Source organism: Embleya sp. NBC_00896 (assembly GCF_045207785.1).
In the GTDB taxonomy this organism is placed as follows: Bacteria; Actinomycetota; Actinomycetes; order Streptomycetales; family Streptomycetaceae; genus Embleya.
In genome coordinates, this window is sequence record NZ_CP108776.1 from 6,758,000 (window position 1) to 7,405,279 (window position 647,280).

557 protein-coding genes, 2 tRNA genes, 34 pseudogenes and 1 riboswitch (1 of these 594 running past the window's edge) are annotated in these 647,280 nt (G+C 70.8%); of the genes and pseudogenes, 327 read left to right on the top strand and 266 right to left on the bottom strand.

What is annotated here, in order from left to right:
• The 5 genes from OG928_RS30170 to xerC form a co-directional block, all read left to right on the top strand.
• Nucleotides 1-255 carry the 3' end of a DNA cytosine methyltransferase gene (locus OG928_RS30170; protein ID WP_406289568.1) on the top strand. It extends 831 nt beyond the left edge of the window, so the window shows 255 of its 1,086 coding nt (coding positions 832-1,086); its start codon lies beyond the left edge, outside the window; its stop codon occupies nt 253-255.
• Nucleotides 252-1,115 carry a bifunctional DNA primase/polymerase gene (locus OG928_RS30175; RefSeq protein WP_406289570.1) on the top strand — a complete coding sequence of 288 codons (864 nt, stop codon included), beginning with the start codon at nt 252-254 and terminating at the stop codon, nt 1,113-1,115. The genes OG928_RS30170 and OG928_RS30175 overlap by 4 nt, the downstream gene beginning before the upstream one ends.
• A 51-nt stretch (nt 1,116-1,166) precedes the next feature.
• Nucleotides 1,167-2,306: a DUF3631 domain-containing protein gene (locus OG928_RS30180; protein WP_406289572.1), complete on the top strand. Its 1,140-nt coding sequence runs from the start codon at nt 1,167-1,169 to the stop codon at nt 2,304-2,306.
• A 295-nt stretch (nt 2,307-2,601) separates the two neighbouring features.
• Nucleotides 2,602-2,814, top strand: coding sequence for a helix-turn-helix domain-containing protein (locus OG928_RS30185; protein WP_406289575.1), 213 nt, complete (start codon nt 2,602-2,604; stop codon nt 2,812-2,814).
• Nucleotides 2,811-3,977 (top strand): tyrosine recombinase XerC, encoded by a 1,167-nt coding sequence (gene xerC, locus OG928_RS30190; protein ID WP_406289578.1) that lies wholly within the window; start codon nt 2,811-2,813, stop codon nt 3,975-3,977. Before OG928_RS30185 ends, xerC begins: the two co-directional genes overlap by 4 nt.
• Nucleotides 3,978-4,054: 77 nt before the next feature.
• Here xerC and OG928_RS30195 read toward each other — a convergent pair.
• A tRNA-Pro gene (locus OG928_RS30195) sits at nt 4,055-4,128 on the bottom strand.
• Here OG928_RS30195 and OG928_RS30200 point away from each other — a divergent pair.
• Genes OG928_RS30200 through OG928_RS30210 form a run of 3 tightly spaced genes read left to right on the top strand, consistent with a single transcriptional unit; the run spans nt 4,129 to nt 7,014 of the window.
• The gene (locus OG928_RS30200; RefSeq protein WP_406289581.1) at nt 4,129-5,217 is read left to right on the top strand and encodes a hypothetical protein; all 1,089 of its coding nucleotides are present in this window, start codon (nt 4,129-4,131) and stop codon (nt 5,215-5,217) included.
• Nucleotides 5,207-6,055: a helix-turn-helix domain-containing protein gene (locus OG928_RS30205; protein ID WP_406289583.1), complete on the top strand. Its 849-nt coding sequence runs from the start codon at nt 5,207-5,209 to the stop codon at nt 6,053-6,055. Before OG928_RS30200 ends, OG928_RS30205 begins: the two co-directional genes overlap by 11 nt.
• Before the next feature lie 38 nt (nt 6,056-6,093).
• Nucleotides 6,094-7,014, top strand: coding sequence for a DMT family transporter (locus OG928_RS30210; RefSeq protein ID WP_406289584.1), 921 nt, complete (start codon nt 6,094-6,096; stop codon nt 7,012-7,014).
• Between the two features lie 74 nt (nt 7,015-7,088).
• Here the strand turns inward: OG928_RS30210 and OG928_RS30215 are convergent.
• Nucleotides 7,089-7,556: pseudogene (locus tag OG928_RS30215) on the bottom strand (amidohydrolase family protein); the annotation flags it as partial.
• A 127-nt stretch (nt 7,557-7,683) separates the two neighbouring features.
• Nucleotides 7,684-8,151: pseudogene (locus OG928_RS30220) on the bottom strand (hypothetical protein); the annotation flags it as partial.
• Nucleotides 8,152-8,326: 175 nt separating this feature from the next.
• On the opposite strand from OG928_RS30220, the gene OG928_RS30225 reads away from it, so the two are divergent.
• Nucleotides 8,327-9,580, top strand: a complete 1,254-nt coding sequence (locus OG928_RS30225) for a M28 family peptidase (RefSeq protein WP_406289586.1) — start codon at nt 8,327-8,329, stop codon at nt 9,578-9,580.
• Nucleotides 9,581-9,828: 248 nt separating this feature from the next.
• Here the strand turns inward: OG928_RS30225 and OG928_RS30230 are convergent, their stop codons facing one another.
• The 4 genes from OG928_RS30230 to OG928_RS30245 all read right to left on the bottom strand — a co-directional run bounded on the left by OG928_RS30230 (nt 9,829) and on the right by OG928_RS30245 (nt 15,625).
• Nucleotides 9,829-12,273, bottom strand: coding sequence for an endonuclease/exonuclease/phosphatase family protein (locus OG928_RS30230; protein ID WP_406289589.1), 2,445 nt, complete (start codon nt 12,271-12,273; stop codon nt 9,829-9,831).
• Between the two features lie 273 nt (nt 12,274-12,546).
• A tRNA-Cys gene (locus tag OG928_RS30235) sits at nt 12,547-12,620 on the bottom strand.
• 225 nt (nt 12,621-12,845) lie between these two features.
• The gene (locus tag OG928_RS30240; RefSeq protein WP_406289592.1) at nt 12,846-13,745 is read right to left on the bottom strand and encodes a glutathione S-transferase C-terminal domain-containing protein; all 900 of its coding nucleotides are present in this window, start codon (nt 13,743-13,745) and stop codon (nt 12,846-12,848) included.
• On the bottom strand, nt 13,742-15,625 hold the full coding sequence (locus OG928_RS30245) for an FAD/NAD(P)-binding protein (RefSeq protein WP_406289594.1): 1,884 nt from the start codon (nt 15,623-15,625) through the stop codon (nt 13,742-13,744). Before OG928_RS30245 ends, OG928_RS30240 begins: the two co-directional genes overlap by 4 nt.
• 1,001 nt (nt 15,626-16,626) lie before the next feature.
• Between OG928_RS30245 and ssuE the strand changes: the two genes are divergently transcribed.
• From ssuE to OG928_RS30260, 3 genes are read left to right on the top strand one after another with little or no spacing between them, the layout of a single operon-like run.
• Nucleotides 16,627-17,163 (top strand): NADPH-dependent FMN reductase, encoded by a 537-nt coding sequence (gene ssuE / locus OG928_RS30250; protein WP_406289596.1) that lies wholly within the window; start codon nt 16,627-16,629, stop codon nt 17,161-17,163.
• Nucleotides 17,164-17,197: 34 nt separating this feature from the next.
• The gene (locus tag OG928_RS30255; protein WP_406289598.1) at nt 17,198-18,325 is read left to right on the top strand and encodes an LLM class flavin-dependent oxidoreductase; all 1,128 of its coding nucleotides are present in this window, start codon (nt 17,198-17,200) and stop codon (nt 18,323-18,325) included.
• A gap of 13 nt (nt 18,326-18,338) precedes the next feature.
• Entirely contained in the window at nt 18,339-19,727 is a 1,389-nt protein-coding gene (locus OG928_RS30260) for an NtaA/DmoA family FMN-dependent monooxygenase (protein WP_406289601.1), read from the top strand.
• Between the two features lie 42 nt (nt 19,728-19,769).
• Here the strand turns inward: OG928_RS30260 and OG928_RS30265 are convergent, their stop codons facing one another.
• The 8 genes from OG928_RS30265 to OG928_RS30300 form a co-directional block, all read right to left on the bottom strand.
• Nucleotides 19,770-20,714 carry a glutathione S-transferase C-terminal domain-containing protein gene (locus tag OG928_RS30265; RefSeq protein ID WP_406289603.1) on the bottom strand — a complete coding sequence of 315 codons (945 nt, stop codon included), beginning with the start codon at nt 20,712-20,714 and terminating at the stop codon, nt 19,770-19,772.
• A gap of 240 nt (nt 20,715-20,954) precedes the next feature.
• Nucleotides 20,955-21,278, bottom strand: a complete 324-nt coding sequence (locus OG928_RS30270) for a hypothetical protein (RefSeq protein ID WP_406289605.1) — start codon at nt 21,276-21,278, stop codon at nt 20,955-20,957.
• Nucleotides 21,275-22,975: a dipeptide ABC transporter ATP-binding protein gene (locus OG928_RS30275; RefSeq protein WP_406289607.1), complete on the bottom strand. Its 1,701-nt coding sequence runs from the start codon at nt 22,973-22,975 to the stop codon at nt 21,275-21,277. Before OG928_RS30275 ends, OG928_RS30270 begins: the two co-directional genes overlap by 4 nt.
• A complete protein-coding gene (locus OG928_RS30280; RefSeq protein ID WP_406289609.1) occupies nt 22,972-23,832 on the bottom strand; it encodes an ABC transporter permease in 861 nt (286 codons plus the stop codon). Before OG928_RS30280 ends, OG928_RS30275 begins: the two co-directional genes overlap by 4 nt.
• A 2-nt stretch (nt 23,833-23,834) precedes the next feature.
• The gene (locus tag OG928_RS30285) at nt 23,835-24,767 is read right to left on the bottom strand and encodes an ABC transporter permease (protein ID WP_406291299.1); all 933 of its coding nucleotides are present in this window, start codon (nt 24,765-24,767) and stop codon (nt 23,835-23,837) included.
• On the bottom strand, nt 24,767-26,410 hold the full coding sequence (locus OG928_RS30290) for an ABC transporter substrate-binding protein (protein ID WP_406289611.1): 1,644 nt from the start codon (nt 26,408-26,410) through the stop codon (nt 24,767-24,769). Before OG928_RS30290 ends, OG928_RS30285 begins: the two co-directional genes overlap by 1 nt.
• A 230-nt stretch (nt 26,411-26,640) precedes the next feature.
• Entirely contained in the window at nt 26,641-26,808 is a 168-nt protein-coding gene (locus OG928_RS30295) for a hypothetical protein (protein WP_406289613.1), read from the bottom strand.
• 238 nt (nt 26,809-27,046) lie between these two features.
• The gene (locus OG928_RS30300) at nt 27,047-28,027 is read right to left on the bottom strand and encodes an NAD(P)/FAD-dependent oxidoreductase (protein ID WP_406289615.1); all 981 of its coding nucleotides are present in this window, start codon (nt 28,025-28,027) and stop codon (nt 27,047-27,049) included.
• Nucleotides 28,028-28,250: 223 nt separating this feature from the next.
• Here OG928_RS30300 and OG928_RS30305 point away from each other — a divergent pair, with 223 nt between their 5' ends.
• The 4 genes from OG928_RS30305 (at nt 28,251) to OG928_RS30320 (ending at nt 31,991) form a co-directional block, all read left to right on the top strand.
• Nucleotides 28,251-28,517, top strand: coding sequence for a hypothetical protein (locus OG928_RS30305; RefSeq protein WP_406289617.1), 267 nt, complete (start codon nt 28,251-28,253; stop codon nt 28,515-28,517).
• A 46-nt stretch (nt 28,518-28,563) separates the two neighbouring features.
• On the top strand, nt 28,564-29,184 hold the full coding sequence (locus OG928_RS30310; RefSeq protein ID WP_406289619.1) for a hypothetical protein: 621 nt from the start codon (nt 28,564-28,566) through the stop codon (nt 29,182-29,184).
• Between the two features lie 304 nt (nt 29,185-29,488).
• On the top strand, nt 29,489-31,240 hold the full coding sequence (locus tag OG928_RS30315) for a glycosyl hydrolase family 18 protein (protein WP_406291301.1): 1,752 nt from the start codon (nt 29,489-29,491) through the stop codon (nt 31,238-31,240).
• A 241-nt stretch (nt 31,241-31,481) separates the two neighbouring features.
• On the top strand, nt 31,482-31,991 hold the full coding sequence (locus OG928_RS30320) for a group III truncated hemoglobin (RefSeq protein ID WP_406289621.1): 510 nt from the start codon (nt 31,482-31,484) through the stop codon (nt 31,989-31,991).
• A 127-nt stretch (nt 31,992-32,118) separates the two neighbouring features.
• Here OG928_RS30320 and OG928_RS30325 read toward each other — a convergent pair whose 3' ends face one another.
• Complete coding sequence (locus tag OG928_RS30325) at nt 32,119-32,967, bottom strand: PAC2 family protein (RefSeq protein ID WP_406289624.1); 849 nt, start codon at nt 32,965-32,967, stop codon at nt 32,119-32,121.
• A 345-nt stretch (nt 32,968-33,312) separates the two neighbouring features.
• Here OG928_RS30325 and metH point away from each other — a divergent pair, with 345 nt between their 5' ends.
• The 5 genes from metH (at nt 33,313) to OG928_RS30350 (ending at nt 41,144) form a co-directional block, all read left to right on the top strand.
• A complete protein-coding gene (gene metH / locus OG928_RS30330; protein WP_406289626.1) occupies nt 33,313-36,807 on the top strand; it encodes a methionine synthase in 3,495 nt (1,164 codons plus the stop codon).
• Between the two features lie 36 nt (nt 36,808-36,843).
• Nucleotides 36,844-37,692, top strand: coding sequence for a putative RNA methyltransferase (locus OG928_RS30335; protein WP_406289628.1), 849 nt, complete (start codon nt 36,844-36,846; stop codon nt 37,690-37,692).
• Nucleotides 37,693-37,824: 132 nt separating this feature from the next.
• On the top strand, nt 37,825-38,529 hold the full coding sequence (locus tag OG928_RS30340; protein WP_406289630.1) for an HAD family hydrolase: 705 nt from the start codon (nt 37,825-37,827) through the stop codon (nt 38,527-38,529).
• A 567-nt stretch (nt 38,530-39,096) separates the two neighbouring features.
• Nucleotides 39,097-40,470 (top strand): sensor histidine kinase, encoded by a 1,374-nt coding sequence (locus tag OG928_RS30345; protein ID WP_406289633.1) that lies wholly within the window; start codon nt 39,097-39,099, stop codon nt 40,468-40,470.
• Complete coding sequence (locus OG928_RS30350; protein ID WP_020552051.1) at nt 40,467-41,144, top strand: response regulator transcription factor; 678 nt, start codon at nt 40,467-40,469, stop codon at nt 41,142-41,144. The genes OG928_RS30345 and OG928_RS30350 overlap by 4 nt, the downstream gene beginning before the upstream one ends.
• Before the next feature lie 364 nt (nt 41,145-41,508).
• On the opposite strand, the gene OG928_RS30355 is transcribed toward OG928_RS30350, so the two are convergent.
• Nucleotides 41,509-42,405, bottom strand: a complete 897-nt coding sequence (locus tag OG928_RS30355) for a RecB family exonuclease (protein WP_406289636.1) — start codon at nt 42,403-42,405, stop codon at nt 41,509-41,511.
• Nucleotides 42,406-42,532: 127 nt separating this feature from the next.
• Between OG928_RS30355 and OG928_RS30360 the strand changes: the two genes are divergently transcribed.
• The gene (locus tag OG928_RS30360) at nt 42,533-43,972 is read left to right on the top strand and encodes a cellulase family glycosylhydrolase (RefSeq protein WP_406289638.1); all 1,440 of its coding nucleotides are present in this window, start codon (nt 42,533-42,535) and stop codon (nt 43,970-43,972) included.
• Between the two features lie 309 nt (nt 43,973-44,281).
• On the opposite strand, the gene OG928_RS30365 is transcribed toward OG928_RS30360, so the two are convergent.
• Nucleotides 44,282-45,457, bottom strand: coding sequence for a site-2 protease family protein (locus OG928_RS30365; protein WP_406289641.1), 1,176 nt, complete (start codon nt 45,455-45,457; stop codon nt 44,282-44,284).
• Nucleotides 45,458-45,552: 95 nt separating this feature from the next.
• On the opposite strand from OG928_RS30365, the gene OG928_RS30370 reads away from it, so the two are divergent.
• Both OG928_RS30370 and OG928_RS30375 read left to right on the top strand, forming a co-directional pair.
• Nucleotides 45,553-46,461, top strand: coding sequence for a tRNA (adenine-N1)-methyltransferase (locus OG928_RS30370; RefSeq protein WP_406289643.1), 909 nt, complete (start codon nt 45,553-45,555; stop codon nt 46,459-46,461).
• Nucleotides 46,462-46,572: 111 nt separating this feature from the next.
• The gene (locus tag OG928_RS30375) at nt 46,573-47,307 is read left to right on the top strand and encodes a hypothetical protein (protein WP_406289645.1); all 735 of its coding nucleotides are present in this window, start codon (nt 46,573-46,575) and stop codon (nt 47,305-47,307) included.
• A gap of 33 nt (nt 47,308-47,340) precedes the next feature.
• Here the strand turns inward: OG928_RS30375 and OG928_RS30380 are convergent, their stop codons facing one another.
• Nucleotides 47,341-47,628, bottom strand: coding sequence for a ferredoxin (locus tag OG928_RS30380; protein WP_406291302.1), 288 nt, complete (start codon nt 47,626-47,628; stop codon nt 47,341-47,343).
• 220 nt (nt 47,629-47,848) lie between these two features.
• Here OG928_RS30380 and arc point away from each other — a divergent pair, with 220 nt between their 5' ends.
• The 6 genes from arc to prcA all read left to right on the top strand — a co-directional run bounded on the left by arc (nt 47,849) and on the right by prcA (nt 54,030).
• Nucleotides 47,849-49,615, top strand: coding sequence for a proteasome ATPase (arc, locus tag OG928_RS30385; protein WP_406289646.1), 1,767 nt, complete (start codon nt 47,849-47,851; stop codon nt 49,613-49,615).
• A gap of 220 nt (nt 49,616-49,835) precedes the next feature.
• The gene (gene dop / locus OG928_RS30390) at nt 49,836-51,341 is read left to right on the top strand and encodes a depupylase/deamidase Dop (RefSeq protein WP_406289649.1); all 1,506 of its coding nucleotides are present in this window, start codon (nt 49,836-49,838) and stop codon (nt 51,339-51,341) included.
• A 176-nt stretch (nt 51,342-51,517) separates the two neighbouring features.
• Nucleotides 51,518-51,727, top strand: a complete 210-nt coding sequence (locus OG928_RS30395; RefSeq protein ID WP_395873014.1) for a ubiquitin-like protein Pup — start codon at nt 51,518-51,520, stop codon at nt 51,725-51,727.
• Nucleotides 51,728-51,733: 6 nt separating this feature from the next.
• Nucleotides 51,734-52,339 (top strand): endonuclease VII domain-containing protein, encoded by a 606-nt coding sequence (locus OG928_RS30400; RefSeq protein ID WP_406289651.1) that lies wholly within the window; start codon nt 51,734-51,736, stop codon nt 52,337-52,339.
• On the top strand, nt 52,291-53,136 hold the full coding sequence (gene prcB, locus OG928_RS30405) for a proteasome subunit beta (RefSeq protein ID WP_406289653.1): 846 nt from the start codon (nt 52,291-52,293) through the stop codon (nt 53,134-53,136). Before OG928_RS30400 ends, prcB begins: the two co-directional genes overlap by 49 nt.
• A 63-nt stretch (nt 53,137-53,199) precedes the next feature.
• Nucleotides 53,200-54,030 (top strand): proteasome subunit alpha, encoded by an 831-nt coding sequence (gene prcA, locus OG928_RS30410; RefSeq protein WP_406289656.1) that lies wholly within the window; start codon nt 53,200-53,202, stop codon nt 54,028-54,030.
• 57 nt (nt 54,031-54,087) lie between these two features.
• Here the strand turns inward: prcA and OG928_RS30415 are convergent, their stop codons facing one another.
• Nucleotides 54,088-55,104: a LacI family DNA-binding transcriptional regulator gene (locus OG928_RS30415; RefSeq protein ID WP_406289659.1), complete on the bottom strand. Its 1,017-nt coding sequence runs from the start codon at nt 55,102-55,104 to the stop codon at nt 54,088-54,090.
• 158 nt (nt 55,105-55,262) lie between these two features.
• Between OG928_RS30415 and OG928_RS30420 the strand changes: the two genes are divergently transcribed.
• From OG928_RS30420 to OG928_RS30440, 5 genes are all read left to right on the top strand, one after another.
• Nucleotides 55,263-56,492, top strand: coding sequence for an MFS transporter (locus tag OG928_RS30420; RefSeq protein ID WP_406289661.1), 1,230 nt, complete (start codon nt 55,263-55,265; stop codon nt 56,490-56,492).
• A 9-nt stretch (nt 56,493-56,501) separates the two neighbouring features.
• Nucleotides 56,502-57,863 carry a Pup--protein ligase gene (pafA, locus tag OG928_RS30425; protein ID WP_406289664.1) on the top strand — a complete coding sequence of 454 codons (1,362 nt, stop codon included), beginning with the start codon at nt 56,502-56,504 and terminating at the stop codon, nt 57,861-57,863.
• Nucleotides 57,864-57,973: 110 nt separating this feature from the next.
• Complete coding sequence (locus OG928_RS30430; protein ID WP_406289666.1) at nt 57,974-58,810, top strand: ABC transporter ATP-binding protein; 837 nt, start codon at nt 57,974-57,976, stop codon at nt 58,808-58,810.
• 82 nt (nt 58,811-58,892) lie between these two features.
• Nucleotides 58,893-59,801: an FKBP-type peptidyl-prolyl cis-trans isomerase gene (locus tag OG928_RS30435; protein WP_406289667.1), complete on the top strand. Its 909-nt coding sequence runs from the start codon at nt 58,893-58,895 to the stop codon at nt 59,799-59,801.
• A gap of 83 nt (nt 59,802-59,884) precedes the next feature.
• A complete protein-coding gene (locus OG928_RS30440; RefSeq protein WP_406291303.1) occupies nt 59,885-60,262 on the top strand; it encodes an FKBP-type peptidyl-prolyl cis-trans isomerase in 378 nt (125 codons plus the stop codon).
• Between the two features lie 382 nt (nt 60,263-60,644).
• Here the strand turns inward: OG928_RS30440 and OG928_RS30445 are convergent, their stop codons facing one another.
• Nucleotides 60,645-61,730 carry a DUF3866 family protein gene (locus tag OG928_RS30445; protein ID WP_406289670.1) on the bottom strand — a complete coding sequence of 362 codons (1,086 nt, stop codon included), beginning with the start codon at nt 61,728-61,730 and terminating at the stop codon, nt 60,645-60,647.
• Nucleotides 61,731-61,857: 127 nt separating this feature from the next.
• On the opposite strand from OG928_RS30445, the gene OG928_RS30450 reads away from it, so the two are divergent.
• The 9 genes from OG928_RS30450 (at nt 61,858) to OG928_RS30490 (ending at nt 71,272) form a co-directional block, all read left to right on the top strand.
• Nucleotides 61,858-62,841, top strand: coding sequence for a helix-turn-helix transcriptional regulator (locus tag OG928_RS30450; RefSeq protein ID WP_406289671.1), 984 nt, complete (start codon nt 61,858-61,860; stop codon nt 62,839-62,841).
• Nucleotides 62,838-63,812, top strand: a complete 975-nt coding sequence (locus OG928_RS30455) for a helix-turn-helix transcriptional regulator (RefSeq protein WP_406289673.1) — start codon at nt 62,838-62,840, stop codon at nt 63,810-63,812. The genes OG928_RS30450 and OG928_RS30455 overlap by 4 nt, the downstream gene beginning before the upstream one ends.
• A 59-nt stretch (nt 63,813-63,871) precedes the next feature.
• Complete coding sequence (locus OG928_RS30460) at nt 63,872-64,075, top strand: hypothetical protein (RefSeq protein WP_406289675.1); 204 nt, start codon at nt 63,872-63,874, stop codon at nt 64,073-64,075.
• A gap of 31 nt (nt 64,076-64,106) precedes the next feature.
• On the top strand, nt 64,107-64,334 hold the full coding sequence (locus tag OG928_RS30465) for a hypothetical protein (protein WP_406289678.1): 228 nt from the start codon (nt 64,107-64,109) through the stop codon (nt 64,332-64,334).
• A gap of 130 nt (nt 64,335-64,464) precedes the next feature.
• Nucleotides 64,465-64,746 carry a Sec-independent protein translocase subunit TatA gene (tatA, locus tag OG928_RS30470; protein WP_406289680.1) on the top strand — a complete coding sequence of 94 codons (282 nt, stop codon included), beginning with the start codon at nt 64,465-64,467 and terminating at the stop codon, nt 64,744-64,746.
• Nucleotides 64,747-64,781: 35 nt separating this feature from the next.
• Entirely contained in the window at nt 64,782-65,726 is a 945-nt protein-coding gene (gene tatC / locus OG928_RS30475) for a twin-arginine translocase subunit TatC (RefSeq protein ID WP_406289682.1), read from the top strand.
• A 26-nt stretch (nt 65,727-65,752) separates the two neighbouring features.
• Nucleotides 65,753-66,625, top strand: coding sequence for a diacylglycerol kinase (locus OG928_RS30480; RefSeq protein ID WP_406289685.1), 873 nt, complete (start codon nt 65,753-65,755; stop codon nt 66,623-66,625).
• 285 nt (nt 66,626-66,910) lie between these two features.
• The gene (locus OG928_RS30485; RefSeq protein ID WP_406289687.1) at nt 66,911-69,682 is read left to right on the top strand and encodes a DEAD/DEAH box helicase; all 2,772 of its coding nucleotides are present in this window, start codon (nt 66,911-66,913) and stop codon (nt 69,680-69,682) included.
• Between the two features lie 171 nt (nt 69,683-69,853).
• Nucleotides 69,854-71,272, top strand: coding sequence for an amidase (locus OG928_RS30490; protein WP_406289689.1), 1,419 nt, complete (start codon nt 69,854-69,856; stop codon nt 71,270-71,272).
• Between the two features lie 80 nt (nt 71,273-71,352).
• On the opposite strand, the gene OG928_RS30495 is transcribed toward OG928_RS30490, so the two are convergent.
• The 5 genes from OG928_RS30495 to OG928_RS30515 all read right to left on the bottom strand — a co-directional run bounded on the left by OG928_RS30495 (nt 71,353) and on the right by OG928_RS30515 (nt 77,361).
• Nucleotides 71,353-73,146 (bottom strand): sigma-70 family RNA polymerase sigma factor, encoded by a 1,794-nt coding sequence (locus OG928_RS30495; protein ID WP_406289692.1) that lies wholly within the window; start codon nt 73,144-73,146, stop codon nt 71,353-71,355.
• Nucleotides 73,147-73,647: 501 nt separating this feature from the next.
• On the bottom strand, nt 73,648-74,376 hold the full coding sequence (locus OG928_RS30500) for a hypothetical protein (protein ID WP_406289694.1): 729 nt from the start codon (nt 74,374-74,376) through the stop codon (nt 73,648-73,650).
• 151 nt (nt 74,377-74,527) lie between these two features.
• Entirely contained in the window at nt 74,528-75,469 is a 942-nt protein-coding gene (locus tag OG928_RS30505; protein ID WP_406289697.1) for a 5'-3' exonuclease H3TH domain-containing protein, read from the bottom strand.
• A 78-nt stretch (nt 75,470-75,547) separates the two neighbouring features.
• On the bottom strand, nt 75,548-75,922 hold the full coding sequence (locus OG928_RS30510) for an STAS domain-containing protein (RefSeq protein ID WP_020552020.1): 375 nt from the start codon (nt 75,920-75,922) through the stop codon (nt 75,548-75,550).
• Between the two features lie 203 nt (nt 75,923-76,125).
• Nucleotides 76,126-77,361: an amino acid deaminase/aldolase gene (locus OG928_RS30515; protein WP_406289701.1), complete on the bottom strand. Its 1,236-nt coding sequence runs from the start codon at nt 77,359-77,361 to the stop codon at nt 76,126-76,128.
• A gap of 88 nt (nt 77,362-77,449) precedes the next feature.
• Here OG928_RS30515 and OG928_RS30520 point away from each other — a divergent pair, with 88 nt between their 5' ends.
• From OG928_RS30520 to OG928_RS30530, 3 genes are all read left to right on the top strand, one after another.
• Nucleotides 77,450-78,502, top strand: a complete 1,053-nt coding sequence (locus OG928_RS30520; protein ID WP_406289702.1) for a carboxyl transferase domain-containing protein — start codon at nt 77,450-77,452, stop codon at nt 78,500-78,502.
• Nucleotides 78,388-78,984 carry a carboxyl transferase domain-containing protein gene (locus tag OG928_RS30525; RefSeq protein WP_406291304.1) on the top strand — a complete coding sequence of 199 codons (597 nt, stop codon included), beginning with the start codon at nt 78,388-78,390 and terminating at the stop codon, nt 78,982-78,984. Before OG928_RS30520 ends, OG928_RS30525 begins: the two co-directional genes overlap by 115 nt.
• A 388-nt stretch (nt 78,985-79,372) precedes the next feature.
• Entirely contained in the window at nt 79,373-80,110 is a 738-nt protein-coding gene (locus OG928_RS30530; protein WP_406289704.1) for an SseB family protein, read from the top strand.
• Nucleotides 80,111-80,197: 87 nt separating this feature from the next.
• Here the strand turns inward: OG928_RS30530 and OG928_RS30535 are convergent, their stop codons facing one another.
• On the bottom strand, nt 80,198-80,590 hold the full coding sequence (locus OG928_RS30535) for a DUF1844 domain-containing protein (protein ID WP_406289707.1): 393 nt from the start codon (nt 80,588-80,590) through the stop codon (nt 80,198-80,200).
• 371 nt (nt 80,591-80,961) lie between these two features.
• Here OG928_RS30535 and infC point away from each other — a divergent pair, with 371 nt between their 5' ends.
• The 7 genes from infC to pheT all read left to right on the top strand — a co-directional run bounded on the left by infC (nt 80,962) and on the right by pheT (nt 88,390).
• Nucleotides 80,962-81,708 (top strand): translation initiation factor IF-3, encoded by a 747-nt coding sequence (infC, locus tag OG928_RS30540; protein ID WP_406291306.1) that lies wholly within the window; start codon nt 80,962-80,964, stop codon nt 81,706-81,708.
• 95 nt (nt 81,709-81,803) lie between these two features.
• The gene (rpmI, locus tag OG928_RS30545; protein WP_406289709.1) at nt 81,804-81,998 is read left to right on the top strand and encodes a 50S ribosomal protein L35; all 195 of its coding nucleotides are present in this window, start codon (nt 81,804-81,806) and stop codon (nt 81,996-81,998) included.
• A 117-nt stretch (nt 81,999-82,115) separates the two neighbouring features.
• Nucleotides 82,116-82,508 (top strand): 50S ribosomal protein L20, encoded by a 393-nt coding sequence (gene rplT, locus OG928_RS30550; RefSeq protein ID WP_406289712.1) that lies wholly within the window; start codon nt 82,116-82,118, stop codon nt 82,506-82,508.
• Between the two features lie 75 nt (nt 82,509-82,583).
• Entirely contained in the window at nt 82,584-83,438 is an 855-nt protein-coding gene (locus OG928_RS30555) for a TrmH family RNA methyltransferase (protein ID WP_406289714.1), read from the top strand.
• Between the two features lie 136 nt (nt 83,439-83,574).
• Entirely contained in the window at nt 83,575-84,624 is a 1,050-nt protein-coding gene (locus OG928_RS30560) for an ATP-binding protein (protein ID WP_406289716.1), read from the top strand.
• Between the two features lie 137 nt (nt 84,625-84,761).
• A complete protein-coding gene (pheS, locus tag OG928_RS30565; protein WP_406289718.1) occupies nt 84,762-85,883 on the top strand; it encodes a phenylalanine--tRNA ligase subunit alpha in 1,122 nt (373 codons plus the stop codon).
• On the top strand, nt 85,883-88,390 hold the full coding sequence (gene pheT / locus OG928_RS30570; RefSeq protein ID WP_406289721.1) for a phenylalanine--tRNA ligase subunit beta: 2,508 nt from the start codon (nt 85,883-85,885) through the stop codon (nt 88,388-88,390). Before pheS ends, pheT begins: the two co-directional genes overlap by 1 nt.
• A 299-nt stretch (nt 88,391-88,689) precedes the next feature.
• On the opposite strand, the gene OG928_RS30575 is transcribed toward pheT, so the two are convergent.
• A complete protein-coding gene (locus tag OG928_RS30575; protein ID WP_406289724.1) occupies nt 88,690-90,462 on the bottom strand; it encodes a hypothetical protein in 1,773 nt (590 codons plus the stop codon).
• 83 nt (nt 90,463-90,545) lie between these two features.
• Here OG928_RS30575 and OG928_RS30580 point away from each other — a divergent pair, with 83 nt between their 5' ends.
• The gene (locus OG928_RS30580) at nt 90,546-91,220 is read left to right on the top strand and encodes an SDR family oxidoreductase (RefSeq protein WP_406289727.1); all 675 of its coding nucleotides are present in this window, start codon (nt 90,546-90,548) and stop codon (nt 91,218-91,220) included.
• A 324-nt stretch (nt 91,221-91,544) separates the two neighbouring features.
• Here the strand turns inward: OG928_RS30580 and OG928_RS30585 are convergent, their stop codons facing one another.
• Together OG928_RS30585 and OG928_RS30590 are read right to left on the bottom strand one after the other, a co-directional pair.
• The gene (locus OG928_RS30585; RefSeq protein WP_406289729.1) at nt 91,545-93,407 is read right to left on the bottom strand and encodes a hypothetical protein; all 1,863 of its coding nucleotides are present in this window, start codon (nt 93,405-93,407) and stop codon (nt 91,545-91,547) included.
• Between the two features lie 79 nt (nt 93,408-93,486).
• Nucleotides 93,487-95,370: a hypothetical protein gene (locus OG928_RS30590; RefSeq protein ID WP_406289732.1), complete on the bottom strand. Its 1,884-nt coding sequence runs from the start codon at nt 95,368-95,370 to the stop codon at nt 93,487-93,489.
• 256 nt (nt 95,371-95,626) lie between these two features.
• Here OG928_RS30590 and argC point away from each other — a divergent pair, with 256 nt between their 5' ends.
• The 26 genes and pseudogenes from argC (at nt 95,627) to OG928_RS30720 (ending at nt 127,772) form a co-directional block, all read left to right on the top strand.
• Nucleotides 95,627-96,655: an N-acetyl-gamma-glutamyl-phosphate reductase gene (gene argC, locus OG928_RS30595; RefSeq protein ID WP_406289734.1), complete on the top strand. Its 1,029-nt coding sequence runs from the start codon at nt 95,627-95,629 to the stop codon at nt 96,653-96,655.
• Nucleotides 96,652-97,806: a bifunctional glutamate N-acetyltransferase/amino-acid acetyltransferase ArgJ gene (gene argJ / locus OG928_RS30600; protein WP_406289737.1), complete on the top strand. Its 1,155-nt coding sequence runs from the start codon at nt 96,652-96,654 to the stop codon at nt 97,804-97,806. The genes argC and argJ overlap by 4 nt, the downstream gene beginning before the upstream one ends.
• A gap of 35 nt (nt 97,807-97,841) precedes the next feature.
• Nucleotides 97,842-98,789: an acetylglutamate kinase gene (argB, locus tag OG928_RS30605; protein WP_406289739.1), complete on the top strand. Its 948-nt coding sequence runs from the start codon at nt 97,842-97,844 to the stop codon at nt 98,787-98,789.
• Nucleotides 98,789-99,991, top strand: coding sequence for an acetylornithine transaminase (locus OG928_RS30610; protein ID WP_406289741.1), 1,203 nt, complete (start codon nt 98,789-98,791; stop codon nt 99,989-99,991). Before argB ends, OG928_RS30610 begins: the two co-directional genes overlap by 1 nt.
• A gap of 45 nt (nt 99,992-100,036) precedes the next feature.
• Entirely contained in the window at nt 100,037-100,585 is a 549-nt protein-coding gene (locus OG928_RS30615; protein WP_406289743.1) for an arginine repressor, read from the top strand.
• 112 nt (nt 100,586-100,697) lie between these two features.
• Nucleotides 100,698-101,897 carry an argininosuccinate synthase gene (locus tag OG928_RS30620; RefSeq protein ID WP_406289744.1) on the top strand — a complete coding sequence of 400 codons (1,200 nt, stop codon included), beginning with the start codon at nt 100,698-100,700 and terminating at the stop codon, nt 101,895-101,897.
• Entirely contained in the window at nt 101,894-103,312 is a 1,419-nt protein-coding gene (gene argH / locus OG928_RS30625; RefSeq protein WP_406289747.1) for an argininosuccinate lyase, read from the top strand. The genes OG928_RS30620 and argH overlap by 4 nt, the downstream gene beginning before the upstream one ends.
• 395 nt (nt 103,313-103,707) lie before the next feature.
• Nucleotides 103,708-104,946 (top strand): alpha/beta hydrolase family protein, encoded by a 1,239-nt coding sequence (locus OG928_RS30630; protein ID WP_406289749.1) that lies wholly within the window; start codon nt 103,708-103,710, stop codon nt 104,944-104,946.
• The gene (locus OG928_RS30635) at nt 104,943-106,667 is read left to right on the top strand and encodes a wax ester/triacylglycerol synthase family O-acyltransferase (RefSeq protein WP_406289751.1); all 1,725 of its coding nucleotides are present in this window, start codon (nt 104,943-104,945) and stop codon (nt 106,665-106,667) included. The genes OG928_RS30630 and OG928_RS30635 overlap by 4 nt, the downstream gene beginning before the upstream one ends.
• Entirely contained in the window at nt 106,664-107,497 is an 834-nt protein-coding gene (locus OG928_RS30640; protein ID WP_406289754.1) for an SDR family NAD(P)-dependent oxidoreductase, read from the top strand. Before OG928_RS30635 ends, OG928_RS30640 begins: the two co-directional genes overlap by 4 nt.
• A 344-nt stretch (nt 107,498-107,841) precedes the next feature.
• Nucleotides 107,842-108,318, top strand: a complete 477-nt coding sequence (locus OG928_RS30645) for a GNAT family N-acetyltransferase (protein ID WP_406289757.1) — start codon at nt 107,842-107,844, stop codon at nt 108,316-108,318.
• Nucleotides 108,319-108,693: 375 nt separating this feature from the next.
• Nucleotides 108,694-109,752 (top strand): methionine ABC transporter ATP-binding protein, encoded by a 1,059-nt coding sequence (locus OG928_RS30650; RefSeq protein ID WP_406289760.1) that lies wholly within the window; start codon nt 108,694-108,696, stop codon nt 109,750-109,752.
• Nucleotides 109,753-109,754: 2 nt separating this feature from the next.
• Nucleotides 109,755-110,408, top strand: a pseudogene (locus OG928_RS30655) (methionine ABC transporter permease); the annotation flags it as partial.
• A 57-nt stretch (nt 110,409-110,465) separates the two neighbouring features.
• Entirely contained in the window at nt 110,466-111,287 is an 822-nt protein-coding gene (locus OG928_RS30660) for a MetQ/NlpA family ABC transporter substrate-binding protein (RefSeq protein WP_406289764.1), read from the top strand.
• A gap of 455 nt (nt 111,288-111,742) precedes the next feature.
• Entirely contained in the window at nt 111,743-113,809 is a 2,067-nt protein-coding gene (locus tag OG928_RS30665; RefSeq protein WP_406289767.1) for a putative cobaltochelatase, read from the top strand.
• A 137-nt stretch (nt 113,810-113,946) separates the two neighbouring features.
• Complete coding sequence (gene cobO / locus OG928_RS30670; RefSeq protein ID WP_406289770.1) at nt 113,947-114,561, top strand: cob(I)yrinic acid a,c-diamide adenosyltransferase; 615 nt, start codon at nt 113,947-113,949, stop codon at nt 114,559-114,561.
• Entirely contained in the window at nt 114,558-116,003 is a 1,446-nt protein-coding gene (locus tag OG928_RS30675; protein ID WP_406289773.1) for a cobyrinate a,c-diamide synthase, read from the top strand. Before cobO ends, OG928_RS30675 begins: the two co-directional genes overlap by 4 nt.
• Nucleotides 116,004-116,119: 116 nt before the next feature.
• Nucleotides 116,120-117,169 carry a precorrin-6y C5,15-methyltransferase (decarboxylating) subunit CbiE gene (gene cbiE / locus OG928_RS30680; RefSeq protein WP_406289775.1) on the top strand — a complete coding sequence of 350 codons (1,050 nt, stop codon included), beginning with the start codon at nt 116,120-116,122 and terminating at the stop codon, nt 117,167-117,169.
• Nucleotides 117,121-117,333, top strand: a complete 213-nt coding sequence (locus OG928_RS30685) for a hypothetical protein (protein ID WP_406289777.1) — start codon at nt 117,121-117,123, stop codon at nt 117,331-117,333. Before cbiE ends, OG928_RS30685 begins: the two co-directional genes overlap by 49 nt.
• Nucleotides 117,330-117,800, top strand: a complete 471-nt coding sequence (locus OG928_RS30690) for a cobalamin biosynthesis protein (protein WP_406289778.1) — start codon at nt 117,330-117,332, stop codon at nt 117,798-117,800. Before OG928_RS30685 ends, OG928_RS30690 begins: the two co-directional genes overlap by 4 nt.
• A 201-nt stretch (nt 117,801-118,001) precedes the next feature.
• Nucleotides 118,002-119,090 carry an Rv2231c family pyridoxal phosphate-dependent protein CobC gene (gene cobC / locus OG928_RS30695; protein ID WP_406289780.1) on the top strand — a complete coding sequence of 363 codons (1,089 nt, stop codon included), beginning with the start codon at nt 118,002-118,004 and terminating at the stop codon, nt 119,088-119,090.
• 786 nt (nt 119,091-119,876) lie between these two features.
• Nucleotides 119,877-121,535 carry a hypothetical protein gene (locus OG928_RS30700; RefSeq protein WP_406289782.1) on the top strand — a complete coding sequence of 553 codons (1,659 nt, stop codon included), beginning with the start codon at nt 119,877-119,879 and terminating at the stop codon, nt 121,533-121,535.
• A 241-nt stretch (nt 121,536-121,776) separates the two neighbouring features.
• Nucleotides 121,777-123,978, top strand: a pseudogene (gene cobT / locus OG928_RS30705) (nicotinate-nucleotide--dimethylbenzimidazole phosphoribosyltransferase); the annotation flags it as partial.
• A 142-nt stretch (nt 123,979-124,120) separates the two neighbouring features.
• Entirely contained in the window at nt 124,121-125,344 is a 1,224-nt protein-coding gene (gene cobA, locus OG928_RS30710; RefSeq protein WP_406289785.1) for a uroporphyrinogen-III C-methyltransferase, read from the top strand.
• A 222-nt stretch (nt 125,345-125,566) separates the two neighbouring features.
• Nucleotides 125,567-126,964, top strand: coding sequence for a uracil-xanthine permease family protein (locus tag OG928_RS30715; RefSeq protein WP_406289788.1), 1,398 nt, complete (start codon nt 125,567-125,569; stop codon nt 126,962-126,964).
• 4 nt (nt 126,965-126,968) lie between these two features.
• The gene (locus tag OG928_RS30720) at nt 126,969-127,772 is read left to right on the top strand and encodes a TrmH family RNA methyltransferase (protein ID WP_406289790.1); all 804 of its coding nucleotides are present in this window, start codon (nt 126,969-126,971) and stop codon (nt 127,770-127,772) included.
• Between the two features lie 402 nt (nt 127,773-128,174).
• Here the strand turns inward: OG928_RS30720 and OG928_RS30725 are convergent, their stop codons facing one another.
• Nucleotides 128,175-129,053, bottom strand: coding sequence for a hypothetical protein (locus OG928_RS30725; RefSeq protein WP_406289792.1), 879 nt, complete (start codon nt 129,051-129,053; stop codon nt 128,175-128,177).
• 412 nt (nt 129,054-129,465) lie between these two features.
• On the opposite strand from OG928_RS30725, the gene OG928_RS30730 reads away from it, so the two are divergent.
• Nucleotides 129,466-130,599: a DUF2637 domain-containing protein gene (locus OG928_RS30730; protein WP_406289794.1), complete on the top strand. Its 1,134-nt coding sequence runs from the start codon at nt 129,466-129,468 to the stop codon at nt 130,597-130,599.
• 151 nt (nt 130,600-130,750) lie between these two features.
• Here OG928_RS30730 and OG928_RS30735 read toward each other — a convergent pair whose 3' ends face one another.
• Together OG928_RS30735 and OG928_RS30740 are read right to left on the bottom strand one after the other, a co-directional pair.
• On the bottom strand, nt 130,751-131,335 hold the full coding sequence (locus OG928_RS30735) for a hypothetical protein (protein ID WP_406289796.1): 585 nt from the start codon (nt 131,333-131,335) through the stop codon (nt 130,751-130,753).
• Nucleotides 131,329-132,723, bottom strand: coding sequence for a protein kinase domain-containing protein (locus OG928_RS30740; RefSeq protein WP_406289798.1), 1,395 nt, complete (start codon nt 132,721-132,723; stop codon nt 131,329-131,331). Before OG928_RS30740 ends, OG928_RS30735 begins: the two co-directional genes overlap by 7 nt.
• Nucleotides 132,724-132,920: 197 nt before the next feature.
• On the opposite strand from OG928_RS30740, the gene OG928_RS30745 reads away from it, so the two are divergent.
• Nucleotides 132,921-133,148, top strand: coding sequence for a hypothetical protein (locus tag OG928_RS30745; protein ID WP_406289801.1), 228 nt, complete (start codon nt 132,921-132,923; stop codon nt 133,146-133,148).
• Nucleotides 133,149-133,277: 129 nt separating this feature from the next.
• Nucleotides 133,278-133,832 (top strand): phosphoribosyltransferase family protein, encoded by a 555-nt coding sequence (locus OG928_RS30750; RefSeq protein ID WP_406289803.1) that lies wholly within the window; start codon nt 133,278-133,280, stop codon nt 133,830-133,832.
• Nucleotides 133,833-133,873: 41 nt separating this feature from the next.
• Here OG928_RS30750 and OG928_RS30755 read toward each other — a convergent pair whose 3' ends face one another.
• The gene (locus OG928_RS30755; protein ID WP_406289805.1) at nt 133,874-134,236 is read right to left on the bottom strand and encodes a WhiB family transcriptional regulator; all 363 of its coding nucleotides are present in this window, start codon (nt 134,234-134,236) and stop codon (nt 133,874-133,876) included.
• Between the two features lie 425 nt (nt 134,237-134,661).
• Here OG928_RS30755 and OG928_RS30760 point away from each other — a divergent pair, with 425 nt between their 5' ends.
• From OG928_RS30760 to OG928_RS30790, 7 genes are all read left to right on the top strand, one after another.
• Nucleotides 134,662-136,551 carry a penicillin-binding transpeptidase domain-containing protein gene (locus OG928_RS30760; RefSeq protein WP_406289808.1) on the top strand — a complete coding sequence of 630 codons (1,890 nt, stop codon included), beginning with the start codon at nt 134,662-134,664 and terminating at the stop codon, nt 136,549-136,551.
• A gap of 250 nt (nt 136,552-136,801) precedes the next feature.
• Nucleotides 136,802-137,032, top strand: coding sequence for a hypothetical protein (locus OG928_RS30765; RefSeq protein ID WP_406289809.1), 231 nt, complete (start codon nt 136,802-136,804; stop codon nt 137,030-137,032).
• A gap of 120 nt (nt 137,033-137,152) precedes the next feature.
• Nucleotides 137,153-137,653: a hypothetical protein gene (locus OG928_RS30770; RefSeq protein ID WP_406289811.1), complete on the top strand. Its 501-nt coding sequence runs from the start codon at nt 137,153-137,155 to the stop codon at nt 137,651-137,653.
• A gap of 183 nt (nt 137,654-137,836) precedes the next feature.
• Nucleotides 137,837-139,249, top strand: a complete 1,413-nt coding sequence (locus OG928_RS30775) for a HEAT repeat domain-containing protein (RefSeq protein ID WP_406289814.1) — start codon at nt 137,837-137,839, stop codon at nt 139,247-139,249.
• A gap of 109 nt (nt 139,250-139,358) precedes the next feature.
• Nucleotides 139,359-140,906: a hypothetical protein gene (locus OG928_RS30780; protein ID WP_406289816.1), complete on the top strand. Its 1,548-nt coding sequence runs from the start codon at nt 139,359-139,361 to the stop codon at nt 140,904-140,906.
• Nucleotides 140,903-141,751: a hypothetical protein gene (locus tag OG928_RS30785; protein ID WP_406289819.1), complete on the top strand. Its 849-nt coding sequence runs from the start codon at nt 140,903-140,905 to the stop codon at nt 141,749-141,751. The genes OG928_RS30780 and OG928_RS30785 overlap by 4 nt, the downstream gene beginning before the upstream one ends.
• Before the next feature lie 103 nt (nt 141,752-141,854).
• On the top strand, nt 141,855-146,438 hold the full coding sequence (locus OG928_RS30790; protein WP_406289821.1) for a hypothetical protein: 4,584 nt from the start codon (nt 141,855-141,857) through the stop codon (nt 146,436-146,438).
• A 238-nt stretch (nt 146,439-146,676) separates the two neighbouring features.
• Here the strand turns inward: OG928_RS30790 and OG928_RS30795 are convergent, their stop codons facing one another.
• A complete protein-coding gene (locus OG928_RS30795; RefSeq protein WP_406289823.1) occupies nt 146,677-147,207 on the bottom strand; it encodes a nuclear transport factor 2 family protein in 531 nt (176 codons plus the stop codon).
• 88 nt (nt 147,208-147,295) lie between these two features.
• Between OG928_RS30795 and OG928_RS30800 the strand changes: the two genes are divergently transcribed.
• The gene (locus OG928_RS30800; RefSeq protein WP_406289825.1) at nt 147,296-148,423 is read left to right on the top strand and encodes a serpin family protein; all 1,128 of its coding nucleotides are present in this window, start codon (nt 147,296-147,298) and stop codon (nt 148,421-148,423) included.
• A gap of 44 nt (nt 148,424-148,467) precedes the next feature.
• Here OG928_RS30800 and OG928_RS30805 read toward each other — a convergent pair whose 3' ends face one another.
• Nucleotides 148,468-149,058 (bottom strand): helix-turn-helix domain-containing protein, encoded by a 591-nt coding sequence (locus tag OG928_RS30805; RefSeq protein ID WP_406289828.1) that lies wholly within the window; start codon nt 149,056-149,058, stop codon nt 148,468-148,470.
• Nucleotides 149,059-149,095: 37 nt separating this feature from the next.
• Here OG928_RS30805 and OG928_RS30810 point away from each other — a divergent pair, with 37 nt between their 5' ends.
• Complete coding sequence (locus OG928_RS30810; protein ID WP_406289831.1) at nt 149,096-150,436, top strand: MFS transporter; 1,341 nt, start codon at nt 149,096-149,098, stop codon at nt 150,434-150,436.
• Here OG928_RS30810 and OG928_RS30815 read toward each other — a convergent pair.
• Nucleotides 150,357-151,160 (bottom strand): sugar phosphate isomerase/epimerase family protein, encoded by an 804-nt coding sequence (locus OG928_RS30815; RefSeq protein ID WP_406289833.1) that lies wholly within the window; start codon nt 151,158-151,160, stop codon nt 150,357-150,359. The genes OG928_RS30810 and OG928_RS30815 overlap by 80 nt on opposite strands.
• A 157-nt stretch (nt 151,161-151,317) precedes the next feature.
• Between OG928_RS30815 and OG928_RS30820 the strand changes: the two genes are divergently transcribed.
• Nucleotides 151,318-152,292 (top strand): LLM class F420-dependent oxidoreductase, encoded by a 975-nt coding sequence (locus OG928_RS30820; protein WP_406289836.1) that lies wholly within the window; start codon nt 151,318-151,320, stop codon nt 152,290-152,292.
• Here OG928_RS30820 and OG928_RS30825 read toward each other — a convergent pair whose 3' ends face one another.
• From OG928_RS30825 to OG928_RS30840, 4 genes are all read right to left on the bottom strand, one after another.
• On the bottom strand, nt 152,293-153,159 hold the full coding sequence (locus OG928_RS30825) for an amidohydrolase family protein (protein ID WP_406289838.1): 867 nt from the start codon (nt 153,157-153,159) through the stop codon (nt 152,293-152,295). It lies immediately after the preceding gene.
• A gap of 110 nt (nt 153,160-153,269) precedes the next feature.
• On the bottom strand, nt 153,270-154,463 hold the full coding sequence (locus OG928_RS30830; RefSeq protein WP_406289841.1) for a lipid-transfer protein: 1,194 nt from the start codon (nt 154,461-154,463) through the stop codon (nt 153,270-153,272).
• Complete coding sequence (locus OG928_RS30835) at nt 154,460-154,918, bottom strand: Zn-ribbon domain-containing OB-fold protein (protein WP_406289843.1); 459 nt, start codon at nt 154,916-154,918, stop codon at nt 154,460-154,462. Before OG928_RS30835 ends, OG928_RS30830 begins: the two co-directional genes overlap by 4 nt.
• 125 nt (nt 154,919-155,043) lie before the next feature.
• Nucleotides 155,044-155,955, bottom strand: a complete 912-nt coding sequence (locus tag OG928_RS30840) for a diiron oxygenase (RefSeq protein ID WP_406289845.1) — start codon at nt 155,953-155,955, stop codon at nt 155,044-155,046.
• Between the two features lie 161 nt (nt 155,956-156,116).
• Between OG928_RS30840 and OG928_RS30845 the strand changes: the two genes are divergently transcribed.
• The 16 genes from OG928_RS30845 (at nt 156,117) to gcvP (ending at nt 175,807) form a co-directional block, all read left to right on the top strand.
• Nucleotides 156,117-158,117 (top strand): acetoacetate--CoA ligase, encoded by a 2,001-nt coding sequence (locus OG928_RS30845; RefSeq protein ID WP_406289847.1) that lies wholly within the window; start codon nt 156,117-156,119, stop codon nt 158,115-158,117.
• 301 nt (nt 158,118-158,418) lie between these two features.
• Complete coding sequence (locus tag OG928_RS30850; protein ID WP_406289848.1) at nt 158,419-159,831, top strand: glycosyltransferase 87 family protein; 1,413 nt, start codon at nt 158,419-158,421, stop codon at nt 159,829-159,831.
• A 183-nt stretch (nt 159,832-160,014) separates the two neighbouring features.
• Complete coding sequence (locus OG928_RS30855) at nt 160,015-160,659, top strand: CDP-alcohol phosphatidyltransferase family protein (RefSeq protein WP_406289849.1); 645 nt, start codon at nt 160,015-160,017, stop codon at nt 160,657-160,659.
• Nucleotides 160,660-160,752: 93 nt separating this feature from the next.
• Nucleotides 160,753-163,248 (top strand): sugar phosphate nucleotidyltransferase, encoded by a 2,496-nt coding sequence (locus OG928_RS30860; RefSeq protein WP_406289851.1) that lies wholly within the window; start codon nt 160,753-160,755, stop codon nt 163,246-163,248.
• A 115-nt stretch (nt 163,249-163,363) separates the two neighbouring features.
• Nucleotides 163,364-164,398: a DUF881 domain-containing protein gene (locus tag OG928_RS30865; protein ID WP_406289853.1), complete on the top strand. Its 1,035-nt coding sequence runs from the start codon at nt 163,364-163,366 to the stop codon at nt 164,396-164,398.
• Entirely contained in the window at nt 164,395-164,727 is a 333-nt protein-coding gene (locus tag OG928_RS30870) for a small basic family protein (RefSeq protein WP_161359440.1), read from the top strand. Before OG928_RS30865 ends, OG928_RS30870 begins: the two co-directional genes overlap by 4 nt.
• Nucleotides 164,728-165,175: 448 nt before the next feature.
• On the top strand, nt 165,176-165,949 hold the full coding sequence (locus tag OG928_RS30875; protein WP_406291307.1) for a DUF881 domain-containing protein: 774 nt from the start codon (nt 165,176-165,178) through the stop codon (nt 165,947-165,949).
• A 75-nt stretch (nt 165,950-166,024) separates the two neighbouring features.
• On the top strand, nt 166,025-166,411 hold the full coding sequence (gene gcvH / locus OG928_RS30880; protein ID WP_406289855.1) for a glycine cleavage system protein GcvH: 387 nt from the start codon (nt 166,025-166,027) through the stop codon (nt 166,409-166,411).
• A gap of 373 nt (nt 166,412-166,784) precedes the next feature.
• A complete protein-coding gene (locus OG928_RS30885; RefSeq protein ID WP_406289857.1) occupies nt 166,785-167,309 on the top strand; it encodes an FHA domain-containing protein in 525 nt (174 codons plus the stop codon).
• A gap of 4 nt (nt 167,310-167,313) precedes the next feature.
• Nucleotides 167,314-168,066, top strand: coding sequence for a MerR family transcriptional regulator (locus tag OG928_RS30890; protein WP_406289859.1), 753 nt, complete (start codon nt 167,314-167,316; stop codon nt 168,064-168,066).
• 113 nt (nt 168,067-168,179) lie between these two features.
• On the top strand, nt 168,180-168,653 hold the full coding sequence (locus OG928_RS30895; RefSeq protein WP_020548711.1) for a bifunctional nuclease family protein: 474 nt from the start codon (nt 168,180-168,182) through the stop codon (nt 168,651-168,653).
• A gap of 407 nt (nt 168,654-169,060) precedes the next feature.
• The gene (locus OG928_RS30900; protein WP_406289861.1) at nt 169,061-169,675 is read left to right on the top strand and encodes a MerR family transcriptional regulator; all 615 of its coding nucleotides are present in this window, start codon (nt 169,061-169,063) and stop codon (nt 169,673-169,675) included.
• 57 nt (nt 169,676-169,732) lie between these two features.
• On the top strand, nt 169,733-170,419 hold the full coding sequence (locus tag OG928_RS30905) for a vancomycin high temperature exclusion protein (protein WP_406289862.1): 687 nt from the start codon (nt 169,733-169,735) through the stop codon (nt 170,417-170,419).
• A gap of 42 nt (nt 170,420-170,461) precedes the next feature.
• A complete protein-coding gene (locus OG928_RS30910) occupies nt 170,462-171,805 on the top strand; it encodes a DNA polymerase IV (protein WP_406289864.1) in 1,344 nt (447 codons plus the stop codon).
• 53 nt (nt 171,806-171,858) lie between these two features.
• Complete coding sequence (locus OG928_RS30915; protein WP_406289866.1) at nt 171,859-172,551, top strand: DUF4230 domain-containing protein; 693 nt, start codon at nt 171,859-171,861, stop codon at nt 172,549-172,551.
• Between the two features lie 47 nt (nt 172,552-172,598).
• A riboswitch (glycine riboswitch) is annotated at nt 172,599-172,695 on the top strand.
• 193 nt (nt 172,696-172,888) lie between these two features.
• Nucleotides 172,889-175,807 carry an aminomethyl-transferring glycine dehydrogenase gene (gene gcvP / locus OG928_RS30920; RefSeq protein ID WP_406289868.1) on the top strand — a complete coding sequence of 973 codons (2,919 nt, stop codon included), beginning with the start codon at nt 172,889-172,891 and terminating at the stop codon, nt 175,805-175,807.
• A gap of 25 nt (nt 175,808-175,832) precedes the next feature.
• On the opposite strand, the gene OG928_RS30925 is transcribed toward gcvP, so the two are convergent.
• The 6 genes from OG928_RS30925 to OG928_RS30950 all read right to left on the bottom strand — a co-directional run bounded on the left by OG928_RS30925 (nt 175,833) and on the right by OG928_RS30950 (nt 181,026).
• A complete protein-coding gene (locus tag OG928_RS30925; RefSeq protein ID WP_406289870.1) occupies nt 175,833-176,426 on the bottom strand; it encodes a TetR/AcrR family transcriptional regulator in 594 nt (197 codons plus the stop codon).
• A 156-nt stretch (nt 176,427-176,582) separates the two neighbouring features.
• A complete protein-coding gene (locus OG928_RS30930) occupies nt 176,583-176,783 on the bottom strand; it encodes a DUF5999 family protein (protein ID WP_406289872.1) in 201 nt (66 codons plus the stop codon).
• 166 nt (nt 176,784-176,949) lie between these two features.
• Nucleotides 176,950-177,519 carry a hypothetical protein gene (locus OG928_RS30935; RefSeq protein ID WP_406289874.1) on the bottom strand — a complete coding sequence of 190 codons (570 nt, stop codon included), beginning with the start codon at nt 177,517-177,519 and terminating at the stop codon, nt 176,950-176,952.
• Between the two features lie 221 nt (nt 177,520-177,740).
• The gene (locus OG928_RS30940; RefSeq protein WP_406289876.1) at nt 177,741-178,727 is read right to left on the bottom strand and encodes a hemolysin family protein; all 987 of its coding nucleotides are present in this window, start codon (nt 178,725-178,727) and stop codon (nt 177,741-177,743) included.
• The gene (locus OG928_RS30945; protein ID WP_406289878.1) at nt 178,727-179,962 is read right to left on the bottom strand and encodes a hemolysin family protein; all 1,236 of its coding nucleotides are present in this window, start codon (nt 179,960-179,962) and stop codon (nt 178,727-178,729) included. The genes OG928_RS30940 and OG928_RS30945 overlap by 1 nt, the downstream gene beginning before the upstream one ends.
• Before the next feature lie 260 nt (nt 179,963-180,222).
• Nucleotides 180,223-181,026: a polysaccharide deacetylase family protein gene (locus OG928_RS30950; protein ID WP_406289879.1), complete on the bottom strand. Its 804-nt coding sequence runs from the start codon at nt 181,024-181,026 to the stop codon at nt 180,223-180,225.
• 333 nt (nt 181,027-181,359) lie between these two features.
• Between OG928_RS30950 and OG928_RS30955 the strand changes: the two genes are divergently transcribed.
• The 7 genes from OG928_RS30955 (at nt 181,360) to OG928_RS30985 (ending at nt 189,711) form a co-directional block, all read left to right on the top strand.
• Nucleotides 181,360-182,838, top strand: coding sequence for a glutamate--cysteine ligase (locus OG928_RS30955; protein WP_406289881.1), 1,479 nt, complete (start codon nt 181,360-181,362; stop codon nt 182,836-182,838).
• 28 nt (nt 182,839-182,866) lie between these two features.
• Nucleotides 182,867-183,658, top strand: coding sequence for a CPBP family intramembrane glutamic endopeptidase (locus OG928_RS30960; RefSeq protein WP_406289883.1), 792 nt, complete (start codon nt 182,867-182,869; stop codon nt 183,656-183,658).
• A 193-nt stretch (nt 183,659-183,851) separates the two neighbouring features.
• Nucleotides 183,852-184,436 (top strand): hypothetical protein, encoded by a 585-nt coding sequence (locus OG928_RS30965; protein WP_406289885.1) that lies wholly within the window; start codon nt 183,852-183,854, stop codon nt 184,434-184,436.
• 212 nt (nt 184,437-184,648) lie between these two features.
• Nucleotides 184,649-186,055, top strand: coding sequence for a hypothetical protein (locus OG928_RS30970; RefSeq protein WP_406289887.1), 1,407 nt, complete (start codon nt 184,649-184,651; stop codon nt 186,053-186,055).
• A gap of 1,148 nt (nt 186,056-187,203) precedes the next feature.
• Entirely contained in the window at nt 187,204-188,367 is a 1,164-nt protein-coding gene (locus OG928_RS30975; protein WP_406291308.1) for a vWA domain-containing protein, read from the top strand.
• Nucleotides 188,368-188,372: 5 nt separating this feature from the next.
• A complete protein-coding gene (locus OG928_RS30980) occupies nt 188,373-189,176 on the top strand; it encodes a PhzF family phenazine biosynthesis protein (protein ID WP_406289889.1) in 804 nt (267 codons plus the stop codon).
• A gap of 82 nt (nt 189,177-189,258) precedes the next feature.
• Complete coding sequence (locus tag OG928_RS30985; protein ID WP_406289891.1) at nt 189,259-189,711, top strand: VOC family protein; 453 nt, start codon at nt 189,259-189,261, stop codon at nt 189,709-189,711.
• Between the two features lie 27 nt (nt 189,712-189,738).
• On the opposite strand, the gene OG928_RS30990 is transcribed toward OG928_RS30985, so the two are convergent.
• Nucleotides 189,739-190,650 (bottom strand): LysR family transcriptional regulator, encoded by a 912-nt coding sequence (locus OG928_RS30990; protein ID WP_406289892.1) that lies wholly within the window; start codon nt 190,648-190,650, stop codon nt 189,739-189,741.
• A 116-nt stretch (nt 190,651-190,766) separates the two neighbouring features.
• Between OG928_RS30990 and OG928_RS30995 the strand changes: the two genes are divergently transcribed.
• From OG928_RS30995 to OG928_RS31005, 3 genes are read left to right on the top strand one after another with little or no spacing between them, the layout of a single operon-like run.
• On the top strand, nt 190,767-192,275 hold the full coding sequence (locus OG928_RS30995; RefSeq protein ID WP_406289894.1) for an MFS transporter: 1,509 nt from the start codon (nt 190,767-190,769) through the stop codon (nt 192,273-192,275).
• The gene (locus OG928_RS31000; RefSeq protein ID WP_406289896.1) at nt 192,272-192,436 is read left to right on the top strand and encodes a hypothetical protein; all 165 of its coding nucleotides are present in this window, start codon (nt 192,272-192,274) and stop codon (nt 192,434-192,436) included. Before OG928_RS30995 ends, OG928_RS31000 begins: the two co-directional genes overlap by 4 nt.
• Nucleotides 192,433-193,023: a siderophore-interacting protein gene (locus tag OG928_RS31005; RefSeq protein WP_406289898.1), complete on the top strand. Its 591-nt coding sequence runs from the start codon at nt 192,433-192,435 to the stop codon at nt 193,021-193,023. Before OG928_RS31000 ends, OG928_RS31005 begins: the two co-directional genes overlap by 4 nt.
• A gap of 273 nt (nt 193,024-193,296) precedes the next feature.
• On the opposite strand, the gene OG928_RS31010 is transcribed toward OG928_RS31005, so the two are convergent.
• The 3 genes from OG928_RS31010 to gdhA form a co-directional block, all read right to left on the bottom strand.
• The gene (locus OG928_RS31010) at nt 193,297-193,701 is read right to left on the bottom strand and encodes an RNHCP domain-containing protein (protein ID WP_406291310.1); all 405 of its coding nucleotides are present in this window, start codon (nt 193,699-193,701) and stop codon (nt 193,297-193,299) included.
• A 2-nt stretch (nt 193,702-193,703) separates the two neighbouring features.
• Nucleotides 193,704-194,093 (bottom strand): RNHCP domain-containing protein, encoded by a 390-nt coding sequence (locus OG928_RS31015; RefSeq protein ID WP_406289900.1) that lies wholly within the window; start codon nt 194,091-194,093, stop codon nt 193,704-193,706.
• Between the two features lie 385 nt (nt 194,094-194,478).
• Nucleotides 194,479-195,840: an NADP-specific glutamate dehydrogenase gene (gene gdhA, locus OG928_RS31020; protein WP_406289902.1), complete on the bottom strand. Its 1,362-nt coding sequence runs from the start codon at nt 195,838-195,840 to the stop codon at nt 194,479-194,481.
• 201 nt (nt 195,841-196,041) lie between these two features.
• On the opposite strand from gdhA, the gene OG928_RS31025 reads away from it, so the two are divergent.
• Nucleotides 196,042-197,019, top strand: coding sequence for a glutamate ABC transporter substrate-binding protein (locus OG928_RS31025; protein WP_406289904.1), 978 nt, complete (start codon nt 196,042-196,044; stop codon nt 197,017-197,019).
• Between the two features lie 65 nt (nt 197,020-197,084).
• Complete coding sequence (locus tag OG928_RS31030; RefSeq protein WP_406289906.1) at nt 197,085-198,002, top strand: TIGR03619 family F420-dependent LLM class oxidoreductase; 918 nt, start codon at nt 197,085-197,087, stop codon at nt 198,000-198,002.
• A gap of 72 nt (nt 198,003-198,074) precedes the next feature.
• Here OG928_RS31030 and OG928_RS31035 read toward each other — a convergent pair whose 3' ends face one another.
• Nucleotides 198,075-199,289 carry a pyridoxal phosphate-dependent aminotransferase gene (locus OG928_RS31035; RefSeq protein ID WP_406291312.1) on the bottom strand — a complete coding sequence of 405 codons (1,215 nt, stop codon included), beginning with the start codon at nt 199,287-199,289 and terminating at the stop codon, nt 198,075-198,077.
• Nucleotides 199,290-199,611: 322 nt separating this feature from the next.
• Here OG928_RS31035 and OG928_RS31040 point away from each other — a divergent pair, with 322 nt between their 5' ends.
• From OG928_RS31040 to OG928_RS31060, 5 genes are all read left to right on the top strand, one after another.
• On the top strand, nt 199,612-200,118 hold the full coding sequence (locus OG928_RS31040; RefSeq protein ID WP_406289908.1) for a GNAT family N-acetyltransferase: 507 nt from the start codon (nt 199,612-199,614) through the stop codon (nt 200,116-200,118).
• Nucleotides 200,119-200,468: 350 nt separating this feature from the next.
• Nucleotides 200,469-201,440 carry a ketopantoate reductase family protein gene (locus tag OG928_RS31045; protein ID WP_406289910.1) on the top strand — a complete coding sequence of 324 codons (972 nt, stop codon included), beginning with the start codon at nt 200,469-200,471 and terminating at the stop codon, nt 201,438-201,440.
• A gap of 88 nt (nt 201,441-201,528) precedes the next feature.
• Nucleotides 201,529-201,999, top strand: coding sequence for a helix-turn-helix domain-containing protein (locus OG928_RS31050; protein WP_406286316.1), 471 nt, complete (start codon nt 201,529-201,531; stop codon nt 201,997-201,999).
• Nucleotides 201,888-202,670, top strand: coding sequence for an IS630 family transposase (locus tag OG928_RS31055; protein WP_406286313.1), 783 nt, complete (start codon nt 201,888-201,890; stop codon nt 202,668-202,670). The genes OG928_RS31050 and OG928_RS31055 overlap by 112 nt, the downstream gene beginning before the upstream one ends.
• Before the next feature lie 436 nt (nt 202,671-203,106).
• Nucleotides 203,107-204,447 carry an SDR family NAD(P)-dependent oxidoreductase gene (locus OG928_RS31060; protein WP_406289912.1) on the top strand — a complete coding sequence of 447 codons (1,341 nt, stop codon included), beginning with the start codon at nt 203,107-203,109 and terminating at the stop codon, nt 204,445-204,447.
• Between the two features lie 115 nt (nt 204,448-204,562).
• Here OG928_RS31060 and OG928_RS31065 read toward each other — a convergent pair whose 3' ends face one another.
• Nucleotides 204,563-205,165: a PadR family transcriptional regulator gene (locus OG928_RS31065; protein WP_406289915.1), complete on the bottom strand. Its 603-nt coding sequence runs from the start codon at nt 205,163-205,165 to the stop codon at nt 204,563-204,565.
• Between the two features lie 410 nt (nt 205,166-205,575).
• Here OG928_RS31065 and OG928_RS31070 point away from each other — a divergent pair, with 410 nt between their 5' ends.
• Together OG928_RS31070 and OG928_RS31075 are read left to right on the top strand one after the other, a co-directional pair.
• On the top strand, nt 205,576-205,902 hold the full coding sequence (locus OG928_RS31070; protein WP_406289917.1) for a hypothetical protein: 327 nt from the start codon (nt 205,576-205,578) through the stop codon (nt 205,900-205,902).
• 45 nt (nt 205,903-205,947) lie between these two features.
• Nucleotides 205,948-206,418: a proteasome activator gene (locus OG928_RS31075; RefSeq protein ID WP_406289920.1), complete on the top strand. Its 471-nt coding sequence runs from the start codon at nt 205,948-205,950 to the stop codon at nt 206,416-206,418.
• Between the two features lie 221 nt (nt 206,419-206,639).
• Here OG928_RS31075 and OG928_RS31080 read toward each other — a convergent pair whose 3' ends face one another.
• Nucleotides 206,640-207,512, bottom strand: coding sequence for an AIM24 family protein (locus tag OG928_RS31080; protein WP_406289923.1), 873 nt, complete (start codon nt 207,510-207,512; stop codon nt 206,640-206,642).
• A 172-nt stretch (nt 207,513-207,684) separates the two neighbouring features.
• On the opposite strand from OG928_RS31080, the gene OG928_RS31085 reads away from it, so the two are divergent.
• The gene (locus tag OG928_RS31085) at nt 207,685-208,608 is read left to right on the top strand and encodes an LLM class F420-dependent oxidoreductase (RefSeq protein WP_406289925.1); all 924 of its coding nucleotides are present in this window, start codon (nt 207,685-207,687) and stop codon (nt 208,606-208,608) included.
• A 9-nt stretch (nt 208,609-208,617) separates the two neighbouring features.
• Here OG928_RS31085 and OG928_RS31090 read toward each other — a convergent pair whose 3' ends face one another.
• Nucleotides 208,618-209,673: an aminotransferase class V-fold PLP-dependent enzyme gene (locus OG928_RS31090; RefSeq protein ID WP_406289927.1), complete on the bottom strand. Its 1,056-nt coding sequence runs from the start codon at nt 209,671-209,673 to the stop codon at nt 208,618-208,620.
• 72 nt (nt 209,674-209,745) lie between these two features.
• Nucleotides 209,746-210,240, bottom strand: a complete 495-nt coding sequence (locus OG928_RS31095; protein WP_406289929.1) for a hypothetical protein — start codon at nt 210,238-210,240, stop codon at nt 209,746-209,748.
• Between the two features lie 257 nt (nt 210,241-210,497).
• On the opposite strand from OG928_RS31095, the gene OG928_RS31100 reads away from it, so the two are divergent.
• The 3 genes from OG928_RS31100 to OG928_RS31110 all read left to right on the top strand — a co-directional run bounded on the left by OG928_RS31100 (nt 210,498) and on the right by OG928_RS31110 (nt 215,563).
• The gene (locus OG928_RS31100; protein ID WP_406289930.1) at nt 210,498-211,964 is read left to right on the top strand and encodes an MFS transporter; all 1,467 of its coding nucleotides are present in this window, start codon (nt 210,498-210,500) and stop codon (nt 211,962-211,964) included.
• A 228-nt stretch (nt 211,965-212,192) separates the two neighbouring features.
• Complete coding sequence (locus OG928_RS31105) at nt 212,193-213,029, top strand: ABC transporter ATP-binding protein (RefSeq protein ID WP_406289933.1); 837 nt, start codon at nt 212,193-212,195, stop codon at nt 213,027-213,029.
• Entirely contained in the window at nt 213,029-215,563 is a 2,535-nt protein-coding gene (locus OG928_RS31110) for an FtsX-like permease family protein (protein WP_406289935.1), read from the top strand. The genes OG928_RS31105 and OG928_RS31110 overlap by 1 nt, the downstream gene beginning before the upstream one ends.
• 119 nt (nt 215,564-215,682) lie before the next feature.
• Here the strand turns inward: OG928_RS31110 and OG928_RS31115 are convergent, their stop codons facing one another.
• Nucleotides 215,683-216,357 carry a response regulator gene (locus OG928_RS31115; protein ID WP_406289938.1) on the bottom strand — a complete coding sequence of 225 codons (675 nt, stop codon included), beginning with the start codon at nt 216,355-216,357 and terminating at the stop codon, nt 215,683-215,685.
• Nucleotides 216,354-217,661, bottom strand: coding sequence for a sensor histidine kinase (locus tag OG928_RS31120; protein ID WP_406289940.1), 1,308 nt, complete (start codon nt 217,659-217,661; stop codon nt 216,354-216,356). The genes OG928_RS31115 and OG928_RS31120 overlap by 4 nt, the downstream gene beginning before the upstream one ends.
• Nucleotides 217,662-218,015: 354 nt before the next feature.
• Here OG928_RS31120 and OG928_RS31125 point away from each other — a divergent pair, with 354 nt between their 5' ends.
• The 3 genes from OG928_RS31125 to OG928_RS31135 all read left to right on the top strand — a co-directional run bounded on the left by OG928_RS31125 (nt 218,016) and on the right by OG928_RS31135 (nt 222,040).
• On the top strand, nt 218,016-218,621 hold the full coding sequence (locus OG928_RS31125) for a DUF2269 family protein (protein WP_406289943.1): 606 nt from the start codon (nt 218,016-218,018) through the stop codon (nt 218,619-218,621).
• A gap of 92 nt (nt 218,622-218,713) precedes the next feature.
• Entirely contained in the window at nt 218,714-219,493 is a 780-nt protein-coding gene (locus OG928_RS31130) for an ABC transporter ATP-binding protein (protein ID WP_406289945.1), read from the top strand.
• Nucleotides 219,494-219,499: 6 nt separating this feature from the next.
• Nucleotides 219,500-222,040, top strand: a complete 2,541-nt coding sequence (locus tag OG928_RS31135) for an FtsX-like permease family protein (RefSeq protein ID WP_406289947.1) — start codon at nt 219,500-219,502, stop codon at nt 222,038-222,040.
• A gap of 242 nt (nt 222,041-222,282) precedes the next feature.
• On the opposite strand, the gene OG928_RS31140 is transcribed toward OG928_RS31135, so the two are convergent.
• The gene (locus OG928_RS31140) at nt 222,283-226,167 is read right to left on the bottom strand and encodes an ABC transporter ATP-binding protein (RefSeq protein ID WP_406289949.1); all 3,885 of its coding nucleotides are present in this window, start codon (nt 226,165-226,167) and stop codon (nt 222,283-222,285) included.
• Nucleotides 226,168-226,420: 253 nt separating this feature from the next.
• Here OG928_RS31140 and OG928_RS31145 point away from each other — a divergent pair.
• Nucleotides 226,421-226,687: pseudogene (locus OG928_RS31145) on the top strand (family 1 glycosylhydrolase); the annotation flags it as partial.
• Nucleotides 226,688-226,952: 265 nt separating this feature from the next.
• The gene (locus OG928_RS31150; protein ID WP_406289950.1) at nt 226,953-227,156 is read left to right on the top strand and encodes a hypothetical protein; all 204 of its coding nucleotides are present in this window, start codon (nt 226,953-226,955) and stop codon (nt 227,154-227,156) included.
• 102 nt (nt 227,157-227,258) lie between these two features.
• Here the strand turns inward: OG928_RS31150 and OG928_RS31155 are convergent, their stop codons facing one another.
• Nucleotides 227,259-227,816, bottom strand: a complete 558-nt coding sequence (locus OG928_RS31155; protein WP_406289952.1) for a heme-binding protein — start codon at nt 227,814-227,816, stop codon at nt 227,259-227,261.
• A 283-nt stretch (nt 227,817-228,099) separates the two neighbouring features.
• Between OG928_RS31155 and OG928_RS31160 the strand changes: the two genes are divergently transcribed.
• The 6 genes from OG928_RS31160 (at nt 228,100) to OG928_RS31185 (ending at nt 236,903) form a co-directional block, all read left to right on the top strand.
• On the top strand, nt 228,100-229,359 hold the full coding sequence (locus OG928_RS31160) for a sensor histidine kinase (protein WP_406289955.1): 1,260 nt from the start codon (nt 228,100-228,102) through the stop codon (nt 229,357-229,359).
• Nucleotides 229,356-229,988 (top strand): response regulator, encoded by a 633-nt coding sequence (locus tag OG928_RS31165; protein WP_406289957.1) that lies wholly within the window; start codon nt 229,356-229,358, stop codon nt 229,986-229,988. Before OG928_RS31160 ends, OG928_RS31165 begins: the two co-directional genes overlap by 4 nt.
• 94 nt (nt 229,989-230,082) lie before the next feature.
• Entirely contained in the window at nt 230,083-230,988 is a 906-nt protein-coding gene (locus OG928_RS31170) for an SDR family NAD(P)-dependent oxidoreductase (RefSeq protein WP_406289960.1), read from the top strand.
• Nucleotides 230,985-232,001, top strand: coding sequence for a TIGR03617 family F420-dependent LLM class oxidoreductase (locus tag OG928_RS31175; RefSeq protein WP_406289962.1), 1,017 nt, complete (start codon nt 230,985-230,987; stop codon nt 231,999-232,001). The genes OG928_RS31170 and OG928_RS31175 overlap by 4 nt, the downstream gene beginning before the upstream one ends.
• An 828-nt stretch (nt 232,002-232,829) precedes the next feature.
• Nucleotides 232,830-234,413, top strand: a complete 1,584-nt coding sequence (locus tag OG928_RS31180; RefSeq protein ID WP_406289965.1) for a fibronectin type III domain-containing protein — start codon at nt 232,830-232,832, stop codon at nt 234,411-234,413.
• Between the two features lie 261 nt (nt 234,414-234,674).
• Nucleotides 234,675-236,903 (top strand): HelD family protein, encoded by a 2,229-nt coding sequence (locus OG928_RS31185; protein ID WP_406289967.1) that lies wholly within the window; start codon nt 234,675-234,677, stop codon nt 236,901-236,903.
• A gap of 229 nt (nt 236,904-237,132) precedes the next feature.
• Here OG928_RS31185 and OG928_RS31190 read toward each other — a convergent pair whose 3' ends face one another.
• From OG928_RS31190 to OG928_RS31205, 4 genes are all read right to left on the bottom strand, one after another.
• Complete coding sequence (locus tag OG928_RS31190) at nt 237,133-238,095, bottom strand: aldo/keto reductase (RefSeq protein WP_406289970.1); 963 nt, start codon at nt 238,093-238,095, stop codon at nt 237,133-237,135.
• A 34-nt stretch (nt 238,096-238,129) separates the two neighbouring features.
• Nucleotides 238,130-239,092 (bottom strand): alpha/beta fold hydrolase, encoded by a 963-nt coding sequence (locus tag OG928_RS31195; protein ID WP_406289972.1) that lies wholly within the window; start codon nt 239,090-239,092, stop codon nt 238,130-238,132.
• A gap of 31 nt (nt 239,093-239,123) precedes the next feature.
• Entirely contained in the window at nt 239,124-240,071 is a 948-nt protein-coding gene (locus tag OG928_RS31200) for an SDR family NAD(P)-dependent oxidoreductase (protein ID WP_406289975.1), read from the bottom strand.
• Between the two features lie 103 nt (nt 240,072-240,174).
• Nucleotides 240,175-241,659, bottom strand: coding sequence for a flavin-containing monooxygenase (locus OG928_RS31205; protein ID WP_406289977.1), 1,485 nt, complete (start codon nt 241,657-241,659; stop codon nt 240,175-240,177).
• 182 nt (nt 241,660-241,841) lie between these two features.
• Here OG928_RS31205 and OG928_RS31210 point away from each other — a divergent pair, with 182 nt between their 5' ends.
• Both OG928_RS31210 and OG928_RS31215 read left to right on the top strand, forming a co-directional pair.
• A complete protein-coding gene (locus OG928_RS31210) occupies nt 241,842-242,165 on the top strand; it encodes a ubiquitin carboxyl-terminal hydrolase 14 (protein WP_406289979.1) in 324 nt (107 codons plus the stop codon).
• A gap of 252 nt (nt 242,166-242,417) precedes the next feature.
• Nucleotides 242,418-243,461, top strand: a complete 1,044-nt coding sequence (locus OG928_RS31215; protein WP_406289981.1) for a sigma-70 family RNA polymerase sigma factor — start codon at nt 242,418-242,420, stop codon at nt 243,459-243,461.
• Here OG928_RS31215 and OG928_RS31220 read toward each other — a convergent pair.
• The 3 genes from OG928_RS31220 to OG928_RS31230 form a co-directional block, all read right to left on the bottom strand.
• Nucleotides 243,345-243,743: an STAS domain-containing protein gene (locus tag OG928_RS31220; protein WP_406289983.1), complete on the bottom strand. Its 399-nt coding sequence runs from the start codon at nt 243,741-243,743 to the stop codon at nt 243,345-243,347. The two genes, OG928_RS31215 and OG928_RS31220, sit on opposite strands and share 117 nt — an antisense overlap.
• Before the next feature lie 217 nt (nt 243,744-243,960).
• Nucleotides 243,961-244,467, bottom strand: a complete 507-nt coding sequence (locus OG928_RS31225; RefSeq protein WP_406289985.1) for a hypothetical protein — start codon at nt 244,465-244,467, stop codon at nt 243,961-243,963.
• A 152-nt stretch (nt 244,468-244,619) separates the two neighbouring features.
• The gene (locus OG928_RS31230; RefSeq protein ID WP_406289987.1) at nt 244,620-246,002 is read right to left on the bottom strand and encodes a CoA transferase; all 1,383 of its coding nucleotides are present in this window, start codon (nt 246,000-246,002) and stop codon (nt 244,620-244,622) included.
• A gap of 200 nt (nt 246,003-246,202) precedes the next feature.
• On the opposite strand from OG928_RS31230, the gene OG928_RS31235 reads away from it, so the two are divergent.
• Nucleotides 246,203-246,589: a hypothetical protein gene (locus OG928_RS31235; protein WP_406289990.1), complete on the top strand. Its 387-nt coding sequence runs from the start codon at nt 246,203-246,205 to the stop codon at nt 246,587-246,589.
• 33 nt (nt 246,590-246,622) lie between these two features.
• On the opposite strand, the gene OG928_RS31240 is transcribed toward OG928_RS31235, so the two are convergent.
• Nucleotides 246,623-247,429, bottom strand: a complete 807-nt coding sequence (locus OG928_RS31240) for an enoyl-CoA hydratase/isomerase family protein (protein WP_406289992.1) — start codon at nt 247,427-247,429, stop codon at nt 246,623-246,625.
• A gap of 88 nt (nt 247,430-247,517) precedes the next feature.
• On the opposite strand from OG928_RS31240, the gene OG928_RS31245 reads away from it, so the two are divergent.
• Together OG928_RS31245 and OG928_RS31250 are read left to right on the top strand one after the other, a co-directional pair.
• The gene (locus OG928_RS31245; protein WP_406289995.1) at nt 247,518-247,982 is read left to right on the top strand and encodes a DUF4442 domain-containing protein; all 465 of its coding nucleotides are present in this window, start codon (nt 247,518-247,520) and stop codon (nt 247,980-247,982) included.
• Nucleotides 247,983-248,079: 97 nt separating this feature from the next.
• Nucleotides 248,080-250,338, top strand: a complete 2,259-nt coding sequence (locus OG928_RS31250; RefSeq protein WP_406289997.1) for a hypothetical protein — start codon at nt 248,080-248,082, stop codon at nt 250,336-250,338.
• A gap of 29 nt (nt 250,339-250,367) precedes the next feature.
• Here the strand turns inward: OG928_RS31250 and OG928_RS31255 are convergent, their stop codons facing one another.
• The 3 genes from OG928_RS31255 to OG928_RS31265 form a co-directional block, all read right to left on the bottom strand.
• Complete coding sequence (locus tag OG928_RS31255; protein ID WP_406289999.1) at nt 250,368-250,832, bottom strand: hypothetical protein; 465 nt, start codon at nt 250,830-250,832, stop codon at nt 250,368-250,370.
• Nucleotides 250,833-250,932: 100 nt separating this feature from the next.
• Complete coding sequence (locus tag OG928_RS31260) at nt 250,933-251,523, bottom strand: DUF3558 family protein (RefSeq protein ID WP_406290001.1); 591 nt, start codon at nt 251,521-251,523, stop codon at nt 250,933-250,935.
• Nucleotides 251,520-252,245: a DUF3558 family protein gene (locus OG928_RS31265; RefSeq protein ID WP_406290003.1), complete on the bottom strand. Its 726-nt coding sequence runs from the start codon at nt 252,243-252,245 to the stop codon at nt 251,520-251,522. Before OG928_RS31265 ends, OG928_RS31260 begins: the two co-directional genes overlap by 4 nt.
• A gap of 127 nt (nt 252,246-252,372) precedes the next feature.
• Here OG928_RS31265 and OG928_RS31270 point away from each other — a divergent pair, with 127 nt between their 5' ends.
• A complete protein-coding gene (locus OG928_RS31270; protein WP_406290005.1) occupies nt 252,373-253,119 on the top strand; it encodes an NDP-sugar synthase in 747 nt (248 codons plus the stop codon).
• A gap of 175 nt (nt 253,120-253,294) precedes the next feature.
• Here OG928_RS31270 and OG928_RS31275 read toward each other — a convergent pair whose 3' ends face one another.
• Complete coding sequence (locus tag OG928_RS31275) at nt 253,295-253,807, bottom strand: MarR family winged helix-turn-helix transcriptional regulator (RefSeq protein ID WP_406290007.1); 513 nt, start codon at nt 253,805-253,807, stop codon at nt 253,295-253,297.
• Nucleotides 253,808-253,909: 102 nt separating this feature from the next.
• Here OG928_RS31275 and OG928_RS31280 point away from each other — a divergent pair, with 102 nt between their 5' ends.
• On the top strand, nt 253,910-254,485 hold the full coding sequence (locus OG928_RS31280) for a YceI family protein (RefSeq protein WP_406290009.1): 576 nt from the start codon (nt 253,910-253,912) through the stop codon (nt 254,483-254,485).
• Nucleotides 254,486-254,560: 75 nt separating this feature from the next.
• Here OG928_RS31280 and OG928_RS31285 read toward each other — a convergent pair whose 3' ends face one another.
• Both OG928_RS31285 and OG928_RS31290 read right to left on the bottom strand, forming a co-directional pair.
• Nucleotides 254,561-255,067, bottom strand: a complete 507-nt coding sequence (locus OG928_RS31285) for a hypothetical protein (RefSeq protein ID WP_406290011.1) — start codon at nt 255,065-255,067, stop codon at nt 254,561-254,563.
• A gap of 59 nt (nt 255,068-255,126) precedes the next feature.
• A complete protein-coding gene (locus OG928_RS31290) occupies nt 255,127-256,326 on the bottom strand; it encodes a DegT/DnrJ/EryC1/StrS family aminotransferase (RefSeq protein ID WP_406290013.1) in 1,200 nt (399 codons plus the stop codon).
• A 115-nt stretch (nt 256,327-256,441) separates the two neighbouring features.
• On the opposite strand from OG928_RS31290, the gene OG928_RS31295 reads away from it, so the two are divergent.
• Both OG928_RS31295 and OG928_RS31300 read left to right on the top strand, forming a co-directional pair.
• A complete protein-coding gene (locus tag OG928_RS31295; protein ID WP_406290015.1) occupies nt 256,442-257,374 on the top strand; it encodes an aldo/keto reductase in 933 nt (310 codons plus the stop codon).
• On the top strand, nt 257,371-258,147 hold the full coding sequence (locus tag OG928_RS31300; protein WP_406290017.1) for a FadR/GntR family transcriptional regulator: 777 nt from the start codon (nt 257,371-257,373) through the stop codon (nt 258,145-258,147). Before OG928_RS31295 ends, OG928_RS31300 begins: the two co-directional genes overlap by 4 nt.
• 259 nt (nt 258,148-258,406) lie before the next feature.
• Here the strand turns inward: OG928_RS31300 and OG928_RS31305 are convergent, their stop codons facing one another.
• Genes OG928_RS31305 through OG928_RS31315 form a run of 3 tightly spaced genes read right to left on the bottom strand, consistent with a single transcriptional unit; the run spans nt 258,407 to nt 261,908 of the window.
• Complete coding sequence (locus tag OG928_RS31305; protein ID WP_406290019.1) at nt 258,407-259,153, bottom strand: succinate dehydrogenase/fumarate reductase iron-sulfur subunit; 747 nt, start codon at nt 259,151-259,153, stop codon at nt 258,407-258,409.
• A complete protein-coding gene (locus tag OG928_RS31310) occupies nt 259,150-261,189 on the bottom strand; it encodes a fumarate reductase/succinate dehydrogenase flavoprotein subunit (protein WP_406290021.1) in 2,040 nt (679 codons plus the stop codon). Before OG928_RS31310 ends, OG928_RS31305 begins: the two co-directional genes overlap by 4 nt.
• A 5-nt stretch (nt 261,190-261,194) precedes the next feature.
• Nucleotides 261,195-261,908 (bottom strand): succinate dehydrogenase cytochrome b subunit, encoded by a 714-nt coding sequence (locus tag OG928_RS31315; RefSeq protein ID WP_406290024.1) that lies wholly within the window; start codon nt 261,906-261,908, stop codon nt 261,195-261,197.
• Nucleotides 261,909-261,996: 88 nt separating this feature from the next.
• On the opposite strand from OG928_RS31315, the gene OG928_RS31320 reads away from it, so the two are divergent.
• Nucleotides 261,997-262,923, top strand: a complete 927-nt coding sequence (locus OG928_RS31320; RefSeq protein WP_406290026.1) for a LysR family transcriptional regulator — start codon at nt 261,997-261,999, stop codon at nt 262,921-262,923.
• A gap of 45 nt (nt 262,924-262,968) precedes the next feature.
• Here OG928_RS31320 and OG928_RS31325 read toward each other — a convergent pair whose 3' ends face one another.
• Nucleotides 262,969-263,418 (bottom strand): PaaI family thioesterase, encoded by a 450-nt coding sequence (locus OG928_RS31325; RefSeq protein ID WP_406290029.1) that lies wholly within the window; start codon nt 263,416-263,418, stop codon nt 262,969-262,971.
• 69 nt (nt 263,419-263,487) lie between these two features.
• Here OG928_RS31325 and OG928_RS31330 point away from each other — a divergent pair, with 69 nt between their 5' ends.
• Nucleotides 263,488-264,195: a TetR/AcrR family transcriptional regulator gene (locus OG928_RS31330; RefSeq protein ID WP_406290031.1), complete on the top strand. Its 708-nt coding sequence runs from the start codon at nt 263,488-263,490 to the stop codon at nt 264,193-264,195.
• Between the two features lie 443 nt (nt 264,196-264,638).
• On the opposite strand, the gene OG928_RS31335 is transcribed toward OG928_RS31330, so the two are convergent.
• The 3 genes from OG928_RS31335 to OG928_RS31345 all read right to left on the bottom strand — a co-directional run bounded on the left by OG928_RS31335 (nt 264,639) and on the right by OG928_RS31345 (nt 272,349).
• Nucleotides 264,639-265,214: a TerD family protein gene (locus OG928_RS31335; RefSeq protein ID WP_406290034.1), complete on the bottom strand. Its 576-nt coding sequence runs from the start codon at nt 265,212-265,214 to the stop codon at nt 264,639-264,641.
• 347 nt (nt 265,215-265,561) lie between these two features.
• Nucleotides 265,562-267,496 carry a histidine kinase gene (locus OG928_RS31340; protein ID WP_406290035.1) on the bottom strand — a complete coding sequence of 645 codons (1,935 nt, stop codon included), beginning with the start codon at nt 267,494-267,496 and terminating at the stop codon, nt 265,562-265,564.
• Between the two features lie 338 nt (nt 267,497-267,834).
• Nucleotides 267,835-272,349, bottom strand: a complete 4,515-nt coding sequence (locus tag OG928_RS31345) for an FG-GAP-like repeat-containing protein (RefSeq protein ID WP_406290037.1) — start codon at nt 272,347-272,349, stop codon at nt 267,835-267,837.
• Nucleotides 272,350-272,796: 447 nt separating this feature from the next.
• Here OG928_RS31345 and OG928_RS31350 point away from each other — a divergent pair, with 447 nt between their 5' ends.
• The 5 genes from OG928_RS31350 to OG928_RS31370 all read left to right on the top strand — a co-directional run bounded on the left by OG928_RS31350 (nt 272,797) and on the right by OG928_RS31370 (nt 282,270).
• Nucleotides 272,797-279,831 (top strand): polymorphic toxin-type HINT domain-containing protein, encoded by a 7,035-nt coding sequence (locus OG928_RS31350; protein WP_406290039.1) that lies wholly within the window; start codon nt 272,797-272,799, stop codon nt 279,829-279,831.
• 133 nt (nt 279,832-279,964) lie between these two features.
• The gene (locus tag OG928_RS31355) at nt 279,965-280,429 is read left to right on the top strand and encodes a DUF4265 domain-containing protein (RefSeq protein ID WP_406290041.1); all 465 of its coding nucleotides are present in this window, start codon (nt 279,965-279,967) and stop codon (nt 280,427-280,429) included.
• A 438-nt stretch (nt 280,430-280,867) separates the two neighbouring features.
• Nucleotides 280,868-281,278 carry a hypothetical protein gene (locus OG928_RS31360; RefSeq protein WP_406290043.1) on the top strand — a complete coding sequence of 137 codons (411 nt, stop codon included), beginning with the start codon at nt 280,868-280,870 and terminating at the stop codon, nt 281,276-281,278.
• Nucleotides 281,279-281,445: 167 nt separating this feature from the next.
• The gene (locus tag OG928_RS31365; RefSeq protein ID WP_406290045.1) at nt 281,446-281,796 is read left to right on the top strand and encodes a hypothetical protein; all 351 of its coding nucleotides are present in this window, start codon (nt 281,446-281,448) and stop codon (nt 281,794-281,796) included.
• Between the two features lie 63 nt (nt 281,797-281,859).
• A complete protein-coding gene (locus OG928_RS31370; protein ID WP_406290047.1) occupies nt 281,860-282,270 on the top strand; it encodes a VOC family protein in 411 nt (136 codons plus the stop codon).
• A gap of 57 nt (nt 282,271-282,327) precedes the next feature.
• On the opposite strand, the gene OG928_RS31375 is transcribed toward OG928_RS31370, so the two are convergent.
• From OG928_RS31375 to OG928_RS31405, 7 genes are read right to left on the bottom strand one after another with little or no spacing between them, the layout of a single operon-like run.
• Complete coding sequence (locus OG928_RS31375; RefSeq protein ID WP_406290049.1) at nt 282,328-282,840, bottom strand: hypothetical protein; 513 nt, start codon at nt 282,838-282,840, stop codon at nt 282,328-282,330.
• 33 nt (nt 282,841-282,873) lie between these two features.
• Entirely contained in the window at nt 282,874-284,355 is a 1,482-nt protein-coding gene (locus OG928_RS31380) for an ATP-binding protein (protein ID WP_406290051.1), read from the bottom strand.
• Nucleotides 284,356-284,370: 15 nt separating this feature from the next.
• Nucleotides 284,371-285,030, bottom strand: coding sequence for a response regulator transcription factor (locus OG928_RS31385; protein WP_406291313.1), 660 nt, complete (start codon nt 285,028-285,030; stop codon nt 284,371-284,373).
• Nucleotides 284,916-285,995: a hypothetical protein gene (locus OG928_RS31390; protein WP_406290053.1), complete on the bottom strand. Its 1,080-nt coding sequence runs from the start codon at nt 285,993-285,995 to the stop codon at nt 284,916-284,918. The genes OG928_RS31385 and OG928_RS31390 overlap by 115 nt, the downstream gene beginning before the upstream one ends.
• Before the next feature lie 49 nt (nt 285,996-286,044).
• Nucleotides 286,045-287,265 (bottom strand): ABC transporter permease, encoded by a 1,221-nt coding sequence (locus OG928_RS31395; protein WP_406290055.1) that lies wholly within the window; start codon nt 287,263-287,265, stop codon nt 286,045-286,047.
• Nucleotides 287,262-288,017 carry an ABC transporter ATP-binding protein gene (locus OG928_RS31400; RefSeq protein WP_406290057.1) on the bottom strand — a complete coding sequence of 252 codons (756 nt, stop codon included), beginning with the start codon at nt 288,015-288,017 and terminating at the stop codon, nt 287,262-287,264. Before OG928_RS31400 ends, OG928_RS31395 begins: the two co-directional genes overlap by 4 nt.
• Nucleotides 288,014-289,504, bottom strand: coding sequence for an efflux RND transporter periplasmic adaptor subunit (locus tag OG928_RS31405; RefSeq protein ID WP_406290059.1), 1,491 nt, complete (start codon nt 289,502-289,504; stop codon nt 288,014-288,016). The genes OG928_RS31400 and OG928_RS31405 overlap by 4 nt, the downstream gene beginning before the upstream one ends.
• Nucleotides 289,505-289,775: 271 nt before the next feature.
• On the opposite strand from OG928_RS31405, the gene OG928_RS31410 reads away from it, so the two are divergent.
• On the top strand, nt 289,776-290,387 hold the full coding sequence (locus OG928_RS31410) for a hypothetical protein (RefSeq protein WP_406290060.1): 612 nt from the start codon (nt 289,776-289,778) through the stop codon (nt 290,385-290,387).
• Nucleotides 290,388-290,587: 200 nt separating this feature from the next.
• Here OG928_RS31410 and OG928_RS31415 read toward each other — a convergent pair whose 3' ends face one another.
• Complete coding sequence (locus OG928_RS31415; RefSeq protein WP_406290062.1) at nt 290,588-291,151, bottom strand: hypothetical protein; 564 nt, start codon at nt 291,149-291,151, stop codon at nt 290,588-290,590.
• Complete coding sequence (locus tag OG928_RS31420; protein WP_406290063.1) at nt 291,151-291,555, bottom strand: hypothetical protein; 405 nt, start codon at nt 291,553-291,555, stop codon at nt 291,151-291,153. The genes OG928_RS31415 and OG928_RS31420 overlap by 1 nt, the downstream gene beginning before the upstream one ends.
• 158 nt (nt 291,556-291,713) lie before the next feature.
• Here OG928_RS31420 and OG928_RS31425 point away from each other — a divergent pair, with 158 nt between their 5' ends.
• Both OG928_RS31425 and OG928_RS31430 read left to right on the top strand, forming a co-directional pair.
• A complete protein-coding gene (locus OG928_RS31425) occupies nt 291,714-292,490 on the top strand; it encodes a VOC family protein (RefSeq protein WP_406290065.1) in 777 nt (258 codons plus the stop codon).
• Between the two features lie 88 nt (nt 292,491-292,578).
• Nucleotides 292,579-293,265, top strand: a complete 687-nt coding sequence (locus OG928_RS31430; RefSeq protein ID WP_406290068.1) for a TIGR00266 family protein — start codon at nt 292,579-292,581, stop codon at nt 293,263-293,265.
• A gap of 9 nt (nt 293,266-293,274) precedes the next feature.
• On the opposite strand, the gene OG928_RS31435 is transcribed toward OG928_RS31430, so the two are convergent.
• Nucleotides 293,275-294,036 carry an AraC family transcriptional regulator gene (locus OG928_RS31435; RefSeq protein WP_406291314.1) on the bottom strand — a complete coding sequence of 254 codons (762 nt, stop codon included), beginning with the start codon at nt 294,034-294,036 and terminating at the stop codon, nt 293,275-293,277.
• Nucleotides 294,037-294,090: 54 nt separating this feature from the next.
• Here OG928_RS31435 and OG928_RS31440 point away from each other — a divergent pair, with 54 nt between their 5' ends.
• Nucleotides 294,091-294,537 carry a hypothetical protein gene (locus OG928_RS31440; RefSeq protein ID WP_406290070.1) on the top strand — a complete coding sequence of 149 codons (447 nt, stop codon included), beginning with the start codon at nt 294,091-294,093 and terminating at the stop codon, nt 294,535-294,537.
• A gap of 199 nt (nt 294,538-294,736) precedes the next feature.
• Nucleotides 294,737-295,423, top strand: coding sequence for a LuxR C-terminal-related transcriptional regulator (locus tag OG928_RS31445; protein WP_406290072.1), 687 nt, complete (start codon nt 294,737-294,739; stop codon nt 295,421-295,423).
• 114 nt (nt 295,424-295,537) lie between these two features.
• Here OG928_RS31445 and OG928_RS31450 read toward each other — a convergent pair whose 3' ends face one another.
• Nucleotides 295,538-295,741, bottom strand: coding sequence for a hypothetical protein (locus OG928_RS31450; RefSeq protein WP_406290073.1), 204 nt, complete (start codon nt 295,739-295,741; stop codon nt 295,538-295,540).
• 546 nt (nt 295,742-296,287) lie between these two features.
• Between OG928_RS31450 and OG928_RS31455 the strand changes: the two genes are divergently transcribed.
• The gene (locus OG928_RS31455) at nt 296,288-297,715 is read left to right on the top strand and encodes a hemolysin family protein (protein WP_406290075.1); all 1,428 of its coding nucleotides are present in this window, start codon (nt 296,288-296,290) and stop codon (nt 297,713-297,715) included.
• Entirely contained in the window at nt 297,712-298,779 is a 1,068-nt protein-coding gene (locus tag OG928_RS31460) for a CNNM domain-containing protein (RefSeq protein WP_406290077.1), read from the top strand. The genes OG928_RS31455 and OG928_RS31460 overlap by 4 nt, the downstream gene beginning before the upstream one ends.
• Before the next feature lie 129 nt (nt 298,780-298,908).
• Here OG928_RS31460 and OG928_RS31465 read toward each other — a convergent pair whose 3' ends face one another.
• Entirely contained in the window at nt 298,909-300,051 is a 1,143-nt protein-coding gene (locus OG928_RS31465) for an epoxide hydrolase family protein (RefSeq protein WP_406290079.1), read from the bottom strand.
• A gap of 33 nt (nt 300,052-300,084) precedes the next feature.
• Nucleotides 300,085-300,378: a hypothetical protein gene (locus OG928_RS31470; protein WP_406290081.1), complete on the bottom strand. Its 294-nt coding sequence runs from the start codon at nt 300,376-300,378 to the stop codon at nt 300,085-300,087.
• A gap of 210 nt (nt 300,379-300,588) precedes the next feature.
• On the opposite strand from OG928_RS31470, the gene OG928_RS31475 reads away from it, so the two are divergent.
• The 4 genes from OG928_RS31475 (at nt 300,589) to OG928_RS31490 (ending at nt 304,168) form a co-directional block, all read left to right on the top strand.
• Nucleotides 300,589-301,200, top strand: coding sequence for a hypothetical protein (locus tag OG928_RS31475; RefSeq protein ID WP_406290083.1), 612 nt, complete (start codon nt 300,589-300,591; stop codon nt 301,198-301,200).
• Between the two features lie 83 nt (nt 301,201-301,283).
• Entirely contained in the window at nt 301,284-301,805 is a 522-nt protein-coding gene (locus OG928_RS31480; RefSeq protein ID WP_406290086.1) for a pyridoxamine 5'-phosphate oxidase family protein, read from the top strand.
• Between the two features lie 110 nt (nt 301,806-301,915).
• Nucleotides 301,916-302,473, top strand: a complete 558-nt coding sequence (locus tag OG928_RS31485; RefSeq protein WP_406290087.1) for a TetR/AcrR family transcriptional regulator — start codon at nt 301,916-301,918, stop codon at nt 302,471-302,473.
• A 129-nt stretch (nt 302,474-302,602) separates the two neighbouring features.
• The gene (locus tag OG928_RS31490) at nt 302,603-304,168 is read left to right on the top strand and encodes an MFS transporter (protein WP_406290089.1); all 1,566 of its coding nucleotides are present in this window, start codon (nt 302,603-302,605) and stop codon (nt 304,166-304,168) included.
• Between the two features lie 96 nt (nt 304,169-304,264).
• Here OG928_RS31490 and OG928_RS31495 read toward each other — a convergent pair whose 3' ends face one another.
• Nucleotides 304,265-304,741, bottom strand: a complete 477-nt coding sequence (locus OG928_RS31495; protein ID WP_406290091.1) for a GNAT family N-acetyltransferase — start codon at nt 304,739-304,741, stop codon at nt 304,265-304,267.
• A 134-nt stretch (nt 304,742-304,875) separates the two neighbouring features.
• On the opposite strand from OG928_RS31495, the gene OG928_RS31500 reads away from it, so the two are divergent.
• Nucleotides 304,876-305,718 (top strand): metallophosphoesterase, encoded by an 843-nt coding sequence (locus tag OG928_RS31500; protein ID WP_406290093.1) that lies wholly within the window; start codon nt 304,876-304,878, stop codon nt 305,716-305,718.
• Between the two features lie 25 nt (nt 305,719-305,743).
• Here OG928_RS31500 and OG928_RS31505 read toward each other — a convergent pair whose 3' ends face one another.
• Both OG928_RS31505 and OG928_RS31510 read right to left on the bottom strand, forming a co-directional pair.
• Nucleotides 305,744-306,175 carry a VOC family protein gene (locus OG928_RS31505; protein WP_406290095.1) on the bottom strand — a complete coding sequence of 144 codons (432 nt, stop codon included), beginning with the start codon at nt 306,173-306,175 and terminating at the stop codon, nt 305,744-305,746.
• An 87-nt stretch (nt 306,176-306,262) separates the two neighbouring features.
• Nucleotides 306,263-307,126: a helix-turn-helix domain-containing protein gene (locus OG928_RS31510; protein ID WP_406290097.1), complete on the bottom strand. Its 864-nt coding sequence runs from the start codon at nt 307,124-307,126 to the stop codon at nt 306,263-306,265.
• Between the two features lie 51 nt (nt 307,127-307,177).
• Between OG928_RS31510 and OG928_RS31515 the strand changes: the two genes are divergently transcribed.
• Nucleotides 307,178-307,630 carry an RpiB/LacA/LacB family sugar-phosphate isomerase gene (locus OG928_RS31515; protein WP_406290099.1) on the top strand — a complete coding sequence of 151 codons (453 nt, stop codon included), beginning with the start codon at nt 307,178-307,180 and terminating at the stop codon, nt 307,628-307,630.
• Nucleotides 307,631-307,641: 11 nt separating this feature from the next.
• On the opposite strand, the gene OG928_RS31520 is transcribed toward OG928_RS31515, so the two are convergent.
• The 12 genes from OG928_RS31520 to OG928_RS31575 all read right to left on the bottom strand — a co-directional run bounded on the left by OG928_RS31520 (nt 307,642) and on the right by OG928_RS31575 (nt 320,433).
• On the bottom strand, nt 307,642-308,346 hold the full coding sequence (locus tag OG928_RS31520) for an HAD family hydrolase (RefSeq protein WP_406291316.1): 705 nt from the start codon (nt 308,344-308,346) through the stop codon (nt 307,642-307,644).
• A 139-nt stretch (nt 308,347-308,485) separates the two neighbouring features.
• Nucleotides 308,486-309,151, bottom strand: coding sequence for a response regulator (locus tag OG928_RS31525; protein ID WP_406290102.1), 666 nt, complete (start codon nt 309,149-309,151; stop codon nt 308,486-308,488).
• A gap of 1 nt (nt 309,152) precedes the next feature.
• Entirely contained in the window at nt 309,153-310,337 is a 1,185-nt protein-coding gene (locus OG928_RS31530; protein ID WP_406290104.1) for a sensor histidine kinase, read from the bottom strand.
• A gap of 5 nt (nt 310,338-310,342) precedes the next feature.
• The gene (locus OG928_RS31535; protein ID WP_406290107.1) at nt 310,343-312,556 is read right to left on the bottom strand and encodes an MMPL family transporter; all 2,214 of its coding nucleotides are present in this window, start codon (nt 312,554-312,556) and stop codon (nt 310,343-310,345) included.
• Between the two features lie 196 nt (nt 312,557-312,752).
• Nucleotides 312,753-314,090 carry a sensor histidine kinase gene (locus OG928_RS31540; protein WP_406290110.1) on the bottom strand — a complete coding sequence of 446 codons (1,338 nt, stop codon included), beginning with the start codon at nt 314,088-314,090 and terminating at the stop codon, nt 312,753-312,755.
• Between the two features lie 124 nt (nt 314,091-314,214).
• A complete protein-coding gene (locus OG928_RS31545) occupies nt 314,215-314,955 on the bottom strand; it encodes an alpha/beta fold hydrolase (protein ID WP_406290112.1) in 741 nt (246 codons plus the stop codon).
• A gap of 162 nt (nt 314,956-315,117) precedes the next feature.
• Nucleotides 315,118-316,251 carry a magnesium and cobalt transport protein CorA gene (locus OG928_RS31550; RefSeq protein ID WP_406290115.1) on the bottom strand — a complete coding sequence of 378 codons (1,134 nt, stop codon included), beginning with the start codon at nt 316,249-316,251 and terminating at the stop codon, nt 315,118-315,120.
• A gap of 220 nt (nt 316,252-316,471) precedes the next feature.
• Entirely contained in the window at nt 316,472-317,395 is a 924-nt protein-coding gene (locus tag OG928_RS31555) for an SDR family oxidoreductase (protein WP_406290117.1), read from the bottom strand.
• Between the two features lie 4 nt (nt 317,396-317,399).
• Nucleotides 317,400-318,179, bottom strand: coding sequence for an enoyl-CoA hydratase/isomerase family protein (locus tag OG928_RS31560; RefSeq protein WP_406290119.1), 780 nt, complete (start codon nt 318,177-318,179; stop codon nt 317,400-317,402).
• A gap of 73 nt (nt 318,180-318,252) precedes the next feature.
• Nucleotides 318,253-319,068: a DUF4429 domain-containing protein gene (locus tag OG928_RS31565; RefSeq protein WP_406290121.1), complete on the bottom strand. Its 816-nt coding sequence runs from the start codon at nt 319,066-319,068 to the stop codon at nt 318,253-318,255.
• Between the two features lie 42 nt (nt 319,069-319,110).
• Nucleotides 319,111-319,485 (bottom strand): VOC family protein, encoded by a 375-nt coding sequence (locus OG928_RS31570; RefSeq protein WP_406290122.1) that lies wholly within the window; start codon nt 319,483-319,485, stop codon nt 319,111-319,113.
• Nucleotides 319,486-319,512: 27 nt separating this feature from the next.
• On the bottom strand, nt 319,513-320,433 hold the full coding sequence (locus OG928_RS31575; protein ID WP_406290124.1) for an acyl-CoA thioesterase: 921 nt from the start codon (nt 320,431-320,433) through the stop codon (nt 319,513-319,515).
• A gap of 21 nt (nt 320,434-320,454) precedes the next feature.
• Here OG928_RS31575 and OG928_RS31580 point away from each other — a divergent pair, with 21 nt between their 5' ends.
• Complete coding sequence (locus tag OG928_RS31580; RefSeq protein WP_406290126.1) at nt 320,455-321,732, top strand: MFS transporter; 1,278 nt, start codon at nt 320,455-320,457, stop codon at nt 321,730-321,732.
• A 49-nt stretch (nt 321,733-321,781) separates the two neighbouring features.
• Nucleotides 321,782-322,036: a hypothetical protein gene (locus tag OG928_RS31585; protein ID WP_406290127.1), complete on the top strand. Its 255-nt coding sequence runs from the start codon at nt 321,782-321,784 to the stop codon at nt 322,034-322,036.
• 83 nt (nt 322,037-322,119) lie between these two features.
• Here the strand turns inward: OG928_RS31585 and OG928_RS31590 are convergent, their stop codons facing one another.
• The 10 genes from OG928_RS31590 to OG928_RS31635 all read right to left on the bottom strand — a co-directional run bounded on the left by OG928_RS31590 (nt 322,120) and on the right by OG928_RS31635 (nt 333,310).
• Nucleotides 322,120-322,653, bottom strand: a complete 534-nt coding sequence (locus OG928_RS31590; RefSeq protein ID WP_406290129.1) for a GNAT family N-acetyltransferase — start codon at nt 322,651-322,653, stop codon at nt 322,120-322,122.
• On the bottom strand, nt 322,650-323,618 hold the full coding sequence (locus tag OG928_RS31595) for a helix-turn-helix domain-containing protein (protein WP_406290131.1): 969 nt from the start codon (nt 323,616-323,618) through the stop codon (nt 322,650-322,652). The genes OG928_RS31590 and OG928_RS31595 overlap by 4 nt, the downstream gene beginning before the upstream one ends.
• Nucleotides 323,619-323,989: 371 nt before the next feature.
• Nucleotides 323,990-324,352, bottom strand: coding sequence for a hypothetical protein (locus OG928_RS31600; protein ID WP_406290133.1), 363 nt, complete (start codon nt 324,350-324,352; stop codon nt 323,990-323,992).
• A gap of 415 nt (nt 324,353-324,767) precedes the next feature.
• Nucleotides 324,768-325,247, bottom strand: coding sequence for a DUF4279 domain-containing protein (locus OG928_RS31605; protein ID WP_406290135.1), 480 nt, complete (start codon nt 325,245-325,247; stop codon nt 324,768-324,770).
• Between the two features lie 37 nt (nt 325,248-325,284).
• The gene (locus OG928_RS31610; RefSeq protein ID WP_406290137.1) at nt 325,285-326,106 is read right to left on the bottom strand and encodes a lipase family protein; all 822 of its coding nucleotides are present in this window, start codon (nt 326,104-326,106) and stop codon (nt 325,285-325,287) included.
• A 291-nt stretch (nt 326,107-326,397) separates the two neighbouring features.
• Complete coding sequence (locus OG928_RS31615) at nt 326,398-328,821, bottom strand: hypothetical protein (RefSeq protein ID WP_406290138.1); 2,424 nt, start codon at nt 328,819-328,821, stop codon at nt 326,398-326,400.
• Nucleotides 328,822-329,076: 255 nt separating this feature from the next.
• Entirely contained in the window at nt 329,077-330,726 is a 1,650-nt protein-coding gene (locus OG928_RS31620) for an ATP-binding protein (protein WP_406290140.1), read from the bottom strand.
• Nucleotides 330,723-331,454, bottom strand: coding sequence for a response regulator transcription factor (locus tag OG928_RS31625; protein WP_406290142.1), 732 nt, complete (start codon nt 331,452-331,454; stop codon nt 330,723-330,725). The genes OG928_RS31620 and OG928_RS31625 overlap by 4 nt, the downstream gene beginning before the upstream one ends.
• A 96-nt stretch (nt 331,455-331,550) precedes the next feature.
• Nucleotides 331,551-332,396, bottom strand: a complete 846-nt coding sequence (locus OG928_RS31630; protein ID WP_406290144.1) for an ABC transporter permease — start codon at nt 332,394-332,396, stop codon at nt 331,551-331,553.
• A complete protein-coding gene (locus OG928_RS31635; protein WP_406290146.1) occupies nt 332,393-333,310 on the bottom strand; it encodes an ABC transporter ATP-binding protein in 918 nt (305 codons plus the stop codon). The genes OG928_RS31630 and OG928_RS31635 overlap by 4 nt, the downstream gene beginning before the upstream one ends.
• A gap of 350 nt (nt 333,311-333,660) precedes the next feature.
• Between OG928_RS31635 and OG928_RS31640 the strand changes: the two genes are divergently transcribed.
• From OG928_RS31640 to OG928_RS31650, 3 genes are all read left to right on the top strand, one after another.
• A complete protein-coding gene (locus OG928_RS31640; protein ID WP_406290148.1) occupies nt 333,661-337,026 on the top strand; it encodes a DUF4132 domain-containing protein in 3,366 nt (1,121 codons plus the stop codon).
• Between the two features lie 134 nt (nt 337,027-337,160).
• The gene (locus OG928_RS31645) at nt 337,161-338,240 is read left to right on the top strand and encodes a dihydrodipicolinate reductase (protein ID WP_406290151.1); all 1,080 of its coding nucleotides are present in this window, start codon (nt 337,161-337,163) and stop codon (nt 338,238-338,240) included.
• A complete protein-coding gene (locus OG928_RS31650) occupies nt 338,237-338,716 on the top strand; it encodes a carboxymuconolactone decarboxylase family protein (RefSeq protein ID WP_406290153.1) in 480 nt (159 codons plus the stop codon). The genes OG928_RS31645 and OG928_RS31650 overlap by 4 nt, the downstream gene beginning before the upstream one ends.
• 118 nt (nt 338,717-338,834) lie before the next feature.
• Here the strand turns inward: OG928_RS31650 and OG928_RS31655 are convergent, their stop codons facing one another.
• Nucleotides 338,835-339,509 carry a hypothetical protein gene (locus OG928_RS31655; protein WP_406290155.1) on the bottom strand — a complete coding sequence of 225 codons (675 nt, stop codon included), beginning with the start codon at nt 339,507-339,509 and terminating at the stop codon, nt 338,835-338,837.
• A gap of 465 nt (nt 339,510-339,974) precedes the next feature.
• Between OG928_RS31655 and OG928_RS31660 the strand changes: the two genes are divergently transcribed.
• Nucleotides 339,975-340,538, top strand: a complete 564-nt coding sequence (locus tag OG928_RS31660; protein WP_406290156.1) for an XRE family transcriptional regulator — start codon at nt 339,975-339,977, stop codon at nt 340,536-340,538.
• Between the two features lie 390 nt (nt 340,539-340,928).
• Here OG928_RS31660 and OG928_RS31665 read toward each other — a convergent pair whose 3' ends face one another.
• The 3 genes from OG928_RS31665 to OG928_RS31675 all read right to left on the bottom strand — a co-directional run bounded on the left by OG928_RS31665 (nt 340,929) and on the right by OG928_RS31675 (nt 344,359).
• Nucleotides 340,929-341,879 carry a LysR family transcriptional regulator gene (locus tag OG928_RS31665; RefSeq protein ID WP_406290158.1) on the bottom strand — a complete coding sequence of 317 codons (951 nt, stop codon included), beginning with the start codon at nt 341,877-341,879 and terminating at the stop codon, nt 340,929-340,931.
• 22 nt (nt 341,880-341,901) lie between these two features.
• Nucleotides 341,902-342,897 (bottom strand): hypothetical protein, encoded by a 996-nt coding sequence (locus OG928_RS31670; protein ID WP_406290160.1) that lies wholly within the window; start codon nt 342,895-342,897, stop codon nt 341,902-341,904.
• A 505-nt stretch (nt 342,898-343,402) separates the two neighbouring features.
• Nucleotides 343,403-344,359 carry a helix-turn-helix domain-containing protein gene (locus tag OG928_RS31675; RefSeq protein ID WP_406290162.1) on the bottom strand — a complete coding sequence of 319 codons (957 nt, stop codon included), beginning with the start codon at nt 344,357-344,359 and terminating at the stop codon, nt 343,403-343,405.
• A 327-nt stretch (nt 344,360-344,686) separates the two neighbouring features.
• Here OG928_RS31675 and OG928_RS31680 point away from each other — a divergent pair, with 327 nt between their 5' ends.
• Together OG928_RS31680 and OG928_RS31685 are read left to right on the top strand one after the other, a co-directional pair.
• Nucleotides 344,687-344,845, top strand: a complete 159-nt coding sequence (locus OG928_RS31680; RefSeq protein ID WP_406290165.1) for a hypothetical protein — start codon at nt 344,687-344,689, stop codon at nt 344,843-344,845.
• 166 nt (nt 344,846-345,011) lie between these two features.
• Nucleotides 345,012-346,241, top strand: coding sequence for an FxsB family cyclophane-forming radical SAM/SPASM peptide maturase (locus OG928_RS31685; RefSeq protein WP_406290168.1), 1,230 nt, complete (start codon nt 345,012-345,014; stop codon nt 346,239-346,241).
• Nucleotides 346,242-346,288: 47 nt separating this feature from the next.
• On the opposite strand, the gene OG928_RS31690 is transcribed toward OG928_RS31685, so the two are convergent.
• Nucleotides 346,289-347,302 (bottom strand): AraC family transcriptional regulator, encoded by a 1,014-nt coding sequence (locus OG928_RS31690; RefSeq protein ID WP_406290170.1) that lies wholly within the window; start codon nt 347,300-347,302, stop codon nt 346,289-346,291.
• A 229-nt stretch (nt 347,303-347,531) separates the two neighbouring features.
• Between OG928_RS31690 and OG928_RS31695 the strand changes: the two genes are divergently transcribed.
• Nucleotides 347,532-348,401 (top strand): aminoglycoside N(3)-acetyltransferase, encoded by an 870-nt coding sequence (locus OG928_RS31695; RefSeq protein WP_406290172.1) that lies wholly within the window; start codon nt 347,532-347,534, stop codon nt 348,399-348,401.
• Nucleotides 348,402-348,461: 60 nt separating this feature from the next.
• Here the strand turns inward: OG928_RS31695 and OG928_RS31700 are convergent, their stop codons facing one another.
• On the bottom strand, nt 348,462-350,180 hold the full coding sequence (locus tag OG928_RS31700) for a type IV secretory system conjugative DNA transfer family protein (RefSeq protein ID WP_406290174.1): 1,719 nt from the start codon (nt 350,178-350,180) through the stop codon (nt 348,462-348,464).
• A gap of 793 nt (nt 350,181-350,973) precedes the next feature.
• Between OG928_RS31700 and OG928_RS31705 the strand changes: the two genes are divergently transcribed.
• On the top strand, nt 350,974-351,870 hold the full coding sequence (locus tag OG928_RS31705) for a hypothetical protein (RefSeq protein WP_406290176.1): 897 nt from the start codon (nt 350,974-350,976) through the stop codon (nt 351,868-351,870).
• 76 nt (nt 351,871-351,946) lie between these two features.
• A complete protein-coding gene (locus OG928_RS31710; RefSeq protein WP_406290178.1) occupies nt 351,947-353,704 on the top strand; it encodes a hypothetical protein in 1,758 nt (585 codons plus the stop codon).
• 21 nt (nt 353,705-353,725) lie between these two features.
• Here the strand turns inward: OG928_RS31710 and OG928_RS31715 are convergent, their stop codons facing one another.
• Nucleotides 353,726-355,006, bottom strand: a complete 1,281-nt coding sequence (locus tag OG928_RS31715) for a hypothetical protein (RefSeq protein ID WP_406290180.1) — start codon at nt 355,004-355,006, stop codon at nt 353,726-353,728.
• Between the two features lie 97 nt (nt 355,007-355,103).
• Between OG928_RS31715 and OG928_RS31720 the strand changes: the two genes are divergently transcribed.
• Together OG928_RS31720 and OG928_RS31725 are read left to right on the top strand one after the other, a co-directional pair.
• Complete coding sequence (locus tag OG928_RS31720) at nt 355,104-356,705, top strand: serine/threonine-protein kinase (protein WP_406290182.1); 1,602 nt, start codon at nt 355,104-355,106, stop codon at nt 356,703-356,705.
• A gap of 73 nt (nt 356,706-356,778) precedes the next feature.
• Nucleotides 356,779-357,342 carry a helix-turn-helix domain-containing protein gene (locus OG928_RS31725; protein WP_406290183.1) on the top strand — a complete coding sequence of 188 codons (564 nt, stop codon included), beginning with the start codon at nt 356,779-356,781 and terminating at the stop codon, nt 357,340-357,342.
• A 136-nt stretch (nt 357,343-357,478) separates the two neighbouring features.
• On the opposite strand, the gene OG928_RS31730 is transcribed toward OG928_RS31725, so the two are convergent.
• Nucleotides 357,479-358,588 (bottom strand): AraC family transcriptional regulator, encoded by a 1,110-nt coding sequence (locus OG928_RS31730; protein WP_406290184.1) that lies wholly within the window; start codon nt 358,586-358,588, stop codon nt 357,479-357,481.
• Between the two features lie 338 nt (nt 358,589-358,926).
• On the opposite strand from OG928_RS31730, the gene OG928_RS31735 reads away from it, so the two are divergent.
• Entirely contained in the window at nt 358,927-359,907 is a 981-nt protein-coding gene (locus OG928_RS31735) for a helix-turn-helix domain-containing protein (RefSeq protein ID WP_406290186.1), read from the top strand.
• Nucleotides 359,894-361,087 carry a hypothetical protein gene (locus OG928_RS31740; RefSeq protein ID WP_406290188.1) on the top strand — a complete coding sequence of 398 codons (1,194 nt, stop codon included), beginning with the start codon at nt 359,894-359,896 and terminating at the stop codon, nt 361,085-361,087. Before OG928_RS31735 ends, OG928_RS31740 begins: the two co-directional genes overlap by 14 nt.
• Nucleotides 361,088-361,142: 55 nt before the next feature.
• On the opposite strand, the gene OG928_RS31745 is transcribed toward OG928_RS31740, so the two are convergent.
• A complete protein-coding gene (locus OG928_RS31745) occupies nt 361,143-362,084 on the bottom strand; it encodes a hypothetical protein (protein ID WP_406290190.1) in 942 nt (313 codons plus the stop codon).
• 444 nt (nt 362,085-362,528) lie between these two features.
• Between OG928_RS31745 and OG928_RS31750 the strand changes: the two genes are divergently transcribed.
• Entirely contained in the window at nt 362,529-363,527 is a 999-nt protein-coding gene (locus tag OG928_RS31750; protein ID WP_406290192.1) for a hypothetical protein, read from the top strand.
• 104 nt (nt 363,528-363,631) lie between these two features.
• On the opposite strand, the gene OG928_RS31755 is transcribed toward OG928_RS31750, so the two are convergent.
• The gene (locus OG928_RS31755; protein ID WP_406290194.1) at nt 363,632-364,777 is read right to left on the bottom strand and encodes a Glu/Leu/Phe/Val dehydrogenase; all 1,146 of its coding nucleotides are present in this window, start codon (nt 364,775-364,777) and stop codon (nt 363,632-363,634) included.
• A 126-nt stretch (nt 364,778-364,903) separates the two neighbouring features.
• Between OG928_RS31755 and OG928_RS31760 the strand changes: the two genes are divergently transcribed.
• Nucleotides 364,904-365,887 carry a LysR family transcriptional regulator gene (locus OG928_RS31760; protein WP_406290196.1) on the top strand — a complete coding sequence of 328 codons (984 nt, stop codon included), beginning with the start codon at nt 364,904-364,906 and terminating at the stop codon, nt 365,885-365,887.
• A gap of 778 nt (nt 365,888-366,665) precedes the next feature.
• On the opposite strand, the gene OG928_RS31765 is transcribed toward OG928_RS31760, so the two are convergent.
• Entirely contained in the window at nt 366,666-368,624 is a 1,959-nt protein-coding gene (locus OG928_RS31765) for an endo-1,3-alpha-glucanase family glycosylhydrolase (protein WP_406290198.1), read from the bottom strand.
• Nucleotides 368,625-368,867: 243 nt separating this feature from the next.
• Nucleotides 368,868-369,719 (bottom strand): hypothetical protein, encoded by an 852-nt coding sequence (locus OG928_RS31770; RefSeq protein ID WP_406290200.1) that lies wholly within the window; start codon nt 369,717-369,719, stop codon nt 368,868-368,870.
• A 358-nt stretch (nt 369,720-370,077) separates the two neighbouring features.
• Between OG928_RS31770 and OG928_RS31775 the strand changes: the two genes are divergently transcribed.
• Nucleotides 370,078-371,481 carry a hypothetical protein gene (locus OG928_RS31775; RefSeq protein ID WP_406290203.1) on the top strand — a complete coding sequence of 468 codons (1,404 nt, stop codon included), beginning with the start codon at nt 370,078-370,080 and terminating at the stop codon, nt 371,479-371,481.
• 58 nt (nt 371,482-371,539) lie between these two features.
• Here OG928_RS31775 and OG928_RS31780 read toward each other — a convergent pair whose 3' ends face one another.
• From OG928_RS31780 to OG928_RS31840, 13 genes are all read right to left on the bottom strand, one after another.
• Entirely contained in the window at nt 371,540-371,992 is a 453-nt protein-coding gene (locus OG928_RS31780; protein WP_406290204.1) for a hypothetical protein, read from the bottom strand.
• A gap of 111 nt (nt 371,993-372,103) precedes the next feature.
• Nucleotides 372,104-372,772 carry a hypothetical protein gene (locus tag OG928_RS31785; RefSeq protein ID WP_406290207.1) on the bottom strand — a complete coding sequence of 223 codons (669 nt, stop codon included), beginning with the start codon at nt 372,770-372,772 and terminating at the stop codon, nt 372,104-372,106.
• A gap of 10 nt (nt 372,773-372,782) precedes the next feature.
• A complete protein-coding gene (locus OG928_RS31790; protein WP_406290209.1) occupies nt 372,783-373,925 on the bottom strand; it encodes an NlpC/P60 family protein in 1,143 nt (380 codons plus the stop codon).
• Between the two features lie 76 nt (nt 373,926-374,001).
• Complete coding sequence (locus tag OG928_RS31795) at nt 374,002-374,250, bottom strand: hypothetical protein (RefSeq protein WP_406290210.1); 249 nt, start codon at nt 374,248-374,250, stop codon at nt 374,002-374,004.
• Nucleotides 374,251-374,287: 37 nt separating this feature from the next.
• Nucleotides 374,288-374,929, bottom strand: coding sequence for a DUF4913 domain-containing protein (locus OG928_RS31800; RefSeq protein WP_406290212.1), 642 nt, complete (start codon nt 374,927-374,929; stop codon nt 374,288-374,290).
• Nucleotides 374,926-376,710: a type IV secretory system conjugative DNA transfer family protein gene (locus OG928_RS31805; RefSeq protein ID WP_406290214.1), complete on the bottom strand. Its 1,785-nt coding sequence runs from the start codon at nt 376,708-376,710 to the stop codon at nt 374,926-374,928. The genes OG928_RS31800 and OG928_RS31805 overlap by 4 nt, the downstream gene beginning before the upstream one ends.
• Nucleotides 376,711-376,782: 72 nt before the next feature.
• Nucleotides 376,783-377,727 carry a hypothetical protein gene (locus OG928_RS31810; RefSeq protein WP_406290216.1) on the bottom strand — a complete coding sequence of 315 codons (945 nt, stop codon included), beginning with the start codon at nt 377,725-377,727 and terminating at the stop codon, nt 376,783-376,785.
• A complete protein-coding gene (locus OG928_RS31815) occupies nt 377,715-379,319 on the bottom strand; it encodes an ATP/GTP-binding protein (RefSeq protein WP_406290219.1) in 1,605 nt (534 codons plus the stop codon). The genes OG928_RS31810 and OG928_RS31815 overlap by 13 nt, the downstream gene beginning before the upstream one ends.
• Nucleotides 379,320-379,381: 62 nt before the next feature.
• A complete protein-coding gene (locus OG928_RS31820) occupies nt 379,382-380,872 on the bottom strand; it encodes an SCO6880 family protein (protein ID WP_406290221.1) in 1,491 nt (496 codons plus the stop codon).
• A 21-nt stretch (nt 380,873-380,893) separates the two neighbouring features.
• Nucleotides 380,894-383,446 (bottom strand): hypothetical protein, encoded by a 2,553-nt coding sequence (locus tag OG928_RS31825; protein WP_406290223.1) that lies wholly within the window; start codon nt 383,444-383,446, stop codon nt 380,894-380,896.
• Between the two features lie 77 nt (nt 383,447-383,523).
• Nucleotides 383,524-384,318 carry a hypothetical protein gene (locus OG928_RS31830; RefSeq protein ID WP_406290225.1) on the bottom strand — a complete coding sequence of 265 codons (795 nt, stop codon included), beginning with the start codon at nt 384,316-384,318 and terminating at the stop codon, nt 383,524-383,526.
• A 79-nt stretch (nt 384,319-384,397) separates the two neighbouring features.
• Nucleotides 384,398-384,712, bottom strand: a complete 315-nt coding sequence (locus OG928_RS31835; RefSeq protein WP_406290227.1) for a hypothetical protein — start codon at nt 384,710-384,712, stop codon at nt 384,398-384,400.
• Entirely contained in the window at nt 384,709-385,335 is a 627-nt protein-coding gene (locus OG928_RS31840) for a DUF6668 family protein (protein WP_406290230.1), read from the bottom strand. Before OG928_RS31840 ends, OG928_RS31835 begins: the two co-directional genes overlap by 4 nt.
• 723 nt (nt 385,336-386,058) lie before the next feature.
• Here OG928_RS31840 and OG928_RS31845 point away from each other — a divergent pair.
• The 6 genes from OG928_RS31845 to OG928_RS31870 all read left to right on the top strand — a co-directional run bounded on the left by OG928_RS31845 (nt 386,059) and on the right by OG928_RS31870 (nt 395,833).
• On the top strand, nt 386,059-387,342 hold the full coding sequence (locus tag OG928_RS31845) for a hypothetical protein (RefSeq protein WP_406290232.1): 1,284 nt from the start codon (nt 386,059-386,061) through the stop codon (nt 387,340-387,342).
• 372 nt (nt 387,343-387,714) lie between these two features.
• Nucleotides 387,715-390,369 (top strand): fibronectin type III domain-containing protein, encoded by a 2,655-nt coding sequence (locus OG928_RS31850; protein ID WP_406290233.1) that lies wholly within the window; start codon nt 387,715-387,717, stop codon nt 390,367-390,369.
• A gap of 91 nt (nt 390,370-390,460) precedes the next feature.
• Nucleotides 390,461-391,495: an AAA family ATPase gene (locus tag OG928_RS31855; protein ID WP_406290235.1), complete on the top strand. Its 1,035-nt coding sequence runs from the start codon at nt 390,461-390,463 to the stop codon at nt 391,493-391,495.
• 23 nt (nt 391,496-391,518) lie between these two features.
• Complete coding sequence (locus OG928_RS31860) at nt 391,519-392,682, top strand: DUF58 domain-containing protein (RefSeq protein ID WP_406290238.1); 1,164 nt, start codon at nt 391,519-391,521, stop codon at nt 392,680-392,682.
• A complete protein-coding gene (locus OG928_RS31865) occupies nt 392,679-394,952 on the top strand; it encodes a transglutaminaseTgpA domain-containing protein (RefSeq protein ID WP_406290241.1) in 2,274 nt (757 codons plus the stop codon). The genes OG928_RS31860 and OG928_RS31865 overlap by 4 nt, the downstream gene beginning before the upstream one ends.
• A gap of 2 nt (nt 394,953-394,954) precedes the next feature.
• Nucleotides 394,955-395,833 (top strand): hypothetical protein, encoded by an 879-nt coding sequence (locus OG928_RS31870; protein ID WP_406290243.1) that lies wholly within the window; start codon nt 394,955-394,957, stop codon nt 395,831-395,833.
• A gap of 265 nt (nt 395,834-396,098) precedes the next feature.
• Here the strand turns inward: OG928_RS31870 and OG928_RS31875 are convergent, their stop codons facing one another.
• A complete protein-coding gene (locus OG928_RS31875) occupies nt 396,099-397,655 on the bottom strand; it encodes a helix-turn-helix domain-containing protein (protein ID WP_406290244.1) in 1,557 nt (518 codons plus the stop codon).
• A gap of 699 nt (nt 397,656-398,354) precedes the next feature.
• Between OG928_RS31875 and OG928_RS31880 the strand changes: the two genes are divergently transcribed.
• Nucleotides 398,355-399,647, top strand: coding sequence for a hypothetical protein (locus tag OG928_RS31880; RefSeq protein ID WP_406290246.1), 1,293 nt, complete (start codon nt 398,355-398,357; stop codon nt 399,645-399,647).
• Between the two features lie 62 nt (nt 399,648-399,709).
• On the top strand, nt 399,710-399,877 hold the full coding sequence (locus OG928_RS31885) for a hypothetical protein (protein ID WP_406290248.1): 168 nt from the start codon (nt 399,710-399,712) through the stop codon (nt 399,875-399,877).
• 201 nt (nt 399,878-400,078) lie between these two features.
• Here OG928_RS31885 and OG928_RS31890 read toward each other — a convergent pair whose 3' ends face one another.
• The 4 genes from OG928_RS31890 to OG928_RS31905 all read right to left on the bottom strand — a co-directional run bounded on the left by OG928_RS31890 (nt 400,079) and on the right by OG928_RS31905 (nt 404,284).
• The gene (locus OG928_RS31890; RefSeq protein ID WP_406290250.1) at nt 400,079-400,807 is read right to left on the bottom strand and encodes a hypothetical protein; all 729 of its coding nucleotides are present in this window, start codon (nt 400,805-400,807) and stop codon (nt 400,079-400,081) included.
• Nucleotides 400,808-400,930: 123 nt separating this feature from the next.
• Nucleotides 400,931-402,067, bottom strand: a complete 1,137-nt coding sequence (locus tag OG928_RS31895; RefSeq protein ID WP_406290252.1) for a YbdK family carboxylate-amine ligase — start codon at nt 402,065-402,067, stop codon at nt 400,931-400,933.
• Between the two features lie 269 nt (nt 402,068-402,336).
• Nucleotides 402,337-403,176 carry an SAM-dependent methyltransferase gene (locus OG928_RS31900; protein ID WP_406290254.1) on the bottom strand — a complete coding sequence of 280 codons (840 nt, stop codon included), beginning with the start codon at nt 403,174-403,176 and terminating at the stop codon, nt 402,337-402,339.
• A gap of 199 nt (nt 403,177-403,375) precedes the next feature.
• Nucleotides 403,376-404,284 carry an alpha/beta fold hydrolase gene (locus tag OG928_RS31905; protein WP_406291317.1) on the bottom strand — a complete coding sequence of 303 codons (909 nt, stop codon included), beginning with the start codon at nt 404,282-404,284 and terminating at the stop codon, nt 403,376-403,378.
• Nucleotides 404,285-404,416: 132 nt separating this feature from the next.
• Between OG928_RS31905 and OG928_RS31910 the strand changes: the two genes are divergently transcribed.
• Nucleotides 404,417-405,748, top strand: a complete 1,332-nt coding sequence (locus OG928_RS31910; RefSeq protein ID WP_406290256.1) for a GAF domain-containing protein — start codon at nt 404,417-404,419, stop codon at nt 405,746-405,748.
• Between the two features lie 79 nt (nt 405,749-405,827).
• Here OG928_RS31910 and OG928_RS31915 read toward each other — a convergent pair whose 3' ends face one another.
• Both OG928_RS31915 and OG928_RS31920 read right to left on the bottom strand, forming a co-directional pair.
• Nucleotides 405,828-407,006: a hypothetical protein gene (locus tag OG928_RS31915; RefSeq protein ID WP_406290258.1), complete on the bottom strand. Its 1,179-nt coding sequence runs from the start codon at nt 407,004-407,006 to the stop codon at nt 405,828-405,830.
• On the bottom strand, nt 407,003-408,403 hold the full coding sequence (locus tag OG928_RS31920; protein ID WP_406290261.1) for a VWA domain-containing protein: 1,401 nt from the start codon (nt 408,401-408,403) through the stop codon (nt 407,003-407,005). Before OG928_RS31920 ends, OG928_RS31915 begins: the two co-directional genes overlap by 4 nt.
• An 835-nt stretch (nt 408,404-409,238) precedes the next feature.
• Between OG928_RS31920 and OG928_RS31925 the strand changes: the two genes are divergently transcribed.
• A complete protein-coding gene (locus OG928_RS31925; protein WP_406290263.1) occupies nt 409,239-410,414 on the top strand; it encodes a glutamate--cysteine ligase in 1,176 nt (391 codons plus the stop codon).
• A 517-nt stretch (nt 410,415-410,931) separates the two neighbouring features.
• Here the strand turns inward: OG928_RS31925 and OG928_RS31930 are convergent.
• Complete coding sequence (locus OG928_RS31930) at nt 410,932-411,087, bottom strand: hypothetical protein (RefSeq protein ID WP_406290265.1); 156 nt, start codon at nt 411,085-411,087, stop codon at nt 410,932-410,934.
• Nucleotides 411,088-411,354: 267 nt separating this feature from the next.
• Complete coding sequence (locus tag OG928_RS31935) at nt 411,355-412,524, bottom strand: hypothetical protein (RefSeq protein WP_406290267.1); 1,170 nt, start codon at nt 412,522-412,524, stop codon at nt 411,355-411,357.
• A 250-nt stretch (nt 412,525-412,774) separates the two neighbouring features.
• Between OG928_RS31935 and OG928_RS31940 the strand changes: the two genes are divergently transcribed.
• From OG928_RS31940 to OG928_RS31950, 3 genes are all read left to right on the top strand, one after another.
• Nucleotides 412,775-413,494 (top strand): hypothetical protein, encoded by a 720-nt coding sequence (locus OG928_RS31940; RefSeq protein WP_406290269.1) that lies wholly within the window; start codon nt 412,775-412,777, stop codon nt 413,492-413,494.
• A 255-nt stretch (nt 413,495-413,749) separates the two neighbouring features.
• On the top strand, nt 413,750-414,697 hold the full coding sequence (locus OG928_RS31945) for a hypothetical protein (protein ID WP_406290271.1): 948 nt from the start codon (nt 413,750-413,752) through the stop codon (nt 414,695-414,697).
• 320 nt (nt 414,698-415,017) lie between these two features.
• Nucleotides 415,018-416,010: a hypothetical protein gene (locus OG928_RS31950; RefSeq protein ID WP_406290273.1), complete on the top strand. Its 993-nt coding sequence runs from the start codon at nt 415,018-415,020 to the stop codon at nt 416,008-416,010.
• Between the two features lie 74 nt (nt 416,011-416,084).
• Here OG928_RS31950 and OG928_RS31955 read toward each other — a convergent pair whose 3' ends face one another.
• Together OG928_RS31955 and OG928_RS31960 are read right to left on the bottom strand one after the other, a co-directional pair.
• A complete protein-coding gene (locus tag OG928_RS31955) occupies nt 416,085-417,503 on the bottom strand; it encodes a relaxase/mobilization nuclease domain-containing protein (protein ID WP_406290275.1) in 1,419 nt (472 codons plus the stop codon).
• Complete coding sequence (locus tag OG928_RS31960) at nt 417,500-417,832, bottom strand: hypothetical protein (protein WP_406290277.1); 333 nt, start codon at nt 417,830-417,832, stop codon at nt 417,500-417,502. Before OG928_RS31960 ends, OG928_RS31955 begins: the two co-directional genes overlap by 4 nt.
• A 2,190-nt stretch (nt 417,833-420,022) precedes the next feature.
• Here OG928_RS31960 and OG928_RS31965 point away from each other — a divergent pair.
• The gene (locus tag OG928_RS31965) at nt 420,023-421,276 is read left to right on the top strand and encodes an amidohydrolase (protein WP_406290279.1); all 1,254 of its coding nucleotides are present in this window, start codon (nt 420,023-420,025) and stop codon (nt 421,274-421,276) included.
• 347 nt (nt 421,277-421,623) lie between these two features.
• Nucleotides 421,624-426,018, top strand: a complete 4,395-nt coding sequence (gene mobF / locus OG928_RS31970; protein WP_406290281.1) for a MobF family relaxase — start codon at nt 421,624-421,626, stop codon at nt 426,016-426,018.
• 112 nt (nt 426,019-426,130) lie between these two features.
• On the opposite strand, the gene OG928_RS31975 is transcribed toward mobF, so the two are convergent.
• The 5 genes from OG928_RS31975 to OG928_RS31995 all read right to left on the bottom strand — a co-directional run bounded on the left by OG928_RS31975 (nt 426,131) and on the right by OG928_RS31995 (nt 429,832).
• On the bottom strand, nt 426,131-426,454 hold the full coding sequence (locus OG928_RS31975) for an L-rhamnose mutarotase (protein ID WP_406290283.1): 324 nt from the start codon (nt 426,452-426,454) through the stop codon (nt 426,131-426,133).
• Nucleotides 426,442-427,302: an amidohydrolase family protein gene (locus OG928_RS31980; RefSeq protein ID WP_406290285.1), complete on the bottom strand. Its 861-nt coding sequence runs from the start codon at nt 427,300-427,302 to the stop codon at nt 426,442-426,444. Before OG928_RS31980 ends, OG928_RS31975 begins: the two co-directional genes overlap by 13 nt.
• Nucleotides 427,299-428,204: an aldo/keto reductase gene (locus tag OG928_RS31985; protein ID WP_406290287.1), complete on the bottom strand. Its 906-nt coding sequence runs from the start codon at nt 428,202-428,204 to the stop codon at nt 427,299-427,301. Before OG928_RS31985 ends, OG928_RS31980 begins: the two co-directional genes overlap by 4 nt.
• Nucleotides 428,201-428,974 (bottom strand): SDR family NAD(P)-dependent oxidoreductase, encoded by a 774-nt coding sequence (locus OG928_RS31990; RefSeq protein WP_406290289.1) that lies wholly within the window; start codon nt 428,972-428,974, stop codon nt 428,201-428,203. Before OG928_RS31990 ends, OG928_RS31985 begins: the two co-directional genes overlap by 4 nt.
• Before the next feature lie 180 nt (nt 428,975-429,154).
• Nucleotides 429,155-429,832, bottom strand: a complete 678-nt coding sequence (locus OG928_RS31995; RefSeq protein WP_406290291.1) for a GntR family transcriptional regulator — start codon at nt 429,830-429,832, stop codon at nt 429,155-429,157.
• A 342-nt stretch (nt 429,833-430,174) separates the two neighbouring features.
• Between OG928_RS31995 and OG928_RS32000 the strand changes: the two genes are divergently transcribed.
• The 6 genes from OG928_RS32000 to OG928_RS32025 all read left to right on the top strand — a co-directional run bounded on the left by OG928_RS32000 (nt 430,175) and on the right by OG928_RS32025 (nt 437,453).
• Entirely contained in the window at nt 430,175-431,245 is a 1,071-nt protein-coding gene (locus OG928_RS32000; protein WP_406290293.1) for a sugar ABC transporter substrate-binding protein, read from the top strand.
• A 79-nt stretch (nt 431,246-431,324) separates the two neighbouring features.
• Nucleotides 431,325-432,413, top strand: a complete 1,089-nt coding sequence (locus OG928_RS32005) for a mandelate racemase/muconate lactonizing enzyme family protein (protein WP_406290295.1) — start codon at nt 431,325-431,327, stop codon at nt 432,411-432,413.
• Nucleotides 432,410-433,510 carry an ABC transporter permease gene (locus OG928_RS32010; RefSeq protein ID WP_406290297.1) on the top strand — a complete coding sequence of 367 codons (1,101 nt, stop codon included), beginning with the start codon at nt 432,410-432,412 and terminating at the stop codon, nt 433,508-433,510. Before OG928_RS32005 ends, OG928_RS32010 begins: the two co-directional genes overlap by 4 nt.
• The gene (locus OG928_RS32015) at nt 433,507-434,592 is read left to right on the top strand and encodes an ABC transporter permease (RefSeq protein ID WP_406290298.1); all 1,086 of its coding nucleotides are present in this window, start codon (nt 433,507-433,509) and stop codon (nt 434,590-434,592) included. The genes OG928_RS32010 and OG928_RS32015 overlap by 4 nt, the downstream gene beginning before the upstream one ends.
• A complete protein-coding gene (locus OG928_RS32020; RefSeq protein WP_406290300.1) occupies nt 434,589-436,259 on the top strand; it encodes a sugar ABC transporter ATP-binding protein in 1,671 nt (556 codons plus the stop codon). Before OG928_RS32015 ends, OG928_RS32020 begins: the two co-directional genes overlap by 4 nt.
• A gap of 237 nt (nt 436,260-436,496) precedes the next feature.
• A complete protein-coding gene (locus tag OG928_RS32025; RefSeq protein WP_406290302.1) occupies nt 436,497-437,453 on the top strand; it encodes a hypothetical protein in 957 nt (318 codons plus the stop codon).
• 113 nt (nt 437,454-437,566) lie between these two features.
• On the opposite strand, the gene OG928_RS32030 is transcribed toward OG928_RS32025, so the two are convergent.
• Both OG928_RS32030 and OG928_RS32035 read right to left on the bottom strand, forming a co-directional pair.
• Entirely contained in the window at nt 437,567-437,935 is a 369-nt protein-coding gene (locus OG928_RS32030) for a hypothetical protein (protein ID WP_406290304.1), read from the bottom strand.
• Nucleotides 437,936-438,157: 222 nt separating this feature from the next.
• On the bottom strand, nt 438,158-439,927 hold the full coding sequence (locus tag OG928_RS32035) for a SpoIIE family protein phosphatase (protein ID WP_406290306.1): 1,770 nt from the start codon (nt 439,925-439,927) through the stop codon (nt 438,158-438,160).
• Between the two features lie 74 nt (nt 439,928-440,001).
• Here OG928_RS32035 and OG928_RS32040 point away from each other — a divergent pair, with 74 nt between their 5' ends.
• The gene (locus OG928_RS32040) at nt 440,002-440,175 is read left to right on the top strand and encodes a hypothetical protein (RefSeq protein WP_406290308.1); all 174 of its coding nucleotides are present in this window, start codon (nt 440,002-440,004) and stop codon (nt 440,173-440,175) included.
• A 558-nt stretch (nt 440,176-440,733) separates the two neighbouring features.
• Here the strand turns inward: OG928_RS32040 and OG928_RS32045 are convergent.
• Both OG928_RS32045 and OG928_RS32050 read right to left on the bottom strand, forming a co-directional pair.
• The gene (locus tag OG928_RS32045) at nt 440,734-441,024 is read right to left on the bottom strand and encodes a hypothetical protein (protein WP_406290310.1); all 291 of its coding nucleotides are present in this window, start codon (nt 441,022-441,024) and stop codon (nt 440,734-440,736) included.
• Nucleotides 441,025-441,369: 345 nt separating this feature from the next.
• A complete protein-coding gene (locus OG928_RS32050; protein ID WP_406290312.1) occupies nt 441,370-441,828 on the bottom strand; it encodes a hypothetical protein in 459 nt (152 codons plus the stop codon).
• Nucleotides 441,829-442,380: 552 nt separating this feature from the next.
• On the opposite strand from OG928_RS32050, the gene OG928_RS32055 reads away from it, so the two are divergent.
• Nucleotides 442,381-443,046: a hypothetical protein gene (locus OG928_RS32055; RefSeq protein WP_406290314.1), complete on the top strand. Its 666-nt coding sequence runs from the start codon at nt 442,381-442,383 to the stop codon at nt 443,044-443,046.
• Between the two features lie 171 nt (nt 443,047-443,217).
• On the opposite strand, the gene OG928_RS32060 is transcribed toward OG928_RS32055, so the two are convergent.
• The gene (locus OG928_RS32060) at nt 443,218-443,817 is read right to left on the bottom strand and encodes a TetR/AcrR family transcriptional regulator (RefSeq protein WP_406290316.1); all 600 of its coding nucleotides are present in this window, start codon (nt 443,815-443,817) and stop codon (nt 443,218-443,220) included.
• Nucleotides 443,818-443,993: 176 nt separating this feature from the next.
• Between OG928_RS32060 and OG928_RS32065 the strand changes: the two genes are divergently transcribed.
• The 4 genes from OG928_RS32065 (at nt 443,994) to OG928_RS32080 (ending at nt 447,414) form a co-directional block, all read left to right on the top strand.
• Complete coding sequence (locus OG928_RS32065; RefSeq protein ID WP_406290318.1) at nt 443,994-444,815, top strand: SDR family NAD(P)-dependent oxidoreductase; 822 nt, start codon at nt 443,994-443,996, stop codon at nt 444,813-444,815.
• Complete coding sequence (locus OG928_RS32070) at nt 444,812-445,453, top strand: NAD(P)-dependent oxidoreductase (protein WP_406290320.1); 642 nt, start codon at nt 444,812-444,814, stop codon at nt 445,451-445,453. Before OG928_RS32065 ends, OG928_RS32070 begins: the two co-directional genes overlap by 4 nt.
• 328 nt (nt 445,454-445,781) lie before the next feature.
• Entirely contained in the window at nt 445,782-446,396 is a 615-nt protein-coding gene (locus tag OG928_RS32075; RefSeq protein ID WP_406290322.1) for a dihydrofolate reductase family protein, read from the top strand.
• Nucleotides 446,397-446,664: 268 nt separating this feature from the next.
• Nucleotides 446,665-447,414, top strand: coding sequence for a M50 family metallopeptidase (locus tag OG928_RS32080; RefSeq protein WP_406290324.1), 750 nt, complete (start codon nt 446,665-446,667; stop codon nt 447,412-447,414).
• A 581-nt stretch (nt 447,415-447,995) separates the two neighbouring features.
• Here the strand turns inward: OG928_RS32080 and OG928_RS32085 are convergent.
• Nucleotides 447,996-448,445 carry a winged helix-turn-helix transcriptional regulator gene (locus OG928_RS32085; protein ID WP_406290326.1) on the bottom strand — a complete coding sequence of 150 codons (450 nt, stop codon included), beginning with the start codon at nt 448,443-448,445 and terminating at the stop codon, nt 447,996-447,998.
• 121 nt (nt 448,446-448,566) lie between these two features.
• Between OG928_RS32085 and OG928_RS32090 the strand changes: the two genes are divergently transcribed.
• Together OG928_RS32090 and OG928_RS32095 are read left to right on the top strand one after the other, a co-directional pair.
• Nucleotides 448,567-449,484, top strand: a complete 918-nt coding sequence (locus tag OG928_RS32090; protein ID WP_406290328.1) for an NADP-dependent oxidoreductase — start codon at nt 448,567-448,569, stop codon at nt 449,482-449,484.
• A gap of 312 nt (nt 449,485-449,796) precedes the next feature.
• Nucleotides 449,797-450,984, top strand: coding sequence for a PP2C family protein-serine/threonine phosphatase (locus OG928_RS32095; protein ID WP_406290330.1), 1,188 nt, complete (start codon nt 449,797-449,799; stop codon nt 450,982-450,984).
• A 17-nt stretch (nt 450,985-451,001) separates the two neighbouring features.
• Here OG928_RS32095 and OG928_RS32100 read toward each other — a convergent pair whose 3' ends face one another.
• Nucleotides 451,002-451,649, bottom strand: a complete 648-nt coding sequence (locus OG928_RS32100) for a TetR/AcrR family transcriptional regulator (RefSeq protein ID WP_406290332.1) — start codon at nt 451,647-451,649, stop codon at nt 451,002-451,004.
• Nucleotides 451,650-451,907: 258 nt separating this feature from the next.
• On the opposite strand from OG928_RS32100, the gene OG928_RS32105 reads away from it, so the two are divergent.
• Nucleotides 451,908-452,333: a hypothetical protein gene (locus tag OG928_RS32105; protein ID WP_406290334.1), complete on the top strand. Its 426-nt coding sequence runs from the start codon at nt 451,908-451,910 to the stop codon at nt 452,331-452,333.
• A 45-nt stretch (nt 452,334-452,378) separates the two neighbouring features.
• On the opposite strand, the gene OG928_RS32110 is transcribed toward OG928_RS32105, so the two are convergent.
• The 6 genes from OG928_RS32110 to OG928_RS32135 form a co-directional block, all read right to left on the bottom strand.
• Nucleotides 452,379-453,041 carry a GntR family transcriptional regulator gene (locus OG928_RS32110; RefSeq protein ID WP_406290336.1) on the bottom strand — a complete coding sequence of 221 codons (663 nt, stop codon included), beginning with the start codon at nt 453,039-453,041 and terminating at the stop codon, nt 452,379-452,381.
• A gap of 223 nt (nt 453,042-453,264) precedes the next feature.
• Nucleotides 453,265-454,149 carry a polysaccharide deacetylase family protein gene (locus tag OG928_RS32115; RefSeq protein WP_406290338.1) on the bottom strand — a complete coding sequence of 295 codons (885 nt, stop codon included), beginning with the start codon at nt 454,147-454,149 and terminating at the stop codon, nt 453,265-453,267.
• Nucleotides 454,150-454,310: 161 nt separating this feature from the next.
• The gene (locus OG928_RS32120; RefSeq protein WP_406290340.1) at nt 454,311-455,561 is read right to left on the bottom strand and encodes an MFS transporter; all 1,251 of its coding nucleotides are present in this window, start codon (nt 455,559-455,561) and stop codon (nt 454,311-454,313) included.
• A gap of 627 nt (nt 455,562-456,188) precedes the next feature.
• Nucleotides 456,189-456,962 carry a sulfite exporter TauE/SafE family protein gene (locus OG928_RS32125; RefSeq protein WP_406290342.1) on the bottom strand — a complete coding sequence of 258 codons (774 nt, stop codon included), beginning with the start codon at nt 456,960-456,962 and terminating at the stop codon, nt 456,189-456,191.
• A gap of 14 nt (nt 456,963-456,976) precedes the next feature.
• Nucleotides 456,977-457,852 (bottom strand): fumarylacetoacetate hydrolase family protein, encoded by an 876-nt coding sequence (locus tag OG928_RS32130; RefSeq protein ID WP_406290344.1) that lies wholly within the window; start codon nt 457,850-457,852, stop codon nt 456,977-456,979.
• Entirely contained in the window at nt 457,849-458,271 is a 423-nt protein-coding gene (locus OG928_RS32135; RefSeq protein WP_406290346.1) for a RidA family protein, read from the bottom strand. Before OG928_RS32135 ends, OG928_RS32130 begins: the two co-directional genes overlap by 4 nt.
• Before the next feature lie 639 nt (nt 458,272-458,910).
• Here OG928_RS32135 and OG928_RS32140 point away from each other — a divergent pair.
• The 4 genes from OG928_RS32140 to OG928_RS32155 all read left to right on the top strand — a co-directional run bounded on the left by OG928_RS32140 (nt 458,911) and on the right by OG928_RS32155 (nt 462,364).
• Complete coding sequence (locus tag OG928_RS32140; RefSeq protein ID WP_406290349.1) at nt 458,911-459,576, top strand: maleylpyruvate isomerase N-terminal domain-containing protein; 666 nt, start codon at nt 458,911-458,913, stop codon at nt 459,574-459,576.
• 575 nt (nt 459,577-460,151) lie between these two features.
• Nucleotides 460,152-460,658 carry a SigE family RNA polymerase sigma factor gene (locus tag OG928_RS32145; RefSeq protein WP_406290351.1) on the top strand — a complete coding sequence of 169 codons (507 nt, stop codon included), beginning with the start codon at nt 460,152-460,154 and terminating at the stop codon, nt 460,656-460,658.
• Nucleotides 460,655-461,044, top strand: a complete 390-nt coding sequence (locus OG928_RS32150) for a cellulase (RefSeq protein WP_406290353.1) — start codon at nt 460,655-460,657, stop codon at nt 461,042-461,044. The genes OG928_RS32145 and OG928_RS32150 overlap by 4 nt, the downstream gene beginning before the upstream one ends.
• A gap of 159 nt (nt 461,045-461,203) precedes the next feature.
• On the top strand, nt 461,204-462,364 hold the full coding sequence (locus OG928_RS32155; protein ID WP_406290355.1) for a hypothetical protein: 1,161 nt from the start codon (nt 461,204-461,206) through the stop codon (nt 462,362-462,364).
• A gap of 607 nt (nt 462,365-462,971) precedes the next feature.
• On the opposite strand, the gene OG928_RS32160 is transcribed toward OG928_RS32155, so the two are convergent.
• Both OG928_RS32160 and OG928_RS32165 read right to left on the bottom strand, forming a co-directional pair.
• Entirely contained in the window at nt 462,972-464,291 is a 1,320-nt protein-coding gene (locus tag OG928_RS32160; protein ID WP_406290357.1) for a VWA domain-containing protein, read from the bottom strand.
• A 146-nt stretch (nt 464,292-464,437) separates the two neighbouring features.
• Nucleotides 464,438-464,818 (bottom strand): hypothetical protein, encoded by a 381-nt coding sequence (locus OG928_RS32165; protein ID WP_406290359.1) that lies wholly within the window; start codon nt 464,816-464,818, stop codon nt 464,438-464,440.
• 116 nt (nt 464,819-464,934) lie between these two features.
• Here OG928_RS32165 and OG928_RS32170 point away from each other — a divergent pair, with 116 nt between their 5' ends.
• The 4 genes from OG928_RS32170 (at nt 464,935) to OG928_RS32185 (ending at nt 469,836) form a co-directional block, all read left to right on the top strand.
• Complete coding sequence (locus tag OG928_RS32170; RefSeq protein ID WP_406290361.1) at nt 464,935-466,635, top strand: tetratricopeptide repeat protein; 1,701 nt, start codon at nt 464,935-464,937, stop codon at nt 466,633-466,635.
• 2 nt (nt 466,636-466,637) lie between these two features.
• Entirely contained in the window at nt 466,638-468,164 is a 1,527-nt protein-coding gene (locus OG928_RS32175; protein WP_406290364.1) for a hypothetical protein, read from the top strand.
• Nucleotides 468,161-469,180, top strand: a complete 1,020-nt coding sequence (locus OG928_RS32180) for a hypothetical protein (RefSeq protein WP_406290367.1) — start codon at nt 468,161-468,163, stop codon at nt 469,178-469,180. Before OG928_RS32175 ends, OG928_RS32180 begins: the two co-directional genes overlap by 4 nt.
• A gap of 386 nt (nt 469,181-469,566) precedes the next feature.
• Entirely contained in the window at nt 469,567-469,836 is a 270-nt protein-coding gene (locus OG928_RS32185; protein ID WP_406290369.1) for a helix-turn-helix domain-containing protein, read from the top strand.
• Nucleotides 469,837-469,878: 42 nt separating this feature from the next.
• On the opposite strand, the gene OG928_RS32190 is transcribed toward OG928_RS32185, so the two are convergent.
• From OG928_RS32190 to OG928_RS32200, 3 genes are all read right to left on the bottom strand, one after another.
• Entirely contained in the window at nt 469,879-470,466 is a 588-nt protein-coding gene (locus OG928_RS32190) for a ClpP family protease (RefSeq protein WP_406290372.1), read from the bottom strand.
• Nucleotides 470,463-471,092: a ClpP family protease gene (locus OG928_RS32195; RefSeq protein WP_406290375.1), complete on the bottom strand. Its 630-nt coding sequence runs from the start codon at nt 471,090-471,092 to the stop codon at nt 470,463-470,465. Before OG928_RS32195 ends, OG928_RS32190 begins: the two co-directional genes overlap by 4 nt.
• A gap of 61 nt (nt 471,093-471,153) precedes the next feature.
• Nucleotides 471,154-472,053: a helix-turn-helix transcriptional regulator gene (locus OG928_RS32200; protein WP_406290377.1), complete on the bottom strand. Its 900-nt coding sequence runs from the start codon at nt 472,051-472,053 to the stop codon at nt 471,154-471,156.
• Nucleotides 472,054-472,159: 106 nt separating this feature from the next.
• Here OG928_RS32200 and OG928_RS32205 point away from each other — a divergent pair, with 106 nt between their 5' ends.
• Nucleotides 472,160-473,662, top strand: a complete 1,503-nt coding sequence (locus OG928_RS32205; RefSeq protein ID WP_406290380.1) for an MFS transporter — start codon at nt 472,160-472,162, stop codon at nt 473,660-473,662.
• 102 nt (nt 473,663-473,764) lie between these two features.
• Nucleotides 473,765-474,499, top strand: a complete 735-nt coding sequence (locus OG928_RS32210; protein WP_406290382.1) for a hypothetical protein — start codon at nt 473,765-473,767, stop codon at nt 474,497-474,499.
• Here the strand turns inward: OG928_RS32210 and OG928_RS32215 are convergent.
• Nucleotides 474,471-474,695: a hypothetical protein gene (locus OG928_RS32215; RefSeq protein ID WP_406290384.1), complete on the bottom strand. Its 225-nt coding sequence runs from the start codon at nt 474,693-474,695 to the stop codon at nt 474,471-474,473. The two genes, OG928_RS32210 and OG928_RS32215, sit on opposite strands and share 29 nt — an antisense overlap.
• Before the next feature lie 262 nt (nt 474,696-474,957).
• Here OG928_RS32215 and OG928_RS32220 point away from each other — a divergent pair, with 262 nt between their 5' ends.
• The 12 genes from OG928_RS32220 (at nt 474,958) to OG928_RS32275 (ending at nt 487,192) form a co-directional block, all read left to right on the top strand.
• Complete coding sequence (locus tag OG928_RS32220) at nt 474,958-475,467, top strand: SigE family RNA polymerase sigma factor (protein ID WP_406290386.1); 510 nt, start codon at nt 474,958-474,960, stop codon at nt 475,465-475,467.
• 50 nt (nt 475,468-475,517) lie between these two features.
• Entirely contained in the window at nt 475,518-476,729 is a 1,212-nt protein-coding gene (locus OG928_RS32225) for a hypothetical protein (protein ID WP_406290388.1), read from the top strand.
• A gap of 543 nt (nt 476,730-477,272) precedes the next feature.
• Complete coding sequence (locus OG928_RS32230) at nt 477,273-478,403, top strand: hypothetical protein (protein ID WP_406290390.1); 1,131 nt, start codon at nt 477,273-477,275, stop codon at nt 478,401-478,403.
• A gap of 152 nt (nt 478,404-478,555) precedes the next feature.
• A complete protein-coding gene (locus OG928_RS32235; RefSeq protein WP_406290392.1) occupies nt 478,556-479,080 on the top strand; it encodes a GtrA family protein in 525 nt (174 codons plus the stop codon).
• Nucleotides 479,077-481,158 (top strand): hypothetical protein, encoded by a 2,082-nt coding sequence (locus OG928_RS32240; protein ID WP_406290394.1) that lies wholly within the window; start codon nt 479,077-479,079, stop codon nt 481,156-481,158. The genes OG928_RS32235 and OG928_RS32240 overlap by 4 nt, the downstream gene beginning before the upstream one ends.
• A 716-nt stretch (nt 481,159-481,874) precedes the next feature.
• Complete coding sequence (locus OG928_RS32245) at nt 481,875-482,753, top strand: RNA polymerase sigma factor (RefSeq protein ID WP_406290396.1); 879 nt, start codon at nt 481,875-481,877, stop codon at nt 482,751-482,753.
• On the top strand, nt 482,750-483,454 hold the full coding sequence (locus tag OG928_RS32250; RefSeq protein WP_406290400.1) for a hypothetical protein: 705 nt from the start codon (nt 482,750-482,752) through the stop codon (nt 483,452-483,454). Before OG928_RS32245 ends, OG928_RS32250 begins: the two co-directional genes overlap by 4 nt.
• Nucleotides 483,455-483,540: 86 nt before the next feature.
• Entirely contained in the window at nt 483,541-483,894 is a 354-nt protein-coding gene (locus OG928_RS32255) for an STAS domain-containing protein (protein WP_406291318.1), read from the top strand.
• 518 nt (nt 483,895-484,412) lie between these two features.
• Nucleotides 484,413-484,658 (top strand): hypothetical protein, encoded by a 246-nt coding sequence (locus OG928_RS32260; RefSeq protein ID WP_406290403.1) that lies wholly within the window; start codon nt 484,413-484,415, stop codon nt 484,656-484,658.
• Nucleotides 484,645-485,121, top strand: coding sequence for a Clp protease N-terminal domain-containing protein (locus OG928_RS32265; protein WP_406290406.1), 477 nt, complete (start codon nt 484,645-484,647; stop codon nt 485,119-485,121). Before OG928_RS32260 ends, OG928_RS32265 begins: the two co-directional genes overlap by 14 nt.
• 228 nt (nt 485,122-485,349) lie before the next feature.
• Complete coding sequence (locus tag OG928_RS32270; protein WP_406290408.1) at nt 485,350-486,510, top strand: serine hydrolase domain-containing protein; 1,161 nt, start codon at nt 485,350-485,352, stop codon at nt 486,508-486,510.
• A 295-nt stretch (nt 486,511-486,805) separates the two neighbouring features.
• Nucleotides 486,806-487,192 carry a multicopper oxidase domain-containing protein gene (locus OG928_RS32275; RefSeq protein WP_406290411.1) on the top strand — a complete coding sequence of 129 codons (387 nt, stop codon included), beginning with the start codon at nt 486,806-486,808 and terminating at the stop codon, nt 487,190-487,192.
• A gap of 158 nt (nt 487,193-487,350) precedes the next feature.
• Here the strand turns inward: OG928_RS32275 and OG928_RS32280 are convergent, their stop codons facing one another.
• Nucleotides 487,351-488,298: a LysR family transcriptional regulator gene (locus OG928_RS32280; RefSeq protein WP_406290413.1), complete on the bottom strand. Its 948-nt coding sequence runs from the start codon at nt 488,296-488,298 to the stop codon at nt 487,351-487,353.
• 71 nt (nt 488,299-488,369) lie between these two features.
• On the opposite strand from OG928_RS32280, the gene OG928_RS32285 reads away from it, so the two are divergent.
• Nucleotides 488,370-489,104 (top strand): SDR family oxidoreductase, encoded by a 735-nt coding sequence (locus OG928_RS32285; protein ID WP_406290415.1) that lies wholly within the window; start codon nt 488,370-488,372, stop codon nt 489,102-489,104.
• A gap of 3 nt (nt 489,105-489,107) precedes the next feature.
• On the opposite strand, the gene OG928_RS32290 is transcribed toward OG928_RS32285, so the two are convergent.
• From OG928_RS32290 to OG928_RS32300, 3 genes are all read right to left on the bottom strand, one after another.
• On the bottom strand, nt 489,108-489,629 hold the full coding sequence (locus tag OG928_RS32290) for a recombinase family protein (protein WP_406290417.1): 522 nt from the start codon (nt 489,627-489,629) through the stop codon (nt 489,108-489,110).
• Between the two features lie 195 nt (nt 489,630-489,824).
• On the bottom strand, nt 489,825-490,634 hold the full coding sequence (locus OG928_RS32295; RefSeq protein ID WP_406290419.1) for a serine/threonine-protein kinase: 810 nt from the start codon (nt 490,632-490,634) through the stop codon (nt 489,825-489,827).
• Nucleotides 490,635-491,105: 471 nt separating this feature from the next.
• A complete protein-coding gene (locus OG928_RS32300) occupies nt 491,106-492,332 on the bottom strand; it encodes a HEAT repeat domain-containing protein (RefSeq protein ID WP_406290420.1) in 1,227 nt (408 codons plus the stop codon).
• A gap of 1,113 nt (nt 492,333-493,445) precedes the next feature.
• On the opposite strand from OG928_RS32300, the gene OG928_RS32305 reads away from it, so the two are divergent.
• On the top strand, nt 493,446-494,009 hold the full coding sequence (locus OG928_RS32305; protein ID WP_406290423.1) for a hypothetical protein: 564 nt from the start codon (nt 493,446-493,448) through the stop codon (nt 494,007-494,009).
• A 543-nt stretch (nt 494,010-494,552) separates the two neighbouring features.
• Here the strand turns inward: OG928_RS32305 and OG928_RS32310 are convergent.
• From OG928_RS32310 to OG928_RS32320, 3 genes and pseudogenes are all read right to left on the bottom strand, one after another.
• On the bottom strand, nt 494,553-494,945 hold the full coding sequence (locus OG928_RS32310) for a hypothetical protein (protein ID WP_406290425.1): 393 nt from the start codon (nt 494,943-494,945) through the stop codon (nt 494,553-494,555).
• A 188-nt stretch (nt 494,946-495,133) separates the two neighbouring features.
• Nucleotides 495,134-495,457 (bottom strand): hypothetical protein, encoded by a 324-nt coding sequence (locus tag OG928_RS32315; protein WP_406290428.1) that lies wholly within the window; start codon nt 495,455-495,457, stop codon nt 495,134-495,136.
• 133 nt (nt 495,458-495,590) lie between these two features.
• Nucleotides 495,591-496,456: pseudogene (locus OG928_RS32320) on the bottom strand (IS5 family transposase).
• Between the two features lie 312 nt (nt 496,457-496,768).
• Between OG928_RS32320 and OG928_RS32325 the strand changes: the two are divergent.
• From OG928_RS32325 to OG928_RS32335, 3 genes are all read left to right on the top strand, one after another.
• Nucleotides 496,769-497,491 (top strand): hypothetical protein, encoded by a 723-nt coding sequence (locus OG928_RS32325; protein WP_406290430.1) that lies wholly within the window; start codon nt 496,769-496,771, stop codon nt 497,489-497,491.
• A gap of 456 nt (nt 497,492-497,947) precedes the next feature.
• The gene (locus OG928_RS32330) at nt 497,948-498,292 is read left to right on the top strand and encodes an MvdC/MvdD family ATP grasp protein (protein ID WP_406290432.1); all 345 of its coding nucleotides are present in this window, start codon (nt 497,948-497,950) and stop codon (nt 498,290-498,292) included.
• A 335-nt stretch (nt 498,293-498,627) separates the two neighbouring features.
• Complete coding sequence (locus OG928_RS32335; RefSeq protein ID WP_406290434.1) at nt 498,628-500,607, top strand: endonuclease/exonuclease/phosphatase family protein; 1,980 nt, start codon at nt 498,628-498,630, stop codon at nt 500,605-500,607.
• Here OG928_RS32335 and OG928_RS32340 read toward each other — a convergent pair.
• The 4 genes and pseudogenes from OG928_RS32340 to OG928_RS32355 all read right to left on the bottom strand — a co-directional run bounded on the left by OG928_RS32340 (nt 500,592) and on the right by OG928_RS32355 (nt 504,403).
• A complete protein-coding gene (locus OG928_RS32340) occupies nt 500,592-502,211 on the bottom strand; it encodes a hypothetical protein (protein ID WP_406290437.1) in 1,620 nt (539 codons plus the stop codon). The two genes, OG928_RS32335 and OG928_RS32340, sit on opposite strands and share 16 nt — an antisense overlap.
• Before the next feature lie 197 nt (nt 502,212-502,408).
• Nucleotides 502,409-502,909 carry a hypothetical protein gene (locus OG928_RS32345; protein ID WP_406291341.1) on the bottom strand — a complete coding sequence of 167 codons (501 nt, stop codon included), beginning with the start codon at nt 502,907-502,909 and terminating at the stop codon, nt 502,409-502,411.
• Between the two features lie 86 nt (nt 502,910-502,995).
• A pseudogene (locus OG928_RS32350) lies at nt 502,996-503,541 on the bottom strand (helicase-related protein); the annotation flags it as partial.
• Nucleotides 503,542-503,581: 40 nt separating this feature from the next.
• Nucleotides 503,582-504,403, bottom strand: coding sequence for an XRE family transcriptional regulator (locus OG928_RS32355; protein ID WP_406290439.1), 822 nt, complete (start codon nt 504,401-504,403; stop codon nt 503,582-503,584).
• Nucleotides 504,404-504,535: 132 nt separating this feature from the next.
• Between OG928_RS32355 and OG928_RS32360 the strand changes: the two genes are divergently transcribed.
• A complete protein-coding gene (locus OG928_RS32360) occupies nt 504,536-505,315 on the top strand; it encodes a hypothetical protein (RefSeq protein ID WP_406290441.1) in 780 nt (259 codons plus the stop codon).
• Between the two features lie 993 nt (nt 505,316-506,308).
• Here the strand turns inward: OG928_RS32360 and OG928_RS32365 are convergent.
• Both OG928_RS32365 and OG928_RS32370 read right to left on the bottom strand, forming a co-directional pair.
• Nucleotides 506,309-507,361, bottom strand: a complete 1,053-nt coding sequence (locus OG928_RS32365) for a hypothetical protein (protein ID WP_406290442.1) — start codon at nt 507,359-507,361, stop codon at nt 506,309-506,311.
• Nucleotides 507,358-507,984: an RNA polymerase sigma factor gene (locus OG928_RS32370; protein ID WP_406290444.1), complete on the bottom strand. Its 627-nt coding sequence runs from the start codon at nt 507,982-507,984 to the stop codon at nt 507,358-507,360. The genes OG928_RS32365 and OG928_RS32370 overlap by 4 nt, the downstream gene beginning before the upstream one ends.
• A gap of 751 nt (nt 507,985-508,735) precedes the next feature.
• Between OG928_RS32370 and OG928_RS32375 the strand changes: the two genes are divergently transcribed.
• Nucleotides 508,736-509,953 carry a PP2C family protein-serine/threonine phosphatase gene (locus tag OG928_RS32375; protein WP_406291320.1) on the top strand — a complete coding sequence of 406 codons (1,218 nt, stop codon included), beginning with the start codon at nt 508,736-508,738 and terminating at the stop codon, nt 509,951-509,953.
• Between the two features lie 441 nt (nt 509,954-510,394).
• Here OG928_RS32375 and OG928_RS32380 read toward each other — a convergent pair whose 3' ends face one another.
• From OG928_RS32380 to OG928_RS32395, 4 genes are all read right to left on the bottom strand, one after another.
• Nucleotides 510,395-510,859 carry a hypothetical protein gene (locus tag OG928_RS32380; protein WP_406290447.1) on the bottom strand — a complete coding sequence of 155 codons (465 nt, stop codon included), beginning with the start codon at nt 510,857-510,859 and terminating at the stop codon, nt 510,395-510,397.
• Complete coding sequence (locus OG928_RS32385) at nt 510,856-511,479, bottom strand: hypothetical protein (RefSeq protein WP_406290449.1); 624 nt, start codon at nt 511,477-511,479, stop codon at nt 510,856-510,858. The genes OG928_RS32380 and OG928_RS32385 overlap by 4 nt, the downstream gene beginning before the upstream one ends.
• Nucleotides 511,480-512,022: 543 nt before the next feature.
• Nucleotides 512,023-512,853, bottom strand: coding sequence for a hypothetical protein (locus OG928_RS32390; protein WP_406290452.1), 831 nt, complete (start codon nt 512,851-512,853; stop codon nt 512,023-512,025).
• A complete protein-coding gene (locus OG928_RS32395; protein ID WP_406290454.1) occupies nt 512,829-514,145 on the bottom strand; it encodes a pentapeptide repeat-containing protein in 1,317 nt (438 codons plus the stop codon). Before OG928_RS32395 ends, OG928_RS32390 begins: the two co-directional genes overlap by 25 nt.
• A gap of 1,359 nt (nt 514,146-515,504) precedes the next feature.
• Here OG928_RS32395 and OG928_RS32400 point away from each other — a divergent pair.
• On the top strand, nt 515,505-516,332 hold the full coding sequence (locus OG928_RS32400) for a hypothetical protein (protein ID WP_406290456.1): 828 nt from the start codon (nt 515,505-515,507) through the stop codon (nt 516,330-516,332).
• Here the strand turns inward: OG928_RS32400 and OG928_RS32405 are convergent.
• The 5 genes and pseudogenes from OG928_RS32405 to OG928_RS32425 all read right to left on the bottom strand — a co-directional run bounded on the left by OG928_RS32405 (nt 516,321) and on the right by OG928_RS32425 (nt 519,339).
• The gene (locus OG928_RS32405; RefSeq protein WP_406290458.1) at nt 516,321-516,740 is read right to left on the bottom strand and encodes a Tn3 family transposase; all 420 of its coding nucleotides are present in this window, start codon (nt 516,738-516,740) and stop codon (nt 516,321-516,323) included. The genes OG928_RS32400 and OG928_RS32405 overlap by 12 nt on opposite strands.
• Nucleotides 516,741-516,902: 162 nt before the next feature.
• Entirely contained in the window at nt 516,903-518,261 is a 1,359-nt protein-coding gene (locus OG928_RS32410) for a cytochrome P450 (protein ID WP_406290460.1), read from the bottom strand.
• A gap of 239 nt (nt 518,262-518,500) precedes the next feature.
• Entirely contained in the window at nt 518,501-518,731 is a 231-nt protein-coding gene (locus OG928_RS32415) for a hypothetical protein (RefSeq protein WP_406290463.1), read from the bottom strand.
• A 128-nt stretch (nt 518,732-518,859) separates the two neighbouring features.
• Nucleotides 518,860-518,997: pseudogene (locus OG928_RS32420) on the bottom strand (helix-turn-helix domain-containing protein); the annotation flags it as partial.
• Between the two features lie 153 nt (nt 518,998-519,150).
• Nucleotides 519,151-519,339: a GNAT family N-acetyltransferase gene (locus OG928_RS32425; RefSeq protein ID WP_406290466.1), complete on the bottom strand. Its 189-nt coding sequence runs from the start codon at nt 519,337-519,339 to the stop codon at nt 519,151-519,153.
• Nucleotides 519,340-519,420: 81 nt separating this feature from the next.
• On the opposite strand from OG928_RS32425, the gene OG928_RS32430 reads away from it, so the two are divergent.
• The 3 genes and pseudogenes from OG928_RS32430 to OG928_RS32440 form a co-directional block, all read left to right on the top strand.
• Complete coding sequence (locus OG928_RS32430) at nt 519,421-519,672, top strand: hypothetical protein (RefSeq protein ID WP_406290468.1); 252 nt, start codon at nt 519,421-519,423, stop codon at nt 519,670-519,672.
• Complete coding sequence (locus tag OG928_RS32435) at nt 519,669-521,171, top strand: phage/plasmid primase, P4 family (protein WP_406290470.1); 1,503 nt, start codon at nt 519,669-519,671, stop codon at nt 521,169-521,171. Before OG928_RS32430 ends, OG928_RS32435 begins: the two co-directional genes overlap by 4 nt.
• A pseudogene (locus OG928_RS32440) lies at nt 521,168-521,350 on the top strand (DUF6009 family protein); the annotation flags it as partial. The gene OG928_RS32435 and the pseudogene OG928_RS32440, both read left to right, overlap by 4 nt.
• A gap of 10 nt (nt 521,351-521,360) precedes the next feature.
• Here OG928_RS32440 and OG928_RS32445 read toward each other — a convergent pair.
• Entirely contained in the window at nt 521,361-522,731 is a 1,371-nt protein-coding gene (locus tag OG928_RS32445; protein ID WP_331768350.1) for an IS4 family transposase, read from the bottom strand.
• Nucleotides 522,732-523,362: 631 nt separating this feature from the next.
• Here OG928_RS32445 and OG928_RS32450 point away from each other — a divergent pair.
• Nucleotides 523,363-524,908, top strand: a pseudogene (locus tag OG928_RS32450) (Clp protease N-terminal domain-containing protein); the annotation flags it as partial.
• 132 nt (nt 524,909-525,040) lie between these two features.
• Nucleotides 525,041-526,318, top strand: a pseudogene (locus tag OG928_RS32455) (P-loop NTPase fold protein); the annotation flags it as partial.
• A gap of 95 nt (nt 526,319-526,413) precedes the next feature.
• Here the strand turns inward: OG928_RS32455 and OG928_RS32460 are convergent.
• From OG928_RS32460 to OG928_RS32475, 4 genes are all read right to left on the bottom strand, one after another.
• Nucleotides 526,414-526,881, bottom strand: coding sequence for a hypothetical protein (locus tag OG928_RS32460; protein ID WP_406290473.1), 468 nt, complete (start codon nt 526,879-526,881; stop codon nt 526,414-526,416).
• A 3-nt stretch (nt 526,882-526,884) separates the two neighbouring features.
• Nucleotides 526,885-527,229: a hypothetical protein gene (locus OG928_RS32465; protein WP_406290476.1), complete on the bottom strand. Its 345-nt coding sequence runs from the start codon at nt 527,227-527,229 to the stop codon at nt 526,885-526,887.
• Nucleotides 527,230-527,935: 706 nt separating this feature from the next.
• Nucleotides 527,936-529,627, bottom strand: coding sequence for a hypothetical protein (locus OG928_RS32470; protein ID WP_406290478.1), 1,692 nt, complete (start codon nt 529,625-529,627; stop codon nt 527,936-527,938).
• Between the two features lie 88 nt (nt 529,628-529,715).
• Nucleotides 529,716-529,949: a hypothetical protein gene (locus OG928_RS32475; protein ID WP_406290481.1), complete on the bottom strand. Its 234-nt coding sequence runs from the start codon at nt 529,947-529,949 to the stop codon at nt 529,716-529,718.
• A gap of 125 nt (nt 529,950-530,074) precedes the next feature.
• Between OG928_RS32475 and OG928_RS32480 the strand changes: the two genes are divergently transcribed.
• The 4 genes from OG928_RS32480 to OG928_RS32495 all read left to right on the top strand — a co-directional run bounded on the left by OG928_RS32480 (nt 530,075) and on the right by OG928_RS32495 (nt 532,993).
• Nucleotides 530,075-531,058 carry a hypothetical protein gene (locus OG928_RS32480; protein ID WP_406290484.1) on the top strand — a complete coding sequence of 328 codons (984 nt, stop codon included), beginning with the start codon at nt 530,075-530,077 and terminating at the stop codon, nt 531,056-531,058.
• 222 nt (nt 531,059-531,280) lie between these two features.
• Entirely contained in the window at nt 531,281-531,709 is a 429-nt protein-coding gene (locus OG928_RS32485) for a hypothetical protein (protein ID WP_406290486.1), read from the top strand.
• A 259-nt stretch (nt 531,710-531,968) separates the two neighbouring features.
• Complete coding sequence (locus OG928_RS32490) at nt 531,969-532,187, top strand: hypothetical protein (protein WP_406290487.1); 219 nt, start codon at nt 531,969-531,971, stop codon at nt 532,185-532,187.
• A gap of 569 nt (nt 532,188-532,756) precedes the next feature.
• Entirely contained in the window at nt 532,757-532,993 is a 237-nt protein-coding gene (locus OG928_RS32495) for a hypothetical protein (protein WP_406290489.1), read from the top strand.
• Between the two features lie 581 nt (nt 532,994-533,574).
• Here the strand turns inward: OG928_RS32495 and OG928_RS32500 are convergent.
• From OG928_RS32500 to OG928_RS32525, 6 genes and pseudogenes are all read right to left on the bottom strand, one after another.
• A complete protein-coding gene (locus OG928_RS32500) occupies nt 533,575-533,769 on the bottom strand; it encodes a hypothetical protein (RefSeq protein WP_406290491.1) in 195 nt (64 codons plus the stop codon).
• Between the two features lie 376 nt (nt 533,770-534,145).
• Nucleotides 534,146-534,349, bottom strand: a complete 204-nt coding sequence (locus OG928_RS32505) for a cold-shock protein (protein ID WP_406290493.1) — start codon at nt 534,347-534,349, stop codon at nt 534,146-534,148.
• A 283-nt stretch (nt 534,350-534,632) separates the two neighbouring features.
• Nucleotides 534,633-535,244, bottom strand: a complete 612-nt coding sequence (locus OG928_RS32510; protein WP_406290495.1) for a hypothetical protein — start codon at nt 535,242-535,244, stop codon at nt 534,633-534,635.
• Between the two features lie 827 nt (nt 535,245-536,071).
• A complete protein-coding gene (locus OG928_RS32515) occupies nt 536,072-536,329 on the bottom strand; it encodes a hypothetical protein (protein WP_406291343.1) in 258 nt (85 codons plus the stop codon).
• Nucleotides 536,330-536,386: 57 nt separating this feature from the next.
• Nucleotides 536,387-536,647: pseudogene (locus tag OG928_RS32520) on the bottom strand (transposase domain-containing protein); the annotation flags it as partial.
• On the bottom strand, nt 536,550-536,804 hold the full coding sequence (locus tag OG928_RS32525) for a helix-turn-helix domain-containing protein (RefSeq protein ID WP_406290497.1): 255 nt from the start codon (nt 536,802-536,804) through the stop codon (nt 536,550-536,552). The gene OG928_RS32525 and the pseudogene OG928_RS32520, both read right to left, overlap by 98 nt.
• 689 nt (nt 536,805-537,493) lie before the next feature.
• On the opposite strand from OG928_RS32525, the gene OG928_RS32530 reads away from it, so the two are divergent.
• From OG928_RS32530 to OG928_RS32540, 3 genes are all read left to right on the top strand, one after another.
• Nucleotides 537,494-538,957 (top strand): hypothetical protein, encoded by a 1,464-nt coding sequence (locus OG928_RS32530; RefSeq protein WP_406290500.1) that lies wholly within the window; start codon nt 537,494-537,496, stop codon nt 538,955-538,957.
• Nucleotides 538,958-539,031: 74 nt separating this feature from the next.
• Complete coding sequence (locus tag OG928_RS32535; RefSeq protein WP_406290503.1) at nt 539,032-539,529, top strand: hypothetical protein; 498 nt, start codon at nt 539,032-539,034, stop codon at nt 539,527-539,529.
• Between the two features lie 282 nt (nt 539,530-539,811).
• Nucleotides 539,812-540,222 (top strand): VOC family protein, encoded by a 411-nt coding sequence (locus tag OG928_RS32540; protein ID WP_406290505.1) that lies wholly within the window; start codon nt 539,812-539,814, stop codon nt 540,220-540,222.
• 135 nt (nt 540,223-540,357) lie between these two features.
• On the opposite strand, the pseudogene OG928_RS32545 reads toward OG928_RS32540, so the two are convergent.
• From OG928_RS32545 to OG928_RS32560, 4 genes and pseudogenes are all read right to left on the bottom strand, one after another.
• A pseudogene (locus OG928_RS32545) lies at nt 540,358-540,753 on the bottom strand (integrase core domain-containing protein); the annotation flags it as partial.
• A 125-nt stretch (nt 540,754-540,878) separates the two neighbouring features.
• Nucleotides 540,879-541,253 (bottom strand): hypothetical protein, encoded by a 375-nt coding sequence (locus tag OG928_RS32550; RefSeq protein ID WP_406290507.1) that lies wholly within the window; start codon nt 541,251-541,253, stop codon nt 540,879-540,881.
• Nucleotides 541,254-541,359: 106 nt separating this feature from the next.
• Nucleotides 541,360-542,094 (bottom strand): hypothetical protein, encoded by a 735-nt coding sequence (locus OG928_RS32555; RefSeq protein ID WP_406290509.1) that lies wholly within the window; start codon nt 542,092-542,094, stop codon nt 541,360-541,362.
• A gap of 374 nt (nt 542,095-542,468) precedes the next feature.
• Nucleotides 542,469-543,065, bottom strand: coding sequence for a dihydrofolate reductase family protein (locus OG928_RS32560; RefSeq protein ID WP_406291322.1), 597 nt, complete (start codon nt 543,063-543,065; stop codon nt 542,469-542,471).
• 515 nt (nt 543,066-543,580) lie between these two features.
• Here OG928_RS32560 and OG928_RS32565 point away from each other — a divergent pair.
• The 5 genes and pseudogenes from OG928_RS32565 to OG928_RS32585 all read left to right on the top strand — a co-directional run bounded on the left by OG928_RS32565 (nt 543,581) and on the right by OG928_RS32585 (nt 548,095).
• On the top strand, nt 543,581-543,910 hold the full coding sequence (locus OG928_RS32565) for a YciI family protein (protein WP_406290512.1): 330 nt from the start codon (nt 543,581-543,583) through the stop codon (nt 543,908-543,910).
• Nucleotides 543,910-545,946, top strand: coding sequence for a DUF6596 domain-containing protein (locus tag OG928_RS32570; RefSeq protein ID WP_406291323.1), 2,037 nt, complete (start codon nt 543,910-543,912; stop codon nt 545,944-545,946). The genes OG928_RS32565 and OG928_RS32570 overlap by 1 nt, the downstream gene beginning before the upstream one ends.
• Before the next feature lie 179 nt (nt 545,947-546,125).
• Nucleotides 546,126-546,668 carry a hypothetical protein gene (locus OG928_RS32575; protein WP_406290514.1) on the top strand — a complete coding sequence of 181 codons (543 nt, stop codon included), beginning with the start codon at nt 546,126-546,128 and terminating at the stop codon, nt 546,666-546,668.
• A gap of 468 nt (nt 546,669-547,136) precedes the next feature.
• Nucleotides 547,137-547,619 (top strand): annotated as a pseudogene (locus tag OG928_RS32580) (transposase); the annotation flags it as partial.
• Nucleotides 547,620-547,798: 179 nt separating this feature from the next.
• Nucleotides 547,799-548,095 carry a hypothetical protein gene (locus OG928_RS32585; protein ID WP_406291345.1) on the top strand — a complete coding sequence of 99 codons (297 nt, stop codon included), beginning with the start codon at nt 547,799-547,801 and terminating at the stop codon, nt 548,093-548,095.
• Between the two features lie 649 nt (nt 548,096-548,744).
• On the opposite strand, the gene OG928_RS32590 is transcribed toward OG928_RS32585, so the two are convergent.
• From OG928_RS32590 to OG928_RS32615, 6 genes are all read right to left on the bottom strand, one after another.
• A complete protein-coding gene (locus tag OG928_RS32590; protein WP_406290516.1) occupies nt 548,745-549,062 on the bottom strand; it encodes a hypothetical protein in 318 nt (105 codons plus the stop codon).
• A gap of 905 nt (nt 549,063-549,967) precedes the next feature.
• Nucleotides 549,968-550,216, bottom strand: coding sequence for a LysR family transcriptional regulator (locus OG928_RS32595; RefSeq protein WP_406290519.1), 249 nt, complete (start codon nt 550,214-550,216; stop codon nt 549,968-549,970).
• Between the two features lie 40 nt (nt 550,217-550,256).
• Nucleotides 550,257-550,394, bottom strand: coding sequence for a hypothetical protein (locus OG928_RS32600; RefSeq protein ID WP_406290520.1), 138 nt, complete (start codon nt 550,392-550,394; stop codon nt 550,257-550,259).
• 296 nt (nt 550,395-550,690) lie between these two features.
• Nucleotides 550,691-551,542 carry an alpha/beta fold hydrolase gene (locus tag OG928_RS32605; RefSeq protein WP_406290522.1) on the bottom strand — a complete coding sequence of 284 codons (852 nt, stop codon included), beginning with the start codon at nt 551,540-551,542 and terminating at the stop codon, nt 550,691-550,693.
• A gap of 426 nt (nt 551,543-551,968) precedes the next feature.
• Nucleotides 551,969-552,163, bottom strand: a complete 195-nt coding sequence (locus OG928_RS32610) for a hypothetical protein (RefSeq protein WP_406290524.1) — start codon at nt 552,161-552,163, stop codon at nt 551,969-551,971.
• Between the two features lie 1,316 nt (nt 552,164-553,479).
• The gene (locus tag OG928_RS32615) at nt 553,480-553,797 is read right to left on the bottom strand and encodes a hypothetical protein (RefSeq protein ID WP_406290526.1); all 318 of its coding nucleotides are present in this window, start codon (nt 553,795-553,797) and stop codon (nt 553,480-553,482) included.
• A 1,014-nt stretch (nt 553,798-554,811) separates the two neighbouring features.
• Here OG928_RS32615 and OG928_RS32620 point away from each other — a divergent pair.
• The 3 genes and pseudogenes from OG928_RS32620 (at nt 554,812) to OG928_RS32630 (ending at nt 558,194) form a co-directional block, all read left to right on the top strand.
• The gene (locus OG928_RS32620) at nt 554,812-555,408 is read left to right on the top strand and encodes a dihydrofolate reductase family protein (RefSeq protein WP_406291325.1); all 597 of its coding nucleotides are present in this window, start codon (nt 554,812-554,814) and stop codon (nt 555,406-555,408) included.
• Between the two features lie 488 nt (nt 555,409-555,896).
• A pseudogene (locus tag OG928_RS32625) lies at nt 555,897-556,340 on the top strand (IS30 family transposase); the annotation flags it as partial.
• Nucleotides 556,341-557,573: 1,233 nt separating this feature from the next.
• On the top strand, nt 557,574-558,194 hold the full coding sequence (locus OG928_RS32630) for a LysE family translocator (RefSeq protein ID WP_406290527.1): 621 nt from the start codon (nt 557,574-557,576) through the stop codon (nt 558,192-558,194).
• 217 nt (nt 558,195-558,411) lie between these two features.
• On the opposite strand, the gene OG928_RS32635 is transcribed toward OG928_RS32630, so the two are convergent.
• From OG928_RS32635 to OG928_RS32660, 6 genes and pseudogenes are all read right to left on the bottom strand, one after another.
• Entirely contained in the window at nt 558,412-559,299 is an 888-nt protein-coding gene (locus tag OG928_RS32635) for a hypothetical protein (protein ID WP_406290529.1), read from the bottom strand.
• 4 nt (nt 559,300-559,303) lie between these two features.
• Nucleotides 559,304-559,804 carry a SigE family RNA polymerase sigma factor gene (locus tag OG928_RS32640; protein ID WP_406290531.1) on the bottom strand — a complete coding sequence of 167 codons (501 nt, stop codon included), beginning with the start codon at nt 559,802-559,804 and terminating at the stop codon, nt 559,304-559,306.
• 245 nt (nt 559,805-560,049) lie between these two features.
• Nucleotides 560,050-560,430: pseudogene (locus tag OG928_RS32645) on the bottom strand (transposase); the annotation flags it as partial.
• A 105-nt stretch (nt 560,431-560,535) separates the two neighbouring features.
• A complete protein-coding gene (locus tag OG928_RS32650) occupies nt 560,536-561,129 on the bottom strand; it encodes a dihydrofolate reductase family protein (protein WP_406290533.1) in 594 nt (197 codons plus the stop codon).
• 139 nt (nt 561,130-561,268) lie between these two features.
• A complete protein-coding gene (locus tag OG928_RS32655; protein ID WP_406290535.1) occupies nt 561,269-561,655 on the bottom strand; it encodes a pyridoxamine 5'-phosphate oxidase family protein in 387 nt (128 codons plus the stop codon).
• Nucleotides 561,652-562,356: an NAD(P)-dependent oxidoreductase gene (locus tag OG928_RS32660; protein ID WP_406290536.1), complete on the bottom strand. Its 705-nt coding sequence runs from the start codon at nt 562,354-562,356 to the stop codon at nt 561,652-561,654. The genes OG928_RS32655 and OG928_RS32660 overlap by 4 nt, the downstream gene beginning before the upstream one ends.
• 87 nt (nt 562,357-562,443) lie before the next feature.
• Between OG928_RS32660 and OG928_RS32665 the strand changes: the two genes are divergently transcribed.
• A complete protein-coding gene (locus OG928_RS32665; protein ID WP_406290538.1) occupies nt 562,444-562,923 on the top strand; it encodes a TetR/AcrR family transcriptional regulator in 480 nt (159 codons plus the stop codon).
• 1,331 nt (nt 562,924-564,254) lie between these two features.
• Nucleotides 564,255-565,334 carry a hypothetical protein gene (locus OG928_RS32670; protein WP_406290540.1) on the top strand — a complete coding sequence of 360 codons (1,080 nt, stop codon included), beginning with the start codon at nt 564,255-564,257 and terminating at the stop codon, nt 565,332-565,334.
• Between the two features lie 1,565 nt (nt 565,335-566,899).
• Here OG928_RS32670 and OG928_RS32675 read toward each other — a convergent pair.
• Entirely contained in the window at nt 566,900-568,015 is a 1,116-nt protein-coding gene (locus OG928_RS32675) for a cell wall-binding repeat-containing protein (protein ID WP_406290542.1), read from the bottom strand.
• A gap of 1,579 nt (nt 568,016-569,594) precedes the next feature.
• Here OG928_RS32675 and OG928_RS32680 point away from each other — a divergent pair.
• From OG928_RS32680 to OG928_RS32690, 3 genes are all read left to right on the top strand, one after another.
• Complete coding sequence (locus OG928_RS32680; RefSeq protein ID WP_406290544.1) at nt 569,595-570,110, top strand: hypothetical protein; 516 nt, start codon at nt 569,595-569,597, stop codon at nt 570,108-570,110.
• A gap of 190 nt (nt 570,111-570,300) precedes the next feature.
• The gene (locus OG928_RS32685) at nt 570,301-570,537 is read left to right on the top strand and encodes a hypothetical protein (RefSeq protein ID WP_406291346.1); all 237 of its coding nucleotides are present in this window, start codon (nt 570,301-570,303) and stop codon (nt 570,535-570,537) included.
• 611 nt (nt 570,538-571,148) lie between these two features.
• On the top strand, nt 571,149-572,660 hold the full coding sequence (locus OG928_RS32690) for a hypothetical protein (RefSeq protein WP_406290546.1): 1,512 nt from the start codon (nt 571,149-571,151) through the stop codon (nt 572,658-572,660).
• A 356-nt stretch (nt 572,661-573,016) separates the two neighbouring features.
• Here OG928_RS32690 and OG928_RS32695 read toward each other — a convergent pair whose 3' ends face one another.
• Together OG928_RS32695 and OG928_RS32700 are read right to left on the bottom strand one after the other, a co-directional pair.
• Nucleotides 573,017-573,139 carry a hypothetical protein gene (locus tag OG928_RS32695; protein ID WP_406290548.1) on the bottom strand — a complete coding sequence of 41 codons (123 nt, stop codon included), beginning with the start codon at nt 573,137-573,139 and terminating at the stop codon, nt 573,017-573,019.
• Nucleotides 573,140-573,162: 23 nt separating this feature from the next.
• Entirely contained in the window at nt 573,163-573,288 is a 126-nt protein-coding gene (locus OG928_RS32700) for a hypothetical protein (RefSeq protein WP_406290550.1), read from the bottom strand.
• A 604-nt stretch (nt 573,289-573,892) separates the two neighbouring features.
• Between OG928_RS32700 and OG928_RS32705 the strand changes: the two genes are divergently transcribed.
• Nucleotides 573,893-574,234 (top strand): hypothetical protein, encoded by a 342-nt coding sequence (locus OG928_RS32705; protein ID WP_406290552.1) that lies wholly within the window; start codon nt 573,893-573,895, stop codon nt 574,232-574,234.
• Nucleotides 574,235-574,818: 584 nt separating this feature from the next.
• Nucleotides 574,819-576,402 carry a PIN domain-containing protein gene (locus OG928_RS32710; protein ID WP_406290554.1) on the top strand — a complete coding sequence of 528 codons (1,584 nt, stop codon included), beginning with the start codon at nt 574,819-574,821 and terminating at the stop codon, nt 576,400-576,402.
• Nucleotides 576,403-576,568: 166 nt separating this feature from the next.
• On the opposite strand, the gene OG928_RS32715 is transcribed toward OG928_RS32710, so the two are convergent.
• The 4 genes from OG928_RS32715 to OG928_RS32730 form a co-directional block, all read right to left on the bottom strand.
• A complete protein-coding gene (locus tag OG928_RS32715) occupies nt 576,569-577,729 on the bottom strand; it encodes a methyltransferase domain-containing protein (protein WP_406290556.1) in 1,161 nt (386 codons plus the stop codon).
• Complete coding sequence (locus OG928_RS32720; protein WP_402239811.1) at nt 577,730-577,852, bottom strand: hypothetical protein; 123 nt, start codon at nt 577,850-577,852, stop codon at nt 577,730-577,732.
• 97 nt (nt 577,853-577,949) lie between these two features.
• Complete coding sequence (locus tag OG928_RS32725) at nt 577,950-578,258, bottom strand: hypothetical protein (RefSeq protein WP_406290558.1); 309 nt, start codon at nt 578,256-578,258, stop codon at nt 577,950-577,952.
• Between the two features lie 321 nt (nt 578,259-578,579).
• Nucleotides 578,580-578,756 (bottom strand): hypothetical protein, encoded by a 177-nt coding sequence (locus OG928_RS32730; protein WP_406290560.1) that lies wholly within the window; start codon nt 578,754-578,756, stop codon nt 578,580-578,582.
• 124 nt (nt 578,757-578,880) lie between these two features.
• Here OG928_RS32730 and OG928_RS32735 point away from each other — a divergent pair, with 124 nt between their 5' ends.
• From OG928_RS32735 to OG928_RS32785, 11 genes and pseudogenes are all read left to right on the top strand, one after another.
• Nucleotides 578,881-579,300 (top strand): transposase, encoded by a 420-nt coding sequence (locus OG928_RS32735; protein ID WP_406290562.1) that lies wholly within the window; start codon nt 578,881-578,883, stop codon nt 579,298-579,300.
• On the top strand, nt 579,188-579,883 hold the full coding sequence (locus tag OG928_RS32740) for an IS5 family transposase (protein ID WP_406290564.1): 696 nt from the start codon (nt 579,188-579,190) through the stop codon (nt 579,881-579,883). Before OG928_RS32735 ends, OG928_RS32740 begins: the two co-directional genes overlap by 113 nt.
• A 1,162-nt stretch (nt 579,884-581,045) precedes the next feature.
• Nucleotides 581,046-581,183, top strand: coding sequence for a hypothetical protein (locus OG928_RS32745; RefSeq protein ID WP_406290565.1), 138 nt, complete (start codon nt 581,046-581,048; stop codon nt 581,181-581,183).
• 1 nt (nt 581,184) lies between these two features.
• Complete coding sequence (locus tag OG928_RS32750) at nt 581,185-582,105, top strand: hypothetical protein (protein WP_406290567.1); 921 nt, start codon at nt 581,185-581,187, stop codon at nt 582,103-582,105.
• Nucleotides 582,106-582,168: 63 nt separating this feature from the next.
• Nucleotides 582,169-582,579, top strand: coding sequence for a hypothetical protein (locus OG928_RS32755; RefSeq protein WP_406290569.1), 411 nt, complete (start codon nt 582,169-582,171; stop codon nt 582,577-582,579).
• A gap of 786 nt (nt 582,580-583,365) precedes the next feature.
• Nucleotides 583,366-584,061 (top strand): DUF998 domain-containing protein, encoded by a 696-nt coding sequence (locus OG928_RS32760; RefSeq protein ID WP_406290571.1) that lies wholly within the window; start codon nt 583,366-583,368, stop codon nt 584,059-584,061.
• Between the two features lie 250 nt (nt 584,062-584,311).
• Entirely contained in the window at nt 584,312-584,908 is a 597-nt protein-coding gene (locus OG928_RS32765) for a dihydrofolate reductase family protein (protein ID WP_406290573.1), read from the top strand.
• 251 nt (nt 584,909-585,159) lie between these two features.
• Entirely contained in the window at nt 585,160-585,903 is a 744-nt protein-coding gene (locus OG928_RS32770; RefSeq protein ID WP_406290575.1) for a hypothetical protein, read from the top strand.
• Between the two features lie 177 nt (nt 585,904-586,080).
• Nucleotides 586,081-586,221, top strand: a complete 141-nt coding sequence (locus OG928_RS32775) for a hypothetical protein (protein WP_406290577.1) — start codon at nt 586,081-586,083, stop codon at nt 586,219-586,221.
• A 518-nt stretch (nt 586,222-586,739) separates the two neighbouring features.
• Nucleotides 586,740-586,790: pseudogene (locus OG928_RS32780) on the top strand (hypothetical protein); the annotation flags it as partial.
• 189 nt (nt 586,791-586,979) lie between these two features.
• A pseudogene (locus OG928_RS32785) lies at nt 586,980-587,320 on the top strand (transposase); the annotation flags it as partial.
• A gap of 475 nt (nt 587,321-587,795) precedes the next feature.
• Here the strand turns inward: OG928_RS32785 and OG928_RS32790 are convergent.
• Entirely contained in the window at nt 587,796-589,001 is a 1,206-nt protein-coding gene (locus OG928_RS32790) for a hypothetical protein (protein WP_406290579.1), read from the bottom strand.
• Between the two features lie 664 nt (nt 589,002-589,665).
• Here OG928_RS32790 and OG928_RS32795 point away from each other — a divergent pair.
• From OG928_RS32795 to OG928_RS32830, 8 genes are all read left to right on the top strand, one after another.
• Nucleotides 589,666-590,286, top strand: coding sequence for a LysE family translocator (locus tag OG928_RS32795; protein ID WP_406290581.1), 621 nt, complete (start codon nt 589,666-589,668; stop codon nt 590,284-590,286).
• 275 nt (nt 590,287-590,561) lie between these two features.
• Nucleotides 590,562-591,020 carry a transposase gene (locus OG928_RS32800; protein WP_406290583.1) on the top strand — a complete coding sequence of 153 codons (459 nt, stop codon included), beginning with the start codon at nt 590,562-590,564 and terminating at the stop codon, nt 591,018-591,020.
• Complete coding sequence (locus tag OG928_RS32805; RefSeq protein WP_406291348.1) at nt 590,942-591,220, top strand: hypothetical protein; 279 nt, start codon at nt 590,942-590,944, stop codon at nt 591,218-591,220. The genes OG928_RS32800 and OG928_RS32805 overlap by 79 nt, the downstream gene beginning before the upstream one ends.
• A 117-nt stretch (nt 591,221-591,337) precedes the next feature.
• Nucleotides 591,338-591,781, top strand: a complete 444-nt coding sequence (locus OG928_RS32810; protein ID WP_406290585.1) for a hypothetical protein — start codon at nt 591,338-591,340, stop codon at nt 591,779-591,781.
• 877 nt (nt 591,782-592,658) lie between these two features.
• A complete protein-coding gene (locus OG928_RS32815) occupies nt 592,659-592,793 on the top strand; it encodes a hypothetical protein (protein ID WP_406290587.1) in 135 nt (44 codons plus the stop codon).
• A 275-nt stretch (nt 592,794-593,068) separates the two neighbouring features.
• Complete coding sequence (locus OG928_RS32820; protein WP_406290589.1) at nt 593,069-593,665, top strand: dihydrofolate reductase family protein; 597 nt, start codon at nt 593,069-593,071, stop codon at nt 593,663-593,665.
• A gap of 233 nt (nt 593,666-593,898) precedes the next feature.
• Entirely contained in the window at nt 593,899-594,750 is an 852-nt protein-coding gene (locus OG928_RS32825; protein WP_406290591.1) for an alpha/beta fold hydrolase, read from the top strand.
• 534 nt (nt 594,751-595,284) lie between these two features.
• Nucleotides 595,285-595,518, top strand: coding sequence for a LysE family transporter (locus OG928_RS32830; RefSeq protein WP_406290593.1), 234 nt, complete (start codon nt 595,285-595,287; stop codon nt 595,516-595,518).
• Between the two features lie 129 nt (nt 595,519-595,647).
• On the opposite strand, the gene OG928_RS32835 is transcribed toward OG928_RS32830, so the two are convergent.
• The gene (locus OG928_RS32835; protein WP_406290595.1) at nt 595,648-598,023 is read right to left on the bottom strand and encodes a DUF6596 domain-containing protein; all 2,376 of its coding nucleotides are present in this window, start codon (nt 598,021-598,023) and stop codon (nt 595,648-595,650) included.
• Between the two features lie 166 nt (nt 598,024-598,189).
• On the opposite strand from OG928_RS32835, the gene OG928_RS32840 reads away from it, so the two are divergent.
• From OG928_RS32840 to OG928_RS32855, 4 genes and pseudogenes are all read left to right on the top strand, one after another.
• Complete coding sequence (locus tag OG928_RS32840; protein WP_406290571.1) at nt 598,190-598,885, top strand: DUF998 domain-containing protein; 696 nt, start codon at nt 598,190-598,192, stop codon at nt 598,883-598,885.
• A gap of 238 nt (nt 598,886-599,123) precedes the next feature.
• Nucleotides 599,124-599,414: pseudogene (locus OG928_RS32845) on the top strand (dihydrofolate reductase family protein); the annotation flags it as partial.
• Nucleotides 599,415-599,711: 297 nt separating this feature from the next.
• Nucleotides 599,712-600,446: a hypothetical protein gene (locus tag OG928_RS32850; RefSeq protein ID WP_406290597.1), complete on the top strand. Its 735-nt coding sequence runs from the start codon at nt 599,712-599,714 to the stop codon at nt 600,444-600,446.
• Nucleotides 600,447-600,707: 261 nt separating this feature from the next.
• Nucleotides 600,708-601,229, top strand: coding sequence for a hypothetical protein (locus OG928_RS32855; protein ID WP_406290599.1), 522 nt, complete (start codon nt 600,708-600,710; stop codon nt 601,227-601,229).
• A gap of 225 nt (nt 601,230-601,454) precedes the next feature.
• On the opposite strand, the gene OG928_RS32860 is transcribed toward OG928_RS32855, so the two are convergent.
• Nucleotides 601,455-601,805: a hypothetical protein gene (locus OG928_RS32860; protein WP_406290602.1), complete on the bottom strand. Its 351-nt coding sequence runs from the start codon at nt 601,803-601,805 to the stop codon at nt 601,455-601,457.
• Nucleotides 601,806-601,814: 9 nt separating this feature from the next.
• Between OG928_RS32860 and OG928_RS32865 the strand changes: the two are divergent.
• Nucleotides 601,815-602,180: pseudogene (locus tag OG928_RS32865) on the top strand (IS701 family transposase); the annotation flags it as partial.
• A gap of 377 nt (nt 602,181-602,557) precedes the next feature.
• On the opposite strand, the pseudogene OG928_RS32870 reads toward OG928_RS32865, so the two are convergent.
• The 3 genes and pseudogenes from OG928_RS32870 to OG928_RS32880 all read right to left on the bottom strand — a co-directional run bounded on the left by OG928_RS32870 (nt 602,558) and on the right by OG928_RS32880 (nt 605,468).
• Nucleotides 602,558-603,949, bottom strand: a pseudogene (locus OG928_RS32870) (IS1380 family transposase).
• Between the two features lie 530 nt (nt 603,950-604,479).
• Nucleotides 604,480-604,662: a hypothetical protein gene (locus OG928_RS32875; RefSeq protein WP_406290604.1), complete on the bottom strand. Its 183-nt coding sequence runs from the start codon at nt 604,660-604,662 to the stop codon at nt 604,480-604,482.
• 203 nt (nt 604,663-604,865) lie between these two features.
• Nucleotides 604,866-605,468, bottom strand: coding sequence for a TetR family transcriptional regulator (locus OG928_RS32880; protein WP_406290607.1), 603 nt, complete (start codon nt 605,466-605,468; stop codon nt 604,866-604,868).
• A gap of 87 nt (nt 605,469-605,555) precedes the next feature.
• On the opposite strand from OG928_RS32880, the gene OG928_RS32885 reads away from it, so the two are divergent.
• The 3 genes from OG928_RS32885 to OG928_RS32895 all read left to right on the top strand — a co-directional run bounded on the left by OG928_RS32885 (nt 605,556) and on the right by OG928_RS32895 (nt 607,402).
• Nucleotides 605,556-606,260, top strand: coding sequence for an NAD(P)-dependent oxidoreductase (locus OG928_RS32885; protein ID WP_406290609.1), 705 nt, complete (start codon nt 605,556-605,558; stop codon nt 606,258-606,260).
• Nucleotides 606,257-606,643, top strand: coding sequence for a pyridoxamine 5'-phosphate oxidase family protein (locus OG928_RS32890; protein ID WP_406290611.1), 387 nt, complete (start codon nt 606,257-606,259; stop codon nt 606,641-606,643). The genes OG928_RS32885 and OG928_RS32890 overlap by 4 nt, the downstream gene beginning before the upstream one ends.
• A gap of 165 nt (nt 606,644-606,808) precedes the next feature.
• Nucleotides 606,809-607,402 (top strand): dihydrofolate reductase family protein, encoded by a 594-nt coding sequence (locus OG928_RS32895; RefSeq protein ID WP_406290613.1) that lies wholly within the window; start codon nt 606,809-606,811, stop codon nt 607,400-607,402.
• A gap of 132 nt (nt 607,403-607,534) precedes the next feature.
• Here OG928_RS32895 and OG928_RS32900 read toward each other — a convergent pair whose 3' ends face one another.
• Nucleotides 607,535-608,290, bottom strand: coding sequence for a helix-turn-helix domain-containing protein (locus tag OG928_RS32900; protein WP_406290616.1), 756 nt, complete (start codon nt 608,288-608,290; stop codon nt 607,535-607,537).
• Nucleotides 608,291-608,514: 224 nt separating this feature from the next.
• Between OG928_RS32900 and OG928_RS32905 the strand changes: the two are divergent.
• Nucleotides 608,515-609,181 (top strand): annotated as a pseudogene (locus OG928_RS32905) (hypothetical protein).
• A 41-nt stretch (nt 609,182-609,222) separates the two neighbouring features.
• Nucleotides 609,223-609,393: pseudogene (locus OG928_RS32910) on the top strand (ABC transporter); the annotation flags it as partial.
• 232 nt (nt 609,394-609,625) lie between these two features.
• Here OG928_RS32910 and OG928_RS32915 read toward each other — a convergent pair.
• Nucleotides 609,626-610,297 (bottom strand): DUF4097 family beta strand repeat-containing protein, encoded by a 672-nt coding sequence (locus tag OG928_RS32915; protein ID WP_406290618.1) that lies wholly within the window; start codon nt 610,295-610,297, stop codon nt 609,626-609,628.
• A 213-nt stretch (nt 610,298-610,510) separates the two neighbouring features.
• On the opposite strand from OG928_RS32915, the pseudogene OG928_RS32920 reads away from it, so the two are divergent.
• A pseudogene (locus OG928_RS32920) lies at nt 610,511-610,719 on the top strand (MarR family transcriptional regulator); the annotation flags it as partial.
• A 66-nt stretch (nt 610,720-610,785) separates the two neighbouring features.
• Here the strand turns inward: OG928_RS32920 and OG928_RS32925 are convergent.
• A pseudogene (locus OG928_RS32925) lies at nt 610,786-610,833 on the bottom strand (hypothetical protein); the annotation flags it as partial.
• Nucleotides 610,834-611,569: 736 nt separating this feature from the next.
• Between OG928_RS32925 and OG928_RS32930 the strand changes: the two are divergent.
• Together OG928_RS32930 and OG928_RS32935 are read left to right on the top strand one after the other, a co-directional pair.
• Complete coding sequence (locus OG928_RS32930; RefSeq protein ID WP_406290620.1) at nt 611,570-612,109, top strand: RNA polymerase sigma factor; 540 nt, start codon at nt 611,570-611,572, stop codon at nt 612,107-612,109.
• The gene (locus OG928_RS32935; RefSeq protein ID WP_406290622.1) at nt 612,090-612,851 is read left to right on the top strand and encodes a hypothetical protein; all 762 of its coding nucleotides are present in this window, start codon (nt 612,090-612,092) and stop codon (nt 612,849-612,851) included. The genes OG928_RS32930 and OG928_RS32935 overlap by 20 nt, the downstream gene beginning before the upstream one ends.
• A 110-nt stretch (nt 612,852-612,961) precedes the next feature.
• Here OG928_RS32935 and OG928_RS32940 read toward each other — a convergent pair whose 3' ends face one another.
• A complete protein-coding gene (locus tag OG928_RS32940; protein ID WP_406290625.1) occupies nt 612,962-613,807 on the bottom strand; it encodes an integrase core domain-containing protein in 846 nt (281 codons plus the stop codon).
• Entirely contained in the window at nt 613,804-614,094 is a 291-nt protein-coding gene (locus OG928_RS32945; RefSeq protein ID WP_406290628.1) for a TetR/AcrR family transcriptional regulator, read from the bottom strand. Before OG928_RS32945 ends, OG928_RS32940 begins: the two co-directional genes overlap by 4 nt.
• Before the next feature lie 186 nt (nt 614,095-614,280).
• Between OG928_RS32945 and OG928_RS32950 the strand changes: the two genes are divergently transcribed.
• A complete protein-coding gene (locus tag OG928_RS32950; RefSeq protein WP_406290630.1) occupies nt 614,281-614,982 on the top strand; it encodes an NAD(P)-dependent oxidoreductase in 702 nt (233 codons plus the stop codon).
• Between the two features lie 585 nt (nt 614,983-615,567).
• On the opposite strand, the gene OG928_RS32955 is transcribed toward OG928_RS32950, so the two are convergent.
• Both OG928_RS32955 and OG928_RS32960 read right to left on the bottom strand, forming a co-directional pair.
• Entirely contained in the window at nt 615,568-615,957 is a 390-nt protein-coding gene (locus tag OG928_RS32955; protein ID WP_406290633.1) for a CesT family type III secretion system chaperone, read from the bottom strand.
• A gap of 288 nt (nt 615,958-616,245) precedes the next feature.
• A protein-coding gene (locus OG928_RS32960) for an IS3 family transposase (protein WP_406290636.1) occupies nt 616,246-617,447 on the bottom strand; the annotation gives its coding sequence in 2 pieces (ribosomal slippage) (nt 616,246-617,159 and nt 617,159-617,447; 1,203 coding nt in all).
• A gap of 514 nt (nt 617,448-617,961) precedes the next feature.
• Here OG928_RS32960 and OG928_RS32965 point away from each other — a divergent pair.
• The 3 genes from OG928_RS32965 (at nt 617,962) to OG928_RS32975 (ending at nt 619,587) form a co-directional block, all read left to right on the top strand.
• Entirely contained in the window at nt 617,962-618,237 is a 276-nt protein-coding gene (locus tag OG928_RS32965; RefSeq protein WP_406290638.1) for a hypothetical protein, read from the top strand.
• 463 nt (nt 618,238-618,700) lie between these two features.
• A complete protein-coding gene (locus OG928_RS32970; protein ID WP_406290641.1) occupies nt 618,701-619,039 on the top strand; it encodes a PadR family transcriptional regulator in 339 nt (112 codons plus the stop codon).
• Complete coding sequence (locus tag OG928_RS32975) at nt 619,036-619,587, top strand: hypothetical protein (RefSeq protein ID WP_406290643.1); 552 nt, start codon at nt 619,036-619,038, stop codon at nt 619,585-619,587. Before OG928_RS32970 ends, OG928_RS32975 begins: the two co-directional genes overlap by 4 nt.
• A 180-nt stretch (nt 619,588-619,767) precedes the next feature.
• On the opposite strand, the gene OG928_RS32980 is transcribed toward OG928_RS32975, so the two are convergent.
• Entirely contained in the window at nt 619,768-620,016 is a 249-nt protein-coding gene (locus tag OG928_RS32980; protein ID WP_406290645.1) for a hypothetical protein, read from the bottom strand.
• 148 nt (nt 620,017-620,164) lie between these two features.
• On the opposite strand from OG928_RS32980, the pseudogene OG928_RS32985 reads away from it, so the two are divergent.
• Nucleotides 620,165-620,353 (top strand): annotated as a pseudogene (locus OG928_RS32985) (site-specific integrase); the annotation flags it as partial.
• 248 nt (nt 620,354-620,601) lie between these two features.
• On the opposite strand, the pseudogene OG928_RS32990 reads toward OG928_RS32985, so the two are convergent.
• Nucleotides 620,602-620,983, bottom strand: a pseudogene (locus OG928_RS32990) (MarR family transcriptional regulator); the annotation flags it as partial.
• Nucleotides 620,984-621,203: 220 nt separating this feature from the next.
• Between OG928_RS32990 and OG928_RS32995 the strand changes: the two are divergent.
• From OG928_RS32995 to OG928_RS33015, 5 genes and pseudogenes are all read left to right on the top strand, one after another.
• Nucleotides 621,204-621,875 carry a DUF4097 family beta strand repeat-containing protein gene (locus OG928_RS32995; protein ID WP_406290618.1) on the top strand — a complete coding sequence of 224 codons (672 nt, stop codon included), beginning with the start codon at nt 621,204-621,206 and terminating at the stop codon, nt 621,873-621,875.
• A gap of 19 nt (nt 621,876-621,894) precedes the next feature.
• A pseudogene (locus tag OG928_RS33000) lies at nt 621,895-622,150 on the top strand (ATP-binding cassette domain-containing protein); the annotation flags it as partial.
• Between the two features lie 254 nt (nt 622,151-622,404).
• A complete protein-coding gene (locus tag OG928_RS33005; protein ID WP_406290648.1) occupies nt 622,405-623,232 on the top strand; it encodes an SDR family oxidoreductase in 828 nt (275 codons plus the stop codon).
• 216 nt (nt 623,233-623,448) lie between these two features.
• A pseudogene (locus OG928_RS33010) lies at nt 623,449-623,718 on the top strand (transposase); the annotation flags it as partial.
• Nucleotides 623,715-624,587, top strand: coding sequence for an IS3 family transposase (locus OG928_RS33015; RefSeq protein WP_406290651.1), 873 nt, complete (start codon nt 623,715-623,717; stop codon nt 624,585-624,587). The pseudogene OG928_RS33010 and the gene OG928_RS33015, both read left to right, overlap by 4 nt.
• 37 nt (nt 624,588-624,624) lie before the next feature.
• Here the strand turns inward: OG928_RS33015 and OG928_RS33020 are convergent, their stop codons facing one another.
• From OG928_RS33020 to OG928_RS33035, 4 genes and pseudogenes are all read right to left on the bottom strand, one after another.
• Entirely contained in the window at nt 624,625-624,795 is a 171-nt protein-coding gene (locus tag OG928_RS33020) for a hypothetical protein (protein WP_406290653.1), read from the bottom strand.
• Complete coding sequence (locus OG928_RS33025) at nt 624,792-625,100, bottom strand: transposase (protein ID WP_406290655.1); 309 nt, start codon at nt 625,098-625,100, stop codon at nt 624,792-624,794. The genes OG928_RS33020 and OG928_RS33025 overlap by 4 nt, the downstream gene beginning before the upstream one ends.
• 596 nt (nt 625,101-625,696) lie before the next feature.
• Nucleotides 625,697-625,849 (bottom strand): annotated as a pseudogene (locus tag OG928_RS33030) (transposase); the annotation flags it as partial.
• A 31-nt stretch (nt 625,850-625,880) separates the two neighbouring features.
• A complete protein-coding gene (locus OG928_RS33035) occupies nt 625,881-626,630 on the bottom strand; it encodes a transposase (protein ID WP_406290657.1) in 750 nt (249 codons plus the stop codon).
• A 9-nt stretch (nt 626,631-626,639) separates the two neighbouring features.
• Between OG928_RS33035 and OG928_RS33040 the strand changes: the two genes are divergently transcribed.
• Nucleotides 626,640-626,792 carry a hypothetical protein gene (locus tag OG928_RS33040; RefSeq protein WP_406290661.1) on the top strand — a complete coding sequence of 51 codons (153 nt, stop codon included), beginning with the start codon at nt 626,640-626,642 and terminating at the stop codon, nt 626,790-626,792.
• 153 nt (nt 626,793-626,945) lie between these two features.
• On the opposite strand, the gene OG928_RS33045 is transcribed toward OG928_RS33040, so the two are convergent.
• Nucleotides 626,946-627,524, bottom strand: coding sequence for a serine hydrolase (locus OG928_RS33045; protein WP_406290663.1), 579 nt, complete (start codon nt 627,522-627,524; stop codon nt 626,946-626,948).
• On the opposite strand from OG928_RS33045, the gene OG928_RS33050 reads away from it, so the two are divergent.
• Nucleotides 627,517-627,759 (top strand): hypothetical protein, encoded by a 243-nt coding sequence (locus OG928_RS33050; protein ID WP_406290665.1) that lies wholly within the window; start codon nt 627,517-627,519, stop codon nt 627,757-627,759. The genes OG928_RS33045 and OG928_RS33050 overlap by 8 nt on opposite strands.
• Nucleotides 627,760-628,242: 483 nt before the next feature.
• Here the strand turns inward: OG928_RS33050 and OG928_RS33055 are convergent, their stop codons facing one another.
• Nucleotides 628,243-628,710: a hypothetical protein gene (locus OG928_RS33055; RefSeq protein ID WP_406290667.1), complete on the bottom strand. Its 468-nt coding sequence runs from the start codon at nt 628,708-628,710 to the stop codon at nt 628,243-628,245.
• A gap of 432 nt (nt 628,711-629,142) precedes the next feature.
• On the opposite strand from OG928_RS33055, the gene OG928_RS33060 reads away from it, so the two are divergent.
• The 3 genes and pseudogenes from OG928_RS33060 to OG928_RS33070 all read left to right on the top strand — a co-directional run.
• Nucleotides 629,143-629,910: a winged helix-turn-helix domain-containing protein gene (locus OG928_RS33060; protein WP_406290670.1), complete on the top strand. Its 768-nt coding sequence runs from the start codon at nt 629,143-629,145 to the stop codon at nt 629,908-629,910.
• 99 nt (nt 629,911-630,009) lie between these two features.
• Nucleotides 630,010-630,360 (top strand): annotated as a pseudogene (locus OG928_RS33065) (transposase); the annotation flags it as partial.
• A 673-nt stretch (nt 630,361-631,033) separates the two neighbouring features.
• Nucleotides 631,034-631,273: pseudogene (locus OG928_RS33070) on the top strand (transposase); the annotation flags it as partial.
• 297 nt (nt 631,274-631,570) lie between these two features.
• Here the strand turns inward: OG928_RS33070 and OG928_RS33075 are convergent.
• Nucleotides 631,571-631,900, bottom strand: a complete 330-nt coding sequence (locus OG928_RS33075) for a hypothetical protein (RefSeq protein ID WP_406290672.1) — start codon at nt 631,898-631,900, stop codon at nt 631,571-631,573.
• Nucleotides 631,901-633,396: 1,496 nt separating this feature from the next.
• Here OG928_RS33075 and OG928_RS33080 point away from each other — a divergent pair.
• A pseudogene (locus OG928_RS33080) lies at nt 633,397-633,490 on the top strand (hypothetical protein); the annotation flags it as partial.
• A 42-nt stretch (nt 633,491-633,532) separates the two neighbouring features.
• Nucleotides 633,533-634,273 (top strand): sigma factor-like helix-turn-helix DNA-binding protein, encoded by a 741-nt coding sequence (locus OG928_RS33085; RefSeq protein ID WP_406291326.1) that lies wholly within the window; start codon nt 633,533-633,535, stop codon nt 634,271-634,273.
• 120 nt (nt 634,274-634,393) lie between these two features.
• Here OG928_RS33085 and OG928_RS33090 read toward each other — a convergent pair whose 3' ends face one another.
• The 9 genes and pseudogenes from OG928_RS33090 to OG928_RS33130 all read right to left on the bottom strand — a co-directional run bounded on the left by OG928_RS33090 (nt 634,394) and on the right by OG928_RS33130 (nt 646,768).
• The gene (locus OG928_RS33090; RefSeq protein WP_406290674.1) at nt 634,394-635,653 is read right to left on the bottom strand and encodes a hypothetical protein; all 1,260 of its coding nucleotides are present in this window, start codon (nt 635,651-635,653) and stop codon (nt 634,394-634,396) included.
• Between the two features lie 1,352 nt (nt 635,654-637,005).
• Nucleotides 637,006-637,905: a TniQ family protein gene (locus OG928_RS33095; protein ID WP_406277177.1), complete on the bottom strand. Its 900-nt coding sequence runs from the start codon at nt 637,903-637,905 to the stop codon at nt 637,006-637,008.
• A gap of 598 nt (nt 637,906-638,503) precedes the next feature.
• Nucleotides 638,504-638,839: pseudogene (locus OG928_RS33100) on the bottom strand (AAA family ATPase); the annotation flags it as partial.
• A gap of 243 nt (nt 638,840-639,082) precedes the next feature.
• Nucleotides 639,083-639,523, bottom strand: coding sequence for a hypothetical protein (locus tag OG928_RS33105; RefSeq protein WP_406290676.1), 441 nt, complete (start codon nt 639,521-639,523; stop codon nt 639,083-639,085).
• Nucleotides 639,489-641,279, bottom strand: a complete 1,791-nt coding sequence (locus tag OG928_RS33110) for a transposase (protein WP_406290678.1) — start codon at nt 641,277-641,279, stop codon at nt 639,489-639,491. The genes OG928_RS33105 and OG928_RS33110 overlap by 35 nt, the downstream gene beginning before the upstream one ends.
• Entirely contained in the window at nt 641,276-641,488 is a 213-nt protein-coding gene (locus OG928_RS33115) for a hypothetical protein (RefSeq protein WP_406290680.1), read from the bottom strand. Before OG928_RS33115 ends, OG928_RS33110 begins: the two co-directional genes overlap by 4 nt.
• Complete coding sequence (locus tag OG928_RS33120) at nt 641,488-642,102, bottom strand: TnsA-like heteromeric transposase endonuclease subunit (protein WP_406290683.1); 615 nt, start codon at nt 642,100-642,102, stop codon at nt 641,488-641,490. Before OG928_RS33120 ends, OG928_RS33115 begins: the two co-directional genes overlap by 1 nt.
• 189 nt (nt 642,103-642,291) lie before the next feature.
• Nucleotides 642,292-643,611 (bottom strand): DNA-binding protein, encoded by a 1,320-nt coding sequence (locus OG928_RS33125; protein ID WP_406290685.1) that lies wholly within the window; start codon nt 643,609-643,611, stop codon nt 642,292-642,294.
• A gap of 148 nt (nt 643,612-643,759) precedes the next feature.
• The gene (locus tag OG928_RS33130) at nt 643,760-646,768 is read right to left on the bottom strand and encodes a Helicase associated domain protein (protein ID WP_406290687.1); all 3,009 of its coding nucleotides are present in this window, start codon (nt 646,766-646,768) and stop codon (nt 643,760-643,762) included.
• Nucleotides 646,769-647,280 lie beyond the last annotated feature (512 nt).

The following is a 647,280-nucleotide window of genomic DNA, read 5'->3' on the forward strand; positions in this document are numbered from 1 at the left end:
CGCTTCACCGGCCTCCAGGCGCCCGCGCACACCGCACCCAACCGAGACGGGAAACCCCGCCTGAATCCGGCGTTCGTGGAGTGGCTCATGGGCCTTGTCCCCGGGCACGTCACGGCCGTTCCGGGCCTGTCCCACACCCGGCAACTCCACGCGCTCGGCAACGGCGTCATCCCCGCCCAGGCCGCCACCGCGCTCCGACTCCTGATCGCCGACCAGGAGGCGCGCGACGCCGCCGCACTGGGGGTGGCGATGTGAGCGGGCACCTGCGGACCGCGCTCGAACTGGCCGGGGCCGGGGTGCCGGTGCTTCCGTTGCGGACGGGGAAGGTCCCGTTCGGGAACTGCCCCGCCTGCGCGAACCTGGCATGCGGCGGACGCCCCCACATGAGGACCGCCGGGGCATGCGAGTGCCCGCGCGTGTGCCACGCCTGGGCCGCCGCGACCACCGACACCACCGTCATCGGCTCCCCGCCGTGGGCGCGGGCATGGCGGCAGGCCGTCGCCGTCGCCTACCACCCCGCCGGGGCCGACCTCACCGTCGTGGACCTGGACGACAAGGCCGCGATCGCCTGGGCCCGCGCGACACTGCCCACCACCAAGGTGGTGGCGACCACGCGCGGCGAACACTGGATGTACCGGGGCGCCACGCGGTCCGCGAACCACGTCCGCCCCGGCGTGGACATCAAGTCCCGCATGTCCTACGCCCGCTGGCTCGGACCCGGCACCGGCCACGTGTCCCCTCTGCCCCCGGCCGTCCACGCCCTCCTGGACAGGGAAGAGCAAGAGACCACCCGGCCCGGGGGCGGGGTGGACTCTTCTGCCCCGCCGACGCGGAACGGATGGGTCCGCGCGGTCGCCACCGGATGCCGCCACACCGAGAGCTACGTCCGCACCGGCCTCGAACGCGGCCTCGCCATCGTCCGCAGCCGGACCGAGTCCGGGGCCGGATCGAGCGCGTACGGAGTCGCACGATTCCTCGCCGCTCAGCACGCCCGATGCCCCGGCCCATGCGGACTCGAAGAGCTGGGCGATCAGGTCGCTGCGGCGGCCATGTCCGTCGGCGTCCCCGAGCCCTACGCCCGCCGCGCCGTACGCAACGGACTCGACGCCGCGTGACCACCGCCCCGCACCCGATCTCCGCCGGACGGCGGACGGGAGGACCACCTCATGACCACTGACGCACCGCCCATGGACGGCGCCGAACTCCTCGACGAGGTAGAGGCGTTCCATCGCCGGTTCAACGTGTTCCCCTCGGAAGCGGCGTACGTCGCCGTGGCCCTGTGGGACGCACACGCGCACCTGCTGGACTGCTTCGACTCCACCCCGCGCATGGCGTTCCTGTCGCCCGAACCGGGCAGCGGCAAGAGCCGGGCCCTGGAGATCGTGGAGACCCTGGTCCCCAATCCGATGGTCGCGGTCAACGCGTCCGCGCCCGCGCTCTTTCGCGCCGTCTCCGCCGGGGAGAGCCCGCCCACCATCCTGTTCGACGAGATCGACACCATCTTCGGCGCCAAAGCCGGGGACAACGAGGAGCTTCGGGGCTGGATCAACGCCGGACACCGCCGCTCCGGCGTCACCTACCGGTGCGTCGGAGACGGATCGAGCCAGACCGTGGTGGCGTTCCCCTCGTACTGCGGGGTCGCCGTCGCCGGGCTCGGCTCCCTCCCGGACACGATCCTGACCCGCTCGATCATCATCCGCATGCGCCGCCGCGCGCCGAACGAACACGTCGAGCCCTTCCGCGCCCGCCTGCACACCCCCGAGGGCAACGCCCTGCGCGATCGCCTCGCCAAGTGGGCGAACAGCGCCCGCGACCGCATCGCGGGCGCCTGGCCCGAACTGCCCAAGGGGGTGACCGACCGGCCGGCGGACGTGTGGGAGCCCCTGCTCGCCATCGCCGACGCTGTCGGCGGCCACTGGCCCCTCCGCGCCCGGGATGCCTGCGCGGAACTGGTGGAGGCGTCCAAGGCGACTGACAAGGGCTCCCTCGGGATCCGGCTGCTGACCGACCTGCGCGACCTGGTGTTCAACGGCGCCGACCGTATCCCCACCGTCGCGATCATCGCCGAACTCGTCGCCATGGACGACGCCCCCTGGGGCGACGTCAACGGCCGTGCCCTGGACTCCCGTTCGCTCGCCAAATGGCTGCGCGAGTACGTCACCGCCGACAACACGCCCATCGTCGCGCGCAACATCCGAACCGCGTCCGGACCGGTCGTCAAGGGCTACTACGCCACCGACCTTCACGACGCGTGGACGCGCTACTGCCCCCCACCCCCCGAAAAGTCCGCTACATCCGCTACATGATCTTCAAAACCCCGTCTGACCTGCGGAAACGATGTAGCGGATAGCCCGAAATCATCCGCTACATCTCCGCTACACATCCGCTACACGCCACGGCCAACCGGGCGGGTGTAGCGGATGTGTCCGCTACATCGCGCGCATCCGCTACAGAAAACAGGGCTCTGACCTGCGCTGTAGCGGATGTAGCGGATGTAGCGGACCTGGAGGAGGGGGCAGCGTGCGCGCCACGCCGCCCCCGAACCTCCGGACACAGCACCGACATCGATCGCTCCGACTGTCGCCCGACCTTGGAGTCGCCATGTCCACCATCACTCCGCTCCGACCCGACCCGGTGCACTACCGCGTGCCCGAAGTCGTGCGCATTCTCCGGCTGAGCCGGACCGTCATCTACGACCTGATCCGAACCGGCCGACTGCGCACGGTCAAGGAAGGCCGTGCCCGGCTGGTTCCGGCGACCGCCATCACCGAATACGCCGCGCTCCTTGAGCGCGAGGCGGGAAGCGCCAAGTGACCAAGCGCCGCAGCAGGGGAGACGGTGGTCTCCACTGGGATGAGAAGCGTCAACGCTGGATTGCCACCGCGAGTCTCGGCTACGACCCGAGCGGGAAGCGCCTCGTGAAGCGAGGGAGCGGCAAGACGAAGACCGAAGCCAAGAACAAGCTCAAGGAAGTCCTTCGCGACTTCGAAGACGGGGTGGCCATCGCCCCTTCGAACTACACGGTCAAGGACGCTGTGGACGATTGGCTCCTGTTCGGCTTGGCCGGACGGGACAAGGCCACGTTGGACTTCTGGTCGTCCCTCGGGCGCGTGCACGTCGTCCCGTCGCTTGGTGCCCAGAAGCTTCGCGACCTGCGCGCAGAGCACGTGGACAAGTGGCTTGCGGAGAAGGCGAAGACACTCAGCACGCGTTCCCTGCGCGGCATCCACGAGTGCCTCAACCGCTCGGTCAAGCGGGCGATGGCCCGCGACAAGGTCAAGCGCAACGTGATTGAGCTGTGCTCGGTCCCCGCAGGTCGGGCGGGGCGCCCGTCCAAGGCGTTGACGCTCGCCCAGGCCGAAGGGGTGCTGCGCGCTGCGGCGGACACCACGATGCACGCGTACGTCGTGGTGGCGCTGCTCACCGGAGCGCGTACGGAGGAACTGCGACCTTTGACGTGGGATCACGTGTTCCTGCGAGGGGAGCCGGACGCGAGCCCGCCCGTCCCGCCGTACATCGCGGTGTGGCGGTCGGTCCGCGCAGGAGGAGAGACGAAGACCAGGAAGTCACGGCGGACCATCGCGCTCCCACAGCGGTGCGTGGACGTTCTCTGGCAGCACTGGGAAGATCAGGGCTGGGACCGACTCGCCGCGGGTGACAAGTGGGAGGAGAACGGTCTCGTGTTCGCGTCCGCCGTGGGCAAGGAACTCGACTCCAGCAACGTGCGTCGGGCCTTCCGGCAGTCCCTCAAGGATGTGGACGGCGTGGATGCTGCCGAGTGGACGCCGCGCGAGATGCGGCACAGCTTCGTGTCGTTGCTCTCCGACAACGGAGTCCCGATCGAGGAGATCTCTCGGTTGGTCGGACATTCCGGAACCGCGATTACCGAGAAGGTCTACCGGAAGCAGATTCGCCCCGTGATTCAGACCGGCGCGGTGGCCATGGACGGCATCTTTAAGATCACTCAGGAGCCGTAGTCACGCAGTTAGTCACGCAGAACGAGTCAGGGTCGGTATCTCTCGCGAGATACCGACCCTGAGCTGCGTGAACACCGTCGGGACGACAGGATTTGAACCTGCGACCCCTTGACCCCCAGTCAAGTGCGCTACCAAGCTGCGCCACGTCCCGGTGTTCGGCTGGCCGAACACGGAAACCATATCGCACTTTGGGGGGTGGTCCGCCACGTGGTTGTTCGGTGGTGTCGGGGGTTGGGGTGGGGGGTGGGCGCGGGAAGATCTTGGGGTGGCTTACCCGGTGAATGTCGATGTCGTGCCCCTTGAGACCTATCCCGATCTGGATGAACTCCAGCGGCTCGGGGTCGGGGCGTTGCTGAGTGATGGGCTCGATTCCGTGGAGGGGTTCGAGGAGGCGGACGGGGTCGGGGTGGACCTTGTGGACTATCGGGTGACGACGCGGTCCGACGGGGCCGGCGTGTTGTTGTCGGTGGACGCGCCGACGCTCGAGGCGGCCGAGCGGACGGCGCGGCAGATCGTCTTGGGTGTGTTGGAGGCCAGTGGGCTGCTCGCGGATTGGCGGGTCGTGCGCAGCGAGGTGCAGCTGCATGACGACCTCGTGTACGAGAGCCTGATGGCGGCCGATGGGCCGGATGCGCCCTCGGAGGATCCGACGTTGCGGGCGCGGCGGCCGATGCCCGAGGAGCGGTTGCGGATCGAGCGGCAGGCGGTGGGGCTGCGGGCGTTCGGGCTGGACGCGTTCGGGTGCGAGCCGGATACCGCGCAGCCGGACGTGCCCGAGGAGAAGGCGCGGCTCGCGGCCGGGGCGGTGGCGTGCTCGATCGGGGTACTCGTGGATCTGCTGTTCACCGATCTGGTGAATCTTCGTGAGGCGGATGGGGCCTCGTTTTTCGTGTTGGATGCGTTGCCACTGGTCGAGGAGGGTTTCGTCCGGCGGTTCGTGGTGGCGGCCGTCGCGATCACCGGGCGTTTGAGTGGGGACGAGTGGGCGCCGCCCGCGTGCTTTGCCGAGGAGATGGCCTTGCGGTTGTTGGTGGATCAGGCGGCGTCGCTGTTGGAGCGGCACGGGCTGTACGACGACGACGTCGAGGCCGCGTTCGTGACGTTCAGCGACGCGGCGTCGGATGATCCGGAGTCGGTCGAGCTGCGGGTGTCCGACCCCGGGCCCGAGGAGTGGTTCGAGCCGATGGTGCCGGGTCGGCCCGTACACGCGTATTTGAGAGCGAATCGGCATGAATGGTGACGAGAATGTCGGTGAATCGGCGATCTGGACCCGAATACAAGGTGTCCAGGACGCCCCTCTCGACCTGATGACCGCGCGCTTTCGGCGGCATCGCTACGCACCGCACGCGCACGAGGAGTTCGCGATCGGCGTGTGCGTCGAGGGCATCGAGCAGATCCAGTACCGCGGGGTCGTACATCGCTCCGGTCCCGGCTCCGTGGTGGTGGCCGAGCCGGGGGAGACGCACACCGGCGGGCCCGGCATCCCGGAGGGCTACGCTTACCGGGTCTTCTACCCCTCGCCCGAGTTGGTCGGCGAGGACCTGCTCGGCCCCGCCCCGCACTTCCCGTCACTGGTGGTGGCCGATCCCGGGCTGGCCGCCGAGATGGTCGCCGTGCACGTGCACCTCACCGCCGGCGGCGACGCCTTCGAGGGGGAGTCGCGGGTCGTGGAGGTGCTGCGCGCGCTCGTCGGGCGGCACGCGGTACGCGGCCAGGTCGCCGATCGGGGCTCGCCGGACGCCGCCCGGGTGGCCCGTGCGGTGCGGGAGCGGCTGGCCGATCAGCTGGTCGCGCCGCCGTCGCTGACCGAGCTGTCGGCCGGGATCGGGCTGTCGCGCTACCAGACGCTGCGGGCGTTCCGGGACGTCGAGGGGCTGCCTCCGTACGCGTGGCTCGCCCAGCACCGGGTCGCCCGTGCCAAGGTCCTGCTCGCCGCCGGGAGGACGCCCGCGCAGGCCGCGCTCGCGGTCGGCTTCGCGGACCAGGCGCATCTGGGGCGGTGGTTTCGGCGCGTCCTCGGGGTCACTCCGGGGGTGTACCGCAACAGCGTTCTAGACCGGCAGGCCTCGCGTAGCTGATCATCGTCTCCGCATCGGAAGATTGAGGGGACACGGCCGTGAGTCGTCGTGGGGCGTTGCTGTTCGCGTGCATGTGCGTGATCTGGGGGATTCCGTACCTGCTGATCAAGGTCGCGGTGGACGAGGTGTCGCCCGCCGTGTTGGTGTTCGCGCGCACCGGGCTCGCGGCCCTGATGCTGCTGCCGTTCGCGCTGCGGGGCGGCGGGATGCGTGGGCTGACCCCCTACAAGTGGCCGCTGCTGGTGTTCGCGGTGACCGAGTTCGTCGGGCCGTGGTGGATGCTCTCGGACGCCGAGCGGCGGCTGTCCAGCTCGACGACCGGGCTGCTGATCGCGTCGGTGCCGATCTTCGGGGCCGTGCTGGTGTACGTGACCGGCGGTACGGAGCGGATGGGCCCGGTGCGGTGGGCCGGTCTGGCGATCGGGTTCGGCGGGGTCGCGCTGCTGGCCGGGCCGACGCTCGGCGGGGGCGACCCGTGGGCGGCCGTCGAGGTGCTCGCGACCGCGCTCTGCTACGCCGGCGCGGCGCTTGTGGTCGAGCGCAAGCTCAAGGACGTGCCGAGTCTGCCGATGACGGCCGTGTGCCTGGGCTTCACGGCGCTGGTGTACATACCGCTTGCCGCCGCGCAGTGGCCCTCGCACGTCCCTGGCGGCAAGGCGCTCGGGGCGATGGGGGTGCTCGCGCTGGTGTGCACGGCGGTTGCGATGGTGATCTTCTTCGAGCTGGTTCGGGAGGTGGGGGCGGCTCGGGCGACGGTGATCACCTATGTCAACCCGGCGGTGGCGGTCGCGGCGGGGGTGTTGATCCTGGACGAGAAGTTCACGCTTGCGATCGGGGCGTCGTTCGTGTTGATCCTCGGCGGGGCGGTGTTGGCGACGCGGAAGAACGCGGTCGTGGTGAGTGTGGAGGGGGACGGGGTGTTGCCTTCGACGGTGGATGCGGGTCGGCTGGGGCCGTAGGGGTGGGTGGGGTGGCCTCAAGCGCCGGCCGGGCTGGGGTGGCCTCAAGCGCCGGCCGGGCTGAAAGGGTGGCCTCAGGCGCCGGCCGGGCTGATTGGCCTCAAGCGCCGGCCGGGCTGAAAGGGTGGCCTCAGGCGTTGGTCGGGCTGGGTTGGCCTCAAGCGCCGGCCGGGCTGAAGGGGTGGCCTCAGGCGTTGGTCGGGCCGGGGTGGCCTCAAACGCCGGCCGGGCTGAAAAGGTGGCCTCAAACGCCCCCGGCTGAAACGTGGCCTCAACCACCCGCCACGCCGACCTCGCCCCCCGTGAACAACGCCTCCGTGTCCTTGTACGCCACCCCGTCCTTGAGTGCCGATTTCGTGGGCCAGGCCCAGGAGTTCGGCCGCGTTTGCGGTGCCGGCCGAGATGGCTGCCGATGGGGACAGGCCGCAGTCGACGAGGTGGCCGAGTTCGCGGAGGTTCGTGCCGTGTTCGGCGATGCCGCAGTCGGTGCCCATCGCGACCCGGACGCCGCGTTCGATCGCGCGCGGGATGTGTGTGCGCGACCGTCTGCCAGTGCTGCTTCTTCGCGTACGCCCAGCTCGCCGTCTTGGTCGGGTCCGGGTCGGTGTTCGCCGTCGTCAGCGTGGGGACCAGGAACGTCCCGTGCTCCAGCATCAGATCGATGATCTCGTCGTCGATCGCGTACCCGTGCTCGACGCTGGCGACCCCGCCCCGTACCGCGTTCAGGATCCCGCCGCGCCCCTGCGCGTGCGCCGCCACCTTCTTGCCCCGATGGCCGCTCGCGATGTCGACGATCGTGCGGATCTCGTCCTCAGGAAGCCGTCGTCGTCGGGCTGGTCGCTCGGGCTCCGCGACGTTCTGGGCCCAGGTCCCACCGGAACACCTGGACGCGACCGCGCGCGAACTGGCCCTGCTCCCGGAGACCCGGATGGTCATGGTCATGGCCGGACCGCACAACCTCGCCATGACGGTATGGCTGCGCTCGATCGCCGACGCGCAGACCCTGGAGACCCGCCTCGCCGCGAAACTGCCGTACCTGCGCACCGTCGACCGCACCATCGCGCTGCGCGCGGTCAAGCTGATGGGCCGGCTGCTCGACCCCGAAGGCCGCGCGATCGGCTTCGTCCCGCTGGACATCTGGGCGCAGGCGACGCCATCCACCGACGCCGGAGGGGACACGTACGACCCGCCCGCCGGATGAGGTCGGCCCGCCGCCGGCCCGACAAGCCCGCCCGGCGCCGCCGGACTCCGACCCCGGACCCGGGCCGCGACCACCGTCGACGCCGAGCACCGCGCATGGCATCGTGGCGGGATGACGAGCCGCGATCGAAGAGATGAGCACGTCGCCGCGAACGGCAAGAGGCACCGCTCCCGCCGCCCCACCGAAACCGAACTCCGCGCCGTGATCGAGCCGTTGGCCAAGATCGAGCGCCTGCCGACCTCGGCCGGCGAACGCGAGGCGGCGTTCGTGATCGCCGACCTGCTGCGCGACCTCGGAGCGGCCGACGCCGTGGTCGAGGAGGAGCCCGCATACGCGTCGTACGCCCGCCCGATCGGCACACTCACCGCCATCGCCACCGTCGCCGGCCTCCTCGCCGGCCGCTCGCGCGTCGGCGCGACACTGGCCGCGACCGCCGCCTTGATCGGCGTCGCCGACGACATCTCCTACCGCGGCCAATACGCCCGCCGCGCGCTCGGCGGCCGGCGGCGCAGCGCGTACAACGTGGTCGCCTCCGTGGGCGACCCGGACGCGCCGCGCACCCTGGTGCTGACGGCCCATCACGACGCCGCCCCCACCGGGGCCGTGTTCGACGAGCGGGCCGCCCGCTGGTTCGCCACGCGCTACCCGCACCTGCTCGACAAGGTGAACGAGAACCCGCCCATGTGGTGGCCCGTGCTCGCGGGCCCCGCGCTGGTCGCCCTCGGCAGCGCCGCCGGGTCGAAGACCCTGCGCCGCGCCGGCATCGGCCTGTCCGCGCTCAGCACCGCCGCGTTCACCCAGATCGGCCGCAGCCGCGCGGTCCCCGGCGCCAACGACAACCTCTCCGGGGTCGCGGTCCTGATCGCGCTGGCCAAGACCCTGCGCGAGCAACCCCTGGACGGCGTACGGGTGTTGCTCGTCTCCGCAGGCGCCGAGGAGGCGCTCCAGGAGGGCATCCGCGGCTTCGCCCGCCGACACTTCCCCGAACTCGACCGCGAGCGCACGTGGTTCCTCAACCTCGATACCGTCGGCTCGGGCAACCTCGTACTCCTCGAAGCCGAGGGCCCGTTGCGGATGGAGCCCTACGACGTCCCGTTCAACAACCTGATCTCCGAATGCGCCACGCGCAACGACATCGCCGTGTTGACCGGCCTGCGCTCGCGCAGCTCCACCGACGGTGTCGTCCCCAACCGCTACGGCTACCCCACCGCCACCCTGGTCTCGATCGACGACCAGAAGCTCATCCCGCACTACCACCTGCACACCGACCTGCCCGAGAACCTCGACTACACCTGCGTGGCCGACGCCTGCGCCCTTGCCGAGGCCACCGCGCGGGCGCTGGCGGATCCGCGCTCGAATCCCTGAATCCACCCGCGAATCCACCCGCGAATCCACCCGCGAATCCACCCGAGAATCCGTCCGCGAATCCGTCCGCGAATCCGTCCTCGAATCCGTCCTCGAATCCGCTTTCGGAGTAGCGCCCGCGCCGCCGGTGCCCGCCCGCCCGCACGCGCCCGAACGGGCCCGCGCCCGGGGCCGATTCGGCTCCGGGCGCGGGTTGTCGTGACGTCGAGGCGTGCTCGGGAGCGAAAGCGCTCAGGAGCGAAAGGCGCTCAGGAGCGGTCGGTCAGCTCCTCCCACAGCTGTTCCAGGCAGTCCAGGAAGTCGCTGCCGGTGCTGGGGTGCACCCGCAGGATCTGCGGATCGTGGTCGCTGGCCTGGTCCGCGAAGGCCGCGTTCACGTGCACGATGTCGTACTCGAAGCGGGTGACCCGCGGACTGGTCAGGATGTGGTCGAGCATCTGGCTGTTGCCGTTGAACACGTACCCCCAGCGCTCGTTCGCCGGCAGCGTGTTCACCATCGTGCGCAACGCCCCGCCGGCGGTGAGCGTGTTCAGCGTCGGCGAGAAGGCGAAGTCGTTCAGGTCGCCCAGCACCACCAGGTTCGCGCGCGGATCGACACCCAGCAACTCGTCGACGAAGCCGCGCAGCACCTTCGCCTGCGCGACGCGCTGCACCTCGGAACTGCGGGTCGGCGGCTGGAAGCGGCTGTCCAGGGCCTGGTCGCCGCCCTTGGACGCGAAGTGGTTCGCGACCACGAACACCGTCTTGCCGCGGAAGCGGAACTCCGCCGCGAGCGGCTTGCGGCTGTTCTCCCACGCCGCGTCCGCCGGCGCGACCCGACCCGGCGACTGGGTCAGCTGCGCGCGACCGAGCCAGTCCTTGCGCACGCCCACCGCCGTCGTGGAGCCGCCACCGGGACGATCCACGAACTCGACGCGCGTAGCGTCGAACAGGAACGCGTTGCGGATGTTGCCGCCCGGCTGGCCGCCGTCCTTGCCGTCGACCGGCTCGATCGAACGCCACGAATACGTCGGCCCACCGGCCGCCTTGATCGCCGCGACCAGCTTGTCCAACGTCTGATCGGCCGCCACCACACCGTCGTTGGTCGGTCCGGTGTTGTCCTGGATCTCCTCCAGGGCCACCACGTCGGGCGTCGCCAGGTTGGTGACGATGCCCTTCGCGAGCCGGTCGAACTTGGCCTGGTCGTCCTTGGGGGAGAGGTTCTCCACGTTGTACGTGGCGACCGCCAGCTCGGTGCGCTTCTGGTCGCGCGTCGACTCCGGGGTCAGCCCGCCCTTGGCCACCTTGCCCAGCGTCGTCGCCGCCAGCGTGTACCCGCCGAAGTTGTCGTACGTGAGCGGGCCGGTGGTGACGCCCGTGAGCGTGTCGCCGACGTCGGCCTTCGGGAACGGCTCCTGCGCGAACGGGATCAGCGACGAGACCTTGAGCCGGCCGCCGTTCTGCGCGTCGTATCCGCTGTACACCGTGCCGCCCTGCGCGGTCGGGTTCCGCGTCGGCTCGACGGTGACCCACAGCTCGCCGAACGACGTGCTCGGACCGACCACGCGTGTGTCGGCTACGCGCGTCAACTGGCCTTCGAGCGACTCGTACAGGTCCAGCGCGTACTTCCCGGGCTCCAGCGCCAACGCCTCGATCGACGGCGTGCCGCTCGGCACGTACGCGTCCGGAACCGTCGCCGCGTCCAGCGGCACCGGAGCCGGCAGCGCCTGACCCGAAGCCTCGATCGCCCATGTGGCGCCGGTGAGTTGGGTCAGCGACTGCCCGCCGATGTTCGCGCCGCCGGGATAGAACTCCTCGACCTTGCCGGTGACCTTGACCGCGTCGCCGACCGCGACCGCCGGCGTGACGCCTCCGGTCAGCACGAACACACCCTCGGACGTGCGGGGATCATCGTCCGCGAGAGTGTCCTGGAACCAGAAGCCGCGCGAGTTGCCGAACGCGCGAATTCCCGTCACCACGCCCGGAACACCGGTGACCCGCGCGCCGTTCTTCGGCGACAGCCGCGTCGTGCCCTGGATGTCGTGGATCCGCGCGTTGGTCGGCTCGGGGTCGGGGCCCGGACCGGGGTCGACGGGACCCTGTCCACGCGCGTTGATCGGCGTCGGCGCGCCTGCCGCGAAGTCGGCGCCGTTGTCGTCGGTGTCGGCGAGCGCGGCCGTCCGCGCGACCGACGCCGCGTTGGCGGCACCCGTCGCCGGGGTGCCCTCGCGGACCACGGCGTCGCCGTAGCCCACGACATCCACCATCCGCGCGTCCGCGAGACAGTCCGCCGCGGTCAGGCAGGTGAGCGCCGTCGTCCCGCGCACGAGCGCGACCGTGCCGCCCGTGCCCGACATGTTGATCGCGCCGGTCGCGTCCGGCGCGGGCAGCGCGAGCGTGCCGCCGGTGCCCTTGGCCTCGCCGATCAGGTACCGGCCGCCGGGCGCCACCGCGCCGGTCAGCGGAGTGACCTGCCACTGCGAGGTCGGCTTGGGCGCGGCCGGGAGGTACTGCACGCTCCAGCCGTCGACCGCGATCGCGGCCGAACCCTTGTTGGCGACCTCGATGAAGTCGTTGGTCAGGCTCGCGCCGCTGTTGCCGCCACCGCCGTACACCTCGGCGAGCAGCACATCCACGGCGGGCGCCGCGCCTGCGGAGGTGGGAGCGATGACGAGCGCGGTGCCGGCGAGCGCGCCGGCCACGGTCGTGGCCAAGACGCCGATCCGTCGCCGCGATCTCGGCACGGATCGTCGACGGGACGATTGCTGACGGAATGTCACCCAGGGCCTCCGGTATGCGAAAGAGACGGATGCGGGACATTCTCGGGACTCCGGGTGAACGGCGTCCATCGTTTGGGCGGCCCGAATGGGTCGGGGTCCCGCCGCGCGTCCGAACCTTTTCGCGCCCGAACCTCGAAGGATCTTCGGCAGTGCCGCGCCCACCGCGCCCGGCGACGGCGTCTCGCGGCACCCGACCGGGTCCCCACCTGGAGATGGAGGCGGGATTCGAACCCGCGTGCACGGTTTTGCGGACCGCTGCCTCGCCTCTCGGCCACTCCATCGAGCCCAACCACCCACCGCCGACCGGATGTTCCGGGAGCACACGGGTGGGCCTCCCGCACCGGATCGTCCGGCCTCTCGGGGGTGCGCCGCCGGCCCCCTCCGCCCGGCGGCGCACCCCCTCCGGTCCCGCAGCCCGGAATCCCCAGCCGCACGCGTGTCCCCGCGCGCGCATCCCGCAGGACCGACACCGGCCCGACTCCGCGTCGGACCGGCGCGTTCTCGGGTCAGCCCAACGTCGCCCGGTCGTGCGGCGCCGCCCACTGCTCCGCGGTCGGTCCGGCCGGGGAGTCGGGGAACCGCCGCGCGCGATTCTCCGCCTGTACCGCGAGATCGGTGGTGGCACGGAACTCGGGCCGCGTGTACAGGTCGCGCGCGTACCCCCACAGGTTCGGGTAGTCCACGAGGGTGCGCCCGTCCTGCGCGATCGCCGCCCGATACGTCTCCGGGAAGCGCAGCAGCTTCACCCAGAACCGGATGTCCGAGAGGGTGAAGCGATTCCCGAACAGGTAGCGCTTGTCCGCGAGATGCGCGTCCGAGCGCTCCAGCGTGTTGATCGTCTCGCCCTCCTCCGACGTCCACAGGCCGCCGCGGCGCGCGGCCGTCGCGAAGTCCGTGTCGGTCGTGTCGATCGCCTCGCGCAGGTCCTCCGCGTACAGGTCCGCCGCGGCGGGATCGGCGAAGCCCTCGAAGGCCGTCGCGAGGTTGTTCGGGATGTCGTTGTACGCGTTCGCCACGATCCGGTGGCCGGCCCGGTCCCACAGCGTCGGCACCGAGATGTGGCCCGTGTACCCCGGCCGGGTGGCCTCGTACGCGTCCCGCAGCAGGGTGAAGCCGTTCACCGGGTCCGGGCCGAAGCGCTCGCGGAACGCCCAACCGCGGCCGTCGCGTTCCTCGTCCACATACGACGCGGAGATCACCTCCGTCAGTCCTCGCGCATGTCGCACGATCGCCGCGATGTGCGCCCATGGGCAGCCGTGGGACAGGTACAGGTGGTAACGGCCCGCCTCCTCCGGGAAGTCGGGGTCGCCGAGCCGACCGATGAAGGGGTACTGCGGGTCCGAGACGGCGTAGGCGCCGTACGTGTCGAGGTCGACGGGGCTCGCGTAGCCGAGCTGCGTGGTCACTGGGTGGCTCCTGTCACAAGTTCCAATCGATCCGAGGTCGGACCGATGTCCCGCAGATGATTCAGTACGCCCCGCGCCAACGCGTCGTTGACCCGGAACGCCGGCGCGTCGAAGCGGGGCCGGGAGAACCCCGCGCTCCCGGCGCCGCCCGCCACGCCGTGCCCGACCGCGAATCGGCCGGGATGCGCGTCGCCGCGCGCGTTCACCAACCGCCGGTCGCCGGGCCGGGCGAACAGTCGACCCGCCGCGTCGGTCGAGGCGTCCCCGCGCGCGGCCAGTCGGCGCAGCAACGCGTCCCGGGTGCGTTTGAGCGAGGGCGCCGGCAACCGGGCCTCCACGAGCGCGCGCGTGCCGACCTCGGCGCCCGGCAATGTCGGGCTGCTCGCCCGCCATCCGCCGGCCTCGTCGTCGGCGACGATCTCGACGTCCTCGCCGAGGAAGCGCACCACCCCGGCCCGGGCCAGCGCCAGCAGTTCCTCCAGGCGCGGCCCGGGCGGGCCGCTCGCGAGATAGCTGAAGAAGCCGAGCAACCGCGGCAGGTCCACCTCGTGGCCGGCCTCCTGCAGGCGGAGCACGACCCCGAACACGCTCAGCAACGCGTGGATCGTGGCCAGGTCCTGGCTGTACGCCGGATCGTGCCGGCGGGCCAGGTCGGCCTCGATGTGCGCGTGCATCCACTCCTGCAACGCGCCGGCGTCGGCGAACCGCCGCCCCTGGACCGGCCGATCGAGCCGGGTCACGTCGAACCGGTCGGCCGGATCCGGCACCGCCCGTGCCACCAGTTCGTCCGGATCCGCCGCGACCGCGAAGGCCGCGTCGAACTCCGCCCACTCCATCGTGGTCCGCTCACCGTGCGCGGTGAACAGCCGGTGATAGTGCGCGCCCGCCAGTTCCTTGGTGATCAGCGGCCATACGTCCGCCGCGTCCCGAGCCGCCTCCAGGGTGAAGAACCGGGGGAGCGGCGGCCGTTCGCCCACCCACGCGTACCCGGTCTTGGACCGGTACGGCACCCCGCGCCGGGACGCGGCGAACAGCACCGGCTCGCGTCCGGACGCGGTGTAGCGCAGCACACCGTCCGCGTCCCGCGCGAACGTACCGCCCCGGCCGTGGGTCAGCCGGACCATCAGGTCGACGAACGCCAGCCCGATCCCGCGCACGAGCACCGGCTCGCCCGGCCGCAACGCGTCCAGGTCCACATCGGCGGTGTAGCCGGTGGGGATGTACGCGAGCCCGTGCCGGCGCGCGAACCCGATCTGCTCGCGCTCGTCCGGCGTCGGCTCGGCGTCCAGGTGACCCTGCGTCAGGATCACCGCGTCCACCTGCAACGGCGGTCGGCGCCCGGCCAGGTGGACGAGCTGACGACGCGGCCCGTCGGTCACGTCCACGACCGTGCTCTGGTGCACGATCACGCGCACGTTCGCCGGCGCCCGGTCGACGGTGGTGCGAAAGAACCACGCGAGATAGGCGCTCAGCAACGGCCGGGACGGGAACGAGGTCGGCCCGCACCGGCTCAACTCGTCTGTGAACGGCGCCAGTTCGGCCGAGCCGCGCCCCTCGCGCAGCTCGGCGGTCCGGGCCGCCGCCCACTCGGCGAGCGAGGGGCCCGGGTGGATCGGCCCCTCGATCGTGGACACCTCGTCGGTGAACAGGGTGATGTCGGCCGCCGCCGAGTTCGCCCACAGCAGCGCCGACTGGGCGCGCCGCCACACCCGGCCCGCGCCCGGCGGGTAGGGGTCGACGACGTGTACGTGCAGCGGACGGTCGCCGAGCAGGTCGGGAACCCCGGCCAGGAGGCGTTCGAGGACGGACGCACCACCGGGTCCGGCACCGACGATGCACACGGCGACCGGGCGGAGGCGGCCGGACGGATGGTCGGGCATGGCTCTCCCCTCGTGGGGCACAGCAGGAGGACGCGACCGGCGACGACACCAGCGGAGCACCCCCACGGATTTCGTCCGACCGGATCAGCGAATCGGAAAAGCCTTACGCCACAAGGCGATTGCGCGACCGAGAGACAAGCTCAGGAATCCTCGGGAAGACCGAGACGCGCGGCGGCGGAAGTCAGCCGCGCGGACACAGCCCGCCGGCCACACGACACAGGTCGATGTGGCGGCACGTGACAAGACGCAGATCGGGGCTCACGAGGCCGACGCTACGGAGCCGCCTGACGAGTTGTCAACGTCGAATCGCCGCACCGGGCTTCGAGCACGAGGCCGGACACGCCCCGATCCACCGGGGCGCGAGCGGTCGACCGGGCCCGGTTTCGTCGCACCCGACCGCGGGCGATCGAGCCGGTCGAGCTCGACGCGCCCGGCTTCGAGCAATTGACCGAGCGCGGCTCGGCGGGTTAGGTTCCGGAACATCTCGCCGTGGCGCTCCGCCACGGCCCAGCGAGGGGATCCCGGTGGCGCACTACGCGCGACGCAGCGACGGGGCGGCCATGTCCGCCGCCGGTTGGCTGCTGTCCGCCCGCCTCCACATCGACCTCGGGCGCGTCACCAGCGCCGCTTGTTGTAGCTGACCACAGCGCGCGGCCCCGGCCGCGCCGTCGGCGTTTCCCCGATCGGGCGCGGTACCACTCCCGCGCCCAGGGCCTCTCGCGACCCCCGTACGCCTCGTGCGTCGACCCGCCCGCCCCGGGCGACCTCGCCGACGCGAGCAACGGGCACGGTGCGATATCCATATCAGGATGAATCACCCTTTTCCGGAGTGTCGACGCCGGGCGTCGGGCGTCGGGGTGCACTTTCAGCGCACCGCCGGCGCATCTGCGACGCATCTCCGACGCATCTCCAGCGCACCCCTACGGCACCCCTATCGACCCCTGCCGCTCCACGGCACCCCCTGATCGCACCCCGATCAACCCCTGAACCGAGGTAATCCCATGGCAACCGTCCTGACCGTGTGGGGCAGCCCCTCCGCGACCTCGCGCACCGGCGTCGTCGCCCGCCACGTCGCCGCCCGGCTGACCGCCGACGGGCACGACGTGTCCACGCTGGCCGTGCGCGACCTGCCCGCCGAGGCGCTCCTGCACGCCGACTTCACCGACCCGGACCTGCGCGCCGCCCTCGCCCGGGTCGCCGCCGCCGACGCGCTGGTGATCGCGAGCCCGGTGTACAAGGCCGCCTACAGCGGCGTACTCAAGACGTTCCTGGACGTGCTCCCGCAGTTCGCACTGCGCGGCAAGGAGATCCTGCCGGTGCTCACCGGCGGCACCCCCGCACACGTGCTCGCGCTCGACTACGCGCTGCGCCCGGTGCTCACCTCGCTCGGCGCCGACCACGTAGCGCAGGGCTGGTTCGTGCACGAGCGGTACGTCGGCGCCGCCGGCGAGATCCAGACCGAAGGCGTCGCACCGCTGGAAGAACTCGCCGACGCGTTCTCCGCCCGGCTGCGCCGCCCCGCCGTCGCCGCCGCCTGATCCGCCGAAGCCGCCCGACCACAAGGGAGTTCGCATGACCGCCGGCCACTTCCACCTCGGTGTCGCGCTCGACGGCGCGGGCCGCCACCCCGCCGCGTGGCGCTCGCCGCACGCCCGACCCGCCGACCTTTTCGACCCGCGCTACTGGGTCGACCTCGCGCGCACCGCCGAACGCGGACTGCTCGACTTCGTCCGCCTCGACGACTCGCTCGGCCCACCCTCAGCCCGGGTGCCGGGCCGGCTCGACGCGGTCGCGATCGCCGCCCGGGTGGCCCCCGCGACCGGCTCGATCGGCCTGATCCCCACCGCGACCACCACCCATACCGAGCCGTTCCACGTGTCCACCGCCATCGCCACCCTCGACCACGTCAGCCGCGGCCGGGCCGGCTGGTGGCCCAAGCCCTCCCGCACCGCGCTCGAGGCCCGCCACTTCGGCCGCAAGCCGGTCCCGCCGGCGGGGGAACTGGCCGACGAGCAAGCCGAGTTCGTCGACGTGGTGAGCCGGCTCTGGGACAGCTGGGAGGACGACGCGATCATCCGCGACGTCGCCACCAGCCGATTCCTGGACCGCGAGAAACTGCACTACGTCGACTTCCGCGGCACCTACTTCGACGTCCGCGGCCCCTCGATCACCCCGCGCCCGCCGCAGGGCCGACCCGTGGTCGGGATCACCGTCGACGGCCCCGACACCCTGGAGATCGCCGCCCGGTTCGCCGACGTGCTGTTCGTCGACGCGACCGGCCCCGACGAGGCCCGACGGCTGCGCGAGCGCGCGCATGCGATCGCCGAGGCGCACGACCGCGACCCCGGCGAACTGCGCGTGCTGGCGGACGTCACGGTGTACCTCGCCGCGACCGAGGCCCAGGCGCGCCGCGAACGCACCCACCTCGACGCGCGCTCGGACGTCCCCGTCCCCGGCGGGCTCGCCTTCACCGGCACCCCCGAGGCACTCGCCGACCGGCTCGCGGGCTGGTTCTCCGGCGGCGCCGTCGACGGCTTCACGCTCGTGCCCGGCGTCCTGCCGCACGGCCTGGACCGGATCGTGGACGACCTCGTGCCGCTGCTGCGCGAACGCGGCCTGGTCCGCGACGCGTACACCGGCGACACCCTGCGCGCCAACCTCGGGCTGCCGCTGCCCGCCAACCGCTACGCCCGGATCTGACGAGAGGTCACCGATGCCCGAGTCCCGCAGCACCGCCGAGCCCACGCGCATCCACCTCGCCGCGCACTTCCCCGGCGTCAACAGCACCACCGTCTGGAGCGACCCGAACTCGCGCAGCCAGATCGACTTCGCCTCCTTCGAATACCTCGCCCGCACCGCCGAACGCGGCAAGTTCGACTTCTTCTTCCTCGCCGAGGGCCAGCGCCTACGCGAACACCAGGGCAAGATCTTCGAACTCGACGTCGCGGGCCGCCCCGACGCGCTCACCGTCCTGGCCGGCCTGGCCGCCGTCACCGACCGCCTGGGCCTGGCCGCGACCGCCACCGCGACCTACAACGAGCCGTACGAACTGGCCCGCAAGATCGCCTCGCTCGACCACCTCAGCGCCGGCCGCGCCGGATGGAACGTGGTCACCTCGCCCGACGCGTGGACCGGGGAGAACTTCCGCCGCGGCGGGTTCCTGCCACGCGAGGAACGCTACGAACGGGCCATCGAGTTCGTCGAGGCGGCCCGCACGCTGTGGGACAGCTGGGCCCCGGACGCGCACGTCGCCGACCCCGACGCGGGGGTCTTCGCGAGCCCGGGAGCCGGCGAGTTCGACTACCACGGACGGCACTTCGGCATCGAGGGCCGGTTCACCGTGCCGCGCACGCCGCAGGGCCGACCGATCCTGATCCAGGCGGGCGACTCCGAGGGCGGCCGCGAGTTCGGCGCCGCGCACGCCGACGTGATCTTCTCCCGGCACGGCGAGTACGACGCGGGCCGCGCGTTCCACGCCGACATGAAGGGCCGCGCGGCCCGGCACGGCCGCAGCCCGGGCGAGCTCAAGATCCTGCCCGCGGTCACGGCCGTGATCGGCGACACCGACGCCGACGCGCACGAGAAGGCCGGCTGGATCCGCCGCCAACAGGTCAGCCCGCAGAACGCGATCCAATTCGCCGAACAGGTCTGGGGCCGCGACCTCTCCGACCTGGACCCCGACGGCCCGCTGCCGGACTTCGACCCGGTCGTCGACGGCACCTCGATCACCCGCGGTCGGGTCCGACACGGCGGCGACCCGCTCGAACTCGCCCGCTCCTGGCGCGAACTCGCCGCCGCCAAGGGCGGTCTGAGCCTGCGCGACGTGGTGATCGAGGTGGCCGCCCATCAGACGTTCATCGGCACCGCCGAGCACATCGCCGAACGCATGGAGGTGCACGTGCGCGACGGCGCGAGCGACGGCTTCATCCTGGTCCCACACCTGACCCCGGCCGGCCTCGACGAGTTCGTCGACAAGGTGGTGCCGATCCTCCAGGAACGCGGCGTCTTCCGCGCCGAATACGAGGGAACCACGTTGCGCGAACACCTGGATCTGCCGACCCCGCGCCCGGCGGGGATCCAACGCGCCGACGTGGCGGTGTGAGCCCCGGATCCCGCCCGGCCCGCACCGCCGCGCGGACGGTGTTCAGCTCCAGTCGTTGAGCGCGATCGACACGCCCGAGGCCGCCGGCCCACGACAGTGGCTCCGGTGGTTTCGGGCGATGTGGTCCAGCCGCAGGTTGTCACCGAACGCGGGCAGCCGGTTCAGCCGCCGCGCGTACGCCCAAAGGTGCGGATGCGCCGCGAGCCGGTGCACGTCCTCGGCGTCCAGGTGCCGCTTGTGCACCGCGTCCAGGTGCACGAGCGTGGTCCACAGGTGCACGTCCGCCGCGGTGAGTCGGTCGCCGAGCAGGAACGGCCGGGCGGCCAACCGCTGTTCGGCCACCGCGAGGGTGGCCAGGACGGTGCCCATCGCCTCGGCACGGCGCGACCCGGCGGGCGCGCGACCGGCCCGCTGCGCGGCGTCGGTGACGTCCTCCTCGAACAGGGCGTCCAGCGCGCACAGTTCCTCACGCCGCTCCGGCGGGTAGAGCCCGTGCCCGCCGCCGAAGCCGGTCGCCAGGTCGCGCAGGATGTCCGGGGCGTGGTTGCTGACGATCCGCCCGCTCCAGCGGTCCCACAGCACCGGGACCGTCACCGGCCCGTCGTAGTGGTACTCGGTCGCCTCGTACGCCTCGCGCAGGAACGCGAACCCGCCGATCGGGTCCAGCCCGTGGCCGTCGCCGTCGCGGAACGCCCAGCCGCGCCCGTCCCGGACCGGGTCCACATGCGAGGTGCCCACCGTCTCGCCCAGGCCGGCGAGGTCACGCGTGATCGCCACCCGCAGCGAACGCGGGCAGGCCAGGCACAGGTAGAGGTGGTAGCGGTGCGGCTCGGCCCGGAACCCGGTGCCGATGCGGCCGCGGAAGCGCTGCATCGGCGGCCGGATCGTCTCCAGGCCCGGCAGCGGCGATCCGGGGTGGCGGACGCGGTAGCGCCCGTGGGCGCGGAAATCGATCGGACCGGCGGCCTTCGGGGATGTCGTGGACATGTGGATCTCCCTCGCGCGAGTCATCAAGAGTGCGGCAACGGTCGAGGCGGCACGGCGCGGCCGGCCCGGGAATCCGGGCGGACCGGTGGCGTGGAACTCAGACCGCGCGACAGCTCGCGCTGCACACGCGCAGGAAATCGATGTGCCGACGAACAAGCAGATGAACGGCAATCAGGACCCGCGCCCTCGGCAACACCGGGCGGGGGCCCGCGTGACACACGCAGCCATCCATGCCTCGGATTATTCGCGCTGACCGATCCCACCCGCAAGACCATTCCCCACCCGAACCCAACCCCCCAAGCCGAGCCCGCAGCCCGAAGGAACAATCCCCCAAGCCCGTCCGGCGTTCAAACCACGCAAGCCAAGCCCACCCCAGCCGCAGCCCAAAGGACCGAACCCCCTCAAGCCCGGCCGGCGTTTGAGGCCGCCGAACGCGTCGAAGCCCAACTCCTCGGCCAGCGCCGCCGTCTCGATCAACTCCGCGAACTGCTCGTGTGCGGGCACCCGTTCGCCGGTGATCGGATGCGGAGCGTTGGCGCCCAGGGTGAACACCGCGAAGCTCATGACACTGCTCCCAACAACTGCGGGCGCCGACGCCCGGGAATGGCCGCGATCAACTCGCGCGTGTACGGGTGCGTCGGGGCCGCCAGGACCTGTTCGCACGTGCCCTTCTCGACCAGCCGACCGGCCCGCATCACGCCCACCCGGTCGGCGATCTGCCGCACCACCGCCAGGTCGTGCGAGATGAACAGGTAGCTGACCCCCAGCTCGTCCTGGAGCCGGGTCAGCAGGTCGAGGATCTGCGCCTGCACCGACACGTCCAGCGCGGACACCGGCTCGTCGCACACCACCAGATCCGGCTCCAACGCCAACGCCCGGGCGATCGCGACGCGTTGGCGCTGCCCCCCGGACAGCTCGGCGGGCCGGCGCCGCAGCACACTCGCCGGCAACGCGACCTGGTCGATCAACGCCGCCGCCCGCTCGCGCCGCTGCGCCCGGGTGCCGACCCGGTACGCGCGCAGCGGCTCCTCGACGACCTCGGACACCGTGAAGCGCGGATCCAGGGACGCGTACGGGTTCTGGTACACCAACTGCATCCGACGGCGCAGCGCGCGCAGCTCGGCCCGGCCCGGGCGGGTCGTGTCCTGCCCGTCGATCAGGATCCGGCCCCCGGTGGGCGCCTCGAGGCCCAGGATCATCCGCACCGTCGTCGACTTCCCCGAGCCCGACTCACCTACCAGCGCGAAGGTCTCGCCACGCCGCACCGTGAACGACACGTCGTCCACCGCGCGCAGCGTGCGCGGGCCGTCCTTGGTCCGCGGCAGCGCGAACTCCTTGACCAGACCGGTCACCGTCAGCAGCGGCTCGGCCCGGGGGACCGGCTCGCGGATCGGGCGTGGCCGGGCGCGGCGCGTGGTCAGACTTGGCGCGGCGGCGATCAGCCGCCGGGTGTAGGGGTGTTCGGGATCGGTCAGGATCCGCTCGGCCGGTCCCTGCTCGACGACCGTGCCGCGCGACATCACCACGACCCGCTGCGCCCGGTCGGCCGCCACCCCCAGGTCGTGGGTGATCAGCAGCATCGCGGTGCCGTGCGCGTGGGTGAGTTCGTCGATGTGGTCCAGGATCTGCCGCTGCACGGTCACGTCCAGCGCGCTGGTCGGCTCGTCGGCGATCACCAGACGCGGCCGGCACGCGAGCGCGATCGCGATCAGCACGCGCTGGCGCATCCCGCCGGACAACTCGTGGGGGAACTGCCGGGCCCGAGTGGCCGGTTCGGTCAAACCCGCCTCGCCGAGCGCGGCCACCGCGCGCTCGGCGGCCGCCCTGCCGCTCGCGAGGCCGTGCACGATCAGTGCCTCGGCGACCTGGTCGCCGATCCGCCGGACCGGGTTGAGCGAGACCATCGGATCCTGCGGGATCAGCCCGATCGACCGGCCGCGCACCTCGCGCAGTTCGCGTTCGCGCAGCGGCAACAGGTCGCGGCCCTCGAACAGGATCCGGCCCGCGCCGACCCGGCCGCCCGCCGGCAGCAGCCCCACGATCGCGTGCGCGGTCGTGCTCTTGCCCGAGCCCGATTCGCCCACCACGGCCACGACCTCGCCCCGACGCACCGTCAAGTCCGTCGCCGCGACCGCGTCCACCGATCCGCTCGACGTCCGGTACGAGACCCGGAGCCCTTGGATGTCGAGCAACGGGGCGGACGCGGAGTCCACCACCGTCAGCGTCGTGGACGGATCCTCCTTCGCCGTCGAGCCGCTCATCGATCCTCCTTCCGCTCGCCGTCCAGAGCCCGCGAGATGCGGTTCGCGGACAGCACCGTCGCCGCGATCACCAGACCGGGAAATGTGGTCAGCCACCACGCGGTGGCCACGAAGTTGCGCCCGTCCGACACCAGCACGCCCCACTCGGGCGTCGGCGGCGGCGCGCCGAACCCCAGGAAGCTCAGCGCCGACACCGACAGGATCGCGATGCCGAACTCGAGGGCGGCCATCACCAGGACCGGCCCCGACGCGTTCGGCAGCACGTGCCGGGCCAGGATCCCGCCCGAGCGCACCCCGCTCGCCCGCGCCGCCTCCACGTACACCGACGACCGCACCCGCAGCACCTCGGCCCGCATCACCCGCGCGAACCCCGCCACGCTGGCGACCCCCACCGCGATCGCCACCTTCGTGGTCCCGAAGCCCAACGCGCTCACCAACGCGAGCGAGAGCAACAGGCGCGGGATCGCCTGCAACACGTCCACCACGCGCATCACCACGTCGTCCAGCCACCCGCCGAAGAACCCGGACAGCAACCCCAGCGCCCCGCCCACCACGAGCGCCACCGCGACCGCCACGAACGTCGCGCGCAGCGACAGCGAACTGCCGTGCACGACCCGGGTGAACAGGTCGCGTCCGAGCTGGTCGGTCCCGAACGGGTGCTCCGCACCGGGACCTTGCAGCTTCTCGCGCGGCGTCCCCACCAGCGGATCGCCGTCCGTGAACAGGCCCGGGAACAGCGCCGCGAGCAGCACCAGCGCGAACACCACCACCGACAACAGCAACCCGGGCCGGCGCAGCACGAACCGCGCGTGTCCGCGGGCGGCCGGCAACACGTCCGACCCGAAACCGACGGCCATCGTCACACCGTCCTTCCCACACGCGGATCCAGGACCGGGTACAGCACGTCCACCACGAGCCCGACCAGCACGAACACCACGGCCGCCAGCAGCACCACGCCCTGCACCATCGCCAGATCCTGGGTGTCCACCGCGGCCGCCGTGAGCCGGCCCACCCCCGCCCGGGAGAACACCGTCTCCACCACCACCGACTCCACCAGCAGGTTCCCCGACACCACACTCGCCAGGGTCAGCGCCGGCAGGGACGCGTTGCGCAGCGCGTGCCGCACATGGATCCGCGCCCTGCCCACCCCCTTGGCCCGCGCCGTCTCCACATAGGGCTCCGCCAGCGCCGTGGTCATGCTCTTCGCCAGGACCTGCGCGATCATCGCCCCCGCGGGCAGCGCCAGCGTGAACGCCGGCAAAACCAGACTCTCGAAACCCTCGTTGCCCAGAGCCGGCAGCAACCCCCACTGGAACGACACCACCTGGACCAGCAACAGCCCCACCCAGAACCCCGGCATCGAGATCCCGATCGCCGGCAGCGACAACAACACCTGGCGCAGCGCCCGCAACCGCGTGTAGGTCGCCGCGAGCGCCACCGCCGCGCCGCCCACCACCGCGAGCGCCATCGCGAACACGGTCAGCTTGAGCGTCTCCGGCAGCGCGTCCGCGATCGTGCGCGCCACCGGCGCCCCCGTCTGCGCCGACTCGCCCAGGTCACCGGTCAACGCGTCGCCGAGCGCGTGCGCGTACTGCGTGTACAGCGGATCGTCGAGACCGTGGGCGGCCCGCGCGGCGGCGATCTGCTCGGGCGTGGCCGTACTCTCCAGACCGCCCAGCTTGATCGACAACGAGTCGCCCGGCAGCAGGTACAAGACCACGAACGAGACGGTGAACGCCGCCCACAGCACCACCACCGCCTGCAGCAGCCGGCGGATCAGATAGCCGCGCATCAGCTCGAGACCCACGTGTCGTGGAACTGCAGCCGCGAGGACGCCTCGAAGTTCAGCCCGTGCACCTTCGGGCCCAGCCCGTGCACCTGCGAGAGCTCGAACAGCGGGATCACATACGCCCGATCGACCACGATCCGCTGCGCCTCGCCGATCCTCGCGTTGCGCTGCGCGGGGTTCAGACTCTGCGCCTGGTCGTCGAGCACGGTGTCCAACTCGCCCGCGGGGATCTTGAGCCGGTTGCCGGTCTTGGTGCCGAAGAGCGTGCGCAGGATGTCGGCGTCCGAGCGGGTCACGTTGTAATACGCGAAGTCGTAGTCGCCCGAGGCCTGTACCTGCTGCTGCTCACCGGCCGCGAGCTTGCGCAGCCGCAGGTCCACGCCGACCTTGCGCAGCTCCTGCTGGACCAGTTCGAGGACGGACTGGCTCGCGTTGAACAGCGGCGCGAAGATCACGTCCACGCTGAGCCTGCGCCCGTCCTTGACCCGGATCCCGTCCGGGCCGGGCCGCCAACCGGCCTCGTCCAACAGCCGCTTGGCGCCCTCGGGGTCGTGGCCGAGCCGCGCCGACAGGTCGACGAAACCCGGGGTGACCGACGCGAGCACCGAGGTGGCGGCCTTGTACTTGGGGGTGAGCACGGTCTGCGCGAGCTCGGGCCGGTTCACCGCCTTCTGGATCGCCCGCCGGACCGCCTCCTCACCCAGGATCGGCCGCGACACGTTCGCCTGGAGATGGAAGACCACGCCCGGGTTCGGTCGGGTCAACACCGTGTAGCCGTCGGCGAATCGCGCCTCGTCCTGGGGCTGCACGTCGCTGATCGCGTCGACCTGCGCGGACTCCAGGCTGCCGGCGCGCACCCCGGACTCGGGCACGATCTTGAAGACGAGCTTGTCCAGGTACGCCTCGCCCGGGTGCGCGAACAGCGACGAACCCCACACGTACCCGGCGCGCTTGGCCAACTCGACGCTCTGGTTCGGCTTGTAGGAGCGCAGCGTGAACGGTCCCGAGCCGACCAGATCCCCCTGGCAGCGCTGCTCGGGCGTCTTGGCGAGGGTGGCCGGCGACAGCAGGCCGAGCGACATCGTGGAGGTGGCCTGAAGGAACTGCGCGCTGGGCGCCGCGAATTCGACCCGCACGGTGGTCGGGTCGAGCACGGTGGTGCCCTTGTAGCCGCTCAGGTAGCTGCCCGCGATGGTGGCCTTGGCGCCCAGCGCGACGACGCCGTCGAAGTTGGCCTTGACCGCGGCGCCGTCCAGGGGCGTGCCGTCGGCGAACGTCACGCCCGGGCGCAGGTGGAACGTGAAGGACCCGGCCTGCGCGTCGACTTCCCACGAGGTGGCCAGCCACGGCTTGATCTCGCCGGTGGCGCCGTCCTGGTCGGTCAGCGAGTCGACGATCTGGCGGCCCACGTTCAGGCTCGCGTTCGCGCCGAACTGCTGCGGGTCCAGGCACGTGGGGTCGGCGGCGAGCGCGAAGGCGAGCGTGCCGCCGGGCTGCGGCGGGCCGGCCTCGGCGGACTTCGCGGCCTTGTCGCCGGCGCCGTTGCACGCGGCGGCCAGCAGCGCGAGGGTCGCCACGCCGACGCCGGTGGTGGCGGTGCGGCGCAGTCTTCGGGACGAGGAAAAGGCAAGAGCCGAAATGCGCATGGGAATCTCCGGGCATGGCGAATTCACGCGACTGTGCGCGTAATTCGGGCAGGGAATATCCATCGGTGCGCGCCCGCGCGTGGGCATCGTGCGGAATGCGTCAGGAATGACGACGCGCGGCGCGGCGAACCGATCGGAAGGAGGCGGTGGAACGGCGGGCGGACGCCCGAGGGGCGATCACAGGGATCGGTCGGGACAGTCCGGCGGCGGAGCAGCCCGGTCCGCGGGGATCAGCGGGCGCGACAGGCCGAGCTGTGCAGGCGGCCGAAATCGACGTGCCGACGCGTGCACAACGGCGTGCGCGGACGGTGTACGGCCGTGCCGAGGTGCGCGACGGCCTCGACACGCCGGGAGCGAACTCCGGGCGTGGAGGCGGTGGTCGGCACTGCGGCGGTCATGACGTCCTTCACTGACGAGGGTGGGAACGGATCGCGGGAACAGCGATCATGTGACGGCGAGAGCCTAGCGAATTCCTCGCCGGGGCAACAAGGGGTAATTCCGCTTTTCGCGTCCCGCCCGACCGAAAACCGGCGACCGGGCGCGACGCGGAAATACCGCGCACCACCCACGGAACCCCCGACGAGCGACCGACGGAACGCCCGACCAAGCGACTTGCCGAACGCCCGACGAAGCGACCTACGGAACGTCCGAGGAATGCCCGGGGAACACGTGCGCCGACGGATCCACCACCGTCATCGCGTTGTTGACCGCCGTCGCCGCCTCGCCGAATCCGGTCGCGATCAGCTTGACCTTGCCGTCGTAGTCGACGATGTCGCCCGCCGCGAACACGCGCTCCAGATTGGTGCGCATGGCCTGGTTCACCAGGATGTGCCGCTTGCGCTGCTCCAGGCCCCAGTGCGTCATCGGCCCCAGGTCCGCGACGAAGCCCAGCGCCGCCACGACCGCCTGTACCGGCAGCGTGCGCAGCGCGCCGTCGGCCTTGGCCATCACGTCCGCCGCCTCGACCCGCCCGTTGCCGCGCAGCTCGGTCACCTCGGCGGAGGTGATCACCTCGGTCGTGGACTCCAGCACCCGCCGCACGGTGTGCTCGTGCGCGCGGAACTTGTCCCGGCGGTGCACCAGCGTGATCGACTTCGCGATCGGCTCCAGGCTGGTCGCCCAGTCGAAGGCCGAGTCGCCGCCGCCGATGATCAGCACGTCGAGCCCGGCCAGATCGGCCAGGCGGGGGACGAAGTAGCGCACGCCGTCGCCGATGAAGGCGTCGGCCGCGGGCAGCGGACGCGGACTGAACGTCCCGATGCCGCCGCTGATCAGGACGACCTTGGCGCGCACCACCAGCCCGCTCGCACAGGTGACCGTCACGCCCTCGTCGTCCTGCGCCAACTGCTCGGCGCGGTGGCCCAGAAGGTAGTTCGGCTCGAACGGCGCGGCCTGCTCGACCAGCGCGTCGACGAGGTCCTGGCCCTTGATCGCCGGGAAGCCCGCCACGTCGTAGATCATCTTCTCCGGGTACATCGCGGAGATCTGCCCACCGGGCTCGGGGAGCGAGTCGAGGAGCGCCGTGCGCAGGCCCCGGAAGCCCGCGTAGTAGGCGGCGTACAGGCCCGTCGGGCCCGCGCCGATGACGAGCAGATCGGTGTCGACGGTGGAGGACACGCGCGCTCCTTCCCGAGCTGGGTTGCCCGGACCATAGCCCAACGGAACACGGGCTTTTCCGTCTACGTGCCCGGCGTCACACGAACGGAAGCACTCCGCAAGCACTCTGGCCGCACTTGGGACGCACGAGGCCCCCACATCCACGGTCAAAAGTCCGTACGCCACCGTATGGAATGAGTGGAACTTGTTCTCATCGAGCCCGCCGATCGTTAGGGTCCGGTCCATGGAGATCTGCTGCGCGCCGCACCACGCGATCGGCGCCGCCGCGCCGGTCGCGGTCGCCGAGGATCCGGGCCACACTCGGGCCCCGACCCCGGAGCGATCGCGCGATCAGGCCGATCGACTCACCCTCACCGGCGGCGCCGAACGCATGTGCGGCAAACTGGCGGCGCTCGCCGACGAAGGCGTGACCGAGCCGGCCCGCCGGCCGCTCGGCCCCGACCCCGTACGCGAGTTCACCGCGTTCACCGCGGCGGCCGCCCCGATCTGATCCGTTCCGACTCCGTTCGAATCCCGCACGACCGCGAGGATGCACCATGACCCTGTTTCCCGGCAGGGACACCGACGTCACCACCGCCGTCGCCGCTCTGTTGGCGAAGTGCCGACTGTCGATACCCCGCAACTGGACACTCGCGTCCCTCGACTACGCGTGGCACGACGAGCGCCCCGTCGTGGTCGTCCGCCATCAGCCCGCCACCCACCCGGGCCCCGGCGGACCGCACGCCAGCGTCGTGGTCGACCGCGCCGACGGCACCCTGCTCGGGTGGACCCGGCTCGACGGCCCGCGCCCGGGCCCGCTGCCGGGCACCGAGGAGGCGCACGCCGCCGCGGAGGCCTTCTGGCACCACGTGGATCCGCTGCACGCCGAAGGGCTCACCGTGCAGTGGGTCGCGCAGCACGACGAGAGCATCGGCACGCCCGCCGGTCGCAGCACGTCGGTGAGCGGGATGCGCGTCAACGCGCGTCACATCAACGGGCTCTACACGTGGGCGGTGCTGGCCGGAGACCTGTCGGTGCTCACCTACGAGCGCGACGTGCAGTGGGACGAGCGGGCCGCCCGGCGACGCACCCAGATGTGGCTGCACGACCGATGGCGGGCCGCCGTCGACGGCACCGCGCCCGCGCCCGCGCCGCCGTACGCACCGGCCAAGCGCTGAGCGAACACCACGGGCGCGCGGGCCCGTTCGGGTTCGCGCGCCGGCTCGACGCGGCGTGCGCAGGATAGTTGGTCCAGACCATTTTGGTACAGACCATTGACCGTTGGTCCAGACCTTTCCTACGCTCCTGGGACCTGTGGTGGGTCGATGGTGCGGGCCGTCGTCCACGTGGAGGCGCAGCGTCCCCGCACGTCCGGAATCACCTCGAGGAGCCACCTTGAGAACAGGAACCGTACGACGCTCCACATCGTCCCGACGCACCCTCGTCGCACTGCTCGCCGCCCTGCTGCTTCCCCTGGCGGCGATGGTCGGCCTGGCGTCCCCCGCCCAGGCCGCCGGTACCACCGCCACGTTCACCAAGACGTCCGACTGGGGCTCCGGCTTCGGTGGCCAGTGGACGATCAAGAATACCGGGACCACGGCGATCACGTCGTGGACCCTGGAATGGGACTTCCCCGCCGGCACCGCGGTCGGCTCGTTCTGGGACGCCACGGTCACCAGGACGGGCAACCACTACACCGCCAAGAACGTCGGCTGGAACGGCACCGTCGGCCCGGGCGCCGCGGTGAGCTTCGGCTTCAACGGCACCGGACCCGGCAGTCCCACCGCTTGCACGGTCAACGGCGGTTCCTGTGACGGGGGTTCGAACCCGGGGGACAGCCCGCCGACGGCTCCCGGCACCCCCGTCGCGAGCAACGTCACCGACACCTCCGTGAAGCTCACCTGGCCCGCCGCCACCGACGACCACGGCGTCAAGAACTACGACGTCCTGCGCGGCGGCACCAGGATCGCCACCGTCACCACCACGACGTACACCGAAAGCGGCCTCGCCGCCGGCACCGACTACACCTACACCGTGCTCGCCCGCGACACGATCGACCAGACCGGGCCGGCGAGCGCCGCGGCCACCGTGCACACCACCGGCGGCGGCAACCCCGGTGGCAACCAGGTCAAGCTCGGCTACTTCACCGAGTGGGGCGTGTACGGCCGCAACTACCACGTCAAGAACATCGACACCTCCGGCTCCGCGGCCAAGATCACGCACATCAACTACGCCTTCGGCAACGTCCAGGGCGGCAAGTGCACGATCGGCGACGCGTACGCCGACTACGACAAGGCCTACACCGCCGACCAGAGCGTCAGCGGCGTCGCCGACACGTGGGACCAGCCGCTGCGCGGCAACTTCAACCAGCTGCGCCAGCTCAAGGCCAAGTACCCCGGCATCAAGGTCCTGTGGTCCTTCGGCGGCTGGACCTGGTCCGGCGGCTTCACCCAGGCCGCGGCCAACCCGACCGCGTTCGCCGAGTCCTGCTACAACCTGGTCGAAGACCCGCGCTGGGCGGACGTGTTCGACGGCATCGACCTGGACTGGGAATACCCCAACGCGTGCGGCCTCACCTGTGACACCAGCGGCCCGGCGTCGATCAAGACGCTGCTCTCGGCCACCCGGGCCCGGTTCGGCGCGGGCAACCTGGTCACCGCGGCCATCACCGCCGACGCGTCCGCCGGCGGCAAGATCGACGCGGCCGACTACGCCGGCGCCTCCGCGCACGTCGACTGGTACAACGTGATGACGTACGACTTCTTCGGCGCCTGGGCCAAGACCGGCCCGACCGCCCCGCACTCGCCGCTCACCTCCTACCCCGGCATCCCGCAGGCCGGCTTCAACTCCGCCGACGCGATCGCCAAGCTCAAGACCAAGGGCGTACCCGCGAACAAGCTCCTGCTCGGCATCGGCTTCTACGGCCGCGGCTGGACCGGGGTCACCCAGGCCGAACCCGGCGGCACCGCCACCGGCGCGGCGCCGGGCACGTACGAGGCGGGCATCGAGGACTACAAGGTGCTCAAGGGCAGTTGCCCCACCACCGGCACCGTCGCGGGCACCGCGTACGCCAAGTGCGGGACCAACTGGTGGAGCTACGACACCCCCGCCACCGTTGACTCCAAGATGAGCTGGGCCAAGCAGCAGAGCCTGCGCGGCGCCTTCTTCTGGGAATTCAGCGGCGACACCACCAACGGCGAACTCGCGACCGCCATCCACAACGGTCTGGGCTAGCCCCCACGACGCGGCCACGACGGCGGCCGCCTTCACCGCTCTCGTGACCGCACGGTCGTGGCCGGGCCCGCCGGGGTGCCCGGCCACGACACCCACGAGCGGGCCCGTCGTCCTCCGGCGCGGACGGCGGGCCCACCGCGCGGGCGGGGTCCTCGACCTCGCCCGCGCGGGACGTTTGCCCCCACCGCCCGGGCACCGACCGCCGTAGGGTTGCTCCACAGGGCGACGAACAGGACGGCCGATGCACCAGCACCAGCACCCGCACCCGCAGCACCCGACACACCGGCACCCGACGACACTCGGCACCCGCACGGACATCGCCACGCGCGCCGACATCGAGGGGATCCTGCGCCGCTTCTACGGCGCGGCCTTCGCCGACCCCGTCATCGGCGCCTACTTCACCGAGATCGCCGGCACCGACCTGGACGCGCACATCCCGCAGATCACCGACTTCTGGGAACGCGCGCTCCTGCGCGGCGCCGAATACCGCGGCGACCCGCTCGCCGTGCACCGGGCCCTGCACCAGACCCGGCCGCTGACCGCCCGACACTTCGGCCGCTGGGTCCAGCTCTGGCACGCCACCGTGGACGGCCGACACGCCGGCCCCGTGGCGGATCGGGCCAAAGCCCAGGGCGAACGCATCGCGCAGGCGATGCTGCGCCGCCTGGCGGGCCCCGACGCGAGCACCGAGCCGGGCCCCGGCGGCTTCATCCCGCTCGCGGCGCTCGAACTGCGCCGACAGCCGGTCTGACCCCGACAGCCGACCCGACCCGGCGGACGCCCGATCCCGACAGCCGACCCGACCCCGGCGGACGCCCGATCCCGGGGCTGCCCGGTCCCGGTGCCCCCGATCCCGGGCCCGCACCCCTGCCCGGGCCTCAGTCCGCCTGATCACCCTTGCGCTTGAGATACCGCTCGAACTCGGCCGCGATCGCGTCGCCCGACGCCTCCGGCAGGTCCTCGGTGTCGCGCGCCGCCTCCAGCGAGCGCACGTACTCGGCGACCTCGGTGTCCTCGGCCGCGAGCTGGTCCACGCCCGTCTGCCAGGCCCGTGCGTCCTCCGGCAGTTCGCCCATCGGGATGGTCAGATCCAGGAAGTCCTCCAGCTTGCGCAACAGCGCCAGCGTGGCCTTGGGGGAGGGCGGCTGCGCGACGTAGTGCGGCACCGACGCCCAGAACGTCAACGCCGGCATCCCCGCGTGCGCGCACGCCTCCTGGAACACGCCCACGATGCCCGTGGGGCCCTCGTACCGGGACTGCTCCAGGCCCACGTTCGCCGCGACCACCGGATCCGACGTGGTCCCGTTCACCGGCACCGGGCGCGAGTGCGGCGCGTCGCCCAGCATCGCGCCGAGCACGACCACCGTCTCCACCCCCAGCTCGTGGGCGAAACCGAGCAGCTCGTTGCAGAAGGACCGCCACCGCATGTTCGGCTCGATCCCGTGCACCAGGACCAGGTCGCGGCGCGGCTCGGTCAACCGGACCACTGCCAACCGTGTGGTCGGCCAGGTGATCCGACGGGTCTCCCCGTCCAGCCATATCGTGGGACGGTTCACCTGGAAGTCGTAGTAGTCCTCGGCGTCGAGGGCCGCGAACACCTCGCCCTTCCAGACCCGGTCGAGGTGTTCGATCGCGGCGGAAGCGGAATCGCCCGCGTCGTTCCACCCCTCGAAAGCGGCCACCATGACCGGGTCGATCAGCTCGGGCAGGTCGTCGAGCTCGATCACCCAGTGCCTCCTTCCGGCCGGGGCCGGGATCCGTGCGCCGCGGGGACCCGTCGCCGGGGCCGCGAGAGCTGTACGCACCCCACATTACGGGTTGAGACACGCGCGGCCAGACCCGCCGTGGCCGACTTCGCCCACAGTGAAATCCGGCCCTCGCCCCGCAATCGGACCGGAAACGGACCGCATCCGGGCCGGTGAGCGACGGTGAACGGTGCGTGATCAGTGGGCGACGTCACCCGGCGCCTCCCCGGCCTGCGAGGGCTCGCGCATTAAGCTGGCTGTCTGGCCCTCGACGTCCCACCTGTCGCGGGCAAGCCGACAGCCGTCGCACCCATCGGAGACACATCCATGACAGCCACCCCGCAGCAGCTTCGCGAAGCCCTCGCCACCCGAGTCGTCGTCGCCGATGGAGCCATGGGAACCATGCTCCAGGCGCAGGACCCGAGCATGGACGACTTCCAGGGCCACGAAGGCTGCAACGAGGTCCTCAACGTCACGCGTCCCGACATCGTGCGCAACGTGCACAAGGAATACTTCGACGTCGGCGTCGACTGCGTCGAGACCAACACCTTCGGCACCAACCTCGGCAACCTGGGCGAGTACGACATCCAGGACCGCATCTACGAGCTGGCCGAAGCCGGCGCGCGGATCGCCCGCGAGGTCGCCGACGGCTACTCGACCCCCGACCACCCGCGCTGGGTGCTCGGCTCGATCGGCCCCGGCACCAAACTGCCCAGCCTGGGCCACGTCCCCTTCGCCGTGCTGCGCGACGCGTTCGAGGTCAACGCCGCCGGCCTGATCGACGGCGGCGCGCACGCGCTGCTCATCGAGACCAGCCAGGACCTGCTGCAGACCAAGGCCTCGATCATCGGCTCGCAGCGCGCCCTGAAGAAGGCCGGCGTCGACCTGCCGATCTTCGCCCAGGTCACCGTCGAGACCACCGGCGCGATGCTGATGGGCTCCGAGATCGGCGCGGCGCTGACCGCCCTGGAGCCGCTGGGCATCGACTTCATCGGGCTCAACTGCGCGACCGGCCCGGTCGAGATGAGCGAGCACCTGCGCCACCTGGCCAAGCACGCCGGCATCGGCGTCACCGCGATGCCCAACGCCGGCCTGCCGATCCTGACCAAGGACGGCGCGCACTACCCGCTCACCCCCGAGGAACTCGCCGACGCGCACGACTCGTTCACCCGCGAGTACGGCCTCGCCATGGTCGGTGGCTGCTGCGGCACCACGCCCGCCCACCTGGCGGCCGTCGTCGAGCGCGTGCGCGGCCGCGAGCTGACCCCCCGCAACCCCCGGCACGAGCCCGCCGCCGCGTCGCTCTACCAGTCGGTGCCCTTCCGCCAGGACCTGTCCTACCTGTCCATCGGCGAGCGCACCAACGCCAACGGCTCCAAGGCGTTCCGCGAGGCCATGCTCGAGGGCCGCTGGGACGACTGCCTCGACATCGCCCGCGACCAGACCCGCGACGGCGCGCACATGCTCGACCTCAACATCGACTACGTCGGCCGCGACGGCGTCGCCGACATGAAGGCCCTCGCCGGCCGGCTCGCCACCGCCTCCACGCTGCCGATCATGCTCGACTCCACCGAGCCCGAGGTGCTCGAAGCCGGCCTGGAGCTGCTCGGCGGGCGCGCCGTGGTCAACTCGGTCAACTACGAGGACGGCGACGGCCCCACCTCGCGGTTCAACCGGATCATGCCGCTGGTGAAGGAACACGGCGCCGCCGTCGTCGCACTCACCATCGACGAGGAGGGCCAGGCCCGCACCGCCGAATGGAAGGTCCGGGTCGCCGAGCGGCTGATCACCGCGCTGACCCAGGACTGGGGCATCGCGGTCTCGGACATCATCATCGACGCCCTGACCTTCCCCATCGGCACCGGCCAGGAGGAGACCCGCCGCGACGGCATCGAGACCATCGAGGCCATCCGCGAGATCAAGCGCCGCTACCCCGACGTGCAGACCACGCTCGGCCTGTCCAACGTCTCCTTCGGCCTCAACCCCGCCGCGCGCGTCGTGCTCAACTCGGTCTTCCTCAACGAGTGCATCGAGGCCGGCCTCGACTCGGCGATCGTGCACGCCAGCAAGATCCTGCCGATGGCGCGCATCCCCGAGGACCAGCGCACCGTCGCGCTCGACATGGTCTACGACCGGCGCCGCCCCGCCGAGGGCGACCAGCCCGCCTACGACCCGCTGTCGGCCTTCCTCGACCTGTTCGAGGGCGTCGACATCAAGTCGGTCCGCGCCACCCGCGCCCAGGAACTGGCCGCGCTCCCGCTCGGCGAACGCCTGGAGCGCCGGATCATCGACGGCGAACGGGCCGGCCTGGAGGAGGACCTCGACGAGGCCCTGAAGGACCGCAGCGCGCTCGTCATCATCAACGACACGCTGCTCGCCGGCATGAAGGTCGTCGGCGAACTCTTCGGCTCCGGCCAGATGCAGCTCCCGTTCGTGCTCCAGTCCGCCGAGGTGATGAAGTCCGCCGTCGCGCACCTGGAACCGCACATCGAAAAGGTCGAGGGCGAGGACGGCAAGGGCACCATCGTGCTCGCCACCGTCAAGGGCGACGTCCACGACATCGGCAAGAACCTCGTCGACATCATCCTGTCCAACAACGGCTACAACGTCGTCAACATCGGCATCAAGCAGCCGGTCTCGGCGATCCTGGAAGCCGCCGAGGAACACCGCGCCGACGTGATCGGGATGTCCGGCCTCCTGGTCAAGTCCACCGTGATCATGAAGGAGAACCTCCAGGAGCTGAACACGCGCGGCCTGGCCACCGGATACCCCGTCATCCTCGGCGGCGCCGCGCTCACCCGCGCCTACGTCGAGGAGGACCTGTACGACATCTACGCCGGCGAGGTCCGCTACGCCCGCGACGCGTTCGAGGGCCTGCGCCTGATGGACGCGCTGATGGGCGTCAAGCGCGGCGTACCCGGCGTGGAACTGCCCGCGCTGCGCCGGCGCAAGGTCTCGGCCGCCAAGGTGATCGAGACCGAGCCCGAGGACATGCCCACCCGCTCCGACGTCGCGATCGACAACCCCGTGCCGACCCCGCCGTTCTGGGGCGACCGGGTGGTCAAGGGCATCCAGCTGAACGACTACGCGTCCTGGCTGGACGAGCGCGCCACCTTCATGGGCCAGTGGGGCCTCAAGCCCACCCGCGGCGGCGACGGACCCTCCTACGAGGAACTCGTCGAGACCGAGGGCCGCCCCCGGCTGCGCTACTGGCTGGACCGGATCGTCACCGACAACCTGCTCGACGCGGGCGTCGTGTACGGCTACTTCCCGTGCGTGTCCAAAGGCGACGACCTGATCGTGCTCGACGACGCCGGCAACGAGCGCACCCGGTTCACCTTCCCGCGCCAGCGCCGCGACCGGCACCTGTGCCTCGCCGACTTCTTCCGCCCGGAGGAATCCGGCGAGATCGACGTCGTCGGCTTCCAGATCGCCACGATGGGCCCGCGCCTGTCCGACGCGACCGCCAAGCTGTTCGCCGACAACTCCTACCGCGACTACCTCGAACTGCACGGCCTGTCCGTCCAACTCGCCGAGGCCCTGGCCGAATACTGGCACGCCCGCGTGCGCGCCGAACTCGGCTTCGCGGGAGAGGACCCCAACGACCTCGACGGCATGCTCAAGCTGCACTACCGCGGCGCGCGCTTCTCGCTCGGCTACGGGGCCTGCCCCGACCTGGAGGACCGGGCCAAGATCACCGACCTCCTGGGGCCCGAGCGGATCGGCGTCGAGCTGTCCGAGGAGTTCCAGCTGCACCCGGAGCAGTCCACCGACGCGATCGTGCTGCACCACCCCGAGGCGAACTACTTCAACGCCCGCTGACGGGAGCCACCGACCGGTAACGAGAACACGAGGCACATGCTCGGCGACATCGTGGAAACCCTCGCCTGTCCGCACTGCGGCGCGGACCTGGCGGGGGAGCCCGGCACACTGCGCTGCGCCGCCGGGCACAGCTTCGACATCGCCAAGCAGGGCTACGTCAACCTGCTCACCGGCGCCGGCTCGGTCGGCACCGCCGACACCGCCGCCATGGTCGCGGCCCGCGTCGACTTCCTCGGCGCGGGCCACTACGACCCGCTCGGCGCCGCCCTGGCCGCCGCGAGCGCCGGTGACGCCCCCGGGGCCCTCGTCGACGTCGGCGCCGGCACCGGACACCACCTCGCACACGTCCTGGACGCGCTGCCCGCACGGCACGGCCTCGCCCTGGACATCTCCAAGTACGCGCTGCGCCGCGCCGCCCGCGCGCACCCGCGCATGGGCGCCGCCGTGTGCGACGCGTGGCGACCGCTGCCGGTACGCAGCGGCGCCGCCGCGACCGTGCTCAACGTGTTCGCCCCGCGCAACCCGGCCGAACTGCGCCGGATCACCGCCGACGAGGGCGCGCTCGTGGTCGCCGCGCCCGCCCCGCGCCACCTCGGCGAGCTCGTCCCCGCGCTCGGCCTGCTCCAGGTCGACCCGGACAAGCAGGAGCGGATCGACGCCAAACTCGCCCCCTGGTTCACCGTCCGTGACCGCGACCCGCTCACGTTCACGATGACGCTCGACCACGACGCGATCGCCACCGTCGTCGCCATGGGCCCCAGCGCCTGGCACACCGACCCCGCCGAGCTGCGGTCGCGGATCGCCCGCCTGCCGAACCCGCTCGCCGTCACCGCGTCGATCATCGTTTCCGTATACGACCCCGTTCGGCGGTTGCCCAATCACTGACGGCGCCGCACAATCGAGGACCCGCCGGAGCGAACCGGCGGATCACACCCCCTGGAGAACACGCGTGAGGAGATTCACCCACCCGATTTTCAAACCGACGATGTCCCGTACCGGGGGAAAGGCGGCGACGCGATGACGACACCGCTCACGACCACGACCGGATCGAGCCTGGGCTTCGAACTCGAGGCGGTCCTGTTCGACATGGACGGCACCCTGGTCGACACCGAACGCAACTGGTTCGCCACCGAGACCGCGGTCATGGCCGACCTCGGCTTCACGCTCACCGCCCGGCACGCCGAATACCTGCTCGGCAGCCCGATGGAGCGAGCCGTCGCCTACCTGCTCTCGGTATCGGGACTCGACGTCCCGCCCGCCGAACTGGAGCACCGGATCAACGCCGGCATGGTCGCCCAGCTCCGCGACGGCGTGGAGCTGCGGCCCGGCGCCAAGCGCCTGCTCGCCGAGGTCGACGACGCCGGTGTGCCGTGCGCGCTGGTCACCGCGTCGCAGCGGGTCATCGTGGACGCGGTGCTGCCCTCGATCGGCGCCCACCACTTCCGCTTCACGGTCGCCGGCGACGAGCTCGCCCGCACCAAGCCGCACCCCGACCCGTACCTGACCGCGGCCCGCCGGCTCGACGCCCAGCCGTGGGCCTGCGTGGTCGTCGAGGACTCGCCCACCGGAATCGCCTCCGGCGAGGCGGCCGGGTGCGCGGTGCTCGCGGTGCCCAGCATGACGCCGATCCCACCCGCGCCCACCCGCACCGTGGTGCAATCCCTCGAATCGGTCGACCTGGAATTCCTGCGCGACCTCACCCGCGCCCGCGTCGCGCGCTGAGCGACCCGGCGCCGCGTCCGAACGGGCGCCGCATCCCGACGGACACCGGACACCACCGGACACCGCACCCGAACAGGTGCCCAAAAGGGTGGGAGCGGACGGGCCCGAAGGCCCGCCCGCTCCCACATCCCCCGTACTTCCCCCGTACTGCTTCCCCCGTGTGTGCCGGAGCGCCCCCGCGCTCCGACCCGTATCCCCGTCGGTCCCTGTCGACCTCCCGGCGGCGGTTTCCCCCGTCCCCGTGACCGCCGAGAGGTCTATCGGTCGTGCTCCGCCCGATCCCCGAGAGGACCGGACCCCCGTACTACCCCCGTAGTACATCCGTGGCTCCCGTTGCCGGGCTCCCCGTGTGTTGTCCAGTCTTGGTGATCGAGAAGGCCAGGGCTTCAGGGAAGTCCCTCGCGTTGTCCCCATGTTCGCCGCACCCGGGCGCCCGGCCCGCCACACCGTTGAGTACGGACCGCGACTCCGCCCGGAGGAGGAGATCGTGACACGGCTCCTCCCAGGGGACGAGACCGCACCCCCGGGGGGTCAAAACCGGCAGCCTGGGGCCCTACCGTAAGGGTTGTGCGCGCAGCGACCCCCGACCCGGAGACCCCCACCGGGACCCCAGCCCGCCCCGACCCGAGCGAACCCGGGCCCCGGGCCGGTCGAACACGGGCCGGCCTCGCGGGCATCCTGAACGAACTCGGCCGCGACCCGCACCAACCCTGGCCGCGCCCCACGACCCTGGACGTGGCCCTGGTCGCGCTGCTGTCCGTGTTCTCCGTCGGCGGCCTGTACTTCCACGAACTCGGCATGCGCAACGTCCGCGAACCCGATTTGGGCGGCGTGCTGCTCGCACTGCTGACCGCAGTCCCGCTGCTGTGGCGCGGCGCGCACTCGCTGCGCGTGCTGGTCGCCGTCAGCGCCGCCGGCCTCTTCCTCGCCGGCGCCAACTACGAATCCGCCGGCGCCGGCATCGGCCAGATCGTCGCGCTGTACGCCGTGGCCGTCGGCCGCTCCCGGGTGCCCGCCGCGTTCGCCCTCGCGTTCGCCGAGACCGCCACGGTCGCGTGGCTCACGCTGCGCGACAGCGAGATCGTCTTCCTCGACATCGTCGCCAACCTCGCCGCGATGTTCGCCGTCTGGGCGTTCGCGCGCAGCGTCGGCTTCCGGCGCGCCTACACCGCCGAACTCGAGGCCCGCGCCGACCGCCTCGAGCGCACCCGCGAGGCCGACACCCGCGCCGCCATCGCCGAGGAGCGCGGCCGGATCGCCCGCGAACTGCACGACGTCGTCGCCCACCACGTCTCGGTGATGACCGTCCAGGCGTCCGCCGCGCAACGCATGGTCGCCCGCAACCCCGACCGGGCCAAGGAGGCGATGGCCGCCGTCGAACAGACCGGCCGCGGCGCGCTGGTGGAGATGCGCCGCCTGGTCGGCATCCTGCGCGACACCACCGACGCCGTGGGCGGCCCCAACGAGGGCCACAACGCCCCCCAGCCGGGCCTGGACCAGCTCGAAACCCTGGTCACCCAGGTCCGCGAGGCCGGGCTCTCCGTGGAGCTGTCCCTGGAAGGCGCGCCCTGCGTGCTCCCGCCGGGCATCGACCTCGCCGCCTACCGGATCGTCCAGGAAGCCCTCACCAACACGCTCAAGCACGCCGGCCCCGCCGAGGCCCGCGTGCTGCTGCGCTACTCCCGCACCGAACTCCTGGTCCGCGTCGCCGACGACGGCCGCGGCGGCACCACCACCCCCACCGGCGACCGCACCGGACACGGCCTGCTCGGGATGCGTGAGAGGGTCTCCCTCTACGGTGGACGCCTGTACGCGGGACCCCGGGCCCAGGACGGCTTCGAGGTCCTCGCGCGCATCCCCCTGTCCACCCCGAACGCCGCCGACACCGCCGCCCCGCGGGACGGTGCCGCCCCCGACCGACTGGAGCAGACCCACCCATGACGATCCGCGTCATCCTGGTCGACGATCAGCCACTGCTGCGCACCGGCTTCCGGATGATCCTGGAGGCCGAGCCCGACATCGCGGTGGTCGGGGAGGCCGCCGACGGCGAACAGGCCGTCGAACAGGTCCGCGCCCTGCAACCCGATGTCGTGCTGATGGACATCCGCATGCCCCGCATGGACGGAGTCGAGGCCACCCGCCGGATCGCCGGATCGGGCCGCGACGGGGAGAACACCGCGCGCGTGCTCGTGCTCACCACGTTCGACCTCGACGAGTACGTGGTCGAGGCGCTGCGCGCGGGCGCGAGCGGCTTCCTGCTCAAGGACGTGCCCGCCGACGACCTGGTCACCGCGATCCGGGTGATCGCCGAGGGCGAGGCGCTGCTGGCGCCGAGCATCACCCGGCGCCTGCTCGACATGTACGCGGCCCGCCTGCCCTCCGCCGAGGACCCCACCCCCGACACGCTCGCGATGCTCACCGAGCGCGAGGTCGAGGTGCTGCGCCTGGTCGCACGCGGGATGTCCAACGCCGAGATCGCCGCCGAGCTGTACGTCAGCGAGACCACGGTCAAGACCCACGTGGGCCACGTCCTGACCAAACTGGGCCTCCGCGACCGCGTCCAAGCCGCCGTCTACGCCTACGAAAGCGGCCTGGTCCGCCCAGGCGCCATCTGACCCCGCCAACACCCCGCCCGTCCTCAAACGCCAAACAACTCCTGGCGTTTGAGGACACTCAATCCAAAGCCCCCCAAAACCAGCCCGCCCGGCGCTTGAGGACACCCGATCCGAAGGCGGCCAAAACCAGCCCGTCCGGCGCTTGAGGACACCCGATCCGAAGGCGGCCAAAACCAGCCCGTCCGGCGTTTGAGGACACCGGCCGAAGGCCGTCTCGAATCCAGCCCGTCCGGCGTTTGAGGACACCCGATCCGAAGCCCGGCCAACCCCAGCCCGTCCGGCGCTTGAGGACGGACGCACAATCCGAAGGCGCCAAAACCAGCCCGTCCGGCGTTTGAGGACAAGCGGGCCGCAGGCCGCTCCGCTACCCGGAAACGATCGGCAGCGGATACACCGGAGGCGTCCCACCAAACTCCGGGCACACCGCACGGTGATCGCACCAGCCGCACAGCTTCGTCTTCTTCGGCTCCCACTCCCCGGTCCGCGTCGCGAGATCGATCGCCTCCCACAACGCCCGCAGCTTGCGCTCCACCGCGAGCAGATCCGCCTCGTCCGGGTCGTACGTGATCACGTCGCCGCTGCCCAGATACACCAGCTGCAACCGACGCGGCACCCGCCCGTGCTGCCGCCACAGCACCAACGCGTAGAACTTCATCTGGAACAGCGGCTTGTCCTGGAACATCGGCGACGGGGCCTTCCCCGTCTTGTAGTCCACCACCCGCAGATCACCCGCGGGCGCGACGTCGAGACGGTCCACGATCCCGCGCAGGACCAGACCGTCGTCCAACGTCGTCTCGACGTAGAGCTCGCGCCGGGCCGGCTCCAGCCGGTTGGGGTCCTCCAGCGTGAAGTAGCGCCGCACGAGCTCGTCCGCGTCCGCCAACCACGTGCCCAGCCCCGCCGCGTCCTCGGCGAACAGCTCGGCGAGCTCGGGCCGTTCGGCCGACAACTCCTCCCACGCCGGCCGCACCAGCGCCACCGCGCGCTCCGGGGTGCGCTCACCGCTGGGCAGGTCGAACAGGCGCTCCAGGACCGTGTGTACGACCGTCCCGCGCGTCGCCGCCGCGCTCGGCTGCTCCGGCAGCTTGTCGATCACCCGCAGCCGGTACAGCAGCGGGCACTGCATGAAGTCCGCGGCCCGCGACGGCGACAACGACACCGGCGGCCGGGGCACCCGCTCTCCGGCGGGGGCGGGCACGACGGCACCCGCGGGGTCGACCGACGCTTCGTCGGCGGAGGTTTCGGAGGGGCTGACGCTCATGCCGCCAACCCTAAGCGCGCGCGGCGACACCGTACGCCGCCATCGCTCTGTCATTCCTCGCTACCGCTCAGTAGAGTCCCCGCACCGCGAGTCCCACGCACCCCTTCATCACCATGTCGGAGGTCCCATGCGCGTCCCCACCCGTACCCGGCTCCACCTCGCAGGCGTGATCGCCGGCGGCCTGCTCCTGGCGACCGTGCCGGCCCCCGCGTACGCGCACGGCGGGTCGCACGGCCGGACCCCCGACAAGGTCACGGTCGGCGACCGCACCTTCATCGCCGACGCCAAGGGCCGGGCCACCCAATGGCGCGGCTTCAACGTCGGCGACAAGGACCACCGCGGCGCCGAGGCGTTCAAGAACGTCACCGAGGCCCAGTTCCGCGACCTGGCGGCACGCGGCTACAACCTCGCCCGCGTGCTCTTCTTCTGGGACGACCTCGAACCCCGCCCCGGCCGCTACAGCCGCGACTACCTCGCCAAGATGAACCGCGTGCTCGGCTGGGCCGCCAAGTACGACATCAAGGTCGTCCTCGACGCCCACCAGGACATCTACGGGCCCTACTTCTCCGAGCACCGCGGCAACCCCGAATGGACCACCCGCGACGAGGGCCTGCCCTACGAGCCGGTCCCCGGCGACTGGTTCGCCGAGTACTACACGCCCGGCGTCCAGGCCGCCTTCGACCACCTCTACAACGACCGCGACCTCCAGCGCGCGCACGCCGCGATGTGGATGAAGGTCGCCGCCACCTTCGGCCGGCACCCCGCCGTGCTCGGCTACGACCTGATGAACGAGCCGATGGGCCGATTCCGCGACGGCGAGGACATCCCCACCGCCGCCGCCCGGCTCGAATCGACCCAGATCACCGACATGTGGAACCGGCTCACCGACGCCATCCGGCTCGTCGACCGGCGCACCTGGATCTTCGTCGAACCCACCCCCATCGTCGGCCTCGGCGTGCCCACCGCACTCGGCCCGATCACCGACGACAAGGTCGTCTACGCCCCGCACTTCTACGAGAGCGCGATGGAGACCGGCGCCGACTACGACCCCGACGGCGGCTTCGTGGAGAACTACGAGGCGGCCATCACCGCCTACCCGAAGGCGAACAAGCTGCCGGTGATCGTGGGGGAGTGGGGCCCGCCCGACCAATCGCTGCCCAACATCCCGCTGTTCTACAAGCGGATGACCGCCGCCATGGACCGCTTCGGCAGCGGCTGGGCCGGCTGGCAGTGGTGCAACGGCGGCGGCTACTGCACGTTCGACGCCGACGGCCGGATGAAGCCCAACAACACCCTGCTCGTCCAGCCCTACGCACGCGCCGTCGCCGGCAACCCCGAGACCTACCGCTACGACCTCGACACCCGCACCTACACGCTCACCTTCACCACCCGCCGCAACGCCGACGGCCCCACCGAGATCGTGCTCCCCAAGAGCGTCTACCCCAAGCCCCCGAACATCCGCGTGGACGGCCCGGCCCGAGCCCACACCGAAGTCCGCGACAACACCCTGCGCCTGACCACCCCGAAAGACGGCCGCTACACGATAACCATCACCCCCCGCCCCTGACCCACCCCCAAACGCCGGCCGAGCCCCCCACAGCCCGGCCGGCGTTTGAGGCCAGGCGGGCCGCAGGCCGCATCACAAGGGGGCCGGGCCAATCCAGCCCGTCCGGCGTTTGAGGACGCGTCGGCCGCAGGCCGGCCAGCATCAGCCCGGCCGGCGTTTGAGGCCAGGCGGGCCGCAGGCCGCCCCACCAGGGGGCCGGGCCAATCCAGCCCGTCCGGCGTTTGAGGACGCGTCGGCCGCAGGCCGGCCAGCATCAGCCCGGCCGGCGCTTGAGGCCAAGCGGGCCGCAGGCCGCCCCACCCCGACCCATCAACTCCGCATCATCGCCAAAAACGCATGCTCGACGTCCGTCCGAGAAAGCACCCCGTACACGCCCCCATCCCGCTCCACCACGAGATACTCGCTCGCCGGAGCAGCCCGCATCGCGACCAACAGATCCTCGCCCGCCAGATCCGCACCCACCCGCATCCCCGGCCCCAGATCCCGCGACAACGGCCCCACCGCCACCCACGGCCGCCGATGCTCCGGCGTCGCCAACACCGCGGCCTCGCGCACCAGACCCACCGGATCCCCGCCGCCGTCCACCACGACCAGACCGCGCGCACCCTCCTCCTGGGCCCGCCGCAGCGCCTCCGACAACGGCACGTCCGCCGCCACCGGGATCGCCCGCCGCGTCAACAGCCGCACCCGCAACTCCGGCAGCCGCTCGCGCAACCGCTCCGCGCGCAGCGACTGCACCGCGCCCGCCCACATGAATCCGGCCACCAGCGCGCCGAAGATCAGCGTGTACGTCCGCGTCCCCGCGTCCGCGCCCAGCGACCACACCGCCGCCGCGATCACCACCACGACCGCGAGCGCGCGCCCCGTCCACGACGCCGCGATCGTGCCGGTCAACGGCCGCCCGCTGATCCGCCACACCACCGCACGCAGCATCCGGCCGCCGTCGAGCGGCAGCCCCGGCAGCAGGTTGAAGGCCGCGACCAACAGGTTCGACACGGCCAGGAGCGCGATCATCCGCCCCGCCAGGGTGTCCACGTCCAGGGCCAGACCGATGACCCAGAACAAGCCACCCAGCACCAGCGACAGCACCGGTCCGGCCGCCGACACCAGGAACTCGTGCCGCGCCGTCTCCGGCTTCTCGATCTCGGACACCCCGCCCAGGAACTGGATCGTGATCCGCCGCACCGGCAACCCGAGCCGCAACGCGGTCACCGCGTGCGCCAACTCGTGCACGAGCACCGACACGTACAACAGCACCGCGAACCCGAACGACAACGCGAACCGCCACGGACCCAGATCCGGGAACAGACTCTCGAACGTCGGCGCGAACAGCACGGTGATCACCGCGGCGATCACGAACCACGTCGGCGCCACATAGACGGGCACACCGAAGGGACGACCCATGAGCAGGCCACGCCTCGGCTCGGGGCGCCGGGCGTCGTCCTGCCGCATTCTGCGTCCCTGCGGCCTGCTCGAATCAGTCACGTAGAAGATGCTATGCAACCAAGTCCAGGTTTGACCCCCACGGGGCCCGCACCCACGCGTCGGAGCGCCGCCCGCGACCGACTAGGCTGACCCCCATGTCCGAACCGACCGGTGCCGCGCGCAGGCGCGGACCCTTCCAGGTCGGGGACCAGGTCCAGCTGACCGATCCCAAGGGCCGCCACCACACCTTCACCCTCGAAGCGGGCAAGGCGTTCCACACCCACAAGGGCTCGTTCCAACACGACGCGCTGATCGGCGCTCCCGAGGGGACCGTCGTACGGTCCACCGGGAACACCGACTACCTCGCGCTGCGACCTCTCCTCCCCGACTTCGTCCTGTCCATGCCCCGCGGTGCCGCGGTGATCTACCCGAAGGACGCCGGCCAGATCCTCGCGATGGCCGACATCTTCGCCGGCGCCCGCGTCGTCGAGGCCGGCGTCGGCTCCGGCGCGCTGAGCACCTTCCTGTTGCGCGCCGTCGGCGACACCGGGCAGCTCGCCTCCTACGAACGCCGACAGGACTTCGCGGACATCGCCCGCAAGAACGTCGAGCGCTACTTCGGCGGCCCGCACCCCGCGTGGAAGCTCACCGTCGGCGACCTCCAGGACAACCTCGCCGAGACCGAGGTCGACCGGGTCATCCTCGACATGCTCGCCCCCTGGGAGTGCCTCGAGGCGGTCTACAAGGCCCTCGCCCCCGGCGGCCTCGTGTGTTGCTACGTGGCCACCACCACGCAGCTCTCGCGCACCGTCGAGACCATGCGCGTGATGAACTGCTTCACCGAACCGCAGCCCTTCGAGTCGATGGTGCGCTCGTGGCACGTCGAGGGCCTCGCCGTCCGCCCGGACCACCGGATGATCGGGCACACCGGCTTCCTCGTCACCGCCCGGCGCCTCGCCGACGGCGTCGAGCCGCCGATGCGCCGGCGCCGGCCCTCCAAGGGCTCCTACGGCGACGACTACGACGGCCCCGGAGCGGAATCGAGCACCCGAGTCGAACCCTGACCCATCGTCAGGCAACAGTTGGCACAAAGGCGAGCCGGGACCCTATACCAGGGCCCGGCTCGCCGCATAGGGTCGTCCACCGTGGCGGACGATCACTCTGAGAACCGGCCCGTGCGCGGCGACAGTACCCACGGGCTCGCGACCACCGACGGACCACCCGACACGACGGCACCCCAGCGCGTCAGTTCCCCCGATGTCCGCAACGGCGTCGCCTACGCCACCGCGGCCATCGTGTTCGTCTTCATCGTCCTGTCCGGCCTGGCGATCTGGGCCGCGGCATCCTTCGACGGCGGCGTGCCCGGTGTCACCGCACCGGCCCGACACCGACCCAACCCCCAGGACCCACCCGCCGCGCCGCGCACGATCGAACCGACCGGACACGGCGCCGGCACGGCGAACCAGGGGCAGGCGGGCGGCACGGCCGCCGGAACCGCGCAGACCGCCCCGCTCGCGGGCGGCCCAGACGGATCCACCGGCGGCCCGACCCGGGCCGAACTCGCGAACGTCGCCTTCCCCCTCGACTGCCCCGGCGCCGGCACCGAGATCAAGGGCGTGCTCGCCGACCCCACCGGCCCCACCGTGGTCCGGGTCCAGTGCGCCGCCGGCTCCGGCAGCCCGCCGGCCGCGCTCCTGGCCTACGCCGCGGGCGACCGGGGCGTACCCCGCCTGGTCGCCACCCTGCTCTCGACCGACGAGGGCCTCCAGGTGAGCGATGTCACGCGCCGAGGCGACACGGTCACCGCACACACCTTGGGCTGGTCCGACCCGGACGGCCCCCGCTGCTGCCCCGACCTCGCCGGCACACTCAGCTGGCACCTCACCGAACTCGGCGCCCAACGGATCTGACATCCCGCCAGACAACGGCGGGCGAACCGGAATTCAGGCCACGTCCGGGCCATATACCTCGACGCCGTCGGAAACCCGACGCATGTGGATACACTCACCCGGACACTTGCGTGTGGCGTCGATCACTTCAACCAACAATTCGGCCGGGACCGGGACCACCGCACCGGGGTCCGTGCGCAGCTCGTCGTCGGCGCCTTTGACGTACGCGAGCCCATCGATGTCGAGCTCGAAGACCTCTCGCGCGTATTGGACGCAGATGCCGTCCCCGGTGCAGAGATCCTGGTCGATCCAGACCTCGATGGGTTCGTTTTCCGCGGACATCCGGCCTCGCTCTTCAGTGATTCGTATCGACACGCGAATCACTGACCCTACTCGCGCCTGCTTCCCGATGTTGTGAGGTGGGTATCTGATCCACACAAGGGGGCATTCGCACGGGTGAAGATCGGACACGCCCGGACAGTCTTGCTGATCAAGGGGTTTCAACCCCTCCTGCCGTAGGTAGGGTCGGAGACGTCGCAGCTCCCAGGAGGAGGTGAGGGCCGTGGCAGTCCACGACGACGACATGAACCGTGGTGGGAGGCCGGCTCGGGGTACGGACGACCTCGTAAGCCAGGTTTCTTTTCTAGAGCAGGAAGTCGCCGTCCTGCGTCGCAAGCTCGCCGACTCACCGCGCCAGAGCCGTTTGCTCGAGGAGCGGGTCGTCGATCTTCAGACGTCGTTGGCCGGCATGACCACACAAAACGAGCGACTGGTCGCGACCTTGAGGGAGGCCCGCGACCAGATCGTGGCCCTCAAAGAGGAAGTCGACCGACTCGCCCAGCCCCCATCGGGGTTCGGCGTGTTCCTACAGGCCAACGAGGACGGCACGGCCGACATCTTCACCGGCGGGCGCAAGCTCCGGGTGAACGTCAGCCCCAACATCGAGCTCGACGAACTCCAGCGTGGCCAGGAGGTCATGCTCAACGAGGCCATGAACGTGGTCGACGCGATGGAGTACGAGCGCATCGGCGACGTCGTGATGCTCAAGGAGCTTCTCGAGGACGGCGAACGCGCACTGGTCATCGGGCACACCGACGAGGAACGCGTCGTGCGCCTCGCCGAACCGCTGATGGACTCCCCGCTGCGCGCGGGCGACTCGCTCCTGCTCGACTCCCGATCGGGCTATGTCTACGAGCGTGTCCCCAAGAGTGAAGTCGAAGAACTGGTCCTCGAAGAGGTCCCGGACGTCGACTACACGAAGATCGGCGGTCTGCGGAACCAGATCGAGATGATCCGCGACGCGGTGGAACTCCCCTACCTCCACCCCGAGCTCTTCAAGGAGCACGAGCTCCGCCCGCCCAAGGGCATCCTGCTCTACGGCCCCCCCGGCTGCGGCAAGACGTTGATCGCCAAGGCGGTCGCGAACTCGCTCGCGAAGAAGGTCGCCGAGGCCCAGGGCAACGAAGCGGGCAAGAGCTACTTCCTCAACATCAAGGGTCCCGAACTCCTCAACAAGTACGTCGGCGAGACCGAGCGGCACATCCGCCTGGTCTTCCAGCGGGCCCGGGAGAAGGCCAGCGAGGGCACGCCCGTCATCGTTTTCTTCGACGAGATGGACTCGCTGTTCCGCACCCGGGGATCCGGCGTCAGCTCGGACGTGGAGAACACCATCGTTCCGCAGCTGCTGTCCGAGATCGACGGCGTGGAAGGCCTCGAGAACGTCATCGTGATCGGCGCCTCCAACCGCGAGGACATGATCGACCCGGCCATCCTGCGCCCCGGCCGGCTCGACGTGAAGATCAAGATCGAGCGTCCGGACGCCGAAGGGGCCAAGGACATCTTCGCGAAGTACCTCAAGGTCAGCCTGCCGCTGCACGACGACGACCTGGCCGAACACGGCGGCAACCGCGCCGCCACGGTCACCGGCATGATCCAGGTCGCCGTCGAGCGGATGTACTCGGAGGAGGAGGAGAACCGCTTCCTGGAGGTCACCTACGCCAACGGTGACAAGGAGACCCTGTACTTCAAGGACTTCAACTCCGGCGCGATGATCGAGAACATCGTCGGTCGCGCGAAGAAGATGGCGATCAAGGACTTCCTGGAGCACCGCCAGAAGGGCATCCGGGTCGCCCACCTGCTCGCCGCGTGCGTCGACGAGTTCAAGGAGAACGAGGACCTCCCCAACACCACCAACCCCGACGACTGGGCGCGGATCTCCGGCAAGAAGGGCGAGCGGATCGTCTACATCCGCACGCTGGTCTCGGGCAAGCAGGGCGACGAGGCCGGCCGCTCCATCGACACCGTGGCCAACACCGGTCAGTACCTCTGATCCCGATCGACAACCGATTGACAACCGACACCGCGGCCCGTGTTCAGGTCGAACACGGGCCGCGGCGCCGTGCCGGAACGACAACTCCGCGTGAGGCAATAGTTCCGGCCGTATCCCCAAGGCAATCCAACGGCAATAGGCTCGGCAGCATGACCAGGGTGTACCCGATGCACGGTGAGTGTGGATCGGGTACCGGCCGGGTGAGGGACGAGGGGGTCGCATGACCGTCCGGCGTGTGATGGGCATTGAGACCGAGTACGGGATCTCCGTACCCGGGCATCCGAACGCCAACGCGATGTTGACGTCTTCCCAGATCGTGAACGCGTACGCCGCAGCGATGCAGCGGGCCCGGCGGGCCCGCTGGGACTTCGAGGAGGAGAACCCGCTGCGCGACGCGCGCGGGTTCGACCTGGCTCGCGAGCTGGCCGATTCCAGCCAGCTCACCGACGAGGACGTCGGTCTCGCCAACGTGATCCTGACCAACGGCGCTCGGCTCTACGTCGACCACGCCCACCCGGAATACAGCGCGCCCGAGACCACCAATCCGCGCGACGCGGTGATCTGGGACAAGGCCGGCGAGCGGATCATGGCCGAGGCCGCCCGGCGGGCCGCCGAGCTGCCCGGTGGGCAGCAGATCCTGCTGTACAAGAACAACACCGACAACAAGGGCGCGTCGTACGGCACGCACGAGAACTACCTCATGCAGCGCGCGACCCCGTTCGCCGACATCGTCCGGCATCTGACGCCGTTCTTCGTGTCCCGGCAGGTGATCTGCGGAGCGGGCCGGGTGGGCATCGGCCAGGACGGCTCCGCGCACGGCTTCCAGATCAGCCAGCGCGCGGACTACTTCGAGGTCGAGGTCGGCCTGGAGACCACGCTCAAACGGCCCATCATCAACACGCGCGACGAACCGCACGCGGACGCCGAGAAGTATCGGCGCCTGCACGTGATCATCGGCGACGCGAACCTGTCCGAGGTGTCCACCTACCTCAAGCTCGGCACGACCGCGTTGGTCCTGTCGATGATCGAGGACCGCTTCCTCGGCAACGACCTGACCGTCGACCAGCCCGTACGCACGCTGCACGAGGTCTCGCACGACCCGACCCTCAAGCAGCTGATCACGCTGCGCAGCGGCCGCAAACTCACCGCGATCCAGCTCCAGCTCGAATATCTCGAGTTGGCCCGCAAGTACGTCGAGAACCGCTTCGGCAAGGATGTCGACGAGATCACCTCCGACGTGCTCGACCGCTGGGAATCGGTGCTGGCCCGGCTGGAGACCGACCCCATGTCGCTCTCGCGCGAGCTGGACTGGGTCGCCAAGCTCCAGCTCCTGGAGGGCTACCGACAGCGGGACGTCCTGGAGTGGGACGCGCCGAGGCTGCACCTGGTCGACCTCCAGTACGCGGACGTACGGCCCGACAAGGGCCTGTACAACAAGCTGGAGGACCGCTTCGAGAGGATCACCACCGAGGCCGAGGTCCAGCGGGCCGTGCACCTGCCGCCGGAGGACACCCGGGCCTACTTCCGGGGCCGCTGCCTGGAGCAGTACGCCGACGAGGTCGCCGCGGCCTCGTGGGATTCGGTGATCTTCGACGTCGCGGGTCAGGACTCCCTCCAGCGGGTACCCACCCTGGAACCGCTCCGCGGGACGAAGGCCCACGTGAAGGACCTCCTGGATCGTTGCCGCACAGCCGAGGATCTGGTCCGCGCCCTCACGGGTGGGTGACCTCGCTCATTCGCGGGAACAAAGCGAATGAACGGATATATCCCGTTCCGGAACACATGGCCACCGGCACTCGTTGGGACTTACACCCCCGATCCTTCGGGATCGGGGGTGTGGACCCTCCGGGGAATGGATAGGCACCGGTTCAAGGAATTGATCACAAAGGTGGGGTGAGTGTCATGGCCACTAAGGACAGCGGCGGTCAACAGCGCGCGACAAAGCGCTCGGAAGAGGTCGACGAGACCACCACCGAGGCCCAGTCGGACGTGCAAGAACGCCAGGAGAAGTTGACGGACGACGTCGATGCGGTATTGGACGAAATCGACGAGGTGCTCGAGGAGAATGCGGAGGAATTTGTACGGGGCTTTGTCCAGAAAGGTGGGGAATAGCACTAAATGTCCGATTTGAAATCGGGCAAGGAATGCCCTGATTGCAAGGAGTGGAGGCCCGCTCAGGACTTCGGGCGTAATGCGAAGAATCCCGACGGGCTTTCATTCTATTGCCTTGAGTGCAACCGCAGACGTGCTGCTGTCTCGTATCGCGCCCGCCGGGAGCGTGCGGGATTCAAGGTGCGGCCGAAAATTGATGTACCGGACGGCCATAAGCGCTGTCCGAAATGCGAACAGATCAAGCCGCATTCCGAATGGCATAAAAGCACCAGGCAGTGGGATGGTTTGGCGGCGGCTTGTAAGACCTGCCGTAAGGCCGAAGGTCGGGCCGGACATCTCAAGCGCAAATACGGCCTCACCGAGGACGACGTGCGCCGCATGATTGCCGAACAAATAGGCGTATGTCCGATCTGCCAGTCCATCGGACCCGACAACGTCGATCATGATCACGAAACCGGTAAGGTCCGAGCCGTACTCTGCTTCAACTGCAATGCCGCACTGGGCATGTTCAAGGATCGACCCGACGCGTTGCGCCGGGCCGCAACCTATGTGGAAGGGATCGTGTGGAAGCCAACACTCGTGGCACCGGGCGTCTACCGGCTGCCTTCCTGACCCCCGGGTCGTCCTCGTTCGCCGAATTTCTCGACGCTTACCGGCCCGAACTGTTGCCCGCGCGTAGGACGCCTCCGGTGCAGCCCGTGACGATCGAGGCGCCGCACGGCACGACGATCGTGACCGCGACGTTCGACGGTGGCGTGGTGATGGCCGGCGACCGGCGGGCCACGATGGGGAACCTGATCGCGCAGCGGGACATCGAGAAGGTGTTCCCGGCCGACGACTACTCGGTCGTGGGCATCGCCGGCACCGCCGGCATCGCGGTCGAGATGGTTCGACTCTTCCAGGTCGAACTGGAGCACTACGAGAAGATCGAGGGCACCACGCTGTCCCTCGAGGGCAAGGCCAACCGGCTGTCGCAGATGATTCGCGGCAACCTCGGGATGGCCATGCAGGGTCTCGCCGTGGTTCCGCTCTTCGCGGGCTTCGACTTGGAGGGTGGCGCCGGGCGGATCTTCAGCTACGACATCACCGGCGGACGGTCCGAGGAGCACGGCTTCCACTCGGTGGGTTCGGGCTCGCTGTTCGCCCGCGGCGCGCTGAAGAAGCTGTACCGCCCCGGACTCGACGCCGACGGCATCGTGACCGTGTGCATCCAGGCGCTCTACGACGCGGCCGACGACGACTCCGCGACCGGTGGTCCCGACCTGACCCGCCGGATCTTCCCGGTGGTGACGCTCGTGACCGAGGACGGCATCCGGCGGCTCTCGTCGGACGAGGTGGGCGACATCGTCCGCACCGTCGTCGACGCGCGGATGGACGACCCCAACGGGCCGACCGCCCCGCTCACCTGACGGTGCCTCGATGACCTCATCAGCTGACACTTCGAGACCGGCTTCGACGAAAAGGACTCCACGGTGACGACGCCCTTTTATGTGTCGCCGCAGCAGGCCATGGCGGACCGGGCCGACTACGCCCGCAAGGGCATCGCCCGGGGCCGCAGTGTGGTCGTGCTGACCTACGCCGACGGCATCTTGTTCGTGGCGGAGAACTACTCCCGCGCCCTGCACAAGATCAGTGAGATCTACGACCGCATCGCGTTCGCCGCGGTGGGCAAGTACAACGAGTTCGAGAACCTGCGGATCGGCGGCGTGCGCTACGCCGACATCCGCGGCTACTCGTACGCGCGCAACGACGTGACGGCTCGCGGGCTCGCGAACGTGTACGCGCAGACGCTGGGCACGATCTTCTCCAGCGGCGGCGAGAAGCCGTACGAGGTGGAACTCATCGTCGCCGAGGTCGGCAGCGCGCCCGAGGACGACCAGATCTATCGGCTCACCTACGACGGCTCGGTGGCCGACGAGCACAACTATGTCGCCATGGGCGGCAACGTCGACCAGATCACCGAGCAGCTCAAGCGCGAACACCGTGAGGGCCTGTCCCTCGAAGCCGCGCTCAAGGTCGCGGTCGACGCGCTCTCGCGCGACGGCAGCGGCGAGAAGCGCTCGATCACGGCCTCGCAGCTCGAGGTCGCGACGCTCGATCGGACCCGGCCGCAGCAGCGCAAGTTCAAGCGGCTGGTGGGCGGTCAGCTGACCCGTCTGCTCGGCGAGGCCGAACCGGCCGGCGAGGCCGGGACGACCGGGGCAGCCGGGACGACCGGGGCAGCCGGGACGACCGGCGCAGCCGGGGCAGCCGGCTCGGACGAGGGGGCGGCGAGGGCCACGCCCGAGAGCACCGAAGAGTAGTTCCCCGCTTGTCACAGGGCCCGTACACCGCCTCGGTGTGCGGGCCCTGACGCGTGTTCAGCCCGGCGGCGGGGGAGCGGTCGAGCCGCGCACGATCAGCTCGCCCGCCAGCACCACGTCCGGGCCCGACGTGCCGGTGTCGAGGAGGTCGAGCAGCGCCGCCATGCCGCGGGCGCCCAACTCCACCGCGGGCAGCCGCACGGTGGTCAGCTCGGGCTCGACGACGCGCGCGTAGCGCAGGTCGCCGAAGCCGGAGACGGACACGTCGTCGGGGACCCGCAGACCCAGCGCGCGGGCCGCCTTGTAGGCGCCGGCCGCCTGCAGGTCGTCGTCGCAGACCAGCACCGTGGGTCGGGCGGGGGCGGCCAACAGCGGCAGCGCCGCCTGCCGGGCCTCGTCCAGGAGCAGCGCCGACGACGCCTCCGCGACCACCGTCGCGGTCCCGAGCGCGGCCCGGAACGCGGCGTCGCGGGCGTCGAAGGTCCACGAGGGAACGGCGGAGCGCAGCCGGGCGAACCGGCGGTGGCCGAGTCCGATCAGGTATTCGGTCAGCGCCCGCATGCCCTCGGCCACGTCGTCGTTGACGGTGGTGACGCCGCGGCCCGGTTCGCTGTCGAGCATGACCAGGGGCAGGTCGCCGGCGTTGCCCGCGCGCAGCGTGCCGAGCGGTTCGACGGCCATCGAGGACGCCAGCACCCCGTCGATGGCGGCGGAGGTGTACGGGCCGGCGGCGAGGTCGACGCCGTCCCGGGTCGGGTACACGACGATGCCGAAGTCGCGGCGGGCCGCGACGCGCGCGGCGCCGGTGTGCACGGCCCCGAAGAACGGGGAGGTGAGTACCGGGACGACGAGCATCACGGTGCGGGTGCGGCCCAGGCGCAGCGAGCGCGCGGCGTTGTTGGGCTGGTAGCCGAGGGCCGCCGCCGCGGTGCGGACCGCCGTGACGGTCGCGGGGGAGACCCGGCCGCGCCACTTGTCCGCGAGGACGAGGGAGACGGTCGACTGCGAGACGCCGGCGTGCCTGGCCACGTCCTTGCTGGTCGGACGGCCGGCGGGAAGCGGTGGCGACGACAAGGTGACCTCGTGCGGCGGTGTGGGGGACGGTGCTGGGTCAGCGTAGAACGGGCTTGCCATTGTGCCGGGTCGGCAGGCAGAGTGAGAGATGAAGTCATACGTATGACGTGATCCTGTGAGGACGTGCCGGGAACGGCACGGGAGGGCGGTACCGGCGCATGCGGACCTATCTGGACCTGCTTCGCGTCCCGCACGCGGCGCGGTTGCTCGGCGGCACGCTGCTCGGGCGATTGCCCAACGGCATGGGCGCGTTGGCCGTGTTGCTGCTGGTGCGCGCGGACGGCGGCGGCTATGGGCTCGCGGGTGCGTTGTCGGCCGTGTACGGCCTGGCGAGCGCGGCCGGGCAGCCGGTGCTGGGGAGGGTGATGGATCGGCGCGGCCAGACCGGCGTGTTGATCGGCTCGGCGGCGGTGTCGGCGCTGGCCTACTGCGTGTTCGCGGCGGTGGGCGCGGATCCGTTGGCGGTGGCGATACCGGCGGTGCTGGTGGCGGGGTTCGCGACGCCGCCGCTGGAGGCGGGGCTGCGCGCGTTGTGGCCCTCGGTGCTCACTCCCGGGCGGGTGCAGGCGGCGTACGCCCTGGACGCCGCCGCGCAGGAGATCCTGTTCACGGTGGGGCCGCTGATCGTGGTGGTCGTGGTGCAGCTGGTGTCGGCGCAGTTGGCGGTGGTGCTCACCGGAGTGATCGGGGTCGCGGGGACGCTGGTGGTGGCGACCGCGCGGCCGTCGCGGGTCTGGCGGGGGGAGCGGCACACGCCGCACTGGGCGGGGGCGCTGCGCTCGTCGGGGCTGCGGGTGGTGCTGGTCGCGTTCACCCTGACCGGCATCGCGCTGGGCGTGCTGAGCGTCGCGGCGGTCGCGTACGCCGATCACGAGGGCTCGGGCGCGCTGTCGGGGGTGTTCCTGGCGGCGATGTCCTTCGGCGCCCTGCTGGGCGGCCTGGTGCACGGGGTGCGGGCGTGGCGGACGTCGCCGGCGCGGCGGCTGTTGTGGTTCATGCTGTGGCTGACGGTGTGCTATCTGCCCCTGATGGCGGTGCCGGGCCCGTGGCTGATGATGCCGCTGGCGGTGCTGTCCGGGGTGTTCCTGGCGCCGGCGATCGCGTGTGTGTTCACGTTGATCGACGAGTTGGCGCCGCGGGGGACGGTGACCGAGGCGTTCGCGTGGCTGGTGGCGGCGATCGGGGCCGGTTCGGCGCTGGGCATGGGGCTCGCCGGATGGGCCGGCGAATTGGGTGGCGCGCGGGCCGCGTTCGCCGTCGCGGGCGGCGGCGCGGGGCTCGGTTTGCTCGTATTGCTGGCGGGTCGGGGCCGGCTGATTTCAAACGTGATCCATTTGGCGGGAATCACCGACCCGGAGTTGTCCCGTAAGGGCACATCGGCGGCGTAATGTTGCCGCATGGACCGCCGCATCTTCGGGCTGGAGAACGAGTACGGCGTCACCTGTACGTTCCGGGGGCAGCGCAGGCTCTCCCCGGACGAGGTGGCGCGCTACCTCTTCCGCCGAGTCGTTTCGTGGGGCCGAAGCAGCAATGTCTTCCTACGCAATGGGGCCAGGCTGTATCTGGATGTGGGCAGCCACCCCGAATACGCGACGCCCGAGTGCGACTCGGTGCCGGAACTTGTCGTGCACGACAAGGCCGGTGAGCGCATTCTCGAAGGTCTCCTCGTCGACGCCGAACGGCGGCTGCACGAAGAGGGCATCGCGGGCGACGTGTATCTCTTCAAGAACAACACCGACTCCGCAGGCAACTCCTACGGTTGCCACGAGAACTATCTGGTGGCGAGGCATGGGGAATTCTCCCGGCTCGCCGATGTGCTCATCCCGTTCCTGGTGACCCGTCAGATGTTGTGCGGCGCGGGCAAGGTGCTGCAGACGCCGCGTGGTGCGGTGTACTGCGTGAGCCAGCGCGCCGAGCACATTTGGGAGGGCGTCAGCTCAGCCACGACCCGTTCCCGTCCGATAATCAACACGCGCGACGAACCGCATGCCGACGCCGAGCGTTATCGGCGTCTGCACGTGATCGTCGGCGACTCCAACATGGCCGAGCCCACCACGCTGCTCAAGGTCGGGTCCACCGATCTGGTGCTGCGGATGATCGAGGCCGGGATCGTCATGCGGGACCTGACCCTGGAGAACCCGATCCGGGCGATCCGCGAGGTCAGCCACGACATGACGGGCTCGCGCAAGGTCCGGCTCGCGAACGGCCGCGAGGCAAGCGCGCTGGACATCCAGCGGGAATACCTGACGAAGGCCCAGGAGTTCGCGGACCGCCGGGGCATCCGCTCCGGGACGGTCGAGAAGGTGCTCGATCTGTGGGAGCGCACGCTCGACGCGATCGACACCGGCAACCTGGACCTGGTCGGGCGCGAGATCGACTGGGTGATCAAGTACCAGCTGATCGAGCGGTATCGGGCCAAGCACAACCTGCCCATGTCCTCGCCGAGGGTCGCCCAGATCGACCTCGCCTACCACGACATCCACCGGCGCCGCGGTCTCTACTACCTGATGGAGAGACGCGGGCAGATCGACCGGATCGGCAACGATCTGAAGATCTTCGAGGCGAAATCGCTGCCGCCGCAGACCACCCGCGCGCGCCTGCGCGGCGAGTTCATCAAAAAGGCCCAGGAGCAGCGGCGCGACTTCACCGTCGACTGGGTGCACCTCAAGCTCAACGACCAGGCGCAGCGCACCGTGCTGTGCAAGGACCCCTTCCGGTCGGTGGACGACCGCGTGGAGAAGTTGATCGCCAGCATGTGATCGCCGGCATGGATCGCGGCATGTGATCACGATCTGACGCCATGTGAGACGAATGGTCGCCCGCCCCTCCCGGGATCAAGGTCGGGGCGGGCGGCCGGCATGCTGGGTCGATGGTCGATACACCTACGTGGGACATCGCTCCGCCGGTCTTCGAGCTCGACTCGGTGGACGTGTGGGCACACGGGTCCGCCGGGCGCACGGACATGCTCGTCGGCGTGGACTGGACGGTGCGCGAGGGCGAGCGCTGGGCGCTGCTCGGGCACAACGGCGCGGGCAAGAGCACGATCCTGGGGCTCGCGGGCGCGCTGCGCTTTCCCGGGAACGGCTCCGTGACCGTGCTGGGCAAGCGGCTCGGCCGCGTGGACGTGCGCGAGGTACGGGCCCAGGTCGGCGCGGTCAACGCCGCGCAGCGCATCCCCGAGTACCTGACCGTCACCGACTACGTGCTGACCGGCGCGAGCGGCACGGTGCAGCCGCTGTACGGCAAGTACGGGCCTGCCGAGCGGGCCCGGGTCCGGGAGCTGATCGGGCTGCTCGGCCTGGAGCGACTCGCGGATCGCGAGATCGCGGTCTGCTCGCAGGGCGAGCGCGGCCGGGCCCGGATCGCCCGCGCGCTGATGCCCGATCCGCGGCTGCTGCTGCTGGACGAGCCGGCCAACGCGCTCGACCTGCCCAGCCGCGAGGAACTCCTGGAGGCGATCGACTCGTTGACGCGCCAGTACCCGCGGCTGACCCTGGTGATCGTCACGCACCACCTGGAGGAGTTGCCCAGCTCGGTGACCCACGCCCTGCTGCTGCGCCGGGGGCGGACGGTGGCGGCCGGACCGGCCGCCGAGGTGATGACGGACGCGCACCTGAGCGAGTGCTTCGGCATTCCGCTGTCGGTGCGCAGCGAGGACGGACGGTGGGCCGCGCGGCTGCGCCGGCCCGGCCGCGAGGTCGCCTGACGGGGTCGCGGTCTTCACGTCGTCCTCACACCGGGAACCCATAGAGTGTCCCGGTCCTTGTCCATCTCAGCAGAGGAACATCGTGCGCCGTCTCGCTGCGCTCCTTCTGGTCCCCGCACTGGCCTTCACCGCGGTCGCGTGTGGCGATGACGACGGAGGAAAAACCGTTACACCCACCGTGTCCGGCGCCTTCGGGCAGAAGCCGGACATCACCATCCCCAAGGGGAAGTCCGGCGACAAGACGACGTCGAAGGTCCTCATCGAGGGCACCGGTGACGTGATCAAGAAGGGCGACTACGTCGTCGCCGACACCGTCGGCAAGAACTGGGACGGCACGGACGCCGGCAACTCGTACGACAGCAAGACCCCCGAGGTCTTCCAGGCCGGCGACGAGCAACTGCTCAAGGAGATCGGGCAGGGGATAATCGGCATGAAGACCGGTTCCCGGATGCTCGTGGTCGTCCCGGCCAAGGTCACCGGGGAGAAGCAGGCCATCGCGCTCATGGTCGACCTGCGCACGACGAAGACGATCGACCCCAAGAGCGAGGCCAAGGGCACCGCGGTGACCCCGCCGGCCGGGCTCCCGGTGGCCAAGGTCGAGTCCGGCAAGCCCGCGGAGATCACCATCCCGCCGGGTACCGCCGCGCCGACCAAGCTGACCGTGCAGACGCTGATCGAGGGCACCGGTCCGGTGGTCCAGAAGGGCCAGACGCTCGTCGCGCAGTACACCGGCGCCCTGTTCGACAAGGGCACCAAGTTCGACTCGTCGTGGGACCACGACGGCGCGACCGCGTTCAAGATCGGCGTCGGCCAGGTCGTGACCGGTTGGGACGAGGGTCTGGTGGGCCAGAAGGTCGGCAGCCGTGTGCTGCTGGTCCTGCCCGCGGACAAGGGCTACGGCGCGCAGGGGTCGGGCGAGAAGATCCCGCCGAACGCGCCGCTGGTGTTCGTCGTCGACATCGTGGACGCCCTGGGCGGCACGGCCGCCTGACGGCTCGTCGGATGACCGAATCGGGCGAGTGGCCCGGTACGTTGGACCCCGCATTCAGCACTCGAACGGATACGGACAAAGCTGTGAAGAAGCTCGAGAAGCCCGAGATCGACTTCCCCGAGGGTGGCGTGCCCGCCGACCTGGAGATCACCGAGATCTGGGAGGGCGACGGCGAGGAGGCCCAAAAGGGCCACAACGTCAGCGTGCACTACGTCGGTGTGGCGTTCTCCACGGGCGAGGAGTTCGACGCGTCCTGGAACCGCGGTTCCGCGCTGAACTTCAAGCTCGGTGTCGGCCAGGTCATCGAGGGCTGGGACCGCGGCGTGCAGGGTATGAAGGTCGGCGGCCGGCGCAAGCTGGTCATTCCGGCGCATCTGGCCTATGGCGATCGTGGGGCGCCTGGTGCGATTGCGCCTGGCGAGACGTTGATCTTCGTGGTCGACCTGATGAAGGTCGGCTAGCGGGTAGGCCCACTCGGCCCCGGTTCGCGCTCCGGCGCGGTCCGGGGCCGTCGCTTTTCCTGGCCGGCCTGCGGCCCGCTTGGCCTCAAACGCCGGCCGGGCTGTTTGGCCTCAAGCGCCGGCCGGGCTGTTTGGCCTTAAGCGCCGGCCGGGCTGATTGCGTTTGGTTGGGTTGGGTGGCCTCAAGCGCCGGCCGGGCTGATTGCGTTCGGTCCGGTTGGGTGGACTCAAGCGCCGGCCGGGCTGATTGCGTTCGGTCCGGTTGGGTGGACTCAAGCGCCGGCCGGGCTGGTTGTGTTCGGTTCGGTTGGGTGGACTCAAGTGGCGGTTGGGCTGTTTCCAGCGCGGCCGGCGTTTGAGGCCACCTCGGCCGGCGCGGGGGTTATGTGGGGAGGAGGTTTGCCGCGTAGTGGCCGGCTGCGGCGGCGGCCAGGAAGTAGGCGTGGTCCGCGTCGAGGCTGCGGCCCATGGTGGAGAGCCGTGCGGGCGAGGAGCGCAGCGCCGTGTCCAAGCCGTCGACATCGACGATCCGTACGTCGTGCCGCGCCCGCAACGGTGCCACGTCGGCCGCGACCCGGGCTCCGAGCGGCTCCGGCAGCCTCGGCACGATCACGTCGGCGCGGGCCAGGGCGACCCGCCCGTAGGCGGTCAGGCTGTGATGCGAGACGCCCTGGTGACGTTCCCGGGCGTCGGCGTCCGAGATCCGCAGCGACGCGACCGGCCGGCCGCCCAGCGTCGCGATCGCGTTGACCGCCTCGCCGGCCGCGACGCCGGAGAAGCCCCACGGCGTGCCTGTACCCAGGTTGCCCGGTCCCTGCGCGACGATCGCGATGTCCGCCCTCTGGACGTGCCGGGCCGCCAGCAGGCCGGTGTGCAGGGTGACCGCCTCCAGGTCCCCGCCGAGCGCCTGACCCACCGTCACGGACCCGGCCAGCCAGCCGTGCTCGCGGAGCGTGTCGACGGTCATCGAGAACCACAGCGGCAGCGTGCCGCCGTCGGTCATCACGTACACCACGCGCGCGTCCGGCCGCGCCGCGCGGATCCCCGCGCACACCGCGGGCAGCGCGGAGTGCAGGTCGGCGACGACCACCGGCATGCCCTCCAACGAGTCGGCGTCGCACAACATTTGGTGGTGCGGCGAGTCCTGCTCGTCCACGCCGAGCACGACCGCCTGCATCGGGGTGTACCGCGCCTTGACCACGTGCCCGGGGCCCTTGGGCGGGTCGGCGGGCAGCCGCTCGGGCAGCGCGACGACCAGCGCGTAGCCGCCGGTACCCAGGCCCATGTCCTGCGCGGTGGTGTTGAGCAACACCGTGTCGCCCACCACGGGTTCGCCGGTGAGCAGCGGGTAGGCGATGGCCCGCAGCTCGCGCGCGGGCTCGGGTTCGGGCACGGCCACCGTCACTTCGACGGCCCCGCGCCACGCTCGTCGTATCGCCGTCACTTCGCCGCGTCGCCAGGTGATCACGGTCCGGCAGCCTAACGGTGCGCGCCCCGGTCGGCGACCTCGTCGGGGCAGATCGGCGGGCGGCACCAACCGATGCGCCGAACGCGGTACGGTCGGGGCTGCGCCGTGTGGGAGGAACTGGGGACTGATGGCGATTCCGAAGCAGGAGCGGTTGGTGAGTCTGGTCATGTGCCTGCTCGCCGCCCGTCGCTACGTCACGAAGGAAGAGTTGCGGCAGTCGATCGAGTCGTATCGGCTGTGCACGTCCGACGAAGCCTTCGACCGCATGTTCGAGCGGGACAAGGACGACGTACGCGAACTCGGCTTCATCGTCGAGACCGGGGCCAACGACCCGCTGATCGAGTCGGCCGACGGCTACCGCATCCGCCCCGAGAAGAACGCGCTGCCGCCGGTGGAGCTGGACCCCGAGGAGGCCGCGGCGCTCGCGCTGGCCGCCGGCGCGTGGCAGCAGTCCGCGCTCGCGGGGGCCGCGACCGGTGCGCTCTACAAGCTCAAGGCCGCCGGCGTCGAGATCGACTCGGCGCCGCTGACCAGCGTCGAGCCGCGGGTGACCGCGCGCGAGCCGGCCTTCGGGCCGCTCCTGGACGCGCTGCGCACCCGCCGCCCGATCCAGTTCGCCTACCGCCGCTCCGGCGCCGCCGAGGCCACGCCCCGCGTGGTCGAGCCGTGGGGGATGAGCTGCTGGCGCGGCCGCTGGTATCTGGTGGGCTGGGCCCGCGACCGGCAGGAGCAGCGGGTGTTCCGGCTCGACCGGATCGCCGACAAGCCCAAGCCGAAGCCGCTCAAGGAGCAGTTCCGGGCCGAGGTGCCGGAGAAGGTCGACGTGCGCGGCCAGGTCGCGCGCTTCGCCGGCGAGGGCGGCGACGGCATCGCCCGGATCCGGGTGCGCACCGGCGCCGGCTTCCCGCTGCGGGCCCGCGCGAGCGCGGTGGTACCCGCCGGCGAGGGCTGGGACGAGCTGGAGCTGACCCACGGACACGGACTGCACCACTGGCTCGCGGAGTTCGGGCCCGACGTGGTCGTGCTGGAGCCGACCCGACTGCGCGACGCCGTGGTCGCACAACTGCGCGAGGCCGCCGGTGAGGCGACAGAACAGGTGAAGGTCGGATGAGCAACGCGATCGACGACACCCGCCGGCTGCTGTCCCTGGTGGCCTATCTGCGCGAGCGCCCCGGCACGCATCTGGAGGACGTCGCGCGCGCCTTCGGGCTGCCGGTGGCGCAGGTCGAGGCCGACCTGGGCACGCTGCACATGTGCGGCACCAGCTTCATGGCCGACGATCTGCTGGAGCCGCACGTCGACTTCGAGGGTCGGGTCTTCCTGGACAACGCCGACGCCCCCGTGCGCCCGGTCCGGCTCGCGCCGCACGAGGCGCTGGCCCTGCTCGTGGCGCTGCGCGCGCTGGCGGGGCTGTCCGGGCTGCGCGAGCGGGACAGGGTCGCGCTCGGCCGGGTCACCGCCAAGCTGGAGGACGCCGCCGGCGAGGCCGCGCGGGCCGCCCAGGGCGTCACCGTCGAGTTCGAGGGCGACGACGCGTCCCAGGAGTCGGCGTTCGCGACGATGGACCGCGCGGTGAGCGAGAAGCGCCGGCTGCGGCTGCGCTACTACGTGCCGCGTCGGGACGAGATCACCGAGCGCGAGGTCGACCCGATCCGGCTGGTCCTGGTCGACGGCCACACCTATCTGGTGGCCTGGTGCCGCCAGGCCGAGGGCCGCCGGCTGTTCCGCCTGGACCGGGTCGCCGAGGCCGTGCTGCTCGACGAGCCCTCCGAGCCGCAGCCGATCGAGCCGCTCGACCTCGCGGACGGGTTCGCGCCGACCGCCGCCGACGGCATGGAGGTCGTGCTCGAACTGGGGCCCGGCGGGCGCTGGGTCACCGAGTACTACCGCTACGACAAGGTCGAGGAGCTGCCCGACGGCGGCCTGCGGCTGACCCTGCGCACGCCCGATCCCGCCGGGATCCGGCGGCTCGCGCTGCGACTGGGCGGGCACGGCAGGGTGTTGTCCCCGCCGGAGCTCGTGGACGACGTACGACGGACCGCGACGGCCGCGCTGGCGGCCTACGCGACCGAGACCGGTTGACCACCGGCACCTCCGGTACCACCGACGACAACCTTCCCGACCTTGCGAGGAGGCCCACGGTGTCGACGTTCACGGCGCGCTGCCCGGTATGCGGACGCGTCGAGTTGACGGCGGATCAGCTACATCTGGTCGTCCGCCCGAACAAGTCCTTCTACCTGTTCCGGTGTCCCACCTGTGCGGACTCGGTGCGCAGGCCCGCGGGCGAGCGGATCGTCGAGCTGCTCACCGACGGTGGCGTCTCCTCCATGCAGGTCGCCCGCTGAGCGGGCGACGGAGGGCTGTTAGGGTCGCCGCATGGTGCCGTGGGTCCTCGTCTTCATCGTGCTCGTCGTCGCCGGACTCGGCGTCATCGCCTGGTTCGCCTGGCGATTGTTCGGTGACGTACGTCACCTCGGGGTGGCCGTCGCGGACGCGTCCACCCGGTTGACGGAAGCCGCCGCCGAGCTGGACTCCGCCTCGGGGCAGCCCCCGCGTTCCGGCACGGTGCCACACGCGCGCCCGGCGCCGGCCCGTCGGCGATGATCCACATCGTTCACCCCTGGGGGTTACGTGCGGTGCGTTTGTTCGCCACTATTGCGTTGCACATGCGTAACACGTACCGGCGTACGATCGAACCCGTAAGCCCCCCGGCCACGGCAATGAGGTACTGACTATGTTTGGCAAGCTCGGTTGGCCCGAGATCATCCTGATCCTGGTTGTCGTCGTGCTGTTGTTCGGCGCCAAGCGTCTGCCGGACACGGCACGTGCGTTGGGTCGCTCGCTGCGCATCCTCAAGAGCGAGACCAAGGCGATGAAGGAGGACGGGGCGGCCGATGCCCCCGCGTCCGACCAGCCCGCCCAGACCACCGAGGTGCCGCCGCGCACCATTCAGGCCGCTCCGGGCGATGTGAACGGGGCGCGGAAGGTCGGCGAACCCGACCACAACCGTCGCTGATTTCGCTCGCGCGTTTCTAGGAGTCGGCCCTCAAGGTGCTTGACAAGGCAGGGCGCGGACGCGAGTCCGGCTCGAAACAGAAGAAGAACAAGGACGCCGAGGGGCGCATGCCCCTGATGGAGCATTTGCGCGAACTGCGCAATCGCCTCGTCAAGGCGCTCCTGGCCATCATCGTCGTGACCATCGTCGCCGCGTTCTACTACAAGGACATCGGCGCCTTTCTCGTCGAACCGGCCTGTGGCCTGAAGAACGTCAAGGGCACCGGCTCCACCGACTGTGAATTGCTGGTCCAGAGCGGCGCGCTGGGCCCGTTCTCGATGATGCTCAAGCTCTCGCTGGTGAGCGGCATCATCGCGGCCTCGCCGATCTGGCTCTACCAGCTGTGGGCCTTCCTGGCACCGGGGCTGCACCGGCACGAGAAGAAGTACTCGCTGGCGTTCGTCGGCGTCGGCGTCCCGCTGTTCCTGGGCGGCGCCTACTTCTCGTACTGGATCTTGCCGCACACCCTGGAGGTGCTGCTCGAGTTCACGCTCACGGACGCGAGCAACCAGATCCAGCTCGACGAGTACCTCAACTTCGTGGTCCGCATGGTGGTCGTGTTCGGCCTCGCGTGCGAGCTGCCGCTCGTGCTGATCATGCTGAACTTCGGCGGGGTCGTCACCGCCAAGCAGCTCGCGGGCTGGTGGCGCTGGGTCGTCATGGGCATCTTCGTGTTCGGCGCGGTGGCCACCCCCACCACGGACCCGATCACGATGATCCTGCTGTCCATCCCGATCACGGTCCTGTACGGGGTCGCTCTGATCGTCGCCTGGATCAACGACCGGCGCCGAGGCAGGGCCCGTGCGAAGGCGCTGGGCGGGGACCTGGACGACGACGAGGCGTCCGTCCTGGACACCGGGCCGGCCCCCGTGGACGCTCCGTCCGCGGTGGACCCCGAGCCCGGCCGGGAGCCGGGGACCAGGGTGGACGACATCACCTGAGCGGTCGTGGGCTAACCTCCCGCCTTGTGTCTCGGGAGATCGCAGTATTCGTCAACCCCACCGCGGGCCGGGGTCGTGGCCTCAAGGCCGCGTCCGTCACGGCCGATCTGCTCCGCGACCGGGGGCTGACACCACATCAGGTGTCCGCCCCCGGTGCCGCCGAGGGAATCGCCCGCCTGCGTGCGGTGGTCCGCAAGGGAGTCGACGCCGTCGTCGCGGTCGGCGGCGACGGAACCGTGGCCGCCGCGCTACAGGCGCTGGCGGGCACGAGTACGCCGCTGGGCGTGGTGCCGATCGGCTCCGGCAACGACTTCGCGCGGGCCCTGGACCTGCCGCTGGGGGACGTGGCAGCCGCGGCGCGCGTGGTGGCCGAGCTGCGCGCGCGGACGGTGGACCTGGGCCGGGTCGGCGAGCGCTGGTTCGGCACGATCCTGTGCTCGGGCTTCGACTCGCGCGTCAACGAACGCGCCAACAAGATGACCTGGGCCGGCGGGCGGACCCGCTACAACGCCGCGCTGCTCGGCGAGCTGGGCACGCTCAAGCCGGTTCCCTACGAGCTGGAACTCGACGGCAAGCCGTTCGACGTCGAGGCCACCCTGATCGCGGTCGGCAACAGCCGCTCCTACGGCGGCGGCATGCGGATGTGCCCCGACGCGGACCTCTCCGACGGTCTGTTCGACGTCACCGTGGTCGGCGCGTGCGGGCGCGCGGAGCTGCTGCGGGTGTTTCCCCGGGTGTATGGCGGGCGGCACCTGAGCCACCCCAAGGTCACCGTGTACCGGGCCGCGACCGTGTCGCTGACCGCGCGCGGGCTGAGTGCGTGGGCTGACGGCGAGCGTGTCGGTGCGTTGCCGATTACCGCCGATTGTGTGCCTTCGGCTGTGCGGGTGTTGGTGTAGCGCTCCGTTGTGGGCGGGCGGAGCCGGGGGTGTCCTCAAGCGCCGGACGGGCTGGATGGGTGTCCTCAAGCGCCGGACGGGCTTGAAAGGTGTCCTCAAACGCCGGACGGGCTGGAGGAAGCGTCGGGCGGGCTTGGGAGGAAGCGTCCGACGGGCTTGGGAGGAAGCGTCGGGCGGGCTTGGGTGGGCTTGGAAGGGGGGTGGGTGGGCTTTGGGGGTTTGGGGGCGAAGATCGAAAAAAGGTGATCACGGGTTGTGGTCGTGGCCGGTAGTCTGCATAGCGAGATGCCTCTCGATCCTTCACGCGGCACGGACCGCGACACCCAGATGTCCCCCGCCGAGCGCTATGCGGCCTCGCGTCGCCGGGCGGTCGACGAGCGGACGAGTCTGCACGCGTTTCGCGAGCAGTACCCCTTCGGCCTCGACCCCTTCCAGATCGAGGCCTGTCGCGCGCTCGAAGGCGGCAAGGGTGTCCTGGTCGCGGCGCCGACCGGTTCGGGCAAGACGGTGGTCGGCGAGTTCGCCGTGCACCTCGCGCTCGAACAGGGGCGCAAGTGCTTCTACACGACGCCCATCAAGGCGCTGTCGAACCAGAAGTTCGGCGACTTCCAGAAGCTCTACGGCGCGGACAAGGTCGGCCTGCTCACCGGGGACAACTCGGTCAACAGCGACGCGCCGATCATCGTGATGACCACCGAGGTCCTGCGGAACATGCTCTACGCGTCCTCGAACGCGTTGAACGGCCTCGGCTACGTCGTGATGGACGAGGTGCACTACCTCTCCGACCGCTTCCGCGGCGCGGTGTGGGAAGAGGTGATCATCCACCTCTCCGAGTCGGTCACCCTGGTGTCGCTGTCGGCGACGGTCAGCAACGCCGAGGAGTTCGGCGACTGGCTGGGGACCGTGCGCGGCGAGACCGCCGTGGTGGTGTCCGAGCACCGACCCGTGCCGCTGTGGCAGCACGTGATCGCCGGCAACCGCACCTACGACCTGTTCACCGACGAGAACCACACCCAGGTCAACCCCGAACTCGTGCGGCTCGGCCGGATGGAGAGCGAGCGGGTCGGGCGCCCGCAGGACCGCTACCGCCGCAATCGCGGCGAGGAGGCGCGTCCCGTCCGCAGCCGGATCTGGACGCCCAGCCGCGCGGACGTGATCGACCGGCTCGACGCCGAGGGCCTGCTGCCCGCGATCACCTTCATCTTCAGCCGCAAGGGCTGCGAGGCGGCCGTCCAGCAGTGCCTGCACGCGGGTCTGCGGCTCAACGGCGAGGCCGAGCGCAACGAGGTCCGCGCGCTCGTCGAGGCGCGCACCGCCGGGATCCCCGACGAGGATCGGCACGTCCTCGGCTACCACTCCTGGCTGGAGGCCCTCCAGCGCGGGATCGCCGCGCACCACGCGGGCATGCTGCCGACCTTCAAGGAGGTCGTCGAGGAGCTGTTCGTCAAGGGCCTGGTCAAGGCGGTCTTCGCGACCGAGACGCTCGCGCTGGGCATCAACATGCCGGCCCGGTCCGTGGTGCTGGAGAAGCTCGTCAAGTGGAACGGCGAGACGCACGCCGACCTCACCGCGGGGGAGTACACCCAGCTCACCGGGCGCGCCGGGCGCCGCGGCATCGACGTGGAGGGCCACGCCGTCGTGCTGTGGCACCAGGGCTTCGACGCCGGGCACCTGGCCGGCCTCGCGGGCACCCGCACGTATCCGCTGCGGTCCTCCTTCAGCCCCTCGTACAACATGGCCGTCAACCTCGTCGGCCAGGTCGGCCGGCACCGCTCGCGCGAGCTTCTGGAGACCTCGTTCGCGCAGTTCCAGGCGGACCGCTCGGTGGTCGGACTGACCCGGCAGGTGCAGCGCAACGAGGAGGGCCTGGCGGGCTACCACGAGGCGATGACGTGCCACCTCGGCGACTTCGCCGAGTACGGGCAGCTGCGCCGCGCGCTCAAGGACCGCGAGACCGAGCTGGCCCGCGAGGGCGCCTCGCAGCGCCGCGCCGCGGCCGCCGCGTCGTTGGAGAAGCTCAAGCCCGGCGACATCATCGTGGTGCCCACCGGCAAGTACGCGGGCCTGGCCGTGGTCCTGGACCCCGGCCACGACCAGGGACCCGACGGGTCGCGCCCGTACGTGCTCACCTCGGACCGGCAGGCCCGCCGGCTCGCCGCGATCGACTTCCCCGTGCCGGTCACCGCGATCGACCACCTGCGGATCCCCCGCTCGTTCAACGCGCGCAGCCCGCAGTCCCGGCGCGACCTCGCGTCCTCGCTGCGCGCCAAGGCCGGACACGTCGACCACCCCCGGACCCGCAAGCAGCGCTCGCCCGCGGCCGACGACCGCGAGATCACCCGGCTCCGGCAGGCGATCCGGCAGCACCCCTGTCACGGCTGCGACGACCGCGAGGAGCACGCGCGCTGGGCCGAGCGCTACTACCGGCTGCTGCGCGACACCCAGCAGATCGAGAGCCGGATGAAGGGCCGCACGCACACCATCGCGCGCACCTTCGACCGGGTCTGCGGCATGCTCACCGACCTCGACTACCTCAAGGGCGACACGGTCACCGAGGACGGCCGCCGGCTCGCCCGGATCTACGCCGAGCTGGACCTGCTCACCGCCGAATGCCTGCGCGAGGGCCTGTGGGAGGACCTGACCCCGGCCGAGCTGGCCGCGTGCGCGTCGGCGCTGGTGTACGAGTCGCGCCAGCCGGACGACGCGCTGGCGCCCAAGCTGCCGGGCGGTGCGGCCTCCGCCGCGTTGGCCGACATGGTCCGCCTGTGGGGGCACCTGGACGCGCTGGAGGGTCAGCACCACCTCGACTTCCTGCGTGAGCCGGACCTGGGCTTCGCGTGGACGGCGTTCTCGTGGGCCTCGGGCCAGAGCCTGGACGCGGTGCTCGGCGACGCCGACCTCCCGGCCGGCGACTTCGTCCGCTGGATCAAGCAGCTCGTCGACGTGCTCGGCCAGATCGCCGCGGCGGCCCCCGAGGACAGCAAGGTCGCGGGCACCGCCCGCAAGGCGGTCGAGGCGCTGCGCCGCGGCGTGGTCTCGTACTCCTCGGTCGGCTGAGCGCGCCCGCCCCGACGGCCTCGGCGCCCCGGCGTTCCCGCCGAGGCACCGGGGCCGTTCGCGTGCGACGGGGCGGTCCCCGGGGGATGGGACCGATGGGGCCGATGGGGCGTCGGTCGACTCGCGTACGGTGCTGGGCGTAGGTGTTTCACCAGCGCTGGAGGTCGTGCCGTGCGGATAGACGAGTATCAGTCCTATGACGCCACCGGACTCGCGGGGCTGATCGCCCGCGGGGAGGTGACGGCGGATCAGGTGCTCGATGCCGCGTTCGAGGCGATCAAGCATCGCGAGCCCGCGCTCGGCGCCGTGGTGGCCACCTGCGAGGAGCAGGCCCGGGCCGCCGTCGAGGGGCTGTTGCCCGGGGTGCTGGCCGGTGTGCCGTATCTGATCAAGGACCTCGAGTGCGACGTGGCCGGGATGGCCACGAGCAACGGGTCGCGGCTGTTCGCGGACAAGGTGGCCACGCGCGACAGCACGCTGGTGACCCGGCTGCGCGCGGCGGGGGTGCTGATCGTGGGCAAGACGAACACGCCCGAGTTCGGCCTGGGCACCAGCACCGAGCCGGGCCTGTGGGGCCCCGCGCGCAACCCCTGGCATCCGGACCGCAGCGCGGGCGGCTCCAGCGGCGGGTCCGCCGCGGCGGTCGCGGCCGGGATGGTGCCGGTCGCACACGCCACCGACGGCGGCGGCTCGATCCGGATCCCGGCCGCGTGCTGCGGGGTGTTCGGTCTCAAGCCCAGTCGGGGCCGGGTCACCTCCGGGCCCGATCACGGCGAGTCGTGGGCGGGGCTCGCCGCCGCGCACGCGGTCACCCGGACGGTCCGCGACAGCGCGACGCTGCTCGACGTCACCGGCACCCCGGAGCCGGGCGATCCCTACTACGCCCCGGCGCCCGCGGGCCCGTACGCGGCGGAGGTCGGCGCGGATCCCGGGCGGCTGCGGATCGGGCTGAACCTGTCGCCGGTGGACGCCGACCTCGTGGTCGACGCCGAGTGTGTGCGGGCCGCGGAGGAGGCCGCCGCGCTGTGCGTGGCGCTCGGGCACGACGTCGATCCGGTCGAGTGGCCGGACGCGGTGACCCGGCCCGGCGAGGTGATCGCGCCGATCAGCGCCGCGCACATCGCGCGCATCGTGGACCTGCGGCTGGCCGAGCTGGGCCGCGACCTCGCCCCCGGCGATCTCGACGCGGCCACCGCGATGATCGTGGACAAGGGCCGCAGGCTGCCGCTCGCGCGCTACCTCGCCGCGATCGACACGATGCACGCGATCGGGCGGGCGGTGGCCCGGTTGACCGCGCGCTACGACGTGCTGCTGACGCCGACCATGGCGGTGGTGCCGCCGGTGCTGGGCGAACTCGATCCCAATCGCGACCCGGTCGGCGCGCTGCGGGGGATGCGCGGGATGGCCGCGTTCACCAGCCTGTTCAACGTCACCGGGCAGCCGGCGATGTCCGTGCCGCTGGGGCGGACCGCGGACGGGCTGCCGCTGGGCGTGCAGTTCGCGGGCCGCTACGGCGACGAGGCCACGCTGCTGCGGCTCGCGGGGCAGTTGGAGGTCGCAGCCCCGTGGGCGGGCACGGCCGTCGGGTAGCGCGCTTGGCCCGGTGCGCTCGGCTCGGCGCGTTCCGTGTGGTGCGTGCCGCGTGGTGCGTGCCGGGCGGTGTGCTTCGCTCAGCGTCGGCACAGCGTGTAGTGCGAGCCGTTCTTGCCCTTGATCTCCGTGCAGCGGGCCGTCGAACCGGTCGGCATCAGTGGGGTGGCCAGGGCCTCGGGGACGGTGATCGTGGGGTTCTCGCACCACTTGCCGTCGCCGTTGTCGCACCGGAAGCCGACTTTGTCGTCGTCGGCCCGGAACTCCTTGTTGTCGGCCACCAGGGTCGCGCCGGGCGGGGTCGGCCTGGTCTTGGTCGGGGTGGGCTTGGGCGAGTACTTCGTGGGGCGGGGCGCGTGACGGGACGCCGAGGGCCGGTTCGCGAGCGGCGCCCGGGTCGGTGGGGGCGGTTTGGCCTCGGAGGGCTTGGGCGACGGGGGCTGGGGGGTCCGCGTCTCGGCCTTGGGCGGTTCGGCCGGGGGCGGTTCGGGCGGCAGCGGGGCGGGCGCGGAGGCCGCGACGGGCGGCGCCTGCCGCTTGGGTTTGGGCTTGTCGGTGTCCACCAGCGCGAACGCGGCCACCGCCACGGCGACCACCACGCCGCCCGCGATCAGCGACGAGCGGCCGGCCGTCCGGCCCGCCTGGCTCGCGCCCTGGGCGCCCGGCGTGGCCGAGCCGACGCCCGCGCCCGCCGCCGCGCCGCCGGCCGCCGCGCCGCCGGCCGCCGCGCCGCCGGCCGCCGCGCCGCCGGCCGCCGCGGCGCCCGCGGCCACGCCGCTCGCGACGCCGCCACCGCCGGCCGCGCCCACCGCGAGGCCCATCCCGCCGGCCACCGCCGTGGCCGCCGCGGCGGTATCGGCGGCAGCGGCCGTGCCGCCGAGGAAGATCGGCGCGGTGATCCCGATCAGTGCGAGCGCGATCGGCCCGTACCGGTCGCGGACGTCGACCATCTCGGCGTACGTGTCGTTGCACCTGCTGCACTTCCTCAGGTGCGCGTCGATGCGCTCGCGGCGCTTCTCGGAGTCCATCCGGTTGCGGATGTGCCGGCCGTAGTGGCGGGTGAACTTCTTGCAGTTCTCGTCCTTGACGCCGCCGGTCGCGAACGCCACGAAGTAGTTGTCGCGCAGCTCCTGGCGGGCCCGTTCCAGGATCTTGCGGACGTTGTCGGGGTTCTCGCCCACCAACGGGGCGACCTGGACGGCCTGTTCGCCCTCGATGTCCACGTGCCACAGCACGACCCTGGACCGCTCGGGGAGGTCCTGGAACGCCTGGAGCGCGAGCCGCGCGTCGTCGGCCCTCACGACGCGGTCCTGTTTCTCCCACGCGGACTCGAAGACGGTGAAGTCCTCGGTGAGCCATTCGCGGCGGTCGCTCCTGGTCCAGTCGCCCGCCACGTGCCGCACGGTGGTGAGCAGGTAGGCCCGGAACGCCTCCCTGGGCCCCTGGCCCGAGCGCAGCGCCTGGAGCGTGCGCGCGAACGCCTCGGCACACAGGTCGTCGGCGGCCTCGGGGGTGCGGGTGCAGGTGCGGGCGAAGCGCCGGACGGAGTGCACGTGCCGCTCGTAGAGCAGGCCGTAGGCGTCGCCGTCGCCGGCCCGGACCCGGTCGGCCAACTCGCCGTCCGGGGGGCCGTCCAGGACCGGCGGCGGTTCGGTGTCGGCATCCGATCCGGGGCGCTCCGCTCCGGGGCGGTCCGGCCCCGGGCGGTCCAGGCGGGGGCGGTCCGGTCCGGAGCGGTCGGCCCCGGTGTACTCGCGTGGTGCGTGGGCATGGCGCGGGCCGGCCGCGACGGCGTGGGGCGTTGCGGGGTCGGCCGGCCCGGGCTCGGCCGATTCGGCTGCGGTCGGCTCGGGCCCGAGGTCGGCGTCGTACACGCGCGGGTGATGCACGCCGCGCTGTCCCGGCACGAAGCGTTGGACGGGAACGCCGTGTGATCCGGGAGCGGTGTGCGGGTCGGGAAGGCCGCGTGGGTCGGGAAGGCTGCGTGGTCCGGGAAGGCTGTGCGGGTCGGGATGGCTGCGCGATCCGGGAGGGAGAGGCGGACGTGCGCCGGGCCCGTTCGCCTCGGCGCCGCCGCCGCTTTCGTCGCCGCCTGTGGGGTCCGAGGTCGCCGCGTCGTCCTCGCGTGCCACCGATTGCCCCCTTGTGCCCGTGCCGTACTCGATCGTCCGGACAGCATCGTGACCATCCGGGCACGGTCTGTCCAGAAGCGGTGGCCTTCATCAGGGCACCCGGAGTGCACGCCGGCGCTGGTCGTGCGGAACAGGCGCGAGGCCGACCTGTTCGCGCCCGTTCCGTCGGTGGGCCCGCGGCGGGCGTGACGCTGCGTCATTCGGGTGACGAACGACAGTGCGAAGAGGTGGTTCATGGGGGTGCTACCGGCCCGCCGTGCCCGGCGCGGTGGCCAAACGCACGCTCGACCGAGGCACGCGTGGCGCGCCTCCGGGAGCGCCGCCGGGGCCGTTCAGCGGGTCCACGGGGGCCCGGCACAACCGGTCGAGGCGGTCCGGCAGTTCGGGGTCGTCGCCGTCCAGGAGCGCCGGCAGCCGACCGGGCGGCACCGCGTAGGCGAGGTCGCCCAAGGCGCGTTCCATGTGCCGGGCGGTCAGCAGCAGATGGCGCAGGTGCCCCCACAGCAGGGACTCCGGCACCTCCAGGCGCACCACCACGATCCGGACGTGCTCACCGTTGCCGGTTCGCTGGACCAGTCGCTGTTGCAGGATCGCGGCCGAGGGCAGTTCGGTGATCGGGTCGGTGCCGAGCGGCAGGGTGCCCGGCGGGTTGGCCCGCGCGCGGGTGCCCAGATAGGCCTGGACGAGCGGACCGGGCGCGCTGTGTGCCGGGCCGCACAGGAACAGCGCGTCCAACTCCGCGAGGGCCACGTCCAGCGGGATCTCGGCGGCGGCCCGGTCCTTGGCCAGGGCCAGGCACGCCGAGAGCACCTGCCCGTCGCGGACGAGCGCGTCCACGCACTGCTCGACGGCGTCGCTGTGCCACGCGACCCGGACGGGCCAACCGGCCCGGAGGGTCACGCGCTGCCACTCGCCCCGCAGCCGGTCACGGTCGGGTTGGTTGGTGGTCGTGGTGTCACACTCGGTGCGCATGCCCGGAGAGACGGGGGTCCGAGCCGAACGTGACAGATTCCGTGGAACTTTCCAATGTGACCTGGGTCACATCGTCGATCGTGCGCCCGGCGCGTTCGGGAGCGACCCTTTCGAGTGGCCGGCGGGCGCTCCCGGGTGGAGATTCCGGGCATCACCGACGAGGGGTGAGAACGTCGAGCAACCGGTTCACGGGACCGGTGAGCCCCCACCGCTGCCGCAGCGCGTCCAGCGCCGCCGGATCGTGCGGCGCGGTGGGCAGCGCCCGGTCCCACCCCTCCCGCGGCGGCAGCGGCACATCGCGCACCACCCGCACGACGCCGGGGGCCACGTCGAGGTAGTCGGCCGCCGCGACGATCGCCGCCCGCCGCGCCGGCGTGAGCTTCGCGGCCGGATCCGCCGCGGCCCGCCGCACGGCCACGAGGTCGCCGTACGCGCCGATCAGCTGCGCCGCGGTCTTGTCCCCGATGCCCTTGACCCCCGGCAGCCCGTCGCTCGCGTCGCCGCGCAGCGTCGCGAAGTCCGCGTAGGCCGACGCGGGCACGCCGTACCGGGCGAGCACGGCGGCCTCGTCGATCACCTCGTGCGCGGCCACGCCCTTGACCGTGTAGAGCACCCGGATCGCGTGCTCGTCGTCGACGAGCTGGAACAGGTCGCGGTCGCCGGTGACGATGTCCACCGGCATCGCGGCGAGCGTGGCCATCGTCGCGATCACGTCGTCGGCCTCGTACCCGGCCACGCCCACGCGCGGGATCCCCAGCGCGTCCAGGACCTGTTCGATCACCGGGACCTGCGGGGCGAGCGTGTCCGGGATCTCCTCCTCGTCCGGTCCGGCCGCCTCGGCGACCCGGTGCGCCTTGTAGGAGGGGATCGCGTCGACCCGGAACTGCGGCCGCCAGTCGGCGTCCATGCACGCGACGAGGCGGGTCGGGCGCCGGTCCTCGACCAGGCGGGTGATGAAGTCGACCAGGCCGCGCACGGCGTTGACCGGCGTGCCGTCGGGAGCCTTGACCGATTCCGGGACGCCGAAGTAGGCACGGAAGTACAGGGACGCGGTGTCGAGGAGCATCAGACGTTCAGTCACCCGTCCGATCATGCCGCACGGGTCCGACGGCGCGGCGACATCGAACCCGGAGCCCGCGCGCCGAGACCCCGAAGATCCCCCGGGCGGCGCTCAGTCCGCGAACTCGTCCAGCACTTCCTGGAGGGTGTCGCGCACGCCGAGCACGTCGATCAGGCCGGTCATCCGCAGCGTCGCGCGCACGTTGCGGTCCGGGGCAGCCAGGCGCAGTTCGCCGGAGAACGCGTGCATCGACTTGAACGCGTCTATCAGTACGCCCAGGCCCACCGAGTCGCAGAAGTTCAACCCCGTGGCGTCCACCACCACCCGCCGGCAGCCGCCGTCGATCAACTCGATCAACGTCCGGTGCAGCAGCGGGGCGTTGTGCAGGTCCAGCTCGCCGGCCAGGTGTACGACGGCACAACCGCGCCAGATCGTCACCCCCGTGACGGGGTGTTCCTGCCCGAGCGTGCCCAAGCGCGCGATCATGGCTGCGACCTTCCACCGGCCGGACGAACCGCCGCGCCGATACGGCGCCGGCAAGGGCATTGTGGGCCATGCGCGGCGGTGCCGGACAGCCCCTCAACGGGTCGTTTTTTGCGCGGTGGGCCGAACGGGTGGGTCTTGTCCGGGTAAGCGCCGGTCGGTACCGCCGGCGGAGGGCCGCTCACGCGCCCGCGAGCCCGGCCCGATCACAGGAACGTGTGGCCCTGGCCCCGATACGTGGGCACCGTGCGCACGATCCGGTCCTCCTCCACGAGGTGCAACGCGTCGAAGCGTTCGCACAGTTCGCCCGCCTTCGCGTGCCGGAACCACACCGAGTCGCCGATCCGCAGATCGTCCGCCGCCGCGCCGCGCAGCGGGGTCTGCACCTCGCCCGCCGCCTCCTGCGGTGCGTACGACAACCCGCGCGGCAGGTACGGCTGGGGCAGCCGGTCCTTGGCCGGTACGCCCGACGCGGGGTAGCCGCCGCCGAGCACCGTCACGCAGCCGTGCCCGGGGCGGCGCACGACCGGCAGCGCGAACAGCGCGGCGGGCCGCCCCTCGAACGCCGTGTAGTGGTCGAACAGGCGTGGTTGGAACAGCCCGGAGCCCGCCGCGACCTCGGTGATCGAGGACTCCGCCGCGGTGCGCTCGACGCTCCCGGTGCCGCCGCCGTTGACGAACTCCAGCGGGGCGATCGCCCGCACCGCGCGGACGATGTCCGCCCGCCGGCGGGCCAGTTCGGCACCGGCCCGGGCCTGCATCGCGCGCACCACCCGGCCGTAGAGCGCGCGGCCCTCGGGCGCGTCGCCGACCCCGGCGATGTGCGCCTCGTACGCCATCAGCCCCACCAGCCGGAACCCCGGCCGCCGGGTGACCACCTCGGCCAGCGCGGCGACCTGCTCCGGTGTGCGCAGCGGCGAGCGGTGCGCGCCGATGTGCACGCGGCCGCCGAGCAGCTGCCACGACGTGTCGATGTCCACGCACACCCGCAGCTCGGTACGGGCGGGAATCGGGGCGAGCGCGCGGTCGATCAGGTCCAACTGCGCCTCGTCGTCCACCATGATCGTCACCTGCGCCGCGGCCACGGGGTCCGAGGCGAGCCGGACGTAGGCGTCCCGGTCCACCGAGGGGTAGGCGACCAGGATGTCCTCGATGCCCTCGCTCGCCAGCCACAGGGCCTCGGGCAGCGTGAACGCCATCACGCCGCGGAAGCCGTCCAGTTCCAACACCTCGCGCAGCAGCGGCAGGCAGCGCACCGACTTGCTCGCCACCCGCACCGGGGTGCCCGCCGCGCGGCGCACCAGGTCCGCCGCGTTGGCCCGATACGCCGCCATGTCCACGATCGCGAAGGGCGCGTCCAGGCGCGCGGTGGCCCGGTCGTAGCGGGACCGGTCGGAGCCGGCGGGGAGGGACACGGGAGGCGCGGCGGCGAGATGGACCATCCCCGCAGCCTGCCAGATCGCCGTACCGACCGGTAGGACTCGCCCGTCACAACCGGCCGGGGCACCGACGGTGCATTAGCTTGATCGCATGAGTCACCCCGAGCGAGTGCGGGCGCTCGACCTGATCGAACGCGTCCTGGACCCCGGTAGTTTCGTGGTCTGGAACGACGCCTTGCCGGTGCTCGCCGCGCCGGATCCGGCGTACGCGGCCGAGCTGGCGGCGGCGCGCGAGCGGACCGGGCTGGACGAGGCGCTGGTGACGGGGGAGGGGCGGATCCACGCGCGCCGGGTCGCGGTCGTCGCGTGCGAGTTCGACTTCCTGGCCGGCTCGATCGGCGTCGCGGGCGCCGAGCGGCTCACTCGTGCGGTGGAGCGCGCCACCGCCGAGGGCCTGCCGCTGGTGGCGTCGCCCACCTCCGGCGGCACCCGCATGCAGGAGGGCACCATCGCGTTCCTGCAGATGGTCAAGATCTCCGCGGCCGTCGCCGCGCACCGCGCCGCGGGCCTGCCCTACCTCGTCTACCTGCGCCACCCCACCACCGGCGGCGTCTTCGCCTCCTGGGGTTCGCTCGGCCACGTCACCGCCGCCCAGCCCGGCGCGCTGATCGGCTTCCTGGGCCCGCGCGTGTACGAGGCGCTGCACGAACGCCCGTTCCCCACCGGCGTGCAGGTCGCCGAGAACCTGTACGAGCACGGCCTGATCGACGCCGTCGTGCCGCCGGAGGAACTGCGCGAGGTCGCGATCAAGGTCTTCGACGTGCTGAGCCCCGTCCGGGACCCGGACCCCGGCAGCGCGCCCCGCCACGCGCCGCCCGCGATCGAGGTCGAACCCGTGTCCGAGGTGCCGGCCTGGACCTCGGTGGAGCGCTCGCGCGACCCGCGCCGCCCCGGCCTGCGCGCGCTGCTGCGGTACGGCGCGCGCTCGGTCACCCGCTGCGCGGGACCGGCGAGGGCGAGAGCGAGCCGGCGCTGCGCCTGGCGCTGGCCCGGTTCGGTGCGGGCGCCGGCGCCGGGGCGCCGTGTGTGGTGCTCGGCCAGGACCGCACCCGGCAGAGCGAGCACGGCCCGTTCGGCCCGGCCGGGCTGCGCCAGGCCCGGCGGGGGATGCGGCTGGCCGCCGAGTTGGGCCTGCCGCTGGTGACCGTCGTGGACACCGCCGGCGCCGCGCTCTCGCGCGCGGCCGAGGAGGGCGGTCTGGCCGGCGAGATCGCCCGCTGCCTGGCCGAGTTGGTGCTGCTGCCCGCGCCGACCGTGTGCCTGCTGCTGGGTCAGGGCTCCGGCGGCGGCGCGCTCGCGCTGCTGCCCGCCGACCGGGTGATCTGCGCGCAGCACGGCTGGCTCTCGCCGCTGCCGCCCGAGGGCGCGTCGGCGATCCTGTACCGCACGACCGGGCGCGCCGCCGAGCTCGCCGAGCGCCAGGGGATCCGGTCGGCCGACCTGTACCGGGACGGCATCGTGGACCGCGTGGTGCCCGAGCACCCGGACGCGGCCGAGGAGCCCGAGGAGTTCGTCCGCCGGGTCGCGGCCGTGCTCGATCACGAACTCACCGCGCTGCGCGCCTTGGACCCCGCCGCGCGGGTCGCCGCGCGGACGGCTCGCTACCGGCGGCTCGGCCTCGGCTGAGCGCTGGGGCTCCGCGGGGTGGGCTCGCGGGGTGGGGCGGTCGCGGCATTCACCCCGAACGTCCCCTCCCGAGTGCACTTGGTGTCACTCGAACGAGTGACGGCCGTGGGAGTCCCGGCCGGCAAATCCCGCGGCTTCCTACGCTGTAGCCGGTTCGGGAACCGGACCGGCTACAGCCCGACCCGTCCGAGCACGGGCCAGGACGGGCCGGCTCGGCCCGGCGTCTCGCCTTCCGAGCGCACGACGGTTCGATCGCACCGTCGCGGGTCGGGTCCGTTACGGGCGAGCCGGACCGTCGAAGGAGAGTCGCGGGTCGGCAAGTGGTCGCCGTCCCGCGACGCTCTCCGGCGGGGGCGAAGACCCGCTCCGGGTGGCCTACAGTCGACGGGTGGATTTCAGCGGCAAGAGCATTCCCGACACCGGTTTCCCCGACGACGACGGGAGCGCCCACCCCGCGTTGGCCGCGGCCCTGGCCGCGCCGGAGGTCGACGGCGAGGCGGTCACGCGCGCGCTGTGCGAGGCCCGGCTGCTCGTCCCGGTCGTGGCGATCCTGACCGAGGAGGAGGACGTCGCCCCGGGGGAGCTGCGCCGGGAGAAGTCCAGCGACATGGCGGTGCCGACGATCCAGGGCCCGGACGGTCGGCGGGCGCTGCCCGCGTTCACCTCGGTCGAGGCGCTCGCGCGTTGGCGGGCCGACGCCAGGCCGATCCCGGTCGAGGCCGCCCGCGCCGCGCACGCCGCCTACGCGGAGGACGCCGACACGCTGCTCCTGGACCTGGCGGGCCCGCGGCCGTACGAGCTCAGCGGCAGCCTGCTGCGCGCGGTGGCCGAGGGGCGCGTGCACCTGGCGCCGCATCGCGACCCGGAGATCGCCGGTGCCGTGCGCGCCGCGGTCCGCGAGGAGAGCGCGGTGTCCGCGGCCTACCTGACCGAAGGCGGCGGCACCGACCTGATCCTGAGCCTGGTCGCGGCCGCGTCCCCCACCGAGGTCACCGAGGCGGCTCGCCGGATCGTCGGCCGGCTCGCCGAGGACGACGTGGTCCGGGCCCGGCTCGACCGCGGCCTCGACCTCGCGATGCTCCCGCCGGGCAGTGCCCTGGACGCGGAACCGCTGTACGCGCGCTGAGCGGCCGAGTGCCGAGCCGAGCCGAGCGCCGAGGCGAGGGCCGCCGCCCCGGTCCGGGACGACGGCCCTGGGCCGAGTGGGGGACGGCTAGCCGTAGACCGGCCCGGTGAGCTTCTCGCCCGGGCCCTTCCCCTCCATGTCGGGCAGTGCGGACGCCTCGCGGAACGCCAACTGAAGCGTCTTGAGCCCGTCGCGCAGCGGCCCCGCGTGGTACGAGCCCACCTCGGGCGCGGCGGCGGTGACCAGGCCGGCGAGGGCGGTGATCAGCTTGCGGGCCTCGTCCAGGTCCTTGTGCGCCTCGCCGTCCTCGGCCAAACCGAGCTTGACCGCCGCGGCGCTCATCAGGTGCACGGACAGGGTGGTGATGACCTCGATGGCCGGCACATCCGCGATGTCCCGGGTCATGACCTCGACATCGTCGGGGTGACCAGCGAAATCGTCGGACGGACCGGCTGACGTAAGTGGGGCGCTCTCGCTCATGTGCCCAGTCTCGGGTATGCCCCGGAATCGGGGAACAACGGGGCCCTTCGGGAGGTTCGAGCCAGTGGTAGAGTTGTGTATCGACCGACCGGGCATCTGCATGCCCGGCCTGCAAGCGGAGGCTCCGTCTCCCACCCGATCGACCTTACGGACGACGGGTACCGGTCCGGTGCGACGCACTTCGTGTGCGTCCGTTCCACGTTTCCGTCCTTCGGGCGGCTGCGTCACCGGTGGTGGAGCCTCGCATGCAACCGTGCGAGGCTTTTTCGCGTTGCCTGGATGGCTCCGTGAGGGACCTGGCTCGGGGGGAAGTTACACCGAGACAAATGTGGCCGCTTCGCCCGCGGTCGCTTCAGGTATGAGGAGGCCCCATCAGCGCCGAGCCCCGCATCAACGACCGGATTCGCGTCCCCGAGGTGCGACTCGTTGGTCCTGGCGGCGAGCAGGTCGGAATCGTCCCGCTGGCCAAGGCCATGGAACTTGCCCAGGAGTACGACCTCGACCTCGTCGAGGTCGCGGCCAACGCCCGGCCGCCGGTCTGCAAGCTCATGGACTACGGCAAGTTCAAGTACGAGTCGGCCATGAAGGCCCGTGAAGCGCGCAAGAACCAGGCGCACACGGTCATCAAGGAGATGAAGCTCCGGCCGAAGATCGACCCGCACGACTATGACACCAAGAAGGGTCACGTCGAGCGGTTCCTGAAGCAGGGCGACAAGGTCAAGATCACGATCATGTTCCGTGGTCGCGAGCAGTCCCGGCCCGAGTTGGGCTACCGACTGCTGCAGCGCCTGGCGACGGACGTCGACGAGCTTGGGTTCATCGAGTCGAACCCGAAGCAGGACGGCCGCAACATGATCATGGTTCTCGGCCCGCACAAGAAGAAGACCGAGGCCATGGCCGAGGCTCGCGAGGCCCAGGCGGCCCGCAAGGACGCGCGCCGTGTGGCCGTCGAGGCCGGGGACGACCACCCCGACGAGACGGACCACGACACGGGCGTTCCGGCGGCTGCCGAAGCCAAGGCCGAGGTCGCCGAGACCGAAGCCGTCGAGGCCGAGGCCGCTCCGGCAACCGAGGCACCCGCCGTCACCGACGCGGAGCCGAAGGCCGAGCAGGTCTGACCCGTACGGGTCGCCCCGCGCCCGATTTGAAAACACACCTGTGCCTGCCCGGTCCCCACCGGGCGGGTACGGCACGACGAGGAGACTGCGGCGACATGCCGAAGAACAAGACCCACAGCGGTGCCAGCAAGCGCTTCCGTATCACCGGCTCCGGCAAGGTGCTGCGTCAGCGTGCGGGTCGCCGTCACCTTCTCGAACACAAGCCCTCGACCGTGACCCGGCGTCTCGCCGGTGTCGTCGAGGTGTCCCCGGCCGACGTCAAGAAGATCAAGAAGCTGCTGAAGAAGTAGTCGGCAGCAGTCGTCGCACCGGCTGACGAGAACCCACCGGTCGGCGACAGGCGACGGTCCCAGACTTACCCGGGCCGCGGTCGACACACCGCGGTCTGACATCAAGGAGTTCATCAAGTGGCACGCGTCAAGCGGTCAGTCAACGCCCACAAGAAGCGTCGCGTCATCCTCGAGCGGGCGTCCGGCTACCGCGGCCAGCGGTCCCGTCTGTACAGGAAGGCCAAGGAGCAGGTCACCCACTCCATGGTCTACAACTACAACGACCGCAAGAAGCGGAAGGGGGACTTCCGTCAGCTGTGGATCCAGCGCATCAACGCCGCTGCCCGCCTGAACGGAATGACCTACAACCGCTTCGTGCAGGGCCTCAAGGCCGCCGGTGTGGAGATCGACCGCAAGATGCTCGCCGAGCTCGCGGTCAACGACGCCCCGGCGTTCGCCACCCTCGTCGAGGTAGCGCAGAAGGCCCTCCCGGCCGACGTCAACGCGAAGAAGGAAGACGCCGCGGCCTGAATGGGCCCACATCTTCTTTGATGTGTCGCAGCTTCCCTCCGTCGTTGCAGGCTGAGAGCAGAGAACGGTAACGCGATGGCGAGCCCCGAGCTGACGTCCACCCGATCCCCCCGAGTGGCGGCGGCCCGGCGGCTCGCCAAACGTGCTTTCCGGGCACGCGAGCGGCTGTTCCTGGCCGAGGGGCCACAGGCGGTCCGCGAGGCCGTGGCCCTGCCCGGCATCCTGCGCGAGCTGTACATCACCCCCGAGGTCGCCGAGCGCTACCCCGACCTCGTCACCGGCGCGCATGACGCGCGGGTGCCCGTGTTCACCGCGACCGACGAGGTCGTCGCGGCGATCAGCCAGACCGTGACGCCGCAGGGCGTGGTCGCGCTGTGCCGCTTCGTGGACGTGCCCCTGGACACCGCGATGGCCGCGAAGCCGGACCTGGTCGCGGTGCTGGCGAACGTGCGCGACCCCGGCAACGCCGGCACCGTGCTGCGCGCGGCCGACGCCGCGGGCGCCGAGGCGGTCGTGCTCACCGACGCCTCCGTGGACCCGTACAACCCCAAGGCCGTGCGCGCGTCCGTCGGCAGCCTCTTCCACCTCCCCGTCGTCACCGGCGCCCGGATCGAGGACACCGTCGCCGCGCTGCGCGCCGCCGGACTGCGCATCCTGGCCGCCGACGGCGCGGGCGAGGCCGACCTCGACGGGGAACTCGACGCGGGCGGGCTCGCCGGGCCGACCGCGTGGATATTCGGCAACGAGGCGTGGGGACTTCCCGAGGAGACGCGGGCCTTGGCCGACGCCGTCGTACGGGTACCGATCCACGGCCGGGCCGAGAGCTTGAACCTGGCGACCGCCGCCGCCGTGTGTCTGTATGCGTCCGCCCGCGCGCAACGCGGGCACGGGGGCTGCCGCTTCGGCGCCGGGCCCCGAGCCGGCGGATGACCCCGCCGTACCCGGCTTGACCACGGGCTGTGGGGGAACGAATCCGTTGCGTCCGCCGCACCCGGACGCCACGTAGCGCCTTGGGATAGTGTGTCCGGCCCGGAACTCCCTCGGGCCCGAAACGGGAAGGGGGCCGATGGACGCCGACATGCTGCCCGACGGCCTGGTGGTCGCGGACGAGAGCGGCACGGTGGTCACGTTCAACACCGCCGCCGCCCGGATCACCGGGACGCGTCCCCAGGACGCGCTCGGCAAACACATCTCCGACGCGCTGCCGTTCGAGGATCTCGAGGGCCGGCGCTGGTGGGTGTGCACCGATCCGTACGGCGGGCTCGGCACCCGGACCAGGCAGCCCGAGCGCAATCTGCTCCTGGGCGGCCGGGAGATCCTGGTCACGGCGTCCTACGTGCGCGTCGACGGGCCGCGCAGCCCGCTCGCCAACCTCGTGGTGTCGCTGCGCTGCACCGACGCGCGGCGCCGGATCGAGCGCGGCCACTCCGACCTGATCGCCACCGTCGCGCACGAACTGCGCTCGCCGCTGACCTCGGTCAAGGGCTTCACCGCGACGCTGCTCGCGAAGTGGGAGCGGTTCACCGACGAGCAGAAACGGCTGATGCTGGAGACCGTCGACGCCGATGCCGACCGGGTCACCCGGCTGATCACCGAACTCCTGGACATCTCCCGGATCGACGCGGGCCGGCTGCAACTGCACCGGCAGGTCGTGGACATGGAGGAGGCGGTCCGGCGGCACGTGCGCGCGCTCGACTGCGCCGGGCACCACGACCGCAGGTTCGCGGTCGTGGTCGAGGGACGACTGCCGAGCATGTGGCTCGACGCCGACAAGCTCGACCAGATCCTGGGCAACCTGCTGGAAAACGCGGTGCGCCACGGCGCCGGAACCGTCACCATCGAGATGCGCGCGGTCTCCATCGGGGCCGCGCCCGGCGTGGACGGGACGGAGATCACGGTGAGCGACGAGGGCCCGGGCATCCCGGACGAACTCCTCGATCGCGTATTCACCCGCTTCTGGCGCGGCAACCGCCGCGGCGGCACCGGGCTCGGCCTGTACATCGTCAAGGGCCTGGTCCAGGCCCACGCCGGCAGCATCGGCGTCGATCGTGCCGAGGCCGGCGGAGCCCGATTTCGATTTACCCTGCCGGCCGCGATGCCGGACGTCCTCATGTAGGACGCCCCACCCACGTCGTCGCGGTCCGGCCTGGGCACGACGCCCATCGGGCGTCAGTAAACTCGGAGCGCGGACGTCGTAGGACGTCATTGCCGCCTCCACCACCGGCGGACCCCCCACAGGAGCACTGGACACAGATGTCGGCACCGAACAAGTCGTACGACCCGGTCGAGGTCGAGGCGTTGAAACCAGAGGAAGTCGAGCGGGCACGCGACGCGGCCCTCGCGGCCATCGCCGCCGCGAGCGACCTCGCCGAGCTGCAGGAGGCGAAGGTCGCGCACACCGGCGACCGTTCGCCGCTCGCGCTCGCCAACCGCGAGATCGGCGCGCTCCCGCCGCAGGCCAAGGCCGAGGCCGGCAAGCGCGTCGGGCAGGCGCGCGGCGCCGTGAGGAAGGCCCTGGAGCAGCGCCAGGTCGAGCTCGAGGCCGAGCGCGACGCACGGGTGCTCGTCGAGGAGGCCGTGGACGTCACGCTGCCGTGGGACCGCGCCCCGCGCGGTGCCCGGCACCCGCTGACCACGCTGTCGGAGCGCATGGAGGACCTCTTCGTGGCCATGGGCTACGAGGTCGCCGAAGGCCCGCAGGTCGAGGCGGAGTGGTACAACTTCGACGCGCTCAACATCCTGCCGGACCACCCCGCGCGGACCATGCAGGACACCTTCTTCGTGCGCGCCGCGGACGGCTCGGCGGACTCCGGCGTGGTGCTGCGCACGCACACCTCGCCCGTGCAGATCCGCACGATGCTGACCCGGACCCCGCCGATCTACGTCGTGTGTCCGGGCCGCGTCTACCGCACCGACGAGCTGGACGCGACGCACACGCCGGTCTTCGGGCAGATCGAGGGCCTGGCGATCGACAAGGGCCTGACGATGGCCGACCTCAAGGGCACGCTCGACCACTTCGTGCAGGCCATGTTCGGCGAGGGCATCGTCACCCGGCTGCGGCCGTCGTACTTCCCCTTCACCGAGCCCTCCGCCGAGCTCGACCTCAAGTGCTTCGTGTGCCGCGGCGCCTCCGTCGGCGACCCCGAGCACCCGTGCCGGACCTGCCGGTCCGAGGGCTGGATCGAGTGGGGCGGCTGCGGCATGGTCAACCCGCGCGTGCTGATCGCGTGCGGCATCGACCCCGAGGTGTACAGCGGCTTCGCGTTCGGCATGGGCGTGGAGCGTGCGCTGATGTTCCGGCACAACGTCGCGGACATGCGAGACATGGTCGAGGGTGACGTTCGTTTCACCCTTCCGTTCGGGATGGAGATCTGATGCGGGTCCCGCTTTCTTGGCTGCGGGAGTACGTCGACCTCCCCTCCGGCGAGTCCGGGCGCGACGTCGCCGACCGGCTCGTCGCGCTGGGTCTGGAGGTCGAGACGGTCGAGCAGCTCGGCGCGGACCTCAAGGGTCCGCTCGTGGTCGGTCAGGTGCTCGAGATCGAGGAACTGGAGGGCTTCAAGAAGCCGATCCGGTTCTGCAAGGTCGACGTCGCCGACGCCAACGGCACCGGTGAGCCGCAGGAGATCGTCTGTGGCGCGCGCAACTTCGAGGTCGGCGACAAGGTCGTGGTGATCCTGCCCGGCGGCGTGCTGCCCGGGAACTTCGAGATCGCCGAGCGCAAGACCTACGGCCACGTCTCGCGCGGCATGATCTGCTCCGCGCGCGAGCTGGGCATGGGCGAGGACCACGACGGCATCATCGTGCTGCCGATCGAGGCGCAGATCGGCGCCGACGCGATCGAGCTGCTCGGGCTGATCGACGAGGTGCTCGACATCGCGGTGACCCCGGACCGGGGCTACTGCCTGTCGATCCGCGGCGTCGCCCGCGAGGCCGCGATCGCGTACGGGCAGCCGCTGCGCGACCCGGCGCTGCTCGATGTGCCGGACGCCAACTCCTACGGCTACCCCGTGCTCGTCGAGGACGCGGACGGGTGCGACCGGTTCGTCGCCCGCACCGTGATCGGCATCGACCCCGAGGCGCCGTCCCCGCTGTGGCTCCAGCGCCGGGTGCAGATGGGCGGCATGCGCCCGATCTCGATGGTCGTGGACGTCACCAACTACGTGATGCTCGAACTCGGCCAGCCGCTGCACGCGTACGACCGCGCGCGGCTGCAGGGCGCGATCGTGGTGCGTCGCGCGCAGGACGGCGAGACGCTCACCACGCTCGACGACGCCGAGCGCAAGCTCGACGCCGAGGACCTGCTGATCTGCGACGACCGCGGGCCGATCGGCCTCGCGGGCGTCATGGGCGGGGCCAGCACCGAGATCGGCGCCGAGACCGGCGACATCGTGATCGAGGCCGCGCACTTCGACCCCGTGGTCATCGCGCGCACCGCGCGCCGGCACAAGCTCTCGTCCGAGGCGTCGCGGCGCTTCGAGCGCGGCGTGGACCCCGAGGCGGCCCGGGCCGCGGCGCAGCGCGCCGTCGACCTGCTGGCGGCGCTCGGCGGCGAGCGGGCCCAGGCCGAGGCGGGCGTGACCGAGGTGGACGCGCCGCGCGAGGTGGTACGGATCGCGATCTCGGCGGACCACGCGGCGAAGGTCGCGGGCGTCGCGTACACCCGCGAGACGGTCGCGCAGCGGCTGCAGGAGGTCGGCTGCTCGGTGGCGGGCGGCGACGACCTGACGGTCGTGCCGCCGACGTGGCGGCCGGACCTGACCGACCCGAACGACCTCGCCGAAGAGGTCATCCGGCTGGAGGGCTACGACCGGGTGCCCGCCACGCTGCCGCAGGTGCCGGCCGGTCGCGGGCTCACCGCCGACCAGCGGCGCAGGCGTCGGCTGGGGCGCGCGCTCGCGGGCGCGGGCTACACCGAGGTGCTCAACTACCCGTTCCTGGGGCAGAGCGCGTTCGACGACCTGGGCCTGCCGGCCGAGGACGCGCGGCGGCGGACCGTCGTCCTGGTCAACCCGATCTCCGAGGAGGAGCCGGAGTTGCGCACGACGCTGCTGCCGGGTCTGCTCGGGACGCTGCGCCGCAACCTCGGGCGTGGCACCACCGACCTCGCGTTGTTCGAGTCGGGCGTGGTCTTTCGGCCGAACGCCTCGGCGCCGCGCGCGCCGCGGCTCGCTGTGGACCGCCGGCCGAGCCAGGACGAACTGGCGGCGCTGGCCGCCGCGTTGCCGGAGCAGCCGCAGCGGGTCGCGGTCGTGCTGGCCGGGGAGCGCGAGCGCTCCGGTTGGTGGGGCAAGGGCCGGCCGGAGGTCTGGGCGGACGCGGTCGAGGCCGCGCGCGTGATCGCGGACGCCGCCGGGGTCGAGTTGACGGTGCGTCAGGACCAGCACGAGCCGTGGCACCCCGGGCGCTGCGCGGCGCTGGTGGTGACGGCGCCGGACGGTACCGAGCGGGTCGTGGGGCACGCGGGCGAGCTGCATCCGCGGGTGCTCAAGACGCTGCACCTGCCCGAGCGGGTCGCCGCCATGGAGCTGGACCTGGATCTGCTGACCGCCGACCTCGACGGTGAGCGGCTTGCGCAGGCCGGGCACATCTCGGCCTACCCGATCGCCACGCAGGACGTCGCGCTGGTGGTGCCGGACTCGGTGCCGGCCGCGGACGTGCAGGCGGCGCTGGTCGAGGGTGCGGGCGAGTTGCTCGAGTCGGTGCGGTTGTTCGACGTGTACACGGGCTCGCAGGTCGCGGAGGGGAGCAAGTCGCTCGCCTACGCGCTGCGGTTCCGGGCCGAGGACCGGACGTTGACGGTCGAGGAGGCGACGGCCGCGCGGGATCGGGCGGTCGCGGTGGCGGCTTCGCGTACCGGTGCGGTGTTGCGGGGCGCCTGAGGGTTGTTGGTTTGCGCGGCGTGGGTCCACATCTTTTGGTGTGGGCCCACGGTGCGTTGTGGCCTGCGGCGCGGGTGGGTGGCCTCAAGCGCCGGTCGGGCTGATGGGTGGCTTGGTGGCGTTGTCCTCAAGCGCCGGACGGGCTGATGGGTGGCCTGGTGCCGTTGTCCTCAAACGCCGGACGGGCTGGGGTGGCTTGGGTGGGCTGGGTTGCGTGGCTTGGTGGTGGTGTCCTCAAGCGCCGGACGGGCTGGAGTGGCCTGGGCGGGCTGGGTTGCGTGGGTTGCGTGGGTTGGTGGTTAGGGGGAGTTTGGTGGGGTGGGGCAGAATTTTTGGGTGGCGGTTAGTGGGTCGTTGGGGAAGCGGAAGGTGGTGCGGGTCAGGGCGCCGGTGAGGTTTTTGGCGAAGCGGGTCCAGGTCATCGGGGCTCGTACCGAGTCCTGGAGTTCCTTGAGGGGGCCGCAGGTGAGGGCGTGGCGGGCGGCGGCGACTCGGATCGGGTCGATGTCCGCCGGCAAGGGGGCGGCGGGGTCCGCGTATTCGGCCAGTACCCAGGCCGCGTCGATCTGCTTCTCGTGACCCGGGCGGCCGCGGGTGGTGAGTTCGATGTGCGCGCCCAGGGGATAGGCCAGGGCCAGGTCGTCGATCGCGATGCCGCGCAGTGGGGTGGCCGCGCCGTTCATGCCGAGCGACGGCCAGACCGTCACGATCGGGGTGTCGAGTTCCGGGCGCAGTCCGATCACGAAGGCATGGGCCGGGGTGAGGTGGAGCAGCGTGTGGCGGTAGGCGGGATGGGGGCCGCGGGTCATCGTGGGGAAGCCCGGGAAGCGCTCGATGTAGGTGTCGGCGGTGACCGGGTTGGCGGTGCGTAGCGTGTGTGTGTAGAAGCCGCGTTCGTTGGCGATGCCGTGTGGGCCGATGCCGTCGTAGCCGACCCGGAACCCGATCGCGCACAGCATGGCCCAGCCGATCAGCGTGGTCGCGACGGGGATGGCGAGTCGGCTCGCGGGGACCGTCAGGATCGGCAGGAGCAGCAGGAACAGGCCCGGCAGGAGCATCCGTCCGTGCATGAAGTCGCCGCCGACCCGGGCGATGTACAGCAGCATCGCGAGCCCGGACAGCATGGGCGTCACGCACACGACGATCCGGGTCCGGTGCACGCCGGACGGGCGGGTCGCCAGGGTGAGGACGGCGAACACCGCGAGCACCAGGGCGGGCAGCCACAGGTGGTACGGGGTGACCAGGTCGAGGACGTACTCCCGGCCGCGGGTCCACTCGCTCGTGGTGGCCTCTTTGGTCAGCGCGGGTAGCGGTAGCAGGACGCCGTAGTAGCCCATGCGGAAGAGTTCGTACAGCAGTGGTGTTGCGATCGCGGTGGCGAAGAGGGCGAGTGCGCGGAGCGGTCGTGGTCGGCGGATCACGGCGAGTGCGGTCAGGAAGCCCAGCGTTGCGATTGCGAGGTCGGGGCGCACCAGGGGCCCCAGGCCGGTGAGGAACGCGAGTCCGTAGGTGGTTCGTGCGCGTTCGTCGTGTGGCAGTCGTACCAGCAGCCACCAGCAGCCGGCCGTCCACAGCGTGGTCAGGCCGGTTTCCAGGCCGGAGGTGGCGAAGTCCCACACCGGCGGCAGGGCGATCAGGATCAGTACGCCGCACGGCACCAGGAACGGGGCTTCGAGCCGGGGGAGATGCAGCCGGCGGGTGGCGTCCAGGGCCGCGGCGTAGCCGGCCACGCTGCACGCGAGGCCGAAGTACACGGCGAACGGCGCGGCTTCCACGCCGGTGGTCCACGATCCCGCGACCAGGAGCCAGTGCCACAGCGTGCTCGTGGACGCCTCCGCGCGCTCGCCGAGGTTGAACACGGGGCCGTGGCCGGCCAGTACCTGGCGGACGGGGCGGGTGAAGATCAGCCCGTCGTCGCTCATCCAGCGGTGCCGCCACCCCAGTACGGCCACGATCAGCGCGGGCAGCAGCACCATCGCCGTGTTCCAGCGCCGGACGAGGCGCGGCCGGGGATCGGTCGGCGGCTCGGCGGCGTCCGATCCCGGGCGGCCGAGCCCGGAGAGCGTGGTCATGAGGCTCATGGTCGGCGGACTCCAGTCGGGGGAGTGGGTGTTCCGCTCGCGGCGGGCGGGGGTTGGGCTCGTAGGGTGGCGGCATGAGTACTTACGTGATCACCGGTGCCGGCAGTGGCATCGGTGCGGAGATCGCCCGCCTGCTGCGGGCGCGTGGGCACGACCTGGTTGCGATTGTGCGGTCCGAGCAGCGGGCTCGGGACGTCGCCGCGCCGGGGGTGCGGACCGTGGTCGCCGATCTGGAGCAACCCGAGACGATCGAGGGCGCGCTCGGGGCGCTCGCCGACGAGACGTTCGCGGGCCTGGTGCACAGCGCCGGCATCGCGGACCTGGGCACGGTGGCCGAGACGCCCGCGGCCGTGTGGTCGCGCACCCTGACCGTCAACGTGACGGCGGTGGCGGAGGTCACCCGCGTGCTGCTGCCGGGTCTTCGGCGCGGTCGGGCGGACGTGGTTCTGCTGAACAGCGGTGCGGGGTTGCGGACGAGTCCGGGGTGGACGGCGTACGCGGCGAGCAAGCACGCGCTGAAGGCGTTGGCCGACGGGTTGCGGGCGGAGGAGCCGGAGTTGCGGGTGACGAGTGTGTACCCGGGGCGGACCGCGACGGCGATGCAGCGGGGTGTGCGGGAGCAGGAGGGCGGGGCGTTCGAGAGTGAGCGCTACAGCGACCCTGCGACGATCGCGGGGGTCGTGTTGTCGGCGCTCGAACTGCCGGCGGACTCGCATGTGAACGACGTGTCGGTGCGGTCTCGCGGTTGACGCGCGGGGTTGGGTTGCTCAGGCGCCGCATGGTTGGGGTGGCCTGATGCCGGTGTCCTCAAACGCCGGACGGGCTGGATTTGGTTGGTGTTTGGTGCGTGAGCGGCGGTTGTGGGTGTCCTCAAGCGCCGGACGGGCTGGATTTGCTTGGCTCTTGGTGTGTGGCGGGCTTGTGCGGGTGTCCTCAAGCGCCGGACGGGCTGGGTTTGGTTGGTGTTTGGTGCGTGGGCGGCGGTTGTGGGTGTCCTCAGGCGCCGGACGGGCTGGGGTTGGTCGGGTTTTGGTGTGTGGCGGGGTCGTGCGGGGGGCCTTGAGGGCCGGGTGTTAGCGGTCGGGTTTGTCCTTGGGGAGGGTGCCCTCTTGTTGGACGTCGACGCCGCAGATTTCCTTTGCGGCGTCTACCGGGTTGCTGGGGAAGCGGAAGGAGGTGCGGGAGAAGGAGCCGGTGAAGTTCTTCTTGAAGCGGCTCCAGGACATCGGTTCGTGGACCGAGTCCTGCAACTCCTTGAGCTTGCCGCGGTTTTGGTCGCCGCAGGTCAGGGCGTAGCGGGCGGCCTTGACGCGGATCGGGTCGATGCCCGGGGGCAGTACCGCGTCCGGGTCCGCGTATTGCGCGAAGACCCAGGCGATGTCGATCTCCTTCTCGTGGCCCGGCCGGCCGCGCGTGGTCAGTTCGACGTGCGCGGCCAGGGGGTAGGCGAGGCCGAGGACGTCGACGGAGACGCCGTTGAGCGGGGTGTTGGCGCCGTTCATGCCGAGGTTGGTCCACACCGTGGCGACCGGGGCCGGCAGGTTCGGGTTCAGCGGGGTCACGTAGAAGCCGTCGTGCCAGGGGTAGACGACCACGTGCTTGTAGTCGGCCCGGGCGGCCTGCGCGGCCGCGGGGAAGCGCGGGTAGTTGGCGATATAGGAGTACGCGGTGACCGGGTTGGCGACCTTGAGGGCGCTGATGTAGAAGGCGCGTTCGTCGGCGATGGCGCGTGGGCCGATGCCGGTGTACGGCACGCGGAACGCGATCGCGCACACCAGCGCCCAGCCGATCAGGACCGCCGCCGCGGGCAGCGCGATGCGGTTGACCGGGACCAGCAGGATGGGCAGGAGCAGCATGAACAGGCCCGGCAGCAGCATTCGTCCGTGCATGAAGTCGCCGCCGACGCGCACGACGTAGAGCTGCATCGCGATGCCGCACAGCACCGGGACGGCGTACACGGTGATCCGGGCCCAGCCGGCGCGGTCGATCCCGCGCAGGCGCGGCGGCGCGGCGGAGCCGAACAGGCGCAGGCCGAGCCGGGCGAGCACGTACCCGAGCAGCAGGACGAACGGGATCCACAGGTGGTACGGGCCGGTCAGGTCGCGCACGTAGCCCCAGCCGCGCGACCAGTCGGTGGCGGACGCCTCCTTGGTGACCGCGGGTAGCGGTAGCAGGACGCCGTAGTAGCCCATGCGGAAGAGTTCGTACAGCAGTGGTGTTGCGATCGCGGTGGCGAAGAGGGCGAGTGCGCGGAGCGGTCGTGGTCGGCGGATCACGGCGAGTGCGGTCAGGAAGCCCAGCGTTGCGATTGCGAGGTCGGGGCGGACCATGGGGCCCAGGCCGGTGAGGAACGCGAGTCCGTAGGTGGTTCGTGTGCGTTCGTCGTGTGGCAGTCGTACCAGCAGCCACCAGCAGCCGGCCGTCCACAGCGTGGTCAGGCCGGTTTCCAGGCCGGAGGTGGCGAAGTCCCACACCGGCGGCAGCGCGAGCAGCGCGAGCACGCCGAACGGCACCAGGAGGGGGGCCGTGCCGGCGGGGGTGTACAACCGACGCGTGGCGTGCAGTGCCAGCGCGTAGCCGGTGGCGGTGCACAACAGGCCGAGGTAGACCGCGAGCCGGCCGACGTCCATCTGGGTGGTCCACGATCCCGCGACCAGGATCCACTGCCACAGCGTGCTCGTGGACGACTCGGCGCGTTCGCCGACGTTGAACACCGGGCCGTGGCCCGCCAGGATCTGCCGGACCGTGCGGGTGAAGATCAGCCCGTCGTCACTGATCCAGCGCCGATGCCAGCCCAGGATCAGCACGATCAGCGTCGGCAGCGCCACCATCGCGGTGTTCCAGCGTGCGACGGTGCGCCGCTGCGGCCCGTTCGTGGAGGGGCCGGCCCACCAGCTTGAGCGCGAGCGCCCGGACAGCACACTCACGAGGCTCATGGTTCCTTGACTCCAGTCGGGACGGGCGGGCCGACCACACCATAACCACTGATGATCGATCGCCGGGCCGATGGCGGGTTCAGGACGGCGAACAGAACTTCTTCTCGGCCTCGATCGGATCGGAGGGGATCCGCAGCTTGGTCCGGTCCGCGGAGCCCGTGACGTTCTTCCAGAAACGGGACGCGGACATGGGCTCGGTGACCGAGTCGACGAGCTCCTTGAGGTCGCCGCAGCGCAGCGCGGCCCGGGCCGCCCGGATCTGCTCCGGGGTCGCGGCCGAGGCGGGCACGAGCGCGTCGCCGCTGGGGTCGACGTACAGCGCGATGTTCCAGGCCAGCGGCAGCAGCTTCTTGTGGCCGGCGGCGGTGTGCGCGGTCTCGGTGATGTGCGCGCCGACGGTGTTGGCCAGGCCCCAGGTGTCCACGACGATGCCGTCGAGCGGGGTGACCGAGCCGCCCACGCCGAGTCGGCCGATGATCAGGCCGCGGTCGTAGGGCAGGTCCGGGCGCAGCGGCAGCGGCGGGATCTTCACGTAGTTCGAGTCCACGAACAACAAACGCTGTCCATTGGCCTTCGCGTTGCGCATCGCCTCCTCCATGCCGGGAAGCGTGCGCATGTGCGCCTCCTCGGTGGTGGGATTGTCCGTGCGGGTCCAGTTCGAGTAGATGTCGCGTTCGTTCCAGACCCGACTGCCGACGCCGTTGGGCGACGGTGTGGTGATCACGCCCGAGCGCAGGGTCGAGCCGCAGACCACGGCCCACACCAGGACCAGCGCGACGACCGGGGTGACCAGGCGGTCGAGCGGGGCGAGCAGCAGCGGGAGCAGGACGAGCAGCAGGACCGGCAGCCACATCCGGCCGTGCATGAAGTCGCCGCCGACCTTGAGCACGTACACGCTCTGGAACAGGGCCGCGACCAGCGGGGCGGCGATGACGATCCAGGTGCGGCGGTCGGCCGGGCGCCGGCGCACCAGCGCGAGCGCGACCGCGACGAGGATCAGGATCATCGGGATCCACAGGTAATACGGCTTCATGTAGTCGGTGAGGTAGCCCCAGCCGCGACCCCACAGCGAGCCCGACGCCTCCTTGGTGAGGGCGGGCATCGGGAAGATCAGGCCGTAGTAGCCCATCCGGAAGAGCTGGTAGGCGGCCGGCAGGAAGCCCGCGCACGCCAGCATCAGAAGGGCCTTGGGCCAGCGCGCCTTGATGAGCAGGAACTGCGCGACGAGCAGGACGAGCATGGTCAGGCCCAGGTCCGGGCGGACCAGGGGGCCGAGGCCGAAGACGACCGAGACGGTGAGCGTGTGGCGGGTGGTGTGCTTGCCGACGGGGCGCAGCCAGGTGCCGACCAACAGCCACCACGACAGGCCGATCCAGAACAGGATCAGGCCGGTCTCCATGCCGGCGGTGGCGAAGTCCCATACGGACGGCACGGCGATGAACACCAGGGCGCCGGCGGGCAGTAGCAGCCGGGTGACCGCCATGCCGCGGAACAGTCGGCGGGTGCCGTCCAGGGCCAGCCACAGGCCGGCGACGGCCAGGGCCAGGCCGGCGTAGACGGCGGTGGGCGCGTAGTCGAACGGGGTGATCCAGCCGAGCAGCACGAGCAGCCACTGCCACAGCGTGCTCGTGGAGGTCTCGACCCGTTCGCCGGCGCTGTAGACGGGGCCGTTGCCGGCCAGGATCTCGCGGACCGCGCGGGTGAAGATCAGACCGTCGTCGGTGATCCAGCGCTGGTGCCAGCCCATGATCGCGAACACGAGCGTCGGCAGGCCGAGGGCGAGCAGGTCGGGGAGTGGGACGCGCGTGCGCCGACGGCCCGTCGGGGCGGTGCCCGGGGCGTCGTCGGGGTCCGTCGGGCCCGACGTCGGCGGCGACTGGGGCTCGCCGGTCGGGGACTCTAGGTCCGGATCCGCGGCGCGGGGGGCGCCGGCGGGCCCGGAGGTGCCGGAAGGAGGGGTCACGTGGTCTCGTTCGTTTCCAGGGCGGGGGCGCCCGCCGGCTGCGTCGTCGCCGCGCCGTCGCGCCGGCCTTGAACTGCCCGCTGGGGGGCGCGTATCCGAAGTCGGCTGATCCTAACGCACCTGGCATGCGCCCCACCGGGGTGGAGGGTGGGGCGGTGGGCCCGCCCCCGTTGGGGGCCCGGCATGGGGGGTCACGCAACGTACTTGCATAGAGATTCTAACTTCCGTATAGTCATGCTCCTCACGAGGAGGCGGTATGGGGGCCAAGGCGGCACTGGCCGGGGCGAGCGGATACGCGGGCGGGGAAATCCTGCGCCTGCTGCTCGCACACCCGGAGATCGAGATCGGCACGCTCACGGCGGGGTCCAACGCGGGCCGACGTCTGGGCGAGCTGCAGCCGCACCTGTTGCCGCTGGCCGATCGCGTCCTCGCGGAGACCACCGTCGAAAACCTCGCGGGTCACGACGTGGTGTTCCTGGCCCTCCCGCACGGACAGTCCGGCGCGCTCGCCGCGCAGCTGGGCGAGGACGTGCTGGTGGTGGACTGCGGCGCCGACTACCGGCTGCGCGACTCGGCGGATTGGGAGGAGTTCTACGGATCCTCCCATGCCGGGACATGGCCGTACGGACTGCCCGAGCTGCCCGGTGGCCGGGCGGCGCTCGTGGACACCAAGCGGATCGCGGTCCCCGGTTGCTACCCGACCGTCTCGCTGCTGTGCACGGTGCCCGCGCTCGCGGCCGACCTGGTCGAGCCCGACTGGGTCGTGGTGGCCGCGTCCGGCACCTCCGGCGCGGGCAAGGCGCCCAAGACCCACCTGCTCGGCAGCGAGGTGATGGGCTCGGCGAGCGCCTACGGCGTCGGCGGGACGCACCGGCACACGCCGGAGATCATCCAGGGCCTGCGCGCGGTCACCGACGCCGACGTCACGGTGTCGTTCACCCCGACGCTGATCCCGATGTCGCGCGGCATCCTCGCCACCTGCACCGCCAGGCTGAAGCCGGGCGCCACCGCCGAGGCGGTGCGCGCGGCCTACACCGCGGCCTACGCCGACGAGCCGTTCGTGCACGTGCTGCCCGAGGGCCAGTGGCCGGCCACGGCCATGGTCTACGGCGCGAACACCGCCGTGCTCCAGGTCACCGTCGACGAGCGGGCCGGCCGGGTCGTCGTGGTCGGCGCGATAGACAACCTCGCCAAGGGCACCGCCGGCGGCGCCATCCAGAGCACCAACATCGCCCTCGGCCTCGCCGAGGACCTGGGACTGAGCAAGACGGGGGTAGCGCCGTGAGCGTCACCGCAGCAAAGGGCTTCCGGGCCTCGGGAGTGGCCGCGGGCCTCAAGACCACGGGCCTGCCCGACGTCGCGCTCGTCGTCAACGACGGGCCCTCGATCGCGGGCGCGGCGGTGTTCACCGCCAACCGGGTCAAGGCCGCGCCGGTGGTGTGGTCGGAGCAGGTCGTCAAGGCCGGCCAGGTGCAGGCCGTCGTGCTCAACTCCGGTGGCGCGAACGCGTGCACCGGCTCCGAGGGCTTTCGCAACACGCACGCCACCGCCGAGCGGGTCGCCGAGCTGCTCGGGCTGAACGCGGGCGAGATCGTGGTGGCCTCCACCGGTCTGATCGGCCTCCAGCTGCCGATGGACAAGCTGCTGCCGGGCGTCGACAAGGCCGCCGCGGCCCTGCACGCGGACGGCGGCGAGGACGCCGCGATCGCCATCAAGACCACCGACAGCGTGCACAAGCAGTCCGCCGTCACCGACCCCGCGGGGTGGACGGTCGGCGGGATGGCCAAGGGCGCGGGCATGCTCGCCCCGGGTCTGGCCACGATGCTCGTGGTGCTCACCACCGACGCCGCGGTCGACGCCGAGACGCTGGACGCGGTGCTGCGCGGCGCCACGCACACCACGTTCGACCGGATCGACTCCGACGGCTGCATGTCCACCAACGACACCGTGCTGCTGATGGCCTCCGGCGCCTCCGGCGTCGAGCCCGACCTCGCGGCCTTCGCCGAGGCCGTGCGGGCCGTGAGCGGCGACCTCGCCCGGCAGCTGATCGGCGACGCCGAGGGCGCGAGCAAGGACATCCGGATCGACGTGGCCGGCGCCGCGACCGAGGAGGACGCCCTCGAGGTGGCCCGCTCGATCGCCCGCAACAACCTCTTCAAGTGCGCCGTGCACGGCGAGGACGCCAACTGGGGCCGGGTGCTGGCCGCGATCGGCACCACCGCCGCCGCGTTCGACCCCGATCGGCTCGACGTCGCGTTCAACGGCGTGTGGGTGTGTCGCGACGGGTTCGTGGGCGAGGACCGCGAGCTGGTCGACATGACCCCGCGCGAGACCCACATCGTCGCGAACCTGAACGCGGGCGACGCCGCTGTGACGGTGTGGACCAACGACCTCACCGCCGACTACGTCCACGAGAACTCGGCCTACTCGTCATGACCGGTACGGACAGCCAGGCGACGCGGGGGAGCGGGATGCGCACGGAATCGGCCGGCGAACAGGGGCGCAACAACGAGGCCCTGGCCAAGGCGCGCACGCTGATCGAGGCGCTGCCGTGGTTGGAGCGCTTCTACGGCAAGACCGTGGTGATCAAGTTCGGCGGCAACGCCATGGTCGACGACGCGCTCAAGCAGGCCTTCGCGCAGGACCTGGTGTTCCTGCGGTTCACGGGCCTGCGCCCGGTGGTCGTGCACGGCGGCGGCCCGCAGATCAGCGCCCAGTTGGACCGGCTCGGCATCGAGTCCTCGTTCACCGCCGGCCTGCGGGTGACCACGCCCGAGGCGATGGACGTGGTCCGGATGGTGCTCGCGGGCCAGGTGCAGCGCGAGATCGTCGGCCTGATCAACCGGCACGGCCCGTTCGCCGTCGGGATGACCGGCGAGGACGCGCACACGATGACCGCCGAGAAGCGGCACGCCGTCGTGGACGGCGAGTCGATCGACATCGGCCTGGTCGGTGACATCGTCGAGGTCGACCCCGGCGCGATCAAGGCGCTGCTGCACGACAACCGCATCCCGGTGATCTCCTCGATCGCGCGCGGCACCGACGGGCACGTCTACAACGTCAACGCCGACACCGCGGCCTCCGCGCTCGCGGTCGCGCTCGGCGCCGAGAAGCTCGTCGTGCTCACCGACGTCGAGGGGCTGTACGCCGACTGGCCCACCAGCGACGAGGTGATATCCAGCCTGGACGCCGCGGAGCTGGAGGCGATGATGCCGACGCTGTCCACGGGCATGCTCCCCAAGATGGAGGCGTGCCTGCGGGCCGTGCAGGCGGGCGTGCCGGCCGCGCACGTGCTGGATGGGCGGGTCGCGCACTCGCTGCTGCTCGAGGTGTTCACCGACCAGGGGATCGGGACCATGGTGGTCCCGTCACACGAGAAGAAGTCGCACGACCGGCACGACGAGAAGGGGGCCGAGTGATGACCGGGACCGGCGGACTCACTCAGCGGTGGAACCAGTCGCTGATGAAGAACTACGGCACCCCGCGCGTCGAGCTGGTGAGCGGCTCCGGCGCCCGGGTCGTGGACAGCGACGGCAACACCTACGTCGACTTCCTCGGCGGCATCGCGGTCAACTCGCTCGGCCACGCGCACCCGGCGATCGCCGCCGCGGTGGCCGAGCAGCTCGGCCGGCTCGGCCACGTGTCCAACCTCTACATCGCCGAGCCGCCGGTCGCGCTCGCCGAACGGCTGCTCGGGCTGTTCGGCCGCGCGGGCCGGGTCTACTTCGCCAACTCGGGCGCCGAGGCCAACGAGGCCGCGTTCAAGCTCGCCCGGCGCACCGGCCGGCCGCAGATCATCGCGGCCGAGGGCGGCTTCCACGGCCGCACGATGGGCGCGCTCGCGCTCACCGGCCAGCCCGCGAAGCGCGAGCCGTTCGCGCCGATGCCGGCCGGCGTCGACTTCGTGCCCTACGGCGACGTTGAGGCGCTGCGCGCCGCCGTCGGCCCGCAGACCGCCGCGGTCGTGCTGGAACCCATCCAGGGCGAGAACGGCGTGGTCATGCCCGGCGAGGGCTACCTGCTCGCGGCCCGCGAGATCACCGCCGCGCACGGCGCGCTGCTGATCCTGGACGAGATCCAGACCGGCATCGCCCGCACCGGCGCGTGGTTCGCGCACCAGCCCCTGGGCATCGAGCCCGACGTGGTCACCCTCGCCAAGGGCCTCGGCGGCGGGCTGCCGATCGGCGCGTGCGTGGCCTTCGGCGCGGCGGCCGAGCTCTTCGAGCCGGGCCAGCACGGCACCACGTTCGGCGGCAATCCGGTGTGCTGCGCCGCGGCGCTCGCGGTCCTGGACACGATCGAGAACGACGACCTGTGCGCTCGGTCCGCCCGCCTGGGCGAGCAGATCCGGGCGGGCGTGGAGAAGATCGCCCATCCGCTGGTGGACCATGTCAGCGGAGCCGGCCTGTTGATCGGTATCGTGCTGACCGCACCGGTGGCGTCGCAGGTACAACAGGCGGCGCAGGACGCGGGATTCCTCGTCAACGCCGCCGTGCCCACCCGGGTCAGACTCGCCCCGCCGCTCGTCGTCGACGACGCGGACGTGGACGCGCTGCTCGCCGCACTGCCCGCAATACTGGACGCCGGCCTCGCCGCCGCCCCCGCCGGAGGAACACCGTGACCCACATCCGCCGACGACGAGTCCGACGCTAGGCGAGGTCGTCCCATGAGCAGCGAGCAGAGCAGCGACGCGACTCCGGCCGAGGGCGTATACGCGGTGCCCAGCACCCGGATCGCCCGCCACCGGCGGATAGTCGACATCCTGACCCGGCACCGGGTCCGGTCGCAGAACCAACTCGCCCGCCTGCTCGCCGAGGACGGCCTCGCCGTCACCCAGGCCACGCTCTCCCGGGATCTCGACGAGCTCGGCGCCGTGAAGATCCGGGACGGGGAAGGGTCGCTGATCTACGCCGTTCCGGCCGAAGGCGGCGACCGCACCCCCCGGGCACCGCTGGAGGAGTCCGCGGTCGAGGGACGGCTGTCGCGCCTGGCCGGCGAACTGCTGGTGTCCGCGGAGGCGTCCGGCAACCTCGTGGTGGTGCGCACACCGCCCGGGGCCGCCCAGTTCCTGGCCTCGGCGATGGACCACGCCGAGTCCCGGCTGATCCTCGGCACCATCGCCGGCGACGACACCATCCTGATGGTCTCGCGAGACCCCGAAGGAGGCGCGGCGCTGGCCGCCCACCTCCTGGCCCTCGCCGAGAACCGCGGGTAGCCCCGAGCTCGGGTCCGCGTGGCCCCACAGACCTTGTACCACCGCTAGAGCGCTCGGCTCCGGCGAACCACAGCACCACATCTGCCCGACCACTCTTCGAAGGAGAACGCTCGTGACCGAGCGCGTTGTACTCGCCTACTCCGGAGGTCTCGACACCTCCGTCTGCATCCAGTGGATCGCCGAGGAGACCGGCGCCGAGGTCATCGCGGTGGCCGTCGACGTCGGCCAGAACGGCGAGGACCTCGACATCATCCGCAAGCGGGCGCTGGCCTGCGGCGCGGTCGAGGCCGAGGTCGCCGACGCCCGCGACGAGTTCGCCGACGGCTACTGCCTCCCGGCGATCCGGGCGAACGCCCTCTACATGGACCGCTACCCGCTGGTGTCGTCGCTGTCGCGGCCGGTCATCGTCAAGCACCTGGTCGCCGCCGCGCAGAAGCACGGCGCCACCACGGTCGCGCACGGCTGCACCGGCAAGGGCAACGACCAGGTCCGCTTCGAGGTCGGCATCTCCTCGCTCGCGCCCGAGCTCAAGTGCATCGCCCCGGTCCGCGACTACGCGATGACCCGGGACAAGGCGATCGCGTTCGCCGAGGCGAAGAACCTGCCGATCGCCACCACCAAGAAGTCGCCCTACTCGATCGACCAGAACGTCTTCGGGCGCGCGGTGGAGACCGGCTTCCTGGAGGACATCTGGAACGCGCCGATCGAGGACGTGTACGAGTACACCCAGAACCCGGCCACGCAGCGGGAGGCCGACGAGGTCGTCATCACCTTCGCGCGCGGCGTCCCGGTCGCCATCGACGGTCGCCCGGTCAGCGTGCTGCAGGCGATCGAGGAGCTGAACCTGCGGGCCGGCGCCCAGGGCATCGGCCGGATCGACATGGTCGAGGACCGGCTCGTGGGCATCAAGAGCCGTGAGGTCTACGAGGCCCCGGGCGCGATCGCGCTGATCACCGCGCACCAGGAGCTGGAGAACGTCACCGTCGAGCGCGAGCTGGCCCGCTACAAGCGGACCGTCGAGCAGCGCTGGGCCGAGCTGGTCTACGACGGCCTGTGGTTCTCGCCGCTCAAGCGGGCGCTGGACGGCTTCATCGCCGAGGCCAACGAGCACGTGTCCGGCGACATCCGGATGACGCTGCACGGCGGCCGGGCCGTGGTCACCGGTCGGCGCAGCAACGAGTCGCTGTACGACTTCAACCTCGCCACCTACGACACCGGCGACACGTTCGACCAGTCGCAGGCCAAGGGCTTCATCGAGCTCTTCGGGCTGTCCAGCAAGATCGCCGCGCGGCGGGACAACGACAAGTCGTGACCAACTCTCCCGACCGGGTGAGCCTGTGGGGAGGCCGCTTCTCCGGCGGCCCCTCCGAGGCCCTCGCCCTGCTCTCCGCCAGTGTCCACTTCGACTGGCGGCTCGCCCCGTACGACATCGCCGGCTCGCGCGCGCACGCCCGGGTGCTGCACGCGGCCGGGCTGCTCACCGACGACGAGCTGTCCCGCATGCTGGGCGGCCTCGACACGCTGGCCAAGCACGTCGAGTCCGGTGAACTGGTCGCCACGATCGCGGACGAGGACGTGCACACCGCGCTGGAGCGCGGGCTGCTGGAGATCCTCGGCCCCGACCTGGGCGGCAAGCTGCGCGCGGGCCGCTCGCGCAACGACCAGATCGCCACGCTCGGCCGGATGTACCTGCGCGACCACGCGCGGATCCTCGGCCGGCTGCTCGCCGACCTCCAGGAGGCGCTGGTCGAACAGGCCGCCGCGCACATGGACGTGGTCATGCCGGGCCGCACCCACCTGCAGCACGCGCAGCCGGTGCTGCTCGCGCACCACCTGCTCGCGCACGTGCAGGCGTTCTCCCGGGACGCCGACCGGCTGCGCGACTGGGACAAGCGCGCCGACGTGTCGGCGTACGGGTCCGGCGCGCTCGCGGGTTCCTCGCTCGGGCTCAGCCCCGAGTCGGTGGCGCGCGACCTGGGCTTCTCCGCGTCGGCGGCCAACTCGATCGACGGCACCGCCTCGCGCGACTTCGCCGCCGAGTTCGCGTTCGTCACCGCGATGCTGGGGGTGAACCTGTCGCGGCTGGCCGAGGAGATCATCATCTGGAACACGAAGGAGTTCTCCTTCGTGACCCTGGACGACGCCTTCTCGACCGGGTCCTCGATCATGCCGCAGAAGAAGAACCCGGACATCGCCGAGCTCGCGCGCGGCAAGTCCGGTCGGCTGATCGGCAACCTGACGGGTCTGATGGCGACCCTGAAGGCGCTGCCGCTGGCCTACAACCGGGACCTCCAGGAGGACAAGGAGCCGGTCTTCGACTCCTGCGACACGCTCGAGGTCCTGCTCCCGGCGTTCACCGGGATGATCGCGACGCTGACCTTCCACCGGGATCGGCTCGAGGAGCTGGCCCCGGCCGGGTTCTCGCTCGCGACGGACATCGCCGAGTGGCTGGTCCGCGAGGGCACGCCGTTCCGGGTCGCGCACGACGTGGCCGGCGCGTGCGTGAAGTACTGCGAGCCCCGCGGCCTGGAGCTGTGGGACCTGTCTGACGATCAACTCGCGGAGATCTCCCCGGAGTTGACCCCCGACGTGCGGTCGGTCCTGACCGTGCTCGGCTCGGTCGCCTCGCGCGACGGGCGCGGCGGCACCGCCCCGGTGCGGGTCGCCGAGCAGCTCGCCGACGTCCGCACGGACCTCGCGATCCAGCGGCAGTGGGCGGGCGGCTGACGCCGCACCGCACCCCGATCCGTAGGCCGAAGGGCCCGCGTCCTCACCCGAGGACGCGGGCCCTTCGGCATGTCCGGGGGCATGCCCGGGGGCGTGTCCGGCATGCGGACGCGATCGGGCCGGCGATTTGTGGCCGAAAACCGCCGTCACTCTCCGTGTGATCGAAATGCGTTTACCAGAGGCCGCCCGGTTTCGCTGTGGTTGCACGCGTGTGAGCGGAAGTTAAGGTTCCAGGCCCATATGTGAATTCGCCGTTACCAGTAGCGAGTGCCTGTGTTCGCTCCGTTGATTCCGTACTAGTGTCGGCACAGATCGATCGCCGGAGAGTTGCGATTACGCAACCATGCGTGATCATTTCCGTTCGACCGTCGACCCGACCGAGGGGAGGGATCAGCATGCTCGATCGCCTGCGCCGCATCCGTTCCGAGGGTGAGAAGTCCGCTTCCATGCTCTCGGATCTGCCGATCGGCGGGCTCCTGCGCAGCGTCCCCCAGTCCGTGGGATTCGGAGTGCGTTCCTATGTCCGGTCGCTGCGCTCCGAGCGCCGCCGCTACCCCGACATGCCGACCGTCTTTCCCACGCCGGGACTGGTTTCCGCGGCGTTCCTCGACGAACTCGTCGTCGCCCTCCTGGCGACCGGCCGACTCTCCCCGGACCCCGACGACGCCTTGCGTATTCGGGAGGAGATCTCCGACGCGGTGCACAAGTTCCGCGCCGAGACGTACCTGGACGACCCGACTCTTTTCCATCCCGAACCGCCGCCGCTGCTCGATCCGGTCGTCCGCGGCAAGCTGTACGGCACGGTCAGTTACGAACAGTTGGCGTTCGACAGCGAATACGTGCCCTGGGCCGGTGTCCCGGGGGCCACCCGGTGGCAGGCGGCCGGCGCGAATCAGCGGGTGTGGGCGTACGTGCTGCGCCACCCCGGCAAGCCGCGCCCGTGGCTGGTGAACCTGCACGGCTTCGGCATGGGGCGGCCCGGCGACCTGCCGGCGTTCCGCTCGCAGCGGCTGCACCGCGAACTGGGCATCAACATCATCCATCCCGTGCTGCCGATGCACGGGCCGCGCAAGACCTCGCGGGCCCAGGACGCGCCGTTCATCTCGTTCGACTACCTCGGCAACGTGCACGGCCTGGGCCAGGCCGTGTGGGACGTGCGCCGCTGCCTGGACTGGATCCGGCGGCAGGGGGACACGCCCGTCGCCGTGCACGGGCTCTCGCTCGGCGCCTATGTCGCCGCCCTGTTGGCGGGTCTCGAAGACCTCGACTGCGTCATCGTCGGGGTGCCCTCGGTCGACATGGCGTGGGTGATGTCGCACCACGCACCCGACGACATCAAGCGGGAGGTGCGCGCGGCGGGTCTGCTCGGCGACGAGGCCGAGACGGTCCACCGCGTGGTCTCGCCGCTCGCGGTGACCCCGCGGGTGCCGTTGGACCGCCGCTTCGTCTACGCGGGACTGGCCGATCGGATGGCCACGCCGCAACAGGCGTATCGGCTCTGGAAGCACTGGGAGGAACCATCCGTCTGCTGGTACCGCGGCTCGCACATCGGAGCCATGTGGAACCGGGAGGCGCGCCGCTTCATCGAGGATGCCCTGACCTCGTCGGGCATCGGGAGGAGGTACACCTGGTGAAGCTCTCCGGTTTGGATTCGGCTTTCCTGGCCCTGGAGTCGGAGGAATGGCCGGCGCACGTCGTCTGCCTGACCATCGTCGACGCCTCCGCCACGGGCGGACGGATCGATCACGCCGCCTTCAGGCGCACGATGGCCGCACGGCTGCCCCGGTTGCCGTTGCTGAGCCGCAAACTGGTCCAGGGCCCGTGGGGGCTGGCCCGGCCGCACTGGGTCGAGGACCCCGAGTTCGAGCTCGAGAACCACCTGCACCGGGCGACCCTGGAGGCCCCGGGCGGCCGGCGCGAACTGACCGCGATGGCCGCGGAGATCTACCGGCACCGGCTCGGTCGCGACCGGCCGATGTGGGACTGGTGGGTGGTCGACGGCCTGGAGAACGGGCGCGTCGCGCACCTGTGGAAGGTGCACCACGCGTGCATCGACGGCCGCTCCGGCGCGGCCATGCAGGAGATCTTCTTCGACGCCGACCCGAACGCGCCGGTCCAGGACGGGCCGGCACCCGTGGTCGCGCCGGCCGAGGTGGTCGAGCCGCCGGACGGCTGGGCGGCGATGCGCGACACGGCGCTCTCGGTGGCGGGTACGCCGGTACGGGTGGGCAGGCAGCTCGGGCGACTGGGTCAGGGCGTCCTGCAGGCCGCGCTGACCGGGCGCCTGGGTCGGGCTCTGCCGTTGAATGTGCCCAGGACTCGCTTCAACGAGCCCGTCGGCAAGGAACGTTCCTACGGTTTCTGCACGGTTTCGCTGTCCGACATCAAGCTCGTCAAGAACGTCTTCGGGGTCAAGGTCAACGACGTCGTGCTCGCGATCGTGGCCGGCGCGCTACGCGAACACCTGGACGAACTCGGGGAGTTGCCCGAGAACCAGCTGGTGGCCACGGTGCCCGTCGATGCCACGCGCGGCGGCGAGCGGGCGGGCGGCAACATGATCACCGGCATGCTCGTCGGGCTGGCCACCGACGTGGCCGAACCCGCCGAGCGCCTGCTGTGCATCCACGAGAACTCGAACGCGGCCAAGGCCGTCCAGAGCGCGATGGGCAGCGAGTTGCTCACCGGCCTGGCCGAGGCGCCGCCGCCGGTGCTGCTCGGCCTGCTCGGCGGCGTCTACCGCGACGCGCATCTCGCCTCCGTGCTGCCCGCGTTGTGCAACGCCACCGTGTCCAACGTGCCCGGTCCGCGCGTACCTCTATATGCCAACGGGCAGAAGGTGGAGGCATTCCATTCGATGGGCATCATCGCCGACGGCTTCGGATTGTTCATCGGTGGCATGAGCTACCACGATCAGGTCGACATCGGCGTGCTGGCCGACCGGGAGGCGTTGCCCGACCCGTTCGCGCTCGCGGACAGCATCGTCGAGCAGCTCAACCTGCTGCTCAAGGCCGCCGACGAGATCGCCCCGCCGCAGGCCGTACGCGATCTGCCTGCCGAGTCCGTCGCGCCCGAACCCGTCGCGCCCGAGCGTGTCCTGCCCGACCCGGTCGCGCCCGAGACCGTGGTGCCCGAGAGCGTCGCGCCCGCGCCCGCATCGGCGCCCGCGTCGACCCGCGCGCCCGTGCTCAAGGTGCCGGCCCCGCGCCGGGTCCAGGGCACCCGCAAGACCGGCACGACCAAGGCGTCCGGGAACGGTATGGCCAAGAGCGGCGCCAAGCCGGCGGCCGGCAAGACCGCGCCGCGCCGCGAGCAGGAGTCCGCCCGATCCGCCGGCGTCGAGGCGGGGCGCGCGTGAGCAGAACGGCACTGGTCACGGGGGCGAACTCGGGCCTGGGTCTGGCGACCGTCCTCGAACTGGCCCGCGGCGGCATCGACACCGTCGGCACGGTGCGCTCCGGGGCGAAGGCGGAACTGGTCGCGGCGGCGGCGGCCGAGGCCGGCGTGGAGGTGCGCACCGTCCTGCTCGATGTCACGGACGCGGCCGGCTGCAAGGAGGTCGTGGACCGGGTCCGCCCCGACATCCTCGTCAACAACGCCGGCGGCACCAGCTTCGCGCCGGTCCTGGACGTGATGGAGGAGGAGGCCCGCCACCACCTCGAGGTCGCGCTCTTCGGCCCATTGCGGCTGGCCCGGTTCGCGATCCCGCACATGCGTGAACGCGGCTGGGGGCGGGTCGTGCAGATCTCCTCGCTCGCCGGCCGGGTCACCTACCCGCTGCTGGGGTGGTACCAGGCCGGCAAGCACGCGATGGAGGCGGTCTCGGACGCGCTGCGCGTGGAGGTGGCCGGCGCCGGCGTCGACGTCGTGGTGGTCGCGCCGGGCGGCTTCCACAGCGGGGTCACCGGCGACATGGCCGACGCCGTCGAGCGCTATCGCGGCAGCGCGTACGCGACCGCTTTCCAGCGGATGGACCTGGGCTTCCAGCTGATGAAGCCGCTGTGGAGCACTCCGGAGAAGGTGGCCCGCACGATCGCCCTCGCGGCCACCGTCGACGCGCCGGACTCGCGGTACGTGATCGGCGCCGACGCGCACCTGACGCTGTTCGTGCACCGGGTCACCGAGCCGCTCGCCGCGGTCCGGTCGATCAAGGAGGGAGTGGTGCGTCGGGTCACCGGACTGCGGTGAGCGGAGGTCGTCGTCGCTTCCCTGATCACGTCCTGAGACGTTCTGGGACGTTCTGGAAGGCTCTGGAGCGTTCTGGGACGCTCTGGAACGCCCGACGATCACCCGGGATCACCCGGCGATCACTCGATCGAGCGCACTGTGCCGAACGAGTTGCCTGAACGGCGGATTGCGCGTAGGTGAGGGCCGGGTAGAACCCTGGGAAAAGCCGTGTGGAACAGTGACGAATGCAGTGCCACGCGAGTACTCGAGAAGGGGACAACCCTCCCCCTTCGTGGAGGCACTGTGACAAGACGCTGCGGCACACCAATCCGCACGGTGATCAGGGCGATCAGGGGAGCAATCGGATGGGGCAGAACGTAGGCATCGGCACGGCGGACGTATCCGACGCCGAGCAGATCCTCAAGCTTCAGTACCTCTGTTACCAGGGCGAGGCCGCCCTGTACAACGACTACGGCATCGAGCCGCTCACGCAGACCCTCGCCAGTCTGCGCGACGAGTTCGACACACACACCATCCTCGTGGCGCGGCTCGGCGGCGAGGTCGTCGGCTCGGTGCGCGCCACCATCGAGGACGGCGTGGCCCGGATCGGCAAGCTGGTCGTCCACCCGCGGCTACAGCGGCACATGCTCGGCACCCGGCTGCTGCGCGCGATCGAGGAGCGGCTGGTCGACGCGGCCGAGTACGAGCTGTTCACCGGCCACCGCAGCGAGAACAACCTGCGCCTGTACGAACGCCTGGGCTACGTGTCCGGGCGGGTCGAGAAGGTCAGCCCGCGGCTGAGCCTGGTCTACCTGCGCAAGACGGCCGTCCTCGCGGCCTGATCGACCCTCGCGAAGCCCGACCGAAGCCCCGGTGACCATGGAATCCATGGCCGTCGGGGCTTTGTCGGGTCCACTCGCAGGCGCCGGTGACGCAGCACATTTCCATTGCGGGCTGTACGTCTGGTTTAATCGCATCATGTTCACGACGGCTCACACATCCGGCACCGCGGCTACCGCCACGGGTTGTCGTCGCATGTGCCGTTCGTGTCAGACCTGTCGAATGTGTGGCTGTTGAGGATTTGAGGGCCTGATCCCTCTCCCGGGTCGAGCGCTACGCGCCCCCGGTGTCATCCCCGCCACACCCCCTGTGTGATCGATTCGCGCGGCCCCTCGTCGGGCCCGATTCGGCACGCGCACCCAATCGAGGACTTCACGGTGATCCGTACCACTGCCCTGAGCAAGGTCTATCGCAGCCGAGAACGGCAGGTGACCGCGCTCGACGACGTCGACCTGCACGTACGCGAAGGCGAGATCTTCGGCGTGCTCGGCCGCAGCGGCGCCGGCAAGAGCACCCTGATCCGCTGCGTCAACCTCCTGGAGCGCCCCACGTCGGGCACCGTCGAGGTCGGCGGGCGCGACCTGACCGCCATGTCGGCCGGCCGGCTGCGGGCCGAGCGGCGCGGGATCGGCATGATCTTCCAGCACTTCAACCTGCTCAGCAGCCGCGACGTCGCCGGGAACGTCGCGGTGCCGCTGGAGATCGCCGGCGTTTCGCGGCAGGCCCGCGCCCGCCGGGTCGCGGAGCTGCTGGACCTGGTCGGCCTGAGCGAGCACGCGAAGGCATACCCCGCGCAGCTCTCCGGTGGCCAGAAGCAGCGGGTCGGAATCGCCCGCGCGCTCGCCGCCGAGCCGCGCGTGCTGCTCTCCGACGAGGCCACCTCGGCGCTCGACCCGGAGACCACCCGCTCGATCCTGGCGCTGCTGCGCGACCTGCGCGACCGGCTCGGCCTGACCATCCTGCTGATCACCCACGAGATGGACGTGGTCAAGGGCATCTGCGACTCGGCGGCCCTGATGGAGGGCGGCCGGATCGTCGAGTCCGGCACGGTGAGTGAACTGCTGAGCCGACCCCGGTCGCGGCTGGCGCGCGAGATGTTCCCGCTCGGCACGCCGGGCGTGCTCGAAGGTCGCACGGTCATCGACATCACCTTCCGCGGCGAGGAGACGGCGCGGCCGTTCATCTCCACGCTCGCGCGCACCTACAACGTCGACGTCAACGTCCTGGGCGCGGCGGTGGAGAGCGTCGGCGGCAAGCAGATCGGCCGGATGCGGATCTCGCTGGACGGCGCGTTCGAGAACAACGTCGTGCCGATCGGCTACCTGCGCGAGCAGGGCCTGCAGGTCGACCTCGTCGAGGAGGCCGCGGCAGCCGCCGCCGAGTCGGACACCGACGCCGCCGAAGCCGGTGTGGCGCTCGTGGGCAAGGAGATCTGAAGATGACCTGGTCCGAGATGCGGCCGCTGTTGGAGACCGCGACCCAGGAGACGCTGTACATGGTCGGCGTCGCGACGCTGATCACGGCGGTCGCCGGCCTGGCGCTCGGGCTCCTGCTCGTGCTGACCGATCGCGGCGGACCGCTCGCGTTCGCGCCGGCGAACAAGGTGCTGGGCCTGGTGGTCAACGTCGGCCGCTCGATCCCGTTCCTGATCCTGCTGGTCGCGCTGATCCCGTTCACCCGCTGGGTGGTCGGCACCACGATCGGCACCGACGCCGCGATCGTGCCGCTCACCGTCGGCGCCATCCCGTTCTTCGCCCGGCTGGTCGAGACCGCCGTGCGCGAGGTGGACAAGGGCCTGATCGAGGCCGCGCAGTCGATGGGCGCGAGCACGATGACCATCGTGCGCAAGGTGCTCGTGCGCGAGGCGATCCCCTCGATCATCTCCGGCCTGACCGTGACCATCGTCGCGATCGTCGGCTACTCCGCCATGGCGGGCGTGGTCGGCGGCGGCGGGCTCGGCGACCTCGCGATCCGCTACGGCTACCAGCGCTTCGAGACGAACCTGATGCTCGTCACCATCGCGGTGCTCGTCGTGCTGGTCCAACTCGTCCAATTCCTGGGCGATCTGCTCTCCCGCAGGCTCGCCCACCGTTAGCCGCGCGGCGGCGAACGGCCGTCGCGCAACGCACCACCAGGAAAGGCACTCTTCGTGCGTATCAACAAGTTCGTCGCCCTCTCCGCCGTCGCCGCCCTCGGACTCGGTGTTGCCGCCTGCGGCAACGACGACAAGAAGGGCTCCTCCGAGTCCGACCCGCTCAAGGTCGCCGCCTCCGCCGTCCCGCACGCGCAGATCCTGAAGTACATCAAGGACAACCTCGCGGCGAAGGAGGGCCTGAAGCTGGACATCAAGGAGTTCGCGGACTATACGCAGCAGAACCCGGCCCTCGACGAGGGCGCGGTCGACGCCAACTTCTTCCAGCACAAGCCGTACCTGGAGGAGTCCAACAAGGAGAAGAAGACCAGCCTGGTCCCGGTCGTGCCGGTGCACCTGGAGCCGCTGGCCCTGTACTCCAAGAACGTCAAGTCGCTCGCCGAGCTCAAGGACGGGGCGACGATCGCGTTCCCGAACGACGCCACCAACGGCGGCCGCGCGCTCAAGCTGCTCGCCGACAACGGTGTGATCAAGCTCAAGGACGGCGCGGGCACCACGGCGACCGAGAAGGACATCGTCGACAACCCGAAGAAGCTCAAGTTCAAGGCGATCGAGGCCGCCCAGCTGCCGCGCGCGCTGGACGACGTGGACGGCGCGGTCATCAACGGCAACTACGCGCTCACCGCCAAGCTCACCCCGGGCAAGGACGGCATCGCGGTCGAGAAGGCCGAGAACAACCCGTACGCGAACGTCCTGGTGGTCAAGAAGGGCAAGGAGAACGACCCGCGCGTGCAGAAGCTCGCCAAGCTGCTGAACTCGCCCGAGGTCAAGAAGTACATCGCCGACGAGTACAAGGGGAACGTGCTCGTCGCGTTCTGATCCTCCCCTTCCTGTCGCGCCGCGACCCGATCCCGTCGGGTGGCACGACGGCCCCCGCCGCACCCGCGGCAGGGGCCGTTTCGCGTTCTCGGACGTGTGAGAGGCTGGGGCCGACAGCAGGGAAGGAATCCGGCGTATCACGCGGACGACCTTCGGGCCCTGTGTCGAGGTGTGTTCGAGCCTTCCGCGATCCGCGGGAGGGGCGGACACACCTCGACGCGGGAACTTCGAAAGGCGCCGGCGCGGTGCGGTGAGCCGGAGCGGTCCCGCCACTGTGCACGTGTGCCCTCGGGCGCGCGTGAGCCAGAGACTTGCCGCTGTCCGGGGCCCGTGTCGCGGGTCCCGCCACCGACCAGGGCGTGGACACCCGAGGGAGGCCGACGGCGTATGCCTGCGTGCTTTGTGAGATCCGACGGCATATCCGACGGCACGTCGGGTGCCGTGGGGCGACGCCCGTGAGCGCCGCCTACCCCTTTTCCGCCATCGTCGGCCTGGCCGACCTGCGCCTTGCCCTGGTGCTGAACGCGGTCTCGCCCGCGGTCGGCGGCGTGCTCGTGCGCGGCGAGAAGGGCACCGCGAAGTCCACGATGGTGCGGGCCCTGGCCGGGCAGTTGCCGGCCGTGGCCGTGGTGCCCGGATGCCGGTTCTCCTGCGATCCGGCGGCGCCCGACGGGCGGTGCCCCGACGGCCCGCACGATCCGGCCGTCCCCGCTGGCACCCGCGCCGCGCGCCTGGTCGAACTGCCGGTCGGCGCGAGCGAGGACCGGCTCGCCGGCTCGCTGGACATCGAGCGTGCGCTGACCGAGGGCGTCAAGGCCTACGAGCCCGGCCTGCTGGCCGCCGCGCATCGCGGGGTGCTCTACGTCGACGAGGTCAACCTGCTGCACGACCACCTCGTGGACCTGCTGCTCGACGCGGCCGCGATGGGCACCTCGCACGTCGAGCGCGAGGGTGTGTCCGTGCGGCACGCCGCGCGGTTCCTGCTCGTGGGCACGATGAACCCCGAAGAGGGCGAGCTGCGACCGCAGTTGCTCGACCGGTTCGGGCTCACCGTCGAGGTCGCGGCGAGCCGGGAGCCGCGCGAGCGGGCCGAGGTGGTGCGGCGGCGGTTGGCGTACGAGGCCGACCCCGACGCGTTCGCGGCGCGCTGGGCGGGCGAGGACGCCGAACTGGCCGACCGGATCCTGCGGGCGCGGACCGTGCTCGCGGACGTGGAGCTGCCGGACGCCGAGCTGGAGCGGATCGCGCGCGTGTGCGCGTCGTTCGAGGTGGACGGCATGCGGGCGGACCTGGTCACGGCGCGGACCTCGATCGCGCTGGCGGCCTGGCACGGGCGCACCGAGGTCACCGCCGAGGACGTCCGGCAGGCGGCCCTGCTCGCACTGCCGCACCGGCGGCGGCGCAACCCGTTCGACGCGCCCGGGTTGGACGAGGAGCACCTCGACCAGGCGCTCGCCGACCCGGACGAACCCGAACCCGAACCCGATCCGGAGTCGGACCCGGACGGTCCCGACGGGGGCGGCTCGCCGCCGCCGGACGCGAACGGTACGGACGGCGCCGACGGGCCGGAACCCACCGACGGGCCGGCGGACGCGGCGGAGGCCCCCAAGCGCACCGAGGCCGCGCCGAGTTCCGCCCCCGGCACGGAGGACGCCCCCGTCGAGGGCGCGCCCACCGGCTCGGGCGGAGGCCGGGAACAGGCCGCCGTCGCGGCGGCCGAGCCGTTCCGCACCCGGCTGTTCTCGGTGCCCGGCGTGGGCCAGGGCGCGGCCGGGCGACGTTCGCGGGCGCGGACCGCGAGTGGGCGGACCACCGGGTCGCAGGTCGCCGCGGGCCGGGTGACCCGGCTGCACGTCGCGGCGACGGTGCGCGCGGCGGCCCTGCACCAGAAGGCACGCGGCCGCACCGGCGCCGGACTGCTGCTGCGGCGCGCGGATCTGCGCGAGGCGGTCCGCGAGGGCCGCGAGGGCAACCTCGTGCTGTTCGTGGTGGACGCGTCCGGGTCGATGGCGGCCCGCAAGCGGATGCGCGCGGTCAAGGGCGCGGTGCTCTCGCTGCTCCTGGACGCCTACCAGCGGCGGGACAAGGTCGGACTGGTGACGTTCCGCGGCGCGGACGCGTCGCTGGTGCTGCCGCCGACGTCCTCGGTCGAGATCGGCGCGGCCCGGCTGGCCGCGCTGCCGACCGGCGGGCGGACCCCGGTGGGTGCCGGACTGCTGCGCGCGCACGAGACGTTGCGGGTGGAACGGCTGCGCGATCCGCTGCGCCGGCCGCTCGTGGTCGTGGTCACCGACGGCCGCGCGACCGGTGGCCGGGACGCGCTCGGCGAGAGCCGCCGCGCCGCGCGGCTGCTGGCCGCGACCGGGGTCGCCGCGCTGGTCGTGGACTGCGAGAGCGGGCCCGTGCGGCTGGGCCTGGCGGGCCGGCTCGCCGTCGACCTCGGGGCGCCCGCGGTCACGCTCGACGAACTGGCCGCCGACGGCCTCGCGACCCTGGTGCGCGATGTCCGCTCGGTCGCCTGAACCACCGCTCGCCGCACCGACATCGACCGATACTCATCGATGTACACCGATACCAGCCGACACTCGCCTACACCCGCCGATACTCGCCTACACCCGCCGACACCCGCCGAAATCCGGCAGACACATGGGAGACCACCATGCCGCAAGGCGTTCCCACGCATGTTCCCGACGACGGTCTGACCACGCGCCAGCGGCGGAATCGGGCGCTGGTCGTCGTGCACACCGGGCCCGGAAAGGGCAAGTCGACCGCCGCGTTCGGGCTCGCGTTGCGCGGCTGGAATCAGGGGTGGTCGATCGGCGTGTTCCAGTTCGTGAAGTCGGCGAAGTGGAAGGTCGGCGAGGAGAACGTGCTGCGCACGCTCGGGCGCGTGCACGACGAGAGCGGCGAGGGCGGCCCGGTCACCTGGCACAAGATGGGTGAGGGCTGGTCCTGGATCCAGCGCGAGGGCGCCCAGGAGGACCACGCGGAGGCGGCCCGGCAGGGGTGGGAGCAGATCAAGCGCGATCTCGCCGCCGAGACCTACCGGGTGTACGTGCTCGACGAGTTCACCTACCCGATGAAGTGGGGCTGGGTGGACGTGGACGAGGTCGTCGGCGTACTGCGCGACCGGCCCGGCAGCCAGCACGTGGTGATCACCGGCCGCGACGCCGACCCGCGCCTGATCGAGGCCGCCGATCTGGTCACCGAGATGACCAAGATCAAGCACCCGATGGACGCGGGACAGAAGGGCCAGCGGGGTATCGAGTGGTGAGCTCCGCCGCCCTGCCCCGGGTGGTGATCGCCGCGCCCGCGTCCGGGCACGGCAAGACCACCGTCGCCACCGGCCTGATCGCGGCGTTCACCCGGCGCGGCGACGTCGTCTCGCCGCACAAGGTCGGGCCCGACTACATCGACCCCGGCTACCACGCGCTCGCGGCCGGTCGCCCCGGCCGCAACCTCGACCCGTTCCTGGTCGGCGAGGAGCGGATCGGGCCGCTGTTCGCGCACGGCGCGCGCGGCGCCGACCTGGCGATCGTCGAGGGCGTCATGGGCATGTTCGACGGCGCGGCCGGGCGCGGCGGGTACGCCTCCACCGCGCACGTCGCGCGGCTGCTCGCGGCGCCGGTGATCCTGGTCGTCGACGCCCGCGCGCAGAGCCGCTCGGTGGCCGCGCTGGTCCGCGGGTTCGCCGCCTTCGAGCCGGACGTGGGTGTGGCGGGGGTGATCCTCAACCGGGTCGGCTCCGACCGGCACGAACTGATGCTGCGCGAGGCGCTCGACGAGATCGGCATGCCGGTCCTGGGCGTGCTGCGCCGGCACGACGCGATCGCCAAGCCCGCCCGGCACCTGGGCCTGGTCCCGGTTGCCGAGCGGCACGCCGACGCCGTGCGCACGGTGGACGCGCTCGGCGAACTGATCGCGCGCAGCATCGACTTGACCGCCGTCCGGCGGATCGCCGCGAGCGCGGGCGCGCTGCCCGTCGAGCCGTGGGACCCCGTCCGCGAGGTGGCCGGTCGGGTGGCCGGTCGGCCCACGATCGCGCTCGCGGGCGGCTCGGCCTTCACGTTCGCGTACGCGGAGACCGCCGAACTGCTCACCGCGGCCGGGGCCGAGGTGGTCACGGTCGACCCGCTGCGCGACGAGCGGCTGCCCGCGGGCACGGCCGGTCTGGTGGTGGGCGGCGGGTTCCCCGAGGTGTACGCGGCCGAGCTGTCCGCCAACGCGACGTTGCGCGCGGACGTGGTGGCGCTGGCCGCGCGCGGCGGCCCGATCGCGGCCGAGTGCGCCGGCCTGCTCTACCTGGCCCGAACCCTGGACGGAGCGCCGATGTGCGGCGTGCTCGACGCGGACGCGCGGATGACCGAGCGGCTGACCCTGGGCTATCGCGAGGCGACGGCCGTGCACGACTCGGTGCTCGCCGAGACCGGCCGGGTCGTGCGCGGGCACGAGTTCCATCGCACGACGCTCACCCCGCGGGCGGGTCGCGACGCCGCGTGGAGCCTGGGGGAGACCGGCCTGGAGGGGCACATCGAGGGATCCGTGCACGCCTCCTACCTGCACGCGCACTGGGCGGGCGCGCCCGACCTGGCGCGCCGGTTCACGCGCTCGTGCGCGGCGGCGGTGCGCGCACCCGGCGCGCGGCCGGACCCGGCCCCGACCCCGAACGCCGGTACGCACACGGATTCGAACGAAGGAGTCACGCTCGGTCGGTGATCGGTGGAACCTCGCGCGGGGGAGCCGTCGTCGTGTCGAGTGGGGCGTCGTGCGCGGTGCCGCCGAACAACCACGCGCGGACCCTCCCCGGGGTTCGGCACGGCGAGGGGATGGCCATGGCTGATCGGGTGACCGTGATCGGGTACGACGGCGGGCCGCTGTCGACCCGGGCGGCGGAGGCGTTGCGTACCGCGACGCTGGTCGCGGGCGCCGAGCGGCTGCTCGACGCCGTCGCGGTGCCCGAGCAGGCCGAGCGGGTGCTGCTGGGCAACGTGCACGTGGCGGCGAAGCGGATCGGCGAGCATCGCGGCGTCGCGGTCGTCGTGGCGGCCGGTGATCCCGGCTTCTTCGGCATCGTGCGGGTGCTGCATCGGGCCGAGTACGGGCTGGAGTTGGAGATCGTGCCCGCCGTGTCCTCGGTCGCGCAGGCGTTCGCCCGGGCCGGGATGCCGTGGGACGACGCGCGGATCGTCAGCGCGCTCGGGCGCGACGTCCGGCGCGCGGCGAACGTGTGCCGGGCCTTCGGCAAGGTGGCCGTGCTGACCGGGTCGGGTGCGGGTCCGGCCGAACTCGCCGCGCTGCTCACGGATGTGCCCCGCACGTTCGTGGTGTGCGAGAACCTGGGCACCGAGCGCGAGGAGATCTCGATGCTCTCCGCCGAGCACGCGATCGGGCGCGAGTGGACCGACGTGGACGTCGTGATCGTGATCGGCCCGACCCCGCGCCCGGGTGCGGCGGGCGGTTGGCTGGCGGGCGAACGCCCGGGTTTCCCGGGTCCGGTGCGCGGGTGGGCGGTGGCCGAGGACGCGTACGCGCATCGCGCCGGTGCGATCACCCGCGCCGAGGTGCGCGCGCTCGTGGTGGCCCGGCTCGGGCCGCGGCTCGGCGACCTGGTGTGGGACGTCGGGGCCGGCAGCGGCTCGGTCGGCGTCGAGTGCGCGCGGCACGGCGCCGCGGTGGTGGCGGTCGAGAAGGAGGCGTTCGGGTGTGACCTGATCGCCGAGAACGCGGCCCGGTTCGGCGTCGAGGTGCGCGTGGTGCACGGCAAGGCGCCCGACGTGCTGGCGCGGCTGCCGCTGCCCGACGTGGTGTTCGTCGGCGGGGCGGGCCGCGGGCGGTGGCCGCGTGCGCGGCGCGGCGGCCCGAGCGGATCGTGGTCGCGCTGACCGAGGTGGACCTGGTGGCCGAGGTGCGCGCGGTGCTCGAACGCGCGGGCTACGCGGTGGACGGCTGCCTGCTACAGGCGTCCCGGCTGGCCCCGGTCAGCGGCGGGGCGCGGCGGCTGGACACGGTGCATCCGGTGTTCGTGCTGTGGGGAGATCGTCCTTGACGGGTCATCAGGTGTTGGTGGTCGGCGTCGGCGCGGCGCGCGGCGTGACGGCGGAGGAGGTCCGCGCGAGCGTGTGCGCGGCGCTCGCCGGCGCCGGCCTGGCGCGTGCGGCGGTCGTCGCGCTGGTGACGGTGCAGGCGCGCGTGGGCGAGCCGGGTCTGGTGGGCGGCGCGGCGCTGCTCGGCCTGCCGCTGTCCGCGCATCCGGCCGAGGAACTCGCGCGCGTGCCGGTGCCGCACCCGTCCGAGCGCGTGCTGGCCGCCGTCGGGACGCCGGGGGTCGCCGAGGCCGCCGCGTTGCTCGGCCCGGTCGCGGGCGGCGCGCCGGGCGAGTTGGTGGTGCCCAAGACCCGCGGCGTGGGCGCGCGTCCGCGCTGTACCGTTGCCATCGCGGCACATTCGGACAGCGCCTGGGCGGGGGTGGCTCGGCGGGTGGCGAACGAGCCGTCGCATCAACAAACGACGTGACGGGTGCGAGGGTGGCCGGACTCGGGCGCGGAACGATCGGTTCCGTACGAAGAATCGATCGGAAATCGCCGGCTCGTGGTCAACGCCGGGACCCCGGGCGTCGGAGCGGGCACCATCACCACCATCATGGACACGAACGACACGGGCGGGGCAGGGGCACGGGGCAGGGGTACGGGAACCACGGACATGGGCAATGACGCGATGACAGGACTCGATGGGCCGATCCCCGACGAACGGGACGGCACGACGAGCGCGGTCGCCGAACAGGACGTGGATCTGCGCCATCACGGCGACTCCGAACTCGGGCCCGGTCTGGTGGATCTCGCCGTCAACGTCCGGCTGTCCGCGCCACCGCCGTGGCTGACGCGCCGGCTCGTCGCGAGCCTCGCCGACCTCGCCGCCTACCCCGACACGCGCCGGGCGCGGGCCGCGATCGCGGCACGACACCGGCGACCGATCGCCGAGGTATTGCCCACGGCGGGCGCCGCGGAGGCCTTCGTCCTGCTCGCCCGGACGCTGACCCCGCGGCACGCGGTGGTCGTCCATCCGCAATTCACCGAACCCGAGGCCGCGTTGCGCGCCGCGGGCCACACCGTGCACAGGGTCGTCCTCGACGAGAAGGACGGCTTCACGCTCGACCCGGCCCGGATCCCCGACGAGGCGGATCTGGTCGTACTGGGCAACCCCACCAACCCGACCTCGGTGCTGCACCGGGCCTCGACGATCGCCGCGCTCGCGCGTCCCGGCCGGATCCTGGTGGTGGACGAGGCGTTCGCCGACACCATCCCCGGCGAACTCGAAAGCGTGGCCGAAAGACGCGACCTGCCCGGCCTCGTCGTTGTGCGAAGTCTCACGAAAACCTGGGCGTTGGCGGGACTTCGAATCGGTTACGTCCTGGCTTCCCCGGATCTGGTGCGCATCCTCACGGACGCTCAGCCGTTGTGGTCGGTGTCGACACCGGCGCTGATCGCCGCCGAGGCGTGCTGCACGCCGGAGGCGCTCGCGCAGGCGGAGGCGTTGGCCGTTACGCTCGCGGCTGACCGTTCGTACCTCGTGGAGAGGTTGCGCGCGGTTTCGGGGATGCGACTACCGGTCGCTCCCCGGTCCTCGTTCGTGCTCGCGCGGATCGAGGGGGGCCCGGAGATCCGCGAGCAGCTGAGGGAGCGAGGCTACGCGGTTCGGCGGGCCGACACCTTTCCGGGCCTCGGTCCGGACTGGCTTCGGATCGCGGTGCGGGATCGTGCCACGACGCTGGCCTTCGCGGCTGCCCTGGAAGGAGTAGTTACATGAGCGAAGCCGACGAGCGCCGACCTGCTGGGGAGGGCTTGGGCCCTGTCCCGGCGAGGCACGCCGCCGGCACCGGTCCGGTTGGGGAGCCGGCCGGTCCGTACCCGTACGACGATCTGGACGACGAGGACTCGCTGTTGATGCCGGGGCCACAAGCAGGCTGGGCCGATCCGAACGTGCCGACGCCGGCCGTGCCCGGGATGTCCCTGGCCGACCGGATGGCGGCCGCCGGTGACGGTGCGTCGGGGCAGATCCAGGTACCGCCGGTCGAGCAGGCGTACGACGCCGTGCCCGGCCCGCAGTCCGGCATGTTCGCCGCGATGGTGCTCGACGAGCCGGAGCAGCAGCAGGCGGAGGTCTACCCCCCGCCGATGACGGCCGGTCAGATCCCGTATCCGCCGGGACCCATGACGCCGCATCAGGAGGTTCCGCAGCCGGTCCAGGGCTTCGGCCCGGGGGAGTACGGGGCGCCGCAGGGCGTCGCCGAGCCCTACCCGGCGCCGGCCCAGGCCGTGCCGCAACAGGCGCCGGTGCCGCAGGCGGTGCCCGTGGTGCCGCCCGCCGCACCGCAGTTCGCACCGCTTCCGCCGCTTCCGCCGGCGCCGCCCGTCGCCGCCGCGCCGGCGGCCGATCCCGAGTACGCCTCGGGCGTTTCGGCCGGCCAACCGACGGTGCCGCCGCAGGCGCCGCCCGTGGCGGAGCCCGCCACCCCGCAGGCCGCCGTGCCGGGCACGGTTCCCGAGCAGCCCGGGGTGACCGGGGTGACCGGTGGCCGGCTGCGTCAGGCGCGTGCGCGCGGCGCAGAACGCCGACCAGCCGCAGCAGTCCGACGAGCCGGTCGGCGGCAACCCCGCCGACACGCCGCCGTTCCCGGTGGCCGCCGCAGTGCCGCAGCGCACGACGCTGCCGCCGCGCAGGCAGCGCCGGGTGGGACGCGGTCCCGTTCCGCCGCAGCAGACCGGCCCGCACAGCGGCGCGCACCCGGTGGGCGACGCCGTGAACACCGGCATCCCCGCGCAGTCGTCGGGGCCGCAGTTGGCGCCGCCGATGCCCGTACAGGTCGCGCCGCCGGCACCGACTTCGCCGCCGGCCGCGCCGGTCGTCGAATCGGCCGCACCGACCCCGCCGCCCGCGGCGCCGGCCCCCGCGCCGGTGCAGGGCGTGACCGCGCCGGCCATACCGCAACCGTTGCCCGGAGTGCCGCCACAGGCCGCGCACCCGCGCCGGGTCCAGGTCGCGCCGGACGCGGTCGTGAGCGCGCTGGCCGCGCAGACGGCCGCGGCCCGGCTCGCCGCACCGCCGGCCGAGGCCGCGGCCTCGGCCGCGCCGGTTGTCGCCGAGGCGAACGTTGTAGAGGTACCCGCCGGGCCGACTGCCGTGGCGGACACGGCTGTTCCGGCACCGCCGGTCGCGGCCGAGCCGTGGCCGAACCCGCCCGTGGCGCCGACGGCCGAGGCCGGCGAGTTCGCGGCGGTCGTGGCGCCGGTGGAGCAGGTCGAACAGGCGGAAGCAGCGGAGGCGGTCGCCGACTCCGGCGCCGCGCAGGCGGTCGTCCGGGTCGCCCCCCAGCCGGCACCCGATGTCGTGGCACCCGCCGCGGTTCCCGCGCCGGCCGAGTCGGGACCGCCCGCGCAGCCGGTGGTTCCGGTCGTGCCCGACGGCACCGGTGCCCGGCGGCGCAAGCCGGACCCCGAGCCGGCCGCGCTGCCCGAGCAGGGCGGAACTCCCGTCGTCGCGACGCCGATCGGTCCGGTCGTGGCGCCCGAGGCGGCGCCGACCGCGCCGCCGGTCGAGACCGTGGTCGTCGAGGCGGGCGCGGCATCGGCCGAGGTACCGGTCGCCGCCGCATCGGCCGAGACCCCCGTTGTCGAGCAGCCGGCCGCGGTCGAGCCCGTCGTCGCGCCGGTGGCGGAGGCCGTTCCGGCAGCCGAGGCCGTGCCGGTCGCGGTGCCGGCTCCGGTGGAGTCGTCGGCACCGGTCGAGTCGGGCGCGCCGCAGGTCGCTTCGGACGCGGGCCGGCCGATGCGTCGGCCGCGCCCGTCGAGACCGCCGCCGCACAGGCCGCCGAGCCGGTCGCCCGGCCGGTCGCGGCAGGCGACGCCGTGCCGGCGTCGGGACAGGTGTCGGTTCCGGCAGAGGCGGAGGCCGCGGCCGAAGTCGCGGCCGAGGCCGAGTCGGTCCCGGTCGAGCCGGTGGTTGCCGTACCCGTCGCCGAGCAGGCGAGTGGCACGCAGGTCGCGGTCGAGACGGCGGCTGGGCCGAGCGATGCCCCGGTGCGGCCCGAGGTGCCGAGCGCCGGTACGGAGTCGGCCGCCGAGGCCGCGCCGGCCGACGCCGTGCGTCCGGTCGGGCCCGACGCGTCCGCGCCGGCCGCGTCCGCGCCGGTTCCGGAGGCCGTTCCGGCACGGGTCGTCGCGGCGGAGGCCCCGGTGGCCGAGGCCGTCGTGACGGAAGCCCCCGCCGCGAAGCGGCCGTCGCCCCGCCCGTCGCCGAAGCGATCCCGGCCGACACCCCGGCCGACGCGCCGCGGTCCGACGCGGCGCCCGAACCGGTCGAGGCCGCGGCCGAGTCCCAGCCCCCGGCCGTCGCGCCCGAGCCCGTCGAGCCCGAGCCCGTCGTGGTCGTCCCCGGCGACCCGGCAGATCCACGTACGTCCGACGAAGGCACCACCATGCACGGCCCGCACGTCACGCCCACCCCCGAGCCGACCCCGCAACCCGCGACCGCGACCGGCGAGATCCCCAGGATTCCGCCGCCCCCGGCCGAGCCGGTCGGCGCGGTCACGGACGGTCCGTCGCCGGTCGAGCAGGTCGAACCGGTCGAGCCGGTTGCCGCGGTCGCCCCGGCCGAGCCGGAGGCAGCCCCTGCGACCCCGGATGTCGAGGCGAGCCCGCAGACCCCGCCGGCCGAGGCCGACGCGGCCGAGGAGACCCCGCAGGCCTCGCCGACCGCCGTCACGGTGCTGCTCCCCGCGTCCTCCGTCGCCGCCGAGCCCGCGCCGCCCGCAGCCCCCGAGGTCGCGGCCCCGGAGTCGCCGGCGCAGGCTGTACCGATGCACGCGGAGAACGAGAACCCCACCGCCGAGGCGGCCGAGGACCCGGCGGAGGCTGCCGAGGCGGCGGAGGCCCCGGACGTCCCCGAGGTCGAACGCGGCCCCGCGGCCCCCGGCTACGACGACGCCTCGCGCGAGGCGGTCCACCGGGTCATGCGCGAGCGGCGCGACATCAGGGTCGGCTTCCGACCCGACCCGGTCCCGGACGACGTCCTGGTCCGGGTGCTGGAGGCCGCGCACGCGGCGCCCAGCGTCGGCTACTCGCAGCCCTGGGACTTCGTGGTGATCCGCTCCGAGGAGACCCGGGTCACCGTCCAGGAACTGGCCCGGCGGCAGCGCGAGGCGTACGCGTCCTCGCTGCCCAAGGCCCGGGCCAAGCAGTTCCTGGAGATAAAGGTCGAGGCGATCCTGGAGACCCCGGTCAACATCGTGGTCACCGTCGACACGACCCGCGGCGGCCGGCACACGCTCGGCCGGCAGACCCAGCCGCAGATGGGCCCCTACTCCAGCGCGCTCGCGGTGGAGAACCTCTGGCTCGCCGCGCGCGCCGAGGGGCTCGGGGTCGGCTGGGTCAGCTTCTTCGACGAGCGCGAGCTGGCGAAGGCGCTCGGCCTGCCCGATCACATCGACGTGGTGGCGTACCTGTGCGTCGGCTACGTGGACGCGTTCCCCGAGGAGCCCGAACTCGAGACCTCCGGCTGGGCCAAGGCCCGGCCGCTGTCCTGGGTCGTGCACGAGGAGACGTACGGTCGGCGCGGTCTGCCCGGCGAGGAACCGGTCAGCCTGCTCGACGAGACGCTGCGCTCGGTCCGCCCGCTCGACGCCAAGTCGCTCGGCGCGGCCTGGGAGCACCAGCGGAACATGACCAAGCCGCCGGGCTCGCTCGGCATCCTGGAGACGATCGGCGCGCAGTTGTCCGGACTCGCCCGGACCTTCCCGCCGCCGGTCCCCGAGCCCGCCGCCGTCGCGGTCTTCGCCGGGGACCACGGCGTGCACGCGCAGGGCGTGTCGCCGTGGCCGCAGGAGGTCACCGCGCAGATGGTGCGCAACTTCCTCGCGGGCGGCGCCGTGGTCAACGCGTTCGCCAAGCAGGTCGGCGTCGAGGTCTGCGTCGTGGACGTCGGCGTCGCGACCGAGCTGCCGAACGCGACCGGGTTGCTCCCGCGCCGGATCCGTCCGGGCACCGGGGACATGACCCAGGGCGCCGCGATGACCCGCGACGAGGCGATCGCCGCGATCGAGGTCGGCATCGAGGTCGCGCGCGACCTGGTCACCGCCGGCAACAGGTGCCTGCTCACCGGCGACATGGGGATCGCGAACACGACCGCCTCCGCCGCGCTGATCTCGGTGTTCACCGGCGTGGACGTCGCCGAGGTGACCGGGCGCGGCACGGGTATCGACGACGCGACCCACCGCCGCAAGATCGAGGTCGTCAAGGCCGCGCTCGCGCTGCACGAACCCGACCCGGGTGACCCGATCGGCGTACTGGCGGCCATCGGCGGTCTGGAGCACGCCGCGATCGCCGGCTACATCATCGGCGCGGCGGCGCTGCGCGTGCCGGTCGTGCTCGACGGCGTGATCGCGGGCGCCGCGGCCCTGGTCGCGCAGGCCATCGCGCCCGAGGCCGTCCAGGCGTGCGTCGCGGGCCACCGATCGGCCGAACCCGGCCACGCGGCGGCTCTCGCGAAGCTGTCGCTGCGCCCACTGGTCGAGCTGGAACTGCGGCTCGGCGAGGGTACGGGTGCGGTCCTGGCCCTGCCGCTGGTGCAGAGTGCGGTGCGCGTGCTGCACGATGTGGCCACGTTCGATTCGGCGGGAGTCAGCGGCAAAACCGACTGATTCTCGACCCCCGCCCACAGCGGGTGAAGGGCATCTCCGCCACGATGGAGTGGCAGAGGTGCCCTTTCCGCGCGAAAAATGCCCCCGCAGCACCCCGTCCCACCTGGATAAGCACCCCGCCCCACCCGGAAATGTGAGAACGATGTCCCGTCTTCCTGGTCCTCCCGCCTACCCCGCCGGCCTGCGCCTCGAGGGCCGCCGCGTCGTCGTGGTCGGTGCCGGCACCGTCGCCCAGCGCCGACTGCCGGCCCTGCTCGACGCCGGCGCGGACGTCCTCGTCGTCGCGCCCGAGGCGACTCCGGCGGTCGAGGGCATGGCCACGGGCGGCGAACTGCGCTGGACCCGGCGCGCCTATGCGCCCGGCGACCTGGACGGCGCGTGGTACGCGCTGGCGGCGACCGACGTGGCCGAGGTCAACGAGGCGGTCGCGGCGGACGCCGAGGCGCTGCGGGTGTTCTGCGTGCGCTGCGACGACGCGTCGCACGCGAGCGCGTGGACGCCCGCGAGCGGGCGGCACGACGGGCTCACCGTCGCGGTGCTCGCGGGCGGCGACCCGCGTCGCGCGGCCGGCGTCCGGGACCGGATCGTCGAGGGCCTGCACGACGGTTCGCTCGCGGCGCGCAAGGAGCGTACGGGCGGTGTACTCCCCGGGGTGGCCCTGGTCGGCGGTGGCCCCGGCGACCCCGACCTGATCACCGTGCGCGGCCGGCGCCTGCTCGCCGAGGCCGACGTGGTGATCGCGGACCGGCTCGGCCCGCGCGCGCTGCTCGGGGAACTGCCGCCGCACGTCGAGGTGATCGACGCGGCGAAGATCCCGTACGGGCGCGCGATGGCCCAGGAGGCGATCAACGACGCGATGATCGAGCACGCGAAGGCGGGCAGGTTCGTCGTGCGGCTCAAGGGCGGCGACAACTACGTCTTCGGACGCGGCTTCGAGGAGGCGCTCGCGTGCGCCGAGGCGGGCGTGCCCTGCCAGGTCGTACCGGGCATCACCAGCGCGATCTCGGTGCCCGCGATAGCCGGTATCCCGGTCACCCACCGGGGGGTGGCGCACGAGTTCGCCGTGGTGTCCGGGCACGTCGCGCCCGACGACCCGCGCTCGCTCGTGGACTGGGCGGCGCTGGCCCGGCTGCGCGGGACGCTGGTCCTGCTGATGGCGGTGGAGCGGTTGGGGCCGATCACGGCGGCGCTGCTGGCGCACGGCCGGGCCGGTTCGACGCCGGTCGCGGTGGTTCAGGAGGGCACGATGGCCACGCAGCGCGTGCTGCGCACGACGTTGGCGGCGGCGGCCGAGGCGGTCGCGGCCGAGGGGCTGCGGCCGCCGGCCATCGTGATCGTCGGCGACGTGGTGGCGCTCGCGGACTAGGGCCGTCACGGCGCTGGTGCCGTCACGGCACCGGGTGGGCGGCCGGCGGCCCGCCTGTCCGCAGGCGCCGGCCGGGCTTGATCGACCCGGCCTTCGGTCGAGCCGGCCGCAAACCCCGCCCGGGCTCGGTGAAGTTCGTTCTTCGGCTTGGTGTCCGCAAGCGCCGAATGGGCTGCGGCCATCTATGAGTTTGTTCATTTGTATGTCTACAAGGAGATACCGATGGGGCTCGGTCTCGGATGGAAGCTGCACGGCGACGGGGGAACCCCGGGGCCCGGTGAGGTGGTTCGGCCCGACGAGCGACTGTCCTGGGGGCGGACCACCGGGCTCGGCGCCCAGCACGTGGTCTCCATGTTCGGGGCCACGTTCATCGCCCCGATCCTGATGGGCCTCGACCCCAACCTCGCGGTGATGATGTCCGGCGTCGCGACCATCCTGTTCCTGCTCATCACGCGCGGGAAGGTGCCCAGCTACCTGGGCAGCAGCCTGTCCTTCGTCGGCGTCGCGGCCTCGATCAGCGCGGCCGGCGACAGCATCGCGGACCTGACCGGTGCCATGTGCGTGGTCGGCGCGGTGCTGTGCCTGGTCGGCGTCGCGATCCACGTGCTCGGCGCGCAGGTGGTGCACGCCGCGCTGCCACCGGTGGTCACCGGCGGCGTCGTGATGATCATCGGCTTCAACCTGGCGCCGGTCGTGGCGAAGTCCTACTGGCCGCAGGACCAGTGGATCGCGCTCCTGACGATGACCTTCACCCTCGTGGCGATGGTGATCATGCGTGGCTTCTGGTCCCGGATCGCGGTCTTCCTCGGGCTGGTGTTCGGCTACCTCCTGTCCTGGGTCGCCGACCTGATCTTCGGGAAGGTGCACTCGGCCGACGGCTCCGGCACGGTGGTCGACCACTGGCGGGTGAACTTCGACGGGGTCCGATCCGCCGACTGGGTCGGCGTGCCCACGATGCACTCGCCCGACTTCAAGACGTCCGCGATCCTGCTCGCGCTGCCCGTCGTGGTCGCGCTGATCGCCGAGAACGCCGGACACGTCAAGGCCGTCGCCCAGATGACCGGCGACGACCTCGACCCGCAGATGGGCCGGGCGATCGCGGCCGACGGCGCGACCACGATGCTCTCCACCGCGGTCGGCGGCCCGGCCACCACGACCTACGCCGAGAACATCGGCGTGATGGCCGCGACCCGGGTCTACTCCACGGCCGCCTACTACGCCGCCGCGCTGTTCGCGATCCTCTGCGGCCTGTGCCCCAAGTTCGGCGCGATCGTCGCGGCCACCCCCGGTGGGGTGCTCGGCGGCATCACGGTGATCCTGTACGGCATGATCGGCCTGCTCGGCGCCAGGATCTGGATCGAGAACCGGATCGACTTCGGCAACCCACTCAACCTCGTCCCGGTCGCGGCCGGCGTCGTGATCGGGATCGGGAACGTGTCGCTCGAGATCACCGACGACTTCCAACTGGACGGCATCCCGCTCGGCACGATCGTGGTCATCGTCGCCTACCACGGGCTGCGCCTCTTCGCGCCGCCGTACCTCAAGGGCGAAGCGCCGCTCCCGGACGCCGCGGCGGTCGAGGCCGACGGCGAGGGCCCCACCAAGCCCCTGGGACACTGACGCCGTGCCCGTCATCACGCTCGACGACCCCGCGGACCCGCGCCTCGTCGACTACACCGACCTGACCGACGTCGAACTGCGCCGCCGCCGCGAACCGGCCGAGGGGCTGTTCATGGCCGAGGGGGAGAAGGTCATCCGACGCGCCATCGGGTCGGGATACCCGATGCGGTCCATGCTGCTCTCGGCGCGCTGGATCGAGACGATGGCGGACGTGATCGAGGCCGCGGACGTGCCCGTGTACGTGGGCGACCCGGAGATAGTCGAGCGGGTGACGGGCTATCAGGTACATCGCGGCGCGCTCGCCTCGATGGCGCGCAAGCCGCTGCCGGCGGCGGTCGACATCGTCGCGGGGGCGCGGCGGGTCGCGGTCCTGGAGGGCGTCAACGACCACACCAACGTCGGCGCGATCTTCCGCGGCGCGGCGGCGCTGGGCATGGACGCGGTGCTGCTGTCGCCGGACTGCGCGGATCCGCTGTACCGGCGCTCGGTCAAGGTCTCGATGGGGGCGGTGTTCTCGGTCCCGTACGCACGCCTGGAGCGGTGGCCCGGTGGGCTCGAGGTGCTGCGCGAGGAGGGTTTGACGCTGCTTGCGCTGACGCCGGCCGAGGGGTCGGTGGCGCTGAACGAGCTGCCGGCCGCGGATATCGCGCGCTGTGCGTTGATGTTGGGGGCCGAGGGGCCGGGGCTGACCGTGAAGGCGTTGGGGGCGGCGGATCGGCTGGTGCGGATTCCGATGTCGCACGGGGTTGATTCGCTGAACGTCGGGGCGGCTGCGGCTGTCGCCTTCTACGCGGTTGCCTTCGGCTGAGGCCGGCCTGCGGCTCGGCCTGCGGCCCGCCTTGTCCTCAAACGCCGGACGGGCTGGGTTGGGTTGGGTCGGCCTGTGTGGGTTGTCCTCAAGCGCCGGACGGGCTGGGTTGGTTGGGCGAGGTGGGTTGGGTCGGCCTGTGTGGGTTGTCCTCAAGCGCCGGACGGGCTGGGTTGGTTGGGCGAGGTGGGTTGGGTCGGCCTGTGTGGGTTGTCCTCAAGCGCCGGACGGGCTGGGTTGGTTGGGCGAGGTGGGTTGGGTCGGCCTGTGTGGGTTGTCCTCAAGCGCCGGACGGGCTGGGTTGGCTGGGTGAGGTGGGTTGGCTCGGCCTGCGGCCCGCTTTGTCCTCAAGCGCCGGACGGGCCTGGGTCGGCTTGGGTGGGATGGGTGGCTTTGGTTGGCTCAGGCTTTGTTGCGGTCGGAGGGGGACGCGGCTGAGCGTTCGATTTCGTTGATCGAGTGGGTTTGGTACAGCGGGGGGCGCTGTTCGACGCGGCGGCCGCGCATGCGGCGTTCGCGGATTTCGGTGCCCCGGGCCCAGATGTGCCGGCGGACCAGGTCGCCTTCGTGGTACCCGGGGCCGGCCAGGCGGTTCGGGGGCTCGGCCAGGGACTCGATCTCGCGGCGCGCGGTGCGGGCCGCGCTGACCCGGCGGCGGTAGTCGTGGAAGATCTGGAACTCGTAGCGGTCCAGGTATTCGTACGCCATCGGCGTCCCGACCGACGTCTGCATGCTCGCGATCGTCACGGCCTCGCGCATCAGCGCCCCGGCGTCCCCGGGCAGGGCCAACAGGCCGTCGTGCGGCGGATGATGCGCCTTGCGCTTGTGGTGGTAGTACGCGTAGCCGTTCCACGGCGGCGCCGGATGGCGCTCCCACCACGCCTCCCGGTCGGCGAGCGCGGCGTCCAGGCCGTGGGTCTGCCAGCGCACGGTCCCGTCCGGCGGGCCGAACGAGGGCAGCAGTCGGCGCAGTTCGCGCGCGGCCCGGCCGCCGAACGGCGTGCGCTCGGGCGTGAAGAGCACGATCGGCACCGAGGGATCGGCCTCGAACGGGGTCGGGTCCAGGAATCGGCGGTCGATCACCACGAGGGTGTTCTCGCGCGGCTGGTAGGCCAGGCCCCACAGCAGGCGCGCGAACAGCTGCGCCCCGACCCGGCCGGACAGCACGTGCCACGTGTCGTGGAAGTGGTTGACCGCGAATCGGACGGTGGTGGAGGGTCGCAACGTGATCAGCGTGTACGGCCGTCCGTCCAGGTAAGCGACGGTCCGATGCAGTTTCATCCGATCACTCACGTCCCGTTTCGGGGCCGATCGTGGTCGTTTGTACGTTTGGTTGGTAGTGATCCGTTTGCCTCTTTCTTGTGTTTCTTGAGCTGTTTCCACCGACTTCTCGGAATTGAGTCTGTCGGCCCTTCCCTATTTCTCCCAGAGCATGCCGATCGTGTCATGCCAATTTCGATCGAATGTGATCTTGGACTAGCGTGTGCGCGGAAGTGCAGTACGGTCGAGCGTCGCCCTAATTGGCGCAGTGGCCTGTTGGGGTCGCACGGGCGGCCGAAAAAGTGGTTGTGCAGGGGAATGTCCTGTCACCCACACGCGGGATATCCGGTGGATTCGACCCGCACCCGGCGAATTTCCGCCAGTATGGGGCGCCGCGCAATCGGATCAGGAACGGGAAGCGAGGCAAAGCTCGTTGGAGATCATGGGTGTACCCCTGGCCTGGGCCCTCGTCGGCTTGGCGGAACTGGTCGCCCTCATGGCGCTTGTGGCGTATCTCGTCGTCCGACGCCGCAAGGACGTCGTGACGGACACCGCCGAAGGGTCCGACAACTGGGAGCGTGAGCAGGACCGTCGACGTCGCAAGGAACTGTTGTACGGAGTCGCCTCCTACACCTTGCTCTTCGTCTGCGCCGGCGTCGCGGCCGCACTGTCGTTCCACGGTCTCGTCGGCTTCGGTCGGCAGAACCTCGGGCTGTCCAACGGCTGGGAGTACCTCGTGCCGTTCGGGCTCGACGGAGCGGCCATGTTCTGCTCCGTGCTCGCGGTGCGCGAGGCCAGCCACGGTGACGCCGCACTCGGTTCGCGGATACTGGTCTGGACGTTCGCGGGCGCCTCGGCCTGGTTCAACTGGGTGCACGCGCCGCGCGGCGACTTGCACGCGGGCGCGCCGCAGTTCTTCGCCGGCATGTCGCTCTCGGCGGCCGTGCTGTTCGACCGGGCGCTCAAGCAGACCCGTCGCGCCGCGTTGCGCGAACAGGGCCTGGTGCCCCGCCCGTTGCCGCAGATTCGGATCGTTCGGTGGTTGCGCGCCCCGCACGAGACGTTCAACGCCTGGTCGCTCATGCTGCTCGAAGGCGTGCGCACCCTCGACGAGGCCGTCGAGGAGGTCCGCGAGGACAAGCGCACCAAGCAGGACGATCGCGAGCGTCGGCGGATCGACGGCAAGCGCGAGCGGGCACAGCTCAAGGCGCTGAGCCGCGGGGACGGTGGCGGTGGCGGCGGTGGTGGCCACTTCGGCCGTCGTGGCGCCGCTCGCCAGGAGATGGCCGCGCTGCCGGGAGGTGGCGGCTCCGAAGCACTCTCGGAGCCTGCTATAGCCGGAAACGACGTTTCCGGCCACGGCGGCTCAGCCGATTCGCACAATCCTTCCGGCCGTCCGGCTATTGCCCCCTCCGCGCGAGCGGGTGATCTCCCGGCGGCAGGCGGTGGCATCGACTCCGAGCGGCGCGACGTCATCGACCTCACCGCCGAGGACGACACCATGACGCTGCCCCGGCTGGACTCGCTGGAGCGCAAACTGAAGGACCTGGAGCGCCAGTTCGGCTGATGCCGGACCGCGCGATCCGCCGCGATACCGAACGAGGGGCACCCGGCCGAGCCGGGTGCCCCTCGTCGTTGCCGCAGGGATGATGTCGGGTCGGCCGGGCGGCGCCGCGCGGGGTGCCGCTGTCGGTGCTCCCGCCGCGGCTTCGGTGCCGTTACGGCCCGGCGGGCAGCAACACGCCGTTGGGGCCCGGGACATAGCGGGTCGTCACGTCGGGGATGTCCACGTAGGACTGGATCCGCAGCAGCACGCCGTCGCCCACCGTCCAGCGGGTCGCGACCGCCTGCGGATCGGCGGGCACCGCGAGCGCGGCCACCGCGATCGGCGTCGCGTTCGCGAACCGGAACAGCTGGACCAGGTGCGTCGCGGGGCCACCCGCGCCTGGGGAGCGGGTCAACACGACCACCACGGCGGGCCCGCCGTCCAGGCTCGCCGGGATGACGTCGCCGAGCGTCACGTGGTCGCTGCCGACCTCGGCCGCGCCGTCGGCGAGGGTGACGGTGGCGCCGCCGGCCGACGGGTCGGCGTAGGTGCGGTCCGACCAGTCGGCGACCGGGATCGTGCCCTGCGGCGGAGCGATCCGGGACGTGCCGGCGGGCGGCGGCTGCGGCGGCTGCGGCTCGGCGGCCGAGGCGGCCCGCCCGGGCTCCTCGTCGTCGCCGCCGCCCTGGAACGCGGCGATCGCGAGCGCGGCGATCGCGGTCACCACCACGAACACGATCAACTGCTGGATCAGCAACCGCCGTCGGTCCTCGGGCCGGCGCCGCCGCAGGTGCCGGCCCCGGCACGCGAGCGCGGACCGTGGTCGACCCGGGCGCCCCGCTTGGGCTCCGGACGCTCCGGCGCGGCCCCGCGCGGCGGCTCGGTCCGGTCGGTCCGTTCGGCGCGGGGCATGTCGTGCCGGTCCGAGTCGTGCCGCCCGGGGTCGCCCCGACCCGCGTCGTGTCGCACGGCGTCGGGTCGTCCCGAGTCGTGGCCGCGGGCGTCGTGCGCGCGCGTGTCGTGCCGGCCGGACTCGTGTCGGGTCGGCTCGTGCCGACTCGGCTCCGGGCGGGTCGCGGCGCGGCCCTCGGCCGACGGCCGGCCGGAGTCCGCACGGCCGGCGGCGGAACGGTCGCTCGCGCGGGTGTCCTCGTCCCGGCGCGACCCCTCGCGTCGAACCGCCTCGCGTCGAACCCGGTCCCGCTCGCGCGGCGCGGGCGAGCCGGCCGCCGCGGCGACGTCGTGCCGGCCCGAGCCGACGCCCTTGGTCGCGGCCGGCGCCGTCGGGGCCGCCTCGAGGCCGCGTGCCGGCGTACCTCGTTCGGCCTCGCGCTGGCGCGCGATCGCCGCCAGTCGGTCGCGGACCTGTTCGGCGGACGGCCGCATCCGCGGGTCCTTGGACAGGCACGCCGAGATCAACGGCACGACCTGCTCGGGTACTCCGTCGAGATCCGGCTCCTCGTGCACGACGCGATACAGCAGCGCGTCCACCGGTCCGGACCCGAACGGCGGAGCCCCGCGTCCGGCATAGGCCAGCGTGACCCCGAGCGCGAACATGTCCGTCGCGGGCGTCACGGTCTGCCCGCGCACCTGTTCGGGGGCGAGAAATCCCGGTGAACCCACGGCAGTTCCGGTGACGGTCAGGGTGCCGGCGCCGTCCGCGTACGCGATGCCGAAGTCGATGATCTGCGGCCCGTCGGGGGACAGCAGAATGTTGGACGGCTTCACGTCACGGTGCACGACCCCGACCGCGTGCACGGACACCAGGCCGTCGGCCACCGCCGAGCCCACCCGGGCCAGGTCCAGACAGCCCAACGGGCCGCGCTCGCCGACCCGGCGCTGGAGCGAGGGGCCGGGGACGTACACGGTGGCGAGCCAGGGCCGGTCGGCGCCCGCGTCGGCGTCCACGAGGGCGGCCGTCCGATTGCCGCGCACCATCGCCGCGGCGGCCACCTCGCGGGCGAACCGCGAGCGGAACTCCGGGTTGCCGGCCAGCTCTTGGCGGATCAGTTTGAGCGCGACCTTCTTGCCGTGTCGGTCCACGCCGAGGTAGACCACACCCATGCCGCCGGCCCCGAGACGGCGCAGCAGCCGATAGGACCCGACGATGCGCGGGTCCTGCCGTCGCAGCCGCACCATCGTCATGTGTGCCCGGTCCCCTCGAGTGTCTCCGTCGTCCGGGCGTCGTGTGCTCGGATCCCCTGTGCGACACACGTTAGAGGAACCCCGGGGCCCGGCGCGGTAAGGCGCCCCCGAGTCGGGCCGAGACCACCCCCGTCGATGGATCGGTCGATGTCGGACCTGTGCGAGAAGATGGATGTAATCGGTCGAAGGGGGCGCATATGAAGGGCGATCGGGTCGAGATAGTGGTCGACGCCGGCGACAGCACCAAGACGTACGAGATGACGGCGACGCGCGCGGGGCGGCGGCTGGAGGTCGCGGTCCGCCGGGGTGTCGTCGAGGTGAGCGAACTGACCCGCACCGGCGGGGTGGTGCGCACCGCGCGGTTCATGGCCAGCCGCGTGCTCGCGCTGGTCGAACAGCCGTTGGACCGCCCCGAAGCCGACTGACGCGGCGTCTCGGCCGTCGGCTCCCGCGTGCCGCCGGGACCGCACCGGTACTCTGTCCGGTCGAAGATCCGGACGTGCCGGTGCGGGAACGGAAGGCGGTACCCGGGAGTGACGATCCGTCAGGCGAGCGTGGCAACCATCGCGCGGCGACTGGTGGACGCGTTCGCGTGGCGCGAGACCTCGGTGGGCACGTTCGCCGACCCGTCCGGCTGGTGGCACGATCCCGAGGTGCTCGCGATGCTCGGGCCCGGGCTCGGCGCGCTGCACGAGGACGCGCGGCCGACGCTGATCGTCGGCATCGAGACGCGCGGACTGGTCCTGGGCCCGATCACGGCACTGCACCTGGGCGTGGGCTTCGTCGAGATCCGCAAGGACCGGCGGATCGTGGGCGACGCGCAACGGCCCGCCGACGACCCGATGCTGCGTGCCGCCACCCCGCCCGAATACCAGGACGGCGGCCTCACGTTGGTCGTGCCGGGCCGGTTGTTCCGGCCGGGTGATCGGGTGCTCCTGGTCGACGAGTGGATCGAGACGGGCGCGCAGGCCAGCGCCGTACGGCGGATGGTCACCGAGGCCGGCGCCGAGTGGCTCGGCGCGGCGGTGGTGGTCGACGCGTGCGAGCCGCACGTGCGAGCGCGCCTCGACGTGCGCGGTCTGCTCCGCGAGGACGACCTGCCGGCCTGAACCCGGTCGCGCACGCGGGTCCGACGGCGTCCGACGAGCGGTCACGCCGCCGTCGTGGTCTCCTCCCGCTCCCGCTCGTGTCCCTGGTCCTGTTCCTGCTCTCGCAACAGTGCGGCGCGTTCGGTCTCCCCGAGACCCGCCCACACGCCGCGGCGTTCCGGAACCGACATCGCGTGTTCGTGGCAGCGCCGTCGCACGGGGCAGGACAGGCAGACCTTCTTCGCGACCCGCTCGCGCGCGCGGCGCTCGCCGGGCCGCTCCTGGTCGTCGCCGAAGAAGAGGCCGGCATCCAGCCCCTTGCATGCCGCGTCCTCCTGCCACCCGTAACGCGGTGGTGTCGGTATCGCGATCCGTGTGGTCCCCATCGCCCCGTTCTCCTCCTGCTCGACGGTGCCAACGGCCATATCGGAGCCCCCGGCCAGGCGGGCCCTCATGTCCCTATCGACGCATCGGACCTGAGACCGGTTTCCTTCCGCCGGGAATTCGGCTCCCGCCCGGGCAGGGTTGAGGGCTCTCCCTCACGCCGGACATTTCGCCCGATCCGCCGATCGGGCGCACAACCGGTTCGGCGACCGGTTGGCCGAGGGCTTCACCGGCGACTTCACCGAAGGCCCCGACGACGGCCTCGACGACGGCTCGGCAAAGTTGCCGGCGGGTCGGGCGAGGTTCGCGGATGAGATCGACAAACGGTGTGACAAGCAGATCAACAACCGGGTCACAAGTGGGTCGCACACGTGCCCGATGGCCGAACGCGCTCGGCCATCCGGGTAGCGTGACCGATGACCTTCGGCGGGCTGCCGGGGGTTCGTGGACGTTCGGGAGGAATCTGGTGGGCAGCAAGATGCGGCGGATCCCGTCGGCCGTGCCGTTGGCACTGTCCGTCGTCGTGGTGGCCGCGCTTACCTCGTGCGGTGGCGGCGACGACAAGAAGGACACGTCCGAGACCACGGCCCGGGACTTCCTGGCCGCGTGGCAGGGCGGGGACCTGGCGAAGGCCGCGTCTTTCACGGACAACCCCACCACGGCGCAGCAGGGTCTCGACACGACGGGCAAGCAGCTCGGCGTCGTGAAGGCCGAGTACAAGGCGGGCGTCTACGTCAAGGGCAAGGACGGCGCGCCCGCGACGCTCGCCTACAACGCGACGCTGACCCTCAAGGGCGTGGCCGACCCGGTCAAGATCGAGTCGATCGTCCCGGTGGTCACCGCCGACGGCAAGACGCGTGTGCACTGGACGCAGACCATCGTGCACCCCCAACTCGCGGACAGCGGCAAGATCAAGCGCGAGCGCAAGCTGCCCACGCGCGGCGAGATCCTGGATCGCTCGGGCAAGGCGCTCGCGACCTCGACGCCGGTCGTGGTGCTGTCCCTGGACCCGAGCAAGATCAAGAACCCGGACGCGCTCTACAGCGCGCTGTCGGACCCGATGTTCGACCTGGACATCCCCAAGCTGAAGGGCCGGGTCGCCGCGTCCGACCCGAAGCAGGCGGTCTCGCTCGTGACCCTGCGCAAGGAGAAGTGGGACAACGGCGGTCAGGTCAAGCTCGCGGGTCTGGCGGAGATTCAGGTCAGGGAGAGCACCCAGCAGGCCAGCGACGTCGCCAAGCAGATCGTCGGCACGGTCGGCTCGGGCGACAACGCGGACCTGCTCAAAAACGCCGACCCGAGCGCGTCCGCGACCGACGCGGTCGGCGCGTCCGGGCTCCAGTTCCGGTACGAGAAGAAGCTCGCCGGCACCGCCGACCTGAAGATCACCGTCGTCGACGCCGGCGGCGTGGCCAAGGCCACCCTGGTCGACGTCAAGGGCAAGCCCGCCGAGCCGCTGAAGACCTCGCTCGACCCGGCCACGCAGAAGCGGGCCGAGGAGGCGCTCAAGGCGGTCACCGGCGGCAAGAACGCCTCGATGGTGGTCATCGACGCCAAGACCGGCGGCATCCTCGGTGCCGCGAACACCCCGGCGAACGGCGACAATCGCGCCTTCACCGGTCGGTACCCTCCGGGCTCGACGTTCAAGACGGTCTCCTCCGGCGCGCTGCTGAAGGCCGGCCTCAAGCCGACCGACAAGGTGCCGTGTGAGAACACCCTCGTGGTGAACGGCCAGACCTTCAAGAACTACGACGGCCTCAAGCCGATGCCCGACGCGCTGTTCCAGGACGACTTCGCACAGTCCTGCAACACCGCCTTCATCGGCAACCGGGGCAAGATCGAGAACGACACCCTGAACAAGCTCGCCGAGCAGCAGTTCGGGATAGGCGCCAAGTGGGACGTCGGCACCGTGACGTTCGACGGCTCGGTCCCCGCGGCCAACGGCGAGAACGACAAGGCCGCGTCGATGATCGGCCAGGGCCGGGTGCTGGCCAGCCCGCTCGTGATGGCCTCGGTCGCCGCGACGATCGCGTCCGGCAAGTTCAACCAGCCGGTGCTCACCCCGGACGACGTCCCCGGCCGGGCCAAGTCGCACGACCTGGACCCGGCGATCGCCGGCCAGCTCAAGGCGCTGATGCAGGGCGTGGTGGCCAACGGCTCGGGCAAGATGCTCCAGGGCATCCCGGGCACGGTCGGCGCCAAGACCGGTACCGCCGAGTTCGACGAGAAGGGCGAGACCCTCACGCACGGCTGGATGATCGCCTTCAAGGACGACATCGCGGTCGCGGTGCTCGTCGAGAAGGGCGTCTCCGGCGGCAGTGCCGCGGGCCCCGTCGTGAACGCGTTCTTCCGCTAGTGCCGCGCCGGAAAGGTTCGCCGAAACCTTTCCGGCCCCGCACCGGTCCATCGCGTCCCCCGGACCGACCATCGGCAACAGGCCCCGGCGCGCGACGCGTTCCGGGGCCTTTCGCTGTGTCCGGGCGCGCCCGCGCGCACTCCTTGTGCCACCCGAGACACCTGGACACCGACCTGGCGCGATGCGAGCGTGAGAGCCGACCGGCAATGACAGCGGCGATCGTTTTCGCTCTCCGAAGGGAGTCGACGTCATGTCGAACAATGTCACCCTGGTGGCCCGGGTTCCGGTGCTGCCCTCCGCCGACGCGGATCGACCGATCGAGCTGAGATTCGGCCCGCACACCGACGCCGAGGGCCGGCCCACGAACGAGTGGACCGTCGAACGACTGACCCCCGACCAGGCGGCCAACCTGGTCGAGGACCTGGCCGCCGTGCTCGGCCTGAGCGTGGTCGGCCCGGTCGACCTGCGCGTGGTGTCCTGACACGTCGTATCGCTCACCCGTCCCACTCGCGTGGCGCGCTCGTGCGCCGTACGGGTGGGACGTGCGCGTGCGGCGGCACTTTCGGGCCGGCGGGCCGTGCGGGCGCCCCACAATGGCCGCGTGACCAGCAAGACGAAGGAACAGGTCGGCGCGCGGGAGCCGGTCGACGGCCAGGAACCGGGCGAGGGCACGCAACCCGTCCACGGACCGGAACCCGTGCCGGGACCCGGGCGGGACGCGGATCCGGGCGCGGGGCCCGGCCCGGCGCTCGTCCCCGCGCCCGCGCGCGCCCCGGACGCCGCCCCGACCGCCGCCGTGGTCGGCGAGCGGCGCAAGGAGGCCGACCCGGACCCGCAGGGCCCGCGCGTCCGGATGAGCCTGCCCGACGGGCAGTACCTGGAGGTCACGCTCGTCAGCTGGCACCAATACCGCGACGGCACGTGGCGCGCCCGCGTGCGCTGGCCCGTCTGGGGGGCGTACGGCTTCGGCGCGGACGTGCAGACCAAGGCGTGGGCGATGGAGTCGTTCGTCCCCGCGAGCGTGCTCGGCCCGCTCGACGGCCAGGATTACGGCAGCCCCCGGAGCGATCGCCCGCGCGTCCAGGTGCCCAGGCAACAGTGACGCGCGGCCCGCGCCCCGGGCGGCGCCCTCGCACACCCGGGTACCGTGCACGCGAACACCGCGAGTACAGTTCATAGCTTCCGGTGACGAAACCGCAACGTGGTTTCGCCGAAACTTCGGGCAACGGGTACATGTGTCCTAAATCCTGTTGCTCCAGGGTTGCCGGCCATTGATGCTTGCGGCATGTTCGATCCGGTCATCACCTCGCATGACGCCCTCCTTGGCCTGCTGCGCAGCGGCCACGGTCAGGGCGCCCGGCGGGCCCTCGTCGCCGACCGCGTCGCTGTGCTCGACGCGCTCGACGGCTGTGTGGTCCGCGATCCCCGTGCCGTTCCGGCCACCGAGTCGCGTTCGCTGTACTACGCACGCTTGTACACCGACCTCGACGCCGGCCTCGACGGCCTCGCCCGACATCTGCTGTGTGACGACGACTGGACGGACGAGGACGCGGACCGTACCGCGCTCCCGCTGGCCGTCCTCGGCACGCTCGCCCGACTGGGTCGCGCCGACGCGATCACCCTGCTCCGGGACTACGTCAAGGAAGGCCGCGACTGGCCGGAGGCGCTGGATCGCCTCGCCGCCGTCGGCGACGACGCGGCCCTGGACGGCATGCTCGCCGTCGTCCTCGAACGCGGCGAGGTCGACGACCTCCACGACTGCGTCAAGCGTTCCACCGGCATGCGCCCCTGGCGCACGTGGGCGGCCGAGGACGAACGGGTGCGCGCGATCGTCGAACAGGTCGACCTCGACTGGTGGCGCTGGGAGCTGACCCGCTCCGTGAAGCAGCCGGCGAACCCCGTCGCACCCGCCCAGACCGTCGACCAGGTGCTCGCCGAGGCCGCCGACGGCCCCCGACAATCCCTCGCGTGCGGACGCCGACTGGGTGCCGTCGCCGGACCCGAACACCGCGGCGCGATCCTCGCCGCCGCGTGGGCCGGCCCCGACGGCGCGAGAGCCGCCGCGCTGAGATACCTCGGCGAACAGGGCGACGGCGCGCTGCTCGACCTCGCGGAAGGCGCCCTCGCGCCCGACGCGCCGTCCGTGGTGCGGCTCGCCGCCGCGCATGCCATCGGCGGCCTGCGCAGTCCCGTCGCCGTCCGGCGGGCCCGCGGCTGGGTCGGCCGCGGCGATCTGCTCGGCGAGGTCGCCGTGCGGATACTGGCCGGCGCCGGCGAGCACGCCGACGGCCCGGTCCTGGTCGACGCGTTGCGCTCCAGGGTCGCCGACGCGAGCTTCGCGGGCCGCCCGATCGCCGACCAGGCGGGCCACTTCAGGCTCTGCGACCTGGTCGCCGGGATAGGGCGCCTCGCCCTCGTCGACGCCCTCGACCTGGTCCGCGGCGTCTACAACGACGCCGACTCCGCCGGACTGCGCGCGAGCGCGGTGCACACTCTCGCGCGCATAGAGCCCTCGTTCGCCGCCGGGACAGCCGTGGAAGCCCTGTGGGACTGCCAGGCCGACACCCGACTGATCGCCGCGCGGCACGTCGACGCGCGCCGCCCCGAGGCCGCGACGCGCCTGCGCCGGCTCGCGGGCGACCCGGCCGAGCACGACGAGGTCCGCACCGTCGCCAGGGCCAGGCTGAGCGAGATGTAGCCGCGCACACCGCCGGACCCGCGCCGGACCCGCGCCGGTCGCACGTGCGGGCCCACCGGGGGTGGGCGGACGCCGAAGCTGTCGGCCGAACGTCCTAGGCTCTACTCCCATGACCGTTTCCGCCCGAGCCGTCCTGCCCGGGGAGCTGCCGCCGACCTTCGGCACGGCGCCGCCCCCGGGCCCGGCGGCGCACCGCTCCGGGGTGACCGAGGAGGGCCTGGCCCGCCGCCTCAAGGCCCTCGCCTGCACCGCGCCCCTGCACGACCTGGAGGCGCGCAAGGCCAACCTCGCGGGCGAGTACACGGTCTACGCCATGGCCGAGCTCGGCCTGGCCGCGATCGACCTGGTCACGGTCACGATGGACTTCGACACCGGGGCCGACCACGACGAGATCGTGGCCCGACTCCGGCCCCGGGTCGCCGCGCAGGCCCCCGGGCGCGACCCCGCCGAATACGAGCGGGTCGCGCGCTGGGTCCTGGAGAACCTGATCAACGTCGGCAGCGTCGACCGCGGCTTCCGCGCGGTCTACGGCATGTGGACCCGTGAGGGTGAATACATCCGGCGCGACTACGACTTCAAACTGCTCGAAGAGGTCCCCGGACCCGACGGGCACATCTTCCTGCGCGCGACCGACGAGGCGATCAACGTCCTGGTCGGCGCGCTCGACACCGACGTCACCAGCGCGCAGATCGCCGCCGACGTCAAGCTGGAGCACCTGATCCGGCGCGGCCGGCTCGCCGAGGCCAGGTTCGCCGCCGAACAGGCCCGCTACCGCACCGTGCAGTACGCCGAGACGCTGCGCCGCGCGCTCGACGCGACCCGGCGCAACGTGCGCGCCGTCGACTGGCTGCAGGCCGTGCCGGACCTGATCGACGAGGCGTTCGAGCACGTCGCCGACCGCTACCGGCACGAGAACGCGATCCTGATCAACATCCGCCGGGCCCGCGACGAGGCCGAGGAGAGCGAGCGCAAGCGCAGCGCGGCCGAACTCGTCGACATCGTGCAGGACTGCATCCGCCGGCACACCCAGTTGCAGACCCGGCTGATGGAGGCCGGTCCGCTCTTTCGCGCCGAGCAGGACCGGCAGGCGTTCGCCGCGCCCGCCACCCGCACCGGGCTCGACCTGTACGGGCAACTCCTGCGCCCGCTCCTGGAGTTGCCGGTCGGCGACGCGCGCCGGGTCACCGACCGGTTCTTCACGGCCGGCACCGGCCTGCGCACGCCCGTCGCGGTGCGCCTGCACGATCTGACCGAGCTGCTGCTCACACCGCCCGCGCCGCGCGACCACCTCGGCGCGGAACTGCCCGAGCCGGACGTGTCGCTCACCCCCGACGACAGCCGCTACAGCGAGCGCCAACACGACGCGGCGGCCGCGCTGCTCGACGTCGCGCCGGACGCCCCGCGCCGGCTCTCCGGGCTGCTCGCCGAGGCGCGCGAGACCGACCCCGATCTCGGCTACCTCGTCGCGCTGCTCGCCTTCCACGCGGCGTCCCCGCCGGTGGGCACCGCGCTGCGGCAGGGCGACCGCACGCTGCTCGTGGCCGTCGACGACGGCACCGAACTCGACGACCCGGAGGTCGGCGGCGCCGACCTGATCATCGGCACGGCGGTCCTGACCGGCGCGCGACCCGAGCCGGAAGGGCACGACCCCGCATGAACGAGACCACCACCGACGCCGCGCCGATCACGTCCGCCGACGTCGGCGACGCGGCCCGCCTGGTCGCGTACGGGCTCCAGCCCAAGCTGCTCCCCGCGCGCGACGCCGAATACGCCGACCTGATCCGCAGACATCGCGAGGACCCGCGCTTCGCGTCCCTCGCGGCGGCCGTGGCGGCCGGTCTGGGGCTGGTGGTCCTGGAGGTCTCGCCGCGGGCGGGGATGGCGGTGACCGCCGCCGAGGACTCGGTGTTCGCGGTCCGGATGGGCGACTACGCGCGCCGGGCCGGCACCGAGTCGGCCGACCGCTTCCTGCACGGGCTCGCACACCTCGCGGTCGCCGCGATGGCCTTCCCGCGCCCCGAGGACCTCGCCGACGACGCCTACGTGGGCCGGCTCAGCGTGCACGGAGTGGACGCGTTCGTCCGCCAGGCCTGCCGCCGCCTGGAGGAGCGCGCCGAGCAGGGCGGCGAGATCAGCGACCCCGCGGTGGACGCGCCGGGCCTGGAGGTCGCCTGGCGGGTGTACGCGCGGCGCAGCGCCACCGGCGCGACCAAGGACGCGCGCCGACTCGCGGCGTCCACGGTCGGCATCGTCGCCAAGGCGGTCGCGTTCCTGGTCGACTCCGGCTTCCTACAGCGGGTCTCCGACGACGGAGGCGGCACCTACCGCACCACCGCGCGCTACCAGCTCCAGGTGCGCGACACCGCCGGCTCCGCCGCGATGTCGGAGCTGCTCGAACTCGGAGTGGTCGCCGTGACCGACGGCAGCCCGAGCCTGTTGGCCGCCGCGACCGACGGCGGTGAGTTGGCGCCCGGCGCCGGACTGCCCTTCCACGGGGTCTGAGCCCCGGGGCCGCGCCCGACCGGGCCGCATCGCCCACCATCCGCCGTGTGTTCGTCCTTGCCGGGCACTTCGACGCCCCTCGACCAGAGAGATTCGACCGCCGATGTACGAGCTGTCCCGGGTCCGCCTGTTTTCCATCGGGCCCGCCGGTGCGCGTTACGCCGACACCGTGCTCGACCTGCGCGGGGTCGGCGAGCCCGTGCCCGATCCCGCGCCGCGCCAGGCGCAGCTGTTCGAGGGCGAGCCGGTCGGCCCGCCCCGGCGGCCCGCGCCCGCGGGCGTGCTGTTCCTGGAGAACGGCGGCGGCAAGTCGGTCCTGCTCAAGCTGATCTTCTCGGTGATGCTGCCCGGCCACCGCAACACGCTCGGCGGCGCGAGCTCGGGCGTGCTGCGCAAGTTCCTGCTCGCCGACGACTGCGGGCACGTCGCGCTCGAATGGCAGCACGTGCTCACCGGCGAGACGGTGGTGGTCGGCAAGGTCAGCGAGTGGCGCGGGCGGCAGGTCTCGTCCGATCCGCGCAAGTTCGCCGAGAGCTGGTACTCGTTCCGGCCCGGACCCGGGCTCACCCTGGACGGGCTGCCGGTCCAGGTCGGCGGGCGACGTCGGACGATGCGCGGGTTCCGCGACGCGATGACCGAACTGCACAAGGCGTATCCCGACGTGGACGTGGTGTGGGAGGAGATCCACGACCGCTGGATCGAGCACCTGAACGCGCTCGGCCTGGACCCCGAACTCTTCCGCTACCAGCGCGAGATGAACGCCGACGAGGGCGAGGCGGCCGGCCTGTTCGCGGTCAAGAACGACGCGGACTTCGTCGACCTGCTGCTGCGCGCGGTCTCCGACACCGCGGACACCGACGGGCTCGCCGATCTCGTCGACGGGTTCGCGGTCAAGCTCGCCCAGCGGGCCGAACTGACCGCCGAGCGGGACTTCGTCGAGGGCGCGGTCGAACTGCTCGACGCGGTGAGCGAGGCGGCCGGGCAGCGGACCAGGGTACGGGTGGCGTACCGCGGCGCCGAGGACGCCGCGCGCGGCCTCGGTCGCGAACTGGGCGCCCGGGCCGAGCTGGAGCGCGTGCGAGCGGCCGAACTCGCGCGCCGGGTCGCCGAGTCCGCCACCGCCGTGGACGTCGCCGAGCGGGCCCGCGCGCACGCCGCGCTGGTCACCGCCGAGATCACCCACCGCCACGCCGGCATGCGGCTCACCGGCGCCGAGAAGGACGCCGCCCGGCTCAAGCGCGAACTGAGCGACGCGCGCGGCCTGCACTCGGCGTGGCTGGCGACCGAGGCCGTGCTGCGGCACCGCGCCGCGGTGGACCGCTCGGAGCGGGTCGACGTCGCGATCCGAGCCGCCGAACGGGACGCCGCGCCCGCGCTCGCCGCCCGCCAGGAGGCCGCCTCCGCACTCGTGCGCGCGCTGCACGCGGCCGCCGCGGGGGCCGAGGGCCGCGCCGACACCGAGGAGCGCCGGGCCGGCGAACTCCAGGACCGCGGCGAGCGCGCCCAGCGGGCCGCCACCACCGCCGCGACCGAGGCGCAGCGCACCCGCAGCGAGGCGGCACACCTGCGCGGCCGGCTCGCCGAGGTCGGCGCCGAACTCGACCTCGCGGTCGAGGCGGGCTGGATCGACGACGACGGCGACCCGGCCGAGTCCGCCGCGCGCGCCGCCGACGAGGAGAAGGCCGCCTCCGCCGCGTGGACGCAGGCCCGGGCCGCCGCCGAACAGGTCGCCGCCGCCGTGCGCGACGCCGAATCGGCGCGCGGCCGGGCCGAGCTCGCCGCCGCGCGTGCCGCCGACCGGCTCGGCGTCGCCGAGGCCGATCTCACCGCCGTGCACGCCAACGCCGCGGCGCTGGCCGCCGAGCCGCGCGTGCGCGAACTGGTCGGCCTCGAAGCCGACATCGCCGACGAGGAACAGGCCGCGCTCGCCCTCGACCGGGCCGCCGACGTGCTGCGGGAACAGCTCGCCGAAGCGGTCACCGACGGCGAGCGCACCCTGTTCCAGCTGCGCACCGACGCCGCCGACGACTCGCGCATCCTGGCCGCGCTCGGCGACGGCGGGCTGCTGCCGGCCGGCCCCGACGTGCTCGCCGCCGTCGAACTGCTCGGCGAACACGGCATCCCGGCGCTGCCGGGCTGGCGCTACCTGGCCCAGTCCGTGCCCGCCGAACGGCACGCCGCCGTGCTCGCGGCCCGGCCCGGACTCGTCGACGGCGTCGTGGTCACCATGAACAACGCGATGGACCGGGCCCGCGACGTGCTCGCCGAGGCCGCGCTGCTGCCGCGCTCGGCGGTCGCGGTCGGCACGCCCGACGCGCTGCTGGCCCCCGGCGACGACCGGCCCGACACCTTCCTGGTGCCGCCGAACCCCGCGATGCACGACGAGCGGGCCGCGGACACCGAGCGCGACGCGCTGCGCCGCCGGGCCGCCGAGCGGCAGGACGCGATCCGGATCCGGGCCGCGCGCCTGGAGGCCGACCGCGCGCTCGCGGGCCGGCTCGCCACGTGGCGGGCCGCCTGCCCGGCCGGGCACCTGGGCGCGCTGCTCGACGCGGTCACCGAGGCCCGGACCGAGTCGGCCGCCGCGCAGGCCGCGGGCGAGGCCGCCGAGATCGCGGCGGCGAGCGCCGAACAGGCCCGCGCGCGGGCGGTCGACCGGCGGGACCGGCGGATGGACGCCGCGCAGACCGCGCGCCGCCGCGCCGACGCGCTCGCCGGGCTGGCGTTCCGGCTGCGCGAGCGGGCCGGGTGGTCGCGCCGGATCCGCGAGTTGGAGCAGGAGACCGCCGAACACGAGGGCGCAGCCGAGGCCGGCCTGACACTGACCCGCACCGCGGACGAGGACCGCCGGCAGGCCCAGCGCTCCGCGGACGACGCCCGGCGCACCGCCCGCGCGCTGCGTGAGGAACGCGCCGAGATCACCGGCGCGCCGGCGGATCAGGCCGCCGACGCGGTCGCCGACGAGGCCGCCGCGCGCGCGTCGCTGCCCGCGCTGCGCGAGGCGTACCGCACCGCCCGCGCGCTGTACGAGAAGGTCGGCGTCGGGGCCGACCTGCGGGCCGAGCAGGCTCGCGCGGAGAGCGAGGAGTCGGCGGCGCAGGGCACCCTCGACCGGCTCACCGCGAAGGTCCGCCGGCAGGCCGCCGAGCTGCTCGACGGGTTCGACGGCTCGGACGGGCCGTCCCGTCTCGCCGCCGCCGGGCGCGCCGAGGATCAGGTGCGCACGCTGGAGGGCCGCGCCGACGCCGCGAGCGAACTGCTGGGCCGCCTGCGCGGCGAGGTCGAGCGGCACGCCCCCGCCGAGGGCCGCGAACACCACATCGACCTGCCCGAGGAGCGGCGCCCCCGGGACGGCGCGCACGCGCACGAACTGCTCCGGGCCGCCGGTGCCGAGCACGCCGCGTGCACCGAGGACGTCACGGCCGCGCGCGAGACGCACGGCCGCCTGGCCCGCGAGCACACCGACGCCGACCACGCCGCCGGTGCGTTCGGCGAGGTCGCGGCCTCGCTCACGGACACCCTCCCGGCCCTGCCGGCGGACCCGGACCAGCCGGCCGCCACGCCGTTCGCGGGGCCGCCGGCCGACGCGCGCGACGCCGCGACCACGTGCCGGCGTGCGCTGCGGGCCGCCGCGAGCGAGCTGTCCGCGGCCGAGAGCCAGGTCCGGGACCGGACCGAGACGCTGGTCCGGCACGCCGGGGCGACCCGCTTCGAGCAGGTCCGGATGCCCGCGCGGCAGCAGATCCGCGAACTCCCGCTCGTCGCGCTGGCCGAGCACGCGCCGGCCTGGTCGGCCGCGTTCGCGCCGCGGCTGCGGGTGCTCACCGACGAGCTGCGGCAGATCGAGCGCAACCGGGACAGCATCGTCGACCGGATGCGCGGCATGGTCGAGGCCGCGCTGACCACGCTGCGGGCCGCGCAGCGGCTGTCCCGGCTGCCGGAGGAACTGGGGGAGTGGTCCGGCCAGGAGTTCCTGCGGATCCGCTTCGAGGAACCGGACGCGGCCGGGCTGGTCGAGCGGCTCGGCGAGGTGGTCGACGAGGCGACCCGAACGATCAAGCGGGGCAGGGACGGTGCGGTCGGCGGCGTGCGCCGGGACGGGATGACGCTGCTGCTGCGCGGCGTGCACGCGGCGCTTCGGCCGCGTGGGGTGCAGGTCGAGATCCTCAAGCCGGACTCGGTGCTGCGGGCCGAGCGGGTGCCGGTGGGGCAGATGGGCGACGTGTTCTCGGGCGGGCAGCTGCTCACGGCCGCGATCGGGCTGTACTGCACGATGGCCGCGCTGCGCTCGAACGACCGTGGCCGGGCCCGGCATCGGCACGCGGGGACATTGTTCCTGGACAACCCGATCGGGCGGGCGAACGCGTCGTACCTGTTGGAGTTGCAGCGGGCGGTCGCGGACGCGCTCGGGGTGCAACTCGTGTATACGACGGGGCTGTTCGATACGACGGCGCTGGCGGAGTTTCCGTTGGTGGTGCGGTTGCGCAACGACGCGGACTTGCGGGCGGGGTTGAAGTACATCTCGGTCGAGGAGCACTTGCGGCCGGGGTTGCCTCAGCCGCAATCTGCGGATGCGGCTCGGATTGTGGGCGAGATTCACGCTACGCGTGTGTTTCGGCGGCCGCATGGTGACGTGGTCGGGCCGGTGGAGCTGCCGGGGGGGCGACCCGGGGTCAGCGTCCCCTAGCGGGGTGGCCGGCCTGCGGCCCGCTGTCCTCAAGCGCCGGCCGGGCTACTTGGCCTCAAGCGCCGGCCGGGCTGGGTGGCCTCAAACGCCGGCCGGGCTTGGATGTGGGCCGCGTTGGGCGGGTCGGTTGGGCTTGCGCGTTGGTCGGGTTTCTTGGCCTCATGCGCCGGCCGGGCTGAGTGGCCTCAAACGCCGGCCGGGCTGGGTGGGCTCGAACGTCGGCCGGGCTGAGAGGGGGTTATGTGTTGGGCCAGGGGGCGTAGATCGCGTCTGTGTGGTTTCGGTGGCCGGTGCGCATGGTGGTGGGGATGGGCCATTGGGTGGTGGGGTCGTCGATTTTGATCCATTCCGTGGTTGCGACTCTGTGGGCGATGCGCCATGTGCCGTCTCGGCGGGCGAAGTCGTCGATGTAGCGGAAGCCGGTGATGAGGTTGCCGCGTGGGGAGGGGTCCGCGCTGCGGTGGAAGGCCATTCCGTACGTCTCCGAACGGGCGAGATCAGGCGTGTCGTCGCGGAAGTCCACCAGGTGGTTGCCGGTCAGATGCATGGTCGAGGTGTACCGGGGGAGCAAGCGACCGATCCACGCGAGGTATTCGTCCACGGTGCCGGCGAAGCTGCCGTGCTCGTCGTGGGCGTCCGGGTGGTAGCACGCGCGGACCGCTTCGAGGTCCATCCGGTCGATTCCCCGGCAATACCGCAACACCACGTCGTGGATCGCCTGACGGTCGATCAGTCTGCGCAGTTCCACGTCCCCGCCGAAGTCGTTCATGGCACACGACACTACGGTCGGGAGGCATACATCCCCTGAGCCAGGGGACACCGACAACTTCAGAGCCGCCGACGACAAGGGTGATCACATGGAACCGGCGCTGCGCGAACACGCGGGCACCGTACGGGAACTGGCCTCGCGCTGGCTCGACTCGATGCTGAGCGATCCGGTCGTCGTCCAGGCCGGCGGAGACGTGGTGTGCTCGCCCGTCGGGCTGTGGCTCGCACTCGGCGCGGTGGCCACCGGAGCCGAGGGGGACACCGCCGAGGAGTTGGCCGACCTGATCGGCGTCGCGTGGCGCGAGTCCGCCCCGGTGGTGACCGCCGTCGCGCGCGACCTCGCCGGGACCGATTCGCTCGCGGTCGCGACGGGGGTGTGGAGCCGGTCGCCGCTGCACGAGGGATACCGGATCGCGCTGCCGGACATCGGCTTCGGCCGGCTCGCGGACCGCGCGGGCATCGACGCGTGGGTCGCGCGGGCCACCGGCGGGTTGATCGAGGAAATATCGGTCGACGTCGACGAGTGGACTCGGCTGGTCCTGGTGAACGCGCTCGCGCTCAAGGCGCGCTGGCGTGACGAGTTCGACGCCGCGGACACCCGGGACGCCTGGTTCCACGCCGCGGACGGCACGCGCGTCGAGGTCCCGATGATGCGGCGCGAGGTGCCCGCCGCCGATGTCTGGACGATCGCCGGTCGGGACGGCGAGGTCACCGTCGTCGAGCTGCCGTGCGCGGGTGAGGACCCCGCGCGCGTGCGGTTCGCGCTCGGTCCGCGGGGCGCCCCGCCCGCTTCGGTGATCACCGCGGCGTGGGCGCCGCGGGACACCGGGGTGCCGTACGAGGGCGAGGACGTGGAGGTGCGACTGCCGCGCTTCGAGCTGCGCACGCGCCTGGAGGTGGTTACGCACCTGATCGACCTCGGCCTGGATCTGGCGCTGCACGCGGCGGCGGACTTCGGCGGCATGAGCGACGAGCCCGTGCACATCGACCAGGTCGTGCAGCAGTCCCTGATCCGGATCGCGGAGGAGGGGGTCGAGGCGGCCGCGGTCACCACGATCATGTCGTGGATGAGCGCCGGCCCCGAGCCCGAGCCGCGCCGATCGGTCTCCTTCGACCGCCCGTTCGCGTGCGTCGTGACGGACACGTCCGGCTATGTCCCGCTGTTCGCGGCGTACCAGGCCACCGCGCCCGAGGACGCACCGGATCAGGGGTTGTGACGGTTCGTCGGCTCGACCGACCCGAACGGCGACCGGCAGCGCCGTCAGGGCTCCTGGTAGCGGGGGTCTCGCAGGCCCGCGTAGACCACCGTCATGGTCAGTCGGGCCGGGGTGGGGTGTGGATTTCGGTAGGTGTGTGGGCGGTCGCCGCGCATCCGTAGGGCGTCGCCCGGGCCGATCGTGAAGGTCGCGCCGCCGACCTCGACGGTGGGCGTGCCCTCGTGCACGTGCAGCAGCTCGCGGGTGCCCGCCGGGTGCGGCTCGGCGTGGATCTCGTCGTTCGGCGCGAGGTGGAGGTCCCACAGCTCGGTGAACGGGGCCGTCGCGTCGTTGATCAGCAGGCGGAACGTGCTGGCGCGACCGCCGGGGCGGGTCGGCGCGTCGGCGGCGCGGGCGACGTGGCCGAGTTCGTCGGGGGGTTCCACGAGTCGGCCGATCGAGACCCCGAGGGTGGCCGAGACGCGGGCGAGGGTCGCGATGCTCGGGTTGGTCCGGCAGGTCTCGATCTGCTGGAGCATGTTGCGGCTCACCCCGGAGCGGGTGGCCAACTCGTCGAGCCGCCAGCCGCGGGCCTGCCGGGCGGCGCGCAGATTGGCGGCGAGCGTGTAGCCGACGGCTTCGGCTGGATCGGTCATGGCGTGATTCTGTCCTTGGGTTCAAAATACTGTGTCCATGACACAGAATATTGTTCTTGGTGGGCGGGGGCCCGTCCGGCGGCTGCTGGGCGTCGGGCTCGTCGACTACCTGGGGGTCGGACTGTTCGTCGCGTTCTCCGCCGTCTACTTCACCCGGATCGTCGGCCTGTCCACGGGCCTGGTCGGGATCGGCCTGGGCATCGCGGGGCTCGTCGCGCTCGGCGCCGCCGTACCGATCGGCCGACTCGGGGACCGCTGGGGGGTACGGCGCACGCTCGTCGGGCTGCACCTGGCGCGTGCGGCCGGTACCGCCGCCTACGCGGCCGTCGGCGAGTGGTGGGGCTTCCTCGCGGCCGTCGCCGTGGTCACCACCGCCGACCAGAGCGTCGCGGCGCTGACCCAGGCGTTCGTGGCCGAACTCGCGGAGGGCGCCGAGCGGGTCCGCACCCTGGCCGCCTACCGCACGGTCGCCAACCTGGGCATCAGCGTCGGCGCCCCGCTCGGCGGCCTCGCGGTGGGCCTGGAGGACGAGGCCGCGTTCCGCGTGGTGGTCCTGGTCAACGCCGCCGCGTTCGTCGCGGTCGCCGCACTCCTGACGACCATCCCCGCGCCGGCCCCCTCCCGGGCCGCCCCGAGGCCGGACGCCGCGCCGGGTCCCGTGGCGCCCGGTCGGGCCGCGCTGCGGGACCGGCGGGTGTGGGCGCTCGCCTCGGTCGACACGCTGCTCCAGCTCTGGTTGCCGGTGCTCAACCTCGGCATCCCGCTGTGGCTGATCGCGCGGGGCGGGTCGGCCGCGGGTTGGCTGGGCGCGCTGTACGCGGTCAACACCGTGCTCGCGGTGCTGCTCCAGGTGCCCGCGGCCCGCCTGGCGACATCGGTTCGGGCCGCGCGGCGCTGCCAGGTCGCCGGCGGCGGACTGCTCGCGGCGGCGTGCCTGGTGCTGTGGTCGGGGCAATACACCCACCCGGCGGTCGCGTTCCCGGTCGGCATGGTCCTGCTGTCGTTCGGCGAACTGATCGCCGTCTCCGCCGCCTGGACCCTGTCCTACGCGATCGCGCCCGAGGACCGGCGGGCCGAGTACCTCGCGGCGTTCGGCATGGGCCGCTCGCTCGGCCGCCACGTGCTCGGCCCGGTCCTGGTCACCGGCCTGCTGCACACCGTCGGCGGCCGCATGTGGGGCGTGCTGGCCGCGATCTTCGCCGGCGCGGCCGGCGCCACCCTGTTCGTCCGCCTGCCCACCGACCCCACGCCCGACGCCACGCCCGACGCCGCGCCGGAGCGGGCCGCCCGAGCCCTCGTCAGGCCCAGAACCGGCCCACCGCCGCCCGTGCGGCGCTGGCGTACTCCGCCGGGCCCAGGGCGACCAACTCCGGGTTGATCACCTCGACGCTCACCGGGCCGTCGTACCCCTTGGCCGCCAAGGCGTCCCGGAACGCGCCGAGATCGAAGACCCCGTCCCCCGGCATCACCCGCCGCGACATGCACTCGGTGTAGAGGTCGGCCCCGGCCGGCAGCAGTTCCGGGTGGTCGTCCACCTGGACGTACGCGATCTCCGCGACCGGCAGCGCGGCCGGCGTCTCCCAGGTGTCCGCGCCCTGGAAGAAGTGCCACGCGTCGACCAGGACACCGGAGTTCGCGGTGCCCGCGTGCGCCACCAGCGTGCGCGCGTCCGCGATCGTCGCGATCGGGGTGAACGGCAGGAACTCGACCGCCGCGCGCGCGCCGGCCGCCGCGACGATCTCGGCGCAGCGCGCGAACAGGTCCGCGCAGCGCGCGTCCGGCGGCGACACGACCATCCCGAGCGCGAACGCGGACCCGAACGCCGCACACGCCTCGGCGACCTGCCGCGCCCCCGCGAGCGCGGCGTCCTCGTCCTCGTCCACCACGAAGCCCAGCATCTCCGGGCAGCCCAGCCCCGCCGCCGCGACCTCGGCCGCGAGCTCCGCGAGCGGCCGCCGGTACCCGAGCACGGTGAACACGTCGAGCCCGATGCCGTCGAACCCCGCGGCGCGGACCGCCGCGAGCAGCTCCGGCAGCGGCACGGGTTCCTTGGCCCCGGCGAAGGGCGAGAAGGCGAAGGTGTTGAGGCACAGGGTCGACATGGCGCCTGACGGTACATCAGGAACCGTGCGTTCCCGGGGCCTTCGTTCGAGAATCCGAACAGGCATCCGAACGGGCATCCGAACCCCGCGGGACGCGGCCGACCTCCACGCGGCTGTGATAGTCCTGACGAATCATCAAGACCGCGGAGGAGCTCGCATGGCCCAGGCCCGCTACGGCATCACGGTTCCGCTGAACGCCCCGCTCGCCGACCATCCGCGGCTGATCCGGGAACTGCGCTCGGCCGGCTACACCGACATCTGGTCGGCCGAGGTGGACGGCCTGGACGGCTTCACCCCGCTCTCCGTCGCCGCGCTCGCCGACCCCGACGTGTACCTGGGCACCGCGATCGTCTCGCCGTACACCCGCGGCCCCGCGACCCTGGCGATGACCGCCGCCGCGCTCGCCGAACTCGCCCCGGGTCGCTTCCGACTGGGCATCGGCGCCGGGTCCGCGCCGATCGTCGAGGCGTGGAACGGCGCGAGCTTCGACCGCCCCTACCGGCGGGTGCGGGACACCGTGCGGTTCCTGCGCGCGGCGTTCACCGGGGAGAAGGTCACCGAGCAGTACGAGACCTTCGCCGTCCGCGGCTTCCGACTGTCCCGCCCGCCGCGGACGCCGCCGCCGATTCTGGTCGCCGCGCTGCGCCCGGGCATGCTCCGGCTCGCCGGCCGCGAGGCCGACGGCGCGATCTTGAACTGGCTCGGTGCCGAGGACGTCGAGCGGGTCGTGCCGTACGTGCACGAGGGCGGACCGGACAAGGAGATCGTCGCGCGGATCTTCGTGCTGCCGATCGAGGACCGCGACACCGTCCGGGCGATCGGCCGGCGGATGATCACGAGCTATCTCACGGTGCCCGTGTACGCCGAGTTCCACCGCTGGCTCGGCCGGGGCGAGGAACTCGCGCCGATGTGGGCGGCGTGGGCCGAGGGCGACCGCAAGCGCGCGCTCGACCTGGTCCCGGACGCGGTCCTGGACGACCTGATCGTGCACGGGAGCCCCGCCGAGTGCCGTGCCAAGATCCGCCGCTACACCGACGCCGGCGTCACCGTCCCGGTGCTCGCGGTCATCGACCCGCGCCCGGACGCCGATCCACTGGAGGCCGCGCTCGCCCTCGCACCCGCCGCCGGCTGATCACCGGCCCAGCACCCGCAACGCGTTCGTGCGCAGGAACTTCGGCCACACCTCGTCCCTGAAGCCGACGTTCGGCAGCTCGGCGAAGATCCGGTCCAGGGTCAGCCCGTACGGGAAGTAGCCCGCGTACATGATCTTGTCGGCGCCGCGCGTGTTCGCGTAGTCGACGATCTCGCGCGGGTAGTGCTTGGGCGCGAACGCGGACGAGGACCAGTGCAGGCCCGGCCACTTGAGCATCAGCTTGACCGCGAGATCGCACCACGGCTCGCCCCCGTGCCGCATCACGACCGTGAGCTCGGGGAAGTCGTAGCAGACCCGGTCGAAGCGGATCACCTCCTGCGCCGCGGCCGGCACCCGCGGCCCGGGGATGCCCGCGTTCACGAACACCGGCAGCCCCAGCTCGACGCATGTGGCGTACATCGGATAGGCCGATCGGTCGTCGATCGGCACCGGGGGAGTGCATCCGCACGGGAAGAACGTCGCGGCCACGACGCCCGCCTCCGCGTGCGCCCGGCGCAACCCGCGCACGCCCTCCATCACGTTCGTCGGATCCACCTGAAAGCTGCCGAGCAGCCGATCCGGGTGCCGGCGCACCGCCTCGACCGTGGCCTCGTCCTCGAACGAGACCGGGATCAGCGCCTTCTCCACCCCGAACCGGTCCATCTCGCGCAGCAGGTCCTCGGCCGAGGAGTCGGTCCGCTCCAGGTTCGGCAGATCCTTGAACATGTAGCCGGCCGGATGCGTCATCCCGCTGCGACTGTCCTCGTCCCGCAGCGTCCCGGCCATCGCGGTGGCCCACCATCGCCGATCCCGGTTCGGCAGCCCCATGAGCAGGTCGACCACACCGACGCCATCCGGAAAACCCATCCGAGAACCCTCCACACACACCAATGATCCCGGCGGCGGTGGGGCCGAACCGGCACGCGGCCGAACCGGCACACGGACCCACCGACACCGGGATCGTTTCGGGGAAATCCCTACCGCGTGACGATGATCGACGAACCGTGGCCGAACAGGCCCTGGTTGGCGGTGATGCCGACCCTGGCTCCTTGGACCTGGCGATCGCCCGCGTCACCGCGCAGCTGCCAGGTGAGTTCGCAGACCTGCGCGATCGCCTGGGCCGGGACCGCCTCGCCGAACGAGCCGAGGCCGCCCGACGCGTTGACCGGGATCCGGCCGCCGATCTCGGTCGCGCCGTCGCGGAGCAGCTTCTCCGCCTCGCCGCGCGCGCAGATGCCCAGGTCCTCGATCCAGTCGAGTTCGAGGGCGGTGGAGAGGTCGTAGACCTCCGCGAGGCTCAGGTCCTCGGGGCCGATGCCGGCCTCCTCGTAGGCCGCGTGGGCGAGCGAGGCGCGGAAGGACAACTCGTTCGGAGCCACCGCCGCGGACGAGTCGGTCGCGATGTCGGGCATCTCGATGAGCGCGCTCGGGAACGTCGGGCTGACCGTGGAGACCGCCGAGATCCGCACCGGGTCGGTGGTGTGCCGGGCGGCGAACTCCTTGCTGCACAGCACCACCGCGGCCGCGCCGTCGGAGGTGGCGCAGATGTCCATCAGGCGCAGCGGGTCGCACACGATGGGCGACGCCGCGACGTCCTCCATCGTGAACGCCTTGCGGTAGCGGGCGTTCGGGTTGGCCAGGCCGTTGCGCGCGTTCTTGACCTTGACCCGGGCGAAGTCCTCGACGGACGCGCCGTACAGGTCGATCCGGCGGCGCGCGTACATCCCGAAGTAGGCCGGGTTGGTCGCGCCGAGCACGTGGAAGCGCACCCAGTCCGGGTCGTCCGGGCGGTCCCCGCCGACCGGCGCGAAGAAGCCCTTGGGGGCCGCGTCGGCGCCGACCACGAGCGCGACGTCGCACAGCCCCGCGAGGATCTGCGCCCGCGCGCTCGCGATCGCGTGCGAGCCGGACGCGCAGGCCGCGTAGTTGCTGGAGATCCGCGCGCCCGTCCAGCCGAGCGCCTGCGCGAAGGTCGCGCCCGCGACGAAGCCCGGGTAGCCGTTGCGGATGGTGTCCGCGCCGGCCACGTACTGGATGTCCTGCCACCGGACGCCCGCGTCCTTCAGGGCGTCCTGCGCGGCCTTGACGCCGTACTCGACGAAGTTGCGGCCCCACTTGCCCCACGGGTGCATGCCCGCGCCCAGGACGACGATCTCGCGGTCGGTGCTCATGCGGCGGCTCCATTCGACCGGACGACCGGCGTGACGTTCCACGTCGTGTAGACGTGCTCGTCGTTCTCGTACAGCACGCCGGGGACGATCTCGACCTCGACGCCGACCTTCAGGTCGTCCACGGTGACCCCGGGCGCGCCCTGGCCGAGCACGATCAGGCCCTCGGCCTCCAGGCGCACCGCGATGATCGTGAACGGCTTCCACTCGGCGTCCGGGTCGGACACGAACGGGGCCGGCGGGCGGTACCCGGCGTTGGTGTAGGACCACACCGTGCCGCGCCGCGACAGCGGGACCTCGGCGAACTCGGTGCCGGTGCACGCCGGGTTGCTGCAGAAGCTCTCCTGGCGGGGGAAGAACACGGTCCCACAGGCGGTACACCGGGTGCCGAGGAGGGAGAAGTCCTCCCCGGACGTGGTGAACCAACCGGGGACCACAGGCTTGTGGTCCTTCGACACGGGGCCCTCCAACTCGTCTGGCCATCTCGTATGAAGTGCGTCTGGACCACATTCTGACGGATCGTCAGTTCCGGGCGCCAACTCGGACGGGGTATTTACGGTCACACCGTCGGCTCGACCCCGTACTAGATCTGACGTCCCATCAGACCCGAGGCCCGCCACAGCCGCAGCCCGGGGCCGCCGAGCAGGCCGTGCTCGTCGTAGAACGCGATCAACCGCTTGGACCAGTGGCCCAGGGTCTCCCGGCGGTGCGGATTCGCGCGCGCGACCCGGCGGGCCACGATCGGATCCAGACCGACCGCCGCGTACACGTCCGGGTGAATCAGCCGGGTCGCGATGATGTGCGCGGCCCGGGCCAGGGCCAGCCGGGTGATCGCCCGTTCGGCCGCCGACATGTGCGGGGCGCCGCGGGCCACCTCGTCGCGGGCGTACCGCACGTGCCGGGCCTCCTCGACGACGTGGATGCGCGCCGTTCGCCGGGTGATCGGCTGGAGCGTCTCGTCGGCCATCATCTCGCGCTGCATCGTGTCGAGGACCTCCTCGGCGATCAGCGCCATCGCGAACGCCTGGACACCCGAGCCGAACGTCTTCATCGCCCGCGCCGCGGTGTGCGCGTAGCGGCCGGGCCCGTACTCGGGGCACTCCAGCTTGTCGATCAGCCTGCCGAACATCGTCGAGTGCCGGCACTCCTCGGCGATCTCCATGAACGCGTACTGCACGTGTCGCGAGGTCAGCGGCCGGTCGTAGACGTGCCGCACCAGCAGTTGCATGAGCACGACCTCGAACCAGATCCCGACGCTCGCCATCGAGGCGACCTCGTGCCGGGACAGGTCGATTCGCTGCCGCTCGCTCATCCGTTCCCAGGTGGGCGTGCCGTACAGGCTGACCCGGTGCTCGGGCAGGAAGAACGCGCCGTCGACCAGTGGCGCGTCCCAGTCGACGTCGGTGATCGGATCGAACGCGTGTGCGTGCGACGCCGCGAGCAGTCGTTCCGCGACGCGTTCGCGCTCTGTCGTGTCGCCGTGCGTGGTGGGCATGCGAAGCCTCCTCGGCCGGACTTGTTTCCCGTCGGTAACATCCCGCGTTCCACCCGGCGCGTCCAGAGTCCGGAGAAGATCCTTTCGACCCGCTCGGGGGATGCGTACCGGGGCCCGAGATGGGAGGGTCGGAAAGCAGACCACGCGGAGGGGGCCGAACCATGACGGAATCGAGCGAGCGAGCCGAACTGCTGTGGCAGCCCTCCAGCGAACGGATCGCCGCCGCTGCCGTCACCCGCTACCGCGCCTGGCTCGCCCGCGAGCGCGGCGTCCGAGCCGACGACTACGCACAGCTGTGGGAGTGGTCCACCGCCGAGCCCGAGGCGTTCTGGGGCTCGCTGTGCGACTGGTTCGGGCTCGACCTGGGCACACGCGACGTGGTGCTCGCGGAGCCGACCATGCCCGGCGCGCGGTGGTTCCCCGACGCCCGGCTCAACTACACGAGCCAGGCGCTGCGCCACGCCGACGACGGCGACCCCGAGCGGGCCGCGATCGTCTACCTCGACGAGGACCTGGAGCCGCGCGAGATCTCCTGGGCCGAGCTGCGCCGCCAGGTCGCGTCCTGCGCGGACACGCTGCGCGAGCTGGGCGTCCGACCCGGCGACCGGGTCGCGGCCTATCTGCCCAACACCCCGCACGCGGTGGTCGGCCTGCTCGCGTGCGCGGCGCTCGGCGCGGTGTGGTCGGCGTGCGCGCCCGACTTCGGCGCGCGCAGCGTGCTCGACCGGTTCCAGCAGATCGAACCGGTCGTGCTGATCGTGGTCGACGGCTACCGCTACGGCGGCAAGGAGATCCGCCGTACGGAGGTGGTCGCCGAGCTGCGCGCGGGCCTGCCGAGCGTGCGGCACGTGCTGCACGTTCCCCTGCTCGACGAGCCGGTGCCGGCCGACGTGCTGCCGTGGGCCGACGTGATCGGGCGCCCGGGCGACGGGACGGGGCCGGCCTGCGAGCGGGTCGCCTTCGACCACCCGCTGTGGATCCTGTACTCGTCCGGCACCACCGGCCTGCCCAAGGCGATCGTGCACGGCCACGGCGGCATCGTGCTCGAACACCTCAAGCAGGCCGCGCTCCAGCTCGACCTCGGCCCGCGCGACCGGTTCTTCTGGTACACCTCCACCGGCTGGATGATGTGGAACCTGCTGGTCGGCGGCCTGCTCGCGGGCAGCACGATCGTGCTCTACGACGGCAGCCCCGGCCATCCGGGCCCCGACGCCCAGTGGACCGTGGCCGAGCGCGCCGAGGTGACCTGGTTCGGCACCTCCGCCGCCTACGTGATGGCCTGCCGCAAGCAGGAGCTCTCGCCGCGCCACTCGCACGACCTGAGCCGGATCCGGGCGATCGGCACGACCGGTTCGCCGCTCCCGCCGGACGGCTTCCGCTGGGTCTACGGCGAGGTGGGCGCCGACATGTGGCTCGCGTCGGTCAGCGGCGGCACCGACGTGTGCAGCGCGTTCGTCGGCGGCAGCCCCGACCTGCCGGTGTACCTCGGCGAGATCCAGTGCCGCGCGCTCGGCTGCGCCGTCGAGGCGTGGGACGAGGCCGGTCGGCCGGTCGTGGACCGGGTGGGCGAGCTGGTGATCACCCGGCCGATGCCGTCGATGCCGGTGCACTTCTGGAACGACCCGGGCGACGAGCGCTACCGGGCAAGCTACTTCGACGTCTACCCGGGCGTGTGGCGGCACGGCGACTGGATCACGCTCACCGGGCGCGGCACCGTCGTCGTGCACGGCAGATCCGACTCCACGCTGAACCGGCAGGGCGTGCGAATGGGGTCGAGCGACATCTACGAGGCGGTCGAACGCATGCCCGAGGTGCGCGAATCGCTCGTGGTGGGCCTGGAACTGCCCGACGGCGGCTACTGGATGCCGCTGTTCGTGGTCACCGCGCCCGGGTACACGCTCGACGACGCGCTCGAGGCCCGGATCCGCTCGGTCATCCGCGAGGAGGTCTCGCCCCGGCACGTGCCCGACGAGATCATCGCGGCGCCCGGCGTCCCGCACACCCTCACCGGGAAGCGGATCGAGATCCCGGTCAAGAAGCTGCTCCAGGGCCGCAGGCTGGAGGACGCGGTCAACCCGGGCTCCGTGGACGACCTCGAGGTCCTGCGCTTCTACGCCGAGGTGGGCCGATCACGGGCGCGTGCGAACGAGGACCGCGACTGAGCCGGAGCCGCCGGGCCCACCGCGATGATCACGATTGGGCCGGCCTTCGCGGCAACGCGGCGAAAGCCGGCGAGCCGCCCGTACGAAGCCGATACGCTCGGTCCGCCGAACCCGTCGACCGACCGTCGCCGGACGACGCCACCCCCGCTCCGGCCCGGGTCCAGGGCCGTGATCGGGAGTGTTCACCGATTCTCGGTCGCAACACTGGCAACAGTGTCGAACCGGCCGTGTGGATATCCTGACCCGGCGCCACCCGGCCAGGCGCCCATTGAACCGTGCAGTTGTGGAGTCCCCAACCGACATGTCCTTCCCCCGCGTGCTCGTGACCACCTGCCGCGAGCTGCTGACGCTCGCGCCACGCATTCCCTTCACGGGTGGAGGCGGCCGGGAGCCCCGTCGCCCGGGCCGGGTCGCCGTCGTCGGCGGTGTCCTGTTCGTCCTGTCGGTCGGACTGTGGGCGCTATGGACGTATTTCGGGCGCCGTGACATGTGGCACATGCTCGATCTGAGCGTCTATCACGACGCCGCGCACGCGTTCCGCAACGACGACAATTCGATGTACACGGAGAACTACGGGTATTGGAAGGGTAAGAAACTACCCTTCATCTACCCCCCGTTCTCCGGGCTGCTCTTCTACGTCCTGCTGCCGCTGGGCTTCACCGGCCTCAAATGGTTCATGGCGATCGGCAGCATGCTCGCGCTGTTCGCCGTCGTATGGGCCGCGTGGGGAATGCTCGGCTACCGCCGCGGGCTGGGTCGGCTCGGCGTCTCCGCGGCCACGTTCGCCGCGGTGCTGTGGCTGGAGCCGGTCGAGTGGACGCTCGTGTGGGGGCAGATCAACGTCCTGCTCCTGGCCCTGGTGGTGCTCGACCTCGCCCTGCCGGACAGCCGCCGCTACAAGGGCATCGGGGTCGGCGTCGCGGCCGGCCTCAAGCTCACCCCGGCGATCTTCATCGTCTACCTGCTGATCACCCGCAGGTTCCGGGCCGCCGGTGTGGCGACCGGCGCGTTCGCCGCGACTGTCGTGGTCGGCCTGGTCACCGCGCCGGCCGCGTCCGCCTACTACTGGTCGCACATCGTCTCGATCAGCGGCAAGGTCAACGACCAACTCAGCGTCGGCACCCTCAACAACCAGTCCGTGCAGGGCATGTTCACCCGCATGCTCGGCGAGGGCGGCGCCGCCACCGGGCTGTGGCTGCTGGTCTGCCTGATCGTCGGCGCGCTCGGCCTGCTCGCCGCCGCGCGCGCGTCGCTGCGCGGCGACGAACTGGTCGGCGTCGTGATCACCGGCGGCCTGTCGCTGTTCGTGTCGCCCATCTCGTGGTCGCACCACTGGGTGTGGATCGTGCCCGCGTTCGTGCTCCTCGTGCACACCGCGGTGATCCGGGCCCGGCCGCTGTGGTGGTGGCTCACGGGCGTGTTCTTCCTGTACTTCGCCGCCTGGCCGCTCCGGCTGAACACCGGGGGCGACTGGGACGGCGGCCAGACCCTCCAGCCGTGGGGCCTGATCTGGCTCGCGCCCCGGGACAACAGTCGTGAGGAGCACTGGACGCCGATCGAGTTCCTCCTCGGCAACGGCTACCTGTTCGCCGGCATCGCGCTCACCCTGGTCCTGGTCGCGGCCATCCTGCGCGACCGCACCCCCTTGCCGACCCCGCTCACGCCCCGCGAGCCGGCCGCCACCCCGGACCGCGTGAGCAGTACGGCTCGCTAGGGCAGTCTTCAAACCCCCGTCGGATGGGCCGCCGCCGGGTCCGCTCGTCGAGCCGGCCCGCGGCTCGCCGCCCGCGAGCGCCCCACGGGCCGGATTCAGGCCGTGTGGCACGGCCGCACTAGGCTGAACGGCGAACATCGCACGAGATCCCCACCAGAAAGCAGAGGCCCAGTGGAGGCCCAAGTGGACACGGCGCAGCCGCACAAGCAAGTCGGCGGCGTCGACGCTCCGAGCGACCGGGTCCTGACGATCCCCAACGCCCTGAGCTTCGCGCGCCTCCTGGGCGTGCCCGTCTTCCTGTGGCTCATCCTGTGGCCCGAGTTCGGCGGCCCCAAGCACGACCTGTGGGCGCTCGCGCTGCTGATGCTCAGCGGCGTCAGCGACTACCTCGACGGCAAGCTCGCGCGCAAGTGGAACCAGGTCAGCAAGGTCGGCGCGATCCTCGACCCGGCCGCCGACCGGCTCTACGTGCTCGCCACCCTGGTCGGCCTCACCTGGCGCGAGATCATTCCGATCTGGCTCACCGCGATCATCCTGGGCCGCGAGGTGTTCATGGGCGTGGTGCTGCTGATCCTGCGCCGGCACCGCTACGGCGCGCTCTCGGTCAGCTTCATCGGCAAGGCCGCGACGTTCAATCTCATGTACTCCTTCCCCCTGCTGTTGTTCAGCGACGGAACCGGACGTGTCGCAACTCTCGCCGCGATCTTCGGATGGGCGTTCGCTTGGTGGGGTACCGGCCTGTACTGGTGGGCAGGAGTTCTCTACGCAGCCCAGGCCAAGCGCCTCGTGGCCGCGGACAAGGCGAGTCGCTCGGCGACCGCCAGGTAGCGGAGCGATCGCCAGGTACTCAAGGCACGCCACCCGGCCCCGGCAATTCAGCCGAGGGTGCGGGTGGCGTGACGCGATAGGAGGACGAGACCGATGAAGGCCGTCGTCATGGCCGGAGGCGAAGGCACTCGCCTGCGCCCGATGACCTCCAGCATGCCCAAGCCGCTCCTGCCGGTCGTCAACCGACCGATCATGGAGCACGTGCTACGGCTCCTCAAGCGGCACGGACTCTCCGAGACCGTGGTCACCGTGCAGTTCCTCGCGTCCCTCGTGCGCAATTACTTCGGTGACGGCGAAGAACTCGGCATGAGCCTCACGTACGCGAACGAGGAGACCCCCCTCGGCACCGCGGGCAGCGTCAAGAACGCCGAGGAGGCGCTCAAGGACGACACGTTCCTGGTCATCTCCGGCGACGCGCTCACCGACTTCGACCTCACGGCGCTGGTGGACTACCACCGGGCCAAGGGCGCGATGGTCACGGTGTGCCTGACCCGGGTGCCCGACCCGCTCGAATTCGGCATCACGATCATCGACGACGAGGGTCGGGTCGACCGGTTCCTGGAGAAGCCGACCTGGGGTCAGGTCTTCTCGGACACCGTGAACACCGGCATCTACGTGATGGAACCCGAGGTGTTCGACTACGTCGCCGCGGGCGTGTCCGTCGACTGGTCCGGCGACGTGTTCCCGAAGCTGCTCAAGGAGGGCAAGCCGATCTACGGCTATGTCGCCGAGGGCTACTGGGAGGACGTGGGCACGCATGAGAGCTACATCAAGGCCCAGGCCGACGTCCTCGAGGGCAAGGTCGACGTCGACATCGACGGCTTCGAGCTCTCCCCGGGCGTGTGGGTCGCCGAGGGCGCGGAGGTCGACCGCGAGGCGATCCTCAAGGGGCCGCTGTACATCGGCGACTACGCCAAGGTCGAGGGCGGCGTGGAGATCCGCGAGCACACCGTGCTCGGCTCGAACGTGGTGGTCAAGCGCGGGGCGTTCCTGCACAAGGCCGTCGTGCACGACAACGTGTACATCGGCCCGCAGACGAACCTGCGCGGCTGCGTGATCGGCAAGAACACCGACGTCATGCGCGCCGCCCGGATCGAGGAGGGCGCGGTCATCGGGGACGAGTGCCTGATCGAGGAGGAGTCCCTGGTCGCCGGGGACGTGCGGATCTACCCGTTCAAGACGATCGAGGCCGGCGCCGTCGTCAACACGTCGGTGATCTGGGAATCACGCGGCCAGAAGTACCTGTTCGGCCCGCGCGGGGTCTCCGGCATCCTCAACGTCGAGATCACCCCCGAACTCGTGGTGCGGCTCGCCGGGGCCTACGCCACCACGCTCAAGAAGGGCGCCACGGTCACCACCGCGCGCGACCACTCGCGTGGTGCCCGGGCCCTGAAGCGGGCGGTCATCTCGGCGCTGCAGACCAGTGCGATCAACGTGCGCGACCTGGAGAACGTGCCGATGCCGGTGGCCCGCCAGGAGACCGCGCGCGGGTCCGCCGGCGGGATCATGATCCGGACCACCCCCGGGGTGCCGGACTCGGTCGACATCATGTTCTTCGACGAGCGCGGCGCCGACCTGTCGCAGGCCGCGCAGCGCAAGCTGGACCGGGTCTTCTCGCGCCAGGAGTACCGCCGCGCGTTCCCCGGCGAGATCGGCGAACTGACCTTCCCCGCACGCCCGTTCGACAGCTATTCGGGCTCGCTGCTGAAGGCGCTCGACATCACCGGGGTGCCCGAGTCCGGGCTCAAGGTGGTGGTCGACGCCGCGCACGGCAACGCCGCGCTGCTGCTGCCCAGCATCCTCGGCCGGCTCGGCATCGACGCGCTGACGGTCAACTCCGGGCTCGACGACGCGCGGCCCACCGAGACCGCGGACGAGCGGCACGAGGGGCTGATCCGGCTCGGCGAGCTGGTGTCCTCCTCCAAGGCCGCGTTCGGCGTCCGGTTCGACCCGGTCGGCGAGCGGATGGCGCTCGTGGACGAGCGCGGTCGGATCATCGACGACCACCGGGCGCTGCTGGTCCTGCTCGACTGCGTCGCGGCCGAGCGCGGCGGCGGGCGGATCGCGCTGCCGGTCACCACGACCCGGATCGCCGAGCAGGTCGCGGCGTACCACGGGGTCCAGGTGCAGTGGACCACCACGTCGCCGGACGACCTCGCGCGCGCGGCCCAGTCCGACGACACGATCTTCGGCGGCGACGGGCGCGGCGGGTTCGTGATCCCCGAGTTCAGCACCGTGTTCGACGGCACCGCGGCGTTCGTCCGACTGATCGGCCTCGTCGCGCGCACCCAGTTGACGCTGAGCCAGATCGACGCGCGGATCCCGCGCGCGCACGTGCGGCGGCGCGACGTGCCGACGCCGTGGGCGGCCAAGGGCATGGTCATGCGCCGGGTCGTGGAGGCCGCGGGCGACCGCGAGATCGACACCACCGACGGCGTGCGCGTGGTGGAGACCGACGGCCGCTGGGCGCTGGTCCTGCCGGACCCCGCCGAGGCGGTCACACACGTCTGGGCCGAGGGTCCCGACGACGACGCGGCGGACGAACTCCTGGACGAATGGAGCCGGGTCGTGGAACACGCGGGCGACTGACCGAGCCCGTCTTGTAGGGTCTTCCCCGGCCGCGGATCGCTTCGTGCGAACCGCGGCCGGATCTCGTACGGGACCCCGCATCGAGCACTCCGTCGGACATGGAACGATGGGGCGCATGTCATCGCCGGAGACACCAGGGACGAGCCGCTACAGACGGCCCGACGCCTCGATGTCGCTGCTCGTGGACATGATGACGAACAGCCTCGACGCGGGCTACGCGGAGGCCACCGCCCGGCGTGCCGTGCGCGGCGACACCGGCATGAACAAGGGCCCGGCGGCCCGCCTGCTCGCCGTCGTCGGGGTCGCGCTGATCGCGATGATCCTGATGATCGCCGCGATGCGGGTGCACGCCGCGGCGCCGCAGGCCGAGCGGGAACGGCACCAGCTCGTCGACCGGATCCACACCGACGAGACCGAGGTGGACACGCTCCAGGGCACCGTCGAGCGGCTGCGCGACGAGGTGGAAGCGATCCAGGAGCTGGCGCTGCCCAAGGGCGCCAAGGACAAGGTCCAGCTGCTCGCCCTGCTCTCCGGATCCGACCCCGTCGAGGGACCGGGCCTGAAGGTCGTCGCGGACGACGCCAAGGAGACCGACAGCACCGACGGCTCCTCCGACCCGCGCCAGGCCGAGAACGCCGCAGACGGTCGGATCCTGGACCGCGACCTCCAACGGCTCGTGAACGGGCTGTGGAAGGCCGGCGCCGAGGCGATCGCGATCAACGACCAGCGGCTCACCGCGCTGTCCGCGATCCGCGCCGCAGGAGCCTCGATCCTGGTCGACAACCGACCACTGGCCCCGCCGTACACGATCCTGGCGATCGGCGACGCGAAGCCGATGCAGGTCGAGTTCATGGTCGGCGCGGACGGACGCTATCTGCGCCAGCTCCAGGAGAACTTCGGCATCCGGGTCAACGTGGCGGCCCAGAAGAAACTGAAACTGCCCGCCGCGCTGGGCACGTCGCTGCGCTACGCGGCCGTGCCGGGTGCCCCGCCGTCGAGCCCGCCCTCGAGCCCGCCGGCGACACGGCCGTCGAGCACGCCGTCCACCACGCCCTCGGGCCGCGGCAGCGGGACCCCGACCGGTTCGGCGCCGCCGACCGGCACGCGCATACCGTCGCAGAAACCGTCCGAACGGAAGGACAAACAGTGATCGCGGTCCTCGGCCTGGTCCTCGGGGTCGTGGTCGGGTACATCGCCCGACCCGTGATCCCGCACGAGCTGGAGCCGTACCTGCCCATCGCGGTCGTGGCCGCGCTGGACGCGGTCTTCGGTGGTCTGCGCGCGCTGCTCGACGGGATCTTCGACGACAAGGTCTTCGTGGTCTCGTTCCTGTCGAACGTGGTCGTCGCCGCCCTGATCGTCTTCCTGGGTGACAAGCTGGGCGTCGGCGCGCAGTTGTCCACCGGTGTGGTGGTCGTACTCGGCATCCGGATCTTCTCCAACGCCGCGGCCATCCGCCGGCACGTCTTCCGGGCCTGACGGGGAGTCACAGATGGCCGACGAATCGGACGAGACGCGCGGGCGGCACGCCCGGCACGACGAGGACCCCCGCGAGCTGGGGCTGCCGCGAGGGAGCGACGCGAACGACGCGAGCGAGGAGCCCGAACCGGAGACGTCCTCCGCGCGCAAGCCCACGATCGAGAGCCGGCGCCCGGTCGACCTCTACCACGAGGGTCGCCACATCCGGGAGCGGATCCGCGAGCACGCCGGCGAGGTGACGTCGGAGATCGCGCCGATCACGGCGCCGATCCGCGAGTCGGCGCACGAGGCGCGCGAGAGTCGCGCGGGGGCGTACCCGGGAGCGCGCGACACGCCCGGGCTCGAAACGGATTCGAACACGGTTCCCGGCCCGACCGCCGACCTCGTTCCCGGGGTTGGCGCGGGGGTCGGCGCGGGGGCGGGCGCGGGGGCGGACCCCGGTCCGGATATCGAGCCGCCCGAGCACGAGGACGCGCCGATCGACGATCAGCCGGGCCGCCGCAGGCTGCTGGACGCGTTCTGGCCGCCACGCGTGAGCCGGGCCCAACTCGTGGGCGCCGTGCTGCTGTTCGCGCTCGGCGCCGGCCTGGCGATCCAGGTCAGGTCGAACACCGAATCCGACCCGCTGCGCGGCGCGCGCCAGGAGGACCTGGTGCGCGTGCTCGACGAACTCGGCGAGCGGACCCGGCGCCTGGAGGACGAGAAGCACCGCCTGGAGACCAGCCGTACGCAGCTCCAGAACAGCAATGACCGGGTCCAGGAGGCCCGCGAACAGAACGAGGCCAAGGCGGACGCGCTCGGCGTCCTCGCGGGCACCGTCAAGGCCACCGGCCCGGGCATCACGCTGACCATCACCGACCCGCAGCGTACGGTGAGCGGCGACGTGCTGCTCGACACGCTCCAGGAGCTGCGCGCGGCGGGCGCCGAGGTGATCCAGATCAACGACGTGCGGGTGGTGGCCGGCACCTGGTTCAACGGCACACCGCCGGGCGAGCTGATGATCGACGGCGTCAAGGTGCAGCCGCCGTACGTCTTCAAGGTGATCGGGAATCCGCAGGATCTCCAGCCCGCCCTGAACATCCCCGGGGGTGTCGTCAAGACCCTGGAGAAGAAGCAGGCGGGGGCCATCATCACCCCCTCGCAGGAGGTGCAGATCGACGCCTTGCGGCCTGCGAACAAGCCTGGTTACGCTCGCTCGGCACCGGGCGCCGGTAACGGGTGAGCACACCTGACAGAATCAGTCCGCCGGTCGCCGTCGGTGCATCACTCATCAGGGCAAGAAGGGCAGGCTGTCCGCATGTACCCCGCAGATCTCGCGTACACGACGGAGCACGAGTGGGTGCGCGTCATGGAGGAGATCTCCGGAACGGTGCGAGTCGGCATCACCGAATTCGCGCAGGACGCGCTCGGTGACATCGTCTACGTCACGCTGCCGCCGGTCGGCACTCGCGTCGTGGCGGGGGAGCCCTGCGGCGAACTGGAATCGACCAAGAGTGTCAGCGACCTCTTCGCGCCGCTCGACGGCATCGTGACCACGGTCAACGATGTGCTCGACGGCGCACCGGAGTTGGTCAACTCCGATCCCTACGGCGACGGTTGGATGTTCGAGGTACGCCCCGACGACCCCGCCGCACCGGCCGCGCTCTTGGACGCGGCCGCCTATCAGAACAGCCTTGGCTCCTGACGGCCCGGCGAAGCGGTAGGCAGTCCATCACCACGACCCACTCCTCCTGCCCCACGGGCGGGCCAGGTTCTCTCGGGGAGGTTCGCCCGTGAAGTTGTTCGCGAAATTGTTCGGTCGTTCCCGTCGCTCCGGCGACACGCCGGCTGCCGATGCGGGGAGGCCCGGCCCGCCGCCGGCCGCCCCGCCGACGATGCCTCCGGGCACCCCCTACGGGGCGTCCGCCGGCGCTCCTGCCATGCCGCCGCCCAATTCGGACGGTTCCGATGCGACTGCCGGGCATGTCGCTGTTGACCCGGAACACACGGCGCGCATAAGTTTCGGGCAACTCTCGACCGAAGGTCGAGGTTCGACCGGATCGGGTCAGGAGGCCGACGTGGTGGTGTGCAGCGCGTGCGGGCATCACAACCCCTCCGGCAACCGCTTCTGCTCCAACTGCGGCACCCGGCTCGGCGCGGGCGCCGAGCGCGCCTCCGAGCAGACCTCGACGATCTCGATCAGCGGTATCGAGGCGCTGGACGCGGAACCGGCGCCCCGCGAGATCCTCACGCCCGAGGCGCAGGCCGCGGTGGACGCGCTGCCGCCGGGCACCGCGCTGCTCGTGGTCCGCCGGGGTCCCAACTCCGGCAGTCGCTTCCTGCTCGACTCGGACCGCACCACGGCCGGTCGGCACCCGCAGAGCGACATCTTCCTGGACGACGTGACGGTCTCGCGCAAGCACGCCGAGTTCCGTCGCACCGCCGGGGGCTTCGCGGTCGCCGACGTCGGCAGCCTGAACGGCACCTACGTGGGCCGTGAGCGGATCGACGAGGTCCCGCTCGCGCCCGGCGACGAGGTACAGATCGGCAAGTACCGCCTGGTCTTCTTCCCGAGCCGCCACACGCAGATGGGGACGGGGTGAGCGGGTGAGTCCGGCGGCGGCCGGATCGGTCTCCCTGAGCATCGGCGGGGTCCTGACCCTGCTGAGTCCCGAGTTTCCGGACATCAGCATCTCCAAGATCCGGTTCCTCGAGGCGGAAGGGCTCATCGAGCCGCAGCGGAGCCCCTCGGGCTACCGCAAGTTCGGCCCCGCCGACATCGATCGACTGCGGTACGTGCTGCGCGTGCAGCGCGATCGCTATCTGCCGCTCCGGGTGATCAAGGATCAGCTCGACGCGATGGACCGCGGGCTGGAGCCGGCCGGTACCGAAACGGCCGAGTCGGATCGGCCCGCGGACGCCGACGGTGACGCGGGCTCGGCCGGTCGGGACGGCACCACGGTGCTGCTCGACCGGTCCGGCCTGATCGCCGCGGCGGGCATCCAGGACGCCGACCTGGCCCGACTCGAGGAGTTCGGCCTGATCCAGCCGCACCGTCCGCGCCCGGGCGAAGGCGGGGGCGACGCGGCGGTGGTCTACGACGGCGACGCGCTCGTGGTGGCCCGGCTCGTGGCCGCCCTGGGGCGGTACGGCGTCGAGCCGCGCCACCTGCGGCAGACCAAGGCCGCCGCCGACCGCGAGGCGGCCCTGGTCGAACAGATCGTCGCGCCGCTCCTGCACCGAAGGGGAGCGCGGGCGAAGGCGGGCGCCGAGGAGACGGTGCGTGATCTGCTCGCCCTCACCTCGCGCCTGCACACCGTTCTGGTCACCACCGCGCTCGCCCCGCGTCTGGGCAGGTGAGAGGGCTCCGGCTCGGCGGACCGTGCCCGGCCCCGAAGAAAAAACGACGAATCCCCGACCTATTCGGCCCCCGGGGATCGGTGACCGACAGTCGGGCGCGCTAGTGTGGCGATGTGAACGAGCTAGAGGTTGTGGGCGTCCGGGTGGAGATGCCCTCTAACCAGCCGATCGTGCTCCTACGGGAGACGGGGGGCGATCGTTATCTCCCCATCTGGATCGGTCCGGTAGAGGCGACGGCCATCGCGTTCGCCCAACAGGGCGTGGTACCCGCGCGTCCTCTCACGCACGATCTCTTCCGGGACGTGCTGGAGGCGTTGGGCCAGGAATTGACCCAGATCCGGATCACCGACCTGCGCGAGGGCGTGTTCTACGCCGAGCTGGTCTTCTCCGGCGGCGTGGAGGTCAGCGCGCGTCCGTCGGACGCGATCGCGCTCGCGCTGCGCACCGGGACGTCGATCGTCGGCAGCGACGCGGTCCTGGACGAGGCCGGCATCGTGATCCCCAACGAGCAGGAGGACGAGATCGAGAAGTTCAGGGAGTTCCTGAACGACATCTCGCCCGAGGACTTCGGCACCACGAGCCAATAGCGGGCCGTCCGCGCCCGCCGCGGACCCGAGACCGCCGACCGCACCTGTCGCAGCAGCATCGCGACAGGTGCACGGTCGGCGGTTTTTGCGTTCGAGCGTGTTCGAGCCGTGTTCGAGTGGCGTTCGCGAGCGAACCGTCGATCACGATCGATCCGGCCCGGTCCGCTTCGATCAGTGGCAAAGCGGCCAGATCTACCCGTGCCCGCCGACTTCAAACCACTCGTGCGAGCAGCGTCACTCGGCGTGCCGAACGGCGCGGTCGTTGACGCGCTGTTGGTGACTGCCTACCGTCGAAATCGACAGTTCCGGGATGACCCCTGCGCGTTGCACCTCGCCGCCTGCGGCCCGGGACTGAAAGAGACTCTCATCGCCGTACGCGGGCGAGGGGAGACGAAAGGGAGGTCGGCGTGAGCAGCACCGGCGACATCACGGCGGCGGAACGCGCCCGCACGGCACGTCCTCTGCCGGCGACCGACCCCGGTGCGGGCCCCCGGCGGCAGGAGGCCACGCCGCCCGGCGCACCGTCCGAGGACGTCGGCTACCGCGGCCCGACGGCGTGCGCGGCGGCCGGCATCACCTATCGTCAACTCGACTATTGGGCCCGCACCGGGCTGGTCGCGCCCACGGTCCGACCCGCCCACGGTTCGGGTACGCAACGCCTGTACGGCTTCCGCGACATCCTCGTGCTGAAGATCGTCAAGCGGCTGCTCGACACCGGCGTCTCGTTGCAGAACATCCGGATCGCGGTCGCACACCTGCGCGGGCGCGGGATCGGCGACCTGGCCGGCATGACCCTCATGAGCGACGGCGCAAGCGTGTACGAGTGCACGTCGTACGACGAGGTCATCGACCTGGTCCAGGGCGGCCAGGGGGTCTTCGGGATCGCCGTGGGGGCCGTCTGGCGCGAGGTCGAGGGCTCGCTGGCGCAGCTCCAGGGCGAGCACACCGGCACCGGAGAGCCCGTCGCACAGGTCCATCCGGGTGATGAATTGGCTCGAAGGCGCCGCGACAAGGCGGTCTGAATCATCCCTTCGTGCGTCCCGAGCGTGGGAACCGGGACACGGGGCAGGGACGTCCCCATGGACGTGATCCTTCGTCGGCCGACCCTGCCGCGCACGCGGCGCGCCCAACGGCGCGGCTATCAGGCCGCCGTCCTGCTCGCCGTGGCCGGCCTCGCGCCGGCGACCTGGCTGCACCTGTACGCCGGAAATCGGGTCCGCACGGTGGCCGACGTGCCGCCCGTGGACGTCACGATGGTGCTCGGCGCGGGCGTCGACGGCGACCGACCGTCCGATCTGTTGGCCCGCCGGCTCGACGTCGCGCTCGAGCTGTACCGGGCCGGCCGGACCCGGGTGATCCTCGTCAGCGGGGACGGCGGCGGGAACCGCTACGACGAGACGAAGGTCATGCGGCGCTACCTCGCGGACCGCGGAATCCCGCAGACCCGGATCGTGACTGACGAGTCGGGATTCTCCACCTGGGAGTCCTGCGTTCGGGCGAAGCGGGTGTACGGCCTCGACCGCGCGATCGTCGTCACGCAGAGCTTCCATCTACGTCGTGCGCTCGGCCTGTGCCGGGCCGCCGGGCTCGACGCGTACGGCGTCGCCGACGAGTCCCTCACATGGGGGCACCTCGGTCCCACGGTGTACGGATCCGGTCGGGAAATGTTCGCGGCGATCAAGGCGACCGGGCAGATCGTCCTGAAGCCCGATCCGCGCGTGAACAGTCCCGAGAGCGACGAGATCCGCCGCGCTCTGAACGGTTGAGATCAGCGCGAATGTCGGACCCGTGCGCCATCATTGCCGAATGTGAGACAGGCTCCGGGCATCCTCCACCTCGACATGGACGCGTTCTACGCGTCGGTCGAGCAGGCCGCGAAGCCCAGCCTGGCCGGCAAGGCCGTGATCGTGGGCGGGATCGGCGCGCGCGGAGTGGTCGCCACCGCCTCCTATGAGGCCCGCGTGTTCGGCGTGCGCTCGGCGATGTCGATCGGCGAGGCCCGCAGGCGCTGCCCCAACGCCGCCTTCCTGAGCCCGCGCTTCGCGCTCTACCGGCAGGTCAGCGACACCGTCATGGAGCTCCTGCACCGGCTGTCGCCGCTGGTGGAGCCGCTCAGCCTGGACGAGGCGTTCGTCGACCTGGAGGCGGGTCCGCACGGCGGCACGCTGGACACCGAGCGGGTCACGGAGATCGCGATCCGGCTGCGCGCGGACATCCACACCGCCACCGGGCTGACCTGCTCGGTCGGCGCGGCCACCTCCAAGCTGCTGGCCAAGATCGCCTCCGAGGCGGACAAGCCCGACGGGCTGTGCGTGGTCGTGCCCGGGACCGAGCGGGCGATGCTGGACCCGCTGCCGGTGCGCGCGCTGCCGGGCGTGGGGCCCGCGACCGGCGACGTGCTGCGCCGGGCCGGGCTCGACACCGTCGCCGACCTCGCGGCGGTCGACGAGAGCGAGCTGGTGCGGCTGCTCGGCCAGGCGCACGGGCACGGCCTGCACGTGCTCGCGGCCGGGCTCGACGCGCGTCCGGTGGTGGCCGACCGGGACGCGAAGTCGGTGTCGGTGGAGGACACCTTCGCGACCGACCTGGTCGATCGTGAGCGGATCACGCGCGAACTCGACCGACTCACGATCCGGTGCGTGGAACGGCTGCGCGCCGCCGGGCGCTCGGGCCGCACGATCGTGCTCAAACTGCGCCGCTACGACTTCGGCACGCTGACCCGCTCGGAGACGCTGCGCGGGCCCACCGACGACCCGACCGTCGTGCGCGAGACGATCCGCCGACTGGCCGCGCAGGTCGACTTCACGGGCGGGATCCGGCTCCTGGGCGTGGGGGTGAGCGGCCTGGCCGACTTCGCCCAGCAGGACCTGTTCGGCCAGGACGCCTCGGAGCCGGCCGCCGACGACCCGGAGGAGGACTCGGACGCGGCGGTGGTCGAGGCCGCCCCCACCACCGTGTCGTGGTCCCCCGGGCAGGACGTGGTGCACGACGGATTCGGGCCGGGATGGGTGCAGGGGAGCGGCGTCGGCCGGGTCACGGTGCGCTTCGAGGTGCCGGGCGGAAAACCTGGTCGGGTACGCACGTTCGCGATCGCGGATCCCGCGCTGCAACCGGGGGAACCGATTCCGCTGCCGGCCGGAACCGGCGGATAGCCGGGCCGATCGGGGGCAGGCGCCGAGCAGACGACTCCTCGGGGGTGTCCCACATGACTGATGTCAAAGAACGGCCGGCGCGAGGGCACGGCGCCTTCCGGTCGGCCCGTCGAAAGCTCGGCCTGCCCGCCTTCCTGATCACCCTGCTCGTCGGCTTCATCGTGCTGGCGCTGGTCCTGGTGGGACTGGTCAACCTCCTGCCGGGCAAGTTCAACCCGTTCGGCACCGAGACCAAGGACCACAGCGGTCCGGTCATGCTCAAGGCGGTGCAGGACCTCAGCCGCTATGAAGCGGTCAGCGGCACCTTCCAGGTGGTCGTGGACCTGGAGAAGGACGCCAAGTTCCTGCCGGACGCGGTACGCGGGCAGCGCACGCTGTTCGTCGGCGTCGGCCAGGTCGGCGGCTTCGTCGAGTTCGGCGGGATCGGCAAGGACGCGATCCAGGCCTCGCCCGACACCAAGACGGTGACGATCCGGCTCCCGCACGCGCACCTGGCGCCCGCCGCGCTCGACCAGAAGAACAGCCACGTGATCGCGCAGGACAAGGGCCTGTTCGACCGCTTCGGCGACTTCTTCTCCAGCAATCCGGGCGATCAGCAGCAGCTGTACGTGCTCGCCGGCAAGAAGATCGACGAGGCCGCGCGGGGCGCGGGACTGGTCGAGCGCGCGGAGAAGAACACCACGGCCATGTTGGAGGGGATGATGCGATCCCTGGGCTACACCAACATCACTGTGACTTACGCCTAGTGCACGGTTCCGGTCGCACCGCACGCTGATACCGTTGAAGCGCTCATTACGTTCGCGCGGGAGAGTCCTCGTGTCGTACGCACGAGGCGCCGAAGGAGCAACTCCTCCCCGGAATCTCTCAGGCACCCGTACCGCGTGGTCGTGGGCACTCTGGAAAGCAGGATTGACCCCCGAAACAGGGTTGAATCCTCGCCGACGGTGCAAACCGCGCCTGTGAGAACCGGTTCGACCGGCACTCCGGGCGCGGTGAAGCTCTCAGGTACAGATGACAGAGGGGGAGGCCGGTGGGCGCGTGACCCGCGTGCCCGTCCAGGAGCGATCCAGGAGGCCTTTCGCGATGACCCCGCGCACCCCCGCCCAGCCGCGTGCTCACGCCCTACTCCCGTCCGGCCCCGGCTCGCTGACCGGCCTGGAGGCCGCGTCGCCGTTCACCGGCCGGCACATCGGTCCGGACTCCGACGAACAGGCGAAGATGCTCGCCGCGGTCGGCTACGGATCCCTGGACGAACTCACCGACGCCGCCGTGCCCGCCGCCATCCGGGCGCTGGAGGGCTTCGAGCTGCCGGCCGCGCGGACCGAGGCCGAGGTGCTCGCCGAACTGCGTGAGCTGGCCTCCCGCAACAGCGTGCTGACCTCGATGATCGGGCTCGGCTACCACGGCACCTTCACACCGCCGGTGATCACCCGCAACGTGCTGGAGAACCCGGCCTGGTACACGGCGTACACGCCCTACCAGCCGGAGATCTCGCAGGGCCGCCTGGAGGCGCTGCTCAACTTCCAGACCGTCGTCACCGACCTGACCGGCCTCGACGTGGCCGGCGCGTCGCTGCTCGACGAGGCCACCGCCGCCGCCGAGGCGATGACCCTGGCGCGTCGGGCGGGCCGGGCCAAGAGCGACGTGTTCGTGGTGGACGCCGCGACGCTGCCGCAGACCGTGGCGGTGGTCCGGACCCGCGCGCAGGCGCTCGGCATCGACGTCGTGGTCGCCGACACCACCGAGGGCCTGCCCGAGGGCGGCTGCTTCGGCGTGCTGCTCCAGTACCCCGGCACCGACGGACGGGTGCGCGACCTGGCGCCGGTGATCGAGGCCGCGCACGCGCAGGGCGCGCTGGTCGCGGTCGCCGCCGACCTGCTCGCGCTGACCGTGCTGCGCGCGCCGGGCGAGTTCGGCGCCGACATCGCGGTCGGCACGACCCAGCGGTTCGGTGTGCCGATGGCCTTCGGCGGCCCGCACGCCGGCTACATGGCGGTCCGCGAGAAGCTCACCCGCAGCATGCCGGGCCGGCTCGTGGGGGTGTCCGTGGACGCCGACGGCGCGCCCGCCTACCGGCTCGCGCTGCAGACCCGTGAGCAGCACATCCGCCGCGAGAAGGCGACCAGCAACATCTGTACCGCGCAGGTCCTGCTCGCGGTGATGGCCGGCATGTACGCGGTCTACCACGGGCCGGACGGGCTCGGCGCGATCGCGCGCCGCACGCACCGGTACGCGGCCGTGCTCGCGGCCGGGCTGCGGGCCGGCGGGGTCGAGGTCGTGCACGGCGACTTCTTCGACACGCTCACCGTGCGGGTGCCCGGTCGGGCCGAGGACGTGCTCGCCGCGGCCCGCGCGGCCCGGATCAACCTGCGGCCGGTGGACGCCGACCACGTGGCGATCACCTGCGACGAGACCACGACGCGTGCGCACGTCGAGGCGGTCTGGGGCGCGTTCGGGGTCACCGGCGACGTCGCGGCGCTGGACGCCGACACCGCCGACGCGCTGCCCGCGGGGCTGCTGCGGGACACCGAGTTCCTCGCCCACCCCGTCTTCCACCTGCACCGCTCCGAGACCGGCATGCTGCGCTACCTCAAGCGGCTCGCCGACAAGGACTACGCGCTCGACCGCGGGATGATCCCGCTCGGCTCGTGCACGATGAAGCTCAACGCCACGGTCGAGATGGAACCGGTCACCTGGCCCGAGTTCGCGGACATGCACCCGTTCGTGCCGGTCGACCAGGCCGCCGGGTACATCGAGCTGATCGACGGCCTCGCCGACTCGCTGGCCCGGATCACCGGGTACGCGAAGGTCTCGCTCCAGCCCAACGCCGGGTCGCAGGGCGAACTCGCGGGCCTGCTCGCGGTCCGCGCCTACCACCACGCCAACGGCGACACGGCGCGCGACGTGTGCCTGATCCCGTCCTCCGCGCACGGCACCAACGCGGCCAGCGCGGTGATGGCCGGCATGCGCGTGGTGGTGGTCAAGACCGGCGACAGCGGCGACGTCGACCTCGAGGACCTGCACGCCAAGATCGAGCAGTACCGCGACACGCTCGCGGTGCTGATGGTGACCTACCCGTCCACGCACGGCGTGTTCGAGGAGGGCATCGAGCAGGTGTGCGCGGCGATCCACGAGGCCGGCGGCCAGGTGTACGTGGACGGCGCGAACCTCAACGCGCTGGTGGGCCTGGCCCAGCCCGGCGGTGCGATCGGCGCCGACGTGTCGCACCTGAACCTGCACAAGACCTTCTGCATCCCGCACGGCGGCGGCGGCCCGGGCGTCGGCCCGGTCGCGGTGCGCGCGCACTTGGCGCCGTACCTGCCCAACCACCCGCTCCAGCCCACCGCGGGCCCGGAGACGGGCGTGGGGCCGATCTCGGCGGCGCCCTGGGGCTCCGCGGCGATCCTGCCGATCCCGTGGACGTACCTGCGCCTGATGGGCCCGGAGGGCCTCAAGCGGGCCACCCAGGTCGCGGTGCTCGGCGCGAACTACATCGCCAAGCGGCTCGCGCCGCACTTCCCGGTGCTCTACACGGGCCCGAACGACCTGGTCGCGCACGAGTGCATCATCGACCTGCGCGGGATCGCCAAGGCCACCGGCGTCAGCGTCGACGACGTCGCCAAGCGGCTGATCGACTACGGGTTCCACGCGCCGACGATGTCGTTCCCGGTGCCCGGAACGCTGATGATCGAGCCGACCGAGAGCGAGAACCTGCATGAGATCGACCGGTTCTGCGACGCGATGATCGCGATCAAGGGCGAGATCGACCGGGTCGCGTCGGGTGAACTGCCCGCCGACGACAACCCGCTCGCGAACGCGCCGCACACCGCCGCGCTGCTCGGCGGCGAGTGGGCGCACGCGTACACCCGCGAGGAGGCGGTCTTCCCGGTGGGCGTGGTGCCGGCCGAGAAGTACTGGCCGCCGGTGCGCCGGATCGACGGGGCCAAGGGCGACCGCAACCTGGTCTGCTCGTGCCCGCCGATCGAGGCCTACGGCAACTGAGCCCGGCGCGCGCGGCCCGTCCCGATCAGGGGCGGGCCGCGCCGTGTGTGATCAGCCGCGCGACCGAGGCCGCGAAGCCCGGCTTGTCGGCCAGGTCGCTGCCCAGGACGCCGAACATCAGCGCGCCGCTGAGCGACTCGAACAACAGGTCCGCGTCCAGGTCCGGGCGGGCCTGCCCGCGTGCCACCGCGTCCTCGACGAAGAGCCGGAAACGGGCCCGGACCGGGTCCATCCGGGCGACCAGCATTTCCTTGAGCTCGGGCTGGTCGCGGTACTCGGCCAGCAGCCCCGGCACCGCGGCCGCGGTCTCCGGGCGGCGGAACGATTCGAGGGCGGCCTCGGCGAAGCGCAGCACACCGGTCGCGAAGTCCTCGTGCGGATGCGGCCCGAAGGTCGTCTCCCGGGCCGGATAGACCGCCTCGTGCACCAGGTGCGCCTTGGAGGGCCACCGCCGGTACACCGTCGGCCTGGTGACCCCGGCGCGGCGCGCGACGGCGTCGATGCTCACCCGGTTGTACCCCTGCTCGGCGATCAGCTCGCGGGTGGCCGCGAGGATCAGCTCGTCGGTGCGCGGATCACGCGGGCGACCGGGCCGCGGATGGGTGTCGGTGCCGGCCATGGGGAGGGAACTCCGAGTCGTCGCGCGTACGTGGTGCCGATCGGACTGTACCGGCCGCGCGTTCGCGGACTCGCCCCGGACGGTCGAGAGCCGGAGGTCGTCCGAGCAACCTCCGGCTCTCCCGGATCTTTCGGCGCTTGTGGCCGTACGGGCGGATCAGGCCGCCGAAACCAGCCCCACGCGGGGGCGGTGCGGGGCGATGGTGCGGCCGTCCGGCAGCAATTCGCCCGTGTCCTCGAACAGGACCACGCCATTGCACAGCAGGCTCCACCCCTGTTCGAAATGGGCGGTCACGACAACGGCGGCCTCACGATCGGGGCTGTCCGCCGGCGGGCAATGCGGTCGGTGCTGACACATCCTCTGTACCTTCTCGATGTCTACGCGGAGCGAGCCGGGCGGGCTTCGCCCGGCAGTCCACAGTCTCCGCCTCGAAACGGCATCGCGCAGGACTTCGCGAGGTTCTCACCCGACTGCATCCAAGATGTGACCCGCGGCGCTCCGTGCGGGGTGCCGGCGAGTGTGATCAGCTGTCCGGAGCGCCCACGGCGGCCGGCTGCCGGGTGCGGGCGGCGAGCACGTCGGCCAACTCGGCGGCGGGGTATCCACGCAGTGCCTGGACCCCGCACGGCGCGGGCGCCAGCGGGATCAGCAGGTCGGGGCCGCCGGCCTCGTCGGCCAGCCACAGCGCCACCATGTACATCCCCGGGACGTTCAGCAACCGGGCCTCGTCGCGGCGGAGCAGGGTCTGCGGCAGCGCCCGGGCCGCCGCGGCGGCCGGTGCGGTGGCGACGGTGAACGGGCCCTCGACGAAGCGGCCGACGCCGTCCCCGGCCGGGCCGGGGCGCACCTCGATGCCGCCGACGACCACGTCGCCGGACCACATGAGCCAGCGCCAACCCACCGGGCGCGCGCTGCGCACGCCGCGGTCGGCGACCATGTCGAGCAGGTCGATCTCGAAGACGCGGTGCGGGAATCCGGCCGTGAGCGCGGCGTGATCGGCACGGCAGTAGGCGGGCAGCGATTCACGGGAATCGAGCACGGCGCGCGCCGCTCGTCGGGCCGACTCGGGAGCCTCGGGCACACGCAGGACCATGAGACCGCCTCATTTCGATGCAGAGTCCAAAAAACCGGAGATTCCGGGGAGGGGAAAGCGGCGCTGTGCTGTGGGGAACCGGGTATCCGGCCGGGGGACGACCCGGCGGCGTACAGAGGGACCCGGCAGGGCCGGTCAGCGCATTGTACCGAAACGGCTCCGAAAAGTAACGGTGGATTGCGAACTGACACCCGTTTGAAGACCTTTTGGAACGCTCTCGTTCAGGGGAAGAGCGACGACATCACGTCGTCGAGCGTCACGAGGCCCAGAGGTTCGGCGTCTGGCGGGCCGACCAGCACGAGATGCGTCCGGGAGCCGCGCATGCGGCCCAACAGGGTGGTCAGGGTCGTGTCCGGGCCGACGGTCACGAGCGGGTACACCGGCACCGAGCCGTCCTTCGCGGGGGCCAGGACGTCGAGCACGTGTACGTAGCCCACGGGCCGGTCGGCCTCGTCCAGGACCGGGAAGCGGGACAGGCCGGTGCGCACCGCGGCCTCCTCCAGGGCCGCGGCCGACACCGGCCGGGGCAGCGCCACCACGTCGGTCCACGGCTGCATGACCGATTCGGCGGGGCTGGAATGCAGCGCGAGGACACCGGAGAGGCGTTCGTGCTCGCCCACGTCGAGCAGGTCGTGCTCGCGCGACTCGGCGAGTACGGCCGGGAGTTCCTCGGCCGTGTACACGCTGCGCACCTCGTCGACCGGCTGCACCCGGAACGCGAGCAGGAACAGGTTGGCCACGTGGTTGAGCAGCCACAGGATCGGCGCGGTCAGCCGGGCGAACAGCAGCAGCGGCGGGGCCAGCCACAGCGCGCACTCCTCGGGCCCGGCCAGCGCGATGTTCTTGGGCACCATCTCGCCGAGCACCATGTGGCAGAACACCACCACCGCGAGCGCGAGTACGAACGCGATCGGGTGTACCGCCCCCGCCGGCAGGCCGATCGCCTCGATCGGGTGCACGATCGCGTGCGCCAGGGCGGGTTCGGCCACCGCGCCCAGGCCGAGCGAGGCGACCGTGATGCCCAGCTGGGCGGCGGCGAGCATGGTGGACAGGCTGCTCATCGCGGTCAGCACCATCCGCGCCCGGCGCGAGCCGGCCTCGGCCTGCGGCGCGATCCTGGTCCGCCGGGCAGAGATCACCGAGAACTCGGCGCCGACGAAGAACGCGTTGGTCGCGAGCAGCACGAGCGAGATCAGGAAGTCGCCCATCAGGACTCGTCCCCCATCCGCAGCTCCACCTCGTCGATGCGGTGCCGATCGAGCGTGACCACGGTGAGCCGGTGCCCGTCCACGTCCACGTGCTCGCCGACGCGCGGCAGGTGACCCAGATGGGCCAGGACCAGGCCGGCCAGGGTGCTGTAGTCGCCGTCGGGCATCCGCCAGCCGCTGGCCTCCTCGACCTCGTCCGCGCGCAGCAGCCCCGAAAGGCGCAACACGCGGGTCCGGGGCTGTCGTTGGACGGGCGGCCCGTCCGGTTCGTCGGCCGGATCGTGCTCGTCGGCGAGGTCGCCGACCAGTTCCTCGGCCAGGTCCTCGGCGGTGAGTACGCCGGCGGTGCCGCCGTACTCGTCCACCACGATCGCGAGCTGGGTACGGCCCTCGCGCAGTCGTTCGACGACCCGTTTCAGGTCGAGCGAGGTCGGCACCAGGACCGGGTCGCGCGAGATCCGGGCCAGCGGGGTGTCGGCGCGTTCGGCGGCGGGCACGCGCAGCGCGTCGCGGACCACGGCCACCCCGACGATCTCGTCCAGGTCCTCGCCGCGGACCGGGATCCGGCTGTGCCCGCACAGGCGAGCGGTGTCCAGGAGTTCGGTCACCGAGGCGGTCGCGGGCAGGGTCACCAGCTCGGTGCGCGGGGTCATCGCCTCGGCCGCCTGCTTGGCGCCGAACCGCAGTGCGCGGTCCAGCACCCGCGCGGTGCCCGCGGGCAGTGCGCCCTCACGTGCGGAGTGGCGGACCAGCTGGGCCAGTTCGTCTGCCGAGCGGGCCGACCCGAGCTCGTCCTGCGGCTCGATGCCCAGCCGTCGGACGAAGTAGTTGGCCGAGCCGTTGAGGAACACGATCAACGGCTTGCAGACCCGGGAGAAGCCGACCTGGAACGGGCCCGCGACCCGCGCGACGCCCAGCGGGCGGGCGATCGCCGCGTTCTTGGGAACCAGCTCGCCGAGCACCATCTGGAGCGCGGACGCGAGCACGAGGGCGGCGAACCTGGGCAGCCGGAACGCGGCCTCGGCGAGGTAGCCGGCGATCAACGAGGTCACCGTGATGCCGAGCTGGGCGCCGGAGAGTTGGAAGGACAGCGTCCGCACGGCGCGCAATACGCGGGCGGCGCCGCGGTCGCCGGCCCGGGCGCGGGCCTCCACATCGCTGCGTTCCACCGTGACCAGGGAGAACTCGGCCGCGACGAACATGCCGTTGCCCGCGATCAGGATCACGAGCAGCACGATCGGCAGCGCGATGGTCGTAACGGTGTCGATCTGGCGGCCTCCCGGTTGGTGTCGCCTGCGACATCTGCCCCGTAGGGGCGCGGGCTATGCCATGCGCGCTTCGCGCGGTGGGCTGATTGGGCCGGTGGGCTTGAGGAGCGCGGCCGGCGTCGGGAACTCGGCCGGGTTCTCGGGTGTCCTCAAACGCCGGACGGGCTGATGTCAGCCCGCCCGGCGTTTGAGGGCACACAGCCCGTCCGGCGTTTGAGGACGGGCGGCTACGGGACGATGAAGGTGTAGCCCGCGGCCTTGAGGTCGGGGATCAGGCGGTCGAGCATGGCGATGGTCTGGGTGCGGTCGCCGCCACCGTCGTGGCACAGGATGATGCCCCGAGGGCCCAGCTGCTTGTCGACCGCTTCGAGCATCTTCCCCACGCCCGGCTTTTGCCAGTCGTTGGTGTCCACCGTCCAGTGCATCGACCGCATGCCCAGCGACGCGGCGGTCTGGCGGACCTCGTCGGACCAGTTGCCGCCCGGCGCCCGGAACCAGGGCACGGGGGTGCCCGGGGACGCGGCATGGATCGCGTCGAGGGTGCCCTGCATCTGGGCGCGGATCTCGTCCGGCGACTTCGTCTTGAGGGCGGTGTCGTGCGTCATGGAGTGGTTGCACAGCCCATGGCCGCCGGCGACCACCTTGCGCACCAGGGCGGGGTGGTCCTTGGCCTGTTGGCCGACCATGCAGAAGGTGGCCTTGACGTCGTAGCGGGCGAGCAGGGCGAGGGCCTTGTCGGTCCACTCGGGCCACGGCCCGTCGTCCAGGGTGAGGGCGACGACCTTGCCCTCGCCCTTGACCTTGCTCACGAGGGTGGGGTCCACCGGGAGCGCCGGCGCCGCGGGCGGCGTGGCCGGCTCCTGCGCGTTGGGATTGCCCGGCGGCCGCAGCGGCGCCTGTATCTCCTTGGGCGCGTCGGCGGCCCGGGGTCCGGCGGCGGCCTGCGACCACCGGCCGGCACTGGCGACATTCCATATCAGGGCGCCGCACACAAGTATCGAGAGTGCGGCGACGACTGCCTGGAATCGCAAACCCCGTATGGGCAACGCCCGCACAACGCCCCGCATGACTACCCCCAAGATCTCGCCACGCCTTGCCCGGCCGAGGCCACCCTAGGTGATCGTCGACAACGCTAGAAGATCGATCGGGTGGTGCTTCCTCGATGTGATCAGTGACGTTCTCCCCGGCTCCCTGGTTCCCCTGTGTTTCGTCACGGTCGATCGGTAATGTTCCCAATGTCGGCCCGATGCATCGGTTTGGGAGAACGTCGGCGGGAACGATCAGATCATCCCCGCTCCGACAGGTACCGGATTGCGACCACTCAACCGACCCCGCGGGGGTCGGGTTCATGGGAGAGGGCATTCATGGGCGAAAAGGTCGATGTCACCGAGTTCAGCCGATCCGACCGGCAGCGATACCGGCACAAATTGCGACGATGTCTGGACACGCTGCAGCGCATGCTGGACGAGGACCGGTTCGAGAGCGCCCGCAAGCTCATGGGTGTCGAGATCGAACTCAATCTGGCCGACGCCATGGGGCGCCCTCGGATGAGCAACGCCGAGGTGTTGCGCCGGATCGCGAGTCCGGATTTCCAGACCGAACTGGGCTTGTTCAACATCGAGGTCAACATTCCGCCGCATCGGCTCACCGGACCGGTGTTCTCCGAATTGGTCGAGGAACTGCGCACGAGCCTCGACTACGCGGACCGCAAGGCCGCCGAACTCGACGCCCGGATCGTGATGATCGGCATTCTGCCGACACTCACCGACGCGCACATGGCGTTCGAGACGATATCCGACAACGCCCGATACACCCTTCTCAACGATCAGATCCTCAACGCGCGGGGGGAGGACATCCGGCTGCATATCGAGGGCGTCGAGCGGCTCGACACGACGTCCACCACGATTGTCTCCGAGGCCGCGTGCACCTCGGTGCAGTTCCACCTCCAGGTCACCCCGGCGAATTTCGCGCCGCTGTGGAACGCGGCCCAATCCATCACCGGGGTCCAATGCGGAATCGGCGCGAATTCGCCTTTCCTGTTCGGCCGCGAGCTGTGGCGCGAGACCCGGCCCATCCTGTTCGAGCAGGCGTGCGACACGCGGCCCGAGGAACTGATCGCGCAGGGTGTGCGGCCGCTCACGTGGTTCGGCGAGCGCTGGATCGACTCGGTCGTCGACCTGTTCGAGGAGAACGTCAAGTACTTCCCGTCGCTGCTGCCCATCTGCGACGACGAGGACCCCGTGGAGGCCCTGGACCGCGGCGACGTCCCGCACCTGCGCGAGCTGAAGCTGCACAACGGCACGATCTACCGGTGGAACCGGCCCGTGTACGACGTCGCGCGTGGCAAGCCGCACCTGCGGGTGGAGAACCGGGTGTTGCCGGCCGGGCCCACCGTGGTCGACATCATGGCCAACGCCGCGTTCTACTACGGCGTCGTGCGCTCGCTCGTGGACGACGAGAACCCGGTGTGGGAGCGGATGCCGTTCGAGGTCGCCACCGAGAACTTCCACGCGGGCGCCCGGCACGGCATCGACGCCGAGCTGAACTGGCCCGGCCACGGCACCGTCCCGGTCACCGACCTGGTCCTGAACGACCTGCTGCCGCGCGCGTACGAGGGCCTGGACCGGTGGGGGATCGACCCGCGCGAGCGCGACGAGTACCTGGGCATCATCGAGCGGCGATGCCTGCTCCGCGTCAACGGCGCAACCTGGCAGAGCACCCAGTACCACCACTATCGGGACACCAAGGGCATGGACCGGTTGGAGGCGCTGCGGGCGATGACCCTGCGCTACGCCGAGCACATGCGCGGCGGCGATCCGGTGCACACGTGGCCCGTGGGCTGACGGCGCGTTTATCCGGGCTCGATAACGTGTGCCCGTGATCACCGAGTCCGTCGAGACGTCCGCCGACCCCCGACGCCGCGTGCTGCGCTCCGAGGTGGTGCTGGTCCTGGCGCTGTCGCTCGGCGCGTCCGGGGTGTCCTCGCTGATCTCGTTCGTCGGGTCGCTCACCGCGCCGGGCGGGCTCGGGCACAAGGCCGCGGTGCTCAACGGCACGCGCGCGGCGGATCGGCCGTGGCTGGACCTGACCTGGCAGTTGTTCGGGATCGCGACCGCCCTGGTGCCGGTGTTCCTGGTCGCCCACCTCCTGCTGCGCGAGGGCTCGTCGCTGCGCGTGCTCGGCGTCGACCGGGCCCGGCCGTGGTTCGACCTCGGGCGCGGCGCCGGGGTCGCGGCGGCGATCGGCGGATCCGGGCTCGCGCTGTACCTGGCCGCGCACGCGAGCGGCGCGAACCTGACCGTGGTGCCCACCACGCTGCCGGACGTGTGGTGGCGGATCCCGGTCCTGGTGCTGTCCGCGATCCAGAACGCGGCGCTCGAAGAGGTGGTCGTCCTCGGCTATCTGCTGCGCCGGCTGGGACAGTTGGACGTGCCGTGGGTCAAGGCGGTCGCGATCGGTTCGCTCGTGCGTGGCTCCTACCACCTCTACCAGGGCATCGGTGGGTTCTTCGGCAACGTCGTGATGGGCGTCGTGTTCTGCGTGCTCTACAAGCGCTGGGGCCGGGTGATGCCGCTGCTGGTCGCGCACGCGCTGATCGACATCGTCGCCTTCGTGGGCTACGTGCTGCTCGCGGGCCGGGTGGACTGGCTGCCGACGACCTGACGCACTCCTGCGTGGCGATCGGCGGGAGTGGCCGCGCCGGCCGCGTCCGGATCGCTACGGTGATCGATTTATGGACACGTTAGTACGTGCCGGGCACCTCGTTGGTGTCTGATGGTCCTCAGGGGCGGGACTCCGTCGGGCGGTTTCCGGCGGACGGCCGCATTTCGGGCGACGTGGGTACGCAGGGGGTCGTATGGACAACCGGAGGCGAGCGGAGTTCTTCTCCACACCGACGCCCGTCGGCGGGTCGCCGCGTGGGCGATTCGGCTTGAACGGGCTGAGCAGGCACCCGGTGCGGATCCTGATGGTGATCGGCGGGCTGATCCTGCTGGTCATCGTCTTCTTCGTCGCGCTGCTCACCGTGGACGGCGGCGGCTCCGACGACAAGAAGACCAAGACGGCCGGCACCGCGACGGCCGGCAAGAGTTCGACGGCGACCGCGAGTCCGGGCAAAACCGGCGCCACGAAGCCCGGCTCCGCCCCCGGCCAGAGCGCCGGCGCACCCCGGGCCGGTTCGATCCCGGCCACCGTGCACACCGGCGGCTGGCTGGTGATGTACAAGGGCACGTCGTACCAGTCGGACAAGGTCGTGCAGATCAAGACCGGCACCGCCGTGCGGGCGTTCTGCCACGCCGAGGGCTCGATCGCCTACTACGCGGGCTCCTCCAGCAAGACCTGGGCACAGATCGACGTCGAGGGCAAGACCGGCTTCGTGCCCGCGATCTTCCTGGACACCGACGGTGACGTGACGAAGCAGGTTCCCGCCTGCACGAGTTGACGCAACCGTCACGCATGGTCGGCGAACGCGGCCGGCGTGGCCGGCTCGCCGCGTGGCGATCGCCGGGCCGGCGCGCCCGGCCCGGCGCACGATTCGTCGTGTCGGCGGATCCGTGTGCGGGCCGATCGTTCCTTTGCCGTCGCGCCGGGTAGCACCGGATCGACGGCCCGTCAGGGAACCGGATCCCGTCACCCCCGCACAGGAAGGTTCACGTGGACGCGACCGACCGACACGACCGCCCCCGCGAGGCCGTCGCGAGCCTGCGGGCGCACTGGGCCTGGTACCTCGACGGCGGCGTGCCCGCGTGCAGCGCGGGTCCCGAGCGGCGGGGGCACTTCGAGCGGCTGCTGCGGCCCACCCTGGACGAGCACGCCCCGCCCGGGTGGGTCGGCGTGACCACCACCGGGCGCGAGGACCCGTTCGTCGCGATGACCCTGCGGGACCCGGACGGGGTCCGCTACTTCACCGCCCCCTACGCCGAGATCGCCGACAGCGGCGTCTCGTACACCACGCTGTGGCTCGCGTTTCGCGGCATCGACTTGCCCACCGACCGGGAACGGCCGCTGCGGGTCCGGCTGCCCGGCACGGCGGCCGGCGGCGGGACGCGGGCGGACGACTTCGACTGGTTCGCGGGCGTCGCGGCCGCCGTCCTGGCCGGCCCGGTCGTGATCACCGGCGCGGACCGGCTCGACACCCGCGCCCGGCTCGAACTCCTGGATCGGGTCGCCGGATTGCTCCCGTACGGCTGCCGCGCCGGGCTGCGCTTCGCGACCTCGCTCGGGCCCACCGGGCGGCTCCGGCCGCGGCTCGCGTTCGGCCGCGTCGTCGCACCCGGCACGGTCGGGGTCGGCCTCGACGGCGTGCCGGCGGTCCCCGAGGCCCCGGCGGCCCGGGCCTACCTGGGCGAACTGACCACGCTGCGCCGGCGGGTCGGCCTGAACGCGCTGGTCGCCGCGCTGGCCACGCTGCGCGAGCCGGGCGCGCCGGCGGCCGGGGAGCACCTGCTCGGCCTGCTCGCCGAGGCCGGCGCGCGGGCGGCGGGCGGCGGCGTCGGGCACGCCGGCCCGCTTTCGCCGGACCCGCCTTCGCCGACACCGCCGAACTGCCTGCCCTCTCGGGTACGACAGCGGACCGGGCACGTCCCGCGTCGGTGCTCGACCGGCTCCTGGCCGGCGACACCACGCTCGCGGCACCGGTCGCCGAGCGCTGGCGCGCGGAGGACGGCGACGAGGTCACCCGGGACATGGCCGCCGCGCTCGCTCGGGCCCGGCCCGGCGGGCTCGTGGTCGGCTGGAACACGGCCGTGGCGGCCGGCCGCGGCGACCGCCTCGTCCACGTGCTGCTGGGCCCGGTCCCGCCGATCCTGCCCAGCCCCGCGCCGCACCCGGCCGCCGAACAGCGCCCGCCGCGCGCCGCCGAGCCGTCCCTCAACGGCGCGGCCCGGCGCGAACCGGAGCCGGCCTCGCCCGAGGCGCTGGTCGCCGACCTGTGTCGCCTCCTCGGTCCGGAGCCGACCACCGACGTGCCCGCCCTCTACGACGCGCTGTGGAACCACCCGGTCGTGCTGCGCCGCCTCCTCGACACCGCGGGCGGCGACCTGCGGGCCTGGCTCGACGTGATCCGCCCCTGGGACGACCGGGCGCCCGAGTGGCTCGCGCCGTACGCGCTGCTCGCGGGCGAACGGCTGCGGCCGGCCGAGATCCCGGCCGCCGAGGCGGTGTTCACGCTGCGTGTGGCCGGCCACACCGACGCCGCGACGGTCGCCGCCGTCGTGCACGATCTGTGGCCCACCCTGGTCCCGCTCACCGAACGTCGCGACGACCCCGCCGCCCGGGGCCTGGCCGCGCTGCTCGCGACGCCGCTGGGGGCCCAGGCCCCGGTCGCCGCCCGGGTCCGGGCCGACGTGCTGCGGCTGGCCCTGGGCGGCGCCCCCGCGGACGGCCCGTACGTGGCCGCCGACCTGCTGGCCCTGCGACACGAGCCGGTCGCCGAGAGCCGCTTCGCGGGCTGGATCGGCGCGCTCCTGCGGACGGTGCCGGTCACCGGCGAACTGCTCGGCGAGCTGGTCCGCGCGGGCGACCCCGAGCTGACCGCCGCCGTCGCGGGCGCGGTGCTCGCCGACGCCCGGCTCGCGGATCTGCCCGGGCTCGACAACGCGTGGTGGGCGGCGATCGCGCGGGCCCGCCCAGAACTCGCCGCGCGCGCCGCGAGCGGCTGGTTCCGCAACGCGCTGCGCGGGGTGGACGCCGACGCGGTGGCGCGGGTGTGGGCCGGCGAGATCGTCGACGGGCCCGCCCGACCGCGCCGCGAGCTGTACGTGCACGAGGTCGGGCGCTGGTGGCAGGCCGCCGCCGACCGCGAGCGCGACCGGCTCCTGCCGTACCTGGAACGGGAACTGACGGCCCGTGGACTGGCCCCGGCACAGGCCCGCGACGAACTGCGGGCGATCCGCCTGCTGATCGCCGGACACAGCTGGGGGCCGGACGCCGCGACCTTGATCGTCGAGCGCGAGCAGGACGAGTTCGACGCGTTCCGGCGCCACCTCAAGGCGCTGCGCACCGCGCTCAAGCACGGCGACGCGTTGCGCGCCCTCGCGCTCCCGGCCGTGCTCGCCCTCGTCGCGCTGCTCACCGCCGTCCCCGCGGGCAGCCCCGCCGCGGCCTCGCGGCCGGCCGCCGTGACCGCCGAGCCGCCCGATCCGTACGGCGCCGAGCGGCTGCTCGCGACGCTCGGCGCGGACCGGGAGAGCGTGAACTACGTGATCCTCGTGGACACCTCGACGTCGATGAGCCGGACCGGCCGCTACGACGCGGTCAAGGCGGCGCTGACCCGGTTCCTGGGCACGCTCACCGCCCACGACCGGGTCGCGCTCGTCTCGTTCGACACCAGCGCGGTCGAGTACGGCAACGGCCTCGAACCGGTCACCGACCCGGCCGCGATGGTCGCGCGCCTGCCCGCCGCGCGCCCGACCGATCCCTTGGCGGGCAGCCAGGGCGGGACCGGGTCGGACGCGGTGGCGGACCTGAGCGACGTGAACGTGGCCCTCGCCCGCGCGCTCACCGTGCTGCGCACCTCGGCGCCGAACTCGGTCAACGGGGTGCTGCTGCTCTCGGACGCGGCCCGCGACTCGGTCGGGCCCGATCTGCGCAGGGACTTCGACCGGCTCGGCGACGAGGGCCGCGCGGTCGCGGGCTTCGCGATCCCGCTCGCGAGCGACAGCACCGCGGGCCCGGCACTACAGCGGGTGTTGCCGGACGCGAGGGTCCTGCGCGACAACCCGGCCGACCCGGGCGCGAGCCTGACCCAGGCCAGGACCGCGCTGCGGCTGCGCAACGCCGGCCGGATCGTGGCGGCGGACAAGGACAAGGGCGTCGAGGCCACCTGGCTGACGTCCTCCACGGAGGAGCCGGGCGCGCTCGACTGCCGCTCGTTCAAGCCGGTCGCGCAGGGCACCCGGCTCGACCTGTCCGAGGGCCGCGAGCTGTGTCTGCGGCTGGTGGCGACCACGGCCAGGGTGCCGCTCCAGGTCACCCGGCTGCGGATCGACGGTGTCGGGGTGGTCGGCCTCAAGGACGGCGCACCGCTGCTCGCGCCGGGCCAACCGGTGTACTTCTCGATCAACCTCGCGGCCGGTACCCACCGCACCGACGGCATGTGGAAGGACGCCGGCCACTACGAGGCCCGGGCGCGCGTGGTCGGGGACGTCCGCACCCCGCTGGCCGAGTCGTTCAAGGAGCACCTTCCGGACACCCCGCTCGCGATCAGGCCCGACGTGGCCGGTGACGAACTCCTGTACCGCGGCGACGAACGCGTGGACGTCAGCTGGTGGCCGTGGCTCCTGGTGGGGCTCGGCACGCTCACCTTCGCCGGCGTCGTGTGGTTCGGCTGGTCGTGGGTACGCCCGCGGGTTCGACGGCGTTGGGTACGGTGACGGGCATGCGTATCCACGTGGTAGACGCGTTCACCGACCGGCCGTTCCGAGGCAATCCGGCGGGGGTGTGCCTGCCCGACGCGGCGCACGCCGAGGACGTCGCGTGGATGCAGTCGGTCGCCGCGGAACTCAACCACTCCGAGACCGCGTTCGCGGTGCCCAGTCGCAGCGACGACACGGACTTCGCGCTGCGCTGGTTCACCCCGCAGACCGAGGTGGACCTGTGCGGGCACGCGACGCTGGCGGCCGCGCACGTGCTGTTCGCGCAGGGCATGGCGGCCTCGTCGCGAATCCGCTTCGCCACCCGCAGCGGCATCCTGACCGCGTCGTTGGACAGCGCCGGCGTGGTCCTGGACTTCCCGGCGCTGCCGCCGCGCGAGGTGCCGATCCCGTCCGACCTGGGGCTCGCGCTCGGCGTCGAGCCGGTGCGGGTCGCGGCGGGCGGCGACGACCTGCTGGTCGAGGTGGCGTCGGCGGCGGCCGTGCGCGCGGTGGTCCCCGACCTGGAGATGATCGCCGCGCTCCCGTATCGCGCCGTCATCGTCACGGCCGAGGGCGAGGGTCGGGCCGACTTCGTCTCGCGGGTCTTCGCCCCGGCGGTCGGCGTCCCGGAGGACCCGGTCACCGGTTCGACGCACTGCGTGCTCGGCCCCTACTGGGCGCCGCGCCTGGACCGGCGGCGGATGAGCGGCGTGCAACTGTCCGCCCGCGGCGGCACGGTCGGCGTCGAGGTGCTCGGCGACCGCGTCCGGCTCTTCGGCGCGGCGGTCACGGTGCTTGAAGGCGAGTTGGTGGCCCATCGAGCGTGACGGTGGATCATTGCGCGTCCGGGTACTAGCGTGCCGACCCCAACCGATCTGACGCATCGTCAGCAAATCCGGGAGTCGCGGCATGTCCGACGCCATTACCTACAACGCTTCCCACCTGGGCCTGTGTGTCGCCGATCTGGACCGGGCGCTGCGTTTCTACTGTGAGGGCCTCGGGTTCGCCCCCGTGGTGCGCTACGACGTCGGCAACGAGGTCGCGCACACGCTGGAGGTCGAGGGCGACGTGCGGCTCGTGTCGCAGATGATCGCCAAGGCCGGCATGGTCGTCGAACTGCTGCACTACGCCTCGCCCGACCCGCTGGGCGTGCCGTCGCGCCGCCGCAACCAGCTCGGCCTGACCCACCTGTCGTTCATCGTCGACGACGTGGACGCCGCCGCGGCCCGTCTGGTCGAGCACGGCGGCACGCTGCTCGCCGACACCCGCGCGAGCCTGAGGAGCGACACCGGCTCGACCGATCTGGTCTTCCTGGCCGACCCGGACGGGACCCGCGTCGAGCTGATGAAACTCGAAGGCTGATCGCAGCCGCGGCCGCGGCGTGCCGGTTCAGACGATCGCCGCCGTCAGCACGTCGCGTGTGCACCCGCGCAGCCACGCGTGCCCCGGATCGGCGTCGTGCCGCGGATGCCAGGCCAGGCCCATCGGCAGCGGCGGCAACTCCAGCGGCACTTCGAAGGTGCGCAGGCCCATCTCCTCGGCCAGCACGGTGAGTTGACCCGCGACCAGACCGACCAGATCGCTCGACGCGAGGATGAACAGCGAGGACGGGAACGTCGGCGCGGTGCCGACGACCCGACGGGTCAGGCCGAGTTCGGCCAGCGCGCTGTCGATCGGGCCGTGCAGCTTGCCGCGCCGGGAGACGATCAGGTGCGCGGCGGCGGCGAACCGCTCGGCGGTCATCCGGCCGCGCAGGAGCGGGTGATCGGCCCGCACGCACGCGACCATCCGGTCGTCGAAGAGGTGCTCCGTGAGCACCTCCGGCGACGTCGTGTCGATCACGCCCACCTCCAGGTCGGCGACGCCCTCGCGCAGCGCCTGCGTGTCGATGTGGCTCTCCGCGAGGAACTTGAGCCGCACCCCGGGCGCCTCCCGCTCCGCGCGGGCGAACAGCGCCGCCCCGCACGCGGCGGTGAACGCGTCGTGCGACAGCACGGTGAACGCGCGGGACAGCGTGCGCAGGTCGACCTCGCCGGCCGCGGCGAACAGGGTGCGGGCGCGCTCGACGATGATCCGGACCTCGGCCCGGATCGCGAGCGCGTGCGGGGTGGGCACCATCGCGCGGCCCGCCCGGACCAGGACGGGATCGCCCAGCGCCTTGCGGATCCGGCCGAGCGTACGGCTCATCGCCGGCTCGGACAGGTGCATTCGCTGCGCCGCGCCGGACACGCTGCACTCCTCCAGGAGCGCGTCGAGCGCGGTGAGCAGGTTGAAGTCCATTCCCGATTGCGTCACACGCATCCTTCCCATGCAAAACATGCACTGGAGTCAATCGACGCCCCACCCTACGGTGAAGGAGTCCGGACGCGCAGGTGCAGTTCCTTCCCATCCCGCTCGTGCCATTCCAGGGGGAACCCATGTCCACGCCCGTCCGGGCCCCGTCCACCGCCGGGGCATCCCGCGCCCAGCCGTCGACGGCGGCCGCGCCGCGGGCCGTGCTGATCGTGATGTGCGCGTGCGTACTCGTCGCGCAGAGCATGGTCGCCGCGATCAACCTCGCCATCCCGCAGCTGGCCGCCTCCCGGCTGCATCCGTCCGAGGGCAGCATCCTGTGGATCGTCGACGCGTACGTGATCGTCTTCGCCGGCCTGCTGATCCCCGCCGGCGCGCTCGGCGACCGCTACGGCCGCAAGGGCGCGCTGCTCGCCGGCCTCGGCGTGTTCGCGGCGGGCGCCGTCACCAGCGCGCTGGCCGACGACCCGGCGACGCTGATCGCCGGTCGCGGCATCTCCGGCGCGGGCGCCGCGCTGATCATGCCCGCGACGATGTCGATCCTGCTGCACGTCTTCCCGCCCGAGCGGCGCGCGCAGGCGATGGCGTCGTGGACGCTCGCGGTCGGCCTCGGCGGCCTGCTCGGCAACGTCGGCGGGGGACTGGTCCAGGAGTACCTGCCCTGGCAGGGCCTGTTCTGGATCATGGTCCCGCTCGCGATCGTCCTCGCCGGCTTCGTCCAACGGGTCACCCCGCGCACCCCGACCCATCCGGCCGCGCTCGACCCGATCGGGTCCGCGCTGATGATCGCGGGCCTGGTCGCCGTGCTGTTCGGCATCATCGAGGGCCCGAGCTTCGGATGGGGATCGGCGCAGGTGATCACCGGCTTCGGGCTCGGCGCGCTGCTCCTGGTCGGGTTCGTGCTGCACGCGCTGCGCGTGGAGCACCCGCTACTCGACCCGCGCGTGTTCGCCTCGGCCAAGCTGCGGGCGGGGGTGCTCGGGATCGGCGCGAGTTTCTTCGGGCTGTTCTCGCTGTTCTTCGTCAACGCGCAGTACCTGCAATACGTGAAGGGGTTCTCCGCGATGCGGACGGGCTTCGCGATCGTGCCGCTCACGATCGGCATGGCGCTCGCGCCGAAGGTCGCGGTCAAGGCACAACAGCGGTACGGCGCACGGCCGTTGGTCGTGGTCGGGCTGAGCCTGATCGGGATCGGCCTGCTGTGCATGGCGACGGTCGACGCGCACACGTCGTACCCGGTGTACGCCGGGTACCTGTTGATCCTGTCCGTCGGGATGGGGCTGTGCGCGCCCGCGCTCTCGTTCGGGGTGGTGTCCGAACTCCCGCAGCACCGGGCGGGGATGGGATCGGGCCTGAACACCGCCGCCCGCGAGATCGGCGCGGCGCTCGGCGTCGCGGTGTTCGGCACGATCCTGGCCACCCGGTTCTCCGGCGAACCCGCCGTCGAACTGTCCCGCTCGCACGGTGCGGAGCACGCGCGCGTCGTGGACGCGTTCACCGACGCGATGTCCACCGGCTTCCTGGTCGTCGGCGTGACGCTGCTGGTCGCCACGGCGGTCGTCGCGGCGGGCTACCGCGACCGGAGCAGCACCGTCCCGGCTTCACCGTTCTCGACCGAGAGGATCTCCTCATGACCACCACCACGCGCAGGCGAGGGCCGGTCGACCGGCTGCTCGACCGGGTGTTCGTCGCTGGCACGATCACCGAGACCGAGTCGATCGCGGCCCGGATGCGGCGGATCCGGATCGAGGACCCCGCGCTGCGCGGTCTCGCCCACCGGCCCGGGTGCACGTGAACGACGTGCTGTCGATCGCGAGTTGGCGCAAGGGCCCGGGCAACCTGCTGCGCACCTACTCGGTGTGGGCGTACGACCCGGCGGCCGGCGTGCTGGACCTGTGCGTCATGGACCACGGCGAACCGGGCCCCGGCGCCGCGTGGGGCCGGGGCGCGCGGGTCGGCGACCGGGTCCGGTTCGGCAAGCCGGAGGGCGGCTTCGTGTTGCGGCCGGACGCGCCGTACCACGTGTTCGTCGGCGAGGAGACGGCGTCGGTGGCGCTCGGCGCGATGATCGCGGCGGTGGGGCCGGCGGTGAACGTGTACGGGGTGATCGAGACCGCGACCGCGGCCGACCGGCTGCCGATCCTCCATCCCGAACGGTTCACCTGGATCGAGCGCGGCGATGGCTCGGCGGCGTCCTCGACCGGGCTGGCCGCTGCGGTGGGGCGGCTGGACCTGCCTTCGACGCCGGGCATCGCGTACGTTGCCGGCGAGGCTCGCACGGTCAAGCTGGTGCGGGATCGGCTGGTCGCCGACCATGGATGGGATCGCAAGTCGGTGGTGACCAAGCCGTTTTGGTCGCCGGGGAAAACCGGCATGGAGTAGTCGGGGCCGGGCTGTTTCGCCTCAAGCGCCGGCGGGGCTGTTTCGCCTCAAGCGCCGGCGAGGCTATTTGGCCTCAAGCGCCGGCCAGGCTGGGTTGCCTCGGGCGCCGGCCGGGCTGGGTTGGCTCAGGTGCCGGTTGGGCTATGGACAGCCCGGCCGGCGTTTGAGGCCAAATAGCCTGGCCGGCGCTTGAGGCCAATAGCCTGGCCGGCGTTTGAGGCCACCCAGCCCGGCCGGCGTTTGAGGCCGAAAGTGGGTCGCAGGGCGGCTGGGCTAGAGGGTGAGCAAGGTGCGGATTGGTAGGGCTGGGTCGGACAGGGGGCGCATGGCCAGGCGTAGGAGGGACCGGGGGTTGTCGTCGCCGGCGATGCGATTGGCGCCGAGTTCGCCGCAGGACTGGCAATGGTGGATGAGCTGCCATTCGCCTCCCGGCCGAACGGTCAGGCTCAGGGCCGCCATGCGGCCGCCACAACCGGCCGAGCGATCCCCCGGCACGCGCCGGTCGACATGCAGGCTGGTGAGGCAATGCGGACAGTGGTTCCGGTGCGCGGTGCCGGGCGCGAGGAGCGGCACGTCGAGGCGGCAGCCCACGCAGCGGAAGGCGTCGCCGCCGACGCGCCCGTGGGTGACGTCCTTGAGTCGTTGCGGGCGCCGTGGGGTCGGCTTTCGGCGGCCCATGGTCACAGCTGCCCGAAGACTTCGAGCGGGAACGGCGGTTGGGCCAGCGGCCGGACGGCCATCCGGATCAGGACGAGCTGGTTGTCGTCCCCGGAGATCGGGTTCGACGTCAGTTCGTCGCACCGGATGCATCGGTGCACGATCATCCAGTCGCCGTTGCGCAGCACCGCGATCGAGATCGGCGACATGCGTGCCGCGCACGCGGACGGGCCGCCCTCGACGTGGTCGACGACGTGCCGTGAGTGCAGGCAGCTCGGGCAGTGGTTGCGCCGGTCGCCGGCCGGGTCGAGGGTGGTGACGGTGAGTCCGCAGCGGACACAGGCGAAGGTGTCGGTGCGCGGTGAAGTGGTCTGAGTCTTGCCGGTGTTACCGGTGTTGCCGGTGTTCGACACTCGGGGATCTCCTTGCCGGGATGCGAAAGCGATGGCAGCAAGGAAGCGCCGAGCGGTCTCGGAGGGAGTGTCGCCGCGGCACGACGCGTGGGGCGTGTGCGTGGCGGCGAGCCCGCCGGGGGATCAACGGATGTCGGGGGAGTCCCCTGATCCGGATCCGGCCGCGGTCGTACGAGGCGCGCTCGGCGCGGGCCGGGTCATAGACACCTTCCGGGGGGTGGGGAGCCAAGTGCGGGCGTCCGACCGTCTTCCGGCCGGACCTTTGAAACGTAACAGCGGATCCGAGGCGGATGCCAACGGTTTTCGTGCGGTTCGCGGACGGCCCCCGATGCCGCCGCCCGGCCGACGGGGTCGGCCGGGCGGCGGCATCGGTTGTCCGGGGCGGCTACACCACGCCGAACGCGGTCATCGCCTCGGCGACGCGCAGGAAGCCGGCGATGTTGGCGCCCAGGACGTAGTCGCCCTCGCTGCCGTGCTCGGCCGCGGTCTCCAGGCACGTCGCGTGGATGTCGCGCATGATCGCGCCGAGCTTGGCGTCCGTGTCGGCGAAGGTCCACGACGTGCGGGCCGCGTTCTGCGCCATCTCCAGCGCGGAGGTGGCCACGCCGCCCGCGTTCGCCGCCTTGCCCGGCGCGAACGGCACGCCCGCGGCGCGGAACACCCGTACCGCGTCCGGCGTGCACGGCATGTTGGCGCCCTCCGCGACCGCCACCAGACCGTGCTTGACCAGGTGTGCGGCGGCGGGGCCGTCGAGCTCGTTCTGCGTCGCGCACGGCAGCGCGACGTCGCACGGGACCTCCCAGACCGAGCCGCCCGCGACGTAGCGCGCGTGTGCGACCCGCCCGGCGTAGTCCGCGATCCGGCCGCGCCGGCCCAGCTTGATCTCCTTCAGCAGTTCGAGGTCGATGCCCTTGTCGTCGACGATGTAGCCGGAGGAGTCCGAGCAGGCCACCACGCGCGCGCCGAGCTCGCGGGCCTTCTCGATCGCGAAGATCGACACGTTGCCCGAACCCGACACCACCGCACGCCGATCCACGAGGTCGTCGCCGCGCGCCCGCAGCATCTCGGCCAGGAAGTACACGCAGCCGTAACCGGTCGCCTCGGTGCGCACCTGCGATCCGCCCCAGCCGAGGCCCTTGCCGGTGAGCACGCCCGCCTCGTAGCGGTTGGTGATGCGCCGGTACTGGCCGAACAGGTAGCCGATCTCGCGCCCGCCGACCCCGATGTCACCGGCCGGGACGTCGGTGTGCTCGCCCAGATGCCGGTACAGCTCGGTCATGAACGACTGGCAGAACCGCATCACCTCGGCCTCGGAACGACCCTTCGGGTCGAAGTCCGAGCCGCCCTTGCCGCCGCCGATGCCGAGGCCGGTGAGGGCGTTCTTGAAGATCTGTTCGAAGCCGAGGAACTTGACCACGCTCAGGTTCACCGAGGGGTGGAACCGCAGTCCGCCCTTGTACGGGCCGAGCGCGCCGTTGAACTCGACCCGGAAGCCGCGGTTGACTTGCACCCGACCGGCGTCGTCGGTCCACGGGACGCGGAACATCAGCTGGCGTTCGGGCTCCACCAGCCGCTCCAGCAGTGCCGCGTCGGCGAGTTCGGGGCGCCTGTCCAGCGCCGCGGCGAGGCTTTCCAGTACCTCGTGCACGGCCTGGTGGAACTCGGGCTCGCCGGGGTTGCGGCGGAGCACCTCGTCGAATGTGGCCGCGGCCGGACCGTTCAGGTCGGCGAACGTCTGGGGGCGCATGGGGAATGTCCTTCCGTCGACGGAGCGCGTCGCGATGATCGAGTGCGGTCACGCTACCCACAGCCCCGGCGGACCACGTCGCGGTGGTCACGGTATCCGTTCCGCGGCCGGATCATGCCGCGGGCGGCCCGTCGAAACGTGTGAGGGAACGCCCTCGTTTGTTCGAACGGGCTTGCTGAGATGCTGCAACGTGTGTGGCCAATGAGATCTGACGCAATGCCGCTTCGGGCGGCGATTCTCGGGACAGTGCTGGTGCTCGCCGGGTGCGGGTCGGGAGCGGGGACGGGCGCCGGTGCGGCCGACCCGCCGCCGAGTCCGCGCGCGCCGCTGGAGGTCGGCGTGCCCGACCCGGTGCTGGTGCCTCCGCCCGTGACACCGCCGTGCGACCCGAGGCGCAACCTCACCCCGTCCACGCTGCCCAAGGCGGGCGCGATGCCCGAGGGCACGACCATGCGGGCGATCCAGAACCGCGGCTTCCTCGAGGTCGGCGTGGACCAGAACACCCGGATGTTCTCCGCGCCCAACCCCGACACCCGGGTCTTGGAGGGCTTCGACATAGACGTCGCCCGCGAGGTGGCCGAAGCGATCTTCGGCGACCCGAACCGGGTCCGGCTGCGGGTGATCCCGCCCGGGCAGCGGCTGGACGTGTTGGTGAACCGCAAGGTGGACATGGTCGTGCACACGCTGACCATCACGTGCGACCGCTGGCAGCAGGTGGACTTCTCCAGCGGATATCTGGAGGACTCGCTCCGCCTGCTGGTCCCGAAGAACTCGCCGGTGAAGTCCCTGGAGGACCTCGCGGGCCAGTACGTGTGCGTGTCCAAGAACACCACCCCCGAGCGTCGGGTAGCCGAGTCGAAGGCCCGCGTGTACGAGGTGGCGGACCGGACCGACTGCCTGGTCGCGCTCCAGGAGGGCCGGGTCGCCGCGGTGCACACCAACGCCGCGCTGCTGGCCGGCCTGGCCGAACAGGACCCGCTGCTCAAGATGGTGGGCGAGAGCGACCTGAACGAGGTGAGCGCGATCGCGGTGCCCAAGGGCGAAACCGATTTCGTCCGGTTCCTGAACGCGACGATCGAGCGGATGAAGTCCGACGGGACCTGGCAGCGGATGTACGACCGCTGGTTCCGCGCGGCACTCGGCACGGGCACGCCGCCGAAGACCACCTACAGCGGCTGAACGGGTGGCGGACCGTTGTGGCAGCGGTTACTGACGATGCGTCAGGTCGCTGCTACGTTGCCGCCATGTTCCTTTCGCTCGGACTGCCCACGCACCTGGTCGAGGCCGGCGCCGATCTGATCAGCGCCGAGGCCGTGATGGAGATGTCCCGCGCGGCCGAGTCCGCCGGGTTCGACGCGGTCTTCACCACCGACCACCCGTTCCCCGGCGACCAGTGGCTGGCCCACGGTGGCCACCACACGCTCGACCCGATGGTCACGCTGTCCTTCGCGGCGGCCGCCACGACCGGGCTGCGCCTGCACACGAACCTGTTCGTGCCGGCGTATCGGAACCCGTACCTGTCGGCGAAGATGATCTCCTCGCTCGACGCGCTGTCCGGCGGCCGGGTGATCCTGGGCGTGGGCGCGGGCTACCTGGAGCCCGAGTTCGCGGCCCTGGGCGCCGACTACGCCAACCGCAACGACGTCCTGGACGACGCGCTGCGGGCGATGCGTGCGGCCTGGACCGGTGAGAGCGTGGCCGGCAACACGATGCGGCCGCGCCCGGCGCAGGCGCGGATCCCGGTGTGGGTGGGCGGCAACAGCAAGCGCGCCATCCGCCGGGTCGTGGACCTGTGCGACGGCTGGCTGCCGATGCCGGCCCCGGCCGGCGCGTCCAAGTACCTCAAGACACCGGGCCTGGAGACGCTGGCCGACCTCGGGGCGCGGCTCGACTACGCCCGCGAGTACGCCGCCTCGGTCGGCCGCACCGATCCGATCGACGTCACCTTCATGCCGCGCGGGATGAGCATGTTCGACGGCGACGGCATCGACCACGAGGCGATCGTCGCGGACCTGACCGAACAGGCCGAGGCGGGAGTCACCGGGGTGACCCTGACGCTGCCGGCCACGACGCGCGCGCAGTACCTGGAGCAGACCGCCGCGTTCGGTGAACTGGTGGTCCCGCGGGTCAAGAAGCTGACGGTGCGCCGGCTCCTGGCCTGAGTACGACGATCCCGGCGCCGCCGGGTGCGCGGGCGGCGCCGGGATCGTCGGGGTGGAGCAGGTGCGGGCCTTCTACTGGCCGTAGGACCCGATGAACTCGCCGATCCGGCCGATCGCGTCGGTCAGGTCGTCGACCTGGGGGAGCGTCACGACACGGAAGTGGTCCGGCTGGTGCCAGTTGAACCCGGTGCCCTGCACGACCAGGATCCGCTGGCTCTGGAGCAGGTCGAAGACGAACTTCTCGTCGTCGAGGATCTTGCAGACGTCCGGATCGATCCGCGGGAACGCGTAGAGCGCGCCCTTGGGCTTGACGCAGGTCACGCCGGGGATCGAGATCAGCGCCTCGTACGCGGCGTCGCGCTGCTCGTGCAGCCGGCCGCCGGGCAGGATCAGGTCGTTGATGCTCTGGTAGCCGCCGAGCGCGGTGGCGATCGCGTGCTGCGAGGGCACGTTCGCGCACAGGCGCATGTTGGCCAGGATGTTCAGGCCCTCGATGTAGCTCGACGCGTGCCGCTTGGGCCCGGACAACATCAGCCAGCCGGAGCGGAAGCCGGCCACCCGATACGCCTTGGACAGGCCGTTGAAGGTCAGGCACAGCAGGTCGGGCGCGAGCGAGGCCAGCGGTACGTGCACGGCGTCGTCGTAGAGGATCTTGTCGTAGATCTCGTCGGCGAGGAGGAGGAGACCGTGTCGCCGGGCGAGGTCGACGATGCCTTCGAGGATCGCCTGCGGGTAGACCGAACCGGTCGGGTTGTTCGGGTTGATCACCACGATCGCGCGAGTGCGGTCGGTGATCTTGGCCGCGATGTCGTCGAGGTCGGGATACCAGTCGGCGCCCTCGTCGCACAGGTAGTGCACGGGCGTGCCGCCGGACAGGCTCACCGCGGCTGTCCACAGCGGGTAGTCCGGCATCGGCACGAGCACCTCGTCGCCGTTGTTCAACAGCGCCTGGAGCGACATCACGATCAGCTCGGACACGCCGTTGCCGATGTAGACGTCGTCGACGTCGACGCCCTCGATGCCGCGCGTCTGGTAGTGCTGGACGACCGCCCGGCGGGCCGTGAGCAGGCCCTTCGAGTCGCAGTAGCCCTGCGCGGCCGGCAGGTTGCGGATCATGTCGTGCAGGATCTCGTCGGGTGCCTCGAAGCCGAACGGCGCGGGGTTGCCGATGTTCAACTTGAGGATGCGGTGACCCTCGTCCTCGAGGCGTTTCGCCTCGTCGAGAACCGGTCCGCGGATGTCGTAACAGACGTCCGCGAGCTTGCCCGACTGGCGCAGCTCGGGCAGCGGACGATTCTGTCGATGCGACAACTCTTCGACGCTCACCTGGATATCTCCTCCTCGCAGGGCAATCGCCCGCGCGTCCTCGTGCACACGGTGGGCGGGCGACCCTTGGGAGTGTTCCACGCCGGAGGCGGCGTACGCAGTGGGATATTTGCCACGTGCGGCCTCGGCACGTAGTCGGCACGGGGGGTCGGTACCGGGCCGATACGTGCTCGGGACACGGAATCACCGTGCGGCAGACGGTAGCCAAAAGTTCATCCGGACGTTCCCCGGAGAGCACATCCGGGTCGCCCGGACGGCGCATGCGGGGTGCCACGCTGCCGCAATGGACGTGTCGTACTTCTACGGAACAGCGGGCGAAATCGACGCCGTGAGTCTGTACCGGCTGCTGACGCTGCGCAGCACGGTCTTCGTCGTCGCACGCCGGCAGCCCTGGCTCGATCCCGACGGGCGCGACATCGAGCCCGGTACGACACACCTGTGGGCCGAACACGAAGGTGTCACCGTCTCGACCATGCGGCTGACCGCCGAGGGTGACGGGGTGCTGCGGATGGGACGCGTGTGCACGCTGCTGTCGTATCGCCGGCAGGGGCACGCCACGTTCCTGCTCGGGCACGCGCTGGTGATCGCGGGCGCGCGTCCGGTGATCTCCGACGTGTACGCGCGCAGCGCCGACTGGTTCATCCGGCGCGGGTTCGAGCCGCGCGGCGGTCGCACCGTCGTCGACGGCGAGGCGCACACCTCGATCCAGCACGTGCCCGCGGCCCGGCGGGCGGCCACCGGTACGGGCTCCCGCGCGGCCGGCTACGTGCCCGCCTGGACCTCCGCCTGACCCGGATCGGTCGGACCCACCCGCCCCGGTCCGGGAACGCCGCACGCGTGTCCCCGTGACCGCGATCGCCTCGGTCAGGCCGGCGCGGTGTGGTGCCGCACGGTGCTGTGTGGTGCGGTGTGGCGCGGTGTGGACGAGCGGTGTGAACGAGGGGCGGAACAGGCGGCACGCGGGCGGGTGTTCGAGCGTTGTTCGAATCTGTTCGAGTCCGGTTCGCGGTGCCTTCCCCGATGTGCCCCCGGAACCCGTTCGGGGACTCTCGCGCGGGCCCGAAAACCGGTGGGCCCGTGGACCCCACGACGGTGCCGGGACGTGTTTGGATGGGGCCTCGCGTCGGGGAGGGATCGGCCATGCGCTTTGTAGTCCTGGGGGCCGGGGCAGTCGGCAGCGTCCTCGGCGCTCGCCTCTCGCAGGCGGGGCACGACGTGCACCTGGTGGGGCGACCCGACCACGTCGAGGCCATCCGGGAGCACGGTCTGCGGGTCGAGTCCCCGGACGGCGCGGACGTCGTACGGATTCCCGCGGTGAGCGAGGTCGCCGAGCTGGAGCCGCTGCTGGACTGGGCCGACGTGGACGCGGTCGTGCTCTGCGTCAAGTCGCACGACACCGCCGAGGCACTGCGCGGGCTCGCCCGGCACGCCGACTCCGCCGTCCCGATCGTCTGCGCGCAGAACGGCGTGGCCAACGAGGACATGGCGCTGCGTCTGTTCGCGAACGTGTACGGCGTCCTCGTCGCCTGCCCCACCGCCTACCTCGAACCGGGCGTCGTGCGCGCGTACTCGTCGCCGGTGGCCGGGGTCCTCGACATCGGCCGCTACCCGCACGGTCGCGACGCGTTCTCGGCCCAGGTGTCACGTGTCCTGTCCGGCGCCGGCTACGGCTCCGAGGTGCGCGCGGACATCACCGCGTACAAGTACGGCAAGCTCGTCACCAACCTCGGCAACGCGGTCGAGGCGCTGTGCGGACCCAGCGCGCGCGGCGGGAACCTGGACCGGCTCGCGATGGACGAGGCCCGCACGGTGCTGTTCTCGGCGGGCATCCACGCCGCGTTCGCACCGACGAGCGCGCTCGTACAGGTACGCCCCGTGGGCGGCGAGCGTCGCCCCGGCGGCTCGTCGTGGCAGAGCCTGTACCGGCAGACCGGCGGGATCGAGACCGACTACCTCAACGGCGAGATCGTCCGGATCGGCCGCCTGCACGGTGTACCGACCCCGGTCAACGCCGAATTGCAACGCTCGGCGAACCGACTGGTGGCGGTCGGCGGGGCACCCGGCTCGGTGTCCGAACTCGACCTGCTGCGCGCGGTGGTGGACGGCCGCTAGTAGCGTGTCGCTGCTTAGATATGGCGTGTCTGGTTGGGAGGTTGGTGTCTGGCAGATTCCTTCCCCTTTGCCAGACGGGACTGTTGTCATGGGTTCGCAGAAAAAGCGGCCGGTCAGGTTGACCGCGCAGGATCGCGAGGAGTTGGTCCGGGTGACCACGACGGGTGTTCGTGGGGCCTCGATGATCATGCGCGCGCGGGTGCTGCTTGCGCTGGATGCCTCGGTGGGTGAGGCGGATCCCAAGGAGGTGATCGCGGCCCGGCTCGGCGTCTCCGGTGAGACATTGCGGCTGGTCGCCAAGCGTTTCGCCGAGACCGGTGGCGATGTTCACGCCACGATCGCGCGGAAGAAGCGCGACCTCCCGCCGGTGCCCTCGCCGGTGACCGGTGAGGTCGAAGCCCGGCTGATCGCGATGGCGTGCTCACAGCCACCCCAGGGCCATGCCCGGTGGTCGCTGCGGCTGCTGGAGAAGCACGTCGCGCTGGTCGAGGACATCCCCGATCTGGACCACTCCACCATCGGACGGGTCTTAAAAAAACGGAACTGCGTCCTCATCTGAAGAAGTGCTGGACCATCCCACCACGAGCGAACGCGGAGTTCGCGGCCCGGATGGAAGACGTACTGGCCGTCTACGCCCGGCCCTATGACCCGGCACGTCCGGTGGTGTGCATGGACGAGAAGCCCTACCAGCTCCTCGACCATGCCCGCGACCCGCTTCCGGCCCGCCCGGGTCACGACGCCCGCCAGGACAGCGAGTACATCCGCCGCGGCACGTGCTCGATCTTCATGTGGGTCGAACCCCTGCGCGGGTGGCGCCGAGTTCAGGCACTGTCCCAGCGGACCCGGATCGACTGGGCCGGCCAGGTCAAGCACCTGCTGAGCGTGGATTACCCCGACGCCGAGGCCGTGGTGCTGGTGATGGACAACCTCAACACCCACGGCATCGCCTCACTGTACGAGGCATTCGACCCGGAAGAGGCCTTCGCACTGGCCCAACGCCTCAAGATCCACCACACACCCAAACACGGGTCATGGCTCAACATCGCCGAGATCGAACTCTCCGCGCTGACCCGGCAATGTCTCGACCGCCGGATCGGCGACCTCGACATCCTCAACACCGAACTCTCCGCCTGGCAGAACGCCACCAACACCGACCAACGTCAGGTGGACTGGCAGTTCACCACCCACGACGCACGCATCAAACTGCGCCACCTCTATCCCAAGAATTAGCTGCGACGGACTACTAGTGCCGCGCCCGGCAACGTTTGCCCCGTCGCGGCGCAGGGCACGGCCCCTCGACGCACCGCCGAAACGTCCAAGTACTCCAGTACGAGAACGTTCCGGCGGCACGCCAAGGAACCGCACCGAACACCGCGACGGGGCAAACGTTGCCGGGCGCGGCACTAGTCCTCGCGCTGACCGCCGGACCGGCCGGAAAAGCCGATGACCGGCGGGTCGGCGCGTCGCTAGCCTGAGCGCCGTCGGCAAGTCGCGCCGACGACACTTCCGGCATCCGTCGGCGCCCGTCCGTACCGGTCCGCATCCGCGAAGGGAGCGAATTCCGATGGCCTCCTCCGGTGAGCCCGGTGACGCCCGCTTCGCGGATCCCGCGGAGCCATAGGGTTCGCCGTCACGATCGCCGCACGTCCTCGGGGGGAACACCGCCATGACCGACTCGGACACACTGCCCCGACCCCCGTCCCTCGAGGAGTGCCTCGCCGTGCTCGGCGCGCTGTCCGACCTCGCGCCGGACGCCCCCGAGCGGCGGCGGATCGAGCAGGTGCTCGCGTCCTTCGTCCGCTCCGGGCGACATCGGCGCCGGGCCGAGCGGCGCGAGCTGCGGTCGCGGCAGCGGCAGGAGGTGACCGAGCGCACCGCGACGGGCGCGGCGGATCGGGTCGAGGACCTCCCGCTCGACGACGCGGGACTGCCCTCGTGCGTCGGGGTGGTCGAGGCGGGCCTGCGCTGCTACGTCTGCAAACTGCCCTACCGGCGGGTGGACGGCTTCTATCACCTGCTGTGCCCGCCGTGCGCCGTGGAGAACCGGCAACGCCGGCGCGCCCGCACCGATCTGACGGGGCGGCTGGCGCTGGTCACCGGCGGCCGGGTCAAGATCGGCTACGAGCTCGTGCTCAAACTCCTGCGCGACGGCGCGGAGGTGATCGTGACCTCGCGCTTCCCGCACGACACGCACGAGCGCTTCGCCGCGGCCCCCGACCACGACGAGTGGGCGCATCGCCTGCGGGTGCACCCGATCGACCTGCGCGACCTCGGCGGCCTCGTCGCGTGGTGCGATCGACTCGTCGAGGAGGGGCGCCCGCTCGACATCCTGGTCAACAACGCGGCGCAGACGATCCGGCGCCCCGCCGCGGCGTACGCGCCGCTGCTCGCGGCGGAGCGGGCCGCGCTCGGCCCGGGGGCGTTCGACGTCGCCCTCGGCGAGCCGCCGGCCGCCGGCTCCGACCCGGTCTCCACCGCACTCGTGCCGGCGCTGACCGCGGCCGGTCTGGTGCCCGATCGGGCCCCGACCAACTCGTGGTCCAAGCGGGTCGACGAGGTGGATCCGGTGGAGCTCCTGGAGGTCCAACTCGTCAACGTGACGGCGCCGTTCGTCCTGGTCAGCCGATTGTTGCCGCTGCTGCGCCGGTCGGGGCACGAGCGGCGGTACATCGTGAACGTGTCGGCGGTGGAGGGCCAGTTCGGGCGCGAGTACAAGGCGCCGGGGCACCCGCACACCAACATGGCCAAGGCCGCGCTGAACATGCTCACCCGGACGAGTGCGGCGGACCTGGCCGCGCACGGCGTGTACATGACGAGTGTCGACACCGGCTGGATCACCGACGAGAAGCCGCATCCCGACAAGGAGCGGGTCGCGGCGCACGGGTTCCGCACGCCGCTCGACATCGTCGACGGCGCGGCCCGGGTGTACGACCCCGTCGTGCGCGGGGAGGGCGGAGAGCCGTTGTTCGGGTGCTTTCTGAAGGATTACCGGGTCGCGCCCTGGTGAGCGCGCCGGGTGCCGCCGTGCGGGCGGCGCCGGGTCCCGGCGGGTCGATCGCGGTTCCGGTGCGGGGCGGGTGCCCCGCACCGGACGCTGCGATCGCTGTGCGGGCCGGGCGACATCAGTCGGCTTCGGCCAGGATCAGGTAGAGCCGCTTGCGGGTGTCCGTGACGACCTCGAGGGCCTTGGCCCGCTGCGCCTCGGTGCCGTTCATCATCAGCTGGCGCAGCGCGTCGCCGATGCCGTGCATCGCCGAGCGCAGGTCGTGGACCGCCTCGAAGTCGACGCCGCGGCTCGCCTCGTCCCAGGGCTTGGTGCCCTCGGGGATCCGCGCGGCCTCCTCGCGGCCGGCGTCGGTGAGGGTGAACAGCTTGCGGCCGCTGCCCTCGACGCCTTCGAGCACGCCCTCGTCCTCCAGGAGCTGGAGGGTCGGGTAGACCGAGCCGGGGCTGGGCTTCCACACGCCGCCGGTGCGCTCGCCGATCTCCTGGATCATCTCGTAGCCGTGCATCGGCCGTTCGGTGAGCAGGGCCAGGATCGAGGCCCTGACGTCGCCGCGCCGGGCGCGACCACGCCCGCGGCCTCGGCCGCGCCCTTCCGGTCCGCCGCGCCCGCCGTGGCCGTGCCCGCGTCCCCACGGGCCGGGGCCGGGCGGGCCCCACGGCCCGAAGGCCGGACGGTTCTGTCGTTCATCGCCCCAGGCGGGGCGTCCTTTGCGGTGCATGAGGTTTCTCCTTGGTGTTTTTTGCTGCCTGTGATTTCCCGGTGATCATCATGATGACGATCTTCCAGTAAGCATCGCGATCGTTCGCGATGGCTCAACGATATATCGGAAGACAGTCGTTCGCAAGCATCCGGTGTCGTCCGGTGTCGTTCGGCTCGGATGGGGCAGGGTGAGGCGACGGCCGAAGGGCGCGTGGTCGGAACAGGCCGCGCGTTCGTGGGAACTGCGCTCGGTCGCCGAGCGTCCTTTCGGTGCGCGGTGTTGATGCCTCGTCAGGCCGGGGCGACCCTTCGCAGCATCTCCACGGAATCCGCACGAGGTGGACCCACCAGACGTGTTGGGCGAGCCTCGCTTACGGGTAGATTTCGGTTGATTGCTCTTGGTGAGCAACCTGACGTGGGGAGAGGGATGTGTGGACCTGGTTGGCGGTAGGAGTGGCCGCATACCTGGCGTTCCTCGCGTGTGTGATCGTGGTGCTCCGGGCCGCCAAGGCGCGGGGGCGGGCCGAGCGGGCCGCCGACGTGCCGACGCCGGTGGAGCCGGCGCCCGCGGCGCCGTCGCCCGGGGTGCCCCCGCGAGGGGACGCGCCGCCCGATCACCCGGCGCCCGAGGGGCCCGCCGAGGCCGAGGCGGGGCGGGCGCACCCGGTGCCCGAGGAGCCCGAGGAGCCGGTGCGGTCGGCCGGTCCGGACCCGTCCGGGCCGCCGAATCCGCCGACCGAACGGGCGCGGAGCTGACCGCCGCCGCGTTTTCCGCAGTCGAGCGCAGGGTAGGCGCGGCCCATGGTCGAACCGATTGTCACCACCGCCCGCGAAGGAGACGACCAGCGTCCGATCGGTGAGCTGGTCCCGGCCCCCGACCGCGTCATGCGTGTCGCCGAGATGATCCGCCACCTGTTGGAGGAACTGCGCGACGCGCCGTTGGACGAACCCGGCCGCGATCGTGTGCGGGTCGTCTACGAGCGTTCGCTGCCCGAGTTGCGACGCTCGCTGGCCCCCGACCTGTACGAGGAACTGGAGCGCCTCACCGAGCCGTTCGCCGGCATCCAGACCCCGAGCCTGGCCGAACTGCGGATAGTGCAGGCCCAGTTGATCGGCTGGCTGGAAGGGCTTTGGGGCGGGATCCGGCTGACCCTGATGCTGCGTCAGGGCGCCGACGGGGCGCCGCAGCAGATGCTCGGCGCGCCGAACCAGGGGTTCGGTGCCCCACAGGAGGCAATGCCGGCGACGGAGGACGGCGGCTCGTATCTGTGACTGTGCCAAGCCGATGGGCACGTCGGCCGAGCACCGCGGAGTCGCCACGATGACCGAGCAGGCTTCCCCCGAGACGCGTTACGAGTTCGACCGGGACACGACGTGCGTGCCACGTCCGGACGAACCGGGCGTCCTCGACACCGTTCAGTCGGCTCGCGTGCCGCGGCGGCGGACGCGGGCCTGAGCCGGGCCGGGGCGAGCCCTCGGGTCGGATCGCTCGATCAGCGTGGGCCGTACGGCCCCGGCGGCGGGCCGTACGGGCCCTGGGGGCCATGGGGACCCGGCGGACCCGGCGGGCCCTGCGGCCCCGGGCCGTAGGGGCCGGGCGGGGGCGTGCCGTGCGGACCGCCGGGCCCGCCCCACGTGTTGCCCTGGAAGCCGTCGCGGCCCATCCCGAACCGGTTGCCCTGCGCCGCGATCGTGTTCACCGGCAGCACCTCGCTCGGCTGGACCACCACGTAGCCCTCGCCCATGAAGGCGATCGTCCAGCCCTCGCCGCTCTGCCGGCGCCGCCGCCAGACCCGCTGCGACGTGGTCTGCGCCTGCAGGCTGGTGCGCAGTCCGGCCGTCCACGCGATCACGGCGTCGGCGTCCGCGAACACCTCGCGGTCCGACGACGCGCGCAGCACGAGCGGCGCGCCCGACGTGGTGATCGCGATCCGACCGGTCCCGCCGATCTGCATCGAATAGGCGCCCATGCCACCGACGTTGTAGCCCGCGTCGATCTGGACGACGCCCCAGTTCAACGTGTTGTCGAGGGCCAGGACGTTCTCGTCCTCGATGATCAGCGCGTCGTTGTGCAGATTCAGGATGTGGATGCTCTGCGCCTGGTTGGCGAGGTAGACCGTGCCGTGCCCGTGGCACCGCATCAGGTCCAGCATGTCGCCGGTCAGCGCTCCGGTGCGCAGCTCGGCCGCGCTCTGGAACGCGCCCTCGAACTGCACGTTGCCCTGGTAGGCCACCATCGCCCCCTTGCGGGCCAGCACCTCGGTGCCGACCTCGGGGGACAGGAGGACCCGGAGCATGTGCGCGTTCTGCAGGCTGTAGCGCTCTGCGGACTGGGTCACTGCGTGGTTGAACAGCGGACTCTGCACGATCTCTCCGACGGATCCGGCAAACGGCTTGTGGGGGGCAGGACCATGATTCCGCGTCCACGGTTCCCGCGGAAACCAAGGACGGCCCATGGAAACGCGGACGGTCCATTCTCCGCGCGTTAGGGTTTGCCCGAACCGATTGTCACAGCGTTACAGAACCCGGGAGCGCACCATGACCACACCGGCCGGCACCCACCAGCCCGTCCCCGACCTCGGCCGGATCGGCCTGTGGACCGCCACGCTCGACTTCATGCCCGTGTCCCGGCTGCGCGAGGTGGTGGCCGAACTCGACGAACTCGGCTACGGCGCGCTGTGGTGGGGCGAGACCGTGGGCCGGGAGGCGTTCACGCAGGCGATGCTGGTCCTGGGCGCCGCGCCGCGGATCGCCGCCGCGACCGGCATCGCCAACGTGTGGGCCCGGGACGCGATGGCCGCCAACGCGGCGGCGCGAACCGTGCACGACGCGTACCCCGGACGCTTCCTGACCGGCCTGGGGGTCAGCCACGGCCCGCTCGTGGAGGGACTGCGGCCGGGCGGGCGCACGTACGAGAAGCCGCTCGCGCACATGCGGGGCTACCTCGACGCGATGGACTCCGCGCTGTACCTCGCGGCCGCCGCCGACACCCCGCGCCCCGCGCGCGTACTCGCGGCGCTGGGCCCGCGCATGCTCGACCTCGCCCGCGAGCGGGCCGAGGGGGCGCACACGTATCTGGTCACCCCCGAGCACACCGCCGAGGCCAGGGCGGCCCTGGGCGCGGACCGCCTGCTCGCGGTGGAGCAGGCCGTCGTCCTCGGGACCGACCGCGAGACGGTCCTGCGCCGGGGCCGGGAGCACCTGAAGCTGTACATGGGCCTGCCGAACTACCGCAACAACTGGCTGCGGCTCGGCCTGACCGAGGACGACTTCGCCGCCGGCGGCAGCGAGCGGTTGGTGGACCGGCTGGTGGTGTCGGGCGACGAGACGGCGGTCCGCGCGGGCGTGGAGGCACAGCTGGCGGCCGGCGCGGACCACGTGTGCGTGCAGGTGCTGGGCGAGTCGATGGGCGAGGTCCCGACGGACGACTGGCGGTCGCTGGCGGGGGCGCTGCTCGACTGAGGACGGGGGTCAGGCGGTCAGCGCGGCGATCGCGGCGTCGGCGTCCGCGGTGGTGTTGTACAGGTGGAAGGCCAGGCGCACTCGCCCGGCTCGGACCGAGGCGCGGATGCCGGCGGCGTCCAGGCGCGCCTTGGCCTGTGGCGCGTCGACCGAGACGATCGCGCTGTCGGTGGGGGGCAGGCCCAGGCCGGTCAGGAAGCGGTTGGCGAGGGTGACGTTGTGGGTGTGGATCCGCTCGACGCCGATCCGCTCGACCAGGTCCAGGGCGGGGGCCGCGCCGACCTGGCAGAACCAGGCGGGGGAGGTGTCGAAGCGGCGGGCCGTCTCGGCCAGGCGCAGCGGGGGGCCGTAGTAGGCGTCCGCGCCGGGCGCGCCGGCGTACCAGTTCGCGGCGTGGGGGAGGGTGCGCTCGGCCTGTTCGGGGGCCACGTAGCCGTAGGCCGCGCCGCGGGGGGCCATCAGCCACTTGTACGCGCTGACCACGAAGAGGTCGTAGCGCGTCGCGTCGATCGGGAGCCAGCCGCAGGCCTGGGTGCCGTCCACGAAGACGGCCGCGCCGTGTGCTCGCGCCGCCGCGACGATGTCCGCTTCGGGGGCGATCGAGCCGTCCGAGGACTGGACGAGGCTGAACGCGACGGCGGTGGTGCGCTCGTCGATCGCCGTGGCGAGCTTGGCCGCAGGGACGGTGACGACCTCGACGCCGCGGGCCTCCTGGACCAGCCAGGGGAAGAGATTCGAGGTGAACTCGATGTCGGGGACGAGCACGCGCGCGCCCGGGGGCAGCGCGGCGGCGAACGGTGCGAGCAGGCCCGAGGCGGTCTGGCCGGCCATCACGGCGTCGACCGGGGCGCCGACGAGGCGTGCGAAGCAGGCTCGCGCGCGCTCGCCGGCGGCCTGCCACGCGTCCATGTCGGAGCGGCCGAGCCGCCACGCCTCCTGGGCGGCCGTCATGGCCGCGTACGCGGTGTCGGGCGGCATGCCGTGGCTCGCGGTGTTGAGCCAGCCGGGTTCCACGCTCCACCGCGAGCGGGCTCGGGCCGGGTCCAGGTGCGAGTCCATGTCCATGTGTCGACCCTAGGGGCCCGGCCTCGGCGTGGGACAAGGGCCAATCCGACTCGGGTGGCCCGGGGCGGTCCGCTATTGCGGGTCGGCGGTGCCGCCCGGGTTTCCGTCGGTGCGGGCGGCCAGCCAGTCGGGCCATGGGACGGGTGGGTTCGGGAGCGGGGTGATGTCGCGTTCGGCGCACAGGCGCTCGAAGCCCTCGCGGTCGGCGGGCACCGCGCGCGGGTCGCCGCACATCACCTCGTACAGGGTCGCGCCCTCGGGCCCGGCGATCAACGGGCCGAACGCGGCGCCCTGTTCGAGCGTGATGTGGGTGCCGGTCGGGCACGGGCGGTCGCCGATCAGCACCTCGCCGTCGAGGACGAAGACGTAGTGCTCGGACATGTGACCGTGTCGCTCGACCACCACGCCCGCGTCGTAGCGGGCGTAGATGACCAGTCGCTCGGGGGACCACTCCAGGAATTTCTCCCAAACCGACGTGCGCCGGCCGCCGTGCGACTGGGCCTTGACCTCGTGCCACGGGGTCTCGGAAATGTGGGTGATGCGCAGTTCGGGCTCTCGATCCGCCACGGGGTTGCCCTCCCAGGAAGTGACGATGCGTCAGATCGATCTTGACACACGTCGTGGTCGTGAAGTTTTGCCCGTGTTTCCTGCGTATTGACGAGTTCTGCGCCCCGAATTCTTGCGCGGAATTTACCCCCCGGCCCCCCGGGGTGGTGATCAAGTGTTCGGAGGACGCTTAAAGTCGGTTGATACACCCAACCATGAGCTCTGTCGCGGGTCATCGTTCGTCCGTGTCGGTGTCCCGTACACGTAAGGAACCAGTTTTGAAGAGCGCGCAGCAGGCGCCGTCCGCCACTGTCCCGCCCGCCTCCACCGCAACCTCCGTCGCGACCGCCCCCGCAGGCGGGTCCCGGACGGGGTTCGTCCTGCTCGTCCTGATCATGGGCGCGCTGACCTACTCACTGCTCCAGTCGATGCTGGCGCCGGCGCTCCCGCAGATCCAGACGGAGATCGGCGCGACCGCCGACGCGACCTCGTGGCTGATGACCGGCTACCTGCTGTGTGCTTCGGTGACCACGCCCATCCTCGGGCGGCTTGGCGACATGTACGGCAAGAAGCGCCTGTTCGTGTTCACCATCGCCATGCTCGCGGTCGGGTCACTGGTCTGCGCGCTGGCCGACTCGGTGGGTCTGATGATCATCGGCCGGGTGATCCAGGGCTTCGGCGGCGCGGTCTTCCCGCTGTCGTTCGGCATCGTGCGGGACGAGTTCCCACCGGAGCGCCGGGCCGGGGCGATCGGCCTGATGTCCGCGATCATGGGCATCGGCGGCGGCATAGGCATCGTGGTGACCGGTCCGATCATGGATCACCTGTCGTACCACTGGCTGTTCTGGATCCCGATGATCGTGTGCGCGGTCACCGCGACCGCGTCGTGGTTCCTGATCCCCGACTCGCCGGTCCGGGTGAAGACGAGGATCCACTGGCTCGGCGGCGCGTTGTTGTCGCTCGGCCTGGTCGGCGTCCTGCTCGCGCTGAGCAAGGGCGAGTCCTGGGGCTGGGGTTCGACCAGGATCGTCGGACTGTTCGTCGCCGGGTTGCTCTTCCTCGGGCTGTGGGTGTTCGCCGAGTCGCGCGCGGCCGAACCGCTCGTGGACATGCGGGTGATGCGGCTTCGCGGGGTGTGGGCGACCAACCTCGGCGGCCTGCTCGTGGGCTTCTCGATGATGGCCGGCATGCTGCTCGTCCCGCGCTTTCTCCAGATGCCGGAGAGCACCGGCTACGGCTTCGGGACCAGCGTGACGGTCTCCGGCCTGTACGTGCTGCCGCAGGCGTTCGCGATGCTGCTGATCGGCCCGATGGCGGGCGTGATCGACAAGCGCTTCGGTTCGAAGATGGCGATGGTCGCCGGGTGTGTGCTGATGGCCGCGGGCTTCACGTTCCTCGCGATCGCGCACACGAGCGGATGGCACATCCTGGCCGCGTTGTTCGTGTTCGGCATCGGCATGGGGCTCGCGATGTCCGCGATGGCCAACCTCATCGTCGGCTCCGTGCCGGTCGAGCAGACCGGCATCGCGACCGGCATCAACACGATCGCGCGCACCGTCGGCATGTCCTGCGCGAGCGCGATCTCCACGACGCTGCTCACCGCCAACCCCGGCCCCGGCGGGCTGCCCGCCGAGCGCGGGTTCGTGCTCACCTTCGTGTGCGCGGCCGTCGCCGCGATCGTGGCGCTCGGCGTCACGTTCGTGGTGCCGAACCGGGCGAAGCCGGCCGCGCGCCCCGTCGCCTGAGCGCCGTGCCGTGGGGTGCCGCGGCCGGAAACTCCACCGAGTCTCGGCCTCCGGCATGGTGCCTCGACGCACCGCCCAAGCGTCCCGGTACCGCGGCTCCGGTCCCCGGTACAGGGTGGGGCTGCCCCCACCGCCGATCCCCGTGGTCGCACCCTCGTGCCGGACACCCCTCTCTCCGTAGCGTCGAACCTGTTGGTTTCACCAGGTGTGCGAAACGCAGGAGGCGGCATGTTCGGGCGAGGCAGTCGTGGTGCACGACGGGGAAAGCAGCAGGACGTCGCGCACCCCCTGCACCAGGGGGCGCCCGCGTCCGTCGACTGCGCCGTGCGCCTCGACGGTGTGACCAAGGTGTACGGGCGCGGCAGTTCGGCCGTGCACGCGCTGCGCGGTATCGACCTGGCGATCCCCAAGGGCACGTTCACCGCCGTGATGGGCCCGTCCGGGTCCGGCAAGAGCACGTTCCTGCACTGCGCCGCCGGCCTGGACCGGCCGGACGGCGGGCGGGTGTTGCTCGGCACCGACGACCTGACCGCGATGAAGGAGAACGAGCTCACCCGGCTGCGCCGGACCCGGCTCGGCTTCGTCTTCCAGGCCTTCAACCTGCTGCCCTCGCTCACCGTCGAGAAGAACGTGCTGCTCCCGCTGCGCCTGGCCGGCGAGCGGGCACCGAGCCGGCGGGCCGCCGAGGTGCTCGCGATGGTCGGTCTGGACCGGCACGCCCGGCGCCGGCCCGCCCAGTTGTCCGGTGGTCAGCAGCAGCGCGTGGCGATCGCCCGCGCGCTGGTCACCCGGCCCGACGTGCTGTTCGCCGACGAGCCGACCGGGGCGCTCGACACCACGACCGCCGCCGAGGTGCTCGCGCTGCTCCGGTCGGCCGTGGACACCACCGGCGCGACGATCGTCATGGTCACCCACGACCCGGTCGCGGCCTCGTACGCGGACCGCGTGGTCTTCCTCGCCGAGGGGCACCTCGCGGGCGAGCTGTACCGGCCCACGCCCGAGGCGGTCGCGGCCCGGATGGTCGACCTCTCGCAGATCACGACGCGGCAGAGGCAGGCGGCCTGATGTCCCTCCTTCGACCCAACGGACTCGCGCGCACCTCCGTGCGCTTTCGACCCGCGTCGTTCGCGGGCTCGTTCGTGGCCCTGCTGTTCGCGGCGATGCTGGTCACGATGTGCGGCGTCTTCATGGAGAGCGGCCTTCGCGCGGACGCGGAGCCGGACCGGTACGCCGACACCCCGGTCCTGGTCAGCGGGCCGGACAAGGTGAGCAAGCGGCTCGGGAGCGGTGACGACGCGCACACCGAGCGGCTGCCGCTGCCGGAGCGGACCCGGATCGACGCGGCGCTCGCGGCCCGCGTCGCGGCCGTGCCCGGGGTGGCCTCGGTCATCCCCGACCTGACCTTCCCGGCGCAGACCGACCACGGCGTGGTGGACGGGCACGGCTGGTCCTCGGCAACGCTGGCGGGCACACGCGGGGGAACCGCTCCCGGCCCGGGCGAGGCCGTGCTGACCACGGCCGCGGCGGGATCGGCCAAGGTCGGCGACACGATGCGGGTGACCACGCCCGGCGGCGAGGTCGCGTTGCGGCTGGCCGCGGTGCTGCCGGGAGCCGGCGCGCACCTGTACGTCGCCGACGCGGACGCCGGGCGGCTGGCCGGGCACCCCGGCCGAGTGACCGCGATCGGCGTCATGCCGGCGGCGGGCGCGGACACCGGGAAGGTCGCCCGGGACGTGCGGGCCGCGCTCGGCGGTACCGGCGCCCGGGTGTCCACCGGGGACGACCGGGGCGCGGTCGAGTACACCGACCTCGGCGCCACGAAGGAGATGCTCACCGCCATCGGCGGCAGCCTGGGCGGGATCGTGCTCTCGGTGGCGATCTTCGTGGTCGCGGGCGCGACCGCGCTGTCGGTCCACCAGCGGCGCCGCGACATCGCGCTGCTGCGGGCGGTCGGCGCGACGCCGTGGCAGATCCGCCGGATGATCGCGACCGAGACCGGGCTCGTGGCGCTGGTCGCGGGCCTGCTCGGGGCGCTGCCGGGGGCGCTGCTCGCCCGGTGGTGGTTCGACGGGATGGACGATCGCGGGCTGATCGCGCACGGCGTCGAGCTGTCGGTCGGCCCGATCCCGATGCTGATCGCGGTCGGGTCGGGCGTGCTCACCGCGCTGTTCGCGGGGCTGCTCGCGGCCCGGCGCAGCGCGAAGATCCGGCCCACCGAGGCGCTCGGGGACGCGGCGAGCGAGCGCGTGTTCGTCGGCTGGATCCGGCTCGTGCTCGGGCTCGGCGCGCTCGTCGGCGCGAGCCTCCTGACGCGGTTCGCCATGAACGCGACCGGCGACGACGCGGTGGGCGCGGCGGGCGGCACGATCATGCTGTTCATGGTCGCCATCGGGCTGCTCGGGCCGCTACTGGCGCACCTGTTCGTGTCGGTGATCGGGTGGATCGGGAGCCTGTTCGGAACCACCGGGCAGCTCGCGTTCGACAACGCGAGGGCCAACTCGCGGCGGCTCGCCTCGGCGATCACACCGATCGCGTTGGCGGTCGCGTTCGCCGCGACGTTGAGCTTCATGTTCGCGGCCGACGACCACCACGCGCTGGAGCAGTCCCGCGCCGCGGTCACCGCCGACCGGGTGCTGGCCGGGCCCGGCTTCGCCGCCCAGACCACGGAGGCGGTGGCCCGCGTCCCCGGCGTCGCGTCGGTGACGTCGGTGCTGAACACGTCGGTCGTGGTGGTCCGGGACGACAGCCTGCTCGCGCAGAGCGCGCAGGGGGTCGGCGGCACGACCGAGGACCTCGCCACCGTCCTGGACCTGGGGGTGCGCGAGGGCGGCACGGACGCACTGCGGCTCGGCGCGCCGCAGCCCGAGGGCGGTGCGGTCGCGTTGGACAAGCAGACGGCCTCGGCGCTGGACGCGAAGGTCGGCAAGCCGGTGTCGATGTGGCTCGGGGACGGGACCCCGATCAATCCGGTCGTGGTCGCGATCTACGAGCGCGGACTCGGCACCGCGACCGTGACGCTGCCGCGGGCCGCGGTGGAAGGACACGTGGAGGCGGCGTTCGACAGCCGGCTGCTGGTGCGGTTCGCCGACGGTGCGGACCGGGCGGGCACCGGGGCGGCGCTGACGAAGCTGACGCAGCGTCATCCGGGGGCTTCGGTCACGGACCGGTCCGGATACGCCGCGCGGGTGGACAAGGACCGCGAGACGAACAAGTGGCTGAACTACGTCATGCTGGTGATCCTCGCGGGCTTCGCCACGATCGCCGCGATCAACACCATGGCGGTCACCACGGCGGCGCGCGGGCGTGAGCTCGGGCTGATGCGGATGATCGGCAGCACCCGTGCTCAGGTCCGCTCGGTGGTCCGGCGGGAGGCGATCATGGTCGGCGTGATCGGCCTGGGGCTCGGCATGGCGGTGACGATGGCGACACTCGTGCCCTACAACAAGGGCGCGTTCGACACCACGACCCCGTACGTGCCGGTGCCGCTGTGCCTGGCGATCTCCGCCGCGGCGCTGCTCCTGGCCCCGCTGACGGTGGCTCCGATGACCCGCCGGCTGCTCCGGATGGCCCCGATCGACGCGGTCGGCGCGAAGGAGTAGGCGACCCGGGAGCGGGGCGCCGGGAGCGGGAGCGCAGGCGAGCGCCGGACGGGCCGAAGGTCGGCCGGTCCGGCGCTCGCCGTTCCGCGGTGGCGGTACGCCGTCGCGTCCGGGCGTGTTCAGGGCGCGGTGCGGCCCGGGGTGACGAGGCCGGTCTCGTAGGCGAAGACGACGAGTTGGGCGCGGTCGCGCACCGAGAGCTTGGTCATCGCGCGGCTGACGTGCGTCTTCGCGGTGAGCGGACTGAGCACGAGATGCTCGGCGATCTCGTCGTTGGACAGGCCGCGGCCGACCAGGCCCACGATCTCGCGCTCGCGCTCGGTGAGCAGGGCCAGTTCGGCGTCCGGCGGGGCCGAGCGGCGGGTGGCGGTCGCCGCGTACTCCTCGATCAGCCGGCGGGTCACGGTGGGCGAGAGCAACGCGTCGCCGGCCGCGACCACCCTTACCCCGCGCAGGAGTTCGGCCGGTTCGGTGTCCTTGACCAGGAAGCCGCTCGCGCCGTTGCGGAGCGCCTCGAAGACGTACTCGTCGAGGTCGAACGTGGTCAGGATGACCACCCGGACCTCGGTCAGCGCCGAATCCGCCGCGATCACCCGCGCGGCTTCGAGCCCGTCCACGCCGGGCATGCGGATGTCCATCAGCACGACGTCGGGGCGCAGTTCGCGGGTCAGCCGGACGGCCTCGGCCCCGTCGCCGGCCTCGCCCACGACCTCCATGTCGGCCTGCGCGGACAGCAGCGCCCGAAACCCGCCGCGCACCAGCGCCTGATCGTCGGCCAACACCAACCTGATCATCCGTCCCCCTCGATCGGCTTCGTGGTTCCGCCGCCGGTCGCCGCCGGTTCGGGCGTCGACGGCCGCTCGTCATCATGCCCGGTCGGGCGGTCCCCGTAGGGGAGGTGGGCCTGCACGTGGAACCCGCGCCCCGGGACCGGCCCCGCCACACAGTGCCCGCCCAGCGCCGCGGCCCGCTGCCGCATGCCGTGCAGCCCGTTGCCACCGGAGGTGAGCACGTCGACGGGCGCCCGCCGACGTTCGCCGGCCGGGGCGTGGCCGTTGTCGCGGATCGCGACGTCCAACCCCGTCGGGCCGTAGTCCACCCGCACGACGGCCTCGCTCGCGCCCGCGTGCCGCAGCGTGTTCGTCAGGGCCTCCTGCACGATGCGGTACGCCGCCAGGTCCACCGGCGCGGTGAGCGGCCGGGGCGTGCCGGCGCGCTCGACCCGGACCGTCAGACCGCCGGCCGACGTGCGCGCGATGAGGTCGTCGAGATGGTCCAGGCCCGCCGTGGGCGCGCGCGGCGCACCGTCGGGACCGGACCGGTCGGCCGAATCGCCCTTGAGAATCTCCAACACCGAGCGCAGCTCGCCCAGCGCCTCGCGGCTCGCGTACTTGACCGCGGTCAGCGCCTCGCGGGCCTGCTCCGGCGACGAGTCCATGAGCTCCAGGCCCACCGACGCCTGCACGTTCATCAGCGAGATGTGGTGCGCGAGCACGTCGTGCAACTCGCGTGCGATCCGCAGCCGTTCGTCGCCCGCCCGGCGCCGCTCGGCCTCGGCCAGACCGAGCGACTGCACGCGCGCCCGCTGCGCCTCCGCGGCGCGATACGCCTTGCGCAGCCGGAGCATCTCGCCGATGCCCGCGAGCACGAGCAGCCACGCGGCCAGACCGAGCCCGGGCCCGAGGCCGCTGGTCGCCTGGGAGGTCACCAGCGGCGAGATCCAGACGAACCCGGTGTAGCCGATCGCCAGGACCACGTACGCCACCAGGCGTAGGCCGGCGGCGAACGCGCCGAACAGCGCGATGATCATCGCGAGGAAGAGCGGGCCGCGCGGATAGTCGAGCATCGTGTAGAGCAGCGCCGAGCCGACCGTGGTCAGCAGCACCGCGGCGGGAAAGCGCCGGCGGACGATCAGCGACAGCGGGCCGAACGCGAGCAGGAACACGCCGAGCGCGTCCAGGTGTTGCGGTCCGGACGCCTGGTGACTCGCCGCGAACGACATCGTGCCCAGCGTGAACGCGCACACCGCGAGCGCGACGACGACATCGCGCACGCGCTGCGGCACGGGACCGTTGGTGAGCGTGAGGCGGTGCACCACGCGTCGCGCCCCGGATCGAATCGATGGCCACTTCATACGACCACGGTAGGTGGCACGAGGGGCGTCGCGCGTCGGCCGGCCGAGGGCTCGTCGGCTGCTCCCCAGGGAGCAGATCACGCTCGTGCGCCTGCTTCGCAGGGAGCAGGAAAACCCCGGTCGGCGGCCCCTTCGACCTGCCGGGGCAGCACGAGCGGTGCCTCCCCGGGCCGGACGCCCGCCGGGCCCGGGATCGAGAGAGTTGAACCCGTCGACGAGACCGGATCGGACTTCCGAACCGCACCTCGCCGGCGTGGTCGCCCGGCTCGTCCGTCCCGGCCACGCGTCCCCGTTCCGATTCCTTCTCCGGAGGCCGCCGTGAGTACGACTGCCACACCGACCGCCCGTCGCTTCCCGCGAGGGGTCCGCAGGGCCGTCAACTCCGGGCACGTGGTCTTCGCGGTGGGCCTCCTGGGCCTGGAGTGGGCGATGATGCTGTTGAGCGTCGTGGCCCGCTCCACGGATGACGCGACCCTGCGGCACAGCGCCTATCGGCTCATTCGGGTGCTCGCCCTCACCAGCGGCATCCCGTTCGCGGTGCTGTCACTGATCACCGGTGTCCTGCTGTGCCTCTACACGCCGTGGGGGCTGTGGCAGCACCTGTGGATCAAGGTGAAGATCGTGCTGCAGCTCGCGGTGATCGTCACCGGCGCCGTGGTGGTCAGCCAGTTCGTGCACCGCCTGATGTCGGCCGCCGCGCCCGGTGGCGACGCCGACGCGCTGCCGACGCTGCAGACCTGGCACCTGGCCGCGGTGATCTTCCAGATCCTCGCGTTGATCGCCGCGTCGGCGCTGTCCGTCTTCAAGCCCTCCGGGAACCGGCGCACCCGCAAGCCGGGGGCCGCCGACCGCACCCGCCGCCGCGACACCGACCGGGCGACCGACCCCGCGGACCCCGCGCGCGAGCGCGCCGTCGCGCGCTGATCGGCCCCTTCCCGTCCTCCCGGCCACATCCGTTCCTTCGGCACGCCCACATCGACGTCCACGTCCCTTCCGCACTCCTCACAAGGATTGTCATGAACACGAGCACCGACCCCACCGACCGCTACGCGGCCCGCACCGTGTGCGTCTCGCGCGTACACGGCGAAGGCGACACCACCGTCCGTGCCCTGGACGACGTCACGATCGGCTTCGCCCGCGGCCGGTTCACCGCCGTGATGGGCCCCTCGGGGTCCGGCAAGTCCACGCTGCTGCACTGCCTCGCCGGCCTCGACGACGTGACCGAGGGCGAGGTCTACCTCGGCGACACCGAGCTCGGTTCGCTGACGGACCGTCAACTCACCAGACTGCGCCGGGACCGGATCGGCTTCGTCTTCCAGGCGTTCAACCTGCTGCCCACGATGACCGCGCTGGAGAACATCGTGCTGCCGGCCTCCCTCGCCGGTCGCAAGCCCGACCTCGGCTGGCTCGACCGGGTCGTCTCCGCGGTCGAGTTGGAGCAGCGCCTGCACCACCGCCCGGGCGAGCTGTCCGGCGGGCAGCAGCAGCGCGTCGCGGTCGCCCGGGCGCTGGTCGGGCGGCCCGAGATCGTGATGGCCGACGAGCCGACCGGCAACCTCGACTCGCGCTCCGGCGCCGAGGTGCTCGCGCTGCTTCGCGACGCCGTCGACGAGCTCGACCAGACTGTCCTGATGGTCACCCACGACCCGGTCGCGGCCGGCTACGCGGACGCCGTGGTGTTCCTGGCCGACGGCCGGATCGCGGACCACATGGAGAACCCCACGCCGGATCGCGTCCTCGACCGCATGAAGGCCTTCGACCGCGTCGCCGCCGGCGTCGGCACCCGAGGGGAATGACATCCGATGCTGATTCGTCTCTCGCTCGCCAACCTGTGGGCCCGCAAGCGCCGGCTCGTGGGACTCCTCCTGGCCGTCCTGCTCGGCACGGCCTTCCTCTCCGGCGCGCTCGTGCTCGCCGACACCATGAGCTCCTCGATCGGCGGCCTGATCCGCGACAGCGGGGCCGGCACCGACGTGGTCGTGCGCAACGCCACGGCCGTCACCGACGACCCCGGCACCCAGCGCGGCGGCATCGACGCCGGCCTGGTGGACCGGGTCCGGGCCGTGCCCGGCGTCGCCAACGCCGAGCCGGTCATCCAGGGCTACGGCCAGGTCGTCGGCAAGGACGGCAAGGCGCTGACCGGCAACGGTCCGCGGATGGCGGGCAACTGGGTCCCCGACCCGGCACTGACCCCGTATCGACTCGCCGACGGCCGGGCGCCGGCCGCCTCCGACGAGGTCGTGATCGACCGGGCCACCGCCAAGCAGGGCCATCTGAAGCCCGGCGACCGGGTCACGGTGCTGACCCCCGGGCCGGTGCCCGTCACCATCGTGGGCATCGCCACGTTCGGCGACCAGGACGCCTTCGGCGGCGGCTCGTTCACCGCGTTCGACCTGACCGGCGCGCGGCAGCACGTACTGCGCGACGCGGGCAAGGTCAGCACGATCGCGGTCCGCGCCGTCGACGGCACCGATCAGAAGGAACTCGCCGCGCGCGTCCAGCAGGCGCTGCCGGCCGACGCCCAGGCACTGCCCGGCAGTGAGGCCACCGGCGAGGCGGTCGACGCGGTCGAGGACGGCTTCCTGACCATCTTCCGCACCTTCCTGACCGTCTTCGCCGCGATCGCCCTCGTCGTCGCCGCCTTCTCGATCAACCACACCTTCTCGGTGGTGGCCGCGCAACGCACCCGTGAGGTCGCGCTGATGCGGGCGCTCGGCGCGGGCCGCGGCCAGGTGCTGCGCCAGGCCCTGATCGAAGCGCTCGTGATCGGGGTGATCGCGTCCACCGCCGGGCTCGCGGCCGGCGTCGGCCTGGCCGCCGGGCTCAAGGAGTTGTTCACCGCGCTCGGGGTGGAACTGCCGGCCCGCGGGCTGACGTTCAAGGCGTCCACCGCGCTGATCGTGCTGCCCGTCGGCATCCTGGTGACCGCGTTCGCGGCCCTGGTGCCCGCCGTGCGCGGTTCGCGGGTCGCCCCCGTGACGGCGCTGCGCGGCGCGGGTGCGGAGAGCGCCGCGCTGCCGCGGCGCCGGTTGCTCGTCGGCGTCGTGCTGCTCGCCGCGGGCATCGCGGTCGGCATCGCCGGCGGCGGCATGTTGGGCCTCGCCGTCGCGGCCCCGGCCGTGCTCGTCGGCGTGCTCCTGATCGCCCCGGCCGGCATCCGCGCCGTGGGCGGTCCGCTCACCGCACCGCTGCCGCGACTGCGCGGCGCGCCCGGCGCGTTGGCCCGCGGCAACCTGCTGCGCAGCCCGCGCCGGACCGCGGGAGCCGCGACCGCGATGGTGCTCGGGATCGCGATCGTGACGATCTTCGCGGTGTTCGCCGCATCGCTCAAGGAGGGCTCCGGCGAGCAGACCCGCAAGGTGATCGCGGGGCAGATCGTGATCGGCGGATCCTCGCCGGGCGGCTGGGCCGGTGGCGGCCACAGCCCCGAACTCACCGGCAGGGTAGCCGGGTTGCCCGGTGTCGAGGCGGCGACCGGGATCCGCAACGCCGGTGCGCTCGTGGACGGCCACAGCCGACAACTGCTCGCCGTCGACTCCGCGCGGCTGGACCGGCTGTTCGACCTCGACGTGACGGCCGGCAGCGTGAACGGGCTCGGCCCGAACGGCATCGCGGTGTCCGCCGACACCGCGAAGGACCGGGGATGGCGGCTCGGCTCGACCGCCGAGATCACCTTCCCCGACGGCGCCCGGCAGCCGTTCACGGTGACCGGGGTGTACGACCGCACGGCCGTGGTCGGCGACTACCTGATCGACCGCCAGGCATGGGAGCCGCACGCGGACGCGGCGCTGGACGCGGCGGCGGTGCTGCGGCTCGCCCCCGGGGTGTCGACCGATCAGGTCAAGGCCGCGGTCGAGCGGTTGGCCGAGGAGTACGGGGCTCCGCCGGTGCGGGACCGCGAGGGGTTCGTGAAGGCCCGCGCCGCGATGTTGCAGACGCTGGTCGCGGTGGTCTACGTGCTGCTCGCGCTCGCGCTGGTGATCGCCCTCGGCGGGATCGCCAACACGCTGTCGCTGGCCGCGTACGAACGCACCCGTGAACTGGGCCTGTTGCGTGCGATCGGGGCGGCGCGGGCGCAGGTGCGGTCGGCGCTGCGCTGGGAGTCGACGCTGGTGGCGGCGATCGGGGCCGGGACCGGGCTCGTGGTCGGCCTGTTCCTGGGCTGGACGGCGATCCGGGCGATCGGTGGGGCCGACACGGGGGCGGCGCTGCCATTCGCGGTTCCCGCGCTGCAGCTGGTGGTGTTGATTGCGGTTGGGGCGCTTGGTGGGCTTGCGGCTGGGGCGCGGCCTGCGGCGAAGGCGGCGAAGTTGCCGGTCCTGCGGGCGATTTCCACCGAGTAGGTGGCCTCAAGCGCCGGCCGGGCTGCGGCCTCAAGCGCCGGCCGGGCTGGAAGGTGGTCTCAAGCGCCGGCCGGGCTGGAGGGTGGCCTCAGGTGCCGGCCGGGCTGCGGCCTCAAACGCCGGCCGGGCTGGAAGGTGGTCTCAAGCGCCGGCCGGGCTGGAGGGTGGCCTCAAGCGCCGGCCGGGCTGGAAGGTGGCCTCAGGCGCCGGCCGGGGGTTTGTAGTCCGGTCGGCGTTTGGGGTCAGGCTGCTTGTTCCGTGTTGCCGGTGAAGGCGGTCCACAGGGATGTGTAGGGGCCGTTTCGGGTGAGGAGTTCTTCGTGGGTGCCGAGTTCGACTACGTGGCCTCGGTCGATGACGGCGATGCGGTCGGCGCGGGCGGCCGTGGTGAGGCGGTGGGCCACGACGAGGGTGGTGCGGCGGCCGGTGAGTGCGTCGGTGGCGCGGGTGACCGCGGCCTCGGTGGCCAGGTCGAGGGCGGCGGTGGCCTCGTCGAGCAGCAGGATGTCCGGGTCGACGAGGTAGGCCCTCGCGAGCGCGATCAACTGGCGCTGGCCGGCCGACAGGTTGCGACCGCGCTCGCCGACGTCGTGCAGGTAGCCGCCGGCCAGGTCGGCGATTGCGGCATGGGCGCCGACGGCGCGCGCCGCCGCCTCGACCTCGGCGTCCGACGCCCCCGGCCGGCCGTAGGCGATCGCGTCGCGGACCGAGCCGGGGGCCAGGTACGCCTCCTGGGGGACGATGCCCAGGCGGTGCCGGTAGGCCGCGAGGTCGTAGTCGCGCACGTCCACCCCGTCCACCAGGACCGCTCCCGAGGTCACGTCGTAGAACCGGGCCACGAGCTTGACCAGCGTGGACTTGCCGGCGCCGGTCTGCCCCACCAGCGCGACGGTCTCGCCCGGCTCGATGTGCAGCGTGACCCCCGACAACACCTCGGGCGCGCTCGTGGCGACCGCCCCCGCCCCCGCCGCTGCCGTGTCCTCGGCCGCGTCGTCGTCGTCGTCGACGACGGCGGTGGCGGCGTTGTACGCGAACCGCACCCCCTCGAAGCTGATCGCGCCCTTGAGGCCCCCCTCCGGGATCGGCACCGGCGCGATCGCGGCCGGGGTCGTGGTGGGCGTGCGCAGCAGATCGCGGATCCGGCGCAGCCCCACCGCCGCCTGCTGGTAGCCGTCGAACACCTGCGAGAGCTGCTGGATCGGCGAGAAGAACATGTCGATGTAGAGCAGGTACGCGATCAGCGCACCCGCCGACAACGTCCCGCCGCCGACCCGGTGCGCGCCGACGATCAACGCGATGCCGGCCGCCAGGTTGGACAGGAACTGCCCGAACGGGAAGTAGATCGCGATGTAGCGCTGGGCACGCAGCCGCGACGAGCGGTAGTCGTCGCTGCGCTCGGCGAAGCGCTCCGAGTTGCGGCCCTCACGGCGGAACGCCTGCGACACCCGCAGGCCCGCGACGTTCTCCTGTAGGTCGGCGTTGACCACGCTGACCTTCTCGCGGGCCTCCGTGTACGCCTTGGAGGACTTCGCCCGGAACACCACGGTCGCCGCGATCAGGATCGGCAGCACGCTCATCACGATCAGCCCGAGCTCCCAGTCGAGCACGAGCAGCGCGACCATGATCCCGAAGAAGGTCAGCACGCTGACCACGGCGCTGATCAGCCCGGTCTGCAGGAACGTCGACAGCGCGTCCACGTCCGTGGTCATCCGGGTCATGATCCGGCCGGACAACTCGCGTTCGTAGTAGTCCAGGCCGAGCCGTTGCAGGTGCGCGAAGGTCTTCACGCGCAGCGTGTACAGCAGCCGCTCGCCGGTGCGGCCCGCGACCATCGCCTGCCCGACGTTGACGAACCAGTCGGCGATTACGATCACGATCGCGATCGCCGACACCGTCATGATCGCGTGCGTCGCCCGGTCGTCGATGCCGCGGTCGATCCCGTCCCGGATCAACGCGGGCAACGCGAGCTGCGCGCCGGTGTCCAGGACCACCAGGACCAGCCCGAACAGCAGCGGCCACCGGTACGGCCGCAGCAGTGAGCGCAGGTTGAACGCCGTGTCGGAGCGCCGGGCCTCGGCGGCGTCCACGTCGGGCACGTCGGTCGCGGCCGGCAACTTGTCCACCTGGGCGAGCAACTCGGGCGTGGCCTGCAGCATCGCCGCCCAGCCGTGCGGGCCGCCGCCCGTACGGCGGTCCGCCCCGCCGGGCGGCGCGACCAGCACCGGATCGGTCGGCTTCGAGCGGTCCCACAGCGCGGGCGTCACCCCCCGGGTGTCGGTCCCCGCGTCGGCCCGCGTGTCGGCCCGCGCGTCGGTCCCCGCGTCGGCCGGGGTGCTCGGCTCGGCGAGCGAAAGCGGCGCCTGCGCGTCCACGCCCTCGGCGTCGTCCCCGGGTCCCGACAGCAACAGGCGGTACATCGGACAGCGCGCGTTCAGCTCGTCGTGGGTGCCCACGTCCACGAGCCGCCCGGCGTCCAACACCGCGATACGGTCCGCCAGTTGCAGCGTCGAGCGGCGGTGCGCGACCAGAATCGTGGTCCGCCCGGCCATCACCCGGTGCAGCGTGGCGTGGATCTCCGCCTCGATCTTGGGGTCCACGGCCGAGGTCGCGTCGTCGAGCAACAGGATCCGCGGATCGGTGATCAACGCCCGTGCGAGCGCGACCCGTTGCCGTTGCCCACCGGACAGGGTCAGCCCCTGCTCGCCGACCACCGTGTCGTAGCCGCCCGGCAGTTCGCTGATGAACTCGTCGGCCTCGGCCGCCCGCGCCGCCGCCAGCACCTGTTCGTCGGTCGCGTCCGGCCGACCGTACGCGATGTTGGCGCGCACGGTGTCGGAGAACAGGAAGCTGTCCTCCATGACCAGGCCGATCGCGGCCCGCAGCGAGTCGAACGTCAGGTCCCGCACGTCGCGCCCGTCCACCCGGATCGCGCCGTCCTGCACGTCGTAGAACCGGGGGAGCAGCATCGACACGGTGGACTTGCCCGAACCCGACGTGCCCACCAGCGCGAGCGTCTCGCCGGGCTCGACCCGCAGCGACAGCCCGTCCAGGACCGGGCGCGAGGCCACGTAGCCGAACCGCACGTCGGCCAGCTCGACCGAGGCCGCCACCACCGGCAGCTCCTCGGCGTCCGGCTTCTGGGTCACGATCGGCTGCGAGTCGATCACCTCGAAGATCCGCTCGACGCTCGCGCGCGCCTGCTGGCCGAACGTCAGCAGCCCGGACAACATCCGCACCGGCCCGACCAACTGCCCGAGGTAGGTCGAGAACGCGAGGAAGGTGCCGAGGGTGATCTCGCCGCGAATGGCCAGCCAACCGCCGAGCGCGAGCACGCCGACCTGGCCGAGCGCGGGGATCGCCGAAAGGGTCGGCGTGTACCGGCTGTTCAGCCGCACCGAGCGGAGCCGCGACGCGAAGAGCGTGCGCCCGGCCGCCTCCAGGCGGACCAGCTCGTGCTCCTCCTGCCCGAAGCCCTTGACCACGCGCACGCCGGTGACCGCGTTGTCCACGACGCTCGCGAGCGCCGCCGCGTCCTGCTGCGCCTGCCACGTGGCCGGGAACAGCCGCTTGCGGGAGAGATAGGCGACCGCGAACAGCCCCGGCCCGACCGCCAGCGACACGAGGGTGAGCAGCGGCGACAACCAGAACATCACGCCGAGCGAGATCACGAACAGCAACAGGCTGCCGGTCATCATCGGGATCATCGACAGGAAACCCTGGACCATCGTCACGTCGGAGATGCCCCGGCTGACGATCTGCCCGGTCTGCAATTCGTCCTGCCGGGCGCCGTCCAGGCGCGACAACGCGCCGAAGATCCTGGTGCGCAGGTCGAACTGCACGTCCAGGGAGAGCTTGCCCGCGACATAGCGCCGCGCGTACGAGCACGCGAACGTCACCAGGGCCGCGCCCACGAGCAGGATCGACAGCGGCACCAGGCCGCCGACCTCGCCCGCGACCGCGTCGTCGACCACCTCGCGCTGGACGAGCGGGACCAGCGCGGTCACGCCCATCCCGAGCAGCGAGGCGCCGAACGCGATCAGCACGCTGCTCGGATAGCGCCACGACGCGGCCATCAGTCGGCGGAGCCAGCCGTGCTCGGGGCCGCCTGGCGCAGGTGCGGTTGTCATGGCCAACCATTCTAATTGTTAGCCGACCAAACGATGTCCGGACAACCGCATCGACCCTGGACCCCGCGAACCCGACCGGCCGTCATGGGGCCGCGATCGCCCCGCCCGAGGCGGCGGCAGCCCCGCGACCAGTACCCCTCCGGAGCCGCCATGACGCCCCCCGCCACCCCCTGGGACCTGCCCACCGGCTTCTCGTGGGGCACCGCGACCGCCGCCTACACGCGCTGCTCCTGGACGCGCTGCCCGCCGCGCAAACGGCTGCTCGACCGGGGAGGGCCGAGCGGATCCCGAGCGCATCGCGTTCCTCGACGGCCATATCGCCGCCGTGGGCGAGGCGATCAAAGCCGGTATCGACGTGCGCGGCTATTTCGTGTGGTCCCTGCTGGACAACTTCGAATGGGCCGAGGGCTATCACCGACGCTTCGGATTGATCCATGTCGACTTCCCGACCGGGACCCGGACGCCGCGAGCTTCCTATCACCGGCTGCGGGAGCGGATCGGCGCCGGGCGGCCCGGATAACGCCCGGACCGCGACATGGACACGCATGGAGCGCGCAGGCGCACAATCCTCACCCTTCCGAGTGAAATTGCGTGTCCTGGGCCCTGGGCCAACCGGTGGCGTCACCCGTGAGGGCGAACGTCGCCTTTTCCATTGCCGACAAAACCCTAGAGTTGCCGCGCCGCCATGAATTCCCCGGGCGGCGCGGCGGAGCCGTGTCCGGAATTCCCGAGCACGGCGGGACGCCGATTCGTTCCCCCCGACGTCCCCGGTGAAGGGCAATTCCATGGTCAAGCACGGATTCCGCAAGGCGGCCGTGATCATCACGGCGATCATCTTCGGCTCGATGGCCTCGTTGTACATCCCGGCGGCCCGCGCCGCGCAGACGCCCCGGGAGCCGCTGATGCCCGACAGCTTCCTGCCGGCCCAACTCCTGCTGCCGTTCCAGAGCGCGGTGTTCAACACCCAGGGCGCGGTGCGCTTCGGCTGACCGACCTCGGGGCAGTCCCGCCCCCGACCACGACGCACGGATCCCGGAGCCGAGCGGCGACCACATCGCCCCTCGGCTCCGGGACCGGCACCCCCGGAGGACCTACTTCAGCGAACCGGCGATCGCCTTCAGGCCCTCGGCGGCGTACTTCTCGTCCAGGTCGCCGGCGGGGGCGCCCGCGACGCCGATGCCCACGATCGGGGCGCCGTCCACCGCGACCGGCACGCCGCCGCCCAGGAACAGCGTGCCCGGGATGTCGCGGAGCGAGGCGCCGGGAGCGGTCACACGCTGCGAGAGCACCGAGGTCGGGGCGTTCCACGACACGGCCGTGAAGGCCTTGCGCCGGGCCGACTCCTCCGACTGCGGGCCCGCGCCGTCACCCTTGAGCACGACCCGCGTCGAACCGTCCCGGGCCACGACCACCACGGTCACCTTCTGGCCCTCCTTCTCGGCGGCGTCGAGCGCGGCCTGGGCCGCCTTGCTCGCGGCGTCCACACCGAGCGTCTTGACCGACTGCACCGCGGCGGCGGGGCGCTCGTCGTGCTTGGCCTCGGCCGCGTTCGGCACCTGGGCCGCCGCGACACCCGCCGTGACGGCGCCGACCGCCGCGAGCGAGAAGACTCCGGTCAGAAGGCGACCACGCGTGGAAAAGCTGCTCATCGTCCGTACCTCTTTCACGTTCCTGCGTCGTTCCCGGGCGGCTGCCCCGATGTCTCCACACTCCCGTCGAAGCGCCCGCCCGCCATCGGCCGCGCCGCCGGTCCCGGCGCGCCGGTCGGGCGGTGCGAAGATCAACCGATCGGCCGATCCGGACGCGCGCGATCCCGCCGACGGTTGAGGCGACCGCCGGTCCGCGCCGAAGCACGCGGACCGTCGGCCCGCGCCGAACACGCCCCGCGTGGCGCGCGTGATCGATTCCGCCGGGACAGGGAACAGGTACGACGTGCACCGACAGCGACCCCGACCGCGCGCCGAGCCCTGGCCGGTGCGGCACGCCGGCCTGGTGATCCACGCGGGCTTTCTGCTCCTGCTCGTCGCGTCGCTCGGGCGGTACACCGTCCGGCACGGAACCGACGGCCGCGCGCCGTGGGTGTTCGCGCTCGCGGTCCTGCTCGGCCTGCTCTACCTGGCCGGCCTGACCCTGCCCAAGGACCGCTCGCCCGCGCGACTCGCGTGGCTGGCCGCCGTCCTGGCCGCGTGGCTCGCGCTCGTCACCGCCGCGCCGAGCTTCGCGTGGTGCGCGGTTCCGCTGCTGTACACGGGACTTCGGGTGCTGCCGACCAGGGCCGCGATCGGCACCGTCGTGCTGCTGACCACCGCCGTCGTGATCGCCCAGTACCGGCTCGCCGACACCATCGACCCCAGCCTGTTCCTCGGCCCGCCCGCCGTGGCCGCGATCGCCACCGCCGTGTTCACCCGGATGCGCAGCGACGAGGAGCGGCTGCGCGAGACGGTCGCCGAACTGGCCGTCAGCGAGCGCCGGGCGGGCGTGCTGGCCGAGCGCGAGCGGCTCTCCCGGGAGATCCACGACACCATCGCGCAGGGCACCTCCAGCCTGCGGATGCTGCTCCAGGCCGCCGACCGCACCTGGGACACCGACCCCGCCGCCGCTCGCGCGCACGTGCGCCGCGCCGAGGAGGTGGCGGCGCTGGGCGTCGAGGAGATCCGCCGATTCGTCCGCGACCTCGCGCCCGTCGAACTCGCCGGCGACACCGGCCTCGCGGGCGGCCTGGTCCGGGTCGTCGAGCGCTTCCGGGTCGAGGGCGGGCCCGATGTCGCGCTCGCCGTCGACGGCCGCGTCCGACCGCTGACCGAACCGGTCGAGGCCGCGCTCACCCGCACCGCCCAGGGCGCCCTCGCCAACGTGCGCGAACACGCCCGCGCGCGGGCCGTGCACGTCACCCTCACCTACCTGCCCGACCGGGTCGCCCTCGACATCCGCGACGACGGCGTCGGCTTCGACCCGGGCCTGACCCGCGTGGGGGACCTGCGCGGCTACGGCCTCCCGTCGCTGCGCCGGCGGCTCGCCGAGGTCGGCGGCGAGCTCACGCTGGAGAGCGCCCCCGGCGAGGGCACCGCGCTGGCCGCGACCGTGCCGGACCGGCCGAACCACGGCGACCACGATCCGAACGCGGCATCCGGGCCGGGCACCGACGCCGCGGCCACCCCCGCTTCGAGCACCGACCGAGGAGCCACCCCGTGAACCCGATCCGCCTCATCGTCTGCGACGACCATGCCGTGGTCCGCGCCGGCCTGCTCGCGCTGTTCGCCGGCGAGGCGGGCCTGGAGGTCGCGGGCGAGGCGGCGAGCGGCGAGGAAGCGGTCGGACTGGCCGCCGCGCTGCGCCCCGACGTGGTGCTGATGGACCTGCAACTGGTCGGCGGGATCGACGGCGTCGAGGCCACCCGGCGGCTGCTCGCGCTGCCCGAGCCGCCGCACGTGCTGGTGCTGACCATGTACGACACCGACGCGGACGTCTCCCGCGCGATCGAGGCGGGCGCGGCCGGCTACCTGCTCAAGGCGGGCAGTCCCGAGGACCTGTTCCGGGCCGTCCACGACGCCGCGGCCGGGCGGACCGTGCTCGCCCCCGAGGTCGCCGCCCGCCTGTTCACTCGGATGCGCAAGCCGGACACCACGCTGACCGCCCGCGAGGTGGAGATCCTGCAACTGCTCGCGCGCGGCGTCGGCAACGCCGAGATCGCCAAGGAGCTGTTCATCTCCCAGGCCACGGTCAAGACCCACCTGGGCCACATCTACGCCAAGCTCGGCGTGGACACCCGGACCGCCGCCGTGAGCGTGGCCACCGAACGCCGACTGATCCGGCTGACCTGACTACTCGTCACCTACCGCCCGCACAGCCTTGCCAAGCCGGCACCCACACCCCATAGTACTAAACAAAGTCAAGCATCTAGGGGCGGAGTCTGCCATGCCTTTCGGACCCGACAGCACCACCGACGAGGTCGTCGCCGGCCTCGACCTGACCGGCCGCACGGTCGTGGTCACCGGTGGCACCTCCGGCCTCGGCCACGAGAGCGCGCGGGTGCTCGCGGGGGCCGGCGCCCGCGTGGTGCTGACCGCGCGCGACCGGGACAAGGGCCGGACGGCGGTCGCGGACCTGCCGGGCGGCGTCGAGTACGCGGTCCTGGACCTGACCTCGCTCGCGTCGATCCGCGCCTGCGCCGCCGAACTGCGGGCCCGACACCCGCGGATCGACGTGCTCGTGAACAACGCCGGCGTGATGGCCACCCCGCTCGCGCGCACCGCCGACGGCTTCGAGCTCCAGTTCGGGACGAACCACCTCGGCCACTTCCTGCTCACCAACCTGCTGGTGCCGAGCCTCGACAAGGGCTCGCGCGTGGTCAACCTCAGCTCCGCCGGGCACGTCGCGTCGGGGATCCGCTGGGACGACCCGAACTACGAGGACGCCCCGCAGGACTACCACCCGTGGAAGGCCTACGGTGCGTCCAAGACCGCGAACATCCTGTTCACACTCGAACTCGACCGGCTGCTGCGGGCGCGGGGCGTGCGCGCGTGCGCGGTGCATCCCGGGATGGTCGCGACCAGCCTCGGCCGGCACCTGACCCGCGACGCCGGGCGCGACCTGCAGAAGAAGGTCACCGCCGCGAACATGCCGCCGATCAAGCGGATTCCGAACGGCGCGGCGACCCAGGTGTGGGCCGCGACCACACCCGACATCGACGACGTCGGCGGCCGCTACCTCGCCGACTGCGCGATCGCCGCGGACCACGCCCCGTGGGCCCTCGACGAGGGGGACGCGCGGCGGCTGTGGGGGCTGTCCGAGACCCTGGTCGGCGAAGTCTTCGCCTGGTGAGGGTCTACACGGGGATGGATCCCCGATTGCCGCTGCGCGAGGTGCCCGCGCACGCGCGCCGCGCCGAGGCGGCGGGCTACGACGGGTTGCAGGTGGCCGAGACCGTGCACGACGCGTTCACCGTCGCGCTGCTGGCGCTGGAGCACACCGAGCGGATCGTCGTGCGCACCTCCGTGGCCCTGGCGTTCGTGCGCTCGCCGCTGCTCACCGCCTACACCGCGTGGGACCTGTCCCGGTTCTCCGGCGGTCGGTTCCAGCTCGGCCTGGGCAGTCAGATCCGGCAGAACATCCAGGACCGGTACGGGATGCCCTGGTCGCCGCCGGTGGCCCGGATGCGCGACTACGTGGGCGCGGTCCGGGCCGCGTTCGAGGCATTCCGGACCGGCGCGGCGCCCGCGCACGAGGGGCCGCACTACCGACTGACCCGCATGCAGCCCTACTTCAACCCCGGCCCGGATCCGGACACCACCGCGCCGCCGATCCTGCTCGGCGGTGTCGGCCCCGCGATGTGCGCGCTCGCGGGGGAGCTCGCGGACGGCCTGGTGACCCACCCCACCAATTCGAGCCCGCGCTACCTGGAGACCGTCGCGCGCCCGGCCCTGGCCGAGGGGGCGGGCCGGGCCCGCGCCCCGCGCGCGTTCGAACTCGTCGCCGGGACACAGGTGATCGCGGGCCCGGAACGGGTCGCGCTCGACGCCGAACGCGAGCGGCAGCGTCGGCTGTTCGCGTTCCTGTATTCGACGCCCGCGTATCGCGGCACGCTCGACCTGTACGGGTGGGGCGAACTCCAGGAGCGGCTGCGCCTGATGGTCCGCCGGGACGACTGGACCGACCTCGGTCGGCACGTCACCGACGAGGTGCTGGACGCGCTGGTGCCGGTGGCGTTGTACGAGGACCTGCCCGACCTGATCAAGGGGCGCTGGGCGGGACTGGCGGACGCGGTCACCGTGCCGCTGCCGGCCGATCCGGCGGACGACGCGCGGATGCGCGACGTGATCGCGGCGCTGCGCTGACGCGGGCGCCTGCGGGTGCGGGTGCGGGTGCGGGTGCGGGGGGGCCGGACGGGGCGACGGGCCCGCGAGCGGGGGGAATGCCCGCGAGCCCGTCTTCCTCGACGGCGCGCTGGGGGGAGGCGCACGCCGCCGGCTGCCCCACCGGTACCGTCCCGGGCCCGGCGGGAGCCTGAGGCCACGATGCCGCGTCGATGCCCCTTCGCGCCGGAGGATCGCCATATCCGATGCCCGAGGCTGGGCAAACACAGTCCACCCGCTTGCAATTGGCTCTATTTGCCGAGTCCAGTCGCACCCAGAATGAGAACTGGCCCCGAAATCCTCCGGGCCGATTCCGCTTCCCGTTCGGAGTGTGCCGTGGACGCGTATGTCGCGTGGTTCCTTGTCCTGTTCATCGTGGTGCTCGCGCTGCTCGGCCCCCGCTTCGGCGCCGACACGAGCGACGGCGCCGACCGGTACGGATCCAAGCACCGGCCGGAGCACCTGGTGGTCGATCGGGCCGGCGCACCGCCGGGGACCGAGCCGGCGATCGAACCGGGATCCGGTTCCGGGACCGATCCGGCGCCGGCCGCGGGGACAGGGATATCTGACGGATGGTCAGTTTTGCCGGGAGGGGACCCGTACAGGCGGCCTACACCGGCGAATTCCATCGGGTGATCTTCTCGGGCGTGGCACTCCCGGTCGCTCCCTGTGAGCGCTAGCATCCGCGCTGAGGAGCTACCGGACAGTCGTGCGCGCGCAATCCACGGGACCCGAGAATCGGCGGGTCGGGGTGGGCCGTCCGGTGTCGTCCGGTACCGAGAGCCGCAGCCCACCCGGGGGTCCATCTCCATGCACAGCGCCATTCGCCGTCGAACGTCGCGTCGTGGTTCCCGCGGCGCGGGGCTGCTCGTGCTGGTGTGCGCGCTCGCCGCGTTCGCGCCGGCGGCGGTCGCGGAACCCGATCCGGTTCCGCCGGCCGCCGCCCGGGCCCACCTGCCCGCCGTGCCCACGGCGCCGGATCCCACCACCCAGGTACAGAACCCGGTGACCGGCACGGGCGACCACGTCGTCACCATCCCCGTCGGCGCGACCGCGATGACCGCGACCGTGTACGGCAAGGCCGGCCCCGGCGCCCAGGGCGGTTCGGTGACCGGCTCCGTCGGCGTCGCCCCGAACAGCCCGGTCACGCCGGGCTCGACCCTGATCGTGCGGATCGCCGACCAGGGCACCTCGCTCTCCCCGGCCGCGACCTCGCTGACCTGGCTCTTCGCTCCGGCCGCCGGCGGCCTCGTCGCCTACGTCGATCGCGCCGTGTTCCCCGCCGCCCAGATCTCCGCGACCGGCGGAACCGGCGAGGGCCACGCCATGGTGACCTTCACCGTGCCGGCCGCCACCGTGGCCGAGCTGCCCGCCACCATCGACTTCGGCGCGGTGCCCCTCGGGCAGAGTGCCACCCGCAACCTGCCGATCGGCACCAGCGGCGGCGTACCGTTCATGATCGCCGGCGCGACCGCCGACGGCCCCTTCGCGATCGACGGCAACGGCACCACGTGCGCCTCCGGACCGGACACCAACGTGCCCGGCGGCTCGTCCTGCTCGTTCGCCATCGTGTTCACGCCCACCAAGCGCGGCAGCGGCACCGGCACCCTCACGCTGACCGGCAACGTCCCCGGCGGCAGCCGCACCGTCGCGCTGACCGGGCTCGGCAGCGGCAAGCCGGGCGCGCCCGGCGGCCTGTCCGCGACGGCGGGCCAGGGCCAGGTCGTGCTGTCGTGGATGCCGCCCGCGGACACCGGCGACAGCCCGATCACCGGATACCGGATCCACCGCTCGACGAACGGCGAGGTCGGCTCGACCGCTCCGCTGACCTCCCTCGCCGCGGACACCCTCACCTACACCGACCAGGGTCTGGAGAACGGCACCACGTACACCTACGCGGTCAGCGCGACCAACGCGGTCGGCGAGTCGAATCCCTCCGCGCCCGTCGACGGCGCGCCCGCCGCCGCCCTGGTGCTGCCGTCCGCCGCGCTGCCGCCCGGGACCGTCGGCCGGCCGTACACCGCGACCCTCGCCGCGCAGGGCGGCACCGCCCCGTACCACTGGATCGCCGACGAACCGCTGCCGCCGGGCCTGAGCCTGGACCCCGACGGCGGCCAGATCACCGGCGTGCCCACGGCCGCCGGCGAGACCGCGTTCGGCGTGACCGTGTCGGACAACGCGCCGACCAAGCACGAGGCGAAGGCCCGATTCACGCTCACCGTCGGCGCCCCGCGACCGGACCCGGCCGACCCCGCGCAGGCCGCGCTCACCCCGAGCGACAGCGGCGGGGACGACGGCCCGGACGTTTCGACCTGGTTGTGGGTCATACTCGGACTCGCGGGCCTGACCGGTGTCGTCGTCGCCCTCCGGCGCCTGCGCGCCCGTCGCAGCTGACCGCGATCCGGCCGCGGCACCTGCCCGGCGGGGCGCCGGAACGGCCGGTTCGACCGACCGGGATCGGCCCACCGAGACCCGGGCGTCGCCAAGATCGCCGCGCGACCCGAATACTGTGTCCTCCGGGGGACAACCCCCGACCCCAACCGCAACCCCCGTGGGCGGCTCGGTCCGCGGGGGACAGCGCCGGCGACGCATACGATCGTCGCCGCCCCGTCCACCGTGGGCGCCGACCTGTGCCACGTCACAAGGAGCATCACTATGCCCGCGCCGGCAGGCGACCCCCAGGCCAAGGAACGCGAGCTCGCCGCGGAACAGGGCCATGTCGACCGCTCCTACACGCGTTTGGAACACATGCGCGACGAAGCCCAGGCGCTCCTGCAACAGGGCTATCGGCAGGCGCAGGTCGGCACGCGTGCGGCGCTCGTCGAGCGTGACGTCATGGTCTACCGCGCCGAGCTGTGGGCCCGCTCCCTCGACGCCGCCGACGACGGCCTCGTCTTCGGCCGGCTCGACCAGCTCGACGGGGAGGTCCGGCACATCGGCCGGATCGGCATCCGGGACGAGGACAGCGAGGTGCTCGTCGTCGACTGGCGGGCGCCCGCCGCCGAGGCGTTCTACCGGGCCACCCCCGACGACCAGCGCGGGGTCGTGCGCCGCCGCGTCCTGCACTGCCGCGGCCGCTCCGTGGTCGACATCGAGGACGACCTGCTCGACCCGGACGCCGCCGGCGACATGGTGATCGTCGGCGACGGCGCGTTCATCGCGGCGCTCTCGCGCACCCGCGACGGCTCGATGCACGACATCGTCGCCACCATCCAGCGCGAGCAGGACGAGGCGATCCGCGCACCCATCGACGGCTCGGTGATCGTGCGCGGCGGACCCGGCACCGGCAAGACCGCCGTCGCGCTGCACCGGGTCGCGTACCTGATGTTCCAGTACCGCCGCCGCTTCGGTTCGCGCGGCGTGCTCGTGGTCGGCCCCAACCCGCGCTTCACCGCGTACATCGAGCGCGTGCTGCCCTCCCTCGGCGAGGGCGGCGCGGTGCTGCGCTCGCTCGGCGACATGGTGGACGGCGTCGAGGCGGCCTACCACGACGACGCCGCGGCGGCCCGGCTCAAGGGCGCCGGGTCGATGGTCCACCTGCTGCGCCGCGCGGTGGCCGACGTGCCGGCCGGCGCGCCGACCGAGTTCGTGATCGCGCACCGCGGCACCCGGATCGTGCTGGACCACAAGGCGCTCCGGCGGATTCGCCGCGAGGTGCTCGCCAAGACGCGCAACGGCCCCAACACGGCCCGGCTCCAGGTGGCCCGACAGATCCTCACCGAGTTGTGGGGACGCCTGCTCTCGCGCGGCGCGGGCCGCGGCGAGAAGGACTCGTTCCACGAGGACGTGGCCGCGCGCGACGAGTTCGCCGCGTTCCTGCGCGCGTGGTGGCCGCTGCAGCGGCCCGTGGACGTGCTGGCGGGGCTCGCCGACCCGGAGCGGCTGCGCCGGTTCGAGCGCGACCTGACCCCCGAGCAGGTCGCCGTGCTGGCGAACTCTTGGGCCCGTACCGCGCGCACCGGCGAGGTCTCCTTCCACGACGTCGCGCTGATGGACGAGCTGACCGGGCTGCTCGGCCCGCTGCCGCGCAAGCGCACCATCGCGCAGGGCAACCCCGACGAGGACAACCCGTACATCGTCGACGGCCGGGACATCTTCAGCGGCGAGACGGCCGGCCGGGACGCGCCCGACGAGATCAGCGAGGTCACCACCTACGCCGACCGGATGGCCGCCGGCCGCGGCGCGCGCCGACCGCGCGACGAGGACGAGGACGAGCAGGTCGAGTACGCGCACATCGTCATCGACGAGGCGCAGGACCTGACCCCGATGCAGTGGCGGATGCTCGGGCGCCGCGGCATGCACGCGACCTGGACGATCGTCGAGGACCCCGCGCAGAGCGCGTGGGAGGACCCGAGCGCGTCCGCGGCGGCGATGGCCGAGGCGTTGCGCGAGCGGCGCCGGTACGAGTTCGAGCTGACCACGAACTACCGCAACCCGGTCGAGGTGGCCGACGTCGCGGCGCGGGTGCTGGTCCGGGCGGTTCCCGGGGCCAGGCCCGCCCGCGCGGTGCGCAGCGGCGGCGAGCGGCCGACGGTGCACGCGACCGCGGGCGAGCGGACCGGACCCGTGGTGCGCAAGCTCGTGCGCGAGCTCCTCGAGACCGTCGAGGGCACCATCGGCGTGGTCACGCCGGTGGGGGCGACCGCGGAACTGGCGGCCGACCTCGAGGGCATGGACGCGCGGGTGCAGTTGATGGACGCGCTCGACGCCAAGGGGTTGGAGTTCGACGCGGCGGTGATCGTGGATCCGCGTGGGATCGTCGAGCAGTCGCCCAACGGCATGCGGACGCTCTACGTCGCGTTGACTCGGGCTACTCGGCTGCTTGGTGTGGTCACCGCCGATGCGGATTGGACGGCGGAGTTGCTGGGCATCGAGCCGACCTGATCGGGCTGTCCTCAAGCGCCGGACGGGCTTGAAAGGCTGTCCTCAAACGCCGGACGGGCTGGATTGGCTGTCCTCAAACGCCGGACGGGCTGGATTGGCTGTCCTCAAACGCCGGACGGGCTGGATTGGCTGTCCTCAAGGAGAGTGTTCTCGAACGCCGGACGGGCTGTTTGTAGCCCGTCCGGCGTTTGAGGACAAGCGGGCCGCAGGCCGGCCGCCGGTGGCGTGGTCAGTAACGCGTGCCCTGGGGAGCCGGGAGGGCGTCGAGCGTCGCGATGTCCTCGGCGCCCAGCGCAAGCTCCGCGGCTCCCGCGTTGTCGGTGAGGTATTTCGGGGTCTTGGTGCCGGGTATCGGGATCACGAAGCGGCCGCGTGTCCGTACCCAGGCGAGGGCGACCTGTGCGGTGGTCGCGCCGATGCGCTCGGCGATGGTGCGGACGGTGTCCACGATCAGCTGGTTGGCCGCGAGCGCGTCCGCCTGGAAGCGCGGGAGCGTGCGGCGCCAGTCGTCCTCGGGCAGGTCGTCGGGCTTGGCGAATCGACCCGCGAGGAAGCCCCGGCCCAGTGGCGAGAAGGGCAGGAACGCGATGCCGTGCTCGTCGCAGAACGGCAGCGTCTCGGCCAGCACGTCCCGCGTCCACAGCGACAGCTCCGATTGCAGCGAGGCCACCGCGTGCACCGCCTGCGCGCGCCGGATCTGCTCGACGTTCGCCTCGGACAGGCCGATCGCGCGGGCCTTGCCCGCCGCGACCGTCTCCGCGAGCGCGCCCCACGTCTCCTCGATCGGGACGTCGGGGTCGACCCGGTGCAACTGGTAGAGGTCGACGTGGTCGGTGCCGAGCCGCTTCAGGCTCGCGTCGATCGACGCGCGGACGTGCTCGGGGCGGCCGTTGTTGGTCAGGCCGGTCGAGGTGCCCGCGGCGGCGCCGGTGACCAGGCCGACCTTGGTCGCCAGCACCACCTCGTCGCGGCGACCGGCCAGCGCGCGGCCGACCAGGTCCTCGTTCGTGTAGGGCCCGTACACGTCCGCCGTGTCGATCAGGGTCACCCCGAGGTCGATCGCCTGGTGGATCACCCGGATCGAGGTGGCGTCGTCTCGACCGGCCGCGTCGTAGGCGTGCGTCATGCCCATGCAACCCAGGCCGATCACGCCGACCTCGGGACCGTCGATACCCAGAGTGGTTGTCTTCATGATCCCCACCCTGCCTGGTGCAGTGCGCTCGAAGTCAAGCCTCCCCCGGCGCGCCGGCCGATCGGGGCCGGGTGCCCGCGCACAACTCCCGCAGCGGATCGGTCACACTCTCCGGACGCTCCGTCAGCACCATGTGCCCGCAACCGCGCTCGACGTGCAGCGTGGCCGCCGGCAGCTCGGCCGCGAGCGCGTGACTGTGCCCGATCGGGGTGAGCCGGTCGAACGCGCCCACCACGATGTGCACCGGTACATCGGCGAGCGCGGTGAGTACGCCGGCCTTGTCGTGGGCGGCCAGCGCCGGGAAGAACCCGCACACGGTCGTCATCGGCGTCGCGAACACCATCCGCGCGCACTCCCGCACCACCGTCGGGTCCGCCGTCGGACCGAACAGCCCGCGCCGGACGATCCGCAGGTGACCCGGCCGATCCGGCCCCGGCAGCAGCGTCCGGCCCCGGGCCATGAAGCGCGGGTGCCGCTGCCCGAACGCGAAGAACCGGGTCTGCGCGGCCGACTTGAGCCGCACCGCCGCGGGCAGCCCGCGCCCCGTCGGCACCAGGCTCCCGGCCGACGTGCCGACCAGCACCACGCCCGTGACGCGCGACCCGAACAGCTCGGGCCGAGCCGCCGCGAGCGCCATGATCGTCATACCGCCCATCGAGTGGCCGCACAGCACCACCGGGCCGCTCGGCGCGACCGCGTCGATCACGTCGGCGAGGTCGTCGCCGAGCAGGTCGATCGTCCACGGCGTGGCCCGGCCGGCGGTCGAGCGGCCGTGTCCGCGATGGTCGTAGATGACCACCCGCACGCCCGCCGCGGCGAGCTCCGCCACCTGGGCCCGCCAGACGTCGCCGTGCAGCGTCCAGCCGTGCGCGAAGACGACCGTGACCGCCGCGTCGGGCGGCCCGGCCACGCGCGCGCACAGCTGTGCGTCGTCGCCGGTGCGTACCGTGATGTCCTGCCGTGCGAGTGTCCCGGTGTCCCGCGTATCCGCCGTCATGCTCGCCTCCCGATCGGGCCTCGACTTATTTCTACCCACCGGTAACGGGGTCTGAATACCCGTCGGGGACCAATCGGGTGTCGAGCGCCGAACCATCCGCGGACGCGGGTACGGGTCGGGGCGCCGGCATCGGCGTGGCGACGGGTCCGAGCGTCGTGGCACCCGTCCGCTTGGACACCGCGCGCACCAGGGGCTCGAACACGGTTCCGAGCAGCCGGCTGCCGAGATCGATCGCGGTCGCGTCCGCGCCGACGAACACCCGGGCCCGGCCGCGCTGTACGCCCCTGAGGATGATCCGAGCCGCCCGCTGCGCCGAGGTCCTGGACGCCGCGTCGTGCAGCGCGACCACCTCGTTCTTGTCGTGCGCCGGCGCCGTGCGCGAGTTGCGCACGATGTTCGTCTTGACCCCGCCCGGGTGCACCGTGGTCACCCCGACGCCCGAGCCGGACAGGCGCATCTCCTGGCGCACCGACTCGGTGAAGCCGCGCACCGCGTACTTGGCCGCGCAGTACGCGCTCTGCGACGGGACGCCGAACAGCCCGAACACCGAGGAGATGTTGACCAGATGGCCGGCCCGCGAGCGGCGAAGGTGCGGCAGGAACGCCTTCGTGCCGTAGGCGACCCCCCAGAAGTTGACGCCCATGAGCCACTCGAAGTCGTCCCAGCCCATCTCCTCGACGGTCGCGGTCAGCGCGACGCCGGCGTTGTTGACCACCAGGTCCACTCCGCCGAACCGCTCCGCCGTCTCGTCCGCCCAGCTCAGCACGGCGGCGCGGTCGGCGACGTCGACGAGCTCGGTGTGGATCTCCCGCGCGCCGAGCCGCTCGGCCCGGTCCGCCGTCTCCCGCAGCCCCTTCGCGTCGATGTCGGCCAGTGCCAGGCGCGCGCCGTGCGCGGCCAGTTCGTACGCGAGGGCCCGGCCGATGCCCGACCCGGCGCCGGTGACGACGCACACCCGACCTGAGAAATCCCGGATCACACGCACTCCCTGTGGTTCGAAGAGGCCCGGGCCGCCCGCCGAGCGGGGACCGGTTCCCATATGTACGACAATCCGATAACTGGCCTGCGCGACCGATATCCGCCTACCCGACCCGGTCCCGTCGCCGAGCCCGGTGACCCGCCGGCGAGAAGCGCCGGTTCATCCGCCGGAACCGCGACAGCGAACCCGGCCACAGCGCGGTGATCCGGCCGTTGCGCTCGTCCATGTACCAGCTCGTGCAGCCGCCGGCGCTCCACACCGTGTGCCGCATCCGCTCGTCGAGCCAGGCGTTGTAGGCGTCCTGCGTCCCCGGGAGCACCTCGACCTCGGCGATGTCGTGCTCGTGCATCTGCCGGACCGCGTCCACCGCGTAGCGAGCCTGCGCCTCGATCACCACGGTCATCGACGAGTGGCCCAGCCCGGTGCCGGGGCCGATCACCAGGAACAGGTTCGGGAAGCCCGCCACCATCGCGCCCTGGTGGGCCGCCATCCCGGTGCTCCACACCTCGCTCAGGGTGCGCCCGTCGCGCCCGGTCACCACCCGCGCGATCGGCGGCTGGGCGGCCTGGAAACCGGTGCCGAAGACGATCGTGTCGGCCTTGTGCTCGGTCCCGTCGGCGGTGACGATGCCACCGGGACGGATCGCCCTGATCGCGGACGTCACCACCTCGACGTTGGGCCGCGTGAGCGCCGGATAGTAGTCGTTCGACAGCAGCACGCGCTTGCACCCGAAGCGGTAGTCGGGGGTGAGTCGGGCCCGCAGTTCGGGATCCTCGACCTGACCGCGCAGGTGCGCCAGCGCCTGCTTGGTGGCCACCCCGGTGGCGAAGTCGCGCGGCCCCAGGAACGCGCCGAGCGTGGCCTCGCGCTGCCAGTACAACCCCAGGCGGACGGCCCGCTGCGCGGCGGGCAGGCGCCGGTAGAGACCGCGCTGCCACTCGGGGAGGGGGCGGTCGTTGCGCGGCAGGATCCACGGCGCGGTGCGCTGGTAGAGGTCGAGCCGGCTCACGTGCGGCTGGATCCGCGGCACGAACTGGATCGAGGACGCGCCGGTGCCGACCACGGCGACGTGCTTGCCGGTCAGGTCGTGGTCGTGGTCCCAGCGGGCCGAGTGGAACACGTGCCCGCCGAAGTCGTCCAGGCCCGGCAACCGCGGCAGCGCGGGTTCGGTGAGCGGGCCCGCCCCGGCGATCACGACCTCGGCGGTGTACGGCCCGCCGCTGGTGGTCAGCCGCCAGCGCGCGGTGTCGTGGTCCCAGCGCGCGGCCTCCACCTCGTGCCCGAGCCGCAGGTGCGGGAGCAGCCCGAAGTCGCGCGCGCAGCGCCGCAGGTACGCCTGGATCTCCGGTCCCGGCGAGAACGAGTGCGACCAGGTCGGATTCGGCGCGTAGGAGAAGCAGTACAGATTGGACGGGACGTCGCAGGCCGCGCCGGGATAGGTGTTGTCGCGCCACGTGCCACCGACGTCGTGCGCGGCCTCGAGGATGACGAAGTCCTCGATGCCGGCGTGCCGACGCAGCCGATGCCCGGTGGCCAGCCCGGAGAACCCGGCGCCGATCACGGCGATACGGACGTGCGTGGTCTCCACTGCGGCCTCCGGGTGCCGGAAAGGGGCGCTGCCCTTGGAGGCTACTGACAAGTAGCCACGGCGCGGAAGACCGCGCGATGCCCTCGTGTGCAAGCGTACGCAGGGGTCCCCATGGGAAGAGGACCCCGGTCGGGATCGCGGATCGCGTGCTCCCGACGACGCTGCGACGAAGGAGAACGACGATGGCCGGGATGCGCTATCAGGTGGTTCAGGACGGGGCCGGACGACCGACGGACGGGCCATGCGAGCACCTGGACCGGCTGCCCGCGGCGGTGACGCCGGGTTCGACGGAGGGTTGCGAGGACTGCCTGCGCAACGGCACCCGGTGGGTCCACCTGCGGGAGTGTCTGACGTGCGGTCACATCGGCTGCTGCGACAGCTCCCCGGAGAAGCACGCCTCCGCGCACTGGCGTGCCGAGGAGCACCCGCTCGTGCGCTCGTTCGAGCCCGGTGAGGACTGGGCCTGGTGCTACGCGGACGAGCTCGTGGCGGTGCCGGTGGACTGACGCGCCATGGCCGTGTCCGGCGGGCCGACGCGCCGCCGCCGTGACCGGCGGATGGTCGCGATCACGGCGTCGGCCGGACCGGCGGCCGGCGGATCCCCGTGTGTCGGTTGCTGCGGGTCCACTCCACCGCTCCGCCCGAACCGACCCCGCCCCGGCGCGCCGGTCGGCGACTACCGGGCTGGTGTCGGTGGGGCTGCCTAGACTGGTTTGCCGATGGGTCGAACGCACAGCCGTACCCGGTGGGAGCCCCCGATGAGTGATCTGACAGCGACGGAAAGCGTCACAGGTGGTGCGCTCGGCACCGGTGCCGACACCGTGGAAACGCACTTCGAACCCTTCCGCGTGGAGCTCACCGGTTACTGCTATCGGATGCTCGGCTCGGTGTTCGAGGCGGAGGACGCCGTCCAGGACACGATGGTGCGCGCGTGGAAGAGCTTCGACCGCTTCGAGGGCCGCTCGTCCGTGCGGTCGTGGCTGTACCGGATCGCCACCAATGTGTGTCTGGACAGCCTGAACGGGCGCGAGCGCCGGGCCCGGCCGATGGACCTGTCCTCGCCCGTTTCGGCGAGTTCCGCGCTCACCCCCGCGCTGCCCGAGGCGACCTGGATCGAGCCGATCCCCGACGGCCGGGTCGTGCCGAGTGTGGCCGACCCGGCCGAGCTCGCGGTCGCCCGCGAGAGTGTGCGGCTCGCGTTCGTCGCCGCGTTGCAGCACCTGCCGCCGCGCCAGCGCGCGGTGCTGATCCTGCGCGAGGTGCTCGCCTGGAAGGCGAGCGAGGTGGCCGAACTGCTCGGCAGCACCGTCGCGTCGGTCAACAGCGCGCTCCAGCGCGCCCGTGCCGCGCTCGCCGAGAACGAGCCCGCCGCGACCGACCCCGTGCGGCCGATGGACGAGGAGCAGCAGTCGCTGCTCGCGCGTTACGTGGACGCCTTCGAGCGCTACGACCTCGACTCGCTCACCGCCTTGCTGCGCGAGGACGCCACGCTGTCCATGCCGCCGTACGAGCTGTGGTTGCGGGGGCACGCCGACATCCGCGCATGGATGCTGGGCACCGGGCACGCGTGCCGCGGCTCGCGTCTGATCCCGATCGTCGCGAACGGCACGCCGGGCTTCGGGCAGTACCGCCCCAGCGGTCCGGGCGGCAGCTTCGAGCCGTGGGCGCTCCAGGTGCTCGAGATATCAGAGGGTCGGATCATCGGCCTCAACGCGTTCCTCGACGTCCCGCACCTGTTCCCGCTGTTCGGCCTGCCGGCAACCCTCGACGACCGGGCCGACGTCGGCGAGCACCTCGCCTAGACCGGTCAGGGTCAGCAGATCGCACAGCTCACCGCACGCCCCGAGCAGCCGTATCCGGCGCCCGAGTCGGCGTGCGGTGAGTTGGAGCCGGGCCAGCGCCTCGATCGTGGCCAGATCCGGGGAGGTGACGGCCCGCAGATCGCATGGGAACGGGTCGAGCGAACTGTCGTGCAGCAGTTCGCGAAGCCGCTCGCACAGGCCCGGGATGTCGGCGCGCGCGAGGGGAACGTACACGGCCAGCACGGCCGCCCGCGTGGTGGGTGATTCGAACGGATCGACCATCGACGACCTCCTGTGACGACGCTGTACCGGTTATGACCGTTCGAGCGGTCGAAACTCATCACTCGGCGTCGTCCCGCGACTCGCGGGGTCGTGGATCCGTACCGCGGTCGGCCGCGAAATGCGACCGACGCGCGGGCGCCCGCCCACCGAGCCGGTGGACGGGCGCCTTGTGGTGCGGGTGCGGGTACGCGACCCGCTCGGGATGGGGCGACTCGCTTTACGGAAGCGCCTGTTCGACGGCCGCGACCAGGGCGCGCATGAGCGGCGTGCGGTCGATCCAGGCGACCGCGTCGCCGCGCCGGCGCGGTGCGGCGTCGGCGCGGATCGCCGCGGCGTTGCGCTGGAGCCACGCGGCGGCGTTCGCGCAGTGGTAGGGGTGCATGTCGGCGATGTCGAGCACGTCGCCGCCGGCCGTGGTCCAGGTCCGCTCCTGGAGCAGCAGCTGCGCCCACGAGCCCTTGAGGTGCCGGCCGCGGGCGATCAGCGCGCGGTGCCCGGCTCGGGTCATGCCCATGTTCCGCCCGCGCAGCGGCACTTCGGCGCCGAGCCGGACCAGTCGGCGGCGCTGGAGCGTCGCGAGCGTGCGCAGCGAGATGCCGGGCGCGCCGTCCCGCACGCCGTCCGGGTGGGTGCGCACGGTGCCGGTGTCGATCCGGGTCAGGGCCCGTCGTACGGTCGCGGGCTTCACGGGGGTCAGGCGGGTCATGGTGTTGATAGTGGACATCGTGGATCCTCCTCTGCGTCGAGCCGCGGCGGGTCTTCCGCGGTGGCGCTCAACCCATGCGTAAAGCATCCCATCCGGCACTGACATCGGGCCCGTTGCGACCTGCGTCTTTGTGGTGAACTCCGGTTGCCGGGACAGGAGTTGACGAAGGGTCAGGAGTTCCGCCAGGCGGCCGCGTCGAAACCCCACGGGGTCGGCGCGTGCGCCCATGCCGCGGGCAGGCCGGGGAGCTCGAACGGCGGTAGGGCGTGGGTGAGTCGGCCCACGGTGGTGTCGGTCCGGGACAGGTGGGGGGCCGGGTCGAACGGCTCGGCGGTCTCCGGCTCGCCCGGCGCGTACGCGGCGCTCAGCCACGCGCCCGTGCGGGCCAGCGCCAGGTCGATCCGGCTGCCCAGGCCGTCCCGCCGGCGCAGCGTCAGGGCCCGCAGGATCGCCGCCGCGAGGAGGTAGCCCGTGGCCCGGTCCAGGGCCTGCGTCGGCAGCGCGCCGGGCGCGGGGTCGTCGCCGGCCTCGATCCTGGCGATGCCGCACGCGGCCTGCACGAGGCTGTCGAAGCCGCGCCGATTCGTCCACGGGCCGACCGGGCCCCACGCGTTGAAGGCGGCGGTGATCAGACCCGGGTGGTCGGCGGCGAGCGTGTCGTGGTCCAGGCCGAGCCCGGCCATCGCGTCGGTGCGGTAGCCGGTGATCAGCACGTCCGCGTCCGCGAGGAGTTCGTCGAAGCGGGCCCGGTCGGCCCGGTCCCGCAGGTCGAGCAGCGTCGAGCGCTTGCCGAACGCGTTGTCCCAGTATTCGCCCGGGTTCTCGGGCAGGTGCGGCGAGTCCACCCGCAGTACGTCGGCGCCCAGGTGGGCGAGCGTGCGGGTGCCGGTGGGGCCGGCGAGCACGCGGGTCAGGTCCAGGATCCGGACGCCGGCGGCGGGCGGGCCGGTCGGGGTCGGGCGCCGCGGGTCCTCGGGGCCGGCGCCGGTGCGCGCGAGGTCGAGCAGCGGCAGCGCGGCCACCGCCGACCCTTGCGGATGCGCGGCCCACTCGGCCGGCTCGCGCACCGCGAAGCCCAACGCGCCGTGTGCCGCGAGCAGTTCCTCGATCCGGCTGCCGGTCAGCTTGGTCAGGGCGTCGATCGCGCCGTCCACGGAGTCGACGCCGAGGGCCGCGAAGGCCGCGGCCCGATGGTGCGGGTAGTTGCCGTGCAGGCGCACCCACCCGTCGGCGCTGCGATGGAAGCGCGAGATCGGATGCATCGCGACGAGCGGCTCGCCGGCGAGCCGCAGGTGTCGGTCGCTGCTGATGGCCATCGCCGCGGCCCGGCTGTCGACGGTGACCCCGGGCGGGTTTGATTCGTCGCGCGCGGCGCCGAGTTCGCGGGCCGCGAGGGCGACCGCGCCGATCGTGGCCTGTGCGAGCGCGGTCACCGGCAGCGCGGAGGACAGCGTGTGCGCGGGACCGGTGAACGAGACGTGCGCGGTGTCGGCGGGGTCGCCGCCGAGCGCGCACCAGGCCTGGTCGAGGAGCAGCGTCGGGGTGGCACGCATGAAACCTCACAGTTCTTCGAACTTCTGCGCCTGCGGGGGCCGCGTGGTTCGAGGCACCCGGTCGGCAAACTACCGGCTGGGCTGTGCCCCAGCGTGGCCGTGTCCGCACTGTGGGCGGCCGGGCAAACGATTGGTCACTCGTTTGTGTACGGGTTGTGCGGTTTGCCCCGACCGGCTCGACCCTGTTCGAGACTGGGTGGATGAGGCGGATCTGGGGCGAGGACGGCGGGTGGGGGCTCGGGCCCCACGACGCGCTCCTGAAGGACGCCCGGTTGAGCGTGCCGGCGCGGGGCCTCGCGGTGTACCTGCTGCTGTTGCCCGACGGGGCCCGACCCGATCCGGCCGCGCTCGGGACCCGCCCGGGGGAGACCCCGGAGTCGATCGCCGGTTACCTGGACGAGTTGGCGATGGCCGGCTACCTGATCCGGTCCGCGATCCGCGACGCGTACGGGAACGCCCTCGAGGAGGTGCGGCTGGCGGCGAACCCGGGCGAGCACGCGGCCGTCGCCGGGCGGCGGTTCCGCTGGCCGGTGCCGCGGGCCGACGGTGCGGCGGGCGGTGACGGGGACCACCGGCCGTGGCCGTGACCGCGACGGTGACGCGGGCGGTGGCCGACCGCCTCACATGTCGCTCCAGGTCGGTGCGCGGTGCTCGCGAAACGCGGCGGCGGCCTCGGTCATGTTGCCGGTGAAGGTGCCGAGCACCTGGGTGCGGTTCTCCAGCTCCAACTGCTGCCGCAGCGAGGTCGCGCCGATCCCGGACCACAGGCCCTTCTTGGTCATCCACACGCCGTACTCGCTGTTGGCCGCGATCGCGCGCGCGAGGTCGAGCGCCGCGGGCACGTGCCCGCCCGCCGGGGTGCGGGCGTTGAGCAGGCCGTAGGCGTCGGCGTCGGCCGCGGTGAAGTGCCGCCCGGTCAGCATCAGTTCGGCCGCGCGGGTCGGGCCGACCAGGCGCGGCAGCAGGTAGCTGGTCCCGACGTCGGCGGAGGACAGGCCGACCTTGATGAACACCGAGCCGAACCGCGCGCTCTCGTCCGCGACCCGCAGATCGCACGCCAGCGCCAGGGCCAGCCCGCCGCCGACGGCCGCGCCGTGCACCGCGGCGATCACCGGCTTCTCGCACTCGTGGATGGCCAGGATCAGCTCGGCGAGGTGCTCCTGTGAGCGGTACACCAGGCCCACCGGGCCGCGACCCTCGGCGTCGGGCGCGAAGTCCGCGTCGCCGGACAGGTCGGCGCCCGAGCAGAAGCCGCGCCCCTCGCCGGTGAGCACGATCGCGCGCAGGTCGCGCTCGCGGTCCAAGGTGGCGAAGGCGGTCTTGAGGTCGGTCACCAGCGTCGGCGACAGTGCGTTGATCCGGTCCGGCCGATCGAGCCGGACGATCGCGACGCGGGGTTCGGGGCGTTCGATGCGCACGTATTTCATATGACTCAGTCAAACAGATTCGCGTGGTGAAGGAAATGCTCGCGAGCCGTTGTCCCCGACGAAGTTACCTGCGGGTAGCATCGCGCCCATGACTGAATCGACGACCGACTTCGACGCTGTCGCCGAGGGCCTGCGCACCTCGGTCCCCTTCGTGCGCACGCTCGGCCTGGAGTTCGTGGAACTCGCCGCCGACCGCGCCGTGCTGCGCCTGCCGGACGAGCCCGCGCACCACAACCACATCGCCGGTCCGCACGCGGGCGCGATGTTCACCCTCGCCGAGTCCGCGTCCGGCGCGATCGTGATCGCGGCGTTCGGCGACCAGCTGCACCGCGCCACGCCGCTCGCGGTCGACGCCACGATCCGCTACCTCAAGATCGCGCGCGGCCCGGTCCTGGCCGAGGCCCGTCTGGAGCGCCCCGCCGCCGAGGTGATCGCCGAGCTGGACGCGGGCAAGCGCCCGGAGTTCGTAGTCGCGATCGGCATTCGCGACGAAGCGGGCACCACGACCGCCGAGATGACCGTCACCTGGACGCTCCGCCCCAATAGGGCGTAAGAACGGTCCTCCCGGGCAGGCAAGGGCCCGTACCTGGTCGGGATCGTCCCGATCATGCGGTTGCTTCGGGTTGGTGATGGTTTCCTATCCTGCTCAGATGACCGGGCCGATTGTGGTGGGCAAGGTGTCCCGCCGACTCAAGGTCCGCGACGCGTGGCAGCGCTGGCGCCGCGTGCTGCGGGCGCTGCTGACCGCGCTGGTGGTCCTGTGTGTCACGGTGATCACCGGCCTCGGTGTCGCGCGGGCCACCGTGCTCTCCGCCGACTGGTACGACGGCGTGCTCGAGCGCGAGCACGCCTACGACCGGTTGTACGACGAGGTGCTGGTGGATCCGCGGCTCGCGGGCGTCACCAACGACCTGCTGGGCCGGCTGCCGATACCGGCCAATCAGGTGACCGCCAACCTGCGCCTGGTGCTGCCGCCGTCCACGCTGCGCGGGATGGTGCGGGTGCAGGTCGGCCACACCGTCGACTACCTGCGCGGCGAGGAGCGCGAGCTGCGGCTGACCGTCGACCTCAAGCCGGTGATCAACAACCTCGGCAAGGTCGCCGACGTCTTCGTCGGCGACCTCACCGGCAATGTGCCGCGGGTGACCGAGGACAACGCGCCGGCACTGGTGGACGGCGTCTCCAAGGCGCTCGACGCGCTCGCGCAGGGGCGCTCGCCCGACGCGCTGCCGGCCCTGAACCTGGACCCGGCGGCGGCCCCCGAAGTGGCCGCCCTGATCCTGGAGCGGCTCCCGGCCGAGTCGCGCGAACCGATCCGCGAACCGGTGGTCGCCGCGCTGCGCGCGGACGACCTCGGCGCGGTGCTCGTCGCGATCGTCCCGGTGATCTTCGGCGAGAAGGTCCGCCAGGCGCAGAGCGGCCTGACCGGCCTCTCCGGCGGCGGTACGTGGGACCTGACGCTGGATCTGCGCGCGGATCGGACCAAGCAGGCCGAGCTGAAGCTGGGCCAGCTCGAACAGCTGCGCGCGATGACGGTGTTCGGGCTGGGCCGACTGCTCGCGGCCGCGAGCGTGACCGCGCTGCTGGGCCTGGTGGTGCTGTGGCGGACCGCGCCGGTGCGCGGCGCCGCCCGGCTGCGGCTGCCCGCCCTCGCGCTCGCGGGCGGCGGGCTGCTGGCCGGCCTGGGCTGCCTGCTCGCGTGGGCGCTGCTGCCGCACGTGGTCCCGGAGAACCGGGACGGCTGGGCGCCCTCGGTCACCCGCCTGGTCGGCGATGTCCAGGAGGCCGCGGCCCGGGACATCGTGGGGGTGTGGCTCGCCGCGGCGGCCGTCCCGCTCGTGGTCGGCGGGGCGACCTTCGGTGCGGTCGCGCTGTGGGACAAGCACAAGCACCGGCGGGCCGCGCCGGTCAAGCGGACCACCCGGCACGTGGTCGCCACCGGCGCCGCGCTGATCGCGGCCGGCGCGATCGCGCTGACCATCTTCGTCCCGGTGCCCACCTCCGGGTCCGGCGCCGACGCCAAGCGCTGCAACGGCATGACCGAGCTGTGCGCGCGGCGCTACGACCAGGTCGCCTACCTGGCCACGCACAACTCGATGTCCTCGACCGCGGCCCGCTTCGTCAGCCCGCTCCAGGACGCCGACATCGTCACCCAGCTGGACGCGGGCGTGCGCGCGCTGCTCCTGGACTCGTACACCTGGGAGGCCCCGGAGGAGGTCGCGGGCCGGCTCGCGACCTCCGACCTGGATCCGGAGTCGCGCAAGATCGTCGCCGGCGTCGTCAACGACGTCGCCCCCGCCCGCCCGGGGCTGTGGTTCTGCCACTCGGTGTGCCGCGCGGGCGCGCTGCCGATGGTGGAGACGCTGCGCGCGGTGGGCGAGTGGATGGAGCGCAACCCCCAGGAGGTCGTGACGCTCGTCGTGCAGGACGCGATCACCGCGCAGCAGACCGAGTGGGCGTTTCGCGAGGCGGGCCTGGAGCGCCTGCTCCACACGCCGGCCGCCGACCCGCGCGAGCCGTGGCCCACGCTCGGCACGATGATCGAGAAGAACCGCCGACTCGTGGTCTTCGCCGAGCGCGCCGACGGCCCCGCGCCGTGGTACCGCAACTTCTACGCGTACGCGATGGAGACGCCCTACGCGTACGCCAGTCCGGCCGAGATGACCTGCGAGCCCAACCGCGGCGGCGTCGACAAGCGGCTGTTCCTGCTCAACAACTTCATCACCTCCACCGGCGGCAGTCGGATCGACGCCGGGCGGGTCAACTCGCGGCCGTTCCTGCTCGATCGCGCGCGCAGATGCGAACGCGAGCGCGGCTCGCCGGTGAACTTCATCGCGGTGGACTTCGCGACCGTCGGCGACGCCCGCGGCGCCGTCGACGTGTTGAACATCACCCGGAAAACTCGCTGACGAACCGTCAATTTATCGACACCGAAAGGTCAGTAGGACAATCCGTGTCCGGTTTCGAAGAGCGGTTCCGCGTCCGCCGGCAGATCGTTCACCAGGCGGCCGGCCGGCGCGTAGCGGCCGAACACGACGTCGAGCACGCCCTCGTCGTCCGCGCCCCGGGTGCCGAGCACGGCCGCGCAATAGCCGACCAGGTCGGCGACGGCCGCGGGTCGGTAGAGGTCGATCACGGCGACGGTGGGCACCGACGCGGCGATGTCCACGATCCGGTCCAACTCGGCGCCGCCGTGCGTCTCGGGTAGGCGCAGCAGGGCCACGTCGGCGTCCGCGAGGTCGGTCACGACGGTGGCGTAGCGGGCCGCGACGCCGATGTCGACGTGTTCGGTGTACACCCGCAGCGCGTCGCGAAGGGGCAGGGCGGGGCCGCCGCTCGTGCTGATGCGTGAGCTGGTGCGGTTCGTGAGCAGCACGACGGCGTGCGGGTCCCGATCCGTCATGGGTGAGCCCTCCTCCTGGCCGCGGCGCGAGCCGCTCTGACCCCGGACCCTACGCGCCGGCTGTGACGTCCCGGGCACGAGGGCGTCCCAACCGGGCTGCTCAGCCGGGTGCGCCCGGTGCCGCCGCCGCGGTGCGGCCGAGGGCGATCAGCCGATCGCGGCTGATCGCCGGTGCGTTGATGTCCACCGATGTGACCATCTCGCCGTGGGCGCGCGCGAACGCGAAGCCGTCGCCGCGCACGGGGTCCCGGTAGATCACAGCGGCGTCGGCCACCCCGGGCACCGATTCACGGGGGCCGGTGCCGGTCGCGGTGGTGCGGGCGGCGTCGATCGGCCCGCCGACCATCGCCTGCGGGAAGTCCCCGACGGTGACGGTCAACAGCCGCCGCTGGTCCGGGTCGACGTACTCGCAGGTGCGCCCGGAGTCGGCCGGCCGGGTGCGCACGGGGCCGACCGCGAGCACCTCCTGGACCCGGGTTGGCGACAACAGGTCGCAACTGGACGCCGGCACCGCGGTGGAGGCGGCGGGGGCGGTCGGTCGCGGCGGCGCGCCCGCGGCGTCGCCACCGGGCGCGGGCACCGTGGCGGCCGGGTGCTTGGGCGGTGCGTCGCCCGCGTCGCACCCGCCGAGCAGGCACGCCAGGCCCACCACACCCGCGAGGGTGGCGGCGGGCCCGACGCGCGCGGTCACAACTTGCCGATCATCGTCCGGGCGATGGCGGCCATGACGTCGGGTTGCAGGTCCTTGTCGCTGCGGTCGACGTAGAGGTCCGCGTTGAGGAACCTGTCGCCGGGCATGTCCTTCGCCCACACGATGCCGTTGGAGTCGGAGTCGTGGTAGGTGAACGCCGCGTCGCCGACCCCGGGGACCGCGACGGGGTTGTCGCCCTCGTCGATCGTGCCCTTCGCGGACTCGTCGGCCTTGTAGTACGACTTTTCGTTCGTGGTCATCATCACCGTCATCATCGACAGCCCGCGGGAGTCGCGGTAGTCGCAGAACGAGCTGCTCGAACTCTTCAGCTTCGGGTCCACCTCGGCGCGCACCACCGCGAGCCCGGTCAGCGAGGCCACCTCGGCGACCGTGAGCAGCCGGCAGGGATCGTTGATGTAGGGGGCGGTCACGCCGGTCGCGGGCGCGGCCGTACCGGTCGCCGAGCCGCTCGTGCTCGGCGTGGCGCTGCCGGACGAGGTGGGGCCGTCGGTGGTCGGCGTGGTCGTGCGCCGCGGCGGCTTGCTCGTCGTCGCCGTCGGCCGACCGGTGCCGTTCGACGTCGTGGGCGTCGGCTTGTCGGTCTCCAACGCGCGAACGGTGTCCAGAGGCGATTCGCCCTCGGTGCCGCAGCCGGCGACCGTCGTGCCGACAGTGAGCGTGAGCAGTATCGCGACGGTTGCGCGGACATTCCTCGTGCGCACTTTGTTGGTCCCCCCGGTGTTCGGAGTGCAGTCGTTCATGTGAAGAACCTAGGGCCGATGGGCTCCCGGAACGAGCGGTACCTCCCTTGGATCTCGAAGGGGGATGTGAGGGCGCGATAATGCGCGCATGAATTCCGCACCACACTCAACCACCCACCCGGGGGCTCGCGCGGTGACGCAGGCCGTGATTCTCGCCGGGGGACAGGGTTCACGGTTGCGCCCCTATACCGACGACCGGCCCAAGCCGATGGTGGAGATCCCCGGCACGGGCACCCCGATCATCGGACATCAGCTGCGCTGGCTGGCCGCCGAGGGCGTGCGCGACGTCGTGGTCTCGTGCGGGCACCTGGCCGAGGTATTGCAGGATTGGCTCAAGACCGCCGACCTGCCCGTGCACGTCGAGACGGTGGTGGAGACCGAACCGCTCGGCCGCGGCGGCGGTCTGAAGTTCGCCGCCGCCGCGCTGCCTCGCCCGGACGAGCCGTGGTACGCCACCAACGGCGACATCTGGACCCGGTTCTCGCTCACCGAGATGGCCGCCTTCCACCACGAGCGCACCGCGCTCGCGACGCTGGCGCTGGCCCGCCCGCGGATCCCGTGGGGTGTGGTGGAGACCGACAAGTACGGCCACGTCCTGGACTTCATCGAGGCGCCGCCCTCGCCCTACCTGATCAACGCCGGGGTGTACGTGTTCTCGCCCGAGTTCACCGCGCTGCTGCCGGACGTCGGCGACCACGAGCGCACGACGTTCCCGCGGCTCGCGCGCGAGCAGCGGCTGGCCGGCTTCCCGATCCCGCAGGGGGCCTACTGGCGTGCGATCGACACCGCCAAGGACCTCTCCGAGGCGGCGAAGGAGCTGCGCGGCGACGTCTGACTCGGCCGCGTGGCGGAACGGACGGCAGGGCCCCATCCGCGGGTGCGGATGGGGCCCTGCCGTTTTCCCGGTATTTTCCTGTTCGCGTTTTCAGGGACTCGTCTTCGCGCGTCCCGTGACCCCCGCGGTCACGGGTGTGCGCTACATGTGGCGCCGCTGTGTCATGGTGCGGCGCCTACGAGGTGATCCCGGCACGCGCGCCGGGATTGGCGGTGTCGCGCACGGTGCGCAACCCGTCGAGCAGGCCGGAGAGTTGCCCCTCCGTCAGTGGGTCGATCAGCCAGGTCTGCAGCAGTTCGACATGGCCGGGCAGGACTCCGCCTATCCGGTCCGCTCCGTCGCGGGTCAGGACCGCGAACAGCGCGCGGCGATCGGTGGGGCAGTTCTCCCGGACGACCAGTCCTTCCTTCTCCAGGCGGTCCACGACGCGGGTCACACCCGACGTGGACAGCGACGTCTGTGCCGCGAGGTCGCTCATCCGCAGACGCTGTTCGATCGAACGGGAGAGCCGGACCAACACGTTGAAGTCCACCGTCGAGAGACCGTGCTCGCCGAGCTGGGGGCTCAGTCGGTCCATCAGTCCGGTGTAGACCTCGACGAGCAGGCCCATGGCGGTGATTCGTGGATCGTCGAAGGGGGTGGTACTCGCAGGGGCGGGGGATGATGCGGTGTCTGGGGGAGTACGCATGCGCTCATCATAGCAAGTAGTTGATAAGCGGAATGTATCGACGAAATATATTGCTGAGGTCGATATCCGCAGCACAAGTACATTCTCGCAAGGAGACCCGACATGAGCACCACCACTCGCCGCAACTGGGAAGGGCTCACGATCCCGACGGCGGGCACCTACGCGCTCGACCCGAACCACACCCGTGTCGGCTTCGTGGCCAGGCACCTCATGGTCGCCAAGGTGCGTGGGCAGTTCACCGACTTCGGCGGCGTGATCACCGTCGCCGAGGACCCGATGGACTCCGAGGTCGAGGCGACCATCTCGATCGCGAGCATGACGACCGGCCAGAAGGACCGCGACGCGCACCTCGCGAGCGCGGACTTCCTGGAGGTGGAGAAGTACCCGGAGATGACGTTCCGCACGGTGCGTCTGACCGGCCGCGAGGGCAACGAGTTCACTCTGCTCGGTGAGCTGACCATCAAGGGCATTGCGCGCGAGGTCGAGCTCCGGGTCGAGCTGGACGGCCTGGCGACCAGTCCGTGGGGTCAGGAGGTGCTCGCGTTCACCGCGACCACCGAGATCGACCGCGAGGACTTCGGGATGACCTGGAATCAGGCGCTGGAGAGCGGCGGCGTGCTGGTCTCCAAGAGGATCAGGATCGAGATCGAGGGCGAGGCCGTCCGCCAGGAGGACTGAACCCCGGCGAACGACGACGGTCGACACGACGCGCCGGGGACGGGCGCGAGGCGCCCCGCCCCGGCGTCGGCCCGCTCAGGGGGTGTGCCACTGGAGTTCGACGACCTGGCCCAGCGTGAGCAGGCCGCACGCGAGCACGTCGGTGCGCACGAAAGCCTGCACCATCGTGTCGGTGGCCGCGTCCGGGTCACCCGGCCGGTACACCGCCAGGACCTCGATCCGGCCGGCCAACTCGGGGTCGCCCGCGCCCGCGCCGCCGATCGCCGCCAACGCGGCCTCCAGATCCGCCAGTTCGGGGACCCGGATGCCGAAATGGCACGAGGTCTGCGGGTGTCGGCCGAGCCGCTCCCGCCACGCCGCGCGCTCCGGGCCGGGCCCCAACGTCCCCTCGAACGCCCACTGTTCGGGCGTCACCTCGGACGCGTACAGCACGTTCGTGCGGTAGTCGCTCACACCGGGATCGACGAACGCGCTGAAGAACGCCCCGCCGCGATCCGAGACCCGGCACCCCAGCAGCTCCAGGACCCGCCGGGCGAGCGCGCGTTCGCCGGGCCGGTAGACCAGCTCGGCGTGCGTGATCACCCTCGGGGGGCCACCGCCGCGGGGTGGTGCGGCCGTTCGGTCCGGTCGATCCGTCGCGCTCACCGGCTCGCGAGGAACGCGTCGACCTGTTCGTGGATGTAGGCGACGTCCTCGGCGGTCATCCGGTGGTTCATCGGCACGATCAACGCGTTCTCCATCACCCGGTCGGCGTTCGGGTAGCCCGCCGGGTCGGCGCGGTGCGCGATGTCCTTGAAGCCGGGCTGGCGCAGGATGTTGCCCGACCACACGGTGCGCGTGGAGACCCCGCGCTCCTCCAGCCAGGCCTGCATCTCGCCGCGGGAGAACGGCAGGCCCTCGTTCAGCAGGATCGGGAAGTTCAGCCACCCCGTCACCAGGCCCTCGGTCTGCCGCGGCGCGGTGAACTCGGGGCGTGCGTCGAAGTACGCGTGATGCGCCGCGAAGTGCTCCTGACGGGTCGCCAGGAACCGTGGCAGCTTCGCGAGTTGAGCCAGTCCGAAGGCCGCGCCGAGCTCGGAGGGCTCGAAGTTCCAGCCGACCTCGTCGAAGATGAAGAGGTTGTCGTACAGCACCCCGTCGATCTCCTCGAAGAAGTCCCGGTTGCCCTTCTTCGAGCCGAACAGCTGTAGTTCGCTGCGCCGCCCCCAGCGCCGCAGCATCAGGCCGCGGTCGCGCAGGTCCTCGTCGTCGGTCAGCACCATGCCGCCGTTGCCCGCGCAGGTGATGATGTGCGACATCGCGAAACTGGTCACCGAGATGTCCGCGCGGGTGCCCGTCGGGGTCCCGCGCAGGGTCGCGCCCAGCGCGTCGCACGAGTCCTCGATCACCTTGAGGCCGTGCCGATCCGCGATCGCCCGGATCGCGTCCCAGTCGGGGGCGTTGCCCGCGAGGTTGGGGGTCAGGATCGCTTTGGTGCGCGGGCCGATCAGGGCCTCGATCCGGGCCGTGTCGATCTGGTAGGTGTCGGGCTCGACGTCGACGAGCACCGGCACGATGCCGGACTTGACCATCGGCGCGATGTCGGTCGAGAAGGTCAGCGTCGACGTGATGATCTCGTCGCCGGGGGACAGCCGCAGGAGTTCGATCGCGAGGTAGAGGGCGGAGGAGCCCGAGTTGCACATCAGGCCGGTGCGCTTGCCGAACAGCTCGGCCACGCGCGTCTCCATCGCCGCGACGTTGCGGCCGATGCCCATCGCCGCGGGCGGTCCGTTCAGCACCGCCAGCATCGCGTCGATCTCGGTCTGGTCGTGCACGCTGCCGGCGTACGGGATCTTGCGCATTGCTGCCTACCCTCGTGGTGATGTCGTGCCCGCGGCACGGCTGACGATGCGTCAGCTGACGATGTGTCATAGCTATCATGGCTATGATGGGCGAACAAGACGACGGGAGCTGAGCGTGCGTTACACCACTGTGGGCAGGTCGGGTCTGAAGGTCTCCGCGATCGGCCTGGGCTGCAACAACTTCGGGATGCGGATCGACCAGGACGGCGCCGACAAGGTGGTCGGCGCGGCCCTGGACGCGGGCGTGACCCACTTCGACACCGCCGACATGTACGGCGGCGGACGGTCCGAGGTCCTGCTCGGCAAGGCACTGGGCGCCCGGCGGGACGAGGTCGTGGTGGCCACCAAGTTCGGTGCCCGCGTCGCGGACGGCCCCTACGGCCGGGGAGCCTCGCGCCGACACATAGTGCGCAGCTGCGACGCGAGCCTCAAGCGGCTGGGCACCGACCGCATCGATCTCTACTACCAGCACTACGCCGACCCGGACACCCCGATCGAGGAGACGCTGACCGCGCTGGACGACCTGGTACAGGCCGGCAAGGTGCTGTACGCGGGCACCTCCAACCTGGCCGCGTGGCAGCTCGCGGACGCCGCGCACGTCGCGGGTCGGACCCGATTCGTCGGCGCCCAGATCGAGTGGAGCCTGCTGAAGCGCACCGTCGAGCGGGACATGGTCCCCGCGGCCCGACACTTCGGCGTCGGCGTGATCCCGTACTTCCCGCTCGCCTCCGGGCTGCTCAGCGGCAAGTACCGGCGCGGCGAGGAGTTCCCCGCGGACAGCCGGTTCGCGGCCCTCCCGTTCTTCGCGCAGGGCGCCACCGACGACAACTTCGTGATCGTCGAGCGGCTCACGGCCTATGCCGAGGGCCAGGGCCTGACCCTGCTCGAACTCGCCCTGTCGTGGCTCGCCGCGCAGCCCGAGGTGGCCTCGGTCCTGGTCGGCGCGACCCGCCCCGAGCAGGCCGCCGCGAACGCGGCCGCGATCGTGGACCTGACCCCCGCCCAGGTCGCCGAGGTGGCCGAACTCGCCGCGGCGGTTCCGGCGTGAACCCGGCGGCGCAGCCGGTCCGGACCGGCGACGAGCGGTCCCTGCGCAACGCCGGCATCGCGGACGAACTGGCGCGCCGGCTGCGCCGCCGGATCCTGGACGGCCCGTTGCGGGACGGCGACATGCTGCCCAAACAGGACGACCTGATCGCCGAGTTCGGGGTCGGCCGCACGACGCTGCGCCAGGCCTTCCGGATCCTGGAGACCGAGGGCCTGATCACGGTCAAGCGCGGCAACACCGGCGGCGCGGTCGTGCACGTCCCGCAACCGGCCGACGCGGCGCACATGTTCGGCATGGTCATGCACGCGCGCCAGGTCCGGCTGGACGACCTCGCGCAGGCGCTGCGCCGGCTCGAACCGGTCTGCGCGGCGTTGTGCGCGGCGCGCGCGGATCGGGCCACGGAGGTGGTCCCGTGGCTGCGCGAGGTGCATGCGCGGATGGAGGGCGCGGTCGAGGACGGGCCGGCCTACATTCGGGCCGGCCGCGACTTCCACGAGGCCCTCGTGCTGCTGTGCGGCAACGAGACGATGAAGATCCTGCTCGGCGCGGTCGAGGTGCTGTGGGCCCAGCAGGAGCGGGAGTGGGCCCAGGAGGCGCTGGCCGACACGGGTACGCGGGCCCGCCGCGCGGCGCTTCGCGAGCACGCGCACCTGATCGACCTGATCGAGGCCGGCGACGAAACCGAGGTCTACCGCGAATCCATCCGCCACCTGGAGGCCGCCCAGAACTACCCCTTGCAGGGCCGCGCCAACGCCCCGATCACATCCCCATAGCCCCCCACGGCCTCAAACGCCGGCCGGGCTGGTTGTCCTCAAGCGCCGGACGGGCTGGGTTTTGCCTGGCCGGGCTGTTGTCCTCAAGCGCCGGACGGGCTGAATCCAGCCCGGCCGGCGTTTGAGGCCACCGGCCGAAGGCCGAGCTTGAGAATCAGCCCGTCCGGCGCTTGAGGACAACCAAGCCCGTCCGGCGTTTGAGGACAATGAGCCCGGCCGGCGTTTGAGGCCGCCGGCCACCGGCCGCAGGCCGGGCCGGTCAGCGCCCCCGCCATGCGGCCCCGAGCATGTCGCCGTTGAAGCGCCCGATCACGCCCAACGGAATGCCCTTCGGGCACACCGCCGTGCACTCGCCCGTATTGGTGCAGCCGCCGAAGTCCGCCTCGTCGTGCGCGTGGATCATCGCCTCGACCCGGCTGTCCTGTTCGACCGCGCCCTGCGGCAACAGGCCCAGATGGGTGGCCTTCGCGGCGGTGAAGAGCATCGCCGAACCATTCGGACACGCCGCCACACACGCACCGCACCCGATGCAGGTCGCGGCCTCGAACGCGGCGTCCGCGTCCGCCTTGGCGATCGGCGTCGCGTGCGCCTCGGGGGCCGAGCCGGTGGGCGCGGTGACGTAGCCGCCGGCCTCGATGACCCGGTCGAGCGCGGAGCGGTCCACCACGAGGTCCTTGACCACCGGGAAGGCCGCCGCGCGCCACGGCTCGACGTCGATGGTCTGCCCGTCCCGGAAGTGCCGCAGGTGCAGCTGGCAGGTCGTGGTGGCCTTCTGCGGCCCGTGCGGGACGCCGTCGATGACCAGGCTGCACGCGCCGCAGATCCCCTCGCGGCAGTCGTGGTCGAACGCCACCGGCTCGTCGCCGGTCTCGGTGAGCCGCTCGTTGAGCACGTCGAGCAGTTCCAGGAAGGACATGTCGGGCGACGCGTCCGGCACGTCGTAGGTGACCATGCCGCCCCGATCGGCCGGACCGTTCTGGCGCCAGATGCGCAGGGTGAGGTTCACGCGTAGTTCCTTGTGGCCAGGGCGACGTTGTCGAAGGTGAGCTGCTCGCGGTGCAGGACGGGGCGGTCGCCGGTGTACTCCCACGCGGCGACGTAGGCGAAGGCGTCGTCGTCGCGGGCCGCCTCGCCGCCCGGGCTTTGGTGTTCCGCGCGGAAGTGGCCGCCGCACGACTCCTCGCGGTGCAGCGCGTCCAGGCACATCAGCTCGGCGAGTTCGAGGAAGTCGGCGACCCGGCCGGCCTTCTCCAGCGACTGGTTGAGGCCGGCTCCGGTGCCCGGTACGCGCAGCCGCGACCAGAACTGTTCGCGCAGCCTCGGGATCGCCACCAGCGCCTCGCGCAGACCCGCCGCGGTCCGCTCCATCCCGCACTTCTCCCACATCAGCAGGCCCAGCTCGCGGTGGAAGTGGTCGGCGGACAGGTCCCCGTCGATCGCGAGCAGCCGCTTGACCCGGTCCTGGACGCCCTGCTCGGTCGCCACCAGATCCGGATCGTCGGCGTCCACCGGAGCGAACGGGCCCGCCGCGAGGTAGTGGGTGAGAGTGGTCGGCAGCACGAAGTAGCCGTCGGCCAGGCCCTGCATGAGCGCCGACGCGCCGAGCCGGTTCGCGCCGTGGTCGGAGAAGTTCGCCTCGCCGATCACGAACAGGCCCGGGATCGTGGACTGGAGGTCGTAGTCGACCCACAGGCCGCCCATCGTGTAGTGCACGGCCGGATAGATCCGCATCGGCACGGTGTACGGGTCCTCGCCGGTGATCCGCTCGTACATCGAGAACAGGTTCCCGTACTTCTCCTCCACCGCCGGCGCGCCGAGCCGCTCGATCGCGTCCGCGAAGTCGAGGTACACGCCGAGCCCGCCCGGCCCCACGCCGCGCCCCTCGTCGCACACCCGCTTGGCCGCGCGCGAGGCGATGTCGCGTGGGACGAGGTTGCCGAACGCCGGGTACATGCGCTCCAGGAAGTAGTCGCGCTCGGCCGCCGGGATACTCCCGGGCGCGCGGGTGTCGCCGCCGGTGGCGGGCACCCACACCCGGCCGTCGTTGCGCAGCGACTCGCTCATCAGGGTGAGCTTGGACTGGTGCTCGCCGGAGACCGGGATGCAGGTCGGGTGGATCTGGGTGAAGCACGGGTTGGCGAACAGCGCGCCGTGTCGGTGCGCGCGCCAGATCGCGCCGGCGTTGCAGCCCATCGCGTTCGTGGACAGGAAGTAGGCGTTGCCGTAGCCGCCGGTCGCGAGCACGACCGCCTCGGCGAGGTGGGTCGAGACCTCGCCGGTGGTCAGGTCCCGCACCACGACCCCGCGCGCGCGACCGTCCACGACCACCAGGTCGAGCATCTCGGTGCGCGTGTGGACCGTCACGTTGCCGGCCGCGACCTGGCGCGACATCGCCTGGTAGGCGCCGAGCAGGAGCTGCTGGCCGGTCTGGCCGCGCGCGTAGAACGTCCGCGACACCTGCGCGCCGCCGAACGAGCGGGTGTCGAGCAGGCCGCCGTAGTCGCGGGCGAACGGGACCCCCTGCGCGACGCACTGGTCGATGATCTGCGTGCTGACCTCGGCCAGCCGGTGCACGTTGGACTCGCGGGCGCGGAAGTCGCCGCCCTTGACGGTGTCCTTGAACAGCCGGGCCACGCTGTCGCCGTCGCCACGGTAGTTCTTGGCCGCGTTGATCCCGCCCTGCGCGGCGATGCTGTGCGCGCGGCGGGCCGAGTCCTGGTAGCAGAACGAGGTGACGGGGTGGCCGAGTTCGGCCAGGGTCGCGGCGGCGGACGCGCCCGCGAGCCCGGTACCGACCACGATCACCGGCAGCCGGCGCCGGTTGGCGGGGTTGACCAGCCGTGCGCTCAGCCGGCGCTGCTCCCAGCGGTCGGCGAGGTCGCCCTCGGGGGCCGCGCGGTCGGCGATCTCCTCGCCAATGGTGTACAGGGCGTCGTCGGCGTAGGGCGCGGGCCCGGTGTTCTCCGTGTGCTTCGCGGGTTCGGTGTGCTCGGAGTGCTCGGGGTTCTTGATGTCCTCGGTGTGCTCGGTGTTCTCGTCCATCACGTTCACCCCACGATTCCGACGGTCACGGCGAACGGCACGGACAGGAATCCGACCGTCATCAGCACGGCGTAGCCGGTCGCGATCCGGCCCATCAGCCGCTCGGCCCCCGGGCGTTGCCGGCCGAGCGTGCGGGTCATGCTCCACACGCCGTGGCGCAGGTGGAAGCCGACCGAGATCACCGCGACGGTGTAGATCGCGGTGATGTACCAGTGCTCGAAGTCGGCGGTGACGTTCGTGTACGGCTTGCCCGAGGCGCCGACGGGGTTCGCCACCCCGACGGTCAGGTCGAGCAGGTGGTAGACCACGAACAGCGCGATGATTACGCCGCCCCAGCGCATCGTGCGCGCGGCGTAGGAGCCCTGTACGGGCGGTCGGTGCACGTACTTGACCGGGCGGGCGCGGCGCGCGCGACGGGTGAGCAGGATCGCCATCGCCATGTGCACGACCACGCTCACGGTCAGCGCCGCGCGGATGATCCACAGGGTTCCCTCGTGCGGGACCAGGGGCTCGCCGATCGTACGGAGCCAGTGCGCGTAGTGGTCGAAGCTCGACTCGCCGAAGAAGATCTTGAGATTGCCCAGCATGTGGGCGGTCAGGTAGGCAAGGAGCACGGCACCGCTGACCGCCATCGCGATCTTCATCATGACGGTCGAGCGGTGCGACGCTCCCTGCCTGCGCCGCCCGGTGGAGTGGGGAGCACGGGTCAGGGTCGCCATGCGTTCGACGGTAGGCGGACCAAGGTCATGCCGTCCAAGATCGGTTCGGCCTTGTTTCGATAGCCACAGGCTATGCAAGGCTGGGAGCATGCAGCTTCAGCAACTCGTCTACTTCGTCGCGGTCGCCGAGACCCGGCACTTCACCCGCGCGGCGGCCCGCACGCATGTCGCGCAGCCGTCGCTGTCCAAGCAGATCCGGGCGCTGGAGCACGAGATGGGCGCCGAGCTGTTCACGCGCGTGCGCGGCAACATCGCGCTGACGCCCGCGGGGGAGCGGTTGCTGCCGATCGCCCGGCGGATCCTGGCGGACGTGGACGTCGCGCATCTGGAGGTCGCCGAGTTGGTCGGGCTGCGCTCGGGGCGGGTCCGGATCGGGGCCACGCCGTCGCTGTCGGCGAGCCTGCTGGCCGAGGTGCTGCGCGGGTTCAACGCGCGCTACGACGGGATCCGGCTGCTGGTGGACGAGAACGGCTCGCGCGACCTGGTGCGATCCCTGCTGCGCGGTGATCTCGACCTCGCGCTGATCGTCGTACCGCCGCAGGGCGTCGGCGCGGCGCTGACCACCGAGCCGCTGCTGCGCGAGGAGTTGGTGCTGGCCGGGACGCCGCCGGTGGCGGGGCCCTCGGTGCCGATCTCGGCGCTGCGCGGGGTGCGCCTGGTGATGTTCCGGGACGGCTACGACCTGCGCGAAGCGACCCTGACGGCCTGTCACGAGGCGGGATTCGAGCCGGAGTTCGCGGTCGAGGGCGGCGAGATGGACGCGGTGCTGCGGTTCGTCGAGGTGGGCCTGGGGCCGGCCATCGTGCCGAGCATGGTGCTGGTCGGCCGGCCCGGTCTGACCGCGACGCCGCTGGCCGCGCCGGGTCTGTCGCGCACCATCGCGCTGGCCCACCGCAGCGACGCCGCGCTCACCCACGCGGCGCGCGCCTTCCGCGACGAACTGCGGGCGTTCCTGACCCCGGAGCGGCTGCCGGCGGGGGTCGAGCGGATCGGGGCGGCGGGCTCGAAGGCGTGAGCCGCGAGCGGCGGGATCGTCCCGGATCCCGCCGCCGGGGTGGGCTCAGCCCAGCGGCATGATCAGGCAGGTCGTGGTCGCGGTGGCGAGCAACCGGCCCTTGTGGTCGGTGAGTTCGGCCTCCGCGGTGCGGATCGTGCGGCCGCGGTGGATCACCCGGCCCTCGGCGCGCAGCTTGCTGCCGTCCAGCGGGCCCGGGCGCAGGTAGCGCACGGAGATGTCCAGCGACGTGTACCCGGTCGCGGGCGGCAGCGTGGTGTGTACCGCGCAGGCCATCGCGGAGTCGAGCAGCGTCGCCGCGATGCCGCCGTGCATGGTGCCGATCGGGTTGGCGAACTCCGCCCGCGCGGACGCGGTGAACACGATCCGGCCGTCCTCGACCTCTTCCGGCTCCATGCCGATGAACGGGCCGATGCCGGTCGGCATCCCGTGGTCCCGGAGCGCCTGGAGCTGCTCCAGGCCGGTCGGGCCCGTTTCCTGCGACGTGGTACTCATTCCAAACCCCTCACCTGAGTTGACGTTGTCAAGTTGACAGCGTCAAGTCGGTGGCTGTCAACTGGAGACGTGCCTCCCACCAGTCGCTCCCGCTCCCGTTCGCGCGCCCGCCCCGGTGACGGGGCGCTCCTGCGCGAAGAGATCCTGCGTGCCGCCACCGCGCTGCTCGACACGGCGGGGGAGGAGTCCGCGCTCACGCTGCGCGCGGTCGCCGCGCGCGCCGGCGTCACGACGCCGTCGGTGTACCTGCACTTCGCGAGCAAGGAGGCGCTCGTCGAAGCGGTGTGCCTGGCGGTGTGGGAGGACCTGGGTCGGCGGATGCGCGACGCGGGCGCCGGGATCGAAGACCCCTACCAGTCGATGCGCCGGCGAGGTGCCGCGTTCATCCGCTTCGGGCTGGAACACCCGGTTCAGTACCGTTTGTTGATGATGCGCCGGCGTCCGACCGGCGGCTCGACGTGGCAGGCCGCCGACGCGTGCCTGGACTACGTCGGGGAGGCGGTGCAGCCGTGTCTGGACGCCGGGGTCCTGGTCGGCGACGCGACCCGGATCGGGCTCCAGATGCTCGCCGCGCTGCACGGTCTGGTCGCGCTGTACATCGCGCAGCCCGACTATCCGTGGCCCGAGGACATCGAGACGATGGCCGACGAGGTGACCCGGATGGCGGGCCTGGGCTCCGCGCTGGCCGGCCGACTGCGCGGTCCCGGCCCGGCGCCCGGCGCGAGCGCGTTCGCGGCGGGTTTCGACGCGCTCGCCGACCGGCTCCGCGAGGACTAGGTGTATCGCCCACGGCGGCCGGGTCCGTTCGTTCGTCCGGGCGTCCGTCCGTTCGTCCGGCCGGTCGCCGTCGCGGGCAGCAGGGCAGGGCGTGGCTGGGCGGGCCGCTCCCCGAGTGGGAGGCGGCCGCGCGCCCGGCGCCGTCGGGTCAGTGACCCTTGCGCTTGTTCGCCTGCGCCTTCACCTTCTCGACCACGGACTTGACCTTGTCCGGGTTCTTCTTGGCGTAGTCGGTCGCCTTCTTGATCAACTTGTCGAGACCGGCCATGACGCGCTCCCTCGGTTCGCGGCCATCGGTGCGATGTCCGCTGTGGATCATGTTGCCCTGGTTACGACTCAACCACGGCCGCCGCCGAATCGTTCCCGATCCGACGTCAGGGCCGCACCGAGGACGATGCGGCCCTGATCACGGCTCATCCGTTTGTCGCCCGCGAGTGCGGAACTCAGACGTTGACGCCGAAGTCCTTCGCGATGCCGGCCAGACCCGAGGCGTAGCCCTGGCCGACCGCGCGGAACTTCCACTCGTTGCCGTTGCGGTACAGCTCGCCGAAGACCATCGCGGTCTCGGTCGAGGCGTCCTCGGTGAGGTCGTAGCGCGCGAGCTCGTTGTTGTCCGCGCGGTTGACGACCCGGATGTACGCGTTGCGGACCTGACCGAACGACTGGTCGCGGGCCACGGCGTCGTGGATCGACACCGGGAAGACGATCCGCTGGACGTCGGCCGGCACCGACGCGAGGTCGACGTTGACGACCTCGTCGTCGCCCTCGCCCTCGCCGGTGAGGTTGTCACCGGTGTGCTGGACCGAACCGTCGGGGCTGGTCAGGTTGTTGTAGAAGACGAAGTGCGAATCGGAGAGCACCCGACCGTCGTTGCCGAGCAGCAGCGCGCTCGCGTCGAGGTCGAAGTCCGCACCGGTCGTACTGCGCGCATCCCACCCCAGGCCCACCGCGACGGCGGTGAGGCCGGGCGCGGCCTTGGACAGGGATACGTTGCCGCCCTTGGCGAGGCTGACTCCCATGGCAGTGCTTCCTTCCCTCGTGCATATCGGGGTACGGGCGGATCGGGTGATCACGCGACGGCCGCCCGATGGGTAAATCTACAGGACTGTAGAAGCCCGACGTGCGTCGGTGTGACGAGCGCGGATCGTGCAACGTGCGATCGCCAATGCAGTGATACCCCATCCCACCACTAGCGGACGACAACGGGCAGGCCAACTCTCGATGCCGGCACCCGGATTCCTCCGGATTCGGGCCGGCGGGCCGGTTCGTCCACCGGGTTCACGCACGCGTTCACACCCGTTCACACCCGTTCACGCACGTTTACGCACGTTCACGCACCCGCCCACGCACCCGTCCAAGCACCGGTTCACGCGTTCCGGAACCCCCGATCCGGCGCGGGAACGCGAGCGGACAGCCGGAACGCCTCGCCGTCCGCCCCCGCGGTCAGGCTCCCGCCGAGCGCCTCCAGGCGCTCGATCAGCGAGCACAGACCCATGCCCGGCCCGGTCGACGCGGACCGGTCCACCGGTCGTACCCCGTCGTTGATCAGGGTCAGCACGACCACGCCGTCCGGCTCGACCGACGCGGTGATCGCACACCGGCTCGCGGTGCTGTGCCGCAGCACGTTGGTGGCGCCCTCGCGCAGCACGGTGGCCAGCACGGTGTCCGTGCCCACCGGCAACTCGCCCACGTCGACCGCGACATCCACCGTCATCCCGGCCGCGGTCAGGATCCCCCGGGCGGACCGCGCCTCGACCACGAGGGACATGCCCCGATATCCCCCGGCCACGGTGTCCACATCGGCCAGCGCCTGCCGGGCCATCGCCAGCCCCTCCGCGAGCTGCGCGCCCGCGAGCTCGGGATCGCGGTCGGCGAAGCGCAGCGCGAGTTGGCTCTTGAGCACCAGCGCCGACAGGCTGAACCCGAGCAGGTCGTGCAGGTCCTGCCCGAACCGCAGCCGCTCGCGCGCGACGTGCACGGCCGCCAACTCGCTCCGCGTCGCGTGCAGCGCCCGCGCCAGGTCGGCGAGCTTGACCAAGCCGTACACCAGGACCGCCCGTTCCAGGATCCACACGATGTTGTAGACGTGGTCGAGGGCGGTCGTGCTCCACGTCCCGAGGTACATGTCGTGGCAGGCGAGCACCGCCACCGCGAGCACGCGCACGGGACCGCGCAGCAGCACCAGCGCGAGCCCGGCCAGGAACAACCCCACCGACCAGGTCTGCTCGTCGAACACCACCAGCGGGACGTACGCGAGCGCGACCTGCGCCGCGAACGTCCACCGCCACCGGCGCGGGCGACCGCCGTCGGCCGGCGTGCAGTTGTGCACGTACAGCACGACGAACGCGAGCAGCAGGACCGCGAACAGCGCCTGCCGGGCCGGCGAGTAGTCGTTCACCACCAGCACCCGCACCGGCAGCGGCACGATCAACAGGACCAGGATCACCACCCGCAGCACCGACACCGCGCGCGGCGTGGGCTCGGCCGCGATCGCGGGCGGCGGGGCCGCCTCGACGTCGCGGTGCGCGTGGGCGAAGGCCCGTGCCTGGGTCATCGCGCCGCGGGCCTCCTCCAACGCGTCGGCGAGCTCCCGGCGCGCGTTGTCCGGCCGCTCGCGCAGCCCGGCCAGGAGCGTGTCGCCGCGCCCGACGATCCGGGTCAGGTTCGCCCCCACACCGGCGGTCAGGGTCCGCGCGAAGCGCAACCGTTCGCGCGCGACCTCGGCCTCGGCGAGCGCCGTGCGGGTCGCCGACAGCGCCGCGATCAGATCCGTCAGTCCGGCGAGTGCGTACACCGCCAGGCCCACCAGCGCGGCCTGACCCACCACCAGGTACAGCGCCTCGACCACGGTTGGCCGGATCGCGAGCCCCACCGGCACCTGCGCGGCCAGCACCGCGAGGAAGCCGGCCCACGCCACCCACGCCGGCCGCAGCAAGAGCAGGGCCGCGCCGGCCAGGAAGCCCGAATTGCCGTACCACGTGTCGTGGAACCACATCATCGGCACGTAGGTGAGCAGGGCCTGCGCGGCGAGCGTCCAGGCCCACCCCGCGGGCCGGGAGCCGTCCGCCGGGCGCAGGCAGTTGCGGATGTGCAGCGCCACCAGCGCGATCAGCAGCCCGAGCGCGACGCCCTTGGCGGTGGAGGACAGGTCCGTGGACCGGACGAGCCCGACGAATCCGCCGAAGAAGAACCCGCCGGTGACGACCCCCACGACCACGCGCGCGAGCAACGGCGCGAGCGCGGCCCCCTCCCAGGGGCCGAGCGCGGCCCGTATCGCGCTGCGGCGAACACCCGACGCCATGACCGCCCTTCGCGCTGTTCCCCGAAGCCGCCGACGGCGACGACGTCGAGCATGCCGGCCGCACCCCGAAGCCCCCGACCGCGGCCCGGGACCGCCTGGCGCGTGTCTGCACGCGCCGGGCCGCGGCAGCAACACGATACCGACCGTCCACCCGGTCGCTCACTATGGCGCCGAGACTCGGGTCACCCACACGGATCACCCCCGCCGGCACCGGCCGGGCGACACCGCGCCCGCGCGGCCGGGGGCGCGAGAGCGGACCGGCGGCGTGAGCGACGAACGGGGCGAGGCCCGGCGCGGGTGCGTCGGGCCTCGCCCCGTTCGTTCCGCTCGTCCTGTCGCTACCAGGTGCCGGGTGTCGCCTGCCACCCGTTCACGAAGCCGGGGAACAGGCCGTCCGCGGTGCTCGGGAAGGTGTGCAGCCCCGAGGAGCCGTCGGCCGAGTTGTACATGGCCGCGATGTCCGTGCGGCCGTCGCCGTTGAAGTCCCCGGACACGGGCCGGGCGGCGTCACCCCACCACGTACCGTTGGCCGACTTCCAACTGCGCACGTCCTGGGCGAATCCGCCGTCGGCCCGCGCGATGAAGGTGAACAACGCGGACTCGCCACCGCCGTAGTCGTACATCGCCGCCGCGTCGGCCCGACCGTCGCCGTTGTAGTCGCCCGACGTGAGCTTGGCCCGGGTCCAGTCCCAGTTGCCGGCCGGCACCCGCCACGACTCGAACGGGGCGTTGAATCCGCCGTCCGGCTTGGAGAGCAGGGTGTGCAGCGCGACGGCGTCGCTGGTGTTGTTGCCGTACCCGTAGAAGCCCGCGATGTCGTCGCGCCCGTTGCCGTCGAAGTCGCCGCTGATGTACTTGACGCCGCCCGACCACCACCAGCCCGGGTTCGACTTCCAACTCTGGAACGGTGCGTTGAACTCACCGTTGCGGTTGCCGATGAACGTGTGCGCGCTGGCCACGCCGTTGCCGTGGTCGTACACCATCGCGACGTCGTCCACCCCGTCGCCGTTGTAGTCGCCCGCCAGCGCAGTGGCGCGCCACCACTCCCAGTTGCCGGGAGCGACGTAGGCGCTGCGGACCCCCTCCTCGAAGGTCCCGTTGTCGCGGGCCGCGAAGGTGAACCACGCGTTGCTGCCGTCCGGGTACCCGTACAGCGCGCCGACGTCGGCCCGGCCGTCGCCGTTGAAGTCGCCGATGACGTACTTGGCGTACTTCGATCCGAACCAGCCGATGTGGCTGGTCCAGGCCGGATACGGCGCCTCGAGGGTGCCGTTGGCGTTCCCGGAGGAGACGAAGAACGCGGTGGTCTCGAGGCCGTAGTCGTACACGGTCACCACGTCCGCGAAGCCGTCGTCGTTGACGTCGCCGGCGAGTTCCCAGCGCCGGTCCTGGGTCCGGTCGTTGGGGTCGTGCTCGGTCGCGGTCTGGGTGGCCTCGTTCCACCGGATGTAGCCGTTCTGGAACGAGCTGCGCCGACCGCCCGCGACGTCGAATTCGTCGGAGTTGGGGTAGCCGAACCGACCGCGTTCCCAGCCCAGTTCGGACCATCGGGTGCGGATGCCGCCGTTGACCGCCCAGGCCCCGGTGTACGGACTCCAGTAGATCGACGCGTTGTTGGCGAAGTGCGTGTAGCGCCCGGTGCCGTCGGGAACGGTGTTCACGCCCGTCGTCGGGGCGCCCGCGAAGCCGTACGGTCCGGCCAGGTCGAGGTACTTGGTCAGGATCGGACCGCAGACGCGCTGGGTGCCGCCGCCCGGGGAGGCGAATTCCTGGCAGTGGTCCCAGGAGGTCTCGCCGGTGGCGTTGGTGGCGCCGCCGTGTTCCGTGCGCAGGCCCGGATAGAAGAGCCGGTCGCCGTTCGCGCGGAGCACCCAGAGGTCGGGGATGCCGTCCGCGGTGACGTCGGGAAGGGCGGTGATCTCGGCGATCTGGCCCTTCTGCCAACCGCTCGCGCCGTACTCGAACCGGGAACCGCTCGCGCCGAGCGAGCTCAGCCGCGTGCCGTTGCCCTCCTTGACCCCCTTGTAGACCCACAACTTGCCGTCGCCGGCGATGGTGCGGGCGATCAGGTCGACGGCGCCGTCGCCGGTGATGTCGCCCGCGCCGTGGATGGTGTAGTTCTGCCAGCCACCGCCGCCGATCGACTCGACCTTGTCGATCGTGCCGCCGGTGTAGCCGGTGAGCGCGTACAGCGTGCCGGCGGCGTCCACCGCCATCAGGTCGGGGTGCCCGTCGCCGCTCGCGTCGCCGAGCGACAGGATTTGGGTGAACGTGGACGGGGCGGGTGCGCCGGCCGGGAGCCGGAGTTCCATCCGTCCGCCCACCTCCACACCGCCGCGGCCGTTGCCCGGGTAGATCCACAGCCTGCCGTCGGGCATCCGGGCGATGACGTCCTGGAGGCCGTCGCCGCCCCAGTAGTCGCCGTTGTAGGTGACCAGGGCGTTGGTCCAGTAGCCCGCGGGCACCTTGCCCTCCGCCACGCCCGCGGCGTCGAGCGACTCGTTGAGCCGGCCGCCCGAGAACGACGGGTACACGCGCAGGTTGCCGGCGCCGTCGACGGCGGCGAGGTCGGGCTTCTGGTCGCCGGTGAAGTCCATCGGGCCGTCGACGGTGTCGCGCGGCTCGACGAAGAACGTGTAGGCGGTCTGCGTGGAGTAATTGCCGACCGCGTCCTTGGCCTTGACGTACAGCACCGTCGGCCCCGCGTGCGGCGGGATGATCTTCAGCGTCGCGACACCGCCCGGGGAGTTGGGCTTGGCCCGGTTGGTGAACGACGTGGTGTCGAGGCTGTAGGCGTACTCGACGACGTCGCTGCCGTCGCCCGACTTGAAGGTGAAGTCACCGGTGGTGCCGAACTCGGCGCCGGCGACCCAGTCGCCGTCCTTGCCGGCGGGGAACTGCGGCGAGGAGATCTCCGGGGCGCTGGGCGCGCTCTGGTCGACGGTGAACTGGCAGGGGATCGACCCGCCGGCCTTGCCGTTGAGGTCCGAGACCGCGCCGTCCGTGTCGCGGGCCTGCATGTTCCACGAGTAGGTGGCGCCGTCGACGAACCTCGGGGCCCGGATGTCGTAGGTGATCACGCCGCGTGAGTCGGGCCAGAGGTAGTCCGCGAACAGGTAGTCCGAGGTGCCCGTGCGCCAGACGTTGAGCCAGATTCGGTCGAGGTTGCCGTCCGGGTCGCTGCCCTGGGCCGTGAGCCGGACGTCGGTGAGGCCGATGCGGGCGAAGGGCGCGTTCGTGGTGCAGGGGCCGCCGGGGGTCAAGGTCGGGTCGATCGGCTGGTTGGGCGGACGGTTGTAGACGACGGACAGGACCGGGTCGTCGCGGAACTTCTTCCACGCGTAGGCGTCGTTCTGGTCGGTGGCCCGGATGCCCATGGTGATGTCGGGCCAGCCGGCGGCGGAGGCGCGTTCGGCGGCGTTCTTGGCGTTGAAGCCGATGTAGTCGCCCGGGCAGGAGGCGTTGTAGCCGTGTGCCTCGTTGCGCTTGTCGAGCATGACGACGTCGCCCGGGCGGTTGTTCCAGGTGGTCGCGGAGCTGATCGGCGCGGTGAGCCAGAGCTCGACCTCGCGCTTGTTGCACGACCAGGAGTGGTGGTTCATGACCCGGAAGGTCGCGCTCTGCACGGCGACGTTGCGCATCCCGTTCTCGTCCCAGTCGACCCGGAAGAACGATTGCGAGGTGCCGTTGCTCTGCGACTCGTGGCCCGCGCGGGCGTCGTCGGTGCCGCCGTTGAAGTTCGCGCCGTTCCAGAACGAACTGCCGGCGTAGGTCTTGTAGGCGAGCGTCCAGGCCTCGGTCTGGCCGTTGAAGGACGGGTCGATGAAGACCGGGTAGGTGGTCTCCGGTGCGCTCAACAGCTTTTGATCCGGCGTCAGGCGCAGCGTGTCGGCGTCGAGTCTGGTGCCGACGAGGGCGTCGCGGCTGCCCTGCTCGGGGCCGCCCAGGCCCGGCAGGTCCAGGCCGGCGGTCGGGGCGGTCTGCGGGTGGCCGCTGGAATCCCACATGTACGGGGTCGGCGCGGCGGCGACCTCGCGACCGGCGGCATCGACGGCGCGGACGACGTGGGCGTCGTCGATGGTGAACCTCAGGTCGGCGGAACTGAGCCGTAGTCCGAGCTCGGCGAGTTTGGGATCGGCCGCCGCCTCACGGGACTTGACGACGATCACCTGCGAGAAGCCGTTGTCGGTGGCGGTCAGCACCAGGTCGGCACCGGGAAGCACCTCGGGGTAGAGCACGCGTGAGTCGCGCACGATCGGCTCGGGCAGGGGGCCCGGCCAGTGCATCGCGAACCGGCTCGCGCCGACGCTCATTTCGAGCAGTCGCACATCCGTCGCGGGCGTCGGCTCGGCGGTGACGGTGGCCACGGCGGTCGTGCGCGCCGCGGCGCGACCGGCCCGGTCCTCGGCGGCGCCGGCCCGCGCGGGCGCTCCCGCGAACCGCAGCCCGACCGAGGTGGCCCTGGTCGTCAACGACCCGTCGGCCGCGGGCACGAGCGTGGCGTCGATCGCCACCCACTGTCCGTCCCGCTTCACCCGGACGGGCTTGACCCCCTCGTCCCGCGTGAAGGTCCCGTCGGGGTTGGCGTGCGTGGTTCCGGTCGCCGTCAACGTCTCCGCGACCAGCACGGGCTTCCCGGTCGCCGCGGCCACCTTCTGCGCCTTGGTCTCGGCGATGGTGACCGCCGACTCCACCGGCCGCGCGGCCGCGGGCCCGGTCTTCTTCCGCCCGTCCCCGTCGTCATCGACGACCACCACAACCCCACCGGCCCCGACCGCCAAAGCCACGGCCGCCGCCACTCCCACCCCGACCCGTTTCCCGGGCCATGCCAACCGCAGCCGTCTCACGGCCATCCACCCCACCCTTTGAAACCCCCCGGCTGCCATTGTGTGAATGAACAGCCGCTACCGAAGATCGAAGCAAAAACGCGCTCGCGAAAAGCACGGGCACAGATATGTCGAGCACAGCATGGCCTTCCATGGGGCCGGACGCCACGTGGGCAAAGTCGAAGAAATCGAAGTGCGGCGGATCACGCGTCCCCGATGGCCCGGGAGGGCCTGATCGAGACACCCGGCTCGATATCGATGCGCGACACGAATCGGCCATCGGCAGCGGGGTCGAACTCACGCAAAACTCATATTTGTGTCTGCTCTTGTGTCGTTTTGAGGAGTAATAAAGCAAAAGAACGACGTCCTGCGAATAACTTGCTGTTTGGAGTCGAAGAGATACATAAGAGTGATTCATGTGAGTTTAAATATATAGTTTATGAAAAGTAAAGTGATCTAAGTCATCTCGCATTCTTGGGCTGGCTTTTCTGGGGTGTGCTCCGGCAGGATCTGGCTCGTCTTTTGTGGCGCGGGCACTGGGGAATGCCCGCCGGGGTGGGGGTTTTCGTGCCGTTCGTGGATGAGACCGGGCTTCGTCGCGCCCGCGATCGTAGAGAAGAGCCGCGGGAAGTCGGTCGAGTTCGGCGCGTCGTGGCGCTGCGTGTCACGGCGGTGTGCGTTGCGATGCTGATGACCGCGACCCTGATCACAGCGCAGGCCGCCGCTGCGACCCGACCCCCTCGCGGTGGGGTCGAGCTTCCCGATCTAAGGTTGGAGAAGCCGGTCTCGGGGACCGAAAGCACGGCCGAGTTCACTCCGGAACCGACTCCCGATCAGGAATACAAACTCGACCGGACGGCCGCTCCGGACGGTGGTACCGGTGTCATCGCCATCGGCGACGAACCGGCCGCTGGATCGGCGGCCAAGGGTGCACGCGCCACCGCCGAGCCCGACCTGCGCCAGGTCGGGCAACTCCCGGTGTTCCTCGGGCCGGCCGCCGCCGTCAACACGGCTGCACGCTCCGCAGCGGCTGAGGAGCCTGTAACACCGGCAGGTACCTGGAGCGTCACTGTCTCCACCCGCGAGGCCACCGAAGCCGCGGGCATCGACGGCGTGCTGATGCGACTCGACCCGAGTCCCGACGCTACTGCGGTTCAACTCGCCCTGAACTACCAGGCGTTTGAGAAGCTATACGGCGCGTCCTGGGGCTCGCGGCTCCGTCTGGTGCAGTTTCCCGAGTGTTTTCTGACCACCCCGGATGTCGATGGCTGCGCCGAGCCGATCGACCTCGGATCCACCAACGACGCCAAGAGCGACCGGGTCAGCACCACGATCGATCCGACCCTCGCGACCCCGCCGGGCGCCGGCGGTACGGCGCTGCGCGCGGCGGCCGGCGGCGCGATGGTCGTTGCCGCGACGGGTGGCGGTGAGGGTAACGCGGGTGACTACGGAGCCACCTCGTTGCAGCCCACGGGCACCTGGGCAGCCGGTAGTTCGTCGGGTGATTTCTCCTGGCAGTATCCGCTGTCCATTCCCCCGGTCGCAGCGACCCTCAAGCCCGAAATCTCACTTGGCTACTCGTCACAGTCGTTGGACGGGCGAACGTCTACCACGAATAACCAGGCGTCCTGGCTCGGCGATGGGTGGGACTACCAGCCCGGCTTTGTCGAACGCGCTTACCAGAGCTGCGAAGAGGACAAGGGCAACGGGGCGAACAATCCCAAGACGACCGGCGACTTGTGCTGGTACTCCGACAACGCAGTGCTGTCGCTGGGTGGTTCCACGATTCCGCTACTGAAGACTCCTGCCGGAGAATGGCGGCCGGTCAAGGACGACGGGACCCGAGTACAGCGCGGCAACGACGCGCCGAGCAACGGCGACAACGACGGCGAGAACTGGATCGTCACGACTCCGGACGGGACTCGATACCACTTCGGTCGCAACCGCCTACCAGGCTGGGCGATGGGTAAGCCGGAGACGAACTCGGTGTTCACCGTTCCCGTGTTCGGCAATCACGCGGGTGAAATCTGCCACCAAGCGGCCTTCGCGGACTCGTCCTGCAACCAGGCATGGCGGTGGAACCTCGACTACGTCGAGGACACGCGTGGGAACTCCATGGCGCTGTACTGGCAGAAGGAGAGCAACCACTACGCCAAGAACAGCAAGACCAAAACCCCGGTCTCCTACGACCGCGCCGGTTACCTCGAGCGCATCGACTACGGCCTGCGGAAGGAGAACGCCTACGTGGTGGCGCCCGCTCGGGTCACGTTCACCACGGCCGAACGTTGCATCGTTACCGATACGTTCAACTGCGCCCCGGAACGCTTCACCAAGAAGGGGCAGGACGCCAAGCAGTGGCCGGACGCGCCTTCCGACACCTACTGTGGTGCGACCGGAAAGTGCTTCGTTTCCGCGCCGACGTTCTGGTCGCGTAAGCGCCTGACCATGGTCACCACACAGGTCACCACGGGGGCGGGCGTGAACGAGTACCGCATGGTCGACTCCTGGGAGTTCAAGCACGGGTTCCAGGACACCCGCTACGACACGAGCCCGCCGCTGTGGCTCGAATCGATCACACGGACCGGTCGCGGACCGGACGGTGGCACGCTGTCGTTGCCCCCGGTGACCTTCTACGCCAACGCGGATCCGATGCCGAACCGCGTTTCGGCCCCCACCGACGATCGACCCGGATTCGAGCGACTACGGGTCGCGGCTATCCATACCGAAACCGGTGGTGGCGTTCGGGTCCGGTATTCCGCGCCGTGTGACCCCGCCGCCCCCAAGCCGGTTGCGCACGAGAACACCAGCCGCTGCTTTCCAGTCATGTGGCAACCGGGCGATGAGGGTGAAGCCAAGAAGCCGGAGTGGTTCAACAAGTACGTCGTGGAGCAGGTCGACGAGGAGGACTTCGTTGGTGGAGGCCCCGCCGAATCAACCCGATACGAATACGCCGACGGCGCCGCTTGGGCCAAGGACGACAGTGAGTTCAGCAAGCCCAGTCAACGCACGTGGAGCGATTGGCGCGGCTATGGCCGGGTGATCGTCCGCAACGGTGCCACCAACGCGAGCGACGGTTCGGTCGCGACCAAGTCCGAGTACCGATTCTTCCGCGGTATGCACGGTGATCCGCTGCCGTCGGGCTCCCGCTCTGTCGCGGTCAAGGACTCCACGGGCGCAACCATCGCCGACGACCTGCTGCCCTATCAGGGCATGACCGCCGAGAGCATCACCTTCCTCGGAGACGGCCAGGGCGTCAGCAGCCGTCAGGTCGTCACCCCTTGGTCGCGCTCGAACGCCACCCAAACCCGCCCTGGGCTACCGGATCTGAAGGCCTATCAATCCGGCACCAACACCACTGCTACTACGACCCACATCAGTGGTGGACGCACCCGGACTGTGCGGGAGAGCACCACTGTCGATGCCGTCCACGGCGTTCCGATCCAGGTCGAGAACCTCGGCGACATGGACGTCACCGGCGACGAGACCTGCAAGGTGACCACGTACGCGCACAACACGAGCGCGAACATCATCGGCCCGTCCAGTCAAGAGCGCACCACCGCCGGGCTGTGTTCGGCGGCGGCGGGCGTCGGCCCCGATCGGATCATCGAGGACCACCGCAGGTTCTTCGACGGTGGGGCGTTCGGTGTCGCACCGACCCGGGGCGAGGTCAGCAAGACCGAGCAGATCAACGGTTCCGGCGTCGGATACTCGACGACCGCCGAGACGACGTACGACGACTTCGGCCGTGCCATCAAGGTCACCGACGCTGACGGCAAGGACACCCTCACCGCGTACACCCCGGCCACCGGCGGTACCCCGTCGCAGATGGTTGTCACCAACCCGCTGGGTCACAAGGTCACCACCACGTTCGATACGGGTCGTGGCACAGCGACCGCGAAGACCGATGCGAACGATCGAGTCACCCGCACCGAGTACGACGCCCTGGGACGTCTGGTCAAGGTCTGGCAGCCGGGACGTTCCGGTGGGAACCAATCTCCGAACACCGAGTACGAATACCTCGTCCGTGCCAACAAGCCCACGGTCGTCACCTCGAGGGCGGTCCGCGACGACGGTGCCTACACGGCCTCGAAGACCCTGTATGACGGCCTCCTGCGCATTCGGCAGAATCAGGTCGAGGCCGTGGGCCAGGGCCGCTTGGTCGAGGACCGGTTGTATAACGCGAATGGCACCGTCCGCCGGGCGAACGCCAAGTACCTCGCGAATGGCGAGCCTGCGGACGCCCTCTACATCCCCACGAGCAATACCGAATTGCGTTCCTGGAGCGAGACCAAGTACGACGGGCTCGACCGCGCTGTGAAGGTCGAAACCTGGTATGGCGGTGGACTGGCCCCCGATCACTGGAGCAGCACGGAATACGGCGGCGACTACACGCTGACCGTGCCCCTGGCCGGCGGGATCGCGAGTCGGTCCTGGACGGATGCGCTCGGTCGCGCCGTCAGACTCGACCAGTTCACAGATGCCACACGAACCGAGTTCAGCCAGACCCGCTACGAGTACGATCTGCGCGGCGACCGCGTGAAATCAGTCGACGCCGCCGGCAACGTGTGGACCAGCCGTTACGACGCGCGCGGGCAACTCCTGGAGACCACGGATCCGGATAAGGGTCACGCAACGTTCGGCTACGACAACGCCGGTCGGCAGGTCACCGTGACGGATGCCCGCAACCTGACCACGGCGACCGTCTACGACGGTCTCGGCCGAAAGACATCACTGCGGGCCGGGGACTCGAACGGTGCCAAGCACGCCGAGTGGACCTATGACACCCTCGCCAAGGGCTTGCTGACCGCGTCCATCCGCTACACGGATGGGCAGACGTACCGCAACGAGGTCACCGGGTACACCGCCGATTACCTGCCCACCGGCCGCAAGACTGTCATTCCGGCTCGGGAAGGCCCGCTGGCCGGGGAGTACGTGTACGGCTATACCTACACCCCGACCGGTAAGAACGAGGAGACGCTGCTTCCAGCCGCCGGGGGGCTGGGATCCGAGAAGGTCGTCACCCGCTACAACGCCGATGGTTTGGCGCTGACCACCTCCGGCCATGGGTGGTACACCTCGGACACGATCTACAGCCCATATGGCGATGTCCTGCGAACCCAGTCCGGGACCGCGCCGCGGCGCGTGTGGACCACGAACTTCTACGACGAGCGCACCGGTGACCTGGCCGAGACCGCGACCCATCGCGAGGTCGGGGCTCACCTGGTCAACGACACCTTCTACGCATACGACAAGAGCGGCAACGTCACTTCCCAGGAAGACCGCACACCCGGCACCGACGGCAGCATCGTCAAAGACGTCCAGTGCTTCGGCTACGACGCCCGTCGGCAACTCACCCAGGCATGGACCTCCGTCGACCGGTGCGTAACGGCACCGACCACCGGCGCCGAAGGGTCCGTCGGCGGTCCCGACCCGTACTGGCGTACGTACGGTTTCGACGCCATCGGCAACCGGACAAGCGAGACCCTGCACGATCCGACAGGCGATGTCGGCAAGAACATCAACCGTGCCTTCACATACGCGCCCGGAGCCGCCGGTGTCACGCACAAGTTGACGTCGGTCATCTCGACCGGTCCCGGTGGCGAGCGCCTGAACACCTACGGATACGACGACGCGGGCAACACCACCTCTCGCCAAGAGGCCGGCAGCACACAGAGCCTGACTTGGGATCAGGAAGGCAGGCTGAACAAGGTCGTCGATCCGGAGACGGGAAGTACCGAGTTCGTCTACGACGCCGACGGCAATCGCCTGATCCGCAAGACCGCAACCGGGAGCACGCTGTTCCTCGGCGAGACCGAGGTCACCGCGACACTCGACGGCAGGGTCACCGGTGATAGGTACTACAGTCGACCGGGGGCGCCGACGCTGGTACGCACGAGCGGCGCTGGAGCGATCCTGTCCGTGCTGGTCGCGGACGAGCACGGTACCGCGACCACGGCGATCAGCACCGATAGCGGCATGACCGTACAACGCCGCAAGATCACCCCGTTCGGCGAGGACCGCGGCGCGGCCCCTCAACTGTGGCCCGGCAAGCGCGGCTTCGTGGACGGCCAGATCGACGACACCATCGGCCTGACTCACCTCGGCGCCCGGGAGTACGACACCGCCCTCGGCAGATTCATCACCGTCGACCCGGTGCTCGATCTCGGTGATCCGCTGCAGATGAACCCGTACATCTACGGCAACAACAACCCCTTGACATTCTCCGACGCCGACGGCCTATGGCCCAAGATCAAGATGCCAAAGGTCGTCAAGAGCGCGGTCAACAAGGTGAAGGAGACCGTCAAGGAGGTAGCTCCGGTCGCCCATATCGCTCTCGACGTCGCAGGCATGGTCCCGGTCATCGGAGAAGCCGCCGACCTTGTGAATGCCGGCCTGTACGCGGCCGAGGGCGACTGGACGAACGCCGCGTTGTCCGCCGCCGGGGCGATTCCGATCGCGGGCAACGCCGTTACCGCGGCCAAGACCGCGAACAAGGCGGTCGACGCGGGTCAGGCCATCGCCAAGAACGCCGATACGGCCGGCGATCTGTCGAAGGCCGCACCGCCCGTCAAGGCCGGCCCGAAGGACGGCCCCAACGGGGGTGTGGACAACACCGTCCGCAATGAGACCCGGACCTCCTGCAACAGCTTTGCCCCGGACACCCGGGTGTTGATGGGGGATGGGACGACCAAGCCCATCGTCGAGATCAGGGTGGGCGACGAAGTCCTCGCCGCCGATCCCGAGTCCGGTGAGCAGGGGGCACGCGAGGTCGTGGCCACGGTTGGCGGCGATCGCCTCAAGGGCGTCGTGGAGATCACGGTGATCGGTGCGGAGGCTCCGTCGTCGACCACGTTGCGACGGACGTTGATCGCCACCGAGGGCCATCCGTTCTGGGTCCCGGAGATGGGTGCCTGGGTGCCCGCGGGCGAACTGGAGCCGGGGCAACTGCTGCTCGATGTCGAGGACTCCCCGGTCGAGGTCATCGATGTTCGGGAAGCCGGGGAACGCGCGGATGTTCGAAACCTGACCGTCGAGGACCTGCACACCTACTTCGTGGTGGCCGGGGATGCTTCGCTGCTCGTCCACAACGTCAACCAACCTCTCAACGGGGTCTGCGGCCCCAATAATGAACCGATCTACCCCATTCCGTACGGCAGTGCGGGCGGGAACGGCGCGGGCCAGATAATCAGGGACAGCGATAGAGTCGACTACAACGTCGGAGTCCGCGGCACCAACGCGCTTCCCCGGCCGATGTGCTCTTGGTGCCGAGTGAACCCGGCGCAAGCCGTGGACCACGTTCGTGCGCGAAATCGACAGGGCGACCTGACGGACCAAAACCTGACCCCCGCATGCAGGGCATGCAATTCCTCCAAGCGAGACTGGCCGACCCCACTGAACGCTCCGAGGAATTACCCGGCCACACTGGCCTGGCCGCCACCACACTGGGGATTCCTGCTGCTGCTCTCATGGCGGCTGAGATTCACGGGTATGCTCCGATTCTTCCGCTGACCGGAATCACGGCGCCACCGGAAGTCGGATAATATGGATCGCCCCCTCTTCTGGACGAGGGGGCGATTCGTTTTACTTGATGATTGGAAAAGAGGAGCATATGTCCCATGGGAAAGACCGGCGTGTGTCGGTCATGGAATTCTCCGGAACGGTCATTCAACATGAGGACCCGGTAGGGAGGGCCGCCCGGAACCACATGGTGTACATGGTTCTCGACGGTGAACCCGAGTGGCGCGAGCAACTGTGGACCGTGAAGGTCGACAAGGGCATTTTCAAGATTGCTTGTCTGCCGTTCTTCACCCGGGGGATCTACCTGAACGACGTCGTCGCGGTGGATCCGGAGGGTTTCGTTTTCGGACTGGTCGAGAAGTCCGGCCATTGTCTGGTCCGCGCCGCACTGAAGCTGGATCATCCGCAACTCGAGGATACGCACGGCGAATTGCACGACCATCTCGTGCGACTCGGCCTCCCGCACGAATGGTTGAGAGGGACTTATTTCTCGGCGGACGTGGCTCCCGACGCCGATCCGAGCCAGGTCATCGAGATTCTCGGGTCCTACGCCGCCCAGGGCAAGCTCACCTGGGAACTTGAGAGCTGACCGGGGCCTTTTGCCGCCGGGCCCGGCCCCGACGGCCGGGCACGATCGACGGGCCCGAGCCCGATGATCGAACACCAGGGTCACCGACATTGCTTGCTTCGTTGCGGACCCGGTCGAAGTGGGAGGTCGGGCCGCCAAGAGCGCGAGTGCGAACACCACCGCGGACGCGGGTCTGAAGCAGGTCGCCGGGCTTCCGGTCCTGATCGGCCCCGCGGCTGCCCAGGCCGGCATCGCCGCTCGCTCGGCCGAAGACGCGCCTTCGTCCGACCCCGGCGGTAGTTGGACGGTCACCGTCTCCGACCGGGCCGCCACCGAGGCCGCCGGCATCGACGGTGTGCTGATGAAGCTGGAGCCGAGCCCCGACGCCACCGCGGTGCAACTCGCCTCCAGGGCTGGCGATGGAACCTCGACTACGTCGAGGACACCCATGGCAACGCCATGGCGGTGTACTGGCAGAAGGAGACCAACCACTACACCAGGAACGGTGTCTTCGCGACCCCGGTCGCCTACGATCGCGCCGCCTACCCCGAGCGCATCGACTACGGCCTGCGGAAGGACAACGTGTTCGGTGTCGCCCCGGCCCGGGTCACCTTCACCACCGCAGAGCGTTGCATCGTCACCGCCACGTTCAACTGCGCGGAGGAGAAATTCACCAAGGGCCAAGACGCCCGGCAATGGCCGGACACCCCCGCCGACACGTACTGCGCGCCCACCGGCAAGTGCTACGTGGGCTCGCCGACGTTCTGGTCGCGCAAGCGCCTCACGATGATCTCCACACAGGTGACCACCGCGCCGGGCGCCAACGAGTACCGCATGGTCGACTCCTGGGAGTCGGAATTCTTCTCATGACCGCACCGGGGAACGACTTGAGCGCTGATCATTCTCTCGAAAGTCTTTGCATTCGCGCTTCGGAGTTGCTACGCAGTTTCGAGGGGTACTTCATCGAACGAGTTTCTGCGACTGTTTGGAGTGGTGAGAGCGCGGTTGATCTGTGGCTTCAGAACGACCCTCGGAAGTTGCAGCTCAGGATCAAGCTCAAAGGAATCGTCGGTGTCACCATTGATGACGCCCTGGATATGGAGAGCGCCTTCGTCGACGAGTATCGAGTGGAGTACGTTCCCGGGGATCCGGAGCTCATCCACTTTCGAGCGGTTGGCCCCATGGCCGTGGACGTGACGGCGAGGAACATCACTGTGGCGGTGGCTCAGTGCCTTGAGGCGCCGGTCGCCTCCGGAACCGACGGGACCGCAGCCGGGGTGCAAGGCGGCGATGGCGGTGCCGGAGCGTGGCCGACCGGCGGCGGGCGCGTGGAGGTGTGTCGGGGTGGGTTGGGGGGAAGTCGGGGAGAGTTTTTGGGCGGCCGATGAGTTTGGGTGTCGGTGGCCGTCTACCTCTTCGGCAGCACTGCGACGTGTGGGATGGGATGGGTCATGGCGACGATGGTCTTTGTGAATTTGCCGGTGAAGGATCTTGGGAAGGCGACTGCGTTCTACGGGGCGCTGGGGTTTGTGCAGAACGCGCAGTTCAGTGATCAGAACGCGAGTTCGTTTGCGATCAGTGACACCATCCACCTGATGGTGCTCGTGGAGCCGTTCTTCAAGACCTTCACCAAGAAGGAGATCGCCGACGCGACGCGGACCACCGAGGCGATCGTGTGTCTGACCGCGGAGAGCCGCGAGGGTGTCGACGAGCTGGTCGAGAAGGCGTTCGCGGCCGGGGCGAAGAAGTCGAACGACACGATGGACGAGGGGTGGATGTACGGCCGCAGCTTCCAGGACCCGGACGGGCACCTGTGGGAGGTCGTGTACATGGACATGACGGCGATGCCCGCGCAGGCCTGAGCGGGCGACGTACCTTTGCGGGCCGGTCCGGCGGGCCGGCCCGCCGGCGTGTTCGGGTCAGCCCGGCAGGAGTGCGCCGATCGCCTCGGCGGTGACCATCCACAGTGGCATGCCGCCGGTGCCGAAGGCGGTGGCCAGGAGGTAGGCGACGGTCGCGTCGGCCGGCAGGGGTGTCGCGGTCCAGTCGACGGTGACCTCGTGGCCCTCGTCGGTGGTGACCACGGCCAGTTCGCCGCCGTTACGGAGGAAGCGGCTGCCGGTCATGCCGTTGGGGATCAGGCGGTAGCGGGTGCCCTCGTGGGTGACGTCGACCCGGTAGGAGCCGCGGGTCAGGTGGCCTCGGGCCGGGCGGACCCGGGCCTGCGAGACGCCGACGGTCATGGTGAGTTCGGCCTGCTTGCGGGTGCCGATGGCGGTGTCCGGGCGCGGCTCGCCGCCCTCGGGGAGTCGGCTGCGGATGTCGCCGGTGGGGACGGCCGCACCGGTGATCTCGACGGCGACGCCGATCTCCAGGTGCACCGTGATTTCGCCGAAGTGCGGGTCGTGCAGGGTGTGCTGATGGTGGGTCACGTGCGGGCTTTCCGGGTGGTCGACGCTACGCGACTACTGTGCCGGCTGTCCTGTCCAGGGGAGTAGTACGCGGAAGGTGGCGCCGGTGCCGGGGGTGGTGTGGATTTCTACTCGGCCGTCGTGGGCGTCCACCAGGGCGGCGACGATGGCCAGGCCCAGGCCCGAGCCGCCGCCGGCCGCGCGGCTGCGGGAGGAGTCGACTCGGTAGAAGCGCTCGAAGACCCGTTGGGCGTCGGCGGGGGCGAGTCCCGGCCCCGCGTCGGTCACCTCCAAGGCCGCGTACGCGTCACCCGGCGCCGCGGTACGGCCCACCGCGATGCGGATCGCGGTGTCGGGCGGGGTGTGCGTCAGCGCGTTGGAGACCAGGTTGGCCACCACCTGGCGCAGCCGCGACTCGTCGCCGGACACGGTCACCGGGTGCGCCGGGCCGCCGTCGAGGCCGGTGAGGGTGACCGCGCGGTCGGGGGCGAGCGTCTTGATGTCGTGCACCGCGTCGGCGGCCAGGATCCGCAGGTCCACCGGCTCGTTGCAGAGCGGGCGTTGCTCGTCCAGGCGGGCGAGTTGCAGGAGGTCCTCGACCAGGCCGCCCATCCGGATCGCCTCGTCCTCGATCCGGCGCATCGTGCGGGCCACCTCGGCCGGGTCGGTGAGCGCGCCCATCCGGTACAGCTCGGCGAAGCCGCGCACGCTGGCCAGCGGCGTGCGCAGCTCGTGCCCGGCGTCGGCGACGAACCGGCGCATCCGGGTCTCCGATTCGGCCCGGGCCGCGAACGCGGTCTCGATCTGCGCCAGCATCCCGTTGATCGACGCGGACAACCGGCCGATCTCCGTACCGGGCGCGGGGACCGGCACCCGATGCGACAGGTCGCCCGCCGCGATCGCCGCCGCCGTCTCCTCGATCCGGCCCAGCGGGCGCAGGCCACCGCGCAGCGCGAACCACCCGGCCGCGGCCAGCACCGCGAGGCAGGTCAGCCCGATCACCAGGCATACGGTGCGCATCCGGTCGACCGTCGCGTCCACGTCGTCGAGCGGCTGGGCCAGCACCACCGTGCCCTCGCCGTTGACCAGCGGCACCGCGAGCACCCGCCACCGGGCGGCACCGGTCAGCGCGCCGGTCTCGAACGGGTGCCGGCCCAGCCGGGCCACCGCGTCCGCGTCCAACGGCGGCAGCCGCGGCCCCAACTCCTCCTCGGCGCCCGGCGAGCGGAGCCGCTGGCGGGTGGCCCCGTCCGGGTACAGGTACTCGGCCACGATCCGGCTCGGCAGGACTCCCGGGGCGCGGGCCCGGCTGCCGCCCCCGGGCCCGCCGTGCTGCTCTCCGGCGGCCTCCGGCGGCCGGAACGACAGTCCCCGCGCGGCCTGGTCCAACTGCCGGTCCACCTGATCGGTGAGGTACCCGCGCAGCGAACCCACCACGACCGTCTCGCTGACCAGCAGCGCCACCGCGACCAGGGCCATCGCGATGATCAGGACCCGGACGCGCAGCGACGACCGGCCCGGGTGCGGGACCCGCATCGACCCGACCGCCCGTCAGGCCGCGGCCGGCGGGCGGCGCAGCACATACCCGACGCCGCGCACGGTGTGGATCAACTTGCCGCCGCCGACGTCGAGTTCGACCTTGCGCCGCAGGTAGCTGATGTACGACTCGACGATGCTCAGGTCGCCGCCGAAGTCGTACTGCCAGACGTGGTCCAGGATTTGGGTCTTGGAGACGACTCGGCCGGTGTTGAGCATCAGATAGCGCAGCAGCTTGAACTCGGTGGGGGACAGCGACACCGGGCGGCCGGCGCGCAGGACCTCGTGGCCGTCGGGGTCGAGTTCGAGGTCGGCGACCACGATCCGGTTCGAGGGGACGGGTACGCCGGCGCCGCCGTCCACCCGGCGCAGGACCGCGTGGATGCGGGCGATCAGCTCCTCCAGGCTGAACGGTTTGGTGACGTAGTCGTCGCCGCCCAGGGTGAGTCCGGTGATCTTGTCCTTCGTGGTGTCCTTCGCGGTCAGGAACAGCACCGGCAGGCGGGTGCCGTCCGCGCGCAGCCGGCGGACCACCTCGAAGCCGTCCAGGTCCGGCAGCATCACGTCCAGGACGACCAGGCCGGGCCGACAACGCGCGACCGCCGCGAGGGCGTCGGCGCCGTCGGCCGCCGAATCGACCTCGAAGCCGGCGAAGCGCAGGCTCGCGGACAGCAGTTCGCGGATGTTGGGCTCGTCGTCGACGACGAGGAGCCGGGCGCGTTCGGGGCCGCCGGCGGTGGCCACGTCAGCGCGCTCCGCCGGTCGCGGTTCCGCCGCCTGCGGCGCCCGACCCGCCCGCGCCACCGGCCCCGCCCGGCGCCCGTCCCGCCGAAGCCGCCGGCCCCGGTTCGGCCCGCGCCGGCCGTGCCCTCGGTGACCGCGGTCGCCGCCACTGAGCCGTCGGCGCCGGTCTCGCCGCGCACCACGACGGTGTCGCCCGGCTTGAGGTCGACGGTCCTGCCGTCCCGGGTGACCTGGATCTTCGTTCCGGCGTCGGTCTTCACCTTGACGATGTTGCCGGTCGAATCTGAGACGTAGATGAAAGAGTCGTCCACCACCTTCACCGTCCCGGTCGTGACCGCCGAGGCCGCGCCGCCGGTCTGTCCCGCGCCCGGCTGGGCCGCACCGCCCGGCTGCGCCTGGGCCGCGCCGCCGGACGCCCGCCCGCCGTACGGTGTTCCGCCACCCGGCTGCGCGCCCGCCCGGGCGCCGTCGGCCGCCGGGCTCGCCCCGCCGTCGTGGTCCTTCTGTACCTCGACCCCGGCCAGGAAACCGACGGCGAGGAAAGCCCCCGCGCCCAGCGCCAGCGTCATCGCGGGCAGTTTCCGGCGCGGCGGGGCCGCGAGTTCGTCGGCGACGTCGCGCGCGGCCGGCGGCCGGCCCAGGATGTCCTCGGGCGACTCGTCGAGGACGGGATCCGGATCGCCGGGGAAGGACCCATCTGCGGATCGGGGCTCGGCGCGGAATCCACCGACGAACCCGATCTCGGCCGCCGGCGCGTTCGCCGCGGGCTCCGGGTCGGGCGGCCGGGTGTCGGACGGCCGTACGCCGAGCGGCCGCGTGTCGGACGGTTGTACGTCGAGCGGCTGCACGTCGAGCGGCCGGGTGTCGGACGGGTCGAGGCTGGGCTTGGGCTGCATGGTCTGGCTTCTCCTCCTGGAACAACGGCGGCGGCGGGGCGTCGGTCGGTCACTCGTGCCGCAGCGCCTCGATCGGGCGCAGCGCGGCCGCCCGCGCGGCCGGATAGCCCCCGAAGAACAGCCCGATCGCGACCGACACGGCGAACGACCCGAGCACCGAACTCGGTACGACCACCGGCTCGATCCCGACCACCTCGAAGCGCGCCGCGAACAGTCCGGCGGCGACCCCCAGGCCGCCGCCGAGTACCGACAGCAGCGTCGACTCGGCCAGGAACTGGCCCAGGATCGCGCCGCGCGGCGCGCCGATCGCCTTGCGGATCCCGATCTCCCGGGTCCGCTCGGCGACCGTCACGAGCATGATGTTGGTGATCCCGATCCCGCCGACCAGGAGTGAGATCGCCGCGACGGCCGCGAGCAGCACAGTGAAGGTCTTGTTGGTCTCGTCGTTGGCGCTCAGCAGCGACTGCTGATTGGTGATCCGGAAGTCGCTCTGGCTCGAACTCGTGATCTTGTGCCGGTTGTTCAGGATCGAGGTGACCTCGTCCTGGGCGAACGCGGTGTCGTCCGAGGAGGTCGCCTGTACCGCGATCGATCCGAGCGAGCCGTAGCCGGTCAGGCCGTCGCGCATGGTGGTCACCGGCAACACGATCGTGTCGTCGGAGTCCGCCGCACCGTTGCCGCCCTTGGTCCGCAGCACGCCCGCGACCCGGAACGGCACGCCGCCGACCAGGATTTCCTTGTCGATCGGGTCCTCGGTACCGAAGACGTTCTCGACCGTGGTGCTGCCCAGGATCGCGACCTTGCGGCGGGCGGTGACGTCGTCCGTGCCGAACAGCGTGCCCCGGGCCAGGTCGTGGTTGGTGGTCGGGAACCAGTCCGGAGTGGTTCCCACGATCTGCGAGACCGTCACCGACTGGCCGCCGTAGCCGACGCTTTGCGACGTGGTCTGGACCGGCGCGGCCGACTTCACATGCGGGGCGAGGGTCTTGTCGACGAGTGCCCGCGCGTCGTCCATCGTGAGGTCCTTGAGCGAGCCGCCCTGTCCCGCCGCGCCGAACCGCCCGCCGCCCGCGGTGTGCGAGACGGTGAGCAGGTTGGTGCCGAGCCGTTCGATGGACGCCTGGACGGACTTGGACGAGCCGTTGCCCACCGCCACGAGCAGGATCACCGCGCCGACCCCGATCAGCACGCCGAGCATGGTCAGCGCGGTCCGGATCCTGTTCGCGGCCAGGCCGAGGACGGCGAACCGGACGATGTCGACGGGGTTCACCCGCGGGCCCCTTCCAAGGGTGCGGTCGCTCCCGACGGTGCGGCCGTACGGCGGTGGTCGGCGACCACCAGGCCGTCGACCAGACGCAGGACGCGTTCGGCGCGGGCCGCGACCTCGTCCTCGTGCGTGATGATCACGATCGTCCGGCCGGCCGCGTGCAGCCGGTCCAGGATGCCGAGCACCTCGGCGGTGCTGTGGCTGTCCAGGTTTCCGGTCGGCTCGTCGGCCAGCAGCAGCGCCGGTGCCGTGACCAGGGCCCGGGCGAGTGCGACGCGTTGCTGCTGGCCGCCGGAGAGTTCGTTGGGCGCGTGCTCGGTACGGTCGGCCAGGCCGACCAGTTCGAGCGCGGCGAGCGCTCGGCGGCGGCGTTCGCGGGCCCGCACCCCGGCGTACGACAGCGGCAGTTCGACCTGGCCCAGCGCGCTGATGCGCGGGATGAGGTTGAACGACTGGAACACGAAGCCGATTCGGCGGTTGCGCACCAGCGCGAGCTGATGCTCGTCCAGCCGGCCGACGTCGAGGCCGTCGAGCAGGTAGCGGCCGGACGTGGGGACGTCCAGGCAGCCCAGGACGTTCATCAAGGTGGACTTGCCCGACCCCGAACTGCCCATGATGGCCACGTACTCGCCGGTCTCGATCCGCAGCTCGATCCCGCGCAGCGCGTGCACGGCGGCCGGGCCGTGTCCGTACGACTTGGTCACCGCGCGGACGTCGATGACCGGTGCGGTGGCGACCGCGCGCCGTTCGCTCATCGGGTCCCACCGCCCGGGAAGCCGCCGCCCCCGGCGCCACCGGGGATGACCCCGCCGCCGCCGAGGCCAGCCCCGCCGGTCGTCCCGCCCCGGGTGGACTGCCCGGACCGGCCGGCGGTCGCGCCGCCGGTCGCGGACACGGCGGTGGTCCCGACCACGATCTCGTCACCCTCGGCCAACCCCGAGACGATCTGCGTCGTCTGATCGCCCACGACCCCCACCGTCACCGTGCGGCGCTGCTCCACGCCGTTCGACAGCACGCGCACCGACGCGGTCGCCCCGGTGCCGGTCACCGCCGCGGACGGCACCTGCAACGCGTTCTCGGCCACCGCGACGATCACCGAGATGTTGGCGGTCTGCCCGGTCCGCAACGAGGACACGTCGCCCTCCAGGGCGATCGTCGCGCCGTATTTGACCGAGCCCGCCGACGCCCCGCCGTCCGGCAGCGGATTCACGCTCACCACCCGGGCGTTGAGCCTGACCGTCGAGTCGACGTTGAGGGTCACCGTGGCGGGTTGGCCGGCCTCGACCTTGCCGGCGTCGGCCTCGGAGAAGGACACCTTGGTCTGCATCCCGGTCGGATTGGCGAGCACGACGAACCCGGACGCGGTGGTGCTCGACCCCGACGAACCGCTCTGTCCCTGGCCGCCGGTCGAGCCGGATGCGCCTCCCGCGCCGCTCGACGACCCCGAGGAGGTCGCGGCCGACGCCGACACCGTGTCGCCGACCTTGCCCGCCACCGACGCCACGACGCCCGCCGACGGCGCCTTGAGTACGCAGCCGGCCAGGACCCGCTGCGCGTCGGCGAGCTTGTTGTCGGCCGTGACCAGCGCCGCCTCGGCCTGAGTCACCGCCGCGGCGTCCACCGTCGTGCTCGGCGTCGGGGTGGCCGTCGCGGCTTTGGTGACGGTGACGGTGACGGTCGGGTGCGGCTGGGCGGCGGGGGTCGACGTGGACCGGGGCGGCGCCGTCGTGGGCGTGGCGGTGGGCACAGCCCCGGACCCGTCGACGGTGCCGCGCAGGACGGTGTTCCGGACGTCCGAGTACTGGTTGCCGCTGCCACCGTCGTTGCCGCCGCCGCCGTTCGGTTGGACCGGTGTGCCCGCGCGGGCCTTGGTCAGGTTGGCCTGCGCCACCGCCACGGCGGACTCCGCCGCGTCGAGCGCCTCCTGCGCCTGGGTCGGGTCGACCTCTGCCAGGACCTGGCCGGCCGTCACCGCGTCGCCGACCTTGACCCGGACCGCGGTGACCTTGCCGGCGGCGGTGAACCCGATTCCCACATCGGACGGCGAGGCCAACGACCCGGTCGCGGAGACCGTCGCCATGACCGTCCCCTTGGTCACCTTGCCCGTGCGGGTCCGCGTGGACGGCGACGATCCACCGCCGTCGTCCACGGCCGCGTAGGCGAAGCCGGCCCCGGTCACCATCGCGGTGGCCAGGGCCAGGTTGATCAGGACCGACTTTCGTCGCAGTCGTACACGCCTCATGGCGGCACAGCCTGGAGGGGACACGTGCCGAAATCCTGACCGCCGCCTGGGAGCGGGCCGGCAACGCGGGGCCGGGTCTCGGGCCACCAGCACCCGTTCGGTACGCCGAAACCGGAACCGATCGGTACAACCGCCGCATGGGGGTACCTCCGGCTCCCAGGGAATTCCCAGGTGACGTGCGGGGTACGGGCAACCGGGCGTGCTTGAGTCCGAGCGGGATTGGGCGGTGCGGCGTCCGGCGCCGAACTCCGAAACGTGTGGGAAGGACGTCATGACGAGGTATCCGGGTCGACCGACGTGGACCACGAGGATGGCGCCGGCCGCCGCCGGGGCGGTCGTGCTCTTGTCGCTGTTGGTGGGGTGTGGGGGGAGCGACGGCAAGAGTACGAGTGCCACGGCGCCGCCGAACGTACCGATCGGCAAGGTGGAGGCGGAGGCGAACACGGAGGCGGCGAAGGCGTACGTCGACTGCCTGCGTGCCAACGGGTTCGCCGTGCCGACCGGCCGCGCGGGCAGCGATCGGCCCACGGGCCGCCCATCGGGGCGTCCGACGTGGTCCGGGGGCGAACGGCCCTCCGGTCTGCCGAGCGGTCGGCCCGAACCGCGCTCGACCGATCCGGTGGTGCGGAAGGCCCAGGAGGCATGCGTGGGGTTGCGGCCGCAGCGGGGGCAGGCGGGCGGTACGGCGGGGCCCGAGCGGGGGCCGAACGAATCGGCCATGAGGGCGTTCGTCGGCTGCCTCAAGGACCACCGGGTCGAGCTGCCATTCGGCGGCATGAGCGCGCTGGATCGCTCCGACTCCAAGGTCGCTGACGCGCTCAAGGTCTGCGAACCGCTCTTGCCTTCGGCGGGGGCCGCGCCGTCGCCTGGCTCTGCCGGTTGACGCCGCTGTCCTCAAGCGCCTGGACCGGCTGGGAGGGTTGTCCTCAAACGCCGGACGGGCTGGAAAGGGTTGTCCTCAAACGCCGGACGGGCTCGAAGGGCTGTCCTCAAGCGCCGGACGGGCTGGAAAGGCTGTCCTCAAGCGCCGGACGGGCTGCTTGTCCTCAAACGCCGGACGGGCTGGGAGGGCTGCGGGGTGCGTTATGCGGCCGGCTCCGAGGTTAGGCGGGGGAGTGGGCAGGCGTTGATGTGGGCGGTCAGTCCCTTTGGTGTGGTGAAGCTCAGGTGGTGTGCCGAGCATGCCTCGTGCTCCGTGCAGGGGTTGGTGAGGATGCCGTCCGGGTCCTCCCACTCGATGTCCCAGATGCGGGAGCCGTGGTGCACCATGTCGGCGTGATTGCCGCGGTGGGCGTAGGTCACCCGAAGCGGGCCGCCGTCCGCGCTGGGGTGCGGCAGCGGACACAGCACGGTGGGCTTGGGCCGCACCTCGGCAACGCTCGCGCCGGCCTCCGGGCCCGCCGGCGCCACCGCCTCCGTGCCGGCCCGTGCTCGGCCGCCGGCCCGGTCCCGCCGGGGCTCGTCGGGCAGATCCCGCCCCCGGTCGTACAGCGCGTGCAGCCGCGCGAGCTCGACATCGCAGCGGCCGCACAGGTCGACGGTTCGCGGCGGCCCGTCGAGCGCGAGCACGCGGCTGACCACGGCCGGCTCGTCCGGCAGGTCGAACAGGTCGCACCAGTCGCAGGTCAGCGCGATGTGCTGGGCCATCAGCGCCCACTCCGGGCGGTCCGAGCCGGCCGAGCGGGCTTCGCCGGCACCGCCCGGCGCTTCGCGGCCCGTTCGTCGGCGGCCGCGATGTCGTGCCGGATGCTGGCCACCCGAAGCACGCCGCGCCCGTCACCGGTGATCCGGCCCTGGCCGGCCGGCATCTGGTAGCCCTCGGGGTAGTCGTAGGTGTTCGACACGATCCGCCCGTACGCGTCCAGAACCTGATGCCGTCGGGTCGGGCAGCGCCGGCAGCGCAGGACGCGGTCGAAGCCGCCGCCGTCGATGACGCGGGCGCTGTGCGGACCCCAGTTGTGGCCCAGTTCCCGGCACAGCAACCACGCGTTGGGGAGTTCCGCCGCGTATGTGGCGACGCGATCCAAGTCGGCTGCGTGAATCTTGCTCATACAAGAACTGTATGTAATTGCAATAAATAGGGCATTTCGTACAGTCGGCATCCCTCCCGCCCGATGAGTTCCGCGGCTCGTCCCGGTCCATCCCTGTAGAGGCGGCATTCGATCCGCACGCCGATCGATTCCATCGATCCACTGGAGAGTGACCCATCATGCTCACGACCGACTACCAGCCCGGCTCCCCGATCTGGCTCGACCTCGCGGTGCGCGACATTCCGGCGGCCGGCGCGTTCTACGGCGGCCTTTTCGGATGGGAGCTGGAGATCACCGGCCCCGAGACCGGCGGCTACGGGATCCTGCGGCTCGACGGGAAGAGCGTCGGCGCGCTCGCCCCGATGACGGACGACAACGCGGCCCCCGCGTGGTCCGTCTACTTCCACACCGCCGACGCGGATGCCACCACCAAGGCGGTCGAGCAGGCCGGCGGCGGCGTGCTGCTGCCGCCGATGGACGTGATGGACCTCGGCCGGATGGCCGGGTACACCGACTCCACGGGGGTCGGCTTCATGGTGTGGCAGCCCGGCACGAGCAAGGGCCTCGAGCTGATCCAGGACATCGGCGCGCTGTGCTGGGTGGAGCTGTACACGCCCGACCGGGTCGCGGCCACCGGCTTCTACCACTCGGTGTTCGGCTGGAACTACCAGGACCTTCCGTCCCCCGCGGGCACGTACAGCCTCGCCTACCCGGGCGAGGACGTGGACCGCATGCACGGCGGCGTCATGACGGTCGACCCGGGGGAGACGGCGCCGCAGTGGCAGGTGTACTTCGGCGTCGACGACTGCGACACCTCGTTCGCCAAGGCGATCGAACTCGGCGCGACCGCGCTCATGGGGCCCGAGGACGTCCCCAACGCCGGCCGACTCGCGATGCTGACCGACCCGTTCGGCGCGCGCTTCGCGATCATCAAGGGGGAGCCGCCGGCCGCGTGATCGTGCGCGTGGACCGCAGGTCCGACGGGGGGACGGCGTCCCCCCGTCGGACCTGTGTGGTGGTGGAGCCGACGGGTACGTTCGGGAAATGAGAGTCGAAGTCAGACACGGCCCCGCGTTCGCCGCCGCCCGCTGCCGACTCGACCCCAAGGAGGCGATGCGCGCCGAGTCCGGCGCGATGATGGCGCACAGCGCGGGCGTGGAGATCTCGGCCAAGGTCGAGGGCGGCCTCATGCGCGGCCTCAAGCGCAGCATGCTCGGCGGCGAGTCGCTCTTCCAGACCACGTTCACCGCACCCGCGCAGGGCGGCTGGGTCGACGTCGCGGCGGCGCTGCCCGGCGACATCGCCAACATCACGCTCACCCCCGACGTGCCCGAGTTCCTGCTGACTCGGACCTGTTGGCTCGCCAACTCGGCCGGCGTGCAGATCGACACGCGCTGGGGCGGGCTGCGCAGCCTGGTCGGCGGCGAGGGCGGCTTCCTCGTGCACGCGTCCGGGCAGGGCGAGGTCGTGCTCGGCTGCTACGGCGCGCTCGACGCGATGGACCTGGAGGCGGGGGAGCAGGTCGTGATCGACACGGGGCACGTGGTCGCGTACTCGCCCACGATCACGTTCGGCACCCGGCGGGCCGCGCGCGGGCGCACCATCGCGTCGATCACCTCCGGCGAGGGTCTGGTCTTCGACTTCACCGGCCCGGGTCGGGTGCTCACCCAGAGCCGTAACCTGTCCGCGTTCGCCGACTTCATCACCGGCCTGCCCGGCGTCCGGGCCTGACCGTCCCGCTCACCCCGCCGCGCGGTGGGCTCCCGGGGTGTCCCCGAACGCGCGGCGGAAGACGTCGATGAACGCGCTCGCGGAGGCCCAGCCACAGCGGTGCGCGACGGTGGTCACCGGGACGTCCTCGGCCAGCAGGCACAGCGCGTGGTGCAGGCGCAGCTGGGTGCGCCACTGCGGGAACGTCATGCCCAGCTCCGCGCCGAACAGCCGGGTCAGCGTGCGCGCGCCGGCCCCGACCCCGGCGCCGAACTCGGCGAGGGTGCGCGAGTCGGCGGGGTCCGCCCTGAGCAGGTCGCAGACCGCGGCCAACCGCGGGTCCCGGGGCATGGGCAGGTGCAGCGCCTGCCGCGGCGTGTGGCGGAGCTGATCGAGCAGCACCGCGCGGATCCGCAGGCCCTCGTCGGTGTGCTCCGCCCCGGGCCGGCTGTACGCGATGATCAGCTCGCGCAGCAGCGGCGCCACCGCGAGCACGGCGGGCCGATCCAGGCCCAGCGGATTGGTGTCGGCGGGAATGCCCACCGCGTGCAGTACGGTCCGCCCGTGCGCGCGGTGCTCGTGCACCGTCCCGGCCGGGATCCACAACGCGCGCGTGGCCGGCGCGACCCAACTCCCGGCGTCCGTGGTCACCGACAGCACACCGCGACCCGCGTACACGATCTGGTGCACGTCGTGCCGATGCGCCCGCACACCGCCGCCGGCGGGCAGGTGGCGGGTGATCGTCGACTCGCCCGACGGGGGCTCGGCCAGGGGTTGGCGGGAGATCGGCATCACCTGGCAGATTATCGGAAGCTCGCCGCCGGCCCGGGATTCGACCATCGAGGGGTGACCGACCCCGAGCGCTCCGAGCCCCCCGGACACCGCCGAAAAGCCGCACCCGCCGCACCCGCCGCACCCGCCGAAGCCGGCGAGCCCGCCGAGCGCGCAGCCATCCCGATGATGGCCATCGGCCACGCCGCGGTGGACTTCTACCAGGGCGCCGTGCCCTGCCTGGTGCCGTTCCTGGTGGCCGAGCGGCTCTCCGCCGGCGGGCTCGGCGCGACCCCCTGGCTGATGGCCCCGGCCGTCGCCGGCGTCCTGGTGACCGCGGCGGTGATCCGCCGGCTCGCCCGGCACGCGGCCGCCGCGCGCGCCGGCGCCCGGGCGAACCGCCCCGACGACTGGCCGGCGTTCCTGCGCCTGTCCGCCGTCATCGTGTGCCGCTCGATCGTGTTCGTCGGTCTCGGCACCTTCATCGCGCTGTTCGCCGAGACAACGCCGCGCCCTCGTTGAGCTCCGGCGACGCTCCGTGCGAGCTCCGGATCGGTTGCGGGATCGGTCGCCGGCCCGGTCCGCCGGACACCCCCTTGGTCCGCCGGCGCGGCTGTGGAAAGCTCACGTTGTCGATCGTCGTCCGCCGCGCGTGTACGTCCGCGCGTTCGGCGATCGAGACGGTACGCGGAACTGTTCGACTCGGGGAGTCCTTCACCACATGAGCCAGCCACATCCCGGCCCGGGCACCGGAGACCTTCGGGTCGTCCTGGCCGAGGACCTCGCCCTGCTTCGGGACGGGCTCGTCCGCCTGCTCCAGGCGCACGGCTTCCAGATCGTCGCGGCCGTCGACAACGGGCCCGAACTGCTCAAGGCCCTGGTGGAGCAGAAGCCGGACGTCGCGGTCGTCGACGTGCGGCTGCCGCCGACCTTCACCGACGAGGGGCTCCAGGCCGCCCTGGAGGCCCGTCGGCGGGTGCCGGGGCTGCCGATCCTGGTGCTGTCGCAGTACGTCGAGCAGTTGTACGCGCGCGAGCTGCTCGCGGACGGCACCGGCGCGGTCGGCTATCTGCTCAAGGACCGGGTGTTCAACACGGACGAGTTCGTGGACGCGGTCCGCCGGGTCGCGTCGGGGGGTACCGCGATGGACCCCGAGGTGATCTCGAAACTGCTCGCGCGCAACGTGCGGGACAAGCCGCTCGCCCAGTTGACCCCGCGCGAGCGCGAGGTGCTGGAGCTGATGGCCGAGGGGTGTTCGAACGCGGCGATCGCGGGGCGCCTGTTCGTGTCGGAGGGCGCGGTCAGCAAGCACACCACGAACATCTTCGCGAAGTTGTCGATCGACACCTCGGACGAGACGAACCGACGCGTCCTCGCGGTGCTGGCCTATCTCAACGGGACCAATTGATCTAAAACCGACACCGTCGCCCAAATCGAAACGGTTGTCGGGAGCGAACGAGCCCGGTTCGGCCGAAGCCGTTCGAGTCGCGCCCGCCGCATCCCGCCGGCGGGTGCCCGGGTCTCACGAGCCGGACGTGAGGCGCAGGAGCCGGTCCCGTTCCTCCTCGACGATGCGTTGCGCCCGGAGCACCACGGCCTCCGGAACGCCGTCGGGCAGCTCGCCCGAGTCTCGGAATCGGCGTAGATCGCGCGGACGAACGCCGGTGATGTCGTAGGCCTTCAACGCGGCGAGCGACACGGCGTAGTCGTCGAGTGTGCGAGGCATGATCTCCTTCTCGCGCGCTGGGAGGTCCGGTGCGAGGACCTCGGGCGAGCCGGCGTCGGCCGGATCAGGGCTGCTGTCGTACACGCTGCCCCCGTCTGATGTTGTCAACGTCATTGCGGCGGTGCGAGTTCCGGTACCAATCTTCCGGACGGGAACGCGCGGGTCGCTCCCCCGTACGGATGAACTTGCCGTCGACCTCGGCGGGAGACGGATGTCGGCGCTACTCCGTTCGCCACAGTGCGCGGGTCGCGCGCCCTCGACGAACCCCTCATCACCTCACGGTGTTCGAGGACGCACAGATTGTCATGACGCGGGGTCGAAAGCCAAGCATCTTTTGATACTGGTTCGAATTCGACCGCCCGGGCGTGTGTCCGCGCCCGGGCCCGGGGAACAATCGCGCGCGATGGTACGTTCGCCACCGTAAGTGTTTGACCCCGAATTGCCCGTTGAGCAAGGAGCGTGCGTGTCCGCCCAAGAGACGGACCCCCCTAGTACCGGTCCCTCCCGAGACTGTGATCGAAGCCGCGATGTCCGGGAGGCGGTCTCATGACCGCGGCTCTAGGCATAGCCGCGATCGTCGTCTTGACTCTCGGCACCGGTTTCTTCGTCGCGCAGGAGTTCGCCTACGTGGCGGCCGACCGCAGTCTGTTGCGTCGCCGTGCGGAATCCGGCGACAAGGCCGCGGCTCGCGCGATGACCGTGATGGGGCGGTTGTCGTTCATGCTGTCCGGCGCCCAACTGGGCATCACCGTGACGGCCCTGTTGGTCGGCTTCATCGCCGAACCCGCGCTCGCCGCGGTGATCTCCCCCGTCCTGGACGGCGTCGGAGTCCCGGACGGCGCGGTCCCCGTGATCTCCCTGATCCTCGGCTTCGCCGTGGCCACCGCGATCCAGATGGTCCTGGGCGAGCTGGTCCCCAAGAACTGGGGTATCGCCGAGCCCGAGCGGGTCGCCGTCCTGCTCGGCCGCCCCACGCTGGTGTACCTCAAGGTCTTCGGACCGCTGATCCGCCTGTTCGACACGCTGGCCAACCGCATCGTGCGCGCGATCGGCATCGAGCCGGTCGAGGAACTGCACGGCGGCGCGACCACCGAGGAACTCGCGCACATCGTCGACGAGGCCGGCCGCGACGGCGACCTCGACCCCGGCCTGTCCGGGATCCTGCGCCGCGCGATCGCGTTCGGCGACCTGAGCGTGGACCAGGTGATGGTGCCGCGTCCGGACGTGGTCCGGGTCCGCGCCGAGACCACCGCCGCCGAACTGATCGAGCTGGTCGCCGAGCGCGGCCACTCGCACTACCCGGTCGTCGGCGAGCGGGTGGACGACGTGCTGGGCGTCGTGGGCGTGGCCGACCTCCTGGAGGTTCGCCCCGAGGACGCCGCGCACGTCACCGCCGGTTCGATCGCCCGACCCGCGCTGCTGATCCCCGACACCGCGGGGCTCGCCTCCCTCCTGGAACAGCTCCGGGCGGCGAGCGAGGAGTTCGCGGTGGTCCTGGACGAGCACGGCGGACTCGCCGGCATCGTGACGTACGAGGACGTGGCCGAGGAACTGGTCGGCGAGATCGCCGACGAGAGCGACCGCGAGGACCCCGTCGACACCGAGCCCTCGGACGGCTGGTGGCGCCTGGACGCGGGGCTGCGCGTGGACGAGGCCGAGCGGATCGTCGGCGCCGAGCTGCCCGACGGCCCCTACGACACCCTCGGCGGCCTGGTCATCGCGGCCCTGGGCCGGCTGCCCGAGGTGGGTGACCGGATCAAGGCCCCCGACCCCGACGAGATCCGCGCCGGACGCGCGGCCGACGAGGACGACGAGCCGATCCGATACACCGAGATCGAGGTCCTGGAAGTCGAGCGGCACGTGCCCTCGCTGGTCCGGATCCGCGTGCTCACCTCCCGGCCGCCGATGGCCCGGGACGATACCGAATGGGGCGCCGTCCAGCGCTCCGCACGCAACACAGAGGTGACGGCATGACCACGACCCTGGCCGCCGGCGGCGGTCTGGGATCGCTCGAGCTTGGCCTGTGGCCGGCTCTGGCCGTCACCATCGCGCTGCTCGTGGGCAACGCGTTCTTCGTGGCCGCCGAGTTCGCGATGGTGGCCGCGCGCCGCCACCGCCTCGAGGCGCTGGTCGCCGAGCGCAAGCGCGGCGCCAGGTCCGCGCTCGCCGGCGTGCGCGAGCTGTCGCTGATGCTCGCCGGGGCCCAGCTGGGCATCACGATGTGTTCGCTGGGCCTGGGCATCGTGTCCGAGCCGGCGTTCGCGGCGATGCTCGACCCGCTGTTCGACGCGGTCGGCATGCCGACCGCCGCCGGGCACGCGGTGGCGTTCGCGGTCGCGCTGGTCGTGGTCGTGATCCTGCACATGGTGCTGGGCGAGATGGCCCCGAAGTCGTGGGCGATCGCGGGCCCGGAGAAGGTCGCGGTCGTCCTCGCGCCGTCCTTCCGCGGCTACACCCGCGTGGTCAGGCCGCTGCTGCTCGCGATGAACGGCGTCAGCAACGCGATCCTGCGGCTCGCGAAGGTCGACCCGAAGGACGAGCTGTCGCACCCCAAGGACGCCGAGGGGCTGCGCCGCCTGGTCGGCGAGTCCCGCCGGCTCGGCCTGATCGACAGCTCGTCGCACGACGTGCTCGCGGGCACCCTGCGCACGCACACCGAGCCGCTCGCGCGCCTGGTCGTGCCGACCGCGGAGATCGACTCGGTGCCCGCCTCGGCGGGCCCCGACGAGATCGTCGCGGTGTCGCGCCGCAACGGCCGCAACCGGCTGCTCGTGCGCGACGCGGAGGGCACGCTCTTCGGTGTCGTGCACATCCGCAAGGTGCTCACGTCGCGCACCGAGACCTCGGGCAACACGGCCGGGGATCTGGCCACCCCGGTGCTGACCCTCGGCGTGGACACGCCGATCCAGCGCGCGGTGGCCGCCCTACAGGAACGCCGCGCCTCGCTCGCCCTGGTCCGCGCCGCCGACGGCACGCTTCTGGGCCTGGTCGGCCTCGACGACCTCCTGGGCAGCGTCCTGGGGGCGCGCGCCGCGTAGGGCATCCCCGCCGGCCGGGCCCGCCGACCCGAAGCACCCCGAGGACCCCGCTCCGACGATCGTGTCGGGGCGGGGTCCTCGGCGTCGCGGCGGCGGACGCGCTGGCGGGGTCGTCGCGGTGTACCGGGGTCAGCGCACCAGGCGGAAGAAGCGGCGGACCTCCTCGACGAAGACCGCGGGCTGTTCGAAGGCGGCGAAGTGGCCGCCGCGGTCGAGTTCGTTCCAGTAGCGCAGGTCGGTGAAGCGGTTCGCGGCCCAGCGGCGGGAGGAGCGGATGATGTCGTGCGGGAAGATCGAGCAGCCGGTCGGCGCGCCGACCTCGGACAGGTCGGGGTCGCGGTAGCTCTCCCAGTACAGCCGGGCCGAGGACGTGGCGGTGCCGGTGAGCCAGTACAGCATCACGTTGTCGAGCATGTGATCACGCGGCAGCGCGTTCTCGGGATGGCCGTCGCAGTCGGTCCACTCCTGGAACTTCTCGACGATCCACGCGAGTTGCCCGACGGGGGAGTCGGTCAGGGCGTAGCCGAGGGTCTGCGGTCGGGTGGACTGGATCTTGCTGTAGCCGGTGCCCCACTCGCCGTGCGTGCCGAGGTCGGCGAGCGCCTTCTGCTCCTGCGGCGTCAGGTCCTTCAGGCTCTCGGCGTCCGGCATCGCGACCGGCATGTTCATGTGGATGCCGGCGACGTGCCCGGGGTCCTGGCGGCCGATCGACGCGGTGACCATCGCGCCCCAGTCGCCGCCCTGCGCGCCGTAGCGGTGGTAGCCCAGGTCGGCCATCAGGGCGGCCCAGGCCCGCGCGATCCGGTCGATGCCCCATCCGGTCTCGGCCGGCCGGTCGCTGAAGCCGTACCCGGGCAGCGAGGGCAGCACCACGTGGAACGCGTCGCCGGCGTCGCCGCCGTGCGCGGTGGGATCGGTCAACGGCCCGATCACGTCCAGGAATTCGACGATCGAGCCGGGCCAGCCGTGGGTGAGGATCAGCGGCAGCGCGCCCTCGTGCGGCGAGCGCGCGTGCAGGAAGTGGATGCCGAGGCAGTCGAGTTCCGCCTTGAAGTGCTCGTGGGCGTTCAGCCGGGCCTCGGTCTTGCGCCAGTCGTACGTGGTGCGCCAGTGCTCGGCCAGCTCACGCGTGTAGGCCAGCGGCATGCCCTGCGACCAGTCGGCCACCGGCTCGGCCTCGGGCCAGCGGGTGCGCGCCAGGCGCTCCTTGAGGTCCACGAGGTCGGCCTCGGGTATGTCGATCCGGAACGGCGTGATGGGAGAGGAGGGCATCGGGTCGTAACTCCATCCGCGACGACGATCGGGTCACGGAGACGACTGCGGTCCACGCCCGTCGTCGATGATCGGGGCGACCGGATCGGGGCTCTTGTCGTGCGTCTCCAGGTTGGTACTCAACCCGATCACCAGCGCCGCGCACCAGAGCGCCGCCGCCACGGAGAGAACAAGTTTCATCGTCGGGGCCCACCGGGTGACCATCCACGTCAGCGCGATCCCGATCGGCGGCAGGAGCACGAGCAGGATCAGGATCCATCGTTGCTTGACGAACCACGGACGGTTCTTGTTGTCGATGTGCCGCTGCCGGCGGCTCGTGCGGGTCACTGGATCCGGCCCCCTCGGAACACCCGGCGGAACGCCCGCGGGTGGGTCGCCCGATGTCTGCCCGGCGAAGCGGAAGTCAGTCCTGCCGGGGCCGCGCCGGCGGGGGTGCTCCGTATGGGTGAAGTCCGTGCGTGAATCGCCGGTCGGCTTTCGTCGGGGCGGTCGGGGCGCCAGGTTGGTGGCCCCGTACCGATCCTGGAAGGTCACCTGATGAACCGTCACATCCGCGGGGGCGTCGGCGTCGCCGCCGCGTTCCTGGCCGCCTGCACGCTCGCCGCCGGCGCGCCCGTGTCCGCCGACGCCGACACCCCGCTGCCGCACCCCGTGGCCGCGTCCGGGGCCGAACTGCCGCCGTGGCCGGTGCCCGCGGACACCGCGCAGCGGGCCGCCGACGCGGGGTTGAACCTGGACACGATGGAGGGAGCGAAGCAGCACTTCCACGTCCACCTGGACATCTTCGTCGGCCTCGAACGGGTCGACGTCGCGCCCGATCTGGGCATCGACAAGAAGACCGGGCTGATGGCGGACCTGCACACCCACGACAGCAGCGGGGTGCTGCACGTGGAGAGCCACGACCCGAACGCCCGGTTCGTGCTGGGCCAGTTGTTCGCGATGTGGAACGTCCGGTTCGACGAGACCCACCTCGGCGGGCTCACCCCGGACGCCACGCACACGCTCCGCACCTACCTCAACGGCGGACTCGTCAGCGGCGATCCGGCCATGATCGAGCTGCGCGAACACGACCAGATCTCGGTGATGTACCAGGACAACAAGCTGCGGGTCACGCCGCCGGCCTCGTACGACTTCCCCCCGGACCTTTAGGGGTAAGCGAGTTCACGACACTATGGGGGGAGGCCGGACCGTCACGGGTGCCGGGCCGTCGCGACGAGACAGGGGTTGCCGCCTTGACCGATCTGGAAACCGCTGCCCCCGCCTTCGTCGCCATGGCCCACTCCATCGTGTGGGCCTCGATAGCCACCGTGGACAGCGCGGGCCGGCCGCGGACCCGGATCCTGCACCCCTTTTGGGTGTGGGAGCACGGCACGCTGACGGGATGGGTGGCCACCGTGCCGACCCCGACCAAGCGCGCGCACATCGCCCGCAATCCGTTCGTGTCGTGCAACTACTGGACGCCCAACCACAACACGTGCGCCGCCGAGTGCCGCGCGGACCTGCTCTTCGAGGAGGAGATCCGGGAACGGGTGTGGAACCTGTTCCGGGACACTCCCGAGCCGCTCGGCTACGACCCGGCCGGGATCGGCGTGCCCGGGTGGGAGAAGCCCATGTCACCGGGTTTCGCGGTGATGCGCCTGGTGCCGTGGCGGCTGCGGGTGTTCCCGGGCACGACGCTCAAGACCGGGGACGGCGGCGCGGTCCTGACCTGGCAGGAACCCCGGCCGGAGCTGACCCCACAGGGCGCCGGATGAATCCGTACCGGACGAATCCACGCCGCGGATCCACGCCGCGGATCCATGCCGGATGAATCCGCTCTGTAAATTCTGAGACAAAGATGTCTCATCTGGGCTAGAGTCGATCCATGCCCACCGACCACGAGCATGTGCTGCGTGCCGCCGTCACCCTGCTGCTCCGGCGGCCCGCGTCGTCCATGGACGAGATCGCGCGTGCCGCCGGGATCAGCCGGGCCACGCTGCACCGGATGTACCCCGGCCGCCCCGCGCTGATCACCGCGCTCGGGGCGCAGGCGACCGAGCAGTTGGGCCGCGCGATCGACGCGGCCGACCTCGACGCCGTGACCGACGACGTGCCCGCCGTGCTGCGCGGTCTGGTCGACCGGCTGATGCCGGTCGCCGAATACCTGGCGTTCCTGTACGGCGAGAGCTCGCTCGTCGGCGACCCGGACCTGGAACAGGCCTGGAGCGTGATGGACGAGCAGGTGGCCGCCGTGGTCCGGCGCGGACAGGAGAACGGCTCGATGCGGGTCGATCTCACCGCGCAGTGGGTCTCCGAGGCGCTGTTCTCGTTCGTCGCCGCCGCCGGCTGGGGGGTTCACGAGGGCCGGCTCGCCGGCCGGGACGCGGCCCGCTCGGTGGCCGAGATCCTGCTGGGCGGCGCGGCGCGTCGCCCGCACACCTGATCCCGTCCCTTCGGCTCGAATGCCGTCGAGTCCCCTCGAAATCCCTTCGAATCCCTTCGAATCCCTTCGCCTCGAATCCCTCCGGCTCCGACCCTTTCAGCTCGAACTTCCTTGCTTGGACTCCTGATCATGGCCACTAGTACGTCTTCAACCCCTGTTCATACCGGCACCGGCGGCCCCGAAAAGGGCGCGCCGGGCCGTTGGATCGCCCTCGGTGTCCTGACCCTGTCGGTGCTCCTGGTGGCCATCGACGCCACCGTGCTCGGCCTGGCGATCCCGTTCCTCAGTGAGGACCTCGAACCCTCCGGCACCCAGCTGCTGTGGATCGGCGACGTCTACTCGTTCGTCATCGCCGGCCTGCTGGTGACCGCCGGTACGCTCGGCGACCGGATCGGCCGCAAAAAGCTGCTCCTGTGGGGCTCGGCCGCCTTCGGCGCGCTGTCCGTGCTGGCCGCCTACGCCCCCAGCGCCGAGGCGCTGATCGCGGCCCGGGTCGCGATGGGTGTCGCGGGCGCGTCGCTGATGCCGTCCACGCTCGCGATGGTCCGCAACCTCTTTCCCGACGCGCGCGAACGCAGCTTCGCGATCGGCGTGTGGGGCTCGATGTCGATGGCCGGCGCGGCGTTCGGGCCGGTCGTCGGCGGGTTCCTGCTCGAACACTTCTGGTGGGGCTCGGTCTTCCTGATCAACCTGCCGGTGATGGCCGTACTGATCGTGGTCGGCATCAAGATGCTGCCGGAGTCGCGGAACCCGAACCCGGGCCCGTGGGACATGCTCAGCGCGGCCCTGTCGCTGGTCGGCATGATCGCGACCGTGTACGCGGTCAAGGAGGCCGCGACGCACGGCGTGCTGCGCTGGGACGTCTGGGCGGCCGCGGTGGTCGGCGTGGGCGGGCTCGTCTGGTTCGGCCGTCGACAGCTGTCGCTGCCGGTGCCGCTGCTGGACATGCGGCTGTTCCGCAACCGCGCGTTCTCCGGCTCGGTCCTGGCCGATCTGTTGACCGTGCTCGGGATGTCCGGACTGATCTTCTTCCTGTCCCAGTTCCTCCAACTGGTCCAGGGTCGCAGCCCGTTGCAGGCCGGCATGGCCGAGCTGCCCGCCACGATCGGTGCGGTGGTGTCGGGTCTGCTGGCCGGTATGGCCGCGCGCCGACTGACCCCGCGGGTGGTGGTCACCGGCGGACTGACCGCGATAGGGCTGGCGCTCGGCGGGCTGACCGTGCTCTCGCAGGACACGCCGTACCTCTACCTGGGCGGCGTGCTGCTCCTGGTCGGCGTCGGCGCGGGCTTCTCGTTCACGGTCACCGCCGACCTGATCCTGGGCAGCGCGCCCAAGGAGAACGCGGGCGCGGCCTCGGCGGTCTCCGAGACCGCCTACGAACTGGGCGCGGCGCTCGGCATCGCGCTGCTGGGTTCGGTGGTCACGGGTGTGTACCGCGGCCACGTGACGGTGCCCGAAGGGGTGTCGGACGCGGCGGCCTCCAGCGCGCGCGAGTCGCTCGCGGGCGCGGCCGAGGTGGCGGGGGCGGAGCCGGGGCAGCACGCGGTCGAGCTCACCCACTCGGCGAACGAGGCGTTTCTGGAGGGGCTGCGGATCGCCGCCGGCGCGGGCGCGGTCGTACTCCTCGCAGCGGCGGTCGCGGCGTGGTTCATGCTGCGCGGCGCCCGTACGGCCGGGGGCGACATCGAGCACTGACGCCGGACCCGGCCGCGGGTCACGGCACCGGCGCCCGTACGGCCGGGGGCGACGCCGGGCACTGACGTCGGACCCGGCCGCGGGTCACGGCACCGGTCAGAGGACCTTCGCGAAGCACAGGCTGCTGTCGTAGTCCTTGTAGTGTCCGAACCCGACCACGGGTTCGTAACCGCACGAGCGGTACAGCGCGATCGCCTCGGGCTGCTTGTCGCCGGTCTCCAGGACCAGGCGCAGGCGGCCCGCGGCGCGCGCGCTCTCCTCCAGGTGCGCGAGCATCACCCGGGACAGGCCGCGCCCGCGCGCGTGCGGCACCACGTACATCCGCTTGAGCTCGGCGTCGCCCGCCCGCAGGCTCGGGTCGTCGCCGGCCGCGCCGCGCGCCCGCCAGCCGCCGCTCGCGACGGGGACACCGTCCTCGTAGGCGACGCAGAACAGGCCCTCCGGGGGCAGGAACTCGGCCGGGTCGACAGCGGACTCGTCGGGGTCGCCGTAGCGCTCCACGTACTCCTGCTGCACGTCGGTCACCAGCTTGCGCACGTCGGGGTGGTCGTACCCCAGGGTCTTGATTTCCACGGGAAGACGCTAGCTCGTCTGTTCGGCGCAACCGCGAGCAGGTCCGGCAAAATACTTGACCTTGTCGCGCATCGACGATGGACTGTGCCCCCCGGGTGACACGTGTCGTCCGGCCTGCCCGCAGGAGGATTGCCGTGCGTACCCCGCGCCACACGCTCGTCCAGTTCAGCGACGTCCACGTGGTCCCCGAGGGCGAGCTGTTGCTCGACCGACTGGACACCGCCGAGCAGTTGCGCCAGGCCCTCGCCGCGGTCGAGGCGGCCGACCTTGCGCCAACCGCGCTGCTGTTCACCGGCGACCTCGCGGACACCGGCGACCTCCGGGCGTACCGCCGGCTGCGGGCGCTGGTGGACGAGGCCGCGCCGCGGATCGGCGCGCCCGCGCTGTACGCGATGGGCAACCACGACGACCGCGCGGCGTTTCGCGAGGGGCTGCTGGGCGTACCGGCGTCCACCGACGCGCACGACTTCACGCACACCGCGGGCGACGTGCGGGTGATCATGCTCGACAGCACCACCCCCGGCAGCCACTCCGGCGACCTGACGGAGGATCAGCTGGAGTGGCTGCGCGCCGAGTTGGCCGAACCCGCGGCCGGCGGCACGGTGCTCGGTCTGCACCACCCGCCGATCCCCACGCCGCTGGCCTTCCTGGAGCGGCTCTCGCTCAAGGACCCGGGCCGGCTCGGCCGGGCGATCGCCGGCACGGACGTGCGGATCGTGCTGACCGGCCACAACCACCACGCGACCTGCGGTGTGCTGGCCGGGGTGCCCGTGTGGGCGGCCCCGGCCGTCGCGTACCGCGCCGACGTGTTCCCGCCGGCGGGCACCTATCAGGGGGTCACCGGCGTCGGCTACACGCGGGTGGACCTGTACGAGGACAGCGCCACGGCCACGTTCGTCCCGGTCGGCCCGATCGAGCCGGTGTACGCGTACGAACGGGCCAAGGTGGACCGCTACCTCGCCGCGCACGAGGGCTGACGCGCGCGGCGCGGGGGTGGGTGCCTCAGACCCGCGGGCGGTAGCTGCCGAAGCTCCAGAGGTTGCCCTCGGGGTCGCGCACGGTGTAGCCGCGCCCGCCGTAGTCCTCGTCCTTCGGTGCCAGCACCACGGTCGCGCCGGCGGCTACGGCACGCGCGCAGTGCGCGTCCACGTCGTCGACGATGCCGTACACGGACGAGCCGCCGACCGGCCAACGGAGCTGATCGCCGCAACCCTCGGGGAGGTTGGTGCCGAGCATGATCATGCTGTTGCCGAAGGTCAGCTCCGCGTGTGCGACGGTGTCGTTGTCGCCGGGGACGACCATGACGGACGTCATCCCGAAGGCGTCCTGCAGGAACTTGATCGCGGCGGCGGCGTCGTTGTAGCGCAGCGTCGGCACGAGGTCCGAGACCAGGGCTTTGTCACTCATATTGCTCATGCCACTCGTGTCACTCATTGATTTGCTCCTTGTGCTGGGGTCCTGATTCCAGCTTCCGGCGAGTGACCCCTGGCGGTATTGGATAAACGGGAACGGTCGGGGCGGTCAGCCCTCGAACCCGCCACCCGCCAGGCGCGAGCCCAGATAGACGCTCGGCGTGCAGCCCGCGAGCGCCTTGAAGTCGCGGTTGAAGTGCGCCTGGTCGTAGTAGCCCGCCTCGATCGCGACGTCGGCCCACGACCGGGGCGGGTCCGCGCCGTCGAGCAGCGCGAGCGCGTGTCCGAAACGCAGCACACGGGCCACCGCCTTGGGCGGCAGGCCGACCGTCTCGCGAAAGCGCGCGCCGAGGTGCCGGCGACTCCAGCCGGTCTCGCGGGCGAGTTCGGTGATCCCGATCCGGCCCGCGCCGGCGGCCAGCAGGTCCCAGCAGCGGGTCACCTCGGGCGACGGCTCCGGGCCGCGGTCGAGCCGGTCGAGCAGGATCTCGTCCAGGTAGGCGAAGCGGGCGGCCCAGTGGGGCGCGGACACGAGCCGGTCGGTGAGCTCGCGGACGTCCCAGCCGGGCAGGTCGTCGAGGTGCACGACCCGGTGGCCGAGCTCGCCGAGCGGCAGGCCGAGCAGCCGATAGGCGCCCAGCGGGGTCAGGTCGATCTGGACGCCGGACTGGTAGCCGTCGTGTTCGACGATCGCCGGGCCGTCGTGCAGTCCGGCCACGAACGACGTGGTCGGGCCGGGCGCGTACCCCGGCGCGTGCGGCGACCACACGCGCAGCGGCGCGAATCCGATGATGAGCGTGATCGACGGGGTGGCCACCTCGCGGCGGCGCAGCGGCGCGATCAACTGCTCGTGGTAGCCGCAATAGGGCCCGATCAGTGTGGCCAGGGCCGGGTGTGGCGGCGCGAACACGGTCTCCATCGACCCGAGGGCGGAGGTGTGTCGGGTCACGTGCAGAGTGTCCGTGGGGACCATGCTTTTCAGTCTCACACTCGCCACCGACATTCCCCCGACAAGGAGCGTCCGATGCGTATCGCGATCGCCGCCGATCAGGTCAAGGGTTCGGCCCTCTACCTCGCCGACGAGCTGCGCAAGCGCGGTCACGAGGTGTCGCCGTTCGGCGCCTTCGACCCCGACCACGATCCGCAGTTCGCGGACGACTGGGCGCCGGTGAGCGCGGCCGCGGCGCGCGAGGTGGCGGCGGGGCGGGCGGATCAGGCGATCGTCTGCTGTTGGACTGGTACGGGCGCCTCGATCGCGGCCAACAAGGTCGACGGGGTACGGGCGGCGCTGTGCGGCGACGCGGAGACGGCGGCCGGCGCGCGCCGCTGGAACCACGCCAACGTGCTCGCGCTGAGCCTGCGGCTGACCTCCGGGCCGATGCTGATGGAGATCCTGGACGCGTGGTTCGCGACCGCGCCGAGTCACGAGGCGGCCGACGAGCTCAACGTCGAGTACGTCGCGGACATCCGCGGCTGACCCGACCCGGCTCAGCGGGACCGCATGTGCGTCAGGTAGTCCGGCAGGTCGGCGAAGTGGTCGATCACGCCGATCGCGGCGGGCAACCCGCTCGGCCGTCCGGCCGGGGCGATCAGGACCGCCTGCATGCCGTACACGTGCGGCGCGGTGGCGTCCTTGGCCGGGGTGTTCCCGACGAACATGATCTCCGCGCGCGGGACCCCGCAGGCCCGCTCGACCTCGGCGTAGAAGTCCGGATGCGGCTTGCGCACGCCGATCGCGCAGGACAGCACGATCGCGTCGAAGCACACGTCGATGCCGGCCTCGACCAGGGTGCGCCGACGCACCGACTCGGGCCGCTGGGTGTCGCACGCGAGCACGCACACCAAGTCCTCGCGGGCGCGCAGCCGCAGCAGCGCGTCGGCGGCCCGGCGGATCACCCGCGAATCGGGGACCTCGTCGAAGACGAGCTCGGTGACCGCGTCGGGGTCGGGGATCCGCGCCCCGCACAGCGCGGCGGCCCGGCGGATCTCCTCGGCGAAGGAGGTGTGCGTGTCCCGGACCCGATCGGCCTCGCGGGTGATCCGGTGCACGTGGTCGTAGGCGGCCACGAACGTGTCCGGGACGTCGGTGTCGGGCAGCCGGCGGAGCACCGTCAGGACGATCCGCCCGTCCGGGTTGGGACCGGGCACGGCCAGGGTGTCGCCGAAATCGAGAGCCAGCGCGCTTACGTTCATGATCACGCCGGTCCCCGCGGGCGGGTGGAGCCACACCGGGCGGCCGGAGCGTCCCGGGGGCGCACGACGGAGTCGGCGGACGACGACGGGCCCAGGACGACGACACGCCCTGGCGCGCCCCGGCGGACGCTTTTCGCGGCTACGCGAGTTCGTCCCGCCCCGGGCGGGGCAGGAGGCCGCGTTCGAGGGCGACGACCACCGCGTGCGTGCGGTCGTTGACGTCGAGCTTGGCGAAGACCCGCAGCAGGTGGGTCTTGACCGTCGCCTCCGCGATGACCAACCGCTTGCCGATGTCCACGTTGGACAGACCGTCGGCCACCGCGCCGAGCACGTCGACCTCGCGCGCGGTCAGCACCACCGGGGCGGGCCGCCGCATCCGGGCGACCAGCCGCTCGGCGACTCGCGGGGCCAGCACGGTCTGGCCCCGGGCGGCCGAGCGGATGGCGTCGACGAGCTGGTCGCGCGTGGTGTCCTTGAGCAGGTAGCCGATGGCGCCGGCCTCGACCGCGCGTTCGATCTCGACGTCGGTGTCGTACGTGGTCAGGATGAGCACCCGGGTCCCGGTCGGGCCCGCGACGATCTCGGCGGTGGCGGCCACCCCGTCCAGGACCGGCATGCGTAGATCGATCAGCGCCACATCGGGTGCCAGGCGCTCGACCAGTTCGACGCCCGCGCGGCCGTCGCCCGCCTCGCCGACGATCTCGATGCCGGCCTCGGGAGCCAGCAGGGCGACGACCCCCGCGCGCATCACCGCGTGATCGTCCACCACGACGATCCGGAGCCTGGTTCCCGGTTCATCCCTCATGTCACACCCGACCGTTCGTGGGGACCATGGCGAGCACGCGCGTGCCGTCGCCGATCGAGCTGGTGACGGTGAGCTCGCCGCCGAGTTCGGCCAGGCGCCTGCGCATGCCGTCGAGGCCGAAGCCGCGGGACTCCTCGACCACGAAGCCGCGGCCGTCGTCGGTGATCTCCAGTTCGACGCCGTAGGGGAGCGGCGCCAGGACCACACCCACCGTCGAGGCGCTCGCGTGCTTGCGCACGTTCGCCAGCGACTCCTGAGTGCAGCGCAGGAGCGCGATCCGGGTCTGCTGGTCGCACTCGACGTCCGGCAGCTCCGCGCTGATGGTGAGCCCGGTGTCCTCGGTGAACCGGTCCAGGGTCCGGCGCAGGGTGCGGGCCACCGAGCCGGGGACGACCCCGCTCTGCGGCGCGGAGCCGACGAGCACCCGCGCCTCGGCGAAGTTCTCCCGGGCGGTGTGCTCGATCGAGCGCAACTGCCGCCCGCTCTCCGCCGGATCGGTGTCCAGGCCGGCGCGGGCCGCCTCGGCCAACACGATGATGGACGCGAAGCCCTGGGCCAGGGTGTCGTGGATCTCCCGGGCGAGCCGTTCGCGCTCGTCCGCCGCGCCCTGGCGCTGGTGTGCCTCGGCCAGCCGCAGTTGAGCCTGCTCCAGCTCGACGCCCAGCCGGTGGGCCCGCTCGTGACTCTGCTCGACGACCCGGCGCACCCCGAGCCCGAGCAGGACGCTTGCCACACAACCGACGAGCGTGAAGACGACGTTGCCGGTGAGGAACTCGGCGTGCCGGCCCTGTCCGGCGGCGGCCCCGGCCATCGCGGTCGCGGCGGCCAGACCGCTGAAGGCGATCGCGGTGCGCGGGCGCCCGGCGAAGATCCAGAACTGCGGGAGTGTCGCGATGAACAGCGTCGCGCTCGCGCCGCGCAGGCCGGAGATCACGCCCAGACCCAGGACCAGCACGTACAGGAAGGTGTGCGGGCGCAGCACCGGATTGCGAGGGAACCATTCCACGACCGCGTAGCACAGCGCGAGCACGACCGACAGCGCCGACACCCAGTACTTGGCCGCGCCGGGCTCGTTCAGCCCGCCGATGACCGGCGGGCACAGGCCCAGGAGCACCCACGTGCCGGCGTAGCAGCGGCGCAGCGTTCGGATCCGGGCCCCGTCGTGGGGCTGCGGCCGTTGATTCATGTCGATCAGCCTACTTTTACCGGGTGTTCGACGGCGGGGACGGTGCGCTGCGCCCGCCCCATGGTCCGCGACGGCCACCAACTGCCCACGCCCAGCAGCAACATGAGCGCGGGCAGGATGACGATCCGGATCACGAAGGCGTCGAGCAGCACCGCCGTCGCCAGGCTGAAACCCATCTGCTTCATCTCGATGAGGTGCAGGCCGACGAAACTGCCGAACACGGTCACCATCACCACGGCGGCGCTGGTGACCACGCCGGCCGAGTTGCCGATGCCGTCGAGTACCGCCTCGCGGGTGGGCACGCCGCGCAGCGCGGCCTCCCTGATCCGACTGATCACGAACACCTGGTAGTCCATCGACAGGCCGAACAGGATCACGAACAGCAGCAGTGGCACCCGGGAGCCGATCGAGCCGGTGGAGTCGAAGTCGAGCAGCCCCTCGGCCCGGTCGCCCTGGAAGACCAGTACCAGCAGGCCGAGCGAGGCGCCGGCCGAGAGCAGGTTCAGCAGCACGCCGATCAGGCCCAGGACCACCGAACGGAAGGCCCATACCGTCATCGCGAAGGTCACCAGGAGCAGGGCCCCGATGATCAGCGGCAGCTTTTGCTTCTGGTGCTCGGGGTAGTCGGCGGAGCGGGCCACGTCGCCGGTCACCGCACTCTCGACACCGGTCAGCCGGCCGACCGTGGCCGGCAGGTGGTCGTCGCGGATCCGATCCAGGGATGCCTGCGCCGCGTCGGTGCTCACGTGGTGCGGTACCGGCAGTTCCAGCAGGCTGATCCGGTGGTCCGGAGAGGTGTACAGCCGCGAGGTGCCGGCGAGGGCCGGGTCGGTCTCGGCGCGCGTGCCGAGGTCGCGCAGCGCGGCGGCCACCTCGTCCGCGCGGGCGGGGTCGGCGCGGACAACGACCTGGTGCATGGCCTTCAGCTCCGGGAACGCCGTGTTCAGCCGGTCGTACGTGCGCATGGCGGCGACGTCACGGGAGTGGGTGTCGCGGCCCATGTCGGTCAGGTTGAGGCCCGAGAGCGGGGCGGCCAGGGCCAGCATGGCGAACACGGCGAGGGTCAGGGTGCCGGCGGGGTGCCTGCTCGTGGTGCGCAGCACGGCGGCGGTGAACCGGCCGGGGCCGGACTTCGGCGGGCTCGCCGGCGTGACCGGCCTGCCCTGCCGGGCCGCGCGGGCGGTCTTGCGCTCGGCCCGGCGCTCGGCCGCCGAGCCGATCTTGACCAGCAGTGCGGGCAGCGCGGTCAGCGAGCTGAGCACGGCGACCAGGGTGACCACGATCGCGGCGGTGGCGATCGAGGAGAAGATCACGTCGTCCGCCAGGTACAGCGTGGCGCTGGAGGCTGCGACGGCGAGTCCGGAGACCACGACGGCCCGCCCCGAGGTGGCGGCGGCCAGGTCCACCAGGGCCGGCGAGTCGAGCCGGCCGCCGGAGCGGGCCCGTTCCTCCCGCTCGCGCTTGAGGTAGAAGAGCGTGTAGTCGACGCCGACCGCCAGGCCGATCAGCAGGATGATGTTGGTGCCGACGCCGTTGTCCGGGAACAGGTGCGAGGCAAGCGTCGACAGGCCGATGGACGCGGCGATCGAGGACAACGCGAGCAGCAGTGGCACGGTGGCCATCGCCGCGGAGCGGAAGACGATCAGCAGCACGATCAGGGTGATCGGCAGCGCGATCGTCTCGGTGCGGGCGAGATCGTCGCCGCGCAGCTTGTCGACGCCCTTGCTGATCGAGGGGCCGCCGGTCTCCTCCACCCACACCCCGGGGTGGCCCGCGCGCACCTCGGCGGTCTGCGCCGACAGCGGGCCGACGTGCTTCCTGCCGTCGAGTTCGTCGCCCCTCATGGTCACGTCGACCCGGAGGGCACTGCCGTCGGCGGAGCGCACCGGAGGGGCCACGGACCGGACTTCGGGCAGCTTCGCCATCCGGGCGGCGATGTCCAGGGCGGCGGCGTCGGCCGCGGCCGGGTCCAGGCGGCCGGTGCCGGGTCGCGCCGAGATCAGCACGCGTTCCACCGGCTTCTGCTGGAGGTCGCCCTCGGTCGCCATCGCCTCGGCCCGGCCGGCCTCACCGATGCGGAAGTCCGCCGCAGTCGCGGGGTGGCCGCCGACCGCCATTCCCGTGCCCAGGCACAGCGCGACGAACAGGAACCAGCCGGCGATCGCGCGCCAGGGGTGCCGGGCGCTCCAACCGGCAACGCGCACAGGGAAGTTCTTCATGACATGGATGCTGGTCGCCGGGTCGCCGTCGCCGAAAGGCTCGGTCGGTGGAACCCGGTGTCCACCGGTCGATGGACGCCGGACGCCGGACGCCGGACGCCGGACGACGGGTACGGGGTGGCGGGGACACGGCAACGGCCCCGGTCTCCCGATCGGGAGGGCCGGGGCCGTTGCCGTTGCGGCGGGCACGGGTCGGTCAGTCCCGGTTGTGCATGTAGGGGTGGCGGGTCTTGTCCTCGGCCGTCAGGTCGCAGGGCAGTTCCATCGTCACCGTGGTCGGGCCGCCCACGGGGGAGTGCAGGTCCAGCGTGCCGTCGAAGACGTCGAGGCGGCGTTCGATGCCGCGCAGGCCGGTGCCCTTCATCAGGTCGGCGCCGCCGACACCGTCGTCGGTGACCGTGATGCGGAGCTTGCGGTCGAGGTAGGCCAGGTCGATCTGTACGTGCCGGCCGCCGGAGTGCTTGGCGGCGTTGGTGAGGACCTCGGTGACCGCGAAGTAGGCGGCCGATTCGAGCGGGAGTTCGGGGCGGGCCGGGAGGTCGACGTTGACGTTGACGTCGAGCGGGCTCTCCAGGGCCACCGCGCGGACCGCGTCGCCGAGGCCGCGGTCGGACAGCACCGGCGGGTGGATGCCGCGGACCAGGTCGCGGAGTTCGTGCAGGGCCTTCGCGGACGCGGCCCGGGTCTCGGCGAGCAGTACGCGGGCCGCCTCGGGGTCGGTGGTCAGCAGCGCCTCGGCGGCGCCCAGGTTCATGCCCATCGCGACCAGGCGGGCCTGTGCGCCGTCGTGCAGGTCGCGCTCGATCCGCCGCAGTTCGGCCGCCGAGGCGTCCACCGCGTCGGTCCGACTCTCCGTCAGGTGCTGCACGCGCAGGGCCAGTTCGGCCTCCTTGGTGGGGGCGAGCAGGGACTTGTGCCACAGCGCGGTGACCCGCAGGAACCACGGCGCGATCGCGATGCCGACGATGGTCTGGATCAGTCCCCACGGCGCCGCGAGCCCGGCCCGCACCACACTGTCGACCTTGATGAACGTGTACCACTGCGCGTCGTCGACGTGCTTGTAGGCCACCTCCCACAGGAACGGCATCAGGACGCCGTGCAGCCCGTTTATGATCAAGAACATCGGGACGCATGCGGTGAGCAGGGTGGACGGCAGGTACAGCAGCGCCCACAGCAGGTCGCGCCAGGTGGCCGCCTCGCCGAGCATCCGGCGGGTGCGCTGCCACAGCGCGGTGACGCCCTTGCCCCTGGGCAGGTCTCGGTAGGGACTCGCGATCGGGACGCCCGCCCAGGAGCCCATCGCCTTGCGGGTCAGCCCGGCGGTGGCCCGCAGCAGCAGCATCAGCGGAACGAAGACCAGCAGGCCGATGCCGAACGGCACGAGCACCATGAACACGACGCAGCAGATGAACAGGGCGAGCGCCGGTGGGGAAAGAAAGACCATCGAGAAGCCGCGAAAGGCGGCGAGCAGAGCCCGGCCGACCCGAGAACCGGTGGCCGGTGGCTCGGTTCTTTCCGGGGTGATCGTGCTCATCAGGTTCCTCCCGTTGATGTACCTTGCGCTGCCTGTGCCACCAGTGTGTCGGGCGACGACCGCGCAGGTCTCTGGGGTGGTACCCCGAACCGGGGTGGGCCTGGGCCCACCCCGGTTCGGCCGGTCAGCCCGCGATCTCGGCGAGCAGCACGGCCAGGTCGGCCGGCCGCGAGAACATCGGCCAGTGGCCGGTCGGCAGCCCGTGCACGCCGCCGCGCTCGGCCGCGGCGAACTCGGCGAGGAAGGGGTGCTCCGCCGCGAGCATGGCCTCGACCTGCTCGGCCGGGAACATGCAGGTGATCAGGTGGGCCGGCACCTTGAGGCGGGCCTCGTCGCCGACCCGGATCGCGCTCGCGGCGACGCCGTACGGCTGCGGCACCGCGCGGGCGCGCAGCGTCGCGAGGTCGGCGGGGGAGAGACCGTCGAGCATCTCGGGGTCCGCCGTCGGGTCGAACGGGTAGGTGTAGCGGCCGTCGCCGCGCTCGGCCAGTTCGGCCTCGATGACGGCGTGCTGGGCGGGTTCGAGCGTGTCGAGCAGGCTCGTCCCGTTGGCCACCGGGCCCGCGTCCACGTAGACGATCCGGGCGATCCGCGCCGGAATCCGGTCCAGCGTCTCGTACGCGGCGAAGGCGCCGCCCGAGTGGCCGACCAGGACCACGTCGGTCAGATCGCGGGTGGTGATCTCGTCGACCAGGAACCGCGTCTGCGCCGCGAGGTCGATGCCCGCGCCGTCGGTGCGGTCGGCCTCCAGGCCCGGCAGGGTCACCGCGAGGACGTCGTGCCCGGCCGCGCGCAGCGACTCGGCGACCTTGTCCCACGCCCACGCGCCGAGCCAGAAACCGGGGACGAGAACGATGTTCGCCATGGTGCTTCTCCTTGATTCGTCGTCAGGTCGTCAGGTCGTCGTCCTGACAAGAAAGATCCTCGACCATGTACCTGACAGTTTGCGTCAGGATTGCGCGTGGGCTCGCGGTCGCGCCGACTCGGGGACCTCGGTCGCGGCGGGCGAACCCCGGCGAACCGCCGGTCAGAGCCAGTTTCGGCGCTTGAAGATCAGGTACAGGACGACACAGACCAGGACCATCAGGCCGACCGCGAAGGGGTAGCCGTAGGCCCAGTGCAGTTCGGGCATGTCGTCGAAGTTCATCCCGTACACGGTCCCGATCAGGGTCGGCGCGAACAGGATCGCGGCGTACGCGGAGATCTTCTTGACCTCCTCGTTCTGCGCGTTGCTGGCCGCCGTCAGCTGCTTCATCTCCTCGTTCTGGGACTGCGTCACCACGATCGCGTTGACCCGCATGATGCCTTCGAGCATCTGCCGGAAGCCCGCGACGCGTTCGACGGCGATCGTCGCGTGGTCCTCGACGTCGCGCAGGTAGCGGCGCAGTTCCTCGTCCACGTGGTACTTGTCGAAGCCCGACGTCAGGTCGGCGAGCATGCGCAGCAGCGGGCGCGTGGCGCGCTGGAACTCGATCACCTCGCGGGAGAGTTCGTAGATCCGCCGGGACACGTTGGGGGCGCCGAGGAAGACCTCGGCCTCGATCTCGTCGATGTCGTTCTGTAGCCCGCCCACGACGGGGGCGTAGTCGTCCACGACGCTGTCCAGGATCGCGTACAGCACCCCCTCCGGCCCCTGGCGCAGGAGTTCGGGCCGGTCCTCGGCCCAGCGGCGGACGGCGGACAGGTCGGGGGACTCCGCGTGCCGCACGGTCACCACGAAGTTGTGGCCCAGGAACACGTGCAGCTCGCCGAAGTCGACCTCCTCCAGGTCGTCGAGGTAGCGGGCCGCGCGCAGCACGACGAACAGGGTCTCGCCGTAGCGTTCGAGCTTGGGCCGCTGGTGGGCCACGATCGCGTCCTCGATCGCGAGCGCGTGCAGGCCGAATTCCTCGGCGGCGGACAACAGTTGGCTCTCGGAGGGGCGGTAGAGCCCGATCCAGGCCATCGCGCCGGGGCGGTCGTGCAGCTCGCGGTAGGTGGCGGCGAGTGTGGTCGGCGACGCGACCCGGACGCCGCGCACGTAGATCGCCGCGTCGATCAGGCTGCGCTCGACGGGCGGGGACTCGGGGGTGTCGCCGGCGCGCGGGTCCATCGAGCGCTCGGGCGGTTCCTGTGCGCCGCCGTGTCTGCGGGCGCGGAAGGGCAGGCGCCGGTCGGGCATGGCGGGACTCCGAGTCACTGGGCGACGACGGGCACGGCGTCGGGTCGGTCGCTCCGGGAAGCCGCGACCGACCCGACCTTCGTATTGTCCCTTTTTGTGCTGGAATATCAGGGATTTATGCCCTGGAGTGGAGCGGATTCACGCCGGTCGCCCGCTCACGGCTCGCCCACGGCCCGCCCGCAGCCGGCTCGTGGCCGGCGCGCGGCGGTTCACGGCCGGTTCACGGCGTCTCGAACGGGCCCTTGCCCATCTGTTGGCGCACCGTCACCACCGGCGGGTTGACCAGGCTCCGGCGCTGCCAGTTGGCGCCGTCCACGACCAGCGTGTGGCCGGACACGAAGCGCGCGTACGGCGACGCGAGGAACGTGGCCGCCCACCCGAGTTCGCGCAGCCGGCCGACCCGCATGGCCGGCTGGCACGGGTCCTTGTCGTGGGTGCCGGCGAGGTTGCCCTTGATGTCGGCGGTCATGTCCTCGTGCGGGAACAGGCCCGGGACCAGGCCGTTGATCTGGATCCCGTACGGTCCCCACTCGACGGCGAGGGTCTCGACCATGTTCTTGACGCCGGCCTTGGCCGCCGCGCTGTGCGCGAAGCCCGGGCCGCCGGTCCAGGCGTAGGAGGCGCCGATGTTGACGATCGAGCCGGGCGTACCGGTGGCCAGGTGCCGGCGGGCGAACTCGCGCGCGCAGAAGTAGGTGCCGTTGAGCGTGATGTCCACGACGGTGCGCCACGCGTTCGGGGACATCTCCTCGGCCGGGACCGGGAAGTTCGCCGCGGCGTTGTTGATCAGGACGTCCGGGAGCCCGAATGCCTCCTCGGCGGCGTCGAACGCCGCCGCGATTCGATCGGGTTCGCGGATGTCGCACTCGACCGTGCGGACCCGCGCCCCGGTCTCCTCCAGCGCCTCTCGGGCCGCCTTGAGGTGGTCCTCCTTGCGGCTGGCGACCACCAGGTTGGCGCCGAGTCGGCCGAACTCTGTCGCGATCGCCTTGCCGAGCCCGGTGCCGCCGCCGGTGACGAACACCGTGCGGCCGGCGTAGGTGCCGGCGGGCAGCGCGCTCGCGCCGAGTGCCGGCGGCTCGGGCAGGCCGATGATGCCGTCGTTGGCCTCGGATGCCTCGGATGCCTCGGATGCGTCGGTCATGGGGTCAGCTCCCGGTGTAGTGGGCCGGCCGCTGTTCCGCTCGCGCGGCGCGGAACTCGGCGTAGTCGTCCGACTTGTTGACGAAGGTCTGCGCGATCAGCTCCTCGGCCATCGAGGTGCGCACGGCGGGCTCGGCGAGGTGGCCGAGCACGCGCCTGGCCATCTTGATCGTCACGGCCGGCGCGGCGGCGATCTTCTCGGCCATCTCGCGCACGGTCGCGTCCAGTTCGGCGGCGGGCACCACGCGGGACACGACGCCGTGCGCGTACGCCTCGGCGGCGTCCATCGCGCGGCCGGTCAGTACGAGGTCGGCCGCCACCCCGTGGCCGCAGATCTGGAACAGCCGGCCCACGCCGCCCGTGTCCGGGATCACCCCGTGCGTGGTCTCCGGCAGCATGAACCGGGCCCCCTCGGCCGCGACCCGGATGTCGCACAGCAGCGCGCGCTGGAACGACGCGCCGATCGACCAGCCCTTGCAGGCGACCAGGACCGGTGCGTCGAGCTCGAACAGTTGCTGCACGCCGCGATGGCCTCGGGTCATCAGCTGATGGTGCGTCAACTCGACCTTGTGCCCACCGATCGAGGACACGTCACGGCCGGACGAGAAGGACTTGCCCTCGGCCCGCCAGATCACCGCCCGGACCTCGGGCCGCTGCCGCAGTTCGCCGAGGATCTGCCATAGCAGTCGATCCATCTCGTCGTCGAACGCGTTGTGCTTGTCCGGATTGTTGTTGGTGATCGTCGCGATCGGGCCGTCGTAGTCGAGAAGCAGCTTGTCCGCCATGACACCCGTGGATATCCCAACGCCGCACAGGAATCGAGGGGCACGGCTCCCGGGGCGGCCCAAGGGTCCAAGATCACAGCTCGGTCGGGGCGTCCGCGGTGTCCCGGGGCCCCGGGGCGCCCGCGGCATCCGCCGCGCGCTCGGTGGCCGTGCCGGCCGCGGAGGTCGCGGAGGTCGCGGCGCTCTCGGCGCGCCGCTCGGCGATCGCCGCCGCGAGGGCCGCGGCGAACGGCAGCGATTCGTGCGCGAGCCCGTAGCCCGCGCCGAACACGATCGAGCCCGGGTCGCGCTCGGGCGGCGGGGGAGCGGGCTCGTCCGCGCGCAGCACCCGCAGGTGGCCCGAGAGCGGCGTGCTCGACTGCCATTCGACGCCGACCAGGCCGGCCAGCGGCAGCCGCACGTCGCCGACCCGCAGCTTCGCGGGCGAGGCCCCCGTCCAGTACCAGTGCAGCGCCACCGTGCGCCCGTCGAACGCCATCTCGCCGTCGAACCCGCGCAACCGGGCCCGTGCGGACGGAGCCGCCACCAGGTAGCGCGGAGCCGGTCCGGGCGTGGTCGCGACCCGGGCGAGCGCCGCCCGGTGCTCCGTGCTCAGGCCGGGCCGGCCGGCGGGCAGCGTCAGCCGGTACGGGTACACGCTCTCGCCCAGTCGGTTCGCCGCCGCGTCCAGCAGCGGGCACGCCCCCTCGCGCAGATCGAGCCGGAGCGCGGTGGTACCGGGCGCGAGGCCGGGGCCGGTCCGAACCCGCGCGATCGCCGCGTGCGGGACGGTGACCCGGCCGAGGGCGTCGAACAACTCGGGTACGTGCCGCCCGCGCCCGTACCGGATCACGATCGCGTCGTCGCCCAGGAACCAGGTCGCGTCGATGCCGTCGATCCGCTCGGTCATGGCGGCATTGTGGCGGTGTTGCGATCCCGGTGGAACGGGACCTCAGGGGTTGCGTTGGGTCAATCCGTAGAAATTGCCCTCGTTGTCGCGGAAGGTCGCCCACCAGCCCCATTCCTGCTGCGCGGGCTTGTCCGGGAAGTCGATGCCCTTGGCGCTCAGCTCGTTGTAGGTGCGCCGGATGTCGTCGCAGGTGAACAACACGTTGTTCAGCGAGCCGACCTTCTCCACGTCGAACACGTGGCTGAACAGGATCAGCGTGATGCCGTCGCCCGGTGCGCGGACCTCGATCCAGCGCGGGCTGCCGGCCTCGCCCATCGGCGTGTCCATGACCTCTTCGAAGCCCATCTTCTCGACCCAGAAGCGCTTCGCCGCGTCCTGGTCGCTGACGTTCAACGACACCTTTCCGACCTGCACCATGCGAACTCCCTCGGCTGAATGTGCGGGCTACCGGTGTTCCACCGGTTCGCCGAACAGTGCCTCCTGACTCACCGTCGCAAACAGCGTGCCCGTCGCGTCGAACAGCCGACCGTGCACCGTGCCGTGCGCCGCGTGCAGCGTCGTGCCCTCCTGGTCGTACAGCCACCACCGGTCCGCGCGGAAGGGGCGGTGGAAGCGGATCGCGTGGTCCAGGCTGGCGCGCGGGATCCACCGCGGGCCGAGCGTCGCCGCGTGCGGCAGGACCAGTGTGTCCAGGATGGTCAGGTCGGTCGCGTACGCGATCGCGCACGCGTGCAGCAGCGGGCTGTCCGGGAGTTCGCCGTCCGCCCGGCACCACAGCGCGTTGTGCGGCGGGCGCGCGGTGGAGGTCTCGTCGGCCCACGTGGGCGGCTCGACGAAGCGGATGTCCACCGGGTTGCGTCGGACGAACCCCGGGCGGCGCAGCGGCCGCTCCAGCGCCCCCAGCCGCTCGGCCAGTGTCGGCAGGGTTTCGGGGGTGGGGACGGCCGGCATGCCCGGCCCGTGGTCGAACGGGGTCTCGGGGCGGGCCACCCGGAAGGACGCGACCAGGTGCACGACGACCTTGCCCGCCTGCAGCACGTCGACCTGACGGTGGCTCAGCGTCCGCCCCTGCAAGGTCCGGGTGACCTCGTAGGTCAGCGGCAGCGTCGCGTCGGCGGGTCGCAGGAACGACGTGTGCAGCGAGTGCGGCACACGATCGGCGTCGACGGTGCCGCCCGCGGCGGCCAGGGCCTGTGCGACGAGCCACCCACCGAACACCCGAAAAGCGTCCGGATCAGGGCTTTTGCCTTCGAAGACGTCGAAGACGTCGAACTTGAGTCGACCGGGCTCAAGTTCCGGGACGTCCTCGACCTTGAGTCGGATAGGCTCAACCTCTTGCACGAACTGGGTGACGGCGCTGCTCATGGCCGCTAGTACAGCAAGCGCGTGAGCGACGCCGACAACGAGGGGCGCGGTGACGGCATGGCGTGGGGTGCGGTGAAGGTGCTGAAGGATCGCAACGCGGGGCTGTACCTGAGCGGCGTCGTGGTCTCCAACTTCGGCAGCGGCGCGATGGCTCTCGTCGCGGGGGTGTGGGCCAAGTCGCTGACCGGGTCGGACAGCGTGGCCGCGCTGATGGCGCTGGGGGTGTTCGCGCCGTCCCTCCTGGGTCCCCTGCTCGGTGCGGTGGTGGACCGGCTGCCGGCGAGGCGACTGCTCGTGGTGGTCAACCTCGTGCTCGCGGTCCTGCTCACCGCGACGCTCGCGGTTCGGTCGCAGGCGCAGGTGTGGATCCTGTTCCTGGTGATGCTCGGATACGGCATCGGCTTCGTGCTGCTGGACGCGGCCGAGTCGACCGCGCTCAGCGCCGGCGTCACGCCGGGGCTCCTGGGCGACCTCAACGGGATGCGGCTGAGTGCGGCCGAGGGGATGAAACTGATCGCGCCGCTCGTGGGGGCCGGCCTCTTCGCCTGGTCGGGCGGGCACACCGTGGCGCTGCTCGACGCGGGCACCTTCGTGCTGGCGGCGGGCCTGTTCGGGCTGATGCGCTTCGACCAGCCGGCCCGGGAGAGGGTCGAGACCGGTTGGCTGCGGCACACCGCCGAGGGCACCCGCTACCTGTGGGCGCACCGTCCGCTGCGCCGACTGGTGCTCGCGGGCGGCCTCGCGATGGTCGTCTCCGGGATCAGCGGCGGCGCGATCTACGCCGTGGTCGACGACGGGCTCGGGCGCTCGCCCGCGTTCACCGGCGTGCTGTACACGGCGCAGGGTGTCGGGTCTGTGGCGGTCGGGCTGTGCGCGGGGGCGCTGATCCGCCGACTGGGGGCGAAGTGGTTCGCGGTGTGCGGCCTGGCGCTGTTCGCGGTGGGGGTGGGGCTGCGGGTGTTCGCGTCGCTGCCCGTGGTGCTGGGCGGGACCGTGCTGATCGGGTTCGGGCTGCCCGCGATCCATGTCGCCGCGCTGACGGTGCTCCAGCGCGAGACGCCGGCGCAGTTGGTGGGGCGGGTCGCCGCGACGGCCGGGATGATCATGTTCGCGCCGACGGCGTTCGCGATCCTCGGGGTGGCGGGCCTGTTGGCGGTGCTCGACTACCGGATCATCCTGCTCGGCGCGGCGGCGCTCGGCGTCCTGGTCACGCTCTACTGCGCGGCCGGTCGCGGCGAGCGCGCACCGGACCCGGAGCCGGCGATGCGGGACGACACGGCGGATTCGCGCCACGTGTGACGCACACATGTCCTAGGTCGAGGGCATTCTGCCACCTACGATGATCCGCATGTATGAAACGGCGGAAATCCCGGCTGAGCTGATTGCCCTTCAGCGGGACCGCGATCACGCGGCCGACGTCGTCACGACGTTCGCGCGCGAGAACCCCGGGCGGCTCGACGCCGAGCTGACCCGCCAGTGGTCGGCGGCGGTGCGGGCGGAACGCAACGCCATACGCGCGCTGCACGCCCACCCGATGATGGTGCTCGGCCCGAACCGGTTCAAGATCATGCGCGCGCTGCGCGCCGCGGCCAAGCTCACCTGACGACGGCCCGGCCCGTACAGGGGCAAGCGGTCGTCGGACCGGACCGTCCAAGCACGTACGCTACGCGGCCCCGCCGACATCGCTCACGTGGCGCCACCGACGTCGAGGGGCCGCTCGAACCGCATCCGGTCCGCGCCGGGCCCGTCATGGTCCGCCACGGGGCCGTGCACGGTGAAGCCCATCGCCGTGTGGTAGCGGATCGAGCCGGTGTTGACCGGGCCGGTGACGGCGCGCACCACGCTGCGTCCGTCCGCGCGGGCGAGCGCGAAGAAGCGCTCGTACAGTTCGCGGGCGAGACCCGATCGGCGCAGGTCGGGTCGGACGCCGGCGAAGTGGATGTACGCCTCGTCGGGCCGCGCGGGCGACAGCAGCCCGATCAGGAAGCCGCCGAGCCCGGCGGCGTCCTCGGCGACCAGGCTGGTCGGGTGGAAGTGGTCCAGGAACAGGCGGGGCAGCTTGTCGGTCATCGGCCGGCCCCACCACGCGTCCAGGACCGCGACGATCGTGTCGTAGTCGTCGGGGCGGGCGGGGCGGATCCGCGGCGTCGACATCGGCGGCGTGGGCGATGCGGGCGGCGTGGGCGATTCGGGCGATGCGGGCGATGTCGGCGGGGTCATGCGGTGGCGCCTTTCGGGCAGAAGGTCTTGCGGTAGTTCTGCGGCGTGGTCCCGCGGCGGCGCAGGAAGTGGTGGCGCAGCGTCGCGGCGGCGCCGAAGCCCGAGCGCTCGGCGACCACGTCGATCGGCAGGTCGGTCTCCTCGAGCAGTTCCTGCGCGAGCAGCACCCGTTGCGTGGTGAGCCATTCATAGGGTGTCGTGCCGGTCTCCTGCTGGAACCTGCGGGCGAAGGTGCGCGGCGACATGTGCGCCTGCTCGGCCATCTGGTCGACGGTCAGGTCCAGGGCGAGGCTTTGCTCCATCCATGTGAGCGTGACCCGCATGGGGTTGTCGGTGGGCTCCGGCAGCGGGCGGGCGATGTATTGCGCCTGGCCGCCCTCGCGGTGCGGCGGGACGACCATCCGGCGGGCGATCGCGTTGGCCACGCGGGTGCCGTCCTCGAGGCGGACCAGGTGCAGGCACGCGTCGATGCCGGACGCGGTGCCGGCGCTGGTGATCACCCGGCGGTCCTCGACGTAGAGCACGTCCGGCTCGACGAGGGCCTCGGGGTGCAGGCGTCGGAGCCGGTCGGTGTACTTCCAGTGCGACGTGCAGCGGCGGCCGTCGAGCAGGCCGGCCCGGGCGAGCGTGAAGGCGCCCGTGCACACGCTCATGATCCACGCGCCGCGCGCCTCGGCCGCGCGCAGGGCGGCCAGGATCGCGGGGTCGGTCACCACGTCCTCGTCGTGCTCGCCGGCGGCGGGGATCGCGATCAGGTCGGCCTGCTCGGTGCGGTCGAGGCCGTGCTCGACGAAGAGGTCGTAGCCGACCTTGGTGCGCACCCGACCCGGCGTCGCCGCGCAGACCGCGAAGTCGTAGACGGGGCAGCCCTCCTCGCTGCGGTCGATGCCGAAGACTTCACACAGGACCCCGAGTTCGAACGGCGCGACACCGTCCTGGGCGATCACGACCACGTTTCGCAGCATGGACTCAGGATGCCGGCAATCGAGCGGGATTGGCAGGATGTTGTGCCAAGAAGGCAGTCCTGCCACTCGATGCATGTGCAAGCAACCGGCATTCTTGAGGCATGACAATCCTTGCGGTTTTCCTCGCGATCACGGTGATTCTCGGCACTATGTCGGCTCTGGGAAGGTCGGCCGACACGCGCGACCACGACAAGACCCGGGCATGGCACCTCTGAGCGGCTCGGCCGGGCTCTCGAAGGTGGCGGCGACCCGACGAAGAAACGACAGCGCGCCCGGCCTGTGGGACAGGGCCGGGCGCGCTGTGCGTGTGGCGTCGTGAGGGTGGGGTGACGTCGAAACGCCGGGTGACGCCAGGTGATGTCAGGGGGCGCCTAGTTGCGGCGCTTGAGCGCGCGCCACACGAAGAAGACGATGATCACGACAATGATGATGCCGATGAGCCCGAAGATGAACTTCCCGGCCTTCTTGAAGAAGCCCTTCTTCTTTTTCTTCGACTTGGTCTTCTTCGTCGGGTGGTTCTGCTGGGTGGCGGCTCGGTGCGAGGTGGTTCGACCCGAGGCGTCCGCGACCGTCTGCACGCCGGTCGAGGTGAGCGCGGTCGACACCGATGCGGAAGAGACCTGGCGGGTCTGCGCCTGGGCGGGCGCGGCCTGAGCGGGCGCGGCGGTGAGTACCGCCGCGAACACGGCAAGCAGGACCGGGCCCGCAAGGCGCCGAAGTATGCGTTGAACCATCTGGAAATGCCCCCATTTCAACCCGCGGACCACTCGCCTCGCGGAGTCGCCGCGACCCCGTGGTGGGCCGACAGCCCCGCGAAACTACCCGACGCGCAAGCCCCCGCGTCAATCAACAGGTCAAGATTTGGTTCGGGACTGACCCATGCGACACGTGTCAACGACAATTCCGCTAGGCTGACGGCTCATCAGGTTGTGGCCGCCTGGGCACCGGTGAGGGGTGCCCAGGCTCCGCATCCGCCGTGCTCCCCAGTGCCCCGAGGCCCGACGGCCGATACGAGGGGCGTACGCGGGTGGGTGACGAGCCGGCCATGTGCCCGAGGACGCGTTCGCGTGGTTGTGGATCGCTGCGCCGCGGCTCTTGGTGGGCGCATGCGGCACGGACAGGTTCAACGGGTCGGCGAACGTCCCTGGATCATTGCTCGGGTGCGTCGTTCGGGGTCATGTCGTACTCGTCGACGTCCAGGTCCGCGCCGGTGGCGGCGAGAAAATCCAGTACGTCGCGGTCCAGGTGCCAGCCGAAGAGATTGGGGCGCTCCGAGGTGCTCGGCCGGTCCGTCTCGACCGCGCTTTCGACGGCGTTGAAGTAGCGCACGATCTGCAGCACCGCCGAGGAACCCGACTCCCCTTCCCGATCCGGTTCTCGCGTCAGCGCGGCTATGCGTTCCGTGTGGGGCCGGAGCCGGTCCAGGACGTGGGCGACCTGTTCATCGACCCGCAGGCCCGGCTCTCGACACACGATCTTCCAGCCATGGCAGACCGGTATGGCCGGCTCGGCGATGCGGCTTCCGCGCACCGTCGTCTCATCGGGCTCGATACCCAGCGCCGCGGTCATCTCGTGCGCGCTGGTCCGTTCGCTGCGAAGCGCGAAGTAGACGTATTGATGCAGAGGCATCCGCGGAGAGTACCCGCGCGTGTTCAGCGGGTTCCGGTCAGGCGAGGTTTTTTTCCAAAGCGGCGATGTAGTTGTGGATCGAGTGGTCGCGGATGCCGTCGGCGGCTGGGGCGAGGGGGTCGGCGGCCATGCCCTTGGCTCGGTCGGTCAGGCTGCCGAAGGTGGTCATGGTGTTGCGGAGCCGGCCGCCGGAGTCGATGTACCGGAGGCTGTCGACGTGGGTGTACGCGGGCTCCGGGGGGAGTTGCGGGACCACGTCGTTGTTGTTGACGAAGCGGTACATGCGCTGCTTGAAGCCGGTGTTGTAGGCGGTCGCGAGCATGCGGTCGCAGGTGCGGGGTTGGCCGTAGGTGTAGACGCCGTCCGCGCGCAGCCGCGGCTCCTCCAGGTACATGCGGGCGCCGGCGAGCATCGCCAGCGCGCCGCCGAGGCTGTGGCCGGTGAACCAGACGGTCTGCCCGTCGGTACGGAATTCCGCGAGCGTGTCCTTCACCGCGGGGAAGACCGATTCCAGCGCCTCCCCGAAGCCGTAGTGGACATAGCCGGTTCGGCCGGGGCCCGGCCACGGCGGGGTGTTGGTGTCCGAGAGCCAGTCGCGGATCTGCGCCGGCTCCGTGCCGCGGAACGCGGTGATGATCATCCGGTCACTGGCGATCGTGTAGGCCTGGGTGTCCTGGAGCGGGAACGGCGGGGCGAACTCGGTGCGATGGTGGCGCACCCGGTCGAACCCCCAGCCGCGCGCCTGCTCGGCGACGGTGGGTTCGTCCTTGTAGGCCAGGTCCGACACGCGGGCCATCCAGTAGGCGTGCGCGAGGCTGTAACCGCCGGCTTGGTGGTCGATCGTGGTCGGTACGGGCACGGCGAACTCCTATGTACGAGGCGGGTCGGGCCGGTTGGTACGCCGGTCGTGGGGACAGCGCGTCGTCGCCTCCGGACCGGAAGATCCGTCGGCGACTCTCTGGGTACCGCCTCGATCGCACCGAAGCCAGGAAGGCAGGCGTGAGTTCACTCCATCGGACGCTGCGGTACCGCCGGTTGGCCGTGCGGCCCCGCACGCCCGACGCGACGCGACGTGCCGCAAGCCGACGCAAGGCGACCCGAACTGCCGTCCCGTTACCCCCGAAGCGCCGACTCCGGCATCACCCCGGTATCACCCGGGCGCCGCCGCCGCTTCCGCCGTCGCGATCAGCTCGGGGAGTGTCCCGGTGAAGTCCTCCATGAGCATGGCGAGGACCGCCCACGCGTCCACCGGCAGTGGCCCATGACGATCGATCAGGTTGCGGACGTGTGTGTCCGCGCCGCGTGTGGTGGTCGGGCGTCTCCGGCACAGCTGTAGCACGGCGCCGATCGGGCGGCCGCGCGTGATCAGGTCCTCGACGGTGAACAAGCCCTCGCGCAGGCACTGTTCGGGCCACCATGCGGGGTCTTGGAATGCAGGCCCGTAGCCGTTCCGCCGGGCGGCCGGCGAGGCGGCGTCCAGGGCGGCGTGGGCAAGTGCCGGCGATCGCGCCGCGAGGGTCGGTGCGCAGCCGTCGGGGTCGGCGGCCAGCAGCGCGAGTGCGATGTCCTTCGGCAGGTCGTCCGCCTGGGCCAGGATGCGCGCGACGCCGCGCGGGTACGGCTTCCCGCGCCTCGACTCGGCGACGGCGGCCCAGTCGAGGGCCGGCTCGATCTCGAGGTGGCAGCCCAGGTCGCCGAGGTTCGGCGTACCGAGGTCCGCGAGGAACAGGCGTCCGGACAGCGCGCGCAGGGCATCGTGTGCCGCGTCGGAGTCGTCCGCGGCCAGGGATTCGGCGAGCGCTTCCACGAGGACGGTGTGCGGCCGCGCCACGCGCGGGCCGCCCGGTGCGGTGACGAAGTCGGCGACGAGGTCGAGCCGGCCCAACTCCACCAGGCGTCGGCACCCGGCGGCCTGGTACGCGGCGCAGAACGCCGTCGTCGACCGCAGGAGCTCCGCGATCCGATCCGGATCGCAGGAATGCACAAGGTACTTGGGTGCGAAGCGCGGCTGGTACTGTCCCCGCGCGTCCCGGAACGTCGACGGATGGAGCCGCAGTGTGCCGGCGCGCCCCGTGGCGTGGGCGGTGCCCGAGAGGACTCGGCGGAAGATCCGGGGTGGGAGCCGGTGGGTGGCCAACAACGCGGCGTTGACCACGGGATCATCCAACTCGACCAGCCGGGTGGCCGTTTCCGGGTCGCCGCCGCGCTGCCGGGCGAACTTGACGCGGGCCGGTTCGTCGGCCACCGCCGCGAACCCGTCGACCAGCGGACCGGGTAGCCGAACTCCCTTGCCCAGGCGGAGGATCTCTTCGGTGACGCAACCGCCCCAACCGGGCTCGGCGGCCGCGACCGAGGCGATGATCGAGGGCAGCCGCGCCGGCTCGGCGAGCAACAGCAGGAACGCCCAAGGCGAGCCGCCGGCCTCCGCACCGGCCTCCGCACCCACCCCCGTCCGGACCCCCGCACCGTCGACCGCCCCGGAGCCGGGATGCGCAGGAAGGCGCTCCGGCGGCGCCGTCGAGGCTGCCTCGCATAGGAGTTCGGGGATCGTTCCGGGGAAGTCACCGCGCAGCAAGGCGAGTAGGGACCGCCATCGCCCCGCATCGTCGCCGAGTTCGGCCCGAACGGCGTCACGCAGCGCAGCGTGTGCTTCGCGCAGTCCGGGTATCTCGCCCACGACCTGCCAGAGCCAGGGGCTTTCCAACACCGCGAGCACCGCGGGCGCGTGGGTGACCCGCGTGTACAGATGGGCCGGGCCGAACGTGCCGGCCCGCAGCCCGGCGACGACTTTCTGGGCTTGCCCGACTCGGGTGTCCGAGCGGAGCAGAGCCGAGCCGGCGGCCGCAGGGCACGAGGGATGGCCGATCAGGAAGCGGGCGGTGACCGGATCGAGCGGGGCGTCACCGTGCAGCCGCGCCAGGGTGTCCCAGTCCGCGGCCGTCCACGCCTCGAACGCGACCGCGGCGAGTCGAGCCCGCACCCGTCGTTCGCGCGGGACGCGCCGTGAGACGGGCTCGCGGCCGTGCGCCTCGGGGGAGCCGTTCGCCGACGGGAGCGCGATGCGCAGCCACGCGTACACGTCCTCGGGGGCCTGCGGAGGCGGTTGCCGACGCGGGCCGTGTACGTGCCGGGCCGCGTGCGCGGCGACGGCCGGATCGGCCGCGTCCCATGCCGGGCCGAGCAGGTGACGCGAGCGGGTACCCAAAAGCACGTCGCGCAGCTCGCCCGGCACGGCCAAGGCACCCGGACCGCCCGCGAGCATGCTGCGCCGCAGCGCGGCCGGCGCATCGGGGTGGAGGTACACGGCCACCCGTACGGCGGGATCGGCCGCGCCCGCCAACGCCTCCAGGGCGGCCGCCCCCGGAGCGAACCCGCCCAACAGGGCACGGCAGTCGTCGGCGTCGCCACTCTCGACCACCCAGCGCACGACCTCGCCCCGGACCTTCGCGGCGGCCGGCAACGGCCCGGCCAGCACCTCGTGCCGCCGAGGCGCGGGCAGCCGGGCCAACAGCGCGACCGCCTCGGCGGCGGTGAGATGGTCGAACAAGGCGCCCAGGTCAGTGGCGGTCTTCACGTGTGCGGCTCCGGGAGAGGCAAGCGGGTCACGACCGGTGTCGCACGACCCTGCGCCGGTACAGGGCGACCGGCAGCCAATTCTCCCCGGTCGCCGCCGGGCACCGACACACGGGTGCGGCCGCGCCCATCGCCTCGACCGCGCGCCCGCGCCCACCTCGAATCACGGGGCGGCGGCCACGTTGGGCGCAGCGCGTCCGCGCAGGCGTTGCCGCGTCTGGGCCGACGCCGGCGGGGGAGAAGCGGCGACCCGGCGTCAGGTCGGCGGATCGCCGACGTGGGTGGGCAGGATCAGCCGGAAGGTGGTCCCCTTGTCGGGGGCCGTGGTCAGCTCCAGACGGCCGCCGTGAGCCTGGGTCAGGGATTGGGCGATGGCCAGGCCAAGGCCCGCGCCCGCGCCGGTGGTTCGGCTGCGCGAGCCGTCCACGCGGTAGAAGCGCTCGAACACCCGGCGGGCCTGCTCGTCGGTCAACCCCGGTCCGGTGTCCGCCACTTCGAGCAGCACGCCGTCGGCGGTGGCGCCGACCCCGATTCGGACCGGGGTGCCGGCGGGGGTGTGCGTGACGGCGTTGCCGATCAGGTTGCTGACCACCTGGCGCAGTCGGCGCTCGTCGCCCATGGTCGGGGCCGGGGTCACCGGCCCGCAGTCCGGGCCGGTGAGCCGGACCGGCCGGGTGGGGTCGAGGGCGCGCAGGTCGTGCAGCGCGTCGGCGGCCAGCGAGCGCAGGTCCATCGGCTCCGGGCGCAGCCGCAGCGCGCCCGGGTCGGCGGCGGCGTGTTCGTCCAGGCGGGCGAGTAGCAACAGGTCCTCGACGAGCCGGCCGAGGCGGGTCGACTCGCGCTCGATCCGGTCCATCGTGCGGTCCACGTCCGCGCGTTCGGGCAAGGCGCCCATTCGGTACAGCTCGGTCAGGCCCTTGATTCCGGTCAGTGGGGTGCGCAGTTCGTGGCTCGCGTCGGCGACGAACCGGCGCAGCCTGGCCTCCGAGGCGGCGCGCGCGGCGACCGCGGTCTCGATCTGCGCGAGCATGCCGTTGAGCGCGGTGCTCAGTCGGCCGATCTCGGTGTTGGGCGCGGCCGTGTCCGGTACGCGCCGGGCCAGGTCACCGCCGGCGATGGCCGCGGACGTCTCCTCGATCCGGCGCAGTGGGCGCAGCCCGGCCTTGACCGCGAAGAAGCCGAGCAGGGTGAGCAGGGCCAGGGTCACCGCCGTGATGACCAGGCACACCCATCGGACCCGGTCCACGGTCGCGTCCACCTCGTCGAGCGAGGCCGCGACCAGCACGCCGGAGCCGGCGGGGCCGGTGGTACGGGGCAGGGCGAGCACCCGCCACCTGGTGCCGCCCGCGGCCGGCAGGTCGAACGGCCGCCCGGCGCGGCGGGTGATCGCGGCGGTGTCCAGGGTGGGCGGCCTCGGGTTCGGGCCGTTCCGGTGGGCGCCGGCGCGGCCGGTCTGCTCGATCCGGCCGTCCGGGGCGAGGTAGGCGATGTACAGGTCGCCGACCAGGTCGAGGGGCAGGGACTGGGCCTGGCCGGGCGCCTGCTGGAAGGTGATCAGGAACTGCGGGGACACGCCGGCCATCAGCCGCCCGGTGGACCGCAGTTGGCTGTCCACCCGGTCCACCAGGGGCGCGCGCAGCGACGCGAGCACGACCGCGTTGCCGGTCAACAGCCCGATCGCGAGCAGGCACACGGTCAACAGCAGTACCCGGGCGCGCAGTGAGCGGCGGCCGAGTGCGCGCCGGCACCGCCGGGGCAGGCCGGACAGTCGGCGCGGCGGCCCCCCTCGTCGTGCGCCGGCCGTCCCGTCCGGGCGACCGGATGCGTTCCCGCCGGCCCGTGCGGCGCTCGCCTCGCCCCCGCCGGCCCCGCCCTCGGCCCGCGCGTCGGCGTTGGTGACGGTCACGGCCGCGGCCTGCGCAGCACGTACCCCACCCCGCGCACGGTGTGGATCAGCTTCGGCTCGACGTGGTCCACCTTGCGCCGCAGGTAGCTGATGTACGACTCGACGATGCCCGCGTCGCCACCGAAGTCGTAGCGCCACACGTCGTTGAGGATGCGGGACTTCTCCAGGGCCTGGTCGACGTGTTCCAACAGGTAGCGCAGCAGCTTGAACTCGGTCGGCGACAGGTCGATCGCCTGTCCGGCCCGGGTGACCAGGCGCGCGTTCACGTCGACCTCCAGGTCGGCGACGCTCAGCGTGCCCTCGCCGGCGGCCTCGCCGCGGACCCGGCGCAGGATGGCCCGGATCCGGGCGATCAGTTCGTCGAGTTGGAACGGCTTGGTGACGTAGTCGTCGCCGCCGAGGGAGAGTCCGTTGATCTTGTCCTCGGAGCCGTCCCGGGCGGTGAGGAAGAGGACCGGGACGGTCCCGCCGGTTTGTTCACGCAGGCGCCGGAGCACCTCGAAGCCGTCCATGTCGGGCAGCATCACGTCCAGGACGACCAGGTCCGGCCGGTCCCGCGCGGCGATCGCGAGCGCCTCGTCGCCGTCGGCCGCGGACGCGACCGCGAAGCCGGAGAAGCGCAGGCTCGCGGACAGCAGTTCGCGCACCGTGGGTTCGTCCTCCACGACCAGGAGCAGGTCCGCCCCGGCCCGCGGCCGGCCGGGCCCGCCGTGGTTCCCGCCTGTCATCCCCAGCCTCCATCGTCGCGTGCCTGCCCGAGCCCTGTCCGGCCGCGGTTCGCCCGTCGACCCTGTCCGGGGGACCCTGGCCCCCGGGGACGGGCCCTACCCGTCGCGACCGCGGAAGACCGCGAAGGCGAACGCGAGGATCACCGCGACGAACGCGCACAGCATCGCGTAACCGGCCCACGGACCGAGCAGGTCCGGATCGCGACGCACCGCCATGATCCGGCTGCCCGCGTTGGTGGGCCACCACTTCTGCACATTGGTCTCCCACGAGCCGGGCAGCGCGGTCACCAGGGTCGGCACCAGCAGGGTGACCGACACCAGCACGGCGAGCGCGCCGGCCGTGGCCCGCAGCAGGGTGCCGAGCGCGACCCCGAGCAGGCCGATCGCCGCGAGGTAGAGGCCGCAGCCGAAGACCGCGCGCAGCACGCCCGGATCGCGCAGGCTCACGTACGGGGCCTCCTGCCCCTTCAGCATCGGTTGGCCGACGAGGAAGGCCGCGAACCCGACGATCTGACCGACCGCGAGGGCAACTCCGGCGAACACCACGGCCTTCGCGCCGAGCAACCGGGAGCGGCGGGGCACGGACACCATGCTGGTCATGATCATTTTGGTGGCGTACTCGGAGGTGACCACGAGGACGCCGAGGACGCCCAGGGCCAACTGGGCGATGATGTAGCTCTTGGTGCTGGTGGCCGTCGGGTCGAAGTCGAGCCGGTCGGCCGCGCTCGCGTCCTTGAACTCCGCCGCGCCGGCCGCGCTGAACAGCAGCGCCAGGCCCACGCCGAGCGCGATCGTCACCAGCAGGGTGTAGGCGGTGGACCGCAGCGAGGCGATCTTCGACCACTCGGAGTACAGCACGTCCGTCAGCCGGTACGACCGCGGCGTCCCGGCGACCGGCTCGGCCGCCTCCGTGCGCTTTCGGGTCTCGGTCGCGGCGCTCATCGGACCGCTCCTTCCGTCACGTTGTACTCGACGCTGTCCCGGGTCAGCTCCATGAACGCCTCTTCGAGGGAGGTCCGTTGCGGCGTCAACTCGGCCAACTGCACCCCGTCGGCCGCGGCGCGCCGACCGATCTCCAGGCTGTCCATGTTCGACACCACGAGCGCGCCCGTGTCGTCGATCAGCACCTTCGCCCCGCTCGCGGTCAGCACCCGGGCGAAGTAGTCGGCGAACGGGGTGCGCACCAGCACGGTGCGCGTGGAGCTCTGCTCGATGAACTCCTCCAGGCCGGTGTCCGCCACCAGTCGGCCGCGACCGATCACGATCAAGTGGTCGGCGGTGAGCGCCATCTCGCTCATCAGGTGGCTCGACACCAGCACCGTGCGGCCCTCCTCGGCGAGCCGCTTCATCAGCTGCCTGATCCAGCGGATGCCCTCCGGGTCGAGCCCGTTCACGGGTTCGTCGAACATCAGGATCCCGGGGTCGCCGAGCAGCGCGGCGGCGATCCCGAGCCGCTGGCTCATGCCGAGCGAGAATTGCCCGACCCGCTTGCCCGCGACCTCCTCCAGGCCGACCCGCTCCAGCACCTCGCCCGCCCGCCGGGCCGGCAGGCCGTTGCTGCGCGCCAGGCAGACCAGGTGACTGCGCGCGGTCCGGCCGGGATGCGCCGCCTTCGCGTCCAGGAGCGCGCCCACCGCCCGCATCGGCCGCGGCAGGTCCACGTACCGTCGACCGCTCACGGTGGCGACCCCGGAGGTCGGGGCGTCCAGACCCAGGATCATCCGCATGGTCGTGGTCTTGCCCGCGCCGTTGGGGCCGAGGAATCCGGTCACCCGGCCCGGCTGCACGGTGAAGCTCAGGTCGTCGACGGCGACCTTCTCGTCGTACCGCTTGGTCAATCCCTTGACCTCGATCATCCGGCGGCCTCCCCGATCCGATCGCTCACCGTTGTCCGGCACGACCCGTGTGCACTCATGGACGCACCGTGTCAGGCCCGAGTGGCCTGTCGCTGTGAGCTTCCCGAGTGTTCGCTGAGTCCGACGGCTCGCGCGGAGCCCACCCGCGCCGAAGGCCGGGCGCCCGGCGCGGCGCGCTCAGGAAACACTCGGGAAGCTCTCGGGAACCTGCCGGCGGTCCACCGACTTCGCCGGCTCGAGCGCCGTACCGCACGACGCCCGCTCGTCGTTCGCGCCGCCGGAGCGTGGTGTGTCGGCCGGCGTCGTTACCGTTCGAGGCCCACCACGCGCACCACGTCGACAGGGACTCCATGCTCGCCACCCCGATCGAACTGCCCGACGAGGACACCTTCGTGCCGCCCGACGAGTGGCGGAAGAAGACGTATCCCCGGCGCGACCGCCCGTCGCACACGTCCCGCACACCGAGTCCGCCGCTGCCCGACGCGGTACAGCGGACGCGGACGTACGAGACCCGGTGCGGCGTCGAGATCGGGTGGGTGCTCGGCGATGCCCGCAGCGACGCGTTCCTGGTCCAAGCCCTCCGCGACCATCAGGGCGAGGCACCGAACCCGCTCGGCGCGGCCCTGCTCGCGAGCATCTGTCGGACCTCGGCGGACTATGCCGTCGTCGCCGACGCGTGGGTCGAGGAGCACGGCCTCGTCTTCGCCGCCGAGGCGTCGGTCGAGCTCTTCGGCTGCTACCGCCGTTGGGACGGGACGCACGCGAAGCCGACCTCCTCATGGCTCACCAGGACGGAGGCGCAGGCCGAGGGCGACTGGTCGCCCACGGGCGGCAGGCGTGACGCGCTCGACCGGATCCGCGCCCTGCTCGCCGTCACCGACGACGCCACCTACCGTCGGGCCGTCGACGCGCTGACGCTGCGCCGGGGCCGAACGGGGCCGCGGATCGCGGTCGGCTATCTCGTGCCGACCGAAACCCGATGGACGGACGAGTGCGTCGAACGCGATGCCGCCGCGGTGCGAGACGACGCCATGCTCGGCGATTTGATCATGTGCTCCGCGAGCGAGCCCGCCCACCTGGAATGGCTACGCGGACACCCGGTGTCCGGATGGCGCGTCTGGCGCACCGAGCTCATCGCCACCATGACCAGCGGAGCCGGAGCGGACCTGGCCTGGTTGTTCGACCAGGAACTGACTCGTGGCGCGTTTCACGACGCGCACACCGTCAAGCTCCTGACGGCCGCGCTCGGGGAACTGCCGAACGACGAGGCGTTCGCGGTCCTCCTCGCGCACGGCGACGACAAGTACGCCCAGCCACCGCTGTCGGCCGCCGCCCGCCGCCATCCCGTGCGCGCCCTGCGCCTGCTGGCCGCCGCGTCGACCGGCACCGGCAAGGCTGCCGCGACCGCACGTGAGCTGTTGACCACCCACATCACAAGCCGGCACGAACTCGCCGAGGCCGTACTGCCCGACCTCGCCCCGGAACTCGCCGCGGTGGTGCGGCCGTTGGTCGCCGCGACCCGCACGGTCGCCACCGCCCCACCCGAAGCCCTCCCGCCGGTCCTGGCCGCACCGCCATGGACCCGATCCCGAGTCCGCCCCAAGCCCGTCGTGGTTCCCGGTCTCGTTCCCGACGACATCCGGCGCGCGGTATGGCTGACCGGCGAACGCGAGCGCTGGGCGGCCACCCCGACGTGGTACGCGGGCGCCACACCCGCACCGATCGACGAGAGCGTCGCCAAGCTGCGGGCGGGCTCGTTGGAACCGAACATCGCACACATCCTCTTCCTGAACGGACCCACCGAGCGCTTGACGGACGTCATCCCACAGTGGCGCCCAAGGATGAGGCGGGTCGAGGCCGAGACCCTTCACCCGATCGTCTCCAAGTACGAAGCCGCCGCGGTGGACGCCGTCGTCCACGTGGTCCGCGACCACCCCAACGCCCTCGGATCGCTGGTTCCTCTGGCGAGCCTGGACTGCGCCCGGATCATGGCCGACGCCCTGACCCGACGGAAGTCCGGTCGCGACACGGCTCGTTCCTGGTTCACCCGGCACCACGCCGACGCCGCACGGATGTTGATCCCGGACGCGGTCGGCCCGGTGGGCCCGGCCCGGCAGGCCGCCGTGACCGCGCTGCTGTCCATCGCCTCGACCCAGGGCCCGGACGCGGTACGCACAGCCGCCGCCGGCCACGGTGCGGAAGCCGCCGCCGCAGTCGACGCACTCCTGACCGCCGACCCCCTCGAACTCGCCCTCCCCGCCCGGCTCCCGGCCGTCCCCAGCTGGCTGGAGCCCACCGCCCTGCCGCAACTCCGGCTTCGCGACCGGGGCGACGCGCTCGGCGCCGACGCGGTACGGCACGCCCTCACCATGCTGGCGATCTCCAAGCCCGGAGCCGTCTATGCCGGAGTCGACCGGCTCAAGGACGCGTGTACGCCGGAGAGCCTGGCCGAGTTCGTCTGGGCACTGTTCGCCATGTGGCGGCTGTCCGGCATGCCGAGCAAGGACAGTTGGGCGCTGTCCGCGCTCGCGTGGCTGGGCGATGACGAGACGGTGCGTCGGCTCGACCCGGTGATCCGGGCATGGCCGGGGGAGGGGGCGCACAAGCGGGCGGTGGACGGCCTGGACGTGCTCGCCGCGTTCGGTTCGGAGGTCGCGCTGATGCGTCTGCACGGGATCGCACAGCGGGTGAAGTTCAAGGCGCTGCGCACCCGCGCCCAGGACAAGATCGCCGAGGTCGCGGCCGAACTGCGGTTGACACCGGACCAGTTGGCCGACCGGCTCGTCCCGGAACTCGGTCTGGACGCGAACGGGACGACGGTGATCGACTACGGCTCACGCACGTTCACCATCGGCTTCGACGAACAGCTCAAGCCCTATGTCCTGGATGCGGACGGCAAGCGCCGCAAGGACCTCCCGGCACCGGGCGCCCGCGACGACGCCGAACTCGCCCCCGCCGAACGCAAACGCTACGCCGCCCTCAAGAAGGACATCCGCGCCGCGGCGGCCGACACCCTGCGCCGGCTGGAGTCCGCCATGGCCACCGGAAGGACGTGGACCTCGGCGGAGTTCCGCGACCTGTTCGTGGCGCACCCCCTCCTCGTACACGTGGTCCGCCGGTTGGTCTGGCTCGCCGAAACGGACGGCCACACAACCGCGTTCCGCGTCGCCGAGGACCGCACCTACGCCGACTCCGCCGACGACGAGTACAGGCTCCCGGACAACGCGACCGTGCGCCTCGCCCACCCACTCCACCTCGCCGACGACCTGGACACCTGGTCCGAACTGTTCGCCGACTACGAACTCCCGCAGCCCTTCCCCCAGCTCGGCCGCCCGGTGTTCACCCTGACCGAGAACGAGCGAACCGACCACCGCCTGCGCCGATTCGAGAACCTGACCGTCCCCACCGGCAAGGTTCTGGGCCTCCAACACCGCGGCTGGGAACGCGGCGTGCCACAGGACGCGGGCGTCGAACGCTGGATCTCGCGCCGACTCTCCGTCGACACCTACCTGGTGATCGCCCTGGAGTACGGCATCCCCGCCGGAATCGCCAACGAGTTCCCCAGCCAAACACTCCGCACGGTATGGCTCGCGAACCACCCCGGCGACTACATCCCCAGCGACGACCACCCGCTGCGCTTCGCCGACCTCCCCCCGGTCCTGGCCGGCGAGATCCTGGCCGACCTGGCCGACCTGGCCGAGGACCGCGCGAACTGACCGCGAGCAACGGCGAGACAGACTCGGGCAATCGACCCCATCGCCCGGGCAATCGACCTCATTGCCCGGGCAATCGGCCGTCTTTCGGTGCGTGGCCCTATGATCCGATCGGTCTCCTCGCTAATCTCCGGCGCATGATTTCCACGGTTGTCTGGGGCACCGGCAATGTCGGCCGCGCGGCCATCCGCGCCGTCGAGGCCCACCCGGCACTGAAACTCGCGGCTGTGATCGTCCACAATCCCGACAAGGTCGGCCGGGACGCGGGCGCCCTCGCCGGGCTCGACCACGATCTCGGGGTCGCGGCCACCGACGACATCGACGCGGTGTTCGCCGCCGGGCCGCAGGCCGTGGTGTACGCCGCCTCCGGCGACATCCGCCCCGACGACGCCCTCGCCGACATCGTCCGGGCGATCCGGGCCGGAGCCGTCGTGGTCACCCCCGCGCTGTACGCGCTCTACGACCAACGCAACGCCCCGGCGGAGTTCAGGGATCCGGTACTGGCCGCCGTCGCGGACGGCCGGGGCTCGCTGTTCGTCTCCGGTGTGGACCCGGGCTGGGGCAACGACGTACTGCCGCTGCTGATCAGCGGGCTCGGCACCACCGTGGACGCGATCCGCTGCCAGGAGATCTTCGACTACTCCACCTACGACCAGGAAGACTCCGTCCGGAACCTGGTCGGCATGGGCCAACCCATGGACTACGGGGCGCCGATGCTCTGGCCGGAGATGCCGACCATGGTCTGGGGCGGGCAGATCCGCATGATGGCCAGGGCGCTCGGCGTCGAACTCGACGAGATCCGCGAGACGATGGACCGCCGCCCGCTGGAAACCACGGTGAGCACCACAACCATGGGCGACTTCGAGGCGGGCACCCAGGGCGCGGTGCGGTTCGAGGTACAGGGCATCGTCGGCGGCGAACCCCGCATCGTGATCGAACACGTCACCCGCATCCATCCCTCCTGCGCCCCGGACTGGCCGACCCCGCCCAACGGTGACGGCGCGCACCGCGTGGTCATCGAGGGCCGCCCGCGGATCGAGGTCACCATCGAGGCCACCGACGAGGGCGAGAACCGCTCCGCGGGCGGAAACGCCACCGCGGTCGGCCGACTCGTCGGCGCGATCGACTGGCTCGTGGCCGCCGACCCCGGCCTCTACGACGCGCTCGACATCCCCCTTCGCCCCGCGTTCGGCAAGCTCGGAAGGAAGAATTCGTGATCATCGACGTCCCCGAGGACAAGGACCCGATCGCCTACGTGTGGGGCGAGATGGTCCCCGAGATCGGCATCGCCGCCTCGACGTTCTCCATGAAGGTCTACGACCACTCGACCCTGGGACTACGCGAGTTCGAGGCCGCGCGCCTGCGGATCGCCCAGATCAACGGCTGCGTCTTCTGCCTCGACTGGCGCACCGAGCGCGACGGCGTGAAGGTCGAGCAGGGCTTCGACGAGGCCGTGACCGAATGGCGCACCACCGAAGCCTTCGACGACCGCACCCGCCTGGCCGCCGAATACGCCGAGCGCTACGCCGTCGACCACCACAACCTGGACGACGAGTTCTGGACCCGCATGACCGCCCACTACACCCAGCCCGAGATCGTGGAACTGAGCATGGCCATCGGCTCCTGGCTGGCCTTCGGCCGCCTCAACCACGTCCTCGGCCTCGACTCGGTCTGCGTACTCACCGAACACTGAGCCGTCCGAGAGCAATCCCGACGCCGGGCACCCGGCCGTCCGGTCGCGGAATCGACCCGACGGCCGGGCCGGCCGTCGGTGTCGGCCCGGCCCGCGCGCTCGGTCGCCACGGGCGCGGTCAGCGGCCGATGTCGGCGCCCCTCAGCCACTGCTCGGTCTCGTGGGCGACGTACGACCAGGCGTCGAACGGCGGTCCGTGCTCATCGCCTTGCGGACAGGACCACTTCAGGGCGCCACCCGCGACATGGCCGCGCGCGGTCCAGGCACCCACCTCGTCCGGGTGATCGGGCAGCGCGCCGTTGGGCTGGGTTCGGTCGCCCAGCAGGACGTACCGCGCCCCGTGCTCGACGCGCAGCAGGTTGCCCACACCGTCGACGTTCTCGCGGAATTCGACCACGAAGCCGAGGTCGCGCAGCCGGACGATGTTCGAGGCGTAGGGCGCGGGCTCCAGCGTGATGGTCCACATCCCGGCTTCGCCGCCCGACTCCGGTTCCGTGCGTATCGAGAGGCGGACCAGAACGTCCGGAGCGGTCATGGTGATGCTGCGGATGGCCAGATACGTGAACTTCCAACCGCGGGACGCCAGAGCGGTGAGCACTGCCTCTGCGCGGTTGCCGCGGTTGTCTTCTCGGCCGGTCGACACGAGGGTGATCCCGCCATCCGCCCACCGGGTCGGAGACCACTCCCTCGGCGCCACGGTGGCGAGCAGTTCGACAAGACCGGCCTCGGCGTCCGCCAAGCGAGTCGCGATCGGAGACGCGAGGTTCGTGTCCTGGGAGGTGTCCTCGGTCATGGTCGGGAACTCCTTCGACAGTGGGTCGGCCACGTCACCCGTGCGCCGGTCGGGCAGAGCACGAGATCGTGCCCACCTCGAATCCCTGGATCCGGCAACCGCCGCACTCGCGGCGAGGAGTCCGGACATCCCCTCGATCGGCGTCACCTGCGACACCACCGGGGCCGTCGTTCACCGAGGGTGCGGACAACACCATTCGGCACCCCCTGCGCGGCCAAGCCTAGGATTCCCTTCGCGTGGCGGCTATCCGCAAAACGCGGCTCGGAACGGGCGGGCCGGAACACGCAAGGCGCCCTCGATGTCGTACCGGCATCCAGGTCGGGTTGCACTTGCAAACAATGAATCGTTCGGCGAAGCGCTTCGCGCTCGTGCCCGGGAGACGGCGCCCCAACCGCTCGGGAGGTACCGCATCACCGAGGGCCGATTGCAATGGCAAAGTTCTTGTTCGCAGTAGAGAATACGCGAGTGAGCGAGCATAAGGATGTGCAAAACGTCGTCGATCGCAACCGGTTACGACAAATGGAGTGGTACGGGGAGCTGTTGTACGACAGGTTCCGCCGTCTGTTGCTGCGCATTCCCGCGTCGCAGCTCGAACTGGCCACGATCCTGGGGCTGTCGGCGCCGATGTTGTCCCAACTGATGTCCGGACAGCGGGCCAAGATCGGCAACCCCGCCGTGGTCTCGCGGCTGCACGCGGTGGAATCCCTGGTCGCGGCACCCGACTTCGATCGACTGACGGCGGCCGATCGACGGGCCGCGCTGGACCGGATCTGCGTGCACCAGCCCAGTAGCCGCAACGCCCTGCGGCCGACCGGGCCCGAAGTGCTCGCGGCCGGCGGGTACGATCCGGCGGCGGCCGTGCACGCCGTGCTGCGCGCGGTGGCCTCCGCTGCCGAGATCGAGGGAGCCGCCGCCCTGATCGCCGCGCAACACCCGGGCCTGGCACAGGTGTTGCGGGTCTACGGCAACGGACGCACGGCGGACGCCCGAGACCACTTCAACGCGGCCCTGCCGCCGCCCGGACGGTGAGGCGCGGCGGCGGGGGCACGGCCCGGAGTCGCCCACGCGTTCGACTCCGGAGCAAAGACGACTCGGGCGTACGCACTGTGTGCGTACGCCCGAGTCGTCTTTGCCGAGTACCCGCCCGCCATGGGGGTGTCGGGTGGGTACTCGGCTCACACCGGTGCACGAGGTTCGAGGCGCGGAGATCCGAGGTTCATCCTCCCCGCGCCTTTGAGGGGAAGAGGCCCGTCCGCCACTCGTGCGCCGGGGCTCAGATTTCCCGGATCGGTCGGGAATCACCGGGATCGAGCGATGCGCCACGATCCGGATCGGACTCGGCTCGTCGGCCGCTCCAGCCTGCCGCAGCGCAACCGGCCGGCCAAGGCCGTACAGGCAGCGAGAATGTGGAGGTCAGGGTCAGCTCACCTGACGCTGGATCTCGAGGGCCGGCTCGACCCGCACGAACTCACCGGCACAGCCCTTGGCGGCCAGTGTGAACGCCTGTAGCGCGTAGTTCAGCAGCGGGTTGCTGTTCGCCGTGCGGTACAGGGCGGACACCCGTCGGTGCGAGGGCGTATGCGCCAGCGGAAGGGAGTGCATCCCCGGGCGCGGTTCGTACGCCAGGCCCGGGACGAGGGCCACCCCCGCCCCCGCCGCCACCAACCCCTGGATCACGTCGTAGTCATTGCTGCGGAAGGCGACCTTGGGCGCGAACCGGTGTGCGGCACACACCCGGGACAGACTGGTGGAGCCGGGGGTCCCGGGCGGGCTCGCGATCCAGCGCTCCTCCGCGAGGTCCTCCAGACGCACCCGGCCGTCATGCCACGCGGGATGTCCCTCGGGCAGCAGCAGGGCCAGCGTTTCGTCGACGAGCAGGCGGGAGCTCAGTTCCATCGGCCACACCCGCGGGACCAGGTCGTAGGCGAAGACCAGCGCGACGTCCGACTCGCCCTCCTGTAATCGGGTCACCAGTTCATCCGGCTCGGCCTCGTCGAGCAGGATCTCGGCCCGGGGGCGGGAGCGGGTCAGGTCCGCGATCGCCCGCGGGAGCAGGCGTTCGCTCGCGGTCGGGAAGGTGCCCAGCCGCAGCCTGCCGCTGCGCCCCCGCACGACATCGCGGATGTCGCGCTCCAGGGTGTCCAGGACGGCGATCGCCTCCCGGGCCCGGTCGACGATCGGCACCGCCATCTCGGTCGGCCGGATGCCGTGCGCCTCGCGCTCGAACAGCTGGGCCCCGATCGCGCGTTCGAGAGCGGCGATCTGTTGGGACACGGCCGACGCGGTATAGCCGCAGTTGCGGGCGGCCCGGGCGAAGGAACCCTCGCGGGTGACCTCGACCAGGGTGCGCAGATGCAAGGGGTTGAGCATCAACAGTCCTCGGCGGTCGGTATCAGGCGGACGAGTCGATGAACAGGGGCATCTGGCAGAAGCCCTCGATGTCCTTCTGGAGTTCGCGTACGCGCGCTTCGCGGGCCCGGAACGGTCGTCGTAGCCGCTGGTGTACGAGCATCATCGAGGACCGCAGGCCGTCGACGCGCCACGCCGGGTCGAGTCGCAGCACCGGACGCAGTGCCTCGGCGGTCGCCTCGATCTCGTCCAGGTTCGCGTAGGCCAGCGCGGCCGCCACCCGGGCGGACATCTCGTCGTGTACCGAGCGGTTCGGCGAACCACCCGACTCGAACGCGCCGATCGCCGATTCGGCGTATTCGATCGTGCTCCGCTCGGAGCCGGTGATGAACGCGCGGGCCTGCGCCTCGTAGGCGTCCTGTCGGGCCTGGCCGAAGTGCAACAGCCCGCCGATACGGTCCAGGTCGTCCAGCCGGGACAGTGCGCGGACGTGCCGGCCCGCACTCAGGGCCGCCGACGCGGCCAGCGCGTCGCCCAGGACCGCCTGCGTCAACGCCGTCAGGGAGTGCAACCAAATGGTCGCGGTGCCGATCTCGTCGTCCTGCACCGAGAGCCCCGACTGGGCGTAGTGCAGGGACTCGTGCACCCATCCCGCCCGGTAGGCGATGAGCGATTGCACGCCGCGCAGCCACACTTCGGCGCCCGGGTGTCGGGCGTCCACGATCGCGCTGATCAGGCCGGCCTGGGCCACGGCCAAGGCTGTGCGCGTGTCGCCGAGATCGTGGCGGGCCCAGGCGTACAGCCCGCACGCGAGGGCCGCGGTGAGCTGGTCGCCGCGCTCGCCGTCGAGATGATCGCGGTCCTGGGACCAGTACAGGGCCGAGCGGCGGACGGCGGCCAACTCGTCGTGGATCTCCGGCAGGGGCGTGTTCGGATAGCCGGCGGCCAAGCGGTGGGTGGCCGCCCGGGTCGCCGCGGGGGACAGCCGGGCCAAGGGCTCGGGATCGATCAGTGCGTCAACGCCGTGTGGCAGCTTCATGGGGCTCTCTCCGCCGATGCGAGATCGTGGCGTGCTGCCGGGCAGCCTCCCCGTTGCGGCCGGGCCGGGCAAAGGTCGTCACGGTTACTCGAGTTCGGTATATCCGGAGGTAACCACGTGCCGGCCCGCGGAGCCGTCCCGAGCGAAAGGCAAAATATCCTGTTGGCGATTGTCCTCGGATCAAATAGTTCGACGGTCGCTTTCGTGTCCGGGGGGGGTGCCGAGAACGCCCGATCTCCAGGCGCCGTTTCGGACGCCCTGGAATGCGGGCTCGTCCGCTTCGGGTATCACGATTCACTGCGAGTAAACAATGGGCCGATCATGGTGACCGAGCGGCTGCGCACGGTAATTCCGCTGCCCTGTGGATGTCGATTCGGTAAACGACTTCGAACGGGAGGTCGTAATCGGCGATGTCGGCGGGCCGATATCTTGATATCGAGGGGCTTTCGGGGGACGACCGCCGACCGACGGTGCCCGCGCATACTCGGCGAACACCTCGGCGCCCTCACGCGCCGCCCCGGCCGGCGTCCCACCGCAGCGTCAGGAACTGATTGCCGTGCAGATCCTCCCGGTGCAGCGTCAGGCGCAGCCGATCCTCGTCCAACTGCCAACGGGTGTGCTGCGCGACCGAGTTCTCGGAACCGTCCGGGTGCTGCTCGACAGCGGTGCAGCCGTGGAATTCGGTGGCACCGTGCTGTGTGACGGTCAGTGAGAACCGTCGCGTGTGCCGGGCGATGGCCTGGAGCCAGTACATCGGCCCCACGAACATCCCTCCTTCGCACACATACTCGATGATCGCCGTCTTGCCCGGCGGCACGGGCGGTGAGATCTGGCAGACGAATTTGGCCAAACCCGATGTCTCGTACAGTCGTTGGATGGCGACCTGGTGATCGCAGGCGTCGGTGGGCGTGATCGTCAGGCGTCCTCGGGAGTGCTCGAACCAGATCTCGCGTACCATCCGGGTCAGCGGCCGATTCGTGAGGTTGAGCACGACCTGCCGGTACGTCAGTCGCGCGTTGCCCTTCGGGTCGATGTCGAGGTGGACGTCCAGGGACAACTGCACGGCGTCGCCGAAGTGGTGCTCGGGCCGGCCGCCCTCCGCCGGCCCCGGGAAGCCGGCGTCCGATCGGGTCCGGGCGCGCGCCGGCCGGTCGCCGGCGATGTCCTCGTCCCCCTCCCAGGGCTGCGGAGCCAGGCCGAGCATCTCGCCCGGGATGCGCAATCCGTGGGACACCCGTTCCACGACGTGCTGCTGGCGTACACGGGCTCGTCCCTTGACGTAATCCCCCACCCTGCTGGGGGTCATCTCACACAGGCGGGCCAATTTACTGAGGGTAAATCCCGGGTCGTTCCTGGCCAGTCGAAATATTGCGCCCAAATCTCGTTCCGCGCACGCGTCGATCATCTCCGGCGTCGCCAGCAAATCTGTGGACACGGGTCTGCGGTCATCGGTCATCGACATGGCGACAGTCCTCCATGAGGCCGGCCCGCGCGGGATGTCGGACGGCGGAATTGTCGAGGAATTTACCAGGGTTGGATAACCTTCACGACCTTATGGAGTCACAGTTGTCGGTGGAACTCCACAAACGGTGTCCGAAAACCGCGAACGCTGCGATCGGCCGTGGCCCCGCCGCATCCGGCGGCCTCCGGGTGGGACACGAACCATGGGAGGGGGCTCGGTAACGCGGTTCCCGGGTCCGATCGCGCGAGTCCCGTTCGTAACCTTCGCCGTCTCGGTCAGGCTTCCTAGCGTGGGATCGCCTCATCCGATCGACCACAGGAGGACCCCGTGAACCCCGTGAACCCGACCGTCGCCACCGACGCACAGGCCACACCCGCCGCGTTCGACCGCTCGAGCGAGTCGCCGCTGGCCGTGGCGCTGCGCCGGCTCGCGGCCGAGCCCGAGACGGGCGCCCGGATCGGCTTCAACAGCTTCGTCGGCGAGTAGCGGCCACCCTCGATCGACCGGCACGCGGCGCTGCGCGGTCGACGGATCGGCAGCCGCCCAGGCGGGCCTCGGTGGCTCCCGAGGCCCGCCTGATCCGAGGCCGCGCACGGCTTCGCCCGCGCGGACCGCGCCGGTGAAATCCTTGGACCCACCCGGAGCAGACACTGTGGTCAATCTTCCCGCGCCCGTGCGCAGGTCGGCGGAATGGCCGGCCGATCTGCTCGACCCCGACACCCTGGGCCCGCTGTGGAAGCCGGTGCCCTTCACCCACTTCGTGGTGAAGATGCACAGCCGCTGCAACCTGGCCTGCGACTACTGCTACCTGTACGAGATGGGCGACGAGTCCTGGCGGTCGACCGCCAAGACGATGTCGGCGGCGGTTGTGGACCGCACCGCCGCGCGGATCGGCGAACACGTGCGCACGCACGGGCAGGACCGCGTGCAGTTGATCGTGCACGGGGGCGAGCCGCTGCTCGCGGGGCCGGCGCTGATCACGCGGATGGCCGAGGCCGTGCGCCGCGAGGTGCCCGCGAGCACCCGGGTCTCGTTCGGCGTGCAGACCAACGGCCTGCTCCTGAACGACCGCATGCTCGACACCCTGCACGCCCTGGACTTCCAGGTCGGTGTGAGCGTGGACGGCGGCGAGCTCGCCAACGACCGGCATCGGCGCTTCGCCGACGGACGCGGCAGCCACGCGGCGGTGACCGAGGCGGTGGCCAGGCTGCGGGACCCGTCGCGGCCGGGGTTGTTCGGTGGGCTGCTGTGTGTCATCGACGTGGCGAACGATCCGGTGGAGGTGTACGAGTCACTGCTGACGCACCGGCCGCCCATGCTCGACTTCCTGCTGCCGCACGGGAATTGGACGACGCCACCACCGCTGCGCGAGGAGGGGTCGAGCCGGACGCCCTACGGCGACTGGATCGTGCGGGCCTTCGATCGCTGGTACGACGCGCCGCGTCAGGAGACCCGGGTCAAGTTGTTCGAGGATCTGCTGAGTCTGGTGCTGGGCGGTCATTCCCGGTCCGAGCAGGTCGGCATCGGGCCCGCGACCACCGTGACGATCGACACCGACGGTGCGATCGAGCAGGTGGACACCATCAAGTCGGCGTTCGACGGCGCGGCGGCCACGGGGTTGTCGGTGTTCACCGACTCGCTGGACGCGGCGCTGCGATACCCGGCGGTGGTGGCTCGCCAGATCGGTGTCGAGGGCTTGTCGCCGACCTGTCGCAAGTGCTCGATCCGGGACGTCTGCGGCGGTGGATTCTTCGTCCACCGCTATCGCGAGGGCAGCGGTTTCCTGAATCCGACCGTGTACTGCCCGGACATGATGCGGGTGATCGACCACGTGCGGACCAAGGTCGCGAAGGACCTGGCGAGCGCGCCGGCAGGCGCGTAGGCGACCCGACCCGGACATCGGGCGCGGCGCGGGAGGTCCGGATCCGCTCAGCGCCCGCCGATGGTCTGCGAGGGAGCGTGGCGGTAGGCGGCGCGGTAGAGGGCGGCGAAGTGTCGGCGCTGCGGGAAGCCCCACGCGGCGGCGATCTCGGTGACGGTACCGCTCGCCCGGCCTTGGGCCACCGCGACGAGATCGGCGTGCGCGCCGGCCAGGCGGACGCGTCGCAGATGACCCATCGGGGTGGTGTCCAGGTGGACCCGGAACTGTTCCTGAAGGGTGCGCACACTCACCCGGCCGGCCGCGGCGATGTCCGCGACCGAGATCGGCTCGGCGGCGTGCGCCTCGCAGTACGCCAGGGCGCGTTGTAACGCGCCGGTGCCGCGGACCGGCGCGGAGCGCTGGATCTGTTCGGAGAGGCGATGCGGATGGGAGGCCAACAGCCCGTGTACCAGCGACAGTTCGAAATGTGCGATGGCCAGCGGGGAAGCGGCGAACAGCCCGGCGTCGGCCGCCTCGGTGAACCGTCGGGCGACCCGCAGCCAGGTGAGCGCCTCGGGCACGCGGAGGTCGAACGCGGTATGGAAGGCGAGCGGCTCGTCGGTCGCCTCGTCGATCTGGTTGTGCATTGCCCGGGCCAGCAACTGCCGGGGGACGCAGAGGATCCGGGCGCGGGTGTCGGCGTCCCATCGGGCGACCACGACCTGTCCCGGATTGACCACGCTCGGGGAGAACGGCTTCATGCCGCCCGCGACGTTGAGCGACGCACGGCCGCGGTGCGCGAGCCGGATGATGTAGACGTCGGGCGGGTCGCCCGGACTGACCACGACGTCGGTCCCGTAGCTGAGGTCGTAGGCCGTCAACGTCCCCTGGTGCAGGGCCCGAAAGCACGCGTCCAACGGTCTGCGACCCACCACTTCCATCTCGTGCCGGGTGAAGTGCCGGTCGAGCAGCGGATGCAGCAGGGACTGGTCGCCGCCCCGGTAGAGCTCGTAGCCCCCCGCAGGAGAGAACGGGGCCACCGCGGCTCGCGAATCCGAGCGTGCGGCAACGGGGTGGGCCACCTTGGTTACCTCCGCCGGCTCGAATACACCGACGCGCGGGTCGATTCGACCGGCGCGACACTCGGTCCGATTGTCCGGTGCGATGCCGTCGCCGCACGAGTACGAGGCCCGCGCCCGATCAGCCATTTCGCGCGGGAGCGGCCGAGAGGGCGGCCGGCGCAGACGTAGCGATGTGACTCGCACAGCCGGGGCCGTGGGCCCCTTCGACCGAACTTCAGGAGCAGACACCATGTTCGCGACACCGATTCGGGATGCCTTCTCGCACATCGACCCCACTCCGGCCGTGGCCGCGTCGACCCGAACGGCGGACTTCGTTCGGGACCTGCACGGGTTGGGCCTGAGGCGCGGCGACACGGTGATGGTGCACAGTTCCATGCGCGCTGTGCGCGGACCCGACGGCCCCGGATCCGCGACGGGCGGCCTCCTGCCGGCGTTTCGGATCGTGCTCGGCGGCGAGGGAACCCTGGTGGTGCCCGCGTACACGAGTGAGAACTCGATCAGCTCCGACGCGTTCGCCGACGCCACCGCCGGGATGACGGTCGAGGAGTTGGCGGCCTATCTGCACCGGCCGGTCGATCCCCATGAGCCGGTGTCGCCGTCGATGGGAGCGTTCGCCGAGTCGGTCCGCACCACCGCGGGGGCGGTGCGCAGCGACCATCCGCTGGCCTCGGTCGTGGCCCTGGGCGCGCGTGCCGAGGAAGTCACCCGGGAACACGGAGTGACGCACTTCGGCCCGGGTTCACCGGTGGCCCGGTTGTACGACATCGGGGCCAAGGTGCTCGCGATCGGCGTCGGGTGGGGCGTCGTCTCCGCGGCCCACCTGGCGGAATCGCGCTACGCCCATCGGTCGGAGCGCCGGTACACGTGCAAGGTCGGGACCGCGGGCGGGAGTTCGTGGTCGTCCTTTTCCGGCGTGGTGCTGAACGACCACGACTTCCCGGTACTGGGGAGGGACTTCCAGAGCACGCATCCGGACGCGGTCGCGCGCGGTCGAGTGGGTGCGGCGCCGGCCTTCCTGGCACCGATCCGGCGGTACGTCGACTTCGCGACCGCCTGGATGGACATCTACCGCGCGCCGGCGGCCGGCGACCGCCCGTAGGTCCTGGAGGGGGCCGGGCGGCGCCGACCATGCCGATCGTGCGGTCGGGGCCCGGCGACATCACGGGCCGTGCCGGCCGATCGACGCCCGGATCGCATCGGCGTGCGGGCCCTCCCACCACGGCACGGAGCGAACCAGGAGCGGCCTGCCGCCGCTGATCTGCACCAGCATGCGATCACGCGGCAGCGCGGCCAGGTCCGCCACGCCGAGCACGAACTCCGGACGGGTGGCCCGGGTCACGGACGAGTCCCACCAAGCCGAGCCCCACCAAGCCGTGGACCGATGCGCGAGGGTGGTGGTACTCGCCTCGAACTTTCCCGAGAACAGCGAATGGGCGCTCAGCAGCGCGCCTTCCGAACCGCCGGCCCCGTAGACCCGCACCGAGCCGGCGTTCCAGATCTTCGCCATGCCGTTCTCGCCCCACACGTGCGCACCCTGCGCCCAGGACTGAAGCATCACCATCACCACCAGACCTCGGGACCCGTAGTGGGAAAGCCGATCGGGCAGGATCGGCAACGGGGCGATGTTGGCGGCCTCGTCCAGGACCACCAGGAAAGGGACGGGCAGCCGACCCCCGGAGCACGCCGCCGCACGGTACTCGGCCGCCGCCAGTATGGCCGCGGTGAGCAGCGAGGCGGCGGGTTTGGCGCTGCGGTCGTCCAGGTCGGAGACGACATAGAGGGTGTCGGTGCCGATGGCGAAGTCCTCGAAGTGGAGGAACTGCTCTCGGCCCTGGCCCGGCGTGATCCAGGGCAGCACCTCGGGAGCCGCCAGCCAGGACACCATCTGGATGGCGGTTCCATAGACGCCGGCGCGCTGGGGCGTGGGCAGGTTACGGGTGGCCTCGCAGGCTTCGGCGGCCAGAGCGTAGCCCGAAGCACGCAGGATGGTCGCGGGCTCGTCGTTCGGGCGCAGTAACCACCGTCGCACCACGGTGATCGGTTGTTCGTCCAGGCTGGCGGCGAGCAGGAACATCGCGAGCAGATTCTCCGCCGCGGGCTGGAAGTACCCGTCCGAGCGCATGTGTTGCTCGCGCTGGGTGAATGCGATCAGACCCGCGACGCTGGCCGCCTCCTTCATGCTGCCGGCCACCATGTCCAATGGGTTCCAGAACCAGGTGGGTGGCTCGCCTACGACGTTGTGCGGATCGAAAACCCATACCCGGCCCTGCCGTCGGCGGACCTCGCGGGTGGCGTCGACCACGTCCCGCTTGCACGAGGTGATCACCACCGCACCCGGAGCGGAGACGATGTTGGGGATGACCCGGCAACTGGTCTTGCCGGTGCGCGGGCCGGAGATGTCCACGTGGACCTCCTCCCACGAGCCCCACAGGTCGCGTCCGTCGCGCACGCTTCGACCGATGTACACGCCGGGCGTCGAGACGGGGTATCCGATCGCCTCGGCCGCGGCACGAACACTCTTGGTGCCCACACGCAGGGTGTCCGCACGGCGCGTCCACAGACGCGCGGTCGAGTCCACGTGCCGGGGTTGGTCGCGGTCGCGGAGATGAAGGAGCAGGGGGACGTCGATCGCGGCGAGCAGCAGCAGGAGGCCGACCGAGAGCGCGATCACCGCCGGCGGTGGGAAGCGGGAGGCGTTCGGGTCACCATAGGCGCGCAGCAATTCGGCCCCGGTCGGGTGCCGGCCGGCTTTGGCGGCCAGGAGCGCGCCGGCAATGGAAGGGAGCAGGAGTACGGTCACCAGATTGGTGATCAGCAGAAGGACGGACAGCCACGTGCCGGTGATGTCGGGGCCGCGGCGTCGGATGGTGCCGGTCATCTGATTCCTTGAGCGGACGGGGGCGCAGCCCGGTCCGGTACCCGGCCGGGAGGGGCCGGATCGATGTCGACGACAGTTCGTCGCACGGTTCGACATCGCTTCGTGTTCCGGCCGCCTCGTTCGGGCGGCGAGTGACAGCGAACCGGCGTGCGGGCGCGTGGACGAGCAGTGCAGCACGACGGCCGCGCGCACGGCGGCGGCGCGGTGCCATTCGCGCGAACAGGCTCACCGGCACGCTGTCGTACCCCCGTCGGTTCGGCTCCGGTGCTCCGCGAAGGGCGCCAAGAGCGGCGCCGGGATGACACGAGTGGTCCACGGCGGTGCGCCCGTCGCATCGCGCGCTCCGGACCCGTGCCGGTCGCCGGCCCGCGTCGACAGGCGTCCGCGAATCAGCCGATTCGCGTGGGCACTTTCGCGCAATCCGTCCTATCGGACGAGCCGATGGGTTTCTACACTTCCCATGGGTTTCGTCGTTCGATTCGCCGTGGTCGTGGGGCGGCTGCTCGAACCGGCTCGCGGCCTTGGTGCCGCGGACGACCTGGCGACCGGGTGCGGGCTCGGCGCTTTCGCCGGCTACACGGATGACCGCCCTCTTTCACTCGCGTTGCCAGCCAGGGGGACACCGTGCGCATTCGCACCCGCGCCATCCGCGCGGCGGACTCGCGACCGGAAAACCACCGCTCGGATCGCGACGACGTGAGCGGGCGCGGGTTCGTTCGGCCTGCGGTACGACCCAGCGGCTCTCGCGCCATCGAACACCGCGCAGGACCGACGGGGGACGAGGTTGAAGGCGATGGACGCAGTGGGCATGCCCGTTCCGGGGGACGAGTCCCGGAGCGAGAGGAGCGGCGAGAAGCACACTCGACCGGCGTTGGCCCAACCGAGATGGTGGCCAACCCGGGCCGAGGCCGATTCGCCCGGGCCGCCCGCGCAGGCGTACGTGCCGATCGTCGCGGAGTCACCGATCACCACCGTGCGGACGTTTCCACGGGCCGAAGGACCGCCGCAGATTCCGCTCGCGCCGGGTCCGTCGGTCGGGGAGGCCGGGCAACCCCCGTCGTTCGAAGAGGCAGCACGAGTCCCCGAAGCGGGCTGGTGGCCCGATCCGGCAACCGGCGACCAACCGGAATTCACTCCGGGCGAACCCAGTGGCTACGACTGGGAGTCCAAGGAACAGGGGCCGCGGTCCCGGCTTCGCCTCGTGGCTGCGGGGCTGCTCCTGGCCGGGGGAGTCACCGTCGCCGCGATCCTGCTGACCGGTGGGGACGACTCGACCGCCGACGCGTCACCGCGGCCTTCGGCGACGACGGCGACCGCGAGCCTGGTCGCCCCCGAACTGCTGGCCGGGTATCAACCGCAGCAGGTGACCAGAAGCGTTTCCGAGGGACGGATCCAGGTGTCCTGGCAGGCCCCGGCGCGCACCGAGGGCATCGTCGGATACATGGCCATCGCGCAGAGTCCGGCCGGCATCTACCAGAAGACCGAGATGCCGGGCACCGGTGAAACGAGCGTCGTCTTCGCCGGGGCCCCCGTGACCGCCGACTCGTGTGTGGTCGTGGTGACCCTGATCAGCGGGGCACCCGCGATGAAGCTGGCCCCCGGTGTGCCGGCTTGCGCACCACGGGCGACCGGGACGTCCACCCCGGTGGCATCCGGATCGAGCACGCCACCGCCGACGCCGCCTCGATAGGGCGGGTGCCCACCTCCGGTGGATCGCGCCGTCCTTTCCGATGATCAACGCACTCCGCTCAACCGAAGGAGCCCCCGTGTCCGACAACTCCACGGTGCCGGCGTGGCCCGTCGTGACGATCGAGCTGTCGATCGACGGCACCGTCCGAGTGGAAGGGGTCCAGATCCCGGTTCCGCCCGGTGTCCATCCTCGCCAGGCTGCGCTGGAGGCCGCGTCGGTGACCGCGCGCTCGCTGGGCCGCCCGGTGCGTACCGAGGCGATCGAGCCGGACGGCACCGTCTTCCCGCTCATCGTCGCGGGAGACGGTGCCGTGAGCGCCTCGGACAATCCCGTTCCCCCGCCCTCGAAGCGACGCTCGCCACTGGGTCGGCGCAAGCGAACCCCACGCCCCGTCTTCGAGCCGGTCCGGGACGTCCGGGAACCGGTGGAACCGTCGTTCGCGTCCTCTGGTGAGCCCCGACAGGACCCGCGGGTCGAGTCGAGGCGCGCGGCTCCGGCCGAGAACGACTACGCGGAGCCGCCGGTCGAACCCGTCTACGCTCCCGGACACACGCCGACGCCCGACGCGTCCGGCATGCCCGGGTACGGAGGCTTCACCGAATTCCCCGACGCCTCGACCCCGATGTCGACCACTTCGACGGAGTCGGCGGCACCGGCACCGGTGGTTCCGACGGAACCCATATCGACGCCGGCCGTGGCCGAGCCGTCGGACCCGCCGGCCACCGTGACCCCCGCACCGGTCGAGCTCTCGGAGCCTTTGTCCGGGGCGGAGGCGGTCGCCGAACCGGCTTCCGTTCCCGCCGCCTTCGAGCCGACCCCGCCGTCGGACCCGCCGGCCACCGTCGCCCCCGTACCGGTCGAGCTCTCGGAGCCTTTGTCCGGGGCGGAGACCGTCGCCGAACCGGCTCCTGTTCCCGCCGCCGTCGAGCCGACCCCGCCGCCGGTCGAGCCCTTGGAACCTTTGTCCGGTGCGGAGACCGTTGCCGAACCGGCCTCCGTTCCCGCCGCCTTCGAGCCGACCCCGCCGCCGGTCGAGCTCTCGAAACCTTCGTCCGGGGCGGAGGCGGTCGCCGAACCGGCTCCCGTTCCCGCTGCTTTCCAGCCGACCGCGCCGCCGGTCGAAACCGTCGAGCCTGCCCTCTCCTGGCATCCGCCGACGCCGCCCGGGCATGTGTCGGCCGACGAGGAGCCGCTCGCCTTTCCCGTCTCGTCCGGGCAAGGGCAGGCGGTACCGGAGTCGACCGGTTCACCCGCTCCCGCTCCCGCTCCTGTTCCCGCTCCTGTTCCCGCTCCCGCTCCTGTTCCTGCTCCTGTTCCTGCTCCTGTTCCTGTTCCTGTTCCCGCTCCCGTTCCCGCTCCCGTTCCCGTTCCCGCTCCCGTTCCCACCCCGACCCTCGCCCCGGCCCTGGCCGAGCCGAACGAGGAACAGGCCTGGGTGGTCACCGAGATCGCGCGAGCCGTCCATTCGGGCGAGGGCGACCGGGCCCTGGCGATGGCCGCCTCTTTGGACGCGTCGGTCAGCGACGGCGGTGACGAGCAGGCGATGCCCGCCGCGCGGGAGGTGCACGCGTACGTGGCTCTGTTGACCGGTCGGCCGGCACTTGCGGTGGAGTTGTACGCCGATGCCGCGCTGGCCTCGGGCACCCACCCGGAGGAGGCGGGGCGGATGACCGAGAACGCGCACTACTGCTGGTTGCGGATCGACGACGTGGAGTCCGCGTACGATCTCGGTCGGCTCGTCCTGCACGCGTACTCGACGGTGCCCGGCGATCCGGGACGCCAGGCCGCATACGATCGGATGCAAGCACTGCGCACCAGACTGTCCGACCTGTAGCCGGGGATCGGTGGAACCGGCTCAGTCGCAGGGAGGTTCGGGCGCGCGCCGACGGATCACCCAGGACGCCAGACCGGCCCCCAGGAGCAGCGCGAGCGGAAGCCCCAGCCAAACGGCGGGACCACCGAAGGCCGAACTCGCGCTCTCGTCACCATGGTCGCCGCCGGCCGGCTGCTCCCCGAAGGCCGTCGTCGGAGCCCGGCTCGCTGCGGCCTTGCCGCTCGGAGCGCTTCCCCCGGACTGCGTCGTGGGTGGCTGTGCGTCCGGCGCGTACCCGGGACCGGGTTCCTTGGTACCGCCGACGGACACATCGACGGACAGCGAGCGCTGCTCGCCCGCGCCTTGTACCGCGACCGCGATGTAGTACCACCCCGGCAGTGTGTCGGCGACCTCCTGCTGACGGTCGCTGCGGTTGAGGTAGCGCACGGGTCGCGTGGCGAAGGAATCCGGACGACCGCTGAAGATGTGCTCGGTGTCGAACACGGCCGCCGACTCGCGAGCGAGTTCCTCGCGCACGGGGTTGTACAGCCGGATCTCCGTCGGGGCGTAGCCCCGCCCGCCACCGACCCGCGCCTGGAGGGCCAGGCTCTGTCCCCAGTCCAGGCGGACCCGGTAGAAGGCCCATTCCCCGAACGCGACGTCGTCGGTGAAATGGCCGGAGCCGGAGAGGGTGGCGGCCTCGGCGAACGAACCGCCGCCGACCACCGGCACGGGCGCGCCACCCGGTTCGGTGTAGCGCGCGATCACGGATTCGGCCGGACCCTTGTCCACGACGGGCGGCTCCAGGAAGATCCGCAGTTCCAGCGGAACCGGCGGACCGGTGCCCTTGCGGGTGGCCGAGAACACCTGCCGACCCGGCTTGGTGCAACTGTTGTTCTTGCCCGTGGCGGTTGCTCCCCAGTCCAGCGATGCCGTGACGACCTTCGACTGCGACTGCGACAGACCGATGTTCGTCGTGCAGGAGGCGCTGCGCTCGTCGATCTGCTTCAGCTCGAGCGACTCCATGCCTTTCACCGTGCTGACGGTCGTCCCCGACACGTACACCGTGTAGCCCAAGGGCACGTCCACGGAGTAGTACTTGACGTCCTTGTCGGCCATGTGGTCCAGGTAGTCGCCGGGGCCCAGCGGCGTGGCGCGGGCGCCGTCCGGCGCGCCGGAGACGGGAGTTCCGGTGGGGGTGTACGTGCGCGGCACGCGCTGGGTCACCGACTCGGCGGCGAAAGCGCGTGGGCCGACGTCGGGCACCGACACCACGCCCAGCGCGATCGCCGCAGCACAGGCCAGGAACGCTCGCGATCTCATGCCCGGGAATGTAGATCAGGATTGCACTTGCAAACAACAGATTACCGAGGGGTAATGGGGCCGAAAGTTGCTCGAACCCCTGCGCTAGGGTGACGGCGTGCCCACTCAGTTCGCCGGCCGTTTCACCCTCGTCGATCCCGTCGGGGCCGGTATGTCCGGCACCGTATGGCGGGCGTTCGACCACCGGTTGGGCGGCTATTGTGCCGCCAAACTGGTGCGTCCGGCCGACGCGGGACTGCTGCTGCGCGTGGTGCGCGAGCAGGGTTTCCGGCTGGAGCACCCGCACGTCTCGTCACCCTACGCGTGGGTCGCCGACGGCGACGTGTTGATCGCGATGGAGTTGTTCGCGGGTGGGTCGCTGGCCTCGCTGATCCGCGATTACGGTGCCCTGCCGGAGTCGTACACGGCGGCCATTCTCGGCCAACTCCTGGACGCCCTGGATCATGTGCACTCGGTCGGACTCGTGCACCGCGACGTGAAACCGGCGAACGTCCTGCTCGAGGTGACGGGACAGGATGTGCCCCGATGCCTGCTGGGCGACTTCGGCCTGGCGCTGCCCCGAGAGGGTCCGCGGTTGACCGAGGCCGGTTACGTGGTGGGCACTTGGGGGTACCTGCCGCCGGAGGCGTCGACCGGCGCGCCGCCGGACGTGCGTCGCGATCTGTACGCGCTGGGTGTCCTGGCGTGGCAGCTGCTGTCCGGCAGCGAGGACGCGCCCGAGGAGCCGCCGACCATCCCCGCCGGGGCCGGCCCGCTGTGGGACCTGGTGGGCGCACTCGCCGAGGCCGAACCCCGCGCGCGACCGGAGGACGCCGCGCAGGCGCTGGCCCGGCTTCGGGAGATCGCTCCGGGGTTGGGGCCGGTGACGCCGGCGTCGACTGCGGACGGCGAGCCGATCGAGGTCTTCGACGTGCTGGGTCCGCTGCCCGAGGACACCCCGGAGGGGCAGGTGCTGCGGGGGATACCGCGCAACTCCGCGACCCGGCCGGACGGTAGGGGTCCGGTGCCGCGCGCCTCCTCGTCCGCGGTCCGGGTCGCCGGGTCGTCGCCGATGCCCCTCGCGCCGCCCGCGACGGCGCCGCCGGTCGCGACACCGCCACCCTCGCCGACATCGACACCGACACCGCCGACACCGACACCGCCCACGTCGACACCGACGACGCCGACACCGCCCACGCCGACACCGACGCCGCCGCCGACGGCGGCTCCTTCGTCCGGGGCCGGGTCGCCGTCCTCCGCGCCGTCGGTCTCGCTCTGGTTGCGGGCGGCGCGGCAGGACGCTGTCGACACGGCTCCCGAATTGCGCGCGCCCGTCGTGCCGGCCGGAAGTCGCCCCGCGGTCCGTCGCTTGGCGCACCCCGGCAGGTGGGCGGTCCTGGGTAGCGCGGTCGTCGTCGCGGCGGTGACGACCGCCTTGATCGCCACCGGCGGCGACGAGGCCGATCCGGCCGCCCCGACCTCGACGCCACCGGTCGCGCCCGCCGGCTCCACCGGTGCGGGACCGACGCCGGGCGGCGTGTCACCGACCCCCGCGGCGTCTCGTGTCGTGACCAGTCCGGTTTCGAAGGAGGTCGTGTCCGGTGCCGCGTGCGACTGGTACGACGTGGCGGCGGAAGCGCGTATGCCGGGTGGAACGCGGATGCGATGTACTTATCAGGACAATGGGATGTATCGCTGGATACCGATATCGGCGCCGTGAGTCGACCGGGGCCCTCGACCGGCCCGGGCGATTGCAATTGCAAACCGCGTGGTTCGCAGTGCATGATTCGCCTGTGACCAAGCCGCAGGAAGACCAGGACGTCGTCGAGCGCAATCGGGCGCGACAGACCGAGTGGTACGGCGAGCCCTTGAACGACCGCTTCCGTCGGCTCCTGATGCGGCTGACCATGTCACAGATGGAACTGGCGGCCATGCTCGGCCTGTCCGCGCCGATGCTCTCGCAGCTGATGTCCGGTCAACGGGCCAAGATCGGCAACCCGGCGGTGCTGGCCCGGCTCCAGGAGGTCGAGGCGCTGGTCGGCTCCTCCGACTTCGACCGCCTGACGGTCGCCGACCGGGAGGCCGCGCTGGAGCGGGTTCGCTCCCATCAGCCCAGTACGCGCACGGCCTTGCGGCTGAACGGACCAGAGGTCCTGACCGGCCCACGCGCCGATCCGGCCGCGGCGGTGCACGCGGTGCTGCGCGCGGTGGCCTCGGCCGCCGAGCTCGAGTCCGCGGCCGAGCTGCTCGCGGAGCAGTATCCGGGCCTGGCCGAGGTGTTGCGCGTGTACGGCAACGGACGCACGTCCGACGCCCATGAGCATTTCAAGGCCACGGTGACCCTCCCGCCGCTGTAAGCCGCCCCTGGACCGCTGCTCGATCGCCCCCGGCGACCGGCGACCGGCCCGGCCGGCACGTGCTCGAGGGCGCGTGCCGAACCGGTGGTCGAGTGGTCTGCCCGAGTGGCCGGCGTCCGAGACGCGGCGACCCCGATCAGCCCGCGGCGCGTGAGATCTTGGACTCCGCCGCGCCGTGGCGCAGGGTCTGCGAGGGCAACTGCCCGTAGGTCTCGCGGTACATCGAGCCGAAGCGTCCCAGGTGGCCGAAGCCCCAACGCAGCGCGATGTCGGTCACGGTCTCGCGGGACCGCCCCTCGGCCACGTTCAGCAGATCGGCGTGCGCACCCGCCAGGCGCACCCGCCGGAGGTGGCCCACAGGTGTCACGCCCAGGTGGATGCGGAACTTCTCCTGAAGGGTGCGCACGCTCATGCCGGCCGCCGCCGCCACCGCGCCGACCGAGATCGGTTCGCCGGCGTGCTCGGCGCAGTAGGCCAGGGCCCGGCGCAACCCGCTCGGTTCGGTGGAGCCCGTCTCGGATTGCGGACCGCCGGCGTGGGCCGGGGCGCACGAGAGCAGGCCGTGGACCAGGACCTGTTCGAAGTGCCGCGCCGCCAACTGCGAGCCTGCCAGGTGCCCGGCGGAGTCGACCATCGCGCTGAAGTCGCGAGCCAGCGAGAGCCATTGCCGGACGCCGGGATCGGTGCCGTCCAGGTACGGCCCCAACTCGCCGACCCCCGCGGGATTCCCGCCGGTCCCGTAGCCCGTCGCCCGATCCATGACCTCGCCGGGGATGCGGACGATCACCACGGAGGTGTCGGGCTCCCAGCACAGTCGCGCCCGACGCCCGGGGCCCAGGACGCAGGGGGAGAGCGCGCTCTGCACGGCGTCGATGATCACCCGGCCCCACCCCCGGTGGCGGATGGGGATCAGGTAGTCCGGGGTGTTGCCGTCGAGGTACATGTCGGCCCGAGCGCCATAGGCGAGCTCGTGGATCGAGATGTCGCCCTCGTGCAGGACCCGGAAGTTCGCCTTGATCCGGCCGCCGGGCACGTGCAGCCGGTGCGGACCCAACCGGGAGGCCACTGCCGTGTGCACCGCGGCCGGATCGGCACCCTGGTAGAGCACGCGCCGGTTCGCCGCGGCGTCGGTCGACGGAGTGTGGGAAGCCTCGGCGGTGGATTGCTTCCTCCCGACCAGGACGGGTCGGAAGGGTGTCGATGCGGACATGTTCTCCTGGCTCTTCGCGTCGCGGGGACGGTTCACGCGGTTGCCGTGCGGATGTCGTCGTGGCGCGGCCGGGCCGGTGCGGGGACCGAGCGCGGGTGGCCGAGTGCGTGCAATTTCATTGCCGGGGCCACTCGACTGGGCATTTCCTGAGCCCGGACGATATATCCCCGTCGGCCCCATTTACCCACCCGCTTTGCACCTGCCCGATCGCTTCGACATTCGGATGTCACGGACCGCGTTCGATTGAACGCTCCTTTGTACAGAGTGGATCGATAGGCCCCTCGACATAAGGTCGAGGACGTTACCCACCACTGGTAAATTCTCCGGTAACTACGTGGGCCGCGCCGGACCGGCCCCGTGTCGGGGAGCTCAGTATGCCGAAAATCGATGACCGCAAGCCTCTGCCCACTGAAGTGTTGGCCACGCCGGCCATGATCCGGGCCTGTGCGGACCGCGATCTGGGGGCCATATTCCGGCTCGCCCAGGACGACCTCGGATTTACTCTGAGCAAATTGGCTCGGCTGTGCGAGATGACGCCGAGCAGGGTCGGGGATTACGTCAAGGGAAGGGCTCACGTCCGTCAACAGCACGTGGTCGAGCGGGTTTCCCAGGGGCTCCGCATTCCCGGTGAAATGTTGGGCCTGGCCCCGCAGCCGTGGGAGGAGGGCCGGGTCGCGGAGGTCCCGGTCGTGATCTCGCCTGCGGCTGGGGAGCCGCTCCCAAGCGGGGCCGCCGACCAGTGGGAGCAGGGTCCGTGGGACACGTCCGGGGACTCGTCACCGCCGTTCGGGGACGCCGTGGAACTCTCCCTGGACGTGGACATCGTGGTGGATCGGCAGGGGGACGTCCGGCTGACCTACCGCCAGGTCGTTCTGAACCTCACCGGTCGGCCGCTCACTCGGATGGTCCGGGAAATGTGGTTCGAGCACGCTCGCGGCCGCTTGACCATCACGCCCACCGACGCGTGCGACCGGCAGATCGCCATTCAGCGGCTGTACGACACCACGGGCCTGAGCAAGTTCGCCTGCCAGATCTCGCCGCCGGTGCCCCCGGGGGAGACTACGGTCATCGAATATGTGTGTGAGGGAGGAATGTTCGTGGACTCGACGTACTGGCGTCAGGCCATCGCGCGGCCTACGCGACAATTCTCCTTGAGCGTGACCCAGCACGGTGTCACCGAGTTCCGCGGTTGCGGTGCGATCGAGCAACATCCGGACGGCTCGGAGAACTCGGTCACCCAGAACACCCGATGGAGTCTCGACAAGGATCGACTGCACATGACGTTGTCCAGGCAAGACCTGCACGCCAATCAGTACGTGACCTTGCGTTGGGATGTGGTCCATGACAGTGCGTAACGAGATCGAGGCGGCGATTCGCGCCTGGCACCACCTCGAGATCGAGCGAGGTGGTGCCCCGATCATCGACTTCGACTTCTTTCCGGAGGCCGAGCCGGTGCCTGCCGCCAGCGATCGGCTGGCCGTGTACGCGCGGCTGAGCGAACTCGCGGCAACCCCGGCGGTGGCCGACGCGCCGCGCCTGGCCACTCGGTTGACTGCCGATCTGGCTTACCTGGGCGCCCAGTTGGGGGAGCGCCCCGCGTTGGACGAGTACATCCGGGCCACCCAGGGCTGCGCGGCCGTGGGCTGGTCGGTGGACTACGTCACCGAGCGGGCGGCGCTGGCCTGCGAACTCCTCGAGGCGATGGGGATCGGCTGGCACGACGCCACCGATCGTGAATTGCGGATCGCCGAAGAGCCCTTGGACGCCGAGCTCGTGGCGCCCGAGATTCGCGTGGCGGCCGCCGAATTCGAACCCGCGGTCCGCAAGGTGACCGAGTCCGAGGCGTCCTACGAGCTGACCATCGAATGCGTCGATGTCGACGCCTACTGGGCCTACTGGCTGGACGGCGCGGGGCGTCACGTCCGGCTCCGACTCAACCCGCGCAACGCGCGCTTCACCCGGGTCGGCGCACGGCAGTTCGCCCTGCACGAGGTACTCGGCCACGGTCTCCAGGCGGCGAGCTTCGCACACCGGTGCACCCGCGAGGAGGTGCCGTGGGTACGGGTGTTGTCGGTACACGGACCCACCCAGGTGGTCCTGGAGGGGCTGGCCCAGGCGCTCCCACTGTTCGTGGCGCCCGACGACACCGTGCTGATCGCCCGGGTGCGGCTGGACCACTACCTGCAACTGGTGCGCAGCGAATTGCACTTGGCGATCAACAGGGGTGTGAGCGTGGCCGCGTGTGCGGCGCATGCCCGCGCGCGCGTGCCGTTCTGGACCGACGAGCAGATCGCCGACCTGATCGGTGACCGGGGGGCCAACCCGCTCCTGCGCTCGTACCTGTGGGCTTATCCGGCCGGCTTCGACTGGTTCGTACGGCTGGCCGAGGGGGGCGGCGCGGTAGCCGCCGACGTGCTGCGCGCGGCTTATCGCACCCCCTTGGCCCCCGAAGACCTGCACTGCCTCTGGGCGCAGGGGCCCCAGGTGGGCGGAAGCGGGAGCCCGCTCCCGCCTCGCGCGCTCGCGCACCGCTGACCAGCCCACGCGGCCCCGCCCGTGCGGGGCCGCGGGATCGGGTCCGGCGGCAGGGTCAGGCGCAGACCTTCGTCCGCGCCATGTGCCTGCGGGCCGCACGCGCCGCCGGTGAATCCGCGGCCCCGCCGGCCGCGTAGGCGTTCATCACCAACTCGCCCACGGCATCTGCGGCGACCGGGTCGGCGACGCGCAACCAACAGAAGTGCGCGTTCGCGGCCATCCGCATCCGCCACTCCCCGGGCTCCTCCAAATGGTCACCGAACGTGACCGCTTCCGCGTACAACCGCACGGCCAGGGCGGGTCGTCCGGTGGCAAGAGCCACGTAGCCGTGCACCTCGCGCGCGGCCAGCCGCTCCGCGGGATCGGCCGCCGTCGCGGTCGTGTCCAACTCGGCCGCCATCGCCAACGCACGAGCGCCGTCCCCCGCGCCGATCGCCTCTCGAATCAGATCCAGCACCTGCTGCTGCTCGTCCCTGGGCGCCGGCACACCGCCGCCGGGCGCACGCTTCGTCGGGGTCGACAGCGCCTGAACCGGGTGCGCCGATCCGGCCGAGGCGACCGGGGGAGCCCAGGTCGGGTGCGGCGCGACGGGCTCGGGCATGGCGGTCGGGGGCTGGGCGGGTGCGGCCGGGGGTGGTGTCATCGGCCGCTCCGGCACGGACGGCCGGGCCGCGGCCTGGGCGGCGGCTTCGGCGGATCCCGACCGGCGCCGGCCGAACCTGCCGCGCCGCTGTGCCGCGGGAATCGGCGCGCCCGCCTCGGCGATGGAGCGGTCCGCGTACACGTTCAAGGGGAAGATTGTTCCGTCCGCCTCCACGGCGTGCACCCGCACCGGATGCCCGAGCGACCGTGCCTGCTCGGCGACGACCGCGAGCGCGGCCCCCCGCGGATCGCTCCCCGGCGGAACCGGGACGTCCATGCCGTCCACACGCACGGATTGATCCGCCGAGATCTCGACGGTGATGACGGGCCAGTCGGGTACGGCGCCAGTTGTCATGGGGGCTCCTCAATATCAGGAATCGGCGCACAAGCGACACGGCGGTGACGCGCAGTGGAAATGCGCTCACGGAATCGACTGGGGGATCGCGATCGAATGGCACCCACCGTCGCCTCGATCCGGGCGCCTACCGGAATGAAAGGGGGATGCGGAACTGATTTGCAGCATACATTCGGAAGGTAGGTACGAACAGTCGGGGGGGTGTCGACCGGCGCAACAGTTCGAGGATAAAGTAACCCGAATGTTTCCGATCAATTACCGGGAGCTTACGCATGCCGGACGGGCGGTTGCCCGAGGGCTCGCCGCCGCCCGGGTCCTGCATTCCGTGCGGTTACCTTCGGGTTTACCGAGTTCGGGTAACCACGCCGACCTTTGCGCGCGCGCCCGAGGGTGGGACGCTGGCCGCAGATAAGGCACGTTCTCGCATCGGCGGAGAGATAACGCATGAAACTCCCGAACAAGGTCGACGTCCTCGGCGAGCCCAGGGACGCGATCGAGTTCCTGTCGCCGGCCCGGACGGCGGCGGCCATCCGGCGTCTTGCGGCGGTCTATCCGCACACCGCCCTGCCGACGATCCACGCGGAACTGGTCGCCGTCCGGCGGCACGCCACCCTGGCGGTGTCCGAGCACGGAGACCCGGACGGTTCGCAGATCGACCCGTTGACCAAGGCGCTCGCACGCGGCCTGTCCGCCTGGGCCCGGCACGACCTGGGAGACACCCGCGAGGCGTTGGCGATGGCCCAGGCGGGAGTGCTGAACGCGGTCGTGGACGCGCACAACCCCAGCGCCGAGGTGTGGCTGCGTGGTGTCCAGTCATTGATCGCCTATCGGGCCGGGTGGGTGCACGAGGCGCTGCGCTACGCGCGACTGGGCGCTTCGGTACGGAACACGGGTGTCGGTACGGCTTCGGTGTGGCTGCACTCCCTGATCGCGCTGACCCAGGCGGCACTGGGTGACGCGCTCGCGGCGTCGGCGGCGCTGCGCGCGGCGGCCGACGCGCGCGAGTTGTCCCGGCGGGACGAACTCGACGAGATCGGTGGTCTGTTGACCTTCGATCCCGCCAGGCAGAGTGCCTACGAGGCGCTGACCCGAGTCTTCATCCCGGGCGCGGAAGGCCGGGCGATCGAGTGCGCGGAGACCGCGCTGCGCATGTACGCGGTGGCCGCCCCCGAGAACTACTCGTGCGCGGACGAGATGGTCGCCCGGGTGGCGGCCGCGCTGGCCTACGCGAGTCTGGACGAGATCGAGGCGACCACCGAGGCGCTGCGCCCGGTGCTTCGGCTCGAACCGGCCTGGCGTGTCGACGGACTGGTCTCCCTGGTCATGGTGGTGCACGGCAGGCTGCGCCGACCGATGCGGGCGCGCGAGACGCGGGTGCGTGAACTTCAAGAGGAGATCGAGACCTTCTGTCAGATGCCGCTGTCCGTGGACACGTACGCCTGATCCGGATGGTTCGTCGGTATCACCGCGTCAGTTGCCGCGGGAAGAGTGGGCATGGGTCGACAGCCGGACCCGACATCGGCGTGCGCGCCGCCGGAGCGCGGCGGTCATCGGGCCACCCGTCCCTTGAGTCGCATCGCCGCGTACACCCGTTCCTGGGCCAGCGAGCGCGCGGCCTCGTGCGAGGTGATTCCTCGACGCGCGCCCTCTTCGTGCGCCCGCACAGCGTTCTCACGCAGCTTCGTGGACACGCTCGCCCGGATCAGTTCCGGATCGGGGCGAAACGCGGAGTAGCGCGCGTCCATCGCGAAGCCCGCGGCCACGACGCCGCCCGCGTTCGCGATGAAATCGGGCGCCACTACGATGCCGCGGTCCGCGAGTATGCGTTGAGCGGCCGGCGTGGTGGGCAGATTGGCGCCCTCCACGACCAGTCGGGCGGTGATCCGGTCGGCCACCCGCTCGTCGATCACGTCCTGGGTCGCCGCCGGTACCAATACGTCGGCGGGTACCGACAGTTCGAATCCGAGCTCGTGCACGGCCCCACCCGCGTACTCCTTGACCGCGAGATCGCCGATCTCCGCCTGCAACCGCAGCAGTCGTTCGACGTCCAGGCCGTCCGGGTCGTACAACGCCCCGTGCACGGAGGAGACCGCGACCACCGTCGCACCGAGCTCCGCGAACCGGCGCACCGCGGCCGAGCCGACCGCGCCCAGTCCCTGGACCACCACTCGCGCATCCCCGAGGGGTAGGTCGACGTGCGCGGCCAACTCGTGGGCCACCTCCGCCACTCCGAACCCGGTCACCCCGAGTCGGTCGTAGGGGACACCCCCCAGCACGGCATCGGTGCCGACGGCCGCCCCTCGGTCGCCCAGTTCGTCCTGGATGATCGCGGCGTCGTCCTCGGTCAACCCCATGTCCAGGCCGAACACGTACTCACTGGGCACCTCGTTCGACAGGGCCCGTGCGAAGGCCCGCAGCACGACCTCCTTGTCCGCCCCGGCCGGATCGCCGACGATGCCGGCCTTGGCACCGCCGTAGAACAGGTCGACCGCCGCCCACTTCCAGGTCATCACCCGGGCCAACCGGGCCACTTCGGTGGTGGTCAGCGTCGGGGACATCCGGGTGCCGCCCTTGCCCATGCCGCGGGCGGTGTTGTCGATGACCAGCACGCCCTTCATTCCACTTCGGGTGTGTGACACGGAGACGACCTTCTCCGGCCCCCACTGATCCATCAGCGACAGGACATCCGACATGTCGAAACGCTCCTCGAGACCCAATGATCGTTACGGTTACCGTGCCCCAACAGAGTCGTGGCCCGGCGTTCGGGTGCCAAGATGCGGCAGCCCGCGACCTCTTTCGAATGAGGCCGAGGAACTCTGATGCTCAACCCCTTGCACCTGCGCACGCTCATCGAAGTGGTGAGCACCGGATCGTTCGCGCGCGCCGCGCGCCGCACCGGATACACCGCCTCGGCGGTATCGCAACAAATCGCCGCACTGGAACGAGCCGTCGGGGCTTCCTTGTTCGAGCGCGAGGCGCACGGCATCCGGCCGACCGGCATGGCCTTCACGATCGCCGACCGGGCGCGCGACGCGATCGCCGTGTTGGACAGCCTGGAGCGCGACATCCACGACGTGGTGCAGGGCCGCAGCGGCAGACTGCGGCTGGGCACGTTCCCCACCGCCGGTGAGCGGCTGGTTCCGCACGCCGTGGCGGAGTTGACCCGTTTGCACCCCACCGCCGACATCCTGCTGGACGAGGCCGAACCGGACGACCTGGTGCCGCTGGTACAAAAGGGCGATCTGGACCTGGCCCTGGTCTTCGCCTACGACCTGGTGCCCCGTGTCTGGCCGGAGGAGCTCACGGTGTTCCCGCTCGTCGAGGAGACCCTGGCACTCCTGGTGCCGGCGGGTCACCCCGCACTGCGGGAGGACGGAGTCGACCTCGCGGCCCTGGCCGACGAGCGATGGGTGGCCAGTCGACCCGGGACGGCCGGTTCCACCAGCCTTTCCCGGGTGTGCGCCGCGCATCGGTTCGCGCCCAAGGTCGCGTTCCGCAGCAACGACTACGACGTCGTCCAGGGCCTGGTCGCCGCCGGGGCGGGGGTCGCCATCGTCCCCGGCCTGGCCTACCAGGCCCGGGAGGGTGTGGTGGGCGTGCCGCTGGCGCACATACCCTCGCACCGCCGGGTGTCCGCCCTGTACCGCACCGCCAACCACAATCCGTTGTTGGCGGCGGCCCTGGACGCGTTCGTGCTGGCCGGTCGGGGTCTCCAGGGCCGGTTCGTCCGAGCCGACGAGTCGATTCGCTCGGTGCCGGACCCCGCAGCCGAACAGCCGGAGCAGCACGTGGAGTTCGGCTGACCTCGCCGTGTTCCAAGCGCCAGATCGGCTTACCCTTCGCGTCAGATTCCCGCAGCCTGTGCGGACTAGGCCGGGGCACGCGCATGCCGCAGGCTTGTGGCACCGAACGGCCCCGTCGTCGCCGACGGCGGCGGCCGCTCGGATCAGGGCACACCGGCTCCTCCTGAAACGACTCTCGCCGTCGTTCGGGAACGGAAGGGAATCTGAGATGACTTGCTCCGCTTCGTCGCTCGGCCGAGGCCGCGGCGGCGGTACCAGAGGCGGTTATCGCAATGCCGACACGCGAACCAGGCGAGGGGCGCACTGCCTGCCCCGCCTGCTCGCCGACCACCCGACGTCCGCCACGGCGAACCGAGGGATCTGAGCGCAGCGGATCGGCCGACGGCCGGGCCTTCCCCCTCAATGGCGCGGGGGAAGCGCACCCTCCCGGCGAGCGCCGGCCGATCCGATGCGCCGGCACCGGTACGGGAATCCGGGTCTCACCCCCGCCCGGATTACGTACCCCGCCACGACGGCCCGGGTGGACGGGTTGCGCCCCGTCCATCCGGGCCCTCGTGCCCGAGGAAGGCGGCCTCGGGCCCCACGCGGCCGCGCCGAGTACGCCGAGCCCGTGACTCCCTTGCGACGACCGAGCGCCGACCCACATCGGGGTCGGCGCTCGGTCGTTGTCGTGCTGCGGAAGCCTCCGACCGCCCGACAGCCCGCCCGACGCGGCGGGGCCGGGTCCGCATCGGACCCGGCCCCGCCTGTCGAACTCGAACTCGATCTGTGCGACGCGTCAGCCGGCGCCGGGCCGGCCGCTGCTCGCGCCTCGGTAACCCAGGTCCTGCGCGGCGAAGTCCTTCTTCACCGCGTTGGGGGAGGTGACCGTGGCGACGGTGCCGCCGTTGCGGACGATCGACGCCGAGTTGGTGCCGATCGCCAGCGGGAAGAGCTTGGCCTGCACGCCGGCCGCGGCCTGGTAGGGCTGCTTGCCGCCGCCGATGGTGGCGTTCACCGTCGCGGGCGCGGTGAGGAAGCTGAGTACCTCCACCGTGTCCCGGGGCGCGTTGGTCCCCGACCTCGGTGTCATCAACTTCGTCTGCGTGCTCGCGGTGGGCTTGGCCGAGGCGAACTGCACGCGATGCGTGAGGTACACCGTGTCACGGGTGATCCTGGGCCAGGCACCGGTCTTGAAGCGGACGAGGTAGTAGTCGGAGATGTCGACCCAGGTGTGCCCGGAATTGACCGAGGGCGCGAACTGGGTGCCCTCGGAGTAGTCGTTCCAGGTGGTGAGCTGCACCCAGTCGGCACCGCCGTTGATGGTGTTGTCCCACGAAGTACGCAGGTTCTCCGTGTTGTTCGCCTCGTCGTAGATGCCCTGGTTGGGGCGTTCGTCCTGAACCGCGACCGGCTGCATCCAGATCTTGCCGAGGCTGTGCGCCTTGGCGATGTCCGACTGGATGGAACCCTGCCGATTGGGGCTGCGATTGCCCCAACTGGAGAAGCCGTAGCTGACCGAGGCGTACTTGTCCGCGTTCGCCGAGAAGTTCAGGAAGACCGGAACCAGGGCGACCTTGGTCTTGTACGTCTTGTCCATGACGGTCGCGAACTCCGCCCACCACTGCGGGGTTTGCTGCTCCGCCTTGAACGGCGAGATCACTACGCGTCCGTCCGCGAGACGCCGGACGGACTTGGAGGCGGAGATCTCGGCCATCGACGCGGCGAGGCCGGCGGGAGTGGCGTCCCTGAGGGACGTCATGTCCGGCATCGGCACGATCGAGAAGCCGGGATCGGTGGTCTCGGCGGCCTTGATCAGGGTCTTGAACCTGGTCCAGTGCGCGCTCGTGGTGGACAGCACGTCGACCGTGAAGCCGTCGATGCCGGCCGCGGTCGCATCGCGGATCTCGCGCTGCATGTCCTGGAGTTGCCAGTCCCCACCCAGCGGTGGGCGAGGTACCGGACGGTCGCGCAGCAGTCCGCCGTAGGCGACGTGCTTGCCGCTCTCGCCCGCCGGGGCGAGGTAGTTGCGAGTGTAGTAGTCCTTGTTGGGCTCCTGGTTGTCGAGGGACGCGGGATAGGGGGTGAAGTAGTGCGCGTACACCTTCTTTTCGCTCCCGCGCAGTGCCGGCGTGGCCGGCATGTCGAAGGGGAGCGCTCCGGTGGTGGGGGCCGCCGGATCGGTCCAACTCACCGACAGGCGCGGGGCCTGGTCGGCGCTCGCACGCGAGGATTGGAAGACCCCCTGCGCGCCCTTGGCCGCGGTGAGCGCGAAGCTGTACGAGCCGTTGCCGGTGAACGCGCCGGAGACGTCGATGGAGCCGACCTGTGAGGCGGTGAAGCCGTCACGGGAGCCCACAATGTCGCCGAACGCGGGTTGGTTCTTCCAGGTGAGACTCGTCGCGGACCAGGTCCCGTTGACCTTGTGGACCCGCACGCCCGTGTCGGTGGTCCGAGCCGAGTACAGATCGAGACTCAACCGCACGTCACGCGCGCCCGCGGGAACGCCCGCGACGGTGAACCGTACGAACGCGCGCCGCTCGGAAGCGGTCGCCCCTTCGCAGGTCGCCGGGCAGACCGACAACCAGGTCTGCGTGGCGTGCGGCTTGGTCGGAGCCACCTGGCTCACATAGGCGTTCTCGGTGGTGGGCACTGTGGCCTTGGAGTTGTCCGAGCCACCCGCGGCCACGCCGAAGGTAACGGCGGTGCCTACCACCAGGAATGCGGGTAGCACGAATTTGAGCGAACGAAATCGCAAGAAGCCCTCCACGGTACTTCGATGCAACCGAAGTCGACTGAGCCGCAACCGGTATGGGGGCGCCCGTCGGGCGACGAGGACTCGACCACGGTCCCGATCAGGGCACCGGCGCGGTGCGACGTCGGGAGCATAGGGCAGGGCTTCCCCGAGCGGGAGGGCGGCCGGCGGATCCGCGTATTCGGGATGGGGCCGGCGTGGGAGGGTCTGCTCCTCCCGCTCGGGTCGGCGCGAACTAGTCCCGGGTCAGCGGGAGTTGCGCGGGCGCCGGTTCACCAGCAACAGGGCGCCGACACCGGCGACCAGGACGGCGACGGAGGCGCCGGCGATTCGGCCGACGCCGTTGCCGCCGGTTTGGGCGAGCCGACCGGGCACGTCGGCGTCGGTGGAGGGCTGCCGCTGCTCGTCGGTCGGCGTGGACTCGGGGGTGGAGGGGGTGGCGCTGGTCGGCGGCGCGGATTTGGTCGGGGGCTTGGTGGTCGGCGGCTTGGTGGTGGACGGGGGAGCGGTGGTGGGAGGCGCCGTGGTGGGCGGGGTGGTCGTGGGCGGAGCGGTGGTCGGCGGCTTGGTCGTCGGCGGGGCGCATGCCTTGCCGCCGTTCCACCCGGCGATCAGGTCGACCGGAAACTTCGCGTCGGGATAGTGCGGCAGTGGATTGGCCTTCCCGTCGAAGACCTTGTCGTTGCCGTACAGGTCGATCTGACCGAAGCAGGGCGGCGCGTGCTTGGAGATGTCGAGGGCGGCGGTCTTGTGGTCGCGGCTGAGGGTCACGGTCTTGGAACCGAGGTAGCGCTGGGTGCCCGAGGTCTTCCAGGTGGGCCCGTCCGCGCTGTAGGCGGCGAGCGAGACCTTGTACTGGCACGACTTGGGCACCTCGCCCACGATGCGCACGCTCACCTTGGTGCTGAGCGCGCCCAACAGGCCTGCCCCGGACCACTTCTTCCCGCCGTCGATCGACCACTCGATCGTGGCCGACCCACAGGTCTTCTTGGCGTCGTCGGCCGCGTGGGCCGATCCGGCGACCACGATCGGCCCGACGAGCGCCAGGGCGCCCACCCCCAGGCCGGCCGCGATCGAACCGGTAAGGCTTCGTTGCACTGTGATACTCCCCGAACTGGGTGAGATGCGGCGACTCGTCCGATGACGGAGTCCGGGGGCAGATTTTCGCCGCGTTCGCGCGCGACACAAGGACGAGTCGCTGAACCTTCGTGGGTATACGAGCGGGTAGCTCGACCTCCGAGCGGGCGGGGATGGCGCGGCCGCGCGCCCAAGTACCCTCTGGCGCAACGGGTTCGGCCGTGCGATGTTCTACCGGTCCAGGGATGCCGGGCGTCGCCTGGGCGACTAAAGTTGTCTCTATGGGGTCCGGGTCGGCGTCGGGTCTTGATCCGCCCGGACCGTCGTCGATCTCTCCGGTCGTGCGGGTTTCACGGATGAGCAAGGAGCGGATTCACCGATGGATTCCTCTCGGCGCGCTGCCGACGAGCAGGGTCTCCTGATCGTGCACGGCGCGATCGACAAGCTGCGGCGTGCCTTGGACGAGCTGTCGTCGCAGGGATGCCCGGAAGAGGTCCGCACGGCCTTGTCGTCCCGATTCGCCGAGCACGGGATCTGCGTGGAGGCCCGAGACGGACGATTGGACGTCCCGTCCCCGCAGGTGTTGACGCCGTGCACCGGCGACGATTGGCTCTCGCGCTCCCTGCTGTACAACCTCGCGGCCGTTGCCGCGTTCGACCTGGACGTCCGGGCGCTCCAGGGCCCGCGGGAATCCGCTCCCGGGACGGGTCCGTCGAGGCGGGTGGCCCGCGAGCTGGCGTCGCCCGAGCGGTGGCGTCGCCTCGTCGGCGAGCCACTGCGCCGGCTCGACCGCATGTGGTACGCGACTTGGCGGGCTGTACTGCGCCAAGATCCTGCGGCGTCGTGGATGTTGCGCGAACTCGACATGTTGCTGCCCGAGGCCGACGTGTTCGCGAAGAGCATCGGGGGACTGCGGGATCCGCTTGCCGGGGAGCGGTCCTCGGGCGAGCGCTTGGAGGCGCTGCGAGGGCGGATCGAGAGGGGCTCGATCGCGTGGGTTCGCCCGGCCTCGAATGCCGGGGAGGCGATCCTCGACGCGCGCACGTCCCTGGTGCCGCGGTGGAGCCGACCGTTGTTGGAATACGCGACCTGCGCGTGCGCCGCGGTCGGCGGGATGTGGGCGCAGGCGACGGATTGCGTGCACCGCAGATTGCTGCCGGCGGTGATCGCACTCTATTGGGATGCCGTTGCCCGGGCGTTGCTCGCGCTGGCCCCGCGCACCGGACCCGATCGGGCGCCGCAGCGGGCCTCGGGTGCCAAGTCGCGTGAACCTGACTCCGGTTCGCGGCCGTCGGCGGCTGTGGCCGAGGTGCCGAGTCCCGCGAGTGCGCCGAGCCCGCCGGAACCAACGAGTGCGCCGAGCCGGCCGAGCCCAGCGAGCCCGCCGAGGCCGGCGCCCTCGCCGGGCCGGGTGATCTCATCGAGCCCTTCGGGATCGGCCGTGTCCGGCGTTGCGGCCCAGGCGGATGCGTCCGTCGGCTCCCCCGTCGACGTCGACACCGCCGAGTTGCCCCGAGCGCGGCAGGTGTCCTGGACGCCCCCCGAGAGACCCGGCAGTGCGGCTTTCGCGCCCGTTCCCCCGCGAGCCGACGCCCGTCCGTCGAGGAGCAACGCGGCCTCCGCAGAGCGGCGTGGACCGTTTCGCGAGATTCCCGACTTCGTGTCTCGTATCGAGTCCGCCGCTCGTTCCACCCGCGAGCAGCGCGAGATCGCGCTGCTCGCAAGCTCCGGTCTGGTCTCCGCGGCTCGCGTCACGTCGGCTCGCCCGAAGCGTCCGTCCTGATTCCTTCCCGGACCGCCCGGTGACTGCCGAAAGAGGCGCGCTCAAACGGTACTTGCGATCAATCGTCGAGACCGACCGTCAGACCGCGGGCATCGTGTGCGCGGGCCGCCGGCGCCGCCTCCTGCCGACGTGCGCGCCCGCGATCGTCGCGCAACAGGTCGGTGGGGCCGAACCCGCTCGCGACCGTCGCGGCGGCGAGGACCGCGGCGGATCGCGACGATTCGCGGGTCGGCCGCTCCACCGAACGAGCTCCCTCGGCGGCCACGTCGCCGGCGACGCCCGCGGCGCGGCCGGGTCGATCCACAGCGTCCTGCTCGGCCAGAGTCGACGCACGCTCCTGCTCGGTACGGGTCAGCCGGTCCACCTGATCACCGCTCATCCGGCCCTGGTCCGAGATGGAGCGACCGGCGGCGGCGACCGCCTGGTCTGTGGTGACCCGGCCCCCGCCTTCCACGCGCTGTTGGACTTGCAGGTCCGCGTCCGTCGTGGGCGCACCGCGTGTGTCGGTCATGTGTCCTGTCCCTTCGGGTTCGACGATCGGCTTCGTGCCGGCTGTGACGATCCGGACGGCCGATCGAGCGTCCCGAGCGTTTGACGGGTGACGCCCGCGAGGCGTGCTGTGTCAGGGACGGCTGTCGGCCGCCTCGACGACCTTCCACGGCTGATCGGGCCCGGAGCGCGCGAGGGACACGAACACGACCACGGTCACCGGGGTGCCCTGCCACCCGTCCGGCCCCGACGGCGTGACCCGCAGACTCCACGCGTGCCAGGCCTTGACCGGCGTGTCGTCGGGCTTGCCCATGTCGTCCGCGAGAGTGGCGACGACGCGGGTGACCGCCCGGTGTTCGGCCCAGGTGAGCCACTCGGCTCCGGGGGCCGAGATCGGCGTGCCGGCTTGCTGGTCGGCCAGGTACGCGGGATCGAGGTACGGGGCAGCCCGCAGCGTCGCGTCCCGCAGCGATGTGTCGACGCCCGTGTCCACGGTCCACATGGTGGTGGCCGCGGCCTTGGATACGGCGATGGCGTCCCGGCCGTCGACCGGGGCGCTCGGCGGCACGGACGGTGCCGGGCCCGTCGGGTTCCTGGTCGGTGTCGGAAGGGTCGGCACGGATGGCACGGACGGCACGTTCCCCGACGTGCCCCCCGTCCTGCCGGCCTCGGGGGCACCCCCCGAGGCGGCCGAAGCGGTGGGGGTACGCGGGGAGTCCCGGCCTTCGAGGTCCTTCAGGCTCTTGCCGCAACCCGCGACCGACAAGAGCACGGCCGCGGCGAGTCCGGTCGTCGCGATCACCCGACTGCGCCTACGCGGCGGCGGTTGCACCGGGATCGGTGAAGTGGACGCCGACCCAGATGTCTCCCTTGGAGAAACTGCTGAAGGGGTCCGTGCGGATGTACGGGTAGGCGACCTTCGAACTGAACGCATTGACTGTCATCCCCGGTCCTGAGTAGATGGCGATGTGGTGGGCTTCCTCTCCGGGGCGAGCGAACGTGATGACGTCACCGGGGACCAACTTGGACTCGTCCACGCGACCGGTACCACGGGTTACCTCCCGCCCGTACCGTCCCTGTTCGGCTGCGGTCCGAGGCAGTGTGAGTTTCTTCCCGGAAGCCTGGTAATACGCGTACAGCACCAGGCCGGAGCAGTCGTAACCTTCCTTCGATTCGTCTTGCAGGTCCGCGCCGCCGTATCCGGATTTGCCCGACGGGGTGCCACCGCCCCATACATAGGGCGTCTTCGTGTTCTTGGCGATATTCATCGCAATGTTGAGGGCTCTGCCGGCCATCGTGTTGTTGTTGCTCGTGTGGTAGACCGCAGAGACCACGGTGCCCTGATACTTCGTCTCCATCAGGTCCGTGATTTTTTTTACATAGCCCTTCGTCTCCCTGTACGGCGGGATGCCCCGGTAGTAGCACACGGCTCCGGGACCCGCGTTGTAGCTCGCGAGCATGAGCTTCTGGGTGCTCTCGGTGACCTCACCGGCCTTCGGCCCCGGCCTCGTGGCCCCGTCCCTGCGCGTGCAGGTCCCGAAGGTCCCGGCCTTCATCTTCTCGACGTCACGGACCACGGCACAGTCGTACTTCGCCTGGGCCGTGATGGCCGCCTCGGGGTCCGTGGGATCCTTCCCGCCGCCGAACGTCTTCCAGGTGTCGGGCATGAACTGGCTGAGCCCGATTGCCCCCATCGGGCTCACGATGTCCTTGCGCCACCCGCTCTCCGTCTCGATCTGGGCGGCGATGAGCTGTGGTGGCGCCTCGGGACACAGGCTGCCCGCCGTCGCGATGAAACCCCGATAGGCGGCGGGGACCGCGGTACTCGAATACGTGGCGGTGGTGCCGCCACCGCCACCGTCGTCGCCCCCCGACTCGTCCTTGTGTTTCTTCGCGGCCGGAATCCACAGCACGAAGACACAGAAGACGACGATGACCAGGAGCACGGCGATCATAGGAAGCAGCATCGGCTTGAACAGGGTTTTCACCACGGCGCCGACCCGTTTCGACAACGAGTCATGAGCGCGATCATCATCCCCTCCCGATGGTCCGGCGCGGCTCGACGTATTGATTGTGGTTCTGTCTGTCCGCGCGCAGATAGAGCGCGGAGGCTCGCTGTCGATCCGGGGTGACGGCGCTCACGCCGAAATTCATGGCGGCCTGCAGGTCGTTGCGCATCTCCGCGAACCTGCCCACCCTCCTCGCGTCCGGCAACTGGGCAAGCGTCATAAAACCCGTGACGGCTATACCGGCCAGTCCGGCCGCATCGAGCTCTGACATTTACCGAACTTCCTTTCTTGATCGCCAACAATTTCGTTCACGCTCCGAGGTTGGAACCCAGCGTCTTCTCCTTCGGTCTTCCCGCGGTCGGGGGCGGGGGTGCGCCCGCTGCCGCTTCAGCGTGCTCACGCTCGGCGGCAGCCAGACTGAACGCCGGGTGGTCCCACATCTCCGGCGGCGAGGGTACGAGCACCAGGGGCTCCAGCGGCCTCTCCGCGTGGCCGTCCCGCGGATCGCAGATCGCGAACGGGCCGTAGTCGGGATCCATGAGCGCGCGCAGGTGCGGATCCGCGTGATGCAACCACCACGTCGACATGCCGAGCGCGGCGTCCAGGCGCAGGAACTCGAACGCCCGCCACAAGGAGGCGATCCGGGCGATCGCCTCCGGGTGCTGCCACCACTCCGGACACCAGATCGCCGTCGCTCGGTTGATCCGACGTCGGATGACCTGGGCGAGGTAGTCCGTGACGAACTCGTCCACCGATCCGAAGACGAGATCCGGCATGGCGTCGTCGGGGTTCTCCTCCTCGATGAACGGCTCGTCCTCCGACGGGGCGTCGCCGTACCCCGGCCCCCCTTCGGGGTACCCCGGCCCCCCTTCGGGGTATGCCGGCTCCGGCTCCGGCCAGTCGTCCTCCTGGCCGTCGAGCCACGGGTTCTCGACCTCGTCGCCGCTCATGTGGACTTCGCCAATTGCACACCGGCCGCGTCGGCGGCGGTCAACACCGGGGATTCGGCGGCACCGGGGTCGTACTTGGCGATGGACGCGCGAATGGCGTCCGCGTACGGTCCTTCCCACCAGGGAACGGTCCGCACCAATACCGGTTGCGAACCGCTGAAGTGCACGAAGGCCCGCCCCCGGGGCATCGCAGCCAAGTCGGCCTCGTCCAGCACGCTTTCCGAGCGGGTGCCTCGGCTGACGCTGCGTTCCCACAGGTCGGTCGTCTTGTGACTCACGGAATTGGTCGCCGGTTCGAAGATGCCGCCCGCCTTGGACAGGTCACCGAGGAACTTCATGTCGAGCGCGCCACCTCCGTACACACGTACGTTCGAGGCTCCCCACAGCTTGGCCATGCCGCCTTCACCCCACACCGCCGCGCCCTGCGACCACGACTGGAGGATCGTCATCATCACCACACCTCGAGATCCGAAGTGCGTGTATTTATCCGGAAGCGCCTTCCACGGGCAGACGTTCGCGGCCTCGTCGAGCACGATCAGCATCGGCACGGGCAGCCGACCGCCGGGAGCGTCGCGAGCCATGTTCCCCGCGTCCTCGGCCAGTGCGGCGGTGAGGGCCAACACCAGCGGGGCCGCCATCTTGCTCGTCTCCTCGGACAGCAGGTAGAGCGTGTCCCGCCCCGACCGGATGAAGTCCAGGTAGTCGAACTGCGGCCGATCCGGGTTCTTGCCAGGGGTGATCCACTCGGTCACGCTGGGCGCGATCAGGAACGACACCATCTGAATCGCGGTGCCGTACACGCCGGCTCGCTGCCGGTCCGGGGCGGTGATGAGGGCTTCGACGGCGTCGGCGGACAGCGGGTGACCCGCGTCGCGCAGGATTCGCACCGGGGATTCGTCGGTGGGTCTGGTCAGCCAGGTGTACACGCGCGTGATCGGCACGTCGGCGACGGACGCGGCCAACAGCAGGTTGGCGACGAGGTCTTCGGCGGCCGGCTCGAAATACGCGTCGGAGCGGGCGTGCGCCGGACGGTTGATCGACGCGAACCGGCCGGCCAACTTGACCGCCAGCGTGATGCTTCCTCGCACGTACGACAGTGGGTTCCACCACCAGGTCGGCTTTTCGCCCGCCTGGTTCTGCGGGTCGAACACCCATATCTTGCCCCGTTGTTCGCGCACCCCTCGGGTCGCATCGACCACGTCGCGCTTGTTCGAGGTGACGATCACGGCACCGGGTGCGGCCACGATGTTCGGGATGGCGCGGGTGGCGGTCTTACCCGTACGCGGGCCCCAGATGTCGACGTGCATGTCCTCCCAGGAACCCCAGAGATCCTCGCCGCCGCCGATCTTCTTCCCGACGTACACGCCGGGCGAGTCGGCGGGGTCCACGCCCAGTCGCGCCGCGGTCTTGCGGACGCCCGCGGTGGTCACCGCCCGCAGGTCGCGTGTCTTGCCGAGGTAGGGCGCGGCCCGGTCGACCAGGACCTCCTCGCGGGTCGCGACGAAGTACCAGACGACGAGCCCCGCGACGAGGAGCACGAGCATCACAACCACCGTGATCACGGTCGCCGAGGTGCCGGGCCAGGTGTAGTCGCCCGTGAAGAGCCGGATCACGAGCAGGGGAGGGAAGGCCGGGGGATCGGGGGAGTCCTTCGCCGAAGGGGCGAAAGTCGCTCCGATCCACATGGCCCCGGTCCCGACTATGACCAGCATCAGGAGGGCGAGGACGGCCCACGCCTCCACATACGGGTTCGGTCCGCGCCGCTTGTTCGTGGCGCTCATCGCCACACCATCCAATCGTGTTCCGTGGCCCCGGCTTTCGACACCCGCCGACGGCCCGCGTCGTCGCGACCGTCAGCCGACGAGCGCCATCTGGGTGATCCCGATCGCGGCTCCGGCCAGGACGCAGGCCACGAGCACCACGATGAGCCCCGTCACCGCTTCCTCCCCGCCGCCCCGATAGGCGAGCGCCATTTTGCCCGCGCAGATGAGTACGCCGATCACGCACATGGCCATGGCCAGCCAGGTGCCGATGGAGATGAGCGATCCGAGCGGTTCCACCAGACTCTGCGGTCCGGTGTAGTCGTGGACGTCGTAACCCGCGTTGCGGTCTTCACGGGACATGACCTTGAAGACCTTCTGAAATATCGGGTTTTCCGAATTGCAGTAGGAGATGTTCTCGCGGTCGGCCGAGGAATAGGGCTGCGCCTCGCCCTTCTTGGCCAAGTCCCTGATGAGCTTCTCCCACTGCTCACACGGTTTGAGGAACGTCTCCTTTCCGGCCTCGTCGGCCATCTTCGGAAAGTTCGACGACTTGATCCGGACGCACTGGGCTTGTTCGATATCAGCTTTGTACTTCTGGAAAACCTCACACGGTTCCTCCTTCAGGTCGTCGAAGTTGAAGAGACCGTTGATCTCCGCCTTCTCGGCAGCGTAAGTTTTCAGCTCCTTGATGCTGGCGTGATTGCCGTTGACCTTGTCCTCGAACCTGCGGCGAAGAATCCCCTTCTTTCCGTTTCGGCAGTACCAGTTGAAGGCGTAGCCGTCGATGTCCCGCGGCACATACAGCGTGGAGGGCAGGTGTCGACATTTGTCGTCCCCCGAGCCGAACCAGCCATCCCCGCCACCCTGGTCCGGATCGGTGTCATCCGGCGGCGGATCCATGGGACGCAGCGCCGGAACCCGCGACACCTCGGCCGCGTTCGCCGCCGTCTCGCCGATGGTGACGAACAGCGTCACCATGGCGAATATCAGCATCGCCCAGAACGAGCGGTTCTTTCGCATAGCTATTTCTGCCATCTGCGGTTGGTGTTGTTGACGTCCAACTCGGCCGGAGTGAGCTGTACGACCAAGGGGATGCCGGGTCGGCCACCGACCTTGACCATGAACTTGCCCAGCCCCGGAGGCGGTGTCTCACGACCGCTTCCCGGATCCCACGACGGTGGCGTGGACCAGTCGGTGATCATGTGCTGTTCGGCCTCGGTCATGTTGACGACATCGGTCAACTGCGGCATCTCCGAAGCGGGCAGACCACCGGTGATGACCATCCCGGCCCGTTCGACGAAGCCCTTGGCCTTCATCCGGTCCTCCTCGGCCGGAAGCGCCAGGAGGTCGGACATCGTGTGCGTGATCATCGCCATGCCCACACCGCGGGTTCGGTTGAGTCGGGTCAGCGCGTCGACGCGGTCCACCAGGCCCCGCCCCGCCCGCAGCACCCGCCACAGTTCGTCCAGGATCACGAAGTAGTGCCGCTGTGGCTCCAACCCCGCATCGGCGAGCGCCTGCGCCACCGAGATCGCACCGAAGCCGTAGCTCCAGCACGCGAGCAGCGCCGCCGCCTGGAGCTGTGTCTCCGAGTCGTCGATGCTCGACACGTCGAAGCAGACCGGACGGTCACGGTGCATCGGCTCCGTCGTCGGATTGGAGAACATCGTCCCCAGACGACCGTCGCTGAGCATGCCGAGCAAGGACGCCTCGAGGTCGTCGGTCAGCTCCCGATAGCGGTTGAAGTCCCCTCGGTCCAGAGCGGCCGCTCGAACGGGCTCCGGGGCCTCCTGGATGAGCTTCAGCAGATCCGACAACACCGGTACGCCCTGGTGTCGTTCGTCCAAGACCTTGAGCGCCGTGTTGAGGATGGTCTCCTCGCGGTCGGTCGGCGGCTGCTGACGAAGCACGGTGATCAACGAGGCGACCGCGTTCAGCCGTCGACCGTGCGCGTCGGCGAGCAGCGCGCGACGGGCGTCCCCGGTGAGGCGTCGGGCGGCCTGGGTCACCTCTCCGGGGTCGAGGACGTTGAGGTTTCCGCGCCCGCGCCCCAGGGACACCACCTGCCCGCCCAAGGCGTGGATGAGGTCGGCATAGTCCGGCTTGAGGTCGCCGAACACCAGCGGCAGTACGCCGTACCCGGCCAGTCCCAACGCCTGCCGGCGCACGAGGGTCGACTTGCCCAGGCCCGGCTTTCCGAGCACGAACTCGCTCGGGTTCAGGATCAGGTTCGCCCGCTGGAACCAGCTGACCGGGTCACAGCACAACGTCGCGCCGCTGGTCAGGGTTCGTCCCAGCGGCACGCCCACGACCGGCGTGCCCGAGCCGGCTCCGAACGGCCATAGACCACAGACCTGGACGGTCGTGCCGCGCCACTCGGGCGGGGCCTCGACGTACGACGCGGCGCCGCGGCCCCAGCCGGCGAAGCCGCGGGGGCGCGGCCGCATCGGTTGACCCGGGTTCGCCTTCTTCGCCTTCTTCTTGGCGGCAGCGGCCTTCTTTCGGCTCTCCTTGGTCGACTCGACGGGTGCGGCCGGCGGGGCGGAGGCCCCGTCGGGTCGATCCAAAAAGCCGCTCCACGGCTGGTTCTTCTTCGCCCGCTTGTCGGTGTTCGTGTTCGCCGCCACGGCCCTCGCCCCTTACGCCTTGTGATCTGTCCTTCCGCGGTTCGCCATCGAAAATCGTCGGCTCACATGGCCTCGCGCACCACCTGCGGAACCTTGAGGTGGTGCGGCAGCACGATGCCCAGCGGCAGTGCCGCGGTGAACGCCGCGGACTGTGCCCCGTAGGCCCGGCGCAGCAGGATCCGCGAGCCCGCCGACAGGTTGTCCACCGCCGAGGCGGCCAGCTTGAGTTCGTCCGCGCTGGCGACGGTCGCGGTCACGAGCAACGCGAAGCGCACCAGGCCGGCCCCGGTCGCCTCCTCCTGCGCGGTTTGTTCCGCCGCCCGCACGGCCACGGTGTCCCGCGCGTTGCTGACCTTGGCCTGCTTGGCCCGGAACATCGCGTCCTTGCGGTCGCGTTCGACCAGGCGCGCGGAGGTGGCCGGATCGTGCGGGCGGTACAGGAGCGTCACGCGCTTGCGGATGATGTCGGGGTGCGGCTGGACCATCCGGTGCAGCACGGACGAGAAGACCTCGCCTCGCGGAGCCTCGGACATCGCCCAGGTGATCGAGTAGGCCCCGTCGTGACGGTAGTGATCCCACGTCTCCTGAGACGCCATCGGGCCGGCGTCGTCCCAGGTGAGTTCGGTCCCGCCCTCGCTGCGTGCCTGCTCGATGAAGCCGGCGACACTGGGGTCGTAGGCCACCCGGACCGCCTCGGTCAGTTCCAGGGCGGTCATCGGGCTGGCCGGCCCGGCCCCGGTCATCTGCAACCCCGCCGACAGACCGGGCAGACGGGTACCGAGTTCGATCGCCATCTCCTCGGCGGTGCGCCTGGCACCGGTGGCCCGAGCCACACCGGAGTAGGTCAGGGCGATCCGGGTCGACAACTGGGCCGAGCCCTGGGGGTATCCGTGCACCACCTCGTTGAGGACGTGCCTGGCCAGCTTCGGCGCGTCGGGGGAGATGTTCGCGAAGACCTCCTGCCGGAGCCGCTCGCCCGTGTCGGGCGCGGCCTCGACCGTCACCGACGCCGACACCAGGCTCGGCTCGTGACCGAGCTGCGCCAGCCACTGGCCCCAGTAGGCGACCCAGGTGTCCACCTGGTTCGAGTCGACCAGAGAGGCGCCGTCCGCGTTGCAGGTCAAGACCACGGTGTGGTGGTTCGTGGCCGGAACCGTGAGCACCGCGAACGGACGCCCGTACGCGTCCTCCGCCTCGTAGAGGCGTGACGCGGCGGCCAACCCGGGCAACTTGCAGGTGCCCGCCGCCACTCGCCCCAGCGGACCGGAACGGTACAGGTGCTGCCCCTTGGTCTTCCCCCGGCTCCACGCCACCCGGGCGGTGAACCACTGGACGCCGTTGCGCCCGTGCTTGTCGCGCATCAGCAGCGGCACCAGGGACAGCGCCACCAGGACGCCCAACCCGAGTGCGGCGAAGAGCGACACGAACATCATCAGCATGACCAGCAGGAGGCCGACGAACATGACGAGCGTGCCGGCCAGGCCGAGCCCTCGAATGCCCGGGGATGTCGGCTTGCGCCAGTTTCCGTAGGTACGTACATCAGGTGTGGTCATGGTTTCGTCCTCAGGGCTCGATCAGGAAGGTGGGGTGTAGGCGGCGCCCTGTGGCATGAAGGCCTCGGCGGTGGCGTCCATGCGTCCTGCATCGGTTGTATTGGTGCGTGCGATCTCGGCTTCAGTGCCTCCTCGCCAGTTGTCCCATTCGGCCCAGGCATCGGCCTGGGTTCCTCGAGGCAGCGCGAAGCCGGTGTCGTCTGCCACGCGCTGGAAGGCGTCCGCGTCCGACATACCTGCCGCCTGGTGCTGAGCCCGCTGACTCTCGACCGTGGTGCTCATATTGCTCCACCAACTGCCGATCCCCTGTGCGGGATCGAAGTTCGGGTCGGCCATCTGCTGCATTGTCGCGTTGCGCAAGTTGTAGCCGACCTGGTTCGCCCTGAACTCCGAAGCGTCGTCGACGAAGGAGGCTTGAGCCGTGTCGCGGTCCACGGTGGGCAGAGGCCCGCCGCCGCCGCCACCGCCGCCGCCCGGGGGAACGCCACCGCCGCCGCCGCCACCGCCACCGCCGCCGCCGCCACCACCACCGCCGCCACCGCCACCGCCGCCACCGCCGCCACCGCCACCGCCGCCGCCACCGCCAGGGGCATTGTTACCTGCCGGCCCGCCGTTGCCGCCGCCTCCGCGCCCCGCCCCCGCTACCCAGGCAGCGCCCTGAGCGGAACGGGCAACCGCTGCGGTGCCGAGGGTGGCCACCGCGCCGAGCGCCCTGGCTCCGGCGGCCGGCGCGCCGACCGCGAGCGCCATGTTCGCGCCCTCGGAACCGGCCGCCGGGGAAACGAGCGGAACGACGATGCGGAGCATCGCCGGCAGCATCAACGTGATCAGGATGATGATGAACAGACCTCGGAACTGCGTTTCGGTGTCGAGTTCATGACTCTTCGTCGGTGCCCACAACCTGGCCCCCGCGACGAAGACGATGACGGCGGCCGGCTTCACCAGGATGAAGGCGGCGAGATAGGTGAGGTGCTTCTTGAACCAGTCCTTGCCGGCCTCCGTGTTCGTCGCGGAGGCGGCCAAGGGCAGGGTTCCCGCGAGCGTGATCACCAGGAAGAACCTGGCGACCATGTAGAAGTACTGGGTCAGGCTGCCGACAATGATGAACAGCGCGGCCAAGAGGAAGAGGAAGAAGTTGAGGTCGGTCAGCCCGGCAGTGAAGGTGTTGACTGCGTCGATAGCCGCCGCCTGTGCCTTGTCCCGTGAGGGATTTTGTTCGAGGTCGGGGCGCAGGCCTTTGACGAGGAACCAGTTCGAGAAGATGGTCGACGCGCTCACCAGGTAGTTGATGACCGTGACGGAGAGGGCGGAGACGACGATCAGGGTGACGATGCTCTTGGCGACATCGGCGGCGGGCGTACCGTCGCGGCTCAACGCCATGCGGATCGCGGCGATGATGATCGACAGGACAACCAGGAAGTACGTAATGACGTTCGTGTAACGCGTCATGAATTCCAGGGTCTTCTTGGTGTCGTAGCCGTGCGTGTTGTCGATGAAGGGATCGTCCGTGGTGATCCACCACGACGACACGGCTGCGGCTGCCGCAGCCAGATGGGACTTCGTCCAGGCGATCGGATCTTCCATGAAGTCGGGACCCTTGACGAGTCCTTCATCAGCGGTGACGACGCCGTCGTTGAGGGCTCCTTTATCGGAATCCATGGGGCAGCCGGACGCACCGGCGACGTCGCACTCCCCGGCGTCCGTCCCGCGATCTCCGCACTTTTCCTTGTAAATGTCGCAGAACTTCGTGAGGAACATATCGTTCTGCTCGCGACACGACTTGAGAATGTTTTCCTCGGTCAACTTGCTCGCCGGACAAGGGTTTTCGATCCGGGGGTCGGCGCAGGTGATCTTCTTGTCCGTCAATCCCTTGAGTACGTCGCAAGGGTTGGCAGCCACCGGGCGCGCGTTGGACGGGCCACCGGGAGCGGGCCCCTCCGTCGGGTTGGCGTACTCGAGGAGGGATTCCTGTGTGAAACGGTTGCGCAGGTTGCTCCAACCGGGGTCGGGCTCCGGATTTCGAGTGCCGTCGAACGGGGTGCACTTACCATTGGGCCAGGAGTCGGTTTTTTTCAGATCATGTCGGTTATCGCAGGTACCCGGCCCCGCCCAGGCCTCCTGCGCCTTTTGCAGCGCGGCGTATTCGTCGGTGACGTCCCTGGGCTGCCACGTGCCGTAGCCCTCCCCTCCCCTGGCCACGGCCCAATGGCCGTTGAGACGCGAGCCGTCCTCGTTGCTCCAGAGGACGATTCTGTTGTTCAGCTCGACGTCTTTCGACTGACTGCAGTAGAGGTACCACTTCGAGCCGTCGATGTTCTGAGGGACATATACGCAGCCATCCCGGAAAACCAAATTGGCGTCGTGCTCGTGTGGTTTCATCGGAAGCAGCGCCGGCCGCGCCTGTTCGGGCGCGGCGACAGGTTTGGCCGCCGCAGGCGCCGCCAACATGCCGACAACCAACGTCCCGAGCAGCGCCGCAACGATCATTCCCGCGGTCACCGCCCCGGCGAAGCGTCGCATCGCGCGTGCCCGACGATGAATACGGGTGAGGGCGGAACCGGTCAGCACGCGCATGCCCACTCCCGAGTCCGCCGCATCCATCCGTCGTTGCGGACGCCGTTCAATTGATCACCCCGTGTGCGAGCCATGGTCTAGAACGAGCCCCAGGACACGAACCCCGCGAGGGAGGAGATCCCTCGCGTGATCGACGTGTCGGCGCCATTGGACTGCAGTTGCAACTTCCAGTCACCGGAGTCCCAAACCATGGTGTGGACGGTCGACTTGAGGCCGTGACTGGACGAGCGGCGAACGAGCTCGATGACCGCGGAAGCAGGTGTGTAGCTGACGAAGCGAAACCCGGAGAACTGGTCGACCTTGCCCGGACCGGGCGCCGCCATCGGGTTGGTGTCGAAGGTCGCGCCACGCTGGCCGACATAGACGTCGCGGCCCGGCCCCGGGTAGACCTGGTGCTGCACGACCGTTTTCCAGTCGCTGCTCAGGAAGTACCGGGTGTCGATCTGTGCGAGAGCGATCAGGGCTCCGGTGGGACTGTGGGCGTAGCACCTCATCACACCGCCGGAGGACCGGGCCGGCCCCGCCGATTTGGAGTAGGGCAGGGCTACGAGTGAGCGATAGATCTGCCAGTCCAGGTCGTCGGGTTGCTTCTCCGGGATCGTCTGGTCGGCGCCCTCCGCTGCCGGGCACGGTTGGGACTCGGCGGTCGTCGAGGGGTTGCCTCCCGGGGCGGCCGCACCGCCGCCGGTCGTCGCGCCCTGGGCGACGGGAGCGACTCCGGGCGCCTGTACCGGTGCCGGTCGGCCGCGCCCGTCATCCTCGAAACCGAGTGAGATCACGATCCCGGTGACCAGCACCATGCTGAGCAGCAACCCGGAGGCGATGAAGCCCGGTTGCATGAACGGGCTGCCGACATCCGGATCCCGGTCCATCCGATCCGAGGATCGGGACTTCCTCAATATCGCCATCGCGGCCTGTACCCCGTCTTCTCGAACCTGGCCGTGGCGGCTGTCAGACGACCATCGTCACGATGCCGGAGGCGGAACCGGCGATGATGCACGCGACCAAGGTCCAGACCAGGCCGATGACCGCCGACTCGCCACCGTTCTTCCGGGCGATGGCCATCTGCGCCGCACACAGGAGCACACCGGCGACACAAAGGGAAAGCACCAGCCACGCGCCGATCGAGATCACCTTGCCCAGGCCATTGCCCAGGCCCGAGTCGATCTTGACGGTGGTTTTGCCCACGGGCGCGTTCGGGTCCGTGTTGTCCATCGGGAGAAGGCCCACGATGGAGTAGAGCTTCGGAATGATGATGGAGTTCACTGTGTATCCCCCGGGGATCTTGAGGTGGCGGCGAACAGGTCTGCGGCCAGTCGAGCCACAGGTTTGGGCAACTGGGCCGGGAGGAGACTCTCGCCGAGTCGCCAGTCCTCGACCCAGGGCACGGCCCACGCCTTCGGGTAGCCGCCGGTGACCAGCTTCACCAGATCCTGAAGAGGTCTCGGCAGTTTGCCGGGAGCGTCCGCGACGATCACCAGGCCGAGAAGGTGCACGGGGGCCGCGCCGGCGGCCCATTGTCGGGCCGCGCTCTGGGCGACTCGCAGGCCCGAGACATGTGTTCGGGTCACCAGCACCACCGAGGCGCGGCTGCCGTCCGCCGGAACCGGCCAGTGACGTTCGGCATCGGAGCCGGAGCGCAGCGCCGAGCGGAGGGTGGTCACGCCGGCGCCCCCGTGGCAACCGACCCACCACCACGGAGCGGATGCCTCCGGAGGCAGGTACCGGATCGGCAGCCCGCCGTCGCTCGGCGCCGTCACGGTCGCCGTCTGGGGGCTCGACGGCCCCAAAGTGCGGACGGCTTCGGTGCGTTGCGGCTGTGCCGGGTCGGCGTCGCGGGGAACCTCATTGTTGGGGATCCACGGATTGACGAGTGTTTTCTTTGCCATCTCGTCCACCCCCAGTCGTGCCGCGAACAACGTGATTCCCGGATCGCGTGAACGGATCGTGCATTCCCGTTTGCGACCGGATTACGAGACCATCAGGACCATTCATCAGGACCGTTGGGTCGGAAGACTACATCCCGGCTGCATGCCGAGCAGGAAAGGTGCCGGGTGTCATCCGACAAGGGGTCCGTCCGGCCGGCTTGCCGGCTGTTCGAGGCCGGCGGCCCAAGCAAACCATCGAGGAGAGGTCCAGGATTAGTCAAGCGACAACCACGTACAAGCCCGGGTTCGAGTCGGATGAGTATGTGATTGCACAGTGAGGGTTCGAAAAGACGGCACCGTGGTTTCACTGTGCACAGTGAAAGTGCTCAGGGCATTCCGGTCCCTACAATGATCGCCGGCCCGGCACAGACCTGTGGCCGCTTTCCCGACACCGCCCGTTCCATGAACCGTTTCCGTATGTGAGGAGTGCCTGTGACCGGCCCCCACGAGGCGTCGACGAGGCAGGTCACCGTCCCCACGCGGTCGCCCGGTCCGCGCCTGGGCTCCGGGCGACTGGCCTGGGTCATCGCGCTCGTACTCGTGCTGGCGGGGTGTTCCACCGGATCGGGGGGCGGCACCGGACCGAAGAACCCCACGGAGGCCCCGAGCAGTGCTCCGCTGAAGCTCACCACTCCGCCCGGGTTCGACGCGACCCGAGGCTGGACTACCAGCGAGGCCGGTCGAGTGTTCACGGTCGCGCCGATCTCCGGGCTCTTTCTGGACATCTACGCCGGCGGTGACGACAACAAGGCCGGCGAGAGCGCGTCCCCCACACCGACGTCCACCAAGACGCCGAAAACCTCGGAGCGCACGGATGGGGCCCGGGTCATCGCCCGCAGCGGCGATACCGGCAAGGTGCTCTGGACCTCGGCTCCCTTGTCCATCCTGGTGGAGCCCGAACCGCCGACCCTGAAGGTGATCAACACGGCGGGCGGCGAGTTCGTGATCGTCGTGCGCCGAGGAAACACGCCCGACGAGGCCCTGGCGAAGTCCGCCAAGGTCGTCGTGGTCGATTCCTTCCCGGTCGTCGGCTCAGGTCTGGAGGTGGCGCCAACCAGGCACATCCAACGTTTTGTCGAGGGCAGGCTGGACAGCTCGGCCGTCGTGGTGGGCAATGGTGGGGTGCTCTTCGCCGAATCATCGGTCGGCCCCCTGGGCGCGATCGAGGCGGGGAACTCGTGGGATCCGGTCGACGGAAGCAACCAGCGGTTCGTCGCCACAACCACGAAGCGATCGAAGTGTCTCGACGGGCTTCCCTGCGAGGTCCGGACCGCGCCCATCGAGTTGACCTCGTCGGGCATGCTCTCGCTCATCGACGCCAAATGCGATCGCATCGACTTCTCGGATGCCTGCCTGCGGGGCTTCGGGGTCTCCGACCGCTGGAACAGCGAAGCGGTCGCGCCTCAAGGACGCCCACTCGGTGCGCCGATCGCCGTGACCGGGACTGCCGTGATCGCCGCCTGGTGGCAGGTCACCAAGCGGGACACCCGCCCGTCGGTCCTCTACGTGGCCCACGACCTCGCGACGGGCGCCGCGGTGGCATCGACCGAGTGCGTGGTCGAGATCGATCTCGCGCAGAACCGGGCGGGTCTGCCACTGACGGCGGCGAGCTCACCGGACAACCGCTATGTCGTCGCCGGACCGCTGGCCTTCGATCTTTCCGCCGGAAAGGCCGTCTGCCTCGGCAAGGACCCGCTTTCGAAAACCGTCATTCTCAAATCCGTCGGCGACTCCGGGATCGCCTACGGAACGGTGCAGCAAGAATCCGCCGCCAATCATTTCGTCGACCGCGATGCGCCGCCCGCCGTGGTTTCGGCGCCGGTCGCCACGGGTGAGGTGCAAGCATTCTCGGCCGACACTTCGGTACCGGAGTCGATAGCCGGCCCCGGCATCGGGATCTTCCGACCGGTCACCGCTCCCCGCGATCCTCCGTCCACCCGCATAGGCGTGTATCCGAAGAGTCGATGAAATTCCGCACAGCGATTCACCGAAGTGGTTGAACATTGCCCGGTGATGCACGAGGAGGATTGCCCGGGGAATGCGTGCGTTCTATGCTCGCGTGCGGCTGTGGGCGCGCTCCGGAAACTCGACTCCCTTCGTGCATTCTTCAAGCCCGGGGTGATCGTTTCGGCGATCGTGAAGCAGGCGTCCCGTGAGCGCGGCTCGGCCGTCCGTCGGTCGGCCGCGGCGCCGCAGACCCGACGTCCGCGGCCCGGTGGCTCGCGACGTGTCTCGCACTATCCGAAGAACGTGCCCGAACGGCCCGCGCAAAATGGCTAGTCGGTGACCCGTTCGGCGCATGAGGATCGTGGATCGGTCCGTGTTCCAGGGAGAACCCCCATGTCTCAGCGATCTGCGCCCGATCCGCCGGCGCAACCGGCGGCCGGCGAACCCGAACCCGAAACCGAGGACTCTCGGGCCGACCCGCTCGGTACGGGCCGAAAGTGGCGGCTGCCCGGACTCGCCCGTCTGCGTTTGGATCGGAACCGTCCCACCACGATCGTCGCGATCGGCGCGGCGGTCTCCGTCATCGCCGCGTCGGTGGTGGTCGGCATCGGCGCCGCCGGTGCGGACACGGATCTGTCCGATGTCGGCGCGTGGTTGCCCAGTGGCTCCAAGAACCTCGTCGTACATGTCAACGGCCTCACCGGTCAGGTGGACGCGCGCATCACGCTGCCGGGTGGCCAAAAGCCCACGTCCTTGCAGGTGAGCCAGGACGGCAAGACCGTCCTGGTGTTGGACGAGCGGACCGGGCAGGTCAGTCGGATCGACCCGAGCCAGCTGACGGTCGCCCAGACCTCGACGGACGGGACCCCCAACCAGGAGATCGTCACCGGCGGTGGGAACGCGTGGCGCGTCACTCCCGGGAAGGGAGAGGTGCAACGCATCGACCCCAAACCCGCCGGCAACGCGCCGAACGGATTCGGCGCGTTCGCACTCATGGGTGAGGCGATCGTCTTCGACGACGGGCACGGCGGCCGTCTTCCGTTCGGCAAGACCCAGGCCGACGCGGACGGCACGCTGTGGGTGCCGATCTCGGCCTCGGGAGAGGTGATCCCGATCCGTGGCTCCGAACGCGGCGCGCCGATCAAGGTCGCCGAGCCGGGCCACCCGTTGACGTTGACGCTCGCCAAGGGCGTGTCCTCCTCGTCCGCGGGCGGGCGCGTCGCGGACCGGATCGTGGTCACGGATGTGACCGCCGGCAAGGCCATGATGCTGACTGCCACGGGTATCGGGAGCACCGTTCGGCTGCCCATGGAACTGAGCAAGGGAACGCCGGACAGGTTTCTGACGCCCGGGGTCAGTGAAGGCGCGCTCGTGCCCTTCCTGGCCTCGGACAACGGCACCCTGGCGCTCGTCGACATCAACTCGGGCGCCGTGCAGGCGGTACCTCTCCAAGCGGAGAAGCACACCTACGGCAGCCCTCTCGTCCTGGGCGCGAAGGTCTACATCCCGGACTTCGACACCGGCTCGTTGCTCGTCTACAACTCGTCGCAGGCCAAGTTCGAGGAGCAGATCAAGGTCACCGGCGTCAAGGGGAAGCTGGAGGCGTACGTCCGCAACGGTCGACTGTGGGTCAACGACCAGAACAACGCCGACGCCGCGGTCGTCGACATGCAGGGTCGGATCCATCGGATCGGCAAGGACGGCGAACCCGGCACCGGCGGTGTGCCGGGCGATCAGGCCACTCCTGCCCAGTCGCAGGCGCCCGCGGGCGGCCAGTCTCCGTCCACACCGCCGTCCACCCCGCCCACCGACGAACAGCGTCCGGGCCAGGGAGAGGCGCCACCGCGAGAGGTTCCCCGGGACGATCCCGAGCCTTCCGACGGAGACGACTCGAAACCGAAGCCCTCGAAGCCCAAGGCCCCCGAACCGGATCCGCAACCGTCCGCGCCGAAGACCGGTCAGGTCCCGGTTCCGACGCAGACCATTACGGTGACCGCGACGCCGCCCGTCGAGGTTCCGGTACCGAGCAAGTCCGAGACGAGCGGATCGTCGCTCCCGACCCGGAGCACCTCCTCTGCGTCCTCTTCGTCCTCCGGGTCTCCGGGTCCGACCGGCACGGCCGGCTCGACCAAGACGGCGTCCCCGACCGAACCGGCGCCGGGTACGGGCACGGCGAGCCCGCCCAAGACCGACCCTCCGACGAAGGAAGCGCCCGGTACGCCCAAGGCCACGTCGAGCGATGGCAAGATCATCCTCACGTTCACGCCTTCGAAGGGCGCCAAGCCCACCCGCTACCGACTGGGCAACCTGACGGCCGGGCTGAGCGTCAGCCCGGATTCGATCAAGCCCGACGGCACGATGAAGTTCACGGTCAGCGGCGGGACGTGCGGTACGGAGTACAAGTTCTTCGTGAGCGCCGAGTTCCCCGGTGAGATCAAGAACTCGGGGTACTCCACGCCCATCCAGCCGTGTGTCAAGCCGCCCAAGCCGGAAGGTCTCAAGATCTCGGTCGCGTCGGGAGGGCACGGCGCGACGTTGACCTGGACGGCGCCGAAGGGCACCACCGACAAGGTCACCTACCAGGTCAAGATCGCGGACAAGACCTACTCGGTCCCCAGCGGCACGACGTATGTGGCGACGAAACTGAAGAACAGCGCGAAGTACCCGGTGACCGTCACCGCCAAGAACGCGGCGGGCAGCGGCTCGGTGACCGGAACGATCGACCTGACTCCGCCGTCGAAGACCTACAAGGTCGGGCCCAACCGGAACAACAGCATCGGGATCGGCATCCATGCCGGGCCGCGGGTGGACGCGAGCACCCGCAGGGGTGAGATCGACTCGAGCTACACCGGCAACGTCACGGTGAAGTGCCAGATGATGGGCTCGACCGAGACCCGCACCGCGACCAACGTGACCAGCGCGGTCTGGGACCTGATCGTCTACACGGGACCGGGGAAGAGCGCCACCGGTTACACGTCCGACCTGTACATCCGAACGCCGAACACCAACAAGGGAACCTTCTCGCCCACGCTCTGGCAGTGCGAGTAGCCGTCCACAACCGGCACCCTTTGATCAGTTCCGCCGCGGGCGACGGGCGACTCACGTCCCGTCGCCCGCGGTTTCACCAATCTGGAGCACCGTGACCAAGCTCGCCAGCCCGGCGGACGGCGAACTGCCGCTCGGGGCACCGCAGTTCCACGCCGGCGATGCCCTGCGACTGTTCCGAGAGTGTTTCCATGTGCTCGGCGACAACGTCGAACGCGTGGTCGTGGGCAAGCGTGAGGTCGTGGACCTGGCCCTGATCGCCCTGTTCGCCGAGGGCCACCTGCTCGTCGAGGACGTACCGGGAACCGGGAAGACCACTCTCGCCCGGGCGATCGCCGCCTCGATCGACGCGTCGTGGCACCGGATCCAGTTCACTCCGGACCTGCTGCCCTCCGACATCACCGGTGTCTCGATGTTCCGGCAGACGACGAACACCTTCGAATTCCTGCCGGGCCCCGTCTTCGCCCACGTGGTGATCGGCGACGAGATCAACCGCGCCTCACCCAAGACCCAGTCGGCCATGCTCGAGGTGATGGAAGAGGGCAGGATCACCGTCGACGGGACGACGCACAAGGTACCGCGCCCCTTCATCGTCATCGCGACCCAGAACCCCGTCGACATGGCCGGCACCTACCCGCTCCCCGAGGCTCAGTTGGACCGATTCCTGATGCGGATCACGGTCGGCTATCCCGATCTCGCCGCCGAGGTGGCGGTGGCTTCGGGTGCGGGTGGCGCGCCGACGATCGAGGGCCTGCCGATCATCGCCACCGCACGGCACATCGAGGAATTCATCCAGGTGGCACGTCACCACGTCGCCGCCGCGCAGCCGGTCGTCGACTACGCGGTCCGACTCGCCCGGGCCACCCGCGATTCGCCGCACACGCGACTGGGCGCGGGACCTCGGGGCAGCGTCGCCCTTGTGCGCGCCGCCCGGGTGCGCGCGGCCTCCGAGGAGCGCAACCACATCCTCCCCGAGGACGTGAAGTCTTTGGCGCGCCCGGTTCTGACGCACCGACTCCTGCTGACACCGGAAGCCGAGTTGGGCGGCGTCAGCGCCGCGGACGTGCTCGACGAGATCCTCCTCGAGGTGCCGGCCCCGCAGCCGACCGCGTCCAGGGGTCACGCTTGATGCTTACTCCGGCCGGTCGCGCGATGGCGGCGATCGGTGTGCTCATGGGTGTCGCCGGTTGGGGATTCGGATACCGAGAGGCCCAGATACTCGCCATCGCGGCGCTGCTGGCCGTGGTCCTCGCGCTCGCCTGGACCGCCCCCCGCCCGTCCGTACGCGCACGGCGCACCGTGGTGCCCAAGAAGGTCGCCCGAGGCGATGCCGCGCAGGCCGTCGTGGTGCTGGCGAACACCGGTACCCGGCCGCTGCGTGGACTTCGCGCGGAGGATCGGGTCGCGGGCGCCCCGGTCCTCCCGGTCATGCTGCCCACGGTGGCGCCCGGGGCCGAGGTGAGCGCCCGCTACCCGCTGCCCACCCACACCCGGGGCTCGGTCGAGGTGGGCCCGATGGCGCTGGTGCGCACCGACCCGCTCGGCCTGGGCCGGCGCTCCCGCGAGCACGGGGCGGTCGAGACGCTCCTGGTCCGGCCGCGGACCGTGCCGCTGCCCGTACTTCCCGCCGGGCGCACACATCACCTGGAGGGACCCACCTCCGATACGGCCGAGGACGGGACGCTGACCTTCCATTCCCTGCGCGAGTACACGCTCGGCGACGACCTGCGACGGGTGCACTGGAAGTCCACCGCGCGCACCGGGGTGATGATGGTGCGCCGCATGATCGACGTGAGTCTTCCCACGACGACGATCGTGCTGGACACCGCCCCCGCCTCCTATGCCTCCGAGGGAGCGCGCGCCCGGGACAGCGACACCTTCGAACTGGCCGTGGAGGTCGCCGCGTCGGTGTCGACGGCGGTGGCGCGCAAGAATTTCCCCGTACGCGTTCTCACCGGTGCGGGTCCGCTCGTCGGCGCGGACGGCCGCGACCCGGGCGCGGGGCGTCTCCTGGATCTGTTCGCACTGGTGGGGGCGGACGAGGAACACCGCCTCACCGAGGCGTTCGAGGCGCTGGAGCGGGGTCGCGACAGTGACACCCTCGTGGTGGTCACCGGCACCGGGACCGGGACGAGCACGCAACTCGACGCCCTGGGGCGCGTCACGCGGCGCTTCGACCGGGTCGTCCTGGTCCGGGTCGCCGCACCCGCGAGCCCACCGCCGGGTCCGGTACCGCTGCCCGTGCACGTGACCCGGCTCCTGGTCACGGATCTCGAAGAACTCGCGAGGGCCTGGCACCGGGAGGCCATGCGATGAGCGGTCCCGGAATTCGGCGTCGAGGTTGGTCGTTGCTCGCCACCGCGCCCGCGGCGCTGTGTGTCGGACTCGCCTTCCAGGGGATCTTCGACGTGCGCGACGTGCTGGTCGTCTCCGTCGTCTCGGCCGCGGCGCCCACCCTTGTGGTGCTGGCCTGCTCCGGCGGGCCCAAGCGTTTCGTCGTGGACGCGGAGAAGGCGCGCGTGGTGCGCCCGCTGTGGCCGTCGCTCGTGCTCTCGGCGGTGGTCTGGCTGCTGCTGGTCTCGGCGATGCTGTTCGGCGATGGAGCGGTCGCCCACGTGGTTCCCACCCCGCAGGGGGCGGTCGACATCTGTACCGCCGTGGTCAACGCCCCGAAGACGATCCTGACCACCGTGCTACCGGCTCCGGCCGATGGCGAGTTGCTCGTCCTGGTCTCGGTCTGCGTGTGGGTCGCGGCCTTCGCGGGAGCGGAACTCGCCGTCCGCACCCGCACGGTCGCCCTGCCCGCACTGCCGGCGCTGCTCTCCTTCGTGGTTCCCGTCGTGTTGGGCGGCGCCGCTCCCGGCTCCCGCGTCGTGGTCGCGGCCGCCCTGATCGCCGCGGTCGGACTGCTGCTGTTGATCCGGGCGCCGGAGCGGCGAGCTCCGGTGGGCACGGCGTTGGTCGGCGTGCCGATCGTGCTGGTGCTGGCGACCATCGCGACCTTGCTGGGCCCCGAACTGCCCGGCGCGAAATCCCGGCGTCCGCCCGATCTGCGGGATCTCGTCGCGTTGCCGGAGCCGATGTCCCTGTCCGGGATCAGCCCGCTCGACCGGATCTCGGCGTGGCTGCTGTCGCCCGACATCCCGATGTTCAGTGTGGCGGGTCCCAGCGCACCCGACCGCTATTGGCGCCTGACCGTTCTCGATCGGTACGACGGGGCCACCTGGTACCCGGTGAAGGATCTGCGGCCCACGGCCGGACGGGTGCCGGACGCGAGCGACCACCGTCCGCCGGTCGCGGCCTCGGTGGCCAACCAGGTGACCGTGCAGGACCTGGGAGGCATCTGGATTCCGGAAACGGATCGTCCCACCGAGGTGCGGGCGCCCGGGCTGAAGCTGAGCGTCGATCCCGCCAGCGGCGTCCTGGCGAGCGGGTCCGGATTGCGCACCGGGACGCGCTACGAGATCGACGCGCGGATCCCGGCACTGGACCCGGATCGGCTCCAATACCTGGCGGTCGCGGAGGACCCGGCGCACACCGCCCTGCCGGAGACCGATGCCGGGGGCAAGCCGATCCCGGCGCTCGAACTGTTGCGGGCCAAGGCCACCATCGCCACGGCGGGGAGTACCTTCCCCTACCAGCAGGCGTTGCGGCTCGGGCAATGGCTGCGTGCCAACCATCGCTACGACATCGCCGCGGTTCCTGGACACTCGTACCGCAGTCTCCAGTTCTTCCTGGAGAACACCAAGGAAGGTACCTCCGAGCAATTCGCCACCGCCTTCGCGGTGATGGCCAGGACCTTGAACCTGCCCTCCCGGGTGGTCGTGGGTTTCTCGCGCGGTACCGAGGGCGCGGGCGGCGTCTTCAACGTCCGCAGCGGCGACATCGTCGCGTGGCCGGAGGTCGAATTCGAGGGCGTCGGCTGGGTGCCGTTCTTCCCCACCCCGGGCCAGGCCACCGACTCGGGTGGCCGCAAGCAGGGACCGGAAGAGAAGGAGCCGGTCGCGGGAACCCCCGCCAAGCCCGCGTCCCGGGCGGAGAAGGACCAGCAGATCGCCGGTCAGTCGCGCTCGGGGCCCGCCCCGGAGGATCCGCCCGCGCCGCACCGCGACGCAACGGGGCCCTGGTGGTGGCTCGTTGCCGGGGCAGGTGCCGGTGCGGCCATTGTCGGATACGTGCTGTTGGCCGTGAGCGGTCCGGTCGTGGCCCGACGACGCCGGCGCCGCAGGGGGAGTCCCGACGAACAGGTCATCGGGGCATGGCGGGAGATCAAGATCGATCTGGCCGGGGCCGGCATGCCCGCCGGACGGTCGCTCACGGTGCGCGAGGTCGCCGACTACGGGGCGAGCCGGCTGCCTCCCGACGTGGGCGGCCTGCTGTCGGGGTTGGCCGAGGTGGTCAACGACATCGCTTACGGGGAACGCGCGGTCGTACAGGCGGACGCGGACGCGGCGTGGCGTGACCGGGCGAGTGTGGCCGAGGCCGTACGCCGTTCGGAAGGGCGCCCGCCCGCCTACATCAGGGTCTTTCGCAGGTTGTCCCCGAAATCGGTGGGCGTCCTGTTCCGATCGCCCGACGGGGGCTGAAAGTGAGCATCAACGTGATGACCGGGCCGAGCGGGACGCCGGGTAGGCCGGATCCGGACCAGGCGCCAAGCGCCGCGCCGATATCCCTGCGGCCCCCGAGATGGTGGCCGAGTGCGGAGGACGGGACGCTCGACGCGTCGCCGGCCGCGCCCGGGGCCCTGGGCGAGCCGACGCAGATGTTCGCGCCGCCGCCGGTGCCCTCGGCGTCGGATCCGGCTCCATCGAATCCGGCGGCATCGCCCTTCGCCGCAATGCTCGCGGCCCCGGACGCCGACGGCGACGGCGACTACGGGTGGGACTTCGAGGACAAGCGCGACGAACTGTTCGAGTGGCCCACGCCGCCGAGGCGATTCCCGCGCTGGCTTCCGCCGGTGCTGGTCGTGGCGGTGACCGTGGTGGTGACCGGCGCGGTCTGGGTGGTCGTGCTGTCCGGCCGGGAGAAGGAACCCGAGGCGATTCCGCCTCCGCCTCCGCCGCCTCCCGCGACCCTCATGTCCCCCGAGTCGGCCGCGCAGTTCAAACCCCAGGACGTCTCGGTGAGGTCGTTCGAGGGACGTCTGATGGTCTCGTGGAAGCTGCCCGTGCGGACCGACGGCATCGTCGGATACGTCGTGGCCGCCCAGAGCCGCGAAGGCATCGTGCAGAAGTCGGAAGTGCCGCGGGCCGGCGAACTGACGACCATCGTCGAGGGCCCGCTGGTCGGGGCCGATTCGTGTGTCGTCGTCACGACCATGGTGAGCGCGGAGCCGAGCATGACGATGGCTCGTTCCGACCCGATCTGCCCAGGTGCGTCGGCACCGGTGTCCCGCTCGTCGGCCCCCGCCGCGCCCGGTTCCGGGTCGCCTTCGGGTCCGGCCGCCGGGGGAGCGTCGGCCGGCTGACGTCCCGATCGTCGCCGAGGGTTCCGGGTTCGGGCCTCGGGAGGGCGCCCGCCGGCGGCAACGGCTCGCAGGCGCCCGCGGTGCGCCCACGCGCGACCACTGCCGCGACCGCGAGCACACCGCGCACGGCGCGGGCGGCCGACGTGCGTCACGGACGGATGCGCACGCGCCGAGCACACCGGCCGAGCCGGGCGCGCTCGGGACGCGATCCGCGCGCGGGACCGGGTTCGTCGGTCGGCGCCGTCGCGGGAGGGAACGTCGGGGGCTACGCTCGCGTGCCGGCCGCCGGCTCCCGGGCCTCGTACACGCGCAGCGCGATCCACACGTCGATCCGGGCGGCGGGAGAGCCGATCAGCTCCAGGCCCAATCGTTCCTCGACGCGGAGCAGGCGCTTGCGCAGACCCGGCCCGGAGATGTCCAGCGCCGCGGCCGTGGGGGCGATTCGGCCGTCGTGGGCGAGCCAGGTCCGCAAGGTGTCCAAGTCGTTCGAGAACGGGCTGTGCAGGAGGGGACGCAGCCGGTCTTCCGCCCAGTCGAGCACCTGTGGCAGCGCCAGCAGATCCCGCAGCCTCGGCACCGGACCCATGGGATCGCGGTCCTCGGCGGAATCGGGTTCGAGCGACGATCCCGGGCCGCTCGGCAGATCGAGATTCCTGAGCGCCAGGGACAGTTCGGCCCGCACCGACAGGGAACCGAGGTCCGCGTCCAACAGTGTCTCCACGACTCTCAGGCGAGCCGACAGGGTGTTGCGGTGGACGCCCAATCTGCGTGCGGCGCGGTTGCCCCACAGCAGCCAGCTCGCCAGCGTCTCGCTCAACTCGCGCGCGGTCGGATCGGCCCGTCGTGCGGGCCGATAGTCGGTCAGTGACGCCAGCCGCGCGCGGGCCCAGGCCCGGCCGGGGGAACCGATCAGTTCCTCCGGGGTGACCCGCTCGCCGTATCGGGCAACCGGTGCCACGGTTCCGCGAGCCACGGACAGTGCCTGCAGGGCCTGTTGGCGGCCCACGGCCACCTCGTCGAGGGCGAGCACGCCACTTGCCCCGACGAAGAGATTCCCGTGGGCGTGGACCAGGTCGCGCGCCACGCGATCGGCACCGGGGCAACGACGGCCGTCGGTGTCGCCGTGTCGCGCGTCGATCCCGGTCCGAGGCGCCTGATCGGCCGGGACCAGGACTACCGTGTGATCGGCCCGGTCCGGGCTCGGGGCGACCCAGATTCCCTCGTTCCACAGGCGACCCACGTGGCGTTCCACGGCGTGACGGTGTTCCTGCGGGGACTCCACGACGAGTACGACCAGCCGGTCGGGCAGCCGCGTCCCGAGCGCGGCGGCCACTTCCGTGGCCGCGAACGCGTGTCCGCCGAGGAGCAGTCGCACGATCGCCCCTCGACCACGCGGGCTCGCCTCCGCGGGGCGCGGCGCGTGGATCGTCGATCGCTCCGCGCGCCAGGCCCACCCGATCAGGCGCACGACGTCGCTGAGAACGACACCGGTGCGATCCGGTGTCGTCGCGTGGGCGACGATGTGGAGGGTGCCCTGCGACACGTCCTGTTCGCCACCGGCTCCCAGGCCGATCGAGAAGTCGTAGCAGGGGCGCTCCGAACCGCCCTGGCGGCGCCGGTACTCGGCGTCCTTGCCGGCCTCGTGCCGCACGACTCCGGTCGGGTCCACGATCCGCAGATGCAGGCCGGCCCGACGGGCGAGCCAGCGCAGCAGGTCGCGAGTCGCGTTCGGTCCGGTCGCCAGGCGCTGCGCGGTGAGCAGATCGCGGGTGCGCCGTTCGGCGGTCGTCTCGTGAGCCGCTCCGCCCGGCAGAACGGCCACACGAGTTTCTGCGGGCACACTCGGCTCGTGCTCGCGCTCGAACGGATTCGTTTGCCGCGATGACGCGACCCGAGTCCCCGCGTTTGCCGTGTGCATGGGTGGCACCTCCGCCGGTCGTCCAGGTGTGCAGCAACCCGGTCGGGGACGCGAAAAGGCTCTGCCGCCGCGGGAGAGCGGGTCGGCTGTCGATCCGTCGACGCCCCATACACGGCGCCTGACCGGGCCGCCGTGCGACCGCCGGCGCGACCGAAGACCGTCGGCCGACCGGGGAAGAGCACTCGCCGAGGAGTCTCGCGAGTCGATCCGCATCCGGAAAGGACGACTGGATTACCCGACTTGGGTATATCGCCTGGTAACTCCGGAGGGTCGTCACCCAGGGGGCGGGTTCGACGTCGGCCGGCGCTGCGGCAGCCCGACCGCCCGGGACGCAGACAGCATCGCGCCGCGAACCGAGCCCGTCCAGCGGACAGCGGCGGACATGTCGCGGACCATGGAAAGATATTTGCAACTGCAATGATCCATTTTGCGTTCGATCGTGTGCGGTGCGAAGTTCCGAGCATGCGGAGTGCGGCTCAGTGGTGGGCCCTTCGTAGGCCCATCGGGTGGACGGATCGGCATGTCGAGCCGACGGCGCACTTCACTGAGATTTCTACTCGCGAATCTCTTGTTTGCGACTGCAATTCGCTCTACATTTCCGGAATGAGATCGAGAGCACTCCCGGCTCGCGCGGCCGTCGCCCTCGCGGTCGCGTTGTGCGCCGCTTCGGCACTCCCCGCCGGACCGCCCGCACACGCGGCCGAACTCGACACGCTCGCCCCGCTGACCCAGCGAGCGTTGCGCAGCTACGAACCGACGGGAATCGCGGTCGACGGCGGACCGGATCCGGCCCGTGCCGCGGCCCTGGTTCCCGGGAGCTACCTGGACGAACTCACGGACAAGCAGGTGAAGTACTACTCCGTGGACGTGCCGGCGGGCTATACCGCCTATGTCTCGGGCACCACCGTCAGCAAGGTCAAGGGCCTCGAGGCGCTCGACGTCAAGCAGCTCGGCGAGCGCGGCAACAGCTTCTGTGCCTCGGACACCGGGTTCGACCAGGACCTGTCGAAGGTCGTCACGGCATCCGTGCGGTGGACGGCGTCCGGTGCGGGCGGCAACGGCTGCGGGCGACCGGGCCGGCAGGTGTTCTCGGTGACCCGCCGAGGAACGGGCCCTCCGGTGCCGCTCGAAGTCGAGGTCCTGCTCGAACCGCAGGCCCTGGACAAGGGTCCGGCCGAGGCCGACATCGCGCGCTACACCGAGCCCGGCGGCGCCGCGCAACCGGTGATCGGCGGCGGCTCGTTCGCGGCGGCGACGACCCTGCCGGGCTCCGGCCACTACACCGACACCATCGCGCCGGGGGAGTGGGCCTTCTTCCGGGTCCGCCTCGACTGGGGCCAGAGCCTCGCTTTCCAGACCCGGGTCGGCGGCGGGAAGGAGCTCACCCGAGTACAGACCCACTTCTACAATCCCATTCGCAAACAGTTGGCCCAGGACGCGTGGGGCGTGCACGACACCGAGCACATCTTCGCCAAGGGAATGGACCCCTTCGCCACGCGCCCGGTGCGCTTCCTCAACCGCAGCGACGGGCAACAAGAGGTCGCCGACATGCTGCCCGGCTGGTACTACATCGCCGTGGCGGCCCAGGGCGAAGGGGAGTCGCGCTCGCTGGCCGTCGACGTTTCGGTGGCCGGCACCAAGGAGCCCGGCCCGGTGTACGCGCCGGGCGGGCAGGCGCCCGATTCCGCTCACGGGTCGAACCCGCCGGCGAGCGCCCCGGCCACGAAGACCCCGACCCGAACCCAACGCGACCTCGCCCACTCGTCCGCGAAGGACGAGGAATCCGCGGCCTTCGGCGGCCCGCTGGTCTGGGCGGGAGGAGTGGCCGCCGCGATCCTGCTCGGCGCCGGCCTCACGGTACTGCTCCTGCGCCGACGGCCGTCACGAGACACCTGAACCCCCGGCTCACGAACGCTTCCCATTCCCCGGGATCGGCTCGACAACGGAAGGAAACCGACATGATCTGCTTCGCCATGCCGTACAACCAAGGCCGCGGCGGCGGTACCAGGGGCGGCTATCGCACCGCGGCCCCCTGGGCATCGCGCGGCCCGCTGGGCCCGCGTCGCGAACTCGATCGGCACTCGGGCCGGCCCACGTGCTCCGCGCGGCCGTCCTACGGCGGCTGAGCATCGTAGTAGTCCCACGACGTGCGCCCGCACGTCACGTGTTGCCCCGCTCGGCATGTGAGTGGGGCAACACGTGACGTGCGGGCGCGGCCGTTGCGGTCGGACGCCGTGAATGCCGGTCGCCGCCGGTGCCGTGGCCGGAAGGGTTCACCGGTTCTCGGTGAACCCTTCCGGCCACGGCACCGGTTCGTGGGTGGGTGCTCAGACCGCCTGCGGGCCCATTTCCTCCGGGAGGACTCGGGTCAGCCAGTCCCGCACGGCCTCGTCCACCCGAGCCTCGCCGATCTCCCGCCGGTCGAAGGTGCGGAACCGGGCCGGGTCGTCGCCCACGAGCAGCTCGAACAGCTGGGCCTTCTCCAGGAGTTGGGCCGGATCCAGGGTCTTCTCCTGGTCGTTCAGGCGCAACCGCTTGACGATTGCCTGCGGTTCGTCCGTACTCAGCAACACGACCCCGGGAAGCGGTCGCCACTCGGCGACGGTGGTCAGGAACCGACGTGCCGCCTGGTGGGCCTGCTCGAGATCACCGGGATGACGGGTGACCGCGTCCTCGACCGCCGCGGTGTAGACGCCGCGCTGCTCGACGACCGTGCGCCCGGCGGCGAGGAACAGCCGGGCCGATTCGTAGCGGTGGGTCTGCATCGCGATCACTGTGAGGGTCTCGGAGGCGGATCGGCCGCCGCGAATGTAGGGTTCACCCCCGGCCGCCTCGGCCAGTGCCATCAAGGTGGCGAAATCCGGTCGGGCGTTGGGCTCGCGCGCCGACCCGACGAAGATGCGCGGGGGAGAGGTGATCGAACGCAACAGCGCCGAACTGACGTCGTGCGCCTCGAAGCCCTCCACCCCTACGAGGAGGCCGGGGCGCCGGGTCCGAATACTCGCCGTCTTCTTCGATCTGCGTTCGCGTGTGGCCTCTTGAGCTTTCTGCGGCATGCCCCAATCCTCGCGGGCCGCGACTGTCCGACAACAGGCCGCGTCGGGCACCGTGAACAGGTAAACACGTGAGTAATAAAGGGAGTTCGTGATTCGACACGGAACGCCGACCGATCCTGCCGGTCAGCCCCGGGCGATGTCGAGCGGGTGCGCGGGCGGCGGCGCGGTGTCCGAGACGACCACGCACGCCATGGTCTCCGCCAAGACCTGGTCGACGACCGAGGCCAGGCCGCCCTCCCGCGCGGCCCGGCGTTGCCGGGCGGCTCCGGAACCGCGGGCCAGCAGCGGCTCGACAGCGCCCTCGACCGCGTCGAGGTCGCCGCATTCGCGCAAGTACGGTGCCATCTCGGCCACCAGGCCGCGGACCACCGTGGCCGCGGGAAGAGTCACCGCGGCCACGGGGTCGATCAGGTCGTGCTCGAGCCCGGAGCGCGCCGCCCGCCACATCGCACCTCGGGCGATCATGGGCGAGGGCAGCGGAGGCGTCCGGTCGGCGGCGACGGCGCGGCAGGCGTACCCGCAGAGCGCGCGGAACAGGGCGGCGATCGCGATGGTCGTCTCGACGTCGGCGATCGCGTCGCAGACCCGCAGTTCGAGCGTGGGCGCCTGCCGTGACAGGCGCAGTGCGGGGTAGAACATATCGCCGTCGGGCGCGACGCCGATCGCTTCCAGAGTCGCGATCAACTCGTCGTACTCTCGCGCGGACCGCAGCGGCCCCATCGGGCCGGCCGTGGGCAGGCGCTCCACGCACATCCGTCGCCAGCTCGCGTAGCCCGTGTCGCGTCCGGCCCAGAACGGCGAACTCGCCGACATGGCCGACAGCGTCGACAGATGCGGCGTGATCCACGCGAGCGCCCGGGCCGCCACGTCCCGGTTCTCGACCTCGACGTGGACGTGCGTTCCACACGTGATCCAGTCGCGGGCCGGCTCCGCCCATTCGCGGTCCAGGGTCGTGTATCGGGCGTCGGGGGCGGTTCGTACGTCCGCCGTGCTCATCATCGGCGCGGTTCCGCCGGCCAATACACCCAGCCGCAGCCCGGCGGCCCGGTACACCAGGGTTCCGCGCAGATCCACCAACTCCGCGCGGGCGGCGGTCAGATCCGCGTGCGGCGAGGTGACGATTCCTACCGTCGACTCCTTGGCCGCGCCGACGAAGGCACCGGCCGGAAGTCGCTCCAGGAGCGCGGGCGCCGACGAGACCATGCGCTTGGTGGCCAGGTCCACGGTGTGGAATTCCTCTTGGATGCTCAGCTTGAGCACAGCGACTCCTTCATCGGCTCGGCGGGACGCCGACGGAACCGGGCACCCGAGGGGTTCCCCACCGCACCGCCTGCCGCCGCGAACCACCCGACGGCGTCCGGGCAACAGCGCCCATCGTCGCGACGTACCAACCACCGAAGAAGGACGGCGCGGGTACTACGGTCGGGTAAATCCGCCGGTAGAACCCGCGCCACGTCGACACTCCACCGCGCCCGTGTCGGACGCCGAACACACAACCGCCCCAGGCCCTGTCGGGCCCGGACACCGCCTCACAGACACGAACGCCGGAAGGGGGGCATGCCACGCGCGGCGCCCGAACACTCCCACCGACCCTTCGGCGGCGGCTTGAGGCCGACGCCCGCGTACATCCACTGCCGCTCGTCAAGCATGCGCGGCAGCCGGTCGGCGCGCCAGGACGAGATCGGCACCAGCCCCGGTTCGACCATGCTCAGTCCGGTGAACAGCGCGCCCACCTCCCGGGCGGAACGCGGGAACAGTGGGGCCGCCGAGTGCCGATACGCCTCGGCCGTCGTCCGGGCCGCCTCCGGACGCAGATCGGCGGCGGCGTGCGAGAGCACCAGCACGCTGCCGGGCGCCGTCGCCGCCATCAACCGGCCCACCAGGGACCGTGGATCGTCCGCGTCCGACAGGTAGTGCAGCACCGCGGTGAGAACCACCGCCACCGGCCGATCGAAATCCAACCCCGCCCGCCCGGCCGCCCGTTGCACCAGCGTGCCGGGGTCCCGGAGATCGCCCTCCACCACCCGCACCCGACCCGGCCGGGTGGACAGCGCCCGCGCGTGCGCGAGCACCATCGGATCGTTGTCGACGTACACCGCCCGCGCCTGATCCGTCCCGAGCACCGCGCACTCGTACGTGTCGCCGGCCGCAGGCAGACCCACCCCGATGTCGAGGAACTGCCGGATGCCGAAACCGGTCGCGAACGTCACCGCGCGACGCAGGAAGGCCCGATTCGCCAGGGCCATCCCGCGGACCTCCGGCGCCAGCGCGAGTACGGCCTCGGCGGTGCCGCGGTCGACCGCGAAGTTGTCCTTGCCGCCGAGGTAGTAGTCGTACATGCGGGCGGGATGGGGGACATCGGTGCGCATCTCGGGCGATCGCGCCGAGGGCACGCGCACCGAAGGTCTCTCGTCCGGCGGGCAACCGACGGGGGAGCGGCGTTCCGTGGTCCGCTGAGACATCACAATCATCGGCCTTCCCGATTCTCGGGTCGCGGGCCCGCCCGGTCGGGCGAGGCGGGGGTACCCGCCGGGCGGTCCCGCAGCATCCTCCGTACCTCCCGGGAGATCAGCGACGGAGGAATTCCGTGACGACGGCGTCGAAGTGCTCGCGCTCCTCCACGAAGGGCACATGTCCGCTCGCCGTGAACTTCTCGACGCGCGCGTCGGGCAACTCCCCGGCCAGCCAATCGGCCAGCTCCCCGGGGAAGATCCGACTGCGCTCGCCGTATACCAGGAGGGTCGGCACCGTCACCGAAGGCAGCACCGGCCGCCAGTCGGAGTGCGCCATGTCCATCCAGATGTCCAGCGCGGAGGAGGTGTGCGTCTGGGTGGTCTCCGCGTACGCGGCGTCCACCGCCTCCGCCGCCGGCGGCTCGGCGAAGCACGCCTCGATGAACGGCTTGATCGCCACCGGCCTGGCGTACCGCACGGTCTGCGCGAACACCGCCAGATCGGTGGCGGAGTAGCCACCCAGCAAAGGGAACTCCCAGCCGGGCGCGTCCATGAAGCGCGGCGACTGGTCGACGAACACCGCGCCGCGCAATCCCTCGCACCCGAACTGCCGCACGTAGGAGAGCAGCACGGCGGTGCCCATGGACCAACCCACGATGGTCAGCTCGGACAGATCCAGCGCCCGCACCAACTCGCGCACGTCCCGGGCGTACTGGTCCAGGGAATGGCCCTCGGGAGTCTTGCCCGAGCGTCCGTGGCCGCGGAAGTCCGCGACGATCACCCGGTTCTCCGCCGCCAGAGCGGCGATGTTGCCCGACCAGAACGTGCTGTTCATCGTCCAGCCGTGCAACAGCAGGACCGGGCGGCCCGCGCCGTGCTCCTCGTAGTACAGCGGAACGGCGTCGGACAACTCCAGATAGGGCACGCTCTCTCCTCCGGTCTCGGCCGCCGGGTCGCCGACCCGCGCTGCGGCAGTGTGCGCGCGCGAGCCGCCCGTCCACCAGACACCGGAGGGGGGTTGCACCAACGTTGCAACTTCGGACTCCGCGTACCGAGCCCTCGCGTACACCATCCCTTCGCGTGCCGTCCCTCGCGCACACGGCAGCTTTCGCCGCCCAAGCCCGCCAAGTTCCGCCCGCGCCGGCATGATGGACCCATGGCGGGACAACCGGAGACGCGCGATCGAGCTCTGGGCGGCGGCTCGGCTTCGGGCGTCCGGGATCCGATCCGGGCCTCGTGGTCGCGGGCACGCCGACAGGGGCTGCCGCCCGACGCCTACCTCCCGCCGGTGACCCTCGACGACGACGAACTGGCCCGGCGCCGCGAGGCACACCCGCTCACCGGGATCTGGCCGCTGCTGCGTCGCTCACTCGGCGGTCTGATCGCCGACCCGGGCCGACTCCTGTTCCTCAGCGACGCCCGGGGACATCTGCTGTGGGTCCAGGCGGATCACCCCACACTGCGCGCGTCCGAGCGCGTGCACCTGCTGCCCGGGGCACTGTGGAGCGAGGCGGCGGCCGGCACCAGCGGGGTGGGCACGGCGCTGGCGACCGGCCGGCCGTTCCAGGTGTACGGCGCCGAACACTTCCTGTCCGCGGCCACCGCGTACACGTGCACGGCCACACCCATCCACGATCCGGCCAGCGGTGAACTGCTCGGCATCCTCGACTTCACCTGCCCCGAACGGCACTGGCAGCCGCTGGCGATACCCCTGCTCGACACCGCGCGCAGACTCGCCGAATCGGAGCTGGAGACGACCCGGCTGCGCGAGGCGGCCCGGGTGAGCACCCGCTACGTGGAGCGGATCGCGCGCCGGCTCGGCACCAGGAGCGCGATCGCCGACCCCCAGGGGCACATCGTGCGTTCGGACCCGCCCGGCTGGCTGCCCAACCGCCTGCCGGGGCCCCCGCGCGAAGGCCCCATGCTGCTTCCCGGCGGGCAGGTCGTCCTCGTCGAACGCCTCGCCGCGGGCGGCCTGTACCTGCTGATCGCCGAGGACGCCGCATCCGGCCCGGTGACCACCGCGCCGCTGCGCTTCCAGGCCCTGGGCCTGCGCCGGGCCCGGTTGGAGATCGCCGGTACCACCCACGAACTCACCCGCCGGCACGCCGAGATCGTCACGGCGCTGCTGAGCGAACCGGGCGGGATGACCGCGAAGGCGATCACCGAGGCGGTCTACGGCCCCACCGGTCGGCCGGCCACCGTCCGTGCCGAACTCGCCCGGCTGCGCCCGATCCTGGGCCACCGCCTGGCCTCCGACCCCTACCGCCTGACCGGCGAGCACGAGGCCGACTTCCTCGATCTGGACCGCGCCCTGTCCAACCCCACCACCCCGATCGACACCCTCCTCGCCCGCTACCGGGGCCCGCTCCTCCCCGGCTCCACGGCCCCGCGCGTCCTCCACCTGCGCGACACGCTCCACGAACGCCTGCGCAACCGCGTCCTCGACGACGCCGACCCCGACACGGCGCTGCGCTGGTCGACGTGACCGGTGCCCCGGTGGCGACACCACCGGGGCATCAGAAGGGCCTCGTGCTCGACACGCGCTCTCGTCGTCGATCCGGAGCTCAGTCCGAACGCGGCGCCGCGCCGGGTGGGTGCTCCGGGCGTCGGGGGCTCTCGAACGCCTGGGTCACCTCGTCCGATTCGGGGGCCGTCCCGGGAGCGTGCTCGGCGCCGCCGGGGCGCCAGGTCAACGCCGGCGGCGAGGTGGCGGGGGGCTCGGGGACGGGCGGCGCGACCGGGGGCGCGGGCGGGGGCGCGGGCGGCGACACGGGCTCGAATCCCGGGTACCCGGAGGACACCGACGGGTTCGGCGCGACGGGAGGTGTCGCCACGCCGGGCGTGTGCGTCGGAGCGGCCGCGGTCGTGTGCGCGCTCCACGGCGAGGCCGGTACGGGCGCGGCGACGGCGAACCGACGACGCAGCGCGTAGCCGAGGCCGGCCGCGAGCAGGAACGCGAGGACCGCGCCGCCCCCCGGTACGCCCCAATCCGAGGCCACGGAGGACGTGTCGCGGCCGTCCGCACCGGCCGCCGCAGGCGCGGTACCCCGCACGGGCGTCTCGGTCCGGGCCGGCGGCGCGCCGGGGACCGTGCCTTCCGCCGGTCGGGGGGCCTCCTCGGGCCCGGCCGGCTGATCCGGACGTTGCACCACGGTGCCCTCGACCGACACCTCCAGCTTGATCGGTACCACGATGCCCCGCTGAGGTCCCTCGGCACCCGAGATGGACATCTGGATGTAGTACGACCCGCGGAGGGCGTACTTGTCGTCCTTGAACTCCTTGAACGAGCCCTTGGTGCCGTCGAAGTTCTCGTACTTCTTGCCGTCCCCGACGGTCCACGCGCCCGAGGACGCCTCCAGATGCGTGGTGCCCGGCACGAGCTGATTCGTCGGGTTGTTCAGGAGCGGAATGGCCTCGCGCAGCGGGTTGTAGAGGTTGACGATGAACCGGGGGCCCTGCTTGTACGGGAAGTCGGCCGGGATGTCGACGGACCCCTTGATCGAGAGCTTCTGTCCGGGCTGCACGAACACCCGCCAGAACAGGAAATCGCCCACGACCATGCTCTCGCGATGGACCCCGGGGCCGATCTCGCCCGCGCTGTTGAACGAGAACCCGCTCGGGTTGTCCGCGGCGGCCGCAGGCGTGGCGGCCGCGGGAGTGGCGGCCACCGCCGTCATGGCCAGGGCGGCGAGGACGCCGCCGGCCGACGCCGCGGCTGCGCGGACGCGGATGAAGCCGTTCACGCCTGCCTCCTCTGCCGACGCCGGGCACCGGCCACGAACGATCCCGACACGCCGCCCGCGAGCACCGCGGCGGCGATCAGACCGATGGTGACCGCCGTGCCGGGGCCGTCCTCGTCGTCGGAGGACGCGGCGACCCGGGCACCGGTGTCGGTGACGGGGGTCCCTGAGGGAACGGCCGCCGCGTCGGGTGTGGTCCGCTCGGGTGCGGGAGCGCCTGCCGTCGTCGCCGCGCCGGGCCGCTTCGGATGGCTGACCAGGAGTTCGAGCAGGATCCTGCGCTGCGGATCGACCTCGGCGTTGTGCGAGATCCGCAGACAGCCGATCCCGTCCGGTGCCTGGGCAGTGCTGTTGGTCCCACCGGACGCGCCGGTGGTGACGATGTTGTTCGCCTCCAGGGCCACGCCCTCCTTCAGGAGCCAGCTCTGAGGTTGGTCCGCGGGGCCGGAGCGGATGAACAAGTGGGTCAGAAAGGCCGAGTTCTCCCGATCGTCGTCGGTGCGCATGCGCTCCGAGAAGATCGCGGTGGCGCCGATGGCGAGGTCCTCGTCCGGACTCTTGCGAATGCGGTACCACAGGTCGCGACTGGTGACGAACGCGTCGAGATACTGACCGTCCTCGACGATCGGCGCGTTCACACAGCTCGTCGTCGCACCCTGGATGGGTCGGCCGGACGCGTCGTAGGGGGTCCAGGCCCGCCGGAAGAGGCTGGACATGTTGGACACCAGCGAGTCGACGTCCTTGGCGTCGGCGTAGGCCCCGCCGCCGGCGGTGGAGATACACTTGAGTTGATCGCGGGCCGCACCGGAGACGTTGAACCCGACCGCGTCGACCGTCAGTTTGGTGCCGCGCGCGTTCAACTCCTTGGCGACCTCGCACGGTTGCGGAGGCGCGCAGGTGTCCTCGCCGTCGGAGACGAGGATGACGTGGCGCTCGCCCTGGGTGCCGAGGTCGTCGGAGGCGGCGCGCAGGGCGTTGCCGATGGGGGTGAATCCCACGGCGTTCAGGGAGGCGACCTTCTGCCTGGCCGCGGCCTTGGCGCCCTCGCCCAATACCGCGACCGGGACCAGGAGTTGGGTGTCGGCGCAGCCGAGGGCCTTGTCCGTACCCGGATACGCCGCGCCGTAGACGCGGATGCCGACCTGGGCGTTCGCGGGAGCCGCGTCGATGATGCGGTTCACCGCCTGCTTGGCGGCCTCCAGGCGGGTCTGCCCGCCGGCGTCGTTCTGTTTCATCGAACCGGACAGGTCGAGTACCAACTCCACCTTGGCCGGTGGGGCCTCGGCCGGCGGGGCGGGATCGGCCGCTGCGACGGACACGGGTCCGCAGAGCGCCAGGGACACCGCGCCCAGGGCCACAGCCGAGCGAGTGCGTAGGTATCGGATCACGGAGTCGATCATGGGATCCACCGCCTCCGATGCCAAGAGTGAGGGCCCATCACGGTTCCCTCACGACCTCATGAGGGGATCGGATGGATCCGAACCCTGGACGAGGGTTCCGGTTCCATGGTTCGCTACGCCAACCACCGCGACACACGGCAACTCGTGGGGGGAGGGGAACCGGACGGAAGGTGTCCATTGCGGTCGGACCCTCCCGCCGCCGTGCCCTCGGGCCCACGTGACGCCCCGTGACGCCCGCGGACCCGCGTCGGGCGACGTGGGGACACGACGAACAGGCTCGATGGACGGTCTCGGTCACGGCGTGGTGATCCAAGCCCTCGAGCCTGCTCGCGGGTCGGCAACATCCTCGGCGCCGCCGCCCGCGACCGATAGCCACATTGCGCACCACGTCGCCCCGCAGCGTGCGCGGGCTCATTCGTGCGGTGACGAATGGGATCCATCACCCCATCCTGCGGCTATGCTCGGTCGAGGCCCAGAAGCAAGCGCGCTGAGCGCAAGACTTCCTAGACCCAGTGGGGCTTGGCAGTACGGCCACGGGGTCGCAGTCTTGTCCAACGGCCTTGCAGGCCAATGGGTTTCGGGCGCCTTCGACCGTCGGCCCGGGCCTGCGCGGGCTTCTCGCGACCTCGAGGCACCTCGACCGTCGAGAGCGCAGGGCATTGGCGACTTCACGCGTATCCGGCTCGCCGGATGCGCGTGGTTGACGATCCACGCGGTTCCGGTGCCGGTCACCGCACCGATTCGAGCAGTCCCGTTACACGGGCATCCGATCCGGCGCTGCCCATCGGACGCGCCGAGCACAACGACCGACGCGGTACACATCTCAAGGGGACACATGTCGATTCGGACTGTGGGTGTCGAAGAAGAGTTTCACATCGTCGACCGACGGACCGGGCGGTTGAGCCCGGCCGGCACGGAACTGCTCGCCGAACTCCCGGCGGTCGGATTCACGGGCGAGGCCAAGGAAGCGTCCATTGAGACCAACAGCGAACCGCATCTCGAACTCGCCGACCTGCGCGCCGACCTTATCCGCTCCCGGACGCTCCTGGGCCGAGCCGCCGAGAAGATAGGGGTCGCGGTGATCGCCTCCGGGACCGCGCCGTTGATGGACCTCGCGGACTCCCCGCAGGCCGCGGGCGACCGCTACGCGGCGATCAAACGCGACTACGCGTTGGTGGCGGAGGAACAGGTGGTGTGCGGTCTGCACGTGCACGTCGGCATCGAGGACCGCGACGTGGCCGCGCGGGCGATGTCCTGGATCTCCCCGCACCTGCCCACGCTCCTCGCGCTGTCCGCCAGTTCCCCCTATTGGCTCGGCGATGACACCGGCTACGCGAGTTGGCGCAACATGCTCTGGCAGCGGTGGCCCTCGGCGGGTCCGGCCGACAACTTCGGTTCGGCCCAGGAATACGACGCCATGCTCGAAGGGATGGTCCGTTCGAGGGTGATCCTCGACATCGGCATGCACTACCAGGACCTGCGCCTGTCCTCGCACGTACCGACGCTCGAGATGCGCATCTGCGACGCCTGTCCCGACGTGGACACCTCCGTCCTGATCGCCGTCCTGTTCCGCGCCCTCGTCGAACGCGGCGTCCGGGCGGCCAAGAGCGGCGAGCGACCCCCACAGCACTCCCAGGCATGGCTGCGCGCCGCGACCTGGCGAGCCGCCCGTTCGGGCCTCGAAGGCCTCCTGATCGACCCCACCACGATGGCCACCGATTCGGCGCGAACCGTCATCTGGCAGCTGATCGAGGAACTGATGCCTGACCTGGTCGCCTCCGGTGACCTCGCCTTCGTCCGGACCGTCGCCCGACGGATGTTGGACGAAGGCAGCAGCGCGGCACAACAACTCCGCGTGCAAAATCCGTCCCCTCGCGCCGCGGTAGACCTCCTCCGCGCCCAGACCCTCACCTTCCCCGACCTCCCGAGCGCCCTCCAGAAGCCCCGCACCACCACCTCGGACCCGGTGGACCAGGACCGGGCGACCGACGCACCGACGCTGGTCGCCTAGCCTCCCTCCCCCCTCCCACGCCACAGACCCGTCGGCGGAACCGCGCGAGCCCATCGAGAACTCCCTCGCCGTCGCGTTCCACCCGAAACGGGTCGGCAACCCCACCTCGGGCGGTCGACGACTCGCCACGCGCGACCCCTCGCGACCCACGACCCGACGACAAGCAGCGCTGGAACCGGTGCCCACCGCCCTCGCACCGTTTCCAGCGCACGACCGGAATCGCCCCGCGCACCCCACTCCCGCTGCGCTCCGCCCGCGCCCACGGAGTGGTCTTTTTCGACGTCCGTTGGCGGCGAAGGCTTCCCGGGCAGGCTGATCGCGCCGACGAACCAGGCCGCGTCGGCACAGATGGCCCGCCGCCTCCTTCAACGCCGACCAACGCCCCCGACTCGCCGCTGCGCCCGAACCTCGCGGCACGTCGGCAATCGCCTGCGCACCCGAACTCGAACGCGGCCTGAGCCGAAGTAGTCCCGCGCCCTTGACGCTTCGCCCCGCCGTTCCCGGTTCGGCGTGCGTCTCAGACACCCGAGGTCGGTCCGCCCGCCACGCGCGTGGTTCCGCGCGGGGTACGGCGTTGGGTGTTCGCATTGCGCGTCGAGGCATCGTAGGCGGCCTGATCCATGCGATACCGCAGCATTTGGATCGATTGAAACTCCTTGAGCGCACGGTCCATCGTCCGTCGATGCGCCTTGCGGTCGGCTCGACTTCCCGATAGCCACGCCACTGCTTTCACCCGCCCTCACGTCACACGAGTCCGGTGCTCGCACAAAGGCCGGATCACCCTACTCGGGTATCGCCCACGAGGGGCTCCCGCAATGGATTTGCCACGGCTGCGGCACCGGTGTTCACGAGTCGGTCGGCCCCCGAGGGAGATCGCCCGGAACTGCGGCTTGTCGAACTCGTCGGCCGACCCGTGACTGCGACACCCGCGGGCGGCGGATCAACGGGACTGTCCCGATTCCCGATCCGACCTGCGGCCAGGGGGCGTGAAGTCGGGCCTTCCACGGCCGGATTCGAGGCTGCGCGCGGGGGCTCGGGCCTGTGGCGAGGTGGCCCGGCGTGTGGTCGCCGAGCCCATCGCCGTCACCACGTCGGTCAGGCTCGTGAGGCCCCTGACGCCCGGGGGGCCCGAGTTCGGGCCCGCAGACGCCGGTCGCGGCGACTCGACCCCCACCGATTGCTTCGGCGTGGGCTGAGCGAACGGCTGGAGCAGGGAAGTCGCGTGCCCGGCGGCCAGTCCATTCTTCCTGTCGAGTCTGGAGTGCAGGTCGGCCACCGCCAGTCTCAGGCGCGGGGCCGCGGCGACGATCGTGTCCACGGGGCCGACGGCCTGCGTGACCTCCAGGCTGACCCAGTCCGCACCCCGTCCGAAAATATGCACTCGGGCACCCGACTCGGCGAACAGTTCGTACTTGTTTCGTGTCGCGTACTTGCCGACGTGCTGTGCGGTCGTCTGGTCGTTGACCAGGCGCAGAGCGGGCCGCTCCTTGAAGAACGCCTCTGCCGACTTGGTGTACGCGGGTAGTTGCCGCTGGGAGGAGGCCGCGCGTTCCCGTTCGGCCTTCTTGGTGAAATCCCGGTCCGTCTTGAGCAGGTCCGGCAGGAATCCTTCGCCCACGGCGATCTCGCGGAGGTGCTCCAACTCATGCAGAATCACCGGCACCGCACCGAATTTGTCACCGGTGAGCAGGTGCTTGAACTTTTTGCTCTGCACAAGCGCGTTCAGCAGCTCCGGCCGTTTGCCGGCGCCGAAATATTTGACGTTCAGCCTTATTTCCCCAGCATCCGCATCGGCGAGCGGCTCCTCGCCCTTTTTCTCCGGCGGGATATCGGCGAGGGAGAGCCGATGGAACGGAACGTCACGATGGAGGCGGGCCCAGTGGACGGAAGCCAATGCGACTTCCTTCATCGTGTACAGGTCGCCGCCGGTCAGATCCAGATCCACGTCGTGTCCGGACGCCCTGCGCAGTTCCTTGCGCATCAGCCCCTCGACCTCGGCGACCGAGCCCGCGTTGACGAGGTCCTCGTAGAAGGGCTCTCGATGGCTGACGCCCAATGGCACCTGGCTGTTCGCCCAGGCCGCAGCCGCCGCTTCGGGGTCGACCATCACCCTGCGGCGCGGTGGGCCACTCGCGTCGGGGGACGCACCGGCTCGCAGCCAGTCCTCCAAAGGCACCGCCCGCCCCCCTCGCCCCCACCGGCAGTTGCCGTGTCCGAGCGTACCGAACGGTCTCGGCGGAGCTGTGATCCGAGTACCGCCGTGCCCCATGCGAAGTCCCACATCGCCCCGACGAGAACACGAAAGTGTGCTCGACCGGTATCCTGCGACGTCCCGCCCATCTTCCGAAAGGCCTTCCACAGTGCGCGAGTTCGGCCGCTCAGGCTCGGATCGACCCGGAGACGCGCGAATCGCGCGAGGCGACCTCCCGTACGACGAGTTCGAGGGCGAGGCACCGGACGCCGCCCCGGTCCCGTACCGAGCACCGGAACTCGCGAAGCCACCGGAAGGCGCCGAGGTGTGGGAGGACGGCGACCCACCGGAAGGCGCCGAGGTGTGGGAGGAGGGCGAATCACCGGACGTCGCCCCGGTCGCGAACCGAGCCCCGGAACTCGCGAAGCCACCGGAAGGCGCCGAGGTGTCGGAAGCCGACCTCGCGGGAGTGGGGTTCCACGCCCCACCGGACAAGGCGCCGGTCGCACAACGAGCCACCGATGGCGCGGTCCCCGTCGAGGGTGTCACCGGGCGCGCCGATGGACTTCGCTCGCCCGCTCCCCCCGCCCGAGACCGCAGCGCCCCGGCGATCCACACCAAAACCGGGCCCATCCCGAACGACGGCGTGAACATCTCTCGGAGCGGTCCCGCCCTGGACAAGCGCGGACGCGCCGCACCGGACAGAGGGCCCTCGCCGGCCGTTGCCGGCCGCAACCCTGCCGGAATCGCGGCCGTGGGCGTCCCCTCCGTCCAACGGTCGCCCTCGCCCATCAACCAGACCACCCACATCACCCACCCACGCGTCACGGGCATGGGCTCCGGCCTGGGCCTCGGCAAGGACCTCGGCAAGGGACGCGACCACGCATGACGACGACGCGGATCCCGTTGCCATCCCGGGAGAACCAAGCCGGTGTTGGTGTCGGTGAGCGACTGCCGGTGTGCCGGCGTATCCAATTCGCGCGGATTTCGGGGTATCGACCCACGTAGTGGATCTTGCTGGTTCGCCCGATGGTAGGTTTCCGACGATTGTCAGCCGGTACGACGGGAACCGGCCGCTTCATCGGGCCGGACGGCCGGGCGACAGCGGTGGCGAATGTCGGCCGTGATTCGAAACGAGCCACCGATGTCCGAGCACGATCCGCAGGATGCGCGTGATGCCCACCGCGCGATCGAACGCACGGCGGTCCACGCAGGTCCTTCCCGTCGGGAGCGGACGCGCGACGACCGGCGTTCGATGGCCGCGTCCACACCCACGTCCGCTTCCGCCGGACGCGCGCGGTTTCGTGGCCTCGCCGTGATCGCGTGCGCGTTGACGGTGCTGACCACGTCCACGGCGTGCGGCGGCGACGACAAGAAGAAGGACGCGTCCGCCCCGCCTCCGTCGAGCGGCCCGCAGACCCCCGGCTCGGTGCCTTCGGCCGCGAACGGCACACCTCCGGCCGCCGTACCCACCTCGCCGACAGCCTCCCCGACAAAGAGGCCGTGCGTGAACATCACCGCGACCGGAAAGCCGGAACGCGGGAAGCTCTCGCGTGAGGATCTGCGTTCGGCCGTGACCGACCCCAAGCCCTTGACCGCCGACGAGGTCCTTGGCCTCGCCGAAGTTTCGTACAAGTACCCGGGAGGGACCCTCACGCGGACCTGCGTGAAGGTCCTGGAGGGCGACTGCGGCCCGATCGCCTTGGACGAAACCTCCGAACAGGTCAAGAAACTGGGATGCCGGCGCGCCATCGGCGCGCTCTACGTGGACAAGGCCAACAACGTCCAGACGACGGTCGGCGTGCTCGAGATGCCCACCGCCACCGCCGCGGCGACGCTCTCCGTGGACTACGCCGGCGGCTACAACCAGGTCAGTCCCCCGGCGGATTCCGGGGCCAAGCTGTTCGCGCCCGACGCCGCGTACACGGCGGGCGGCCAGTCGTTGTATCGCTACTTCATCTACGAGATGACCGGTCGCGCGGACGGCACGGACCGCGATCCCGCCGAGGTGGACAAGCACAACGCGGCCTCGAACGCCATCTACCACCTGGTCGGTGACTCCCTCGACCGCCGCGCCGCCGGCGCCCCGTAGGGCGGGACGAGGCGACCGATGCGAGTTCGATCGCGGCGTGGTGTTCGCGAGGTCTAACGTGGACGGTGGCCGGGAGTCGACGATCAAGGGGCGTGACGGTGTCCGAAAATATTTCTCGGAGGGCGTTCGGGGCGTGGATCAAGGCCGGCGAGGAGCCGGCCGGGAAGTCCGGCCGACAGTCGAGATCTTCGGCCCGCCCGTCGGCCGGCCCGTCGGCCATTGAGCGGCTCGCGGCTCGGTGGTCGCGGCGTGTGGCGGAGATCGATGCTCCTCCGCCGCTCGTCGAGCGGTGGGTGCAACGCGCGCGCAACGTCCATGACATGCGGCAGAACGTGAGCGCGGAGCGCTACATCGAACAGCAGGCGGCCGACGGCCGAGGCGACGCGGCGACTCCGGCACAGACCCTGGCGGGTCGTGTGCAGCGCTATGCCGAGGATCTCGCCTATCTCGCCGAACACCCGGACGCGGCGGACGCGGCCGAGGTGTCGAACAGATTGGAACGCCACGAAGCCGCTCGCCATGTCGAGGCGGAGGCCGAAGCGAACGCGTTTTTCGCGCAGCGAATGGAACGCGATGGCGCGGCGAACGCCGGGTCGGCCCAGGCGGGCAAGGGCACCATGGTCATGGGCACCGGATCGCCCGGTTCATATCGAGTGCACAGCATCGGCCCGAACCGCGCTATGCCCCAGGCGTCCGCACCGCCCGGTGGGAAGGCCGTCAAGCAGCCGTTGGGTCCGCAGGCGTCGGCTGCGGCATCGGCCAACGCCGCCCGTGTGGCGGCCGTCGGCCAGCCGAGCGCCGCGCACACCCAGCCCGAGACCGCGAGCCGCAAGGGCACCCACATCGCTCGTCCGCCGAATGTGCGAACCCCGCGCCCGGTCCAGGCCCAAGCCCAGGCCCAGGCCCCGACTCAAGCGCAGGCGTCGGCCGCGCGGGGGCGTACGGAGACGGGACGGGCGAACGCCGAGTCGGCCCAGGCGGGCAAGGGCACCGTGGTCATGAGCACCGGCTCGCCCGGTTCGTATCGTGTGCACACCGTCGCCCCGGACCGCACCGGAGCCCAGGCGTTCGTACCCGGGGGGAAGGCCGTCAAGCAGCCGTTGGGTCCGCAGGCGTCGAATTCGGCATCGGCCATCACCGCCCGCCTCGCGGCCGGCGGCTACACACCCGCGAGTTCCGGAGGGGCGCTCTCGAAGGGGACGAAGGGGCCCGTCACGAGCGTCGTCCCCCCGACCGGTGGCATCTCCGCCGGCCCGGCGCCCGCCGCTCCGGCGCCCGCGCCGTCGATCTCGATGGAACGCGCACCGCACTGACCACACATCTGCGGCGCGTCGACGGTTCACGGTGTGACGAGGCTCGGAGCGGGCCGACCGAGGCGGCTTCGGACTCAACCGGTGCCGAGGGAATCGACCTCGCGCGCTCGTGGTGTCCGCGGCGTTCGGTCGTCGGTCATGCGCTCTTGCAGTGGCGCGAGTTCCAGGCGATCCAATGCCCCGAGTCGCGCGGCCTGCGTGGTGCGTCGCTGGGCGGCTTCGGCACCGTGGATCACGTCAATGGTGAGCCGCAGTTCGTGGAGCAGCGCGGCCTGTGCGGAACCGGACTCGCGAGGCGAGGGAGCCCTCGACGCCACTTGGGCCACCGAGCGCAGATTCGGCCCTCTGCGAAGTGGCGCGTCGAGTACCGCCGTTCGCGCCAGGACGTCGGCAGCTCGGGCCAGCGGCCCGGGGCCCGCCGGCTCCGCCCGTGCCGACCACACGGCGAATACTCCGGCGACTTCCCGCGCGATGCCCGCCCACGTGGCCGCGTCCTCCAAGGGCCGACCGCGCGCCTCCGCGCGTAGTCGGGCGACATCCGCCGCCGCCCGGGTCCATTGCGCAAGGCCGTCTTCGGCGGGCGTGGGTCCTGTCGCGGGTTCGTTGATCGCGTCGTCCGCAGAGGTCGCCGCGGAGTCGTTCTCGCGCGCGGCCGAGCCCCACCAGTACCGCAGTTGCGGCAGCGACAGATCCGACGCGAGCCGTCCACCCCCGTACCGCACCGGGCTCGTACCGTCCGGTGGTGGCAGGGCGACCGACAGCCCCACCACGGTCTCCCCGTCCTCCCGATCCAGGCGTGGCCGTACGACGATCCCGGACGAGGTCAGCCTCCGGACGAAGTCCTCCTCGTCGGCGGCGGCCACCGCCGCGCCCCGCATATGCCTTGCCAGGGTGGCTCGTTCGGTTTCCGCGCGACCCCGGCGCGCCGCGCTCTCGGCGTTCGCGCGGGAGTACCCGGGAAGCCCCCGTCCGCCGGTGCGTCCCTCGACCGCGATCAGGTCGAATCGGCGTTCCAGTTCGGCGCATACCGACGACGCCTTGAAGCGGTCCTGCCACAGGTTCGCTCGGGTGCCGTCCTCGCGGACCAGGCTGACGGCTATGTGGATGTGGTCGTTGCCCCGCTTGGAGACCCCGTGTCGGACGGCTATCCAACGGCAGGGCGCCTTCCCCGCGTCCGCGCCGAACCCGAGGCGGTCGACCAGGGTTCGAGCGGCCGTCGCCCACTCGGCGTCGGTGAGGCGGCGGTCCTGCGGGGCGTTCGACAACGCCGCCGTCCATACCGATCCGTGTTTGACGTCGATGCCGAACAGCTGCCTGGGGGCGTCGAGTTGGGCGGCGATCGACGCCGGGTCCCCATCGACTTCGAGACCCGTGGACGCGGCTATCGCGTGCGGGTCGTCGTGCTCGTTGGCGCGACCGGGGCCGAAGAGGTACGTCACGAGCTGCGCCATGTCGTCATGGCGCTCGTGGGCCGCGGAGAGCTTGGCGATCACGGGGCATCCGTTCGTCGAGGGGCCGGTCCGGATGCGGACAGGTGCGCGGTCGCCGCGTCGAGGCGGTCCAGGGTGGCGGACAGTCGACCCACGATGTCCGCCAATCCGGTCGGCGGTGCGTCACGGGGCGCCGTGTCCTCGGGCAGCTCCGACAGTTGACCCGACAGTCCAGCCAACTGACGCCTGACGGCCAGGAGTTCGGCGTAGAACGCGCGGCGCTCGGTGGCCGTGGGCGCGTCGTTGGAGGCCGACTCCACCAGGAGCCTCGGCACGCTCACCGCCAGGGCCGCCGCCTTGTCCGCGACGCGGGCGTATTCGTCCTCGCTCATCAACACCTTGGTCACGCGCCGCCGTCCGCCCGGTTGTCGGGGCAGGCGAGCCGAACCGCTCCCGGCATTCGGTGGTGTCACCCGGTCGGTCGGCACCTCTGCACCCCCCGTGCGTTCGTGGTCGCTTCGTGCTGCGTGGACGTTCGAGGCCCAAGTGTTGCGTGCAGCACGGTAATGGGAAAGCTTTGGAAGCAAGATAGTGCGAAAAGTTACCTGATTTTTTGTCGAACTCCCGTCGACCGCAGGCCGGGGGATGAACTGCCCTATGGCCGGAGGGCTTTGTGGCCCGGTCCGGTAACCCGGCCCGGTGGCCCGCGGCGCCGTTCACCCACACCCGTGCATCACGATGCGACGGGGTGTCCCGGCCGGCGCGAACCGCCGGCGGGCCGACGGTCGGCCCGCCGGTCGGGCCGGGGCGGCAGCGAGCCCGAGGCGAGGTCCGGGGGTGCCGGCCGCCGGTCAGGCCGGGGGCTTGCGGCGAGCCGTCGACCCACCACAACCCCCGCCCGGGAGCGGTGGGTCAGTCGGCGCCGTCGGTGGTCAGCGGGTCCATCGCCAGACGCGTCGTCTCGGCGACACCGACGCCGATCGCGCGTTCGTCGACATCGAACCCGCCGCTGTGCAGGCGGGGGAGGCGCCCGGGTCGACCCCGGGCGGCCGGACACCCAGACGTGCCGGGCAGCCCGGCACGCCCGCCACGTCCGGAACCCCCGGAACGCCCGAGGTGCCCACCGGAGACACCGGGCGGCGAAGTCCTCGCCGCCCAGGCTCCGTACCGTCTCCGCCACCGCACCCACGCCGAACGAGTCCGCCACCGCCGCACGCGACACGTGGCCGAGGGTGTTCGGCACCGGCGGCAACCGGTGGTGCTCGATCGTCCACGTGATGCCGGAGTCGCCTCTGTGGGCGACGTCGGCAGGCTCGGAGATGATCTCCGGCATCCCGCGCCACGCGCCGGTGTTCGCGGTGCGCAGCGATCCGCCCAGAACGCCCCGGACGGGATCACGTTGGGCGCCTCACCGGCGTTGATCCGGGTCCAGGCGAACACCAGGCCGTCGCTGGGGGCGAACCTGTCCGCGCGATCCCGGACACGACGGACACCATCCGGAACAGCCCCAGAAGCACGTTCGCGGTGAGGTGCGGTCGGCCGCTGTGCCCGCCCTCAACCCTCGACGCGGAACCGGAACGAGTCCACCCCGGAGGTGATCGGACCGTCGAGGACGGCCATCCGGCCCGCCCGACCGCCGGGCCACAGTGCCCCATGTGGATCGCCCCGACGCCTGGAGCGCTCCGGCCTCCATGGCGCGCAGCACACCACCGGGCCGGACCCCATCGACCGGCCGGATCAGCAGCCGCGCAGGCCTGAACAGCAGCCCCAGGCCGCGAAGTTCGACACACACGAGCCCGACCCCCACAACCGCGCCGGTGTGCACGTCGCGACCACAGACCTGGGACCCGCCGTCCACGGCCGAACGCCATGAGCCGTTCTTGCGGTCGGCGACCGACAACGCACCGACGCCGCCGCGCAACGCGACGAACGGGCGGCTCGCCGCCACGGCGTCGAGCGGGACGATGCCGCAGGCGAGTCCGCCGCCGCCGGGCAGGACACGCAGGCCCGCCCGGCCTGCCGCAGGCCGACGACCACCCGCACCGTGGTGCGGGTCTTCACGAGGCCCCGTCCGGGGCGCCGGTGCAGATCGCGGCGGAAGGCGTCCGTCGGCGGCCGAACGCGCCGACCCCGAACAGGATTCGGGCACCCGCGTGCGCGGTCACGAGGGTGCCCCTGTGTGGGATGTCCGGCGAACTCGGGGCGGGGGTTGCGCACGTCCGACGCCCGTGATGCCTCGGGAGATCGGTGCAGGGTGCCACACACGTCGCGGGTCTCGGTGATCGGCGAGCCGCACCCGACCGGCGACTCCCTCGATGAGCCGGGCACCGGAGGAGGCCATACCCCGGGCGTGGTGTCCAGGCGGGAAAGATGCCTGGACACCACACCCGGGCCACGGCCTGACAGAGTCTGCCCGGCCCACCAAGGGAGTCACCGGCCGGGCCCGCGGCTCGCCGATCACCGAGACCCACGCCGCGCGCGGCGGATCCCTCCGCCGAACTCCCAAGGCACCACGAGCGCCGGACGGGTTGGCAAACCCCGTCCCGAGCTCGCCGGACATCCCACACGAAGGAGCACCACTCATGACCACGCCCACGGGCACCCGAATCCTCTCCGGGATCGACACGTTCGGCCCCGAACTGACCGCCTTCCGCCGCGATCTGCACCAGCACCCCGAACTGGGCTTCGCGGAGACCCGCACCACGGCGCAGCTGGTCGCCCGCCTGCGGCAGGCCGGGCTGAACCCCCGCGTCCTCCCCGGCGGCACCGGACTCACCTGCGACATCGTCCCGCTCGACGCCGTGGCGGCGAGCCGCCCGTTCGTCGCCCTGCGCGGCGACATCGACGCGCTGCCGGTCGCCGACCTCAAGGACGTCCCCTACCGCTCGACCGTGGACGGCAATTCCCACGCCTGCGGCCACGACGTGCACACCAGCGCGGTTCTGGGAGCCGGGCTCGTGCTGGTCGAACTCCGCGACCAGGGGCTGCTGCCCAGGCCCGTGCGGCTGCTGTTCCAGCCCGCCGAGGAGGTCCAGCCCGGTGGCGCGCTGCACGCCATGGAGGCCGGAGCGCTCCAGGACGTCGAGTCGATCCACATGGTGCACTGCGACCCGACGGTCGAGGTGGGCCGGATCGCCCTCCTCGACGGTCCGATCACGTCCGGGATGGACACGTTCCGCTTCCGCGTCGAGGGCCAGGGCGGGCACAGCGCCCGACCGCACCTCACCGCGAACGTGCTCCTGGGGTTGTTCCGGATGGTGTCCGTCCTGCCCACGCTCACGGACCGGTTCGCCCCCCGAGACGGCCTGGTGTTCGCCTGGACCCAGATCAACGCCGGTGAGGCGCTCAACGTGATCCCGTCCGAGGGCGTTCTGGGCGGATCGCTGCGCACCGCGAACCCCGACGCGTGGCGCAGGATGCCGGAGATCATCTCCGAGCTCGTCCGCGGCGTCGTCATCGCCGGCGGCTCCGGCACCTCGTGGAAGTTCGAGCACCACCGGTTGCCGCCGGTGGTGAACACCCTCGGCCACATGTCGCGTGCGGCGGTGGTGGACCTGTTCGGCGTGGACGCGGTGGCGGAGACCGTACAGAGCCAGGGCGGCGAGGACTTCGCCTGGTATCTGGCGGGCACCAAGGACCTCCCGGGGGTCCCGGACATGGCGGGCGTGCCGGGCAACCTGGCCCGTCTGGGCGTCCGGCCGCCCGGGGTCGACCCGGACGCCTACCCCCACCTGCACGAGGGCGGGTTCGACATCGACGAACGCGCGATCACCGTCGGCGCCGCCTACCTGGCGCGGATGGCGACCGACCCGTTGACCACCGACGACACCGACTGACCCACCGAGCCGGGGGTTTGCGGCGGGGCCACCGTCCCGCCGCAAGCCCCCGGCCTGACCGGCGGCCGGCCGGGACGGGGCCGGCGACTCGGACCGAAGTCCGTACCGGGACCGAGGTCCCGGATGGGCAAAATCGCCGACCCCCGCCGGCGGCTCCCACGAGCAACCGCCCCCAGCTTAGCCCGGCTCGTGTGTGCGGCGCCGGGTCCCGCCGCACGTCCCTCCCCGGGAACGGGGAGTGAGGGCAAGGGAATCCGCGAACAGAGCGTGAGAGCAAAGGAATCCGCACACCTATGCATCCATGGAGTCCCTTCCGTATCTGCTGCCCCATGATTACCCTCTGTCTCGTGCTGACGATCTCGGCCGGCAGCGATCACCGGTACCTCACCGACCAGGTCGGGCGCGGAGCCGAGCACTACTACCTCAAGGCGATCGAGGTCGCGGGGGAGCCCCCCGGCATCTGGCTCGGCGCGGGAGCCGCCGCCTTCGGTCTGCGGGGCGAGGTCGACGCGGAGGTCATGGGCAAGCTCTATGGCGAGCTGGTCGATCCGCTCACCGGTGCCTCTCTGGGCGCGCCGCCGCGCAAGTACCGCGACGTGGAGCAACGCCTTGCGGACGCACTGGCGGCGTTACCCGACGAGGCGACCCCCGAGGAGCGGGACGCGGTGGCCGGCCGAGTGCGCGCCACCCAGGTGCGGGCCGTGAAGTACCTGGACCTGACCTTCTCCGCTCCCAAGAGCTGGTCGGTCTTCCATGCCGCGTTACAGGCCGACGGCCGGCACGCGGAGGCCCAGGCGGTATGGGACGCGTGGATGGAGGGCGTACGCGCCGGGCTCGATCATCTCCAGGAGCACGCCGGTTTCTCCCGAGCGGGTCACAACGGCGTTCGACGCGTGGACGCACACGAGTGGATCGTGGCGGCCTTTCGCCAGCACACCTCGCGCGACGACGATCCGCAGCTTCATGTGCATTGCGCCGTGCTCAATCGAGTCCGTTCGGTCGAGGTGCACCCCTACACGGGCCAACGGACCGAGCGTTGGCGAACTCTGGACGGACGGGCCGTGTACGCCCACCGGCCCGCGGCCGCCGCGGTCGCCGAGCGGGTTGCCGAGGAGGCCCTGACGCGGACGCTGAAGGTGCGCTTCGCGACGCGCCCGGACGGGAAGGCCCGCGAGATCCTCGGCGTCTCCGAGGAGGTACGCGAGCAGTTCTCGTCCCGACGTCGGGCCATCTCGGCGAAGGTCGCCGCGATGGTGGACCTTTACAAGGCCGTGCGTGGACACTCGCCGTCGGCGTACGAGATCACGTGCATCGCGCAGACCGCGACGCTGCACACCCGCGCGCCGAAGAAGAAGGAATCGGTGCCTCGCGAGGAGCTGCTCGCGCGCTGGGAGCGGACGGTCACCACGCGCCTGCGCGAGTCGCTCGCCGGTGTCGCCCGGCGGGTCTTCGATGCCGGGGCGACCTCCACGGTCGAGCCGTTCGACCCGGACCGGGTGATCTCCAGAGCGGTCCAGGAGCTGACCGCGACTCGTCCCACTTTCCGACGGGCCGAACTCGTCGCCGAGCTGAATCGTCAACTCCCCGACTCCCTGGGCGGCCTGACACCCCGTGAGGTCGAGACCCTGTTGGAGGAGCTCGCGACGCGGGCCCTGTCGCCGCAGACGCGAGTACCCGATGGCCCCGTCCTGGTGCGGTTGGCCCCTCCGGACGCGTTACCCACGCCGTCGGCGCTGCTGACGTCCGACGGTACCTCGCGCTACGCCAGGCCGGAGGCGGTGCTCTACACGACGGTCGAGCACCTGGACGTCGAGGCGAGGATCATCGCGCACGCCGTCCACGGGCGCGCCCCCGCCGTTGCGGAAGCGTCGGTCGGTCGATTCCTGGCCGGGCGAACCCTCGGCGTCGACCAAGCCGCGGCGGTTCGCGACCTGGCCACCGCGGGCCGGTTCGTCGATGTGCTGGTGGGCCCGGCCGGGACCGGGAAGTCCTACACCATCGCCGCCTTGTGCGCGCTCTGGGAGGCGAACGGCGGAACGGTCAAGGGGCTCGCGGTCGGCCAGCGGCAGGCCCGGGTCATGGCCGACGAGGGAGTCTCGCGGGTGGCGAACGTCAGGAGGTTTCTCAACGCCAACGCCGCGATAGCCGCAGGTGAGGCGGTGCCCGACCGGGATCTCTACATTTTCCACGCGGGTGAGTTGGTCATCGTCGACGAAGCCGGCACGTGCGCTACGGCCGACCTGGAGAAGATTCTTTCCTTGGCCGCCGAAGCCGGTGCCAAGGTGGTTCTGGCCGGTGACCACGGTCAAACCGCGGAGATCGGTGCCGGCGGGATGTTCGGTCTGCTCGCGCGCGATCTCCCGCATACGCACACCCTCGAGGAAGTGCGCCGTTTCCATGCGAGTTGGGAACGCGAGGCCAGTCTGCGCGTGCGCGAGGGCGACGCCGAGGTCTTCGCCGAGTACGACGTGCACGGGCGCGTGCACGGCGGCGGGCTGGAGGAGATGAAGGAGGCGGCCTACCAGGGCTGGCTGGTGGATCATCTCTCCGGCGTGGACGCCCTGCTCGTGGTTCCCACCCGCGAACTGGCCGCCGAGTTGTCGGGACGCGCCCGCGCGCAACTCGTGCGGCTGGGGCGGGTGGAGGCATCAGGTGTACCGCTGGCGGACGGCAACCTGGCAGGGCGCGGCGACCGCGTGCAACTGCGACGCAACGACCCCAAACTGACGAGTTCGGCGCTGGGCCATTGGGCCACGAACCGGGAAGTCGTGCGCGTGCTCGAACGGCACGCCGACGGCGGGCTGACGGTGGCCTACGACGACGGGGAGACGTTGCGTGTGCCCGCCGCGTATGTCCGCAATCACGTCGAACTGGCTTACGCGGGAACGGTTCACGCGGTCCAGGGCCGCACGGTCGACGCCGCGCACGCGCTCGTCGCCTTGGGCATGAGCCGCGAGCAACTCTACGTCGCGCTCACGCGGGCCCGAGCCGGAAACCATGTCTATCTGGCTGCGGCGGGACCCGACGAGACAGGACCGCAGGGCGTGTTCGCCGCGGTGCTGGGGCGAACCGAGGCGCAGCGCTCGGCCACCGAGGCGCTGCGCGACGCGTTCGCCGAGGCGGAGTCCCTGCGGGCATGGGCGCCCGTCTGGAGCGACCTGGTCGAGCAGCGCGCCGCGGCCGATTGTCTGAGCCTGCTGGTGGACGAACTCGGCGCGGAGAGCGGCGCCCGTGTCGAGGACGACCTGGCGTTCGGCGCGTTGACGCGTTTGGTGCGGCGGGTCGAGGGCAAAGGGTTCGACGCATACCGGTTGTTGCGTGCCGCCGTGCGAGTCAGGGGGTTGGCGGACGCGGACAGCATCGCCGAGGTGCTGCACTGGCGTTTGGAGCGGGAACTGTCGGGCGCAGCGCGTTCGGTGGTTGTGGAGCGCGAGCGCGAGGCGCGTGCGGCATGGCGGCGGCAGGAGCGGTCCATCCTGGCAACGACGCTCCCGACGCGGTCGCAGGTCCCCGTCGCGACTCCTGTCGCCGACACTGATTTTGCCGAACTGGTGCAAGTCCAACAGCAGTTGATGCTCACGGTCGAAGTGGTGCACGCGGGGCAGGCCGCTGCGAAGCGCGAACAGTCGACGGCCGCCGAGCAGGCGGCGGCACGAGCGCGATCCGGCTACCTGGCTCGCACGCCCACGGCGAACGGTCCTGTGGGCGAGCATTTGAGACGGCTCGCGGAGGCCATGGACCGACGCGTGAACGAACTCGGGTGCCTGGCCGCGCAGTCCCCACCCCTGTGGGCCGTCGAGCGGCTGGGAACCGTGCCGGCTGATGCCGCCGCCCGCGAGGAGTGGACGCGTAGGGCCGGCATCGTGTCGAACTACCGTGAGGCGTACGGATACGCGCACCGGAGCGACGCCATCGGCCCGGCTCCGGCGCCGGACGCCGTGGATGCCCGGCACGCCTGGGACCGGGCCGCCGAGGCCCTGGACCCCGCGGCCGGCGCGGACCGAGGTGCCGCGGCCTCGGAAGCCGACCTGCACCGAGCCCTGGACCGGTACGAGCGCGAGGAACTCTGGGCCCCGCCGCATGTCGCCGGCCGGCTCAAGGCGGCCGCGCAGGAGCAGGCGCGTTGGCAGCAGGCGCGTGTCCAGGCGCTGATGGCGTCGTGGATCGCACCCACGGCCAAGGAGTCCGAGGCCGCTAGGAGGGCGGCCGAACTGGCCGAGGTACGGGTTGCGAAGGCGGCATCCGAGACCCGGACGCTCGAATCGGTCCATGCCGCCCGGCTCGCGTGGTACGCGCACACGTCGGAGGCGCGCGAGCGGGCTCGGGCGGCTCGCGCGGAACTGGACCGTCGCCGGGACCGCCGGATCGACGCGGCGAAAGCCGAGGGGCCGGGGGAGGCCATGGGATGGGCACCCGGCACGGCGTTCTCGGGTCCGCCCCCTTCCGGGCACAAGATTGCATCGACGACATCCTCGCCACGTTCGGCGCAGACCCGGCCGGGTGCGGAACCCATGAGCCTCGAGGAGGCGTCGGCACGGGCGGCACGGGCGCGAGCAATCATCGAGCAACGGCGACAGACGGGGCTCGGCGTGGCCGCCACCGGCTTCACGCCGGCGACCACCGTCACCACGTCCGCCGGCCCGGCCGACGAGAGTGCGAAGGACGCGGGCCGCACGGTCGAGGGCGGCGAGCCACGACGAGAGGCATCCGAGCAGTTCGGCCGCGAGGCGGGGCTGGGCTAGGTGTGCAGTGCTGTCCACGAGATCGACTTCGATGGAACGCGCACCGCACTGATCACACATCTGCGGCGCATCGACGGTTCACGGTGTGATGAGGCGCAGCAGCGCCTATTTCCTATTCCATGAGGAACACCGTCTCGGCCGGGCTCCACCATTCGCCGGCATCCGCCGTGTCGAGCGGTTCCTGGCACGGGTCGGTCAGCCGGTGCCATTCCTGCGTGACGGGATCGGCGTTCACCGCGGCCATGTCCCGGTCGAGGTCGTCGCCGTGATACTCGAAGTAGGAGAACAGCAGCCCGTCGCGGTAGTGGATCGAGTAGTTGCGCACGTGTGCCGCGCGCAGCAGATCGAGCACGCCGGGCCACACGTCGGCGTGCAGGCGCTTGTACTCGTCGAGCTTCTCGGGGCGTACCCGGATGACGTGGGCTATGCGTCGCATGTGTCCTCCAAGCGGTAGGCGCGACCGGCCGTGCCGCCCATGATCGCGGCGTCCTCGGCGGCGGTGAGCGCGGGCAGGCACGTACGCAAGCCGGCGTACACCCGCGCGTAGTCGGCGGCCAGCAGACAGACCGGCCAGTCGGAGCCGTACATGCAGCGCTCGGGGCCGAACAGGTCGAGCGCGGTCTCGATGTACGGCCGGAGCTGCTCGGGCGTCCAGGTCTGCCAATCGGCCTCGGTGACCAGGCCCGAGAGTTTGCAGTACGTGTTGGGCAACGCCGCCAGCGCGGTGACCTGGGCTCGCCACACCGCCGCTCCGGCGGCGATGTCCGGCTTGCCGAGGTGGTCGAGCACGAACCTCAGCCCCGGCACCTCGCGCGCCGCGTGGGTGGCGGCCGGCAGCTGGTGCGGCAGCAGGACGAGGTCGTAGGCGAGGCCCGTCTCGGCGACGGCCGCCAACCCGCGCAACACGTCGGCGCGCCGCAGCCAGTTGGGGTCCGCTTCGCCCTGGACCTGGTGCCGGAAACCCACCAGCGCGCCCCCGCCCGGGAGTTCGCGCAGCCGGGCGACGGCCTCGGCGCGGCCGGGGGCGGTGAGGTCGGTCCACCCCACCACGCCCGCGATCGGCGACCGCGGTTGCGTGGTGAGGGCGAGCATCTCCGCGGTCTCGGCGTCGCAGGACCGTGCCTCGACGACGATCGTCCGGTCCACGCCGGCCGCGCGCAGCAGCGGACGCAGATCCTCGACGTCGAACCTACGGTGGATGGGGGCCATCTCGGGGCCGTCCATCCACGGGTAGTCCGCGGTCGCGGGATCCCACAGGTGATGGTGGGCGTCGATTACGATCATCCGAGATGCTCCCAGAGGTCGGCGGGGATGTCGACGGCGGCCATCGCCACGGCGTCCGACACCTCCGCGGGAGTGCGCGCGCCGAGCAGGACGGTGTCGACGGCACGATGAGCGGCCGCGAACCGCAACGCGGCGGCCCGCAGCGGGACCCCGCGCGCGGCACACACATCCCGCAGCCGCAACGCGTGGGCGAGGATGTCGGCGTCGGCGGGCGCGTAGTCGAAGCGGGCGCCGGGGCGCGGGTCGGCGAGCAGGCCGCTGTTGTACACGCCGCCGGCCAGCACCGAGACCCCGAACTCGGCGCACTGGTCGAGCAACGCGCTTCCGCTGCGGTCGAGCAGGGTGTACCGGCCGGCGAGCAGCACGCAGTCCACGTCCGTCTCGGCGACGAAGCGCTGAAGCATCGCGCACTGGTTCATCCCGGCCCCGACCGCCCCGACCACACCCTGGTCGCGCAGTTCCGCGAGGGCGGGTATCGCCTCCCCGGACGCCTGCTCCCAGTGTTCGTCGGGGTCGTGCACGAGCGCGATGTCGATCCGGTCGAGCCCGAGCCGGCACAGGCTCGCCTCGACGGAGCGCCGTACCCCCGCCCCGGAATAGTCGAGGACCCGACGGCGCCGCGGCGTCCCGAAGAACCCGTCGCCGTATTCGGGCGCGTCCGGGTCGTCGACCAGCAGCCGGCCGACCTTCGTGGACAGCGTGTACTCGGCCCGCGGCATGCCGCGCAGGAACCTCCCGAGGCGCTCCTCGGAGAGCCCCGCACCGTAGTGCGGCGCCGTGTCGAAGCAGCGGATCCCGCCGGCCCAGGCCGCCTCCAGCGTCGCCTGCGCCGCGGCCTCCGAGAGCGGTTCGTACAGACCGCCCAGCCCCGCGCAGCCCAGGCCGAGCGTCGCGCCCTTCACCGGGCCTCCGCCGGGCGCAGCCGCAGCCCCTGCATCCCGCCGTCCACGGCCAGGCTGGTTCCGGTCGTCGACGCGGCCAGCGGGCTCGCGAGCGAGCAGATCGCGAACGCGACCTCGTCGGCGGTGACCAGACGGCCCATGGGCTGTCGGGCGTTCAGCGCGACCCGCTCGGCGGCCGCGTCCGCGGCGGTGTCCAGCAATCGGCCCACCCACGGGGTGTCGGCGGTACCCGGGTTGACGCAGTTGACCCGGATGCCCTCCCGGACGTGGTCCGCCGCCATCGCCAGTGTCAGCGACTGGACAGCGCCCTTGGACGCCGAGTACAGCGCCCGCTGGGGGAGTCCGGCGGTCGCGGCGATCGAGCACGTGTTGACGATTGCCGCGTGCTCCGAGGCGCGCAGACGCGGCAACGCCGCCCGCGTGACCCGCACCATCCCCACGACGTTCACGTCGAATACCCGATGCCACTCGGCGTCGTCGTTGTCGGCGACCGTCCCGACGGCGCCGATCCCCGCGTTGTTCACCAGGACGTCGATCCCGCCGAGCAGCGCGGCCGCGGCACGCACGGCCTCGACGACCGACGCGTCGTCGGTCACGTCCGCGGCGAACACCGACAGGTCGGCATCGCCGGCCAACGGCGACACGTCCCGATCCAACACCGCCACCCGCGCACCGCGCGCGACCAGCATGCGCGCGGTCGCCAACCCGATCCCGGCCGCCCCGCCGGTCACCACCGCGGCCAGCCCGGCGAAGTCCCGCTCCCCGGTCACGAGTTCGTCCCGACGAGACCCGAAGGCAATACCTTCATGAGCGAATTTCCTTCTCTCTCAACCCTGTTCACGCAACGGACGACACCTCGGGAACCGACCCTCGGACACCTCACCTCACTCACCCTGCCTCACTCACCCCGCCTCACCTCACTCACCCCACCCGCTCCCGCCCCGCCCCGCTCACGCTTCCTCGTCTCCCGCCGCGACCAGCCCGGGCAGCAGGCGCTCCTGCGCCCGGTGCAGATGCGTGCGCATCGCGGCCGCCGCGACGTCGGGATCCGCGTCCCGGATGGCGTCGAGCACACGTTCGTGCTCCCGGCAGGTCGCGTCGGGGACCCCGGCCGGGAAGTACAGCCGGTACAGATGCGTGTGCGACCGGAAGCGGCGCAGGGTGTCGGCCATCAGCGAGTTGCCGCCGGAGCTCGCGATCACGTCGTGGAAGAGCGCGTCGTGGTGGAGGAACCGGCGCATGGTCTCGCGACTGTTGTCGCCGTGCGCGGCACGCATCCGGGTCAGGCTGTCGGTGAGCGCCCGCAGGCCCTCCTCGCCGACCCGCACGGCGGCCCTGGCCGCCGCCGCCGGCTCCAACAGCAGCCTCATCTCGAACAGTTCGTCGAACGTCTTGCCACTCATCAGCGGGGCGGCCGAATATCCGGCGAGGGCCCGTTTGACCACCAGGCCGTCGGCCTCCAGGCGGGCCAACGCCTCCCGCACCGGGGTGGGGGACACGTCGAGGGCCTGCGCCAACGTGTTGATGTTGAGCTTGGCTCCGGGTTCGATCTCGTGATCGACCAGCCGTTGTGCGATCGCCTCGCACACGGTGTCCGCGAGCATCTGTCGAGGCTGCGCCTCTGTCATCGCTTCTCCTCCTCGACGCAGACACGCCGGCGCGCTGCTTCGGTGACGACATCCGCAGATCCAAGCATGTCGTACGGCCGCCGTGGCTAATTAATATAGGATCCACATCCTCCGTGGCTATAGATGCACGATGCTGCCGAGGGCCGGATCGACGCCGATCAGAGCTCGATTCCCGACTGTGACCAGCGAGTTTTCGCCACATGGTCGCATTTGACCGCGATTGCAGCTCGTCTTCCCGCGCTGGGCGGCTGAAAATATTCGCCGCACTCGAAGCCTTGACCCCATCTGGATCCGCGAGCATGCTTCTGGAAAATATAGTATCCGGCTCCGGAGGTTGGTCCTGTGAAGCGATCGCCCGTCAGAAACGCCCTGTTCTGCGCCACCGTGTCGCTGTCGTTGGCGGCGGCCCTGACCGGGTGCAGCACCAAGGGCAGCACCGGCGCCGCCAACGACAAGGGGGCGGCGGACAAGATTCCGGTCTCGGCCGTCAAGGTGGCCCTCGTCCCCGGCGGCGCACACCCGTACTTCCAGCTCTGGAAGACGACCGGAGCCAAGGCCAAGGCCGACTTCGGGCTCGGCGACGTGACCTACGACGAGACCGCCGAATGGAACCAGGCGAAGCAGAACAGCCTGTTGACCTCGCTCGCGGCGCGCGGCCACAACGCGTTCGGCATCTTCGGCGTGTCACCGACCGACATCAACAGCACCTTCGCCGACCTCAAGTCCAAGGGATTCGCGGTCGCGTCGCTCGGATCGTGTCCCGCCGGCGGCACGCTCAAGGCCGACTTCTGCCTGTCCACCGACGTCGAGCAGGCCGCGTACAAGGCCACCCAGGCGGACATCCAAGCCATGGGCGGGCACGGCAACCTGGTCCACCTCACGGGCAACAACGTCGACTCCAACACCCAGCGGCGGATCGCGGGGGTCAAGAAGGCGGTCGCCGAGACCAACGGCCAGGTCACCCTCCTGACCACGGTGACCGACATCGACACCGACCTACAGACCGCGCAGAAGGCGGTCTCCGACCTGCTGACCGCACACGGTTCACAGATCAACGGACTCGTCGCCACGGCCTACAACCCGGCGGTGGCCGCGGCCGCCGCGATCAAGCAGGGCAACCTGCCGATCAAGGTGGTCGCCATCGACGACGACCCGAAGATCCTGGCCGGCATCTCCGACGGCTCGGTGTCCGGGACCGTCGCGCAGAACCCGGCCGGCCAGGCATACGTCGGATCGTGGGCGCTGAGCCGCCTGCAGAGCGGGCAATGCACCGTGCGCACTCCCGGCGCCGTGATCGACTCCGGCTCCTTCGTGGTCACCCGGGACAACGTCGGCACCTACGACGCCGAGCGGCAGACCAAGACGGACCAGCTGATGAACGACTTCAAGACCTCGGTCCTGTCCTGCCCCTGAGTCACCCCGCCATCCCGCCATCCCGCCACGCCGCACACACCCGCACGCACACCCGCACCCACGACCTCGGGAGACACGCATGACCAGGATCATCAAGGCGAGCGCCTTCATGATCGACGTGGAGGTGGAAACCAAGCGCACCGACGCGGTGCAGTCGTTCGTGAAGCAGGAGACCGTCTTCGTCGAGTTGACCACCGACGACGGGAACACCGGGACCGGCTACTCGTACACGATCGGCACCGGCGGAACCTCCGTACTCGCGATGCTGCGCGACCACCTCCTGCCCCGGCTCGCCGGCCGCGACGCCCGAGAGATCGAACGGGTGTGGCACGACCTGTTCGCGGCCACCCGGGCGACCACCGTCGGCGCGATCACCTCGCTCGCGCTGGCCGCGGTGGACACCGCGCTGTGGGACCTGCGCTGCCTGCGGGCCGACGAGCCGCTGTGGCGGGTGGCCGGCGGCTTTCGCCCCGAGGTGCCGCTGTACGACACCGAGGGCGGCTGGCTGCACCTGAGCACCGACGAACTCGTCGCCGGGGCGCTGGCCTCACAGGCCGCCGGCTGGCAGGGCGTCAAGCTCAAGGTGGGCAAACCCAGGATCGAGCAGGACGTCGAACGCCTGCGCGCGGTACGCGCGGCCGTCGGGGACGGCCTCGACATCATGGTCGACGCCAACCAGTCGATGACCGCGGCCGAGGCCCGCCGCCGCGCCGCCGCGCTCGAGGGGCTGGGCATCGCCTGGTTCGAGGAGCCGCTGCCGGCCGACGACATCGAGGGCCACGTCGTGCTCGCCCGGTCGACGTCGATTCCGATCGCCGTGGGCGAATCCCTCTACTCCCCGGGCCAGTTCCGCGACTTTCTCGCCCGCGGCGCGGCGTCGATCGTGCAGGTCGACGTCGCCCGGGTCGGCGGGATCACCCCGTGGCTCAAGGTCGCCCACCTCGCCGAGACGTTCAACGTCGAGGTGTGCCCGCACTTCCTGATGGAACTGCACGTCAGTCTCACCGCCGCGGTACCCAACGGACGCTACGTCGAACACATCCCACAACTGCGCGCGATCACCCACGACGAGATGCGGGTCCGCGACGGGCACGCCGTCGCGCCCGAAGCCGCGGGCCTGGGCATCGCGTGGGACCTCGACGCGATCGACGACAGGAGGACGACATGACCGGGCACACCCCGGCGCCCGACGACGCGGACGTCGGGCGTCCGCGGACGACCACCGATTCCGCGCCGGCGGCGGCCCGATGGGCCGGTCGCTGGTCGGCCGGCACCGCCCAACGCCTGGGTCTGGTCCTTGTCGGCGCGGCCCTGGTGGTGCTCTTCGGCTCCGCCCGCGCGTCCTTCTACGACCAGCAACTGACCATCTTCCCGCTGCTGCGCGACATCGCCGTGTTCACCGTGGTGGGCCTGTCCCAACTGGCCACGATGTCGATCGGCCACATGAACCTGGCCGTCGGCCGGATGGCCGCGTTCTCCGCGATGTTCATGGGGATCGCGTACCAGCAGTGGCACCTGCCGCTGTACGCCGGACTGGCGGTCGGGCTCCTCGCCGGCGCCGCCATCGGCGCGCTCACCGGGTGGATCATCAGCGCCACCGGCGTCAACTCGTTCGTGGTCACGCTCGCGATGGACTTCGCCCTGCTCGGCCTGGTGTCGCTGACGTACTCGCAACTGACCACCGTGGCCGCCTTCACCGCCAAGCCCGCCGGCATGGACGAACTCCGCGGCTACTCGATGGCCGACGTGTGCGTGGGCAACGTCTGCGGCTCGCCCGCGATCCCGCAGATCCTGGTGTTCACGCTCGTGGCGATGCTGCTCGTCGGCTACCTGTACTCGCGCACCCGGACGGGTCGCGAACTGCTCCTGGTCGGCTCGAACAGCACCGCCGCCCGGCTCTCCGGCGTCCCGGTCACGCGTCGGGTGATCGGTGCCCACGCCCTGTCGGGGATGCTCGCGGGCCTCGCGGGCTTCATGCTCGCGGTCACCAGCGGCTCGTTCACCGCGGGCATCGGTTCGGAGTTCATGATCCCCTCCTTCCTGGGCCCGGTCCTGGGCGGCACCCTGCTCACCGGCGGCGCCGTGTCGGTCGTGGGCACCCTGCTCGGCACGTCGCTCGTGCAGGTGATCCGACAGGGCCTGACCACCTTGGGCACGGGGCTGGAGAACCTCAACATCTACCTCGGCGTGATCCTGCTCCTCGCGCTGTCCACCGACCGGATCAGGTCGGTCGTCTCGGCCCGAAGGGCGGTGGCCCACCCGTGAGCACCCCCGACACGGTCCCCACCGCCTACCGCGCGGCACTGGGACGATTCACCCGCTCCACCGAGATGACCCTGTTCGCGGTCGGCACCATCGGATTCACGATCCTGGTGGCGAGTTCGCACGGCAGCCTGCTCCGCGGCAACGCCGTGCACGGCATCCTGATCTACCTCACCGTCCCGATCCTGATCGGCCTGGCCCAACTCGTGGTGCTCGCGGTCGGACAGATGAACCTGTCCGTCGGCACGCTCGGCGGTTTCCTGGCCGTCCTGATCGCGGTACTGATGGCCGATCACGGTGTGCCCGCCCCGATCGCGATCGCGATCGTCCTGGTCGCGGGTCCGGCGATCGGCGCCGTCAACGGCTTGCTCGTGGTGGCCACGCGGATCAACGGGTTCATCGTCACGCTCGCCACCATGACGATCCTGGGCGGCCTCCAATACCGGCTCGCCGGCACCCGCACGATCGATCCGGGCTCGTCGTCCCTGGCCCGGCTCGGCGACCGGTCCGTGTTCAACATTCCGGTGATCTTCCTGATCGCGCTGGTCCTCGCCGCCGCGCTGGCGTTCTTCCTGCGCCGCGCGACCGCCGGCCGTCGGCTCCTGGCCAGCGGCGGCAACCCCCTGGCCGCGCGGTTGTCGGGCATCTCCAACGATCGCAGCGTGATCGTGGCGCACGCGCTGTCGGGGCTGATCGTCGCGGTCGCGGCCATCCTCACCGTCGCCTCCGCACCCGGGGTCAACAAGAGCATCGGCGGGGACTGGCTCCTGCCCAGCTTCGCCGCGCCCATCATCGGTGGGGCCGCCCTCGCGGGAGGGTCGGTGTCCGTACTCGGCGCCGTGCTCGCGGCGTTCATCGTGCGCCTGGTGGACGTGGCCCGCGCGCAGTATTCGCTGGACCCGAGCTGGGTCAACTTCACCGTGGGCGCCGTGGTGCTGGGCACCGTGCTCGTGGGGCGAATCCGGTCGAGTCGGCAGGACCGTACCGGGCGCGTGCCCGACCGGGATTCGAGCCCGCTGCCGGAACCCCGGCCCGACGACCAGGCGAAACCGCTGCCGACCGCCGGCGCGAGGAGCACATCATGACCCACCCCGCAGCACGCACCGAACCCACCGGACCTGCCGGACCTGGCGGATCCACCGGACCCACCGGACCCACCGGACCCACCGAACCGATCCTGTCGGCCGACCGTCTGGCCAAGTACTTCCCCGGAGTCCGAGCCCTCGACGGCGCGACGCTGCGCCTGCGCCCCGGGTCCGTGCACGCCCTGCTCGGCGAGAACGGCGCCGGCAAGTCCACCCTGATCAAGGTCGTCACCGGCCTGTACCAACCCGACGGCGGCCGGCTCGCGCTCGACGGCACCCCGATCGACTTCCACTCTCCCCACGACGCGGTGCGGGCGGGAATCTCGGTGGTCCACCAGGAACGCAACGTCATCCCCGAGTTCTCCGTCGCCGAGAACATCACCCTGCGCCGGATTCCCTCCCGTCGCGGGCTGGTCGACCGGGACCGGATGCGCGCGCAGGCCCGACGCTGCCTGGACTTGCTCGACCTCGATCTTGATCTCGACGCCCGGGTCGGCTCGTTGTCGACCGCGCAGGTCCAACTGGTGGAGATCGCAAAGGCGTTGTCCACCGACAGCAAGGTGCTGCTGTTGGACGAACCGACCTCCGCGCTCACGCTGCGCGAGACGGACCGGCTCCTGGACATCGTGCGTCGGTTGCGCGACCAGGGCACCGCCGTCCTGCTCGTCAGCCACAAACTCGAAGAGGTGTTCGCGGTCTGCGACACGGTCACCGTGCTGCGCGACGGCGTCTCGGTCCTGGAGGGCGAGCCGATCGCCGCGTACAGCCGGGACGACATCGTCGGCGTCATGGTCGGACGCGCCCACACCGCACGGGAGTTCGCGCCCCGCGCGGTGGATCCACACGGTCCGCCCATGCTCGAACTCGACGCGCTGTCGACAGCCTCGGGGCACCGTGACGTCTCGCTCGACGTGCGGCGCGGGGAGATCGTCGGCCTGTACGGGCTCGTCGGCGCGGGCCGCACCGAACTCGCCAAGGCGCTGATGGGCCTGGACCGGGTCGTCGGCGGCACCATCCGCGTCCGCGGCGAGGACGTCCGCATCCGCAACGTCGGCCAGGCGCTGAACAGGCACCGCATCGGCTACGTCCCGGAGAACCGCAAGGAGGAGGGCCTCTTCCTCGACCAACCGCTCACGATGAACATCGCGGTGACCGTGTGGTCGCGGATCCGACGCGCCCTCGGGTACATCCCCGCCCACCGCGAACGCGAACTCGCGGCCGAGTACACCGAGCGGCTCGGCATCCGGGTGTCGGGCCCGAGCCAACTCGTCGGCCAACTCTCCGGCGGCAACCAGCAAAAGGTCAGCCTCGCGAAGTGGCTCGCCGCGCAGACCGAGATCCTGATCATCGACGAACCCACGGTCGGCATCGACGTCCGCACCAAGGCCGCCTTCCACCAACTCATCTGGCACCTGGCCGCCGACGGCCTCGCCATCCTGCTGATCACGAGCGACCTGCCCGAGATGGTCACCCTCGCCGACCGCGTGCTGGTCATGCGCGACTACCGGATCGCCGGCGAGGTGCCCAACACGCACGACTACGCGTCGGTGAGCCAGGCGGTGATTCGCCTCATCCACGGCACCGGGACCGAGGACCTCCCGACCGCACCAGAGCCTTCGAACCCGGAACCGACCGGCGGGTTCGAGCCCTCGAACAAGCTGCTCTGACCGGGGACTCCGCCGGGCGACACGGTGGCGCCGGCCGGGCCTGCGGGCGGCGCCCCGTGTGGCGAGGGCCCGTTCGAGAGGGCATCGCCGTCCGACTCGACCAAGGAGACCACGCCGCCACGCCGAACGACCGGATTCGTATCCCCGGCCGGTACGAACGGGTAAGTATCGGGCGGGAGTTCGGCCTTTTTCGCATTTTCCGATACAACACGGTCGCGTTGGGTAATGATGCTGCTCATGGCGATCACACCCGGCTCCGACGTTTGGTACATCTCCTACGGGTCCAACATGAACCAGGAGCGATTCCGGTACTACATCGAAGGCGGCACGCCACCGGGCAGTACGAAGTTGCACCAAGGCAGCATCGACCAGACGCCGATCCGCGAGAGCAGACCCGTCATCATGCCCGGCGGCATCTTCTTCGGCGACCACAAGTCGCTGAACTGGAACGCCGCAGTCTCGTTCTACGACCCGAACCTGCCGGGCGAGATGCCCGCGGTGGCGCATCGCGTCACCCAGAAGCAGTTCAGCGACCTCACGCTCCAGGAGATGGACCGGGTCCCGGAGAGGGAACCGGACCTCGACATGGGCCGCCTGCTGCGAGACGGCCATCTCAAGGTCGCCGACGGCTGGTACGGCGAGGTCCGCGTCGTCGGCCACATCGACGGCATCCCGGCGGTCACCTTCACAGGCCCGTCCGACGCGTCGTCGGTGCGCGGCCGACCACCGGGGCTGGCGTACCTGAAGATGCTGGCCACCGGCCTCCAGAACAACTTCGCCTGGTCCCCGGAGCGCGCGGCGCGATACCTCGCGAACCGCCCTGGCGCCAAGGGCACGTGGAAGGCCCGACCGCTGGCGAAGATGCTGCGCGCCAACGCGGGGGGTGCCGGGAACCCCAAGAACCACAAGAGCCACAGGAACCACAAGGCGTCGGGGTACGACACGAGGCCCAGGTCCCGCCACACACGCGTCGAATCCGGCGCCTCGACGCGGGCGACGCCGGAAGCCGCACCCGGGCTGGCCGCGTTGCGGCGGGGCATGGGACCTGTTTCCCGCCGCCCCGCACAGACCCGCGTCACCCCGTCGGCGGGCAAGGCCCGCGTCTCCCGCGGGATACCGCCGCATACCCGCATCCCCGCCCGCGCCTCGGGGACCCGCCAAGGCGTGTCCGCGGAACGCGAGCGAGGCCTCTGACGGTCTCCCGACGCGGCCGCCGCAAGAGCTCGGGCCCGGGACGTTCGTTTGCGTCCGGGGCCGGCCCCGCGTCCGGCGGGGAAGCCGGCAGCGGAGGGCCGGGCCGGGTCACGTCACTTCCTGAACGCGGCCGGGAGGTGGTAGCGGGGGACGAAATACCCGCCGCGTTCGTCGTCGTGGCCGACCGCGCCCACCGCGACCATGCGCCGCGCGACGGCGAGGACCGCGTCCACGTCGGTCGGGGCGGTGTCCTCGCCCGGCAACGGGAACGGCTGCGTGTCGAGACACACCAACACCACCGCGGCCATGGCGCGTTCGGTCCTCCCCGGGATCAGGCTGTGCCCCAACGCCCACAACGCCTTGGCGGCGTCGACCTCCATCGGCTCGCCCTCGAGGTCGAACCGGTACGTCGCCGGGAACACCCGATCGCCCACCACCTCCACGCGCTCCCGGAACACCACGCCCCGCGTGAACGACGGCACCTCGCCCCCCGACCGCGGCTCCCGAACAACCACACGCCCACCACGAACCCGACTCTTGCGACTCATGCCCGGTCAACTCCCCCACCCACCGCGCGGTCACGCCCACACGACTCCTTCCGGGCCACGCCGGGCTCCGGCAGGCCGGCGTCGGCCGGCACTCGACCGATCGATGCCGAATGTTCTCGTTCGTGTCGTCCACGGCATCGAACAGTGGGCCGGCCCCTATGGGATGTCCTGCTCCGCCCAGACAACCTTGCCGGTCGGGGTCCGGCACGAGCCCCAGCCCCGGCAGAGCATGTTGATCAGCTGGAGTCCCCGGCCGCCCTCGTCGCTGAGGGATGTGTGCTGAATCTGGGGCAGGTCCGGCCCGGTGTCGGAGACCTCCACCACCAGGCGGTCGTGCCGGAGCAGACGCAGCCTTCCGGGGGCGCCGCCGTAGCGCAGCGCGTTCCCGACGAGTTCGCTGACGACGAGTTCGGTGACGTCCGATAGTTCACCGAGGTCCCAGACGTCGAGCTGCTCACGGACGAACTTGCGTGCCACGCCCGCCGCCGAGCCGTCTGCCGGCAGGTCCCACGTGAGCAGATCCGTCCCCAGGAGCGATTGTTGCGTCGCCGCGACCAGCATGACGGCCTCGTCGAACCGAGCGCCTCCTTCGGGCGCGAGATCGCCGAGCGCACACGAGTCCAGTTCGGCCGGATGCATCCCGGAGGCCCTCTTGCGCAGCCGCGCCAGCTGGATGTCGATGTCCTCCGTACGTGACTTGATCAGCCCGTCGGTGTAGAGCACCAGCCGGCTGCCGGGAGGGATGGTCACGCGCAGCGGGTCGTACGGGATGACCCCGGCGCCGATGGGAGCGCCGACCGGTACATCCACGTACGACGCCTCGCCCTCCGGAGTGATCAACAGGGGCGGCAGGTGCCCGGCGCTGACGAAGGTGTAACTGGCGTCGGCGGGATCGTAGACGGCACACAGGCAGGTGGCGACCTGGTCGTCCTCGAGGTCGCGGGCGGCCAGGTCCAGTCGGGCGAGCATGCGTTCGGGGGTCATGTCGAGCGCCATGAGGGTCCGGGCGACGGCGCGGAGCACGCCCGTGGTGGCTGCCGCCGCCAGACCGTGACTCATGACGTCCCCCACCACGAGGGCCGTCCGGCCGCCCGGCAGGGGTGCCACGTCGAACCAGTCACCGCCGCCCCCGCGCGGGTCCGCGCTGGGGGTGTACCGGGAGGTGACCTCCAGACCCGGCGTGCGGGGAGTGACACGGGGCAGCAGATTCCGCTGAAGCCGTGCCACGTGCTCGCGTTCGCGTGCGTACAGCCGGGCATTGTCCACGTCGACGGCGGCCTTCGCGGCGAGCTGGGTGGCCAGCGCCAGGTCTGCCTCCGAAAAGCCCGGCCGATTGCCCGCCCGGACGAAGTCGGCCGAGCCCAGGAGCACTCCACGGGCAATCAACGGCACCATCATGTAGCTGTGCACGCCCGCCTGCCGGAGCTTGGCCGCAGCGCTGGCCGTGGGGGCCATCTGTTCGTACTCGTGCGGCCCGATCCTGCTGATGAGCAAGGGTTGGCCGGCGGCGATCGCTCGGGTGAAGCGCGAGTCCCGGTCCGGAGCGGAGGTGGACATCTCCCCGACTTGGTCGGGCTCCAGGTTCGCGAGTCGGTCGATGGCCGCTATGGCCATCGCCCGCCTGACCGGCCTGGTCCTCCCGCTCGGGCGTTCTCCTTCCTCCCCCTGGAGTACGGACTCCAAAAGATCGACGGCGGCACCGTCGGCAAATCGGGGGACGGCGAAGTCCGCCAGTTCCTGGGACGTGGTCTTCAGGTCGAGGGTGGTCCCGATCCGCAGGCTCGCCTCGTTGAGCCAGCTGAGCTGATCGCGGGTGGCACGGATACGCGGGGTCAAGCCCTGGGCCAACGCGGCGGAAAGGCGACGCGCAAGGCGAAGGTCCAGGAGGTGTCTCCGGCGGCGCCCCACGTCCACTCTCCCGCTCATCCGCCCTCTTCCGTTCGGCGCTGCCGGACCGTCGGATGCGACTCTGCCACCCGTCGCACCCTCGCCGTTGCCTCATGAGCGATTCGGCCGGCCGGCACAAGGAAATGTCACAGGACCTGCTGATCGACACGATACCGGCGCCGGGGCGTGACGCCCGGCTGAAGACCTCCACCACGCGGCCGAGCCGGATCACCTTCCCGGATGCACGCGCCATCCCCCGACCCCGCGACACCGACAAGGTTGGATGAACAGGCATCGGCGATCCGCGTGGTCGGGTGGGGTGGCGGTGTGTTGGTCGGGGTCGTCGCGTAGGGATGTTCGGCCTGCTCAGGCGCCTTTCGGGCGTGGCGGAAGGGCTGTTGGTGGTTGCCGCATGGTGACCGGGGGAGTGTCGCGGGACTCCTGCGACGCCCATGCGGGTTTGTCTGCTGATCGAGCGTTCCCGTGTCCGGGACCGGTGTCGGGCGGTGGCCCGGGAGCCGCGGCGGTTCGGCGCCGAAGCCCTTCGCCCGCGCCACCCGGGAGTGTCGCGGCGCCCCGTGCGTGGGGCGTACGTCGCCTGCCGAAGATCGGCATGCCCAGGACGACCACCCCGTACGCATGTGCGCCTCGCGGCGGAGACGGCCGGACTGTGCCCGCGGCTCGTCGCGGCCGGCCAACGCCGGACGGTACGCTCGTTCACCCCCAACGCGCCGGCACACAACCGCACTTGCTCGTAGCCCGGCCCCCTGGAAGAAGACCGGGAACCCGTTTCACACGCCCGTCAGGGGCGAGGCGTCGAGGAGCGGCCTCGCCCCTGTGTGCGACTACGGGCTCGGTTCGGCCTCGATGAGGGAGGTGATCGTGGATATCACCTCGTTGAGCGTCGTGACCGTGGTCGTGGGAAGTTCGTCGAGTTCCCCACGGTCGAGCGCGACCGCGTAGATCGTTTCGAGCGTTCCGGCCAGTGGACGCAGGTCGTCACGTACCGGTCCGGGATCCAGCGATTCCACGGTGTACTCGATGTCGTCGACGAGCCGACGGAGGGAGGACTTCCCCTCGCGGAACTCGGCCACGCTCACTCGGATGTAGCCCAATCGCGCCTGATGTGTTGGCACTCTACGGTTCTCCGTTCTCATGACCGTCCGGGGCGTTTCGGTCCGGCGCGCTCACGATACGTTTCTGAATCAGCCGTTTCCGGCCGACAGACTGCATGACCTGGGCCTTGAACATGCCGTCTTCCATACGGGTAGGGCAGTTGATCCCTCTTCCGCCCGCACCGCAGAGACGGCCGCCGAACCTGGCGGTGAGTTGCGTGGCTTTTGCCGGGGGCACCGGTCCCACACGGCGGCCCGCGCCACCGCGATCGTCCCCGACGACGAGCGCACGAATCCACCACCTCGCGGACAGCAGCCCGCGATCCGTCGGCAGAGCACCATGGCCGTCCACGCGCCGGGGCTGTCTCATGTGACGTTGTCGGCGGGACGGACTTCGCGGTCCGACGGGCTGAGGAGTGTGCTGCCGGGCTCGGTCAGCCTGGTGCGCCGCGGCGGAGGTTTCCAAATGAACGCGTCGGCTATCTCGGGGGAAAAGGGCTCCTGTTGCCACCGATCGGTGATGTCGAGCCACCGCTCGATGACGGCTGCGCGCGCACTTCTCATGCTTTCGCGGTTGTAGCGCAGGTCGAACGAGTAGACCCGGCCGCCGTCCGACACAACGGTGCCGAACTCGGAGTCGCCGCCGTCGGGGAAAAGGTAGACGAGAACCGTGTCGGCAGGGACGAGTCCGCGCTCGTTCAGCAGTTCCCGCAGACGCACCCACAAGCCGTACCGGCTCGTCCGCATCAACCGGGTGCAGTTCACATAGATCGTGCTCGGTGAACGTTCTCGGCCGGTTGCGCCGCGCGGCAGGCGGCCGGCCAACGCCCGCCAGCGCTCACGCGCTTCGGACACCATCAGCGCTTCGGGACGTGCCTGCTCGACGGGGATGATGGCGCGTGGCTGGACGCCGCGATGCCGCGATGACCGCGTCCGGTGTGACCGGCTGCGGCGCGACGGCTCTTGTGGGAGCCGGACAAGGGGCCTACGAGGCATGGGCCTTTCGGATCGAGATCATGGCCTCATCCTGCCAGGTTCGGCCTTGGAACGATCCACACGAGGGGTACGAATTGTCGACATCCGTCGAGTCCTTGACGGCGCAGGTGCCCGCGTTCGCGGCCTACGTTCGCCAGGCGACGCTGCTGCGTCCCGCCGCGGGGGATCCCGGTGTCGGGGACAGCGGGATCGGGGGACCGTTGTTGTGGCCCGCCCACGAGCCGTGGCCGTTGTGCGGGGCTCCTCACATGGTGAAGGTGCGCGAGAAGCTGTCGGAGGACGAGCGCGACGCCTGGGAGCGCATCAGCCCGGTCCAAGAGACGGGTGACACGACCTTCGCTGCTCCGCGAACGCGAGGCCGCGACCATTCGGGATCGGACCATGGGGGGCGATTGGTCCACGGTCAAGTGGGACTCGGTCGACATGATCACGGGGGAGAAGGAGGGATGGGCGCGGGACACCTCCGGTCCCGACGTGCCGATGGTGCCCGTGCTCCAGTTGTACGCCCGTGACGTGCCGGGGGTTCATTGGCCGGACTGCCGCGATGTGCTGCAGGTGTTGTGGTGTCCGAACGACCACAAGGAACCGCCGGGCCAGGACGGTTACTGGGGGCCCACCGTCGAGCTGCGCTACCGGTCCTCGGCCGCTGTGGGGACGGTGGCGACTCCGCCCCGGCCGGAGCGTCGCAGCGACCACCTCCTGCCGCTGCCCTGCTCGCTCGCCCCGCTGGAGATCGCCGATCTGCCGTCCGCGCACGACCTGCCCGAGGACCTCCACGTCCGGGGGCGCCGCTGGGCGCGGGCGCGCGACACCGACTTCGATCGTGACCTGGCCTGCCGTCGGGGCTGGAAGATCGGAGGTTGGCCCGGCCGGCACGCCATCGACCCGATCCCTCTCGACTGCTTCTGCGGCGCTGGGATGCGGCTGCTCCTGACCGTGGAGAGCCGCGGCCACGACCGCCGCTTCATCGCCGGCCACTTCGACCAACTCCGCCTCTTCACGTGCCCCGCCAACCCCTCCCACCCCATCCGGCTGAACATCCAGTGACCCCCTGCTCGGCCGCCCGGACCTCGGGGACGCACTGCGCCGAGGGCGCCACCACGACCAACCCGGCACCGAGCGCGATTTCGCAGGCTGCCTGCGGGTGCGCTCGGGTTGTCGTGCCCGGCGCCCGCCTTGGCCTGTTGTCGGGCACCGGCGTGGCGTGGTTCCTCGTCCTCAGCCGCCCGCCGCCCGGTACACGGCCGTGACGGCAGTCGCGACGAGGTCCGCCACCTCCGCCGGGTCGCGAGCGGGGTCGCGGCGGGCCAGCCCGTCGTAGGTCTCGAAACCGGTGAGCTGCCAGATGACGTCGATCGTGTCGGCGGCGGTCTCCTGTCCACGGTGCCGGAGGAGCGCGGACAACGCGGATCGGCGCATGTCGTCGCGCTCGCGCAGCAGTCGGTCGAGGTCGGAGTCCAGGACGGCCATCCCGCGCAGTCTGCGGATCACGACCTGATCCGATGCCCAGAAGCGACAGAAGCCCTCGCTGAACCGACGCAACGCCGTGTCGACGTCGGGGGCGAGGAACGCCTGGGACGGATCGATGCCCGCCCGGGTGGCCAGCGAGTCGAAGAGGGCTTCCAGGAGACCGGACTTGGAGCCGAAGACGTTGTAGACCGTCTGCCGCGAGACGTCCGCCGCCTTGGCGATCGCGTCCACCGAGATCTGTGTGGGTTTGGCGCCCGCCAGCAGCGAGCGGGCGGACGCCAGGATCCGCAGCCGAGTGTCCTCGGCCGCGGCCTGACGCTTGTCGGACCGATACTCGCGCGGACTCACGCGGCTTGCCCCTTCCACGATTTTGGATTTACTGTCTGTCCATCGAATTCTACGCGACCCTCCGGATCGCGTACACCCCGCCCTGCCATGCCCTGCCCTGCCCTACCCGGGACGCGGTTCGGATTCGGCCGCGACACGAACACGAACATCGACCGCCCTCACCACAGGAGTTCACCATGTCCACCCCACAACCGCTCGACGGACGCGTCGCGATCGTGACCGGCGCGAGCCGCGGGATCGGCGCCGCCACCGCCCGCGCCCTGCACCGCGCCGGAGCGGCGGTCGTCCTCGCCGCCCGCGACACCGAAGCGTTGACCGCGCTGGCCGCCGAGATCGACGCGGCCGGCGGACGCGCGCTCGCCGTACCCACCGACGTCACCGACCCCACCGCCGTCCAACACCTGGTCGCCACGACCGTCGACCGATTCGGACGGCTGGACGCGGCCGTCAACAACGCCGCCGGCGGCGGCCACCCGCCCACCCCGCTCGCCGACGTCGACATCACCGCCTTCGACAGCGCCCTGGCCGTCAACCTGCGCGGCGTCTTCCTCGCCATGAAGTACGAGATCCCCGCCATGCTCGCCGGCGGCGGAGGCGCCATCGTCAACATGTCCTCCACCGCCGGCCTCCAGGCGGTCGGCGGACTGGCCGGCTACGTCTCCAGCAAGTTCGGACTCATCGGCCTCACCAGGACCGCCGCCCTCGACTACGCCGACGCCGGCATCCGCGTCAACGCCCTCGCCCCCGGACCCATCCACACCGAGCAGTTGGAGGCCGCCGGCGAACAAGCACGGCAGGCCGCCGCACAGGCCATGCCCATGCGCCGGATCGGCCTCCCCGACGAGGTCGCGGCGGCCGTGGTGTGGCTCTGCTCCGACGAGTCCTCCTTCATCACCGGCGCCACCCTGCCGATCGACGGCGGCAAACTCGCCGGCGCGCCACCCTTCCGCAGGCCCGCCACCGCCGCCCAGCCGCGGACGAACCCGACCGCGACGTGAACCTGCTCGTCATGGGCGCGGCCGGCGGGACAGGCGCCCACCTGGTCGCACAGGCCCTGGCCGCCGGACACCACGTCACCGCCCTCGCCCGACACCCCGAACGCATCACCACCCGACACGAACGACTGCGCGTCCTGCGCGCGGACGCCCTGGACCGGGCCACGATCGACGCCGCACTGCCCGGCCACACCGCCGTCCTCAGCGCCTTGGGCGCCACCACGCGCGCCCGCACCGAGGTCTACTCGCAGGGAACGGCCAACCTACGCCGATCCATGACCGCCGCGGGCGTACGACGCCTGGTCTGCCTCTCCTCCGGCGCCCTGGACCCGGGAACCGGCACACCACCGGCCCAACGACTGGTCACCCGCCTGATCATCCAACCCCTCCACCGGCACGCCTACGCCGACATGCGCCGCATGGAGGACGACCTCGCCACCGCCGACCACCTCGACTGGACCGTCGTCCGCGCCCCCATGCTCACCGACGGACCACATACCGGCACCTACCGGTACACCCACGACGAGGACCACCCGTTGGACAAGCCGACGAAGATCTCCCGCGCCGACCTCGCCGACTTCGTCCTCGACCACCTCGACGACCAAGCCGTCTTCCGGTCCCGCGTCGCCATCTCCTACTGAACCGCCCACCCCCTGCCCCGCCCACGCCGCGCCGGCCACCCACCGGCGCGCCGTGGGCTCCACGACGCCCTCACACGGAGGCGATCCCCGACGAACGCGCGGGCCACGCTCTCAAAGAACCACGGCCCTCACGCCCGAGCCGATCACGAGCCGATCACGAGCCGATCACGAGCCGAGAATCCGACCCGACCGCCTCGGTTTGTGTCGAAGTGGGCACGGATTTCGCACCGCCGCACCCGACGGCCGCGTTGTCGCCGATGAGTTCACCCGGTCGCCGTCGTCTACCAAGGGACGGGGTTCACCGAACCCCTTTCTCCCGAGGAGCATCATGAGGAAGATCACCGCCGCCCTGTTCATCTCTCTCGACGGGGTCGTGGAGGCGCCCGACCAGTGGCACTTCCCGTACTTCGACGACGAGATGGGCGCGGTCGTCGGCTCGATGCTCGACACGGCCGACACCGTCCTGCTCGGCCGCAGGACCTACGACAGCTTCGCCGGGGCGTGGCCGCAGCGTGAGGCGGCCGGCGGCGAGGACGCCGCATTCGCCAGGGTGCTCGGCGACGTACGCAAGATCGTCGTCTCGCGTCACGAACTCGAGTTCACGTGGCGCAACTCCGAGCAGCTCGAGGGCGACCTCGTGGACGCCGTCATCGCCCTGAAGAACGAGCCGGGCACGGACATCTCCGTGAGCGGCTCGGTCTCGGTCGTCCGCAGCCTGCTGGCGGACGGCCTGCTGGACGAGTTGCATCTGTTGGTGCACCCGATCGCCGTCCGCACGGGCATGCGGTTGTTCGACGAGGGCGAGACCACCATCCCGCTGAGGCTGCTCTCGTCCCAGGCGTTCCGGACCGGCGTGCTCCACCTCGTCTACGCCCCGGCCGAGCCGACCGGCAGCGCCGGCTACGACACCGCCAAGGCTCACCTGCCCCAACCCGCGCAGTAGCACGCCGAGGGCGGGTGCCACGCGCGGCCACGGCGCGAGGCCACGCTCGCGCCGTGGCCGGCCTCTCGCGTGTCGGGGGCGTGTGATCCGGAAAACGCGGGCTCCGGCCCGGACGCGCCGGATGGCTTGACGTGCCGGGGACAGTCACTGACTGTGTGTCATTCGTCAACTGTTCCACGCCCCTTGCGCCGACGCGCCCACATGGCCTTTCATGGCCGGCGGGTCCGCTGCTTCGCGTCCGAGAGGCAGGTCAGAGCATCGGAGTTGCATGGCCCTGTCGTTCTCGCGGCACCTGTGGGAGCACGCCCTCGCGACGCATCCGGATCCGCCTCCGGGGCTTGTCCTCGCCGCCGGGGGTGTGGCCTTGACCTGTGTGGTGCATCGGGTGGCATGGTCCACCCTGCGGTGCTACTCGGTGATGGCACACGAGGCGGGCCACGTCCTCGCCGCGCTCCTGTGCGGACATCGCGTCGTCGCCGTCCGCTTGGAGACCGACAACTCGGGAACCACGTCTCATCGAGGCAAGGGCCGCATTCGCGGACTCCTGATCTCGGCGGCCGGCTATCCGGCACCCTCGTTGGCGGGTATCGGTGGTGCGGCTCTTCTCCGCGCGGGGCACGTCACGGCCGCGCTGTGGGGCGTAACCGCTCTGATGCTCCTGCTGTTGACGACGATTCGCAACGTGTTCGGCGTGGTGATCATCCTCTTCGCGTCCGGTGTCCTGGCTGCGGTGTCGTGGCAGGGCCGGATGGAAGTACAGGCTTTCGCCGCGTACTTGGTCGTCTGGTTCCTGCTGATCGCCGCGATACGGCACGTCGTCGAACTGTTCATACGCCATCTGCTGGGCAACTCCTCGTCCGACGCGGCGAATCTGGCAACCTCCACCGGAATACCGTGGCCCGTGTGGGTGGCGGTCTTCGGCCTGATCTCGATCGCCATGGCCTGGCTGGGCGCCACCTGGCTGCTCGAATACGTGGACGTGTTCGCGACCTGGAAGCCGCCGTCGTCCCCCCGCTAGGCGCCGTCTCGGACCACGACCGCACAACGCGGCGGACACCCCAAGAGCCCGCCGAGACGGCCGTGACCGGTTCTGTAGATCGCCCGGGTCCGTGCCCGGCAGGGGGCGTGGGAGAAGGCGGCGGATGAGTTGGCGCGCCTGGACGCCCGTTTGGCCCGCTACGACGCCGCGCACATCCAGGACGTGGCGGAGCAATCGGCGCGCCTGGACGCCCGCTTGGCCCGGCGGCGATGGTTCTCGCGGTGGCGACCCGCGGCCTCGTCCCGCCGATACTCCGGCGCTCTTTGAGAGGGTCGCCCGAGAGCCACGCCGTCCGGATGTCCGGGCGCATGGTCCGTCCGATGCGTCCGACCTTGCGCGCGGACACACGGGCGTAGTACTCGCTTCCTCCGCCTCCGGCCAGGAAGGGAGAGCCGTTGGCCTGCCGCGTCGTACTCGCGGAGCATGCGCATCACGGTTGCGGCCGACGGACTCGTTCGCGGACGCGCGACCGCTCCGGCGCTGAGAAACCGGTGCGGACTCGACTCACGGAACGCAGCCGAACGCCCCGGTTCGTCCGGCAGCAGGTTCAAGCAGCAAGCTCAGTGTTCGGCTGCCGTGCGGTGGTGTTCCTCGCGGTGGGCGAGTACGTCGGTCATGTGTGTTTCCGCCCAGTCCTTGAGGCCGACCATGACGCGGTTCAGGGACAGACCGAGGTCGGTGAGCTCGTAGGTGACGGTGACGGGCACGGTGGGCGTGACGGTTCGGGTGAGCAGGCCGTCGACTTCCAGCGAGCGCAGGGTCTGGGTGAGCATCTTCTGGCTGGCGCCCGCGAGCCGGCGGGACAGTTCGGAATAGCGCATCGGCCGGGGCCCGTCGCCGTGGTCGACCCCGGGACGGTGCGGGCCGTCGCTGCCGAGCGCCGCGAGGATCAACGCGACCCACTTGTCGGAGATCCGGTCGAGCAGTTGGCGGCTCGGGCAGCCCGCCATGAACGCGTTGTAGCTCGTCTTCTCCTCGGCCCGCTGCTGGGCCGCCGTTCGCGTCGACATCGATCGTTCCTTCCGTACCCGAGGTGGGCTTACGCACTTTCAAGTGCCTTCTTTTGTCACGAGGTTAACGAAACCAGCATGGAGCCCGGAAACGATCACCCCACCGCAGAGGAACGACGCCATGAGCACCCCCACTTTCCGCACCGCCGTCGTCCGCGTCCCGAACGGGCCCGACTCGATCGAGATCATCGACGTGCCCGTTGCCGAGCCCGGCCCCGGCCAGATCCGCGTCGCCATCGCTGCGGCGACGGTCAACCCGACCGACCTTGGCGTCGCGGCGGGCTTCTTCCACTCGATAGGTCTGGTCAAGCAGCCCGAACACACCGGCCTGGGCTGGGAGTTCGCCGGCACCGTGGATGCGGCCGGGCCGGGCGTCGAGCTGGCCGTCGGCACCCGGGTGGCCGGCCTGGTGGTCGGCTTCGACCGCGACTACGGCACCTATGCCGAGCAGATCGTGGTCGCAGCGGCCGACGTCGCCCCGGTCCCCGACGGGCTGGACCTGATCGCCGCGACCACGGTCCCCCTCAACGGGCAGGCCGCCGCCCAGGTCGTCGACCTGCTCGGCGACGCGCCCACCGGGGCCGCCCGGCTGCTGGTGACCGGCGCCGCGGGCGCGGTCGGCGCGAACGTCACCGTCCTCGCCCAAGAACGCGGCTGGCAGGTGACCGGGCTCGCCCGCGCCGGCGACGAGGAGTTCGTCCGCGGCCTCGGCGCCGACTTCACCACGCGCGCCGAGCCGGAATGGGACGCGGTCGTCGACGCCGCCCAGTTGAACGAAGAGGCGCTCAAACTGGTCCGCGACGGCGGCGCCTACGTCGGTGTGCGGCCCGGTCTCGCACCGCCCGCCGAGCGCGGGATCGCGGTGACCTCGCTGTTCACCTCGTCCGACAGCGCCCGACTCGCCGACCTCCTGGCCCGCGCCGCCGTCGGCGAACTCCCGGCCCGTGTCCACGCCGTCGTCTCCCTGGACCAGGCCGCCGAAGCCCACCGGGCCACCGCCAAGGGCGGCCTCCGCGGCCGCTACATCATCCGCCCCTGACCAGCCCGGCGCCGAGTGCGCCGCCGACCGGGCTCACCGGCACCTGCCCGCCGGAAGCCTCGAATGCCGGGGGCCGGTCCCTGCTGCGCACCCGACCCCCGGCCCGGCCACGACAAGTCGTTGTTGCAGGCCGCGCCCGAGCGGTTGCAGGCGCTGATCGTCATCCCAGCTGCCTCACCAGGAAGAACGGCCCTTCCTCCCCCCTGAGAGCAGGGCACACCACACTGGCGGGACAACCCGGGGGATTGTTTCCGCGGCCATCGACACCGGCGATGAGTGGAATGCCCCGCTTCGGGGGGTCAAGCTGTATGTATGCGGTCGTTCCTGCGCTGGACTCCTCGACCGGATATCGGCGGTCACAGCCGGGTCCTGGTCACACTCGCACAGTGCGTACCGTTCGCGATCGCCCTCCTGGTGGTGGTAATCGAGCTCACGCCCGCACACGTTCTGTACACCGGGCCTCTGCTGACCGCGACGCCGGCACTGGCCGCGGTCACGATGGGTCCCAAGGGGACGATGTCGGCGGCCGCTGTCGCCTTGGCCGTCAGCGTGACCACCGCCACCTACAACCAGGCATGGGGTAGTCAGCAGGTCTACACGAATTTCCTGGCGATTCTCCTGGTGTCCGCGGCCAGCGTCACGACCAGTGGTGTCATGCATACGCGCAGGCGGAGCGAGCTCGACCAGGTTCGCCGGATCGCCGTGGCGGCACAGCGGGTCCTGCTCCGGCCGGTGCCCGCGAGATTGGGCCCGGTGCGGACCGCCAGCATGTACCTCGCGGCGGAGAGCGGCGCGCAGATCGGCGGTGACCTGTACGAGGCGGTGCAGACGCGGTACGGGGTCCGGATGATCATCGGAGACGTCCGCGGCAAGGGGCTGCCCGCGGTGCGCTCGGCCGCGGCCGTGCTGGGCGCCTTCCGGGAGGCCGTGCACTACGAGGACGACCTGGTGGAGGTCGTGGCCCACTGTGCGGCCGCGCTGCGACGGGAACGCGCCATGCCGCGGGGGATGGATCGCGACGACGAGGAGGAGCAGGCGGAGTCGTTCGTGACCGTGCTCGTGGCCCAGGTGCCCGAGGGGCCCGTGGTCGAGATGGTCAACCGCGGCCATCCGCCCCCGCTGATACTGCGCCAGGGCACGGTCGACGCCCTGATGCCCGCCTCTCCGCTGCCGCCGCTGGGCCTGGAGGACTTGTTCACCGGTTCTTTCGGCAAGGCGGAGAGTCACGTGTTCGCCCCCGGCGACCGGCTGCTGCTGTACACCGACGGCGTGATCGAGGCACGCAACCGCGACAACGACTTCTTCTGCCTGCCCGAGGCCATGGAAGCGGTGCCCGCAGGCACCCCGCCGCAGTTCCTCGAACACCTGCACCAGGGATTGATCCGCCACACCGAGGGCAGCCTGTCGGACGACGTCGCAATGATCCTCGTAGAGCGACTCGACGCGAAAGCCGACGACAACGCGTCGCGACCACGAACTCGCCCGGACGATGACGGGTAAAAATCCGGAACTACGGTTTATTGAACCTTGGGTGCGTCGAGGCTGAAGCCGGAGGTGCTGAAAACCCCGCTCAGGGCGGCGACGTAAGTCGCGTTCGCGGTGCGGTCGGCGAGTGCGGTGTCGATCGGCTTGCGGGAGACGAGCATCCGGTAGTAGATCGGGGCGGCCATCGCCGCGATGAGTTCCACACCGTCGGTGTCGGGTGGCAGTTCACCGCGTTCGACGGCGCGTTCCACGATCACGGCGGCCCGCTCGCTTCGGAGTGCGAAGAAGTCGTGCAGCGCCTCGGCCGCTCGCGCGTTCTTGGTGGCTGACGCGACGACGGACTCGACCAGTGAGCGGATGCGGGTGTTGTCGACGTACAGGGCCACGATGGATCGGGACAGACCCCGGAGGTCGCCGGACAGTGAACCGGTGTCCGGGAAGGGCACCTCGGTCGCCCCGAGCAGGGTCAGCAGGTCGATGATCAAGCCCTCGACGGTGCGCCAGCGCCGGTAGACCGTGGCCACGTGCACGCCGGAGCGGCGGGCGACGTTCTCCATGGTCAGCCCGCCGTAGCCGGTCTCCCCGAGTTCGGCCAGCACGGCGTCGAGCACCGCGGCGCGAGTACGCGCCGTGCGTCCGCCGGGGCGCAACGATCCGGGTGTGTTCGCACTGTCGCTCAACGCGGACTCCGACTCGAAGACGATCAGAGTGCCAGGTTAGCGCGAAATGTCTCGCATTACGCCGGCCCTCGCCGACGGCGTGCGGATTCCCCGGGCCGGTGCGGGCGGCCGGCGCGGCCGGCCCCGACGAGATCCGTGCGGCGCGGCGCGGCGCGGTGACGGGTGCGACGCGAGCCCTCACGTGAAGTCGAACCGACCGGGAGCTACCGATGGGTGTGTGCTCCCACCGTCACTGACCCGGCGCAGGGCGTACGGGGCATGCTCGACGCCGACCGTCTGGCGCGGTTCCAAGGCTCGGAGCCCGGCACGATCCCGCTGATCACCGAGGACCCCACCGAGATGGCGGCGCTGGCGGATCGGGAGACGTACGACTGGTACCAGACCATCGAGCCCGAGCGGCTGGCGTCGTGGCGCAACGAGGTCACGCTGCGTTCCGTCGAGATGCTCTCGGCGTACGAACCGGCCGACTACATCGCCCGCATCTCGCCCACTCCGCTGCTCATGGTCGTTGCCCGGAACGACATCCTCACGCACAGCGATCTGGCCTTCGCCGCGTACGAGCGTGCCTTGCACCCCAAGCGCCTCGTCATCCTCCAGGGCGGCCATTTCGTGGTCTACAACAAGGAGTTCGCGAACACGCAGGCATTGATGGCGTCCTTCTTCCTCGAACACCTCGGCCGGTGACCCCGGTTCCACCTGCGACCCGCGAGGGCGAGGGCGGCTCGGCGGTCAGTGCGTCGGCAGGTAGGCGTGGGCCGCGGCCTCGATGTGTGTCTTGGCGGCCACTCGGGCGGCGGCCGGGTCTCCGGCGCGGATGCCGGCGACGATGGCGCGATGCTGATCGGTGATCAGGCCCGCCCATTCCTCGTCGGCGAGATTGGAGAGGGTCGAGACGGCGATGCGGTCCCAGACGCGGTGCAGGGCGTCCTCGAGGAACGGATTGCCGGCCGCGACGCCGATGGCACGGTGCAGGGCGAGATTCGCGCGGGCCGCGGCGCGGGGGTCCTTCGCCCGGACGCCGAGCTCCACTGCGGCGACCGCTTCGTCGAGCGCGTCCACCTCGGCCGGAGCCAGCAAGCCTTGCTGCTGCCGTGTCGCGGCGAGTTCCGCCGCCAGCGCTTCGAGGTCCGCGCGGAGCACGAACAGGTGCGACGCCTCCACGGCACCGAGGGGAGCGACGACGACGCCACGGGCGGCGGGAGCGACGAGGCCCTCCGCCTGCAGCCTGCGTAGCGCCTCACGCACGGGCGTGCGACTGACTCCGAGGTCGGCGGCGATCGCCGCCTCGGTCAATCGCTGGACCGGCGCGTACTCGCCGTCGGCGAATCTGCGGCGCAGCGTGGTGTAGACGGTGTTGGTGCTGCCCTGGGGAACATCGGTGGGAAGAACCATTCCTGAAGTATACGTTGCATGCCGTCGTGCGAGCGGCCCGGTCCGGCCGGTCCGGCCGGACCGGGCGTCGCGTCGTCCAGTGCCATGCCATGGCCAGGTCCGAGTGCTCCGCCGCCGGGCCCGGTCCGGGACCGCCCACCCGTGCGGCTCCACCCCGCCACCGTGCAGCGCGTCCGCATCCGCCGCCTGGCCGGCCCGATGCGGCTCGACCGCATGACAGCGGTCAGACGGGCGCGGACGCCGGGCGGGCCTGCCGGTACCAGTCGAGGATCTGGCCGCCCGTCCGGAAGTCGACGTCGTCGTGTGCCCTGATGTGGGCCAACGCCTCCTCGAAGTACCTGAGTCGGTGCGGGGCGCCCATGATGTACGGGTGGACGACCAGGGCCATGACGCGTGGGGAGTCCGCAGAGTCCTTGTACAACTGGTCGAACTGGTCGACGGCCCGCTGGTAGTACTCGCGGGCGGGATGATGCTGGATCAGCATCATGGCCACGTCGTTGCACTCCTGCGTATAGGGGATGTTGACGATGGGGGTGGTTCGGGTCGCCAATTCCACGGGCTGGTCGTCCAGCACCCAGTCGCACACGTACTCGTACCCCTCCTCGACGAGGATGTCCGGGGTTTCCCACGTCTCGGTCAGGCCCGGGCCGAGCCACCCGCGGGGGCGGGAGCCGAGGAAGTTCGTGATCGCCTGTGTGGTGCTGCGAATATCGGCGCGCTCGTCCTCGACCTTCTGCATGTTCCGCTGGGTGAAGCCGTGACCGATGAACTCCCAGCCACGATCCCGGGCCGCGCAGGCGATGTGCGGGTAGTGCTCGATGGCGCCGCCGTTGATGGCCAGCGCGGCCTGCACACCCTGCCGGTCCAGCGTCTTGAGCATGCGCCAGAAGCCGACCCGGTTGCCGTACTCGTGCCAGGCCCAGTTGGGCACGTCCGGTGCCGGGATACCGCCCGCGGGCGGGGTCAGGACCGTGCGCGGCATCGGCTCGGTGTCGGACCACGTCTCGATGTTGACGATGACCCAGACGACCATGCGGGCGCCTCCGGGCAGCGGCATCGGTGCCCGGCCTTCGATGGGGTCGTACTCGAGGCGTTCGCTGGGACGCATGTTTTTCTCCTTCGGTGCGGGTCGGGGTCGGGTCGGGTCGGGAGGCGGGCGAGCCGGTGACGTCGACGCGAGGTTGCGGCGGGTGGGTCGATGCCCGCGGTGCGCCGCGGTGACGGGCGGGGCGGCGTTCGACGGTGCCACCGCGTGGGGTGGGCTTGGGGTCAGCGCTCTTGTGCGGTGACGGGTCGGCTGAAGTCGTGCGGGGTGATCGTGGTCGCGAGCGCGGCGCCGAGTATGGACAGCGCGACGATCTGGACCAGTCCCGCGGTTGTCCAACCGGTGGCGTCCACGAGGGCGCTGAACAGCAGTCCGGCGAATCCCGCGGCGACGTAGATGCAGGTGACGAACAGACCGGCGGCCCGGCTGGCCAGGTCGCTGCTGACGGACTTGATCAGGTAGCCGGCGGCGGCGACGTACATGCCGCTGCTGGCGAACAGGCCGAACAGGAAGGAGAAGCCTCCCTGCCACACGCGCGTGTCCGGTCCGAGGAACAGGGCGCAGCCGCACGCGGCGACGGCCAGATTCAGCAGCGGTAGGAGCACGCGGGCGCTCACCCGGTCGACGATGTAGCCGCCCAGGGGCGAGGCGAATGCGGCCAGGCCGGAGAGTCCGACGACGAACCCCGCTGTACCGGGGCTGAAGGACAGGTTCTCCCGCAGGTAGGAGGCGTACAGGCCGATGAACGCGAAGTCGACCAGGCCGAACAGGGCCGTGACGGCCGCGAGGGTCAGGGGTGTGCGGGACAGGATGCTCGCGGCGCCGCCCGTCTGCGGGTGTGGGCCGTCGGCGGCGGTGGCCTCGGTGAGCCGAGGGGAGACCACACACAGGACGGCGAGGCCCAGGACGACACCGATGATCCCGAAGGCGATCATCGGAGCGCGCCAGGTGTCGTATTCCTTGAGCAGGACGCTGCCGAGGGCCGGGCCGATGAGGGCGCCGGACGCGAAGGCCACGTTGACGGCGCCGATGGCGACCCCGCGGCGGGCGGGGAACGCGGCCGAGGCGACGGTGAGGATGGCGGCGAGTTGCAGCGCCTCCCCGACTCCGGACAGGACACGCCACACCAGCATGTCGACGAAGCCGAACGAGAGCGTCGTCATGGCGGTGGCGACGGAGAAGACCAGGGTGCCGAACACGATGAGGGATCTGCGGCTGTACCGGCGCTGGAGTTGACCGGCCGGAAGCCCCGCCAGTCCCATTCCGAGCGCGAATACGGTGGCCTGCAGGCCGGCCGCCTGGAGGCCGAAGCCGTGCTCTTGCCGCACTTCCGGAAGCAGGACGGGGAAGACCATGCGGTCCATGGCGTTGACCGCGTACGCGAGCAGCAGCAGGGCGAACATCGCGACTGCGAGGGTCGGCCGCAGGGCGGCCTGTCTGTGGTCGATGGGTCTGGTGGGAGTGCCGGCGCTCATGCGGCTCCTTCTCGGTTCTCGTACGGGGTGACCGATTGCGTCCGTGGGGGGTGAACGCCCGCGGATCGGTGTCGTGGGCGGGCCGTCGTGTGCGAAACGGGATGCCGGTTCGCCGGCCGCGGCGGGTGGCGCGGGTGTCGGCGCAGCCGCCGACGTGTGACGGGGGGTTCGGCGTACGCCGGCGCGTGTCGTCGAGGTCCGGACATCGGCTTCGAGACGGCAGCCGGCCGGGGGACCGACGGCGTCTTCCGTCGCCGGTGAGCAGGTCGCGATCCGAGACGTGGGAGTGGTCGATGACGTGGGACCGGTCGAAGTCACCGACGCGGGGGTCGTCGCCTTCCGTGCGCGCCACGCCGATCGGGCGTCCGAGGTGAGTGCGACACCCCGCGGCCGGGAGTCTCGTGTGGGGCGCCGACCGGCCCGGATGCCGCTTGGCGGGGGAGGGGCGGGACGGGGGGCCGGTCCTCGACGAGCGGACGTGTCCGCCCGATGTGTGGCCCGTCCGACCGTTGGTGACGGCGGCTGCGGTGAGCAGGTCGGGTGGGTCGGGTGGGTGTCGCGTCCCGATGCGCGGCGTGGCCGGCGGTGATGGTGTGCCTCACGGGATGTCCCTTGGTGGTTCGATGGTCACAGCCACAAGGCGATGGCGACGGCTGCGCCGAAGGTGACGATGAGGGTACGCAGCCCGCGCGCCGGCAGGCGGCGTGCGATCCGCACTCCGAGGTGGCCGCCGACGAGGCTCGTGACGGCCATGACGGCGGCGGCGGCCCACTGGATGGGGCCGAAGAATGCGAAGAATACGGTCGAGGTGATTCCGACGACGAGGGAGAGGGCGTTCTTGAGAGCGTTGACCTCGTGGAGATCGTCGTCGAGTAGCAATCCGAGGACGGCCAGCATCATGATGCCGATGCCCGCCCCGAAGTAGCCTCCGTAGACGCCCACGACGAACTGCGTGAGGGGGAGGAGAATCCCTCCGTCTCTCGTCTTGTCGCCGCCGCCGCCGCCGCCGTCGTCGTCGTTTGTCTTGTCGTCGCCGCGTCGCACGACTCGCGCGAGTGCGGGCTGGAATGCCAGCACCGCGCAGGACAACAGGACGAGGTACGGTGCCAGGACGTGGAAGACGTCCTCGGGGCTGATGAGGAGTAGCACGGCGCCGGTGAGGCCCCCGAGCGCGCCGACGAGTGCCAGTCGCGGGAGCCGCCGGGTTTGCCGCCGCACTTCGTGCCGATAGGCGACAGTGCCACCGACGTATCCGGGGAGTACCGCGACCGCGTTGGTCACGTTGGCCGTGACCGGGGGGTATCCCACGGCGAGGAGCGCGGGAAACGATATGAGGGAGCCGCCGCCGGCGATGGCGTTGACGAGCCCGGCCAAGAGCCCGGCGACGGCGACCAGCACCACGTCCGGCCAACCGGTCACGACGAGGCGGCGGCGGCGCCGACCTCGTTTCTCAGGTGGCCTATGCCCTGCACGAAGACCGCGACCGTGCTGCCCGGACGGAGATAGCGACCGGTTCCCCACGCCACGCCGGGTGGGGTGCCGGTGCCGATGACGTCACCGGGTTCGAGTGTCATGCCTTCGCTGATGCCGGCGATCAGGCTTGCCACATCGAAGATCATGTTGGCGGTGTTGTCGGACTGACGGATCTCCCCGTCGACGGTGGTCTCGATGGCCAGGTTCTGCGGGTTCGGTATCGCGTCGGCGGTGACCACCCACGGTCCCAGGGGGGCGTATCCGTCGGCCGACTTGCCGACGAACCATTGCTTGTGCCGTTGTTGGCGGTTGCGTGCCGTGATGTCGTTGAGGATCGTGTAGCCGAAGACGTGGTCGAGCGCGTCCTCCCGGCGGATGCCTCGACCGGCCCGGCCGATGACGACCGCGAGTTCGCCCTCGTAGTCCAACTCCTCGGTGAAGTCCGCGTCCCAGGGAATGGTGCCGTCGTGTCCGGTCAAGGCGGTGTGCGCCTTGCTGAACCAGATCGGTGTGTCGGGGACCTCGAAGGCCACGCCTTCGGCCCTCGCTCCCTCGCGGGCGTGCTCCACATAGTTCTTGCCGACGCACAGCAGATTCTTGGGCGGGCGCAGGATCGGCGGGAGCAGGCTGGTGCCGGCGATCGGCTCGAGGCGCGTGCGCAGGAGCTCCAGCTCGGCGGAATCGAGCGGCCGGTGGATCAAGGCCGCGACATCCGTGGCGTCGTCCCGTCCGGGGAGGGCGCGCACGGGCGCGAAGAGGTCGTCCTGGACCAGGGCGGCCGTCGACGAGGTGCCGTGAGGCACGGTGGCCAGTTTCATCGTGTGACCTCCTGCGGGTGCACCACCGCGATGGCGTTCATTTCGAGCTTGAGGCGTGGGTCGACCAGGCGGGAGACCTCAAGGAGGGTGCTGGCCGGGAAGTTGCCCTGGAAGTAGGGGGACATGACCTGGCCGATGGCGTCCTGGTCGTTCATGTCGGTGACGAACAGATCGGTGTGAACGACATCCGCCCAGCCGGCGCCCGCGGCTTCGAGACAGCGGGTCAGGCCGTCCATGACCAGCCGGGTCTGCAGCCGAACATCGTCCGGGGGGTCGAGTTCGTCGTGTTCGTGCGGGTGTTGGTGGTAGAGCGGCAGCGCTGTGGCGCCGGACAGGAAGAGCAGGTCTCCACCGGTGCGTACACGGATCACGGGCGTGTAGGGCATGAAGAGGTCGGCGTCGGTGGATTCCACGTCCACGGGAATGCGGTACGGGTACATCGCTTTGCTCCGCTGGTTTCTAGGGCGGCGTTGGCTGCCTGGTCGGCAATATCGGCATTGGTGGTGTGCGGATCGGCGGGCATAGGCCGGCCCTGCCCGATCTCCAGGAGCCGAGTTCGGTCGTCGAGCCGAGATTCGGTACCTACTGAGATCGACATGCCGAGATCGGCTTTTGCGAGCCGATCTTCCGGACGAAAAGCGCCCGGACGGCGGGTCCTACACCTCTTTTGCCACGTGGTTCGTCGGCGTCGGGAGCGCCTGTCGACCTCGTTGTGCATGCAATGTATGCAAAGAATCCGCTGCGTGCAATAGGTGCGTTCACCTCCGGAGTCGTCGCTTCCGACCCAAAGCCGAGCAGACGGTCGACGCGACCTGGAGGCGGCCTTTCCGGCCGGGCGGGAACCTTGGAGCGGCAGGGCACGATCGCCGACGTCGCGCGCGTCACGCACGTCACGCACGTCGAACGGGTGGTCGCGGGCCTCGTGGGCGGTGCGGCCCGCCTGGGCCGACATCGTCGCGTCGAACTGTTCGTGGGCACGCGCGCCCCGGTCCGGTGTGCCGTTCGCGGAGGAGGCCAAATCGGTCGCAGCGGGGGCCGGGCGCTGCTAACTTGCCGCGGTGGATCTCTTCTCACGCGCTTGGAGTGCGTTGCGCACGGCGGTCGCCGAACTCCCGGAGCAGGACTTCGAGCGGCCGTCCGGCTGCACCGGCTGGCTCGTGCGCGACCTGGTGTGCCACCTGATCATCGACGCGCAGGACGTGCTGATCACCCTCGTCACCCCCGCCGAAACGGAACCGACGCGGAACGCGGTGACCTACTGGGACCTCGTCGAATCCCCGACCGGCGACGACCCGCTCGACGACCCGCTCGACGCGCTGATCGTCCGTCTTGCCGCCGCGTACGAGGAGCCGCGGCTGCTCAAGTTCCACTTCGACGACGTCGGCTCGGCCGCCGGGCGCGCCGCCGAACTCGCGGATCCGAGCATCCGGGTCGGCACGCGGGACCAGGTCCTCACCGTGGGCGACTACCTTTCCGCGTACGTGCTGGAATGGACGCTGCACCACCTCGACCTGATCGCCCATCTCCCGGACGTGGCGGGGCCACCCGCCGAAGGCCTTTCCCGTTCCCGCGCGACGCTGGAGAAGATCGCCGGGACCGCGTTCCCCGCCCGGTTCTCCGACGAGGACGCGCTGCTGATCGGCACCGGACGCCGCGCGCCGACCGACGCCGAGAAGGCCGAACTCGGCGAACTGGCCGCGAAGTTGCCACTCGTCCTCGGGTGATCGTTCGGCGCTGGGCGGGCCTTTCGGCGCGGGCCGGACGACGACGGCGCAAGAACTCGTCACCGGGCTTCCCGATTCGCAAGCCCCGGCCTTGACGGATACGCCGCGCAGGGCTCCGTCCACCACAACGCCGCCGCCCACAACGCCGCCGCCCACGGGGATCCGCCGGCGGGCAGTGCCGCCGGTATCCGCGGACCGGGCGCGCCGTACAGGCGGGCGCCGCTCAATGACGCACCATCAGGGCGCCGATGCCTGCCGTCGGGAACGGTTCGCCACCTCGTACCACCCCTGATCCGGTGGAGGGCGGGGCCGCGTCGGTTCGACGCCGAGTTGCCGCTCGCCTGCGTCGCGACAACCCCGGTACCTGCGACGGGAGTTCGTCGGCCGACGGTGCCCTGATCCCTACCTCGACGACACGTTCGGCGGCACCCGCTACGCGTGGCTGCCGCGAAGCACCGCACCGGGCCTGTCGAAGCGGGCGGTGACTTGGATCACAGCCGTCGGGTGCATAGCGGGGCAGCGGTCAAGGCCTTTCCAACGGTGTGGGGTCCGGGGAGATACGAGGGACGGTGCCGATGGAGGAGTCTCGAACCGAAGGGTTCGACCGGTTCGTTGCGGCTCGCTGGTCGGCGCTGTGTCATCTCGCGAGCCTGCTCACCGGTGGTGATCGACACAGGGCCGAGGACCTGTTGCAGGACGCCTTGGTCAAGCTCTGGTTCGCCTGGCCCAGGGTCGGCGAGCAGGCCCCGGAGGCGTACGTGCGCCGGGTGTTGGTGCGGGCAGCCGCTCGTTCGGCGCGCCGGCGGTGGTGGGGCGAGCGTCCCGTCGAGTACCTGCCCGAGGCGGCCCACGCGGGCGATTCGGCCGCTGCCGTGGACGAGCGCACGCGGTTGGAGACCGCGCTCGCGCTGCTGTCGGCCAAGCAGCGGGCGGCGGTGGTGCTGCGTTACTACCTCGATTACACCGAGGGTCAGGTCGCGCAGGCCATGGGCTGTCCTCTGGGTACCGCGCGTTCGCATGCGACGCGGGGCGTGGCCCGGTTGCGGCAGATCCTGGGTGAAGTCATCGAGCCGGTGGGGTGAACGACGTGATGGACGCCTTCGAGAAGGAACTGGCGCGGATGATGCGCGACACCGAGGAGAGCACGCCCTTCGATTCCGAACACGGAACCCGCCTGAAGGCGGGAGTGCGAAGCCGTCGGCGGGCCCGTACGGCATGGGCGGCCGGCGGCGCCGCGGCGGCGATCGTGGCGCTGGCCGCGGGGCTGTTGTTCCTGCCCGGCACGTCCGCGGACGAGGGCCCGGCTGGTCCCGTCCCGACGGCCCCGCCGACCCCCCGGCCGCCCACCCACGCCCCGCAGACCAACACGCCGCAGACCACGACACCGCCGCCCCCCTCGTCACCGACCACCGGGGCGCCGATCAACGGTGCGCCCACCACGCGCCCGCCGGCCGCGCCGGGCAGCTGACCACCCTTTCCCCACGAAGAAGAAGGTGAAGTCCGCGAAAGACGACGAACACGTGGCCCCGCCCCGGGATCCTTCCCGGCGCGCTCCACGCGCGACACCGTCCCCCCACGCAACCGACAGGATCGACGGGGCCTCGCCCCGGGTCTGGAGCGATACGCCATGAAACGGATCACCGGCAGCGCCCGCGCGCTGCTCGCGACCGCCGCACTACTGCTGGTCGCCGGCACGGCGAGCACGGCCTCGGCCGCGGCCGGCACCACCCGTTGGACGAGCGAGAAACTGCCACCCGGCAACGTGAGCCTGACCGGATACGCCAAACCCGACGCCGGCACGACCTGGGCCGCCGGTTTCAGCGTCACAGGAAGCACCATGGCACCGGTGCTCTACGCGAACGACGAACGGGACGACCGGGGTTGGATCGAGGTGCCCACCGCGCCGGGCTACACCGGGCGCGTCAACGCGGTGGCCGCCTCCTCGACACGGGATGGTTGGCTCGTCGGCGACAAAGCCCGCAACGGCACCACGATCGCCACACAACACTGGGACGGCACCTCCTGGAGCCTGTTCGAGGCCGACGCTCCGCCCGCGGCGAGCTCCGCCGGATATCTGAGTGTGGTCGCGCGCAGCCCCACCGACGCCTGGGCCGCCGGCTGGGCCACGATCGTGGACAGCGTCACCACGGACCCGAACGGCGAGACCACGCAGGTGACCCACCGAGAGGGCATCGTCGGACGCTGGAACGGCACCGCCTGGCAACGGATGCCCCTGCCGCAGCCGTACCCCAGCTGGAACCTCAACGCCATCACGGTGGTGTCCGCGAACGACGTATGGGCGGTGGGCAACGGCACCAACGACAACGACAAGCCGGTCAGCCTGCATTACGACGGCCACGTCTGGTCCGTCGTGCCCACGCCCGCGTTCACCGGCCTGTACGGCGAGCTCTACGGTGTCGTCGCGCACGGCCCGAACGACGTGTGGGCGGTGGGCCGTACCGTCCTGGACCCGAACGACGGGGGACACGCGCTGGTCATGCGGTGGAACGGCCGCGCCTGGCGCCAAGTCACCGTTCCGGCCGAAGCCGGCGCCCTGGCCGGTGCCGCGAAGGTTCCGGGCGGCATCGTCACCGTCGGCCAGAAGACAGCCTCCGACGCGGAACCGTACGGCCTGCGCATCACGGCCGGCCAAGCGTGCTCGCTCGACCTCCCGGCGCCGAGCCCGGGCGGGGCCAACTACACCTCCGCGGTGGGCGTAGACCGCGGTCGCGTCACGATCGTCGGTTCCGGCGCTCACCGGGCCCAGATCCTGACCGGACGCCTGTGATGTCCCCCCGAACCGCCACCCGCCCACGGACGAGCGCGGCGGTCCGGACCCGCTCAAGCATCCAGTCCCACGACGGCCTCGACCGCACCCGCGGCTGACCACGACCAGGGCACCTGGGGCCATGGCGACGGCGCTCCCACCACAGCCGTACCGGTGGGGGCGCCGTCGGCTCAGTCCTGATCCCCCTGCCGCACCCACCACGGGTCGATTCGCACCCCAGCCGCCGCCCACAACGATCCGGCGAGGTTGGGTTCGTGCGGGGCGGGCCCGAAGCAGCCGGCCCGGTAGGGGCGCCACGGCACCTCCGCCGCGAAACGCGAAACGCGAAACGCGACAAGCGACAAGGGCCACACGCGACAAGGGCCACACGCACGCGCCGGCCTCGTCAACCGCCGCTGCGCCGTCTCCGGGCCCGCCGACGTCCGCACTGCCGGTTGCCACCGTCACGGCTTCGACGTGTGCGCGGGGGACGTCAAGATGCCCTTCGCGTTCACGGTAGGAGACGGCCGCGCCGAACCGCGATCTCCGGCCCGCCGCAGCGCCGGGCCGACCCCCCGAAGGCAGTCCGCTGCTGCCATGGTGACACCGGCGACCACCGGAAGCCCTGTCACCCCGGGCCCGGTCGGACGGCGTGCCCGTGACGGGTCATCGACGTTCGCGGCGTGGCGAATCCGTCCACGAGGCGCTCGTAGAGTTGCTCGTCGGTCAGCGCGTCGAGGTCCTCCTCGGCGAAGGATCCGACGTTGCCGGATTCCGGCCGGGAAGCGTGCCGCAACTGGCGCCGAACGATGTGCCGGACCAGGAAGTTGGTCTCGGCGAGGACCCGTTCCTGGTGTTCCGCATCGGACCGGTAGAAAGAGAGGTCCGGACACACCTGCACGAACTGCCAGAAAGCCGGGCGGTTCGCTGTGTCCCGGACCAGTTGCTCGACCTCCCGGACGTCGATGGCTCCGTCCGAGAGGAAGACCACCAGTACCGGCAGGCCGCCCGGGGGCGGCACATGCCGATCGAGGATGGTGCGGACCATGCCGACCGCGTCGGTGCCGCACCCGATGCCCACTGACCAGCTCAGAATGCCGCCCGGATGCACATGTGGCAGCCAGTCGGCGATTCCCGGGACGTACAACGGTGGGAGGGGCACCTGTCGATCCGCAAATGCCCAGACATCCAGTACCTCCCTGGTGTCCAGACGCGCGGCGACCGATGCCAGCCGCTCCACAGTCCGGGCAACCACGCCGTTTTTGTACAGGTCGTTCATCGAGCCGGATCCGTCCAGCACCATCACGATTCGCCCGCGGATCCCGGCGAGCCCGCGCCGGCGCAGCCAGGCCGCGACCTCACGGTCGTGCAGCGCCATCCGGCCGGCCAGGCCGGGGTCCGGCGGCACCGCGATCGGCGCGGGCTTGGCGAGTGCCGTGGGCGTGCCGAACGACGCGTGCCGGTTCAACAGGTCCGGTAAACCGCCCGGGTGACCCCGGCCCACCGCGGTCAGTCGCCACCCGCCCGCCTCCCGGTGGATCTCCGCGAGGACAAGCGCGGTCTCGGTGTCGGCCCGGGCGAGCCAGGTCGCGAACGGCGTGCTCGCGCTGTACGCGTACACAGTGAGCCCCGGGAACCGCGCAAGCGGCAGATCGCCGATCGAGGCCACCACGACGATCCGGGCCACCGCCGCGGGCAGCGCGGACGGGGTGATCCGGATGGTCGCGGTGCTCGCGTCGGCGCCCAGGAACCACACCGCGCCCGACGCTGCGGTCGGCTCGGTGCGGCTGACGACCGCGTCCCGCTGTGCGCAGACCCGCCCGTCCGCGCCGAGCAGCAACGCGCACAGATCGACGCGCGGCATCGCCTCGGCGGCCGGCCAGGTCAGCATGAGATCGGTGATCGCGTCGGGCAGCGGCGTACTCGTGCCTGGCTCCAGAGTGCTCATCCCGAAACCCTGCCGGGCCCGCGCACCCGCCGACCTGCGAGTTCACACATCTGCGGGGAACCCCTCACGGTCAAACGCGGCACCGGGCCCCAGAACACGCGAAAGGGCCCGGCGGTACCACCCCAGCCGGCGGGCGGGAGCGGTCGTCAGCTTGACGCGTCGTCGTTCGGAACGGATTCGATCAGCGTCGCGAATTCCTCCGGGGCGATGATCTCGATGTTCAGGGCCTGGGCTTTGGCGCGTTTGGAGCCGGCGTTGTCGCCGGTGTCGACGAGTTGGGTGACCAGTCGGCCGCCGATGCTTTCGATGTCGCGTTGGTCGCGGCCGACCGCGTACAGGATCCCGGCCTGCAGACCGCACGCGCGGGCCCCTGCGCGCACCGCCACAGCCGTTGAGAGGTGTCCAACTCGCCGCCGCGCTACGGGCACGCGGTCGGGAACGCGATCGGCGTCAGCCGGTCCGGTGGGCGGGTGTTGCCTTGCCGGCAGCTCCGACAGGCCCATCACACCCACGGGTTCGCGCTCCATGGCCGCCTTTCGCGGCTCGGATTCGGAGACGTCGCCGGTCCGGTGCTGGTGTACTGGGAGCCCGCCGGTGCGCCTCCACGGTTGGGATCGGCACGGCGGGGGAATGAGGTGTCGGGGTGCGGCAGAGATGGAAGATCGCGGTGATGGTGCTCGCGGCGATGTTCATCGTCTCGGCGCCGTTGTGGCTGTTGGACCGGCCGGGTACAGGGCAGTTCGTGGGGGCGTCGGCTCAAGGCGCAACCGGGGCAGCGGCATTCGCGTGGGCGCTGCTTCGTGGTGGCGGACGGTCCGGGGATCTACCGGACGGTATCGACGACGCCTTCGTGTCCCTGGAGCGGGCGGCCGCCGAGCGCGAGCGGCTCCTGGGCGCCGAGCATCCGGACACGTTCACCGCGTGGGCGAACCTCGTCGAGGCATACCTTCGGGTGGACCGCATCGGCGAGGCGATTCCCGTCCTGGAGCGGGTGGCCGCCGAGCGTGAGCGGGTGTTGGGCGCGGGGCATTTGGACACGCTCTCCGCGTGGACGGACCTCGCCGACTCGTACCGGCGGGTGGGCCGCCTCCGCGACGCCTTCACCCTCTTGGAGCGAGTGGCCGCCGCGCGGCTGCGGTTCTTCGGCGTGGGACACCCGGACACCCTCGCCGCGTGGACCAACCTCACCGACTCGTACCGGCTGGTGGGTCGCGACGAGGACGCCATCCGCCTCTTGGAGCGGGTGGCCGACGCACGTGAACGGTTCTTCGGCGTGGGACACCCGGACACGCTCGGAGCCTGGGAGACCATCACCCTCTGGTATCGGCAGACGGGCCGCGTCGGCGAAGCGATTCCCATCCTGGAGCACGTCGCCGCCGAGCGCGAGCGGTTGTTCGGCGCGGGACACCCCGACACGCTGACCGCGTGGACGACCTTCATCGACGCCGTCCGGTCGACGGGCCGCGCCGGCGACGCAGTTTCCGTCCTGGAGCGGGTGGCCGTCGAGCGTGAGCAACTCCTGGGCGCGGGGCACCCGCACACGCTCACCGCGTGGCTGAACACCGCGGACACCTACCGGTGGGTCGGCCGCGGCGGTGACGCCATCCCCGTCCTGGAGCGGGTGGCCGCCGAGCGTGAGCGCATCCTGGGCTCCGAACACCCCGACATGCTCGCCGTGTGGACGAGGCTCGCCTCCTCGTACGAGGCGGCGAGCCGCTTCGACGATGCCATCCCCGTTCGCAAGCGAATGGCCGTCGAGTGTGAGCGACTTCTGGGCTCCGAACACCCCGACACACTCACCGCGCGGACGAAACTCGCCCTCTCCTACCGGGAGGCGGGGCGCTTGGACGATGCCATCCCTGTCCTGGAGGAAGTGATCGCCGACGGCGAGCGACTCTTCGGCACGGAGCACCCGGAGACGTCCGCCGCGCGGTCGAACCTCGCCGTCTGGTACCGACAGGCCACGGGTTGTCGGGTGCGATTGGGCTTGAAGGACGATGGGGAGATCACGGCCGGGGTGCCGGCGCGGATCGTCCTGTGGATCGACGCGGGTCCCACCCATCCCTGGGCCGCGCCCGACGCCGGACGCCCGGCCCTGCGCGTGGTGGCGACACCGCTGAGCCGGGCGCAGGTGGACCCGGCCTCGACCGTCTACCACCACGACCAGCCGGCGGAATTCGAGTGGTTGGCCGATCGCCTCGGCGTCCACGCGCTGAGGTTCACCCTGTACGACCACGCCTCCGGTGCCGTGCTGCAGCGGGTGGAGACCGAACTGGTCGTCTCGGGCGACGCCGGACACGAACCGGCCTCGGCGCCGGCGCCGTACCACCGGGAGGGGAGATGACAATGCCCGCCTCTCTGCCTGTTCGCGTTGTCGACGACCCCAGCGACGGCTTCCGTCGCCTTCCGCACCTGGAGATCGCCGAGCCGGATCTGCGGGTCAGTTTCGATGTGCTCGGAGGTGATCGGATCCGGGCCCGGATGTCGGGCCCGGCCGTGCCCGCGCTCGCGGGTGGCGAGCATCGGGCCGACCTCGCGGCCCACCCGGGCGAGGTCCGGGCCGCGGGAAGCCGGCTGTGCCGGTTGTGGGAGGAGGTCTTCGTCGACCATCAGCCCACCGACACACGAGGCAGACCCGAGGTTGGACGCATCCGGCCCTTCGCCACGGCGGCCGACCTCGTCGCAGAGCCGGAGGAGGAGGTACGCGCGGCCGTGGACGAACTCGTGCGCGAGGGCGCGTCCGTGCTCTTCGACGTCCTGCTGGCCGGCGACGACCCACCGGTCCGGCTGTTCCGGTCCTACCTGACGACGGCGCTCGCGCACGAGGGGCTGCGGGTGCGCTTCGATTCCCCGGACCTGCACCTGCCCTGGCCGATGCTGTGCCTGGGCCGCGCACACACGGCCGCCCCACGCTCGACGACCGGCTCCTTGGTCGGGAAGGACTCGCCTGTCGCCCTCGTCCATGCGCGCTCCACCGCCGACGTCGCCGGCTCGGCCGGACCGGAGCCGCAGCGGGCCGTGGTGCCCATGCCGACAGACCGACCCGCAGACGCCCCTCTCGAGTTCGAATCCCGATCGGAACCCGCACCGGAACCGGCGTTGGAGGCCCTGTTCGACCTGTTCCTGGGGCACCGCCACCAGATCGAGCACACCGGCGACGCCTACCCCTGGATCCGACCCCTCGCCACCACCACAGGGTCCGCGTCCAAGGTGAGTGTCAACCACGACCCGTCCGTGGGCCCCAAGACCCGCGCTCCCGACGTGGTGAAGAAGCTCATCGCCAGGCCCGGGAGTGTCGAACGCACCACCCACCGCGAACTCGTCCGCGACCTACGGCAACGGCACGTGAGCGACGAGTTCATGTACTTCTGGGTTCACGGCAGCTTCGAACCCGACGGCGCGTCGAGTGCCCGACTCGTCATCCGCCTGAACGACGGCAGGACCATCGACGCCGGCACGATCCGCGAGGCCCGCGCCCGCCACCGCCACGCAGGCACGTTCCGGCCCTTCATCCTGCTCAACGCCTGCCATGGCGGCACCCCTGCCGACGCCGACCACGCCCATCTCGCCCGCGCCCTGATCGAACACGGCGCTCAAGGGGTCTTGGGCCCGACGATCCGCATGCCTCAGGCGTTTGCCGCCGAATACGCCCTCGCGTTCGTCACCCGCTATCTCCACGAAGGCGCCACCGCCGGAACTGCCGCCCGCGACCTCGCCCGCGACTTCGCCGCGCGCTACCGCAATCCCCTGGGCCTGGCCTACGCCCTTCACTGCGGCATGGACACCCGCCTGCCACTCCCGCCGTCCGACACCGCGCCACCGACAGTCGACCCGCCGCCTTCGTCCCGGCCCGCAGGGAGAGAGACCCCGTGAGCGAAACCGTCGTCGTCGACCTGGACACCACGGGCTGGATCGTGGACCCCGATACCGACGCACCTGTGCCCCACCATCGCCTGCGCGACCACTTCGCCACCCACCTGTCACCTCCGGCCCACGCCACCGACGTCATCGTGTACGCCCACGGCTGGCGCACCCCACCAGCGGCCGCCATCCGTGCTGCCCGAGGCCTGCACGACCTGACCCGAGAACGCGTCCACACCGCCGGACACCTGTACCCGAACCTGGCCGAGAGCGGCTTCGAACCGTGGACGGTGGTGGTGCGTTGGCCCTCGGCGAGCCGCATCGGCACCACCGCCAACCGTCGCATCCGCGACCGTGCTCACGCCATGGGCGCCCGCGACGGCACCGGCCACGCCGCACACGTGCTGGGCGCGCTCCTGGGCTACCTCGACACCGAACGTCCCCACCCCGACGACGCCCCCGACCTCACCACCCGCGACGGCCATCGCCTGCACCTGGTCGGCCACTCCTTCGGCTGCCGCCTGCTGTGCGAGGCCGTCCAATGGGCCGCCGACACCCGCGCCGGCGACACTCTCGGCCGGACCGCCGTCCCCTACCTGCCGTCGCGTCCGTTCACCGTCGACAGCGCCCTTCTCCTGCAGATGGCCGCACCCCACGACGCCTTCGCCCGCCTGTTCGCCAACCTGCTGCCCACCGACGATCACGACGGAGCCCCGCTGCGCGGACCCATCGTGGCCACCCACTCGCGCCACGACCGCGCGGTCGGCTTCTGGCACACCCGCGTCGAAGGCCGACCCGGCGCCGGCCGCCTCGGCATCACCGCCGCCCCGCACGACGCCTTCGCCACCCGCATGCTCCCGATCGACACCGCGTACCCGCGCGCCGCGCTGGATCACCGTTTCGTGAACCTCGACGCCACTCGCATCTTTCGCCGCGGACGCCACCTCAACCCGGCAGGCGCCCACAGCGACCACATCCGACCCGAGACCGCCCACCTCCTCGCCGCCCTGGCCGACCACACCCGATGAGAACACCGGGGCGCGTCCAGCTTGGTTCCAACTCCCAACGGGCACCGGACAGATCGCTGGGGTAGCGGCCGCGGTGTCCGGTCATGTTTTGTTGGTAGCCCCGGGTAGCAAAACGCTCTTTTGCCTTCGGGTGCAGGTAGTTCCTGGTGAGTTCGAGGCGAGCGATCTCGGAGAGTGCTACTTGAACGAGTTCACTCAGCCCGCGCGGCTCGCCCCGGATTCCGCTGGGGGCGGACAACTTCGAAAAGGAGGCACGGAGCGGCCTACCATCGAGCATGACCGACACCTCCCCATCGCTTCCGCTCCGTGCCGACGACAACGGGCAAGGCGCCCCCGCGTCACGCCGACCGACGACCGCACCGAGTCGCGAACCGCTATGGAGGCATGTGCTCGGCGAGCAACTGCGGTCGCTTCGACACGAACGCGGCGAGACACTCGTCGAGACATCGGGCCGCGCGGGCGTCTCGACGACGTATCTCTCCGAGATGGAACGCGGTATCAAGGAGCCGTCGAGCGAGATGATCGCGGCAGTCGCCGGCGCGCTGGGGACGAGCCTGGTCGATCTGACGCTCGCGGTCGCCGAGAACCTGAGGAGTACCCGGCCGACGGGTCGCTCGAACACGGTTTGCCGTGCCGCGTACGCCCTGGTGGCATGACCGTAAGGCGACCGGGAGCGCGAACGCGCCGGTCGGGGCGCGTCATCGCTCCTCGAGGACGACGTCGACGAGCCCGTACTCCTGGGCCCCGGCCGCAGTGAAGACCCTGTCGTGGTCGGTATCCGCGCGCAAAGTGTCCGTGCCTCGGCCACTGTGCCGGGAGAGGATCCGTTCGATGTCCGACCTGACGCGCACCACTTCGTCGGCTTGCAGGATCAGGTCCGGGATCGCGCCGCGTCCCTGCGCGGCGGGTTGATGGAGCACCACACGCGCGTGGGGCAGGGCGGCGCGCTTGCCGGGCGCGCCCGCCGCGAGTAGGACCGCGCCCACCGCGACGGCCTGTCCCACACACGTGGTGGCGACCTGCGAACGGATGTACCGCATGGTGTCGTACACCGCGAGCATGGCGCTGGGGTCGCCGCCCTCGCAGTTGATGTAGAGCTGGATGTCCTGTTCGTGGTTGTCCGCTTCCAGGAACAGCAACTGCGCCACGAGCGCGTTGGCGACGCCCGCGTCGATGGCCGTCCCCAGGTAGATGACGCGCTCCGCGAGCAGGTGCGAGTACACGTCCATGACGCGTTCGCCGCGGGAGTCGCGGGTGATGACGTTCGGAATGGCGTACGTACTCATCCCATGGCCCCCTGGAATCCGGAGTTCTGTGCGACACGGCGGGAACCGCGCGGAGCGATCTCGTCGAACTCCTGCACGATCGCGTCGATGAAGCCGTAGTCGAGCGCTTCCTGCGCGGTGTACCAGCGGTCGTGGAGCGAGTCCTCGAAGACCCGCTCGACGGGCTGTCCGGTGTCCTGCGCGATGAGGCCGATCACGGTGTCGCGCGTGTGACGAAGATCGTTGGCCTGCAACTCGACGTCGACGGCGGACCCGGCGATACCGGCGGAGCCCTGGTGCATGAGCACGCGGGCGTGCGGTAGCGCCCGGCGTTTGCCCCGCGCTCCCGACGAGAGCAGGAACTGGCCCGCGCTGTAGGCGATCCCGAGCACCAGCGTGGACACGTCGCACGGAACGACCCGCATGACATCGCGGATCGCGAGCATCGACGGCACCGAACCACCGGGCGAGTGAATCCACAGCGCGATGTCCGCGGACGGGTCCTCCGCGGCCAGAGTGAGCAGTTGCGTGGTGAGCAACGTGCCGTTGTCGTCGTCCAACGGGCCGTCGAGGAGCAGGACGCGTTGCGCGTACAGTTCGCGCCGCGTGCGCTCGTGGAAAAGCGGGGCTTTCGTGTCTTCGCTCATGCCCCCACCCTGGGCCGCCGCGCACGGCGGCCACAAGCCGATCCGCCCGGGGCGGATCCGCTCAGAGCGGAGCCGCCCCGGTGCGGGCGCCCTGCTTCAGCAACTCGGCGGGCCCCAACTCCCGGTAGCGGCCGACGAGTCGACCGAGCAGCCGCTCCGTCTCCGGGTCGTCGGGTGTATAGATCCACATCTTGGTGTCGGGGTCGGAGGCCATCGCGAAACCGGTCGCGATCACGCTCAGCTCGTCGCCGTCGACGGTCCAGAACGACTTGCGCCGGGTGACGGACGAGGCGACCTCGTGTCTGGCCCAGATCTCGGCGAAGCGACCACTCGCCTCGGAGAGCCGCCGGATGAACCCCGTCCAGTGCGGGTCGCCCAGGCGGCGGCCGGACTCGGTCCGCAACTGGGCGACCATGAAGGAGATCTCGCGCTCCCACTCGACGAGCGGCTGTAGATGCTCCTCGGCAGTGAACAGATGCCACAGCACATTGCGGTCCGCCGGCGGCAGCAGCGCGAGACCCGGATCGAGCGCCGCGTACGCGTCGTTGAAGGCGAGCACGTCGTAGCGGGCGGTCACGATGCTCGCCGGAAGCGGGGTCAGGGCATCGAGGATGGTCTGCTGCTCCGGCGGCCGGTCCCGGCTCCGCGACGCGTCGAGGGGCACGCTGGGGATGTCCGCGAGCCGGTAGAGATGGTCGCGCTCGGTCCGGTCCAGCCGCAGCGTTCGGGCGATCGCGTCGAGCACCTGGACGCTGGGGTTGATCTCCCGGCCCTGTTCCAGCCAGGTGTACCAGGCGACTCCGATGCCGGAGAGCTGGGCGACCTCCTCGCGGCGCAGTCCGGGCGTACGCCGCCGGGTGCCGCGCGAGATGCCCGCGTCCTCCGGGGTGATGCGCTCGCGGCGGAGTCGGAGGAATGCGCCCAGTTCGGAGCGCCGCTGGGCCTTGGGATCGTCGGGCATCACCATTTCAGTGTGCGGGACGGCCGCAGGGCGCAGCCAGATACCCCCAGTACCGGGACTACTGGGTATCTGGTACCTGGATACGACGCCCAGGATCATCGCCGTCATGAGTGAGACGACACAGAACCGGACGGTTGCGGCCCCGCCCGGAGAGACCGCGCCACAGGCCTCGACGCAAGCCTCGCCACATGCCTCGCCACAGGCGCAGGACCCCGCCGCGCACCAACGCCGGAACAACCGCATGCTGGTCGTCATGCTGGGCGCGGTCTTCATGGCCCTGCTCGACTCGACCATCGTCAACGTCGCGACGCCGACCATCCGCACCGACCTCGGCACCACCGGCTCGGCGCTGCAACTCATCGTCTCCGGCTACACGATCGCGTACGCCACGCTGCTGGTGACCGGCGCCCGCCTCGGCGCGCGCAACGGCTTCCGGACCATGTTCCTGTTCGGGCTCATCACCTTTACCGCGGCCTCGCTCGCCTGCGGTCTGGCACCCGACTCGGCGACCCTCATCGGCGCACGCGTGGTGCAGGGCGTCGGCGCGGCGATGCTGATGCCGCAGATCTACAGCCTCATCCAGCTGAGGTACGAAGGGGCCGCGCGGGCCCGGGCACTGAGCCTGTACGCGGCCGTCATCGGGCTCGGCGTCGTGGTCGGCCAGGTCGCCGGCGGCCTCCTGGTCAGCGCGGACCTCTTCGGCACCGGCTGGCGTCCGGTGTTCCTGGTCAACGTGCCGGTCGGTGTGGTGCTGGTGATCGCCGGGCTGCGGCTACTGCCGCAGGGCAAGCCCCCGAAGCCCAAGGGCCTGGACATCCCCGGCCTGATCACGCTGACCGCCGCACTGCTGCTGCTGGTCGTGCCGCTCGTGATGGGCCACGAGCAGAACTGGCCGCTCTGGATGAAGATCTCCCTGGTCGCCTGGGTCCCCATGCTCGTGGTGTTCACCCTCGTCGAGCGTGCGGTCGCGCGCCGTGGCGGAGCGCCGCTGGTGCCGGGCCGGGTGCTGAAGACGCCCGGTCTGGTGTCCGGAGCGTCCGCGAACTTCTTCGCGATGGCCGGGTACGCGGGATTCCTCTTCGCCTTCTCGCAGCACATGCAGTCCGGGCTCGGCGAGTCGGCGACCCGTACCGGACTGACGTTCGCGCCGCTCGCCATCGGCGTCGCGACCGGCAGCCTCACCTGGCAGAAGGTGCCCGAGCGGCTGCACCGGACGATGATCGTCACCGCGTGCGTGGTCGCCGCGGTCGCGTACGTGGCCATCGGCTTCGACATGCGCTCCGGCGGACACGGCGGCCTTGCGCTCCCGGCCCTGCAACTGGTCGTCGGCATCGGGATGGGGTACATCACCAGCCCACTGCTCACCGTGGCGCTGGCCCAGGTCAAGCCGGCCGACGCGGCGGACGCGAGTGGCGTGATGACGACCGCGGCCCAGATCGCGCAGGTCCTCGGCGTCGCGGCCTACGGCAGCGTTTACCTCGGCGCGGCCGACAGCCACGCGGCCGACTCCTCGGCGAACGCCATCTTCGTGACCGCGCTGCTCGTCACGGCCGGGGCCCTGCTCAGCTCGCTGGCAGCACTGAAGCTGCCGCGCAAGCAGCAGGCCTGACCACCACCTACTGGAGAACGAGACCCCCATGGCAGTCGCCGGTCTTGTGACCACCAGGCGGCGTCATCAACGTCATGACCTCATGGATCTAGGGTGCAGAGCATGACAATCGACTACGAACGCTTCGCCGAACGCCTGACCGCCCCTTGGCCGCAGTGCCGAACGCTGGTGCCCGACCTGCTGCGCGAGTTCGGCCACGTCGAGGCTCTGGCCGATCGTTGGCAACCCGAACCGCCGATATCGGACAGTGTTCCGGACGCTCTCGCCGAATGGCTCGGCTCCGCGCGCAATTCGTATCTCCTCGACCGAGGACTGTACGAAACGTTCCTGGACTGGCCGACACGGCCACTACAGGAACACACGGTCTTCATGACCGAGTACGAGGGTTGCTGCGCGTGGGGCTACCGGGACGCCGACGCGCACCTGCCGGACCCGCCCGTGTGGGTGGGTCCCGGCGAGGAGTGGGAGGGGGCCGAGTGGGCGATGTCGAGTCGTTCGGTGACCGAGTGGCTCGTGCAGATGGCTGTCGTGCGGGTGCTGCCGCAGTACGCGTTCACCGGCGACGTACGCGCGTTCGGGACGACCGAGGAGCAGGGCCGGCAGGTGCGCGCGGCGCTGCCCGCCCTGGGCCCGCTGCCGTGGGACGAGGTGGGGAACACGTTTCACTTCTTCGGCGCCCGGGACGCCATCGTCGTCTGGCTCTCCGAGCACGACTCGTGGGAGTGCCCCGACCTGGCCATCCTGGGCCGTACCGAGGAGGCGGTACACGAGGCCGCGGCGCGTTTGGACGTCGAACTCGACCATGGGGTCACCGCACCGGCACGACCCCGACCTTGATCGATCCGCGTGACCCGTGCCTCCGCCACCGTTGCGCGCGTTCGCCCTCGGGCGGAGGGCGACAGCAGGGCGCTCGCCCGCGAACTCGACTCTTCTTGCCGGTCTTGCCGGTCTTGCCGGTGGTGACGACGAGTCGGGCGGCGATGTCGCGCAGGCTCAGGTCCTGGTCGCGCAGGTGGCGGGCCATGGACAGCATGTGGGCTCTCCACAAGTCCCGATCGGGTGACTGCGATTCTCATGCCGCAGTAGGCCACGGGGGCGGTGTCACGGTTCCTTGGTATCGGTGTCCGGTCGTGCTTGCCTTCGCCGGATCGAACAGTTCTCCGTCGTCGGTTTCGGGCCACCAGCCGCCGTCGCGGTAGCGGCGGCGAAGCTGCTTCCAGGTGATCCCGGAGTCGAGTGTCATGAAACCTGTGGGTCGCGGCGTTACATGTGCGACGCCAAGGTACGGAGGCTCCATGTCAGGCAGAAAGGCCGCGGACTTCGAGGAGTTCGCGCACGCGCACAGTGGTCAACTGCTGCGCACCGCGTGTCTGCTGACCGGCGACTGGCACCTTGCCGAGGACTTGGTCCAGGAGACCTTCGGGAAGCTGTTCCCGCGCTGGCACCGAGTGCGGGCCATGGAAGCCCCCATGGCCTATGCCCACACGACCCTGGTGCGCACGTTCCTGTCCGCGCGGCGCCTCAAGCGCTGGTCCGAACGTCCCGCCGAGAGCCTCCCGGAGACGCCCTCGCCGCAGACCCACGACATCGACCTGCGCCTGACCCTCCTGGAGGGGCTCGCCCGACTATCCCCCGCCGATCGCGCGGTCCTGGTGCTGCGCTACTGGGAGGACTACTCGGTCAACGACACCGCGGACATCCTGCGAATAGCACCCGGCACCGTTCCGGTCCGCGCCAGACGGGCCCTCGGCCGACTGCGCATGCTCCTGAACTCCGAACTCCGGGACTTGGTGGCGGCATGCTGAATCCAACCGAACGTCAGACCCAACCGCGCGATCGTGATCGGGAGGAACCGGTGGCCGAGCTCACCGACGAAGAGTTCGAGCGGTGCGAGCGGGAACTGCCCGGTGCGCTGCGCGCCGTCGGCGACACGTTCCGCGGGCCCAGTCCCGACTTGGTCGGACGTGGACTCGCCCGAGGCCGGCAACGGAGCCGGATCCGAGCCGTTCGCCGGGCCGCGATCGCCGGCGTCCTGGTGGCCGCGAGCGTCGGCGGATGGGCCGTGTTCGGGGACGGCTCCGAGGCGTCGGTATCCGGACCCGTCGCCCGGACCGACGTCTCCACGCAGCCGGGCGGGCAGCGGGACCTGCTGCCGTATCTGGCGAAGGCCGTGCCCCCGGAAGGCAATCTGACCAACGATGAAAGCCGCTTCGACGACGGCGTTCCCAGAGTGCTCAGGAGCCAGGCGAGCATTTCCGCGACATACAGCAACGGCAGCGGCTCGTCACCCCTGATCGTGACCGTGTCCCGTCCCGTGCCCGGCACCGGCACCGATCTGGCAAGCGACGCGTACTGCCCGGCGGCGCGGGCGCTGCTCCAATGCACCCGGTCGGCGGAGCCGGACGGGGCCGCGCTGACCGTGCGCAAGGCCCGCAAGGAAGAGGGGAGTTCGGAACAGGAGTGGCGGGTGCTCTACACCCGTCCCGATGCCGCCCGTGTCGACGTCCGCACGATCGTTGCCGAACCCGGCCCGGGATCGGCCGGGGGCGCTCTGGTGCTGAGCATCGAGCAGATCACCGCCATCGCCCGCAGCGCGGTGTGGGATCCGGTGGTCGCCGCTCAACCCGCGGCCGACCAGCAGGTCCTGGGCCTGCTGCGAGCCCTGACGCCACCGGAGGTTCGCGTGGTGGGCGTCGACGGTGACGCGGACGTGGGTGTCGCCGTCGTCGAGACGGACGCGGGCCGCTTCCTGCTGAGCGCGAGCGTCACGTCCGCGTCGACCGACGGGCGGTCGGACTGCCCCGGCAAGGGAAACGGTACGTGCGAGATGGTGACCCTGTCGGACGGGACCCGGGCGAGGGTCGAGCACGACCGGAACACACAGGGCAGAATCGTGCCGCTGGCCCTGACGGCGTTCCGCGCCCACGGACCGCAGGTGCGTCTCGAAGCGGGCGCGCCCCCGCCGAAGGGTTTCTCCGTCCCGGGCGAGCTCCGCGGATCCGGATCAGGCCTGACCGCCGACCAGTTGATGGCGATCGCCGCCTCACCGCGCTGGGACGCCCCCTGACTTGGAGGGTCTCCGGGTGGGCCGTGATCCCCGTCCCCTGAGCGGCCACGCGAAGGGGTTCCCCATCGCGGGACCGGCCCCCCGAACCTTTTGGCCCGCGCTCTCCGCGGGTCCTGATTCCGCGGGCCCCGGTTTCCTCGGGCCCCGATTCCTCAGGCCCCGATTCCTCGGCCCCCGATTCCGCGTAGCCCCGATTCCGCGATGTGAGCGCCCCGTTGCCGGGCCCGGTGTATACCCGGCCGGGGCTCACTTCGCGCTGCCCGAAACACCCGACAAACGACGACCGATCCGCTCCCGACACCGTCGAGAACGGCACCTGCCGCATCCCGAAAGACGGGGTTCATGACCCGAAACCGCCGTACCGCCGGGCATCTCGAACCGTTGCCCGCCGGCACCTTCCCCCGCACGGAAGCGTTGTCCGAACCAGCCGATCTGCCCTCGGCATCGAGCCGCGGCCATCCCGTCACCTCCGGCGGCCGAGGCGTGGGCATCATCCGGACGAGCGCCGTCGCGGCGTCGGCGTCGCCCCGCAGCGTCGCGCGGGTGACGCCAGACCCCGCCCCACGTCCCTCCGCCGCGACAATCGGCGTCCTGCTCGGAAGCGTGGTGGTGGCGGCATACACGGGCATTCGCATGCCCAGCCGCTGGACCGCGACACTGCAGACGGTGTCGTTGCAGGACGGCTTCCACCGACGGTTCCTGGTCGGAACGCTGCTGCGGCCGATCGCCCAGCCGACCGGCTACGCCTACGGCCTGTTCGTCGCCGTTTCGTTCGTCGTCCTCGCCGCGCTCGTCGCCGTGTTGGTGCGGGTCGCGGTCACCACCCGCATCCCCGCACGGCGACTGCTGATCGTCGCCTTCCTCCTGTTGCCCACCGGCGGATACCTGTTCCACGAGGTCGGCTACTTCGACCAGTTGCTCTACCTGATGTTCTTCGGATCGCTGTGGTTGCTCGGACGGGGCCGTGCGGTCGCCGCCGCCGCGATGCTCGCGCTCGCGGTGACCGTCCACGAGATCGCCGTGCTCACGGTGCTGCCCCTGTTCTTCCTCGCCGCGCTCCGGGCGTCGCCGCTACGCCGCGCGGTCCTCGCCGTCATGCCCGCGGCACTCGTCGGCGGCGTCATTCTGGTGGCTTCCGCGGCCGTGGACGGTGCCGGCAATCGGCTCGGGCGCAGGCTCACCGACACCGGCTTCCCGCTCCGCCCGGACGCGCTCGAACTGTTCGGCCGTACCCAGAGGGACAGTTGGCGGTTGTACTCGCCCTCGGACGTTCTTTTGTTCCTGCTGCCGCTGTTCGTGATCGTGGTCGGCGCGGTGTTCGCCCTCGCCCGGACGAACGCGCGCCGGTCGCGGCGATCCGCCGTCCCGATCGTGGTGTGGATCGCCGCCGCGGGCGCTCCGGTGGTGCTCGCCGCGGCGGGCTGGGACCGGGAACGCTGGGCGTTCCTCCTGATCGCCAACTTCTGCGTCGTCGTGTGGTTCCTGCTCGCGGAACACCCGCCCGAAGTCGGCCACTCGTCCCACCTGGTGCTCGTCGCGGCACTGTTGCTGACGGCGCACGTACCCCTCACGTACTTCGACGGGTACGCGCCGCGCGCGCTGACCGCCGACGACATCTCCGACTTCGCCGAGCGCGCCGCGTCCGGCTCCTTCACCGACACCCCACCGCGGTGAACGGGCACATTCGCTCGGCCGAAAGACGCGATCGGGGAGAGCGAACGCCCTCCCGCGACGGACGCGACACCACCGCACCCGGAGGAACCTCCGGGCGGTCAGGAACCAGTACACCGGGGGCGTTCGCCCCGATCGTCACGACGGGAAAACCCATGTTCGGTGCACTGCCCGGCTCGCCGGCTGCCCTGGTACGGAAGCACGCGCCCGAAGTCTCGAAGTTCGCGGTCGTCGGGGGGATCGGCTACCTGGTCGATGTCGTCCTGTTCAACCTCCTGCGCTCGTTCGTCGGCATCCCCGCGCTCCCCGCGAAAGCCGTATCCCTCACGGTGGCAACGACGATCGCATTCGTCGGCAACCTCCGATGGACGTACGGGGAACGCACTCCGGCAACGGCAACGGCAACGGCAACGGCGCACGTGCGAGGGCAGTACCTGCTGTTCGTCGGCTGGAGTTGCGGAGGCATGGCGATCCAGATCGCCTGCCTGGCGTTGTCCCACCACGTCTTCGGATTCGACAGCCTGCTCGCCGACAACATCTCCGGCAATGTGATCGGCATGGCGCTCGCGACCGTGTTTCGCTTCTGGGCCTACCGCACCCGGGTGTTCCGACCCACCGACGGCTCCTCGGACCCGAAGTCCTCGGCGGCCGCGGTCGATTCGGCCCCGCTGTGGCGGTGAGCGTGCCGGGCGCCGCAGGGCTGGTGATCGCGCTGCTGGTCACGCTCGGCGGGTGTTGGCGCCTCGCATGCGCCACCACGGCCCGGGGATTGATCGACCTGGTGCTCGTCTGGTTGCTCCTGACGACGGCTCAACTGTCCGCGTTGACCCTGCTGATCGGTGGGCTCTTCCGGCAGTTGAACGCGGGCGCCCTGTTCACCGCCGCGATCATGCTCGCCGCGGTGGAGACATGGTTCACCCGCCGAGGCGGTGCCCGGACGGCCCGGCTCCGCGGTCCGGTCCGGGTGCGCTCGCAGATCCCGCGGCTGCGCCGGTCCCTGCGGCATCCGGCGGTGGTGGTGATCGCCGCGCTGGTGGCGGCGCAGTACTGCTGGCGGGCCGCGATGGGGACATTCCTGGGCCCCCTGGACTACGACGGCCTCTGGTATCACCTGCCGGGGCCGGCGATCTGGCTCCAGCAGGGATACGTCGGACACACGCCGCAGGTGCTGTGGGCCGACGTCTATCCCCAGGGACAGGAACTGCTCACGGCGTTCAGCGGAGCGTTCCTGGGCACGGTTCGTCCCGGCTGGGCTTCCGGGCTGCCGTACCTCGCCATCGGAGCCGTCGCCACGGCCGGGCTCGCCCGGACGGCGGGAGCGCGCCGGGCCCACGCCGTGCTCGCCGGCCTGGGGCTGCTCGCGATCCCCGCGGTGTTCCTGGAGGCCTCGACGACCTACGTCGACTTCGGCGCGACGGCCACCATGCTGGCCGCTCTGCACCTGGTGCTTGCCATGGGGCCGACCCTCGCGGTCGCGGTCGAACGAGGCGAGGACCCCGCTCCGCACCTGCGCCGCCGGCTCGTGCCGATCGGGATCGCGCTGGGCCTGGGCATCGGGGTGAAGTCCTCGAATCTCCTGACCGTCGCGATGGTCGTCGTCCTCGTAGTGGTGCAGACGTGGCGGGCCGTGCTCGCGGGACACCGCGGGACGACGCCCCCGATCGCACGCGCTTCCCGGTGGCGCCGCGACGGTGCCGCAACGGTTCGGCTCGCGCTGCCGAACCTGGCGCTCATGGGCGTGCCGGTGCTGTCACTGGGGGGCTACTGGTACATCCGCACCTGGGTCGCGTACGGGAACCCGTTCTACCCGTTCACCATGTTCGGGTTCCCGGGCAAGGGCTCCGTGCACGACCTGATCATCACCACCACCATGGCGCCACAGGTCATCGGGCAGAGCAAGCTCACCGCGACGTGGCAATCGTGGCTCCTGGATCGCGAACGCCTGGCCTACACCCACGACCAACAGCCGGGAGGCTTCGGCCTCCAGTGGATCTACGTCCTGCTCCCGATCGTGATCGTCGCCGTCGGACTGTTCGTGTTCCGGCGCCGATTCGACCTGCTGTGGGGTCTGCTGCTCCCGGTGGTCATCTGGGGAGTGGCATCCCCGGCGCCGTGGTGGGCGCGCTACCAGTTGGTCCTCCCGGCATTGGGCTGTGTGTGCCTTGCGGCCGTCCTCTCCGCCGTCGCCGAACGGCCGCGATCCTCGCGCGGATTTCGCCCGGCGGCCGAACCGCTGCTGCGGCGCGCCGTCTCGGGACTCCTCGCGGGCGCGTTCGTGGTGACCACGGCGACATCCATGTGGTGGGCGACCCAGCCGTCCAACACCTGGACGAACAAGGGCGGATGGTGGCATCGGGCCGACGTCCGCGAGACCGTGGAACTGATGCGCGATCCGGACCGGGACCGCAACCTCATGCCGGCCCTGGCGTATGCGGGCGTGCAACGCGTCCCGCACGGCGAAACCATCGCCTTCACCGCGAACACCCGGCAGCACTTCTTCCTGCTGCTCATGGGTGAGCGCGGTCAACGGCGCATCACCGGCCTCGGCGAGCCACGCGACCTCCACGACCTCACCCGGCGCCTCCGGGCCTCGGGAGCCCGATACGTGATGCTGTCGGCAACCGGCCCGGACCAGGCCCTGCTGGCGGCCGTGTCGCGGGACCGCGCGCACTACCGCCCGGTCGTGCAGGGCGACGGCGCACTCGGCAGGGCCGGGGACCAACCCGGTGCGGAACTCTTCGAGACGGGAGACTTCTGACCCCGCCGGCCGGCCGCCCCGGACAACTCCCCACCGATCGAGCGACACGAACGCCTCAGCACCGACTCCGCCCGTGCCTGGTGGCTTCTCGGCAAACCCGAAATCCCGAACCGTCGCCGGGTGGGGCGAACCGCAGGGCCGGTCGTGATGCGTCGGCGGGAAGGTCTGTGTGGCAACACTCCCCGGGTTCACCGGCCGCCCGGTCCGAGCCAACGTCGCTCCGGTTGCCTACGGCTCGAGGTGGTGGTCGATCCGATTCGGGCGCAAGCGGGAGTGGTTCGTGCGTTCGGTGTTCGATCAGGGTGTGAACGGGTTCGATGGGGAGCCGAATTCGACTATTGCTCGGATACCGTCCGCATTCGGGCCGGTGAAACGAGAACGTGTTGCCGATTGTGTGATCGGTCGAAGATTTTGCGTGACCGACTTGGACAGACGGCGCTTTCCGAACGAAGTACCGAGCAAGGGTGCTCACGCCCGGCGACGCCTCGAGCGCAGCCGCTGAGTGCCGGGGGTCGGTCGGACGATGGGAAAGGAAGTGTGTTGAGCGACATGCTCGGGTCGAGTGTCAAGCAGGTGTGGGGGACCATAGGCCGGTCCGTCGTCGCGTTCCACGTGCCCCTCGGGTGTACGGGCGGTGACGTGATCGCGTGCGGGCGCTTTCGCGATCACGGCGAGGGGGACGTGCCGTGGCGGACGCCGACGAGGAACGGCCGCCGATGAACGATCACCCCGAGCAAGCCGTCGAGGTCGACCTGACGAATCGCCTCCCGCAGGACTACGTGGCGTTCTGCCGCAGGGTGGAACCGCTTCTGGCGCGGTACGCCTTGGAGTACGGCGAAACCACCGCGGAGGCGGGCGGCATCGTCACCGGCGTCCTGGCGGACCTGTTCCACGACTGGGCCCTGATCGCGCCCACCGTCCGAGCCGAGCGCACGTTCCACATGCTGTGCGCGAGCCTTGCGGAGCGTCGCTCCCGGCGACGGGCGACGAGCCGGGCACCGGGCGCCCGCTCCCGGCCGGATGAGACCCCCGTCGGCGCCCCCGAGGACTTCGTGGTGTTCTGGGGCGCGAACAAACGGGACCTGACGCGGTACGCCCGCAAGTTCCTGCGTTCCGACCGTGACGCCGAAGAGGTGGCGTCCGACGCGTTGTTCGAGCTCTATCGATGCTGGGACGCTCGCGGACGGGAGACGCCGCACGCGGTCGTCTACCGGATCGTCAAGAGCCGCGCGGTCGATCGACTGCGACGCCGCGGACGCACGGTCGAGGAGATTCCCACCGACTTCGCCGCCCCCGACATGCGGGAGGTCGTCTCCACCACACCCACCCTCGACGATCCGGGCGACACCGTTCCCGACCGCGAGATCTTCGAGCAGGCCGTCGAGGGCATGCCCGAAAGAAGAGCCGCCTGCGTTCGGCTGCATCTTCAGATGCGGCTGCCCCTCCAAGACGTCTCCGTCCTCTTGGGAGTGAGCATGTCCACCGTCCGCACCCACATCCACATCGCGCGCCAGGAACTCCGTCGGGCCCTGCGCCCTCGGACGCCGAAACCGACCCGGGCCACAAGGGTTGCCGCCCGGAAAGGGAACGCATGAGCCGCCAGGGTCCCCTCGAGCGGGTGCTGCGGGAGCGTCGACGCGTCATGGACCATGCCTTCGCGCCCCATGACACCGACGCGGCCATGCGGCGGTTGACGTCTCGCATCGTCCAAGAGGAACTCCTGGCCGACCTCGCCGCGCCCGGCCGCGAACGGCCCTCACGGATGGCCGCCTTCGCCGACGCCCACGCCGCCCAGCTGTGCGCCGCGGCGACTCTCGAACACGTTTGCCGCGCGGTCGTCTCCGGGCCCGCCACCCGCGGGATCCTCGAGGATTTCGTGAAGCTCCCCATGCCGGCAGGCGCCTTCGTGTTCGCGTGTCTGCTGTACCTGGCGGGCCGCCCCGACGGGGCGGTGTTCTGGTGGCAGTACGCCGCGGGCGGGGAGGAGGCCGGGGCCGTGCGCTGCCTGATCCTCTTCAACCACGTCGAGGGCGAGCCCGGGATCGCCGCCCACTGGCTTCGCTTCCACGACAGCCCGGCGTTGCCCGCCACCCCGGCGACGATCGACGACGACGCGACGTCGGCGGCCCGGGCCGATGTCGGCATCGAGATCGTCGAACATCCGGAGTTCGGGGAGATCTGCCTGCCCAACATGGCTCGGGCCGAATCCGGCATCGAGGTCGTCGAGCACCCGGAACTGGGCGAGATCTGCGTTCCGATGGTCCGACTCCCGCGCCTGCTGTGTCCGAGCACGTGAGCGGCGCGTGCGGCGAACGCCGACGGCGGATCCGCCGGGCCTGCCCCGCCCCGACGGGTGGAGGACCGGCGGGTCGGCGCCGCCGCGTGCCGCGTGGCGCGCGCGGGACCGTCGGCGAACGGCCGCCGGCTTCGACGAGGGCCCTCGGCGGACGGGTCGTGGTGACCCTGCGCGGCGAGATCGACATCGCCAACATCTCACCGGTGGAGCACGAACTCGCACGCCTGGAGGACGTTCACGTCGGCGACGTGTACGTCGACCTGCGCGCGGTCACCTTCCTCGACGTCCGCGCCGTCAACGCGCTCGAACGCGCACGCGAACACGCGAACCGCCGCGGAACCCGCATGCGCCTGGTGTGCCGGCGGCCGTTCACGCTACGGCTGCTCGGGATGGTCGGCGGGTTCGCCATCGTCGGCGAATTGCCGCGACCCGCCGATTGACGCGTGCCGAGCCCGGCCCGGCGGCTGCGCCGCCGCGTCGGGCCGCCGCCGGAGAATCGCACGATCGATCACAAATCCTCTCGTCGCGGTTCGGCGACGCCACACCTCTGCGGGCCCCCACAGCTGTGGGGCCCGTAACCCGACGGGCCTCCTCACCCAAGGAGGATCGATGGGGCAGGAAAGCGATGACTCCCCGGAGTCGCCGCGTCGATGGACGGCGGTCCGCTCCGCAGGCTACGTGCGCAGGTGGGTCCCGGTACTGGCGACCGTCATCACGACGGGAATCGCGGTATACGGGGCCGTAACCGGCCACGGGCCCAGCCAATAGCGGCCGGGCCCGTCCAAGCGAAAAGCAAGAGGCTCCACCCGGTACTTCGGTTGGCGAGTCGATCCGGGTGGGGCCTCTTTTTGCACGTCCGCAAACCCGCTCCTGCGAGTCCCCGACGCATCACCCCGCCCCGTCCCCGTCATAAGCAACTCGGGTTGACTATCTTCATTAGTCAACTACAGTTGCTTGTATGTCCGCCGCCAAGAATCCCCTTCCTCAAGAGGCCGCTGACAGCCTGGCGGCTGTCGTGGCGTTGCGGCGCCTTGCCGATCAACTGGAGGACGCCGCTGTCGAGCAGGCCATGCGAGCGGGCTGGAGCTGGCCGCAGGTCTCCGAGGCGCTCGGTGTCACCCGCCAAGCCGTCCACAAGAAGCACGCCAAGCGGCTCATCGCCGCCGGAGTCAAGCTGAGGAGACGCGGCGATGAGCGCGTTTGACAAGTACCTGCACGCGGTCATCGTGCGGGCGACGCACGAAGCCCACGAGGACGGGTCGGCGACGATCGACGCGCACCATCTCCTGTTGTCGATCGCCGCGGATCAGGGGTCGATCGCACACCAGGTCCTGGCCTCGGCCGGGCTCGATCGCACTGCCGTCCGCGAGGCACTGGATCGAGAGTTCGAGCACAGCCTGAGCATGATCGGAGTGTCTCCGGCCGGCTACGACCTTCCCAGGCCGAGCCACGCCGTCGAGCAGCCCAAGATGGGTGCGTCCGCCAGACTCGCACTGGAGCGGAGCTTCGCCTTGGCCCGCAAGAAGGACCTGCGGTCGGCGCATCTGCTGCTCGGGATCCTGCAGGCTCAAATCGGCACCGTGCCACGCGCTCTCGCCTTGGCCGGTGTCGATCAGGCCGAACTGGCGGACCGCGTACGGCAGACGCTCGACAGCCGGGATCAGTGACCGGCGGAACCAGCCGACACGGTCGAATTCGCCCGCGGCCGTGCCCTGGCCGGGATGTGCAGAGGGTCCTGTAGGCGTGCGCGACGGATCGCCTGTGCGCCTGCCCCGAGGCCGTGGCCCCGAGGCTGTGAGTCTCGAGCCTGTGGTGAGAGCCGGTGGGCCAATGAATCACGCTGTGGAGAGGGGCCGGGCGGCCGTCTTCGAGTCACGCACGACAAGGAGAATCACATGCACCGACACACCGCTCATACGGACGGCGGCCGACCGGGCGCCGAACCAGCCAAGGCCGCGGGCGCCGTATCCGAGTCCGCGCCGGGTTCAGGGGCCGAGGACTACGAGGCGATCCAGCCCTTGCTTCGGCAAGCCGTGACTCGAGGCGGCCTTCCCGGCATTCTTGCCGAGGTCCGCGACGGCGACCGGCAGTGGTTCGGGACCGCAGGAGTGGCCGACACCCGAACCGGCCGCAAGCGCTCACAGCAGGACCGGTTCCGCATCGGCAGCATCACCAAGACGTTCGTGGCCACCGTCGTGCTGCAACTGGCGGCCGAAGGCAGGCTCGGCCTGGATGACACCGCGGAACAGTGGCTGCCCGGCGTGGTCCAAGGCCACCACCACGACGGTGCCGGGGTGAACATCAGGATGCTGCTCAACCACACCAGCGGGATCTTCAACTACACCGATGACCAGGAAGCACTGAACCGCCACGAGACACACACCCCCGAGTCACTGGTGCGGATAGCCGTATCGCACCCGCCCAACTTCACACCGGGTTCGGGCTGGGCGTACTCCAACACCAACTACGTCCTCGCAGGCATGCTCATCGAACGGGCCACCGGCCGCACGCTTGCCGAGCAAATCACCGAGCGGATCGCCCGCCCACTCGGCCTGACCGGCACATACCTGCCGCACGGCAGCGACCCTACGATCCACGGGCCACACTCCCGGCACTACACCAAGCTCTTCCGGACCGACCCCGGCGCGCCGGTCCACGACGCGACCGAGCTCGACTCATCCATGTTCTGGGCAGCCGGCGGCATGATCTCCACCGCCGGGGACCTCAACCGGTTCTTCGCCGCCCTGCTGGGGGGCCGGATACTGGCACCGGACCGACAACGCGACATGTTCACCACCGTGCCCACCCGCGACTGGATCTCCGACTCCGCCTACGGCCTCGGCGTTTCCTCGGTGAGACTGCCCTGCGGGGAAACGGTCTGGGGCATGGGGGGTGCGCTCTTCGGATCGTGGTCCTACGCCTACGGCGCTCGCGATGGCGAACAGATGGTCACCACCAACGTCAACGGCGACTGGAGCGACGGAGGGTGGGACGACCCCATCGGTATCTTCACCGATCTACTCCAGGCAAAGTTCGGCCGCCGGAGCGGTACCTGAACAGGCCACGGCCTCAGCCCGGCCGCCCTCTTACCCGAGAGTTCGCGGTGGAAGACAACGCACGGGCCATGAGCGGTCCGACGCGCCGTGCCGTCCTGCGCGGCCTGGCGGCGGTGCCCGTCGTGGCAGCCGCGGGTTGTTCGACCGCGGAATCGGACAACCGACCGAGGTTTGCGTCGGCGCCCCCGCGGGGGAAGCGGCCGCTGCCGATCCCGCCACTGGCGAAGTCGACCGTCGACGACGACGGCACACGCCCTTTTTCGACCTCGACATCCGCGCCGGCGCCACCGAGATCGTGGCCGGTGTCACGACTCCGACCTGGGGGTACTCGGGCGGCATCCTGGGCCCGACGCTGCGGGCCAAGCGCGGCGAAACCGTGGCCTTACGCGTCCGCAACTCCCTCGGGGAGGTGACATCCGTGCATTGGCACGGCATGCACCTCCCGGCGATCTTCGACGGCGGCCCGCACCAGCCGATCACGCCCGGGGGCACCTGGACCCCCACGTGGACCGTGAAGCAGCCCGCAGCCACACTCTGGTGCCACCCGCACGCCCACGGCACGACTCAACGCCATGCGTTCCGAGGTCTGGCGGGAGTCTTCATCGTCGACGACGACGATCCGGTCCACCACGAACTGCCGCACGACTACGGGGTCGACGGCGGAGTTCGCCGACTATGTTGACCAAGTCCTTGAGGGACCGGCCGCAGCGGTCGAGCGCGGGGACGAGGCGGCATGCGCATGGCGGTGGCGGGTGAGGGGGTGCCGGCCTTTCTTCGCGCTGGTGGTTGCCTGAAATTGGTCCTGCGGTGATCGTCATGGCGAGGGGTGAGTACCCCCGGTCAGTAGGCCAGTGCGGTCATGTGGTCGGGGTAGTGGGCGGCGACGTCGTGGGCGGCTTGGACGAAGGCGGCGACGGCTGCGGATCGCGAGGTCTCCGGCCAGGCGACCATGACCGCGCTGGGGCTGAGGCCGGTGACCGGCCGGTATGCGATGTCCGGGCGCTGGTGCCGCTTGGTGGTGGAGAGTGACAGGAACGCCACCGCCTGGCCCAGCGCGACCACCTCCAGGAGTTGCTCGACGCTTGCCACGAGCGGCCCCTCAGGAGTGTCGGCCGGCGCCAAGCCTGTGTGGCCATCGCCTGCTTCCGCTCGGTCGCATCCTGTGTAGTAGGCGGTGGTGGTGGGGGCGGCCCCCTTCCAGCGCGGGATCGGTTCGCCCCTGAGGTCGGTCAGCCGCAGTCGCCGGCGTCCGGCCAGGCGGTGCGCGGCGGGGAGGACGGCCAGTCGCGGCTCGACCACGAGCGTCTGGGAATCCAGCCCTTGACCGTCGAACGGGCTGCGCAGCAGCGCTACATCGGCACGGCCGTCCCGCAGCATGGCGATCGGCTCTCCGCTGCCGCCGACGACGACTTCAGGCGGCGGCAGATGCGAACCCGTTCCCCGGTAGGCGGCGAGGATCTCCCGCAGCAGCCCGGCATCGCCTCCCGGTTTGACCGCCACGACGAGCTGGGGTGTCGGCTGACCGGCCCGGCGTGCACGCCGGGCCGCCGCGTGCACCGCGTCGACCGCGATCCGGGCCTGGTCGAGCAGCACCTGACCGGCGGTGGTCAGCCTCACCTGCCGGGTGGTGCGCTCCAGCAGGCGTACCCCGAGCCGGGACTCCATCTGAGCGATCGCCTTCGACAGCGGGGGCTGCGCCATCCCCAGGCGTTGCGCGGCCCGGCTGAAGTTCAGTTCCTCGGCGACCGCGATGAAGTACCTCAGCTCCCGCACCTCCAGCTCACTCATATCTGTGGACTATAGATCCAGAGTCTTCCGGTCTTTCCCTGCCGCCCGTGGGTGAGAGGAGGCTGGGTGCCATGACGACTTCGCAGAAGACTGCTTTGATCACCGGCGCGAACAAGGGCATCGGCAAGGAAACGGCGCGCAGGCTCGCAGCCCTCGGCATCACCGTGCTGATCGGCGCCCGTAGCACTGAGCTTGGCGAGGCAACAGCCGAGGAGCTTCGCGCCCACGGCGCCGACGTACGCTTCGTACCGCTGGACGTCACCGACGAGACCTCAATCCAGGCCGCCGCCAAGCACATCGACGCCACGTTCGGCCGCCTCGACATCCTCGTCAACAACGCCGCGATCGCCGCCGGACCGCAAAAACCGAGTGAAACCCCAGCCGCCACCGTCCGGCAGGTCTACGAGACCAACGTGTTCGGCGTCATCGCGGTGACCCACGCCATGCTCCCCCTGCTGCGCCGCTCCGCCGCCGCACGCATCGTCAACATGTCCAGCGAACTCGGCTCCCTCACCCACCTGGCCGACCCGGGCAGCCCGTGGTCCGCCTACTCCTCGATCCTCCTCCCTTACTGCACCTCGAAGAGCGCGCTGAACGCGATCACCGTGCTCTACGCCAATGAACTGCGCGCCGAAGGGATCCTGGTCAACGCGGTGAGTCCCGGCTACTGCGCGACCGACCTCAACCGCCACACCGGGATACGCACGGCGAAGGAGGGCGCGGCCGTCGCGGTTGACCTGGCGACGGCGGGCGAGGACGGCCCGACGGGTGCCTTTCTGGCCGAGGACGGGCCGATTCCCTGGTGAGAGTCATCTCCTGCTCGCGCAGGTGGAGGGCCATGGACAGCATCGACTCGTCGGTGACGCCCGCGCCACCGATCGTCTTGCCGCGCCTGCGGGCGGACTCGTGGCCCTCCAGGGTGCGGTCGCCGTGTACTCGCGCTCCATGCCCGACATCGCGGCCGGCGCCGTGAACACGATCCCGGACGGGTCGTGCGAACCCTTGAGTTCGCCTGTGAGGAACTCCAGCCCGACATCGCTCGCCTTCAGCTCTTCGGCGAGCATGGCGAGTTCGATGCCTCGGCCGAGCCGCTCGTGCTCGTGGACGACGAGAGTGACGGCGACGCCGGAGGAACGGATCTCCCCGGCGAGCTTGACGGCGGCCTCCAACTCGGGGCGCCGGGTGGCGCGGGTGGAGATCTCCTCCGAGAAGATGCGCGTCACTCCGGCCTCGGCGAGGGAGTCGAGCTGCGCGTCGAGGGACTGCCGGGCGGTCGAGGTCCGGGCGTAGCCGAGGCGGACGTGCCCGGCCGGTTCGGCGCCGGCGCTCACCGGCCGTGGTAGCTCGGTCCACATCGACCCCGGCTTGCGTACGGCGGGGGTCGGCGTTGCGCGAGCGTGCGGGTGGCGATGCATCGCGCCGCGGCCCCAAGCCCGTGATCCGCCGAATGGGCGACGAGAAGCCGCCGCTCGCTCCAACAGCCGCGGGCAGCCGGTCAATTCAACGACAAGCGGTCAGCCTCCGATTCAACCTCCGGTCGTGGCACGGAGGTTGAAACGCAAGTTCAGATGTTCTTGGGAGCGGTGGACAGTTCGACGTACTCGGGCCCGCTCGGGACGACCGCATCTTGGCCGGGGTTCCGGTCGCGTCGACCGGCGTCCGGGCCGGTTCCCGCCCGCGCACGGGGCCGGGGGAGTCGTGCGCCGCTCGACCGGGAGGTCCCGCACGGTGGTCGTCTCGGCACCGGCCTGCGCCTGCGGCGAGTGGGCGGGACCGTGGTCCAACTCCCTCAGTGCGCGGGAGAGTTCGGTGGCGGTCGGGTATCGCTGCTCGGGGTCCTTGCGCAACAGGGTCAGCACCAACTCGTCCCATCCGACGGGGATCCCCGGGGCGACCGAACTGGGCGCCGGCGGTTCCTCGGTGAGGTGGGCTGTGCGGTATCCGACCGTGTCGGGCGCCTGGAACGGCAGCCGACCTGTGACCAGTTCGAAGAGCAGGCAGCCGAGCGCGTACACGTCGCTGTGTGCCTCCGGGTGGCCACGGGCCTGTTCGGGGGCCATGTACGGCGGTGTGCCCACGATGAAGCCGGTCTGGGTGAGGCGACCCACCGTCGAGGACAGATCGGCCGCCCGCGCAATTCCGAAGTCGAGGACCTTGACGATTCCCGAGGTGGTGACCACGACGTTGGAGGGCTTGATGTTTCGGTGCCGGACACCGGCTCCGCGTGCGTCGGCCGGCGCGTCCGATATCTGCGCACCCCAGCGGGCCGCGTCCGGCAACGCGACGCGCTCACGACGCGACACCGCGTCGAGTGCCTCGCCCCGGAGCAGTTCCATCACCAGGAACAGTGCCTTGCCGTCCTCCGGGTATTCCTTGCCGGCCCGGCGACGGCTTCATTGCTCGCCCGGCGGACGCAGGCGGCCCGGCCCGTTTCCGCGCGGGGGGTCGTGGCGCGTGCGGGTCTTGCGGGCCTTGGGCTTCTGCTTGGGCATGCCTGGTCGTCCTGTCGAGCGAACGTCTCGGGTTATCCGAACCAACGACATCGCCGCGACCTCCGGGTTCGCCGATCGGAGGGAATCGTCGCCGGACGACGAGAGACGGCCGCCCGGCTCTGCGGCGCGATCCGGTCCCGGCGGAATCCGCCACGCACGCGATCCTTCTGCGAGTTCGACATCTGCGGCTGAACACCGACCCGATGTGACTGAGCGCTTGAGGTGGCGGATGAGCGCTTGATGTGGCGAGGCTGAGTGTCGAGGTTGGCGGTTCGGGACTTCGATGTTGCGGTGGCCGGGGTGCGTTGTCGGTGTTCAGCGGCGCGAGGCGCGGTGTCGGGACACGTCGTAGAGCAGCCAGTGGTGGGGGGAGTCCTCGTCGGTGGGGTCGAGGCCGCGCAGGATCTCGTCGCCGCGCGGATCGTCGCGCAGTGCCAGCCGTGCGGCGGCCTCCACCCGTACGTTCTCGTCCGGGTCGACGAGACATCCGGCGAGCAGGTCCGAGGCGTCCGCGGTGTCCGGTGGGGCGAAGGCGAGGGCTCGGCAGGCCGCTTGGCGAACCGCCGCGTTCGCGTCCCCGATGCGCTCCGTCACGGCGACCAGCGCCTTGGGACTTGCCATCTCGATCGCGGAACCCAGTCCGCCGACTGCCCACTCCCGGACCTTGGCATCGAGATGGCGAGTGAGCGCGGGAAGCGCTTTGCCGGCCCGTGGATCCATGGCGTCGGCCAGCCCGGCGGTGAGCACCCAGGCCACGCGAGGATCCGGCTCGCGCTCCACCCAGGGCAGGAACAGGTCGACGAGCGACCGGTCGTGCGGTGCGTCCTCGTCCTCGTCGAAGATGTTCGTGTAGCGGAGCACCTCCGCGCCGAAGTACCGCTCCAACGGATCCGAACGGTCGCACAGGGCGGCGGCGGCGTTCCAGACGGCGGGATCGTGACGCTTCTCGAGCGTGTACGTCGTCGCCCACCACACCTCGTGGTCGACATCCGGTTCGGCCAGGGCGCGTGACAGCAACTCGTCGAAAGGCGGATGGATGCCGTACCGCGGCTCCAGCGCGGTGAGGATGGCGGTGTGTCCGTTCCTGACCGTCAGGCCCCCCGACGACAGTTCCTCGCAGACGTTCCAGGACTCCGACCGTCGGACGGTTCTGCGCTCGACCGGATCCGACCCGCTTCTACGGCGCAACTCCGTTTCGACGCCCGTCTCGTGCCAGTACCGGGCCAGCGCCAAGGCGTCACGTCCTTCGGCGTCCGCGACCCACAGATTCGCCCCGTGTCCGACGAGTCTGTCCGTGATCTCGCAGTCGCCTCGGTCGATCGCGCGCAACAGCGGGGTGCGGCCGTCGGGTGCGGCGTCGTCCAGCCGGGCCCACGCCGCCAAGACGTCGACGACCGGGAGGTCGAAGGCGTCCACCGCCAGGCACAACGCGGGAGTGCCGTGCTCGTCCACGGCATTGGGATCGGCTCCCGCGTCCAACAACGTGGCCGTCAGCCTTGCGTCCCCACTCCGTACCGCAGCTATGAGTGACTCCACGCCCACGTCTTCCCGTCCCCTTCGACATACCGCGTCTTCGACCTGTCACACCACGAGATCGAGGCCGAAACGAGGGTAGCCGGCCGGGTCGGGTCCGTTCTCACGGGTCGGCATCGCCAGGTGAAGGATCGGGGGTGCCCGAGCTTGAGCGCGTCACTTGGCGAATCCCGCCCGATGAAGCGCTCAGTCACACCCGATCACCGACGGCCGCCGCCGCTTCAGGGCGGATTCCCCAGGTGCCATCGGCCGGCGGGAAAGGCTCGTGCCCGTGGGGCGCGTGATGTGACCGGGGTCCGTTCGATTCCGAGGTCTCGCGTCTTGCCGTGGGACCGGTGCCGGCTGGGAGGATTGCGCCTCATGAGTGAGTGGGGATTCGCATTGGTCGCGGCCGGCTCGGCGCTCGCCGGAGGGGCTGATCACCGGATGGTTCGCACGTAGCGCGGGTGCCAGGCAGACGGCCGCGGCTCGGCACGCGGGCGAGAGGCAGGCCGAAGTGGCTCGGCACGCCTGCAAAGACAGGCGGACGCGCTGCTGGACACGGTCCGGGCGACGATCGAGGAGCAGCGAGCCGTGCGAATACCGGAGATTCGCCGGCAGACGTACGTGCAGTTCCTCGAAGCCGCGGAGAGTGTCCTCTTGTCGCACAGGACCGGCGTGGGGAACGCGAATGATCTTCCCGCCCTGCAACGGGCCTTCGGCGCCGTGCAGTTGGAGGGGTCTGCGGATGTGGCCCGAACCGCGAGGGAGTTGGTCGACAGTCTGCGGGGAGGGCAACCGCTCGACGACCTGGAACGTGCGAGGCTGAATCTCATAGCCGCCGCACAAGTCGCCCTGGGCCGCGCGTGAGGGACTTTGTGGAGTGCTGAGAAAAGGCGGCACCCGCCGAACCCGAGACGACCGAGCCTGCCGAGCGCGCCAAGCGCATGAAATGCGCCTGCTGCAAGAGGACGATCCGCGTCGGCGACTACTCCGACGGAACAAGGTCAACCTCAAAGCCGTCGATGGGGCCCGCTGTCCAGTGGCGAGTTTGTGGAGCCTGAACGGATGCTGCGGCGATGACCAGGCCAGGGCTGAGGTTTCGCCTATGCAACTGCTCAACCATGGGTAGAGTCGTGGCTCGTGCAGCTGAGTGTTGTGGTTCCTTTGGTGGTCACGGTGGTCGTGGCGGCCTTCGGTTACGGGGCGACTTACCTAACCAATCTACGTCTGGCGCGCCGCAAGGATCATCTGGATCGGATCAACCGCCAGCTCAGCGAGCTCTACGGTCCGCTCTATGCGCAGTCGGAGGCCGCGGATCGAGCGTGGCGAAAGTTTGCCGCCCGGTATGGGGCCGTATGGACCGCGTCGGTCCCTGCCACTACGGAGCAGGCCGCCACCTGGCGTTTGTGGATGTCAACGGTCTTCATGCCGCTCAACAGGCGCATGGTCGAGACGGTCGTCTCCCACGCCGACCTGCTGCGCGAGGACACCATTCCCGAGCCCTTGAAGGAGCTGTGCGCGCATGTGGCCTGCTATGAGCCCATCGTCGCCCGCTGGCAGGAAAACGGGTTCAACTCCGTCCGGGTCGACGATCACATGTCGATCGCCGGCAATTTTCCGCGTGCGGAGTTGGACGCCTACCTGCGGAGCTCTTTCGAGGCACTGAAGCTCGAACAGGCACGGTTGCTCGCTCAGTTGAGCTGACCGTGACACCGGCTTCGGTTGGACCAGCGGTACAGTCGCCGGCGCTAAGCACTTGATCTTGGTCGTGCGCCACGTCTCGCCGTCCGCTGCGTGCCAGTCGTAATCGAGCCGATCCAGTCCTTGCAGGCCCGACACCTTCGGACCAGGAACAGACCTGGCATGCTCTACCCAATTCCCTGGGCCCGGCGGCCGAGATATACGGGAGCGCTTCGCGCTCCGTATCTTGGGCGGGCGCTTCCGCCGGCCGCGGAATCGCCGGCAACTCGACCGCCGCGGTCTCGTCGTGGCCGACACCCCTGGTCCGCCGATGGCCGGGCGAAAACCGGGCGGCGGACACCGAACTCGCCGAACTGGTAAGACTGTGCGGAGGCCTGCCGCTCGCCCACCCGGGGCCCACCTTCACCACCGCGCCGGCCGTCGCGGCAGCCGGCGAAGGCGACGCCGCGGCGCTGGACGGCCTGTGGGACGCCCACCTGGTCGAGCAGATCGACGAGGACCGCTCCCGCTATCGCTTCCACGACGTCGCCCGCGCCGATGCGGGTCTCAGCGACCCGGAGCCGACCCGACGCCGAGGTTCGCATGCGCAACCAACTCGCCCGCGCGTTCCACGAGCTGCGGGACGACGACCGAGCCGAGATGGAACTGTGCGGCGCCGAAGACCTCCTGGGTGTGGTGGGCGACGCACGCCTGAGCGGGATCGTGTGGGAAACCCAGGGCCTGCTGCAACTCGCCCGCGACAGGCCCGAAGACGCGGTGGCGTCGTTCACCCGCGCTCGGGACGCCAACGCCGGAGGCACCCACGGGGTCCTGGTCCAGAGCTACAACCTCGGGCAGGCCCTGCTCGCCGCCACCAGATACGACGAGGCGCTGACCATGCTCGACGAGGCCGGGGCGACCGCCGAGGCGACCGGCGCCCACGCCATGCGCCCACGCCATGCGCCCACGCCATGCGCCCACGCATCCGGATCGTGCAGTGACAGACCCACCGGGCATTGGGAGCGATGGGAGCGAGGTGTTCGGTCTGAGCGTGTTTTCGAACCGGCGACGATGCGAGCTGATTCCGGGCTGCGATCCGACGAAGTTGGAAGTCGGCCATGGGTAAGCGGAGCATCGGCATCGAAAGGTCACGCTCGTTTGGCAGCTGTGTTTCGTGCATGTGCCTCGCGGCGCAGACGGCGCTCGTAGTCGGCAATATGGCGTGCCGGTTTGACGCTGGTGCTCGTTCGGATCAGTCGTTCGTTCTCGCGGTCGACCATGAAAGGGCCGTTGCCGCCGAGCCTCGGGCGCTCACCAGGCGGGAGGCCGACCTTGCCCCAGTAGAAGATCCAGCCGAACGACACCGGCTGAACCCGAATGATCCCCAATTCCGTCGGTGCGTGGGACGAGCGCGCTGCTGCCCTCGCGATCTCCGCCGTCACAAGTTCGCGTGCGATCTCCTCGGTGAACATCACCCGATCGTGTCACGCATCGCGAAGGGATTCTCCTGGGCCTCGACATCGAGGCCGAGGGCGATTGGGCGGACAGAGGCGTGAATCATCCTGATCCGCTCACGAGTTGACGGGGGCACCCGCACCACGCACCTCACACGGGCGTGGGCCCGGACTTCTTCGACCAGGCGTCCGTGCGAGGACCTTTGCGCGCGAGGCGCCTGGTCATCAAGGTGATGAGTGACCAGTTCAGGTGGGCTTCGCTGTGTTGCGGGAGGCGTTCGTAGTCGCGGACGTTGCGGCGGGCGTTCATGACCCAGCCCAGGGTGCGCTCGACCCGCCAGGTCGGGGCAGGACGACGAACTCGATCGCGTCCTTGAGTCGGGAGACGGTCTTGAGGGTCATCCGGAGGAAGTCGTCGGCCCAGGTGACGAGTTGGCCGGAGTAGGACGAGTCGCCCAAGACCTGGGTGATCTGCGGTTGGGCCGGTCGGATGTGCCAGAGCATCCGGCGGACGGCATCGCGATCGGTCATGTCGGCGGCGGTGACCATGAGCATGACGGGCAGGCCCTTGGTGTCGACGGCGAAGTGTCTCTTGCGCCCGTTGATTTTCTTCCCGGCGTCGTAGCCGCGGCCGGCCCTGCCCACGGTCTCGGCCGCCTTGACCGACTGCGAGTCGACGATCAGCGTGACCGGATGGGGGCATCGTCCCAGGCCGGTGCGGATCCGGCGCCGCAACTGGTTTCGGATCCACGTCACCACTCCGGCCCGATTCCAGCGTGCGAAGAACCCGAACACGGTTTCCCAGGGCGGAAAGTCGGCCGGCAACGCGCGCCATTTCGCCCCGTTGTCGACGATGTAGCGGATCGCGTCGACGATCTCGCGTCGAGGGTGTTTCTCGGGGCGCCCGCCCCTCTTCGTGCGCCAGGCCGGAACGGGCAACAACGGCTCCAACAGCGCCCATTCGGCGACGCTGGTGTCCGAGGGGTATCGGCGGCGCCGATGTGGGGCGATGGGCATCGCGGCCGCGGTCGTGGCGGGGGAGGCTGACGCCGGTGAGTGCGAAGGCCCGCGCAAAGTGGCCTTCAGCGTGCAGCCTTGGAGCAATCTCAGTAAAGTACGGCTCCGATCGAACGATGACGTGGTGAGCGCCCGCGCTCAGCGGTTGGCCTCATCCAGGGAAGAGCCACCGGACAAGGAAGTACGCCGGGCACCCACCGCAACAGGGCCCCACGTTTCGACCGATGGCCATTGGCCGTCCCGGACGGTTGCCCCGTCGCCACCCACGTGCCCGTCGGACGACGGCGCGTTGTCACAAATCAGGGAAGTCTCTTGAACGACCACTCCGCACCCGCTCCCCAACGTCGATGCGGGCCATGGGCCACGGCGTTCGGCTCGTCGACGGCACTGGTCGAGGCGGAGGAAGCCCTGCGCCGGGAGGCCGTCGAACGGCGCGATCTCGCTCCGATAGTGCGCTTTGCGTCCGTCTACGGCTCGGGCCCGGACGCGGCCACGCACGCCAGAGGGTTCGGAATCGACCCCGAAAACCCCTACGCCGCCGATGGTTCGGCCAACTACATCGACGCGAACTTCACCGACGGCGGTTTGGTCTACGGCATCTACCGTCCCGTGCAGGGGCTCGCGGCCGAGGGCACCGGGCCCGGAAACGGGCAAGAACTCGCCAACACGACCCTGTACCCGTACCCGTTCGTCAGGGTGGATCCGACCACGGTCCCGCTGTCCGAGTTGGGACTCGACATCACAGGTATCGACCGCCGCTTCGTCCACTTCTGCGCAGGCCCTCTCGGTGTCGAAGCCGCGGATGACATCGCCATACTGCGGCAGACATTCCCCACGGCGTGGCCCGACTACCGAAACGTCATCGACACCGGCCTCCGGCACGTCTTCCGTGAACGTCCGCTCTCGGTCCGGCAGTGGTACGACCTGACGTACATCCCGTTCGACACCGACGATCAACTCGCCCTCTACATAGCCCAGGTGTCCACGTACCTGTTCGGTGACAACGATCGCATCCCTGTTGCCCCGGGCCGTTGACGACGACGTTGACGACGACCCGCACGCCCGGCCGGGACCGGCCCGCCACCGCGTCGACGGCGGACGTCCGGTTCGACAAAATCCAGGCCCTCGCCACGACAATGGGCCTGTCGCCGTTGCCCCGCCCCGAGGTCAGAAAGCGAACCCGATCCTCCGATCGACGGTCGGATGGACGTCGGACGCGCCGGAGTTGCGGTTGCCGGTGAACCTGTCGGGGGCGGAGCCGTTGCCGGATCCGTCCCGATCGGGGCCCGGTGCCGTTCGCGTTCCGGTTCCTGGTCCCGGTCACCGGTACCGGCGGCATCCTGCCCGAGGACGTCGGCTACGACGAGGACGCGCAGACCGGGGTGTACGAGAATCTCCCGCCCGGCGTGTACATGACGAAGAACCCGCCCAAGGCGTACGGCCCCACCCAACCCTCCGGCCGGATGGACGCCCCGGACGACCCCGGCACCAGTGACGACCGAACCAAACACCCTGCCCCGGGCCACACGCACCGCTGCGCCGCGAGGGCATGTCCTGGTCCTGTCGGGTCGTTTCGACCCGACGGCGGACCTGGTGGTGGAGGAGTCGAACCGGCGTGCGGTGCCGGTCCTCCGCGCGGACCCGGCCGAGTTCCCGCTCGACCTGTCCCTGGCCGTGTCGTTCGACGGCACGGCCTGGACGGGGTCCTCGCGCAACGACCGGCGCGAGCTCGATTTCGCCGCGGTGCGTGCGGTGTACTACCGCCGCCCGGCCCGGCCGCGTTTCCCGGCCGGCATGTCGGCGCCGGCGCGACGGGTCGCGCAGCGCGAGGCTTGACCTGCGAGCCGGAGGGGAGGCTCACGCGGCCGTAGCGGGCGATGATCCGGGCCGACTGCTTCTCGTCGGCGGCCTCGACGAGTTCGTCGGCGGGCTCGGTGGCGAGCTTGGTGGCGAGGACGTACTCGGCTCGGAAGCCGGCCAACGTGATCGCGGCGCCGAGTGGGGTCCGGTCGCGGCCGCTTTCCTGTCGGCCACGGCACCACCGACGCTCAACCCCCCCGGCGCGTCGGGACGCTCGGGTCGTCCGCAAGCCGGCCAAATATCGTGGCCAAACGCGTGAGTCCCGCCGATAGCCTCGGAATGATCTTGATCGCCGAGACGAAAGGCCCTCCGTGCGCCGAAGTCGAATACCGATCCTGTCCGTCGTACTCACGATGTTCCTCGCGTTCTTATCTCTGAACGCGACGGCGCACGCCGATCCGGCGGCACCGGCCGGCAAGGCCGCCCAGGCGTCGTCGGAACTCCGTTTCTTCACCTACAACATCTGCGGCGAGGGCCAGAGCGGCTGTGGTGGCCCTCCGAAGGACAACGCCCGACGCATCGACACCGTGGTGTCCCAGGCGCGGGACTGGGGCGCGGACGAGGTGTTCCTCCAAGAGGTCTGCCGTCCGCAGTACGACGCGATCCTGCTGGCCCTCAAACCCCTGGGCTTCCGAGGCATGTTCACCACCACCGTGGGCGGAGCCGTCCACTGCGGTGCCGACTACGGGATGGCGGTCCTGGTCCGGGGCCCCGTCCTCGAGACCGCAGAGCTCGACCTCACAGCCGGGGGCGAGAACGAACCGATCAAGTCCCCGTGCATCAAGACCTATACGAAGGGGCGGGCCAACTGGGCCTGTTCCGTGCACCTGTATTGGTCGGACGGGACGCTGGAGAAAATCGAAGCCGCGAAACTGACCGCACAGACCGACGCTTGGCGGGCCGCGGGCACGCCGGTGATCCTGGGGGGCGACTTCAACCACACCCCGGTCTCCGTCGTCCTGGACTACTTCTACACGGCCCCGAACCCGGACGGAAACGGCGCGTTCGTCGAAGCGGACGAGACCGATCAGAACTACTTCACCCCGCAATGCGCGCAGGCTTCGCAGACCCACTGCCGTTCGGGCCGGCCGACCCGCCTGGCCTTCGACGAGCCGACCGACCAAAAGATCGACTACCTGTTCCTGAGCCAGGGAGACTTCACCGCCATCCAAGGCGAGGTACTACCTCGTGACTCCGCGATCTCCGACCATCGCCTCTACCGCGGTACGGCAAACTTCACGGCCGAGCCCGCGGTTTCGGTCGCGCCACGGGCAAGTGTGTACAACCCCGTGACGAAGACGGCCGAGATTTTCGCGATCACCGCTGACGGATCCATGGTCCACGACTCCAACACCGACGGCGCCGGCTGGTCCGGCTGGACCGTCCTCGGCGCCGGGGCGAAGTTCAAGGGCGCCCCCGTAGCCGAGTTCAACCCGTCCACCAACGCGCTGGAACTGTTCGCCCTGGGCACCGACGACAGAGTCTGGCACGCGTACTACCAGGACGGCTGGTCCACCTGGACCGTCATGAACGCCACCACCAAATTCAAGACCACCCCCACGGCCGTGTTCAACCCCACGACCAACGCCTTCGAAATCTTCGCGCTGGGCACCGACAACAGCGTCTGGCACAACTACAACGAAAACGGCACCGGCTGGTCCGGCTGGAGCGTCATGAACGACGCCGCCAAGTTCAACGGCGCACCCACCGCGGCCTACAACCCCACCACCAACGCCCTCGAAGTCTTTGCGCTGGGCACCGACGAGGCCGTCTACCAGAACTACAACCAGAACGGCACCGGCTGGTCCGGCTGGAGCGTCATGAACGCCACCGCCAAATTCAAGGGCACCCCCAGCGTCGTCCACAACCCCGCCGGCAACGCCTTCGAACTCTTCGCGCTGGGAACGGACAACGCCGTCTATCACAACTACAACCAGAACGGCACCGGCTGGACGGGCTGGATGGTCATGAACGCCGCCGCACGATTCGCCACCACCCCCACCGCCGTCTACAACCCCTCGACCGCCGCCCTCGAAATCTTCGCGCTGGGCACCGACAACGCCATCTACCAGAACTACAACCAGAACGGCACACCCTGGTCCGACTGGACCGCCATGAACGCCACCGCCAAATTCAAGGGCGCACCCACCGCCGTCTTCAACGCCGCCACCAGCGCCCTCGAACTCTTCGGCCTGGGCACGGACAACGCCATCTACCAGAACTACAACCAGAACGGCACCGGCTGGTCCGGCTGGATCCAACACGGCACCGGCCCCTACGCAATCCTCTGATCCATCCGACGTCGGAGCGGCCCCAGGGGAGCGAAAAGCCTCCTCGGGGCCGAGGCCGTGGCCCCGGGTCGGTCCACCCTGCCTTCGCGCCGGCGGCCGACACCCTGCTCGTCGTCCCGGAGCAGCGCCCGGGCGAGGGGCGGCAATGCGTTCGGCGGAGGAAAGTCGAGAGCGTTTACGGTCGTTAGTTCACGGTGACGGAATTGATCAGCGGTACCCGCGATTCTCAATAGACCGGCGTCGGTGGCCCAATCACAGAACCTTCCCAGTCGCCACGGCAGCTGCGGGTTACCCCTGGCGCACCAGACGATAAATGCCAGGTATCGGGTGGACGTGGCGGCGATCAGCGGTCCAATAGTGATCAGGAATATGAGACCGGTCTTGAGGAGGTATCCGGGAACTTCGTCGACGGTCACGCGGGCCTTGTCGATCGTCAGGAGTCCGAGACCGATCCCGGTGGTGAAACCCATCGCCGTTCCGGCGATGCTGTCCGCGCGCACGAGGTGGCTCGGCTCGTTGATCCCGGATGTGTCACGAGTACCCAAACCCACGGTGAGGGCCAGCGCGATTCCTCCGAAGGCTCCCCAGCAGGCCATGGTCAAAGTGGTCGGCACGTCCGTGTTGTCTTCCGTCAACGCTCCCAACCACACAGCCGAGCCGATCAGTGGAAACAGCGCGAGCCGTCGTACGGTTTCGGGTCCGATCCGAGACATACCAAGCCGCCGCAGGTCGATGCGCCATGGTGCAGGCCAAGGGTTTCTCGTGAGCAACCAAGCGAGAACACATACAAGGCCCAGCGTCTGCGCTGTTTCGAGCCAGTCCACCGTCGCCGTGAGCGCGAGGGCCCCCACGATCTGCGCAACGAAGCGGGGCGCGATGCTCAGGAGCCATTGCAGGGCACGCGTGCGTCTGCGCGGCCACAACTCGGTGAGCACGAGGTCGGTACCGGAGAGATCGTGCCCCGCCTCGACTCGCCCGGCGGCGTTGGTCTCGAGATAGTCGGCGAGGACGCCCAGCCAGGTGTGCACCTGTTCCGGGGTGTATCCCGGCCCGGGGGCGGGGTAGTCGGCGGCGGTACGCATGTAGAGGCCGTTGAGGTGATCGCGCATGTCCTCGTCGCGGACCAGCGCCGGTGACAGGAGGTTCCTCGGGTCGTGCCGGTACGCCACCCCGCCGAGATCGCGCTGTTCGTGGACAGTCACGGCCATCGTCAGCCGCCACGGCGTGGACAACCCGCGTGCGACCGACCCGGAAGGGTTCAGATCGAACGACTCCAGCACATGACGCCACCGAGTGCGGTCGTCGACGCGGGCAAGCACGAAGTCCCGGGCCTGGACGGGGGTGACGGGAGCGATCTCGACGCGTGCGGCGTCCTTGGCCCAAGTGCCCAACCCGACATAGGGGTCGCTGCGGCACGTCAGGACCACCGCAGCCCGCTCACGACCGCGCGCGTAGGCGTTCAAAGCCTCCAACGCCCGTCGTGCCCGCGGCGTACGATCCGGACCCCCACCGCCACCGAGGCCGGGACTGCCCGGTGGTGTGCCGTTCGGCCCGGGGTCGGTTGCGTCCATCTCGTCCAACCCGTCCAGGACGGGCAGGATCATCCCCGCGTCCAAGGCGGCCCGGCGCGCGGCGACCAGGGCGCCGCGCCGGTCCTGGGCGCGGCGGTTCTCCAGCCATTTCCCGATGGGGTAGCCGTCGACGACGGCGTCGATGGGCGCGGCCGGCGTGGCCTGTTCGGTCGCGTCCCTGCGCGCTATGGCCAACCCGTCCTCCCATGCCTGGTCGTGGACGGACCAGATCATGCCGAGCGCGTCCAGCTTTCCGATTTGTTTCGGGTGGAGGTGTCCTTTCGTGTATACGGCGCGCATTTCGGAGATCCATCGGCCGGGGGGAATTTCACGCCGTGGTGGTCGATGTCGACGGCGTCGAGCGGAACCGCGAGGTTCCCGTGGGCGCGCAGGTAGCGCTCGGCGGCGGTACATCCGCGCAGCCAGTTCCGTGATTGCGGATCGACCACGCGCAGGTCCACGAATCGCGCGATTTCGACCGGCTCCCGCTGCGTGGAGAACCGCAGGATCGGCCGCCATTCCGACCGCTCCCCGCCCTCCTCGCCGCCGGCGACGTCGCCCTGCGCCTGATCCTCGCCTTCAACGTCCTCGGCCGGGCCCGGCGCGGCCCTCAACTCCTGGGCGTTGTCGTTGACTTGGGGTACGGCCAACACGTCGCAGATGTCGGCGTCGTGGGCGCGCAGTGCCTGGAGGACGCGCTGCAGGGTTCGCCGGCCGGGGGAGACGAGCATGTCGTCCCGTGTCTCGCCGCTTTCCAGGAAGATGGGGACGATGATCGTGGCGATCTTGTCGCCGCGCGGACGGACGGGCGGACGGCCCGTCCGACGGCTTGGACGATCTCGACGATGCTTCCTTTGGGGTCCAGGATCGCGACGGTGTCGATCTCGGGGACGTCGACCCCCTCGCCCAAAACCCGACAGTTGGAGATGAACGCGCGGGTGACGGCGACGCCGTCGGAGTCGACGCCGGCCCCGAACGCCCCAGGACCCGCCGCCGCACGGGGTCGTGTTCGCCGGAGAGCCAGTCCGCGGACAACGGCCCGGGGTACGCCTGCGGCGCGTTCTTGCGGAGCCTCTCCAGGGCCTTGGGCAGGCCCACGGCGTACGCCTCGTGTCGAACAGGCGCTCGTCGTCCATAGAGGCGGCGTAGCCGACCGGGAGCGGCTGGTACGCGGTCCGCTCCTCGCCCTCACCCTGCCCTTCGTCCTGGTAGAGGTCGTCGACGACCCCTTCCAGGTCCTCGTCCCACTCGTAGATTTCGTCGTCTTCGTCGACGGCGGGTTGGTCGAGTTCGGTAGGGGTGGGTCGGGTTGGCGTTTGCGGAAGACCGTGGCCGTGGGTGGGGCCGCGCGGGGTCGCTGCACCGACCGTGTCCGGCGACGTTGCGCGTCGTGGGCGGGTTTGTCAGGTGATGGCGCAGCGTGTGGCGAGTGCGCGGAGTTCGGGTGTGGTGCGCCCGCCGATGAGGAGTCCGGTGACGAGGGCGCGGACGGCGGGTCGGGTGTGGGTTTCCTCGGGGGAGCAGCGTTCGGCGTTCAGGAGGGCGTGCAGGCTTTGGTCGCGGCGTCCCCCGTGGGCGTACGCGGTGGCGACGTCGGTGTGGTAGCGGCAGCGGCGCTCGACGTTGGGCAGGCCCGCGGGTGCGATGGTGTGGGCTGCGGCGACGGCCGCGCCGGGGTCGCAGGCGGCGTTCTCGGCGGAGATGCGGTGGAGGGCGACGGTGGAGGTTCCGAAGCCGCCGCCGTGGTCGCGGAGCATGATCCCGCCCAGGCGGGCGGCCATGGCGGCGGCCTCGTCGGTGAGTTCGCGCATCCCCTCGCGGTCCCCGGCGCGGGCGGCGGTGTACGCGGCGGATTGGATCAGCAGTCCGCGTTCGGCGGCGTGGCGCGGGGAGGGGCTGTGCAGGGTGGGGTGGTCGGCGGCGTCGAGGGCGATGCGCATGGCCTGTTCGTGCCATCCGGCCTTGCGGGCGAGGGCGGCGAGGTTGCGCGCCGCCTCCGCGGCGACGAGGGGGCTGTTGCCGGCGTGGGCGGTGGTGCGGGCGCGGTCGGCGGCCATCCAGCCGAGTTGGGTGTCGTCGAGTTTGATCAGCATGCGGGTGGTCGGCACGTAGACCTCCGCGAGCAGCGCCTGGTGTTCGGCGAGCGCCCACGCCCGCGCCAGGCGGGCCTGGCGCACCCGTGTGCCCGAACCCGGACGCTGACCCTGTTGCCTGACGGTGGCCACGGACGACCTCCTCGCCTGCCAGTACAGGAACTCGTCACCGGTCTCGCCATTACCCGTCGTACTTCCTGGACAGTTCGCTGGTCTCCGTCCTGCAAGACGTCGTGCTCGAACGAATCCCCTACAATCGGCGTGATGAGCGAGACTGTGAATATAGCCGCCGACGACCAGAGCGCGGGCCGTCCTGCATCTTCGCACGAGGCGTCGAAGACCTCTTTCGGCTTCCAGGCAGACGAGCCGGTGCACCCTGCCGGGTCCGCGCAAGTCCCTGGTCTGCCAGGAGGATTCGGCTTTCGGGAGCCCGAAGTCATCACGCGCGCGGTGGCCGAGGCGAGGATGGCACCGACGCGGGCGGAACCGGAGTCGGCGGCAGCGGCCGACAGCGGGAAGCGGACGACGGTTCAGATCGGCTTCGTCCCGCCAGTCCCCTTGGCCGGGGCCTCTGGTGGCGCTCGGACTGCAGCGCTGGGGTTCGCGCCACCGATACCGCAGCGTCAGACCGAGAAATCGGCGCAGTCGTTCGGGATCAGGGTCGGTGACGAGGTATCGCCTCGTGAGACCGGTCCCAACGCGGCCCAACACCGTCCGCCGCTCGTGTTCCTGCCCGACCGTGGCTTCACCACCGGCTTCCAGGCTCCGTCAGAGCCGCCCCGGGGTTTTCAGATGCCGCAAGTGCCCTCTTGGACGCCCCCCACCGAGTCCGTCTCGGGCCGGTACGAGAAAGGCGTGGCCGACATGAAGGGTCTTCGCGCGGCCGCCAGCGGATTGCCTCTCTCGACACCGAGGGTGGTCGGCACCGACGCGGGCACGACCCCGGCACCACTCCGAGGCGGAGGCGCCCCTCAGCCGGCGGTCCAGAAGACAGGCGGGGCGAGGGAGTCAGGCATCGAGGCGGCAATCGAACAGTCCTGGTAGCGCCCGGAAACGCCGCGATTGGGGGCTTCCCCTGGGGCAGACCCCACTTCCCTCACTCGAAAATTCCCTATACGAAACCCTCCCCACTCTCGCGACGACGCCGAGGCTCGTCCGCATACCGCCGCAGAGCCCGGGTCGGGCGGTCTCCGGCCACGACGGGGAACTGGCGCGCGCCGCACCGCGGATACCGGCGACATCGAAACGGTGGAATCGCCGCGGGCTCCTTGTCGTGGTCCGGGCCGGCCGCATGCCCCCGGACGGCGACCGAATGCGGTACACGCCAGTTCCGGTGAGGCAAGCTTTCCCGGACAAGACACCCGGACCCGAGGCGAGTTCCAAGCTGACGGGGTGACCAAGACAGCACAGGACCTGCCGGGTGACCCGTCCGGGCTGCACCTCGAGTACTCGTTGCGGCACGGTCTGCGCGACGATCCCCACGACCGCACAATCGAGCGCTGGAGCGTGATCGTCCGGCACGACCACGAGGTGCACGACGACACCCGCTGTCCGATCTTTCCCCGCTCGGACGGCGAGGACCCACTGCGACGGCGAGACGGCGACCGCCTGTCCGGCGTTCGAGGAGGACGGCATCGAGGTGGGCCACATGGAGTTCTTCCGAGTCCGCATGGACCGGGGGGCGAACGCGTGGTGGGCGACGGAGGACGAGTCCCACGAACTGCACCTGATCGGCTGCGTGTTGCTCGACCGGGAGAGCCAGGGCTTCGGCGAGCGGGCCGACGACGAGCAGTTCGTGTGGGCGGGCGACCGGGACACGGGCCCAGGTGGCCCGTCCCCGCCCCGGCGGGGATCAAGGCCGGGTGAGCCGTGTGCGCAATGGTTCGCCACTCCCTGGCCCTGCGAAGAACCCGACCGCCTCCCCGCGGCCGCCTCCCCCGGCCGGTCGCGATCGGCCCGCGTGGCGCGGATCGGACCGGACCGGTCGGGTGGAGTCGGGCTGCGGAACCGGTCGCCCGGGCTCCGTTGCGCGGGAGCTCAGGAGCGGGTCGGCTCTCCCGCGGTCCACGGCACGGCCGATCGACACGTCGAGGAGTCCTGCCGGCCGTTGACGTCCGGCGCGACGTAGCCGACGACGCGGCCGTCGGGAGTGCGCGCGCAGTCGCTCGCGCCCTTGCGGTGGTCCTTGGCGGAGTCCCAGATCAGTGTGCCCGACGTGTCGTAGGCGCGGATGCGGGTGTCGTCGGAGGGCTCGGGATCACCGACCCGGTTCGACGACATCGTGCCGTACCAGACCCCGCCGGCCATCAGGACGTCCTTCTCGCCTCGACCGTGGTCCATCGTGACGCGGGTGACCGCGCCGGTGTAGCGGCCCCATTCCTCCACCGTCCATCGGCCCTGGAACGATCCGCCCCCCTCGCCCGAGTAGTCGATAGGGCCGGTCATCCAGTCGATCTCCCCGGTCGGCCCGGAGACGGGCGAGGGAACCGAATTCGGTCCCGCGTCGCCGCGGCAAGCCACGATGCGCCCGCGGTCGTCGACCGCGAGGGCGAAGTACAGGTCGGGACGGTCCGTCCTCGGCGTCCGCACCGCCAGGTACGGGCGAAACGTCGCCGTCAACGCGGTCTGTGCCCGGCCGTCGGCGTTGGGCACGGTCAGCACGCAGCGGGAGACGAAGTCACGCGCGAGCGCCTCGGGCATTTCACGCCCCGCGGGCACCGCGAGCATGCCCGCGGGCAGCGTGAGCGACTTCGCCGTCGGGGCCGGCGACCCGGTGACCGCCGCGGACGTGTTCGAGGGTGCGGCCGGTGGGCTGCCGTGGGAGGGTGTGCCGCTGTCGGGCAGAGCCACCGCGATGCCCGTCACGAGCACGGCCACCGACGCCGCCGCCAGGAGCGGGACCCGGTAGCGGGCGAGGACCCCGCGTCGGGACGGCACCGGCCCGGAGCCGACGTCCCGGCCGCCGGCGATGTCGAGGCCCTCGGCGATGTCGAGGCCCTCGGCGTCGTCGAGCAGCGCCAATACCTCCGCCCGGCGGACGTCGTGGTCGCGCAGGCCACGGTCGGCGGGTGGACGGTTCGGGATCGTCACGACGCCTCCTTGGAAATCGGGGACCGGCGATCGGTCGCGGAATCGGAATGGATGCCCTGGCCGGGCGGGCCCACGAGCACCAGTTCCCGCAGCCGGGCGCGGGCCCGATGCAGTCGGGATTTGACCGTACCGACGGCCACGCCCAGCACCGCCGCGGCGCCGTGCTGGTCGAGGCCGCTCCATATGCACAGTTCAAGGACCTCGCGATCACGCTCCGGCAGTTCGGCGATCGCCCGGAGCAGGGTCGCCATCGCGCGTTCGTCGTCCAGGCGCGCGGCGACCTCGTCCGCATGGTCGGGGCTCGGTATGGGCGCGGGCAACCGGGCTCGTAGCGCCTGATACCGCTGCAACGCCCGTCCGCTGTTCGCGGCGAGGTTGCGGGCGACGCCGAGCAGCCACGGAAGCGCGCTGTTCTGATGCAGCACGACGTCCGCTCGGATGCGCCACGCGTGCAGGAAGACGGCCGAGGTCAGATCCTCGGCGTCCGCCCACGACGCGGTGCGCCGGAACAGGAAGTTGTGGACCGCGCGCGCGTGCCGATCGAACAGGTCACCGAAGGCGGCTCGTTCGCCTCGGCAGGCCCTGTCCCACAACTCGCGGTCGGTCTCGGTGGGGATACTCACGCCTTTACATGTCCACGGCCCGACCAGCGGTTCCCACTACCGCGCGACTTTCGTGTCGCCGCGAGACCGGGGAGCCGGACGTGACCCTGGCCGCGTGGCCATCGAGGGGGTGAACGGCCCGGTGGGCCGGCGTGCCCCCGAGGCCGATGCCGTTCAGTAGTTCGGGCGCGCTCTGCCGGTACGTCGCCGCGACGCGGTCGACCCAGGAGGCGGTGGACTCGTAGGGCAGGGGCGCCACACGGAACGCGCCCCGGTCGTGTGCCGGTCCGGTCCTGCCACGCGGGTTCGGCGGCCAGGCCCCGCAGGTTGGTGTCGTCGTGTCGGGGGAGTCCTCCCGATCTCGATCCCGATCTCGATCCCGATCTCGACCCCGATCCCGATCTCGATCCCGATCCCGATCTCGATCCCGATCCCGATCCCGAACCCGATCCCGACCCCGGGACCGGGACCGGCCCGGTCCCGGTCGGGTTCACGTGTCGTGTCGGCGTGTGCGGCCGCCGGTGCGGGTGCGTCCGGTGATGCGGGGGGCCAGGGGCAGGGCCAACCGAGAGAGTCACCCGGTCGGCCCTCGCGAAGGATCGGACTGGATTTCGGCGGTAGAGCGGTGATCTTGATGCCGGACCGGCTGATCACGTGGCCGGCGCATGAGGTGTGCCCGGCCGACTTCGGCTGACCGCCCTGGCGTCGCTCGCGCTCGCCACGGGCTGACGTGAGAGAGGACGGGATCGGTGTGAAACTGGGCACGAAAGGGGTGATCCCCGTGTCGGACACACCGTACGCGTCCTTCGGTCCCGACACTGCCGTCGACGAGAATCGGCTGGAAGAGCTGATCATCGAGGCGCAGACCGCCCTGCCGGTCGAACTGCCCGCCTTGGCGAACCGGTGCGCCTGCGCCCTCGGTCTGGACGCCGCGTTGATCTACCTCGTCGACCTGCAACAACAACTGCTCATCCCACTCGACGAGGCCTTGGAGTCGCTGCCGGTGGACCGCTCGTCGGCCGGCTGGGCGTACCGCACGGTCTCCCCGCGGGTGGCCGAGGCCGACGACGGCCTGATCCTCTGGATGCCTCTGGTCGATGGCGCGGAGCGGCTGGGCGTGCTGGCGGTGCGGACCGCCTCGCTCGACGGGGTGCGGATGCGCCGCAGCCGGATGCTGGCCCATCTGTTCGCCATGCTGATCACCTCCAAGCGCGCCTACAGCGACTGGCTCGCCGCCCGCACCCGCACTGCGACCATGCGGTTGCCCGCCGAGATGCTGCGGGCCTTCCTGCCACCGCGCACCATCGGCAGCCGCAGGTGCGTATCGACCGCGGTCCTGGAACCGGCGTACGACGTCGCGGGCGACGCCTTCGACCACTCGGTGGTCAAGAACATCCTGCACACCATGATCCTCGACGCCATGGGTCACGATCTGACCGCCGGCCTGACCACGTCGGTCGCCATGGCGGCGGCGCGCAACGCCCGCCGGGGCGGTGCCGAACTGGCCGACGTCGTCGGCACTGTCGACCAGGCGCTCGCCCAGTGGCTGCCCGACCACTTCTGCACCGGCGTGCTGTGCCGGCTCGACGCCGAGACCGGGGTGCTTCGCTGGGTCAATTGCGGTCACCCCCCACCGCTGCTGATCCGTGCCGAGCGGGTGCTCGCCGGGGCGCTGGACAGCCCCCCACAGCCTCCGATCGGCCTGGCTGGTCCACTCGCCCCGGCAGCCCGGCAAGTCCACGAGGCGGCCCTGGAACCGGGCGATTGCGTCCTGCTCTACACCGACGGTGTCGTGGAGGCTCGCGACGCGGACGGTGCGGAGTTCGGCCTTGACCGGTTCACCGACTTCATCATCCGCTCCTCCTCCGCCGGACAGCGCCCCGCCGAGGTGCTGCGGCTGCTCATCCACGCCATCCTCGATTACCAGCGCAACCAACTGCGGGACGACGCGACCATCCTGCTCTTCGAATGGAGTCCGCAGCAACGGTGACGCGGTATCGCGCCGAGCCTCGCTGTCCTCGTGCTCCGGTCTTCGGCCGGGTCGGGTACTCGGTCGGCACCTCCCCTCTGGTGTCCGGGCCGGGAATCCGAGGAAAGTCGATGCGTCGCTGTGCGGCGGCCTCGGGCGCGTCGAGCTGCGGGGATCCGATGGTGCGTCATCCGATTGGCGGCTGTTCGCCCTGGAGCCGGCCTCGCCGGCCCGGGAGGGGTTCCGGATGTCCGCCGGGGCGCCCCGGTCCTGCCGGTGGTCGGGAGGCTGTCCTGCACCTGGACGGGGAGACACCGGCCTCGGTCGCCGGTGCGTGGTCGTCATGAGCGCCGGCCATGTCACGCAGCCGCGCGGACTCGACCTTGGCGGCGGACCACGCCGGGCGGGTAAGTGGGTGCCGCGGCCGCACGCCGATCAGCACGCGGCCTTGTCCTGCGTGATCTAGGCGATCGCGCCGCCCGCGGGCGTGTTCCCGGGGCTGGATTGCCCTTGGAGGGCACCGAGGACGGCGTTGTTGGAACGTACGAGGGCCTGGGTGAGCGTCTTGTCGTTCTGTCGCAGCACGAACAGGGTCGCCAGGGCCGGCACGCTCGGCCCCGCGAACATGGCGGCAAGCCAGGGATGGTCGTTGAGTCCGACGTAGGCACCGCAGCCGAGCATGGCGAGAACGATGGCGAGTCCCATCCACAGACCGCTCATCAACAGTCTGTGGCTTCTCTGGTTCTGGCGTTCCTGGGCCCGGAGTTCGGCTTCGAGGCGTTTGAGATCGTGTCGTCTGGCGAGCTCGGGTTCCAGGGCGGCCAAGGCTATCTGCAGGTGCTCGGGGGGCAGTTGGGCCCATTGGAGCGCAAAGTCCAACGGGCTCCGGTCGGCGCCGGGATTCCCCGGCGGTGGGACGTCGGTCACGATCGTGTACCCCCGGGTCCGTCGGCGAGAAATGTTCCGGCCTGCGACGATCGTCCGTGGGGCGGAGGGCCGAGCAGGCGAAACAGGTCGGCGAGGCTTGCGCTGATGTCGCCCACGGCCGGCGGCACGTCCGGATCGTCGGCCATGCCGGCGGTGCTCACGGTCGGGCGGCGATTGATTTTTCGCGAACCGGCGATCTCGCTCTGTCTTTTGAACCAGTCCAGGCTGATGTTCCGAGCCGCCTGGGAGGGGCTCGGGGAGCGAAGGTACGTGTGCCACTTCTTCCGGAGTTCCGACGGCACGGTGACGATGCTTTCGGTGCCGTCGAATCTCTGCCGAGTGAAGATCCCGGGTTCGGCCTGGGTCCACTCCCCCTCCCCGTCGTCCTCGAGCCGCGCCAGGAAGTCGGAACTGAGATACAGGACGATGGAATCCAACGGATCGGGTTGGTCACTTTGAATGATCTCGGTGATCTCGAAGATCCGGAACCGCTCCATGGCTCGATCGAGCTGCCCGCGGAACGGAATCATGAGCGCCCTGAGAAGGGTGTGCCGCCCGAAGACGACGACCCCCACCAGGGCCAGGATCGCCGCAGAGCCCCCCACGATTTCGCCGACCACGATCCCCCCAGCGATGTACGGCCAGAACTGATCCCCGAAGCTCGCCCACCCGGTCCAAGACATATTGCCGGCCGAGGATCGGCCGCGGGAGAACTACGCGCGATCTCCGGAAATAGCCGATGCCGGGACCGCCGACCTGTGGGGCGCGTGGGACGCCCGCGCCCACACCACACTCGCCTACACCTCGCCCGACGGCACGGTCACCACACCCTTCAAGAAACTCTCCGCCGTCCTCGTGCGTTTCGAGGTCACCGGCCCGCCCGGCGCGGACCCCTACGTCGACGAACGCAGCGCCGCCTTCCGGGTCCGGTTCGACTCGGCGGGGCGCATCGCGGGCAAGACCTGCGGCACCGTCTTCCCCGACCACAGGCCGACGTTCGCGGTGAGCCTGGGGACCCCGGACGAGGGGGGCTGCGGATCGGCCCGTCCGTACCGGACCACGTGGGGATGTCCCGCTCCCTCTTTTCCCCGGTCGCGGCAGTCGGCCCGAGCGACATCCACGCGTAGCCGGCCGCCGGTGGCCCTGCACGGCCCTGGCCCCAGTCAGCGTTTGACGCGTCCTCGGACGGCGAGTACGGCCAGTGCGAGGAGGACGGGTTCGAGGAGGCGGGACGACATTTCGATGTAGGTTCCGGCGGTGGTGACGTTTTGGCCGCTGGAGCGAAAGACGACGGAGTTGAGGACGACGCGGGTGGCCTTCTCGGCCCGTTTGCCGGTGAGTCGTTGGTGAGGTGGGCCGGTCAGTTTCGGGTCGGGGTTGTCGGTGACGAGGTCGACGCGTTGGCCGGGGGGTGCCTGGATGCCGGTGGTGTGCGGTTTGGGGTCGTTGGTGGGCAGGCCCCAGAGCATGATCGAGAGGACGGTGGCGGTCATCGCGCACCCCAGCCAGGTCAGGGCGCGTGAGGAACGGAGTCCGTAGCCGGACAGGGCCCAGTAGCCGGTGAGCAGGCCGCGTTCGGCTCGGTTGCGCCGGGAACGACGGTCGAGTCGGCGCATCTCCATCTCGCCCATGTAGAAGTCGGCGGCGCCGGGTTCGTCCTTGCCGTCCTCGAAGGCCTTGCGCAGTTGACGGTAGAGCGCGGCGAGCGCGGGTGGTCCGGGTGGGCGCATGACGGGGCCGGGTTGTGCCACGGGCGGGGTCCATCCGGCGCGCAGGCGTGGGCGGTGGACGGGTAGGGCCCGCCAGTGGTGTTCCTCGGCCAGGGTCAGGCGGTCGGTCCAGCGCAGCGGTATTCCTCGACGCACGTCGGTGCCGGGTGGGGTGCGGGCGAAGGTGGTCTCGCCTTCCAGGCGGAGTTGGTCGAGGTGGAAGGCGCCAAAGAACCGGCATTCGGTGAGGTCGGTGTTGGTCAGGACCAGGTGGGCGGCGTCCACTCCTTGCACCGACAGGATTCGTACGTGCGCGTCGTTGGTGAGTCCGGTCTCGGGGATGGCGTGTCCGAGAGAGGTGACGAAGGGGGCGGCGTGCGCGGTGACCGCGATCGGTTGTGTGACGACGCGTCGGTCAGGTCCACGCGGGCGTGGCGCAGGCGCAGCGTGGCCGTGGACTCCCATCTGGTGCGTACGCAGGCCAGCGACGCGGCGGCCGCCTCGATGGTCATCGGCGCCGTGAACACCGCACTCGACAGGTCCAGTCGCCCAAGGCAGACGAAGGGGCCCAACCGGGGGACGCCGGAGAACGTCGCACCGGTGAACCCGGTGTCGGCCGAGAACCTCGCGTTCTCGAAGTCGGCCCTGTGGGAGAACGACGCATCGTCGAACGCCGTGCTGCCGGAGAACACGGCGCCCTCGAAGTTGGCCCCGTCGTTGAACGTCGTAGAGATGAACAGGGCCTCGTCGGAGAACGTGACGTTCCCGAACCCGGTATAGCCGGAGAACGTCGCGGCGAAGAACCCTGCCTGGCCGGAGAACGTGGCGTCCGAAAACCCTGCGTGGGAGAATGTCGTGCCCATGAACGAGGCATTTGTGAACGTCGCGTTGTCGAAATCGACCATCGTGAACGTCGAGCCGTCGAAGGACGCGGCGCCGGAGAACGTCGCGTAGTCGAACCTGGCTGACGCGGAGAACGTCACGTCGCCGAAATCGGCCCAGGAGCCGGGGGTGAACGTCGAGCCGAAGAACCAGGCGAGGTCGGAGAACGTCGCGCTGTCGAACATGGCTCGATCGGAGAACGTCGCGCTGTTGAACATGGCCGACTCGGAGAACGTCGCGCGTTCGAACACGGCTCGATCGGAGAAGATCACGCCTTCGAAGTGGGCGATGGCGGAGAACGTCGTGCCCTCGAAGTCGGCTGCGGCGGAGAACGCCGCGTGGCTGAACCTGGCGCCGGCGGCGAACGTAGCCTCGGCGAACACGGCGGTCGTGAACCTGGCCTCGGTGAAGTCGGCGTCGCCGAACCGGAGTGTGTTGGTGCTCGGGTCGCGCAGAGCGTCGACGAGTTCGCGAAGCAGCGGGCTGGTGAAGGTGGTACCGCTGTGGTCGAGGTCGCTGCCGGGGGACAGGGTCGCCAGGTATGCCGCGCGGTCGGCGCTGTCCAGGTGGGCCAGGCACAGTCCGTAGCCGGTGACCTGGATTCCCCGGCATCCGACGGGATCGAGTACCGGGTCGGTACCTTGGGCACAGTGCCGCCATGGCGGCGCGGGGGAAGGCGCGGGCGGGGACGTCATGACCCGTGGACAATGCCACGTGACCCGACGGTTGCGGATCGGCGTGTCACGGCCTCTTCGCTCGAACCCTCGCCGCAGACGACGACGGACACAACCCATCGGGCATCACACCGCAGCGCGACCGCGCCTCCGCGATTCGCCGGCTCGTTCTCCCGCATGTGGGCTGCGATCGTGCCGATCATCAGGTGCATGTGCTCGAGGGCGCCGGTCAGCCGGTACAACGTCACGCGGGTCCAGTCCGCGTAGCCGGCGTTGTAGTACTCGTGGCTCATCGCGTCGTGGAAGTACCCGTTGATGGACTCGACATGGGGCGCGCACCAGCTGCGCCGGCACGGCGGGAAGGGGGCAGTTCCTCTTCGCGAGGCTTTCGACCGCAGGTGGATCCCCCATCCACTCGCGGTGCTCCGGGTGGTCCTCGCGCATCCTGCGGACGGCTTCCTGGTAGCCGCAGCCGGTCTCGTCCTGGATGCGGCGGGCGGCGTCGTTGCGGGCCTGGTTCGACTGCATCGTTCGTCCTCTTGGGCTCGCGGTTGCCCGTGACCCGCGCGCCCGGAAGAAGAACAGGGTGCATGCGCGCAAGGAGAGACGACAACGCGGAGCGTCTTCGGGCCGTGGACGCCCACTCGGTCACGGGCCGAGCGAACTGGGGCCGGGGCTATCGGACAGCCGCCTTCTCCAACGAGGCACCTCGCATTGGACACGCTGCCCGTCGATGTCAATCGGGGCGTTCCTGTTCGAGGCGGCGGAGCCGGTTCCGGGCGGCGTTCGCGGTTTGCTCCTTCTCGCGCGTGGCCCGCTCACCCTCGCCGCTCCGGACGACACTCGCCCGGGTCGGCCCTCGATCGCCGGTCGGCCGGAGGACCCGTCGGACACGACTGTGAAAGCCGCCGCCGAGGGGGTCGTTGGTGATGGTGACGATGAATCGAGACCGGTTGGCCGACGCCGGCCTGCCCGGCGGATGACGGCGTCGAGGTCGCGTGCCGCTTGCCGGTATCGCATCGTCAGCGGGCCATCGGATTCGCAGAGCAGGTTGGATGATTCCCGGTGATCCTTGCCCAGGTCAGGGGCATCGGTCGGCACGGACATCCCGGATGCGGCCATGTCTCGGTACGCACGATCGTGGAACTCCCGGTTCTCCCGGTCGTCGGCCACGATGACCAGACCCAGCATCGGCCGCCGTCGGCACCACAAGTCGTGGTGGAACCGGCGGAACAGCGCCGCGCTCTGCTCCGGTGAGGTCTCTCGATCGTCGCCGCTGTCCTCGAGGAGCTCCACCGGTGTCGCGTCCAGACGCATCTCGCGGGGTACTGCTCGAACACCGGTCCGGGACATAGGACTTACTCGTCTAGGATCCTCAAGATGATCGATCTCTGGGAGCAGGATCTGACGGCGGCGTTCTCCGTGCTGCTCGGCAGGCCGGTGGACAGCTTCGCCCCCGAAGCCAAGTACGCCCTGTACTACATCAACAGTGCACTCGACGACCAATGGGTGTGGGGAAAGTTTGATGACGCCGACTCGCTGAGGCAAACGTGGGGGCCGGGCGACGACGGCGACCGGCCCGCGCTGCTGCAAATCTGCCTCGCCCTCGACTGGGGCCTGGACCTCGCCCGGTCCGTCTTCGAGTTCGACTTCACCGGGGAATCGGCTCTCTCGCGGGCGTTCGGCGCACGGCCCGACTCCAACCGGGTGGCCGAAGCATGCCGCACGGTCACCGGCGATGAGCTGGCCACCGTGCTCACCGAGCACGGCCTGGGTCTGGCCGACATCGTGTCTGGTCTCAAGGACGGCACGTTCACCGTCGGCGTGTCCTTCCGCGTCGTCACCGACGGCACCCTCCGGGACACACTGCTGACCGCGATCCGCGGGAAGCAGGGCCCCGATCGGCTGCGGCCCGGCCCTGACGAAACAGCGATCCTGGCACTGCTACCGGGCCTGTTTGAGGGCGAGCGGGAACTGCCGCCTGAGGTGGCGGACGAGCGGGACCGCCTCCTCGCCCCGGTCCGTGATCCCCGGCTTCGTGCGCACATCTGGTCGCCGTACCTGGACCGGCCGTGGGATCGACCCGGCATCTCCTCCGGAGGACCCGACCAGCCTGGCACCACCCGCGTCGCAGCCTGGGACCTGGCCTACTTCGGCGAAGTCCGACTCGCCGTCACGCAGACGGAGGGGACGCTCTCAGGACAGTAGCCCGCTGTCGTCCGGGCCAAGCCTGGTGAAGTCGACCTCGAGGCGCGGCTCGTATGCCTCCGGCGGCAGGTCGAGCTCATGGGTGGAGTACTCGCCGAACCGCATGATCTTCTCGGTCAGGTAGGGCAAGACCTCGGCCAGGTCCTCAGACTCGACCTTCCAGCCCTCGGCCCGCAGCCGGCGCACCGCCTCGGCGATGTCCAGGGTGTTGTGGAAGATCAGGCAGTTGGTGAGCAGGGCGTTGAACTTCACCGCCTTCTCTTGCTCGACCGGGTCGTTGTCGGTGATGACGCCCCGGTTGCCGAAGCGCACCCACTCGGAGAAGCCGTTGTACGCCTCGACCTTGTTGGTCGCGGCCGTCACCCGTCGGCGCATCTGCGGGTCGTCAGGTACCGCAGCGCAGAACACCGCAAGCCATTACATGACGGGTCTTCAATCGCCGGACAGTCACGACGACTTGATCGATCTCGACGCAATCCGCCGCGAGCACGGCTTCCCCAGCATCGCGGCCACCATCTACCGCTGACGCCGTGGAAGAAGCCGAGATCGTCCATGTGGCGCCATCGAACATCATGCGGTCCTTGATGCGGCCGGATTGGATGTGGTGCGGGCGGTGGTGCGCATGGTCAGTCCGTAGGGGTTCAAGACGGTGGTGGGCGCCGGGCGGACGGTGGTGCCCGGGGCGGGTTCCAGCCGCCAACGGGCGGCGATGGTGGCAAGGGCGAGGGTGGCTTCGGTCGTGCCGAAGGTGTCGGCGATGCATTTGCGGGCGCCGCCGCCGAAGGGGATCAGCGCGTTGGTGCGTCCGCGGGTGGTCCGGCCGTCCCACCGGTCGGGGTCGAAGCGTTCGGGGTCGGGGTAGAGCGTGGCCTGGTGGTGGATGAGGTAGGGGCTGTAGACGAGCGTGGCGCCCTTCTTGACGGGGTGTCCGGCGAGCTCGGTGTCGGTGGTGGCGATGCGGGTGAGCATCCAGCCGGGTGAGTGGAGGCGCAGGATTTCGGTGATGACGCGGCCGGTGAATTCCAGTCGGGGCAGCAAGTCGAAGGTGGCGGGTGCGCCGTCGGGCACGACGGCGTCGACCTCGGCGTGCAGTCGGGCTTCGAGATCGGGATGCCGGGCCAGATGGTGCAGGGCCCATGCCAGGACGGCGGCGGTGGTCTCCATACCGGCGTAGAGGAAGGACATCACCTGGTCGGTGATCTCGGCGTCGGACAGGCCCTGGCCGTCGTCGGACGCGGCCAGCAGCGTGGACAGCAGGTCCTCGCCCTTGTCGCCCCGCGCCCGGTGGCTCTCGATGATCGAGCCGATGGCTTGCAGGAGCCGGGCGCGCGCCTGCTGGTAGCGGCGGTTGCCGGGGGTGGGGAGCTTTTGGAGCGGGGGCGGCATGAACATCCGCTTGTAGACGCCGTGCGAGAAGACGTCGAAATCGACGAGCAGGCCGGTGAGCGAGGCATCGGCGGTGCCGGCGAACATCGTGGCCATGGTGGTGCGGGCGGTGATCGTCTGCATGTCGGTCAGGACGTCGATGGTGTCACCGTCGCTCCAGCGGCCGACGGCCTCGGCGATCTCCTTGCTCATCACCTGGGCGTAGGACGGCATCCGCCGGGCCTGGAAGGCTTGCTGGGTCAGGCGTCGCTGCCGCCGGTGGTCGCCGTGCGGGCAGGTGCCGAGTCCGTTGCCCAGGCCCTCCCGGAGCCGCTCGAAGAACGGGCCGCCCTTGTCGAAGGTGCGGTCGTCCAGCAAGACCTTCTGGACCAGGTCCGGGTCGCAGACCACCAGCGCGGCTGCCGGGCCCACCTTGATCCGCACGACGTCGCCGTGGGCGGGCAGGGAGACCAGGAATGCCAGTGGATCGCGTCGCAGGGGCAGGGCGTGGCCGAGCAGTGGCAGTGCTCCCGGCGCTCGAGGGATGGTGCGGACGATGCCCATGATGTGCTCCTACGGTCAGGGCGGGGCGAGTGGGCGTGGCGTCACAGTGCTGGGGTCTCAAACCACGCAACCGCTCCCGCGGCCGTCTGCTCCACCCGCTCGGCCCGCGTCGTCTCGGATTCGACAGCTTCCACGAAGCGCCTCCGGGACCCGACGACCACGCCCGGTGAACCTGGGGGAGGTCTGCCCGAATCCTCCCGCTGCCTTACGCTATGCACAAGAATTTTTGCGGCGCGTGGTCAACATGGCTTGGTCACGCCGGCCCCGGGCCGGAGCACGGCGCGCCCCACCGGGCCGAGCAGCACCAGGCGTCCGGCGGTGAGCGCGCGTGCCAGGCGTTCGGGCAACGCCGCGACCACCTCGGCGCGTTCAGGGCCGTCGTGTTCGGCCGGCCGGTCCACGGTCCAGCGATCGGCGGTGTGACTGTGGGGCCGGCGTTCGTCGAACCGGGCCTGGATGAAGTCGCGCAACTCCTCGTTCTGGTCGATACGCCGCAGCTTGGGTGCGGCCGGTACTTCTCGGCCCGCCTCCGAGCGGCGAACGGTCGGTAGTACGACGAGTGGCCCGGCTTGACGTCGGGATTGCAGTCCCGCCTGATTTCTCGGCTGATGGTCGATGGGCTCCGGCCCAGCTCGGCTGCGATCGACCGGACCGACTCCCTTCTCTTCGCAGGTCGGCGACGCGGATGCGTTCCTCCGGGGCAACCCGCGAACTCGGCCTCAACAGCCCTGCGGATTCATGCTGGTGCGCCACCTCGGCCGGTGTCCGCCCGGGGCCGACCGGCCCCTCGCCACACCCCGAGGTGAGGCAGCTGCCGACGCGTCCCCGTCCCGAAGCGGCCCAGGGCGCAGTGATTTGGCCATGGCCCGGTTGATGTTCGGGTCCCGTCCTAGGAGGCCACGGGGCCGAATCCGGCGTGGTGGAACAGGGCCGGGGCGTCGTGGTTGTCGACGCCGGTCTCCGGCACGGCGCGGTCGGCGCCGGCCGAGACCACGGTCGTTTCACGCGCTGCCGGGAGCGCGTACCCGTGTCCGTGTCCTCGGTGCGCAGCGGACACGTGCAGGCGTTTGATCTCCACGGTCGCGTCGCGCAGCGGACGCCACCCGCCCGCAACCCACGGGTGTGTCGTTCGCGTAGGCGACGACGAACAGGCCGCGCGGTGCTGCAGGAGGTCGCCGACTGCGCGCTCGTGCCGTCCGGCGCCGGGTTCAACGACAAGCTCAACCGCGCCGCCTACACCGCCGGCGGCCTGGTCGCCGCCGGGCACCTCGACCCCCGGGACGCTGAACGCCTCCTCCTCGAAGCGGCCGAACACGCCCGCCCCGGACACGAGCAGCGGTCCCTGTCCACCATCCGCGGCGGCATGACGGCCGGCCGTGCCAGGCCCCTGAACCCCGGAGGCCGCCCGTGAGCATTCCGCCCTCCCGCTTCGACGCCGCGGCCGCCGCCGCGCAGATCCTCGCCCAACAAGCGACCCTGCCGCTCTTTCCCGCCCAGGACTCGGGACCAGGCCCCGGGGGAGCGACCAGCCAGGGTCTGGTCCCCGACTCGCTCTCCGACCGAGGGAACGCCAAGGCGTTCGTCGCCCTGTACGGGGCGGACTTTCGGCATGTCCCCGGTCTGGGCTGGTACCGGTGGGCCGGGCACCGCTGGCAGCTGGACGAGGACGACACCGTCCTGTGGGCGGCCGGCGACATGGCCGAGACTCTCGCCACCTCCGACCCCCACCGCACCCACTCCGACAGCGAACTCCGTAAGCACCGCCGCCGATCGCTGTCCACCTCGGGCCTCAAGTCCATGCTCATGCAGGCCCAGGCCGCACCCGGCATGGTGCTCAGGGCCGAGCACCTGGACGCCGACCCGTACGCCCTGTGCACCCCGGGCGGGGTCGTCGACCTGCACACCGGCACCGTCGCCCCGCCGGACCCCGAGAAGCACTGCCACTCCCGCTCGTGCACCGTCGCCCCCAGCACGATGCCCACACCGCGGTGGAACCGCTTCCTCACCGACACCTTCGGCGACGACGCCGAAGGCGCCGAGATGATCGACTTCCTCCACCTCCTCCTGGGCTACTCCGTCACCGGCGACGTCGGCGCACAGATCATGCCGTTCCTGTACGGCCTCGGAAAGAACGGCAAGTCCGTCCTCCTCGACGTCCTGGTGACCCTGCTCGGCGACTACGCCGACGCCGCCCCACCCGGATTCCTGATGGCGAAGCCGTTCGAGGGCCACCCCACCGACCTCGCCGAGCTCCACGGCCGCCGGGTCATCGTCTGCTCCGAACTCAAGCCCGGCGACCGCTTCGACGAGGCCCGCTTCAAACTCCTCACCGGCGGAGACCGCCTCAAGGCCCGCCGCATGCGCCAGGACTTCTTCAGCTTCGAACCCACCCACAAACTCTGGCTGCTCGGCAACCACCGCCCCGAAGTCACCTCCGGCGGGTTCGCGTTCTGGCGACGCATGCGACTCGTCCCCTTCGAGCGGGTGGTCGCGGACGAACACCGCGTCGACAACCTCGCCCAGGTCCTCGTCTCCGAGGAAGGCCCCGGCATCCTGGCCTGGCTCGTCGAGGGCGCCCGCCGCTACCTCGCCGGCGACCGCGACCTCACCGGCCCGCCCCGCGTTCGCGTCGCCACCCACGCCTACGCCGAGACCGAGGACCACATCGGCCGCTTCGTCGACGAACGCTGCACCCTCGCCGCGGGCCTGCGCGCCGAGCAGACCGGCCTGTACGCGGCCTACCGCACCTGGTGCGGCTTCGAGGACGCCTCCCCGGTTTCCGCCCGCGCGTTCGCGGCCAGGATCCGAGAGACGGTCGGCCTGACCTCGCCCCGCCAGATGACCACGTCCAACCAACGCAAGTACTACCCGGGCATCGGCCTGCTCGACGACACCGAGGAGACCCCGTGAGCGCGCTGATCACGCCGGACCAGATCGCCCACGAGACCGACATCGTCTGGCTCGAGGACCCCACCGACCTCGACTACGTCCGCCAGGTCCTCGACCGCCTCCCCCGCCGCACCGGCACCCCCGCCTTCCACCGCGACGGCCGCATGATCGGCTACGCCACCCTCGGCCCCAAAGCCCAAGGCCATGAAGTTAAGAGTTTGGGGCTGGTGTCAAGATGTCGATGGTGAGGGTGAATTTGTAGCTGCGACGGTCGACGTTGAGGCTTTTGTACGCGTAGCGGGACAGGGGTCGTTTGACCGAGCGGGGGCTGACGCGCAGGCGTCGGGCGGGCAGAAGGTGGTCCAGGACGGCCCGTCCGATGGCGCCGACGAGGTCGATGGTGGTGTCGGCGATGACGCCGGCGGCCCGTACGACCTGGTCGCGGGCGGCTTCCAGCGCGACGCTGAAGCCGGCGCGGTCGGGGTCGACGCCGGGAACGGTCTCGACGGCGTCGGTCATCGCGATCCGAAGCACCTGGTAGACCGTCAACAGGGCGTGGATCTCCTGGGCGATGCCGGCCGGCGTCCGGGCGCGCAGAACCCGGCGGCCGAGCATGCTCTTCTTGATCTCGTAGTAGGCGGACTCGACTTCCCAGCGTTCGTGGTAGAGCCCGACCAGTTCGAACGCCGGGTGGCGGTGGGGGTCGAGGAGGGTGGTGGCGAGGCGATAGACGCCGGTCCGCCGGCCTGCGGTGGTGGAGATGGTGATCTCGCACTCGACGACGCGGACCTCCACGCCCGCGATCCGGGACAGGAACGAGCCGTCGGCGTATCGGGCGAGGACGGGTGGTTTGCGGTTCGCGGTGATCCGGACCAGGAGATCGGCGCCCGTGGCGGCGACGGAGCGCAGGAAATCGTTGCCGGAGAATCCGCGGTCCAGGAGCACGATCGTGCCCGGGTGCAGGGAGCGCAGCAGGCGTTTGCCGTGGTGGGTCTCGCCGCCGGGGGCGCGCGGTCCGAAGGCCGCGTCGACGACGGCCCGGGTGCCGCACGCGACGAGCACGCTCAGACAGACCTGCGGATAGCCGGAAGCGGCGGTGTATTGGTTGGCGCCCTTGCCCAGGTGGGCCCGCAGCCGGGGGTCGTCGGGCACGTCCAGGTACGTCCCGTCGATCGCGCAGACCGACATACCCGCCCAACGGGCCCCGCCGGTGCGGATCGCGGAGGCGGGACCGCGCAACAGATCGAACAGGGCCCGCAACGGTCGCACGCCCAGGCGGGTGCGCGCGTGCCACAGGGCCGTCGCGGTGACGCTCGGAACGTACATGTCGCCGAGGGCGCCGGTCAGTCTGCGCCAGACGGCCGGGTGGCCCTGCTGTTCGAACAGACCGGCGGCCAACAGGAGATGGACCACCACCCGGGCGGGCAGCTTGCGCAACCGCCGCTCGACGGCGCCGGCCTCGGCGAGGACCGCGTCGACCATCTCGAACGGCACGATCCGGGTGAGCTCCCCCAGATGCCCGGGGGCGAACAGGCCCTCGGCTACCGTGATTTCACGGCTGATGACACACTGACCGGACAGCGGAACTCCAAGTGGGTTCGACTCGTCTTGGCGGACAGGTCGTTCTACCGGAGTTCCGCTGTCTGCGTCTGCCGTTCAGTTGACTCGAACCACTTGCCATCAGGCGAAACGGCTTAACTTCATGGCCTTGGGCTTTAGGAACAGTTCACCTGTCTCAGCGGGCTTGATGTCTCAGCAGACTCCACCCGCGTGCCCGCGGAGACGTCCAGGTGACGCGGCAGCAGGTGTCTCAGATCCCGGTCTTGACCAAGCAGCGCTGAGGGCCAGCGATTTTAGTCGGACGCCATAAGGGCGTGCGGCGTCACGGCGCGGCGCGTCCTGATGCGTATCGTCGGACGCGGCGTAGCGTGGTAAGTGTGAGAGGGCGTAGGCGGATGGACATGGACTATGTCGTCGTGTTCGCTGATGGGGCCATGCCTCGCCGACGAGATGCAGGACCGTGCGAACAGCAGGCTCCCCTTTCACACCAGCACCGTGACCTACGCATCCAGGTTTGAGCAATCCCGAGACTCTGGAGAACTTGACGGCAGCCGACCAAGGCCATGGTCGAGCCAACCGCAGGACACCGAGCGTGAATCAGTGACCGTAACGGTCATTTGCAGGCCGGGCGTGCTCTGTGAGGAGCAGCGAAATGTTCGAGCGCTTCACCGACCGCGCGCGGCGGGTTGTCGTCCTGGCTCAGGAAGAAGCCCGGATGCTCAACCACAACTACATCGGCACCGAGCACATCCTCCTGGGCCTGATCCACCTCCTGGGCCTGATCCACGAGGATGAGGACGTCGCCGCCAAGGCCCTTGAGAGCCTCGGGATTTCGCTCAAGGCGGTCCGTCAGCAGGTCGCGGAGATCATCGGCGAAACCGAGCCGACCCGAGAGAACGAGGACGGGGCCGAGGAGATCTCCGGAGACCAGCAGGGCCCGTCCAGCCATATCTCCTTCACCCCCCCGTGCCAAGAAAGTCGTGGAGCTGTCGGTCCGCGAGGCCCTTCAACTGAGCCACAACCACATCGGCACGGAGCACATCCTGCTCGGCCTGATCCGCGAGGGCGAGGGCGTCGCCGCCCAGGTCCTGGACAACCTGGGCGCAGACCTCAACCGGGTACGGCAGCAAGTCATTGAGGCAATGTCCAGCGACCAGGCCACCCAGACCGCCCTTGCTGGCGGCCCGGCCGAGGGCACCCGCTCGACCTCACGCATCCTGGACCAGTTCGGCCACAACCTGACGCCGGGCGCCCGCGATTCCAACCCCTACCCGGTCATCGGGCGTGAGAGGGAAATTGAACGGATCATGCAGGTGCTGTCGCGCCGTACGAAGAACAACCCCGTCCTGATCGGCGAGCCCGGCGTTGGCAAGACCGCCGTCGTGGACGGTCTCGCCCAGACGATTGACGGCGGCGACGTGCCTGAGCCCCTCAAGGACAAACAGCTCTACAGCCTCGACTGGGACGCACTGACGGCGCGGGCGGACAGCGCCAACGACATGCAAGATCTCCTGAAGCAGGCGCTGGCGGAGATCCGCGCCCGCGGCGACGTCATCTTGTTTCTTGACGATCTTCACACCGTGGTGGGTGCGGCAGCCGCCGAGGACGCCATCAACGCCGCTTCGATCCTCAAGCCGATGCTGGTCCGCGGTGAGTTGCAGACCATCGCCGCCACGACACCCGACGAGTACAGCAAGCTGGAGAAGGACGCGGCTCTGGAGCGCCGCTTCCAATCCATCAATATCGCCGAGCCGTCGGTGGCGCACACGACCGAGATCCTCAAGAGTCTGCGGGACGGTTACGAGCTGCACCACCGCGTCGCCATCACGGATGCCGCGCTGGTCGCCGCGGCGACCCTGGCCGACCGATACATCTCCGATCGCTTCTTCCCGACCAAAGCCATCGACCTGATCGACGAGGCCGGTTCCCGGATACGTACCGCGCCGCCGGACCTGCGCGAGTTCGACGAGAAGATCGCCGGTGTCCGCCGTGACAAGGAGTCCGCGATCGACTCGCATGACTTTGGCAAGGCCGCCGATCTCCGCGACAAGGAGAAGCAGCTCCTCGCCGCGAAGGCCAAGCGGGAGAAGGAGTGGAAGGCCAGCGTCGTTTATACCGAGGTCGATGAAGAGGACATCGTCGAAGCGGTCTCCAGGCTGTCCGGCGTGCCGGTGCGGCGAATTCTTAGGGTACATTCCGATGTCGATCTGTCCGCCAGCTCGACCAAAAGCGAAATCAGTGACATCGGGCAAAATTATGCGCTACTCAATGATGAGCCGGCTGATAAGTCGGAAGACGACCTTCTGGGCGCCGGTGAGATCGCCACAGGCATCGCCTCCATACTGACTACTTCAAGTACTTCCGCCCCCTTTGTGCTGGCCATTGACGGGGGCTGGGGGATAGGAAAAAGCACATTACTGCGACTGATCGAGTCTCGCCTGGTCGAGTCTCGATCGGTCAGCGAACAAGAAATTGTCTGTGTTCGGTTCAATGCGTGGACGGCCCAAGGCAGTAGTGCACTCGAGGGATTGATAAAGTCGGTTCTCGGGCGCCTTGACGACAATGTCGTGCGGCGCTGGGTGCGCCGCTTGGCCGAACGCAGACGTGTACTCGGCATGGCATGGATTATATCGGCGATCATCGGCCGATTTTTGGGCGTTTCACGTTTGATAGATGAAATGTGGGAAGCGTTGACCGTAGACGCGAAGTCACGCAATGAAATGCGTGACCTGATTTCAGGCATGCTGGCGGACTGGGTGGATGACAGCGGTCGTCCCGGTCGAGCCCTCGTAGTCTTCGTTGACGATCTCGATCGATGCTCCGACGATGTGGTCATCGAAGTATGCGAGGCCGTGAAGTTGTATCTGGATGCTCCAGGACTCATTTTTGTCTTGGCGTGTGACTTTTCCGTACTTGCCCGGAGCGTTTCCACATCCGCACGTGGGGGCGTAGGCGAGGGGCGTGCTTACCTCGAGAAGATCGTGCAGGTTGCGTACCGGGTCTCCCCGCCCGACGAGTCACAGCTCAAGGAACTGATAGCAGGCTATGGACAACGATCTGGAACATCACACTTGGTCGACGAAATAGTGACGAGCATCCTTCTAGAGCGGGCTGGCAGTAATCCGCGAAGAATCAAGCGGATCATCAATGGGTTCATCCTAGAACATCGTCTTAATCCTGCATGGCGCGCAATGCCGCTGGATAGTTCGCTGCTTGTAACGGCTATACTCCTGCAGTACCTCTATGCTTCGTTCTATGATTTCCTGGTGGCCGATGAATCAAGTGATGACCCTATTGGGGATTTTCTCGAATATGCGACGGTGCGCGCCAGAGTGTCAGCTCCTCCGCCACCCAATAATGCGTGGTGGACGGTCGCGCGCAGGACATTTCAGAAACATGGCACCCCCGCGCCGGACAGGTCCGCGACGGGCGAGGAGTTGATGAGGGAGGTTGAGCGGCTGGAAGCCGCACTGCCCGAAGATTTTCCGATGCTCGCCCGCAACAATGCGTTTATCGCGTTGCTCCGAAGTATCGGAGACAAGGAGACTCGCCAAGCGCTGTGCGCCGAGCTGGTCAGCCGACCCTTTTCACCCGAGGGGGCGAGCTGACGATGACAACCCATCGATGATCTTGGCGGTGACGGCCTTGGTGGAGTAGGGATTCTATCCCGTCAGGAGCCTGCCGTGAGCGGAGGCGAACGGGGTCATGGGGATGGTGTTCCTGACATAGGGCGACGCCCCGATCGCGGAGTTCGCCCTCCAACCAACAAGCACGGCACCCGCTTCTTCAACACGCGGTGGGCGGCGTGAGTTCGTAGCACAACTGGGACGTCCCCGGACTTCTGCGGCGCCTGATTGCAGTGAACACCATGCCGAAATCCCTGCGATTCGCCGCACACCGCCCCTCGGAACGACCGATCCGACCGCTTGTCCGGCAACAGGCCGCGAAGCCTCACCTGTTTCAAGAACCGCCACTGCGAATAGGTCAGATGCCGGACATCGAGATCGTTGACGACGGTCACGGACAGAACGTCCTTGCCGTTCTCGCGACGGTGATACGGGCGCCGGTCCAGCAGCTCCACGTCGTCGACGGCCCAGTCGTAGAAGTTGTGGATCGCGACCCGCTGGCGCATCCACGTCGCCGCCAACACCGGCTCGTCCCGGTACTCCATCAGCTAGTCCCGATACGCGACGAGGTCGTCCTCCGTGGCTGACAGCAGATCAGTCGGGGGATCAAGAGCCTCAAGGAAGCCGACCAGGTCCATCAGGTCGTACGCGTAGTCCTGGAGCGAACCCGCATCTAAGCCCTTGGCCAACTCGAAGAAAGAGGTGGTCAACGGCTCCAGCGGGCGCATGTCCGAACCCAGGAAGAACGGCGTGCCCTCCTTGAGCGCCCCCGTGCGGGTCGCGTACCCGACCCAGTCCAGATCCACCCCGTCCACGGCACCCGTGTGCCGGTGCACGTTGGCGTGCGATACGAAGAAGTACTCCACGAACCCCCACCCCTGAGACATCAACAATCACTTGAACCTAACGGCGCCCCCCGGGCCTGCCATTGAGACAGAGAGACATCTACAAACTCTTGTCCTAACCCGCGCCTGGAGGCGACCCGGACCGTGCACGCCAACGCCGCCAGCCGCGCCGCAGGCGTCGACCCCAGCCCCGATCGGCGATGTACCGCCACACGGCGCGCAGCGCGGCCGGTCGCCCGCCCCAACGGCGGCGGATGCACGATCGGGTGCCCGGCCGCCCTGCGGCGCCCAGTCCGCTGCCTCCGGTACAGCGGGTGCCATCGCAACCGCACCGCTGTGCTCCATCTCGCCCGACACCACCGGCAAACCGAGATGCGGCGCGGACGCCGACCATGTCGGCCCTGGGAGTGTGGGGTGCGGAGGAAGCGGTCTCTGTGTTCACCGCCTGAGCTTCGCAGGCCAGTCGGACAACATAGGGTGACCACACTGTTTCGTTCAGTGATTGCCGTGCGTCGCTGTCGAGGGCGTCGTCCATACCCGTCATGCGGCTTGGCCGGGCCGCACGGGCCGAGTCCGTCCGCTCTGCCATCGGCGCCCAGGTCACGCAGTCGCCGGCGTGAACGGCTCCCGCTCCCAACCGCCGTCGGCGTACATCGAGTACGCCAGGACCTGCTCGAGGGCTGCAACGAAAGGGACCGACCGCGCACGCCGAGGCACGACCCATCCATCTCAGGACGCCTTGCGGGGCCTCGTGTCACGCATGCGCGGGAGGCATCGATCGACGGTCGGGGGTCCGCGCAAGGCGGGTGTCGAGGAGTTCGCCGAAGGTACCGGCGGCGCGGAGGTTGCCGAGGGCGGCGGACAGCGCGGCCCAACGTGCCGGGTCGTTGCCGCATGCCTCGATCAGGACGGCCGCCGCGATCGTGGGGGACTCGTGTCCGAGAACCGTGTCCGCCGGCATGCGGCGCAGCAGTTCCTCGGTGCAGTAACGGGAGCGCGACACGGCGCGTTCGATACGGCGGGTGCCGTCACCGTGGGGTGAGGCGTCCAGCCAGGAGGCCAGGACGGCGGCCGGGTCGGGATGGGAGCCGAGCTCGTCGTCACCGAGCAGGCGGATGACGCCGTCGTCCGATGCCGGTTGGCGTTCCGCGGCGAGGGCGCGCAGCCATGCCGGTGCGGCGTCGGTTTCGGCGAGGTGGGCGATCTCGGCGCAGTGCAGGTGATCGAGCACGGCGACGACGGCGTCGCGAGGGGTGTGCGGGTTCGTGGCCAGGTGGGCGAGCGCGAGGACGCGATGTTCCTGGCCCCAGCCCAAGCCGGGGGGCTGAGGTGTGCGGCGTGCGCGCAGGCCGGGGATGTCATCGGGGGTGGTTTCGGTGACGACGGTGGGGCTCGGGAGAGCGGCGAGTCGTTCGCACAGCGCGACCAGGTCGCGGGGTGTGCCACTGACGGTGGCGAGGTCGTCGGCCAGGCGTGGTACGTCGTGGTCGGGGACGTTCCGGGCGTTCAGGAGGCGGCCGCGTCGCACGCACGCGTTGGCTGCGGCGTGTACCTCGCCGGCGGCGATGTCGAGGATCCGCGGATGGCGCCGTACCCGCCGTGCGATCTCCCGCAACCGTCGCCGCTGGGTGATCGAAGGCTTCGGCAGATCGGCGAGTTCGGGGCACGTCAGCGCGGGCAGGCACTGCGCGAGAAGGTCGTCGGTCAGGGCGGCAGTGTCGGCGTTGACCAACAGCAGGTGCCGGACCGCGACGCCCAGGCGTGAGTGCCGCACGAGTTCCTCCCACCGCCCCGGGCACCGTTGCAGGATCCGCCAGTCCGAGCCGGTGAACTGCGGCTCCCAACCCAGACCGGGTACACCCGCCGACGCGGTCCAGTCCATCTGCCATTCGGTGTCCTGGGGCCGGGCGAGAGCCGCAGCGAGCGGTGCCAGTGCCCGGTCCAGGATCGCGTCCGCCAGTTCCTCGGGCATCGGGTCCGCCGGCGCGTCCGGGACGCCCGCCCGGTGAGCCGCGTCCCAGCGCGAGACGATCTCGTCGAGGGCGAACTCCTCGACGTCGTCCAGCAGACGCACCGCATCCGGTACCCCTGCGGGCAGGGCGGCCACCGTCATGACCAAGTCGGCCCACACGCGGTGTGCCGCTGTGATCGCCGGCAGGTCCGCCACCGTGAGCGCGCCGCCCCGCAGATGCGCCACGACGAACCCGCGACCCGCGGCCGCGATCAACTGTGTCCGGGCGGAGGGCTCGTGTACCCGCGCGAGCAGACCGGGCAGTACCGACTTCAGGGCTTCCTGCCGCCAAGCATCGGTGTGGGTTTCACCGGTCGAGGGGCGGGTGAGCGCATCGACCACACACGTCAACGCCGCGTCGGGCAAATCCTCCCGGCCGGCGAGCTCGGCCCACAGCCTGTACGTGCGAGCGTCCACCATCTCAGCCCCTGCCATCCCATGTATCGGACACGTGGGGCGACCGTACGACACTCGAAGTCGCTTCGTACCCGAACCGGAAAACACGGAGCATTGTGCGAAGGACTCACCTCACAGTGACGGCCGGCGCCTGTACAGGATTGTGCACCCGGCGCTGGAGTTCCAGCACGTCCCAGTCCTCGCGCACCGCGTCGCCGACCCGGTACGCGGCGCGGTCCATCGCGGTCCGAGTCCCGCTCTCCTGGACCAGCGTCAGGTCCGGCGCCAGAGTGGCCGCCGAGCGGTGCCTGCTTCGGTAGCCGATCCGTTCCGGCCCGAGGCATCGAAGGCCCGCCCACACGAGCGTTCGTCGGACGTGTTCGGCGGGAGCGCGGGGAGCGAACCCCGGCGGCTCGTCCGGGGATGTCGGCGCCTGGTGGTAGGCAGAGGCCTTTCGGCCGGCGACATCCGCCAGAGGGGACCGTGATGTCCGAGGATTTCGTGTTCGATTTCGAGCGGGTGCGTGTCCACGGATTCGGGCTGTACGAGGGGACTGCGCTCGATGTGCGTGCGGTGATCGCGGGGATCCCGCGGGACGTCAGGGACGGGTTCCGTTACGAGGAGGTGCCCTGGCACCGGTTCTCCCATGCGTACGGCTCGGGTGAGAACGTCCCCGAATACCTGGAGCGGATGCGTTCCGCCGACGCCGCCACGGCGGACAATGCGCTGTCCTCGCTGTGGAACTCCGTCTGTCACCAGGGCACGAGGTGTTCGGTGGCCCCGTTGACGGTGCCGTTCCTGTTGCGGATCGCCGCGGACCGGGCCACGCACGACCGGGTGAACACGCTCTTCCTGGTCGCCGTGGCGGCGCGCCGCAACTACTCGGACGACGGGTCGCGCACCGGTCTGTTGCGGGTCGCCGACGCCGACGAGGACGTGAGATGCGACATGAGCGGCCATCCGCAGACCTGGTCGGTGCGGGCGGCGCGTGACGCGATCGCCGCGGACGCGCACATCCCGATCGCCCTGCTCGACGACCCCGACCCGGAGGTGCGGGAGGCGGCGGCGTACGTCCTGGCGGCGTCGTCGGGCCGGGCGTGGGAGATCTCCGCCGCCCTGCACGAGCGGTTCCGTATCGAGGAGGTTCCCCGTCTGCGGGCCGGCCTGATTCTGGCGATCGCGCAACTGGCGAGGGAACACCGGCACCGCCGGATTCACCCGCGCGTGCTGGTCGGATCCCGCACGCCCACCGGAGGTCAGGGTCGGCGCCGCGCTGGGATGGCTGTGCCTGGTCGACGACCCCGCACCCGACGACCTGCGCGCCGTTCTCGACGAGACCGTCACGCACGAACTCGGCCTCCTGACGGCCGAGGTGCCCTGGATACGGCAGGTCGATTACGACGGCGCCGGACTGACACACACCCTGAACCGGATGTTCGACCCGGGCGCCCACCAACCCCCCACGTGTGACGATCCCTGGGCGGACCCCGAGGGGTTCGGCGACGACCCGCCCTTCTGAGACCGCGCCGGCAGACGAGCACGCCGACGTTTGCCCTACACGGCGATCGAGTCGCATCTCCCAAGCGGCGGTCGAGTCGTCGCGGGGCCCCGGGCGGTCAAGCCTCCCCAGCCATCGGACGGCTCACTCACGACAGCCATACCCAGAGCCCCTGGGCCCCGCCGATCCTACGAATGACCGATTCGAATCCACGACCGAGTAAGGGCACGGCATGGGCTTTTGGGGAGAGTACGTGGTGGCCCGCAGCGGCAAGCCGCTGCGGGACCTGGAACCAGGGCTGGTCGGCCCGGGGCGGCCTGTTCGGGACCTGGTTCACACCCGAACTCGCGGCCGACTACGAGGTCCCGAGCAGCATCTGCTATGAGGACGAGACGGGGATGCCGAGCACGGCCTACCAGGCCGCGTGGGACTCGGCGCACGACCGTATCGTCGGCGAGATGCCGCAGCGGGCCCGCGATGCCTGCGCCTGGGCGGAGGCATCGGGTTGGCGCCCGGAGCCCCCGAAGGTGCTGGAGATCCTGCTCGCCGACCGCATCGAGTCCGCCGAGCACCACTTCTTCGAGCTGCTGCGCGCGATGGGCCTGCAGACAGCCGACGCCTGAGCGTCCACACCCGTGAGCACCTCGCGCGAACCCGGCGACACAGCCACCGACCTCACCGTCCGGCAGGTTCCCGCCTCGTCCGGCGCGTCATCGACCGCCTCCGACCACGCAGAGACCACCGCAGCCTCTGACGCCATCGCGTATTGAAGCGCCGTGAGTTGTGTGGCATCCCGCGCCGACTCCGGTCGCGCTCGTCGCTTTGGATGGCACGCTCGGGAAATTCATTCGACCGGTGCGGGAGTCTGGGGAGGTGATGCTGATGGGTGAGCGTGTGACGGCCCCGAGGATGTTGCTGTTGAACGAGGTGGACTTCGAGCCCGGGTGCTCGGTGTTCGAGCTGGAGCGGCCGCTGTTCCTGCGCGCCGGGGACCGGCTGTGGGCCGAGGACGACACGGTCGTGGTCGAGCGTGCGTCGGGTGACCGCGAACGTCCTGCCGGCGGCATGGCGTGTGTGTGCCGCCGTTGGCGGCTTCTTTAGCCGCTTGGGAATTGCTCGGCACTGTCGACGGCGGTCGGGGCAGCCGGCAGGAGCCATGCCGAAGGACGGTTCGCGAGAAGCACCTGCGTACGAGGAGTGCCGAGTTCGCCCTGTTGACCCCTAACCGCTACGGTGGCAGCCCATTTTCAAGATCAACTGCATCAAACGGGAGCGGACACTTCATGTCGCAGCCCACGAATGGCTCGCGTCTCCGGGCCGCCACGCCAGTGTCCGAGCGCTCGCGGCTGTCCCGCCGGACGGCCACCGCGGCCGCCGGAGTCGTGCTTGCGCTGGCCTTGACGTCCGCGTGCAGCTCTGGGGACGGGGGCTCGGACGAGCAGGGGGCGTCGCCGTCCGGTGGCGCCGGCGCAGACGGCGCAGCGGGCAAGGCCCCGAAGTTCACGGGGGCTGCGATACCGGGGCTCGCCGACCGCCCAGCGTGGAGCGTGGCCGGGGACCGGGCGCACACGCTGGCCTGGACGGCCGGCGGCCGTGGACCGACCGTATTCACCGCCCACGACCCGGCCGGCGGCCGTCTGATCTCTCAGGGGCCCACCACCGCACCGGGCGTGGGCGTCGCCGAGAAGTCCAAGGCGGGCGTGGCGCTGTCCGTGGACGGCACCACCGCTGTGGTGGCGCTGACGAAGGGCGCCGTCGCCTGGGACACCGGCACCGGCGCGAAACTGTGGGAACAAGCCAAGGACGAGCGCCAGTTGCGGCCGGTGGCCATCTCACCGCAAGGCGTGCTGTACGCCTTGCTCGAGGGCAGCGGTATCGCAGCGCTCGACGTGCGCAGCACCGCCTGATCGCCGAGGACGTGGTCGGGGTTCCCTCGTTCGGCGACAACGTCGGCGTGGTGCGGGCGGGTGAGCACGGCGACTACTTCGTCTTCCCCGCCGTCCCGCCGAAATAGCGGACGGCGCCGGCACGCGGACCCGGCCACGATTTCAACGCCGTCCCCGGCGAACGCCGCGGGGCCGACCTCACGTCCTGGACGGCCCGCGCCCTCGACCATGGACCGCCGCCGGTCCAAGGCTTCGCCGCGTTCGTCCTGAACGACCGGGACGCCCTCGTCAACGGCCGGATCCCGCAACGAAGTTCCAGCGCTGCCGAAGACCAGGTCACGCGCATTGACCCGACCAAAGGCAGACGTATGGGCGAGCATTGCTCAAACTGGCGGGACCTGGTCGGTGAGATCTCGTCGTACGCCGGTCGATACGCCACCCCGGTACTCCCTTCACCTCGCGTCCGCATTCCGCGTTCGGGCACGCGGTCGGGCCGGTGCCGGTGCGCCACGGGCGGCGCGCACGGTGGTGCCGGTGGTCCTGCGGCGCGCCGACCCGGTAACGGCGCGCCGGAGTTGGTTCCGTGCTTTCGTCGTCGGGGGTCACCGATCGCCTTCGCGCTCGTTGACGAGGAGGGCCGGGGCGGCGGCCTTGAGGGCGTGGCGGTCGGAGGGGCTCTCGGCGCGGGCGTGGATGAGTTCCCAGATGGCGTCCAGGCGCCGGGGGCGCAGGTCGGCGAGCCGTTCGGCGTTGTCGACCGCGGCCTTGCAGCCGGCGTCCAGACGCTCGAACCTCACTTGACGATCGAGCAGCGGGGCGAGGTGCTCGGGGAGGGACGTAGTTCGAGCGTACGACCACGACGACCACGATCCGGGGCGCGGCACACCGCCACCCCGCGCCGCACCGGGGCCGTCATGCGGCGTCGGACGGGTGGAGTGGTGGGTCGTTGCCTCGGCTCGGGTGTCCGTGCCCTCGGTTCGGTGAGGGTGATCGCCTCTTGTCGATGCCCGCGCGGCCGCAACGGGGTGGACACCCCGTTGCGCCGGGATCGAGACCGTGCCGGCGGTCCCGGGCTCCCGGGCGACGATGCGGGCGAACCCGGCGTCGTCACCCGGCCCGAGCGAGCGACCGGTCAGCGGGGCGCCGGCGCGGTGCCCCGGTCCCCGACCGGGGCTACACCTTGACGACGTTTTCCGCCTGGGGACCCTTGGGGCCCTGGGTGACGTCGTACTCGACCGGGTCGTTCTCGTACAGCTCCTTGAAGCCGGTGCTCTGGATGGCGGAGAAGTGGACGAACACGTCCGGGCCGCCTTCGTCCTGCGCGATGAAGCCGAAGCCCTTCTCCGCGTTGAACCACTTCACTTTGCCTGTTGCCATGCTGCTCTCCTTCGGAGGTACGGGGCGCCATCGGTGCAGCTACGGTACCGCCCATGAACAGCACACATGACGGAAGGTAGGGAATCGGACACCTACCGCGACGGGGGCTCGGGTAGTGACTTCAGCGGACAGTCGGCCGGTGGCGCTGTGATCGTTGCCGGTCAGGGCAACCTCACGATTCGCAGCCGGCCTCGCGTCGCCGAGCCTGCCGGCTCGTTTCCACCGACGACCCCCACCAAGCACCGGGCACGCGTATCCGGCCCGGCCGGCCCCGGACGCCCGATCACGAATGCTCGACCTTGATCCGATCCAAGTATTCGATTCCGCGTCGCGCCTGCAGTTTCACCCGCGAGTCCTCATGATCCTCCAGCGACAACAGAGTGCTTCTTGTCATTTCTCCCATGGCGAAGGGAAGCAACTGGACAACAGAACTGAGCAGGCCGATCTTCTTTTCTTCCCGAAGACGCCTCGACAATGCCTCGCTCAGCAGTTCGCCTGCTCCCACCGGCAGCTTTCTCCCCATGAAGAAGAGTGCCGCCAGCGCTTCCAAAGAATAATTCCTGACATCCATATCCTCATCATCAAGACAAGAAATCAAACCGAAAGCGGCGCCAGAAATGATTCGCTGACAACAGATTCGGCACAAGATATCCCTGGCAAATGAACCCGTAGCCACATCAAAAGCTTTGACCACCGCCGAAGCAGGTACGACAGCGGCGAGATCATCGAGTCCGCCCCAGTCGAAGTTTTCCTCATCGGAGATCGTCTCCACGAAGTCGTCCAGCATGATCGACTTATCGATGGGGGTTTTACTGGACAAAATCATGGCCTTTCGGAGAAGCGAATTCAGAATGCCGATCGCGTCGGTGACGACCTGGCGCGCCGGTGATTCCACGGTCGTCCTGGGATCACCGGCGCACCATGGTCCAATGCCGTTTAGCCAAGCGGCCGGGGCTAGCAGGCGGATCGTTGGTGGCGAGTCATGCGTGATGTTTCTGTCGGCTTCTCATTTTACTCGGTACGAGTTATGTCTTGGTCTCTTCAGCGCGCGTGGGCAGGAGCGTTGTCGTCGTTCCGGGTTCGGCCGCTCGATGATTTCTTCGATCGCCTCAGCGATCTTCCCCGCGAGCCGCTGAGGGGAAAAAGCCGCCTGGTTCGAGACCTGACGGCGGACCATACGGAGGGAGCGGATGAACGAGATCCGGTCGGGATCGAGATCGGCTTGGTCGGCCGCCTCTCGCATGAGGTGGCGGATTGCGTAGTGAGTGAGCAACAGCCCCCCATACCTCTTGTTTGACGAGATCCGGTTTTCTCGATCTGAGAATCACTGCCGACCCGCGCTGATGAGTTTTTGGTTCGCCCACCACCAGCTCGACCTCCCACCGTTCGTGATACGCGGTGGCCAGATCGACAGCATTTAGATCACTGGGATCGATGACATTGGTGACGAGAGCGATCAACTCGTCACCATCCCCCCTGTCCGGAACCTCGTACTCGACGACACGTGCGTAGAACCCTGCCAAATCGGTGATCCCGATCTGCCCGGAACGGAGCTTGACCGACATCTTTCGTTTCTCATCGGAAGCAGCGACGTAGGACAGGTACGAGCCGTCGGGTAGCCATTCTATGATCGGCAAGTGGACGTTTGCACCAACACGAAACTACGCGTCGGCTCCGGTATCGAGAACCATGCGAAGGTGCTGGTAGCTGTACAGGCCGGCGTCAACCATCACGAGCATTCCGGGCGAGCGCCCCCGAGGAAAGAATTCGACCGGCCAGCGTCTCCTCGCCCTCGCCCTTGCATCCGATTTCCGCAGCAACTACGGCATGCGTTCCACACTCGGCCAGGCCGGCGAGTCGTACGTAGGGGAACGTGCAGCGTTCCTTCTTGCCCGCATAGCCAAAGTAGGTGGCGTTCTCCCGGCTGTCAGGGGCTTCCATGCCGAACCCGTCCAGAGACATCAACCTGCGCCCGCCCATCCACGCGCCTTGCGTTGAGCGCATTGCGCACGGAACCGCTACACGCTCATATAAATCGCGCATAACTTCCGAACCCAACCGTTGTCGTGCCAGACACAACGCGCCCGGGGTCGGCATACTCCATGCGCGTCGCCACGTACCCATATAGCGCAAGCCATCAACGAGCCTACGCATGACCTCTTCGTAGCCAGCCGGCCCTGTCCGAAAAACGCGAGGCCCCTCAGATCCGCCGTTTGCGGCCGCCCCCGGGTCGGTCGCCGAGCCGGTCCAGGCCCTGTTCGTTGAACCGGTGCAGCCACCGCCGCACGGTCTTCGCATCGCACCCCGCCCGAGCGGTCACCTGCGGCACGCGCAGGCCTTCCCAACTCGGCGTGACGATCCTCGCCCGCAGGATCCAGTCGCCCGGTGCGTGACGCGCCCCGGCCAACCGCCGGATCCTCTTCTTCTCGTCCCCATCCACGGGTTGACGGGCCATCAGAAACTTCGGCACCACACTCGCCCCCGAACAGCCGAAACGCCACTGTTTGACCACTACTTACCCACCCAAAGCGGAACTTGGCAGTAGTACTCCACATCGGGTCGGACGGCAGTGGTGGGCTCGGTGAACGGCCCGTCGGTCGCGGTGACTTCGCCGCCCGAGGAGAGCAGGCGGACGCCGGCCGACGTGACAGGGACCCCGGCATTCCCTGTCACATCGGCGGATCGACGTACGAGCGCGCACCGAACCACCGGCCCTCCGAAGGAGTCCCCATATCCGCCATGTCCATGCCCGACGCCCCGGCATCGGCGTGCATCGGGCCACTCCGGAGAGGACACCGACGGCGGGTTCGCCCCCGGCGGCTGGTCCCAACCGTTCTGCGACCCCGAGGTGATCGGCGGCGTGGCCGGCCCAAGCCGGCAACCCGAACCGGCCGCCCAGGGCGCTAGGGCCCTGTCCGGTGGATCTTGGCCGGGCCTGGGCCAACACCTCGGCAGGCGTACCGGCTCGAAGCGGCCGCCTCGACGGGCTGCATCCGCCGCTACGACCGCACCTTCCCGCGGCCCGTGCCGGGCGATCCCCGGTCGTGACGGATGCCCGCGCCGCGAGGACGGCACGTCTTGCGGATAGCGCGCTCCCGGCGCGATGCAGATCATTGGAACTCTACGTCCGGAGGACCGGAACAGATGACGGAGAGAATGGCCTTGGCGGGATACCAGTTCGTGGCGAGTGTCGACCCCGCCGACGAGGTCGATTCGATACCCGGCCAGGAGTCCACGGAGTCCACGGAGTTCGCCGTGGTCGGCGGTGGTTGGGTCGATCCGGGCTTCTCGGTCCTCCCGCCCGACCCGTTCGACACCGCGCATGTGCCGGGCGTCGTCCTTCAGGGCGCCTTCGCGCAGGGCCGACGCAACGTGCTGCAGTCCTTCGCGTTCGACAACCGCGCACAGCAGATCTATGTGATGCAGGTTCTGCCCAATAATGTGCGGCTCAGCGGCGAATCGGGACCTGTTCCTTACGCGCACCGACGGGCCGGCGGGGACCTGCTGTGTTCGCGGATGGACCTCAACGGCCGGGTGCTGGACTTCATGTACCTGCGCCGCTTCGGGCACGGCACGTCCTTCGGCGTGGTTCCGAAGGCCGGCGGCGGCGTCGACCTGTGGCTCGAAGGCGTCCCCCGAGGGGGCGACCCCACGACGAGCCCGGCCAGGCCCCCGGAGGCCACAGCCGTCGCCACCACGCCGTACGAACCGTGGAGCAGTACCACCAACAAGGCCGTCGACGGTGACGACGCCTCGCGTGTGCGCCTCTTCCACCCGCTGCCCGGCAAGACCTTCGTGGCACCGAGCATCGATCCGACCACGAACCGCATCTGCCTCGCGACACGCGTAGGTCCCGCGCACTCCGACAGGCTGTACACCTACTACCTCTACGACCTGGACAAGGCGCGCACCGGCACGTGGACGCCGGTGGCCCGCGCGTCGTTCCGGCACGCGTACCCGCAAGGTCTGCTGTCCCTCGGGCGCTACATCTACCACTGGACCGGCAGTCCCACCGCGGACAACGCCTATCTGACGACGGCGAGTTGGGACACCGGCGAGATAGTCCAGCGCACGTTCTTCCCACGCGTTCCGGCCGACGATCAGATCCGCGAGGCCGAGGGCCTCGCCGCGTGGCTTCCGGGCGGTGACACGGCGCGGGGCGTGCGGCTGTGCTTCGGGTTCGGCACGGGGCGTACCGGCGCCGATCGTGCGATCACCGTGAAGTATGTGCCCGACCCGACCGGCACCAGCCTGGAGGCCCGCGTCCTCGTCGACTGGCAGGTCGTCTCGCCCGCCGCCGGGGTCGACACCCGCGCTCAGCCGCTCCGGGCCCGGCTGATCAGCCTCGCGGGAAACCGGTACCTGCACATGTCCGGTACCGTCACGCTCGCGGAAGAGAGCGTCGGACTCCGCCACATCGGCACGCTGCCCGCCGAGCTGCGACCCAGCCGCCTGATCGTGACCAACTGCCCGCGCAACCACCGCAGCGGGCACAGCGTGTGCCGTGTCGAACTGCGTCCCGACGGGGGTGTGTACGCGGACGGCGCAACCCGCGAACGCCCCATCTCCTGGGTGCAGTTCGACAACGTCTCCACCGCCTGGGCCTGACCGGCCGATCCCGCACTCCCCGACGTCCGTTCCCCTGTCCCCCTGTCCCGCCCCGAGCCCACGGAGTCCCCGCGATGTCGTCGTCGAAGCATGCCGCCCCCACCCCCGCACCGGGGCGCAGCCGCCGCGCCCTGCTGACCGCGGCGCTCGCTGTCCCGGCCACGGCGGCGGTCACCGCCGTCGGCATGTCGCTCGCCGAGCCCGCCGAAGCCGCGAGCGGCGGCATCGAGGTGCGCCGGGGATGGACCACGATCAAGCTCGCCCCGGGTGTGACCGTGCTCGACCGCAACGTGCCGCAGGCCCGGCTGCTCGACATCGCCGGGAGCACGTTCCTGCAACTGCGCGGCACCGTCGGATGCACCTTCAGGCAGGACCAGAAACTCGGCGACGTCAACCCCGCACTGCGACCGTCGGCAGCCGTGCGCGGTGTGGCCCCGCGCAACAACCACTCGGGTGTCAACGCGTGCCGCGTCGACGTCACCGAGACGGGCCTCGTGGTCGTCTACGGCGGCACGAACGACAGCCCCGTCACCTGGATTCAACTCGACGACTTCTCCGCCATGTGGCGCTGACCGCCGCGGCCGCGAGCCTCCCAGAGTGGGGCTCGCGGTGCGGCGTACACCCCGCCCGACCACTGGGCACCCACTGGACACCAGGGCCAGGGCAGTGAGACACGGTGCCGTGCCCCCGATGTCTCGACAACACGATGGTCGGTGCCGGCCCTGCGCGCGCTCCAGCAGGGCGCCTCCGGCGTTGAGTACGGCCCAACGACCGTACGTCGATGGCGCCTTGTCGAGGCCCGGGCGCCAGACCATATGAGGCATCACCCCAGCATCCTCCCGAAGGGAAGTTCCATGGTCATTACGGTTCGCGTCAAAGCGTTCGACCACCTGGTCCTCAACGTCGCCGATGTCGAACGGTCCCTGGACTTCTACACCAACCTGCTCGGCCTGGAGCCGATGCGCGTAGCGGAGTGGCGGGCCGGCAAGATCCCCTTCCCGTCGGTGCGGATCACCCCGGAGACCATCATCGATCTGGTCGCCGGCCCGCGCGGCGAGTCCAACGTCGACCACCTCTGCCTCACCGTGCATCCGATCGACTGGGACGAGGTCATCAAGTCGGGCACCTTCACAGTCCTTGAGGGCCCTGTCCAGCGCTTCGGTGCCCGCGGCACCGCCACCTCCATCTACATCCAGGACCCGGACACCAACACCCTTGAACTCCGCTGGTATCCCCAGGACGCGGGCCCCAGCGACACCCACTGACCGATAGCGAGAGAAATTACCGAGAATGGCCAAGCTGCAGAGTCTCGACCCGCACGCGCCGATGTTCGCGCAGGTCAAGGAGAAGGTAGGTGAGATCGTCCGAAGCTCGGCTTCGTAGATGGTGGGGCTGAGTTGGCCGATGTGGGAGTGGCGGCGTCGGGTGTTGTAGCGGTTGGCCCAGCGGAAGCTACCGAGTCGGGCCTGTCGGGCGGTGGGCCAGTGTTTGGGGCCTTGGAGCGTCTCGCGTTTGAAGGGCGCGTTGAACGCCTCGGCGGCCGCGTTGTCGGCGGAGCTGCCTACCGCGCTCATCGAGTGGGTCGCGCCTGCCTCGTGGCAGGCGTCGGCGAACGCCCGAGAGGTGTATTTGCTTGGGAGCCGTGGTCGCTGTGGAAGATCGCGCCGCGAACACAGGTCGACGACGGTCGCGAGGTGGAGAGGCTTGCCGCCGGCGACGGGCAGGTGAGTGATGTCGCCGACGTATGTGTGGTTCGGTGTGTCGGCGGCGAAGTCGCGGTGGACGGGGTCGCCCACCGTCGCGGCCGCGGGGTCGGCGATCGTGGTGCCGGTTCGTCGTGCGATGCGTCGGTCGCGCTGTCAGATTCCCCAGAAGACGAAGATCCCCGCCAAGGTTGGACAGACCAGCGCTGCGGGATCGGTCAGCAACCGTGCTGTCGTCTCCCGGTCCGCGGCCGCTCGCCTGCCGGGTGACTCAAGCCAGAGGTAGGCGAGAAACCCGAAGCCCGTGACGAGCGACAACCGACCGGGTCTGCGGCCCGCTCTTTCGGCGAGTACCCGGCCTCGCGCCAGGTCGTGTCGGTTGCCCGCCAGCGGACGTAGACGTGCTGGAGGTCGTCCACGTCGTAGTCGACCGACGTTATGGTCCCGTTGGAGACGCCTGCGAGGAATTCCTCGGAGGTGGCCTCGCGCGGGTGCCTGGCCCAGACAGCCAGCGCCATCGACGTCACGAGCACGCCGGCCGCGAGTACGTGCAGCACGTTCTCGAGACGCAGCCGCGACACGGGCTTTGTCATCACAGGTGGCTCCGCGCTTGCGTCGAGTGGGTGGTCCACCGGGAGACCACGGATCGGTCGGCCGGTGTCGGCGGGTGGCCTCCTCGTCGGGCGGCCGAGGCCCGGGTCAAGACTTCGCCGCGACGAAGTCGATGGTCGGCTCGGTCGGGGCCGAGACGGAGACGGGCTCGTCGAAGCCGTGGTATGTGGCGTCGACCCGCATGGTCGGGTCGGCTGCGATGACGCGGGTCGGATACGGCTTGCCGGTCGGGGCGAAGTACGTGCGGAGGAAGGGCTGCTTCGCGTTCGCGGCACTCCACTCGAGGCACCTTCCGGCGCCGGGGCCCGTGTCGGGGGTGGCATCGGGTCCGAACCGGCACGGTGACGACGTCTTGACCAGGCTCAGCACGCGGCGGGAATCGGCTATGTCCACGAGCATGTTGATCGGTTCGGCGTCGTCGCCCGGCACACGGACCCACGGGTGTCGGTCGGCGGCCGGGAGCATCGAGGGGTCCGCGCCGACGCGGCGCCAGAAGCCCTGGTCGGCTTTGACGTACAGCGTGCCGCCCTGCCGGACGAATTCGGCGTGACCACCGCCCACATAGTCGAGCGTGCCGGCGGCGTCCTTGCCGTTGAACCGTGCCTTGACGTCCATCCCGTTCTCGCCGCCCGCGTGTGCTTCCACGTGGAACGACGTGGTCCTGGCCATCAGTTGCGGAGCCGACTGCAGGCTGTCGTCGGCCGCCGACAAAGCCGAGCCCGTCGAAGACGAAGCCGAGTCCGTGGAACTGCAGGCGATTGCGGCCGCTCCGAGGGCGAGCATGAGAGCGGTCATGGCGACGGCGCGAAGGGCGCGGGGCATGGAGGTCTCCTGGCAGCTTGCGGTTCCGACGGACCTGGGCCGCGCGGAACGACGAGCCCGGCGAAGCAGGAGGATTGGACGACGACAGGCGGCTGTTCCCGCTGCTCGGTGAGACGACGTTCCGAGCGACGGGGGCAGCGTCCTTCTGACGAATTCGGTGATCATATGGGAGCGTGCACGGTTGGGATAGGTGTGGGGTATATGGGTTTTGGTCGCTGTGTCGGCGCGGCCGGGTGTTGTGTCCGGCCGCGCCGTTTTGGGTGTCGTGTCGCCGGTGGCCGTGTGGCCGGGTGGCCGGGTGGCCGGGTGGCCGTGTGGCCGTGTGGCCGGGTGGCCGTGTGGCCGGGTGGCCGGTGGTTGGTCTCGGGTGGGGTCTAGGTCGCGGTTGCGGGTCGGTAGGTGGCTACGTGGACGCCGGTGGCGCTGGTGACGGTCGAGACGAGTTCGAGGGTGTGCTTTGCGCCGTCGGTGGGGTAGATGGTCTTTCCGCCGCCGAGGAGTACGGGGATGATCATCAGTCGTAGTTCGTCGACGAGTCCTTGGGTCAGGAGGGTGCGGGCGAGTGTCAGGCTGCCCATCACGACGAGGTCGCGGCCGTCGGTGTCGCGGAGCTTGCGGATGTGGTCGAGGGCGTGGTCGCCGGGGATGAGGGTGGTGTTGTTCCAGGTGAGGTCGTCTTCGCCGAGTGTGTTGGAGACGACGTGTTTGGCGACGGAGTTCATGTGGTCGGCGAAGGGGTCGCCGGCGCGTCCGGGCCAGGCTGCGGCCATGACCTGCCAGGTGTGGCGTCCGAAGAGCAGGGCGTCGGTGTCGGCGGCCCATTCGGCGAGGGCGCCGCCCATGACCTGCGGGTCGAAGAACGGGTGGGTCCAGCCGCCGTGGGCGAACCCGCCGTGGGTGTCCTCGTCGGGGCCGCCCGGGGCCTGCATGACTCCGTCGAGGCTGGTGAACTCGCCTACTACGATGCGCATCGAACTGTCTCTTTTCCTGGTTCGGTCGATCACTTGTCGTGGAGATCGTCGGTTGTCGTGGAGATCGTCGGGTGGCTCGGGGCTCGTCGGTCGGATGCCGGCGATGACGAAGTTGGTGATCGGCAGCCGGCCGAGCGAGCGGGTGGCCGATGGGCTCGGTGCGTGTCGGGTGGGTTCGAAGCCCTCGCGGGTGAGTGCCCGGGCGACCGACACGGCCACCCACAGCGGACCGGCGACGACCGCGCAGGCCGACAGCGCACGGGTGCCCACCGCGCTGCTCGGGGCGGCGACCCGGTTCCGGTCGGCGGCGACCGTGCTGCGCGGAGGGCGGGTGGTCGTGGTCACGGCGGGTTCCTTCGAGGGGCGGGCGGGCCCGGGCGTTCTTCCCTGGGGCTCGCACCTTCGTCGCTCCGCTGATATGACGGGGAAACCCACAATTCCCCGTCGCATGGCCTGCGCGACGCGCCAGTGACCCCCGGCCACCTGGCCCGCCGAAACGAAACCGGAGAAACACCATGCGCTATCTGATGATGTCCAAGGCGTCGGAGAACGCGAAGGCGCCCGACGAGAAGCTGTTCGCCGAAATGGGTGCCTTCATCGAGGAGCTGAGCGCCGCCGGCGTGATGCTGGCCACCGGCGGCCTTGCGCCGGGCGGCGTGCGGCTGGTCTCCGAGGGCGGCGAAGTCACCGTCACAGATGGCCCGTTCGCCGAGTCCAAGGAGGCAGTCGTCGGGTTCGCCCTGGTGGAGGTCCGGTCCCAGGAGGAGGCGGTCGAGCTGGCCCGCCGCTTCCGGAGGATCGTCGGTGACGGCGAGAGCGTGATCCAGGAGGTCTTCGGTCCGTGATGGACGCCTACCGCACGGTCGACGCGATCTGGAAGATGGAGTCGGCCCGCATCATTGCCGCGCTCACCCGCATCGTGCGCGACGTCGGGGTGGCCGAGGAGCTGGCGCAGGACGCGCTGGTCGCGGCGCTGGAACAGTGGCCGGATTCGGGCGTCCCGGATAATCCGGGCGCCTGGCTCACCACCGTCGCCAAGCGCCGCGCCGTCGACCACATCCGCCGCGACCGGCGGTCGGCGGAACACGACGAACTGCTCGCCCGCGACCTGGCCGAACAGCGCCGGCTCGACGACGGCTTCGGCGGCCCCGAGTACGACCTCGGGGCCGCCGAGCCCGGCTCAGAGCAGGACGACGTGTTGCGACTGATGTTCGTCTCCTGCCACTCCATCCTGCCAACCGAGGCGCGCGTCGCGCTGACCCTGCGATTGCTCGGTGGACTCACCGCATCCGAGATCGCCCGGGCGTTCCTCACCGTCGAGCCGCTGATCGCCCGCCGCATCGCGAGCGCGAAACGCACACTCGCCGAGGAGCGAGTGCCGTTCGAACTCCCGGACGGCACCGAACTGGCCGAGCGCCTGGCCTCCGTCCTGGAGGTTGTCTACCTGATCTTCAACGAGGGCTATTCGGCGACCTCCGGCGACGACCTGATCCGGCCCGGACTGTGCCTGGAGGCGCTGCGGCTGGGGCGCCTGCTCGCCGAGTTGGTGCCCGACGAGGCCGAAGTGCACGGCCTGGTGGCGCTCATGGAGATCCAGGCGTCCCGCGCGGCGGCACGCACCGGCCTCGCCGGCGAACCCGTCCCCCTGCACCGGCAGAACCGGGGACGCTGGGACCAGTTGCTCATCCGGCGCGGGTTCGCGGCGATGCTGCGGGCCCGCGCGGTCGGCACGCCCGGCCGGCCCGGTCCATATCTGCTGCAGGCCGCGATCGCCGTCTGCCACGCCCAGGCGCGCACCGCCGAGGAGACCGACTGGGGGCGGATCGTCGGACTGTACGCCGCCCTTGCCGGCCTCCTGCCCACCGCCGTGGTGCGGCTCAACCAGGCGGTCGCGGTGGGGATGGCGGACGGCCCCGCGGCCGGCCTCGCCCTCGTCGACACGCTCACCTGGGACCCCGCGCTTCGCGACTACCATCTACTCCCCGGGGTGCGCGGGGACCTGCTTCTGCGCCTGGGGCGTGGCGAGGAGGCCCGCCGCGAGTTCGAGCGCGCGGCGCTGCTGACAAAGAACGCCGCCGAACGCGCCTACCTGACGCAGCGTGCCGACGCGATCCCGACCGGGGACGCGTCCACGCAAACGTTCGGCGAGGCCATCGACGCGTTTCTGGCCCAGGACCGGCTCGCGCCGGCGACGGCCCGCTCCTACGGGCAGACGTTGTGGCGACTACGCCTCTCCCTGGGGGTGGGGATGCCGCTCACGTCGCTGACGGCCGATCAGATCGCCGGCGCCTTCCGCGTGTCGTGGGGCGGCGTGGCGGCGGCCACCTGGAACCGACACCGGTCCGCCGTCCGGGCGTTCGGGGCGTGGGCGCACACCCCGGGCCTCGACGCGGCCATCCCCCAGCGGATACTCGACCACCGCCGCGGGCCGGCGCCCACCCCGGTCCCCTCCGGAGCGGCATGGCCGGGGGATGATGTGGAAGCCTCCTTGCGGGAGCGCACGCTGTGGACGCTGTTGCGCGAGTCGGGTGCCACTGTCGCGGCCGTGCTGGCCCTCAACGTCCAGGACCTCGACCTGCCGGAGCGACGGGGCCGCCGCGCGGCCCGGCGGTCGGACCGGCGTGGCGCGTGGCTCACCTGGCGATCGGGGACGGCCGCGCTCCTGCCCGAACTCCTGGACGGCCGCACCCGCGGCCCGGTGTTCCTCGCCGACCGACGCCCGGGGCCGGCGCGGGCGGGCATCCTGGGCGCGGAGGACCTCTGCCCGAAGACCGGACGCGGCCGACTGTCCTACGAGCGCGCCGAGTTCCTGTGCAAGTCGGCGACCGGGCACTCACTGCGCCGACTGCGAGACTGGGACGGGACGGGGAACCGATCCTGAGCTTGTTCCTTGACGACCTGATGATTGTCTTTGTTGTGCGCAGCAGGTTCTTGTTTCTGTCCTCCGATGTGCACCGGGCCTCGCGCAGGCTGCTGTCTCCGACCGCGCTCTGCGCGTGGGATACGCGCCCTGGCCTGGGGCCATGTTGGACGCCTCAGCCATCGACCTCGTCGAACACGGTGGGAACCCTCACCGGAGGCGGCCTGGGCCGCGCCGAGCACCCGGGCTCCCGCCGGCACCGGCTGCGCTGGGCCGACCTCGCCCAACGCAGCGGCAATCCGATGGTCCCCGCCGGCCTCTCGCCCTGCCACCGCGGCCTCTCCTTCGCGTCCATCGAGGGCAGCCGGCCCGTCACAATCGCGCCGCCGACCGAGGGCAGTCCGGACCGCGAGACCTGGAACCGCCTGGTCGCACTGCTCCGCGTCCACAACCCGGCGGGCGCGGACACCCGCTGCCTGGCCTACTCCAACCCACTGATGCTCGGGGCCCGCGACTTCGACAACCTGCACCTACAAACCGGGCTCTTGGGCGATGCCGAGGAGTTGTACGACCATCCCGACATCGACTTCAGCCCCTCCAACCTCTGGGCCGAGGACCGCTCATGGGTCATCTGCGCCGGCCACGACCTGTGGGCCACCACAGTCGCCGGGCCCGCCCCGCTCATCGACGCCCTCCTGAACGACTCCGAGTCCGAAGCGGTACGACCGCCCCGGGCCCCCTGACCTTCGCCCGACCCGGACCATGCCCATCCCCGACAGCCTTCCGCGGTCACCCTCACTGGCGGTGACTCGATCGGGCGATCGCCGGACGTGGGGCGGCCTTCTCGTGATCCTGAATTCCGCGAGGAGATCCAAGGGTTCACGACGAAGGCCGCGATGATGAGCGTGCCGCAACGAATCGGCGAACGGGAGGAGCTCGCGGAACTGTCATGCTTCCGCACGGACTTCCACGGGTCCCCGACCGCGCGGGCGGACGCGTTCTTCGAACTCGCCGACGCGCTTCCGTGCGCGGATTGGCTGGTGCAGACACCGGTGGAGCCGTCGCTGACCGCCGAGCACCGCCGCGGCTACGGCTCCCGGTGTAGGGCGCTCAATCACGGTCACCCCGACGTCGAGCGGCTTCGTGATCTGCTGGTGCCGACCCCTGCCTCGCTTGGAGGCGCGAATCGTGTTGTTCGTGGACGTCTCGCCATGGCTGCGTTGGGACGCGGCGTGCTTGCCGGAGCGGCTGTTCTGCCACGTCCACGGCCGTTCTTGGGCGACCGCGCAGATCATCCTGGGCCGGCCGTACTCCGTCGTCGCCGCACGTTCCCGGGCAGGTCGCCGTGGACTGCGGCGCTGGACGCTGTCCGTCTCGGCCCCGAGGGCGATGCCATCGCGGTGACCGCAGGCCAGTTGTGCGATGTGGTCGAGCACCTGGTCCGCGTGGGCCAGTGGCAGGACGTCGACCGGGACGTCCTGGTCGTGGACGCCGGCTACGGCGTGATGCGTCTGGCGTGGCTGCTGCGGGACCTGCCCGTCGAACTGGCCGGACGCCTGCGATCGGAGCGGGTCCTGCGGCTGCCGAAGCCGCCACGGGTCCACGACTCGAAGGGCGGCCGACCGCCCAAACACACACCGGAGTTTCGTCTGGCCAGGCCGGAGTCCTGGCCGGAGCCGGCAGTGGTCACTGTGAACGACACGCCCCGCCACGGCAAGACCGAGGCGCGTTGGTGGGACCGGGTCCACCCCAGGCTCACCCACCGCTCGGCCTGCATCGACTTGGACGGCGAACTACCTTTATTCGAGGGCACGTTGATCCGACTCAAGGTCGACCGTCTGCCTGGCGACCGGGATGCACCTCCGGTCTGGCTGTGGTCCTCCGCGGCCGACGCGAGCCCGTCGATGTCGACGTCGTGTGGTCTTGCTACCTTCGCCGATTCGACCTGGAGAACACGTTTCGCCTGTTCAAGCAGAACTTGGGCTCGACCCGCCCCCGGCTGCGCGAACCAGAGGCGGCGGACCGCCGGCCCGGGCTGGTCATCATCGCGTGTACCGAGCTCCGCCTCGCCCTGCCCCCGGCCACCGACCAGCGCAAGCCCTGGGAGAAGACCACCTGCCCCGGTACTGCGCTCACCCCGACCCGCGTGCACTCACCTGCGCCGCGGTGATGGTGCCGGTCGCTGCTCGCGTGCGGATGCCGTTGCGGCGTCGGCCTGTTGGTACGTGCCTTTGACGGCGAAACCTTCCGCCGATGACCGAGGCGGCCGGCGCACTGGCCACGCGGGCCGCGAGTTCACCCCACACACTCGGGCGGGGCAAGAGCCGGCCCAGGCCTGGAGGCCGGCGTACGAGGGTGACGGGACCACCTCAAGACCGCCTCGGACGACGAGGTGCAGTTCAGACTTCGCGAACACGGCGGCAGAAGTCTGCACGACATTCGGATCAGCGGTCTGACGGAGGACCTTGCAGGGACTTATCCCTTCGACCTGTCGGCAACAACCTCAAGCGGGGTCGGCTTCACCTGGAGCGGCGTCGGGCTCTGACGCGACGGCGGATGGACGCTCACCGCGATGACGCCGGCGACGACGCTGCCGTCCAACGCGGCCGCGACGGCAAGACCCACCCGTTGACACTCGCTGCCCTCAGCGTGGCGCCCGGCATGCGCGAGGCGCCACGCTTGATGACGTCTGGTGTGCCGTGTTCCGGACCCGGGGGAACCCGCGTGTGGCGGGCCATGCCCTTGAGGTCACGACGACGTCGGCGCACCGGTCTTGCTCGTTGCAGGCCTGCGGATACAGGCGGGCGGAATCCGCCGGGTCAGACCCGGCCGGTGGGAAACAGTGCGCCGGGGGCGAGGTCGAGCCGGGTGTCGGGTGGGGTCAGGTCGAGGGCAAAGCCCCCGAACCGTCGGATGGTGTGGGCGATGCACGGGGAGATCATGGCCAGGTCGACCGGGTGCCCCTCGGCGGCCGGCGAGTTCGCCGCCGACGCGGTGATGGCGCAGGCATTGGAGTAGATCACGCAGTTCGCGAGCAGCTCGTTGAACTTGATGATCTCCTTCAGCCAGTCGGAGAAGCCGTGGAAGGCCTCGGCCCGGTTGGTGTAGCCCAACCGCTGGTAGCCCTTCAGCAGCACCGGCAGGGACAGCCCGTTCGCCTGGGTCTGGGTACGCGCGTCAGCCCATGAAGACCTCCCCTCGGCCGTTGGAGTGAGTCCGCGTCCTCGTCCCCGCCCTGACGCTCGGCCCCGGTCCGCCCCGCCGTCCGCTACGCCCCGGGCCCCACCAACGGCCGACCGCCGTCGCGTACGTGCAGTACCGGAGCGACGACGTGGTCCAACCCCCGACACCTGCCGGCAGCCACTCGTGGAGAACCTCGCGCTCCCGGCCGTCGAGCCGCCCCGAGGACCCGCCGCCGTCGAAATGCCGCCTCGTCCGACCGGCGACCCCGCCGCGCACCGGCGCCGGGACAACCGCATGCTGGTCGTCATGCTGGGCGCGGTCTTCCCGTTCCGGGCTTCCGCGGGCTTTGCATCGTGAAGGCCGTCGACGATATCGACTGGTACATGGGCGGTCTCAATGACGACAGCACTATCGAGTGCCGAGGGCATACGACGACCTTTGGAATGCACTTCGCGGGCTCGGAGCCGGCTCACGGGGTCGAAAGGCCGTACGCGCGACCGAAGACCTCGCCGCCCCGTGGACACCTTCCGAGCCATGACGATCACCGGATTTGCTTTGAGGACAAGGGAAGTTGCCGAAAGCAGAACGATGGCCGGTGCGCTCATGCGGGAAGTCGAGTTCAGAACGATCCGGCCCGCACAGCTTCGGGAAGGCCGAACGCGGCGTAGAGATCGTGCATCCAGCCGTCGACGAGGGCTTGTTCGACCTTGACGGGATTCGTGACCAGGTCGGCCTGTACGGCATCTCGAACTGGCGGTGCGTCAACCGCAACTGAGGAACGTCGACGTCGTAGCGGCGGTCCGATGCCCGCCGGGCCCGCGTCCGGTGGCGGTCCTCTCGTGTTCTCGAACACCTGGTTTCACCCGTCCCGTGCCGTGTCACCGGGGAGCCCGCGGTCGTTCGCGGGGCGCAAGTCGTCGGGCAGCTGCTTGTCGAGCGTTACCTTGCGGCTATTGCCTTCGAGCACCGGGCCGCCGACGCGGCGTTCGAGATTGCGGATGGTCTGGCTGATCCGGCGGGTTGTGCCGTGCAGGCGCTCGGCGGTACGCCTGAAGCGCAGTTCCTCAACGAGTGTGAGAAGCACTTCGACCACCAGAGTTTCCAGCATATCCACCCCTTGATCGTTTGGCCGCGCTCAACCGAGCGTGTCACAGTCCTGTCGTGTTGTACCGCGCGGATCTTGCACGCTGAAGGGGGCTGGAGCCGGTGGGCAGATGGCTGGTCACCTCGACGGATCCGAAGCTGCCGAGGTGGTTGTTCGCCGGTGCGGCCTCGATGATCTTCACGCGGTACCTGCAACCGCTGCCGGCGTCGACGCGGCTTTCGGCGGCCGACGTACGGCGCGTGCCGGCGCCGACGCTTCGGGCGGCGCTCCAGGGCGCACGGGTACGGGGCGCGGCGCGCCGCGGCCTGACCTCGCTATCGCCCGGCGACGTCAACTACCCGATGACACCGCGGGCTTGGCGTGCCGGCGCCCGGTCGAGGCGGGCGGGAGTGCCACGAAGCCGGCCCCGGTGACGGTGATCCACGCGCTCCCGCCCTCACATCTGCCGCCGAGGGCGTCTCGAACAGCTCGGCCCGGTCAGGTGGTCGGGGTTGTGTGGGCGCTCAGGAACTCGGCGGCAGGCGGCGCGAGCAGCCGGATGTCGGGGTTGTGGCTGAGCTTCGGGATCTCGGTGTGCCGGGCGTTGGGCAGCGCCTCGGTTGCGGCGCGGGCGGCGGTGCGCAGCACGGCGTTGTTGCGGCCGCCGGACAGCACCAGCACAGGCACCTGTACGCCGGCCCAGTCGGCCCGGTCGAGTGGCTCCCCGCGCATGTGCTCGGTCATCACCGCCCAGTCGTGCGGGGTGGAACCGGCCACCGCGGTGAGCTTGGACCACATCGGGGTGATCCGCATCAGGCCCACGAACGGAGCGGGAACGCCTATCGCCTTGGTCATGAAGTACCGCACGGTCTGACTGCGCCGGTCGGCGGCGACCAAGCCGTGCAGCGTCGCGGCCAGGTCCGACGGCGGCACGTGGCCCGTGCGGTCGACGACGAAGGGCGGCTCGAAGGCCACCACCCGGCTGATCCCGGGGACCTGTCCGGAGCCGGCGGCCCGCAGCGCCAGCACCGCGCCGGAAGACCAGCCGAACAGAGCCGCCGACCCGCCCTCGGCGGCGACCACCGCCGCCAGGTCGTCGATCTCCTGCGCGGGGTTGTATCGGCCCGGGGTGTCGCCGCTGTCACCGCGCCCGCGGCGGTCGTAATTGACGACGGTCAGCCCGTACGAGCCGACCAGCAGCTCGGCCAGCTCCACCATCTTCGGGAACTTCCGGTAGCTGAACGCGCCGCCGACCAGGACCACCGTTCCGCGGCTGCCGCCCATCGGGGCGTACCGGTCGTACGCGATCGTGGTGCCGTCGGCGGCCGTGACGCTGTGCGTAGTGCTCATGAACGCTCCTGTGGCTCTGTTCCGGTGTTTCTCGCCGTTGTCGTCCCAGCCGCAACGGTTGTTCTCGGTAAGACTCGGCCCGGTTCGGGAACTCATCGCTCCGTTGGCATGTGTTCTGCGCTCGCAGCTATCAGCGCGCCGGGCTTGACGCCGCCACGGGCACGTCGCGCCGAGGCATGGACGGCAGCTCATCGCCCGCTCGCGCAACGCGGCATCGACAACAGCAAGCGGCCGGGACGGCAGCATCGGACGTTGAAGTTCCGTGAGCTGAAGAAGTCTTGCGGACGCCGCCCGGGGCAGTCTGCCGGACGCCGGCGCCTGCCCTCGGGACATGTGGCCACCCCAATAAGAGGACATGGGAACCCGTAGGCCCCCTTGTTTGTGCACGCCCGCAACGAGCACTCGCTGACCTGCCGCGCCGACCAATCAGTGGCCCTGCCCGTCCCCGCCGTGATCAGTCGTGCACCGCGCGTCGGGCCTCGACGAAGTCGTAGTCGTACTGGTGGCGAAGCCGAAGCCGTTGTTGTTGGTCTTCGTGGTGAAGTGCTTCCATACGCCTTTGTACGACGCGTAGACGACCATCGTGACGCCGTGGCCGTCCGTCTTGCGGTCGATCAGCAAAAACGAATCGTCCTGGGCGTCGTAGAGGACCTCACCGGTGGGGCTGGTGTAGCCGCCGATCGCGTTCTGGTAGAGCTCCGCAGACGAGACGCCGTATGACTGGACCTACGCCGGGACGCTGGCGGACACAACCGCCACGAGCGCTGCGGCGCCGGCATCGAAGTCGACGGCCGCACGCTTGAGGGATCTGCGCACGATCAATCTCCTTGTTCGTTGAGAGTTGAGGCGGGTGGGGGGAGATTGGGATCGAAATTTCGAGAAGTGGTTGCAGAGTGCTGCGGCGAGCTGTGCCGAGAAGGGGCGTGCGGTGGTTGGCTCAGTGGCTGGACGAACGATCCGTGTCGCCGACGTTCGTCGCAGCCCTGGAGTGCGTATCGGATGGAATCAGGTCTCCGAGCGCCTCGATCGAGGTCACGCCGAGGATCCTGGAAGAACGACTCACTGACGATGTGCATGGGCGTTGATCCTCTTGTTGGGCCGGGGCTGGGGCGTGAAATCGGACCGGCCTGCTGGTGCCCCGTCGAGGGGATTGCGTGACCTCTTGGTGATCTTCACTGTGGCTGGAAAGTACATTGCATTCAAAATTTCATTAATCATGTACCGCTTTTGAAGTTGGCAAACAAGCAGCTCAGAGCCCCTACTTCGTTGCAATGATCTTGTGAGCGAATGCGATCTCGCTTTGAGGTTGTTGCAATGTCCTGCCGGTGAATGCATACGGCCGCTGGTCTGCGACCACCTCGGTGCGGTGTGCGGTAGCACAGCGGGAGGCGCGTGCTGATGCCTGGAGGCAGGCTGACGAGCAAGGAACGCCGGCGCATCGCCGACGGATTGGGTCGAGGGCACAGCTGCTGCCGTATCGAGGAGGAGCCGGCCCGCCCGACTTTCACCGTCGCCCGAAAGGTCGCCCGCAACGGCGGGCGCCGCGGCTACCTGGCCGACCAGACTCGCCAAGCCGCCCGCCTCCGTGCCCGCCGCGGCGCGGGTCGCAGCCCGGCATCGGGGGTCGGAACCGACGACTGCGCGCGGGCCGGGGCGGGATCCGCGCAGGTGTGCGCTTTCCCCGCGCTGTTTCACCGTCCTGATGGCCGCGACTGGCCTGATGCAGGGACGGCGCGGAGGGACGTGGTGGTCACGGGGGCTCCTTCGGGTCGGGGCTCGATGCTTTGTTCCTGCGTCGATCCGCCGATGTGAAAGGGAACCGGCCGACGCCTCAGGGCTCGTCCGCAGCAGGCCCGGCGAACGGGATGACAGCGGAACTGAAACCGCCCAGTGGGCGGCCAACGCGGCCGAGCTGCTTCATCTCGCGCCAAGTGCTCTCACCGCCCCGCGCGGGGAAGCCGGGGACCATTCGGTATCAGGTGTCGGCGGGCGTGATGGGGTTGATGCCGGTGCCAGCTCAGGCTCGAATGAGCACAGCGGCCTCCGCCGGGATAGTCCAGGGTCGGGCGGGCCAGGTGGACGGCGTGGCTGATCCGCCAGTCGAACCCCGCACGGACCAGGTCGCCGGCGGCCGGCGCCGCGGGCGGGTCGAGGGGCTCGACGTGCACCCCGAGCAGCGATGCGAAGTTCTCACGCACTCTCTCGACGACCGTCAGCGACAGCGCGGGCACCTGCAAGAGCCGCAGTCGCGGCAACCACCCAACCCGACAGCCGACGGTGGTCCTTGCCCAAGGCGAGGAGCGCGGTGTGGTCCAACAGGACCGGTGTCACGCCGCCACCGCCGCCCAAGTCGTCCCCAAGCGGTGCCCGGCTACCACGGCCGCACCGATGGCCTCGACGCCGAACCGCTCACAGCGGCGACGTGGATGTCCTCGTTCAGTAACCACCCCAGGACTTACACAAGGAGGCGGGCTCTTGCAAGATTTTCGTAGCCGGTGATTGCCAGCCCGACGTCGGCATCCAGGAGCCGGTGGACCTGCTGCGCGCGGGGTCGCGCCGCGTCAGCCCATCGACCTGCTCGGCGAAGGTGGCCTTCGGGCAGGCGGGGTTCTCGCAGTACAGCCGACGCACCGACAAGTCAATCCGCAGCGGCCGCACACCGACCGCCTCGTCGGCGACATGCCGCTGATAGTGGCTGTGCACCCAGTCCGCGTGCTGCCCGCATCCCGCATGCAGCCGGGCCGTCACCCGTTCCCGCGGTGACCGGTTTCGTTTCGGCGGGCCAGGTGGCCGGGGGTCACTGGCGCGTCGCGCAGGCCATGCGACGGGGAATTGTGGGTTTCCCCGTCATATCAGCGGATCGACGAAGGTGCGAGCCCCAGGGAAGAACGCCCGGGCCCGCCCGCCCCTCGAAGGAACCCGCCGTGACCACGACCACCCGCCCTCCGCGCAGCACGGTCGCCGCCGACCGGAACCGGGTCGCCGCCCCGAGCAGCGCGGTGGGCACCCGTGCGCTGTCGGCCTGCGCGGTCGTCGCCGGTCCGCTGTGGGTGGCCGTGTCGGTCGCCCGGGCACTCACCCGCGAGGGCTTCGAACCCACCCGACACGCACCGAGCCCATCGGCCACCCGCTCGCTCGGCCGGCTGCCGATCACCAACTTCGTCATCGCCGGCATCCGACCGACGAGCCCCGAGCCACCCGACGATCTCCACGACAACCGACGATCTCCACGACAAGTGATCGACCGAACCAGGAAAAGAGACAGTTCGATGCGCATCGTAGTAGGCGAGTTCACCAGCCTCGACGGAGTCATGCAGGCCCCGGGCGGCCCCGACGAGGACACCCACGGCGGGTTCGCCCACGGCGGCTGGACCCACCCGTTCTTCGACCCGCAGGTCATGGGCGGCGCCCTCGCCGAATGGGCCGCCGACACCGACGCCCTGCTCTTCGGACGCCACACCTGGCAGGTCATGGCCGCAGCCTGGCCCGGACGCGCCGGCGACCCCTTCGCCGACCACATGAACTCCGTCGCCAAACACGTCGTCTCCAACACACTCGGCGAAGACGACCTCACCTGGAACAACACCACCCTCATCCCCGGCGACCGGGCACTCGACCACATCCGCAAGCTCCGCGACACCGACGGCCGCGACCTCGTCGTGATGGGCAGCCTGACACTCGCCCGCACCCTCCTGACCCAAGGACTCGTCGACGAACTACGACTGATGATCATCCCCGTGCTCCTCGGCGGCGGAAAGACCATCTACCCCCACGACGGCGCAAAGCACACCCTCGAACTCGTCTCCACCGTCACCAGCGCCACCGGCGTCCACGTAGCCACCTACCGACCCGCAACCGCGACCTAGACCCCACCCGAGACCAACCACCGGCCACCCGGCCACCCGGCCACACGGCCACACGGCCACACGGCCACACGGCCACCCGGCCACACGGCCACACGGCCACCGGCGACACGACACCCAAAACGGCGCGGCCGGACACAACACCCGGCCGCGCCGACACAGCGACCAAAACCCAGGCCCACTACCGCAGTCGGACTACCTGATCGGACTGCGGACCGTCCGGACAGCGCGAATCGTGCCTATGGTGGCATACCGGTCGTTGGGGGCATTTTGCCCTTGCCATAGTGACGCGGCCCAATTGATCACCTGAACGAGGAGCATCCTTGCGTGCGCGCATCCACCAGGGCACCCTCTCCACGGATCCGCTGACCCGCATCTCGAGAGTCTCCACAAATCGGGGGAGCCCAACGTAAAGGTCGCTCCGGGTCATGGATGAGCGCTCCCTGTCGCATCAGCAGGTCGACGACGGAGCGGACAAGACCCGGCACACCGATCGATCCGCGATCGGCACGCTCGTGGAACGCACGACGCGGTTCACGGTGCTGCTGCACCTGCCCCGCCTGGAAGGCTACGGCGTCCAACCACGGGTGAAGAACGGCCCGGTGCTGGCCGGCTACGGCGCCGAGGCGATGAAGGACGCGATCGCGGCCAGGATCACCGAACTGCCCGCGCAACTACGTCGATCGCTGACCTGGGACCGCGGCAAGGAACTCGCCCAGCACATCCAACTACGGTGTGAGACAGGGCTGTTGGTCTACTTCGCCGACCCGCACAGCCCGTGCCAGCGCGGCACGAACGAGAACACCAACGGACTGCTGCGTCAGTACTTTCCCAAGGGCACTGATCTGTCCCGCTGGAACATCGACGAGCTCGAGGCCGTCGCCGCCGCACGCGATGGTCCAGCGCCCGCCGTCGGCCGAGGACGCCGCGTTTGAGGAGCCCGCGGAAGCGGGCGGTACGCCGCCGAAAACCAGAGCGGATGCCGAGGCGGCAGCGACGAAGAGGAGTCGTACGGGTGTGCCGACGTTCATGTGGAGCTCCATCCCATGGCGCCCGTCGCCCTACACCCGGATGGATGCAGTCGACCGCCCTGTCCGTTACCGCTATCAGAGCCGTCGCGGAATCCGGCTACTGAGGTTTTGGGTTCGGGGCGATGGTGATCTCGGTGGTGGGTTCTGCCGGTGTCATGCGGTATCACGCCGGCGGCGACGAGCTCGATGGAGGCGCCCATCTCGGCGCTTCTCGTCGGTCGCCTTCGCGCTCTCCGACGCCTCGGACGTCATCAGATAGCGCATGGCGTTGCTCGTCTCGCCCGGCCGGGCCGCCGGGGCGCATTGACGCGTCCTATCGGCCATGTGACAGGGAGTTGAATTTTCCCTGTCTTATAAGCGGATCGACGACGGTACGAGCCACCCAAGATCTGGCTCACGGCCGGCGCCGCGCCGTGAGCCGCAGCCGCAAGCGGCGGTTGGAGGAGTTGCCGCCGAGCAGAGGGGCCACGGTGGGAGCACCTGTGCGTTCGCGTCTCGTACGCGGAGCTGTAACAAGAACGCCAGTGGCGGCTACGCCAGCCTCGCCGGCGAAGTCAACTACGACGCCTACGACGACTCGTTCCTGCTGATCGACCGCAAGACGGACGGCTACGGCGTCACCATGGTCGTCTACGCGCAATACAACGGCGTGTGGCAGCACTTCACAACGAAGAGTTCGTTGAGCATCGACCCTTGAAGTTCCAGGTCTGCCTCGGCAATACCAACGTCTGCAGCGCCTGGAGCTACGCCAAGGCGTAACGGCCCCACACGGAACAGGTTCACGACGACGAGAGAGGGAATGCGTCATGCGGCATGTCCGGCTGTGCCGGCCCTCCACAGGCATCCCCGCCACCGGCGGGGCCGTTGGTACGGAACCGCCTGTGTCGAGCATGCCGGGGATTACCCGAACCCGACTTCGGACGCAAACGCTCGGTCGTGGCCGCCATCATTGCTGACATGGGGCCTGGCGTCGGCCAGGCCCCATGTCAGTTGTTCGGTTGTCGGTTGCTGCCGAGCAGGCGGCGTCCGGCAGACCGCCGAGGCGCCTGCTAGGCCGACTCTCGCCGGCAGATCCTGCGAGCGCGGTGTACGACAACTCCTGGACACCTGACCGAAGGGCCTCCACCCATGGGCGGCATGCTGACAACGCTCCTCGCCTTCCTCGGCGCCTGCACGATCGTGGCCGCCGCCCCCGGCCCCAGCACGATGCTGATCATCAGGGAGTCGCTGCGCAGCCGCCGGGCCGGCTTCCTGACCGTGCTCGGCAACGAGACCGGCGTGTTCGTGTGGGGGCTGTTCGCCGCGTTCGGGCTGACCACCCTACTCGCAGCCTCGGAGCTGGCGTACGAGGTGATGCGCATCGTCGGTGCGGTGGTGCTGGTGGGGTTCGGTGTCCAGATGCTGCGCGCGGCACGGCGCGGCGCGGAGGTCTCGGCCGATGAGACGGCGGCCGCCGCCAAGTCGGGCTTCGCGTCGTACCGCGGAGGCCTGCTGCTGAACCTCGCCAACCCGAAGGCGGCGATCTTCGCCATGTCGTTCCTGCCGCAGTTCGTACCGCCGGAGGCACCGAAATTCCCGACGATGGTCGCGCTCGCGGCGGTCTGGGCGGTGTACGAGATCGGCTACTTCGGCCTGTACGTGTGGTTCGTCGGCCGCATGAAGAGCGTCATCTCCCGCGCCAATGTGCGCAAGCGCCTGGAACAGGTCTCCGGCGGCGTCCTGATCCTGCTCGGCGTCCGCATGGCCGTCGAGACCTGAGGATGCCCGACCTACCCAGGCCCGGTCTCGGCTACGGCACGGTCGAAGTGGAGGGGGTGGCGGTTCGTCGCGTCGATCGGGCAGTCGACCACCCGCCCGGTCAACTGATGGATCTCGACCTTGTGCCGCGACTTTGGGAACGTGACGTACGTGCTCATCGATCGTCAGCGAATCCGGTCCGCATGTGGCACTGCCTGATGCGGTGCCGAGGGGGGTGTCAATTCGTGTGGGGTTTCTGTTTCGCGCCTTCGTAGAGTTTGTGTGTCACCAGGAACTCGGTCAGTTGGAGGAGTTCGGGGTCGGTGAGGATGGTGAGCACCTGTGTGTCGGTGAGCGGTACGGGGAGCGGGTTGAGCATGCCCGTGTCGATGGTCACGTCGGTGTCGCCGTAGCGAATGTCCCCGGCGGGGGAGGTGGCCATCGGTGAGACGGACTTGTAGATGCGGGCGATCGTGCCGTTGGGGAGCACGTGTTCCACGCAGGAGGCGCGGTCGGGTTCGCGCATGCGGGGCACGTCGCAGCGCAGCCCTTCGGGTTCGAGGAGGGAGTGCGCGCGTCCGGTCGCGAGGATGTCGATCGCGAGCGGGTGGCGCGTTCCGTCCGGCATCACCACGCCGTATCCGCTGACGATGTCCCGGCCGACCTCCCAGGTCGCCCCGGGGATCGCCAGCAGCCGCTCCAGCGCCGCCGCGACACGGTTCCGGTAGATGCCGCGCAGGCGCTCCTCCTCGGCCGAGAACTTCTGGTCCCCGGGCATGCCGGGCAGGTCCCCCGAGGGCATGTTGGGGTTGGCCCATACCGGATAGGACTTCGCGGCCGGTGTGAGCTCGGTCAGCGGGGGCAGCCACCCCGACGGCCTTGCCGGGTCGGGCTTGGCGGGGCCGGTCCTGGTGGGGGAGGAGTTGTCGGGCCATGCGGCGGGGACCGCGACCGCGGCCAGGACGGTGAGGCATGCCGCGGCGGTGGCCGTGAGCACGCGGGTCCGGCGCCGGCGTCGGCGGCCGACGACGACCGCGGCGGGCACCAGGTCGGGCACCGGCGCAAGCGCCGATGTCGTCTGCTCCATCGCGTACTTCATGGTCGTCTCGGGGTGTTCCGTGGGCACTTCCTCATCCCTCCGTCACGTAGATGGCCGCGTCGCCGAGGATTTCGCGCAGCCGTGTCAAAGCCCGTGAGCAGGTGCTTTTGACCGTGCCGGGGCGGCAGCGCAGTTGAGCGGCGACACTTTCCACGGTCTGGTCCTCCCAATAGCGCAGGACGACCATCGCCCGGGCCTTCGGCGCGAGCTCGGCGAGCGCCGCAAGGAGCGCGATCCGTACCTCGGGTCGGTCGGCGCCGGGCCCCGCGGCGATGGGGGTGTGCAGTTCGCGTTCACGGCGGCGGGAGCGTTGCTCGCTGAGGAATGTGCGGATGAGGGCGGTCTTCGCGTACGCGTCGAGGTTGTCCGCGCGGCTTGCCCGTCGCCAGTTCTGGAACAGCTTGGTGAGGGTGGTCTGCGTCAGGTCCTGCGCGCGGTCGGTGTCGCCGCACAGCAGATATGCGGTGCGGAAGAGCTGCTGCTGTCTGGCCCGCGCGTACGCCTCGAAGTCCAGTCGGATTTCCGGTGGCATCGTCCTCCCCTTCGGCTTTCACCTTGTCACCCCCTCCAGAGCCGCGTCACCGCGAAAGCGTTCCACCCTGTCCGAAGAAAATGGAGCGGGCCCACGCCGGAGGCCCTCGGCAAGGTACACCTGCGGCCCGATCACCGGCGCCGCGCAGACAACCGGCGCACCTGGCGCTCGCCACTCCGACAACGCCCTGAACGTGAACCGGGCTCTCTACTGCCGTGACCGGAAACGTTCACCGGGTTGGTGGGTCATGTGGCGGTGTCGAGGGGTTGTCCGCCCCAGCGGATCCCTTCTCGCTGCGGATGCGTGCGCGTTCCCTGCGCTGGGCGGCGAGGACGTCGGGGGGTGTCGGGCGTTCGCGTTGCGCCACCGCAGATACGCGTGCAGCCGCCGGGTCTGGACGGTGTGATTGGCGTGGTTCGAGTTGGCGAGGGTGGCCGCAGCGGCCCGAAGTGCGCCTCGATCGGGTTCGCCCACGACGCGGGGGTCGGCGTGAAGCACAGCTCGACCCTGTTCCGGCGGGCCCACCCGCGGATCCGCCAATTCTTGTGGGCCGACAGGTTGTCGAGGATCACGTATATCGGGGCGCCGTCCGGTCGTGCCGCGCGGATCGACCTCAGGGCCGCCCAGGGCGTGCGCGGCCGGGCACTCGTCGTTGGGCGGCCCCGGGCACACATGTGCCCGGGGCCGCCCGGTTCGCTCGCCTGCGGTGGTTCTCCTCGTGACGTCGCGGGTTAGGCGGCCTTGGCCTGGTAGGTGGCCACGTGAACGCCGGTGCCGCTGGTAACGGTGGAGACGAGCTCGAACGTCCGCAGGGCCCCGTCCGACGGGTAGATCGTCTTTCCACCGCCGAGGAGTACCGGCATGATCATGAGGCGGAGTTCGTCGGCCAGGTTCTCGGCGATGAGGGTGCGAGCGAGCGAGGCGCTACCGGTGACGACCAGGTCGCCCCCGTTCGTGTCGCGCAGCTTCCGTATCTGGTCCAGGGCCTGGTCGCCGGGGATGCGCGTGGTGTTGTTCCAGGTCAGCTCGTCGTCGTGGAGCGTGTTGGTCACCACGTATTTGGCGACGCTGTTCATGTGGTCGGCGAACGGGTCGCCGGCCCGATTCGGCCAGGCTGCGGCCATGACCTGCCAGGTGTGCCGCCCGAACAGCATGGCCTCGGTACCGACGCCCCATTCGGCCAGGGCCGCGCCCATGACGGCCGGGTCGAAGAACGGGTGCGTCCAGCCACCGTGGGCGAAGCCGCCGTCGGTGTCCTCGTCCGGGTGGCCCGGTGCCTGCACCACGCCGTCGAGGCTGATGAACTCACCGATGACAATGCGCATTTGAGCGTCTCACTTCTCTCGTGGGGTGCGTTGCCGGTGCGGCCGTACTGCTGATGGGGTGGACCGCACCGTCTCCGGGAACTCATCGGTCCCGGACGATCTCTTTCTGCAGAACCTGACGACGGGTCCGGACGGCGGCTCAGTGGATCCCCAGGACGCGGTCCACGGCGATCTCGACGAGCACCCGTCCCGGCGGCGCCGGCGGTGATGATCCGTATCGGGCGAGGTAGCGGCGGACGCCTTCATGGACGCGGTGCGGTTCGGCGGAGAGTGTGGCCGTGCCTTCGAGGGTGATCCACCGGGCGCCCTCCGGTTGGCAGATCGCGGCCCGACTGCCCGGGGCGGCAAGCAGATTTTGTGCTTTGCGGGTCGTGTCGATGGTCAGGACGCGGGCCAGTCCCGCATCGGCGTCCCAGGTGAAGCGGACGGTGACGACGTGCGGTGAGCCGTCCGGACGAATCGTGGTGAGCGTCCCGACGCTCGGCAGTGCCAACAGGGCCTCGGCGGACGGCTTCAGCGGCTTCACTTGCCGGCCGCCTTCTGGGCCCTGGCCTGCTGCCGGATCAGCTTGGGGATGCTCATCTTGACGTCCCGGGTGGCGACTCCCATGGCTTTGCGGACGAACCGGCGGTCCTCCAGTTCGCTCAGCATGGCAGCGGCGAGGTCGGTCCGCGCGGTGTAGAGCGCGTCGACGCTGTCCTCGCCGAGTTCGTAGTCCGTCACTTCATGGTGTTCGAACAGCCCGCCCGGCCGGACGACGGTCCAGTCCAGGCCGCTCTCCTGCAGGACTGCCTCCATGCGGCGCATGTCGTCGTGTGCGGTCTTCGCCACCTTGCGGTTGACCAGGGGGTCCATGACGAGGTTGAAGAAGTGCTCGCCGGTGGGCCGCCAGTTCGGGTCCGCCACGCTGGAGCTGACTGCCACGAGGCGCTTGACGCCGTGCTGTTCCATGCCGGCGATGATGTTCCGCACTCCGTCCGAGTAGACGGTGACTCTCTCCCGGGTCGGCGGCACGCCCAGGGCCGAGACGACCGCGTCGGCACCCGCGACGGCGGCCGCGACGGCAGCCGTGTCGGCCACGTCCACCGAGACGACGGTGAGCCCGGCTCGGGGGGTCAGGGCGTCCGCGCGGCGGGAGACCGCGGTGACCTGGTGGCCGGCGGCGAGGGCCTGGTCGGTGAGCCGGCGGCCGGTCGGTCCGGTGGCTCCGAAGACGGTGATGCGCATGAGTTCACTCCTTGTTCCCGCCCCGCACGCTCGGCGGGGCTCGACAACGACGACTCTGCCGATGCGAGAGCGTGGTCTTCAAAGACGATGAATAAAACCCGGGGCCCACCGCGGGGCAACCCGCCGACCAGAGCACTCATCGCCGAAGCCGCCCGCGGCCTGTTCCTCGAGCACGGATACCACCGCACGACGCTGCGTGCCGTCGCCGTCGCCGCCGCGGGCGTGGACCAGGCGCTGATCAAGTACCACTTCGGGTCCAAGCAGCAGCTGTTCGGCGAGGTCACAGACCTGCAATGCGCCCGGTCACTCGGACTTGCCCAGGCACTGCGCGGCGACCCCGCCGGCGTCGCCGACCGGATCCTGCATGCCGTCACGGACTTGTGGGACGCGACGGTGGTCAGCCGCGAAGCACTCCAGGACGAGGACGTCATGGGCGTGCTGCGGGAGTACCTCGACGGGGAGGTGTTGCCGCAGATTGCTGAATATCCCGGCGGTACGGACGCGAGCGAGCGGGCGACCGCCGTGGTCACCATGGTCGGCGGACTGATCTTCACGCGGTACCTGTAACCACTGCCCGCGTCCACGCGCCTCTCGGCAGCCGAGGTACACCGGATCCTGGCCCCGACGCTCCGCGCGGCCCCGCAAGGCAGCGGCCGACCACGCACCGCGGCGCGCCGGGGCATCGCGGCCTGAATCCGCCGCGCGCCGACGACTGAAACACCCCACCCGCCCCACCGCCCCGTACTCGGTGGCTATGAACGGTTTCCGCAGGTTCGAATCCTGAACGTGCGCCGCAATCGCCCTGATGCTCCGGCAACTACTCCTGGCGGTCTGGGGCCCGGTGCCGCAGATCGCGAACGTGTCGGACATGGAGACCTCGGGAGCGGAGTGGATCGCCGCGGTGTTCGCGGGCATCCGCGATTTATTGGTGATGCGGTGGACACGGCGGCGGTGTGGTGCGGGTCGCGGTCCACAGCGTGGCGGATGAGGCGGCGTGCCCGCTGTGCGGACGGCGGTCACGACGGGTGCACGGGTAGTACCCGCGTCTCCGGCGAGTCTGGCGGTCGGGGGGCGCCGGGTCGTGTTGGACGCGCGAATCCGCCGCGACGGCGCCGCACGCCCCAGCCGTACGTTCGCCGAGCAACTACCGGGCCTGACCTACCGCTACGGCCGCTGGAAGGTGCGGCCTCGGACCGTTCTGGAGCGGATCGGGCCGGCCCTTGCCGGGTGTGCCGGAGCCCATCACGCGCGGGCATGGGAATGCCGGTGGACCCGCACCACGCTCTGGTTATCGCGCTGCCCGACCCGCCTACTTTGGCCCCACACTCGCCCGAGCAGCCGAAACACCATTGTTTGAGGCACTGATTACCCACCCAATGCCAGTAGGGGCCGGTCCCGGCCAAGCGGCTGCACTTCGAACGCGGCTCGTTGCCGAGGCTGCGACCGTGCTCTCATCAGGTTGAGTCCGATGGCGGGTCTCTTCGAGTTGCGCCACGTTCCCCGTCGCATCGCCGAAACGACGATCGGCGAGGGCCCAACCCTCGAGGCGACTCGTGGGAGCCGGCGTAGTCCGGGAGTCGCACCGGCACAAACCTACGGATCACCACATGGCACGGCGTCTTCCTCGCCGCCATGCCGGCGAGACATGCGACACCGAATGAACCACCCCGGACGAGCGAACTCGGCGGCCCCCGACACGCGTGCGTGCCCGGGGCCGCCCGCTCTGGAGACTGACGGACAGCGTTCGGCTGCCGGAGCGAAACACACGGCTGCCAGACCGGGTGAGTCCCCCGGCCGTCCGGCCGGTGAGCGGCCGATGCAAGGACGAGCACTGAGGAGTAGCGGTGGCGGGAGCACGTACGCGGGCGAGCATTCCGCTCCGCCGTGCCGTGCGGGGTGTGAGCCCCGACGATCCGTTCGTACGGAATCCTGCCCGCGCGACGGCAACAGAAGACGTGGTCGAGTTGATGGATCAGGCGTTGCAGCGCGCCGGACAGCGCAGTACCGCACTGGAGTTGCTGTCCGTCCCCGCCGACGACCTGCGGCCGGTCGCCTTGGGCAGGGTGCATTTCGCCCGGGTCAATCCCGACGTCGAGATCGGCGGGTTCTCCTGCGATCTACCCACGGGGGCGAACATGTTGGCCGAGGTCCGGGGGAACAAGGTGGTCCTGGATTCGCGGTTCTTCACCGCGAGAGGCGAAAAGCACGGCAGAACAGGCGATGCCCTGGCGCTCGTCCAGGCGGAAGGCGAAGGGCCCGACGTCGTGAAGTTCGGCATCGTCGGCGTGACGCTCCACGAGCTGGAGCATGTCCGGCACCATCAAATCGCCCGGCAGCACGGGCGGGGAATGCCCGACATCCTGCGCGCCAATGCCATGTCTTCGGAAGCCGAACGCGACGCGGCCGCGTTTCCGCCCCGGGGGCAAGCGCCCGCCGTGCCTTGGACGGTGCGGTCCCTCTATCAGGCACAGCCCGAACTTCGGCTGATCACACCCGAGATCGTCGAGCCCGTGATGGGCAAGAGCGCGGCGCACGACACCGTGGAGTTCACCGCCATAGGCGGGCAACGTGTCCATCAACTGGGCAATCACACCGACCGCCTGAGCGTCGTGGTGACCACCGCGATTGTCGGCAAGGAGCAAACCGCAGCGATCCAAGATGCGGCACCCGGACTTACCGCCGCCGCGATCCAACTCCGCAAATCCACAACTGTGTCCCGTGACGTGTCCAACCGCGCACATCGCGTTGACCAGGGGATTTCCGCCGGTCCTGGAACACTTCTCGTCTCAGGCCGCGGCTACTCCGGGGTGGGGACCGCTCCAACCGGGCCAGAGCGCAGCCGTGCAGGAGAGCGGGCAACGGCGGGCGGGCGCCGACCGAGGAAACCAGATGACACGCGGCGCCGGCGACCGTCGACTTGCTCCCTGATCCACAGCGCTGCCGCGTCGACGCGACGGTTGGCCACTGCCTTCGCGTGACGGCTCGTTGCCCCCTGCGCGGTCTAGCGTCAACCGGTCCGCGCATCAGGATGAAAGGTGCCATGGCGGCATGCCATACGGAGTCCTCGTCGTCGGGGCCCCACAGGCGGGCACCCGGTCGGCACTCGATCATCCCGCTGACATCAGTGGACATACCGAGATCCTGCCCGCCCGGCTCCTGATCCGGCACCCGCATTTCCCTCGACGCCGACCGGCTACCGATCGAAACGGCGAAGTATCGGTCGACGCCACATCGCCCGCGAGACGATGTGAATCGCTATGCGTACAAATATACGATTGATCATGTGGCGGATGACTTCGAACTGACATATCCCGGGCAGCGGCCGTCGCCGCCGAGGGGGGCGCTGCCATGCGCACCCGACAGGCCCGGGGCATTCGCCCGTGATTCCCGACGAGAGCCCCGACACGGCCTCAACGTCAACGCCGAATCCGAGGTGTCGGCCCCGGACGACACGGCGACTTTCCGGGAAGGCGGGTCGCTCCGCCCGTACGATCGCCGAGACCGGCGCCGCTGCGCCCAGGCCTCGGGGGAAGGGTGGGGCGGCGCCGCCGGGGTGGCCGCGGGGCGTGCGTCCGCCCGGGGTGCCGGACCAGGAGGACACGGCCGTGGCCTGGCTGTACGACCTGTGCCCGCCCGGCTATCGGAGCCACGAGGTGCTTCGCCGGTACCCCGTGATCCTGGCGCGGATGGCACACCAACACGTCGCCGCCGCGGTACGCCACGGTTACGGGACGGCGCGGGTGGAGTTCAAGGACGCGGTGCCTGTGCCCGCCGTGGAGGCGGCGCTGCGGATGTACGCGTACGAGGGCTTGCGAGCGGCGGTCACCGAGCGCGCGCGCGGTTCGCCTGGTCGAGGAGGCGTTGGGGGGGCGAGCGCTGGGAACCCCGCCTGTGACGTGGCGTCGACGCGCTCGACGTCGTGTTCGCCCCGACAGGCGCGTGGACGATGCCGGGGCGGAGCCGAATCGGCGGCGTGGACACGACGATCCGGCGGGGCCGCAGACCCAGGGCAGCGGGAGGACGGCGGGGCCTGCGAGCGATACGGGCACGCGTCGAGCCGGTGCCCCAAGAGACGCCGCGCCGGCGCTTCCCCGGCACGGCCGACGACGGGGAAGGCGCCCTCTGCGGCGCGGATACCGCACACGACCGTCGGGGGGTCCGCGCCCGTCTGGCCGAACTGGCCGCTGACGCGCGCCTGTTGCCCGAGCGGCTCGACCACCACGGCATCGCCCGGGCCCTGCGGATCCCGATGTGCCGGGATCACGCGCTGTGGAGCCTGTTGTCCGTCGGCCATGCCTGGCCGGCCGTCCACCATCCGCTGACCCGCGCACTTCCCGGACCCAGGACCCGGCAGGCGCTCTCCGCCGCGTCCCGCGCCTGTGCCACCGTCGGGCGGCGAAGGCCGCAGCCGTCCCGTCCCGTCCCGTCCCGTCCCGTCCCGTCCCAAGTCTCGGCCCGTCGCGATCGGCAACGGTGCCGCGAACGGCCCGGAACGTGACGGCGCCCGCGACCGCTCCGGAGCGGTCGCGGGCGCCGTCGGGGGTCAGCGCGTGACCGCTGTGGCCGGCGCGCGCTTCGGGAACTTGCTCAGGCGGTCGCCCTTGTCCTTCGGCGCCGTCAGTGACGGGGCCTGTGGTGCGGTGCGCTGGGACTTGGCGTCGCCGCCGACGCCGAGGGCGCTCTCCGTGTCGGTGAAGACACGGTCGCTCAGCGCCATGGTGCCGCCGTAGAGGAGTGCGTTGTTGAGCGTCGAGCGGTTGGTGGCGATCCACGCGGCCACCCGCGAGTCGAGCTCGTCGCCGTTGCTCAGCAGCACCGGCGCCCCGATCAGGCCGGACAGCGCGCTGCCCGCCATCGCGTCGTGGTACGTGTTCATCGTCGCGATGCTCGCGTTGCCCGGCGTTTCGAGCCAGCTCGCCACCGCGAGCGAGGTGTCGATCGCGTCGTCGCCGGCGAACGTGTAGAAGTCGCGGTTGTAGTGGTAGGCCAGCGCGTCCTCGGCCGGCGTGCCCACCGTGACCAGTTCCGAGCCCGGGTGTTGGTCGAGGTAGTCGCGCACCGAGTCGGGCAGGTTGGATCCGTCGGTGAGGACGACGACGCTGCCGTCGAGGGAGGCCGAGGCACCCGCCGCCAGCGCGTCGTAGTACTCGCGACCGGTGGCCAGGAAGATGTACTTCGGGCTGGTGTTGGCCGCGTTCGCGATGTTGATCGCGGTCTCGTACTGCGACGCGCCACCGATCCGGACGACGTTGTAGCCGAGCGCCTCGACCCGGTTCTCGACGTTCCGGGAGAGCGCGAGCTCGCCACCGAGGATGTAGACCGACTTGCCCTGCGGCAGGACGCGCTTGAGCTCCTCCTCCGCCTCCGGGCTCAGCGACCGGGTCTCGGTGAGCAGCAGCGGTGCCTTCTTGGCGACGGCCAGCGGCGCGGCCACCAGGCCGTCACCGAAGTGGTCGACGCGGGTCAGCACGACGGCCTCGGCCTCGCCGTCGTCGTAGGTCGCCTGCGAGACCGCGGCCGAGGTGGCGACGGCGTTCCAGCCCGACAGCCGCAGAACCGAGCCGGCGTCGGCGGCGCCGGCCGGGGAGGAGAGAGCGACCGTACCCAGCGCGACAGAGGCGGCGGAAACGATCGCGGTGATCAGACGACGTGGCTTCATTAAAGCCCGACCTTCTCTTGGATGAATAGTGAAGAAGTGCCGACCGATGGCGATCCAGGCAAGATCCGGACGAAAGACGTGTCGGGGTGGAGTGCCGGCGGACACTCTGAAACATTCATCGATTCATATATCGATGCGGAGCTCGTGCCGTGCTCGCCGATACGCGCAGTTTGCGCGTCGGATGATTCCCCCACACCTCGGGCTGAATTTCCGAATCGTCCCCAAACGTCCGGATGCCGGTAGGCGAGATCAACCTAACCCGTCGCGGAGTTGAAAGCCAAGTCAATTCCAGTGGTGTGGCGCATTCCACTCGCAGGTCTCCCACCTGGCGTTTCCGCCCTTCTCGTCCCCTCCTGTTCCGTATTCGTTCGGTGCCGGTTTCGGACCCGCCTCGCACGTGTTCTGTACGCGCGGGGCTTCCTCCGTATTTCGCGAAGCCGTCGGCCGGACCCGGTGGTACGGCCGGGAATCGAGGATCCGCCCACCCCGGCGACCGTCGGAGCGACGAGCCGGACCGGAAATCGCCGCATAGGCGGATATCAGGGCGCGGAGTCGGGTTCGATTGCGCGTCGGGTCGTGAATATCGCCGTCCGTCGACAGCCCGGGACATCGATTTGCGCCGAAAAAGGGCCGGGCGGCCGCCGCGCCGACATCGAGCTTGTCCACACGGAAGGAGCTTTGTCCTTTCGGTGCCCGATCTCTGGCGACTGCCGATCCCGTGTCCGTGGACCTCGTCGAGCCGCGTCGCGGGCGCGTCTCGCACACACCCGGCCGAAGGTTTGCCAACCCCGCGCGCGACACGCCCCGCACCAACGTCAGCGTGTACCCGGCTCCCAGCGCAACTCCGAACAGCGAGGACGAGGAACGATCCAGCCGTGATCGGCTGCGGTAACCGAGCTCATGGGACCCACATCCCCGGTTGATCGACGGCGGCGGGATCAGCTCGGGGGCGGCTCCAGTCGCCCGGAACGGTCGGGTGCGCCCAGTGCAACATCGTCACGGCGCACACCAGGACAACCGCGACCCGCCGGCGCGCCGAGGGTGATCCAAAAACCATGTGGTCTCCGTCTGCTGCCGGCACTTCGTCTCCGCGACCGATAGTGGCCCGGCCGGCCCTGCGAGCATCGAGCCCGACCGGTCCGCCCTCCAAGACCACGCGCCGAACGACGCCGTGACCACGAAACCGCAGACGACCACCGCCGCGCGCACCGCAGCAAACGGAAGGCTCGGGTACCGGTGGGCGATTCCCGATTTCCCAGGCCGGACCTGTTTGCGAACCCGACCCGACCCGGTCGACCCCGCTTGCTCCCTCCCTCAACGACCGGCGTCACCATCGATCCCGACCCCGCGAAATCCTCGTTCGAGGGACGGGGCGGGCGCGGGCGGATGGATGAGGGTGTGGGTGGGTAAGTCCGGTGCGCTGCCGGGGATTTGGGTCCGCGGCGCGGTGTTCGGCCGGTGGTGGCCGGGCCGTCCCCGGTCGGTCTTCGAGCGGGGGCGGGCGGCAGGCCGCCGGGGTGTCGCCCCGGTGCCGCGGGGGCGTCGCAGTGTTGTTCGAGAAGTCGACGGAAGGAAGCCTGTGAACGAGACCACGCCGGTCATCGACCCGGTGGAGAACGGCCCGGCCGGGGACGCGTTCTACATCCCGCCGTCCCCGCTGCCCGAGGGCGTCCCGGGGGACCCGATCCATGTGCGGAAGCTGGACAACACCGCGGCGGCGCTGGAGGCGGGCGAGAACTGGCTGGTCCTCCACCGCTCGCAGGACGTGCGCGGCAACGAGGTGGCGACCTCCGGGATCATCGTGCTGCCGGACCGCAACGAGCATCCGGTGCCCCAGGACGGTTATCCGCTCGTCAGCTGGGCCCACGGCACCGTGGGCGTCGCCAACTTCGTCGCGCCCTCCCGGGATCGGGGCGACACCGGGGCCTCGCCGATGAACGCCTCCCCGCACGGCATGCTCAACTCCTTCCTGCGCCGTGGCTGGGCGGTGGCGATGACGGACTACGAGGCCCTGGGGACGGGAACCGAGGACCACTCCCGGCTGCGGCCATCCGCTCCAGCGCCGCACGCTGCCCCGGGGAATGGCAGTCGGTGATGGGGCGGGAACCGCCGTGCGGCGGGGCGTGGTTGCTCATGCACGTGGGGGCTCCTTCGGGCCAGGGCTCGGTGTTTGCTCCTGCGTCGATCCGCCGATGTGACAGAAACACTGAGATTCCCTGTCACATGGACCGAGACGACGCGTCAGTGCACCCCTAGCGGCATGCGAAAAGAGATCGGGTGATCCCATGCGCTGCCTGATGATGTCCAAGGCGTCCGAGACCGCCCCCGACGGCAGGCGCTACGCCGAGATGGGCGCCTTCATCGGGGAGCTGACCGCCCACCGGGGTGTTGCCGGTCACCGGTGGGCTGGAACCGGGCGGGGTCCGCCCGTGATCATCGCCGCGCTCACCCGCATGGTGCGCGATGTCGGCGTCGCCGAGGAGCCGGCCCAGGACGCGCTGGTCGCGGCGCTGGAGCAGTAGCCCGAGTCAGGGGCCGCGGACGCTGCGACCAGCTGCTGATCCGGCGCGGTTTCGAGGCGATGCTGCGGGCGCGCTGCTGACCCGGAACGCGGCCGAGCGGGATTTCCTGCGGCGGCTGAGAGAGGCGCTCGGAGACGGGATGCCCATGGCGTCACTCACAGCCGACCAAGTCCCCCGCGTCCTGGGCAGGGTGCGGGGCGTCGTTGCGGCGGCGCCGTGGAACCGGCACCGAGCGGCGAGAGTGCTCGCGCTCGACGTGGAGGAGCTGGATGTGCGGGACCGACGAGGCCGGCACGGCGAGGGCGATGCCTGGGTGACGTGGCGCTCCGGGATGCTCAGTCTCCTTGCGCGGTTGGTGGCGGGCAGGACACAAGGACCGGTGTTCCTCACGGAACGGCGGCCGAGCCCGGCGGGGCCCTGAAGCTTGGCCCCGCGGGCATGTGCTCGCAGTCCGGGCGGGGGGCGGCTCTCGTACGAGCGGGCGGAATTCCTGTTCAAGGCAGCGACCGACGCACGCTGCGCAAGCTGAGGCGGGGGAGACCTGTCGCGGCGCACCCTCCGCACACGACCTCGCGGGGCGATGCCCCCGACGAAGGGAGAAGCAACCCTTTATGGGACTGTTCACCAGGATCACAAACAGATTGCCTCCAGGTAGGCGCGCACAGCGGCGTTTCGCGGCGATCGCCGAACGGATGCGCACGGCAGAGGACTTGGCTCCCCTCAGACCCTTGGAGGAAAGCCTCAGCCCGGTGCTCGGGCCGAACGTTGACGGTCGCATGGCGGCGCACTTCGCCAAGGTTGCCGGCATGAGTGACGACGAACGGCTTGCGTATAGGTTCGGCGTGTCCGCCGATGCGTGGCGTACGAAGGAAAAGTTCGTCCGAAACAAACTCGGCCTAGACGAATCGGAATTCCTAGACGTCGAGAAGGAATATGCAAAGCTCGTGAAACCCGCGGGCCCCACCGGGCTGCCCGGCCCCGACCGAACCGCAGGAAGGTCCCAGGATTTGCTGGACTCGGACTCGGGATGGGACTCGGACTCGGGATGGGACTCGGACTCGGGATGGGACTCGGGATGGGAAGAGGTGTCGGAACAGCCTGTGCCCGTTGTGCCCGTCCTGCGTGCCGCGGGTAGGGACCGGCTAGGCGGCATCGTCGCCGGCCCGGCAGAACTGCGGGAACGCGTCGCCGAGAGAGAGGCGGGTCTGCGGGAACGCGTCGCCGAGAGAGAGGCGGGTCTGCGGGAACGCGTCGCCGAGAGAGACGCGGGTCTGCGGGAACGCGTCGCCGAGAGAGACGCGGGTCTGCGGGAACGCGTCGCCGAGAGAGACGCGGGTCTGCGGGAACGCGTCGCCGAGAGAGACGCGGGTCTGCGGGAACGCGTCGCCGAGAGAGACGCGGGTCTGCGGGAACGCGTCGCCGAGAGAGACGCGGGTCTGCGGGAACGCGTCGCCGAGAGAGAGGCGGGTCTGCGGGAACGCGTCGCCGAGAGAGACGCGGGTCTGCGGAAACGCGTCGCCGCACAGGGCGAACGGCAATTCGACGCCGCCAATCAGGCAGCCCAGGAATCTCGCAACGCCACAGGACAAACGCCCAAGGAACCCGCCCCCCGCACGGGACGGGCGGGTGCAGCGCAGGCGGCGGGGAGCGCCGCGATGGGATTCAGCCCGCTCGAACGGCCCACGACGTCCGAACTGCGCGCAACACCCCCCAAAGCATCAAGGAACGCAGACGGCCGCAGCATGAACGCCACTCTGAAGAACGGCTCGGACAACGGCCTGTCTTCGGAGGGGAACGCTGTGGCTGCGGGACTCGGCCCGGTCGGACAACCGAATCAGTCCGCGGGTCGCATCGAACAGCGGGCGACGCCGCCCGCGCCATCACAGGACGCACACAGCCCCAGCGCGAACGTCGGCCTGGACAAGGGCTTGAACAAGGGCCAGTCCTCGAAGGCGAGCGCTGTGGCTGCGGGACTCGGCCCGGTCGGACAACCGAATCAGTCCGCGGGTCGCATCGAACAGCGGGCGACGCCGCCCGCGCGACTACAGTACGCAAACGGCCCCAGCGCCGAAGTCGGCACGGGCTTGCGCGTGGACAAGGGATTGCACAAGGGCCTGGTGTAGAAGCAAGTTGATCCTGAGTCTTGGCCTTCGCCCGCGACGGGTACTCGGGTCCGGACGGTCGGCATGGAAGTGGTCGAGGATGGCGAGGACGTACCAGTCGTGGACGGTGTGCACGCGCTCGAGAATCGCGTTCGCGTCGTCGGCGAGGCACGCGGTCGCCTGGGGCCAGGCGAAGAACGTGTCGTCCGCGGTGCTCGGAGTGGGCGAGGTTCGCATGTGCGTCGCGGGCTGGTGGGGCGGGCGCTCATGCTGCAGACCAGGACGCCCGGGACCAGTTGCACGGCGTCGGGTGTCCGGGATGAGTGGCCGAAAGGTGTTCCGCCGCAGCGGGCTCCAGCCGCGCCGGTGGGTCGCCGTCAGCCCACATAGGCCCGTCGGCGGCGGTTCCGCGAGTAGCCGTAGGCGATCAGGATGAGGACCGGGACGCCGCCGACCACGGCCCCCGCGACGGCGAAGACCGTACCGGCCCCGGACGCCATTCCAACGCGGCCACGACAGCGATCTACACGGGCGTCTCGAACGAGTACAGGAACAAGCTGCCGGAGGCGGCGATGGTGCGAGTGGCGACATCGATCAGGACGGTGGCCTCGACCTGGGTGGGCCGACCGTCGTCGCCGATCGCGAGCACGTCCAGGCCGGATGCCCGGCGGGGACCCGGGGCGGGTGGAGGATGAACCGGAACTCGTCGCGGCGGGTGAGGAAGCGGATCCACCGCGACCGTGCCCGCGAAACCTCGTCGTACGGCGTCGATACGTCGCCACGACCCGCGCAGGCGAACGCACACCGGCCCTCGTGCATCCCCGGCCCGAGTCCCCGGCGCTCGGCGGCCGACCGGAGCCGATCGAAGTGGCCGTACACCGCCTGCCTGCCGCTCCTGGGACGACAACGCGGCCGGCGCCTCCCGGCCGCTGGCGCGGATCGCGTCGATCAAGTCGCACGCCGCAGTGCGAGCCTGTGCGAAGTCGTCGGTCCCGTCGGCTGCCTGCCCCGTCGTCGTCACGCCTCGAGGGCCGTGCGCAGCCGATCGGCGGATGCGCCAACGCCTTTCCGGCTCGACAGATGTCGGTGTGTTCCGGGCGATGACCCTCGTCAGGGGCGGCGACTGCGATCGGCTCCGGCACGCCAGGTCTACCGGCACCGGCACCGCGGTGTCGGTGTCCGTCGGCAGGATCGCGGCCGTACACGGTCGACGGCGAGGTTCGAATCGTACGGGGCGCCGGTAGCCTGGCCGGGTGAGCGAGAGTGAGCCACCGCTGCTTGCGGACGTCTATCCCGCGCTGGTCTCGTTCCTGGGCGCGGCGTTGGTCGCCGAGGGTGAGCCGGCCCTGGCACAGGTTGTGGAGCGGTTGCGGTTCCACGGCTGGTGCGGGTGCCGGCAGGGCTGCAATTACCTTCGGAGCGGTCCCACGGCCCGGGCCGACATCGCGTGGGTCCATCTTGACGACGAGGAAGAGCCCCGCGTGTGGCTTCAACTCGACCGCGACCGCACCTCGTTCGTCGGGATGGAGATCTGCGAATTTGTGCTGGGTCCCGCACCGGCGCTCGATTCCGAACGGCCTGCCGGCGTGAAGTGAACGGACGAGACCACGTCAACCCGGCGAGACACCCACCTCACGGCGAGTACGACCAGAGGCCGCCGGTGAGGAACCGGCCGACACCGCGCCCCGCCAGGAGGGCAGTGCCCATCGAGCCGGTGCCGACCATCGCGGTGGCGGCGGGTACGCCGGGCCCGAGCCGAAGCGATACCCGAGGCCGGAAGAGGACCGGCGTCGTCCATGCCAACGATGTGGTCGACATCGGCCCGGCCGCCGCGGAACCGCACCACCGAGAGCTCGGCGCAGTTGCTCCCCAGTGGCCGACACGATCCGGCCGCCGGGTCGGGTAGACGGTGGTGAACCAGGGCACGGCGAGCGGATCGAGGACGGAACGCGCCGTGCCGACGCCCACGTTCACAGCCCGAGCACTCGGGTGCCGCATCGGGCTCGGCAACACGGTGGACGCCTGCGCGAATGCGGAAGTCCCGGTGAACACACCTCGTGTGCCCGTGGCTACGGTAGGAACGCCCACGTCGTGAACCATCAACGCCCGCCGCCTCGACGCGGCCGAAGACACCCACCGCCGATTCCGCCCTCCGATCGAGAACCCGGACCAGGCCCGGATGTGGCTGCGCCTGAAAGCGGAGACCGGGTGGGACACGACCGCGGCCGAACAAGGCCTCGACCTCGCCGACCGGTTCCGGACCGACACCCGCCTGTCGGAAGAGATCGCCGGCGCCCTGCTCGGCGCCACCGCGGGCCCGGCAGACCCGAACAGCTCGGATCGTCCCGAGCGATGGGATCCCACCGAAGACCAAGTCGCCAGATTCCGCGCCCTCGTGGACCGGGCTTCCCCGCACAACCCCGTGTTCCGCAGGATCCCCGCCACCTCGAATGAACTCGTCAACCTCGTCCGGACCACGCTCGGTCCCCGCCAAGGCACGATCGCGGCGGCCGAGGACGGCGTCCGTATCGGCGCGATCCCGATTGCCGTCCTGGCCGAACGGGCCGAGCGCCCCGTCGGCCTGGCGTACGCCCTGCGCGCCGGCGGCCTCATCCCCGCCGCCACTCACGAACCCCAGCTCCTCGCAAGCGAGTTCACCGCGGCCCGCACGGCCCTGGACGGCACGGTGATCCTGGACACCGGCACAGCCGTCGTCGCGAACCTGATTCCCGAGCGCTTCGACCAACTCCGCGCGCAGTTCGCCGACGTCCTCATCGCCACGCCTTGCCACGACGACCTCGTCAAGACCCGCGTCGGCCTAGACGAAATCCTGCGCACCAGCGGCCAACTCGGCTTCCACGACGGGCACGTGATCATGACACACGTCCGCGACGAGGACAAACGCGCGCTACGGGAACGGCGAGCCGACCTGATCAACGCGATCCCCACCCTCAACCCGCACGACATCCGAGACGACCACACGCTGCTCGCCCGCCTCAACGAACACGGCTACACCACCCTGGACAACCCTCCTTGGCTGGCCGGCGCCCAGCTCGCCCTCGACAAGACCGCCCCGCTGTGGTGCGACGACGCGGCCATGCGTCGCCTCCTCCACGAGATCGACATCCCCACCTTCGGCACCATGGCACTGCTGCACGTGCTGACCCACGACGAGCAACGAAACGACTTCACCCTCGAGCGGGCCCGCCAGGACATCCGCGTGCTCCTTCGAGAACACGTCGTCGACCTACCATTGAGCACCGACGACATCCTGTGGGCCGCCGAGAACGACCAGTGGAAGCCGGGTGGCGCCACCACGGCCGTCTTCGCCACTCCAAGCCGCTGGGGACACGACGGCGAGGACCTGTGGCTCGCCTTCGTCGAACACGCTTGGGCGAAAGCACCCCACACCCTGGGCGACTGGTATCGCACGGCCGCCCACGGCTACACCGCACTGGCCCGGCCGGACCGACTGACCGACGCCCTCGCCCGCCTCGCCGCGCTGACCATCCTGGCAGCGGGGGTGGGCCCCGAACCCGTCCACGCACTCGACACCGTCGCCCAAGCCACGCTCACCGCCTGCGCCGAAGCCCTCGAAGCCCGTCTTGCGGGCCTTGAAGAGGCGGTTGAACCCCGCTCGACAGCGGACCCGGGTGATTGGCGGCGGACCACGAAAGCGACGCTCGTGAGCCTGCTTGTCGATCACCGTGGCCTTGCCCCCGCAACGGCGAACGCCATCGCGGCCCAGGCCTTCGAAGGGTAGAGCTACAACGTGCCGATCGCAGCGGGGCGCCCGGGCGCCGCATTCCGCGCGAGCGGCCGAGGACGACATCATCCGGTTCGGCGGATCCACCACCAGTCCCGACCGAATACCCGGGGTCCCGGCCGTTGCGGCGTGGGGACCCCGGGCGCGGTTGAGGGCCCGGAGTTCAGCCGGGGGCGGGTGTCGCAGTGGTGAGGGGGTAACGGCGGCCGGTGTCGGGGTCGCGCTCCCATACGTACTGCTCGTCCCGGCCGATGGTGATGCCGTGGTCCCAGCGGCTGACCTGTCCGTGTGCGGTCCACGCTTCCCAGGCGGTTTCGACCGCGTCGAACAGGCGGCGGGGTCCGCCTTGTTCGGTGCGGGCGCTGCCGTCGGGCTCGGTGGTGACGACGGCCCAGGAGGAGGCGCCGTCGTGGATCCAGGCGTTGACGCCGTCCTCGTCGGTGTCGGTGGTGTAGACGACGTCGGGCAGAGCCATGCGCAGCGCCCACAGCAGGTTCACGTCGGTGTGCAGGGGAGTGATGTCGCGGTCGACGCCCCGCTTGGCGTCGGGCGCGCGGCCGGCGCGGACCTGTGTGTGGGAGCGGATGGTGGCGGCGGGCGGCGGTGTGTCGCGTGCGTTCATGAATTGGGCGAGGCCGTGCATCCAGCCGCGGGCGCTGCGGTGGTCGTCGGCGACCGTGACGGCGAAGTGCCCCATGCGGCCGAGGGGGAAGACCAGGTCGCCGCCGGGGGTGGTCTGTTCGATCCAGGGCCAGGGGACGTGGTCGACGGCGTAGGTGGCGATCACCCGATCGTACGGTCCCGTTCCGGGCCGGCCGAGGTTGCCGTCGCCGACCGCGATGTCGACGTGAACCCCGGCACGCTCCACCGCGCGGGCCGCCGTGTCGGCGAGTCTCGTCGAAGCCTCCACGCTGGTGACTTGCCCGGAGGTGCCGACACGGTGGGCGATCAGTGCCGCGTTCCAGGCGGTCCCGGTGCCCAACTCCAGGACAAGATGTCCGGGTTGGACGTCGAGGGAGTCGAGCATGGTCGCCACGACCGCAGGGGCCGACAGGGACGAGGAGGGGATGCCGTCGGTGACCTCGGTGACGGCCGCGTCGTCGGGCCCGGCGTAGACGAGTTCGGCCCACCGATCCGGGCTCGCGCCGCGGTCGACGGGTACATACGTGCTCCCGTCCCAGTCCCACAGGCGCTCGGGCGCGAACTCGTGGCGGGGCAGCGCGTCGAACGCGGCGCGCACCCACGGGGCGTCCCCGGGCCACGCCCCGCGCGCCCGCATCGCCTCGTCCAGCGCGCGGCGGCGTTCCTCGAGGGCGCCGGCCATCTACTTGGGGTCCTTCTTGTGGCGGCCGTCCGGGGTCGGCTCCGGAGTGGGCTGGCCGTCCTTGTTGCCCGGCGGCGGGTTGCCCTTGGACGGGTCGGGAGCCGGTTTGTTGTGCTCGCCCATGCGCTGGTTACTCCTTCGGGTCGTCACGGTCCGAAACCTCATGATGACGGAACCCTGGGCGGGAGGGGAACGGTTGACGACGACCGAAGGCCATAGCTCAGCCGGCGGTATCGGTCTGCGTCGGTGTGTCTGTTGCCTGGGCGGCCTTGCGCTCGTTTCGTCTGACCCTTGTTCCGTTGCCGGTTTGTGCGGTCGGGTCGGGTCCCGGGCCGGGGTCCTTGGCGGGGATCTTCGTCACGGCCAGACCGGCCGCGCGTCCGCGCGTGTGCTGTCCGGTGTCGCAGGTCAGTAGTCGGACGTCGCGGGCGGCCAGGGATTGGATGGCGACCGTCCGGTCGATGATTTCGTCGTCGACGATGGGCAGGCGTATGTGGCCGGGCGGGTCCAGGACAATTTCGACGCTCACGTCGCTGCGGATCGGAATGCCCGAAACGTCGAGTGCGCGCGCGTGCGCACCGAACTCGCCGCACTGCGCGACGCCTTCGACCGTACCGATTGGTCACGGTGGTGAGGGACCGCAGGCGACGAGCTCGCCGCACCTGCGCGGTGACGCGCCGCACGACCTGGAGGGCGGCCACCCAGTCCACCTCCCAGGACGGCCTCGACTCCGCCCCGGGGCACCAGAGCCTGTTCGACACCACCACGAGCGCCGCCCTCGTCCAACCGGGCGTCGTTCACGGGAACGGGATCCGCCGCGTGGTCACTGGTTGTGACCGAGGCTCGATTCTCAGATTGTTCCCCGCGCCGAGCAGTACAAGAGGAAGGCGGATGAGGCCGCGCCTGCGCCGTATGCCAGCGCCTCCGTCTTCGACTTGCCGTTGCGACAGGCCAGAACGCCGGCCAGCCACCCCACATGACCAGCAACCAAGACCGCGACGACCAGCAACCATCCGGCATTGCTCATGAGCTCTCCTTCGTCTGCATCCGTTTCGGGATGTTGGCGGGGAGGCTGCTAGAGCCTGTTCTGGGTTCCAATCTTCGGACTGGTTTTCCTGCGCGGGAGGGCGGTTGCTTGATACAAGGTCGGGATGACGCGTGGTGATCTGGCCGATGGCGAGTGGGAGTTGGTCGAGCCGTTCCTCCCGATCGGGGAGCGCGGCCCGTATCCGGGGCGGTTGCGGGACTGCTTCGACGGGGTGATGTGGCGTTTTCGCACGGGCAGTCCGTGGCGGGACGTTCCCGAGCGGTACGGGCCCTGGCAGACCGTCTACCAGCGGTTCCACGCGTGGGCCCTGGCGGGGACGTTCCGGGCCCTGATGGAGGCGATGATCGCCGAGGCCGCCGCCCGCGGGCAGGTCGAACTCGGCCTGGTGAGCGTGGACTCCACCGTCGTTCGTGCGCATCAGGACGCGGCCGGGATGGTCGTCGACGCCGAACTCCTGCGGGAGGTGGAGAAGGCCGTCGACGAGGAAAAGGGGATTCTCGAAAGGGGCAAAAGGGGCCGGTGACGGAGGGGTGCCCGCAGCGGGGGACGAGGCGGCGCGCGCGGAGCGTCGGCGGGTGCGGCGCCGACACCGGGCCAGGCTGAGGACGGCCGCATTGGGCCGTTCGCGCGGCGGACTCTCCGCGAAGATCCACCTGTCGGCCGACCGCCGCTGCCGGCCGCTGTCCTTCGTGGTCACTCCCGGACAAGCCGCCGACAACCCGCGCTTCGTCGCCGTCGTCGAGGGGATCCGGGTCCGGGGCCCCGTCGGCCGACCTCGCACCCGACCCGGCGCCGTCGCCGCCGACAAGGCCTACTCCAGTCGCGCCACCCGCCTCTACCTGCGCAGACGCCGGATCAAGGCGGTCATCCCCGAGAAGGTCGACCAGGCCGCCAACCGCAAGAAGAAGGGCTCACGCGGAGGTCGACCGATCGGCCACGACGCCACGCTCTACAAGGACCGCAACACCGTCGAGCGCTGCATCCACAAGATCAAGGCATGGCGAGGCCTGGCCACCCGATACGACAAGACGCCCGACAGCTACCTCGCCGGACTCCACCTCCGCGGCGCAATCCTCTGGCTCCGCAGCCTCCGACCCACCACATGATCCGAACCCAGAACAGGCTCTAGTCGTACTGGTGGCGAAGCCGAAGCCGTTGTTGGTCTTCGTGGTGAAGTGCTTCCATACGCCTTTGTACGACGCGTAGACGACCATCGTGACGCCGTGGCCGTCCGTCTTGCGGTCGATCAGCAAAAACGAATCGTCCTGGGCGTCGTAGAGGACCTCACCGGTGGGGCTGGTGTAGCCGCCGATCGCGTTCTGGTAGAGCTCCGCAGACGAGACGCCGTATGACTGGACCTACGCCGGGACGCTGGCGGACACAACCGCCACGAGCGCTGCGGCGCCGGCATCGAAGTCGACGGCCGCACGCTTGAGGGATCTGCGCACGATCAATCTCCTTGTTCGTTGAGAGTTGAGGCGGGTGGGGGGAGATTGGGATCGAAATTTCGAGAAGTGGTTGCAGAGTGCTGCGGCGAGCTGTGCCGAGAAGGGGCGTGCGGTGGTTGGCTCAGTGGCTGGATGAACGATCCGTGTCGCCGACGTTCGTCGCAGCCCTGGAGTGCGTATCGGATGGAATCAGGTCTCCGAGCGCCTCGATCGAGGTCACGCTGAGGATCCTGGAAGAACGACTCACTGACGATGTGCATGGGCGTTGATCCTCTTGTTGGGCCGGGGCTGGGGCGTGAAATCGGACCGGCCTGCTGGTGCCCCGTCGAGGGGATTGCGTGACCTCTTGGTGATCTTCACTGTGGCTGGAAAGTACATTGCATTCAAAATTTCATCAATCATGTACTGCTTTGAAGTTGGCGAACGAGCAGCTCAGGGCCTCCACTTCGTTGCAATGATCTTGTGAGCTAATGCAATTTCGCCTTTGAGTCTGTTGCAATGTCCTGTCGGTGAATGCATATGGCCGCGAGCGGGCCGGCTCCTCCGCGATACGGCAGCAGTCGAGCCCTCGACTCGGCCTCTGGTTGGGACGGCGGGGAGCGACGTGGTGGTGGCCGGGGCTCCTTCGGGTCGGGGCTCGATGCTTTGTTCCTGTCGTCGATCCGCCGATGTGAAAGGGAACCGGCCGACGCCTCGGGGCTCGTCCGCGGCAGCCTCGGGGAACCTGTCGGTCGACCCGCCGCCCCGTCTGCAGTGCGCCTTCAAGGACGGTTAACGTCAATCGCCCTATACACTTCAAGTCAGGTCTACGCAAGCCGGAATGTTCGATTCCACTTTCGCTTTCCGGATAGTCGTGGCAGTCGGCTCCGGCTCTACTTGGCGCATGATCACCATGGCCGAATCGATGTGGCAGCGGCTGGAAATCGACGCCATGCAGCCGCGGCTCAAGGACGTGTGAGGTGAGCGGCAGATGGGTCGCGCGCCCCCGGCTGCACGTCCTCGCGGCGCTTGCCTGTGCGACGACTCTCGCCCTGGCCGGTTGCGCGGCCGGAGATGACGAAGCCGCGGGCGGGAAGGCGGCAGCGTCGGAGTCGCCCCGCACCCCGCAGCCTGCGGAACAGGGGCCACCACCGTCGATCGCGGCGCCCCAGCGGCTGACCGACATGCACGGGCAACTGCTTCCGATCGAGCCCTACCTCCTCGACCTCGACCAGATGCGGCTCATCCAGAACGCTCGGAGCATCCTCGTCTCCGCATGCCTCAAGCGGCGCGGATTCGATGTCACCCTCCCCGTCGCGACGGCCGGCGCCGGCCCCAATACCCAGTCGGAAATGCGGTATGGGGCGGACCGGGCGGCGGCCGCGCAGTACGGGTATCGGGACCCCGGCGTCCCGGTACCGAAGCACGTGCTGCCATCGATGTCGGACGCCGCACAGGATGCACTGGTCGGCAAGCGCGGCTGCGTCGAGGAGGTCGACGCCGAGTTCGCCGCCAAGGGCCTGCTCACCCAGGACCCCGATGTCGTGGTGAACATCAACATGAACAACATGCAGCACTCGATCCGGGACGAGCGGGTCACCACCGCGTTCCGGACCTGGTCCGACTGTATGCGCGCCAAGGGCTTCGACTACGCCACGCCCATGGACGCGTCGGCCGACCCGCGCTGGCAGCAGGGATCGACCGCATCACCGCAGGAGATCGCCACCGCGGTCGCACACGGCGATTGCATGCGTGACAGCGACGTCGTCGGCACCTGGTTTGCCGTCGAATCCGCGTACGAGCAGCGGGACATCGACGCCCACCAGGCCGAACTCGCGGACCTCAAGAGCCGCACCGAAGCAACCTTGCGCTTCTGCGCCGAGGTGACCGGACAGCGCTGACCGGATTTCCGGGACGCCTGGCGGTAGTCAACCCCAGCAAACAGCCCCTGAAAGGGGTAATTCATGCGAACTGGACGAGCTCTCTCGATAGCGGTCGCCGCAGTCGCGGTCGCCGCAGGCACCGTGGCCATCGCCCCGTCGGCACAGGCCGCCGGATCCGGCAACTGCCAGTTGTACGACGCCTGTTACTACTACAACTCGAACGAGTCGGGCGCCTTCTACGGGTTCTCGAGGGCAACGGCCATCACCACCGAACGTTTCGGAGGAGGCGGCAAGGGCCAAGGAATGCTGGTGAAGAACGACGCCGCCTACGTTCTCAACCGTAATGGCTTCACCCTGCGGGTCGACTACAACTCCTCGAACCGGTGCGCCTACGCCTGCCAGCACATTCCGGCGTGGACCGGCACCAACCTGAACTCGACCCTCAAGAACAACAACGCGGCGCACGTCTGGGTCGGCAACTGGTCCAGCTGACGTCGAGTTCCGGACTGGGCGCCGCTCACGACACAGGAGCCCGCGACGGATCGGATCGGCCGGGCACCCGGCCGATCCGAACCCGGCCGCATCCAGGCGAGCCGGGTCGAGCAGGAGGCTGGAGACGCGGCGCGGGGAGAGCCGGGCGTGGTCGGCCTCGACGCGGCCCTGGGTGATGCAGCGGGCCGGGAGGTTCGCCCTGCCGGTATAGCCCGCCCACCTCATCTCCGACAGCAGGTGGGCGGCGGGGACGGCCGGTCCGGCGGGGTGATGCGCATCAGGCAGTTCAACACACTCGCCCGGGACAACGCATGATGCATTACGCCCACCAGGAGGACTCCGGCCGAGCCCGCCGGCACCACGGCCACGGCGTCGACCACGCTGCAAGGCTGGGGAGCGCCGCCGGTAGCGCCGCGTCAGCCCGTCGACCTGCTCGGCGAAGGTGGCCTTCGGGCCGGCGGGGGGCGCGCGATGCAGCCGACGCACCGACAAGTCAGTCCGCAGAGCGGTCGCACAAGGACCGCCTCGTCGGCGACATGCCGCAGACAGTGGCTGTGCACCCAGTCCCAGTCCGAGCGCTGCCCGCATGCAGCCGGGCCGTCACCCGTTCCTGCGGTGACCGGTTTCGTTTCGTTTCGTTTCGCCCGGTCGGGTGGCCGGGGGCGCACTGTGCGTCGTGTCGGTCTTGGGGTGGGGAATTGTGGTTTTCCCTGTCGTATCAGTGGTTCGACGAAGGTGCGAGCCCCACGGAAGAGGTCCGGGGCCCGCCCCCCGAAGGAGCCCGCCGTGACCACGACCACCCGCCTTCCGCGCATCACCGAGGCCGCCGGCCGGAAGCGGGTCCTCGCCCCGAGCAACGCGGCGGGCACCCGAGCGCTGCTGGCCTGCGCGGTCGTCGCCGGTCCGCTGTGGGTGGCCGTGTCGGTCGCCCAGGCACTCACCCGCGAGGGCTTCGAACCCACCCGACACGCACTGAGCCAACTGGCCACCGGCTCGCTCGGCTGGCTGCAGATCACCAACTTCGTGATCGCCGGCATCCTGGCCACCGTGGGCGCGACGGGACTGCACCGGGTCATGCGCGGCACCCCCGGCGGCGTCGCGGTACCGCGCCTGGTCCGGGTGGTCGGCGTCGGCATGGTCGCCGCCGGACTGCTGACGATGGACCCCGCCGACGGCTTCCCCGCGGGCACCCCCGACGGCGTCCCGGACTCGATGAGCCGGCACGCGTACGGACACATGGCCGCCGGGTCGATCACCTTCGCCTCGCTGATCGCCATCGGCTACCTGCTGGGCCGGCACTTCTCCCGGCTCGGGAACCGGCGACTCGCGGTCGTCTCCCGCGTCGCCGCCACGGTGAAGCTGACCGGCGACGCGTGGGCCATGGGCGGCGGCACGGCCGGCGCGCTGACCATCGCCACCGGCACCACCGTCATGTTCGCGCTGCTCGCGTATGTGGCAGCGCACTACCGGCGCACCGCCTGAACGACCCCCGCCCGGCGCGCTCGTTCGCCGAGTGGGCGCGAGAGAACCACCCCAGAACTTCCCCGGTTTCCGTCGACCGGGGGCACCCGCCCCCCGCGCGGCCGGCGTCGTGCTCACACACACGCCCACCCGCGACGAGGCGACCGAAGGCCACCCACCGCGGTGACCACGAGGGGATCGTCACCACCGACGGCCCCCGAACCACCCCACGATCCCCACCGATCGACCCAACGAGGAAACGAGAAGTTCGATGCGCATCGTAGTAGGCGAGTTCACCAGCCTCGACGGAGTCATGCAGGCCCCGGGCGGGCCGGAGGAGGACACCGAGGGCGGGTTCGCCCACGGCGGCTGGACCCACCCGTTCTTCGACCCGCAGGTCATGGGCGGCGCCCTCGCCGAATGGGCCGCCGACACCGACGCCCTGCTCTTCGGACGCCACACCTGGCAGGTCATGGCCGCCGCCTGGCCCGGACGCGCCGGCGACCCCTTCGCCGACCACATGAACTCCGTCGCCAAACACGTCGTCTCCAACACGCTCGGCGAAGACGACCTCACCTGGAACAACACCACCCTCATCCCCGGCGACCACGCCCTCGACCACATCCGCAAGCTCCGCGACACCGACGGCCGCGACCTGGTCGTGATGGGCAGCCTCTCCCTCGCCCGCACCCTCCTCGCCGAAGGCCTCGTCGACGAACTCCGACTGATGATCATCCCCGTACTCCTCGGCGGCGGAAAGACCATCTACCCCACCGACGGCGCACTGCACACCCTCGAACTCGTCTCCACCGTCACCAGCGGCACCGGCGTCCACGTGGCCACCTACCGACCCGCGACCCCGGCGTAGCCCCCACCTGAGGTCCACCCCCGGGCCACGGCGACACGACACCAACAACGGCGCGGCCGGACACACCACCCGGCCGCGCCCACACAGCGATCAAAACCCAGGCCCACTACCGCAGTCGGACTACCTGATCGGACTGCGAACCGTCTGGAAGGTGCGAATCGCCTCTTCCGGCGGCACACCGGCTGTTGGGGGGCGTTCTGCCCTTGTCATACTGACGCGGCCCAAATTGATCACCTGAACGAGGAGCACCCTTGCGTGCGCGCACCCACCACATAGTCGCCGCGACCTCCGCGGCCGTTCTCGCCGTCGTCGCGCTCGGCGCCTGCAGCAGCGGCGACGGCAAGCCCGACAATACGAAGACAGACGCGAAGGCCCTCGCCGACAAGGCTGTTGCGTACCTTTGGAAGCACACCTCGATGGAGGGCACCGCCAAGGGCACCGACGAGGACGGCGAGGCACAGGAGATGAAGGTCTGCGGGAACGTCACGCCTGACGGCGACCTTGTCTCGCTCAAGGGCACGCTCGTCCTGGACGGCCAGGACGCCGACGTGATCAGCATCGACGGCAAGGACTACATCAGGATTCCCCTCTCGCACTACATCAAAATGATAGGCACGAACGACCCGACGATCGCCGCGCGCGTGGAGAAGTCGATCGGTGGTAAGTACATCGTGAGCGTCAGCGACGACGACGAGACCGGCTCACTGTTCGAGGGCGGCACCGGCGGCGTCACCAAGGGCGAGGTCACCCAGTTCGACGGCAAGCAGGCCATCCCGCTGACGAAGATCGGCAAGGACGGCGCGAAGAAGACCGTCTACGTCGCCGCCAAAGGGGACGTCGTGGTCTACGGCAACTTGGAGGAGAACGGCAGGAAGCGCATAGAGACGATCATCGTCAGCGTGGGCAAGCCGTGCGACGTGGCCGCCCCCCCGCAGGGCCAGTTCCTCACCGAGGACGAGTTCGACAAGGCCTTCGATGAGTCGAAGACCCCCTGACAGTGAGGATCGACCATGGCACAGCGGGGGCCTGACTCTCCTGCTGGCCGAACAGTCCCATAGCCGCGGCGGCCCTGTCGATCGAGAGGCCGATGGGTGCGCCGCCGGTCAGGAAGTCGCACGGAACGGCGTGAAGTTCGTTGAGGACACAGGTGCGTTCGTGAGCCGGGGGGCGTCGTGACGTTCGGACAACAGCCGCAGGACCGCGGTCTGGTCCTCTCGGACCACGTGGCCGAGTTCTCGGCGGAACAGGGCGACCTGGGCGACATTGAACGCCTCGGCCGGGTCGGTCCTGCGAACCCCGCCGGCGCCCGGTAGTCGGGCGCAGGCCGAGAGCGTCAAGGGCACGTCGACCACGCCGGCTCCCGGAACTGTCTGCGCAGCCTGCGTAACTCGTCGCGCTCGGCGGGGGCACCGGGTCCTCACCGACAGGCTCCGCCGCCTGGCACCTTGGCGCCGGCTTCCAAGGCGCGCCACTTGCGCGGACCTCGGCTGCGTACCTGCTGGTCTCGCCGTTTCGGATGGCCTTGCGGTTGAACTCGAAGGCTGAGCGGCTCAGTTTCGCCGTGATGCGGTGGTAGCTGAGCCCTCTGGCCGATCCGGCGGCGATGTGCGCCTACCACCCAGCCGGCCATGGCTGGGCCGGGACCGGTCAGACGTGCCCGGCCCCTGGTGACAGCGGCCGAGGCCTGAACCAGGGAGAACCGCAAACGGCTTGGCGCGCGGCTGGACACAGTCGGGCCTCTCGGTATCGCCGGCGCGCCCCATCACCACCTGGAAATCCTGTCGGCGTCGGCCTGGTGCTCGACCCCATGGTGCTCTTCCACATCCGTTACATGGACGCTGCGGTCAAAACGGTGCGTGCCGACGGCTTCCACGTCCGGGGCACGGACTTCGCCCGTCTGTCCTCGTTCGTGCACGACCACGTGAACATGCGCGGGCGTTATTCCTTTGCCCTGCCCGAACTCCCGGACGATTTGCGGCCGTTGCCCGAGCTGATAGGCCACATTCACAGGGACCACGAGCATGGGGCGGGGACTTCCCCGATGTGTGGACACGTCTTCTGCGGCGTTTGCGACACCCGCCTGGTCGTTGCGGTCGGCCGCCCGGTCACCGGCAATCGCAACGACTGCAAGGCCTGGGGCCTGCCCGGCGCCGTGCGGGTGATCGGCGACGGCGGCTATCGCGGCACCGGCGTCCTCGTTCTGCACCGTCGCGAACGCGGCCAGGACGAACTGCCCGACTGGAAAAACGAACACAACGCCTCCCACCGCCATGTCCGCGCCCGTGTCGAGCACGTCTTCGCCCGCATGAAGCACTGGAAAATCCTCCGCGACTGCCGGCTCAAAGGCGACGGCGTCCACCACGCGCCATGCTCGGCATCGCCCGCCTGCACAACCTCAAGCTCGCCGGGTAACCCGCGGACCGGATACAACCTCAGACACTGCAAGATCATTTACGGGACAGCCCTTGGCTCGAACACGTCCAGGAGCAGCTGCCGGCGACCTGCCCCGGGTCCCGCCGAGCACCGAATCCGCCGCACGTCGAGAGCTTCCTGACCGGCTCGCCCGGGATCGACAACGCCCTGAGTATTCCGCGGGCCGGCGTCCTGAACCGACGGCCACGGCCCGGTCCGGCGTCCCGCTACGCACGATCCGCTGCAGCCTTGCAGCCCTCGGCGAGCCTACGTTCCTTGACCGGCTCCGCTGCCGAGCCTTCCGACGCCGCATGGATGCTCGAGACATCCATGCGGCGTCAGACACCCCGAAGCCATCCTGGCAACCCGGCGGACCTTTCCGGTCACAGCACTGCCCTGTGACCGGACGGTTCACCGCTGAGAAGACCAGCGGCACGGCACGGCGGGGGAGTTCCCAGGCAGCCCGGGACGGCGCTTACACCCGCCCGGTGAAGACCACAGGCCGTGCAGGGCTCTGATCGGCTGGGAACGTCAGGCCGACGATGGTCACGTCGCGCCGGTTCGCCATGACGGCAGATGTGAAGTACATCGTTCCGTCGGTGGCCTTCGGGAAGTCGAGCGAGACCGCGCGCATGTCCTTGACCTGCAGCGCGATGCCATTCATCCGGTCGTACGTCGCTCCGGTCGCCACGATGCCGCCGGGCGTCAGGGCCACACCCGACAGGTATCCGGTGCCCTCGGGCGTGGCGACCTGCGCCCAGGCGCGCCCGTCCCAGTGCATGATGAACCCGCGTCCACGCTCGCCGGACGCCATGAGTACGGCGCCAACCGCCCACACGTCGTGAGGGCCGTTGGCCGCGACGCCTTCGAACACGCCGGCGAGGCCGGTGACCGGGGGTGCCGGCACGACAGTCCACGCGTGCCCGTCGAAGTGCAGGACCAGCGGTCCGCGGTCGCCGCCGGTCCCCACCGCCCACACGTCACGGGGTCCGCTTGCGGACACGGCGAACAGACTCCAGGCGGGCGCCGGGACGGGGACCGTGACGCGCGTCCAGGCTTGGCCGTCCCAGTGTTCGATGAGGCCTTCTGTGTGCTGGTACGCCTGCGGCGGGCCACCGTTCGGGTCAGGGACCTTCGTCTCGAAGAGTATGTCGCCGACCGCCCACACGTCGGACGGGGATGTCGCGGTGACGGCCAGGAGTTCCGCGTCCAGCCGATTCTCGGGTAGTGGCGCGGAGGGGACCAGTTTCCATGAATGCCCGTCCCAGTGCTGGGTCATCGCCGAGGAGGCGCCACGCGCGGCGTCGCCGACAAGCCATGCGTCACGGGCGGATGTGGCCGCCATCGCGTTCGACCGGCCGGTGACACCGGACGCGGTGGGCAGTTCGGTCCATGTGCCCCCCGCGCGGTCGTCCTTGAGGTAGGCGCGGGGGCGCATGTTGTCGGTGTCGTGCTCGATCGGGAGGAGGAAACCCGAAGCCAGGGTGGTGTGGTGGTCCGCCTTGACCACGCTGGTGAGAGTGACATCGGACGGGAACTCCGCGATGCTCCAGCGCTCGCCGTCGGCCGAGGACGCCGCGTTCGCGGAGCCCGCGGAAGCGGGCGGCACGCCGCCGAAGACCAGAGCGGATGCCGAGGTGGCAGCGACGAGGAGGAGTCGCAGAGGTGTGCCGACGTTCATGTGAAGCTCCATCCCATGGCGCCCGTCGCCCTACACCCGGACGGCTGCAGTCGACCGCCCTGTCCGTTACCGCTATCAGAAGTCGTCGCGGACGCGGGCTACTGAGGTTTTGGGTTCGGGGCGATGGTGATCTCGGTGGTGGGTGTCTGCCGGTGTCATGCGATATCACGCCGGTGGCGCTCAGCTCGATGAAGGCGCTCATCTCTGCGAACAGCTGCGCGTCGGGCGCCTTCACGCTCTCCGGGCCCCGGGCGTCATCAGTTAGCGCATGGCGTTGCTCGTCTCGCCCGGCCGGTTTGCCCCGGGCGCATCGACGCGTCGTATCGGCCTGGTGACAGAGAATTGATTTTTCCCTGTCGCATGAGCGGATCGACGGCGGGGCGAGCCCCACGCAAGACCTGGCTCACCGGCGCAAGCGGCGGTTGGCGGAGTTGCCGCCGAACAGAGGCGGCCATGGTGGGAGCAAGCCTGCGTTCATCGTCATCTCAATGCAACGGAAGGAGACTGACGTTGCATTGTCGCCAAGCCCATTGCAAAGACTTCCCCGGTGTCCGACAGAGCGCCGAGGCGCCCGCTGGGCCGACTCTCGCCGGGGGACCCTGCGAGCGCGGTGATACGACAACTCCTGGACAACTGACAGAAGGGCCCTCCACCTATGGGCGGCATGCTGACGGCGCTTCTTGCTTTCCTCGGCGCCTGTACGATCGTGGCCGCCGCCCCCGGCCCCAGCACAATGCTGATCATCAGGGAATCGCTGCGCAGCCGCCGGGCCGGCTTCCTGACCGTGCTCGGCAACGAGACCGGCGTGTTCGTGTGGGGGCTGTTCGCCGCCTTCGGGCTGACCACCCTCCTTGCAGCCTCGGAGCTGGCGTACGAGGTGATGCGGATCGTCGGTGCGGTGGTGCTGGTGTGGTTCGGTGTCCAGACGCTGCGCGTGGCACGGCGCGGCGCGGAGGTCTCGGCCGATGAGACGGCGGCGGCCGCCAAGTCGGGCTTCGCGTCGTACCGCGGAGGCCTGCTGCTGAACCTTGCCAACCCGAAGGCGGCGATCTTCGCCATGTCGTTCCTGCCGCAGTTCGTACCGTCGGACGCACCGAAACTTCCGACGATGGTCGCGCTGGCGGCGGTCTGGGCGGTGTACGAGATCGGCTACTTCAGCCTGTACGTGTGGTTCGTCGGCCGCATGAAGGGCGTCATCTCCCGCGCCAATGTGCGCAAGCGCCTGGAGCAGGTCTCCGGCGGCGTCCTGGTCCTGCTCGGCGTCCGCATGGCCGTCGAGAGCTGAGCAGGCCCGACCTACCCAGGGTTGAGGCTGGTGTCGGCGTTGCCCGTGACGGTGAGGCTGCCGTCGGACTATTCGTGCATGGCGGCGATTTCGGTGCGTGCGTCGCCGTGGCGGGGACGCGGCACTACCAGACGCGGCGGCCGCGTACCCGGTGGTTTGTTGACAGCGGCTCGGGGTCGCGGTGTGCCGACAGGAGGGAACGTCGTCTGCGTCTCGGGGGGTTGCGATGACCGAGCGTGTGCCCTGTCCGCCCGCACCGGGGCCGCTGGAGGCCTATGCCGCGCGGTTCGACGAGCTCTTCTCGACGTTGGCACAGCGGCGTGGGTTCCGTCAGTACCCGGCTGTTGCCGGCGGATCCCGCGACGGCCCCGCACGGGGGAGTACTGGTGATCGACGATTCCGGGGGCCGTAAGGACGGCACGGCGACCGCGCATGTGGGCAAGCAGTATCTGGGATCGGTCGGGAAGATCGACCGCGGTGTCGTCATGGTGACCACGTGTTGGGCGGACGAGCGTCTGTCCCATCCGCTGTACGCCGTTCCCTATATCCCGGCCCACCACTTCCCACAAGGCAGGTACGATCCCGGCTTCCGCGGGAATCTGCGGATCGGGGCGGTCCTGGCCCGGGAAGCGAAAGAGGCGGGGGGTCCTTCCGGGTGGTGGCCGCCGACTGCGCCTACGGTGATCGGGACGGTTTCCGCAGCGGACTCGTCGACGCGGGGCTGCCGTTCGTGATGGCTCTGAAGCCCTGCCGCGGCGCCTGGAATTGCAAGGATGCGTTCAGGCCCACCGACGCCGCCCGCGAACCGACCCGGGCGGGGCGGACCGCCCCGGCGACGGGACTGGGGTCATCCGCGAATCTGGGGTTGCTTCCCGCATGGCGGCTCGGCAGCGGATGCTTTCACGTGCTGATCGCGGTGATCGGCACGCTGTGACGATCGGTGCTGTCAGGCCCCGGCGGCGGGTGCGCGCGAACCGTGTTGCATGATCCACTCGACGCGAGGGCGAAGGCGCCGAGTTGCGAATCACGTATTGCGAGAGGGCCGACCATCGTGTCCAAGATCCGGATCAACTACTCATCCCGGCAGCAGAAGATATTGGCCGTGTGGGTCGCGCTCGGCGCGGCCATGTTGCTGATTGTCGTCTGGGCTCTCGGGGCCGACACCAAGTTCTACATCATCGGACCCGTCGCGTACCTCGGTGCGATGCTAACCGGCAGATCGCGGCTGGTCCTTACTCCTCAGGCGTGCGTCGTCAAGGGCATCCGGCCGGGCACCTACCACTGGAGTGAGGTCCGCGACACATCAGCCCGCGCCCAGAAGGACTCCCGCATTGCCGTCCTCACCATGCGGAACGGCAAGGAACACACACTGGCGGTGCCCTTCGACGGGGCTCGATTTCCCGACCCGGAGTTCGACTCCACGTTCCACACCCTCACCACCCACTGGCACCTCCACCGCGGCTGGTCCGACACCCCGGAGCCCACACACCCTTGAGCCGGGGTAGTGGCCCGTTGGCGCGCGGGCGGTCCCGGTCCCGTATCGGCGAAGGTGCGCCCGGTGCGCCCGCACCGAGCCGTGCCAGGCGCAGTCGGGGTGGTCGTGCGTTTGGTGGGCACGGCCGCACCCGAGAAGTCGAGGCCGACGCGGGTGGCGGTCGCGGGTGGGCCGTTCACGACAGGGGCGGGCGGTAGGCGACGGTCACGGGGGCCACGAGCCTCGACCGGCGAGGCGTCGGCGACGCCCGGCGCCGTGAGATCGTCGACCGCGCCGGTGAGCATGTGCGTCTCGTCGCGCCCGATCCTGGTGCAGCGCACGAGGTGCATCCGGTGGTCGGGCGGATAGTGCGCGCAGGTGTTTCGGCGAGGGTGCGGGCCCGGTCGGCGTCGGCGAGGAGTTCCCCGACGCGGGTAAGCAGCAGTGGCAGGCGCGTCTCGGGGGTCGGGTCGTCGCGCAGGAACTGGAGCGTCGGCCCCGCGAACGGCTTGGGACCTCCCTCGGCGAGTCGGGCCTGTTCGAGCTCGAGGATGGTGCGGCTGAGCGCGCCCTGCTCCTGGCGGCGCCCGGCGAGCCAGATGGTGTCCTCGCCCGCGGATGGTCTGGCTGACGCGGCTGGTCGTCACATGCAGGCGTTCGGCTGTGCCGCCGAAATGCAGTTGTCGTCCGGCGTCGGAAACGCCCCAAGTTCCATCCGCTCAAGCCTGCTCCGGCCCCTCGTCGTGTAGTCATGCTCAACGGAGCAGGTCAGATTCCGATCTTGTTGGCCCGGGCAGTGATCTTGAATCCTGGGACTGCCGCGTTCGACGGATGTCACCCAAGGCCCGTGCCGCGTCGAATCGAATGGCGTTGTCACTCGGGCGGATCGGATCGGAGCGTGAGCAAGTCGTGGTGGTCATGCATCTCCTTGGACGGCGTGGTCAGGGATTCGCAGTGGACCGCCCTGTCCTGGACGGACGCGCACGCGAAGTACCAACTGTTCCAGGCCGCGCGCTGCCGCTGGGGCGCGTGACCTGCGAGGAGATGGCCTCGGTCTGGCTGACGAGATTCGCGCCGGAGGAATACACCGTGCGTCAACAACATTCCGAAGTACCTGGTTTCCAACACCTTGGAACATGCGGACTGGAACGCGGTCCTGATCCAGGGCGAGGTCACCGGGCAGGTTACGAAGCCCAGGGGCGAACCGGGCCAGGCTCTGCTCGTTCGATCGCCGGGTCCGGAGTGGTCGCCCTTGACTTCCGGTCGGCAACGGGCCCTGGAAAACCAACCAACAGAGAAGAGAATCCCATGCGCATTGTGATCGGTGAGTTCATCAGTCTGGACGGCGTCGTGCAGGCTCCGGGGCACCCGGACGAGGACACCGAAGGCGGCTTTGCCCACGGCGGGTGGACGCACCCCTTCTTCGACCCGGCGGTGATGGGAGCCGCACTGGCCGAGTGGCAGGCCGGCACCGAGGCGCTGCTGTTCGGCCGCCGCACCTGGCAGGTGATGGCTGCCGCCTGGCCGGGGCGGGCCGGCGACCCGTTCGCCGACCACATGAACAACGTCGGCAAGTATGTCGTCTCCAGCACGCTCGGCGAGGCCGAGCTCACCTGGAACAACACCACGCTCATCCCCGGCGACCAGGCCCTGGACCGGATCAGGAAGCTGCGTGAGACCGGAAGCGGCGACTTGGTGGTCATGGGCAGCGCGTCGCTCACCCGGACCCTTCTGACGGAGAACCTGGTCGACGAACTGCGGCTGATGATCATGCCGGTGCTCCTCGGCGGCGGCAAGACCATCTATCCGGCCGACGGCGCACTGCGCACGTTCGAACTCGTCTCGACAACACCCACAGGCACCGGCGTGCACGTGTGCGTCTACCGGCCGGCCGTCGCCTCGTAACCGATGCCGCCCGGCCGATGCCGCGCGCTCGCTGCGGGGGAACTCCCCCCTGATTGCATGGGAGTTCCTCCGTGGCGGGCCCCGGACTGCATCAAGCCCGCTTGCCGGATCCGGGCGATGGCTCGGGAGTGTGACAGTCGTACCGGGGATGCCGACGCGAAGATCGCCGCAGGCGCCGCGGGCGCTGGGACGACCGCGCCACGAACCACCGGAACGAAGACACGGGAGCTTTCATGATCACGACGCACAGCGTCACGTCCGCCGACGGTACCAAGATTGCGTACGACCGGTACGTGCCGACCGGCGGCAGCCGTGGGACGGTGATCCTCGTCGGCGGTGCCTTCAGCTATCGGAAGTTTCCGAAGATGGTGGAGCTGGCCGAGCTGTTGGTCCGGTCGTACGGGTTGACCGTGATCAACCATGACCGCCGCGGCCGCGGTGACAGCGGCGACTCCCCAGACCGATACGACGCCGCGCAGGAGGTCGACGACCTGGCCGCTCTGCTCGCCGCCGAGGGCGGCACGGCGGCGCTGTTCGGCTGGTCTTCCGGCGCGGTCCTTGCACTGCGGGCCGCCGGCTCCGGACGGATCCCGGGAATCAGCCGGGTGGTGGCCTTCGAGCCGCCGTTCGTCGTCGACCGCACCCGCCACGTGCCGCCGCCGGACCTGGCTGCCACGCTTCATCAGTTGGTCGCCGCCGACCGTCGCAGCCAGACCGTGCGGTACTTCATGACCAAGGCGATCGGCGTTCCCGCGCCGTTCGTGGGTCTGATGCGGATCACCCCGATGTGGTCCAAGCTCACTGCGGTCGCCGGCTCCACCCCGCACGACTGGGCCGTGATGGCCGAGTACATGAAGGGTCGGCCCCTCGACCCGGCCGACTGGAACGGCGTCCGGGTGCCGGTCCTGGTGCTGTCCGGCGGCCGCAGCGATGCGCTGCTGCGTACTGCCGCCGGCGCCGCCACCGCGGTGCTCCCCGACGCCCGGCACACCGAGATCCCGAAGCTCAGCCACAACCCCGACGTCCGGCTGCTGGCGCCACCCGCGGGCGAATTCCTCACCACACACGCGGCTCCGACCACCTGATCGCCACGATCGATCCGGCCGACGATGCGCCAAGGCAGGGATGTGCGCGGGATGTTGACGTCGCCGGACCGCGCAAGCACCGCCCGGAGTGTCGGCCCCGGCGTCCGCCGTAGTCGCGAGATCTGGGGCAGACCCGCCCCACGCACCCGCCTCACCGGACACAGGGGAAACCTACGTGTGAACTGAGATTCACGGATCAAAATTCAGACCTGGATATTGCCCCCGGGGGCTGGGAGTTGCCGCCGAATACGGGCGGCCGAGGGTGGGAGTAGTGGTGCGTTCACCGTCATCCCAGTGCACCGAAAGCAGACTGGCGTTGCATTGTTGACGATGAACGCAAGGGGCTGTGTCCTCCACGCATCAACACCGGACCCGGGGAAGGAATCCCGCGCGCTGTGGTCCTCGTCTTCCTCGGCGCCTGCACGATCGTGGTCGCTGCCCCGGAGCCCAGCACGATGCTGATCATCAAGGAGTCACTGCGCAGTCATCGAGCCGGCTTTCGGACCTGCTCGGCAACGGGACCGGCGTGTTCGTGTGGGTCTGTTCGCCGCGTTCGGGCCGACCGCCCTGCTCGCGGCCTCGGAGCCGGAGTACGACGTGGTGCGCATCGTCGGTGCGGTGGTGCCGGTGTGGTTCGGTGCCCAGATGCTTCGCGCGGCACGGCGCGGCGAGGAGGTGTCGGTCGATGAGGCGGCGGCCGCCGTGAGGTCGGGCTTCCCGTCGTATTGGGGCGGCCTGCTGCTCAGCCTCGGCAACCGAAGTCGGTGATCTTCGCGATCTCGTTTCTGCCGCAGTTCGCACCATCGGGTGCACCGAAGCTGCCGACGGTGGTTGCGCTCGCGGCGGTCTGGGCGGTGTACGAGGTCGGCTACCACGGCCTGGGGAGCGGCCCCGGCCTCAGGATCCGTTCCGGTTCCCGTTCCCGCTCCAGTCGCGGAGCCGGCGCAGTGAGTGTCCGGTCGTCGATTTGCACAGGAACTCGGCGCGCTCGTAGGACAGTCGGCCGCGTCCGGTCTGCGGGCAGACGTCCTCCGCGCCCAGGATGCCCGCCCGCGCCGGCCCCGGGCGTCGGTCGGCGAGGAACACCGGGCCGCGGGTGCGGCCGTCCAGGAGTTCGGGCAGGAGCGCGGCCGTCCCCGACCGCCAGGTGATCCACGCGCCACGCCGATCCGACCGCCGGTCCGCTTGCCGGTCCGCGCGGCGGGCTCGTCGCTTCGGCAGGTCGAGGTCTTGGACGTTGAGGGCCAGCACGGCCGCGACGGTGGCGCCCGACTCGTACAGCAGCGTCCACAGCGTGCGTTCCCGCAACGGGGCTTCCGCGTCTCCCGGCCACGCCGTTCCGGGCGGGACGGGCATGGGCGCGGGGCGGCGTTGGGGTGTCCGCTGGGGAACGGCCGCGTCGAGGCCCGGGATGTCCGTCCACGCCCCGAACGCCCGTACGGCGGACCGGTGTCGGTTCCAGGTGGCCGCCGCCGCGCCGGCCCACGACAGGCGGAAGGCGGCGGCGATCTGATCGGCCGTCAGCGACGCGAGCGGCAACCCCACGCCCAGGGACATTCGCAGTCGCCCCAACGTCTGTCCGTAGGAGCGGGCCGTCGCCGGCGCGAGCCGGTCCTGGGCCAGAAACGCGTCGATGGCCTCGCCGAACGTCCGCGTGGACGCGTCCCCGACCGGGATCGCCTGGGCACGACGCGTCAGGTAGGCGCGTTCGGCGGCGTTTTTGGTCAGCAGCGCCGCGCGCTGGAACTCGCGGCGTGCCTCCTCGCCGCGCCCCAGGCGCAGCAGCAGGTCGCCGCGCACGCCGGGGAGCAGGTGGTAGTCGCGGAGCGCGGGGTCCGAGGTGAGCGTGTCGACGAGGGCGAGGCCGGCCGCGGGGCCGTCCGCCATCCCGACCGCGACCGCCTGGTTGAGCCGTACCACCGCGGTGGGCAGGAGTCGGGCGAGGGCGGCGTACAGTCCGGCGATCCGCTCCCAGTCGGTCTCCTCGGCGGTGCGCGCCCGGGCATGGCACACGGCGATCGCGGCCTGTAACACGTAGGGGCCGGGCCGGCCGTGCGTGCCGACGGCGCGGGCCCGCAACATCGCGGCGAAGCTGCGGCGGATGAGCAACGGGTCCCAGCGTCCCCGGTTCTGCCAATGCAGCGGGACGGGTTCGCCGCCGGGGCCGGTGCGCGCCGCCGTGCGGGACGCCTGGATCTCCATCAGCGCCACGAGGCCGTGCACTTCGGCCTCGTCGGGCACCGACTCGGCGAGCAGGCGCCCCAGCCGCAGCGCCTCCAGGCACAGGCCGGGGCGGATCAGGTCGTCGCCGGAGGTCGCCGAGTAGCCCTCGTTGAAGATCAGGTAGACGACCTCCAGGACCGAGGACAGGCGTTCGGCCAGCTCGGCGCCGGCCGGGAGTTCGAACGGCACCCGCTCCTCGGCGAGCGTGCGTTTCGCCGTTGCGATGCGGCGGGCGATCAGCGGTTCCACGGTGAGGAACGCGCGGGCGATCTCGGATGCGGTGACTCCACCGAGCAATCGCAGGGTCAGGGCCACGCGTGCCTCGGTCGGCAGGACGGGGTGGCAGGAGACGAACATCAGCCGCAGCACGTCGTCCTGCTCGGACGCCGGCTCGGCGGCCCCGAGGTCGTACTCGGGGCCGCCGAAGCCGTCGTCGAGCCGCCGCTGTTCGGCCAGGTCGCGGGCGAGCGTCTCGCCGTGTGCCACCGACCGTCGGTCGCGGCGGATGTGGTCGACGGCGCGGCGTTTGGCGACGGTGGTGAGCCAGGCGCCCGGATTGTCCGGGACCCCCGAGTGCGGCCACTGTTCCAGCGCCGCGACCAGCGCGTCCTGCGCCAGTTCCTCGGCCACCCCGACGTCGCGCACCATGCGGGTGAGCGCTGCGACGATCCGGGCCGACTCCATCTTCCAGATCGCGTCGACCGTGCGGTGGGTGTCCATCACGGACCGAAGACCTGCTGGATCACGCTCTCCGCCGTCACCGACGATCCTGCGGAACCGGCGGCCCAGTTCGACCGCCTCCTCCTTGGACCGGACCTCGACCAGGGCGAAGCCGACCACCGCCTCCTTGGACTCGGCGAACGGACCGTCCGTGACGGTGATGTCGCCGCCCTCGCAAACCAGCCGGACGCCGCCCGGCTCGAGCCCGCCGGTCGCCAGCAGCACGCCCGCGGCGCTGAGCTCGTCGATGAAGGCACCCATTTCGGCGAACAGCTTCTCGTCGGGGGCCTTCGCGTTCTCCGAAGCCTTGGACATCATCAGATAGCGCATGGTGTTTCTCCGCTCTCGTTTCGCCCGGTCGGGTGGCCGGGGGCGCACTGTGCGTCGTGTCGGTCTTGGGGTGGGGAATTGTGGTTTTCCCTGTCGTATCAGTGGTTCGACGAAGGTGCGAGCCCCACGGAAGAGGTCCGGGGCCCGCCCCCCGAAGGAGCCCGCCGTGACCACGACCACCCGCCTTCCGCGCATCACCGAGGCCGCCGGCCGGAAGCGGGTCCTCGCCCCGAGCAACGCGGCGGGCACCCGAGCGCTGCTGGCCTGCGCGGTCGTCGCCGGTCCGCTGTGGGTGGCCGTGTCGGTCGCCCAGGCACTCACCCGCGAGGGCTTCGAACCCACCCGACACGCACTGAGCCAACTGGCCACCGGCTCGCTCGGCTGGCTGCAGATCACCAACTTCGTGATCGCCGGCATCCTGGCCACCGTGGGCGCGACGGGACTGCACCGGGTCATGCGCGGCACCCCCGGCGGCGTCGCGGTACCGCGCCTGGTCCGGGTGGTCGGCGTCGGCATGGTCGCCGCCGGACTGCTGACGATGGACCCCGCCGACGGCTTCCCCGCGGGCACCCCCGACGGCGTCCCGGACTCGATGAGCCGGCACGCGTACGGACACATGGCCGCCGGGTCGATCACCTTCGCCTCGCTGATCGCCATCGGCTACCTGCTGGGCCGGCACTTCTCCCGGCTCGGGAACCGGCGACTCGCGGTCGTCTCCCGCGTCGCCGCCACGGTGAAGCTGACCGGCGACGCGTGGGCCATGGGCGGCGGCACGGCCGGCGCGCTGACCATCGCCACCGGCACCACCGTCATGTTCGCGCTGCTCGCGTATGTGGCAGCGCACTACCGGCGCACCGCCTGAACGACCCCCGCCCGGCGCGCTCGTTCGCCGAGTGGGCGCGAGAGAACCACCCCAGAACTTCCCCGGTTTCCGTCGACCGGGGGCACCCGCCCCCCGCGCGGCCGGCGTCGTGCTCACACACACGCCCACCCGCGACGAGGCGACCGAAGGCCACCCACCGCGGTGACCACGAGGGGATCGTCACCACCGACGGCCCCCGAACCACCCCACGATCCCCACCGATCGACCCAACGAGGACTGGAACAACACCACCCTCATCCCCGGCGACCACGCCCTCGACCACATCCGCAAGCTCCGCGACACCGACGGCCGCGACCTGGTCGTGATGGGCAGCCTCTCCCTCGCCCGCACCCTCCTCGCCGAAGGCCTCGTCGACGAACTCCGACTGATGATCGTCCCCGTACTCCTCGGCGGCGGAAAGACCATCTACCCCACCGACGGCGCACTGCACACCCTCGAACTCGTCTCCACCGTCACCAGCGGCACCGGCGTCCACGTGGCCACCTACCGACCCGCGACCGCCGCCTAAACCCGAGGCCCCGGCCCCCGGCCACCCACCACACGACACCCACAACGGCGCGGCCGGACACACCACCCGGCCGCGCCCACACAGCGATCAAAACGCATATCCCCCACACCTATCCCAACCGCGCATGCTCCCATATGATCACCGAATTCGTCAGGAGGACGCTGCCCCCGTCGCTCGGAACGTCATCTCATCGAGCAGCGGGAACAGCCACTTGTCGTCCAATCCTCCTTCTCCCCCAGCTCGCCGTTTCCGATCGGCCCTGATGCCGTTGGAACCGCAACCTGCCAGGAGACCTCCATGTCCCGCGCCCTTCGCGCCGTCGCCGTGACCGCTCTCATGCTCGCCGTCGGAGCGTCCGCAGCCGCCTGCAGTGCGAAGGACTCGGCTTCGTCTTCGAAGGAGTCGGCTTCGTCGGCAGCCGACGACAGCCTGCAGTCTGCTCCGCAACTGATGGCCAAGACCACGTCGTTCCATGTGGAAGCACACGCGGGCGGAGAGAACGGGATGGACGTCAAGGCACGGTTCAACGGCAAGGACGCCGCCGGCACGCTCGACTATGCGGGCGGTGGTCACGCCGAATTCGTCCGAACGGTCGGCACGCTGTACGTCAAAGCCGACCCGGGCTTCTGGCGCCGCGTCGGCGCGGACCCCGGGATGCTCCCGGCCGCCGGCCAACAGCCGTGGGTCCCTGTGCCGGGCGACGACGCCGAACCGATCAACATGCTCGTGGACATGGCCGACCCCCGCCGCGTGCTGAGTCTGGTCAAGACGTCGTCCCCGTGCCGGTTCGGACCCGATGCCACCCCCGACACGGGCCCCGGTGCCGGAAGGTGCCTCGAGTGGAGTGCCGCGAACGCGAAGCAGCCATTCCTCCGCACGTATTTCGCCCCGACCGGCAAGCCGTATCCCACCCGCGTCATCGCAGCCGACCCGACCATGCGGATCGATGCCACGTACCGCGGCTTCGACGAGCCCGTCTCCGTCTCCACCCCGACCGAGCCGACCATCGACTTCGTCGCGGCGAAGTCGTGATGCGGGCCTCGGCCGACGGACGAGCAGGCCACCCGCCGATACCGGCAGACCGATCCGTGGTCTCCCGGTGGACCACCCACTCGACGCAAGCGCGGAGTCACCTGTGCTGACACAGCCCGTGCTGCGGCTGCGTCTTGAGAACGTGCTGCACGTACTCGAGGCCGGCGTGCTCGTGACGTCGCTGGCGCTGGCTGTCTGGCCACCTCCGAGGAGTTCCTCGCAGGCGTCTCCTGCGGGACCATAACGTCGGTCGACTACGACGTGGACGACCTTCAGCACGTCTACGTCCGCTGGCGGACAACCGACATGACCTGGCGCGAGGCCACGTACTCACCGAAAGAGCGGGACGCAGACCTGGTCGGCCCGTGGGATCCCGTCCAGGAACTACGCGTGGATCTGCGCAACAGGGCACCAAAAGGATCGGATCCGGTGGCCCTGGGAACCTACCCTTCGATGCACACCGAAACCGCGATCGACCGCTTGGTCGTCGTCCTGAACGTGTTCTATCTGCCGTGGAACTGGTTCAAGTGGGCCGTGGTGGCGCTCGGTGTCGGGCTGATCTGCGTCATGCTGGGCCGCGAACCGACCCACTACAGGCGCAAGTTCCAATGGGTCGTGTTGTCGCTCGTCTCCGGGTTCGGGTTTCTCGCATACCTCTGGCTGGAGTCACCCAGCAGGCGCGCGGCCGCGGACCGGGAGACAACAGCAGCACGGTTGCTGACCGATCCCGCAGCGCTGGTCTGTCTGACCTTGGCGGGGATCTTCGTCTTTTGGGGAATCTGACACCGCGACCGAAGCATGGCACGAACCGGCAACATGACCTTCCGATCTCTCCAACCCGCCCAGGACCAGCCAATGTCCGACGACGGCAGAACCGACGTCTACGAACTGCGCCACCGATGGAACTGGCCCGCGCAACCCGACTGTGCCTGGTCTTCATCCGTCAGACACCATCCTGGTGCTCGGCGCTGCCCTCGGCGACATACGACCACAGGCCATGCGTGTCCTTTATGTCATGCCGGGCATCGCCCTCATGGCACTTCTGTTCGTGATGCTGGGTCTGAGGTTCCCCACGATTGGGTTGATCTTCTTGAGCACCGCGGCGGCGTTGGCCCCACGCAGGGCCGGCATTTCGGTGCCGAGCCGTTCCCGGATCCGTCGTTGAGCCGTTGTGCTCGGTTTGATCAGCAGCTTGCCGTGATAGCGACGGACGTTGAACCCCAGGAAATCGAACCCGCTTTCCGCGTGGACGATGCGTATCGTACGAGTACGGGGCTGCCGTTTTGTGCACTCCCGGCATCTCCGCCCGGTCGTGTAATAGCGAACCCCTGCGGCTTCCTCCATCCCGTGCAGAGCCACGTTGTGGAGCGTGCGACCTGCGGTGACGGCACCCACGGCCCGTGGGAGTACGACTGGACCGCAGTGCCGATCCGGCCCTGGCGGTGTGAGGGGTGGGACCACTGGTTGCCGGCACGGCGCAGCCAGTCGGACCGCGCGGAGATCGCCTACTACATCTGCTTCTTCCCGACCGGGACGACGCCGGCGGAACTCGTGCGAATCGCGGGATCCCGGTGGATGGTCGAGGAGTGTTTCCAGGCCGCGATGAACGAGACCGGCCTCGACCATTACCAGGTCCGTGGCTGTACCGCGTGGTATCGGCACATAACCTTGTCCATGGCCGCCCTCGCCTTCCTCGTTGCCCTCCGCGTCGAGGCAAAAAAGGGGGGCCCGAAAGGAGAATCGGGAACCCGTTTCGACCCGACGCTGATACCGGTGACCATGAACGAAGCCCGTCGACTCTTCAATCGCATCGCTTCACCCGCCCGACACGGAATCCGGCACATACTCGCCTGGTCCCAATGGCGAAGAAGAAGCCAAGCCCGAGCCCGCATCAGCCACTACAGACGCCGAGGGCATCACGAAGTGTCGTTGCAGTACCAGCCTCGATCGTTCATGAGTCCTCGTCGGTTCGCTGACGGGGACTCTGTGCTTGTGAGGTGCGGTCCTTTTGACGCTTGGGCATGGTGGTGGCCCGATTGTCGCGTCGGGTGGGCGCGGGTTTCCACGTATCCGGGTTTTGTCTCGGTTCGTCGGGGCGATCGGGTCGGGTGTCATGTGGGTGCGGCGAGCTGGTCGAGTCGGGCAATCCTGTCGAGGATGTGCCCGGTCCAGGGCCATCGGTCGGGCAGGCGGGCGACGAGTCTTCGGCCGGTGCGGACCAGGCGGGCCGCGGCTGCGAAGAGCCGGAAGCGAAGCTTCTTGATCTCCCACCTCCGGGCGTCGCCGGTCAGGGCGAGTGTCTGCGTCCAGGCGATCAAGTCGCAGGCGAGGGCGACGAGTTCGCACCAGATCTGGTTCTGTGCGAAGCCGTGCAAGGGCAGGTTCCGCAGGCCTGTCGCCCTCGCCTGGCGGATGCGGTCCTCGGCGCGGGCGCGTCGGCGGTGGCGGGGTTCGAGGTCCGCGAGTTGCCCGACCGTCGTGTTCGTGACGAAGGCCACGCAGCGGTTGCCGTCGATGTCGGTGATCCGCAACTGCGCTCCCGGGTGCGGGCGTTCCGTGCGCACGATCACCCGCATGCCCTTCGGCCACGCGGTGAGGTCGAGCATGTCGGTGACCTCCGCAACCCACGCGCCCTCACGCGGACGGCCGTCGGCGTCGTACGTCGGCGTCGTACGCCGGCGTCCACGCGGCCTTGGGCACACGAAGGATCGCCGCGTGGATCCGGTCGGTGATCGTGAACCCGATCGAGTAAGAGAGCCACCGGCCCGGCCGGGAGAGCCACGCGAGGAAGTCGTGGGTGCCGCCGGCGGAGTCCGTCCGTATCAGGGTGCTACGGCCCCGTCGGTGCTTCTTCGGGACCTGCGCGAGGGCCTGCCGGGTGATCTCGATGTGGTCGCTCGCGGTGTTCGACCCGGCGTTCCCGGGCCGCAGCAGCACGGCGAGGGGTTCGCCGGATCCTTCCGGGCCGTGGTTGGCGAACGCCCACAACGGGTGGAACCCGAACGTCTTCTTCCACGTCGGGCGGGCGCCCTCCTTGTCGGAGTGCGCGGTGACCAGGACGCCGTCCAGGTCGATCGTCAACCGCCCGCCCGCCACCGGCGACGCATGTCCGGCGAGGTTCCAGGCCGTTCACGCACCGCCGCGCGGGCCTCGCGGATCGCCCGCACGGCCTTCGGACCGGCACCGGCCAGGGTCGTGACCAGGCGCGATACCGTCGGGTCGGACGCCACCGGGCCGAACACCCCCGGCTGTTCCCGCAGGACACCGACGCCGGAGAGGCAGTCCCCGCCCATCGCGAGCGTCACGGCGAGATCCAGGACCGTCTTCCCCGGATCGTGGACCGCCCGCGACCGGCGCCACGGCGCGAGCGCGTCCGACAACACGCGATCCAACCCGACCGTGCGGGCCGTCTCGGTCAACAACACCCCACCGGCCTGCGAAACGATGCCCGACCCGCCGGCCTCCATCCGCACGCGTGGATACGACCCGCTATGGTTCTTCACCTGGAAGGTGCCTCTTTGCCGGTGACGTACAGGACTCTCGACAAGCCCTATCGTCCCAGCTCAGGGGCCCTTTCTGCGTTCCTGACCGCATGTCGGACGCCCCACTTCATGAAAGCGCGAGGCTAGGGCGTGTGGGGAGTTTTGATCGGTCTTCGTCGCGAAGTCGTCCACCCCGGGGACCCGGGTTCACCCGAGGTGGGTCGGGTGGCGCGGTAACCGGCCGCAGAAGCGTGGTGCGGGTCCGCCGGCATGCCCATGCTCCACGCGTATCCGGCTCCGGCACGCTCGGCGAGGGCGGCCTGATCCGCTCCAGAGCGGTCCGCAGCCGCACCGTCCGACGGCCGTATCGGTAGGTCAGGTCCGATAGTTGCTCGGCGAAGGTACGTCTGGGGCGTGGGACCCCGTCGCGGCGGAACCGGCGGATCCGCGCGTCAAGAACGACCCGGCGCTCTCCGACCGCCAGGTCTGCCGGAGGGCGCTACCACCCGTGCACCCGTCGTGACCGGCGCCCGCACAGCGGGCACGCCGCGTCATCCGCCGCCGCGGACCGCGACGCGCAGCACACCGGCGACCGTGTCCACCGCATCCACCAATAGATCGCGGATGCCCGCGAACACTGCGGCGATCCACTCCGCTCCCGCAGTCTCCATGTCCAACTCGCTCGCGATCTGGGGCATCGGGCCCCGGACTGCCAGGAGTAGTTGACGGAGCATCAGAGCGATTGCGGCGCACGGCGCGCGCACGCGACTGCGCACGTTCAGGATGCGAGCGCCGGAACCGGATTGGTGACACTCCGCGAGCGCTGCGCACAAAGCGACCCTGAACCATGGAAACCGTTCATAGCCACCGAACACGGCATGCTTGGTGAGGCGGCACGGTGGTCGGATGTGGGATCCGACGTCGGCGCGCGGTGGATTCAGGCCGCGGTGACCCGGCGCGCTCGGGTCGTGGGTCGGCTGCCCTGCAAGGCCGCGCGAAGCGTCGGGGCCAGTATCCGGCGTACCTCGGCTGCCGAGAGCCGCGTGGACGCGGGCAGCGGTTGCAGGTAGCGCGTGAAGATCAGTCCGCCGATCACGGTGACCACGGCGGTCGCCCGCTCGCTCGCGTCCGCACCGCCCAGATATTCAGCAATCTGCGGCAACACCTCCCCGTCGAGGTACTCCCGCAGCACGCCCATGACGTCCTCGTTCTGGAGTGCTTCGCGGTTGAGCACGGTCGCGTCCCACAAGTCCGTGACGGCCTGCAGGATCCGGTCGGCAACGCCGGCGGGGTCGCCCGGCAGCGCCTGGGCAAGTCCGAGCGATCGGGCGCACTGCAGCTCCGTGACCTCGCCGAACAACTGCTGCTTGGAGCCGAAATGGTACTTGATCAGCGCTTGGTCCACGCCCGCGGCGGCGACGGCGACGGCACGCAGCGTCGTGCGGTGGTATCCGTGCTCGAGGAACAGGCCGCGGGCGGCTTCGGCGATGAGTGCTCTGGTCGGCGGGTTGCCCCGCGGTGGGCCCCGGGTTTTATTCATCGTCTTTGAAGACCACGCTCTCGCATCGGCAGAGTCGTCGTTGTCGAGCCCCGCCGAGCGTGCGGGGCGGGAACAAGGAGTGAACTCATGCGCATCACCGTCTTCGGAGCCACCGGACCGACCGGCCGCCGGCTCACCGACCAGGCCCTCGCCGCCGGCCACCAGGTCACCGCGGTCTCCCGCCGCGCGGACGCCCTGACCCCCCGAGCCGGGCTCACCGTCGTCTCGGTGGACGTGGCCGACACGGCTGCCGTCGCGGCCGCCGTCGCGGGTGCCGACGCGGTCGTCTCGGCCCTGGGCGTGCCGCCGACCCGGGAGAGAGTCACCGTCTACTCGGACGGGGTGCGGAACATCATCGCCGGCATGGAACAGCACGGCGTCAAGCGCCTCGTGGCAGTCAGCTCCAGCGTGGCGGACCCGAACTGGCGGCCCACCGGCGAGCACTTCTTCAACCTCGTCATGGACCCCCTGGTCAATCGCAAGGTGGCGAAGACCGCACACGACGACATGCGCCGGATGGAAGCACTCCTGCAGGAGAGCGGCCTGGACTGGACCGTCGTCCGGCCGGGCGGATTGTTCGAACACCACGAAGTGACCGACTACGAGCTCGGCGAGGACAGCGTCGACGCGCTCTACACCGCGCGGATCGACCTCGCCGCTGCCATGCTGAGCGAACTGGAGGACCGCCGGTTCGTCCGCAAAGCCATGGGAGTCGCCACCCGGGACGTCAAGATGAGCATCCCCAAGCTGATCCGGCAGCAGGCCAAGGCCCAGAAGGCGGCGGGCAGGTGAAGCCGCTGAAGCCGTCCGCCGAGGCCCTGTTGGCACTGCCGAGCGTCGGGACGCTCACCACGGTCCGTCCGGACGGTTCACCGCACGTCGTCACCGTCCGCTTCACCTGGGACGCCGACACAGGACTGGCCCGCGTCCTGACGATCGACACCACACGCAAGGCGCACAACCTGCTTGCCGCCCCGGGCGGCCGGGCCGCGATCTGCCAACCGGAGGGCGCCCGGTGGATCACCCTCGAAGGCACGGCCACACTGTCCGCCGAACCGCACCGCGTCCATGAAGGCGTCCGCCGCTACCTCGCCCGGTACGGATCATCACCGCCGGCGCCGCCGGGACGGGTGGTCGTCGAGATCGCCGTGGACCGGGTCCTGGGGATCCACTGAGCCGCCGGCAGGACCTGTCGTCAGGACCTGTCGTCAGGACCTGTCGTCAGGTTCTGCCGGAAGAGGTCGTCCGGGACCGATGAGTTCCGGGACACGGTGTGGTCTACCTCATCAGTAATACGGCCGCACCGGCAACGTACCCCACAAGAGAAGTGAGACGCTCAAATGCGCATTGTCATCGGTGAGTTCATCAGCCTTGACGGCGTGGTGCAGGCACCGGGCCACCCGGACGAGGACACCGACGGCGGCTTCGCCCACGGTGGCTGGACGCACCCGTTCTTCGACCCGGCCGTCATGGGCGCGGCCCTGGCCGAATGGGGCGTCGGTACCGAGGCCATGCTGTTCGGGCGGCACACCTGGCAGGTCATGGCCGCAGCCTGGCCGAATCGGGCCGGCGACCCGTTCGCCGACCACATGAACAGCGTCGCCAAATACGTGGTGACCAACACGCTCCACGACGACGAGCTGACCTGGAACAACACCACGCGCATCCCCGGCGACCAGGCCCTGGACCAGATACGGAAGCTGCGCGACACGAACGGGGGCGACCTGGTCGTCACCGGTAGCGCCTCGCTCGCCCGGACCCTTATCGCCGAGGGTCTGGCCGACGAACTCCGCCTCATGATCATGCCGATACTCCTCGGCGGCGGAAAGACGATCTACCCGTCCGACGGGGCCCTGCGCACGTTCGAACTCGTCTCCACCATCACCAGCGGCACCGGCGTTCACGTCGCCACCTACAAGACCAAAACCGCCTAACCCGCGATGTCACAAGGAGAACCACCGCAGGCGAGCAAACCGGGCGGCCCCGGGCACACCTGTGCCCGGGGCCGCCCAACGTCGAGCCTGACGAGCTGCCCGCAACCCAGTACGGCCGGTTTGGACGGCTGTCTAACCGCGCTCCCGACTCGAATCGGCGGTGTCGCCCAAGGTCGGTTCGAGTTTCGTGTAGAGGACCTCGCGGGCCTGCTCCACAGCGCGGAGGATGCCCTCGCTGATGAAGTCGCTGAAGCGGGCGTAGTTCTCCAGGCGCACAGCAGCCGGGGTGTCGCGGCCGAGGATGCCGACGCCCTGCCGCGCGATCTCGGCGATGTGGGCGGCACCGTGGGCGCTGGCGATCGTCGACCGGTACGAGGCGTCGTCGTCGACGACGTAGCGCTCCCGGCGGCCTTCGCCACGTTCCCGTCGGATCAGGCCCTGGCTTCCGAGGAAGGCGACCGCCTTGGAGACGGACGCCGGGCTGACCTGGAGGCGCAGGACGAGTTCGGACGCCGTCAGGCTGCCCGAGTCGGTGATGAAAAGGCAGGTCAGTACGCGGGCCGTCATCTTGGACAAACCCTGTTGCATGAAGAGGGTGGTGAACGTCTCCTCGTACTCGCGCACGGCCTCGTCGTCGCGCCCGACGCCCTGAAGCGGCGCCCCTTGGTCTCGGGGCGGGGTGTGCCCGCGCCGGCGGGCGCGACGCTCGGTGGCTCGGTGCGCCAGGTCGGCGCGGTAGGCGGTAGGGCCGCCGTTGCGCATCACCTCGCGCGTGACCGTCGAGGTCGGGCGGTCCAGACCTCGGGCGATCTCCGCGTAGGCGAGGCTGTCGGCCAACCCCATTGCGATCTGCCTGCGTTCCTGCTGAGTGAGTCTTCCTCCCGGCACCACGAACTCCCTTCACTCTTCCTCGATGGTCCCAACATAGCGTTCATCACTTGATCATTGCAACATGTCTTGATCGGAATCGTTGCATTAAATGGATAGACATTGCAACGATTTTGATCATTGACCTGCATATATGACACTCTTGCGCAATGTATGAGTTGAAGGAGTTTTGAAAGCAACATAGCTTTTCCACTACCGGAAACAACGATTCGCAGGAGGGTACGGTGCAGGCGTGCGACGCCCCGATCACCGCCGTCCTGGGCATCCCGGTGAGCCGCATCCGGGTCATCGCCGCCGACCGCGCCGACTCGAACGTGGCGCTCCTGCCCGCCGACGCCTCGAAGGGGCGCGACGTGAAGGCGAGCCCGGCAGGCCGCAGTCGCCTACGACGACGGCGTCCTGCGGATCGACGCCCAGACGGCGAAGACTCGGTACTTCGGCACCTCCGGGTCCGTCGAGGTGACCCTTCGGCTACCCGACGGCTCCCACGTCGAGGCGAGGTCGTCCTGCGCGCAACTCCGGGTGGTCGGACGTCTGGCCGGCGTCACCGTCGAGAACGCACACGACGCGATCAAGATCGACGAGGCCACGAGCGCGCGCTTCGCCGCCCATGCCGCTGACGTCGCGATCGGGCGCCTCACCGGCCCCGCGCAGATCAACACCCAACAGGGCAACATCCACATCGCCGAGGCCGCCTCCAGCACGGTCGTGCTACGCACCCGGATGGGCAACGTGGCGATCGGCGCTGCGGTCGGAGTGTCCGCCTCCCTGGACCCCGGCACCGGCCACGGCCGAATCGACAACACCCCGAGGAACACCGACGGCGCCGCCGCCGGCCCGAGCATCCACGCCATTGCCGACCGCGGCGGCATCACCGCCCGTGGCCTGTGAAGGCGACACTCCCGCCTGTAATCTCCCAAAGGAGCAAACTCGTGACCGACCGCGGCATCGCGGCGAACGGGCTGCGCAAGTCCTACGGCGACAGGACCGTGCCAGGCGGCATCGACATCACGGTCCCCGAAGGGACGATCTTTGCCCTACTCGGCCCGAACGGCGCCGGCAAGACCATCGCCGCGGGCGCACGGCAGGCCTTCGTGGAGCCGTGTCCCCGTCCTTCGGGGACACGGCTCCACGAAGGCCTGCCGCACGCGATGTCCCCGCGCTACCCCGTATGGCCCGGCCGTCGACGGCGGAGAATCGGCCGGTGGCGTCGATCACGGCGCGCACCGCCTGCCGGTACCCGTCAGGTCGATTCCGTCGTGTCCGACGTTGTTGCGGTGGGACTTGCGCGGTCCGTTCGCCGTGGTGGTCGAGTCGGCGGTGACGGGTGTGCCTTCAGAGGCTGCGGGCGGTGATGTCGCCGGTGGCGGTGGTCGCGTGGATGTTCAGTTCGGCGGCGGTGCCGTCGGTGTTCTTGAGCGCGTTGTGGATGCGGCCGTGGGTGGTGCCGGCGTCCAGGGAGGCGGAGGCTCCGGGGGCGGTGTCGACCGACACGTGGCCGGCCCGGGTGTCCAGTACGAGCGTGCCGCGCATGGCTTCGGCGATGCGGATGTCGCCACGTCGGGTGTTGATCTGCGCGGGGCCGCCCAGGCGGCCGACAAAGACGTCGCCGTCGAGAACGGTGAGGCGGGCGCTCGCGGCCTCTTCGAGCGTGACCGAGCCGTGCGCGCCCTCGAAGGCGACGTCGCCGAGCCGTCCGACGCCCCGGAACTCGGCGTCGGCCGCCTTCGCCTCGACGCCGGAGCCGGCGGGCAGCCGGACGGTCACCTCGACGGATCCGGAGCCGCCGAGGATCCGGCTGTTCGCCGGTGCGGCCTCGATCCGCAGGACGCCCCCGGAGTATTCGACCGTGATCTGCTCCGCCGCCTTCACGTCGCGGCCCTTCGAGGCGTCCGCGGGCAGGACCTCGACCGTGGTGTCGGCCCGGTCGGCGGCGACGAACCGCACGCGCCCCGCGGGAATGTCGAGAACGGCGGAGATCGGGGCGGGGGTGTCGAACTTGTGCATGGTGCTCTCCTGCTCGCTCGTTGTTTCCGACAATGGAAACACTACGTTGTGTTCAAGGATCTGGCAAACATTCGTTGCAAACGCTCAGTGTCTGTCCAGGTCAAGGTCCAATTGATATTGCAACCGTCTTGATTTGACACAACGACGATCGTCCTGATCGTTGCATTGGACTAGGGTAAGCGCGCTGGAGGCACCAAGGGAGCGTGACGGGAGATTGCTCTGGGGCCGGCCGGCGGCTTGGCCTACGCGGAGATCACCAGACGCCTGGACCGCCCCACCTCGACGATCACGCGTGAGGTGATGTGGAACCGCGGCTCCACCGCGCCGACTTGGCCCACCGCGCCACCGCACGCCGCGCCCGCCGGCGCAGGCAGGGCACGCCTCAGCGGCAGGAAGCGCGCCCGCAGGCCCGCGGATTCGATCTGTTTGAGCGCAGACGTGCCGGTCTCGATCCGGCTGATCTTGGGCACCGAGCCATCGATCACGGCCGCAGCCTGCTTCGCCGTCACGTTCGCCTGCTCGCGCAGGAGCCGCATGTGCCGCCCAAGCGCCAGGCGAAGCCGGGTCGGCGGGCGCTCTCCAGCGGGGGCAGGCCCGCCAGGGCGGATCGGGTCGCGAGGGTGCCGGCGGTCAGTTCGGGGCCGTCATCGGGGATTGTTCGCGATCCGGGGACGCTCGCCGTCAGGATGTCGTGATCGTGGTCGTGGCGCCGTCGTCCGTGCGGCCGTCTCGGGCATTGCAAGGCGACCACGCGTCGTTCTCCGCGATGCACCAACGGCCGGCCGAACCAGGTCCTGATACCGACGACCCTGCGGATGGCGCGGTCCGCCGGCCCCTCCGAGGCGCGTGCAAGCACGAACCCGGACAGCACGTCGGTCTCGAACCGCTCCAGTTCCTCGGCCGACGCGGACGCCCAGCGCTCAAGCAGATCCCATATCGACCTCCAACGCCGCCAACCCGTGCCCCCTCACCTTCGGCCCGACCGTGAATCGGTCGGACGAGGTGAGAACGCTTCAACAATCCCGAAGTTATGTCACCCGACAGCAGAGCACTCGAAGGAGCAGGGACCCCCTGGCCGGCGCGATGCCGAGGACCGCCGTTCCGGCCGTGCCCGCCGCTGCGGCGGCGTTCAGCACGTCGAAGACAACCCTCGGGCGTGCGCGGAGAATGCCGAGTCGAACCGGCCAACCTGTCGCGGGGGTTGTTCGTTCTTCAGGGGTATGACGGAGATGGTGGCGGTGCGGGGTCGGACATGCGGGTGGGGGAGGGCGGATGGGGGTTGACGGGGACGCGGTGCGATCGCTTGTGGCCATTCGTGGCCAAGCCCTGAAGCGCTACGCCTTCCTGGTGTGCGGAGATGACGATCGGGCCGACGATCTGGTGCAGGAAGCGCTGGTGCGTACTCTCGCTCGTCGACATCCGCGCGACCTCCCGGAGTTGGAGGCCTACGTTCGCCGGGTGGTCGTCAATCTTGTGATCGACGAGTCCCGCCGGGCGGGGAGGTGGGCGCGTCTGCGCCCGATGTTCCGTAGGCGGAACACCTCGTTCGAGGACGAGGGGCTGGAGACGCGAACGTGCGCGCGGCTGTGGACACGCGAACTGCTGGCACGTTTGCCTCCGGGGCAGCGGGCCTGTCTGGTTCTGCATTACCTCGAGGACCGCCCGATTGCCGAGGTCGCGGATGTCCTGGGCTGTGGACAGGGGTCGGTCAAGAGCCAGTTGAGTGCTGCGCGTGGTGCGCTGCGACGCATGTCGGAAGGTGACGAGGCGACGAGCAGGGAGGAGGGGAATCGTGAGTTCGAACGGAGATGACGTCCGCCGGGCCCTGGACACGCTGTCCCGTGAGGCGGGGCCGCTGCGGGAGATGCGCCACGAACACCTGGTGGCCGAGGCGGGGCGTCGTCGTCGGCGCCGCGTCGTGCGCACGGCCGGGGCGGCCATCGCGATGGCCGTGTGCTGCGTGGGGACACTCGCCGCAGTCCTGCACGGATCCGGCCCGGACTCGGCGACCTCGGTGGCCGGACCGCCGACGCCCGGCGGTAAGGCGTCGTGGGGGGCACAGGAACCGGGCCTGTTCACGTGTGGCCAGCCGATCGGGCTGCCCACGGCGGAGCGGTTCGAGGGATTCGGGCTGTCGGCTGTGTCGACCGAGCGGCCGGCCAACCCGATCGACGGGCCGTTGAGGGTCATGACAATTCTGGATGCCCCCGCTCCGGCGGGTCTGCGTGCCACCAAGGTGTATCCGACGGTGCTGGTGCTGCGAGACGGCCTGGTGGTGGGAGGCCCGGTCCAGGCCGGTGCGTTGGGTCCGGGTCGTCCGCTTGCCCTCCTGGACTGGGATGCCTCGAAGGGGCCTGTGACGATTCGACAGATCGCCCCGACTTGGCTGTGCGGGGTGCTCGATTGGCAACAGGTGTGGGCGGATCCGACCAGGTACACGGTGGCTCTGGTGATGACCACACCGACGGCCGACCCGACGAGTCGGCCGTCCGACGTGATCGACGCGTCCAATCCACTGTTGATCGCCCAGGTGAAACTGGGCGCGCCACAGTGACGGCCGCTGTTGCCGGTGCGACGGATTGCCGCACCGGCAACAGCGCTTCTCAGTTGTTGAGCCGCACGGCGAAATAGCCCATGATGGCAACGGCGCGCCGCTGGCCTACGCTATTGCAGTACTGCTGGGCGTCGCAGTAAGAGCCCATGCTGACGATCCCGTTGATTTGGCGGCTGTCCGGGTCGTTGACAGTGATTGTGGGTCCCCCGCAGGGGCACCGCCCTGGGCGGCGCTGCAAGGTCCCAGGTGATCTTGCACAGTGAGGTGAGCGGCCGGCAGCAGGCGCTGTCCGCCGAGTTGGATGCCGCCGTCGCGGTTGACGATCCGATCCACCTCGACGGCCTGCTCGGGGCGGGCGGCTTCGGCCGACGGCGGGCCGGGCTCCGGTCCGGCAATTCGGGCCCCTCGGAACGGCAGCTTGTGCAGGTCGTCCGGGGCGAGGCAGGACGAACGGGTGCAGATGGGCTCACCGTTGAGCAGGACGTGGGCGCTCTTGCAGTCGGCCAGACGGTCACGTGCTTGCCGCCGAGGGCCCTGGTGAACTTGACCTGCCGGTTGTTCACGAGGAACACACGGCCGATCGGTAAGATCGTCGTCTCCCACTCGACCGCCCGGATCTCCTCGTCCGCCACTGGAGTGCGTGGCGAGGGCGATTCCGCCGGCAGTTGCACCGGGAGCAGGCCCAGCTCGGCCGGTGGTGGTTCGGTGCTCGGCGGCCGGGCGGGCAGTCGGATGTGGTTGCCCGGTGGCCCGGGACGGCATGCTGTCGCCGGCGCGGCCCTGTCCTGGGCCTGGCAGAGGTGATTGTGGGTGTAGGCGTGCACCCGGGCTTCGATCGAAGCCCGGGTGGCGGCCTGGTCGGCGAACGCCCGTGCGTCATAGAGCAGTTTACGGCGCAGACTCTTACGAAAACTCTCGATCCTCCCGGTCGTCGTGGGTGAGCGGGGCTTGGTCATGCGGGCGGCGACGCCGTCCTCGCGGCAGATCCGCGCGAAGAGCACCCCGGCGGGGAACGGCTTGGTGAAGCGAACGCGCGGCGCAGCGCGGGGGCGATCCGCTCGTGCCGGGTGGCGTCCACGGCGTCGGCCGGTGCGGTGTAGCCGTCGTTGACGAGTGTCGTGATCAGGTCGTCGCGGGGGGCGAAGTAGCCGTGGATGACATTCGCGGTAATGCCCATCTCGCGGGCGATGGCCCGCAGCGTGATGGTATCCGGCCCACCCGAGGCCATCAAAGCGAGGGCCACCGTCTTGATCTCGGCCGTGGTCTCGGCGCGCAGCCGTTGCGGCGCGCCGTGCTCCGTCCCGTCACTGTGTTCTCCACTGCCAGGACTTTACAGCGTCCCCATACTGATTGTCGTATCAAAACTTCACGCCGTATAGTCACTGCACGCCGTCACGTCTCGTCACGGCGGAACGAAAGGCATTCCTCCATGCACATCGGAGTCATCGGCGCCACCGGCGCCATCGGCAGCCGCGTCGTCACCGAAGCCCTCGAACGCGGCCACCACGTCACCGCGTTCACCCGCGACACGGCCCGAATCAGCGAGGACCGGGACAACATCGTCTGGAAGGACATCGACGTCCTCGACCCCGGCAGCATTGCCGCGATCCTGCCCGGGCTGGACGTACTGATCAGCGGCTTCCAGCCCGGCAACGCCGCCAATGACATCGCCGACACCATCGCGCGCTCCATCGCCGACCCCACCGTGTACGCCACCGCCGCCCGAGCACTGCTCAAGGCCCTGGACAGCCACCCGCGCACCCGGCTGATCGTGATCGGCGGCGCCGGCAGTCTGGAGGTTGCACCGGGCGTCGTCCGCGCCGACTCCGACGAACTCCTCCACGAAGTCCTCGACCAGATCGGCCTGCCCAGGGAGTACGCGGCAGCGGTACGCGGGCACCGCGACGCCCTCAACGTCCTGCGCACCTCGAACCGCCTGTGGACCTACTTCAGCCCTGCCGAGGACATCGCTCCCGGCGAACGCACCGGCCGCTTCCGGATCGGCGGCGACCAACCCGTGCTCGACGCCGACGGACGCAGCCGCATCTCCGTCGCGGACGCCGCCGTCGCACTCGTCGACGAAGCCGAACTCCCCCGCTTCGTACAGCGCCGCTTCACCATCGGCTACTGAACGTCACGTCACAGAGGGCGGCATGCCTACCCGGTGCCCGGCGTGCCGCCCTCGCTCGGCCACGGCACGTCGCCGGCCGCTGCTGTCCCTGCCATGGCCGCCAACCCTGTTCGCCAAGTCGCGCGCCCAAACCCGAAGGGTCGGCTCCCGGGCGACCGAACACCACAGCGCCAAGACAGGGGAAGTAAGCTCGGCGGCGCGTGTCGGCCGAGCGCAGTGCCTGGGAAACCGTCGAGGAACCGTCCGGTTCCGGGGGTCTGGACCGTCAGGGGACCTCGAGCAGGATGCGGAGGCCGATGCCGTGACGGCTCGGCTTGGCCCGGCTCGGCGACGGGCTCGCGCCCGCCCGGCAGAAGACGAGGCCCACAGGCTTCGTCACCCCAGCGCTTGGTTGTTGCTGTGGGCGTACTCCACGGCGACCTCTTCCCCGGTCAGTCGGTCGACCTCCGTGACCACCCTGCTGGCCCCGTAGCGGCTGGGTGGGTCGGGACGCGCGTGGCAGCAGGTCCCTCACCCGCAGGACGGCGACGTGTCGCCCGGGGCATGGACCGGCCCCGGATCACCCGGACGAAGCCTCGCTCGGCCTCACCGATAGCCGACCGACCAGTGAATGAACTCCTCGATCGTCTTCTCCAGCGTCTCCACGGACAGATGGGCAGCCGGCAGGTCCAGGTATCCCAGCATCCAAGGGGCTTGTGGGACAAGGGCCGGTCCGCTCTGACGGGTGATACCGGTCGCCGCCACCGCCTGTCGCTTCATCGCAGGAAGGAGCGCGCCCGAGTTATCGCCGCTGATCCTGGACCGCACGGGGAGATAGAGACTCAGTCGCGTCTCCGCCTCTTCGACACGCAGCAGCAGTGGCCGGTCCCCATCGTTGATCAGGACACAGAAGCCATCCTCGTCGAACGCCTCTTCGCGAAGACGGTTGCGCCGGCAGAACTCCGTCAGCAACTGGTCAAAGAATGGGGATGGCATGTGCTGCGGCTCCTTGTGAACGGCCCACCGGATTCCGCTCCGGACGGGCACCGAGTCGAACGCCGATCATCGATACGCGGGCCCTTCGGATGACGCCCTCCGGAGGCCCCGTGTTCGGGCGGTGAACTCGAAGATTATGCCCGCCGGTTGCGGCCGCCGGGTGCCTTGCTCGGGGAGACGGCCGAGTCGGATCAATGATTGACCGGTTCGCGGGCCCGGCGAGACCTCATGGCAGTACCGCTGACAGTGAATGGCAAAGGGGGGTTCCCCCTGATGTGAGGACACGTTTTATGCGGCTTGAGTGAGTGTAGTTGTGCTTGTGGTGAAGGCCGCTTCGTAGGCGGTGGGGCTGACTTGTCCGAGGCTTGAGTGCCTGCGGCGGGTGTTGTAGCGGGTGACCCATCGGAAGGTGTCGAGGCGGGCCTGGCGGGCGGTGGGCCAGTGTTTGGCGTGTCGGAGCGTCTCACGTTTGAGGGAGGCGTTGAACGCTTCGGCGAGGGCGTTGTCGGCGGAGCTGCCCACGGCGCTCATGGATCGAGTCACGCCGGCGTCGTCGCAAGCGTCTGCGAACGCCTTCGACGTGTATTGGGAGCCGTGGTCGCTGGGGAAGATCGCCCCCCGCAAGTCGCCGCGGGCGCGTTGGGCCGGGATGAGGGCGTCGACGACGAGTTCGGCGCGCATGTGGTCGGCGATCGCCCATCCGGCCAGGCGCCGCGAACACAGGTCGATGACGGTGGCGAGGTAGAGCGGCGGGGCGCCGGCGACGGGCAGGTAGGTGATGTCGCCGACGTACCGGGTGTTCGGTTCCACGGCGGTGAAGTCGCGGCCGATCTGGTCCGCGACCTTGCGGGCGACAGGGTCCGCGAGGGTGGTGCGGTGCCGTTTGCGCAGGTGAAGGCCCACGATCTCGAAGGCGCGCATGCCGTGTTCGATCCGCTTGTGGTTGACTCTCTCGCCCGCGTCGCGCAACTCGGCGGTGATGCGTGGGACCCCGTAGGTGCCGTCGGAGTCGGTGCGGATCGCGCGGATCCGTTCGGCGAGTCGGGCGTCGGCTGCGGACCTCGCCGCGCGAGCCGGCGCGCTGTCGATCCAGCGGTAAAGGCCCGACCGGGGCAGGCCGAGAACTCGACACAGCCGCTTCACGCCGAAAAGGCGCTGGTGGTCGGCGACGAACTGGAAACGGCTCACCGGTTCGTCTCGCCCGCGAAATACTTGGCGGCCCGACGCAGGATCTCACGTTCCTGCCGGAGCTCGGCGACCTCTTTGCGCAGGGCTCGGTTCTCCGCCTCCAACGACGTGTCCGGCCGTTTCGACGGCGCCGCGGGCGGCGACGTCGCGGACGCGTTGCCGGCGCCGCGAATCCAGTTCCGCAACGTCTCGGCGTTCACGCCCAGGTCGACGGCGACCGAGACGATCGTCGCTCCCGGCCTCCAGCGGTACAACGCAACCGCGTCCGCCTTGAACTCCGGCGGGTAGTGCTTCATCCCCACGGGGACTTCTCCTGAACCATCAAGATCCAGTGTCTCCGGTGTCCTCACATCGGGGGGAACACCCAAGCACACTGACACACATTCATGTCGAATCACAGAAGCGCCTTCACCCGTGTCGTCGGCCGCGAGTGTCAGCCGCGTTCGCCACGACCAATGTGTGATTTTTGGGGAGGGGTGGTTGGTGTGTTGGCAGTGCTGTGATGTGGGGTCTTGTGGGTTGGGTGAGAACGCGCCGTGGCCGCCCGAGTGAAGGTGATGTGCGGTCTTGCCTGGGGATGTCTCAGCTTCGTTGAGAAGGCTCGGTCGGACGCACGGGTTGGTGTTGGGACGACGCTCGCCGAGTCGTTCACCGTATCCGAGGCGTCCGCGCGGTCATCAACCGCTCGACGAATCGTCCGTTTCGGGAGGGGATGGTACCTCGGCCAACATGTGAGCCGACGTTCCGCCGTTTTCGGCGAGGTGATCGACCCGCCGCGCGGGTTGAGGCCGGGTGTCGGGCGGTGTCAACGGTTGGGTGGCCGATGCCGGTGATGTGGGCACGGTGGTCCGGGATGCGGTCCATGTCGAAGCTCGCCGCGCGGTCGCCGATGCGGAGAAGGTGGATGTGGGCGGCGATGCGTGCGAAGTCGACGGTGAGGTCGTCGGTCCGGACCCGGCCGTGCCGCAGAGGCCCGCCCACCTCGGCGACCCGCCGCAGGTGGGCCTCGACGGGGATTCTCGCACCGTTGGCGGCGGCGACGGCGGGTCCGTCGGAGTCGTTGTGAGTGTTCGCAGTCGTGTGCACGGGTGAGCTGCGTATCCGCCGCCGGGTGCAGGAGACCGTGGATCTCCGGACAGTTCGAAGTCGCCTGCAATACGGTCGTTTTGGTCGTGATCGTGTGCGCGGTGGGAGGCGCTGTCCGGCGGACGGATCGGTGACCGAGCGCGGGTGCCGACCGTGTCCGCCCATGCGTCGGACCCGGCGGGCAAGCCGAGGTGATCCGGCCCGATGCGGAGAGGACATGGTGGGTCTGGCGGACGCACGTGCCGCCGCCGCGCAACTGCGGAACCATGCGGGGCCTTCGATGACGAGAGCCGCCCGGGACCCCGGCGCGTCGACCGGCTGCGGAACTCTCTACGCGGGGACGCGCGTTGCGGGCGTGCTTTGGAGGCGATTCATCTCGCGCCGGTTGCCGATCACCGGGCGGGCATGCGCTGTCGCTGGTGGAGCATCCCTTGCCGTCATGTATCGGCAAGCGATATATATGCCAACCATGAAGCCACTGAGAGAGCAGAGTTACCTCATCCTGCTCGCACTGGCCCCCGGGCCGCTGTACGGCTACGGGATCATCGCCGCCGTCCACGAACTCTCCGACGAGAGGATCAGGCTGGGCGCGGGCACCCTGTACGGCGCGCTGGACCGGCTCACCACTGACGGCCTGCTCGCGCTCGACCACGAAGAGGTCGTCGACGGCCGATTCCGCCGCTACTACAAGCTGACCGGCGAAGGCCGCCGAGCCCTCACCGCAGAAACCGAACGACTCGCACAGCTCGCCCGGCGAGCCGCGCTTCGTCTCGGCACCCCTCCCTTCGCGATCTACCCGGCGGGATGATGAACGATACGTACGAGAGCCGCAGCCGCCTGCTTCTGCGTGCCTACCCACGCCGCTACAGGAGCGCCCGGGAGGCCGAGCTCCTCGGCACCCTGCTGGACGCCGCCCCACCCGGCGCGACCCGCCCGTCGATACCCGAAGCCTGGGACATCGTCCGCGGCGGTCTGACGACCCGGCTGCGTGACCGGCCTCCGCCACACCACTGGCTCGCCTACCGTCTGCTCGGAAAACGCGTCCCGCACCGATACCGCATGTGGGTCCGCGACGACGCCCTCGGCCGCTTCTTGTTCGTCCGCCGTAACCTCGGCAGCTATCTGATCGCGTTCGGCGTCGTCTGGCTCGGGACGATCCTGGGCGGACCCGGCTATACCCCTCTTCCGGCGCCCGGACCCTGGCGGTGGGCCTTCCTCGCCCTACTCGCACTGGGGATCCTCAACCCCCTGTACTCCATGTCCTTCCGCACCCGCATACTGCACAAGCACGACTTCGTCGACGACGGAACCGACCCGACGTCGAGCCGACTGCCTCGTCACCCGGACCAGCCATGACCTTCGCGGGCGCACCGTGGCACGTTCGGCGATGACTCGACGCTCGGGGCTTCGGAGAGCGACTCCCACCCGCTCGCCGGCACGAGCAGCGGAACAGCCGGCGCCGCAGCTTTCGCTCCTTCCGACATTTGTGCAGGCGCTTTCGGAAATCGACAGTCGTGCCCCGGCGCCAAGCTCCGTTCACGTGCCGTGTACCCGGGTGGCCTGGTCGCGCTCGCGACGACGACGAACGGGGTCCGGTGGTGGTGTTCTCGTCGTCGAGGTCAGCTCGTCCCGCTCGCCGACGGTGAGGGTGGGGCCGTCGTCGAGCAGCGGCGTCCACGCGTGGGGCGGCTCGCCCTCGACCGGCCGGCCGTACACCTCAAGCCTCGCCTCGAACTCGCCCCGACCGTCCACCACGATCAGGTCGTGGGCCTGCGACACGTTCACACTCTCGAGGGTGGGCCGCGCGCACGAGATCGGCGCGTCCGCGCCTCAGTGTCCGCCCGTGTCGCTCGGCGAAACCGGGCCGGGCCGTCCGCTTCCTCGGCGGCGATCTTCAGGCCATGCGGCGGCTGCGCGCCGCTGCGGCTGAGCCGCCCGCGAGGGCGCGGTGCGCGAGTGGGTGTACGGGGACGCAGGCACCGCCCGGCTGCTGCCGCGCCTGCTCGAGGACCGCACCCGCTGACCGTTGTTCACCACCCACCGGAAGCCCGCACCGAGCAAGGTCGTCGGGGAGCGCGACGTGTGTCCGGACACCGGGATGGCCCGGCTGTCGTACGGCCGGCCGGTCGGCCGTGAACCCCTATGGCTCCTTTCTTCTGGGCATGGACGCCCGGCTTGGCCTGGCGCAGGCGCCGGCCGTGCCCCGGCGGACACCGTCGCCGGATCAGCCACGGAAATGCGATGAAGGACTTGCCGACCTCACCGACCCCCACATGGAAGAGGCCGCCTGGCGGGCGCGCGATGGGGTCGGTTCGGGTCGAAGGTTCCGGCGGGGGCACCGCTGGCTGTGACCATCAGGACGACTGTCTAGAGGAACGTGATCGCCTTGGAGATGGACGCCGGGTTGACCTGGAGGTGCTGGACGAGTTCGGACGCGGTGAGGCTGTCGGTGTCGGTGAGGTAGGTCGGCACCCGGAGCATCATCCTGGGTAGGCCCCATTCCCTGAGGACGGTGGTGAACGTTTCCTCGTGCTCGCGTCGGCGTCGCGTCCGCGGGCCTGCGGGCGCGCTTCCTGCCGCTGAGGCGTGCCCTGCCTGCGCCGGCGGGCGCGGCGTGCGGTGGCGCGGTGGGCCAAGTCGGCGCGGTGGAGCCGCGGTTCCGCATCACCTCACGCGTGATCGTCGAGGTGGGGCGGTCCAGGCGTCTGGTGATCTCCGCGTAGGCCAAGCCGCCGGCCGGCCCCAGCGCGATCTACCTTCGTGCTTCCCTGATGTCTCCAGCGCAGCAGTCACTCTCAATTTATTGCAACGAACAACTGACCTGTTGTTGCATTAGGATCAAAATCATTGCAACGATTCCTAGCTCCATGCCTGCCACTCTGGCAATCAAGATGCAATGAGCGTGTTGCCAGATCCTTGAACACAACGTAGTGTTTCCATTGTCGGAAACAACGAGCGAGCAGGAGAGCACCATGCACAAGTTCGACACCCCCGCCCCGATCTCCGCCGTTCTCGACATTCCCGCGGGGCGCGTGCGGTTCGTCGCCGCCGACCGGGCCGACACCACGGTCGAGGTCCTGCCCGCGGACGCCTCGAAGGGCCGCGACGTGAAGGCGGCGGAGCAGATCACGGTCGAATACTCCGGGGGCGTCCTGCGGATCGAGGCCGCACCGGCGAACAGCCGGATCCTCGGCGGCTCCGGATCCGTCGAGGTGACCGTCCGGCTGCCCGCCGGCTCCGGCGTCGAGGCGAAGGCGGCCGACGCCGAGTTCCGGGGCGTCGGACGGCTCGGCGACGTCGCCTTCGAGGGCGCGCACGGCTCGGTCACGCTCGAAGAGGCCGCGAGCGCCCGCCTCACCGTTCTCGACGGCGACGTCTTTGTCGGCCGCCTGGGCGGCCCCGCGCAGATCAACACCCGACGTGGCGACATCCGCATCGCCGAAGCCATGCGCGGCACGCTCGTACTGGACACCCGGGCCGGCCACGTGTCGGTCGACACCGCCCCCGGAGCCTCCGCCTCCCTGGACGCCGGCACCACCCACGGCCGCATCCACAACGCGCTCAAGAACACCGACGGCACCGCCGCCGAACTGAACATCCACGCGACCACCGCCACCGGCGACATCACCGCCCGCAGCCTCTGAAGGCACACCCGTCACCGCCGACTCGACCACCACGGCGAACGGACCGCGCAAGTCCCACCGCAACAACGTCGGACACGACGGAATCGACCTGACGGGTACCGGCAGGCACCGTCTTCGCGCTGCTCGGCCCGAACGGCGCGAGCAAGACCACCGCCGTCAAGAGCCTCTCCACCCTCATCACAGCCGACCCCGCCTCCGGCGACATCCACGTCGGCGGCCACGGCCTGGCCGCCGACCCGCAGGCGGTGCACGCCGCGATCGGCGTCACCGGGCGACCCGCGGGAAAGCGCTGAACGCCTCACCGCCCGGGTTGAACGGGGCAGTCGTTGATGGAGGGCAGGTGGGCTGCGTCGGAGCGGGCCGTCGGGGACAGGCAGGACACGGATCGTGTAACCGCCGGACGCCGCGACGCGCTCGACGGCCCAGGGCCGGCCGTCGTCCGTCGCGAACCGCACGATGTCGCCTGGGCGATCCCGTCCGGCTGGAATCAAGTCAGACAACCAACTATTGGCAACTCAGAGGAGCAGAGATGATCGTGGTTACGGGCGCGTCCGGGAACGTCGGGCGCGGAGTTGTCGCGGCGCTGGCCGAGGCCGGAGTTCCGGTGACGGCGGTGTCGCGGCGCGGCAACGACCACGCGCAGGCGATGCCGGGGGTGCGCCATGTGCGCGCCGATCTCGCGGATCCGCCGACGCTGAAAGAGGCTTTCGACGACGCTGATGCGCTGTTCCTGCTGGTGGCGGGCGAGGATCCGACGGAGATCCTGGAGGGAGCCAAGGCCGCCGGGATACGCCGCGTGGTGCTCCTGTCCTCGCAGGGCGCGGGAACCCGCCCCGACAGCTACCGGCATCCAGCCGCCTTCGAGGAGGCGGTACGCAGGGCGGGCCTGCAGTGGACGATCCTGCGGCCGACTGGGTTCGCGTCCAACGCGTACCAGTGGGCGGAGAGCGTGCGCACGCAGCGGGTCGCCGCCGCGCCGTTCGCCGACGTCGCCCTGCCGGTGGTGCACCCGGCGGACATCAGCGCGGTCGCCGCCGCGACGCTGCTGACCCCCGACCGGCACATCGGCCGCACGTACGTACTTACCGGTCCTGCGGCGGTCACCCCACGGGCGCAGGTCGAGGCGATCGGCGCCGCGGTGGGTGAGCAGGTTGCGTTCGTCGAGCTGACCCGCGATCAGGCACGTGCGCGTTTGCTGAACGTCATGCCCGAGGCGGTCGCGGACAGCACCCTGGCGATCCTTGGCACGCCGACGTCCGAGGAGCAGCAGGTCAGCCCCGGCGTCCAGGCGGTCCTTGGCCGACCTGCGCGCGCGTTCGCCGAGTGGGCGCGAGAGAACGCCCCCGGGTTCCGGTGACCCGGGGCGCCCACGGCCGTGCGGTCGGCGTTGTGGTGACGCACGTGTCGCCGGACAACGAGATGGGTGAGGGGCCTCGCTGTGGTGTCCGCCAAAGGAGATCGTCAGGACCTGGGCTTGATTCGGTTTGACGGACACCCTGTCTGAGGGGTTTGCCCCTCTTGGGAGGATGTCCATCATGGAGCGCATGGGAGGAAGAAGCCCCGGCCTCGCCGCTCGTTCACGTCGGAGTTCAAGGCCGAGATCGTCGAGCTGTGTCGGCGCGGTGATCGTTCGGTCGGTCAGGTCGCGAAGGATTTCGATCCGACCGAGACCGCGGTGCGCGACTGGGTCGTGCGGGCCGAGGTCGACGCCGGGGAGCGCGAAGGTCTGACCGGTGGCGAACGCGAGGAGTTGGCCGCGTTGCGGCGGGAGAATCAGCGGTTGCGCCAGGACGTGGAAGTCCTCAAGCGGGCCACGGCTTTCTTCGCGAAGGAGACCCGGTGACGGTGCATCCGTTCATCGAGGCGGAGAAACGTGCAGGTCACAGTGTCAAGCGCGCCTGTGAACTCCTCAAGGTCTCCCGAGCCGCCCACTACCACCGCCGAACCGCGGCGCCGAGCCCTCGGGCCGTGCGCGACGCGGAGCCGACCGAGCGGATCACGCAGGCCCACCGCGCATCGCGCGGCAGCTACGGCGCCCCGCGCATCCATGCGGTCCTGGTCCGCGGCGGCGCCCGCGTCGGGCGCCGCCGCACCGCCCGGCCCATGCGCCGGGCCGGACTGGCCGGCCGGCATCGCAGACGCGGGCACCGCACCACCGTCGCGGACCCGCATGCCGCGAACCGCCCGGACCTGGTCGGGCGGGACTTCACGCCCGGCCCGTCCGTGTCCGGAGCGCGGTGGTGCGGCGACATCACCTACCTTGCGACCGAGCAGGGCCAGCTGTTCCCGGCCACCGTCATCGACATCGCCACCCGCAAGGTCGTCGGCCGGGCGACCGCCGACCACCTGCGCACCAGCCTGGTCGCCGACGCTTTGCGCGACGCCGTCCGCAGACGGCGCCCGCAGCGGGGAACGATCTTTCATTCCGATCGCGGCTGCCAATACACCAGTCGCGGACTCGCCGTCTTGGCCGGCGAGTTCGGGATCCGACTCTCGGTCGGAAGGACCGGCCAGTGCTGGGACAACGCGCTCGCCGAGTCGTTCTTCGCAATTCTCAAGAGCGACCTCGGGGCCGATCGGCCCCGGCCGACACGGGCCGCCGCCCACGCCGAGGTCTTCGAGTGGATCGAAGGCCGGTACAACATCCGCAGGCTGCACAGCAGCCTCGGCTACCGCACACCCGTCGAATACGAAGCCGCACTCGCAGCCTGACCACCACAACGAAGGTGTCCGTCAAAGCGGAGCAAGCTCAGGCCTCGGCGATCCGCGCGGTCAACTCTTCGTCGCGCGTCCTGCGCGGGCCGGGGGTCGCGCTGAGGCGGTGGTAGAAGGCGGAACGGGAGACCTGCAGCAGCTCACACGCGCGTTTGACGCTGTGGCCGCCCTGCTTCTCCGCCTCGATGAACGGGTGCACCGTCACCGGGTCTCCTTCGCGAAGAAAGCCGTGGCCCGCTTGAGGACTTCCACGTCCTGGCGCAAACGCTGGTTCTCGCGCCGCAACGCGGCCAGTTCCTCGCGTTCGCCGCCGGTCAGACCGTCGCGCTCCCCGGCGTCGACCTCGGCCCGTACGACCCAGTCGCGCACCGCGGTCTCGGTCAGGTCGAAATCCTTCGCGACCTGCCCCACCGACCGGTCGCCCTGTCGGCACAGCGCGACGATCTCGGCCTTGAACTCCGGCGTGAACGAGCGGCGAGGCCGAGGCTTCTTCTTCCCCATGCTCTCCATGATGGACATCCTCCCCGAGAGGCCGCAGCCCCTCAGTCAGGGTGTCCGTCAAAGCGGATCAAGCCCACACGTCCACACAGCCCCCAACCCATGGCTCGGCCTGACGACGACGCCCGCTGCCCCGTCCGCCGAAACCCAAGCGGCGGCAGACCCGACTCCCAGCCTGCCAGCGGAGCGTGGGCAGGAAGCCTCGGCGCGCGTGCCCAGCCCGTCGCCGTCGCTCAACACGGGGCCAGCGGCGAGCCCGGCTCAGGCGTCGCCGCTGTCGACGGCGAAGCTCGTCGCCGCTTCCTTCCCGCCAGCTGCGTCGCTTGCCCGCACGCAAGAGGCCGCCCGCCAAGTCAATGTCGGAAGCCCCGCGCTGTCACCGGCGGTCCCGCACGTCGCCACCCAACAGAACAAGGGCCTGGGCTTGAAAGCCGAACGTTCCCTTTGAGCCGGGCGAGGTCCCGCAACCATGCCGCGGCGCGCTCGCCGGCCGCCCGCGCGGCTTCCAGCGCCGCGCGTTGCCCGACCGTCGGCGCGTCGTCGTCCTCGGTCGGGTCGGGTCGATTCGGCGGGAGCGGAAGCAGGGTCATAGCCGTTTAGCTTGGTCTTTATCCTGTGCGTTCGTGGTGGGCGGTGAGGGTGCGCTCGCGTTTGACGGTCTTTCCGACGTCGTAGCGGGGTGCGGGTCGAAGGTTCCTGGAACCGGGAGGGCGTCCTGGGCCGGGTTTTCCGGGTTTGGGTGTGCCGGCGGGCTGGGCGAGAGGCTGTCGCACAGCTTCACCGGTGTAGTTGTCAAGACGTTGGAATCGCCGCGTGCCGGAACAGTTTGTTCAGGTTGTGGACAAGGCCCAGGAGCTTGACCTCGGTGTCCACACCGTCGCGCCCGCGGTAGTGGAGGTCGCGCCCGAATCGCTGAAACAACTGGGCGAAGCCGGGCTCCACCAGCGCGGCTCGGTGCTTGTAGAGGCGGCGGCCTTCGGGTGTGGCCGGCCTGTCGGCCATGGGACGATGCGCTGCGCTGATCGAGGTGACATCCGGCTGGGCGATGACTTGTGGTGCGCCGCCGGTCACCGCGACGAGCAGCGGCAATTCGGTGAGCGCGTCGAAGTTCGCGGCCGACGCGTAGCCGTTGTCCGCGAGCCAGACGTGCACGTCATCGACAACGCCGGCGGCCCGGCAGTTGCGCTGTGCCTGCCGCACCATCGGGACCGGAGCGGTCATGTCGGCAGGATTGTCGTGTATTTCGATCGCCGGCAGCACCTGTCGACGCGCGCACGCGATCTGCACGTTGTAGCCCTGGACGTAGCCGCCGTGTTTGCCCGGCATCAGGCGGGAGTCGGGGTCGTTGAGCGACGCATGGGCTGCGGATGACGGCGCCGGTCGGGGGTCGCGTACGAGTGCCAGATGCGCCGATGCCCGTACCAATCGGGCGCGTTGCCGGACGATGACCGTCTTGGACTCCAGCGGCACCGGCGGCCGGCCGTTGGCCCCGCGGCGACCCGCCGTCGTGTCCGCCTGTCGCCGCGAGGCATGGTCGTCCAAACGTGCCTGATGAGCGGCAACCTCGGCGGCCAGGCGCTTTTCTGCGCGGGCGACGACGCGCTCGGCGGCGTCGACTTTGATCTGGATCTCGCCGACCGAGGGCCGCGCTCGCTCGAACAGACGCGTCCTGGCCGTATCGGCTCGACCCAGCCGATCGCATAGACGGGCGTATCTTCCGGGGGCCGCACCATGTCTGGTTGGGGCCGCGACCCGAGGTCGTCGAGACGGAGCCGGCCTGCCGAGCGATGCGCCGACGGCCTCGTGGACGATCCCCGGCCGGCTCTCCCGAGTACATCGTCCCGGGGCCGCCCGGCGTCAGCCCAGCGCTCTGGTCGCGGCCGGAATCGCCGCCTCGACGACCTCCTCTATCAGGTCTATCCCCACCGGCATCGAGACCTGGTCGTCCGACAGCACGGCGACCAGCAGTGTGCGTCCCTTGTGCACCACCCGGCCCACGCTGTTCACGACCCACAGGCCCGTTGCGTCGCGGGGCAGCCAGCCGTTTTTGAGCGCGGTGTCCTTGCCGGAATCGGCCACCACCGAGACCCCCCACGCCTGATCCGCCCGCACCGAGTTCATCAACTCCAGGAGATACGAGCGGGACGCGACGCTCAACACCGACTCCTTCGAAGTGACCGCGTCAAGCAGGCGCAGCTGGTCGGCCGGCGTCGTGCGGGTCAGGCCCCAGGACACGGGTGTCGCCACCGTCTCGACCAGGCCGAGCCGGGCATTGGCCACGGAGAGGCCGTCCGCCTTGCCGATCGCGTCCCACAGCGCCCAGGTCGCGGCGTTGTCGCTGGCCCGGATCATCACCGATGCCTTGGCCTTCTCGTCCGCCGTCAGGGGTCGCTTCTCGTCCTGCGCGCGCAGCAAGAGGGTGGCCAGTATGTCCACCTTCACGATGCTGGCCGTGACGTACTCGTGGTCGTCGCCGGCCGACAACATCCGTCCGCTCAACGGATCGAGGAACGCTATCGACACGTTGCCCCGGGTCGCCGGCAGACGGACCGTCAGCTTCTCGACGACCTTCCCCGGACGCGGCATGGAACTGGGGCTCGCGGTACGCGGCATGGAACTGGGGCTCGCGGCAGGCACGGTGGATGCGGCCGAGGCGTCTACCGCCAATTGAGCCGTCGACGTCTTCCGATCATCGCCGGAGAATCGGGTCGCCGCCAGGCCGCCCGCGACGGCCGCCACCGCCAACACCACGATCAGCGGAGTACGCGAACGCTTGGCGCGGCGACGCCGTCGCCCCCGCCTGGTGTGTTCGACGACCGCTGTCCGCGCAGGGTGTTGCCCGCCGTGTCTGCCGCTCATGCTCGACCCGCCCGGTCGGTGGTCGCGCAGACGCCCTGAGTGTGAGTGATACCCGCGCCCCCCGGACCCGCATCTCGGGTGATCTCACACCCAAATGCATGAACTTACTTTTCGGTTGTCGGATTGTTCCATTGCCGTCGGAATGCGAACACACCCCCCGCTCACTGCGGGGGTTCATAGGCGGACGACGATCAAGGCAATGTCGTCGCGGGCGCCGCCGGGCCACGCTGAGGCGATTCGCCTGCGGGCCGCGACGGCAAGTGCCTACGGCTTCACCCACATGACGAATGTCACGTCAGTTCCGGTTGGTCCACGCGGCCCAGTCGCAGTACTTGGGTGTTGTGCCGGCCTTGTCCAAGCAGATCTTGAACCAATAAGTGCGGCCCTCGACGAGGTTGTACTTCCCACCGTCGCCGGCGCGCTTTACGGCAGCCACACCGTCGTTGCCCCCGTCTCGCAGCGTGTAGACCAGACTGCCGACGGTGTCTCCGTTGATGAACTGGTACACGCCGCCCTCGGCGGCCCACCCGTCGGATTCCACATCGGCCACCACGACGACATCCCCGTCGGCCCGAAAGGAAATCTGCCCGCCGGGGTCGCCGTCATCGGTCGCCATGAAATGCCATGTCCGCAGAGAGGCGGTACCCGCCGCGTCCACCGTCGCGGTGTCGGTGTCGGTGTTGGCACTGGCGTAGGCGGGTGTGGCGATGGCCAAGGCAAGGGCCGCCGCCGCAGTGCCGAGTACTCGTCGAGCTTTCATCATGCTCCCATGCAGAGTGGATGCGATTTCGCAAGGCTGGGAGCGGCATGGCGCCGGCTGGAACCGACCACGCCGCCGATCGCCTCGGGGTTGCAGAAGGGTTGGGACCAGTCGCCGCAGGCGACCCCGCCGTCGGTGTCCTCTCCGGAGCGGCCCGGTACGCGCTGATGCCCGGGCGGCGGAGAAGGACGTTGCGGTTATGGGGACTCCTTGGAGGGCCGGGGTTCGGTGCGCGCTCGTATGTCGATTCGCCGATGTGACAGGGAATGCCGGAGTCCCAGTCACATCGGCCGTCGTCCGCCTGCTCCCCGGGCGGCGAAGTCACAGCGGCCGACGGGCTGTTCGCCGAGCCCCCCGCTGCCGTCCAACCCGATGTGGAGTACTACCACTGAAGTCTTCGTCGTGATGTCGTGGACGGTTGAAGATCCCTGCGCTATGCCGTGGACATGTGGTATCCGCAGGGTGGTGGGTCGACTCCCAAGGGAACGCGCGGCTCGGGAGCGGTTGCGGTTGGACGCCGCCGAGCGGTGCGAGCGTGGGGAGTCGAACGCGGTGATCGCGTCGGAGTTACGGGTGGCGCGTCGGTCGGTGGAACGGTGGCGTCGTGCCTGGCGCGCGGCGGGTGTCGAGGGCCTGCGATCGAGCGGTCCCGCGTCTGTGCCCAGGTTGGATCCGTCGCAAATAGCCGCACTGGAAGGGGAGTTGGACAGAGGTCCGAGATCCCATGGTTGGCAGGATCAACGTTGGACCCTGATGCGGGTGAAGGCGGTGATCCGGCGCCGTTTCGGGGTGACGTACTCGATCCACGGGGTCTGGGAGTTGCCGCGTCGGGCCGGCTGGTCGTGTCAACAGCCGGTCCGGCGGGCGGTGGAGCGGGACGAGGACGCGGTGCGGGGTTGGGTGCGGGAGACGTGGCCGTCGGTGGAAGCACCGCGGCGGCGCTCGACGCCCGGATCGTCTTCGAGGACGGGCCGGGATGTCGATGACGCCGCCGCGAGCGCGTACGTGGGGGCGACGCGGGGTCACCGCGGTGGTGCGGGTGTGCGGGGATCCCGCGGCCGGGTCTCGATGCCGCACCGACCTGCCACAAGCCGGGTGAACGCTCCCGTCCGATCCACCGACACCGCGTGCACGCGCGCCGCAAGGGGGAATGGCTTTGTTCACGAGTTACGGTTCTGCCTCGGTTTTGGATGCTGTTGGTGATTTTGCCGGGTATTCGCTTTCGTTCGCCAGGCTGACTGTTCGCGTGTGGGCTGCTTGGTTGGGAAGGGGTGAGCCGCTACCAGGGGAGTGGCCATGTCGATGGGTTCCAATTCGGGGGCCGGGATCCCGGTGCGGACGTTGGAAGTTGCGCGGGCCTCCAACCCGGGGGCACCACGGCGATGTGGGTTCGGGACCGCCTTCGAGTTGTTCACGGACGAGGACTTCGCGGACTGGTATCCGTCGGACGGACGACGCGGGATTTCGCCCGTGCGCCCGGCGCTGGTCTCGGTGTTGCAGTTCGCCGAGAACCTGACGGACCGCCAGGCGGCCGAGTCGGTTCGTTGCAGGGTTGACTGGAAGTACGCGCTGGGCTTGGAGTTGGACGATCCCGGGTTCGACCACTTGGTACTGTCCGAGTTCCGGAACCGTGTCGCGGAAGGCGATCGTGCCGACCGGCTGTTGGCCGTATTCGTGGAGCGCCTGGTGGCGGCCGGACTGGTCAGAGCGCGCCGGACGCCCCGCCGAGGCTGCGGACCCTGCCATCGATGCAGGCCCTGCGGCAGGTTTGGGTGCAGCAGTTCTGGTACGACGCAGCCGGCCGGCTGCGTTGGCGAGGCCCGAAGGACACGAAGGACCGGGCCAGTCGCCGGGACCGGCCTCGCCGGGCCGCGTCCGTCCCGGCCGCCGACGGCTCACCCGACCCGGCATCGGCGCAGGTGCCCTGGTCGACGATGGCACTCGTCACGCCGCACGATCGCGAGGCCCCGGTTCTGCCACAATGCCGGCAAGGCCGCGTGGGTCGGCTACCGCGTCCACCTGACCGAGACCTGCGACACGGGCGGGCCGAAGGTGATCGTGCACGTCGCCACGGCGCCCGCTCCGGAACAGGACATCGAAGCGCTCGACGGCATCCATGCGGCTCTCGTCGCTTGTCGATTGGCCCCGCACGAGCACCTGGTCGATGCCGGCTACGTCAGCGCGGAGACGATCCGGTACGCAGCCGCAACGCACGGCATCGACCTGACCGGGCCGGTCCGGGTCGATCCGCACGCTGCCGAGCGACCAGGCTTCGCCAAGGAGGATTTCACCCTCGACTGGGACAACCGCACCGCGACCTGCCCGCGTGGGATCACCAGCTCGCCTTGGAAGCCCAACCCTCGGGGATCAACAGCCGCGCCTCTCCGTCCTGTTCCCCAAAGCCGCCTGCCGGGCCTGCGAAGACCGCCTCCGGTGCACCGGCAACACCGACGGCCGTGGGCGACATCTGACCCTGATGCCCCAGCCGCTGCACGAGATCCAGTGCCGAGCCCGCCGTGAACAGCAGACCCCGGAATGGCGGCGGCAGTACGCGATGCGGGCCGGCTGCGAGGCGACCGTCTCCGAGACCGTCCGGGCCCACGGGATGCGCAACTGCGCTACCGCGGCATTGCCAAGACCCATGTGCAACACGTTCTCGCCGCCGGCACCAACATCGCCCAGCTCGGTGGATGCCTACCACCAGGCACGATGCCCACCCGAACAGCCAGAGCTCCCAGCCGTTTCCAGCGACTCTGCGACAAGCTCGCGATTCCCCAGAATCACTGACCCACAGAAGATCACCAACAGCATCGGTTTTGTGGTTCGTGACCCTCCGTCAGCGCTATGGCGGCACGTTGCGCGGTCAGCAGTGGTCTTCGACGTAGAGCATGCGGCGCCCCGCCTCGGCTCGGAACTCATGCGCCAGGTAGCGGCCCATCGACCCCGTTCCGCCCGGGCCCAGGTACTCACCTTTGATCCGACCCCAGAGCGCGGGGCGTTCAGCCTCTGGCACGATCCGGGGACTGATGCCACCCATGTCCCCCCATATGACCGGCGTGGCATGGTCCTTGACGAGCCGACGGACGACGCGCACGTCCAGGCGCTTGCGGTGGAGCACCCAGCGGATCCCTTGCTCGTCAACGAGCGTGACCGGGCCGTTCAAACTGTCGGGGTTCGCGGAGAATCGCTGCATGAGCCGAGTCTCCCACCGATCCATGGGGTCCAGGAAGCGAGTTGTGAGCCCGACGTCGCTCTGGAACTCCGTTGGCGATCAGGCCAACAGGACCCGCTTTCTGAGCAGTGCAAAGCCCGCGCGGTGCGGGCTTCGAGCGCAGGCATCGGTCGGGGCGGTCGTAGGGCGGTGCGGGCGGTGGTGAGGAACGACCGGTCGTACGCCTGGGAGTAGGGGCCGGTGACCGCGCCCGTGGTGGCGAGGTTCTCGGCCGCGGTGGAGACGGGGTCGGGATCTTCGAGGCGACGACGTTCACGGCTTGGTGGACGGCGTTCGCTGCGGTGGTCCAAGCGTCTTGCGTGGAGGCGGTGTAGGACGCAGGACGGGCGCCCCAGGCGTGGGCGGCCTGGTCGCGCAACGTCGCTCCCATGACGGCGAGTTGGCCCCGAACCTGGGTGAGAGCGGCGGTGACGGCGGCGTCGGCCTGCCGCCTGGCGCCGCGGACGACGAACAAGCCGCCCGCCACACTGCCGGCCAGCGCGGTCACCCAGTCCGCCATGCAACTGCAGGCCGCATGAGGATTCGACGGTGCTCCCCGGGCGCTCGGGTTCGACTCACGGGGGCGGGAAGTGCTCGGCCTCCTGCCCGGTGAGACCGTCGGCTTACACAAGCCGTGGCCCACATCGACCCATGCGGACCACACACTGGTCCAGGTCGGGCGCTGGATGCGCGCCTACTATGAGGCCGTTTCCGACTTCGTCCCACCGACCGACGCCGTCTGGCGGAACTCCGGAACCTCGGCGCCGGGCCTGGTCGTCGGGCACAACGACGCCGCCCCCTACAACGCCGCCTGGCTTCAAGGCCGACTCGTCGGAACCTTCGACTGGGACCTCGCCGGGCCCGTCACACCGGAGGGGACCTGGCGTTCGCGACATTCGGCTGGGTGCCGCTGCCCGCCCGGCAGGTGGTCGAGGCCGAGGGGTCCACCGACTTCGCCGCCCGGCCGCGTCAGCTGCCCCTGTTCCTCGACGCTTACGGCTGGTCCGGCGACGGGAGCGATTTCCTCGGTGTGGTCCAGGCCCGCATCCGGGCCCACGTCGAAGGCATCCGCGCCCTCTCGGCGGCCGGGACCCGACGTTCGAAAAACTCATCGGCCAGGGCGTCGGCGAGGACCTCGACCGGGCGCTCGACGAGCCGGCGGCTTTTCCGCTCTCACCCTGCTCGGCGAGGACCGTGGGCTGCCACGACGGCTGCCGGCGCCGCCCACCGCCATCGGCTTCCCTGTCAGTCGGGATTGTCGCCGTGGAGCTCGTGCGAACGACCGCGGTGATGATTTTTGGTGTCTGCGTCCGTCACACCTACGAAGGGACATGCTGCGGCGGAAGGATGACGTGATGAGTGCGGACAGGCGGCTGCTGGAGATGCTGGGCGTGGGTGGTCTGGGCGAGGTCGACGAGGCGGAGTTCTCGGGGTTGGCGGAGCGTTACCGGCGGGAGCTGCACGTGCACTGCTACCGGATGATCGGGTCGTTCGAGGACGCCGCGGATACCGTGCAGGAGACGTCTCTGCGCGCCTGGCGGCGGCGGGAGACCTTCGAGGGGTTCGACGTTCCGGGCGTGGCTGTACCGGATCGCCACCAATGCCTGCCTGGACCTGCTCGCCAAGTCCCGCCCGGCGCCCCCGCCCGGCGGCGAGGTGCTGTGGCTGCAGCCCTACCCGGACCGGCTGCTCGACGAGTTGCCCGCGCGCGACGCGGATGATCCGGAGACCAGCGCCGTCGCGCGGGAGACGATCGAGCCGGCGTACCTGGTCGCCGTCCAGCACCTGGCTCCGCGTCCGCGGGCCGTGCTGATCCTGCGGGACGTGCTCGGCTGGTCGGCGAAGGAGGTCGCCGACCTCCTCGGGGATTCCGTCAACTCCGTGAACAGCGCGCTGCAGCGGGCCCGCGCCGGCCTGCGGGAGCACCTGCCCGCCGAACGCCAGGACTGGACCGGCGGCGAACAGGACGCCGGGACGCGCGATCTGGTGCGCCGCTACGCCGACGCCGGCGTGGCCACGGACGTCCCGACGCCGGCCTCGATGCTGCGGAACGACGTCCGCTGCTCGATGCCGCCCACGCCGGGCCTGCACGTCGGCCGCGACGCGGTGGTGAACGATTGGGTCGAGGGCGGGTTCGAAGGCATGAAGGGCCCGCGCGCCGTCCCCACCTCCGTGAACCGGCAGCCCGCCGTCGCGTTCTACCTCTGGCAGAAGGGGGAGGACGCGTACCTGCCGGTGACGATCGACGTCCTGCGCGTCACCGACGGGGCGATCGCCGAGATCGTCACGTTCCACGACGACCGGTTTCCCCGACTCGGCCTGCCCGAACGCCTGCCGGCGGACGGCACCGAATAGTCCCGGTGGGGTCGTTCCGGATTTCGCGCCGGACTGGGCCGGGCCGGCGCCGATCTCGAACGAGCCGAAGCCCGGGCCCGGGCGGACGAACACCGCCGTCTGCCCGGGCCCGGGTAGACGTCAGCTGGTCGGTGCCATCCTCAGGCCGAAGTTGTAGAGGATCTCGGGCGCCTCGGGCCACACCATGATGCGGTCGTTGCTAAGCCCCACGGCGCTGACGATGCCGCGCGCCTGGCGCGTGGTGCTCCCGCTGATTGCGAAGACCAGGCCCCCGCTGTCCCCGGGGCGCGCCGACGTTCCCGCCGACCGCTCCCCCTTGACACCGAAGACCAGGTCGTCGTCCATCCACCACATGTAGTCCGCGTCCTTGACCTTGATGCCGCATACGACACCGCTGGTGTAGCCGTCGTGGCAGACGGCCGGATCGCGCTCGGTCGAATTCCTTACGCTGGTCACCTTGTACGCCTTGTTGCTATTCTGCGGGCCGTCCCACTCCCAGGACCAGGTGCGACCGGTGGCCTTGGTATCGATGGCGATGGCATCGACATGGTTGGCACGCGCGGTCACCTGGCCGACGTAGTTGCGGCCGCCGTTCTGCGAACCGGTGTACACGCTGTTTCCGTTGGAGAAGCAGTGGGCTGCGGTCACCAGGAACGGCCGTCCGTCCGAAATGCGCACGGTGGGCAGGCCTGATGTGCACGAGGCGCCGTAGTTGTTGGTCAGTTTCGCGCCCGCCATCCACGGTGCGGTGTCCCGCGCCCGGGAGGTCGCGACGAGGGCGTCCTCCTGCGCGGTCTCGACCGGGACGCCGGCCTCGTCCAGTGCCGACGCAGTCCTGCTGGCCGGCACCATGGCGAGAGCGCGGCGCACCGCGTCGGGGTCTGGCGCGTCCACACGAAGCCCGCTGCCGTCTTGCGGAGCGGCGATGCCGGTAATGGTGATACCCAACCGCCGTGTGGCATCGGTCAGCCGACCGCGTGCGGCCTCCAACTCGCCGCGGGTGTGGGCAGCCTGCTTGACGCGGAGGAACGCCGGGTCGATGGCCGGGTCGAGCTTCCGGGCTGCGTCCACGACGGCCGACTTGCGGCCTGTGTCGGTGAGGTACAGCGTGACGGAGCGCGTGCCGCCCTCGATGCGTACGCCGGCGTAACTGCCCTTCTCGCTGGACGCGCCGACGGTGGCGACCGCGTCCGCCAGATCGCGCAGTGGGGCGAGGTACTGATTCTGCGCCTCGGGGTCCATCGCCTGGATATCCGCGTCGGTCAGGACCGGTTCGGGCACAGGGTCACCGGCTGCCGACGCGTGGCTCGGCAGCAAAGTGACGACCAAGGACAGCGCGACGACACCGAAGCCGGCACTGAGCCTCTGGGGCTTCTTCATGGACACCCTTCTAATGGGTCTTTCGGGTCTTTTCAGACAGCCCGCTGCCGGCTTCCCAGGCGCGGCGCATGGACGCCGCTCGCTACGTGCCCGCGCGGGGGTCTGACGAGCACGTCGAACAGCGGAGACGACAGGGAACGCTCACGAACACCGACCGCACCGCGGCTCGCGAAACGGGGTTGGTGTGCGGGTGGGGATCCCGCAGGATGGCGGGGTTGTCTGGTATCCGCTGCCCGGAGCGAGTTCGTGAACAGAGTCGATGTGTTGCCCAATCTGCTGGCCTGCCTCGAAGTCGAGGAGGCCGTACGACTGTTCGAGCAGCGGCCCGGGAAACGGCGGCGGGCACCGCTGGCCTGGGGGCTTCCGGAGTGGGGGCCGTTGCGGGAGGGGATCGTACGCTGGGTCGCCGAGCACGGCGGGACGGCGGACCGGCGTGCGGCACTCCACGACGCACCGGCCGCGCGGTCGTCCCGCCGCGACGTGTTGGCCGCGTTGGCCGACTCGGTGGAGACCGAACTGCTGGGGGACGTCTACCTGCACCCGGATGCCGACCCGGTGCTGCGCCGCCGCATGCTCACGGAGGGGCCGTACGCGCATGGCTTGCCGGACCAGTTGCGGTTGGCGATTCTCGGCAGTAGTTCGCGGCACCGTCTCGGTCCCGCGCTCGACTCCCCCGATGCTGGACTTGTGAGTGGTCGTTGGTTGTGGGGTGGTGTGGGGTGTGTGGGCCGGGGGTTTCGCAGTTGTATTGGGATGGTTGTTCCGGGCGTGGGGTTGGTGGGCGTGGTTTTCGGGGTGCGGGTGGGGTGTTCGGGTGGGCTCGGGCGGGGTTGTGAGCTGGGGTTTTCGCACTTGTATTGGGTTTCGCGGGTGTTGTGGGATGCATTGAGATTTTGTGCGGTTCGGATGGGAATGCCATAGGCGGCGGTTGCCGGCCTTGTCTTGCGGGTGGTCCCGGGGCTCGGCCCGGGGCGGGGTTTTCAGGGTCGGGTGTGGTGGCGGATCCAGGACCGCAAAAGGTCGTCGGGTCCGGGGGCCAGGCGTGTGAGTCCGAGTGTGAGTGGTCGTTGGTTGTGGGGTGGTGTGGGGTGTGTGGGCCGGGGGTTTCGCAGTTGTATTGGGATGGTTGTTCCGGGCGTGGGGTTGGTGGGCGTGGTTTTCGGGGTGCGGGTGGGGTGTTCGGGTGGGCTCGGGCGGGGTTGTGAGCTGGGGTTTTCTCACTTCCGTTGGGTTTCGCGGGTGTTGTGGGATGCACTGAGATTTTGTGCGGTTCGGATGGGAATGCCGTAGGCGGCAGCGTTTGGCGGTTCTTCTCGGGTGGTCCCGGGGGATCGGCCCGCAGCCCGGGGTTTTCAGGGTCGGGTGTGGTGGCGGATCCAGGACCGCAAAAGGTCGTCGGGTCCGGGTGCCAGGCGTGCGAGTCCGAGTGTGTGGGCGGTGTGTTCGAGGAATGTGGTCACGGCCGGGTGCCGGTCGGGCCGGGGTGTCGCCGGTAGGCGCGTACGAGCGAGGACGCGGGCGAGGACGACCGTTTCGGGATGGACGATCACGGGCCGGGCGGTGAGTTCCCAGGAACTGCCTTGCGTGGTCGTGTGGTCGGGGTTGAAGGCGGCCAGGCGGCGCCCTCGCGCCTTCCACCGGCCGGTGAGATACAGCCGGTGGTCGTACCAGCGGGTGACGATGGCCTGTGCCCACGTGTAGGCGGTGTTCGCGTTCGGCCGGCGCAGGAGCCTGCGGTGTTCCCGGTGTGTGTGGGCGAGTTCGGGCAGGCCGCGGGTGTCCAGGAGCCGCGGTCGGAGCCCACGGGTGCTCCAACACGAATGCCGCGAGCACCACACCCGATGGGCAGGCAGGTACATCCGTGCGCGTGCGGTGGCGCCTGCGGTGTGGCGCAGGGGGCACCACGGGCACGCCCACGAGGGTTGTTCGTACGGGTCGGGGCGATACCACGCGGCGCTGCCCGCCCCGGTTGCCCCGACGGCGTCCGGTGTTCGGGCCGGGTTCGCGTCCCGGGGCCGTTCGAGGTGGGGGAGCGCCCGCGCAAGGTGGTGGTGGGGGACTCGGGCGAAGACGGCGAGTCGGTGTCGTGCCGCGTCGTCGAGGTGGATCTCGGTCGTGTCGGTGTCGTCGGCGCCTCGCGCGCCCGTGGTGGTGATGCCGATGCCGTCCAGCAACTCGGGCACGCTCTGCCGATACGTCGCCGCGACGCGACCGAGCCAGGAGGCGGTGGACTCGTAAGGCAGGGGAGCCACACGGAACGCGCCCGGTCGCGTGTCGGTCCGGCCCCACAACGCGGGTTCGGCAGCCGGGCCCCGAGGGTTCGCGCCATCGTGTGTTGCAAGTGCTCCCGACCCCGACCCTGCTCCCGGGAGCGGGCCGGTCCCGGTCGCCTTCACGTGTCGTGTCGCCGTGTGCGGCCACCGGTGCGGGTGCGTCCGGTGACGCGGGGGCGGTAGTGGTCCTCGGCGGTGTGGTCCAGCACGATCCCCTCGAGGCCGGTTTGGTGATTTTCTCGGTGCCGTCGAGGATCGCTGCGATCGCGGCCTGGCGGAGCAGGCGGGCGAGGCTGCCGATGCGTCCGCCGGTGCGGGCGTGGAGATACGACGCCGCGCGAGGGAGTGTCCCCGCGCGGTGTGCCCGCAGGTCCAGACAGGCTTCCATCGCCGCGACCAGGTCACGGAACGGCGTCCGCCCGCCCCCGCCGCCGAGGGGGACGGGCCCGCAGTCGACGACCGTGGCGCGCCCGGCGAGTTGCGCCCCGCGCACACCCCCGAACAACGGTGTGGCGACCACGTCGATGCCCGCGAACACGAACGTCGCGCCGATGCGTTCGGTCAGATCCTTCAACAAATCGACGGCCTCCGCCCCCGTCGTGGTGCGTGGGTTGAGGCGGTGGATCTCGTCGATCGCGACCAACCTCACCCCCGCCTCGCGGTAGGTGTGGCACACCGCGTCGACAATCTGCGCCTGGGTCGCCCTCGCGGTCACCGGAACCCCGAGGAAGCGCGCGAACTCGGTGGAAAGGGCCTTCGCGCTGGCACCGGGCGGGACCAGGACGTACGCCACCGGCACCCACCCCTCCAACGCCCTTCCGCCGCGTCGGGCGGCCTCGGCGAGGTGGCATGCCCGACCCACCTGCAACAGCGCGGTGGTCTTGCCCGTGGTCGGCGGCCCGGTGACGATCACACGGCCGCGCGCCCGTCTCCTGGTGGCGGCCCAGGATCATCAGGGTGCGCACCGTCCGCGAGATCGCGTCGATCGTCGGGGTGCGCACGACGGCGAACCGCGAGTGATACGCCAAACGCTCCTCCACCCCACGCCCGGCCTCGCCCGCTTCGGGCGGTGTGACAGGCGGCCGTTCGACGAAGTCCCGGAACCCGTCCCACGTCACGGGCGACGGCCACCGGCCCTCCGCCGCCTCCGCGCCGGTCACCACAACTCGGCCTCGGCGTGCGCGTCGTACAACCCGAACCCGCCCGCTCCGCCGGACGCCCCACCCGACTTCGACTCGGAGTCCGTGTCCTCGTCGAGGAACTCGCCGCCGCCGTCGAGGTCGTCCAGACTCTCCACACCAACACCGGCACCGTCGTGCGCCGCCGCGCCCGGTACGCGTCCCGGGAAGACGAATCCCGCGACCCCCTCCGAGTTCGCGGCATGCCCGTCGTGCCCGGTGCCCGCCTGCTCCACGACGCGGCGCGCCCCGGGAACCGCCCGACCCGCCGCGGTGTCCTCGCGTCCACGACTTCTTCGGCTCCCGCCGCGGGCGGGCCCCACGGCGGGGCGGACCTCGCGCAGGAGCGCCGCGAGGGCGCCGGCGAGGTCGGCTTCGTGCCGCTCACGGTCCCCGCGTCGGGTGACGCTCTCCCTCACGTGCCTCCACGCGTGGACCTCGAACGGCGCGTTCACACAGCGGTGGATCCACGGCCTCGGCGAACTCCCCGCCGGGCAGGCGCACCCACACCTGGCGGCCGTCGTGGGGATTGTGGTGCACCTCCCACCTGCCCTGCCGCGCGGTCACTCCCGAGGACCGTCCCCGACACGCCCCCAGGACCGGATGGTCGTAGGTGCGGTGGTCGATGCGGATCCCGCGGTCGGTGACCCGATGCCACCGCACCGGCAGCAATTCCACATAGTCCCGCCCCGTGAGCGGCACCGGCACATACCCGCACGCCCCCACCAGGGCGCCCCACATCTCGTTCGGCGTCAGCGCCGCCCTGGCCATCATCGGATGCCGCAGCCCCTCGTGGGGCCGGCCCTGCCACCCGACGGTGATCCATTCGTCGAGCAGGTCCTGCAACTGCGGCACCGTCCAACACGCCTCGTCCTCCACACCCTGTCCGCGCCGGGTCGTGTTCGACCCGGTGTACCCGGCCACGTGTTGGCAGAACAGCGTGTTGATCGCGCCGAACGTCCGCTCCACCACCCCTTTCGCCGCGGGCCTGCGCGGCGGGGCGGGCTGCACGCTCACCCCCAACGTCTCGCACGCCGCCAGGAACGCCTCGGACACGAACACCCTGCCCCGGTCGACCACGATCGTCTCCGGCACGATCACCGGCCGCGCCGCCGCGCCCTCCAACCGCCCATCCACCGTCGCCAGCCGCTCATACGGCACGCTCGCCCGCGACAGCTCCAACGCCTCGGGCCAGTGCGGGCGCATCGGATGCGGCACCACCATCTCCGCGAGCAACAAAGCGGCGTCGACCGCCTTGGTCCCCTCCGGCCGCAACACCGCCGCCACGACGCTCCGCGTCGCCACGTCCACCGCGATCGTCAACTCCGGCCGCCCCAACCGCCCGTCGTCCAAAACGGCCATCACGTCCAAGCGGGTGCTGTCGACCTGGACCTGCTCACCCGGCCGCGACGCACCCACGGGAGCGAACGGCGGCGTCGTCGCGCTCGCGGTCCGCGCCGGCCGCCCCGGCAACTCCGCCGGATCGGCCAAAGCGTTCACCAACCGATAGAACGTCGCCCGCGACGGCAAGGCCACCACACCCGGCCCATGCGCCCGGTCCAGGATCTCCCCGGCCAACCGCCGCAACCCCTCCACCGTCCCCTTCGACCGCCCCCGCTGCCGCCGCAACGCCTCCAACACGGCCACCACCACCCGCTCGTCGCTGCGCCCGGTCGCACTCGCGCCGCGCGTGGCGCGCTTGTCGACCAGCCCCCACAGGCCCTGCCGCCGATACCGGCCGCGCATCCGCTGCACCGTCGCCACACTCACCGCCCACCCCGACGCCCGCATCTCCTCGACCTTGGCCCGCTCCCGCTCCGCCATGGACCGACCCGGGCCGTACTGCGCACGCGCCACCCCCACACCGCCCGGGCCGTCCGGCAACCCGCACTCGATCTCGTGGATGTGCCGCTGCCACGCGAGCGCCCGCTCGCGCTCTCGCAACGGCACCGTCTGGAACAGCCCCCACCGCGGCACCCCCGCCACAGGCGCCGCACCCACCAGCGCGAAGTCCGGGGCCGCGCACAGGTACCCGACCAGCATCGACCCGACCACACCCCGCTCGTCCACCAGCCGCACCACCGGACCCTCCAGAGCGACCACCTGCCACGAACGCCCCTCGAACACCACATGCGCGCCCACCGCGACCACCGGCCGCCGACCCCCGCCGCTCACCACGACACCCCACCCTCGGCCGCCGCGCCGACCACCGCCTCGACCCCCGGTCCCGCCCAGGCCGGCACCCGCTCGTGCAACGGCCGCGACAACACCACCGACAACCGCCCCGACCACAACGCGTGAAAGACCACCGGCCACACCACGATCGGATCACCCACCGCCCGCACACCCTCGATCAACGGCCGCGCCCGGGCGAACGCGTCCATCACCGGCCGCCTCCACGGCGGGCGAGCCCCGATGACGGGGATGCCGGTATCCGGCCAGCCACCGCACGTTCGCCACGAGAACCGGGTCCGGTGGCTCGAGCCGCCGATACGACCAGCCGACCGCCTCGCACGCCGCCGCGACCACCCCCACCGGCCCGCAACGCCCGCACCCCACCCGCACCGGGCGAACCCGGGCAGTCGGCCAGCAGCGCGGTGCCGTCCGCGTACCGGGCGAACACCTGCGGGACCCACGACCGCACCCGCCCGTCCGCCGCGTCGCGCCACACCAACCGCACCGGCCGCCCCGCCAACCCGACCACCCGCGGATCCCGATCCAAGAACATCAACCGATCACGCATCACGGCCGACCCGTGCACCACATGGCCGCCGGTGGTCGCCGACCACCACCAGCCCGGCCCCCACCGCCGCCCCGGCACCACCGCAAACGCCGACACCGGCGCCAACTCCTCGAACCGCGTCGACCCCGCCGCCTCCACCCACGGCCGCTGCACCACGCCCCCCACCGCGTCGACGAACTCCGCCTCGACACCGGCCACTTCCGCAACCGCCGGGGTCCGAACCCCCGCCCCGCCCACCGCGAACCGCTCATCCATGCCCGTAGTCAAGTACGCGAGAAATCCTCAGAAAGACAGAGAACCCCACCACCACCCGAACGAGCGCACCCCCGCACGAACACCCCACGCACACACCGAGCCCGTGATAACCGCTGCGCCGCAACAGGTCCGCCCCCGCCCCTACGCGCCGACCACCTCGGTCCGACCCGACCCGGGCCGGCCACGCGCCTATTCGTCGTTCTCGTCCCGGCCGGCCGTGAGCACATCCGTCAACTCCGCGGCCGACAACCCGGCCCAGCCGGCGACGTCCTGCACGGGCACCCCGGCGTTCAACGCCGCGACAGCGGTCCGCCACAAAGCCCGCTCGAGGAATTCGACACCCCAGGAGAGGTTCCCCAGCAGGTGCCGGGCCGCGTCCGCGGTGCTGCCGGTCTGCGCCCCGCGCAACGGGAGCAGCTGCTCCTCCGCTTCCCCCACGAGCTCGTCGATCAGCATGCGTTCCTCCGCCGGCACCATCGTGCGCCACAGCGTCCCCGAACCGCCCGCCTTCCGCTCCCTGCCCGGAGACCGCAACAGCGCGGCCGCGGTCGCCGGCCGATCCTCCTGCCGCACCCGCCACGGATCGTCCACCCACCCCCAACCCCCACCCGCACCCGCGCCCCCACGCCGACGGCGGACGACGGCGCCCATCCACGCGATCAAGGGCCCGCCGTCCTCGACCACGACCACCGACCCCAACCACGCCCGCCTGACCCGCTCCCCGAGTTCACGGCAAAACGCCCCGTCCACCCGCAACATCCGAGGCCGCCCGGCACCACTGTCGCGCCACAACCGCTCCACCATGCCCGGATCCAGCAACGCGTCCGCCACCGCGACCACCTCCGGGAAGACGACCGCGTCCCGCCCCACCACCCGCCACCACCCGAAATCACCCCCGGCGTCCCCGCCCGCGACCGCGTGCAGCCGCTGCGGCCAGACCTCCTCCCGCTCCCAGTGCAACGCCGACTCCCACCACCGGCACACCACCGCCCACGCGACCCCGAACACCTTCCCGGGACCCACCCCCGCCCGCGCCGCCCGCCGCGCCACACCCGCCCACCGCCGCCGCGCCGCCACCACCTCCGGCACCTCACGCAAGTCCAGGTGTTCCGGAACCCCACCCGCGTCCGCGTCCAAACCCCACCGCCCGTGCCGCACGCACACCCGCTCCCACCGCGCCGCGTAGCGAACCACCCGCACCGGCCCGCCGGTACGCCGCGCCGCACACAATCGACACCCGAACGCCACCGGGCCCACCACGGCGCCGCCCACCCGCCACATCCCCTGCGGCATCCCCGCCGTGCCCCACCCGGCAACCTCGTCCTCTTCCCGGCCCCAGGACGGCAACGCCCGCCCGAGCACCTCCTCCCCGACCCCACACAACTCCACCAACACCCGCCGCCCCGCCGCGTCCAGGACCACCTCCGCGTCCGCCCGCAGCCCTCCACCCCGGTGCCGGGGACGGTGGTTGAGCCACCCCCAGTGCCCCGCCAGGGCATCGGCGTCCACCCCGTAACACCCGGCGACCCGGCCCATGAACGACCACGTCGTCTCACCCCCGACCGGAGCGACCCGAAACACCCCCCACCGACATCCCCCGACCTCACTCCGAACCTCACACCCGCCAAACACGACCCCCCCCGGCCGACACCGCCCCTCACCACCGCATGCCGAGTTCGGTGAGCAGCCGCACCCGTTCCTCGGTCAGCGATCCGCGCCGAGTGCGTTGGTTGTTGACCCACTTGCCGAGCCGGACCTCGACGGCACCGCCACCCTTGCCCGCGCCACCACCGAGTCCGGTCGCCGTCTGTGTCGCCACGGTCTCCACGTGTGCGCGGGGAACTTCGAGATCGCCTTCGCGTTCGCGGTAGGCGACGGCCGCCGCAAACGCCGTCTCCCACGCGCCCCGACCGCGCCTGCGCGCCCGCGCCCCGTCGCGGTCGGCCGCAGACCCGCCGACATCGACGCCCGCAGCCACCGCCACGTCGCCGTCCGCTGCGCCGCCGTCGTGTTCGGGGCGGATGCCGAGTGCGTCGAGCTGTTCGAGTTGTCCGGGCCCCAGCCGTGCCCGCACGGCTGCTCGCCGGTGCCGCTGCGCCCATCTGCCGATGTCCTGGCCGCCGGCGACGTGTCCGGGTGTCAGCTCCTCGAGGGCTCCGCCGCGGGCGAGGTGCAGGCGTACTTCGTTGGCGGCCCGCTGCCAGGCGATGGTCCACCCGTCGGGCTGCCACCACGGGTCCAACTCCTCCAGGGCCCGGCGGCGTTCGGGGTGCGCGTCGAGAACCCCGGCACGTCGCTGGTTGGCGAGCCATTGGCCGACGCGGATGCCGTCCTGGACGGCTCCCGGTGGCGCGGCGAGGTGTCCGACGCGTTCGACATACCGTCGTGCGACGGCGAGTCCGTCGTCGAAGGCGGCGTCGGGGTGTGACCAGACCATGCCGAGCATGACGAGTTTGCGGACGCGGCCGGCGTCGAGCCGCCCGGCGGCGTACTCCCTCCGTTGTACTGCCGCCCATTGCCCGACCGGGTAGTCGTGGTCGTGCTCGTCGCGTGTATCGAGCGGAATTCTGAGGTGGCCCCGCGTCGCGGAGGAAGCGGCGTGCGGCGAGGTAGCCGCGCGGTTCCAGTCGCGTTCGTCGGGGTCGATGACCCGTAGCCGCACGAAGTCGGCGACGATCGCGGGGTCCCGTGGGCTGGAGAACCGCAGGAACGGCCGTGTCTCCGCCTCCACGCCCCCGCCCGGGCCGCCCGGCACATCCGGACCCACCGGCCCGGCCGCGCCCTCCACGACCCCTCCCACGACCCCTCCCACGCCCTCGGCGGCCCCCGCGCCGCCCGCCGCTGCGCCGGCTTCCGCTGTACCGCCGTCGGCCGCGCTGTCCGCGTCGTCGTCGGGTTCGTCCTCGACGACCGCCCTGGCTGCGCCGTGTGCGGTGGCCTGGGGGACGGCGAGGGCTTCGACGAGCTCGGGGGCGTGGGCCCTCAGGGCCTCGAGCACCGTCACCAAGTAGCGATGGCCATCCGACAGGAGCATGTCGTCGGGGTGTTCGTGGTCGTCGAGGAAGACGGGGACGACGATGCCGGCGACCTTGCCCTGCCCCGGTTGCTGCCGCAGAGCCCTACCCAGGGCCTGAGTGATACTCACAATACTTGACATTTCGTCGAAAATGGCTACGGCGTCGACGGCGGGACAGTCGATCCCCTCGCCGAGGATCCGCACGTTCGAGACCACGGACAGGTCGCCCGGTGTGCCGGGTTCGGCGAACCGGCCGAGAACTCGCCGCCGATGCTCGGCCGGGTGATCGCCATGCAGCCATTGGGCCCGCACGTCCGCGGGCGCCTGGTCCGGGAGTTCGGCGCGCAGCCGTCGGCCGACGTCGGGCAGTCCGAGGGCGAAGGCTTTGGCTTCGGCGACGCGGTGGTGGAACGTGATGACGGTGCGCAGGTTGTTCTCGCGCGCGGTCTTGAGGAGCGCGGTCTGCAACGCGGCGAGGCGTTTGCCGCGCCAGGCCTCGACCAGCTTCGGCGCGTTCGGGCTCTCGTCGTCGAGGGCCTTTCGCGCGTCGCGCCGGGCCTGGTTGAGTTCCTTGTCCCTGATGTCGGCCACCAGCACCACGAACCTCGCGAGCAGACCGCGCTGCACACTTTCGGCGAGCCCGAGCTGAAACAAACGCGGCCCGTAGATCTCGATCGCGTCCATGGACACGGCGAGTTCCTCGGGCAGTGCGGGGACGCGCGAGCGTCGCGATCCCCGGGTCTGCGACGTATCGCCGTCGCCGTCGTCATCTGACGCACCGTCAGCGAAAGCGGACATTTCACCGGTTTCGTAGATCATTTCCGTTTGCAGTTCCGGCGAGAAATACTCGTCTTCCGAATCGATTTCCGGATCGATATCGTCGGGGATCGGCGGGAGCTCGATGTGAGGTCGGGTGTGAGGTTCGGTGTGGTCTCCCGCCCCGAGACCGAGGCTCGGGGCCCTGGGCACGTGTCCCGCCTCGAAGAGCGCCTCCTGACCACCCGGACGCCCGGCGCCACCGCGCCGCCGCTCGCCACGCCGCCGCCTGCGCCGGCCTTTGAAGGGTTCGTAGATGCGGGGTGTGGCGGTCATGTACAACCGCCGCTGCGCCGGGACGAGTGTGTTGTCGTGGACGTCGGTCCAGGTCTTGTCGATGTGGCCGGCGGCTCTGTGGGCTTCGTCGCTGAGGATGAGGGTCCAAGCCGGTAGGGCGGGGATTCCGTAGGGCCCGGTGTGGGCGTGGATGATGGCGCCGAGAGACGCGTAGGTGCTGAACACGGTGTACCGGGCGTGTTGTTGGGCCCACAGGGCGAGGCTGGGTCCGCTGGTGGTGGCGCGCACGCCCGCTGCGCCGAGTGCGGTGTCGCCTTCGAGGGAGCAGATGGCGAGCATGGGTTCGTCGTGTCCGAGGGTGCGCCAGGCGGTGACGGTCTGGGTGAGGAGGTCGAGGGTGGGGACCAGGACGAGGGTGCCGCCGGTGGGGGCGAGGCATCTGGCGGTCTCGGCGGCGATGAGGGTCTTGCCGGTCCCGGTGGCGGAGACGAGGAGCCCGCGGTTTCCTCCGGGCCCCACAGGGCCTTCCAGGCCTCGCACGGCGGCGTCGACGGCCTCGACCTGATGCGGTCGAAGCCGTGGTGTGGAATTACGCATGGACCTTCTCCATTCGGTTCCGGAGTACCTGCCGGGGTGCCCGCTACATGTCTAATCTTACCTGTGGAAGAATTGAGTCACCGCTAGTCCCTGTCTTCCGTACGAACGTGTCTGAATGTTGGATTCGAGATGTCTCGAACGGTGACGCGCCCGGAGGATTCGGCCGCCGAGGGAGGCCGTGGCGGTGAGGTGGACCCGGCACCGGGCTCCGTCGCACCAGCGAGGGAAAGACAAGAGACGTCACCCCCGTATACGGAAGCCCACTTCGGCAACTCGCCTACGTCAAAGTCGACTCCACCAACAAGCCAACGCCCGGACCCACTTGCCAGCTGGCCGCGCAGCGGCCCACCAGGCACCCGCGAAGCGGGTGGCGTCGGGGTCCCGCGCAGCGGGACCCCGGGAGTCCGCAACGCGGACTCCGACAGCCGCGAAGCGGCTGTCCTTCACTTGATGGCGCAACGCGCCATCCGGCCGCCGCAACGCGGCGTACTCACTCGCAAGCCGCGCAGCTT

Coding starts and splice junctions, on each gene's coding strand:
- OG928_RS30180 (WP_406289572.1), top strand. CDS start 1,167: ATGACCACTGACGCACCGCCCATGGACGGCGCCGAACTCCTCGACGAG.
- OG928_RS30185 (WP_406289575.1), top strand. CDS start 2,602: ATGTCCACCATCACTCCGCTCCGACCCGACCCGGTGCACTACCGCGTG.
- OG928_RS30205 (WP_406289583.1), top strand. CDS start 5,207: ATGAATGGTGACGAGAATGTCGGTGAATCGGCGATCTGGACCCGAATA.
- OG928_RS30225 (WP_406289586.1), top strand. CDS start 8,327: ATGACGAGCCGCGATCGAAGAGATGAGCACGTCGCCGCGAACGGCAAG.
- OG928_RS30245 (WP_406289594.1), bottom strand. CDS start 15,625: ATGCCCGACCATCCGTCCGGCCGCCTCCGCCCGGTCGCCGTGTGCATC.
- ssuE (WP_406289596.1), top strand. CDS start 16,627: ATGGCAACCGTCCTGACCGTGTGGGGCAGCCCCTCCGCGACCTCGCGC.
- OG928_RS30255 (WP_406289598.1), top strand. CDS start 17,198: ATGACCGCCGGCCACTTCCACCTCGGTGTCGCGCTCGACGGCGCGGGC.
- OG928_RS30260 (WP_406289601.1), top strand. CDS start 18,339: ATGCCCGAGTCCCGCAGCACCGCCGAGCCCACGCGCATCCACCTCGCC.
- OG928_RS30265 (WP_406289603.1), bottom strand. CDS start 20,714: ATGTCCACGACATCCCCGAAGGCCGCCGGTCCGATCGATTTCCGCGCC.
- OG928_RS30270 (WP_406289605.1), bottom strand. CDS start 21,278: ATGAGCTTCGCGGTGTTCACCCTGGGCGCCAACGCTCCGCATCCGATC.
- OG928_RS30275 (WP_406289607.1), bottom strand. CDS start 22,975: ATGAGCGGCTCGACGGCGAAGGAGGATCCGTCCACGACGCTGACGGTG.
- OG928_RS30280 (WP_406289609.1), bottom strand. CDS start 23,832: ATGGCCGTCGGTTTCGGGTCGGACGTGTTGCCGGCCGCCCGCGGACAC.
- OG928_RS30285 (WP_406291299.1), bottom strand. CDS start 24,767: ATGCGCGGCTATCTGATCCGCCGGCTGCTGCAGGCGGTGGTGGTGCTG.
- OG928_RS30290 (WP_406289611.1), bottom strand. CDS start 26,410: ATGCGCATTTCGGCTCTTGCCTTTTCCTCGTCCCGAAGACTGCGCCGC.
- OG928_RS30295 (WP_406289613.1), bottom strand. CDS start 26,808: ATGACCGCCGCAGTGCCGACCACCGCCTCCACGCCCGGAGTTCGCTCC.
- OG928_RS30305 (WP_406289617.1), top strand. CDS start 28,251: ATGGAGATCTGCTGCGCGCCGCACCACGCGATCGGCGCCGCCGCGCCG.
- OG928_RS30310 (WP_406289619.1), top strand. CDS start 28,564: ATGACCCTGTTTCCCGGCAGGGACACCGACGTCACCACCGCCGTCGCC.
- OG928_RS30315 (WP_406291301.1), top strand. CDS start 29,489: ATGGTCGGCCTGGCGTCCCCCGCCCAGGCCGCCGGTACCACCGCCACG.
- OG928_RS30320 (WP_406289621.1), top strand. CDS start 31,482: ATGCACCAGCACCAGCACCCGCACCCGCAGCACCCGACACACCGGCAC.
- metH (WP_406289626.1), top strand. CDS start 33,313: ATGACAGCCACCCCGCAGCAGCTTCGCGAAGCCCTCGCCACCCGAGTC.
- OG928_RS30335 (WP_406289628.1), top strand. CDS start 36,844: ATGCTCGGCGACATCGTGGAAACCCTCGCCTGTCCGCACTGCGGCGCG.
- OG928_RS30340 (WP_406289630.1), top strand. CDS start 37,825: ATGACGACACCGCTCACGACCACGACCGGATCGAGCCTGGGCTTCGAA.
- OG928_RS30350 (WP_020552051.1), top strand. CDS start 40,467: ATGACGATCCGCGTCATCCTGGTCGACGATCAGCCACTGCTGCGCACC.
- OG928_RS30355 (WP_406289636.1), bottom strand. CDS start 42,405: ATGAGCGTCAGCCCCTCCGAAACCTCCGCCGACGAAGCGTCGGTCGAC.
- OG928_RS30360 (WP_406289638.1), top strand. CDS start 42,533: ATGCGCGTCCCCACCCGTACCCGGCTCCACCTCGCAGGCGTGATCGCC.
- OG928_RS30370 (WP_406289643.1), top strand. CDS start 45,553: ATGTCCGAACCGACCGGTGCCGCGCGCAGGCGCGGACCCTTCCAGGTC.
- OG928_RS30380 (WP_406291302.1), bottom strand. CDS start 47,628: ATGTCCGCGGAAAACGAACCCATCGAGGTCTGGATCGACCAGGATCTC.
- dop (WP_406289649.1), top strand. CDS start 49,836: ATGACCGTCCGGCGTGTGATGGGCATTGAGACCGAGTACGGGATCTCC.
- OG928_RS30395 (WP_395873014.1), top strand. CDS start 51,518: ATGGCCACTAAGGACAGCGGCGGTCAACAGCGCGCGACAAAGCGCTCG.
- OG928_RS30400 (WP_406289651.1), top strand. CDS start 51,734: ATGTCCGATTTGAAATCGGGCAAGGAATGCCCTGATTGCAAGGAGTGG.
- OG928_RS30420 (WP_406289661.1), top strand. CDS start 55,263: ATGCGGACCTATCTGGACCTGCTTCGCGTCCCGCACGCGGCGCGGTTG.
- pafA (WP_406289664.1), top strand. CDS start 56,502: ATGGACCGCCGCATCTTCGGGCTGGAGAACGAGTACGGCGTCACCTGT.
- OG928_RS30430 (WP_406289666.1), top strand. CDS start 57,974: ATGGTCGATACACCTACGTGGGACATCGCTCCGCCGGTCTTCGAGCTC.
- OG928_RS30450 (WP_406289671.1), top strand. CDS start 61,858: ATGGCGATTCCGAAGCAGGAGCGGTTGGTGAGTCTGGTCATGTGCCTG.
- OG928_RS30455 (WP_406289673.1), top strand. CDS start 62,838: ATGAGCAACGCGATCGACGACACCCGCCGGCTGCTGTCCCTGGTGGCC.
- OG928_RS30465 (WP_406289678.1), top strand. CDS start 64,107: ATGGTGCCGTGGGTCCTCGTCTTCATCGTGCTCGTCGTCGCCGGACTC.
- tatA (WP_406289680.1), top strand. CDS start 64,465: ATGTTTGGCAAGCTCGGTTGGCCCGAGATCATCCTGATCCTGGTTGTC.
- OG928_RS30485 (WP_406289687.1), top strand. CDS start 66,911: ATGCCTCTCGATCCTTCACGCGGCACGGACCGCGACACCCAGATGTCC.
- OG928_RS30500 (WP_406289694.1), bottom strand. CDS start 74,376: ATGCGCACCGAGTGTGACACCACGACCACCAACCAACCCGACCGTGAC.
- OG928_RS30505 (WP_406289697.1), bottom strand. CDS start 75,469: ATGATCGGACGGGTGACTGAACGTCTGATGCTCCTCGACACCGCGTCC.
- OG928_RS30510 (WP_020552020.1), bottom strand. CDS start 75,922: ATGATCGCGCGCTTGGGCACGCTCGGGCAGGAACACCCCGTCACGGGG.
- OG928_RS30515 (WP_406289701.1), bottom strand. CDS start 77,361: ATGGTCCATCTCGCCGCCGCGCCTCCCGTGTCCCTCCCCGCCGGCTCC.
- OG928_RS30520 (WP_406289702.1), top strand. CDS start 77,450: ATGAGTCACCCCGAGCGAGTGCGGGCGCTCGACCTGATCGAACGCGTC.
- OG928_RS30535 (WP_406289707.1), bottom strand. CDS start 80,590: ATGAGCGAGAGCGCCCCACTTACGTCAGCCGGTCCGTCCGACGATTTC.
- rpmI (WP_406289709.1), top strand. CDS start 81,804: ATGCCGAAGAACAAGACCCACAGCGGTGCCAGCAAGCGCTTCCGTATC.
- OG928_RS30555 (WP_406289714.1), top strand. CDS start 82,584: ATGGCGAGCCCCGAGCTGACGTCCACCCGATCCCCCCGAGTGGCGGCG.
- OG928_RS30560 (WP_406289716.1), top strand. CDS start 83,575: ATGGACGCCGACATGCTGCCCGACGGCCTGGTGGTCGCGGACGAGAGC.
- pheS (WP_406289718.1), top strand. CDS start 84,762: ATGTCGGCACCGAACAAGTCGTACGACCCGGTCGAGGTCGAGGCGTTG.
- pheT (WP_406289721.1), top strand. CDS start 85,883: ATGCGGGTCCCGCTTTCTTGGCTGCGGGAGTACGTCGACCTCCCCTCC.
- OG928_RS30575 (WP_406289724.1), bottom strand. CDS start 90,462: ATGACCACGCTCTCCGGGCTCGGCCGCCCGGGATCGGACGCCGCCGAG.
- OG928_RS30580 (WP_406289727.1), top strand. CDS start 90,546: ATGAGTACTTACGTGATCACCGGTGCCGGCAGTGGCATCGGTGCGGAG.
- OG928_RS30585 (WP_406289729.1), bottom strand. CDS start 93,407: ATGAGCCTCGTGAGTGTGCTGTCCGGGCGCTCGCGCTCAAGCTGGTGG.
- argC (WP_406289734.1), top strand. CDS start 95,627: ATGGGGGCCAAGGCGGCACTGGCCGGGGCGAGCGGATACGCGGGCGGG.
- argB (WP_406289739.1), top strand. CDS start 97,842: ATGCGCACGGAATCGGCCGGCGAACAGGGGCGCAACAACGAGGCCCTG.
- OG928_RS30610 (WP_406289741.1), top strand. CDS start 98,789: ATGACCGGGACCGGCGGACTCACTCAGCGGTGGAACCAGTCGCTGATG.
- OG928_RS30615 (WP_406289743.1), top strand. CDS start 100,037: ATGAGCAGCGAGCAGAGCAGCGACGCGACTCCGGCCGAGGGCGTATAC.
- OG928_RS30630 (WP_406289749.1), top strand. CDS start 103,708: ATGCTCGATCGCCTGCGCCGCATCCGTTCCGAGGGTGAGAAGTCCGCT.
- OG928_RS30645 (WP_406289757.1), top strand. CDS start 107,842: ATGGGGCAGAACGTAGGCATCGGCACGGCGGACGTATCCGACGCCGAG.
- cobO (WP_406289770.1), top strand. CDS start 113,947: ATGCCGCAAGGCGTTCCCACGCATGTTCCCGACGACGGTCTGACCACG.
- cbiE (WP_406289775.1), top strand. CDS start 116,120: ATGGCTGATCGGGTGACCGTGATCGGGTACGACGGCGGGCCGCTGTCG.
- cobC (WP_406289780.1), top strand. CDS start 118,002: ATGACAGGACTCGATGGGCCGATCCCCGACGAACGGGACGGCACGACG.
- cobA (WP_406289785.1), top strand. CDS start 124,121: ATGTCCCGTCTTCCTGGTCCTCCCGCCTACCCCGCCGGCCTGCGCCTC.
- OG928_RS30715 (WP_406289788.1), top strand. CDS start 125,567: ATGGGGCTCGGTCTCGGATGGAAGCTGCACGGCGACGGGGGAACCCCG.
- OG928_RS30725 (WP_406289792.1), bottom strand. CDS start 129,053: ATGAAACTGCATCGGACCGTCGCTTACCTGGACGGACGGCCGTACACG.
- OG928_RS30740 (WP_406289798.1), bottom strand. CDS start 132,723: ATGACGATGGTGCGGCTGCGACGGCAGGACCCGCGCATCGTCGGGTCC.
- OG928_RS30745 (WP_406289801.1), top strand. CDS start 132,921: ATGAAGGGCGATCGGGTCGAGATAGTGGTCGACGCCGGCGACAGCACC.
- OG928_RS30755 (WP_406289805.1), bottom strand. CDS start 134,236: ATGGCCGTTGGCACCGTCGAGCAGGAGGAGAACGGGGCGATGGGGACC.
- OG928_RS30765 (WP_406289809.1), top strand. CDS start 136,802: ATGTCGAACAATGTCACCCTGGTGGCCCGGGTTCCGGTGCTGCCCTCC.
- OG928_RS30775 (WP_406289814.1), top strand. CDS start 137,837: ATGTTCGATCCGGTCATCACCTCGCATGACGCCCTCCTTGGCCTGCTG.
- OG928_RS30780 (WP_406289816.1), top strand. CDS start 139,359: ATGACCGTTTCCGCCCGAGCCGTCCTGCCCGGGGAGCTGCCGCCGACC.
- OG928_RS30785 (WP_406289819.1), top strand. CDS start 140,903: ATGAACGAGACCACCACCGACGCCGCGCCGATCACGTCCGCCGACGTC.
- OG928_RS30790 (WP_406289821.1), top strand. CDS start 141,855: ATGTACGAGCTGTCCCGGGTCCGCCTGTTTTCCATCGGGCCCGCCGGT.
- OG928_RS30795 (WP_406289823.1), bottom strand. CDS start 147,207: ATGAACGACTTCGGCGGGGACGTGGAACTGCGCAGACTGATCGACCGT.
- OG928_RS30800 (WP_406289825.1), top strand. CDS start 147,296: ATGGAACCGGCGCTGCGCGAACACGCGGGCACCGTACGGGAACTGGCC.
- OG928_RS30805 (WP_406289828.1), bottom strand. CDS start 149,058: ATGACCGATCCAGCCGAAGCCGTCGGCTACACGCTCGCCGCCAATCTG.
- OG928_RS30810 (WP_406289831.1), top strand. CDS start 149,096: ATGACACAGAATATTGTTCTTGGTGGGCGGGGGCCCGTCCGGCGGCTG.
- OG928_RS30815 (WP_406289833.1), bottom strand. CDS start 151,160: ATGTCGACCCTGTGCCTCAACACCTTCGCCTTCTCGCCCTTCGCCGGG.
- OG928_RS30820 (WP_406289836.1), top strand. CDS start 151,318: ATGGCCCAGGCCCGCTACGGCATCACGGTTCCGCTGAACGCCCCGCTC.
- OG928_RS30825 (WP_406289838.1), bottom strand. CDS start 153,159: ATGGGTTTTCCGGATGGCGTCGGTGTGGTCGACCTGCTCATGGGGCTG.
- OG928_RS30830 (WP_406289841.1), bottom strand. CDS start 154,463: ATGAGCACCGACCGCGAGATCGTCGTCCTGGGCGCGGGCATGCACCCG.
- OG928_RS30840 (WP_406289845.1), bottom strand. CDS start 155,955: ATGCCCACCACGCACGGCGACACGACAGAGCGCGAACGCGTCGCGGAA.
- OG928_RS30845 (WP_406289847.1), top strand. CDS start 156,117: ATGACGGAATCGAGCGAGCGAGCCGAACTGCTGTGGCAGCCCTCCAGC.
- OG928_RS30850 (WP_406289848.1), top strand. CDS start 158,419: ATGTCCTTCCCCCGCGTGCTCGTGACCACCTGCCGCGAGCTGCTGACG.
- OG928_RS30860 (WP_406289851.1), top strand. CDS start 160,753: ATGAAGGCCGTCGTCATGGCCGGAGGCGAAGGCACTCGCCTGCGCCCG.
- OG928_RS30865 (WP_406289853.1), top strand. CDS start 163,364: ATGTCATCGCCGGAGACACCAGGGACGAGCCGCTACAGACGGCCCGAC.
- gcvH (WP_406289855.1), top strand. CDS start 166,025: ATGTACCCCGCAGATCTCGCGTACACGACGGAGCACGAGTGGGTGCGC.
- OG928_RS30905 (WP_406289862.1), top strand. CDS start 169,733: ATGGACGTGATCCTTCGTCGGCCGACCCTGCCGCGCACGCGGCGCGCC.
- OG928_RS30915 (WP_406289866.1), top strand. CDS start 171,859: ATGACTGATGTCAAAGAACGGCCGGCGCGAGGGCACGGCGCCTTCCGG.
- gcvP (WP_406289868.1), top strand. CDS start 172,889: ATGACCCCGCGCACCCCCGCCCAGCCGCGTGCTCACGCCCTACTCCCG.
- OG928_RS30925 (WP_406289870.1), bottom strand. CDS start 176,426: ATGGCCGGCACCGACACCCATCCGCGGCCCGGTCGCCCGCGTGATCCG.
- OG928_RS30930 (WP_406289872.1), bottom strand. CDS start 176,783: ATGTGTCAGCACCGACCGCATTGCCCGCCGGCGGACAGCCCCGATCGT.
- OG928_RS30935 (WP_406289874.1), bottom strand. CDS start 177,519: ATGGTCCTGCGTGTGCCCGAGGCTCCCGAGTCGGCCCGACGAGCGGCG.
- OG928_RS30940 (WP_406289876.1), bottom strand. CDS start 178,727: ATGGGCGACTTCCTGATCTCGCTCGTGCTGCTCGCGACCAACGCGTTC.
- OG928_RS30955 (WP_406289881.1), top strand. CDS start 181,360: ATGGGCGAAAAGGTCGATGTCACCGAGTTCAGCCGATCCGACCGGCAG.
- OG928_RS30965 (WP_406289885.1), top strand. CDS start 183,852: ATGGACAACCGGAGGCGAGCGGAGTTCTTCTCCACACCGACGCCCGTC.
- OG928_RS30980 (WP_406289889.1), top strand. CDS start 188,373: ATGCGTATCCACGTGGTAGACGCGTTCACCGACCGGCCGTTCCGAGGC.
- OG928_RS30985 (WP_406289891.1), top strand. CDS start 189,259: ATGTCCGACGCCATTACCTACAACGCTTCCCACCTGGGCCTGTGTGTC.
- OG928_RS30990 (WP_406289892.1), bottom strand. CDS start 190,650: ATGCGTGTGACGCAATCGGGAATGGACTTCAACCTGCTCACCGCGCTC.
- OG928_RS30995 (WP_406289894.1), top strand. CDS start 190,767: ATGTCCACGCCCGTCCGGGCCCCGTCCACCGCCGGGGCATCCCGCGCC.
- OG928_RS31000 (WP_406289896.1), top strand. CDS start 192,272: ATGACCACCACCACGCGCAGGCGAGGGCCGGTCGACCGGCTGCTCGAC.
- OG928_RS31010 (WP_406291310.1), bottom strand. CDS start 193,701: ATGGGCCGCCGAAAGCCGACCCCACGGCGCCCGCAACGACTCAAGGAC.
- gdhA (WP_406289902.1), bottom strand. CDS start 195,840: ATGCGCCCCCAGACGTTCGCCGACCTGAACGGTCCGGCCGCGGCCACA.
- OG928_RS31025 (WP_406289904.1), top strand. CDS start 196,042: ATGAGATCTGACGCAATGCCGCTTCGGGCGGCGATTCTCGGGACAGTG.
- OG928_RS31030 (WP_406289906.1), top strand. CDS start 197,085: ATGTTCCTTTCGCTCGGACTGCCCACGCACCTGGTCGAGGCCGGCGCC.
- OG928_RS31040 (WP_406289908.1), top strand. CDS start 199,612: ATGGACGTGTCGTACTTCTACGGAACAGCGGGCGAAATCGACGCCGTG.
- OG928_RS31045 (WP_406289910.1), top strand. CDS start 200,469: ATGCGCTTTGTAGTCCTGGGGGCCGGGGCAGTCGGCAGCGTCCTCGGC.
- OG928_RS31050 (WP_406286316.1), top strand. CDS start 201,529: ATGGGTTCGCAGAAAAAGCGGCCGGTCAGGTTGACCGCGCAGGATCGC.
- OG928_RS31060 (WP_406289912.1), top strand. CDS start 203,107: ATGACCGACTCGGACACACTGCCCCGACCCCCGTCCCTCGAGGAGTGC.
- OG928_RS31065 (WP_406289915.1), bottom strand. CDS start 205,165: ATGCACCGCAAAGGACGCCCCGCCTGGGGCGATGAACGACAGAACCGT.
- OG928_RS31075 (WP_406289920.1), top strand. CDS start 205,948: ATGGTCGAACCGATTGTCACCACCGCCCGCGAAGGAGACGACCAGCGT.
- OG928_RS31085 (WP_406289925.1), top strand. CDS start 207,685: ATGACCACACCGGCCGGCACCCACCAGCCCGTCCCCGACCTCGGCCGG.
- OG928_RS31090 (WP_406289927.1), bottom strand. CDS start 209,673: ATGGACATGGACTCGCACCTGGACCCGGCCCGAGCCCGCTCGCGGTGG.
- OG928_RS31105 (WP_406289933.1), top strand. CDS start 212,193: ATGTTCGGGCGAGGCAGTCGTGGTGCACGACGGGGAAAGCAGCAGGAC.
- OG928_RS31110 (WP_406289935.1), top strand. CDS start 213,029: ATGTCCCTCCTTCGACCCAACGGACTCGCGCGCACCTCCGTGCGCTTT.
- OG928_RS31115 (WP_406289938.1), bottom strand. CDS start 216,357: ATGATCAGGTTGGTGTTGGCCGACGATCAGGCGCTGGTGCGCGGCGGG.
- OG928_RS31130 (WP_406289945.1), top strand. CDS start 218,714: ATGAACACGAGCACCGACCCCACCGACCGCTACGCGGCCCGCACCGTG.
- OG928_RS31135 (WP_406289947.1), top strand. CDS start 219,500: ATGCTGATTCGTCTCTCGCTCGCCAACCTGTGGGCCCGCAAGCGCCGG.
- OG928_RS31140 (WP_406289949.1), bottom strand. CDS start 226,167: ATGACAACCGCACCTGCGCCAGGCGGCCCCGAGCACGGCTGGCTCCGC.
- OG928_RS31150 (WP_406289950.1), top strand. CDS start 226,953: ATGGTCAAGCACGGATTCCGCAAGGCGGCCGTGATCATCACGGCGATC.
- OG928_RS31155 (WP_406289952.1), bottom strand. CDS start 227,816: ATGAGCAGCTTTTCCACGCGTGGTCGCCTTCTGACCGGAGTCTTCTCG.
- OG928_RS31170 (WP_406289960.1), top strand. CDS start 230,083: ATGCCTTTCGGACCCGACAGCACCACCGACGAGGTCGTCGCCGGCCTC.
- OG928_RS31180 (WP_406289965.1), top strand. CDS start 232,830: ATGCACAGCGCCATTCGCCGTCGAACGTCGCGTCGTGGTTCCCGCGGC.
- OG928_RS31185 (WP_406289967.1), top strand. CDS start 234,675: ATGCCCGCGCCGGCAGGCGACCCCCAGGCCAAGGAACGCGAGCTCGCC.
- OG928_RS31190 (WP_406289970.1), bottom strand. CDS start 238,095: ATGAAGACAACCACTCTGGGTATCGACGGTCCCGAGGTCGGCGTGATC.
- OG928_RS31195 (WP_406289972.1), bottom strand. CDS start 239,092: ATGACGGCGGATACGCGGGACACCGGGACACTCGCACGGCAGGACATC.
- OG928_RS31210 (WP_406289979.1), top strand. CDS start 241,842: ATGGCCGGGATGCGCTATCAGGTGGTTCAGGACGGGGCCGGACGACCG.
- OG928_RS31215 (WP_406289981.1), top strand. CDS start 242,418: ATGAGTGATCTGACAGCGACGGAAAGCGTCACAGGTGGTGCGCTCGGC.
- OG928_RS31220 (WP_406289983.1), bottom strand. CDS start 243,743: ATGGTCGATCCGTTCGAATCACCCACCACGCGGGCGGCCGTGCTGGCC.
- OG928_RS31225 (WP_406289985.1), bottom strand. CDS start 244,467: ATGTCCACTATCAACACCATGACCCGCCTGACCCCCGTGAAGCCCGCG.
- OG928_RS31230 (WP_406289987.1), bottom strand. CDS start 246,002: ATGCGTGCCACCCCGACGCTGCTCCTCGACCAGGCCTGGTGCGCGCTC.
- OG928_RS31235 (WP_406289990.1), top strand. CDS start 246,203: ATGAGGCGGATCTGGGGCGAGGACGGCGGGTGGGGGCTCGGGCCCCAC.
- OG928_RS31240 (WP_406289992.1), bottom strand. CDS start 247,429: ATGAAATACGTGCGCATCGAACGCCCCGAACCCCGCGTCGCGATCGTC.
- OG928_RS31245 (WP_406289995.1), top strand. CDS start 247,518: ATGACTGAATCGACGACCGACTTCGACGCTGTCGCCGAGGGCCTGCGC.
- OG928_RS31250 (WP_406289997.1), top strand. CDS start 248,080: ATGACCGGGCCGATTGTGGTGGGCAAGGTGTCCCGCCGACTCAAGGTC.
- OG928_RS31255 (WP_406289999.1), bottom strand. CDS start 250,832: ATGACGGATCGGGACCCGCACGCCGTCGTGCTGCTCACGAACCGCACC.
- OG928_RS31270 (WP_406290005.1), top strand. CDS start 252,373: ATGAATTCCGCACCACACTCAACCACCCACCCGGGGGCTCGCGCGGTG.
- OG928_RS31275 (WP_406290007.1), bottom strand. CDS start 253,807: ATGCGTACTCCCCCAGACACCGCATCATCCCCCGCCCCTGCGAGTACC.
- OG928_RS31280 (WP_406290009.1), top strand. CDS start 253,910: ATGAGCACCACCACTCGCCGCAACTGGGAAGGGCTCACGATCCCGACG.
- OG928_RS31290 (WP_406290013.1), bottom strand. CDS start 256,326: ATGCGCAAGATCCCGTACGCCGGCAGCGTGCACGACCAGACCGAGATC.
- OG928_RS31310 (WP_406290021.1), bottom strand. CDS start 261,189: ATGGACGAGAACACCGAGCACACCGAGGACATCAAGAACCCCGAGCAC.
- OG928_RS31315 (WP_406290024.1), bottom strand. CDS start 261,908: ATGGCGACCCTGACCCGTGCTCCCCACTCCACCGGGCGGCGCAGGCAG.
- OG928_RS31320 (WP_406290026.1), top strand. CDS start 261,997: ATGCAGCTTCAGCAACTCGTCTACTTCGTCGCGGTCGCCGAGACCCGG.
- OG928_RS31325 (WP_406290029.1), bottom strand. CDS start 263,418: ATGAGTACCACGTCGCAGGAAACGGGCCCGACCGGCCTGGAGCAGCTC.
- OG928_RS31335 (WP_406290034.1), bottom strand. CDS start 265,214: ATGGGAGTCAGCCTCGCCAAGGGCGGCAACGTATCCCTGTCCAAGGCC.
- OG928_RS31340 (WP_406290035.1), bottom strand. CDS start 267,496: ATGGCGTCGGGTGTTCGCCGCAGCGCGATACGGGCCGCGCTCGGCCCC.
- OG928_RS31345 (WP_406290037.1), bottom strand. CDS start 272,349: ATGGCCGTGAGACGGCTGCGGTTGGCATGGCCCGGGAAACGGGTCGGG.
- OG928_RS31355 (WP_406290041.1), top strand. CDS start 279,965: ATGGAATTCTCCGGAACGGTCATTCAACATGAGGACCCGGTAGGGAGG.
- OG928_RS31360 (WP_406290043.1), top strand. CDS start 280,868: ATGGCGGTGTACTGGCAGAAGGAGACCAACCACTACACCAGGAACGGT.
- OG928_RS31370 (WP_406290047.1), top strand. CDS start 281,860: ATGGCGACGATGGTCTTTGTGAATTTGCCGGTGAAGGATCTTGGGAAG.
- OG928_RS31380 (WP_406290051.1), bottom strand. CDS start 284,355: ATGCGGGTCCCGCACCCGGGCCGGTCGTCGCTGCGCGTCCGGGTCCTG.
- OG928_RS31390 (WP_406290053.1), bottom strand. CDS start 285,995: ATGCAGCCCAAGCCCAGCCTCGACCCGTCCGACACCCGGCCGCTCGAC.
- OG928_RS31400 (WP_406290057.1), bottom strand. CDS start 288,017: ATGAGCGAACGGCGCGCGGTCGCCACCGCACCGGTCATCGACGTCCGC.
- OG928_RS31405 (WP_406290059.1), bottom strand. CDS start 289,504: ATGAGGCGTGTACGACTGCGACGAAAGTCGGTCCTGATCAACCTGGCC.
- OG928_RS31410 (WP_406290060.1), top strand. CDS start 289,776: ATGACGAGGTATCCGGGTCGACCGACGTGGACCACGAGGATGGCGCCG.
- OG928_RS31415 (WP_406290062.1), bottom strand. CDS start 291,151: ATGGCCCAGCACATCGCGCTGACCTGCGACTGGTGCGACCTGTTCGAC.
- OG928_RS31420 (WP_406290063.1), bottom strand. CDS start 291,555: ATGAGCAAGATTCACGCAGCCGACTTGGATCGCGTCGCCACATACGCG.
- OG928_RS31425 (WP_406290065.1), top strand. CDS start 291,714: ATGCTCACGACCGACTACCAGCCCGGCTCCCCGATCTGGCTCGACCTC.
- OG928_RS31430 (WP_406290068.1), top strand. CDS start 292,579: ATGAGAGTCGAAGTCAGACACGGCCCCGCGTTCGCCGCCGCCCGCTGC.
- OG928_RS31435 (WP_406291314.1), bottom strand. CDS start 294,036: ATGCCGATCTCCCGCCAACCCCTGGCCGAGCCCCCGTCGGGCGAGTCG.
- OG928_RS31445 (WP_406290072.1), top strand. CDS start 294,737: ATGAGCCAGCCACATCCCGGCCCGGGCACCGGAGACCTTCGGGTCGTC.
- OG928_RS31450 (WP_406290073.1), bottom strand. CDS start 295,741: ATGCCTCGCACACTCGACGACTACGCCGTGTCGCTCGCCGCGTTGAAG.
- OG928_RS31455 (WP_406290075.1), top strand. CDS start 296,288: ATGACCGCGGCTCTAGGCATAGCCGCGATCGTCGTCTTGACTCTCGGC.
- OG928_RS31460 (WP_406290077.1), top strand. CDS start 297,712: ATGACCACGACCCTGGCCGCCGGCGGCGGTCTGGGATCGCTCGAGCTT.
- OG928_RS31465 (WP_406290079.1), bottom strand. CDS start 300,051: ATGCCCTCCTCTCCCATCACGCCGTTCCGGATCGACATACCCGAGGCC.
- OG928_RS31475 (WP_406290083.1), top strand. CDS start 300,589: ATGAACCGTCACATCCGCGGGGGCGTCGGCGTCGCCGCCGCGTTCCTG.
- OG928_RS31485 (WP_406290087.1), top strand. CDS start 301,916: ATGCCCACCGACCACGAGCATGTGCTGCGTGCCGCCGTCACCCTGCTG.
- OG928_RS31490 (WP_406290089.1), top strand. CDS start 302,603: ATGGCCACTAGTACGTCTTCAACCCCTGTTCATACCGGCACCGGCGGC.
- OG928_RS31505 (WP_406290095.1), bottom strand. CDS start 306,175: ATGAGTGACACGAGTGGCATGAGCAATATGAGTGACAAAGCCCTGGTC.
- OG928_RS31510 (WP_406290097.1), bottom strand. CDS start 307,126: ATGGTCCCCACGGACACTCTGCACGTGACCCGACACACCTCCGCCCTC.
- OG928_RS31515 (WP_406290099.1), top strand. CDS start 307,178: ATGCGTATCGCGATCGCCGCCGATCAGGTCAAGGGTTCGGCCCTCTAC.
- OG928_RS31520 (WP_406291316.1), bottom strand. CDS start 308,346: ATGAACGTAAGCGCGCTGGCTCTCGATTTCGGCGACACCCTGGCCGTG.
- OG928_RS31525 (WP_406290102.1), bottom strand. CDS start 309,151: ATGAGGGATGAACCGGGAACCAGGCTCCGGATCGTCGTGGTGGACGAT.
- OG928_RS31530 (WP_406290104.1), bottom strand. CDS start 310,337: ATGAATCAACGGCCGCAGCCCCACGACGGGGCCCGGATCCGAACGCTG.
- OG928_RS31535 (WP_406290107.1), bottom strand. CDS start 312,556: ATGAAGAACTTCCCTGTGCGCGTTGCCGGTTGGAGCGCCCGGCACCCC.
- OG928_RS31540 (WP_406290110.1), bottom strand. CDS start 314,090: ATGAGCACGATCACCCCGGAAAGAACCGAGCCACCGGCCACCGGTTCT.
- OG928_RS31545 (WP_406290112.1), bottom strand. CDS start 314,955: ATGGCGAACATCGTTCTCGTCCCCGGTTTCTGGCTCGGCGCGTGGGCG.
- OG928_RS31550 (WP_406290115.1), bottom strand. CDS start 316,251: ATGCCCGACCGGCGCCTGCCCTTCCGCGCCCGCAGACACGGCGGCGCA.
- OG928_RS31555 (WP_406290117.1), bottom strand. CDS start 317,395: ATGACCGACGCATCCGAGGCATCCGAGGCATCCGAGGCCAACGACGGC.
- OG928_RS31560 (WP_406290119.1), bottom strand. CDS start 318,179: ATGGCGGACAAGCTGCTTCTCGACTACGACGGCCCGATCGCGACGATC.
- OG928_RS31565 (WP_406290121.1), bottom strand. CDS start 319,068: ATGACCGAGCGGATCGACGGCATCGACGCGACCTGGTTCCTGGGCGAC.
- OG928_RS31570 (WP_406290122.1), bottom strand. CDS start 319,485: ATGGTGCAGGTCGGAAAGGTGTCGTTGAACGTCAGCGACCAGGACGCG.
- OG928_RS31575 (WP_406290124.1), bottom strand. CDS start 320,433: ATGAGCAGCGCCGTCACCCAGTTCGTGCAAGAGGTTGAGCCTATCCGA.
- OG928_RS31585 (WP_406290127.1), top strand. CDS start 321,782: ATGTATGAAACGGCGGAAATCCCGGCTGAGCTGATTGCCCTTCAGCGG.
- OG928_RS31590 (WP_406290129.1), bottom strand. CDS start 322,653: ATGACCCCGCCGACATCGCCCGCATCGCCCGAATCGCCCACGCCGCCC.
- OG928_RS31595 (WP_406290131.1), bottom strand. CDS start 323,618: ATGCTGCGAAACGTGGTCGTGATCGCCCAGGACGGTGTCGCGCCGTTC.
- OG928_RS31600 (WP_406290133.1), bottom strand. CDS start 324,352: ATGGTTCAACGCATACTTCGGCGCCTTGCGGGCCCGGTCCTGCTTGCC.
- OG928_RS31605 (WP_406290135.1), bottom strand. CDS start 325,247: ATGCCTCTGCATCAATACGTCTACTTCGCGCTTCGCAGCGAACGGACC.
- OG928_RS31625 (WP_406290142.1), bottom strand. CDS start 331,454: ATGACAGGCGGGAACCACGGCGGGCCCGGCCGGCCGCGGGCCGGGGCG.
- OG928_RS31630 (WP_406290144.1), bottom strand. CDS start 332,396: ATGAGCGCCGCGACCGAGACCCGAAAGCGCACGGAGGCGGCCGAGCCG.
- OG928_RS31635 (WP_406290146.1), bottom strand. CDS start 333,310: ATGATCGAGGTCAAGGGATTGACCAAGCGGTACGACGAGAAGGTCGCC.
- OG928_RS31640 (WP_406290148.1), top strand. CDS start 333,661: ATGCTCGCCACCCCGATCGAACTGCCCGACGAGGACACCTTCGTGCCG.
- OG928_RS31645 (WP_406290151.1), top strand. CDS start 337,161: ATGATTTCCACGGTTGTCTGGGGCACCGGCAATGTCGGCCGCGCGGCC.
- OG928_RS31655 (WP_406290155.1), bottom strand. CDS start 339,509: ATGACCGAGGACACCTCCCAGGACACGAACCTCGCGTCTCCGATCGCG.
- OG928_RS31665 (WP_406290158.1), bottom strand. CDS start 341,879: ATGCTCAACCCCTTGCATCTGCGCACCCTGGTCGAGGTCACCCGCGAG.
- OG928_RS31670 (WP_406290160.1), bottom strand. CDS start 342,897: ATGAAGCTGCCACACGGCGTTGACGCACTGATCGATCCCGAGCCCTTG.
- OG928_RS31675 (WP_406290162.1), bottom strand. CDS start 344,359: ATGTCGATGACCGATGACCGCAGACCCGTGTCCACAGATTTGCTGGCG.
- OG928_RS31695 (WP_406290172.1), top strand. CDS start 347,532: ATGTTCGCGACACCGATTCGGGATGCCTTCTCGCACATCGACCCCACT.
- OG928_RS31700 (WP_406290174.1), bottom strand. CDS start 350,180: ATGACCGGCACCATCCGACGCCGCGGCCCCGACATCACCGGCACGTGG.
- OG928_RS31705 (WP_406290176.1), top strand. CDS start 350,974: ATGGACGCAGTGGGCATGCCCGTTCCGGGGGACGAGTCCCGGAGCGAG.
- OG928_RS31715 (WP_406290180.1), bottom strand. CDS start 355,006: ATGAGATCGCGAGCGTTCCTGGCCTGTGCTGCGGCGATCGCGCTGGGC.
- OG928_RS31735 (WP_406290186.1), top strand. CDS start 358,927: ATGCCGAAAATCGATGACCGCAAGCCTCTGCCCACTGAAGTGTTGGCC.
- OG928_RS31740 (WP_406290188.1), top strand. CDS start 359,894: ATGACAGTGCGTAACGAGATCGAGGCGGCGATTCGCGCCTGGCACCAC.
- OG928_RS31745 (WP_406290190.1), bottom strand. CDS start 362,084: ATGACAACTGGCGCCGTACCCGACTGGCCCGTCATCACCGTCGAGATC.
- OG928_RS31750 (WP_406290192.1), top strand. CDS start 362,529: ATGAAACTCCCGAACAAGGTCGACGTCCTCGGCGAGCCCAGGGACGCG.
- OG928_RS31755 (WP_406290194.1), bottom strand. CDS start 364,777: ATGTCGGATGTCCTGTCGCTGATGGATCAGTGGGGGCCGGAGAAGGTC.
- OG928_RS31760 (WP_406290196.1), top strand. CDS start 364,904: ATGCTCAACCCCTTGCACCTGCGCACGCTCATCGAAGTGGTGAGCACC.
- OG928_RS31775 (WP_406290203.1), top strand. CDS start 370,078: ATGGATTCCTCTCGGCGCGCTGCCGACGAGCAGGGTCTCCTGATCGTG.
- OG928_RS31780 (WP_406290204.1), bottom strand. CDS start 371,992: ATGACCGACACACGCGGTGCGCCCACGACGGACGCGGACCTGCAAGTC.
- OG928_RS31790 (WP_406290209.1), bottom strand. CDS start 373,925: ATGATCGCCGTGCTCCTGGTCATCGTCGTCTTCTGTGTCTTCGTGCTG.
- OG928_RS31795 (WP_406290210.1), bottom strand. CDS start 374,250: ATGTCAGAGCTCGATGCGGCCGGACTGGCCGGTATAGCCGTCACGGGT.
- OG928_RS31800 (WP_406290212.1), bottom strand. CDS start 374,929: ATGAGCGGCGACGAGGTCGAGAACCCGTGGCTCGACGGCCAGGAGGAC.
- OG928_RS31805 (WP_406290214.1), bottom strand. CDS start 376,710: ATGAGCGCCACGAACAAGCGGCGCGGACCGAACCCGTATGTGGAGGCG.
- OG928_RS31810 (WP_406290216.1), bottom strand. CDS start 377,727: ATGGCAGAAATAGCTATGCGAAAGAACCGCTCGTTCTGGGCGATGCTG.
- OG928_RS31820 (WP_406290221.1), bottom strand. CDS start 380,872: ATGACCACACCTGATGTACGTACCTACGGAAACTGGCGCAAGCCGACA.
- OG928_RS31825 (WP_406290223.1), bottom strand. CDS start 383,446: ATGCGCGTGCTGACCGGTTCCGCCCTCACCCGTATTCATCGTCGGGCA.
- OG928_RS31830 (WP_406290225.1), bottom strand. CDS start 384,318: ATGGACCGGGATCCGGATGTCGGCAGCCCGTTCATGCAACCGGGCTTC.
- OG928_RS31840 (WP_406290230.1), bottom strand. CDS start 385,335: ATGGCAAAGAAAACACTCGTCAATCCGTGGATCCCCAACAATGAGGTT.
- OG928_RS31850 (WP_406290233.1), top strand. CDS start 387,715: ATGTCTCAGCGATCTGCGCCCGATCCGCCGGCGCAACCGGCGGCCGGC.
- OG928_RS31860 (WP_406290238.1), top strand. CDS start 391,519: ATGGCGGCGATCGGTGTGCTCATGGGTGTCGCCGGTTGGGGATTCGGA.
- OG928_RS31865 (WP_406290241.1), top strand. CDS start 392,679: ATGAGCGGTCCCGGAATTCGGCGTCGAGGTTGGTCGTTGCTCGCCACC.
- OG928_RS31880 (WP_406290246.1), top strand. CDS start 398,355: ATGAGATCGAGAGCACTCCCGGCTCGCGCGGCCGTCGCCCTCGCGGTC.
- OG928_RS31885 (WP_406290248.1), top strand. CDS start 399,710: ATGATCTGCTTCGCCATGCCGTACAACCAAGGCCGCGGCGGCGGTACC.
- OG928_RS31890 (WP_406290250.1), bottom strand. CDS start 400,807: ATGCCGCAGAAAGCTCAAGAGGCCACACGCGAACGCAGATCGAAGAAG.
- OG928_RS31900 (WP_406290254.1), bottom strand. CDS start 403,176: ATGCGCACCGATGTCCCCCATCCCGCCCGCATGTACGACTACTACCTC.
- OG928_RS31910 (WP_406290256.1), top strand. CDS start 404,417: ATGGCGGGACAACCGGAGACGCGCGATCGAGCTCTGGGCGGCGGCTCG.
- OG928_RS31920 (WP_406290261.1), bottom strand. CDS start 408,403: ATGATCGACTCCGTGATCCGATACCTACGCACTCGCTCGGCTGTGGCC.
- OG928_RS31925 (WP_406290263.1), top strand. CDS start 409,239: ATGTCGATTCGGACTGTGGGTGTCGAAGAAGAGTTTCACATCGTCGAC.
- OG928_RS31930 (WP_406290265.1), bottom strand. CDS start 411,087: ATGGACCGTGCGCTCAAGGAGTTTCAATCGATCCAAATGCTGCGGTAT.
- OG928_RS31945 (WP_406290271.1), top strand. CDS start 413,750: ATGTCCGAGCACGATCCGCAGGATGCGCGTGATGCCCACCGCGCGATC.
- OG928_RS31950 (WP_406290273.1), top strand. CDS start 415,018: ATGCGGCAGAACGTGAGCGCGGAGCGCTACATCGAACAGCAGGCGGCC.
- OG928_RS31960 (WP_406290277.1), bottom strand. CDS start 417,832: ATGAGCGAGGACGAATACGCCCGCGTCGCGGACAAGGCGGCGGCCCTG.
- OG928_RS31965 (WP_406290279.1), top strand. CDS start 420,023: ATGACCACGCCCACGGGCACCCGAATCCTCTCCGGGATCGACACGTTC.
- OG928_RS31975 (WP_406290283.1), bottom strand. CDS start 426,454: ATGCGACGCATAGCCCACGTCATCCGGGTACGCCCCGAGAAGCTCGAC.
- OG928_RS31980 (WP_406290285.1), bottom strand. CDS start 427,302: ATGATCGTAATCGACGCCCACCATCACCTGTGGGATCCCGCGACCGCG.
- OG928_RS31995 (WP_406290291.1), bottom strand. CDS start 429,832: ATGACAGAGGCGCAGCCTCGACAGATGCTCGCGGACACCGTGTGCGAG.
- OG928_RS32005 (WP_406290295.1), top strand. CDS start 431,325: ATGACCAGGATCATCAAGGCGAGCGCCTTCATGATCGACGTGGAGGTG.
- OG928_RS32010 (WP_406290297.1), top strand. CDS start 432,410: ATGACCGGGCACACCCCGGCGCCCGACGACGCGGACGTCGGGCGTCCG.
- OG928_RS32020 (WP_406290300.1), top strand. CDS start 434,589: ATGACCCACCCCGCAGCACGCACCGAACCCACCGGACCTGCCGGACCT.
- OG928_RS32025 (WP_406290302.1), top strand. CDS start 436,497: ATGGCGATCACACCCGGCTCCGACGTTTGGTACATCTCCTACGGGTCC.
- OG928_RS32035 (WP_406290306.1), bottom strand. CDS start 439,927: ATGAGCGGGAGAGTGGACGTGGGGCGCCGCCGGAGACACCTCCTGGAC.
- OG928_RS32040 (WP_406290308.1), top strand. CDS start 440,002: ATGAGCGATTCGGCCGGCCGGCACAAGGAAATGTCACAGGACCTGCTG.
- OG928_RS32055 (WP_406290314.1), top strand. CDS start 442,381: ATGGGGGGCGATTGGTCCACGGTCAAGTGGGACTCGGTCGACATGATC.
- OG928_RS32065 (WP_406290318.1), top strand. CDS start 443,994: ATGTCCACCCCACAACCGCTCGACGGACGCGTCGCGATCGTGACCGGC.
- OG928_RS32075 (WP_406290322.1), top strand. CDS start 445,782: ATGAGGAAGATCACCGCCGCCCTGTTCATCTCTCTCGACGGGGTCGTG.
- OG928_RS32080 (WP_406290324.1), top strand. CDS start 446,665: ATGGCCCTGTCGTTCTCGCGGCACCTGTGGGAGCACGCCCTCGCGACG.
- OG928_RS32085 (WP_406290326.1), bottom strand. CDS start 448,445: ATGTCGACGCGAACGGCGGCCCAGCAGCGGGCCGAGGAGAAGACGAGC.
- OG928_RS32090 (WP_406290328.1), top strand. CDS start 448,567: ATGAGCACCCCCACTTTCCGCACCGCCGTCGTCCGCGTCCCGAACGGG.
- OG928_RS32095 (WP_406290330.1), top strand. CDS start 449,797: ATGCGGTCGTTCCTGCGCTGGACTCCTCGACCGGATATCGGCGGTCAC.
- OG928_RS32105 (WP_406290334.1), top strand. CDS start 451,908: ATGCTCGACGCCGACCGTCTGGCGCGGTTCCAAGGCTCGGAGCCCGGC.
- OG928_RS32110 (WP_406290336.1), bottom strand. CDS start 453,041: ATGGTTCTTCCCACCGATGTTCCCCAGGGCAGCACCAACACCGTCTAC.
- OG928_RS32115 (WP_406290338.1), bottom strand. CDS start 454,149: ATGCGTCCCAGCGAACGCCTCGAGTACGACCCCATCGAAGGCCGGGCA.
- OG928_RS32120 (WP_406290340.1), bottom strand. CDS start 455,561: ATGAGCGCCGGCACTCCCACCAGACCCATCGACCACAGACAGGCCGCC.
- OG928_RS32130 (WP_406290344.1), bottom strand. CDS start 457,852: ATGAAACTGGCCACCGTGCCTCACGGCACCTCGTCGACGGCCGCCCTG.
- OG928_RS32145 (WP_406290351.1), top strand. CDS start 460,152: ATGGAGGAGTCTCGAACCGAAGGGTTCGACCGGTTCGTTGCGGCTCGC.
- OG928_RS32155 (WP_406290355.1), top strand. CDS start 461,204: ATGAAACGGATCACCGGCAGCGCCCGCGCGCTGCTCGCGACCGCCGCA.
- OG928_RS32160 (WP_406290357.1), bottom strand. CDS start 464,291: ATGAGCACTCTGGAGCCAGGCACGAGTACGCCGCTGCCCGACGCGATC.
- OG928_RS32165 (WP_406290359.1), bottom strand. CDS start 464,818: ATGGAGCGCGAACCCGTGGGTGTGATGGGCCTGTCGGAGCTGCCGGCA.
- OG928_RS32175 (WP_406290364.1), top strand. CDS start 466,638: ATGCCCGCCTCTCTGCCTGTTCGCGTTGTCGACGACCCCAGCGACGGC.
- OG928_RS32190 (WP_406290372.1), bottom strand. CDS start 470,466: ATGAGTACGTACGCCATTCCGAACGTCATCACCCGCGACTCCCGCGGC.
- OG928_RS32195 (WP_406290375.1), bottom strand. CDS start 471,092: ATGAGCGAAGACACGAAAGCCCCGCTTTTCCACGAGCGCACGCGGCGC.
- OG928_RS32200 (WP_406290377.1), bottom strand. CDS start 472,053: ATGCCCGACGATCCCAAGGCCCAGCGGCGCTCCGAACTGGGCGCATTC.
- OG928_RS32205 (WP_406290380.1), top strand. CDS start 472,160: ATGAGTGAGACGACACAGAACCGGACGGTTGCGGCCCCGCCCGGAGAG.
- OG928_RS32210 (WP_406290382.1), top strand. CDS start 473,765: ATGACAATCGACTACGAACGCTTCGCCGAACGCCTGACCGCCCCTTGG.
- OG928_RS32215 (WP_406290384.1), bottom strand. CDS start 474,695: ATGCTGTCCATGGCCCGCCACCTGCGCGACCAGGACCTGAGCCTGCGC.
- OG928_RS32220 (WP_406290386.1), top strand. CDS start 474,958: ATGTCAGGCAGAAAGGCCGCGGACTTCGAGGAGTTCGCGCACGCGCAC.
- OG928_RS32235 (WP_406290392.1), top strand. CDS start 478,556: ATGTTCGGTGCACTGCCCGGCTCGCCGGCTGCCCTGGTACGGAAGCAC.
- OG928_RS32245 (WP_406290396.1), top strand. CDS start 481,875: ATGAACGATCACCCCGAGCAAGCCGTCGAGGTCGACCTGACGAATCGC.
- OG928_RS32250 (WP_406290400.1), top strand. CDS start 482,750: ATGAGCCGCCAGGGTCCCCTCGAGCGGGTGCTGCGGGAGCGTCGACGC.
- OG928_RS32260 (WP_406290403.1), top strand. CDS start 484,413: ATGTCCGCCGCCAAGAATCCCCTTCCTCAAGAGGCCGCTGACAGCCTG.
- OG928_RS32265 (WP_406290406.1), top strand. CDS start 484,645: ATGAGCGCGTTTGACAAGTACCTGCACGCGGTCATCGTGCGGGCGACG.
- OG928_RS32270 (WP_406290408.1), top strand. CDS start 485,350: ATGCACCGACACACCGCTCATACGGACGGCGGCCGACCGGGCGCCGAA.
- OG928_RS32280 (WP_406290413.1), bottom strand. CDS start 488,298: ATGAGTGAGCTGGAGGTGCGGGAGCTGAGGTACTTCATCGCGGTCGCC.
- OG928_RS32285 (WP_406290415.1), top strand. CDS start 488,370: ATGACGACTTCGCAGAAGACTGCTTTGATCACCGGCGCGAACAAGGGC.
- OG928_RS32295 (WP_406290419.1), bottom strand. CDS start 490,634: ATGGAACTGCTCCGGGGCGAGGCACTCGACGCGGTGTCGCGTCGTGAG.
- OG928_RS32310 (WP_406290425.1), bottom strand. CDS start 494,945: ATGGCGTGGGCGCATGGCGTGGGCGCCGGTCGCCTCGGCGGTCGCCCC.
- OG928_RS32315 (WP_406290428.1), bottom strand. CDS start 495,457: ATGTTCACCGAGGAGATCGCACGCGAACTTGTGACGGCGGAGATCGCG.
- OG928_RS32340 (WP_406290437.1), bottom strand. CDS start 502,211: ATGATCCTGCCCGTCCTGGACGGGTTGGACGAGATGGACGCAACCGAC.
- OG928_RS32345 (WP_406291341.1), bottom strand. CDS start 502,909: ATGCTCGTCTCCCCCGGCCGGCGAACCCTGCAGCGCGTCCTCCAGGCA.
- OG928_RS32360 (WP_406290441.1), top strand. CDS start 504,536: ATGAGCGAGACTGTGAATATAGCCGCCGACGACCAGAGCGCGGGCCGT.
- OG928_RS32395 (WP_406290454.1), bottom strand. CDS start 514,145: ATGACGTCCCCGCCCGCGCCTTCCCCCGCGCCGCCATGGCGGCACTGT.
- OG928_RS32400 (WP_406290456.1), top strand. CDS start 515,505: ATGATCGATCTCTGGGAGCAGGATCTGACGGCGGCGTTCTCCGTGCTG.
- OG928_RS32410 (WP_406290460.1), bottom strand. CDS start 518,261: ATGGGCATCGTCCGCACCATCCCTCGAGCGCCGGGAGCACTGCCACTG.
- OG928_RS32460 (WP_406290473.1), bottom strand. CDS start 526,881: ATGGAGTACCGGGACGAGCCGGTGTTGGCGGCGACGTGGATGCGCCAG.
- OG928_RS32470 (WP_406290478.1), bottom strand. CDS start 529,627: ATGGCAGGGGCTGAGATGGTGGACGCTCGCACGTACAGGCTGTGGGCC.
- OG928_RS32480 (WP_406290484.1), top strand. CDS start 530,075: ATGTCCGAGGATTTCGTGTTCGATTTCGAGCGGGTGCGTGTCCACGGA.
- OG928_RS32485 (WP_406290486.1), top strand. CDS start 531,281: ATGACCGATTCGAATCCACGACCGAGTAAGGGCACGGCATGGGCTTTT.
- OG928_RS32490 (WP_406290487.1), top strand. CDS start 531,969: ATGGGTGAGCGTGTGACGGCCCCGAGGATGTTGCTGTTGAACGAGGTG.
- OG928_RS32505 (WP_406290493.1), bottom strand. CDS start 534,349: ATGGCAACAGGCAAAGTGAAGTGGTTCAACGCGGAGAAGGGCTTCGGC.
- OG928_RS32515 (WP_406291343.1), bottom strand. CDS start 536,329: ATGGGCGGGCGCAGGTTGATGTCTCTGGACGGGTTCGGCATGGAAGCC.
- OG928_RS32525 (WP_406290497.1), bottom strand. CDS start 536,804: ATGGCCCGTCAACCCGTGGATGGGGACGAGAAGAAGAGGATCCGGCGG.
- OG928_RS32530 (WP_406290500.1), top strand. CDS start 537,494: ATGACGGAGAGAATGGCCTTGGCGGGATACCAGTTCGTGGCGAGTGTC.
- OG928_RS32535 (WP_406290503.1), top strand. CDS start 539,032: ATGTCGTCGTCGAAGCATGCCGCCCCCACCCCCGCACCGGGGCGCAGC.
- OG928_RS32540 (WP_406290505.1), top strand. CDS start 539,812: ATGGTCATTACGGTTCGCGTCAAAGCGTTCGACCACCTGGTCCTCAAC.
- OG928_RS32550 (WP_406290507.1), bottom strand. CDS start 541,253: ATGACAAAGCCCGTGTCGCGGCTGCGTCTCGAGAACGTGCTGCACGTA.
- OG928_RS32555 (WP_406290509.1), bottom strand. CDS start 542,094: ATGCCCCGCGCCCTTCGCGCCGTCGCCATGACCGCTCTCATGCTCGCC.
- OG928_RS32560 (WP_406291322.1), bottom strand. CDS start 543,065: ATGCGCATCGTAGTAGGCGAGTTCACCAGCCTCGACGGAGTCATGCAG.
- OG928_RS32565 (WP_406290512.1), top strand. CDS start 543,581: ATGCGCTATCTGATGATGTCCAAGGCGTCGGAGAACGCGAAGGCGCCC.
- OG928_RS32570 (WP_406291323.1), top strand. CDS start 543,910: ATGGACGCCTACCGCACGGTCGACGCGATCTGGAAGATGGAGTCGGCC.
- OG928_RS32595 (WP_406290519.1), bottom strand. CDS start 550,216: ATGCTGGAAACTCTGGTGGTCGAAGTGCTTCTCACACTCGTTGAGGAA.
- OG928_RS32605 (WP_406290522.1), bottom strand. CDS start 551,542: ATGAGCACTACGCACAGCGTCACGGCCGCCGACGGCACCACGATCGCG.
- OG928_RS32620 (WP_406291325.1), top strand. CDS start 554,812: ATGCGCATCGTAGTAGGCGAGTTCACCAGCCTCGACGGAGTCATGCAG.
- OG928_RS32630 (WP_406290527.1), top strand. CDS start 557,574: ATGCTGACAACGCTCCTCGCCTTCCTCGGCGCCTGCACGATCGTGGCC.
- OG928_RS32640 (WP_406290531.1), bottom strand. CDS start 559,804: ATGCCACCGGAAATCCGACTGGACTTCGAGGCGTACGCGCGGGCCAGA.
- OG928_RS32650 (WP_406290533.1), bottom strand. CDS start 561,129: ATGCGCATTGTCATCGGTGAGTTCATCAGCCTCGACGGCGTGGTGCAG.
- OG928_RS32660 (WP_406290536.1), bottom strand. CDS start 562,356: ATGCGCATCACCGTCTTCGGAGCCACCGGACCGACCGGCCGCCGGCTC.
- OG928_RS32665 (WP_406290538.1), top strand. CDS start 562,444: ATGAATAAAACCCGGGGCCCACCGCGGGGCAACCCGCCGACCAGAGCA.
- OG928_RS32675 (WP_406290542.1), bottom strand. CDS start 568,015: ATGAAGCCACGTCGTCTGATCACCGCGATCGTTTCCGCCGCCTCTGTC.
- OG928_RS32685 (WP_406291346.1), top strand. CDS start 570,301: ATGCGCTGCCTGATGATGTCCAAGGCGTCCGAGACCGCCCCCGACGGC.
- OG928_RS32690 (WP_406290546.1), top strand. CDS start 571,149: ATGGGACTGTTCACCAGGATCACAAACAGATTGCCTCCAGGTAGGCGC.
- OG928_RS32695 (WP_406290548.1), bottom strand. CDS start 573,139: ATGGCGTCCGGGGCCGGTACGGTCTTCGCCGTCGCGGGGGCCGTGGTC.
- OG928_RS32710 (WP_406290554.1), top strand. CDS start 574,819: ATGTGGCTGCGCCTGAAAGCGGAGACCGGGTGGGACACGACCGCGGCC.
- OG928_RS32715 (WP_406290556.1), bottom strand. CDS start 577,729: ATGGCCGGCGCCCTCGAGGAACGCCGCCGCGCGCTGGACGAGGCGATG.
- OG928_RS32720 (WP_402239811.1), bottom strand. CDS start 577,852: ATGGGCGAGCACAACAAACCGGCTCCCGACCCGTCCAAGGGCAACCCG.
- OG928_RS32730 (WP_406290560.1), bottom strand. CDS start 578,756: ATGAGCAATGCCGGATGGTTGCTGGTCGTCGCGGTCTTGGTTGCTGGT.
- OG928_RS32735 (WP_406290562.1), top strand. CDS start 578,881: ATGACGCGTGGTGATCTGGCCGATGGCGAGTGGGAGTTGGTCGAGCCG.
- OG928_RS32745 (WP_406290565.1), top strand. CDS start 581,046: ATGTTCGATTCCACTTTCGCTTTCCGGATAGTCGTGGCAGTCGGCTCC.
- OG928_RS32755 (WP_406290569.1), top strand. CDS start 582,169: ATGCGAACTGGACGAGCTCTCTCGATAGCGGTCGCCGCAGTCGCGGTC.
- OG928_RS32765 (WP_406290573.1), top strand. CDS start 584,312: ATGCGCATCGTAGTAGGCGAGTTCACCAGCCTCGACGGAGTCATGCAG.
- OG928_RS32790 (WP_406290579.1), bottom strand. CDS start 589,001: ATGAACGTCGGCACACCTCTGCGACTCCTCCTCGTCGCTGCCACCTCG.
- OG928_RS32795 (WP_406290581.1), top strand. CDS start 589,666: ATGCTGACGGCGCTTCTTGCTTTCCTCGGCGCCTGTACGATCGTGGCC.
- OG928_RS32800 (WP_406290583.1), top strand. CDS start 590,562: ATGCCGCGCGGTTCGACGAGCTCTTCTCGACGTTGGCACAGCGGCGTG.
- OG928_RS32820 (WP_406290589.1), top strand. CDS start 593,069: ATGCGCATTGTGATCGGTGAGTTCATCAGTCTGGACGGCGTCGTGCAG.
- OG928_RS32825 (WP_406290591.1), top strand. CDS start 593,899: ATGATCACGACGCACAGCGTCACGTCCGCCGACGGTACCAAGATTGCG.
- OG928_RS32835 (WP_406290595.1), bottom strand. CDS start 598,023: ATGCGCTATCTGATGATGTCCAAGGCTTCGGAGAACGCGAAGGCCCCC.
- OG928_RS32850 (WP_406290597.1), top strand. CDS start 599,712: ATGTCCCGCGCCCTTCGCGCCGTCGCCGTGACCGCTCTCATGCTCGCC.
- OG928_RS32875 (WP_406290604.1), bottom strand. CDS start 604,662: ATGCTCCGTCAACTACTCCTGGCAGTCCGGGGCCCGATGCCCCAGATC.
- OG928_RS32880 (WP_406290607.1), bottom strand. CDS start 605,468: ATGAATAAAACCCGGGGCCCACCGCGGGGCAACCCGCCGACCAGAGCA.
- OG928_RS32885 (WP_406290609.1), top strand. CDS start 605,556: ATGCGCATCACCGTCTTCGGAGCCACCGGACCGACCGGCCGCCGGCTC.
- OG928_RS32895 (WP_406290613.1), top strand. CDS start 606,809: ATGCGCATTGTCATCGGTGAGTTCATCAGCCTTGACGGCGTGGTGCAG.
- OG928_RS32915 (WP_406290618.1), bottom strand. CDS start 610,297: ATGCACAAGTTCGACACCCCCGCCCCGATCTCCGCCGTTCTCGACATT.
- OG928_RS32930 (WP_406290620.1), top strand. CDS start 611,570: ATGGGGGTTGACGGGGACGCGGTGCGATCGCTTGTGGCCATTCGTGGC.
- OG928_RS32940 (WP_406290625.1), bottom strand. CDS start 613,807: ATGACCAAGCCCCGCTCACCCACGACGACCGGGAGGATCGAGAGTTTT.
- OG928_RS32950 (WP_406290630.1), top strand. CDS start 614,281: ATGCACATCGGAGTCATCGGCGCCACCGGCGCCATCGGCAGCCGCGTC.
- OG928_RS32955 (WP_406290633.1), bottom strand. CDS start 615,957: ATGCCATCCCCATTCTTTGACCAGTTGCTGACGGAGTTCTGCCGGCGC.
- OG928_RS32970 (WP_406290641.1), top strand. CDS start 618,701: ATGAAGCCACTGAGAGAGCAGAGTTACCTCATCCTGCTCGCACTGGCC.
- OG928_RS32975 (WP_406290643.1), top strand. CDS start 619,036: ATGATGAACGATACGTACGAGAGCCGCAGCCGCCTGCTTCTGCGTGCC.
- OG928_RS32995 (WP_406290618.1), top strand. CDS start 621,204: ATGCACAAGTTCGACACCCCCGCCCCGATCTCCGCCGTTCTCGACATT.
- OG928_RS33005 (WP_406290648.1), top strand. CDS start 622,405: ATGATCGTGGTTACGGGCGCGTCCGGGAACGTCGGGCGCGGAGTTGTC.
- OG928_RS33025 (WP_406290655.1), bottom strand. CDS start 625,100: ATGGAGAGCATGGGGAAGAAGAAGCCTCGGCCTCGCCGCTCGTTCACG.
- OG928_RS33040 (WP_406290661.1), top strand. CDS start 626,640: ATGAGCGGCAACCTCGGCGGCCAGGCGCTTTTCTGCGCGGGCGACGAC.
- OG928_RS33050 (WP_406290665.1), top strand. CDS start 627,517: ATGTCCACCTTCACGATGCTGGCCGTGACGTACTCGTGGTCGTCGCCG.
- OG928_RS33055 (WP_406290667.1), bottom strand. CDS start 628,710: ATGATGAAAGCTCGACGAGTACTCGGCACTGCGGCGGCGGCCCTTGCC.
- OG928_RS33060 (WP_406290670.1), top strand. CDS start 629,143: ATGCCGTGGACATGTGGTATCCGCAGGGTGGTGGGTCGACTCCCAAGG.
- OG928_RS33075 (WP_406290672.1), bottom strand. CDS start 631,900: ATGCAGCGATTCTCCGCGAACCCCGACAGTTTGAACGGCCCGGTCACG.
- OG928_RS33090 (WP_406290674.1), bottom strand. CDS start 635,653: ATGAAGAAGCCCCAGAGGCTCAGTGCCGGCTTCGGTGTCGTCGCGCTG.
- OG928_RS33115 (WP_406290680.1), bottom strand. CDS start 641,488: ATGGACGCGTTCGCCCGGGCGCGGCCGTTGATCGAGGGTGTGCGGGCG.
- OG928_RS33120 (WP_406290683.1), bottom strand. CDS start 642,102: ATGGATGAGCGGTTCGCGGTGGGCGGGGCGGGGGTTCGGACCCCGGCG.
- OG928_RS33130 (WP_406290687.1), bottom strand. CDS start 646,768: ATGCGTAATTCCACACCACGGCTTCGACCGCATCAGGTCGAGGCCGTC.